The 922746-nt window shown below is 60.9% G+C and carries 769 protein-coding genes, 2 tRNA genes, 73 pseudogenes, 1 riboswitch and 1 other annotated feature (1 of these 846 cut by a window edge); of the genes and pseudogenes, 463 read left to right on the top strand and 381 right to left on the bottom strand.

What is annotated here, in order from left to right:
- The 7 genes in view from B0G77_RS29285 to B0G77_RS29255 are tightly spaced (at most 56 nt apart) and all read right to left on the bottom strand, a layout consistent with a single transcriptional unit that may run on beyond the window.
- A protein-coding gene (locus B0G77_RS29285) for an ABC transporter substrate-binding protein (RefSeq protein ID WP_133665395.1) crosses the window boundary here: on the bottom strand, nt 1-881 show its 5' portion. The gene continues 172 nt to the left of window position 1, outside the view; 881 of the gene's 1053 nt are visible here — the first part of the coding sequence; it begins with the start codon at nt 879-881; its stop codon lies off the left edge, out of view.
- Between the two features lie 21 nt (nt 882-902).
- On the bottom strand, nt 903-2030 hold the full coding sequence (locus B0G77_RS29280) for an FAD-binding oxidoreductase (RefSeq protein ID WP_133665394.1): 1128 nt from the start codon (nt 2028-2030) through the stop codon (nt 903-905).
- Complete coding sequence (locus tag B0G77_RS29275; RefSeq protein ID WP_133665393.1) at nt 2023-3450, bottom strand: FAD/NAD(P)-binding oxidoreductase; 1428 nt, start codon at nt 3448-3450, stop codon at nt 2023-2025. The genes B0G77_RS29280 and B0G77_RS29275 overlap by 8 nt, the downstream gene beginning before the upstream one ends.
- Complete coding sequence (locus tag B0G77_RS29270; protein WP_133665392.1) at nt 3447-3791, bottom strand: (2Fe-2S)-binding protein; 345 nt, start codon at nt 3789-3791, stop codon at nt 3447-3449. Before B0G77_RS29270 ends, B0G77_RS29275 begins: the two co-directional genes overlap by 4 nt.
- A gap of 56 nt (nt 3792-3847) precedes the next feature.
- Nucleotides 3848-4642: an ABC transporter permease gene (locus tag B0G77_RS29265; protein WP_133665391.1), complete on the bottom strand. Its 795-nt coding sequence runs from the start codon at nt 4640-4642 to the stop codon at nt 3848-3850.
- 10 nt (nt 4643-4652) lie between these two features.
- Nucleotides 4653-5558 (bottom strand): ABC transporter permease, encoded by a 906-nt coding sequence (locus B0G77_RS29260; protein WP_133665390.1) that lies wholly within the window; start codon nt 5556-5558, stop codon nt 4653-4655.
- Entirely contained in the window at nt 5551-6642 is a 1092-nt protein-coding gene (locus tag B0G77_RS29255) for an ABC transporter ATP-binding protein (RefSeq protein WP_133665389.1), read from the bottom strand. The genes B0G77_RS29260 and B0G77_RS29255 overlap by 8 nt, the downstream gene beginning before the upstream one ends.
- 302 nt (nt 6643-6944) lie before the next feature.
- On the opposite strand from B0G77_RS29255, the gene B0G77_RS29250 reads away from it, so the two are divergent.
- The 8 genes and pseudogenes from B0G77_RS29250 (at nt 6945) to B0G77_RS29210 (ending at nt 16657) form a co-directional block, all read left to right on the top strand.
- Nucleotides 6945-7814, top strand: coding sequence for an IclR family transcriptional regulator (locus B0G77_RS29250; protein WP_133665388.1), 870 nt, complete (start codon nt 6945-6947; stop codon nt 7812-7814).
- 117 nt (nt 7815-7931) lie between these two features.
- Nucleotides 7932-9392: a PLP-dependent aminotransferase family protein gene (locus B0G77_RS29245; RefSeq protein ID WP_133665387.1), complete on the top strand. Its 1461-nt coding sequence runs from the start codon at nt 7932-7934 to the stop codon at nt 9390-9392.
- Nucleotides 9393-9807: 415 nt separating this feature from the next.
- On the top strand, nt 9808-10257 hold the full coding sequence (locus B0G77_RS29240; RefSeq protein WP_133665386.1) for an HU family DNA-binding protein: 450 nt from the start codon (nt 9808-9810) through the stop codon (nt 10255-10257).
- Nucleotides 10258-10760: 503 nt separating this feature from the next.
- Nucleotides 10761-11914, top strand: a pseudogene (locus tag B0G77_RS29230) (reverse transcriptase domain-containing protein).
- 356 nt (nt 11915-12270) lie between these two features.
- Nucleotides 12271-13680 (top strand): circularly permuted type 2 ATP-grasp protein, encoded by a 1410-nt coding sequence (locus B0G77_RS29225; protein WP_133665385.1) that lies wholly within the window; start codon nt 12271-12273, stop codon nt 13678-13680.
- A gap of 113 nt (nt 13681-13793) precedes the next feature.
- Nucleotides 13794-14744, top strand: a complete 951-nt coding sequence (locus B0G77_RS29220; protein ID WP_133665384.1) for an alpha-E domain-containing protein — start codon at nt 13794-13796, stop codon at nt 14742-14744.
- 10 nt (nt 14745-14754) lie between these two features.
- Entirely contained in the window at nt 14755-15555 is an 801-nt protein-coding gene (locus B0G77_RS29215; RefSeq protein WP_133665383.1) for a transglutaminase family protein, read from the top strand.
- A gap of 223 nt (nt 15556-15778) precedes the next feature.
- Nucleotides 15779-16657 (top strand): proteasome-type protease, encoded by an 879-nt coding sequence (locus B0G77_RS29210; protein WP_133665382.1) that lies wholly within the window; start codon nt 15779-15781, stop codon nt 16655-16657.
- Nucleotides 16658-16841: 184 nt separating this feature from the next.
- On the opposite strand, the gene B0G77_RS29205 is transcribed toward B0G77_RS29210, so the two are convergent.
- Nucleotides 16842-18017: a porin gene (locus B0G77_RS29205; protein ID WP_133665381.1), complete on the bottom strand. Its 1176-nt coding sequence runs from the start codon at nt 18015-18017 to the stop codon at nt 16842-16844.
- Between the two features lie 355 nt (nt 18018-18372).
- Nucleotides 18373-19671, bottom strand: coding sequence for a YihY/virulence factor BrkB family protein (locus B0G77_RS29200; protein ID WP_133665380.1), 1299 nt, complete (start codon nt 19669-19671; stop codon nt 18373-18375).
- A gap of 270 nt (nt 19672-19941) precedes the next feature.
- Here B0G77_RS29200 and fdnG point away from each other — a divergent pair, with 270 nt between their 5' ends.
- From fdnG to B0G77_RS43510, 7 genes are all read left to right on the top strand, one after another.
- Nucleotides 19942-23013, top strand: coding sequence for a formate dehydrogenase-N subunit alpha (fdnG, locus tag B0G77_RS29190; RefSeq protein ID WP_166656302.1), 3072 nt, complete (start codon nt 19942-19944; stop codon nt 23011-23013).
- Nucleotides 23014-23033: 20 nt separating this feature from the next.
- Nucleotides 23034-23954 (top strand): formate dehydrogenase subunit beta, encoded by a 921-nt coding sequence (gene fdxH / locus B0G77_RS29185; protein WP_133665377.1) that lies wholly within the window; start codon nt 23034-23036, stop codon nt 23952-23954.
- Nucleotides 23944-24570 (top strand): formate dehydrogenase subunit gamma, encoded by a 627-nt coding sequence (locus B0G77_RS29180; RefSeq protein WP_133665376.1) that lies wholly within the window; start codon nt 23944-23946, stop codon nt 24568-24570. Before fdxH ends, B0G77_RS29180 begins: the two co-directional genes overlap by 11 nt.
- A gap of 201 nt (nt 24571-24771) precedes the next feature.
- The gene (gene fdhE / locus B0G77_RS29175; protein ID WP_133665375.1) at nt 24772-25704 is read left to right on the top strand and encodes a formate dehydrogenase accessory protein FdhE; all 933 of its coding nucleotides are present in this window, start codon (nt 24772-24774) and stop codon (nt 25702-25704) included.
- 14 nt (nt 25705-25718) lie between these two features.
- Nucleotides 25719-27161, top strand: a complete 1443-nt coding sequence (gene selA / locus B0G77_RS29170; protein ID WP_133665374.1) for an L-seryl-tRNA(Sec) selenium transferase — start codon at nt 25719-25721, stop codon at nt 27159-27161.
- Nucleotides 27158-29080, top strand: coding sequence for a selenocysteine-specific translation elongation factor (gene selB, locus B0G77_RS29165; RefSeq protein ID WP_133665373.1), 1923 nt, complete (start codon nt 27158-27160; stop codon nt 29078-29080). The genes selA and selB overlap by 4 nt, the downstream gene beginning before the upstream one ends.
- Nucleotides 29081-29115: 35 nt before the next feature.
- A tRNA-Sec gene (locus B0G77_RS43510) sits at nt 29116-29208 on the top strand.
- A gap of 48 nt (nt 29209-29256) precedes the next feature.
- Here the strand turns inward: B0G77_RS43510 and B0G77_RS44700 are convergent.
- The 5 genes from B0G77_RS44700 to B0G77_RS29140 all read right to left on the bottom strand — a co-directional run bounded on the left by B0G77_RS44700 (nt 29257) and on the right by B0G77_RS29140 (nt 37767).
- A complete protein-coding gene (locus B0G77_RS44700; protein ID WP_243751264.1) occupies nt 29257-30117 on the bottom strand; it encodes a hypothetical protein in 861 nt (286 codons plus the stop codon).
- Nucleotides 30118-30668: 551 nt separating this feature from the next.
- On the bottom strand, nt 30669-31724 hold the full coding sequence (locus B0G77_RS29155) for a TniB family NTP-binding protein (protein ID WP_133665371.1): 1056 nt from the start codon (nt 31722-31724) through the stop codon (nt 30669-30671).
- Nucleotides 31725-31897: 173 nt separating this feature from the next.
- A complete protein-coding gene (locus tag B0G77_RS29150; RefSeq protein WP_133665370.1) occupies nt 31898-34786 on the bottom strand; it encodes a DDE-type integrase/transposase/recombinase in 2889 nt (962 codons plus the stop codon).
- Nucleotides 34787-35881: 1095 nt separating this feature from the next.
- Nucleotides 35882-36568: a hypothetical protein gene (locus B0G77_RS44695; protein WP_243751263.1), complete on the bottom strand. Its 687-nt coding sequence runs from the start codon at nt 36566-36568 to the stop codon at nt 35882-35884.
- A gap of 677 nt (nt 36569-37245) precedes the next feature.
- Nucleotides 37246-37767 carry an HAD domain-containing protein gene (locus B0G77_RS29140; RefSeq protein WP_133665368.1) on the bottom strand — a complete coding sequence of 174 codons (522 nt, stop codon included), beginning with the start codon at nt 37765-37767 and terminating at the stop codon, nt 37246-37248.
- A 405-nt stretch (nt 37768-38172) separates the two neighbouring features.
- Between B0G77_RS29140 and B0G77_RS44690 the strand changes: the two genes are divergently transcribed.
- From B0G77_RS44690 to B0G77_RS29100, 8 genes are all read left to right on the top strand, one after another.
- Complete coding sequence (locus B0G77_RS44690; RefSeq protein WP_133665367.1) at nt 38173-38400, top strand: DUF6471 domain-containing protein; 228 nt, start codon at nt 38173-38175, stop codon at nt 38398-38400.
- A gap of 883 nt (nt 38401-39283) precedes the next feature.
- On the top strand, nt 39284-39583 hold the full coding sequence (locus B0G77_RS29130) for a hypothetical protein (RefSeq protein WP_133665366.1): 300 nt from the start codon (nt 39284-39286) through the stop codon (nt 39581-39583).
- A 308-nt stretch (nt 39584-39891) separates the two neighbouring features.
- Nucleotides 39892-40293: a hypothetical protein gene (locus B0G77_RS29125; RefSeq protein WP_166656300.1), complete on the top strand. Its 402-nt coding sequence runs from the start codon at nt 39892-39894 to the stop codon at nt 40291-40293.
- Between the two features lie 149 nt (nt 40294-40442).
- Nucleotides 40443-41042, top strand: coding sequence for a 3'-5' exoribonuclease (locus B0G77_RS29120; protein WP_133665364.1), 600 nt, complete (start codon nt 40443-40445; stop codon nt 41040-41042).
- Between the two features lie 10 nt (nt 41043-41052).
- Complete coding sequence (locus tag B0G77_RS44685; protein ID WP_243751262.1) at nt 41053-41640, top strand: antitoxin Xre/MbcA/ParS toxin-binding domain-containing protein; 588 nt, start codon at nt 41053-41055, stop codon at nt 41638-41640.
- A 39-nt stretch (nt 41641-41679) separates the two neighbouring features.
- Complete coding sequence (locus tag B0G77_RS29110; RefSeq protein ID WP_133665363.1) at nt 41680-42369, top strand: hypothetical protein; 690 nt, start codon at nt 41680-41682, stop codon at nt 42367-42369.
- A gap of 13 nt (nt 42370-42382) precedes the next feature.
- A complete protein-coding gene (locus B0G77_RS29105) occupies nt 42383-43075 on the top strand; it encodes a hypothetical protein (RefSeq protein ID WP_133665362.1) in 693 nt (230 codons plus the stop codon).
- A 148-nt stretch (nt 43076-43223) separates the two neighbouring features.
- A complete protein-coding gene (locus B0G77_RS29100; RefSeq protein ID WP_133665361.1) occupies nt 43224-43685 on the top strand; it encodes a 3'-5' exoribonuclease in 462 nt (153 codons plus the stop codon).
- Between the two features lie 1166 nt (nt 43686-44851).
- Here the strand turns inward: B0G77_RS29100 and B0G77_RS29090 are convergent.
- The gene (locus tag B0G77_RS29090) at nt 44852-45793 is read right to left on the bottom strand and encodes a LysR family transcriptional regulator (RefSeq protein WP_133665360.1); all 942 of its coding nucleotides are present in this window, start codon (nt 45791-45793) and stop codon (nt 44852-44854) included.
- A 385-nt stretch (nt 45794-46178) separates the two neighbouring features.
- On the opposite strand from B0G77_RS29090, the gene B0G77_RS29085 reads away from it, so the two are divergent.
- The 7 genes from B0G77_RS29085 to B0G77_RS29045 all read left to right on the top strand — a co-directional run bounded on the left by B0G77_RS29085 (nt 46179) and on the right by B0G77_RS29045 (nt 56489).
- Nucleotides 46179-47195, top strand: coding sequence for an NAD(P)-dependent alcohol dehydrogenase (locus tag B0G77_RS29085; RefSeq protein WP_208116520.1), 1017 nt, complete (start codon nt 46179-46181; stop codon nt 47193-47195).
- A 190-nt stretch (nt 47196-47385) separates the two neighbouring features.
- Nucleotides 47386-47772 (top strand): aspartate 1-decarboxylase, encoded by a 387-nt coding sequence (gene panD, locus B0G77_RS29080; RefSeq protein ID WP_133665359.1) that lies wholly within the window; start codon nt 47386-47388, stop codon nt 47770-47772.
- Between the two features lie 1556 nt (nt 47773-49328).
- A complete protein-coding gene (locus tag B0G77_RS29075; RefSeq protein WP_131315383.1) occupies nt 49329-50027 on the top strand; it encodes an NAD(P)H-dependent oxidoreductase in 699 nt (232 codons plus the stop codon).
- Nucleotides 50028-50375: 348 nt separating this feature from the next.
- Nucleotides 50376-52781: a xanthine dehydrogenase family protein molybdopterin-binding subunit gene (locus tag B0G77_RS29070; protein WP_133665358.1), complete on the top strand. Its 2406-nt coding sequence runs from the start codon at nt 50376-50378 to the stop codon at nt 52779-52781.
- Nucleotides 52778-53671, top strand: coding sequence for an FAD binding domain-containing protein (locus B0G77_RS29065; RefSeq protein ID WP_133665357.1), 894 nt, complete (start codon nt 52778-52780; stop codon nt 53669-53671). The genes B0G77_RS29070 and B0G77_RS29065 overlap by 4 nt, the downstream gene beginning before the upstream one ends.
- On the top strand, nt 53668-54237 hold the full coding sequence (locus tag B0G77_RS29060) for a (2Fe-2S)-binding protein (RefSeq protein ID WP_243751261.1): 570 nt from the start codon (nt 53668-53670) through the stop codon (nt 54235-54237). Before B0G77_RS29065 ends, B0G77_RS29060 begins: the two co-directional genes overlap by 4 nt.
- 1079 nt (nt 54238-55316) lie before the next feature.
- Entirely contained in the window at nt 55317-56489 is a 1173-nt protein-coding gene (locus B0G77_RS29045; protein WP_133665356.1) for an IS110 family transposase, read from the top strand.
- 838 nt (nt 56490-57327) lie between these two features.
- Here the strand turns inward: B0G77_RS29045 and B0G77_RS29040 are convergent.
- The 3 genes from B0G77_RS29040 to B0G77_RS29030 all read right to left on the bottom strand — a co-directional run bounded on the left by B0G77_RS29040 (nt 57328) and on the right by B0G77_RS29030 (nt 61290).
- A complete protein-coding gene (locus B0G77_RS29040) occupies nt 57328-58416 on the bottom strand; it encodes an IS110 family transposase (protein ID WP_133665355.1) in 1089 nt (362 codons plus the stop codon).
- 451 nt (nt 58417-58867) lie between these two features.
- Complete coding sequence (locus tag B0G77_RS29035; RefSeq protein WP_133666922.1) at nt 58868-59884, bottom strand: IS110 family transposase; 1017 nt, start codon at nt 59882-59884, stop codon at nt 58868-58870.
- Nucleotides 59885-60159: 275 nt separating this feature from the next.
- Nucleotides 60160-61290, bottom strand: coding sequence for an IS110 family transposase (locus B0G77_RS29030; RefSeq protein ID WP_133665354.1), 1131 nt, complete (start codon nt 61288-61290; stop codon nt 60160-60162).
- A gap of 303 nt (nt 61291-61593) precedes the next feature.
- Between B0G77_RS29030 and B0G77_RS29025 the strand changes: the two are divergent.
- The 5 genes and pseudogenes from B0G77_RS29025 to B0G77_RS29005 form a co-directional block, all read left to right on the top strand.
- Nucleotides 61594-61890 (top strand): annotated as a pseudogene (locus B0G77_RS29025) (helix-turn-helix domain-containing protein); the annotation flags it as partial.
- Between the two features lie 528 nt (nt 61891-62418).
- Nucleotides 62419-62532, top strand: a sequence feature (AL1L pseudoknot).
- Nucleotides 62533-63799: 1267 nt separating this feature from the next.
- Nucleotides 63800-64549, top strand: a complete 750-nt coding sequence (locus tag B0G77_RS29020; RefSeq protein ID WP_133665353.1) for an electron transfer flavoprotein subunit beta/FixA family protein — start codon at nt 63800-63802, stop codon at nt 64547-64549.
- A gap of 20 nt (nt 64550-64569) precedes the next feature.
- Entirely contained in the window at nt 64570-65505 is a 936-nt protein-coding gene (locus B0G77_RS29015; protein ID WP_133665352.1) for an FAD-binding protein, read from the top strand.
- Between the two features lie 6 nt (nt 65506-65511).
- Entirely contained in the window at nt 65512-66405 is an 894-nt protein-coding gene (locus B0G77_RS29010) for a CoA ester lyase (RefSeq protein ID WP_243751260.1), read from the top strand.
- A 128-nt stretch (nt 66406-66533) separates the two neighbouring features.
- Nucleotides 66534-68207, top strand: a complete 1674-nt coding sequence (locus B0G77_RS29005) for an electron transfer flavoprotein-ubiquinone oxidoreductase (RefSeq protein WP_133665351.1) — start codon at nt 66534-66536, stop codon at nt 68205-68207.
- Between the two features lie 239 nt (nt 68208-68446).
- Here B0G77_RS29005 and B0G77_RS29000 read toward each other — a convergent pair.
- From B0G77_RS29000 to B0G77_RS28990, 3 genes and pseudogenes are all read right to left on the bottom strand, one after another.
- Nucleotides 68447-69625: pseudogene (locus B0G77_RS29000) on the bottom strand (CaiB/BaiF CoA-transferase family protein).
- A gap of 15 nt (nt 69626-69640) precedes the next feature.
- Nucleotides 69641-70801 carry an acyl-CoA dehydrogenase family protein gene (locus tag B0G77_RS28995; protein ID WP_133665350.1) on the bottom strand — a complete coding sequence of 387 codons (1161 nt, stop codon included), beginning with the start codon at nt 70799-70801 and terminating at the stop codon, nt 69641-69643.
- A 36-nt stretch (nt 70802-70837) separates the two neighbouring features.
- On the bottom strand, nt 70838-71683 hold the full coding sequence (locus tag B0G77_RS28990; RefSeq protein WP_133665349.1) for a MaoC family dehydratase N-terminal domain-containing protein: 846 nt from the start codon (nt 71681-71683) through the stop codon (nt 70838-70840).
- A 145-nt stretch (nt 71684-71828) separates the two neighbouring features.
- On the opposite strand from B0G77_RS28990, the gene B0G77_RS28985 reads away from it, so the two are divergent.
- A complete protein-coding gene (locus tag B0G77_RS28985; RefSeq protein ID WP_133666920.1) occupies nt 71829-72779 on the top strand; it encodes a LysR substrate-binding domain-containing protein in 951 nt (316 codons plus the stop codon).
- A gap of 340 nt (nt 72780-73119) precedes the next feature.
- Here the strand turns inward: B0G77_RS28985 and B0G77_RS28980 are convergent, their stop codons facing one another.
- Nucleotides 73120-73875 carry an alpha/beta hydrolase gene (locus tag B0G77_RS28980; protein WP_243751259.1) on the bottom strand — a complete coding sequence of 252 codons (756 nt, stop codon included), beginning with the start codon at nt 73873-73875 and terminating at the stop codon, nt 73120-73122.
- Nucleotides 73876-74905: 1030 nt separating this feature from the next.
- On the opposite strand from B0G77_RS28980, the gene B0G77_RS28975 reads away from it, so the two are divergent.
- The 15 genes and pseudogenes from B0G77_RS28975 (at nt 74906) to B0G77_RS28905 (ending at nt 88911) form a co-directional block, all read left to right on the top strand.
- Complete coding sequence (locus B0G77_RS28975) at nt 74906-75865, top strand: PDR/VanB family oxidoreductase (protein WP_243751258.1); 960 nt, start codon at nt 74906-74908, stop codon at nt 75863-75865.
- Between the two features lie 337 nt (nt 75866-76202).
- A complete protein-coding gene (locus B0G77_RS28970) occupies nt 76203-76808 on the top strand; it encodes a carbon monoxide dehydrogenase subunit G (protein WP_133665347.1) in 606 nt (201 codons plus the stop codon).
- A 306-nt stretch (nt 76809-77114) separates the two neighbouring features.
- On the top strand, nt 77115-77477 hold the full coding sequence (locus B0G77_RS28965) for a hypothetical protein (RefSeq protein WP_131315390.1): 363 nt from the start codon (nt 77115-77117) through the stop codon (nt 77475-77477).
- A gap of 57 nt (nt 77478-77534) precedes the next feature.
- Nucleotides 77535-78788, top strand: a complete 1254-nt coding sequence (locus B0G77_RS28960) for an aromatic ring-hydroxylating dioxygenase subunit alpha (protein WP_133665346.1) — start codon at nt 77535-77537, stop codon at nt 78786-78788.
- Nucleotides 78789-78863: 75 nt separating this feature from the next.
- The gene (locus B0G77_RS28955; protein WP_133665345.1) at nt 78864-79604 is read left to right on the top strand and encodes a glucose 1-dehydrogenase; all 741 of its coding nucleotides are present in this window, start codon (nt 78864-78866) and stop codon (nt 79602-79604) included.
- A gap of 53 nt (nt 79605-79657) precedes the next feature.
- Entirely contained in the window at nt 79658-80233 is a 576-nt protein-coding gene (locus B0G77_RS28950) for an isochorismatase family protein (RefSeq protein ID WP_133665344.1), read from the top strand.
- 50 nt (nt 80234-80283) lie between these two features.
- A complete protein-coding gene (locus B0G77_RS28945; RefSeq protein ID WP_133665343.1) occupies nt 80284-81156 on the top strand; it encodes a xanthine dehydrogenase family protein subunit M in 873 nt (290 codons plus the stop codon).
- Nucleotides 81056-81595, top strand: a pseudogene (locus B0G77_RS43910) ((2Fe-2S)-binding protein); the annotation flags it as partial. The gene B0G77_RS28945 and the pseudogene B0G77_RS43910, both read left to right, overlap by 101 nt.
- Nucleotides 81596-81630: 35 nt before the next feature.
- A complete protein-coding gene (locus B0G77_RS28935) occupies nt 81631-82281 on the top strand; it encodes a molybdopterin cofactor-binding domain-containing protein (protein ID WP_243751257.1) in 651 nt (216 codons plus the stop codon).
- 589 nt (nt 82282-82870) lie between these two features.
- Complete coding sequence (locus B0G77_RS28930) at nt 82871-83368, top strand: MaoC/PaaZ C-terminal domain-containing protein (protein ID WP_131315396.1); 498 nt, start codon at nt 82871-82873, stop codon at nt 83366-83368.
- Nucleotides 83369-83379: 11 nt separating this feature from the next.
- A complete protein-coding gene (locus B0G77_RS28925; RefSeq protein WP_165572561.1) occupies nt 83380-84591 on the top strand; it encodes a thiolase family protein in 1212 nt (403 codons plus the stop codon).
- A gap of 25 nt (nt 84592-84616) precedes the next feature.
- The gene (locus tag B0G77_RS28920) at nt 84617-85036 is read left to right on the top strand and encodes an OB-fold domain-containing protein (protein WP_243751256.1); all 420 of its coding nucleotides are present in this window, start codon (nt 84617-84619) and stop codon (nt 85034-85036) included.
- Between the two features lie 52 nt (nt 85037-85088).
- Entirely contained in the window at nt 85089-86315 is a 1227-nt protein-coding gene (locus tag B0G77_RS28915) for a CoA transferase (protein WP_133665340.1), read from the top strand.
- The gene (locus B0G77_RS28910; protein WP_133665339.1) at nt 86308-87462 is read left to right on the top strand and encodes a CoA transferase; all 1155 of its coding nucleotides are present in this window, start codon (nt 86308-86310) and stop codon (nt 87460-87462) included. The genes B0G77_RS28915 and B0G77_RS28910 overlap by 8 nt, the downstream gene beginning before the upstream one ends.
- A gap of 39 nt (nt 87463-87501) precedes the next feature.
- A complete protein-coding gene (locus B0G77_RS28905) occupies nt 87502-88911 on the top strand; it encodes an MmgE/PrpD family protein (protein WP_133665338.1) in 1410 nt (469 codons plus the stop codon).
- A 238-nt stretch (nt 88912-89149) separates the two neighbouring features.
- On the opposite strand, the gene B0G77_RS28900 is transcribed toward B0G77_RS28905, so the two are convergent.
- Nucleotides 89150-89551, bottom strand: coding sequence for a hypothetical protein (locus tag B0G77_RS28900; RefSeq protein WP_133665337.1), 402 nt, complete (start codon nt 89549-89551; stop codon nt 89150-89152).
- Between the two features lie 72 nt (nt 89552-89623).
- Nucleotides 89624-90820: an acetyl-CoA C-acetyltransferase gene (locus B0G77_RS28895; RefSeq protein ID WP_133665336.1), complete on the bottom strand. Its 1197-nt coding sequence runs from the start codon at nt 90818-90820 to the stop codon at nt 89624-89626.
- Nucleotides 90821-91253: 433 nt separating this feature from the next.
- Between B0G77_RS28895 and B0G77_RS28890 the strand changes: the two genes are divergently transcribed.
- Nucleotides 91254-93182: an AMP-binding protein gene (locus tag B0G77_RS28890; protein WP_133665335.1), complete on the top strand. Its 1929-nt coding sequence runs from the start codon at nt 91254-91256 to the stop codon at nt 93180-93182.
- A 135-nt stretch (nt 93183-93317) separates the two neighbouring features.
- Here the strand turns inward: B0G77_RS28890 and B0G77_RS28885 are convergent, their stop codons facing one another.
- A complete protein-coding gene (locus tag B0G77_RS28885; protein WP_243751255.1) occupies nt 93318-93872 on the bottom strand; it encodes a phage integrase family protein in 555 nt (184 codons plus the stop codon).
- Nucleotides 93873-94147: 275 nt separating this feature from the next.
- Nucleotides 94148-95092, bottom strand: a complete 945-nt coding sequence (locus tag B0G77_RS28880; protein ID WP_347814195.1) for a LysR family transcriptional regulator — start codon at nt 95090-95092, stop codon at nt 94148-94150.
- 141 nt (nt 95093-95233) lie between these two features.
- Here B0G77_RS28880 and B0G77_RS28875 point away from each other — a divergent pair, with 141 nt between their 5' ends.
- The 8 genes from B0G77_RS28875 to B0G77_RS28840 all read left to right on the top strand — a co-directional run bounded on the left by B0G77_RS28875 (nt 95234) and on the right by B0G77_RS28840 (nt 103110).
- Nucleotides 95234-96217: an alpha/beta hydrolase gene (locus B0G77_RS28875; protein ID WP_243751254.1), complete on the top strand. Its 984-nt coding sequence runs from the start codon at nt 95234-95236 to the stop codon at nt 96215-96217.
- A 16-nt stretch (nt 96218-96233) separates the two neighbouring features.
- The gene (locus tag B0G77_RS28870) at nt 96234-97037 is read left to right on the top strand and encodes an SDR family oxidoreductase (protein ID WP_166656299.1); all 804 of its coding nucleotides are present in this window, start codon (nt 96234-96236) and stop codon (nt 97035-97037) included.
- Between the two features lie 17 nt (nt 97038-97054).
- On the top strand, nt 97055-97882 hold the full coding sequence (locus B0G77_RS28865; RefSeq protein WP_133665332.1) for an oxidoreductase: 828 nt from the start codon (nt 97055-97057) through the stop codon (nt 97880-97882).
- A 163-nt stretch (nt 97883-98045) separates the two neighbouring features.
- Entirely contained in the window at nt 98046-98960 is a 915-nt protein-coding gene (locus tag B0G77_RS28860; protein ID WP_133665331.1) for an alpha/beta hydrolase, read from the top strand.
- Between the two features lie 144 nt (nt 98961-99104).
- On the top strand, nt 99105-99662 hold the full coding sequence (locus B0G77_RS28855; protein WP_166656298.1) for an isochorismatase family protein: 558 nt from the start codon (nt 99105-99107) through the stop codon (nt 99660-99662).
- Between the two features lie 114 nt (nt 99663-99776).
- The gene (locus tag B0G77_RS28850) at nt 99777-100874 is read left to right on the top strand and encodes an NADH:flavin oxidoreductase (protein WP_347814194.1); all 1098 of its coding nucleotides are present in this window, start codon (nt 99777-99779) and stop codon (nt 100872-100874) included.
- 98 nt (nt 100875-100972) lie between these two features.
- On the top strand, nt 100973-102277 hold the full coding sequence (locus tag B0G77_RS28845) for an NADH-dependent flavin oxidoreductase (protein ID WP_243751253.1): 1305 nt from the start codon (nt 100973-100975) through the stop codon (nt 102275-102277).
- Between the two features lie 164 nt (nt 102278-102441).
- Nucleotides 102442-103110 carry a glutathione S-transferase family protein gene (locus B0G77_RS28840; RefSeq protein ID WP_133665328.1) on the top strand — a complete coding sequence of 223 codons (669 nt, stop codon included), beginning with the start codon at nt 102442-102444 and terminating at the stop codon, nt 103108-103110.
- Nucleotides 103111-103418: 308 nt separating this feature from the next.
- Here B0G77_RS28840 and B0G77_RS28835 read toward each other — a convergent pair whose 3' ends face one another.
- Both B0G77_RS28835 and B0G77_RS28830 read right to left on the bottom strand, forming a co-directional pair.
- Entirely contained in the window at nt 103419-104297 is an 879-nt protein-coding gene (locus B0G77_RS28835) for a MaoC/PaaZ C-terminal domain-containing protein (RefSeq protein ID WP_133665327.1), read from the bottom strand.
- Between the two features lie 54 nt (nt 104298-104351).
- Nucleotides 104352-105272 (bottom strand): SDR family NAD(P)-dependent oxidoreductase, encoded by a 921-nt coding sequence (locus B0G77_RS28830; protein WP_133665326.1) that lies wholly within the window; start codon nt 105270-105272, stop codon nt 104352-104354.
- A 302-nt stretch (nt 105273-105574) separates the two neighbouring features.
- Here B0G77_RS28830 and B0G77_RS28825 point away from each other — a divergent pair, with 302 nt between their 5' ends.
- The 9 genes from B0G77_RS28825 (at nt 105575) to B0G77_RS28780 (ending at nt 114770) form a co-directional block, all read left to right on the top strand.
- Complete coding sequence (locus tag B0G77_RS28825; RefSeq protein WP_133665325.1) at nt 105575-106729, top strand: acyl-CoA dehydrogenase family protein; 1155 nt, start codon at nt 105575-105577, stop codon at nt 106727-106729.
- A 628-nt stretch (nt 106730-107357) separates the two neighbouring features.
- The gene (locus tag B0G77_RS28815; RefSeq protein ID WP_133665324.1) at nt 107358-108224 is read left to right on the top strand and encodes a helix-turn-helix domain-containing protein; all 867 of its coding nucleotides are present in this window, start codon (nt 107358-107360) and stop codon (nt 108222-108224) included.
- Between the two features lie 7 nt (nt 108225-108231).
- Nucleotides 108232-109020: an IclR family transcriptional regulator gene (locus B0G77_RS28810; protein WP_133666916.1), complete on the top strand. Its 789-nt coding sequence runs from the start codon at nt 108232-108234 to the stop codon at nt 109018-109020.
- A 164-nt stretch (nt 109021-109184) separates the two neighbouring features.
- Entirely contained in the window at nt 109185-110123 is a 939-nt protein-coding gene (locus B0G77_RS28805) for a LysR family transcriptional regulator (protein WP_133665323.1), read from the top strand.
- 147 nt (nt 110124-110270) lie between these two features.
- Entirely contained in the window at nt 110271-111416 is a 1146-nt protein-coding gene (locus B0G77_RS28800) for an ABC transporter substrate-binding protein (RefSeq protein ID WP_166656297.1), read from the top strand.
- A gap of 10 nt (nt 111417-111426) precedes the next feature.
- On the top strand, nt 111427-112320 hold the full coding sequence (locus B0G77_RS28795) for a branched-chain amino acid ABC transporter permease (protein ID WP_133665321.1): 894 nt from the start codon (nt 111427-111429) through the stop codon (nt 112318-112320).
- A 1-nt stretch (nt 112321) separates the two neighbouring features.
- A complete protein-coding gene (locus B0G77_RS28790) occupies nt 112322-113215 on the top strand; it encodes a branched-chain amino acid ABC transporter permease (protein ID WP_133665320.1) in 894 nt (297 codons plus the stop codon).
- Nucleotides 113212-114054, top strand: coding sequence for an ABC transporter ATP-binding protein (locus tag B0G77_RS28785; protein ID WP_133666915.1), 843 nt, complete (start codon nt 113212-113214; stop codon nt 114052-114054). The genes B0G77_RS28790 and B0G77_RS28785 overlap by 4 nt, the downstream gene beginning before the upstream one ends.
- Nucleotides 114051-114770, top strand: coding sequence for an ABC transporter ATP-binding protein (locus B0G77_RS28780; protein ID WP_133665319.1), 720 nt, complete (start codon nt 114051-114053; stop codon nt 114768-114770). The genes B0G77_RS28785 and B0G77_RS28780 overlap by 4 nt, the downstream gene beginning before the upstream one ends.
- Nucleotides 114771-114842: 72 nt before the next feature.
- Here B0G77_RS28780 and B0G77_RS28775 read toward each other — a convergent pair whose 3' ends face one another.
- A complete protein-coding gene (locus tag B0G77_RS28775; RefSeq protein WP_133665318.1) occupies nt 114843-116042 on the bottom strand; it encodes a multidrug effflux MFS transporter in 1200 nt (399 codons plus the stop codon).
- 365 nt (nt 116043-116407) lie between these two features.
- Between B0G77_RS28775 and B0G77_RS44675 the strand changes: the two genes are divergently transcribed.
- From B0G77_RS44675 to B0G77_RS28765, 3 genes are all read left to right on the top strand, one after another.
- Nucleotides 116408-117217 carry an MmgE/PrpD family protein gene (locus tag B0G77_RS44675; protein WP_243751252.1) on the top strand — a complete coding sequence of 270 codons (810 nt, stop codon included), beginning with the start codon at nt 116408-116410 and terminating at the stop codon, nt 117215-117217.
- Nucleotides 117123-117833, top strand: coding sequence for an MmgE/PrpD family protein (locus B0G77_RS44670; protein WP_243751251.1), 711 nt, complete (start codon nt 117123-117125; stop codon nt 117831-117833). The genes B0G77_RS44675 and B0G77_RS44670 overlap by 95 nt, the downstream gene beginning before the upstream one ends.
- A gap of 92 nt (nt 117834-117925) precedes the next feature.
- Entirely contained in the window at nt 117926-118675 is a 750-nt protein-coding gene (locus B0G77_RS28765) for a nitroreductase (protein WP_133666914.1), read from the top strand.
- 124 nt (nt 118676-118799) lie between these two features.
- Here B0G77_RS28765 and B0G77_RS28760 read toward each other — a convergent pair whose 3' ends face one another.
- Entirely contained in the window at nt 118800-120080 is a 1281-nt protein-coding gene (locus tag B0G77_RS28760) for an acetyl-CoA hydrolase/transferase C-terminal domain-containing protein (protein ID WP_133665317.1), read from the bottom strand.
- A 335-nt stretch (nt 120081-120415) separates the two neighbouring features.
- Here B0G77_RS28760 and B0G77_RS28755 point away from each other — a divergent pair, with 335 nt between their 5' ends.
- The 5 genes from B0G77_RS28755 (at nt 120416) to B0G77_RS28735 (ending at nt 125698) form a co-directional block, all read left to right on the top strand.
- Nucleotides 120416-121261, top strand: a complete 846-nt coding sequence (locus B0G77_RS28755; RefSeq protein ID WP_133665316.1) for an enoyl-CoA hydratase/isomerase family protein — start codon at nt 120416-120418, stop codon at nt 121259-121261.
- A gap of 16 nt (nt 121262-121277) precedes the next feature.
- Nucleotides 121278-122462 carry a CoA transferase gene (locus tag B0G77_RS28750; protein WP_133665315.1) on the top strand — a complete coding sequence of 395 codons (1185 nt, stop codon included), beginning with the start codon at nt 121278-121280 and terminating at the stop codon, nt 122460-122462.
- A 569-nt stretch (nt 122463-123031) separates the two neighbouring features.
- Entirely contained in the window at nt 123032-123613 is a 582-nt protein-coding gene (locus B0G77_RS28745; RefSeq protein ID WP_133665314.1) for a carboxymuconolactone decarboxylase family protein, read from the top strand.
- A gap of 201 nt (nt 123614-123814) precedes the next feature.
- Entirely contained in the window at nt 123815-124702 is an 888-nt protein-coding gene (locus B0G77_RS28740) for a tripartite tricarboxylate transporter substrate binding protein (RefSeq protein ID WP_166656296.1), read from the top strand.
- 21 nt (nt 124703-124723) lie between these two features.
- Nucleotides 124724-125698: an Ldh family oxidoreductase gene (locus tag B0G77_RS28735; RefSeq protein WP_166656295.1), complete on the top strand. Its 975-nt coding sequence runs from the start codon at nt 124724-124726 to the stop codon at nt 125696-125698.
- Between the two features lie 103 nt (nt 125699-125801).
- On the opposite strand, the gene B0G77_RS28730 is transcribed toward B0G77_RS28735, so the two are convergent.
- The 3 genes from B0G77_RS28730 to B0G77_RS28720 form a co-directional block, all read right to left on the bottom strand.
- Nucleotides 125802-126704, bottom strand: coding sequence for a zinc-binding dehydrogenase (locus tag B0G77_RS28730; protein ID WP_208116518.1), 903 nt, complete (start codon nt 126702-126704; stop codon nt 125802-125804).
- A 100-nt stretch (nt 126705-126804) separates the two neighbouring features.
- Nucleotides 126805-127890, bottom strand: a complete 1086-nt coding sequence (locus B0G77_RS28725) for an IS630 family transposase (protein ID WP_133665310.1) — start codon at nt 127888-127890, stop codon at nt 126805-126807.
- A gap of 52 nt (nt 127891-127942) precedes the next feature.
- Entirely contained in the window at nt 127943-128752 is an 810-nt protein-coding gene (locus B0G77_RS28720; RefSeq protein WP_133665309.1) for an SDR family oxidoreductase, read from the bottom strand.
- Nucleotides 128753-129090: 338 nt separating this feature from the next.
- Here B0G77_RS28720 and B0G77_RS28715 point away from each other — a divergent pair, with 338 nt between their 5' ends.
- The 3 genes from B0G77_RS28715 to B0G77_RS28705 are packed head-to-tail and all read left to right on the top strand — an operon-like array spanning nt 129091 to nt 131996.
- On the top strand, nt 129091-129570 hold the full coding sequence (locus tag B0G77_RS28715) for a tripartite tricarboxylate transporter TctB family protein (protein WP_133665308.1): 480 nt from the start codon (nt 129091-129093) through the stop codon (nt 129568-129570).
- Nucleotides 129571-129573: 3 nt separating this feature from the next.
- On the top strand, nt 129574-131202 hold the full coding sequence (locus B0G77_RS28710) for a tripartite tricarboxylate transporter permease (RefSeq protein ID WP_133665307.1): 1629 nt from the start codon (nt 129574-129576) through the stop codon (nt 131200-131202).
- 44 nt (nt 131203-131246) lie between these two features.
- Nucleotides 131247-131996 (top strand): nitroreductase, encoded by a 750-nt coding sequence (locus tag B0G77_RS28705; protein ID WP_347814193.1) that lies wholly within the window; start codon nt 131247-131249, stop codon nt 131994-131996.
- A 154-nt stretch (nt 131997-132150) separates the two neighbouring features.
- On the opposite strand, the gene B0G77_RS28700 is transcribed toward B0G77_RS28705, so the two are convergent.
- Nucleotides 132151-132918 (bottom strand): carboxymuconolactone decarboxylase family protein, encoded by a 768-nt coding sequence (locus B0G77_RS28700; protein WP_133665306.1) that lies wholly within the window; start codon nt 132916-132918, stop codon nt 132151-132153.
- Between the two features lie 371 nt (nt 132919-133289).
- Here B0G77_RS28700 and B0G77_RS28695 point away from each other — a divergent pair, with 371 nt between their 5' ends.
- The 5 genes from B0G77_RS28695 to B0G77_RS28675 all read left to right on the top strand — a co-directional run bounded on the left by B0G77_RS28695 (nt 133290) and on the right by B0G77_RS28675 (nt 140143).
- Entirely contained in the window at nt 133290-135059 is a 1770-nt protein-coding gene (locus B0G77_RS28695; protein WP_133665305.1) for an NAD(P)/FAD-dependent oxidoreductase, read from the top strand.
- Nucleotides 135060-135158: 99 nt separating this feature from the next.
- Nucleotides 135159-135974, top strand: a complete 816-nt coding sequence (locus B0G77_RS28690) for an SDR family oxidoreductase (protein WP_133665304.1) — start codon at nt 135159-135161, stop codon at nt 135972-135974.
- A gap of 22 nt (nt 135975-135996) precedes the next feature.
- Nucleotides 135997-137064: an amidohydrolase family protein gene (locus tag B0G77_RS28685; protein WP_133665303.1), complete on the top strand. Its 1068-nt coding sequence runs from the start codon at nt 135997-135999 to the stop codon at nt 137062-137064.
- Nucleotides 137065-137143: 79 nt separating this feature from the next.
- A complete protein-coding gene (locus B0G77_RS28680; protein WP_133665302.1) occupies nt 137144-138652 on the top strand; it encodes an AMP-binding protein in 1509 nt (502 codons plus the stop codon).
- A gap of 117 nt (nt 138653-138769) precedes the next feature.
- Entirely contained in the window at nt 138770-140143 is a 1374-nt protein-coding gene (locus tag B0G77_RS28675) for an MFS transporter (protein WP_133665301.1), read from the top strand.
- A gap of 1095 nt (nt 140144-141238) precedes the next feature.
- Here B0G77_RS28675 and B0G77_RS28665 read toward each other — a convergent pair.
- The 3 genes from B0G77_RS28665 to B0G77_RS28655 all read right to left on the bottom strand — a co-directional run bounded on the left by B0G77_RS28665 (nt 141239) and on the right by B0G77_RS28655 (nt 145881).
- The gene (locus B0G77_RS28665; RefSeq protein ID WP_133665299.1) at nt 141239-142495 is read right to left on the bottom strand and encodes a thiolase family protein; all 1257 of its coding nucleotides are present in this window, start codon (nt 142493-142495) and stop codon (nt 141239-141241) included.
- A 264-nt stretch (nt 142496-142759) separates the two neighbouring features.
- Nucleotides 142760-143941 (bottom strand): porin, encoded by a 1182-nt coding sequence (locus tag B0G77_RS28660; RefSeq protein ID WP_133665298.1) that lies wholly within the window; start codon nt 143939-143941, stop codon nt 142760-142762.
- A gap of 902 nt (nt 143942-144843) precedes the next feature.
- On the bottom strand, nt 144844-145881 hold the full coding sequence (locus B0G77_RS28655; protein WP_133665297.1) for a LysR family transcriptional regulator: 1038 nt from the start codon (nt 145879-145881) through the stop codon (nt 144844-144846).
- A 706-nt stretch (nt 145882-146587) separates the two neighbouring features.
- Between B0G77_RS28655 and B0G77_RS28650 the strand changes: the two genes are divergently transcribed.
- The 3 genes from B0G77_RS28650 to B0G77_RS28640 all read left to right on the top strand — a co-directional run bounded on the left by B0G77_RS28650 (nt 146588) and on the right by B0G77_RS28640 (nt 149296).
- Nucleotides 146588-147085, top strand: coding sequence for a MaoC family dehydratase (locus B0G77_RS28650; RefSeq protein WP_347814211.1), 498 nt, complete (start codon nt 146588-146590; stop codon nt 147083-147085).
- Complete coding sequence (locus B0G77_RS28645; RefSeq protein ID WP_243751250.1) at nt 147082-148041, top strand: CoA ester lyase; 960 nt, start codon at nt 147082-147084, stop codon at nt 148039-148041. The genes B0G77_RS28650 and B0G77_RS28645 overlap by 4 nt, the downstream gene beginning before the upstream one ends.
- 88 nt (nt 148042-148129) lie before the next feature.
- A complete protein-coding gene (locus B0G77_RS28640) occupies nt 148130-149296 on the top strand; it encodes an acyl-CoA dehydrogenase family protein (protein WP_133665295.1) in 1167 nt (388 codons plus the stop codon).
- Nucleotides 149297-149588: 292 nt separating this feature from the next.
- On the opposite strand, the gene B0G77_RS28635 is transcribed toward B0G77_RS28640, so the two are convergent.
- From B0G77_RS28635 to B0G77_RS28620, 4 genes are read right to left on the bottom strand one after another with little or no spacing between them, the layout of a single operon-like run.
- On the bottom strand, nt 149589-151997 hold the full coding sequence (locus tag B0G77_RS28635) for an efflux RND transporter permease subunit (protein ID WP_133665294.1): 2409 nt from the start codon (nt 151995-151997) through the stop codon (nt 149589-149591).
- A complete protein-coding gene (locus tag B0G77_RS28630) occupies nt 151994-153079 on the bottom strand; it encodes a YCF48-related protein (RefSeq protein WP_243751249.1) in 1086 nt (361 codons plus the stop codon). Before B0G77_RS28630 ends, B0G77_RS28635 begins: the two co-directional genes overlap by 4 nt.
- 42 nt (nt 153080-153121) lie before the next feature.
- Nucleotides 153122-154384, bottom strand: coding sequence for a DUF1329 domain-containing protein (locus B0G77_RS28625; protein ID WP_133665293.1), 1263 nt, complete (start codon nt 154382-154384; stop codon nt 153122-153124).
- Between the two features lie 31 nt (nt 154385-154415).
- Nucleotides 154416-155963, bottom strand: a complete 1548-nt coding sequence (locus tag B0G77_RS28620) for a DUF1302 family protein (protein WP_243751248.1) — start codon at nt 155961-155963, stop codon at nt 154416-154418.
- Nucleotides 155964-156814: 851 nt separating this feature from the next.
- Between B0G77_RS28620 and B0G77_RS28615 the strand changes: the two are divergent.
- Nucleotides 156815-157312 (top strand): annotated as a pseudogene (locus B0G77_RS28615) (NAD(P)H-binding protein); the annotation flags it as partial.
- A gap of 579 nt (nt 157313-157891) precedes the next feature.
- Nucleotides 157892-159052, top strand: a complete 1161-nt coding sequence (locus B0G77_RS28610) for an IS30 family transposase (RefSeq protein ID WP_133665291.1) — start codon at nt 157892-157894, stop codon at nt 159050-159052.
- A 355-nt stretch (nt 159053-159407) separates the two neighbouring features.
- Here B0G77_RS28610 and B0G77_RS28605 read toward each other — a convergent pair whose 3' ends face one another.
- From B0G77_RS28605 to B0G77_RS28595, 3 genes and pseudogenes are all read right to left on the bottom strand, one after another.
- Nucleotides 159408-163121: a hypothetical protein gene (locus B0G77_RS28605; protein WP_133665290.1), complete on the bottom strand. Its 3714-nt coding sequence runs from the start codon at nt 163119-163121 to the stop codon at nt 159408-159410.
- 495 nt (nt 163122-163616) lie between these two features.
- Nucleotides 163617-163947 (bottom strand): annotated as a pseudogene (locus B0G77_RS28600) (alanine--glyoxylate aminotransferase family protein); the annotation flags it as partial.
- A 546-nt stretch (nt 163948-164493) separates the two neighbouring features.
- A complete protein-coding gene (locus B0G77_RS28595) occupies nt 164494-164874 on the bottom strand; it encodes a hypothetical protein (protein ID WP_133665289.1) in 381 nt (126 codons plus the stop codon).
- Nucleotides 164875-165296: 422 nt separating this feature from the next.
- Between B0G77_RS28595 and B0G77_RS28590 the strand changes: the two genes are divergently transcribed.
- A complete protein-coding gene (locus B0G77_RS28590) occupies nt 165297-166520 on the top strand; it encodes an ISL3 family transposase (protein ID WP_133665288.1) in 1224 nt (407 codons plus the stop codon).
- Here the strand turns inward: B0G77_RS28590 and B0G77_RS28585 are convergent.
- Nucleotides 166406-168961: a DEAD/DEAH box helicase family protein gene (locus B0G77_RS28585; RefSeq protein ID WP_133665287.1), complete on the bottom strand. Its 2556-nt coding sequence runs from the start codon at nt 168959-168961 to the stop codon at nt 166406-166408. The genes B0G77_RS28590 and B0G77_RS28585 overlap by 115 nt on opposite strands.
- Before the next feature lie 279 nt (nt 168962-169240).
- Nucleotides 169241-169425: pseudogene (locus tag B0G77_RS44665) on the bottom strand (alanine--glyoxylate aminotransferase family protein); the annotation flags it as partial.
- Between the two features lie 89 nt (nt 169426-169514).
- Here B0G77_RS44665 and B0G77_RS28575 point away from each other — a divergent pair.
- The gene (locus B0G77_RS28575; protein WP_133665286.1) at nt 169515-170321 is read left to right on the top strand and encodes a DUF2971 domain-containing protein; all 807 of its coding nucleotides are present in this window, start codon (nt 169515-169517) and stop codon (nt 170319-170321) included.
- A gap of 766 nt (nt 170322-171087) precedes the next feature.
- Here the strand turns inward: B0G77_RS28575 and B0G77_RS28570 are convergent.
- The 5 genes and pseudogenes from B0G77_RS28570 to B0G77_RS44660 form a co-directional block, all read right to left on the bottom strand.
- Nucleotides 171088-172299 carry a DUF3596 domain-containing protein gene (locus tag B0G77_RS28570; protein ID WP_133665285.1) on the bottom strand — a complete coding sequence of 404 codons (1212 nt, stop codon included), beginning with the start codon at nt 172297-172299 and terminating at the stop codon, nt 171088-171090.
- Nucleotides 172300-172520: 221 nt separating this feature from the next.
- Nucleotides 172521-172946, bottom strand: coding sequence for a UPF0158 family protein (locus tag B0G77_RS28565; protein ID WP_133665284.1), 426 nt, complete (start codon nt 172944-172946; stop codon nt 172521-172523).
- A gap of 10 nt (nt 172947-172956) precedes the next feature.
- Nucleotides 172957-174087 carry a hypothetical protein gene (locus B0G77_RS28560; protein WP_133665283.1) on the bottom strand — a complete coding sequence of 377 codons (1131 nt, stop codon included), beginning with the start codon at nt 174085-174087 and terminating at the stop codon, nt 172957-172959.
- Between the two features lie 18 nt (nt 174088-174105).
- Nucleotides 174106-176784 carry a DEAD/DEAH box helicase gene (locus B0G77_RS28555; RefSeq protein WP_133665282.1) on the bottom strand — a complete coding sequence of 893 codons (2679 nt, stop codon included), beginning with the start codon at nt 176782-176784 and terminating at the stop codon, nt 174106-174108.
- A 20-nt stretch (nt 176785-176804) separates the two neighbouring features.
- Nucleotides 176805-176996 (bottom strand): annotated as a pseudogene (locus tag B0G77_RS44660) (hypothetical protein); the annotation flags it as partial.
- 436 nt (nt 176997-177432) lie between these two features.
- Here B0G77_RS44660 and B0G77_RS28545 point away from each other — a divergent pair.
- From B0G77_RS28545 to B0G77_RS28535, 3 genes are read left to right on the top strand one after another with little or no spacing between them, the layout of a single operon-like run.
- Nucleotides 177433-178392 carry a site-specific integrase gene (locus B0G77_RS28545; protein WP_208116516.1) on the top strand — a complete coding sequence of 320 codons (960 nt, stop codon included), beginning with the start codon at nt 177433-177435 and terminating at the stop codon, nt 178390-178392.
- Nucleotides 178389-179333 (top strand): tyrosine-type recombinase/integrase, encoded by a 945-nt coding sequence (locus B0G77_RS28540; protein ID WP_133665280.1) that lies wholly within the window; start codon nt 178389-178391, stop codon nt 179331-179333. Before B0G77_RS28545 ends, B0G77_RS28540 begins: the two co-directional genes overlap by 4 nt.
- Entirely contained in the window at nt 179330-180328 is a 999-nt protein-coding gene (locus B0G77_RS28535; protein ID WP_133665279.1) for a site-specific integrase, read from the top strand. The genes B0G77_RS28540 and B0G77_RS28535 overlap by 4 nt, the downstream gene beginning before the upstream one ends.
- Nucleotides 180329-180442: 114 nt before the next feature.
- On the opposite strand, the pseudogene B0G77_RS28530 reads toward B0G77_RS28535, so the two are convergent.
- The 9 genes and pseudogenes from B0G77_RS28530 to B0G77_RS28495 all read right to left on the bottom strand — a co-directional run.
- A pseudogene (locus B0G77_RS28530) lies at nt 180443-181978 on the bottom strand (phage integrase family protein); the annotation flags it as partial.
- Nucleotides 181979-182028: 50 nt separating this feature from the next.
- Nucleotides 182029-182913, bottom strand: a complete 885-nt coding sequence (locus tag B0G77_RS28525; RefSeq protein ID WP_133665277.1) for a hypothetical protein — start codon at nt 182911-182913, stop codon at nt 182029-182031.
- A 570-nt stretch (nt 182914-183483) separates the two neighbouring features.
- On the bottom strand, nt 183484-183654 hold the full coding sequence (locus tag B0G77_RS43505) for a hypothetical protein (protein ID WP_166656292.1): 171 nt from the start codon (nt 183652-183654) through the stop codon (nt 183484-183486).
- On the bottom strand, nt 183651-184469 hold the full coding sequence (locus B0G77_RS28520; RefSeq protein ID WP_133665276.1) for an ATP-binding protein: 819 nt from the start codon (nt 184467-184469) through the stop codon (nt 183651-183653). The genes B0G77_RS43505 and B0G77_RS28520 overlap by 4 nt, the downstream gene beginning before the upstream one ends.
- Before the next feature lie 14 nt (nt 184470-184483).
- Nucleotides 184484-186376 carry a DDE-type integrase/transposase/recombinase gene (locus B0G77_RS28515; protein ID WP_133665275.1) on the bottom strand — a complete coding sequence of 631 codons (1893 nt, stop codon included), beginning with the start codon at nt 186374-186376 and terminating at the stop codon, nt 184484-184486.
- Entirely contained in the window at nt 186363-187034 is a 672-nt protein-coding gene (locus tag B0G77_RS28510) for a hypothetical protein (RefSeq protein WP_133665274.1), read from the bottom strand. The genes B0G77_RS28515 and B0G77_RS28510 overlap by 14 nt, the downstream gene beginning before the upstream one ends.
- A 69-nt stretch (nt 187035-187103) precedes the next feature.
- Complete coding sequence (locus B0G77_RS28505; protein WP_243751247.1) at nt 187104-187964, bottom strand: porin; 861 nt, start codon at nt 187962-187964, stop codon at nt 187104-187106.
- A 188-nt stretch (nt 187965-188152) separates the two neighbouring features.
- Nucleotides 188153-189595 (bottom strand): MFS transporter, encoded by a 1443-nt coding sequence (locus B0G77_RS28500; protein WP_133665273.1) that lies wholly within the window; start codon nt 189593-189595, stop codon nt 188153-188155.
- A gap of 238 nt (nt 189596-189833) precedes the next feature.
- A complete protein-coding gene (locus B0G77_RS28495) occupies nt 189834-190757 on the bottom strand; it encodes a dihydrodipicolinate synthase family protein (protein WP_133665272.1) in 924 nt (307 codons plus the stop codon).
- Between the two features lie 184 nt (nt 190758-190941).
- On the opposite strand from B0G77_RS28495, the gene B0G77_RS28490 reads away from it, so the two are divergent.
- From B0G77_RS28490 to rarD, 3 genes are all read left to right on the top strand, one after another.
- A complete protein-coding gene (locus tag B0G77_RS28490) occupies nt 190942-191886 on the top strand; it encodes a LysR family transcriptional regulator (RefSeq protein ID WP_133665271.1) in 945 nt (314 codons plus the stop codon).
- A gap of 639 nt (nt 191887-192525) precedes the next feature.
- On the top strand, nt 192526-193464 hold the full coding sequence (locus tag B0G77_RS28485; RefSeq protein ID WP_133665270.1) for a LysR family transcriptional regulator: 939 nt from the start codon (nt 192526-192528) through the stop codon (nt 193462-193464).
- A gap of 23 nt (nt 193465-193487) precedes the next feature.
- A complete protein-coding gene (gene rarD, locus B0G77_RS28480) occupies nt 193488-194399 on the top strand; it encodes an EamA family transporter RarD (protein WP_133665269.1) in 912 nt (303 codons plus the stop codon).
- Between the two features lie 62 nt (nt 194400-194461).
- Here the strand turns inward: rarD and B0G77_RS28475 are convergent.
- Nucleotides 194462-194770, bottom strand: a pseudogene (locus B0G77_RS28475) (IS30 family transposase); the annotation flags it as partial.
- Between B0G77_RS28475 and B0G77_RS28470 the strand changes: the two are divergent.
- Nucleotides 194749-195474: pseudogene (locus B0G77_RS28470) on the top strand (IS6 family transposase). The pseudogenes B0G77_RS28475 and B0G77_RS28470 sit on opposite strands and share 22 nt — an antisense overlap.
- A 278-nt stretch (nt 195475-195752) precedes the next feature.
- On the opposite strand, the gene B0G77_RS28465 reads toward B0G77_RS28470, so the two are convergent.
- The 3 genes and pseudogenes from B0G77_RS28465 to B0G77_RS28450 form a co-directional block, all read right to left on the bottom strand.
- Complete coding sequence (locus B0G77_RS28465; protein ID WP_133665268.1) at nt 195753-197033, bottom strand: DUF445 domain-containing protein; 1281 nt, start codon at nt 197031-197033, stop codon at nt 195753-195755.
- 134 nt (nt 197034-197167) lie between these two features.
- A pseudogene (locus tag B0G77_RS28460) lies at nt 197168-197605 on the bottom strand (IS6 family transposase); the annotation flags it as partial.
- Nucleotides 197606-198435: 830 nt separating this feature from the next.
- Nucleotides 198436-198720 (bottom strand): annotated as a pseudogene (locus B0G77_RS28450) (IS6 family transposase); the annotation flags it as partial.
- A 52-nt stretch (nt 198721-198772) separates the two neighbouring features.
- Between B0G77_RS28450 and B0G77_RS44655 the strand changes: the two are divergent.
- Nucleotides 198773-199348: pseudogene (locus tag B0G77_RS44655) on the top strand (ISKra4 family transposase); the annotation flags it as partial.
- Between the two features lie 148 nt (nt 199349-199496).
- Here B0G77_RS44655 and atzF read toward each other — a convergent pair.
- The 10 genes and pseudogenes from atzF to B0G77_RS28395 all read right to left on the bottom strand — a co-directional run bounded on the left by atzF (nt 199497) and on the right by B0G77_RS28395 (nt 208192).
- Entirely contained in the window at nt 199497-201305 is a 1809-nt protein-coding gene (atzF, locus tag B0G77_RS28435) for an allophanate hydrolase (RefSeq protein WP_133666910.1), read from the bottom strand.
- Nucleotides 201306-201337: 32 nt separating this feature from the next.
- Nucleotides 201338-201670 carry an acetyl-CoA carboxylase biotin carboxyl carrier protein subunit gene (locus B0G77_RS44650; RefSeq protein ID WP_166656355.1) on the bottom strand — a complete coding sequence of 111 codons (333 nt, stop codon included), beginning with the start codon at nt 201668-201670 and terminating at the stop codon, nt 201338-201340.
- Complete coding sequence (locus B0G77_RS28430; RefSeq protein ID WP_166656239.1) at nt 201642-202055, bottom strand: biotin carboxylase N-terminal domain-containing protein; 414 nt, start codon at nt 202053-202055, stop codon at nt 201642-201644. The genes B0G77_RS44650 and B0G77_RS28430 overlap by 29 nt, the downstream gene beginning before the upstream one ends.
- 181 nt (nt 202056-202236) lie before the next feature.
- The gene (locus B0G77_RS28425; RefSeq protein ID WP_133665264.1) at nt 202237-202878 is read right to left on the bottom strand and encodes an urea amidolyase associated protein UAAP2; all 642 of its coding nucleotides are present in this window, start codon (nt 202876-202878) and stop codon (nt 202237-202239) included.
- A 23-nt stretch (nt 202879-202901) separates the two neighbouring features.
- Nucleotides 202902-203606, bottom strand: coding sequence for an urea amidolyase associated protein UAAP1 (locus B0G77_RS28420; protein ID WP_133665263.1), 705 nt, complete (start codon nt 203604-203606; stop codon nt 202902-202904).
- Between the two features lie 16 nt (nt 203607-203622).
- Nucleotides 203623-204085: pseudogene (locus tag B0G77_RS28415) on the bottom strand (ATP-binding cassette domain-containing protein); the annotation flags it as partial.
- Nucleotides 204086-204129: 44 nt separating this feature from the next.
- Nucleotides 204130-204329: pseudogene (locus B0G77_RS45620) on the bottom strand (lipid kinase); the annotation flags it as partial.
- Complete coding sequence (locus B0G77_RS45615; RefSeq protein WP_347814210.1) at nt 204326-205180, bottom strand: peptidase dimerization domain-containing protein; 855 nt, start codon at nt 205178-205180, stop codon at nt 204326-204328. The gene B0G77_RS45615 and the pseudogene B0G77_RS45620, both read right to left, overlap by 4 nt.
- Before the next feature lie 577 nt (nt 205181-205757).
- The gene (locus B0G77_RS28400) at nt 205758-207326 is read right to left on the bottom strand and encodes an amino acid ABC transporter permease/ATP-binding protein (protein WP_133665261.1); all 1569 of its coding nucleotides are present in this window, start codon (nt 207324-207326) and stop codon (nt 205758-205760) included.
- Between the two features lie 53 nt (nt 207327-207379).
- A complete protein-coding gene (locus B0G77_RS28395) occupies nt 207380-208192 on the bottom strand; it encodes an ABC transporter substrate-binding protein (protein WP_133665260.1) in 813 nt (270 codons plus the stop codon).
- A 330-nt stretch (nt 208193-208522) separates the two neighbouring features.
- Nucleotides 208523-208622, top strand: a riboswitch (guanidine-I (ykkC/yxkD leader).
- 60 nt (nt 208623-208682) lie between these two features.
- Between B0G77_RS28395 and B0G77_RS28390 the strand changes: the two are divergent.
- A pseudogene (locus B0G77_RS28390) lies at nt 208683-209557 on the top strand (putative urea ABC transporter substrate-binding protein); the annotation flags it as partial.
- 6 nt (nt 209558-209563) lie between these two features.
- Here the strand turns inward: B0G77_RS28390 and B0G77_RS28385 are convergent.
- Complete coding sequence (locus tag B0G77_RS28385; RefSeq protein ID WP_133665259.1) at nt 209564-210460, bottom strand: LysR family transcriptional regulator; 897 nt, start codon at nt 210458-210460, stop codon at nt 209564-209566.
- Nucleotides 210461-211410: 950 nt separating this feature from the next.
- Here B0G77_RS28385 and B0G77_RS28380 point away from each other — a divergent pair.
- Complete coding sequence (locus B0G77_RS28380) at nt 211411-212322, top strand: LysR substrate-binding domain-containing protein (RefSeq protein WP_133665258.1); 912 nt, start codon at nt 211411-211413, stop codon at nt 212320-212322.
- Between the two features lie 13 nt (nt 212323-212335).
- Here the strand turns inward: B0G77_RS28380 and B0G77_RS28375 are convergent, their stop codons facing one another.
- Together B0G77_RS28375 and B0G77_RS28370 are read right to left on the bottom strand one after the other, a co-directional pair.
- Complete coding sequence (locus B0G77_RS28375; RefSeq protein WP_133665257.1) at nt 212336-213367, bottom strand: iron-sulfur cluster-binding domain-containing protein; 1032 nt, start codon at nt 213365-213367, stop codon at nt 212336-212338.
- Nucleotides 213364-214569, bottom strand: coding sequence for an aromatic ring-hydroxylating dioxygenase subunit alpha (locus tag B0G77_RS28370; protein ID WP_208116515.1), 1206 nt, complete (start codon nt 214567-214569; stop codon nt 213364-213366). The genes B0G77_RS28375 and B0G77_RS28370 overlap by 4 nt, the downstream gene beginning before the upstream one ends.
- 425 nt (nt 214570-214994) lie before the next feature.
- Between B0G77_RS28370 and fdhA the strand changes: the two genes are divergently transcribed.
- The 14 genes from fdhA (at nt 214995) to B0G77_RS28295 (ending at nt 231765) form a co-directional block, all read left to right on the top strand.
- Nucleotides 214995-216197, top strand: coding sequence for a formaldehyde dehydrogenase, glutathione-independent (gene fdhA / locus B0G77_RS28365; RefSeq protein ID WP_133665255.1), 1203 nt, complete (start codon nt 214995-214997; stop codon nt 216195-216197).
- Between the two features lie 52 nt (nt 216198-216249).
- Nucleotides 216250-217119, top strand: coding sequence for a tryptophan 2,3-dioxygenase (gene kynA / locus B0G77_RS28360; RefSeq protein WP_133665254.1), 870 nt, complete (start codon nt 216250-216252; stop codon nt 217117-217119).
- 52 nt (nt 217120-217171) lie between these two features.
- On the top strand, nt 217172-218380 hold the full coding sequence (locus B0G77_RS28355; protein ID WP_133666909.1) for an amino acid aminotransferase: 1209 nt from the start codon (nt 217172-217174) through the stop codon (nt 218378-218380).
- A gap of 55 nt (nt 218381-218435) precedes the next feature.
- Nucleotides 218436-218819 (top strand): RidA family protein, encoded by a 384-nt coding sequence (locus B0G77_RS28350; RefSeq protein WP_133666908.1) that lies wholly within the window; start codon nt 218436-218438, stop codon nt 218817-218819.
- Between the two features lie 504 nt (nt 218820-219323).
- Nucleotides 219324-220658, top strand: a complete 1335-nt coding sequence (locus tag B0G77_RS28340) for an FAD-binding oxidoreductase (RefSeq protein WP_133665252.1) — start codon at nt 219324-219326, stop codon at nt 220656-220658.
- 95 nt (nt 220659-220753) lie between these two features.
- Nucleotides 220754-222025, top strand: coding sequence for an MFS transporter (locus B0G77_RS28335; RefSeq protein WP_166656291.1), 1272 nt, complete (start codon nt 220754-220756; stop codon nt 222023-222025).
- A gap of 824 nt (nt 222026-222849) precedes the next feature.
- Nucleotides 222850-223914, top strand: a complete 1065-nt coding sequence (locus tag B0G77_RS28330) for an ABC transporter substrate-binding protein (RefSeq protein WP_133665250.1) — start codon at nt 222850-222852, stop codon at nt 223912-223914.
- A gap of 105 nt (nt 223915-224019) precedes the next feature.
- Nucleotides 224020-224883, top strand: coding sequence for an ABC transporter permease subunit (locus B0G77_RS28325; protein WP_133665249.1), 864 nt, complete (start codon nt 224020-224022; stop codon nt 224881-224883).
- A gap of 4 nt (nt 224884-224887) precedes the next feature.
- Nucleotides 224888-225832, top strand: a complete 945-nt coding sequence (locus B0G77_RS28320; protein WP_243751246.1) for a betaine/proline/choline family ABC transporter ATP-binding protein — start codon at nt 224888-224890, stop codon at nt 225830-225832.
- Nucleotides 225833-225988: 156 nt separating this feature from the next.
- Nucleotides 225989-227038, top strand: a complete 1050-nt coding sequence (locus B0G77_RS28315) for a porin (RefSeq protein WP_133665248.1) — start codon at nt 225989-225991, stop codon at nt 227036-227038.
- 208 nt (nt 227039-227246) lie between these two features.
- On the top strand, nt 227247-228590 hold the full coding sequence (locus B0G77_RS28310; RefSeq protein ID WP_243751245.1) for an MFS transporter: 1344 nt from the start codon (nt 227247-227249) through the stop codon (nt 228588-228590).
- Nucleotides 228591-228672: 82 nt separating this feature from the next.
- Complete coding sequence (locus B0G77_RS28305; RefSeq protein WP_133665246.1) at nt 228673-229503, top strand: phosphogluconate dehydrogenase C-terminal domain-containing protein; 831 nt, start codon at nt 228673-228675, stop codon at nt 229501-229503.
- A gap of 129 nt (nt 229504-229632) precedes the next feature.
- Entirely contained in the window at nt 229633-231015 is a 1383-nt protein-coding gene (oiaK, locus tag B0G77_RS28300) for a 3-oxo-isoapionate kinase OiaK (RefSeq protein WP_133665245.1), read from the top strand.
- Between the two features lie 42 nt (nt 231016-231057).
- Nucleotides 231058-231765: a transcriptional regulator NanR gene (locus B0G77_RS28295; protein WP_133665244.1), complete on the top strand. Its 708-nt coding sequence runs from the start codon at nt 231058-231060 to the stop codon at nt 231763-231765.
- Between the two features lie 21 nt (nt 231766-231786).
- Here the strand turns inward: B0G77_RS28295 and B0G77_RS28290 are convergent, their stop codons facing one another.
- Nucleotides 231787-232740, bottom strand: a complete 954-nt coding sequence (locus B0G77_RS28290; protein WP_133665243.1) for a LysR substrate-binding domain-containing protein — start codon at nt 232738-232740, stop codon at nt 231787-231789.
- A 215-nt stretch (nt 232741-232955) separates the two neighbouring features.
- Here B0G77_RS28290 and B0G77_RS28285 point away from each other — a divergent pair, with 215 nt between their 5' ends.
- From B0G77_RS28285 to B0G77_RS28230, 13 genes and pseudogenes are all read left to right on the top strand, one after another.
- Complete coding sequence (locus B0G77_RS28285) at nt 232956-233984, top strand: ABC transporter substrate-binding protein (RefSeq protein ID WP_133665242.1); 1029 nt, start codon at nt 232956-232958, stop codon at nt 233982-233984.
- Nucleotides 233985-233999: 15 nt separating this feature from the next.
- On the top strand, nt 234000-236471 hold the full coding sequence (locus B0G77_RS28280) for an ATP-binding cassette domain-containing protein (RefSeq protein ID WP_133665241.1): 2472 nt from the start codon (nt 234000-234002) through the stop codon (nt 236469-236471).
- Nucleotides 236468-237496 carry an ABC transporter permease gene (locus B0G77_RS28275; protein WP_133665240.1) on the top strand — a complete coding sequence of 343 codons (1029 nt, stop codon included), beginning with the start codon at nt 236468-236470 and terminating at the stop codon, nt 237494-237496. The genes B0G77_RS28280 and B0G77_RS28275 overlap by 4 nt, the downstream gene beginning before the upstream one ends.
- Before the next feature lie 24 nt (nt 237497-237520).
- A complete protein-coding gene (locus tag B0G77_RS28270; protein ID WP_133665239.1) occupies nt 237521-238471 on the top strand; it encodes an SMP-30/gluconolactonase/LRE family protein in 951 nt (316 codons plus the stop codon).
- The gene (locus tag B0G77_RS28265; protein ID WP_133665238.1) at nt 238468-239712 is read left to right on the top strand and encodes a ribulose-bisphosphate carboxylase large subunit family protein; all 1245 of its coding nucleotides are present in this window, start codon (nt 238468-238470) and stop codon (nt 239710-239712) included. The genes B0G77_RS28270 and B0G77_RS28265 overlap by 4 nt, the downstream gene beginning before the upstream one ends.
- Nucleotides 239713-239786: 74 nt before the next feature.
- A complete protein-coding gene (locus B0G77_RS28260) occupies nt 239787-240473 on the top strand; it encodes a D-ribose ABC transporter substrate-binding protein (RefSeq protein WP_243751244.1) in 687 nt (228 codons plus the stop codon).
- Nucleotides 240446-240724, top strand: a complete 279-nt coding sequence (locus B0G77_RS44645; protein WP_243751243.1) for a substrate-binding domain-containing protein — start codon at nt 240446-240448, stop codon at nt 240722-240724. Before B0G77_RS28260 ends, B0G77_RS44645 begins: the two co-directional genes overlap by 28 nt.
- Nucleotides 240725-240807: 83 nt before the next feature.
- Nucleotides 240808-241467: a DUF2291 domain-containing protein gene (locus tag B0G77_RS28255; RefSeq protein WP_133665237.1), complete on the top strand. Its 660-nt coding sequence runs from the start codon at nt 240808-240810 to the stop codon at nt 241465-241467.
- Nucleotides 241464-243029 (top strand): sugar ABC transporter ATP-binding protein, encoded by a 1566-nt coding sequence (locus B0G77_RS28250; RefSeq protein WP_133665236.1) that lies wholly within the window; start codon nt 241464-241466, stop codon nt 243027-243029. Before B0G77_RS28255 ends, B0G77_RS28250 begins: the two co-directional genes overlap by 4 nt.
- Before the next feature lie 11 nt (nt 243030-243040).
- A complete protein-coding gene (locus B0G77_RS28245) occupies nt 243041-244108 on the top strand; it encodes an ABC transporter permease (RefSeq protein WP_133665235.1) in 1068 nt (355 codons plus the stop codon).
- A gap of 3 nt (nt 244109-244111) precedes the next feature.
- Complete coding sequence (locus B0G77_RS28240; RefSeq protein WP_133665234.1) at nt 244112-245206, top strand: Gfo/Idh/MocA family oxidoreductase; 1095 nt, start codon at nt 244112-244114, stop codon at nt 245204-245206.
- Nucleotides 245203-247161, top strand: a complete 1959-nt coding sequence (locus B0G77_RS28235) for a hypothetical protein (RefSeq protein WP_133665233.1) — start codon at nt 245203-245205, stop codon at nt 247159-247161. Before B0G77_RS28240 ends, B0G77_RS28235 begins: the two co-directional genes overlap by 4 nt.
- Nucleotides 247162-247527: 366 nt before the next feature.
- A pseudogene (locus B0G77_RS28230) lies at nt 247528-247732 on the top strand (IS6 family transposase); the annotation flags it as partial.
- A 184-nt stretch (nt 247733-247916) separates the two neighbouring features.
- Here the strand turns inward: B0G77_RS28230 and B0G77_RS44640 are convergent.
- Complete coding sequence (locus tag B0G77_RS44640; RefSeq protein ID WP_133665232.1) at nt 247917-248783, bottom strand: transposase; 867 nt, start codon at nt 248781-248783, stop codon at nt 247917-247919.
- 140 nt (nt 248784-248923) lie between these two features.
- Entirely contained in the window at nt 248924-249175 is a 252-nt protein-coding gene (locus B0G77_RS43900) for a hypothetical protein (protein ID WP_208116514.1), read from the bottom strand.
- A 167-nt stretch (nt 249176-249342) separates the two neighbouring features.
- Here B0G77_RS43900 and B0G77_RS43895 point away from each other — a divergent pair, with 167 nt between their 5' ends.
- The 4 genes from B0G77_RS43895 (at nt 249343) to B0G77_RS28210 (ending at nt 252800) form a co-directional block, all read left to right on the top strand.
- Nucleotides 249343-249597, top strand: a complete 255-nt coding sequence (locus B0G77_RS43895) for a transposase (protein ID WP_208116513.1) — start codon at nt 249343-249345, stop codon at nt 249595-249597.
- A gap of 51 nt (nt 249598-249648) precedes the next feature.
- Complete coding sequence (locus tag B0G77_RS43890) at nt 249649-249885, top strand: hypothetical protein (protein WP_208116512.1); 237 nt, start codon at nt 249649-249651, stop codon at nt 249883-249885.
- Between the two features lie 894 nt (nt 249886-250779).
- On the top strand, nt 250780-251727 hold the full coding sequence (locus B0G77_RS28215) for a hypothetical protein (RefSeq protein ID WP_133665231.1): 948 nt from the start codon (nt 250780-250782) through the stop codon (nt 251725-251727).
- A 68-nt stretch (nt 251728-251795) separates the two neighbouring features.
- Nucleotides 251796-252800 (top strand): hypothetical protein, encoded by a 1005-nt coding sequence (locus B0G77_RS28210; protein WP_133665230.1) that lies wholly within the window; start codon nt 251796-251798, stop codon nt 252798-252800.
- Between the two features lie 463 nt (nt 252801-253263).
- Here B0G77_RS28210 and B0G77_RS28205 read toward each other — a convergent pair.
- Nucleotides 253264-254103, bottom strand: a pseudogene (locus tag B0G77_RS28205) (IS5 family transposase); the annotation flags it as partial.
- Nucleotides 254104-254494: 391 nt separating this feature from the next.
- Between B0G77_RS28205 and B0G77_RS28200 the strand changes: the two are divergent.
- Nucleotides 254495-255517 carry an IS30 family transposase gene (locus B0G77_RS28200; protein WP_133664546.1) on the top strand — a complete coding sequence of 341 codons (1023 nt, stop codon included), beginning with the start codon at nt 254495-254497 and terminating at the stop codon, nt 255515-255517.
- Between the two features lie 206 nt (nt 255518-255723).
- Here the strand turns inward: B0G77_RS28200 and B0G77_RS44635 are convergent.
- A pseudogene (locus tag B0G77_RS44635) lies at nt 255724-255873 on the bottom strand (integrase); the annotation flags it as partial.
- 168 nt (nt 255874-256041) lie between these two features.
- On the opposite strand from B0G77_RS44635, the gene B0G77_RS28190 reads away from it, so the two are divergent.
- Nucleotides 256042-257271, top strand: coding sequence for an ISL3 family transposase (locus B0G77_RS28190; protein ID WP_133662124.1), 1230 nt, complete (start codon nt 256042-256044; stop codon nt 257269-257271).
- Between the two features lie 21 nt (nt 257272-257292).
- On the opposite strand, the gene B0G77_RS43885 is transcribed toward B0G77_RS28190, so the two are convergent.
- The 8 genes and pseudogenes from B0G77_RS43885 to B0G77_RS28150 form a co-directional block, all read right to left on the bottom strand.
- Nucleotides 257293-258216: a tyrosine-type recombinase/integrase gene (locus B0G77_RS43885; protein WP_208116511.1), complete on the bottom strand. Its 924-nt coding sequence runs from the start codon at nt 258214-258216 to the stop codon at nt 257293-257295.
- A 4-nt stretch (nt 258217-258220) separates the two neighbouring features.
- Nucleotides 258221-258457 carry a DUF4224 domain-containing protein gene (locus B0G77_RS28180; RefSeq protein ID WP_133665229.1) on the bottom strand — a complete coding sequence of 79 codons (237 nt, stop codon included), beginning with the start codon at nt 258455-258457 and terminating at the stop codon, nt 258221-258223.
- Nucleotides 258450-258872, bottom strand: coding sequence for a DUF1643 domain-containing protein (locus tag B0G77_RS28175; protein WP_243751242.1), 423 nt, complete (start codon nt 258870-258872; stop codon nt 258450-258452). Before B0G77_RS28175 ends, B0G77_RS28180 begins: the two co-directional genes overlap by 8 nt.
- A gap of 71 nt (nt 258873-258943) precedes the next feature.
- Nucleotides 258944-259345, bottom strand: a complete 402-nt coding sequence (locus B0G77_RS28170; protein ID WP_133665228.1) for a RidA family protein — start codon at nt 259343-259345, stop codon at nt 258944-258946.
- Complete coding sequence (locus B0G77_RS28165) at nt 259335-260495, bottom strand: DSD1 family PLP-dependent enzyme (RefSeq protein ID WP_166656290.1); 1161 nt, start codon at nt 260493-260495, stop codon at nt 259335-259337. The genes B0G77_RS28170 and B0G77_RS28165 overlap by 11 nt, the downstream gene beginning before the upstream one ends.
- Nucleotides 260492-260727, bottom strand: a pseudogene (locus tag B0G77_RS44630) (haloacid dehalogenase); the annotation flags it as partial. The pseudogene B0G77_RS44630 and the gene B0G77_RS28165, both read right to left, overlap by 4 nt.
- Before the next feature lie 119 nt (nt 260728-260846).
- Nucleotides 260847-261413, bottom strand: a complete 567-nt coding sequence (locus tag B0G77_RS28155) for a TetR/AcrR family transcriptional regulator (protein ID WP_133665227.1) — start codon at nt 261411-261413, stop codon at nt 260847-260849.
- Between the two features lie 161 nt (nt 261414-261574).
- Nucleotides 261575-262795: a cyclopropane-fatty-acyl-phospholipid synthase family protein gene (locus tag B0G77_RS28150; RefSeq protein ID WP_133665226.1), complete on the bottom strand. Its 1221-nt coding sequence runs from the start codon at nt 262793-262795 to the stop codon at nt 261575-261577.
- A 568-nt stretch (nt 262796-263363) separates the two neighbouring features.
- Between B0G77_RS28150 and B0G77_RS28145 the strand changes: the two are divergent.
- A pseudogene (locus tag B0G77_RS28145) lies at nt 263364-264458 on the top strand (D-alanyl-D-alanine carboxypeptidase family protein); the annotation flags it as partial.
- Nucleotides 264459-264505: 47 nt separating this feature from the next.
- Here B0G77_RS28145 and B0G77_RS44625 read toward each other — a convergent pair.
- The 7 genes from B0G77_RS44625 to B0G77_RS28115 form a co-directional block, all read right to left on the bottom strand.
- Nucleotides 264506-264913: a molybdopterin-binding protein gene (locus B0G77_RS44625; RefSeq protein ID WP_243751241.1), complete on the bottom strand. Its 408-nt coding sequence runs from the start codon at nt 264911-264913 to the stop codon at nt 264506-264508.
- Complete coding sequence (locus B0G77_RS44620) at nt 264816-265088, bottom strand: hypothetical protein (RefSeq protein ID WP_243751402.1); 273 nt, start codon at nt 265086-265088, stop codon at nt 264816-264818. Before B0G77_RS44620 ends, B0G77_RS44625 begins: the two co-directional genes overlap by 98 nt.
- 285 nt (nt 265089-265373) lie before the next feature.
- Nucleotides 265374-266360 (bottom strand): cytochrome d ubiquinol oxidase subunit II, encoded by a 987-nt coding sequence (cydB, locus tag B0G77_RS28135; protein WP_133665224.1) that lies wholly within the window; start codon nt 266358-266360, stop codon nt 265374-265376.
- A 46-nt stretch (nt 266361-266406) separates the two neighbouring features.
- Nucleotides 266407-267801 carry a cytochrome ubiquinol oxidase subunit I gene (locus tag B0G77_RS28130; RefSeq protein ID WP_133665223.1) on the bottom strand — a complete coding sequence of 465 codons (1395 nt, stop codon included), beginning with the start codon at nt 267799-267801 and terminating at the stop codon, nt 266407-266409.
- A 59-nt stretch (nt 267802-267860) separates the two neighbouring features.
- Nucleotides 267861-270188, bottom strand: a complete 2328-nt coding sequence (locus B0G77_RS28125) for an FdhF/YdeP family oxidoreductase (protein ID WP_133665222.1) — start codon at nt 270186-270188, stop codon at nt 267861-267863.
- A gap of 727 nt (nt 270189-270915) precedes the next feature.
- On the bottom strand, nt 270916-271842 hold the full coding sequence (locus B0G77_RS28120) for a LysR family transcriptional regulator (RefSeq protein ID WP_133665221.1): 927 nt from the start codon (nt 271840-271842) through the stop codon (nt 270916-270918).
- 137 nt (nt 271843-271979) lie between these two features.
- Nucleotides 271980-274091: an FUSC family protein gene (locus B0G77_RS28115; RefSeq protein ID WP_133665220.1), complete on the bottom strand. Its 2112-nt coding sequence runs from the start codon at nt 274089-274091 to the stop codon at nt 271980-271982.
- A gap of 321 nt (nt 274092-274412) precedes the next feature.
- Between B0G77_RS28115 and B0G77_RS28110 the strand changes: the two genes are divergently transcribed.
- Nucleotides 274413-275357 carry a cupin gene (locus B0G77_RS28110; protein ID WP_133665219.1) on the top strand — a complete coding sequence of 315 codons (945 nt, stop codon included), beginning with the start codon at nt 274413-274415 and terminating at the stop codon, nt 275355-275357.
- Between the two features lie 400 nt (nt 275358-275757).
- Here the strand turns inward: B0G77_RS28110 and B0G77_RS44615 are convergent, their stop codons facing one another.
- Together B0G77_RS44615 and B0G77_RS44610 are read right to left on the bottom strand one after the other, a co-directional pair.
- The gene (locus B0G77_RS44615; protein WP_243751240.1) at nt 275758-276711 is read right to left on the bottom strand and encodes a penicillin-binding transpeptidase domain-containing protein; all 954 of its coding nucleotides are present in this window, start codon (nt 276709-276711) and stop codon (nt 275758-275760) included.
- Nucleotides 276620-277489, bottom strand: a complete 870-nt coding sequence (locus B0G77_RS44610) for a hypothetical protein (RefSeq protein ID WP_243751239.1) — start codon at nt 277487-277489, stop codon at nt 276620-276622. The genes B0G77_RS44615 and B0G77_RS44610 overlap by 92 nt, the downstream gene beginning before the upstream one ends.
- 82 nt (nt 277490-277571) lie before the next feature.
- On the opposite strand from B0G77_RS44610, the pseudogene B0G77_RS28100 reads away from it, so the two are divergent.
- Nucleotides 277572-278567: pseudogene (locus tag B0G77_RS28100) on the top strand (IS630 family transposase).
- Between the two features lie 242 nt (nt 278568-278809).
- Here the strand turns inward: B0G77_RS28100 and B0G77_RS28095 are convergent.
- Together B0G77_RS28095 and B0G77_RS28090 are read right to left on the bottom strand one after the other, a co-directional pair.
- On the bottom strand, nt 278810-279625 hold the full coding sequence (locus tag B0G77_RS28095; RefSeq protein ID WP_166656289.1) for a YoaK family protein: 816 nt from the start codon (nt 279623-279625) through the stop codon (nt 278810-278812).
- A gap of 408 nt (nt 279626-280033) precedes the next feature.
- Nucleotides 280034-281518 (bottom strand): hypothetical protein, encoded by a 1485-nt coding sequence (locus B0G77_RS28090; RefSeq protein WP_133665217.1) that lies wholly within the window; start codon nt 281516-281518, stop codon nt 280034-280036.
- A gap of 97 nt (nt 281519-281615) precedes the next feature.
- Between B0G77_RS28090 and B0G77_RS28085 the strand changes: the two are divergent.
- Nucleotides 281616-282451, top strand: a pseudogene (locus B0G77_RS28085) (Tn3 family transposase); the annotation flags it as partial.
- A 26-nt stretch (nt 282452-282477) separates the two neighbouring features.
- Here the strand turns inward: B0G77_RS28085 and B0G77_RS28080 are convergent.
- Nucleotides 282478-282756, bottom strand: a complete 279-nt coding sequence (locus B0G77_RS28080) for an HU family DNA-binding protein (RefSeq protein ID WP_133665216.1) — start codon at nt 282754-282756, stop codon at nt 282478-282480.
- Nucleotides 282757-282974: 218 nt separating this feature from the next.
- On the opposite strand from B0G77_RS28080, the gene B0G77_RS28075 reads away from it, so the two are divergent.
- A complete protein-coding gene (locus B0G77_RS28075; RefSeq protein WP_133665215.1) occupies nt 282975-283184 on the top strand; it encodes a twin transmembrane helix small protein in 210 nt (69 codons plus the stop codon).
- A gap of 105 nt (nt 283185-283289) precedes the next feature.
- Here the strand turns inward: B0G77_RS28075 and B0G77_RS28070 are convergent, their stop codons facing one another.
- Nucleotides 283290-283622 carry a hypothetical protein gene (locus B0G77_RS28070; protein ID WP_133665214.1) on the bottom strand — a complete coding sequence of 111 codons (333 nt, stop codon included), beginning with the start codon at nt 283620-283622 and terminating at the stop codon, nt 283290-283292.
- A gap of 362 nt (nt 283623-283984) precedes the next feature.
- Here B0G77_RS28070 and B0G77_RS28065 point away from each other — a divergent pair, with 362 nt between their 5' ends.
- Complete coding sequence (locus tag B0G77_RS28065; protein ID WP_133665213.1) at nt 283985-284515, top strand: universal stress protein; 531 nt, start codon at nt 283985-283987, stop codon at nt 284513-284515.
- Between the two features lie 143 nt (nt 284516-284658).
- On the opposite strand, the gene B0G77_RS28060 is transcribed toward B0G77_RS28065, so the two are convergent.
- The 9 genes from B0G77_RS28060 to B0G77_RS28020 all read right to left on the bottom strand — a co-directional run bounded on the left by B0G77_RS28060 (nt 284659) and on the right by B0G77_RS28020 (nt 293700).
- Nucleotides 284659-285105, bottom strand: a complete 447-nt coding sequence (locus tag B0G77_RS28060; RefSeq protein ID WP_243751238.1) for a hypothetical protein — start codon at nt 285103-285105, stop codon at nt 284659-284661.
- Nucleotides 285106-285216: 111 nt separating this feature from the next.
- Complete coding sequence (locus B0G77_RS28055) at nt 285217-285744, bottom strand: NADH-quinone oxidoreductase subunit B family protein (protein WP_133665212.1); 528 nt, start codon at nt 285742-285744, stop codon at nt 285217-285219.
- A complete protein-coding gene (locus tag B0G77_RS28050) occupies nt 285744-287306 on the bottom strand; it encodes an NADH-quinone oxidoreductase subunit C (protein WP_133665211.1) in 1563 nt (520 codons plus the stop codon). The genes B0G77_RS28055 and B0G77_RS28050 overlap by 1 nt, the downstream gene beginning before the upstream one ends.
- 3 nt (nt 287307-287309) lie before the next feature.
- Nucleotides 287310-288770 carry a hydrogenase 4 subunit F gene (locus B0G77_RS28045; RefSeq protein ID WP_133665210.1) on the bottom strand — a complete coding sequence of 487 codons (1461 nt, stop codon included), beginning with the start codon at nt 288768-288770 and terminating at the stop codon, nt 287310-287312.
- Nucleotides 288763-289422: a formate hydrogenlyase gene (locus B0G77_RS28040; protein ID WP_133665209.1), complete on the bottom strand. Its 660-nt coding sequence runs from the start codon at nt 289420-289422 to the stop codon at nt 288763-288765. Before B0G77_RS28040 ends, B0G77_RS28045 begins: the two co-directional genes overlap by 8 nt.
- Nucleotides 289423-290373 carry an NADH-quinone oxidoreductase subunit H gene (locus tag B0G77_RS28035; protein WP_133665208.1) on the bottom strand — a complete coding sequence of 317 codons (951 nt, stop codon included), beginning with the start codon at nt 290371-290373 and terminating at the stop codon, nt 289423-289425.
- Nucleotides 290370-292379: a hydrogenase 4 subunit B gene (gene hyfB, locus B0G77_RS28030; RefSeq protein WP_133665207.1), complete on the bottom strand. Its 2010-nt coding sequence runs from the start codon at nt 292377-292379 to the stop codon at nt 290370-290372. The genes B0G77_RS28035 and hyfB overlap by 4 nt, the downstream gene beginning before the upstream one ends.
- A gap of 20 nt (nt 292380-292399) precedes the next feature.
- Nucleotides 292400-293227, bottom strand: coding sequence for a spermidine synthase (locus B0G77_RS28025; RefSeq protein ID WP_133665206.1), 828 nt, complete (start codon nt 293225-293227; stop codon nt 292400-292402).
- Nucleotides 293228-293304: 77 nt separating this feature from the next.
- A complete protein-coding gene (locus B0G77_RS28020; protein WP_133665205.1) occupies nt 293305-293700 on the bottom strand; it encodes a hypothetical protein in 396 nt (131 codons plus the stop codon).
- 393 nt (nt 293701-294093) lie between these two features.
- On the opposite strand from B0G77_RS28020, the gene B0G77_RS28015 reads away from it, so the two are divergent.
- The 7 genes from B0G77_RS28015 to B0G77_RS27985 all read left to right on the top strand — a co-directional run bounded on the left by B0G77_RS28015 (nt 294094) and on the right by B0G77_RS27985 (nt 297978).
- The gene (locus B0G77_RS28015) at nt 294094-294855 is read left to right on the top strand and encodes a YoaK family protein (protein ID WP_133665204.1); all 762 of its coding nucleotides are present in this window, start codon (nt 294094-294096) and stop codon (nt 294853-294855) included.
- 305 nt (nt 294856-295160) lie between these two features.
- Complete coding sequence (locus tag B0G77_RS28010; protein WP_208116564.1) at nt 295161-295607, top strand: hypothetical protein; 447 nt, start codon at nt 295161-295163, stop codon at nt 295605-295607.
- 60 nt (nt 295608-295667) lie between these two features.
- Nucleotides 295668-295931, top strand: coding sequence for an HPr family phosphocarrier protein (locus B0G77_RS28005; RefSeq protein WP_133665202.1), 264 nt, complete (start codon nt 295668-295670; stop codon nt 295929-295931).
- A 68-nt stretch (nt 295932-295999) separates the two neighbouring features.
- Complete coding sequence (locus tag B0G77_RS28000; protein ID WP_133665201.1) at nt 296000-296767, top strand: fused MFS/spermidine synthase; 768 nt, start codon at nt 296000-296002, stop codon at nt 296765-296767.
- 81 nt (nt 296768-296848) lie between these two features.
- Nucleotides 296849-297076 carry a hypothetical protein gene (locus tag B0G77_RS27995; protein ID WP_133665200.1) on the top strand — a complete coding sequence of 76 codons (228 nt, stop codon included), beginning with the start codon at nt 296849-296851 and terminating at the stop codon, nt 297074-297076.
- Nucleotides 297077-297247: 171 nt separating this feature from the next.
- Nucleotides 297248-297445: a ribbon-helix-helix protein, CopG family gene (locus B0G77_RS27990; protein ID WP_133665199.1), complete on the top strand. Its 198-nt coding sequence runs from the start codon at nt 297248-297250 to the stop codon at nt 297443-297445.
- 176 nt (nt 297446-297621) lie between these two features.
- Complete coding sequence (locus tag B0G77_RS27985; RefSeq protein ID WP_133665198.1) at nt 297622-297978, top strand: hypothetical protein; 357 nt, start codon at nt 297622-297624, stop codon at nt 297976-297978.
- 188 nt (nt 297979-298166) lie between these two features.
- Here the strand turns inward: B0G77_RS27985 and B0G77_RS27980 are convergent, their stop codons facing one another.
- The gene (locus tag B0G77_RS27980) at nt 298167-298982 is read right to left on the bottom strand and encodes a fused MFS/spermidine synthase (RefSeq protein WP_133665197.1); all 816 of its coding nucleotides are present in this window, start codon (nt 298980-298982) and stop codon (nt 298167-298169) included.
- Between the two features lie 513 nt (nt 298983-299495).
- On the opposite strand from B0G77_RS27980, the gene B0G77_RS27975 reads away from it, so the two are divergent.
- Nucleotides 299496-300473, top strand: a complete 978-nt coding sequence (locus tag B0G77_RS27975) for a beta-ketoacyl-ACP synthase III (protein WP_133665196.1) — start codon at nt 299496-299498, stop codon at nt 300471-300473.
- Nucleotides 300474-301100: 627 nt separating this feature from the next.
- On the opposite strand, the gene B0G77_RS27970 is transcribed toward B0G77_RS27975, so the two are convergent.
- A complete protein-coding gene (locus B0G77_RS27970; protein ID WP_133665195.1) occupies nt 301101-303410 on the bottom strand; it encodes an NADP-dependent malic enzyme in 2310 nt (769 codons plus the stop codon).
- A gap of 164 nt (nt 303411-303574) precedes the next feature.
- Here B0G77_RS27970 and B0G77_RS27965 point away from each other — a divergent pair, with 164 nt between their 5' ends.
- The 4 genes from B0G77_RS27965 (at nt 303575) to B0G77_RS27950 (ending at nt 307491) form a co-directional block, all read left to right on the top strand.
- Nucleotides 303575-303832, top strand: a complete 258-nt coding sequence (locus B0G77_RS27965) for a hypothetical protein (protein WP_208116509.1) — start codon at nt 303575-303577, stop codon at nt 303830-303832.
- A gap of 304 nt (nt 303833-304136) precedes the next feature.
- Entirely contained in the window at nt 304137-306041 is a 1905-nt protein-coding gene (gene rpoD, locus B0G77_RS27960; protein WP_133665194.1) for an RNA polymerase sigma factor RpoD, read from the top strand.
- A gap of 296 nt (nt 306042-306337) precedes the next feature.
- On the top strand, nt 306338-306805 hold the full coding sequence (gene fabZ / locus B0G77_RS27955; RefSeq protein ID WP_133665193.1) for a 3-hydroxyacyl-ACP dehydratase FabZ: 468 nt from the start codon (nt 306338-306340) through the stop codon (nt 306803-306805).
- Between the two features lie 308 nt (nt 306806-307113).
- A complete protein-coding gene (locus B0G77_RS27950; RefSeq protein ID WP_133665192.1) occupies nt 307114-307491 on the top strand; it encodes a hypothetical protein in 378 nt (125 codons plus the stop codon).
- A gap of 139 nt (nt 307492-307630) precedes the next feature.
- Here the strand turns inward: B0G77_RS27950 and acs are convergent, their stop codons facing one another.
- On the bottom strand, nt 307631-309691 hold the full coding sequence (acs, locus tag B0G77_RS27945) for an acetate--CoA ligase (RefSeq protein WP_133665191.1): 2061 nt from the start codon (nt 309689-309691) through the stop codon (nt 307631-307633).
- Nucleotides 309692-310083: 392 nt separating this feature from the next.
- On the opposite strand from acs, the gene B0G77_RS27940 reads away from it, so the two are divergent.
- A complete protein-coding gene (locus tag B0G77_RS27940) occupies nt 310084-310506 on the top strand; it encodes an amino acid-binding protein (RefSeq protein ID WP_133665190.1) in 423 nt (140 codons plus the stop codon).
- A 171-nt stretch (nt 310507-310677) separates the two neighbouring features.
- Here B0G77_RS27940 and B0G77_RS27935 read toward each other — a convergent pair whose 3' ends face one another.
- From B0G77_RS27935 to B0G77_RS27910, 4 genes and pseudogenes are all read right to left on the bottom strand, one after another.
- Nucleotides 310678-310929: a YbdD/YjiX family protein gene (locus B0G77_RS27935; RefSeq protein ID WP_133665189.1), complete on the bottom strand. Its 252-nt coding sequence runs from the start codon at nt 310927-310929 to the stop codon at nt 310678-310680.
- A gap of 12 nt (nt 310930-310941) precedes the next feature.
- Nucleotides 310942-312789, bottom strand: a pseudogene (locus tag B0G77_RS27930) (carbon starvation CstA family protein); the annotation flags it as partial.
- Between the two features lie 224 nt (nt 312790-313013).
- Nucleotides 313014-313355: a zinc ribbon domain-containing protein YjdM gene (locus B0G77_RS27920; protein WP_133665187.1), complete on the bottom strand. Its 342-nt coding sequence runs from the start codon at nt 313353-313355 to the stop codon at nt 313014-313016.
- A 684-nt stretch (nt 313356-314039) separates the two neighbouring features.
- On the bottom strand, nt 314040-314387 hold the full coding sequence (locus B0G77_RS27910; RefSeq protein WP_133665186.1) for a hypothetical protein: 348 nt from the start codon (nt 314385-314387) through the stop codon (nt 314040-314042).
- Between the two features lie 599 nt (nt 314388-314986).
- On the opposite strand from B0G77_RS27910, the gene B0G77_RS27905 reads away from it, so the two are divergent.
- Nucleotides 314987-315778 (top strand): hypothetical protein, encoded by a 792-nt coding sequence (locus B0G77_RS27905; RefSeq protein ID WP_133665185.1) that lies wholly within the window; start codon nt 314987-314989, stop codon nt 315776-315778.
- On the top strand, nt 315747-317432 hold the full coding sequence (locus tag B0G77_RS27900; RefSeq protein WP_133665184.1) for a hypothetical protein: 1686 nt from the start codon (nt 315747-315749) through the stop codon (nt 317430-317432). Before B0G77_RS27905 ends, B0G77_RS27900 begins: the two co-directional genes overlap by 32 nt.
- A gap of 196 nt (nt 317433-317628) precedes the next feature.
- On the opposite strand, the gene B0G77_RS27895 is transcribed toward B0G77_RS27900, so the two are convergent.
- On the bottom strand, nt 317629-318684 hold the full coding sequence (locus B0G77_RS27895) for an IS30 family transposase (protein WP_133666901.1): 1056 nt from the start codon (nt 318682-318684) through the stop codon (nt 317629-317631).
- A gap of 49 nt (nt 318685-318733) precedes the next feature.
- Between B0G77_RS27895 and B0G77_RS27890 the strand changes: the two genes are divergently transcribed.
- The 10 genes and pseudogenes from B0G77_RS27890 to B0G77_RS27845 all read left to right on the top strand — a co-directional run bounded on the left by B0G77_RS27890 (nt 318734) and on the right by B0G77_RS27845 (nt 327947).
- A complete protein-coding gene (locus B0G77_RS27890) occupies nt 318734-319120 on the top strand; it encodes a transposase (protein ID WP_243750967.1) in 387 nt (128 codons plus the stop codon).
- Nucleotides 319117-319452, top strand: coding sequence for an IS66 family insertion sequence element accessory protein TnpB (gene tnpB / locus B0G77_RS27885; protein ID WP_133662130.1), 336 nt, complete (start codon nt 319117-319119; stop codon nt 319450-319452). Before B0G77_RS27890 ends, tnpB begins: the two co-directional genes overlap by 4 nt.
- A 63-nt stretch (nt 319453-319515) precedes the next feature.
- The gene (locus B0G77_RS27880; RefSeq protein ID WP_133662131.1) at nt 319516-321048 is read left to right on the top strand and encodes an IS66 family transposase; all 1533 of its coding nucleotides are present in this window, start codon (nt 319516-319518) and stop codon (nt 321046-321048) included.
- Between the two features lie 696 nt (nt 321049-321744).
- Nucleotides 321745-323061: a group II intron reverse transcriptase/maturase gene (gene ltrA / locus B0G77_RS27875; RefSeq protein ID WP_208116495.1), complete on the top strand. Its 1317-nt coding sequence runs from the start codon at nt 321745-321747 to the stop codon at nt 323059-323061.
- Nucleotides 323062-323750: 689 nt separating this feature from the next.
- A complete protein-coding gene (locus B0G77_RS27870; RefSeq protein ID WP_208116508.1) occupies nt 323751-324332 on the top strand; it encodes a reverse transcriptase domain-containing protein in 582 nt (193 codons plus the stop codon).
- Nucleotides 324316-324705 (top strand): transposase, encoded by a 390-nt coding sequence (locus B0G77_RS27865; protein WP_133663094.1) that lies wholly within the window; start codon nt 324316-324318, stop codon nt 324703-324705. The genes B0G77_RS27870 and B0G77_RS27865 overlap by 17 nt, the downstream gene beginning before the upstream one ends.
- Entirely contained in the window at nt 324702-325601 is a 900-nt protein-coding gene (locus tag B0G77_RS27860) for an IS3 family transposase (RefSeq protein ID WP_133663093.1), read from the top strand. Before B0G77_RS27865 ends, B0G77_RS27860 begins: the two co-directional genes overlap by 4 nt.
- 51 nt (nt 325602-325652) lie before the next feature.
- Nucleotides 325653-326471, top strand: a pseudogene (locus tag B0G77_RS27855) (reverse transcriptase domain-containing protein); the annotation flags it as partial.
- A gap of 170 nt (nt 326472-326641) precedes the next feature.
- Nucleotides 326642-327082 carry a hypothetical protein gene (locus B0G77_RS27850; RefSeq protein WP_133665182.1) on the top strand — a complete coding sequence of 147 codons (441 nt, stop codon included), beginning with the start codon at nt 326642-326644 and terminating at the stop codon, nt 327080-327082.
- Between the two features lie 631 nt (nt 327083-327713).
- Nucleotides 327714-327947, top strand: a complete 234-nt coding sequence (locus tag B0G77_RS27845; protein ID WP_347814192.1) for a hypothetical protein — start codon at nt 327714-327716, stop codon at nt 327945-327947.
- A 268-nt stretch (nt 327948-328215) separates the two neighbouring features.
- Here B0G77_RS27845 and B0G77_RS27840 read toward each other — a convergent pair whose 3' ends face one another.
- From B0G77_RS27840 to B0G77_RS27815, 6 genes and pseudogenes are all read right to left on the bottom strand, one after another.
- On the bottom strand, nt 328216-329118 hold the full coding sequence (locus B0G77_RS27840; protein WP_133665180.1) for a PTS sugar transporter subunit IIA: 903 nt from the start codon (nt 329116-329118) through the stop codon (nt 328216-328218).
- A 553-nt stretch (nt 329119-329671) separates the two neighbouring features.
- Nucleotides 329672-330516 (bottom strand): annotated as a pseudogene (locus tag B0G77_RS27835) (ISNCY family transposase); the annotation flags it as partial.
- Between the two features lie 293 nt (nt 330517-330809).
- Nucleotides 330810-331655, bottom strand: coding sequence for an SDR family oxidoreductase (locus tag B0G77_RS27830; protein ID WP_347814209.1), 846 nt, complete (start codon nt 331653-331655; stop codon nt 330810-330812).
- Nucleotides 331618-332124, bottom strand: a complete 507-nt coding sequence (locus B0G77_RS27825) for an SRPBCC domain-containing protein (protein WP_133665179.1) — start codon at nt 332122-332124, stop codon at nt 331618-331620. The genes B0G77_RS27830 and B0G77_RS27825 overlap by 38 nt, the downstream gene beginning before the upstream one ends.
- A 130-nt stretch (nt 332125-332254) precedes the next feature.
- Complete coding sequence (locus B0G77_RS27820) at nt 332255-332749, bottom strand: SRPBCC domain-containing protein (protein WP_133665178.1); 495 nt, start codon at nt 332747-332749, stop codon at nt 332255-332257.
- 117 nt (nt 332750-332866) lie between these two features.
- Nucleotides 332867-333472: pseudogene (locus B0G77_RS27815) on the bottom strand (NADPH-dependent F420 reductase); the annotation flags it as partial.
- Between the two features lie 170 nt (nt 333473-333642).
- On the opposite strand from B0G77_RS27815, the gene B0G77_RS27810 reads away from it, so the two are divergent.
- Nucleotides 333643-334533, top strand: coding sequence for a LysR family transcriptional regulator (locus B0G77_RS27810; protein WP_133665176.1), 891 nt, complete (start codon nt 333643-333645; stop codon nt 334531-334533).
- Between the two features lie 124 nt (nt 334534-334657).
- On the opposite strand, the gene B0G77_RS27805 is transcribed toward B0G77_RS27810, so the two are convergent.
- A complete protein-coding gene (locus B0G77_RS27805) occupies nt 334658-335491 on the bottom strand; it encodes an oxidoreductase (RefSeq protein ID WP_133665175.1) in 834 nt (277 codons plus the stop codon).
- A 164-nt stretch (nt 335492-335655) separates the two neighbouring features.
- Between B0G77_RS27805 and B0G77_RS27800 the strand changes: the two genes are divergently transcribed.
- Entirely contained in the window at nt 335656-336567 is a 912-nt protein-coding gene (locus tag B0G77_RS27800) for an AraC family transcriptional regulator (protein ID WP_133666898.1), read from the top strand.
- Nucleotides 336568-337069: 502 nt separating this feature from the next.
- On the opposite strand, the pseudogene B0G77_RS27790 reads toward B0G77_RS27800, so the two are convergent.
- Nucleotides 337070-337393: pseudogene (locus tag B0G77_RS27790) on the bottom strand (transposase); the annotation flags it as partial.
- Nucleotides 337394-337566: 173 nt separating this feature from the next.
- On the opposite strand from B0G77_RS27790, the gene B0G77_RS27785 reads away from it, so the two are divergent.
- Entirely contained in the window at nt 337567-339360 is a 1794-nt protein-coding gene (locus tag B0G77_RS27785) for a radical SAM protein (RefSeq protein WP_133665173.1), read from the top strand.
- 361 nt (nt 339361-339721) lie between these two features.
- Here B0G77_RS27785 and B0G77_RS27780 read toward each other — a convergent pair whose 3' ends face one another.
- The 5 genes from B0G77_RS27780 to B0G77_RS27760 all read right to left on the bottom strand — a co-directional run bounded on the left by B0G77_RS27780 (nt 339722) and on the right by B0G77_RS27760 (nt 344087).
- Nucleotides 339722-340768, bottom strand: coding sequence for a C45 family peptidase (locus tag B0G77_RS27780; RefSeq protein WP_133665172.1), 1047 nt, complete (start codon nt 340766-340768; stop codon nt 339722-339724).
- Between the two features lie 17 nt (nt 340769-340785).
- On the bottom strand, nt 340786-341514 hold the full coding sequence (gene glnQ, locus B0G77_RS27775) for a glutamine ABC transporter ATP-binding protein GlnQ (protein ID WP_165576793.1): 729 nt from the start codon (nt 341512-341514) through the stop codon (nt 340786-340788).
- Nucleotides 341511-342167: a glutamine ABC transporter permease GlnP gene (gene glnP / locus B0G77_RS27770; RefSeq protein ID WP_133665171.1), complete on the bottom strand. Its 657-nt coding sequence runs from the start codon at nt 342165-342167 to the stop codon at nt 341511-341513. Before glnP ends, glnQ begins: the two co-directional genes overlap by 4 nt.
- A gap of 76 nt (nt 342168-342243) precedes the next feature.
- A complete protein-coding gene (glnH, locus tag B0G77_RS27765) occupies nt 342244-342996 on the bottom strand; it encodes a glutamine ABC transporter substrate-binding protein GlnH (protein WP_133665170.1) in 753 nt (250 codons plus the stop codon).
- A gap of 230 nt (nt 342997-343226) precedes the next feature.
- A complete protein-coding gene (locus tag B0G77_RS27760; RefSeq protein WP_133665169.1) occupies nt 343227-344087 on the bottom strand; it encodes a MurR/RpiR family transcriptional regulator in 861 nt (286 codons plus the stop codon).
- Between the two features lie 449 nt (nt 344088-344536).
- Here B0G77_RS27760 and B0G77_RS27755 point away from each other — a divergent pair, with 449 nt between their 5' ends.
- From B0G77_RS27755 to B0G77_RS27735, 5 genes are all read left to right on the top strand, one after another.
- Nucleotides 344537-345319, top strand: a complete 783-nt coding sequence (locus tag B0G77_RS27755; protein WP_243751237.1) for an enoyl-CoA hydratase/isomerase family protein — start codon at nt 344537-344539, stop codon at nt 345317-345319.
- A gap of 2 nt (nt 345320-345321) precedes the next feature.
- Nucleotides 345322-347496: an acetate--CoA ligase gene (locus B0G77_RS27750; RefSeq protein WP_133665167.1), complete on the top strand. Its 2175-nt coding sequence runs from the start codon at nt 345322-345324 to the stop codon at nt 347494-347496.
- 20 nt (nt 347497-347516) lie between these two features.
- Nucleotides 347517-348332 (top strand): enoyl-CoA hydratase-related protein, encoded by an 816-nt coding sequence (locus tag B0G77_RS27745; protein WP_133665166.1) that lies wholly within the window; start codon nt 347517-347519, stop codon nt 348330-348332.
- A 126-nt stretch (nt 348333-348458) separates the two neighbouring features.
- Entirely contained in the window at nt 348459-348893 is a 435-nt protein-coding gene (locus tag B0G77_RS27740; protein ID WP_133665165.1) for a MaoC family dehydratase, read from the top strand.
- A gap of 906 nt (nt 348894-349799) precedes the next feature.
- A complete protein-coding gene (locus B0G77_RS27735; RefSeq protein ID WP_133665164.1) occupies nt 349800-350063 on the top strand; it encodes a hypothetical protein in 264 nt (87 codons plus the stop codon).
- 241 nt (nt 350064-350304) lie between these two features.
- Here B0G77_RS27735 and B0G77_RS27730 read toward each other — a convergent pair whose 3' ends face one another.
- On the bottom strand, nt 350305-350883 hold the full coding sequence (locus B0G77_RS27730) for a recombinase family protein (protein ID WP_243751401.1): 579 nt from the start codon (nt 350881-350883) through the stop codon (nt 350305-350307).
- A gap of 119 nt (nt 350884-351002) precedes the next feature.
- Between B0G77_RS27730 and B0G77_RS27725 the strand changes: the two genes are divergently transcribed.
- The 3 genes from B0G77_RS27725 to B0G77_RS27715 all read left to right on the top strand — a co-directional run bounded on the left by B0G77_RS27725 (nt 351003) and on the right by B0G77_RS27715 (nt 353661).
- Nucleotides 351003-351644 carry a plasmid pRiA4b ORF-3 family protein gene (locus B0G77_RS27725; protein WP_133665162.1) on the top strand — a complete coding sequence of 214 codons (642 nt, stop codon included), beginning with the start codon at nt 351003-351005 and terminating at the stop codon, nt 351642-351644.
- 13 nt (nt 351645-351657) lie between these two features.
- Complete coding sequence (locus B0G77_RS27720; RefSeq protein WP_133665161.1) at nt 351658-353088, top strand: ISKra4 family transposase; 1431 nt, start codon at nt 351658-351660, stop codon at nt 353086-353088.
- Between the two features lie 261 nt (nt 353089-353349).
- On the top strand, nt 353350-353661 hold the full coding sequence (locus B0G77_RS27715; protein WP_133665160.1) for a hypothetical protein: 312 nt from the start codon (nt 353350-353352) through the stop codon (nt 353659-353661).
- Between the two features lie 75 nt (nt 353662-353736).
- Here B0G77_RS27715 and B0G77_RS27710 read toward each other — a convergent pair whose 3' ends face one another.
- A complete protein-coding gene (locus tag B0G77_RS27710; protein ID WP_133665159.1) occupies nt 353737-354045 on the bottom strand; it encodes an acylphosphatase in 309 nt (102 codons plus the stop codon).
- Nucleotides 354046-354317: 272 nt separating this feature from the next.
- A complete protein-coding gene (locus B0G77_RS27705; protein ID WP_243751236.1) occupies nt 354318-354698 on the bottom strand; it encodes a response regulator in 381 nt (126 codons plus the stop codon).
- 339 nt (nt 354699-355037) lie between these two features.
- On the opposite strand from B0G77_RS27705, the gene B0G77_RS27700 reads away from it, so the two are divergent.
- From B0G77_RS27700 to B0G77_RS27690, 3 genes are all read left to right on the top strand, one after another.
- The gene (locus tag B0G77_RS27700) at nt 355038-357341 is read left to right on the top strand and encodes a peptidoglycan-binding protein (protein WP_133665158.1); all 2304 of its coding nucleotides are present in this window, start codon (nt 355038-355040) and stop codon (nt 357339-357341) included.
- 175 nt (nt 357342-357516) lie between these two features.
- Nucleotides 357517-357906 (top strand): transposase, encoded by a 390-nt coding sequence (locus B0G77_RS27695; RefSeq protein WP_133661086.1) that lies wholly within the window; start codon nt 357517-357519, stop codon nt 357904-357906.
- The gene (locus B0G77_RS27690; RefSeq protein WP_133661607.1) at nt 357903-358802 is read left to right on the top strand and encodes an integrase core domain-containing protein; all 900 of its coding nucleotides are present in this window, start codon (nt 357903-357905) and stop codon (nt 358800-358802) included. The genes B0G77_RS27695 and B0G77_RS27690 overlap by 4 nt, the downstream gene beginning before the upstream one ends.
- Before the next feature lie 134 nt (nt 358803-358936).
- On the opposite strand, the gene B0G77_RS27685 is transcribed toward B0G77_RS27690, so the two are convergent.
- Nucleotides 358937-359731 (bottom strand): hypothetical protein, encoded by a 795-nt coding sequence (locus B0G77_RS27685; RefSeq protein WP_133665157.1) that lies wholly within the window; start codon nt 359729-359731, stop codon nt 358937-358939.
- A 251-nt stretch (nt 359732-359982) separates the two neighbouring features.
- Between B0G77_RS27685 and B0G77_RS27680 the strand changes: the two genes are divergently transcribed.
- From B0G77_RS27680 to B0G77_RS44600, 4 genes and pseudogenes are all read left to right on the top strand, one after another.
- Complete coding sequence (locus tag B0G77_RS27680; protein WP_133664546.1) at nt 359983-361005, top strand: IS30 family transposase; 1023 nt, start codon at nt 359983-359985, stop codon at nt 361003-361005.
- 362 nt (nt 361006-361367) lie between these two features.
- Nucleotides 361368-361709 (top strand): LysR substrate-binding domain-containing protein, encoded by a 342-nt coding sequence (locus B0G77_RS44605; protein ID WP_243751235.1) that lies wholly within the window; start codon nt 361368-361370, stop codon nt 361707-361709.
- Nucleotides 361710-361781: 72 nt separating this feature from the next.
- A complete protein-coding gene (locus B0G77_RS27670; RefSeq protein ID WP_133665156.1) occupies nt 361782-362477 on the top strand; it encodes a VIT family protein in 696 nt (231 codons plus the stop codon).
- A gap of 164 nt (nt 362478-362641) precedes the next feature.
- A pseudogene (locus tag B0G77_RS44600) lies at nt 362642-362857 on the top strand (NAD-dependent epimerase/dehydratase family protein); the annotation flags it as partial.
- 70 nt (nt 362858-362927) lie between these two features.
- Here B0G77_RS44600 and B0G77_RS27660 read toward each other — a convergent pair.
- Nucleotides 362928-364616, bottom strand: coding sequence for a transposase (locus B0G77_RS27660; RefSeq protein ID WP_133663462.1), 1689 nt, complete (start codon nt 364614-364616; stop codon nt 362928-362930).
- Here B0G77_RS27660 and B0G77_RS27655 point away from each other — a divergent pair.
- Together B0G77_RS27655 and B0G77_RS27650 are read left to right on the top strand one after the other, a co-directional pair.
- Complete coding sequence (locus B0G77_RS27655; protein ID WP_133665154.1) at nt 364584-365123, top strand: SDR family oxidoreductase; 540 nt, start codon at nt 364584-364586, stop codon at nt 365121-365123. The two genes, B0G77_RS27660 and B0G77_RS27655, sit on opposite strands and share 33 nt — an antisense overlap.
- Nucleotides 365124-365485: 362 nt before the next feature.
- Nucleotides 365486-366196, top strand: coding sequence for a lysophospholipid acyltransferase family protein (locus tag B0G77_RS27650; RefSeq protein ID WP_133665153.1), 711 nt, complete (start codon nt 365486-365488; stop codon nt 366194-366196).
- Between the two features lie 181 nt (nt 366197-366377).
- On the opposite strand, the gene B0G77_RS27645 is transcribed toward B0G77_RS27650, so the two are convergent.
- The 6 genes from B0G77_RS27645 to B0G77_RS27615 form a co-directional block, all read right to left on the bottom strand.
- Nucleotides 366378-367394 (bottom strand): DnaJ C-terminal domain-containing protein, encoded by a 1017-nt coding sequence (locus B0G77_RS27645; protein WP_133665152.1) that lies wholly within the window; start codon nt 367392-367394, stop codon nt 366378-366380.
- A gap of 274 nt (nt 367395-367668) precedes the next feature.
- Nucleotides 367669-367956, bottom strand: coding sequence for a hypothetical protein (locus tag B0G77_RS27640; protein WP_133666897.1), 288 nt, complete (start codon nt 367954-367956; stop codon nt 367669-367671).
- Between the two features lie 66 nt (nt 367957-368022).
- Nucleotides 368023-368343, bottom strand: coding sequence for a TolC family protein (locus tag B0G77_RS27635; RefSeq protein ID WP_166656288.1), 321 nt, complete (start codon nt 368341-368343; stop codon nt 368023-368025).
- A 1127-nt stretch (nt 368344-369470) separates the two neighbouring features.
- The gene (locus B0G77_RS27625; RefSeq protein ID WP_133665149.1) at nt 369471-369743 is read right to left on the bottom strand and encodes a hypothetical protein; all 273 of its coding nucleotides are present in this window, start codon (nt 369741-369743) and stop codon (nt 369471-369473) included.
- Between the two features lie 928 nt (nt 369744-370671).
- The gene (locus B0G77_RS27620; RefSeq protein WP_133665148.1) at nt 370672-371148 is read right to left on the bottom strand and encodes an RDD family protein; all 477 of its coding nucleotides are present in this window, start codon (nt 371146-371148) and stop codon (nt 370672-370674) included.
- A 50-nt stretch (nt 371149-371198) separates the two neighbouring features.
- Entirely contained in the window at nt 371199-371975 is a 777-nt protein-coding gene (locus tag B0G77_RS27615) for an SOS response-associated peptidase family protein (RefSeq protein WP_347814191.1), read from the bottom strand.
- 117 nt (nt 371976-372092) lie between these two features.
- Between B0G77_RS27615 and B0G77_RS27610 the strand changes: the two genes are divergently transcribed.
- A complete protein-coding gene (locus B0G77_RS27610) occupies nt 372093-372431 on the top strand; it encodes a hypothetical protein (protein WP_133665147.1) in 339 nt (112 codons plus the stop codon).
- Between the two features lie 345 nt (nt 372432-372776).
- Here the strand turns inward: B0G77_RS27610 and B0G77_RS27605 are convergent, their stop codons facing one another.
- On the bottom strand, nt 372777-373106 hold the full coding sequence (locus B0G77_RS27605; RefSeq protein ID WP_133665146.1) for an H-NS family nucleoid-associated regulatory protein: 330 nt from the start codon (nt 373104-373106) through the stop codon (nt 372777-372779).
- Between the two features lie 648 nt (nt 373107-373754).
- Here B0G77_RS27605 and B0G77_RS44595 point away from each other — a divergent pair.
- Nucleotides 373755-373946, top strand: a pseudogene (locus tag B0G77_RS44595) (hypothetical protein); the annotation flags it as partial.
- Between the two features lie 211 nt (nt 373947-374157).
- Here the strand turns inward: B0G77_RS44595 and B0G77_RS27595 are convergent.
- The 4 genes and pseudogenes from B0G77_RS27595 to B0G77_RS27580 all read right to left on the bottom strand — a co-directional run bounded on the left by B0G77_RS27595 (nt 374158) and on the right by B0G77_RS27580 (nt 378364).
- Nucleotides 374158-374442: a hypothetical protein gene (locus tag B0G77_RS27595; protein WP_133665145.1), complete on the bottom strand. Its 285-nt coding sequence runs from the start codon at nt 374440-374442 to the stop codon at nt 374158-374160.
- A 149-nt stretch (nt 374443-374591) separates the two neighbouring features.
- Nucleotides 374592-375287 carry a glycine zipper 2TM domain-containing protein gene (locus B0G77_RS27590; protein WP_133665144.1) on the bottom strand — a complete coding sequence of 232 codons (696 nt, stop codon included), beginning with the start codon at nt 375285-375287 and terminating at the stop codon, nt 374592-374594.
- Nucleotides 375288-376024: 737 nt separating this feature from the next.
- Nucleotides 376025-376721 (bottom strand): annotated as a pseudogene (phoU, locus tag B0G77_RS27585) (phosphate signaling complex protein PhoU); the annotation flags it as partial.
- A gap of 395 nt (nt 376722-377116) precedes the next feature.
- Nucleotides 377117-378364, bottom strand: a complete 1248-nt coding sequence (locus B0G77_RS27580) for a divalent metal cation transporter (RefSeq protein ID WP_133665143.1) — start codon at nt 378362-378364, stop codon at nt 377117-377119.
- Nucleotides 378365-378544: 180 nt separating this feature from the next.
- On the opposite strand from B0G77_RS27580, the gene B0G77_RS43490 reads away from it, so the two are divergent.
- On the top strand, nt 378545-378694 hold the full coding sequence (locus B0G77_RS43490) for a hypothetical protein (protein WP_166656287.1): 150 nt from the start codon (nt 378545-378547) through the stop codon (nt 378692-378694).
- Nucleotides 378695-378888: 194 nt separating this feature from the next.
- The gene (locus tag B0G77_RS27575) at nt 378889-380019 is read left to right on the top strand and encodes a VIT1/CCC1 transporter family protein (protein ID WP_133665142.1); all 1131 of its coding nucleotides are present in this window, start codon (nt 378889-378891) and stop codon (nt 380017-380019) included.
- A gap of 46 nt (nt 380020-380065) precedes the next feature.
- Here B0G77_RS27575 and B0G77_RS45335 read toward each other — a convergent pair whose 3' ends face one another.
- The 16 genes and pseudogenes from B0G77_RS45335 to B0G77_RS27490 all read right to left on the bottom strand — a co-directional run bounded on the left by B0G77_RS45335 (nt 380066) and on the right by B0G77_RS27490 (nt 398970).
- The gene (locus tag B0G77_RS45335; RefSeq protein ID WP_133666895.1) at nt 380066-380854 is read right to left on the bottom strand and encodes a carbohydrate porin; all 789 of its coding nucleotides are present in this window, start codon (nt 380852-380854) and stop codon (nt 380066-380068) included.
- Nucleotides 380855-380865: 11 nt separating this feature from the next.
- On the bottom strand, nt 380866-381663 hold the full coding sequence (istB, locus tag B0G77_RS27565) for an IS21-like element helper ATPase IstB (protein ID WP_133665141.1): 798 nt from the start codon (nt 381661-381663) through the stop codon (nt 380866-380868).
- A complete protein-coding gene (locus B0G77_RS27560; RefSeq protein ID WP_133665140.1) occupies nt 381644-382438 on the bottom strand; it encodes a hypothetical protein in 795 nt (264 codons plus the stop codon). Before B0G77_RS27560 ends, istB begins: the two co-directional genes overlap by 20 nt.
- 131 nt (nt 382439-382569) lie before the next feature.
- Nucleotides 382570-383205, bottom strand: a complete 636-nt coding sequence (locus B0G77_RS27555) for a tyrosine-type recombinase/integrase (RefSeq protein ID WP_208116506.1) — start codon at nt 383203-383205, stop codon at nt 382570-382572.
- A 27-nt stretch (nt 383206-383232) separates the two neighbouring features.
- Nucleotides 383233-384210 carry an IS5 family transposase gene (locus B0G77_RS27550; RefSeq protein WP_133665138.1) on the bottom strand — a complete coding sequence of 326 codons (978 nt, stop codon included), beginning with the start codon at nt 384208-384210 and terminating at the stop codon, nt 383233-383235.
- 250 nt (nt 384211-384460) lie between these two features.
- Nucleotides 384461-384732: pseudogene (locus B0G77_RS27545) on the bottom strand (citrate-proton symporter); the annotation flags it as partial.
- Nucleotides 384733-384907: 175 nt separating this feature from the next.
- Nucleotides 384908-387607: a CoA-binding protein gene (locus tag B0G77_RS27540; protein WP_133665137.1), complete on the bottom strand. Its 2700-nt coding sequence runs from the start codon at nt 387605-387607 to the stop codon at nt 384908-384910.
- 10 nt (nt 387608-387617) lie between these two features.
- Nucleotides 387618-388916, bottom strand: coding sequence for an ATP citrate lyase citrate-binding domain-containing protein (locus tag B0G77_RS27535; protein WP_133665136.1), 1299 nt, complete (start codon nt 388914-388916; stop codon nt 387618-387620).
- A gap of 1053 nt (nt 388917-389969) precedes the next feature.
- Nucleotides 389970-390221: a hypothetical protein gene (locus B0G77_RS27525; RefSeq protein WP_133665135.1), complete on the bottom strand. Its 252-nt coding sequence runs from the start codon at nt 390219-390221 to the stop codon at nt 389970-389972.
- A gap of 831 nt (nt 390222-391052) precedes the next feature.
- Nucleotides 391053-391792, bottom strand: a pseudogene (locus B0G77_RS27520) (IS6 family transposase).
- A 153-nt stretch (nt 391793-391945) separates the two neighbouring features.
- The gene (locus B0G77_RS27515) at nt 391946-394438 is read right to left on the bottom strand and encodes a DUF3772 domain-containing protein (protein ID WP_133666894.1); all 2493 of its coding nucleotides are present in this window, start codon (nt 394436-394438) and stop codon (nt 391946-391948) included.
- A 46-nt stretch (nt 394439-394484) separates the two neighbouring features.
- Nucleotides 394485-395111, bottom strand: coding sequence for a PqiC family protein (locus B0G77_RS27510; protein WP_133665134.1), 627 nt, complete (start codon nt 395109-395111; stop codon nt 394485-394487).
- Nucleotides 395108-396769 (bottom strand): MlaD family protein, encoded by a 1662-nt coding sequence (locus tag B0G77_RS27505; RefSeq protein ID WP_133665133.1) that lies wholly within the window; start codon nt 396767-396769, stop codon nt 395108-395110. Before B0G77_RS27505 ends, B0G77_RS27510 begins: the two co-directional genes overlap by 4 nt.
- Nucleotides 396766-397389, bottom strand: coding sequence for a paraquat-inducible protein A (locus B0G77_RS27500; RefSeq protein ID WP_133665132.1), 624 nt, complete (start codon nt 397387-397389; stop codon nt 396766-396768). Before B0G77_RS27500 ends, B0G77_RS27505 begins: the two co-directional genes overlap by 4 nt.
- Entirely contained in the window at nt 397386-398003 is a 618-nt protein-coding gene (locus tag B0G77_RS27495; protein WP_208116505.1) for a paraquat-inducible protein A, read from the bottom strand. The genes B0G77_RS27500 and B0G77_RS27495 overlap by 4 nt, the downstream gene beginning before the upstream one ends.
- A gap of 7 nt (nt 398004-398010) precedes the next feature.
- Nucleotides 398011-398970, bottom strand: coding sequence for a LysR family transcriptional regulator (locus B0G77_RS27490; RefSeq protein ID WP_133665131.1), 960 nt, complete (start codon nt 398968-398970; stop codon nt 398011-398013).
- 194 nt (nt 398971-399164) lie between these two features.
- Here B0G77_RS27490 and B0G77_RS27485 point away from each other — a divergent pair, with 194 nt between their 5' ends.
- Nucleotides 399165-399788: a TetR/AcrR family transcriptional regulator gene (locus tag B0G77_RS27485; RefSeq protein ID WP_133666892.1), complete on the top strand. Its 624-nt coding sequence runs from the start codon at nt 399165-399167 to the stop codon at nt 399786-399788.
- A gap of 60 nt (nt 399789-399848) precedes the next feature.
- Here the strand turns inward: B0G77_RS27485 and B0G77_RS27480 are convergent, their stop codons facing one another.
- The 4 genes from B0G77_RS27480 to B0G77_RS27465 form a co-directional block, all read right to left on the bottom strand.
- Nucleotides 399849-400925: an AI-2E family transporter gene (locus B0G77_RS27480; protein ID WP_133665130.1), complete on the bottom strand. Its 1077-nt coding sequence runs from the start codon at nt 400923-400925 to the stop codon at nt 399849-399851.
- Between the two features lie 111 nt (nt 400926-401036).
- On the bottom strand, nt 401037-402578 hold the full coding sequence (locus tag B0G77_RS27475) for a DHA2 family efflux MFS transporter permease subunit (RefSeq protein ID WP_133665129.1): 1542 nt from the start codon (nt 402576-402578) through the stop codon (nt 401037-401039).
- A gap of 12 nt (nt 402579-402590) precedes the next feature.
- Nucleotides 402591-403814 carry an HlyD family secretion protein gene (locus B0G77_RS27470; protein ID WP_133665128.1) on the bottom strand — a complete coding sequence of 408 codons (1224 nt, stop codon included), beginning with the start codon at nt 403812-403814 and terminating at the stop codon, nt 402591-402593.
- Nucleotides 403815-403831: 17 nt separating this feature from the next.
- Nucleotides 403832-405340 (bottom strand): efflux transporter outer membrane subunit, encoded by a 1509-nt coding sequence (locus tag B0G77_RS27465; RefSeq protein ID WP_133665127.1) that lies wholly within the window; start codon nt 405338-405340, stop codon nt 403832-403834.
- Nucleotides 405341-405530: 190 nt separating this feature from the next.
- Between B0G77_RS27465 and B0G77_RS27460 the strand changes: the two genes are divergently transcribed.
- On the top strand, nt 405531-406148 hold the full coding sequence (locus tag B0G77_RS27460; RefSeq protein WP_133666891.1) for a TetR/AcrR family transcriptional regulator: 618 nt from the start codon (nt 405531-405533) through the stop codon (nt 406146-406148).
- Nucleotides 406149-406916: 768 nt separating this feature from the next.
- Here B0G77_RS27460 and B0G77_RS27455 read toward each other — a convergent pair.
- Nucleotides 406917-407288 (bottom strand): hypothetical protein, encoded by a 372-nt coding sequence (locus tag B0G77_RS27455; RefSeq protein WP_133665126.1) that lies wholly within the window; start codon nt 407286-407288, stop codon nt 406917-406919.
- Between the two features lie 371 nt (nt 407289-407659).
- Between B0G77_RS27455 and B0G77_RS27450 the strand changes: the two are divergent.
- Nucleotides 407660-408430, top strand: a pseudogene (locus B0G77_RS27450) (IS110 family transposase); the annotation flags it as partial.
- Nucleotides 408431-409030: 600 nt separating this feature from the next.
- A complete protein-coding gene (locus B0G77_RS27440) occupies nt 409031-409405 on the top strand; it encodes a TetR/AcrR family transcriptional regulator C-terminal domain-containing protein (protein WP_133665124.1) in 375 nt (124 codons plus the stop codon).
- Between the two features lie 196 nt (nt 409406-409601).
- On the opposite strand, the gene B0G77_RS27435 is transcribed toward B0G77_RS27440, so the two are convergent.
- From B0G77_RS27435 to B0G77_RS27420, 4 genes are all read right to left on the bottom strand, one after another.
- Nucleotides 409602-409988 (bottom strand): nuclear transport factor 2 family protein, encoded by a 387-nt coding sequence (locus tag B0G77_RS27435; protein ID WP_133665123.1) that lies wholly within the window; start codon nt 409986-409988, stop codon nt 409602-409604.
- A 75-nt stretch (nt 409989-410063) separates the two neighbouring features.
- Nucleotides 410064-411410 carry an MFS transporter gene (locus B0G77_RS27430; RefSeq protein WP_133665122.1) on the bottom strand — a complete coding sequence of 449 codons (1347 nt, stop codon included), beginning with the start codon at nt 411408-411410 and terminating at the stop codon, nt 410064-410066.
- 89 nt (nt 411411-411499) lie between these two features.
- Complete coding sequence (locus B0G77_RS27425) at nt 411500-413032, bottom strand: bifunctional 3-(3-hydroxy-phenyl)propionate/3-hydroxycinnamic acid hydroxylase (protein ID WP_133665121.1); 1533 nt, start codon at nt 413030-413032, stop codon at nt 411500-411502.
- Nucleotides 413033-413088: 56 nt separating this feature from the next.
- Nucleotides 413089-413940, bottom strand: coding sequence for a fumarylacetoacetate hydrolase family protein (locus B0G77_RS27420; protein WP_133665120.1), 852 nt, complete (start codon nt 413938-413940; stop codon nt 413089-413091).
- 148 nt (nt 413941-414088) lie between these two features.
- Here B0G77_RS27420 and B0G77_RS27415 point away from each other — a divergent pair, with 148 nt between their 5' ends.
- The 4 genes from B0G77_RS27415 (at nt 414089) to B0G77_RS43485 (ending at nt 418092) form a co-directional block, all read left to right on the top strand.
- The gene (locus B0G77_RS27415; protein WP_133665119.1) at nt 414089-414655 is read left to right on the top strand and encodes a VOC family protein; all 567 of its coding nucleotides are present in this window, start codon (nt 414089-414091) and stop codon (nt 414653-414655) included.
- Between the two features lie 117 nt (nt 414656-414772).
- Nucleotides 414773-415585, top strand: coding sequence for an IclR family transcriptional regulator (locus tag B0G77_RS27410; RefSeq protein ID WP_133665118.1), 813 nt, complete (start codon nt 414773-414775; stop codon nt 415583-415585).
- 337 nt (nt 415586-415922) lie between these two features.
- Nucleotides 415923-417350, top strand: coding sequence for a catalase (locus tag B0G77_RS27405; protein WP_133665117.1), 1428 nt, complete (start codon nt 415923-415925; stop codon nt 417348-417350).
- 532 nt (nt 417351-417882) lie between these two features.
- Nucleotides 417883-418092 (top strand): hypothetical protein, encoded by a 210-nt coding sequence (locus B0G77_RS43485; protein ID WP_166656286.1) that lies wholly within the window; start codon nt 417883-417885, stop codon nt 418090-418092.
- Between the two features lie 21 nt (nt 418093-418113).
- Here the strand turns inward: B0G77_RS43485 and B0G77_RS43480 are convergent, their stop codons facing one another.
- The gene (locus B0G77_RS43480) at nt 418114-418284 is read right to left on the bottom strand and encodes a hypothetical protein (RefSeq protein ID WP_166656238.1); all 171 of its coding nucleotides are present in this window, start codon (nt 418282-418284) and stop codon (nt 418114-418116) included.
- Between the two features lie 207 nt (nt 418285-418491).
- Complete coding sequence (locus B0G77_RS27395; RefSeq protein WP_133666890.1) at nt 418492-419427, bottom strand: helix-turn-helix domain-containing protein; 936 nt, start codon at nt 419425-419427, stop codon at nt 418492-418494.
- A 95-nt stretch (nt 419428-419522) separates the two neighbouring features.
- Between B0G77_RS27395 and B0G77_RS27390 the strand changes: the two genes are divergently transcribed.
- Nucleotides 419523-420770, top strand: a complete 1248-nt coding sequence (locus B0G77_RS27390) for a DUF1479 domain-containing protein (protein ID WP_133665115.1) — start codon at nt 419523-419525, stop codon at nt 420768-420770.
- A 135-nt stretch (nt 420771-420905) separates the two neighbouring features.
- Here the strand turns inward: B0G77_RS27390 and B0G77_RS27385 are convergent, their stop codons facing one another.
- On the bottom strand, nt 420906-421991 hold the full coding sequence (locus B0G77_RS27385) for a LacI family DNA-binding transcriptional regulator (RefSeq protein ID WP_133665114.1): 1086 nt from the start codon (nt 421989-421991) through the stop codon (nt 420906-420908).
- Nucleotides 421992-422108: 117 nt separating this feature from the next.
- On the opposite strand from B0G77_RS27385, the gene B0G77_RS27380 reads away from it, so the two are divergent.
- The 14 genes from B0G77_RS27380 (at nt 422109) to B0G77_RS27315 (ending at nt 438687) form a co-directional block, all read left to right on the top strand.
- The gene (locus B0G77_RS27380; RefSeq protein WP_133665113.1) at nt 422109-423128 is read left to right on the top strand and encodes a Gfo/Idh/MocA family oxidoreductase; all 1020 of its coding nucleotides are present in this window, start codon (nt 422109-422111) and stop codon (nt 423126-423128) included.
- A gap of 45 nt (nt 423129-423173) precedes the next feature.
- Nucleotides 423174-424745: an acyl CoA:acetate/3-ketoacid CoA transferase gene (locus B0G77_RS27375; RefSeq protein ID WP_208116561.1), complete on the top strand. Its 1572-nt coding sequence runs from the start codon at nt 423174-423176 to the stop codon at nt 424743-424745.
- Nucleotides 424738-425520, top strand: a complete 783-nt coding sequence (locus B0G77_RS27370) for an enoyl-CoA hydratase/isomerase family protein (protein ID WP_133665111.1) — start codon at nt 424738-424740, stop codon at nt 425518-425520. Before B0G77_RS27375 ends, B0G77_RS27370 begins: the two co-directional genes overlap by 8 nt.
- 1 nt (nt 425521) lies before the next feature.
- Complete coding sequence (locus B0G77_RS27365) at nt 425522-427063, top strand: aldehyde dehydrogenase family protein (RefSeq protein WP_208116504.1); 1542 nt, start codon at nt 425522-425524, stop codon at nt 427061-427063.
- Nucleotides 427064-427155: 92 nt separating this feature from the next.
- Nucleotides 427156-428412, top strand: a complete 1257-nt coding sequence (locus tag B0G77_RS27360) for an ABC transporter substrate-binding protein (protein WP_133665110.1) — start codon at nt 427156-427158, stop codon at nt 428410-428412.
- Between the two features lie 165 nt (nt 428413-428577).
- A complete protein-coding gene (locus B0G77_RS27355) occupies nt 428578-429462 on the top strand; it encodes a sugar ABC transporter permease (RefSeq protein ID WP_347814208.1) in 885 nt (294 codons plus the stop codon).
- Nucleotides 429463-429558: 96 nt separating this feature from the next.
- Nucleotides 429559-430422, top strand: coding sequence for a carbohydrate ABC transporter permease (locus tag B0G77_RS27350; RefSeq protein WP_166656351.1), 864 nt, complete (start codon nt 429559-429561; stop codon nt 430420-430422).
- Nucleotides 430423-430426: 4 nt separating this feature from the next.
- Nucleotides 430427-431533: a sn-glycerol-3-phosphate ABC transporter ATP-binding protein UgpC gene (gene ugpC, locus B0G77_RS27345; protein ID WP_133665107.1), complete on the top strand. Its 1107-nt coding sequence runs from the start codon at nt 430427-430429 to the stop codon at nt 431531-431533.
- Nucleotides 431533-433086 carry a GMC family oxidoreductase gene (locus B0G77_RS27340; RefSeq protein ID WP_133665106.1) on the top strand — a complete coding sequence of 518 codons (1554 nt, stop codon included), beginning with the start codon at nt 431533-431535 and terminating at the stop codon, nt 433084-433086. Before ugpC ends, B0G77_RS27340 begins: the two co-directional genes overlap by 1 nt.
- Nucleotides 433079-433858, top strand: coding sequence for a 3-ketoacyl-ACP reductase (locus B0G77_RS27335; RefSeq protein ID WP_133665105.1), 780 nt, complete (start codon nt 433079-433081; stop codon nt 433856-433858). Before B0G77_RS27340 ends, B0G77_RS27335 begins: the two co-directional genes overlap by 8 nt.
- Nucleotides 433859-433869: 11 nt before the next feature.
- Nucleotides 433870-435552, top strand: coding sequence for a GMC family oxidoreductase N-terminal domain-containing protein (locus B0G77_RS27330; protein ID WP_133665104.1), 1683 nt, complete (start codon nt 433870-433872; stop codon nt 435550-435552).
- Nucleotides 435553-435555: 3 nt separating this feature from the next.
- Nucleotides 435556-436734 (top strand): dihydrodipicolinate synthase family protein, encoded by a 1179-nt coding sequence (locus tag B0G77_RS27325; protein ID WP_243751399.1) that lies wholly within the window; start codon nt 435556-435558, stop codon nt 436732-436734.
- Between the two features lie 58 nt (nt 436735-436792).
- Nucleotides 436793-437305: a heme-degrading domain-containing protein gene (locus B0G77_RS27320; RefSeq protein WP_279571356.1), complete on the top strand. Its 513-nt coding sequence runs from the start codon at nt 436793-436795 to the stop codon at nt 437303-437305.
- Nucleotides 437306-437355: 50 nt separating this feature from the next.
- Complete coding sequence (locus tag B0G77_RS27315; protein ID WP_133665102.1) at nt 437356-438687, top strand: MFS transporter; 1332 nt, start codon at nt 437356-437358, stop codon at nt 438685-438687.
- Between the two features lie 928 nt (nt 438688-439615).
- Here B0G77_RS27315 and B0G77_RS27310 read toward each other — a convergent pair.
- A pseudogene (locus B0G77_RS27310) lies at nt 439616-439756 on the bottom strand (HTH domain-containing protein); the annotation flags it as partial.
- A gap of 63 nt (nt 439757-439819) precedes the next feature.
- Here B0G77_RS27310 and B0G77_RS27305 point away from each other — a divergent pair.
- A complete protein-coding gene (locus tag B0G77_RS27305) occupies nt 439820-440167 on the top strand; it encodes a universal stress protein (RefSeq protein ID WP_166656285.1) in 348 nt (115 codons plus the stop codon).
- Nucleotide 440168: 1 nt separating this feature from the next.
- On the opposite strand, the gene B0G77_RS27300 is transcribed toward B0G77_RS27305, so the two are convergent.
- Complete coding sequence (locus B0G77_RS27300) at nt 440169-442166, bottom strand: APC family permease (RefSeq protein WP_133665100.1); 1998 nt, start codon at nt 442164-442166, stop codon at nt 440169-440171.
- A gap of 511 nt (nt 442167-442677) precedes the next feature.
- Here B0G77_RS27300 and B0G77_RS45610 point away from each other — a divergent pair.
- Both B0G77_RS45610 and B0G77_RS27290 read left to right on the top strand, forming a co-directional pair.
- A complete protein-coding gene (locus B0G77_RS45610) occupies nt 442678-443049 on the top strand; it encodes a GNAT family N-acetyltransferase (protein ID WP_347814190.1) in 372 nt (123 codons plus the stop codon).
- Between the two features lie 289 nt (nt 443050-443338).
- Nucleotides 443339-443887: a transglycosylase SLT domain-containing protein gene (locus B0G77_RS27290; protein WP_243751232.1), complete on the top strand. Its 549-nt coding sequence runs from the start codon at nt 443339-443341 to the stop codon at nt 443885-443887.
- Nucleotides 443888-444397: 510 nt separating this feature from the next.
- Here the strand turns inward: B0G77_RS27290 and arsN2 are convergent.
- The 7 genes from arsN2 to B0G77_RS27255 all read right to left on the bottom strand — a co-directional run bounded on the left by arsN2 (nt 444398) and on the right by B0G77_RS27255 (nt 448469).
- Nucleotides 444398-444835: an arsenic resistance N-acetyltransferase ArsN2 gene (gene arsN2 / locus B0G77_RS27285; RefSeq protein ID WP_133665097.1), complete on the bottom strand. Its 438-nt coding sequence runs from the start codon at nt 444833-444835 to the stop codon at nt 444398-444400.
- On the bottom strand, nt 444832-445095 hold the full coding sequence (locus B0G77_RS27280; RefSeq protein WP_208116503.1) for a hypothetical protein: 264 nt from the start codon (nt 445093-445095) through the stop codon (nt 444832-444834). Before B0G77_RS27280 ends, arsN2 begins: the two co-directional genes overlap by 4 nt.
- 157 nt (nt 445096-445252) lie before the next feature.
- The gene (gene arsH / locus B0G77_RS27275; RefSeq protein ID WP_243751231.1) at nt 445253-445975 is read right to left on the bottom strand and encodes an arsenical resistance protein ArsH; all 723 of its coding nucleotides are present in this window, start codon (nt 445973-445975) and stop codon (nt 445253-445255) included.
- 62 nt (nt 445976-446037) lie between these two features.
- Nucleotides 446038-447108 (bottom strand): ACR3 family arsenite efflux transporter, encoded by a 1071-nt coding sequence (gene arsB, locus B0G77_RS27270; protein ID WP_133665095.1) that lies wholly within the window; start codon nt 447106-447108, stop codon nt 446038-446040.
- Between the two features lie 23 nt (nt 447109-447131).
- Complete coding sequence (locus tag B0G77_RS27265; RefSeq protein ID WP_133665094.1) at nt 447132-447626, bottom strand: arsenate reductase ArsC; 495 nt, start codon at nt 447624-447626, stop codon at nt 447132-447134.
- A gap of 28 nt (nt 447627-447654) precedes the next feature.
- Entirely contained in the window at nt 447655-448137 is a 483-nt protein-coding gene (locus tag B0G77_RS27260; protein ID WP_133665093.1) for an ArsI/CadI family heavy metal resistance metalloenzyme, read from the bottom strand.
- Nucleotides 448134-448469, bottom strand: a complete 336-nt coding sequence (locus B0G77_RS27255; protein WP_133665092.1) for a metalloregulator ArsR/SmtB family transcription factor — start codon at nt 448467-448469, stop codon at nt 448134-448136. Before B0G77_RS27255 ends, B0G77_RS27260 begins: the two co-directional genes overlap by 4 nt.
- A gap of 130 nt (nt 448470-448599) precedes the next feature.
- Here B0G77_RS27255 and B0G77_RS43475 point away from each other — a divergent pair, with 130 nt between their 5' ends.
- The 4 genes and pseudogenes from B0G77_RS43475 (at nt 448600) to B0G77_RS27235 (ending at nt 452628) form a co-directional block, all read left to right on the top strand.
- Nucleotides 448600-448776 (top strand): hypothetical protein, encoded by a 177-nt coding sequence (locus B0G77_RS43475; protein ID WP_166656284.1) that lies wholly within the window; start codon nt 448600-448602, stop codon nt 448774-448776.
- Nucleotides 448777-449483: 707 nt separating this feature from the next.
- Nucleotides 449484-450557 (top strand): hypothetical protein, encoded by a 1074-nt coding sequence (locus tag B0G77_RS27250; RefSeq protein ID WP_166656283.1) that lies wholly within the window; start codon nt 449484-449486, stop codon nt 450555-450557.
- 444 nt (nt 450558-451001) lie between these two features.
- Nucleotides 451002-451571 (top strand): annotated as a pseudogene (locus tag B0G77_RS27240) (Nramp family divalent metal transporter); the annotation flags it as partial.
- A 733-nt stretch (nt 451572-452304) separates the two neighbouring features.
- Nucleotides 452305-452628, top strand: a complete 324-nt coding sequence (locus B0G77_RS27235) for a hypothetical protein (RefSeq protein ID WP_133665090.1) — start codon at nt 452305-452307, stop codon at nt 452626-452628.
- Between the two features lie 168 nt (nt 452629-452796).
- On the opposite strand, the gene B0G77_RS27230 is transcribed toward B0G77_RS27235, so the two are convergent.
- Nucleotides 452797-453552 (bottom strand): TetR/AcrR family transcriptional regulator, encoded by a 756-nt coding sequence (locus tag B0G77_RS27230; RefSeq protein ID WP_133665089.1) that lies wholly within the window; start codon nt 453550-453552, stop codon nt 452797-452799.
- 478 nt (nt 453553-454030) lie between these two features.
- On the opposite strand from B0G77_RS27230, the gene B0G77_RS27225 reads away from it, so the two are divergent.
- The 4 genes from B0G77_RS27225 to B0G77_RS27205 all read left to right on the top strand — a co-directional run bounded on the left by B0G77_RS27225 (nt 454031) and on the right by B0G77_RS27205 (nt 459467).
- On the top strand, nt 454031-455101 hold the full coding sequence (locus B0G77_RS27225) for a VOC family protein (RefSeq protein WP_133665088.1): 1071 nt from the start codon (nt 454031-454033) through the stop codon (nt 455099-455101).
- A 35-nt stretch (nt 455102-455136) separates the two neighbouring features.
- A complete protein-coding gene (locus B0G77_RS27220) occupies nt 455137-456093 on the top strand; it encodes a fumarylacetoacetate hydrolase family protein (RefSeq protein WP_133665087.1) in 957 nt (318 codons plus the stop codon).
- A complete protein-coding gene (locus tag B0G77_RS27215) occupies nt 456090-458099 on the top strand; it encodes an acyl-CoA synthetase (protein ID WP_133665086.1) in 2010 nt (669 codons plus the stop codon). Before B0G77_RS27220 ends, B0G77_RS27215 begins: the two co-directional genes overlap by 4 nt.
- 645 nt (nt 458100-458744) lie before the next feature.
- Nucleotides 458745-459467: an OmpW family outer membrane protein gene (locus tag B0G77_RS27205; RefSeq protein WP_133665084.1), complete on the top strand. Its 723-nt coding sequence runs from the start codon at nt 458745-458747 to the stop codon at nt 459465-459467.
- Here the strand turns inward: B0G77_RS27205 and B0G77_RS27200 are convergent.
- Nucleotides 459353-460582 carry an ISL3 family transposase gene (locus tag B0G77_RS27200; protein WP_133662124.1) on the bottom strand — a complete coding sequence of 410 codons (1230 nt, stop codon included), beginning with the start codon at nt 460580-460582 and terminating at the stop codon, nt 459353-459355. The two genes, B0G77_RS27205 and B0G77_RS27200, sit on opposite strands and share 115 nt — an antisense overlap.
- A 154-nt stretch (nt 460583-460736) precedes the next feature.
- Between B0G77_RS27200 and B0G77_RS44580 the strand changes: the two are divergent.
- From B0G77_RS44580 to B0G77_RS27170, 6 genes and pseudogenes are all read left to right on the top strand, one after another.
- Nucleotides 460737-460907 (top strand): annotated as a pseudogene (locus B0G77_RS44580) (OmpW family protein); the annotation flags it as partial.
- A gap of 228 nt (nt 460908-461135) precedes the next feature.
- Nucleotides 461136-464114, top strand: a complete 2979-nt coding sequence (locus tag B0G77_RS27190; protein WP_133665083.1) for a molybdopterin-dependent oxidoreductase — start codon at nt 461136-461138, stop codon at nt 464112-464114.
- A gap of 10 nt (nt 464115-464124) precedes the next feature.
- The gene (locus B0G77_RS27185; RefSeq protein ID WP_133665082.1) at nt 464125-464988 is read left to right on the top strand and encodes a 4Fe-4S dicluster domain-containing protein; all 864 of its coding nucleotides are present in this window, start codon (nt 464125-464127) and stop codon (nt 464986-464988) included.
- A 537-nt stretch (nt 464989-465525) separates the two neighbouring features.
- Nucleotides 465526-467149 (top strand): annotated as a pseudogene (locus tag B0G77_RS27180) (methyl-accepting chemotaxis protein).
- A 277-nt stretch (nt 467150-467426) separates the two neighbouring features.
- On the top strand, nt 467427-468092 hold the full coding sequence (locus B0G77_RS27175) for a TetR/AcrR family transcriptional regulator (RefSeq protein WP_133665081.1): 666 nt from the start codon (nt 467427-467429) through the stop codon (nt 468090-468092).
- 19 nt (nt 468093-468111) lie between these two features.
- Nucleotides 468112-468315, top strand: coding sequence for a hypothetical protein (locus tag B0G77_RS27170; protein WP_133665080.1), 204 nt, complete (start codon nt 468112-468114; stop codon nt 468313-468315).
- A 683-nt stretch (nt 468316-468998) separates the two neighbouring features.
- On the opposite strand, the pseudogene B0G77_RS27165 reads toward B0G77_RS27170, so the two are convergent.
- The 4 genes and pseudogenes from B0G77_RS27165 to B0G77_RS27150 form a co-directional block, all read right to left on the bottom strand.
- Nucleotides 468999-469190 (bottom strand): annotated as a pseudogene (locus tag B0G77_RS27165) (MAPEG family protein); the annotation flags it as partial.
- A gap of 339 nt (nt 469191-469529) precedes the next feature.
- Nucleotides 469530-471254 (bottom strand): cytochrome c biogenesis protein DipZ, encoded by a 1725-nt coding sequence (locus B0G77_RS27160; RefSeq protein ID WP_133664519.1) that lies wholly within the window; start codon nt 471252-471254, stop codon nt 469530-469532.
- Between the two features lie 170 nt (nt 471255-471424).
- The gene (locus B0G77_RS27155; RefSeq protein WP_243751230.1) at nt 471425-472207 is read right to left on the bottom strand and encodes an alpha/beta hydrolase; all 783 of its coding nucleotides are present in this window, start codon (nt 472205-472207) and stop codon (nt 471425-471427) included.
- A 64-nt stretch (nt 472208-472271) separates the two neighbouring features.
- Entirely contained in the window at nt 472272-472577 is a 306-nt protein-coding gene (locus B0G77_RS27150) for an antibiotic biosynthesis monooxygenase (protein WP_133665079.1), read from the bottom strand.
- A gap of 109 nt (nt 472578-472686) precedes the next feature.
- On the opposite strand from B0G77_RS27150, the gene B0G77_RS27145 reads away from it, so the two are divergent.
- The 5 genes and pseudogenes from B0G77_RS27145 (at nt 472687) to B0G77_RS27130 (ending at nt 477010) form a co-directional block, all read left to right on the top strand.
- The gene (locus B0G77_RS27145) at nt 472687-473646 is read left to right on the top strand and encodes a helix-turn-helix domain-containing protein (protein WP_133664517.1); all 960 of its coding nucleotides are present in this window, start codon (nt 472687-472689) and stop codon (nt 473644-473646) included.
- A gap of 276 nt (nt 473647-473922) precedes the next feature.
- Entirely contained in the window at nt 473923-474204 is a 282-nt protein-coding gene (locus tag B0G77_RS44575) for a hypothetical protein (protein WP_243751224.1), read from the top strand.
- A gap of 8 nt (nt 474205-474212) precedes the next feature.
- A complete protein-coding gene (locus B0G77_RS27140) occupies nt 474213-475175 on the top strand; it encodes a site-specific integrase (RefSeq protein WP_243751229.1) in 963 nt (320 codons plus the stop codon).
- Nucleotides 475172-476149, top strand: coding sequence for a tyrosine-type recombinase/integrase (locus B0G77_RS27135; protein WP_133665034.1), 978 nt, complete (start codon nt 475172-475174; stop codon nt 476147-476149). Before B0G77_RS27140 ends, B0G77_RS27135 begins: the two co-directional genes overlap by 4 nt.
- Nucleotides 476142-477010 (top strand): annotated as a pseudogene (locus B0G77_RS27130) (tyrosine-type recombinase/integrase). The gene B0G77_RS27135 and the pseudogene B0G77_RS27130 overlap by 8 nt, the downstream one beginning before the upstream one ends.
- A 645-nt stretch (nt 477011-477655) precedes the next feature.
- Here the strand turns inward: B0G77_RS27130 and B0G77_RS27125 are convergent.
- From B0G77_RS27125 to B0G77_RS27115, 3 genes and pseudogenes are all read right to left on the bottom strand, one after another.
- Entirely contained in the window at nt 477656-478660 is a 1005-nt protein-coding gene (locus B0G77_RS27125; protein ID WP_133665078.1) for an aldo/keto reductase, read from the bottom strand.
- A 17-nt stretch (nt 478661-478677) separates the two neighbouring features.
- Nucleotides 478678-479437: pseudogene (locus B0G77_RS27120) on the bottom strand (glucose 1-dehydrogenase).
- A 117-nt stretch (nt 479438-479554) separates the two neighbouring features.
- On the bottom strand, nt 479555-480448 hold the full coding sequence (locus B0G77_RS27115; RefSeq protein ID WP_133665077.1) for a LysR family transcriptional regulator: 894 nt from the start codon (nt 480446-480448) through the stop codon (nt 479555-479557).
- A 330-nt stretch (nt 480449-480778) separates the two neighbouring features.
- On the opposite strand from B0G77_RS27115, the gene B0G77_RS27110 reads away from it, so the two are divergent.
- On the top strand, nt 480779-481498 hold the full coding sequence (locus B0G77_RS27110; protein WP_243751228.1) for a carboxymuconolactone decarboxylase family protein: 720 nt from the start codon (nt 480779-480781) through the stop codon (nt 481496-481498).
- A gap of 249 nt (nt 481499-481747) precedes the next feature.
- On the opposite strand, the gene B0G77_RS27105 is transcribed toward B0G77_RS27110, so the two are convergent.
- A complete protein-coding gene (locus B0G77_RS27105) occupies nt 481748-482752 on the bottom strand; it encodes a LysR family transcriptional regulator (RefSeq protein ID WP_166656282.1) in 1005 nt (334 codons plus the stop codon).
- A gap of 146 nt (nt 482753-482898) precedes the next feature.
- Between B0G77_RS27105 and B0G77_RS27100 the strand changes: the two genes are divergently transcribed.
- Entirely contained in the window at nt 482899-483561 is a 663-nt protein-coding gene (locus tag B0G77_RS27100) for an NAD(P)-binding domain-containing protein (RefSeq protein ID WP_166656281.1), read from the top strand.
- Nucleotides 483562-483603: 42 nt separating this feature from the next.
- Nucleotides 483604-484251, top strand: a complete 648-nt coding sequence (locus B0G77_RS27095; RefSeq protein ID WP_133665073.1) for an NAD(P)-binding domain-containing protein — start codon at nt 483604-483606, stop codon at nt 484249-484251.
- A gap of 74 nt (nt 484252-484325) precedes the next feature.
- Here B0G77_RS27095 and B0G77_RS27090 read toward each other — a convergent pair whose 3' ends face one another.
- A complete protein-coding gene (locus B0G77_RS27090; protein WP_133665072.1) occupies nt 484326-484592 on the bottom strand; it encodes a pentapeptide MXKDX repeat protein in 267 nt (88 codons plus the stop codon).
- Between the two features lie 488 nt (nt 484593-485080).
- Here B0G77_RS27090 and B0G77_RS27085 point away from each other — a divergent pair, with 488 nt between their 5' ends.
- From B0G77_RS27085 to B0G77_RS27035, 11 genes are all read left to right on the top strand, one after another.
- The gene (locus tag B0G77_RS27085; RefSeq protein ID WP_133665071.1) at nt 485081-486646 is read left to right on the top strand and encodes a multicopper oxidase family protein; all 1566 of its coding nucleotides are present in this window, start codon (nt 485081-485083) and stop codon (nt 486644-486646) included.
- Nucleotides 486647-486656: 10 nt separating this feature from the next.
- Nucleotides 486657-488309 carry a multicopper oxidase family protein gene (locus B0G77_RS27080; RefSeq protein WP_133665070.1) on the top strand — a complete coding sequence of 551 codons (1653 nt, stop codon included), beginning with the start codon at nt 486657-486659 and terminating at the stop codon, nt 488307-488309.
- Between the two features lie 17 nt (nt 488310-488326).
- Nucleotides 488327-496567, top strand: coding sequence for a choice-of-anchor Q domain-containing protein (locus B0G77_RS27075; RefSeq protein ID WP_166656280.1), 8241 nt, complete (start codon nt 488327-488329; stop codon nt 496565-496567).
- Between the two features lie 13 nt (nt 496568-496580).
- Nucleotides 496581-497078 (top strand): hypothetical protein, encoded by a 498-nt coding sequence (locus B0G77_RS27070; protein ID WP_133665069.1) that lies wholly within the window; start codon nt 496581-496583, stop codon nt 497076-497078.
- A gap of 42 nt (nt 497079-497120) precedes the next feature.
- The gene (locus tag B0G77_RS27065) at nt 497121-497939 is read left to right on the top strand and encodes an outer membrane lipoprotein-sorting protein (protein WP_208116501.1); all 819 of its coding nucleotides are present in this window, start codon (nt 497121-497123) and stop codon (nt 497937-497939) included.
- A gap of 27 nt (nt 497940-497966) precedes the next feature.
- Complete coding sequence (locus B0G77_RS27060) at nt 497967-498803, top strand: hypothetical protein (protein WP_133665068.1); 837 nt, start codon at nt 497967-497969, stop codon at nt 498801-498803.
- 2 nt (nt 498804-498805) lie between these two features.
- Entirely contained in the window at nt 498806-500500 is a 1695-nt protein-coding gene (locus B0G77_RS27055; RefSeq protein ID WP_208116500.1) for a c-type cytochrome, read from the top strand.
- Nucleotides 500501-501005: 505 nt separating this feature from the next.
- Entirely contained in the window at nt 501006-502391 is a 1386-nt protein-coding gene (locus B0G77_RS27050) for a cytochrome C (protein ID WP_133665067.1), read from the top strand.
- Between the two features lie 174 nt (nt 502392-502565).
- Nucleotides 502566-503237, top strand: coding sequence for a c-type cytochrome (locus tag B0G77_RS27045; protein ID WP_133665066.1), 672 nt, complete (start codon nt 502566-502568; stop codon nt 503235-503237).
- A 283-nt stretch (nt 503238-503520) separates the two neighbouring features.
- Complete coding sequence (gene ccsB / locus B0G77_RS27040) at nt 503521-504672, top strand: c-type cytochrome biogenesis protein CcsB (protein ID WP_133665065.1); 1152 nt, start codon at nt 503521-503523, stop codon at nt 504670-504672.
- A 121-nt stretch (nt 504673-504793) separates the two neighbouring features.
- Nucleotides 504794-505303, top strand: coding sequence for a DUF1269 domain-containing protein (locus B0G77_RS27035; protein WP_133665064.1), 510 nt, complete (start codon nt 504794-504796; stop codon nt 505301-505303).
- A gap of 110 nt (nt 505304-505413) precedes the next feature.
- Here the strand turns inward: B0G77_RS27035 and B0G77_RS27030 are convergent, their stop codons facing one another.
- Nucleotides 505414-505983 (bottom strand): lytic transglycosylase domain-containing protein, encoded by a 570-nt coding sequence (locus B0G77_RS27030; protein WP_243751227.1) that lies wholly within the window; start codon nt 505981-505983, stop codon nt 505414-505416.
- A gap of 613 nt (nt 505984-506596) precedes the next feature.
- Here B0G77_RS27030 and B0G77_RS27025 point away from each other — a divergent pair.
- The gene (locus B0G77_RS27025; RefSeq protein WP_133665062.1) at nt 506597-507382 is read left to right on the top strand and encodes a response regulator transcription factor; all 786 of its coding nucleotides are present in this window, start codon (nt 506597-506599) and stop codon (nt 507380-507382) included.
- An 18-nt stretch (nt 507383-507400) separates the two neighbouring features.
- On the opposite strand, the gene B0G77_RS27020 is transcribed toward B0G77_RS27025, so the two are convergent.
- The gene (locus B0G77_RS27020) at nt 507401-508534 is read right to left on the bottom strand and encodes a histidine kinase (RefSeq protein WP_133665061.1); all 1134 of its coding nucleotides are present in this window, start codon (nt 508532-508534) and stop codon (nt 507401-507403) included.
- Between the two features lie 352 nt (nt 508535-508886).
- On the opposite strand from B0G77_RS27020, the gene B0G77_RS27015 reads away from it, so the two are divergent.
- The 14 genes from B0G77_RS27015 (at nt 508887) to B0G77_RS26950 (ending at nt 521335) form a co-directional block, all read left to right on the top strand.
- On the top strand, nt 508887-509522 hold the full coding sequence (locus tag B0G77_RS27015) for an SCO family protein (RefSeq protein ID WP_133665060.1): 636 nt from the start codon (nt 508887-508889) through the stop codon (nt 509520-509522).
- Nucleotides 509523-509552: 30 nt separating this feature from the next.
- A complete protein-coding gene (locus B0G77_RS27010) occupies nt 509553-510242 on the top strand; it encodes a response regulator transcription factor (protein ID WP_133665059.1) in 690 nt (229 codons plus the stop codon).
- Between the two features lie 144 nt (nt 510243-510386).
- On the top strand, nt 510387-510857 hold the full coding sequence (gene gspG, locus B0G77_RS27005) for a type II secretion system major pseudopilin GspG (protein ID WP_133666883.1): 471 nt from the start codon (nt 510387-510389) through the stop codon (nt 510855-510857).
- Nucleotides 510858-510920: 63 nt separating this feature from the next.
- Nucleotides 510921-512123, top strand: coding sequence for a type II secretion system F family protein (locus B0G77_RS27000; protein ID WP_133665058.1), 1203 nt, complete (start codon nt 510921-510923; stop codon nt 512121-512123).
- An 18-nt stretch (nt 512124-512141) separates the two neighbouring features.
- Nucleotides 512142-513854 (top strand): GspE/PulE family protein, encoded by a 1713-nt coding sequence (locus B0G77_RS26995; protein ID WP_133665057.1) that lies wholly within the window; start codon nt 512142-512144, stop codon nt 513852-513854.
- On the top strand, nt 513835-514716 hold the full coding sequence (locus B0G77_RS26990; RefSeq protein WP_166656279.1) for a hypothetical protein: 882 nt from the start codon (nt 513835-513837) through the stop codon (nt 514714-514716). The genes B0G77_RS26995 and B0G77_RS26990 overlap by 20 nt, the downstream gene beginning before the upstream one ends.
- Nucleotides 514713-515246 carry a hypothetical protein gene (locus tag B0G77_RS26985; RefSeq protein ID WP_133665056.1) on the top strand — a complete coding sequence of 178 codons (534 nt, stop codon included), beginning with the start codon at nt 514713-514715 and terminating at the stop codon, nt 515244-515246. Before B0G77_RS26990 ends, B0G77_RS26985 begins: the two co-directional genes overlap by 4 nt.
- A complete protein-coding gene (locus B0G77_RS26980; protein WP_133665055.1) occupies nt 515243-515809 on the top strand; it encodes a hypothetical protein in 567 nt (188 codons plus the stop codon). The genes B0G77_RS26985 and B0G77_RS26980 overlap by 4 nt, the downstream gene beginning before the upstream one ends.
- Nucleotides 515806-516378 carry a hypothetical protein gene (locus tag B0G77_RS26975; protein ID WP_133665054.1) on the top strand — a complete coding sequence of 191 codons (573 nt, stop codon included), beginning with the start codon at nt 515806-515808 and terminating at the stop codon, nt 516376-516378. Before B0G77_RS26980 ends, B0G77_RS26975 begins: the two co-directional genes overlap by 4 nt.
- Nucleotides 516379-518658, top strand: coding sequence for a type IV pilus secretin PilQ (locus B0G77_RS26970; protein ID WP_133665053.1), 2280 nt, complete (start codon nt 516379-516381; stop codon nt 518656-518658).
- Nucleotides 518659-518661: 3 nt separating this feature from the next.
- Nucleotides 518662-519207 carry a type II secretion system protein gene (locus tag B0G77_RS26965; protein ID WP_243751226.1) on the top strand — a complete coding sequence of 182 codons (546 nt, stop codon included), beginning with the start codon at nt 518662-518664 and terminating at the stop codon, nt 519205-519207.
- Nucleotides 519208-519216: 9 nt separating this feature from the next.
- Nucleotides 519217-519606, top strand: coding sequence for a type II secretion system protein (locus B0G77_RS26960; protein WP_133665052.1), 390 nt, complete (start codon nt 519217-519219; stop codon nt 519604-519606).
- Nucleotides 519607-519698: 92 nt separating this feature from the next.
- A complete protein-coding gene (locus tag B0G77_RS26955) occupies nt 519699-520238 on the top strand; it encodes a type II secretion system protein (protein WP_133665051.1) in 540 nt (179 codons plus the stop codon).
- 800 nt (nt 520239-521038) lie between these two features.
- Nucleotides 521039-521335 (top strand): hypothetical protein, encoded by a 297-nt coding sequence (locus B0G77_RS26950; RefSeq protein WP_133665050.1) that lies wholly within the window; start codon nt 521039-521041, stop codon nt 521333-521335.
- 21 nt (nt 521336-521356) lie between these two features.
- On the opposite strand, the gene B0G77_RS26945 is transcribed toward B0G77_RS26950, so the two are convergent.
- The 4 genes from B0G77_RS26945 to B0G77_RS26930 all read right to left on the bottom strand — a co-directional run bounded on the left by B0G77_RS26945 (nt 521357) and on the right by B0G77_RS26930 (nt 523537).
- On the bottom strand, nt 521357-521578 hold the full coding sequence (locus B0G77_RS26945; protein ID WP_133665049.1) for a hypothetical protein: 222 nt from the start codon (nt 521576-521578) through the stop codon (nt 521357-521359).
- Between the two features lie 2 nt (nt 521579-521580).
- Nucleotides 521581-521958 carry a copper resistance protein CopC gene (locus tag B0G77_RS26940; RefSeq protein ID WP_133665048.1) on the bottom strand — a complete coding sequence of 126 codons (378 nt, stop codon included), beginning with the start codon at nt 521956-521958 and terminating at the stop codon, nt 521581-521583.
- Nucleotides 521959-522154: 196 nt separating this feature from the next.
- The gene (locus B0G77_RS26935) at nt 522155-523054 is read right to left on the bottom strand and encodes a hypothetical protein (protein ID WP_208116499.1); all 900 of its coding nucleotides are present in this window, start codon (nt 523052-523054) and stop codon (nt 522155-522157) included.
- A gap of 102 nt (nt 523055-523156) precedes the next feature.
- On the bottom strand, nt 523157-523537 hold the full coding sequence (locus tag B0G77_RS26930) for a DUF2946 domain-containing protein (protein WP_133665047.1): 381 nt from the start codon (nt 523535-523537) through the stop codon (nt 523157-523159).
- Nucleotides 523538-524299: 762 nt separating this feature from the next.
- Here B0G77_RS26930 and B0G77_RS26925 point away from each other — a divergent pair.
- Nucleotides 524300-525859 (top strand): methyl-accepting chemotaxis protein, encoded by a 1560-nt coding sequence (locus tag B0G77_RS26925; protein ID WP_133665046.1) that lies wholly within the window; start codon nt 524300-524302, stop codon nt 525857-525859.
- Between the two features lie 333 nt (nt 525860-526192).
- On the opposite strand, the gene B0G77_RS26920 is transcribed toward B0G77_RS26925, so the two are convergent.
- The gene (locus B0G77_RS26920) at nt 526193-527125 is read right to left on the bottom strand and encodes an aldo/keto reductase (RefSeq protein ID WP_133665045.1); all 933 of its coding nucleotides are present in this window, start codon (nt 527123-527125) and stop codon (nt 526193-526195) included.
- 262 nt (nt 527126-527387) lie between these two features.
- On the opposite strand from B0G77_RS26920, the gene B0G77_RS43470 reads away from it, so the two are divergent.
- The 3 genes from B0G77_RS43470 (at nt 527388) to B0G77_RS26915 (ending at nt 528407) form a co-directional block, all read left to right on the top strand.
- The gene (locus tag B0G77_RS43470; protein WP_166656237.1) at nt 527388-527558 is read left to right on the top strand and encodes a hypothetical protein; all 171 of its coding nucleotides are present in this window, start codon (nt 527388-527390) and stop codon (nt 527556-527558) included.
- Nucleotides 527559-527575: 17 nt separating this feature from the next.
- Nucleotides 527576-527734: a hypothetical protein gene (locus B0G77_RS43465; RefSeq protein ID WP_166656278.1), complete on the top strand. Its 159-nt coding sequence runs from the start codon at nt 527576-527578 to the stop codon at nt 527732-527734.
- A gap of 250 nt (nt 527735-527984) precedes the next feature.
- Nucleotides 527985-528407 (top strand): VOC family protein, encoded by a 423-nt coding sequence (locus B0G77_RS26915; RefSeq protein WP_133665044.1) that lies wholly within the window; start codon nt 527985-527987, stop codon nt 528405-528407.
- A gap of 134 nt (nt 528408-528541) precedes the next feature.
- Here B0G77_RS26915 and B0G77_RS26910 read toward each other — a convergent pair whose 3' ends face one another.
- The 6 genes from B0G77_RS26910 to B0G77_RS26885 form a co-directional block, all read right to left on the bottom strand.
- Nucleotides 528542-529462 (bottom strand): LysR family transcriptional regulator, encoded by a 921-nt coding sequence (locus B0G77_RS26910; protein WP_133665043.1) that lies wholly within the window; start codon nt 529460-529462, stop codon nt 528542-528544.
- Nucleotides 529463-529665: 203 nt separating this feature from the next.
- Nucleotides 529666-530964 (bottom strand): HlyD family efflux transporter periplasmic adaptor subunit, encoded by a 1299-nt coding sequence (locus B0G77_RS26905; RefSeq protein ID WP_133665042.1) that lies wholly within the window; start codon nt 530962-530964, stop codon nt 529666-529668.
- 34 nt (nt 530965-530998) lie between these two features.
- Nucleotides 530999-532507 (bottom strand): efflux transporter outer membrane subunit, encoded by a 1509-nt coding sequence (locus B0G77_RS26900; protein ID WP_133665041.1) that lies wholly within the window; start codon nt 532505-532507, stop codon nt 530999-531001.
- Nucleotides 532508-532555: 48 nt separating this feature from the next.
- Nucleotides 532556-532993, bottom strand: coding sequence for a MarR family transcriptional regulator (locus B0G77_RS26895; protein WP_133665040.1), 438 nt, complete (start codon nt 532991-532993; stop codon nt 532556-532558).
- Between the two features lie 97 nt (nt 532994-533090).
- Nucleotides 533091-534653, bottom strand: a complete 1563-nt coding sequence (locus B0G77_RS26890; protein WP_133665039.1) for a DHA2 family efflux MFS transporter permease subunit — start codon at nt 534651-534653, stop codon at nt 533091-533093.
- Between the two features lie 88 nt (nt 534654-534741).
- A complete protein-coding gene (locus tag B0G77_RS26885; protein ID WP_133665038.1) occupies nt 534742-535179 on the bottom strand; it encodes a MarR family winged helix-turn-helix transcriptional regulator in 438 nt (145 codons plus the stop codon).
- 259 nt (nt 535180-535438) lie between these two features.
- Between B0G77_RS26885 and B0G77_RS44570 the strand changes: the two are divergent.
- From B0G77_RS44570 to B0G77_RS26860, 5 genes and pseudogenes are all read left to right on the top strand, one after another.
- Nucleotides 535439-535611, top strand: a pseudogene (locus B0G77_RS44570) (methyl-accepting chemotaxis protein); the annotation flags it as partial.
- Nucleotides 535612-535774: 163 nt separating this feature from the next.
- A complete protein-coding gene (locus tag B0G77_RS26875) occupies nt 535775-535975 on the top strand; it encodes a copper chaperone (RefSeq protein WP_133665037.1) in 201 nt (66 codons plus the stop codon).
- 114 nt (nt 535976-536089) lie between these two features.
- Nucleotides 536090-537613, top strand: coding sequence for a CoA-acylating methylmalonate-semialdehyde dehydrogenase (locus tag B0G77_RS26870; RefSeq protein WP_133665036.1), 1524 nt, complete (start codon nt 536090-536092; stop codon nt 537611-537613).
- 173 nt (nt 537614-537786) lie between these two features.
- A pseudogene (locus tag B0G77_RS26865) lies at nt 537787-538564 on the top strand (acetoacetate decarboxylase).
- Between the two features lie 99 nt (nt 538565-538663).
- Complete coding sequence (locus B0G77_RS26860; RefSeq protein WP_133665035.1) at nt 538664-540013, top strand: patatin-like phospholipase family protein; 1350 nt, start codon at nt 538664-538666, stop codon at nt 540011-540013.
- Nucleotides 540014-540094: 81 nt separating this feature from the next.
- Here the strand turns inward: B0G77_RS26860 and B0G77_RS26855 are convergent, their stop codons facing one another.
- The 3 genes from B0G77_RS26855 to B0G77_RS26845 all read right to left on the bottom strand — a co-directional run bounded on the left by B0G77_RS26855 (nt 540095) and on the right by B0G77_RS26845 (nt 542982).
- Entirely contained in the window at nt 540095-541138 is a 1044-nt protein-coding gene (locus B0G77_RS26855; protein WP_243751184.1) for an ISL3 family transposase, read from the bottom strand.
- Nucleotides 541045-541320, bottom strand: coding sequence for a hypothetical protein (locus B0G77_RS26850; RefSeq protein ID WP_133662905.1), 276 nt, complete (start codon nt 541318-541320; stop codon nt 541045-541047). Before B0G77_RS26850 ends, B0G77_RS26855 begins: the two co-directional genes overlap by 94 nt.
- A 147-nt stretch (nt 541321-541467) precedes the next feature.
- Nucleotides 541468-542982: a winged helix-turn-helix domain-containing protein gene (locus B0G77_RS26845; RefSeq protein ID WP_133664341.1), complete on the bottom strand. Its 1515-nt coding sequence runs from the start codon at nt 542980-542982 to the stop codon at nt 541468-541470.
- An 83-nt stretch (nt 542983-543065) separates the two neighbouring features.
- Between B0G77_RS26845 and B0G77_RS44565 the strand changes: the two genes are divergently transcribed.
- The 7 genes and pseudogenes from B0G77_RS44565 to B0G77_RS26810 form a co-directional block, all read left to right on the top strand.
- Nucleotides 543066-543347: a hypothetical protein gene (locus B0G77_RS44565; protein WP_243751224.1), complete on the top strand. Its 282-nt coding sequence runs from the start codon at nt 543066-543068 to the stop codon at nt 543345-543347.
- An 8-nt stretch (nt 543348-543355) separates the two neighbouring features.
- On the top strand, nt 543356-544318 hold the full coding sequence (locus B0G77_RS26840; protein ID WP_243751223.1) for a site-specific integrase: 963 nt from the start codon (nt 543356-543358) through the stop codon (nt 544316-544318).
- Nucleotides 544315-545292, top strand: coding sequence for a tyrosine-type recombinase/integrase (locus B0G77_RS26835; protein WP_133665034.1), 978 nt, complete (start codon nt 544315-544317; stop codon nt 545290-545292). The genes B0G77_RS26840 and B0G77_RS26835 overlap by 4 nt, the downstream gene beginning before the upstream one ends.
- Nucleotides 545285-546153, top strand: a pseudogene (locus tag B0G77_RS26830) (tyrosine-type recombinase/integrase). Before B0G77_RS26835 ends, B0G77_RS26830 begins: the two are co-directional and overlap by 8 nt.
- 456 nt (nt 546154-546609) lie before the next feature.
- Entirely contained in the window at nt 546610-547188 is a 579-nt protein-coding gene (locus B0G77_RS26820) for a malonic semialdehyde reductase (RefSeq protein WP_133665033.1), read from the top strand.
- A gap of 443 nt (nt 547189-547631) precedes the next feature.
- Nucleotides 547632-548798 (top strand): porin, encoded by a 1167-nt coding sequence (locus B0G77_RS26815; RefSeq protein WP_133665032.1) that lies wholly within the window; start codon nt 547632-547634, stop codon nt 548796-548798.
- A 191-nt stretch (nt 548799-548989) separates the two neighbouring features.
- Nucleotides 548990-549373 (top strand): annotated as a pseudogene (locus B0G77_RS26810) (ABC transporter substrate-binding protein); the annotation flags it as partial.
- Between the two features lie 195 nt (nt 549374-549568).
- Here B0G77_RS26810 and B0G77_RS26805 read toward each other — a convergent pair.
- From B0G77_RS26805 to B0G77_RS26795, 3 genes and pseudogenes are all read right to left on the bottom strand, one after another.
- Entirely contained in the window at nt 549569-549739 is a 171-nt protein-coding gene (locus B0G77_RS26805; protein WP_243751222.1) for a hypothetical protein, read from the bottom strand.
- 344 nt (nt 549740-550083) lie between these two features.
- Nucleotides 550084-550176: pseudogene (locus B0G77_RS26800) on the bottom strand (LysR family transcriptional regulator); the annotation flags it as partial.
- 16 nt (nt 550177-550192) lie between these two features.
- Entirely contained in the window at nt 550193-551077 is an 885-nt protein-coding gene (locus tag B0G77_RS26795) for a LysR family transcriptional regulator (RefSeq protein WP_133665031.1), read from the bottom strand.
- A 218-nt stretch (nt 551078-551295) separates the two neighbouring features.
- On the opposite strand from B0G77_RS26795, the gene B0G77_RS26790 reads away from it, so the two are divergent.
- From B0G77_RS26790 to B0G77_RS26750, 10 genes and pseudogenes are all read left to right on the top strand, one after another.
- The gene (locus tag B0G77_RS26790; RefSeq protein ID WP_133665030.1) at nt 551296-552042 is read left to right on the top strand and encodes an SDR family oxidoreductase; all 747 of its coding nucleotides are present in this window, start codon (nt 551296-551298) and stop codon (nt 552040-552042) included.
- 57 nt (nt 552043-552099) lie between these two features.
- Nucleotides 552100-553245: an alkene reductase gene (locus B0G77_RS26785; protein WP_133665029.1), complete on the top strand. Its 1146-nt coding sequence runs from the start codon at nt 552100-552102 to the stop codon at nt 553243-553245.
- 16 nt (nt 553246-553261) lie between these two features.
- Nucleotides 553262-553660: a DUF427 domain-containing protein gene (locus B0G77_RS26780; RefSeq protein ID WP_133665028.1), complete on the top strand. Its 399-nt coding sequence runs from the start codon at nt 553262-553264 to the stop codon at nt 553658-553660.
- A gap of 9 nt (nt 553661-553669) precedes the next feature.
- Nucleotides 553670-553939 (top strand): SDR family oxidoreductase, encoded by a 270-nt coding sequence (locus B0G77_RS26775; RefSeq protein ID WP_133665027.1) that lies wholly within the window; start codon nt 553670-553672, stop codon nt 553937-553939.
- A gap of 209 nt (nt 553940-554148) precedes the next feature.
- On the top strand, nt 554149-555015 hold the full coding sequence (locus B0G77_RS26770; protein ID WP_133665026.1) for an alpha/beta hydrolase: 867 nt from the start codon (nt 554149-554151) through the stop codon (nt 555013-555015).
- A gap of 34 nt (nt 555016-555049) precedes the next feature.
- The gene (locus B0G77_RS26765; RefSeq protein WP_133665025.1) at nt 555050-555796 is read left to right on the top strand and encodes an SDR family oxidoreductase; all 747 of its coding nucleotides are present in this window, start codon (nt 555050-555052) and stop codon (nt 555794-555796) included.
- Nucleotides 555796-556995 (top strand): MFS transporter, encoded by a 1200-nt coding sequence (locus B0G77_RS26760; protein WP_133665024.1) that lies wholly within the window; start codon nt 555796-555798, stop codon nt 556993-556995. Before B0G77_RS26765 ends, B0G77_RS26760 begins: the two co-directional genes overlap by 1 nt.
- A 228-nt stretch (nt 556996-557223) precedes the next feature.
- Nucleotides 557224-557970, top strand: a complete 747-nt coding sequence (locus B0G77_RS26755; protein ID WP_133665023.1) for a glucose 1-dehydrogenase — start codon at nt 557224-557226, stop codon at nt 557968-557970.
- A 60-nt stretch (nt 557971-558030) separates the two neighbouring features.
- A pseudogene (locus B0G77_RS44560) lies at nt 558031-558234 on the top strand (glutathione S-transferase N-terminal domain-containing protein); the annotation flags it as partial.
- Nucleotides 558182-558469, top strand: coding sequence for a glutathione binding-like protein (locus tag B0G77_RS26750; protein ID WP_347814207.1), 288 nt, complete (start codon nt 558182-558184; stop codon nt 558467-558469). The pseudogene B0G77_RS44560 and the gene B0G77_RS26750, both read left to right, overlap by 53 nt.
- 295 nt (nt 558470-558764) lie before the next feature.
- On the opposite strand, the gene B0G77_RS26745 is transcribed toward B0G77_RS26750, so the two are convergent.
- From B0G77_RS26745 to B0G77_RS26730, 4 genes and pseudogenes are all read right to left on the bottom strand, one after another.
- Nucleotides 558765-562214, bottom strand: coding sequence for a hypothetical protein (locus tag B0G77_RS26745; protein ID WP_208116498.1), 3450 nt, complete (start codon nt 562212-562214; stop codon nt 558765-558767).
- 227 nt (nt 562215-562441) lie between these two features.
- Nucleotides 562442-562813, bottom strand: a pseudogene (locus B0G77_RS26740) (aldehyde dehydrogenase family protein); the annotation flags it as partial.
- Nucleotides 562813-562980 (bottom strand): annotated as a pseudogene (locus tag B0G77_RS26735) (LysR family transcriptional regulator); the annotation flags it as partial. The pseudogenes B0G77_RS26740 and B0G77_RS26735, both read right to left, overlap by 1 nt.
- Before the next feature lie 110 nt (nt 562981-563090).
- Complete coding sequence (locus tag B0G77_RS26730; RefSeq protein WP_133665021.1) at nt 563091-563423, bottom strand: transposase; 333 nt, start codon at nt 563421-563423, stop codon at nt 563091-563093.
- Between the two features lie 204 nt (nt 563424-563627).
- Here B0G77_RS26730 and B0G77_RS26725 point away from each other — a divergent pair, with 204 nt between their 5' ends.
- Nucleotides 563628-564215 carry a YSC84-related protein gene (locus B0G77_RS26725; RefSeq protein ID WP_133666879.1) on the top strand — a complete coding sequence of 196 codons (588 nt, stop codon included), beginning with the start codon at nt 563628-563630 and terminating at the stop codon, nt 564213-564215.
- Between the two features lie 346 nt (nt 564216-564561).
- Here B0G77_RS26725 and B0G77_RS26720 read toward each other — a convergent pair whose 3' ends face one another.
- From B0G77_RS26720 to B0G77_RS26690, 7 genes and pseudogenes are all read right to left on the bottom strand, one after another.
- Nucleotides 564562-565605, bottom strand: a complete 1044-nt coding sequence (locus B0G77_RS26720; RefSeq protein WP_133665020.1) for a YncE family protein — start codon at nt 565603-565605, stop codon at nt 564562-564564.
- Nucleotides 565602-566867, bottom strand: coding sequence for an MFS transporter (locus B0G77_RS26715; protein WP_133665019.1), 1266 nt, complete (start codon nt 566865-566867; stop codon nt 565602-565604). The genes B0G77_RS26720 and B0G77_RS26715 overlap by 4 nt, the downstream gene beginning before the upstream one ends.
- Nucleotides 566868-567572: 705 nt before the next feature.
- On the bottom strand, nt 567573-568568 hold the full coding sequence (locus tag B0G77_RS26710) for a hypothetical protein (protein ID WP_133665018.1): 996 nt from the start codon (nt 568566-568568) through the stop codon (nt 567573-567575).
- Between the two features lie 99 nt (nt 568569-568667).
- A complete protein-coding gene (locus B0G77_RS26705) occupies nt 568668-569813 on the bottom strand; it encodes a porin (protein WP_133665017.1) in 1146 nt (381 codons plus the stop codon).
- Between the two features lie 756 nt (nt 569814-570569).
- Nucleotides 570570-570821 carry a DUF4148 domain-containing protein gene (locus B0G77_RS26700; RefSeq protein WP_133665016.1) on the bottom strand — a complete coding sequence of 84 codons (252 nt, stop codon included), beginning with the start codon at nt 570819-570821 and terminating at the stop codon, nt 570570-570572.
- Between the two features lie 557 nt (nt 570822-571378).
- A pseudogene (locus B0G77_RS26695) lies at nt 571379-571552 on the bottom strand (triose-phosphate isomerase); the annotation flags it as partial.
- Nucleotides 571553-571661: 109 nt separating this feature from the next.
- Nucleotides 571662-571949: pseudogene (locus B0G77_RS26690) on the bottom strand (DAK2 domain-containing protein); the annotation flags it as partial.
- A gap of 116 nt (nt 571950-572065) precedes the next feature.
- On the opposite strand from B0G77_RS26690, the pseudogene B0G77_RS26685 reads away from it, so the two are divergent.
- Nucleotides 572066-573388 (top strand): annotated as a pseudogene (locus B0G77_RS26685) (IS5 family transposase).
- Between the two features lie 110 nt (nt 573389-573498).
- On the opposite strand, the gene B0G77_RS26680 reads toward B0G77_RS26685, so the two are convergent.
- Nucleotides 573499-575469 carry an SMP-30/gluconolactonase/LRE family protein gene (locus tag B0G77_RS26680; protein WP_133665013.1) on the bottom strand — a complete coding sequence of 657 codons (1971 nt, stop codon included), beginning with the start codon at nt 575467-575469 and terminating at the stop codon, nt 573499-573501.
- A 615-nt stretch (nt 575470-576084) separates the two neighbouring features.
- Here B0G77_RS26680 and B0G77_RS26675 point away from each other — a divergent pair.
- Nucleotides 576085-576810 (top strand): transporter substrate-binding domain-containing protein, encoded by a 726-nt coding sequence (locus tag B0G77_RS26675; protein WP_133665012.1) that lies wholly within the window; start codon nt 576085-576087, stop codon nt 576808-576810.
- A gap of 244 nt (nt 576811-577054) precedes the next feature.
- On the opposite strand, the gene B0G77_RS26670 is transcribed toward B0G77_RS26675, so the two are convergent.
- The 3 genes and pseudogenes from B0G77_RS26670 to B0G77_RS26660 all read right to left on the bottom strand — a co-directional run.
- On the bottom strand, nt 577055-577408 hold the full coding sequence (locus B0G77_RS26670) for a BON domain-containing protein (protein WP_133665011.1): 354 nt from the start codon (nt 577406-577408) through the stop codon (nt 577055-577057).
- 126 nt (nt 577409-577534) lie between these two features.
- Nucleotides 577535-578182 carry a response regulator transcription factor gene (locus B0G77_RS26665; RefSeq protein WP_133665010.1) on the bottom strand — a complete coding sequence of 216 codons (648 nt, stop codon included), beginning with the start codon at nt 578180-578182 and terminating at the stop codon, nt 577535-577537.
- A pseudogene (locus B0G77_RS26660) lies at nt 578179-579651 on the bottom strand (PAS domain-containing sensor histidine kinase); the annotation flags it as partial. The pseudogene B0G77_RS26660 and the gene B0G77_RS26665, both read right to left, overlap by 4 nt.
- 492 nt (nt 579652-580143) lie before the next feature.
- Here B0G77_RS26660 and B0G77_RS26655 point away from each other — a divergent pair.
- Nucleotides 580144-580620, top strand: a complete 477-nt coding sequence (locus B0G77_RS26655; RefSeq protein WP_133665008.1) for a universal stress protein — start codon at nt 580144-580146, stop codon at nt 580618-580620.
- A 122-nt stretch (nt 580621-580742) separates the two neighbouring features.
- Here the strand turns inward: B0G77_RS26655 and B0G77_RS26650 are convergent, their stop codons facing one another.
- Entirely contained in the window at nt 580743-582389 is a 1647-nt protein-coding gene (locus B0G77_RS26650; RefSeq protein ID WP_133665007.1) for a bifunctional aminoglycoside phosphotransferase/ATP-binding protein, read from the bottom strand.
- A gap of 362 nt (nt 582390-582751) precedes the next feature.
- Here B0G77_RS26650 and B0G77_RS26645 point away from each other — a divergent pair, with 362 nt between their 5' ends.
- Both B0G77_RS26645 and B0G77_RS44555 read left to right on the top strand, forming a co-directional pair.
- The gene (locus B0G77_RS26645; protein WP_133665006.1) at nt 582752-583444 is read left to right on the top strand and encodes a CBS domain-containing protein; all 693 of its coding nucleotides are present in this window, start codon (nt 582752-582754) and stop codon (nt 583442-583444) included.
- Between the two features lie 15 nt (nt 583445-583459).
- Nucleotides 583460-583570 (top strand): annotated as a pseudogene (locus tag B0G77_RS44555) (OsmY domain-containing protein); the annotation flags it as partial.
- Between the two features lie 391 nt (nt 583571-583961).
- On the opposite strand, the gene B0G77_RS26635 reads toward B0G77_RS44555, so the two are convergent.
- Nucleotides 583962-584579 (bottom strand): hypothetical protein, encoded by a 618-nt coding sequence (locus B0G77_RS26635; protein ID WP_133665005.1) that lies wholly within the window; start codon nt 584577-584579, stop codon nt 583962-583964.
- Nucleotides 584580-585171: 592 nt separating this feature from the next.
- On the opposite strand from B0G77_RS26635, the gene B0G77_RS26630 reads away from it, so the two are divergent.
- Entirely contained in the window at nt 585172-585456 is a 285-nt protein-coding gene (locus B0G77_RS26630) for a DUF4148 domain-containing protein (protein WP_133665004.1), read from the top strand.
- A gap of 569 nt (nt 585457-586025) precedes the next feature.
- Here the strand turns inward: B0G77_RS26630 and B0G77_RS26625 are convergent.
- Nucleotides 586026-586355: pseudogene (locus B0G77_RS26625) on the bottom strand (DDE-type integrase/transposase/recombinase); the annotation flags it as partial.
- Nucleotides 586356-586617: 262 nt separating this feature from the next.
- Here B0G77_RS26625 and B0G77_RS26620 point away from each other — a divergent pair.
- The 6 genes from B0G77_RS26620 to B0G77_RS26595 all read left to right on the top strand — a co-directional run bounded on the left by B0G77_RS26620 (nt 586618) and on the right by B0G77_RS26595 (nt 594637).
- Nucleotides 586618-587790, top strand: a complete 1173-nt coding sequence (locus tag B0G77_RS26620; RefSeq protein WP_166656277.1) for an ABC transporter substrate-binding protein — start codon at nt 586618-586620, stop codon at nt 587788-587790.
- Between the two features lie 274 nt (nt 587791-588064).
- Nucleotides 588065-588940: an SDR family NAD(P)-dependent oxidoreductase gene (locus tag B0G77_RS26615; protein WP_133665001.1), complete on the top strand. Its 876-nt coding sequence runs from the start codon at nt 588065-588067 to the stop codon at nt 588938-588940.
- A 66-nt stretch (nt 588941-589006) separates the two neighbouring features.
- Nucleotides 589007-589882 carry a branched-chain amino acid ABC transporter permease gene (locus tag B0G77_RS26610; RefSeq protein WP_133665000.1) on the top strand — a complete coding sequence of 292 codons (876 nt, stop codon included), beginning with the start codon at nt 589007-589009 and terminating at the stop codon, nt 589880-589882.
- Nucleotides 589879-592419: an ATP-binding cassette domain-containing protein gene (locus B0G77_RS26605; protein ID WP_133664999.1), complete on the top strand. Its 2541-nt coding sequence runs from the start codon at nt 589879-589881 to the stop codon at nt 592417-592419. Before B0G77_RS26610 ends, B0G77_RS26605 begins: the two co-directional genes overlap by 4 nt.
- 132 nt (nt 592420-592551) lie before the next feature.
- Complete coding sequence (locus B0G77_RS26600; RefSeq protein WP_166656276.1) at nt 592552-593895, top strand: FAD-dependent oxidoreductase; 1344 nt, start codon at nt 592552-592554, stop codon at nt 593893-593895.
- Nucleotides 593896-594349: 454 nt separating this feature from the next.
- Nucleotides 594350-594637 (top strand): GYD domain-containing protein, encoded by a 288-nt coding sequence (locus tag B0G77_RS26595; protein WP_133664997.1) that lies wholly within the window; start codon nt 594350-594352, stop codon nt 594635-594637.
- A 136-nt stretch (nt 594638-594773) separates the two neighbouring features.
- On the opposite strand, the gene B0G77_RS26590 is transcribed toward B0G77_RS26595, so the two are convergent.
- From B0G77_RS26590 to B0G77_RS26570, 5 genes are all read right to left on the bottom strand, one after another.
- Nucleotides 594774-595121, bottom strand: coding sequence for an MTH938/NDUFAF3 family protein (locus B0G77_RS26590; RefSeq protein ID WP_133664996.1), 348 nt, complete (start codon nt 595119-595121; stop codon nt 594774-594776).
- A gap of 200 nt (nt 595122-595321) precedes the next feature.
- Complete coding sequence (locus B0G77_RS26585; protein WP_133664995.1) at nt 595322-596524, bottom strand: acetyl-CoA C-acyltransferase; 1203 nt, start codon at nt 596522-596524, stop codon at nt 595322-595324.
- A gap of 31 nt (nt 596525-596555) precedes the next feature.
- Complete coding sequence (locus B0G77_RS26580; protein WP_133664994.1) at nt 596556-598661, bottom strand: 3-hydroxyacyl-CoA dehydrogenase NAD-binding domain-containing protein; 2106 nt, start codon at nt 598659-598661, stop codon at nt 596556-596558.
- A gap of 69 nt (nt 598662-598730) precedes the next feature.
- A complete protein-coding gene (locus B0G77_RS26575) occupies nt 598731-599771 on the bottom strand; it encodes an NADP-dependent oxidoreductase (protein ID WP_133664993.1) in 1041 nt (346 codons plus the stop codon).
- A gap of 17 nt (nt 599772-599788) precedes the next feature.
- Complete coding sequence (locus tag B0G77_RS26570; RefSeq protein ID WP_133664992.1) at nt 599789-600472, bottom strand: carboxymuconolactone decarboxylase family protein; 684 nt, start codon at nt 600470-600472, stop codon at nt 599789-599791.
- Nucleotides 600473-600887: 415 nt separating this feature from the next.
- On the opposite strand from B0G77_RS26570, the gene B0G77_RS26565 reads away from it, so the two are divergent.
- The 12 genes from B0G77_RS26565 (at nt 600888) to B0G77_RS26510 (ending at nt 614511) form a co-directional block, all read left to right on the top strand.
- Nucleotides 600888-602147 carry an acyl-CoA dehydrogenase family protein gene (locus tag B0G77_RS26565; protein WP_243751220.1) on the top strand — a complete coding sequence of 420 codons (1260 nt, stop codon included), beginning with the start codon at nt 600888-600890 and terminating at the stop codon, nt 602145-602147.
- Between the two features lie 59 nt (nt 602148-602206).
- Complete coding sequence (locus B0G77_RS26560) at nt 602207-603352, top strand: phosphotransferase family protein (RefSeq protein ID WP_133664991.1); 1146 nt, start codon at nt 602207-602209, stop codon at nt 603350-603352.
- A gap of 75 nt (nt 603353-603427) precedes the next feature.
- The gene (locus tag B0G77_RS26555) at nt 603428-604639 is read left to right on the top strand and encodes an acyl-CoA dehydrogenase family protein (protein ID WP_133664990.1); all 1212 of its coding nucleotides are present in this window, start codon (nt 603428-603430) and stop codon (nt 604637-604639) included.
- A gap of 14 nt (nt 604640-604653) precedes the next feature.
- Nucleotides 604654-605799 (top strand): acyl-CoA dehydrogenase family protein, encoded by a 1146-nt coding sequence (locus B0G77_RS26550; protein WP_243751219.1) that lies wholly within the window; start codon nt 604654-604656, stop codon nt 605797-605799.
- A gap of 14 nt (nt 605800-605813) precedes the next feature.
- Nucleotides 605814-606608 carry an enoyl-CoA hydratase-related protein gene (locus B0G77_RS26545; protein ID WP_133664988.1) on the top strand — a complete coding sequence of 265 codons (795 nt, stop codon included), beginning with the start codon at nt 605814-605816 and terminating at the stop codon, nt 606606-606608.
- A gap of 27 nt (nt 606609-606635) precedes the next feature.
- Nucleotides 606636-607526: an alpha/beta hydrolase gene (locus B0G77_RS26540; RefSeq protein ID WP_243751218.1), complete on the top strand. Its 891-nt coding sequence runs from the start codon at nt 606636-606638 to the stop codon at nt 607524-607526.
- A gap of 330 nt (nt 607527-607856) precedes the next feature.
- Nucleotides 607857-609188 carry an MFS transporter gene (locus B0G77_RS26535; RefSeq protein ID WP_133664987.1) on the top strand — a complete coding sequence of 444 codons (1332 nt, stop codon included), beginning with the start codon at nt 607857-607859 and terminating at the stop codon, nt 609186-609188.
- A gap of 26 nt (nt 609189-609214) precedes the next feature.
- The gene (locus B0G77_RS26530) at nt 609215-609973 is read left to right on the top strand and encodes a glucose 1-dehydrogenase (protein WP_133664986.1); all 759 of its coding nucleotides are present in this window, start codon (nt 609215-609217) and stop codon (nt 609971-609973) included.
- A 19-nt stretch (nt 609974-609992) separates the two neighbouring features.
- Nucleotides 609993-611954, top strand: coding sequence for an FAD-dependent oxidoreductase (locus B0G77_RS26525; RefSeq protein ID WP_133664985.1), 1962 nt, complete (start codon nt 609993-609995; stop codon nt 611952-611954).
- A 102-nt stretch (nt 611955-612056) separates the two neighbouring features.
- Nucleotides 612057-613028 (top strand): SDR family NAD(P)-dependent oxidoreductase, encoded by a 972-nt coding sequence (locus tag B0G77_RS26520; RefSeq protein ID WP_243751217.1) that lies wholly within the window; start codon nt 612057-612059, stop codon nt 613026-613028.
- Nucleotides 613025-613783: an SDR family oxidoreductase gene (locus B0G77_RS26515; protein WP_133664984.1), complete on the top strand. Its 759-nt coding sequence runs from the start codon at nt 613025-613027 to the stop codon at nt 613781-613783. Before B0G77_RS26520 ends, B0G77_RS26515 begins: the two co-directional genes overlap by 4 nt.
- Nucleotides 613784-613806: 23 nt before the next feature.
- Complete coding sequence (locus B0G77_RS26510; RefSeq protein WP_133664983.1) at nt 613807-614511, top strand: carboxymuconolactone decarboxylase family protein; 705 nt, start codon at nt 613807-613809, stop codon at nt 614509-614511.
- Between the two features lie 204 nt (nt 614512-614715).
- On the opposite strand, the gene B0G77_RS26505 is transcribed toward B0G77_RS26510, so the two are convergent.
- From B0G77_RS26505 to B0G77_RS26480, 6 genes are all read right to left on the bottom strand, one after another.
- A complete protein-coding gene (locus tag B0G77_RS26505) occupies nt 614716-615375 on the bottom strand; it encodes a TetR/AcrR family transcriptional regulator (protein WP_133664982.1) in 660 nt (219 codons plus the stop codon).
- A gap of 152 nt (nt 615376-615527) precedes the next feature.
- Nucleotides 615528-617051: a class I adenylate-forming enzyme family protein gene (locus B0G77_RS26500; protein ID WP_243751216.1), complete on the bottom strand. Its 1524-nt coding sequence runs from the start codon at nt 617049-617051 to the stop codon at nt 615528-615530.
- Nucleotides 617052-617058: 7 nt separating this feature from the next.
- A complete protein-coding gene (locus tag B0G77_RS26495; RefSeq protein ID WP_133664980.1) occupies nt 617059-617856 on the bottom strand; it encodes an SDR family oxidoreductase in 798 nt (265 codons plus the stop codon).
- 1 nt (nt 617857) lies between these two features.
- Nucleotides 617858-618217, bottom strand: coding sequence for an EthD domain-containing protein (locus B0G77_RS26490; RefSeq protein WP_133664979.1), 360 nt, complete (start codon nt 618215-618217; stop codon nt 617858-617860).
- Nucleotides 618218-618235: 18 nt separating this feature from the next.
- A complete protein-coding gene (locus tag B0G77_RS26485; RefSeq protein ID WP_208116496.1) occupies nt 618236-619030 on the bottom strand; it encodes an enoyl-CoA hydratase/isomerase family protein in 795 nt (264 codons plus the stop codon).
- Nucleotides 619031-619367: 337 nt separating this feature from the next.
- Complete coding sequence (locus B0G77_RS26480; RefSeq protein ID WP_133664977.1) at nt 619368-620540, bottom strand: porin; 1173 nt, start codon at nt 620538-620540, stop codon at nt 619368-619370.
- 492 nt (nt 620541-621032) lie between these two features.
- Between B0G77_RS26480 and B0G77_RS26475 the strand changes: the two genes are divergently transcribed.
- From B0G77_RS26475 to B0G77_RS26430, 11 genes are all read left to right on the top strand, one after another.
- A complete protein-coding gene (locus B0G77_RS26475; protein ID WP_133664976.1) occupies nt 621033-622259 on the top strand; it encodes an ISL3 family transposase in 1227 nt (408 codons plus the stop codon).
- A 485-nt stretch (nt 622260-622744) separates the two neighbouring features.
- Complete coding sequence (locus B0G77_RS44550) at nt 622745-622981, top strand: hypothetical protein (protein WP_133664975.1); 237 nt, start codon at nt 622745-622747, stop codon at nt 622979-622981.
- A 357-nt stretch (nt 622982-623338) separates the two neighbouring features.
- Nucleotides 623339-623809, top strand: coding sequence for an OB-fold domain-containing protein (locus B0G77_RS26465; protein WP_243751215.1), 471 nt, complete (start codon nt 623339-623341; stop codon nt 623807-623809).
- Complete coding sequence (locus B0G77_RS44545) at nt 623739-624350, top strand: hypothetical protein (RefSeq protein WP_347814189.1); 612 nt, start codon at nt 623739-623741, stop codon at nt 624348-624350. The genes B0G77_RS26465 and B0G77_RS44545 overlap by 71 nt, the downstream gene beginning before the upstream one ends.
- Nucleotides 624241-624957, top strand: coding sequence for a thiolase family protein (locus B0G77_RS44540; protein ID WP_243751213.1), 717 nt, complete (start codon nt 624241-624243; stop codon nt 624955-624957). Before B0G77_RS44545 ends, B0G77_RS44540 begins: the two co-directional genes overlap by 110 nt.
- Before the next feature lie 91 nt (nt 624958-625048).
- Nucleotides 625049-626236, top strand: a complete 1188-nt coding sequence (locus tag B0G77_RS26455; protein ID WP_133664974.1) for an acetyl-CoA C-acyltransferase family protein — start codon at nt 625049-625051, stop codon at nt 626234-626236.
- Between the two features lie 31 nt (nt 626237-626267).
- Nucleotides 626268-627119 (top strand): 3-hydroxybutyryl-CoA dehydrogenase, encoded by an 852-nt coding sequence (locus B0G77_RS26450; protein ID WP_133664973.1) that lies wholly within the window; start codon nt 626268-626270, stop codon nt 627117-627119.
- Nucleotides 627120-627156: 37 nt separating this feature from the next.
- Nucleotides 627157-628329: an acyl-CoA dehydrogenase family protein gene (locus B0G77_RS26445; protein WP_133664972.1), complete on the top strand. Its 1173-nt coding sequence runs from the start codon at nt 627157-627159 to the stop codon at nt 628327-628329.
- Nucleotides 628330-628333: 4 nt separating this feature from the next.
- Complete coding sequence (locus tag B0G77_RS26440; RefSeq protein ID WP_133664971.1) at nt 628334-629113, top strand: SDR family oxidoreductase; 780 nt, start codon at nt 628334-628336, stop codon at nt 629111-629113.
- Between the two features lie 11 nt (nt 629114-629124).
- A complete protein-coding gene (locus B0G77_RS26435) occupies nt 629125-630141 on the top strand; it encodes a phosphotransferase family protein (RefSeq protein ID WP_133664970.1) in 1017 nt (338 codons plus the stop codon).
- Nucleotides 630141-630533: a DUF6285 domain-containing protein gene (locus B0G77_RS26430; RefSeq protein ID WP_133664969.1), complete on the top strand. Its 393-nt coding sequence runs from the start codon at nt 630141-630143 to the stop codon at nt 630531-630533. The genes B0G77_RS26435 and B0G77_RS26430 overlap by 1 nt, the downstream gene beginning before the upstream one ends.
- 75 nt (nt 630534-630608) lie before the next feature.
- Here the strand turns inward: B0G77_RS26430 and B0G77_RS26425 are convergent, their stop codons facing one another.
- Nucleotides 630609-631262: a TetR/AcrR family transcriptional regulator gene (locus B0G77_RS26425; protein ID WP_133664968.1), complete on the bottom strand. Its 654-nt coding sequence runs from the start codon at nt 631260-631262 to the stop codon at nt 630609-630611.
- A 1135-nt stretch (nt 631263-632397) separates the two neighbouring features.
- On the opposite strand from B0G77_RS26425, the gene B0G77_RS26420 reads away from it, so the two are divergent.
- The gene (locus tag B0G77_RS26420; RefSeq protein ID WP_133664967.1) at nt 632398-633171 is read left to right on the top strand and encodes a YkgJ family cysteine cluster protein; all 774 of its coding nucleotides are present in this window, start codon (nt 632398-632400) and stop codon (nt 633169-633171) included.
- 293 nt (nt 633172-633464) lie between these two features.
- Here the strand turns inward: B0G77_RS26420 and B0G77_RS26415 are convergent, their stop codons facing one another.
- Complete coding sequence (locus B0G77_RS26415; protein ID WP_133664966.1) at nt 633465-634931, bottom strand: hypothetical protein; 1467 nt, start codon at nt 634929-634931, stop codon at nt 633465-633467.
- A 758-nt stretch (nt 634932-635689) separates the two neighbouring features.
- On the opposite strand from B0G77_RS26415, the gene B0G77_RS26410 reads away from it, so the two are divergent.
- Complete coding sequence (locus tag B0G77_RS26410; protein ID WP_243751212.1) at nt 635690-636487, top strand: substrate-binding domain-containing protein; 798 nt, start codon at nt 635690-635692, stop codon at nt 636485-636487.
- 147 nt (nt 636488-636634) lie between these two features.
- Here the strand turns inward: B0G77_RS26410 and B0G77_RS26405 are convergent, their stop codons facing one another.
- Nucleotides 636635-637708: an amidohydrolase gene (locus B0G77_RS26405; protein ID WP_133664964.1), complete on the bottom strand. Its 1074-nt coding sequence runs from the start codon at nt 637706-637708 to the stop codon at nt 636635-636637.
- Nucleotides 637709-637733: 25 nt separating this feature from the next.
- Nucleotides 637734-638621, bottom strand: coding sequence for a hypothetical protein (locus B0G77_RS26400; protein ID WP_279571364.1), 888 nt, complete (start codon nt 638619-638621; stop codon nt 637734-637736).
- 349 nt (nt 638622-638970) lie between these two features.
- Here B0G77_RS26400 and B0G77_RS44535 point away from each other — a divergent pair.
- From B0G77_RS44535 to B0G77_RS26345, 10 genes and pseudogenes are all read left to right on the top strand, one after another.
- Nucleotides 638971-639288, top strand: a pseudogene (locus B0G77_RS44535) (nitroreductase family protein); the annotation flags it as partial.
- Between the two features lie 119 nt (nt 639289-639407).
- Nucleotides 639408-640370, top strand: coding sequence for a transporter (locus tag B0G77_RS26390; RefSeq protein ID WP_133664963.1), 963 nt, complete (start codon nt 639408-639410; stop codon nt 640368-640370).
- A gap of 365 nt (nt 640371-640735) precedes the next feature.
- Nucleotides 640736-641476 carry an SDR family oxidoreductase gene (locus tag B0G77_RS26385; protein ID WP_133664962.1) on the top strand — a complete coding sequence of 247 codons (741 nt, stop codon included), beginning with the start codon at nt 640736-640738 and terminating at the stop codon, nt 641474-641476.
- Nucleotides 641477-641566: 90 nt separating this feature from the next.
- Nucleotides 641567-642433, top strand: coding sequence for an ABC transporter substrate-binding protein (locus B0G77_RS26380; RefSeq protein WP_133664961.1), 867 nt, complete (start codon nt 641567-641569; stop codon nt 642431-642433).
- A gap of 669 nt (nt 642434-643102) precedes the next feature.
- Entirely contained in the window at nt 643103-643684 is a 582-nt protein-coding gene (locus B0G77_RS26370; RefSeq protein WP_133664959.1) for a flavin reductase, read from the top strand.
- A 36-nt stretch (nt 643685-643720) separates the two neighbouring features.
- Nucleotides 643721-645274 (top strand): 4-hydroxyphenylacetate 3-hydroxylase N-terminal domain-containing protein, encoded by a 1554-nt coding sequence (locus B0G77_RS26365; protein WP_133664958.1) that lies wholly within the window; start codon nt 643721-643723, stop codon nt 645272-645274.
- Between the two features lie 98 nt (nt 645275-645372).
- A complete protein-coding gene (locus tag B0G77_RS26360) occupies nt 645373-645963 on the top strand; it encodes a malonic semialdehyde reductase (RefSeq protein ID WP_133664957.1) in 591 nt (196 codons plus the stop codon).
- Nucleotides 645964-645995: 32 nt separating this feature from the next.
- Complete coding sequence (locus B0G77_RS26355; RefSeq protein ID WP_133664956.1) at nt 645996-646886, top strand: FAD synthetase family protein; 891 nt, start codon at nt 645996-645998, stop codon at nt 646884-646886.
- 22 nt (nt 646887-646908) lie between these two features.
- Nucleotides 646909-647979, top strand: coding sequence for a maleylacetate reductase (locus B0G77_RS26350; protein ID WP_133664955.1), 1071 nt, complete (start codon nt 646909-646911; stop codon nt 647977-647979).
- Nucleotides 647980-648091: 112 nt separating this feature from the next.
- Nucleotides 648092-648922 (top strand): intradiol ring-cleavage dioxygenase, encoded by an 831-nt coding sequence (locus tag B0G77_RS26345; protein WP_133664954.1) that lies wholly within the window; start codon nt 648092-648094, stop codon nt 648920-648922.
- A gap of 96 nt (nt 648923-649018) precedes the next feature.
- On the opposite strand, the gene B0G77_RS26340 is transcribed toward B0G77_RS26345, so the two are convergent.
- The 3 genes from B0G77_RS26340 to B0G77_RS26330 all read right to left on the bottom strand — a co-directional run bounded on the left by B0G77_RS26340 (nt 649019) and on the right by B0G77_RS26330 (nt 651472).
- Nucleotides 649019-649957 carry a LysR family transcriptional regulator gene (locus B0G77_RS26340; protein ID WP_133664953.1) on the bottom strand — a complete coding sequence of 313 codons (939 nt, stop codon included), beginning with the start codon at nt 649955-649957 and terminating at the stop codon, nt 649019-649021.
- Nucleotides 649932-650417, bottom strand: coding sequence for a hypothetical protein (locus B0G77_RS26335; protein ID WP_133664952.1), 486 nt, complete (start codon nt 650415-650417; stop codon nt 649932-649934). The genes B0G77_RS26340 and B0G77_RS26335 overlap by 26 nt, the downstream gene beginning before the upstream one ends.
- A 176-nt stretch (nt 650418-650593) precedes the next feature.
- On the bottom strand, nt 650594-651472 hold the full coding sequence (locus B0G77_RS26330; RefSeq protein WP_133664951.1) for an AraC family transcriptional regulator: 879 nt from the start codon (nt 651470-651472) through the stop codon (nt 650594-650596).
- Nucleotides 651473-651493: 21 nt separating this feature from the next.
- Here B0G77_RS26330 and B0G77_RS26325 point away from each other — a divergent pair, with 21 nt between their 5' ends.
- The 4 genes and pseudogenes from B0G77_RS26325 (at nt 651494) to B0G77_RS26310 (ending at nt 653356) form a co-directional block, all read left to right on the top strand.
- On the top strand, nt 651494-651967 hold the full coding sequence (locus B0G77_RS26325) for a DUF4863 family protein (protein WP_347814206.1): 474 nt from the start codon (nt 651494-651496) through the stop codon (nt 651965-651967).
- A gap of 229 nt (nt 651968-652196) precedes the next feature.
- Nucleotides 652197-652633, top strand: a pseudogene (locus tag B0G77_RS26320) (carboxymuconolactone decarboxylase family protein).
- Nucleotides 652629-652800: pseudogene (locus tag B0G77_RS26315) on the top strand (IS5/IS1182 family transposase); the annotation flags it as partial. The pseudogenes B0G77_RS26320 and B0G77_RS26315, both read left to right, overlap by 5 nt.
- Before the next feature lie 100 nt (nt 652801-652900).
- The gene (locus B0G77_RS26310; RefSeq protein ID WP_133664949.1) at nt 652901-653356 is read left to right on the top strand and encodes a universal stress protein; all 456 of its coding nucleotides are present in this window, start codon (nt 652901-652903) and stop codon (nt 653354-653356) included.
- A gap of 306 nt (nt 653357-653662) precedes the next feature.
- Here the strand turns inward: B0G77_RS26310 and B0G77_RS26305 are convergent, their stop codons facing one another.
- Both B0G77_RS26305 and B0G77_RS26300 read right to left on the bottom strand, forming a co-directional pair.
- Nucleotides 653663-655855, bottom strand: a complete 2193-nt coding sequence (locus B0G77_RS26305) for a xanthine dehydrogenase family protein molybdopterin-binding subunit (RefSeq protein WP_133664948.1) — start codon at nt 655853-655855, stop codon at nt 653663-653665.
- A 3-nt stretch (nt 655856-655858) separates the two neighbouring features.
- Nucleotides 655859-656320 (bottom strand): (2Fe-2S)-binding protein, encoded by a 462-nt coding sequence (locus B0G77_RS26300; protein ID WP_133664947.1) that lies wholly within the window; start codon nt 656318-656320, stop codon nt 655859-655861.
- A 743-nt stretch (nt 656321-657063) separates the two neighbouring features.
- Here B0G77_RS26300 and B0G77_RS26295 point away from each other — a divergent pair.
- Genes B0G77_RS26295 through B0G77_RS26285 form a run of 3 tightly spaced genes read left to right on the top strand, consistent with a single transcriptional unit; the run spans nt 657064 to nt 659922 of the window.
- Entirely contained in the window at nt 657064-657843 is a 780-nt protein-coding gene (locus B0G77_RS26295) for an acetoacetate decarboxylase (RefSeq protein ID WP_133664946.1), read from the top strand.
- A gap of 32 nt (nt 657844-657875) precedes the next feature.
- A complete protein-coding gene (locus B0G77_RS26290; RefSeq protein WP_133664945.1) occupies nt 657876-658658 on the top strand; it encodes a 3-hydroxybutyrate dehydrogenase in 783 nt (260 codons plus the stop codon).
- Nucleotides 658659-658668: 10 nt separating this feature from the next.
- The gene (locus B0G77_RS26285; protein WP_133664944.1) at nt 658669-659922 is read left to right on the top strand and encodes a patatin-like phospholipase family protein; all 1254 of its coding nucleotides are present in this window, start codon (nt 658669-658671) and stop codon (nt 659920-659922) included.
- Between the two features lie 165 nt (nt 659923-660087).
- On the opposite strand, the pseudogene B0G77_RS26280 reads toward B0G77_RS26285, so the two are convergent.
- The 4 genes and pseudogenes from B0G77_RS26280 to B0G77_RS26265 all read right to left on the bottom strand — a co-directional run.
- Nucleotides 660088-660468, bottom strand: a pseudogene (locus B0G77_RS26280) (LysR substrate-binding domain-containing protein); the annotation flags it as partial.
- A 118-nt stretch (nt 660469-660586) separates the two neighbouring features.
- On the bottom strand, nt 660587-661519 hold the full coding sequence (locus B0G77_RS26275) for a hypothetical protein (RefSeq protein WP_133664943.1): 933 nt from the start codon (nt 661517-661519) through the stop codon (nt 660587-660589).
- Between the two features lie 211 nt (nt 661520-661730).
- Nucleotides 661731-662828, bottom strand: coding sequence for an S-adenosylmethionine:tRNA ribosyltransferase-isomerase (locus B0G77_RS26270; RefSeq protein ID WP_133664942.1), 1098 nt, complete (start codon nt 662826-662828; stop codon nt 661731-661733).
- Between the two features lie 2 nt (nt 662829-662830).
- Nucleotides 662831-663559, bottom strand: a complete 729-nt coding sequence (locus B0G77_RS26265) for an SDR family oxidoreductase (RefSeq protein WP_133664941.1) — start codon at nt 663557-663559, stop codon at nt 662831-662833.
- Nucleotides 663560-663680: 121 nt separating this feature from the next.
- Between B0G77_RS26265 and B0G77_RS26260 the strand changes: the two genes are divergently transcribed.
- Nucleotides 663681-664274 (top strand): helix-turn-helix transcriptional regulator, encoded by a 594-nt coding sequence (locus tag B0G77_RS26260; RefSeq protein WP_133664940.1) that lies wholly within the window; start codon nt 663681-663683, stop codon nt 664272-664274.
- Between the two features lie 595 nt (nt 664275-664869).
- Here B0G77_RS26260 and B0G77_RS26255 read toward each other — a convergent pair.
- The 3 genes from B0G77_RS26255 to B0G77_RS26245 form a co-directional block, all read right to left on the bottom strand.
- Nucleotides 664870-665115, bottom strand: coding sequence for a hypothetical protein (locus B0G77_RS26255; RefSeq protein ID WP_133664939.1), 246 nt, complete (start codon nt 665113-665115; stop codon nt 664870-664872).
- A 184-nt stretch (nt 665116-665299) separates the two neighbouring features.
- A complete protein-coding gene (locus B0G77_RS26250; protein ID WP_133664938.1) occupies nt 665300-666049 on the bottom strand; it encodes a hypothetical protein in 750 nt (249 codons plus the stop codon).
- A 41-nt stretch (nt 666050-666090) separates the two neighbouring features.
- Nucleotides 666091-666354, bottom strand: coding sequence for a hypothetical protein (locus tag B0G77_RS26245; protein ID WP_133664937.1), 264 nt, complete (start codon nt 666352-666354; stop codon nt 666091-666093).
- 594 nt (nt 666355-666948) lie between these two features.
- On the opposite strand from B0G77_RS26245, the gene B0G77_RS26240 reads away from it, so the two are divergent.
- From B0G77_RS26240 to B0G77_RS26225, 4 genes are all read left to right on the top strand, one after another.
- Nucleotides 666949-667893 (top strand): metallophosphoesterase, encoded by a 945-nt coding sequence (locus B0G77_RS26240; RefSeq protein WP_133664936.1) that lies wholly within the window; start codon nt 666949-666951, stop codon nt 667891-667893.
- 36 nt (nt 667894-667929) lie between these two features.
- Nucleotides 667930-668274, top strand: coding sequence for a cupredoxin family copper-binding protein (locus B0G77_RS26235; protein WP_133664935.1), 345 nt, complete (start codon nt 667930-667932; stop codon nt 668272-668274).
- A gap of 408 nt (nt 668275-668682) precedes the next feature.
- The gene (locus B0G77_RS26230) at nt 668683-669222 is read left to right on the top strand and encodes a sigma-70 family RNA polymerase sigma factor (protein WP_133664934.1); all 540 of its coding nucleotides are present in this window, start codon (nt 668683-668685) and stop codon (nt 669220-669222) included.
- A complete protein-coding gene (locus B0G77_RS26225; protein WP_133664933.1) occupies nt 669222-670010 on the top strand; it encodes an anti-sigma factor in 789 nt (262 codons plus the stop codon). The genes B0G77_RS26230 and B0G77_RS26225 overlap by 1 nt, the downstream gene beginning before the upstream one ends.
- Before the next feature lie 160 nt (nt 670011-670170).
- Here the strand turns inward: B0G77_RS26225 and B0G77_RS26220 are convergent, their stop codons facing one another.
- A complete protein-coding gene (locus B0G77_RS26220) occupies nt 670171-670524 on the bottom strand; it encodes a hypothetical protein (protein ID WP_133664932.1) in 354 nt (117 codons plus the stop codon).
- A gap of 176 nt (nt 670525-670700) precedes the next feature.
- Between B0G77_RS26220 and B0G77_RS26215 the strand changes: the two genes are divergently transcribed.
- The 3 genes from B0G77_RS26215 (at nt 670701) to B0G77_RS26205 (ending at nt 674729) form a co-directional block, all read left to right on the top strand.
- Nucleotides 670701-672368: an FAD-dependent oxidoreductase gene (locus B0G77_RS26215; RefSeq protein WP_133664931.1), complete on the top strand. Its 1668-nt coding sequence runs from the start codon at nt 670701-670703 to the stop codon at nt 672366-672368.
- Between the two features lie 7 nt (nt 672369-672375).
- Nucleotides 672376-673785: an ATP-binding protein gene (locus B0G77_RS26210; RefSeq protein WP_133664930.1), complete on the top strand. Its 1410-nt coding sequence runs from the start codon at nt 672376-672378 to the stop codon at nt 673783-673785.
- A 188-nt stretch (nt 673786-673973) separates the two neighbouring features.
- Entirely contained in the window at nt 673974-674729 is a 756-nt protein-coding gene (locus B0G77_RS26205; protein ID WP_133666873.1) for an SDR family NAD(P)-dependent oxidoreductase, read from the top strand.
- 83 nt (nt 674730-674812) lie between these two features.
- Here B0G77_RS26205 and B0G77_RS26200 read toward each other — a convergent pair whose 3' ends face one another.
- Complete coding sequence (locus B0G77_RS26200) at nt 674813-675286, bottom strand: Lrp/AsnC family transcriptional regulator (RefSeq protein ID WP_133664929.1); 474 nt, start codon at nt 675284-675286, stop codon at nt 674813-674815.
- A gap of 127 nt (nt 675287-675413) precedes the next feature.
- On the opposite strand from B0G77_RS26200, the gene B0G77_RS43460 reads away from it, so the two are divergent.
- The 4 genes from B0G77_RS43460 to B0G77_RS26185 all read left to right on the top strand — a co-directional run bounded on the left by B0G77_RS43460 (nt 675414) and on the right by B0G77_RS26185 (nt 679635).
- Nucleotides 675414-675569: a hypothetical protein gene (locus B0G77_RS43460; protein WP_166656275.1), complete on the top strand. Its 156-nt coding sequence runs from the start codon at nt 675414-675416 to the stop codon at nt 675567-675569.
- A gap of 114 nt (nt 675570-675683) precedes the next feature.
- Nucleotides 675684-676757 carry a 4-hydroxyphenylpyruvate dioxygenase gene (hppD, locus tag B0G77_RS26195; RefSeq protein ID WP_133664928.1) on the top strand — a complete coding sequence of 358 codons (1074 nt, stop codon included), beginning with the start codon at nt 675684-675686 and terminating at the stop codon, nt 676755-676757.
- A 125-nt stretch (nt 676758-676882) separates the two neighbouring features.
- Nucleotides 676883-678265 (top strand): amino acid permease, encoded by a 1383-nt coding sequence (locus B0G77_RS26190; RefSeq protein ID WP_133664927.1) that lies wholly within the window; start codon nt 676883-676885, stop codon nt 678263-678265.
- Between the two features lie 167 nt (nt 678266-678432).
- Nucleotides 678433-679635, top strand: a complete 1203-nt coding sequence (locus B0G77_RS26185; RefSeq protein ID WP_133664926.1) for an amino acid aminotransferase — start codon at nt 678433-678435, stop codon at nt 679633-679635.
- A 139-nt stretch (nt 679636-679774) separates the two neighbouring features.
- Here the strand turns inward: B0G77_RS26185 and aspA are convergent, their stop codons facing one another.
- The 5 genes and pseudogenes from aspA to B0G77_RS26160 all read right to left on the bottom strand — a co-directional run bounded on the left by aspA (nt 679775) and on the right by B0G77_RS26160 (nt 685588).
- On the bottom strand, nt 679775-681193 hold the full coding sequence (aspA, locus tag B0G77_RS26180) for an aspartate ammonia-lyase (protein WP_133664925.1): 1419 nt from the start codon (nt 681191-681193) through the stop codon (nt 679775-679777).
- 86 nt (nt 681194-681279) lie between these two features.
- Nucleotides 681280-682761: an amino acid racemase gene (locus B0G77_RS26175; protein ID WP_133664924.1), complete on the bottom strand. Its 1482-nt coding sequence runs from the start codon at nt 682759-682761 to the stop codon at nt 681280-681282.
- On the bottom strand, nt 682758-684047 hold the full coding sequence (locus tag B0G77_RS26170; RefSeq protein ID WP_133664923.1) for a dicarboxylate/amino acid:cation symporter: 1290 nt from the start codon (nt 684045-684047) through the stop codon (nt 682758-682760). Before B0G77_RS26170 ends, B0G77_RS26175 begins: the two co-directional genes overlap by 4 nt.
- Before the next feature lie 180 nt (nt 684048-684227).
- Nucleotides 684228-684533, bottom strand: a pseudogene (locus B0G77_RS26165) (LysR substrate-binding domain-containing protein); the annotation flags it as partial.
- Between the two features lie 32 nt (nt 684534-684565).
- Nucleotides 684566-685588 carry an IS30 family transposase gene (locus B0G77_RS26160; RefSeq protein ID WP_133664922.1) on the bottom strand — a complete coding sequence of 341 codons (1023 nt, stop codon included), beginning with the start codon at nt 685586-685588 and terminating at the stop codon, nt 684566-684568.
- A gap of 641 nt (nt 685589-686229) precedes the next feature.
- Between B0G77_RS26160 and ltrA (B0G77_RS26155) the strand changes: the two genes are divergently transcribed.
- On the top strand, nt 686230-687546 hold the full coding sequence (gene ltrA, locus B0G77_RS26155; protein ID WP_208116495.1) for a group II intron reverse transcriptase/maturase: 1317 nt from the start codon (nt 686230-686232) through the stop codon (nt 687544-687546).
- Here the strand turns inward: ltrA (B0G77_RS26155) and B0G77_RS26150 are convergent.
- On the bottom strand, nt 687491-688255 hold the full coding sequence (locus B0G77_RS26150; protein WP_243751210.1) for a LysR family transcriptional regulator: 765 nt from the start codon (nt 688253-688255) through the stop codon (nt 687491-687493). The two genes, ltrA (B0G77_RS26155) and B0G77_RS26150, sit on opposite strands and share 56 nt — an antisense overlap.
- 438 nt (nt 688256-688693) lie before the next feature.
- Between B0G77_RS26150 and B0G77_RS26145 the strand changes: the two genes are divergently transcribed.
- On the top strand, nt 688694-691606 hold the full coding sequence (locus B0G77_RS26145) for an EAL domain-containing protein (protein WP_166656274.1): 2913 nt from the start codon (nt 688694-688696) through the stop codon (nt 691604-691606).
- Between the two features lie 135 nt (nt 691607-691741).
- Here B0G77_RS26145 and B0G77_RS26140 read toward each other — a convergent pair.
- The 3 genes and pseudogenes from B0G77_RS26140 to B0G77_RS43455 all read right to left on the bottom strand — a co-directional run.
- Nucleotides 691742-692495: pseudogene (locus tag B0G77_RS26140) on the bottom strand (porin); the annotation flags it as partial.
- A 365-nt stretch (nt 692496-692860) separates the two neighbouring features.
- Entirely contained in the window at nt 692861-694309 is a 1449-nt protein-coding gene (locus B0G77_RS26135) for a sigma-54 dependent transcriptional regulator (RefSeq protein WP_243751393.1), read from the bottom strand.
- 392 nt (nt 694310-694701) lie between these two features.
- A complete protein-coding gene (locus tag B0G77_RS43455) occupies nt 694702-695121 on the bottom strand; it encodes a hypothetical protein (RefSeq protein WP_166656273.1) in 420 nt (139 codons plus the stop codon).
- 292 nt (nt 695122-695413) lie between these two features.
- Here B0G77_RS43455 and B0G77_RS43450 point away from each other — a divergent pair, with 292 nt between their 5' ends.
- From B0G77_RS43450 to B0G77_RS26120, 3 genes are all read left to right on the top strand, one after another.
- Nucleotides 695414-695578, top strand: coding sequence for a hypothetical protein (locus B0G77_RS43450; RefSeq protein WP_166656272.1), 165 nt, complete (start codon nt 695414-695416; stop codon nt 695576-695578).
- A gap of 35 nt (nt 695579-695613) precedes the next feature.
- Entirely contained in the window at nt 695614-695820 is a 207-nt protein-coding gene (locus B0G77_RS26125; protein WP_133664918.1) for a hypothetical protein, read from the top strand.
- A gap of 398 nt (nt 695821-696218) precedes the next feature.
- Complete coding sequence (locus tag B0G77_RS26120; RefSeq protein ID WP_166656271.1) at nt 696219-697130, top strand: CHAD domain-containing protein; 912 nt, start codon at nt 696219-696221, stop codon at nt 697128-697130.
- Nucleotides 697131-697168: 38 nt separating this feature from the next.
- Here B0G77_RS26120 and B0G77_RS26115 read toward each other — a convergent pair whose 3' ends face one another.
- The 5 genes from B0G77_RS26115 to B0G77_RS26095 form a co-directional block, all read right to left on the bottom strand.
- Nucleotides 697169-697393, bottom strand: a complete 225-nt coding sequence (locus tag B0G77_RS26115; RefSeq protein ID WP_133664916.1) for a hypothetical protein — start codon at nt 697391-697393, stop codon at nt 697169-697171.
- A 176-nt stretch (nt 697394-697569) separates the two neighbouring features.
- Nucleotides 697570-697767, bottom strand: coding sequence for a DUF3562 domain-containing protein (locus B0G77_RS26110; protein ID WP_133664915.1), 198 nt, complete (start codon nt 697765-697767; stop codon nt 697570-697572).
- A gap of 332 nt (nt 697768-698099) precedes the next feature.
- Entirely contained in the window at nt 698100-698612 is a 513-nt protein-coding gene (locus B0G77_RS26105; protein ID WP_133664914.1) for a metal-dependent hydrolase, read from the bottom strand.
- A 118-nt stretch (nt 698613-698730) separates the two neighbouring features.
- Nucleotides 698731-699075 carry a sugar ABC transporter ATPase gene (locus B0G77_RS26100; RefSeq protein WP_133664913.1) on the bottom strand — a complete coding sequence of 115 codons (345 nt, stop codon included), beginning with the start codon at nt 699073-699075 and terminating at the stop codon, nt 698731-698733.
- Nucleotides 699076-699376: 301 nt separating this feature from the next.
- Nucleotides 699377-700552 (bottom strand): porin, encoded by a 1176-nt coding sequence (locus tag B0G77_RS26095; protein WP_133664912.1) that lies wholly within the window; start codon nt 700550-700552, stop codon nt 699377-699379.
- A 626-nt stretch (nt 700553-701178) separates the two neighbouring features.
- Between B0G77_RS26095 and B0G77_RS26090 the strand changes: the two genes are divergently transcribed.
- Complete coding sequence (locus B0G77_RS26090; RefSeq protein ID WP_133666871.1) at nt 701179-701703, top strand: hypothetical protein; 525 nt, start codon at nt 701179-701181, stop codon at nt 701701-701703.
- 175 nt (nt 701704-701878) lie between these two features.
- Here the strand turns inward: B0G77_RS26090 and B0G77_RS26085 are convergent, their stop codons facing one another.
- Nucleotides 701879-702310, bottom strand: coding sequence for a hypothetical protein (locus B0G77_RS26085; protein WP_133664911.1), 432 nt, complete (start codon nt 702308-702310; stop codon nt 701879-701881).
- Nucleotides 702311-702642: 332 nt separating this feature from the next.
- Here B0G77_RS26085 and B0G77_RS26080 point away from each other — a divergent pair, with 332 nt between their 5' ends.
- On the top strand, nt 702643-704049 hold the full coding sequence (locus tag B0G77_RS26080; protein ID WP_133664910.1) for an MFS transporter: 1407 nt from the start codon (nt 702643-702645) through the stop codon (nt 704047-704049).
- Between the two features lie 70 nt (nt 704050-704119).
- Here B0G77_RS26080 and B0G77_RS26075 read toward each other — a convergent pair whose 3' ends face one another.
- Both B0G77_RS26075 and B0G77_RS26070 read right to left on the bottom strand, forming a co-directional pair.
- The gene (locus B0G77_RS26075) at nt 704120-704383 is read right to left on the bottom strand and encodes a hypothetical protein (protein ID WP_133664909.1); all 264 of its coding nucleotides are present in this window, start codon (nt 704381-704383) and stop codon (nt 704120-704122) included.
- A 50-nt stretch (nt 704384-704433) separates the two neighbouring features.
- The gene (locus B0G77_RS26070) at nt 704434-705462 is read right to left on the bottom strand and encodes a trypsin-like peptidase domain-containing protein (RefSeq protein WP_133664908.1); all 1029 of its coding nucleotides are present in this window, start codon (nt 705460-705462) and stop codon (nt 704434-704436) included.
- A 172-nt stretch (nt 705463-705634) separates the two neighbouring features.
- Here B0G77_RS26070 and B0G77_RS26065 point away from each other — a divergent pair, with 172 nt between their 5' ends.
- Together B0G77_RS26065 and ppk2 (B0G77_RS26060) are read left to right on the top strand one after the other, a co-directional pair.
- Complete coding sequence (locus B0G77_RS26065) at nt 705635-706018, top strand: VOC family protein (protein ID WP_133664907.1); 384 nt, start codon at nt 705635-705637, stop codon at nt 706016-706018.
- 155 nt (nt 706019-706173) lie between these two features.
- Complete coding sequence (gene ppk2 / locus B0G77_RS26060) at nt 706174-707100, top strand: polyphosphate kinase 2 (RefSeq protein ID WP_133664906.1); 927 nt, start codon at nt 706174-706176, stop codon at nt 707098-707100.
- Between the two features lie 111 nt (nt 707101-707211).
- Here ppk2 (B0G77_RS26060) and B0G77_RS26055 read toward each other — a convergent pair whose 3' ends face one another.
- On the bottom strand, nt 707212-708798 hold the full coding sequence (locus B0G77_RS26055) for an inorganic phosphate transporter (RefSeq protein ID WP_133664905.1): 1587 nt from the start codon (nt 708796-708798) through the stop codon (nt 707212-707214).
- A gap of 91 nt (nt 708799-708889) precedes the next feature.
- On the bottom strand, nt 708890-710311 hold the full coding sequence (locus tag B0G77_RS26050; RefSeq protein ID WP_133664904.1) for a PLP-dependent aminotransferase family protein: 1422 nt from the start codon (nt 710309-710311) through the stop codon (nt 708890-708892).
- A gap of 477 nt (nt 710312-710788) precedes the next feature.
- Between B0G77_RS26050 and B0G77_RS26045 the strand changes: the two genes are divergently transcribed.
- From B0G77_RS26045 to B0G77_RS26015, 7 genes are all read left to right on the top strand, one after another.
- Nucleotides 710789-712042, top strand: coding sequence for an FAD-dependent oxidoreductase (locus B0G77_RS26045; protein WP_133664903.1), 1254 nt, complete (start codon nt 710789-710791; stop codon nt 712040-712042).
- Nucleotides 712043-712161: 119 nt separating this feature from the next.
- Nucleotides 712162-713307 (top strand): branched-chain amino acid ABC transporter substrate-binding protein, encoded by a 1146-nt coding sequence (locus B0G77_RS26040; RefSeq protein WP_133664902.1) that lies wholly within the window; start codon nt 712162-712164, stop codon nt 713305-713307.
- 120 nt (nt 713308-713427) lie between these two features.
- Nucleotides 713428-714369, top strand: a complete 942-nt coding sequence (locus B0G77_RS26035; protein WP_133666870.1) for a LysR substrate-binding domain-containing protein — start codon at nt 713428-713430, stop codon at nt 714367-714369.
- A 295-nt stretch (nt 714370-714664) separates the two neighbouring features.
- Nucleotides 714665-716089: an aldehyde dehydrogenase gene (aldA, locus tag B0G77_RS26030; protein WP_133664901.1), complete on the top strand. Its 1425-nt coding sequence runs from the start codon at nt 714665-714667 to the stop codon at nt 716087-716089.
- Nucleotides 716090-716246: 157 nt separating this feature from the next.
- Nucleotides 716247-717563, top strand: coding sequence for an MFS transporter (locus tag B0G77_RS26025; RefSeq protein WP_133664900.1), 1317 nt, complete (start codon nt 716247-716249; stop codon nt 717561-717563).
- Nucleotides 717564-718781 (top strand): mandelate racemase/muconate lactonizing enzyme family protein, encoded by a 1218-nt coding sequence (locus B0G77_RS26020; protein WP_133664899.1) that lies wholly within the window; start codon nt 717564-717566, stop codon nt 718779-718781.
- A 40-nt stretch (nt 718782-718821) separates the two neighbouring features.
- Entirely contained in the window at nt 718822-720483 is a 1662-nt protein-coding gene (locus tag B0G77_RS26015) for a GMC family oxidoreductase N-terminal domain-containing protein (protein ID WP_133664898.1), read from the top strand.
- Nucleotides 720484-720619: 136 nt separating this feature from the next.
- Here the strand turns inward: B0G77_RS26015 and B0G77_RS26010 are convergent, their stop codons facing one another.
- Nucleotides 720620-721480, bottom strand: coding sequence for a MipA/OmpV family protein (locus tag B0G77_RS26010; RefSeq protein ID WP_133664897.1), 861 nt, complete (start codon nt 721478-721480; stop codon nt 720620-720622).
- 638 nt (nt 721481-722118) lie between these two features.
- Between B0G77_RS26010 and B0G77_RS26005 the strand changes: the two genes are divergently transcribed.
- The 10 genes from B0G77_RS26005 to B0G77_RS25965 all read left to right on the top strand — a co-directional run bounded on the left by B0G77_RS26005 (nt 722119) and on the right by B0G77_RS25965 (nt 734658).
- Nucleotides 722119-722346 (top strand): lipopolysaccharide assembly protein LapA domain-containing protein, encoded by a 228-nt coding sequence (locus B0G77_RS26005; RefSeq protein ID WP_133664896.1) that lies wholly within the window; start codon nt 722119-722121, stop codon nt 722344-722346.
- 938 nt (nt 722347-723284) lie between these two features.
- Nucleotides 723285-726020, top strand: coding sequence for an HAD-IC family P-type ATPase (locus tag B0G77_RS26000; protein WP_133664895.1), 2736 nt, complete (start codon nt 723285-723287; stop codon nt 726018-726020).
- The gene (locus B0G77_RS45330) at nt 725984-726115 is read left to right on the top strand and encodes a hypothetical protein (RefSeq protein ID WP_279571354.1); all 132 of its coding nucleotides are present in this window, start codon (nt 725984-725986) and stop codon (nt 726113-726115) included. Before B0G77_RS26000 ends, B0G77_RS45330 begins: the two co-directional genes overlap by 37 nt.
- A 16-nt stretch (nt 726116-726131) precedes the next feature.
- Nucleotides 726132-727817, top strand: coding sequence for a Na/Pi cotransporter family protein (locus B0G77_RS25995; RefSeq protein WP_133664894.1), 1686 nt, complete (start codon nt 726132-726134; stop codon nt 727815-727817).
- Nucleotides 727818-727840: 23 nt separating this feature from the next.
- Nucleotides 727841-728674 carry a polyphosphate kinase 2 gene (gene ppk2, locus B0G77_RS25990; RefSeq protein WP_133664893.1) on the top strand — a complete coding sequence of 278 codons (834 nt, stop codon included), beginning with the start codon at nt 727841-727843 and terminating at the stop codon, nt 728672-728674.
- Between the two features lie 209 nt (nt 728675-728883).
- Nucleotides 728884-730017: an ABC transporter permease gene (locus B0G77_RS25985; protein ID WP_133664892.1), complete on the top strand. Its 1134-nt coding sequence runs from the start codon at nt 728884-728886 to the stop codon at nt 730015-730017.
- On the top strand, nt 730017-730895 hold the full coding sequence (locus B0G77_RS25980; protein ID WP_133661653.1) for an ATP-binding cassette domain-containing protein: 879 nt from the start codon (nt 730017-730019) through the stop codon (nt 730893-730895). Before B0G77_RS25985 ends, B0G77_RS25980 begins: the two co-directional genes overlap by 1 nt.
- A gap of 19 nt (nt 730896-730914) precedes the next feature.
- Entirely contained in the window at nt 730915-731877 is a 963-nt protein-coding gene (locus B0G77_RS25975; RefSeq protein ID WP_133664891.1) for an MlaD family protein, read from the top strand.
- An 18-nt stretch (nt 731878-731895) separates the two neighbouring features.
- Nucleotides 731896-732513, top strand: a complete 618-nt coding sequence (locus tag B0G77_RS25970) for an ABC-type transport auxiliary lipoprotein family protein (RefSeq protein ID WP_133664890.1) — start codon at nt 731896-731898, stop codon at nt 732511-732513.
- A gap of 321 nt (nt 732514-732834) precedes the next feature.
- Nucleotides 732835-734658, top strand: a complete 1824-nt coding sequence (locus B0G77_RS25965; RefSeq protein WP_133664889.1) for an SLC13 family permease — start codon at nt 732835-732837, stop codon at nt 734656-734658.
- A 70-nt stretch (nt 734659-734728) separates the two neighbouring features.
- Here the strand turns inward: B0G77_RS25965 and B0G77_RS25960 are convergent, their stop codons facing one another.
- On the bottom strand, nt 734729-735322 hold the full coding sequence (locus B0G77_RS25960; protein ID WP_133664888.1) for a YigZ family protein: 594 nt from the start codon (nt 735320-735322) through the stop codon (nt 734729-734731).
- A 64-nt stretch (nt 735323-735386) separates the two neighbouring features.
- Nucleotides 735387-736370, bottom strand: a complete 984-nt coding sequence (locus B0G77_RS25955) for a dienelactone hydrolase (protein ID WP_133664887.1) — start codon at nt 736368-736370, stop codon at nt 735387-735389.
- 359 nt (nt 736371-736729) lie between these two features.
- Here B0G77_RS25955 and B0G77_RS25950 point away from each other — a divergent pair.
- A pseudogene (locus B0G77_RS25950) lies at nt 736730-737394 on the top strand (transporter substrate-binding domain-containing protein); the annotation flags it as partial.
- A 507-nt stretch (nt 737395-737901) separates the two neighbouring features.
- On the opposite strand, the gene B0G77_RS25945 reads toward B0G77_RS25950, so the two are convergent.
- The 4 genes from B0G77_RS25945 to B0G77_RS25930 form a co-directional block, all read right to left on the bottom strand.
- Nucleotides 737902-740640, bottom strand: a complete 2739-nt coding sequence (locus B0G77_RS25945) for a glucosidase (RefSeq protein WP_133664885.1) — start codon at nt 740638-740640, stop codon at nt 737902-737904.
- 386 nt (nt 740641-741026) lie between these two features.
- A complete protein-coding gene (locus tag B0G77_RS25940) occupies nt 741027-741734 on the bottom strand; it encodes an ATP-binding protein (RefSeq protein WP_166656270.1) in 708 nt (235 codons plus the stop codon).
- Nucleotides 741709-743022 carry a 7TM diverse intracellular signaling domain-containing protein gene (locus B0G77_RS25935; RefSeq protein WP_133664883.1) on the bottom strand — a complete coding sequence of 438 codons (1314 nt, stop codon included), beginning with the start codon at nt 743020-743022 and terminating at the stop codon, nt 741709-741711. Before B0G77_RS25935 ends, B0G77_RS25940 begins: the two co-directional genes overlap by 26 nt.
- Nucleotides 742932-743630 carry a response regulator transcription factor gene (locus tag B0G77_RS25930; protein ID WP_133664882.1) on the bottom strand — a complete coding sequence of 233 codons (699 nt, stop codon included), beginning with the start codon at nt 743628-743630 and terminating at the stop codon, nt 742932-742934. The genes B0G77_RS25935 and B0G77_RS25930 overlap by 91 nt, the downstream gene beginning before the upstream one ends.
- Before the next feature lie 240 nt (nt 743631-743870).
- On the opposite strand from B0G77_RS25930, the gene B0G77_RS25925 reads away from it, so the two are divergent.
- On the top strand, nt 743871-744119 hold the full coding sequence (locus B0G77_RS25925) for a hypothetical protein (protein ID WP_133664881.1): 249 nt from the start codon (nt 743871-743873) through the stop codon (nt 744117-744119).
- 182 nt (nt 744120-744301) lie between these two features.
- Here B0G77_RS25925 and B0G77_RS25920 read toward each other — a convergent pair whose 3' ends face one another.
- From B0G77_RS25920 to B0G77_RS25910, 3 genes are all read right to left on the bottom strand, one after another.
- A complete protein-coding gene (locus B0G77_RS25920; protein ID WP_243751392.1) occupies nt 744302-745891 on the bottom strand; it encodes an alkaline phosphatase family protein in 1590 nt (529 codons plus the stop codon).
- Nucleotides 745892-746436: 545 nt separating this feature from the next.
- Complete coding sequence (locus B0G77_RS25915) at nt 746437-746847, bottom strand: general secretion pathway protein GspC (RefSeq protein ID WP_133664879.1); 411 nt, start codon at nt 746845-746847, stop codon at nt 746437-746439.
- 38 nt (nt 746848-746885) lie between these two features.
- On the bottom strand, nt 746886-747215 hold the full coding sequence (locus tag B0G77_RS25910) for a GntR family transcriptional regulator (protein ID WP_133664878.1): 330 nt from the start codon (nt 747213-747215) through the stop codon (nt 746886-746888).
- 898 nt (nt 747216-748113) lie between these two features.
- Here B0G77_RS25910 and B0G77_RS44530 point away from each other — a divergent pair.
- Nucleotides 748114-748634: pseudogene (locus tag B0G77_RS44530) on the top strand (trypsin-like peptidase domain-containing protein); the annotation flags it as partial.
- Nucleotides 748635-748744: 110 nt separating this feature from the next.
- Nucleotides 748745-748945 (top strand): hypothetical protein, encoded by a 201-nt coding sequence (locus B0G77_RS25895; protein ID WP_133664875.1) that lies wholly within the window; start codon nt 748745-748747, stop codon nt 748943-748945.
- A gap of 585 nt (nt 748946-749530) precedes the next feature.
- Here B0G77_RS25895 and B0G77_RS25890 read toward each other — a convergent pair.
- Nucleotides 749531-750748, bottom strand: a complete 1218-nt coding sequence (locus B0G77_RS25890) for an FAD-binding oxidoreductase (RefSeq protein ID WP_133664874.1) — start codon at nt 750746-750748, stop codon at nt 749531-749533.
- 307 nt (nt 750749-751055) lie between these two features.
- Between B0G77_RS25890 and B0G77_RS25885 the strand changes: the two genes are divergently transcribed.
- On the top strand, nt 751056-751661 hold the full coding sequence (locus B0G77_RS25885) for a ParB-like protein (protein ID WP_133664873.1): 606 nt from the start codon (nt 751056-751058) through the stop codon (nt 751659-751661).
- A 157-nt stretch (nt 751662-751818) separates the two neighbouring features.
- Here the strand turns inward: B0G77_RS25885 and B0G77_RS25880 are convergent, their stop codons facing one another.
- The 7 genes from B0G77_RS25880 to B0G77_RS25845 form a co-directional block, all read right to left on the bottom strand.
- Entirely contained in the window at nt 751819-753165 is a 1347-nt protein-coding gene (locus B0G77_RS25880) for a nitrate/sulfonate/bicarbonate ABC transporter ATP-binding protein (protein ID WP_133664872.1), read from the bottom strand.
- Nucleotides 753166-753504: 339 nt separating this feature from the next.
- The gene (locus B0G77_RS25875) at nt 753505-754944 is read right to left on the bottom strand and encodes an alkaline phosphatase family protein (protein WP_133664871.1); all 1440 of its coding nucleotides are present in this window, start codon (nt 754942-754944) and stop codon (nt 753505-753507) included.
- Between the two features lie 379 nt (nt 754945-755323).
- Nucleotides 755324-757531 (bottom strand): glycoside hydrolase family 28 protein, encoded by a 2208-nt coding sequence (locus B0G77_RS25865; protein WP_133664870.1) that lies wholly within the window; start codon nt 757529-757531, stop codon nt 755324-755326.
- 479 nt (nt 757532-758010) lie between these two features.
- Entirely contained in the window at nt 758011-758385 is a 375-nt protein-coding gene (locus B0G77_RS25860; RefSeq protein WP_133664869.1) for a hypothetical protein, read from the bottom strand.
- Nucleotides 758382-759509: a polymer-forming cytoskeletal protein gene (locus tag B0G77_RS25855; protein WP_243751209.1), complete on the bottom strand. Its 1128-nt coding sequence runs from the start codon at nt 759507-759509 to the stop codon at nt 758382-758384. Before B0G77_RS25855 ends, B0G77_RS25860 begins: the two co-directional genes overlap by 4 nt.
- 369 nt (nt 759510-759878) lie before the next feature.
- The gene (locus B0G77_RS25850) at nt 759879-761210 is read right to left on the bottom strand and encodes an MFS transporter (RefSeq protein WP_133664868.1); all 1332 of its coding nucleotides are present in this window, start codon (nt 761208-761210) and stop codon (nt 759879-759881) included.
- A 435-nt stretch (nt 761211-761645) separates the two neighbouring features.
- Entirely contained in the window at nt 761646-763103 is a 1458-nt protein-coding gene (locus B0G77_RS25845; protein WP_133664867.1) for a cytosine permease, read from the bottom strand.
- Between the two features lie 198 nt (nt 763104-763301).
- On the opposite strand from B0G77_RS25845, the gene B0G77_RS25840 reads away from it, so the two are divergent.
- A complete protein-coding gene (locus B0G77_RS25840) occupies nt 763302-764363 on the top strand; it encodes a methyltransferase (RefSeq protein ID WP_133664866.1) in 1062 nt (353 codons plus the stop codon).
- 163 nt (nt 764364-764526) lie between these two features.
- Here B0G77_RS25840 and B0G77_RS25835 read toward each other — a convergent pair whose 3' ends face one another.
- Together B0G77_RS25835 and B0G77_RS25830 are read right to left on the bottom strand one after the other, a co-directional pair.
- Nucleotides 764527-764799 (bottom strand): hypothetical protein, encoded by a 273-nt coding sequence (locus B0G77_RS25835; protein WP_133664865.1) that lies wholly within the window; start codon nt 764797-764799, stop codon nt 764527-764529.
- Between the two features lie 68 nt (nt 764800-764867).
- Nucleotides 764868-765314: an Ohr family peroxiredoxin gene (locus B0G77_RS25830; RefSeq protein WP_133664864.1), complete on the bottom strand. Its 447-nt coding sequence runs from the start codon at nt 765312-765314 to the stop codon at nt 764868-764870.
- A 272-nt stretch (nt 765315-765586) separates the two neighbouring features.
- Here B0G77_RS25830 and B0G77_RS25825 point away from each other — a divergent pair, with 272 nt between their 5' ends.
- Nucleotides 765587-766177 (top strand): YSC84-related protein, encoded by a 591-nt coding sequence (locus B0G77_RS25825; protein WP_133664863.1) that lies wholly within the window; start codon nt 765587-765589, stop codon nt 766175-766177.
- Between the two features lie 171 nt (nt 766178-766348).
- On the opposite strand, the pseudogene B0G77_RS25820 reads toward B0G77_RS25825, so the two are convergent.
- Nucleotides 766349-766513: pseudogene (locus tag B0G77_RS25820) on the bottom strand (aldehyde dehydrogenase family protein); the annotation flags it as partial.
- 321 nt (nt 766514-766834) lie between these two features.
- Between B0G77_RS25820 and B0G77_RS25815 the strand changes: the two are divergent.
- Nucleotides 766835-768046, top strand: a complete 1212-nt coding sequence (locus tag B0G77_RS25815; protein WP_133664862.1) for an amino acid aminotransferase — start codon at nt 766835-766837, stop codon at nt 768044-768046.
- Between the two features lie 32 nt (nt 768047-768078).
- On the opposite strand, the pseudogene B0G77_RS25810 reads toward B0G77_RS25815, so the two are convergent.
- Together B0G77_RS25810 and B0G77_RS25805 are read right to left on the bottom strand one after the other, a co-directional pair.
- A pseudogene (locus tag B0G77_RS25810) lies at nt 768079-769307 on the bottom strand (YeeE/YedE family protein).
- A 238-nt stretch (nt 769308-769545) separates the two neighbouring features.
- Nucleotides 769546-769875, bottom strand: coding sequence for a DUF2322 family protein (locus B0G77_RS25805; protein ID WP_133664861.1), 330 nt, complete (start codon nt 769873-769875; stop codon nt 769546-769548).
- A gap of 30 nt (nt 769876-769905) precedes the next feature.
- On the opposite strand from B0G77_RS25805, the gene B0G77_RS25800 reads away from it, so the two are divergent.
- Nucleotides 769906-770733 (top strand): TlpA disulfide reductase family protein, encoded by an 828-nt coding sequence (locus B0G77_RS25800; protein WP_133664860.1) that lies wholly within the window; start codon nt 769906-769908, stop codon nt 770731-770733.
- 22 nt (nt 770734-770755) lie between these two features.
- Here B0G77_RS25800 and B0G77_RS25795 read toward each other — a convergent pair whose 3' ends face one another.
- The gene (locus B0G77_RS25795) at nt 770756-771076 is read right to left on the bottom strand and encodes a hypothetical protein (protein WP_133664859.1); all 321 of its coding nucleotides are present in this window, start codon (nt 771074-771076) and stop codon (nt 770756-770758) included.
- Between the two features lie 302 nt (nt 771077-771378).
- Here B0G77_RS25795 and B0G77_RS25790 point away from each other — a divergent pair, with 302 nt between their 5' ends.
- Nucleotides 771379-772107, top strand: coding sequence for a PIG-L deacetylase family protein (locus tag B0G77_RS25790; protein ID WP_133664858.1), 729 nt, complete (start codon nt 771379-771381; stop codon nt 772105-772107).
- Between the two features lie 219 nt (nt 772108-772326).
- On the top strand, nt 772327-772689 hold the full coding sequence (locus tag B0G77_RS25785; RefSeq protein WP_243751391.1) for a DUF1932 domain-containing protein: 363 nt from the start codon (nt 772327-772329) through the stop codon (nt 772687-772689).
- 27 nt (nt 772690-772716) lie between these two features.
- Here B0G77_RS25785 and B0G77_RS25780 read toward each other — a convergent pair whose 3' ends face one another.
- The gene (locus tag B0G77_RS25780; RefSeq protein ID WP_133664856.1) at nt 772717-773967 is read right to left on the bottom strand and encodes a LysR substrate-binding domain-containing protein; all 1251 of its coding nucleotides are present in this window, start codon (nt 773965-773967) and stop codon (nt 772717-772719) included.
- 55 nt (nt 773968-774022) lie between these two features.
- Nucleotides 774023-774724 (bottom strand): GntR family transcriptional regulator, encoded by a 702-nt coding sequence (locus B0G77_RS25775; protein ID WP_133664855.1) that lies wholly within the window; start codon nt 774722-774724, stop codon nt 774023-774025.
- A 395-nt stretch (nt 774725-775119) separates the two neighbouring features.
- Here B0G77_RS25775 and B0G77_RS25770 point away from each other — a divergent pair, with 395 nt between their 5' ends.
- The 3 genes from B0G77_RS25770 (at nt 775120) to B0G77_RS25760 (ending at nt 777642) form a co-directional block, all read left to right on the top strand.
- A complete protein-coding gene (locus tag B0G77_RS25770; RefSeq protein WP_133664854.1) occupies nt 775120-775965 on the top strand; it encodes a gallate dioxygenase in 846 nt (281 codons plus the stop codon).
- The gene (locus B0G77_RS25765) at nt 775962-776321 is read left to right on the top strand and encodes a protocatechuate 3,4-dioxygenase (RefSeq protein WP_133664853.1); all 360 of its coding nucleotides are present in this window, start codon (nt 775962-775964) and stop codon (nt 776319-776321) included. Before B0G77_RS25770 ends, B0G77_RS25765 begins: the two co-directional genes overlap by 4 nt.
- A gap of 193 nt (nt 776322-776514) precedes the next feature.
- Nucleotides 776515-777642, top strand: coding sequence for a porin (locus B0G77_RS25760; protein WP_133664852.1), 1128 nt, complete (start codon nt 776515-776517; stop codon nt 777640-777642).
- 149 nt (nt 777643-777791) lie between these two features.
- Here B0G77_RS25760 and B0G77_RS25755 read toward each other — a convergent pair whose 3' ends face one another.
- Nucleotides 777792-778319: an Lrp/AsnC family transcriptional regulator gene (locus tag B0G77_RS25755; RefSeq protein ID WP_133666868.1), complete on the bottom strand. Its 528-nt coding sequence runs from the start codon at nt 778317-778319 to the stop codon at nt 777792-777794.
- Nucleotides 778320-778467: 148 nt separating this feature from the next.
- Between B0G77_RS25755 and mdeB the strand changes: the two genes are divergently transcribed.
- A complete protein-coding gene (gene mdeB, locus B0G77_RS25750; protein WP_133664851.1) occupies nt 778468-781188 on the top strand; it encodes an alpha-ketoglutarate dehydrogenase in 2721 nt (906 codons plus the stop codon).
- Between the two features lie 233 nt (nt 781189-781421).
- On the opposite strand, the gene B0G77_RS25745 is transcribed toward mdeB, so the two are convergent.
- The 3 genes and pseudogenes from B0G77_RS25745 to B0G77_RS25735 form a co-directional block, all read right to left on the bottom strand.
- Nucleotides 781422-782474: an alpha/beta hydrolase gene (locus B0G77_RS25745; RefSeq protein ID WP_133664850.1), complete on the bottom strand. Its 1053-nt coding sequence runs from the start codon at nt 782472-782474 to the stop codon at nt 781422-781424.
- Nucleotides 782475-782648: 174 nt separating this feature from the next.
- The gene (locus tag B0G77_RS25740) at nt 782649-783206 is read right to left on the bottom strand and encodes a thioredoxin family protein (RefSeq protein WP_133664849.1); all 558 of its coding nucleotides are present in this window, start codon (nt 783204-783206) and stop codon (nt 782649-782651) included.
- Between the two features lie 40 nt (nt 783207-783246).
- Nucleotides 783247-783375: pseudogene (locus B0G77_RS25735) on the bottom strand (cytochrome c biogenesis protein CcdA); the annotation flags it as partial.
- A gap of 176 nt (nt 783376-783551) precedes the next feature.
- On the opposite strand from B0G77_RS25735, the gene B0G77_RS25730 reads away from it, so the two are divergent.
- The 6 genes from B0G77_RS25730 to B0G77_RS25705 all read left to right on the top strand — a co-directional run bounded on the left by B0G77_RS25730 (nt 783552) and on the right by B0G77_RS25705 (nt 791284).
- The gene (locus B0G77_RS25730) at nt 783552-783923 is read left to right on the top strand and encodes a GFA family protein (protein ID WP_133666867.1); all 372 of its coding nucleotides are present in this window, start codon (nt 783552-783554) and stop codon (nt 783921-783923) included.
- A gap of 126 nt (nt 783924-784049) precedes the next feature.
- Nucleotides 784050-784790: a response regulator gene (locus B0G77_RS25725; protein ID WP_133664848.1), complete on the top strand. Its 741-nt coding sequence runs from the start codon at nt 784050-784052 to the stop codon at nt 784788-784790.
- Complete coding sequence (locus B0G77_RS25720; RefSeq protein WP_133664847.1) at nt 784787-786106, top strand: HAMP domain-containing sensor histidine kinase; 1320 nt, start codon at nt 784787-784789, stop codon at nt 786104-786106. Before B0G77_RS25725 ends, B0G77_RS25720 begins: the two co-directional genes overlap by 4 nt.
- Before the next feature lie 433 nt (nt 786107-786539).
- A complete protein-coding gene (locus B0G77_RS25715) occupies nt 786540-787961 on the top strand; it encodes a basic amino acid/polyamine antiporter (RefSeq protein ID WP_133664846.1) in 1422 nt (473 codons plus the stop codon).
- A 49-nt stretch (nt 787962-788010) separates the two neighbouring features.
- Nucleotides 788011-789270: an arginine deiminase gene (gene arcA, locus B0G77_RS25710; protein ID WP_133664845.1), complete on the top strand. Its 1260-nt coding sequence runs from the start codon at nt 788011-788013 to the stop codon at nt 789268-789270.
- Nucleotides 789271-789826: 556 nt separating this feature from the next.
- Nucleotides 789827-791284, top strand: a complete 1458-nt coding sequence (locus B0G77_RS25705) for a trypsin-like peptidase domain-containing protein (protein ID WP_133664844.1) — start codon at nt 789827-789829, stop codon at nt 791282-791284.
- 134 nt (nt 791285-791418) lie between these two features.
- Here B0G77_RS25705 and B0G77_RS25700 read toward each other — a convergent pair whose 3' ends face one another.
- On the bottom strand, nt 791419-791928 hold the full coding sequence (locus B0G77_RS25700) for an META domain-containing protein (RefSeq protein WP_166656269.1): 510 nt from the start codon (nt 791926-791928) through the stop codon (nt 791419-791421).
- 357 nt (nt 791929-792285) lie between these two features.
- Between B0G77_RS25700 and B0G77_RS25695 the strand changes: the two genes are divergently transcribed.
- Both B0G77_RS25695 and B0G77_RS25690 read left to right on the top strand, forming a co-directional pair.
- On the top strand, nt 792286-793044 hold the full coding sequence (locus B0G77_RS25695; RefSeq protein WP_133666866.1) for a hypothetical protein: 759 nt from the start codon (nt 792286-792288) through the stop codon (nt 793042-793044).
- 76 nt (nt 793045-793120) lie between these two features.
- Nucleotides 793121-793531, top strand: a complete 411-nt coding sequence (locus tag B0G77_RS25690; RefSeq protein WP_133664842.1) for a histidine kinase — start codon at nt 793121-793123, stop codon at nt 793529-793531.
- A 47-nt stretch (nt 793532-793578) separates the two neighbouring features.
- Here B0G77_RS25690 and B0G77_RS25685 read toward each other — a convergent pair whose 3' ends face one another.
- Genes B0G77_RS25685 through hpnJ form a run of 3 tightly spaced genes read right to left on the bottom strand, consistent with a single transcriptional unit; the run spans nt 793579 to nt 797341 of the window.
- Nucleotides 793579-794619, bottom strand: coding sequence for a lysylphosphatidylglycerol synthase domain-containing protein (locus tag B0G77_RS25685; protein WP_133664841.1), 1041 nt, complete (start codon nt 794617-794619; stop codon nt 793579-793581).
- A gap of 21 nt (nt 794620-794640) precedes the next feature.
- A complete protein-coding gene (gene hpnI, locus B0G77_RS25680; RefSeq protein ID WP_133664840.1) occupies nt 794641-795876 on the bottom strand; it encodes a bacteriohopanetetrol glucosamine biosynthesis glycosyltransferase HpnI in 1236 nt (411 codons plus the stop codon).
- Nucleotides 795877-795919: 43 nt separating this feature from the next.
- The gene (gene hpnJ, locus B0G77_RS25675) at nt 795920-797341 is read right to left on the bottom strand and encodes a hopanoid biosynthesis associated radical SAM protein HpnJ (RefSeq protein WP_133664839.1); all 1422 of its coding nucleotides are present in this window, start codon (nt 797339-797341) and stop codon (nt 795920-795922) included.
- A gap of 1218 nt (nt 797342-798559) precedes the next feature.
- Between hpnJ and B0G77_RS25670 the strand changes: the two genes are divergently transcribed.
- Both B0G77_RS25670 and B0G77_RS25665 read left to right on the top strand, forming a co-directional pair.
- Entirely contained in the window at nt 798560-799117 is a 558-nt protein-coding gene (locus tag B0G77_RS25670) for a DUF4142 domain-containing protein (protein ID WP_133664838.1), read from the top strand.
- A 376-nt stretch (nt 799118-799493) separates the two neighbouring features.
- Entirely contained in the window at nt 799494-799844 is a 351-nt protein-coding gene (locus tag B0G77_RS25665; protein ID WP_133664837.1) for a DUF4148 domain-containing protein, read from the top strand.
- A 60-nt stretch (nt 799845-799904) separates the two neighbouring features.
- Here the strand turns inward: B0G77_RS25665 and B0G77_RS25660 are convergent, their stop codons facing one another.
- Nucleotides 799905-801437: a methyl-accepting chemotaxis protein gene (locus B0G77_RS25660; RefSeq protein WP_133664836.1), complete on the bottom strand. Its 1533-nt coding sequence runs from the start codon at nt 801435-801437 to the stop codon at nt 799905-799907.
- 112 nt (nt 801438-801549) lie between these two features.
- On the bottom strand, nt 801550-802545 hold the full coding sequence (locus tag B0G77_RS25655; protein WP_133664835.1) for a zinc-dependent alcohol dehydrogenase family protein: 996 nt from the start codon (nt 802543-802545) through the stop codon (nt 801550-801552).
- A 103-nt stretch (nt 802546-802648) separates the two neighbouring features.
- On the opposite strand from B0G77_RS25655, the gene B0G77_RS25650 reads away from it, so the two are divergent.
- The 3 genes from B0G77_RS25650 to B0G77_RS25640 all read left to right on the top strand — a co-directional run bounded on the left by B0G77_RS25650 (nt 802649) and on the right by B0G77_RS25640 (nt 804647).
- A complete protein-coding gene (locus tag B0G77_RS25650) occupies nt 802649-803518 on the top strand; it encodes a LysR family transcriptional regulator (RefSeq protein WP_133664834.1) in 870 nt (289 codons plus the stop codon).
- A gap of 184 nt (nt 803519-803702) precedes the next feature.
- Nucleotides 803703-803951: a hypothetical protein gene (locus tag B0G77_RS25645; RefSeq protein WP_133664833.1), complete on the top strand. Its 249-nt coding sequence runs from the start codon at nt 803703-803705 to the stop codon at nt 803949-803951.
- Between the two features lie 270 nt (nt 803952-804221).
- Nucleotides 804222-804647, top strand: coding sequence for a RidA family protein (locus B0G77_RS25640; RefSeq protein ID WP_133664832.1), 426 nt, complete (start codon nt 804222-804224; stop codon nt 804645-804647).
- 144 nt (nt 804648-804791) lie between these two features.
- On the opposite strand, the pseudogene B0G77_RS25635 reads toward B0G77_RS25640, so the two are convergent.
- Nucleotides 804792-805679: pseudogene (locus B0G77_RS25635) on the bottom strand (LysR family transcriptional regulator); the annotation flags it as partial.
- A 528-nt stretch (nt 805680-806207) separates the two neighbouring features.
- On the opposite strand from B0G77_RS25635, the gene B0G77_RS25630 reads away from it, so the two are divergent.
- The 5 genes from B0G77_RS25630 to B0G77_RS25610 all read left to right on the top strand — a co-directional run bounded on the left by B0G77_RS25630 (nt 806208) and on the right by B0G77_RS25610 (nt 814462).
- Nucleotides 806208-809447 carry an efflux RND transporter permease subunit gene (locus B0G77_RS25630; RefSeq protein ID WP_243751208.1) on the top strand — a complete coding sequence of 1080 codons (3240 nt, stop codon included), beginning with the start codon at nt 806208-806210 and terminating at the stop codon, nt 809445-809447.
- Nucleotides 809448-809467: 20 nt separating this feature from the next.
- Complete coding sequence (locus B0G77_RS25625; RefSeq protein WP_133664830.1) at nt 809468-810691, top strand: efflux RND transporter periplasmic adaptor subunit; 1224 nt, start codon at nt 809468-809470, stop codon at nt 810689-810691.
- Nucleotides 810692-810696: 5 nt separating this feature from the next.
- Nucleotides 810697-812223: an efflux transporter outer membrane subunit gene (locus tag B0G77_RS25620; protein WP_166656345.1), complete on the top strand. Its 1527-nt coding sequence runs from the start codon at nt 810697-810699 to the stop codon at nt 812221-812223.
- Nucleotides 812224-812309: 86 nt separating this feature from the next.
- Nucleotides 812310-812996, top strand: coding sequence for a heavy metal response regulator transcription factor (locus tag B0G77_RS25615; RefSeq protein WP_133664829.1), 687 nt, complete (start codon nt 812310-812312; stop codon nt 812994-812996).
- Nucleotides 812993-814462: a heavy metal sensor histidine kinase gene (locus B0G77_RS25610; protein ID WP_133664828.1), complete on the top strand. Its 1470-nt coding sequence runs from the start codon at nt 812993-812995 to the stop codon at nt 814460-814462. The genes B0G77_RS25615 and B0G77_RS25610 overlap by 4 nt, the downstream gene beginning before the upstream one ends.
- Nucleotides 814463-814480: 18 nt before the next feature.
- Here the strand turns inward: B0G77_RS25610 and B0G77_RS25605 are convergent, their stop codons facing one another.
- The 4 genes from B0G77_RS25605 to B0G77_RS25590 form a co-directional block, all read right to left on the bottom strand.
- Nucleotides 814481-815386, bottom strand: a complete 906-nt coding sequence (locus tag B0G77_RS25605) for a cation transporter (RefSeq protein WP_133664827.1) — start codon at nt 815384-815386, stop codon at nt 814481-814483.
- A 96-nt stretch (nt 815387-815482) separates the two neighbouring features.
- A complete protein-coding gene (locus B0G77_RS25600; protein ID WP_133664826.1) occupies nt 815483-816061 on the bottom strand; it encodes a hypothetical protein in 579 nt (192 codons plus the stop codon).
- 266 nt (nt 816062-816327) lie between these two features.
- Entirely contained in the window at nt 816328-818442 is a 2115-nt protein-coding gene (locus B0G77_RS25595; RefSeq protein WP_133664825.1) for a phospholipase C, phosphocholine-specific, read from the bottom strand.
- Between the two features lie 80 nt (nt 818443-818522).
- Nucleotides 818523-818894, bottom strand: a complete 372-nt coding sequence (locus B0G77_RS25590; RefSeq protein WP_243751207.1) for a hypothetical protein — start codon at nt 818892-818894, stop codon at nt 818523-818525.
- 167 nt (nt 818895-819061) lie between these two features.
- On the opposite strand from B0G77_RS25590, the pseudogene B0G77_RS25585 reads away from it, so the two are divergent.
- Nucleotides 819062-820111: pseudogene (locus B0G77_RS25585) on the top strand (HAMP domain-containing protein); the annotation flags it as partial.
- Nucleotides 820112-820273: 162 nt separating this feature from the next.
- Here B0G77_RS25585 and B0G77_RS45605 read toward each other — a convergent pair.
- The 3 genes from B0G77_RS45605 to tssD form a co-directional block, all read right to left on the bottom strand.
- Complete coding sequence (locus B0G77_RS45605) at nt 820274-820414, bottom strand: hypothetical protein (protein WP_347814188.1); 141 nt, start codon at nt 820412-820414, stop codon at nt 820274-820276.
- Nucleotides 820415-820514: 100 nt separating this feature from the next.
- Entirely contained in the window at nt 820515-821033 is a 519-nt protein-coding gene (locus tag B0G77_RS25575; protein WP_133664822.1) for a DUF2778 domain-containing protein, read from the bottom strand.
- 13 nt (nt 821034-821046) lie between these two features.
- Entirely contained in the window at nt 821047-821532 is a 486-nt protein-coding gene (tssD, locus tag B0G77_RS25570; protein WP_133664821.1) for a type VI secretion system tube protein TssD, read from the bottom strand.
- A 341-nt stretch (nt 821533-821873) separates the two neighbouring features.
- On the opposite strand from tssD, the pseudogene B0G77_RS25565 reads away from it, so the two are divergent.
- Nucleotides 821874-822377, top strand: a pseudogene (locus tag B0G77_RS25565) (methyl-accepting chemotaxis protein); the annotation flags it as partial.
- Here B0G77_RS25565 and B0G77_RS25560 read toward each other — a convergent pair.
- The 5 genes from B0G77_RS25560 to B0G77_RS44525 form a co-directional block, all read right to left on the bottom strand.
- Nucleotides 822358-822723: a response regulator gene (locus B0G77_RS25560; RefSeq protein WP_133664819.1), complete on the bottom strand. Its 366-nt coding sequence runs from the start codon at nt 822721-822723 to the stop codon at nt 822358-822360. The pseudogene B0G77_RS25565 and the gene B0G77_RS25560 overlap by 20 nt on opposite strands.
- Nucleotides 822724-822781: 58 nt before the next feature.
- A complete protein-coding gene (locus B0G77_RS25555) occupies nt 822782-823321 on the bottom strand; it encodes a hypothetical protein (protein WP_133664818.1) in 540 nt (179 codons plus the stop codon).
- Nucleotides 823318-824052, bottom strand: a complete 735-nt coding sequence (locus tag B0G77_RS25550; RefSeq protein ID WP_133664817.1) for a methyl-accepting chemotaxis protein — start codon at nt 824050-824052, stop codon at nt 823318-823320. Before B0G77_RS25550 ends, B0G77_RS25555 begins: the two co-directional genes overlap by 4 nt.
- 71 nt (nt 824053-824123) lie before the next feature.
- Nucleotides 824124-826502, bottom strand: coding sequence for an ATP-binding protein (locus B0G77_RS25545; protein WP_133664816.1), 2379 nt, complete (start codon nt 826500-826502; stop codon nt 824124-824126).
- Between the two features lie 41 nt (nt 826503-826543).
- Entirely contained in the window at nt 826544-826987 is a 444-nt protein-coding gene (locus B0G77_RS44525) for a hypothetical protein (RefSeq protein WP_166656236.1), read from the bottom strand.
- Nucleotides 826988-826999: 12 nt separating this feature from the next.
- Between B0G77_RS44525 and B0G77_RS44520 the strand changes: the two genes are divergently transcribed.
- Complete coding sequence (locus tag B0G77_RS44520) at nt 827000-827299, top strand: hypothetical protein (RefSeq protein ID WP_243751206.1); 300 nt, start codon at nt 827000-827002, stop codon at nt 827297-827299.
- Between the two features lie 326 nt (nt 827300-827625).
- Here the strand turns inward: B0G77_RS44520 and B0G77_RS25535 are convergent, their stop codons facing one another.
- Together B0G77_RS25535 and B0G77_RS25530 are read right to left on the bottom strand one after the other, a co-directional pair.
- Entirely contained in the window at nt 827626-828855 is a 1230-nt protein-coding gene (locus B0G77_RS25535; protein ID WP_133664815.1) for a hypothetical protein, read from the bottom strand.
- A 307-nt stretch (nt 828856-829162) separates the two neighbouring features.
- On the bottom strand, nt 829163-829585 hold the full coding sequence (locus B0G77_RS25530; RefSeq protein WP_133664814.1) for a hypothetical protein: 423 nt from the start codon (nt 829583-829585) through the stop codon (nt 829163-829165).
- 817 nt (nt 829586-830402) lie between these two features.
- Here B0G77_RS25530 and B0G77_RS25525 point away from each other — a divergent pair.
- Nucleotides 830403-830789 (top strand): MAPEG family protein, encoded by a 387-nt coding sequence (locus B0G77_RS25525; protein WP_133664813.1) that lies wholly within the window; start codon nt 830403-830405, stop codon nt 830787-830789.
- Between the two features lie 30 nt (nt 830790-830819).
- On the opposite strand, the gene B0G77_RS25520 is transcribed toward B0G77_RS25525, so the two are convergent.
- The gene (locus B0G77_RS25520; RefSeq protein ID WP_133664812.1) at nt 830820-831023 is read right to left on the bottom strand and encodes a hypothetical protein; all 204 of its coding nucleotides are present in this window, start codon (nt 831021-831023) and stop codon (nt 830820-830822) included.
- A gap of 205 nt (nt 831024-831228) precedes the next feature.
- A complete protein-coding gene (locus tag B0G77_RS25515; RefSeq protein ID WP_133664811.1) occupies nt 831229-832344 on the bottom strand; it encodes a succinylglutamate desuccinylase/aspartoacylase family protein in 1116 nt (371 codons plus the stop codon).
- 175 nt (nt 832345-832519) lie between these two features.
- Here B0G77_RS25515 and B0G77_RS25510 point away from each other — a divergent pair, with 175 nt between their 5' ends.
- Nucleotides 832520-833446 (top strand): LysR substrate-binding domain-containing protein, encoded by a 927-nt coding sequence (locus B0G77_RS25510; RefSeq protein WP_133664810.1) that lies wholly within the window; start codon nt 832520-832522, stop codon nt 833444-833446.
- A 63-nt stretch (nt 833447-833509) separates the two neighbouring features.
- On the opposite strand, the gene B0G77_RS25505 is transcribed toward B0G77_RS25510, so the two are convergent.
- The gene (locus B0G77_RS25505) at nt 833510-833890 is read right to left on the bottom strand and encodes a DUF427 domain-containing protein (protein ID WP_133664809.1); all 381 of its coding nucleotides are present in this window, start codon (nt 833888-833890) and stop codon (nt 833510-833512) included.
- A gap of 265 nt (nt 833891-834155) precedes the next feature.
- Here B0G77_RS25505 and B0G77_RS25500 point away from each other — a divergent pair, with 265 nt between their 5' ends.
- Nucleotides 834156-835340 carry a diguanylate cyclase gene (locus B0G77_RS25500; RefSeq protein WP_133664808.1) on the top strand — a complete coding sequence of 395 codons (1185 nt, stop codon included), beginning with the start codon at nt 834156-834158 and terminating at the stop codon, nt 835338-835340.
- Between the two features lie 77 nt (nt 835341-835417).
- Here the strand turns inward: B0G77_RS25500 and B0G77_RS25495 are convergent, their stop codons facing one another.
- Nucleotides 835418-835861: a MarR family transcriptional regulator gene (locus tag B0G77_RS25495; protein WP_133664807.1), complete on the bottom strand. Its 444-nt coding sequence runs from the start codon at nt 835859-835861 to the stop codon at nt 835418-835420.
- Between the two features lie 154 nt (nt 835862-836015).
- Here B0G77_RS25495 and B0G77_RS25490 point away from each other — a divergent pair, with 154 nt between their 5' ends.
- Both B0G77_RS25490 and B0G77_RS25485 read left to right on the top strand, forming a co-directional pair.
- Nucleotides 836016-837551 (top strand): DHA2 family efflux MFS transporter permease subunit, encoded by a 1536-nt coding sequence (locus B0G77_RS25490; protein ID WP_133664806.1) that lies wholly within the window; start codon nt 836016-836018, stop codon nt 837549-837551.
- A gap of 215 nt (nt 837552-837766) precedes the next feature.
- Complete coding sequence (locus tag B0G77_RS25485; RefSeq protein ID WP_133664805.1) at nt 837767-838423, top strand: LysE family translocator; 657 nt, start codon at nt 837767-837769, stop codon at nt 838421-838423.
- 169 nt (nt 838424-838592) lie between these two features.
- On the opposite strand, the gene B0G77_RS25475 is transcribed toward B0G77_RS25485, so the two are convergent.
- Both B0G77_RS25475 and B0G77_RS25470 read right to left on the bottom strand, forming a co-directional pair.
- Nucleotides 838593-839669: an aldose epimerase family protein gene (locus tag B0G77_RS25475; RefSeq protein WP_133664804.1), complete on the bottom strand. Its 1077-nt coding sequence runs from the start codon at nt 839667-839669 to the stop codon at nt 838593-838595.
- A gap of 30 nt (nt 839670-839699) precedes the next feature.
- Nucleotides 839700-840902, bottom strand: a complete 1203-nt coding sequence (locus B0G77_RS25470) for a DNA-binding transcriptional regulator (protein WP_133666862.1) — start codon at nt 840900-840902, stop codon at nt 839700-839702.
- Between the two features lie 280 nt (nt 840903-841182).
- On the opposite strand from B0G77_RS25470, the gene xylA reads away from it, so the two are divergent.
- The 5 genes from xylA to B0G77_RS25445 all read left to right on the top strand — a co-directional run bounded on the left by xylA (nt 841183) and on the right by B0G77_RS25445 (nt 848117).
- Nucleotides 841183-842514: a xylose isomerase gene (gene xylA / locus B0G77_RS25465; protein ID WP_133664803.1), complete on the top strand. Its 1332-nt coding sequence runs from the start codon at nt 841183-841185 to the stop codon at nt 842512-842514.
- 93 nt (nt 842515-842607) lie between these two features.
- Nucleotides 842608-844086: a xylulokinase gene (xylB, locus tag B0G77_RS25460; protein WP_133664802.1), complete on the top strand. Its 1479-nt coding sequence runs from the start codon at nt 842608-842610 to the stop codon at nt 844084-844086.
- Between the two features lie 141 nt (nt 844087-844227).
- Nucleotides 844228-845256, top strand: a complete 1029-nt coding sequence (xylF, locus tag B0G77_RS25455; protein WP_133664801.1) for a D-xylose ABC transporter substrate-binding protein — start codon at nt 844228-844230, stop codon at nt 845254-845256.
- Nucleotides 845257-845355: 99 nt separating this feature from the next.
- On the top strand, nt 845356-846921 hold the full coding sequence (gene xylG / locus B0G77_RS25450; protein ID WP_133664800.1) for a D-xylose ABC transporter ATP-binding protein: 1566 nt from the start codon (nt 845356-845358) through the stop codon (nt 846919-846921).
- The gene (locus B0G77_RS25445; RefSeq protein ID WP_133664799.1) at nt 846918-848117 is read left to right on the top strand and encodes a sugar ABC transporter permease; all 1200 of its coding nucleotides are present in this window, start codon (nt 846918-846920) and stop codon (nt 848115-848117) included. Before xylG ends, B0G77_RS25445 begins: the two co-directional genes overlap by 4 nt.
- A gap of 69 nt (nt 848118-848186) precedes the next feature.
- Here B0G77_RS25445 and B0G77_RS25440 read toward each other — a convergent pair whose 3' ends face one another.
- Nucleotides 848187-848510 (bottom strand): DUF1330 domain-containing protein, encoded by a 324-nt coding sequence (locus B0G77_RS25440; protein WP_133664798.1) that lies wholly within the window; start codon nt 848508-848510, stop codon nt 848187-848189.
- Nucleotides 848511-848772: 262 nt separating this feature from the next.
- On the opposite strand from B0G77_RS25440, the gene B0G77_RS25435 reads away from it, so the two are divergent.
- Nucleotides 848773-849870: a DUF484 family protein gene (locus B0G77_RS25435; protein ID WP_133664797.1), complete on the top strand. Its 1098-nt coding sequence runs from the start codon at nt 848773-848775 to the stop codon at nt 849868-849870.
- 129 nt (nt 849871-849999) lie between these two features.
- Here the strand turns inward: B0G77_RS25435 and B0G77_RS25430 are convergent, their stop codons facing one another.
- From B0G77_RS25430 to B0G77_RS25390, 10 genes are all read right to left on the bottom strand, one after another.
- On the bottom strand, nt 850000-851463 hold the full coding sequence (locus tag B0G77_RS25430) for a catalase (protein WP_133664796.1): 1464 nt from the start codon (nt 851461-851463) through the stop codon (nt 850000-850002).
- 214 nt (nt 851464-851677) lie between these two features.
- Nucleotides 851678-853405, bottom strand: a complete 1728-nt coding sequence (locus tag B0G77_RS25425; protein ID WP_133664795.1) for a penicillin-binding protein 2 — start codon at nt 853403-853405, stop codon at nt 851678-851680.
- A 700-nt stretch (nt 853406-854105) separates the two neighbouring features.
- Nucleotides 854106-855653, bottom strand: coding sequence for a methyl-accepting chemotaxis protein (locus B0G77_RS25420; protein ID WP_133666861.1), 1548 nt, complete (start codon nt 855651-855653; stop codon nt 854106-854108).
- A 292-nt stretch (nt 855654-855945) separates the two neighbouring features.
- Nucleotides 855946-856098 carry a hypothetical protein gene (locus B0G77_RS43440; RefSeq protein ID WP_166656235.1) on the bottom strand — a complete coding sequence of 51 codons (153 nt, stop codon included), beginning with the start codon at nt 856096-856098 and terminating at the stop codon, nt 855946-855948.
- Between the two features lie 139 nt (nt 856099-856237).
- A complete protein-coding gene (locus B0G77_RS25415) occupies nt 856238-856954 on the bottom strand; it encodes a PIG-L family deacetylase (protein ID WP_133664794.1) in 717 nt (238 codons plus the stop codon).
- A 51-nt stretch (nt 856955-857005) separates the two neighbouring features.
- Nucleotides 857006-857596, bottom strand: coding sequence for a nucleotidyltransferase family protein (locus B0G77_RS25410; protein ID WP_133664793.1), 591 nt, complete (start codon nt 857594-857596; stop codon nt 857006-857008).
- A 179-nt stretch (nt 857597-857775) separates the two neighbouring features.
- A complete protein-coding gene (locus B0G77_RS25405; protein ID WP_133664792.1) occupies nt 857776-860001 on the bottom strand; it encodes a xanthine dehydrogenase family protein molybdopterin-binding subunit in 2226 nt (741 codons plus the stop codon).
- Nucleotides 859998-860999 (bottom strand): xanthine dehydrogenase family protein subunit M, encoded by a 1002-nt coding sequence (locus B0G77_RS25400; RefSeq protein WP_133664791.1) that lies wholly within the window; start codon nt 860997-860999, stop codon nt 859998-860000. The genes B0G77_RS25405 and B0G77_RS25400 overlap by 4 nt, the downstream gene beginning before the upstream one ends.
- A gap of 13 nt (nt 861000-861012) precedes the next feature.
- On the bottom strand, nt 861013-861702 hold the full coding sequence (locus B0G77_RS25395; RefSeq protein WP_133664790.1) for a 2Fe-2S iron-sulfur cluster-binding protein: 690 nt from the start codon (nt 861700-861702) through the stop codon (nt 861013-861015).
- 510 nt (nt 861703-862212) lie between these two features.
- A complete protein-coding gene (locus tag B0G77_RS25390; RefSeq protein WP_133664789.1) occupies nt 862213-863124 on the bottom strand; it encodes a LysR family transcriptional regulator in 912 nt (303 codons plus the stop codon).
- A 101-nt stretch (nt 863125-863225) separates the two neighbouring features.
- On the opposite strand from B0G77_RS25390, the gene B0G77_RS25385 reads away from it, so the two are divergent.
- A complete protein-coding gene (locus B0G77_RS25385) occupies nt 863226-864314 on the top strand; it encodes a medium chain dehydrogenase/reductase family protein (RefSeq protein ID WP_133664788.1) in 1089 nt (362 codons plus the stop codon).
- Between the two features lie 149 nt (nt 864315-864463).
- Here B0G77_RS25385 and B0G77_RS25380 read toward each other — a convergent pair whose 3' ends face one another.
- A complete protein-coding gene (locus B0G77_RS25380) occupies nt 864464-865756 on the bottom strand; it encodes an aspartate carbamoyltransferase (protein ID WP_133664787.1) in 1293 nt (430 codons plus the stop codon).
- A gap of 384 nt (nt 865757-866140) precedes the next feature.
- Here B0G77_RS25380 and dapA point away from each other — a divergent pair, with 384 nt between their 5' ends.
- Nucleotides 866141-866998 (top strand): 4-hydroxy-tetrahydrodipicolinate synthase, encoded by an 858-nt coding sequence (dapA, locus tag B0G77_RS25375; protein ID WP_133664786.1) that lies wholly within the window; start codon nt 866141-866143, stop codon nt 866996-866998.
- A gap of 30 nt (nt 866999-867028) precedes the next feature.
- Here the strand turns inward: dapA and B0G77_RS25370 are convergent, their stop codons facing one another.
- The 3 genes from B0G77_RS25370 to B0G77_RS25360 form a co-directional block, all read right to left on the bottom strand.
- Entirely contained in the window at nt 867029-867796 is a 768-nt protein-coding gene (locus B0G77_RS25370; RefSeq protein ID WP_133664785.1) for a hypothetical protein, read from the bottom strand.
- Between the two features lie 132 nt (nt 867797-867928).
- Nucleotides 867929-868363 carry a rhodanese-like domain-containing protein gene (locus B0G77_RS25365; RefSeq protein ID WP_133664784.1) on the bottom strand — a complete coding sequence of 145 codons (435 nt, stop codon included), beginning with the start codon at nt 868361-868363 and terminating at the stop codon, nt 867929-867931.
- A 301-nt stretch (nt 868364-868664) separates the two neighbouring features.
- Nucleotides 868665-869978, bottom strand: a complete 1314-nt coding sequence (locus B0G77_RS25360; RefSeq protein WP_133664783.1) for an Nramp family divalent metal transporter — start codon at nt 869976-869978, stop codon at nt 868665-868667.
- Nucleotides 869979-870601: 623 nt separating this feature from the next.
- On the opposite strand from B0G77_RS25360, the gene B0G77_RS25355 reads away from it, so the two are divergent.
- Together B0G77_RS25355 and B0G77_RS25350 are read left to right on the top strand one after the other, a co-directional pair.
- Complete coding sequence (locus B0G77_RS25355) at nt 870602-871081, top strand: VOC family protein (protein ID WP_133664782.1); 480 nt, start codon at nt 870602-870604, stop codon at nt 871079-871081.
- A gap of 55 nt (nt 871082-871136) precedes the next feature.
- Complete coding sequence (locus B0G77_RS25350) at nt 871137-871442, top strand: hypothetical protein (protein ID WP_133664781.1); 306 nt, start codon at nt 871137-871139, stop codon at nt 871440-871442.
- A gap of 103 nt (nt 871443-871545) precedes the next feature.
- Here B0G77_RS25350 and B0G77_RS25345 read toward each other — a convergent pair whose 3' ends face one another.
- Nucleotides 871546-871929 carry a hypothetical protein gene (locus B0G77_RS25345; RefSeq protein ID WP_132459559.1) on the bottom strand — a complete coding sequence of 128 codons (384 nt, stop codon included), beginning with the start codon at nt 871927-871929 and terminating at the stop codon, nt 871546-871548.
- 246 nt (nt 871930-872175) lie between these two features.
- On the opposite strand from B0G77_RS25345, the gene B0G77_RS25340 reads away from it, so the two are divergent.
- From B0G77_RS25340 to B0G77_RS25315, 6 genes are all read left to right on the top strand, one after another.
- Nucleotides 872176-872619, top strand: a complete 444-nt coding sequence (locus B0G77_RS25340; RefSeq protein ID WP_133664780.1) for an Hsp20/alpha crystallin family protein — start codon at nt 872176-872178, stop codon at nt 872617-872619.
- 28 nt (nt 872620-872647) lie between these two features.
- Complete coding sequence (locus B0G77_RS25335; protein WP_133664779.1) at nt 872648-873055, top strand: Hsp20/alpha crystallin family protein; 408 nt, start codon at nt 872648-872650, stop codon at nt 873053-873055.
- Between the two features lie 282 nt (nt 873056-873337).
- Nucleotides 873338-873901, top strand: a complete 564-nt coding sequence (locus tag B0G77_RS25330; protein ID WP_133664778.1) for an Hsp20/alpha crystallin family protein — start codon at nt 873338-873340, stop codon at nt 873899-873901.
- A gap of 48 nt (nt 873902-873949) precedes the next feature.
- Nucleotides 873950-874022: transfer RNA gene (locus B0G77_RS25325), tRNA-Lys, on the top strand.
- Between the two features lie 228 nt (nt 874023-874250).
- Nucleotides 874251-875372, top strand: a complete 1122-nt coding sequence (locus B0G77_RS25320) for a sensor histidine kinase (RefSeq protein WP_133664777.1) — start codon at nt 874251-874253, stop codon at nt 875370-875372.
- Between the two features lie 577 nt (nt 875373-875949).
- Nucleotides 875950-876828 (top strand): hypothetical protein, encoded by an 879-nt coding sequence (locus B0G77_RS25315; RefSeq protein WP_243751205.1) that lies wholly within the window; start codon nt 875950-875952, stop codon nt 876826-876828.
- Between the two features lie 312 nt (nt 876829-877140).
- Here the strand turns inward: B0G77_RS25315 and B0G77_RS25305 are convergent, their stop codons facing one another.
- From B0G77_RS25305 to B0G77_RS25285, 5 genes and pseudogenes are all read right to left on the bottom strand, one after another.
- Entirely contained in the window at nt 877141-877344 is a 204-nt protein-coding gene (locus B0G77_RS25305) for a heavy-metal-associated domain-containing protein (protein WP_133664774.1), read from the bottom strand.
- A gap of 146 nt (nt 877345-877490) precedes the next feature.
- Nucleotides 877491-878727: pseudogene (locus B0G77_RS25300) on the bottom strand (DUF2252 domain-containing protein).
- Nucleotides 878728-878984: 257 nt separating this feature from the next.
- Nucleotides 878985-879596, bottom strand: coding sequence for a hypothetical protein (locus tag B0G77_RS25295; protein ID WP_133664773.1), 612 nt, complete (start codon nt 879594-879596; stop codon nt 878985-878987).
- Nucleotides 879484-880002 carry a hypothetical protein gene (locus B0G77_RS43880; RefSeq protein ID WP_208116493.1) on the bottom strand — a complete coding sequence of 173 codons (519 nt, stop codon included), beginning with the start codon at nt 880000-880002 and terminating at the stop codon, nt 879484-879486. The genes B0G77_RS25295 and B0G77_RS43880 overlap by 113 nt, the downstream gene beginning before the upstream one ends.
- A gap of 155 nt (nt 880003-880157) precedes the next feature.
- Nucleotides 880158-881573: a DUF1254 domain-containing protein gene (locus B0G77_RS25285; RefSeq protein WP_133664772.1), complete on the bottom strand. Its 1416-nt coding sequence runs from the start codon at nt 881571-881573 to the stop codon at nt 880158-880160.
- Nucleotides 881574-881968: 395 nt separating this feature from the next.
- Between B0G77_RS25285 and B0G77_RS43435 the strand changes: the two genes are divergently transcribed.
- From B0G77_RS43435 to B0G77_RS25270, 3 genes are all read left to right on the top strand, one after another.
- Nucleotides 881969-882214, top strand: a complete 246-nt coding sequence (locus B0G77_RS43435; protein ID WP_166656268.1) for a hypothetical protein — start codon at nt 881969-881971, stop codon at nt 882212-882214.
- Nucleotides 882215-882738: 524 nt separating this feature from the next.
- On the top strand, nt 882739-883143 hold the full coding sequence (locus B0G77_RS25275) for a helix-turn-helix domain-containing protein (protein WP_133664771.1): 405 nt from the start codon (nt 882739-882741) through the stop codon (nt 883141-883143).
- Between the two features lie 188 nt (nt 883144-883331).
- Entirely contained in the window at nt 883332-883769 is a 438-nt protein-coding gene (locus B0G77_RS25270) for a YciI family protein (protein ID WP_133664770.1), read from the top strand.
- 381 nt (nt 883770-884150) lie between these two features.
- Here the strand turns inward: B0G77_RS25270 and catC are convergent, their stop codons facing one another.
- The 3 genes from catC to B0G77_RS25255 form a co-directional block, all read right to left on the bottom strand.
- Nucleotides 884151-884429 (bottom strand): muconolactone Delta-isomerase, encoded by a 279-nt coding sequence (catC, locus tag B0G77_RS25265; protein WP_133664769.1) that lies wholly within the window; start codon nt 884427-884429, stop codon nt 884151-884153.
- A 79-nt stretch (nt 884430-884508) separates the two neighbouring features.
- On the bottom strand, nt 884509-885663 hold the full coding sequence (locus B0G77_RS25260; protein ID WP_133664768.1) for a muconate/chloromuconate family cycloisomerase: 1155 nt from the start codon (nt 885661-885663) through the stop codon (nt 884509-884511).
- A 115-nt stretch (nt 885664-885778) separates the two neighbouring features.
- A complete protein-coding gene (locus tag B0G77_RS25255; RefSeq protein ID WP_133664767.1) occupies nt 885779-886696 on the bottom strand; it encodes a LysR family transcriptional regulator in 918 nt (305 codons plus the stop codon).
- Nucleotides 886697-886906: 210 nt separating this feature from the next.
- Here B0G77_RS25255 and catA point away from each other — a divergent pair, with 210 nt between their 5' ends.
- From catA to B0G77_RS25230, 5 genes are all read left to right on the top strand, one after another.
- The gene (gene catA / locus B0G77_RS25250; RefSeq protein WP_133664766.1) at nt 886907-887827 is read left to right on the top strand and encodes a catechol 1,2-dioxygenase; all 921 of its coding nucleotides are present in this window, start codon (nt 886907-886909) and stop codon (nt 887825-887827) included.
- A 103-nt stretch (nt 887828-887930) separates the two neighbouring features.
- Nucleotides 887931-889298, top strand: coding sequence for a benzoate 1,2-dioxygenase large subunit (benA, locus tag B0G77_RS25245; protein WP_133664765.1), 1368 nt, complete (start codon nt 887931-887933; stop codon nt 889296-889298).
- Nucleotides 889299-889306: 8 nt separating this feature from the next.
- The gene (gene benB / locus B0G77_RS25240) at nt 889307-889798 is read left to right on the top strand and encodes a benzoate 1,2-dioxygenase small subunit (protein ID WP_133666860.1); all 492 of its coding nucleotides are present in this window, start codon (nt 889307-889309) and stop codon (nt 889796-889798) included.
- A gap of 37 nt (nt 889799-889835) precedes the next feature.
- Nucleotides 889836-890855, top strand: coding sequence for a benzoate 1,2-dioxygenase electron transfer component BenC (gene benC, locus B0G77_RS25235; RefSeq protein ID WP_133664764.1), 1020 nt, complete (start codon nt 889836-889838; stop codon nt 890853-890855).
- A gap of 4 nt (nt 890856-890859) precedes the next feature.
- Nucleotides 890860-891645 (top strand): 1,6-dihydroxycyclohexa-2,4-diene-1-carboxylate dehydrogenase, encoded by a 786-nt coding sequence (locus B0G77_RS25230; protein ID WP_133664763.1) that lies wholly within the window; start codon nt 890860-890862, stop codon nt 891643-891645.
- A 45-nt stretch (nt 891646-891690) separates the two neighbouring features.
- Here the strand turns inward: B0G77_RS25230 and B0G77_RS25225 are convergent, their stop codons facing one another.
- Nucleotides 891691-892233: an ankyrin repeat domain-containing protein gene (locus tag B0G77_RS25225; protein WP_243751203.1), complete on the bottom strand. Its 543-nt coding sequence runs from the start codon at nt 892231-892233 to the stop codon at nt 891691-891693.
- A 419-nt stretch (nt 892234-892652) separates the two neighbouring features.
- Here B0G77_RS25225 and B0G77_RS25220 point away from each other — a divergent pair.
- Nucleotides 892653-893166, top strand: a pseudogene (locus B0G77_RS25220) (VOC family protein).
- A gap of 93 nt (nt 893167-893259) precedes the next feature.
- Here the strand turns inward: B0G77_RS25220 and B0G77_RS25215 are convergent.
- The 6 genes from B0G77_RS25215 to B0G77_RS25190 all read right to left on the bottom strand — a co-directional run bounded on the left by B0G77_RS25215 (nt 893260) and on the right by B0G77_RS25190 (nt 898829).
- Entirely contained in the window at nt 893260-893919 is a 660-nt protein-coding gene (locus tag B0G77_RS25215) for a VTT domain-containing protein (protein ID WP_133664762.1), read from the bottom strand.
- A 158-nt stretch (nt 893920-894077) separates the two neighbouring features.
- Complete coding sequence (locus B0G77_RS25210) at nt 894078-895142, bottom strand: alkene reductase (protein ID WP_133664761.1); 1065 nt, start codon at nt 895140-895142, stop codon at nt 894078-894080.
- Between the two features lie 110 nt (nt 895143-895252).
- Complete coding sequence (locus B0G77_RS25205; protein ID WP_133666858.1) at nt 895253-895555, bottom strand: helix-turn-helix transcriptional regulator; 303 nt, start codon at nt 895553-895555, stop codon at nt 895253-895255.
- A gap of 447 nt (nt 895556-896002) precedes the next feature.
- On the bottom strand, nt 896003-896626 hold the full coding sequence (locus B0G77_RS25200) for an ABC transporter ATP-binding protein (protein ID WP_133664760.1): 624 nt from the start codon (nt 896624-896626) through the stop codon (nt 896003-896005).
- Nucleotides 896627-896745: 119 nt separating this feature from the next.
- Nucleotides 896746-897702 carry an arginine deiminase-related protein gene (locus B0G77_RS25195; RefSeq protein WP_133664759.1) on the bottom strand — a complete coding sequence of 319 codons (957 nt, stop codon included), beginning with the start codon at nt 897700-897702 and terminating at the stop codon, nt 896746-896748.
- A 50-nt stretch (nt 897703-897752) separates the two neighbouring features.
- Nucleotides 897753-898829 carry an ornithine cyclodeaminase gene (locus tag B0G77_RS25190; protein WP_133664758.1) on the bottom strand — a complete coding sequence of 359 codons (1077 nt, stop codon included), beginning with the start codon at nt 898827-898829 and terminating at the stop codon, nt 897753-897755.
- 223 nt (nt 898830-899052) lie between these two features.
- Here B0G77_RS25190 and B0G77_RS25185 point away from each other — a divergent pair, with 223 nt between their 5' ends.
- The 3 genes from B0G77_RS25185 to B0G77_RS25175 all read left to right on the top strand — a co-directional run bounded on the left by B0G77_RS25185 (nt 899053) and on the right by B0G77_RS25175 (nt 901638).
- Nucleotides 899053-899484 (top strand): Lrp/AsnC family transcriptional regulator, encoded by a 432-nt coding sequence (locus tag B0G77_RS25185; RefSeq protein ID WP_133664757.1) that lies wholly within the window; start codon nt 899053-899055, stop codon nt 899482-899484.
- 36 nt (nt 899485-899520) lie between these two features.
- A complete protein-coding gene (locus B0G77_RS25180; protein ID WP_133664756.1) occupies nt 899521-900738 on the top strand; it encodes a polysaccharide pyruvyl transferase family protein in 1218 nt (405 codons plus the stop codon).
- Nucleotides 900739-900930: 192 nt separating this feature from the next.
- The gene (locus tag B0G77_RS25175) at nt 900931-901638 is read left to right on the top strand and encodes an SDR family NAD(P)-dependent oxidoreductase (protein WP_133664755.1); all 708 of its coding nucleotides are present in this window, start codon (nt 900931-900933) and stop codon (nt 901636-901638) included.
- An 86-nt stretch (nt 901639-901724) separates the two neighbouring features.
- On the opposite strand, the gene B0G77_RS25170 is transcribed toward B0G77_RS25175, so the two are convergent.
- Entirely contained in the window at nt 901725-902681 is a 957-nt protein-coding gene (locus B0G77_RS25170) for a LysR family transcriptional regulator (RefSeq protein WP_133664754.1), read from the bottom strand.
- Nucleotides 902682-902716: 35 nt separating this feature from the next.
- Nucleotides 902717-902839 (bottom strand): hypothetical protein, encoded by a 123-nt coding sequence (locus tag B0G77_RS45325; RefSeq protein WP_279571374.1) that lies wholly within the window; start codon nt 902837-902839, stop codon nt 902717-902719.
- On the opposite strand from B0G77_RS45325, the gene B0G77_RS25165 reads away from it, so the two are divergent.
- On the top strand, nt 902810-903835 hold the full coding sequence (locus tag B0G77_RS25165; RefSeq protein WP_243751390.1) for a Gfo/Idh/MocA family oxidoreductase: 1026 nt from the start codon (nt 902810-902812) through the stop codon (nt 903833-903835). The two genes, B0G77_RS45325 and B0G77_RS25165, sit on opposite strands and share 30 nt — an antisense overlap.
- Nucleotides 903836-903964: 129 nt before the next feature.
- On the opposite strand, the pseudogene B0G77_RS25160 reads toward B0G77_RS25165, so the two are convergent.
- Nucleotides 903965-905379, bottom strand: a pseudogene (locus B0G77_RS25160) (cation:dicarboxylase symporter family transporter).
- 34 nt (nt 905380-905413) lie between these two features.
- Nucleotides 905414-906784, bottom strand: coding sequence for an adenylosuccinate lyase family protein (locus B0G77_RS25155; protein WP_133664753.1), 1371 nt, complete (start codon nt 906782-906784; stop codon nt 905414-905416).
- A 57-nt stretch (nt 906785-906841) separates the two neighbouring features.
- Here B0G77_RS25155 and B0G77_RS25150 point away from each other — a divergent pair, with 57 nt between their 5' ends.
- Nucleotides 906842-907303, top strand: coding sequence for a UTRA domain-containing protein (locus tag B0G77_RS25150; RefSeq protein WP_243751202.1), 462 nt, complete (start codon nt 906842-906844; stop codon nt 907301-907303).
- 45 nt (nt 907304-907348) lie between these two features.
- Here B0G77_RS25150 and B0G77_RS25145 read toward each other — a convergent pair whose 3' ends face one another.
- Nucleotides 907349-908176 carry a substrate-binding domain-containing protein gene (locus B0G77_RS25145; protein WP_243751201.1) on the bottom strand — a complete coding sequence of 276 codons (828 nt, stop codon included), beginning with the start codon at nt 908174-908176 and terminating at the stop codon, nt 907349-907351.
- Nucleotides 908177-908644: 468 nt separating this feature from the next.
- Between B0G77_RS25145 and B0G77_RS25140 the strand changes: the two genes are divergently transcribed.
- The 4 genes from B0G77_RS25140 (at nt 908645) to B0G77_RS25125 (ending at nt 912386) form a co-directional block, all read left to right on the top strand.
- Nucleotides 908645-909703: a fatty acid desaturase gene (locus tag B0G77_RS25140; RefSeq protein WP_133664750.1), complete on the top strand. Its 1059-nt coding sequence runs from the start codon at nt 908645-908647 to the stop codon at nt 909701-909703.
- A 16-nt stretch (nt 909704-909719) separates the two neighbouring features.
- Entirely contained in the window at nt 909720-910043 is a 324-nt protein-coding gene (locus tag B0G77_RS25135) for a non-heme iron oxygenase ferredoxin subunit (RefSeq protein ID WP_133664749.1), read from the top strand.
- Nucleotides 910044-910124: 81 nt separating this feature from the next.
- Entirely contained in the window at nt 910125-911159 is a 1035-nt protein-coding gene (locus tag B0G77_RS25130) for a sugar ABC transporter substrate-binding protein (RefSeq protein WP_133664748.1), read from the top strand.
- 120 nt (nt 911160-911279) lie between these two features.
- Nucleotides 911280-912386, top strand: coding sequence for an S-(hydroxymethyl)glutathione dehydrogenase/class III alcohol dehydrogenase (locus B0G77_RS25125; RefSeq protein WP_133664747.1), 1107 nt, complete (start codon nt 911280-911282; stop codon nt 912384-912386).
- 55 nt (nt 912387-912441) lie between these two features.
- Here the strand turns inward: B0G77_RS25125 and B0G77_RS25120 are convergent, their stop codons facing one another.
- The 4 genes from B0G77_RS25120 to B0G77_RS25105 form a co-directional block, all read right to left on the bottom strand.
- On the bottom strand, nt 912442-913179 hold the full coding sequence (locus B0G77_RS25120) for an SAM-dependent chlorinase/fluorinase (protein ID WP_133664746.1): 738 nt from the start codon (nt 913177-913179) through the stop codon (nt 912442-912444).
- A gap of 99 nt (nt 913180-913278) precedes the next feature.
- Nucleotides 913279-915000, bottom strand: a complete 1722-nt coding sequence (gene poxB, locus B0G77_RS25115) for a ubiquinone-dependent pyruvate dehydrogenase (protein WP_133664745.1) — start codon at nt 914998-915000, stop codon at nt 913279-913281.
- Between the two features lie 505 nt (nt 915001-915505).
- Nucleotides 915506-915739: a hypothetical protein gene (locus tag B0G77_RS25110; protein WP_133664744.1), complete on the bottom strand. Its 234-nt coding sequence runs from the start codon at nt 915737-915739 to the stop codon at nt 915506-915508.
- Between the two features lie 87 nt (nt 915740-915826).
- On the bottom strand, nt 915827-916294 hold the full coding sequence (locus B0G77_RS25105; RefSeq protein ID WP_133664743.1) for an Lrp/AsnC family transcriptional regulator: 468 nt from the start codon (nt 916292-916294) through the stop codon (nt 915827-915829).
- A gap of 134 nt (nt 916295-916428) precedes the next feature.
- Here B0G77_RS25105 and B0G77_RS25100 point away from each other — a divergent pair, with 134 nt between their 5' ends.
- A complete protein-coding gene (locus tag B0G77_RS25100; protein ID WP_133664742.1) occupies nt 916429-917058 on the top strand; it encodes a LysE family translocator in 630 nt (209 codons plus the stop codon).
- A gap of 28 nt (nt 917059-917086) precedes the next feature.
- Here the strand turns inward: B0G77_RS25100 and B0G77_RS25095 are convergent, their stop codons facing one another.
- Nucleotides 917087-917272, bottom strand: a complete 186-nt coding sequence (locus tag B0G77_RS25095) for a DUF1289 domain-containing protein (protein ID WP_243751389.1) — start codon at nt 917270-917272, stop codon at nt 917087-917089.
- A gap of 138 nt (nt 917273-917410) precedes the next feature.
- On the opposite strand from B0G77_RS25095, the gene B0G77_RS25090 reads away from it, so the two are divergent.
- Nucleotides 917411-917731, top strand: a complete 321-nt coding sequence (locus B0G77_RS25090) for a YnfA family protein (protein ID WP_133664740.1) — start codon at nt 917411-917413, stop codon at nt 917729-917731.
- Nucleotides 917732-917828: 97 nt separating this feature from the next.
- Here the strand turns inward: B0G77_RS25090 and B0G77_RS25085 are convergent, their stop codons facing one another.
- Nucleotides 917829-918344 carry a DUF1993 domain-containing protein gene (locus tag B0G77_RS25085; RefSeq protein WP_133664739.1) on the bottom strand — a complete coding sequence of 172 codons (516 nt, stop codon included), beginning with the start codon at nt 918342-918344 and terminating at the stop codon, nt 917829-917831.
- A gap of 306 nt (nt 918345-918650) precedes the next feature.
- Here B0G77_RS25085 and B0G77_RS25080 point away from each other — a divergent pair, with 306 nt between their 5' ends.
- The 3 genes from B0G77_RS25080 to B0G77_RS25070 all read left to right on the top strand — a co-directional run bounded on the left by B0G77_RS25080 (nt 918651) and on the right by B0G77_RS25070 (nt 922731).
- Nucleotides 918651-920210: a S53 family peptidase gene (locus tag B0G77_RS25080; RefSeq protein WP_133664738.1), complete on the top strand. Its 1560-nt coding sequence runs from the start codon at nt 918651-918653 to the stop codon at nt 920208-920210.
- Between the two features lie 104 nt (nt 920211-920314).
- Nucleotides 920315-921973 carry a peptidase S1 gene (locus B0G77_RS25075; RefSeq protein WP_133664737.1) on the top strand — a complete coding sequence of 553 codons (1659 nt, stop codon included), beginning with the start codon at nt 920315-920317 and terminating at the stop codon, nt 921971-921973.
- 152 nt (nt 921974-922125) lie between these two features.
- Complete coding sequence (locus B0G77_RS25070) at nt 922126-922731, top strand: hypothetical protein (protein WP_243751200.1); 606 nt, start codon at nt 922126-922128, stop codon at nt 922729-922731.
- Nucleotides 922732-922746: the final 15 nt, after the last annotated feature.

Genomic DNA, 922746 nt, shown 5'->3' with positions numbered 1-922746 from the left:
TCCGCCGCCGCTGTCTGAGCGGGCGCGGACAGCAGGAATTGCGCGAGCTTCTGCGCCATTTGCGGATCCGGGCTGTTGTTGACGACGCACAGGTCGACCAGCAGCAGGACCGGCCCTTCCTTCGGGTTCACGTAGGCAACGGGGATGCCCTTATCCTGCAGATCGCCGACCGCAGTCGGCGTCAACGGGAACAGCCCGGCTTCGCCCGTTTGCACCATTTCCGAAATCTTCGCCGAGTTCGGAATGTATTCGACCACGTTCGGCCCGACGGTGGTCGGCCACTTCGTGAAGCCGGGCTCGACGTTCTGCTCGCTGCCGCCCAGCAGCTTGTTGATGGCGAGGAAGCCGTGCAGCCCGAACGTGCTGCTGGAAGCCGACTGGAACACCACCTTGCCCTTGTATTTGGGGTCGGCGAAATCCATCCATGAGGTCGGCGGCGCCCAGCCCTTTTCGGCGAACAGCTTCTTGTTGTAGGCGATACCGGTCATGCCCAGTTGCACGCCCGCGCCAGCGTCGCTCTTCATGCGCGCGAACGGATACAGTTCCTTGAGCACCGGCGAGTCGTCCAGCTTCTGGCACACGCCCATGCTGACCGCGCGTGCCATGACGCCGTCGTCGAGAAACACGACGTGAATCTGTGGGCTGTTCTTGTTGGCGAGGAGCTTCGCGAGAATGTCCGACGACGTGCCCGGCACGACGACGACCTTGACATTGTTCGCCTTCTCGAACATGGGCAGCACCTGGCTCGTGTACGTCTTTTCCATCGGACCGCCATTCATGCCGATGTAAATCGTCTTCGTTTGCGACCACGCGGGTGCGGCTGCACCGAGCGCGCACAATGCGGCTGCGGCTGCGGCCGCGATCGTTCTGAACAGTTTCATGGGTAGGTCTCCAGGGATGGACTAGATGACAGAGGGAGTCGTCACGAATGCAAAGCGGTCGATACTGAACGCGTCGAGTGGTGTAACGGTCGCGCCGTCGACGACAAGCTCCGCGAGCACGTCGCCAACGCCGGGCGCGAGCAGAAAGCCGCCGCCTGAAAAGCCGAATGCGTGCAGCAGGCGCGGCACGGTGCGGCTTGCGCCGATGACGGGATTGCTGTCGGGTGTACTGCCTTCTACGCCGCTCCACGTGCGGATCAACAAGGCGTCGCGCAAGGCGGGCAACAACTGGCAGGCGTCGCGCATCACGGCACGGGTGGTGTCGGTCGACGGCTGGCCGTATTCGCCGTCGCCGCGCCCGCGGCCGCCGCCGATGACGCAGTTGCCGCGCTCGACCTGCCGCGCGTAGATGCTGCCGCCGTAGACGCCGAGGTTGTGGGTAATGAAGCGCGGCAGCGGCTCCGTGACCCACATGTTTGGATAGATCGGCTTCATCGGCACGCTTTCGCCGAAGTAGCCCGCGATCGTATTGCCCCAGGCGCCGGCCGAATTGATGAGCCAGTCCGCGCTGATGCGCTGTTCGCCCGCGCGTAGCCGAAAGCGCGTGCCGTCGTGATGGATGTCGGTGAGTGCGGTCTGCTCGCGGACGTCCGCGCCGGCGGCGCGCGCTGCGCGCGCGAACGCAGGCGAAACGAGGCGCGGGTTCGCGTGGCCGTCGCTGGCGCATAGCGAACCGCCAAGCGCCGCAGCGCCGAGCCATGGATAACGCCGCCTGAACGCATCGCCCGAGATCAACTGCAAGCTGAGACCGTGTTCGTGCGCCATCCTTGCGTACGCTTCGAGCGCGCTCAGGTCTTCCTCGCTTCGCGCGAGGCGCAGATGGCCGGAGACGACGAATTCGCCATGGATGCCGGTCAATTCGGGCAGGCGGTCCCAGATGCGCCGCGCGCGCATGGCCAAAGGCAACTGCTCAGCGGGACGTCCCTGGCAACGCACGCCGCCATAGTTCACGCCGCTTGCCTGGGCGCCGCAAAAGCGGCGTTCGAAGAGACCCACGCGCAATCCGCGCCGCGCCAGTGCGAGCGCTGCCGATGCGCCAACCAGGCCGCCGCCCGCGATTGCGACGTCATAGTGCAGGGCTTCACTCATCGCGTGCTTCCTGTGGGATGGCGGCGACGCCGTCGTCGTACAGCGCGGGCGACATTGGAATCGGCTTGACCGGCGGCTGGCTGCGGATGCGGCCAACCGCCTCCGGCGGCCGGCCGGTTTCTTCGCTGAGCAACGCGATCGCGGCTTCTCCGCACATGCGTCCCTGACAACGGCCCATGCCGACGCGCGTCAGTGCTTTCAGCCGATTGATTTCGCTCGCCTCGCCTGCGCGGATGCAGCGTCGCAGCGTACCTGCGTCGACTTCTTCGCAGCGGCACACGGTCATGTCGTCGGGCCATTGCGACGCGCAATGTTCAGGAGGGGCGAAGGCGGCTTCGATGCCAGCCCGGAAGACCGCAATGTGCTGGAGTTTCCGTTCGAGCGTCGCGACATCTGGCATCGCGCTGCCGTGCGGATGTTCGATACCCAGATCGTCGAGCAGCGCGAGCGCCGCACGTCGCCCGGCGAGTTCGGCCGCATCGGCACCGGCGATGCCTGCGCCGTCGCCCGCCAGGTAGATGCGTGCGACGGAACTGCGGCCGGCCGCATCGAGTTCCGGTAACCAGCAGCGGTTATGCGCGTCGAAGCGGAACCGGCAGCCCGCGAGATCGGCAAGCTGCGTTTCCGGCCGCAAGCCGAAGCCGAGGCCGACGGCATCGCATTCGATTGTCTGAGCGGCGCCATGGCCGCGTTTCCAGCTGATGCCGGTCACGAAGCGCTCGCCGGTGATGCCCGCGAGTGTCACGCTGCGTTCGACTCGCACGCCGCGCGCCTGGAGCCAGCCGACGTAGTAGAGACCCTTCGCAAATGTGCGCGGCTGGCGGGCGAGCTTCGGCGCCGCTGCCAGTTGCTGCGAAAACGCGCTCGTGTCGAGTACAGCTTCGATCCGTGCGCCGGCCTTCACATACTGATACGCAACGAGATACAGCAACGGACCCGTGCCTGCCAGCACCACCCGTTGACCAATGGCGCAGCCTTGCGCCTTCAGCGCGACCTGGGCGCCGCCCATGGTGTAGACACCGGGAAGCGTCCAGCCTGGAATCGGGAGCACGCGGTCGGTGGCACCGCTCGCGATGATCAGATGGGAAAACGGCACACTGCCTTCGCGTCCCGCGTGAAGGGTGTCGAGCCGACCGCCTTCGCAGGCCCACGCGAGCGTATCCGGACGATAGTTGACCCACCGCACCAGCCCGGCCATGGTCGAATGCAGCGCATCTGCCTTGCGCGCCTCGAAGCCATACAACGACTTTTTCGAACGGATAAAGCCGGCATCGAGTGGCGGCTGCCGATAGATCTGCCCGCCCCAGCGGGCGTTCTCATCGATCACCACAGGCGTGAGGCCCGCTGCCACGAGCGTTTCGGCTGCGCGCACGCCAGCCGGACCCGCGCCCACAATCACGATCCGCTGCTGGGCGCTCATCGTCCGGCTCCCGATACGCCGTCGCTTGCCGCGATGCGCGTGACGATTCGCATGCCTGCCACGAGCGGTGTCGAGCACGCACGCACGCGTGCTCCGCTTTCCGTGCGCACCCAGCAATCCTGGCAGGCGCCGATCAGGCAGAAGCCGGCGCGGGGTTCGCCGCTGAATTCGCTGTCGCGCACACGTCGCTGCTGCGTCAGGATCGCGGTCAGGACGGTATCGCCCGCGAGAGCGCTCACGTCCTCGCCGTTGAGCACGAAGGACAGCGGCGCGCGCGCAGTTTCGGCGACGCGGACGAATTGAGGCCCTTCGTCGGATCTCGCGGATTCTGCAACGGACATAGACGCGGATCGCTCTGGAGAAGAATGCGGCATACGTGATGGTGCGAAGGAAGACATCAGTGATTGCCGATCAGGATGCGATTGAGGCCGTACACGCGATCGAGCAGCAGCATCGCGGCCGCCGTGATGAAGATCACCAGCGCGGAAACGGACGCCATCATCGGATCGATCGATTCGGTCGCGTACATATACATCTTGACGGGCAACGTGACGGTTTGCGGCGACGTGACGAAGATAGACATCGTCAATTCGTCGAAGCTGTTGATGAACGCGAGCAGCCAGCCCCCCGTGATGCCGGGCAGGATCATCGGCAGCGTGATGCGGCGAAACGTGGTCCAGCCATCGGCGCCGAGCGAATACGCGGCGTGCTCGACACTGCGGTCGAGGCCGCTCGTCGACGCCAGCACGAGCCGCATCACAAAAGGCGTGATGATGATCATGTGCGCGAGCACGAGCCACGTGAACGAGCCCGTCGCGCCGATCAGCGCGAAGAAGCGCAGAAACGCGATGCCGAGCACGAGGCCGGGGATCACGAGCGGCGACAGGAACAGACCATTGAGAAAGCTGCGACCCGGAAAGCGCGCGCGTCCGATCGCGAGCCCGGCGGGCAATGCGATCGCAAGCGAAAGAGTCGCCGACGCGAACGCGAGTTTCAGGCTGTTGAGGAACGCCGCAATAAAGTCCGGGTAGTCGAGAATCGCGCGGAACCAGCGCAGCGAGAGGCCGTGCGTAGGCAGGGTCAACGTTTCATCGGGCGTGAATGCGACCAGCACGACGATAACGAGCGGCGCGAGCACGAAGAGGATCACGAGCGTGTGGAACGCGAGCGCGAGCGGGCCGTTTTTTCTCATCTCGATCCCCTCAACCCATGCTGCGTGCGTACCGGCGCTCCAGCATCCGGTAGTACGTCAACATGACGACCAGGTTCGCCACCAGCAGCAGTAGCGCGATCGTCGCGCCGAGCGGCCAGTTCAGCGAACTGAGGAATTCGTCGTAGACCGCGGTAGCGGCGACCTTCAGGCGCCGGCCGCCGAGCAGGCCGGGAATGGCGAACGCGCTGGCCGAAAGGCCGAACACCATCAGGCTGCCCGACAGGATGCCGGGCACCAGTTGCGGAAGGACGATGCGGCGCAGGACTGTGGCGGGCGACGCCATCAACGAAAGCGCCGCGTTTTCCGTCTGCGGGTCGAGCTTTTGGAGTGCGGTCCAGACAGGAATCACCATGAACGGCAACATCACGTGCACCAGCGCAATGACGATGGCGAACGTCGTGTATTCGAGCTTGTAGGGCCCCAGTCCGAACAGGCCGAGTGCCTGGTTGATGAGACCGTTGGTGTTGAGCAGCATGCTCCAGCCGAACGCACGCACCACCACGGACACCAGCAGCGGAGCGAGAATCGCGAGCAGGAACAGCGAGCGCCACGGATCACGCATCTTCGACAGCACGTACGCTTCAGGCGTACCGATCACGATGCAAAGCGCCGTCGTGAAGAGCGCAATGCCGAACGTGCGCGCGAAAATCGTATGAAAATACGACGACCCCAGCACTTCCACGTAGTTGCCGAGCTGGAACGCGGCGATCGGACCGCTCGCGGGATCGAAGCGGTAGAACGTCAGCACGAGCGTCATCGCGAGCGGGACCAGCACGAGCGTCGCGAACAGCAGGAACGCGGGCGCGCACAGGAGCCACAGCGGCAGGAGTGCGTGCCACGACGCGCGCTTCGCGCCAGCGTCGCTACGACTGGAGATAGGCATCGTGCTAGCCATGGCGCGCACCCTGTTGAATGAAGCGGATCGCGTCGCTATTCCAGTCGACGCCGACCGTCGCGCCTTCGTCCAGAGGCTCAGTGCCTTCGTTCTGGCAGCAGACCAGCACCTCCCCCAGCGTGCAGTCCACGCGATACAGCCACTGGCTGCCAAGGAAGAAGCGGCTCGTGACGGTGGCCGACAGGCGGCCCGCGCCCGGCGCGCACAGTCGCAGCTTTTCAGGCCGGATGCACAGCGTGACTGCGTCGCCGACGTTGACCGCACGCTCCCGCATCGGCAGTTGTGCCGTCTTGCCGGTTTCGGCGAGCTGATGGCCGAGGTCGATGCGGATCTCATCGCCGACCGTCTCGACGACCGTGCCCGGCAGCATGTTTGCCTTGCCGATGAACTGGGAAACGAACTGGTTTTCGGGGCGTTCATAGGCGCGATACGGGGTATCGACCTGCGTGATGCGCCCGGCTTCCATCACGACGACACGGTCGCTGATCGAGAGCGCTTCCGACTGGTCGTGCGTGACCATGATGGTTGTCGTGCCGATCTTGCGCTGGATCGCGCGCAGTTCGAACTGCATTTCTTCGCGCAGCTTGGCGTCGAGGTTCGACATCGGCTCGTCGAGCAGCAGCACGGGCGGCTCGATCACGATCGCTCGCGCAATGGCGACGCGTTGCCTTTGTCCGCCCGACAGTTCGCGCGGAAAGCGGTGTGCGAGCGTGCCGAGGCGCACCAGCGCCAGCGCTTCGCGGATGCGTTCGCTGCGTTCCGTCTTGCTGAGCCCGCGCATCTCAAGTCCGAAGCCGACGTTTTCGGCGACACTCATATGCGGAAACAGCGCGTAGCTCTGGAACACGATGCCGAGCCCGCGACGGTTCGGCTTCGTGTGCGTGATGTCGAGGCCGTCGAGCGTGATGCGTCCGCGCGTCGTGTCGACGAAGCCGGCGATCATCTGCAACGTGGTTGTCTTGCCGCAACCGGATGGCCCGAGCAGCGAGACGAACTCGCCTTTCTCCACCGACAGGTTCACGTCGACGACCGCATGCAGGTCGCCGAAGGACTTCGTAAGGTCCGTGAGTGTGAGGAACGACATGATCTGGCCTTTCGGTGCACGCGCACCGGCTGAAACAAGGAATCATCTGCTGAAGCCGACTCTAGTCAGCCAATTTTCAGGTCGTCAATTTTGAATTCCGTTTAACGGTATAAAAATGATAAAAATTCTGCTCAATGGAATATTCAACAGACGGACCATTGTCGTATTCCATTTCGGGGTGCAGGGGAAAACCCTATTTAACGAGCGATTAGACAGGTCATCAGACTGCATACTCGCTATTCCATCGAAGAATGAAAGCGTCTATAGTCTTCCATTGAATGGAATAATGCATAGAGGTTTGAATGAAAATTGCTGCGAACCGCGAAATGCAGGCAGGGATAGCGGGCGATACACCCGGCACCGGCACATTGCAGCGCGCATTCGCCGTGATCCGCGCGCTGGCCGCGACGCAGCCCGAGGGCGGGCGCGTCACGCGGCTTGCGAAAGCGGTAGGGCTCACGCAAGGCACCGTGCACCGGATCCTCCAGTCGCTGATGGCGGAAGGCATCGTCGAACAGGACGAAAACTCGAAGCTGTACCGGTTGAGCGTCGACTTCTTCGCACTCGCGGCCCAGGCGGGCAACCCCAACGGCATGCGCACGTTGTGCCGCCCTGCGTTGCTGCGGCTGTGCGCGAGCCTCGGCGATACGATTTTCCTGCTCGTGAAAAGCGGTTTCGACGCAGTGTGTCTCGACATGTGTGAAGGGCCGTTCCCGATCCGCTCGTTTACCGGCGATATCGGCGGGCGTGTCGCGCTGGGTGTCGGGCAGGGCAGTCTCGCAATCCTTGCGTTTCTGCCTGAAGCGGAGCGCGAAGAAATCATCCGCTTCAACGTGCCGCGGATTCGCGGCTATGGCGTGCTCGACGAGGTATATCTGCGTACCGAGATCGAACGTGTGCGTCAGCTTGGTTATGCGGGGCGTAACAGCGGCGTGCTGGATGGCATGGCAGGCGTGGCGGTGCCGATTCTCGACCGGACCGGCGTTGCAGTGGGTGCGCTAAGCGTCGGGACGCTTGCGGCGCGTCTCGGTGAAGACCGTCTGCCAATGGTCGTCGAGCTACTGAAGCGCCAGGCCGATGCGATCGGCCCGCAGACGAATCCGTTCGACGTCGCCCGGCGTCGTCCGCTGCACGGGCTGGCAGGCGCGGTGCCGGGCGAACGGATGGGCTGACGCCTTAACCGTTCACGCATTCCCGGCGTGCTGGAAGCGGGGCGACGGAGGTAAGCTTGGAGCGTGCAGTGGTCAGCAAAAATGGCCATTTCCAGCATATTTGAGGTAACCGGCCGGATGGACATTCACATCACGATCGAGGGTCGGCACGATCTTGCCGGGCAGATCTACCGGCAGCTCAGGGTGGGCATTGTCGAAGGGCGTCTGGCCGGTGGAGTGCAAATTCCTTCCACGCGCGATCTGGCAACACAACTCGGCGTCTCGCGCAAGACGACGCTCGATGTGTTCGAGCGGCTGCTTTCCGAAGGGTATCTGGTGGCGCGGGCCGGTGCGGGCACCTATGTCGCGGAAGGACTGCAACGCTTGCCTGGCGAAAAATCCGCGCATGCGAAGGCGGCCGAAGCGGCGAAAGCCACCGCGCGGGCGAAGGCACGTCCGGTCTGGGACGAAGTCGCGAAATCGATTACGTTGCCGCGGCCAGACGCGCGCGCGACCTTCGATTTTGTTGGCGGCATGACGGACAAGTCGTTGTTTCCGTTCGATGTCTGGCGTACCTGTGTGAATCAGGCGCTGCGCGTGCAGGCGCGTGGCCGTGGCGTCTATCATGATGCCGCCGGCGAGCAGGAACTGCGTCTCGCGATCTCGCGTTATCTCGCGTTCAGCCGGGCGGTCACGAGCAACTGGGACGACGTGCTCGTGACACAGGGTGCACAGCAGGCGCTCGATCTGATCGCGCGCGTGATGCTCCAGCCAGGCGACGTCGCCGCGATCGAGGATCCCGGTTATCCGCCTGCGCGAGCGTGCTTTGCGGCGCTCGGCGCGAAGGTCGTGCCGGTGCCGGTCGACGGGCAAGGTCTCATCGTGAGCAAACTGCCGAAGAACGCGCGGATCGTCTACGTCACGCCATCGCACCAGTTTCCGCTCGGCATGCCGATGAGTCTGGAGCGCCGCGTCGAGTTGCTCGAATGGGCGCAGCAACGCGGCGCGGTCATCATCGAAGACGACTACGACTGCGAATACCGCTTCGAAGGGCGACCGATGGAGCCGCTGAAAAGCCTCGATCGTGCGGGGCTCGTTGCGTACGTCGGCACCTTCTCCAAGACGATTTTTCCCGAGTTGCGGGTGGGATACGTGGTGCCGCCGGCATCGCTGATGGGGCCGCTCTATCGCGCTCGCCAGGTCGGCGACTGGCATGGCTGCACGCTCACGCAGACCGCACTCGCGAACTTCATGCTCGATGGCGACTTCAGGAAGCACCTGCGGCGCATGCACAAGCACTACGCGGAACGCCGCGCGATGCTCATTTGGCATCTGCAAAACGGGCTCGGAGGATGGTTCGAGCCCATCGTGCCCACTGCCGGGATTCACCTTGCCGCGCGGCTCAAGGCGCCGTTGACGGAAGCCGCGGTCATCGAGGTTGCTGCCGGTGCATCGATCGGCCTATATGGCCTCGCGCCTTTTCATGTGCGTGTGCGGCCGCAGCCCGGCTTGATCTTCGGCTATGGCGGCATCGGTGTCGAACAGATCGACAAGGCGTTGACGACGCTCGCCAGACTGATGCCGCAGCTGGCGCATTAGCGCAGCCAGCGTCGTTGCAGACGGGTGCGCCGCTATCTGGCGCAACGCGAAATCTCCCGTAATACACGGGTTTTCCAGTACTTGCGGAGAGCACGCCGTCCGGTTTTGGCATCGACGTATCGGCGGATTTGCGTCGCGCGTGTCAGGGCGATGCTGCGAATCAGGCGTTTCGACAGCAGCGCAAACAGCAGCGCAGCAGACGCCGAAACGAAGCGGCAGACAGCAGTCAAGATGCGTTTGACCCGCTAAAACAGGCATCAAAACGTGTTAAACAGTCAGCGCCGCGCAACAAACCTGCGCTCTTATACACAAAAGATTCGCGCGAATTGCCTGAGCGCTTGTAGAATCCGGCCTTGAAGTGCTCGCATACCGCGTGTGCTTCGTGCATTCACTGACCACAACAGGTAGGAGAAACATGCCGACTTCCGCAAAAAAGGTGGCCAAGAAGGCTGCCACTGTACCGGCCAAGAAAGTTGCAGCGAAGAAAGTGCCTGCTAAGAAAGCAGCAGTAGCTAAGAAGGTCGCCGTGAAGGCGTCCGGCGCACCGTCGCCGATCAAGGACACCTTCACGAAGGCCTCGCTGGCTGCGCACATCGCTGATCGCGCTTCAGTCGAACTGAAGTCCGCCAAGGCCGTCCTGGCCGCGCTCGAAGACACGATCCTCGGCGCAGTGCACAAGAAGGGCGCTGGCGAATTCACGCTGTCCGGTATTCTGAAGATCGTTGCACAAGCTGTTCCGGCGAAGAAGAAGCGCTTCGGCAAAGACCCGTTCACGGGTGAAGAGCGCTGGTTCCCGGCCAAGCCGGCCAGCGTGCGCATCAAGGCACGTGCGCTGAAGAAGCTGAAGGACGCAGCAGCAGGCTGATCGTTACGATCATAGCGTTCGTGACCGCCGCTTTCGGGCGACGGTCGCACCAGCCTGGCAGTATAGGAATCCCCGCGGACTCGCGTCCACGGGGATTTTTTTTGGTGCGCCCAGCATGGGCGCACTCTTGTGGGTGCAAGTCCCACCACGAGGTGATCACAGCGAGTGAAGCGAAGCGCAACTGCGAGAGGGTGACTGATCGTGGGGAGGAAGCGTGGAGCGAAACTGCGAGCCGATGGACAAGAACTGGATAGAAGGCGTGGTTGACCAGGGCAAGCGGGCCAAAAACCGCAAAGCTCTCGTGATCAAGGGGCAACGACGTAGATCCGGCGGTTGTGCAGTGAAGGAGTGCGTTCTTACCTGGGGAGATCTCGCCTCGTGTCTGAAAGGACGACGGCGTCGAGCCGGAGCGAGAAGTCAGCAGAGGCCGTAGTAGTCACAGGACGGGCCGATGAGGCCGAAGCTGGTGACGAAGGGCCAAACGGGAAGGAGTGTCCAAGGTCATGTCGATGCGGCAGGCAATGCGTCAGATGCCCGTGCAAACGGGGCGAGCGGGAGTAGCACGCGGTGAAGCCGCGGGCGTACCCGTGAGCGACGAAGCCTGCTGCCCGCGGCATGCATCTGGGGACACAGGGTCAGCGCTGCTGGAAGCGGCGCTGACGAGAGAGAACCTGAAGCAGGCGTTCAAACGGGTCCGGTCCAACAAGGGAGCCGCTGGCGTGGACGGTCTGGACATTGACCAGACGTCGCGTCATCTGGTGACGGCGTGGCCTGCGATCCGTGAACAGTTGCTGAAGGGGACGTACCGGCCCAGCCCGGTACGGCGGGTGACGATTCCGAAACCGGACGGAGGCGAGCGCGAGCTTGGCATCCCGACGGTGACGGACCGTCTGATCCAGCAGGCGTCGGAGTGATCCGTCCGATCCGGGCGTATCTGAACAGCGGCATCATGGATGGCGGCGTGGTCCAGCAACGGGATCAGGGCACGCCGCAGGGCGGGCCGCTATCCCCGTTGCTGGTCAACGTGCTGCTCGATGAAGTGGACAAGGAACTGGAACGGCGGGGTCATTGCTTCGCGCGCTACGCCGACGATGCGAATGTGTACGTTCGTAGCCGCCGTGCTGGCGAGCGGGTGATGGCACTCCTGCGACGCCTGTACGGGCGATTGCGGCTGAAGGTCAACGAGGTCAAAAGCGCTGTGGCGAGCGTGTGGGGTCGCAAGTTTCTGGGCTACAGCCTGTGGGTGGGTGCGGGTGGTGTGGTCAAACGCAAGGTGGCGGCCAAACCGCTGCTGGCGTTCAAGCACCGTATCCGCCAACTGACTGGTCGTCTGGGTGGGCGCAGCATGAAGGCGGTGGTGGAACAGTTACGCTCTTATGTGCAGGGCTGGAAGGCGTACTTCCGGTTGGCACAAACCCCGAAAATCTGGCGTGAGCTGGATGAGTGGATGCGTCACCGGTTACGCGCCATCCAACTCAAGCACTGGCGTCGTGGTCCCACCATCTTCCGGGCACTGCGTATGTTGGGCGCGTCTGTGGAGATAGCGCGACAGGTAGCGGCGAATACCCGCCGCTGGTGGCGCAACAGCGATCGCGCTCTCAAACGTGTACTCACGATCGCCTACTTCGACCGGCTGGGTGTGCCCCGTCTCTCATAACCTCAACTTCCCGAACCGCCCGGTGCGGACCCGCATGCCGGGTGGTGTGGCAGGGGCACGGCCTTATGGCCGTCCCCTATGCCGATCCCGCAGTTCTACTATGCTGCGTCGACTTTGCCTCGCTGTAGATCTCGGGAGCGCTCTGCCAGGCGCAGGTGCACCGGAGTAGCGCATTGGTCGCGCCAGCGGTAGGATGATGTCGTCGTCGTGCCCGCCGGATGCGCCGTTCAGGTGCATTCGACGTCAGTTTGCGCAGGGAAGAGAATGGCATAACGCTTGCTTGAGGCTAGACCGTTGTCGAACACCGAATGCGCAGCGCATTCGCCTTCTATCCGACAAAAAGAGCGGGGCGTGACATGCGATGCTATGACGAGATGCGTCATCACGACGAAGCCGTGCGGCCACACTATGCACGGTTCGAGCGTTGGCTGGTGCAACAGGGCGGCGATGCGATCGCCCGCAAGCGTGCCGAAGCAGATCTGCTGTTCCGGCGGGTGGGGATTACGTTCGCAGTTAACGGCGACCTGTCCGGAACCGAGCGGCTGATCCCGTTTGACCTCATTCCGCGCATCATTCCGCGTAACGAGTGGCAGACGCTTGAAGCGGGTCTGCGCCAGCGCGTGCAGGCGCTCAACCTGTTCATTCACGACGTCTATCACGACCGCAATATCGTCAAGGCCGGCATCGTTCCCGCGGCGCAGGTCTACACGAACGCGCAGTACCGGCCGGAGATGCAGGGCGTCGACGTGCCGCTCGGCGTCTATGCACACATTGCGGGCGTCGATGTGGTGCGCGCGGGTGAAGACGGCCAGTTCTACGTGCTGGAAGACAATCTGCGCGTGCCCTCGGGCGTCTCCTACATGCTCGAAAACCGCAAGATGATGATGCGGCTGTTTCCTGAGCTCTTCGTGCAGAACCGTATCGCGCCAGTTGCGCACTATCCCGACCTGCTGCTCGACACCTTGCGCTCGGTGGCCCCGGAAGGCGTCGACGACCCGGTTGTCGTTGTCCTCACGCCAGGCATGTACAACTCGGCGTATTTCGAACACACCTTCCTCGCGCAGCAGATGGGCGTCGAACTGGTCGAAGGCAAGGATCTGTTCGTCGACGACAACTACGTCTTCATGCGCACGACGCAGGGACCGAAGCGCGTCGACGTGATCTACCGCCGCGTCGATGACGATTTTCTCGACCCGCTCGCGTTTCGCAGCGACTCGGCGCTGGGGGTGCCGGGTCTGCTCACCGCTTACCGGGCAGGCCGTGTCGCGCTGGCGAACGCCATGGGCACCGGCATCGCCGACGACAAATCGATCTATCCGTATGTACCCGAGATGATCGAGTTCTACCTCGGCGAAAAGCCGATCCTGAACAACGTGCCGACCTTCCAGTGCCGCAAGCCCGACGACCTTGCGTACACGCTCGCGCATCTGCCCGAACTCGTCGTGAAGGAAGTGCATGGCGCGGGCGGATACGGGATGCTGGTTGGGCCGGCAGCGACGACAGCGGAAATCGAGGCGTTCCGCGAGCGGCTCATCGCGCGGCCGGCCGGTTACATCGCGCAGCCTACGCTCGCGCTGTCGGCTTGCCCGACCTTCGTCGAGTCGGGCATCGCGCCTCGCCATATCGATCTGCGGCCCTTCGTGCTGTCGGGCAAGACCGTGACGATGGTGGCGGGCGGTCTCACGCGTGTGGCGCTGCAGGAAGGCTCGCTCGTGGTCAATTCGTCGCAGGGAGGCGGGACCAAAGACACCTGGATGACCGACTGACAGGGTTGCATTCGCAACGAACGAGGCAAGCCGGCGAAACGCATCGCCGGCGAGAAACCGGTAACCAGCGCAGGCCGTCCGTGCCCTGCGCTCATCAACAACGGAAAGCCGTCATGCTAAGCCGCACCGCCGACCACCTCTTCTGGATGGCCCGTTACATGGAGCGCGCCGAGAACACCGCGCGCATGCTCGACATCAACCTGAAAGCGCTGCTGTTGCCGCAAACGGCCGAACAGGAGGCGCGGGCGCAGCGTTCGGTGCTGCGCATCTCAGAACTCGAAGGCGCTTTCGCGCAGCGCTACGACGAACCGACCCGCGAGCACGTGCTCCACTTCATGGTTGCGGATGCCGGCAACCCGTCGAGCATCTATTCGTGTTTGCAGGCGGCGCGTGAAAACGCCCGCGCCGTGCGCGGCACGTTGACCACCGAATGGTGGGAAACGATCAACGATACGTGGCTCGAATTCACGGAGCGCACGGCCTCGGGGCAACTCACTGCACATCCGGTGGCGCTCTTCGAGTGGGTCAAGTTCCGCTCGCATCTGTCGCGCGGCGTGACGCTCGGCACCGCCTTGCAGGACGATGCGTTCTTCTTCACGCAACTCGGCACGTTCCTCGAGCGGGCGGACAACACCGCGCGGATTCTCGATGTGCGCTTTGCCGACGTCGAGCCGAATTCACGCGATGCCGCGCGTCAGCTCGAGGATTTTTATTACTGGACGTCGATCCTGAGTTCGGTGTCGGCGCTCGAAATCTATCGCAAGGTCTATCGCGACGTCGTCACGCCAGCGCGCGTGGTCGAGCTGATGATCCTGAATCCGCAGATGCCGCGTTCGCTGCTGGCCTCGCTCGAAGGCGTGTGCGCGAATCTCGCGATGCTGCGCACGTCGGGATCGAATCAGTGCGAGCGTTTTGCCGGCAAGCTGCGCGCGGAGCTGGTGTATTCCGATATCCGGCAGATCTTCGAGGCGGGTCTGCATGCGTATCTGACGCAGTTTCTCGCCCGCGTGTTCGAACTCGGCGGACTGGTTGCGCGTACCTATCTGATGCTGCCAGTCGCCTGATGGAGGTTTTATGTATTTGACGATTCGCCACGACACCTCCTACCGCTACGAAACGACGGTTCATTACTCGATCCAGCAACTGCGCCTGACACCCGCGAGCGGGGCATCGCAGGTGGTGCGCCGCTGGAGTATCGAGGCGCCCGGCAAGCTCGATGCTACTTTCGATGCCTACGGCAACGTGCTGCACACGCTCGTGCTGAACAAGCCGCACAGCGAGATCCGTTTGCGCGTATCGGGGGAAATCGATACGTTTCCGCTCATCGACGGCCTGTTGCCCGATGGTCCCGGTCCGGTTCCGCTCGAGCACTTCACGTGTTCGACGCCGTTGACCGATGCCGATACCGCTGTGTGCGAGCTGGCGCGGTCGGTGCCTGCGCTCACGTCACCGGCCTCGTTGATCGCACTGTCGGAGAGAATCATTGAGCGTGTGGAATTCCAGTCCGGGGTGACCGAAGTGACCAGTACCGCCGCAGAAGCGCTCGCGCTCGGCAAGGGCGTCTGCCAGGACCACGCGCACCTGATGCTTGCCTGTTGCCGCGCGCGCGGCGTGCCGGCGCGCTATGTAAGTGGCTACATTGAGCCCGGCGATGTGCCGCACGGCGCAAGCCATGCATGGGTCGACGTGTGGCTCGAGGGGCTGGGCTGGACGTCGGTTGACGTGACGCACGCCACGTTCGCCAGCGAGATCTACTGCCGGCTCGCGGTGGCTCGCGATTACGAGGCGGCGGCGCCGGTACGCGGCCGCAGGATCGGTGGCAGGGAGGAGAAGCTGAACGTGTCGGTGACGGTCAGCGCACAGATACCGCAATGAGCGGGTTCAGGCTCGATCCCAGGTTCCGGTCAGGTTTCAGCGACAGACCCGATCGAGCCCGAGCCGGCCCCAACTGGCTCGGCGAGGCCCATCAAGGCTCCACCAGGGGCATTCGCCCTTTCACAAAGCTCGCCACGCAGCCGATATAACGCAGGAAGCGTCAAGGACACCGTCCTGGCGCATTACAATAGCGGCGTTCGGTCGTTTTCTGGATTTTGCAAACATGACTTACTGCGTGGCGATGTGCGTGGATGAAGGCCTTGTGTTCCTGTCGGATACGCGCACCAACGCGGGCGTCGATCACATCAGCACGGCGCGCAAGATGTCCGTGTTCGAACAGCCCGGCGAGCGCGTGCTCGTGCTGCTTGGCGCGGGTAATCTATCCCTGACCCAGGCGGTGCTGCATGCGCTCAGTGAACCCGCTGACTCCGCAAAGCCGACGCTGTGGACGGTCGCGACGGTCGCCGAGGCGGCCCGTGTGGTCGGCGAGGCTGTGCGCCAGGTCTATCAGCGCGAAGCCCAGGCGCTGCAGGAATTCGGCGTCGACTTCAACTGCAGCTTCATCCTGGGCGGTCAGATCGCCGCGGAAGGGGGGGCAGCAACGATGCCGCGTCTCTTCATGATCTACTCGGCGGGCAATTTCATCGAAGCGTCGAGCGTGAGCCCCTATTTCCAGATTGGTGAATCGAAGTACGGCAAGCCGATCATCGACCGCGTACTGACGCCCGCGACACCGCTCGACGAAGCCGCCAAGTGCGCGCTGATCTCGATGGACTCGACGCTGCGTTCGAACCTGTCGGTGGGCTTGCCGCTCGACCTGCTGGTCTATGAAAAGCATGCATTGCATGTGACCCGTTTCGTCTCGGTCGATCAGGACAACGCGTACTACCAGATGATTCATCGCACCTGGGGCGATCAATTGCGCCGCGTCTTCAGTTCGATTCCCGACCCGGCGTGGGAGAACTCGGGCGACGTGCCGCTGCGCCAGCGTGGCCACGCCCCCGTGGTGCAGCACAACGGCGCCGATGGCGTGCATGGACAGCCGGACCACCAGGCTGCACAGACGCTTGCTCAGGCGGACAGGCACAAGGCGCAGCATTAAGCACCAGCACCTGCACGCTCATCGAGCCACTGCTGCATAGCAAAAAGCCGGACGTAGGTCCGGCTTTTTGCTATGCAGCGATACCGTATGTGGCGTCGTCGACGGAAACAAAAAAGCCAGCCATCGGCGGATGCCTCTGGCTGGCTTCTTATTACGTCTGCTTCAACTACACATCAGGTCCTGATCAGAACTTGTGACGGATACCGAGGCTGACCATGACCTGGTTGTCGGTGCTCGACTGGTTGCCATACGAAGCGATCGAAGCCGTCGAGGAAACGAGGAGGCCCGTGGTCGGGTCGCGTTGTTCGCCGCTTGCATGCTGCCAGGCGCCAACCAGGTAGAAGTCTGTGCGCTTCGAGATCGAGTAATCGCCACCCAGCGACACCTGGTGATACGTCGCGGACGCGTCGCCGTGGCCCTTCGTGTAGGCGTAGCCAAGACCCAGCAGCGCTGCCGGCGTGAGCTGATAGCCCAAATAGACGCGGCCGACTTCGTACTTCTGAGTCTGATTGAAGAGCGAACTTCCGTCATGGTAGTACTGCGCGTTGCTGTAGCTCAGGCTACCCGTCCACGGACCGGTAACGTACTGAGCAGCCACCGAAGCGATGCCGATCCTCGACGCAGTAGCGTAGGCGGCGTTGATGCCTGCGTTTGCCGGGAAGTTGGAGTCAAACGTGCCATCCGACGTGCTGCTCCAGCCCGAGCGGAAGGTCGTCGCGTTGAAGTTGTGCATCGAGAGGTAGCCAGCAGCAATGCTGAACGGACCCGTTGCATACGTTCCCGCAGCGCCCCACGTCTGGCCCGAACCCGTTGCACCCGCAACGCCGCCCAGTGCGTACATGCCTTCGAACTGGAAGCCTGCGAACAGCGGCGAAACGTACTTGATAGCGCTGTTCGTACGCGAGCTGTTGTCGTTGTTGTCGACGTCGCCCGGCGTAGCAAACGTGCTGCCGAAGTAGTTGTCGCCCGTCAGCGGCTGGACCATGTCAACGACCGGGTCGTACTGACGACCAGCCGTCAGGGTACCGTAGGCGTCGTGCGTCATGCCAACGTACGCCTGGCGACCGAACAGGCGGCCGCCTTGATTCGACCTGCCGGTGTTGATGTCAAAGCCGCTTTCCAACTGGAAAATCGCCTTCAGGCCACCGCCCAGGTCTTCCGTACCTTTCATGCCCCAGCGGTTACCTTGAAGGTTGCCGCCGTACATTTGCCACAATGCGCCGCCATGGGGCGTGGCATTGTTCACGTACTGGATCGATTCATCGAGCAGGCCGTACAGCGTGACGCTGCTTTGAGCGTGGGCAACACCTGCAGTGCCCAGCAGTGCCAGCGAGAGGGTAGACAATGCGATTCGTTTCATCATTTCTCCACGCAAATGATTGGTTTTCGTAGTTGCGATTCGAGAATAGCTCAGGGTGACTAAATGTAAGAACTGAAAAAAACTCACTGTCTCTAAAATGTGACACCTGGCCAGAAACCGCATAAATACGCCATCGGCGTCGCTATTGCTAATTTGGCAATAGTGAATGTTTCACTCGGCAATATTATTGTTGCGATGAGAGTGATCGTATGAAAACGGCAAAAGCAGATTGATACGATGAAAGTAAGCTGTATTGAACTTGTATATTCCGCGCGATGATTGCAGCGGTCGTTTAAACAGCGAAAAGACGCAGATAAAGCACTGCGGACTGGACTTTTTCCGCAGATCGTGGCTGCTACGACGATTGGCGGCCGTCGTCGGCCGCGCGGTTCGCCGGAGTAGAGTTTTCGGTATTCCGGCGCCCCGCCACCGTCGTGACGACGAAAGCCGCGCCAGCCGCGATCAGCATCGAGCCCCACGGATACCGCCTGACGTAACGGTCGGCGTCGGCGGCCGTACGTGCGGCCCGAACGAAGGTAGCGGCAGCGGCGCGAGTGGCCTGTTTTTCGGCACGCGCCAGAGAGCCGCCGAGGCTGGTCAGGACGGGTGGAGACGGCTGCGGCGACCCGCCAGACGCCGGGTCTGGATTGACGGGCGCAGCGTCAGCGCGATCAGTCGAAACGCCGCTTTGTGAGCGGTTGACCGAAACCGTGGACGCCGCGATCGCCGAAGCAAGCATGACCCGGCTACCCGGCAACACCTCTTCCTGTCTGCCCCACGGGCCGCGCGGATCGTGCAGTCGCCCGCGCGCCGCCGAAAATTCCGCACCCAGCAGTAGCACCAGCGCCGAAAAATAGAGCCACATCAGCAGCACGGCGAGCGAGCCGGCTGCGCCGAACGAGTTAGCCATGCCAGCGTGCGCGAGATAAAGCGCGAACAGCTTCTTGCCTGCGGAGAACAGCAACGCCGAGACGAAGCCGCCCACCAGCGCATCGCGCCACTGCACCGGCGCGTCAGGGAGGAACTTGAGCAATGCGGCGAACGCCACGGCCAGAACGAAGAGGCCGACGGCCAGCTGAAGAAGATTGCCGATCATGAGATAGGGGGAGTCGCCGAGCAGCCATCTGCCGACGAAGGTGATCGCGGCATCGAGCACCAGCGATACGATCAGCAGAAACGCGACCCCCAGCACAAGACCGAACGAAATGAGCCGCACCCGCACAAGCGCGAGCACGCTCGACGTGCGAGGTCCGGAGAAGGGCCAGACTATATTGAGTGCGCTGTTCAGCGACGAGAACGTCGCCGATGCGCCAATGGCGAGCAGTACAAACGAGATGATCGCGGCGATGCCTCCCGCGCTGCCGCTGTGGTGCGCGTTCTGAACGATGGTTTGCACGCCGGCGGCCGCGTCGTCGCCAAGTACGCCGTGAACCTCGCGAAACAGTTCGCCGCGCGCCGCATCGGCGCCGAAGAACCAGCCTGCGACTGCAATCACCATGACAAGCGTCGGTGCGAGCGAAAACGCGGCATAGAAAGCGATGCCCGCCGCCATCGCGGCGCAACGGTTCTCCGCGAACTGCCTGAAAGCGCCGACCGCCCATGAGGCCTGCTTGCGTGCGGCGCTCTGAAGCTTGTCGGTGGAAAGCGTGTCCATGCGTGCTGTTCCTGACTGGATCAATGCAGTGGACGCGGCGGCCGTGGGCGCTACGCCGGCGAGCCTTAGCATTGGTTGACTTCGCGCAAACCCTATGCTTCGTACTATAACAAGGCACGAGGCGTTGCCCCCCGCCTCATGGCGCGCCGCAAAAAATCAGAGAGTAGAGGCTTCGCGGTCGGAGAAACTGAGCGCTTTGCACTGCGATTGCGCATTAATCGACTTATACTTTTCAATACCCCCCACCACCAAACGAAGCCGAGGGCGACCATGGTCCAGATGTCCCGGCGTCAGTTCCTCAAGGTCACGGCGACCACGCTGGCCGGATCGAGTCTAGCCTTGATGGGCTACTCGCCGGACGTCGCACTCGCCGAAGTCCGGCAATACAAACTGGCGCGAACTACTGAAACACGCAATACCTGTCCGTACTGTTCTGTCGGCTGCGGTATTTTGATGTACGGTCTCGGCGACGGCGCGAAGAACGCCATTACCAGCATCATCCATATCGAAGGCGACCCGGATCACCCGGTCAATCGCGGCACGCTATGTCCGAAGGGCGCGAGCCTCATCGATTTCATTCACAGTGAGAGCCGTCTCACGCATCCGGAATACCGGGCGGCCGGTTCGGACAAGTGGGAGCGCATCTCGTGGGAAGACGCGCTTGACCGCATCGCCAAACTGATGAAGGAAGACCGCGACGCAAACTTCGTCGAATCCACGGAAGACGGCAAGAAGGTCAACCGCTGGCTGACGACAGGTATGCTGGCCGCATCGGCAAGCAGCAATGAATCAGGATACCTGACGCACAAGGTGGCCCGCAGTCTTGGGTTGCTTGCATTCGACAACCAGGCGCGTGTCTGACACGGCCCGACGGTGGCAGGTCTTGCCCCGACGTTTGGCCGTGGAGCGATGACGAATCATTGGGTCGACATCAAGAATGCGGACGTTATTCTGGTCATGGGCGGCAATTCGGCCGAGGCGCACCCATGCGGTTTCAAATGGGTCACCGAAGCGAAGGCGCACCGCAAGGCACGCCTGATCGTGGTCGATCCGCGCTTTACGCGCACCGCATCGGTCGCTGACTTTTACGCGCCGATTCGCACCGGCACGGACATTGTCTTCCTTGGCGGGATCATTAATTACCTGCTGACGAACGACAAGATCCAGCACGAGTACGTGAAGAACTACACGGACTTCCCGTTCATCGTCCGTGAGGATTTCGCATTCAAAGACGGCATCTTTTCCGGCTACGACGCGGACAAGCACGCGTATCCGGACAAATCGACATGGGACTATGAACGCGGCGACGACGGCTTCGTGAAGGTCGATCCGACGCTGCAGGATCCGCGCTGCGTCTACAACCTGATGAAGCAGCACTACTCGCGCTACACGCCCGAGATGGTCGAGAAGACCTGCGGCACGCCTAAGGACAAGTTCCTGAAGGTGTGCGAAATGCTCGCCTCGACCGCGTCGCCGACACGCACCGCCACCATCATGTATGCGCTCGGCTGGACCCAGCACTCGGTCGGTTCGCAGATGATCCGCACGGGCGCGATGGTGCAACTGCTGCTGGGTAACATCGGCGTTGCGGGTGGCGGCATGAACGCGTTGCGCGGCCACTCGAACATTCAGGGGCTGACTGATCTCGGTCTGCTGTCGAACCTGCTGCCGGGCTACATGACGCTGCCGTCGCAACCCGAGCAGGAATTCGATGCCTACATCGAAAAGCGCGCGGCGCAGCCGTTGCGGCCGAACCAGTTGAGCTACTGGAGAAACTATCGGGGCTTCTTCGTTAGTCTGATGAAGGCGTGGTGGGGCGACGCGGCGACCGCCGAGAACAACTGGGGCTACGACTATCTGCCCAAGCTCGACAAGCAGTACGACATGTTGCAGGTGTTCGAGCTGATGTCCCAGGGCAAGATGAACGGCTATGTTGCGCAGGGCTTCAACCCGCTTGCCGCTGCACCGAACAAGGCAAAGATGACCGCCGCGTTTTCGAAGCTGAAGTGGCTGGTCATCATGGACCCGCTCGCGACCGAGACGTCGGAGTTCTGGAAGAACCATGGGCAGTTCAACGACGTCGACGCGTCGAAGATCCAGACCGAAGTGTTCCGGCTGCCGACCAGCTGCTTTGCCGAGGAGAACGGCTCGCTCGTCAACTCCGGGCGCGTGCTGCAATGGCACTGGCGGGGCGCCGCGCCGCCGGGCGAGGCGAAGACCGATCTGGAGATCATGGGGAGCTTGTTCGTGCTGATCCGCAAGCTGTACAAGGATCAGGGCGGCAAATTCCCGGACCCGGTGGTCAATCTCAGTTGGCCCTATGCGGCTCCGTCGGCGCCGAGCCCGGAAGAAGTAGCGATGGAATTCAACGGCAGGGCTTTGGCAGACCTGACGGACCCGAAGGACGCGACCAAGGTGCTCGTGAAGCGGGGTGAACAGCTCTCAGGCTTCGCGCAACTGAAAGACGACGGCAGCACGTCGAGCGGCTGCTGGATCTTCTGCGGAGCATGGACGCAAGCCGGTAATCAAATGGCGCGACGCGACAATGCAGACCCGACGGGCGTTGGCCAGACGCTTGGCTGGGCGTGGGCGTGGCCGGCGAATCGGCGGATCCTCTACAACCGCGCGTCGTGCGACGTAAACGGCAAGCCGTTCGACCCGTCGCGCAAGCTGATCGCGTGGAACGGCAAGGCATGGACGGGCTCGGACATTCCCGATTTCAAGGCCGACGAGCCGCCCGAAAACGGCATGGGACCGTTCATCATGAACCCGGAAGGCGTCGCGCGGTTTTTTGCGCGCGATGCCATGGCCGAAGGTCCATTCCCTGAGCACTACGAGCCGTTCGAGACGCCGCTCGGCTACAACCCGCTGCATCCGCAAAACGCCCAGGCGACGAGCAACCCGGCTGCCCGTGTGTTCCCGAACGATCGCGCGGCGTTCGGCAAGGCGGCGGACTTCCCGCACACAGCGACGAGCTACCGGCTCACCGAGCATTTTCACTACTGGACCAAGCACGTGCGGCTGAACGCGATCATCCAGCCGGAGCAGTTCGTCGAGATCGGCGAGGATCTCGCGAAGGAGGTCGGCGTGGTGGCGGGCGACCGCGTGAAGGTGTCGTCTAATCGCGGACACATCGTCGCGGTTGCTGTGGTCACCAAACGCATCAAACCTCTGATGATTGACGGGAAGAAGGTGCAGACCGTCGGCATTCCGTTGCATTGGGGCTTCAAGGGCATCGCGAGGCCGGGCTATCTGATCAATACGCTCACGCCAGTGGTTGGCGACGGCAATACGCAGACGCCGGAATTCAAGTCTTTCCTCGTGAAAGTCGAGAAAGCCTGAACACGCGAAAGGAGAACACGATGGCACTGCAATCGCTCGATATCAGACGCGTGTCGGCCACCACGGTGCAGCCGCCGTCAGCGCGCGAGCCGGTTACGGGCAGCGTTGCGAAGCTGATCGACGTCACCAAGTGCATCGGCTGCAAGGCATGTCAGACGGCATGCATGGAGTGGAACGACCTGCGCGACGAAATCGGCAGGAACGTCGGCGTCTACGATAACCCGCCCGACCTGACCGAGCATTCGTGGACGGTGATGCGATTCGCCGAATACGAGAACCCGGACGGCAACCTCGAATGGCTGATCCGCAAGGACGGCTGCATGCATTGCGATGACCCGGGCTGCCTGAAGGCGTGCCCTGCGCCAGGCGCGATCGTCCAGTACACGAACGGCATCGTCGATTTTCATGAGGAAAACTGTATCGGCTGTGGCTATTGCATCGCCGGTTGTCCATTCAACATTCCGCGCATTTCGAAGAAAGATCATCGTATGTATAAATGCACGCTGTGCTCGGATCGCGTTGCGGTTGGCCAGGAGCCGGCGTGCGTGAAAACGTGCCCGACAGGTGCGATCGTGTTCGGCACCAAGGAAGACATGAAGCAGCACGCCGCCGAGCGTATCGTCGACCTGAAGGAGCGTGGGTTCGAGAATGCCGGGCTGTACGATCCGCAGGGTGTCGGCGGTACGCACGTGATGTATGTGCTGCATCATGCAGACAGGCCGTCGCTCTATCACGGCCTGCCGGACAATCCGAGGATCAGCCCGCTGGTGGGGCTGTGGAAGGGGATTGCCAAGCCGCTGGCGGTCGCGGGTATTGCGTTGACCGCGCTGGCTGGATTCTTCCATTACACGCGTGTCGGTCCGAACGAAGTGACGGAAGAGGAAGAACTGGCTGCGCGTGACGAGGCACGTCGGATCAAGGAGCCCTCAGATGAAACATGACGAACCGAACCTGATCGTTCGTTATACGCCTAACGAGCGCACCAACCACTGGATAACCGCGATTACGTTTGTTTTGCTCGCCCTGTCCGGGCTGGCGCTGTTTCATCCGTCGCTGTTCTGGCTTACTGCCCTGTTTGGCGGCGGGCAGTGGACGCGGATTCTCCATCCGTTTGTTGGCCTTGTGATGTTTGTTTCGTTTCTGATTCTTGTGTTGCGGTTCTGGCATCACAATTATCTGGATCAGAGCGATATTCAGTGGCTTAAGCAGTTCGAAGATGTGATCGCCAATCGCGAAGACAAGTTGCCCGAGATCGGGCGCTATAACGCCGGGCAGAAGCTGCTGTTCTTTGTCATGGTGGCGTGTCTGGTTCTGCTGCTTTGCAGCGGGATTGTGATCTGGCGACGGTATTTTTCTTTCTACTTTCCCATCGGCGTGACTCGGTTGGCTGCTGTCGTGCATGCTTTTGCCGCGTTCGTTTTGATTTGCGGGATTATTGTGCACATCTATGCGGCTATCTGGATCAAGGGGTCTGTTGGCGCGATGGTGCGTGGGACGGTTACTTATGGGTGGGCGCGGAAGCATCATCCGCGATGGTTTCGGGAAAGTGTTAAATAGCGGTTTGACTTGCTGACCGTGCGCACGACGTTCATGGACCTGCACGGCGTGGACGCCGCGATGCTCTCCCACATGATCGACGACATGGTGCTGTGATCGGAAGGACCCGCACAGGGGCAACGCCAGTAAATCGACAAGATAATCTGCACCCAAAGAAACGAAAAGCCCGCAAGCAAGGAAACAAAGGAAAGAGGCGAAAACATGGTGCAACGCATCCTGGAACCAGGCCAGATCGAATCTCTGGACGCGTCAGCGATCCCCCGAATCCGCCAGCCCGAACGGGCAACCGTATTCGCGACCCGGGCCGCGCGCATGCGCAAACTCGCCGACAGCAATCCGATCGGCGGATACGTTCACCTGATGGCTTCACTGGCCGACGCGCAGCAAAAAGTGCTATCGAGCTTCGAGGCCACGATGCCACCAGCAGAAGCGATTGCCAAAGCGCAGAAACATTCGATGCCGCTAGTCCCTGCACTGGCGTCAGACCGTGATCCGGCCTGGCGCGACGTGCTGCATCGCCTGCTGGACAAGGTAGAAGCCGCAGGCGCGGTCACCCCGGCATTGGCAAAAGTCCTCGACACGCTTCGCGCAAGAGGCGACGCAGATCTCGACGCACAAGCCGACGCCATCCTCGCGCAGCGCTACAGCGAAATCGACCCTGCCGGCGCGCCGTTCATCATGGCTGCGCTGCAGGTCGTATGGACCGATCTGGCGAGCCGTCTCGATCAACGCGACATCCCGTACCTCGACACACCTGGTCTCTGCCCGGTTTGCGGTTGGCTGCCGGTGGCGAGCATCGTGCGCATCGGCGGTCAGTATGAGGGCTATCGCTACCTGCAATGCGGCCTGTGCGCGAATGAATGGCACATGGTCCGCACGAAGTGCTCCAACTGTGATTCGACCAAAGGCATCGCCTTTCACGGCATCGCCGGCGGTAACGAAGCACTGAAGGCTGAATCCTGCGACGAGTGCCACACGTATCGCAAGATCGGCTATCAGGAAAAGGACTACGACATCGAGCCGCTCGCGGACGATCTCGCCAGCCTCACGCTCGACCTTCTGATGAACGAAGCCGGTTATCAACGTAGTGCGCCGAATCCGCTACTATGGCCCGAAGTGCCATCGGAGGCATAAGCGGAGGATCGCGTGTGAGCGAAGTATCGGGTCACGAATTGAACGCGCTGCTCGCGCGGGTACCGTCGGTCGAACGGGTGATGTCGTCGGCGGCGCTAGAGCCGTGTATCGACGCATACGGCCGCACGCAGGTGCTCGCCGCCGTCCGCGCGACGCTGGATGCCTGGCGCAACAGCGCGTTGGCCGGCGTTGCGCACGCCGCGGCACCGCCCGCGACGCTCGACGAGGCCCGGATTGCGGCCGAAGTCGCCTGCATGCTGGCCGAACGCGCGCAAAGCCGCCTGCGCACCGTGTTCAATCTCACGGGCACGATCCTGCACACGAATCTCGGTCGCGCATTGCTACCCGACGAAGCCGTGCGCGCGGTCGTCGACGTGCTCACGCGTCCCGCCAATCTCGAGTTCGATCTTGCAACCGGTCGCCGCGGTGACCGCGACGATCCGATCGACGGTCTCATCTGCGAACTGACCGGCGCTGAAGCCGCTACCGTTGTGAACAATAACGCGGCGGCCGTGTTTTTGACCTTGTCGGCGCTGGCGTCGAAGAAAGAGGTGATCGTGTCGCGCGGCGAACTGGTCGAGATCGGCGGCGCGTTCCGGATTCCCGACATCATGAGCCGCGCGGGTGCACGCCTGCGTGAAGTCGGCACGACCAACCGCACGCATCTGAAGGACTATCAGGAAGCCATTGGCCCGCGCACGGCGATGCTGATGAAAGTCCATTGCAGCAACTACGCGATCAGTGGCTTTACGAAGACGGTCGAGCTTCAGCAACTGGTGCCGCTCGCCCGCGAACATGGCTTGCCCATCGCCGTCGATCTTGGCAGCGGGACGCTCGTCGATCTGGCGCAGTGGGGGCTTCCGGACGAGCCGACCGTGGGCGAGACGGTGGCGGCCGGCGCCGACCTCGTCACGTTTAGCGGCGACAAACTGCTTGGTGGCCCGCAGGCGGGGCTGATCGTCGGTCGCAAGGAGTTGATCGGCAAGCTCAAGAAGCACCCGCTAAAACGGGCGCTGCGCGTCGGCAAGCTCACGCTCGCCGCACTCGAACCGGTTCTGCGTCTGTATCGGGCGCCGGAATTTCTGCGCGAGCGCCTTACCACCTTGCGTCTGCTCACGCGGCCTGCCGAAGACACGCGTGCTGCTGCCGAGCGCGTGCTGCCGGTGCTGCAGCAGGCGCTCGGTGATCGATACGCCGTGACGGCCGAACCGATGTTCAGCCAGATCGGCAGCGGGGCCTTACCAGTCGATCAATTGCCAAGCTATGGGCTCGTCGTGCGCAATGCGTCGGGCAAACGGAGCGGCAGTGCGCTGCAAAAACTCGAAAAAGCGCTCCGCGGATTGCCGCGTCCGGTGATCGGCCGTGTCGCGGACGATGCCGTGCGCCTCGACCTGCGTTGTCTCGAAGCCGCCGACGAAGCCGTCTTCGTCGCGCAATGCCAGGAGTTGCGCGCATGATCGTCGGCACAGCCGGCCATATCGATCACGGCAAAACAACCCTGGTGCGCGCGCTGACTGGCGTCGATACGGATCGGCTCAAGGAAGAGAAGGCGCGGGGAATTTCGATCGAACTCGGTTACGCCTACACGCCGCTCGACAATGGCGATGTGCTGGGTTTGATCGACGTGCCCGGTCACGAGAAGCTCGTGCATACGATGGTGGCGGGCGCGTGCGGCATCGATTTCGCCTTGCTGGTGATCGCCGCAGACGACGGCATCATGCCGCAGACGCGTGAACACTTCGCCATCCTGCAACTGCTCGGCGTCGCGCGAGGCGCAGTGGCCTTGACCAAGACGGATCGCGTCGATGCGGCGCGCCTCGCCGAGGTTCGCGGCGAGATTGACGCGTGGCTCGCATCGACGTCGTTCGCCGGTGCGCCGGTCTTCGTAACGAATGCGACTGAGCCTGACGATCCAGGCGTAGCTGCACTGAACGCGCATCTGCGAGCGGCCGCGATCGCGTGGCGTGCGCGTCGCGACGACGGCCTGTTCCGGCTCGCCATCGACCGCGTGTTCACGCTGGCGGGACAAGGGACGATCGTCACCGGCACGGTATTCGCGGGGCGCGTCAACACGGGTGACACGATGATGCTGGCGCCCGCCGGTACGCCGGTCCGCGTGCGCAGCATTCACGCCCAGAACCAGCGCGCGGATACCGGCCGGGCCGGCCAGCGCTGCGCGTTGAATCTCGCCGGCATCGACAGGGACTCGATATCGCGCGGCGACTGGGTCGTCGATGCACGGCTCGCTGAGCCGTCGGAGCGACTCGATGTCGATCTGACGCTGCTCGCGGACGCCGGCATCACATTGCAGCACTGGGCGCCGTTGCATGTTCATCTGGGCACGACGCATCGCGTGGCGCACGTCGCGCTGCTGGAGGGCGACACGCTGACGGCGGGCAATACGGCACGTGTGCAACTGGTGTTCGACACGCCGGTAAGCGCGTTGCCGGGCGACCGCTTCATCGTGCGCAATGCACAGGCGACGCGTACCGCGGGTGGTGGGCGCGTGCTCGATCCGTTCGGCCCCGCGCGTAAGCGACGCACGCCCCAGCGACGCGCCTGGCTCGATGCGCTCACGACGTGGCTCGACGAAGGGCGCCTCGACGAGTTGCTCGAACAGTCGCCGCGCGGCATGCTGCGCCCGACGCTGATGCACGTGACCGGCCTGCCCGCGCAGGCGCTTGTTCTGCCAGCCGGTGCGATCGAAATTCCCTTGCACGGCAAGACTGCTGACAATGCGTTTATCGTGATGAGCCGTCACTGGGAGCGGATGCGTGAGCAGGTTCTCGATGCCTTGCAGAACTTTCACGCGCGCTCACCTGACGAGCAGGGACCCGACGCGGCCCGCCTGCGACGCATCGTAGCGCCGCTACTGTCCGACGCGTTGTGGCGCGCCTTGATTGACGCGATCGTCGCGGATGGTGCGGTGCTGCGCAGCGGGCCGTGGTTGCATCTGCCGAACCATACCGTCACGTTCGATGCGTCGGAGGAGGTGTTGGCACGCGCTCTGTTGCCGCTCATCGCGGAAGGGCGCTTCGACCCGCCATGGGTGCGCGATCTGGCCGCCGCCGTCAATGAGCCCGAGGATCGCGTGCGACAGGTGCTGCGCAAGCTCGCACGGCAAGGGGACGTCTATCAGGTGGTGCGCGATCTTTTCTATCATCGCGACGTGGTGCGGGAACTTGCTGGCCTCGTTGCCGAACTGGCGGCGCGAGGTGGCGGCGGAACAGGCGCATCCGCATTTCGCGATGCCGCGGGTCTTGGTCGCAAGCGATCGATCCAGATTTTGGAGTTCTTCGACCGCGTTGGGTATACTCGCTTCCAGCGTGACGTCCACCTGTTGCGTACCGATAGCCGCCTGCGCGATGTCCTGTAAGCTTTGTGACTACGCGGCTGAGGGTTCTTCGTTAAGGAAGGCATCCGTATCCGGTGGTGCGGCTGGGCTTCAAACCCAGTAGGGGGTGTCAGACATTCCTTGGTCGGTTCGACTCCGGCTGCCTTCCGCCCCGCATTGACAAGGGTTAGGGGGAAAGTCGGTGTAGAGTTCATCAATTAATGTCGTTTACGACACGAATTGGTTGTTTTTGATCTGCCCCGATTTTTGACGGGAGGCATTCCGCGAGCATTTTTGTCAACTCTTACGGTCGATGATTTCGCGAGTCCCAATGCTCTCGTGTGGAATTTGCTGTATACAAAATCTCTCTTTACTCCGGTACGCTGAAAAATCCGCTCCGCAACTTTGCTCCGCGTTGGCTTTATGTCTTCCCCGAGCAGTTCTTGAAAGTATTTCCAGTATTCGTTGAAGCCCTCTTCTTTGCGCGCCAACTTTTCCGCCCGTCTCGATTCCTGTCCCCGATGCACTAGCATCGTTGCAAAGTCTGGGGCAAGTATGTGCAAACAATTTTGATTCACATCGAGAAGTCTGCAGGCCTGACTTAGATTCTTAAGCAATCCTAATTTATAACGTTTTTCTAGCTCTGCAATCAAGGCGTCTGAAGTTTTGAATGTTCGGACCCCGCGGTGGCGAAATAGCACGACGCTAGCGTTAGCGTTTTCATACATCTTGCGTAATTTTAAGTTGTTTCCAAGCACGACGTCGGATATCTTGCAACCACAACGGTCTGCGATAGTGGTCAGCATAGGAAGCGACATCTGGCGGCGGCGATAGCGGCAGCATTGGTCGATAACGTGTTTGTTGCCGAGATACTTAGCTAACCGAGCTAGTTTGCCGTCGAACAGCGTGTTTGCAGCATGTTGTATAAATTCGCTAGTTCGATTGGCATTGGCGAATTTTTCGGGACATTGGTGTATCTCATCCAACAATTCCGTGACCAAATGCGCGGATCGGATTTGCTCCTCGCTGGCCTTTCTAGTTTCCTGATTGGCAAGACTAGTGCCATCGATACGAGACACTCCAGGGAGCCAGAACGTATATGGGTCGCGTTTGCGTGCGTTGGGTACCGTCTCGAGAAGAACATTGTGGAGGGGACAGGCTTCGACACAGTGAATCGTCCAAAGCAAGCGATTGTACTTTGAGCGACCTACGGATTCGTCGTCCCTGTAACAGGAGGGGCAGAAGCGCTCTTGCCTGGAAAGAAGTTTGGCGGAGGGGACACAGGTGCGTAGCGGAAGCAATGTTCTCGAAGTGAGGTCAGTGCGCATTGTGAGTCTCTCGAGCGCGGTGACGCAAGCTGCCGCACGTCCGCTAATGCCATTCATGGTGAGGAATTCGCGACCTTGCACCAGTGCGCTCGTCTCATGTTCATGCAATAGGGGTCCAACGACATAGCAGGCAAATGTCCCCGGAAATATTCCGTGAAAGGCACTCAATCTACGTAGATAACTTGTAAGGCTCTCATAGCTCTCCCCGCTCTCTCCCTCAGGGACCAAGCCAAAGCAAGCTGACCGAGGAGGAGAATCATCAGGCCACCCGCCAGGGACGCTCACTAAAGTAATCGGAGTAGTCATTGACCGCGACGCCGATTCAGCTGGCTATCCTCATGCCGCTCTTGGTCCAACTCCCTGCGGAGCTCCGCTTCTGTTGGGTAAGTCTTGACTAGTTCACCCTGGAGATATGATTGGATGCGCTCTTCGCCGCGTAATGTCTCCATCGCTATTTGGCGATGCTCCTCAAGCGATGGCATCGATTTCACAAGATTAGTTTTGCTCCATCTTGGTCTTTTCTCTTTCGAACAACGCGCGGCAGCCTCCAGGATCACTTGCACGGACGCGCCGGGTAATCCAAACGTACCCTCGAACATGTATTCGACGTCGTGCTGTAAGTCGATCTCGAAGTGATATGGCATGTGTGCCGCCACGGATTTAATGAACGTCGCATATTCTTCGAAATCTTCTTTACACTGTTTATACCGAGGGCAGTGTATGACGGTGATCCGGCGAGCTAATTGAGCGGTTGCGTGTATTAATGCCTCGCTTCCATAGGCACCGATTAACACCAGATGGAAGTTGGACCGATTTGAAAGCGATTTTAGAAGATTTCCATAGTGAACCGGAGGAGTTGCCGAGTTCAGAAAATGAATTACCTCATCAAGTATCAGATGCTGGAGTTTCCGACCTACGATAGCGTTTTCAAGCGTCATTCGGCTATTTTCAGTCGGATCGAGTGGTCTCCCAAGATTTTGAGGCATGCCGAATCCATCCAGGACACTGGGCGCCAGCAGCGCCATGCAGATTCGCGCATAAAGAAAACCGAAATCTATCCCGTATCTCCTATCTGCAGAATCTACATCGACCATCACCGCAGGGATGATTGAGGGATCTTCTTGAATTTGATATGCATAGATTTGGATGAGATCCCTTAGCAGTTTCCGGCCGAAAGCTGATTTTCCCCATCCCGTCGGGCCGACGATCAAGATAATGGAAAGCCCCCCAAATTGTTCCATAAGTACTTCCACTTCCTCCAAGATCGTATTCAAGGTACTATGAGGAATTAGAAGATTTCTTACGTAGTCGTTTTTATCCCCGCGTGAACCCGCTATGGCTTGCTCTTTGCTGATCATGTTCAACTCCAGTGTTTTCAATAATGCGGTTTCATCCATTGCATCTAGATTAATTCGAGAAGTCTTGATCGCTTGGGTACGATGAAAAATGCGATATAAATCTAGCCTGTCGGAGTGTTCGCCGGTAAGGCTGGATGTTGTCGGAACGCGTCGGAAGCACTCGACGTGCCCTCTCAGGTTGGTTTTCTAACTGGAAGAGTTGCGTAATCAAGTTTGAACTCTTTTGGGGATTGATATATATTTGAATCGATGTCCTGACTATGGGATTCGATAATGTTATTTTTGGTTTCATCGAATCCATCGTAGCGGTCCCTGCGGGACCCTGTCGTACCCTGTTCAGGAGGTAGGACGGCGGTCAGGCCCGCCCGCCCGTAGAGCATTCGGGTAGCGGCGGTGGCTTCCGCGGCGGGTGGCAGAACATGATCGGCAAAGACGTCATCGAGCACCGACTCAAAATTTTCGTTCGGAGAAGCTTTCAGTCGTAGGCGGACCTCATAAAGGGCATAGCGCAACTCGATCGAGGTCATGCTGCGGTAGCGAAGCAACAAGCTCGATACGCATCTCACCCACTTCTTGTTGACGATGGCGTACACCACACTGACATCCCACATGTCGATGTACACCTCAACTTTCATTTTTTTATAACGCGCCGCCGCAAATTCATCTGCCCAATACCATATGCGCCAAAGCAGTACACCCGATGTTGGATTGATCTTGTGTGTACCGCGAGTGCTTGGAATCAACGTTTGCAGTATGAATTGGGTATCGTATGGCCGAAGCCGAGTGAGACGCCTGCCCGTTTCCATGAATCGCTTGTGCATATATTGTTCTGGCGTATGGTCATGTGCAGGGTGGCACGTCTCCCGGTTGTATTCCACAAAGAAGAAGTAATCCAGAAGGCCATGAAACTCAACGAAGGAGAGGTGGTCAGCGTTCATTGGGTCTACGGAACGCGTCATTGTTCGTACGTGTGCGGTAGCCTTCGTGTTGCCTATCAGGTCGTGAATGAATCTGGTGTTCGTGATACCAAAAAGGCGCTCGAGTACGTTGCCGAATCGTGATTGATGCGCTGGCCTGTAATCGACGGTGATGTCGTTGAGATCGCAGAATCGATCAAAAGCCTTCGAATGGAATTCTGGGCCGTTGTCACACACGATAAAATCCGGCACGCGCTTGTGTCGCGCGACCATAGCGCGCAGGGCCATCATGCAGCTCACCGCACTTGGTTGATGGGCCGCAAGATAAAAGGACAGGACCGCTCGTGACTCTGCGTCCATCACAAGGCTAAGCCATGCGCGTAGTTTATATATGCGGCCGCCTTTCCCTTGCGTTTTTACTACCACGTCGACCTTGGTGTGGTCGATGTGGACCCGGTGGAATGGCCGTCCTCCATGAATCTTGTCGAGCCGGTGCAGATACCATACAGCGGGCTCCATATTGTAGGCACGGCGCGCACCCTCGCGCGCTCGATCATTGCGGAACTGTGAAGAACGTTGATAGAACGTATTTCGGGAGCAGGGTCTTAATCCCCGTTCCTTGCAAAGAGCCGTGAACTCCTGAAAGCTTTTGCGCACGGACGGGTTCGTTGGATTGTTACCGCCGGTCACTGTCTCTTTGATTAGGTCAATAACACTTTGTGAGATTTGTGGGCCACGTCCTCCAGGTCGCCCAGGAATTAAATTAAGCTTCTGAAGCGGCAATGAGTCTCCTGCTTCGCGCTTTTTCTTTTGCCAGCGTTGAATTGTTCGTTTGCAACACGTGTAAGGAACCTCGACTTCTTCGAGCCTTTTCAATAATTCGAATCTACGGTTGGCCTTGTTAATCCTCTCGTCGCTGATGGGCGGATTCTCCGCAAGTAATTCATCGATGTTTTTTTGCGGCGAAAGCAGCTGAACGTCATCAGAAAACATGAGAGACTGAAACTGTTTTTCTGATAAGACCTCGAATACGTTAGCTGCCGAGTCACGGTAAAGGACTTTTCCTTCTGGTAGTGCCGTGACTGTGTACACCTCAGAGCGACCTCGAAACATGAACTCAGTTCCAATATCGACGGTCAGCAAGAAATGAGTCGAAACGGCGTGAGGCGGAGGACGGCGCCATTTGACAAGTTCTAATTGTTCTGATGTCGAGCAGATAACGGTCGTGTAAGGTTCGGAGAGGTCGTTGTACTCCAGATCGACAAACACTTGCTGGTCAGCGATAGCCTTCCAGACGTCATCGATGCGGAATCTTCCACGAGGCGTCTCAAGCTCAATGTTCTCGTTCCATGGTGTGTCGTCTTCATATGCCGCATGATTTAACGCAGCAAAACTCATGGCCCCGCCACGTTTATCGAGAAGCGTTCTTATAGCAAGCAAGGTATCGTCAGAAACGGGACGGACTTCGTCAATCAAGTATGCAGAGAGATGCTCGAGATTGGCTGCGAACAGGTCGTCGTGTTCAGCGGAAGAGCGAAGGCAAAAGGTGATTCCGAGCGATTTGAAATATGTCTCTCGTTCTGGGCAGTACCATGTCCCATCACGTTTAAAGAAGCGATCAGGCTGCTTTTTCGCTAGCCGAATCAGTTCATGCTCAGTTTTCCATTCTTCTACAAATGGACCGTAGTTTGTCAAGCGGAGGATGTCCGGTGTGTAGGGGACGTCATGGCGATACTCAGTTACTTTGCCATTCCGTCCGGTGCTACGAATGGTCCTCGGGATAGCCACTTGAACTGGCTGGCAGTAAAATTCACGTGTGAATCCGTCAAAATCGGCCTTGATCACAGCAGGGAATTCGACCCGTCTACTTTCCGTTGCAAGCCGCTTCCCCATCTTCTTTGATGTGTAACGCGATATGACGTTTCCGCCGGTGCCGGGCAATTTCCGTGTAGGCGCCTCCCGCGCCGATCGGAGTATGTAATCCACCCCAGTGGGGGGTGTGCCCCATTCGGCTAGAGCTTTTCGCCGCTCGTTATCGTCTGTGTATGGCTTCGCAGATCCAAGGGGACGGTTCTCCATCCATTGCTTCTCGTTTGCCTGCCAGACGGAGATCGGCTTGCGTTTGATCGGCAGTTCGATCCTCATTTTCACCTCCCTCACGCAGACGTGGCTTTTGATCGGCTTAGGGGAAAGGAGACATTTCGCGAAGGAAAAGTTTTGGAGTCCGCGTGCCAATTTTGGGAGCACGTTCCTCGTCGCATGACCATAGGCGACGATAGTGCGGTAGTCAACGTCTCTATCTGCCGAACTACGCAAATCATGTGATTAGGAGTACGTAGTAAAGTGCAAAAAAATATTTGTATTTTCGTTTCTGCGTGAACCAATATCCAAATTTACGGTGTGAACGTCAACGATTTGATGACTTTTTTCTGCGTCTGCGAGACGCAACGTTCAAGTTGATGCATCAAGATTTTCTCTTCGCACGCTACCGGTGATTTTTTTGAATCGCTCCGCGCTGCCTGATAGCAAAGACTCCTGTTGTCAGAGGCGGGGCTTGCGACGAGGCTCCAGCCCTCCCTCCCTCCCTCCCTCCCGTGTGTGTCAGGACGAAAGGATCCTACGCTATGTGGGCGCATTCAATTTCAGAGTTAACCGCCGGCCTGAAGCGACCACACGAGACGAAAAGGCAGATTTCCATATCCGCTGTGGTAAAAAGCGCTCGTTGTGCGCCGCTCGGCAGACAAATTTGGGCGTTGTTCCAAACATCTCGACGACGCCTAGTCAATCGGCAACATTTTGCTCCGAAACAACATCGGAACATCGGAACATCGGAGCTCGCTATGACGGACGGCGTCTGCACAGCGAGCCTGAGTCGGAACGCGGGCAGGAGCGCTGGGGGCAATCTTCCGGCACCCGAGGTGCAGCGGCCCTGATGACCGGTAAGATAGGCTTTGGGTGAGGTAGAAGCTGAGGATCGACGATGTGTGGAGGGGAAGCGCTTCGGGACGAAATGAACTTCCTTGGATGCTAGACGGCACCTGTGAGACGCCGGCGCCCGCGAATGGACCTTCGTCGTGTTTGATTTTCTGCTGTTGACCTTTTCCAATGCAAGCGCGAAAGCGCCGAGACCAACACTCTCGACCCTCGTAAAACAGGTAACCTTGCCCACCGCCCAGCCGAGCGAATATCGGCGCCCTTTTAGACTTCGGATGCAGAGCGTTGGACGTTGTATTCGAACGGCTACTGCTTGTAGTTATTGCTGGCTCGTGCGCTCTTTGTTGCGTACCGCTCCTCTGCAAACGTCAGACAAACCCCCTGCTCTTTGAGTAGTGTCACCACCGTTCTTCTGGATGGGTACGTTCCATTTTCTTTCAAGGCGAGATGTAGTTTCTCGTATGCTTGATACTTGGCGTCTAGCCTCGATTGTGCGATTCGCAGCCGATGGTGACGGCCTGCGGCAACCAGTGCTTTGTTTTGCTCCGGAAAATTACCGCGTAGGAATTTCGGCGATACATCGAGGTGATTCGCTGCTTCCTTTGCGTTCGAGTCGGGATTACATCTAATGTACTCATTGAGGGAGGCGATTAGCCTTTTTAGGGGCGTCTTATATCCGGATCGTCGCGCGAGGCCAAACAGGCCACGGGGAAATTCGCTCTGATGATGTACTCGCAGACTATCCGTATATCCGGAGATAACGTCCGATATGGTGCAATCGAAGGCGATAGCTATTCGAGCCACGCACGACAGACTTGGCAAGATTTTGTTGTGCATCCAACCATGAACTTGCGACTTGGAGGCTGCAAGGTGGTGCGCAAGAGCGGCGGAATTTCCATCAAATTGGTTGCTCACCACGTCTTGTAAATACTTTGCTGTGAGTGATGTCTTATGCCTTTTAACTTCTAGGTCGTCGATCAATTCAGCTACCATTCGAGCAGTTTCTACTTCGGACTTGGAAGCCGGTTTGCTAGTGCAGTTTGCAAGACTGCTGCCATCGATCCGTGATATGCCGGGAACTGTGAATGAAAGGGGGCGTCGCCCCTTCGCTTTCGGTTCAAGAAGTAGTTGACGTTCGTGTATGGGGCATGCGGTTACGCAACGTATTGTCCAAAGGAGTCGATCGTATTTGTTGCGTCCGGCCGTTTCGTCCTCTACGTAGCATAGGGGACAAAATCGGTTCGCGGACTCGATCAATTGATACGATGATAGGAGGTTTCTGAACGAGGACAATGTCAATAAGTGCAGGTTGGAGCGAGAGGTGAACCGATTCAATAAGTCAACCCAGCGAGCGGCGCTTTCACTCAGCCCACACATATTAAGACGGTAGCACCCGTCTGCTGTGAAATCCGCCGAGATTAATGTCGGAATTCCCATTGATGGGACTATCGCATGAAAGGCGAGGGAGCGGGGGAGTAACGCCTGGGCATTCGACGTCCGTCTGAAAAAACTGACAATGTGCTCGCGCGTCGCTCCGTTGAAGCCATATGGTGTTACACCAAATAATTGCGAGCGCGGCGGGAAACCTACTGGCCAGCCTTCCGGCGATTGTGGGTCTGGTGACAATTGTTTTTTCACAGGGCATCCCCGGGGCGCCATTGCCGATAGCACTATTGTTCAGTTTGTTTTCTCGGGGGCTTGCGTTCTCTGCGAACCTGGCTCCGCTCTGTCGCACGGGAAACCAGGCGATGAAGTGCTTGAACAGCCCGAGAGTCAGCTAAACCTATTTGAGGTTCGAGGAGGAGGGTGACGTGAAGGATATGCGCAGGATATCTGGCGTCCGCGTGATCGAGAATAAGGACTGGTTCGGCTACATTGCGGACTGCTTCCGTTGCAATCGCGATGCGATGAGGAAGGTTTTGGTAGAAGCTGGCGTGCTGAAGGGTTGACCCGCTAACACGTGATGCCAGAGTTTTTGGCAAACGACGTAGACTTTCATCGAATCCGAGAAAGTATGTCCACCACGTATTAAGTACCAGACGTAAGTCGGTGAAGTTTGCGACGACTTCCGCGAGTGCATCGTTGCTCTCAAAGAGGCGGTGTCGTGGGGCGTCTAGGGCCGGGTTGATTTTCTTTTCGAATCGTACGGCATTGGGATGTAACACACCGTCAAAGTTGAGAAAGATCAACATAATTGTGGACTCCTGCTCTAATAACGGAAGAATCTCAGTCGATTAGTTGGCGATATCCAAAAAGTAAGTCGTGTGTAGACGTTTTGTCGACGCACTGATCCGTTCAGAGCCGGGACCACCTGTGTCTAGCTCATCCAAGCGATGTGCCCGAAGCGGTTTGGGTCACACCGAGGCACCTCCCGGCCGTTTATTCGACGGTCTGCATATGGGCTACAGGGACCATCCATATCCATCGGCAGTTGCAACGGCGGCCCGCTAGCAACTTGTGTTGCGGCATTCACATGCTTTGTCTCGTAGCCTGCAAGAGCAAATCTCATATTCAACGCGTAAGTCGCATATATGAGATTATAAAAGCATATTCAAGATAGGCAAGGAATAATCCGCCTTTTTGCTGGGGTGGGGCGGATGGACTGGTATCAGGTGGCGAGAAACGTGCTTCGTGCCGAGCTTGTACGGCACGGGGTGAGCTATCGGCAACTGGCAACATTACTTGCGAATATTGGAGTTCGCGAGACCGAACGATCCATCGCCAACAAGCTGTCTCGCGGTAGCTTTAGCTTCGCGTTTTATCTGCAGTGCATGAGGGCCTTAGGACGGACGGATTTCCGCGTGGATCTCACTGACGTAACTTGACCTCAACTTTGTTCTTCTCCGCGCTCCTTCGGCGTCTTGCTGACGCATCCCCACTTCGGCGCTCCCTCGCGCATCTTTTGCCTGCGGTCCCACCTGTGTTGCTGTAGTCAACAAAAGGTGGATCGTACGACTTGAAAATCTCATATATGCGATTATAGTATCGTTAACGGCATGTTAACCCGTGTCGACCAGAACCGCGTGTCGTTCGCCTACGGGCATTGGACAGTGTGTGACGCCGTTTTCTGAACCGCCGGTCAGCCTTAGCAGAGTCGACTGCAATTGGGGGGCGCGTTTGCGTGCGACGCAACCGAATTATTTTCCATCCTACGGGCTCGATCCACGGCACCAGTACTGGCGTGCAGCGTCGCCGGCTGGGAACTGTCATCTTGGGTCGGGCAAGGCTCGTTCTATCTCTCGATCTCCCTTTCAAGGGCTTATCAAGGTGATAAATCGGATCTGCTTGTTAGCGTCAGAGACAAGGTGATGGCTCGAGCGGAACGACGCCGCGCTCGAGCGAGAGTTTTCGTGGTGCTTGAACTCTTTGAAGTTCGAAAGCGGCCAGCTGTTGAAAGAATGATTCGTTTACGGAAACGGCGGTTTCAACAAAAAGGTGAGTAGTAAACTCACTCCTGTTAATGGACGCGCGAATCAGCGGCGACGACGGCAAGAACTCTTGCACAACGCTTTGGCAGTTCCGGTATGCGAGAAACCCGGTTAACTGATCGCCGCAAGAGGTACGTTTTGTTTCGAACACATGTAGGGAAGCATGGCGGACTTGCGACACACTGTTCCGGTAGTGATGGGAGTACTTTTATTTTGGTAGCTTTGGTCGCAATCGACGCTGTCGATGGTTGTATCGTCAGATACTTTGAAGGAGTGATGTATGCGTAGGGAGCGAAAGGTCAAAAAGGCCGACTATCTGACTCGACTGGCCGTTGGCCCAAAAGTGGAAGCAGCATTAGATCGCCAGATAGATATGCTAAGTCTTACCTGCGATAGCTCCGGTTTCTCTGCGCGAATGCACATCGGTGGTCAAGTTGAGGCCGAATACTACAAGCACAGTGGCACCCTCATCATGGGTGCATGGATGGCGGTAGAAGTGAAGTGTTCCGCGGAACAAGCCGCCGAACTCGCGAAAGCAATCGGATCCGCAGCCCTTCCTTCATTTGAAATTATTGGCTGATCGAGTATCAAGGTGCGGGTTGGGGCGCCGATCGTAGCACGGTAAGGCACGAGGCGATGGGCCGTAGGGGCCCGCTTATCCCGCACACCTGCATCTGGAGAAGCATCGGCACAGCCTCGCACTGCACCGGCTCATTGCCGAGAAGATCCGGCGCGATCCGACGCTGTTCGACCGTGCGCGCGAAAACCTGGACCGCTGGATGGCAACGGACCGGTACCAGCACGCGGCACCGTACCTCATTGAGTGGCGGGCCGCGATCGACTAGGGCATCGATGCAACGATCGCCCTGATGACCGATCCGGGCGAGCATGCAACTGATCTACGGCAATCGGCGCCGTTTGCTGGATTCCTTTCGGACGATGAACGGCTCGCGTTTCTCGCCGAGTGGCGCGCCCGCCATCTGCGCGTGCGTCGGGAGTAGGGCGATGGCGTTTCAGGACAAGCTGCGCGCGCTCATGTTCGGTATTCCCGCCGGGGTTCCGTCGCAAAACCTTGACGGCGAAACGGTCCTGCTCCTGAAAGATGTGCCGCTAGAGCTTGAGTCCGCGTTGCGCGGCTGGCTCTGGTCGCAGCCCGCGCTCGTGTGTGAGGACTCGTCCTCGTACGCGCTGCGCGTCGACGCGGCCGATCGCATGGCGATTCCGTGGGACGTGTGGGAACACTACCTGTCGTGGGTGCAGGACATGCTGGCCGAAGTGCTGAAGTTCTAAATGTGCCCGTCCCGATCATGCGCGTTTTCGTCGACCGCAAATCTACCGATTTACGGCAACCCACCTCCGAACCGGACATTTCAGAATGGCATCGACAGCCGGTGATGGCCCGTCGCACGGACGATGCGCATACCCCTTTGGAGGTCCGGATGGCTCACGAAAAGAAGCTCGCCGATCGGCTCGCCCGTTGGGATCCGGCTGCGCCCTATGCTGGCGAGGCGTGGCCCGGTGTTGCAAGGGACCTTGCGGCAGCGGGGGATGGTCCCCTTTTGCCTGACCGCCGTCCACGTGACCCGTGGAAGCCGCGCTATTTCCTCGACACGGAGTTCACGGATTTCGACGCCTGCCAGCTCATCAGCATGGCGATCGTCGGCGAGAACGGGCGCGAGTTCTATGGCGAGTGCTCCGACTTCGAGCACCCGCTGTGCAGCGACTTCGTGCGCGCGACCGTGCTGCCGCAGCTCGGCCAGTTTCCGGACCGCGCGATGCCGTTCAACCAGCTGCGCCGCGAACTGCTGGACTGGCTGAACCGGGTGCCAGCGAAACCGACGCCGGTACTGTGTTTCGACTTTCACGGCGATCTGCAGCTCGTGGAGCATCTGCTCGGTGGCCCGCTGCCCCGTGGCTGGAAAACGGAAAACATCTGTAACAGACTCGATGCCCGGCGCGTTGCCGGCTACTTCGCGGAACATGGTGGCGAACATCACGCGCTGTACGATGCCCGCGCTCACGGGAGCGCGTTCATCTGAGGAGCCAAACATGATGACTGTCGCTGAACTGCTCGAAATCCTGCAGCGTCTGCCGGCGTCGGCCCGCGTCATTGTGCAGGGCTACGAAAGCGGCTTTAATGACGTAACGGGAGCGGCCCCCCAGCCGATCGTCGTCAATGGTGGTCATCGTGAGCGGGATCGCCTGGGGCCATATGTGCCGGCGGTTCAGGGCGGCGGCGATCATGAGTCACCCTCCGAGATCGACGCTGCGGCTGACGAACTGGCCATGTTGATCACGTCGACGCGGCATAACGCGGCAGCGGATCCGGTGTTGTCACAGCTGCGCGGCACGGTGCAGCGTTTTGAAGGGGCAATCGGTCCAGTCTGGTCTGGCAATGACGAATCCGGTTTCAACGATGAGACCGGACAAGACCTTGCTGACCACGCGGCACGCGTGTTGAGCGTTCATGCGCAGGCCAGCGAAGTGCTCGAAGACCCGGCGATCGCGATGCAGTGGATGCTGCGCCCCGCGGTCCTGCTGGATAGCAATCGGCCGCTGGATGCACTGGCGACGCAAAGCGGTTATGACCGGGTGCGCGATCTGCTCATGCGCCTTGAGCACGGCATTGGCATCTGAAACTGGATCGATTCCCCGGCAGCGGGGCGGAGCAGACACATGGTCAAGGAACTGACGGGCATCATCCACAAGCCGGAACAGCCAGTGTCGACCGACGATATGCATGAAGCGGTCGGGCAGCACATCAAGGGCGAATGGATCGGCGGCTCGCCCGGCTTCATGGACGAAGGCCGCGGCGACCAGCAACAGGCGCTGCGGGCAAGGCGCTTCGGCGCACTTGCGGGTCGCGTAGGCGCGTCGCCCGACTTCGCCCCGCCGCTCGAGCTGGTTACGGAGGCGAGCTGGCCGCGTGCGCGTGTGACCTGTGATCACGTGCGCCGCGTGCTGGTCGCCACGCTCGACAGTGGCCAGACGCTCGAAGCGCACGATCCGCGTGAGCTGGCCGAGCTGATGCATGAGGCCGGTGTGCGGGCGGGCGAGGTGGCCATGCTGCGCCTGCATGACGATGAACAGAACGGCGTGCCGACAGGCGATCAGATCGCGATTCACCATCGCCTGCGCCAGCTGGCCGCCCGTGAGGAGCGCACCGCGCAGCTGCAGGGGGTGCCGGTGCAGGTGCGCGAGGGTCTCAGCTCATACGTGCGGCTTGCCGACATTCCGCAGCCGTGGCGGGATGAATTTCGCGCCGCGCTGCGCGGCTCGGCCTGTCCGGTGATCCACGGCGAGGGCGAATGCGCCAGGGCGTGGGACTGGTCCAACTGGCTGCAGGGGCGCTTTCCGCACTATTGAGGGCATACGTGACATGGCAATCAAGGACAAACATCACGCGTTCATCTTCGGCATCATTGCGGGCGTGCCGTCGCACGAGCTCGACAGCGAAAAGGTGCTTTACGCAACCGATGCGCCCTGCGAGTTTCGCGACCAGCTGCTGCCGCGCTGGCTACTCGCGCACGACGGCTGGACCGATTGGGACTCACCGGCGCGCGTGGTGCGGCGCGATGCAAGGAGCAAGCTCGCCTACACGTGGCTGAGCTGGGAGGCGTTCATTGACTGGATGACGGCCACGCTCGATGCGGCGCTCGTGGACGAGCGACAGGCGGGCGCATCGGAAGGCGACACCACCGCGACACACCTCACCGCGCTGCGCGCCGGGATGGCGGCAGCCGAAGCGCCGCTTACCTACGCCACCCGGCCGCACGCGCTCAAGGCCGGGCTGGAGGCGGGGGTGCCGTTTGCTGAGCCGGAATGGGGCTATGTGGTGTATCTGCACGATGTGCCGCTCGAACTATGCCGCGCGCTGCTAGGTTGGCTATCGGCCCGATTTCCATCGGACCCGGATGGATCGACCAATCCCGCCTTCTGGGTGGATGAGGATGGCCAGGTGGCGCTCGTTTCGGCCCGCTGGGAGGAGTTCATTTACTGGCTGTGCAAGTTGCTCACTGACGCGCTCGACGGGCTGGAAAACGCCCGTGAACAGACCGAAGAGGGCAACTAGAAGCGCCAGCCTTGTGTCGGGGTTCAGGGTTTCTATCTCATTCGTCGTAGGGCGGACCTATGGGAAGCGCAACGTGCTTTCCACAGGGAAAGCGGCGTCAACATGGCTGGGATATGCCCTGCGGGGTTTTGATTTCGAGGGGTAGCGCATGCGACTTTTTGTCGATACCGAATTTACGGATTTCATCGACTGCGATCTGATCAGCGTCGCGCTCGTGGCCAACGACGGCCGCGAGTTCTACGGCGAGCGGTCCGACTTCGATATGCCCAGCTGCAGCGAATTCGTGCGCGCGGCCGTGTTGCCGCAGCTCGGCCAGCATGCGGGCCGCGTGTTCACGCGCAAGGCGCTGCGCGTCGCGCTGCTCGCATGGCTCGATCAGTTCGCCAACGCACCGGAGCGGATGCTGTGCTTCGACTACGGGGGCGACTGGGAGCTGCTGTGCGATCTGCTCGATGGGCCGCCCGCCGGCTGGCAGGCTTGCCACGTTGGCGAGGTGATCGACTTCGTCCGGTTGGAAAGCTATTACCGTGCGCATGGCGGCCGGCATCACGCACTATCCGACGCCCGCGCCAACTGCTACGCAATGGGAGAGATCAATGCTGGATTCTGAACTGGCAGCAGGAACCGGCACGATGAACACTCGCCCGCAAGCTTCCACGCCACGACAAGGGGAACAGGCCCGGCGTCGGGTCAAGGGTGTGATTGACGGACCAATACCGACATCCATCTACTCACCCGCTCGGCGCCAACGAACGGCCATCTCACCGCTGCGCTGAAAGCCGATTTTCCGGTGCTTACGCGTCACCAGATCCGCTTGGCGGATTCTGCGCGCCAGTCGTCCTAAGCGAGACTCACATTGGTTCGGATGTCTACGCCCATTCGGTCGTTCCTGCTTGTGCGCCCACGAAGTAGCAAGCCAGCGACCGCAACGGCAGAGCTAGGTAGGGTCATTCGTGATCTTTCGGCTGAAGCAGCGTTGTGTGTCGGGAAGGCCTGCCCATAATGTACGGCAGTCAGTCGAGGCCGCGGCAAAATGCAAAATGTGAAGGTTTTCCTTGCGTTCAGCGATCGCGCGGATGCGGCTGTATCCGTCGCGGAAGGTCCTGAGGATCCGGAGCTCGTCGATGCCTTCGTTGCGTGCGGGGTGAAGAGCAGACCAACATCGTCCGTTAAGCGTCGATCGATATGGAGTACCTATTAATGACGCTGCGTGACTGCGGCACGGTGCAAGTATGACTGGTCCGTATCGGCCCGGCGCGTCACCATCTCTCTGACGCAGATCGCATCGCCCAGGTTATGCGCCAAAATGCTGCTATTGGGATAGGCAAACTAATCCAAATAGCCGGGTTTCGCGATACTTTTTTTCGAAAACACGTCGTCCGGATTGGTGTGTGCGGGCACCCGTTGTGAGGGACGGGGCGTGTCTGCATAGACATGGCGTCGGAACCCGTCTTGCTCCGCCCGACGGCGCGATCAGGCCGGGCTATGTTGTTCGACGGATGGTTGTATTCGTTGCGCTTGCTTCGATCCGCGTGTCTGGAATTGCTCAAGCGCGTTCGAATAAAATAGCGCTTGAGGCGGACGGGGGCAACTATGCCCTGGGAGTAACTCCGATAACGAATCGAACATTTACGGCGCACGCTATCGAACGACTGCAAGACTATATCGTCGGCGTAAGCAATCTACTGACTGCTCCTTTGCTTACGTGCGCCCGTTATTGCTCTTAAAGTAAGGCGACAGCCGCGCCCCGGAATGAGTGGCCTGCGATGCGCTGGATCACGGCTGGCCGGACATGCACAATGCCGCATGGTCGGCCGCCAGCGCCTGCGGAACGACTTCCCGAAGGAAATCCACGAACGTCTTGATCTTCGCATCGAGGTACTGGCGTGACGCGTATAACACATAAGCGGTCAGCTTCTGCAACTGATAGTCGGGCAGCACGTGGATTAGCGCGCCGCTGCGCAGCGCCGGCAACGCCGTCGCCATGGGGAGCGAGCCGATGCCAACGCCCTCCCGCAGCGCAACGCTCAGCGCTTCGATAGCGTTCACCTGAAGGTCCGCTGGCGGAAATTCAAACGTTTCCCTGCCATGTGGTCCTTCCAGATGCCAGCGATCGCGCGGAAACACGGACGCGACGATCTGTAGACAAGCGTGCCCCCGAAGCTCTTGCACGGAGCGCGGCGTGCCATGTTGTCTCAGATAGGCTGGCGCCGCGCAGAGCACACTGGGCACTTCGCCGAGCCGATGCGATACGAGGCCCGAATCGGGCAGATCCGTCATAGTCAGTTGAAGCGAGACGTCATAGCCTTCGTCGAGGAGGTCCGGAACGTGCTGCGATAACGTCAGCTCGACAGATACTGCAGGATTCTGTTCCCGATAGCGCAAGACTTCCGGTAAGACGTATGTCTGGCCGAAGCTCGATGTCGCATGCACCCGCAACTTTCCGGACGGCCGGGCGTGCGCATCAGCGGCTTCGGCCTCGGCCTCCTCGACATAGGCGAGAATCCGCTCGCATCGTTCAAGATAGCGCTGCCCGGCCTCGGTAAGCGCGACGCGGCGCGTGCTGCGGTTGAGCAAGCGTGTGCGCAGATGCGCCTCCAGTTGCGCGATCGACCGCGACGCATTGGCGTTCGTGATATTCAGGCGTTGAGCTGCCTCCGTGAAACTGCCCTCTTCTGCAATACGAACAAATATCCGCATCATGTGTAGCGTGTCCATTGACCATTTTCCCTGCGATGAGTTCGCCCCGCGCGCGGTCACGTGCAAGATGTCTAACGGTCCCGACCGAGACTGGTGTGGTGTTGCAGCACCGCGGTCTCGGTGGCGACCGCTGTTTCGATCTCCTGGGTGCCGCCTCCAACAGGACGATATGAAGTGCGCAGGACACTACCCGAGCGCTCCGGGCGTGTCCAGCGAACGGGCTCGTGCCGCGCGGCCCGCGACTGCCATCTGCCGGACCCCCGCGCAATACCCGATCAACGACCGCCCTCGATCCGTCAAAGTACGGAACAGTGCGATCGCCTACGTTGACACACTTGCCGCCACCGGAGAAGTTTGACGAGGGCGCGGAGAACGCCGCCCGACAATGAAACAGGAGGCAAGCGTGAGCATAGAGAGTGAAACCATGCGCGTGATCGAGGTGCGCTCCAATAGTATTCACGATTTGAAGATCACTGAACAACCGATTCCTCGCCCCGGCCGAGGGGAAGTCTTGATCCGCGTTCGGGCCGCGAGTCTCAATTATCGAGACTTGGTGATCGTCAAAGGGACCTATAGCTCGGGAATCAAGTACCCTTTGGTACCACTATCTGATTGCTGCGGCGAGATAGTGGAGGTTGGGGCAGGCGTTACGCGATTTGAGCTTGGAGAGCGGGTCATACCGACGCTGATTCAAGGTTGGCTCAGCGGAACTTTCGTCGGCAAACGTCGAATGCTCGGATGGCCGCTTCCGGGTGTGCTGCAAGACTACGTTGTGGTCCCGGCCGAGGATGCAGTGGCCGCCCCGCTCAGCCTGTCGGACGCGGAGGCGGCAACGCTTCCCATCGCTGCAGTAACGGCTTGGATGGCATTGGTCGAAACTGGCGCCAAGGCAGGCGAGTGGGTGCTCGTAGAGGGTACGGGCGGCGTAGCGCTCTTTGGCTTACAGTTGGCAAAGGCAATGGGAGCGCGGGTCGCAATCATTACTTCAAGCGACGAGAAAGCGCAGCGTGCGCTCGCGCTGGGTGCCGATCATGCAATCAATTACCGCACGAGAGCGGACTGGGACAACGCCGTGCTGGAGGCGACAGCCGGCCGGGGCGTGAACGTAGTGGTAGAGACCGTCGGGTCGACCATACCGAGGGCACTGTCGGCCATGGCCTCGGGTGGACGCGCCGCCATCGTTGGATTCCTTGGTAGCACAGAGACAAGCCTTAACATCGTGCCATTCCTTGAAAAAATGGTCAGCGTCCGAGGTATCGCATGTGGGCCGCGCGATCAGTTCGAGGCTATGAATGCAGCCATCGACGCATGCGGTATTAAGCCGGTTGTAGGAGCCGTGTTCCCAATGGAGCGGGCCGCCGAAGCATTCGCACTGATGGAGCGCGGCGGGCACTTCGGCAAGATTGTGATCGAGATGTAGGAGCACCCGTGTGTGCCTGGCGACGCGAAAGAATTGTCGCCTTCGGAGCTTTTCGCTAACGCGCACAGACGCGGCACCCGACTAGGTGTTCGTATGGAACGGGAGCTCTTCGCAGTTGACCACGTGCGGTCGCAACGCGCGTATTGTATCCACCATCCCGCCATCAACCGCTTGCTGGTAAGGACACACAATGCATCGCCACATGCTGAAATCGAAAATTCACCGCGCGGTTGTCACACACTGCGAACTGCATTACGAGGGCTCGTGCGCCATCGATGAGGATCTGCTCGAAGCCGCGAATATCGTCGAAAACGAGCGGATCGACATCTGGAACATTAACAACGGCGAGCGCTTCTCGACGTATGCGATCAAGGGGGAACGCGGTAGCGGCATGGTTTCGCTGAACGGTTCAGCTGCGCGTCGTGCGCATCTCGGCGATCTCGTGATCATTGCAACATTCGCAACGGTCGACGAAGCCGAACTGAAGGCCCGCTGGAAGCCAGATTTGGTTTTCGTCGACGGGGACAACAAGATCAAGGGCAGCCGCGATTACGTGCCGACGCAGAACTGGTCTTAGTTGGTAGGTGAAGCGCGAATTCGAGTTCCTCGACGGCACCGTGTAAGCAGCCTCTTCGAGGAGACGATACGGCAAAGCGACCGGTAGGGCGCCGGCCACTTATGCGAGCCTCCAAGGCGCCGCTGTTTCCTGCCGCGCTGCTACGCGCAACGTCGCTGATCTCGCCGGACTACACACCTTAGCCCACGCCACTGATTGCAGTGAGGCTATCAACTGCGGTGAGCACATTGTAAATGACTAGTTCCGTGTCGGATGGTTCACGGAAACTCAACTTCTCGACCGTGGGAAGCACCTGCGTCTCGCAATAGACGCCAGTGTGATAACCGCGGTCCCGCACGAGGATGTGCCCAAGTTTGAAGTTATCGCGGGTCGCGTCGAATCTGATGGGATAACGGCGCGACGATTCGCGTGCGTACTCCAGCGCCCAAGCCGGACACCCCGTGCCGTTTCGCTGCGGCACTCGACCAGTGTGGTTGGGTTCGCCCTGCGATCATTGACGTGGTCACAGATGGTCCTCGATGCGATCGCTAGTAACGTCAGTGGCGCCCTGCGTCGCACCGAGGCTTATCGATTGGCTTAACATCGGCATGAAACTTCACTTTGTGCGGTCGAAGCTCTGAGCCGACACATTCCCTGTGCTTCAGCGACCCATGATGATGGCACTATGCGAGCGACTATCAATTGTGTACGCGATAAGCCATGGCGTGGCAAGGAGTGGCGCGGCGATCGAAATATACGCCCCGCCTATCACTTCTCTCAAATTCGAGATCGGCTCTTTGCCAAAGTTCTATATCTTTGCGAAGGTACTGCGTTTCGTACAGCCGCTCCAACAGCAGGCAAACTGTTGACGCTGGTCGTGTCCCCTCACAACAATTTGCGATAAAAGCATCATAGCTGGCGTTGCGACCGGAATGGTATGCCGACCGTTCAGGCAATGCCTGGACCTGCGCGATCATTGCGTCACGCAGCCACAGGCATGACATTGCGTGCTATCGCACCCAGCAACAGTCGTCCGAAGGCTGGATGAACCTCTCGCAGGCTGCGGGTCATCTCGAGACCATGTGAAAGTTTGCGGGTTTGCCTGACCCATCGCACCGTGTGCCGGGACGCATCAGTCAAATATACGGAAGTAAGCACCGCTCTCTGATTATCGGGGCCCCGCGCACTTGTGCTGCATATGATACCTGCCGCGCATCCGAAGTACGGAACGGCCTGTGGCGAAGCGTTGACCCTCGTAGCTCCCCTCTGTCTAATCGCTAGCAGGCTGTTGAAGCACCTCGCGCCGCCGTCATCCAGCTGGGAGGGATGGTACGCCGCACCCTGAATTGAACTCGGTATCGCGCGCTATCTGAAGTGAGACAGCCGAAGTTGCCGAGCGCCGGAGAGGAGAAAGTCAATCTTTACGAGCACGGGATGCGGCGGATTGGGCGACGGATGTCGTCGCGTGTTCGAGGTGCGCAACGCGAGGACCCCGGCGGGATGAAAGCCTCGGTCGTCGTTCAGAATGGATCGCCGAAGTCGAAGGCGACATTGTCATCAATGGATGGGAGAGTCTGATGAAAGTATTGATTGTTCACGCGCATCCGGAGCCGAAAAGCTTTAATGGAGCTCTCACTGAGAGGGCAATACAATGCCTGGAATCGACTGGGCACGAGGTCGTCGTTTCCGACCTCTATCGGATGACATGGCAACCGCGCTCTTCGCGAGAGAACTTCCTGACAACAGCCAACGCCGACTTCTTCAAGCAGCAAATTGAAGAGGACTATGCTTCGAACAACGGTGGCTTTGCGCTCGATGTTCAGCAAGAGATCGACAAGCTATTTGCGTGCGACGCTTTGATTTTCCAGTTTCCTCTCTGGTGGTTCTCGGTCCCGGCGATACTGAAGGGATGGGCTGACCGGGTATTTGCTTTCGGAAAGGTCTACGGCTACCAAAACATGCTGGAGACAGGCTGCTTGCGCGGACGTAGAGCGATGGTTTCGGTAACCACCGGTGCTGTTGAATCACTGTACACCAGCGACAAGAGCGGCCTCGGACACATCGAGGATATTCTGTATCACGTCAATTTCGGAATGTTCCGATTTACTGGTTTTGACGTCCTTCGGCCGTTCGTGAGTTGGGGGCCGAGCCAGAAATCATTTGAAGAACGACAAGAGATGTTGGATCAATATGAAGCCCGGCTGAGTAGGATGTGGACAGAGGAGCCCATGACGTTTCGGGAGCGGCGGGAGAACAAGTTGCTCGTAAAGGTTTGAAGAGCGGCTGCCGAGGACGACCGCACGTGCTGAACATCGAACGCCGCTTAAACTGCCCTTCGGGTCTGGCATAGGCGTGACGTCGAACGACTCCCACGGGTCGTCGTCGGCACCGTCAGCCACCGCTTGAAGTCCGCTGCCGTTCCGTGTTTCGCCGCTGTTCGCCGTGCTTCGCCAGAATCGAAGCTGCATTTCGCAAACTATCAGTTGCGTGCTCCTGCAGGTAGGACGTAACCTGAGTTTTGATCCGTCGTCGGCCTTTTCGGTTTCTTTGCCCCTGTTAGGTGGCGATCAGGAGACGGGTTACTCGCTCAGTTCACAAACAATTCAGGCTATTGGGAGGGGTCGATGACAAGGGAAGTCACCGGGGTTACTTACGTCGGCAGTCCGGCGCCCAACCAACGAGGCGCAGCGCAAGTTTCGGGACAGGTCCAATATACGGATGACTACGTCTTTCCCCGCCAGTTGTACGCGCATTTCGTACGCAGTCCGTATGCCTCGGCAACGATCAAGTCGATCGATCTGTCGGGGGCGCGGCGCGTACATGGTGTTGTCATTGCAATGGATGGAGAGGAGGTCTCCGGTTTGATCGGGCCGGTGGGGAATCCCTTTTTGCCTTCAGGCATCGGCGGCAAGGATGTCTCCATTTATAGCCTTGCGCGCGACTACGTGACGTTCGAGGGGCAGGCTGTCGCTGTAATCGTCGCAGAGGACAAGGATACCGCCGCGCAAGCGGCAGCCCGGGTCAAGGTCGAATATGAAGTCCGCAGGCCCGCCATCACTCTTGAAGAAGCACTCGCACCCGATGCGCCGCACGTGATTCCGGAATGGGATTCTAACGTCATGGTCTCCCTGGCGCTGGCGGACGGGGACTCTGACGGAGCCTTCGGATCGGCCGCCCATGTTGTGAAGGCGAACATCGCTGTCCACCGCCATTCTGCTCAGCCCATGGAAACACGCGCTTACAACGCCGTGTGGGATGGGGAGGACAAAATGGTGACACTCTACGCCGCGACACAAGCGCCACACCCTCTGCGCTATCTTCTTGCCGAGTCGTTGCGCCTTCCGGAAAACCGCGTCCGGGTTATTGCACCGCTCAATGGCGGAGCGTTCGGATACAAGATGTACTCCCACACCGAGGAGCCGTTGCTGTGCTTGCTGGCGATGAAGACACGGCGACCGGTTAAGTGGGTAGAAACGCGCGAAGAATGCCTGATGACCGGCAGCCGCGAACAGCAGCACAGCATTGAAATCGCGTTTTCCGAGGATGGTCGCATGCTTGCCGTGCGCGATCGCATTCGCGCCAACGTTGGCGCGCCGGCTCCCAATCTCGGCTGGCCAATGGCGGTCGTCACGATGATGACTCTTCCCGGTCCATACGATGTCTCGAACGTCGATCTCGGACTCGAGGTAGTCGTGACCAACAAAGGTCCGTGGAACCCCCTACGGGGATACGGCAAGGAGGGCGCTGCCATCGCATTGGAATTTGCCATGGATAGAGCGGCTCGGCAGCTCGGCATAGATCCGGTCGAACTGCGCATGCGCAACTTCATCGATAGCGACCAGTTTCCCAACAAGCGCCCTACTGGTCAGGTCTTCGACTCCGGCGACTACTCGGGTGCGCTCAGTAAGGCTGTCGAAGCAATCGACTATGCGGGCATGCGCGCCAAACAAAATCAACTGCGACGTGAGGGGCGCTATCTCGGAATCGGAATCGCTTACGAGGTTTGTCCCGAGGGCGGCGGCTTTCCAGCTACTCTGACTATCGGCTACGACGCCTCGACGGTCAAAGTCGATGCGAGCGGACAGGTGACAGTCAGCACCGGGGTGACCGATCCGGGTACGGGCAACGCGACGGGGATTGCGCAGATGGTTGCCGACGAACTCGGCGTAGCGATAGAAGACGTGCGTGTCGTGCAGGGCGATACCGAGCGGTGTCCATTCGGCGGAGGCAACTTCTCCAGCAGAAGCCTTTGCCTCGGCGGGGCTGCAGCCGTGACTGCTGCCCGTCAAATACGAGACACGCTGGGCAAAGTCGCAGCGAAGCTACTAGAGGTTTCCGATGAGGAAGTGAGGTTCGCGGATGGCCGGTTCGTAGCCGAGTCCACGGACAACAGCGTAACGCTGCGGGAGGCCAGTTGGGCCGCCTATACGCATAACAATGACGCGATCGGCTCGATGGTCACTCCACCGCTGGAGGTGACGGCCACCTGCCGCGCCGACGCGCTTAACCACAACCCGGATGAGAAAGGGAGAATCAGCAATTTCAACACGTTCGCTAACGGCGCCTATATCGTCATTGTTGAGGTTGATCCGGAAACTGGCAGCGTCACTCCATTAAGTTCTACCGCCGCACACGATTGCGGAAAGACTATCAATCCATTGCTCGTCGAAGGCCAACTAAATGGTTCGCTCGCCATGGCCTTGGGCGCCATGTTGAGCGAAGAGCAATGTTACTCCGAGACAGGGGGCATGACGACACGCGGTTTCGCGGACTACGTGATGCTGCGGGCCTTGGACGTGCCACCCTTAACCCTGATCAGTCATGACTCGCCCAGTCCGCATACGCCGCATGGTGCGAAAGGTGCCGGTGAATCGGGGGCAGGCGGTTTCTCGATCGCGCTGGTCAATGCGGTCAACGACGCTCTCGCGCCCTTGGGTGCAGAATTGACCGAGTTTCCAGTTTCCGCGCCGAATGTTTGGAAGGCGATCCAAAAAGGGAAGCAGGCGCATAAAGGTGGAGGTGAATCATGATCGGCGTTCAATACGCCAGGCCCAGGAAGTTGGAGGACGCAACGAAGCTGCTGGCAAGCTTGGGCGCTGGCGCCTCCGTGATCGCCGGCGGCCAGGAACTCATGCCGACACTCAATTATCGGGTCTTCGCACCGTCAGTCCTTGTAGACATAAATGGTCTCAGGGAACTCAAGGGTGTCGAATTCGAGGGAGAATCGCTGTCCTTAGGCGCCCTTTGCGTCCATCGCGAACTGGCGCACGATCCGCTCGTTTCGGAGCATGCACCCCTATTAGCGTATGCACTTTCTCAAATCGGTGGCGGTTGGCAGGTGCGCAATCGCGGGACGTTGGGTGGCAATATCGTCTCTATGCATCCGCTCTATGACACCCTCCCGCCGCTGCTCGCCCTTGGAGCATCGGTTGTAGTCGCACGCGATGGCGATGTTCGGACAATGCCATTGTCAGCCGTGATTAGCGACAGCAATCACGGCCTTGGCAGCGATGCCATTTTGACGCGCGTGCTCGTGCCGAGGCTGTCTCCCGTGGCAGGTTGGGGCTATTACAAGTTGAAGAACACGCATGGAGCTTATGCCTCGGCAACAGCCGCAGCGCTGGTCGAGCTGGATGGCGACAGATTGATGGAAATCAGCCTCGTTGTAGGATCGGTCGAGCCCCTTCCCCGTGACCTGCGCAAGGACATGGCCGACCTCAGAGGCCTGCCTGCCGACGGTGACCTGTTGAATGCGATCGAGCGAATCGCCACAGAGATCGTGAGCAATCCGATTTCTGACCAGAGGGGCGATGCTGACTATCGTCGTGCAATGAGCGGCGTGAGTGCACGGCGAGCTGTCTCGCAAGCCATTGAAAGGGCCCGCCTAGGAGGCGGATTGATACGGAGCGCCACGCGATGACAGATAACGTTGAGGAAATGTTCGAGGATTCGGTTTCTTTGAGTTGCCGGCTCAATGGGAAGCTGTGCGAGGAGCTGATACCCCCTGAAACGTCCCTTTTAACCTTCGTGCGCGAGATGCAGGGGTTGAAGGGCACACATATGGGATGCATGACAGGTCACTGTGGCGCGTGTACGGTATTGATCGACGGCAAGGTCGCCAAGTCCTGCATCACATTGGCCGCGACCGCGCTTCGTACCTCGATCACAACTATCGAAGGACTTGCTCACCAGGACGGTACTCTTAGTGAGATACAGACCGCATTTCGCGATGCCAGTGCTTTTCAATGCGGTTTCTGTGCTCCAGGTATGGTCCTAACAGCAGTTGAACTGTTGTCTTCAAACCTCGATCCGAGCGAAGAGGAAATTCGCGAGTCTCTCTCGGGAAATCTGTGCCGCTGTACCGGCTATCGAAGCATAGTTGCTGGCATCCAGCTCGCCGCGGAGCGGATTAGGAGTCGAAGAGGCGACCGAGCAGAACTTAGCACGGCCCAAAATGGAAAGGCTGCTCCGAAGGGCGAGGATTGAGCCCGGTACGACAGGAACAGAGATAGGCAGACGACGCCGCCGCAACCAATCAGCGGCATCAAGGCCGAGGTGGCGCTTTGAGTCAGTCAAGGGTGACAAGACGATCGCGGAGATCGCGGAGAAGCGCGGCGTGCACCCGAGCTAGACATCATGTATGGACCTGCCGCACCTCAAGGTATGCGTCATGTTGTCCATCGACACATTGTCGAGACAATCCTCTGCGGATCGCGCGAAGTGATCGAATTTACGGTGGCACATGCTGCGCAATGGCGGTTGCAGCAAGCCGCGACTGCGTCACCGGGATCGAGTTTGAAGGGGGAGACCATGGAAAAGGCGGAGAAGTCTTTGCGTACGCTGGTCGGAAAATGGTTTGCGCCAACGCCGGCGATGCCGGTTCGCATAACCCGATTCAGTCGGACAAGCTCGAGTCCCAGAGGGTATATCTGCGTCGAGGCATCGAGACCTGCAGGTCCGCTTGCAATTTTCTTCTTCCGCCACCATGACGGCGCTTGGTGCGTGTTCCCGCCTGAGCCCAAGCGTCCGGCGATGAGTGTTTCCTCCGAGTGCAGCGAGATTGAGGCATCTACGGGTCGATCTAACGCCTGGCAAGTCTAGGAATGAGTGGAGTTAAAAAATGCTTGATGAGGCGGAACCGCTAATGCTCGAATACGCTCGGGAGCTGGAGGTATGGACGTGTGCCTGGTACGATGCAGCCGTCGCAGCGAATCTTGTGCGCCCGCCGTTTCACCCTGATGCGACGATCATAAAGCGTCTCCAAGGCTACTTCCACGGTGGCCTGTCGCCGGCTGAGGCCGCAGATGCATGCTTCGGAAGGAACCACTGAAACGCCTCCCTTATCGCGTCCTCGTTGGACAAGGATAGTTATGCAAAAGGCAAACAGCGATCTAGAAAATTCAACGAATTTCTAACTCATGACACTGATATGTATGGACCGTGTCAAGTGCCGAAAGCGCGGTTTCTTGAAGTTTGACGGGTCAAGATGCTATGAGCATCGGGGGCCCACCGAGAGACTGAGGCCTACAATCAGCATCGCGAAGCCTACGGTACAGGAGGTGATCATGGGCAACGACCTGAGATATCCGTCGCGTACGGAAGAAGTGGTGCTGGCTGTCTCGCTCGAGCTTGGGGTCAGCAAGTGGAAGGTCGCGCTGCATGACGGCCGGCGCGAACGGCCCGCCGTGCATACGGTCGCGCAGCCGCAGGCCGCCCCGCGTCTGCAGGCCGTGCTCACACTGATTGACGCGCACAGGGATAGGTGGTCGCTGCCGGCCGACGTGCGGGTCGTCGTGTGCTACGAGGCTGGTCCGGACGCGTTCTGGATCTGGCGTGCGCTGCAGGCCCGCGGCATTGAATGTTACGTCCTCGATCCGGCCAGCATCCCGGTCGAGCGCCACAAGCGGCGCGCGAAGACCGACCGGCTCGATGCGATCAGGCTCGTCATCAGCCTCCGCGCGTGGCTGCGCGGCGAGCGTGACCGCATGCACGTGGTCCACGTGCCATCCGCCCAGGATGAAGCGTCGCGCCACCTGGTGCGCGATCGCGGGCAGTTGCAGAAAGAAGTGCTGCAGCACCTCGACCGCATGCGCAAGCTGCTCGCCACACTGGGCTGCTGGGATGAGGTCGATCACCGGGACTTCGCCGGCCGGCTCGCGCGCGACGAGGTGCGCTGTCACGACGGCACGCCCCTGCCGCTCGAACTGCGTGAGCGGCTGCTGCGCGAGTGTGAACGTCTTGCGCTCGCCACCCAGCAGCTCGCCACACTCGAGAAGACCCGCCAGGCCAGTGTGCCGGCACCTGCGCGTGCGCGCAGCGATGCACTGGCGCGCCTGAAAGGCATCGGTGAAGTCAGCGCCTCACGCCTCGCGCTCGAACTCTACTGGCGCGACTTTCACAACCGGCGCCAGGTCGGGGCCTGTGTCGGGCTGGTGCCGCAGCCGTACGACAGCGGCGAGAGCCAGACCGACCAGGGCATCAGTAAACAGGGCAACGGACGGGTACGCGGGTTACTGGTCGAGATGGCCTGGACCTGGCTGCGCTATCAGCCCGGCAGTGCGCTGACGCAGTGGTTCGACCAGCGCACCCAGGGTACGGGACCGAACCGTCGCGCCCGACGCATTGCGATCGTCGCGGTGGCCCGACGTCTCGCGATTGCGCTATGGCGCTACCTGAAGGACGGCGTGATTCCCGAAGGTGCGCAACTGAAGCCCCAGCCCGTCGGGTGCGCCAAGTGACGCCCCCTCGCACTAGCCGCTTGGTACCTACATGACCTGAAGTGAACATGCCCGTGCCCGCCCTTGGTTGCCACAGCAACCGATGATTCAAGATTGGGCATGTTCCCGGACACGATTCCGGCGCAATGCGCATGCAGGATAAGGCTGGCTACACGCCAGCGGATAGAAGGTGAGTAAGACGTTGGAGTCTTATGCGCGCGATGATCGGCTTCAGACACGAAACATGATCGCAGTAAAAACTTGCCAGGAGGGACCTGCCTCACGATGATCACGAGTTATCCACCGACGGCCGGCGTCGTGGTCTTAAGACGCGACCCGCCGGCCCGGCCGTGGATAACTCCTGCACAGCAGTTCACGACGCCGTGACTTGCTTCCCACAGGGCTGTGCCTGCACCGCGACTCTACCGTACGCAGGCCCGGAGCAGTCTTGCCAACGCCAGCCACACACGTCTTCAAAACAATCCCTTGACAATTTGATGCTCATAGAAGGGCGGGCATCAGCCCGGCGTAGCGGACCCTTGATGCGACGTCGGTTTTCCATGCTATGCATTGGTCGTAAGGGCGGCGCTTGCGCGCTCACGACCATGCGAGACCGTCTCTCTGACGGTCGTTACCAACAGGATGTTTGGGCCAGGACGAGGCGGTTATCCGACGGTTGATCATTCTGATATGCGCGGGTTGGTACCGCATGACAAACGAAGCGTCGGGGAACTGCCTCAATCTAGTTTCGAGGGTTGTGCTGTTTCCAGTTGCCTCCTAGTGTTACCACGAGGGTTCTCCCACCGTTGCCTGGTCCTGGCCCAAACATCCTGTTGCATGCTCGATCCTCTCATGCCGGCTAAGCTCGACTGAGGGGGATGACGTGTTGCCCGATAGCCCAGATAAAGCCGACGAGCTCGCGCGCAATGGCGGTACAGACCTGGTTCTTGAGCTTGCCGCGTGCCATCAGGTTTCGAAAGCGTTGACACAACCGTTTTTGCGCCGACCAGGCGATTTCCTGGACCTCCGGCGGTGTACGCTCGGCGCGCCGCTGCAGGATCGCGGTCTTTCGTGCGGCATGACGATAGGTCCACGCTGCTTCGATGAGTATCCGCCGGACATGGCCGTTGCCGGTCTTCGTGATGCCACCGCGGCGCTCGCGCTTGCCGCTGGAGTGTTCGCTGGGCACCAGGCCCAGATACGCCATCAGTTGCGGGGCGTCGGCAAACCGCGCGAGATCACCGAGTTCCGCAACCACCGTCACAGCCGCGAGCAGACTGATGTCGCGCAGCGCCATCAACGCCTCGATCACCGGCCAAACCGGGCTGGCATGCGCGGCTGTCTCGACTTCGCGGTCGAGGCTGGCCACGCGCCGGCCACAGGCCTGCACCGTGTCGATATATTCCTGCAGCACGATCTGTTGCTCAGGCCGGGCGAACTTCATGCCTTCCAGCCAACGCCAGTGCGCTTGCGTCCACCTGGAGCGGCCGTTGTAGCGATGGCCATGGCGCGACAGGAACGACAACAGCCGTTGCTTGGCCTGCCGCTGCAGATGCTTCATGTCCTCACGCGCACGGGTCAGATCGCGCAGTGCCTCCTGGGCCTCATCTGGAATCCACACGGGGCTCAACTCGCCGGCGCGATGCAGGCGCGCCAGGCTCAGGGCATCGCGCCGGTCGGTCTTCACGCGCTCGCCCGGTTTCTTCGGAATCAGTGACGGCGCGATGACCTGACAGTCCTGCTTCAGCTCACGCAGTTGCCGGCAGATTGCGTAGCCGCACGGGCCGGCTTCGTAGCAGAATGCCAGCCGTCCCGTGCTCCGCTTGAGGCGTGTCACCACTTTCGCGATGGCCTCGGGCGTGTTCACGATCTCGCCCATATAGCGCACCTCGCCGCCGATGTCCGCGACCGCCACGGCAATCGTTTCCTGATGTACATCCAGGCCCACGTACTTGCTAAACTGATATGACTTTCCGTGTCAAACGGGATCGGCTTTTCAGTTTTCCATAGGTATCTTCTTTTCGATAGGTTATCTGAATTTCCTGAGGGCGGCGTAGCAGTAAATTCGACGGTGAATCACACTGATATCCGCGGGTTGGGTACCGCATTACAGAGGTCTACATGAACGCCCCCGTTTGCGAGGGTTTTCGCATGTGTTGAGTGACAGGTTAGGTTGCAGCTCTACATTCGGCCTTCTTGCAGCCTGCTTCGCTGCAGGCCCCGATGAAATCCGCTAACTCGCGCCTCATTCCGTCCACGAGCTCAAGGCTCTCTCTGTAATCCAGGCTGTGCGAGTTCCGGTCCGACCTGTCATGTCATCACACTCGATTGCCACCGCAACCTTTGGACGTGCACTCCGTCCTGTAAGCGGTTTTACTGCTTCGTATTGCGCCTCACAATCACGCCGCCATGCTGACGTGGTCCTTTTCGTATGGCTTCCCGTGAGCAAGGATGGCCCAGATGGTGCGGGCCATCTTGTTCGCTATTGCGACGATTACCACGTTGCGATGTCGCCGTCTGGTGAGTTGATCGATCCATGCACCTGGCTCCCGGGAGTGCGAGAGCACACTGCGCGCACCGTGAATGAGCAAGGTCCGCAAATATGTATCACCGCGCTTACTTATACCTAGCAGTACGGTCTTGCCTCCGGTGCCCACCTGCTTTGGTACGAGGCCGAGCCACGCCGCGAATTCGCGACCGCTTCTGAACGCTTTCGGGTCACCCATTGTTGCAACGGCGGCGGTGGAAGTCAGGAGCCCGACGCCCGGGATCGCCGCGATCTTCCTGGATGCCTCGTCGTCTTTCAGCCATCCTCGCAGACGCCGCTCAATTTCTGCGATCTGGCGATCGAGATTCTGAAGATCATTCCACTGTTCGCGCAATGATTCGATGAGCATGGCAGGTAGACGATCCGTGAGCCTTTCAAGCACTCCCGGAATGGCTTTATCGAGGGCCGCGCGGCTCTTGCCCATCACTTCGCCATATTCGGTCAGCAGGCCGCGCAGGCAATTCATCTGCATGGTGCGGAACTTAATCTTCTGTTGGCGTATCCGGTGCAGGGCAAGTATCGCTTGCTGAGCCTCTGTCTTGACTGCCACAGATTTGCCGGGCATCTGCGTGGCCATCCAGATGGCACGAGCGTCTGCAGCGTCGTTCTTGTTACGAATATTGAACGCCTTGGCGAACTTCGCGGGTATCAGCTTCACTTGATGCCCCATTTCCAGCAGCCGTCTGGCCCAATGCTGGGCGCCTCCGCATGCTTCCATGCCTACCAGGCAGGGAGCACGATTTGCGAAGTGTTCAAGAAATGCGGATCGCTTGATTGCCTTGTTCATGATTTCGCCGGTATTTGGATCCACCCAGTACAACTGCATGACGTTCTTGGCGATATCGGCCCCAACAGTCGTATAGTTCATCGTGGATCCTCCGGTTTGCCTTGGGAAATCGTCATGATCTCCCATCTTGGGCACTCTGATGCCGTCGGCCCGCGAGGATCCACCTTCCTGCATTTCCTCACCGGCCGCAGTGGGGGCGTTCATTCCATTCCGTCTCGTGAGCCTGCCGCTCCCTTGTTCCGCAAATCGGTTGATGCGCGTTGCGATGTTTAGCCGCGGGTTGCTCGGGTACCGGGCTACGCCGCCTTCAGGAAACTCTTCTCCAAGTGTTCGTCAAATGTTGAGTGATCGGGCGGTTACGCTGCGTGTGCGGTGCGTGGTACGGCGAGCGACATGGCCAGACGGCTGACGTCCCAGATGAAACCGGCCAGCTCCCGGGCAACCGCGACCGTCGCGATGTTCGGGTTTTTGCCGCGTGCCGCCAGCCTGCGATATCGGCGGCACAATCGAAGCTGCGCGTCCCAGGCGCGATCAATGATGGCCTTCGGGATGCCTTCGTGGCGGCGCTGAATGTCGGGACTCACGCGTGCCGGATGCCGGTAGCTCCAGGCCGCCTCGACGAGCAGCTTTCTGGCGTAGCTGTTGCCGGTCTTGGTGATACTGCCTTGCCGCCGCTTGCCGCCCGAGGAGTGTTCCGACGGCGTCACGCCGAGCCAGGCCATCAGCTGACGCGGATGCTCGAAGCGCGACAGGTCCCCCAGTTCGGCGAGCATCCCTACGGCCGTGGTGAACTGCACACCGCGCATCGCCTGCAAGCCCAGGACGGCTGGATAGAATCGCCAGTTGGGCACCGCCTCGCGCAACGCGGTCTCGAGACGCTCGCATTGCGCGAGCCGATCCTCGATCGTGCGCCGATGTTCTTCAAACGCCAGTTGCTGCCATTCGTTGCCGAACGAATACTGGCTCAGCCAGTGCCGGTGCGCGGGGCCCCAGTTGGCGCTGCCGGTATAGCGCACGCCGTGCGAGAGCAGGAACGACTTCAGCCGCTGCCGCGCCTGCTTCAGATCGTCTTTGGCAGTGACCCACGCACGGGCCAGATCCCGGAATGCCTCGTCCTCAACGCCCGGCACGTAGACTGCCGACAGGTCACTCGCGCGCAGCGCGCGCACCAGCTTGATGGCGTCACGCCGGTCTGTCTTGACGCGCTCACCGGGCTTCTTCGGAATCAGCGACGGCGCGCAGACCATGCAGTCGAAACCTTTCTCCACCAGTTGCCGGTAAAGCCCATAACCGGACGGACCCGCCTCGTAGACGATGCGCACGCGTCGGCCTTTGGACTGCAGGCGCTTGCACAGGCGATCGATATCGGCCTTGGTCGTACCGATCTTGCCCAGCAGTTCCACTTCGCCCATGCCGATCGCGTAGGCAACCGTGATCGACTCCTTGTGGACATCCAGTCCGACGTACACCGTGCTATCGTGTTCCATGCTGGCCTCCGTGCCGGAAATCGCCGGGTGTGGCCCTGTCCACACCGTGCGGCTCTGGCAGCAATGCTAACCCGCGTCTGATTCCTCACGGCGGGCCAGCCTCTGCCTCACGGAAAGTCATACTGCCTTGTTCATGACCTGCCCCCTCAATGCGGCTCTGAGCCGCGGTGTAACCAACCTCAAGCTTAATCCGCGTACCTTGAGGTGCGGCAGGTCCATACATGATGTCTAGTGTTCCGTCCCATCGTTAACTCGGTTACGTGCGCGTAGCATGATGGCATCACCGGAACCGGCGATGCCGTCATGTCGATGGGACGATCGAAGGCGCAACCGGTATTGAGAAAAAATGAGCGTTCGCAACTGACTTCAATAGCGAGTTCGCGCTCGATTTCGGCGGCGCTGTTGACACTTGCGCGCATCGTGCTGGTATCTGTTGCCGGGGAGCACAACAGCGCAATTGCCCAGCGCCTGGAACTCACGCGTGCCACGGTGGGCAAGTGGCGTGTCCGGCTCCTGGAGCATCGCATCAACGGGCTGTATGACGAAGTACGTCCCGGCAAGCCGCGCAGCATTGACGACGAGCGGCTGGCCCAACTGATTCACAAGATTTACGCACCACCTCGGCGACAAGGTAAGTATCTCGACACCACAACTTGGCGCACTGCCAAATACGTGCAATTGAGCACGGAAGTCGCGCCGTGAACCTTCGGCGTACGCGCGCTCTATCGCAATCTGGCCTCACAAGGCTTGCTCTGAGCCACTGAGAGCTTTGCTGGCTCGGTCGCGAAGAGACGTGTGATTGGAGCAAAGTGTTTTGTGGCGGCTAGAAGTTTCGCCTTAAGATGGGCTGCATCAATCCAATGTTGTGCGGGACGACGCTGACGCCGATGCCGCGGTCAGGCAAGCATCAACGGCGCATTCTTCCCTATTGAGCAACGATTTACTGCGTCCGGTCGACTTATCGTCGGCGGAGGCATCCACTCGCCAAACATTGCTGCGGTAGGTCAAACGAGATCTGGTCGATAGCGGCGAGCGCCAGGGGAGCATGTCGGAACGCGAACGCCTTACGGCACACAGGCACGAGTTCAAGGAGTTGTGCCCCCAATGAGATCCTGAAGCTGGCGAACGTGCTTTTTTCTTCCAGGCGGAACTCGACTGCCGCACGCAGTCCTGAAAGCCATCATTGATCAGCATCGCGATACCTTGAGAATCGAGCCGATATGCAAAGTTCTGGCTGTGCCCCATTGGGCTACCCGCGTCATGCCGCACGCGCCTTCTCAATCCGTCGCAGCGCTGTGCCCGTGCGACGCTCTATGGCCGCAAACCGAGTGCATCTGGCGGGCCAACGTGCGGGTCTACGGGTGGGCAATCTGCTCGGCCACAGCGCCACAGTAGAGAGTGGCCTTTCGTTTCCGGCGATCTCTTTCATGGTAGTCGCCATCGCGGGACAGCGCCGAGCGGTCGGACATAACCATAATACCTTTCGCCTTGATGTGCTCCAGATTAACTGCCCCGGTCCAAAGGTTCAATAAGCTGATTGCGCACTTAGCAACGCGAGCCTGTCACGTTGTCTTCGCTTAGATGCGGTTCACCTCCTACGCGAGTTTCGCATCAGCGCTACTTTTGCCTTGCGGCATCCACTGTCTTCACTGAGGGGCGCAGAGCATGTCTAACACCCGGCACTTCCGGTGTACGGAACGCATCAGCATCTGTCCTTGATCTCGTCAGTCACGGCTTATTTAATGAAGCCATATTTCAAATTAGCGGAGACAAGGGCGCTCGCCCACCAACTGAGTCGGCAGACTCATACCCTAAGAAGACGGTCTCTGAGCTGTCTTGCGGCGTGCGATAAGCCCATAAGGCGCACGTCCTTTTGCAATCAGCGATTTCATCTTCCAGGTGATCCAGAATTGCTAAATTAAAGGCGCTTCTTGTTTTTTGCCAGACCGTACGGATAGCGGCGGGGATCAAGAAGACCGATATCGGAGGGGACTATGAAGAGACGGCGTGTGCGAATGCTTGGTATGGTGGGCGGGATAGGCGTTGCGATGGTCGTGGCTGTCGCCTGCCGCGCTTGGGGCGAGGCCGATGAACAGATATCCAGAGCGCCCTGCGTTTATTACACGGGTGGCTGTACGATCCTCGTCTCGTACCCCGCTGGCAACGTTCGTTTGATCCCGTGAGTTGACTGCAAGTGATTTTGTCATTGCTGGCGATGCGCCGCTCGGGATCACAGCCTTCTTTACCGGATAGGATGCATTGTCCGGTGTTTTATGCGTTTGTTGCGCCCGAAAGCGGTGTCCCTGAGGTGCCTTGTACCAAGCGCCGATCTTTCGCTCGCGCTTCGCGCCGCAGCGTGTTCCTGGTAACGATGGCCTTGATCGTTTGGAGCCGCAATAGGCACACCCTATGCCGGCCAGAACTAATCGATAGTTGTACCGCACAGCATTTGCACTTGTAATGGGTTGTCATGTCGCAGGGTGCGCATGGACTCGTGGAGGAGAAAATAGTGAAGGTTCTAGTCCCAGTAAAGAGAGTGATCGACTACAACGTGAAAGTCCGGGTGAAGTCGGACAATACAGGCGTCGACATCGCGAATGTAAAGATGTCGATGAACCCGTTCGACGAAATTGCCGTGGAAGAGGCGGTGCGCCTGAAAGAAGCCGGTGCAGCGACCGAGGTGATTGCCGTGTCGGCGGGCGTCGCGCAATGTCAGGAAACGCTGCGCACGGCGCTGGCGATTGGCGCGGACCGCGCGATCCTGATCGAATCGGATGAGGACCTGCAGCCGCTGGCGGTCGCGAAGCTGTTGAAGGCCGTGATTGACAAGGAACAGCCGCAACTGGTGATCCTCGGCAAACAGGCAATCGACGACGACTCGAACCAGACGGGCCAGATGCTCGCCGCCCTAGCGGGCCTGCCGCAAGCGACCTTCGCCTCGAAGGTGGTAATCGCCGATGGCCACGTCACCGTTACGCGAGAGGTGGACGGCGGTGCGGAAACGCTGTCGCTGACGTTGCCGGCGGTGGTGACCACTGATCTGCGCTTGAACGAGCCGCGCTATGTGACGCTGCCCAATATCATGAAGGCGAAGAAGAAGCCGCTCGAAGCGTTGAAGCCTGAAGACCTTGGCGTGGACGTCGCGCCGCGTCTGAAGACTCTAAAGGTCGTTGAGCCTCCGAAGCGCAGCGCCGGCGTGATGGTGCCTGACGTGAAGACGCTGGTCCAAAAGCTGAAGACCGAAGCCAAGGTGCTGTAAGAGACGCGGAGACGAGAGAGATGACGATTCTGGTAATTGCGGAACACGACAACGCGAGCATCAAGCCCGCGACCTTGAGCGCGGTGGCGGCTGCCCAGAAGATCGGTGGCCAGATTCACGTGCTGGTGGCCGGCCACAACGCGCAGGGGGTGGCCGATACAGCGGCGAAGATTGTCGGCGTGGCGATGGTACTGCTTGCCGACGCGCCGCAGCTCGAAGTTGGCCTGGCGGAAAATCTTGAGGCGACGGTACTGAATATCGCGAAAGACTACTCGCACATCCTTGCGCCGGCCACGGCCTTCGGCAAAAACGTGATGCCGCGCATCGCTGCGAAGCTCGACGTGGCGCAGATCAGCGATGTCATCGCAGTGGACAGTGCTGATACGTTCGAGCGTCCGATCTACGCGGGCAATGCGATAGCGACCGTGCAATCGAGCGAGCCGATCAAGGTGATCACGGTGCGCACGACCGGCTTCGATGCAGTGGCAGCAGAAGGCGGCAACGCTGCCATCGAGAAGATCGTGGCGGCGCCTGACACAGGCATCTCTCAGTTCGTAAGCCGCGAAGTGACGAAGCTGGACCGTCCCGAACTGACGAGCGCAAGCATCATCGTGTCAGGCGGCCGCGGTCTCGGCAGCGGCGAGAACTTCGCATTGGTCCTCGAGCCGCTGGCCGACAAGCTGCAAGCCGCGCTGGGCGCATCGCGCGCTGCGGTCGATGCGGGATTTGTGCCGAATGACTATCAGGTCGGCCAGACCGGTAAGATTGTTGCGCCGCAACTGTACATCGCGGTCGGCATCTCGGGCGCGATTCAGCATTTGGCCGGCATGAAGGATTCCAAGGTAATTGTTGCGATCAACAAGGATCCGGAAGCGCCGATCTTCAGCGTGGCCGACTATGGTCTCGTCGGTGACCTGTTCACGCTCGTGCCCGAACTGGCCGCCGCTCTCGAGTAAGCGATCATGAGCGAAACGGATATGAAGCGCGACCGCGGCACTGCGGGCCATGCATCGGCCGAGCCACAGTCGTATCTGTTCGTGCCGGGCAGCCGCGACGAGCGGTTTGAACGCGCGTGGACGAGCGGCACCGACGCAATGATTATCGACCTCGAGGACGCCGTCGAGCCGGGCGCGAAGGACGCCGCGCGAGACGCCGTCACGGCGTGGGTGTCGCGCAGCCGTCCGGTGCTCGTGCGGATCAATGGTCGCGGCACGCCGTGGTTCGAACGGGACGTGATGCTGGCACGCCTCGACGGCGTCGCCGGCATTGTGTTGCCGAAGACCGAGCGGCCGGACGACGTCATCGCGGTGCTGTCGCTCGCAAAGCGCAAGATCCCGGTATTTCCGCTGATCGAGACCGCGCTCGGCATGTGGTCCGCGGCCGATATAGCGAAGGCGCCGGGCGTGAGACGGTTGATGTTCGGCACGCTCGACTTCGTCGCGGACATGGGGACCGACGACGACCGCGACGCACTCAATCCGTATCGCGCTCAACTAGCACTTTTGTCGCGGATCGCCGGGATCGAGTCGCCCATCGACGGCGTCACGCCTGACGTGCATGACGTCGAACGGCTTGCGGCGGATGCGCGCAACGGTAAGCAGCACGGATTCGGAGGGAAGCTTTGCATTCATCCGAAGCAAATTGCGGTCGTGCATGAATGCTACGGTCCGAGCGCGGGAGAAATTGCGTGGGCCGAGCGGGTCGTTGCTGCCGTGTCGCGCGCCGACGCTGGCGCGATTGTTGTCGACGGCAAGATGGTCGATCGTCCGGTCCAGCTGCGCGCGCAGCGATTGCTCGCGTCTGCCACTCGTCGCGGGGGGCCGTGCGCGATTGAATCCCTGTTTGATCGACAGTGAACTGGACGATTACGCTGCGCTGCTGAAAGTCCGCGCGGCGGATGACCGATCTGTAGAGCGACGGCATACATCGGCACGTGTCCTTGCTGTGAATATCATTTTTCTACGACGTAAACAGGAATTTGTAAATGTCTCAGACGGACCTCGTTGCTCGCCATGGTCGGCGCGAGTCAATGGAATACGACGTCGTGATCGTTGGCGGCGGACCGGCTGGCCTGTCCGCGGCGATCCGCCTGAAGCAGCTGGCGGCGGACAAGGGCGTCGAGCTTGGCGTGTGCGTACTGGAAAAAGGCTCGGAGGTCGGGGCGCATATTCTCTCGGGCGCGGTGATGGACCCCCGCGCGTTGAATGAACTGATTCCGGACTGGAAGGCAAAAGGCGCGCCTTTGGACGTTGAAGTGACCGAAGACCGCTTCCTGTTTCTGTCCGAAACCGGCTCGAAGAGCGTGCCGAACTGGGCGCTGCCGGATAACTTCAGGAACCACGGCAACTACGTGATCAGTCTCGCGAATGTCACGCGCTGGCTCGGTCAACAGGCCGAAGCGGCAGGCGTCGAGATTTTCCCCGGCTTTCCGGCTGCCGAAGTCCTGTACAACGACGATGGCTCCGTGAAAGGCGTCGCGACCGGCAATCTCGGCATCGGCAAGGACGGTGCGCCGACCGGGAACTTCCAGCTCGGCATGGAACTGCACGCGAAGTACACGCTGTTCTGCGAGGGCGCGCGCGGCCACCTCGGCCGTCAGCTGAACAAGAAGTTCAGGCTGCGCGGCGGCGCCGATCCGCAGGTCTACGGCATCGGCATCAAGGAACTGTGGGAGATCGATCCGGGCAAGCACAAGCCGGGGCTCGTGATGCACACGGCCGGCTGGCCGTTGCAGAGCGACACCTACGGCGGCTCGTTCCTCTACCACATGGAAAACAACCAGGTGGTGGTCGGCTTCGTGGTGGGCCTTGGCTATACGAATCCGTACCTGTCGCCGTTCGAGGAATTCCAGCGCTACAAGACGCATCCGGCAATCCGCAACTTTCTCGAAGGCGGCAAGCGCGTGTCGTATGGCGCGCGGGCGATTACCGCGGGTGGCCTGCTGTCGCTGCCGAAACTCGTATTCCCGGGTGGCGCGCTGGTCGGCGATGACGCGGGTTTCCTGAACGCATCGCGGATCAAGGGCTCGCATGCGGCGATCAAGACCGGCATGCTGGCCGCCGACGCCGCTTTTGAAGCCGTGCAGGCGGGCCGCACCAGCGACGAGCTCACGGCGTATCCCGACGCATTCAAAAGCTCCTGGTTGCACACGGAACTCTACAAGGCCCGCAATTTCAAGCAGTGGATGAGCAAGGGTTTGTACCTCGGCACGCTGATGGTCGGCATCGAACAGAAAGTACTTGGTGGCAACGTGCCTTGGACGCTGCATCATCAGCATTCCGACCATGAAATGCTCAAGCCCGCTTCGCAGTGCAAGCCGATCGAGTATCCGAAGCCGGACGGCAAGCTGACATTCGACCGGTTGTCTTCAGTGTTCATCTCGAACACAAATCACGAAGAGAATCAGCCGGCGCATCTGACGTTGAAAGATCCCACCGTGCCGGTCAACGTCAACTGGCAGACGTATGCCGGCCTCGAGTCGCGTTATTGCCCGGCCGCGGTCTATGAATTCGTGAAGAACGACGACGGCAGGGAGCGGCTCGTGATCAACGCGCAGAACTGCGTGCACTGCAAGACATGCGACATCAAGGACCCGACGCAGAACATCGTGTGGGTCACGCCTGAAGGCGGTGGCGGTCCGAACTATCCGAACATGTGAGACGACTTAAGAGCCGGCCGCTTTCACACAGTGCGGAATCGGCCGTTTTGTCGTAGCTGCGGCGCAAGGCGGACGTTTAAGTCAATCCGCGCGGACCACGTTCACTTTCCACCGCGCAATTTGCAAGGCGTGCCCGTAAAGCGAAAGTTCACACATGTCGCGAAATTGCGCGCCTGCGATTCCTGCCGCTTCAGCCACGTAGAGACTGAAATGGCGCCGACGGGCGCACTGACGTCTCGTCAGACGGCGTCAATTTCGTGGAAAGTGTCGATCTGGTCATCGCTATAGCCGAGCTCCCGCAGGACCGTGTCGGTATGTTGACCAAGGGCGGGGTACCGGGTCCATGCGCGCGTCGTCCGCGGGATTGATGCCCGGCGGCCAAACGGCAGGGATGTCACCCGCGGGGGTTCCGACCTTGGTCCACCGGTTGCGGGCGGCGAGCTGTTTGTGCGTCCAGACTGAGTGCATGTCGTTCATGCGTGCGTTCGCGATGCCGGCTTGCTCGAGCCGCTCGATGACCTGGGACGCCGACAGCGTCGAAAACGCTTCCACGATAATTTGCGCCAGTTCCCCGCGATTCGCGACCCGGCGGCTGTTCGAGCTGAATCGGTCTTCCGTTGCCACTTCCGGCTTGCGGGTCACGATCGCGCAAAAGTTTTTCCATTCGCGTTCGTTTGCACGCCCAACATGACGGTCTTGCCATCGCGGGACTGGAATTGCCCGTAAGGAAAGATTGTCGAGTGAGACGCCCCGGTCTGGCGGGGCGGTGTCTGACCGTCGATCGCGTAATAGAGCGGGTAGCTCATCCATTCCACCATGCTTTCGAGCATGGACACCTCGACGTGCCGCCCTTGCCCGGTACGCCCGCGCTCGATCAGCGCCGCCAGGATATTCGTGTAGCCGTACATCCCCGCAGCAATATCCGCGATCGAGCAGCCTGCCTTGGCCGGCTCGCCTTCCGATCCGGTAATGCTCAGAAAGCCGGACTCGCTCTGGATCAGCAGGTCATACGCCTTTTTATCGCGGAACGGACCGTCCAGACCGTAGCCCGAGATGTCGCAGACGATCAGCCGCGGGTAGCGTCGGCGAAGGGTTTCGTAGTCGAGTCCCAGGCGCTGCGTCGCGCCGGGCGCAAGATTCTGTACGAACACGTCGGCGTCTGCGAGCAGCTTGTGTACCACCGCAATCGCGGACGGCTGTTTCACGTCTAGCGTGATGCTTTCCTTCGACCGGTTAGTCCATACGAGATGCGACGCGAGTCCCAAGACCCGTTCGTCTTAACTGCGCGCGAAGTCGCCGGTGCCGGGCCGTTCCACCTTGATGACGCGGGCGCCGAGATCCGCAAGCTGCCGTGTGCAGAACGACGCAGCGATCGCGTACTCGAATGTGATGACCTTGATGTCTTGGAGCGGGCGCATGTTCGACGCTCCTCGTCAGAACGAGCGGGGCAGACCAAGAATGTGCTCGGCGACATACGAGAGGATCAGGTTCGTGGAGATTGGCGCAACCTGATAGAGGCGCGTCTCGCGGAACTTGCGCTCGACATCGTATTCACATGCGAAACCGAAGCCGCCGTGGAACTGCAGGCACGCGTTCGCGGCTTCCCACGACGCGTCCGCCGCGAGCAGCTTCGCCATGTTCGCCTGCGGGCCGCACGGCTCGTGCGCGTCGAACCGGCGTGCGGCCTCGAAGCGCATCAAGTTCGCTGCTTCGACGTTGATTAACGCGCGCGCGATTGGGAACTGCACGCCCTGGTTCTGGCCGATCGGGCGGCCGAACACGACGCGATCCTTCACGTATTGCGACACTTTGTCGACGAACCAGTAGCCGTCGCCGATGCACTCGGCTGCGATTAGCGTGCGCTCCGCATTCAGGCCGTCGAGGATGTATTTGAAGCCCTTGCCTTCCTCGCCGATCAGGTTCTCGGCAGGGATTTCGAGGTTGTCGAAGAACAGCTCATTTGTCTCGTGATTGACCATGTTCGGAATCGGCCGAACCGTCATGCCATTGCCGATCGCCTGACGGAGATCAACGATGAAAATCGACATCCCTTCGCTTTTCTTCGTCACATCCGCAAGCGGCGTCGTGCGTGCGAGCAAGATCATCAGATCGGAGTGCTGAATGCGCGAGATCCACACCTTCTGCCCGTTGATGACGTAGCGGTCGCCTTTGCGCACGGCGGTGGTCTTGATCTTGGTCGTATCGGTGCCGGTCGTCGGCTCGGTTACGCCCATCGACTGCAGACGCAGATCACCGCTCGCGATTTTCGGCAGGTACGTCTGCTTTTGCTCGGCCGAGCCGTGACGCAACAGCGTGCCCATGTTGTACATCTGGCCGTGACACGCCCCCGAGTTGCCGCCGGCCCGATTGATTTCCTCCATGACCACTGACGCTTCCGTCAAGCCGAGTCCCGAGCCGCCGTATTCCTGCGGAATAAGTGCAGCCAGCCAGCCGGCCTTCGTCAGCGCATCGACAAAGGTCTCGGGATAGCCGCGTTCCTCGTCGACCTTACGGAAATATTCCGCAGGAAACTCGTTGCAGAGGTCGCGGACGGCTTCGCGAATATCCCGGTACTGGTCGGATGCGTGGTTCATGGAATATGTCCCTTGGATCGTGGCGGATTTAGTTAATCAGGCGAGGGTCGCACAGCCGGACATCGTCAGCCAGCCTTCGTGGTCTTTTGCCCAGAGATCGATTGAACGGCCGTCGTTGGCGAGGCGGCCGCATACGAAGAACGCGTTGCCAAGAAAGGTTGGCCGTATGGCCTTATACGTGTATTCGCGGACGGACGCGCCGGGCAGTGCATGCGTCACGAGGTCGAGCAGCAGAGTAGCGATCAGCGGACCGTGGACGACCAGATCCGGATAGCCTTCTGCCTGCTGCGCGTAGGCCCGGTCGTAGTGAATCCGGTGACCGTTGAACGTCAGCGCAGAGTACCGGAACAGCAGCACTTCGCTTGGCGTGATTTCGCGCTGCCATCTGGCGTCGCCGGGCGCCGCATTCGGAGCGGGGGCGGCCACGCCGGGCTCCGCAAGGCCGCGATAGACGATGTCTTGTTCCTCGCGGATCGCCCGGACCCCATTAGATTCGACCACGTGCTCGAGCGTGACGAATCCGAGTTGGCCGCTTCGTCCTTCTTTGTGTTTGGCCGACAGCACCCGGGAACTGCGTGTGGCGATTTCGCCGATCGTCAGGGGGGCATTGAAGAAGAGGCGGCCGCCGGCCCACATTCTGCGCGGCAGGCCGAGATCCGGAAGAAAGCCACCTGTGCGGGGGTGACCGTCGTTCCCGAGTGCCGATTGCCGACTGACCGACCAGAAGTACAACCAGTGCCAGAGCGGAGACAGCGCATCGCCGACTGTGGGAGTATCGCCGTGATCGATCGTGGCGGCGAATGCAGCGGCTCGGTCGACCGAGATCACGTCGGTGGCCACCTGCTCTGTGCGGTGTCCGTCGCTGGGCTGCGGATGGTTCATTGTCGTTTCCATGGCAGAGCCGGCGAGTTAGCTGTTTGGACCAAGAATGAGGCGACTTTATGTGAAACGGCCGCGCAGCGGAAATACTGTTTGAATGTGCCCGCCATAGGGGTATCTTATGGCTTCCACACCCATTCAAATTGCCATGGACGTTCGCCAGCTTCGCTACTTCGTCAGCATCGTCGAATACGGGAGCCTGGGTAAGGCAGCGGAAAAACTCTATGTTGCACAGCCATCGTTGAGTCAGCAGATCGCGAAGCTTGAAGGGGACCTCGGCGTGTCGCTTCTGCTCCGTAGCCCGCAAGGGGTGAAACCGACTGCTGCTGGTCAGGCGCTCTACCGTCATGCGAGGCTCGTGCTTCGACAAATGGAGCAACTGCGGCAGGACGTGCGTGAGGGCGCCGGAGTCGAGTCCGGGACCGTAGCTATCGGATTTCCGACGACGATGACCTCGATTCTCGCCGTTCCCGTGTTCGAACGGGTGCGCGCGAGCTATCCTGGCATCCGGCTGCAATACTTCGAGAGCATGAGTGGCTTTATCAACGAGTTGCTCGCGAACGGACGTCTCGATCTAGCTATCCTTTTTCGGGAGTCGAACACGACTGGAATAACGGCATGGCCCCTTTTCGACGAAGGGCTGCATCTGCTCGGCGAGCCGGGAGGCGCAGTATCGTTGCGCGCACGCACATGCAGCCTCGCAGCACTCGCCGGTGTACCGCTGGTGGCGCCAAGTGCGTCAAACGGGCTGCGCTTACTGCTCGAGCGCGCATTCGCGCGAGAGCAGGTACCGCTTAACATCATCGCGGATATCGATTCGTTGCCGACCTTGCTTTCGCTCGCGCAGTCGGGTGCGGCATGCACGATCCTGCCTGCGTCGTCGGTGGCACTGCGCGAGTTATCGAACCGCCCTAAGATGCGCCGTATTGTTGATCCAGAACTCTGGCGTCCGGCGAGCCTGTGCTGGTCGAATACGTTGCCCGTAAATTCGGCGGCGCTGGCCGTTCGGCGCACGATTGTCGAGCTAATTGGTGAACTCTCCGCGAGCGGTGCATGGGCCGGAATTACATTGCGGACGTCCGAAGCGTCGCCATCGTGACGCGCACCGCGTGGCGGACCGGTCGACAGTCCCGCGTGTGCTCGGTCAGTTGCCGCGCTCGAATGTGAGCATCATCTCGAGTACAAGGTCCACGAGACGGCGCTGGTGGCCCAGGATCCGACGCGTGTTCGACAATGCGAGCACGAGTGCGCGGTGCGGTTTCAGGGCCGCTCGACGGCGCCGCGCGAAGCTGCTCCAGTCTGGCCAGCGAGCGGATCGTTACGCTTGCATTTAATGCTGCGTACGGGGCCGAAAGTACGGACGAGCCGCGCGAAATCTTGGTGTAATCCCCCAGCATGCTGAGGGCGGCATATCGGACATTCCTCACGACCTCGGCGGCTCAGGGTATGTCCGCGATGTCCTCACCCGAGGACATGCCCGACGACTTGGAAGTATGCGGCGGATGGACGGGTGCCGTTCCCACAGGGACGCTGCGCCTGAGAAAATCCAGGGTCGCTTGTCCGAAGACGTCGTTTCTGTCGCCTGCCACCATATGCCCGGCCTCAACAACGTTGACGTATTCGGCATGCGGACAAAGCTCGAGGAACGCTTGAGCACCCGCTTCACTGACGACGTCGGAGCTGCCTCCACGAACGAGCAAGGTGGGCAGCGTCAAACGGCGTGCGCAGGCCGAGAGCCGCTCGTGACGTCGTTGAAGGTCGCGCGGGCTAGCCAGATAACGGGGATCCCAATGCCATCGGTATCGCCCATCGTCGCCGAGCCGCACATTTTTGGCGAGGCCATCGAGATTCCGCGGGCGAGGGCGTTGGGGACGATACTGACTGATGGCTTCCGCGACCTCTTCGAGCGAATCGAAACCGTCCGGCTTTTGCGACATGAACGCCTGAATCCGGGCGACGCCGGCGGGCTCGGTGTAGGGGACGATATCCACCAGGACAAGTGCGGTGGCATCCACGCGATCCTCCCCGACCGCGACAAGACTGGTGCCACCACCCATCGAAGCACCCACCAACACCGGTCGACGTCCGCCTAGTGCGAGCAGGACGTGCCCAAGATCGCGCACCATCGTGTCCTGGCTGTAATTGCCCTCTGCGGACCAATCGGAATCGCCGTGACCGCGTGCATCAAAGGCCACAGCGAAATATCCGGCGGCGCCTAGTCGTTCCCCGGTACCCCCCATGCGTGGCGAGTCTGACCGCCGCCGTGCAGCAAAATGACGAGAGGGCCTTGGGGAGAGCCCCACGAATCGCCCGCTAGCCGGATACCGTCTGCGCCTGTCCATGTGTGCATGGGATCGGGGCTGCCAGGAAGACGTCTGCCTGCTTTCATCAGTGCCTCGTTGAAAATTGCTTGGCCATTCTGCATCTGCCTCGCTAGGTTCGTCGCGAAGGATTGTTTCGTCAAGGACGTATATTCAAGTGTTCCGTACTGCGAGCTGTAGCCCGAGCTCGCTCGACCAACAAACTCCGAGCCGGCGACGTGGAACCCCAAGCGTCGGCCCGAAGTACGGAACATTTCGTCGCACTGCATTGACCGTCGAAATAGCGCTCGCTTAAAAGAGTGGAAAGGGCACAAACATAAGCGCTACGGATGCCCTCAGAGCGAAATCCAACATGGAGACACTGCGACGCGTTCGCGCCAGGAGCGTTCCAGCTCCTTCTCTCATCATCCGGTTCTCTACCGATATCGCGATATCGATAATGCCGAAATTCCGTGCCTTTCAAGGTCATGTTCTCATGAGCAGAAAAACATCGAGAAACGCGGGACTAGGGAAGACGAACGTCTGGCCAAGTCCGCGGTGGGCGCTTTGTCCAGCGAACGCATGTATTTGACCCCGTGTTATGCGTCAGTCCGTTCGATGCGGAAAACGAAGTCATTGTCATCGCTAACGACAGGGTGTAGGGCTTGTCAAGTGGAATTCATACGACCGATGTGAGCTGTTAATTTGGCGTTGCGCGAGCCATTAACACTGGGACGATCGTTATCAACGGACATTCGGCGATGCGAAATTCGCTGGCAGTTGGTGTCAATCAATCGGGAATTGATCGGGAGGGTGGTTGGATGAGCAGATCGTCAAGGGGACGAGCGCTGCAACCGTGCCAGAAGCGCTTGCTTGACCGACCGGCCTTGGCACAAAGAATGTAATGGATGACATGAGGAATGTAATGGATGGATTGAAAGTTCGTGTTGCTGCCAAAGCCGTGGAGGCCGTCGACATCTGCAGTTTCGAGTTGGTCGCGCTGGACGGCAAACCGTTACCGGCATTCTCCGCAGGTTCGCACATCGATGTCTGCACGCCAGCAGGAATGACCCGGCAGTATTCGCTATGCAACGACTCGTCGGAGAGTCACCGCTATTTGATCTCCGTGCTGCGAGACCCCAGGACGCGCGGTGGCTCGGCTGGCATGCATGATCGTGTGCAGTTGGGAGATATCCTGACAATCAGTGCGCCGAGGAACCACTTCCAGCTCGCGCACGCGGCAAAGCGCAGCCTATTGTTGGCCGGTGGTATTGGCGTCACACCTATCCTATGCATGGCGGAGCGTCTTTCGTTAACGGGGGCACCGTTCGAGATGCACTACTGCACGCGCTCACGCGAGCGCACGGCATTTTTTGATCGCATTCGCGGTTCACGATACGCGAGCAACGTGCAGTTTCATTTCGACGATGAAGCGGCAGATCAAGGATACGACATTGCGGCAGCGCTCGCACACCCCGAAGCAGACACGCATCTCTACGTATGCGGCCCAAGGGGTTTCATGGACGCCGTATTGAGCGCTGCCCGCGGCGCGGGCTGGCCAGAGGCACATCTGCACTATGAGTTCTTCTCAGCCGACCTTATACCGTTGGAAAGCGATGGACGTTTCGAAGTGCAACTCGCGAGTTCGGGCCGCGTCGTCCCTGTTGAAAAGGACCAGAGCGTGGTGCAGGCGCTCGCAGAGGTCGGCGTTGAAATACAGACTTCATGCGAACACGGCGTCTGTGGCACGTGCGTGACACGTGTACTCGAGGGCGTGCCTGACCATAGAGATGTTTTCTTCACGCCCGACGAGCAAGCGGTAAATGATCAATTTACGCCTTGTTGCTCGCGTTCGAAGACAGCGCGACTGGTCCTCGATCTCTGACACGTGAAGTGAATTCCGGCGCTGCCCGCGAATGCTTCCTACGCACCAGGCGCGAAGCTGAGGTCTGCTACTTGCTCGGGATCGCCGCTCATCAAGAGGCCTTGAGCGCGGGCAATACCCGCCGCCCCCGGGACGCGCACTGAAGGCGGCCTCGCGGGCGGTCAACGCTCCCCCGAGGTCGGACGGCCTCCGAGGCCCATATAGAGTTCAAGCGATTACCCGGGTGTGTGCGGGACGCAGTGACCGGTGGACGACAGTCGCTCACTGGGCCAACCGGACCCGCTTCCTGACCCAGCGTGCCGCTGCGCAGGCACTGGACTGAAAATCCTCGAAAATCATGGAAATAAAAGGAAACCGCGCGTTTACCGTGACACGGGAGCATGCCTGGAGAGCACTTAACGACCCACTCGTGCTCGAGGCCTGCATTCCCGGCTGCGACAAGGTCGAGCCGATCGACGAGAACCGATATCAGATCGGGTTGACGGTAAGGATCGGCGCCGTCGCGACGAGGTTCAAGGGAAATATCACGCTGACCGATATGGGCCCTCCGCATAGTTACACGATCAGGTTCGAGGGGCAGGGCGGACACGCTGGCTTCGCCAAGGGCGATGCACGGGTGAGCCTGGCGCCGCAAGGCGCGGGTTGCGAGCTGACCTATGCCGCGCAAGCGCAGGTGGGCGGCAAGATCACACAGGCGGGCCACCGGCTCATTGACGGTGTGGCCCGATCCATGGTCAATGATTTCTTCCGACGCTTTGAAGCGCAAATGCAGCGACAGGACGCCGAAATCAGAACCGCCAGCACCGAAGTGCCGTTGGAAGCGCAGGGGCGGGCGCGAGAGCGTGTCGCTGACGGCTCGTCCCGGGGCACAACCGCTCTCTGGACATGGATCGGTGTGCCCGTGTTTGGAGGGGCCGCGGCCGGGCTGATCCATTTGCATTAAAAACAGTACCAGGGAGCAGCCGAGAGGCTCCGTTGCTGACGCGAGCATAGACTCGTCGCGGCCACAAGGTCGCCGGCAGGCATGGCGCCGCCGGAATCGCCGTAGAAAGCTAGGAATCCCGAAGTACGGAACGCGCGACAGACTCGCGTTGACATCGACTGGTGCTACTCATGTAATCTGCAAACGGCAAAAACGTATCGCAGTTCGACAATATCTAGTAGATCAGTAACTGCATAAAAAAATTCAGCGGCGCGTCTGATTATCCGAAAACAGACCGTCGACATTGCCCTAATCTGGAGGAGCACCATGACTCACGACACGACGCCCGATTCCCGCCGTCTGCCGGAAGGTTTCGAGGATCTCGATCAGTTTCTCGATCGCTGGAGTACGCCGACGTCGCACGAGCGGTGGATTTGCCGCTCGACAACGCCTTATCCCGAGGTCCTGCGATTCTACGAGGCTATGTTTGCGCGCGCCGAAGAGGCGACTGTGTACCTCGAGCGTTTCCCGTTGGACGACATGCCCGAGCCAGCGGTCAATCTGTTTCGCCTGCTGCTCGCGATGTGCCATGCAGGTGTTTCGGTGGAGATCCATCAGTCGCCGGCTGTCCGGCACGCACCGCCGAAACACGCTCTTCAGATACTCACGGGTTTTCAGCCGCATGGCTGAACACACAGCTGGCTCGACCACGATTGCTTCCGATTTTCACGCATTGAAGGAGTTGGCATGAATAACCCCATCGATTTCCAATCCAGCCTGACCGAGTCAGTCGGTCTATCTACCGGCCCAATGCCGACCTCGCTGTATACCGATCCTACGCAGTTTGAACTCGAGCGTGAGCGGATTTTCCGCCGAGCGTGGCTAATGATAGGACGCATCGAGCGAATTCCGAAACCCGGCGATTTCTTCGTCAAGGAGCTCGCCCTCTTCAAGGCATCGGTGATCGTCGCTCGATCGGAGGACGGGAACATTCGGGCGTTTCACAATGTCTGCGCTCACCGTGCCAATGTGGTCGAGCATCGTTCGTGCGGCAACGCGAAACGCTTCGTCTGCCGTTACCACAGCTGGGCATACAACAATGCGGGCGAATTGGCGAACGTGCCGGATGAATCGGGATTCTTCAATCTCGACAAGAAGAAATGCGGGTTGACGCCCGTCACTCTGGACGTCTGGGATGGATGGATTTTCATCAATATGGCGCCAGCGCCGGAAGTCAGCCTCGTGGAGTTCCTGGGGCCAATGGCAGACGCGATGGCCAACATCGATTACCCGAATCCGGACCACCCAATCGTCATGCGCGGCGAGTTCAAGGCGAACTGGAAAGCCGTAGCGGATAACTTCAGCGAGGCCTACCATGTTGCCTCGATTCACCCTAGGACGTTGGCGCCGATTTACACGGGGAAAGGCAATCCATTCTGCCGGCCGATCAGCGCCAATCTGTACGGCGCGCATCGCTCCCTCTCGCTGTGGCTCAACCCGACCTATCAACCGTCGGATAAGTCGAAAGTCAGCCGATGGCTCTTCGCGGCAGATCAGACCATCACGGGCACTCGCGAGGACGGGCAGATCAATGCGATTGTCGAGCACAAGGGCGTGAATCCGACGAAAAACGAGAACTGGTCGAGTGACATCAATTGGTTCTTCCCCAACTGGCATCTGCAAATTTCCGCGAACTTGTTCTGGACGCACGAGTTCTGGCCGACATCGTCGAATACGACCGTCTGGGAAGCGCGTTTCTACAAGCGGAAGCCGACGACCGTGCGCGAGCGTCTCCAGCTCGAGTATTTCACCTCCCACATGGCCGATACCATGCTCGAGGACCTTGGGAACATTGAGAGCACACAAGTGGGCATGGAGTCTGGTGCCAAACCGTTCATCGTTTTTAACGAGAGCGAGATCTTGTGCCGCCACGGGCTCGAACAAGTCATCAAGTGGACGGCCGCTACGCGCGTCAACGATGCGCTGGCGCAATCGGTCTAGATGCAGTTTCTGAGCAGGGTTCGCGCGTGAGCCGCGCGGCTGGGATGCAAAAAATACTTAATCGGAGACGATGAAATGGGATTACTGGATGGCAAGGTCGCGATTATCACGGGAGCGGCGTCGGGGCAGGGTGCGGCCGAGGCGCGAATGTTCGCCGCTGAAGGTGCGCGGGTGGTTCTTGCGGATGTGAATCCTGCGGGCGCTGAAGTGGCCGCGTCGATTGGTGGCAAGGGTGTCATCTTCAAAAAACTGGATATATCCCAGGCTCATCAGTGGCAAGAAGTAGTCGCTGGTGCGTTGAACGCCTTCGAAAAAATCGACGTGCTCGTTAACAATGCCGCCCTTAACGACAATCATTTGCCAATAGAAGAAACGGAGTACGAGCACTTCGAGAAGCTGATCCGGATCAACATGCTTGGCACGTTCCTTGGAATGAAGACGGTACTGCCCGCAATGCGAGGCGCCCGTTCCGGATCGATCATCAACATCAGCTCGACGGCTGCCTTGCGAGGCATGCCCAGCATTTTCGACTACGGCGCTACGAAATGGGCCATTCGCGGCATGAGCCGTCATGCCGCTTTGGATCTGGCCAAATATGGCATCCGGGTCAATGCGGTCTTTCCTGGCATTATCGACACACCGATGATGGAAGCGGTCACAACGCCGGAAACCCGCGCTGAGTTTGAGGCCATGACGCCTCTCGGACGAATCGGGAAACCTCAGGACGTCGCCAGCACGGTTGCATTCCTCGCATCGGATTCGGCGAGCTTCATTACTGGCGGTGAATTTGCAGTAGATGGCGGTATGGCCTGCTGACGTGCTGCGCGGCCTTACTGGTGGCTTCAAACATTCATTGGAACGGAGCGGTTATGGAATCAAAAATTCGACCTGACGAGGCTGTTTTGATATTCGGTGATCTTCAGGTCGGGATCGCGGAATTACCTTTGACGGTTTCAACCGAGAGTCTCAAACGATCTGCCTGGGGATTAGCCCGACTCGGCGAAATTTTCAATATACCAACGCTGGCCATGACGATCCCGAAGAGCGATGGCGGGCTACCTGAGATCATTCCAGAAATTGATGGCACGCGCACTCAGTATGACAAGTTCTTGCGCACCACGCCAGATTCATTCGCAAACGAAGCATTCCGTAGAGCGATCGAAGACACTGGTCGCAAGACGTTGATCGTTTGTGGCGTGGCGACGGAAATCTGCCTGTACTGGCTTGCCCTGTCCGGAATCGCCCAGGGCTACAAGGTCTATGTCGTGGTCGATGTTTGCGGCGGGCTTTCCGTTCGTTCCGAAGATGCAGCGTTCCGTCGCTTTGAAGCCGCCGGCGCAGTGATGACATCTGTCGTCTCTTTGGCTGGCGAATTGGCAGGGGACTTCACGGAGCCGCCCGGACGCGATGCCGTCGAAGTCATCTATAAAATGATCGGCGCTTGAACGCTCGGATGGATCTTTGACTACGACTGCTACACGGAATGGCGACGTAAATGAGACCGGCATCCTTCGACTACGTGCGGCCGGCATCTGTCGCAGAGGCATGCGAAGCGCTCACGGCCGGAGGGACCGTGCTCGCGGGAGGGCAGAGCTTGGTCCCGCTACTCAAGCTGCGCATCGTGCGGCCCACGCGGATTATCGACCTCAATCGAATTGACGAACTCGCGGGCATCACGACAAATGAGGCGGAGGAGTTGTTCATCGGAGCAATGACCCGCCACCAGGACATCGCAGACCATCCACTCGTTCAGTCCAAAGTCCCGCTGCTCGCCAGCGCAGCGAGACATCTCGGCGACATTCAGGTGCGCGCCCGGGGCACCATCGGCGGGAACATCTGCTTCGCGGATCCACGAGCCAACTTGGCCACGGCGCTCATTGCACTGGACGCCGTGGCCGTGTTGATTCACACCGGCGGCCTTCGCGATTGTCCGGTAGCGGACATGTTCACGGGCTTTCGCCAGTCGAGCCGGCGAGCGGATGAACTTCTGATTCGATTGCGTATCCGGCATACGCCGGAGCACGCGCAAGGGGTCTATCTCGAGCTCGCGCCCCAACTCAACGGAACCCCGATCGTGAATGTCGCCGTTGTGCCTGGCGCGCCGGGTCGTGAACCTCGAATCGCGGTCGGAGGTTTGTTCGACATACCATGGCGTGCAGTGACGATTGAGGAGCTTGCGCGCACGGGGCGGGCGACCGAACACCGCATCCGTGAAGCGATCGACGAATTCCAGACGGATCGTCTACGGTTCGAGGATCCTCGAGGTGATGCGGCGTACCGGGCGCGCATTGCCTCGGTTCTTATCGCCCAGGCGCTCGAACGGTGCACTACGGGGCGCGGTCGCGAAGCGCCAGCTCAGGAGGAATGACATGCCATCGCAGGTCGAGATCGAAGCCTGTGTCAACGGCAAGCGGGGGCGTTGGCAGATTGAGCCGCGGTTGTTGCTGGTGGACTTTCTCCGTCGCGACCTCGGGCTGACGGGTTGTCACGTCGGATGTGACGACGGTGTGTGCGGGGCATGTACGGTGCTCTTCGACGGGGCGCCGATCAAGAGCTGCCTGATGCTCGCGGTGCAGATCGACGGTGCCGATGTGACCTCCGTCGAGGGGCTCGGCCAGCCTAGTCGCCTTCATCCGGTTCAACAAGCCTTCATTGACGCGCAGGCGGTCCAGTGCGGATACTGCACACCGGGCTTTGTTGTCGCGGCGGCGGCCATGCTTGAGCGCGAAACGCCGTTGACGGACGAAGCCGTGTGCCGTGGCCTGATCGGGAATCTCTGCCGCTGCGGCTCGTACGCCAACATCGTGAAGGCTGTCCGCAGCGTTGCGTCTCCGACAAGGCGATGCGGATTGCGGAAGTGGCGAGGCGAACGTACTTCGAGCCCGGCCCTTACGCCATGTTGCCGGGCGTATCTGATCCGTTATTGGAGGCGAGCGCCACCTATGCGAGTCCGAATGTCAACTGGGTCCCTGACGAGTTTGGGCGGCTACGGCTCTATCCGACGCACGCTTGCGGGGCCATTGGCTGTCTCGTCGAAGTGGACGCAGGGACGGGCCAGGTGGAGGTGAGGAAGATCTGGCTTGCGCATGACGCCGGGCGTCTCATCAATCCCGGCATCGTGGACAACCAGCTACGAGGCAGCGCGGTTCAGGCGCTGGGCGGCACGCTGCTGGAACAGATTGTCCACGACGAAGCTTCGAGACTTCTGACTCGCACCCTTGGCGACTACAAGATCCCTCACATCGCGACGGTGCCCGAGATCGATGTTCTGCATATCGAAACCCCATCGCCACTTACGCCGCTGGGCACGAAGGGTGTGGGCGAAGGTTGCCACATCGGCCTTGGCGCAGCGTTGCTTTCGGCTGTGGAAGATGCGCTTCGCCCCTTCCGGGCGGAAGTGCTCGAGACCCCGCTTACCCCGCCTCGCGTGTTGGCGCTGATCGGCCACGCGCTGGAGAACGGCTCCCCAACAGCCAATGTTGCAGGAAGCTGATCGGTTCTGCTGTTGGCACGCGCTACAGGTTTTGACGCCGGATTACCGGTCGGCAGGGATGTCCCCTTTGGCATCAGGTCGGTACTTGCAAGACGGAACGGACGAGATGGCCCGCGTCAACGCGCGGTTACGCGTGCGCGGCGTCGAGCGGCTCGGGTGATCGGCGCCACCATCATGCCTCGGATTACGGCAGTGAACACGAGCGCGCCCGCATGATGACCGGCGAGGACGGTGCGGACATGATGCGGCAGCACGCGAGGCCGCGACGGTTGGTTTCATCCTGAACCGACGTGCGGTACGTTGCTGTGGCGCAGCCGCGCTGGTCGTCCATGACAACCCGGTAGACGCATTGCACGCATCCGCCCATATAGGATTCGCAGGCCGAGAATCGCATCTTCCAAATTCGCAACTTGGATCTGGAGCTTGAATTTTCTACCCTGTTCATCAACGACAGATCAAACCTGATCGACGTAAAAACCCAGGGAGACGACATGCGGCTGAACTTGTCCCATGCTCCTATCGCCATCATCGCCGATCCATGATGCTTCCCCCGAGCTCCATCTTCAATACTACGAAAGGAACCTAAGACATGAGCAAGACCAACAACCGCATCGACCAGACTTACGACGAGCTCGAGGTTGGGCAAGTCTTTCGTTCGGGAGGCCGAACCGTGACGGAAACGGATGTGGTCAACTTCTGCGCGTTTACCGGCAACTGGATCGAGATCCATTCCAACGTCCAATACGCATCGAAGACTCGGTTCGGCAAGCGACTGGTGCAGGGATCGCTCACGTACTCCATTGTCACCGGCCTCATTCAGTTTGGCCTGGGGATCCAGGCGAATTACGGCATCGACAACATGCGTTTCCTCGCGCCGGTCTTCATCGGGGACACCATCTACGCAGTATGTGAAGTCATCGGCAAGAAGGAGAAGGATGACAAGTACGGCGTGATCAAGTTTCTGATGAAGGCGGTCAATCAGGAGGGAGTCGTCGTCCAGAAAGGTGAGTGGAGTCTGCTGATGCTTCGGCGCCGCGAGGACCTCGATGCGCTGGTCAGCCTTTCGCTGCCTGAAGTTAAGGACTGAGGGGCCGACGCATGACACCCAAGCCACAAGCCGCGATCGTCGGGATGGGAGATGCTTACGCATCCGTGCGCGAGCGCAAGGATCCCCTGCAACTTGCCGTCGAAGCCACGCACAAGGCGCTCGCAGATGCGGGCATCGGGAAAGGCCAGGTTGATGCGGTGTTCACCGGCCGTTCGCCTTGGGCCGACAAGCGCTCCCAGTGGAGCAACATCTTCTGTTCGCACATGCACATGCCAGTGACGATCACCAGCGAGATAACGATGCATGGTGCAGGACTGAATGCAACGGTTGCAATGGCGTCGCAGATGATCGCGGCAGGTCGTGCCCAGTACGTGCTGTGCCTGCAAAGCGACGCCACCGAGCTTTTCGTCGATGCCGTAGCAATGGGCGCTGAGGCGGATGCCGATCCGCAGTTCGAGATTCCCTACGGTCCGACGATCCCGTCGCTCTATGCGCAGGCCGCTTGCCGCTACTTCCATGAGTTCGGCGTGACGGAGGAGGATCTTGCCGACGTCGCGATTGCAAACCAGAGGTGGGCGGTGCATCACCCGCATGCGGTCAAGGCCCGGTTTGGCGAGATCGATCGCGCCAAAGTCCTGGGTTCACCGTATGTTTCCACACCTTTGCGACGCTGGATGTGTTCGACCTGGGGCGGCGGCACGGGGGGCGCGCTGGTGGTCACCTCCGTGGAAAACGCGAAGAAGGCCCGCGATGCGGTGTACGTGATGGGCTACGGGTCAGCGACCACACATGAGTATCTTGGCGATCGCGTGAACATGCCGCGCTGTCGATATGAAGCGCTCGGCCCATTTCCGAATCTCACCTACACAGCCACGGCCGAAGCTGCACGCCAGGCATACGCAATGTCGAAGCTTGCTCCCACTGATATCGAGATGGCGCAGATATCGGTCAACTTTGCGCACATGGGGCCAATCATCATGGAAGACCTCGGTTTCGCGAAGAAGGGGCAGGGCATCAGCCTCTACCGGGAAGGACGCACGGGCGTCGACGGCGACTTGCCGACCGACACGAATGGAGGCTGGCTGTCTTTCGGTCAGCCAGGCATCTCCTGCAATATGGACAGCTACGTCGAGGCCATCCGTCAACTGCGCGGGCAAGCGCTGGGCCTTGTACCTGGCAAGCGCCCGCGCACCGTGCTGGTTCAGGGCTCGGGCGGCATGCTGGCCGCCGGGAGCGTGACCATTCTTTCTTCCAACACGTGATCGGCCCGCGAACAAGGAGCACAGCGTGAGCACTGAAATGCATTCCACCAACGGCTGGCCCCAGCCCTACCGCCTGCTCGATGCACAGCCCTATTGGGAAGCGCTGCAGGAAGAGCAACTCAAGTACCAGCGCTGCGCGAGCTGCGATCAGCCTGTTTGGCCAGCGCATTCGTATTGCCCGCATTGCGGATCAGGCTCGCTCGAATGGAAGGATTCGAGCGGCCGCGGAACGGTTTACTCGTTCAGCACCGTCATGCGCGGTCCAACGCCGGTCTGGGCCTCGATCGTGCCGTACACCGTCGGCTTCGTGCAGATGGTGGAAGGCTATTTTATGTTCACCCAGATCGACGGAGCTTCGGAGTCAATCGCAGTAGGCAAGAGCGTGCAGGCGCACTTCATCAGGCGCGGCGAGCAGACGCTTCCTGTTTTCTCACTGGTGCCGTGAGCTGACCGATGCCGCTGGTGCCATCCGTCAAGTTGAAACTGGAGTAATGAGAATGTCCGGACCACTCTCGGGCGTACGCGTTCTTGACCTGACGTCCAACATCATGGGTCCCTATGCGTCGCTGTTGCTGGCCGACATGGGGGCGGACGTGTGCAAGATCGAATCTCCGGAAGGTGATTCCACGCGCTCGGTCGGACCTGGGCGCAACAAAGGCATGAGCGTCACGTTCCTGCACGCGAACCGCAACAAGCGCAGCGTCGTGCTGGACCTGAAGAAAAACAGCGGTCTTGCTGCCTTGAAGCGCATGGTGTCGACGTCGGATGTCCTCATGTACAGCCTGCGGCCGAAGACGATGGCCAAGCTCGACCTCGCCTATGAGCAAGTGCGTGATGCGAACCCGCGCCTGATCTACTGTGGTGCGTTCGGCTTTGGCCAGCGCGGGCCATATGCGGATCGTCCCGCGTATGACGACCTGATGCAGGCAGCGGTCGGCATGCCCCTGCTGCAGGCACGCAAATCGGGTCCGCCGCAGTATGTGGCAGCTGCCTTCGCCGATCGCGTTGTGGGCATGGCGATGACCCAGGCGATTGCCATGGCGCTCTACTACCGGGAGCGGACAGGCAGCGGGCAGGCCGTTGAGGTACCCATGTTCGAAACGTTCGCGCATTTCGTGCTGGGCGATCATCTGTACGGCCACACATTCGTACCGCCCATTGGCGACTGGGGCTACGAACGCATGATGAGCCCTGAGCGCAAGCCGTACCGCACGCTCGATGGCCATGTCGGCGTGAGCGTGTACACCGACCGCCATTGGCAACGCTTCTTCGAGATGGCCGGCCGGCCTGAAATGGCAGCCGATCCCCGTTATGCATCGCTGGCCGCGCGGATGCAGCACGTCGTCGAGCTGTTCGAGTTCCTTGCGCAGACCTTCGAGACCAGGTCGACCGACGAGTGGGTAAAGCTGCTCGTAGAAGCCGACATTCCCATTGTGAAGATGAACACGCCGGAAACGCTTCTGGACGATGAGCACATGAAGGCAGTGGGGTTCTTCCAGATGCAGGAGCACCCCACCGAAGGGCCGATCCGTACGCTGGGGATCGCGCAGCAATGGAGCGAGAGCAAGCCTGAGGTGCGGTATCCCGCGCCGCGCCTCGGCGAACACACTGTTGAGGTACTGCTGGAATACGGGCTCACGCAGCAAGAGGTCGACGCTGCCCTCCGAGACGGCGGCGCTCGCGCAGAAATCCAAAATTCGAACCAGGAGTTGAATCATGCATGATGAGTTGCCCCTGTCCGGCGTTGTCGTCGTCGAGTTGAGCGACAACGCATCGCTGCCGTTTGGTGGCCAGACGCTCGCCGGCCTCGGCGCGCAGGTGTGGAAGGTGGAGCGGCCCGGTGGCGATGCATCCCGCGGTTGGGGGCCGAGCAAATGGAACGGCAGCGGCGCTGCATTCCATGCACTCAATCGCGGCAAAAGCTCGATCTGCATCGACATCAAGGATCCCGCGCAACTGGCAATGCTCAAGGACCTGATATTCCAGCATGCGGATGTATTTACGCACAATCTGCGGCCGGGCTCAGCGGGTCAATACGGCCTGGACCCCGAAAGTCTGCGGGCTCGCAAGCCGGAACTCATCTGCTGTGAGGTCGGTGCGTTCGGGCATGTCGGCCCGATGAACAAAGAACCCGGCTATGATCCGCTAATGCAGGCTTTCTCCGGGATCATGAGTCTCACCGGCGAGAACGGGCAAGCTCCGTCACGTGCCGGTGTTTCCATCGTGGACTTCGGAACGGGTATGTGGGCGGTGATCGGTATCCTCTCTGCGCTTTACCGCCGCAAAGTCACCGGCAAGGGCGCTACCGTCAATTCCTCGCTGCTTGAAACGGCCATTGCCTGGATGTCGGTCGGCATCGCGAACTACGCCACCGACGGCGAGCCAGGCAGTCGCCACGGCTCGGGTATCGCATTCATCGTGCCGCATCGCGCATTCACCACGCAGGATGGCTATCTCATCGTTAGCTGCGCGAATGATCGCCTGTTCGGTAAGCTGAGCGAGGCACTCGGTCACCCTGAATGGGCAACGGATCCGAAATTCGCGACGAATGCGGCGCGCCTGCAAAACCGGGCAGAGATCGATGGACTCATCGGCGATCGGCTTGCCACCGACACGCGCGCATACTGGAAGAAGCAACTTGAAGCCTATGGCGTCGCGTCGGCACCGATCCAGACCACGGCCGAACTGTTCGCGCACGAGCAAACGAAGGCGCTGGGGATCCTGGGCAAGCCGTCGCCCGACGAGATCGAGTGCGTGGGCGTGCCGTTGTCGTTCGACGGCCAACGCCCGCCGCCGCTCGCGTCCGCCCCGAATATCGGTCAGGACAACGGCCGGATGCATGCACTGCTGGAAGCGGCGCGGGTGAAGTAACGGCCTGCATACCTCTTCAATTTCAAGCGAGGATTCCACATGAGCAACAACGAAGCTCCCGACGCGAGCCGCCTTTTCGCCGAGTTCGTTACTACGACGCGCTTCGAGGATCTGCCGGCCAAGGCGATTGCCAGCACGAAGCGCTCCATTTTCGACACGGTGGGCGTCATGCTCGCCGGCGGCGGCCCGGACGCCAACGCGCAGCGCATCGTGCGGATGCTCTCACGCTGGGGCGGCACGCCATCCGGCACTGTAATCGGGCACGACGTACGCCTGCCGGCGCCTCACGCCGCGTTCGCAAATGCGGCGATGGCCCACCAGTACGACTTCGACGATGTGCATGACGAAGCGGTGGCGCACCCGACGAGCAATTCGTTCGGCGGGGCGCTGGCCGCGGCAGAGGAAGTACCCGGGTGTACGGGACGCGAGCTGCTCTCAGCGGTCTTGCTGGGCAACGAAATTGTGTGCCGGGTTGGGCTCGCCATCAAGGGATCGCTCTATGACTATGTCTGGATCTGGCCGGCAGTGGTGGCGATCTGGGGTTCGACGACGGCATCCGCACGGGTGATGGGCCTTGATGCAGAGCAATTGCAGTCGGCCTACGGCCTGACGCTGCACCAGACCGGCACGACCTTGCAGTGCCATCACGGCCCGGGCTCCGACGTGCGGGGGTTTCGTGACGGCTTCGGTGCGCGCAACGGCGTGACCGCTTCCTATATGGCCAGGGCTGGCCTGCGCGGCGACTCCGCCGCTTTCGAGGGCAAGTACGGCTTCTACGGCGCCTTTTTCCGGGGCGAATATGACCGCCAGCGCCTCGTAGGCGAACTGGGCCAACGCTACACGTCGGAGCGGATTTCGATCAAGGCGTGGCCATCGGCGCGCGAGACGCATGCGACGCTGCAGGCACTGATCGAAGTGCGCGAGCGGCAGAACATCGATCTCGATTCGATCGAAAAGGTAGTGCTTCACGTGGGCGATACGAATCTCCGATTCTGCGAACCGGGCGAGGCACGGCGACGCCCGACCGTACGGATGGACGCGCTATGTGCGCTACCCTTCTGCGCCGGTGTTGCATTGGCCCACGGCAGTGTGCCTTTGGCCGCGTTCTCCGATGAAGGCATGCGCGACGCACGCGTCCTCGCGCTAGCCGACCGTGTGACCTGGCAGGCCGACGAATCTCTGTCTGAAGGCACGGTCGAGGGTGGCGACGTCGAAGTGCATCTGAAGAACGGCCAGAAATTCCGTCACCAGGTGCGTCACGGCATCGGGCATCCAGACTTCCCGATTTCAGACGAGCTCCTTCTGCGCAAGTTCATCGACTGCGCGGCTCTTGCGCAGCGCCGTCCTAGCGAAGTCGAGGTGCGCAAGTTCTGGGACGTCGTGCAGAATCTCGAGAACATTGAAGTTGGGGAATTCTCCGCGGCTATCCGCTCGCTTGCAAGCGCCTGACCGCCGTGGCTTGCAGTTGCCCTGAAGGAACCGTGTGCGCCGCCCGCGCTTGCGAGTGGCGCACAAGCTTTCGTAATATCGTCCGCAGTGGGCTCCCAACAGTAAACCCGCATTGAACCAAACTGTGGCGGTCGACGACTGACGTCGCCTCAGCGTACGCACGCGCCATCGTTTGACCCGGCGCGTACGACGAGAAACCTACCGGCGTCCGCCGACTGACTCCTACAAGTGATTGGCGTTAGAGATCGCGCTCGCGAAGAAGGGAAACAGGCAGGCAGTCGTTGATCAGTTCGAGTGTTCGAACGTCGAGGTACGCGACAGAACAGGCCGCCGACAGAAGCCCGAGTAGATACCAGCAAACATCCTCGCTGATCAGAGGACGCTCGGGCCGCCGGTGCCTCGATTGTGGCTGGTCGCGATTGCTCCTGACGTTTGTGGTGCTATGTGCCGAGTCGTTCATATCTACTCCGAACCAGCTTTCATTGTGAAACCGCCAACTGAAAATAGCAGCGACAAAGTAGATCCGATATGCGATCGGAATTCGTTCTCGATCGTCGAGGATCGCTGATGCGGATCGTTCGTTTCCAAAGGCCGAGGCCGCCGAGGCAGCGCACATTGCGGTCATCTCGGCGACGCTCATATGCGACTCGGGATTTGCGGGGTGCTCTGCAGCGACGGCTGTCTTTCGTTTGAATGTCGAGGGTGTCGTCAGTCAAGCGGCTTCGAAGATCGCCGCCAGCCCCTGACCACCACCGACACACATCGTCTCGAGCCCGTAGCGCCCGCCGCGCCGACGCAACTCGTAGAGCAGCGTGGCCAGCATTCGCACGCCAGTGGCGCCAATCGGATGGCCTAGGGAAATGCCGGAGCCGTTGACATTCAAACGCTCCGGCTCGTTCCAGTTCCAGCCCTTTAGCACGGCCAGGACCTGCACAGCAAATGCCTCATTCAGTTCGACCAGATCGATCCGGTCGAATGAAAAGCCGGTACGTTTGAGAAGACGCTCGACGGCGGGAACGGGGCCGATTCCCATCTTTGCCGGCTCACAGCCGGCGGCGGCCCAACCGACGAGATAGCCGAGAGGTGACAGTTCGAGTTCGTCGAGCTTGTCCTCGGCGACGACGAGACAGGCTGCTGCGGCGTCGTTCTGCTGACTGGCATTCCCGGCCGTGACCGTGCCGTCTTTAAGAATTGGCCTGAGCCTGGCCAGCGTGTCGGCGGTAGTATCAGCGCGGATGCCTTCGTCTCTCGCGAATGCGATGGGTTCGCCTTTCCTTTGCGGCACGGCAACGGGCACAATTTCCTCATCGAATTTCCCTTCCTGCCATGCGGCAGCCGCGCGCTGGTGACTAGACGCGGCGAAGGCATCGGCTTGCGCACGCGTGATGCCGTATTCACGAGCGAGATTTTCAGCCGTCTCCACCATCCCGGAGATATAGCCGAAACGTTCCTCAGGCTGAGATCGCTCGCGGCCGCGCTCGAGACGGTCATGTAACCGCACCGATCCCGAACGTTTGCCCCAGCGCATATCCGTCGTGTAATACTCGATGTTGCTCATACTCTCGACCCCGCCGGCGAGCACTACATCGGCCGCGCCACTTTGTACCATCATCGCTGCGGTCACGACGGCCTGCAGTCCACCGCCGCAGCGTCTATCGATCTGGAAGCCCGGCACATTGATCGGCAACCCGGCATGCAGCGCTGCCCAGCGCCCAATGCAGGGCGTCTCGCTGTTGGCATAGGACTGGGCAAAAACCAGGTCGTCGACGCGAGACGGGTCGATCCGGGTGCGCGCAAGTACGGCCTTGATGACGGAATCCGTTAGCGCTTCGACTGGAACGTCGCGCAGGCTGCCTCCAAAACTTCCGACTGGCGTGCGCACGGGTGCCACGATCGCTGCTCGTCTCATCAAACCTCCTCGTTTCTTCATTTATCGACGTATGCCTCAATCCGTTGACCGTGAGCGAAAATCTGCTGCTCAGCGCGACCGGCTGTGTGGACGGCATTGAAAGATTGCGAAATGACCAACTCCCGGTCAACGCGAAGGGCAAAACATTTCCGTACTCTGACAGCGTCATTTTCGTTCCTCGGGTGATCCCTTATGCGATATCGCCGAGTGTTGTGCCCCCGCGTCCCAGATAGGCCGATTCCAATGGTTTCTTTGTACGGAACCTGCTCAGGCGATGCGTTGACTTGCCTATGCCTGGAATTCACGATGAGTTAGAAGTTGACTAAATGCGGGACGGAGGCAAAGCTTGTGTTGCAACAGCCAACCAGCGTTCTCTCTCGTCCGTGCACCGAGAACATCTATCAATCTGCGCGGAACATCGATGAGTGATCTCATGAGACATGAATGGCAACCAACGGCCGATGATATCGGCTCCTCGAACGTGAAGATTTTGCTCGAACGATTGGGTCTTGATCACTATGACGAGCTGCTAGCGTTTTCGAACGACCAGCCCGATGCGTACTGGAAAGCCGTTGTCGAGTTTTGTGGAATCGTATGGGACGTTGGCTACGACACCTTTTTGGACGCATCCGCGGGGCCGGAGTTTCCAAAATGGTTTCGCGGCGGACAATTGAATTGGGTGAACTCAGTCCTCAAATGGGCAAGGGATCCAGACACCGCAGGGCAGCTTGCGGTTGTCGCCGAGCGCGAGGACGGTTCGATAGAGCAGTTGACCTACCGCGACCTCGCAAAGCGGGTCGCGTCATTCGCAGCGGGCCTGAAGGCAAAGGGCGTGCGACGAGGCGACCGTGTCGGGCTGCTGATCGAGAACGGCGTCGAGGCAACCATCACGTTGCTTTCGGTCGCCTGGCTCGGTGCGATCGTGGTGCCACTGTTCAGCGGCTTCGGTGTCGATGCGATCGTGTCACGCCTGTCATCATGTTCCGCTCGTGTGCTCATTGCGACAACCGGGTTTTCGCGCCGCGGCAAATGGGTGGATACATGCACGCTCGTCAACGAGGCCACCTCGCGGCTAAGTGCGTTGGAAATGGTCGTCTGGAAGGGCGCGAATGAATCGCTGATTTTCAACGACAGCGTACTCGACTGGCATGCCGTCGCGGACGCACAACCAGCGGTCGCACCTGAGCGCATGTCGCCCGAAGACCCTTTCATGGTCATCTATACATCGGGTACGACGGGCAAGCCTAAAGGTGCGGTTCATACGCATGGTGGCTTTCCGCTCAAGATTGCGCACGACTCAGCGATACATTTCAACGTCAAACAAGGCGATGTTTTTTGCTGGCCAGCCGATATCGGCTGGATTGCCGGGAGCCTCGTGATGTCGAGCGCGCTGCTGCGCGGGGCTACACTGGTCTGCTACGACGGCGCGCCGGATTTTCCCGATTGGTCGCGTATGTCACGGCTGATCGAGCGCCATCGCGTCACGCACTTCGGTTCGGCGCCGACGCTGATCCGCGGCCTTTCTGCCAATGCCGAACTCGCCACGCAAGGCGATCTGTCCACCGTGCGTCTTTTGATTACGGCTGGAGAGGGCATTGATCCGGAACACTTTGTGTGGTTCCAGCAGGCGTTCGGCTCGGGGCGGCGTCCCGTCATCAACTATACAGGCGGCACCGAGGTATCTGGCGCGCTGTTATCGAGCGTCATCGTCAAGCCGATCGTCCCGAGTGGCTTCAATACGGCGTCCCCATCCGTTGCGGTTGATGTCGTGGGTCCAGTCGGAGAACCGCTGATCGGTCAGATCGGCGAACTAGCTGTTCGGAAGCCGTTCGTCGGCATGACACAGTCGTTCTGGAAGGACGACGAGCGCTATCTTGACGCCTATTGGCGGACCGTACCCGGCATCTGGCTGCACGGCGACCTCGCCATGCATCGCGAAGACGGTCACTGGTTCATGCTGGGACGCTCCGACGATACCATCAAGCTGGCCGGGAAGCGGGTGGGGCCGGCGGAAATCGAGGAGGTCTTGCTCGAATTGCCGCAGGTTGCTGAGGCAGCAGCAATCGGTGTCGACGACCCGGTCAAGGGGCAGAAGCTCGTCGTGTTCCTGGTCTGTGGGCCCCAGGCGGCCGGCTCTCTCCCGCAACTCGAAGAAACGGTGGCGCGGCACGTGGACCAGCGGCTCGGGCGTCCATTCCGGCCGTCGGCGATCCATGTGGTCGGGCAATTGCCGAAGACGCGCAGTTCGAAGATCATGCGACGCGTCATACGCAGTGTGTATTGCGGCCTGCCGCCTGGAGATCTGTCGTCGCTCGATAATCCGGCCGCAATCGATGAGATCCGGATGGCAGCGCAGGATTAAGCTGCCCGCTCGCTTCGCGAGCGGAAACGCGCTTCCCCTGCGAGCCGGGGGAAGCGCGCGTACTTGTCGTAGCTGCTTCGGCGCGCGGAAGATTCCGCATGAACCGTCCACCTCGTTCGGGACGAGGATGTTTTCTCATGGCGTAACGGGGGCGGCCGCTTCCGTGACGATCAAGGCGCGGGCGCGCTCGGGGAGCGCAGGATATGTGGCAAAGAACGCTTCGATCCGCCGGGCACTACGTTCACCGAGACCGGGGATCACGACCCACCATCGCCGGCGGCGGGGAACTCGGACAGTCAGGTCGGCCAGCGTCCGGATGCCGTGCCGATGCAGTACCGGAATGACCCGGGGCGGGAGCCAAGATTCGACCGCATCGCTCACAAGTGGTCGCGGGACCGGAAGTAACGGCAGGACGTCGAGCGCCCGGATCGCATCACTGCGGTGACGAGTACGCTCGCCGGCCACGCATTGAAACGGCTCCGCGAGATCGGCGCGATGGCGGCTGAGGGCGAATCCGACCACCTGCCGGCGAATGCGACCGATCGCACCGCGCGTCGAAGGGCCGCCATCGAGCGCCTGCGGGCAATATCGCAGGATCGCGTCGCGCGCGCGAGCGCCCTCGTACCACGCGCGCAGCGCGGAGAGCGAAGCGGTGCCGGGATACGATGGTGGTATGGAAGAGTTGGGCATCTCCTCAGTATAGGTAACGGCTTATGGGATGACGTGAGGCCTGGTGTGACGCGTTTTCCAGGCTGCGCGCTTGGACGAAAAACGCAGCTATATCGCTAATACCACATAGCGAGTGGACCGCAGCGCGTGGGCATCAGCCAGTCGCGCTAGGTAGCAGGCGGCAGCGCACGCGTGTCAACGTCAGTCTGCTGTCGAACTGTGTCCAGATAGTTCGTCTATTGTTGTCGCAATGTCCAGCGGGTCCACGCAGCGACCGTCGTACGGCTTGTTGCCCTTTATCCCCGATATCTCAAGGCGTCCACGAGAAGCCTGAAAGCAGGCGATGCATGGCGCCGGTGGGGATAGTAGAGATGGTATCCCGGCAGGTCGGGCGTGAACCTTCCCAGGACCCTCACGAGCCGCTCGGCGTCGAGACAGGGCTGGACCTGGTCGAGCGGCAGATAGGCAAGGCCGTGGCCGTCGAGCGCCGCATCAAGGATGAGATCGATGGTATTCAGCACAAGCTGACCATCAACCCGGACACGTGCTTCGCGACCTCCGCGTTTCAGTCGCCATGCGTTTACCGTGCCCGACGTTGGCAGGCGTAGATTGATGGCCCGGTGGTCGATCAGTTGAGCCGGTGACGTCGGCATTGGGCTGTCGCGAAAGTATTCCGGCGAACCGACGATCGCCATCGGAATGTCGGGGCCAATCCGCATTGCGATCATGTCCCTGGCGATCTCCCCGCCGAGGCGTACTCCAGCATCGAAGCGGTCGGCCACGACGTCTGCCAGCCCGTAATCGACTGTGACCTCGACGTTGATGTCCGGGTTTCCAACAAGCAGCCGCCGCATTGCCGGAATGAGGATTGTTTTGGCTGCGTGTTCCACGGTTGTGAGCCGAATGGTGCCAGACGGACGATCACGCAGGTCACCCAATGAGGCGATTGCCGCGTCCAGGTCGTGCAGCATGGGGCCGAGGGTCGCGAGAAGCCGCTCACCGGCTTCCGTGGGCGCCACGCTTCGGGTCGTGCGCGAGAGCAGGCGCAGGCCGAGGCGTTCTTCAGTGCGACGCACGATCTGGCTAAGCGCAGACTGTGCCATACCGAGGCGGGCGGCCGCCTTCGTGAAACTGCGCTCTTCTGCCACAACTACGAACACCGTTAGATCCGCGATCTCGTCCCGCCGCATAAGGTTTTCTCCCGCATCGAATTGATTTATCACAGGCATGATAGGCCCCATCGATATTGGGCGTCTAATCAAACCAATCCTTCTGGTCTACATTGGATGCGTCGGTCCTGAACCGAAGCGCTGGTCTAGATCAAGAGGAGCCTGATTGTGGGCAAAGTCACGTTCGCCAATTCGTGTAACAAGGCGATCGCCATGTCGGCGGTGGTCAACTTTCCGGAAGGATTCGACGAGAACCGTGTGTATCCGGCGATCGTGGTGTCACATCCGGGCGGCGGCGTGAAGGAGCAAACCGCGGGCACCTATGCGAAGAAGCTTGCGACGCACGGTTTCGTGACCATTGCCTACGACGCGTCCTATCAGGGCGAGAGTACCGGCGAGCCACGCCAGCTTGAAAACCCCTACATCCGTACCGAGGACATCAGCGCGGTGATCGATTACCTGGCGACGCTGCCGTACGTCGACATGAATCGCCTCGGGGCGATGGGCATCTGCGCGGGAGCCGGATATGCCGCCTGCGCCGCGATTCAGGACCGTCGGATCAAGGCCGTCGGCACCGTGAGTGCCGTCAACATCGGTACGCTGTTCCGCAATGGCTGGGACAACAGTGGAAAGTCCATCGACGCATTGCCAAACATTGAAGCGGGCTCCAACGCCCGAACCATGGATGCCCGCGGTGCGGCTTTGGCCACGATGCCGCTTGCGCCCCTGCGGGAGCAGGACGCCCCGAACGAGGAGATGCGTCAGGCTTGGGAGTACTACCACTCGGTCCGCGCGGAGTGCGCCACGGCGCCGGGTTTCGCCACACTACGCAGCCTGAACCAGATCGTCACCTACGACGCCTATCACCTGGCCGACATCTATCTGACGCAACCGCTGTTGATCGTTGCGGGCAGTGAAGCGGGCAGCAGGTGGATGAGTGAAGAACTGTTCGATCGTGCTGCAAGCAAAGACAAATCTTTTCATGTTGTCGAGGGCGCCAATCATATGGACCTGTACGACGTGTGCAGGTTTGTTGAAGAAGCTGTGTCGGTGCTCGCACCGTTCTTTTTGAGCAGGCTGCCTGTGATGGAAGTGGCGAGCCGGGCATCGCGGGGAGAGGGCCATGTCAGCCAGATCCCCAGAAGGCGCTTTCCGTCGACCGCACGAGGCGGCAGACGGTCTGCAACCAATATCTGAGTCACAGGAGAGTTTAATGACCAGGACTGTTCTCATTACCGGCGCGGCCTCGGGGTTTGGCGAAAACCTCGTCCACAAGTTTGCTGAAAAGGGCTGGAACGTCACTGCCACGATGCGGGATATCAACAAGGCGCCCGTCAGCTTCGCGAAGCTGTCCAATGTCCATGTGACGCGACTGGATGTGCGCGATGAAGCGAGCATTCTTGAGGCACTTGCCAGCAGCGAGCAGCGCTTCGGTGCGCTCGATGTACTCGTGAACGCGGCGGCCAAGGTGCTTGGAGGCACCCTCGAGGAACACACGATCGACCAGGTCAGGGACCAGTTCGAGACGAACGTGTTCGGAACGCTGGCCGTGACCCGGGCGGTCCTGCCCGGCATGCGCGCGCGGGGATCGGGCCACATCCTCAACTTCTCGTCTGCCGCTGGGGTGATCGCCATGCCCCTCATACCCGCATACGCGGCCTCGAAGTTCGCGATCGAGGGCTATAGCGAGTCTCTCGCCTTCGACCTTGCGCACCTTGGTGTCATGGTCACGATCGTCGAGCCTGGCTACTTCGAAACGGAGCTTGGCAGCAAGGCCGAGGCCCCGGCACAGAGGATCGAGGCTTATGCGCCTGCCGCTGAGCTGCGTGGCGCGATATTCGACTACACGCCGGGGAACCTCGACGGCGCCAGTGAAGCCATCGTGTCCATCGCGGGCTCGAAGGACGCACCTGTGCGCCTGTATGTAGGGCACGGTCTCGACTCCGTCCGCAAGCGCTATCAGGAACATCTTGATGCGTGGAAGCAGAACGAGTCCATTACCCGCTCAACCCTTTGACCTTGGGAAGCTCACCAATGAAGACCTGGTTTATTACCGGAGCCAGCCGTGGATTCGGCCTTGAAATCGCCCGTGCTGCCCTGGCGGCGGGAGATCGGGTCGTTGCCACCGCGCGCAAACCAGAACAGCTCGAATCCGTCCTCGCCGGAGACCGACTGCTGGTGCTACCGCTCGACGTCACCGATGAGCTTTCGATCCGCTCTGCGGTTGACAGGGCTGTCCAGAAGTTCACGCGCATTGATGTACTCGTCAACAATGCCGGCTACGGTCAGCTGGGAGCATTCGAGCAGCTGTCGGCCGCAGCAATCGACAGGCAGTTCGCCACGAACGTCTTCGGCGTGTTCGCCGTAACCCGGGCGATCCTGCCGGTCATGCGCGAGCAGCGCTCGGGCCATGTGCTCACAGTGTCGTCTATCGGCGGTCTTCTCAGTACGCCGGGGGCATCGATCTATTGTGCGTCCAAGTTCGCCCTGGAGGGCTGGTCGGAAGGGTTGAGCGGGGAACTCAAGCAGTTCGACATCAAGGCGACGCTGATCGAGCCCGGTGCCTTCCGTACGGATTTCCTTGATGCCACCTCGGTTTTGCACGGGGACGTCCTGATTCCGGACTACGAGGCTTATCGCAAAATCCTTCAGGCCACGTTCGACGGGGCGAACTACAAGCAGCCGGGAGACCCCGCCAGGCTCGGCGAGGTCGTGGTGGCGCTGGTGCAGTCGAAAGAGCCGCCGGTGCGCCTGGCTATCGGGACCGATGCTTACGAAGGCGTGATCACGCGCGCGAGTCGGGACCGCGAACTGGCCAACGAGTGGCGCAGTGTGTCGGTTTCGACTGACTTCTCAGAATAATTAGCAACACGAAATCGTGCAAATCGGCCAGTTGCCCGATGGGAAGCAAGAAGTGCACTGGCCGAGGAGGCGTAGCGGAACCTCTGGAGGGACTGTCGTCAGTCGTTTCCAGAGGCCACCCGCGATACCCGCTTAATCCGATCAACCACGAAGGAAATCTGTCATGCGACACGACGTCAAATTCCCCAGCAGCGGCCTGAGCATTGCCGGCCATCTCTATGTTCCCGAAAACACGTCCGGTCCACTGCCGGGCGTCGTCATCAGCCACCCCATGGGCTCGGTGAAGGAACAGAGCCCGTCCAACTATGCGGAGCGCCTGGTCAAGCAGGGCTTCGTCGTTCTGACTTTCGATGCGGCCTATCAGGGTGAGAGCGAAGGCTCTCCTCGCGGGCTCGAAGATCCGATCCAACGCGCCGAAGATGTCAAGAGTGCGGTTTCTTACCTCTCGATCCGGCCGGAAGTTAATCCGCAACGCATCGGCGCGCTCGGCATCTGCGCTTCGGGTGGCTATGTGCCGTTCGCGGCGCAGACCGACCACCGGATCAAGGCCGTTGCCACCGTGGTCGGCGCGTGCGTTGGCATCCTCTGGCGTGAAGGCATGGACGGAAAGCAAAGCCCGGACGTGCTGCAGAAGCAGCTCGACGAGGCGGCTGTCGACCGCACTAACGAAGCGAAAGGCGAGCCGGTCCGCATGGCGCAGATCGTGCCGGCGACCGACGAGCAGGCAAAGTTCTTCCCCGAGAAGAGTATGTTCCGCGAGGCCTACGACTACTATCGCACACCGCGTGGCCAGCATCCCCGCTCGACCAATCAGTGGGTCGCGCGCAGCGTCGACAAAATCGCGCAATACGATTCCTATGCCCTGGTCGATCTCATTGCTCCGCGACCACTTCTGATGATCGCGGGAACCGAAGCTGATACGCAGCGCTTCAGCGTGGAAACGATAGAGAAGGCAAAGGGGCCGAAGGAGCTGTTCTGGATCGAGGGCGCGTCACATGTCGACCTGTACGACAAGCCCGAGTATGTCGATCCCGCCTCCGTGAAGCTCGTTAGCTTCTTCAAGCAGCATCTCGGTTAAGCGGACCGCGCCATCGCACAGGTGTTCCAGGGTGGCGCAGGCTCCTCTAATAATCGTCATTATGTCCGGCGCGGTTGTTCAACCCGCGCCGGCATGGTGAGTTCCAGTCCGCTTCGTCCCGGTTGCGATTCACGGAGTAGTTTCATGCTTAAAGCACAAGACATCGCCTTTCTATTTCTCGATTTCCAGATCGATGTCATCCCTGCAGCGAAAACCCTGCCGCTGGAGCGCCTTCAGGCATCGGTGCGCGCATTGGCGACGCTAGCCAGGGATGTTGGAGCACCGGCATTTGTCTCGACCATACCGACCGGCGCGGAGACGAAGCTCATCCCCGAACTTCAGGTCGACGGGCTTTCGGCGACTATGGTCACCCGCAATGGGCCGCATCTATTTGGCCACGCGGAGTCCGTTCAACATATCAGCGCGCTGAAGAGACCGGTGCTCGTGGTCGGCGGTGTCCTGACCGAAATCGCTGTCCTCAATGCTGTTTTAGGTGCACGAAACGCCGGCTACGAAGTGCACGTAATGATCGACGCTTGCGGTGGATGGAGCGAGCGCACCGTAACTGCGGCCATCGAACAGATGCGCGCGGCCGGCGCGGTTATCTCCTCGACGCTCACGCTCTCGACGAGTCTGCTCGAGACCTTCTCCTCGCCGGATAGCGCTGCTGTTTTCCACGCTATCGGTGCACTGCTCGGCTGAGCGCTTGCGCCAGGCCCGGGCGCGCTGCGACCGTTGACCGCATAGATGGCATCACATAGATACCCAATATTATTTTCAGGAGTTTCCCTCATGAACAAGCTCTCAGTCGCGCCGTTGTTCCAGCCGTTCAAGCTCAAGTCCCTGACGTTGAAAAATCGCATCGTCATGGCACCCATGACGCGCTCATTCGCTCCCGAAGGTGTCCCTGGCGAGAACGTCGCGGCCTATTACCGGCGCCGCGCCGAAAACAACGTGGGGCTGATCCTTTCCGAAGGCACCGTGATCGATCGCCCCGCGTCGAGCAACGACCCGAACATCCCTCTTTTCCACGGGACGGCGGCACTGAACGGCTGGAAGCATGTGATCGACGAGGTCCACGCCGCGGGCGGAAAGATGGGCCCGCAGATCTGGCACGTCGGCTCGTTGAAAAGCCCGATGACTGCATGGGAGCCGGGCGTGCCCGTGGAAAGCCCGTCGGGTCTGGTCGGCCCGGGCGACAGCCGTGGCAAGGCGATGAGCGATGAGGACATCGCCGACACCATCGCCGCTTACGGGCGCGCGGCGGCGGATGCCAAACGTCTGGGTTTCGATGTCGCTGAGATTCATGGCGCGCATGGCTATCTCATTGATCAGTTCTTCTGGGCCGGCAGCAATCAGCGCACCGACAGATATGGCGGCAGCACCATCGAGGAGCGCTCGCGCTTCGCATCGGAGGTGGTGAAAGCCGTGCGTGCAGCCGTGGGCGAAGACTTTCCGATCATCCTGCGCCTTAGCCAATGGAAGCAGCAGGACTACTCGGTGCGCCTGGCTGACACGCCCGAGCGCATGGGTGCGTGGCTTACTCCGCTGGTCGAGGCCGGCGTAGACATCCTGCACTGCTCGCAACGCCGTTTCTGGGAGCCGGAGTTTCCGGAATTCGACGGCGAGGCAGGCCTCAACTTTGCAGGCTGGGCCAAAAAGCTCACCGGCGCGGCCACGATCAGCGTTGGCTCAGTCGGGTTGGGCAGCGATCTCACGGCCTCCTTCAGCGGCGAAACAGCGGCGCCGGCGAGCCTGGATGCCCTGGTGCAGCGTATGGAACGTGAGGAATTCGACCTGATCGCGGTGGGTCGTGCGCTGCTCGGCGATCCGCGGTGGGTAGCGAAAGTGCTGGGCGGCGCACACGACGAGTTGAACAGTTTCAGTGCGGCCGCGCTGGCCGAGCTGGTCTGAACCCGTACCACCACTGGACGACGCACCACCGTGTTCTGACTCCGGCGCCTGGCTTGCCCTGAAGCTGCGGGTCCGAGTACATCCGAAAGCACTATCGGGTGTACTCGATCCGCAAGCTCCGGGAAAGCCCCCTCTCTGCAAACAATCCAACTGGATCTCGCACGGTCCGCCGACGCCGGTATAGGTTCATTCGAACCTTACGCGGTAGCGACGGCTGGTTGTCGCTGATCATAATCAAATCGACTCTTATGACGCAACGAACATCGCCACTCTTCCAGCCGTTTGCATTCGGGAACGGCGTTGCCCTTCGCAATCGCTCCGTCATGGCGCCAATGACGACCTGGTCCGCCAATGCCGACGGCACGGTGTCCGATCAGGAGGTGGCCTACTATCGCGCCCGAGCCGAAGGCGTTGGCATGATTGTGACCGGCTGCACCCACGTGACGGCAAACGGCATCGGGTTTACCGGCGAATTCGCTGCTCATGAGGACCGGTTTATTCCGAGCCTGCGCCGTCTCGCGCAGGCGGCAAAAAGCGGTGGTGCGCCGGCGATCCTGCAGATCTTCCACGCTGGCAACAAGGCCGTGCCGCATCTGGTTCCGGACGCTCGGGTGGTCAGTGCCAGCGCGCTAAAGGCGCCTCCTGGTCCGTTCAACGACGGCGAAGTGACCAGTCAGGCCCTCACTCACGACGAAATTGCGGAAATCATTCGTGCGTTTGGCGAGACAACACGCCGGGCCATCGAGGCAGGTTTCGATGGTATTGAATTGCATGGCGCGCATGGATTCCTCATCCAGAACTTCTTTTCGCCAACTTTCAACCAGCGTCACGACGAATGGGGTGGCTCTCTGGAAAACCGCATGCGCTTTCCACTCGCGGTCGTGCGTGAAGTGCAGCGCGTCATCGCGGAACATGCCGGGCGGCCCTTCCTGCTCGGTTATCGCCTGTCACCTGAAGAACCCGGCGAAGGCGCACTGCGGATGGACGACACTTATGTCCTGATTGACGCGCTGATCGAGAGCGGTGTCGATTACATCCACGCCTCGCTCTTTGATATCCCGAATGCCAGGCCGCTGGACTATACGGGCGAGCATACGACCGCCGAGTTGATTGTTGAACATGTCGGTGGCCGCATACCTCTAGTTGCAGCGGGCTTGATCCGCACGCCTGATGAAGCCGTCAAATCGTTGGCATCGGGGCTTTCGCTGGTCGCGATCGGACAGGCGCTGGTGATGAATCCGGATTGGGTCGAGCTTGCGAGCGATGGCCGGGCGGCGGAGATTGCCACCACACTGGATTCGTCGCGAGTGCCAGAGCTGACGATTCCGGACAATCTGTGGGAAGTGATTCAGGCGACGAAGGGTTGGTTTTCGCTCGATACGCAAGCGGTGGTTGCGGAATGAGCTGACCAGGTGTCCGGGAAGGTTCGATGACGTTCGCCAGGAGAGTCGTGACGAGCCCTCCCGGCGCCAGGAGCGAGAAGGCCGGAGCTCAAACTCCGGCCAGCACGCCTTCCCTTTACATCCTCACGATGGGGAAACCGAGCTCCTGGAGGAGCAATACTGAAATGAAACCGCTGTCATTGGTTAGCCATCACCTGTGCCCTTTCGTCCAACGTGCCGCAATCGTGCTTGGGGAGAAAGGCGTAGCATTTGATCGGGTCAACGTTGATCTGTCAGAGAAACCCGAATGGTTTCTGAAGAAATCTCCAACGGGCAAGGTACCTCTTTTGATCGCGTCGCGCCCCGACGGTGGTGAAGCTGTTCTCTTCGAAAGCACGGCGATATGCGAGTTCCTTGAAGAGTCGCAGGAAGGTCCGCCGATGCACCCATCAAGTGCCTTTGACCGCTCGCGCGATCGAGCATGGGCGGAGTACATCTCATCGATGTACGCGGACGTCTGGCTGATGCTCAACGCGAACGATATGGAAGTTTTTGAAAGCAAAAAAACCACATTCCGTGCAAAGATCCGTCAGATAGAGGGCGAAGTTTCCTCTGGACCGTACTTCAATGGCAAGTTTTTCAGCATGGTTGATGCTGCCATGGCCCCACTGAGTCGTTTTTTCGATTGTCTCCCTGCGGATCGTACGTCAGTATTTTTTGAATACGCTCCGAAGATTGAGAAGTGGCGACAAACGTTGAGGTCCCGACCCAGCGTTGCAGCAGCGGTGGGCGCCGACTACGCGGTCCGTTTTCGGGAACAGCTTTCCAGGCAACATGCGCTGATCCTGCAATAGGTGCGTGGCTCTCGCCAAAACGCCGCAGCGTTGATTCAGTCGTAGATTGCGGGGACGAACCGAAAAATCGGATGCGCCGTCGTGAGCATGAAAGTTTGGCGCGACTGGAGCGGACGCCAGAGTGTCGGTTTGGACGCGATGCGGTCCGCCGTAGATGGCCGACTACGGCTCATGCGCTTTGCACTGTGGCGGGGAGCATCGTAGCGCGGCGCCCAGCAGAGTGTGGCCGAGACCGACGATTCGCAAGCGGCCGAGCGTTGCGACACATTTACTGTCGCAACAGTGACAGATTTAACGCGGTCTACGTGTCAGTCGATCTCGGCCTCGCCATTCATCAGCACGACGACGTTTCGCTCGACGGCGCGCGAGCGGAAATAGACGCGGCCTTCGGGTTCGTCGAGTGTCCATATCTCGGTGCGTATGGTTTCGCCGGGAAACACAGGTGCGGAGAACCGTGCATAGAGCATCTTGAGACGTCCGGGGGCATAGCCGCAGACGTCGCGCAGAATTGCATGCCCCGCAATACCGTACGTCGCGAGGCCGTGAAGGATTGGCCGCTCGAAGCCGGCGGCCCGCGCCACTTCGGGATCGACGTGCAACGGATTAGGATCTCCATTGAGCCGGTAAAGCAGTGCAGCCTCGGGTCTAGTCGGTAAGTCGCAAACGATATCAGGCTCTCGTTCGGGAACGTTCGGCACGGGCGGCAGAGGGGGGTCGCCTGGCGGACCGTTCTCCGCAAAGCCGCCATCGCCACGACAGAAATTCAACTGCTCGACCTTCGCGAGGAGTCTGCCGTTGGTGGCATCGATGACATCCCTCTCCATCAGTACCTGTGCACCCTTGCTGCGCCCCTTGTCGACGATCGCTTTGACGCGTGTGCGGCCGATAATCGTGCCGGCTGGCGGTAATGGGGCGTAGAGGCGCACGCGCTGCTCGCCGTGCACGACCTTGACCCAGTCAATGCCGCTCTCGGGATTTCTCATCCACTGTCCCGGAAAGCCGAGAACCGCAGCCAGAGTCGGTGCGACCGACAGTGATGGGCCGTACGTATAGCTAAGCGCTCGGCGATCGAGCGGATCGACTCCGAAGCCGACACTGAGGGCATAAAGTACCGCGTCGCGTTCGCTGTACTCCTGTCGGACATCGTCGAATCGCCAGGCTTTCAGCCCGTGATAGTCGATGGCCATGTCAAACTCCGTTGCCGATCGCCGTTGGCCTGCGCGGTATGGCCATAGCGAGTGTCATACCGGGTCCCAGCTGAATACATCGCCTGAACGCTCCATCGGAACGAATGAGGATTTGAGCGCCGGCATGCCGTGCTCGGCGATTGTCTCCGGGCTCCATCCTTCGCTGCGATGCACGGAACGCAGTGGGCGAGGCTGGCTCATCAAAAAGATTTCGTTGTTGCGCACGGTGAAAATCTGTCCGTTCACTTCACGAGCGGTGTCGCTTGCGAGGTAGACGGCAAGCGGAGCTATCTTCGCTGGTGTCATTTGCTTAATCTTTTCCACCCGCGCCGCTTGCTCCGGCGTGTCGGTCGGTATTGAGCTGATCATGCGGCTGAAAGCGAATGGCGCAATGCAATTCGAGCGAACATTGAATTTTTCGAGGTCGAGCGCGATCGATTTCGAGAGCCCCGCAATGCCCATCTTCGCGGCGTTGTAGTTGGCCTGTGCGTAGTTGCCGATGAGCCCCGAGGTGGAAGTCATGTGCACGAATGCTCCGCCTGCCTGATCCTTGAAGTACGGAGCGGCGGCCCGGCTGAGACTGAACGTGCCGTAAAGATGCACCTTCAACACGGCATCCCATTCCTCGTCCGACATCTTGTGGAAAAATCGATCGCGAAGAATGCCGGCATTGTTGACGACACAGTCGATTCGGCCGAATGCGTCGAGCGCCTGCGATATGATCCGTGCACCCGCGCCCTGGTCGGCCACGCTATCCGTGTTGGCGACTGCTTCACCGCCGTCGGCGCGAATCTCTTCAACGACGCTTTCGCCTGGCGTCGTATCGCGCCCGGTACCCTGAAGCGAGGCGCCGATATCGTTCACCACGACGCGCGCGCCATACCGTGCCATCAGCAACGCGATGTCGCGGCCGATGCCGCCGCCGGCGCCGGTGACGATCACCACTTTGCCAGCCATCAGATCTTTGTTTGTCATGCATGTCTCCATAGAACTGTCAGTGCCACAGGTGTGATGTGCGGGTACTGCTACCTGCAGCGGGATCATCCATCACAGTGGAGCTGACGGACGTTCGCTGTCAACGCGTGAGGCAAAGCCTTTCCGTACTTCAAAAGTGCATTGAGCGGGGCCGGAACAACAGGCGGTCCGGCGCCGAGGGATATTGGCGCTGCCGTCGTTGATGTCAAAGTACGGAACAAGCCTGCAGATGTGATTGACGCTAACTCCTTTGAATCGGAGCATGAAGTCGTCAATGGACCCACACGAGCAACGACACCACCATGATTCGAGACATCGAAACGATGAATGCTCTGCGCGACAATATCGCGCGATTCGTACGAGAGCGCCTGATCCCCAATGAGGAACGGGTGGCCGAGACCGACGAGATTCCACAGGACATCATCGAAGACATGAAGGCGATGGGTCTCTTCGGCATCACGATTCCCGAGGAGTACGGCGGCCTGCAGTTGACGATGGAGGAGGAAGTTCTTGCGATGTTCGAGCTGGGTCGCGCTTCGCCCGCGTTCCGCTCGCTGATCGGCACGACGGTGGGCATCGGCTCGCAGGGGATTCTTCTTGATGGTACGCCAGAGCAAAAGGCGCGGTATTTGCCCCGGCTGGCTACAGGCGAGTTGATTGCATCGTTCGCGTTGACCGAGCCAGAGGCCGGTTCCGATGCTGCTTCATTGCGGGCTACCGCGATTCGTGATGGCGACGATTACGTCGTCAATGGTACGAAACGATTTATTACCAACGCGCCGCAGGCTGGCATTTTTACGCTTATGGCCCGGACCAACCCCGAAGACAAGCGCGCAAGCGGCATTTCGGCATTCATAGTCGAGGCAGGCGCGTCGGGCATCAGCTTCGGCAAGCGCGACAAAAAGATGGGGCAGCGAGGCGCACACACCTGCGACGTGATCTTTGAAAACTGCCGCGTACCGGCTGCCAACCTGATCGGCGGCATTGAAGGTAACGGATTCAAGACGGCGATGAAGGTGCTGGATAAGGGCCGGATTCATATTGCTGCCATATGCGTGGCCGTCGCGCAGCGGATGCTTGACGATGCGTTGCGCTATGCGATGGAGCGTAAGCAGTTCGGTCAGCCGATCGCTGACTTCCAGCTCGTACAGGCCATGCTGGCCGATAGTCAGGCCGAGCTCTACGCGGCGCGCTGTATGGTACTCGACGCGGCGCGGCGTCGCGACGAGGGGAAAAAGGTCAGCACCGAGGCCTCCTGCGCGAAGCTCTTCGCTTCGGAAATGTGCGGGCGTGTGGCTGACCGGGCAGTCCAGATTCATGGCGGGGCAGGTTATATGAGCGAGTACGGCATTGAACGCTTTTATCGCGATGTGCGGCTCTTTCGCATTTTCGAGGGAACGAGCCAGATCCAGCAACTTGTGATTGCTCGAAACATGATCCGGGAAGCGGAACATTAATCAGTTGGAGCCGGCATGGCCGGCGATGCGTGCCAGGCGGAAACGGAGCGGGCGGGGCGGCAGCCCCGAGCAACCGAATGGTTCCGCGGCGGTGGAGATGCAAATGGAAAGCGCGAGAAGGTCGTTACGTGAGGTAGTTGAAAGTTGGCTCTCACCGAACAGAGCGATACCGGTCCGAGTACGTTTATTCAGACTTTCGAGCTTGGCGTGCGGGCGTTACGTGCGCGTCGAAGCGAAAGCGGCAACGGGCCTCGTAGCCATCTGTTTCTTTCGGCACGAGGACGGCTCCTGGTGCGTGTTCCCGCCAGGACCGCGGCGCCCGGCCATGCGGGTTTCCTAGCCGGAACGCTCCGTCAGGAAACGCCGGAACATCTGTTCCGCACTCGGGCGAGAGAACGGCAAGCGCTATCAATCGTTTGCGACGGAGCGGGGACGGGTATCCCCGAATGGCCAAGGCCTCGAATAGCGCGATACTTCCGATGTACGGAACGTTGACGCAAGATCATTGACGAGCTGCGCCATCGATTCGTTAGATGCATTGTGTTGAACACCGAGTACCGAACAGGTTGTCTGCCCTCCGACCCGTATGCTTGTTACGGCATTCGCTTGACTATAAACGGGGTGATCAATGTCATTGCGCACACATCATGGCGACGCATCTGTCGCCGCGCGCGAAGAGGCGGGGCTGGATGCTGCAGCGATGGAACGGGGGGCCGGTGCCCAAGGTGCCTGTGGAGGAGCGATGGTCGTGCCCCTGGCACGAAGCATCGCGGTTCTGGCGGCCTTCAGGCCGCAGGAGCCATGGCTCGGCAATCAGGACATCGTGCTCGAGACAGGCATCCCGGCGCCGACCGTCTCCAGGATGCTGCGCTCGCTCCTGACGCTGGGGTACCTGCGCTATTCGCCGGAGCGGCGCAAATATCGCTTGTCGGCTTCCGTCTTGTCCCTCGGATACGCGGCAATCGCACATTCGAACGTCCAGCGTCTGGCCCGTCTCGGAATGCAGTCATTTGCGGATGCAAACGAAACCTATGTGGTGCTTGGGACGCGCGACCGTCTCGACGTGATCGTACTCGAAACATGCGCGGGCAAAGCAGCGTCAGTTGACCTTGGACTCTACGTCGGCACGCGTCTGAGTATCGCGTCGTCACCGATGGGATGGGCGTTGCTTTCGGCATTGCCAGAGCTGGAACGCTTCTATCTGCTTGGCAATATCGAGCGCAAGGCAGGGCGCGACTGGCCGCACCTGCGGCACCGCATCAGCGAGGGAATTTCGCAGGCGCTCAACACCGGTTATTGCGCGTCGCTGGGTGAATGGGAGCCTGAGCTCTCGATCGTCGCCGCACCGTTGACCATTCCCGACCATGCTCCACTCGTGCTCGCATGCATTGGTCATAGCGCACGCATGGGGCGCGCACGATTGGAGCGCGAATTGGCGCCTAGGCTTGTCGCCGCCGCACGTTCCTTGCAGGAAAAGGCGCTATTTGTTGACTGAGGAAAATATGACAAGCGCGAGCGATTCGCAAAACGTCACGCTCACCGTCGAGCGCGGCCTGGAAGTCCTGTGCGCATTCCGTGCGGAGCGAGCCCCGCTGTCAAACGCCGAGCTCGTCCGTCGAACGGGCCTCTCAAAGGCCACTGTGTCACGGTTGACATCGACGTTGATCCGCATCGGCTATCTACGGCGAGTCGGAGGCGGTCGTCAGTTCGAACTGGGACCGGGATCGCTCAGCATCGGCTACGCCTATCTCGAGGCGAACCCTGTTACGCACCGCGTCAATCCATTCATGCAGGAACTAGCGGACAAACTTGATGTATGCGTTGCGTTGGCGGTGCCCCACCAGCTGAATATGCTTTACATCGCTTGTCGAACCAGTGCAAGAATCGCCACGCTTCGGCTCGGCGTAGGCACGGTGCTTCCGATGGAATCGACCTCCGTTGGCCGTGCTTATCTTTATGCGCTCCCACCGGACGAGCGCCGCGCTCGCATGACCGCTATCCTGAATGCAGCCGGCGGCGCCGCGGCAACTGTGCGCAATGGTATAGAGGTGGCTTTTGATGATCTGCGGGAGTCTGGTGTATGCATGTCGGTCGGAGAGTATCAGCGCAACGCCTATGGGATAGCACTGCCAATCCACGTCGGGCGGTCGCGCACGTTGATGGCGTTGAGTTGCGGCGCTGTAGAGCTTGAACCACATATGGCGGCAATTCGTAAAAAGGTGATACCGGCGCTAAAGTTGGCCGCGCATAAAGTCCCAGAATTGCTTGCTGACATCGACTGTGAACCTTGACACTTATCGTGTGTCGCGCGCTGTTAGCGCACGAGTTATCAGGCCGCCGACTGCATTGGGATTAACGCCCATGGCGATCGAGCCGGCCCCGGCACAAACTAGCGGAGGCAGGGCAAACCAGGCGACAACATCATGATTCCCTCTGCGTTAATGATTCCACGGCAATGAGCTCTTTTAACAGACTTTATTTCATCCGGCAGGTTGATCTCTTCACGCTGCGGCTTTTCTTGTCGGCCGTCGAAGAGCAGCAGATCGGGCGTGCGGCAATCCGGGAGAACATTGCTGCCTCGGCCGCGACGAAACGAATCCAGGACCTCGAAGAGATCGCGGGCGTAAAGCTCCTCGAGCGCAGCCCGAAGGGGGTGGTACCGAGCCCGGCGGGCGAAGTACTCCTGCGATACATCCGGACAGTTTTTTCCAAGCTCGATGATACGAGAGCGGAAATTGCCGGATTCTGTGAAGGGGTGCGTGGCGCCGTAACCATTGCCTCCGCGCGTTCGATTATTGCTCCGTTCCTCGCCCGGGAACTGGGTGAGTACGTGCGCGAATTTCCGCTCGTCGATCTGGTCGTGCATGAGGTCGAGAATGCCCGGATCGTGCAGGATGTAGCGCAGGGTGAAGCCGACATTGGTGTGTTCGCGGCGGCGCCTGGACTCGAACTGGACGGCCTCGATATCGTCCCGTACCGCAAAGACCGCATGGTCGTCGTCGTACCTGCAGGGCATCCGCTAGCCCACCGGCAAAGCGTCACATTCGAAGACCTCCTTCCGGAAAATGTCATCGTCGCCGGCGCGATGCTGAGCGGTTTTCGGGAAGCGGCGAAACGGCTTGGGCGCGAATTCAAACCAAAATACAGTGTGCAGAGCGCGGGCGTCGCGATCAGCCTGGCGCAGGCAGGCCTCGGCGTGACTGTGCAGCCTGAATGCCTGCTCGACTTCAAGCTATTTAATGAAGTTGCGGCGGTGAACTTTGCGGAGCCGTGGGCCAACCGCTCGATCCACATCGCGACGGCGAGGGGCCGCGCGATCGGGCCCGCAACCGGTATGTTGCTCAAGCAGTTGCTGGATCGGCCCCCAGAGGTGCCGGCCGCCGCTCAAAGATAACTCGCTGACGAAGCGTAGCGGCATCGAGCACACGCATTCGCCGGCAGCGAATCGAAACTTCGTAAATCTCAAGTTGGCGCCCCTGACCGAAGCGCTTAGGCTTCGAGTCAATGTATGGCGTTAAAAGAGAGAACGAGGAGACATCAGATGAAGCTTCGAGCCAAGCTGGCTGCCGCGTTGCTTGCCAGCACAATCGCAGGGCCAAGCCTGGCCCAGTCGCCGCAGCCCTGGAAGTTCGCAGCGTTGTTGCCCCTCACCGGTGTCAACGCGGGGTACAGTCTCGACCTCAAACTGGGTTATGAGATCGCCGTAGAAGACATCAATCATAGCGGGGGGATCGAGGGACGGCCCGTTCAGTTGACGATGATGGACACACAAAGCAACCCCGGACAGGTTGCCACGTTGATCAGGCAAGCCTGCAATGATGCACTGATCGTGGTTGGCCCTGCCTTGTCGCATGAGGCACAGGTAGGTTTCCCGGTCGCCAACAGCATGCAATGTCCCGCGTTCGCGCCCGCAGCTCCCGCTATCGGTCTTACGGCATCTAACCGCCCATGGGCATTCTCGTTTGCCACGCCTGTCAACGTGACCACCCCGGTCGCGATCGACTTCATCACGAAAAAGCTCAAGCCAAAAAAGGTGGCGTTGATTGTCGAGAAGGAGGACAACGCGGCGACCTCTTACGCTCAACTCATCGTCAAGGCATTGGCACACGACAGCATCCCGGTCGACACGCTGTCCGTTTCGAGTAAGGACGTCGATTTCGGGCCGCAGATCAACCGCGCGGCGAGCGCCAACGCCGACCTCTTGATTCTGGCCACACTTGATCGATCGGCCGTGGGCCTGCTGAAAGAGTTGCGCAAATCCCGCTCAGGCGCACATGTGATGTTGACGCAGTCTGCATACAACGCGCTTGTAGGCTCATTGCCCCCCGATATCCTCGAAGGTGTCTACCGGTATGCCCAGGCGGATCTGGCTAGTTCGTCCGACCCGCGCGTGAAGGCGTTCATCAAAAAATACGAGAGCCGATCGGGCGGTCGCGCGCCATCATGGGTCGCGGCACTGCCCTACGACCTGATGATGATGACGAAGACGGTGATGGAGCGTGCCGAATTGAAGGGCGATGCCGCAAATCGCGCCTCGGATCGAAAGAAGTTCATTGAGACGCTGGCCGCGGTTCGTGACTGGACGGGTCTGACGGGGACCGTTTCGATGACGCCTGAGGGCTACGTCTTCAAGTTGCCTCAAGTGCTGGTATCGCACGGTGGCAAATGGGAACTGGTCAAGGACTGAGGGGAGTGTCATGATGGGCGCGTTAGGCCAGAGTTTCATCAACGGCATCACAATCGGCAGCAGCTATGCGCTAGTTGCAGTGGGCTTCACCCTTATATTCGGAGTACTGCGGGTAGTTTACCTGTCACATGCAGCTGTGCTCGCAGCATGCGCTTATATCGGATATGGCGTCATCGAAGTCACGAATAGCGCAGTCGCTGCAATTGTAGTTGCGACGCTTGCCGGAGCTGTCCTGGGTGTGGTGATCGAACGGATCGCCATCCGCCCGGTTCGAGGTCAGAATCACTTGATCCCGATGGTGACTTCCATATCCGTCGCAATCATCATCGAAGAAACGCTGCGTCTGACGGTGCTCTCCGGCCAGCCGATTTCCTACCCAGACACCTTTGCATCGACCGTCATTCGCCTGCACGTGGGCGGCGCAGAACCATACTTCACCGTCGGCCAGGTATTGATTTTTGCCCTGACATTCGCGCTCGTCTTGACGCTCAGGGTTGTCGTGCAGCGTACTTGGGTCGGCCGTGCGATGCGTGCCGTCGCCGATTCTGAAGATGTCTCCTCGCTGGTTGGTGTGCGCGTGAACGCCACCTCTGCCAGGACGATGGCGCTGGCTTCGATGCTTGCCGGAGCGGCAGGCGTCCTGCTGGCGCTGTCGATTGGAGCGATCGATGCGCATTTCGCCGAGCCGCTGCAATTCAAGGCATTGGCGATCGTACTCTTTGCTGGGCTGGGCAGTATTCCGGGCGCGGTGGTGGGTGGCTACCTGCTAGGTTTCGTCGAGGCGTTCGCGGCGGGCTACCTGGATACGTCTTATCGCGACCTCTTCGCGTACGTTTTGATGATCGCCATCCTCATGATGCGGCCACAAGGGTTGTTCGGCCGACGCCTGACACAACGGGTTTAATATGGCCGCTTCCGCCTTCGAGGCTTTCGTCACGCTCCAGTGCATCCTGTGCATTGCCGCGCTTGGCCACTACTTGCCGCTCTCGATGAAGCAGCTCGATCTTGGCATCGCCGGGTATATGTCGATCGGTGCGTATACGAGCGCTCTCCTGACTCGCGATTACCACGTCACGTTCGAGCTTGCGCTGGCGGGCGGGGCGGGGATGGCCGCCGTCGGCGCGCTCGTCGTCGACTCGCTGGCGACGCGCGTCCGGCTGAGCGGATTTGCCTACGCCGTCTTCAGTCTTAGTTTCGCGGAGTCACTGCGCATCATTTTGAACAACACAGAAGCGGTCGGTGCGACGCTCGGCTTCGCGCAGATCCCACCGAACACGACGCTGGCACAGTCCGCCGGCATTCTCGTCCTGATCGTAGCAGGGTTCTGCGTGCTCGATCGGACTCGGCTCGGAAGACTGAAGACGGCGATTGCGGATGACGAATTCATCGTGCCTCAGCTTGGTATTCCGGTCGTTGCGACCAAGCTCACGGTCTTCGCACTGGGTGGCGGCTTGGGCGGGCTCGCGGGCGGCCTTTACGCGCACTACGTGCTGTTCATGCGTCCGGACGATTTCGGGTTTGCGTTGCTGATAGCGATTCAGTTGCCGATCGTCTTTGGCGGTCTTGATCGTTTCTGGGGTGCACTGGCCGGTACGCTGTTGCTCGCCGCGATACCGGAACTCCTTCGCGAACTCGGTCAATTCCGACTGCTTTTCACAGCCGGCGCGACGCTGTTGTTGCTGATCATACGTCCAGGAGGGTTGCTGACGCACGGCGCGATCGCGTCACTCTCGTCTGTTGTCGAACGAGTTGCATCAGGGATATACAGGCGGCTTCACACGAGAGGGGAACCCCGATGACGACTTCTGCATTGACGCCATCCATTCCGCTCGATACGTCGGTGACTTGCATGGCTAGCCGCTCCTTGCTGTCGATCGATAAGGTTAGCGTCGCATTCGGCGGCGTGAAAGCATTGTCTAACGTCTCGATCGACATTCCTGCCGATCGCGGCATCGACGCCATCATCGGGCCGAACGGGGCCGGCAAGACGACACTGTTCAACGCGTTGACAGGCGTGGTGCGCCCGAACCATGGACGCGTCCTCCTGCAAGGAAACGACATCACTGGCCTGCGCCAGGACGATATATACCGGCGTGGGCTCTCGCGCACTTTTCAGGGCGTCCGGCTCTTCGAGCATCTCAATATCGAGCAGAACGTCTTGCTCGCTGCGCGGTCCGTGCGCGGTCAGCAAGAACGCACGCGAGGCAAGCTGTTGCCGGGATGGTGGGAGTCAGCCGAAAGCCGCGAGCGAGCACACGCAGCGCTTGATCGTGTAGGCCTCGCGGTCGCCATGCGCAGGCGTCGTCCCTCGCAGCTCACGCTCTGGGAAAGCCGAATGGTCGAAATTGCACGCGCCCTTAGTTCTGAGCCGGCGGTATTGCTGCTCGATGAGCCGGCTGCGGGTCTGAATGCTGTGGAGAAGGCGCGTCTCGGTGACCTTCTGCTGCGTATCGTTGCGGAAACCGGGTGCCACCTCGTCATAGTGGAACACGATATGACCTTGCTGATGTCCATTGCCGAGCATGTCTGGGTCCTGAATTTCGGATCGCTCCTTGCGAGCGGCACCCCGGCGCAGGTGCAGGCTGATCCGCTCGTTCACGAAGCCTATCTCGGCAGCCCGAAGGAGGGTGCGCGATGACGACGCTTCTCGAGGTGGATGACCTCCATTGCGGCTACGGTCGCGCAGACGTCATTCACGGAATCAGCTTAGAAGTTCATGCCGGCGAGACCGTCTGCCTGATCGGACCGAATGGCGCAGGAAAGTCGACCTTGATGAAGGCGATTGCCGGCGCGGTTCGACCGAGATCCGGGCGCATTGTCTTCGCGCATCGCGATATCACGAAGGCACCCACGCATGAGCGCGTGGAAGCGGGGATTGCGCTCGTGCCCGAGGGGCGTGGGCTCCTGCCGTCGTTGACGGTCGAGGAGAACCTGCTGCTCGGGGCGTATGTCAGACGCCGCGATTCCGATGTGCGCGACCATATGCGGCAACTGATGGACCAGTTTCCCGTGCTTGGTGCTCGCCGCTCACAGACGGCGACCACGCTGAGCGGTGGCGAGCAGAAGCAACTCGTGATTGCACGTGCGTTGATGAGCCGCCCTAGCATGCTGATTCTGGATGAGCCGTCGTTCGGCGTAGCCCCGCTCATCGTGGCTGCGATCTTCCGTACTATCGAGGAGCTGCGATCTGCCGGCATGACAATTCTGCTGGTCGAGCAGAATGCAAGCATAGCGTTGCAAGTGGCCCAGCGTGGATATGTGATCGAATCCGGCCGCTGTGCACTGTGCGGCACCGCCACGGAACTGCGGGACAGCAGCGTCATACAGGAGGCGTATCTTGGCGCAGCGACATGATGTGCGCGCGGGGTGAATCGCTAACCGGCATTGCCGTCGCTCTGGGCTTTCAGGTACGAACCGTCGTTCCTGCTATCGAGCAGGCCGTTTTGCGAGTGCGAGGAAAAAGGCAAATTGCGCAGTCGCCGTCGCGATGACGAGGACCAACAGCGCTGAAAACGCGGGGCTCGGGCCAAGTGCTGCGACAGTAGTACACACCGCACCCACCGCATATTGGATGCAGCCGCACAATCCTGCTGCTGAGCCAATCAACCGGTCATTGACGCTCAGCGCATTCGCGAGCGCGACGGGATTCACCATGCCAGAGCCGCAGGTGAAGAGGACGATGCCGCAAACCACAGTCCGCACATCGAGCCGGCCAAGCAGCAGGATACAAAGGAGCGTGAAGGCACAGACAAAACTGATTGTGCAACCCACGCGCATCAAGGACACGGGGCATACGCGTTTTGCCAGCTTGACTGTGATGACGTTGCCGATCGCCATCCCGGCGATCATGAGCCCCATGTAAATCCCGACCAGATGCAACGGAAGATGTAATTCGTTGACAAGAATGAACGGTGCTGCCGACAGAAACGCATAGATCGAAAACGTTGCGAGGCCGTTACCAACGGCGAACCCCATAAATCTGGCGGACCCGAGCAGTGCGCTGTAATCGGCCACAAGATTTGCCGCATCGGTTCGGTGCGCGGCACGGCGCGTTTCGGGTAATAGTTTCCACGCAACCGCAAGCGTGAACGCCCCAGTAAGCGACAGCAGGGCGAACATGATGCGCCATCCCCACGCCCCGGCGACGAAACCCCCGATCATGGGAGCGAAGCCGGGACTCATGACGACCATTAGATTGAGCAGTGCAAGTTGCGATACTGACGAGCTGCCGTCTGACGTATCGCGGACAATCGCGCGGCCCAGCGCCACGCCGGCGCAGCTGCCAAGGGCTTGCACCAGGCGTCCAAAAAGGAGGCACGAGAGATTCGGGGCGAGCGCGATGATCAGTCCGCCCACGACGTACACGATGAGCCCGATCATCAGCAGCGGACGGCGGCCGAACGAATCCGATAATGGCCCGTATATGAGCTGGCCTACGGCCAGCCCGATGATATAGATGCTGATAGCCATCTGCATCTGGCCCGCTTGCGCGTGAAGCGACTGAGCGGCATCTGGCAGCGCGGGCACGAACATGTGCATGGCCATGGTTCCACCCAACGCGATCAGTACCAGCACCCAGAAGGGCGGCGCTATCCTTGGAATTGAATCGACGCACTCCGAACTCATTGCAGTCCTTTTTCGTTGCACCCGGCTTGTACTTCGATAAGAAGCCACCGTTGAGAATTACGGTGTGGGGTCCCGGAGTCAACCGGGCGGTGCGACCTGTTCCGTACTCTGGAGCAATAGGCTCTATTACGGATTACTTTATGTTTTGGCGCCCGCCGTTCGCAGCCAGCGAATTGCGGATTCGTCATTCTCAAATTGGCCCCGGATGTCCGAGCGCCTACGATTGCTCTAATGGGTGTGCCATTTGTTGCACCGAAGCGTAGCCCAGCGTTAAAAAGTGAGTGCCAATTTTCCTCTTGTTGCGACATCCATGCGGCAATGATCGTAGGTAATCCCCATCCATTCATTCGTAACCGAGGATTTAAATGACAAGCACCCCGACGCCTGATGCCAGCCGGATTCTCGCGGACTATGTGGCCAGCACGCGGTTCGAGGATTTGCCGCCTGCCGCACTGAAGAGCACCAAGCGATCCATCTTCGACACGGTAGGTGTGATGCTCGCGGGCGGCGGTCCGCATGCCAACGCGCAACATATCGTGCACATGCTCGCGCAATGGGGCGGCACGCCGAGCGGGACTGTTATCGGGCATCCGATGCGCCTGCCGGCTCCCCACGCAGCGTTCGCCAACGCATCGATGGCACATCAATATGATTTCGATGACGCACACGATGAAGCCGTGGCGCATCTCACTGGGACTACCCTCGCCGCCGCGCTGGCCGTGGCGGAGGAACGACCCGGAACCAGTGGGCGAGAACTGATTTCCTCGGTACTTCTTGGCAACGAGGTCATATGCCGCGTCGGCCTGGCAGTAAAGGGATCGCTCTATGACTACGTTTGGCTATGGCCGGCAATCGTCGCGATCTGGGGCGCGACGTCGGCCGCGGCGAGGGCGCTGGGATTCAACGCCGATCAGTTGCAATCCGCCTACGGCTTGACACTTCACCAGACAGGCAGCACGTTGCAATGCCTTTACGGCCCGGGGTCGGATGTACGTGGTCTTCGGGATGGTTTCTCCGCGCGTAACGGCGTCACCGCGGCATTCATGGCTGAGGCTGGTCTACGCGGAGACCCGGACGCGCTTGACGGTCGATTCGGCTTCTTTGGCGCTTTTTTTCCGCGGCGAATACGACCGCGCACGCTTGCTCGACAGGCTAGGTCAAGACTACAAGACTGAAGGGATCACAATCAAGGCTTGGCCCTCAGCTCGCGAGACGCATGCAACATTGCAGGCACTCGTCGAAGTTCGCGACCAGCACGGCGTCGATCCACAAGCGATCGAAAAGGTCGTCTTGCGTGTTGGAGCGACCAACCTGCGATTCTGCGAACCTGCCGCGCAGCGGCGCCAGCCCACGCTCAGGATCGATGCGCTTTGCAGCCTCCCGTTCTGTTCTGCTGTGGCGCTCCATCATGGAAGCGTGCGGCTCGGGGCGTTCTCGGAGGAGGGTATGCGCGATCCGCGCGTACTGGAACTTGCCGAGCGAATTACGTGGGAGGCAGATGACGAGCGCTCCCATGACGGCACGATCGAAGGCGGCGATGTGGCTGTGTACCTGCGCAGCGGCGAATGCTACCGGCATACTGTCCGCCATGCCATTGGCCACCCCGATTTCCCAATCTCAGAAGAACTGCTCGTGCGCAAGTTCATCGACTGTGCCGCGCTATCGGCGCACCCGCCGGCAGAAGCGGAGGTACGCCGGTTCTGGGAACTGGTGCAGAACCTCGAAAACATCGAGGTTAGCGAATTTTCTGCAGCGGTTCGTTCGCTGAGCACCGCCTCCCAGCCGGTTTGATAATCCGGTCATGCTTTCGCGGCTGCGAATATGTCGCGGCCACGCAGGCTGCCATTCCAGATTGGATAAGCATGAATGTGAACAGGAATCACATGATGGGCCGCGATCTGCAAGGCCGAGGCAAGGTCCCCGATGTGAGGGCCGTCGTGGAGGACCCACAAAGCGTCTATACGGCGATCGAAACGCGCTTTTGCTGCCGTGCGTTCTTGCCGGAGCCAGTGGAGCGGGAGACTATTGAGCGCATCTTGCGCACTTGCAGTTGGTCGCCATCGGGTTCCAATACTCAGCCGTGGAAAGCCTACGTCGTGCGAGGTGCGAGCCGCGATGCACTCGTAAGCAAAGTGTGCGCCGCCCACGACGCGCTACGCGACGATCCGTCGCTCGCTTCGGTTTACCAGGAAGACTACCCCTACTATCCGTCTGAATGGACGTCACCGTACATCGAGCGGCGGCGCGCGACAGGTTGGGGGCTCTACGGCGCGCTGGGTATCGGGAAGGGCGACCGGGACAGAATGCACGCTCAACACCAGCGGAACTACAAGTTCTTCGACGCACCCGTCGGCCTCTTCTTCACCAATGAAAAGGTGATGGCCCAAGGCGCACTTATGGATACCGCGATGTTCGTGCAGAGCGTGATGATCGCCGCGCGTGGGGAGGGGCTGCACACTTGCGTGCAGGCGGCATGGAATCCATTCTCGTCAATTGTCCTGCCGCACCTCGGTGCGGTCGACGAGCGGCTGGTCTGCGCGCTTTCGCTCGGCTATGCAGACGTCGGTGCGGCCGTGAACGAGTACCGTCCTCAGCGGGAGGATCCGAGCGTCTTTTCGCGCTGGCTGGATTAGGAGCGAACCAGGGGCGGGGCGTTGTGCTCTGCGCCATCTTTGCCATGTTCGCGACGGTCGTTGCGGTTTGCCGGGCATCTCCGAACCGTCTATCGCCCGGCTACGGGTCCGCGCTGCCCGTTTTTCACGCGCAGTTCATGAGCATGCGAGACTCACGCTCTAACGCGTCACGGTGTAGAGGATCGGCGATGGCGATCATGCGTGGAATGCGCTGGGCGATCGACAAACCGCGCAGGTCGGCAGTTCCATGCTCGGTCACGATCACGCAGGCGTCGCTGCGAGCCACGGTTACCGGGCCTGACAGCGACGCAACGACACGGCTTCGCGTCCCGGCGGTCGAAGGCAGTGCGACGATAGGCACGCCGCCGCGGCTGCGTTGCGCGGCGCGCAGGAAATCCCCAATGCCGCCGACCCCACCCACGTAGGTCGTCCCCGCGACTTCCGCATTGATTTGACCGGTGAGATCTACCTCGATGGCCGAGTTGATGGCGACGAAGCGTTCTATGCTGGCCAACACTGCCTGATCGTGCGTATATTCCGTTCCCCGCAGTTCGAGAGAGGGATTACGGTGGGCGAAGCGGTGCAAGGCGGCTCCGCCGATCAGCACGCCGCCGATGGTTAGACCCGCGTCGATGCTTTTGCAAGCATTGGTCACGACGCCGGCTTCGCATAGCTGAGCAAACCCTTCGCCGATGCTGCCTGAATGCACGCCGAGTTCACGATGATTTTTCAGATTTGCGAGCACGGCGTCCGGAATCGTCCCAATACCGGTCTGCAGCGTGGCGCCGTCTTCAACGAGGCTGGCGACATGCCTTCCAATCTCCGCTTCGACGCGGCCCGGCAGCGGTCGCGCAGACGAAGGCAGTGGCGAAGTCGACTCTACGAGTTGGGCGAAGTCTTGCTCGCGCAGATAGGGTCCACCGTACGTCCACGGGACATCCAGATGTATCTCGCCGATGATGCTCCTCGCATGCCGGACAGCCTCGACGAGATACTCCCGAGCGAGTCCCAAGCTGTAACGCCCCAAGCCATCCGGTGGGGAAACCTGAACAAATACGACATCTGCGCGCAATTCGCCACTGCGAATCAGCCGCGGCAGTTGCGAGTAGTGGACGGGAAGGATATCGAGCACGCCAGCCTGTGCAAGCTTGCGGTTTGCACCCGTCCCGCAATACGCAAGGAAGTCGAAGCTGTCGGCATGCGCTGGCTGCAGAATGTCTGCTGCCCCGATGCCGAGAAACAAACGCAGCCGCCCCAACGCTCGTCGCTGCTCGACGAGCGCGCGAATGAGTGTTACCGGTTCGGCGTGCGCTTGCCCCCACAGCAGGGCGTCGCCGGGACGGATCGTTGCGCTCAGGTCTGGGAGGGAGCGGTGCAGGTTCACGGCGGTTTTGGCGGGTTCCATTGCCAGCCAATGTAGTTCGCGTGCGACGCCGCGCCAAATGATCAATTTCGAACCAACGCTTCTGCGGCGGCGAAGTTCGGATTCGGCCACCAATCGGGAAGCAACATTTTCGACGTACGGAACGTGGCTGCGATCGCGTTGACGCGATGGAGGGGAGGCTCTCAGAATGGCTGTCGGAGCCGTCATGCTGCATGACGCTTACATCCGGCGTACGGGGCGCATTGATGTCCTCAGGACTACTCGGTCGATCGGCCTCGTTAAATGTCGGCACGATCGCCACGGTAGACGCCTGCATCAGGCTACCCCGTCAGTTAAATCGAAGTAGGGAGAGCACCATGTCGGATCAACAGACAAGCCTGGGGGCCTATACATCGTACTCGAGCCTGGCGTTCGATCGCCCGGCACGTGGTGTGCTGCGTATCACCTTGAATCGCCCAGATAAATTGAATGCGCTGGATGCGCGCGGACACGATGAACTTGCTCGCGTATGGCGCGACGCTGACGCAGACCCCGACGTCAGCGCCATCCTGCTTTGTGGGGCTGGGCGAGCATTCTCTGCTGGCGGCGATTTCGACGTGGTCGAGGAGATGATCGAGTCGTTCGACGCCCGCGTGCGAGTGTGGCGTGAGGCGAAAGAGCTCGTCTACAACATGATCAACTGCTCGAAACCAATCGTGTCCGCCATCCACGGTTCGGCAGTGGGCGCCGGCCTGGTTGCCGCGTTGCTTGCCGATATTTCCGTCGCCGCTCGTTCGGCGCGTCTTGTTGACGGACACACGAGGCTGGGCGTGGCCGCCGGTGATCATGCTGCCATCGTCTGGCCGTTGCTCTGCGGTCTCGCGAAAGCGAAGTATCACTTAATGCTTTGTGAGCCGGTGAGCGGGGAAAAGGCAGAGCAGATGGGGCTCGTCTCGATTGCCGTCGAGGACGACGAACTGCAGGACGAGGCGCTATCGATCGCCACGCGCCTCGCAAACGGCGCGCCCACGGCGATTCGCTGGACGAAATATGCCTTTAACAACTGGCTTCGCCAGGCGGGGCCGATCTTCGACGCATCGCTTGCACTCGAGATGTTCGGTTTTGGCGGTCCGGAGGTGCGGGAGGGCGTCCTGTCCTTTCGCGAGAAGCGGCCACCCGAGTTCCCCACGGCGACGCCTGTATCGCCGACCGCCAATTCATAGACAGGAATATTGAAATATGCCGAAGGTTCTCGAAGGAATCCGTGTCCTTGATTTTGGTCGGTACATCGCGGGTCCATTCTGCGCTGCATTGCTCGCCGACTTCGGCGCCGATGTGATTCGCATTGATCGGGTAGGCGGGAGCGAAGACCGGTTCGTCATGCCGGTGACGGAGACAGGCGAGGGCGCGCTATTCTTGCAATGCAACCGAAATAAGCGATCCCTGACGCTTGATATCGATCGCCCCGAGGGGCGTGAGGTGGTTCGACGGCTCGTCGCCACTGCGGACGTCGTTATCGCGAATATGCCGCCGGCGACCATGACGAATCTGGGCCTCGACTATGAGTCACTGAGCGCACTCAAGCCCGACATCATACTGACGGCGTCCTCTGCATTCGGGACTCATGCCGACGCTGTTCACCGGCTCGGCTTTGATGGTGTCGGCCAAGCAATGAGCGGGGCAGTCTACATGTCAGGCACGCCGGACAATCCGGTAAAGTCGATGGTGCCTGTCGTTGATTTTGCTACTGCATTGTCATGTGCGCTGGGCACGGTCATGGCCTTATATGAGCGTCGCAATAGCGGGCGTGGGCAGGTCGTCGAGGCCTCTCTACTGCATACCGCTCTGACGTTTGCAAGCGGTGTGCTGATCGAGGAATCGGTCCTTGGTGTCAACCGGCAAGCGACCGGTAATCGGAGCCCAATATACGGTCCATCGGATATCTTTCGAGTCACGGATGGATGGATCATCGTTCAGGTTATTGGGCAGTCTTTGTTCAAGCGATGGTCGAAGATGATCGGCGCCCAGGAACTGCTCGAGGATCCGCGCTTCAGCGATGACCTGCTGCGCGGGCAGAACGGGGAACTGCTGAGCCAGATGATGGTGCAATGGTGTGCGTCCCGCTCGCGCGAGCAAGCGTTGGCTGAACTCGAAAAGGCCAAGATTCCGTCGGGCCCCGTCTATTCCCCGCGTGAAGCACTGGAAGACCCGGTGATTCGTGCGTCGCGTGCGTTCGACTGGATCGACTATCCCGGTCTTTCCCGTTCGGCTCCGGTCGTACTCTCACCGGCAAGATTGTCGCGTACGTCCCCCACGGTCGAATCGCGGCCTCCTATGATTGGCGAGCACACCGAAGAAATCTTGCTCGAAGCCGGCTACACGATGCCGGAAATTGCCGCGCTTCGCGAACTTGGTGTTGCCTGAGGCGGCAACTGCACCACGAACATCGACATGGGGAGCGGCACGCGCGTTTGGCGCCGATGACCGTCTTCCCGTGGCCACATACTAAAGGCATTCCCGCCGATCTCTGAGCGCTTGGCTCAGTCCACTACCAAGCACCATCTACTCCCACCTCTTGTCGTCGGATTACGCGCCCGTTTAAAGAGCGGGCTAAGCGTATGACGACCGCCTTGGATCGACCGTCCTTGTGGGGCACCGCAGATCGATCGCCGATAAGGATCGGCCCTTGGCGCGTGCCATCGCGGAACGTTCAACGGTTCAACGCGAGGAGGTCTTTGCTTCACGGGCAAGGATCCTTGTCGCCCAACTCCGTATGCAAGCACTCAGCCACTTCCTAGAATTCTCCATATCGGTGCAGGTAATCAGATGCGAACACGGTAGTGGTCGGCATGATGCATACGCCGCTGGTGGAGCACCACTTGGTGAAGCAGCGTGGCGCTGCTGGTGGTGAAGAACCGGTGACAAAGCGCAACGGGCCGATTCCGATGGACCGCATGGGCGCCGTTTGGTAGTCAATCGAAAGGAGCAATTTTATGCCACGACTGGAAATGCCAGCGGAAGAGGCCATGACCCCTGAACAGGCAGCTGTTTGTGCAGAAGTGATAAGTGGGCCGCGCGGCAAAGTGCCCGCTCCGATGATTGCCTGGTTGCGAAACCCGGAGCTCGCAAGACGCGTGCAGAAGCTGGGTGAGCTGCTTCGCTATCAAACAACGCTCGAGCCGCGGCTCAGTGAGCTCGCCATTCTCGTGTGCGCCCGGCATTGGACTGCGCACGTGCAATGGAACGCGCATAAGGCAATAGCGCTGAAATCGGGACTCGACCCGCAGGTTGTCGAGGCCATCGCGGCGCGTCGCGCGCCAGCCATCAGCGAAGACCGCATGCGAGCGGTCTACGAGGTCTCTTCGACGCTCCTCTCGACGAGCCGGGTGCCTGAGCAGCTTTACGCACGCGGCATCGAGCAGCTCGGCGAGCGCGGGATGGCGGAGCTTGTCGCAATTCTGGGCTACTACTGCCTGGCATCGTTCACGCTCAACACATTCGAACTCGGCCTGCCGAGCAACGTGGCGCCGGAATTGGAGGATCCGGACTATCTGGAGACGAAGACGGGCAGTTGAGACAGCTGGCGGTAGCGCGGACCCATCCGGGCCACGTGCAGATCCCGGTCCAAGCCGGGACGAACATTCCAAATACGTACGGAGACATTCATGAGTTTTTCGCGCATGAACCGCCGTGACGCGTGCCTCGCGCTCGCTGGCTTGCTGGCCGGCGGACTCACACCGGGTCTCGCGGCGGCGAGCGAGTTTCCAGGCAGGCAGGTGACGTTGATCGTTCCCTATGAGCCTGGTAATACGGCAGATCTTTGGGCACGGATGATCGCGCCGAAGCTTTCGGCCCTGTGGAAGCAGCCGGTGATCGTGCAGAACATGCCAGGGGCGAGCACCATGATCGGCGTTGCCTATGTCATGCGTTCGAAGCCTGACGGTCACACGTTACTGCTCGGAAGCCTTAGCACCAGCATGGCCAAGCTGACCAATGCGAACGTGCACTTCGATCCCCAGGTCGAACTCGCGCCCGTGCTCAAGTACCTCAAGTTCAAGATGGTGCTTGCCACGAATGCCGTTACATATGCCAAGGCGAAAAACCTCCACGAACTTGCCACGCTCAGCGAATCTGCACCAGGCGGAATTTTCTACGGTGGCACAGGGCCAGGGACCGCTTTCAATATGAGCGCCGGGTTTGTTTTCAGGGGGCTCGGCGTGAAGTATTCCGAGGTGAATTACAACGGCACGATGCCCATCATGCTCGCACTGATTCGCAACGAGGTGCAGGTACTCGAGAACACGCCTGCTGCGCTGAAGGGACATATCGCCGACGGCAGCATCTACCCCATCGCGGCGTTCGGCGAGGAACGCTTCCCCGAGTTGCCGAGTGTCCAGACGGTGCGTGAAGCCGGGTACAGGGGGTTTTACCCGGTCCTCTGGAATGGTGTGTTCGCGCCAAAGGGCACGCCGTCAAGCGTGCTCGACCGCATCGCCGCGGACATCTACGCGGCGTCAACGGCACCGGATATAAAAAATCGCATCGAATCGACTTTCTCCGGCTTCATACCCAAGTCCAACCCACAGCTTTTTGCGCAGGAGATCGAAACAGAAACAAAGCAATGGCGCGATTTTCTTGCGAGTATCCATTTCAAGCCTCAGTAACTGTCTCTGAAGGAGAACCCAGTGAAGATCAATACCACCGAAGCCCACGGGGTGGCGGTCGCCTTCCTCGTGCGGCGCGGCATGTCCGAGGAACACGCACGAATGGTCGCGGACCACCTCATCTACGCAATGCTTGCCGGACATGCGTATGCCGGCCTGCCGAGGCTGATTCCCATGGCCGAACGGCTGCGCAAGACCGGAACCGGCGGCACAATCCGGACCGTGAAGGAGACAGATAAATCCGCGCTGATCGACGGGGCGAATGTCAACGGCTATGTCACATCTGTCATGGCGATGAAGAAGGCCATGGCACTTGCCAAGGCGAGCGGCGTCGGCATTGTGGGCGTGAACAACAGCTGGTTCTCCGGCCTGCTTCGCTATTACGTCGAGCCTCCCGCAAACGAGGGCTTCATCTCGATCCATGCCGCGAACTCGACGGCTCGAGTCGCGCCACATGGCGGCGCCGACAGTTTGCTGGGAACGAACCCGATCGCGTTTGCATTTCCCGGTGACCCCTCGCCACTTGTGATCGACTTCGCCACCTCCCAGCTCATGTGGGGCGACGTCATTTATCACGGGCAACTCGGCAAGCCGCTTCCGCCTGACTGCGCTGTTGATCCGCAAGGGCGGCGGACCACGGACCCTGCTGCGGCGCTCGCAGGTGCTATTCTCGGTTGGGGCGGTGCGCGCGGTTTTAGCGTCTCACTGATTGTGCAGGCACTCGGCATTCTTGCAGGTAGCGATCCCATCGTAGGTGAGGCGGGTAAGTGGGGGTATCTTTTCATGACGATCAACCCGGAACTCTTGATGCCGCTCGACGAATTCAAGCAGCGCATCGGCGTCTTGCGTTCGTCCATCGAAGGCTCCCGTCCCATCGAGGGCGGCGGTCCCGTGAGGGTGCCTGGAAGCGCAACCGATGCGCGCCTGGCCGAAGGGCGCGCGCGTGGATGGATCGAGATCGAAGACGAGATCTACCGCCGCCTTACGGAGGAGTAAACTCGCGAATCGCGAGGGCCATCGGAGCCTGTCATGCCGTCCAGCAAAAACGCTGGGCGGCATTTTTTGTTCAGGATTCATGCCTGCGCAATGGAGGCAGGAGTCAGGCGGGGACGGACAGGACGATCTTGCCGAAATGGGCGTTCGAGCTCATACGGTCAAGGGCCGCGGCGGCCTGCTCGAGGGGGAACACGCGATCGATCGGCAGCCGCAATCTGCGATCGGCAATGGCGGCCGACAAGTCACGTGCCATCAGTGCCGTGAGGTCGCGAATCTCATCTACTGACCGCGTACGGAAAGTGACTCCCATGTATGAGATGCGACGCAGCGCATGCCAATTGAAATCAACAACACCCTCACTGCCTCCGAGCCGGCCGACATTGACGATGCGACCAAGCTTGGCGCAGGTCTTCATGGTCTGGTTGAAGGCTGGTCCGCTCACCTGGTCCACGATGACATCCACGCCCTTTCCGGCAGTTGCGTCAAGGATTTTCTCTACCCAGTCGGGCGCGGACGCATCCAGCGCATAATCCGCGCCGAATTCCTGGAGCCGGCTACGCCTTACGCTGTTCGTCGAAGTGCCGATCACAGCGCCTGCTCCGAGAAGTTTCCCGATCTGCATGCCCATGAGGCCGACACCGGAGCTGGCACCGTGGATCATGAGTATCTCGCCGCGTTGCATGCGGCCTGCAGTAACGATTGCGTTGTGCATGGTCTGGCACGCGAGCATGAGGACCGTTGCCTCCTCGAAAGCGATGCCGTCCGGGATACGCATGGCGCGGCCCCGATCCGTGACGGCGTATTCCGCGTATGCGCCGGTCCCTGTGCACATCACGCGGTCGCCAGGTCTCCATTCGGTCACGGCAGATCCTACCCCGGCGATTTCGCCGGCCCACTCCATGCCAATCACCTTGCCATCTTTCGCTGCTACGCCTGAAAGATCGGCGCGGTTCAGACTTGCCGCGCCGACACGCACGAGGATCTGGTCGGGCTCAGGGCGCGGCACCGGGGTGTCGCCGGGCTGTGCACCGGCGGGCGTTGCAAGTATCGCTTTCATGACGGGTCCTGTCATTGTGGAGTCTCATCGAGGGATCTAGTGGTCTGCGTCAAACGGATTGCATCTTATTCAGCTTGGACCTGGCACGCGTGACTTTGGCCAGGATGTCGGAAGCCTTTGCTGTCCAGATGAACGGTTTCGGATGACGATTGTGCTTCTCCACGTACTGGTCGATGGTGGAGATCAATTCAGGTACCGAGCGGAAGACCGCACGTCGCAACTGGTTCTCTGACAAGTCACGAAAGAAGCGTTCGACCATGTTGAGCCAGGAGGCACTGGTGGGCGTGAAATGCATGTGGAATCGCGGATGCTTGGCAAGCCACGCCTTTACCTCAGGATGCTTATGAGTTGCATAGTTGTCAGCGATCAAATGCAGTTCCTTGCCCGTGGGCGTGTTGCGATCGATCTTGCGCAAGAAGCTCAGCCACTCCTGGTGACGATGTTTTGTCTGGCACTGGCCAATGACACTCCCGTCGAGCGTGTTCATCGCGGCAAACAGCGTCGTCACACCATGGCGCTTGTAATCGTGTGTCATCGTTTGACAGCGACCACGCTTGAGCGGCAATCCCGGCTGGGTCCGGTCAAGCGCCTGGATCTGGCTCTTCTCATCGCAGCACAAGACCAATGCGTGCTCCGGGGGATCGAGATACAGCCCAACGATGTCCTCGAGTTTCTCGACGAAGTGCTTGTCGTTCGATACCTTGAAGCTCTCTACCCGATGCGGCTTGAGGCCGTGCGCCTGCCAGATGCGCCGCACGCTCGCGGCACTGACGCCGGCCACCGCTGCCATGCTGCGCGTGCTCCAATGCGTCGCGTTATCCGGACGCTGCTGCGTCGTCAGCGTCACGATGCTCTTGACCTTGCGGGCAGAGATCTTCGGCTTGCGCCCGGGTCGCGTCTCATCCCCCTCGATGCCGGTCACACCGTCAGCTATAAAGCGAGCGCGCCAGCGTGCCACCGTGCCTCGCCAGATAGCAAGGTCCGCACCGATCTCTTTGTCCGTCTTGCCCTGCGCCGCGAGCAAAATCATCTTGGCACGCTCGGCCAGTCGAACCGGGACCCTCCGACCTTTAGCCCATGTCTCTAACTGTTCGCGCTGTGCTTCGCTCAGCTCAACTTTAGCCGCGATTCTCATGAGTTCTCCCACCAAATAAAGGAGACTCGCAAATCGCGATTAAGTTGCATTATTAATGACGCACCATACTAGCTGCCACCCGCCGCTTGGTGGCATTGCCGGTATAGAAGGCGGCGCGCGTCCCGCCGTCGACAGGGAGCACTGTCCCGTTAACGTACCGAGCCGCATCGCTAAGGAAGAACAGGATGACATCGGCGATGTCGTCCGGTTCGGCGATGCGGCCTAGCGGCGATTCACCGGTCGGCTTGTACAACGAAGTGACATCGGTTTTGGCTGCGCCCTCCAGCATCGGCGTTGCCACGGTTCCGGGCGCGACGGCGTTGACGACAACGCCGGAGGGTCCCAACTCGACGGCAAGCACGCGGGTGAGCAAATGGAGTGCTGCCTTCGTCGCCGCGTAGAAGCCCGAACCAGGCTTGGGCCGGATGCCGGCACAGGAGCCGACCATCACCACGCGCGCTGGATGGACAACACTTGACCGCTCGCGCAAAAGCGGAAGCGCTTCGCGCACTGTCAACCATGGACCCTTGACGTTCACGCCGAGCAGCAGATCCACATCTTCTGGCGTGTGCTCTTCGAGCGCTCCGACGCGGATCACGCCAGCGGAACAGATCAGGGCGTCGAGTTTCGCCGTCTGGCGGCGGATGGCCTCGAATGCGGACCGGACGCTCTCGACGTCGGCCACGTCGCATTGGAGGTGACGCAGTCGGTTTCCCGAAGTCTGCAATGGCGCATACTGGTCCAGTGCATGTCCACAAACGTCCAGGGACCATACGGTCCAGTCTTCGGCAATCAGGCGTTCGACAGTGCGCCGCCCGATCCCGGACGCGCCGCCTGTGACAACAGCAGTTTTGTTGGTCATGATTTCTCCGGTGGCTCGGACGAGCTTAGGAGTGTGCCATCAGCAAAGTCAACGCACGAGTGTGCGAAGCTGCTTGCTCGCGCTCGCAAAGATGAGCGGGTACGGCAGGCTCTCCGAATGTCTTGCCGCCGCGCGCAAAACTGCTTGCCGGCGGGGCGCATAGATCGGGCGCCGAGTGAGTCATACACTACTCTTGCACGATCATCCGGCTACCAGAGTTCACATAGTAAATATCGGAGACAAGGCACGACTGAGTCCTGTTCGCGAGCTGCCTTTATGTTCGAGGGTGATCGGCGATCACGGGTTCGGAAGCTGTCTGGCAATTGGAGGAAGGACGAATGCCGAATCCATTGGTTTCGCTACCGAAGGACTATCTTGGTGGCGGCTTGATGATACTGATTGGTGCGAGCGCAGCTGTCATGGGCGCGACATACAGTGTCGGAACGCTGCGGCAAATGGGGCCGGGCTTTTTCCCGATCGCGTTGGGGGCCTTATTGATGCTTGCCGGCACGGCCATAGCCGTTGCGGCTTGGCTCGAGCATGCGCCTGCAGATGTGGTCAATTCGAAGACGTTGCCGCCAGAGTGGCGAGGCTGGGCGTGCATCGTTGGTGCGTTGATCGCATTCGTCATTCTGGGCCGTTATGGGGGCTTGTTGCCCGCCTGCGCCGCGGTCGTTTTTATCGCGGCGATGGGTGACCGCGACAATAAGCCGAAGGACGGCGTGCTGCTCATGGCGATCATGCTGGTATTTGCGGTTGTCGTGATATGGGGCGTGCTGCGAATGTCCTTTCCGCTGTTTACGTGGGGAGGTGCCTGAGCCATGCTGACCGATTCGCTCACAAACCTCTGGTACGGCTTCGAGATTGCGCTGCAACCTCACAACCTTTGGTGGTCGTTCGTCGGTGTTCTGATAGGCAACTTGATAGGTGTTTTACCGGGGCTCGGCGCACTGACGGCCATCTCGATGCTCCTGCCGATCACCTATTCCATGCATCCGGTACCCGCCGTCCTGATGCTGGCCGGGATCTTCTACGGATCGATGTATGGCGGCGCGATAGGTGCGATCCTGCTGAACCTGCCATCGCACCCGCCGCATGCGGTAACCTGCCTCGACGGGTACCCGATGGCCAGGGCTGGAAGAGGCGGAACCGCGCTGGGCGTCGCGATGTTTGCATCGTTCTTCGCCGCATCGTTCGGCATCGTCGTGATGATCATCGCTTCGCCGCTGCTAGTACGAATCGCCTTCAATTTCGGACCTGCGGAAATCTTCTCGATCATGCTGCTCGGCCTGCTGGCAGGCTCGACGATGGCTCGCGGCTCACCGCTCAAGGGCGTTGCCATGACCACCGTGGGATTGCTCCTCGGCATCGTCGGCACGGATGTTACCAGCGGCGTGCAACGGTTCACGTTTGGATTTCTGGAGCTCTCCGACAAGATCGAACTCGTTGCGCTAGCACTTGGCCTTTTCGGTGTGGCTGATTTCCTCGTCAGTATCAACCGCATGCACGCGGTCACGTCCAGCAACGAGAAGATGGACGTCGGCTTCAGGGATATGCTGCCGAGCAGGACTGACATCAAGCAGGCATTCTGGCCAACGATCCGCGGAACGTTGGTAGGTACGGTCTTCGGCGCAATGCCGGGGACCGGTCCGACGGTAGCGTCGTTCGTAGCATATGCATTCGAGCGCAAGGTATCTCGCAAGCCCGGTCGCTTCGGTCATGGCGCACTTGAGGGCGTTGCAGCTCCGGAAGCCGCATCCCATTCCAAGACGCAGGTCGATTTCATCCCGACGATGAGTCTCGGCATTCCGGGCGACGCGGTGATGGCGCTCATTCTTGGCGCGCTACTGATTCAAGGCGTTCAGCCGGGCCCCCAAATGATCAGGGAACACCCGGACATCTTCTGGGGCTTGATCGCAAGCTTCTGGATTGGCAATGTGTTGCTGATGATCATGAACCTACCGATGATCGGCATCTGGGTCAGAATGCTGAAGGTGCCTTACCGCTACCTTTTGCCGTTGGCGATGGGCTTTATTGCCATAGGGGTGTACTCCACGAATAACTCGCTTTTCGAGGTTGGCGAGGCACTCTTCTTCGGCGTAGTCGGCGCGGTCCTTCTCGCACTTGACTTTCCCGTCGCGCCGATCCTGCTCGGCTTCGTGCTCGGGCGACCATTCGAAGAGAACTTTCGCCGGGCACTGCTGCTGTCACGCGGTGACATGATGATCTTTGTCGAACATCCGATCAGCGCCGTGCTGATCACGCTTTGCGCCTTGTTGCTGCTGGCTCAGATCTGCTTCGGACTTCGGCGTGCGGTGATTCAAAGACGAGTGAGCGCTGCCGCGCAGACGGGCCAGGCCCATCAGTCGGAACCGTTAGCTCAGGGCGGCGCTGAGCCGATCAGCGTTCCCGCCGCGCAAACGGCGAGCCGCCGCCTGTCCGACACGTGAGTCCACGCATTGCCTGCTGCCGACCCTACATTCATCGTTCATATTTGCTCATCAACGCCGCCGCAGCGGCAATGGAAAGCGAGGGAGAAAAGATGGCTTCTCTTTGTACCGATACAGTCACTGCAGATTTCACTTGCCTGGACGAATTGCTGCGGCGGCGCCACAGCTGCCGAGCCTTTCTGCCGCAGCCAGTGTCGCGAGACGTCATCCGGCGAATTCTGGAGACGGCACAGCGCACTGCATCCTGGTGTAATGCCCAACCTTGGCAGGTGCACGTGATGAGCGGCGAACCGCTCGAAAGCCTTCGAAGCGATCTGATGGCCCGCGCCTCAGCGAACCTCGCCCCATCACCCGAACTCGATTGGCCGCGCGAATATCGCGGCGTTCATCAGACGCGCAGGCGCGAAAGCGGCTGGGCCCTTTATCGTGCCACCGGCGTGCAGAAAGGCGATCGCGAAGCCGCGGCGCGACAGGGGAGAGAGAATTTCAGGTTATTTGGTGCTCCGCATCTGGCGATCGTGTGCAGTGACGACTCCCTCGGCACTCACGGCGTCATGGATTGCGGCGCCTGGGTGTCCAACTTCCTGTTGGCAGCCACCGCGGTAGGCGTCAGTGCAATCGCACAAGCTGCACTGGCCTCATGGCCTGATATCCTCCGCAAGCACCTCGACATTTGCGCCGAGAATCGCATCATCTGCGGCATCTCCTTCGGATTCGAAGACACGGAGCACGCGGCCAACAGTTTCCGCACGTCGAGGGCGCCGATTGACGACGTCGTAGCATGGGTGGAATGACCATCGCGGTGCGCCAAAAATGCGCGGGTTCCGGCGCGATGCGCTCGGCGTTGCGCCAGTGTCTTTGATAGGCAGATTCTGGCGTAGACGCCACGGCGGCGGCAGCTGGACACCGTACGACGCAGCGACTGGTCGTAGGTGGCCGCGCGGTTCGTCAACTTTTGTAGAACAAGGCTTCCGTACCGAGGATGAAGGTTTCGAGGCCCGTTAGCGCGACCAATTGAAAGATCGCGAGGATCTCTTCCCGCGTGGCGCCGTGCTGCAGCGCATGGCGTATATGAAGGGCAAGGCCCGCGCCATACATATGAGTCACGGAAGAGTCGATGGCAACGTAGATCAATTCTCGCTCTTTGGGCGTCAGCGAACCATGCTTCCACGGCTCGGTCGATAGTCCCGACAGCGCCTTGAAGTAATCCGGAAGCAGCCGCGCGATAGCATCGCGCTGTTCGTTCCAGAATCCGCGCGTCTTCACGAAGTCCTGTCGTATTTCTTCGATATCAGAGCGCGCAGCTGGCAGATCGGCGGCATCCTGCCCGCGCGTCGCTCGCAGTTCCTCGATGAGGATCGGCACGGCGAAGTACAGCGCATGATTACTCAAACCGACGATAGACAGCAGGACGTCCAACACGTCCCGCTCGGATGCGCCTGCCGCCCTAGCCCGCCCGACGTGCCGCCTAATAGCCTTCTCGTTCAGCGCCGTCGCTGATGCATGCAGCGCAAGCAGCACGAGTTCCTTCATTCTCGGTGAAAGATGCTCGTCACCAATAACGGCGCGCCAAAGTTGGGAGGCGGCTTCGAATGACGTTGTGGCCGTCAGCCGCAGATGTTCCGGCACGCGCGGGTCATCGAAGGTGCCGTCGAGTTGATCAAGTTCGTAATGCACATCGTCTCCTTGCGTCGGTTGCACCGGCGAGCTGACCATTGATAGAACGAATATGTCCGTAGCAACACAGGTCGCCTCCCGCTTTGAAGGTATCGCGATCAATCCATGCCGCAGGACGTGAAAATGCCGGGGACCCCGGACTACGCATGCTTATAAAAAAGAATAGGCGTGGGACTGAAGGGGCATCCAGCGTTTCTTAAGCGAAGCTCATTTGCGCCAGACAGAAAATCGGAGTTGGCATTGTCGCGTCGTGCCGCGATAGATGTGCGCGGGCCAACGATTTTTGCGGCCTGAGCAAGAGTCCTAACCGCGTCCGCAGATGGCGGGCGGCTAGCACCGCTACTACAATTTGTTCACAGGGGCAAACCTGGAAAGGTTGCTTTGCCAAGCACAAACAAGGAACGGACGTTATGGAAGAAGCTATCTCTAGCATTGCCGAAAGTGTGGATAGTGAGGCAGACGTGGTTCAAAGGTGGCTGTCCCGTTTCGAGCAGGCGCTGAAGTCGCTGAACCGGGATGCATTGGGTCAGCTTTTTGCCGACGAATCCCACTGGCGCGATTTGCTGTCGTTCACCTGGAACATCACACCGCATCAGGGGCGCGAGAGCATCGTTAATGAGCTGATAAGCAGACAGCACCAAATCCAGGCGCATCGGTTCGAGATCGCCGAAAAACGTACGCCGCCCCGCCGCGTCAAGCGTATCGGGATTCCGGTGACTGAGGCTATTTTTACTTTCGAGACAGCCGACGGCCGTGGTAGCGGCGTCGTGCGGTTGTTGGAATGCGACCCTGAGAGGGCGTGGATTTTCATGACGTCGCTGCAGGAGCTCAAGGGCCATGAGCCGGCGGTGGGCGAGCGGCGTCCATCGGGTGCGGAATACTCGCGCCAGTTCGGCAGCCAGAATTGGGCGGAGCGTCGTGCAAAAGAGCAAGCTTTCGAAGATCGCGAGCCAGCCGTACTGATCATTGGCGCCGGCCAGACCGGCCTGTCCACAGCGGCGCGCCTCCGGATGATTGGTGTGGACGTGCTATGCGTGGAGAAGCTGCCTCGAGTAGGAGACGTGTGGCGCCAACGGTATCACTCGTTAGCGCTGCACAATCAGGTAGCGCTAAACCACATGGCATACATGCCGTTTCCTCCAACCTGGCCGAAGTACCTTGCGAAGGACATGCTGGCCAATTGGATCGAGAACTACGCATGGGCGATGGAATGCAATGTTTGGACAAGCACGACGTTTGTGGGCGGGGAATACGATGAGGCAGCTGGCCATTGGCGTGCGAAGGTGCGTCGTGCCGACGGGTCCGAGCGTGTGCTTCGGCCCAGGCATATCGTGTTTGCCAACGGCATCGTTGGTGCGCCCAAGCGGCCCAAGTTGGCAGGGCTCGAGGACTTCAAGGGTGAGGTTCTGCACACACATGACTACAAGGACGGGGCCGCTTGGCGCGGAAGGAATGCGCTGGTGCTGGGCGCAGGCACGAGCGGCCACGACATCGCGCAGGACCTGCACGGCCACGGCGCGAACGTCAAGCTGATCCAGCGTGGTGCGATCGCAGTGACGAGCCTTGATGCGGCATGCGTGACCTATACCACGTACTACGATGACGGCTTGCCTATCGAGGATTGCGACCTGCTTGCGTTGTCCGCTACGTACCCGATCGCAGTGCGAAACGCGCAAGCCGTGACGAAGCGGCAGCAGGAATTGGACAAGCCGTTGCTGGACGGGCTGCGCGCTCGGGGCTTCAAGCTGGATTTTTGCGAGGACGGAACCGGGTACATGATGAAGGTTCGGCGTACGCACGGTGGCTACTATCTGAACTGCGGCTGCTCGGAATTGATTGTCAATGGTCAGGTCGGCCTGCTTCACTTCGAGGACATCGAACGCTTTGTCGAGGATGGTGCGCTGATGAAGGACGGGCGCGTGGAGAAGGCGGACCTGTTGGTAACCGCCACGGGCTATCAGAGCCAGCAGAGCGTGGTAAGGGAACTGCTGGGTGCCGCGGTGGCCGAGAGAATCGGCCCCATTTGGGGAATCGCGGAGGACGGCGAACTCAACAACATGTACAGGCCCACAACGCAAAAGGGGCTATGGTTTCTCGGCAGCGGGTTATCGCAGGCACGCATTTACTCACATTACGTCGCCTTGCAAATCAAGGCCCGCGAAATCGGGCTCATTGCCTGAGCCGCGGTCGCACTGGCGCAGGAGTTCGTGCACAGCGGCGAGGCGCTCTTAGGAATCGCCGCCCTGATCGCTTATAGACTCAAAAAGAGGATACGAGACATGCTGGATCTGACTGGAAAGGTGGCTTTCGTCGCAGGCGCGGGTTCATTGGGGGAAGGCTGGGGCAACGGCAGGGCCACGGCGGTGCTGATGGCTCGGCAGGGCGCCAAAGTGTTCGGCGTGGACATCAATGAGCAAGCGTTGGCTGACACGGCGGCGATCATGGAGCGGGAAGGTCACAAGAACTGGGCGTGGCAAAGATGCGACTTGACGTCGAATGATGACGTCAAGGCGGCGATCGTCGCGTGCGTGGAACAGTTTGGGCGGATTGATATCCTGGTCAACGTCGTCGGAGGGAGTGTCCCGGGGGATCCCGTGTCGCTCGGCGTCGACGCATGGGATGCGCAGATGGACCTGAACCTCAAGACGGCATTTCTGGGCTGCAAGCACGTGCTTCCCGTCATGGTGCGGCAGTTTGAGGCTGAAGGTAAAGGTGGCGCAATCGTCAACGTCTCGAGCATCGCGCACATGAGCCATCAGGTCGGCGGACGCGTGCACGTTGCCTATGCGGCTTCAAAGGCTGGACTTATGGCGTTCAGCCGATCGACAGCCATTGCCTACGTGAAGAAGGGCATACGAGTCAACACAGTCGTGGTCGGCATGATGGACACACCAACCGTCAAAACACGGATCACCAAACAATTGGGCGTATCCGCCGACGAATTGAATGCCAACCGCAACGCTATGATTCCTATCGGTCATATGGGCGACGCGTGGGACATTGCGAATGCCGTAGTGTTTCTCGCAAGCGACGAGGCGAAGTACATCACCGCGACGCAACTCGTCGTGGATGGCGGCGTGACCGCAGCCAGGTAAGCGCGACGACAAGGGGGACCCAATGACTCATGGTGCCTTTCAGCACAGCCCGATCAGGCCACAGTGGCTCGCCGCGCGCACCGAAGAGCCACTCGATCCTTCGCTCCCGGTCGTCGACTCGCACCACCACCTTTATCAACGTCCGGGTCTCAAATATCTATTCGATGACATGCTTGCCGACCTGCGATGCGGTCATGACGTGCGCGCTACCGTATACGTGCAGGCGCGGACGATGTATCGGGTCGACATGCCCCCGGCGATGCGCCCGGTCGGCGAGACGGAATTTGCCAACGGAGTGGCAGCGAAGAGCGCTAGCGGTCTTTATGGCGATGTGCGAATGTGCGCGGCCATAGTGGGTTTCGCGGATCTGCTTCTCGGCGACGACGTCCGTCCCGTGCTGGAACGCCACATCGCAGCCGCTGGCGGGCCAGTGTCGGAAGGCGGCAGATTCCGTGGCATTCGCCAGTCTCTCGCCTGGGACGGCGACTCCGCGCTGTTCAATGCTGCAGCCTACGCGACCACCGAAGACATGATGGATTGCGCGTCGTTTCGCGCAGGTTTTGCGCATCTGGGTGCACTTGGCCTGAGCTTCGATGCCTGGTTGCTTTTTCCCCAGATACCGCGACTGACGGCGCTCGCACGCGCCTTTCCTGAGACGCCCATCGTACTGAACCATTGCGGGGGAGTGCTGGGCATCGAGCGTTTCGCTGGTAAGCAGCAGGAAGTTCTTGCTCAATGGAAGGCTTCGCTACTTGAACTTGCCAAATGCCCGAACGTGATGGTCAAGCTCAGTGGTCTCGGTATGCGATTATCCGGCTTTCGCTTCGAGGACCGGGACCGGGCTCCGTCGTCAGCAGACCTCGCCGATGCATGGCGTCCCTGGTTCGAAACGTGTATTGAAGCTTTCGGTGCGGACCGTTGCATGTACGGTAGCAACTTCCCTGTCGATAAGGGAAGCTATAGCTTCGGCGTCGGACTAAACGGCCTCAAGCGGATCGCCGCCAGTGCGAGCGCCGAGGAGCGGGCTGATTTGTTCTGGCGAAGTGCGACGCGGTTCTATCGTCTTCGATCGGACATAGCTTCTTCGTAGCGCGTAGTATTGGAAACGGGGACGACTGCCGAGACCAGCAAGTGCTGTTGGATCACGACACATTCAATTTGGATAACTGATGTTTCCCATAAACTTCCTGCGCCACTCGGCGCTCACCTGCCCGGATTCCGTGGCGGCGGTCGACGATGATAGTCGTCTGACCTATAAGGAATTGATTGATCGAAGTGATGCTTTCGCGGCAGGGCTACAGGACCTGGCGGGCAAAACACGGCCGACTGTCGCGCTGCTGGGCCCCAACAGTGTCGAGATGCTGGTAGCGTTGATGGCGGTCCACGCCAGCGGAGCGATTCTCGTGCCGCTTAACGGACGTAACGCCAAGCCCGAACTCGATGCACAGATCGGCCGTGCCAAACCGGACGTGCTCGTCGTTCATCGAGACTATCTGGACAAGTTCACCGCTGGTGATCGCCGTGTGTCGGTCGTCGATGCAGACTTGGGCGACGCGCGCGCCATGACCCGGCTCGAACGCAAGTATCGGGGGCAACGCGCCGAATGGAGTGCCAGCCTCACGGATATCAACGCCATCAAATTTACAGGAGGCTCCTCCGGCGTGCCCAAGGGGGTATTGCAGTCTTTCAGGTGCATCAACGCGCTAGTCAGTGCGGTCGTGATGACGTTCGAGCTGACGCCGAACGATCGCTATCTTTGCGCGGCGCCGATGACTCATGGCGCCGGGGCGTTCATCCTGCCGACGCTATCCAGGGGCGGCTGTGTGGTGCTGACATCCAACGCGGCGCCGAGGCACCTCCTCGACCTTATGCAGCGCGAGCGCGTGACGAGCACCTGGATTCCGCCGACGCTCCTTTACAAGCTGATCGACGAGCAGAAGGCGCGGCCGCGCGAGCTGCCCCGCCTGGCCCACCTTATCTGGGGCGGAGCAGCTGCATCGCCGGCCCGTCTGCGCGAAGCGCTACAGGTGTTTGGTCCCGTGATCGAAACGGCTTATGGCCAGACGGAAGCGCCCCTTATTCTGTCCGCGGCGCGCGCGGGCGACATCACGAACGAAAGGCGGCTCACGTCGGTTGGTCGAGTCGCACCTCTGGTGGATGTCGCGATCCTGGACAAGGAGGGAAAGCGGCTCGGCCCCAATGAACCGGGAGAGATCTGTGCGCGCGGAGATCTCCTGATGAGCGGGTACCTTGACATGCCGGAAGAATCGGCGAAGGCGATCCGTGACGGCTGGCTCTGTACGGGCGACCTGGGCCTGATTGACGAAGACGGGTTTCTGTACATCAAGGACCGGATACGCGACGTGGTCATCAGCGGCGGGTTTAACGTCTATCCGTCTGATGTGGAAGCTGTGATCGCGCAGCATCCGGCTGTGTCTGAGGTAGTGGTATTCGGGGTACCGGACGACCACTGGGGCGAGCGCGTCGAAGCCGCCCTGGAGTTCCGTGCCGGCCAGACCGCCACCGAGGATGAGCTCATCGCATTCTGCAAGGAGCGCGTGGGGTCCGTGAAGACGCCGAAGCACATCAGAATCGTCAAATCGCTGCCACGCAGCCCGGTGGGGAAAGTCGTTCGTCGGGAAGCGCGGGCGATGGCAATATCGGGAGGCAACGCATGATGGCTCTGAGACCCGGTAACGCGACCTTTCTTCCCCGTACCTAAACATCGCTTAGGACCGGGTTCATGCGGAAATGCCATGAATCCCGGCACCGAAAAGTGAAACAGGAGACACTAGATGAATCAGCCCGTTCGAACGCTTGATGTTCAGTCGTTTATCGATGGTGAGCGATTTTCGCCCTGCCAATGGTTGATACTGGCCCTATGTTTTCTCGCCTTCGCGGCCGACGGATTTGACAACGCGGCGATTGGCTACATCGCGCCGGCGCTGATACGCGATTGGGGTGTGGCACGCGACGCTCTGGGATCGGTCATGAGTGCGGCGCTGGTCGGCGTCGGGATCGGAGCGCTCGCCGCCGGTCCGTTGGCCGACCGCGTTGGCCGCAAGACGGTGCTCGTCTTGTCCATTGCATTTATTGGTGTCTGGAGCCTTGCGGCGGCACAGGCACATACCATTACCGTGCTGCTTGTGTTCCGCTTCCTGACGGGGTTGGGCCTCGGTGCCGCGATGCCGACTGGAATAACGCTCACGTCGGAATACGCTCCGGAGCGCATACGCGGTGTCGTTGTCAACAGCATGATCTGCGGTTTCTCATGCGGAATGGTCGTTGGTGGCGCAGCGTCGGCGTGGCTCATACCGCATGCAGGCTGGAAGAGCGTGTTGATCGCGGGTGGCGTCGGCCCCTGCCTGATCGCGTTGCTGGTCGCTGTCGCGTTGCCGGAATCAGCCCAATTCCTTGCGGTGCGCCAGGACACGCATGCGCGGATCGCTCGCATCCTCAAGCGCATTGCGCCGCAACAGCAATTCGACAACTACAGGTTTGTTGCCAGCCAGCGTAGCGAGCCCGCGCGCGGCGCGGCGCTTGCGCTCGTATTGTCCTCACGCTATTTACCCCGCACGCTGCTGCTCTGGGCTGCATATTTTTTGACGCTTATCGTCTATTACCTGCTCGTCAACTGGATGCCGACGCTTTTTCATGATGCGGGGTTCGACGCGCAGCGCAGTGCGTTGGTGACGTCCCTGTTCCCGCTTGGCGGGGTCATCGGTACCATCGTTACCGGCTGGTTAATGGATCGTTTCGACGCGAACCGCACGATAACGTTCGCATACGTGCTGGCGGCCTTGCTGGTATTCATCGTGGGGCGGAGCGTCGGTAGCGCGCCGGTGCTATTTGGTATCCTGATTTTCCTTTGCGGGATGATCCTCACGAGCGCGGCCACTTCCACATCTGCTTATCCGGCAAGAGTCTATCCGACCGAGGCGCGCGCGACGGGCGTTGCATGGGTCCTTGGCGTCGGTAGAACTGGCGCTGTCGCGGGCGCGTTCCTGGGCGGTGAGCTCCTCACACTAGGCTGGCGGGCTGCAGATGTGTTTGGCCTGCTTGCCGTGCCGACGCTATTGGCTGGTGGGGCCGTGTACGCGGTTTCGATCTGCTTGTCGCATGCAAGGGGCGGGGAAGAGTCAACGACTGCAGCGGTGAAGCACTCCTAGCAGGCCGTGCCGGCGTCTTCGCGATATGCCGTCGCGTGACAACGCATGACGGCTGTCCAATAGTCGTGTCAGGAGAACAGTTTCGCAATGGACGAGTTCACGCGAATCCAGACGTTTATAAAGGTGCTCTCGAAGATGAACTCGGTATCAGGCTTCTGAATCGTTCTACTCCCAGTCTGGCGTTGACTGAGCCGGGACGAACATTTCATGACCGCGTCAGCACGATCGCCGGGCAGCTAGCAATGCCAAATCGGAGGCGGCTTCATTCCGGGAAAGTGCAAAGGGGGTGGCGAGGGTATCATTGCGCGTCGCGACCGGCACAACGATCATCATACCGGCACTCCCTCGCCTGCTCCAGCGATACCCGGACCTGGGCTTTGACATTTCGGTGACTGACGAGCGGGTAGACCTCGTTTCGAACAATAACGACGTGGCCATCTGGGCGGGCGACATACCCGATACGGAGCTGGTCGAAAGGCCTATTAGTCCGAACCGCCGCATTGTTTGCGGCTCCCCAGAATACTTTAGGCGACGAGGCGCTCAGAAGACACCTGACGACCTACGGGATCATGTCTGCCTGCTCTATGCGGCGCGATCGTACGGCCATGTATGGAGATTTTCGAAGGATGGTGCACGACAGAAAGTTGCTGTCCACGGGAACCTGCGGTCCGACAATGGCCTGGTCTTAACTCTCCGCCGCGTTGGCGGGCGCCGACATTGCCATGGTCCACGAGTGGATGGTCCGGCCGCCAAATATTAGGAGGTCAGCTGACGCGGGTGTTGGATGATTATGTCGTCAGTCCGCGCGCTGCAGACTCGGAGTTGTATGATGTTTGTCCAACTGATCGGGGTCTTCCACGGAAGGTAAGGATTTTTATCGACTTCTTGATCGAATTGTTCCAGCCAGAAGAGGTGGCTGCCAGAGCAGCCGCTGTACTGGAGCCGGACTCCACGCATGGCAGGTACGGCGGGCCTTGAGGGTCGGCCGCCAAATCGTGCTTACACCAACATATCATGTGGGTTGACCGCGCCAATTTTCGTGGCACGGGTCACTAGGTCTTAGACGAATGGAGCGATATCAGGTCGCGGAGCTGGCTACTTGATCAGAGGCCCGAGCACGTGAACAGCCGTGGCGGCATCTTCGACGCCAAGCAATCCCCCCCCATTTTCGATGATGCCGAAGCGAGCGCCTGCCACCTGCCCGGATCCCGCTTCACCCCGAAGTTGTGTCACTACGTCGTGGATCATCACCAGCCCGGTACCACCAATGGGATGTCCCTTCGAGATGAGGCCACCTGATACATTGATCGGGATTCGGCCACCCAGTGAGGTTTGACCGGAAAGGCCCATCGGTCCACCTTCGCCACGGGCGCAAAACCCCAGGTTTTCGGATTGCAACACCTCGGCAAACGCCGTTGCATCATGTAGTTCGGCAAGGCTCATGTCTTCCGGGCCTACACTGGCTTGCTCATAAGCTTTGCGTGCGGCGATCAGTCCCGAGTGGCGTTCATAATCGTCCGGATTACGATCCGAGCTGCTTACGATCACAGAAGCCGCCACCTTGACCGCGCGGCGTGAACCGAGTTGCTTCAGCGCCTTTTCACTAACCAGCACAGTGGCGGCGGCGCCGTCGCTAATTGGTGAGCACATTGAGCGCGTGAGGGGCCACACGACAGGAGCATCGTTCAGAACCTCCTCGGTCGTCATAGGCTTGCGATACTGAGCGCGCGGATTATGAACCGAGTGGCGGTGATTTTTGGCGGCGATTGCGGCGATCTGCTCAGCAGTGGTACCGAATTTTGCCATGTGCTGACGCGTCAGGCCGGCGTAAATATCCATAAAAAAGCTGCGTCCGGGTGCGCCGATTCGCATGTCGTCTTCCACCCCGGGCGGCACAGCCGACTTGCCGAGATTTGCCAGGCGCTCAAACGTCTCGTTGACGAGATGAACATCCGTTCCGCCATTGAACGCCTTGAACATTGCTTCCTTTTTGTCGGGATAAAAGAGCTTATCCGCACCCACAGCGAGCACGACGTCATGCTGGCCGGCCAAGATGCTCATCATGGCTTGGTTGAAAGCCGTGCTCCCGCTGGCACATGCGTTCTCCACATTGATAATGGGAATGGTTTGGACTCCAATAGCCTTCAAGGCGCATTGGCCACGGATAGAATTTTGTCCCTCCATTTGACCTTGACGAGCGTTGGTAAACCACGCGCCCTGCACGTCTGCGAGTTCTATCTGGGCGTCCCGCAGTGCTAAATTGACCGCTTCGCGAACGAGATCTTTGACCGACTTGTCCACGAACTTCCCAAGGTTCGTCATTCCGACGCCCACCACATACACACTAGTCATTGGTATTCCGTCCTTTCATATGGAAAGAAGTCGATTTCTCTGAGATATTTCGGGAGAAGACGTTAGCTGTTAAGAGACCGCTGCGCTTCTGCGGCTTAAGACAACAACCACGCTTCGATTCTAGGCGCCTGCTGTCGGGGTGGGCCGTCCATGAGCCGACAAGGTTCTTTGTCCACGATGCAAAGCCGCCTATGGGGTAAAGAAGCTAATCGACCGCGTCGCCCAGGCGCGCGAACCTTCTGTCCGAATATTAGCCCCTCGTTGTTAGAACTTGTGCCGAATCGCGACTCGAATTACCGCCTGGTGATTGGACGTAGAAGGTGTGACGGTATTAATCGACGCAACAGCGCTCTTTCCTGTGGAATCGGTGCCGCTAGCCTTTTGATATATCGCCAGAGCGTATACGTCCGTCCGCTTAGAGAGGAAGTAGTCAATGCCGAGCCCACCCTGGTTGTATGTCGCATGATCTGCACCGTTGGCGCCACTATTCCGCGAGTAAACGTAAGATGCGCCAGCCAGAAATGCAGGCGTGATTTGGTATTTGAAGCTCAGTTCGGCATTATTGAAGGTGGCGGTGCCACTGATACCGCTTGCCGGAACGGGACCTGATGATTTATCCCCGAGTGACATGTACTTTGCGTTTGAATATGTGGCTCCAATGGTCGCTGCTCCCAGCGTGTATGCCGCCCCTGCGGCAATGACTTGCTGTGTGTGCGCCGACGCATACGCGGAAATAACAGGCGATGACCCGAAATTCGAACCGGGTACACCTCCAACGGTCGCTGCGACTGTACCGCCGGCGCCATAGAACGATGTGTTCGGATTGCGCACGTTGAGATATCCAACGCCAAGTTGCAATGGCCCGTTTGAATACCCGGCTCCGAGAGACCAGATCTGATTGCGACTAACGTTGCCAGCTACACCTCCGACTGCATACATTCCACCGAACCTGAGGCCACCAAAGCTGTCGCTCGTGTATTTGATGGCGTTGTTTGTTCGATTGGTGTTGTTGAAGTTATCGGTATCGCCAGGGTGCGCGAGGAACGAACCACCCCATTGCTCAGCTGCGCCCAGGGGGCCGACGTAATCCACGACTGAATCATATTGGCGGCCAGCCGTCACTGTGCCGTATGGGCTCGACAAGCCTACATAGGCTTGTCGACCGAACATAAGGCCCCCTTGTCCAAGTTTGCCAGTGTTGACGTCATACCCGTTTTCAACGACGAAGATCGCCGAGATGCCGCCGCCAAGGTCTTCTTTTCCACGCAGTCCGAAGCGGGATCCCTGCAACTCGCCGCTCGACAGATAGTATTGACGCTTCCCGTCCGAATTGCTGTTGAAGTTAAAACCCTCGTCGATAAGTCCGTAGAGGGTTACGCTGCTTTGCGCCAACGCAATACTGCTTGTCATACCCAGCAATACTCCCGCAGCAAGACGTTTTTTCATGCTTGATCTCCATTGACTTATAAGTTTGACGCGATCTCCCTATCGTTACGGAGTAGACAGAGGAGAGAAAAAAGTGCTGCGCGGACGCAGACAGTCGAATCGAGGAAGAATGAGAGACGCGAAAAGGCAGGCAAAAGTATCGATTCCAACCGCGCATGGGGAGATGCAAGCGGTCCATTGAGAGGGACGTCGATGTGTCGCCAGCGGGTGCAGCTGGACGTTGTCTCCAAATCATTTTGATATCCTTAATTGGACGGCAACGAGACAATACGCAACGGAACGCTCTCTTTGGCAGCAGGCTCGCGCCTCCGCAAGTCGATTAAATGCATCCGTTCCGACGATGCAATCACCTGAACTTTCAGCGGTGAGTTATTGTCCAAGCCGGTACTGACTAGCTTACTAGATGATCGACGATTGGCCTTTGCGCTATGCGGCAAGGTTCTTATCAGGAATCGAAGTGTCGGCCGGAATATCGTTCTCGCCAGCGCGATCCAGTGATGGGAGGCCTCGCTAAAAGACGGTGTTCTCGCTCGTCGGGTAGAACCCTTTTCGTCGCCATGGAAGGCCAACTACGCGATTTTGCGATGGAAACAAGGTTTTCTGACCGCGCGCCGTGTTGGCCAACGGCGAGCCAACTGCTGGAACCTTTCGCGGTTAGCAATTCTTGGAAGATACCACCTGATCACGGTGAAAGGCGCTACAGTAAGGGCAAGGCTGGGGGAGGGCGCCGGGGACGTGAAGAATGAACCCAAATCTGGAGATGGGCGTTTCTGGGCTGCAAGCATTCCTCAAGGGCGATGGAGTCGGCCGGCTGATAGGAGGTTCGCTTTGTTACCCGTTGCAGAGGCGCTTCTCAGATCAATACGCTTGCGGATGAGTAACTATTTGGATTCGCTATCGACTCAATTTGGCGGACCGTCGGCCAACAAGCGAGGAGCTTCGGCTAAAGAATCCGCCCCTTTGAACAGATGGACAAGAAAGTCGACAAAGATCCGAACCTTGCGTGAAAGACCGCGGCTGTTCGGATATACGACGTACAATTCGGAATCCTCTGCTCGTGGTCGCACGGTATAATCGCCCATCATCCTGGCAAGTTCACCTCGAGATACTGGAAGCCGAACCGTCCATTCCTGCGCTACGAGGATACCGATGCCTGCTATAGCCGCGGAAATCAGCACCAGACCATTGTCCGATCGAAGATTGCCGTTGACCTCGATATCTTCCCGCGTGTCGTCCTTTGTGAACTCCCATATGTTGCCGTAAGAGCGCGCTGCGTAGAGCAAGCAATTATGGTGGCGCAGGTCTTCTGGTGTCGTGGGAACGCCGTGGCGCTCAAAGTAGCTGGGCGAGGCACAGACGATCCGTTCACTACGAGTCAGGCGCCTCGCGACAATTTCCGTGTCCGGTATATGGCCCATCCAGACAGCGACGTCTATATTGTTTGCTATAAGATCGGGTCGCTCATCCGTCAACGAGATATCGAAACCCAACTCCGGGTACTGATCGACAAGACGGGGGAGGGCGGGAACGATAATCGTGGTGCCCGTTGAGACTCTCAAGGATACTCTCAGGACTCCCTTGACGCTTTCCTGGAAAGACGTAGCTTCTGATTTCGCGTTGCTCAGGTCTTTCGAGATGGTTCGAACGCGCTCAAAGAATATTCTGCCGGGCTCGGTCAGCGACAAACTGCGTGTGCTGCGGTTAAGAAGCCGTATGCAAAGCTCTTCTTCAAGCGACTGGACTTGTCTTGCGACAGCACTGATGGAGGAGTCGGTGCAACGGGCGGCCGCCGAAAAACTGCCGGCTTCGACCACTTTGATAAACGTTTGGATCCGCGTGAAGTCGTCCATCATCCAGCCTGGATGTCCATATTGAAGAGATTCCTTGTCGATGAAGCGCAGTCGCGAATGGAAACGTTCCCGCTCCGACTTGCATTTCATTTCGACAGCAGACCTTCATCACCGCTCCTTGTCAACGGGGACTCTCCCTATAAGCCGAGCCGTCGTAGGCGGCGCGGGCAGTCCAGACGACGCATCGGGCAGGGACATCGCTTGAAGCATGACAAATGGTGGGGGTCGTCTTTAGACGTGCGCGCGTCCTGACACGAATGCTTGCGCGTCAGACGCTCCTTGTCGCATTCGTACGGCCCTGTCCGAGCTCGCGCCGTATCGCTGCCGCGATATCGCTGACGGACGTCGATAGCGGCGGAGACTGCCGCTTCGGCCGGGCAAAATTGCGATGCGCGCGCAACTTCCGGTTGCGGCAGATTATTGCGGCGCAATAATGACGTCGGACGAGCTCGCTTATGATGCGGGCGATGCGCGGCCGCCATCTTCTTTTTCGCGGGTGGTTGGAGCGAAAGCTGCGCATCGGCGACGCGCGGGTTGGCCGGATTTTTGCGATAGATGACAAGCACCTTGGCCTGAAAATCGCTGCGAGATTCTGGACTCAGCCGTAGTGCATTGGTACGCTGTTTTGAACAGCAAGAGGCTATCCTTTGTAAGAACCGTGATGCAAATGCACCATTTGTAGGCGATCGGTGAGAAGCGAAGCAGGGACGAGTGCCTCGCGCGCGTGTTCCCGACCATTAATGGGTTTCGGGGCCTTCCGGGGCGCGAGACGCGTCGGATCAAGAGTTTTCTCGTGCTGCCTCGCTTTTTCGAAGAGGCCGAGCAACCTGGGGATCGGATGATGGCAGGTTTGTTTTATGAAGAGTTCGAAGTCGGCCGGGTGTTCGAGCATGCGTGGTCTCGCACCGTGACCGAAATGGACAACGTTCTTTTCAGTTGTCTGACGCTAAACGTCCAACCGCTACACATCGATTCAGACTTCGCGGCGAAGACAGAGTTCGGTAAGCCCTTGGTCAACAGCCTTTTTACACTGGGGCTGCTCATTGGCATGACGGTCAACGACACGACGATCGGAACGACCGTTGGCAATCTGGGAATGCGCGAGGTGACGTTTCCAAATCCGGTATTTCACGGCGACACAATCCGGGCACGGACCACTGTGCTCGATACGCGCGAAAGTAAATCCCGGCCCAACGCCGGACTGGTCGAGTTCGAGCATGTGGCGGTCAAACAGACAGGGGACGCAGTGTGTCGATGCGTTCGCACTGCGATGATGCGAAGGAAAGCGGAATGATTCGCTCATTTATGTTTGTGCCGGCCGACAGCGAACGAAAACTCGAAAAATCTCTCGCAAGCGCGTCCGACGCGTTGATTTTCGACCTGGAAGATTCTGTTGCCACTAGCAGGAAGGCCGGGGCAAGGTCTTGCCTGCACAGATTTCTTTTGCAGCACCGGGGGCGAATCGACAAGCACGTGTATGTTCGGGTTAACGATCTGACTTCGGGGATGACAGTGAATGACCTCGCAGCGGTCATGCAGCATCGGCCCGATGGTATCGTCCTGCCGAAGTCCATAAGCGGTGAGGACGTTCGATGTCTTAGCTACTACCTGGACGTCTTTGATGCGGTCAATAGCCGGACGGGATCACCGACAAGGATTCTCCCCATCGTCACGGAGACCGCTTCATCACTCTTTGAATTTGGGTCCTACAAGAACGCGTCGCCTCGACTCATGGGCCTGATGTGGGGGGCCGAGGATCTCTCGGCCGACATAGGCGCGAGGCGCCGAAAATCGAGCGGGCGCTGGACAGGGGCGATTGCGCATGCGCGATCGCTCTGCCTGATCGCGGCGGCGAACGCGGGCGTACCAGCAATCGATGCAATCTCAGCGGAGATTGCGGATTTGCGGGTCGTCGAAAGCGAGGCGCTGGAAGCCAAGCAAGACGGATTTGCAGCGAAGGCTGCCATTCATCCTTCTCAGGTCCTCCCGATCAATGACGTGTTCACGCCGTCCGACGAAGAGCTCCGGTGGGCACACCGAGTCATCAGTGCATTCAATGATGGAAGCGGCGTTGCAACGCTAGACGGGCAGATGCTGGACCGACCGCACATGAGGCTCGCAGAAAGGCTCCTCGCCGCATGCTCAGGGCAGCAAATCGATGTCGCACACCAGCGACCACGAACTTTCGCAGACGAGAATATCAACGCGACTGACGCTCCGCACAATCGACCTGTCAGTGGTGTGCGCTGACGCAGACTGGTTGCCGTCCAGATAACGAATGACATTTCAAGCGGGCCGCACGTGAACGGCCACGACACGATCCAAGGAGTTTTAGTTTATGAACTTCGATCTTAACGAAGATCAGTTGTCAATTCAGTCATCGATCGAAAAGATCTGTGAGGAATTCGACGACGAATACTGGCTGGAGCGCGATCGCAACGGCGGCTTCCCTCATGAGTTTTACCGAACGCTGGCGGAAAACGGTTGGCTCGGCATTGCCATGTCCCCCGACTACGGCGGTGCGGGACTGGGCATGACGGAAGCGGCCGTAATGATGCGAACTATTAGCGCGTCGGGGGCGGGCCTATCGGGAGCTTCGGCCGTACACATCAATATTTTTGGTCTTAACCCGGTCCAGGTGTTCGGAACCGACGAGCAGAAACAAAGATTCCTGTCTCCGCTCATTAAAGGAGAGGACAAAGCCTGTTTCGCAGTCACAGAACCGGACGCCGGACTTGATACAACCCACCTGAAGACTCAAGCAGTGCGAGACGGCGATCACTACGTCATCACGGGAAGAAAGATCTGGATTTCGACCGCCCAGGTGGCTAACAAGATGTTGATCATTGCGCGTACGACCCCGCTCGATCAGCTCGCGAAACCGACTGACGGGTTGAGTCTCTTTTACACCGACCTCGACCGCAGTCGTGTGGAGGTTCGGGAAATCGAAAAGATGGGCCGCAAGGCCGTCGATTCCAATATGTTGTTCATCGACGGATTGCGGGTTCCGAAGGCGGACTTGATCGGCATCGAGGGACAAGGCTTCAAATACTTGCTGCACGGGCTCAACCCCGAACGCATCCTGATTGCAGCAGAAGCCATTGGTCTAGGGCAAGCAGCGTTGCGGCGCGCTACTCAGTACGCAAAGGAGCGTGTTGTATTCGGTCGTCCAATCGGGCAAAACCAGGCAATTCAGCATCCCCTTGCACAAGCGTGGATGCAACTGGAGGCGGCCAACCTGATGGTGTTGAAGGCCGCGACCCTGTACGACGCAGGGAAGCCCTGCGGTGCGGAGGCGAACAGCGCCAAATATCTCGCTGCTGAGGCGGCGTTCCAGTCCTGCCAGACAGCGATCGCTACGTTGGGCGGAATGGGGTATGCGAAGGAATACCATGTCGAGCGATACCTTCGGGAGTGCATAATCCCTCGGCTGGCGCCCGTGAGTCCCCAAATGATCATGTGCTTTATAGCCGAAAAAGTGCTGGGTTTGCCCAAGTCCTACTGAAGTTAACGAGCCCGCCATACCTCGACGACATTCCGCTGGCGGCAGCGGAGGTCTCGTTGCGCTTGCAATGTTGCAGAAGCGTCCGGCACGCGCAAGCCATAAGAGCAGGTGGGCGGGGACAGTGGTCAGTAGCGAAACTGAAACTTACCGTTTCGGCTTACCGATGACGCTTGGCAAGCTACCGTCGGGCACGGCCTTGAAGCACGGGCAGCGGTGCGAATCACGCGCGCGAGGATTGGGTGCGGACGCGTCCCGGGCCGTAACCGCATGGACTACGCCGCGACCAACGCGCTTACACGCGTTTCAGTTTTGCTCGGCCTAGCATCCGGTCGTCCACGTCGGTGCCGCGCCCTTCCGTCTCTGTCCCGGTCTCCGGTTTGCCGACGACGAATTCAGGCCTGAACACGTAGACGAGCGCCGGCATGATGAACAGCGCACTGAACGCCGACACGAACAGCCAGATTCCCATCAGCAGGCTCATCTCGGCCTGGAAGCGCAGGGACGACATCGACCAGAGTCCGACCGCGGCCGTCAGCGTCAGCGCGGTAATCAGCACGCCTTTGCCCGCCGTGCGGATCGCGTGCTCGATCGCACGCTTCAGGTCGTTGTGATGATGCAATTCCTCGCGGATTCCGTCGACCACATAGAACGCGTAGTCGACGCCGAGGCCGATCCCGAGCGCGGCGACCGGCAGCGTGCTGAGCGTCATGCCGATGCCTTTCCATGCCATGAAGCTGAACGTTACCGTGTTCGACAGCATCACGGGGATCATGAAGAAGATCCCGGCACGCGGCGTGCGATATGCGACCGTGCAGCAGATCACTAGCCAGAGCAGCGCGAGCGCGACGCTTTCGATCTGGCCGGACAGAATCACTTCGTTCACCGCGGCAGTGACGCCGATTATCCCGCCGGCCAGCAGATACTTGCCGTGCTGCACCGGATTATCCGCGATGAATTCCTTCAGGCGTTGCATGGCGGTCCGGATCGTATTGCCGCGATGATCCTTGAAGTAGAACGTGACCGACCCGTTGCGCGCCTGCGGATCCATGTAGCGTCCTGCTTCTCCGGAATCGGGGCCCCACATATAGATCAGCTCTCCGTCCTCGTCGCGGGTCTTGCCGAGTTCGTGATAGCGCGGGCTGTCCTCGTGCAGGATCTGTTTCACGGCCGGCAGCACGTCAGCGATCGACAGGCTGCCGCCGATCTCCGGCTGCGCGCCCATGTAGCGCTGCATCGCCTCCATGCTCCGCAGAACCGAGGGCTCCTTGATTGCGTCCGGGCGGTCGCCGTCGAACACAGCGTACATGCGATCGGTGCCTTGGAACTTTCCGTTGATCGCGGCCGAGTCGACGTTATAGCGTGAGTTCTGCCACAGGATCGGCGAGCCGGCGTCCGCATCGCCTACATGCAGATTGAACGCATAGACGCCCGACACCACGAAGACGATCGCGGCCAGGCCGATAATCCCGTAGCGAAGTTTCGACGTAGCGACCGACACGCACAGATCGAGCACGCGATCGAACAGCGGCAGCACGTCGAACGGATGAACGTGACCTTGCGGCTTACGAACCCACGATAGTAGGATCGGCGTCATCAGGCACGCGGTGACTGCAATCGTGAGGACCCAGATCGTGCCGACGACCGCTACCTTCTGCATCAGCGGAATCGGCGTGAGCACGACGACGATCATGCAGCCCGCATCCGCTATCACGCCGAGCATGCCGGGCTTGAAGAGCTGCAACATCGCAGAGTGTGCGGCCGCCTGGCTCGAGTCGATGCCGGACGCGACTTCGTCGCCGAATCTCGAAACGAGTTGAACGGAATGCGAGATCGAGCGCGCGGTGATCAGGAACGCGATCACGATCACGAGCGGATCGAAGTTGAAGCCGAACAGCGTTGCCGAGCCGAGCGCCCAGATTGCGCTCGTCGTGCCGGCCAGCAACGGCAGTATCGTGCCGCGCCACGTCCGCATGATGACGAACAGCAGCGTGGCGAGGAATGCGATCGTCATCAGGAAGATCTTCAGCGTCTCCGGCACGTAGTGCGTGACCCAGCCGAACAGGATCGGCTCGCCGACGAGGCTCACCTTGACGCCGCCGCCGTGCAACGAGTTCGTCAGCTTGTATAGCTGATCGTAGATCTGCTTGTAGTCGAGTTCGCTCTCGTAGAAGTCGACGGTGATCAGCGCGGCCTTCAGATCCTGGGAAACGTATGTGCCGTAGACGAGCGGATTGTTGAGGACGGATGCCTTCAACTCGTCGAGGGCCGCCTGCGTCTGCGGCACGTCCGGGAACATCACGGGCTTCGATTCGATCGAGTCGGTCGAGCCGCGGATCGCCTTGAGCTTCGGCGACGCGATCGAGATGATCTGCATCGGATTGACGCCATGCACGAGCGCCAGATCCGTCGTGATCTTCTTGATCTTGTCGAGCACGTTCTTCTGGAAGATAGTGCCGTGGTCGGTCTCGACCATGATGCTAACGACGTTCGATCCGCCGAACTGCTCCTTGAAACGCTCGTGCACCTTCACGTATTCGTGCGCGCGCGGCAGCAGATCGTCGAAGACGGTCCTGATCTCGATCCGAGACGCAAAGAGCGCCATCAGCGTCGTCAGGACCACATAGAGAACGGTCACCGCGAGGCGGCGGCGCAGACAGAACGCCACAAACCTCTCTAGCTTGGAAAAGGCTTCGTCTTTCATGCATGCTCTCCAGCTTTATCGGACACGGCCACAGATTTCAGACCGTTCATCGGGAACGAAACGAAGCGACTGCCGGATAGCAGATACCGGCCGCGATAGGGCACGATTGCCGTATACCAGTGTCGGTCGTCGGGCGTCAGGCGCGTCCCGCGCCAGTGGTCGCCATCGGCATCGCCGACCGCAATGACGCCTTTCGTGCCGGCCGCGATCCACCGCTTGCCGTCCCAGACCACGCACAGCAGATGCTCCGTCCTGCCGCGCTCGTAAAGCGTCGTCGATCCGTCCGGCGTCCGCGTCGATCCGCCGGCTTCGGCTTGATCGGGCGACTGGAACGGCTTTTGCCGCCACGTCTGGCCGCCGTCGTGAGACGCGAGAATCACGCCGTTCAGACCGACGGCCACTCCGTCGGTCTGATCCTTGAACGACACGGACATCAGGCTGCTCTTGAGCGGACTCGTGACCTCGCGCCACGACCGGCCGTTGTCGCTCGACAGCAGGATGCGACCGCGTTCCCCGACAATCCAGCCGTGCCCGTCCCGCAAGTCAACGTCGTTCCAGGCCTCGTCCTCTTCCGGCCGCACCGCGACCCAGTGCTGGCCGTAATCGCTCGACATCACGATGACTCCGCCCTCGCCGACGGCGATCGCGTGCCCGTCGGGCTCGGTCTTGACCCGCATCAGCTTGTTGGCGATCTTGGATTTCGGCGTATCGACGGGCTTCCACGACTTGCCGCCGTCGTCGGTGATCAGTGCGACGCCGTCGTCGCCGACGGCGATCGCGCGCCGGTCATCCCATACCGCTACGTCCTGCAGCGCGACGCGTACCGGGTCGGTCGCGTATTGCCAGGTGTGGGCGGCATCCGTGCTGTCGAGAATCTTCCCGTTGTTACCCACGAGCCAGATCTTGCCGTCGGGTTGAACCGCGGTCCCGTATAGGCGGTCGCTTCGTTCGAAGGCGGGCCGTGTGACGGCGTCGCCCTTCGGCTCGGGCTTGATGAAGAACCCCGCGTAGAACAGCCCTCCGATGATGACGAACGGTGAGGCCGAACCGGCGAGACGATACAAACGTCGCATAACCATCATTCACTTGCTCCGGATAACAACGGTGATTCCAGATTCCCGGCGTTACTGGTAGGACTCCAGCACGTTGGGCGTGTAATCGCTTTCGCCGCGGCCGCGATCAAACACCGGATCTACGATGAAGTAGTCGGTCGCGTGATGCGCCTTGTAGTCGACGAAAGTGCCGATTGGCGGCGAGAAGTACTTGATGCCCGACTTGCCGACCACCACCCCTTCGCGCTGCGTGAAGGTGCGCCACGGTTCGCCCTTCTTGTCGTACACTTCACCGCGATACGCGAGAAACAGCTGCGCGTCGACGTACACCACCTTCTTGCCGTACGGGTGCTCGACCGGCGGAGTCGCTTCGACCACGTAGACTTCGCGCGGTGTCATGGGTGTGATGACGTTCCAGTACGGCGCTTCCTTCGAGTCGATGCTCGGAAACTCGCCTGCCGTCCCCGACTTCGACGAATCGCGTTGCAGCTTCGTATCGAGGCTAGCGAGAATCCAGCGCTTGCCGATTAGCTTGTTGCTCACGTATTGCGACGGGCGTGCGTTGTACACGTAGATGTCGTCGTCGAGGAAGTCGAAGCCGCCGACGGGATCCATCCATGCGTTGCCGGACAGGCGGCGCACGCGGCGTGCCGACTTGATGTACACGAACTGGTCTTCGAGCTTGCCGTTAACGTCGTAGCGCGTCGTGAACGTGCCGGTGCCCTTGATGTCTTGCGGCGACGTCGCGACGAAGATCGTCTTCGTGATCCAGTCGTCGTTGTCGACCGTCGGTGCGCCGCCCAGGCGGCCGCGATTACGCAGGCGGTCGAACACCCAGTCCTGCGACGCCTCGTAGCCGCCGGAGTTGAACGTTACGAACACGGTGTGCGCGTAGAAGTCGCGCGGATAGACTGGCGAGCCATAGTAGTAATCCCACATGACCTTTTCGCCGGCATCCGGGTCGCTTTCGCTGATCGTCGGGAACGGCGCGCCCGCCTTGTAGCCGGTGACCGTGCGAGTCTTCGGATCGTATTTGACGCTGGCGGAATATTTTTGCGTCGCTTCCGTCCAAGTCGGATCGACTGACGTGTCCTGTTTCGCCAGCGGAATTTTGACGTTCGAGTTGCGAATTTCCCAGGCCATCCGGTCAGTGAGCAGGCTCTCGATTGTGTGGCCTTCGAACGTGTCGTTCTTGATCTGATCGAGGTTTGCCTTGCTGATGACCGTGCCCGCCGGCAACTCGGCCGCGAGCGCCGACGAGCCCGTCGCGACGAACGTCGTGGCGATCAGTGCGGCGATACAGGAAGTCATCGGCCGTTTAATGGATTTCTTCATGATGATTCGTCTCCGATTTTGTTCGGGTAGGTTAGAACTGGTACGTTGCTCGGAACATCAACTGGTCGTTGTTCGCGAATCCGGCCAGCGCGTAGGTGCTCTGGCCGGGCTGAGCGGGCGAGCTGCGCGGATGCTTCGCGAGAAATATGTCGGCCTCGACGAGGAAGCGCCAGTGATTGCCGTACTGGAACGCAACGCTCGGGATCACGAACGCATCGCCGGTACTGACGTCGACGCCACCCGCGAGTTGCGGATTCAGGCGGCTGCTCATGTAGTTCAGCGTGATGAACGATGTCAGGATCGTGTCGTGCCGCTTCGCCGGCGCGCTCCAGCCGACCTGCGCGACGATGTTGTCGCTCGACCTGAAGTGCTGGATCCACGTGTCGAACATCTGGAACGAAAGCAGTGACGGTGCGTTCGTTCCGAGCAGCGATTGGAGGCTCAGTTTCTGATCGAGACGAATCGTCGTCAGAACGACGTCCTTTCTGACAACTGGCCCGGTGCCTTGGGTACCGACCGGTAGATTGGTGCCGGTGTTGAAGTAGCGGTTCGGCTGATACGCGATTTCGAAGTTCGCGATCGTGCCGATGCCTGGGATCTCGCCGTTGACGCTCGCGTCGAACACGTTGATCGTCGGGAAGAACCAGTCGCCAAGGGCGCCCGAGGGCGCCTTGCCGATCGGATTGGCGGCCGGATTCAGCACGGGATCCGGCGTGAACGTGCGCAAATACGAGAACGCGTAATTCAGCGGGCCCGCCATGCCGGTCCAGCGGGCGCCGCCCGTCACCGAGCTGGCTTTGCCGTACGGATGGTCGTAATCGTAGAACGTGATGCCGGACAGGAAATCGACGCCCTTGAATGGCTGCGGCATCCAGCGGCCGCCATAGAGATCGTAGGAATTGCCGATGTCGCGTTTGCGATCGAGGCCCGGCCGAATCACGAGTTGCAGGTCGCCGTTGGCCTCGGGCACGCTGATGTTCGCGTTCGCCATGATTAGCGGCTTTCTCAGCTCGTCGCTTTCTGGCTCGAGGAACGAGCGCCACCGATAATCGTAGCCTTGAATCAGATCGGTCGGGTGAAAGAAGTCCGTTTCACCCCAGACGATCTGCTGCTTGCCCAAACGCAGATGCACACGGTCGCCGATGTCCGTGTCGACGTAGAATTCACGGAGCTCGTTCTGATCGTACTGCGAAAGCAGGCTGCTGCCCGGGCCGCCAGGTGTGTGCTGACGCGCAAGCTCCTGCAACTCCTTCTGGTACGACGTCAGGACTTCGCGGTCGAAGCGGCCGATCGCCGTCCACTTGAACGGGCCGGTCTTCAGGCCGGCATCGAGCTCGAGCGAGCTACGCAGCATCTGCAGATCGCCGGCGGAGTTGGTCGGCGTTTCCGGGTGGTTCTGCAGATTGAGCGACGCCCACGTGCGCACGAAACCGCCGAGTGTCAGGTTGTTCCGCAGGCCGGCGAGGCCGGCGAACATCGAGCCCGTCGTGGCCTGCGTCTGGCTCGTCGCCGCACCCGCAGCCGCAGCCGAGGTCGAAGTCGAAGTCGAAGTCGTCGCGTCCGAAGCGGAGGCTGACACCGGAGCCGTATCCGATGCGGAGACCGCGGTCACAGCCGTGTCCGCGGCGTGTGCGTCACACGGGTGGTCGAGAAAGATCAATAAGGCCGGTATGGTTGCGAGAAACGCCGTGCTCCCCCGAGCGCGACGAAGTAGCACTCGCCTCTTTGCCTTTTTCAGAAGCGCTTTCATAATGTTTGTCTCCTCCAGAATTTACTAGTTATGCGAAGCGTTTACCCTAAGTCCCATCCCATCTGTCTTTCTGGGTCGTCAATTCCAGATCGTCCGCGTCGAGGAACGAATCGCAATCCGATGCATGTGCGCGCGGCATGTCGTTATGTCGATGCTGATCGACGCACCAGCTTGTTCGAGCCGCTGCGCGAGGCGCCGAGGTGATCTCGAACCCGGTGCGGAACGGATTTCGCAAATGACCGCCGTCTCCCTCTCAATTCATATCGTCTTGGGTAGGCATTAAAGCCGTTTGAAAATCGCAGCGTCAATTCACCGCTTCAGATCGTTCCGTACGTTGACACTCGGAGTCTGTTCTCAAAAGGTCGCGGTCGCTGATTGGCACCGTTACATGGGGACGTCGCATATGCGCAGCGTGGCGGGGACGCCCCGATGCTTAAGGTCGTTCGAATGCGGCGGCAATCTCATGAAGGAGCCGAACCGCTGTGCGACGCAACGCACCTGCCACCAGTGCCATCGTCCATGACGATTACCCGATGCCGTCGGACGTGATCACCTATGCGGTGCGCGCGTACTTGCATTTCCTCTCAGCCTGCGCGTGATCCAGGAATTGTTGCCGCGCGCGGCGTGGCTCTGATCTACGAGACCGTGCGAGGCTCGTCGGTGAAGGTCGCCGAGGAACCCCCCGCATCATTGAAGGCGATGTGCTCGATACCGCGAAACTGAAAGCGGCCATGGCCGGCAAGGACATCGTCTATGCCAATCTGGCTGGCGATATCGACACCCAGGCAGCGGCGATCATCGCGGGGATGAAGGAGTCTGGTATCGGGAGGCTGGTCTTTGTGCTGTCGCTTGGCATTTATGCCGAGGTTCTAGGCAAATTTGGCGAATGGAATAACGCCACCATCGGCGAGGACTTGAAGCCTTATCCCCGCGCCGCCGATGCCATCGAGGCCTCGGGACTGGATTACACCATCGTTCGTCCCGCCTGGTTGACCGACCTGGACGAGGCGGACTACGAGCTGACGCAGCGGCATGAGCCGTTCAAGGGAACCGTCGTATCGCGCAGGAGTGTCGCCGATCTGATCGTGAAGATCATCCGCTCGCCAGACCTTCATCGCTGCGGAAACGTCGGTATCAGCAAGCCGAACACGGATGGCGACAAGCCCTACTTCGTGTGAGGTCACCGGTTCATGGTTGTGCCATTGTCAACTTTGCTCCACTGGATTGGTGGTGCTCAGGCGCTCGCCGTCATCGTAGCAGCCGTCGCTCCAGTGAATGTCACCTGGATAGAAAGCCACCAGGCGTACAAGGCGCGGAATGTGAACCTCACCCGCAACTGCGCAGCCAGGACCGCATGGGACGGCGGTTGTGTTCTTTCCGTGGTCGGGCAATACAGCGTTGGCCGACCACCACATGGTGCGGTGGCTGAATGCGCGGCTGTTCGCTCTCGGAGTGCGCGGCTACGGCCCGGCCCCGGGAGGTGTGAAGGCCATCAAGATACCCGCGGTGAAGACAATGCCATCTCGGACCGCCTCATCGATCTGAGCAAACTCGATACGCTCTCTATCGGTTCGCACATTTAGCTCTCCAACCCCGCAGCCGCCGATCTGGAATTTCGTCGCGCACAACCGTTTCGACGGTAAGCGTGTGGTGCTGTCAATGCCTTCAACAACCAGCTCAAGCCGGAATTCATTGCTGCGGATTCAACCGGTCGATGCAACACAATGAGCGCTGCATAAGCAGCGGGAGTGTTGCAAATGAAACAGCGACGCCGGATTTACTATAGCGAGAAGCAGAAAGCGCTGATGTGGGAGCGCTGGCGGAAGGGTGAGTCTCTCCAGCATATTGCCCAGCCTTTTGATCGCCCTCACTCGTCCGTGCAGCGGATTATCGGCGAAACCGGTGGAATCCGGCCGGCACAGCGACATCGTTCGCGGCTAGCGCTAACATTAGCCGAGCGGGAGGAGATATCGAGAGCGCTTGGTGCTGGCGATTCGATCCAGTCCATCGCCAGTCGGCTTTCGCGAGCTCCCTCTACCATCTGTCGTGAGATCAAGCGCAACAGTGGACAGGATGGTTATCGGGCAAGCCACGCCGATCAGCTTGCCTGGGATCGGGCGCAGCGGCCCAAACTCTGCAAGCTGGTCGAACACCGGATGTTGGCACGCATCGTGGCAGACAAACTTCAACTGGAGTGGTCGCCCGAGCAGATCGCCGGATGGCTCAGGCGCGCGTACCCGGACAACGAGGATTACCACGTGTCACACGAGACCATCTACCGCAGTCTCTTCATCCAGGCCCGTGGTGCCTTGAAGAAGGAATTGCTGGACCATTTGCGGCGTACCCGGGTCATGCGGCGTTCCCGCCATTACACGCAGAAGACGGGCGACCACGGCAGGATCCGCGACGCAGTGTCGATCAGCGAACGTCCAGCCACGATCGAGGACCGCGCAGTGCCGGGACATTGGGAAGGTGACCTGCTTTGCGGCAGCGGGAGCAGCCAGATTGCGACGCTCGTCGAACGCCAGACACGCTATGTCATGCTGGTGAAGATTGCGAGCAAGGACAGCGAGGCGGTTGCCAATGCGCTAATCAAACATGCCTGCAAATTGCCGCAGGAACTCTACAAATCGCTAACCTGGGATCGCGGCACGGAAATGGCCAGCCACAAACGCTTTACTGTTGCCACTGACATTGCCGTCTACTTCTGCGATCCACAACATCCCTGGCAGCGTGGTTCGAACGAGAACACGAATGGACTGTTGAGGCAGTACTTCCCGAAAGGTACCGACCTGTCGGTGTATTCACAGGTCAAACTCAATGCTGTGGCGAGACGCCTCAATGAACGTCCGAGGAAGACACTGAACTACGAAACGCCAGCCGAGCGGTTTAACCAAACTATTGCATCCACCGGTTGAATCCGCTATCGCTTTCCTGCCATTCTCATGTCGGCGGAAGCGAATGACCGCTCTCACCACAAGCAGATGCGTACTTGCGACCCCACAACCGTCATTGAGACGAACAATACTTGTCGGCCACCTGCAGCGCCTTCTGAAAATAAAAAGTGCTGCGTGCCAGGTCAGCTAACTTGAGCGGCCCCGCAAGAGGATACCCGGCGGCACGTTCATACGTGCCTGTTGACAGCGCTTGCATTGCAAGTCCCGGCTTGCGCGGCACCTTCTCGATCTCGAAGAAAAGTCAGCAGAAATGGCCCCACATCAGAAGCGCAGGTCCAAAGTTCGTCACACGCCTGAACGAATCGAACCGGCCAACTCACGTACCGCCCAGATTAAGGAGTAGATGGTAAAAGTAGATGTCTCGCCCCCCGCGCTGTCGCGTTTCGATGCCCATCCATGTATGGTCCGTCTTTCTAAGTTCATCTAACTGAATGCTTGCGGCGCCGCTGCTCGAGAACCCAACATAGTCGATTCCGGTGATGAACTGAACATACTTTTGAACCAAACTCATGAAATCACCGACATCGCAATATGCAACGATGAAGACTGGACTGAGAGATTCGTTGTCGTAGCCTGCGATTTTATTCACATGCTCGGAGATAACGGTGGAATCCACGGAAAATAGTCGGAACGCTTCGAAGAGGGCAAGGCGCCTGTTTTTTGAATCGGTAATGTATCCGTCAACTTCCCCGGGGCCAATACCGGATCCTGATCGTCCTGCTCGCTTCTGGTCCCGGAAGCCGATTCGGGCTTCGGCCATTCTCTTGTCAAAAAGAGAGGTGAACCAGTCGTTGATAAGATCCTCCTGGGTTATGCGGAGCTGTTGTTTGCCGTCTTTTTCCAGATGGATCTGAATATTTTTCTTCCGCAGAACGAGTTCTTGGCCAACCTCAAAGACAATTTCTCCCAGAAATTCTTCTGGAGATTTTCTTCCCCTGCCAACGATTTCCACGTAGTCGGAAAATTCACTGGTCACGATTTCGCGGTAGTGTGTGGCAAGCTGGATTTTGTTACGCTGCGACTGCTCGATAATGTGCTGAACAAGATCGTTTGTGGAGTGTTCTGGCGGTAATGCATTGATCAAATCGTGGACCAGCTCTTCGATACTTGGATCACCGGACGTGTCCTTATTGAACTCCCGATAGCGTGAGAGGACTTGCTTCGCCACGAGGGTGTCCCCGCGCTCAATCAGCGCCTTACAGTAGGGATAGAGAAGCTCGGCTCGATGCTTTTGATCTACGCTCAGTTTTCCCCAGAAAGCATCGAGCTCATTCATTTCCTGAAGAATTCTGCGCGTTTCGAGGATAGCGACGGCCCACTGACTGGGCATCTGGTCCGGTTCGGTCGTGACGACAACTGTCATGAACTGAGAAAATGCGGATCGGAGATTCGCCAGATTACCGTCTTTTTCAAAGAGAGCAATACGTCCTCTGAGCAGCATGAAGCTGTGATTCTTGTCCTTGCTCTCAGGGACCAACGCCTCCATGATACGAACGCATTTCTCAGGGTTCGCTTTCAGATAGACGGACGCCGTGATGTAGCGTCTGAAGTAATCGCATTCCCGCCAATGCGTTTGATCATCGGACGTCTGCCGGGCGCCATTTCGATGAGGTGATTTCACTTCAACAGATGACTTGACGAACCCATCCGGGTCATCACTGAATTTCGTTGCGAGGCTTATCAGATTCCACTTGTATTCGTAGCTTAACCAGATGTTGCGTCTATGCACGACAAGTCGATCGGTGGATGCGCTGAAGCGTTCTGCAATGGTTGCCTTTGCTGCAAGTAACAATTTCTCAGAGAGAACCGTGTGACCGGATTCGCAAGCCGACACGAACGCCTGTTCGAGCGCGGAGAGTCCCATGTCCTCCGTATCGAGGGACTGCCGCAAATTAATTTGATCCTGCAGCGCTCGGGAACGTGCCACGATGGTCGTCCGTGCTTCCAGAATAAATAACTGGTTTAGCGGAATCAAGGAGACACAACGGTCTATGAAATCGTCATATAAATCATCGGGGAGCTGGTTCGTGTAGGAACAAAATGACGACCACAAATCGTACTCGCCGACGATAGGCCCTCCCTGAAAGAGATAAATGATGTCTTCTTGAGTTCCGAAACCCCACAGACGCGCTATTTCTGTTGCTCTAAGCCTGACTTTCGCACTTGCCGCGTCGGTCCTCCGATGCGTACTGACGCGCATGAGAATCTGAAGGTATTGAGCAACGGCGGACCCAACTGAGTTGACCGCGCTTTTCGTATCGTGAATTCTCAGGTCCCATAGATGACTATCTCTGGAAAGCGCGAGGAGCCGGGAGATCTCTTCGTCTGTAAAGATCTTGTGCCAAGGCAAAACGGAGAAGAAAACCGTTGGTTCGAGTGTCTTGCATTGCCGCGCGAGATTGCTTGTAAGCTCAGCTTCGTAGCGAACGATAAGCGCATTCTTCAGTGTGTGACCTATTGCGCCGTCGTGGTCAATTCCCGTTTCGTCGAGTCGATCGACCAACCAGAATCCGAGGAGATACCAAAGGTGATCCGATGCTCGATGGAACAACGCGTGGGGAAACTCAAAATGACGAAGGCTGAACGACTGCGCGAGTTGAATCACCCGTTTGTGATCGAGGCAGTCCAGCATATCCATTAGTACCTGATATTCCCGGGATTGAGAGAAATTGGCAGCGTGGAGATTGACGCTCTCGTACAGAAATTCAAGTACTTCGATCAAACGATCGCCTGCATCCGCTTCGGCTTCGAGAGCACGCAAATACTCTTGAAAGACCAGATTCAGAAATCCTTTTTCGAGCAGGCGCGTTGGCGAGGTGCCATTCTGATCTGCCCGGAAAATATGTTGTCGGGTCAAATAGAATAGGCCAAGCGTACACGTGGATGGCTGCGACAAGAGGAAAATCTTGTATTTCGTACTCTCATATCCTGGTACTGCGTTGAACATCAGATACTTCAGAATGGGCCGACATTTTGCCAACTCGAGCAATGCCTCCACCAGACCAGAAGATACAAGCATCATGCCGTCGATACGGATGCTATTTTCTACACAGTTTGCGATAAGCCATACGTAAAACGTATTTGGCTCGCGGCCGTGGGATCGTTGCGATATTTTGACGCTTTCCAGATCGCTCAGGCCTTCGACATTGCTAACGGGGTACGACTCGACGAGCTCAACTAGACTTGGCTTTCGAAGTTCAGTCACTTCGTCCCGCCGAGGTTTACTGCGGCCGCTGAGGCTCACATCGAGATAAATTTGGGTAATAACTGGACTTGCAATAGAGGAAAACTGATTCTCGTTCAGAGATTGCTTCTGTCGCAACACCGTCGAATGTTTAAGGGTTCTGTCGGCCTCAAGCCACGCCAGTAAGTGTTCGGTAAATGCTTCACGCTCTTCGTGTTCGTCCTGATCAAACAAAACAGGCATTGCCCAATCGCAATTAACGCTCATGTACAACAGCCAGCGCTCGAACGCCTGATTGGAGTCTTGAACGCGCAGAGTGCGCCACAAATACGTACTCACAAGAGGGCTGAAGCTGCCATTGCCGGGGGGCAAATGATAATTACCGTTAACGAGACGGAGTTCGGGAAGAACAGTGTCGACCGTATAGGAGGCAGATAGGCCGGCGATTGACGCTTCCAGATCGTGTTCCGAGCACACGTAGTGCGGCTGAATCAGGTCATTCCGACCAAAGCATATGTCCTTGAGATGCTCAAGAGCCTCGATTAGGGGAAGTACGCTGGGATGAACGCCCTCCAGGTCTCTTGGCGTTTGGAAATGCACAGCCAGCCAACCGGCGTAGAAGGTCACGAACCCGTTATCTTCGAGAAACGAAAGAGGGATGCTCACTCCCTTGAATTTATACTCGCCGGCGAGTGTCGGCCAGGTCTGGCGCCCCGATAACACTTCGGCGACGGTTTCCCGGTCCAAACGAGGCGTCGCCAAAGTCGCACGAGCGAGAAACGCTGACAAAGCTTGAGCGTGCAGGTGATCCGACAGCGACGGGAGATCCGGCGTTCGCTCAAACATAGGGTGTGCGGCGACGATTGATCTAAGGTGCTGCCAATTACGTGAGAAATTCGGCATTTTGAGAGGAAAAATCAGTCCGATTCGGTGCTATCTACGCGGAATGTCGATTATCCCACGGAGCGCAAGAAAACCCCTTACCTTCAGAGCGGAGACGAATTGCGCCTCTGGCATCGAAATTTGCCGGTTTAGCCTGCCCCATGCCTTCCGGTGCCTATACGTTGATATCTCACTCCATCAACTTACCGGATGAAAGCCCATGAATGGGCGGGAAGGCGCAGGCTGACTTGTAACGAACTTGAGCAGTTGTGCAGTTGTTTTAGCGAGATGCGAATGGTTGCTTGGGGTAGCGGATTTAACCTGTCAATGCAATGCAGTTGAGTGGCAGGGATCTGGGCGCGCTCGAATGGCGGTCGGCCATTTGAGAATTGCAGTTGGTGTCGCGGAGGTTCGAATGTCAGCGACCGGTCGAAAGTACGAATTCGTTGATAGGGGCAGCCTTCCTTCTTCGACCGGACGCGCCTTTAACATCATCGATTCTGACGGAATGCCGCCCATGTCGAAAATCTGCGACCAGCGGAAACTGAATCAGGCATTGCGAATCACCAGACACCGTGCCCGTCGCGAACTGCCGGGCGACGGCTTTCATGCCGAAAGTCCCGCTGCCCGGGACGACAACGGCCGATTGCGCGTTGTAGACTTTTTTCAGAGCGCCGGAAATATCCCGTACGACTCCCTGAAAGAGTTGCGACATATGGTTGATGGATCGGTCGGTGTAAACGACTGAATATTCGAGGAGTCCCTCGCGGTCAATCAAGTACCTTGGCATCGAAGTCGATGACGCGCTTGAGATTTCAGAACAGACTGAACTCTAGTGCGGTTGATGCAAGCCGCACGAATCGATGTTGCGGGCGGGTTCGTGCGACCGCTTTCCGTTGCGGCTATCTTCGGGCCGAGCGGGCAAGTTATTGCCGCTCGCCCATCTTGCGAAGTCGTGACCCGAATGACTGGAGCGTCAGGGACCCGCCCAATAACCGTCGATCACAATTTGGCCATTGTGGACGTTCAGCGATGAACTTAATTCGGCAACTGCACGACTCTATCCGGTCATTCGCTCTTCCTCATGGCGCCCCCCATTGGGCTCTCAAAGTCGGGTTTTACGCTGTGACTCAACTCGTAGGCGGATCAGCCTTTCTGCATCAATATCCCGCCTAGGCGTGTACCGCGGGAGATCACTTCTCGATCGATCCGTCCATTCTCTTTTAGTGACGTCGCTTCCGCGAGGTTCTCATTCTTTCCTCCGAACATCAGTTAGGTAACCAGCTTTGCCTATGTCCTCGTTCTGGAAGTGCCGATCAAAGCTCCGACTTTCGACCTATGGCGAGACGAAAATTTTGAGAACGACATCGTTGCTGGCCGCGGCCGATTGCCAACTGTCAATGAGCTGAAACGCTTGCAACGATTCGCTTGCAGCCTCACGCCCTTTGCGAAGCTGTTTTTCAAAGTGCTGTCGAGAGAATGCATTCCCAACAATCATCCAGATCTCCTTGCCAACATTAGGTGCTGCTCGGCGTTCGGCGATTGTGTCCCAGATATCCACTAACTTTTCCTCGCGTGCCGCCTTAGTTCGCCCAACGTTCACAAAACGCTTTCCATCGACAAGCCGGATGCGCTCGTAAAGTGCAGGACCGGAAGCAGGTCTTGGCCAATGGCTTGGCATAATCGACCAATTTCCTGGCTTCAGGTCACGTTGCATTGTGGTCAGTATCTCCAAGTTTTTGACTGCTTGGCCGCCCACTTCCGCTAGTGCTCCCGCTGACGATTCCGGCCGATTCTCGGCACCCCCACATTTGACATGAACGAAGACGAGCTGGTCGGGTGATGACAGGATAAAATCCGCCGGCTCCGTACCCATATCCGAGCAAAGCATAATATCGAGATTAGCAATATGCGTAAAAAACGGACCGAACTCGGGAATTGTGGAGCCTTGAACGCCCACAGCTTTTAGTTTATCAATCAGGAAAAAGAGCTTCTTTCGAATCTCGAGTGGGTGGTTGCCGGGTCAAGTGCGGGCGTCAGCCCGGCGAAGCGAACACTTGACGCGCGTGGCGCAAGTAAGCTGGCATAGGGCTGGTTGCGGCAGAATGCTGCAACCAGCCCTGCAAGACAATGCGAACAATGACGAACCAAACCCAACTCTTTGAGGCGGCCCTGGGAATCAACGCGCCTTGGTATGTGCAAGGCGTCGATTTCAGCACGGAACTGACGATTGCCGTGGACTTTGTCGCGGGCAGCCGGTTTGCCTACCCCGGGGTGCCGGGCGAACACCCGGTGCACGACACGGTCATCAAACGGCTGCGCCACCTCAATTTCTTCCAGTTTGACTGTTATCTGGAGGTACGGGTGCCGCGTGTGCGCTTGCCGGACGGCTCGGTGCGGCTCGTGGAGCCTGACTGGATGGGTAAGCTGGATGGCTTTACGCTGCTGTTTGAAGCGCTCGTGCTGACGTTGTGCCGGGAGATGACATTTGCGGCTGTGGCTCGTCTGGTGAACCTGTCGTGGCATCGCGTGAAGGCCATATGTGATCGGTACGTGGATATGGCCGTGGCCGCCACTGACTTGTCCGAAGTCACTGCGGTGGCCATTGACGAAACCTCGTGCCGACGTGGCCACGACTATGTCTCGCTCGTCGCTGACATGGATGGCAGGCGCGTGGTCTTCGTCACGCCAGGCAAGGATGCAGGCGTCGTCGAACGCTTTGCCCATCACCTGGAGCAACACAACGCATCGCCTGCGCAGATCAAATCGGTCAGCATCGACATGTCCCCCGCCTTCATCAAGGGCGTGGACGAGCATCTGCCCGATGCACGTGTGACGTTCGACAAGTTTCATGTGGTGGCGCACGCGTCCAAAGCACTCGATGGTGTGCGCCGCGAGCAGCAGAAGGCTGATCCTGCACTGAAGGGCATGCGCTGGTCGCTGCTCAAAGATGCTGACAAGCTGAATCTCGCGCAACTGACCGATCTCGAGGCGCTGATCAGCCAGTACACCACCAACCGCACCGCCCGCGCCTGGATGTACCGCGAGCAGCTGCGCGAGATACTCGATCGCAAGCAAATCCATGTAGTCTCCAAGATGTTGCGCCGGTGGTGTAGCAACGTCATGCGTTCCAAGGTCGAGCTCATGAAGGACGTCGCACGCATGATTCTTCGTCATTTCGACGGCATCGTCGCGTGGGCCCAGACGCGCCAGACCAATGGTTTCATTGAAGCGATCAACGGCTTGTTTCAAGCTGCCAAGCGCAAGGCGCGCGGATACGCCAGCTTCAAAACCATGCGGACCGTGCTGTTCCTGATCGCAGGCAAGCTCGACTTCTCGGCCTTCAATCCACATGCCTCGTGAGCCGCATTACCCACTCCACTTTTGAAATAGCCGAAAAAGATAGAATTTCGCCCAAATTCGTCGTCTGACACAGCATGCTCGTCCTTTTCTGACAGGTTCGCTGCGAGTAGTTCAGTAACCGGAATCAGCAAACCGCCGAGCTTAGACTTGTTAAGTTCAAAACCCTCTTCCGTTGGCAGCATCACTTGGTAGAAGTGGCCGTTGACATAAGATGTCCCGTCTTTGTAGAGAAGCTTCAAGCGTACATTTTTGTTGAGTAGATCGACAAACCGGCCCTGTTGTTTCACTCCCGCGATAGCGTCGCGCCCCAGATCATAGGAGACGTCAACTTCACAGCACAGAAAAGGCCGCTCTTCCTCATCGAATTTCAGGTCGAACCTTAGCTCCGGAGCACCACCGACGAACTCGAATCCGTTTTGATACTGTGCGTAAATGAAGTTATTTTCGACGCGCAACTGTTTGCCGTCATACGACAGAATTATAGGATGCAAGAAGTCGGAAAGGTCTAGCACAGCGCTTACTGGTGCCGTTGCTGGTCGACTTTTTATCGCTTTCGCGTAGGAGCGAAGCAAGCTGCTGCGACTTGCTGGCGGCTTTTGAATGACTTCTGCAACGTCCTGCATCCAAAGATTGAGTTCAGCAAGCGAAAAATTCCTGCGCATCTGATCCGAAACGCGTCCCGAGCCGACGCCCAAATAGTAGCTGCTCTTCCGCTCGCCCACGACGTCGATGTTGTCAACCTTGACAGTCGTGATTGCATAGCTGGAATTGCTCTGGCCGTAGCCTACATTTTCGAGGTTGTGGCCGCTCATCGACGTTCGTTCTGGACGCCTGGCACTGGTAGAGATCGCCGACGCGTGCGTCTCCTTCGTCCGGGTAAACTGTTCACGGGCCGTCAGCGTAAGAAGGGCGTTGACATCTATCGCGGTTGTTAGATCGTATTCGGATTTTTCCGAAAAATCCCTACTTCTACTGTCAAAAACTGCGATGATCTCGTCAAACTCTTTGACAATAGTCACTTCTAGCGACGGCTCGAAGAATAGGTGCTCGTCGAGGAACCGTGAGTTCTTGAAGCAGATGGAAAGAATCACATTCATTCCATGAACGTCATATCTCGGATCCACCAGCTCTCCGTCCCGCGTTGAATCCCACAAAAGTCGATCGGTCATGCCTGCGAGACTAAATCCTGCCGCCTTACGGATAAAGCACACAGAGGCGAGGGGAACCTTGAGCGATGTATCGACATCGATATTCTTAAGCTCGAACTTCTTACGAAACGACGATTCGAAATAGCTAACGTCGGGGAATGCTTCAAGGTACTTTCGGAGCAAGCCTGCAGTATCGAGTGAGCGCAGAAATGCAGTCCGTTTAGCCGGTGACGCAAGATAGGTGTCGAATTCGAGGTAGTTCAACCACATCGTGCGATTGGCCGCCCCTTGGCACTCAATGACGAACGAAGGCAGTCCTTTGAACTTTCGAACAACGCGTCCTACAGCCTGCACAAGCTCACGTCCACTCCCCACCGTATAGGTGAGAACTAGCACTCTTGCCTGCGGGATATCGACGCCCTCATCAAGCTTATGTTGATGAATGATGACATTCCAGTCAGATTTTCCTAGATTGGCGGGGACGGAGACACGCTTTGACTCAGATCTTTCGCCCTTGAATGCCTCGTGAATAGCAAGCGTCTTGAAGTGTCCGGCGAACACGTCATAGTATGCCTCGATGTCCGTGAACTTCCGGCACTTCACTATGCATTTCGCTTCCGGATACGTGTCAAACAGCTCTTGAAGGCGGGTCACAAGGTGATCTCGATCATCCTGCTCGAAGCGAGGACTAACCAGATCACCTTGTTTGACAGCCTCGTCGAAGGTGTAGACATGGCTTGATGCGGGATCTATGTCGAAAGCGAAGAGGTCGTTGCGATACGGTGTCGCGGTAACAACAATTTTCTTGGCATCAAGACCACGAGCCACCTGACTCCAGACAGGCGACGGCTCAGAATGGCCCTCGTCGACAATCAGAAGATCTACGCTCTCCTTCACTGCTTCGAGGATATCCGGTGTCAAGCTGGATAGCTTTTGAAAGGTCGTGACGTAGATCCCTTTATCTAGAGGTAATCCGGAGAACGGCTTCACGTCCTTCCTACCGAGCTCTTTCCCAGGCGCGACCTTTTGAAAAAAGTTCTTGTTGATTTCGTCAAAAAGCTGCTCACGAACCGCGCGTCGGTGACTAACTACAAGAACTCGTTGCTGACTGGAAAAATGTGAAATGACAGTGATTACGCCTGTTTTTCCCGCGCCGGTTGGCATGCTGAGCAAGCAGGACTTCGTCTCTTCCGCCTTTCTCAAGAAGCTCAATGCGGTTGTGATGCTACTTTTTTGGCCCTCTCGCAAAGCATCCCACAGATGCTGGTCTATTTCAAATCCTTTGATTTTCATTGTTGTGGCCTTTTTCTAAAGACGGCTTTATCGATGCATCAAATGCAAGCCGCTGCAGTGCACTGCAGAAGCTGGCTGAACGGCGGCCCCTGTAAGCTTAACCGAAAGTGCCGTACCAAAATGACTGGTCCGCCAACTATGGCGGTCATCCAAGCGTCGCTGGCCCAACATCGGCTAAGGCCGAATCGTGCGCGTGGCTTGTTCGGCAGGGTCCGGAGTCTTCCTGCCGATGCGGTTGCAATGGTGAGCCATGCGCACATGCTTCCGAAAAGCGTTCTGAAGAATACCGTCTAGCGCCTTGGCAAGCCTAGCGACCGCGCCTTCGACGTCATGCAATTTGTCGAGACCCAATAATCCCACGCAGAAGGTTTTGAAGTCTTCGGGCTCGTCGCATTGAAGGGGAACGCCGGACGCGAGCTGCAAGCCGACATCGGCGAATTTCTTGCCGATCGTATTCCGTCATCCATGTTGTGCGGACTAGACATCGAGCATGACTGTCAATACGCGTAAAATTGACTGAATTGGCGCTCATGACCAGCGCCCGGAGGTTACGATGCCGCCCGACTACCTTTACAAGTACACACCGTTGCGAGATCGAACGGACGAAATGCTCGACAAGCGATACGCCGCATTGCTCACCGACTCGCAGCTATGGTTCTCGGCTCCCTCCAGCTTCAACGACCCGATGGACTGTAAGCCGGTATTCCGCTTTGGAGGAGCTACCCCGAAAGAGCAGCAGGGATTTCGTGAAACCGTGCTAAAGGGGCTTGCGATGCGCGATTTCCCCGACGTCCATGGGCAGGAGTTCATAACCTGCTATGGGGAGTATCAGCAGCAGTATCCAGCGTTCAACGACGAACTTTGCGAGATCGGACATCAACTACTCTCATCAGACCTTCGGAGCCGCCTCGTTGGCGTGCTTTGTCTTTCTGAATGCGAGCGTGATCCAGTGATGTTCTATCACTATGGCGACAAGCATAAGGGCATGTGCCTGAAGTTCCGGACGCTCGATTTTTTCGAGCATGCAAACCCGGTTGACTATCGCGCGATGTACCCGGTCGTCAACTATTTCGATAGCACGGACAATGAGGCTCAATACGGGACAATCTTCCTGACCAAGTATGAAGGCTGGGAGTATGAGCACGAATACCGTATTGTCAACTTCGACCAGCACCGGAGCCCGCGGCTAACAAGCTACCCGCCAGAGCTGCTGGAGGGTGTCATCTTCGGTTATCTGATGCCGCAGGAGGACCGGGACTATGCGAGAGGATTGCTCGAAAAACGGGGCACTCCGGTAACCCTCTACGAAGCGAAGATCGGCCGCGAGCAATACCTGATGGATATCGTTCAGATTGACTAAGCGGCAACTCTTATCATTCCGGCACCCAGGCACGTGCGAAAACGTTTTGCGCTGCGCCCGCCAATGCGGGCCGGCATACCGAGCGATCTGTTAGGCGGTCGACTTCCTCGGATTCCATGCCGAGCCGCCGCTCGATTTCAATTAAGCAAGCACACACGACCGCTTCGGGTGGGCTTACGCCTGTTGCATGAAATGTCGCAGGGGCGCCCAGCTGAACTCGTTCAGTCGGGACGGTTTCTGACATTCGAGACTACGACGGCGAATGGCGGCAAAGCGCCCTTGAACTGTCTCACAGTGGCTGGCACTCCCACGTCCGCTCTGGCCGACGACTTGCCCGTCAGTTCACGCCTGATGCACAACACCTTTGACCGATAATGGTCCGCGAGCGAAAGCAGGGAATGAGCGCTCTGGTAGATGCAGTTGAGACTGCGTGCGCTCGATCGGAGCGAAGATATTGGCGCGACGGTGGTACAGAGTTAGGCCAACTGCCACCGAAGTCCTTGCCGTAGTGAATTGACGTTGCTTTGCCGCATAAAGGGACAGACCGTCGAGAATTTAAGCGTCTGCCTATCAAGGCGACACGAATTGGTTGGACATGGAGCGGACGGGTGCGAAATCGGGCGGTTCGACCCGTGAAAAACGACACGAATTGGTTGTCAAACCGCGACATTAATTGCTGAACTCCACAGTCGGAATCCTTTCATTCAATTTTGTGCCCCTTCGCAACCCCCCAATTCCCCGTAGGAATGACACAGGGATGCCACAACTATTCCTTTGTGGCGAACATTGCTACCACCCGTAAACCTGCCCCCCGGTCGGCTTCCGGCATCCAACGCCCATAGACGCGGTAGATCATCGTCTGATCTGCGTGCCCCATCTGCTTTGACACCCACATCGGCGGCTCGCCAGCTGAGAGCATCATTGATGCATAGGTATGCCTGGTCTGATAGGGGTTGCGGTAGTGGATGCCGTGCAGCGTCTTGGCCTTGCGCATGATGACCTGCCATACGTCATATACCTTGCCGTGACCCGCCCATCGCTTGCCGGTGCGTGGATCGCGGAAGATTGCTTCCAGCGCCTGCTCAGCGTATTCCCTTTGTGCCATCAGCGCCGCGACCGCAGGAGGCAATAGCTTGACCTGACGCCTGCCGGCCGCGGTCTTCGTTGTTTCGACTTTGCCCCTGGCCTCTCGCGTCATGGCCTTCCAAACCTTCACGACACCCGCTTCCCAATCGATGTCTGACCAATTGAGTGCGATGAGCTCGCTTGTGCGCAACCCCGTCCAGAACGCAAACTGCAGAAAGTTGCGCACCTGTGGGTCTGCGAGCGCAAGAATCTGCGCTTGCTCGTCCGATGAAAAGGGATCGACGGGAGCCTTTGTTTGAAGCTGGCAGAGGTTCGCAGGCTCCACTCGCACGCTGATCTTGCGCGAGTACGTGAAGCCTCCCAATGGATTGACGTCGATAAGCTTCTGCTCGAGCGCTGCAGCAAGCGCTTGCCGTACTACTGTTTGAATGTTGGCCAAACGCTTGTTGGAAATGGCCTTTGGCCGTTGGTGATCAAGTGACTTGAGCCACGTTGTGATGACGTCGCGTGTAAGGTCGACCAGGGCGAGATGTCCGAACTGCGGCACCAGCAGATTGTGTACAGTTCGGTTCCATTCAGCCTCGGTGCTCGCTTTCAACTCATGTCTTTTTATCTCAAACCAGCGTTTGAGGAATGGTCCTACCAGATGGCTGTCGGCACTACCACGCGCGAGCTTCTTCGCAATTTTTGAGGTTGGAAAGACCTGAGCATAGTCGAATGTCCCTCGGGATATTTCATAGAGGATGGCGGCTCGATGCTGCTCCGCCCGTTTCAGGTTAGCGGCTGTAGGGGGCAGCGGGATCGTTTCGCGGCACCGTCGGCCTTCATATTGGAACGTGATCTGGATCCCCTTGTCCGATCTTGCAACAACGCCTCTCCCGTTTCGACCCATGACGCATATCCTTCAGTGCTTATCATTACGTGGCCGTCCGGCGCTTTCTGTCAAACGAACTAAAGTTGATACGAATTTCTACAAAAGTTGGTGCTTTTTCAGTTCTGTGACGAATTCCGGGCTGAAGAGCCTTGTGTAGCAAGGGTTTCCGGCTGATTGACGTAAAGATGGTACGCTGTGTCGCGAGAGACTTTGGCCTGTCTCACCCGACGCGTCGCGTCTCAATCAAGAATCTCGAGCCCGTTTTCAGCACACCATTGCCTCAGTGCCTTTTCGGCAGAGTCGGCTTCAAATGCATACCAGCGTTCCAGGGCACCTTCGCGCTCGAGTAAATCCTTGAAGCGCGCGTATGCCCCTCGCCGCTGGAAAAACCCTTCAACCTGGTCATCACGTGCAGGCAGCTGCTGTGCGGCGAAGCGCAGGGCGAGACTGCTTCCGAGATCAAGTTCGTTCTTGTGCGGTATCGCGAGGTAGCGATCCGGGTCTTCCAGATCCGCGGGAATCTCCTCCTCGATCGTGTCGATGGCATCGGAAATCCGGTAGATTTTTCCCGTATTGAGCGAGATATACGCCTGGTGTTCCATCGGCGCTGCGTAGCTGACGAAGTCGAAGGCCGAGGAAAGATCATCGAATTTGACGGCGACCATGACGTTGACCTCATCGGGATGTTTTTGCTTTCTGTGGGGATCGTGGTGTCGCCAGCGAACGTGTGGGTGGTTTTTGCGTGGCGGTTGAACGGGGCGCCTTTGGAGCGCCCGCGCGCAGCTTGCCAGCAGGTTTTGCGGCAACGACGGGTTTGACCACCGCTTTAGGCGCCGCCGTTTTGCCTTTCGAGGTCGATTTCGCGCTCGCTGAACGGGTCGCCCCTGGTGCGTCCGCACGCGCCTTGCCAGCAGGTTTTGCGGCAACGACGGATTTGACCACCGTTTTGGGTGCCGCCGTTTTGCCTTTCGAGGTCGATTTCGCACTCGCGGCCGGTTTCGCTGGGATCGATGGCGTGGGAACCCGGCTCGTTTGCGGAGCGGATTGCCTGCCTGCCCGTTTGCGGGCGGCACCAGGTGCGGCGAGCAGCCCGGTGTCGATCTCGATACCGAATACGTCGCCCAGGGCCGCGTCGTCGAGGACCTTGCCCGACGCTGGCGCGGGTCCCGCTGCGGACAATCCGGCACCCGTGCTGCTGACGAGATCGGCGGCGTCCACACCCCGCAGCGTGAAGAGCAGTTCGGGCTGCTGGTCGAACCGGGCGCCGATACCGTACAGCACCGCGGCCACATGCTTGCACATCGACGCCCAGTCCAGGCAGTTGCAACCGAACCGGATATCCTTCGGCGAGGGAAAGAGCCCCGTGCCCGGCTTGCAGATCCGTTCCATCACGGCGCCCGATAGCTTGCCCTGCAGCAGCTCGACCATGGAATCGATCGATGACGCGCAGTCGGCGACCAACGTGCGCCAGTGTTGATTGGCAGACGCACTGACGTCGATCTTGACCGTGTAGAGGCTCGATCCCATGACCTGTGCGTGTATTTTGCCCGCCGTGATCTGCAGATCGATCACCGAACCGTTACGGACGTAGGTGCGCCCGCGCGGCAGGCGGTTGCCGTAGTCGCTGTAGCGTTCCAGGTTATCGCACCACGCCTTGCCCCAGAAGGTTTTCGCGATGGCGCCGCGATACGGCGCGATCGGCGACAGCGTCCTGCCGGTCTTGATTGCTTTCGCGACCTGCTGTTCGGCTTTTCTCCGGCGTTCAGCCACCGGGACATAAGGTTTCCATCCACCGTAGTAACCCATCACATTCCCTTTGCGTAGTCAGGTTTCCTGCGCACGATGTATATCGAGCCTGACGAGATCGAGCAACTCCCGATCGGTCATTTCAGTCAGCAGCAGCTCCGCTCCGGCTTCGAGCACATCCTTCACCAGTTGCTGCTTCGTTTCGATCAGCTGGTCGATCCGATCCTCGACTGTGCCCCGGCAGACGAACTTGTGCACCAGCACGTTTTTGCGCTGGCCGATACGAAAGGCCCGGTCCGTCGCCTGATTTTCCACGGCCGGATTCCACCAGCGATCGAAATGAATCACGTGGGAAGCGGCCGTGAGATTCAACCCCGATCCCCCTGCCTTGAGCGACAGCACGAAGAAGGGTGTCAATTCGTCTTCCTGAAAAAGCCTGACCAGCTCGCGCCGCTTTCCGACCGGGGTGCCGCCATGCAGGATCAAACCCTCGCGGCCAAACAGTGATCCCAGAAACGCCGCCAGGGGCTCGGTGGTTTCGCGAAACTGCGTGAATACGAGTACCTTTTCCTGCTTCGCGGCAATCACGTCGACCAGTTCCCGCAGACGCGCAAATTTGCCGCTGGCCTCAGGCTTCCATGCCGCGTCGCCGAGCCACTGGGACGGATGGTTGCATATCTGCTTCAAACGCATCAGGTAGCTCAGCACGATGCCCTTGCGCTCGATGCCTTCTGCACCGTCGAGCGCGGCGGCCAGGTCCTGGACCGCGCGCTCGTACAGTGCGGCCTGGACGGGACTCAGGTGACACCATGCCTTGAGCTCGGTCTTTTCCGGGAGATCGGCAATGACATTCCTGTCCGTCTTCAGGCGGCGCAGAATGTACGGTCGCACGAGCGAGCGAAGCGGACCGAAGTGCCCGGCTTTCGCGAGACGCCTGCTGAATCCGGCGAAATCCTTCGCCGAGCCCAGCAGGCCCGGATGCGTGAAATCGAAGATGGACCACAGGTCCGCCAGGCCGTTTTCCACGGGGGTACCTGTCAGGGCGATGCGCGACTGCGCCTGAAGTTTCTTGACCTGCCGGGTCTGCCTGGCTCCGGGGTTCTTGATTGCCTGCGCTTCGTCGACGATCGCCAGGCGCCAGCGGATCGTCTCCAGCGCGGGTTGGCGAAGCAGCGCGCCAAAACTGGTGATGACGAGGTCGGTCTGGGCGAGCCGCACCTCATCGAGGCCGCGCAGGGTCTCGGCGGGCGTGACGGAGGGGTGGGCGACCAGGACGCGCAAACCGGGCGCAAAGCGTTCGGCTTCCGAGGCCCAGTTGGCCAGCAAGGAGGCCGGCGCAACGAGGAGGCTGGGACGTGGATCACGCTGTTCGCGCTTCAGGATGAGGAGCAGCGCGAGGATCTGGATCGTTTTGCCGAGCCCCATATCGTCGGCCAGACACGCGCCCAGTTCGAGCCGGCTGAGCAGGTAGAGCCACTGCACGCCCGCGTGCTGGTACGGTCGAAGCTGCGCATGCAACCCGGGGCCCGGCTCGACGCGCGCCAGGCCTTGCGGTTGACGCAGGTTCTGAAGGGTATCGGCCAGCCAGGGACCGGCCACGACCTGCGCCCAGTCGTGTTCTTCAGGCACTTCGGCATCATTGCCCGGCACGCCTGCCAGCAGGCGTAGCGCGTCGTTGAGTGGGAGCCCCGATTGCGCGGCCTGCCCGAGATCTTCGAAGCGTTGCAGAAGACGGCCGAGCTTCCGGGTATCCACCTCGATCCAGCGCCCGCGGATCCACTGCAGGCCGTCGGCGCCCTTGAGCAGCTTTCGGACTTCGGCGGGGCTTAATGGTTCGCCCTCGAGCGAGACTGCCAGATTGAAATCGAGCAAGGCATCCTTGCCGACGAGCGACGGCGGTTTCGTGCCCACACTGGCCGTGACGCTCGGCCGCGCGGGACGACCCGTCGTCCACGTACCGGGCAGCCGGACGATGATGCCGGCGGCCTCGAGTGCCGGCAAATCCTGGAGCAGGTGCCAGGCCTCGGTGGGCGTCCAGCGCAGCGGATGATAGATCTCGCGCGACTCAAGCATGGAGCGCACCCAGTCGCAACACTCGGCCGCCCGCTGAACGGGGAGCAGCAGCGAAAGAAGCTGCGCCTTGTTGCGCGTGCCGGAAAATTCCTCGAGCGAGCGCGACAGGGGCTGATGCTGGGTCTTGCCATGCGCGGAGACGCGCGCCGTATAAGTGGCCAGAAAAGCGAACGGGGCGTCCGGGTCTTTCCGGTTCTCGGCAAGGTTGAAGTGGACCCGGCCCACCAGATTCCAGGTGGAATGACGTGACCTGAGAAATGCCTGAAGCGAGCCGCCCGTGCTGGCCAGCTCCTGGCGCAGGGCGTTGCCGATCTCGCCCCACAGTCTCGCGAGCACTTGCGGCGTGAGATATTCGACGCCCGTCATGGGTGGGGCATCGTCGATCAGCCTCCCGATGTCCCGGGCGTCCGGTTCGGCGACTGCGATGTCCCCGTCTGTGGCCGTCGTGCATAACGCTGTGACGTAACGCATGGCGAAGTCGCGCCACCAGCCCCAGGCGGGGGGCAGTGCCCGTCCGATTACCGTGCTGCCGAGATAGAGCAGGCCGTGGCCTGCGCCGGCCTGGAAAGCGCGGTCGAGCGCGATGTCTTCCGGCACAGGGGGAGCATCGGTTTTCGGCACCGCAAGAAGATGACCCGTCGGCGTGATGTTGGGCGCAAGATGATCCGTATTGATCGAAGGCATGATGGTCGAAGGCGCTGATTTCACTGCAAGTCAGACGGTGTACGCTGTTTCCTGATGCGACGTCCAAAGGCCTCAGCGAACTGCCGGGCGCGCTTGAGGTCGTCTCCGCGCAGGTACATCGAGGTCGTTGAGATGGACGAGTGGCGCAGGTTGTCGCGTACGCTCGTCAGTTCCGCGCCGCGCGCGAGTGCATGACTGGCGTGGGAGTGCCGCCTATCTCTTTGAAGAGATAGGCGGCACTATGTTCCCTGCCGGACTATGTCTTGTAAGCCCGGGATGCTGCTCTTTTCGAGGGCAATGGGCGAAGCCAGATAGAGATAGTCTGGGGCTCCTTTCCACTGCACCCCAACATCGGGGAAGGAGCTCAACGTGAAGTACGTCATCCATGATCAGGCGGTCCTTTCACGACCACCTGAGGGGCCACTTGCGACGCTTCTCGCCTCGTTTGCAAGAGCGCTGAGTGAACAGGGATACAGTGCGTATTCCCTGCATCGGCAAGTGCGCATTGCAGCAGACTTTAGCAGATGGCTTGAACACACAGATATCGGAATACGCCGCATCTGCGCTGACCATGCCAGACGGTATTTGCGACATCGCGCACGAATCGTTCGACTGTGCCGCGGAGATCGCGCCGCGCTTGGACACCTCATGGAGTTCCTACGCAGTAGGCAAGCAATTCCCGCTGAGAAGGCACCGGTTTCCCAGCCGTCGCCTATTGAGCGCTGTATCAATACCTACGTAGCGTACTTACGCGAAGCACGCGCCCTGACCGAGGCGACGATTCGCAACTACGTGCCCTTTGTCCGCGGTTTCCTCGAGGACTGCTTCGGCAATCATCGGGTCAAGCTTTCCCGCTTGCGCGCGAGCGATATCGTGAGATTCGTGCGACGTCAGGCGCCACGTTTACACCCGAAGCGTGCGAAGGTCTTGACCGCTGCGCTGCGATCCTTTCTACGCTATGCGAGCTATCGGGGCGACGTGGCGCTCGATCTCGCCGCAGCCGTGCCCGTTGTCGCAAACTGGTCGATGCCTGCGATTCCTCGCGCGATTGCGCCGGATCAAACCCGACGATTGCTTGCAAGCATCGATCGACGAAGCGCCGTTGGCCGTCGCGACTATGCCATTGTGCTCCTGCTTGCCAGACTTGGATTGCGATCGGGAGAAGTAGCTTTCCTTGAACTCAGTGACATCGACTGGGCCGAGGGACGCCTGACCGTTCGCAACAACAATGGGTTGCGCAACGAGTTGCCCTTACCCGCCGACGTCGGCAGGGCAATCGCTGCATATCTGAGCCACGACCGACCGCCTGGCCCATGTCGGCGGGTATTCTTGCGCTCAAGAGCTCCATTCACCGGATTTCGCAGCGCGTGCGCGGTCGGCTCCGTTGTGAGTCATTCGCTCCAGCGTGCCGGCATCGTTGCACCGACTATGGGAGCACACCAGTTTCGCCATGGATTGGCCACTGAGATGCTGTGCCATGGTGCGTCGCTTGGCGAGATCGGCGAACTCCTTGGACACCGGCATGCGCAGACCACGAGGATCTACACGAAGGTCGATATTAAGGCGCTGCGTGCGCTGGCCGTTCCATGGCCGGGAGGTCAGCGATGAACACGCTTCGGCAAGCCATTCAGGAGTACGTTGTCGTGAGACGTGCCCTGGGATTCAAGCTGTATGAGGCAGACAAGGGATTGCGCGACTTTGTCTCGTTCATGGAGAAACGCCACGCCTCTTATATCACGCAATCGCTCGCTCTCGAGTGGGCCCAGCAACCATCACATTACCAACCTGCAAGCTGGGCACAGAGGCTAAGCTTCGTTCGTATGTTCGCGCGTTATCGCAGAGCGACCGATCCACGCACTCAGATCCCAGCACAGGGCCTGCTTCCATTTCGTCCGAGGCACGCACGACCATATCTCTATTCGGACGGCGAGATTCGGGCGCTGTTGGGCGCAGCACTGCAAATGCCATGTAGGTTTCAACGCGATAAACTGCAGCCATGGACTTATCACTGCCTGTTTGGACTCCTCAGCGTGACGGGAATGCGTCTGGGCGAAGTCAGAAACCTTGAGCTTGAAGACGTCGATCTGACGACAGGAGTGTTGACGATCCGCGGCACCAAGTTCGGCAAGTCGAGACTTGTGCCTTTACATGCCTCGACCTGCAAGGTACTGGCCGCCTACATTGCACGACGGGGATGTCATTGGACAGGGCGAACCGTGTCACCCTATGTGTTCGCTTCCAACAGGGGGAACCGGCTGGCCAGCAGCGAGATTCATCGCACCTTTTATCGACTCTCCCGTCAGATTGGACTGCGCGGCGAATCCGAAAGCCACGGGCCACGCCTGCACGACATGAGGCACGTCTTTGCGACGAGAACACTTTTACATTGGTACCGCTCTGGACAGGACCCCGAGCGCCGTCTGCCCATCCTCTCAGCCTACCTCGGTCATGTCCATGTGGCCGATACGCAGTGGTACCTCAGCGCATCGCCGGAACTCATGCGCGAGTCGATGCGCCGACTCGAGGGGCAGTGGGAGAACCGCTCATGAACACATCAGCCAGCTTTGCTCCGCTTCTGGAGCGTTTCTTTATGCAGCGCCTGATGCAGCAGCGGCAGGCCAGTCCTCACACGATCATCTCGTATCGCGACACCTTTCGTCAGTTTCTGAGGTTCGCCCAGCAACACCTGCATAAGCCGCCGTCAAGTATGGACCTCAAGGAGATTGACGCTCCTTTGGTCGTCGCATTTCTGGACGACCTGGAGAAGCATCATGGCGTAAGCGTTCGCAGCCGCAATCTTCGTCTCACTGCAATTCATTCGTTCTTCCGGTTCGCGGCACTCGAAGCCCCGGAGCATTCCGCGCAGATCCAGCGCGTGCTTGCCATTCCCAGCAAGCGCTTCACCCGCACGCTTGTCAACTTCCTGACCCGTCCGGAGGTTGACGCACTGCTTGCCGCACCTGATCAACGTACCTGGTCCGGTCGACGTGATCACGCCTTCCTGCTAGTGGCTGCGCAGACCGGCCTGCGTTTATCCGAGATGACTGGTCTCAAACGGGAGGACCTCGTTCTCGGTGCCGGCGCTCACGTGCGCGTGATCGGCAAGGGACGCAAGGAGCGCTGCACGCCGGTCACAAGGTCTACGCGTGCCGTACTGGAATCCTGGTTGCGTGAGCCGCAGCGCGGTGATGGTGATGTGCTGTTTCCGAGCGCTAGCGGAGGGCGTCTCAGTGTCCACGGCGTTCAGTATTTGCTAAACAAACATCGCGAAGCGGCGTCAAGAATGTGTCCCTCCTTGAACAAGAAGCGGATCACTGTCCACTGCTTGAGGCATACGGTAGCTATGGACCTTCTTCAATCGGGCGTCCCCCGTTCAGTGATTGCGTTGTGGCTCGGACACGAATCGGTAGAAACGACGCAGATCTATCTCGAGGCGACGCTTGCAATGAAGGAGCAGGCCCTTGCGAAGATGTCGCCTTTACGCGGCAAGGCGGGACGCTTCCGCCCTCCAGACCAGCTGCTCGCCTTCCTGAACAGCCTGTAGGGTCACGAAACTATGTCGGGTGACCGGAGCGGTGCTTCTGTTCTGAGGCGCGCAACCGTTGGGCCAATATGAACTCTCATCCATATCGCCCGACATAGTCCGGCAGGGAAGATAGTGCCGCATCCAGTGCGGGCTCGCGCGGCACAGTTTTTCCGCCAGCAGCGGATGATCACCCTCCAGCACGCCAGCGGCCTCCACGAAGAACCGGCGCATGACGCGCCACAGGTGCGCGCCCGTAATACCCGCGCCCTCATTCTCGCCGAGGCTGGCGAGGATTGGCGTCGCCGGGCTCCAGCGCTCCCGTGAGACCGGCAGCCGTCGTTCAAGCAGATATTGATCAAGCGCATCGGTTGCCAGCGGCGGTAACGCCACCCTGCCGGGTTTGCTGCCTTTGCCAATGAGGTGAAGCCACGACTCGCCGTGCCCATCAGCACGGATGTCGCGCAGCACGGCGCCCACGAGTTCGCTCGCGCGCAGGCCCGTCGCGTAGCCGAAGTCGAGCAGGAAGCGCAGCCGCTGTGCGGCCGGTCCGGACCAGCCGTACGACCACTCGAGACCGTCCGCAAAGGCCCGCAGCAGCAGCCACTCGCCCTCGGTGAAGCCTCGCGTCGTGTCGAGTTCGGGGCGCAGCGCCGCGCCGCGAACCTTGACGCCGGCAAAGGGGTTGGCCAGCACGTAGCGCTGCTCGATGAGCCATCGATACAGCGCCGAGAGGACCGTCAATGCGTAGGCAGTCGAGCGCGCCGACAGGCCGCCCGTGAAGGGGCGCCATTCGACAGAATCACGCGGTCGCGGGGGACCGACCCAGCGTTCACGGCGCGAGGGACGGCGTACAAACGTCCGGTATGCAATCGCGTCGTCGGTCGTCAGCGACGAGAACGCGCGGCCTCGCTCGACGATGGCCCAGAGGATCAGCCGCTCGGCTTCCTTGCGGTAGGCGCGCTGCGTCGTGACTGTTTCGTGCAGCGCGAGCCACGCCTGCACGGCCTCGTAGTCGTTCGTGGCATTGAGCGTGCAGGTCTCGCGCGGGGCGCGCAACGTACCCTGCGAACCGTCGACTTCATGCGGCAGCCGTAGCTGCTCCCACGGCACGATACCGGCCGGCTGCGTGAGCGTGATCAAGGCACGGGCACGCTCGGTCAAGGCAGGGTGCGCGGCGAAGAACGCTTCGATGGCGTGCGCGCCGGTCGCCCCGAGCCCCTTGATCCGGGTCCACCACTGGCGCCGGCGCGGAATGCGTACCGTCAGATCCGTGAGCGTACGAATGCCGTGCGCATGCAGCGCCCGCACTGTGCGCGGCGCGAACCACAGCGCGACGTCGTCGGTCACCTGCGGTTGTGGTACGGGCAACGATCCAAGCGTCCTGATCGTGCGCTCGACCGTGCCCGCCCGTGCGTGCCGTTGCGTGGGTGTATGTTCGAAGACTGCCGCCAGATCGGGCCGATGCCGGCTATGCGCAAAGGCGATCAGTTGCCTGCGGATGTCTCCGATGAGACCCCGCGAGGAAACGCCTGCCGCCCTGCGCCCGCCCAGGTAGCGGGCCACGGCTGCGCGCGAGGACAGGCCCGCATACCAGCCGCGCAGGGCGGCAAGCGAGTCGGCATCGGGGAAACCCTGCCCGGCGGGCTCCTGGGTCTGACGCGTTTCCATGGTGCCAATTTTTCATGTACGAAATGAATGACGCGATAATATCAATTATCTCACTGCTTCGAATTTTTAAAATTTTTCTCGAGCGCAAAAGACTGTGTGCCGCCTTGAAAAGGCGGGTGCAGGCGTGCCAGTTCAGCGGGCCGCACGAGTAGCGCGTGAAACAGATATTTTTCTCTGGCACGCATGAACCGCATAATGCGCGCCCATGCGCAGGCTGACCTCGCCAGATCTTGCGCCAGCCACGCGAACATCTGCTCCCGCCAGCGATCCGGAGGAAACTCAGCGGGACGGTGTGGTGCGTGGGCAAGCCATCCGGTCAGGCCCACGGCTGGCATGCAAGGCTCGTGTTCTGCCGCGCATGTGCGCGAGAAACCGTACCAGCTGATTGACCAGCCGAGAGCAGTGGCCTGATCGGCACTCAAGTCCTGGGTGTGGGCGACAATCGCATCGCAGCGATTTGGCACGAACAGATACATCGGAGCAATTCGACGGATATCACCAAAGAGGTCGCACCCGACATGCTTCAGAACCTGTTCGTATTCCAGAAAATCGTCGTCGAAATGCGGCCAGTCGTCACGAGCCCAGGCAATGACGCCAGTTTCCCAATCTTCGTCTGGTGACGGAACAATTCGGCCTTGATGCACCATGGCGAGCTTAACGCTGCACCGGTCAGTGAGCTCCGCAAGTGAAGGTGGCGGTACTTCGTAAAGCCGGTTCAACAACTGGATGCAGCGGGCCCGGCATAGCATCCGGATTTCGATGTCTGCGGCAGATTGAGGCGCGAATCTTCCCGTGACCGGGGCGCGCGGCGGAAACGGCATGGCGGCGACCGCCATCATCGCATCGGCGACATGGATCTGCCAGCGTTTGAAGATTCGGGCCAGCCGGCCATTGGCGGGTACGCAGCGGCCGGCGGGACGATTGAGTCCTGGCACCCATGGCGTGCCGCAGTAGGCGCACGCCAACGGATGCTTTGCCAGATTGCTGTTGAGCGTATACGGTATAGCCGCAGCGCATTTGTGGCAACCACCGCGCAAGCGGGATCCATGTACTGGGCATCGTTCGATAAATCGCCACTGAAACCACGCCGCGTGAAACCCCCGTTCAAGGCACCTGGGACAGTAACGCAATTCGGTGGCCGCCCATGCCAGAGCGGGATGGCCAGAGGGCAGACAGAATCCGTCGAGCGCTGCTGCCTCCGCAATCTCAAGCAGGCTGCAGAGTCGGGAGGACACGAAACGGTCAGCGCGCCGAAGGTCCACGCCTGCACAACAGGTTTCATCGGCGCGTACGGCAACGAGGCTTGCCAGCGCGTGCAGCGACAGCCGGTTGAGCAGCGAGAATTTCGACAGTCGCATCCACATGGATTCGCCGTCGCTGCTCCATTCGGGACGGGTTGTGTAGCGTGCCGGGACGATGCGCGTTGGCAACACCAGCGGCTGCCAGGAGTGATCGCTCCAGTCAGGCGGTATGGCAGCGGTAATATTCATGACGGGGCGCGATCCCTAGCGCGGCGTGATGGCGGACAACATGGGTCGACCTGCTTTCTGCCCCAGCACATAACGACTTCGTTCGACCATCTCGTTCCAGAAGAGGGCGTCGAACTTCAGGGTTTCACTGTCTCGGGCTGAACCGGACAGCAGTGCGGCTTCGACCGCGGCAGTGAAGTATTTCATGCCGATCTCCACCGGCCCATCCAGATTCGCCTTGATGTGTGCGTCTTCGAATGCATCCCACAACCGGGCCGCGGATTCTGCGAGACGCAGCCCCGCCGCATACGCCTTTGGCACGAAGAATCGCACGTAGCTCCAGCCCGAGTCGCGGGACATTCGCCGTTGTCATAGGTCGCGAGAACGGCCGCGCATTCGGCCGCGCTGACAATGCCCCGAAACGCGAGCTCCTCGACCATGAATCGCGCGACAATCTGTTCCTTGTCCTGCGCCTGGAAGACCGATTTCTGTGCGAGCAATTGCGGTTGTCCGACCAGAAAGGTGAACAGGCGCAGCGCGTTGCTCTCCATCTCGTCGTGCAGGTCACGCAGCCATTCGTACTCGATTTCACGCAGGTTTTGCGCTTCGTCGGCGAACAGGATGACACGATCGTCGCCCTTGTTTTCGGCCACCTGCCGCAGCTTGTGCAGCAGGCGACCGCGCAGCGCCGCCTTGGACGCGCCGCTTTGCGCGGGATGCTTGACGGTATGCAGCAGCGCCGAAAAGAAGTTGTTTTCCGAGGCCGTTTGTGAGCGCGGGCAACGCAACACATACACGGAAATCTTTGGATATCGCCGTTCAAGATCCTGGCGCAGGAATTCGATGGCGTAAGTCTTCCCGATACGGGGGCGACCATGAATCAGAGCCCCGGTGATATAGAGAAACAGACATTCATCGATGAGCTTGCGAAAGGCTGCGATGGAGGGCGTGGGAACCCGGTACTTGCGTCGGCAAAGAGGATGTTCGTCGTAGGCAACCGGTCGGTGAATGTCGTCGGACATGCAGGTTCTCCCTGTCAGCGGTTTTGTACCTTCAGATCCCCCAGATCAACGGGCACCACCACGGCATTCGCCTGGCGACGACGCGTGGGTGGGGTGGGCGTCTGGGACGCAACCGCCGACACAGTGTCCGGCCCGTCACCAGAGGTCTGCTGCGAAAGCTGCATGATGGCCGTGGCCTGTTTGCGGCTGCGCTTCCTGAGGCGCCGCTGGGCTTCGGACAACACCTGCACGGGATTCTGCTCACCGGCAAACTTGAGCTTGCCCAGTCGCCGCTGTCGCAGGATGTGCTTGCGCAGCCGCAACGTGTGCCGGCTGTAGCGCCAGCCCTCATGGACAGCGAGGCGGCCGAGCTCGGCTCCGTTGGGCAGATAGGCCCATGCCTCGCGCATGTCGGCAGGATTCGGATAGACGCGAATTCTTTCACCGTTGAGCCCAGGCGTGCGCTGCAGCACCTCGTTGCTGTACCTTGCACCGTAAAAGCTGATGTAGGGCGCGACGCCTCGCGCCACACTACCTCGTACCGTGCACAAATGAACCGATTGCAACTGGTGCAGCCGGGCGCGCAGCAACTGGGGCAACGTGCGCACGGCAGTCTGCTGATGGGCGATGGCCAGTTGTAGCGCCTCCAGCGGCGTGCGCCCGTTCAGGCCGTCGTGTGGCGATGCGTGATAGTTCGCGATGGTCACGTCCAGCAACTCTTCGAGCTCAGGCAAGGTGATCAGTTGTTCCACGGGTACGCGTCTGCCTCGCTGACCTGCCGGATCTTCCGGGTTGCGGCCGGTGGTGCCAACAACCTGCCTGGACATGCGGTCCGTCAGCGTCAGGAAGAATCGTTCGATGAAAGGCCGTGTCGTCGGCTGCGCAACGGGGCCCGCTTCCAGCCGGCAACCGATGAACTGGCAGGCCGGCACGAAGGTTTCCTCGCTCAGATGTGCCGCGGCGTTATCGACCTTCAGGACATCCCAGCATGCGTAAGCGACTTCCGGGCAGACATCCGACGCGAAACCGGCCCCCGGTCGATATGTCAGCCCGGCAATGAGTAGCTGGTCACGTTTGCGGCGTGGCCGAAGTGCGTCCTGCATCGCGGCCAGTACATCGTGGTGGTTGTATTCGGGCGCGGGCACAACCTGCCAGCCCAGCACGACGCGGGTGCAGACATCGATCAGCGTGACCACGAACAGGCGCTCCGTTTCAAGATCGACGCTGACGCCGGAGGGCTCAGTAAAACGAATCCTCAGCCGCAGGTCCAGCTTGTGGCCATCCAGTTCGACCACGGAAAACGGACGGATGGTGGTTTCCCAGGCGCGCTCGCGACTGTCCGTGCGGCGTACTGGAACCCGCGCCTCGAGCCGGCGCCTCACCCAGCGCGCCAATGACCGGTATCCCATCTCGTCCTGGCTGAGCGGCCAGGCCTGCGTGCCAAGACCCGCTTCCCGGCAGGCCGCGATCAGCTTTGACTGCACATTTCGGAGTCCATAGAGCCGGCCGTTTTTTGCGATTCCCAGCGTACCAGCCCCAACTTCCCGTTCCAGCATCTGGGCCAGTTGCGGCAACTGTTCGAACAACTGCCCCAGCGCGCCTGTCAACCCTCCGCGCTGTGAGCGTCGAACCGCCGGGACAATACGGCGGTAGCTTTTCGTTCGGACGTGCGGAATAAGTCCGCGAAAGCCCTGGATCCTGCCATCGGGATGGGGAGCAAGACAGCGCTCCAGAAGGCGCGTCAGGGTACTCCGGTTGATGTCGAACTGTCGCTTCAGATCGACAGGCGGCGTGCCGCGCAGGTAAGCCTGGATGGCGCCTTCGCGCTTCTGGTAGACCAGCAGGCGAGCAGGATCGATTGCCGACGGATCGACCCCGGGCCATGCGCTGCAATCTGCCAGTTGTTCGGGAATGTCACTGAGCTTCATGTGTTTCCCCGCGATGATATCGGTTCACCCGTGTGTGCCGGCTGAACGCAAGCGTGACCAGACCTGGACTGATGAGCTGACCGCTATGCAGTCCGGCGATCACCGCCGTTCGGACGAGCACGGGGTCGATGCGGGGAAAATGCTGCTCAGCTTCATCGATGGTCGCGGAGTGATCGAAGAATTCGACGACATTCGCGAGCAAGGTTGGCTCGATCAGATGTGCGCCTGTTGCCAGATAGGGAAGTAATAGCATCCAGTTCTGGATCCAGATGCGATGACATTCGATTTCCTTTCTTGAAATGATCTCGACATCTGGCGCCGACCGGCTGGTCTGCGCCTCGGGTTGCGGTTCATGCACGTCGGCACTATCGTCAATGCTCAGCCACTGCTCCCTTCCATCACGCATGACCCAAAAGTCAGCCAATGGCTCCGTCACCCCTTCGACGGACAGCGCAGGCCGTTCACAGTAGCTCGTCACCCCGGGATTTGCCTCGAGCATGATCCATAGGCGAAGCTGCATCGCCGAGGAAAAGAGAATCGGACGTTGCAGTTTGGGTGCCCAGGCGTGATGAAGGGTTTGTCTGGGAAGACGCCGAACGGGTAAAGGAACCGGAGAATTCATGAATGACGTAAAGTTGGAACATTCATAATCGATCAACTTTAGTTCAATTTCTTCGAAAGTTGCAAGTTTAAGTCACTCGGGGTTGACGTAAAGATGGAACCCTCATCAACGTTGTCGCGGCCTGACGCGGGTTTCAGCCGATGCCGCGGTTCTATGTTTACTTGTCATCGCCCACGCCCCGTAGAGCGTCACGACCTTGAAATCGTACGCTGCGCCCGCGAGATAGGCATACTGCGCTCCCACCGGCCCTGCTGCGGTGTACCGCACGCGCTGGCCGGACAGCACTGCCGTGAGACCGTGACCTTGATAATTCAGGTGAACGCCGAGGTTACCGATGCCAGGCGAACCCGCAACGCCACCAAGGCCGTAGATTACCGTTGCGCCGAAACCCTTGAAGTCCGGGGTCGTGTACCTGGCGGTGTAATTCCACACCGTATCTCCGATGATCGTACCTCCATAACTGGTCACGAATGTCTGGACAACGAGCGGAGAAAACACGACAGATGATCCGAATGGATTGACGAGGGATTCTGCCGTATAGGTCGGATTTCTTTGCCGCCCCAAGGTCAACTGGCCGAAGTCGCCTTTAAATCCGACGTACGCATTGCGTGACCAGAATGGTTCCGTCGCACTGCGACCCTGCGCGCCATTTTGAGGCTGGAAGAAGCTCTCAAGGGCGAAGATGGCGCTGACGCCGCCGCCGAGGTCTTCCTTGCCGCCGATTCCCCAGAAGGAAGTGGTGAGTCCGCCGCTCCCCATCAGTACCGTAGATTGCGGCGTGTCGCTACGTTTGAGACTCCCGACATAGGTGCCGATGAGCCCATAAAGTTGGACCTGCGAACCGCTATCTGCGTGTGCGCCGGCAGAAGTCAATGCCAGACCTGAGCAGAAAAGCGCCGTCACTCCAAGCGTACCAACGACTCTCCGTGCGGGAGAGCGGGCCATTACCCGTTGTGCCTTTTTCATTTCGGTTGTCTCCATTCATATTTTTTGTGAGGAATCTTTTCGTGTGTCATCACTAAGTACTACTGATGGATCATCCTTGAGTGCTGGCGCGTGTCGCAAGCATGTCGCCGAAGCTAACGGTGTTACGAGCCAGGTAACTCCTTCCCTTGAGCCATATCAGGAGAAGGAGCCGTAAGGGACGCGAGTGGCTACGGGGAAATCTCTTCGAGAGCGCGATTGGTCGTCTCCACCATTCGCGCGGCGACGAAGAACCCCACTGCGCTGACCACGGCAAACATGATGAATACCGCAGCGATGCCTTTCCCTGTCAATACGACGCCGACGATCGCTGGTGCAGCAGCAGACGCTGCTCGCAACCAGGAAGTCGCGAGACCAGTACCGATGGCGCGCATCCGGGTCGGATAGATTTCAGGGGTGTAAAGGTACAGAAGTACGGTTGTGGTTGCGATCACAGCGTAGGCCGACGATCCCAGGAACATCACTGACCAGGCGCTGCCAGCTCCGTGAATGCCCAGAGCGGCGAGCAGTATTGCGCTGATGATGAAGCATGCCATGGCCCAGCGGCGGCGGCCTACCCGGTCAATCAGCAACGCGCAGGCAAGCACCCCGCACGTGCTAAGGACATTGGAGATGGACGCCATGTGAAGCGACTCTTGCAGAGGCAGATGGTAGACCGTCCGGTAGAGGCTGGGCAGCCAGTTGTTAATGCCATTGGCCACAAAATAAGAGCTCGCCCAGAGCAACCACACGACAACGGTGCGTCCTCTGTAGAACGGGGAGAAGAGTTCTTTCCAGGTTCCATTTTTCTTCGACTGGAGGCCGTTCAGAAGGCTCACAACGCGCTCGTCAACTTCGGCCCTCTGCGTTTGCGTATCGAGGTTGCGTTTCGTCGAGCTTGCCTCCAGACGCTCGATGATTCGTTCCGCTTTATCGAAACGACCCCTTGCAATGAGCCAGCGCGGCGATTCCGGAAGGCGGGCGATCAGGATCGCTACCGCGATGCCCGGAATCCCGCCGATGAGGGACATATACTCCCAGCCGAAGCGGGGGACGATGAAGGCACCGAGTTGCGCGGCCGCAAGAAGACCCAGCGGGAAAATGAGTTCGTACAGGATGAAGAAACGTCCCCGGCCATGGGCTTGAGACAGTTCGTTAATGTACGTGGCCGCCACGGGCACTTCTCCGCCCACTCCGATACCTTGCAGGAAGCGCATCAAAAACAGCATATGCAAGTTGCCGGTGAAGGCGCATACGATGCTCATTGCCGACATGGCACTGACCGTTATGGTGGCGCTCGGCACCCGGCCAATGCGCTCAGCAAGCCAACCGAACACCAACGCTCCTACGACCTGGCCGAGATAGCCGGCGGCAATCAGCGCGCCAATCTGGGCGGCAGAAAGATGCCACAGGCCGACGAGCACAGGAAGCACGAAAGCAAGCGAGAGGGCCTCAAATGCGTCAAAGAGGGTCGCGCTGCCCATGACGATGCGTGCCTTGGTGTGCCACCTGCAGAACGGTACGTTCTCTATGCGGAACAGCAGGTTTGCCGCACGCAACTGCTCGCTGACGGTGCGTGTTTCGCTCTCGGGTTGACCAATGCCCACGCCGTAGGCGGTCGAAGGGGTGATCATGCTGTCTCCTGTAAAGCTGCATTTTATGGACCCTCGGTCTTTTTCTTGTTTTGAAGCACCGATCGCATTTTTTTATCTTTTGTGTCGCGGCTTCGGAGCTTTTTCGGTCGTTTCCCGATCCTGTTAGGGGCGAGGCGCGGAACGAGGTGTCGCGCGTCACCGTTATCTGTTAACGCTGATAGCGAAGCGGTGCATCGCTTCGCTATCGTCATCCGGCTATTGGTGCACAGCTCCCTCGTCAGTCGACGAGGCCCGCCGAACGAAGCGCGTCTGCAATTTCAACGTCTGCGCCTTCCGCAAGCGGCAGCAATGGCGAACGCACCGTGGCGTGCTCGAGGATGCCTCGGGCAACGAGACCGTGCTTGAGTGCAACGGTGCCTTCCATGTGCGAGCCGCGGTGGTAGACGTTGCGGGTCACGGGCAGAAGGCGATCATGGATCGCGCGAGCTGCCTGGTAATCTTTCGCCTTGCCTGCTTTGATCAGCTCGACGAGCGGCTCGGGGGCCAGTCCGCCGTAGCCGACGAGCGCACCGTCAACGTCGAACATCGTATGGAGGAGATATTCGTCGTGGCAGGTCAGGATCTGCAATTCCGGACGCTCGCGACGGATGACGGGGATTTCCGTGTCCCACCGACGCATGTTGCGCACACCGTTCTTCATCGCGAAGACGCCCGGCTGCGCAGCAATGTCCAGTTGCGTTTCGAGGTTGTAGGTCGCCTTGGTCGCATCCGGGTACTGGAAAAGAATCAGGGGCAGTCCGCTGCCTTCGTAGATGGCGCGGTAACGGTCTTGCGGTGCGCCCTTCTGGTAACCGAAGCGCAGCCAGCCGTGCGACGGGTATACCAGACCGGCCGACGCGCCGGCTTCCACGGCACGCTTCGCTTCTTCGACCGCCACTTCAGTGCCTTCCAGCGTGATACCGGCGATGACGGGGATCTTGCCGTCAACGGACTTCACGAAGCTCTGGATGACCTCAGCCTGTTCTTTCTGCGTGAGGAACGTACCTTCGCCAGCGTGTCCAAGAACCGTCAGACCTTTAACACCCTCGATGCTGCCGAGCCAGGAACCCAGCCGTTGAATTGCTGCGTGGTCTACCGCTCTGTCGCGGGTGAAAGGGGTAACGGGTGCCGGGACCAAACCGCGCAGATCGATCGCTTTCATGACGTCTCCATCCAAATTGAGCTTTTCGGCTCCTCTTTCCGCAGAGGAGAGCCCGCTGCTCGTTACGCTAAAGCCGGAACAACGGTGCATGGGTTGCAGTGTAGGGAGGGTCGGCCCATGCGAGAACTCACAAACGGGACATTTCAGATATACTGATCTGACATATCTTTCTGGGGGCCTTGCAGTGGACTACGCTGCCTGGAAGCTGTTCATTGATGCCGCGGAGCTCGGCAGTTTGAGCAAGGCCGCCGTTGCCTATGGGACAAGTCAGCCGCATATCAGCCGCCAGATTGTTGAGCTTGAGCAATACTGCGGTGGCCGTTTGTTTCAGCGGACCGGAAGAGGCGTGGTATTGACCGAGTTGGGGGCGCGTATCGCCCCGCGCATAAGGGTGTGGCTCGCCAGTACGGAACAATTGTCAAACGACATCCGCAGCACTGCAGGAGAGCCGATCGGCGTGGTCAGAATCGGGATCTTGCCCTCAACCGCGCATCCGCTTGTCAGCACGCTTTACCACCGCCTTCGGGAGCGTTATCCCCTGGTGCAGCTACAGGTGCGCGAAGGTCAAGGTGCGTTGCTGGAAACGTGGCTGGAAAACGGCAGTGTCGACCTCGCCATCCTGTTTCGAAATAGCCCGACGCCAAAAAACGGTGACGAGTATCTGGTTGAGGCGGCGACCTACCTGGTCGGTGCAGATGGCGATCCTCTGTTAAAGCAGTCCACGATTGCTTTTTCAAAGCTCGACGGTATTCCACTGGTCTCTTTCTGCCGGCCCAACAGCTGGCGCGAGCGACTCGAACAACTTGCGGGTGAACACCAGGTCTCCCTCAATTTCGCGGCAGAAGCCGACTCTTTGAGTCTGCAGGGGCACATCGTGGCAGACGGCGGAATCTACGCGTTGCTCGGACCTTACGCGATTACCAATCTTGAAAAGGAATGCCGGTTGCAGGCGTCGATGGTGGTTAATCCGTCCGTGCCGCGCTTCATTGCACTTGCCATGTCTCCCCACGGCGAAATGACGCTTGCTTGCCGCACGGTCATGCAGTTCACCAGGGAGATAGCTCGTTCGCGGAACCTTTCATCCGACCTCCAGCTGGGCGTGTCCGCAGCCTTCCTGCGATCCATTTGAATGGTTGAAATGCAACGGCGAAACGCGTCGACGTTGAAAGGACCGCGCCATGATTAACGATGGCAACGGACGCAGGGGCCCGGCGCTGTCCGGTAGCCTTTCCACCAGTGAAAAGGCGCCATGCCCCGCCACCAGAAACCGCACCGTTGACAACTGCATGATCAGGTGCGTGATCTACGTGAATTCCGGACGACTCCTTCGTGGATGTACCGGCCATTCGAACGTCTCGTTATGGCCACTGGCGAATGTCAACTTGTGGCCGACTGTACGTGCTCGCCGACTTCAACGTAAGCCACCATTCAAAAGCATTCGCTGTGCGCTAGCGGCTGCTTTGTGACGTCATTGCTCAGCGGGGGCGACCGGCTAATCAGGGACGCCAGGCGCCAGTTATCCTGCGGCCGCTTTCGAAGTGTTAGCTGCCATCCCCTGCGATGTGACCCCGCAAGTCTCTCGGCTTCCCTGCCATCCGTTGCGGAATTGCTGCATCATGTGCAGCAATTAACCTGCACTTATCTAGCTTGATGCACGAGTCCGACTTTCCCATAATTTGACGCAACGAAAGGTCATCGGGAGACGGTCGGACGCGTCGATCACGAAATCAGCGCAATCGCGATCTTGTTCAACCTCTCGGACGGACCAATGGAATACGACAATATTTTCGATAACCGTCACTCGGACGAAATCGCTGCCTTCCTTGCGGTGGCAAAGCAAGGCAGCTTCGTTGCAGCCGGGAAGCTTTTGAACCGCCACCCGACCGTGCTTTCGAAGCGGATAGCCGCGATGGAGGCACGACTTGGCGTCCGATTGATGGAGCGATCGACGCGACATGTTCGATTGACCCAGGTTGGGCTAGATATGGCGTCGCGTCTGCAAATGGCAATGGCGATGATCAGTGATGCAGAGCGGCAGGCAGCAAGCGAATCTGCCGACGTCCGAGGAATTTTGAGACTGGCGCTCCCTGCTTCGATGGGGCGTCGATGGATTGCACCGATACTGCCAGAGTTTATGGAGACGTATCCGGCGGTAAAAGTGGTCGCTGAGTTTGATGAGCGATTTGTCGATCTGATACGCGAAGGGTTCGACGCAGCTATACGTATCGGTGAGCTTGCAGACAGCCGACTGGTAGCAAAAAAACTAAGCACGCATCGCCGGATTCTGGGCGCTGCACCGTCCTATGTCAAAAGGCGAGGCCACCCCGCAGGACCGGCCGATTTGATAAATCACAATTGCCTTCGCTTTAGCGGATTCACATCATTCCCGGAATGGAAGCTGGTTCGTGGAGAGGAGCGACACACCTGTCCTGTCGACGGAAGTTTAACGACTAACGATAGCGACACGTTGCTAGCAGCCGCTGTTTCGGGAGCAGGAATTGTCGGCGCGGGGGAGTGGCTTATGAATCAGGACATATCGCAAGGACGACTGGTCCGCGTACTGCCGGATTGGGAACTGGATTCAGCGGGAGACATATCTTTTGTCCGGCCTTCCGCCAAATATGAAGCAGCACCGGTGTCTGCCTTCAAAAGCTGGATCGAAAGCCGATTCAGGCACGGAGCACCGTGGGATTTTCCCCTGCGATGACGAGCCTTAAATAGGAGAACGATGTGTTGAAAGGTGTAGCTTTGTCCATCACAGCCACAAGCCTCTTTGCGGGTTTGTATTATTACTCTACGTTGCTGCACCCGCTTACGGGCGAGTTGATATTTGGCTGGCGGATGGTTCTCATGATGCCTTGCATCACCGTTTTCTTGATTGCAACTGGCGAATGGAGCAAGGTTAAGGCATTGTGTTTCCGGATCAGAAAGCGTCCTCAGCTATTCCTTTACCTTGTGCTGAGCAGCGCGCTTTTGGGAAGCCAGCAATGGCTGTTCATGTGGGCCCCCCTCAATGGCCAGGCGCTTAACGTCTCCATGGGCTACTTCCTGCTTCCATTGGTGATGCTGCTTGTTGGCCGCTACTTCTACAAAGAGAGACTGAGCGGTATGCAGAAGCTCGCGGCCGCATCCGCAGCCATCGGCGTCGCTAACGAACTCTATCAAGTTGGCGGCGTATCCTGGACATCGCTCTTTGTCTGTCTCGGGTTCCCCGCGTATTTCGCTCTGCGGCGCAGGCTGAATACGGCTCACCTTGGCGGCCTCTGGTTTGACGTCACGCTAACCTTGCCCGCTGCGTTCTGCTTTGTCTCCCGCACTCCACACGATGCTTTTTCTACCGCCCCGCACCTGAGCGTTTTGCTTTGTTTGCTCGCTATCATCAGTGCTGCCGCTTTTATGGCCTATACGGCTGCGAACCGGCTGCTTCCATTCGGGCTGTTCGGATTGCTGGGGTATGTTGAGCCAGTTCTGATGGTGATGGTCTCCCTGATGCTTGGAGAGCGAATCCATGCGGAACAGTGGCTAACGTATATTCCGATCTGGATCGCGGTCTTGCTTCTCGCTGCCGAAGGTGGAACGAACCTGGCTGGATTCAAACTGAAACGCCGTGTCCTTGCAGGATCTCCGTGCGACTGTAACTAAAGTGAAGCGCTCAACGAGCGGTCCAAATCTGGCCCGCGAACGGCCGCTTCCGAATGGCGGATTCAACCGGCCGATGCAATAGTTCGATGGAATCGTTCGGCCGGTGTTTCGTAATCCAGGGTCTTTCGTGGTCGCTCGTTCAGCCTTCGTGCCACGGCGTTGATTTTGGCCTGTGAGTAGACCGACAGGTCGATGCCTTTCGGAAAGTACTGTCTTAACAGGCCGTTGGTATTTTCATTCGAGCCGAGTTGCCAGGGGTGCTTGGGATCGCAGAAATACACGGCAATGTCGGTGGCGATGGTGAACCGTTTGTGGTCCGCCATCTCTGTTCCCCGAACCCACGTAAGCGATTTATAGAGTTCCTGAGGCAGATCGCTTTCCGGCAGTGGTCATCAGTTGCGCAGTTCGCTGGTACTTCCGGTTTCAGTCGAGCCTGCGTGACATCGAAGAACTGCTGTTTGAGCGGGGTGTTGTCTTCAGCTACGAAACGATCCGCCGCTGGTGAGACAAGTTTGGCGCGGGCTTCGCACTTTGCGCCAAGGCTGCCCGCTGCAAGCCGGGATCCACCTGGCATTTATGCGAAGTATTTGTGAAACTGCGCGGCGAGCCCTACCTGCTGTGGCGTGCTGTCGATCAGCACGGAGCCGAACTCGATATCCTGTTGCAGAAGCGCCGCGACAAGGCGGCAGCCAGGCGCTTCTTCAAGCGTGCGCTGGCCTCTTGTGGCGAAGTGCCGGGCAAGATCGTCACTGAACAACTGCGCAGCTATCCGGCAGCGAAGGCTGATTTCCCCGAACTGGCGAACGTCCGGCACGTCTTCGTCAAGGCAGGTGCTCGTGTGAACAACCGGGCTGAAAACTGCCACCAACCGACACGTGAACGCGAGCGCCGTATGCGTGGCTTCAGGGTCGCAGAGCGAACGCAGGCTTTCCTGTCGAGCTTCGGCCCGATCCGGCGGCACTTCGCGCTCAAGCGGCACTTACTGCGCGCCTCGCTCTATCGCAAACAACTGGGCGAACGGTTTGCCGCGTGGCATCGCTTCACCGAACTGGCCCAAAATCCGTCAGCCTTCTGAACAAACGCGCTTCCGCTGCATTTTCGCGCCGTCAAAAATCAACGTGACGAAGCCCCGGCATTCGCCAGCAACGACCCTGCGCACCGTATCGCAGCGTAGAGCCCCAACTTTGGCGCGGTCTCCGGAATGCAGGCGCTTGCCGGTGGCCTTTTCGTGAGCGACTCCCCATATGTCGGCGTAAAATGCGCCAGCGATCACCGCTAGTCGCATCAGAGCCTTCCGGCTTCTCGTAGGAGGGATGGCAGGCGGTACAGAAGCCACGATTGACCGCTGCTGCGTCATGCTACATATGCTCGCAAAACATCGATCACGTACGAACTCCCGTAAAGCACGAACCCGATCAAACCGCCCACCATGGTCCCGTTGATGCGGATGTACTGCAAATCCTTGCCGATATTCAGCTCGATCTGCCGGGACATTTCGCGGGAATCCCAGTTTTTTACCGTGTCGCTGATGTGCCGCGTGAGGAACTGCGCAAAGTCAGGCGCCATCGCTCGCGCCGCGTCCTCCATGTGCTCGTTTAGCGACTGGCGCAGTTGCGCATTCCGGGCCAGTTCGTCGCCAACCCATTTGCCCATCGCCACGGCTCTCGCGTGCATCGTAGAATCGCAGCGTGCCAGATCCTGCTTGAGCCAGGCGCGCAATTGCCCCCACAGATCCTTGACGTACAGATTGAGCGCTTCGCCGTCCCTCAGATAACGCTTGAGCTCCGCGCCTTTCTCCAGAAAAGCCCGGTCGGTCTTGAGCCTGATGATCAACCGCTCCACGACATCGTCAAAGTTCCTGCGAAGCTGATGATTGGGGTCCTCGCTTATCTGGATGAGTACCGTGTCGACGGCATTGGCAATCATCTCCGCACCGCTTTCTCCAACCCAGTTGGTGGGCAGAAACTTTTCCATCGCCGGGTATTCGCTTTTGAGCCAATCGACGATACGCGCGGCGATGAAGCTACGGGTTGTCGGCTCGCGCAGCAGCGCAACGAACTTCGCGATCCCTTCGTCCAGCAATTCCTGGTGTCGACCGTCCTTCGTCAACGTGTCCAGAATGGCACCCATCGACTTCGACAAATCGACCTTGTCGATGACGGCGTGGAGCGCGTCCTTGATGAATGTCTGGACGCGTACGTCGTCCGTCAAATCCAGAATGCCGCCGGTTAGTTTCACCACGTAGCCGCCCAGCAGGTCGGTATTGGCCGGCGCGCTCAACCATTCGGTGATCCTCTGCGCCGGATCGTGCTTCCTGATCAGTCCGACAATAGACGAGACATCGAGAAACTTCTCCCGAATGAAGATTGCCAGGTTGTCGGCGATCTTGTCCTTGTTCCTGGGGATGATTTCCGTATGCGGGGAGACGAAGGGAATGGGAACCCGCCTGAACAGCGCTACGACTGCAAACCAGTCGGCGAGTGCGCCAACCATCGCCGCTTCTGATACTGCCTTGATGCCGTCCACCCAGAAACCGCGGGGAAGAAGTGCGGTTGTCAGGAAAACGCAGGCCGCAATCAACAGCAGCAGTAGTGCCCTGGTCTTGATTTTCCTCAGATCTAGTTCTTTGTCCATTTCTGTCGATTTGTCGTGTGACCTCTAACTCACGTGGCAAGCTTCGGTGAACCGATGGCTTTTGCGACCGCTCCCGACAGGTTGTGTCGCGATAAGGGCGGCAGGAGAAGCAAGTCCGATATGGTCAGGACTGCTTACGTGACGAGCGGATAGAATTGTTCGGCAGCAGTCCGCTCTGCGCCAGCATCTTTCATCTGGCCCTTCCTGATCATATGCATCAGTTCGATGCCCGACAGGATGATGCGGGCGCAACGAAAATCCTTGAAACCCATCATGGGTTTGATGATACGTTTGATCACGCGATGGTCCTGTTCGACAACGTTGTTCAGATATTTGACCTGGCGCACCTTGATGGGCGTTTTCCGTTCGGCGTTGATGGCTTGCAGGGCGGCCAGATTGGCACCACTTTTGTCTACGGTGATGGTTCCCGGTTCGCCGTTCTGATCGATGGATTTCTCGAAGTAGCGACGCGCGGCAGCCTTGTCCCGATGGGCTCTCAGCAGGAAATCGACGGTCTTTCCGGCCTTATCCACCGCACGATACAAGTACTTCCACTGGCCGCGCACCTTGAGTGGAGTAAGAGACAGGGCGTAGTCGAACTATTTCCCTGCCTCTCCTCCCCGAACCGGACGTGCGCCTCTCAGCGCATCCGGCTCTCCGCTGAAGTATCGGTCTAATCGAAGGCGACACCATGCCACCGTGCCACCAGTTTGCTTTGTATTTCACTGATTATCGAAGGTCTTCACCTCACTGCAGTCAGTTAATCAATCAGGCAAACTACTTCAACTGCCTCCCTTCGCCATGTAGCCGGCTTTCCCGGCCTCGGACTACTACGGAGGCTCCGCCAGCTTGCACATCATCGGGGGCACACTCCCTTGACATCTATGCAAGCCTTCCCCAGTTCACATGCTGGACTCAAGCGCACGGGCGAGGCTGCCTGTCGCAGTCTTTATCCTTGCTTGCCGCAAGTCGTCGCGAATACCACCGCCTAGCTGCGCGCTCTCCATGGCTCCCTGCTGACGGGCCTACATATCCAGTCAGCATTCGCGTTGCCGACCCGTACACATGATCGGCAACAATCCGCGACCTGCCTGTTAAGCGGTGTAGGCAGGGGTGACGATTCAACCCTCAGATGCGTTCAAACAGGTTCGTGTTCCTCAACCGTCCCATGCTCAGCCTGGAGGCTCATCTTGGCGTAACCGCTTCGCCGCAAGCCCCGTTTCCCACGGACTTCGTCACCTTGCCAGTGTCAGCAAGTCACCGCCGCTTCGGCTCACTTTCTCTCGCAGCAGAGAAAGGGCATACCCCGGGACCGCAACGACAACTTCTCCGGGTTTTGCATTCAAAACATGCTCAAGCAACTTCACCCCCGTGCAGGCAGGCTACGTTGGCTGGGCGTACTGTACGTTTCGTCCATCCTCCAGCTCTTGCCGACCGGGCGTTTGTGCTGGCGAAACGCTTTTTCGAACAAGGGCACGAGTTTGATCACCCAGCGGTGTACCGTCGAATGGTCCACCTCGAAACCGCGTTCCGCCATCATCTCTTCCAGATTGCGCAGGCTCAGCGAGTACGCCACGTACCACCGCACGCACAGCAAAATTACCTCCAGTGGGTAGTGCAGTCGCTTCAGCACCTTGGCGATCCCAGGCGGCAATGTCTCACGCGGTGTCTTTGTCGTCCTAGTCATCTTGAGCGTCTGCAATTTCCGTTCGCTGAATTTTACCCCAGCGCATTAGCGCGACAGAACCCTCTCGGTGATCACCGACGGGGCCAACGGGATCCAAAGCATCTATCGGCAACTTCCATTCACCGCGACGCCGATACTTGACCGGTTTCACATCTCGATGCGGGCGCGGCATCTCGAGCAGATCGTAAGGGGTCTACTGGCACGATCCGAGACCGAGCAGTACACGAAGAAAGCGTTGCGCACCTATGTCAACCGATTACGCTGGTGCTTTTGGCACGCCAACGCAGTAAAGCGGAGCAACGAATGCGACAGATCTTGCTGCTCTGTCGCATCGTGGTGGCACAGACGGCTCGATTCACGCGAAGCCTGGAGCAACTCGACTATCGCGTAGGCGAGTTGTTCGCGTACCTCGAGAGCAATAGCGGCTCAACAATCGCCTACGGGAAGCACTATCGCGAGCACAGGCCGATTTCGACGGCGATGGCAGAGTCGGCGGTGAATCAGGTGATCAACGCTCGCATGTGCAAGCACCAGCACATGCGCTGGACGCCACGCGGCGCTCATTTACTTGCTCAGGTGCGATGTGCGGTGATCAACGGTGATTTGGCAGCCAAACTTGCGGCCCATAGGGCGCGCATGGACGAAGTACCGGGGGACGTCGCCCGCTTTCTCGAGTTCATGCAGCAGGCGGAAGGAGCGGAACCCCACGCTTTTTAACAGTCCCGTGAGGGGGTTCCATGTTTAGTTCGATTGACATATACCGTGGCGTGGATGAATCAGACACCTATGGGCTGGGCCAGCCACGCACGCCATCCGCCGAATTTCGAAATATCCTCGCCCAATGCCACTCCATACGGCTCGCAGAGGAACCCTGTTTGCCACGAACCGTCCGCCAGTTCGACTTTACCCAACGCGAGCGGTGACGGCACCGTTGCGATAAGCGAGCCGAATTCTGCAGAAGGCATTTCCCAGACCTCCACGGCGACGCCGACGCCGTTTTCCTCGGCGCGCCACATGCCGGGGCGACGCTTTCCGTCTGCGGAGGCGGGCAGTGCGCACAATCGATACATCGACGCGGTGCGGGTCGCACGCACGAGTTCCGCGCCTCGGGAAACGAGATCGTGATTCAACGGCAAGCCTTGCATATGCGCGCCGCAGACCACGACGGACATGCGATCGTGGCTGGCGACGCCCGGCGGGCCTGCATCGACGGCATTGGCTCCCACGCATTTGATGCCGCTCGTGCGCTGAAACAGGTCCGCGACGCCGAGCAGATACTGATCGGTGAACGCGCGGCCGAACACCGTGACGCCCCACGGCAGCCCGTTGTTCATGAAGCGCGTCGGCACGGCGACCGCTGCATAGTCGAGCAGGTTGATGAAGTTCGTGTAGTAGCCGAGCAGTGAGTTCGGACCGATCGGATCGCGTTCGAGTTCTGCGAGCGTGACCGGGCGCGGATACGTCGGCGTGAGCACGAAGTCGAGCGTGTCGAGCGCGGCATCGCACACGGCCTTCAAATCCTGTAGCCGGTACTGCGCGCGGAAGAGTTCGACGGCAGTGGCGCCCGGCGCTTTCGCAAGTACATCACGAATGACGGGTAGCACGGCGTCCGGTTGCGTCGTCATCAGTTCGCCGGTCACGCTGTAGTGTTCCGCGACCCAGGGGCCTTGATAGAGCAGTTGGGCCGCTTCGACGAACGGCCCGAAATCGATCTCGACCGCTTCGCCTCCCGCCGCTTCGAGCATCGCGCGCGCCTGCGCGAACAACGCGGGGCTTTCCGGGCATCCTGCGAATTCGAGTTGCGCAGGCACGCCGAAGCGGAACGCGCTGGGCGTGCCAAACGCGCATGCGTCGTTCCATTGCGGATTCATGCGGCTGTACGCGTCGCGCGGATCGACATGGGCGGTCAGCGCAAGCAGTTCGCTGGCTTCCGCTGCTGTCGCCGTGAAGAATGTGACGCAGTCGAGCGTGCGGCACGCAGGCACGACGCCCGCCGTCGACAGCAAGCCTTTGCTCGGCTTCAGTCCGACGAGATTGTTCAGCGAGGCGGGCACGCGTCCCGAACCGGCCGTATCGGTGCCGAGCGCGAACGTGGCGACGCCGAGCGCGACGGCCAGCGACGAACCCGCGCTCGATCCGCCCGACGGATAGTCGGGATGCACGCTGTTGCGGCACTTGCCGTAGGGCGAACGTGTGCCGTTGAGGCCGGTCGCAAACTGGTCGAGGTTGGTCTTGCCGAGCGGGATCGCGCCGAGCGCGATCAGCTGCGCGACGAGCGTCGCCGATTCGGTTGGCGTGTACGCAAAGGCGGGGCAAGCGGCCGTCGTTTCGATGCCCGCGAGATCGATATTGTCCTTGATCGCGAACGGAATTCCGTAGAGCGGCAGGCTCGCGGCGTCGTGCTCTTCAAGCCGCGTCAGGAAAGGCGCGAGTTCCTCTTCCGTCAGAAGACGGATGAAGAGGTTGAACTCGGGATTAAGCGCAGCCGCTTTCGCGCGCAGTTCGGTGATGAGCTTGCGCGGCGTGAGCGCGCCTTCGCGATACGCGCGGCGAAGCGTCGCGAGACGCAGATCGAATGACGACATGATGGTCCGTTGAGTAATGTTATCGATGTTCTTCATTGACGCCGGATGACCGCGACGCGCTGCCCCGCGCGTACCAGCGACCCAGGCGCGACGTGGACCGCAGTCACAGTTCCGGCATAGGGCGCGCACACGGAGATTTCCATCTTCATCGACTCGATCACGAGTAGCACACCACCTGCCGCAACCGTATCGCCCGTGGCGACTTTCACCTGCCAGAGGCTGCCGGCGATTTCGCTGTCGACCGCAAGTTCGCCGTCGTTCAGCGGCGCTTTTGCGTGTCGTCGGCGAGGGGTGCATTGAGCGCGACCTCCGATGTGCCCGCTTCGCGCCAGTCGTTCACCGAGCAGGCCGGTGCCTTCGAGCATCGGCACGCCCTGTTGTGCGGCGATGTCGCGTGCCGTGCTTCAGGCCGAAGGCGCGCAATTGCGTAGGCGTCGGTCCGATGAACGCGATGCCCGCCGCTTCGCATGCTTCACCGAACGCCGCGTTCTCCGACAGGAAGCCGTAGCCCGGATGGATCGCCTGCACGCCTTCATGACGCGCAATTTCGAGAGTCTTCGCGGTGTCGAGATAGGTCGCCGACGCGGGACCGTCGCCCAGCGCGTGCGCGACCGTCGCCTCGCTGACGTGACGGCTTGCGCGATCCGCTTCTGCATAGATCGCGACGCCGGTCACATCGAGCGTGCGCAAGGTTCGAAGAATGCGGCACGCGATCGCGCCGCGATTGGCAATCACGATCTTCTCGAACATGGAAGGAAGGGTGATTCGAAGGCGGGCCGTCCCGCCGTGAGCATGGCGAGCCGCGGTCGTCCGCGGCTGCGATCGCGTCAGCGACAAGCCTTGAGCAACTGATCGCGCGTATACGTGCAGAGACGGCGCGAGCGAACCAGCATGACGCGATGGATCCAGTGGCGAACGTGCTTCAGTTCTTTCAGTTCCATACGATCAGCTCCGCAGGCGTCGGGTTGTAGGCGTTGCACGGATTGTTCAGTTGCGGGCAGTTCGAAATCAGCACGATCACTTCCATCTCCGCGCGCAGTTCGACATACTTGCCCGGCGCGGAAATGCCGTCTTCGAACGTGAGGCCGCCTTCGGCCGTCACCGGCACGTTCATGAAGAAGTTGACGTTGGCGCCGATGTCTCGCTTGTTGAGGCGGCCATCGTGCGCGCATGCGCGCAAGAAGTTGTCGCGGCAGCTATGCATGTAGCGCTTTTCGAGTGCGTAGCGCACCGTGTTGCTCTCCTGCGCGCACGCGCCGCCGAGGGTGTCGTGACGGCCGCACGTATCGGCGACGATGGTCAGCATCGGATTGCCGAGGTTCGAATACAGCACCGAACCCGTCGTCAGATAGAGGCTCTTCTGGCGGCGCATGGTGCGTTGCGGATCGAAGCGCTCCCGTGGATTGCCGAGGCTGTAGAAGAGCGTATCGACGGCCTGGTTACCTTCCAGATCGACGATGCGAAGTGTCTGTCCGGCCTTGACCTCGTGCAGCCACGGTTCGCCTGCCGCGAGCGTTTCGCGGTAGGCGCAGTGGTCGGGATGCTTGTCGCTGACGGTGAGCGTGCTGGTCATGTCGTGGGTGCCTCCGGTTGCGCTCAAAGGAAGAATCGTTCGGTGTTGATGAAGCCGCGCACGTTTTCTTCGCAGGCGGTACGGCAGATTTCGGCCACTTCGGGATGCGACTGGCTCAGTTCGAGCTTCACCGGCTTGGTCGCGTATTGTGTGTTCGGGTCGAGTGGATGCTGGATCGCGGTCAGAAAGACGAGCGTGTTCATCGGCGCATACAGTTCGACGGAGTCGCCCGCTTTCGAATTGCCGGGTACGAAGGCGAGCGCGCCTTCATCGGTCACGTCTATGCGGCTGAACAGGTTGAGGGTCATCATCAGGTCGGAGACATCGAGTCCCCACTTGCTCATCTCGACGAGCAGGTTGTCCCTGCCGTTGCGATGGAACGCGTTGCGCAATTCCTGATAGGGGCCCGCGCCATATCGCTCGAAGACTTCCTGCGCATTCGTTACTCCTCCGATGCTGTCGTGCCAGCCGCACGTATCCGCGACGATCGCGGCAAGCACGCGGCCCATGTCGGAATAGAGGCAATGCCCGGCAGTCAACTTCGCGGTGTGCTGACACTTGAGCGAATCGGGCAAGTTGAGTCGCTCGCTCTTTTCCGCGGCGTTGACCATCATCACGCTGACGTTCGCGTCGCCTCGCAAATCGGTCAGACGCAGCGACTGTCCTCGCTTGACGATCAGCGACGCATGGCCGCCGCCGGGGATGGTTTCTTCGAGTAGTACTGTCATAAGCCTGAGCTTTCGTTTAGTCGGAGACCAGTTCGATATGAGACGCGCCTTGCACGGCGGCCCGGGCGATATAGGCCGCCGACGCCAAGGCGCGCGCGGTCGAGCGGAATGTCATAAGTGATATGTGCGCCGTATGCGCCCGGTGCCTGCGGGTCGATGCGGACTTTGTCGAAGACGAGCACGCGGCTGCCGAGGGTGAAGCCTTCTTTCAGGTCGTGCGTGACCATGAAGAGCGTCACCATGGATTCGCGCCACAGCTCGGAAAGCAACACGTGCATGTCGCGGCGGATGCCGGGGTCGAGCGCGCCAAACGGTTCGTCGAGCAGGAGCACGCGCGGCTTCATCATCGGCGCCTGCGCGATCGCGAGCCGTTGCTGCATGCCGCCCGAGAGCTGCTGCGGATACTTGTTCAGCGATGCGCCGAGGCCCACGCGTTCGAGCATCGCTACGACTTCGTCGCGTGCCGCACGCCATCGGCTGTCGATTGATGAGTCGCATGGTGTCCGCCCCGTATCTGAAACGCTCAGAGCTTGCCCGCCGCCGCCATTTCGACGTAGGTCGGATCGAAACGCAGCTTCACGTTGCCCTTTGTTGCCGACCACGACGCCCTTGCCGAACGCCATGCCGTCCGTATCGGCACTTCGCATCCTGTCCGAGCAGACCGAGATCAAAAGAAAACTTCGAGACGCGCGTCATGATCTTCGGCATGTCCGGGATGGTCACGCCAGTCCTTCCGAGCACTCGCCTTCCGTCCAGGTGCCGTTCCAGAACGACTGCGGATTCTGCGTCAACGTCGTCCACGCGCCCAACCGCGGCGCGCCAATACACTTGCCCTCGATCCTCGACATGAGTTCCGACTTCGCATCATTGATGAGGCGCGGCTCGCTCAGCAATCTGACCGCTGCGAGCGCGATCGCCTTCGACGCCATATGCGGACCCGCGCGGCTCGCCGCATGACCCGACAATGCTGTCCAACCCCAGTGATGGATCGGAACCTGCTTCGGATAGGCCCAGTTCACGCGGCCGAGCGGAATGCGCCAGCTCACTTCGCCGTCGTCCTGGCTGTAGTAGTCCTGTCCCTTGTTATAGAGCCGGACCGTCTCATCCAGTTCGAACGGCTGCGCGGGCGCGCATTGCTCCGCCAGTTGGTGCATCCAGTCCTTGTCGGCATCTGACCACTTTGGCGGTCCCACGTCGTTCAGGCTGTCGTAGAGCACATTCGCAAGCATGTCGTTCGCAAGATAGCCCCGGCATGTCGAAATCGGCAGATGCCGCCAGTCCAGGCCACACTGCTGCGCCACCTTCTTGCATGTATCGATGACCGCGTCATACACGTCCATCGCGCGTTCCACGTGCAGATGCCGAATCGAGAAGTACAGCCTCACGTCATCGGGCACGACACCGGCTATTTTCATGTCGCCGCGAATGATGTGCTTGACCGGCACATCGGGATATCGTTCCTTGAAGTCGCGCAGCGCGAACAGCGCTTCCTCCGCACCTGCGAGCGCATTCACCTTGCCCGTGTAACCGCCGTGGCTGCTTCGTCCAACAAACACGAACTCGCCCGTCGCCATCGCCTGACAGGGACGCGAGATCGCGCCGTTCTGGTAATCGCCGTGCGACGTCAGCAACGCATCGCAGTCCTCGAATGCGCCTTTGACGAACAAGGCAACCTTGCCCCACAGCAGTTCTTCGGCAGGGCATCCGACCACCTTGATCTCGCCGCCGATGCCCAGCGCTTGCGCACTGCGGACTGCCGCAATGGCCGCGCCGATGTTCGCCGGTCCGATGTGATTGTGTCCGCACGCGTGGCCCGCTTCCGATGGCGGTTCGCTGCGCGTGTGGCATGCGCAGTTGCCGAGTCCCGGTAGCGCGTCATATTCCGCGAGGATGCCGACGCACGGTCCTGCACCGATTCGCTTCCTGGCGACGAACGCCGTGGGAATGCCGACCGCGCGACGTTCCACGTCGAAGCCTTCCGCTTCGAGCCAGCCGGTCAGAGCCTGCGCTGCGCCGAACTCCATACACGGCAGTTCCGGCGTGTTCCAGAGCATATCGAAGCCGTCTTCGATGCGCGACCTGATCGCGTCCCAGTGCGACTCGACGTCGCTGAGTTGAATGCGTTTCATCGTCTTATGGGGGTTATCGCGCCTAGGCGCTGAGAGTGGTGTTTAACGAACTTCGGTCGCCGACGGTATCGTGATTCAAGGCTCCCGGCGCGCCGATGCCGATGAACCGTCGCACGCGCTCCGCATCGGGATCCGAGCGGATAGCATCGGGCGATGCATGCAGGCGCAGCTCGCCGTTCTCCATGAACGCGATGCGATCCGAAATCGACATAGCGAAGTTCATCTCGTGTGTGACGATGATCATCGTCATGTGCTCGCGCGCTAGTTCGGAGATGACCTGAAGCACGTCGTCGACGAGTTCCGGGTCGAGCGCCGAGGTCGGTTCGTCGAAGAGCATGATGTCAGGTTCCATGGCAAGCGCCCGCGCAATCGCGACCCGCTGCTGCTGACCGCCCGATAACTGATGCGGATACTTCTGCGCATGGGCCAGCAGGCCGACCTTGTCGAGTAGACCGAGGCCGATGTTGCGCAGTTCGGCCTTCGAGCCGCGCCGATGGTACTGCGGCGCCATCAGCACGTTATCGAGGATGGTTCTATGCGGAAACAGGTTGAAGCCCTGAAACACCATTCCGATGCGACGTCGCGCCTGCCACACGCGCTCCGGGTCGGCGCTGGCTGATGCGTCGATGCACGGCTGGCCGAATAGATGGATCGCGCCATGGTCGATGCTTTCGAGTCCGTTGATCGTGCGGATGAGCGAAGTCTTGCCGGAGCCGGACGGCCCGATGATCGACAGCACTTCTCCCGCCGCCACATCAAGGTCGATGCCTTTCAGCACTTCGTGGCCGCCGTAGGCTTTGCGCACATCCTTCAGGTTCAGCGCACGTTGGCCGCTGACACGCATTGCGCCCGCTTCTTTTCGCACGAGACCGTCGCGCATGGACATCAGTTCGTCTCCGGCCATCGTCTCGGGACGGCGGCGTGTGAGGTCGAGCCAGTGTTCGAGTTGCTTGAGCAACCAGCCGAAAACGGTCACGATCATCACGTAATAGACGCCGATTGCGAGCAGCGTTTCGAGCACGAGGAAGTTCTGTGAATACATGCGCTGACCGACCATCAGCAATTCGGCAAGCGAAATCACGGATGCAAGTGAGGTAAGCTTGATGCACGTGATGAACTCATTGACGAGCGTGGGCAAAGAGATCCAGAACGCCTGCGGAATCACCACGAGCCGCTGCAGGCCCAAGCGGCGCAGCCCGAGCGCCGTCGCGGCTTCCAGTTGCCCCTTGCCGACCGAAAGCAGTCCGCCGCGATGAATCTCCGCCATATAGGCAGCCTCGGTCACGACGAGCGACACAAACGCCGAGAAGAACGGATGCGATAGCGCCGGCCCCATCGACGGGAAAAGCTGCGGCAGGTTGAACACGAACACCATCACGACGAGCAAGGGCACGCTGCGGAAGAACCAAACGTAAGCGGTCGCGGGCCTGCTGAGCCACGGCTTCTTCGACAGCTTCGCAAGCGCAATCGGATAGCCCGCGACCATGCCGACGACCCAGGAGAGCACGCCCAACTCGATGACGATCAGGCACGCTTCCCAGAACATCTGGTCAGCGAACAACGAAAGGAAATACGAAAGATCAAACTGCATGGTCGACTCGACTCGCTACGATTGCGCCGCGTGATGCGAAAACTACTGAAGCTTCAGGGAAGCTGGGACGGAGGAAGCAGGCTGTACTTGGCCAGGATCTGATCGAACTCGCCGCTCTTCTTGAGCTTCGCAAGCGCAGTGTTGAGACTCGCATTGAGCGCCGCATTGCTTTTTTTCGTATAGATGCCGAGCAATACCGGATTGATGAGATTTGGCGACGACACCACCACGCGTCCCGACGATTTCGCCGCGAGCGCATGCGCGGCAGGCGCCACTTCTAATTGCGCCTGCACGTTGTTCGACATCAAAGCCTGAAATGCCTCGGGTGCGGACGGGAACGAACTCACGGCGATCGCGCCCTTGCCATTTGACTTGCAATAGCCATCCGACACGCCTGCGAGCGTCGATGCCCATACATTGCCCTGCTCGACACCGACCCTCATGCCGCAAAGGTCCTGAAGCGTCGCGGGCTTCGTCGCCGCGCCCGAAGGCACCAGGATTGCGCCGCCAGTCGTCGCGTAGGCGATCGCATTCGCCTGCGCCGTGCGCTCCGGCTTGATGAACATCGCGGAGATGACGGCATCGAAGTGACCCGCGTTGAGGCCGAGGATCAGGTTTGGAAAGCGCGTGTCGGCGAACTCAACTCTAAGGCCCATTTCCTTGGCCAATGCACGGGCGATGTCCGCATCCGCGCCGACCACGTCGTTGCCCGAATATGACTCAAACGGAGGATAGGTGATCTCCATGCCGATTCTTAGAACGTTCGGTGCGACCGTGACGCCTGAGTTCGCCGCCGGTCCATCGGCATTTGCGGCGGTCGTGCACAGCAATGCAAGGGCTAAGCCCGCAACGCGCAGGAGTTTCATTGGCTTTCCTTCGAGAGGGTCTGTGAAATGGAAGATTCAATGAAGGCATGGTGTCGCGCCATTGCACGCAAAAGAATACTGGTCAAAAAAAGCTTTAGTTCAGAAAATCATGAAGTAAACGGCCCTCAACGTGATTAGACAAAACCAGCAGCGGCATGCTCGAATGCGCGATTGCGGTGCACATCCAGCGCCTTCGAGTGCATGTGTTTCTCCACCACAAGGCAAAGCCGCGCTGCATTCGACGGTAAGGCATGGATTCGCGCGCTGGCACGTTTCCCGCTTGAAGAGGCGTGCAAGGAGCCGGCGCATCGCCCGGTTCATCACAATTTGGAAATGGACGGCTAGTGTTCCGATCTGCTGACGGCAGGTGCTGGTCCGAGAGCTGTCGACCTCAGGCGAGGTTACACGGCGGGATAAAAGCCTGGGGGGAGAACGCGATGTTTGCGCTGCTCCCTTGCTATCGCCAACCGTCTCCTCCGGGGTCAACCTCATGTGCAAGTTCGCCCGCTGTCTTGGCATCGCCGTCGTTTCCCTCGCTGCATTCGCATCGAGCGCCGCTTTCGCCGCGCCTCGCAACGACTTCAAGGTTTGCTGGACCATCTATGCGGGCTGGATGCCTTGGGGGCAGGCGAAAACGCAAGGCATCGTCTCCAAGTGGGCGAAGAAGTAGGGCATCAACGTGGACGTCGTGCAACTGAACGACGACGTCGAGTCCATCAATCAATACACGGCCGGCAAGTTCGATGGCTGCGCGATGACCAACATGGACGCGCTCACCATTCCGGCATCGGGCGGCGTGGACTCGACTGCACTCGTCGTGAGCGATTACTCGAACGGCAACGACGGCGTGCTCACGAAGGGCAAAGGCAAACAGATCGCCGATCTGAAGGGCCAACAGGTCAACCTCGTCCAGTTCTCCGTCTCGTACTGTCTGCTCGCACGCGCCCTCGAAAGCGCGCACATGAGCGAGCGCGACGTCAAGGTCGTCAATACATCCGACGCCGATATGTCCGGCGCATTTGCGACGCCGACCGTGCACAACGCGGTCACGTGGAATCCAATGCTCGCCGGTCTCAGGGCGCAGCCGAACGTCACTGAGTCTTCGACTCCAGCAAGATTCCCGGCGAGATCATGGACATGATAGTCGTCAACACGAACACGCTGAAGGACAATCACGCGCTCGGCAAGGCACTGACCGGCGCCTGGTTTGAAATGGGCGCGCTCACGCAGGGCAACTCCGCTGAAACGACCGCCGCGCTGACCTCGATGGTCAAGGCCTCGGGCACCGACCTTGCCAACTTCAAGGGCCAGCTCTCGACGACCGGCCTCTTTTACACGCCCAGGCCTGCCGTCGAATCGATAAGCGCGCGTTCAAGCCTCTGAGCCGATCCGCTGTCGAAGCAGTTCGAGAAACTCCTTCGTCAGCGGTTCGTTCGAGCGGCTCTGACGTTCGATGAATGCGAACGACAGATCGAAGCGCATCGTGCCGGGCGCGAGCGCGCGCAAACGGCCGTCGTCCACCCATCGCTGCGCGAAATGCACGGGCAGGAAGCCGATATACGCGCCCGACAGAATCAGGATCAACTGGCCTTCGACGCTGTTCGCCGTCGCTTGCGTGTCGCGCATGCCGTGCCGCATGTGGATCGCCCGATTCCACGAAGCGCGGCCCACAAAGCGATGATTCTCCAGATCGCTCTCGCTCACGCGGCGGACATGAAAGAGCGGATGCTTGTCCGCGCAGTACAGGTTGTGACGCTCGCGATAGATCGGGTTGTACTTCAGGCCGTTCATCTTGAGCTGCACGGTGCTGATAGCTGCATCGAGCCGGTTGTTGAGCACGTGCACCTGAAGCTCGTTCGATCCACCCAGCAGCAGATGAAGATGAACGGCGGGGCGCGCAGCTGAGAAGGCCGCGATGGTCGCATCGAGCGGAAGGTTCGTGTCGGTCACGATGCCGTCGAGCATGCCAATCTTGAGATTACCGCGCAGGTCGCCTTTCAGGTCGGCGGCGAAGCGCTCGAAGCCATCGACTTCGCCGAGCAGCCGTTGCGCTTCGACGTGAAACTCGGCGCCCTTGGGCGTGAGACTGAAGCCGCCGCGTCCACGATGACAGAGCACCACGCCGAGCTGGGCTTCAAGTTGACTCATGTACGTGCTGATCGCTGAGGTCGACATGTTCAGCTCGTGCTGCGCGCGGGCGAACCCTTGCTGCTGTACGACGCTCATGAACACGCGGAGCAGGCGCAAGTCGGGAATAACCGTTGTCATTGCAGTTTTAACGCAGGAATGGGATGAACGTCAGACCCGATGCATATTGAGGCCCGAAGACCTAATCGTCGTTAAGTCTAGCTTAAGCAGTTTGCGAGACGAAGCTCAAGTGGCGGCCAGGGACCCGCGCGCGTGGATTCTGGCGGGCTATGTTGGGTATTAGCGCTTGGCTTTTGTGCTCCCGAGTCTGGCATCGCATAGACTCGTGAAATACAGCAGAACCGGTAACATCGCCGATCGGGCGATATTCCGCAACACGACACCATACAACGCTGTAGCCTTGAACAGTAAGAGGCCGCACCATTAACTCTCGACGCTTCTCGCATACCGCGACCAGACGCTGACATACTGCAGCAACGGTAAAGACGTGAGCTCGCTCGTTTCGTGCAGTCAGTTACGAACTGAAGCGATATCAGTAGCCATTTGATTGCTGCCCGTGGCGCAGGCGTCGCAGGTCACCAAGTTTCCTTGGCAACGCGGATGAGGATCTGCCTGGCTCGAGGACAATCTATTAAGCAACGTTCCGAATAGGGGGCTCGCGGCTCGAAGTCGGGGTAATCGTCCTTTTCGTGCAAAATCTGGCGGTCGCCGCTCGCAGAGCCTTGTCCAGCAAGGTTTTCCGGCTGAGTGTCTGTCACATCAAGCTCGATCTGGCAAATCGTTGAATAATCACGGGTTTTCGGACCAAAGCGCCAGATTTTGCACGAAAAGGACGATTACCCAAAAGGCTCCTGCATGCGATTACTGATGCAAGAAGTGACCAGTCATTCACTTTTTGATTCTCTGTTGAACTGCCGGACGGTAGATATCCGGCGGTTCAGCCGTTCCTAGGGTATGTCCTGACCGGGCGCTGTCTTAATTCCCTAGTCCACCGATTTTGAATGCAGTACAGTGCCCCGCTGAGGCCGTTGGGCCTGGAGTTTTGACGCAAGCATCCGGAGACTGCCAAGTTGCCCACCCCACGTAAGCGGCTGCCGCCGCTGAACACGATTTCTGCTTTCGAGGCATCGGCGAGACTGATGAGCTTCACCAAGGCGGCTGAAGAGCTTCACCTTTCACAGGGGGCCGTAAGCAGGCAGATTCAGGTGCTCGAAGAGCGCATGGGTGTGCCGCTGTTCACTCGACGGCACAAGGAGATCCAGTTGCCGCGCGCTGGGCTTATCTTTCAGCAGGCTATTGCGCAGAGCTTGAATACGATTCGCCGAGCCGTGACGATGATCGAAGCGCTCGACACCAGTACCGTCACCATTGCGGCAAGCAATGCGATGGCCAACTTCTGGTTGATGCCCGCAATCTTCGAATTCCGAAGCCAATACCCGAACATTGATATTCGGGTGCTGGCGAGTAATACGCCGGTTGACCCGTGGCACGAACCCATCGACCTTGCCATCAGGTATGGCGATGGGCATTGGCCAAATCTGACGAAGGTGAAGCTTTTCGAAGAGGAGATTTTTCCGGTTTGCTCTCCGTCTTATCAGAGCAACCACAAAATAGAAAAGGTGCAGGACTTGATGGAGTGCGAACTCATCGAGTACGACTCCGACAGTGCGGAATCCAATTCCTGGGACGCGTGGCTTGAAAGCGCGGGCTTTCAGCCTGGTGCCGTGAGAAAGATCCTGACGCTTTCCAATTATGATCTCGTTTATCGCGCGGCCTGCAGCGGGAAAGGAGTCGCGCTCGCTTGGGCCTATGGTGTTCCGCAGGAAGACAGGGAGGCACTCCTCGTCCGGCCGCTCGCTGTATCGATCAAAACCGGGCTGTGCGAATACATTGTCTACGCGGACAATGAAGAGCTCAGTTCGCCCGCCAAGGTCTTTCTCGATTGGCTGATTGATTTCGCAAATCAGAGTGTCTGGGCATAGCCGCCTTTATCGCCTAGTACTCGATGGTGACGTCCGATAGCGGTACAGAGCAGCAAGGAAGGACGTAGCCTTCGTCGATCTCTTCGTCCGTGATTCCGCCGTTGTGGTTCATCTCGACTTGCCCATCCAGTTTGCGAAGCTTGCAAGTTCCGCACAAGCCGGAGCGACACGCATTGGGAATTTTGGGGCCATTCGGCAGCGCGTGGAGCGCATCCAGAATCGTTGTACCGGGCGTGCAGTCGAATTCGACGAGCGACCGCGATAGTCGGATTCGCGATATACCAACGGAATCCGGCACGTGCACGGGGGCTTGCTCAGGCAGTTGGAACCTCTCCTGATGGAAGCGGGACGCACTGCCGCCGTTCTCAAGAAACAGGCTGCGCATGATCGACATGAACGCGTCTGGTCCGCAACACAGCACTTGTCTGGAGGTCCAGTCCGGAACTGCCTGGTCAAGGACTTCGTTGGAAAGAAGTCCGGAGGAAAATTCCCTGTTCGCTTCCTCCGAAGTGTAGAAGTGCGCGCTGATGCCACAGGACGAGCGAGCTATCCGCTGCATTTCCTCGTGGAAGAGGATATCGGCAGACGTCCTGGCGAACTGCAGAAACTGGATGTCGGCGTTTTTTCCTTCGGCATAGATGGCTCGCGCCATCGAAATGAGCGGCGTTATGCCTACGCCTCCGGCTACAAAAAGCAGCGGCTCCCTATGGTTGCCGGGCAAGATGAAGTCGCCGGCGGGTCGGGAAACATGCAAGCTTTTACCGACTGTCAATCTGTCATGAAGCCATGTCGAGATGGCGCCGGTCGGCGAGCGTTTGACCGTGATGTCGAACGTGGTGTTGCCTTGACTGTCCGGTGCCGAAGAAATGGTGTAACACCGGAAAAGTGTTTCGTTCCCGGTGTCCACGCTTAGCGTCACATACTGCCCAGCCTTGAATCTGAAAGACTCCTGAGGTTGAGCAAGCGAAAACCGGAACGTCTTTACGTTCCAGTTCTCTCGTGTGACGCCGAGGCAAATGGCCTCAGTGAAAGCGGTCGCCGTCATTCTGAAATGCACTCCAACGGAATTGTCTTCGGCGCACCCTTCAACTCGGTCTTCAGTGTGTTCAGATACCAGTCGATGAACTCCGTCACGCCACGCTCGACGAGCGGGGAGTAGGGACCAGGCTGATAGCCCTTCGAGTTGATGCCTTGCTGATTCGCTTCGACGAGTCGCTGGTCCTGAGCGTTCGTGGCGTTCCAGACCGAGGTCAGGTTGTCGATGTCATAGTCTTCGCCTTCCACGGCATCCCCATTGACCAGCCACCATGTCGTCACCTGCGTTTCCGTCGCGCTGAGCGGAAGCAGCCTGAACGCAATGGCATGATCGGAAAGAACGTGGTTCCACGTATTGGGGAAGCGAAGCAAACGCAACGAGCCGACGTCCTCGTCCTCGTTGGTACCCAGCAGCTTCTTGCAGGCGAGTTCACCGGACATCGTAAAGGAAAGTCCGCGTTCCATTGCAACGCGTACCATCCGATACCCCTCGTCTGTTTCGATTGGCTTGAAAGGCAGTCCGGACGCAGTCCAGCGCGCCTCGTCTTTCTCGCATTTTGCTGCGTATTCGCCGCCGAATCTTGGATCGGTCGGCCCATCGAACTCGGAGATCGTGCGCAGAAGCTCGGGGTGGCTTGCTGTGCAGTGATAGCACTCGCGATTGTTCTCGAGAACGAGCTTCCAGTTGCCCTTTTCGATAATAGTCGACTCGAACGCGATTTTTGCGTCGCCTAGGCCATGAGGCTTGATGTATGGCGAGACCTGCTTGCGAAATTCATCGAACGGTGCCGGTGTCGCTGCAAGCGAGATAAAGATGTAGCCTTCGACCGATTCGCAATGCACAGGCTTGAGCGAGTATTGCGACGCATCGAATTCTTCACCCATCTCCTTGGTGAACAGCAGTTTGCCGTCCAGGCCATAGGTCCATTGATGATACGGGCATACGAGCGTACCCGACGATCCCTTGTCGCCCGCGCAGATTCTGGAGCCGCGATGGCGGCAAGTGTTGTAGAACGCCCGGATCGCTTTACTGCGATCCCGGATTACGACGATAGAACTCGATCCCACCTCGAGCGTGAACCAGTTGCCTGGTTTTGGAATCTGGGCTGCAACGCCGGCGAGTATCCATTGACGTTCCCAGATCAGTTCGAGGTCGCACTCGAACACGCCTTCGTCGGTGTAGAACGGCTGCGGCAACGACCGCCCGTTCACGCGGGATTCAATAAGAGAGATAAGTTGACTGTTCGGCAGCATGATGGTGTTCGGTTAGATTGAAATGCATCACAAGTCATGTTCGCCTGCCGATTTGACCCGCCGGATGAAACGCTTGCAAGCCATGAAAACTGATGGTTTGCATGAATTTTTGATGGCCACGCATCGATGCCACTCGCGTTTTGATCGATTGCAGGGTACAGCAACGGGCCTGCTGCCGCGCAGACCAACCCGCACCGGGCTGCGGGCCTATGCATGCAAATCTGCATGCGATAAACCAGAAATACTGCTTTGACGGTGAAGTCTCCAGCTCAGATGATTGCCGGACATCGCTCAGAACGGGCGGCTTTGGCAACAGCTGTGAGTCCGGGCAGTCGTAACAGCAACTGCACCCGATTCCCCGCGAAAACAAACTCGGAGACGTCATGTCAGGAAATCGTGGAGTGGTCTATGTGGAACCCGGAAAGGTCGAGGTGCGCAATATTGCGTTCCCCGAGCTTTCCGACCCGGCCGGTCGTAAAGCCAGCCATGGGGTCATCCTTCGGGTCGTTGCCACGAACATTTGTGGCTCCGACCAGCACATGGTGCGAGGTAGAACTACCGCGCCGGCGGGGCTCGTGTTGGGACACGAGATCACGGGTGAAGTGATCGAAGTTGGTTCCGACGTCGTGACGTTGAAGAAGGGCGATCTTGTTTCTGTGCCGTTCAACGTGGCGTGTGGACGCTGTCCGATGTGCAAGGCACAGAATACCGGGGTGTGTCTGACCGTGAATCCCGCGCGCGCCGGAGGTGCGTACGGCTATGTCGATATGGGCGGCTGGATCGGCGGACAGGCCGAATTTGTGATGGTGCCCTACGCCGACTTCAACCTCCTCAAGTTCCCCGACCGTGATCGGGCAATGGCGAAGATTCGCGATCTCACCTGCCTGTCCGACATCCTGCCGACTGGATATCACGGGGCTGTAACGGCCGGTGTTGCACCGGGTGCCACGGTATACGTCGCGGGCGCGGGTCCCGTCGGGCTGGCCGCGGCGGCCTCGGCAAGGCTCCTTGGCGCAGCGGTGACCATCGTCGGGGACGTGAATCCCAAACGGCTGGAGCATGCCAGGCGCGTCGGATTCGAGACGGTCGATCTTTCCGAGGATGCTCCGCTCGCAGACCAGATCGCCAATCTGCTTGGCGAGCCGGAAGTCGATAGCGCCATCGATTGCGTTGGCTTCGAAGCGCGCGGACATGGCCACTCCGGGTCACAGGTCGAGGCTCCCGCGACCGTGCTGAACTCGTTGATGGAAGTCACTCGAGTTGCTGGAAAGATCGGCATTCCGGGCCTCTACGTGACAGATGATCCGGGCGCGAGCGATGCAGCGGCGCAGAAGGGCAGCCTCTCGGTGCGATTCGGGCTAGGGTGGGCGAAGTCGCATGCGTTCTTCACTGGGCAGACCCCTGTCATGAAGTACAACCGAAGCTTGATGCAAGCAATCCTCTGGGACCGTCTGAACATTGCGGACGTGGTCAATGTCACGGTCATCGATCTCGACCGCGCACCGGATGGGTACGCCGAATTCGACTCGGGCGTGCCGAAGAAATTTGTTATTGATCCGCACGGCAGTTTCAAGGCTGCGGCGTAACGTCCAAAGAAATGCTGGCCTTTTTAATTTAGACATTTGACGAAGCACACAAATGAGTTGCCCTTTCTCAGGAAATGAAGCCAAAAAGGAATCTGCTGTCGATGGAGGCTGGCACAACGCACAACTAGACTTCGCCAGTTCGATGAGCTACGGCGATTACCTTCACCTCGATGAAGTCCTTGACGCACCGCATCCGCTTTCTCCCGATCACAACGAGATGCTATTTATCGTTCAGCATCAGACATCCGAGCTTTGGATGAAGCTCATGTTGCACGAATTGCGCGCCTCCAGAGCGGGTATTCGGGGTGGCGAGCTTCAGCCGGTCTTCAAGATGCTCGCGCGTGTCTCCCGGATCATGGACCAGCTCGTGCAGGCCTGGAGCGTTCTCGCGACGATGACCCCTCCCGAATATAGGGCGATGAGGCCTTACCTTGGCTTGTCGTCGGGTTTCCAGTCCCATCAGTACAGGGAGATCGAGTTCCTGCTGGGCAACAAGAACCCAACGATGCTGCGTCCTCGTGAGCACCTGCCTGAAAACATCCAGCGGCTCCAGGAGGCGCTGGAACTCCCGTCCCTGTACGACGAGAGCATCAGGTTGCTCGCGCACGCCGGCCTGTTCGTTGAACACGACCGGCTCAATGCGGACTGGACTCAACCAACACGTTACAACGCGTCGGTGGCCGAAGCATGGCTGCGGGTGTATCGCAATCCGAAAGAGTACTGGGATCTCTATCAGTTAGCCGAAAAACTCGTGGACATTGAAGACTCGTTCCGGCAATGGCGGTTCCGCCATCTGACGACGGTCGAACGTGTCATCGGATTCAAACGTGGCACGGGTGGCACCGAAGGCGTCGGATACCTGAGGAAGATGCTGGATGTGGTGCTGTTCCCGGAGCTATGGCAGGCCCGGACCAATCTCTGATTTTCCCTTACCGGTTCCAAGATCCGCCAAAAAAATTCACTGGATTACTGCAATGTTCAAGCACGTAGAAGCGTACCCTGGCGACCCGATTCTCTCGCTGATGGAAGCGTATTTAGCCGACAAACGGCCTGAAAAGACCAACCTCGGTATCGGTCTCTACTATGACGAGGCGGGGAAGATTCCTGTCCTCGAATCCGTCAGGCAAGCAACCGCGATGATTCAGCGGGCGTCCAAGCCCCACACCTATCTGCCAATGGAAGGTGATGCGACATACCGGGCGACCGTCCAGCGACTCGTCTTCGGGGAAGATTCCGAGGCTGTGAAATCCGGACGCATTGCTACCGTTCATTCGATTGGCGGCTCCGGATCGATTCACATTGCGGCACGATTCATCAAAGCCTATTTGCCGGACAGCAGCATATGGATTAGCGACCCCACGTGGGATAACCACCGCGTACTGCTCGAGTCGGCACATTTGAAGGTGAATGCCTATCCGTACTTCGATAGCGGGAAAAACCGCATCGATTTCGACGCGATGATTTCGGTGCTGAATACGTTGCCCGAACGCAGCATCGTGCTGCTGCAACCGTCATGTCAGAACCCGACCGGCGCGGACCTGTCAGCGGAACAGTTCGCAAACGTCATCGACCTTTTGAAACGCCGTCAGCTCTTGCCATTCGTGGATATGGCATACCAGGGCTTTGGAGATGGGCTCGACGAGGATGCTGTTCCGATCCGCAAAATGGTCGAGGCTGGTCTGCAGTTCATCGTGACCAATTCGTTCTCGAAGAACTTCTCGCTCTATGGCGAGCGCGCGGGTGCTCTCTCGATCGTATGTTCGGATGCGGAGACCGCATCGCGGGTGCTTGGCCAACTCAAAGCGACGGTCAGGCAGGTCTATTCCAGTCCTCCGGCCTTTGGCGCTCAACTGGTCAGCACCGTTCTGAGCGATCCGGAGACGACGCGGCACTGGCATCAGGAACTCGGAAAGATGCGCCAACGCATGAAGGAGATGCGACACAAACTGCGTTCGACGCTCGAAACGCTCGTGCCGGATGTCGATGCGAGCTATCTGACAGATCAGCGCGGCATGTTCAGCTACACCGGGTTGAGCGCGGCGGAGGTCGACGCTTTACGCGAGCGCAAGTCGATCTACCTTGTTCAATCTGGGCGGATTTGTGTCGCGGGGTTGAACGATAACAACGTTGGCTACGTCGGGGAAGCAATTGCCGACGCTATCAAGCGACGGGCTGGCCATTGACCTGACTTTAGGGAGCCAAACGAGTCTGGCTCCTTCATCGACTCTTCTTCTTATGATCCGCGAAACTATTGACACAGGCCTTCCTCCGTTGAATCAACCATTTTCTTGGGCCACTAAAGCGGGCAGACTGCTTTTTACTGCCCACGGACCAGTCACAACGGAAGGGAAGATTTGCGGCGGCGATATCGAAGCGCAGGCCAGATTGACTTTCGCAAATCTACAGCAGGCCGTGACCGCTGCGCGAGGCGTCATGTCCGATGTCGCGCAAGTGTTGATTTATATGAAGGATACCAGCCACATGCCCGCTATCGACCGTGTTTACCGGGATTTCTTTCAAATGCCTTATCCGAATCGGTCGAGTGTCGTAGTGAAGGATTTTGTTCACGCCGACATGCTGATCGAGATCGTTGCATACGTGGCGCTCGGTTCGCACGTTTGAGCGTGGGACAGCCCTTGTCAACTTAAATCGATCCACACGTTTTCGCATGCATTGCATGTGATATTTCCGCTTTCGGGACGCGGTAGGGTCTTTCTAGAATGTGTTTCCAATGGCTATATCCGTGACTTGCTTATGAATGACTCGGGAACTACTGTGCTGACTCGCGCCGGTGACGCTGCGTGGGAGCTAAGGGGCGGCGCTGAAGATAACGGCGGGGGCATCGCCTGGGCTGTGCGTTCAGCCGGAAACTCGCTCGCGTCTGGCTTTGGTCGGTTAAAGGGCGGCCAGACACCGCCGAAGACGCTGGACTTCGACGAGGTGATTCATGTCCTCAAAGGGACATTCAGTGTCAGGTGCGACGGCAGACAGCTTGATGCTCGAGCGGGCGATGTGATCTCGCTTAGCAGAGGCTCAGCCGTCACCTATTCTGGCGGCGACGCGGAGTTCTTTTTTGTTGTAACGGCGGCCTGACGCAGGCACGGGACCCACCAAACGGATTGCAGCATGAACGCTTCAGTATCATCGAACAAATTGCTACCCGCGGACGACAATACGAACGGCTGGTCAGCGATCCTGCCCACGCGTGTGCCTCGTCAACCCGCGCGAAAGTCAGCCAGCTTTGACTGGTTGGTCATCGGCGCAGGATATGCCGGGTTGTCGGCGGCCAGACGGCTTGCGGCTCTGAACCCGTCTCACTCCATCGCTCTCGTCGATGCCCAGCAGGTCGGGGAAGGCGCGCATGGCCGGAACGCCGGTTTCGCCATTGACCTTCCGCACAACAATGATCACGACCCCGACAACACCGACAAAGGTCATCGATACATGCGACTGAGTCGCTATGGGATCGAGTCCCTCGATGAGTTGGTCCGTGCGAACGAGATAGATTGCCAGTGGAGCAAGAGAGGGCGCTATGACTGTGCCGTCTCGCCTGAAATCTCTCGCACGCTTCTCGGCGCAACGGCTGCGGAGCTCGACGCACTGGGGGAGCCATACGAATTCATGCGCGGCGAGGCTCTCCACGAGCGCTTAGGCACGCGATACTACGATTCTGCGATTTACACGCCAGGCACCAGGCTCCTGAATCCTGCTGCCTTGTCGCGGGGCCTGGCGGACTCGCTTCCACCGAACGTGCAGCTATTCGAGAACTCTCCGGTACTTGATCTCGAACCGGGGCCGATCGTCGTGGCGACATTGCCCGGCGGTGTGCGGTTCTCCGCACGAAATGCGGTGCTGACCAACAATGCGTTCATCAATCGCTTCAAATATTTCGAAAGGCAACTGCTTCCCTTTGTGCTGTTTGCGAGTCTTTCACGGCCCTTGACGCATGAAGAGCGAGCGCAGCTTGGCGGTACGACCGACTGGGGCATTACGCCGGCCCATGGCATCGCGGGGGCGACCCTACGTTACACGAAGGACTTTCGCATCCTGTTCCGGTACGGGTTCCAGTTTGCGCCGACGCTACGTTGCCCGGCGTCGCTGCGTGAGCGCATGAAGCGGACTCACCAGGTGCTATTCAAAGCGCGCTTTCCGATGCTCGAGCAGGTCGCACTCGAGCATTTTTGGGCAGGATATTTGTCTTTGAGCCAAAATGGCGCGCCTGGCTGGGGGCAACTGTCGAAAAATATCTATGCTGCGGTCAATTGCAATGGAGTCGGTATCGCAAAGCAAACAACCGCTGGAGCGCTTATTGCCGAGCTGGCCTGCGATACAGGACATCCACTGATCAGTGACATGATGGTACTGGGTTCGCCAGACCTTCTGCCGCGACGTCCATTCCTGGACGTCGGTGTGAGAACCTATCTCGCCGCCCAGAAGTGGAAGGGCCGCTCAGAGAAGTAGCAGACACGAGAGTGAGACACAAAATAGACATGAAGAGTGAGACGCAGTATCAAACAGCAGGGACCAGGTGCGAAAGTGGTGCCACGAAGTGGTGGGTGCTCTTTCTTCTCACGCTGGTCTACACGGTCAACATCGCGGACCGCTATGTCGTCTCGACGTTGATCGAGCCCATCAAACACGAGTTCAGCCTCAGCGATAGCGAGGTCGGTTTCATGACCGGCACCGCGATTGCGTTGTTCTACGTGACGCTCAGCCTGCCGTTAGGTTTGCTCGCGGACCGTGTCAATCGCAAGCGCATGATTAGCGTCGCATTAGCGGTCTGGTCTGGCTTCACGGTCTTGTCCGGAGCGAGCGGCAGTGCGCTCACGTTCTTTTTGTCCCGGCTTGGCGTTGGGATTGGCGAAGCGGGTTGTATGCCGTCCGCCGTTTCATTATTGGCGGACAAATTTGCTCCGTCGATGCGTGGCACAGCGATGAGCCTGTTTTCCGTCGGCGCTGCCGTCGGTGCGCTAATGGGGTCGGCGGGCGGGGGATGGATTGCTGACCAGCACGGCTGGCGCACAGTCCTGCTTGTATTCGGGTGTCTCGGCGTTCCGCTGGCGGTCATATTGATGCTTGGTTTTAAAGAGCCGCGTCGGGGAGTGTTCGATAAGCCTGAAAGCGAAGCTAGCCGTGCGGGTCTCAAGGAAACATTGCGCCACATCCGCGACTGTAAAGCGCTGTTTCACGTAATCACAGGGGCAACGGTTCTTACGTTCTGGGGATGGGGTCTGGTCTGGTGGACTCCGTCGTTTCTGGCTCGAAGTTTTCATCTGAGCGTCGGCGATGCTGGGGGAATACTTGGTGCGATCCACGGTATCGGAGGGGGGCTCGCCATGCTTTGTACCGCGTTGGTGCTGAGCCGGCCTCGGGCGGCGTCGGGCTTTTCCCAGGCGAAGCTCGTGGCATTGGTCACTGCACTGGCCACGATACCTTCATTCGTTGCTTACGCGTCGCCCTCACTTCGTTTGACCCACATCATGCTTTGGGTGTTTATACCCACCATCTACGTGTATATCGGCCCGTCTGCTTCCATGGCTCAGAATCTCACGCCTGCGGCCATGCGAGGACAGGTGGTCGGTATCATCGTGTTCGTTACGAACGTTGCGAATCTCGTGATTGCGCCGCAGGCGGTCGGGTTTTTGTCGGATACCATCGCGGCACATATGAGAAATCCCGCCGAGTCGCTCCGCTACGTGCTCGTGCTGGTGTCCCTGACCGGACTATGGGCTGCGTGGCATTTTTATCTTGCCGCACGCTACATGCGTGCCGAGGTGTCCGATAGGTTTTCGACGCCGTTGGTCGAAGCGTCTGCTCATGGTTCTTGAAATGCGCCTGACCAACGCACTTCGATCGTGATCGGTGCGCGGATCGTATTCTCCCGTACGTAACCGATCGGGCGACATTATCCGCGTATCCTTGTACACCTTCAGGCAAGTCTTTTCGCATTTCCCTCTCGCATTTTGACATTTGTGAGTTCCGTTTGGCCCCGGCACCGCGGGACCCTGTGCAAGACGATCCGATCCGATCGGAAGGCTACTCTTCGTCGATCTCTTCAGCTCGCACTCGTGCGTTAATGCATAAGAGCGATGCTGAGGGTATTCAACGCACCCTGTGCTGGGGCATCATTTTCGCGAGCAGAGCCGTTCCAGGCACTGCTGACCGACAGTCCTCCGGCGACACTGGCTCACTCCCCCTGAAACAGACGGAGTTCTTCCTCGACTCCAGAGCCCCCATCTACAGCGCCGACACTTCGAACGACGCGAGCGCGCAATTGAAAAATTGCGGCCAAAAGCAACGTCGCCATTTAGGTGCTTACCCTTGATTGGCCAACCTTAACAGTAACGCCATCGATTGCCCACTCAGGCGTTTGCCTTGACACAAAAGGGCTGTGCGCCCGCGACGTTGTTTGCATTCCAAATGTCATGCAACAAACCAGAAATAGTGGTTTGTCTCGGTCTTTATGTCGTCATGAAATCAGATCTGCGGAAGACAACTAACGCTGAGGATCAGCGATCGCCGTAGCAGTAGAGGCGTCAGCCCGCTTTTTCTATAGAGACTGATATTCATCAAATGATCTTTTCTCCCGGCCGCGTCACTGATAGTAACGGCGAAGCCGGGAATTCAAGTCAATCATTGGGCGGAGTGGAACATGTTCAAACGGATTCTCCCATCGAAAGTGGCGGGTACGCTTGCCGCCTGCGCTATCGCGGCGACCGGGATGATGGGCTCACACGCGCACGCAGCGGACCTAACCCAGTCCTCCTGGTGTACGGGCGCCAAACCGGTCAAGTTCGCGGAAATGGGCTGGGACAGCGCGAAGTTCATGACCGAGGTCGTTCGTTATGTTCTCGAGAAGGGATACGGCTGCAAGACGGACCTGATGACAGCGACGAATGCGATTGCGTTGCAGGCGATTTCTACCGGCGACCTGAACGTGATGGTCGAATACTGGGCAGGGCGCACGCCGGCGTATGAGAAGGCAGCACAGGACGGACGAGTGAAGATCGTAGGCTCGCTCGTCAACGGCGGCAGCGTGGAGGGTTATTACGTCCCGGATTATGTGATTAAGGGCGATGCCGCCCGCGGGATCAAGGCGGTCGCTCCGGATCTGAAGAGCATCGCCGATTTGCCGCGCTACAAGTCGGTGTTTGCCGATCCGGAAGACCCCTCTCATGGCCGGCTGTATAACTGCCCAATTGGGTGGCAATGCGAGTCCGACACCGAGCAGAAGATGAAGGCTTACGGGATCGGCGCGGACTTCACGGACTTCCATCCAGGATCCGGGCCGGCGCTCGACGCGGCAATCGAATCGGCCTATACGCGGGGCAAGCCGATCCTGTTCTACTACTGGGAGCCGTCGACCATCCTCGGTCGTTTCCACGCAGTCAAGCTCGAGGAGCCCGCCTACAACGCGGCCTGCTGGAAGACCATCAACGGGAGCAAGGATCCGAACCCGTGTGGCTCTGCTTCGCCGCCGACGTCCTTGCGTGTGGTCGTTTCCAATTCGCTGGCAGACACTGATCCTGCGCTGCTGTCTCTGTTCCAGAAGATGCAGTTTTCCATCAGCACGCTCAACGCCACCATTGCGCGGATGGCGACGTCGAAGGTTGAGCCCCGTCAGGCCGCAGTGGACTTCCTGAAGGCCAATCCGTCGGTCGTTGCCAATTGGGTGCCAGCCGCGACTGCGCAAAAGGTCGAGGCAAGTCTGAAGTGACGTGCAGTCCCGCAGCCGGGTTGTGCTGCGGGCTTATCCAATCCGGCTCGCGGACGGTCGTTGTGAGGCCCGCGCGCAACGGCCCTACAAGTGAAGGGAAACGCAGTGAACGGTATCTTTTATACGCTCGATCTGAGCGACGCGATCAATCAATTCTTTACCGGCGTTGTCGCCCGGTATGGCGACGTGTTTCACCGTGTCAGCGCGGTACTGCTGACTTATGCATTGAATCCGGTGGAGGCAACGCTGAAGGCAGCGCCCCCAATCGTGATCATCGCAATCATTGGCGCAATCGCGTGGCTGGGGGCTCGCCGTGTCGGCCTCGCGGTTCTGCTGATGGCACTGACATATGTGATCGGCTGCCTTGGTCTATGGGACAAGCTCATGGCGACGTGCGCGATCATGGTGACGGCGTTGATCCTGACCACGATTATCGGTGTTCCGTCTGGCATCGCGATTTCCCGCAGCCAGGTGCTCGCTCGCGTGTTCAATCCGGTGCTCGACATGATGCAAACCCTGCCGTCATTTGTGTACCTGATTCCGGTCGTGATGCTATTCGGTCTCGGCCGGGTACCCGCGATTTTTGCCACGATGATCTACGCGCTCCCTCCGCTCGTGCGACTTACCGATCTTGGTCTGCGTCAGGTACCGGAGGATGTCGTCGAAGCTTCTCGTTCCTTCGGGGCAACTTCGTGGCAACAACTTATCGCGGTCGAGTTGCCGCTCGCGATGCCATCGATCATGACGGGTGTGAACCAGGCGGTGATGATGTCGCTCGCGATGGTCGTCATTGCATCGATGATCGGCGCCCGTGGGCTCGGTGAGGACGTACTGTCCGGCATCAACAACCTCGACATGGGACAGGGCATTCTCGCCGGCGCTGCAATCGTCATTCTCGCCATTGTGTTCGATCGCATCACCCAGTCATTCGGCGTAGGCAAGCGCGCCCGCCGTCAAGTTCGGAAATAAACAGATGACATCCTCTACTCTTTGCAAGATGAATCCGCCGCTTGAAGCGGAGGCGGGCATTGCGTCCCGTACGGATGCCGCCGTTCTCGTCGAAACCGGCGGCTCCCGCGAAGCGGCTGGAAATGTGGCGGGTGTGCCGATCCTCGAGTTGCGCCACTTATATAAAGTATTTAGTCCCCATCGCGGGCACACCGCGGAGGCGATCGCGTTGGCTTGCGCTGGTATGTCGAAAGACGAAATCCTTCAGCAGACTGCTTGCAATGTAGCCGTGCGCGACGTGTCGCTGTCCATTCGTGAAGGCGAAATCTTCGTGATCATGGGATTGTCAGGGTCAGGAAAATCCACGCTTGTGCGCCACTTCAACCGTCTCATCGAGCCAGATTCGGGCGAACTGCTGTTTCGTGGCACCGATGTATTGCGTCTCGGGGCACGTGCATTGCGCGAGATGCGGCGCAATCACATCGGCATGGTATTTCAGAGCTTCGCACTGCTGCCACACAAGACCGTGCTCGAGAACGTGGTGTTTGGCCGCTGGATACGTGGCGACCCGAAAGTCGAGTCCGAAAACGTGGCGCGGGAATGGATCAATGGCCGGCTCGGACTCAAAGGATATGAGCGCAAATATCCGGACGAACTATCGGGAGGCATGCGGCAACGCGTGGGGCTTGCGAGGGCGCTCGTCTCCGAGCCGGACGTGCTGCTGATGGACGAGGCATTCAGTGCACTCGACCCACTGATTCGCGGAGAAATGCAGGACATCTTGCTGGACATGCAGGCCCAGCTGCGGCGCACGATTGTGTTCATTACGCATGATCTCGACGAAGCGATGAAGATCGGCTCGAGAATCGCGATCATGAAGGATGGCGTGGTTATCCAGGTGGGAACGCCCGAGGGAATCTGCAACGCACCGGCAAACGACTACGTACGGCGCTTCGTGGAAGCGCGTTGACGATGACTTGGAGAAGCGTTGCGTCTCTCGGTGACAAACTCAATCGAAAGATCTTTCTACCTTTTGCGGATCTGCCCGTTGATCGAGATATGGGCGAATCGGAGTGCCCAGCAGAAAGCCGCGATTTTTCTTATTTTTATAAAGCAGGAGTACATAATGAAAAAGATAGTAATTGCGATGCTCTCCACCTTGAGCTGCGGGGCTGTGTGGGCACAATCATCCGTCACGCTCTACGGGTTGATTGACGCGGGTGTTACCTATACCAATCGCGTGGATTCTTCATCGGGTAAGGGAGCGGCCATTCAATTTCAGTCCGGGGTGGCGCAATCGAGCCGATGGGGAATGCGCGGAGTCGAAGATCTCGGCGGGGGCCTGAAGGCGATTTTCACTCTGGAAAACGAGTTTGACGTAGGTACGGGTGCGTTGCTGGCAGGTGGTGCGGAATTTGGTCTGCAATCGTTCGTTGGCTTGACGGGAAACTGGGGTGCCGTCACTTTGGGGCGTCAGTATGACTTCATTGGTTACTATTTCCCCGCGTACGCCATTGCTGCCAATACCCCGGCGGGTTTGCTGGGCTGGAGCCTGCCGACCTACGCATCGGGAGGGTATGCCCTCGATAACCGGGTGTGGGGCGATCTTGTCAACAACGCGGTCAAATATGAGTCTCCGGTTATCGGTGGCTTTACGTTTGGCGCAATGTACGGATTTGGCAATGTGGCTGGTTCGATGGGCCAGAATAGCTCGAGCAACTTCTATGTGGGCTATGCCAACGGGGCGTTCAGCGCGGCACTGGCTTATATGTCGATTCATGACGTGACGCCTTCCGATAACTCTGTCGAATATGCAGCGGGTGCCGCCTATAACATCGGCAAGGCGCGCCTGTTTGGCTATGTGACCGATGTGCAGCTATCGAGTGGGAACAGGCCTCGCGCGACGACGTTCGAAGGTGGAGCCAGCTATCAGGTAACGCCGGCATTGTCGCTCGGCGGGGGGCTGCAATATCAAACGCGTAACAATGACGTCGGCAGCGCAAATCAACTAATACTCAGCGCGGACTACTTCCTCTCCAAGCGCACGGACGTCTACCTCGTTGGCACTCTGGCCCACGACCACGGCTTTAGTGCGCAGGCACAAGCGGCGTTGGGCTCGCCGTCGGGCACCGATGTGCAGACAGCCGTACGCGTCGGGATTCGTCACAAGTTCTGAGGGAGATACGCGGACGGCGCCGCAATCGTACGCATGCAGCCTCGACTCAAACCTTTGCATGCTACGCATTCGGCTCCTCCAGGAGCTTTTGTCACCTCGCTGTGAGAAAAAATCGCAGCGACAGGGTGTTTACGCCAATGTCGTCGGTCCCGCTCGCGATGGTCTACTCATCACACCAGTTAGGCCATCCAGCACAGCGGGAGGACACGTGAACGTTGCAGATCCGGCGGCCGTCGAACGGTCGGCCATTCGAAAGGTGTCGTGGCGACTCGTGCCGTTCGTCGCTCTGATGTTCTTCATCAACTTTCTCGACCGGACCGCGATCTCGTTCGCCGGACCCAACGGGATGAGCAAGGATCTCGGCCTGACCGCCGCCCAGTTCGGCCTCGCGGCGGGGGTGTTCTTCATCGGCTACATCGTGCTGGAGATTCCCAGCAATCTCGCGCTGCACAAGTTCGGCGCGCGGCGCTGGCTCGCCCGCATCATGGTGACCTGGGGCATCGTGTCGTTGCTGTTCACGTGGGTTAGCAGCGTGAGCGGTCTGTATGCGCTCCGCTTTCTGCTCGGCGTGGCCGAAGCGGGCTTCTTCCCGGGCGCGATCCTGTTCCTGAGCATGTGGGTGCCGGCGAGGCACCGCAGTCATATCCTCGCACTGTTCTATCTCGCGCAGCCGCTGACGATCGTGATCGGCGCGCCGGTCGCCGCCTTGCTGATCGATGCACACGGTCTGTTCGGGCTGGCCGGCTGGCGCATCATGTTCTTCGGCGTTGCGATTCCCGCGATTCTGATTGGCGTGGTCGCGTGGTTCTATCTGACCGACAAGCCGTCGCAGGCTAGCTGGCTGAGCGCCGCCGAGCGCGACTGGCTCATCGCGGAGCTCGAAGCCGAGGAACAGCAGAAGGGCGCAAGAGCCGCGCTCGCGCAGCACGGCAATCCGCTCACCGCGCTGACCAGCGGCCGCGTGTGGATGTTCTCGCTGATGTACTTCGGCCTGATCTACGGCCTGTACGCGCTGGCGTTCTTCCTGCCGACGATCATCGGCGGCTTCGAGACGCGCTTCGGCACCCACTTCAACGTGTTCCAGAAGGGCTTGATCACCGCGATTCCGTATCTGCCGGCGGCGCTCGTGCTGTTCCTGTGGAGCCGCAACGCGACACGGCGTGGCGTGCGCTCGTGGCACATCTCGGTGCCGGCGCTGATCGGCGCACTGACCGTGCCGCTCGCGCTGCAAATGGGCTCGCCCACCGCGAGCATCGCGGTCATCACCGTCACGGCCTGCGCGATTTTCGCCGCGCTGCCGAATTTCTGGGCGCTGCCCGCACGCTTCCTGTCGGGTGCGGCGGCCGCGGCGGGCATCGCATTGATCAATACGGTCGGCAATGTCGCGGGCTTTGTCGCGCCGTACGTCACGGGCGTCACGAAGGACATGAGCGGCTCGTATCAACTGCCGATGCTGATCGTCGGCGCGATGATGCTGATGTCTGCCGTGCTCGCGCTGGCGATCGGCCGCACGAGCACCCGCGCGTCGCTCGAGCCGGCGCAAGCACACTGACGGTCATCCATTGATGATTCACCGATTCACGTTCCCGGGGCCACGCGTTCCGGCTCACATCGACTGTTGAAGGAGAGTTGGAATGAAGGAGAAAATCGCCTTGTTCGGCGCGGGTGGAAAGATGGGCGTGCGCCTGTCGAGTAACCTGCTGATATCGGACTACCGTGTCGCGCACGTCGAGCCAGGACAGGCGGGACAGAAGCGTCTGAAGGACGAACTCGGCATCGACGTGGTCGCGGCGGATGCCGCGCTCGACGGCGCCGATGTCGTGATTCTCGCGGTACCCGATACGCTGATTGGCAGGTTGAGCCATGAAATCGCGCCGAAGCTGCGCCCCGGCACGATGGTGATGACGCTCGATGCGGCCGCACCGTTCGCCGGCCATCTGCCTGATCGCAAAGACCTGACGTACTTCGTCGCGCATCCGTGCCATCCGATCATCTTCAACTACGACACCGACGAAAAGTCGCTGCACGATCACTTCGGTGGTGCGCACGCGAAGCAGTCGGTCGTCAGCGCGCTGATGCAGGGCCCGGAGGAAGCATTCGATCTCGGCGAAGCAGTCGCGAAGGTGATCTATGCACCGATTTTGCGTGCGTATCGCTTGAGCGTCGATCAGATGGCGATTCTCGAACCTGGTCTGTCGGAAACGATTTGCGCGACGCTGCTATACGTGATGCGCGAAGCGATGGACGAAACTGTGAAACGCGGCGTGCCGGAGCAGGCCGCGCGCGACTTCCTGCTCGGCCATATGAACATTCTGGCCGCGGTGATCTTCAACGAAATTCCCGGCGCGTTCTCCGATGCATGCAACAAGGCGATCGAGTTCGGCAAACCGCGTCTGATGCGCGATGACTGGAAGAACGTGTTCGACCACGCCGAGATCGCCGAGAGCATTCGCCGCATTACGTGATCGCGATGGCGTGGCCGCACGCCTGGAAGCATTAAGCGACGCCGCGCGAGCGGCAAGCAAAGGCGTGCCGCCCGCAGCGCACGCCGAACTCAATCGGGCGCTGAACACTGCGCTGGAGTGCTAAAAGATATGAGCGAAGCCACCGACGCCCGCTGGCCGGACGGCCTGCTGCTCGCCTACTACGGCGACGATTTCACCGGATCGACCGACGCGATGGAAGCCATGACCGCCGCCGGCGTGCCGACGCTGCTATGCCTCGACGCACCGACGCCCGAGCTGCTCGCGCGCTTTCCGGGCGTGCGTTGCGTGGGGCTCGCTGGATCGTCGCGCGGGCGCGGTCCGCAATGGATGGACGATGAGTTGCCGCGCGCGTTTGCGAGTCTCGCCGCGCTCGGCGCGCCGATCCTCCAGTACAAGGTCTGCTCGACTTTCGATTCGTCGCCGGAGACCGGCTCGATCGGCCGTGCGATCGATATCGGCGTTCAGCACATGCGGGGCAGGTGGTCGCCGATGGTCGTCGGCGCGCCACGCCTGAAGCGTTATCAGGCGTTCGGCAACCTGTTCGCAGCAGTCGATGGCATCGGTTATCGGCTCGATCGTCATCCGACCATGTCGCGCCATCCGGTCACGCCGATGAACGAAGCCGACCTGCGCATGCATCTGGCGCGGCAGACGCGACGCAATATCGAGCTCATCGACTTCGTGCAGCTCGCCGCGCCCAATGCCGCCGCGAAGCTGCACACGCTGATGCGGGACGATCCCGCCGTCGTGCTGATCGACGTGCTCGACGAGGCGTCGCTTGCCGCGGCTGGGCGACTCGTCTGGGAAGAGCGCGGCGCGGGCGTCTTCACCGCGTCGTCGTCGGGCTTGCAGTATGCGCTCGCAGCGCACTGGCGCGCGAGCGGGCTCGTGCCGGCAACGCCCTCTCTGCCGGTGGCCGGCCCCGTCGATGCGATCGCCGCCGTCAGCGGCAGCTGCTCGCCGGTCACGGCCGGGCAGATCCGTTGGGCGCGCGAGCATGGCTTTCGCGTCGAGCGGCTCGATCTGCGGCGCGCGCTGGATGCCAACACGCGCGACGCCGAAGTCGAGCGCGCGGTGCAGGTAGCCGTCGACGCACTATCGCGCGGCCAAAGTTCGCTGGTGTTCAGCGCGGAGGGGCCGGACGATCCCGACGTGCTCGGCTTCGACGACCTCGCCGCACGCGTGTCGCTCGCGCGCTCGCAAGCGGCGCGGCGCGTCGGTGAGGCGCTCGCCGACGTGATGCTGCGCACACTCGAACGCACAGCGGTGTCGCGCGTGGTGGTGGCGGGTGGCGACAGCTCGGGCGAAGTGGCGAGCCGGCTCGGCATCTCGGCGTTGAGCGTCGCCGCGGGCATGGCGCCCGGCTCACCGCTGTGCCGCGCATGGTCGGACGATCCTGCGCGCGATGGCCTCGAAATCGCGCTGAAGGGCGGTCAGGTCGGGGCGGCGTCGTTTTTCGGCTCGGTGCGGGAGGGGCGTCTTCTGGAATAATGCTGGTTTCTTCGACGCGAGTCATCGACGCGAGCAACAGGAATGGCCGAAACGATTCAGCGGCGCAAGCTATATCAGGAGGTGCTGGACCGGCTGATGCAGCGCATCCAGTCGGGCCAGGTCGCGCCCGGCGAGCAACTGCCATCGGAGCGCGAACTGATGGAAACCTACGGCGTGGGCCGGCCGGCTATCCGCGAGGCGCTGCAAACGCTCGAGCGCGCGGGCATCGTCGAAATCGCGCATGGCGAGCGCGCGCGGGTCGTCGTGCCCACCGCGCAGAGCCTGATTGCGCAGATCGCGGTCGGTACGATGCATCTGCTGCGCACGCAGCCGGACATGCTCGATCACTTGAAATCAGCGCGGCTCTTTCTCGAAACCGGCACCGCCAGGATGGCCGCCGAGTGCGCAAGCGACGCCGATATCGAACGCCTGCGCGCGAAGGTGCAGGAACAACGCGCGGCGCTCGCGGACCGCGATGCGTTTGTCGAGTGCGATATGGCGTTTCATCGTGAGATCGCGTCGATTGCCGGCAATCCGATCTATCCGTCCATCGTCGAATCGATTTTTCGCTGGGCCGCCGAATACTATCGGCCGATGGTGCGTGCGCCCGGCGCCGAGCAACTGACACTCGCGGAGCACGAACGCATCGTCGAGGCCATCGCAAGCCATGACGGCGATGCCGCCGCGCAGGCGATGCACGTCCATCTGAGCCGCGCGAACGCGTTGTACGGCAAGCGGATCCTGTCGTAACGCGGCGCGCTCATCCGACGCTCAACCTGGCGCGTGCAAGTGCGCGGCGCCTGGCGCGTCAGCGATGTCCGTCGTCGCCAGAAACGCGATCATCTCTTTCAGACTTTCGTTCATCTCCGCAGTGAGCCATTGCTCCAACTGCTTGACCTCCGCATGCGCGCGCAAATGTGGCGCGACCCATAGCACCAGCTGACGCGGCCCGCGCACGAAGCCGAACGGCGCGCACAACTTGCCAGAGATCAGGTCGTTCATCACCAGCATCTGCGGCACGAGCGCGATGCCCAGGCCGCACACGGCCGCCTGAATCAGCAGATAAAAGTGCTCGTAGGCGCCGGCCGATTCCTGCGGCACCGCGTCGAGTCCGGTCGCGCTAAACCAGTCGGACCACGCTTCGGGGCGCGTTCTGGTCGACAGCAGCGCGGCGCGTTCCAGATCGCGTGGCGTCGCGAGGCCGTGCTCCTTCGCATACGCGGGCGAGCAGACCGGGCCAATCCATTCGTCCATCAGTTGACGCGTGAGCGCGTCTTTGGGTGGTTCGATCGTGTTCGCGCGGATCGCCACGCTGATCTTGTCACGCACGAAATCGATCTGGTCGTAGTTCATGTTGAACTGCAATTCCGTCTGCGGATAACGCTGATGAAAGCCCGCAATGCGCGGAATCAACCAGTACATCATCACCGACGCCGAGCACGACAGCGTCAGCGGTTCGGGCTTCAACTGCTCGATGCTCGCATCGATCAGATTGAACGCGGCGCTCAGCCCCTCGGCGAGGCGCGCGCCTTCGGGCGTCGGATCGGATGCCTGGGCGGAGCGCACGATCAGCGTGAGGCCGAGCGTTTCCTCCAGCGTTTTGATCTGCCGGCTGATCGCGCCGTGCGTCACGCACAACTCGTGCGCGGCGAGCGTCATGCTGCGCAACCGGGCAACGGCTTCGAACGCGCGCAACGCGTTCAGGGAGGGGCGCGGGGTGTGCATGAATGTCTCCTTGTCCGTGGAGGGAAGCTCTGTCGGCACGGAACCTTGTACGGGTTCTCTCTGTCTCGTATGAGATTTTCTCACAGCTGGCCGAGAACAAATCGATTGTCCCGCCGTTCTCGCGTGACTAAAGTGCATTCACAAACAAGACGAATGCACACATTCGAACAGTCCTCGCCGGGCATCGGCGACGGGTCGAAAATCAGGAGACAGACATGCAACTCAGAACGCTCGCCGCCTCGCTCGGCGCTCTCGCGCTTGTGTCAACGCTCGCGCCGAACGCCGTCGCGTCACCGGACAAACCGGTGATCGCGCTGGCCAATGCCTACTACGGCAACACCTGGCGGCATCAGATGGTCGACTCGTTCGACGCGGCCGCGAAGCAGGCGAAACAGGAAGGCAAGATCGCCGACTACATCGTCGTCAACGGTGACGGCTCGGTCGCGCAGCAGAACAGTCAGATCGCCGAACTGATCCTCAAGAAGGTCGATGCGATCGCCGTCGATGCGGCCTCCGAGACCGCGATGAACGGCATGATCCAGAAGGCCTGTCAGGCCGGTATCAAGGTCGTGTCGTTCGACTCGGTCGCGAGCGCGCCCTGCAACTATCAGTTGAACTTCGACTTCACCGGCTACAAGAAGCAGGAAGCCGAGTGGGTGATGAAGAAGATCGGCGGCAAGGGCAACGTGATCCAGGTGCGCGGCGTGAAGGGCTCAGCACCGGACAACGACATGTACAACGCGCAGATCGAAGTGCTGAAGCGCTACCCGGACGTCAAGGTCGTCGCGACCGTGTACGGGCAGGCGACCGCGTCGGTCGCGCAGTCGGCGATCGCCAACGTGCTGCCGAGTCTGCCGCACGTCGATGCGGTGCTCGGCCAGGGCGGCAGTGACGACTTCGGCATCGCCCAGGCGTTCGAGCAGTACGGCGGCCAGTATCGCGACAAAATGCCGGTCATCGAAGGCGGCGGCAGCACCGACTTCATCAAATGGTGGGACGCGCAGAACAAGAAGAACGGCTACACGACGATCTCGATGAACACGACGCCCGGCATCGGCGCGGCGGCGTTCTACCTGGGCCTGTCGCTCGTGAAGGGCGCGCAGCCGCCGAAGAAGATGATCATGCCGGTGGCCACCGTCACCCAGGACAACCTGAAAGACTTCGTGAACAGTCCGTCGGGGATGATCATCAGCCCCACCTACACCCAGGTCTGGGTCGACAAGAATCTGCTGGCCAGCAAGTAACGCGGAGGACGTGTGATGAACCGCGAGGATACGGTGCAGTTGCAGAACCGCGCGCGGCTCATCGTCCGCGCCAGCAATCTGACCAAGGTTTATGGGCCGACGCGCGCCAATGACGACATTTCGCTCGCGGTGACCTGCGGCGACGTGATCGGCCTGGTCGGCGGCAACGGCGCCGGCAAGAGCACGCTGATGCGGATGCTGTGCGGCACCACGCCGCCCGACTCGGGCACGATCGACTTCGGCGACGAAGCGCCGGCGGGCAGCGCATACGATGCGGGAATTGCGCAGCAGCGCGGGATTCGCATCGTGCATCAGGAGCTGTCGCTGTGTTCGAACCTGTCGGTCGCGGAAAACTTCTATCTGGAAGCGCCGGAAGCTGCGTGGTCGCGGCCTGGCTGGCGCCGCGTGTATCGTGAGCGCGCGCGCGTCGCACTCGACGCGGTGTTCCCCGGCCACGGCATCGACGTGAACGCCGAAGCGGGACAATTGCCGATCGGCGAGCGGCAGATGGTCGAGATCGCCCGCACCGTCGCCGCGCCCGGCGTGAAGCTCGTAATCCTCGACGAGCCGACCTCGTCGCTCGGACTGGAGCGCAGCCGGCAACTGCGTGCCTACATTCATGCGAAGGCAGTCGAAGGGCTCGCGTTTATTTTCATCAGCCACAAGCTGCACGAGATCGTCGACGTGGCGACGCGCGTGGTGCTGTTGCGCAATGGCCGGCTCGAATGGCAAGGCCCGGTCGCCGATGCATCGGTGCCGGTGCTGGTGCGCCTGATGGGCGGCGAAGCCGCCGCCGCGCTGAGCGAGGCGAGCGACGCGCCGACTGCTGAGGGCAACACGGGTCTCACCGCCGATGTCTGCCTGCGCCTCGCCGGCGGCGCGGCCGGCAGCAACCCGATCGAGCTTCGGCGCGGCCAGATCGTCGGGCTCGCGGGTCTCGAAGGCAGCGGTCAGAAAGAGGTGCTGCACCAGATTTTTGCGGCCGCGCGACGCGATGCGCTGAAGGTCGAACGCATCGGCGCGGTCAGCTTCGTGTCGGGCGACCGCCAGCGCGAGGGCGTGTTTCCGCTGTGGACGGTGCTCTCCAATATTTCGATCGGCAGTCTTGCAGCGGGCTCGCCGTTTCGCCTCATCACGCCGGCGGGCGAGCGCGACATCGCGGCGAACGCCGCAGCGCAGTTGCGGCTGGATGCGAGCCGTCTCGCATCGGGCATCCTCGATCTGAGCGGCGGCAATCAGCAGAAGGCGCTGATGGCCCGCGCGCTGGTTTCCGACGCACCGATCGTGCTGCTCGACGATCCGACACGTGGCGTCGACATCGCGGCCAAGCGCGACTTCTACCGGCTGGTCGCCGAGGTCGCGCGCTCGGGCCGGCTGGTGCTGTGGCATTCGACCGAAGACCTCGAATTTCTCGAATGCGACCGGGTGCTCGTGTTCGCCGGCGGCCGCGTGGTGCGCAAACTGGAGGGCACCGGCATCAGCGAGCAGGCCGTCGTCGATGCGTCGTTCGTGCAGCCGTCCAGCACGGCCTCGGCGTCCGTCACCTCGCGCGTGGGCACCGGCGCGCTCGCCCGGCGCGTCGTGCAGATGGCGCCGTTCATCAGTCTCGCGATCGTGTTCGCCGCGATGATATTCGCGAACCCTGCCACCGCCGGTGTGTTCGGCCTCGATCTGCTACTCGGCCCGGCTTTGCCGCTCGTGCTGGTCGCGCTCGGGCAGATGTTCGTGGTCGGCGGTAGTGAGATCGACCTCGGCGCGGGCGCGTTCGCGGGGCTCGTGAATGTCTTGAGCGCGACGCTCCTGTTCGACCAGCCGGCGCTCGGCGTGGTCAGCCTCGTCGCCGCGATGGCGACCTACAGCGCGCTCGGCTGGCTGATCCAGGCGCGACGGATTCCTGCCATCGTGATCACGCTCGGTGCGTCGTTCATCTGGATGGGCATCGGCCATACGCTGCAACCGACGCCGGGTGGCGCGAGCCCCGCATGGCTGTCGGCGCTGTTCACGTGGCAGGTGCCGGGCGTGCCGACTTCGCTGGTGCTGATCGTCGTCGCCGGTCTCGCCGCCTGGACTGTCGACCGTTCGCCGCTCGGCGTCACGCTGCGCGCGTTCGGCAACAACCCGGTCGCGATGGCGCGCGCCGGCTGGTCCGCGCCGCGCTATGCAGCGGTGCGTTACGTGCTCGCCGCCGCATTCATCGTCACCGCGGGCCTCGCGCTCACCGCGATCAACACCGCGAGCGACGTGAATGCCGGCTCGAGCTACACGCTGCTCGGCGTCGCGGGTGTCGTGATCGGCGGCTGCAGCCTGATGGGCGGACGCATCTCGCCGGCCGGGGTGGTGGCCGGCTCGGTCGCGCTCGCACTGATTGGCGCGCTGCTCGGCACGCTGAACGTCAGCTCCGATTTCAATGCGGCCGTGCAGGGTGCGCTGTTGGTCGTGATCCTCGCGCTGCGTGCGCTGGTCAGCCGGAACGGGAGTGAAGAATGAAGCGCTCAACTTCGAGACAACTGGCGGACTGGACCGCGCGCAACCGTTGGGCGTGGGCCGCGCTTGCCGTCGTGCTGCTGTGGCTGACGCTGTCGGTCGTGACCAGAAATTTCAGCGTCAGCTCGCTGTCGGGCGTCGCGGTGTCGAGTTCCTTTCTCGCGCTGTGCGCGCTCGGCCAGATGGCGGTGGTGACCACTGGGCGAGGCAACATCGATCTGTCGATCGCGAGCGTGATGACGCTGTCCGCCTATCTCGCGCTGATCGTGATGGGCGGCAGCGACGCGCGGCTCGTGGCCGGTGTCGCGGCGACGCTCGGACTCGGTCTCGCGGTCGGCGCGGTGAACGCGGCGCTGGTCGTGCTATGCCGGATTCCGGCGATCATCGCGACGCTGGCCACCGGCTACATCCTCGCGACCGCGACGCTGCTCGCCAATCGCGCGATCCCCGGCTTCAAGGTCGCGCCCGCGATTCACTTCATCGCGACCGGCCGGATCGGCGGGATGCCGCTGATCGTGCTGGTCGCGATCGGCGTGACCGCGCTATTCTGCGCGATCCTCAGATACACCGCGTATGGCCGCATGTTGTCCGCGGTCGGACAGAACGTGCGCGCGGCGCGGCTCGCCGGTGTACGCACGGCGCGGGTGACCGCGAGCGCGTTCTTCACCAGCTCGGTGCTGGCCGCGGTGGCGGGTCTGTTGCTGGGCGGCTATGTGGGCGGCGCGTTCCTCGAAATGGGCCAGCCTTATCTGCTGCAATCGCTCGGCGCGGTGGTGCTCGGCGGCACGCTGATCTTCGGCGGCTCGGCGACGCCGCTCGGCACGCTGCTCGGCAGCATGCTGCTGGTGCTGGTCGTCACGACCATGCAGATCGCGGGCCTGCCGCCGGGTATTCAGGATGTGGTGCAGGGCGTCGTGATCATCACCGTGCTCGCGCTGGCGGGTGGCGGCGCGCTGCGCCGCTCGATCCGCAAAGCTCGTTCGGCCACGCCGCCGGCGAGTGGCGGCATGACGCGTCCGGCGGCTTGAGCGGCACTTTGGAGCGACCCGGCTATGTCAGAGCGTGACTTTGTCGAACTCGACGAACGCTTCGGCCGCTGCGTACGGCACAGCGAGAACGTGCACCGGCTATACAGCGGCTGCCGTTGGGCCGAAGGACCGGTGTACGTGCCGGCGGGCCGTTATCTGCTGTGGAGCGATATCCCGAACGATCGCGTGTTGCGCTGGGACGAAACCGACGGCCGCGTCAGCGTATTCCTCACGCCAGCGCGCTATGCGAACGGCCACACGCTTGATCGCGAAGGGCGTGTCCTGCGCTGCGAACACGGCTCGCGCTCACTCACTCGCACCGAGCACGACGGCAGCGTGACGACGCTCGCGTCTCACTATCAGGGTAAGCGCCTGAACAGTCCGAACGACGTGGTCGTGAAGTCGGATGGTTCGATCTGGTTCTCCGATCCGGCCTACGGCATCGACGACGACTTCGAAGGCCATGCCGCGCCGTCGGAAATCGGCGCGTGCCATGTGTACCGGATCGACGCGCACAGCGGCGAATGCGCGATCGTCGCCGATGACTTCATCCGCCCGAACGGTCTCGCATTCAGCCCGGACGAAGGGCGGCTATATATCGTCGACAGCGGCGTCACCCATGTGAAGGAAGGGCCGCGTCATATCCGCGCTTTCGACGTCAGCGGGCACGAACTGCGCGGCGGCGAGGTATTCGCCAGCTGCACGAACGGCATGTTCGACGGATTGCGTCTCGATAGCGCGGGACGGCTGTGGGCAGGCGCGGCGGACGGCGTGCATTGCTACCACCCGGACGGCACGCTCCTCGGCAAGATCCTTACGCCCGAACCCGTCGCGAACGTCGCGTTCGGCGGCCCGCAACACAATCAGCTTTTCATTTGCGCGACCACCTCGCTCTATGCGGTGAGGCTGCCTGTCACCGGGGCACGCAGACCGGCCGCTTCATCCGAACACGAATCATCAAGGAGCACATCGTGACCGAACGCATCCACGCGACTTACTGGCTGGAAACCGGCGTCGACCCGCAGCAGGCCGCCGACGTGATTGCCGGCGAGCAGTCGAGCGGCACCTTTATCGCGCTGCCCAACGAGACGCCGGAACTGAAAGCGCGCTCCGGCGCGCGGGTCGAGCGTCTGGAGGTGCTCGGTTACAGCGACACGCCTAGTCTGACAGGGGGCGTGCAGGCGAAACGCTATACGCAATGCTTGCTCGAGTTGTCGTGGCCGATCGAAAACTTCGGCGCCTCGCTGCCGAATCTGATGTCGACGATCGCCGGCAACCTGTTCGAGCTGCGCCAGGTGTCGGGTTTGCGACTCAAGGATCTGCAACTGCCGGCGTCGTTCGCGGCCGCCTATCCGGGGCCCGCGTTCGGCATCGAAGGGACTCGCCGGCTGTCCGGGGTCACGCGCGGCCCGCTGATCGGCACGATCATCAAGCCGAGCGTGGGCTTGTCGCCGCAGGAAACCGCCGGGCAGGTGAAGGAGCTGGTCGCGGGCGGCATCGATTTCATCAAGGATGACGAACTACAGGGCGACGGTCCGCATTGCCCGTTCGACGAGCGCGTGCGCGCGGTGATGCGGGTCGTCAACGAGCATGCGGATCGCACCGGCAAGAAGGTGATGGTCGCGTTCAACGTGACCGGTGAGCTCGACCAGATGAAGCGTCGTCACGATCTCGTGCTGGCCGAAGGCGGCACCTGCGTGATGGCGGTACTCAATTCGATCGGCCTCGTCGGGCTTCATGAATTGCGACGCCATAGCCAGTTGCCGATTCACGCGCATCGCGCGGGCTGGGGCTATCTGACGCGCAGCGAGGCGCTCGGTTGGGACTACGCGCCGTGGCAAAAGCTATGGCGTCTGGCGGGCGCGGATCATTTGCATGTGAACGGCCTGCGCAACAAGTTCAGCGAATCGGACGAAAGCGTAATCGCGGCCGCTCGCTCGGTGCTCGCGCCGGCGATGGACGCAGCGCCGATGCGTGCGATGCCGGTGTTCAGTTCGGGACAGACCGGATTGCAGGCGGCGGACACGTATGCGGCAATCGGCTGCGCGGATCTGATCCATACGGCGGGGGGCGGCATCTTCGGTCATCCACAGGGCGTGGCCGCGGGCGTCGAGGCATTGCGCGAAGCGTGGATCGCGGCGATGGAAGGTGTGCCGCTCGAGCGTCATGCCGAGCGCAGCCGCGCGCTGGCGGGTGCGCTGGAATTCTGGAAGTGAACAGATGAGCAGATGAGCAAGATGCAGTGCTTGATGTAGCTGTACTCGATAACGAATCACACAGGAGACAGACCATGAAAGCATCGAAGCAGTTGTTCGCCCTCGCGTTGGCCACCCTGGCGCTCGTCGGTACGACGAGCGCGCAGGCGGCCGGCCTGATCGCCATCATCACCCCGTCGCACGACAATCCGTTCTTCAAGGCCGAAGCCGATACCGCGGATGCACGCGCGAAGGCGCTCGGCTACAACACTATCGTGCTGGTTCACGACGACGACGCTAACAAGCAGTCGCAATTGGTCGACACCGCGATCGCGCGGGGCGCGAAGGCGATCGTGCTGGATAACGCAGGTTCCGAGGCGTCGATCTCGGCGGTCAAGAAAGCGAAGGACGCGGGCATTCCGGCGTTCCTGATCGACCGCGAAATCAACGCGACCGGCATCGCGGTCGCGCAGATCGTGTCGAACAACTATCAGGGCGCGCAACTCGGCGGCCGCGCGTTCGTCAAGGCGCTGGGCGAGAAGGGCAACTATGTCGAACTGGTCGGGCGCGAGTCCGATATCAATGCGGGCATCCGCTCGAAGGGCTATCACGACGTGATCGATCAGTTCCCGAACCTGAAGATGGTCGAGCGGCAATCGGCGAACTGGAGTCAGACCGAAGCGTATCAGGTGATGGAAACGATCCTGCAGAGCCATCCGGACATCAAGGGTGTGATCGCCGGCAACGACACACGATGGCGATGGGCGCATCGGCGGCACTGAAGGCGGCAAAGCGGCCCGACGTGATCGTGGTCGGCTTCGACGGCAGCAACGACGTGCGCGACGCGATCAAGCGCGACGAAATCCGCGCGACCGTGCTGCAACCGACCGCGCTGGCCGCCAACGAAGCGGTCGAACAGGCGGACAAGTATCTGAAGACGGGCTCGACCGGCAAGCCCGAAAAGCAGCTGATCAACTGCACGCTGATCACCAAGGCGAACGCCGCCAAGCTCGACATGTTCGCGCTGCGCTGATTGCCGAGCGCCGCGAGGATGCCGGGGGCATCGTCGCGGCGCGGCGCGACATGCTGTTCCATCGGTGTGGCATGAGGTGAACCATGAGAGGTTGCATCTGCGGCGCGCTCATCGTCATCGCAATGAGCGGTGCCCTGACCGGCTGCAAACTGGTCAAGCATGACGCGCAGTCGTCGAAACATTCGCGCGATGCGTACGCATCCGCGGGCTACGATCCGAACGCGATGGTCGCGTCGATGTGGAGCACGAAGATCGTGCCCGACGTCGAGAAGCGCGCGACCGACTACCCGGCGTTGCGCGACGCGATCAAGGCGGACCTGGACGCGGCGGGGCGCAAGTACGGCTATCGCGGCAAGGACGATAGCGCGCCGTGGAATTTTCCGATCAAACTGCACGGCAGGATCGTCGAAGTCGACACCCAGTCGAGCCAGGGTACGGTCGGCGTCGACGTCGATGGCGACGGCAAGGTCGACGTGGTGGTTGACATCGGCCCGACGGTGCTGGGCACCACGCTACGCGACACGCTCGATTTCGTCTCGTTCGAGAGCTTTCGCAATCAGATCGAATATGCGCAGTTCGGCACCGCGCTGAACAGTTATGCCGCCGCGCATATGATGAAACCGCTGCCGCGCGACGGTCTGAAGGGCAAGGAAATTACCGTGACCGGTGCGTTCTCGTACGATTCGTCGGCCGAACAGCCCGAAGTGGTGCCGCTTGCGATCGCACCGGGAGACCAACCATGAGCGCGACCCCTGCACAGGACGAGGTGATTTTGCAGGTCGAGGCGGTGACGAAGGTCTATCCCGGCACGATCGCGCTGAAGGAAGTGAACTTCGCGGTGCGGCGCGCGGCCGTGAACGTGCTGGTCGGCGAAAACGGCGCGGGCAAATCCACGCTGATGAAGATCATCGCGGGCGCCGAGAAGCCCACCTCGGGACTGCTGATGCTCGACGGCGCGCCGATCGAGCTGGAAAGCAGTGCGCAAGCGTTGCAGCGGGGCATCGGCATCGTCTATCAGGAACTGAATCTGTTTCCGAATCTGTCGATTGCCGAGAACGTCTTCATCGCGCACGAACTCACGCGTGCTGGTGTGCACATCGACATCGACGCGCAACGGCGGCGTATGCGTGAGCTGCTCGCGCGTCTCGAACTCGATCTGAGTCCGGATACGCTTGTCGAGGATCTGCGCATCGGCCAGCAGCAACTCGTCGAAATCGCGAAGGCGCTTGCGCACGACGCGCGCGTGCTGATTCTCGACGAACCGACTTCGGCGCTGAGCGCGGCCGAAGTCGACGTGCTGTTCCGGGTGATCGCCGAGCTGAAAGCGCAAGGCGTGGCGATCGTCTACATCTCACACCGGCTGGAGGAACTGATCCGCATCGGCGACTACATCACCGTCCTGCGCGATGGCCGTATCACCGGCCATCAACCGATGGCGCAGGTCGACGTGCCGTGGATCGTGCGTCAGATGGTGGGCCGCGACACCGAGGATTTCTCGCGGCCGATCGGTCATGCGCGCGGCGACGAGGTGCTGTGCGTGCGGGACGTGTCGCTGCCGGGCAAGACCCACGGCTTCACGGTCGATCATGTGTCGCTGACGCTGCATGCCGGCGAAATCGTCGGCATTTACGGGCTGATGGGCGCGGGCCGCTCGGAGCTGTTCGAATGCATCCTCGGCTGTCACCGCCAGGCGAGCGGCGCGGTCGTGCTCAACGGCAAACCGCTGCAGGGCAAGCCGGTGGCGGCCCGAGTCGCGGCGGGCATCGCACTGATTCCCGAGGATCGCAAGACCGATGCGCTGCTACCGGTCCTGTCGATCGGGGAGAACATGACGATCGCGAGCCTCGCGGAATTTGCGCGCGGCTTTCACCTCAACTCCGTGCGCGAGCAGCGCTCGATCGGCCAGTACATCCGCGAACTCGCGATCAAGGTCGCGGACTGGCGGCTGCCGGTCAGCTCGCTATCAGGCGGCAACCAGCAGAAGGTAGTGATCGCGCGGGCGCTGATGACCACGCCCACCGTGCTGCTGATGGACGAGGCGAGCCGCGGCATCGATGTCGGCGCGAAGGCGGACATCTTCAAGGTGATGCGCGATCTGGCCGTGAAAGGTCTCGGCATTCTATTCGTCACGTCGGATCTGGAAGAGGTGATGGCGCTGTCCGACCGAATTCTCGTGATGTCGAACGGGCGGTTGACCGCCGAATTCGACGTGGCGGAGGCAACCCAGGACGCGCTCGTCGCCGCCTCGGCGATCGGACATCGTACCGCCCGCGCGACGGCATCCAGTCACACAATCACTGCATGAGGGAGAACCGGATGGCAATCATCTTGAAGGGTGAGGCACCGGGCGCGAGCCTGAGCGAGGCGCCGCTCCTGTTGCTGCTAAAACTGCGCACGTTCATCGCGTTGTTCGCGGTGGTGATTTTCTTCTCGTTCGCGGCGCACAACTTCCTGAGCTGGGAAAACCTGTTGATCATGTCTCGCCACGTCGCGCTCAATGCCTTTCTCGCGATCGGCATGACGTTCGTGATCGTGGCGGGCGGTATCGACCTGTCGGTGGGGTCGATCGTCGGCCTGTCGGGCATGGTGGCGGGCGGGCTGATCCTGCATGGCATTCCGCTCGGCGACGAGTACACGCTGTACCTGAGCGTGCCCGAAGTGATCGTCGTCGCGCTACTGACCGGCGTCGCGGTCGGCGCGATCAACGGGCTGCTGATCACACGCCTGAACGTCGCGCCGTTCATCGCGACGCTCGGCACGCTGTATATCGCGCGCGGCGCCGCGCTGCTGTCGTCGAACGGCGAGACGTTTCCGAATCTGACCGGCGATCCGGACTATGGCACCACCGGCTTTCCGATCATCGGCTCGGCAACGATCGTGGGGATTCCGTTGACGATCTGGCTGCTGGTGGCGGTAGGCGCGATCGCCGCGTATATCGCCGGACGCACGCCGCTCGGCCGCCAGATCTATGCGGTCGGCAGCAACGAGCGCGCGGCGCAGTTGTCCGGCGTGCGGGTCAATCGCGTGAAGATGTTCGTCTATATGTTCTCGGGGCTGTGCGCGGCGATCGTCGGCCTGATCATCGCGTCGGAACTGGTCGCCTCGCATCCGATGAGCGGGGAAACCTTCGAACTCAACGCGATCGCGGCGGCCGTGCTTGGCGGCACCTCGATGTCGGGCGGGCGCGGCAAGATCGGCGGCACGATCATCGGCGCGTTCGTGATCGGGATTCTGTCGGACGGGCTCGTTATGATGGGCGTCAGCGCGTTCTGGCAGACCGTGATCAAGGGCGTCGTGATCGTCGCGGCCGTGGTCGTCGACCAGATCCAGTGGCGCGTGCAGCAGCGCTTCGCGCTGCAGAAGCAGGCCGCGACGGGAGCCTGAGCAATGAGCGAAGCGGGCACGCAGACCATTTCCAACGGGGAGCAGACAGTGTTCAAAGGTGCGCTGATCGGCTGCGGGTTCTTCTCGCGTAATCATTTGCATGCGTGGCGCGAGATTGGGCAGGCGCGTATCGTCGCGCTGTGCGATGCCGACGAAACGAGACTGCATGCGGCCGGGCGCGAGTTCGGCATCGAGCGTCTTTATACGGATGCGGCCGCGCTGCTGGAAAGCGAGCAGCTCGATTTCGTCGATATCGCGACCACGGTGGCGAGCCACAAAGCGCTCGTCGAGCTTGCCGCGCGGGCCAAAGTCGCGGTGATCTGTCAGAAGCCATTCGCGCGCTCGCTCGACGATGCCCGCGCGATGGTCGACGCGTGCAACAAGGCGCGCGTGCCGCTGATGGTTCACGAGAACTTCCGCTGGCAAAGCGCGATTCAGATAGTCGGCGCGGCCTTGCATCGCGGCGAGATCGGCCAGCCGTTCTGGGGACGGGTGTCGTTCCGCTCGGGGTTCGACGTGTTCAGCGGCCAACCGTATCTGGCCGAAGGCGAGCGCTTCATCGTCGAGGATCTTGGCATTCATCTGCTCGATATCGCGCGGTTTCTGTTCGGCGACGTGAAGCGGCTGTACGCAAGCACATCGCGCGTGAATCCGGCGATCAACGGCGAGGACGTCGCGACGATCATGCTGAGTCATGAGCGGGGCGTGAACAGTATCGTCGATTGCAGTTACGCGACGCGGCTGCCGCGCGAGCTGTTTCCGCAAACGCTGGTCGAAGTGGATGGTTCGGGCGGCACGTTGCGTCTGTTTGCGGACTATCAGTTGCAGCTTCATACCGGTGCTGGAACAGAAGTGCGCGATGTAACGCCGCCCGCGCTGTCATGGACGAGCGCGCCGTGGCAGGCGATCCAGGGCAGCGTGGCGAGCATTCAGTCCCACTGGATCGACTGCCTGCGCCGCGGCGTCGAGCCGGCGACCAGCGGGCGCGACAACCTCGCGACGCTCGCGCTCGTCGAGGCGACTTATCTGTCAGCGCGCGAAGCACGCAGCATCGACATATCGGACCTGCTCGGCGGGGCCGCGAAGGAGGCCCAATGAGCGTGGACGTCGCAATGGCTCGCTACGGCACGACGCAGAGCAGGGAACACGAACGATGCGTGCGGGCCGGGCCGTGGTCCGCGCTGCTGGTCGGCGGCGCATTGCGCGAGATCCGCTATCGCGATGTCGAGGTGATCCGCTCAGTCGCGTTCCTGGTTCGCGACAAGGACTGGGGGACCTGTCGCCCGCTGCTGGAGGGTGTCGAACTCGACGAGGGCAAGCGCGGCTTTCGGATCGCCTATCGGGCACAGTGTGCGAATCCTGACGGACAGGTGCTGAACTACGATTTGGGCATTGTCTGCGCGGCGAACGGCGTGCTGCGCTTCGACGCATCCGTGACCGCGCAGGATGCTTTTTTGACGGCCCGCTGCGGATTCTGCGTGCTGCATCCGATCGACGGCGTAGCGGGCGCGCCCGCGCGCGTCGACCATGCAGACGGAACCCGAGAGGAATCCGCGTTTCCGGAACTGATCGATCCATGGCAGCCGTTCAAGGACATCTGCGCGATCGAACACGATCTCGCATTCGGGCTCACGGTGCGCTGCGCATTCACCGGTGACGTGTTCGAGATGGAAGACCAGCGTAACTGGTCCGATGCATCGTTCAAGACGTACTCGCGACCGCTTGCGTTGCCCTGGCCCTATGCGCTCGAAGCGGGAGCCACGGAGCGCCAGAGCGTGACGCTGAGCGTCACGGAGCGGAGCGGGGCGTTGCTGCGCAGCGCATGCGCGCCGTCGATCCCGCCGCACGACGACCTCGCGACGATCACGCTCGACCTCGCTGAGGAAACGGTCGAAACGATGCCGGCACTCGGTATCGCGATTTCCGCAAGCGAGATCGACGCGGCGCTCGCGCATCCCGAACTGCTGGCCGGGCTTGCCCCTCAGCAGCTCACGTTGAGCTTCGATCCGGTGGCGGGTCACGGCGTGGCCGAACTGGAGCGGTTCGCGGCCTTGCAGCGGCGCGCGGGTATCGCGGCCGTGCTCGAATGCGCGCTGCCCGGCATCGATGAACCGCGCCGCGAACTCAACGCGCTGGCCGCGCTGATCGAGGCGGCAAAACTGCAGATCGTCGGCATCGTGGTCAGTCCGTCCGTGCACCGGCAGTCGAACCCGCCAGGCAGCATCAACCCGCCATGTCCCGCGCTCGACGACGTCTATCGCGCCGCGCGCGCGGCCTTTCCCGGACTCAGGATCGGCGGCGGGATGCTGAGCTATTTCACCGAACTCAATCGCAAGCGTCCACCGCTGGAACTCGCGGACTGGGTGACCCACGCGACCTGCCCGATCGTCCACGCGGCCGACGATCGTAGCGTGATGCAGACGCTAGAAGCCATTCCACACATCACCCGATCATGTCGCTCGTTAGTCGGGGAGCAGCCTTACTCGATCGGGCCGGTGTCGATCGGCATGCGCCAGAATCCGTACGGCTCACGCGTGATGCCCAACCCGCACCGCGAACGGATTACGATGGCCGGCTTCGATCCGCGCCAGACCGCGCTGTTCGGGGGCGCTTGGCTCGCCGGTTACGCGGCGGCGCTGGAAGGTGCGCAGATCGACACATTGACGCTAGGTGCGTTGACGGGAGAGCGAGGTCTCGCAGAAGTTAGCGATGGGGTGACGAGGTATCCGATGTATGCAGTGGCCCGCGCGCTCGCCGCTATGTCGGGATCGAACAGGCTTCCTGTCGCCGTCGCGGCTGCGGAGCGGTCCGCAATCGCATGCATCGCCGCGCGAGACGCGCAGGGGCGCATTCGAGTCGTGGTAGCCAATCTGACTGACCGCGCGCGTACGGTGCGACTGACGCTTCATGGGGCGGACGTGTCTCTCGACGCGTTTGCCAGTGATGAGGAGACGGTGCGACAGACGGACGCCATGCGGGGCGCCGCGTCGGTGGAGCTTACTCGCCCGGTGTTGCTGCGTCCGTATGCTTTTGTTATTGGGGGGCCTTTCTGACGCTCGTGCATTGTATGCAAGGGCTTGTGGTCTTTTTGCGTAAGGTAATCAAATAAGTGCCTGTGGATTTCGGTGCGCGACTCGTGCTCTTCAGGCTGCCCCGACGTGCCGGGCACTGGGGAAATCCCCTCGGAAACGACACGCGCTTTCCTATACGTCGCGCAAGAGCCAAGCCTGAACAGAAGGCCATAACGGGCACCACCAGGTATCGCAAACGTTCAAACCGCACGCCGTACTGAATCTTTCACAGAACAGTCGGCGGCATCACCGGGTGACGCAGTACCTGAAGGCAAGGGAGTCGTGGAGGTTCTGTCGCAATAAGGCGTTGAGGTAAAATTCGGCGAACGGAAATTTTAGACGATCACGATGGCCAAGACCATAAAGACACCGCGTAAGACATTGCCGTCTGGCGTCGCCAAGGTGCTCAAACGGCTGCACTATCCACTGGACGTGATCCTGCTGTGTGTGCGGTGGTACGTGGGCCTACTCGCTGAGCCTGCGAAACCTCGAGGAAATGATGGCTGAACGCGGTTTCGAGGTTGATCATTCGACCGTACATCGCTGGCAACTGGTTGCGCGTTTCGAGCAGGCTCGGCGCAGCGCGGTTGGACAAGCCCATGGGATGGGAAGGAATCGCAGCGGCCAGGCGTGCGATGCGACCATGTGTGTCGTTGTGCGAAGGTATCGGCATCTTGCGGGCGAGCGTGACCACGGCGCGATGGCCGGCGATGAAACAAAGGTCTCGAAGCAAGTGATCAGCTTCGGCAGTAGTGCCGAAGATTGATCATCGTGTACGCGAGGGTTTTCAATGCGTAGTGCAGGTGGCTGAGTCGCTCGAAGCGCAGCAGCAGGCGCCGGAACTTATCTTCCCACGCGAACACCCGCTCGATTGTCCTGAACCGTTCTTTAAAGATGGCCGGATCGAACAGCGGCTTGCGCCCGCGCTTCGGTCCTTTTCTGCCGCGCGAATTAGGGTCGATGTTAGGCACCATGCCGCGATTGAAAATGGCTTTGCGGTTGGGCCGGCAATCGTACACGCCATCCAGGCTCATGACCGTGCCCCGCAGATCCAGCCCCACCGCACGGGCGATGCTCGTGAGGCGCGGCAGCGCTTCTCGTAACAGCGGTGATTCATTGCGATTGCCCGGTGCTCTGACGAACGGCGCGATGACGTTGCAATTCCGGTCACACAGGGCAACCACCTTGCAGCCCTTGAGCTTCTTGTGGCCGCTGAAGCCGAGATTGTCGCCGCCTTTCTTCGCGGCGGTTGTGGTGCCATCGCCATGGATGATGCGCGTGTCCAGGCGGTGATCGCCATGAAGCCTGAACACCGAAGCCTCGAAAATGGCATCAAGGCATCCGTCCGATTCCCAGCGCCGGAAGGCGCGATAAATGCGTGTGTAATCGATCTCGGGACGGCCGTGCCAATCCTTCTCGATGGGCAACTCCTTCCACTGGCAGCCGAGATAGAGCGCCTTCAGGATGTAGTTGAAAATCGCGTGCGCGCTGAGCTTTCGCGCTGGTCCGCGACGGCCCTTGCTCAGATGCGGCCAGACAAATTGCTCGAACTCTCCGACGCTCAATTTCGTTGGAATCTCTTGCCACGACTGACTTTCGGCCATTTCGACCTTCAAAGCATCGGGATTCTAGCCGATTCGTGCCAGGCGGGTAGAACCCAAGCCCGGGGGCCTTTCAACCGATTCCGCCAGCTGGAAAAAACCCGCAACCAGTTGGTAAACAGTACTCGGTATTTCGCTTTCGCTTATCTCGATTCCCTTATCGCGACAAAACCCGCAAGACCAACCGGCCAACGTTCATGCTCGCGCAGTGCTGGGTCACCGTCGGGGTGAGCGTGCTCGGTCATGGCGGCGCCAAACTCGTGCTGCCGATTCTCTCCCGCCTGGTGCCGGCGACCGGCAACCGCAACAAGCTTTTGATTGCGCTGGCGCTGCTGCGCGGCTTGGCAGGCGTGGCCGACAAGCCGGTCCGGTGTGCTGTTCGATTCCTGGTTCATGCGCGCGCGTCTGGTATTGCCCTTGCTGCGACGTCAGATTCGCGTGGTCGGTCAGGCGCGCGTCGACACCGCATTGTTTCTCCCACCGGTGGCACAGACGACGCCCAGGCGCGGCCGCAAGCGCATCTATGGCGAACGGCTGACCGCCGGGGCTGGCGGCCTTGCCGGTGACCGAGCTGTGCCTGTCGCTCTATGGTCAGGAGCAGTTGCTCCGGCTGCGCTCGGTGGTGGCGCGGGCGCGCTTCCTCAACGGCACACCCGTGCGCGCCGTCTGGTGCCAGTTCTTCGATACCAAAAAGCAGACGTGGACGAAGCCCCGTCTGCTGCTGGCCACCGAGACCGAGCTGACGGCCGAAGCGATCGTGCGGCTGTATGCGCGCCGATGGGGCATCGAACCGCTGTTTCACAATCTCAAAAGGTAGTGGGGTATCAGCAATCTCTGGCAGCAGTCGCGCACCGCGCTCGAGCTGTGGATGCAGATTCGCTCGACGGCTTGGACCTTGGCGCAGTTGTTGAGTCTGGCGGCCCCCGATGCCTTCCCGATGGAGGCGGTAGCACCCTGGCGCATGAAGCACCCGCTCACCGCTGGTCTGGTGGCGCAGTGGCTGCGCATGGAATTTACCGGACTTACCTTTCGCGACGGCTTCGACCGCAAGTCCCAGAAATTCGTCTTCCCGGAACCGCGCAACGACCCCCGCTTGAGGCTGTAGCGCTTCATCTGTTCGCCGCGGTTCCGCGTTCATCGCAGTTTCGTTGTCGGTATAGCCTGGTCGCCGCCCAGCGTTGGGGATGGTGAGGCAGCGATGCCGGTGTCTAAAGTTGAGTCAAAACTCGAAACTCCCCGATTTTCGGGTGTCACTTTACCCCTCCCAAGGCGCCACGAAGCCGATTCAGAGCGTTCTGGTGGGGCGGCGTCTTTGCGGAATGGCAGCGGCGCACGTTTTGACACACCCTCGGCCGCACTGAGACGTTGCCGCTGCGCGACGCGGCAGCGGCAAGCCACGCACGGCCGCGCGATTGGGCGTGCCAACAGGAAGTCATTGGAAGCAGCTCGGACCGGCTCCCGCGCGGTTAGTCTGAGCGTGTACGCCATTTCGTCATGCTGGGTCAGCAAGGTGGCGGTCAAGACAGGCTCTTTTACTCCTTCAATCTTGACGATCACGTGCCGTCCTTCAACGTATCAACCAACGCTCAATTCGAGGTGGCCACCGTTCGTGGATGAGATCACAGGTCAATTCAGGGGTACAAACCAACGCCTTGTATTATTCGCGTCGAGTGCTAGATTTACTTCCATATGGTCAAAAAACTATGGGCTACGGAAACGATTCATAAGTTCCGCTCACACCTTGAGCAGGTCTCCCTTTGGCAGACTTATCTTACGTCTGCACGGTACTGTGACGTCAACCTCTGTTTGTACATGTTCAGTGGGCGACGTATGGGTCTGTATGCGGTGCGATTGTTTATTGATCGCAGCGTTCATCCGAATGCAGGAAATGGATGCCGCGTCATCGCGAGCACAGCACGTGAGTTCGACACCCCACGCTGCATCATGTGTGCAACGCGGAACCGGCAACTGGGGGGCAATTATGAACAGGCACCGCGGCATGACTTTAAGGCTGATTGGCACCGTTGGCTGCGCGTTCGTTGGCTTGTCGTTTAGCTCGCAAATTGTCCTTGCGCAGCCAAGGGGTGAAGGATCCGTTGTTCCGAAGCCCGAGAACGGTCCGCCAATCAACTTTAACCCGATTCAGATATTCCTCAATCGCCCCGATGGCGGGTCCGAAGTCAAAGTCAATCCGTCCAGTCCCCAGCCGAAACCCAGCACGGACAGTTTGCTGGAGAGAGGCCCTCAATTTCCCGTAACGCTGAGCATTGGGTCGTTTACTGTCGAGGGGTTCACGCGCGGCGGTTGGCCTTTCGTGATTGACTTCCTGCCGCAGCCCGACAGTTGCACGTGGCTTGCCGTCAGCACGGGCGAAAAATCATACGCAGGCATCTTGTTGGATATGGACGGTCATGCCGGCCGGCATGTCGCCAAGGTAAATCTTCCTGACGAAATTGGGCCTAACCCTCGGCCTGGCGAATACATCGTCTATTCGGAACGGCAGGCGTGTACCTCGACCACCGGCGGCGGCCAGCAAGCGGCGCGCCCCTTTTCTCCAATCGCCGTCTACGGTATCGGCGCAGGACCGCGCGCAGTTGGATCGGTCGCGATCAACAATGTGCAATTCGGACCGCCCACACCTCGGTTCCCGCAGGAATCGGCCACGTTCGGCTACAACACCGTAAATTTCTTTGTCCGCGCTTCGGAAGAAATACTTCGCTTCGAAGAGACGGGGGAAGGGCAGTGGAGCGTGGGGGTCGTACACGCGACCCAACTCGATGCCCTGCCGCATGGGCCACATCGTGGGAGCTGGGATGGAAAGGATGGGGGCGGCGAACGCAAGCCAGGCATATATCACCTGCAAGTGCGAGTCTGGAATACGTTGAATGACGAAAAGAGCTGGGGCGGCGCACTTTCGCCCGACTCCGTACACATTGTGAAGCCATGACTAGGCGACCCAAACCTGGTCCCGTATCGCACGCGCGCAGGATCACGCCCAAAGCGCGGGCGATCATCATGCACGCAGCCGTCGCCCTTGTCGTGTTGCTGGTGCTTGCGGGGGGGTACTGGTACGTGACAAGTCGACCAATTGCCCACCAGGTTTCATCGGACCCGTGGAAAGTGGGGATCGGGGACCGGCTTCTCCTCGAGCTACTCGGAGCGGGGCCGCTGCTAGCTATCGAGGGCGCGGACAACGAGGGTGTCGACGTGCGTTTCGATAGAGCGCATCTGGATGAAAGCACGGCCAAGTCGCTCCGCGACGATTTCGCGCTGACGATTCCGACGTCCGATGGAGCGATATCCTGGACGACCACGCAAACAGGAATCGGCCACACGATGATAGACATAACGTTGGAAGCGGACCGCGGCGTTCCGGAAGTGCAGATTGCACACATTGGAGAAGGGCCGCATCCAGGCCTGAATATCGTTCCACACAACGCCAGACTGAAAGTTCAGCTCGGCGTATTGCTCGACACAAGCGGGACGGCGCCAGTCTCGGCAGAACAGAAAGCCTTGCAAATTGCCGAACGCACTGTCGTACACCTTCCTGGCGCCGTTCCGATTACCGTCGAGGTTCCGGAGGACCACGCGTTCATACTGACTTTTCCGTCCCGAAAACCTGCCTCGATTATTCACCTCGGCGCAGCGGAAGATACCCTCGCGGCCAGTTCCGGCCTGTCTTTGCGCAGCGCCGCTGTGCGACCGTCCGACGTTAGCGTTGACACACTCTACGCTTGTGCGGCAAACGAAGGGTTGGACTATTGGCAATTGGGAGATCCAGCTAGCCAGGATTGTGCGACCACCCCGATATTATTGCGTGCGACGAAACTCGAGCTCAGACCGGATAGCGCGATCGTTACGATCCACGGGAGTGCTTGGTTTACAAAGAATGGTGTCTGGGTCACGGACGATCGGTTTAACAAATATATCGGGACGAATTTGGTACTCGGACTTTTGATAGGCGCAATTATTACCTCGCTTTGCACGATGGCGCTAACCGCTGTTTTTGGACGGCAATAGCGATATTCCGACATGACAGCCTTTGCTGGTAGCGGCATTCCGGCAGCCCAGCTTCGGCGGCCGCTCGCGCCCGGACGGCCATGTGCAGGAAATCCTCGCAACTTAAGGATGACTACATGACGGCCTTGGAGGCGAATGCCTTGTGTGGCTTGGGTTGAGAGGGACGAGGTCGTGCCCGGTCTGGAACGAAGCGAATGACATTGTCGGCGATATGACGAAGCAGACGAATCAGATCATCGAGGGGTGGCGCGCAGCGATCGCACAGCCAGCGAGGCAAGCACTGCCGGATGTGGGCAAATGCGCGAGTGCGGTTGAGCTTGAGCAGTGCGCCGCTGGAAGAGCCGAGCACGGTAGGCGTATCTTCGCCGATCACGCCGTCGCGTTCGCGGAGTGCTTCCAGGCACAGCAGCGCGCTGAGATTGTCGCTGAGCATCTTCGCCGCGAGATCCTGCTGATGCGTATGCGCCTTGCCTTTGGCCAGACACTCAACTTCGGGCGCGTGCAGTGCGTAGAGCTTGTTTTTGTCCTTCGGCTTTTGCGACAGGATGCGCTTTGTGCGCCCAACCAGTTCCTGCAGAATCACGCGACTTCCTTCGGATACCGAATCTATCTGCCTCTCCACGTCACGCATCACCCGACCCACACGCGAGCGCAGCGTACGCAACACTTTCTTCATGCGCTTGTACTGCTTCGCATGTGCGTAACGGCCAATCTGACGCGCCAGGTGCGGCGCCTCGCGGTTGTAGTTCTGCCGCAGCTTCAGGCCGTGGCGCGCTGCAGCCTTCACCAGATGTTCGCGACACCGCTCGAGCAGGCGTGAATCCGTCGGGTGCGCGACCGCCTTTTGCATGACAGTAGTGTCTACGATCACGCGCTTGACGCTCGCAGCCCTGATCACGCCCGCCCTTTTGGCTGCGTCGATCGTTTCGGCCAGCAACTCCTCAACGCCGGCTTCGCCCAGCCGCTTGCGCCAGCGCGTCAGGCTCGATGGATCGATTGGCGGTTCGGTCTGCAGGTGCGTTTCGCCGGTGAACACTTGCCAATACGGGTTTTCCACCCATTGCCAGACGACCTCTTCGTCAGACAGGTCAAATGCGTGCTGCAGATACAGCAGACCGGCGATCAGCCTGGGCGATGTCGCCGGTCGCCCCTTGCGCGACACGAAGCTTTCGCTCATCGCGACGCCCAGCCGATTCCAGTTGATCAGGTCAGCCAGCCGTACCAGCGGATGTTTCAGATTGATCTGTTCACGCAGCGGCTGCCGGAAGAAATCTCCTTCTTTCACAGGCGTCTTGGGACCCATCCGCACCTCATCAGAATTTGCAGGATTCTCACGTTAATGTGCCAGGTTCCTGCAAATCTCACAACACCATTTCGGCCTCAAAGCCCCGCTGCACGAGGCTCGCCGAATTGTTCAGGCTCGACCACGTACACTCGAGCGACTAGCGCGGCCGTACGCCGGACCGTCCTTTGGTTCATTCAGAAAGGCCAGATTGATGTCTCAAGTGCGAGGCGCGGCGCGCGATCATCATTGCAAGCGGCGCGGATCCCCGGGAAGGCGGGCGTCACGAGCAGTGTGGATTTTTCTGCCTTAAAGCTGCAAACACTGTCCGCATTTGCATCATCGTGACCAGCCGGAAACCCTGGCGCGATCAATTTTGAAGTGCAACACCTTGATCTGCTAAGGTGCGCACATGACTACAAGAAAGTATCAGCAGTTGCAGCCTGAAGAACGTATCACTATTGCCAGCATGAAACAGCAGGGTTTGAGCGTGCGGGCCATGGCCCGCACGCTTGACCGCTCAGCTTCGAGCGTCAGCCGTGAACTGGCGCGTAATGCGTGTCCGGTGCGCGGCTACGCTTCGGTAGTCGCGCAGACCATCAGTTCGAACCGGCGGGCTGCAGCGCGCACGCCGGGTAAGCTGAATCCCCAAGGCGCACTGTGGCGCATTGTGCTCAGTCTGCTTAGCTGGAAGTGGTCGCCGCAGCAGATCTCCGGTACGCTGACGCGCATGTGGCCCGATGACCCTTCCATGCACGTCTCGCACGAGACCATCTACAACGCAATCTATGCACACCCGCGCGGCGAACTGCGCCGCCAGCTCATCTCGTGTCTGCGCCAGGCTCGCAGCACGCGAATGCCACGCAGTCGTGGCAACGACAGACGGGGCAAGATCGCCGACATGCTGAGCATCCACGTACGCCCGCCTGAGGTGAACGATCGGGTCATGCCCGGGCACTGGGAGGGAGACTTTATCAAGGGTGCGGGCAACCAGTCCTCCGTGGGAGTTCTGGTCGAGCGCACCAGCCGGCTTGTCCTGCTCGCGAAGATGGAGGATGCCACCGCCGCCTCAGCGCTGGCCGGCTTCACCGCCAAACTGAACTCCATCGCCACGCCACTGCGTCAGAGCCTGACCTATGATCAGGGCAAGGAGATGGCGCGGCATCCGGAACTCACCGCCGCCACCGGCGTGCGCGTGTATTTCTGTGACCCGCACAGTCCGTGGCAGCGTGGCACCTGTGAGAACACCAACGGACTGCTACGCCAGTATCTGCCCAAGGGCACCGATCTCTCGGTCTACAGCCAGGATGAACTTGACGACATCGCCGACAGCCTGAACAGCAGGCCCCGTGCTACCCACGCCTTTCACTCGCCTCTGGAAGTCTTTGCGCGCATGCTCGAGACCAACACGCAAACACCTTCAACCCTTCATTAACCTGTTGCATTTCGGTTTTGAAACCGCCCCTTGATTTACTGTGCCTGCCCCGCCAGAAGCCTGTCTTTGCATACAGTGAAACGGGACTCATAATCCGCCTCCGAAAGGACATCGTGGGTTCGACTCCCACCCGGCCCACCAAGGCTTTCAGCGATTTTTGAAGCCCGATTTCTGCTCCGCAAAATCGGTTCTGCTCCGCAATTCTCCTATCTGGTCGGTCCGACCTTCTCTCCCCGGCGCTTCCTGACATAGTGTTCTGTCATGGCCAGCGACTCGTGACCGAGCTGTTTCTGCGCCTGACGGATGTCTCCACTCGAATCCGTCTTGTCAGTCCCCGCCTTGGCGCGTAGATCCCGGAACTGAAAGTCTTTCGCCTATTTCAAATTCCGAGTGGCTGGTTTGGCGGGTCAAGTACGGGCGTCAGCCCGGCGAAGCGAATACTTGACGCGCGTTGAAGAAGTAAGCTGGGACAGGGCTGGTTGCGGCAGAATGCGGCAACCAGCCCTGCAAGACAACGTGAACCGATGAACCAGACCCAACTGTTTGAAGCCGCCTTGGGAATCAAGGCCCCGTGGTACGTGCAAGGCGTCGATTTCGATGCCGCGCGGCGTGAACTGACCATTGCCGTGGACTTTGTCGCGGGTACGCGCTTTCCCTATCCCGGCGTCGCGGGCGAGCATCCGGCTCACGACACCCAGATCAAGCGGCTGCGCCACCTCAACTTCTTTCAGCACGAGTGCTATCTGGAGGTTCGGGTGCCGCGGGTGCGTCTGCCGGACGGCTCGGTGCGCCTGGTCGAACCCGACTGGATAGGCAAGCTGGACGGCTTCACGCTGCTGTTTGAAGCGCTCGTGCTGACGCTGTGCCGGGAGATGACATTTGCCGCGGTGGCCCGCGTGGTGAACCTGTCGTGGCATCGGGTGAAGGCCATCTGTGACCGTTACGTGGACCTGGCCGTGGCCGCGACCGACCTGTCCGAAGTTACCGCGGTGGCCATTGACGAAACGTCGGCCCGACGTGGGCAGGACTATATCTCGCTGGTCGCCGACATGGACGCAAGGCGCGTGGTCTTCGTCACGCCAGGCAAGGATGCCGGCGTTGTCGAACGCTTTGCCCGGCACCTGGAGGAACATAATGCCACGCCTGCACAGATCGAATCGGTCAGCATCGACATGTCGGCTGCCTTCATCAAGGGCGTGGACGAACACCTGCCCGACGCGCGTGTGACCTTCGACAAGTTTCATGTCGTGGCGCATGCGTCCAAAGCGCTTGATGGTGTGCGCCGCGCGCAGCAGAAAACCGATCCCTCGCTGAAGGGCATGCGCTGGTCGCTGCTCAAGGATGCCGAGAAACTCGATCTCGCGCAACTGACCGATCTCGAGGCGCTGATCAGCCAGTACGCCACCAACCGCACGGCCCGAGCGTGGATGTACCGCGAGCAACTGCGCGAGATTCTCGATCGCAAACAGATCCACGTCGTCTCCAAAATGCTGCGCCGGTGGTGCGGCAACGTCATGCGTTCCAAGGTCGAGCCCATGAAGGACGTCGCGCGCATGATCCGTCGTCATTTCGACGGCATCATCGCGTGGGCGCAGACACGCCAGACCAATGGATTCATTGAGGCGATCAACGGCCTGTTTCAGGCCGCCAAGCGCAAGGCACGGGGATACGCCAGCTTCAAGACCATGCGCACCGTGCTGTTTCTCATCGCGGGCAAACTCGACTTCTCAGCACTCAATCCGCATGCCTCGTGAGCCGCATTACCCACTGCGCTTTTAAAAGAGCCAGTCTTTCGCCGGGATGCCGGCCGCTTCTCGCGCCGTCCTGAACCGGTATTGCAAGGTTCTCAACGTCATGCGCTGGCCGGTCTCCGTGACGATCAGCGCGGTGCTGACGACCTTGTAAGTCGCTTTGCGCGCCCTAATCCGCTCGATTACCAACTTCAGTTCGCCGGTCACTTCCATGCGGATCTTCTTTCCCGTCTTCCCCTGTCCTATGGCGAGGAAGTTGTCCCGGATATCGCGCTCGTCATAGCGCAATGTGTCCTGCGGACGCTGGCCGGCGAGGTAGCCCAGATCCATCGCGTCGCGCGTCGGCTGGTCAGCTTTCTCATACAGGCGTACATACAGATCATCTTCCACGTAGACATCGCGACCGTCCTCCGTGTTCTTCTTCACACCCACGCAAGGGTTCGCCGCTTTCGTCAGGCCGATCTCGCGTGCATTGTTAAAGATGTGGCTAAACAGGGCGATCTCACGATTGGCACGCACGTGTCCCGCGTTCGGGGGCGAGACCCGATTCTTCGCTGCATACCACGCGACGGCCTTCTTGTGACGCCAGCGCAGATACTGTTTGACGTGGGTTGGCTCGATATCGTCCAGCAGCACATCGTCGTCGAACAACTCGCGTAGAAATACGAGTTCCTTAAGGTTGTCGGTCTGCGTGCGGCGAGCTTTGGTGGGCAGGACCTCGCGTACATACATCGCCGCTGCGTCCTTGAAGGTAGGCTGTGTCGCTCTCGGCGCTTGCGTTTCCTCGATCGCGGACCACCGTTTTACGGCAAGCACGAAGTCTGGGCCGAGCGGTTCTTCGCGACGTGGATTGCCTCCCCAGTCGTAGTAGTAATGGATTTTGTTCCAACGTTTCCGGGCACGCATCCTTGGTGGCAGGTTCAGATTCACAGTCGGCTTTCGACCCATGATGTCACCCCGATGCAAGCACCTTCGGCCGCCACTTCTTCCTGACCGGTTCATCGGTCTGCCGCCGCCCTTCGATCGCCGCACGTGGAATAATCGGTCGGCGGCGCGCGTTTGTCCAGAACGGGATCCCAGAGGTTCGCAGCCAGTCTATCTGCCGCTCCTCGCGCGTCTTGCCGCGACGCCCCGTACGGACGCCAGTCAATTCTGCTACTTCTTCTTCCGTCAGGAAAGTATCAGACATCCTCGACCCCGCTAAATGGCTTCGGCCGTGTGCTGCTGGCGATGTACAGCGGGTGCTTCGGGCTGCCATCCCTGTTCAGGCCGAGGTGAAAGAGTTTGCCGCTCATGCTGGTGATGCGAAGGAGGTGCAGTACGTCGGCTGCGCGCCTTGCCGCGGCTTCGTGCGAGCCCCATGCGCAGATGACTATCGAAGCACGGTCGACGGCTTCGAGTATTGAGGCGTTGGCGAGGCTGCCGTTCAGATCTCGATGAATGAGACATTGAGCTTCTTCACCAGAATGCCGGACAAAGCGCATGAACTGACGAGCGCTTTCATCCGATAACGGTGTGATATCGAACAACTTACCTTCGACGTCTTGTGCGACGGAATGAGCGTTCAAGCCTACTCCTTGATGACCGAAACTCGCGTAGGTCACCCATCCTCTGACTGCTCGGTGATCTGGCTATTCGACACAAAGCGCAAGTCGCGGCCTTTCACTCTACTGCTCTACAGAACTGCCAAAGCCTCCACCTCGATCTTCAAACCGAAATGCAGCGGCCCCGTCGGAACGACGGCTCTGGAAGAACGTGCATTTCCAGCCCAGCTCGCATAAATGCTATTGAATTCCGGCCAGTTTTCGATGTCGTCGACGTAGACGCGAACCTGCACCAGCTGGTCGATCGCGCTGCCTGCGGCGAGCAGCGCCTGTTCCACGTTGTCGAGTACCTGCCGGGCCTGTTCGGCGAATGAACGGTCGTCCAGTCTCGTGCCGGCGGCCGTAACTGGCAACTGACCCGAAACAAAAACGAACCCGTTCGCGACCGTCACATGGCTATAGTGCCCGCCGGGCGTCGAGAGACCCGGCGTAGCGGGGTGAACGGGCTGCGGCGAACGATTTTCACCAGCCATGAAAGCGTCTCCATACGGTAAGTGCGCCGGTCGGTTCGAGCGCATGGTATTCGGGGAACTGTGCGCCTGTCGCGCAAGCGTGGTTCGGCAGGATGCGTAGCCGGGTACCGATCGGAAAGCGGGTTTCGAGGTCGCCGTCATCAGTTGCGGGCTCAGCATCGGCCCGAGCCAATATGCCATGCTCCTGGTTAGCGCCGATCAGCACGAAGCCGTTGAGCGGGGCGCCGTCCAGGGTGCACGGCAGTCCATAGCCGAAATCGCGGGATTGTTTCGACGTGCCGCGGTCGCGGCTCATCGCCATCCAGCCCGCATCGACGATGACCCATCCCTTGTCCCGCCGATGGCCGATCACAGTGGTGAGTACGCTGAGCGCAATGTCGTCGATCGCGCACACGCCGACGTTATGCATCACGAGATCAAAAAAGGCGTAAACACCGGCTCGAACTTCAGTGACGCCATCGAGATGCTTTGCGGCCAGCGCAGTCGGCGTCGAACCAACGCTGACGGTTTCGCATGGAATGCCGGCGGCGTGTAGGCGCTGTGCGGCACGCACACAGCCGGCGCGCTCCTGTTCGGCGAGCGCCGCTAACGCTTCCTGCGTGTTCAGTTCGTAACTCGAGCCGGCATGAGTGATGACTCCTCCGACTTTGATGCCGCCCGTCTGCAGGATGCGACCGATTTCCAGCAGCTCATTCTCCTCGGGCGTGATCCCGGAGCGATGCCCGTCGGTATCCACTTCGATCCACACCTCGAGTGGATCGTCCGCCGTCTGGCAAAACGCGACGATTGCGGCGGCGGCGCCGGCATTGTCGACGATGATTTTCAGGTCGCATCCCTGTTTCCGGAGTGCCATAGCCCGGGAGAGCTTGGACGGAACGATGCTGACAGCGTAAAGGATATCCGTGATGCCGGCCGCGAAAAATGTCTCCGCCTCCTTCAGCGTGGACACCGTAATACCTTGTGCACCTGCGGATAGCTGCGCCCTTACGACGTCGAGGCATTTCGATGTCTTCACGTGCGGCCGGAATTTCACGCCCAATGCGTTCATTCGCTGCTGCATCGATGCGATGTTCTTTTCCATCCGGCGTACCTCGATGACGGCCGCCGGTGTGTACAGTAAATCAAGTGCCACGGTGTGATCGAGTGTCATGGCTGAGTGGCCGGTTCGAAGTGGCTGGCCCACGAGACGAGTGAGGTGAGTGTTCGGGACTCGATTTCCGGTGTCTGTGCGCCGCAGACGAGCGGCAAGCCGATCCGGTTGTGCCAGTAGGTTCGTAATCCGACGGCCGCGTACCGAACATGTCGTAACTGGAGCCAGCAACGAACGCCGCTTCCTGAGGGGACACGTCTAGTTTATGGAGCGCAAGCCGATAGGGGCGGGGAAGAGAGATATGATGTCCGCGCTTTCCGTCTAACGTCATCTATCTATGGGAAGATAGATCGATGGCCAATTAAAGAGGTGAATCGCCACCTCACCTTACAGCTTTACTGCACTACCGCTTTACCGCACTACTTTCAAGGTGCCCTCGATATCTTCGAGCCGGCCCTTCGTCTTGAACAACCGGCTTGCCAGCACACTGCCCTGATAAGCCGCGAAGAGCGCACGCGCGGCATTTTCGGGTTTGCCGTTGACCGTCAGCGTACGCTCCTGTGCACCTTGCGCGAGCACTTTCGCCAGCCAGCTTTCGTTGGCCTTGAAAAAAGCCTGTATCGCATGCCGGATGTTGTCCGGCAGCGATTCGATGTCGGCTGCGAGCATGCCGCACAGACAAATCTGATTGCCGTCCCCCAGGGTTCTGCCAAACAACTTCGTGTACTTGCTGAGCTTCGCATCGGCCGGCAACGCAGCGTCGATCGCCTTGACGGTATTGAGTACTTCGCTGCTGTACTCATTGACCGCTTCAAGTACCAGATCGTCCTTCGACGGGTAGTAGTAGTGGATACTTGACGTCTTCACGCCGACCAGTTCCGACAGATCGCGGTAGCTAAAGCCGTTGTAACCGCGGAGCATGATCAGCGTGATCGCGTGGTCGAGAATCTGCTCGCGTATTGTTGATGTCGTGTCCATAGAGTTAACTCTATCTACTGATAGGTAGTCAGTCAAGGGGATTTTTCTAACTGTGTTGTTTCAGAGTTCGATGGGTCGGATCGGAAAGGCCGCGTGCCCGCGCCGTGCGTTCTCTTGCACGCTGACACGCGCGGCCGCGTGTATCGATCCGGGCCAATGCGCTAGCGCGGCAGTGTGTGCTCGTACATGTGTCGGCGCGACCACGGCAGCGTCGCCGCGTTTCGCCCGGCCTTGCGGCAGACGATCTGGTAAATCGAGACGTCGTCGTGCTCAAACGCGTAGGCGCAACCCGCCAGATAGACGCGCCAGATGCGGAACTTCACTTCATCGACGAGCTTCCTGGCCTGCTCGGCTTGCGCCTCGAAGTTCCCGCTCCAGGTGTTGAGCGTGCGGGCATAGTGTCGCCTCAGGTTCTCGATGTCGACCGCCTCCAGTCCGCCGCTCTGCAGCGCCTCGAGCGCCAGACTGATGTTCGGTAGCTCGCCGTCCGGGAACACGTAGCGGTCGATGAACTGGCTGCCGCCGAGGCCGGTCTCGCGGCCGTCTGCGCCGGTGGACGTGATCCCATGGTTCATGGCGATGCCGTCGTCGGTGAGCAACGCGCGGATGCGAGAGAAATAGTCAGGCAGATTCCTGCAGCCGACGTGCTCGAACATGCCGACACTCGTGATGCGGTCGAACTGGCCTTCGACGTCGCGATAGTCCTGCAGGCGGATCTCGATGCGGTCCTCGAGTCCGGCTGCTTTCACGCGCGCAGCGGCGAGATCGAACTGGTTCTGGGAAAGCGTGATACCCACACAGCGCGCGCCGAACTTGTGGGCCGCGCGCAGCACGAGCGCGCCCCAGCCGCAGCCGATGTCGAGCAGGCGCTGTCCGGGCTGCAACTGGATCTTGGTGAGGATGTGGTCGATCTTCTTGAGTTGCGCGGCGGCGAGGTCTTCGTCGCCGTTCTCGAAGTACGCGCACGAGTAGACCATGTTCTCGTCGAGCCACAGTTGGTAGAACTCGTTCGAGACATCGTAGTGGTATTGGATTGCCCGCTTGTCGGTCCGCCTCGTGTGACTCATGGCGCGCACGGCGCGCACAGCAGAGAGGGCGTTAGTCACGGTACTGCGGGCGAGCGCGTAGCCGATGTCGATGATGTCCGTGAGTTTGCCTTCGATATCGATCTTGCCGTTCACGTAGGCCTCGCCGAGATTGTCGAGACTCGGATCGAGGAGCAACGGCAACGCGGATGCGCTCCTGACGTTCAGCGTGACATGAGGCTCGGCGAACGTCCCAAAATCGAAGTGCTCACCATTCCACAACACAAGGTGCGCTGGAAGGTTTGACGTCGACCGTATTTCCTCCGCCCAGTGGGCCAGTTTTTTTCCCAAAAGCATCGAGATTCTCCTTTTTCCGTTGTAGCGATTTCAGCCTGGCTGTCGATCGGGCAGCGGGCGCGAAGAGGCGAGACGCGCGTGCCGCATGCGAGCCGGGCGCCGCCTGCCCATGCGGCGCGAGCAGTCTGGACACTCGGCGCCCCGATCCACTGGCCATCCGATCGGCGGCGAGCGCGGGAGCAGAAGCCGGCCCGTGTAGTCTAGAACGCGTGGTTTGGGGGCCGCTATACCGGTTGCGCAAAGCAGATTTTCGAAGATGGCGAGTTGCCGCGAGGCGGCGTCTGTGCGTCAGGGCGGTGCCCAGCGCGCAAAACAGTATTCTGGAAAAGGGACTTCCTGGGCGCAGGGGCCGCCCTCTACCGTACTTGTCTCGCAATCGGCCAGATGGGGGCGGATGCGCACCGCGCGGTTGCGTGCGCGCGTTGCTACTGCCTTACCACATTTCAGCAACCCTGAACGTCACAAGGAGCGTATGAGTCTGTGCAAGTCCCTTCGTAAGAGATATGTCCTCCTCGCGTCGCTTTGCTCGATCGCGCTGCTTTCGAATCGCGCACCGGCCCAGACCGCACCGCCCGCGGTCAACGCGCGCGCCTGGGTCTTAATGGACTCGTCGAGCAATCAGATCCTCGCCTCGCAGGACGCCGAGGCGCGCATGGAGCCTGCGTCGCTCACGAAGATCATGACGGCGTATCTGGTCTTTCAGGCGCTGCAGGACAATAAAATCCGCATGGACGAAACGGTGTTGCCCAGCGATGCCGTTCGCTCCGTCGGCAAGGACGAATCGAGGATGTTCATCGAGGCGAACAAGCCGGTGTCCGTGCACGACCTGCTCTACGGGTTGATTGTAGAGTCCGGCAACGATGCCGCGATTGCACTGGCGGAAATCGTGGGCGGCACGCAATCGCATTTCGTCGACGTGATGAATGCCCAGGCCCAGGCGATAGGGATGAGCCACACGCACTTTGCGGACGTCAACGGCATGCCTGAACCGAATCACTACACGACGGCAGGCGATCTGGCGATTCTCGCGATGCGCGTGATTCACGATTTCCCGCAGGACTATCCAATCTTTTCGGTCAGGACGTTCAGCTACGACAACATCCGGCAGCTAAACCGTAATCGCCTGCTCTGGCTCGATCCGACTGTTGACGGTCTCAAGACCGGACATACCGATGCCGCCGGGTATTGCCTGATCGCCAGCGCCCTGCGGCCCGTACCTGGCGCCCCCGGCATGACGCGGCGTGTCATCAGTGTCGTGATGGGCGACCCGACAGGATCCGACCGTGTGCGCGACAGCCTGAAAATGCTCGACTTCGCCTACGATGCGTTCGAGGAAGTCGCGTTCTACAAGGCCGGTCAGGCGGTCGAGACGTCCCGCCTCTACGAGGGCACGGCATTGAGCGTCAGGGTGGGCGTGGCGAAGGACCTGATGCTGACCGTGCCCGCCGGTCAGGATCGCGGCGTCAAGCCGAAGGTCTCAATCGTGTCACCGCTCGTCGCGCCGCTCGCCGCAGACCAGAAGGTGGGGAACGTGGAGCTCGTCTCAACGGACGGCCGGGTTCTCGCACAGGGGCCGCTTGTCGCGCTCGACGCAGTTCCGCAGGCCGGACTCCTTGCGCGAGCGTGGGACTTCATGCTGCTGCACCTCAATCGGCCCGGCTGACGGGATCGGGGCCCCGCTCGCGGGTCCTGCGCCAGCATGATCGGGCTTCACTGTTCACTGCACTGGCCTCCAAAGCCGGACGATGCCCGCACGAATAAGCGCGCGAGCGCGGCCGGCTTGCCGGGCTTCATGCGCATGCCGCGCAGAACGAAGGAAGCTCCGAGCGACGTCAACGCGCTGCGGGTCATGTCGCGCTCGCCGACTGACGCGCCGCCCGTCGTCACGATCAGGTCGAACTGCGCACGCAATGCGCGCAGGGTCGCGTGGATCGCACGTTCGTCGTCGCCCATATGAACGGTGCGCACGACGTGCGCGCCCATGCCCGCTGCCAGCGTGCCCAGCATCAAGCCGTTGCTGTCATAGATCTGCTGTGCCTCGCGCGGGCCGCCCGGCGCGACGAGCTCGTCGCCGGTAGTCAGGATGCCCACGCGCAGCGTCGCGAAGACATCGAGCATGTCGATGCCCCGGTGCGGCCGCGACGCCGATATGCGCCGGCTCGATGCGCACGCCGGCCGGTAGCAGCAGTTGTCCCGCGCGCACTTCTTCGCCGCGCCGGCGAATGTGTGCGCCAGCTGGCACCGGCGCGTCGAATGTTACGGTTTCATAGGCCTCGCGGGCATGCTCCTGCATCGCGACGGTGTCGGCACCAGGCTGCCCGTGAAGACGCGTGTGGCAGCGCTGCGCGTGGTCGAAGCTGAGAGTGTCAGGCATGGCTTGAGTGGTTGATGGAGGGAGCGCGAATCTCCTCGCGGCCGTGGTCCGAGATGCGCTGATGGCTTCGTCGAGCGCTTCTGCGGGCACTGGCGTGCCGAAGGGTCGCTTGCCGGTGACGCTTCGCCCGCGGCGACACTAAGAAAAATGCCTTGCGCACGGTGTCCCGCGCGCAAGGCGTTGTTGACGGAGCGCGGTGGCCGCCTAGTGCTTTACCGGCACCAACTTGCCGCGGAACAGATGGTATTGGTAAAGATTGTAGCCGACCATGATCGGGAAGACGGTGCCGATGCCGAAGAGCATGAAAGTGAGCGTCGCGCTATCCGAGGCGGCGGCGGCAACGGTCAGCTCGCCCGGCACGATGTATGGGAACAGGCTGATGGCGAGCCCCGCGAACGAGATCACGAAGAGCAGCGTGGCCCCCACGAACGGGCCGTGTTCTCCGCGCATGTGGATCGCGTAAAGCACATACAGGAACGCCAGCGCAGCGAGCACCGCGAGCGCGATCAGCAGATGGAAGACGCCCTGTTCCTGCCAGCGCGTCACGCCGACCGGGCTCAGCTTCAGCGTCGCGAACGAAACCACGAGGGCCGCGGCCACGGTCGTGAAGACAGAAACGATTGCGTAGCGGCGCGCCGAGCTCTCGAGGCCGCCCGTGGTCTTCTTCACGAGCCAGGTCGCGCCGAGCAGGCAATAGCCGGATACGACGCCGATCGCCGTGACCGCCACGAAGCCGAGGCTCGAGGCGCCCGGCACGAAGCCGGTAAGAATCTTGCCGAGCACGATGCCCTGCGAGACCGCGGCGAGCAGGCTGCCGATGCCGAAAACGCGGTCCCACACGGTCTTGCTCGAGTGGGCCGCGTGACGGAACTCGAGGGCCGCGCCACGCATGATGAAGCTCGCGATGAGGACCATCACGGGGACGTAGAGATCAGAGAGGATCATCGCATAGGCCGCCGGAAAGGCGCCAAAGAGGGCGCCGCCGAGCACGACGAGCCAGGTTTCGTTGGCGTCCCAGACGTGGCCGATGGACTGGACCATGAGGTCGCGGTCGCTCTCGCGGCGCTGCAGCAGCGTGAGCACGCCCACGCCGAGGTCAAAGCCGTCCGTGACGACGTAGAGCACGAGCATCAGGCCGATGAGCCCGAACCATGCGTGATTCAACAGGTCCTGGGTTGATGCGGGGGTCATGATGACTTCCTGTAAGGTCAAAGCGAATTGGGGGAGACGGCGCAGATCAATAGTCGACGGCGTGCGCGACGGCCTGACGTGCGGGCTCGGCCGGCGGCATCACGTCGAGATCGGGACCTTGACGCAGCCAGCGCCGGGCGGCCACGAAGAACGACACGATCAGGATGACGAATAAGGCGCAGAACATGATCATGCTGCCCAAAACGGTGCCGGCCGGAATGGCGGAGGCGGCATGCTCGGTGCGCAGTAGACCGTAGACGAGCCACGGCTGGCGGCCCACCTCGCGCACGATCCAGCCGCATTCGACGGCAATGTACGGCAGCGGGATCGCCAGCACCCAGGCGAGCAGCAGCTTGCGCTGCGCAAGCAGCTTGTCGAGGTGGCGGCCCGACTGGCGCAATGCGTAGAGGGTCCAGAACGCGAGCACCATCAACAGGAAGCCGATCCCGGCCATGACGCGAAACGCGTAGTAAAGCAGCGGGATCATCGGCGGCTGATTCTGGACGGGAATGTCTTTCAGACCCGTGACCTGACCGTGCAGGCTGTGCGTGCCGAGAACGCTCAGCAGGCCGGGCACTTCAAGCGACCAGTCGTTGCGTTGTTTGGCGGCATCCGGCCACGCAAGGAGCGACCAGCTCGCACCGGTGCCGGGTGCGTTCGTTTCCCAGTGGCCCTCGATCGCGGCGCCCTTGGCCGGCTGCGTTTTGAAGACGTCGACGCCGCTCGAATCGCCGAGCCAGATCTCCACGGGCGCGACGAATACCAGCAGCAGGAGCGCGAGCTTGAACGAGCGGACAAAGAACGCCGGATTGCGACGCTTGAACAGGTAGTACGCCGAGATGCCGGCGATCACGACGAGGCCCGTTTCGAGTGCGGCGAACCACATGTGCGACGCGCCCCAAGGCATGTCCGGGCTGAAGATCGCCTTGAGGTAGTCGGTGACGACGAGCTTGCCGTCCACCACGGTCACGCCGCTCGGCGTTTGCAGCCACGAGTTCGCGACCATGATCCAGAAAGCGGAGAGGGACGAGCCGAACGCGACCATCGCGGTGGCGAACAGGTGCACGCCCTTGGGCACGCGACCCCATCCGAGCATCATGATGCCGACGAAGCCCGCCTCCAGCATGAACGCCAGGGCCCCCTCGAACCCGAGGATATTGCCGAAGAACTGGCCGGTGTATCGGGAGAACGGTCCCCAGTTCGTGCCGAACTCGAATTCCAGGGGAATGCCGCTCACGACGCCGACGGCGAAGTTCAGCAGCAGCAGCTTGCTCCAGAACCGCGCGTGGCGGTACCAGACGACGTCGCTCGTCTTGACCCAAAGGATTTCGACGACGAGAAGAAAGGCGGACAGGCTGATCGTGAGGATCGGCCAGAGTATGTGGAAGATCGCGGTCAAGGCGAACTGACCGCGGGCCAGATTCAGGGCTTCGACAGACATGGTGATTACCAGGTGATTGGAGAACAGGGAAGCGCGCGACTCGACCCGACAGTGGGGAATCAGAACGCAGGCAGCACGGGCGGCTCGGACGAACGGTGCAGCAACACGGGAATCGACTTCGAGGTCGGGGTGTTGCAGACGTCGCCCACGCTCGACAGCGGAACGAGCGGATTCGTCTCCGGGTAGTACGCCCCGATGCAGCCGCGCGGAATGTCGTATTCGACGAGCCGGAAGTAGTCCGCACGGCGTTCGATGCCGTCGTCCCAGACCGTGGTCATGTCGACCCAGTCGCCGTTCTTGAACCCGAGCATGGCTATGTCGGTCGGGTTGATGAAAACGACGCGTCGCTGGCCGAAGACGCCGCGATAGCGATCGTCGAGCGCGTAGACCGTCGTGTTGTACTGGTCGTGAGAGCGCGTGGTCATCAGCGTCATCAGGCGTTCGCCGTGAATCGCCTTCGCACGGGCGATCGGCGTGTCCTGCTGCACGGCGTGCACGACGAAGTTCGCCTTGCCGGTCGAGGTCTTCCAGTCGCGCTCGCGCGAGGCCACGCGCAGATGGAAGCCGCCCGGGTGCTGGATGCGCTCGTTGTACCGGTCAAAGCCCTCGATGGCCTGCTCGATGGCGTCGCGGATTTTCGCGTAGTCGCGGGCATACGCGAGCCAGTCCACCTTCTCGTCGCCGAGCGTGGCGTGCGCGATGTTCGCGACGATTGCCGTCTCGGACATCAGGTTCGGCGAGGCGGGCTTGTTCATGCCATACGATATGTGCACCATGCTCATCGAGTCTTCGACCGTGACGCCCTGAGCGATGCCGTTTTGCACGTCGATCTCGGTGCGGCCGAGCGTCGGCAGGATCAGCGCATTGGCACCGTGCACAAGATGGCTGCGGTTGAGCTTGGTCGTGATGTGGACCGTGAGGTCGCAGGAACGCAGGCCGTCGAAGGTGCGACGCGTGTCCGGGGTCGCCATGGCGAAGTTGCCGCCCAGCCCCATGAACACCTTCACTTTGCCTTCGATCATGTGCTCGACCGTCTCGACGACGTCGAGACCATGCTCGCGCGGTGGATCGAAGTCGAACACCTTGCCCAGCCGGTCGAGGAAGGCCTGCGTGGGCTTGTCCTCGATGCCCACGGTCCGGTTGCCCTGCACGTTCGAGTGGCCGCGCACGGGACACAGGCCGGCGCCCTCACGGCCGATATTGCCGCGCATCATCAGCAGATTCGAGAGCATGTGCACGGTCTGCACCGAATGCTTGTGCTGCGTAATGCCCATGCCCCAGGTGGCGATCACGCGCTTGCCGTTGGCATAGATGCGCGCGAGACCTTCGACGTCTTCGCGGGCGACGCCGGACTGCGCTTCGAGAAGCGGCCAGCTCTCGTTGCGCAGGTCGTCGGCGAACGCGCTGAAGCCAAGGGTGTGCTGGTTGATGAAGTCGAGATCGAGCACGCGTTCCGTGCGGTTTTCAAGCGCCTTGTCGTCGAGCTCGATGAGATGCTTGGCCACGCCCTTGATGAGCGCGAAGTCTCCGCCCAGTTTCGGCTGGATGAACGTCGAGGCGATCTTCGTGCTGCTGAAGGTCAGCATTTCGACCGGGTGCTGCGGGCTCGCGAAGCGTTCGAGACCGCGTTCGCGCAGCGGATTCACCGATACGATCGTGGCGCCGCGGCGCGACGCTTCACGCAGTTCGCCCAGCATGCGCGGATGGTTCGTGGCCGGGTTTTGCCCGAAGATGATGATGGTGTCCGCCAGTTCGAAGTCGTCGAGCGTGACCGTGCCCTTGCCTACGCCCACCGTCGTCGGCAGGCCGCGGCTGGTTGCTTCGTGGCACATATTCGAGCAGTCGGGGAAGTTGTTCGTGCCGTACATGCGCACGAACAGCTGGTAGAGGAACGCGGCCTCGTTGCTCGCGCGTCCCGACGTGTAGAACGCGGCTTCGTCTGGCGAATCCAGCTGGTTGAGAAGCCTTGCAATCAGCGCGAAGGCGTCATCCCAGGCTATGGGCCGATAGCGGTCCGTGCGGGCGTCGTACACCATCGGGTCGGTGAGCCGGCCGTGCTGCTCGAGTTCGTAATCGGACTGCTTCATGAGCGATTCGACCGTGTTCGCCTCGAAAGACGCCGGTGTGACGCGCTTGGTCGTGGCTTCGGCCGCGACGGCCTTCACGCCGTTCTCGCAGAACTCGAATGTCGACGCGTGGTTGCGATCGGGCCACGCGCAGCCCGGGCAATCGAAGCCGTCCGGCTGGTTCTGCTTGAACAGGGTACGGTAGTTGCTGCCGGCAACGCGCTCCTTGATCAGATTGATGGCGACGTACTTCAGTGCGCCCCAGCCGGCGGCGGGGTGGTGATACGCCTCGATTTTGCCTTTTCGCTTTGCCTTGTCCATGCCCTTAGCTCCGTTGACTTCGCGCGGGCCCCGGTCTTTTTTCGACCAGCGCCGCACACTGCGATTGGTTGGCGTAAGCGTAAAAGCAAAGGCCGCGTTCACGAGTGCACCCGCCGCTTCGTCGTATATCCAACCGCAGACGATGCATGTCCACCTCCTCAAATCGTGGCCAGAGGTGTGGAAGTCGTCATCTTTTTCAATGAAGGTGTATCACCGGACACCATTGCGCGCACGTAACTTGCCCGGTCTCGGGGAGCGTGCGAAACAGCGGTGCTGCGTAGTCACGTGCACAATAGCTGTCGCAAGCAGGGTGCGGAAGGACCTAATCGGGAACTCTCCTTTGCGCAGTGGGGCATGCCGCAATGGCGCCTGCGCTAACGATGCGTGCGCCGGGCATCGGGTGTCGCGTTCGTCCGGGCCTCAGTGTGCTTGCAGTGGATCGTTGGGGCGTCGCAGCGAAGAACTGCATATCCGTTTGCGAGGGAGTAACGGCTGTTTTGCCGGTGTTTTCGCGTTACCGTCCTTGCCATGGATGTCTCGCGCGCCGGTGCGGCCCGCCGTGTCGGCATTTACAGCAGACGCGACTGGGACCGTTTGAAATGGGTTGTACGGCGCGCGCCATTCGCTTTTGAGGACAGGGCCGCCAGAGTTCGCGGCGGCCATGCTGCTCGCGAAGTTTGACCCGGGGCGGAGCTTGTCAACCCGCATGGGTCCGCACCGAGGCCGCTCAGCTTTCCCAGTAGCCTTCCTGACTGAAGATCGCTGCGTAGAAGTCGAGAAACGCCCGTACCTTTGATGACACAGTCTTTTTGGGGGGATAGACGGCCCATACCGCAGGCGCCGCGCGCGTAGGCTGTGCTTCCCACTCAGGAAGGAGCTGCACCAGCTTGCCTTTCCGGAAAGCGGGGCCGATTGCCCAGGTGGGTAGCAGGGCTATGCCGCGGCCGGCAATGGCGAGATCCAGTACCGCTTCGGTATCGTTGACACGCAAGCGGCTCTGGAGTCGCACAGATACGTCTTGGGGAACCGTGCGATGCGTGCGGTTGACGAAAAACCATGTGTCGTCTGTCGCCAGGGGCATGCGTAGCGTCGTGTGGCCTGCTAGTTCCTCCGGGGACGCGGGGGTGCCGTGCTGTGCCAGATAGGCCGGGCTCGAACATACAATCCGTCGATGTACTGCCAGTTGCCGCGCCATCAATTGCGAATCCGGGAGTACACCAATTCTGATCGCGAGGTCGATGCCCGAATCAATGATGTTCAGGACGTCGTCGGTGACGACCGCATCGATATCGATTTTGGGGTAGCGATCCATGAAATCCGGCAGATGGCGTATCACGTGTCTGCGCCCAAATGATGTCGGCATCGTAACGCGCAGGAGCCCGCGCGGAGACGTGTTGAGTGATGCTGTGATTTCGCGTGCTTCGTCCAGGCTTTTGATGACGATAAGCGCGTGTTCCCTGAAGACCCGTCCCCCTTCGGTGGGCACCAGGCCTCGCGTCGATCGATTGAAAAGCGCGATTCCTAGATCCTGTTCCAGTTCGTTGATATAGCGCGAAACGGTAGAGGTCTTAATCCCAACTTTATCTGCCGCCTTGCTGAAACTTCCGAGCTCCGCCGCATGAAGAAAAGCGCGTATTGCAGAGAAGTAGTCCATGGTCCGCTTCCGGGATAGCAAGTCGAGGTTGTTGCCCAATGCCTGCCGCACTCTCGAGCCATGCATGCAGCTCGGGTAATCGCCTGGGAGGCTGAATATTCTACTGTACCGGGCGTGAGCTGATGGTGGCGTAGCCGCTAGGTTACCGGCTCGCCTTCGGCACGTTCTTTCACGATGATGGTGCGGCGCAGTGTCCACAGTTCCATTAACTGGCGCAGCAATTCATACTCGATGGGACGCAGCCGAATGTCACGTGGAATACTTGGTGGCGTGTCGGTGCTCGTGTGTGCCTGTGCGTGGATCTTGTCGATAGCGGTGCAGAGAACATCGCGGAACGGTGCACTTCCTTCCGCCGGAATTGGCGAGTTCCGGACAACGGCTGCCGTTCCCAGAATCCGCCGTAGCAGCGAGAGCGTCGCAACGGTCTTGCGTCGCTGAGGCGTGCGGCTTGGCCAACCGCGTCGATAAATCTCCTCGGCGTGCGTGCTTGCGAGGCCCGCGGCGCGCCGTAGTGCCTCGATCTCACCGTCGCATCGATGTGAAATTCCTGCCGCAGCGGCCAGATACGCGAGGTTGGTTTCGACCGCGTGCTCAACGGCGTCGCCGAGACTTTCGCCGCCTTTCGCTGACCAGACGATCCAGGTAGCGAGCACTGCGGCCAGACAGCCGAGCAGGTTGTTTCCGAGTCGGTCGAGTGCGTACATGAACTCGTTCGCCGGCTTGGCGAAATCGGCGACCAGCACGAACGACGGGGTAAGGAACACGACATACAAGCTATAGCTGACGCGCCGTAGTCCCATCGTAAGGCACACCAGCGGGAAGACGACGAACGAGATCGCAAGCGGGCTGTGAATAATAAGCCCGATCACCGCGGCGAGCGCGGCGCCGGCCGCACTTCCGGCCGCGCGCTCCAGACTTCTGGACAGTGTCGTGCCGCTAGCAGGTTGCAGCACGAACAGTGTTGCCATGGTTGCCCAATAACCAAACGGAATGTGAAAGCTTCGCACGACGACGAACGCGGACGTCGTCGCCAGGCAAAGCCGCGCTGCGTGGCGCAGGCCGGGCGAACCAGGCCGCAGGTTCGCCCGCAGCGTTTTGAGTGCGTTGCGTGTGGTGCCGAGCGTGGCGCGCCACCAGCCCTGTTCCGTTGCTGCGGGCGCATAGCGCTGCGCGTTGACTGACAAAAGGCGGATGGAGAGCGAATGATCCAGGGCCTCTTCGAGTCGCCGGGCGACTGTCGGCAGGCGCGCGCGCAGTTCATACGGGAACGGCGAAAGCGGTTTTTCAAGGACCAACGCGATGCGGGCAAGCACCTCTGCGAGCATGCCGAGGCAGCGTGCGAGCCGTACTGCGCGGTCTCGCCCAGGGCGGCACGGAGCGTTTCCGGGAATCAACGCATGGTCGGCCGCCGTTGAGACGACGATCAGGGTGACGAGGATCTGGTCGGCGTCGTCGAGGGCGAGTTGCAGATCGCCGAACAGCTGGCGTCCTTCTACGCGCGACTGGGGCAAACTGATCAGCGCTTTGCGTGCGGCTTCCAGCGACTGCCGGACCATTGCACGAAATTCGGTCGCGTGCCGCGTCCAATCGGCGCGCGTGGCGGCGGGATCAGTGGCCAGCGAGGCAATATCGCGTGCCGAATCAGACAGATGCTGATACACGAGCCGGACGGCATAACGGCTTGGTCCGAACGGGTGAATGCGCCAGATGCTAAAGCTGAGGACGGTCGCCACGAGGCAACCGCTCAGGTAGATACCGAGTAGCGGTGCACCGCCGCTGATACTGTGCATCGGACTATCCACCATGACGATGCAGGTGGTCGCCGTCACGAGCGCGAGCTGGTAGGCGGCGGGCGACCAGATGGACGCAAGCCCGGCGCAGAACGAGACGGCCAGCACCGCGGCGCAGGCCGCGAATGCGCCCGCGCCTGAGGCAAGGGCTGTCAGGCCGCCACACACGGTGGAGAGCACGGCGAATCCCATCATCGACGCGAAGCGGCGGCGCGACGAACCAGCCGCATCGGCGAGGCACGTCCAGAACGCGCCGATCGCGGCCCAGGAGAAAAGGGGGTCATGCAAAATCTGTCCGACGAGCAGCATCGCGGTCGACGCGCTAGCTGCCCGGAGGCCCTCGGACAGGCTTGCTTCCTCGATGGCGAAAGAAACCATCCACGCGGGGCGCTGCCGCGCGAGGTTGCGAAAGAAGGCCTGCTTTCGATGCGGCAGGCGACGAAAGATAGAAAGGATCACGCGACGCTCCTCTTCACTGATGGCGACGCGCACACGTCGTGGCGAGGACAAGGCGAGCGTACCAGATGCCGCGGGTGTCAGGCCTAACGGAACGACGACGGCTATGTGTTCTCGGCCAACTGATGAGCGTTTATCGCGAGGTTTCAATTTTGCGGGAAGAGCAGGGCCGAAGTTATCCCCTTTTTGCAAAGGTGATTTTTGGTGCGCGCGATTCTAGCCACGAAAATTTGCTCCTATAGTGACGGCAACCTTTTGCGCAACGCCCTATCTCACGCGCATAAGTGTGCCGTTCTTCACTAGTCCACTTTCTGGAGGTATTCCATGCTGGACAAAACCGTAGCTTCAACGCTTGAGCTCAATGGCGAAGTGACGCGTGACGCTCAATACTTCGAATACACTTCGTCGGCCAATCCGATCGGCGCGAAGCTGATTTCGCGAGTTCCGTATCGTTCTTTCCTGACCTCGCTTTACGACAGCGGTCCAACGCGGGTAGTGCCGCTTGACCTGTCTGCTGAACTGCGTTGCGAGGGCCCCGCTACCGGTCCTGGGCTGATCGCCAACTTCGTGCGTATTCTCGCTGGCGAGAAGGTTTCATTGAACCCAAACGCGACTTCGCAGGTTTTTTACGTCCTGGAAGGCTCGGGCGCCGCAGTACAGCCAAAGACTTCATTCCAGTTCGCCAAGGGTGATTTTTTTGCGCTTCCCGGTGGCGCAGAAGCAGTGCTGACGGCTGACTCGACCGCGCGGCTCTACTACGTCAACGATGCGCCGTTGCTCGCCTATCTGGGTGTGGACGTCGGGCAGGCGCGCTTTTCGCCGACGCTTTACCCCGCAGTCCGCGCGGAAGAGGAACTGCTGAAGGTCGCTGGAGCACCGGGCGCTGGTCAGCGCAGTCGCGTCAGCATTCTGCTTGGCAACGCGGAATTTCCGCAGACTCGCACGGTGACCCACACCCTGTGGGCAATGTTTGGCGTTATTGCGCCGAACACGATGCAAAAGCCGCACCGCCATCAGTCGATCGCGCTCGACTTCATTTCGGAGTGCAAGCCCGGTTGCTATACGCTGGTCGGAACCGAACTGGATGAGCAGGGCAACATCGTCAACCCGGAGCGCGTCGACTGGGAACCAGGCATGGCTTTCGTCACGCCGCCGGGCTACTGGCACTCACACTTCAATGAGTCGGGGGAAAACGGCTACGTGATCCCAATCCAGGACGCGGGTCTTCAGACGTATCTGCGTTCGCTGGATATCCAGTTCGCACATTGATTGGGCACCGGGTGCCTTGCTCCGGGTTGCGTGTCTGCGTCTTGACGGAACAAGGCGGTCAGCGTTGCATCGCAAAGACGCAGCGCACGCGCTCTCTGGATTCGAGGTGTCGCGGCACGCAATGTGCCGTTGGCAGAACTTGCTCACCGCAAAGCATCCGGAACAACCGACGACAAGAGGGGGCTAACCAGCCCAAAGTCTGGCGGAGACCAAAAGTCTCCGCCTTTTTGCGGCACCCGGGTTTCGTCGACCAATCTCAAGGGCGTCCTTATGCCGTGAAGCCGGCCCCTCGTAATTCAAGATTCCAGAGATGAACTGCTCCATATCGTATGACCGTGGGATCCTCCGGCAACCGGCAGGTAAGCACCATCGTCGCACCCGAGCTATTTCTCACGCCACGCTAATTCAACAACGGCTCTGGATGGGCCGCTTCGGTCACGGGCTCGTCCGGCTGGACGTTGAGCACGCCCATCGCTGCCTGCGCAATCTCGGCGAATACAGGTCCTGAAACGTCACCGCCATAGTGCTTCGCGCCTTTGGGCTTGTCGACCGAAACAGCTATCACGAGCCTCGGGTTTCTGATCGGAATAACCCCCACGAACGATGCGCGGTAGGCGTTCCTCTCATATCCGTGGCGGGTGGCGGTATAGGCCGTTCCTGTCTTTCCCCCGACGCTGTATCCAGGGACTTCGGCCTGAGGAGCAGTACCGTCTTTCGCCACCACACTCTCCAGCATTACCCTGACTTCATCCGTTGTGTGCTCGGTGAAAATCTGCGTATCTTTGACGGACGCTTCGTCCGTCTTGTACAGCGAAAGCGGCACGAGCCTGCCGTTGTTCGCGAAGACCGTGTAGGCGTGCGCGAGCTGGATTAGCGATACGGACACGCCGTATCCGTAGGACATCGTCGCCTGCTCGATGCGATGCCACTTTCGCCACGGTCTCACGATGCCGACACCAGCGCCGGGGAACCCGAGGTCTGGAGCGTGCCCGAATCCGAGGGCAGTGTACATCTTCCACATTTCCTCGGGCTTCATCGTTAGCGCTATCTTCGTTGCGCCGATATTGCTTGACTTCTGGATAACCCCAGCAACAGTCAAAGTGCCGAAATTTGCGTCGTCCGTGATGGTGGCTCCCTCCAGGGAGAGCGTTCGGTTCGTCTCCACGAGCGAATCAGGCGAAACCCGGCGCAGGTCGAGAGTGAGTGAGACCGTAAACGGTTTCATTATCGAACCCGGTTCGAATACATCCGTCACCACTCGGTTACGCAAAGCAGGCCCTCGTAGTAAGGAACGATCGTTCGGGTCGTAGCTCGGATAATTTGGCGAGAGCCAGAATTTCGCCGGTGTGGCCATCGACGACAACTGCGGAGCCGGCCTCCGCGTTGCTATTGATGACGGCTGAGCGCAGCGCGTTGAAGGCGCTGTACTGGATACTGCCGTTCAGGGCAAGCTGGACGTCGACGCCGGGACGTGCAGTAGTCACGTTCCCAAGATCTTCGACGACGTGTCCCACTCTATCGCGAATGACCAACTTGGTGCCGTCCACGGCTCCAAGCTTCGCGTCCTGGGCAAGCTCTACGCCGTCTTCGCCTGCACCCGTGATGCCGGTAAAGCCGACCAGTTGTGTGGTGACTTCGTCTTCAGGGTATAGACGCTTGTACTCCGTAGTCTGGTAGATTCCCGGGATGCCCAGAGACTTGATTTCGTCAGCCTCGCCAAGCGGCACCTGACGCTTCAGATAGACGAATGTTTTGTCACTGTCGAATTGTGCGGCGATCTGCTGCGCCGGCATGTCGAGTAGCCGCGACAGCGTCGCAAGCTTGCCGGGTTCAAGGTCTTCGGGAATTTCCTTAGGGTCGAACCAAATGGACTTCACGAGAACATTTGTAGCCAGCGCCATCCCGTTCCTGTCTATTATCTTTCCGCGCTCAGCACGAACATCGATGATGTGTTCAACTCGCGAGGCGCCTTCCTTTTCATAGAACTTGCGGTCGATAACCTGAATCCAGAAGGCACGGGCCGCGCAGGACGCAAACGCAATCGACATGAAAATCATCACTAGCGTCGACCGTCCGCGGGAAACTTTTGCCTTCACGAGTGGTGTTTGATTGAAAGTGACGTTTTGCGGCATCTATTGATCTTTCCGTAAATCATGACAACCGTTGAGCGTCTCAAGCGTTATATTTCCAGGACGGTCCTGGAGACGAGTTGGCATGGCGCAATGGCGAATGAGCGAAGCAGCAAAGAAGCGATTGAAGGCGGGTCGACTGCTGCTGGCGGGCAAGGGCTGCGCCGAGGTGGCGTTAGCGGTGGGTGTGGCTCGGCAGACGGTGTACACATGGAAGCGGCTGCTCGATGAAGGCGGCATCGATGCCCTGCGAGAGGTGCGCGAGCGGGGGCGCCCGGCCCAACTCGATGAGCAACAGTTGGCGGCTGTTCGCGCCGCCCTGCTGCAAAGCCCCGTCGAGCATGGATTTGGCACTGAACTGTGGACTCTCAAGCGTGTGGGCGCGGTCATCGAACGCATGCACGGCGTGCGCTTTGGCCAGACGCAGGTTTGGCGCATCCTGGGCTCACTGGGCTTTAGCCCGCAAAAGCCCGAGAAGCGGGCCATCGAGCGCAACGAGGATGCCGTGCGCAACTGGAAGCGCCGCACCTGGCCGGCCCTTAAAAAAAAGCCCGACGAGAAGGCCGACTGATTGTCTTCGTGGACGAGTCCGGCATCAGCGAGCGCCCGACCAGAGTCCGCACCTGGGCGCCCCAGGGGACAGACGCCCATCATCCAGTTTCACTTCAACTGGAATCACGTCTCGGTCATCGCCGGGCTCACGCGCACCAACTGTTTGTTCCGGCTGCACGAGGGCAGCATCAAGAAGGAAGAGATCGTCGGATTCCTCAAAGCGCTCACGGCCCACCTGAAGCAGCCGCTGCTGGTGATCTGGGATGGCCTGAAGGCGCATCGCAGTCGTTTGGTGCGCGAGTACCTGGACAGCCTGGACAGACACATCCAGATTGCGTTTCTGCCGCCGTACGCGCCGGACATGAACCCGGTCGAATACCTGTGGGCCTGGCTGAAGCGCCACGCACTGGCCAACTACTGCCCCAACGATCTCGGCGAACTGCACGCAAGCGCCCGCAACAAGCTCAAGAGCGCTCAAAAGCGGCCTTCGATCATTGCCGCTTGCTGGATGCAGGCTACGCTGTGGTGACCGTCATGAATTATGGAAGTCTCAATAATAACTAGTGAGTGTGATTTCCGAAACGATCGACGATCCGCCGGCACACTGGGAATTTCTTTGCGTGTGCTGTCGAAAGACAGATTCCGCAAAAGAAGCGAGCGGGTATGCGGAGTCAGAAGAATCGAAAAATCCGGAACCTACGGGGTTGGACGCGACAATACGTCGCTCGAGTTGGGCGTGTGGTTGGGGCGCCGCCACAGGCATTGCAAAAACTACGCTGATACCTGCTGGCTCCTCGAAACGACGAGCGGCGGGATCGAGAGAAAAACGATCCCGAGTGCGGATATCAGCAGGTTCATTTTCCCGGCCACGCTATAGGAGGTCACACCTACGACGCCACCCGCGCAAAATGCTGCCATCGTCAGCGCTTTGGCTTTCAGTTCGTGGAAGTGCTCAACCCGATCAGGCAGCTTATTCCTCTGAAGTGCATGAGCGAAGATAAGACCGAGTTTCACTCCGATATCGGTCGATGTGCCCGAAAAATGAGTGGTGCGCACCCGGAAATTCGAAACGACGGCGGCTGCTGCGTTCTGGCAGCCCATGAGAAAACTCAATCCGAAAACGAGCACCAGGCTGCTTGCAGTGTGAACCTTCACGTCTATAACTGCGAGAACCACAAGCGACACGGCTTCTGTCATGAAGATGATCGCGCACGTGTGCGCCCGGTTACCTGCACCGCGAAACTCGAGAAGAAGCGCAGAAAGCGTCGCTCCCATGATGAAGAGCATGATGATCACGAGGAGTGAGAGCCCCGAACGCGGGTCGCCTGTGGCGATCCTGTCTGCCAATGACGTCACATTGCCAGTCATGTTGCCCGAGAAAATACCTGCGACACAAAAGCCCGTCGCATTGAGAACGCCGGCGACTGCCGCGAGCGACCAGGCCAAACGCAGTTCGTGACGTGACGAAAGAACGGTTTGGTCTAGAGACATTTGCTGGAGATCCTTGTTTCTGGGCGTGGTTTCTTGACGCATCGATCCGCGATGCTCGGAAGAGACCAGGTGTTCTCCGCCTTGGCTTGTGTTCATGTACATCAAGCATGGCAGCCGAGACGCGCAAAGGATACGATGTGACTCACGTCACAAGAAGCTCTCTGCCGGGAAATCAGATTTGCGGGAAAGGGGCCACCTCGGCGGGCTGCCTGTAGAAGTGCATGCCGGTCATTAGGTCATCAAACATGGAAGCGTGGGTTTTGTGACATGGCGCTTGGCGAGGCAGAACGCGTTGCGGCTCCCATGCCGTCGCCAGAGTCGTGTGTGATAGGCGAATTGCTGCAGTCGCATGTGGTTGGGAGGATCTCGACTGGACAGCGTTGGGTGGCGTGGTTCAAAAATCGTCGTTTTTGGGTAACACGGACGAGCGGAATCAGCTCGCCTGTGAAGGCGGGATTGGGGGCTTGCGGGGGTGATGCCGGGTGGCGGTTACCGGCCCGGCGGTCAGGCTCGCTGGGATTGAAGCGTGCCCAGGCCGAGAAGCGTGAGCCAATGCGGATGAGGCTGGCCCGTCATCACTTCACGCGGGCTTCTGCCGACGCGCCCGACATGCCGACTGCGCATGAAGCGACGATGATTCAGAAAGAACTGCAGCAGGCCCAGATACGCATTGCCGAGGTGACGGCGTAGCGTGAAGTAGTTACGCAGCCGCGAGTTGAGGTTCTCCACCAGTGAGCTGCTACGTGGCGTGTTTGCGAGGGCCTGTGAGACGGCGCTGAACACCGCGTGGAACCGGCTGCCCATTTTCGATCGCAGCCGGCTCCAGCCTTGCCAGTACGCCGGCGAGCTCGTCGGCTTGCGATGCAGCACGCATGCGGCGCGCACGAGATAGTCGGGCACCTGTTCGGCCTGCGCGATGGCGGCCAGTTTCCCGTCGAGCACGCCCGCGAAGGCCAGCAGGTCGTCGCGCTGGTTCTGCAGCGCGCGGCGCACCGGCCGGATGCGTCGCACGTCTTCGTGCTCGCGGCGACGCAACTCGTCGACGACGAAATCGAACAGCTCCTGGCGCGTCGCCAGATCGGGGCCCGCCAATGCCAGGATGTCGCGGCCCAGCCACTGGACGAGCGTGCGCAACTCAAGCGCCAGCACATGTGTGCGTGCTTCGGCCTGACAGAGCGGCTTCAGCTGGGCGACGAGCAGACCATCCTGATTCTGTCGAAAGCCCCTGTCGATGAGGGTCTGCAGCTTTTTGCGCCGGTTCCGGGCCTCCATCGCAATGCGGGTCCGGAGGTTGACCAGCGTTTCGCACTGGTGCTGGATGTGAAACACATCGCCATGGCACGGCGTGTCGCCCCAGGCGAGTTTCTGTCCGGCGCGCAGGCCAGAACCGGCGTCGGCGATCGTGTAGTCGGGATCGAGCCCCTGCGCCTTCGCGTCGTGCAGGTGCACATACCATGTATCGCCGTCGCGCTGCGCTTCTGCGGCAAGCAGGTAGCAGTATGTCGAGCGGGCGTCGACGCCGGCGAGCACAGGCTGCGCCCCCTGAAAGAGCTCGTCGTGCAGACCCACGCGGATAGCGGACAGGTCCTGCCCACAATTGATGGCGTCCGCCTGCTGCGCGGCCTGTTGATGAATGTCGTGCACGCGCCCCAGGCTGATGGACGCGCCCAGCACGTCGCGCATGAATTCCACGACACCGCGATACGAGCTGTGGCAGATCAACGTCAGCGCGAGCGTCACCTGCTGCAGAAACCTGTCGGTGACCGGTAGCATGAACAGCACCTCGTCGGCGACGTTCGTCACCACCGGCGCAAAGGCGTCATCCAGCGCGGCGCCAGCCTTGCTCACCTGCTCGTAGACGAACTTGCGGCTGACGTTGTGGCGGTCGGCCAGCGCGCGGACCGTCTCCGATCCCGTCAACGCGAGAATTGCCAGGTCCTTACGTTCACATTCAGGCAGCTTCGCTGCCACACTCGCGGATCGGTTCATGCGTTCACCACGACTGGAAAAATAGGGGCCTCATTATCGCCCCCCGATCACGTCATCCCTAGCTCCGCGTGTAATATAACCCGTTTTTGAACCACGCCTCTTCTACGATCAACCGATTGTCCTCAACGAACGGCAAGCCGGGGCAGCGATAGAAGGGGTGATCCGGCAAAGTAGCACCGACGATGTTGCCCAGCTTGCGGTAGATACCCATGGTTATACCGACTATGCAATGGGTCTCGCACGGGCCCTGGGCTTGACCTGTGTCCACGCCTTGCGCATCTCCGTGACCGGCGCCTGCACGTCCCGCAGCACCATGCTGTCCCGGGGGAACTAAGCGCCGTCACCGATCGGGACGTCCGGCTGGACCTGATCGAGAGCATCTGGGACGAGTTCGTACGGGTCGCCGCCTCGGTGCAGTCCGGTCAATGCACGGCGGTGCAAGCGCTCACGCGCTTCGGTTCAGCCGCACGCGGACAGCCGGTGTACGACGGCGGCGTCCATGTCGGACGACTATTCCGGACGATTTTCCTGATCGACTACTTCACCAATGCAGCGTTTCGCGCCGAACTGCAGCACGTCCTCAATCGCGGCGAGGCCGTGCATACTGTGCAACGGGCGATCCACATCGGCAAGATTCCGCTGGAGCTGACCCGACACCATGACTCGCTCGCAGCCGTGTCGTCGGCGTTGGCGCTGCTTTCCAATGCCGTGATGGCGTGGAACACGATACACATGCAACGCGCAGTCGATCAGATCGAGGCAACGAGCGGAGAGACCGTTCATGCGGGTGACTTGCGACGCATCGCGCCAACCCATCTCGAAGGCATCAACCTGCGCGGCACGTTCGATTTTCCGATTGCACGCTATGCGCACCGGGTCTTGCCCAGTGCAGCTGGCGATCCGGGCACACCGTACCGACAGCATTCGGCCTGACCCAGATCGCCAGAGGACGAGTCTTTTTACGGCGCGTTGACGGCGTCTTTGAATGCCTTGCCCGCGGTGAACTTGACGGTCTTTGCCGCCGCGATCTCGATCGGCGCGCCGGTGCTCGGATTGCGGCCGGTACGCGCGGCACGTTGGCCCGAACCGAAGCTGCCGAAGCCGACCAGTTGAACCGTGTCACCGTTCGTCACGGCGTCCTTGATCGTATCGAACAGTGCGTCGAGCACCTCGCCTGCCTGCGTTTTACTGATATCGGTTTGGGTGGCGATCGCGTCAATCAGGTCCTGCTTGTTCATACGTTGTCTTTCCTGTGAAAAAGGGTTAATCGAAATGACGGGATTCTTTCGCGGACCGTCAATTGAACCGACGTAACGAGTACCTCTGCTACCCGTTGCAGCCAACAGATTGAGAGTGGTGCGGCATCACGTCACGGGTGCGGTCACGTGCGAATCCTATAATGGGATCCTGATTCGCGCGCTGCAGATGTGCCTCGCTTCACTATTGATAGCAAACCATGCATATTCTCGTCCCTATCGCATTTGTTCTGATCATCGGCAGCATGGTTTCGGCGCTGTATTTCATGATGCATGATCGGGGCACGACGCAGAGAATGGTCTGGTCGCTGGCGACACGTGTCGGTCTGTCGATTACGCTTTTCCTGTCCATCCTTTTTGCGCACTGGATGGGCTGGATCCAGTCCACCGGCATTCCCTTTGGCCGCTAGCGTGTGGCGTCCGGACACGCGGCAAAATCCCGTCGAAACCGTCTGATCCGGATTCACCGATGATCACCAGCAGGCGTGTGCCGGAATCTCGGCGGGCAGCACGACTCAAAGTCTGTCTGCCTTGACGAGCGCGACCAGTTTTGCCCGTTCGCCGGCAACGTCCGCCTTTTCCCCAGCCGGCCAGTCGAGAGCGATTCCGTCGTCGAGCGACTGCCGGACCACCGACGAATAATCCCATTTGCTCAGTTTCCCCGATTTCATCGCGTCTGCAATATCACGCCGGAGATCGACAGGAAAGCGCGTATAGGCGTTTGATAGCGCAGCGTACTGCCGCGCATCGATCTCGACGGATGAGTGAAGTGAGGCCCAGAATACGACGGCAACAATCGCCATCAACGGCACCGCGGTGTAACGGAGAATGAACTTGACGGGCGCCATGACAGGTTTTCGCGAAGACGCGCAATGCACGAACTTCCGACCAGAAAGTATGACTTGAAGACGATCAGTGTCCAGTCACCGAACGGGAGACGACCTGCGAGAAGCCGCAGGCCGCGCATCATGTGCCGCCCGGGGCAAACCGGAGACTACGCATAATGCACGTCGAATATACCAAAATCCCGCAGGGGCAGTCCGCGACAAACTGCCACGAAAACGCCATTCTCCATCTCCTCGGGAATGACTATACTGAAAGCGATATGTAATTACATCATGGTTCCATTCATGGTTCCATAACCGGCCGATGCGGTGGGCGGTCAAACGCGCGCCGGATTGACTGGGCACGCCCAGCGAGGAGGGGCGTCATGTTCAAGCATCTGCTGGTGCCGACCGACGGCTCGACGCTCTCTGAAGCCGCCATCCAGATGGCGGTGACACTCGCCAGTGAAAATGGCGCCAAGGTCACGGGACTGCATGTCATGCCGGAATTTCACGTCTTCGCGTATGGAACCGAAATGCTTGCGGATACCGAGGAGCAATTCATTCGGGTCAACCAGCAGCATGCAGATGACTTTCTCGCCGCAGTTACAAGGGCAGCTGCGCAGGTTGGCGTCGAATGCGAAACGGTTGCCACGACCCGTGCTCGCCCGTATGAAGCGATTATCAGCACCGCAGCCCAGCGCAATTGCGACCTGATTGTCATGGCATCTCACGGCCGTAGCGGTGTGCATGCCCTGCTGATCGGCAGCGAAACGCAGAAGGTCCTGACACACAGTGCAATTCCCGTTCTCGTCGTGCGCCAGTCGACCCAAACGGGCGTGGACCGCGAAGTGGAATCCGGCACGCCATCAACCATATCGGAGTCGTCTGCACCTCAGGGGTACATCATCGGGTGAGCTACGCTCGCAGTTACTCCGGTGCGCGTCTCATCACCGTCGCCAGTATTGCCACGAGGGCGGCAACGGTAAGCCGTGGTTTTGCTTTGCCGTGCGTGCGGAACATGCGGGCCGACGGCACCGATGCCGGGCGCTTCCGGTCTTCAGTCTGCGCGCCTGCTGCCCCGTACCCACACCGCCACAATCACGAGAAAGATCGAGCAGGAGCCCCACTGGGTCAGGACACTCGACCATGCCTGCGTCGAATTCGATGTTGAATGGCCAGCGAGATGCAGGAGCACACCCGGTGCGAGTTGCAACTGCTTTTCGACGGTCCACCACTTCAGCGTCAGGGCAACCGATGCCAGTCCGCTGCCGACCAGAACTGCGCCCAGTAACGGGTCATGAACGCGACGGGACGGCTGGGACGCGAAGCATCGCGCGAGGTATGTCAAGGCCGCACCGTTGACGGCGGCCGAGAGCATCACAAACCACAACGGGAAGCGCAGGCTGATCGCGACCATGAAGACGATCATCGTCAACACCTGCGGCCATGCCCTGCGCATCAAGGCACTGACAAGATCTCTCAGATTGGCCAGGTGCTCAATCATCGTTATTGTCCTCGAACGCATCGGAATGGTACATGGGGTCGTCATCATGCATCGGTCCGGCGCGAAGCTCATGCCAGGATTTCCGTCAGCGGCGCATGTCGCTGGCGGAACTCAGGGCGGGAGGGTTGTGCGTTTGACGCGAAGCGCGGTGAGTATGCCCCTCAGGATATCGGTGGGGGGCGGCGGACAGCCCGGAATCGTGACGTCGACAGGCAGGAGGTTCGACAGCGGTCCACACACGGCGTAACTGCCCTTGAAGATGCCGCCCGTGCAGGCGCACTCGCCGGCCGCGACGACCAGCTTCGGATGCGGCACTGCATCGTATGCTCGCCATACCGCCTCCTTCATGTTCAATGTGAGCGGGCCTGTGATGAGCAGCATGTCGGCATGCCGGGGACTCGCGACAAACCTGATGCCCAGACCTTCGATGTTGTAGTACGGATTGTTGAGCGCATGGATTTCCAGTTCGCATCCGTTGCAGGAACCCGCGTCGATCTCGCGAATGCACAGCGCCCGCCCGAGCACGTCGAGGATGTCCTGCTGGATTCGCTGCCCTTCGGTGCGCCATGCGTCATCGCTCTCCGGCAGGCGCTGGGTCGGCGCGTCGGTCCTGGCGATCTGTCTGAGAAGTTGCCACATTACAGGTCGTGTCCGGCGTAGTTCAGATTGAATGACTTGTTGATCAGCGGGAAATCAGGAACGATATTGCCGATGATCGCGTGCTCCAGGGCTGGCCAGTTATGCCATGACGGGTCATGGCAGTGGCAGCGTGCAATGGTGCCGTTGGCGCCGGTCTCGAGAGCGATCAATACGTCGCCGCGCCAGCCTTCGATCCAGCCCACCCCGAAGAAGGGCGAACCGTCGTGTTCGATCCGCGTGACGATGTCGCCGCCTGGCAGGTCGTTCAGGAGGGCACGGATCAGCCGGATGGACTCGTAGATTTCATTGAAGCGGACGGCGACCCGGGCCGCCACGTCACCCCGGTCATCGCTGACCATCTGCACCTGAACCTCGTGGTAGGGCGCGTAGGGGTGGTCGACCCGCACATCGGTTTTCCGGCCGCTGGCACGCCCGACCAGCCCGCAGACACCAAAGTGCTCCGCGACCTTCGCGGAGAGTACGCCTGCGCCTGCAAAGCGATCCTGCAGCCCCGACTGATCGTCGTAAATGCCCTGCATCACACGAACCTGTGCGTCGACCTGGTCGCACTGCATCAGCATCGCGGTGACGCAGCGCGCATCGACGTCCGTTGCAACACCGCCGGGCACAATGCGGTCCATCAGATAGCGGTGTCCGAAAAACCGGTCGTTCAGCCGGAGCCAGTCTTCCTTGAGGCGGGAGAATTGCGCGAGGCCGTACCCGAATCCGGCATCGTTACCCAGCGCCCCAAGATCGCCGAGATGATTGGCAATGCGCTCGCGCTCGAGCAGCAGCGCGCGCAGCCACTGCGCGCGTGGCGGAATGCGCACATCCAGTGCGCGTTCGACGGCCATGCAGTATGCCCAGGAAAAGGCGATGGTCGTATCCCCGGCGATCCGCCCCGCCAGTCGATGCCCGAGCAGCAGTGGCGTCTGTTCGAACAGACGTTCGACGCCCCGGTGCGCATAACCCAGCCGCTCTTCGAGCCTCAGCACCTTTTCACCAACGACCGAGAAGCGGAAGTGTCCCGGCTCGATTACGCCGGCGTGGATCGGCCCAACGGCGATCTCGTGGACACCGTCTCCGGCGACCTGCACAAACGGATAGTCCTGCTCCCGGGATTCGAACCGTTCCGTCCCGGAGGACTGCTTTTGCAGCGGATGGTAGTCGGCGGGCCAGTTGCCGTGATTCAGCCACGGCCGCGTATCGTCGGCACCAATCGCACGCAGCCCAAGCAGGTCGTAGATAGCCCGCTGCATACGCGCTGCACACGGAAAGACGGTTGACAGATCCGGGTATCCGCCCCCGTCATCATGCCCTTTGTCGACCGGCAACTGAAGCCACAGGATGCCGTCCTCCAGCGCGTAGGCTGCGGAGATCGTGAATGCGCCCGCGGCGGTTTCGGCGCCCCACAGGGAGATCAGCCGGCCGCCGGCTTCGCGCACCGTCGTGGCGGTGCGGGTCCAGGTGACGGAATCGGTTCTCGCCAGAAAAGCTGACGACCTGCCGGTAAATGCGGACAGGCGGATCAGATCAGGAAACCCGAATGCCTCGATATGCATGCTTCACCCCGCGATCATGGCCGCCGCCTGCCGATACCACGTTGCAAGATACGGCGGAATGTAGAGTCCCAGCATCAGCCCGAAGCCGAGATGAACGAACACCGGCAGCAACGCTGGGGGGTGTTCAAGCGCCCTGGCCGTCGTCTCGCCGAACACCATGCCCTGCACGCGGACAAAGATGGCCGCAAACGCCGCGGCAAGCGCGAACAACAGGAAGGGCGTCGCCCACGGGAGTTTGCTCATCGCGGTCGTCAGGATCAGGAACTCGCTCGCGAACACGCCGAATGGCGGCATACCCAGGATTGCCAGCGCGCCGAGCATCATGCCCCAGCCAACGGTTGGGCTCACGCGCAGCAAGCCGCGGATGTCGTCGATCGCCTGGGTGCCCGCCTTCTGAACCGCGTGTCCGACGGTAAAGAAGATGGCCGACTTGACGAGCGAATGAACGGTCATGTGCAGCAGACCCGCAAAGGTCGCAGTGGGGCCGCCCAGACCGAAAGCGAACGTCATCAGGCCCATGTGCTCGATCGACGAATACGAAAAGAGCCGCTTGACGTCTTTCTGCCGGAATAGCGAGAAGGTCGCAACCAGCACAGAGATCAGTCCGAAACCGACCAGCAGGTGCCCCGGCAGGCCATTCTGGAGCGCGCCATCGGCCAGCACCTTGCATCGCAGGACGGCATAAAGGGCGACGTTGAGCAGCAGGCCGGAGAGTACGGCCGAAATGGGCGTCGGGCCTTCGGCATGCGCGTCGGGCAACCAGTTGTGCATCGGCACGAGACCGACCTTGGTGCCATAGCCGATCAGCAGGAACACGAACGCGAGCGAAATGATGGTCGGGTCGAGACTGCCCTTGACCGCGTTCAGGCTGGTCCAGAGCAGCGCATCGCCGCCGCCGAGCTGCCGGCTCGCGGCGAGATAGAGCAGGATCGTGCCGAACAGTGCCTGCGCGATGCCGACGCCGCACAAGATGAAATACTTCCACGCGGCTTCGAGACTTGCCGCGGTGCGATAGACGCTGACCAGCAGCACCGTCGCGAGCGTGGCGGCTTCCATGGCAACCCACAGGATGCCCATGTTATTGGTGAGCAGCGCGAGCAGCATCGCGAAGATGAACAGCTGGTACATGCTGTGATACAGGCGCATGCGAGGGCCGGTCATCCTGCCGCGGTCCCGCTCGATGCGCATGTACGGCCTTGAAAAGATCGACGTGGTCCAGCCGACGAAGGCCGTCAGCGCGACCAGGAACACGTTGAGCGGATCGACGAAAAAAAGCTTGCCCAGTGCGAACGCAGGCCCATGCGCCACTGTCTGTGCAGCGAGCAGCATGGCGGCGACAAAGGTCAGGAAACTGAACCCGACGTTGAGCTCCGCAGCGACATGGTGCTGTCCTGCGAGCGCCAGACATGCGCCTGCAAAGAGCGGTATCCCGAAAACCAGCAGCAGTACCCAGGCTTCAGTCATCTTTGAGTTTTTCAAGGTGATGAATGTCCAGACTGTCGAACTGCTCGCGGATCTGGAACATGAACACGCCAAGGATCAGAATGCCGACCAGCACATCGAGTCCGATACCGAGTTCGACGATCATCGGCATGCCGTTCGTCGCCGCTGCCGCGGCAAAAAACAGGCCGTTTTCCATCGACAGGAAGCCGATCACCTGCGGTATCGCTTTCGCGCGCGTGATCATCATCATGAACGACAGCAGCACGCAGGCGAGTGCAATGCCGAGCGTGCCGCGCGCGACCGACGAGGCGAGCTGGCTGATCGGCGAGGCCACGTTGAACGCGATGATCACGAGCACGATGCCAACGAGCAGGGTCGCCGGGATATTGAGCAGCGGTTCGACGTCGGTCTTCACGTTGAGCCGCTGCACGAGCCTGTAAAGAATCCAGGGAATCAGGCCGACCTTGAGCACCAGGGTCAGTGCGGCGGAGATATAGAGGTGGACGTCGTCCGTGACAAATCCCAGGATCAGATTGGCTGCCACGAGTGTCAGCCCCTGCAGGGTGTAGAGGTGGATCAGGGACAGGATCCGGCGCTGGCTGAGCATGGCAAACGACAGCAGCAGCAGGATGGCGGCCAGGAAGTTGATGATCTGCGTCGCGTAGCCGTGCATTCACGCCCCCAGCAGGAAGTGGACGAGCATTCCAATGACAGCCAGCAGGAAGGCTGTCGCGAGAAACTCCGGCACACGGAAAATGCGCATCTTCGCGTTGGTCGTCTCGACGACCGCGAGCGCTGCGCCACCCACCAGCAACTTGACGAACAGCGCCGGTATCGCGAACAGCAGCGCCAGCGGATTGCCCGCTTCGGCAATGCCCCACGGGATGAACAGCGCAAGGCCGATGCAGGAGTACGCGAACAGCTTGAGGCTGGCGGCCCACTCCATCAGCGCGAGATGCCGCCCGGAATACTCGAGGATCAGCGCCTCGTGGATCATCGTCAGTTCAAGGTGCGTGGTGGGGTTGTCGACCGGCAGGCGCGCGTTCTCGGCGAGCGACACCATCGTGAACGCGATCCCCGCGAATGCGAGGCTCGGGTAGATCGCCAGCTCGCGATGGCTGAGCGTCGCGACGATGCTGGTCAGCAAGGTGGATCGCGTAATCAGCGACGCTGAAAAGAGCACCATCAGCAAGGCCGGCTCCGCGAGGAAACCGACCAGCATTTCGCGGCGTGCGCCCAGTGTGCCGAATGCGGTACCGATGTCCATCGCGGCCAGCGAGATCACCACGCGGGCCAGCGCGAAGAGGCCCACGAGGGCGATCGCATCGGCGGCCGGCGACAGCGGCAGGTCGGTCGACAGTGTCGGCACGATCGCGCTGGCAAGCGTCATGCACGCCCAGACAACATAGGGTGCCCCGCGGAACAGGGGGCTGGCATGACCGGCGACGACCGACTCCTTGTTGAACAGCTTGTGAAGCATCCGGTAAGGCTGCCAGATGCTCGGCGAGCGGCGGTTCTGCAAACGGGCGCGGCACATGTTGACCCAGCCCGTCAGCAAAGGCGCGGCCGCCAGTGCCAGCAGGATTTCAAGCCCCTGGGAGAGCAATCCGGAGAGTGTGATCATCGTCTCACCAGCATCAGCAGCACGATCAGCACGAGAAAGCTATGCATCAGATAGACGGCGATGCGGCCAGTTTGCAGTAACCCGGCCAGTGCCGCGACGCGCCTGACCAGCCGCTCCAGCGGCTGATAGATCAGGGTCCACGCGCGATCCGTCACGGTGACGCCATACACGGGTTGTTTGTCGAACGGAGAGGGAAGCCGCCGTTCGATCCTGAACAGAGGCGCGAAGATTTCGCGGATCGGCTGACCGAACCCTTCGGCTGTGTCCTGCATCCGCGCGTTGACGAACGGATAGCCACAGGCCCATGGCGCGGCTCGCCGCAGGCGCCCGTGATAGAGGCGGCGGACCAGCAGCCACCCAAGCCCGCAACAGGCGAAGAAGAACAGCAGGAAAACCGCTGGCATGTAGCTGGCCCGCTCGACGCTGATGGGTGCGAGCAGCAGCCAGCCATGCCTTGCCACTGCGGGTCCGATGCCCGCGCCCACCAGCAGCTGTGTGACGCGATCCAGAACGATCACAAACTGTACCGGCAACAGGCCGAGCAGCACGCATATCGCTGCCAGCCACACGAACCCGGCCCGTTCCCACGGGCTTGCATCGCGTGCGTCGCGAAGCTTCGTCTCGCGAGGCTGGCCAAGAAAGACGATGCCGAAAAACTTGACCATCGTGTAGCCGGCGAGAGCGGCTACCAGGGCGATTAACGCGGCAACAAGCGGAACCACCATGTTCAGGAACGGGTCTGGCAAGCCCGGTGTGAACAGGAAGCTTTGCAGCAGCAGCCATTCGGAGACAAAACCGCTCAAGGGCGGCAGGCCTGCACTGGTCAGCGCGCCCACAAGAGCCGCCCATGCGGTCCACGGCATGAAGCGGATCAGGCCGCCCAGGCGCCCGAGATTGCGCTCGCCCGTCGCGTGTAGCACCGAACCCGTGCCGAGGAACAGCAGGCTCTTGAACGTCGCGTGGCTGGCGATCTGGTAGAGCAGTGCCGTCAAGGACAACGCTGCCAGCGCGCTCATGCCATACGCGCGAAACAGGATCGCCAGCCCCATGCTGACGAACATCAGGCCGATGTTGTCGATCGACGAGTACGCAAGCAGCCGCTTCATGTCCGTCTGGATGGCGCTGAACACGACGCCGAACAGGGCGGTGAAGAGCCCGAGCACCAGCATGAGCACGCCCCACCATGCAATCTGCACGTGCAGCAGGTCGAACACCGTGCGCAGCACGCCGTACAGGCCGGCTTTCAGGACGAAGCCGCTCATGAGGGCCGATACCGGCGACGGCGCGGCCGGATGCGCCTCGGGCAGCCAGACATGCAGCGGAACGATGCCGGCCTTGGTGCCGAAGCCGAACAGTGCCAGCAGGAATGCGATGGATGCCCAGAACACGTCCAGATGTTGCTGGCGCATGTTGGCGAACGTATAGTCGCCGGTATTGGCCTGCAGCAGGCCAAAACACAGCAGCAACGCCAACGCGCCGACGTGGGAGATCAGGAAGTAGAGCCAGGCGGCCCGCCGAATCTCGGCAAGGCGGTGATTGGTCATCACCAGGAAGGTGGCCGAGAGTGTCATTGTCTCCCACGCGACCATGAAGCAATATGCATCGTCCGCGAGCAGCAGCACCGCCATGCTTGCGAGGCACACGTGGTACTCAAAGCAGATGAGTCCGGGAGGCGTGCCTTCGCCCTTGCGGAAATAGCCGGCGGAGAACGCACTTACCCCCGTGCTCACCACACCGAGGACAGCGAGGAAATACGCTGACAGGCCGTCGAGCCGCAGATGGAACGGCAGGCCCGGCAACCCGAGCGGCAGGATGACTTCCTGAGGACCCGCGAAAACGCCGGTCAGGCCCAGTCCGCACAGGAACAGGCCGAACACTGCACCGACAGGGAACAGGCCATGCGCCACCATGCGGGTGCGACGCAGAGTGCCCAGCCCAAGCATTCCAACGATCAGCCAGCCCGCGACTACCAGCAGCACGTAATGGACGACCAGCAAATGTTCCATCGGCGTTGTCTCCGTTGCCGTCAGATGTTTTGTTCAACGGCCAGTGTGGAGGACGAAGGGTATCCCGAAACCGGTTCTACCCGGTGGTGACGTTCCATTTTTTTGACATACTGGCACAGGTCAAGCCCCATCGATTTCGTGATGGCTTCGGCGCGGGCATAGAGGTCCTGCCATCCCGGCACGATCGCCTGTCTGATGCCGATGGCAATGGTGTTGCCTTCGCGTCGCGCCATGGTGCGGAACAGTTTTCCGTCGCACGCACGGCGTATCCGGTCGAGGTGGGTGGGTAGCTGCGAGTCGTTGTTGAGCAGATTGGCTACCAGCACGCCTTCATCACGCAGCGCGGCATGGCAGCAGTCGTAAAAGTACTGACTCGACAGGCTGGCGGGCAGGCCAAACGCGTTAAAACCGTCGAGCAGGATTACATCCGCGATGCCAATCCTGTCCGGGAGATATTTGGCGGCGTCGGCGTGCACGATCCGGAATCGTTCCGAATCAGGCGGAATGAAAAAACACTCGCGTAACGCGATCACTCCCTCGTCGATTTCCACGGTGGTCACCCGTGCCAACGGAAATTTGTGGAAGCAGTGTTTCGACAGGGATCCTCCGCCCAGACCCACGATCAGGATGTCCCTGGGGGCGGGGTGAAAGAGCTGGAACGACATCATGGCCCGCGTGTACGACAGATCCGGTTCGAGCGGATCACTCGTGCGCATTGAGCTTTGTATGCCGAAGGCGTCGAAACACAGCGACCGCGTGCGCAGCCCCTCGCGCACCACGGGTTTTCCATACGTCTTTCCCCACCGCTCCGCCAGGGCCTGCCTGAACTGATTGTGATCGGCCGACAAGTCAATATTCTCCTGAAACTGCGCAGATCAGTTGCCACGAAACGGAGTCACACGACGACTGGGTTGTCACGTCAACCTTAATGTATAAGGCCGTGCGATGCTGGCGTGAATGCGAGCGTGGCGCCCACGTCCTGGCACTTTTCGAAACACGACAGCGCGTGCGCGAGCATGCGCGTCGCGTTATCGAGCAGACCGTCAGACTCAAGCATGGCGACCGCGTCAGCGAGTCTCCCCTGCGTGACGGAAATCTCGATTATCAGCGCAATGGCACGGAAGCTTGCATGTGCCAGCATCAACTGGTGAAGCTCAGGAGCGTCGTCCCGCCGCGCCTGAACTTCATGAACCCAGCGCCCGAGTCCGTCGAGCCGCTCGTTGTCGAACGCGGACCTGGCGAGCCGCACGCGCTCAAGCATGCCATCACCCAACGAGACGCCAGCTAACCGGTGCCCTTCAAGAAAGTCGTCAAACGTCATGACACTTCTCCCCAATACGGCGCGCCCGTCGGGCCGGCATCCCGCCAGTTGCCGAACCCTGTCCTTTTGCCGCTACGAACCACGTTGCCCCTGGATCGTTGCCGCTGCGAACACATAGAAGGCTTCCCTGCCTGTTACTGGCCTCGTGGAGGCTTCGTCAGGAGCATCAAGTTACCAGTTAATGATAATTGCGTTATCATCCTAGCAGCTTTGTTGATCTGATTCCATACGCGACGATCCAGCGGCGTGCGCGACGAACGTGCCGTGTTCGCTCGGGGCACCGCGAATGCAGGACTTCACCCTGCGCGTGGAAATTCAAAATCCCACCTGCTGCGCCGGTGCCGGCTTTTGTCGAAGCGCACCTGGACTGACGAACACACGGGTTGATACCTGATGCCAGCACACTATTTCCGGGCGCTGACCGGAAAGGACCGCAGTTCCGGGGCCGACAGGCAGCTTGGCTTCTCGCTCGCGTTCGTGGCTGGCGCAACCAACGCCGGCGGCTTCCTGGCGGTGAAGCAATACACGTCCCATATGAGCGGCGTGGTATCGGCAATTGCCGATCAGACTGCACTGGGCGACCTCTCGCTGGTTCTGGCGGGCGCCGGATCGCTGATTTCGTTCATGTTCGGCGCTGCCAGTTCCGCGATGCTCGTCAATTGGGGGCGGCGCCGGCGGCTGAACAGTCAGTACGCGTCGCCGTTGCTGATCGAGGCGCTTCTGCTCCTGTGCTTCGGATTGCTCGGCGGCCATCTGGCGATGTGGGAGACCCTGTTCGTGCCCGCGACGGTCGTGCTGCTGTGCTTCATCATGGGGCTGCAGAACGCGATGATCACCAAGCTGTCGGGCGCGGAAATCCGTACCACCCACATGACCGGCATCGTGACGGATATCGGCATCGAGCTCGGCAAACTTTTCTACTGGAATTCCTCCAGCGTCGACCCCGCAGAGCCGTTTGTGCTGGCGAATCGAACGAGGCTGAAAGTTCACGGGACGATGCTGGCCATGTTCTTCGTCGGTGGCGTCACGGGGGCAATGGGATTCAAGCACATTGGATACGCGTCGACGGTGCCGCTTGCGGGCGTGCTGATTGTGCTGGCCATTGTTCCTCTCATCGACGACCTGCGCGCGCAGATCTATCGACTTGATCGTTAGGCTGCGGCCACAAACCACACGGCAGACGACCGTTCGGACCCGGCATGCGCCGTCAATCCGGAGTCACGCAACCTACTGCTTCGCGACCACCCTCCACGGTCACGCACCTGCGCATTGGAGAACCGGCAAACAGGCCAGCCGGATCCGTCAGGGTGAGTAGTGCAAAAACATGATAATATAATTATCATTAATGTATGCTGTTATGGTAATGATATGGCGGCTACGGGCCACAATCCTGCTGGTCATGTTGCAGGCCAGGCATGCGCGAAACGGGGCAACTGTCCGGGCGCGGCGGGGAGGTCGATGTGATTGATGCAAGTGTTCCGCTGCTGTCCCACGACTACACGCACCGGTATCTGAGGGACGTAATGGGTCGTCGCGGACTGATCGTCATCGGCGTGGACAAGGCGGGTGAACGCGGATTCCAGATGCTCTACCGGTTTTCCGATATCTGTGACCGCCTGGAAGCGTGCGGAGTGAACGTCATCTTCGTCTATCAGAAGGAATCGGCTCGCCACGTCCACGACGCGACCTCGCGGTCCGGAGCGCGATACAGGCAGAGGCCGTGCCTGTTTCTGGACGATGACGGTCAGTTCTTTGTCGGTCCACCGCATCCGAAATCGTTGCGCGTGGTGTATCTGGATCGGGACATGCGGCGGCTCGACACGGCCGAAATTGCAGTACGGAATGAAACGTGGGATCCACTGCTGCGTGCTTTCTTTGCCCAGGTCATTGCAAGCGTGATGCACTGAGCGCGACTGCGTGGGGACATGGGGCGCTGGGTCACTGCTTACGTACAAAGGGGAGCGGGGTTGGTCGAGGCATTGATTCAGATTGGTGGTCGATGGGGTTTAAACGGGCACGAGTCAGCGAGGCTCGCCGTTAGCGCCGCCCGGTTTGCGAGCGACATCGTCTGTATGGCGAACGGCCGGTCCGTCAATGCCAAGGATGTCATGTCGGTCATGTCCCTTCGGGCGAAGCCGGGCACGCAGGTGCGCATTCTCGCGACCGGTCCCGACGAGACTGCAGCGCTTGAAGCGCTTGCGGCCATTCTTCATGTGCAGGACTCTTTCTGACGGACCGATGCGGGGATCCGGCTCACGCCTGTCGATCGGCCCCGCATGCGAACTATTCAATCACACACATGAAAAGAAAGAGGAAGACGAGCAAGCCGGTGGTCATAGAGAATGACCAGGTCGTTTCACTGTACTTCGATGCGCGCGGCGTGCAGAGCACCATGTTGCGGCACGATCCCTACGCCCTTGCGCTGGGTTACACGCGCACCATGATGGGCTTCCTGCTCTTCCAGCCATTCCCGCGCCGCATTTCGATGATCGGTCTGGGTGGCGGGTCGCTCGCGAAATACTGTTATCGTCATTTGCCCGACACCATGATTTCCGTCGTCGAAATCAATTCCCAGGTGATCGCGCTGCGCGACCGGTTTCATGTTCCGCGTGACAGTGAACGCTTCAGGGTGGTTTGTGCCGATGGCGCGCAGTACGTCACCGTTCCGGATCACCGGCCCGACGTGCTGCTGGTCGACGGTTTCAATGCCGATGGTCTGCCCGCAGAACTGGGCAGCAGGACGTTTTATGAAGCCTGTCGTCGCAGGTTGAGCGATGACGGCGTCCTGGTGGCCAATCTGGTGACCGACGAACCGGACTTCCATCGCTACCTGCGCTCGCTCAGGGAGGCCTTCGCGAACGCGGTAACCCTGGCGCCGTCGGAAGGGAGTGAACACAACGTCACTGTGTTTGCGTGGAAGGGCGCGGATGAGCTTCCGTCCTTCGCAACGATGCTCGACCGGGCGCGCGCACTCGGACCCACACATGCGGTGAACCTCCATGCGACGGCCACCCGCATCGAGTACGGCAAGAAATTTAACTGGCAACGATATGAACAGACGTGCTGAGCGGATGCATCTGTCGCTGGTGGATGGCAACCCCTGCACGTTCGTGGCCTGTTTGAGCAGGTGCATTCTCGAGGATGGAAAATGACAGCGGAACGTGACAACGACAGCAGCCCCCTGACCCATGCAGCCATCTGGGCGCTTGAGCGTCTGGCCCAGCAGCGATACGGCCGCGACGCGCCCACGCTAAACTGGTCGGTCGCGCAGGAACTGCGTAACGCCGGGTTGGTATCCGTCCCCGCGAATGGGCGGGGCGGTGTGTCGATTACCCGGGCTGGACAGGATTTTCTGCGTGCCAGGGCGGAGATTTAGCGTACCGTCTCCGCGCGCTGCACGTCTTTGGTTTCCTGGCCGCTGAGCTGCTGGGCATCGGCGATGCAAGCGGGAATCGCCGGCCGCCGCGTGATTCTGGTGCCACGAAGATGACTCGGGCCACACGATGAATTATAATTTAATTATCATACTTGGACTTCGCCCACCGTCATGGAAACGAAAAGCGCTCGACTCACGATTCTGATCGATCCTGTGAAGAAGGAAGCGTTCGAAAAACTTTGCGCGGCGCAGGACCTGACGCCCTCACAGGTAGTGCGGCAACTGATCCGCGACTACCTCGATCAGCATGGCGTCAGCTACCGGACCAAAAGCGCAATGGGCGCGCGTCCACGCCGAAAAACCGCCTGAGGTACGCCGGCGCCAGGTCAGCGACGTGACCCCGCGCAGGCATCGCGCTGTCCTGGTTCCACGGCACCGCAGGCCTCTTCGGCAGCCTGCTTCAGCGTGCATAGGAAAGATTGCACGATGAGGGTAACGTGACGATGTCCGGCCGTCGCGGCCGCAACGATATGACAGGTCGCAGGATGCACCGACTTGAGACGAACGCAGAGGTGCTGTGCTTTCTCACGTTATCCGAGATATTTGCCTTTCGCACCACCGGAGCGTGGCTGCAGCCCGATCATCTTGTTGAGAGCACGAGGGTCTGGCTGCGTCGCCACGATCATCATGCCGACTGGCTCCTGCGGGTTGAATTGAGTCGAATGGCCGCGGATCTCGCGCGGCAACTCGTGAAAGCCGGCGACATCGTGCGTGGCCAACCGGACGCATCCTGGTTGTTCACGCGGGACATGCAGATCAACTTCGCATCACCGCGGGTGATCGTCGTCTACGCCCAATGCGTGGCTACCCTGAGCAGGGACATGAGCGGCGGTCCGGCATAGCCTTGGTATTCAACGCACCGCCGATGCTGCCGGACCCATGCCGGGTCCCGGCACCTTGACTGTCATGTCTTCCCGGGGCCCTTGCATGAGGTGCCGGTATCGACCGTCGCGCGTGCCTGTATGTTGTGGACGCATCACGCCGCACTTCCGTTCCGGCCGCGCAGATCGGGCGTCCGTCAGCCGTTTCGTCAGCCGGTCAGCTTCCGCCCGAATGTCCAGTCTGAAGCGAGCCCCACGCCTTGCTTCAAACGGCGTGCGGCCCCGCGCAGGTTCAGGGGATGTGTCGTGACCAGGACGCGCGCACGCGCGAGGAGCTTATCCCGGGAGGGAAGTCCCGGCGCGCCCTTCCAGGCAAACAGCGTGTAGTTGCAACTGTCCTCGGCCATGAAAATGGAAAGCGACTCACCGAACACTGAACGCACCTCTTCCACGTAGTATGGAATATGGGGATCGTCGTCGGCGAAATTGGCGACCAGCACCCCATCGCCCGCAAGCCGCGCATGACAAGCCGAGTAAAAGCCGGCGTTACCCAGTTGCGCAGGCATGCCGTGTGCCAGAAAGCCATCCACCAGAATCACGTCCGGGCGCGCATCGTGGCCCTTGACGTATTCCGCCCCGTCCGCGCAGATCACCTCGAATCGCTCGCTATCGGGTGGAATATGAAATGTATTACGTAGCGCGATCACGGCCGGGTCAATTTCGACAGCCACGACTTTGGTATCCGGGAGATACCGGTGGCAGTACTTTGCCAGCGATCCACCGCCCAGGCCGATCATGGAGATTCTGGTGGGCGCCGGCTGCAGCAGCAGGAATCCCATCATGGTCCGGGTGTAGCCGAGCACCAGCCTGTCGGGGTCACGCCGGGACATGAAACTCTGCGTGGCCAGCAGATCGAAGTGCAGCGAAAGCGCGTGCTCGGTTTCCAGCACCACGGGCGCACCGTCGACGGATGGCCCGGCAAGAAACTTCATGTAGGCGTCGAACGACGCGTGAGAGTGATCCATGCTGCGGTCCAAGCGAGGTTACTGTTCGGGTCTTCGGTCCGCCCACCGCATGCGATGACCGCTGCGTCTTCGGGCTGACTGGCGGCCCGCATCTGTCCTCCGGTTCCAGTCCGGGCAGACATGAATGTCCTGCCGCCGGGACCAATAACCCGAGACGGGACGACTAGCCCCTGGGGGCATAAACCTGTCCCACAGGCAGGCGGTGGACAATGATAATGATATTATCATGGCATGCGCTCCTCGTTTGTCTGACATCCGGGTTCGGCCCGGTCACGGTGTTGATCGATCCGGCGAACAAGGCGACCTTTGAGAAGCATCCGCATCAATGCCGGCATGCGGTTGCCTGGCTCGTTCGCAGTCGGCGGGAAAGGCATTTGCGATATGCCGGCGGCGCATGTGGCGGCTGCAGTTGCCGTTCATCGCCGGTCGCAAAGCTGATATGAAACTCGCTCACTCCGGGACGTCCATCCTGACGGCGGCGAGATTCCTTCCACATTCTGACCGGTGTTATTCATGTCATTTGCACGGATTGTCGGAACAGGTAGTTTCCTGCCTTCGAACGTCATTTCCAACGCGGACCTGGTGTCGCAGCTTGCCAGCAGGGGCATCGAGACGAGCGACGACTGGATCTATTCACGCAGCGGCATCCAGTCCCGACGGTTCGCTGACCGTCAGTCGCAAACGAGCGATCTTGCCGTAGCGGCCGCGTCCCGGGCCCTGTCTGCGGCGGCAATCGAAGCGGATGCCATCGATCTGATCGTAGTAGCCACCACCACACCCGATGCAATCTTTCCGAGCACAGCGTGCCTTGTCCAGCGGAAACTCGGAATACGAAACGGCTGTGCGGCATTCGACATTCAGGCGGTGTGCGGTGGGTTCATCTATGCACTCACGGTCGCAGACGCGCTGATACGGGCCACGTCGGTGAAGACGGCACTCGTCATCGGAGCGGAGACATTCTCGAGACTCCTTGATTTCGAGGATCGCAGTACCTGCGTTCTGTTCGGCGACGGCGCAGGCGCTGTGGTTCTGAGATCATCCGGTGAGCCGGGGATACTTGGCGCGGCCTTACATGCCGATGGACACCACTCGGAAATCCTCAAAGTGGCGGGCAGCATTGCCGGTGGATCTGTGTTGGGAGATCCGTTTTTGCGCATGGATGGGCCGGCAGTGTTCAAGCTGGCGGTCGGTGCGCTCCAGGCGGTCAGCGAGGAAGTCGCGGCACAGTGTGGCCTGGCGATGTCAGACTTCACCTGGGTCGTGCCTCATCAGGCGAACATCCGCATTATGGAAGCCACGGCGCGCAAACTGGGCGTGCCGATCGATCGCCTGGTTGCCACTGTCCGTGAGCATGGCAACACATCTGCTGCTTCCATCCCCCTCGCCCTGGATCATGCCTATCGGGACGGCCGTATCCGTCGCGGCGACAAGGTCTTGATGCATGCGGTGGGGGCCGGCGTAACCTGGGGCGCATTGGCAATGCAGGCGTAGGGGCGCAGTCCGTGAGAATCAGGTCACGCCGGTTTTCCTGTTCCGATGCCGGCGCCTTCCATGCCGGTCCGGGGTGTGCTCCGGATATGAACCCGGTGGGCCGGAACGCGTATCATTCATTTGTCGAAACCAGCTTCGGGAGAAAGCACGGAAATGTTCCGGCTTATAACCCCTGCTGAGCCTGCGAGACGATATTGCTCACGCTGAGCACGTGTTTGAACTCAACAGCGGCGCGGCGCTTAAGCGATTGCCCGACCACTATTGGGCGAGACAGCTCAATGCTCTGCTGGTGTGCAGTTTGCAACAAGGCGACTTGCTGTCGGAGAGTCGTGTTCGGGCGCTGCTCCAACGGCTCGGCGAGCCGGCTGATGTTCTTTCAGTCACCCCCCCTCGCTGATATCGGGAGTGAGAACGGTGCCCAGACCCATCCAGCATTACTTGTGCAATCGCCCGACAATCTCCACAAAATATCTCATGCAGTAACCGGCGGCGAAACGCAAAGGAATCCCACCGATAGCGACATGCGGCGCTCGTCCACGGAATGTCGTAGAAAACACCGGACTCGCAAGGCGAAGTCGACGCGGAAATGGCGCGGGCCGGCCGCGCTCGCCCCCGACAGTTGAAACGTCACACCCGGGGCGATGGGGATGCGGCACCTGCATCGGCGACGACCAGTGCAGTCATGTTGACGATGGCACGCACCGTGGCGGACGCGGTCAGCACATGTACCGGCTTCGCGGCACCCAGCAGCATCGGACCGATTGTGATGTTGTTGCCTGCGGCCGTCTTGAGCAGGCTGTACGCGATGTTCGCCGCATCAATATTCGGCAGGATCAGCAGGTTCGCGTCGCCTTCGAGCGTCGAGTCGGGCAGCACTTCGCGGCGCAGATTGGCGTCGAGCGCAACGTCGCCGTGCATTTCGCCGTCCACCTGCAGGTCCGGCGCGCGCTCGCGCAGGATCGCCAGCGTGTCGCGCATCTTCTGCGCGGTCGGCGCGTTGCTGGTGCCGAAGTTCGAGTGCGACAGCAGCGCGACTTTCGGCTCGATGCCGAAGCGGCGCACTTCTTCGGCCGCCATGATCGTGATCTCGGCGAGCTGCCCGGGTGTCGGATCGACGTTCACGTGGGTGTCGACCAGGAAGATCTGCCGGCCCGGCAGCACCAGCCCATTCATCGCCGCATAGACGTTGCGGCCGCCCTTCTTGCCGATCACCTGATCGATGAAGTGCAGGTGCCGGTGTGTCGTGCTGACCGTGCCGCAGATCATGCCATCGGCCTCGCCCTTCTTCACCAGCATCGCGCCGATCAGCGTGGTGCGGCGGCGCATTTCGAGCTTGGCCATCTGCTCGCTGATGCCCTTGCGAGCCATCAGCCGGTGATACTCCTGCCAGAAGTCGCGATAACGTTCGTCGTGGTCGGTGTTGACGATCGTGAAGTCGACGCCAGGCGTAAGACGCAGGCAATAGCGCTCGATCCGGTGCTTGATCACCGCTGGGCGGCCGATCAGAATCGGCGTCGCGAGCTTTTCGTCGACCACGATCTGCATCGCACGCAGCACGCGCTCTTCCTCGCCTTCCGCGAACACGATGCGCTTCTTCTCCGCCTCGACGCTGCGCGCCAGCTGGAAAATCGGCTTCATGGTCGTGCCGCTGTGATAGACGAATTGCTGCAGGTGCTGCTCGTAGGCGTCCATGTCCTCGATCGGGCGCTCGGCAACGCCCGAATCCATCGCGGCCTTCGCCACCGCCGGTGCGATCTTGACGATCAGGCGCGGATCGAACGGCTTCGGAATCAGGTAGGCAGGACCAAACGACAGGTCCTGGATGCCGTACGCCGTCGCGACGATGTCGCTCTGCTCCTGGCGTGCCAGTTCGGCGATCGCATTGACCGCCGCGATTTCCATTTCACGCGTCACTGTCGTCGCGCCCGCGTCCAGCGCGCCGCGGAACAGGAACGGGAACACCAGCACGTTGTTCACCTGGTTCGGATAGTCGGTACGGCCCGTGCACAGCACAGCGTCCGGACGCACTTCGAGCGCGAGTTCTGGCAGGATTTCGGGCGTCGGGTTGGCCAGCGCCAGAATCAGCGGCTTGTCGGCCATCTGCTTGACCATGTCCTGCTTGAGGACGCCGCCGGCCGACAGGCCGAGGAAAATGTCTGCGTTGCCGATCGCCTCAGCGAGCGTGCGAGCGTCGGTTTCACGCGCGAAGCGCTCCTTGTCCGGGTCCATCAACTCGACGCGGCCCGTGTAGACCACGCCGGCCAGATCGGTGACGGTGATGTTTTCGAGCGGCAGGCCGATATCGACCAGCAGATCCAGACAGGCCAGCGCCGCCGCGCCCGCGCCGGAGGCGACCAGCTTCACTTCCTTGATGCTCTTGCCGACCACCTTCAGGCCGTTGGTGATCGCCGCCGCGACCACGATCGCCGTGCCATGCTGGTCGTCGTGGAAGACCGGAATCTTCATGCGCTTGCGGCATTCGCGCTCGACGATGAAGCAGTCCGGCGCCTTGATGTCTTCCAGGTTGATGCCGCCGAAGGTCGGTTCGAGCGCGGCGATTACGTCGACCAGCTTGTGCGGATCGGACTCGTTCAGCTCGATATCGAACACGTCGATGCCGGCGAACTTCTTGAACAGAACGGCCTTGCCTTCCATGACCGGCTTCGAGGCGAGCGGCCCGATGTTGCCGAGACCCAGCACCGCGGTGCCGTTCGTGACGACGCCGACGAGGTTGCTGCGCGCGGTGAAGCGCGCGGCGTTCAGCGGGTTCTCGACGATTTCCTCGCACGCGAACGCAACGCCCGGCGAGTACGCCAGCGCGAGGTCGCGCTGGTTGATCATCTGCTTGGTCGGGGCGATCGCGATCTTCCCCGGGGTCGGGAACTCGTGGTAATCGAGGGCGGCTTCGCGGAGTTTACCCTGGACTGTGGCAGGCATGATGTCCTCTGGTTAACAAAATTTGCAGACAATGATAATGATATTATCACGTCAACGGCATGCACAGAGGAGCTGTGACACCAGACTTCGCGGCGCAATGCGCGCGCCTGTCGCGGCCCGGCAAGGCAAGACTGCAGACAGAAATGGATTAGGGGAAAGCCCAGATGAATTCAGCTCCACGCAACAACGACCCTGGACGTCTGCGACTGCATCACGATCCGGTCAGCCCCGTTGGCCATCAGGTGCAGGCGCATCGCGACGTCACGCTGCAGGCATCACCCGACGGCAGAACCGCCGTGCTCATCGAGATCGAGGAGCGATACAGCGATCATCACGCGACGGGTCCCGAACAGGAGGTCCGGTATGAGATTTCGGTATCTGAACTGGTCCAGCTGATCCGGGCGCATGGTGCGCGCCTCTGAAATGGCTATCCACCTCGAGAAGGCTGCCGCACGTGCAGCGCGCTAACCCTGACGTCATATTCAAAGGAGCGACCGCGTGACGAAGAAGGCTGTGAAGAGGCCGACACTGGACGTGATGCCGGGCGACCTCAACGTGAAGAATGGACACGCAGGCAGAGGCGGTACGGATCGCGCACGCGCGGCGGTCGCGGGGACACCGCGACCAGCGGACCCGGCGACGCGGGACGGAGCGCGAGACACCGGGTCCGCGGTTGGAGCAGTTCCACCGGGGACCGCTCCACGCCGGACGAAAGCAGACTCACGTGTGAACGACGCCACTGCAGCGCTACCGGATGAGTCCGCTGGAGAAAACGAAAGTAGCCGCGCGGACCTGAGGGCGCTGATCAAGCTGGGAAATGAGCGCGGTTTCGTCATTCGTGGGGAAATTAGCGACTGCCTGCCTGAGCGCCTGGCGCAACCTGATGCGATCGAAAACGTGATCAGAGCTTTCAGCGACATGGGCATCGCCGTGTTCGAGCAGGCACCGGACGTCGAGTCCATGGTGATGCACGATCATGCGGTCGCGGGTTCGTCCGATGAGCAGGTTGAGGAAGAGGCCGTGGCAGCCATCTCGAGCGTGGACGCCGAGTTCGGCCGCACCACCGATCCCGTGCGCATGTACATGCGAGAGATGGGTGCCACTGAACTCCTCACCCGCCAGGGTGAGGTTGCACTTGCGCGACGCATCGAAGAGGGCCGCAACGACATGATCCGGGCCATATCTTCGTGCCCGACAACGATCGCGGATCTACTGGCGATCGCTAACGCTGTTGCCAGCGGCGCAACCCCGATCGAAGAGTTTGTCGATGGGATGATCGATCCGGCTGCGGTGCAGACGGATGACATTGTTGCCGTCGCGGAGGAAAGCGTCGACGGCGATCAGGTCCCCGGCGAGGTTCAGGGCGACGAAGATGATGACGGTGCTGAAGCCGCGTCGGCCAATCTGCACAGCGAGACTCTGAAGCGTGAGGCGCTGGAGAAGTTTGCGACGGTAGCCGGGTGGTTCGAGAAATTGCTCGACGCATACGAGACGGAGGGTTACGGATCCGACTGCTATCGCACGGCACAGGCGGCGATCGAGACCGAACTGATGACGATCCGCTTCACGGCCCGCACGATCGACCGTTTGTGCGGCGCGTTGCGGGTATCCGCCAATGAGGTACGAACCATCGAGCGCGAAATCGCCCGGATCGCGGTTGACCGGTGTGATGTGCCTCGCGACACGTTTATCGCGCATTTCCGGGGCAACGAGACCAGCCCGGCGTGGCTACAGCAACTCGTCGCGGCAGGGTGCCCGTTCAGTGGCGTGCTGGAGCGAAACCTCCCCGCGATCTGGCTGGAGCAGGAAAAGTTGCTCGTCCTGCAAAAGCGGGTCGCGCTGCCGCTCGACGATTTCAGGGACGTCTGCCGCGCGATGGCCGCAAGTGAAGCGAAAACGCTGCGCGCGAAAGGCGAAATGATCGAAGCGAATCTGCGGCTGGTGATCTCGATCGCGAAGCGGTACGTGAACCGCGGCCTGCTGTTTCTCGATCTGATACAGGAAGGCAATATCGGCCTGATGCGCGCCGTTGACAAGTTTGAATACCGTCGTGGGTACAAGTTCTCTACCTACGCGACCTGGTGGATCCGGCAGGCCATCACCCGGTCGGTCGCCGATCAGGCGCGCACCATCCGGGTCCCTGTCCATATGATCGAGTCGATCAACAAACTGAAACGGATGTCGCGCCAGATCCTGCAGGAAACCGGACGGGAACCCGACGCCGCCGTGCTGGCGGAGCGGATGGAGATGCAGGAAAACAAGGTTCGGGCAATGCTGCGGATCGTCAGGGAGCCGGTTTCCCTGGATGCGTCCGTCGGGGAAAACGACGATACGTCGGTAGGCGACCTGATCGAGGACCCCGCGGCGATTTTGCCCGACGACGCCGCGCTCCAGGCCAGCATGCGGGATGCCGTCAGCGAGGCGCTCACGACGTTGACGCCGCGCGAAGCGAAGATTCTGCGCCTGCGTTTCGGTATCGATAGCGGCAACGATCACACTCTGGAGGAACTCGGAGTGCAGTTTGAGCTGACGCGCGAACGGATCCGACAGATTGAAGCCAAGGCACTGCGCAAGCTGCGGCACCCGGCCCGGTCCGGGCGATTGAAGTCGTTCCTGGGCGACGACGAGTAGAAACCGGAGGCGATACACGGTCCGGCGGGGCCGGGTACACCGGATGAGAAACGAAGCGCCGCGTTGATGTGCAATCTCGACAGACAGTGCGGCCGTTTCAAGGCATTCGGCGCGGCGGCTGCCGATGCCTCGGGCGACAAGGCGTGAGCACCGGGTAAGGTGCGAGCGAGCATCAGACCAGAAGGGTCGCATGCTGCCGCCGGGTGACGGAACCAGTGGCAGCATGCGTTATACCTACCCACCTGCACCAGCATCCGGAGTGATCAGCGCGCGGTCAACGCGTGAACAGAAACACCATGAGCACTGAAAAAATCAATCTCGACATTCACAGGATTCTCACGCTGCTGCCGCATCGCTATCCGATCCTGCTGGTCGATCGGGTACTCGAACTCGAGCCGCACAAGCGCATCAGGGCGCTGAAGAACGTATCGGTCAATGAACCGTACTTCACGGGTCACTTCCCGAGTCGTCCGGTGATGCCGGGCGTGCTGATTCTGGAAGCGCTCGCGCAGACGGCTGCACTGTTGACCTTCTCGGAAGAACCACATGATCCGGCCAGCACCCTGTACCTGTTCGTCGGCATCGACAACGCGCGCTTCAGGCACGTGGTGGAACCTGGAGATCAACTGATCCTGAACGCGACGTTCGAGCGGCATATGCGCGGTATCTGGAAGTTCAAGGCTCGCGCCGAAGTGGATGGCGTGGTCGTGGCAGAGGCCGGTCTGATCTGCACGGTCAGACACACGGATGGGGACGGCCGGTAAGGTACCCTCGGATGCTGACCCGGCATCCAGATAACAAATAACGCAATGGACCGGAAGCGCACGAGCAGGATCCATCGTGACCTGGCACGTCCCGTTCGGCAGTGGGAGCGCGTTCCGAATAGCCCTCCGGTAGGAAATCCCCTCCACGCCGTCATCCTTATCCTGTCGACGATTTATCCGGTACTGATTTCTTTACGTAATGTGTCCTGCGATACTGGTCATATGGCTTGACGGCTTTGAACCAATCGTGTTCGGGTGAAATCCAGCAACACGAATCGTTGTTACCCTCGGTGTGCCGCAGACATCACATGAAAATGATCGACTTTCTGCGCACTTTGTTCTTGCGACGAAAAATTCGCGGTCTGCCCAGGATCAGTGTCAGGACCACGACGATTGATCCCGGATCGCCAACGTTGCCCAATCCGGTTTGGGAAACCATCATCTGCGACGTCGCAGGTGAAAAGGTGGGGAAAGCGACTTACGGTCTGTCGCCACTCCGAGATCATCTGTACATCTATCGGCTTGTGGTACCAGAGCCCCTCCGGCGACGAGGTTACGGTCTCGCGTTCCTGCTGCTCCTGCACAATACCTACCGGGTGCCGATCACGCCAAGTGTTGAGACCCATTGCGCAGAACAGTTCTGGGACGCTGCGCGAGAGAATGGCGGCAGGTCGGGCTGGAGGTGACATCCGGGCGGTCGCGTGCCAGCGTGCTAGAAGAGCTGGCACGCTGGCGGCATATTCGCGCTGGTATTAACGTCTCCTTGCCAGGGCCGCCGACGACAGATTGATATATTGGGGCGATTGTCCGATGCGCGCCTTTGGGCTACCGGGCGAGTTCCTTGATCTGTTCAACAATCTCCGGATTGGCAAGGGTGGATACGTCGCCAGGATCCTGATGACTGGAAATTGCCGCGAGCACACGGCGCATGATTTTTCCCGAGCGCGTCTTGGGCATATCGGGCACGATGACGACACGGCGCGGCCGCGCGATTGCGCCGATCTGGGAAACCACCGATGCCGTGACTTTATCCGCAAGCTTCACGGAGGGCGCGAGTCCCGGTTTCAATGAAACATAGAGGTCAGGCACCTTGCCCTTTATCGGGTCGGCGACCGGTACCACTGCTGCCTCGACAACCTCGGACACGAGAAGAGCTGCCGACTCGATTTCCTTGGTGCCGAGGCGATGGCCGGCAACATTGATCACGTCGTCAATGCGGCCGAGGATCCGATAGTAACCGTCCAGTGCCTGCACCGCGCCATCACCAGCCATATACGGCCAGTCGCGCCAGTCTTTACTCCCGGGATCCTTGCAATAGCGCGCGTAGTACTGGCTGACGTAGCGATCCGGATCCTTCCAGATGGTCTGGAAGGATCCGGGCCAGGGGTTGCGGATGCAGATGTTGCCGGCCTTGCCCGAACCGCCCGGCAGCTCTTTTCCCTCGTCGTCGTAGATCACCGGATGAATGCCTGGAATAGCGGGGCCCGTGCTGCCGGGCTTCATCTTGTGGATCGCCGGCACCGTGCTGCAAAGGAATCCGCCGTTTTCGGTCTGCCACCAGGTGTCCACGATGACCGCCTCGCCCTTGCCGACCACAGCGTGGTACCACTTCCACACTTCGGGCTCGATAGGCTCACCAACGGTCGTCATGTGTTTGAAACGGTAGTTGTATTTCGCGGGTTCGTCAGGTCCGTTGCGTCGTAGCGCGCGGATTGCCGTGGGCGACGTGTGAAAGGTGTTGACCCCGAGGTTTTCAGCGATACGCCACGGCCGCCCCGCGTCCGGATACGCCGGCACACCTTCGTACATAACCGAGGAAGCGGCGAGCGCGAGCGGGCCGTAGACGATGTAGGAGTGGCCGGTGATCCAGCCGATGTCGGCCATGCACCAGTAAACGTCTTCGGGATGGATGTCCTGGATGTACTTTGACGTCCACGTGACGTAGGCAAGGTAGCCACCGGTGGAGTGCTGGCAGCCTTTGGGCCGCCCTGTGGTGCCGCTTGTGTACATGAGGAAAAGCGGCGCCTCGGCCGGCATCTGCACGGGCTCGACCCGTTTGCCACGAAATCTCCCAAGGACGTCGTTGATGATGACGTCGCGTCCATCCACGAGCTTCGTGGGACTCGAGTGCCTGCCCGGGTAGCGCTGCCAGATCAGAACCTTGTCGACCTGATGACCGGTGCTGGCGGCCTCCATGACTGCAGCGTCAGCCTTCTCCTTGTGATCAAGGAGCTCACCGGCGCGGTAATAGGCGTCCATCGTGATCAACAGGCGGCTCCCGGAATCCGAGACCCGATCGCCGCACGCCTTTCCACTGAATCCGCTGAAGACCTGCGAGTGAATCACGCCGAGCCGGGCGCATGCGAGCATGGTGATAGGGAGCTCCGCTACCATCGGCATATGCAGGGTCACACGGTCGCCCGCCTTCAGACCGCCGAAATCGCGCAGCAGGGCCGCAAACTCGTTGACGCGTACGAAAAGCTCCTGGTAGGTGAGGTGCTGTACCGCCTCACTCTCCGGCTCGGGCACGAAATGGATCGCCGTCTTGTTCCTGTAGCCGGGGAGGTGGCGATCCACACAGTTGTAACACGCGTTGATCCTGCCGCCGACGAACCAGCGCCAGAACGGGGGATGGCTGGCGTCGAACGTCGTCTCCCAGTATTTGTACCAGTCCAGAAGGTCCGCGAACTCCTTGAAGTACTCGGGAAACCGTTCGAGGGAAAAGCGTTCGAACACACCTGGATCTGCCAGATTGGCCTGCGCAACGAATGGAGTCGGCGGCGGGAAATAGTCTTCCTCCGGCCAGTGCACGGCGATCTGCGCCTCGGAGACGTCGACCGTCTGTTGCTCGGTGGTAGCGTGGCGCGGTGACTTGTTGCGCGACATGACGGCTCCTCCTCGATTCCGGGGCCCTTCCGGGCACGACACTGCCAAACGGCGCGACAGGATGTTATCTGTTGCCATTCAGGGCAACAGCTCAGATGACGCACTGCGTAAACCCATTTAAGTCCAGGCCGGGTGTGTTACCAAGTCAGGCGGGTGAGCGATCGACTTCCTCGGCGGACCGTCATCAAGATACCCTCCGTCAACCATCCGCGTATTCCGCCGTCCGCGGAGTCAACATACCCGATTACGCGCGGCCCGCTTTTTACGTGCAGGTTCGGTTAAGGTTAATCGACGGGACGCAATATCCGCGTGTCGATCACGCTGACCTTGCCCGCCGGTCGCTCGTGAAGTAGATTTTCTTCATTGAGACGTAACAGGCGGGAGGGGCTGCCATGGAACTGATCGTGGAACGGGTCGATGTCTGGGCAGCCACCGTCGAGGACAAACCGGGCGGGCTCGCGACAGTATTAAGCGCCCTGCGGGATGCTGGGGCAGACTTGCAGTTCGTCGTTGCGCGACGCACGCCGGAAGCACCAGGCAAGGGGGTCGTGTTTGTCGCACCGCTGCAGGGGGACGCGGAGATCCGTGCCGCCACACAGGTGGGGTTCAACGTCACCCCGAGCCTTCACTCCGTCCGTGTGATGGGGCTGGACCAGTTGGGGATCGTCGCGGAATTGACCCAGAAGCTGGCAGACGGGGAAATCAACCTCCGCGGTGTGTCGGCCGCTGTACTCGGCTCCCAGTTCATTGCCTATCTCGCGGTCGACTCGCTGGAGGATGCCAATCAGGCGATGGACATCCTGCAGAGGGCTTGACGCACCGCGTCAGGCGGTGACTGTCGCGAACAGGTGAACACGCCCCTGGCGCGCTGAGGAATGTCGTCACGACAGTGGCCGCGCTCCCCGTCGAAACACTCCGGCGGTCGTTTCCTCCGCTGAACGACCGCACGACGGACGAACGAGTCCGCTGGCGGGTACGGCGGACCGCTAGCAGCACCGCGGCCCGTTGTGCGCGTATTTCCGGTCGATTGCTTTCGCGCAGAACTCGCGTCGCGACAGTAACGGTTCGTCCGGGTGATGCGATGCCATGTGCTCGACATAGCGTTCGTAGTCCGGAATCCCGAACAGCTGCAGGTAGGCCTTGCGCATTGCCCGCGTCATGCCCGGGAGGCGTGTGCCTGGCGCATTTGCGGCAGGCTCGCCACCCGTCGGCGGATTTGCCCCGAAGATCATTCTCATGGTGAGTCCTCCTCAAGCCGCGCGCGCAACAGCGGGCGTCTCGTGCGCAGTAGGCTGGACCTGATGCAGCGCCTGCCGGCACATCCTGATCGCGAAGATGCACATCGCCACAACCAGCAGGACAAAGATGCCGCAGACCGCCGCGTCCAGATAGTTGTTGAACGCGACCCGCTGCATTTCCACAATCGATTTTGCTGGGGCCAGCACCGTGCCCTGCGCGGCCGCGGCGCTGAACCTGTTCGCGAGCGCAAGGAAGCCGATGCGCGGATCGCTGCTGAAGATCTTCTGCAGCCCGGCAGCCAGTGTGGTCACCAGCCACGCCGTTGGTAGCAGCTTCACCAACACGTAGCGCTCCCGCTTCATCTTCATCAGCACACTGGTGCATAGCAGCAGCGCAATGCCGGCGAGCATCTGGTTGCCGACGCCGAACAACTGCCACAGGGTGTTGATGCCGCCCAGCGGGTCGACGACACCCTGATAGAGGAAGTAGCCCCACGCCGCGACGCACAGCCCGGTGCCGAGCAGATTCGCAGGCAACAGCTGAGTATTGCCGAGTGGCTGGTATACGTGGCCCAGCATGTCCTGGATCATGAAGCGGCCGACACGCGTGCCCGCATCCACTGCGGTGAGAATGAAGAGCGCCTCGAACAGGATCGCGAAGTGATACCAGAACGCCTGCATCGCAGTACCGCCGACCACCTGCGCGAGGATCTGCGCCATGCCCACTGCGAGCGTGGGCGCACCGCCGGCGCGCGACAGGATCGTGGTTTCACCGATATTGGCGGCGGTCTGGTTGATCATATCGGGCGTGATCATGAATCCCCAGCCGGATATGACCTGTGCCGCGTGGGCCGCCGTCGTGCCGATGGCCGCGGCCGGCGCATTCATCGCGAAGTAGATGCCCGGCTGCAGCACGCAGGCGGCCGTCATTGCCATCACCGCGACGAAGGACTCGGCCAGCATGCCGCCGAATCCGATCAGTCGCATATGCGATTCGCGCTCGATCATCTTCGGCGTGGTACCCGAGGAAATCAGCGCATGGAAGCCCGATACGGCGCCGCAGGCAATAGTGATGAACAGGAACGGGAAGAGCTTGCCCGAGAAGACGGGCCCGGTGCCGTCGATGAAGCGCGTGGTCTGTGGCATCGAGAGCGTCGGCGCGACCACATAGATGCCGATTGCCAGCGCGACGACCGTGCCGATCTTGAGGAAGGTACTCAGATAGTCGCGCGGCGCGAGCATCAGCCACACCGGCAGACTGGACGCCACGGCGCCGTACAGGATGAGGGCCCATGCCAGTTGCGGGCCGCTCAACGTGAACGCCGGCCCCCACGTCGGATCGCTTGCCACCGTCTTGCCGATGATGAGTGCGGCGAGCAGCAGCACGACGCCAAGCGCCGACGCCTCTCCGACGCGCCCTGGGCGAACGATCCGCATGTAGACGCCCATGAGCAGCGCGATCGGGATGGTTGCCGCAATGGTGAAGAGACCCCACGGGCTCGCGGTCAGCGCCTTGACGACCACCAGACTCAGGACGGCCAGAATGATGATCATGATCGCGAGCACGCCGACCAGCGCCAGCGAGCCGGGCACCGGACCCAGTTCGATCTTGATCATCTCGCCGAGGGACTTGCCGTCGCGCCGCACCGACGCGAACAGCACGACGAAGTCCTGCACCGCGCCGGCGATGACGACGCCCGCGAGTATCCACAGCGTGCCGGGCAAATAGCCCATCTGTGCCGCCAGCACGGGGCCGACCAACGGACCGGCGCCGGCGATCGCGGCGAAGTGATGGCCGAACAGCACCCAACGGTTAGTCGGCACATAGTCCATGCCGTCGTTGTGACGCTCGGCGGGAGTCTGGCGGGTATCGCTTGCGCGGGTTCTCTGCCGTCGTGATCGGCTCACAGTTTGTCGTCTACGTTGCGGTGGACTCTCTGGACGATGTCAGGAAGACTGTAGATATCCTGAAGAAGGCCTGAAATGCGTTCTCGGGTGCTGTCCTGTGGCGCTGTTGTGGCCAGCAACCGAAGGACTTCAACGTGGCAACCGGACGGTGCTCGCATGGGCGCCACGCCGGCTTTTCAGATTTTCTTCAGATAACAGGCCTTGAGCATAAAGCTCCCGGCGTCCATCTTGCAGTCAACTTCGTGATCACCGCCGACGAGGCGGATGCTCTTGATCTTCGTGCCCATTTTCAGCGTGATCGACGAGCCCTTCACTTTCAGATCCTTGATGAGCACGACCGAATCACCATCGGCGAGGACATTGCCGTTGGCATCCTTGACGACGGTGTTCGTGTCATTGTCGTCAGACTCGTTTGCCGCAATGGGCCATTCGTGGCCGCAGTCGGCGCAGATATAGTTGTCGCCGTCCGGGTACGTGTTTTCCATCGCGCATTGCGGGCAGGCTGGCACGTTCGACATGGGTTCCTTCCAGAGTACCGGTGTTTGAAGATCGGCAGTATACCTGCCCGGAAACCGGTTGCTGGCGTGAACATCACATGACCCGCGTCTCTCCGGGACGTGCGTTTCCTGCACAACGACAGCGGCCGACATGTGCCGCAAGCCGCACACTCTCCCGGGACAGGGAGGGGACAAGCCGGTGCGTGGCTGTTAAATAGTAGGGGAATACGGCACCAGGGCCATCGCCGCACGTGCGAAGCCGTGTCCGTTTTCAGAGCGCATGTCTACGGTGTCGGCAAAGAGCGCTCGCCTTGTGCCTGTTCCGGAAACGTCGCGTCGACGAACGTGCGCAGCCGCGATAGGTCGGTCTTCGCGTAGCCTGCAGTGGTCTCAAGCCTATTGACTGCTGGGCGATGTCGCTCTGCTGATGATTGTGTTTGGTGTGGGTGCCGGTCTTCCACTGGCAATATTGGGTGCGCCTTCGTGAGCGTCGATGGCAAGGCGGCTCGGTGGACATGTTTCTGCGGCGAGGGTCGGGAAGGCCGTCTTCGGAGCATTTTTCGCCGCGTTCGGCATACTTGCCCTCACCGGGTTGGACAAGATGCTCGAGACGGCAACTCTCTCAGCAACTCCACCGTGGCTGACTGCCTTCACGACAGCTTTGTGACCGGCAAAAAAATGATTCGTTAGCCGCCACGACATCCTTCATAAACTCGGGTCGCGTCGAGGCATCTGTGCCAGATTTTCGCGACGAGCGCGTCGTCTAAGTTGACCGTCATCGAGTCGGCAAACAATCGCATTGGGATGATGGCTGTCGACATTATCGAGTGCGACGACGTCCGCCGCAATGTCGTGCGCACGTTGCGCTACCGCGATGCGGTCGTCCCCGCCGATTGTCAACTGATTGCGCGCAAGCCATAGTCGTGCCGATTCCACGAGCCTTGTCTCGGTAAGCCACGTGCCTTGCAGAGCAAATACCGCTAGCTCAGCGGTGGCGAGATAACACAGCAATGCTGCCATCTGCTCCCGAGTCAGTGTGCGAGGCTCTGTCATCAATCTCCTTCCAGGTTGACCGCGCCAGCTGACCCAAGCGCACCCCGCGAACATCAAGGCGTACGCGAAGAACATTGCCGTCCAGGTTGACTATTCGCGAGATACCGAGACAGTCAGGTGACGTTTTCCGTCCAGCTTGACCCTCGTTCACCGGACTCTCCACGGCGGTAACACGCGACTACTTTCGACGCGCCGACCATAGGCACTGGAGTATGCTCCTCGTCGCTACGCTGGTGATGAGAGTTTCCAGTTCTTCGGCAGTAAACCACCTACAGTCCGATATCTCATTTTGCGGAGCCGGCACGTCCGAGTCGAGGAACGGCATGTGGCACTTTGCGACATCGGTGCTTGATTTTATGCACAAATGCTCCGTCGAGCTCGCAGCAGCCTCGCTCGCGGTCGAGTGTCTGTGTGTCGCGAGTACATATGCCTGGACGTACTTCAGGCCGGGAAGCGAAACCGTGTAATTGGCCCCGCAAGGGCTATCTGAATGAACGCGACCGGCAGCGGTCGCGTTATAGCGCCGGCTAGGCCGGCGTCGACCCTTACGGGGCTTGCTCCCGTAAGGGGCAAGCTCCATCCCTAAAGATGGAGTCCATATGAACCAGCTCGACCTTTTTGGTTTCGCTGAGCCGGGTGCTCTGCATCCGGCGCAATCCGCAAGTCCTGAAGCCCAGCGACCTGCGATCCACACCGTCGCTGTCACAAGTGATGTTGCACCGCCCGTGGCTACCCAGCCGGCGCCGCCCATTGAAATCTCCGTGGGACCCATCCAGGCACAAGAGCAGGCAGACACGACCCAGGTTGTCACGACCTGTGTCGCTGCACATTCCGCCCAGACTGCCTCCGCGTCCGTGTCGCCGCCCATCCTGCCGCCAGCACACGACAGTTTGCCAGATCAGCCTCGCACAACTGAAATCCTGCTGCCGGCCGGCGAGATGACACTCGAGGAGCACGACAGCCTGTTTGCACGTATCCGGGACGGCGAAACGCCTGTTTCGCCCGATGAGGTGCGTAGCTCGTTCGAACGGTTGTTGCGGGACGTCGTATCCATCAAGGCGGCGCTCAGCAAGTTCAAGGTTGCCGATCTGCTGAAGAAAGTGGCAAGCGGTTTCGTCCACGACAAGCGCAAGCAGGCAGTGATCGACAACGTGGTGAATGCGATGATCACCGCATATGGGTTCCTGACCGTGACGAACGGGATGCTGTCAATTCAGGGCTACCGATATGCCGACCGATGCAATGAGATCCGCCGCAAGCTCGCGTGTCTGACTGCAGAACAGCTTGTCGCTTACCGGGAGGCCCGCAAGGCCGAACGGGCAAAGTACCTCGAGGAGGTCAAGGCTTACGTGAAGGCCGGTGAAGAGCCCGGAAACACTGGAGGAGTTTGAAACCTTCATCCGTGTGAAGGGCGAGGCCGCCTTGACCGAGGAGATGCGCGCTCGACGCGACGAACTCGTCGCTGGGAAGCTGCGTAGCGACGACCAGGGGCGCAAGGCGGAGCGTGCGTCCGTCAGCGGCGTGGAATTGTCGACCGACATGCTTATCGTCGAGACAAAGCACACGCGTGATGGCCACGATCTGTTTGTTGTCAAGCTTGGCGAGCGGGTAGAGCGGTCGGAGTTCGACAAGCTGACGGCGGCAACAAAGCGCTTGGGCGGCTACTACTCGCGGTACAACCGTGACGGCGCGGTTCCCGGCTTCCAGTTCAAGACGCGTGAGGCCGCCGAGAAGTTGCCGGCGGTCGGTCGTGGCGAGACGGTCGGTACCGCGGAAGCGCAGGCTGAGCGTGTCGCAGTAACGGAATCTTCGGCGGCAGAAAAGCTGAGGAATCTGGCGATTCGCACGCAAGAGGCTGGCGAATCGCAGCTCAATCGTGACCGTCTGACCAACACCCCCAAGCGTGCCCTGCAGGCTTCGTCCGCACAGGAAGAAGCCCGTAAGGACATTGCGTTGGCGAAGACGATGCTCAGTCTTGCCGATGCGATCGGCAGCGGTTCGGCCACGCACCTCGACCAGTTGACTGACAAGGCCCAGGTGATGATGTTCGAGAAGGTCATCACCGACGCCAAATATCGGGAAGTCGCAAAGACGTCCAACGGCTACGCCCAGCAGCAAAGCCGAAAGGGTGAGGCGGCGACGCTGGCCACCATCGAGTACGTCGAGTACCCGAAGTTCAGTGCGCACGCGTCCGAGCTGTCACGCCTGATTGACGGAACGAAGCAGAAGCCGGGTCTGATGCGGATCGCCGCGAAGCTCAAGCCGTATCTGGAAAAGGCGGAACGGTCAGGTGACAACGTGACAATTCCCGACGAGCTTGCCCGGGCTATCGTTGTGAAGCTCGGTCGGGACGACGGGCTGCTGCCAGGCTGGTGGCCAGAAGCACAGGATCGCCGCAAGAGTCTTGAGAGGATGGGGCTTACCACTCCCGAGCAGTTCCGCGCAGCGTGGCGCGAGTTTCTGCAGTTTCGGCAGGAACGCGATCGCGCAGACAAGGCCACTGAACTCGAACGCGCGCTGGTCGGAAAGAAGGTCGGCGTAGACTACTTCCCGACCCCCAAGTCGCTCTGCGCGCGTCTCGTCGAGATGGCAAACCTGCGGCCTGGCATGCGTGTGCTTGAACCGTCCGCCGGAAACGGAAACATCGCGGACGCACTTCGGGCAGCCGGGTACGAACCTGACGTCATCGAGATCTCCCATCAGTTGAGGGCTGTTCTCGAGGCAAAGCAGTACAGGGTCATCGGCTGGGATTTCCTCGAATTCACCGACACGGTCGACGCAATCGTGATGAATCCGCCGTTCTCTGGCGGCTGCGATATCAAGCACGTGCGGCACGCCTATTCACTTCTGGCGGAGGGTGGCCGGCTGGTGGCAATCGTTGGTGAAGGCGCGTTCTATCGCAGCGATGCGCAGGCAAACGCGTTTCGCGACTGGCTGGACGAAGTGGGAGCGGAGGTGGAGAAGTTACTCGAAGGCACGTTCACCGATCGCACGCTGCTTCAGACCACCGGTGCCAACGCACGGGTGGTAGCGATCTCGCGCTAACGGTTGGTGGAAAGCGAATACCGCAGCAGTCTTGCGGCACAGGCAGGCGTCGACGGGTAACTCCCGCCGGCGCCGCCCCTGTGGTGAATTGGACCGAGGTGTGGAGAGTGTTTGTCCGAGCCAACGGCTTTAACAAACGCTCATTGCGCTGCCGATTTAACCCGGACGGTTTCAAGGGTGAAGCGCAACAGCGGGATTAATGTTTAGAGCCTTGAGGTTGACTTGCTGATGCAAGGGCCGCGGCGAAGACCTCGAATGGTGAATGGAAGTTGTGAGTTGCACGAGGCCGGCTATTCAGACTGTCGGCGATGGCGTCGAGTTCGTCCTGACTGTAGACCGAAAGGTCGGTGCCTTTGGGCAGATACTGGCGCAGCAGCCCGTTGGTGTTTTCGCAAGTGCCGCGTTGCCAGGGACTGTGCGGGTCGCAGAAGTACACCTTCACGCCGGTTGCGGCAGCGAGCTCTTTATGGCGCGACATTTCTTTGCCCTGGTCGTAGGTGAAGCTCTGCCGCAGTGGCGCGACAATCGAATTGAGTTTGGCGGAGAAGCCCGCCAGCGCGGAAGCGGCGGTGGCGTCTTCCATTTTTGCAAGGAGCACCAGACGGCTGGTCCGTTCGACCAGCACGCCTACCGAGGACTGGTTGCCGGCCCCCTTGATGAAGTCCCCTTCCCAGTGTCCAGGCAGCAGCCGGTCCTCGATTTCGGGCGGCCGCACATGAATACTGACCATGTCGGGAATCTGTCCGCGCCGGTCTGTGCCCCGTGTACGCGGCATGCGCGTGCTGTGGCCATGGCGCAGGCACGCAATGAGCTGACGGCGCAGTTCGCCGCGCGGCTGGGCGTAGATGGCTGTGTAGATGGATTCGTGCGAAACCTGCTGGGTCGGGTCGCTCGGATACATACGCTTGAGTGTGCCCGATATCTGCTGGGGTGACCATTTCCACTGGAGCAGGGTGAGAACGATACGCCAGCAGACGCTTTGCAGGCAAAGCTTTGTAGGGCGCCGGCCCGCGCTGCGTCGTGCGGCGCAGAGTGCTTCAGCCGGCACCGATGCGTAACCTGAGGGAGAGCTGTTTCGCGTCAGTTCACGGCTAACGGTGGCCGGCGAGCGCCCGAGTATCCGGGCCATGGCCCGGATACTCGAACCCTGCAGATGCAGGCTTGCAATGGTCAAACGCTCTTCAGGTTGAAGTTGCTGGTACTGAGTTCTTTCGTAAGCGCCCGGCCATGTCACCTTGAACCGGCGGGTCATGAAAGCGACGATCGTGTCCACCTATTTTTTTAATGGACACGTGTACGCTATGAACGAAAATGAAGTGGGTTCTGAAGTGGTGCAGCCGAGGCGGCGCCGTCGGCACAGCAAGGAGTTCAAGGAGAAGGTGATTCGTGCGGCGATGCAGCCGAATGTGTCAATCGCTGCGGTCGCGCTGCATTACCAGTTGAATGCGAATTTGTTGCGCCGATGGGTGGCTGCACAGGAGGAACAGGACCTCGCACGTGAGGCGCGCCAGTCGATGAGCGTGCCGCCGGCGGAGTTCGTTCCGCTGCAACTGCAGGCGCCGGGCGCGGTGCCCGCTTCGACGGAGATTCAGATCGAGGTGCGCCGGGGAGCGGCGACCGTCATGGTGCGCTGGCCGCTTTGTGCCGCAGCCGATTGCGCCGCCTGGTTGCAAGGGTGGCTGCGATGATCCGCATCGAGGCGATCTGGCTGGCGACGGAGCCCATCGATATGCGCGCCGGCATCGACACGGTCCTGGCGCGTGTGGTCAAGGTGTTCGGCGCGGCACGTCCGCACCACGCCTACCTGTTCGCCAATAAGCATTCGACGCGCATGAAGGTACTGGTGTACGACGGGTTCGGTATCTGGTTGGCTGCGCGTCGCCTGAACAAGGGGCGGTTCATCTGGACGAATGGGGACCAGGCGATCGCCACCGCGCTCAATCCCGAGCAGTTGCGAGCGCTCGTGACCGGACTACCGTGGCAGACGCTCACACACGATCACGCGATTACGGTCGTGTAATACCCCCAAAGACGTAAACTGGCTTGCTTGCCGCAGCGGGTTGGGTTCTGGCAGACTGGCCCCATGAACCTGCCCGCCAACCTCGACGCTCTGAGCCCCGACGAACTGCGCACACTGGCTGCGCAGTTGATGGCTCAGGTCGGCGAGAACGAGCGGGAACTGCGCTACCGTAAGACGCGCATCGACCAGCTCACACACGAGATTGCCGTGCTCAGGCGTCTGCATTTCGGCAAGCGCAGCGAGCAGCTCAACGCCGAGCAACTGAGTCTGCTCAATGAGGCGATCGATGCCGATCTGGCAGCACTCGAAATCGAACTTGAGCAGTTGCAGCCGGATACACCACCGGATAAGCAACGACAGAAGCCCAGGCGCACACCGCTGCCTCCGCACTTGCCGCGCACCGACATCCACCATGAACCCGACGACAAGACGTGCTCCTGCGGTTGCCAGCGAGTGCGTATCGGCGAGGACGTCAGCGAGAAGCTGGACTATACGCCGGGCGTGTTCACGGTCGAGCGGCACATTCGCGGCAAGTGGGCCTGCAAGGCGTGCGAAACGCTGATTCAGGCGCCTGTTCCGCCTCATGTGATCGACAAGGGCATCCCTACCGCCGGCTTGCTCGCGCAAGTGCTGGTCGCCAAATACGGCGATCACTTGCCGCTGTACCGTCAGGAACGCATCTTCGAACGCGCGGGTCTTGCAATTCCCCAATCAACGCTTGGCGAGTGGGTTGGCGTTTGCGGCGTGCGGTTGCAGCCGCTAGTCGACGCGCTGCGCGACGAGCTTCTGCAACAGGGTGTGCTGCACGCCGATGAGACGCCGGTGCAAATGCTGGTTCCCGGTAAAGGAAAAACGCAACGCGCCTATGTATGGGCGTATGCCACCACGCAGTTCGCCGACGTGCGCGCAGTGGTCTATGAATTCGCGGATAGCCGTGCTGGCGAACATGCTCGCACGTTCCTCGGCAAATGGCGTGGCAAGCTGGTGTGTGATGATTACAGCGCCTATAAAGCCGGATTCGAGCTGGGCATCACTGAAATCGGCTGCGCGGCACATGCCAGGAGGAAGTTCTTCGAACTGTACGCCAACCACAAGAGCCAGATCGCGGAACAGGCCCTGAAATACTTCGTCGCGCTATACGACGTCGAGCGCGACGTTGCAGACCTGAAGCCCGATCGAAGATGTATCGAGCGCCAAGAGCGAGCGCGACCCATTGCCGATGCATTGCATGCCTGGATGACCGGTCAGCGCAAACTGGTCTCCGAGGGATCGGCGATCGCCAGGGCACTCGACTACAGCCTCAAGCGATGGGACGCGCTTACACGCTACCTGGTCGATGGGCATGTGCCCATCGACAACAACTGGCTGGAAAATCAGATTCGTCCATGGGCCCTGGGAAGGGCGAACTGGCTCTTCGCGGGCTCTTTGCGTGCGGGCCAACGTGCAGCCGCGATTATGAGCCTGATTCGATCAGCGCAGCTCAACGGCCATGATCCATACGTCTACCTGAAAGACGTACTGAATCGCTTGCCAACGCATCGCGCCGACCACATCGCTCAGCTACTGCCTCATCGCTGGGCGCCAATCACCGCCTGATCGCTGTAGGCACTCCCCAGGGTGCCATTGCCGGGCGCTTACGTTCTTTCGTGCATCGCAACACCTTATAGGAAACGGTGTTGCACTTCAGATTTGATAGCGCCAGGCGAAGCCTGGGATTGGAGGAAGTCATGTGACGGAAACCAGTCATTGGAATCCAGAGGGTTCGACTCCCTCCCGGCAAAGGCTAACCACCAGCCGGAAGCAAGCCTTGCATGCGAGTGCGGTAACGCACTACTTGAAGCGTAGGCAGCGGGTACTTAAGCCGTGTGATTGAGCCTCGATATGAAGTAACCGTTGGTGTCTTCACTTTTCAAATACTGGGGACTGCACTGTGTGAGCCGTAATGGTGAGGCTCGCCAGGCCGACTGGGGTCTGAGAGCAGGGCAAAGGTACGAGGATGGATTCCCCAGGAACCTGGGAGGTCCTGTGTTCGACCAATCTTGTGCGGCCCTGAGGCACGGGGCGATATAAACCGGGCCATACCTTGCGGACCTCTCCGCCGCAGGGAGCAAAACGTGGAGAAGAAGGATTGGAGCGAAGAAGCGAATCCATAAGCGACTTCGTATTCGACACAGGAAGTCTTAGCGCCCTCGTAGTACTGATGACGCCGGGGAACGCCGCTCAGGCGGACCCGGTCGATGGAAAGGGGGGCGTCGTCGTTGCAGAATCGTTCGTGGGAAACACGGAGGTGCCTTGAAACCTGAAAGCGTGTCAACGAAACAGGAACGAATAGCCATGCTGGCGAGAAGTAATCCCGAGATGGCGTTCACCTCGTTAAATCACAACATCGACTTTGAGTGGGTGAGGTATGCCTACGACTGTACGCGTAAGGATGGTGCAGTCGGCGTCGATGGGCAGTCTGGAGAGGACTATGCGGTGAATCTTACGCAGAATCTTCTCGGGCTAGTCGACCGGCTCAAGTCAGGCCGCTACCGCGCGCAGCCGGTCCGTCGGCATTTCATCGCCAAGGCGGACGGCGGTCGTCGCGGGCTCGGTATTCCTTCCTTCGAAGACAAGGTGGCTCAGCGTGCCATCGTCATGCTTCTGGAGCCGATCTATGAACATGACTTTCACGACTGCTCCTTTGGCTTCAGACCCGGTCGCAGTGCTCACGAGGCGTTGCGTTCTGTGTGGAAGGGAGTTATGTATCGTGGTGGACAGTGGGTGCTCGACGTTGATGTTCGGAAATACTTCGACAGCATCGATCGGGCCAAATTGAGAGAGCTTCTCGCCAGACGAGTCACCGATGGCGTGGTAAGAAGATTGATCGACAAGTGGCTGAAAGCGGGCGTACTGGACGATGGCCAGCTAACGTATCCTGATTCCGGTACCCCCCAGGGCGGGGTGATTTCACCCTGCCTCGCCAACGTGTTTCTGCATTATGTTCTGGACGAATGGTTTGCTGCTGAGGTGCAACCGCGCCTTCGCGGTCCGAGCACCCTGGTTCGTTTCGCGGACGACTTTGTCGTGATACTCGCGCACAAAGACGATGCGGAACGAGTCATGCGGGTGCTGGAAAAGCGACTGGGCAAGTACGGCCTGGAATTGCATCCGGACAAAACCCGGATGATTGATTTCCGCTTCCAACCGCAATTCGGCCACGATGATGACCAGAAGCCGTTGGCCACGACCTTCAACTTCCTCGGATTCACCCACGTGTGGGTGACTTCGGAGAAGGGCCGGGCCATGGTGCGGCAATTAACCGCCAAAGATCGCATCGCGCGTACGCTTAAAACGATAAACCAGGTTTGCCGTAGTATGCGGACCAGGCCGCTTCGCGATCAGCACCGGCGTCTGTGTCGGATGCTCAAGGGGCACTATGCCTACTTCGGCATCAGCGGGAACTATGAGCGCCTGGCGACCCTGCCGTACCAGGTCGCACGCATCTGGCGAAAGTGGTTATCGCGAAGGTCGAACAAACGCTCTCTGCCATGGGTTGCCTTTGCAGGAATACTCAAACTATTTCCGCTGCCGCAGCCTCGGATTGTCCATAGCTACGCAAAATCGTGAGCGAATCTGCACGATGAAGAACCGGATGCCTTAATTGGGCTCGTCCGGGACTGTGAGGGGTGAGGGGGGCGACCTCCTCACCTACTCGGATAGCGCCAGGCGAAGCCTGGGATTGGAGGAAGTCATGTGACGGAAACCAGTCATTGGAATCCAGAGGGTTCGACTCCCTCCCGGCAAAGGCTAACCACCAGCCGGAAGCAAGCCTTGCATGCGAGTGCGGTAACGCACTACTTGAAGCGTAGGCAGCGGGTACTTAAGCCGTGTGATTGAGCCTCGATATGAAGTAACCGTTGGTGTCTTCACTTTTCAAATACTGGGGACTGCACTGTGTGAGCCGTAATGGTGAGGCTCGCCAGGCCGACCGGGGTCTGAGAGCAGGGCAAAGGTACGAGGATGGATTCCCCAGGAACCTGGGAGGTCCTGTGTTCGACCAATCTTGTGCGGCCCTGAGGCACGGGGCGATATAAACCGGGCCATACCTTGCGGACCTCTCCGCCGCAGGGAGCAAAACGTGGAGAAGAAGGATTGGAGCGAAGAAGCGAATCCATAAGCGACTTCGTATTCGACACAGGAAGTCTTAGCGCCCTCGTAGTACTGATGACGCCGGGGAACGCCGCTCAGGCGGACCCGGTCGATGGAAAGGGGGGCGTCGTCGTTGCAGAATCGTTCGTGGGAAACACGGAGGTGCCTTGAAACCTGAAAGCGTGTCAACGAAACAGGAACGAATAGCCATGCTGGCGAGAAGTAATCCCGAGATGGCGTTCACCTCGTTAAATCACAACATCGACTTTGAGTGGGTGAGGTATGCCTACGACTGTACGCGTAAGGATGGTGCAGTCGGCGTCGATGGGCAGTCTGGAGAGGACTATGCGGTGAATCTTACGCAGAATCTTCTCGGGCTAGTCGACCGGCTCAAGTCAGGCCGCTACCGCGCGCAGCCGGTCCGTCGGCATTTCATCGCCAAGGCGGACGGCGGTCGTCGCGGGCTCGGTATTCCTTCCTTCGAAGACAAGGTGGCTCAGCGTGCCATCGTCATGCTTCTGGAGCCGATCTATGAACATGACTTTCACGACTGCTCCTTTGGCTTCAGACCCGGTCGCAGTGCTCACGAGGCGTTGCGTTCTGTGTGGAAGGGAGTTATGTATCGTGGTGGACAGTGGGTGCTCGACGTTGATGTTCGGAAATACTGCGGCGCCTCCGTTTTTTTTGGACACAGATTTGGGGTAAAACGTGTGATCCAAACTGGAGTGGTTGATGTTGAAGAAAGCTGATTCGAAGGCGATTGCGCCAGATGCGCAGGAAGGAGCGCGTAGCGCGACTGAAAGCGCCTCTGGCGCGGCCGAAGTCAAACGCTGGTCGACCGGCCGCAAGCGTAGCGTGGTGCTTCGGCTGCTGCGCGGCGAACCCGTTGACGCCGTGTCCCGCGAAGTCGGTGTGACGATCGCCGAGCTCGAGCAATGGCGTGAACTGGCGCTGGCCGGCATGGAGGCCGGCCTCAAGGCACGCACCACCGATCCACTGCAAGCGCGGCTGAACGACGCCGTGCGACGGGTCGGCGAGTTGTCCATGGAAGTCGAGATCCTGCGCAAGGAGCGTGAGTTGCAGGCCCGTCGCCCTTTGAGCGTCCGGAGATCGTCGACATGAGCCACACGATCTCCGTCAGTGCAGGCAAGTCCTTTGGATTGCAGCGGGTCTGCCAGGTGCTCCAGTTCCCGCGCTCGACGATCTACGCGGTGCGTGCGAGAGCGGCAGCTAACGTGGTGCCGATCATCCCGGGGCGTCGCGGCCCCAAGCCGAAGATGCCCGATACCGAACTGCTGAAGGCTATTCGCGACGATCTGGCAGCGTCGCCATTCACCGGCGAAGGTCATCGCAAGGTCTGGGCACGGCTGCGCATCTTGCGAGGCATCCGGGTCTCCAGAACCCGTGTGTTGCGATTGATGCGTGAGCACAGTCTGCTCTCGCCGCACCGGCGGCCAAAAGGCGAACCCAACCTTCACGACGGCCGGATCACGACCGACTGCCCCAATGAGATGTGGGGTACCGATGGCGTGCGCGTCGCGACCGTGGACGACGGCATGGTGTGGATCTTCTCGGCCGTTGATCACTGCGATGGCCTGTGCACCGGCATCCATGCGGCGAAAATCGGTGACCGCTTCGCTGCCCTCGAGCCGATCTCCCAGGGGCTGCTGGCCGAGTTTGGCTCGGTAGTCGCCGACTCGGGGCGCGGGTTGTCGCTGCGCATGGATCACGGTTCGCAATACACCTCGGACGACTTCCGCGACCAGATCCGGTTCTGGGGCATCGCGCCCAGCTACGCCTTTGTCGCCGAACCGCAGACCAACGGCGTCGCCGAGCGGTTCAACCGGACAATGAAGGAACAGGCGATTCATGGGCGCATCTTCAAAAACCTGGAGGAAGTTCGTGCTGCCGCCATCGCATTCAAGGATCGATACAATCGCGACTGGCGTCTTGAAAAGCTGGGCTTCAAATCACCCCTCGAAGCCCGTCAGGAAAGGCTGATGAAACTGGCCGCCTGAACTGCAAAAGCGTGTCCAAACAACCGGAGCCGGTACAATGTTCGGAAATACTTCGACAGCATCGATCGGGCCAAATTGAGAGAGCTTCTCGCCAGACGAGTCACCGATGGCGTGGTAAGAAGATTGATCGACAAGTGGCTGAAAGCGGGCGTACTGGACGATGGCCAGCTAACGTATCCTGATTCCGGTACCCCCCAGGGCGGGGTGATTTCACCCTGCCTCGCCAACGTGTTTCTGCATTATGTTCTGGACGAATGGTTTGCTGCTGAGGTGCAACCGCGCCTTCGCGGTCCGAGCACCCTGGTTCGTTTCGCGGACGACTTTGTCGTGATACTCGCGCACAAAGACGATGCGGAACGAGTCATGCGGGTGCTGGAAAAGCGACTGGGCAAGTACGGCCTGGAATTGCATCCGGACAAAACCCGGATGATTGATTTCCGCTTCCAACCGCAATTCGGCCACGATGATGACCAGAAGCCGTTGGCCACGACCTTCAACTTCCTCGGATTCACCCACGTGTGGGTGACTTCGGAGAAGGGCCGGGCCATGGTGCGGCAATTAACCGCCAAAGATCGCATCGCGCGTACGCTTAAAACGATAAACCAGGTTTGCCGTAGTATGCGGACCAGGCCGCTTCGCGATCAGCACCGGCGTCTGTGTCGGATGCTCAAGGGGCACTATGCCTACTTCGGCATCAGCGGGAACTATGAGCGCCTGGCGACCCTGCCGTACCAGGTCGCACGCATCTGGCGAAAGTGGTTATCGCGAAGGTCGAACAAACGCTCTCTGCCATGGGTTGCCTTTGCAGGAATACTCAAACTATTTCCGCTGCCGCAGCCTCGGATTGTCCATAGCTACGCAAAATCGTGAGCGAATCTGCACGATGAAGAACCGGATGCCTTAATTGGGCTCGTCCGGGACTGTGACGGGTGAGGGGGGCGACCTCCTCACCTACTCGGAGGCCGCCCCCGCCATTTCTGGCATCAACCCTCGTGGGCACGCCCACTGGGGTCGCGCTCCACACTAAATCGGAGCACGCCATGTCCAAGATGACCAAGCTGTCTTCTGCTGAACTCGAAAACAAGGCTCTGGCTGGCTACAACGCTCATGTCGGTCATACCGCGGTGGTGCGGCGGATCCTGGTCAATGTCGGTGGCTCTTTCGACTACCGCTGGTTGTCCAGCCAAGCAATGGTACGCGTCGTGCCGACCCCGCGGTATCAAGTTCTTCAGTTCGCCTGTCAGGACCTGATTACGCCGGTGTGGACGGTACATCTCGGGCAGCCGCATCCGGAAATCCCCAGCGATGCTCTGCTGACTGTGCATGCGAAGTCGTACTCCGCTGATGGCCGAGTCCATCCGGGTGACGTGTTCGCTCGCCGGGCAGACCTCGTCAAGCGCGGGGCCATCGCGGGCACTACCGTCGCGACGCGTGCACTGGTCAGGAGCGCTCTCTCGTTCCTGCGCCTCAGCACGCAGTAAACAAGCAAGTAGCGACGGACGGGTCCACCGTCTGTCGCACCCTCTACTATCGGGCAACTGCCGTCGCAAGAATAGCGACGATGCCAAGCGCACCCATGTAGCAGCACGTTTTGCCGACGCAACTTGACGTCGGCGGGCAGTGCGATGCGCGATTGGCAAGGTCGGATCACCCGACGATTTCGGTTTGTGACTGACCCAAGTGTTTTCTGTTTTCCCTCGTTTTCCGAGGAGGTTTGCCAATGTCACGCGACTTCATTGTCGTGCCAAGATAGTGTTGGTTTTGAAATCGTTTTCCGCCAGGCAGGGCGTGATCTTGCCCGCGTCTTCGCGTCGCCGGTCGCACTGAGGCTGAGCGCCTATGATGTCGAATCCGGCTGCATTCAACTCCTGGGCGGAGTCGACCCGTTGTCAGGCAGAACGCCATGTTTTTATCACCTGAGGACCGCATTTTTGCACAGCATTTATGTCGAGGCGTCTACTCTCGAAACTGTCCTGACCAACCGTAGCGGCTTCGCTCCATCCCATGGCTCTCAGTCAACCGCTTGATCTCTTAGACCCCGGGCCCCATAGTCCGCGGCCGATCTCGTGCAATAACGTCATCCCATTCCCTTCGCCGCGCGTGCTGTTGCCGGTGACCCTCCTTCGCGAGTCGGAGGACCAGTCACGTGCGCAACTCAGGGCGCTGTTGCATTCTCCCCTCGGCGTCTACGTGGCCAGCACGGAGATCGTTCGCGACGAAGTGCGCGTGCAGTTTGACGTCGCGCTCGACGACCTCGGCTTCACGATGCACGCGTTGATCGCGACGCTGCCGCAGGCAACGATTGGGCCGGTGAAGCGACGCAACGCCATCAAGGAGGCGCGCTAGTCATGTATTTAGGCATCTGGGCGAAGGCGAAAAAAAGCGGCGCACGCCGCAATGCCCGGACCACGATGATGGGGGGAAGACAATCGTTGTCGCTGCATGCAGGGTGCCCCAACGGGCAACCAGACCGGTGCGCAGCGACCGGGGGCAACGCACTTTCTTCAGGTTGATCACGGCCCACCACCTTCCACTCTACTGCGCACAGGACGAAATCGACTGCGAAAGCAGCGCTCCGTCTGTACGAAATAGATCGACTACGACAGGCTGCCGATCATCTCACGCGGACCACGGTGTGCCGCGCAGTCTCATCCCAGGTGTCATAGTCGGCGAACAGCTTGCTCACGGTCTGAGCGTCCACACAGGCGTGGAGTTGCTCACGGAAGTGATGGTCACAGAAGCGCTGCGCCACCTCAGCCAGCAGTTGCAGATGCGTGCTGTTGGCCCATACCGGAACCAGTAGCACGACTGCGTCACTTATCGGCATGCCGTCCGGCGCATCAAATGGAATGGGCGTCGCCGGACGAACATACAACGCCAATGCCCGACGCAGCCCCTTGATCTGGCCGTGCGGAACGGCGACGCCCTGGCCAAGCCCGGTCGAGCCCAACGCTTCGCGCGCCGCGAGGCCCGCAGTTACGGTAGCCGCTTCCAGCCCGTGCCGTTGTTCGAAGAAGTGGCCGAGCCGCACAAACAGTGCATCCCGGGTACTGACTTCCAGACCGAGCAGGACATGTTCCTCAGAGAGCAACCGGGCAATCGTTTCCGCTTCGCCGGCCGTTTCGTCTGGCTGACCGGATGAACCCGTACGCTGCGGTGACCCGACATGTATCAAGTCCCGCCAGGCATCGGTGGGTTCGTAGGGAACTTCAAGCAGTCGGCCGACTTCGGCAGTCGGCGCCAGCTGTGCGACACGCTGCATCGCCCCGCGAACCGCAGCCTTGGGCAGATGGAGTGAGAGCCGCACGCGGCCGGTTCCGTGCAGGGGCGCGAGCCGAATGGTCCAGGGCTGGTCACCGCAGTCACGGATCAGCGCCTGACGCAGTGGCGTGGCGTGTTGCGCGTCGAGCGTGATGTGCATCATCACATTGCGACCCGACTCGAGAAGCGAGCGGCCGTTGGCCGGCCCCTTGCCCAATCCGAGACGAGCCCGCAGGCTTGCGAAAGCGTGCGTCATGTCGCTCCCCCAGCGTTTGTAACCTGCTCTCAGGTTACCTAAACCGGCGTTAAGTTCGTGTAAAAAATGCAGGTTCACGTAGACAAAATGTGAATCGCATCGCCGAACAGGCTGCGGGAACCTGACGGTATGCCCGACGGGACAGGCATCGGGCACACATGCGACAGCGTCTTTCAGGTTCACGCCGTTTTTCGTCGAAGCGCCGCGCTGTGGCGGCCCAGTGCGGATTGGGTCGCGCATCGCTATGGCGGCGCCTGAGCAGGTGACGTGTCGACAATCGAGCGAACGTGCGACAGCAGCTGGACGCCCCGCTGGCGAGCGACCGGGCGCTTCTGAGGCTTGCCCGCCGGATCGAGGCAGTCTTAGGCACCCAGCCGCCGACGCTCTGACGTTCTAGCCCCTTTCCGTGGGAAACGGGCCAACCCCGAACAGCAACTGAAATGAGGATCAACAGATGGCCAATGCACTGTACTCCACGCGCACCATTTCGATTGAGCACGTCACAATCAAATCGATAAAGGCATTCGAGGAAGTTCGAGCCAAGCTCGTGGCCTTAGCGCCTCGCATCGATGACGGGATCTTCACGCTCCTGCGATACGGCGAAAGCACGCGCGCGCTTCGAGAGTTGGAGGCATGTCCGCCAGTCACCATTTTCGGCCTGCGTGAACTCGCGCGGCTGCTTCGTGCCGGGCTGACGCTCCTGGGTCCGAACCGCGGCGCCAAGATGGGTCCGTGAGGGTGCTTTCCCGATGCGGCGGTTGTCGCGTTGCGCCTGCATTGCCTGCGCGACCCGCAGCACGTGGCCCAGCCGCTTGTGCTCAACGACGGCACCCTGGTCCACTTCAGCCAGCCGGTCGTACTCACGAGCCGGTACTGCCCGGCCATCTGCCCGGAGTTCGATACGCCCGTCCGGATACTCCCAGACCTCGATATACCGGCCGATCAGCTTGCGGTGCTCCGGCGTGTCCTTCAGCAGATACATGACCCGGTCGTACCGCACGGTCAGCGACTTGCTCACCTTGCGCGGCTCGCGCCACGTGAGCACCAGATCAAGCTTCTCGTCAGCCCGCAGCGGCCGGTGCGCATCGAATCCGCTCTTCGGTGGCTTCGCGAAGCGCGCATTGTAAAAGCCGCCATGAAGACAGGCGCGCACGCGTTCGCTTCGGCGACCGTGCTGACGCCACGCAGCCGCAATTCCTTGACCAGCCGGTCCTGCAGCGTCAGGTGCGCCCGCTCCACGCGCCCCTTGGCCGGGCTGCTGTTCGCGCAGAATGGATCGATGTTCAGCTCGTACATCGCCCGACCGAAGTGCGTCACGCTGTTGCCATCCCTGTTCGCTCCCGTCTTGCGAAACACGCTGTATTTGTCGCTGTAGAACGCGACGGGCTTGCCGTGGCGTAGAGCGCATTAAAGATGTCAACGTTGAGACAATAAAAACGTCAATTCGCTGAGCCGCAGCGCCCGGATCGCCGTCAAGCCTTACTGGATATTGGTTTGCCGGACGCGAATTAGAGATGTCACTTCGGACGAAGAGCGCGGGGACACGTCACTCCCCTCGTTTCGAGTTGCGAACTGATCTATGCTGCGATCAGCAACCGGCCAGAAGCGGACCGTGCAGAGCGTGAGCCCAACGTCCGTAACCTGAACGATTCCGGTCGCTGAATCGCGCTCGTTCGTCCGCAATATTCGCCTCAGCCGATCGAACGAATGACACCGCCGTCCACGCGCAACGATGCACCCGTCGTGGCTGACGATTGTTCCGAGCAGACATAGACGACCATATTTGCCACTTCGTCGGTCGTTGCAAATCGCTTGAGCAGCGTGGTCGGTCGAGCCGTCGTCAGGAACTGTTGCTCAGCCTGCTCTTGCGAGATGCCTTGCTCTTGCGCCATCGCTTTCATCCAGTTCGACAGGATCTCGGAATCTGTCGGACCGGGCAGCACCGCATTGACGGTGACACCGGTGCCCGCGACGAGCTCCGCCAATCCTCTCGAAACGCCAAGCACAGCAGTCTTGGTGACGCCGTAATCGATCATCTCCTTGGGAATATTCAGCCCCGATTCACTGCTGATAAACACCACACGCCCCCAACCTCGCTGCGTCATCCCGGGTATGTAGTGGCGGGCCGTGCGCACACCGCTCATCACGTTAAGCTGAAACAACTCGAGCCATTCGCGATCTTGCTGCTCGAAAAAATTGTTCAACCGTGCCGTGCCCGCGTTGTTGACGAGGATATCGGCTTGCGGCACGTGCTCAAACAACGCGGCGCAGCCTTCCGGCGTCGCCACATCGGCGGCAACACCAATCAGGTCGGCGTCAGGGAACAGATCATGCATCTCCTGCATTGTTGCCGACACGCGCTCCTGGGTGCGGCCATTGACCACAACCGACGCACCTGCCCGCGCCAGTCCTTCTGCAATCGAGCGTCCAATTCCAGCAGTGGACCCCGTTACGACCGCCGTTCGGCCTTTGAGTTGGATATTCATGAGTGTGTCTCCGCTATCGGGTGGTTTGCCGCGCCACTTGTGCCTCCGCAGCGCGGGCGAGGCATTCGACCCACTCCTGATGATAGCGGTAGAGCGCGCCGGGATGTTTACGTCCGATCTCTTCAAGGAAGAAATCGCCTTGCTGCGTCTCTTCGGTCAGCACATGGTAGCCATCGGGTGTGGGGGTGATGACCCAACCGTGGTATGCGCTCGAGCCTGTCTCATCGCCATCGACCACGGTCGACCAGGCGAGCCTGCGGCCAGGCTCGCACTCTGTGATCACCAGCGACATTGGAAAGCCGACCGTGACGCGGGTGTAGCGGGTCCCGAGTACCAACTCGGTTTCGCCGTTCAGGATCTTGACCTGATCTTCCGCAGGGAAATAACTCGACCAGTTCCGCGCGTCGACGAGCAGCTTCCAAACCACCCCGGGCGGCGCTTTGACGTCGATGTCGTTGAGCGCATAAATCGCCGAATGTTTCGGGTCGTATTTAGCCAGCCAAATCACTTTGCTAAGCATGTCTGTATTCCTTGTCCGAATGAATCGGCCAATGCCTGAGTCGTCGGGTTGCATGGCCTCGTGCAAGTCCGCGCCGAAGCGCCTGTGGCGACGGGCAAATGCCGATTTCTGCGGGAATAAAAATCCGCTTTCAACTGCGCTTGCCTTCGAGGGTCAGTGCCGCGTGCGCAAGATCGCTGAGAAGCTTCTCGTGGGTAAGCCAAAAAGCGTCGGCGGCTTGCTTGGCCAACTCGATCCAGTGCGGCCCCTGCATCGTCTCTTCAGTCCAGAGGTGACACCCGTTTGCGGTAGGCGTGATGATCCACGCGTGATAGGCCTTTGACTCCTCGGCGCCCTTCGGATGGCCACCCCAGGCGATGCGCGTTTGCGGTTCGAACTCCTGAACCGAGGCAGACACATCCTGCCCCGCCAGATTCGTTTCGAACCGCGTGCCCGGCCCGAACGTCTGATGTCCGTCGAGCAGCCGGACGTGTTCGACGCCCGGGTAGAAACGAGGCCATGCGTTCGGATTGGTCAGCAGCGCCCAAATCGTTTCGGGCAAAACCGCAACTTCGATCTCGTTCGTGAAGTGGATCGGCGAACGGCTTGGGGCCATTTCGCTTGGCCATCGAATAATCTCGAACATGTTTGCTCTCCGACTGACGGCTCACTGCCCGCTCGCATGAACACGAGCGGCAATAACCGTCATCATTACCGTGAAAAGGTTTGGAAATCCTCTGCGTGACTTAGTCGAGGCGCGACGCTATTTGAACTTGACGAGATCGTGGAAGATCAGTTGAGCCCAGGTGTTACCTCTCGCCTGGACGAGCGAACCGCCGTCCTTGAGCGGTCCTAACGCAATCGGCGCGAAACCGAGTTGTTCGGCCAGAGCCGCGACCGGCGCCACCGCGCTTTCGTCATCGCTCGCCAGAAACACGACGCGGCTCCCCCCGTTGACATTCGGATCAGCGGCCAGAACGGCAGCGGGCAGATGATTGAAGGCCTTTACAAACCGTGCGCCGGGAAATGCCTTGGCGACAAACGTGGAGGACGGCAGATCTTCCAGGTCGTGAACTGGAACGCCGAAAGCGTTTGTCGCGTCGATGATCGTCTTGCCCTGCCAGCTCGTGATCTGTTTCGCGACTTCGCGATGTTCCCAAAACGGAACGGCCAGAATGATGGTGTCGGACTCGATGGCGTCGCGAAGCGTCTTCGCGAGCACAGTGGGCCCTATCGCTCGTGCCTGCTGCGTCAGCGCCTCGGGTGGGCGCCGGCTGGCGACAGATACATCGATGTTCTTTCTGGCAAACGCGCGCGCAAGCGCTTGTCCCACCGCGCCAAAACCAATGATCGAATAGCTCATGGAAACGCTCCTTTCAGGGGAAGTTGATCAAGCATGAACTCATGGTATTTCCTGCGCCGGCGAATTATAATGGGCCTATTTCGAATAAGATTGATTCTCTGGTGGAATAGGTTGGGCGCGCGAATTCGTCGACAATGCGCTCGTCTCGACGTTGATTTACTTTCGGGCAGAATAGGATGGATCGGTTTTACGAACTCGACGCGTTTATCTCTGTTGTCGAAGCAGGCGGATTTTCCGCGGCGGCACGCAGAATGGGCGCTTCTCAATCCGCGGTGAGCAAAGCAGTGGGTGCGCTGGAGCGGCGCCTGGGCGTCGTTCTATTCAATCGAAGCACCCGTAGCGTGACCCTGACCGATCAAGGGCAAAGCTATTACGATCGAATCAAGCCGCTCGTCGGCGAGATGGACGAGGCGGACAGCGAGCTAACCAGCCATTCACAGACGGTTTCGGGGCCAATCCGGATCGCGACTGCTTCGACATTCGGCCGTCTTCATGTGCTTCCGCTGATTCCCGTGCTGTTGTCGCTGAACCCCGGTCTTCAGGTCGATCTCGTGTTGTCGGATTTCGTGCGAGATATGGTGGAAGATCGAATCGATCTCGCGATTCGAGTGGGGCCCGTCAACGATCCTGATTCGGTCGTGAAGCGAATTGCCAGCACTCCGCTGGTCTGCGTCGGTTCCCGTCGCTATTTTGAGCAGCACGGCATACCGAGGGACCCCAGCGAACTCGTTGATCACAATTGCCTGCTATACGGAGGTCTCACTGAATCGACCAACTGGCCATTCCATGGACCGCAAGGTCGGTTCAGCGTCCCCGTACGAGGCAACTTGTCTTCAAACAGCGTCGAGACGATACGATCGGCCGTGTTCGCAGGTGTGGGGATAGGATTATTCGCGAAGCTCTCGCTTGCCGAAGAACTCAAGCACCCCGATATCGTAACGGTGCTGGAGGAGTTCATTCGGGACGCGCGAGATATCAGCATCATCTGGCCGAGGCGCCGTTTCGTGCCCGCACGCGTGCGCCGAGTCACCGACTTCTTTGCGGCTGCGTTGCCGCAGCGTCTATAGCATCGGGCGCCCGAGAACGACAAGCTGGCTGGTAGACATCATGCGCGTCTGAACTAGATGGTAGGAGATGCATCCGTTCGGGAAAGGAACGACTAGGCGTCCGGTTCGCGAGCAACAGTGTTCGCTAGCCGTCCGTCGATCGGGTGACAGCCTCCCACGCGTCAATTTCGCTGCCGATCGTCGAGAGCTTCTCGCGCACAAGGCCAAGCGCATCACTTCCCAGAAGCAGATGCGCCGGCGGACTATCGCTATCGATCACGGATAACATGGCGCGCGCGGCCTTGGCGGGATCGCCCAACTGCTTGCCGCTTTTCTCTTCGCGTGCTTTTCTGATCGGGTCGAAGAGTGGATCGTAGTCAGGGATCGAACGCGGCGTTCTGATCATCGACCGGCCGGCCCAGTCAGTCCGGAACGATCCGGGCGCGACGGCTGTGACGAAGATGCCGAACGGCCTGACTTCCTTTCCGAGCGCCTCCGAAATGCCTTCCAGCGCGAACTTGCTGCCGCAGTAGTAGCTGATGCCTGGCATCGTGATGAAGCCACCCATCGAGGTGATGTTGAGAATATGGCCGCACCGTCGTTTGCGCATATTTGGCAGCACGGCCTTCATCATCGCGACGGCGCCGAATACGTTGACGTCGAACTGCCGACGCATCTCGGCGAGCGGCGATTCCTCCATCACGCCCTCATGACCGTACCCCGCGTTATTGACAAGCACGTCCACCGGCCCGACGGTCGCCTCAATCTCTGCGACGACGTCATCGATGGCTTCATAGTCCGTCACATCGAGCGCACGACCCACGGCTCTGCCTGGGGCCAGTGCTTCGAATGCTTTGCCTGCTTGTTTGCTGCGCACGGTACCGACCACGCGATGGCCTGCTGCGAGCGCTTCCTCAGCCAACGCGCGTCCGAACCCGCTGCTGACGCCGGTGATGAGCAGAGTTTTAACCGATGACATGCAGACCTCTACAGAAAAGAAAGGGACATCTGCATAATATTCTTCCGTGCTTGTACGATTCAGGCCATATATTCTGGTTTTATTGCCTATTCATATGTCATCGGTGAAATCTCGTGAGAAAGAGTGATCCTGGCCAGAAACCTTCGGGCGACGAGAAACAACGGATGGTGTCGTTGTTGACGGCGCTGGCGCCTGAGGAGGGATACAACCTGACGGTGTTGCCGAACGTGCGCATCCTGCGTTCGAACCGCGCGCTGTCCCGGACTCCTGTTCTCTATGATCCCGGCATCGTGATCGTCTGCCAGGGAAGCAAGCGGGGTTATTTCGGCGACCAGATCTACGTGTACGACGAGCAGCACTATCTCGCCGTGGCAGTACCGGTGCCTTTTACGATGGAAACCGACGCCACGCCGCAGCGCCCGCTGCTGGCTATCTACATGCATCTGGATTTTGGGCTGGCCGCCGAACTCATGCTCCAGATCGACCGTCATCGCGTTTCGGTGCACGAGCATTCGCCGCAAAGCATGATGTCCAGTTCGATGGACCCCGCGCTTCGAACGTCTGTGTTGCGTTTTCTGGAAGCGATGAACCGGCCGCTGGACGCGTCGATTCTCGGCCCGGCTCTGGTGCGCGAATTGTATTTCCGCGTGCTGACGGGCGCGCAAGGCGACGCGATGCGCGTGGCTTTGGCGATGCAAGGGCAGTTCGGCAAGATCGGCAAGGCGCTGCGCCGCATTCACGCTACCTATACGAAGCCGCTCGATGTCTCACAGCTCGCGAGCGACGCGGGCATGAGCGTGCCGACGTTTCACAGCCACTTCAAGGCGATTACGCATACATCGCCTATGCAGTACGTCAAATCGACGCGTCTGCACCAGGCTCGGCTATTGATGCTACGTCAAGGCGTCACCGCCGAAGCAGCATGTCACGCTGTGGGCTACACCAGCGCTTCACAGTTCAATCGCGAATTCAAGCGTCTCTTTGGTCTGACGCCTGCAGCGGAGACCAGACGCATGCGGGAGACTTTCTCGGTGCCGCTGGGCTTTGCCGAGTCCGATTACGTGTCTTCGCACTGAGGTCCCGCGGGTACCACCGATTTGCCAAGTTTGGTTCCGATTGCGAGCTTTGCTTATGTATCATCGACTGCATTCGGCCAGGAGCGGGCGTTCACCAGTGCGCTCAGGCGGACACTCCAACGTCAGGTCCAATCAGATAGCGGACCTTTGTCCCTCAACAATCCACGTCGCGTTCATGCTACCAGGGATAGAAGCCCGAACCTACTGGCCGAGGAACGCCATCGAACATGTCGCCGAAAGGTGGGCCGATCGCCAAGCGCACGCCCGGTTTGTTGACCGCCTGGTCGCAGGTTTGACTACAGCACATATTCAGGAATGCGGCATAACCGCCGTGCCGCTTCGGCATAGAATCCTCTGAGGAGGTTCCAGTTATGGCAGCTATCAAGCGCATCGATCCGGGCCATCCCGCCTATCAGGCCGCGCCGCACAGGACAACCCGCTACCCTGCGGAGCACGTTACGTTGACGGCCGGCTCCAGGAAGAGGCTGCGCCCCTGTGTGCCTCATTTCAAGGTCGGGCGCGGCAAGGTCGGCGTCGGTGGCGTCAGGTTGTAGGCCGCCTGCGTCAGGAGGAACCACTGCTCGACCTGCTCGCGGCCACGATACATCGCCTGACGAATCCGGCCTATCGTCTTGCTCCAGCCGAAGACCTGCTCGATGCATTTGCGCTTGCGCTGGCTGATGGCGTAGCCGGCCCAGCGTGTCGTGCGACCGTCAATCGCTGAGCCACCTCCGCGGCCGTCGTTTTGCGCCACATGCGGCGTCACACGATTGGCGCGGCAACTCGCCACGAAGGCCGCCGTGTCATAGTTCTTGTCGGCCCCAACAGGATCCCAATCCTCGAAACTTGGCGCCTGCGGCATTGTAAACACAGCAGGGGGCCAGGCGGGTAGGATGCGGGTTGTTGTACTGCTTGCCAGTTCACGATCCATCTCCGATTTTCTGAAGACGGACGACCTTCACGGTTTTGTGACTTCCAGACAGGGCTACAGAGCAGACCATGGACACGACCTACTCGATTTCTGACAGTTTCCGATTCTCTCTCGTCCTCATCAAGCCGACCCATTACGACGACGACGGCTACCCGATCCAGTGGCTCCGCTCGGTCATGCCTTCCAATACACTCGCCTGTATGTATGCGCTCGCTGATGACGCGCGAAAGCGAAAGCTGCTGGGCCCTGGCGTCCATTTTGAGATCGAAACATGCGACGAAACCAACCAGCGGGTGTGGCCAGAGCGCATCATTCGTGACCTGAAGGCAAAGGGCGGGAGATCGATGATTGGTCTGGTCGGTGTGCAGTCGAACCAGTACCCGCGCGCACTCGACCTCGCCCGCCAGTTCCGTGCCGCAGGCTTGCCGGTTGCGATCGGTGGCTTCCACGTTTCTGGCTGCATCTCCATGCTGCCCGAGATGCCCGCTGAACTTAAGGAAGCACAAGCAATGGGTGTGGCGCTCTTCGCTGGGGAGGCCGAGGAACGGCGTCTTGATGAAGTCCTTCTCGACGCGTGGAATGGTGCAATGAAGCCCTTGTATAATTTCATGGACACGTTACCCTCGCTCGAAGGTGCTCCCCAGCCCTTCTTGCCGCGCAAGCATATCGAACGCACGGCAGGTACCTATACCTCGGTTGACCTCGGTCGTGGTTGCCCGTATCAGTGCTCGTTTTGTACCATCATCAACGTGCAGGGGCACAAGAGTCGCTTTCGCACCCCCGACGATCTCGAGAAGATCATCCGCGAGAACGCAACGCAGGGCATCGACCGGTTCTTCGTCACGGATGATAATTTCGCACGCAACCACGACTGGGAGATCCTTCTCGACCGCGTCATCGAACTTCGGGAAAAGGAAGGCATTCACTGCGGCTTCACGATCCAGGTCGACACGCTCTGTCACAAGATTCCAGACTTCATCGAGAAGGCAACGCGCGCGGGTGTGCGTCGCGTGTTCATCGGGCTTGAGAATATCAATCCCGAGAATCTGATCGCGGCCAAGAAGCGGCAGAACAAGATCACCGAATACCGCGCCATGCTGCAGAAGTGGCGCGCCCACGGCGCGATTACCTACGCTGGCTATATCATCGGATTCCCGGCGGACACGAAAGAATCGATCCTGCGCGACATCGAGATCATCAAGCGTGAATTGCCAATCGACATTCTCGAATTCTTCATGCTCACCCCACTTCCGGGCTCCGAGGATCATCAGACGATGATAAGGAACGGTGAATGGATGGACCCGGACATCAACAAATACGACACCAACCACCGGGTCACGCACCACCCGAAAATGTCGGACGCTGAATGGGAAGAAGCGTATCGGTGCGCCTGGAGCGCGTTCTACTCGTACGAGCACATCCGCACGATCGTCAAGCGGGCAGCGCAGATCCCGAACGGCCGACCGAAGACGATCATGCGCACAATCGCCTGGTTCAGACTGATGATCGAACACGAGGGTGTGCATCCGCTCGAAGGGGGAGCCCTGCGGATGAAACACCGCCGTGACCGCCGTCGGCGGCTACCGGTCGAATCGCCGCTTCGCTTCTATCCGCGCTACTGGAGTGAGACCGCTGTCAAGGCGACAAAATATCTGCGCTTCTACCTCAGGACAGAGGCTATCCTCAGGGAAGTCGTGAAGGCACCGGAACGTTACGCCTACACGGATATCGCCATCACGCCGCTGCAGGAAGAGGAGTTCGAGCAGCTTGGACTCTTTCACTCCACGAGCGGCGGCGAGGCAGCGCTGGCTGTCCACCACCGGCGTATTGCCATCCGGTCATCGGGCCCGTCTGCAGCGTGATATCGTTGACAATGTCATCCAGTTTTCCTAGTACACATGCGACACGAAACAGTAGATCAGTCTTGTCGCGGTAACAGCACGAACGACTGGTGTACATTCGTAAGCTGCCGTAGATTAGCTCCGGAATTGGAGGGCAGTTCAGGGTCGCGTGCCGCCAATCGCGGTCGGGCGGCAGCCGGCCAAGTGCAGACATTCGCTGATCGCTGAAATCACCAAAATGAACGGCAGCAGTAGGGCGTACAGCCGCCGTTCGCAAAAAACACTCTGACGCCGGGTCATCGGCCATGGTCACGGCGACAGCGATTGGGAGCTTTGCGCGCGGGGCGCGATGAAATACGGTTGTCATGCTTTGTCTCAGCGGTCAGGACCCGGTGCGTGCGCGCGATTCCTGGGGCACGAATCTCCTGAATCGAAGTTCACCTTGCTGGCGCACTTCAAATTCCACACCGGTTTCCTGAATGACGAACAGCGCAGTCGCGAGTGTGTTCTCGTCGTCCGGGTCAGCAGGGTCATCACGATAAATTGGCAGACCTTTCGGCGCTTTGTCCGAGAGTACCTGCAGGAGACTCAACCCGCCGATGTTCGAGAGACTCGGAAGAAGCTCACCGAGTCGGGTCTGCCGGTCGCGGGACGACTCCGTGATAATCTGCTCCTCGTTGTCACAGCCGACATGGACAAGGTGGTTGGCGTGCCCGCACAGGCGGGTCACCTCCGTAACGGAGCAGCGCTGTACAGTTGCTTCGATGCTGAGCAGCCGTGGGTCCCCGACGCAACCCAGCGTGTGGTGAAAGCCGCTGGCACGTGGCACACCATCGAGCACCCTGATGGCGGCGTCAAGTGAAGCGACGTCGAGCACCGCGCGGGTGAGCACCATGCGGGGTACCCCAAGAGCGGGCTTCCTGATTCGCAGGTTGTTGATGGCCTGTACCAGACCGGCACGGCTTACTGCGAAGGTATGTCCGGGCAGGGAGCCCGGGTAGTAGAAGCTCACGAACCCGGGCTTGCCGGTTGGACGGATGTCCACGAGCTCGCACTTGTCGCGCAGATACGGGTCGCCATCCTCGTTATGCGCGATGAGCCGCTCATTTGGCGACCAGGCAGCCAGTGTCGTGCAACCGTCCGGCGCGTTGTGAATCAACTCTCCCCGGCAGTTCCACAGGAACACGTCCTCGGCGGACCATCCCATGCCTGCCGCCATCCCTTCGATTTCTGCGACATGGTCAGGGAACGCGCTTTCGGCAGCCTGGCGCAAGTCTCGCACAAACGCGTGCCCGCGCCATCGGCTGACCGCCTGCCAGGCGACGCTTTGGCCCATGTAGGCACCCATCACCGGCCGGGCCAGTGAGCCGAGGGCGTATCCGATTTCGTACGGAGAGCCGGAAATGACGGCGGGAGTGAGAACCTTCATATAGGACATAACCTCGCTTAGGACACGTGCTGCAAAAAGTCTTTCAGTCGCTGTGTCGGTGGAGTGTGGATGAGCGCGGCCGGTTGCCCGTCCTCGGCGATGCCGCCCTGGTCCATGAACAGCAGGCGCGTGCCGACGCGCTTCGCGAACCCGATTTCATGCGTCACGACAATCATGGTCATGCCCTCGTTGGCGAGGTCCTGCATGACCTTGAGGACTTCGTGACGAAGCTCCGGGTCCAGCGCTGAGGTTGGCTCGTCGAACAGCATCAACTTGGGCCTGATGGCCAGGGCGCGGGCAATCGCGACGCGCTGCTGTTGTCCCCCAGACAACTCGGACGGGTAATGATTGGCGCGCGCTTCGAGGCCCACCTTGTCCAGCAATGCCATTGCCTGGTCGCGCGCCTCGGCTCGCGATGCTCCGCGCACCTGGATAGGGCCGAACATGACATTCTCCAGCGCCGTCATCTGGGGAAACAGGTTGAACTGCTGGAAGACCATGCCGGCCTCGAGCCGGATGTTACGAATCACGGAGGCGTTGCCCTTGACGCTCTGCCCGTCGACCAGCAAGTCTCCGCCCGAGATTTTTTCCAGTACGTTGATACAGCGAAGCATCGTGGACTTGCCCGAGCCGGACGGACCGACGACAACCACAACTTCGCCACTTTCGATGCGCAGGCTGATGTCCTTGAGCACGGCCACGTGGCCGAAGCTCTTCGAGACCCCCTTGAATTCGACCATGTTCATAGGATACTCATCCTCTTTTCAACGAGACGCAGTGTGAGCGTCATCACGCCAGTCAGAACCAGATAGATGACGGCAACCGCGGTCCAGATCTCCACGGCGCGGAAATTTCCCGCGATGATTTCTTGCCCCTTGCGTGTCAGTTCGCCCACTCCTATGACGATAAAAAGGGACGTGTCCTTCAGGCTAACGATGCACTGGTTGCCGAGCGGCGGAATCAACCGGCGAAAGGCCAGCGGCCCGACAATCTTTAGGAGGACACGTGGCATGGACAGACCCATCGCAAGACCGGCTTCCGTGAGGCCTTTGGAGATGGACAACAGCGCGCCGCGCACCACTTCGGCAAGATAGGCGCCCGAATTTACCGTTATCGCGATGATGGCGGCAGTCAGGCCATCGATTCGGATATGCGCAAGCAGCGGCAGGGCGAAGTACAGAAACATGACCTGCACGACAATCGGCGTACCCCGGATCAGCTCAATGTAGGCCTGAGCCAGGATGTTCAGTGCGACAGGCCCATACGCCCGGAACATCCCGGCGATCATGCCGACGATGAAACCACCGACGAGCCCGACAACTGCAATAAAGACTGTGAGCTTCACGCCGTCCAGCAAGTCTGGAAGTGCCGCTCCGATAACTGACCAGTCGAATTCCACAAGGCGCTCCTGATTGTTCCGTTGACAGCGCGACGGTCATGACCGCCGCGCCCCCATTTCCGACATTTCCGAGCGATTACGACTTCGGCGGTTCGGAACCGAACCACTTCTTGTAGAGCTTCGCGTAACGGCCATCTGCCTTGATTTTCGTCAGATCTTCGTTGACCTTCGACACCAGAGGACTTCCCTTCGGAAAGCCGATGCCGTATTTGTCGCCACTGACGGGGGTGCCGGCAACCTTGACCTTGCCTTTGCCTTCCGTGTTGACGAAGTACAGCACATTTGGCGTGTCGTGCATGGCTGCGTCGACGCGGCCGGCTTCCAGGGCCAGATAGGCCTCGTCGATGTTGGGGAACTGACGGATTTCCTTGGGCTTCAGGTGCGCCTTGATCCAGTCGATAGTTGCGGTGCCCGTTTTTGCGCCGATGACCTTGCCATTCAGGTCGTCAATGGACTTGATGCTCGTGTTGCTGACTTGCACCATCGCAGCGAGTCCGCTGTCGTAATACGGGTCCGAAAAATCGATAGCCTTCTTGCGTTCTTCCTTGATGGTCATGCCCGAAAGCGCGACATCAATGTTTTGCGTTTGAAGCGCCGGAATCAGACCAGCGAAGTCCATCGGCTGAATCTTGTACTTCCAGCCCTGGTCTTTCGCGATTTCGGCCCACAGGTCAAGGTCGAAGCCGACGTACTTGTCACCCTGCTTGAATTCGAACGGCATGAAGGAGGTGTCCGTACCGACAACCAGCTCTTTGGTTTCCGCGTGCGCGATGCTGGCGCCGAACATTGCAACAGCAATGACGGACATAAGGAAGGAACGACGTCCCATGATTCTCTCCGCAGTGATTGGCGATGTCACCTCCGCGACGTGGGAGGGACCAATGACAGCAACACTACATGCAGAGCAACACGCGATGTCTGAGTTAAACTGCGCGCAACGTTTGTTGTCAATACGAATAGTACTCCGCCAGAAAGGGACGTCAACAAAAATTGGGGGAGGGAAAACACGTAGTCCCGGCATCGGGACTGCGCGACAGATGGCGGCACTACTGACCGGATTCAGCTGACGTATGCACCCTTCGCATGTAGCGCGTCTTCCGCCTCGGACAATTGCTGGATGGCCCTGTTTCCCTCAAGTGCCAGCAGATGGGCGACCAGCGACTCGGCGATCGCGGACGCTGCGACGAGGGAAGGAAAAAACGACGGACTGTCGTGTGTGAAGAGCAGCACCTCATCGGCGCTCAGCGCAATGGGAGAAACCGCGCTGTCGGTGATGGCGACGAGTTTGCTGCCCTGTTCCTTGGCGGCTTCCGCGACTCGTGCGGCCTCGCGTGAATACGGTGCGAAGCTGATGACGACGGTCGCATGCCCCTTCGCGATGCTGCGCAACTGCATTTCAAGCGTGCCCGCTTCCCCGGAGACGAGGCTCACCGAAGAGCGGAAGAGTCGGTACCCATACAGGAGGCCGAACGCAATCGGGAAGCAGGAACGGAAGCCGCCTATATGGACGTGCGGCGCCTTTCTGAGCAGCTTCGCCGCATCCACGATGCGAGCGCCATTCTGTGCGAACGTAGTCTCGAGATTGTGTTGCTGCGCAACCTCCATGTCGTGGGCAAGGGCTTCATGATGACCGCCTCTCACGAGCGTTCGCGCCTTGCTGCTCAGCGGTTCCGGGCGTGTTCGAAGGCGGGCGACAAAGATTTCCCGAAACTCGTTCCAGCCTGGGAAGCCGAGTTGTTGAGAGAGGCGCACGAGGGCCGCGGGTTGTACTTTGGCGTTTTCTGCGACCTTTCGCATTGACGATACTGCAACCTCGTCCGGGAAATTTAACAGGTAGGCTGCGCCTGACTGAAATTGTGGGCTCAGTTCCGGAAATTTGGCGCGAATGAGGGCTGCTAGGTCTTCGAAACTGGGAGTCACGGTGCGGACCTCGGTGGGATGACAACAAATGTTACGGAGCCGCATCCAAATAGGCAAGGCGCCATCAGCACGCTGTCAGCGACTGGGGTCGCGAAACCTGCGCGAGTTCGGGTGCGGGTCGAAGAGGTGGTGGCCTGCAGGTGCTGTTGACGCTGAAACAGAGGTTGCATCCACAGAGGAAATGAGGCTTCCGAACCCATTGCCGCGCGTCCTCTGCATCGCCTGTGAGCATACGTATGGGAACAGCTAACTACACCGCCAGAGCCAATTGCAACGTCAGTAAAGGCTCAATTACGGGTAAACGCCGGATTGCAACAAACGTTGCCCATGCGTAGATTGTACGCAACAGACGTTTCTTCGCGCGTTTGTGTTTGTCCGAGACGCCACGACCCGTGAGGTCTGCCCCACACCGTGAGCGAGCCCATCAAGGTGCAATGACGGAGACGTTCATGGTTTTCGAAACGATAATTTACGGTGTGCAGGACGGGATTACAGAGGTCAGGTTAAACAGACCGCATCGTCTGAATGCGGTGGTCCAGCAACTTTACGATGAGTTAAGCGAAGCATTAAGCCTTGCTGAGGCGGACCGAGCCGCGCGGGTAGTTCTCATTACGGGAGAGGGACGCGCATTCTGCGTCGGAGCGGACCTTAAGGAACACAAGGCGGGCCGCACGGCCTTCGAGCGTCGCGAATACCTGCGGGGTGAGCAGGTGGTGTGCAAGCGACTGCTGACGCTCGGCAAGCCCGTGATCGCGGCTGTAAATGGCTTCGCGCTGGGAGCCGGTGCAGAAATCGCGATTGCCTCCGACTTCGTTGTGATGGCCGAGAGCGCGAAGATTGGATTGCCCGAAATAAGCATCGGCAACTTTCTCGGCGGCGGAATCACGTATCTCCTCCCCCGGCTGGTCGGCCTGGCAAAAGCCCGCGAGCTCGTTTTCCTTGGCGAGCAGATTGACGGGCAAGAAGCTGCTCGCATTGGGCTCGCAAACCGCGTGTATCCCGATGACGGTTTTCTTCAGAGCGCGCGGGCGTTTGCACAGAAGGTCGCCAGCAAGGCTCCGTTCTCGATGCGGCTGGCGAAGGAACAACTGAACTTCGCTGGCGAGCGCACCCTTGACGCAGCGCTGACTGCAGAACTGGAAGGCATGATGTTCTGTTCAACAACGAAAGACTGGCAGGAAGGCATCGATTCCTTCGCCGAGAAGCGTGAACCGGTGTTCAAGGGAGAATAACGATGAGCAGCCACTCTATTCGCGAACTTTTCTATCCAGACTCGATTGCCGTCGTTGGCGCATCAAAAGACCAGACGAAGCGGGGTTTTCGTTCAATTCAAAAGTTGCTGGAGGACGGATACGCCGGGGCGATATACCCCATAAACCCGAAAGAACCGGAAATCCTGGGCCTGAAATGCTATGCGAGTCTGGGCGACATACCCGGCAACATTGACCTCGCTCTGGTCTGCACGCCGGCAAAGACCCTGCCACAGGTCATCGAGCAATGTGGCAAAAAAGGCGCAAAAGGCGCGGTTGTGCTGGCGGGCGGATTTGCCGAAGCAGGCGATGACGGGCGGCGCCTCCAGGACGACATGGTGCGAGTCGCTCATGCCTATAACGTACGTATCGTCGGGCCGAACACGTCCGGGGTATTTAATACCCACAAGGCCTGCAACATTGTCGGCTTTAGCAATCTGAAAAAAGGCGGTATCGGATTGCTGTCCCAGTCTGGAAACATGGCGCTTTCTCTCGTGACGGAGGCCGAGGCCAACGGACACATCGGGCTGTCAACGTACGTGGGCATCGGCAACGAGTCGGATATCCAGTTCAACGAGTACCTCGACTACTTTGCAGAAGACGAGAACACGAAGGTCGTCGTCGCGTATGTCGAGGGTATGAAAAATGGGCGGGTGTTCCTGGACGCACTGCGTCGCATTACACGCAGGAAGCCGGTCGTACTCTACAAGTCAGGCCGCACCAGCGCCGGACGTAGTTCCGCGAAGTCGCACACTGGTGCGTTGGCCGGAGACTACGCGGTGAGTGAGGGCGTTCTGCGTCAGGCGGGTGCGGTGCTCGCGCGCAAGTCCGACGAGATTCTCTCGCTCGCTGAAGCGCTTTCGCTGCTTCAGCCGCTCGCGTCGCGCCGCGTGGCGGTGCTCGCTGATGGTGGTGGGCACGCGACGATCGCTGCAGACGCCTTGAGCGAACATGGTCTGACGCTTGCGCCCCTGAGCCACGAAACGCGCCAGCGCCTGTCAGCAATCCTGCCGCCGTCGGCCGCCGTTGCGAACCCCGTAGACGTTGCAGGGGGAACGGATTCCAACCCGGCGGTATTTGCCGACTGTGCCCGAATTCTGCTCGAGGACCCTCAGGTGGACGGACTACTCATCACGGGGCTCTACGGCGGATATGGCGTGAGGTTTTCCCAGTCGCTGACGCCCATTGAGATGCAGACCTCCACGCGAATTGCCGCGATGCTGGAAGCGCGCGGTAAACCAATCATTGTGCACAGCCTCTACGGGAGCTTGTATTCGGACCTGCGACCGGCCCCTCTGACGTGTATCCGTGAAGCGGGCGTACCGGTTTACGACTCGCTGGAGTTGGCCGTCCGCTGCATGCAGGGCCTCGCAGAATTCGGCGAGGCACAGAGGCGACCACTTGCTGAAGCAGAGGACCATCCGGTGCGGTCGCCGGCATTCGAGGCGGTCCTGTCGTCCTGTCGCAGCGAACACCGGACGGTTGTGCTCGAGCACGAGGCCCGACAGGCGCTCGCGGATGCCGGCGTCCCAATGCCGGCTCCCGCGATTCTGGCCAGGTCACTGCATGAGGCAGTTGCGGCGTTCGAGCGCCTCGGTTCGGTGCCGGTCGCGATGAAAATCGTGTCGCGCGACATCATCCACAAGTCGGACGCCGGTGGGGTCAAGCTCAACGTTGGAAGCTCCGATGGGGTTAGGCACGCGTTCGAAAACATCGTGGCCAATGGCCGGAAACATGTGCAAGACCCGGACATTACCGGCGTCCTCGTGACACCCATGGCGCCAAAAGGTGGCGTCGAAATCATCATCGGTGTCGTGCGTGACCCGACTTACGGGCCGGTCATGATGTTTGGCCTCGGCGGTATCCTGGTCGAGGTGCTCAGAGACGTCGTCTTCCGCTCGCTCCCTCTCACGGAGGACGACGCGCACCGGATGCTCGCCGAGATTCGGGCCAGTGAGATTCTGAACGGGGTACGGGGAGCGGCCCCGACCGACAAGGATGCGCTGGTCAAGTTGATGATGGGCATCTCGTCGCTTTGCTCGGCATTTCCGGAAATCGCCGAACTGGACCTGAATCCCGTGCTTGCCTATTCCAGTGGGGTAGCCATTCTCGATGCTCGCATCCTGCTTGAGGATGTCAGTGCGGCCATCCCTCAGTGACATTAAACCGAGCAGCCAAGATGAACCATGCACCTGAATTGACTGATGCATTGCTACGCGTCGACGGACGTGTCGCAACACTGACCTTGAACCGCGATGATGTCCGTAATGAGCTTACCGGCACGAAACTCGTGGACGACATTGAACGCACCGTTCAGTGGATTAACGCCGAGGAGTCTATCGGTGTCCTGATTGTGACCGGTGCCGGAAAGGCCTTCTCTTCCGGCGGAAACATCAAGCACATGTTCCATCGCGAGGGGAGTTTCGGTGGGGACGTCTATGAGGTCCAGAAACAGTATCGGCAAGGCATCCAGCGAATACCCCTGGCGATGCATCGTCTCGACGTCCCGTCCATAGCAGCCATCAATGGCGCCGCATTGGGCGCGGGCTTCGACCTCGCCTGCATGTGCGACCTGAGACTGGCTGCAGCTGACGCAATCATGGGCGAGACCTTTGTCAATGTGGGAATCATCCCCGGAGATGGCGGAGCCTGGTTTCTACAACGACTCGTGGGCTACCAGCGGGCAGCCGAGCTCACGTTTTCAGGCCGAACCTTTACCGGGGTTGAAGGCAAGGAGCTTGGCGTCGTTCTCGACGCCGTTAGCGCAGACCAGTTGCTGGAAACCGCTCAGCAACTGGCCAGGAGCCTCGCCGCAAAACCGCCGCAAGCCCTCCGGCTGACGAAGCGCCTGATGAAATCAGCCCAGCGCATGGAACTGCACGACTTCCTCGACCACTGTGCCGTCTTTCAGGGTATGTGTCACAACACTGACGACCATCTCGAGGCGCTGGCTGCGACCATCGAAAAGCGGGCACCTCAATTCAAAGGTCAGTAGCGACGCTCCCTCCTCGCTGAAATAGTTCGTGCAGTTTCCGCAGGACCGGGCCTTCTAGCGAATCGGCCCGGGGGACGCTTGCCGCACGTTTCGTGCGTTCCGCGCATCGTTTTGAGGAGTGAAATTGTGAATGAACTGCAAGGGTATGACATTGAAGACTTGCGGGTCGGCATGTCAGCCATGTTCGCCAAGACCATAACCGAGGCGGACATCGTACTGTTCGCAGGCGTCTCAGGCGATAACAATGCCGTGCACATCAATGAGGAATTCGCTGCCAGGACCCTCTTCAAGGGCCGCATCGCCCACGGAATGCTATCCGCCAGCGTGATTTCGGCTGCTATCGCGAACAAGCTACCTGGCCCCGGTACCATCTACCTGTCGCAGTCGCTCCGGTTTAGAGCGCCTGTTCGCCCTGGCGATACCGTGCACGCAAGCGTAACCGTAAAGGAGATCACTGTCGCCAGGTGCCGTGTTTTGCTGAATACCGAATGCATCGTAGCTGGGCGCGTCGTGATTGAAGGCGAAGCGCTCGTCATGACCACTTCCCGCGCCTCGGTTTAGCTCGAAGTCCACCGAACGATGGCTGTCCATCAAGGATAGCAGAGGAGATAGCAATAACGGTCCGTCGCAGAGGGAAGCAAGCGGGTGGCATCGCTCGATACGCCTGGATGATTGAGAGAGCTGGCGATCAGTGTCAGACCTAGCTGGGACGGCGCTGTGGCGCCTTATGTTCACGATGGTGACCTGGTGGGCGCACCGACGGGCAACGCCGAACAGGATGGCCGCGATACCAGACGCGCTTGCAGACGACACGCGGGCGCGCCAAGCGCCAGCGCCGAAGTGGCAAGCAGGATCAACGGCATGAATTTCCGCACGACCTTTCCTCTTTGATGAGGGACCCGTTACAACCCCAGGGCGATCGGGGCGGACGAGCGTCGCTCCAATAAAGGGCTGGGCGTCGGTGCGGCGCCACGTCCGCACCGGCCGACGAGCCGGCAGTGGCGATCTTCGCGTCAATGGCAGTTCAACCTCCGGAAGCTGTCATTCGAATGATGAGCAGCCGGGGGTCCGCATTGGGTCGTGAGCCGCCGATCGGCGTCAGGCAGAGGTCGGCCAGGAACGGCCCGTCACGATCTGTTCGCGAACGTCAACTCATGAGGGGCGAGCGGCCCTTCGACGCGGCGATGCCTCGATCGATAGCTGCACCTGAAAGCGGTCGATGAGCTTTCGATGCCTCGACGACGCTCGCCAGTGACGCCGATCATTTACCGTAGCGGTATTGAGGGCATAATGTCATCCGTGCGGCCCACCAGCCCCAACTTTGAAAGAAAGGTCAATATGGCGGCCCCTGAAAAAATTGCTCAACACTTTCCGCGAACCCTCCGTTATGGAACGGGAGAAGGGACCTACGTCGAAGAATTGATCTCGTAGAGTGCGAGACGGCGGGGTCGCAATTCAAATAGACAGATGAAAAGAATCTATACGTACAGGGGCTTCGAGATCGCGGTGGAGCTTGAACCAGTGTGGGAAGCGTCTGGCAACGTTACTTTGCTGCCACCGCGTGGTTTTATCACCGTCGTGCAGATCAAAATGATTGGCGCTACTCGACCGACGGTTGCGCCGATACGCCTGATGGCAGACAATCATCGGCCCTTCGCGGCGGAAGCCGAGGCGCTCATGGCAGGGTTCAGCGCCGGACAGCGGGTCGTAGACGACACGCTTGCCCCGTGAACGTACTTCATCGCGATGATTGAACGATGGACGAAGGCAACGTCGGCGGTGGGTTGGGGTACCGCTTACTTTCGGTCATGCATGGTGGTATCACGCGGCGCAGGGTGAAGCCGATCCAGTCTTGCCAGTAGTGCCGAACCCCGTTCCACAACGCGACGAGGCACATCAGGAAGCGCCAGTACCGTATGAAGGAGAGCGCGCCATTCCGGGGGCTGGCGTCACCGACCGATTTTTTCGACTGTCAGGCGGCCTTGCCTTTCCTGCGGGCGCGCAGTAGCGTGGAAATGCTCACCCCCGATTGCTCGGCTGCCTGCGGGTAGGTCATTCCCTGCCTGATCAGGGTCAAGCCCTTGTTCACCAGGCGCGGTGTCGCGTTGGGCGGGCCGAGGTGCTTGCCCCTGGCGCGTGCATTGGCCAGGCCCGAGCGGACACGTTCCCGAATAAGCTCCCTTTCGAATTCCGCGATCGCCGAGAGCAAATGCGCGTGCATCCGGCCCACTGGTGTGCTCATGTCGATCTGGCCGGGTACCACGAAGGCCACTCCAAGCGCTTCCAATTCCGCCATTGTCAGGATCAGGTCCTGCACGCTGCGCCCCCAACGGTCCAAGGCCTGGACCAGGATCACATCGACGGCGCGGGTGCGCGCCAGTTGCATGACCTCTTCGCGCAGCGGCCGCTTTTGTGACGCACCGCTGACGGTTTCCTGCATCTCTCGCACGATCTTCCAGCCGCGGGCTTTCGCGTAGTTGCGCAATTCCCGCCGTTGCCGGTCGGTGGATTGGTCCGGGGTGGACACGCGGGTATAGACTGCTACACGCATGGTCAAAAACCCATCCGGTTTTGGTGCCCAGCCCCCAGTCCTGGCGGGCCTTGCAGAGCATCGTTTTCGACCGTCAAAATCAGGTGATTCTGACGGTCGTCTACTAAGCTTAGGTGACTATGCCAAACGCAACCAGCGCCGTGGTTTACCGGCTCCACGTATGGATTCGCCAGATCAGTCCGATGATCTGGCGCAGGTTACTGGTGCGCAGCGACAGCACGATCGCCGACCTGCATTACGCGCTGCAGATCGCCTTCGGCTGCAGCGACGCGCATTTGAATCTGTTTCACATCCATGGCCAGGACTATGGCGTTTGCCACGACGGCGGCACGAGCTTCTCGACCCATCCCGACCAGGTTCGACTGTGCGATTTCAAATTCCGCATCAACGAACGCTTCCGCTACGAGTACAACTTCGGGGACGGCTGGCAACACGAAGTGCGCGTTGAAGCGCGCCTGGCGTTGTACCACAGGCGCACCTATCCGTGCTGCATTGGCGGCAAGCGGCGGGCGCCACCGGAAGATTGTGGTGGCCCCCTGGCCTTCATGGCACGACGGGATGCGGTCCCGTCGCACGTTGCGGATTTACTCGAGGACATCCAGGACGACCTGGATGCCAACGACATCGAGGCCATTCGGGATCGGCGCGAGGATATCGAAGAGTTGTGCGAATGGCTGACGTTGGATGAGTTTGACCGGCGCGGGGTCAACCACCGGCTCAAGCAGTACGCGACCCACGATGAGGCCGGGATCTGGCAATAGACAGGAGCCGGCGATGAAAGTGCGAATACAGGTAGTCGTTGAAGCCGAAAACGGCGAACCGGAGAAGGTCGAGGAAATCGCGCGGCTGGAGCGCGGTGCGCTGCGGCCGGAGGACCTTGGCCTGACACTCGCGGAGGCGAAAGTGTTGCTACACGGCATGCAGCAGGCCGTAGTCACTGAGCAGATCGTGGAATACCTCGAGAAGTTCAAGACCTGTCCGGACTGCGGCGCGCACCGGACCCGGAAGGGGCAACATCCCCTCGTTTATCGGACCCTGTTCGGGAAATTCAACCTCGTCAGCCCCCGTCTTTACGACTGCCCCTGCCAAAACCACGGCCGCCACAGTTCAAGCCCCCTGGCAGAGCTGCTGAGCACGCATTGCGCGCCGGAACTACTGTATCTGGAGACCAGGTTCGCTTCACTGATGTCCTATGGGCTGAGCGTTGAGTTGCTGACGGAAGTCCTGCCGATCGCCGAAGAGATCAGCCCCACGTCCGTGCGGCGCCACCTGCAACGCGTTGCCGAACGGATCGAGGGTGAGCTGGGCGAGGAACAGTTCCAGTTCATTGAAGGTTGTCCCAGCGATTGGGCGAAACAACCACCACCGGGGCCACCCCTGACGGTCGGCCTGGATGGCGGCTATGTGCATGCTTCGGACCAGAAGTCGAAAACCGAAGGTTGGTTCGAGGTCATTGCCGGCAAGAGTGTCCAGACCGAGGGCGGCGCCAAGGTGTTTGCATTCGTCAACAAGTACGACACCAAGCCCAAGCGCCGGCTTTACGAGGTGCTGAAATCGCAGGGTCTGCAAATGAACCAGCAAGTCGTGTTTCTGTCGGATGGCGGCGACACCGTACGTGATCTGCAGCACTATCTCAGCCCGGAATCCGAACATCTGCTCGACTGGTTCCACATCACCATGCGCTTGAACGTCATGAGGCAGATGATCAAGGGGATGACGGCGGAACTGAAGCCCGGCGATAAATATCCGGAAACTGCAACCGGGCTGGCCGATCTGGAGAAACACCTGGAAAGCGTCAAATGGAATCTCTGGCACGGCAATGTTCCGCACGCCCTGCAACGGATTGATGACCTGGGCGACGATCTGGAGATGCTGGAAGAGAACCCGGCAAACAAGAAGAAACTGGAGAAGGTAGTACGGGAATTCCGCACCTATATCGGGGCCAACCAGGCATTCATTCCGAACTACGGCGACCGCTACCGGCACGATGAGACGATTTCCACGGCGTTTGTCGAGTCGACCGTGAACTACGTGGTCAGCAAGCGCTTTGTGAAAAAACAGCAGATGCGTTGGACCCAGCGCGGCGCGCATCTACTGCTGCAAATCCGCGTGCAGGTCCTGAACGACGATCTGCGGAAAACCTTCGCTCGCTGGTTTCCGGGAATGAGAGCGGAAGAACCAGCGGCGCCAAGGGAGGCGGCATAGAGACTGCAGCCCCCGGAATGGTTCACTCTCCAAATCGATCCGGTTGCAATGCTGTGTATGACCCGGCCGTTTGCGGTGCTGGAGCGGCAGCCGGCGAGGCGACCGTTAAGTCGCTAACGCGGGTTGAATGGACGCCTCGTTATTTTTTTGACGCGTTGCGGTCTTTTCAGGGTATGTGGTAAAAAAATGTGACAAGCGCGGCCTCTCCGAGTCGCCCGCGTCGCACAGCTGTTCGTTCAGGTCGACGAAGAAGGCCGCCCCATGTCCTGCGTTTATACGATTAAAAATGCACCGTCAAGCGAGGCAGGCGCCGCCTGGAGGGATGTCGTCGCGTCGATTTTCTTCGATATGGAGCTCGATCTTTCGCGTTCCGAGGCGTTCGATGGCCAGGCGGAGTGCTGGGACTTTGGCAATCTGCGCCTCACCCGTTTCGAGTCGAGCGCGGTAAGGTACAAGCGGTTGCAGCGGCATTGCGACGGCAACGAGCCGCAGATCCTCGTCAGCGTGCCGCTCGCCAGTCCGATGCGTCAGGCAGCTTGCGCTCGACAAAGGTCCCGAGGTCCAACCCGTTGACATCAGCGATGGCGCTGCCCGACAGGCCTGCAGATGGAAAACCCGACATCTTCCGCTGTGTCGAAATACTCGCCTTTACAGCGTGGGCAATCGCTCAAAGTAGTCAAAGCGGGCAAACGGCGGCGGCACCTCGGTCACTTCAAGCTCGTCGACCAGCGCTGCGGACATGCCCTCGCTTAGCCACGTGCACATGTTGGCAAGCTGCTCCGGCGAACCCTGCGGCATCACCTCCACCGAACCGTCCATGCGGTTGCGTACCCAGCCGGTGACGCCCAGCGCCTGGGCATGGCGTATGCAAGCTTCCCGATAACCGATACCCTGCACCTGGCCACGCACCTGCACCAGCCGGGTCTCAAGCATCCCATCGTGGTTGTCAGTCTCCATGCGTGTAGTCCTTGCAAAATGTTGACGCAGCTTCGCCTCTCAATGAAGTGGCCCGGCTGCAATCGCATGCCTGCCTATCGTCTCCCGCAGGCTTTTCCTGGAAATACCTGGAGGACGCGCTGTCCCGGCAATGCGGCTCCCGTATTGCAGCCGCGCTGCGCGAATGGATGCCTGTTCGCATACAGCCACGTAACCGTCCAGCGCGATAGCGGCGTCCAGTGGCGCGGCGCCATGAGACTCGCCTTCCACGTTTGCCATCGGGCTATCAGGTTCTACGAACGCCGCATGACATCCGCCAGGTCATCGAGCGATAGTGGCTTGGTGAGATGGCAGTCAAATACCCGTTCGTCGGTCTGGAATCTGCTGGCGGCATCGGTGTAGCCCGTTAATGCAACCAGCTTAGTCTGGGAGCACTGGGCCCGAAGGCGAAGCAGTTGCGCAAGCTCAATGCCATCCATGCCGGGCATCGTGATATCAATCAGGGCAACGTCCGGAGTAAATGATTCCACTATCGAGAGCGCGTCGGGTCCGCTCTGTGCCCGCTTCACCTCATGCCCCTCGAGCTCCAGCAACGTGCCGAGCGCCGCCGTGGCGTCTGCGTTGTCGTCCACCAGAAGGACGCGAATCGCCGGCATCGTGTGCGTCATGGTCATGGTCGGCACGGCTGTGTTTTCGCAGACAATGGGGAGTCGTATGGTTACCTCCGTCCCCAGGCACGAGCTTGGGTCGATAACCACGGCTAGCACCTGGTTGACGTCAGTCCGCGGCAGCCTATGCCGGGGCGAATATCACTGCTCCATCTTCCGTTGATGACGCGTCACAGAATTGCGAGCACTTAAGCCTGATTCTGGTCCCGTCACCCAAAATATGCTCGTTGACTAAACAGTCCCCATCACCGTTTCCATACTGCTCGAGGATTAAAGATGGTGACCAGCATGCCGTTATTCCATGGGAGAGCCGCTGAATATCGCGCGTAGGAACTGGAAAATACGATGTCAATCACGCAACTTGGCCCGCATGGCAAAAAACTTCTGCAAAACCTCCGGCATCTGTTCGGCGGCAATCACGTACATGAGAATGAGATACTTCCGACGAACGTGTTGACCGAACAGTACATGGCGACAGCATATGTCGTCTGGCGATTTGAGCACGACATCACCACATCCACTTCAAAGGGCAACGCGTCGGTTGCGGGTGGTCATTTTGGCTACCGAACCGCCGACTATCAAAGTCATCTTCAACGGTTGTGTCAGAAAGCGGTCCGCAACCGGGACATCCGGGGGCCGTTCATGCAGCGTGTCGACGCCGCCCGTTCTGGCGCGCTTGCGTGTCCATCGACGGCCCAGCCGGTTCACGATTTCGGCTCGTATTCAGTTTTCAGGCAATGTGGAAGTTGCACTGGGAGTGGTCGCATCTCATGCGGTGGCTGTTCCGGGCGTGGCAAGAGAACTTGCGGCGGCTGCGGCGGCGTTGGTTCGCATAATGAAACAGTAACGCACACCCGATGGAACGGTCGACATAATGAAACCTACTCGCAAACCGTACGCCGCACGTGTCCGTCGTGCGGAGGAGGCGGACGGGTGGTTTGTACGAGCTGCGGCGGGTCAGGCAAGCAGACGTGCGGCGCATGCTCCGGACACGGGTTTTTCACCGACGTATCGCGCGTGAAGGCAATCGCAAGACCATGGTGGCACGTGCCGAAACACACCGGCCTGGCCGCGGAAGCACTGGTGCGCGCGCTCGAACATCGAGGGCCGACCAGTGCGCAGGAACTGGTTCCGCTGGACCTGGCGGGCACTGAATACAATGAAAACGACAATTGGGTTGTGCGTTACACCGGCACGGCGGAAATCGTCGAACTCGGCATCGATGTTGTCAAAACCAATTACATCGTTGCCGCTGCGGGCGCAAACGTCATTCCCATCAAGACTCCGCCGGTATTTGACCAGCTTCTACGCTACGAGCTCGACCACATTGCGTCCTTATTGAACGGCGGAAAGCGCGGTCGCTCGAATATTCGACGGCAGGCGAAAAAGCTGTTTGCCGTATTCCGCAGTGTCCCCGTCCTTGACGAGGCGTTGCAGAACGTCGCGAAACTCGGCAAAGATGCCCGGGAAAACCCAGCGCCGGCAATTGTTCGCGTTGCCGAAGGGTTCATCTCGGGTGATGCAGCGACTTCAATAGGCACTGCATTCCTGCATACTTTGGATAAGGTGTCGCCTGCCAACTCGCGTGCGGCCTGGGCAATCGTCGCAATGTTCCCGGCCGTCGCCAGTTTCTTCTCCACTGCGAATAGATTCACGGAGTTTTCGCCATCAAATCCATGGCAGGCAGTCGTACCTCTATGTTTCGCTGTAGTGGCTGCTGCACTAGCAATGCTTGCGGTTTCGCCTGTTGGTTGGCTGTTGAGTGCGACTATCAGTTCCCTTCTGAGGCTTAAAGTACCAGCTGAGTACCGGCAGCGTGGCCGTGACTGGGCGCCTCTTAAGAACGCGTGCTTTTTCACTATGTCCGCGTCCTTCGCCGGAGCGCTCTACGGCGCGGCGGGCGCCATGCACTGGGTTCCGAATATCCGGGACGCGACTACGCCGGTCGTCAACTACGCGGTTATGCACACGGCGCAGGGAAGCGAGGCTAACCGTTTCTTCGCTGGATTAGCAACGCCTGCGCCAGTGAAGGCTCCTATCATCGCTGAATCGACTGTTGATACTCGGCGAGACGTTCAGCGATTTCTAATTGCTCATGGTTATCTGCACGGCGAGCCTGACGGAAATCTGGGGTCACGCACCAGTGCAGCGATTGCACGCTATGAGCGACACGAAAATCTCAATGCATGGACTCCGCTGCCGGACCTGCTCGCGCACATGAGGACAGTCACGTTTCCAGCGTCCGCCGCTAGTACCGCGTTCGAGCCACCTGTCGCAACCATTGCACCGAATTCGAACCAAAACTTCGTACAGACCGGAAGTGCTCGGAGGTCAACAATACCTGTTAGTACGAATGGGGCTGCGCCGACTGACAAGACTGATAGTGGGACGGTCATTCCTTGCAGCGAAGACGGAACATATTTCAGCAGAAATGTATGCAAGAGCGCGGTTCTATCAGCGAGCTATGAGCGGGAGATTCAGGAATATGAAGTGGCGCAGAGACGAATTGGGGCCGCGGACAGCGGCGTACGCATTGAACAGGAGCGTTGGCTCGAGATGGTTACCCGTGATTGTGCGGACGCGCAATGTTTGACGTCCGCGTTCGAAAAGCGAACGGCGGATTTGAATGCCCGCTATCGCGGAGGCTAGTGCGGCTATGGAGTGATGTCGCCGATGCCAGCTTGACCCGCATGCGGAAATTCGGATGACCACCTTGGTTGGGCCGAGAGCCGTTGCTGCTTGAGCCTTGTTTTAATTTGCCGCGCCTCCTGTTTTTCTGGACACAGATTTGGGGTAAAACGTGGGTCCCAAACTGGAGTTGTTGATGTTGAAGAAAACAGATGTAAACGGGGTTGCGCCAGAGGCGCTGGAAGGAGCGCGTAGCGCGACTGGAAGCGCCTCTGGCGCCGCCGAAGTCAAGCGTTGGTCGACCGGTCGCAAACGCGGCGTGGTGCTTCGGTTGCTGCGTGGCGAACCCGTCGACGCCGTGTCCCGTGAAGTCGGTGTGACGATCGCCGTGCTCGAGCAATGGCGTGAGCTGGCACTGGCCGGCATGGAGGCCGGCCTGAAGGCACGCACCAGCGATCCCCTGGAAGCCCGGCTCAATGACGCCGTGCGGCGCGTCGGCGAGTTGTCTATGGAAAACGAGATCCTGCGCAAGGAACGTGAACTGCAGGCCCGTCGCCCTTTGACCGCTCGGAGATCGTCGACATGAGCCGCGCGATCTCCGTTAGTGCGAACAAGCCCTTTGGATTGCAACGGGTTTGCCAGGTGCTCGGATTCCCCCGCTCGACGATCTATGCTGTCCGCGCGAGGACAGCGGACAACGTGGTGCCGATCATCCCGGGCCGCCGCGGCCCGAAACCGAAGATGCCCGATGCTGACCTGCTGAAGGCCATCCGCGACGATCTGGTGGCTTCCCCCTTCATCGGCGAGGGGCATCGCAAGGTCTGGGCGCGCTTGCGTATCCTGCACGACATCCGGGTCTCCCGGACCCGCGTGCTGCGACTGATGCGCGAGCACAGCCTGCTGTCGCCGCACCGGCAAGCGCGAGGCGAACCCAACCTTCACGATGGCCGGATCACAACCGATTGCCCGAATGAGATGTGGGGCACCGACGGCGTGCGCATCGCGACCGTGGACGACGGCATGGTGTGGATCTTCTCGGCCGTTGATCATTGCGACGGCATGTGTACCGGCATTCATGCCGCGAAGATTGGCGACCGCTTTGCTGCCCTCGAGCCGATCTCCCAGGGGCTGCTGGACGAATTCGGTTCCGTGCTCGCCGATGCGGGCCGCGGGCTGTCGCTGCGTATGGATCACGGTTCGCAGTACACGTCGGACGACTTCCGTAACCAGATCCGGTTCTGGGGCATCGCGCCGAGCTATGCCTTCGTCGCCGAACCCCAGACCAACGGCGTCGCCGAGCGATTCAACCGGACAATGAAGGAACAGGCTATTCATGGACGCATCTTCAAAAACCTGGAGGAAGTTCGTGCCGCCGCCATCGCGTTCAAGGATCGATACAATCGCGACTGGCGTCTTGAAAAGTTGGGCTTCAAATCACCCCTCGAAGCCCGTCAGGAACGGCTGATGAAGCTGGCCGCCTGAGCTGCAAAAGCGTGTCCAGACAACCGGAGCCGGTACAATTGGTAGATGGGTCAGTTCGTTGGCGGCATGCGGGTCCAAATTATATTGGCGTCGACATCCTTGAACCTCCCTGTTCCCCGAACCCTGCCCGCTCGCTAGCCCGAGGAATAGTCAGCAGCTATCCATAGCGGATAGCCGAAAATTTCGTAGCCCTTTCGAGGCGCTTCATGCGGGAAGATGCGCGTCTCGCGGATGCGGTACACGACTTCAATGTTGCGAGGCTGCGAAACAATACAGCCCCACTCTTCCACTATCATCTCCGGTTGCTCGGAAAACCAGGATGCAGTTAGGTAGCTCGGCAGGGGAAACGAGGAGGAACTATCACGAGGCCAGGGGTTGGAGTCGACCGCGATTGCGCTTTTCTCCTCCCTTGGGCCCGCGTAGTGGAGTAGTGCCTGGAGAAGGGTGTATGCGGACGGCGTGCCGCCGCTCCACACTGGTTTATCCTCTGCAGCGACATCCTCGAGTAGGCAAATCATGTCGCATGCCTTGTCGTGCTCGAAGCCCTGTGACACCCAGAATGCAAATGCCACTGCGCCTTCAACTGCTTTTTGGGGAACGCTTACTCTGAAGGCACGGCAGCGTTCGTAAACGAAGGCTTTTTGGGCAAACGAGTTGTCCAGGCACGGCAAACCGTTTTTCAGAGGCGGAACTGGACGTCCCTCATGTATGGCGGAATTCGAACGTAGAAACTCGAGTGTTAATATCGCCTTTTCATGGTCGGTCATAGGCCGGACCTTCTCGGTCTGTTTGCCCTCCGCTTTCGGTCCAGCCAGGCTAAGCCCGACCGTCCACTCTTTCGTCTTTTCGGTGACGGTCAGTGCAGGGTTAATCTGGGAGGCGTACTCATTCAGTCGCCTGACGTCTCGGAAAAGATATTCGGTGAGCATTCTCGCCTCCTTGTCACTGCCTTAAAGATAGGCGAACCGAGTGCAGCTTGAGCTCACTGGTTTGCCCTGAGCCGGGCGAGCGGGACAAGTTATCGAGCCGATTGGGTTTGTCCGACGCGCGACCATCGTATGTATTCGGCTGGCCGGCGGTGCAAAATCCTAGATTTGGATTAAACACACCCTTATGAACGCGTCTTTGCAGGGCGCGATCAATTTTGAAGTGCAACACCTTGATCTGCTAAGGTGCGCACATGACTACAAGAAAGTATCAGCAGTTGCAGCCTGAAGAACGTATCACTATTGCCAGCATGAAACAGCAGGGTTTGAGCGTGCGGGCCATGGCCCGCACGCTTGACCGCTCAGCTTCGAGCGTCAGCCGTGAACTGGCGCGTAATGCGTGTCCGGTGCGCGGCTACGCTTCGGTAGTCGCGCAGACCATCAGTTCGAACCGGCGGGCTGCAGCGCGCACGCCGGGTAAGCTGAATCCCCAAGGCGCACTGTGGCGCATTGTGCTCAGTCTGCTTAGCTGGAAGTGGTCGCCGCAGCAGATCTCCGGTACGCTGACGCGCATGTGGCCCGATGACCCTTCCATGCACGTCTCGCACGAGACCATCTACAACGCAATCTATGCACACCCGCGCGGCGAACTGCGCCGCCAGCTCATCTCGTGTCTGCGCCAGGCTCGCAGCACGCGAATGCCACGCAGTCGTGGCAACGACAGACGGGGCAAGATCGCCGACATGCTGAGCATCCACGTACGCCCGCCTGAGGTGAACGATCGGGTCATGCCCGGGCACTGGGAGGGAGACTTTATCAAGGGTGCGGGCAACCAGTCCTCCGTGGGAGTTCTGGTCGAGCGCACCAGCCGGCTTGTCCTGCTCGCGAAGATGGAGGATGCCACCGCCGCCTCAGCGCTGGCCGGCTTCACCGCCAAACTGAACTCCATCGCCACGCCACTGCGTCAGAGCCTGACCTATGATCAGGGCAAGGAGATGGCGCGGCATCCGGAACTCACCGCCGCCACCGGCGTGCGCGTGTATTTCTGTGACCCGCACAGTCCGTGGCAGCGTGGCACCTGTGAGAACACCAACGGACTGCTACGCCAGTACCTGCCCAAGGGCACCGATCTCTCAGTCTACAGCCAGGATGAACTTGACGACATCGCCGACAGCCTGAACAGCAGGCCCCGTGCTACCCACGCCTTTCACTCGCCTCTGGAAGTCTTTGCGCGCATGCTCGAGACCAACACGCAAACACCTTCAACCCTTCATTAACCTGTTGCATTTCGGTTTTGAAACCGCCCAGTCAAAAGCAAGGCGGTCTGTAAGTCAGCGTGATAGGTCGATTCAATTTGCAAGCGGGTCGACAACCCCCGACAACATCGCGGATATGGTTGCCGTCTGGACGAGCGCATCTTTCGGCCCGTCCCGACAGTACGACTTGGGCGACCTCGTGGCCGATGGATTTGACCTCGCGGTGCGCTTTGCCCCACCTCCGGGAGGGGCGCCTCGTTGCGCGCAGGCACCAGAAGACGCGCATCCTTACGGCCGCATCGCCGGCATATGTGGCCGAGCATGGACGCCCGAAGAAGCCGGAGTAAGTCAGCCGACATCAGCGCATCACGGTCTACAACCTTGTGACGGCCCGACCCTTCGAGTGGGAATTTCATCGCGGCAGGAAGGTCACCCACATACCTTCCGAGGGACGATTGCCCGTGTCTGATGTCGGTACGTTGCTGGGTGCATGTGTCACGGGCGCTGGTATCGCGCAGGTGATAGAGATTCGCATCGAGGACTTGATAAAAGATGGCTCGCTGATTGACCTGTTTCCGGACTGGCCTGACGAGAGGTTTCCGCTTTACGCGCTCCTCCCGTCACGGCGCCATCCGCCGGCCAAGGTCCAGGCGTTTATCGAGTTCTGCCTGGATTCATTATCACCTGCGACGTCTGTCGCACGCAGTAAGACGAATCGGCAATAGCGACTGCAGGAGCGCAAGACATAATCGCGAGGGCGGCAACTCGCCGGCGAGAGCTTCCAATGACGAGGCAATATGGTCAAGGGACATAAGGAACAGCACCGTCTTGAATCCATTGGCTGGTTGCGTGCCGCTGTGCTCGGCGCCAATGATGGCGTTGTCTCGACGGCGAGCCTTGTTGCTGCCGTAGCGTCAGCGCATACCGCTCATGGAAGCGTTGTGCTCACGGCGGTGGCTGGGCTCGTGGCGGGGGCGATGTCGATGGCGACTGGAGAATACGTCTCTGTTTCATCGCAGGCGGATACAGAGAAGGCGGCTCTGCTCGAAGAGCAGGCCGAACTCCACGCCGACTTTCCGCGCGAGCATCGGGAATTGACAGCAATCTATGTGCGTCGTGGATTGGATTTGCCGCTTGCTAAACAGGTTGCCGAAAAGCTGATGGCGCACGACGCACTGGGTGCTCACGCGCGCGATGAACTGGGCATCTCGAAAGTGACCGCTGCCCGACCGTTGCAAGCCGCGTTGGCTTCTGCCTGCAGCTTTTCGGTGGGCGCAGCGTTGCCGGCAATCGTCGCCGCATTTGCGCCCGAATCGGTGCTGCTTCCAGCGATAGTCGTCTCTGCTTTGGTCTCACTGGCCGTGCTAGGCGGTTTGGCCGCAAAGGCAGGTGGAGCGAGAGTGGGCCCAGGTGTTATGCGCGTGGTCTTCTGGAGCGCTTTGGCAATGGGCGTGTCATCAGGTGTCGGCGCTTTGTTTGGCGCGGTAGCCTGAGGCGATGCGCTCGTATGGCGTCGGCTCGGGCTCCAAACCAACAAGCCCCTGCGCGCCTCGCCCGCTAGCAGTACGATATCAGCGTCGTTTCCCAGCCATCGTGGCTCACGGAGTCCGTCGCTCCCGACGCGGAGGCCCGTTTGCCACGGACTTCAGGAGGGCATATGCGAGTACTGGTCGTTGGCGCAACGGGTTTAATCGGAAGAGAGATTGTTCAGCTACTTTCGCCGGAGCACGAGGTGATTACGGCAAGCCGAAAAGGCTCCGCCATAAGCGTAGATATATCGGACAAGGCGTCCATCGAATCGATGTACTCCAAAGTCGGCACGATTGATGCTGTCATTTGCGTAGCCGGCGCAGCGAAATTCGCTCCCCTAGCCCGACCTTCGCAAAACAAGCTGTCAAATCGACGGATAATGCCGTTGTTTGATGACCAAATTGTCTCTGAATTCATACATGAAATAATGTTGGTGCCCAGCGCTGCAGCTCGAAGACCTTCACGGCGCGCCGCTGCTCGGCCGTGAGCTCCGGCGCCAGCATCGCAGTGGGTCGTCGTCCGGTTGCTCCGGTCTTCGTCCTCACCAGGGTCACGCTGATTTCGGCCAGGGCGTCCATCATGCGGCGGGCCGAAACCTCGGTGCGCAGTGCGATCTTTGCCAGGCTCACGAGCATCAGGCCGAGCACGGTCGCGAACGTGTGCAGCCGCAGGGATCCGTCGGCCCACTGGTGCGACGGGCCCCACGGAACCAAACCCCCTTTCTTCGCCCGGCGGAACAACTCCTCGACATTCCACTGCCCCCGGAAGGCGTGGACGATGCGCCCGGTACTCCAGTTGTGCCGATCTGTACACAGCACCCGTCTGCCCAGCCGTGTGCGCTCCAGCGTGCGGCGCAATGCGTCATCGACGTGCCAGTGCAAGGTCGGTGCCGGCTCGCTCCCGGCGATGGTAGCCACAACGAAGCTCGCCAGATGTTCCCGGGCGAGCGCCTTCTTGACCCGCAGCTCCAGCCGGCTGCGCGTAATGCGGCCCTTTTCGACCAACCCCTGCAGCGTGCTCAATTCCACCTTCGCCTTGCGCAGCGCCACCGCGATCCCGCGCTTCTGGCCCGCTAGCAGCTCCTGGCTCTCCACCACCACGAGCGTGCGGTCCAACTCGCCAACGGTCGTTCGCATCCGCGCCGCCCGCACGTCACTGAGCTTGCCCGACAGCGGCTTCATCGCACCGCGTTGCGCCGCCATCTGCAGCGCCTCTTCCGCGGCCTTGTGCCCCAGCGGCAACGAGATGAGGCTGTAGTAGCCGGCGGCATCCAGATCGAGTTCGAGCTGCGGGCTCCAGAATCCGCCGTCTCGCACCACCGTGCGCTGCGCCGGCCGCTCGCGACCCTCGGCACTATCCAGCGCCTCATGCAACTGCGCCAGGCCCGCCAGGCACGCCGTAAGCACCGCCTGGTCCGATCCGTTGCCGGGATACGTCCGGTACAACAACGGCACATGGCCCGTCTCGCTGACCAGCAGGCCCAGCCCGACGACGCGCAGGTCCCCTCGCTTGCTCTTGGCGTGTCCACGTCGAGCCAGCTCGCCGGGCGTCTGCGTGTCGATGTGGGTATCGAAGTTCGTCGTATCGAACGCAAGCACGTCGGCCGAGAGCCCGAAGCGGGAGACCGCTGCATTCGCGATGGCCACCTGCGCCTGCTCCAGCTGCTCATCGGTCACTTGCTGCGCGACGCGATGAAAGGCCTGGCCCGTAAAGGCGGAGCCGGGCAAGCACGACAGGCGCGGCAGACTTGCATCGAGAAACTCCCCCAGTTCGCGCTTGGGTCCCGGTGCACAGGCGCGCTGGATCGCCACGGCCACCGCCAACTCGCCCACCGATGGGCCGCCTTTGGCGCCAACCCCGCCGCAGGCCCGATCGATCTGCCCGACCAGGTCCAGTTGTTCGGCGACCCAGATCAACGCCCCGACGTCGCCCACGCCGCGCGTGCCCACCGTCTGGGTCGCACTCAGATCCGCGACTCGCGGTGGATCGGCCGGTCCCAGCACGACCTGGCGTGCAACGGAGCGGCCGCGCTGCGCATCCCACACGGATTGCGCCGCGATGCGGTAGCGATGACCGTTGACTTTTCTTTCGAAGATGTGCATGTTCTTTCATGTAGCATCTTCAAACCAAAGAATCAAGCGAAATTCAATATCTACGCCTTATCTAAGCCACATTCCGCCTCGGCGCCACCGCCGAACAACGCCGAGCTTGCGAAGGTAGGGCTAGGCGCACTGTCGGACGAGGACTTCGCGTTTAGCCTTAAAAACAAGCTGATGGGCCAGGTCAATCTCGTTCGGTGCTCAGTCGGCCACGTGTCCCAAGGTGGCTCGCTTACCCTAACCAGCGGTGTCCTCTCCCAGCAGCCAATGGAGGGCAGCGCCGCGGTGAGCGTTGTGAACGCCGGTGTAGAGGCGTTTACCCGGTCCGCAGCGCTCGAATTGCGAGGCAAGGCGCGCGTGAACACGGTCAGCCCCGGTTGGATTGCCGAGACGCTCGCGTCCATGGGACGGGACCCCGCGAACGGAGTGCCGGCGGCAGTAGTGGCACAGGCATACAAGCGCAGCCTGGGCGGTGACATGACCGGGGACGTCATCCCAGCTGTGCAATAGTTCAGCGCTGGCCGGGAACCGTCTTTCGGTATCTGTCAGCAGGGCATTCCCATCGCGCTATTACACATTTCCTCGGCGAATTCGGGCGGTCCGTTTGAGCGATATGAGTTCAATGCGCGATGGGTTCGTGTCCAGGGATTACATAGGCGTCGTTGACCGACGTAGCTCGGCCAGACTGACGGCGCGCTGCACGAACTCGGACGGATGGGGTACGCCATGGCTCGCATGGCGACTGCCGTACAAACGAAATCGGTGGCGGGGCGCCGCTGCAGCGATGCCACCGTGTGACGGCATCTGGCGAACAGGCGCAGTTGGTTGCGACCATAACCTCACGCTGCCAGGCTGATTTCATTCGGGTCATCATGCGCTCCACGTTCGCCAAATGGCTGTTCATTGTCTACCTGCTCGGCAGCGGAACGCTGTACTCAGCGGGGATACTGTTGCTATTTCCATTCGTCGGGAGGAGCGGCCGCTACTGGCTTGCGTCACAGTGGTGTCGCGCATTGGTCGCCGTGATGCGCTGGCTGCCAGGTATCACGTGTTCGGTGGAGGGACTCGACCATCTTCCGGACGGACCATCAATAGTCTTGTGCCGTCATGAATCGACCTGGGAGACGCTGGCGTTCATGGCTGTGTTTCCACGACGCATCAGTTTCGTGTTCAAGGAAGACCTGCTGCGCATCCCGTTTTTCGGATGGGTACTACGTGGCCTCGACATGGTCAGCCTGAATCGTGGCTCGGCGCGACAGGCCCATCAGGCAGTGACACAGGAGTGTGCCGAGCGGCTGCGTAAGGGTGACGTCGTGGTGATATTTCCGGAAGGAACCCGGGTGCCGCATGGCGCACCATTGAGATTGACGTCCGGCGGTGTTCGTCTGGCATGCGCGACCGGTGCGCCGGTCGTCCCTGTTGTCCACAACGCGGGAAAGGTTTGGCCGGCGAAGGGATGGCCTGACGGGCGGGGGCACATCCGAGTAGTTGTCGGCCCCGCATTTTCATCCCGAGACATGTCGCAACAGGAATTGAGCCGGGCCGTCCACGGCTGGATGAAAGCAGAGCTGCTGCGGCTTTGATGGCCTCCGCCGGGTGGCTTCTCCAACTGCCGTTGTCAGGTGTGGGTCAGGGTCTGCGTCACCTGTCACGCGCTGTATTGCTTTGGCGGACGCTCAGCACCATGCGTCCGAATAGCTGCAATCAATTCGGCGGCCGTAACCTCGTAGCGCCAACCGGACGAGCGTGCCACCGCTGGAACCCTCACTTGGCGGCAGCGGCGTTGAACATCGCCCGCAGTATTTCTTTGTGCTCGGGCCTCAACTTGCGAGCACTGATGGGCAAATCGATGACGACCTTGAATTTGAGGTCACCGTTTTCTCCGGTCTTCGAATTCTTCAACCCCGCCTTTTCCATCGTGATGATTTTCCCCGCTCGGGTCATTGGCGGCACCGCGACCTTGACCTGCGCGCCGAATAACTCGACCGCAACCGTGCCGCCCAGCATGGCTGTTACACAGTCCACCGTAAGGTCCCGGCTCAGGGTAAGGCCGCGCAGCTTATAGGTGCGATGCGCCTGAATCTTGATGCGGCAGAAAGCCGAACCTGGTGCGCCCCCGTTCAGACCAGGGCCTCCGGCGCCCTTAACACGCAGAACCGTGCCTTCGACGACACCGGGCGGGACGGTCACCCTTATCGTCTTCTCAGTCTTGACCACGCCCTTTCCGCTGCAGTTCCGACAGCGCGTCTCGAAGACCGCGCCGTAGCCACTGCACTTTCTGCAGTTGCGCCCATGGTCGTCGTTGCCGTCGCCGCCGCATGACGGACACGCGAAATGACCGGCGAGCTTGCCGTTTCCGTGACAGGTCCCGCACGGCCGCGGTGCAAGCATCGTTACGTCCACAGCGCCGCCGAAAATTACCGTTTCGAGCGGGACCGTCATCTTGCATTCGATATCCGCGCCCTGGACCGGCGGCGGTCCAGGGCGCTTGTTCCATCGCGCCCGGACGGCCTCGTCAAAGGACGAGCCTGACGACGCACTGCCGGATGAGCCAGACCGGCGTGGCGAAATCTGGAGGTCGTAGAGCTCTCTTTTGCGCGGGTCGCTCAGCACGTCGTACGCGCTCTTGATTTGCTGGAACCGCGTTTTGGCGTCGTGCGGGTTGGCCGGGTTGCGGTCCGGGTGCCACCGCATCGCCAATCGGCGGTACGCCTTCACGATATCGTCGGCAGACGCGGTGCTCGCAACGCCAAGGGTCTGATAATGCGTGTCTGAGTTCAACGTTTAACTGCCAATAACGGTCCCGCAGAGTATTCCGGCGCAATCGATTGCCCATTGTACTGAATGTCGCCCGCGGTTCTGGAAATCGCTCCCAGGGAACCCGACGCGTAAGCCGTTCGCTCGCTGGCGCGCCGTTTCTCAGTGCTGGAATCCGTAGTTGGGGGGCAATGCGGGCCGTTGCGCCGACGACTCTGCGACGCAGGCTATCGGAGTTGGATATTCGCCACGTGTCGTGCGAAGCCAATGCAAGTCCGTATCCGCAAGCGACTATCTCTCACAGGTTGTGTCGCTCGCCCGACAATTGTGCTCCGTAAGTACGAATCGCCGCTATCAAGTCTCGGACCGTAATCTCGTAGCGGATTTCGCGGTGGATACCCGCCTTCCGTTCGTCGAAATCAACCAGCACAACTGCTTTACCGTCTTCCGCTGCTCCCAAGCGCAAGACGCGAACGTCCTCGCCCGTCGCGACGTCGACCTCCGTCATTAACGTCATGGTGCCGGTGACGCCGTTAATGCGGCTGAACTGTCGACGCCGACATAATTTTGACCCGCATGCCCACATCGGACTGACCCGCTTGCCAATCAAATCAAGACTCCAGCAGCAATGACTGGCGGCACAGTTGGCTGGTCAGCCGAATTTCGGCATGCGCGTCGAACTGGCGTCGGCGACAACACTGTACAGCCCGGCTGTCTCAGGAGACTTGCCGAAGCCGTTTTTGTACTGCTTCGCGCCCCCGACCTGCTCAGCAGCGCTAGCCTCGTAAGACCGCGCGGTCGCGAGCGACTCCTGCGCATTGACGAGCGACGCGCGTTGCGTAAGAACGTCGAGCGCGGCCTGGCGCCGCGTCAACGCGAGGTCGGCCTCACTCGCATCTTTCGACGCAACCGCAGCCGCCGCGCTGTACCGACCCGCGAAGCCACTGAATTGCGGTATCTTGAGCGACAGCAACGCCCGAGCTCGCACATAGGCGCGGCGTGCCCGGGACTAGGCTCGTGCCGGTCTGGGCCGTCGCGGAAGGTGACAGCAGGTAGGCGGCGCGGGTCTCCGTGATTCGCGCTACGTTCGCTGCGACATTCGCCTTCGCGGCCTGAATGTCCGGGCGCTGTCGGCGGCGCGCTGCAGGAGCGCGTCGAGGGGCGCCGCGTAGGCAGAAGCCCCGTTGACGTCCGCCGGACTGAGCTTCAGGTGGCGTGGCGCTGCAACACTGTTTCAATAGGGCTTTTTCATCCCACTGGGGCTCGCGGACGCGCCGGAAGGGTGGTTGCCACCGGTCGAATCCAAGGTGCTCGGACTCGACGCTGCGGACGTCGCACGGGCCGGCCCGGCCGAGACGGGTGGCCGTAAGCCCATTCCGCTTGGGGTCGAGAAGTTCAGACCCGTGCCGCCTCCTGCGCCAGTACCGTTGGCGCCGACACCAGCACCGGCACCGCCTCCGGTACCGGCACCACCTCCAGCTCCCTGCGCGAATACAGTCCCCACAACAGTGAGAATCAAGGCGGAAATCGCAAGTCTGTTAATGACGAAGTTCATGCTCGTCTCCCTTTTCAAGAGCCTGCGCACGCCTTCAGTTTGCACCCGGATTTGTAGCGTGTGCTTGCCTCGCGAACAAGCGCGCCACCGCCATCAGCTCCTGCACGCAGCACGGGTCTGTGGGTTGGGAGCGAGGCAAGGCGAGCTCAACATCTGCCGCGCCGGGCATGTGCCTGGGGCGTCGGCATTGTTACGAAGTTTCGCCGTCATGTAGCGATAGTCTTCGATGGTGAGCCCTTGTCATAGCCGCGTTCGAGCATGCCGTTTACGATTCGGTCGTAGTATTTCTGCAGGCCACCTTTACGTTTCCACGCCGCCTTCGTTCTTCGCAATTGGTCCGCTTCACCCCCAACGTGGCCCAGTGTTTATCGCGGAGAACCAGGCACCGCTCGCACTTATTCCTCGGGTCTGTTGTTTGCCTTGAGGTTCCGTGCAGGACGCCATGGTCGGAGAGCATGCGCTTCAGCACCTCGGCGGCGCCCATGCAGCCCTGAATCGCAAATCCGTGGGGCTCTTCGGTGTGGCTATCGGACGCTTATCTCTGGTTAAAGGCGGACGGCGGCAACTTGTGCGGCAGCGCGCTCTGCGGTCAACTTCCGCCTGTCGGTGGCAGGTGGAAACACGCACCACGTGCCGTCATCGTGCCGAAAGAAGAACAGCACGCGCAAACCGGCCGGTGACGACGTCTCGACACGCACATAACGTGTTCCGCCCCAACGCGTCCGGCCGAATTCGGTCACATGAACGGGTGCCGCCGGAGCCGGTGCGAGCCATTTGTCCACCTGACGGCGAAGCGACTTATCACACGCATTCTTCATGGTCCGCTCCAGCAAGTCTGAGGGCGACCGAAGTTGGATGAGGCACAGGTCCTGGACACCAGCGCCGGCCTTATTCCGGGTTGCCGCTGACGATTCTCGCCACTCACCTCCTCAACGCAGCGGACGACCACGATGTTGACCTTCGGTTTGTGAGTTCTGAAACGGAATATTTCGAGGCGTCAAGCGGCCGTATGGTTGTCGCGACAGCGCCGCAGTTTCGCACCGAACACGGCGCAACGGGACAGCGCGCGAAGGGCGCTCTGCGTCCAGCAGTTCGGCTGCGGGGAATCCTACTACTTGGAGAGTTTCATTTCCCAGGCCGGGGCGCATGACGTTGAAGCAAACATATACGTGCCATCTTCGGTCTTGACGACAGAGCGGCACGTCCGATGGAGCCGCGCACTGCCAACTGCCCCCTCCAGCCTGACCGTGTCACGGGATGCGGCCGGCCGGTAGAGCCGCCTGCGCTTGTCAGTCGTCACGTCGTGCCAATCGCGAGGCGACGATTGCGATGGCTGCTGGCCGCAATTTGCCGTGTCGACGGTTCGCGACAGCAATCACTGACGCGTCAACAAATTGGGGCACGCGTACTCAGGATATCCACAGCTTTGCCAACAGATTGTGTGGACAACTTGACGGTTCTACAGGGGGCATTTCCAATACAGCTTGGAAATCATCGCACCGCACGCCCACGTGCAGCGGTGACGAACCCGACCAGTCTCCCGTCCGACGAAACGGTAGCTTCTGTAGTGACAGTGCTTTCCATGGCTGCATTGGCTCTTCGTTAGCCCGGCTGTCGGGCAGTCCATGAGGGCCCGGTACCAGTCCCATCATAATGCATACGCCCCTTCGGTTAGAGATTATCGCTCACATCGGTTAAGCCGAAGCGGCCACCGTAACGTCCATTTGGCAAGGTGCGCGAGGAACGTCAGGGCAATTCATCGTGCCCGTCACGTTGCCCTTGTGGTCGGCCGCGGGTCTTGGGCAATTTTTCATCAATGACCACGGTGTTCGCCATGCGGTCATGCAACCCCTGCCTGCGTGGGTTGAACAGCACCCAGAGAAATCCGGCGCCGCCGGTCGCGAAGCAGACCAGGTAACCCAACGTTCGCATGGCGGCTTGTCTCGCCGTCATTGGCTGTCCTGTATCAGCATCGACAATGCGCAGACCCAACGCTCGTTTGCCTGGGGAAGTGCCCCACGTGGCCCACATGATGCCGGTCACGACTACCGGAATACATTGCGCGACTGTCAGCCAGAACAGGATGGATGGTCCGGCCAGTGCTGGCGCACTAAGCAATTCCTCCGCCGACGGTCCGACAGGGACGAATAGCACGAGCACCGTCCACCAAATGCTATCAATCAGCAGCGCACGGCCCCGACGCGAATAGGTGGCGTATTGCATCACATGTTCCGCGTGGAAGGTCGAGCGTTGAGGCGTAACATCCGGCCCGACTAATCGAGCAGCGTTGGCTGGTCATCGCCAGCAGGCTTTGCGCGAGGCGCTCTTGGGGGCAACGGGAACGCCTCTGCGTGCATTTCCTCCGCCCGGTAGAGTTGCAGAAACGACCGCGCTTCGTCCATGCTGCGGCATGAAAGCCAGTCCTCGTAGTCTTCAGGTCGAATGACGACGACAGAGCGTTTTTCGTCACCAGGTTTGTGGAATCGCCTCATCAACGGATGTGTGTCGGCATTCACAGTGAGCATGGTGAATGATAAAGACGCCTTACCATCCGGCTCTTCCCACGCTCGCCACAGCCCGGCAATGGCCGTCGGTTGTTCGCTCGCCAGATTGATACGCCAACGGACAGGCTTTCCCGATTCGTAGTTGGGCTCAAAGAATGCTCGGCAAGGTATCAGACAGAGTTGGAGGCGGGTCCATGCGCTGGAGAAGCTGCGCCTTTCGCCAATCGTCTCGGCGCGGGCGTTCATCGTGTCATATGGACGAACGCCGGCGGGAATGCGCTTGCGAGGCACCATTCCAAACGTCGCCGGGTTCGTACACCAACCGCCCTCGCCGCGCCGAAAAATCGGCGCCGTGTAGTCTTTGTAAATCTCGCGCTTGTAGTCAAAATCAGGCGCCTGGAACAGCCTGTGCGCCGCAAACCGCTCGTGTGGATTTGGCTCGTAACTTGTACACATGGGCGCGACCTCCGCTTTCCGGACATCATATTCCATCGCAGCGGCGTCCGTTTTCTTCTGGAGAGAACGGGAACGGAGGTCGAAAATCATACAGAAGCTCGTTGCTTCGAGACATTTCGCTTTCGCTACGAAGTCGCTTATAGTGGAACCGGTAGTGTCGAGCATGCGCTCTTTTAACAAGTCGCCGATGCGACGGGGAGATACACAATGGTGAACACACCCGAACGGCCGCCTGGCGAACGCGGGTATGCACCTGAATCGATGCAGACACTAGCCGAATATCTCGAACTCTCCCTTGACGGAGCAACGAGCGTCGTAATGATGCGTCACGGAAGCGATGTTTGCACTGTATATGTTGGCGACCCGGCAGGTCTGCCCGAAGACCTCAAGAAGCAAGGGGCGATTTCGGCCAGACTCGCCAATGAGATGCTCGAATTGACTCATTCCGGTGCGAACCAGATGGAAATCGACGGGCAGGCGTACCGGTTTGTTCGCAGCTTCACGCAGGTCGGCGACAGCGCGGCCGTCGTGTTCTCGGCGACCTAGAGCGGAGCTTGGTCCTTGCAAGAACTCTGGATTACCTCCTTCACGATTTGCTCTGCGTTGTGCGAACCCGTCGCAGATGTCCGAAGGGCTCCGTCTGTTGCCGCGACGGCCTTCCACTCGCTTACCGATTTTTTCCCTTTATATCGGCACCGGACCATCGTGCCTATGCTTTCCGTACTGCCGATTCCGGGGTGCGAGTCGGTCAGATGGCCGACGCTGAGGGCAGCTACGTACAGGTCGGCGGTGGGAGCGTGACATGCGTGGGTGTCGCGGACAGTCGGGCCGTTACCGATGCCTAAGGCCTCGACGTGTTGAAAGAAGGTAGCGAGCAGCGAAAGCCGCAGTTCACTGTTGTTGCCGTACCCGTGCCAGCGGACTGCCTGCAAACGGGTCATCGCGCCAGTCGACCCTTTCTCGATTCTTCCGCTGCGGCTCCTCCGTTGAAGATACTTCGAAGTGTTCGATGGATTGTCCGGCGCTAATGGCTTTCTTCAACCATTGCGGCATCTCTTCCTCGCCGTTCCACGTGTCTCCCCTCGCACTACGGTAGCGCGCTTCTGTTTGCTTTGATTGCTCAGCCGCCAGGGCTGACGCCAGGTCGTCCGGCTTGATGCCAAACTCCTGCATGCGGCGGCGGAGATAAGCAACTATGCTGTCTCGCTTTCTTTCGTCCATGAACTATTCCTTCTTTAAGCTATCCATTTGTGGAAACCGTTCGCCGATTGCAGCGATGCGCAGTTTCCGTAGATTGAACACTGTAATCAGCTGCGAGCGACCGATGCAGTCCACCACACGCTGTTACGTCGGCGGGCGGTGACCATTTCGGTCCCTGGAAAATGACGGAGGATTATTCGAAACTGTGTTCAGCCCTGGGATTGAAACTTAGCTTCAGCCATGTCGTAAACTCGTAGCAATATTATGTGCGCTCGTGGCATAGGCGTACGCTGGCTTGTAGGTCGTTCCATCGCATGCCGAGCACCGAACTGCTAGGACGACCAGCGGCAGAGATAAATGGCTGAACGGATGGTGACCGCACGGCGTTGCAACATGATTGGGAGCTATACCGAGAGTCTTGGGAGAGGCTGACGACTCGCCCGGCCTCCAATTTTGAGACGAGTAATGGAGTCTGTGTCCTTGCGCGGTGCTCTCAGTCTGCGAGGGCGTCCGTTGATTTTCGGTATTCCTCGATATTTCTATCTTTTATACCGAACCGCGAGACAAATCAAACGTTTAATGTATTTCACTATAGTGCTTTCGCCAACCTGACGCGGGGAAGCGTAGTCGCTGGGCAAATATTCGCCATCGCCGCGACGGATTTCGCTGATGGGTCCGGGCATGATGGGCGGAACGGGGCCGGGGTGGAGGCATATGGGCGGCTACTACTCTTGCCTGACGCCCGAGCAATTACGTCAACGACAGTACATGACAGACCAGTACCTGAGGATGCAGCAGGAAATGATGGACAACATGATGTGGCAGCAGTACTGGATGGGTCCTCCTGCCCCGACGAAATAAGCAGAGGCAGTCGGCCCAAGAGCTAGGCCGTTTGGCGGCGGGATTTAATGCGCACAATTGCGCAAATATATCGAATTTCGCGCTTTGCTATACCAGACGGGCAACCAGTGCAGACGTGCCTCAAGCACGCAAAATCGCCGTTTCGGTTTAGGTAAGGGTTCGTATCCCGTCCGCTAGCGCTTAGACACAGTCGAGGACTGCGACTAACGATTCAGTCGTCGTCCTCGTGATGATGGTGTTCCCATCCGCGATGCCGACCGTGGTCATGCCATCGGCGCTCGTCGCCGTAATCGCCTTCATAGCGGTATCCGTAGCCATAGACTCGGGCCGGCGCGTAGACCACCTGCGGCGGCGCCTCGTACACGACCGGAGGCGGTGCGACATAGACAGGACCGGGCACACCCAGAAAAACTCCGACGTCTACGTGAGCGAAAGCCACGCTGGATGCACACACAGCGGAGATGCCCACGGCAAGAGAAAGGATAGCGCGCTTCATGGAGTTCTCCTGTCCTGCTCAGTTCTGACGGGTGCCAGACACGACGAACGGCGCCGATTATAAGGGTGCAACGCCGGAGCAGGTACGGCCGGATTGTCAATTCTGTAACCGGCAGTAACCGTAATGGTCCCGCCGGTTTTTGAGGCTGATTACGACGCGCTCAGGGAGTCGCCCGAGACATGAACGCGCTGACCGACCTGGACCGGCGGCTGCGTCGTGTAGTTGAAATTCCGGTAGCTGCCGTCCTGCATTCTGACCTGCACCTGGTAGCTCGTCGCCTTGCGCACAGCATGCTCAATGCCATTGCCCGCAAGGCCACCGCCGACGGCGCCGGCAATCGTTGCCAAAACGCGACCGCGTCCTCCGCCGACCTGATTTCCCAACAGCCCGCCAGCGACTGCCCCGCCTACGGCCCCGAGACCCGTTGTTGGCTCGGGTTCCTGGACCGTATTGACGGAGACTACTTCGCCGGCGTTCGGGTCAACGGCGACTGGCCTCGGGGCGGGTTTTGCCGAGGATTGATATGCGTCGTTGTTCGCAAACCTCTGGGCCTGCTCAACTGGCACACTATGGTGATGATGGACGCGCGGCTGGGCGGGTGATTCCTCCCGGGTCACGCGTTGCTCCACGTTCGGTTGCGGCGAAGCGACCGGTGCGCTGGCGATTTGTGCCGCGACCGGTATAGCTTGCGTCGGAGGCGCCGTCACAGCTCGGGACGTCGGAAGAATGCCCGTCATCGCCGCGATACCCGTAGCGCTGGCCAGGATGACGGCCACGGCTGCACCTGCAACCAAAGGGTGAATGCGACCACGCTGCGGTGAACTGGAAGTCAGGTTGGTGCTCATGTCGCGCTCCGTTGATGTGTGTCAGCAAGAACGCCGCAGCCGACAGAGCGGTGCACCGGGCCACTGCGAGATTTGTAAGCAGTTGTAGTGCTCTACGGAGGGTTCAAGGGGAAGCCTCCTCAAGAGCAGACCGTAGAAGAGTCAAGAACAGCCTCGCGTCAGACTGCATTCTTTTTTAAGGTCAGGATACGGCGCCGGAACGTTGGTTTCCACTCCGCGCGGGCGCGAAAGCATGGGCAACATCCATGGCATACAGAAAAAAAGGACCCGTACGTGCTGTCGGGTCCCATAAGGGATGGCTATCGCCTGAGGTCAATGGCGGCACCGTAATGCCTTGTTGACCATGCGGCGGTGACCATCCGCTGGACGTGAGAAACGAACGCTACTTACAGACAATTACGAACCAGGCGCGGTTTGGACACAAGGACGGCAGCGGAGACAAGCCAACCTGCGACTGGCGCGAGCGGAAATGGCATCGGTACGTTCGATGAGCTCAGGATACGCGTGAATTCTTAGCGCAGGCTTAGCCCGCAACCGGCGGCTCTGATGGAGGGCTGTGGTGACCGCGAGTCTGCTGAGTGCCAATTTAGACGTCCCAGGCTAAATGATGAGACAGCGGCGCGCGACGGCCATGCGCCGGCCTATCCCTGACTCTGGTACTCGTTATCCGTGGCTGTGGAAACGAAGAGCGCCGTCTGCGTTAAGCGTGACGCCGGTGACGAAGCTGAAATACCCAAGGCGTCGCGCTCAAGCTGTTCTCGGGATACGTGGCGAACATCGGCACCCTTGTCAACGTAGACCACAAATTCCGCGATGTTCTTCGCGTGGTCGCCGATACGCTCGATAGCCTTCGCTATGAACAGATAGTCCAGGCCAATCGAAATTGTTCGAGGGTCTTCCGTCATGTACATTGCGAGCTTGCGCACGAATGCTCGAAACTCATTATCGATGGCTTCGTCATCCCGGACAATCTGTGCAGCCGCAACGGTATCCATCCGCCCAAATGCATCCAGCGCTCTGTGCAGAATGTGTAAGGCCATTTCGCCGGAGACCGTGATTTCAGCGGTGTTGATGGTTAGTGCCGCGCCGTTCTCGTGGATGCGCCGCATTCGTTTCACTATTTTCCGCGCCTCGTCGCCCGCGCGTTCGAGGTTGGTAATGCATTTTGAAGTGGCCATCAGGAGTCGCAAGTCACGCGCGGCGGGCTGTCGGCGAGCAATGATGTTGCTCACCTCTTCGTCGATTTCGGTTTCCATCGCATTGAGCCGATGCTCACCTTCGAGGACCTGGTCAACGAGTGCCAAATCTAATTCGTTCAGGACCTCCAACGCGTGCGCAATCTGTGACTCCACGAGTCCGCCCATTTCGAGCAGCCTCGATGACAGGAGGTTGAGGTCCGCATCAAACTTATTGGAAAAGATGCTTGTCTGACATGTTCGCTCCTCAGCCGACGCGACCTGTGAACTAATCGTTGGTGGCCGGCGGTGTCGGGTCCCAAAAATTTGTTTGGTTGCCACTCCGACCTCGAGCTTCAACTGGTTTCGCCTGGCACCTGGCTCCGGGTGTTCCGACCGTCGAGCCCGACGCTTTCGGCATCCTTCAAAACAATATATACCGTATTATCGTACGCTTCGCATTCAAGGCATACAACAACCTGGGCTGTGCAGCCATACCCTGCCGTTGAGGGCGGTGACCGCCACCCAATCAGGAAAGTCAACCATCGTCGGATATCGCCTGGGAGTTACAGTCGTTGTTGAATAGTCCGCGTGTACGTAAGCGCGCGCTTTGTCGCCGAAGCGGATGCGTCTAGTGACACGGTCGGGAACTTTTCACGAGAAAAAACCAAGGCCGGCGCCAAGAAGGCCGGCGACACATACCGCCGTTGCTATGCCGGAGACAAGCCAAAAGTAAACTCCGCGAGGACGATGCTGACGAGGCAGCGCAGTGACGCTGAGCGCGATAAGCAACCCAACTACAAGTGGCAGCATCAGCGCGTTGACCACCTGCGCACCGACATTCAACGATACGAGGTTCGGCGCCAGCCAGACGAGATATGCACTGACGGCGACCGAAATCACATAAACCCCATAGAACCACGGTGCGCTCGCCGGCCGGTCTTCAAGTGACCGCCTGTATCCCGCCACTTCACCTAGCCCCCACGCCAGCGACAGCGAGCAGACAATAGCGGCCACCATCGAGGCGCCAAGAACGCCGGCACTGAAGAGAACGCCTCCCGCACGTGGACCGACTACTGTTGCAAGGGCAGTACTGATTTCGCCCACGCCTTGTAAAGCGCGGTGTTGACCATTACCCGATAGCGTTGCTGCGGCAGCGACAAGAACCGCTGCCGTCAGCAGCTGCGTAAGGACCGCCCCAACGGCCGTTTCGACCCGAGCCGATGTGTAGTGTCGCGGAGTCAGCCTTTTATCTGCCACTGCCGCCTGCTGGTAAAAGACCATCCATGGATTGAACGTTGCCCCAATGAGCGCCGCTGCAAGGTATCCAAACTGGCGATTGCCAAGCGGGAGATTGGTTAACTGCCCGAACAGGTCGTGGATGTGCGGACGCGCCTTCCACGCAACAATGAAAAACGTCAATTCGAAGGCACCAATGACGATTGCAGCCTTGTCTACGCGCTTATGCGAGCCGGTGAGCACGACGGCTATCAGGGCAACGACGGCAAGCGGCAATGTAACGGAGCGCGAAACCCCATACATCTCACCTATACCAGCGACACCTGTGAATTCGGTCACGAGTGAGCCGAGTACGGCAACGACCAGTCCGATTGCCGATACCCATGCCCACAGCGGACCGAAGTTCGAGCGGATGAGTTCGCCGTGGCCTCGCCCGGTGAAAATGCCGAGCCGGACCGTGAGCTCCTGGACCATGTACAGCAGGGGGATGAGTGCAAGCAGCACCAGCAGCAGTTGAAGGCCCCATTGCGCGCCGGCCTGCGCCGCCGTGACGACATTCCCAGCATCGCAGTCGGCGAGCATGACGAGCAGTCCAGGTCCCCATAAAGCAACCCAGCGCAGACTGGGCGAGACCTTCGGTTTGAGAAGCGAGGAACCAGTCATGCGTTCTGAAAGGAAGCGAAGGTAGTATTTGGCTGTCTGATTGTAGCGTGCCGCGCACGGTCAGCTGACGTGCCCAACCCAGCAAAGACATTCCACGGCCGGGCAACGAGGCACGCTGTCGCTACCGCTAGTGCACTGATGCGTTAACCAGCGCAGCAACGAGATTTACAGGAATTTGAAATGGACACGTACATCCTGTTGGGCTGTGGCTTTGGTCTGGGCCTGCTGATTGCAATCTGGGGAATCTGGAATCTCAGGCAACCCCCAGAGCGAGGCGTCGACGAACGCGTCGCGGAGGACGCGGACGGTTATCAGTTGGAGCACTCATAACGTTCCGACGCAGTATGTGCCAGATGGCACACGCGGAACAAGGCACACTGGCCGTTATACGGCGCTGAGGGACGCCGCGTAATCGAGAATGAGAGCCCTTGTCGTTCGCAATAAAAGCGGGGCGTGGGGCCTTTATATTTTTGTCATGGGAAACCACCTACACTCGCGCGTTCACTCTTCGGACCACGGCGCTCATGACTCAATCCCACAAATCAGACGTCAAACGATTCCGTGCCAACCTGCGGGATGAACTCGACGGTGCGGCACTCTACGACGAACTTGCGGCAGCAGAGCAGAATGAAGCCCGAGGCGACGTGTTCCGTCAGCTGGCTCAGGCGGAACGTGAACATGCGGAGTTATGGCGCTCCAAGCTTCAGGCGCGTGGCATCCACGCCTCAACGGCGAAACCCTCGTTCAAGACGAAGACGCTGCGTATGCTCATACGCCGGTTTGGCCCTCGCTTCGTCCTTCCCGCTCTGGCTGCCGCTGAGTTTGCGGACCGCAACAAATACGCGAACCAGCCTGATTCAGAGGGCCTGTCCGCCGATGAACACAGCCATGCGGCAGTCGTCGCGGCGGCCGCACAGGGAGGTCACCCAGGAGGCGTGACCGGTGCTGAAATCGCCCGGGCAGAGTCGTGGCATCGCGGCGCTTCAGGGAATGATTTGCGGGCCGCCGTGCTCGGCGCCAATGATGGCCTGGTGTCAAACTTCTGTCTCATCATGGGCGTCGCGGGGGCCGGGTCGTCCAACAAGGTCATTCTGCTTACCAGCGTCGCCGGACTCATCGCCGGAGCCTGTTCCATGGCACTTGGCGAATGGCTTTCGGTGACGAATGCGCGAGAGCTCGCGCAGACTCAAATCGCCCGTGAAGCCGAGGAGCTCGAGCACACACCCGAGGCTGAGCAGCGCGAACTGGCACTTATCTATCAGGCGAAAGGCCTCGACAAGGACGAGGCCCACCGCGTCGCCGAACAGTTAATGCGCAACCATGACAAGGCACTCGATACGCTGACGCGCGAAGAGTTGGGCATTGACCCGGACGAACTCGGGGGAAATCCATGGAGTGCGGCCGGCACGTCCTTCGGCCTCTTCGCACTGGGCGCGATATTTCCAGCCATGCCGTTTTTCTGGTCTCATGGCCTGGTTGCCATTGCGACCAGCATCGGACTCAGTGGGCTTGGGCTGGCCATCATTGGTGTGGTCACTTCGCTTTTTAACGGCCGGACACCTTTGTTTTCCGCCACCCGGCAGGTCGTCATTGGCTGTGTCGCTGCCGCCTTCACCTATGGTGTCGGTGCACTGCTTGGGGTATCCATGTCCTAGTGCATCAGTCAACTCGCCCGAGCCGGGGCGAGTTGGTCAAGGAAGCTCAGAATGCGATTGTCGTCCGCATACCCACGACAGCTTCGTCGCCGACCCGCTGGGACGGGTTGCCCGGATTCGGAATGCCGCCGGCCGGCCGGAACGCGTACTGGAAGTCCGCCTGCAACTGCCACCATGGTGCGACCTGATACTGGTAGGTCGCCTCTATGATGGTCTCCGCGCTGCGCGACGGGTAACCCGGCGTATAGGAAGCGGTGTCGCTCGCCAGGTCCTGTGCATGTGAGCCGATATGTGCGTAGCCCACGGCCAGCCCGACGACATCGTTGTCGCGCCCCTTGAACGGCGCCTTCAGCGTCACCCCGGCGTTCACCCCAAGGTCGACCAGATTGCGGTCGCCAGGCGCGCCCATAATTCTGGCAAACACGCCGACCGATTGCGGGCTGTCAGCGCTCGGGCGCCAGACCATCTGGTCGGCAACCGCGTAGAAGCTGTAGTTGCCGCGATGGCTCTGCGCGATACCATTCTTGAAGGCAGGGTGCTGAGCCTGTACCAGATTTCGCCGGTTCAGCGCTTTCACCCGGAGGGACGATTCGCGGAAGTTGGCGCTGAGGGAATTGTCACTGAGAAACAACAGGCTTTGCTGCGACAGGACCCGCGACCTTTCCAAGCCATAGAACGAGGGCAAACTAGAATGCTCGAAGCAACGTTGGACAATGTGCAAGCGGCGTTGATGGGCTTTGCAGTCCAGCACGACGCGCTCTTTTCGCTGTTGCTGGTCACTCCTGTTAGCAGCGGCGTGAATTTCGTCTAAAACGGACGGTTTGAAACTCACCATGGCGAAGGCGCTCACAGGGTAGCGGGATCGGTGCCGTCCTGGTCTTTCATGCGGTAGCTTTTGCCTTCGATGACGACGGTCTCGGCATGATGCAGAAGCCGGTCGAGCAGCGCGGAGGTCAGTGTGCTGTCGTGATTGAATATCTCTGCCCAGTGCTTGAACGCGCGATTTGAACTGATGATGGTCGGGCCGTGCTCGTAGCGCTGGCTAATGATCTGGAACAGCGCGTCGGCGCCCTGTTTGTCGACGGGCAAATATCCGAGTTCGTCCACGATCAATACACGCGGCTTGACGTAGCGGCGCAGTTCGCGTTTAAGCCCGCCATGCGCGTATGCGGCATTCAACGAGTTGATGATATCTATCGCCGTGGCGAACAGCACCGAATGGCCGCGCAGACAGGCGGTATGGCCGAGTGCAATGCTCAGATGGGTTTTGCCCAACCCGACGCCACCGAGGAAGATCACGTTGGCCCGCTCCTCGATGAAGTTCAGGCGAAACAGGTTCTGGATCTGCAGGCGGTTGATCTTGCTGGGCCAGTTCCATTCGAACTGATCGAGCGTCTTGAGCACCGGGAACCGGGCGAGTGCGACCCGCCGGGCGATGCTGCGATCCTCGCGCCGCTGCGCTTCACCTTCGATCAGGTGGGCAAGATAGTCGACATGCGACCAGTGCTGGGCCGCCGCTTCAGTGGCCACGTCCTCGTAATGTTGCAGCACGTAGCTCATGTGCATTCCCGCGAGCTGGGTGCGTAACGGATCGGTGGCGGCTTCGCTCTCGTGCACGGAGGTGTTAGGTTCCGTTTTCGTCATGGGGGTCCTCCGGTCCGTAGCGCGAGAGATCCGGTTGCGCCAGTTCGATGTCCAGCAGATCCTGATGGCGGAGCAGGTGCAGTGCGCCGGGCTCCGCCAGGGGCCGCGCTTTCATTTCGAGGATGTTGGCGATGTACTCGCAACTGAAGGCGCGGAACGTCAGGCCATCCTGCAGGGCGCGCGCGACGGCCTCGACGCCGTAAATCTCGCTCAACGCGATGATCTTGCGCATGTGCTGCCGCGCATTGGTACGCCGTTGCTCGAGCCCTTCGCAATAGGCCTGGGCGTGAGGACCAAGACTCAGGAAGCGCAGCATGAGCCGCTGTTCGCGGGCGCTGCGGCGTTGCGCGAGCAGGGCCTTCGGATGTTCGGGGTCCTCGATATCCTGATGGCGATCGTAGCTGCGCACATGGCGGGCGATCAGCAGGCTGTCGTGGTAGATGCACACCCGATCGGGCCACGCCTTGAGCGTCACGCGGGTATTCGCATAGCGCGCCGGCACGGAGTAGTGGTTGGTGTCCAGCGCCACGCGAAACTGACTGCTCGCGCGCACCGTCACAATGCGGGCAACGTCATACGCTGACGGATTGAGCGGCTTCAGATGGGCCTGTTCGGCGGCGAACAGATCGACGGGGCGCTGGTGCGTCTCCCCGTGGATGCGCACGTTCGCGATGGTATCGAGCCAGATTCGGGCCGCGGGGTTGATCGCACTGAACTCGGGGAGCTCAAGCCCGTTGAGGAGATTTTTTTTGACGTATCCCACGCCGTTTTCCACCCGGCCTTTCTCGTTGTTATGGCCTCGAGGCCATAAAAACGAGTATGGTGTGGTAAAAAATATGTGCTGCTCGATAACGAACTAGGCCAAGGCAGCGCCTTTGTGGAAAGCGAGCAGCACATATTATTCGGTTACAAGGTGCGGAGGAAGGCCGTCAGGTCGGGCTGATCCCGCCATTGCTTTTGTCCTTCGGCACCCCCTTCGACTTCGCATATCGCCAGCGCCCGCGCCTTTGTTTCCAGATTGATCTCGGCGTAGATATTGGTCGTCTCCAACGAAACGTGCCCAAGCCAGCCGCGTATCGTATTGATGTCGACACCGGCCTGGAGTAGTAGCGAGGCGGTTGTATGCCGAATCACATGTGGGTGCACATTCTTGCCGGCAAGTGACGGCGCGTTGGCTGCAGCGCGGGTAGCGCAGCGCTTGACGAGTGCATGAATGCCGGAGCGCGTCATCGTCTGGTGGAACCGGTTGAGGAACACCGGCGCGGCGGCGTCCCTTCCCCCGGACTGTAAGCGCAACGCATCGAGCGTGGATTTCCAGAGCGGGCACCGGCGATGTTTATTCCCCTTGCCGACGATGCTGACCGAACGCGTGTGCCAGTCAATGTCGCCAATCTTGAGCTGCGCAACTTCGCTTGCACGCGCTCCTGAGTTAAGGCTACGCTGAAGAAGCCATCGTTTTCGCCGACAGCTTGATGCTGAATTTCGGAACGCGAGATCAGCGACGCTACTGGTTCGATTTCCTGGCCCTGAAGGGCCTTGCAAGCGGGTCTCTCGACCCACTTTGGCTGCTTATGGACGCACCTGTGCCATCAGCCGCGTGCGGCTCATGTAGAGGTTGGCCAGCGCGAGTGCAGTAAAGGCGCGCGTGGCGTTCTTCGCGAGGCCGCGATAGCGCACCTTGCCGAAGCCCCACAGCCGCTTGACCACCGCAAAGACGTGTTCGACCCGGGCACGAATCTTCGACTTGTTGCGGTTTTTCGAGCGCTTGGCTTCATCGACTTCACCACCGCGATTGCGCACACGCTGGTTGGTGAAGTCCTTCGCTTTCGGCGCCTTGCTGGCGATGAGTTCCTTCTGGCTCGCATAGGCGCTGTCACCGTACACACGCCGCTCGTCGCCGTGCAGCAGCGCCGGCAGCGGATGCTTGTCATGCACGTTCGCCGCCGTCACTACCGCGCTGTGTGCCAGAGCCGTCTGGCTATCCACACCGATGTGCAACTTCATGCCGAAGTACCACTGCTGGCCCTTCCTCGTCTGATGCATTTCGGGGTCTCGCGCCTTGTCCGCATTCTTTGTGGAACTGGGCGCACCGATGATGGTGGCATCCACAATCGTGCCGGTGCCTACCTTCAGTCCGCGCCCTTGCAGTACCTCGCCGACCCTGGCGAACAATTGCTCGCCGAGCTTGTTGCGCTCCAGCAGCCGCCGGAACTTCAAGAGCGTCGTACCATCAGGAACGCGCTCGCGCCCCAGGTCAATCCCGACGAATCGCCGCAACGCGGTGCTATCCAGCAGCGCTTCCTCGCAGGCTTCGTCGGCCAGGCTGAACCAGTGCTGCACAAAGTGCATGCGCAGCATGCGCTCCAGACCCACTGGCGGGCGACCGCCTTGACCCTTCGGATAGTACGGCTCGACAACCTCGCACAGTTGCGCCCACGGCACGATCTGCTCCATCGTCTCAAGGAACACATCGCGTTTGGTTGGCCGACGGTACTGTTCAAATCCGGCGCCTTGATCGGCCGCCATCGCAAGGGTCTGTTGTTTCATGCACATCTAACGATTGAACGCCCAATGCCGTTGACCTTTTTCAGCGTAGCCTGAAGCACACAGGAGAGCGTAGTGTCGGAAACCGGCCCGCTGCGTTCGACGTGGCGGGAGTTGGAAACGTGACCATGGTTGCCGGATTGCGGGCCATCGCGAAAGCGGTGGAATCACCACCGGCGCCTACCGGTGCGCGCGCCAGTTCTCGACCCTACCTTCGGGGGCCCTGCTGTCGAGAGGCAGTGGGGCTACCCTCTCCCTTGCGGCGGCCGACGTCGTCGATGTAGGCGCCGAGAATCACCGCGCCGAGGGGCCGCATCTGAAAGCCGGCACCGAAGACCGCGAAGGTCATCATCAGCGATGCGGACTCGCTGTCCGCCGGGAAGAAGACAGCGGCGATCTGCGTCGCATAGAAGCCGAACAGGAAGAAGTCGAACTGCTCCAGGAATTTCCGGCCGTCACACGAAGAACGGCGGAGCTCCTGGATTGCCCGAGGGGCAGGGTGGAGGCTGAGGGTTGCTTCGAGATGTCTCCTGAAATTTTGAAGTCGCGCCGCTTCGGCGGATTGTTGTTGGCTGGAATATTCGCCCGAACGCCGCGAAACGATAAGTGCAACCTTCGGAACGATTGATGTTCTCTGGTTATCAATCGACGCGGGGAAGCCGGCCCGAGCGGCTTGCCCCGCAGCCGGCGCGGAATCCGATCACGCCACGAAGCGGCACTGAGAGGCTGGCGTGCGCGTATCCATGTTGCGACCGCGGTTGAGGTGATCGTCGATTTCCGCCGCGCAGCCGAGCATGCGCGGATAAAGGAAGATCGTGAACGCGGCCGTTTCCAGCTCGGACTCGGCGAATTCTCCGCGCCGCAGTGGCTGCCACAGCATCTTCAGCAGCAGGGCGGCGATCACGGCATCGACATTGACGCAATAGACGTTGCGTGAGACGCCCCCATCGAACAGCGCCTGCACGAGCTCGCGATAGAACGCATGGAACACGTTGTATTCCCCACGCTTTTCGCACAGGTCCGCGATGAACACCTCGCGCGGGTCGTGGTTGACCGGCCTGTCCTTGAAGACTGGATGATTCACGCCCGGAAGCTTCGCGATGTCGAGGCTGCCGGCATTTTTCTGCCGAGCCTTGTATTGCGCGTACCGGTCTACGGAGCGCTCGGCCAGCGATCGCAGATCCACGCCATGCCCGGCATTGGAGGGATCGGCGAGTTCGCTGTCCCTGAAGGCTTCGATCAGAAACGCGATGCCCTCGTAACCGTTGCCGCCGTGCGTATAGCCGGTATGCGAAAGAAAGCCGACGAGCGCCTTGTTGAGTTGCACGCGCTCGGGACTTTCCGGACCGTCGGCCGATACCGCGCCCTTTGCCCCCTGCGCCGATATGGCTCCCGGGCCGTTGGTGAGCAGCAGGCCGGCGAGCGTCCTGAAGGCGAACAGGTCATCCGGGCCAGGCTTGAGGTTGAGCAGCGCGGCAAAGCAGATTTCAGTGAGACTGCGTTCGTTCAGCAGCTCTTGCGTGGCAAAGCCGCAGAAGCCGTCTGGACTGTGTCGCGATGCATCCGCGGAAGCGCCGATCAGCGTCCCGAACAGCATGGTCCACCAGGGCAGGCTCTCGGCAGTCACGCGCGAGATGCGCTTGCGCATGAGCGGGCCCCACGCCAGTGTCGTGGTGATCGCGGCCAGCACGGCGTCTGCCGTAGGGTGAGCGGGCTGAGACGTGAGCCAGCTGACGAAGGCCGACTTCACGCCACGCTCGGCGAGTCCTGCGAGCATTGCCTCGGCACGCGGGTCGCGCGAGTCGGCGAAGAGCGGTTCGCAGCCGCTCGTGTCGATCCGGGCGATGTCTAAGGTCTCGTCGAGCGCGTTGGCAAGGCTGGCAGCGGAGAAGCGATCGATCATCCATTTCACGGCCTCCCGCGCCGCGCGCTGGCAATTCGGCCCGACGATCGACGCCGCGGTCGCGAGGATCGCATTCGGTGCGTTACCGGCCTCGCGAGCGGCCTGCGCGGCCGCGAGTTCAGGCTTGCCGTGCAGATTCACGAATGCGGCGACCGCTACATCGATGAGATTTTCGTCGTTCGCGCCACCGAATTCGTGCAGCAGGGCAAGGCTCACGTTCGCTTCGAGCGAGCGCGTCGCGGCTTCCAGCATCGAGGTTCCGTGCAGGCTGCTCACCTGCGTCTTCGCATCCATCTGTGAAGCGCCTGATGCGTCCTTGAGCGCCTGACGCGGTGCAATCGCGCCGACCTGGCGATTCACCTGGAGGACCTGCTCGTTGTATGGCACGACCGCTTCCACCACGGGAATCGCAAGGCCGGAAGGAAGCTCGATGCCCTGGTTGGAGCCGAACCACGGCTTGAGCGCGAGACTGCCTTCGGGCTCGAAGTCGGCTATCGTCGCGTTGGCGCGCATCACGGCAGTCAGGGCCGCCGGGATATGCGCAATGTTCGTGACCACGGCGCCCTTGGCGGAGCAGCAGGGATCGTCGGGCGTGAAGAGGCCCTCCACGCCGAACTTCTCCATGAACCAGCGTTCCTTGGCTTTCGCGTCGTCGGCGCCGCCGGCCATCGCGCCGGCATGGCCGACTGCCCGCGTCAACCGGCTCTTCCATCGACCCACGACGCAGGCGACGACCGGTTTCGTAAAAGCCGCATCGGCCTCGTAGTAGCCACCCGGTTCGCAGTAAAGCACGGCCGCCTTGCTACGTGCGTCGTTCGCGAGCGCGAAGGCGAATTCGGGCGCGGCGTAGTGGATGTAGACGTCCTTGCCGCTGGAAATGACCGTCGATGTGCCCCAGCCGCTCATGCGCAGGTACTGTGCGATCGTCGTGCTGAAGCCGCCGGAGTTGGAGAAGATCGCGACCGATCCCTTGCGCAACGAATCGTCTGGATTGTCGCCGCCAAGCGCTCCGCCGATTCTCACGCGATTCCACGAGTCGGCGACGCCGAGCCCGTTCGCCCCGAAGATGTCGATGCCCGCTTGCTGCCCCATCGCGCGGATTTCGCGAGCGTCGTGAACCGCAATCTTCTCGGTGATGATGAAAATCTTCCGCAGGTCGGGATTGACGCGAATCAGTTCGGCCACACCGTCGCGGGCCGCCGATGGAGGCAGATACACGACGCCGCAGTTGAACCTGTGTCCCGCTTCCAGACCCTCGCGAACGTTGTTGTAGACAGGGATGTCGCCGATCGATGTGGCGAGTACTTGTCCGCCTTTGCCCGGTGCCGTGCCGAACACGATATTGCCGCCGGAGAATGCATGACTGACGGGCGTCACGTCCGAGGATTCGCCGCCCAGGATGTTGAGTACGCACACGCGATCGTCGCGCGTGGCGATCTGCGCGAGCGAGTTGACGCCGACGAAATACTTGAACTGGTTGCTGCCTTGCTTGTACATGTCGATCTCCTCAGGCCTGAGCCGCTTCGGTTTCCATCGCGGGCGCGCCGATCTGCGCGGCTAACTCGGCCCGGCCACCGGCCCGCATCCATGCGTCCGCCTGCAGTGCGTATTGAATGACTTCACTGATGTCGGAATCAAATCCGAAGAGCCGGTAAGGCAGACCGAGCGAGTCACATGTGTCTCTTAGCGCGGACATGCCCCGCACGAGGTTCGGGCCTCCGCGGCCCAATACGACATAAAGCGGCGTAGGGCCGTGCTCGCTGAAGTGTTCGCGAAGGGCGTCGGCCATCGCCCGCAGCGTCTCGAAGATGTCGGTGTTGTTCGACTTGCCGCCGATGATGAAAAGCACATTCGCCTGCTCGAGCCAGTGCCGGAAGCAGATACGGGCCACTTCCTTCATCTTTGCGTAAGGCGGATTGCCGCCGAAATCCGACGAGATGATCGCGGCGTCGCCCAGCATCTCGGTAACGAGCGAGTTGGCGCCTCCGCCGAAGGTGGGGGCGAGGATCGTTCCCTTCTCGTTGATCACATACACGTCGCTCTGCCCCTGATGGGTGCGCAGCTGATTGATCTCCTGCTCGAAATCGGAGTAGTCCGCCGCGAACAGATGAGGCGGCAGTCCGAGACGCGCCCAGCGCGGATCGTCGCGATCGAAGCCGCACTTGAAGTCGCAGGCAACCGGTGTGAGGCGTCCCTTCGTGTCTTCGCGCATGCGAATCGGATTCAACTCCAGCGCGGTCATGCCGAAGTCGTGAAACAACTCCCAGAGTTTCGGCAACTGTTGAACGAGTGGCGAGATGATCTCCTTCGGCGCGCCGATCTCGCTCAATGCATTCGCAACCACGAACGCCTTCAAACCGGTCAACGCGTCGAATGGCACCATCGCCACATGCTTCGGGTCGACCTCTTCGATGTCCATGCCGCCCATGTGCGAGAGCGTCATGGTCGGTGCGCGAAAGCGGGTGGAATCGGTGATCGAGAAGTAGACCTCGTGTTTGGCCGGAACGCCGGCTTCGAACGTCACGCCATTCGCCTTCGCCTTCACGTGGCCGACGGCATGCTCGGCGAAGTACAAACGCTCCTTTTCGGCCAACGCTGTCTTGAGGTCGGTCGCGCGACCCAGTAAGCCCGCCTTCCCCTTCTTGCCGACTCCGCCCTTGAAGACTGGCTTGATAAAAATCTGACCATGACGATCGATCAAGGCCTTGATTTCGTCCTCGCTGGCGCTCGGGGCCAGTATCTCGCTCGCCGGGAATCCGACGAATTGCAACAGGCGCGCGCCGTGCAACATACCGGTAATTTGCATCGAAATGTCTCCTGAAATTCATTGCGATATAAAAAAGGAAAACGGCTCGTGTGGCGCCGGTATTGGCAAGCCGCCGGCCGAGCCATTGATCGGGCGCCGTATGCGCAGAACAGATGCGCGGTCGTTGGCGCACGCTCTATGCGGCGCTCGGGTACGCTCTATGAAATCCGATGCGTGAAGACCGACTGGATCGCGAAACTGCACTGCCCGCTATACAAGGAGGGAGGTGGGCTGCTTTGTAGGCTGCTACCTGTGGAAAGGGCGGCGTCCGGGAGTGCATGTGCTTGTCTCCGATGCGTTCTACTGTCGTTCCGATCTCTCTGGAATACTGAGTCCCGATACTCACGCAAACGGGCCTACGCGATAAGTGCAATTTTTTGAAGCTTTGATGTTCAAGCGTTATCAATGCACTTTCCAGGACGATTCACATCGGCGTCCGTGCACCGATGCCGCAGCGAGCGGCCTCGCAAACAGATGCGATCAGTTCATGCCGCCATGCGTCTGCGTGCTATTTCATGAGGCATTTCGTTGTAGACACTGGCCGGCAGGCACGCCGGCCCGATTGGCTCGAAGGATTTGCAGCTCGTTTTGAACTCCCGCTGCTCGGGCGCGCATGGTGCGCGTTCGCCACGTCGAAATCTGCGTCGCCGAAGCGCGGCTTGAACAGCGCGACGATTTTGCGCGCGACGTAATGTGCACATTCGACGAGATACGCGACCGCGACGACATTGTCAGCCTCGGTTGATCCGCAACAGGTCGATTCATGATCGATCCCTCAATGCACGACATAGTTGTGACCTCTGTTGCCCGTATTGGTGGGATCGTTCACGTGTCCAATTGGTGCGTGGTAGCGGATCACCCTGTCATGCGCGGCGCGACGTTGTGCCCGAACGGAACGGTCTTTGCCAGCACGACAGTCTCGCCCTCGATGTAGTGCGAAGTGTCAGCTTCGATCGGTGCGGCAGCGATCAGGCGGTTGCACTCTAGTAGTGAGTTAAAAATTCAATACATAACCAAGGGTTGTTGCTTGCCTTTCGCCAACAGGTACCGCTATCAGGCTGCAAGCCGTAAAACGCTCATCGCCGGACGTTCCACCGCAGGCGGAAATACACACCATGTACCGTCATCGTGGAGGAAGAAATAAATTGCCAACGCGCCTGCCGGCAGCAATGCCTCGACGTATACATAGCGTCGCCGACTCGAGGGTATGCGACCGAACCGGCTTACCCGAACCGGCGTCGCCGGAGTCGGTCCAAGCCATTTTTCGATCAGCAAACGCAAAGAAGACCTGTCCACCGAATCCATCGCCGTCTCCTTCAACCTCTGTCTCGTTGATGTAGACATTTACGTAGAACTACAAACAGTAGGCCGTGAGGACCTCACTTTTTTGCACGGCTCATAGGGTGTCGTTGCGACACTGTATCGATCACCATGGAGAGAGGTCTGTATGCGAATTTCTACCTCATGACACTTGCGATAGCAGAATTAGGCGCGCATCGGTTGTGGCAGCGCTCTGCCGCCACTTCCGTATCGACGCTACGATCTTAGTGTGCTGAATCCTTCTGTTGGCTTTCACAAAGGCAGGTTTTCTTTAAGGTCTATCCCTACGTAGCTCGGGCGCTATCAATCTGTACTCGCCGCTTTGGGGCAACATGATCGTTGATCGCGATTACCATACGGGCGCAAGGAAGATTGAGGCGGAGGCTTCGAATCCCGCCAGTTGACTCTCATGTGATCGCCTTCGGACATTCGCCGATACGCGGCGACTGACTCTTGTGGGTCGACTTCTGCCGACCGCGTCGGGCAGCACCCGGCCATGAAGCGTCATTCGCCCGCGGCGCCGCTCTGACATTCAGACGTCGTTTCCACCCAGGAAGCGGCCATTCAATTCGCGATGGCGAACGTTCCTTGATCGGCCATAGCTGCGGCTGGCACGACTATCGGCCAACGGCGGCTATGTCAGCTTTGCTGACTTCGAGCCCACGACCAGTTGGAACGATAGTTTGCTCCAGTTGGGAGGACGGCAGGCGACACCGACCTGCCATTCCGACCCTTTGCCGACGAACGCTGATGTCTTTCGAAGGCGCTGTCAACTTACCGGTAGTGAGGCAAACTGTTGGCGGAGGTGGGCCTGGCTCAGAAGGCAGTTGACGGATTTTGGGCCACTTCGGTGAAGTCGCGCCAGGCTATGAAGCGAGCGGCAAGGTGTTTGCGATAAAGCGAAGCACGCAGGAGGTGCCGTTTCAGGGCGAAATGTTGTCGGATCGGACCAAAGTTCGAGAGGAAAGCCTGCGTGCTGTCAGGAACACGGAAGCCCCGCATGCGCCGCTCGCGTTCTCGGGTAGGCTGGTGGCTATTCTCGGCTCGGTTGTTGACCCGAGCGCTGGCTTTGACGAACACGTGCCTGACGTTTGCCAATTCGGGGAGCTCCGCTTTGGCGGCCGGATAACTGCGCAACTGATCGGTGACGATCTTGCGTGGCACTTCGCCACATGAGGTGAGTACGCGTTTGAAGAAGCGCTTCGCTGCAGTCTTGTCGCGCCGCTTTTGTAGCAGTATGTCCAGTTCAATGCCGTGCTGATCGACAGCGCGCCATAAAAGAGGTACGGCTCGCCACCCAGCGTCACGTACATTTCGTCGAGGTGCCATATGGTAACGGGCTTGCGACGGGCAGCTTTGACCAGATGTGCGAAGCCGTTGCCAAATTTGTCGCACCGGCGGCGGATCGTTTCATAACTGACGACAATCCCGCGCTCAAATAGCAGCTCCTCGATGTCGCGGAGGCTGAGTTGAAACCTGAAATACCAGCGCACGGCGCAGCTGATGACTACCGCGGGAAAGCGATGACCGTGATAAAGCGATTTGACTTTCTTCATCGCCAGTTCTTACGCCACGGCTCCAGCAATGTGACAAAGCCCGGACGACACCGCGCCGTTCTGCATAGCCGGCATGCTTGGCGCTGAGCTCCCGGCATTGGCCCCGGCGCCGACTGGCTCCTTGTCCACATGTAGTCGCGAGGATCTTTCTACCTATACGTTCGCATATCCGCCTCCCGTGCGGACAACGCCTTTCCGCTCAGGAGAGAGGTCATGGACGAAGGTGTCAGCTTCCCGCAGATCTCGAATAATCACAGTCTGCGGTGTCGCCAACGTAATGGCCGCCGCACGCAACCGCTTGAGAATGTCGAACAGCAGGTCGCTCCTCGTATCGCCTGCTATTCTTGGGCTGCGAACATAGCCGGTGACACTCAATGTGATGCCGTCGGCGGAGAGCTCACTGAATATGACCGATGGGGCCGGATGGTCCAGTATCGACGGGTGCGCCTGGTAGGCAGCGAGCAGAAGTTCGCGCACCTGTTCAGGATCGATGTTGAGCGGGAAGCTGAGCGTGAGAGTCGCGACACCCTGCGTCCGGTTTCCCATCGTCACGTTGCGCACGTTTTGCGAGATCAGGTGGGAATTCGGGACGATGACCGTGGACCGGTCGGCGAGCTGAATTTCGGTAGCGCGAACGTTGATGCGGCGGATGTCGCCCTCGACGCCCGCAATACTGACGATATCCCCGACCTTGACCGGGCGCTCGGTCAGCAGGATCAGCCCGGAGATGAAATTCTTGACGATTTCCTGAAGCCCGAAGCCGATGCCAACCGACAGCGCGCTAACGATCCATGCGAGGCTGGTCCACCGCACACCCAGTATCGACAGCGTCAGCAGTGTGATCAGCACGCGGCCCGTGTTGACGAATAGCGCGAGGAGCGTGGCTCGCATGCCGGCGCTCATACCGGTTTTGGGCAGGAACTCGTGATCCAGCCATTTGCGCACGGACCGAAGCAGGTACAGGCCAACACCCAGCGCGAGGAGCGCGTTGAGGATGTGATCCGGAACGATGTTCAGCCCGCGCAGCCGGTTGCCGCCGAAAATTTCGAGGATGCTGCTGGCCAGGTCTGCTGGAGTGGTGCCGAAGCCGCCGGTCAGCAGCGCGACGACCGCGACCGCCAGCAGCAGGCTGCGACCGAGCGCTGACATGACGGTCGACGCCTGTTCCAGGTGAATGTCGTCGAGACCGAATAGCTGCTTGATGGTTTGCCCGCTGGCGTGGCGCGGCGAAAACAGGTTTTCGCAGATGTCCTGCGTAAGCCTGCTCAGCAGGTAGAAGCTGCACAGGACCAGCTGGAACCAGACGAGTTCGTAGGTCAGGAATCGTGCAACCGTAACGTAGCCAGTCAGCAGCGAAAACAGCGAGCCCACGACGGCGATCGTGACACCGGCGTGGACCAATCCGGCGACGGTCGAACGGGCCTCTGGCGGTTCTGCTGCGGCGGCCAGCGCATTACGCATGCGGTTTGCCCGCAGCAGGGCCGCGCCGAAGGTCAGTGCGACCACCAGCGAGACCACTCCGCGTCCGAGCAGGGTCATCTGCACACTGGTATCGACTATTCTGTTGAACTGCTCCACGGTGCCGGAGAGCATGAGCAGGGCGGCAAGTATCCGGGGGAATGGCTGGATGGCGCGCGCCACCGGATCGGCTATGGCCATCAGGCGCCACGAGGGTCGGTCACTGCGCAGCAGCGCCCGACCCAGCCCCGCGATCATTGAGCAGGTCAGGGCAAGCGTCATCAGTTCGCTGGCGAAATCCTGCAGGTTGGCGTTGGGTGGCTGCTGATGAGTCAGGGCAAGATAGATGAGCCGGACTGCGCATGCAGCGGCCGCCACGCTGGTGAGCGTGGTCGACAGCGCGATTGCGCTGCGTCGCAAACGGCCCTCGGGAAGGCGGTGCAGGCAGAACCATAGCAGTGCCTGTTCGAGCAGATGGGCGCCTGCTGTCCATGTGCCGAGCGCGAGCAGCAGCATCAGTACGATCGTGAGTCGCTCGCCCGGTTGCCACGCCGACTGCACTTGGCCGGTAAGCAGCGAATTGAATGCCTTCAGCCGTTCAAGGTCCGTCGGTTCAGCTTGTAAGAGGGGGGCCCAGAACGCAGGGCTCAGAATGCTGCCGGAGCGAAAAGCGAGCTGGTTCTTCAGATGGTCATGCTGGAGCCGCCCAATCTGGGTAGTCAGTTTGGGCAGGTTCGCCTTGATGTTTTCCGCCTGCCCGATCTCGGCGTTGAGCCGCGCCCGCTGTGCCGCCATAGCAAGGCGCTGCTCCGCGACTGCGGGCGTCTCAACACTGGTGCCCGAAGCCGGCGCAGGGCCGAGCACGTCAAGCTGGGCCTGCAATTTCGCGCGCCCGGGCACCAGTGACGTGGCCAGAAAGTTGTCCACCCGGGCTGAAAGCTGCTGGATTGCTGTCTGAAGCTCGACGAATTGCGCGTCGCTCGTCGCCGTCGATGCCCGCTGCTTCATCTGGTCCTGCTGGGTCTGCAGCTCTGCCAGAACTGTCAAAGTCTCGGTGTCATCCTGAGGCGATCCCAGAGACCCAATTGGAATGACCTCCGACGCAGCGGCTGCCCACGCTGTCGGGATAAACAGGCTGAATAATGCCAGCAGGGCGAGACGAAAGACGAAGTCCGGTACTTTGCGCATGAGGGTGGACCCGGCAAGGGCAGGTGATGTGTATGGGTCTGATGACTCAGGCCTGTGGCGTGCAGCCATGCTGGCGCGACTGCGCCCAGCCTCGCGCATCGTCCGCGATGCGGCCGGCCAGGCTCGCAATGGCGAGTTGCTGCGCGCGCACCAGGTCCGCGTAACCACCCGGCGCCGCCTCCTGCAGCTGCGTATGGCAGGTCAGGCGGACACCGTTGGGGTCTTGCGCGAAACCGAGGCTCCAGTCAGCCTCGAGCTGCACCGCGTGCCCCGGCCAGGCGTCGAGGCGCCGGATCTGCAGCCTGATGCCCAGCACCGGTTGATTGATCGGCCGGGTGAGACCGGCCACGTCCTGGGTGCCCAGGCGCCGCACCAGCTGGGTGGATAGCGCGGCGCGCAGTTGATCGCCCAGCGGTGCGGCCCAGCGTTCGCCGTCGAGCACGGCAACGCCGCTGTCGCCCTGCCGTATGACCATCGCCTGCTGGTCGAGCTCGGCGGGAACGCCCACTGGCAGCACGTCGATCGCGAACGGCGCGGCTGGCTGGGCCGAAGCGGGCTGTGCTGCCGGGGAAACCAGCGTGTAGTAGTGCACCGGCGCCGACGCGCAGGCGCTCAGGGCCAGCGCGACGGTGAGCGTGACTGCGCGCAGGCTGGCGTGGGCTGAAAAACTCATTGTTTGGACTCCTGTGAAGCAGAGGGACTGGCCGCGGTGACCGGGGCCACGGCTGACTGATCCGCTGTACGGCCGCGCAGCAGCGCTTCCGGATGTCGGCCGACCAGATCAGTGAGCGTGCGCAGCGAGCGGGCAGTGCGCTGCACTTCCTGCAGCGTCTGGCCCAGATTTTCCTGGAGCGGCCCGTCTTCGGCCAGCATGCCCTGCGCGGCGCCGAAGGTCTGGCGAGCCTGCTGCAGGGTTTGCGTGGTCGCCGGCAGCACCTGGCCGTTGATCTGCTTCAGGGTGCTGTCCAGGTCCGCCAGACCCGTGTCGAGATGGCGTGCGATCGAGTCGAGCGGCATTTTGTCAATCTTGCCGACGATGCTCGCCACCTGCTCCTGCAACTGGTCGAAGCCGCCGCTCGCGGTCGGCAGCGTAAGCGGTCGCGCATCGGCGTCGTATGAGACCTTCGGGGCGTTGGGTACGAAGTCGAGCGAAATATAGAGCTGTCCGGTCAGCAGATTGCCGGAGCGCGCCTGTCCGCGCAGACCATGCGCGACCATGGTGGACAGGAATTGCGCTACCTTTTCGATATCGCCATTTATCCTGGGCAGCTTGTCGAGCACCGGTCCAAGCCGCTGCGGATAGACCTCGATGCCGACGATCATCGGGAAACGCTGCGTGGCCGGGTCGTAATCGAGTTTCATGGAAACCACCCGCCCGAAGTTGATTCCCGAAAACACCACGGGAGCACCCATAGACAGGCCGCGCAGCGACTGTGCGAAGCGCAACTCGATGTACTGGGCCGGACCGTCTGGCGGTGCCATCGCCGTCTGTTCATCTTTCGCCAGATTGAACCGGCTGCCGTCTGGGCTGGCGGTCGTGCTGCCGACGGGCGTGGCGAACGCAATTCCGCCGCCAACGATCGCGGCCACGGATTGCGTCTTGAGCTTGAAACCGTCGGCACCCAGCGAGAGGTCGACCCCGCTCGCATTCCAGAAGCGGGTATCCGCCGTGACAAATCGGTCATAGGGTGAATCGATGAAGATCTGTTCGCTGATGCCGTGGCCATCGGCGTCGAGCCCGTACGACGCGACGCGGCCGACCTGAATGCGCCGGTAGTAAACGGGCGAGCCGATGTCGAGCGAACCGAGGTCGTCCGCATGAATCGTGAAACTCGTTCCCGGCGTCCCACTGATGACGGCGGGAGGCGCCTCCAGCCCCGTGAACGCTGTGCGCGCGGCCTCCGAAGTGCCGGTGTCCACGCCGATATAGGCGCCGGACAGCAGCGTGTCCATACCCGAGACACCGGTCATGCCCAAACGAGGCCGGACGACCCAGAAGCGGCTGTCCGCGCGCGCCAGGCTCCGCGCGCTTTTGGCAAGCGAAACAGAGGCGACCACGTGTGAGCCATCGTCGCTGAGCGCGACCGTAGATACGGTTCCGACCGTCACGTCCTTGTATTTGACAGGGGTCTTGCCGGCCTCCAGCCCCGCAGCGGTCTTGAACGAGATGGCGATTTCCGGGCCGGCCGAGAGCCACGCGTGGATCACCATCGACAGCCCGATCAGCGCGGCCATGAGAGGTACGAGCCAGACGAGCGATACCCGCCAGCGGCCGTAGGTGACGACAGGATCTTGCGGTTCGGGTAGCGGCTTGTTTGATACAGGATTCATGTTTCCTCAGCGTCCCAGATGAGTCGGGGATCGAAGTTCATGGCGCAGAGCATGGTGAGAATCACCACAAGGCCGAAAAAGAGAATGCCGATGCGCGGCTCGCTGTCGGACAGCGCATGGAAGCTGACCAACGCACAGACTATTGCCACCACCATCACGTCGAGCATCGACCAGTAGCCGACCGCTTCGACGAGCCGGTACAAACGGGCACGCTCGCTCATTGCCCAGCGACTGCGACGTTGCGTGGTCGCGAGCAGCATGCTGAGGATCAGGAACTTGGCGCACGGCACGACTACGCTTGCGATAAAGATCACCGACGCAATTCCCCAGGACCCTGCTTTCCAGAACTCCACGACGCCGTAGAGAATCGTGCTGTCGCTGCCGTGTCCAAGAAGGCTCGTGTGCATTACTGGCAGCACATTGGCGGGGATGTAGAAAATCAGGGAAGCGATCAGGAACGCCCACGACCGTGCGATGCTGTCCGGGCGCCGCCGATGCAGGGCTCGTTTGCAGCGCGGGCATTGGGCGTGTCCGTCCACGCGCGGCATATGCGCGCAAACCAGTCCGCATCCATGGCAGGCAATCAGGCCTAGCTGTCCCGCGCGAGGAGGTGGCTTCATGCTGCCTCCGCGTCGGTCCATTCCCACAGCAAGTGGACATCGCGACTGGCGATCGTTGGGATCAGCACCATCAGCGTTGCCGTGGCCCAGATGCCGGGACCAGCTGCCACCTGCACGAAGCTGGAAAGTTTGATGACGGCTACGAGCATGCCAAGTACGCCGACCTCGACGATGCTCCATGGGCGCAGCATCGCAAGCAGCCTCATGCTCCATGCGAAACCCGGCGCCCGGCGTGCGACGCGGGCAAATGCCAGCACCCAGCCGAGCAGCGCGATCTGGAGAAGCGGCACCACGACGATCATCATCGCAGTGGCGAGCGCAATCGGTGCAACTGCGCCGTGCGCCAGCGCTGCCGCGGACTGCCAGAGCGTCGTCTCGCTGTGCAGGCCCTGCAGGGAGACCCGGATCACCGGGCAGACGTTGGCGATCACGAAGACGATGGCTGCGGCAACGGTTAGCGCGAGCCACCGATCGACATCGAGCTGGCTCGCGCGATACAGGACGGCCGAACATTGCCCGCAGCGCGCCACCTCGCGCGTGGCCAGCGCGCGGCGGCGGTACACGCTGTCACAGTGCTCGCAGACGACGAGAGTAGGGAAGGTTTGCATGAGCATCTAACAATCAGGACGACCTGTCACTGCCGGTGGCCACCGTCTTCGGCCGCTGCGCGTGGCCCACCTGAGCAGCGCGCGCATCGAAGTACGACGTCGCATAGTCGATGAACGCCCGGACCTTCGCCGTCATCAGGCTCCTGTCGCGATATGCGAGCCTGAGTTCGGCGTCCCCGCTCATGAGTTCGAAGTCGGGCAGCAGCTGTACCAGCCGGCCATCGTCCAGCTCCTTGCCGACCATCGTCAGCGGCAACACGCCGAGACCAGCACCGCTCATCACCAGTTCCTTGTTCAACGCGGCGTTGTTGGTCGACACGTCGTGTTCGAGTGGCACGGCAATCTGTTCGCCACCGCGCCGGAACCGCAGTTGTGGTTCGCTGATCGAGGCAAGGATTGTGACGAAGCGGAATGCGGCGAGATCGTTGGGCCTTTGCGGCAGCTTGCGCCCCTGCAGATAGCTGGGGGAGCCCACCACGGCGAGGGGCAGGCGGCACAACGAACGGGTGATCGTGAGCTCGCTGGTCAGCATGAACGGCAGCACGATGCCGAGATCAAAGGCTTCCTTGATCAGATCGACTGGCCGTTCCGCCAGCGTCAATTCGAGCTGCACGGCTGGATACCGGGCACGGAACCCAGCGATCAGCGGTGGCAGCTCTATCAGCGCCGCAGTGGTGTGGGCGACGAGCCGCAGTACCCCCGCAGGCTCCCGTGCGCGCTCCCCGGCACCGGCCTCGAGCACGTCCAGTTCAGCAACCACGCGCGAGCAGCCGCCGTAAAACTCCTCCCCGGATTCAGTGAGTGCGAGGTGTCGGGTCGTGCGCTGAAAAAGACGCACGCCGAGCCTGGTTTCGAGCCCCGATATCGCGCGCGAGACGACTGTCTTTGAGATGCCCAATGCATGCGCGGCGTGCGTGAAGCTCTGCATTTCGACGACGGTACAAAAGGTTCGCAGCGTTTCGAGATGGTCCATAAGTGTTCGCAATCCAAAGTGAATCTAAATTCAAAACCATACCGTACAGTATATGGAAACGCATTGTTGCTGTCAACGTAAATAAACCAAACAGTTTAGTTATGATAGAGTCCAAACTGGAAATGGAAGATCAGTCAGGTGCGTTGCCGCCGGCGGCGTCGTCGATCGATCGCGAAACAAAAGGAGAACCCGAGATGAGGGGGAAGACGGAAGCAAAGCGGCAGGCGATTGTTGACGCCGCGTTTGAGGTGTTCAGTGAGGTGGGGTTCGAGCACGCGTCGATGTCCGAGATCGCGGCACGGGCAGGAGGGTCGAAAGCCACGCTCTACAGCTATTTCGAGTCGAAGGAAGAGATGTTCACTGAGTTCATGACCGCCGCTGCGCAGGAGGAAGTCCGGGCGGGGTTCGAACTGCTCAAGACCTCCGCGCCGGTTCGCGATGCACTGGTGAGCTTCGGCACGCACTATCTGGTTGCGGTGCTGAAACCGCAACTGCTCGCGATACGCCGTCTCGCGCATCGCGAAGGCGGCCGGTCGAATGTGGGCGCTCTGTTCTATGAGCGCGGGCCGAAGCTCGGCTGGCAAACGGTGGCTGTCTTCCTGCAGCAATTGATTGACACGGCGCAGCTGCGCAGCTGTAACGCAGCCATCGCGACAGCGCATCTGCGCACGCTGTATGAAGCGGAGTTGATGGAGCTTTGCCTGTTTGGCGTGCCGGCCGATACCAGCCCCCGCAACATCGCGAAGGTCGTCCAGAGAGCGGTCGACGTGTTCATGGCCGCATACGGGCCGACGGACGCCGCACACACCACGCACTGATTGTCCGGCTGCCGCCCGCATTGTCCGGGCGGCAGATCGACATCCAGGGCAAACCGGCTGTCAATCCTTGTACAGCGCACTGGCCACGTAGCGGCGCCGCAGGTCGCCCAGCAGCGCTGCAAGGATCGCACTCACTGGCAGCGCGAGCAGCACGCCAAAAAGGCCAAAAAGCTGGCCAAACGCAAGCAGAGCGAAGATCACCGCGAGCGGGTGCAGCCCGATGCGCTCACCCACGAGTTTGGGAACAAGAAAAGAACTTTCGAGAACCTGCCCAACTCCGTACACGGCTGCGACTGCGCCGATGCCGTACCAGCCGCCAAACTGCAGAAGCGCGGCAAGAAGGGCAAGGGTGAGTCCCAGGGCGAAACCCACGTAGGGGATGAATACCGCCAAGCCGGTGAAGAGCCCGATGGGCAGCGCGATGTCGAGGCCGGCCAGCGTCAACGCTATCGGGTAGAACACGGCGAGCACGCCCATCACGAGCAACTGGCCGCGTAAGTATTGCGACAGCATGTGGTCCATCTCGGTCACGAGTCCCCGGACCTTGCCGACCCAGCGCCGCGGCACAAAGCTTTCCATCCGCGCGAATATCTGGTGCCGGTCGTAAAGCTGATAGAAAAGGACAAGCGGCACCAGTATGACGTTGCTTGCAACAGGAAGCACGACGTTGCTGCCTGTACGCACGTACCGCCAGGCGGCGAGTATGACGGTCTGGCCGTTGCCGATCGTGGCGCCCGTCAGCAGGTGGCGCACTCCGGGCAGGTCGAGTGAGTAGCTGATGCCCAGCAGTGCCAGCTTCGGTTGCAGCCACGCGTTCAGGCCGGCGATGAAGACGGGAAGGTTCTTCGCGAGCTCGGGCCCTTCCTTGTGGATCGCGGCGAACGCAAGCAGCGGCAGCAGCGTCAGAAGCAGCGCGAACAAGAGCATCATCAGCAGGACGGCCACTGCACGCGGCACACGCTGGCGCGCGAGCCACTCGACGCCCGGTTGCAGCATGTACGCGATGAGCGCGCCGAGCAGGAACGGCGTCAGCACCGGTCGCAAGATCCACAGAAGGATACCGAGGCCACCGGCGAAGGTGCCCCACACGAGGATCTGGCGCTGATAGGAAGACAGGATCATGGTCGGGAGTCGTATTCAGGTGACCCCCGCACGTAGCAGGCAAAAAAGCGGCGGGGTATCGAGGGGACATCGGGAGTCGTCATTCAACGTCAGTGAAAGCGGGGCGCGCGCGCCCCGCGTTGGCCTTCAATGTGCCTGTGACGTATCCGCGACGCGCGTCGGTTTGGGCGCAATCCAGATCGCAAGCGCCCCGATGACGAAGCAGCATGCGATGCTGAAGAAGAGCTGGTTGGTGGCGAGCATCACAGCTTGCGACTCAACCATGTTGCTGATCTGCGCTTGCGCCTGATGTGCGCTCCAGCCCGAACCCGTCAGCGAGGCCGCGTAGTGGCCGGCCTGATCGACCAGGCCCGACAACTCCGAGCGGTTGTATTTGGTCTTGTCCTCCCACACCGTGTTGACGAGTGAGGTGGCGATCGCCCCGCCAAATGTCCGGCAGAAGTTCATGAGTCCCGCCGCCGAAGCTGTTTCGGGCTCGTCGACGCTGCTCAATCCGAGGCTCGTCACCGGCACGAAGAACAATGGCAGGCCGATGCCTAACAAGAGCAGCGGCAACGCCACCTGCCAGAAGCTCATCGCCGAATCGGCGTGGGTGCGGAAAAGCGTCACCGAGCCGAGCCACATCACGCCGAAAAAGACGAGCCACCGCGGATCGACCTTCGTCGACAGCCTGGCCGCGATTGGCGCCACTATCACCGCGAAGATGCCTGTCGTGGCCGTGGCATAGCCGGCCCACGTGGCCGTGTACCCCATATTGTTCTGCAACCACAATGGCGTGAGCACGGTGGCGCCGAAGTACGCGCCGAAAGCCAGCGACACGGTGAGCACGCTCGCGGCGAAGCCACGATGGCGAAACACCCGGAGATCGACGATCGGATTACGCTCGGTCAGCTCCCAGATCAGGAAGGCAACGAAACCAATCACGGCGATCACCGCCAAGACGCGGATTTCTACGGAGCTGAACCAGTCCTTGTCTTTGCCCTCGTCGAGCAGGATCTGCAGCGCCGAGACCCAGATGACCAGCAGCGCGAGACCAACGGCGTCGATCCGCGTCCGTATCGGCGTGGATTCGTAACGCTTGACCAGAAGCCATCCGAAGTATCCGCAGATCAACGCGACCGGAACGTTGATGAAGAAGATGTAGGACCAGTGGTAGTCGTCGCAGATAATGCCGCCCAAGACAGGACCCATCACGGGCGCAATCAGTGTCGTCATGCTCCACAGCCCCAAGGCGGCGGCTGCCTTCTCTTTCGGGAAGATGCGCAGTAGCAACGTCTGCGAGAGCGGCATGAGCGGGCCGCCCGCGAGCCCCTGCAACACACGGAACAGCACCAGCGTGCCGAGCGAAGTCGCCATTCCGCAGAGTGCCGAACCTATTCCGAACATGATCAGCGCCGTGATGAATACGCGCACCGTTCCGAAGCGACTCGCAAGCCAGCCGGTCAGCGGCACGGTGATCGCTTCGGCCACCGCGTAGGACGTGATCACGTACGTGCCCTGGCTCGTCGAGGAGCCGAGCGCACCGGAAATAGTCGCCACGGACACGTTCGCGATCGTGCTGTCCAGCACCGCGACAAAGTTGGCGGCGGCGATCATCAACGCCGCGAGAATCAGCATTGGGCCGGATAGCGGCGGCAATGAGATGTCATTCACTTGACTGGAAGACATGGTGGCGCATCCTTAGTGGGCGGGCGCGTCGTTGCCGCTGCGCGTGTCGACCGTCGCGGCCATCGAAAGGCTGATGCCAAGCGGGTGCGCGCGAAGCTCGGCCGGATCGATCCTGACGCGCACCGGCAGGCGCTGCACGACCTTGATCCAGTTGCCGGTCGCGTTCTGCGCGGGAATCATCGCGAACGCCGAACCTGAACCGCCCGCCAGGCCCGCGACCTTGCCGTGATAGACGACCTTGCTGCCGTACAGGTCCGACTCGAGTTCCACCGGCTGACCGATGCGCACCTTGCCGAGCTGCGTCTCCTTGAAATTGGCGTCGACGTACACGGATTCGATCGGTACCACCGACATCAACGCCCCGCCGGTCTGAACGCGCTGCCCCACCTGGACCTGGCGGCTCGCGACGACACCGTCGACCGGCGCGCGCAGCACGGTGCGCTCGAGATCGACGCGTGCCTGATCGCGCTTCGCACGTGCGAGCAGGACTTCTGGATTGGTATCGACCGTCGTGTCCGCAATCAGCACCCTGTTCGCTTCGAGAGAGCCGAGTGCGGCGTCGCGGCTTGCCTTCGCCTGCAAGGCCGCAGCGCGGGCTGCGTCGAGCGCCGCCCTGGCCGTGGCAAACGCAGCACGCGCGTTGCTCAGCTCTTCGCCGGATACGCTGCCGGTGCGGGTCAGCACTTCGCGACGCTGCAGGTCGATCGCCGCGCGGTCAAAGTCGGCCTGGGCCGATGCGATCTGCGCGGCCATGCGGGTTTGGTCGGCTGCGCGCGCACTGACTTGTGCGCTCAGCTCCGAATCCGTCGCGACATAGCCGCGGACTTTGCGTTCGGCGCGGCCCACATCGGCCTCAGCCTGCGCGAGCGCAATCTTTGCGTCGGTGTCATCGATGACGACCAATACGTCGCCTTTATGGACCCGCTGCGTATTCACGACCGGAACGCTCCTGACGATCCCGCTCACCGCCGGCGTGATCGATGCGACTTCGGCCGCGGTGTAGGCGTTATCGGTCGATACGCGGTGTGACGCGATGAAGTGCCAGTAGCTTGCGTAAGCGAGACCTGCGACGAGAATGGCGCCGCCGAGCAGCGCGAACAGCTTCTTGCGGTTCGAAGGGGGAGCGCCGGCCGCAGCGCCGGTATCGGCGGGAACAGCGGGGGCAGCGGGGGCAGCGGAAGCGGGCGAGTCCGGCATCAGCGACTCGCTGGTTTTGACGAATTGCGTTTCAGACATGATCGGAGTCCTTGAAATCAGCTTTGCTTGTTGAGACGGGTTGCGTCGGTCGCGGCGGGCGTGCTGGCCTGATAGCCGCCGCCGAGTGCGCGCACGAGCGCGACATCGAGCGAGAAGGTGCGCGACTGGATATCGGCGAGCTGGCGCTGCGCGGAAGTCATCGTGTCGGCGGCGTTCAGAACTTCGAGGTAGCCGGCAAGGCCGGTGCGATAGCGATCGAGCGCGACCTGGTGCGCCTGGGCGGCGTCGTCGTAGGCGGCTTGCGTCGCTTGCAGCCGGTCCGCCAGCGCGCGTTTGCTTGCGGCCACGTCGGCCACGTCGTGCAGCGCCTTCGTCAGCGTTTCGTCGTAGTTCGCGACCGCCTCGTCGTAAGTCGCCCGCGCGCCGCGCAGTTCGCCGCGCAAACGTCCGCCATTGAAAATGGGCAGCGTGACCGCCGGACCGAAGTTGCCGGCCAGCGAAGCCGCGTTCGTCAGCATGTTCAGGCCAAGCGACTGGTAGCCGATCGACGCGCCGAGCGTGATGTCCGGATAAAACCCGGCTCGCGCGACGTCGATCCGCTTGGCCGCCGCCTCTACGCGCAGGCGTGCAATGACCACGTCCGGGCGGCGGCCCAGCAGGCCGAGGCCAAGGTTGGCGGGCATGCCGGCAGGCTGCGTCAGATCGACGGCCGGAGGTGCGATGCGCAAGCCGCGGTCGGGCCCGGCGCCCATCAGCGCGGCGATCTGGTTGCGCTCGAGTGCAATCGATTCATCCAGCGCGAGCAGGTCGGCCTGCGCGCTTTGCTGCTTCGACTCCGCCTGCTTCACACCTGCCTGCGTTTCCAGGCCGTTCGCGAAACGCTCCCGGAACAGCTGTGCGGATTGCGTGCGCACCTTCAGTGCCGCCTGCGCGCTGTCGCGCTCGGCGAACAGACGCGCGAGGTCGGCATACGCTGCCGCGATCGACGCGGAGAGAACCATGCGAGCCTGTGCCGCATCGGCGCGCGCGGCGTCGAGCTCCGACGTAGCGGCGGCCAGCGCCGCGCGATTCTTGCCCCAGAAGTCGATTTCGTAGCTGAAATTCAGCTCGGCGCTGCCGTAGGGGCGCCATCCGTGGGGAACGAAATCCGAGGGAATACCGTTGTTGTAGCTCTGCTTTTTTTTCTGGATCGAGCCGTCCGCGTTGATTTCGGGTAGCAGTGCCGCGCCCGCCACCTGCGCCGACGCCTCGGCGTTATGCAGCCGCGCCTGGGCGGCCGCCAGTGTCGGCTCATCCTTCAGCGCTTCCCCGATCAGCGCGTTCAGTTGCGGATCGTTGTAGCCGAGCCACCACTGATCGGTGGGCCACGCGGACGCGGTGCCGGCCTGCTTGCCGCCGTCCGCACCAAGACTCTGCGCCGTCTCATACCTGCTGATGTCTTTCGTGACCGGCTTCTGCGGCATGTCGGGCAGTTGGGCGCAGGCGCTCACCACCATCGCGAACGCGAATGCGGCGGCCAGTCTCACCGGTTTCACCTGACTCCGAATGTCCGTGCTCTCTTGCATGATCTCCTGCTCCCTTGCGCTCTTTTACAATACCGGGCAGTCTAGTTATACGGATCATGCCTGTCAACAGAAATAAACTGTACAGTTCAGGTATGGTAAGATCACACCATTGGAAGTCGAAGGCCGGACACGGGCGTCGCCGCCGGCCATGTCGTCGATCGGTCTTGCAGAGAGAAGGAGGGCATTGAAAATGAGGGTGAAGACAGAAGAAAAGCGGCAGGCGATCGTCGACGCCGCGTTCCAGGTGTTTTGCGAAGTGGGGTTCGAACGGGCATCCATGTCAGAGATCGCGGCGCGGGCAGGCGGATCAAAAGCCACGCTCTACAGCTATTTCGAGTCCAAGGATCTGATGTTCGCGGACGTCATGATGGCCGCCGCGGAGGAAGCCAAAGTAGCGACGGAGCTACTGAAGACCTCGCTGCCGATTCGCGAGACACTGCTGAGGTTCGGCAAACACTATCTCGCCGCCACGCTCAAGCCGCAGATACTGGCGGTGCGCCGTCTGGCAAATCACGAAGGCGGCCGCTCGCACGTCGGCGCCCTGTTTTATGAGCGCGGGCCGAAGGTCGGCTGGCAAATGGTGACTGACTTCCTGCAGCAGGCGATTGACGGCGGGCAGCTGCGCAGCTGTAACGCAGACGTCGCGACCGCGCATCTGCGCGGGCTGTATGAAGCGGAGTTGCTGGAGCTTTGCCTGCTGGGTGTGCCGGCGGACACCACTTCCCGCAACATCGCCAAAGTCGTTCAAAGAGCGGTTGATGTCTTCCTGGCCGCATACGGGCCCACGGACAAAGGTGACGCCGCATAGGCAGGGCGCCTGGACGGGTCGCGGAACTCGGGAGACGGCGGGCGAACCGCCACCGTGTCGCCAGGTGGGCGGTTCAGCCTGCACAGCGTCGGCGAAATCCGCCGCTTGCAACGCCTGACATGGGTAACAGCCTGCTAGCCCGTACCGGAGCCAATCGTCCCTTGAAACGGCCAGTGGATGGCTACTCTGAAACATGCCAGGACGGCGGGCCACGCCGATGGCGGTCCATGCGACCGCCGAAACCCGCAGGCAGCCGGCGAAGATGCAGCGCCTCCGAATTGCTGGGCAAGCGTTGAGAGCAGTCTATTGCTCGACCAGTCACGGTCTCACGGCCAGCGATTTGCGGACGTCATAGATGAATCGCCGGCAAACGCCGTCATGCATCGCATCATGCCTACCGCGACGAACAGAATTGGGGTAGCCGCGATAATCGCCGGTCTCTCGGGCATGGCTGCATGGATTGCGCAGCCACAGGGTTATTTCGGAAGCTGGGTCGGGACTTGCGTCGACGCTTGTGTCGGAAGCTGGTTCGGAAGCTGCGGAAGCTGTGGAGGGTGCGGAAGCTGCGGCCCACCCTGTGAAAGCTGCTTCGTGGCGGGTTGCCGGGCGGAGGCTGGCTGCTGTTTTGGCAATTGCTGCGGCAGACTGCTTTGCGCAAGCACGGATGCGCTGGTAAGGAATGCGAACAGTACGGGGAAGGCCTTTTTCATTTCAATTTTGTTCAGCTGGTTGTCTTGATCTTGATGCGATTGGCAGCCGCAGGCCGTATCAGCGCGCGGCCAGGGTTGCCTTGTAACGCCAGGGCGCTGTTGCGGTACTGAAGTCGACGGGTCGATCCGACGCTACGTTGTCTGACGGGCGGGAAGCGGACGAACTATTCAGCCCGCCGTAGGTGTTGAACGCCTGTCGTTGGGCTTCCACGCGGGCTAACACCGCCTGAAAGTCCATTGCATGTTGTGTAGCGGCGCTCGTGCGGTCATGGTAGCCGACCGTTTGACGATGAACCGTTTGACGCTGAACCGTTTGCGCAGCCGCTTGCTCATACGTTTGGGGACCATCGCTGTTAGCGAATGCGGCGGTCGAAAAGGACAGGACCGACGCGACAACAGGGACGGGGAGGAAGGTCTTCGACTTTTGCATGATGAGACTCCATATCGAGCGTCGGATGCAGGAGACGCGGTGTTTGGGGGGCAACGGTCTGGCGAGGCCTTGAGTGCTGTTTGCCAGTTCGTTGGTGCCAGTTTAGTCAGTTACCGTCTGCTTACAAGCATCTCCGGGGCAACGGATAGTTGCCGTCGCTGGAAGGTTGTGGCCGATTGCCCTGGAGCGGTACGCAGTTCTTTAGTGTGTGCGGAGGCAGGGGCCGTGCGTACCATCTGAATGACACGCAGCACATTTGCTTCGACGCTATCCAGCCGGGCGTTACGCAAGCGGGATCAGCCGTCAAGTGTGCAAGCTTCAATCGAAGTCCGTTGCCAAGACGCTACGTGAATATCGGAATACCTTTGACCAACCTGCGGGCATGGTTGCGCGGCGAACGGGACCGGATGCACGTCGTGCGTGTGCCTTCAATGCGAGACGAAGCATCACGCCAGATGATGCGCGACCGCGGACAACTGCAGAAGGAAGTGCTGCAACACCGCGACCGCATGCGCAAACTGCTGACCACGCTCGGATGCTGGGACGATGTGGATCATCGGGGCTTCGCCGGTCGCCTCGCACGTGGCGAGGTGAAGTGTTACGACGACACACCGATGCCGCCAGAACTGCGTGAGCGGCTGCTACGCGAATGCGAACGGCTGGCACTCGTCGAACAGCAATTTGCAGCGCTTGAGAAAACGCGCCACGAGAATTTGCCGGCGGCCGCACACAAACGGATCGAAGACCTGTCGAGGCTGAAGGGTGTGGGACCGGTCGGCGCGTCGCGCCTCGCGCTCGAACTGTTCTGGCGGACATTCCACAGCCGCCGTGAGGTCGGTGCGTGCGCTGGCCTCGTACCGCAACCGTACGATAGCGGCGAGAGCCGGGTGGATCAGGGGATCAGCAAGCAAGGCAACCGACGCGTGCGCGCGCTGTTGACCGAGCTGGCATGGTCATGGCTGCGCTACCAACCCGGCAGTGCGCTAACACAGTGGTTCCACCAGCGCACTCAGGGAACGCAACTGAATCGCCGCTCCCGACGCATTGCGATCGTCGCCGTTGCGCGACGTCTCGCCATTTCACTGTGGCGCTACCTGAAGGATGGCGTGATACCCGAGGGGGCACGACTGAAGTCGGCATGAGTCAGGGGGGTAACAACGTCACCTTCGGAAGATGCGAAACACGATGTATGGACGGTTTGAAGTGAACATGCCCGTGGGGTGCCCGGGTTACTGACGTGACCGATTCTTGAGATGGGGCATGCTCCCGGAAAAATTCCGGCGCAACGCGCATACAGGATGAGGCTGGCTACCCGCCAGCGGATAGAAGGTGGTGAGACGTTGGATCTCACGAGCGCGACGATCGGCTTCAGACCTCTGACTTAGCGCTGATTTGCAGCAGTGATTTGCCTTGTTATGGCGAGGCGGGAGAGTAATTCATCGACGGTTCGCAACTCGGCTCGAAAATGCACCTTGACAACTTCCTGCTCATAGAAGGGCACCCCAAACAGGCAGTGCCGTCGACAATTGAATCGGCATCCCGGCCGCTGACCGTTGACCCACGCGGCCGAAATTCGGGCAGGTCGTCGATGCCGCCCGCGACGAGCTATTGCTCAACGGCTTCGCACGGGCTTCGATGGACGCCGCTGCGACACGAGCCGGTGTTTCGAAGGCGACGATCTACGCCTATTTCGAGAGCAAGGACGACATGTTCAGGGCGGTCGTCTAGAGGAACTGAACGCGTTGCGCCGGGGCATTGAGGCTATTGGAAGCAGCGGCAAACGAAGCCTGACCGCGAAGCTGCGAGAGGCGGGCGTCCATATGCTTAGGGTCTGGCTGTCCGCGCGGACGCTGGTGCTGCTGCGGACGTTGATTGCGGAGGTCGATCGCTTCGAGGATCTCGCGCGTGCTGCACATCCTGCTGAAAATGAGCAGCTCGTTCAAGCGATCACCCAGATGCTCGATGCAGGCGTTGAAGAAGGCGAAATTGCATGCCGGCACACCGACCGAGCCGCGGTTCTCTTCATGAGTCTCGTCGGCTCGGATCTCACAATGAAGGCGCTGCTTGATCCCCACAAGACGATGCCAAGTGAGGACTTCGAAACGCACGCCAAGTGAGCTGTTGATGTCCTGTTGAAAATTCATGCTCCCCGAACGTAGGGGAATGCACGTTTGCGCTATGTCGAGGTTTTTTCTCCCGCCGGTGGCCGCCCTTCGGCGGAGTGGTTCGCCCGCTGACCAACCGCCGGTGTTATGCGCGCATCCGGCTACCAACCGGCTTACCCCGAGATGGACGGCACGATAGGGATCTGCGTCAATCCGGCAAGCGCCCGGAATGGAGATGCAGCAGTTTCCAGCCGGCCTCGCGTTTGACCCAGATTTCAGTTATGAGCGAGCGAATGTTGAGCTCAGATCCATCGGTCCTGCGCACCAGGGATTGCTCGAGATGGCCCGTCGTGATCACGGTGTCTAGCAGGAACCTATACGCGAGCGGTTGCGGACGCACGATTTGACGCACCTTGATCTTCTCGGTAAGGAAGGACAGATACTCCGACTTGCCATGAAAGTAGCCAGCTGAATGGACGAACGTCAGATCGTCGTCGAGTAGCGACGCGAGTTTGAGCAGGTCTCCAGCCACCGTGGCGTCGCAGCGCTGTTGTTCCAACGCCTCGACGGCGGCCTGAATGGACGCATCTTTCATCGTAAATCTCCCGAAAATACGGCATGGATACCTCTTGTCAGAGACGGTGCCGGCCGCCTCGTGGCTCGATTCGGCTCAACGCAACAGTTCGCCGCTCAGTCCATCTGTCTTCGAAGGCGACCCGGCCCCAGACTTTCCCGTCGGCAATCCATAGCTCGCAAGCAGCGCGACCGTGCATGCGGCGATGACATACCAGGCTGGCGCTGCCAAGGAGCCGGTCATGCGAATCAGCATGGCCGCCAGCAAGGGCGCAAAGCCGCTGAATATGACAACGGCCAGGTTGTAAGCCAGCGCGATTCCGCTAAATCTGACCTGGACAGGGAATTGGTCGGCGAGCACCGACGCCCATGTTCCGCTTGCCAGTGAAAAGACCACGCCGGCAAGCACGAACAGCACCACCGGATTGACGGTATGACTCGCCAGCGCTTCATAGAATGGGTAGCTCAATGCGATCAGCAGCGCCGCTGACGCTCGGAGCAGGTACCGGCGTGGAATCTTGTCCCCGAGCCAGCCTGCGGCGAGGAGGCCGAAGGAACTGACGATCAGATAAGCGTTCTGGGCGATTGCCGCGGTCCGTGGTGCATAGTGCAGCTGCTGGACGAGGTAGGCGGGCATGTGGCCATAAAGTATGCCGTTGACGCCGGCCATCACGGCGATCGCCAGTGCTCCCGTCGCGACCGCTTTGCCATGACGTCGCAAGGTCTCGCGAAACGGCTGTTTGACGACAGCTCCTTGCATCTTCTTGAACTCGGGCGACTCGTCGAGATTACGGCGCATCAGGTAGGAAGCGATCCCGCAAACGCCGCCGAAAAGAAACGCGATCCTCCAGCCATACGCCGCCGCGTCCGTGGCGGACAGGTAGGTCTGGATGCCGAGGTTGACGAATGTGGCCAGCAAAACACCCAGGTTCACCGCGCAGATAATAATGCCCGCGGCGAGCCCCGCCCGATGCGGCGCGGCTTCCACTGCATAGGTAATCGCGCCGGGCATTTCTCCGCCGACGCAAAAACCCTGAAGCATGCGCAGCAGGATCAACAGGATCGATGCGGTCATGCCCCAGCTCTGAAAGTTGGGCAGCAGACCAAGGCAGATCGTCGCGGTGGTGACCACAATGATTGAGCCGAGAAACACCGGACGCCGGCCATACCGGTCGCCCCAGCTACTGAGCACAATTCCGCCGAGCGGTCGGATCACGTACCCGATTGCGAGCACGGAGAAAGTAGCCAACATGCTGACCAGCGACGACGAGTTCGGGAAAAACTGGGCCGCGATGTTATGGGCAAAAAAGCCGTAGACGATGAAATCGTAAAACTCCAGCGAGCCGCCAAGGCTTGCGATGAGAATCATCTTCCACTGCGACCGGGACAAGCCGGATGACTGTGGACGGTCGGCGCCGCCGACCGGGTTGCGGGATATTCCCATGACTCCTCCAATTGATTTTCGGATTCTTTGTCCGATGGTCTACGTGCGTCGACCGCGAGACATCTCGCGTGACGACCGGTTTTGCGGGCTCACATGGCCACAGCACCTTCGGTTTGCAAGCCGGGTACGGCGTGGTGCAGAAGATGTTGCAAGGATTCACTGTCCTGCGCGACACCGTACACATACCGGTCGGGGCGTACGAGCACCGCTGGAGCGTTGATCGACTCCAACCACTCGCGAACGGCCGCTCCATCGCTGGCCACAATCCCGACGCCCGCTTGCGCAGCGCTATTGGCGACGTCGGGGCATTCACGGAGCAATTCCGGTCGCGCAAGCAGCGCAAACCGATAGCCGACCACGTCGTCCACGAGTTGTCCGTCCAGCAGGCGGGGTTGTGGTGCAATATGCCCGGCCACGCCCGATGGTTCATCGATCCATGCGCCCGGGCCAAGCCTGGGTTGTGGGGTCACAAAATTGCGAATCGCTGCGCTCATCCCTTCATCACGGACTTCGGCCAGGTCTGGCCTCGTCGTTTGAATGACTGAGCCGAGCTGTACTGCCGTTTCGATAAATAAGCGCACGTGCGGCGAGCGTTCGGATTCGTAGCTGTCGAGGAGGGTATCGGGCGCTTCGCCATGAATGACGGCACCAAGCTTCCACGCGAGATTCGACGCGTCGCGAATGCCGGCTCCCATCCCCTGGCCCAGAAAGGGTGGCGTCTGATGTGCGGCATCGCCTGCAAGCAGCAGTCGGCCACGGCGCCAACCGTTCGCCACGACCGAGTGAAATGTATATATGGCAGAACGTTCGAGGCGCGCATCGGCCGGAGAAATCCAGCGAGCGAGTTTGTCCCACAGCCATTCGGGGGACGTGAGTTGCGTCACATCATCACCGGGCATCACCATGATTTCCCAGCGGCGCCGATTTCCGGGACCACGCGTGTAAGTGGTCGGGCGCGCCGGGTCGCAGTATTGGACCGAGTAGTCGCCAAGATCGGGCCGCGGTGCATCGAGCAATACGTCGACCACAACCCAGCGTTCATGCGATTTCAGATCGGTCAATTCGGTGCCCATGAAGCGTCGCGCAATCGAGCGCGCACCGTCGCAGCCGACTACATATCGCGCGGTGGTACGTCCAAGTTTGCCGCAGCTCGTATCCTCGAAGCGCAACTGGACGCCATCGCTCGCCTCGTCAAGCGCGAACACTTCGTGGCGCAACCGGACGTCAACGCTCGATTGCTGCGCAAGACGCTCGCGTAACGCATTCTCGAGATCGGGCTGATGGAACTTGTAACTCGCACTCCACCCCTGTGGTCCGATACAGGTTGGGCGTTGCCAGTCGATCAGCAACTTGCCTTCCCCGTTCACGAATTTCATGCCGGGACCCACGAACAGCTTGGGTAGCAGCTTGTCGGTTAAACCGAGGGTTTGGAACACGCGCATGCATTCACCGTCGAAATGCACCGCGCGAGGAAGCGCGAAAATGTCCTTGTCTCGCTCCAGCACCAGCACCCGCAAGCCTTCGATTGCCAGCAGGTTCGCGAGCGTCGCCCCGGTAGGCCCGAGGCCGATAACGGCCACGTCGTAGTCGCACGCGTGCGTCGAAATAGTTTTCTCTAACATGTCTTGTTCCGCCAGATAAGACGCCGAGCGCACACGAACGCGCCCGGCTACGACTTTTACGCTTCGTCGGCGATTGGATTGGACAGAACGCCGATCCGGTCAACCTCCACTTCCGCCACGTCGCCGGCCTTCATGAACAGCGGCGGATTGCGCTTCGCGCCGACGCCGCCGGGCGTGCCTGTCACGATCACATCTCCCGGAGAGAGTGGGGTGAACGTCGACAGGTAGGCGATCTGTTTGGCGATGCCGTGGATCAGCATCTGCGTCGTCGCGCGTTGCACTTCCTGTCCGTTCAGCCGGGTGACGAGCGTCATCAACGCGTTGGGTTCGATCTCGTCGCTCGTCACCATCCACGGTCCGAACGCGCCGGTGCGATAGAAATTTTTGCCCGGGCCCCACTGGCCCGTATGAAGCTGCCAGTCGCGCACGGAACCGTCGTTGTAGCAGGCGTAGCCAGCGATGTGGTTCCACGCGTCGGCCTCGGCGATGCGTCGTCCACCGCGCCCGATGATGACGGCAATCTCACCCTCATAGTCGAACTTCTGCGACTCAGGCGGACGCAGCATCGACTGGCCATGGCCAACTTGAGAAGCCGGCACCCGCATGAAGATGACCGGATGCTCGGTGGTTTCGCGGTTGGTTTCCTTGACGTGGTCTGCGTAGTTGAGTCCCACGCAAAAGATTTGTTCGGGGTTCGGAATCACAGGCAGCAGCGTGACTTCCGACAGCGGGTAGTCGCCCTGCGTGCCATCGGCGGCCTGCGCGGCCTCGCCGAATGCGTCGGCGGCAATCAGTGCCTTCAGATCGGCATAGCGGCCGCCGAGACGCTTGCCAAGGTCGAACACGGTTTCATCGCGAACGATGCCGAACGATGAGCCAAGGTGGGTGGAGAAGCTGGCGAGTTTCATTGATGCTCCGGTTAGATAAAAAGTCGATAGAATCAACGCATCGATTCGGTAAAAAAACCGTGCATTTATCGTATGGCGAGAATAAACTAAATTTAGTAAATGTCACAACGTGTTTTTTGTTAGGGTTTATCATTACTTGGAGACAGGCATGAACGGTATGAAGAAAGCGAGGGCAGGGCTGTCCCTCAGTCACATGGGCTTCTATGTGAGCGACATGGCGCGCGTGGAGGACTTTTATACGCGGGTGATGGAATTCACCGTGACAGATCGGGGTTCGCTGCAGACGCCGCACGGCGCTGTGCAGTTGGTATTCTTGAGCCGCGATCCCGCGGTGCATCACCAGATCGTGCTCGCGAGCGGCCGCCCCGAGCACCTGGCGTTCAACCCGATCAACCAGATTTCGTTCACAGCTGACAGCCTTGCCACGTTGAGGCGGTTTCATCGGCAGTTCATTGCGGAAGCCCTGCAGGAAATCAACCCCGTCACCCACGGCAATTCGGTTTCGATCTATGCGCGCGATCCCGAGGGCAATCGCCTCGAGCTCTACATCGACACGCCGTGGTACGTCGACCAGCCGATGCGGGTGCCGGTGGACTTCGGCTTGCCCGATGCTGAACTGATGGCGGCTGTCGAACGCCACGCAAGAACGCTATCGGGGTTCAGGCCGCGAAGTGTCTGGCAAACCGAAATGGCCGAGCGCATGGGGCTTGCATAAGTGTGGCGCTGCGTGGCTCGCGTGGGACTGTTTCCGCGCGGTGGTCGTCGAAGGCGTCAATGGCGATCTTGCCAGTGGATATAATTCCGTTCACACACGAGGAGGCGCAGCGCATAGATGTCGAGCATTACGAGACTTTTATCCATACTCGAGCTGTTTTCGGAGGCGAAGCCGTTCCTGTCCGTCGAAGACGTTGCCGCCGAACTCGATTGCTCGACCCCAACGGCTTATCGCTATGTACGCGAGCTCCTGGACGCTGGCTTGCTCATCCGGTTTGCAGGAGGAGACTATGGTCTCGGCCCCCGCATCATCAAGCTTGACTACCATCTGCGCATATCGGATCCGCTGCTTGCGGTCGGGCAGCCGATCATGCGTGAGTTGAGTGAACACTCCGGCTTCGATGTGGTGATGTCGCGCTGGTACGGTAACGAACTCGTGGACACGCATCGGGAGACTCACGGCTCGGCGCTTGACCTCCGGTACGGCCGGGGCCGTCCTCGGCCCCTGTTTCTCGGCGCCGCTCCAAAAGCGATCCTGTCCACCTTTCCGAAGGCCAAGCTCGCGGTCCTGTTCGATCAGTATGCTGACGAGATCGCGCAAAGCGGCCTTGGGGCGACACTCGACGAGTTTCGCGCGTCGCTGCTCAAAATTCGGCGTGCCGGTTTTTATCTGTCGAGGGGCGAACTGGAAAGCAACGTTTCTGCACTGGCGTCGCCGCTATTTACGGACGACTCCGGTGAAGCAGTCGGTTCGCTTGCGGTGATCGTGCCGACCCAGCGACTCGAATTTGCCAATCTGGACCGTCTTGTCGAATCGATCCGGGAGGCAGCGGCGCGAATCTCGCAGCGTACGCGTGCGTTGGTTGAAAGTCGGGGGACCGGAGCCATCACGTCGTCGCACACCGTTGCGCGAGGCAAGCGGTCCGCATGATGGCCGTCACGTGAACGTCATTCGATCGCGCTCGCGGACTTGAACCGCGGTGTGTTTGGGGGAAATTTGTCACGGTTAGCTGCGCTGATTGTGTTGTCCTCGAGGGTGTCGAAACCGAAGCGGACGCCGGACGGGGCGTTGATAGCGGTGGGTACTGCGCGCGTTGGTACTGTTAGGATTCTTGCGAGATTTTTTCTGCTGCTTAACGACTGAACTGCCCTATATATGGACAGACCTTTTATCGAGACTGGCAATTGTCATCATTTGGTCTCCTATCTAATGATGGTCGCGAGCCATTCTCCAAACCCGCCCGAAACTAGCCTTTGAGGACCTAAGCATGTCAGATCGTACTCTTACGAGCGCTGCTGGCGCCCCCGTCGCCGACAACCAGAATTCGATGACCGCCGGCCCTCGCGGCCCGGTCGTCCTGCAAGACGTCTGGCTGCTCGAAAAGCTCGCCCATTTCGATCGCGAAGTGATTCCTGAACGCCGCGTTCACGCGAAGGGCTCGGGCGCCTTCGGCACGCTGACGGTGACGCACGACATTTCCCGCTACTCGAAGGCGAAGGTATTCGCGCAGGTCGGCCAGGAAACGCCGCTTTTCATGCGCTTTTCGACGGTGGCCGGCGAGCGTGGCGCGGCCGACGCGGAACGCGACGTGCGCGGCTTCTCGATCAAGTTCTACACCGAGGAAGGCAACTGGGACGTGGTCGGCAACAACACGCCGGTGTTCTTCATTCGCGATCCGCTCAAGTTTCCGGACTTCATTCATACGCAGAAGCGTGATCCGTACACGAATCTGCGCAGCAACGTCGCCGCGTGGGATTTCTGGTCGCGTCATCCGGAGTCGCTGCATCAGGTGACGATTCTGATGAGCGATCGCGGCATTCCGAAGAACTACCGGCAGATGCACGGCTTCGGTTCGCACACGTACTCGTTCATCAACGCGAACAACGAGCGTTTCTGGGTCAAGTTTCACTTCAAGTCGATGAAAGGCATCGAAAACTTCACCGATGCCGAGGCCGCGCAGGTGGTCGCGCAGGACCGTGAAAGCGCGCAACGCGATCTGATCGGCAACATCGACGCGGGCAACTTTCCGAAATGGCGCTTCGCGATTCAGGTGATGCCGGAAGCGGCGACGTATCGCTTCAATCCGTTCGACATCACGAAGGTGTGGTCGCAGAAGGACTATCCGTTGATCGACGTCGGCACGATCGAGCTGAACCGCAACGCGGCGAACTATTTCGCGGACGTCGAGCAGGCGGCGTTCACGCCGGCGAATGTGGTGCCGGGTATCGGCTTTTCGCCGGACCGTCTGTTGCAGGGGCGTCTGTTCTCGTACGGCGATACGCAGCGTTACCGGCTCGGCATCAATCATCACCAGATTCCGGTGAACGCGTCGCGCTGCCCGTTCCAGCATTCGTTCCATCGCGACGGTGCGATGCGCACGGACGGCAATCTCGGCGGCAACGTGAACTACGAGCCGAACCGGTTCGGCGACTTCGCACAATACCGCAATGCGGCCGAGCCGCCGCTCGCCGCGGGTGCGGTGGATCGCTACGATCATCGCGACGACGATGACTACTACAGCCAGCCGGGTGCGCTGTTCCGTCTGTTCGATGTGGCGCAACGCGCGCGGCTGTTCGGCAACATCGCGCGCCACATCAACGGCGTGCCGCTGACGATTGTTGCGCGTCAGATCGAGCATTTCCGTCAGGCCGACCCGGCTTATGCGGAAGGGGTAATCGCAGCGCTTGGGCGGTGAAACGAAGCGGCTGAAGCGAGATAAGTCGACGGTCGGGTTGGCGGCGCGGCAGTGAGGGCGTCTGACGCGCGTCGCCCCTCGCTTTCGCGGCCCAAGCAATAGCGCTCACGACTGAGTCGATGTTGAGGTTCAACGGCGTATTTTTTGACCCAACTCGCTAATCATGCCGCGGAGTGGCGACTAAAGAGGCAGCGCATTACGCATGCTTTTCATGGTTCGGTGTTGCCCGTTGTCAGGCGTCGGCATCTTCGCAACGGGCACGGCTCGACGTCGATCGCCGTGCGCGACGTCACAATCGTATCGCGCAATGAGCTTCCGTCCGTCGTTGCACATATTCAGCAACTGGCCTCGGATTACGAGGACTCGGAGAAACCGCTGGCGGCGATTTATGCTCAACACAACGACATCACAGCGACTGAACGCGCGATCTATGCGCGTATTGTCGATGCGCGCAGCAAGGCCTCGCCGCTCATCGACGAGGTGATCGCGCGGCAAACGGCGGGTGATAGGGACGGGGCACGCAAGGTATTGCATGGAAAATGCGCGGCCTGCATTCATCGAGTGGCTCGCGGCAATCAATCAACTGATCGATTTTCGGGAAACGCTAAACCGGCAGGGCGGCGCAGAGGCTCGCCAGGTCAGTACCGATTTCCGGTTGATGATGGTCGGGTCGACCTTGGTGGCTTGTGCGATCGGTGTCGGCGTCGCGTTCGTCGTCGTTGTGCGCAATATCGTCCAGTAGCTCGGCGCCGATCCTTGCGAGCTAATCGAATTCGCCGACGCGATCCGGCATGGCGATTTGTTGCGGCGCGCTGACCTGCGTGCTGGCGACACGGGCAGCGTGATGGCGACTGTTGCGCGGATGAGGGACACACTCGCCGGGAGTGTCGGTCAGGTCCACGACGCAGCTAAAGGCGTGGTCAGCATGAGCCATGAAATCGCCACGGGCAACGCGCCGGCGCGAGCGGGTACTCAAGGACGCAAGGACGCGGCTTTGCAGCGGTGGCCGGGGAGGTCAGGGTGCTCGCACACCGCTCCGCCGAGGCAGCGAAGAGATCAAGCTGAGGGAGGACTTCGAAGCCCATTCAAAGTCGGTTGTGTACGTCCTCTTGGCAGTCTATGAGCCAATGAAAGCAGCGTGTCATGAGCCGTCCAAGGACGGCGATCTTGCCTCCAGTGTCAACGGGGCATTCAGTTGATGTCTGGGCTTACCAGCAAACTCTTTCCGATAGGCGGCGGGAGTCGTCTCTTTCAGCGAGCGAAATTGACGGTTGAAATTGGCAACGTTGGGAAATCCTGAATGCGCAGCGATAACCGACACGGGCCATGAGGTGTCTACGAGCATTCGACATGCGTGACCTATTCGCACACGGCTCACATACTTCCCAACACTTTCGCCGATATGCTGAACAAAATATCGATTGAGTGTGCGCTCTGAAAGGGTCGCGGCGGCGGCTAGTTCCGTGAGTGTCAGCCGCTCGGCAAATCGCGTCTCGATAACCGCTAGCGCGCGATTTATCCGCTCGGGCTCGTGGCCGGAAGGCCGCCCCACGTTGCTCTGATCGAACGCGCTGGCGGACGCGAGTGGCTGTGCTTCTTCATCCGCCAATAGGCACAGGATGTCCAGAGCAACGCTGAGTCTCTCCCTTGGAGACGCTGACAAAAGACCGTCGAGCCGGCTTCTTACCGTTGCGCCGGCTTCTGCTCTGAATGCAAGGCCGCAGGCAGCGCGCCTTAGAAGCCGATGAAGTGGTTCGTACTCGGGGCAGCAATCTGCGAGTCGTCGCGCCCAGTCGCCTTCGAACCAGATGACGATAGCGACCTGCGGGGCACTGTCGTCAATCGAACGGTTTGATGACCAGGTATGGGGCAAGTCTGGCGGAACGAGCACCAGGTCATCGCCCTCGTACCCCTCGATCGAGTCACCGATATAGCGCTTTCCGCGGCTATTCATCGTCAAGGTGAGCTCATATTCCGGGTGATGGTGCCATTCGAACGGAATACGCGGAAGCTTCCGGTGATAAACCCGCACGGAGCATCCGGCGCTCATCTCAACATGTTCGTATAGAGGTTTCATGGCCGGAATCACGAAGAAATTGACCATATTGTATCACTCTTCAGTCCTGGCTCAGGCTAAGCTTCAGTCATCAGAGAACACCAGGAGACGCCACCATGGAATCCCTTCACATCGACGATTTGCCGACTGCTATTGGGGCGGTTAAAAAGCAGTTGCGCGCCGGCCTTCCCAACTATAAGGAAGTATTCCAGGAGGTCGAAGCTGAAATTCAGCGCAAGGTCGCTACCATCGTGGAGCAGCGCGCCCGTGGTGAGTCTGTCATTCCTGAAATCCAGTATGCGGATATCGCGGCTGACCGGGTGAGCGACGGCCAGATCGCATCGATCAAGGATCGAGGGGCCTGCGTCGTCCGGGGTGTGTTCAGCCGCGAGCGCGCTGAACGGTGGGACGTGGAGGTCGCCGAATATGTCAAGTCCAATGGGCTCGACGAAAAACTCGCGCATCGTGCAGAGGACAAGTACTTCGGCAACCTCGCTTCGAGCAAGCCTCAGATCTACGGCATTTACTGGTCGAGGCCTCAGGTCGAGGCGCGCCAGGCGCCCGAACTCACTCAGACGCGCGTCTTTCTGAACCGCCTCTGGAAACACGACAGCGAAGGGCGCGTTCATTTCGATCCGGACCGCGTTCCGATGTACGCGGACCGGCTGCGCCGTCGCCCCCCCGGCTCAGAGTCGCTCGGACTGTCTGCCCATTGTGACGGTGGATCGGTCGAACGTTGGCTTGACGACAATTTCCGGTGTGTCTATCGACACGTGTTTAGTGGCGACTGGCGCCAATACGACGCGTTCGATGCCGCGTATCGCCCCGAGGCGAGAGAGATTCCGTCTCCCACTGTCTGTTCGATGTTCCGCACTTTCCAGGGCTGGACGGCGCTCACTCCGCAAGGTCCGGGAGACGGCACGCTCCAACTCGTGCCGATCGCGAACGCGATGATGTACATATTATTGCGCGCTCTTCAGGACGACGTGCCGGACGACGATCTGTGCGGCGCCTTGCCCGGGCGCGCGCTTTCGATCAAGCCGGAGTGGCACGGTCTGCTGCACGAGGCCTTATCTTCGATCCCGCAGATGCAGGCAGGGGACACCGTCTTCTGGCATAGCGACGTGATTCACGCGGTCGAAGATGCCCATCGTGGAAAGGGCTACAGCAACGTCATGTACATATCGGCTGCGCCTGCGTGTGCAAAGAACGACGCATACCTTAAACGCCAGTTGCCCACCTTCCTCAAGGGGGAGAGCCCGCCGGATTTCCCCGCGGACCAGTTCGAAGTTGACTTTGCCGGCAGGGCTGTGGAAGAAGACCTGACTCAACTCGGCAAGGAGCAGATGGGCTTCGCCCTCTGAAACGCCGTTGCCGGGCGGGGCGGTCTGCACGGCTACCCACTGATTCGTGATGGGTAGCCGGATCAGTTCGCGTTGGCGAGACGCCGCGCGATGATCAAGCCAGTCACGCGGGCTGACGCGCGAGTAAATAGAAGTTTATTGCCGCTGGCCCGCTACGCGACGTTCCGTGCGGGTGGCATCAATGGAAAGATGCGGGTGCCGCCGCGTGGAGCCCACGCTTGACTCCCTGACGACTAGCTGCGGAATGGCGAAGTACTGCACGGGTGGTTCTTTTCCGTCCGCCGATGGATCAAGCCTGGCCAGCAGCGTCTCACTCGCGATCGTGCCAAGTTTGTCCGCTCCGGCGGAAAGGGTAGTGAGCGGTGGATTGGTATGTTCCGCTGCTATCACATTGTCACAGCCGACGACCGCGAGCGCCTTGCCCGCACGTTTGCCCATCCGGTCCAGTTCATGCAATACGCCAAACGCCACCTGGTCGTTGTAGCAGAGCACTGCCGTCGGTCGAGGCCGCATCTCGAAGATGGAGCGAACTGCCTGACGACCGCCCTCGGGTGTCAGTTCGACGTCGATGATCCACTCGTCGGAGACAGGCAGGGCATGACTGGCCATCGTCGCGAGATAGCCCTGCCTGCGCTGGTTCGCAACTGCATAGCCGCTTCGATTGCCAGCGAAGGCGATACGTGTGTGGCCCTGAGCAATCAGATGTTCCGTCGCGAGAGCGAATCCAAAACTGTTGTCGACTCCGACCGTGTCGACATCCGTGCCCATTGGTCGCATGACAAGGACAAGCGGAATTCCCCAGGATCTGATCTCATCCGGCAGTTGCTCAGATGTTCCCAACGCAGGAGACATGATCAGGCCGGCCACATTCTGCTCACGCATCGATTGCAGAACACGAGTCTGGGTCGCGACGTTTTCGGCAGTGTGCGCCATCAGCGTCGTGTATCCGGCCTGCGCGAGCCCCCGCTCAATGGCGACGAGCAACTCGACGAAGAAGGGGTTGGTAAGGTCATTAATGACCATGCCGACGATGGTACTTCGGGTTCCGCGCAGATTTGCTGCGCCGCGGTTGTAGACGTACCCGAGGAGTTGTGCCGCCGCCCGAACCTTGTCGGCCGTCTCCGCCTTGATTTTTGGGCTCTGCTGAAGGACCAGCGAGACTGTCGACTTGGATACGCCCGCAGCCGCTGCAATGTCCTGAATCGTCGGAACGGTTTTCATGTTGCTTTGCACAATTGGAACGTTCCAAAAAGTGTTTGACACGGTGAAACCAGTCTACTACAGTTTGTTGGAACGATCCAATAAACGCGAGTTGGAACGTTCCAATGGAGAGAGGCAATGGCTACTAATATTCGCTGGGCGCTGGTCGGCGCCAGCACCATAGCAGACGAATGGATGGTCAACGCGATCCGGTCGCAGCCGGACGGCACGATCGAAGCGGTCGTCAGTGGCAGCGCCGGGCGCGCCCGCGAGTTTGCCGACAAGCATCAGATTTCGAAGCCGACCACAGGCCTTGATGAGATCCTCGCCGATCGCGACATCGACGCCGTCTACATCAGCAGCACGAACGAAAAACACCTGCCTCAAGTTCTGGCGGCCGCTGCCGCCGGCAAACACGTGCTCTGCGAAAAGCCCCTCGCGCTCTCAGAGGCTGAGGCGCACCAGATGATTGAAGTGTGCGCCGCCCATCAGGTCGTCCTTGGCACGAACCATCACCTGCGGTGCGCGGCGACACACCGCCGTCTGCGAGAACTCATCCGTTCCGGTGCGGTCGGCACGCCGCTTTACGTGCGAGTCTTCCACGCGGTCTCGCTACCGCCGCACCTCCGCGGCTGGCGAATCGAGCGCCCTGATGCGGGCGGCGGAGTCGTGCTCGACATCTCCGTGCATGACGCCGACACGCTTCGCTTCATTCTGGATGCAGAACCCGTCGAAGTGAGCGCGATGACCTCGGCGGGAAGCATGGGTACCCGGGGCCTCGCCGACGGCGTGATGGGAATCATCCGGTTCAGTAATGGAGTGCTTGCCCAGATTCACGACGCGTTCACCGTGCCGTACGCGCCGACCGGCCTCGAGGTCCACGGGACCGAAGGCTCGCTCATCGCACGTGACGTGATGACCCAGCGCGCGGTCGGGGAAATCGAGCTGCGTTCAGCAGCTGGTTTCGAAATCATCGAGGTCGTCCACCAGGACCTTTATGTCACCGCAGTCGCCCAGTTCCATCGCGCTGTTCTCCTCGGTGAGGATCCCGCAGCGACCGGTCGGGACGGATACCGGTCCCTGGTCACCGCGCTTGCGCTTGAAGAGTCGGCTTCAACCGGTGCACACGTAGCCGTCCCGCAGCAGTTCGCGCGCTGAGTCAGTTTGAGGAGATCTATTGTGGGTTCCAGCAAAGTTATTTCGATGGCGACTGCCGCAGGCCTGATCAACGATGGTGACGTTGTGACCGTCAGTTCGTCTAGTGGCCTTGGCTGCCCCGACGCCATGCTGGCGGCGATCGGGACGCGCTTTGAAACCGAAGGCCATCCTCGACAACTGTCGCTGCTGCATCCGATAGCAGCTGGCGACATGTATGGCGTCAAAGGCATCGATCATCTGGCGAAGCACGGGCTTATCAAGTCGATCATCGCCGGTTCGTTTCCCAGTGGCCCATCGAGCCTTCCGATGCCCGACATCTGGCGGATGGTGGTCGACAACGAAATCCGGGCATACAACCTGCCGAGCGGTGTGATGTTTGACATGCATCGGGACGCGGCTGCGAAGCGCCCTGGTGTCCTCACCAAGGTAGGGCTCGACACCTTTGTCGATCCGGACCGGCAGGGCGGCGCAATGAACAGTCTTTCGGAATCCGAGCCGATTGTGAACAAGGTCACGTTCGCGGGCGAGGAGTGGCTCTTCTTTCCGAATATCGTGCCGCGCGTCGCTATCGTGCGTGCAACCACAGCGGATGAGCGGGGCAACCTGTCTTACGAGCACGAAGGCGCGCTGCTTGGCGGCCGCGACCAGGCGCTTGCGGTGCGCAATAACGGCGGCATTGTCATCGCCCAGGTCAAGCGAGTCGTGAAGGCAGGGTCGCTCGGTACGCAGCAGGTGCACATTCCGTGCAACCTCGTTGACTACGTGGTCGTGGACCCCGAGCAGAAACAGACGACGCAGATCGAATACGACCCGGAGATCAGCGGCGAAATCAAGGTTCCGGACAGCGAATTTGCATTTGCCGACTGGAACGCAGAAAAGGTGATTGCCCGTCGCGCGGCGATGGAAATCGCGGACGGAGACGCCGTGAATCTCGGCTTTGGCATTTCGGCCAACGTTCCGCGCATTCTCCTTGAAGAAGGACTCAACGGCCGGGTGACGTGGGCTATCGAGCAGGGCGCGGTGGGCGGTATGCCGTTGCTCGGCTTCGCCTTCGGTTGTTCGGCAAACGCCGACGCGATCATGCCGTCGCCTTCGCAGTTCATCTACTTCCAGGGAGGCGGCTTCGATGTTTCGCTGCTGTCGTTCCTGCAGATCGACCGCAACGGCCACGTGAACGTGTCGAAGCTGCCCAGCAAGCCGTACCTGACTGCCGGATGTGGCGGCTTCATCGACATTACGACGCACGCGAAGAAGCTCGTCTTCTCGGGCTTTTTCACAGCCGGCGCGAAGCTGGAGGTAGGTCACGGACGACTGACGATCCTTCAGGAGGGCAAATCGAAGAAGTTCATCGGCGACGTCGACCACGTCACGTTCAGCGGCCGCATGGCGCAGCAGCGTGGTCAGCAGGTGCTGTATGTGACTGAACGGTGTGTGCTGCAGCTCACGAAGGAAGGTCTTGAAGTGATCGAGGTGGCGCCCGGCATCGACCTGAACAGGGACGTGCTTGAGCAGGCGGACTTTCCTTTGATTGTTTCGCCGGATCTGAAGACCATGAATGCTGCGATTTTCAGCGAATCGCCGTACGGTCTGCAACTCAGGGAGGCACGTCGTGGCTGATATCGATGGAATCCAGTTCGAGCGCAGTGGCGCAGTCGCAGTTGTCACGTTGAATCGCCCAGAGAAGCTCAATGCCTTGACCCCACCGATGCTGATGCGTCTGGAGGCGGTCGCCGCGAAGCTTGATACGTGGACCGATGTGCGTGCCGTGGTCCTGACTGGTTCGGGAACCAAGGCTTTCTGCGTGGGTGCGGATATCAATGAATGGTCCGCGCTGGCGCCACTTGATATGTGGCGTCAGTGGGTACCGCGCGGACACAGGATCTTTGATCGTTGGGCTGCGCTTCGTGTGCCGGTCATCGCCGCTATCAATGGGCACGCACTCGGAGGCGGCCTGGAGCTTGCCGCGGTGGCGGACATCCGGATTGCAGACCCTGCCGCGACCTTCGCGCTCCCAGAGGCGGGTATAGCGACATGTCCGGGCTGGTCCGGTACACAACGGCTTGTCTCGGTCATTGGGGCGAGCAAGGTCAAGATGCTCGCGCTCACCGGCAGACGTATCGACGCCGCGCGCGCTCACGAGATCGGTCTGATCGACGAGGTTGCGTCGGCGGCCGGTGCATTGAACGCCGCGCTGGAGATGGCCGAACAGATCGCACGTCTTGCACCTGTGTCGGTGCAACTGACCAAGCAACTGGTGAACGCGGCAAATGGCGAGGGTGCTGCGGCCACCCTCGAGGCGATGGCGGGTGCATTGGCGGCAACCACCGCGGATGCGCGTGAGGGAATGCTGAGCTTTCGCGAAAAGCGGCCGGCGAACTTTGAGGGTAACTGACATGACGACTGCAAACATGAATCCGGAACTGGCGCCCTTGCTTGTGGCGTCTCATAAGACTGACTTTGACGTGTATCACGGTCGTCTCTACATCGACGGGCAGTGGTGCGAGGCTGGTGGCGGCGAACGTGTCGAGCGGCTCAGTCCGGCTCACGGCGAGCTCGTCAGCACCTATGCCGTGGCGACACCCGAGGACGTCGACGCGGCAATCGACGCGGCCCATCGTGCATTTCATCACGGCCCCTGGCCAAAGATGAAGGGAGCGGAGCGTGCCCGCGTGCTGCTGGCGATCGCGGATGGCATCCAGGCCCAGATTGAGCGTCTTGCGCTGATCGAATCGCTGGAGAACGGAAAGCCACTCATCCAGGCGCGCGCGGAGGTCGCCGGTTGCGTCGATCTGTGGCAGTACGCCGCGAGCCTCGCCCGCACCACTAGCGGTGACGCCTACAACACCTTGGGTGAAGACATGCTTGGATTGGTGTTGCGTCAGCCGATCGGGGTGGTCGGCATCATCACGCCGTGGAATTTTCCACTGTGGATTTTGTGCCAGAAACTGCCATTCGCGATGGCAGCGGGCTGCACATGCGTGATCAAGCCCAGCGAGCTGACGTCCGGCACGACCGTCATGTTGATGGAGATTCTTGAAAAGGCAGGCGTGCTTGCCGGGGTCGCGAATGTCGTGACGGGCAAGGGCTCGCGCGTCGGCCAGCCTCTCGCTGAAAGTCCGCGGGTCGACATGCTCTCGTTCACGGGTTCGACCCATGTCGGGTCCATGCTAGCTGGGGTGGCCTCAAAGAAACTCAAGAAAGTCGCACTGGAACTGGGTGGCAAGAATCCTCAGATCGTTTTCCCGGACTGCGACTGGGACGCAATGGTCGACGCGGTCGTATTCGGCGTGTACTTCAACGCCGGCGAATGCTGCAACAGCGGTAGCCGGGTTCTCGTGCATGAGTCCATCGTGGAGCGGTTTGCCGCTTCTGTCATCGAGCGTGCCCGCGAAGTGCCTGTCGGCGATCCGCTTCATCCCGATGCGAAGGTCGGCGCGATCGTCAGCGAACAGCAAATGAACGACATCCTTGGTCATATCGAGACCGGTGTCTCGGCAGGCGCGAAGGTGCGTCTTGGCGGCGGGCGTTACGCAAGTGCTAAGGGCCTTTATCTGCAGCCGACCGTCCTGACCGATGTCACGGCAGACATGGGTGTCGCAAGAGAGGAAATTTTCGGCCCTGTCTTGAGTGTCATCGCTTTCCGCGATCTTGATCATGCCATCGAAATCGCAAACGACACTGCGTACGGCTTGTCGGCCGCTGTGTGGAGCAGCGATATCGATACCTGCCTGAAGGTCGCACGCGGTGTCGACGCAGGGACGATCTGGGTGAACACCTTCCTCGACGGATATCCGGAACTCCCGTTTGGTGGATTCAAGTCGAGCGGCGTCGGCCGCGAACTCGGCAAGCAGGCGGTCGAAGACTATACGGAGACGAAGACGATTCAACTGCATATCGGAGAACGCAAGAACCTTTGGCTGCCGGCGAAGAAATAGCAGGTAAGAAATAAGCCTCGGGCGGAAGCGTCCGCCCGGAAAAAACTGAAAAACCCTCTCCATCAGAGAGAGCAACCCATCTGGAGTGAGACATGTTGAAGAAGTCACTTTTTGCACTCGTGGCAGCCCTCGCCGTCGGTGGCAGCGGCATGGCATCGGCGGCTGACACCAAAACCGTCGAAGTGATGCACTGGTGGACCTCGGGCGGCGAAGCCCGTGCGCTGGAGGTATTAAAGGACGGTCTGAAGCAGCGCGGATACGCCTGGAAGGACGCGCCGATTGCAGGGGGCGGTGGCGAAGCAGCGCGCACGGTACTGAAAGCTCGCGTAGCATCCGGCAATCCGCCTGACGCCATCCAGATGCTCGGCTTTACCATTCCTGAATACGCGTCGCAGGATTATCTCGCCAATCTCGATCCGATCGCGGCAAAAGAAGGATGGGACAAGCTCGTGCCGGGTCCGATTCAACGTTTCTCGAAGGTCGATGGTCATTGGGTAGCGGTGCCGGTTGATATTCACCGGACCAACTGGATCTGGGCGAACAAGAAGATCTTCGACCAGCTGCATCTGACTCCGCCGCAGACGTTCGACCAACTGGTTGCCGATGCCGCCTTGATCCGCAAGGCTGGCTATACTCCGCTCGCCCACGGCGGGCAGCCATGGCAGGAAGCAACGATTTTCGATAGCGCCGTCATGTCTGCCGGCGGCCCGAAATTCTATACCCAGGCGCTCGTCAAGCTTGATCCTGCCGCGCTCGGTTCCAAGACGATGGAAAAGGCATTTGACCAGATGCGCGCGCTGCGCGGTATGGTCGATCCGAATTTCCCGGGGCGTGACTGGAACCTCGCAACATCGATGGTCATCAACGACAAGGCCGCGATGCAGATCATGGGCGACTGGGCGAAGGGCGAGTTCGTGAACGCTGGCAAGAAGGCCAATGTCGACTACCTGTGCTTCCAATACCCCGGCACCCAGGGCGACTTCATCTTCAATACTGATCAGTTTGCGACGTTCAAAAAGAGCGACGCCAGCCTGCCTGGTGAATACGCGTTCGCGTCGACCGTGATGGACAAGGGCGTGCAGGCGAAATTCAACCAGATCAAGGGCGCGATTCCGGCGCGTCTCGATGTGCCTTCCGATGGCTTCGACGAGTGCGGCCAGAAATCGATGGCTGATCTTCGCTCTGCGCTGAAGAGCGGCACGATGGTGGGCAGCTTCGCGCACGGACACGCGATGCCCGATGGGCCTAAGAACGCCGTCTATGACGTCGTCACGCATTTCTTCAACTCCAATGAGTCATCTGCCGACGCGGTGAAACAGCTGGTCGACGCTGTCAACAACGCCAAGTAGGCCGTACACCGTCCTAGAGCTCACGGGGGCGCGAGAGTGTCCCTGCGAAGACCCGATGCTCCCGAAGTAGAGGTGGTTGCTATGCACACTACACACCGGACCGCCCATGCCTCATCGCGAGGCACTGTGGACGAATCCCATCTTCACGACAAACGCCGGTCAAGCCTGCGAAACCGGTTCGAGCAGATATTGCCAAAGCTTGTGTTGTCGCCCACGCTGATTACGACGCTGATCTTCGTCTACGGTTTTATCGTCTGGACCACTGTCCTGTCGTTTACGCGCTCACGCGCCTTTGCCAATCTGCACTGGGGCGGCCTGATGCAGTATGGGCGCGTCTGGGCACATCCGCGCTGGCACGTTGCGGTCGCCAACCTGGGAATCTATGCATCGCTGTATGTCGTCCTGTGCATGGGGATCGGGCTGGGCCTCGCCATCCTTCTGGATCAGCGCATCAGGGCGGAAGGCGGGCTGCGTGCGATCTTCCTTTATCCCATGGCGATCTCCTTCATCGTAACGGGCACAGCCTGGAAATGGATACTGAATCCTGGTCTCGGGCTGACAAAGCTTTTCCACGACTGGGGTTGGACCAGTTTCAGGTTCGACTGGATCATCGATGATCGAATGGCAATTTACACCGTCGTCATCGCTGCGGTGTGGCAGGCGTCCGGCTTCGTCATGACGATGTTCCTCGCAGGCCTGCGGGGTATCGATCAGGATATGGTCAAGGCTGCTTCGATCGATGGAGCAAGAATGCCGGCAATTTATCGACGCATCATCATTCCGCAACTGCGTCCGGCCTTCGTTTCCGCATTTGTCATCCTCGTTCACCTCGCGGTCAAGAGCTATGAACTGGTGGTGGCCTTGACTGGCGCCGGTCCTGGCTATTCGACGGAATTGCCCTCGACGTTCATGTATTCGTTCACCTTCACGCGAAACGAACTGGGTATGGGGGCGGCGAGTGCGGTGATGATGCTGTGCACGGTCGCGGCGATCATGGTCCCGTATCTCTATTCGGAGCTTCGTCCGCGCAGCGGCAGCGGCTCGCATTAATCCAGCTGGTGCATGGGATCGGAGTAAGCGCTGAAGCGCTAACTCCGATCGACACAGGAGATCGTCATGTTGAAAAAAGGCTGGGACTCGCCGCAAATGGTGATGGGTAAGCATAACTACGTATCTAGGATCGTGATCTATGGACTGCTGGCGGTTTTCGCCGTCGTCTATCTGATCCCGCTCGCGGTAATGATGCTCACGTCGTTCAAACCTCTTCCGGAGGTGTACAGCGGAAACATTCTCGCGTTGCCGCATGCGTGGACACTGGAGCCATGGATCAAAGCCTGGGGGGAAGCGTGCGTTGGTCTCGATTGTTCCGGCGTGAAGGGGTTTTTCTGGAACTCGACGCGGATGGTCATATCCGCCGTTGCGATTTCCACCTTCCTTGGTGCGCTCAACGGGTACGTGCTGACCAAATGGAGATTCAAGGGCGACAACATCCTGTTTGGACTCGTACTGTTCGGATGCTTCATCCCGTTCCAGATCGTGCTCATTCCAATGGCCGCCTTCCTCGGGAAAATCGGGCTCGCACAGTCCATTACGGGTCTTGTCTTCGTGCACATTGTCTACGGTCTGTGCTTTACGACGCTGTACTTCCGTAACTTCTATGTCGCGTTTCCCGATGAACTGGTGAAGGCCGCGATGATCGATGGAGCGCGCTTTTTCAGGATATTCCTGCGCATCCTGTTGCCGTGTTCCGGCGCCATCATCACCGTTACAGTCATCTGGCAGTTCACCAATATCTGGAACGACTTTCTCTTTGGTGCTTCGTTCACGACGGGCAGCACGGCGCCTATTACGGTCGCACTGAACAACATCGTGAATACGTCGACGGGCGTGCGTGAATACAACGTTCAGATGGCAGCCGCGGTAATTACCGCGCTGCCCACTCTTGTGGTCTATGTGATCGGCGGCCGCTATTTCGTGCGCGGCATGATGGCCGGTTCGGTAAAGGGGTAAGGAAATGGCTTCTCTGCATATTTCAAATGTCCGCAAGGCCTACGGCCCGACGGAAATCCTGAAGAACATCAACATCGATGTGACGGATGGCGATTTCCTTGTTCTTGTCGGGCCGTCCGGTTGCGGAAAATCGACCCTGCTGTCGCTGATCGCGGGACTTGACACTATCTCCGGTGGAGAGATCCGGATCGACAGCGACCGGGTCAACGACCTGCATCCCAGCGAGCGGGATATCGCGATGGTCTTTCAGAGCTATGCGCTGTATCCGAACATGACGGTCGGCCAGAACATCAGCTTTGGTCTCGAGATGCGCAAAGTCTCGAAAGTCGAGCGGGATAAGGCCGTCGCGGACGCTGCAAGGCTGCTTCAGATCGAGCATCTGATCAAGCGCCGCCCGGGCCAGCTCTCGGGCGGTCAACGGCAGCGTGTCGCCATGGGGCGGGCACTGGTGCGGGATCCAAAAATCTTCCTGTTCGACGAGCCGCTGTCCAATCTTGATGCAAAACTGCGCGTTGACATGCGCACCGAAATCAAGAAACTGCATCAACGGCTCGGCGCAACGATCGTGTACGTGACTCACGACCAGATCGAAGCGATGACACTTGCGACCCGGATTGCGGTGATGAAGGGGGGCGTGATCCAGCAGTTCGGCACGCCAGCGGAGATCTACAGTACGCCGGCCAATACCTTTGTCGCAACATTTATGGGCTCGCCGTCGATGAACCTCATTCCGGCCGTGCTCACAACCCGGAACGACACACTCGTTCTGACGATGGGCGAGGGCAGTGCAGCGGTTAGCCTTGATCTGCCGGCCCAGCCCGCCGCGGTCGCGCGATACGCGGGCAAGAAGGTGATTGCCGGCCTTCGCCCAGAAGCGATCGGTGTGGAATCCTCGCGGGTCCCGGATGCGGTACGCGAGGTAGCGGTAAAGGTGCTGGTCATGGAGCCCACGGGACCAGACACGCTGGCGGCGCTTGAAATGGGCGGGGTCGAAATCGCGGCCCGGCTTGGCGCCGACATTCCGCATAGCCCGGGCGAGCACTGCAACCTGCGGGTCGATCTGTCGAAGCTGGTCCTCTTCGATGCGCAAACGGAAGAAAGGATAGCGTGATGCATGCCGATGTCGTCATCGTTGGTTCGGGCGTCGGCGGCAGCGCGATTGCCCTGCAGCTGGCGGGTACGGGTGCCAGTGTCGTTGTGATCGAGCGGGGCGACAATCTTCCCCGCGAATTGCAGAACTGGGACGCGGAAGCCGTATTCGGCCAGCTCCGGTATCGCACGCGCGACACGTGGCTCAACGGCGCTGGCGAGCGCTATCGTCCTGGCCAGTACTACTTTGTCGGCGGACATACGAAGTTCTTCGGTACCGCCATGTTCCGGCTGCGTGAAGCCGACTTCGAAGAACTCGCCCATGAGGAAGGCGTGTCGCCCGCGTGGCCCATCGCGTACCGGGACCTCGAAAAATACTACGACCTGGCCGAGGAGCTCTTCGGCGTGAGAGGGTCCGCTGGTCAGGATCCTGCCGAGCCTCCGAGATCCGTCAATTATCGTCATGGACCGATACCTGACGAACCTGTGATCGGCAGGCTCCGGGAGAAGCTTCGAGAGCAGGGCCTGCATCCGTTCTTTATGCCGGCTTCGGTCAATTTTGGCGACGGCGGCACGTGCGTGCGCTGTGGCACATGTGACGCTTTTCCTTGCCGCATTGACGCGAAAGGAGACGCCGAGATTTGCCTGTTGCGCCCCGCGCTGAAAAAGGGAGGCGTGTCCCTGCTGACGGGCGCACGCGCGACACGACTTGTGACCGACCCGACAGGGCGAAAGATTTCGGGTGTCGAGGTTGAGACGCGGGATGGTCCGCTTACCATCACTGGGGACACGTTTGTGCTGTCGGCAGGGGCGATCAATAGCGCCGTTCTGTTACTCGCCTCGGCTAACGACAAATTTCCGAAAGGGCTTGCGAACACGTCCGGAGCAGTCGGGCGGTACTACATGAACCATAACTGCACCGCGATTCTGGCAATCGACCCGAGGACGGTCAACGACACCCGTTTTCCGAAGACGCTTTCGGTCAACGACTTTTACTTTGGCGGTGTGCACGACCGGTGGCCGCTGGGCAATCTGCAAATGCTGGGGAAGATCCGTGAACCCATGCTTCGTGGCGCGCTTCCGTATGTGCCGAGGAAGGTTCTGGAATACATCAGCCGTCACAGTGTCGATCTTTACGCGATGTCGGAAGACTTGCCGAGCGCAGATAGTCGCGTAGAGCTAACGCCGTCCGGTGAGATCCAGCTGACGTGGAATCGCACCAATCTCAAACCTCATGAACGCTTCGTTCAGAAAGCGAAGCGTCTGCTCAAGGACGCGGGCTATCCGCTGGTGGTCAGCAGACGCTTTGGGGAGGACACGCCGTCCCATCAGTGTGGGACGGTCCGGTTTGGCAGTGAGGCTGGGTCCGCGCCACTCGATCCGTTCTGCAAGGCTTATGACCACCAGAACCTGTACGTCGTTGATGCGAGCTTTTTTCCCTCGTCTGCTGCCGTCAATCCGGCACTGACAGTAGCAGCCCAGGCTCTACGGGTCGGAGAACACCTTCGTTCGGAGCTGACGCGCAGCCGCACGGCTAGCGGAGACCACGCTATTGACGGAGGCCGACATGCCTGATGATGCAAAGCAACCTCTCGCAGCGCTCGTCACGGGTGGGCGCCGCGGAATCGGGCGCGCGATCGCTGTCGAGTTGGCCTCGCGCGGCTACGACGTGGCCATTACGGACGTGGTCGATGACGAAGAGACAGTTCTGACGCTACGGGCGATCGAGGACCAGGGACGGCGGTCTCTCTTTGTCCAGGCGAATATACAGGACGTGGCGTCCCACACGCGAGTGCTCGAAGGTGTGCTGGCGTGGTGCGGCAATCTGGATTGCCTGGTGAACAACGCGGGAATCGGCTCGCCCGCTCGCGGTGATCTGCTGGATGTGGGCCCCGAGGCGTTCGACACCGTGCTTGGAGTGAATCTGCGCGGGACCTTCTTCATGACTCAGGCGGTTGCTCGCCAGATGTTGAGCGCCGAGTCAGATCGCCCCCGCGCGATTATCACGGTCTCGTCGGTATCAGCCACGATGGCGTCCCCTGAGAGGGCAGAGTATTGCCTTTCGAAGTCAGCATTGCCGATGATGACCAAGCTGTTCGCACTTCGCCTTGCTCGTGCAGGCATCCCGGTGTTCGAGGTGCGGCCTGGAGTTATCCGGACGCCAATGACCGAAGTGGTTGCGCAGAAGTATGAGGCGCGTTTCAAGGAGGGGCTCGTTCCCATGAACCGTTGGGGCGAGGCTGGCGATGTCGCGAAGGCGGTCGGCCAGCTTGCGGGCGGCGCGTTGCAGTTCGCCACAGGCAGCGTGCTCCAGGTTGACGGTGGCCTCTCGATTTCTGCCTTTTGAAGGTGAGCAGCATGAAGACCGATAGCTACGACTACATCATTACGGGCGGAGGATCGGCCGGTTGCGTGCTGGCGAATCGCCTGAGCGCCGATCCTTCCGTGACGGTTTTGCTGCTTGAGGCTGGCGGCGGCGACCGGAACCCGCTTTTCCACATGCCCGCTGGTTTTGCGAAGATGACCAAAGGCATCGGTTCATGGGGCTGGCATACCGTGCCTCAAAGGCATCTGAAGGACCGTGTCTTGCGGTTCACTCAAGCGAAAGTCATCGGTGGCGGCTCGTCGATCAACGCCCAGATCTATACGCGCGGCGCACCAGCGGACTACGACGAGTGGGAGAGCATGGGTGGTGCAACGGGCTGGAATTACCGCGATGTACTGCCTTATTTCAAACGATCGGAGAACAATCAGCGCTTCGCAAATGAATACCATGCCTACGGTGGTCCGCTAGGCGTGTCGAACCCGATCAGTCCTCTGCCGATCTGCGAAGCATTCTTCCAGGCGGGTCAGGAGATGGGCATGCCTTTTAACGCCGACTTCAACGGCGATGAACAGGAGGGTCTCGGCTACTATCAGCTGACGCAGTTCAACGCGCGGCGCTCATCGGCATCCGTCGGGTTCCTCGACCCGATCCGCGGGCGGCCTAACCTCACTGTCGGATTACAGTCACAGGCGCTGCGCGTGATCGTCGAAGGAGGGCGCGCAGTCGGGGTAGAACTGGTCAGTGGAACCGACCGCACGCCAGTTGTTGTGCGCGCGAGGCGCGAGGTAATTGTGTCTTCCGGGGCCATTGGATCCCCCAAGCTGCTGATGCAATCAGGCATCGGCCCGGCTGATCATTTGAGGTCAACGGGTGTACGTGTCGTGCATGACATGCCGGGCGTCGGCTCCAACCTGCAGGACCATCTCGACCTGTTTGTCATCGCTGAATGTACGGGCGATCACACTTACGACAAGTACAACAAACTCCAGCATGCTGCGTGGGCAGGCATCCAATACCTGCTTCTGAAGAAGGGCCCGGTTGCTTCGAGCCTGTTCGAGACGGGTGGATTCTGGTACGCGGACGGGATTGATGCGACACACGCCCGATCGCCCGACATCCAGTTTCATCTCGGCCTGGGTTCAGGAATCGAAGCGGGCATGGCGAAGCTTCGCCATGGCGGCGTCACCTTGAATACTGCATACCTTCGGCCTAAATCGCGCGGCAGCGTACGTCTGGCAAGTGCCGATCCTGCGACAGCGCCGCTGATCGACCCGAACTACTGGTCGGAGCCGCAAGACCGCGATGCAGCGCTCAAAGGCTTACGCCTTGCCCGCGAATTAATGAATCAGCCGGCCTTGAAGCGTTTTGTACAGACGGAAGTCTTGCCCGGCTCGACCGTCAACACGGACGACGAGTTGTTTGACTACGCGTGTGCCAATGCGAAGACCGATCACCATCCGGTCGGTACGTGCCGGATCGGGCGCCCCGAAGACGAGCATAGCGTCGTGACGTCGGACCTGCGCGTGATTGGCCTTGACGGACTTCGCATCGTCGATGCCTCCGTGATGCCACTCATTCCGTCATGCAATACCAATGCACCGACGATCATGATTGCGGAGAAGGCAGCCGATCATATTCTTGGCCGCATCCAGACGCCAAACGCAGTGCGTGCCGAACGAGGCGCGAACACGATTCCGACATCGACCGCTTTCTGAGAGATAGCCATGAAAATCCAACTGCCAACCCGTAGTGGCGAATTGACTCCCTATACGTTGGACACCCTGGAGGAGAATGTCACGCCGAAGTCAAAATACGAGTTCAATCGCGTGGCGTACGCCGCTGCTCATATCGTTGTTGATCCCGCGCTCGGCTATGAGCCGTGGTCGGGGGCGCCGGCGATCGATTGGGACAGGACGCTCGCGTTTCGGACCTATCTGTACGGCCTCGGTTTCAAGGTCGCCGAAGCCATGGACACCGCACAAAGAGGTATGGGTCTGGGCTGGAAGGCGGCCTCCGAACTCATTCGCCGAAGCATCTCGCACGCACGAACTATCCCAGGAGCGGACCTCGCCTGCGGTGCGGGTACCGACCATCTGGACGACCGACAACGGCACAGCCTGTCAGGGGTGATTCAGGCATACAAGGAGCAATTTGAAGTCGTGGAGGCCGCAGGTGGGCGTGCCATCATGATGGCGAGTCGCGCACTGTGCGCCGCAGCCCGATCGCCTGATGACTACAAAGACGTGTACGACGCTGTACTGGCCGAGAGTCGCAACAAGGTCGTGCTTCACTGGCTTGGCGAAGCATTCGACGCTTCACTCGCCGGATACTGGGGAAGCAGCGACGTCCGCGCCGCGATGGCAACTGTGCTCGACATCATCCGCCTTCACGCGGGCAAGATCGAAGGCATCAAGATTTCATTGCTAAATGCCGAATACGAGCGCGAGCTTCGGGCGCAATTGCCGGATGGCGTACGGATGTATACCGGAGACGACTACAACTACGGCGATCTGATTGCCGGCGACAGCACCGGCATCTCGCACGCCTTGCTGGGCATTTTCGACCCGATCGCCCCGGTCGCGGCGAAAGCGCTGGACCAGTTGGCCAGAAATGACATTGCGGGCTACCACAACACGATGCGGTCCACGGTGGCGCTCTCGCGTGAAATCTTTTGCTCGCCGACGCAGTACTACAAGGCGGGGGTTGTCTTCCTCGCATGGCTGAACGGACACCAGGACCATTTCTCGATGGCTGGTGGTATGGAGTCGGCGCGGTCGGTGCTGCATTTCGCCGAAGTGTTCCGGAAGGCGGACGCATGTGGCGTGTTGATCAGACCGGAACTCGCCGTGCAACGAATGAAAGCCTTCCTGGAGGTGCGGGCAGGCGTCGCCCAATGAACTGGAAATGGCTGCGGACTAGATGAAGCGGTGGGAGGGTGAGATGCCGAATAGAGTCTTGAGTTTGAAGGACGAGACGTTCGATCAACAAGCGATGCGAACAATGTTGCCCGCTTTCAACGCTGAAATCGCGCGCAAGCTTGGAGAGATCGTTGTGAATATCGCTTCCCGTCGCGGTCTTCCTGTCGCGGTGAGTGTGGTTCATCCGCGCAATGCGCTCTTCTATTGCGCGCTGGAAGGAAGCTGTGCAGACAACGGTCAATGGATTCGCCGCAAGGAGAATACTGTCTTCCACTTCGGGAGGAGTTCTCTGGAGGTAGGCCTGATGTTCGGGCACGAGGGGTGGTCGCTTTCATCGCGCGGGTTGTCCGGGCAGGACTACACGCTATTCGGCGGGGGTGTACCTCTTCGCGTGGCCAACGCGGGTGTCGTGGGGGCCATGTCGGTATCCGGACTGGATCACGTTAGAGACCATGAACTGGTGATCGAAGCTTTGTGCGGGCACCTCGGAATTCCGCACATCGATTGCGTGCTGTCGTACTCACGGCCCACGCCGCATGCAATTGGGTGAGCCAACGCGGGCTTGAATGTTGAGAGAAAAATCGTAGAGGAGACGGCTTGATGAAAACTGACACTATTGGCCTGGTGGCTGCCAGCCCGCATGCAACGCAGACAACCGGTATGGCGGATCTTCGCCGTGTGATTGCGGCGAGCACGGCCGGCAGTGCAATGGAGTGGTACGACTTCAGCATTTACGGAACGGCATCTGCCTTGATTTTTGCTGACCTGTTTTTCCCTGGGCTAAGCAAGGCGGCCGGGCTCCTGGCCATCTTTGGCGCGTATGCGGCGGGCTTCTTCGCACGTCCCTTTGGAGGGTTATTCTTCGGATGGCTGGGCGACAAACTGGGACGGAAAGTCGTACTTGTTGCTACGGTTCTGCTGATGGGCGGATCAACGTTTTTTATCGGATTGTTGCCGACGTATGCAACAGCGGGCGTATGGTCAACCGTGCTGCTTGTGGCACTACGGCTGCTTCAGGGGTTCGGCGCGGGAGCGGAGCAGGCGGGCGCTTCACTGATTGTGTCGGAGTTTGCGCCGCCAGCCCGGCGAGGTTTCTATGCAGCCCTGCCATTCGCCGGTTGTATTCTTGGAATATTGCTTGCCGGTGCGATGTTCACGCTTGTACAACGCTTGCCGAAGGATGAGTTCATGTCGTACGGCTGGCGGATTCCCTTCCTGTTTAGTGCTCTGGTGGTGTTCGCCGGCATCATTATCCGGATGCGGGTGAAAGAGAGTCCCGTGTTCCAGGAAATCCGCCGATCTGGCCAGGTAAGCGAACGTCCGGTGAGGGACTTGCTTTCCGAGTCGCCTCGAACACTGCTCGTCGCATTCGGGCTACGCGTTGGGGAGAATGGTTCATCCTATCTGTACCAGGTGTTCGCCCTCAGTTATCTCACGAAGATACTGCTCGTTGACAAGTCGATTGGAACGCTCGGGATTACGGTTGCAGCAGGCTTGGCGATTGTGACGATTCCGCTGATGGGCTGGTTGTCGGATCGGTTTGGACGTCGCTTGATGTACCGGCTTGCGGCGCTGTTCACCTGTGCCTGGGCCTTTCCCGCCTTCTGGCTGTTCGAGACAAGGGATCCGTTGTTGATCATCGTAAGTATGGCTCTGGCGATAGGCGTTGGCGTTTTCGGGATGTACGGTATCCAGGGAGCGTACTTTCCGGAGTTGTTCAGCGCGCGATTCCGGTATACAGGTGTTGCTGTGAGCAAGGAATTCGCCGCCGTCGCGTCGGGAGGCGTAGCCCCGTTCATTGCCGCTGCTCTGATTGGCTGGTCACACGGTGCCTATTGGCCGATCGCGCTGTATGTCATGGTTCTGGCGGGCATCACGTTCGTTGCGACATTTTTCGCACCGGAAACGCGCGGGGTCGATCTGAACAGCTAGTGTTCTGCTGTTGTGCTGCAGGTCGACACACGTCGGGAGTTGCACTGAGAACGTTAAGGACGTCCGCTCAGGACTCGGCGCCTCCGCTCACAGTTCTGTCTCGCATATGAAGCGCCAGAGCGCGACCGTCTTTCTCGCTGGCGACGAACCAATCGTTAAGTCAGGATGTAGGGCCCGGCTCGGCCGCGACAGCGGTCAATGAAAATGAAAAAGGAATCGCGAGTGGCACCACGGGTCGACGAACGTTCTACATCCTGGAACTGGTGGTAAGTGTCGCCGCCAGAGTTCGAACAGTTGTCCCGCTTGGTAGCGTCACTGACGCCCCAGCGGGAGTGAGTACGGCGTCTGCGCGGGATCAGGACAAAGCGTCTGCAACATCCGGTACGCGAATCTACCTAAGCCGGACGAGCCGGAACCAAACAGGTAATACGATGTGTTGCGTAGCCATCCGATGACGAAGTGAGCCATGAAGGCCGATCTGATTGAGCGTTACGCGGCGAATCTGTACGGCGTGCTGTCGTGCTTTGACCGAATCCTGATCACGGGCACGCTGCCCGGCGCGTGCTACGCAGCGGGCATGACGAGTTTTCTGAACGCCAACGGCATTCGCCTATTCGACTACGCCAGGTTCGCCGAACCGCTGCGCGAACGCATCCGTGTGCGCGCGCAAGAGGTCTGCGCTGCCGCCGGCATCGAGATTGAGCACGTCAACAAGAGCCACATCCGCAAGGAAGATCTGGTGGCACGCGTGCTGCAGGGGCGTGGCGATGCACCCGGGCTGGTGCACGTCATCTCGGCGATGGAGGCCTGCCCGAGCTACAAGCCGTGGCACGACAAAGGCAGCGGCAAGACCTACCTGCGCCCCGAGACGGGCAAGTGTCTGCACTACTACTTCTACTTCATCGATGACGAACTCGGGCTGTGCTACCTCCGGGTAGCTGGGCACTACGGTGCCGGCACGTATATAGCGCCTGACCGTGTTGCTGGAAACGCCAAGCCGTTTGGCGATCCCGCGTAGCGAGACATTATCGCGATAGTGCCAGCGTCGAATGATGCTCAATATTGCCATGTCGATCACTCCGTTCTCCCGCAAGCTGCTCAGCGGGTCGAGGCGGCACGTTTCGCGACATTTATGTTTCTGGAGCGTTGCGTCGCCGAGGTCGCATTGCTGGAAGTCCTCGAACCCGTCGACCAGGGGCGCGCGGCAGCCTTCCACACCCGAAGCTCACTGGTGCGTCGGGAAGAGCAGGCAATGCTGAAGGCGATGGTCGACGCGCGCAGGATTCTCGAGGAAGCCGGCGTGCCGTACCACTGGAAACGGGTCTTCGGCCACCGCACGAAAGCGATCGCCGACTACGCAACCACGACCCGGCCCGACGTCATGGTGATCGACGCCAGCCACATGGGCTTCTTCCGGCGCCTGGCCATGCTCGCGGCGCTGTCGTGGCGGACGGTCACGCCGGTGACGATGGTTCACTGAATCATCCGACGTTCATCGGCAGCAGCACCATCTGTTTGCCCTGCTGGTGCAGGCGCGTCTGGATCTCGACCGGCGTGTGATTGTGCAGCCACGCAGTCAGGACATTCACCCGCTTGAAAATCAGCTTGCTCGCGAAGCAGACGCTGTTCGGAAATTGCTCCATCGAGGCTTCCGCCAGCTTGAGGAACTCTTCGACAGGGTCGGTGCCGAACGCGATCCGGTATTCGGCGGCGATGCCATGCCGGCGGCAGTGCGCGACGTAATACTCGAGAGACGCCGTAATCGTTTGCCGCAAACGCTCCAGGTGCTCGGAGCCTTCATAGCTTTGCGCGTCCACTTCGCCGACCGCGAGAAAGATCACGTTCCTGAAGTGGTCTGGAAACAGCCTGTTCACCCACAACAGCGCATGCATGCTGGCGCCGCGATGCCTGCCGACGAGCAGGACAGCGGTCGGCTGCGACGCGTCCGTTTTGAGCAACGCGGCCGCCTCGCCGGGATCGGGCGCAGCGCCGGTGAAGAGGGCGTCCTCCCTGGCAATCAGGGCGCGGGTTTCGCCGTAGTGCCGCTTGATGACGATGCATAGCGTGACCACTGCGCCGGTCACCAGTACCGTCAGCCAGCCGCCCGCCGTAAACTTCTCGATCAGCGTAATGACCAGCACGGTGCTGGTGACCGATAGCCCTAGCGCGGATAGCGCGAAGTGCGTCAGCCAGTTTTCCCCGTCACGCCGATGGCGCCACCAGTAAATGCACAAGCCCAGCAGGGAAAGGCTGAAGGTCAGGAAAACGTTGATGCTGTACAGCACCACCAGGATGGAAACGTCACCGCGCGTCCAGAGCAGGATCGCGAGGCTGGCGATACCCATCACGACGATGCCGTTCTGTCTGACAAGCCGGGTGGACAGGTCGCGGAAATGGCGCGGCACCCATGAGTCGGACGCCATGTTCGACAGCACGGCAGGCCCGTCGAGGAAGCCCGTTTGCGCGCCGACCAGCAGCAGCCCTGCCTCGAAGGCCAGCACGGCGGCGAGTAGCGCATGCCGTGCAAACGCGGAGCCGAGCCCGAGATGATCGATGACGCTGCCGAACACCACCGCATTGAGCGTCTGGCCTTCCACCGCCTGGGCATGCCACAGCATGTACAGCAGGATGATGCCGCCTGCCGTGAAGGCCAGCGAGGTGGACATATAGAACATCGTCGTCCTGCCGTTCGGCACGCGTGGCTCGGCCAGCATGTTGACGTTGTTCGACACGGCTTCGAGGCCCGTGTACGTGCCGCCGCCGAGTGAGAACGCGCGCATCAGCAGGGCCGCGACCACCACCGGGCCGACTACATTCGACATGCTGCGCGCTTCACCGACGGCGCCCGGAACGACGCCGGCCAGATGATCGCTATGCACCGCCACGCCGTACACGATGAGGCCAAGATGCAGCGCGACAAAGCCGAGGAAGATCGGCAGCAGCACTATGATCGATTCGCGCATCCCACGGAAGTTGAGGCCCGTCATCAGGACGATCAGCGTGAGTTCGGTCGTGAGCTTGAAAGCCTGCGCGCCCACCGGCAGCAAGCTGAAAAACGCGTCGGCGCCGCTCGCCAGCGACGTCGCAATGGTCAGTACATAGTCGACCAGCAGCGCGGCGCCGGAAACCAGGCCAGGGTGTGGGCCGAGCAAGGCGGTCGCCACCCGGTAGCCGCCGCCCCCCGTAGGAAACAGCTGGATGACCTGGTTGTACCCGAGTGCAATGATGAAGACCGTCGCGGCGGTGGCCAGCGCGAGGAACAATGCAAGTGAGGTGTGCTGGCCGAGCGCCAGAAAAGCTTCTTCCGGCCCGTAGCATGACGATGAAAGGCCGTCGGCACCGAGCCCCACCCAGGCCAGAAGTGGCGTGACCGCGATGGCGTGACGGGTCCGGGAATCGAGCGGGTCCAGCGGCTTGCCAACAATCCGACGCCAGATGTTGTCGAAGGTGTTCACGTCTCCTCCCAACCTGACATGCATCCAGGTGTGATTACCCAGATCGACGCTGCCGAACGCAGACCGACGACGCTGGCAAACGTCCTCCCAACCGGCCTGCACGCAATCACACCCAAATGTAGGGCAGTTCTGGGCGGATGGCCAGCGGATCATCGGCGAAGGAAAGACGGATTTGACCGGTGTAAGCGGCGCTTTTTACGGCATTTTTTCTTGCGAGGCATACGCAGCAAAACCTACACTTGGGGCCAGCTTGATGCGAGTCGGAGGTGGTCATGGTGAAGCACGGCGCAGCAGCGAAGAAATCGGTGGATGTCGCTTATGTTGGTCGCGGCATGGGACGTTCGTCCTGCGGCGCTTCGATCCAGCGCGTGATTCATTCGATGAGTTGACCGCAATGTTGCATCGTGCTTTCGCCCGACTCGGTGCAATGGGGCTCAATTGCACCTGTACAGATCAACCAGTCTCCGTCACCAGGGCACGCGCGACACGCTGCGATTGCTATGTCGCGGTGTGTGACGGACGTCTGATCGGCACTATGACGCTCCATGCGCCGGATCGCTATTCGCCGTGCGAACTGTATCGGAACGCAGACATCGCCAGCATGCGACAGTTCGGCGTGGATCCGGCATGGCAGACGCGGGGTATCGGGACGCTGCTGCTGGCCTTTGCAGATCATTGGGCGGCGACGCGGAGTTATGCGGAACTGGCGCTAGACACGCCACAGCCCGCTATGCATCTGCTTGCGTTTTACCGCAGCCAAGGCTTCCGTATCGCGGACTTCATGAGGTTCGACGGCAAATGCTACGACAGCGCAATCCTGAGCAAGCCCGCGATTGCCGCACGCACGCTTGCGACCTGGTCGCACCGGCTTCAACTGCCGCGCCACGCCGTGGCCCGTGTGGCATGACCCTGCGGAAGAACCTGACCCGATCGTTGAGCAGTCGATCACAACGGCGATGCATGAGTGGTGGCGCCTATTAGCGGCGTTGGCCAGAAGTGCGCCCCTCCGGACGGCTGCAGCACGAAACATCAAAGTTGTGTAAAGGCGAGGTCATGGTGCGTCGGATTGATACAGCGTTTACGTTGCGTGCTCGCCTTTTGTTTCGGTCGATACGGCGACCGAAATAGACTTTGAACCAGTTGAACGACGATGAAGCAAGATGCGCCGGAGCGAAACGACAACGTTAAGGTTGACAGTGACTACAGTGATAGCGTGCATTGCGGTCGCGCTTTCGCCGGGCAATTCCGCACACGCGGCCGACGCATCGCCGGCTTCCGGTCCATTGGCTGCCGTCAGTGGCACGGCCGGCCCAGATCCGACTCCTTCATGTGCCGACATTGCATCGGTGCTGCGCAGCCGGTTCCACGTTACGCGTAACGACTCGGATCAGATTGCGCAAGCCGTTCTGAGCGCAGCTAGCCGTTATGCGATTGCGCCCGTTCTCCTGCTCGCCATCATTGCGACAGAATCGGGATTCGACCGTCAGGCGATCAGCGCGGCTGGTGCGAAAGGCCTCATGCAGGTTCTGCCGACCGGCCATCCGCAGGTGGTCGCGCTGAACAAGGATTTGTCCGACCCCGCCGAGAACGTGCGCATCGGCTCTTCGATCCTTCGTGGTTATCTCGACGCGACGCAAGGCGATCTGAATCTGGCATTAATGCGCTACAGCGGCGGCAGCAAGGGCTACGCGCGTCGCGTCGCGCTCAGTATGCGGCAGTTCGCGATCGGTCTGCGCAGGGGGTGAGTACCTTTCCCCGCGCTGCTCGACCTGCATTTACACGATTTCCAGGCGCGGGCGTCGTTCTTTTTCAGCGATTTGACACCGCATTTTATTAAATCGAGGCATCCCCGGGAAATGTCACCGAAGGTCTGCGATCGATACAGGCGGAAGGTTTGCGCGCGCACGCGGCGCTGCTTGTCGGAAGGCTGCCCCGTGCGCTGCCGAACGCCGGCGAACTGATCGACGAATATCGCCGCGAACATTCCGGCGCCATCGGAAGGAATGTCGGAAGCGCTCCGGGTCTGACATGATCGGCATACTGTCACCGTCCGCCGCTCTTCAGGAAGCGGACTTCCGCACTTCAGCGATGAGCGTCAGTAGCGGGTCGGCTACGGCCTACCGCCCATCGGGCGGCAGTCGGCCACTTGCAGTCATTGATCGTATTGTGTTCGATGGCTCTTTTGAATCCATCAAGAGACGTTGAAAGCGGTTGAAGAGCCGATCGTCGAGCGCACTGGCGCGCAGTGTATTAGCTCACGCGATGCGCTTTCTCATGCACACTGCGGTAGACGGGCAGAGTCGCATGAACTGTGTGGTTTCACGTACCTCACGCGGCACATTGGTCCGATCGACTGCGCTGTAGCCGCGATGTTCGAAAATGCGCTGCGCGCTCGTTGTGAGCAACCACAAGCTGGCATAGGTGCACGCCCTGGCTTCCCGTTCGATCGCCTGAAGCAGAAACGTGCCGAGACCCGTTGCACGTAGATGCAAATCGACAGCCAGCGATCTGAGCAACGCGTCGGCGCCCAAACTTTCCAGACAGACGCTTCCAACTATCGCACCCCGTTCGTCGACGGCAACGAGAAACCCCGGTAGCAGTGCAGTCGTGACGTCCTCGGTTGGCAACTCACAAGTTGCCAGCAGGCTTCTGATCGCTACAAGATCGCCGTCTTTAGCGGCTCTTATTTTCATGAGGTGCTCCGTTCCCGTGCAGTTACCTTCGTTGATGTGTCGGCCGCCGAGCGCACGACGAATACAAAGGCGCACGCCGGTACGAGCGAGACGCTCAGTACTACCCACTCGACGGGAAGATAGTTGCCGTGCATTGTCCAGATCGCTGCAGCGAAAATCGGCGCGATGCCCTTCGCGATGTTTGACGGCATCGAAAGCAGGCCGCTCACCGCGCCGTAACCTTCCGTCCAGAGGATGTGCTGGACGATAATCCCGCGCAAGATCGCGTCCGACTCCATGCCAGCTCACGCTCCATCGGCACGGCGAAGAGCGAAAAGGCGTAATAGCCCGCCCCCCAAGCGACGAGTTGGGCGATGTCCAGCGCCCATGTTGTGGTGTTCGCGCCTCGCATTCGATCGGAAGCGGATGGCGCATGGGTCAGATACTGGCCTGGTTCACGCGCTTCATCAGTTCCTCGGCGCTTTCCTTGCGTTCGCTGTAGCGGTCGACCAGATACGGACCGATATCGCGGGTCAGCAGCGTGAATTTCACCAGCTCTTCTATCACGTCCACGACGCGATCAAAGTAGGCCGAGGGCTTCATACGGCCAGCTTCATCGAACTCCATGAATGCTTTAGCCACTGACGACTGGTTCGGGATGGTCAGCATGCGCATCCAGCGCCCGAGCACGCGCATCTGGTTGACCGCGTTGAACGACTGCGAGCCGCCGCTGACCTGCATCACCGCGAGGGTCTTGCCCTGCGTCGGCCGGACCGCGCCGACGGATAGGGGAATCCAGTCGATCTGCGATTTCATGATGCCGGTCATCGCGCCGTGGCGCTCCGGAGAGCACCAGACCATGCCTTCCGACCACAACACCAGGTCCCGCAGTTCGGCCACTTTGGGATGAGTGTCCGGTGCATCGTCGGGCAGTGGCAGGCCGCTCGGGTTGAACGTCCGCACTTCGGCGCCCATCGCCGCGAGGAGGCGCGCGGCCTCTTCGCTCAGCAGTCGGCTGAACGAGCGTTCACGCAGCGAGCCATAGAGCAGCAGGATGCGCGGCGGGTGCGGTGAGGTTTTCGCGGGCTGAAGGCGTTCGATGTCGGGAACGTGGAACAGCGCCGGGTCAAGCTGCGGCAGTTCGGTCTTAAGATCAGACACGTTTGCCCTCCGCATCGATGATTACTTCGCTGACATCGTTCATGTGATCGTTTCCGTAACCTTCAGGCGCACTCGTACCAGCTCTTCGAACGGTTCACGATGCGCACGACGAGCAGCATGACCGGCACCTCGATCAGCACGCCCACGACGGTCGCGAGCGCAGCGCCGGAGTTGAACCCGAACAGACCGATTGCAGTGGCGACCGCCAACTCGAAGAAGTTCGACGCGCCGATCAGCGCAGACGGGCATGCAATGTTGTGCTTTTCGCCGACCGCCCGGTTAAGCCAGTACGCCAGCGCCGAATTGAAGAACACCTGGATCAGGATCGGCACGGCGAGTAGCACAATGACGAGCGGCTGCTTCAGGATAGCTTCGCCCTGGAACGCGAACAGCAGCACCAGCGTCGCGAGCAGTGCCGTGATCGACCAGGGACCGATCTTCGCCATTGCTGCCTCAAACGCGACTTCTCCCCTGGCGAGTAGCACCTTGCGCAGGATCTGCGCGAGGATCACCGGAATGACGATATAGAGCGCGACCGAGGTGAGCAGCGTCGCCCACGGCACCGTAATCGCGGAAATGCCGAGCAGCAGGCCAACGAGCGGCGCAAACGCGACCACCATGATGCTGTCGTTGAGCGCGACCTGCGAGAGCGTGAAGAGCGAGTCGCCGCCGGTGAGACGACTCCAGACAAACACCATTGCCGTGCAGGGCGCTGCGGCCAGCAGAATCAGGCCAGCCACGTAGCTGTCGAGCTGCGCCGCGGGCAGCATTGGTGCGAACAGGTGCTTGATGAATAGCCAGGCGAGGAACGCCATCGTAAAAGGTTTGACCAGCCAGTTCACGACGAGCGTGACGCCGATACCCCGGATGTGCTGACGCACTTCATGCAGCGAACCGAAATCGACTTTGACCAGCATCGGGATGATCATCACCCAGATCAGCAGCCCGACCGGGAGGTTGACCTGCGCGTACTCCATCTGGCCAATTGCCTGAAAGACGCCGGGCAGAACCTGGCCAAGCAGGATGCCGACGACAATGCACAGTGCGACCCAGATGGTCAGGTATCGCTCGAAGAAGCTGATGGCCGGTTTCGAAGCAGTCGTCCGCGAAGCGGCAACGTCGGGGGTGTTCATGGGACAACTCGATGGAGAAGGGTTTAGCTTCGCAGGATGTCGTTGAGCGCCTGCTGAAGCTCGGCATTGCTCAAACTGTCCAGGGGAAGTTCAAGCAACTGCAGCATGCGATAGCCGATGGCCTGGCGGGTCAGCTCGAATGCCTGACGCTTGCCTTCGTCGCCGCCCGGTGCGTTCGACGGATCGGAATAGCCCCAGTGCACCTTGACCGGACTACCCGGCCAGAACGGACATGCTTCGGCGGCCGCGCTGTCGCATACCGTAATGACGATGCGCATTTGCGGCGCACCGTCCTGCGCGAATTCGTCCCAGCTCTTGCTGCGATAGCCGCTGACGTCGATACCTGCCTTCGTCAGCGCCTCGATAGCGAACGGATTCACGCGGCCACTCGGCGTGCTGCCCGCGCTGAATGCGCGCACATTCTTGCCCAGCTTCGAAGCGAGGTGATTCAGCATGGCCTCGCCGAGCACGCTGCGCGCCGAGTTGTGCGTGCACAGGATCAATACGTTGGTCGTCATAGGTTTCTCATTGAATTGCGCGCCGGACTCAGCAGCACGACGAAGACTTGACCGGAACACCGACCGGTTTGCCCGACGACGGAGCGCAGTACGTTGCGACTTCAGAAGCAGGTGCGCTGTTCTGCACATTACGCGACTCGCCGAATACCGGGATGTCATTCAGCGTGTGATACGACTCCCATGCGATGCCCTGCGGATCGACGGTCCAGTACTTGTTCGACTTCGCATAGCAGCAGGCAGTACCCATATGGGTGTCGACCGGCAATGTCGCGCCTTTGAGTCGATCGTGCATCTCGGCCAGTTCGGCTTCGTTTTCGACCTGTACGCCCAGATGGTCCAGGCCCGGCGTGGCGCCGCGTTGCGAGATTGCGAAATTGACGCGCGGGTCGTCGAGCATCCACTTTGCGTAATCGCTCTTGACGACGGTCGGTTTAGCCGCAAACAACGCTGAGTAGAAACGGATGCTCGCCGTGAGATCCGTGACGGCGACGTGAATGTGAAAGCGCTTCATGACTGCTTCTCCCGGGAGGGAGAACACGCTGATGCCGGCGAACAGGGGTTGCCGCCACAGCAGTTCTCGGTGAGATAGGCCAGCAGGCCATTCATCGTTTCGAAGTTTGCGCAGTAGTAGACGAACCGGCCTTCCTGCCGACTGGTGACGAGCCGCGCATGAGACAGTTCCTTCAGGTGGAAGGAAAGGGACGACGGCGCGACATCCAGCAGCGTGGCGATCTGACCTGCGGGCATGCCTTCGGGGCCTGCCTGCACCAGGGCGCGAAAGATCGCGAGCCGTGACTCGTGCGCGAGTGCCGCAAGAGCGGCGATGGTCTGGTTTGTTTCCATATTTCGATATTAGTCGAAATAACGAATGAATGACAAGAATTACTTTCTTGACCTTCCCGTGACGGGAAGGTCAATACTGCAATCAACGGCGAGGCCGGGAAAGGGACTGTCGAACAACTCGAGACATTGATTGGCATTCGCGAGAGCTTGCAAGGAAGAAGAGTTTGAACTTGCCGAGCATCTGCTTCGCGCCATCGAGGTGGTCGCGCGGAAGCAGAACGACTGCGAGCAACTCGACGCCGCCTATATGATATTGGCACAGGCCGTAGACGGACTGCGAAGCGACGCCCGCGAAGGCAGGAAGTAGTTTTTCGAGTGCGATTCACTTGGGACAACCAGCGATACACCGAAGATCCGCATCGAATATTCGATGATGAATGGCCGCTCATCGGGCGAAATCGGTCGAAGGCCCCGCGTGCTCAACTGGCTGTTCAGGGTTGTCATATGCCATTTGCATCAGACAGCACCCGGCCAACTCCTGCCGTTCGCCTGTGCGCTCAAACGGACATTCGAATGTCGGCTCGATTCACATAGCAGACCATTGGCCGCCAGTCACACTCGTCGCGTCATCGGCGCAGGGTGCTTCGGCCTGCGAGCGAAATAACAACTCAAGCATGTTCGTGGTTGAGAACGGCCCCTCTTGCCAGGTTCGCATGGTTGACGTTTTTTTCGCTTCGTAAGAAGCCGCACGCATGGCATTGCGGTACAAATGAACCTTGTTCCCACCGTCACCAAGGTGTTGCTAAAGTGCCGCTTCCACCCCTGACCAATAGACCGGACTCGCCGGTTCCTTCGGATACGCCGGCTGGTGCGGGCACGTCGGCCCGTTCGGGCCAATTGGCTAGCACCCGCCAAGGGAGTCGCGACTCCAGACTGCCCAATTCAGGGGTGTTGTCGCCTCTGTTACCTGTCGGGTCGCCCCCCACGACAGGCAACGCGCGCCCCGCCGTAACGCCACTCCCGCCCACACGCAGCGCCATGCCGGCTGCCTTGCCAGGTCGGCCAGAACGGCCTTTGGGCCTGAATGACTTACCCGAGGAACTGCTGCGCGAAATCGCCAAAGTAGGCGGTCCCAAGGTACGCAATAAGTTCCGGAAAACAACAAGCCATCGGTTTCACGCCGTGGCGAACGGTTTGATTACGTCACTCCGAGGCAAAGACATCGGGGTCTTGCGAACGATTAAAGAAGGGAAGTATCCCCTGCTGAAAACACTTGACCTGTCGGATCTGCAGTCCGGCTACATTGGTGCGCAGGAGCTGGCCGCCTGGCTGCGCGATCCGAACTGCCAGCTCACCTCGCTTGACCTGAGTGAGAACAGGCTTGGCGACGCGGGCGCGCAGGAGCTGGCCGCCGCACTGCCAGATCCGAACTGCAAGCTCACCTCGCTTGACCTGAGTGGGAACAGGCTTGGCGACGCGGGCGCGCAGGAGCTGGTCGCCGCACTGCGCGATCCGAACTGCAAGCTCACCTCGCTTGACCTGAGTGAGAACAGGCTTGGCGACGCGGGCGCGCAGAAGCTGGTCGCCGCGCTGCGCGATCCGAACTGCAAGCTCACCTCGCTTGGCCTGAGTGGGAACAGGCTTGGCGACGCGGGCGCGCAGGAGCTGGTCGCCGCGCTGCGCGATCCGAACTGCAAGCTCACCTCCCTTGACCTGAGTGGGAACACGCTTGGCGAAGAGGACGCGGGGGAGCTGGCCGCCGCGCTGCGCGATCCGAACTGCAAGCTCACCTCGCTTGACCTGATGGGGAACGAGATTGACGACGCGGGCGCGCGGGCGCTGGCCGCCGCGCTGTGCGATCCGAACTGCCAGCTCACCTCGCTTGACCTGATGGGGAACGAGATTGGCGACGCGGGCGCGCGGGCGCTGGCCGCCGCGCTGCGCGATCCGAACTGCCAGCTCACCTCGCTTGACCTGGGATGGAACGAGATTGGCGACGCGGGCGCGCGGGCGCTGGCCGCCGCACTGCCCGATCCGAACTACAAGCTCACCTCGCTTGACCTGGGATGGAACGAGATTGGCGACGCAGCAAAAGCGGAGTTGCGTGCGTTGGCGGATTCGTCGGGCCGAGCGGTCGTTGTCGATTGATGAGGAGCGACGCTATGCGGCTTGCGATCCGGATAACCGCCTGATTGCGGCGCAACTCGAGAAGAGTTGGGGAGAAGCAGCATTGCGCCGCCTGCGGGCCTGTCAGGCGCGTCTGGATAAGCTACAGGCAACCCATCGTCAGGCCACTGCCGCCCCTGACGTTGCCCAGCCCTGGTTGTCAGCTGAGCAAACCATACCGGCCGTTGACTTGTTGATCGACCAACGACCGCAAAGGCCCTGCAATTGCCGACCGACAACGATGGCACGAATGACCGTTGCACCTCGGGAACGGTCGTTCGACTTAAGCGGCGGTGAACGTCGGCAAAGGGTCGATAGCGCCGTTGGATCCGCTCCGAACCGGTCATTGCGGGACGGCGATAGGTTCCCGCGCCTCTGCGATCATTGGTGCGCGTCACCGAAGTCGGACGCAATGTGCGCGAGTGGCGCCTGCTGCTGCACTTTTCGAATCGTGAAGTCATCGTCGCCCTTTCCCTCGCCGGTCTTGTGAACATGGCGATGGTGATCATGGCGAGCGCTGCATTCCATGCAGGTCACAGTGACGTCGCGGAAATCGAAACCGCGTATCACACCCTTACGCCCTTGCTCGGCGCGGGCGCGGCGGCCATTTTCCTGATCTCCCTGATCAGTTCCGGCGTCTCCAGCTCGGTTGTCGGTGCCATGGCAGGCCAGATGATCATGCAGGGGTTCGTTGGCTTCCGCATTCCTGTCTGGCTGCGGCGGCTCATCACGATGGTCCCCGCGTTCGTCGTAGTGGCGCTCGGGGTGAACGCCACACAAGCGCTGGTGATCAGCCAGGTCGTCCTTTCGTTCGCGCTGCCTGTTCCGATGGTGGCGCTGGTCATCTTCACGCGCCGCCGGGATATCATGGGCGAATTCGTCAACAGTCGAGTTACCGATATTGCCGCGATTGCCGCGACGGCCATCATCCTCGCGTTGAATGTCGTCCTGCTGCTTCAGACGTTCGGTGTCGCTATCCCTGGCATGGCAGGGTGATCTGCGCTACACCGCGCCGGCGCCGCCATTCGCATCGCAAGTTTTGTCGTCGTGTCATCAGGACGTGGATCGGCCATGAGGCCTTTGCATGTTGACTGAGGGGGGCACTGAGAACGACGAACGGGCCGGTGAAATCCCGTGGTGCCGATGCGTCCAATTCAAAGGACGACGCCCACCAAAATAGCTACACCGGAAGAAACGGAGCACATCGCGCCTTGTCAGCGTCTGCAACCAGATGGCGGACGTTGAAGGGTCAATTTTGATTGACTGAACGTGGCCGGTCACCGCCTCAAAACGGCATGCGCAGCCAGAACCTCGCGAGGCCACGATCGGCAGAACACGACCCTGAGCAGCCTCGCAGACTCAGATTCCGACGGGCTGCTCTGGGACCGATGTAACTCAATCCTGTCACAGCGTCGTGAGCGAACCCGTGTCCGATGGATATCAGGCGATCGTCGATGGTCATCGGCACGCGCTAACAACAATCGCTGCACAAATAGCCAAAGTCGTGCGCGCCTTCGCTGCGAACCCAACGGATAGCCCGTCGAGGGCAGCGGGGGCGTCCAGCAGGGCGGGCAAGGTGACGCTGTCTTGCCCGCATCTGTCAGACGGCGCCCAAACAGCGGCTGGCGGACCGGTTCCTCGCTTCACGCAATGAGCACCGTGGCCGGTCGCGACTCGGGCACGCGTGCGCCCATCACGAGCTGCGCCAACCCGTTTTGGACCGACAGAAATGGAAATCGCTTCGAATAGAAACATGTCGGTCAGGTTTTCTGTGGTCCGGCCCGGAGATGATGACGACAGCGGCACGGACCAGTCCCGCTTGCGCAAACAGCTTGACGATCTTTGTATTGAGCTCTTCGACCGGTGGTGCGAGCGGCGGGAGCTCACGCCTTTGCTCTACCTTCTGCATGCGTGGCCACTTTTACCGTCGACGCCGCACCCGGTCAGGCTCGTATCTGCAGCCCTTCGCGATCTATCGAGCTTTCACAGCGAAGCGCTCGACAACACGGACCAGGAATTGATCGTAAGCGTTCTTGCTCTGGCCGGCGACTGAGCAGAGCGCCCAACCGCCGAATGGTTGGGCCGGCGAGCCTGTGCAGCGGCCATTCGACCCCAAATCAATCTGGACGGCCGACAGGCGACCGCCACAGAAGAGACCGGTAGGGGCATCGCCTGTCCGATGATGAAGCGGCCCCGTCGAATGCTTCTGGTCCTACCGACCTCAATTTTCCTCGACGCCTTCCTCAACGATGGGCAGTTCACGCGCTGCCACCTTTTCCGCCTCCGCGCGTTTTAGCCCAAGTGTTTGCAGCAGCATCGCTGCCGTGCGCTCGGGAAGGTGCTCGCCGCTGAAGCCGAGTTCCTCGAGCACGCCCGCCGCGGTTGCGCCCGGCGCAACATAGTTCAGTTCGGCCGCAATGGCAGAGAGAACCGTGCCGCCAACCGCAAGAAATCCGATGAACGGGTCAGCAACGACGAACCGCTTCACAGCAACGCCGTTGCCGATGTCGCGCAGGAGCCGTTGGCCCAGCCCGCGTCTGGTCGCGCGCGCAGAAAACCCTTCGCGGATCAGGAAACGTCCCCACACGGGATCATGCCGCGCACGCAGGACAGTATGGCGCACAGAGACGGCGACCACTTCTGCGGGGTCGGAAATGCCGCCAGTAAGGCGATCGAGCATTTTCGCGAAATCCTCGAACACATTGTCGACAAGCGTCGCGTAGATCGCCTCCTTCGACTCGAAGTGGTTGTAGAACGAGCCAAAGCCCACGTCGGCGGCCTCGGTGATTTCATTGATTGCCACGCCCTCCATGCCCTTTTCGGCCATCAGCCGGAGGGCGGCGTCGAGCAGACGCGCACGCGTTTCACGTTTGCGGCGCGCACCGCGCGGCTCCCGTTCTTCGACAACGGGAGTCGGGGAGACGGGCGCCGCGCGCGTGGAACGCCTGGCTGTCTGGCGGTTTGTCGTGTTCGTCATGATGGATCCAGGTCTGGTCATATTAACAGTATAGATTCGAACGTCTATATTGACAAAACGATCATAGATGAGTTTAATGTCATCAACGGCACCGAGGGCCGGTCTAACGAAAAGAGACGGAGTGACTGTGGAGACAGTAATCAGAAACGGTGCTGCGCCGACCGGCCGGCATCACCTTATTCGTACGCGGATCCAGGCATTGCGATCCGCCTTGGATGTCGCGCCGGCGAATTACCCACCAGTGGCCGGACGGCGCGCTTCCTCGTCCAGCGGGCCCCTGGCACTGCGAGGTGTGGGCAATTGCCATGCGGGATACGCGCCCGAGGCCGCCGCTGTGGAGGCAGTTCAGCCCCATCAATTTGCTCGGGCCTGCACGAGCACCCAAAGCCCGCCAGCATCTTCCGCTGCTGGGTACCCCATCAGCGCGCCGGCGCTCGAAGCCGCCTTCGCCATCCCACCCGTCTGATTACCTTCCGCCATGAAACTGACTACTGCACAGCCGGCCCGTCATCCCAATCCAACGGCGAAAGCAACGGCATTGGCCTATCTGGTATTCGAGCGGCCAGACCTTGAGAAAGCCGAACAGTTTCTCAATGACTTTGGGCTGCGAACCGTATCGCGGGACGAAGCGCTGCTGCTTCTGCGCGGTACGGGCGCTTCGCATTTTTGTTATGTCGTGCGCAAGGCGCCGAAATCCCGGTTCGTTGGCTTCGGATTACAGATCGGCAGCAGGGCCGCGCTCGATGCACTCGCAAAACTGCCTGGCGCGTCAGAGGTCGAACGGTCTGCGCTCGCGGGCGGGGGCTACGTGGTGCGACTGATGGATCCTTCTGGTTTTCGTGTCGATGCAATCTGGGGCCAGGCGCCCGCATCGGCCTTGCCCCATCGGCTGCCGTTGCCATTCAATTCCGTCGATGCCACCGTCCGGATCAACGGGACACAGCGACCGCCCGAGCGGGCGCCGGAAATTATCGGGCTCGGACACGTCGTGCTTGAACTTGCCGACTATCAGGAAACCTGCGCATGGTACACGCAGCATTTCGGTTTCATCCCGAGCGACGTGCAGGTGCTTCCCGACGGCTCGCCCGCCGTCGCGTTCATGCGACTCGATCTCGGGGATAGACCGGCCGATCACCATACGCTCGCCCTTGCACAAGGCTTTGTGCCCACTTACAGCCATAGCGCGTACGAAGTCGTCGACGCGGACGCGGTCGGTATGGGCCAGCGAGTCCTGCGCGATAGCGGATGGACTCACGCATGGGGGATTGGTCGGCACATCCTGGGCAGCCAGATCTTCGACTACTGGCAGGACCCGTGGGGCGACAAGCACGAACACTACTGCGACGGCGACCTCTTTACGGCCGACGCGCCGACCGGGATCCATGCTGTGAGTCGTGAAGCCATGGCGCAATGGGGGCCGACGATGCCGCGCAGTTTCACGAAACCCAGGTTCACGCCCGCGAGCATTGTGGCGCTTTTCAGAAACCTGCGCCGTAGCCCCGACCTGACGCTGAGCAAGTTGCGAACGCTGGCAAAGATTTTCGCCTGAAGCAAGACCTCTTTATCGAATCCGGAGATTGACAAATGGCAGTTCACGTTCTGCATTACCTTCACCAAGGCCGCGCCCATTGGGGCGTGGTTGCTAACGGTGCGATCACGCCGGTTCCCGGCGAGTTCACGTCGACCGCCGGGTTTATCGAGGCCAATCCCGTCGAGCAGCTGCTGGCGCTTGATGGTCCGACGATTTTCGAATCGGAAGTGCAATGGTTGTCGCCCGTGACCGCCAACCAGCAGTTCATCTGTCAGGGCGCGAACTATCGCCAGCATATGATCGAGTCCGGCATGGACCCGGATGTGAAGAAATTCAACATGATCTTCACGAAGGCGACGAGCTGCATCGTTCCGGCCAACTCGCACGTGGTGAAGCCAAACGAGGTGCGATTTCTCGACTACGAAATCGAACTCGGTCTCGTGCTCAAACGCGACATCACGTCCCGTGAAACGGTCACCGACGAGAACCTGCATGATTACATTGCTGGCGCCGTGATCGTCAACGACTACTCCGCGCGCGATATCCAGATTCCGCAGATGCAGTTCTACAAGGGCAAGAGCTATCGCACGTTTGGCCCTGTCGGTCCTTACCTTTGCCTCCTCGAGAAAGACGACATTTCGAAGTTGAAGGAGCTTGTGCTGACGCTGACGGTCAACGGGACCGTCCGGCAGAACGACACCACGACGGGTCTCGTCTACGGTCCGGCGGAGACCTTGACGGAGCTATCCGGCATACACGACCTGCGCGCGGGCGACCTGCTCGCGACGGGCACGCCTTCTGGCTGTGCACTGAGCATACCGTCACCTGAAAAGCAGCGTGCCGCGGCGCAGCTGCCCGAAGCGGAGAAATGGCGGCTTTTCCTGAACTTGCAGGCCGAACGGCCGCAGTATCTGCAGGTAGGGGACGTGGTGGAGGCGAACATCGTCAGCTACGACCGCTCGATCAACCTGGGGGTGCAGCATAACGTCGTTGTCCAAGAGGCAGCATGAAAGGCGTCGCACAATTAGACGATGTCCTTGCTATTGAAACGCAGGGACAACTGGCGGAGTTCCCGTCGTCGACTTACGAGATGATCTGCCGCGGCGCGGCCATCGACCCTTCGGCACCCGCGCTTTCGTTCTTCGCCACAGCCGACGAGTACGCGAACCCGGAGCACTGGACTTACAGCGAGCTGATGCGTGATATCACGCGCGCGGCAAACATGCTTACGCGGCTGGGTGTACAGCAAGATTCAGTCGTCGCCTATGTGCTGCCGAATCTGCCCGAGACGCACTTTGTGATCTGGGGAGGCGAAGCGGCCGGGATTGTCTGCGCGATCAACCCGCTGCTTGAAGGAAAAGCCATCGGCGAGCTGCTCAACGCATCAGGCGCCAGCGTGCTCGTCACACTGGCGCCGTTTCCCGGGACTGACCTCTGGCAAAAAGTGCAGTCGGTATTGCACGAGGTTCCCGCCCTAAGAGATCTGGTGCTCGTCAACCTGGCCGACCGGATGCCGGGCGAAAAGCGGTTTGCGGCCCGGATGCTTCAACGAGGCGAGTATTCAACACTGCATGGCGAGGGCGGTGTGCGAAGCGTGGTTCCTTCGCAGATCCAGGTCCACGACTTCAGCACCTCAATCGCACGTGAGTCCGGCGTGGTGCTCAGCAGCTCGCGTCGAATGAGCAGCGATGATGTCTCGTCCTACTTCTGCACCGGCGGCACCACGGGGCTGCCGAAAATTGCGATGCGCCGGCACGGCAACGAGGTGGCCAATGCGTGGACCGCAGGTCAATTCTTCGGCGAAAGCATTGGTCCGGGGAAAACGATTTTTTGTGGATTGCCGCTTTTTCACGTCAACGCCGTGATGGTGACGGGTCTGCTGGCGTTCTCGCGTGGCGCCCACGTCGTCCTCGGCACGCCGGCAGGGTATCGGGGCGAGGGCGTTGTCAAGCGCTTCTGGGAAATTGTCGAGCATTACCGCATCAACTTCTTTAGCGGTGTCCCGACACTCTACGGGTCGCTGCTGGAGGTTCCGGTTGGCGAGCATGACATCAGCTCGCTCGAGTATGGCCTGTGCGGCGCCGCCCCCATGCCGGTCGAATTGCTTCGCACTTTCCAGCATCGTACGGGAATAAGAATTCTCGAAGGCTACGGTCTCACGGAAGGTACCTGCGTAAGCAGCGTTAACCCCCCGCTTGGGGAGCACAGGGTCGGTTCGATTGGTCTTCGTGTCCCGGGTCAGGCAATGAAAGCTGTGGTGGTCGATGAAACCGGCCGGTATGTACGGGAATGTGTCGCGGATGAGGTCGGCCAGCTGATTATCTCCGGCCCTAACGTGTTCATCGGTTATGCGAGGCCGGAGCAGAACAGCGGCATCTGGATCGAGCTGGGTGACGGCGGCCGATGGCTCAATACGGGCGATCTGGGACGCTGCGACGCAGACGGTTACTTCTGGCTCACCGGCAGGAAGAAGGAGCTGATTATCCGGGGTGGACACAACATCGACCCTGCGGCAATCGAAGAAGCACTGCATCGCCATCCCGCAGTCCAGATCGCCGCAGCAGTGGGGCGTCCGGATATGCACGCGGGCGAACTGCCGGTCGCCTTTGTCCAGCTAAAGCCAGGCATAGCGGCAACCGAAACGGAACTGGCCGAGTTCCTGTGTGGCGAGATCAGCGAGCGCGCTGCGTTTCCAAAGGGGATACGGATCGTCGATGCGATGCCTCTGACAGGCGTCGGCAAGATCTTCAAGCCGACGCTGAAACGGCGCGAAACAGCAGACGCCTTACGGTCGGCGCTCGTGGAAACTGGCGTCGAGGGTGCAACCGTTAGTATCGTTGAAGACACCTCGCGCGGGATTTCGATTCACGTCGAACTCCCCGACGCCGGGTTCGAACTATTGGCGACTTCTGTGCTTGGGCGCTTTCCATTCGCGTTTTCGGTCTCTGTCGCGGCGAGTCCGCAGAGCAATGTTGACGGTATCGCAGCGTCAGAGACGCACGGCGTGCCAAGGTAACACCAGCCCTGACATTGACGGCGGCGTTCAGTCACGCGCACGCGCCCCGATGTCGCGCCCGAATCGCCAGTTTCATCGGTTTAAAGCTCGGATTTTCGGTTGGGGAAGAAGATGGTTATTGCATCAGAAAGGTCCTTGCGTTCGCTTGTTGAAAAATGGCTTGCGCCAACTGCTGAGACGCCAGTCCGGGTTACCCGATCTGGTCGCGCGCAGTCGAATCAGGGGACCTGTGTGCACATTGAGCTACTTTTGCCGAAAGGGCCGGTTGGGCTGTTTTTCTTCCGACACCGCGACGGTTCGTGGTGCGTGTTCCCGCCTGAGGCTGAACGCCTGGTAATGCGCGTTTGCTAACGTGCTGAGCAATTGAGGTACACCTGGTAGCGGTACGAAAGGCAAGGGACGTGTAACCGGACGTTTTCGTCTCACGACACGTTGCAGTACGGAAGATAGAAAGCACTGAAGGATGGTGAGAGAAATCGTATCCATGCTTTACATTTAGTATGCCTATGTATGAAGATCGCCTAACGAAGGTGGGATGCGGTCGGAACCTATGAGGGCCGATCCAGCGATCCGGACCAGTGCGCGGATCGATGCAGCTGGGTACACGATAAAAGAATATTCAGCCAACGAGACAGGAGAAGACACATGAGGAATTACAGGAGAAAGGTTCGCTCTGCCGGTATGGCGGTTTGTATCTGCTCGGCTGCGCTTGCTGGTAATGCAAATTCTCAGACGGCTGGAAGCTTTACCCTGGCGACAGGGTGGCTTCACGTCGCGCCACAGGGTAATGCAACGCCGCTTACCGTGGAAAGCGTTGGTGGTATTGCGGTGAATAAGGAATTACCCGGTACCGGGGCGCACGCAACGTCCACGGATACGATGGGAATTACCACCGAGTACTACGTCACCGACAACATCGGCATCGCCACACTCATTGGACTCCCACTGACAGTGAATCTGGTTGGTGAGGGCGCGCTCGCGAAATATGGCACCCTCGGGTCGACGCGGCCGATACCGCCCGCTATCGTCCTTCGATATCACCTGTTTGCGGCCCAGTCGAAATTCCGTCCTTTCGTCGGGTTAGGCGTGAACTATACGTGGTTCACCCAGGTTCGCACGACTAATAGTCAGTTCGTCACTGATAGCCTTGGCCCAGGCGGGTCGGCGCACGCGTCACTCAGTTCATCCTGGAATCCGGTGTTCGAGATCGGGGCAAATTACGGCTCTTTTAAAAGCGCAGTGGGTAATGCGGCTCACGAGGCATGCGGATTGAGTGCTGAGAAGTCGAGTTTGCCCGCGATGAGAAACAGCACGGTGCGCATGGTCTTGAAGCTGGCGTATCCCCGTGCCTTGCGCTTGGCGGCCTGAAACAGGCCGTTGATCGCCTCAATGAATCCATTGGTCTGGCGTGTCTGCGCCCACGCGATGATGCCGTCGAAATGACGACGGATCATGCGCGCGACGTCCTTCATGGGCTCGACCTTGGAACGCATGACGTTGCCGCACCACCGGCGCAGCATTTTGGAGACGACGTGGATCTGTTTGCGATCGAGAATCTCGCGCAGTTGCTCGCGGTACATCCACGCTCGGGCCGTGCGGTTGGTGGCGTACTGGCTGATCAGCGCCTCGAGATCGGTCAGTTGCGCGAGATCGAGTTTCTCGGCATCCTTGAGCAGCGACCAGCGCATGCCCTTCAGCGAGGGATCGGTTTTCTGCTGCGCGCGGCGCACACCATCAAGCGCTTTGGACGCATGCGCCACGACATGAAACTTGTCGAAGGTCACACGCGCGTCGGGCAGGTGTTCGTCCACGCCCTTGATGAAGGCAGCCGACATGTCGATGCTGACCGATTCGATCTGTGCAGGCGTGGCATTATGTTCCTCCAGGTGCCGGGCAAAGCGTTCGACAACGCCGGCATCCTTGCCTGGCGTGACGAAGACCACGCGCCTTGCGTCCATGTCGGCGACCAGCGAGATATAGTCCTGCCCACGTCGGGCCGACGTTTCGTCAATGGCCACCGCGGTAACTTCGGACAGGTCGGTCGCGGCCACGGCCAGGTCCACGTAACGGTCACAGATGGCCTTCACCCGATGCCACGACAGGTTCACCACGCGGGCCACCGCGGCAAATGTCATCTCCCGGCACAGCGTCAGCACGAGCGCTTCAAACAGCAGCGTGAAGCCGTCCAGCTTGCCTATCCAGTCGGGTTCGACCAGGCGCACCGAGCCGTCCGGCAGACGCACCCGCGGCACCCGAACCTCCAGATAGCACTCGTGCTGAAAGAAGTTGAGGTGGCGCAGCCGCTTGATCTGGGTGTCGTGAGCCGGATGCTCGCCCGCGACGCCGGGATAGGGAAAGCGCGTACCCGCGACAAAGTCCACGGCAATGGTCAGTTCACGCCGCGCGGCATCGAAATCGACGCCTTGCACGTACCACGGGGCCTTGATTCCCAAGGCGGCTTCAAACAGTTGGGTCTGGTTCATCGGTTCACGTTGTCTTGCAGGGCTGGTTGCCGCATTCTGCCGCAACCAGCCCTGTCCCAGCTTACTTCTTCAACGCGCGTCAAGTATTCGCTTCGCCGGGCTGACGCCCGTACTTGACCCGCCAAACCAGCCACTCGGAATTTGAAATAGGCCAAATTACGCGCTTACAAAACACTGGTCTGTCGGAACCGCTGTCGGCTACGTTCCGTTGAAGACTCACCTTACCCTGGACGGCACGACGGCAAATGGAACGCGCATCGTTTCCCGATCGACGCTCCGGATCAATCCGATTAACGTCTTCGTGAACGTCGCCTACACCTTCTAGGTAGTACGGCCAGCGTTCTCCGGTACCTGACCATGGCGGCAGACGTTCAACCAAACGAGAGGTTTCAATGCACAACAAAGAGGTCGAAGGCGTTCTTTCGAGCCACGCTGATCACCCACGCTCCGACATAACCGCGAGTTGCACCGGTCCGTTCAACCGTGCGGGACCAACGGTCAACCATACTTTGATGCCATCTCTTTGCAGCAATGTTTCATTTCAGGTGGAACGATGAAACGACAAGTCCTCAAATCCATTCTGTTTGCGTTGCCCAAGGTGCTCGACCTGACGGCACGCCGCTTCCCCGACTATCGTGAGCGCCTCAAGGAGCGCGACCTGGTGGCCTGGATCGGGTTGATGGATCGAAGCCTCGGTCGCGTCATTGAGTTCAGGAACGGGCGCATTCGCTCGCGTGCCGGCACGCATCCGCAGCCCGACGTGTGCATGCTCTTCAAGGATGTCGCCACTGCCCTGAAATTCCTTTCTCCGAGTCCGGATCAGGCCGAGATCATTCATGCGGCGAAGAATTTCAAGGTGGTCACGGAAGGCGAGGATGACCTGTTGGTCTGGCTCATGCAAACGCTGAGCATGATGCAAACCGTCGGCCTGCCGATGGGCACGCCGATGCGCGACGGCACGCGTCGCTTTACCACCTGCACGAATGGCGGCCCTCTGTTCGTGTACGTGAAGGATGGACGCATCGTTCGGGTGACGCCTATCGATCTGGACAGCACAGATGCTCCGAGCTGGGAGATCGAGGCGCGCGGACGCCGGTTCAGCCCGCCACGGCGCGGGCTGGTCGCGCCCCACGCGCTTGCGATCAAGTCGCTCGTCTACTCCGACAAGCGCATTCTCCATCCGATGAAGCGGGTCGATTTCGATCCTGAGGGTGAACGCAATCCGCAGAACCGCGGCAAGTCCGGCTATGTGCCGATCAGTTGGGACGAGGCGCTGGAAATTGTCGCAAGAGAAATCAACCGGCAAAAGCGCGTTCACGGTCCCGGTTCCATCACATTCCCCATGTCCTCCCACCACCAGTGGGGCAATGTCGGCTACTACCTCAGCGCGCTGACGCGCTTTGCCAACCTGATCGGGTTCACGCGGGTGGCTGCCAATCCAGACAGCTGGGAAGGATGGTACTGGGGCGCCATGCATCACTTCGGCAACTCGATGCGCGTTGGCGTGCCGTCGGGCTATGGCGGTATCGAGGATTGCCTCAAGGAAGCCGAAATGATCGTTTTCTGGTCCTGCGACCCGGAAAGCACCAACGGCGCCTACGCGGGATTCGAGGGGACGCCTCGGCGACTGTGGGCAAAGGAACTCGGCATTGAGTTCGTTCATATCGACCCGCACTGCAACCCCACCGCCCAGTTGCTGGGCGGCCGCTGGGTTCCGATACGACCGCAGACTGATGCAGCTCTGGCCACCGCCATCATGCATGTGTGGGTCATGGAGGGTCTGTACGACAGGGATTACGTCGCCAGCCGGACGACCGGGTTCGACGAGTGGCGGGCCTATCTTGTGGGCGAAACCGACGGTGTTCCCAAGACTCCAGAGTGGCAGGAGAGCGAAACTGGCGTGCCCGCCAAAGACGTTCGTGCCCTCGCGCGCCTGTGGGGAAAGAAGAAGGTCTATCTTGCCGTCGGGATGACCGGCGCGGGATTCGGCGGGGCGGGACGCGGTGCGACCGGAGCGCAATGGGCGCGCTGCATGATCATGATGATGGCGATGCAGGGCTGGGGCAAGCCGGGCGTGAATTTCGGCTGTCTCGAGATCGGTGTTCCGCACGACCTGCATTTCTACTTTCCGGGCTACGCGGACGGCGGCATGTCGGGCGACCTTGCGTGGACCGCGAATGCGGTGAACAACTATCAGCGCATGCCGCACATCCTGACCATGAATCCGGTCAAGCAGATGGTCCCGCGGCAGCAGCTACCCGATGCCATCATCAACGGCCATGCGACGGGCTATCTCTGGGACGGCATGTCTCAGGAAGCCCAGTTCGCGCCGTTCAGCTATCCGATGCCGGGCTATTCGCCGATCCACATGATCTATCGCTATGGCGGGTCTGCTTTCAGCACCGTCACGAAATCCGGGCGCTGGGCCGACGCCTACCGGCACGCGAGCATCGAGTTCGTGGTCAACCAGTCGATCTGGATGGAGGGTGAGGCGCAGTTCGCCGACATCATTCTGCCCGCGTGCACGTCGCTGGAGCGATGGGACATCGGCGAATGGTCAAATTCTGGCGGCTACGCGCATCATGGCTATAGCACGGTCAATCATCGCATGATGACGCTGCAGCACAAATGCATCGAGCCTCTGGGCGAGTCCCGCTCCGACTACGACATCTTCACCGCCATTCTGAGCCGGCTCGGTCTGGGCGGCGTGTTCACCGAGGGGTGCGGTGAACTCGACTGGGTCAAGCGGGTATTCGACTCGTCCGATCTGCCGGATCGCATTTCGTGGCGCGAGTTCTGCCGCAAAGGCTATTTCGTCGTGCCACCCGAGAAGCCGGAATTGCGCCATCCAGTGGACATGCGTTGGTTCGCGGAAGGCCGGCGCAAGGATCTGCAGGAACCGCATCCGCTGCCGTCGCAGTACGCCGAAAAGTTCGGCATGGGCCTGCAGACGCCCAGCGGCAAGCTCGAGTTCGTGCCCGAATTGCTCAAGCGGCATACCGCGGACAACCCGGAGCGACCGCCGCTGAACCGATACATCCCGTCCTGGGAGGGATTGCGCTCCGAACTGGCCAAGCGCTATCCGCTGCAACTGATCGCTACTCACAGCCGTTACAGTTTCCATACCCATTGTGACGGCAAGAACTCGTCGGTCAACAGTGTTGAAGATCATCGCGCGCTGATTGGCGGGCACCGCTTCTGGCTGCTGCGTCTTGGTCCGGCCGACGCGACGGGCCGGGGCATTGCGCATCGCGATCTCGTCAAGGTCTACAACGATCGGGGCGCCGTCATCTGTGCGGCAGACGTATCGCCTCTGGTGACTGCCGGTGTGGTCAAGTCATACGAGGCGAGCGCGGAATTCCAGCTGATCGAAGTAGACGGCGAGCGCGTCGAAATCGGCGGTTGCATGAACATGCTGACGCCCGACCGGCCCCAAACGGCGGGCACGAGCAGCATGAGCCCTAATTCATGCCTCGTGCAGGTTGAAAAGTGGAAAGGCGCCGACGCGTTCATGCTCGGTCGCGCAGCGTGAGGAGCACACCATGAGCAAGTGGAATCTGGTTATCAAGGTCGGGCAATGCGAGAACTGCCAGAACTGCGTCATCGCCGCGCGGGATGAGCACGTTGGCAATGATTTCCCCGGTTACTCCGCGCCTGCCGCGGCCAGTGCCGAAAGCCCCATTCGCATCTTGCGCCGCGTGCAGGGCCATTCCCACATGGTCGAAACGACATACTTGCCGGTGATGTGCAATCACTGCGACGAAGCGCCATGTATGCGCGTGGGCGGCGACGCCATCCGCAAACGCGCGGACGGAATCGTCATCATCGATCCGGACAAGGCCCGAGGCCGGAAGGACATCGTGAAGTCCTGCCCGTACAAGGCGATAGTGTGGAACGAGGAACTGCAAGTGCCGCAGACCTGGATCTTCGATGCCCATCTGCTCGACCAGGGTTGGCAGCATCTCCGATGCGAACAGGCTTGCCCCACTGGCGTCTTCGAGACCGTCAAGCTGGATGACGCAGCGATGGTGGAAAAGGCCCGGCGCGAAGGGCTCAAGGTCTTGCGGCCCAATCTGGGCACGAAGCCTCGCGTGTGGTACGGCGGGCTCGAGCGCTGGGAAGACTGCTTCGTAGGTGGAAGCGTCAGTGCCCCGGTGGGCGGCATCGTCGAATGCGTTGCTGGTGCCGCGGCTGTCCTGTATTCGGGTGATCAGAAGGTCGCAGAAACGGCTTCAGACGCGTTCGGCGATTTCCGGTTCGGGGGCCTCGCGAAGGGTAGCGGTATCTACCGCGTCGAGATTCGCCATCCATTCGGCAACGCATCGCGCGAATGCGAGCTGGGCGAAAGCGTGAACCTGGGCGAAATCAGCCTGGTGCGGTCGACCAGCGCAGTCGAGGCCGCCTGACGCCGCAATCGGACGTCTTTGCCTGAGATGGCAGACCACTCGTGCTGTCGCCCGGCTGCGCAGCGCTTTGGCCGCGCCCCGGCCATCGCGGCGCCGTCGCCCACACGGCGCCGCCCATCACGATCGCACCAGCGTCCTCGCAACCTTCACACACAGCAGCGGGACCTCGTCCACGACGCCGCCAGCACCGTCGTCTGCAACATCGCGGTCAGCACCCTGATTCAATACCCATAGCTGCTGACGCCAGCGAAGTGGTTCCACTCAAAGGATTCTTGGCGAAGCGGATCCGGATTTCGTGCCGTACCTGCGATCGTCCCGGTCCCCGCATCCGCTTCGCTAAAAATCCTCTGCCTGATCACATATAGATTTCCGTCATTTTGGCGTCTCTCAAGTTTTACAGCCCAATGCCGTAAGTAATGTCAGTCATGACGTTTTTATCATGTATTCTGCTGGGGCTTGCGCTGTCCTCTTCCTGCGCCTCGCGCGACTGATAAGGCGATTGCCCGCAATGTAGCCGTTTCCGTGAGAGATACCGCCATGCGTAACAACGTGCCCGTTACCCAGCGCGAATACGAATTCGCAGACAATGCCACCCTGATGTCTGTCACTGACGTGCAGAGTCACATCACCTACGCAAACGCAGCGTTCATCCAGGTGAGCGGATTCGATAGCGACGAAATCATCGGGGAACCACACAATCTCGTTCGCCATCCTGATATGCCGACGCAGGCATTTGCTGACATGTGGGCGACCCTGCGGGCCGGTCTGTCGTGGACGGCGCTGGTTAAGAATCGACGTAAGAACGGCGACCACTATTGGGTACGCGCTAATGCCACACCGGTCATGCGAAACGGTGCGCTCACCGGCTATATGTCGGTTCGTACCAAGCCGAGCGGGAAGCCGAAAGTTCCATCACGGCCTGATCGTGCGCACGGGACTATTGGGCTGGATGTCGCTGTTGCAGACCATGCCGGTACGCTGGCGTATCCGTAGCGGCGTCCTGACCTTCGCGCCGCTTGGCACATTGGGCGCTTGCGTGTTGGGTCTACGTGGCGAAATGCTGGGTGCTTTTGCATTAATAGCCGCGGTGATTTCACTGATGGCCACGCGCTGGATTGAAGCTCAGGTCTCGCGTCCGCTTGAACGTGTCCTCAAACAGGCTCTCAGTGTCGCTGCTGGCCAGCCAGGCGACAACGTATTCCTGAATCGCGTAGACGAGATCGGTATGATGTTGCGCGCCGTGAATCAGTCGGGCCTGAATCTGCGTTCATTGGTGGACGATGTCAGCGAGCAGATATCGGGGCTGCAGATCACTAGCGATGAAATTGCGCAAGCGAATAACGATCTCAGCTCCCGCAGCGAGGAAGCAGCAGCGAGTCTGGAGCAGACAGCGGCGTCAATGGAGGAAATGACTGCAACCGTCAGAAATAATGCTGACACTGCCCAGCACGTGAGTCAACTCGCCGGCTCGGCCAGTGATGCTGCAGTTAAAGGCGGTGAGATAGTGGGGCGGGTGGTCGAGACGATGGCAACGATCACGACGTCGAGTAAAAAAATCAGTGAAATCATCGGCGTGATCGACGGGATTGCCTTCCAGACCAACATCCTTGCGCTCAACGCAGCGGTCGAAGCCGCCCGTGCCGGGGAGCTGGGTCGCGGCTTTGCGGTGGTCGCCAGCGAAGTGCGGGCTCTTGCACAGCGCAGCGCCACTGCGGCCAAGGAAATCAAAAACCTGATTGGCGAGAGCGTTGAAAACATCGAGACAGGTAGCGAGCTCGTTAACAAGGCGGGCGAAGCGATGAGCAACATCGTCGCCCAGGTATCCAGCACTACTTCCCTGATCGCTGAAATCAGTTCGGCCACACAGGAACAATCAGAGGGAATCAGTCAGGTCAATGTCGCCGTGGCTCAACTCGATGAGACAACGCAACAGAATGCGACTCTGGTCGAGCAGTCGGCTGCCACCGCCGAAAGCTTGCGTAACCGCACTCTTAAGTTAGGTCACGCGGTAGCGGTCTTCACGTCCAGGCAGACGGAGACGCATCCGTCCCGCGCAAATGCGCGGGAGCGTCGTCCGGCGAAGTCGTCCGGAGGAAAGCCTGGCGTACTTGCCCTCACGAGTACGGTTGATCCGGATATCAATGAGTGGTCGACCTTTTGAGCGCTCAACGCAGTGAGCGGACCGATGCCGACGATTGCCATTGCGCGTTGCGCGTTGGCGTCGTGTTTGACGGAGGCGCGCGACGTGCTGCATCGATTCGTCTCGCATTCCCGCCCTCATTTTTAATGTTGACTATATGATCAGATATGAGTCTAATATCGTAAAACCGTTGGGCAGCCTGATCGGGTGTCGACGGACTTGTTGAGAAACCCGCCATCTGACAGGCTCACCTTCGCTTCGGCGAACGCAGACGGCGACGTCACCAGTAAGCTACGCGATGAAGCCCGAACGCCTGACCCACGCGCGCAGAAAAGAGCAGACGCGGAAGCGCCTGTTTGACGCCGCACGAACCATTTTTCTTGAGAAGGGTTTCGCCGCTACAAGCGTGGAAGCCATCGTTGAGGCGGCGGGTTATACGCGCGGCGCGTTCTATTCCAATTTCCGCGACAAACAGGAACTGCTGATGGAACTGTTGCGGCGCGATGCCGATGAGGCACGAGCGAATCTGCAGGCCATCATCGAAGAGGGCGGCACGCCGGAAGAAACGAAGGCGCGCGCGATCGCGTTCTACAGCCGCGACTACCGTGAAAGCGATTGCTTCCCGCTTTGGGTCGAGACCCAACTCCTTGCGCGCCGTGACAGCGCGTTTCGGGAGCGTGTTCATGCGCTCCGGCGCGACAGGCTCTTACAGGTCAGTGCCTACATACGAACGCTCCTGGAGGATAGCGACAGCGCGTTGCCCCTGCAAGCGGACGCGCTCGCGCTCGGCCTGGTGAGTCTGTGCAATGGCATGCAGTTCTTCAGAATGTGCAATTGCCGGACTGTGACCGACCAGGCGAGTCAATCTGTGCTAGCCGAATTCGTTTCTTGTGTACTGTGGCGACAGCGGGAAGAAAAACGCCACGACGAGCATCGTACAAGCGCGACAGAGTCGTGCACCTGAACCGTTAAACGAGGTGGCAATGAATCACGATAGCAACACGTTCCAGAATACCGATATTGAGTGGGGCATCAACGACTGCATAAACATCGATTCCACGTCGAAGGATGTCGTCGATGCGATCAGGCCCGCCTCTTCAGCGAACTGGGCGTGGGCCCAACCCGGCGACTCGTACGACTGGATGGACTGGCACAGTCCGTCTGCTGCGGTAACCCACTTCGACTGATCGGGGCATGCCGTCCCTCGGGCTATCGCGAGGATATGCCACGCCCACTTGATCCCTCGCGTTGACACGCGTCAAAGCAGTAGCCATGCCGCTCGACTACAACTCACCGCACTCACGCGCCGACCGCGCGTGAGCATTCGCGCCTGCTGTTTGCAGCAACCGTAACGGCGCACTCATCGGAAGCCTTGCGCTAAGCAGCGAGGCCTACCGCTCTCATCAATTCACAATCGCAATTCCCGGTGAAGACATCGACGGTGATCTGAGGGCCGTGAATCGGTCACCCTGTCATTCCCGAAAACTCGAAGTTGGTGATTCTGTTGCACGTTTGGACGATCTACCTCACTCTGGCATTCTTGGCCGTGTTGTCGCCCAGAGGATTTCGAATCATGCCACCCGTCGCCCGCGCGTTGATTGCATTCCTGGCCACGTGGTTCCGCTCACGGCTGTCGCTGCAGCTCCAGATCGTCGCATTGCGACACCATGATGGTCTACCAGCGGTCCTGCTCCCGGCCACGTCTGCGTCCAGCCGACCGCATCTTCTGGTCCTGGCTGTCGCGTCGCTGGTCAAGGTGGTGCGAGGTCCTCGTCCTGGTTCAGCCCGCAACAGTGATCGCATGGCAGCGTAAGCGATTCCGTGACCATTGGACGCGCATCAGTGGCAAAGGCACGCCGGGCAGACCACCGATCACCGCAAAGAACGGCGCGTACTCGGCGGTATTGCCGTGAGCGCGAACCAGTTTGGTTAGCAGCCGGTCAGGTTCAGGTGCGTAGCCGCTCAGCAGCCCGACGCGAGAGCGCACGATCGTGATGGTGAGTCCAAGTACGAACAGAAGCAAACCGAGGACACCGGTGCAGGCTAGTGCGATGCTGTTCATTCCATACTCCTTGGTTGACCGTCGAAATCAGTGATTCGGGGACGCCTTGCGGGCGACGGTGAGTGACAGTGCGGACACTCTTCCCTGCTCTTGGTGCTCTTGGGGAGGATGGCGGCACCCGAAAATATATCTAAAAACCGACACGGCGCGATACCCGCACTGAACGCCGGTCGCACGGCGTCGTCCGCACGTTTGATATCAGCGCAGCGAACGGAAGCTCGCGCGAACCTCGTCCAAGAACGCTTGTCGCTGCTTTCAGGCGGCGATGTGTCCGCCTTTGGGGAGGCGATTATAGTGTTAAGGCGGGACATGAGGCTCTTCTCGCGCCAAAGGTGGGACTCAGCCGAACGTAAACGCGTAAGCCAGCACGCCAGGGTCGAGAAACGTGATTTCGAAGGTGCGTTCGCCGCTACCATTGGCCTGCCGCACGAGCTGATAGAGGCGCTGCCCGGTGACCGTGCCGTTGCCATCCGCATCAATGTCCGTGCCGCGGTCGGCGCCCGGCGCCTTGCCGTCGATCAGCACGCGAAAGCGCACGGGCTTGCCGTCGCGACCGGGCCCCAGCACCAGGTGCAGGTCGCGGCCACGGAAGCGATAGACGATACGTCCGTTGGGGCTGTCGAGCCGCGCATTTTCGTCGCCCACCGACCAGCGCCCGTCGAGCGCCCACTGGTTGGCGATCAGTGTCGGGGGCGCATGATACGTCGAGGTCGCGTCCTGCGCCATCTGGCCGCCGGCGAAGTTCTGCGCGTGTGCGTAGCCGACGTAGGTTTCCGGCGAACGATTGGAATCGCCTGAGCCGGCGGCGGCCTGCGCGCCCTGTACGTTCGGTTGCACGTAGCCGCCAGGCAGGTCCTTCCGGCCGGCCTCGGCGAGCAGTCGGCGGATCACGTCCTCGTTTTGCTTGTAGTCGCCTTCGCCAAAGTGGTGGTGACGAATATGCCCCTGCGGATCAATGAAGTAATGCGCAGGCCAGTACTCGTTGCTGAAGGCCTTCCAGATGGTGTAACCGTTGTCGAGTGCGACCGGGTAGTCTAGGCCCAGGTCCTTCACGGCGTGGGCGACGTTGCCCGGATCCTTCTCGAACGCGAACTCGGGCGCGTGCACGCCGATCACCACCAGTCCGTAATCCTTGTACTTGTCAGCCCAGCCCCGCACGTAGGGCAGCGAGCGGATGCAGTTGATGCAGGAGTAGGTCCAGAAATCGACCAGCACCACCTTGCCGCGCAGCGACTGCGCCGTGAGCGGCGGGCTGTTGAGCCACTGGGTGGCGCCATCGAGCGCGGGCAGATCGCCTTCCACCGGCAGCGTGTCGCCGGCCTTCACAGCGAGCCGCACGAGAGGCGAAGGACGCACCGCGTCGATCAGCTTCTGTTCGATGCCGCCCGTGCTGGCCAGCGACACACGTGTCAGCAGTCCGGTATCCAGGCCCTGCGCGATGGCGGCCACACCTGCCAGCACCAGCACGCCCAGGGCGCGGCGCACCCATTCGCCCGCGCCCAGCGAGCGTTTCATCAAGGCGAAGACGCGTCCGCCAATCAGCAGCGCCAGCGCGAGCGATGTCGCCGCGCCCGCCGCGTAGGTGAGCAGCAACAACGTTGTCTGTACGCTGGCGCCGTTTAGGGCCGCACCCGTGAGCAGCAGGCCCAGGATCGGGCCTGCGCAGGGCGCCCACAGCAGCCCCGTGGCCACGCCCAGCCCAGCCGCCGAGAGCACCGAATCATCCTGGCTCCCGGTGTGCTCGGTGAGCTTGTTGCCAAGCGCGACGAACGGACGGGTGATCCATTCGGCGACGCGCTCCGAGAGCAAGGTCAGGCCAAGCACGGCGAGCACGGCCAAGGCGACGAAGCGGCCGTACTGGTTTGCGCGCACGGCCCAGCCGCCGCCGACGGCGGCCAGCGTGGCGACCACGGCGAAGGTCAGCGCCATGCCCGCCAGCATCGGCAGTCCATTGCGTGCGAACGGGCGGTCGGCCCGCGAAAATACGAACGGCAGCACCGGCAGGATGCACGGACTGAGGATGGTCAGTGCACCGCCGAGGTAGGCAAGGATCAGTAGTAGCATGGTGGCAACATCCGTGAAGGTTATGGTTATGTCCCGAGCTGAGTGGCATACACCCGCGATTGCCGTGATTTGACAACCAACGTGGATATCTGCGATGGGGGCGGCCCGACTGGCGACGGTGTCGCCCGTCGGCGCCAAGCCGACAGGTGACCCATCGAGACGATTACCGGTCAGTTCGTCGACTTCGCGGCAACCTCGATCACTCGCGCGACCGCGGCCGGCTGAGAGATAAAGACAGCGTGGCTTGCGCTCACCTCTGTCACCTTGGCACCCGAGCGTTGATACATCCAGCGCTGAAGCTGCGGGCTCACCATATGATCCTGGGTGGTCAGGATGGCGTAGCTGGGCTTGGTTCGCCATGCCGCCACAGAGACGGGTGCGCCCAACGCTTTCTCAGCGAGTTGATCCTGCGAATCCGCCAGGAATTGCGCCTCCGGGGGCGAGACGTCCGCTGCAAAGTTCTCACGGAATTTCGCCGGCGGGAGGAAGAAATACTTGTCCGGCGTCGCTCGCATCGCATCGTTGGGCGCGGCGAATTTCTGCAACAGCTGACCGCTGGCTTCGCCAGCGTCGGGTTGCAGTGCGGCCACATAGACGAGCGAGCCGACCTTCGGGTCCGCACCTGCCTCCGTGATCACGGAGCCGCCGTAGCTGTGACCGACCAGCACCACCGGGCCCTGTTGCTGATCAATGACGCGCCTGGCGGCATCGACATCCTCGGCAAGGCCCGTGAGCGGCTCTTGCACGATCGTCACATGATAGCCATCCTTGACCAGGATGTCGTGGACGGCCCGCCAGCCGGAGCCATCCACCAGTGCGCCGTGGACAATGACCACATCTTTCGTAGCCGCCTTTGCCTCGGCGTGCGCCATCGTGGCGCCCAGGGCAATCAGGGCGGTAATGGCCAGTTTCTTTCGCAGTGCAAACATTTTACTCTCCAGAATTGTTTCCATGTGCCCGTCGTTTCGCGCCATCGCGCGTGACGGGCGAGTATCGATCGGTGATCGCGAACAGGGCTCAGGCCAGCGTGTTCTTCATCGCCAGCACTTCGATCGGCTCGACCGACGGCGGGCTGGCAAGCATCTCGTCGACCCGCGCCATCAGGGCACCAGCCATACTTCCGTGCAGGTGTGCCTGGCGGTCCTCTTCACGCGCAAAGGCGTCGAAGACGCCGAACGTCGTCGGCGACAGCCTGAGGGCGAACCAGATCGGTGTGGTCGTCTCGCGATTCGTCATTTCCAGGCCGGCGTCGAGGAAGTCTGCTACCGCCTGCTCCTTTCCCGGCTTGGCTTCAAGTCGGACGAATAGTGCTTTCTTGATCATCTTTGCTCTCCAGTTTGCGCGCGACGGGTTCACGCGTTGGTCCAGACTTTACAAACAGAGTGCCCTTGGAGATACTGTCGCAATCGACAATTTTGGTATCGATCCTGCCATGCGGATTTTTGTCCTGGCGCTCGAGGGGGTGTTCGACACCGGCCTCACCACCGTGCTCGATGCGTTGACGACGGCCAACGAACTTGCGCGCGCGACGGGGATGGCCACACCGGGCTTCGAAATCACCGTTGTGGGGATGCGGCCAGAGGTGCGCACCGCGCTTGGGTTGCAGGTTCCCGTCCGCGACACATCAGACGCCCTGGTCCCGGACTGGGTCGTCGTACCGGCGCTCAACAGGACGACGACGGAGCTGCTCGTGCCTTCGCTCGGCCGGGCGGACGTGGTCGATGCGCTCGGTGCATTGCGCTCGTGGCACAGTGCCGGCGCCCGTATCGGAGCCGCTTGTACGGGCACCTTTGTGCTGGCCGAAAGCGGCTTGCTCGATGGGCGCGAAGCCACGACCACCTGGTGGCTTTCCCCGATGTTCCGGCAGCGTTACCCTCGAGTGCACCTGGACGCCCATCGCATTGTCGTGCCCAGCGGCAGCACGGTAACTGCAGGAGCGGCCCTGAGCCATCTCGACCTTGCGCTCTGGTTGATCCGCAACAACAGCCCGGAGCTTGCGGCGCTCGTGGGCAAGTACCTCGTATTCGATTCGCGGCCGTCGCAGTCTGCCTTTGCGATCTCCGATCACCTGGCCCATTCGGACCCGCTCGTCGAGCGTTTCGACCGCTGGGTGCGCGAACACCTCGACACGGCCATCGCGCTCGACGACGCCGCCGAAGAATTGGCGACCAGCAAGCGAACGTTGACACGACGTCTAAACGAGGTGCTCGGTAAAACGCCCGTCGAGTACATTCAGGATCTGCGGGTCGAGCGCGCCGTCCATCTGCTGAAAACGAGCAAGCTTAGCGTGGATCGCATCGCCGAGCAGGTCGGTTACGCGGACGGCGTGACGCTGCGCACGCTGCTGCGGCGGCGGATAGGTAAGGGGGTCCGTGAGGTGCGGGCGTCGTGAGCCTTATCGACTATTGGAGTATGCCGGCGGCCGTGCTCGATGATCGTGCGGGAGGACTTGCCAGCTGAAGCGAGCGGTCGAATGACGGCTTCACCCCGGAAACCGCCGCATCCCGACGTAAGCAGGGAAGACTGCTTCGGGTCGCTATGCAGAGGTTTACATAGAGCAGAGATTTTTTTGGTTGGCGATCGCGGCTTCTGTCGAGGTTGATCGGCGTAGGTCTGGACATAGTTTCCGCTGCGGATTGAAGTGGTGGTCTCGCTTTAGGAGACTGCCATGGCGAACACCCGATCGCTTCAACTCACCGGTTTCGACTGGCTCGCCAACGGACCGCTTGCTCCGCACATTGATGCATTCAAGCGGTACCTGACCGAGCGCGGCCACGCTACGACCACGTTCACCAACTGCTTGGGCAGCGTGCCCACTTTGGTCAATGGCTGCACGGTCACCGTCTGCGCGTTGCGCAGATTGATGAGGCTGTTGTTGCGGAGTTCCTCGACGATCATCTTCCTCGATGCAGGTGCACAGGTCCGGTTCAGCGCGATCGACGCAATCTGAGCGCTGCCTTGGGCCATCTGCTGATTGTGTTGCGCGCCCAAGGTGTTGTGAACCCGCCGAGGTTGCACAGAACTCCGGTTGATGAGGAACTGCTCCGTTACGACGAGTACATGGGCCATGTGCGTGGTCTGGCGCCCAAGACCCGGAGCACGGGTTTGCGAATCGTGGGGCGACTGCTGGCTTCGCGCTTCGGCGACGGCGCCATCGACATCACGGCAGTCAAACCCGATCATGTCCGGCGCTTCTTCGCGAAACAGTCCAGGCTATACAGCAAGCCGGCGAACGCCGGTACGGTGGTCGCAGCATTGCGCGGGTACTTTCGATATCGCGCGTCGCTTGGTGACGTGGTGCACGGACTGATCGGCGCGCTTTCGTATCCAGCCAACTGGCAGTTAGCATCACTTCCGCAGGCACTGACCGCCGAGGAAGTCGAGCAACTGGTCGCCTCGCTTGGCAAACCGGGACGCTCGCTGCGGCGCGCCGACGCTATCGTGCGCTGCGCCCTGGATCTCGGGCTTCGCAGTGGTGAGATTGCCCGGCTCAGCCTCGAAGACATTGACTGGCGCGCCGGAACGCTCACGCTGCGTCATACCAAGGGCCGCCGCGATGATGTACTGCCCTTGCCGGCAACGACCGGCAAGGCCATCGCGGCGTACCTGAAGTACGAACGTCCGAAGACATGTAACCGCGCGGTCTTCGTCCGCCACGTGGCACCACGCGATCAGCCCGTCGGCCCCGACTGCGTCCGCAAGGCCATCCGTCAGACCTTTGCGCGCGCGGGCTTGCCCTACACGCGATCGCACCTGCTGCGACACACGATGGCCAATCGTCTATTGGCAAGCGGCTCCTCCCTCAAGGAGGTGGCCGATGTTCTGCGCCACCGCTCCCTGAATACCACGTTGATTTACGCCAAACTCGACAGCCGGAAGCTTGTCGAGGTGGCCTTGCCGTGGCCGGGGAGCGCAGCATGAGCACCAGCACCTCCCTGCAACGATTCGTTGAGCACTATCTGACTGAGCGTCGCCGATTGGGCTTCGCCTTGCGCAGTGAAGGCTATGCCCTACGCAGCTTCGCGCGTCATGTACAGGCCGTCGATCACCGCGGAGCATTGAACGAGGAAGTCATGACCGACTGGGCTCGACGCGATAGCCACGCCAGCGAAGATCCGCGCACGTGGGCGCGCCGGCTGAAGCGGTTGCGCTCCTTCACGCGTTGGCTGCAGCAGTTCGAGCCACGCACCGAAGTGCCCGACGAGGCGATCTTCGGTCGGCTGCCGGAACGGCAGGCTCCACACATCTACAACGAACGCGAGATCGTTGATTTGCTGGCCGCCGCGCGGCGACTGGGACCGGCTCCAGGCTTGCGGGGCGTCGTCTACGAAACGCTGTTCGGTCTGCTTGCCAGTACTGGCCTACGGATCTCGGAAGCGCTGGCTCTGCGCAACTACGATGTTGATCTGAGACGCGGCATGCTCACCGTCGAGCGGACCAAGTTCGCCAAGTCTCGTCAGGTACCCATGCACCCGAGCACAGTTGAAGCGTTGCGTCGCTATCGCTGGATGCGCGATCTCGCCGGTGCGTCAGCGCAGGACGATGCTCCGTTCTTCGTCGGCACGCGTGGGCAACGACGTGGATTGCCACTGAACACGCACCACGTGGAACGCGTCTTCGCGGCCCTGCGCAAGCAATTGGGCTGGCGCAATCGCGGTACTCACCATGCCCCGCGCATCCACGACCTGAGGCACACCTTCATCGTGCGCCGCATCGTGCTGTGGCAAGCACAGGGCATCGACATCGATCAGTCGATGTTGTCGCTATCGACCTACGTCGGACACGCCATGGTTACCAACACCTACTGGTACCTCTCGGCAGTGCCCGAGCTGATGTCGTTGGCTGCACAGCGCTTTGCGTCATTCAGTTTACAGACGGAGGCTCCAGATGCGTAATGCCGCCGCACCGAAATCACCGTCGTTTGCAGCGCTGGTCCAGACGTTCTTCACCGAATATCTTGTTGTCCAGCGTGCGGTCAGTCCGCGTACGGTGGCCTGCTACCGCGATGCGCTGATGCTGTTCCTGGACTTTGCCAGTCGCAAGCTGGGTAAGGCGCCGACCACCTTACGGCTGACCGACATCCAGCCAGAGATAATTCTGGCGTTCCTGGACCATCTGGAGCACGAGCGCAGTTCCTGACGCGAGAGGAGATGGTTGCGGTGCTGAGGCAAACAGGTGCGACCTGGACCTCGCAACGCGACCACTTGCTGCTGGCGTTGCTTTACAACACAGGCGCACGGGTGTCGGAAATCATCGGCGTGCGTGTGAGCGATGTCGTCCTCGACAGTGCTGCCTGCGTCCATTTACGCGGCAAGGGTCGCAAGCAGCGATCGGTGCCGTTGTGGAAGACCACGGGGCAAGAAATTCGCGCATGGCTACGTCTGAATCCCGGACTCCGTGACGGGGCCGCCTTACTGCCCAATCGTGACGGGCAGGCGATGTCCAGGTCTAACGTCGCACAGCGTCTGGCACTCGCTGTCGCCCGGGCATCCGCTCAGGAGCCCAGCCTGCTGAAGAAGCACGTTTCGCCTCACACGGTTCGCCACACCGTGGCAATGCATCTGCTGCAGTCGGGCGTGCCGTTTAACGTCATCGCGCTTTGGCTTGGTCACGAGAGCACTACCACCACTCACCGTTACGTCGAGGCTGACCTCGCAATGAAAGAGAAAGCACTTGCACGACTGGAACCGCCCGAGACCACCATGCGTCGGTTCCGCGCGCCAGACTCACTCATGCGGTTCCTGAGCACGCTGTAACTATGTGCAGACGGTGCCGACCTGAATCCCCACCGAATCTAGGCCGCCGCCGTCAACCTGATGGCACGTGCGCATAGTTTCGACCTGAACATGGGGGTCGGTAGTACGCATTCGCTGGCAGTAAGCGCCACGCTTGAGATTGCCCCGCTCTAACGGCTCTAACGGCAGGAAGTCGACCCGAAGCTGCCCGATGCAGGGCGAGAACTGAAAGTCGGCAATGGCCGACGACTTGCCCGTCAGTTCACGCCTGATGCACAACACCTTTGACCGATAATAGTCCGCGAGCGAAAGCAGGGAATGAGCGCTCTGGTAGATGCAGTTGAGACTGCGTGCGCTCGATCGGAGCGAAGATATTGGCGCGACGGTGGTATAGAGTTGGGCCAACTGCCACCGAAGTCCTTGCCGTAGTGAATTGACATTGCCTTGCCGCGTAAAGGGACAGACCGTCGAGAATTTAAGTGTCTGCCTATCAAGGCGACACGAATTGGTTGGACATGGAGCGGACGGGTGCGAAATCGGGCGGTTCGACCCGTGAAAAACGACACGAATTGGTTGTCAAACCGCGACATTAATTGCTGAACTCCACATCATCTTCCTTCTTCTGTGGTGGCAAGCAACCGAAGTCGTTTTTGATCGCCGTGACGCTCACGCAGCCCGGCGTCCTTCGATCGGGTATCCGGGGTCCGTGTAACCCGGTGTCGACGCATGACCGGGAGGCACCAGACTATCGACGAACTTTTCGTCGTCGGGTCCCATTTGCACTTTCAGCGCTTCGACGTAGCTGTCCCAGTGCGCTTCGGTGCGCGGACCGGCAATGGCCGCACTGACGAGGCGATTCTTCAGCACCCATGCGAGAGCAAAAGCGATCGACGTCGTGCCACGCTCGGCGGCGTGCGCCGCTACCTTTTGCGCGATTGCCAAAGACTCCGGGCGCCATTCCGTCTGCTGGATACGCTTGTCGCCGCGGCCCGCGCGCGTGTCGGAGGGCGGGGCAGCATCAACCGCATATTTGCCCGTCAGCACGCCGCGTGCAAGCGGGCTGTACGACACAACTCCCACGCCATGGTGCGCTGCTACCGGTAACTGCTCGACCTCGGCGGTGCGGTCGACCATGTTATAGAGCGGTTCGCTTGCAACAGGGCGGTCGATTCCCATCGCATCCGCGAGCCGCACGATCTCGGCGATGCGCCAGCCGCGGAAGTTCGACACACCGAAGTAGCGCACCTTACCCTGACGGATCAGGTCGCCAATCGCCCGCACGCCTTCTTCGAGCGGCGCATCGGGCAGCGCGCGGTGAAAATACAGGATGTCGATGTAGTCGGTGCCGAGGCGCTTGAGGCTCGCCTCCACCGACTGCATGATCCACTTGCGCGACTGCCCCTGCTGGTTCGGGCCTTGTGCAGTCGGATAGCCGAACTTCGTCGCGACTACCCAGCTATCGCGACGATCCGCGATCGAACGCCCGACGATTTCTTCCGAGCGGCCGGCGTGATAGACGTCAGCGGTATCGATGAAATTGACGCCCTGGTCGAACGCCTTGTCGATGATCCGCTTCGAAGTCGCTTCGTCGGTTTCGCCGCCGAACATCATCGCGCCGAGGCACAGGGGCGAAACTTTGAGGGCGCTGCGGCCCAGATATCCATAGTCCAAGTCTTGCTCCTTTTGATCTAACGAGCCGTATAACCGCCATCGACAGCGAGCGCGTGACCGATCACGAAACTCGCGCCAGGGCTGCACAGCCAGAGTACTGCAGCGGCGATCTCATCCGGTCGTCCGAGCCGCCCGATGGGTTGCTCTTTCATCAACTCCTTCATCGCTTCGGGCTCGCGTTCCAGCATGCCCGCGACCATCGGCGTTTCGATGATGCCGGGGCACACGGCGTTGATGCGGATGCCTCTCGCTGCATATTCGAGTGCGGCGCTTTTCGTGAGCCCGATGACACCATGCTTGGATGCGTGATACACGCCCCGGCCCGCAATGCCCACGAGTCCGCCGAGCGACGAGCAGTTGACGATAGCGCCGCTTCCCTGCTGGCGCATCTGCAGCAGTTCGTATTTCATGCAGTTCCATACGCCGCGCAGGTTCACGCCGTTCACGCGTTCGAACTCCTCGCCGCTGGCATCGGCCGTCTCGGCAACAGCGCTCTGAACGCCCGCGTTGTTGTACGCCGCGTCGAGGCGACCATAGGTGGCGACGGTCAGATCGATCATCGCTTTAACCTGCGCCTCGTCGGCCACATTGCATTGCACCGCCATGGCCTTGTGACCGGCCGCTCGAAGACGCTGCAGCCGCTTCGGCTGCATGCCCGTCGACATCCGCGAGCACGACCGACGCGCCTTCGGCGGCGAATGCCTGTGCGGCCGCAAGTCCCAATCCTGAGCCCGCGCCGGTGGCAAGCGCGACCTTGCCTTCGAATGTTCCGTCCATGTCGGTCTCTCACATGAGTGTTAGTCAAGTGAAATGATAGGGACGCGCCGTCTAGCGATAAAGTACTGAAAACCGCAAGCCTATATGAGCTGCGCTCATTAATGCGAAGTTGCGTGCTTACGAGCGGTAACGAAGTGCATCGACAACCACACCCATCGCACGCGACGACTGGCGGCGGCTCGCGTAATACGCATGGAGACCGGAGAATATTGGCGACCAGTCTTCGAGTACACAAACGAGGCGGCCCGCTGTGACATGAGGTTGGGCGACGTCCGCCGGAATGTACGCGAGCCCATAGCCGGACAGTGCCGCATCGAGCATCTGATAGGTGCCATTGAAGGCGAGTTGGCCTTCCACGCGCACCTGCACCTCGCGATTCCCCTTCTTGAGTTCCCATGAATAGAAGCCGCCATGCGTGGGTAGCCGCAAATTGATGCAATTGTGCTTCATCAGGTCCTGCGGTGTCCTGGGCAGCGCCTGCTTCTGAAGGTAGGCAGGGGAGCCGACGATCGCCATTCGCATATCGGGTCCAATACGCACCGCGATCATGTCCTTTGCGACCTGGTCGCCGTTGCGAACCCCGATGTCATAACGATCTGCGACGATATCGGATAGACCGTAGTCCGTAACGATTTCGACCTTGATCTCCGGATAGCGGAGAAGCACTTTGGACAGTTTCGGCCAGAGGATGGTCTTGGTCGCGTAGTCAGTTGCGGTGATCCGGATCTTGCCCGTCGGTGTGTCGCGAAGCTCCGCGACCGCGGTCAGTTCGGCTTCGATTTCCTCGAAGCGCGGGGCAACCGTCGCGAGCAGGCGTTCACCCGCCTCGGTTGGTGAGACGCTACGCGTTGTGCGGGTCAGGAGCCTTAAACCAAGTCTGGTTTCGAGCGCCCGGATCGTGTGACTCAATGCCGATTGCGACACACCCAGTTGCGCCGCAGCGCGCGTGAAGCTGCGCTCGCGCGCGACGGCGATGAACGCAAGCAGATCGTTGAAGTTTTCGCGCGGCATTGATGATCTCATTTCATAGGCCTATGCGGATTTTAGCGTCTAGTCAGCTCGGGTGAGGCGGGATATCGTTGTAAGGCTAGTGTTGGCTTTGCGCGACCGGTGGGGTTGCGTGAAGTTTTCGATGGAAAGAACGTGCAATGGACGGAGAAGGTAAGCGATGAACAGTACGGCCGATGACCGAACGCCGATTGCTCGCTCGATCCTGACCCAGCACGCAGAAGCATGGCATCCGCTCGCGCGGGGAAATGACACATGAAGAGATACGCTTTATCGCTTGCGTCGCTTTGCCTGACGCTTTCTGTCTGCTCCCAAATGCAAAGGAATTTCGGCATGGAAAAACCCAATCCGCTTCCGTCAGTCCCGACACTCGAAGACGTCAGGGCAGTCTCACCGGCGCTTGAGCGCTACACGACAGGTCCGCTTCTCGGCGACTTGTGGAAGCGTCCGCAATTGTCGCCGCGCGATCGCAGCATTGTCACGTTGTCGGTGCTGATCGCACGCAATCAGACGGTCGAGTTGCCGTATCACCTCAATCTCGCACTCGACAACGGCGTGAAACCCAGTGAGATCTCGGAGATCATCACGCATCTCGCGTTCTATTCGGGCTGGGCCAACGCGACTTCAGCAGTAGGCGTCACGAAGGCCGTGTTCGATCAGCGCGGCGTGATGGCAACTCAGCTACCGCCAGCCTCGGGCAATCTTCTGCCGCTCGACGAAGCCGCCGAGGCGAAACGTGCAAGCACCGTGCAGCAAAATTTCGGCAACGTGGCGCCGGGTGTCGCGCAATTCACGACAGACGTGCTGTTCCGCGATCTCTGGTTGCGCCCCGGTCTCGCGCCGCGCGACCGCAGTCTCGTGACGGTTAGCGCGCTCGTCGCCACGGGGCAGGTAGCGCAAATCACGTATCACCTCAATCGAGCGATGGATAACGGCCTGACCAAGGATCAAGTATCGGAAGTCATGACGCAACTCGCCTTCTATGCTGGTTGGCCCAATGTGTTTTCCGCGCTGCCGACGGTCAAGGAGGTCTTCGAGAAGCGTGATCATTGAAAATCGAGTTGACTAGCGATTGAAGTGACCCGATTCACCTGCCGACGGTCGGTGCATCTGCACGCATTCATGACGGGGCTGACTTAGGTGCGGCCCGCTTACTTCACTAAGGTACTCGCCATGAAAACCTGGTCTTCTACACAGGTGTCTGCGCTTAAGGCGGACACCCGCATTGAGCGCGTGCCAACCACGAGTCCTTCCATGCGGGTCGTCGCGATCGACATTTCGCGCCGCACCGCTACCAAGGGATCAAGCACGGATGTCCGGACCCGGCGACGTCGTCCCCATGACTACCTGCCCCCGCTGCCGAACGAGCGCGCCGGAATGCCTGACGGCCTCATTATCTCGAACCTCCTCAACGACGAACTCGACGAATGCCGCGACGCGCGGGGGCAGGTGCTTCCTTGCAGCGTAATAGATACAGATGTCGCTACGCTTTGCACTGAATTTCGTCAGCACCCACTTTAACTTGCCCGCGGCAATCAGCGCAGCCGCATGATGTACGCCTAGCAGTGCAATCCCGCACCCGGCGACCGCGAGTTCAGTCAATGCCTCGGTATCGGTCACGACGAGCCGGGAGTGAGGCTGGAAAACCGCCTCCTTGTTTCTCGACCGCAATTTCCATGTCTCAATTCTTCCCGAAGTCGGGGAACGGAACAAAATGAGTTCGTGGCGCTCCAGTTCTTCGACGGAAAGCGGTTCGCCGCGCTCCTCCAGGTAAGCGGGCGCCGCGCAAAGAATGAGCGTCAACGGCGCGAGGGTGCGCGCGACCACGCTGGTATCCGTATCGTGCAGTTGTCCGATCGCGCAGTCATATCCCTCCGAGATCAGGTCCACCTGGCGATTTTCGAAACGCAGATCGAGCGTGATCTGCGGGAAGCGCTCCCGAAACCTGTTCAACACCGGTAGCAGCGCGACGCGGCTGAATGCAATCGGCAGCGATACCTTGACGAGCCCGCTGACCCGGGTTTCATCAGCTGACAAGGCCGCGATTGCGTCCTCGATCTGTTGCGCCGGCTGGAGCACCATCGCGTACAGGCGGCGCCCTTCTTCCGTGATCGCGAGGTGGCGGGTGGTGCGTTGGAACAGCCGGCAGCCCAACAACGCCTCGAGCATGCCAATCTGTTTGCTTACCGCGCCAGGCGTCACGCCTAGCTGACGGCCTGCCGCGGAAAAGTTCGTCGACTCGACCGTGGCGGCGAACGTTTTCAAGGCCCTGAACAGGTCGATCGAGGTGGCTCCGCCAGTTTTCATTTTGCACCTTCGCTCACAACTGTTTGAACGCTTCATAGCATAGACCAGCATCGCCATCGCGCCGAAAATGAGCTTCATGATGTAACCGTCAGGCGGTCATGGGCAAACATCGCCTGAGATCTGACGTATCTGAAGGAGGCGCGATCGTGAAAATCGGAATCATCGGTGCAGGGAACGTGGGAACCGGTCTGACGAAGCATCTCGTCCCCGCCGGTCATTCAGTGATGCTGAGCTTCAGCCTTGAGATGGAAAGGCTCCGAACGACCGCGGCCGCACTCGGCGCAAGCGTTGGCACGGTCGCTGAAGCGGTACGGTTCGCGGACGTGGTGGTGCTGGCCACGCCCTGGACTGCCGCCTCTGTGGCACTCGAGCAGGTCGGCGACGCACCGCGGAAAAAGATCTTGTGGGATTGCACCAATGCGCTGAACCCCGACATGAGCGGCCTGCTCGTCGGCACAAACACTTCCGGCGCGGAAGAGATCGCCAAACTTGTGCCATGGGCAAGGGTCGTCAAGGCGATCCCGCCGTTCGCAGAGATGCTGCATTCGCCCAGCATGCTGATCGACGGCAAACGCGTCGGCGTGTTCGTCTGTGGTGACGACAGCGAAGCGCGAGCCGTGGTCGCGAAACTGGTCAGCGACATAGAGGCCGAGCCGGTTGATGCAGGACCGCTCGTCCTTGCCCGCTTCGTGGAACCCGCAGCCATGCTGCTGGTGCAACTTGCCTATGCGCGCGGGTTTGGCACCCGGGTCGGACTGTCGTTGATGCGGGAGACAACCGGGGGCACGACCCACGAGAGGGATTCTTGAACACTGGAGTAGCGGTGCTTATAACCTGCCGGAGAGGACGAGATGAAAGTAGGCGTATTGGGATCGGGAGAGGTTGGCCGGGCGCTGGGCGCGGGTTTCCTCAAGCATGGCCATGACACGATGCTGGGAACGCGGGATCCGCGAAAGAAAGAGGTACAGGACTGGGTTCGTCGAAACGCCGGTGCCCAGGCCGGGACGTTCGACGAAACCGCGCGGTTCGGCGAAATGGTAGTGCTCGCCGTGCTCGGGCGGATTGCCGCGAGCGTGATCGAGCTTGCGCGACCGGAGAATCTCGCTGGCAAGACGGTCATCGATGCGACCAACCCGCTTGCCGACGACCCGCCGGCCAGCGGGGTTCTGCAATATACGACGGGGCCGAATGAGTCGCTCGGCGAGTGGATTCAGGCGAAGCTTCCGCTGGCCCATGTGGTCAAGGCTTTCAACAGCGTTGGGAATGCGCTGATGGTGAATCCGCGCTTCGAGGAAGGCACGCCGACCATGTTTTTGTGCGGCAACGACGACGACGCGAAAGACCAGGTAGCCGGGATCATCCGGCAGTTCGGCTGGGAGCCCTACGATTGTGGAAGCATCGTATCGTCACGGGCGATTGAACCGCTGTGCATGCTGTGGTGCCTACCGGGATTCCTCCGGGGCGACTGGCACCACGCGTTCAAGATGTTGACTCACTGAGGACGGACCCTGCAACCACGTCGAGTCCGGCAGGTTGTAGGGGGCGTCACCGAGGCGTACGCTCGCCAGGTGAACTACTGCGTCACCTCGTTGTTCTTTGTTGCATCTTTGTCCATGCTGTCATGGCTCATTGTGTCTTCCTTCATCGCGTCTTCTTTCATCCCGTCTTTGGCCATACTGTCGGCGCTCATCGCGTCGTGTTCCGTTGCATCGTTTGCCGTGGTCTCCTGACTCACCGCGTCTTTGGATACGGGGTCGTTCGACGTACTATCGGCAGCGAAGGCGCCCGCGGTCGGGAAGATCACGCAGCAGGCGAGAAGGGTGGCGGCTAACTTGTTCATGATGTGATCCTTCAGCAATTCAATGGTGAGGCAGGAAATATCAAGGGCAGTAGCGCGACGATGCGGACCTCATCCTGGCCCGAACCCGCTGTCACCCTGAGTCGTCCAAATGCCCGCGAGGGTGCATTCTGCTGTTTCATTCTTGCGTCGGTAATCAACGAAAAGCAGTAGGGATTCCCTCCGAACGGCATGGGTAAAGACCCGCTATGTACCTAGAGCGCAACGCGCCGTTGCACCCGGAGTACAGGTGTCTGAACAACACCACGGCCCGAGCCCACCGCGCCGTCAAATGCGTGCTCCGACCGGTCTGAACAACGCCGCTAGGTTGCCCCCTACCGCAAGTGTAGGGGGGTGACCCATCCCAGGCTCCGTCGCTCTTGTCCAAAATCCAGATACGGGCCGATGTAAGAAATTATGCAGCCCGCATTTGCAGTAGAGCATGACGCCCGGCGCGTGTCGCGCTGGCTGACCCCTGGGACGGAGGTCATATGTTCAGTACCCGCGCTTATCTCGGCAGTGTTGCTGCGCTGCTGTTGATGCTGTTCGCTATTCCTTCATTCGCCCAGTCGTTCCGGGTGCAATGCCCTCCGACCACGCCGGCGCATCCGACGGCGCTCCCTGCCGGAGCGCCTGAACCCGCCTACACCGGGCCGTCCTACACCGGACAGAGTTCCACCTCGACAGGCGTCGTCAATGGCGCGGTCAAGTGCCAGCAGATCTCGGGCGGCGACGGTTACGCAACGATGGGTAACGGTACGCAGACGTACCTGTTCGCCTTTGGCCCTTTGTCCGGACTCGCCGACATCCAGGCGGGCCTTCCCGGCACCGAGTTCGCCTCGGTGTTCAACACCGTCGGCGACCCGAGGACGGACCCGACCTATAACGGCGCGGTCGGCCTCGTCCCCGATCCGGAATCCGTGCCACCGGGCCAGCTGACAGGCCACGTCGATCCGCGACCGATCATGGATATCGGTGTGATGAACGGCAACATGCCGGCGCCGACGATGGCGATCGACGAGGACGACGAGTTCTTCCTCACGCTGACCAACGTCGGAATGATCATGCGGCCCGACCTGTTCGAGCAACACACGGTTCACTTCCACGGCTACCCGAACGCATCGTCGTTCTATGACGGCGTGCCGGACGCGTCGGTGGCAATCAACATTGGCGCGAGCTTCACGTACTACTACCTCGCGCCGGATGCTGGCACCTACTTCTGGCACTGCCACATCACGCCGCCGGAACACTTGCAGATGGGCATGGTCGGCCAGATCTTCGTGCGGCCGCGCCAGAACCGCGTTCCCGGCGGCGCGTCGCTGTACAGCTCGCTACAGAAGCAACAACTGGATCTGCGCACGGCGTGCGGCAACGACATTCTGTGCACGACGCCGCTGCCGCCTCAGAACGGCGTTCTCCACGTGAACAACAAGAGCGGTACGCCGACGCTGTACGCGTACAACGACGGCGACGGTTCGACCGCCTACGACGTCGAATACCCGGTGCAGATACACGGCTTCGATCCTAACTTTCACTTCGTGGGCATGACGTTCAATCCGGAGCCGTTCACCGACATGAAGGACAAGTTCTTCATGTTGAACGGGCGCAGCTATCCGGACACGGTGACTCAGGGGCCGATGCAGACGGCGGTGGCAGACGGCACGCAGCATTTTTCGCAACCGCTGCCGTCGCTGATCAATATTCCGGCTGGCGGCAGGGCGCTCTTGCGGATCTCGGACCTGGACGTCACCGAGTTTCAGACGCTGGCGTCGCTTGGCATTCCGATGCACGTGGTCGGTATCAACGCCCGCTTGCTGCGCGACATGTCTGGCAACGACCTGACCTACAACACGAACTCGATCACGTTGGGGGGCGGCGAATCGATCGATGTGATCCTCGACGCCAGCGACACGACGAAATACAAGCCGGGTGCGATCTATTACCTGTACACGCCGAATCTCGATCACCTGGCCAACGACCAGGAGAACTTTGGCGGCTTGATGACCGAGGTCCACATCTGCAATGCGGTGGACCCGATCAAGAAGTCCTGCACCTAGGAGAAGAGCCGTGGGATACATCACTCACAAAACATGGGTCGCCATGCTGACGCGCCTTGGGCGGCTGGCACGGTTCGGTGCGGCGACGCTTGCCACGCTCGTCTGCATGCACGCGCAAGCCGCCGCGCCCGGCATCACGGGGACGCACTTCGATCTGAGCGCCGAGGCGAACCGCATCTCCCAGCCCGACGGCGCGAGCGTCTATTCGTGGGGCTATGGATGCCGCACGGCGCCGGCCGGCTTTTCGCCGTCCACGATCGCGGGCGCGAACTGTCCGAGTATGCAGATTCCCGGTCCGACACTGATCGTCAAGCAGGGCGACGTCGTCACGGTGACGCTCACCAATAACCTGCCGGCGGCGGCGGGCAACACGTCGATCCTCTTTCCGGGATTCCAGGTCTGCGCCGCGGTGCTGAACCCCGACGGGACCTGTCCTGCCGCGCTCACCGGCTCGCCGGGATTGCTGACCCGCGAGGCCGCCCACGGTGCCACGGTCACGTATAGCTTCGTCGCGGCGACGCCCGGCACGCATGCATACTACAGCGGCACCCAGGGTGATCTGCAGATCGAGATGGGCCTGTTTGGCGCGATCATCGTTTTGCCGACCTCCGCACCCGGCACGGTTGCGGTGCCTACGGGTTGCCGCGCGGTCGCGGCGACGCTGCCGGATGGGCAACCGGACTTCCGCAATGCCAGCGCGGCCTATAACCACAGCGCGGCCTGTTACGACCGCGAGTATCTGTTCCAGTTCTCCGAAATAGATCCGCGCATCCATACGCAGGCGGAACAGCAGGCGGCGAACGCATGCACGTCGCCGAACGGTTGCATGACCGTCGAGACGGAGCCCTATCACCCGGCCTATTTCATGGTCAACGGCCGCTCGATGCCGGACGACATGGACCCGAACTATGCGGCGCAGTATCCGCATCAGCCCTACAACGGCAATCCGCACATGCACCCGGGGGAACTGGTGCTGTTGCGGATCATCGGCACCGGCCGCTGGCAGCATCCGTTCCACGAGCACGGCAATCACGTGCGGGTGCTGGCGCGCGATGGAAACATGATTCTCAGCAAGACGGACCCGACCAAGGTAGCCGGACCGCTGCTGTTCACGACGACGACGACGCCGGGCCTCGCGATGGACGGAATTTTCTACTGGACGGGCAAGGGCCTGAACTGGGATGTCTATGGGCATAAGCCTGGGGACCTGTATACCGAAACCGATCCGAAATACGCGGCTTACGTCGGCAAGCCGGTCGTCTGCATCCCGGACGCGAACGGCTATTACACGGCCGATCCGCATGCGCCGAACTACTACGAGTGGTGCGCCGATCACGGCAAGGCGCTCGAAGCGCATCCGTTCGGCAATGTCGGCAGCGGCGGGCCGGTCACGCTGCCGGACTCGCACCTCTTCACGAACGGCACCTGGTATGGCGGTAGTCCTTATCTCGGGCCGGACGCGACCATACGCGCCACCTCGCCCACAGGGACGACGCCGCCGAGCGGGACGATCGCGAATCCACCGGCAACCGAAGCAGGCTTCGCATTCATGTGGCACTCGCATAACGAGCGCGAGATCACCACGAACAACATCTTTCCAGGCGGAATGATGATGATGATGCTCGTCGATCCACAGGTTTTCCTGATTGACGAATCCAATTAGAGGCGGGGAGAAGCGCGATGAGATCCACCCAGTTTAAGGCGACCCTCTTCGACGTGTTTAAGGCAGGAGTCGCGGCGTCCATTCTTCTTACGGCCAGTGGCGTGTCTTTCGCTCAAGTCGTCAATCTGACAGCAAAAGCGGCCACCGCCACGTTGCCCGACGGGCAGGCTGTGCCGATGTGGGGCTACACCTGCACGCCGGCAGCAGTGGCGCCGGCTACGTGTACAACGGCGAATCCGGGCGCCGGAGCGAACTGGTCGCCGGTGGTGATTACCGTGCCGCCAGGACCGCTGACGATCAATCTCACCAATAGCTTGCCCGGCGCCGTGCCGACCTCGCTCGTCGTGGTGGGGCAGTTGGGCGGCGGTCTTGGGACGACAGCGGTGAACGTGCCGAGTCCGCCGCATCCGCCGCAAACCTCGACGACCTGGCCGATTGCCAGCAGTGCGACCGGCGCGACATTTACGCCGCCTACGCAGGGGAATCGGGTCCAGTCGTTTGCAACCGAGGTGGCGACCGGCAAGACTACGGCGCTCACCTGGAACAACCTGAGCCCGGGCACCTATCTGATCGAGTCGGGAACGCATCCGTCGATCCAGGGACCGATGGGGCTATACGGCGTGCTGGTGGTGAAGGCGCCGGTCGGTGGCAGCGTGACCTGCCCGGTGGCGTCGCAGCTGTATCAGGCTTATACCAATCCGGCTATCTGCTATGACGCCGACGTACCGCTCGTGCTGAGCGAAATCGATCCCGTCCAAAACACGGCTGTCGCAGCGGCAGTGACGACGACGGGCTTCAGCGAAACCATGGCATGGTCGGGTCAGCCCGGCGGCTGCGGCGATTCGAAGTCGACGGCGTTCGGCACCTGCTATCCGCCGGCAGTGAACTACGATCCGCGCTACTACCTGATCAACGGCGTCGCCTTCGACCGGACCAATGCCGGCGGGTCTTCGTTTACCGCCACCGCGCCTGCCGGGACGGGCCAGGTGCTCGTGCGCTTCGTGAACGCCGGTCTGCGGATGCACGTTCCGTCGGTGGTCGGTGCTCAAACCGGCACGCCTGCTGTTTCCGGTTTCTCGTTGATTGCCGAAGACGGCAACGTGTTGCCCGGCAATGCGCGCGTCCAGTCGGAAGTATTTCTGGCGGCTGGCAAAACACAGGACGTGTTGCTGAACGCACCCGCTACCGGCGCATTAGCGCTTCCGGTGTTCGACCGCCAACTGAGTCTATCGACCAACAATCAGCGCGATGGCGGGATGCAGGGCTACATCAGCGTCAATAGCGGCGCGCTGCCGACGGCGGCGGCCGCCAATCAGAATGCGATCGCCAATCCCGACAAGTACTTCCTGGTCGCGGGTAGCACGGTGAGCGTGTCTGACCCGGCGAGAGGCGTGATCGCCAACGATGTCGGTGTTTACGGCGTGCAGGTCAAGACACAGCCTACCGGCGGTGTGCTCACGCTGAACCAGAACGGCACGTTCACCTATGTGCCCAACGCCGGCACGACGTCCGACAGCTTTGTGTATCAGGCGAACGGCAATCCCGCGCTGACGGCGACGGTGACGCTGGCCGCCTGTACCGCTGGTTCGGGCTGCCTGTCTGGTTCGCCTGTGGCCGCCAATGGCACTTACACCAGCAACATCGCGTCGCGGCTGCAGATCGGCGCGCCCGGCGTGCTGGCCTACGCCCACGATCCGGCCGGGCTTCCGCTCACCGCGTCGGTTTCCGGCGCTGTGACCGGTGGGACCGTCACGTTGAACGCGGACGGGTCGTTTACCGCCATTCCCTCGGTGCCGCCCGTCGGCAATGCGACGGCTAATGTGAAGTTCCAGTACAAGGCAGTGAATTCGCAGAACACGTCGAGCGCTGCCGCGACCGTGACGGTGACGTTCAAGGGCGGCAGCGGACTTGTCGTCAAGGTATTGGATGCGCCAAGCACGGCGCCGGGCAAGACCCCGATTCAGCTTACCGACTACCGCTGGATCATCGAGGAAGACCGTACTTTCCAGATCGATCCCGCATGCCAGGTGAACACGACACCGCGTCCGGCCACGTGTCCGCCGCTGCCGGTTCCCAGTCTCGGCACGAGCTTCCATACCAGCTACATGCCGGTGATTGCAGCGGGCTGCGTCGGCACTGTCGCGTGCGAGTCGGGGCAGACGGTGTACGATCCGGCGAGCAACTCGCATCTGCCCACGGTGTGCGACGTCGGCAATGGCGCGTGCCGCACGAACGCGTCGCAACAGTTGCCGGTCGACCCCCGTCAGGTGGCGCTCGATCCGACTAAACACTACTACATCTCGATTCTGCCGGGCGACGCCGGCAACACGTTCACGAACGGGGCGGGCGCGCCTAAGGCGGATTCCACTAGTCCCAGCGGGATGAGACCGTTCGACATTGGGAAGGATTGCCCGACAACGGCGGATTTTGCGCCGGGTACGGGCACCTGTGGACACAGCATGGGCGGGGCGCCAATCGCACCCGCACAGACCAGTGTCAACGTGCTGCTGCAAGAAACGCCGTTCGCGACGGCGAAGGTCTCGGTGTTCGTGTTCGAGGACGACGCGCCGCTCAATGGTGAAGTGGACGTCGGCGGCGGAACCGATACGTTCGGCACGGCCCACGAGCCGGGCCTCGGCGGCTTCGAAATCAAGCTCTTTGACGACGCGGGCGGCACCGGCGATCCAACCGGCCAGATGACTTACGACATGTTCAACATGCCGCTGTCCAACTCGTTGCAGGGGACGATCGATCCGGCCACCGGACTCAACGCCTGCCCGATTTCGACAACGTCGAACGACGGACTGCTGGGCATGATTCCGACGTGTCCGAAGTACGAGTCGGACGGCAAGACATTATCGCCGCTCATCGGCCAGGCCGTTATCGCCAACCTGATGCCCGGCCGGTACGGCGTGGTTGCAACGCCAGGCGCCGACAGAATCGGCAGGGGAGAAGAGTGGCTACAAACGAACACGCTGGATGGACAGAAGGCCCATGACGCGTTCATCAAGGTAGGTGGGCCGGCATACTTCCAGGAATTCGGACCGGCGGGCTTCCACGTGTCGGTCGGCTTTGCCAATCCGAAAATCATCAATGCCCGCTTGCCTCTTCTCTGCACGGGCACAACCACGTGCAACAACTCAGTCAACGGCCGGATCACAAATCTGCACTACAGCCGTCCGCCTAACCAGAATCTGTATGGCTCGGGGTCGCGCGACTCGTTGAGTTTCACGCAGTGTTACGTGAGCATTGGCGACACGGACGGGGAAGACGTTTCGTTCACGAAGTGCAAGCCCGACGGTACGTTCAATTTCTCCGGTCTGCCCGACGGCACGTACAGAATCACCATCTTCGATCAGTGGAACGATCAGATCGTCGACGGGCTGGCGACGGCAGTCAAGTTGGCGGGCGGCCAAAGCGCGAGTCTCGGCGATATCCCGGTGCTCCAATGGCACACGAATCTCTATACCCGGACCTTTCTGGATCTCAACGGAGACGGCGTGTCGCAGCCCAGCGAGCCCGGACTGACGCTGGTGCCGACCAATATCCGCTTCCGCGACGGCAGCTATTCGAACTTCAACAACACCGACCTGAACGGCTACGCCGGGTTTAACGAAGTGTTCCCGCTATTCAACTGGTACATCGCAGAAGCGGATACAACCCGCTTCAAGCAGACGGGCGTCCATGTGGTCTATGACGCGGGTGGCCCGCCCGATGGGACGCCAGGTGGGGGCAGCTCGAACATTGCCGCCAACTTCGCCAACACGCAGGAATCCGCGACGGCGCACCTGCCCGCGAAACTGCGCGTGCCAGGCGCGGTGTATTGCAACGATGCGGACTGTACCGACCGTTCGGGCACGAACCCATCGACGGGCAGAGTCGACCCGCCGTGGGTGACCACGGAGGGCTGGCAGGGGTTCTCCGGCCAGAGTTCCTTCATCGAATTCGGCAAGGCGCCGTTCGGCCCGACCGAAAACGGCGGCATCAAGGGTGAGGTCATTTACGCGTCGACGCGTCCGTTCGACGATCCCGCGCTGCTGATCCACACGAGCTGGACGCCGGATGTGCCGAACGTCACGGTAAACCTGTATCAGGAAGGTACCGCCGCGGACGGGACGCAGAGCTTGACGCTCGTGGACACGACGAAGACCTCCAGCTGGGATGACTGGTCACAGGGTTTCCGTTCCGACGGCGCACCGAACATGAACTGTCCGGGACAGGAGACCACCGACCCGTTCTTCTTCACGCTGAAGGACAGCCGCCAATGGCTCGACGCGCAGCATCGTGCATTGCCGGCGCATTCGCAGTTCAAGTGCTATGACGGCATGCATGTATTCAACCAGCTGCAGCCTGCGCCGTACGACGGGATGTACCAATTCCCCAGTGTGACGGCTACGAGCCCGACTACCGGCAAGCCGACTGCGACGAACTGCGCGATCTGCGTGGCGAATCCTTCGGGCGACGGCACCAGGATGCTGCCTGCCGGCAAGTACGTGGTCGAAGTAATCGTGCCGCCGGGATACGAACTGGTGAAGGAGGAAGACAAGAACATCCTGATCGGCGACAACTACATTGCTCCGGTGACGCAGCAGTTTGGCGGTCTGGGCAACATCTTCATTCTGCCCGACCAGGCTGCGATGAATTCCACTTATAACCGGAACAGTGCGCAGAATTCGACCTCGGATCTCGGCTCCTCGCCCCGGCACGAAGGCGACACGGGTAGCGTCGAAACGTTCTGGCCTTGTGTCGGTGCGCTGCGCATCGTGCCCGACTACATCAGCCTGTTCCCAGGTTCGAAGGAAGTCGCGCCGTTCGCGGGCGCATCAAGGCATCTGTGCGACCGCAAGGAAGTGACGCTCACGAACCAGATGTCGGTGCTGGCGAAGTTCTGGCTGTTCAGCTCGACGCACGTCGCCGCGCACTACACCGGCTTCATGCTGGATGACTTCTCGGCTGAGTTCGATCCGTATTCGCCGCAGTTCGGTGAAAAGTTCGCGATCCCGAACGTGCCGATCTCGATGAAGGATTTCGCCGGCAACGAAGTCGCCCGTGTCTATTCGGATTCGTGGGGCATCTTCAACGGACTGAACTATTCGACCTGGGAAGTCAATCCGCCGAATCCGACCGGTTATGCGCCGACGATGATGGTTGCCTGCATGAACGATCCGGACAAGCCCGATCCTGCAAATCCCGGGAAAACGATCAGGGATCCCCTGTTCAATCCGGCGTACAGCCAGTTCTGCTACGAGATTCCGTTCATGCCCGGACAAACCCAGTATATGGATACGCCGGTGGTGCCGGTCCAGGCCTTCGCCGATGGCTACAATCCACCAGACTGCGCATACCCGGATGCGACCCCGGCGATCTCCACTGTGACAGGCGACTCGAGCGGCGGCGGCGCGGGACCGTGGGTCAGCGCGTCCGGCCACACGCTGACGATCAAGGGGCTGGGCAACCAGCAGGTGCCGAACCACGCGTACAACGGGCCGGCTGCGACCGCTACGCCGTTCAACCAGAAGTTCGTCACGCGCCACTATGGCTTTGGCAGCCGCCCTTCGACATGCCCGGCCGTTGGTCCGTGCCAGAACGTAACGATCGGCGGTGTTCCGATGAACAATGTCTCATGGAGCGACCTCACGATCACAGGCCAGGTGCCCCTTCTCGTTCCGATCTGCCCGCTGCAGCAACGTGGCATACCGGTACTGAGCGTGGCGAGATGCGGCGAACTCGTCATCACGGCCGCCAACGGCAAGAAGTCGATCGATACGGTTACCGTCACGGTCGCCGGCAAGGCGCCGACCTACGTGAATGGCGAGAACGCGACGAGTAACGCGATCCAGACGGCGATCGACAAGGCGACCCCGGGGGACATGATCGTCGTCGGTCCGGGTACCTATAACGAAATGCTGCTGATGTGGAAGCCGGTCCGGCTGCAAGGTGTCGGCGCCACGGCCGTGACGGTCAACGCAAACACCCATCCGTCGGGCAAGCTCGACCCGTGGCGCAGGCAGATCAATTGTCTCTTCGGCGACGCATTGAACGGCGGCCTGATCTCGGCGAGCAATCCGTACGATCCGAACGGCAGGTATTCCTGCTCGTCGACGATGCAGCGCAAGGTCGATGCGATACCGTTCGAGCCGACCACGGGCTGGGACTTCAACCTCAACGGCAACCTGTCCGAACTGCTGATCGAGCCGACGCTGATGGGCGCCTATGAAGGGGCGGCCATTACGGTCCTCGGCAAAGGCGTGAAGGACGTGGTGGTGGGCGGCGTGACGCAAGCCGATCCGAACTGCATCGCGAACGGCATCTGCACGCCGCTCGCGGGGCCGGTCCTCCCGATCCTGCCGACCTCGAACCCCCCGGATTGCGTCAACAATCCGGGCAACTTCAAGTGCAATCCGTCGCGCATCGACGGCATGACCTTCACCAACAGCTCGCAAGGCGGCGGGGGGATTTTCGTGCACGGCTGGAACCACAACCTGGAAATCTCGAACAACCGCGTGTTCAGCAATTCAGGCACGCTCACCGGCGGCATCACAGTCGGCCAGGTCGAAACGCCGGACGGCACCATCGGCGGTACTGACGGTGTGACCGAGCTGCCCTTTGCCTTCAATACCGCGGTGAACGTGCATCACAATGCGGTCACGTCGAACGCCTCGTATGGCGATGAAATCAACTCGACCACGCCTTCGTCAGCGGGCGGTGTGACCTTCTGCACAGGTGCCGACTACTATCACTTCAACTACAACTGGATCTGCGGCAACATGAGCAGCGGCGACGGCGGCGGTGTCGCGCACTTCGGCTTCAGCTACAACGGTGACATCTCGCACAACTGGGTGTTGTTCAACCAGAGCAACAATCCGACGCTGCCTACGTACGGCGGCGGCGTGATTGCCCAGGGCGTGCCGCCGGACGGTACGTTCTGCGAGAACGCGACCGTCGACGTGGACTGCGCACCGGAGCTTTCGGACGGCGTGGGCCCTGGCCTCGTGATCGACGGCAATCTGATCGTCGGCAACACGGCGGAAAGCGGCAAGGGTGGCGGCCTGCGGCTGCAGAACGTCAACGGCACCGATGTGCAACGCAGCCCCAGCAACCAGAACGCGTGGTATCAGGTTCGCGTGATCAACAACATCATCGCGAACAACGTGGCCGGGTGGGCGGGAGGCGGCGTCTCGCTGCAGGATGCGGTGCGGGTGAGCTTCGTCAACAACACGGTCGTCTCCAACGACGCGACAGCGTCGGCAGGCGTGCTCTTTAACACCTCTGCCGCCACGCAGGCGAACGTTGGGCCGCCGAACTGCACGACGGTGGGAGCGCAAACGACGTGCAACCCGATCACGACGTCGGCCTTTGAGCCGGCCGGACTGGAGACCGCTCGCCATACGGGGAACCTCGTGGCCGCGTTCACCGTTCCGGGCGTGACGTGCCCCACGGGCCAGCCAAATTGCACGACGTTCTCGAACCCGATATTGACCAACAACGTGTTCTGGCAAAACCGTTCGTTCTATATCACGGTGACGGGGCTGAATCCGAACATACCGGGCGTGCAGAATACGGTGGCGCTGAACCCGACGTTGAATCAGGCCGGGCACCCGACGGGCTATTGCGATTCACAGCACGCTGTCTATTGGGACATCGGCGCATTCGGCGACACCTCGGCCAGCATCCGTCAGGCGGGTATGTCGATGAGCCCGCGGTTCTCGATCCTGACCGACGCCGCCGACTACCCGGGTGCGAGCAATATCGCGTCCCCTCCGGGGGTGGTGCGCCAGTACTGCAACGGTGCGCGGGTGCCTCCGGAAGGCGGCGGAAACGGCTTTGCGGTGCCGCCGGGCATCGCGGACGCGGTGCTGCCGAATCCGTTGTTCAGCTTGCTGCCGTCGGCGGTGCCCGATGAAGGCAACCAGTGGATCAACATGTCGTACGGCCCGCTGTCGCTGTTCAACATGTCCATCTCATCCGGCAGTACCGGCTATGGCGTGCTACTGGGCAACTACTCGATCACGTCCGCTTCGCCGGCAATCAATCACGGCACCTCAGGCGGTGCACCGAATCATGACATCTTCGGTACGACGAGGCCGCAAGGCGCCGGATACGACATCGGTGCGGTCGAGTTCGTGCAGCCGGGGCTGTTGGGCGGCGTCACGATCGATCCGCTCGCGTTGGGGAGCCCATCGGGCGGTCTGCTCGGCCTGGTGCAGACCCTGGCGCCGGCCGCCGCCACTGCTGTGGCGCAGCCGCGCATACCGTGATGGGGACACTGCAATGAAACTTCGGTCCTCAACGACGCCGTTGGTGCTGTTCGCGAGCAGCGTGTGCCTGGCCGCGACCCTGGTTCAACCGGTCGCGGCCGGGCAGAGCGCACCGGCGGGGCGCACACTCAGGCACTCGCCGTATATGCCCGTGAGCCTGCCGCAGCGCGCGAAGAACTACTACGGGCTGATGAAGGGCATCGATAACCTGAGCGTGCGACGCACCGCATCGGGCAATCTGATTCGCTTCAGCTATCGCGTAACCGATCCGGTGGCGGCGCGGCTGCTCGGCGAGAAGACCGCGGCTGCGTATATGTATGGGGAAACGAGCCACGTGTTGCTCGAAATTCCGGTCATGGACAAGATCGGCCCGTTGCGCCAGACAGGCCCACTGGAGGTTGGTAAGGAATACTGGATGGTGTTTTCCAACAAGGGCGGTCCGATCAAGACAGGTGAGCGCGTCGACGTATTCGTCGGTTCACTTCACGTCGATGGACTGACTGTCGAATGATCGCGGCACAGCGATCGGCTACATAAATAGGGGAGGTGACTCATGATCCGGTTTCTTTCGATAGCGCTCTCGGCAGCCTCGGTGGCGGGTGCTCTGGCATCCGGCCCGGTTGCGTTCGCGGCCTCGACCGCAGGAACGGCTCAGGCCGCGGCGGCGAGTCACCTGAGTGCGGCGCAGATCGTCGAGCGCAACGTTGCGGCACGCGGCGGGCTTCAGGCATGGCACGCGGTCAACGCGATGACGATGTCGGGGCAGATGGAAGCCGGCGGCAAGAAGAACACCAGGCTGCCGTTCACGATGACGATGAAGCGGCCGCACAAGAGCCGCCTGGAGATTCGCTTCAACGAACAGACAGCGTTTCAGGTCTATGACGGCGCGCAGGGCTGGAAGGTCAGGCCCTTCCTTGGACGCGATGAAGTCGAGCCGTATACGCCTGCGGAGGTCAAATCGGCCGCGGCATCGGCTGAACTGGACGGGCCGCTGATCGACTATGCGAGCAAGGGGTCGCGGGTTGACGTTCTGGGCATGGAATCGGTGGAAGGGCATCGCGCGTACGTCCTGAAGCTGACGACGAAAGACAATACGTCACGTCGTGTCTGGATCGACGCCGCCAGTTTTCTCGAACTGAAGATCGACGGCGAACCACGCAGGCTCGATGGCAAGATGCACGACGTCACCGTCTTCTATCGCGACTACCGCAAGGAAAATGGGCTCGTCGTGCCGCACACGCTGGAGACCGTTGTCAGCGGTGTCAAACCGACGCACAAGTTGACGATCGAGCATTTCACGGTGAATCCGCCAACGGACGACACCCTGTTTGCGAAACCGCAACTGGCCATGGCCAAAGTGCCGAGCCACTAGCCGAGCATCGGTGCGAGGTCCATGGTCATGACACGAATCGCATTGTGGATGCTTGTCGGCTGCCTGACGGTAGCGGTGTACGCGAGCGAGCAAATACCGCAGGGGCACGATCTGAGCGCGGACCAGATCGTCGAGAAGAACGTCGCCGCGAGGGGCGGCCTCGATGCATGGCGGAAGATCCAGACGATGGTCTGGGTCGGGCACGTGGATAGCGCGAATGCACCTGCCCGGAATCTGCCGTTTGTCCTCGCGCTGAAACGCCCGAACAAGACACGTTTCGAGATCACCGTGCTTAACCAGCGGGCTGTCCGGGCGTTCGACGGTAAACAAGGCTGGAAGGTGAGCCCGAGCGCCACGGGCAGCGGGGAATTGCGGCCGTATACCGTGGACGAGCTGAAGTCTGCGCATGAGGAGCAGGTCATCGACGGGTTGCTGATCGACCATCAGGCGAAGGGTGTCGATGTGACGCTCGATGGTATCGATAAGGTCGACGGACACGACGCATACCGCCTTAGCGCGAAGTTGCCTTCCGGCGTGACCCGTCATGTATGGGTGGACGCACAAAGCTTTCTGGACGTGAAATACGACCGCCAGGCGCGGGGCCTTCAAGGGCCAGTCACGGTGGAAGTGAGGTACAGCGACTACAAAAACGTCGATGGTTTGCAGATACCGTTCACGATCGAAAGCGGCGCAGCGGCTTCCGGAAAGAGCGACAAGCTGACGCTCGACAAGGTGTCGCTCAATCCGCCGCTGGGCGATGCGATCTTCGCGAGACCAGGCTCGCAGGGACGGCGCAATTCGGTGTCGGTCGACGCGGAAGCGTCGCCGCCGGCGGTTCGCTCCATGAGCCGGCCGACCCCCTAGCCATGGACTGCACCCGCGTCAGAGGAGGAGCCATTGCGCGGGTAAGGCCGCTTGCGGCGCGCACGCTCGTTCGATGTGTGTTGCTCGCCGCACTGATGGTGCCGGTGGGTCAGGCGAATAGCGCTCCGTCAGCGCCGCCGGTCACGACCGTGAGCACGGGGCAAGCAATCTTCCAGAACGGCGTGCTGGGTTCGGGCGAACCGCTCGAAGCGATGCACGAGGGTGGCGTGAACCTGCGAGGTGCCGCCGCCGCCTGCATGAATTGCCATCGACGCAGCGGCCTCGGCGCCCGGGAGGGGAATAGCAACATCCCGCCGATCACCAAACGCTATCTGGTCCATCCTCGCGCAGACAGCCTCGAAGATCTCGACATACCGTACGTTCCCAGCATGCGCACCAATCGCGAGCCTTACACCGATGTGACGATCGCACGGGCGATACGCGAAGGGCTCGATTCGGAAGGCAAGCCGCTCAGCAATCTGATGCCACAGTACGCGCTGAACGACACCGACATGGTAGCGCTGATCGGCTACCTGAAGCGCCTCGATCAACGCAGGCCAGCCGGTGTGACGGACACGGTGCTGCACTTCGCGACCATCATCACACCCGATGCGGACCCGGTGAAACGGCGTGGCATGCTCGATGTGCTCAAACAGTACTTCGATGACAAGAACATTTTTCCGCTGGGCGCGACGCCGCCGCTGCGCTCGTCGCGCAAGATGATGTTCATGGTCAATCGCCGCTGGGAGCTGCATGTGTGGGAACTGAGCGGCCCGCCGGCGTCGTGGCATGAACAGTTGCGGCGCTATCTGGCGGAGCAGCCGGTGTTTGCCGTGGTGTCGGGACTGGGCGGCAAGAACTGGGCGCCGGTCCATGAGTTCTGCGAGCAGGAGGCCGTGCCGTGTCTCTTTCCGAACGTGGAAGTGCCGGTCGAAACCGATCACGACTTCTACTCCGTGTATTTCTCGAAGGGCGTGCTGCTCGAGGCGGATCTGATTGCAAAGCGGATTCTCGATGAGGCCAGCGGCAAGCCAGGCAAAGCGGTGAAAACGGTCTGGCAAGTCTATCGTGCGGGGGACAATGGTGAGCGGGGTGCAGAGGCGCTGGCCACTGCGTTGAAGGGCCACGGCATCGCGGTATCGAACCGTGCGCTCGCGCCGGGCGACAGTGTCGCGCACGCCATGCGTGGAATATCGCGTTCGGACGTGCTCCTGCTGTGGCTGCGTCCGCCCGACGTCGCGGCGCTCGACCATACACCGCCGCCGTCGGACACCGTGTTCATGTCGGGGTTGCTCGGCGGGCTCGACAGCACGCCGTTGTCAGCGAGCTGGCGCGGCGTCACGCGCGTCGCGTATCCGTTCGACTTGCCGGAGGGACGGCGTGTCCGTGTCGACTATGCGTTCGGCTGGTTCTCGATCCGCAAGATTCCGATGGTCGCCCCGCAGGTACAGGCGGACACCTATCTCGCGTGCGGCCTGCTGGCGGAGACGCTCAAGCATATGGTCGACGTGTTCGAGAGGGACTACCTGATCGAGCGTATTCAGGACATGCTCGAACGCCGCATCCTGACTGGCTACTATCCGCGCCTGACGCTGGCGCCGGGGCAGCACTTCGCGTCCAAGGGCGGGTATATCGTCCGGTTCGCCGGGCCGGATCGAGTCAGGATCGTGGCCGATGGGGACTGGCTGGTGCCTTGAGGCACGGTGTAGCTCGGCGCGTAAGGACTCAAGAAACGCCATCGTCATCGCACCCCGGCACCAGCGGCGCTGCACGCCCTCGCTTATCCCCCTGGTTTCGATTCACGTGCGCTACCGCTCGTACCAGGCAGCCTGAATTGCCTCGTACGCGGCGCACTTGCGGCATTCATTCGCAGACTGTCTTCGCATCGCGCGCGTGGTTTTTCGCGCAACGTGTCATGCCATTCGATGTTCCCGACGAGCTGCGGGAAAGCCCATCGGGACACCGCGTCTTCGAGTGCTCCCCCTCTCCCAAATGTAGGACATTGACCCATGCCGGTTTTCATCGCCCGTTTGCACAATACAGATGTGGCAACAGATGCAAATGCCACATCGGCGATGATCGCAACAGCGGGAGAACGTGTTTCATCCCACTCATCGCCATCAGGCGCGACACAGGAATGCAGTCTTCGGCTTCTACTGCCGCCGATACAGGCGGCAACCCACGGAGTGTGGAGAAACAGCCATGACAAAGGCTCTTATCAGCAATCCCGCACTTCATCATCTGTTGTGCCGTGGCTGGGCATTCGCGCTCGTGGCGCTCGGTTTGTTCCAGGCTTCCATTGCGAACGCGCTGCCGATATTCGCGCGCCAGACAGGACAAAGCTGCGTGGCGTGTCATGCCGGCGGGCAGTTTCCTGAGCTAACGTCCTATGGCCGGATGTTCAAGCTGACCGGCTATACGCTCGGCGAACGCACCGTTCCGATCGCAGCCATGGCTTTGGCCGATTTCACCAAGACAAGGAACAACCACGACACTAGCGGGAACATCGTCTCTCCAAAAGACGGCAATGTGATATTCGATGCGGCCAGCATTTTCCTTGCCGGGAAGATCACCGACAAGATTGGCGCGTTCGCCCAGTTCACGTACTCGAACTACGATCACCAGAATGACGAGGGCGAGTGGCAAGGTCATTGGGCATCGGACAACACTGACTTCCGTTATGTGGAGCGGATCATAGGAGAGGCGAACGATTTCATTCTTGGCGTAACGCTTCACAATAATCCCACCGTGCAAGACGTCTGGAACACCGCTCCGGCATGGAGCTATCCGTACGTCTCCTCTTCGACCAGTGCCGTGGGGTCCCCTCAGTTCCTGCCGATCATCGAAGGGGGGCTGGCGCAACAGGCCGTAGGCACCGGTGCATACGTGTACTGGAACAAGACGATTTACGCGGAACTGACGGCGTACAGTACGGCCGACGGCATCTGGTCGTTCCTGAGCAAGGGCAGCAAACCCGGAGACCCGAACCATCCGCAGACTTATCTGCGCGGCTACAACCCGTACTTTCGCCTCGCCCTGACCCACGACTGGGGTCCACATAGCGTCATGCTGGGAACGTATGTGTTAGATGCCGAGGTCTACCCCAACGACGCAGCCTTTTTTCCGATATTCGGGGGTGGCGTGACCCGTTATCGCGATATTGGCGTGGATGCCCAGTATCAGTACATTCTGGAGCCACACACGGTCACTGCACAGGCACGCTATGTTCAAGAGAATATCTCCGATCAGAACAATTTTGTTTACGGTGACAGTCAATCTGCCAATCTGAAATCGTTGAGATTGAAAGCGTCGTACATCTACCAAAACAAGTATGGCGTGAGCCTTTCCTTCTTCAATGTGACGGGCAGCCCGGACAGCGTCGCTTACGCCAGCAGCGCAAACTTTTATCCCAACACGCAAGGATTTACCCCCGAGATCTTCTGGATCCCGGTGCAATACGTGCGAATCGGCTTGCAATACACGCATTTCACTAAATATCTGGGTGCCGGGTCAAACTACGATGGCAACGGACGAAATGCAAAGGACAACGATACGCTTTTTATCTACTTATGGGCTGCGTCGTTTTGACATTCATTTCGAACGGTTTTATTTGCCGGGCCGCGGCGATTTCTCCAGGCAGCGTGAAAACGCGGCCGCATGAATATCAGGCAAGCGCAAGGCCCGTCGCGCGTGCGCTGCGTCATGGCGTGGAGCGCGGTCGATTCGAAGGGCGGTAACGGTAGCGGTCAGGAGGTTCGTAACATGCAAAAGGTCGCGCGCTTCATCTACCTCGGATTCTTGCTTGCGGGGTCCGCTTGTCATGACATCGAGCGGGTCCGATCGGTCGATAATCCGGCTGTCGCTGGAAAGACAATCGCCTTGCAGGTTTGTTCAAACTGCCATGGCGTGACCGGCGTCTCGGTGTCGCCTACCTTTCCGAAACTGGCGGGGCAACGACGGGAATACCTTGTCGATCAACTGACGGATTTCAAGACGCATGCCCGAGCCGACCCGAACGCCAGGCGATTCATGTGGGGCTTTACGCACTTGACCGAGGAACAGATCGACGATCTCGCTGCGTATTTTTCAAGCCAGCCGGCGGACCTGGGCGAAGTCGCCGACCGCGCGCTTGTGAACGAAGGGAAAGCGATCTTCACCTCCGGCCTGCCGGACAAGGGGGTTGCTTCATGCGTGTCATGTCACGGCCAGCACGGCGAGGGGGTGAATCGGTTTCCCCGGCTCGCTGGTCAGCACGCGGACTACATCGAGAAGCAACTGGAGATCTTCCAGCACACCCAGGACAGGCCTCGCGGTGAAATCATGAAGGAGGTATGCGCCAACATGTCGGAGCGGGATATGCGCGCCGTAGCCGCCTTCGTGGAGGCGTTTCCGCCGGAGACCGAGGCGGCGGCCAGCCCGCCTGCCGATCAGTGAGCATGCCTTGAACAGGACTGCGTTTGCGGCCGGCGTTGGGTCAGCACCATCGTTCAGGTCGGCCCCTTTTTGGGCATCTGTAACGGTGTGACGTACAGTTTTGTGCGCCGTCCCCCGGCGGGGCACTTTTTTATAGCCAGCAGTACATTCAGCGACCGCACGCAAAGGCAAATAGCGTCCCGGCGGCGCGATCATCGCAACGGTGAATATCGTGAAACTGACACAATCGTCTCTTGATGGCGTCGTGCCGAGCGCGCGCCCAATGCCCCCGCGGAACGCTGCAATGACTTCGGCTGATGCATTGGCGATTCTCGACGATCGTCCGTTTTTGAAGCGTCTTGGCGTTTTCGACTGGCTGTTCGCGCTTGCGATGGTTGCCGGTGCGGGTTTTGCGCTTTCGCGGTATTACCCGTACATGAATGATTACGACAAGCTGGTGCTGGTGTGCGCCGTGCCGGTTTTCGTGGTGCTCGGCTGGCGCTGGAAGCCCGCGCGTCTGCTGATCGCGGGTATCGCCGTGCTGTCGCTGTTTGCCATCCAGCTGTATCACGGCGATCTCGCCCGTGCGGATAACGCGTTCTTCCTGAAATATTTCCTGTCGAGCCAGTCGGCGATCCTGTGGATGAGTTCGCTGTTCGTCCTCGCGACGCTCTTCTACTGGATCGGCATGCTGTCGCGCTCGGCGACGGGCGCCGCGATCGGCTCGAAGATGACCTGGGCCGCCGTGCTGATGGGCTTCGTCGGGCTGATGGTGCGCTGGTACGAGTCATACCTGATCGGTGCGGACGTCGGCCATATTCCCATCTCGAACCTCTACGAAGTGTTCGTGCTGTTCAGCCTGATCACGGCGCTCTTCTACCTGTACTACGAGCAGCACTACAGCACGCGTGCGCTCGGCGCATTCGTGCTGCTCGTGATCAGCGCGGCCGTCGGCTTCCTGATGTGGTATTCGATCGCGCGCGACGCACAGCAGATCCAGCCGCTCGTGCCCGCGCTGCAAAGCTGGTGGATGAAGATCCACGTCCCGGCCAACTTCATCGGTTATGGCAGCTTCGCGTTGTCGGCAATGGTGGGTGTGGCGTACCTGATGAAGGAGCGTGGCGTGCTGGCGGACCGCCTGCCGGCGCTGGATGTGCTCGATGACGTCATGTACAAGTCGATCGCGGTCGGTTTCGCATTCTTCACGATTGCGACGATTCTCGGCGCACTGTGGGCGGCCGAAGCGTGGGGCGGCTACTGGAGCTGGGACCCGAAGGAAACGTGGGCGCTGATCGTCTGGCTGAACTACGCAGCCTGGCTGCACATGCGGCTCATGAAGGGCCTGCGCGGCCACGTCGCCGCCTGGTGGGCGCTGACGGGGCTGCTGGTCACCACGTTCGCGTTCCTCGGCGTGAATATGTTCCTGTCGGGGCTGCATAGCTACGGGAAGCTGTGAAGCATTGGGGACCCCTACCCAGCACTTTCGGCGAGCCTTCCTACTTCTTCCTGTTATCGATTCGCGCAAGAATGTATTCACGGGTCCAGGTGCTTACTGGCCCACGGTCGGAGAGGCCGCCATGAGACGCATCTATTTTTTGCTGCCGAGCGCGCAATGCGCGAAGATCATCATTGGCGAGCTGTTGTTGAAGCGGATCGAGTGGCGGCATATCCACGTTATTGCCAACCATAATGTCGCGCTCGAGGATTTACCGGAGGCTACGCTTGCGCAACGTACCGACTTGTTGCCGGCGCTTGCGCGAGGTACGGCGGCGGGTTGCGCGACCGGGATGCTGGCCGGCCTGGTTGCATTCGTCTTTCCGCCTGCCGGCCTGACCATCGCAGGCGGCGCTGTCGTTGCGATCACACTCGCGGGCGCCGGTTTTGGCGCCTGGGCGGCCACGATGATCGGCGTCGATGTGCCGAATACACGGTTGAAGCGTTTCGAAGAGGCGATCGGGCGAGGTCAATGGCTGATGATGATCGATGTCCCAAAGGATCGCGTCGAGGAAATCGAAGAGATGGTCAAGCTTCACCACGCGGAGGCTGACATCCAGGGAACGGACCCGACCATCCCCGCATTTCCGTAGCCTGCTCGCGCCTCGCAATGCGCTGCGGGTCTTCGCGCACGATGCTCCCCGGTGCAAGCCGTCGACCTCAGGGGGGCGGCCAACGAGACCGCGCGAGGCCGGGCAACCAGCTAGCCGGCCGCGAGGAGCCGCCGATAGCGCTCCAGCACGCGTGGGACGTATAGGCGTGTTTCCGGAAGGGACGGCACGCGGTAGCCGGCGCGAATCACCGCGTTCTCCCCCGCGTTGTAAGCGGCCAGCGTGAGCTCGACATCGTCCTTGAAAAGGTCGAGAAGGAACCTCAGGTACCGGGCGCCAGTCAGCACGTTGTCTCGCGGATTCAGCATGTCGCCACCGGAAAAGCGTCTTGCTGTTTCCGGCATCACCTGCATCAATCCTTGCGCGCCTTTCTCTGAAATCGCCTTCGGATTGTATCGGGACTCGACGTCGATCACCGCGCGCAGGAGTTCGGGCTGAATGCGAAAAGCGCGGCTGGCTTCATTGATCACGTCCGAGAACCGTGACGGGTCGATGCTGGCGGATGAGGTGGCGTTCGAACGGTTCGTGCTGCGTTCGGCAGGCGGGTCGTCGGCGACGATCAGGCGCAATCCTGCTTTGCCTGGCACGTTGGTCAGGACGATCGCGCCGCTACTGTCGACCGCTCCGAAAATCTCCGCGCGCACAGCGCTGGCCGACACCATGCCAAGCGCTGCGCAAGCGACAAGTATGGCGTTTCCCGGGCGAGATGAAGGGCGACAGCGCATGTTCGTGTTCTCCCTGCTCCTGAATTGTGGGGCAGGGAAAAACGCATTCGCAATGGGGCACCTCCCTACACTTTGAGGCGTGAGGCGACTGCCACGAGGCGCTGTACAAAAATGTTACGTTTGTAAAATACGGTAACCGCCGATAAGGCGCCGGTTCATGGTTCGGCATGCTCGTCGCGGAAAGATATTTCTGTTTGGTGCAGTTCAGCAGTGAATAATATCTTGCTTCGCAAATTATGCGTGCAATATCTCCGCTATCCGGATTGTCACCGATCTCCGGTCAATGTTAAAGAAGTTCAAATTTGAAACATTTTGATGGGGGAGCGGGCCATTTCGAAAGGGTGTATCCGTCCCAGATCCAGGTCATTGCTGCCTTGCGAAGGCATGGCGCGAACCTTGCGAATGGCAGTCTGACAGCGCTTGATCCCGTGGCTGTGAATGGGAAGTTTAGGAATTCGGAGACGACAGAAAAAACAAGAACGGCGGCAGCGCTTTCTAACTGATGAACCGCCTCGTCGCGACGGGATCGTGGCAACCGGGAGTCAAGAACGTGAATACCAAATACCGCGTCGTGATCGCCGAGGATCACGATCTGCTGCGAAACGGTTTGCGCTCGATGCTCTGCGCGCAAGGCGACTATGACGTCATCGGTGAAGCGAAAGACGGCAAGGAAGCCTGTCAACTGGCCATGACGCTCAACCCCAATCTCATGCTGATGGATCTGTCGATGCGAGGCATGAATGGAATCGACGCCAGCGCGGCCATCAAGCGACGATTGCCAAACGTGCGAATCGTGGCGCTCACGGTTCATCAAAGCGAAGAGTATGTGCGTGAGGCGCTGCGCGCCGGCGTCGACGGTTACGTGCTCAAAGATGTGTCGTTCGATGAGCTGCTGATCGCCATGCGCACTGTCGCGAAAGGGAAAAAGCATCTGAGCGCCGACGTGTACGGTTGCATGGTCGACTCGTTCGTCACGGGCCGCGAGGCGCCCGCGCCAAAGAAGGCGTGGGACGTCCTGACCGCACGGGAACGCAGCGTGCTCAAACTGATTGCCGAAGGGCGCACGAACAGACAGGTCGGGCAGTACCTGAATCTCAGTCCGAAGACGATTGAGAAGTATCGTGCAAGCATGATGCACAAGCTCAATATCTCGAATCTCCCGGAACTGGTCCTTGTCGCCATCAGCATGGGCCTGCTGACTTCTCTGGCGGCGAAGTGCTCAGAGCCGGATGCCGACGACACGCTGGTCCACTTGCCCGTCAATCCGGATCGACAAGTGCAATCCGATGCGGACAGCCCGTTGCCGGAGTACCGGCTGGGTGAGGCGGCGGGATGAGCCCGCGTGGAGGTCGAGCTAGAGGGTCCATGCCGCCGAGACCAGTGTCCCGCCCGTACCGGACGAACTGATCAAAAACGTACCGCCGTGCGACTCGACCCGGTGCTGCATCCCGATGAGGCCAAGACCCGTTGCGCAAGCGTCTTCTGTCGGCAGAGGCCGGTTTTCGTAACCGACGCCGTTGTCCTGGATCGTCAGCAGCAGGCCGCCTGCAATACGACGGAAACCCAGTGTGATCTCGGTGGCTGCCGCATGCTTGACGGTGTTGTTCAACGCTTCCTGAGCGACTCTGAACATGTCCGCCTTGAGATGCTCCGGTACGTCGTCGTCGTCGACGTCGCAGTTGAACACGACCGACATGTTCTCGGTGCCGCGCTCGACGCGCCGGCACAGCGAACTCAGTGCCGCGGGCAGGCCTAGCCGATCGAGCATCAGCGGGCGAAGTTCGCCGCATATCTGCCGCACCTCGCCGATCGTTTCGCGGATTCTGAGCACGGTCGCGTCCAGCAACTGGGCGGCGTCGTCGACCTGGCCGCGACGGATGCGCATCCGCGCGTCCTCGGCCATCAGCTTGACGAGCGTCAATGCCTGTCCGAGGCCATCGTGCAGTTCCGCGGCGAGGCGTTGACGTTCTTTCTGTTGACCCATCGTCAGATACGTCACGCAGTCCCGCGCGCTCGCTTCGGACAGAGGCGCCGCATCCACAAGTCCGGGTTCGCGAATCAGAGGTTCCTCGAAAAGCGTCAGCAACGCGCTGCGCCCATCCTGATTCGTCGGAACGGATTGCTGGTGCAGCACGAGCCGGGTCGGGTGACCGGTTCGACTGCCAAGCAGCACGCTAAAGGAATGAAAGTCGCTGTGTGCGCTCATGGACAATTCGCTCGCGAGCGCAGCGTGAAGGTCGTCCGGCGCCATGTCGACGAGTTGCTTTCCGGCCAGGTCGGCGCACGAATAGCCAAACAGGGCCGCCGCGCTGCGGTTCGCCGACAGGAAAGTGCCGTCCGGCGTGAGAATGGCCAGTGCCGCGCCGCGCGCATCGGTGAGACTACCCGCACCCGGTTCGTTGGGCTGTGCCGCAATGCCGAGTCTGCGCATTGCCTCGATCAGGTCGAGCAACTTCACCTGCGGTCCCTCGGGCTGGCTTGCATCCATGGAACCTCCCAATGCGTTGGCACAAGGAAATCGTAAGCTTACGGCGCATTGTAGGCCGCGACCTTCATTTACCGCAACGGGACATGTGCTAAGTCGCGACGTGGGGATCCCCCTGTTGCAAGGGGCGGGCTCACCCGCAGGCGGGCATACCCTACCGTGCTTTGGGGGCCCTCATCTAATGACGCTCGAGAGCAAATTCATGAGACTGAACATGCAAGGTGGCGGACCTTCCATGAGGCCACGCTCGTGGCGACGCCGTACTCAGCATCTCGTTGCCCGGAGGGCGTGTGTTGAACGCTGGCCTGTCGTGGGCTGCGCGACCGGACCTTGCTTCCCGTATCTGGAGACCGCGATGAGAACGACCCTCCAATGCTTGATCGGCGCTGTCCTGCTGACAGGCGCCGGATTGGCGGGGACCGGCGCATTGTGCGCGTCTGCCGCGGACACTGCCGATGGCGCCGACCCGCAAATGCATCATCACCACATGATGTCGGGCACGATGCGCTCGACCGTGGACTACGTGCTGCCGCCGGTGGAGCTCGTCAGGGATGACGGCAAGACGGTTTCGCTGATCGATGAACTGAACGATGGCCGACCGGTCATCCTCACTTTCATCTACACCACCTGCTCGACCATCTGCCCGATGGTCAGCCAAACGTTCGAGACGTTGCAAACCGAGTTGGGCAGCGGCCGGGACAAGGTGCACCTTGTATCGATCTCGATCGATCCGGAGCAGGATACGCCTGCACGCCTCAGAACGTATGCAGCCAGGTTCAACGCCGGCCCGGAGTGGCAGCACTACACCGGCACGGTCGCGGCTAGCATTGCGACGCAACGCGCATTCAACGTTTATCGGGGCGAGAAGATGAATCACACGCCGGTTGCCTTCCTGCGCGCGGCGCCCGGAAAGCCGTGGCTGCGTATCGACGGCTTCGCGACACCGGCGGAACTGCTGAGCGCCTATCACGATGTCGTGGCCTCCAGTTAGTCGTGCAGGGTCCAGCAAGGAGCGACGGAATTGGAAAAAAAACATCGTGTGCTGATTGTGGAGGACCAGCATCTTTTGCGCAGCGGCCTTTGCCGCATGATTTCCGAGCTGCGCGACTACAGCATTGCAGGCGACGCGAGCGACGGGCTCGAAGCCTGTCGTCTCGCCGCGGCGACAATGCCCGATCTGGTCTTGATGGATCTGTCGATGCCGGGCAGGAGCGGTTTCGAGGCGATCGCCTCAATCAAGCGCCACGCACCGCAGATACGCATCATTGTCCTTACCGTTCACCGCAGTGAAGAGCACGTGCGGGAGTCGCTTGCCGCAGGCGCTGACGGATACGTGCTCAAGGACGCGTCATTCGAAGACCTGGTCGGTGAGATGCGCCTTGTCCTGGAGGGCAAGCACAATGCGAATCTCGACGCGTACCGGTGCCGCGCAAGTTCGCAGGGCGCGCCTGCTGGCCTTCCTCAGCAAAACCCGATGTGGAACGCGCTGACAGGCCGCGAACGCACCGTGCTGCGTCTCGTTGCCGAAGGGCGCACCAACCGGCAGGTCGGCGAGTACCTGAAACTCAGCCCGAAGACAATCGAAAAGCATCGCGCAAGCCTGATGCGCAAGCTGGGTATAACGAACGTGATGGGCCTCGTGCGCATCGCGATCGATATGGGCATCCTCGCGCTGAAGGATGAAGAGCGCGTGCGAAACCGCTCCTTGTAGAGCGGCGCAAACTGGAGGGTGTTTACCCACCTTTTTGGACGGCTCTCCCTACTTCTTGCCCGTATCGGCCTGAACAAGAATGCACTAACGGCTTCGGCGTTGCCGAAGCGGTGGGTCGATACAGGGGGAGCCGTGCACGACCAATTGTCCTCTTTCAAGCCCGGCAGGCCCGGGCGTCCGTGGCATTGCCTCCGCCTTGAAAAGAGCGCGCGACGCAACCGCGGCTTCACCTTGCTCGAGCTGCTCGTGGTCATGGTGATCATCGGATTGCTGGCGGGCCTCGTCGCTCCGCGATACTTCGAACAGGTCGGCAAGTCCAACACGAAGATCGCGCGCGCACAGATCGTCTCGTTGGGCCAGGCGCTCGACCAATACCGGCTCGACGTCGGCGTCTATCCGACGAGCGAGGAAGGTCTGCAGGCACTGGTGACCAAACCGCAGAACGCGACGCGGTGGAGCGGGCCGTACCTCCAGAAGGCTGTGCCGGTGGATCCGTGGGATCGCCCGTACCAGTATCGTTCGCCGGGCGAGCACGGCGACTACGACCTGTTTTCGCTCGGCAAGGACGGACGAGGCGGCGGCGTCGGCGAGAACGCAACCGTCTCTTCGTGGTAGCGGCGCGCGGCGTGTTTGCTACGACGCCGGACTGGTAGTTCGCTGTCTGCAAGGAGAGTCGACGTGAAGTACGTGTTGCGTGTCTTCGATACCCAAGGCTCAGTCCAGACGGTTCGTATCGACAGCGATTCCTCGTCGGCTGCCGCGGCGCTCGCGCGCTCGCGCGGGCTGCGTGTCGTGTCGGTTAGCGCAGCCGCGGGACGGCGGCGCCGTAGGGCGAACCTGCCGGCGATGCCAGGCAGCAGGTTCAACGTCGAACTGTTCGCGCGCGAACTCGCAGCGCTGCTCGATGCCGGCGTTGGCGTCGTCGACGCATTGCGCACGCTCGGCGGCAATGAGCGCCGCGAGGCCTCGGCTCAGGTGTATCGCGACCTGCTGCGGCAACTGGAAGAGGGGCAGTCGCTGTCCGCTGCGCTCGAGCACGCGAGCCACGTCTTTCCGCCGGTTCTGGTCGCCTGCGTGAAGGCCAGCGAGCAAACCGGCGGCCTCGCCGATAGCCTGACCCGCTATTCGCGCAACAGCGCGACGCTTCATGAACTGCGCGCGCGAGTGGTGTCGGCGGCGATCTATCCGTCGGTCCTGCTGCTGGTCGGCGCAGCCGTCGTGCTGTTTCTGCTGGGTTTCGTCGTGCCTCGCTTTGCGACCCTCCTCGAACATAGCGGGCGCGAACTGCCGCTGCTCTCGAAACTGCTGATGGCCTGGGGCGGCATGGTGCACGCCCACGGGGCGGAGTTGACCGTTGGCCTCGCCGTGGTGGCGATGGCGACCGTTTTCGCCCTGCGCAGGTCGGTGGTGCGGAACTGGATGGCCGATCGTCTGCTTGCGTTACCTGGCGTCGGGCAACACTTCCGCGTTTTCCGCCAGTCGCAGTTTTATCGCACGACCGCCATGCTGGTCGATGGCGGAATTCCCGCGGTCCGGGCGTTCGAGCTTGCACGAGGGCTGGTCGGCCGCGCAGACCAGGCCGCGCTCGCCGGCGCCCTGCTGCAGGTGCGCAACGGCGCAAAGATCTCCGATGCGTTTCAGCAGGCCGGGCTCGCCAACGCGATTTCCTATCGGTTGCTGACCGTGGCAGAGAAGACCGGCGGTCTCGGGCCTGTTCTTGACAGGATCGCCGCGTTTCAGGAGGCGCATGTGTCTCGTGCGATCGACCTGATCTCACGGTTGATCGAACCGGCGATGATGATCTTTATCGGCGTGGTCATCGGCGGCATCGTCGTGCTGATGTATATGCCGATTTTCGAAATCGCATCGAGCATTCAATAGACCGTCCTGGGGAATCGCGTGGATACCGTCAGCACGACATCGGAAAGTCTCAACGTCGAACTGCGCGACGCACTGCGAACGCTCGGCGAGCGGCATGGTTCGGGCATTCGCGCGCTGGAGGAACTGATGACGCAGACGGCGCTCGGTGCGGACGAGATGCGTGCCCAGCTGGCCGCGCAATTCCGGATGAAGCCGATCGGCATGCGCGAGTTGAACCAGCTCGAACCTGATTTCGAGGTGTTTTCGTTCGTCGAAGCGACGACCCGGCTGTGCGTGTGCTTTCGCGATCGTCGCGGCGGCAATGGCCTGCTGTTCGTCATCGCGGATCCGCTCGATGCACGCACCCGTGGCTGCGTCGAACATCGCATGCGTTCGCGGCCGACCGTGCCGTACAGCTGGGCGCTCGCGAGCGTGGGAGACATCACTGCGTATCTGACCGTGCGCGAAAAGGACGTGCGGGCGATGGACTCACTCGCGTTCGACGATCCGATCCAGAAAGCAGTCGATCCTTCTTCAATCGCGTTGACCCTGCAGGGAATCAGCAGCGACGACAGCCCCGTAGTGAGGCTGCTCAACTCGACGATCTACGACGCGTTGAAGATGCTGGCAAGCGACATCCACCTCGAATGCCGGGCGAACGGGTTGATGATCAAGTGCCGGGTGGACGGCGTGCTGACCGTGGTCGGTCGCGTTGAAGGTCGCGACGTTGCGGATCAGGTGCTGTCGCGCGTGAAGGTGATTTCCGAACTCGATATCGCGGAGCGCCGCGTGCCGCAGGACGGGCGCTTCAAGGCACAGTTCGCAGGCCGCGAGATCGATTTTCGTGTGTCGATCATGCCAAATCAGTTCGGCGAGGATGCCGTGCTGCGGATCCTGGACCGCTATCAGCTTTCGCAGGCCGCGGGCGGTCTGACGCTCGAGGCGCTGGGCTTTCAGGAAGCCGATACGCGCTTCATGCGCTCGGTCGCATCGATGCCGTACGGGATGCTGCTCGTGACCGGGCCGACCGGCAGCGGTAAGACGACGACGCTTTACGCGATTCTCACCGAAATCAACAATGGCCTCGAGAAGATCGTGACGATCGAAGACCCGGTCGAATACCAGCTGGGCGAGATCCTGCAGATTCCAGTCAACGAAGCGAAGGGACTGACGTTCGCGCGCGGACTGCGGTCCATTTTGCGGCACGACCCGGACAAGATCATGGTCGGCGAGATCCGCGATCCGGAAACCGCGCAGATCGCCGTGCAGGCTGCGCTAACCGGTCACCAGGTCTTCACGACCGTCCACGCCAACAACGTGTTCGACGTGATCGGCCGCTTCACGAACATGGAAGTCGATCCCTACAGCTTCGTGTCCGCGCTCAACGGCGTGGTCGCACAGCGCCTTTTGCGGCAGTGCTGTCCCGACTGCATCACAGACGAAACGATCGACTCCGACACGCTGGTCCGTTCGGGCATCGATCCGGATACCGCGGGCAGCTACCTCTTTCGTCGCGGCACGGGGTGCGCCTCGTGCCGTGGCAGCGGGTATCGGGGACGATGCGCCATTGCAGAGGCACTGCGCATGAACGACGAACTGCGGCAACTGCTGTCGGAGCGCGCCCCACTCGGGCATATCAAGGCGGCGGCGCTGCGCTATGGCATGCAGACGTTGCGCACCGCCGCGGTTGAACGCGTCAGGCGCGGCGAAACGACACTCGAGGAGATTAACCGTGTCACGATGGTTGAATAGTCCGGTGGCAGTCGGGGTCGGCACGCGCGAGATCGTCGTTGGTGCGGGGTTGCCTCTGCTCTTGCGTCTGCGCAAACCCGTGCCGGCTGCCGAGCCCGCCAGCGTCGCGATTGACGACGAGCAGTGCTGCACCGAACCGGGCTTGCTCGATGCGCTGCGCACCGCGCTTGCGGCAACACCCGCCTCCGACGCCGCGCTAGCGGAGAAGGTGAAGGCGCCGCAGCGGAGCGCGTCCGTGGTACTGGACGATTTCTGGGGCAATCACGCGATATTGCGCGGCGACTTCCGCACGCTGCGCGCGCGCGAACTCGAAGAGATCGTGCTGGCGCACTTCACCGATACCTACGGGATTGACGGCGAGTCTCTGCTTGTGCGCTTCTGCGTGCAGCGTGGCGGCCGGGCACTTTTTGCCAGCGCGATGTCGCGTGCGCTTCATGACGGGATCCGCGAGGTAAGCGCATCCGCGCATGTCGGGATTAGTCGATTGAGGTTAGGGCTTCCAGAGATGCTCAATCGTGCAGGCCCCGTCGCTGACGACGGCGGCGAGGCGCTGCTGATATTCGTCGCCCACGAACTGTTGCAGGCGGTCATGATCAAACAGGACCGCTGGGTTGCATACGACGCACAGCGCCTCTTTCCCGGTGATGCCGACGACGCATCGCGGCTTGCTGAACTCACCGAGCAACTGTTCGAACGCTCGGCGACCAGCACGAACCTGAGGCGCGAAGAGTGCAGGATCTGCCTGGCCGGCATCGAGACGGATCTCGCGCCGTTCGAAGCGCGTTTCGCCGCGGCGATCCGGCTGGCGCAGCCGGCGATGGACAGGTCGCCCGCCCACCGTCTGATGGAGTACGCGCAATGATCCCGCGCCTCGACATCGACTTCAGCCGGCGCCGCGCCCGCACCGCCACGAGCGGCATGATCCTGCTGTGCGCGGCCGCGGTGCTGCTGCTCGGGAGTGGCGCGCGGCTCTGGCATGCATACGGGGAAAACGATCGCGCACAGGCGGCACTGGAGGCGGTCCATCAGCAGACCCTCGCAGCAACCAGGCACGTGACAAAACCGCCGCCGACGCCGGCCGTCAAGCTCGCGGAAAAGCAAAGCCAGTCGATCCTGCGTGAACTGACCGTGCCGTGGCAAGACCTCTTCTCGATCGTCGAAGACTATCCGGACCACGATGTTGCCCTGATCGGCATCGATCAGAATCCCGCCCAAAGCCAGATCCGGATCACGGCGGAAGCGAAGGACTTCGACGCGATGATCGCCTACCTGAAGTATCTGCAGGCGAGCATGCTGCTGCGCGAAGCGGTACTCAACGATCATCTGATCGAGACGAATGTGCCGGGCAAACCTGTGCGCTTTCAGATCACGGCCGTCTGGAGGAAGTCATGAAAGCCGACCAACTGCGGGACATGCTGCTGACCCTGCGCTTCGAGATGCGGCGCTCGTTCGGCTTGCCGGGGCTGCTCGGCGCGGTGATGATCGGCGCTGCTGCGGTAGCAGGGGCAGCGATCCCAGGTGTGGAGTCCGAAACACGCGAGATTCAGGATCCTGCGTGGCTTGCGCGGGCGGCGAAGGCGCACCACGTTGTCGATGAGCGCAGCGCGTCGGTGGACGTGGTGGCGCTTGACACCTTGCCGGAACTGTTCCCGGGTTTCACGCAAAGCGCGGACGACATCGCGACGATATTCGCGCAGGCCCGCGACAGCAATCTGACGCTCGGGTCCGCCGAATATCAGATGACGACCGAGACCGGCGCGCGTCTCGTGCGATACCAGGTGCTGCTGCCGGTCAAGGACCAGTACAGCGCGATCCGGCGTTTTCTGGCGTCGGTCCTCAACAATGTGCCGAATGCGGCGCTACAGGAAATCCACGTCGAGCGTCCCGCGGTGGACGGCAATATTCTCGATGCACGGGTTCGCTTCGAACTCATCTACCGGACAGCGCAGCCATGAAACCCGCTCTGGTCAAAAGCGTGCTGCTGACCCTGTGCGGGATCGCCGCCGTGGGGGGCGGCTATCGCTCGCTGGTCGCGGTAACCCGGACGCCCGCGGCGACTGTCGCGATCAACGTCCCGCACCATGACGACGCACGGGCGCGAGCCGCCGCCGTTCATCGCCAGTCGTCGCGGCACGCAGATCCGCACCCAGCGGCGCCGGCGACGCCACACGCGAGGCTCGTCTCCCTGCGCGCGCCACTGTCAATCGAATCGACCAGGAATCCGTTCGTTGCCTCTTCGTGGCTTCCGCCGCCGCCACCCGTCGTCGTGCCGGTCGTACCCGAAGTGCGGGCGGCTCCGCCTGTGGCGCCGCCGGTGCCTTTCACTTACATGGGGGAGCTGGACGCGAAAAAAGCGAAACCCCAGGTGTTTCTCAGTAGCGGAGACCGACTGCTGATTGTTTCGCCAGGTGACGTCGTCGATGAGCAGTACCGCGTCGAGTCGGTTTCGGAATCCGACGTGGTGCTGACCTATCTGCCGCTGAACCAGATGCAGGTCGTAGCCATTCCAAGAGAGGGAAAGTAGATGAAAACCTCATGGAGCCGGGGTGCGGGTCGCGACAGGGATAGCGGCCCATCGACACACTTCTCGCCTTTTGTAACGTTCCCCGATCATCGTTCGCCAACTGGGTGGATCGCGCAAAAGCGTCTGCTTGCGATCGTCGTGTCCATGGTCGTCTTTGGCGGGTGCACGCACGTTCCGAACATACACGACGATCCGACCAACGCCGAGGTGAAGCTGAACTATCTGCGTGATCGCAATGCCCAGGTCAATGCGTTGCTCGATCAGGCCGAACAGTACCGTGCCAGCAATCAGTTCGATCTGGCGATCCAGAAGCTCTATGCGGCAAGCCAGCTTGATCCGACCAGCGAACGCGGGCGCAAGATCGGCGCCTTGATCGACCAGGACCGCCGGGACCTCGCGATCCTGCAGGAAGCGGACCGTATGATGCAGCGCGGTTCATACGGACCGGCGGCCGATCGCGTACACCGCGTGCTATTGGAGAATCCGACCAACGCGTACGCGTTGCAGTTGCTCAGGGAAATCGATGACAAGCGCCGGCAGCAACGTGCGGACAAGGAAGAGGCGCTTGCCACGTCGTCGATCATGCGCCGGCCGGTCACGTTGCAGTTTCGCGATGCCAACGTGCGCATGGTTTTCGAAGCGCTATCGCGGACCTCGGGTCTGAACGTCATCTTTGACCGCGACGTCCGTGCCGACCTGAAGACGACGATCTTCGTGACGAACGCGTCGCTGCAGGACACGGTTGACATGATCCTGATGCAGAACCAGCTCGACAAGAAACAGCTGAACGCGAACACGCTGTTCATCTACCCGGCGACCCCTGCCAAGCAGCTTGAATATCAGGAACTGAAGGTGCGCACGTTCCAGTTGTCGAACGTCGAAGCCAAACAGATCCAGTCGCTGCTGAAGAGCCTGCTGAAGATCAAGGAGGTCGTGATCGACGAGCGCGCGAACACCGTGACGATCCGTGGCACGCCGGACACCATCAAGGTTGCAGAGCAGATGATCGCGGCGCAGGACTTGCCGGAACCGGAAGTGATGCTCGAAGTTGAAGTGCTGGAGGTATCACACGAACGGCTGTCGGATCTCGGGATCGCATGGCCCAATTCGTTCACGATGTCGACGCCGAGCACGGTGGACACGTGGGGCGAGTTGCACCATCTGCCCATCAATGCGCTGAATGTCAGTGGCCTGTCCGCGACGGCGAACTTCAAGCTTACCGATACTGACGCGAACCTGCTGGCGAGCCCGCGCATCCGCACGCGCAACAAGGAGAAGGCAAAAATACTGATCGGCGACAAGGTGCCGGTGATTTCGAGTTCCAGCACGCCCAGCACCAGCGGTCCGTCATACACGCAAATGATTCAGTACATCGATGTCGGCATCAAGCTCGAAGTGGAGCCGCAGGTCTATCGGGATGGCGACGTCGGTATCAAAATGAGTCTCGAAGTCAGCAACATCACGAAAACGATACAGAGTGGCAACTCGACGACGGGTCTGAGCTCGCTCGCTTACCAGATCGGGACACGCAGCGCGTCGACGAGCCTGCGCCTGAGAGATGGCGAGAGTCAGATTCTTGGCGGCCTGATCTCGGATGAAGATCGCAGGAGCGCCGACAAGGTGCCCGGCCTCGGCCAGTTGCCCGTGCTCGGGCGCCTGTTCTCGGACCACAACGGTGACCATGTGAAGACCGAGATCGTGCTGCAGATCACGCCGCACATCGTCCGGCCGCAACTCGCGGCGGACGCGGACACGCAGGAAGTCTGGTCCGGCACCGACGTCAACGTACACGCTGACCAGCTTCGACTCGATCCTGTCATTGCTGGCGCGGACGTACCCGCGGCGCCGGCTGCGAAGCCGTTGCCCGGAAACGTGGGCGGCGGAAGGGTAGGGGGTGCCTCGTCCGATGAAGCCGCAGTGAACCGTTCGACGGGGGTACCGCCGACTGGCGCATTTGGGCAAATGCCTCCGGCGCCGCGCACAACGCCACCGCCCGCACCCTATGGCGGACGCTTCTCGCCGCTGCCGGCCGCGCCCGCGGCACAGTCGGGGCAGAGCGGGGCGTCTAATGCCGGCACGCCGCCAGCAGCGGAACCGACCGGAGGCAACACTGAGCCGGGCCCCGGTGCGGCCGTGTCGCCGGTGCCGGCGCTCCCGCCCCCGCAGGCGGCGCCCGCACCGGCACCCGCGCCGCCTCCGTCGCCCCCGTCGCCCCTGCAGATGCCGCCGGGCGACATGCCGAGCGAAAACCCGCTCCGCCCGATTCAGAACGGGTACTGAGCCGTGGCTATCCTGACGAACGCGGTTCGCCAGCGCGGCGCAAGCCGACTCGATCAGCGCGGCTTCACGCTGATCGAGATGGTGATCACGCTCGCGCTCGTGGGCATCCTGGCGCTGGCGATCATGCCATTCTCCGAACTCGTGGTACAGCGTCAGAAGGAACAGCAGTTGAGCGCCGCGTTGCGCGAGATCCGCACGGCACTCGATGCGTACAAGGAAGCGAGCGATGAAGGCCTGATCGATAAGGAGGCGGATATGTCCGGCTTTCCGCCGTCGCTGACCGTACTCGTGACGGGCGTGCAGAATGCGAAAGATCCGAAAGCGGGGCTGCTGATGTTCCTTCGCAACGTGCCGCGCGATCCGTTCTTCGCAGGCGAGCCAGACACTGCCGCCGAGGATACCTGGAACGTCCGGGCCTATGGTGAACCGCCGGACCAGGCTGCCGCCAGCGGGTCGTCCGGGAGTGCCGAGGCCGGCAAGGATGTGTTCGACGTGTCGTCGAAATCCGATCGCGTCGGCATCAACGGCGTTCCTTACAAACAATGGTGACCGTGCATCATGAAACCCGCTCATGCGCGCAGGACTCGCGGTTTCACGCTGATCGAACTGGTCGTCGTGATGGCGATCATCGGCCTGCTTCTGACGCTAGCGCTGCCGCGCTATATGCACAGCATCGAACGCGGCAAGGAACAGGTGCGGCAGCAGAACGTTGCGGTGATGCGCGATGCGATCGACAAATACTACGGCGACAACGGCCAGTACCCGGACACGCTCGATGAACTGGTGGCGAAACACTACCTGCGCGCGGTTCCGGTCGATCCGGTGAATGGCGACGACAAATGGGCGGTGATCGCGTCGCCCGACGAAACGAAGACGGGCGTGTACGACGTCGCGCCCGCGAGTAGTCCGCAGGGCACGTCCGCTGATACAGAAGGAGCAAACAGGTGAGTCATGCCGCTTGCTCATCGCGTTGGAGCGCGCGCCTTAAATCGGGTACACGGCATCGAAACCGACCTTGCACCGCGCCGCAGCGTGGGCTCGTGCTGCTGGCGCTATTGATCGCGCTGATGCTGATGTCGATCGCGTTGGCGGGCGCGCTCGACGTGTGGTCGTTGCAAGTGCGGCGCGAGCAGGAGAAGCAACTGTTGTTCGCCGGTGACCAGTACCGGCAGGCGATTCTGCGGTATTACCGCGTCGGCCGTGCTTACCCGGCATCGGTCGACGATCTGCTGAATGACAGTCGCTTCCCGATGCCCATGCATCATCTACGTCAGGCATATCCGGATCCGGTCACCGGTAAGAACGATTGGCTTTTCGCGCGGCAGGGAGATCGCTTTTATGGCGTTTCTAGCAGTTCGGAAGCGCTGACGATCAAGCGCGCTGAGTTTCCAAGACGATATGCGGAGTTCGAGAACGAGCAGACCTACGGCGGGTGGAAATTCATCTACCTGGCTCCGGGGCTGCGCAGCACGACCTCCAGTGCCGCTAGCGCGGCACCCGATCGTCCGGTAATGTCCATCAACCCGCAGAATGGCGCCGGACGCCGTCCATCGGGGCTTGGCCCGTCGGTATTGCGATAGCGCGGTGCTGCATGAGTGCGGTATGGCTCCGGCCCCGGTGCAGGAGCCGGGCAGCGATCTGGAGCGCTTGCACACCAGCCCTAATGAAATTGCGATCTTTGTGTGCGCTTCCCAATATCAACCAAACGTTCGGGGGAGTACGATTCCGCCCATCAGCGTACTGCATTGCAATACGCAACCGCCGACGCTTTGATCACGCGCTAAGGCGGACGACACCCACGTCCTTGTCCTTTATCGCTCAGGGGCTTGACGCAATCACGAGTGGGGCGCGCCATGCTGTTTTTGGAAAAAAACGCCGCGACGGAATTAATTGAGCGGAAGGATCACGCCCTCGAACATGTTGGGTTCGATGGCGAGAAGCGGACTTATTTCCCGGCCAGGTCAATGTGGTTGAGGTTGGAGCAGCTTCATGTGGCGCAACAGCTCGCGGAGCCTCTGGACGCAGACAAACAGCCAACACTTTCCACGTCGCTGCACGGAGTGGCACATCTCGATGGCCAGGAGCTGTCGATCATTGGCGACGCCGGACACGCGATGCACACAGTTGAGGTGTCCTTCGAGGCACGGGACGTCAGCACGGCTGACCGGTTAGGTCTGCGCGAGTTGGAGGACGAACTCGGTATTTCTTTTTCCGACGTGCCGCTCGGTACTGCTACACCGGAGAACCCGATCAGTGGTGGCTCGCCTGCCATATTCCCGAAGCCTGTATACAGGCGCTTTCGAAGGCGCTGTCTGATGGCCAGCTTGGCGCGGTCGAGTTGGGGCTGGCGCTGCGGCACCTCTACGCGGACGAAAGTGCCATGGCTAACCCTCAGCGCGAGCCGAACCTTTTTCTCAAGCCCAACAAAAGCGACGGCACAACTGAATGGCCGGAAATCGCAATTGGCTATGTCACCCACCTTCGTATTGACTTCGCAACTGCTCAGTTGCGTGCCGCCGCGGCGAGCGGCGGCCGCGATGATGAATTAACGACGAGCCCTGTCGCGGACGCCGTGAACTCATTGGCTCTCAGGCTCGGTAGCCTCATGACCACGGTAAGATGGATCGGCTTCTTCATCGCCGTATTGCTCTTTCTTGAGGTGCTCGAGCGGCTCTGATCAGGCACGCTCGGTCGCCGATCAGGGCCGGTTCTTTCGTTCGTCGGCCTTCGAGGGGCACAAGGCGAGCGCGAGCCCGCAAAACAGGCCAAATCGCCAGCGGCCCAGTCCGGCAAGCGCGTCAAGTGGAACATGGTCCTGCCGCCCGAGCATCGCACCGCACGCAAGCGCCCCCACCGCAAGCGCGAACATCGCGTCCTGCGTGGCGGCGACCACGATCTGTGCGATATCGAACGGCTCCATCGTTACTTGACCGTGAAGGTGTAGTGGCCTTGCGTACGGTGCCCGTCGGCAGCCACTGCCACCCACGCCACCGTATACACGCCTGGCGCCAGCGCGTTCAGTGCGACTGACATGTGCTTCGGGTTCGACGAGTCGACTATCACCTTGTTGCTGGTTACCGACTTGCCCTGCGAATCGGTCACAGCGATCGAACTGAATGCCGGTTCGAGACCGTCATCGAAGTCGATGGCCACATCTTTCTGTGAAGTGGATACAGTGGAGCCGGCGGACGGCATCTGATGGGTCGGAAAGGCGTGCGCGTGTGCCAGGTGCGCGACAGTCAGCGTAAGCGTCGCGACGAGGCCGCGAGCTACGGAAGGGTTCAGCCAGGAGGTTTTCATGGATTGATCAAGGTCTTGTCAGGTGATTGGAGAAGTCGCCCCCGTCAGTGACGCGGGTGACGGCTTGGTCAGCCAGGCCAATGCGGCTTTCAACAGCGCGGAGAACCGCGCACAAACGAGGTGCGGGAGGAGGCGAGCTTAGCGACGAACACTGACCAGAACACCGTTGCTTGCCGGCGTTCGCCTCTGCGCTTTATCACCACGGGAACAGTGGCTTGCCGATCGTCGTCGGCGCGATATCGTCGAAGAAGATATGGGCCTGCACCAGGATGCCCACGTGCGAACCGCTCGCATTGTTGATCGGTATCTGCGCTTCGACGCCGATCTGACCGTAGCGGTTAATCCAGATGAAGCCCGGATTGACCGTTCCCGTCGTCTGCCCCTGGCTTCTCGACAGCGGAATCTCGACGATAGGAATGAGGTTCGACAGCGGTTGCGGCAGCCCCACGTCATGGACGTGCTGCTGCAGGTAGGGCAGGCTGTACTGGACCGTAAAGCCATAGTTGAACGCATTGGGCTGTCCGGCCCCGGTGGTCAGCGCCGGGGCAGCTACGCCCGTAATGGCAATCGGCCGCAGCCAGGCGAGCGAATCGGGCAGGTCGCCCATGCCCTTGCCGGCGTAGATCGTCGGTGAGATGGTCGAAAAGTTGTTGGCGATTGCCTGGCTCCCCGTCCCGCCGAGTTGGGCGTTGGCGCCGACCGACGTCATGAACTCGTGCGCCTCGTTCACGTACAGGAGATACTTCAAACCGACCCCAAAGTTATCAAAGCCACGAGTGGTCGGGTTGTTTTGCATCACATAGGCGCCGGTCACGGATAGTGCCAGTCGTGATGTGATCAGCTTGTCGTACTCGAAACTGAAGGTGTTGATGCTTTGGTCACCGTTGTCACTGGGAACACGGATGTGACCATATAGAAGGTTGACCTCGTCGCCGACGCCAGGGTCATCGACGGCCAGCGTCGACGGGAAAACGCGGTCGCCCGCAATTGCATGGGCGGTTGCCAGCGAGGGGAGGAGCAGAAGCGCGCTTGTGGCAGCCGAAATGATGGCTGCCGTGAGCGGCGGCTTACCGCTGCGCGTTGACGGGGTGTGCATGTTTCATCCTTGTCTGGGGTCGTCGTAATGCCGCCGCACGTCTGGGTACAAACGCGCGACACACCGCGATGCAGCGAGTGCATCGCGTCGATGAGAGTCAGATCAGGACGAAACGGGAGGAGCGCGGGGCTGGGCGGGTGTGAGCGGTTCAACCAGGCGAACGCTCTCGAAGCGGGTTGCTACAGGATGCTGGATGGCCCGGATCGTGACGGCGAAAGCCGCTTGGACGCCCGGGATGACAGGCATATGCGCCAGCAGACTGCAATAGCCGCAGGCCTGTCCGTCCGACATTGTCGAGCCCGGGTGTGTGTCGCTGTCCGGCGACTGGTGCTGCATCGAAGGCATCGAGCAGTGGCCGCCCGTCATCGAATGGTCGGTACGGGTGGCGGCGAGTGTCTGAGAGACCGTCGGGGCGAGCGTTGCCATCAGGATTGCGAGCAATCCCAGCAGGCTGCCAATTCTCCGATAGACACGGCTCAACATGCGCCAAATGACCCGTAATAGAAACTGAGCGGATTATGCCACGCGCCTACATCGTTTCCCGGTCTCCGCCGTCACCTTCGACAGCGGGACCGATGCCCTTGGTCGCCACATGGTTCAAGCCGACCAACTGAACGAGATCAGGCATGCCGCGACGACTACCCTTGACTCGAACAATTCTCCTTTCGCCCAGTGTCCTGACACGAAACGGGCGAAGAAGGCATACCGGAAATGCCGTTCGGATCCGCTTTGCCGCCCTTCAACAGCGTGCCGCTGTTGCTAACGGCTTGCCTGTCGAAACTGCCTCTTCACAGCCGCGCCTGTCGCGTATCGGTAGGGTATGCGACGAGAGGATGAATGAAGGGAATATGCCACGCGACTGTTCAGTCGAACATGGGATTTGCATATCTCTTGTGGGGAAAAATCCGATCTTTTTAAGCCTTCCAGCTTAACGGCGGTGAATCGGAAGTTCGAGTGGGTAAACCGCCAGGCGAAATTTGGGCAAAGACTTCCCGGTCCAGCCACGGCCATTCGACCCCACCTCGCCGGCTGTTGACGATCGCCGGCTTCGCGCGCCGTTCTTATTGAAAGCCGATCGATAGCCAGGCTGGCAGCGCATCACCCAGTTCGGGTGTCTCCTGGCTCAGGTAATGCGCAGCCGCGCCGTTAACCAGTGCAACCCTCTGACGGCTCGCGCATTCGTTGCGATGCCAGTGTGGTTGAACACTGAACCTGGCAATCGAGCCGGCGATGGAGAAAAACGGCGTGAACCGACTCAGCTTGAATACCAAACTGTGGCTTGCATTATTGATTACGTGGCTTGGCCTGCTGGGTCTCGGCGGCTGGGCAGCGTGGCAGTCGCGCACAACGATGCTGTCGGAGCGCAAGGCGGCGGTGCAAAACGTAGTCGAATGCGCGTACGGCATCGTGGCCGACTACGCGAAGCTCGTCGATCAGCACGAACTGACGCTCGATCAGGCCAGGCAGCAGGCGATGGCGCGCCTGTCGGTCATGCGCTATCCCGGCAACGGCTACATGATCATCACGACGGCGACGCCGGTCGTCATCATGCATCCGACGCTTGCGGATCTTCGCAACAAGGACGTCACGCATTATGCGGATACCGACGGCAAGCTGCTGTTTGTCGATATGGTCAAGCTTGCCCAGACGCAAGGGCAAGGTTTCATCGACTATATGGCGCGGCTACCCGGCAAGAGCGAACACGTGCCGAAAATCAGCTTCGTCAAACGCTTCGAGGCGTGGGACTGGTATCTGATCTCGGGCGTCTACGTGGACGACATCAACCAGGCGTTCCGCGCCGACCTGCTGCGTTATCTGCTCACTATCCTCGTGACAGGCAGCTTCAGCACGATCGCGCTGGTGCTGATCATCCGCAACGTGAAGCGCAGTCTCGGCGGAGAGCCGGCGTATGCGGCTCATGTGGCGGAAACCATCGCGGGCGGCGATCTGTCGGGCACGGTTGCGCTTGGCAAGGAAGATCAGCAAAGCATGCTGTTTGCGATGCAGCGCATGCAGCATCGGTTGGCGGATTCGATCCGGCGCATTCGCGGTGGCACTGAAACGATCACTGTTGCGGCCGAGCAGATTGCAGCGGGCAATCTCGATCTGTCGGCACGTACCGAAGAGCAGGCGTCGTCGCTGGGCGAAACTGCGGCGAGCATGGAGCAACTCACTGCGACGGTGAAGCAGAACGCCGACAACGCATTGCAGGCGAACCAGATGGCGCTCAGCGCATCGAAGCTTGCGGGTGAAGGCGGCGAGGTCGTCCAGCAGGTGGTCGCGAACATGCAGAACATCGCGGCGAGTTCCGCGCGCGTCGTCGACATCATCGCCGTGATTGAAGGCATTGCGTTTCAGACCAATATCCTCGCGTTGAACGCAGCCGTCGAAGCGGCGCGTGCTGGCGAAGAAGGGCGCGGCTTTGCAGTGGTCGCGGGAGAAGTGCGCAATCTCGCGCGCCGCAGCTCGGATGCGGCGAAGGAGATCAAGAGCCTGATCGAGGACTCGGTGGAACGAGTCGACGATGGCAAGGCGCTTGTCGAGAAAGCGGGCGGCACGATGCATTTGCTCGTTGATGCAGTGAAGCGCGTCACCGACATCATCAGCGAGATCTCGGCGGCCTCCGAAGAACAAAGCCGAGGCATCGAGCAGGTCAACGTCGCCATTGCGCGGATGGACGAGACCACGCAGCAAAACGCAGCGATGGTCGAAGAAGCCGCAGCCGCCGCGCAATCGATGCAGGAACAGGCGCAGATGCTACGCGACGTCGTCAACGTGTTCCGGCTGCAAGGCGCGACTGTCTGACGATGTGCCGGATTGCGACGCGCCTCATGCATTGAGCGCGTCGGCCCTTTGTTGATCGTTTCAATCAACCTCGTGCCGTCGTCCAATGTCGCTTTTACATCGGCACTAACAGCCGAAACCGCTTAGGCGAACGGAATCCGGATTGCAAGAGCCAACATCACCGTCGCGAAGGACCAGCGTTGAAGCCGCTCCGCTCGTGGGCTGTGCAGCAGGAAGGATGACAGGCGCGACGCCCCTGATACACAGGCCAGATCGAAGGCAATTCCCGTCAGAACGCTTCCCGGATATTTTCTTCCTGCATCGGCTACCTCCAGACGCCATCCGCTTTCACAATCATTTATTGAGGAAGCCCCCGCTGCCGGTCTCGACGACCGCGTTGAACCTCTGCCTGGTCTGAATCCGATTGATCTCGTCAAACGCGTCTGCCGGGAGGGCAGTGATGTCGAAATTCTCCCTCGCGCGCGCCGCAGTCTTGGGGGTGGTAAGCAACGCCCCGCCACGCTGCACCGCCCAGGCAAGAAGCACCTGTGCAGGCGTTTTTCCAGTTCGCGCGGCGATCTCGGAGATGACTGGCTCCTCAATCGGTCCCGGCCTGATTCCGTGACCCAGCGGCGCATAGGCCAGAAACACGACCCCTTTCTCCTTGCAGAATTCCAGAAGTTCCGTTTCTGGAAGATACGGATGTGCTTCCACCTGCACCACCGCCGGCTTGATTCGTGCCAATTCGTAGAGGGGCCGCAATTCGTTCAGGAGGATGTCGGACAGTCCGATGGCGCGGCATCTACCATGGTCGACGAGATCTTCCATCGCCCTCCACGTGTCGAGCAAAGTCACGCCTCGATCATAGATGACATCACCGTTTTCATCGCGAGGGTCCTGCTCATCCCCTGGCTGAAACGCAAACGGAGTGTGGATGAGATAGAGATCCAGATAGTCAAGCCCAAGCCTGCCAAGGCTCGCCTCGAAAGCCGGTTCGACACGCTCGGGCCGATGATTGTTATTCCACAATTTTGAGGTCACAAAGATGTCTTCACGCGCGATCCCTCCAGCAGCAAGCCCCACCCGCAGGCCCTCGCCCACCTCACGCTCGTTCCGATATCGCTCGGCGCAATCGATGTGACGATATCCTGCTTCCAGCGCGTCTCTGGTCGCACGGGTAGTCGTAGCACCATCGGGAATCAGCGTGCCAAATCCGAGCGCGGGCATACGACCGCCTCCGCGATCAAGCACTATCTCTTTGCTCCGGAAATCGGAAGACTCAATCATGGCGACACCTCCGCACTACTTCATGCCCTGCGACGAAGGACCAACGCTTGGGACTGCAATTGTGGCGCCAGGTCCATGAACAGAAGAAACGTCAACCGATTTGAGTCGGTTAACCGCTTCATAGCGAATTCCTGGCTAACGAATTCGTAAACTGCCTACACTGAGTTTCGCCCGTTCAGGCCCGGCTCTTCGCACGTGCGATAGAGTCAGACGGTGCGCGGATTGCCGGCGCAGTAGAGATAGCCGACCGGCACGTGAATCAATGATAGTCGCCGTTGCGGCCTGCTGCAGCGAAGAGCACGCATACGTTGCGCTCTTCGCTGCAGCGATTGGCGAGCACGCAGCCGACCGTGCTCGCATCGACTATCAGCTGATCAACTCGCCGTCCGGAATCGTTCGCTCATTCATGCCGTGTGCGTCGTCGGACGAATGAAAGGCGTGGCAATGCGCGTGTCGATTTACCTGGCCACAGGCATCGCGAATTCCGCACCTTTGGCGATGCTGTGGGGCCAGCGCTGCATGACGCTCTTGTGGCGCAACTGGAATCACAAGAGCGCTGGCAATAACGGCTGCACGGATAGTTATCTGCATGGCAAACGCCTCGATTAATGTTGAATGGCTTGCAACAAACTCAGTTGTTTGAAGCGGTGAATGAGCTGTATGCTTGAACGCTGCGGGGGAATCACAGATCAAGCAAGGCAATGTTTACCGAGAGCGCGGGAATGCGTGCAACGACTGGCCCGCAATGCGCGAATGTGCGTCCCAACTACATCAATCGCGATCTGATCGCGCCGCCTGCGCGCAATCGATCGACATTGTCCTTCTGCGGTAGCAACATCACCACAACCCGGAGGCTCAAATGACTGCGAAACCACTAACGCTTGGCATCGATCACATCGGCTTGACCGTTCGCGATCTGAACCTCACTCGCGACTTTTTCATCAGTTGTTTGGGATGGACGCAAATTGGAGAGAAGCCCGATTATCCGGCTGCATTCGTGTCTGACGGGCAGGTGATGCTGACGCTGTGGGAAGTGCAGAATCAATCGGGCCGCGTGGAGTTCGACCGCAAAACGAACGTGGGCCTGCATCACCTGGCCTTGCGCGTCGGCAGTGAAGCAGCGCTTGAGGACGTATTCTCTAAGGTGTCCAAATGGACCGGTGTCGAAGTTCAATTTGCACCAGAAAATTTGGGGGCTGGACCAAAGAGGCACACGATGATTTTTGAACCGGGCGGGATTCGGCTCGAGTTCGACTTCGATCCGCGAGTCTCGGCCGCCTAAGCGCGCGGACGTTGCGCGTTCGAAAATAACGCGCATCGTCTGCATGCGGTAAATGCGCGACCTGGCCGTCCTCGTGCGCCTGGATCAACCTGGAGATCGTCGACCGCGTGGGTGTGCCGTTGGACAGCTCCGAATCAGCTCAACGCCGGCTGGGCGTCTGCTGTTTCCTCAAAATACGCTGCGGCATGCTCGACAAACGCTCTAACCTTGGCCGGCAAGAGTGTTCGAGAGTTGTAGGCCAGCCGAATTTCAATCGCACCATCGACGATTTCGAAGTCGCTAAGGATCGGTACCAGCCTGCCGGAGGACAGTTCAGCCTGCACGAGCGCGGCTGACACCGCACCGATGCCGAATCCCTCCAGTACCATTTCCCGATTGAACATTGGATTATTCGATGCGACGTGATACGTCAGTGGGACGGTCAGATTCCCTTCGTCCAGGCGGAAGGTCAACTCGGGCTTGCGAACGGACGGCGATACGGCGACGAACGTGTGTTTGGTCAACTCGGATGGATGCTGCGGTAATGTGTGTCTTCTCAGATACTCGGGCGTGGCTACGATAGTGAGCGGTACGCGCTCGAGAAGTCGAGTGACGACGGTCTTGGCGCTCAACATGAAGGGTACGACGAGGCCCAGGTCATAACCGTCCGCGACCAGATCTACCGGTCGCTCGGTGAGAGTTACATCCAGATCGACTTCGGAATACTTGCGCTTGAAGGTCGAGATCAGCGGTACGAGTCGAAGCACCGTCGCCGTAGTATGGGCGACGAGTCGGAGCACACCACCGGGCTGCACTGTCTGCATCGACGCTTCAACCTCCAGCACCTCCAGATCGTCCAGAATGCGGGAGCACCCGGCATAGAAGCGTTCCGCCGCCTCCGTCATCGAAATCTGCCGCGACGTGCGATGGAACAGACGGCTGCCCAGCCGAGTCTCGAGTCTTGAAATGGCGCGTGACACGGCCGGTACGCTAGTACCCAGTATGTCTGCTGCCCGCGTAAAACTCTTAGCCTCGACGACAGAGCGGAATGCTCGCAAACTATCAAGGTAGTCCATATAGTCCCCTTAGTGGCAGCGCTTGCAACGCGCTTCGTGATGATCCATCCCACAAGGGTTGCCATCCAGCCTCGTCGGAGACAGCTGTCGTTTGGATCATGGATGGGTGGCGCACGCCGGGCAGCGTTGCGTCATGTTGGCATGCGGCTGTAAGAAGCGCGAGGGCCCCCCTCTCACCGGGGCTACGCTCGCGCTGGACGTGCCTAGCCGCGCGTCTGATCACGCATCGCCACCTTCTTCGCAGCCGGCTGTGCAGTCTTCGCCTGCGCCGTCATCTCGTTCTGCCCGATGATCTTCGCGATCTCCGCATCGGCTTCTTCGCCGTACTGCGCGAACACATCGGTGTGATAGGTCGTGTTCACCGCAGCGGCGAGCTGCGTGCCGGAGTCGTCGCGCGTGTCGGCGTCGACGTTCATCGACAGCCCGATGCGAAGCGGATGCGCCGCCAACTCCTTCGGGTCGAGGGCGATACGCACCGGCAAGCGCTGCACGATCTTGATCCAGTTGCCGGTCGCGTTCTGCGCCGGCAATGTCGCAAACGCGCTGCCCGTTCCCGCCGAGAAGCCGATCACCCGTCCGTGGTACTTGACGCTTGAACCGTAGACATCCGCCGTCATCGTGACGGGCTCACCGATGCGCATCCGGCGCAGTTGCACTTCCTTGAAGTTCGCATCGACCCAGACGCCGTCGAGCGGCACGATCGACATCAGCGGCGTGCCCGGTGAGACGCGCTCGCCAACTTGCACCGAGCGCTGTGCGACGTAGCCCGTCACCGGCGCCGGCAGTGTGTTGCGTGCGTAGTCGAGATAGGCGTCGCGGACCTTTGCGGCGGCGGCTTGCACGTTCGGATGCTGTTCGATCGACGTGCGGTCGGTCAGCGCATGGTTCGATTGCGCCTGCTGGCGGGCGGCGTCGAGCGCAGCCTGCGCGGCGGCCACGGCATCGCGGGCGTGCGAGACGTCTTCGGCCGACACCGCGCCGGTGCTGGCCACCGCGACACGGCGCTGCAGATCGTCCTGCGCGCGGGCCAGGTCCGACTCGCGCTGCGCGATGTTGGCCGCGTAGTAGTCGTTGTTCACGTAGAGCGTGCTCACCTGGCGCACGGCCTGGCCGAGCGCCGCCTCGGCGTTCAGGAGCGCGATCCTCGAATCGGCCGGGTCCAGCGTGACGACCGGGTCGCCCGCTTTCACGATCTGCGTGTCGTCCGAGTTGACCGCGTTGACCGTGCCGGTCACTTGCGGCGTGAGCTGCACGAGGTTGCCGTTGACGTACGCGTCGTCGGTCGACTCGTGATATTGCCCATACGAGAAGTAGTACGCGCCATACGCTGCGCCTGCAACCGCGACGCCGATGCCCAGCAGCGCGAGCCACAGCTTGCGTTTGCCTGAGGCGCCGGGCGGCGTCGCATTCGGCGAGGTGCCCGCGGGGGCATCGTGTGCATCGTTGCTGTTCGATTGGACCGGGTCCACGCTGGCGCGGTCGGACGTGATGGTATCGCTCATGTCAATTCTCCTGAGAGTTTGCGAACGTGCCGGTTCAGCGCGCGGCGACGACGGGGTTGGAAGGCGCGGCGGAATCCGCGCTGCGTGTTGCTTGGGATGACGTATCGACGTAGCCGCCGCCGAGCGCCGATGCGAGCGCGATCTGCTGGTCGCGCCGGTTCATCACCAGGTTAGCGACGGCCTGATCGGCCTGCAGTGCGTTCATGTCGGCGTTGAGCACCGTCAGCTGATTCGTCAAGCCGCCCTTGTACTGCGTGATCGCCAGAGCGTCGGCTTGGCGCGCGGCTTGCTGCGCCGTTTGCGCATCGCCAAGCTGCGCGTCGCTCGAGCGGATCTGCGCGAGTTGCGTCGCCACGCCGCTCAAGGCGCTGATCAGCGTCTGGTTGTAAGTCGCGACGGCGTCGTCGAAATCCGCGTAACGGCCCTTCAATTGCGCACGCAGCGCACCCCCGTCGAAAATCGGCAGATGGATCGCCGCACCCGCGTTGGCCGTGCGGCTCGCCGCCGTCAGGAAGCGGCCGAAGCCGAACGCGTCCAGGCCAATCGCGGCGCTCAGATTGATGTCCGGGTAGAACTCTGCCTTCGCTTCCTTCACTTCGTGCGTAATCGCATCGACGCGCCAGCGGGCCGCGACGATGTCCGGGCGGCGGCTCACGAGGTCGGCGGGCAGGTTGTCGGGCAGACGCACCTCGTCGCTGACGCCAAGCGCAGGCCGCGCGATCGCGAGCCCGCGGTCCGGGCCTTCGCCCATGAGCGCGGCCAACTGGTAGCGGGTCGTCAGGATGCTGCCGTCGAGTGCGGCGAGCGCCGAGCGGGCGGTTGCGAGATTCGCCTGCGCCGTCTTGCGCTCGACTTCGGTATCGAGCCCGGTCGCGATGCGGCCGGCCGTGATGCGGTCGATCTGTTCGCGGCGCTCGACTTCCTGCTGTGCGATATCGTGCAGCACGTAAAGCCGCGCAAGCTGGTTATAGGCGCTGGCGACCGCAGTCGTGAGCGTGAGCTTGACGACCTCCGCGTCGGCCTCGCTTGCCTGCGCCTGGGAGACCGCCGCCTTCAGCGCTTCGCGATTCTTGCCCCACAGATCCAGATCGTATGAAGCGGTCAACAGTCCGGTGTTCTGCGTTTGCCAGCTGCCCGCGTAGGGCGGCGGCACCTGCGCCGTGCCGCTGAACTGCTTGCGCGCCAGCGAGTAATCCGCGTCGACGTGCGGCATCGTGCTGGCCTTCGCGGTTTCCGCAAAGGCTTGCGCCCCGGCGATGCGGGCGCGCGCCCGTGCAATCGTCGGGCTGCCCTTGAGCGCTTCCTCGAGCAAGGCCTTCAGTTGCGCGTCGCCGAACTGGTCCGCCCAGTCGGGCGCCGGCCAGTGACCGCTTTCGGCCGGCAGGCTTTGCGTCGTGTTGAACTGTTGCGGCTGGGCCATCTGCTGGTCGCTGTGAATGCCCGCATAGTTGGCGCATGCCGAGAGCACCGCCACCAGGATCGCCGACAGCCCCGCTTTCATCGCACGGGTACCGCTGGAGGATTTAGTAATCTGCGCTTTCATTGTCTGACCTGTCAGATTAATGATTAAAAAAAGGGGGCGCCGGGGCGCTCACTCTCCAATGAACTTGTTAAGCAGACGGCACAACTCTTCGAACTCCGCCTTCGTGAACTTCTTCAACCGCGCGTTGAGCACTTCCGGCGCGATTTGCGGAATCTCGGCCGCGATTTCTTCGCCTTTCTTCGTCAGCACCAGGTTGACCACCCGGCGATCGTCCACGCTGCGCGAGCGTTCCAGCAGCCCCTTCGTTTCCAGCTTGTCCAGCATCCGCGTCATCAGTCCGGTGTCGACGGACAACAACTTCGAGAGCTCGAACGGCGTGGAGGCCAGGCCGCGCTCCATCGCAAGGAAAATGCCCATCTGCGAGCCGGTGACGTCCAGATCCTTGAGGGCCGTGTCCACTTCCGCAGTGATCAGGTTGCGAGCCTTGGTCAGCAAATACCCGACGCTTTGCGTCAGGGAGAAACTTTCAGGTGTGTAGTGCTTCACGGCGTGTCCTCCGTATGAATGACTATGACAATAACTGCAAAGTCAGTAGTATGCAAGAAGAATTTTGCAATGTCTTCGCGTCCGTGCGGCGTGCTGTTCAGTGACCGCCCGCGCCCGCTGCGTTCTTTGCGCCGTCCTTGCTGGGCTTGGTGATCCAGATGAGCGGAATGATCACGACAAAGATCACCGCCGACAGCCAGAACACATCGTTCAGGCCGAGCATCGACGCCTGCGCGCTCAATTGGGTTTCGAAAAAGGCCTGGGCTTTGAAGAGACTTGCGTGCAGCGTCGTCTGAATATCGGCGAGCGCGTGCACATAGGACGGGTTGTTCAAGCTGGTTTGCTCGGCGAGTTGCGCATGGTGCTGGATCGTCCGGTCGTTCCAGACGGTGCTCATGAGCGACGTGCCCGCCGCGCCGGCGAAGATCCGTGCGAAGTTCGACAGACCCGCGGCCGCCGGGATTTTCTCCGGCGGCAAGCCGGACAGGATGATCGCCGTGAGCGGTGTGAAGAACAGCGCCATCGGGATGCCCTGCAGCAGCGTCGGCAGAACGAGCGTGTAGGCGTCGACGCCCGTCGTGTACCACGAGCGCATCAGGAACACGCCCGCAAAGCCGAGGAAAGCGAGCGTCGCCAGCACACGCGCGTCCGATTTCGGCATGACCTTGCCCATTATCGGCGCAAGCAACACGGCGAAGATGCCGAGCGGCGCTGTCACGAGCCCCGCATCGACGGCCCGGTAGCCCAGGAACTCCTGAATCCACGTCGGCAGGATCACGAGGTTGGCGAAGAAGACCGCGTATGCGATCGATATCGCGATGGTGCCGCCCAGGAAGTTGCGTCCGGTAAAGAGGCGCAGGTCGACGATCGGCTTGGCCTCGGTCAACTCCCAGATCACGAAGAACAGGAACGCGACCAGCGCGACGATCGTGAGCGCCCAGATCACCGGCGAATTGAACCAGTCGAGATCCTTGCCCTTGTCGAGCATGATCTGCAGCGCGCCCACCCATACGATCAGCGAGAGGAGCCCCACCTTGTCGACCGGCAGCTTGCGCGACGGCGTTTCGCGCTTGCGGTAGAGCACCCAGATCACCGCGGCGGCGAAGAGGCCGACGGGCACATTGATGTAGAAGATCCACGACCAGTTGTAGTTGTCGGTGATCCAGCCGCCCAAGGCTGGCCCGGCGATCGGCCCCACCGTTGCGGTCATCGCCCACAGCGACAGCGCGCTCGAACTCTTTTCCCGCGGAAACGAAGCAAGCAAGAGTGCTTGCGACAAGGGCACCAGCGGCCCCGCCACTGCGCCCTGCACGATGCGGGCCACGAGCAGCACAGGCAGGTTGGGCGCGAGGCCGCACGCGGCGGACGCCACTACGAAAAGCAGGATCGCCGCCACGAAGAGCTTGACCTGCCCGACCCGCTGCGTCAGCCAGCCGGTCAGCGGAATCGACACCGCATTGGCCGCGGCGAACAGCGTGATGACCCATGTGCCTTCGTCGACCGACACGCCCAGGTCACCGGACAGCGTCGGGATCGCGACGTTGGCGATCGACGAGTCCAGCACATTCATGAAGGTGGCGAGGGCCACCGCGAAGGTGCCGAGTGCGAACTGCCAGCCAGTCAATGGCGCCGGAGCGCTCGGGTTTTTTGGCGGGTTCATGTTGCGTCCTTTTAGAGGCTTGATGGACGGCTGTTCTCAAGCCGTCGCCGGGTATCTGATATGTCAGATATTTGGTTAAAAAAATGGCTCATTCATCCACCAGCCTGCCGAGCAGACTGCTTAAGGCTGCGAATTCCAGCGGGGTAAAGCCCGACTGGCGTCGGTTCAACACCGCCGGCACAATCTCTGCGATCCGCGCGGCAACATTCCGACCGGCTTCGGTCAACGTCAGGTTGACCACCCGCCGGTCCGGATTGTCGCGGTCCCGGCGCACGAGGCCTTGGCTTTCCAGACGGTCGATTATTCGTGTGACGAATCCCGGATCGACGCCCAGCAGTCTGGACAACCCGACCGACGTGCACGCAATGCCCAGGGAAAGGAGCAACAGTGCGCCGACGTGCGAACTACCGACGCCCGTGCCCGCAAATGCGGCGTGCATGTCCGCGGTGAGCAGGTGGCGGGCTTTGCTCAACGCAGAGACGATGCGTTGGACCGGCAAAAAACTGTCTTCGTGATAGAGGCTCATAGCTGATATCTCCGTGTCTGATGCGGACTATATCTGACCTATCAGATACATGCAAAGATTTTTTTAAGACGCCACGGATAGTGGCCGCAATGGCGCAGGACGGGCAACTCCTCGACTGGTCGGCGCTCGGCAAACTAGCTGCATTCAAGGCGGGTGCTTGCCGGCGTGTCAGGGCTCAGCGTTGGTTGCCGCACGATTCGCATGGGCTTCGCCAGTGGGCCGCCAACGCTACATCCCGCCGCTATCTCACAACCGCGGCTCCGCTGTTGAATCGGAACGTGCGGGAGAGCAGGGGCGCGGCTTTCTGTAGTCGCAAGCGAAGTCCAAATTCTCGCGCTTCGAAGTGCGCATGAGACCGGAGAGATCAAGACCTTGATCGACGTGTCGGCTCAGAAAGTCGAGCGCGGCAATAGCCTTGTTGCCCAGGCGGGACAAGCAGCAACCCTGCAAGCCGATTTCGATTTGTTCTCGCGGCGCAACACTGTTAGTCCAGGGTGGGTATGCGAGACCTGAGTCAATGCGCCTACATTTGCTTCCACTGGGCCATTGACCGATAGGTCCTGGCGCATTTAGCTATCTACTGGAGAAACGACAAATGAAATTCTCACTGAAAGATGAAATTCGCTCTGACGATATTGCAACCATTGAACATGCGATGAAGACCGTCGACGCCGACGCCAAGGTCAACGTTGACATCGGCACGAAGACGGTCAGCGTTGATTCGTGGCTGATGCCTGAAGAGTTTCTTGTCGCGTTCGTCGATGAAGACTATGACGTGACCATTGCCGAAGCGTAACCAGGCATTTGAAAGGGCCCGGTGAGGGCATAAACGTAAACTGTTTCGGAGGCATGGCGCGGGCAGCGGCGGACAGCGCTGCGGCAGCACCCGCATCCCCTCCAGGAGAGAAGTATGAGCGAAGCAAATCAAGTCGGCGAGCGCGTGCGCGAGCTGAGTCATTTCATCGACGGTCAACGCGCCCCTGGCGCAAGCGGGCAGTTCGCCAACGTCTTCGATCCGGCGCAAGGCCGGGTGACGGCCCGCGTGCCGGTCGCCAACGCCGCTGAAGTCGACGCCGCCGTCGCCGCTGCGAAAGCCGCGTTCCTGACCTGGAGCGAAACCGCGCCGCTGAAGCGCGCTCGTTTGATGTTCAGGTTCAAGGAGCTGCTTGAAGCGCATTCAGATGAACTCGCCGAGCTCATTACGCGCGACCACGGCAAGCTGTTCGAGGATGCAAAGGGCGAGGTGGTGCGCGGTATCGAAATCGTCGAATTCGCTTGCGGCATTCCGAACCTGCTCAAGACCGATTTCACCGATCAGATCGTCGGCGGCATGGACGCCTGGAATCTACGTCAGCCAGTGGGTGTGGCCGTGGGCGTCACGCCGTTCAATTTCCCGATGGTGGTGCCGTGCTGGATGTTCGTGATGGCGGCCGCGACCGGCAACACCTTCATACTCAAGCCCTCGGAGCGCACGCCGTCAGCATCGATCCGGCTTGCCGAACTGTTCATCGAGGCGGGCTTTCCCAAAGGTGTGTTCAATGTCGTGCATGGCAGCAAGGCCGTGGTCGATGCGCTGATGCAGCACCCCGATGTGGCGGCGGTATCTGCTGTGGCCTCGACGCCGGTTGCCGAATACATCTACAGTGAAAGCGCAAAGCGCGGCAAGCGCGTGCAGGCGCTGGGCAGTGCGAAGAACCATCTCGTCGTCATGCCCGACGCCAATCTCGACCAGACGGTCGATGCGGTGATCAACTCGGCGTATGGCTCGGCCGGCGAGCGCTGCATGGCGACCTCCGTCGTGGTGGCGGTAGGGAATGTTGCCGATGAGCTGATCGGGCGTCTCGCGCCGCGCGTGCACTCGCTCAGGATCGGCGGCGGCATGGAGCCCGATCTGGACATGGGGCCGCTCATCAGCGCCGCGCATCGCACCAGGGTGCTGGGCTATATCGATGCGGGCGTCGCGGCAGGTGCCAGGCTGGTCGTCGATGGTCGCGCTCATACCGTGCCCGGCCACGAAGAGGGCTTCTTTCTCGGCGGCTCGCTCTTTGACGACGTGACGCCGGATATGAGCATCTATCGGGAAGAGATTTTCGGGCCGGTCCTGTCGGTTGTGCGCATGCCTGATCTCGCGAGTGCGATCGCACTCGTCAACGCGCACGAACTGGGGAACTGCGTATCGCTTTTCACATCCGACGGCGGCGCGGCGCGCGCATTCTCCCGGCAGATTCAGGTGGGTATGGTGGGCATCAACGTGCCGAGCCCGGTGCCGTCGGCGTGGCATTCGTTCGGGGGCTGGAAGCGATCGCTGTTCGGCGACCATCACGCATACGGCGAGGAAGCTGTGCGCTTTTACACGCGCTACAAGAGCGTCATGGAGCGCTGGCCCGACAGCATCGCCAAAGGCGCGGAATTCGCGATGCCCGTGGCCAGGTAAGCCGACACGCGCATTGCCACGCCTTTCATTCATCCACTAAAAAGCCCGGGCGAATTCAACGGCTGAGCGTTCGATTCCGACACGCTGTGGCCACTGTGCAGCAGAGTACCGCTGGCACGCATGCCCGGACTTTAAAGACGAGACGTCACCTGACGTCACTACTGGAGAGATAGTTGAAGATCGATCAAATCCGTAAAGATGCTTTTGCGATGCCCGTCCACAATCCTTCGTACCCCCGGCCGCCGTTTCGCTTCCTCAATCGCGAATATTTCATCATTTCGTATGAGACTGCCGTGGACGCGTTGCGCGCGGTGGTCCCGGAACCACTGACAGTCGCAAGCCCCATCGTGCACTACGAATTCATCCGCATGCCGGATTCGTCGGGCTTCGGCGACTACACCGAGAGCGGCCGGGTTATCTCGGTGAAAGATGAAACCGGAGCGACAGGCAGCTACACGCATGCGATGTACCTCGATGACGAAGGCCCGATTGCTGGTGGTCGCGAGATCTGGGGCTTTCCCAAGAAACTGGCGAGCCCGAGACTGCACGTTGACGGCAACGACACGCTGCTGGGCACGGTCGACTACGGTACCCAGCGCATTGCCACCGGCACGATGGGCTACAAGTACGAGCCGCTTGACCTCGAAGTCGAACGAAAAAAGCTGGCAGATACACCGAACTACCTGCTGAAGGTCATTCCACACGTTGACGGTTCGGCCCGTGTTTGCGAGCTCGTGCGTTTCTTCCTGCGGGACGTCACTGTGCTCGGCGCGCGGGGCGGTCCGGCTGCGCTTGAGTTGCGCCCACACGCCCTGGCCCCCGTCGCGGACTTGCCGGTGCGAAAAATCATCGGCCCGGCAAGTCATCGCGAATCTCACACTCGACATCGGGGAAGTGGTCTTCGACTACCTCGCCGAGGCGCCGGCGCTCAGGCTTGCCGCAAATCGGTAAGCACCCTCTGACAGATTAAGGTGAAAGCATGTCCGTAAAAGATAAGGTCGCGTCCATTGTCGTCAGCCGCGGCTGGTCGATGCACTAAGGAGTCGCCCAATGCGCCAAAATCAAGACACATCAGACTCGCTTCGCAAGCCTTTCAAGCTTCCGGCCTATGCCGAAGTCGCCCTCGTGCTACAGGGTGGCGGTGCGCTGGGCTCCTATCAGGCCGGCGTCTACGAAGGCCTCGAGGAAGCTGGCATTCATCCAGGGTGGATTTCCGGCATCTCCATCGGTGCGCTTAACACCGCCATCATCGCGGGCAACGCCCCGGGCAAACGTACCGAGGCATTGCGCGGTTTCTGGAACACCATCTGCCAGCCGGCGGACATGCTCACGCACATGGGTGCATGGCTGCCCCGCGCAATGGGCATGTACGAACTGTCGCGCAAGTGGTCGAGCTTCCTGGCGGCAGGGCGCGCACTCGCCGAAGGGCAGCGGGGCTTTTTCTCGCCGCGCCTTTCGGTGCCCATCCCTGGCTTGGGCAAGCGCTCGCCCAAAGAGGTGAGCTTCTACGATACCGCTGCGCTTCGCGCTACCCTTCTGGAATTTGCCGATTTCGAGCGCATCAACGACGGGGATATTCGCGTCTCCGTCGGCGCAGTCAACGTGCGCACGGGTAACCTCGTCTACTTCGACAACACGCAGATGCGCCTTGCGCCCGAGCACTTCATGGCCTCGGGTGCGCTCCCGCCTGGCTTTCCTGCCGTCGAGATTGACGGCGAATACTACTGGGACGGTGGCCTGGTGTCGAACACCCCATTGACCGAGGTTATAGGCGACCCGCACCACAGGGACACTCTGGTCTTCCAGGTTGACCTCTGGAGCGCAGGCGGCGGGCTGCCCGGCGACCTGATGGACGTGTCCGCGCGCACCAAGGACATCCAGTATTCCAGCCGGACCCGCGCTATCACCGCGATGCTCGGGTCGAAGCAGCGTCATGCACAACTCATCAAAGAGTTGCTCAGACACGTACCGCAGGGGGTGGACGAGCAGCATCCGCTTATCCAGGAGGCACGGGAAGTTGCAGATGGTAGTGCGGTCAATGTTGTGCACCTTATCTACAAGAACAAGGCTTACGAGGGGCATTACAAGGATTTCGAATTCAGCGTCGACACGATGGGAGAGCACTGGCAGACGGGGCTTGACGACATTCGCGCGTCGTTTGAGCATCCGGACTGGTTTGCGATACCCAGCCACGATTCCGGTTTCGTGACGCACGATGTGCATCGCCTCGGGGGCGCGCCTGAAAAGACACGCCTGAAGGCCGCGACCGAGCTGGCGTATCACTTGCGCGGGCGCAATAGAGCAGGAGTTGCGCAACCACAGTTCGAAGTGGTACCGCCGAAGTCCGTTCCACCTGGGGAGATCGAGAAGGAGACAGAGCAGGAAACGATGGGTCGATAGCTGGTGTGGGACCAGCGCGTCCGGTCCTTAGTAACTAAAAAGGGATCTTCGCGGAAAGGTGTGATGAAAAATCGCCATTTTTCAGATTCGAGGCAGCATGCAAGTGAGGATCTTCAGGCGCAGATATTCCTCATCTCGCAATCCGTACGCGCGTCGCTGGATAACCCGAACCTTGTTGTTGAGTCCCTCAACGAATCCGAGCGGCACCTTGTTTTCTGGCTTGCAATAGGAAGCAATCCCGTCCCAATGACGCTCGACCATCGCGGCAAACTTCTCGTAGGGCTTCAAACGCTGCCACTTCAAGCTGGATTTCCAGTTCTCGAAGAAGCGACGTGCCCAGCCTTCGCGCTCGTAGTCCCACAACTGCCCGAACGACTCCTTGAGCAGGTACGCGGTATTCAGACGTCGGTTCGCTGCGAGCAGCGTCTTCAACGAGTTCCTGCCTTCCATCGACAGGTTCTCGCGATGACTGAGCAGAACGTACTTCTGGCCTTTGATGTAGCGCCGCTGCTCGCCTTGCAGGCGAGCGTATTCGCTCTTGCGCACTTCATCCAGGGCTTCGTTGAGCTGCTTTATGACGTGGAATTTGTCGTACAGGATGGCCGCATGCGGCACGCGTTCCTGCGCGACGTTGTAAAACGGTCGCCACATGTCCATCACGACAAGCCGGATGCCGCGGGCTTTTTTCTCGCCCAGCCAGTCATAGAACTGATGCATGCTGGCCTCCTTTCGATCTTCGCCACCAAACCAGATTGCACGGCCCCGTATCAGGTCGCTCACAACAATGCGGTACGTCTGTCCCTTGCCAATCGAAATCTCGTCGATGCCGATGACCTTCGGCCCGGGCGTGCCGAACCGCTCCAGTTGCGCCCGCATGTACTGCATCTCGAGGTCCTTGACCGTGTGCCAGTGCAATTGCAGTTCGTCAGCCACGTCCTTGATCGTGCTGTCGCGACAGCGGCGACCGACGTACCACGCGAAGCGCTTCGTGTAGTGAGGGTTGTCCGCCAGAAAGCTCAGTCGTTCGCCTTTCACGCTGCCATCGCATCGACAGCGGACCCGACGAGCTTCGAGTTCCAGGTAAATCCGTACATCGCCGTTCGGCAGATCTCGAACGCGACGCACCCTGCGATCGTGGATCGAGCACCGCCGACCACATCCCTTGCAGGCCGTTTTTTTGAGCGCCGAAACAGCGTGACGACGCGTGCCATGCGATCACCGAAGACACCGCGCAGCGCTTCGCAAGGACGGAACCCGTCGAACCGGTATGCGTCGGAAAGACGCTTGAGTTTGCGTGAAGTAGCCATCGCGAAATCATGCCCGATTTCGAGAGGCCATCAAGACGCGCAAACCCTTGCCCAGATTGGCTCTCCGACATTTTCATCATGAAAAACCATCACACTTTTCCGCGAAGACCCCTAAAAAGTTAAGTCTTCGCGATTTGTGAGAAGACTTCAGTGTGCTGCGGCCAGAATTGGAACGATGTTGAAACGGGTGAGAGAACAGGCAGCAGCGATGGCGGCGCGGCCCAGACGCGTGAGGTAGTAGCGGTAGGTATGGGCCACCTTCTTGATCAAGCCGAGTGTGCGCAGTCGCGAGAGCTGTCGGGACAGCACCGGGGCGCTCATGTCCACATGCCTGGCCAGATCGGCACGGCGCAGGCCATGCACGTTGAACTCGCCGCGCTGCAAGGCACGCAGCAGTGCTTGCTCGCCGCCGTTGAAGAAGTTGAGTCCTTTGACCCTGCGCTCATTACTGCCCACGCGGGACTGGCTCAAACGTTGAAGGTCGCGCTCACCTGCGCTGGGGTCATCCAGACTCGACAAAAACGCGAGGTAGCGCTGGTTGCAGCCCAGCATGATCTCGCGCAGGTCGAACAGGCTGTAGATGGTTTTCCTCAACGCTGCGAGTTCGTAGGTGCTTTGGCCATTCCTGTGTTCCACCTTGCGGTGGTGTTTGAAGAAGCTCACGTCGTTGATGGTGGTTTCTATCCGCAACACATGGGAGAACTTGTCGTAAACCTTGACGCTGGCAACGCCCATATGGTGCTTGATGCAGCGTCCCTCGATGCGGGTGGACAGCCGCGAGCCGATCTCCTGCGCCAATTGCGGCGTGACCTTCTTGCCCAGGAAGCCGGCTACTTTCCCGGCGTGCGCGGCCAGCACCGCCTGACGCGACAGCACGTCGTACAGCGGCACCAGCGTCTGTTGGCTGCGGAACATCAGGTCAGTGGAATACTCGGCCTGCCGCAGGCTCCAGTGGTAGGTCTGGCCGAACACGTCGAGCACCGGGCACAGCCACTGCGCGTAGCGGTCCAGTCGCTCATGCAGCATATCGGGGCTCAGCGCGTCGGCGATGGCCTGTGCACGGTCCATATCGGCAATGCGCAAAAAGGCGTTGTCGGCCTGCACGAACCCGATGCCCTCGCGCTTGAGCGCACGGGCCACGGCGCCGTGGCCATTGCAGTAGAACTGCAAGCCGAACGGTGCCCAGGTCGGGACCCTGAGGTAGCACAGCCCGAGTTCGTCATCGATGAAGTAGAAGTAGTAGTGCAGACACTTGCCCGTCTCGGGGCGCAGGTAGGTCTTGCCGCTGCTCTTGTCGTGCCACGGCTTGTAGCTCGGGCAGGCCTCCATCGCCGAGATGACGTGCACCAGCCCGGGTGCATCGCCACGCCCCTGCAGCACGCGTGCCACCAGATCTTCCTTGCGGATGTGGCTCTTGTTGACGTGCTCAATCTCGATGCCGGCGGCAGCGCAGACCTCTTGCGCGCGCACACGGATGCGTTCGCGCAGCGGTTCGGCGAACCTGGCGTAGTCGAATAGGCGAATGCCGTTGGCGTTCAGAAAACTCGTCATGCCCGCTGCGTAGCACGCGCCGGGCAGCGTGCCCGTGATCAGGATTCGGTCAAAGCACGACAGCACGCCGTACAGATTCGCCGCGTAACGCTCAATCAGATCGGCCTTCATGGTTCACTTCGGCATCGGCTGGCTATATGGCTACGCATCGTACTACCTGTTTGGTTCCGGCTCGTCCGGCTTAGGAGACTGCCATGGCGAACACCCGATCGCTTCAACTCACCGGTTTCGACTGGCTCGCCAACGGACCGCTTGCTCCGCACATTGATGCATTCAAGCGGTACCTGACCGAGCGCGGCCACGCTACGACCACGTTCACCAACTGCTTGGGCAGCGTGCCCACTTTGGTCAATGGCTGCACGGTCACCGTCTGCGCGTTGCGCAGATTGATGAGGCTGTTGTTGCGGAGTTCCTCGACGATCATCTTCCTCGATGCAGGTGCACAGGTCCGGTTCAGCGCGATCGACGCAATCTGAGCGCTGCCTTGGGCCATCTGCTGATTGTGTTGCGCGCCCAAGGTGCTGTGAACCCGCCGAGGTTGCACAGAACTCCGGTTGATGAGGAACTGCTCCGTTACGACGAGTACATGGGCCATGTGCGTGGTCTGGCGCCCAAGACCCGGAGCACGGGTTTGCGAATCGTGGGGCGACTGCTGGCTTCGCGCTTCGGCGACGGCGCCATCGACATCACGGCAGTCAAACCCGATCATGTCCGGCGCTTCTTCGCGAAACAGTCCAGGCTATACAGCAAGCCGGCGAACGCCGGTACGGTGGTCGCAGCCTTGCGCGGGTACTTTCGATATCGCGCGTCGCTTGGTGACGTGGTGCACGGACTGATCGGCGCGCTTTCGTATCCAGCCAACTGGCAGTTAGCATCACTTCCGCAGGCACTGACCGCCGAGGAAGTCGAGCAACTGGTCGCCTCGCTCGGCAAACCGGGACGCTCGCTGCGGCGCGCCGACGCTATCGTGCGCTGCGCCCTGGATCTCGGGCTTCGCAGTGGTGAGATTGCCCGGCTCAGCCTCGAAGACATTGACTGGCGCGCCGGAACGCTCACGCTGCGTCATACCAAGGGCCGCCGCGATGATGTACTGCCCTTGCCGGCAACGACCGGCAAGGCCATCGCGGCGTACCTGAAGTACGAACGTCCGAAGACATGTAACCGCGCGGTCTTCGTCCGCCACGTGGCACCACGCGATCAGCCCGTCGGCCCCGACTGCGTCCGCAAGGCCATCCGTCAGACCTTTGCGCGCGCGGGCTTGCCCTACACGCGATCGCACCTGCTGCGACACACGATGGCCAATCGTCTATTGGCAAGCGGCTCCTCCCTCAAGGAGGTGGCCGATGTTCTGCGCCACCGCTCCCTGAATACCACGTTGATTTACGCCAAACTCGACAGCCGGAAGCTTGTCGAGGTGGCCTTGCCGTGGCCGGGGAGCGCAGCATGAGCACCAGCACCTCCCTGCAACGATTCGTTGAGCACTATCTGACTGAGCGTCGCCGATTGGGCTTCGCCTTGCGCAGTGAAGGCTATGCCCTACGCAGCTTCGCGCGTCATGTACAGGCCGTCGATCACCGCGGAGCATTGAACGAGGAAGTCATGACCGACTGGGCTCGACGCGATAGCCACGCCAGCGAAGATCCGCGCACGTGGGCGCGCCGGCTGAAGCGGTTGCGCTCCTTCACGCGTTGGCTGCAGCAGTTCGAGCCACGCACCGAAGTGCCCGACGAGGCGATCTTCGGTCGGCTGCCGGAACGGCAGGCTCCACACATCTACAACGAACGCGAGATCGTTGATTTGCTGGCCGCCGCGCGGCGACTGGGACCGGCTCCAGGCTTGCGGGGCGTCGTCTACGAAACGCTGTTCGGTCTGCTTGCCAGTACTGGCCTACGGATCTCGGAAGCGCTGGCTCTGCGCAACTACGATGTTGATCTGAGACGCGGCATGCTCACCGTCGAGCGGACCAAGTTCGCCAAGTCTCGTCAGGTACCCATGCACCCGAGCACAGTTGAAGCGTTGCGTCGCTATCGCTGGATGCGCGATCTCGCCGGTGCGTCAGCGCAGGACGATGCTCCGTTCTTCGTCGGCACGCGTGGGCAACGACGTGGATTGCCACTGAACACGCACCACGTGGAACGCGTCTTCGCGGCCCTGCGCAAGCAATTGGGCTGGCGCAATCGCGGTACTCACCATGCCCCGCGCATCCACGACCTGAGGCACACCTTCATCGTGCGCCGCATCGTGCTGTGGCAAGCACAGGGCATCGACATCGATCAGTCGATGTTGTCGCTATCGACCTACGTCGGACACGCCATGGTTACCAACACCTACTGGTACCTCTCGGCAGTGCCCGAGCTGATGTCGTTGGCTGCACAGCGCTTTGCGTCATTCAGTTTACAGACGGAGGCTCCAGATGCGTAATGCCGCCGCACCGAAATCACCGTCGTTTGCAGCGCTGGTCCAGACGTTCTTCACCGAATATCTTGTTGCCCAGCGTGCGGTCAGTCCGCGTACGGTGGCCTGCTACCGCGATGCGCTGATGCTGTTCCTGGACTTTGCCAGTCGCAAGCTGGGTAAGGCGCCGACCACCTTACGGCTGACCGACATCCAGCCAGAGATAATTCTGGCGTTCCTGGACCATCTGGAGCACGAGCGCAGTTCCTGACGCGAGAGGAGATGGTTGCGGTGCTGAGGCAAACAGGTGCGACCTGGACCTCGCAACGCGACCACTTGCTGCTGGCGTTGCTTTACAACACAGGCGCACGGGTGTCGGAAATCATCGGCGTGCGTGTGAGCGATGTCGTCCTCGACAGTGCTGCCTGCGTCCATTTACGCGGCAAGGGTCGCAAGCAGCGATCGGTGCCGTTGTGGAAGACCACGGGGCAAGAAATTCGCGCATGGCTACGTCTGAATCCCGGACTCCGTGACGGGGCCGCCTTACTGCCCAATCGTGACGGGCAGGCGATGTCCAGGTCTAACGTCGCGCAGCGTCTGGCACTCGCTGTCGCCCGGGCATCCGCTCAGGAGCCCAGCCTGCTGAAGAAGCACGTTTCGCCTCACACGGTTCGCCACACCGTGGCAATGCATCTGCTGCAGTCGGGCGTGCCGTTTAACGTCATCGCGCTTTGGCTTGGTCACGAGAGCACTACCACCACTCACCGTTACGTCGAGGCTGACCTCGCAATGAAAGAGAAAGCACTTGCACGACTGGAACCGCCCGAGACCACCATGCGTCGGTTCCGCGCGCCAGACTCACTCATGCGGTTCCTGAGCACGCTGTAACTATGTGCAGACGGTGCCGACCTGAATCCCCACCGAATCTAGGCCGCCGCCGTCAACCTGATGGCACGTGCGCATAGTTTCGACCTGAACATGGGGCTCGCAAGTACTCGTTCACTGGCAACGGTACCTGACATTCGCGGCTACGACGGCGCGAATGGCGACAAAGCGCCTATGATCTGTCTCTCAGTGGCCGGCACGTCAACGTCAGCCAGGGCCGAACTGTGCTCATAGGCTATCAGGCAGGTTTCCGATGCGGACTGGCCTTGGCATCCATGGACCGAACGCGCTGTACACCGTCCGGGAACATGTACTGGCGGCAGCGTCAAACGCCAATGTGGCTGCGGTGGCGAGTGGCGGCCATCCTCAGTTCATCTTCACCTACGACTTCTTCTCGGCGTTCGCCCGGATGGGCGGACAGAATCACCAACTTCGAGTTTTCGGGAATGACAGGGCTTTATGAAGAATCCACTGAGCGATGCCGGCCTCGATCTTCTGTTTCGCGAGGCGCGCACCTACAACGGATGGCTGGAAGGACCTGTCTCGCACGAAAACTCTGCGCCAGCTTTACGACCTGCCGAGGCGGGCCCCGACGAGCGCCAACTGCAACCCGATGCGCGTAGTGTTCCTGCGTACGAAGGAAAGGCCCGGCTGAGACCGGCGCTCGCCCCCGGCAATGTCGACAAGGTCATGAGCGCCCCGGTCACCGCCATCATTGCATATGACCTCAATTTCTACGAGAAGCTGCCTGTGCTGTTTCCGCATAACCCCGGCATGCTTGACCACTTCGCGCATTCACCCGAACTCGTCGAGACGACGGCAAAGCGCAACTCGAGCTTGCAGGGCACTTATCTGATCCTGGCCGCGCGGGCACTGGGACTCGGTTGCGGTCCGATGTCGGGATTCGACAACGCCAAGGTCGACGAGGCGTTCTTTGGAGCAGGCAAGAGCGACGAGGGCAGCGACCAGGAGTTTTTCCCGGAAGGACATATCAAGTCGAATTTCCTTTGCAATCTTCGATACGGAGACGACTCGTGACTCTTTCCGCGCGGACCGTGGCTTGAGTTCGAGCAGGCCTGCACGCTCAAGTGAGTGAAGTTGTTTCCGAAACGTGCTGGCATCGTCGGCGGTCTCCAGGTACGTCTGACGCCGGCGACGTGGGCAGAGCGTCCATTCTGGAGCGCGGTGGCACTGATCCCGCCACGAGCGAGATGCATAGGCGGGGCGTTTGACGCATCGACGGTGGCCAGTTCAACGCGATGCGACGTCGTTGCTTGAATGCAACGCGTAAGCCCCCGCTCAAAAATTGGGGGTCAACACCGCAGCGCTTTGTCACTCGCATCGAGCCGGAACTATTGCAAATTTGTGAACGGGAAGAAATAGACATTGTGTCGTCGCGGACACGAGATCGTCAGATTTCTGCTTCTATACTCGCGACACTATTTTTCCCCCATTTGCATTACAACGCACTGGAGTTGTTAATGAAAAAGATCTCTATCGCCGTCGCCGTCTCCGGTGCACTCGCCGCATCGGCCGTCCATGCGCAGAGCTCGGTCACGCTTTATGGCTTGATTGATGCCGGTCTGATGTACACGAACAACGTCGTCAAGGGCACCTCGCACGGTGCGCTGTTCCAGGCAACGAGCGGCAACATCAACGGCAGCCGGTTCGGTCTGCGCGGCGCCGAGGACCTCGGTGGCGGTCTGAAGGCCATCTTCGTGCTGGAAAACGGTTTCAACGTGCAGAACGGCAACCTCGGCCAGCACAGCCGCCTGTTTGGTCGCCAGGCCTATGTGGGCCTGAGCAGCAACGAGTTCGGTACGGTGACGCTGGGCCGCCAGTATGATTCGCTGGTCGACTTCGTCGCGCCGCTGTCCGCCACGGCTGGGACGTTCGGCGACACCGGCTTTGCGCACCCGTTCGACAACGACAACCTGAACCACTCGCTGCGGATGAGCAACGCGGTCAAGTACACGAGCAACAACTACTCAGGCCTGAAGTTCGGCGGCCTCTACGCGTTCTCGAACAGCACCCAGTTTGCAGTCAACCGTGCCTACAGCGCCGGCGCGAGCTTCAACTATGGCCCGTTCAACGTGGCCGCCGGCTACCTGCAGATCAACGGCTCGAACAGCGCCACGAACACCGGCGGCGCAGTTGACGTGCTGGAATCTACTGCGAACGGTACGGGCGGCTTCCTGGTCGGGGCGGACGTTCAGCGCGTGATCGGTGCGGGCCTGAACTATGCCTTCGGCCCGGCGCTGATCGGCTTCGTGTATACGAACAGCCATTTCCAGGGCACGAACTCGTTCAACCTGAACAACGGTTCGCAGCGCTTCGACAACTATGAACTGAACTTCAAATACACGCTGACACCGGCGGTCACGCTCGGCATCGCGGACACGTACACCGATGGCCATCTGTCAGGTGCGACTGTTGCGGGCAAGACTCCGTTCGCCACGGATCCGAAGTTCAATCAGGTCAATGTGCAGGCCGTCTACGCGTTTTCGAAGCGCACGGACGTGTACGCCGAAGGCATGTATCAGCGCGCCATCGGCCAGAACTATGTCGCCTTCATTAATACCGCGGGTGGCGCGTCGTCGACGGGCAACCAGGTGGTCGGTACCGTGGGACTGCGCACCCGCTTCTAAGGAAACGTCTGAAGCGTAACGGGTTGCGCCCTGCCTCCAAGGCGCAACAGAAATGCGTCGGGTGTGGTCTTCGAATAGATATGATGCAACCAGGGTCAGCAGCCCCGATATCACACCCGTCACGGCCGCCTCGGCAACAGGGATGCCATAGTGATTCGAATGGTGGCAGGCATCGCCCAACCTCGTCAGCAAGCGGTGGCATCGCCGATAGCATCTTCATCAGTGTCGCAGGGGATGCCGCCGAAGGCGCAATGGCGTGGGAATACGGACGGCCTGTCGAGTCGCTCCCTCAGGGAAAAGCATTTGCGGAAAAATTCAAGAAGAGATTTGGCGCAGACACCTTGACTTATGCACCATTCGCGTACGACTGTGCCTGGTTGGCTATCAACGCGATGAAACAGGCGAATTCGGCAAAGCCCGAGGTGTTTATGCCTGCGCTGCGAACAACCCAGTACGACGGCATCACGGGGAAGATCGTGTTCGATTCGTACGGAGACTTGAAACACCCGACCTCAACGCTCTATCAGGTTAAAGGCGCGAGGTGGATGCCTGTGACGACCATAGGCGCCGAGTGACCTGGTGAGCGGATGAGCACGTTCCCGGCGCCGGCACTATCCGCTTCTACAGCGACGCGAACAGTTGTCTCATCGCTGCAGGCCACTGGAAGAACTCGACACCCACGGATACAGATACAAGCCAACTGTGTATGCCGTGTCGCCGGACACGCGCCATTCGGGTCGTGGTGAGCAGCGACCGCCTGTCAGAACCAATCAGTCAGGCAGAAGCGTGACCGTTGCCATCGGATGATGAATATTGCTTGCCATGCCGATGTGATAATCGAGGTGAAAGTGCTGCTCGAAGCTGAACTTCGAAAAGCGGGCTGCGCTGAGCACGAGACCCGGCACATCGGGGGCTTGTTGATACTCGACAGCATCAGCCATTGAAAGAAGGAACGGTTTGCCTCGCTAGAAAGCTCCGAGTATACAAGCCCCACCTTTGGCATGTCGCGCCAGGTTCGTATTGGCAGTCTTGGACCGAGGCGATGAGGCGGCGGCCAGCTTTCTCGCAAGTAGTCTGGACGGCAGCTTGCACCCATAGGGAGGAACCTCCGCTTAAGTCGAACGACCGGTTCCCGAGGCGGAGCAGCCAATTGGGCGCGTCGGCGCTGGTATGGCGAACGGCGGAAAATGGCCAACACGTTCTTCGCACCTATCCCGTTCTGGAATGAGCCCTATCCCGTTCCGCCCGTTCCCGCGCTTGTTGCGAATGGATACATTGCACAGTGAGGCTGGCCGATATCCAGATGTCGAGCCGCAGCCGAAAACGAACCGGTATCGACGACACGGATGAAGATTTCGATCGCTGCGAGGCGGTCCATCGCGATTCTCCCTCACTCAGTTGGTGGCGATCAGCTCATCCGCTCTCGACAGAAACATCTTCAGCACGGGCGATGCATTTGAGCGACTGTAGCCGATCGCGAGATCGATGGTCGGCGCCTCGCCTTCCAGCGGCCGGCTCACCACCGACCACGGCAGCAGATTGTTCGCGTACTCCGGCATCAGCGACAGCCCGCGCGTCGAAGCGACGAGCGACATGGCCATCGCAAGATTGTCGACTCCATGCTCGGGCTTCGGGTCGAGCCCGTTCTCGTGCAGATAGCGCGCGACTACATCGTGCAGTACGCGCGCCTTGTTCGACGCCATCACAAACGTCTCGCCTTGCAGGTCTGACGGGTGAATGGCTTGCTTCGCCGTCAGCCGATGATCGCTCGGCATCAGCACGACAAGTTTCTCGCGATAGACGACGCGGTAGTCGAGATCCAGCCCCGGCTCGGTGCGCACGAACGCAAGGTCGAGCTTGCCGCGCGCCACGGCGTCGGCGAGATCGGGCGAATAGCCGCTCGACACCGTCACGTCGATCTTCGGCAACTCGTCGCGCAACACCTGCATCGCCCGGGGCAGCCAGGTCATTTCCTGGCCCGTCAGAAAGCCGAGTGCGAAGATCTGCTTCGCGGGACGCGCCGCACGGCGCGCCGCTTCGATCGCGGCGTCGACCTGCGCGAGCGCAAGCCGCGCATGGTCGAGAAACGCCTTGCCGGACGCAGTCAACTCGACGCCGCGCGCACTGCGGCTGAACAGTTCCGCGCGAACTTCGTCCTCGAGATCGCGGATCTGCCGGCTCAGCGATGGCTGCGACGTATGCAGCCGCTGCTCGGCGGCGACGGTGAGGCTGCCCGTTTCCGCGACGGCAATGAAATAGCGCAGATGACGTAGCTCCATGCTTTCTCCTGTTTTGCCCCGTAGGTTCGCCCGCTTTCCGCGCCATGCTTCCAAGGCATGCCAGCAAGCCTACAAAGTCTTTTTCCGTTACGCAAGCAAAGGCTAGATTCGGTGCCAGCAGTCACATCGAGCACCACGAAAGCCGGCAGCACAGCTTCGCAGTCGTAGCTGCCTGCTATCGCTGAACGGCTCGTCGATCAACCCTACGGAGCTTCGCCATGAATGACCTCGCAGGAAAAACCGCGCTCGTCACGGGCGCATCTCGCGGCATCGGCCGCGCCATCGCGCTCGCCCTCGGCCACGCCGGCGCGCAGGTGCTCGTGCACTACAGCAGCAACGAAGCGGCCGCCGATTCGGCCGTCGCCGACATCATCGCAAGCGGTGGCCACGCACAGAAAATCGTCGCGGATCTAAGCACCGCCGACGGCCCGCTTACGCTCGCCCGACGCGTGCGTGCCGTCGTCGGCGGACGGCTGGATGTGCTCGTCGCGAATGCGGGCATCGCCACCGCTGCGAGCATCGAAGATACGACCGTTGAAGACTTCGACGACCTCTTTGCCGTCAACGTGCGCGCGCCATACTTCCTCGTCCAGCAGCTTCTGCCGATGCTGTGCAAAGGCAGCAGCGTCGTGCTGCTTTCGTCGCTGGCGGCGCGCGCGTCGGTTGGCGAACTGGCCGCGTACGCAGCGACCAAAGGCGCAGTCGATACGCTCGTGAGCCATTTCGCCTCCGCGCTCGGCGAGCGCGGCGTGCGCGTGAATGGCGTCGCGCCCGGCGTCGTCGCGACCGACATGTCGAGCTTCGTCACAACCGACGAAGGCCGCGATTACGCGCTGAACCTGCAGGCCTTGAAGCGCGTCGCGCAGCCTGAGGACATCGCCGGCGCGGTGACCTTTCTTGCTTCCGACAGGGCGAACTGGATCACGGGCGACACGCTGCGCGTCGACGGCGGATCGAAGCTCTGAGCCATCACGCGACAACCGTAACGGATTCGCTCCATGCCAATCGATAAGGTATCGAGAATGACTGACACAAATCTCAAATTGCTCTCGCCGACGACGGCAGGACGCCTGCAGCTGTCACATCGCGTCGTACACGCACCGATGACGCGCCTGCGCTCCAATCCCGACGACAGCCCGAGCGCGATGATGGTCGAGTACTACCGGCAGCGCGCATCGCAACGCGGCATGCTGATCACCGAACGCGCGCATCCTTCGTACGACAGCCGTGGCTATCTCGGCGCGCCGGGCATCTACACAGACGAGCACGTCGAGGCGTGGAAGGAGATCACCGACGCCGTTCACGCGAAAGGCGCGCACATCTTCATGCAGATCGCGCACGACGGCCGTCAGTCGCACGTCGATCTGAGCTGGGGCAACGCGCCCATTGCGCCCTCTGTCGTGCCGTACGAAACCACCGTGTTCACGCAGAACGGCTGGGTGCCGAACTCGCCGCATCGCGAACTGGAGATCGGCGAAATCCCGGCCATCGTCGAGTCGTTCCGTCGCGCGGCGGAGCGCGCGAAAGCAGCGGGTTTCGACGGCGTCGAACTGCACAACGCGAACGGCTATCTCGCCGATACGTTCCTGCAGGACGGCACGAACAAACGCACGGACGCTTATGGCGGCACGCTCAAAAAGCGCGCGCGCTTCTCGCTGGAACTGGTGGATGCGTTCGCGTCCGTGTGGGGCGCGGATCGCGTGGGTGTGCGCGTATCGCCGAGCGGCCGCTGGGGCGCAATCTCCGACAGCAATCCCGAAGCGACCTTCGGCCATTTCGCCGCGCGGCTGAACGGATATGGCCTCGCGTATCTGCATGTCATCGAACCGCGCGTGATGGGGACGGAAACGCTTGACGAAGGCCAGGCACCCGTTGCGTCGTCGTTCCTGCGCAAGGTGTTCGACGGGCCGATCATCGCTGCCGGCGGTTTCGATCGCGCAGGCGCAGAGCAGATTTTGCAAAGCGGCGATGCCGATCTCGTCGCATTCGGCCGCTGGTTTTCGTCGAACCCGGATTTGCCAGAGCGCCTGCGCCGCAACCTGCCACTCACGCCGTATCGGCGCGACGCTTTTTGGGGCGGCGACGAACGCGCCTATACCGACTTTTCCGTCTACGACGACGCGCGCAGCGATGCTTCCGTCGAACCGTCGACACATGAAGCTGCCTGATTCAAGGAGTCAAATCATGTCCACCAGCAACGCGCCGAACACGGCGAAAACCGTGAAGATTCCCGGCTCCGATCATCCGATCACGATCGAGCGCAGTCCTTCGCGCGTCGTGGTCAAGGTCGCAGGCCGCGCGATCGCCGACACGCGCGACGCGCTGACATTGCTTGAAGCGCACTATCCGCGCGTGTTCTACATCCCGAGAAAAGATGTCGACATGGCGCTGCTCGAACGCACCGGCCATTCGACGTACTGCCCCTACAAAGGCGATGCCGCGTACTTCTCGATCCCGTCGGGTGGCGAGCGCGCTGTCAATGCGATCTGGACTTACGAGTCGCCCTATGCCGCCGTCGAGCCGATCCGCGATCACCTCGCGTTCTATGCCGACCGTGTCGATTCGATCGAAGAACACGCATAAGGAACCGACATGAACGAACAGCCAGTGGTGCTCGTCACGGGCGCATTGAGCAGCATCGGTCGCGCGACCGCTCTCGTCTTCGCGCGCTCGAAGGCCAGCGTCGTGATGCTCGACAGGCTTACGCAGACGTCCGAGCGCAAGGCCGCGTTTCTCGACACCGTGCCGCTCAAACGCGCCGGCACGCCCGAGGAAATCGCCCAAGCGATCGTGTACGTGGCGTCGGCCAGCTTCATGACGGGCGAAGTGCTGCGCGTGAACGGCGGCCGGACGGCGTCGTGAGGCATGCCTCGGGGCCATGCCTCTCAGGCATGCCGCACAGCCTATAAAGTCTTTTTCCTCGCGGTTCGACGCGCCTACATTACCTCTCAGGACGGCGTTGCGTGAAGCGAAGACGGGTCGTGCCGACTCAGCAAGACCTGGCCGCCTCATGCGTTTCAGCTATACCGCGCCGCATGACCTTCAATCGTTTCTGAAAGGACAAAACTGCCATGACCCACCATACCCACCAGACTGCGCCGACCCAGTTCGTCGAAGCCAATGGCATCCGCTTCGCGTATCGCCGCTTCGGCAATCCCGGCGGCGTGCCGCTCGTGATGAACATCCACTTCACGGGCACGATGGATCACTGGGACCCTGCCGTCACCGACGGTCTCGCGCAAAACCGCGAAGTGATCCTGTTCAACAACGCCGGCATTTCGAGTAGCTCGGGCACCGTACCGGAGTCGATCGAAGAGATGGCCGCCAATGCCGCCGCGTTCATCGAAGCGCTCGGGCTCAAGCAGGTCGACGTCCTCGGCTTTTCGATGGGCGGACTGATCGCACAGGAACTCGCGATCGCGAAGCCTCAGCTGGTGCGCCGCGTCATTCTCGTCGGCACGGGCCCGCGCAGCGGCGAAGGCATGGCGACGCTCACACCGGAAGCACAAGAGATATTCGGCGCTTCGTATGCGCATCCCGACGACCTGTGGTTGCGTGTGCACTTCGCGCCCTCGGAAGCGAGCCAGGCGGCGGGCCGTGGTTTTGTCGAACGGTTCCGTCTGCGCGCCGAAAACCGCGATCCCGAAGCCGACGATACGGTCGCGCCCGCGCAACTTGCCGCGCTCACGAAGTGGGGCGCGCCGCGCGAGAACCCGTATGACTACCTCGACGCGCTGAAGCAGCCGACGCTCGTCGTCAACGGCGACAACGACGTGATCATCTACGCGATCAATTCGTGGCACTTGCAGCAGCACATTCCCAACGCGCAACTGATCCTCTATCCGGATGCCAATCACGGCTCGCTGTACCAGTACCCGGAGCGCTTCGTCGCGCACGTCGATCAGTTCCTCCTGGAAGCGGACGCGCCTCAGGCGTAACACCCTCTCATACGACATCAAACGGAATTTCATCATGACCAACCTGACAGGCAAAACCGCGCTCGTGACGGGCGCATCCCGTGGCATCGGCCGCGCCACGGCTATCGCGCTCGCCAAAGCGGGCGCGCGCGTGCTGGTCCACTACAGCAACGCCGAGCAGGCCGCCGACTCGGTCGTCGCGACAATCCGCGCAGCAGGCGGGCAGGCCGACAAGGTCGCCGCCGATCTGCGCGACGCGCACGGGCAGCATGAACTGGCGAAGCGCGTGCGCTCGCTGACAGGCGAGCGGCTCGATATTCTCGTCGCGAACGCGGGCATCTCGAAGGCCGCGCCGATCGAAGAAACGACGGTCGAGGACTTCGACAACCAGTTCGCCGTCAATGTACGCGCGCCGTTCTTCCTCGTGCAGCAATTGCTGCCCGTGCTAGGCGACGGCAGCAGCGTCGTGTTGCTGTCGTCGCTCGCGGCACGCGCGTCCGTGAACAATCTGTCTGCGTACCGAGCGACCAAAGGCGCCGTCGACACACTCGTGCGCCACTTTGCGTCCGCGCTCGGCGAGCGTGGCATCCGCGTCAACGCGATCGCGCCGGGCGTCGTCGAAACGGACATGTCGAACTTCGCGAAGACGGACGCGGGCCGCGATTTCACGCTGGGCATGCAGGCGCTCAAACGCGTCGCGCAGCCTGACGATATCGCGGGCGCCGCCGTGTTCCTCGCCTCCGACGACGCGCGCTGGGTAACCGGCGATACGTTGCGCGTCGACGGCGGATCACAGCTCTGATGCGCTCACGCTCGCGTGCCGCCTTCTGGATCGAGGCGTGCGTGATGGTTCAGACGTTGTGGACGAGCGCGGCGCCCGCAATGAGCTACGCCTGGTATGCGCGCGCCTGGCACGCGAGCAACGCGACGATCTCCGCGATCTTCGCCGAGTACCCTGTCGTCGTCGCGCTCACGCTGTTGGCGCTCGGCGGCATGTCCGACGCGATCGGGCGACGCTCGACCGTGCTGCTCGGTCGAGCGGCATCGATTGTCGGCGTAACTGCGTTCGCAGTGGCCGGGAGCGTCGGCGCGCTGTTCGTCGGGCGGCTTTTCACGGGACTGGGCGTCGGGCTGGCGGCAGGTCCGGCCTCGGCGGCGGTGCTCGATGACACGCCCGCAGGCGACCGCGCGTTTGCGAGCGCAATCAACTCCACTGCGCAAGCTTCAGGGCTTGCCGCTGCCGCGATCGTCGGCGGCGCACTGATCGAGTACGCGTCCGATCCGGCGCACCGCACTTTCGAGGTGCTGCTGCTGTTGCTTGTCGTTCTGTTCGTCGTGTGCTGGCTGTATCTGCCGCGCGGCGCGCAGTTTGCGTCGACGGATCCTGGTCCGCGCGCTGCGCGTCTGCCAAGCGAGATGCGCGCGATCTTGCTGCGCGCCGCGCCCTCCGTGATGACCGCGTTCGTCGTCGGCACCGTGATGCTCTCGCTGGGCGCGCAGATCGCACGTGATCTCATACGCTCGCAAAACATGCTGATCAATGGCGCGGTGATTGCGTCGTTTGCGATCGTCTGGGGCGTGACCAGTCTTCTCTTCAAGCGTCTGCCTGCTCTCGCCGCAATTCGTGCAGGCGGTAGCACCGCAGCCGTATCGATGCTGTTGCTCGCACTCGCCGCGCGCGTTCATTCGTTGCCGCTCCTGATCGTCTCCGTCATCGCGGCGGGCATTGGGTACGCGCTGCTCTTCATGGGCGGCCTCGCGCTGGTCAGCGATCGCATCGATCATCGGCACAGGGCCTTGTCGCTATCGACTCTCTATTTCGCAGGCTACGCGATGCAGGCGATCACCGCTCTTGCGCTCGGCATTGCGGCGTCCCGCGTCGGACTGCGCGATGCCGTCACCTATGGCGCAATCGCGATAGTCGTAGCGTGCGTGATGACCGCAGCAGGCTCGGGAGCGTTCGGAACATCTCGCAGCGACCGCGGCGGGCAAGCTGTCTGAACGAGCAGTTGCCCACACCATCGCTACGCATGCGTGCTTCTCGCGGCGTGCCCGATGTGCTGAAAAACGCGCCGGGCCTTCGTCCGCAAGACATGCCTGGCAGGCATGCCATCCAGCCTGGAAAGTCTTTTTCATGGCGGCAAGAGACGCCTAAAGTTAGCTCAGTCATGCTCACCGAGCAGCGTGACACAACCAACGTGTCGTGAACCCAACTCACAGGAGCCTCAAATGAACCAACCCGTCGTTCTCATCACTGGCGCCCTTACGGGCATTGGCCGCGCAACCGCCTTTGCGTTCGCCCGTTCAGGCGCGCGGCTCGTCGTATCGGGCCGCCGTGTAGCCGAAGGCGCCGCGCTTGAAGCCGAACTTCGCGAAGCCGGCGCCGAAGCGCTCTTCGTACAGGCTGACGTGCGCCGCGACGAAGAAGTCCGCAACCTGGTGGATCAAACCGTCGCGCGCTATGGCCGGCTGGATGTGGCCGTCAACAACGCCGGCACCGAAGGTCGGCCTGGGCCCGTCGTCGAGCAGACCGCCGATAGTTATGCCGACACGTTCGACACTAACGTCCTCGGAACGCTGCTGAGTCTCAAGCATGAACTGCGGGTGATGACTGCGCAGAAGGCCGGCAGCATCGTCAACATCTCGTCGACTTACGGTCACGAAGGCGCTGCGTTCGCATCGGTCTATGCAGGCAGCAAGCACGCCGTCGAAGGCATCACGAAATCGGCCGCGCTTGAAGTTGCGTCGACGGGTGTTCGGGTCAACGCCGTCGCACCGGGACCGACCGATACGGGAATGCTGGACCGCTTCACCAGCACGCCCGAAAACAAGGCAGCGCTCGCCGCCTCGGTACCGCTCGCGCGCATCGGCAAGCCCGACGACATCGCCGCGGCGGTGCTCTATCTCTCTGCCGATGGCGCCGCGTTCATCACAGGTCAGATCCTGACTGTCGACGGCGGCAAGACGGCAGGTTAAAGCGAACTGACATGCTCGCCTGCATGCTCACTGCTTCGCGGGCGACTCAAATCTTCTTATATGGAAATGGACCCGTACATGAATACCGATCTCACGCTTTACGAATCCAAGGCTTCCCCCAACGCTCGCCGGGTTCGAATTTTTCTTGCCGAGAAGGGCATCGAGATTCCGACGAAAGCAGTGGACCTCGGCGCGAAAGAGCAATTTTCCGATGTGTATGCTGCAATCAATCCGCGCCGGCAGGTTCCGACACTTGTATTGGAAAACGGCACGGCGATCGGTGAAGTCCTTGCAATCTGGCGCTACATCGACGAAACGCGACGAACGTCTGAAGACGGTGCCTTTCGTGGCAGGCGACGAGTTCTCGGCGGCCGATATCACAACGCTGGTGACCATCGACTTTGCGGCAGGCGGCATGAAGATGAGCGTTCCCGCGGAATTCGATGCACTGCAAGCGTGGTACGACAAGGTGTCGAATCGCCCTGCTTCGAAGGCATAACGGACCAAGGCACTGAAGGCGATGCCCGATGTTTGGACATCGCTACGTTGGCTGCAAAGTCCGCTTCAAACCCTCGAAAGTGAAAGTCCCGCAATCGCGGTTCGGAACACCGTGACCGGCGGGATCCTATGTTCGTCGTCCACCGCCGCTTATCCCGGCGTCCGGTTCCCGAGTGGAACAGCCAATTGAGTGTCCTGGCGGCGCCCCCGTCGAACGGCCGAAAGTGGCAGAACCCGGTCCAACGATGGGGCTATCGACTCAAGAGACGGCCCCAAAGAGGACCTCCACCTCGGGCTCAATGGATGAACGGCGGTGGCGGGCTGTGCAGCACGATCTCCTCGGGACGGTGCGGCGCGTGCTTCTCGACGAATACGCTCGTCAGAATGCGCTCTGCCCAGGCGCGGTTCACGACCCTTTCGATTTCCGGCTCACGCGCGGCGAAACGTCGGGGGCCATCCTCCGTGTCCAATGCGAAACCGCAGAAGTCGCCGAAGCGGTCGTAGACAACGCTCGCCACTTTGCCCGTGAACGCCTCGCGCCGCTCCCCCGGCTCGCAGACAGGTCGCCCCGGCCTGTAGCCGCCGAGGGAGGGCGGGATGGCGCCGGGATCGCCGCCGATGCCCTGCAGGCGCCCCGCAATGAGGTCGACATAGCGCAGCAGCACGGGATACCACGGGCTCGCCTTCGGCCAGCCCTCGAGCCGCGCCTTCAGGATCGCCAGCGTCGTTTCCTCGGCCGGCCGCATGGCCGCGCCGGTGGAGACGGGAATCTTTACCTGGAAAGACCCGACAATGTAGCGCTCCCAGACTTGAGGCGCCGCAACCGCCTGAGCGGGCGCCGGCGCGTGCGCGTGACGCTCACCGCCCCTGGCTTTGCCGGAAGCCGCGATCTGCGGCCCGGGCGGCGGAGGCGGTGGCGCGGCGGGGCGCAGCCTTTTGTTCACGCGCCGCACCACGACGTTGAATTCCTGTCCCGTCCTGACCGTCAGCGGCAGATCGATGCTGAACAGTCCCGCATAGACCGCCGCCGCGCCCACGGGGATCGGCACGAAGGTGACGCCCTTCGCCGTTTTGAGCTCGATCGTATGCGGGTCGGCGGCGCGCAGCGGATGCACGCCGTACATCCAGTCGGCGAGCGCGATTACCTCGTCCGCCGAGACGCCCGGCCAGTAGATCTGCGCCGTCGAGCCCACCGGCGTGTCGCCCCAGAAGATCAACAGCTCGTCGGGCCGTCCCGCGAGCGCTCCCGTAGACGGCGGCGGCGCGCTTGGCTTGACCGCGAAGGTTTGGGGAACCCGGTGCGCGGAAGCGGGGCCGGGATTGTCCGAGGTGGTCACCTGCAGGTTGCGCTGCGCGAGCAACCCGCTGCCTTCCGGCGTCGGCGTCACGCCGTTGACGATTTCGATCGGCGTGCCCGCAAAGGCGATCTCCGCGACGAGACAATGATGCGTTCCCGGAAACGCCTGCCAGATCGGCGTGCTGTTGACGACGTTGCCGGGATCGTTGACGTCGAGATAGCTGCCGAAATAGGCCCATTGCGTATCGCCGGTCGCAATGGCGATGGTCTGATTGTTCGCGCCAGTGCCTGTGCTGCCGCCTGTCCTGTATTCGGGATCGTTGGGGTCGCTGAAATTGGGCTGCTGGCTAGTTGCGAAGAAGGGAATGGTGTGGTCGTCGGCAGGGGCCTTCGGCCAGATTGGATTGCCGCCGCCGTCCTTCTGGCTCGGATAGGTGGCGACCGGATCCCACCCGGTGTCGGCGGTCTGGGTTCCCCACAAGCGGAAGAACACTTTCACGTTCGCCGCGCTCGTTGTCCCAGCGATCCCCTTCAGGCGCACTCGGGCGACGGCGAAGCTGTAGTTGTTGTACGTGACGCCGTTGACGTTCGTAAACGGCGTCACCGAGGAATCGGCGTCGAGCTGGCCGTCCTGCTGCGGGATCACCCCGCTGGCGGGCGCGAACGGATCATTCGATCCCTCCTTGCCGAAATTCTGGTTGAGATAGATCAGCAGTGCCTTGATATATTTATAGGCACCTGCTGTGTCGAAGCCGCCGGCGGACGTGTTCTCGACGAACTGCGGCCCGCCCGGCACGGGGGTCTGCGCGGCGAGCGATGCGCCCGGCGTCGCCGTGAACACCCGGAGATCCTCGCTGAGCCAGGGCACGTTGAGCTGGGTCGGATTGGCGGGATCGGAGGGCACGACATTGGTGAAATAGGGCGCCGCGCCGGCCGTGAAGAAGAACTCCGTCGTCGCCGGAATTCCTTTGCCGAGCACGGTGATCCCGGAATTGACCGCCGCCGGCGTCTCGCCCGTCGCGGGAAAGGCGCCAAGCGGATTGGCGAACAACACATCGTAGGCGAACAGGATCTGCTGGGGAACGTTGCCGTTGTCGCTCTGATGGAAGATGTTCGGCAGCGTCGTCGACAGACCCGTCGTCACGCCCTGGAACGCGACAGTGGGAACCGACGGCGTCGTCGCGCCCAGCACGTTGAGGCTGAAGCCGTCGAGGGCGAGCAGGAAGCCGTCCGGATAGGTCCCGCCCTTGCCGATGACGTCGGTGATCTCGTCCTTGCCCCAGACGTTCTTGGCGCCGACGAAGCTAAGGCCGCCGAGCGGCCAGGGATCGTCAACGTTCGGCCCCGAAATGTTTGCGACCTGATCGGGCGGATAGGCGACGGCGAGCAGACTCGCGAAATAGGGAAACGGGTCGGAACTGTCACCCGTCAGACTGTTGTAAACGCCCTTCAGGCAAGAGCCGCCGATCACGTTGTTGCTGGAATCGACGCCCGGCGCAGCGGCAATGATCTGCGGGATCGAGGTGAACTGGAGCTGGTGAAACAGATAATAGAGGAACGCCATGCAGCAGCCGGTCGCCGGACCGTTGCCGGCCCACGGCTTGACGCTGCCGACATAGTCCTGTCGCGAACCGTAGTGCGTGCCCGTCGACGGTCCTCCGAACTGGCCGGTCGAATCAAATTCCGTCGAGGCTGGGTTGCTTGCCGCCAGCGAGGTGTTGAGCCAGGTCGATGGCGTGCCGTTCATAAACCAGGTCGTGCCCAGCCCTTGTGAAAGTTGGAACTGCACGGCCAGAAACAGCGAGAGCGCTTCGCCGCAGCTCTCCTCGTCGCCGACGCCGTTGGAGTAGCCCCAACCTTTGTGCTGCGCCTGCATGAAAACTTCAGACACTTCGGTGATGAACATCGAGCGCAAAAGCGTCGCGGGGTTGGTTCCCGCGTTCATGACCAATGGCCAGCCCCAGCTCGCGCTGTAACCGTTTTCGACGACGGCGGTCACCTGGACCGGGATTGGAAAGCTTCGGGCCTTGGTCATGTCGACGCCAGCGAACTGCGCCTGCAGCCAATCGAAATCGTTTTCGATGACCGGCTTGCCGCCCGCGCCGGCCGCGAGCAGCTGATTGATGCGCGCAGGCTCGACGCCTCCCGCCCCGCCGAGGCTCGGATCGTAGAAGAAGTTGAAGTGCGTCGTGACGCCGCCGGTGGTGAGGCCCGTCGTCACGCCCCAGGTGGCGAAAAGCGTCAGATTGGTGTTCTGGTTCGGGAACGTGTTGGGGCCGGGGGGGAAGATATTCCCGGCCCCGTCTTTCCAGTAGAAGAAAGGGCTGCTTCCCAGGCTCAGGCTGCCGGGCGACGCAACGGTAAAGGGGGCGCCAGGCGCGTAGTTGGTGTTGTCGACGGGGACCGATCCGCCCGTGTTGCCGTTTCCCTGGTAGATGACATTGGGCATGAGCTTACCTCCGGACGCCAATAAACGCATTGTCGATCGCATCGGACACGGCGTCCTCCTGTTTCAAGGTGCAACAGTTTGGGCGCGGGGAAAGTGGTTCCCGGTCTGGACCGAGTATAGGAATGACGAGCGACACAGCTTCCTTTTGAAACCACGCGATTCGCAGAGAAGCGTTGGCTGAACAGCAGAGCGTTAAAGCACCGGCTCTACGGAAGGGCCAAACGTCGTCAGTCACTCTCAGCGCCATCCCAGCACAGATACTTGACCTCGAGAAACTCATGGATGCCAGGATGCGAGCCTTCGCGCCCGAGTCCGCTTTGCTTCACCCCGCCGAACGGCGCGAGTTCGTTCGAAGTCAACCCGCAGTTGATGCCAAGCATCCCCGACTCGATACGGGCGGCCGCGCGCCAGATGCGTTGCGCGTCGCGGCTGTACAGGTAGGCGGCGAGTCCGAACTCGGTATCGTTGGCAATCGCGAACGCTTCTTCGTCCGCGTCGAAGCGCAATAGCGGCGCGGCAGGTCCGAACGTTTCTTCCCGCGCGATCTGCATCACAGGCGTGACGTTTCTGAGCACCGTCGGCTGGAAAAAGGAGCCTCCCCCTTGTGATGACGCGTCAGGAGGGTGGTGCTAAGTGTGTCTTCAGGCGCGCTGATGCGCTTACTCACAGCGGGGGCGGCAATGTGTTCACGCTCAGCAGCTGCTGCGATGCTTCCTTCCTCAACCACAGCGATAAACAGACTAAGGGAGACCGGATCGAGCTTCATAACAGCGCTAGTAGTTTAAGAGATGCCCCATATTACGGCATCTGAATCTCCAATCGTCAGTCTGGTGCGACCGTCGAGCGCCGTAGTCGCTGGTCCCGCGAAGGACCATGTCAATCGGTGAGGCACCGTGGCTGCACGGCAACAAGACGATATGGAATGCGAAGTATGGTTTTGATTTTCCATGATGAGTGGAGAGATACGCCGCCGTTCACCGTGGCCGGCAGCAAGGCACAGCCGTGCGCGTCGACATCGAGGCGTCCTTCCAGATACTGCTTGCGCCAGTCGAATACCTGATTGGCGTTCACCGCGTGACTGCGGGCAATCTCCACTACGGAACGTCCACTGGATAACGTCTCTTCGACGATCTCGCGGTTCTCGTCTGGCGTGCGCCGCCGACACTTGCGGGCGCCTTTTAATTCAGTGGATTCGGTCACTGTGTCCATGATTCCTTTATGGGCACAGTGATATTTGTGTCCATGATTCCTTTATGGGCACAGTGATATTTGTGCCACAGGGAAAGCATGGCGCAGCATCCATCAGGCGTCTACACGGTCACGGTCGGACAGTTACAAACAGAGCTATGGTATATAACCTTATTCAGCCGTTCCCGCAGCAGGAATTTAACCACGAACCACTTAGAGGTCGCTATTCAAAGGCGAAACTTCATACGGACGGGGGCCGCCGCGCTCGCGGTCACTGGTCTTTCATTCACGGTTTGGACAGCTTCGATGAGCCATGCTGTGGCCAGCGAGACTAACGCAGCGAAGCGGCGGTCAATCGACGCCAAGGTCCGGGGCACCATGTCGCGACTCTTCTCGACCGTCAAGGGTTCGCGGGAGCTTGTCGCAAAGGCGAATGGTGTGCTCGTGTTTCCCTCCGTACTTCAGGCCGGCTTCGTCGTGGGCGGTCAGTATGGCGAAGGCGCGTTGCTCGTAGGCGGGAAGCCGGTGGGCTACTACAGTACGGTATCTGGATCGTTCGGCTTCCAGGCGGGTGCCCAGTCGAAGGCCATCATCTTCCTGTTTATGACACGGGAAGCGCTCGACGGCTTTCGGAACTCCGACGGCTGGGCAGTCGGGGGCGAAGGATCGGTCGCGCTTGTGAAGGTAGGTGTGAACGGGGTGATCGATACGAATACGGCAACCGCGCCGGTCCAGGCGTTCGTGCTGACGAATGCCGGTCTGATGGGCGATGTTTCCCTCTCGGGTACCAAGGTCTCGCGTCTGAAAATCTGACGACGGAATTGGCACTGTGGTTTCGCGCGGTCGTCACTCGACTTTCCAGGGAACCAGTCAATTCTGACCGGAGGAGTCTGACGAGAGAGCTAAGACGCCACCCGGAGGTTCGCCGTAGCCAGAAACGCGCCGTACGCGTTTGTGAAGTTTGAAAGCGGACATTGCCGACCAACCGGAAATCTGTCGCGACCGCCGACCGGACTACTAGCCTGAGTAAGGGCGCTGCAGGGGATTTCCTTGAAGTCCCATTGCGATTCACTATGCGGCGCTGGCACCAGGCTCAGAGCACCAGACGGCTTGTCATCGGGCGTCGCGAGCGACGGTGGTACGCTTCTCTCGCCAAAACTCACCGGGGCGCCATGACGCGCAGTACAGGACGTCCGTCGACGTTCTTCAGCGGGAAATAGGCACGATGCGTTGATGGATCGATACCAACCACATGCGCGTTGGGCCCGATGCGACCTTCGCCGATTTTCGACACGGTTGAGGGGCCCACGGTGAACATCGACACGATGCCTGCTTCGCCAGCGACATAAAGCGTGCCCGGACCTGGATCGAATGCGAGCACATCGGGATGACCGCCAACGTCGAATGACTGGACGATCTGTCTGGTAAGCAGGTTCAGCGTCAGCAGTCTGTCGTTGTCTTCGCATGCGATAAACGCGAGGTGTTGTTGCGGAACGATATAGAGGCCGTGGTTGCCTTGTGCGCCCTGCAGATCGATCCGCGCAACGATCGCGTCGTTTGACGGATCGATTTCGACGAGTTGTCGTCGTGACTGGACATTGACGAAGATATGGCGCGACGCGGCGTCGTACTGGGTGTTGCCGGCTTCGCCGCCCAACGGGATCACGTTGGTGCGGCGATTGGATTGGGTATCGATCACGGTTTCAGTCCCACCCGTTTCGTCCGATACATAGAGTTTCCGGGTGACCGGTACATAGGCCATTCCATCCGGATAGACGCCGCCAGCCATGCGTGCGGTTATTTTCAAGGTGGCCTCGTCGATGGCAACGATTTCGTTTGTGCCCGTCGCGGACGCGTACACTCGCGACTGTTCAAGTACCACCAGGACGCCATGAACAGCGGCGATGTTGCCAATGCGGGCGACAACACGTGAGTTTTGCGTGTCGAAGACGATTACTTCGCTGTCGCCCAGGTGTGCGATGAACAGCAGATGCCGGTCAGGGTCGTAGCTTGCGTAATCGAGCCGGGAGGCGCGACCTGGCAACGGGATGTCGGCGACATGCGTCAACGGCAGTTCCATCGCGGGTGGCTGGCCCGCAGCAGTCGCGCTGCGATGGACGACCAGTGCGGCGATTTCGACCATCAAAAGAATGACGAGCAACGCCGCAGGGTAGCGACGGTTCGTGTCGATACGATCTTTCATGACGAATCTCCGCCGGGCCTGACGTGACTAAACGCGGCGAGCAGCGAAAGATCGTATGCAATCTTCAGCACGCCGCACGCAACTAGCGGAGCACCAAGCCACCCGAGGCCCAGCAGTACCCCTGAAAGGGTGGGCGCGAGCGCTGCAGCCAGGCTTCGCGGAACCGCGGTAAAGCTCGCCGCTGCGGGACGCTCTCCGGGCGTGACGACCGACATCACGTAGGCGCTGCGCGTAGGCACGTCCATCTGTGAAAGAGCACTGCGTGCGAGGAGGAGCGCGAGAGTCAGCGTGAGGGAGGGCGAAAACGCTGCGGCAATCAGGCATACGCTCGAGGGGATATGCGTAAACACCATCGTGTTGAGCAGGCCGATCCGGCGCGACAACGGTGCCGCGGCCAATTGAGAGCCAGCGCTAAGCAGCCCTGCCCAGAAAAAGAACTGGCCGGCTGCGCCGAGCGAAAGACCGAACCGCTGGATCAACCACAAGGTCAGCAGCGAGTTGACGAGAAGTCCGCCTGCAAAGGCGTCAACGCTGAAGAGCAGCGCAAGGCGCATGACGATTCCGCGCGAAGGCCCAAGCGGCACGCGCTGCGTGTCGGTCCTGGACTCGCGTGCCGGCAGACGCCGGTAGAGGAGCAGGATGACGAATCCTGCAGTCGCGTAGACGGTGAACATCGCGCGTATCGCCGTGAGTGGCGAAACGCCTGAGCGGACACTGATCGAATCGGGCAGGCCGGCCGCGAGGGCGCCGACTGCGGCGGACAGCCCGCCGACGAGGCTATATCGTGCAAACAGGGCGGTCCGTGCGTCACCCGTTGCGGATTCGGCGAGCCTTGCATGCTCGAGCGGAAGAAACAGGCTGACATCGCCGGAACTCGGGTTCAGCGTGCCGATGAACGCGACGACGAGTAGCGGCCACAGCGAAGACAGGCCTGCGAAAGAAAGACCTGTTGCCGTCATCAGCGTCGCCGCGAAGAGCAACAGGCCCCGCTGTGCAAAGCGATTTCCTACGAGGCCCACCAGGGCGGTCGCGATGGCCGACCCGAACAACGTGGTCGTGCTGATGAGCCCGACAGCCAGTTGCCCAAAGCCGAGCGCCAGCAGATATCCGGGTAGCAGCACCGCGATAAAACCATCGCAGATGCCGCGCAGTCCGCGGGCAACAAGCAGGATCGAGGCGCCCGGGTCGACGCCTTCGGGACGGAGCAATGTAGACAACCGTGCCCTGACTGCTCGCCTGGCCGTGCATCCAGGTATGTGCATCGCCGTTGCACCATGCAAAGATATGCTTCATAGAGGAGCATGCCATAACGCAGCGATTCGTGACCGTTCGTTAAGGAGCGTGCAACCCAATGGGTATCGCGCGCAGGCCAGGTGTTTCCGGGACAGGGCTTATGGATATCGAACGCATTTCCTTCAAATTCGTCGTGGTTGATGCGAGGAGCGATGTTCACCCGGGACGACGATGTCTCGCGTACTCGAGTGGTGGCAGAGGGTTGCGGATTCAACCGGTGGATGCCTTGGCTCCCTTCGCAAGCGGTCACTCGTCGAGGGTCGGACGCAACCGAGTGCGACTGACCGCAGTGGCCGATGACTTGCCGGCTTCCACGAGCGGTTGAATCCGCACTTGGAAACGGCCATTGTGATAACGCCAGCACGTAAGGCCGCTTCGGGTCACTCCAGTCCCAGGCGTTTTTCGGAAGCGACCGTTCGGAGCGCGCCATGTTCTGCTCAGTGCCAAAGGCCGCACGGCATGCGGTGAACTGAAATTCGCTACCGAAATCAACGGCTCTGTAATCTCGAACCAACTGTGGATATGTCAGCGAATGCCATGACCCTATCTCCCTTAGGAGATCGCTGATGCGCCCCCTTCATGCCAGCGATCGTCTTTCGATGATTAAATAAGCATTTCTTATTGCATAGTGGGGACATGCGGCGCAATCGCCGCATGCCGGCTTGCGTCAGACGTTACAGCTTGCGTTCGAAGACCCCCACTTTGTTGCTCGCGTTCAGGTACACGAAAATGCGATGCGTTTTCGTGTCCACCGTAAGCGTATGCGCGTTTTTCTCGGCGGCGAGGTGATCGACAACCTGGTTGGTATCGAGATCGACGACCTCGATGCTGCCCGTCTTGTCGCCGAGGAAAGCCCGGCGCTGCGCAGTATCGATGGCGGTCTGGTCGACGGCGCCGGCCACGGGGATAGTCGTCACCAGCGTACCGCTCCTGGCATCGACGACGAGCATCTTCTGGTCGCCTGTTCCGAAGATCAGATGGTGGGTCTTCTCGTCGTATACACCTCCTTTCGTGCTGCTCTTCACGCCGAAGTCCCAGACCGCGACAATCTTGTTCGTGTTCGGATCGATGACGTCGACGTTGCCTCCCACGGGTTGGTACAGACGATCCATGGGCCGGACATACAGTGCGACGTCTGGCCCGTCCTTGGAATCTTCCGGTTTGAGCTTGAAGACGGCCGTACGCGTGAACGGCGTGTTGCCGTCGAAAACGGCCACATTGTTGCTGTCGTCGTTGGCCACGAAAACCTTGCCGGTGCGGGTATCGACGTTGACTCCGTCGGGCGTCTTGCCGCCGCTATCGACGGTAGCCACTGTTTTGAACGTTCGCTTGTCCACGACGAGAAGCTTGCCCGTCGTGGCGTCGGTGACGAACGCGTAGCGCTGGTCGATGTCAATGCCGTTTCCGGAATCCACGCCGGAGATCGTGCTCCTGACGGAGAGCGTTTTCGCATCGATAACCACGACGTTATGGTTCGGGGACTGCGCGAGCCAGACGGTTTGGGTATCGGGATCGTATGTCACCCAGTCGCCGTGGCCGCCCGTCGCGCCCGGCAAGTCGATCGTCTTGATCAATTCGTATTGCGACGATTGCGCACCTGCCACCGACGAAAAGAGACCGGCAATTGCCGCGCTAATGACCAGACGCCTGAATTTAAAGAAAGATGGCATGTATCCTCCAATCGAATGTTTAGTTTTGTGCGGGTAATATTATTTACGGCGGTTTAAAGAATCGATTTCCAAATCGCAAGGCAGGCGTTTCAAGACCAGCTAGAACTTATGGACGATGCCGATGATCAATGCCACCTGATTCGGCGTGCCCGAACTGGATGTCAAGTCGCCCACCGTGCCGCCGGCCGGGACAAGCGTCGCTCCATCGGCGCTGAATGTTGTACCGCTCGCATGCGAATAAGCGGCTGTGGCGTAAAAGGTGGTGCGCTTGCTCAGGCCGTATGACGAAGTTGCGGCAACGGTGTGGTATGTCGCGGATGAGTCGCCGCTCGATTTCGTATAGTTGTAGCCAATGGCCAGCAACGCGGCAGGCGTGAGCTGATAGCCCAAAGACGTGCCGGCGATATTGAAGGTCTGGGTGCGGTTGAAAGCGCCGTAGTTCAGGTAGGGCTTGTACTGGGCGTTGCTGTAGCGCGCGTTGGCCGTAAGATTACCGACGACGTATTGCACGGCGACTTGCGCAATCTGACGCGAGCCGACCATGCCCACAGAGCCGAAAAGCGGGGTGACTGAGTTGTTCTGCGTCAGATCGGCAGAGCCCGCTCCATTGGGGCCGTCGTTCTTTGCGAACAGATAGCCGGCCGCCAGGCTCAGCCCGCCGTTGTTGTACAGTGCCGCCGCCGAGTATGTGTGCCCGGAGGATATGCTACCCGCCACGCCGCCGAGGGCGTACATCAATTCATATTGAAACCCTGCGTAGGTCGGGCTCGCGTACTTGATCGCGTTGTCGATCCAGACCGTTCCGTCATTGTTGTCGGCATCGCCAGGCGTCGCGAAAGCGGGACCGTAACTGTCGGCCGTGATGCCTTGAACCAGATCGACCGTCGGATCGTATTGCCTCCCCAGCGTCACGGTGCCCAGTCCGCTGCTCGCCAGACCGACATACGCCTTGCGCCCGAATAGACGGCCGCCGTTCTGAAGCTGCCCGGAAGTGACGTCGAAGCCGCTTTCCAGAGCAAAAATCGCTTTCAGTTCACCGCCGAGATCCTCGTTGCCCTGCAGTCCCCAGTAGCTTGACTGGAAAGCGGCATTTTGCAGCTGGAGTACCGAAGCGTGTCCGGTATTGTTGTAATACGCGAGGGCTTCATCGATCGATCCGTAAAGCGTAACGCTGCTCTGTGCACTAGCTCCTGAAGCCGCCGCGAAGAAAGTAAGTGCACAAGCATGATACTTTATGCTTCCCACAACGTCTCCTTGTATATACTGTTATTCGCCAGTCTTGCCTGGTTTTAAACAGCGCGATTCGTCATTCGGTTGCACAGGGCGCGATTAAATACGGCCCGCGCATTCGCGTGGAATCACGTCAATTTCCAGAAAGATTGCCTTCCAGTCGATTCAGATCCGTGCCACGTAACTTAATCACGCTGCAATCTTGACAATGACCATATATTACGGATAGTTAAATAATATTATGATTACGATAAGTGTTTGTTTATCGTTGTATTATTAACGTAATGTAAATTTCATTGCCGAAACTTCCAGGCTGTCAGGTTTCGTGTGAGCGGCGAGCTATTTCGACGGCCGGTTCTTCCTGTGCGAGCGAGGAGCAGAACAGCGCCAGTCGGTTCGCATTCTTTAGCAATCTTTTGAAGAAACGAGGAATCTCGGGCCAGAGCTGAAATGCAATGTTATTGGAATGCAAGGTGACGGGGAGGCTGGATCCCTGTGGAAGCGCGGAGCGTGGTTGAAGATTACGGGAAACTACTTATGTATTGCTAATGCAGCGTCTATGGTGCCCTCTGCACGATCGATACGACGTGCGGGTTCGTCGGCATGCCCGCTTGCGATCGTGCTGATGCTTGTGTTTGCCGAGTACTTCAGGGCGGTGCGACGGTTCGCGGTCGCGCCGGTCCGCGTCGCGCTACGCCTTGCTCTCTTTGGCATCGAGGAGCAGGCCCCCGCTCGGCTGGGATGGCTGGGGTTCGCGCGAATGACCCACGCCTACCTCGATTCGTTGCCGGGCATGATCGTCCCCACCATCCCGTGCTGCGTCGCGATGCGAGCTTCGGCCGCCTGGATATCGGCGGGATATTTGCCAATGTCCCGTCTTCCCGGGTTGTATCCGGCCTTGACGACCTGGGCCAGTTCGGCGCGCACCTGAGCACGGGTAAGTGGCTCGTTCGGTTGCTGAGCGAACGAAGCGACCGGTACCGCCAGCATGACGGTGACGGCAATCTGCAGTATGGACTTCACGGTGTTTCTCCTTGTTTTCTGGTCACTGCCGCGAACAGCCCTGTTCGCAACAAGTGACTACCAGCATACGTAAGCAGACTTAACGCACGCTAACGCGGAGATTACTTTGACGTTATCTTCGGCACTGAAAGGCGGCAAAGCGAAACGCCCGCTTTGGGGGCAGCAGCCTGCGCGGAATGGGTCCGGTGCACGGGCCGTGACGATCTCGTCCGACCGCCGAAATGGCTCGCCTCCTGCACGAAACTCAAAGGCCGAAGGCTTCGGTAATCAGATCAATATTGAAGCTATATCAACGAACATTTATTAAAATAATAATATCATTCAATTATTCGAAATCCATTGTCATTGCCAACATTGCGGCCGTGACTAAATTGGGTGATTGCGTGGCACTCAGACTGCATCGATGGCGTGGGGAAGTGCATCGAGAATTGTGTATCCTGATTGATAGTCATTTGAAATGGAGTCGCGTCAATGGCCGAGGCAGCCTCATTGGCTACCGACAGCAGTCTGCCGGTAGCCGATAGAGGAATGAGCTTTACCCTGACCGGGTGATAGGGTTACTTCTGCAGCGACGCTACAGCCTGACTGGCTGCCGAACGGATGATGTCGAGAAACTGTCCCGCGTCGAGCGAAGCGTCGCCTACCAGTGCGCCATCAACGTCACCTTGTGCAAACAGTTCCGATGCTGTCGCTGGTTTCACGCTGCCTCCGTACAAGGATGGAGATGTTCGCGAGCGCCTCTGCCCGTCTTTGGAGTACCTGGCGAATGAAACGACCGGAAAAGAGCGAAGCGATGAGGTTGAGAGTCAATCCGACGCATCGCTTCTCGCCCGCAACTGACTAACGGGACGTGATGTGCGGCTTTAACGCACGCAGCCAGCAGGCAACGGCGACCGCCCCTCCATCGGGTGAGCCGAGCGCACGCGCTCCAAGGTAACTGGCCCGACCTGCGCGGGGCGACATTTGCGCCGTGTTCTGAGCGCCAGACTCCGCTGCGGTGACCGCAGCCACCCACGCTCCGGGAGCATCCGGGCCGGACTTTAAGCCGCCTTCAAAAGCCTCGATTGCGGGCACAAGGGCATCAAGCATCGTGCGATCTCCTGGCTTTGCCCCACCTAGCTCGTCGAGCCTGAACAATTCGGCGAGCCTCGTGCAGCGGGGCTTTGAGGCCGAAATGGTGTTGTGAGATTTGCAGGAACCTGGCACATTAACGTGAGAATCCTGCAAATTCTGATGAGGTGCGGATGGGTCCCAAGACGCCTGTGAAAGAAGGAGATTTCTTCCGGCAGCCGCTGCGTGAACAGATCAATCTGAAACATCCGCTGGTACGGCTGGCTGACCTGATCAACTGGAATCGGCTGGGCGTCGCGATGAGCGAAAGCTTCGTGTCGCGCAAGGGGCGACCGGCGACATCGCCCAGGCTGATCGCCGGTCTGCTGTATCTGCAGCACGCATTTGACCTGTCTGACGAAGAGGTCGTCTGGCAATGGGTGGAAAACCCGTATTGGCAAGTGTTCACCGGCGAAACGCACCTGCAGACCGAACCGCCAATCGATCCATCGAGCCTGACGCGCTGGCGCAAGCGGCTGGGCGAAGCCGGCGTTGAGGAGTTGCTGGCCGAAACGATCGACGCAGCCAAAAGGGCGGGCGTGATCAGGGCTGCGAGCGTCAAGCGCGTGATCGTAGACACTACTGTCATGCAAAAGGAGGTCGCGCACCCGACGGATTCACGCCTGCTCGAGCGGTGTCGCGAACATCTGGTGAAGGCTGCAGCGCGCCACGGCCTGAAGCTGCGGCAGAACTACAACCGCGAGGCGCCGCACCTGGCGCGTCAGATTGGCCGTTACGCACATGCGAAGCAGTAGAAGCGCATGAAGAAAGTGTTGCGTACGCTGCGCTCGCGTGTGGGTCGGGTGATGCGTGACGTGGAGAGGCAGATAGATTCGGTATCCGAAGGAAGTCGCGTGATTCTGCAGGAACTGGTTGGGCGCACAAAGCGCATCCTGTCGCAAAAGCCGAAGGACAAAAACAAGCTCTACGCACTGCACGCGCCCGAAGTTGAGTGTCTGGCCAAAGGCAAGGCGCATACGCCCTACGAGTTCGGCGTGAAGGTGTCGATCACGACAACGCACAAGGAAGGCCTGGTCGTTGGGATGCGCTCGATGCCGGGCAATCCGTACGATGGCCACACCCTGGCAGAAGCACTGGAGCAGGCAGCGATCCTGAGCGACGTCACGCCAGAAATCGCCGTCGTCGACCGTGGCTACAAGGGCGTGGACATCGAAGGGGTGAAGATCTACCACCCAGGGCTGCGGCGCGGCATTACGCGGGGATTGCGGGCAATGATCCGACGGCGCAGTGCGATCGAGCCAGCGATCGGCCACATGAAAACGGACGGAAAGCTCGACCGGAACTGGCTAAAAGGTACGCTCGGCGACGCGATGCACGCGGTGCTGTGCGGCGCTGGCCACAACCTGCGGATGATCCTCAGGAAGCTGCGGCTTTTTTGCGCCCTCGTTCTTGTCGCGTGGTTCATTTCTATCGATCAGACAACGCCCGCCGTTTGACGCCGACGACGGACAAAACGCTTTATTCAGGGCGGACGAAGTAAACAACGTCAAAAAATCGACATGACGTGAGGTGCTCGCCGGGGCGTAGCCGCGGCGAGCACTGTTGATCAGGGTGTCCAGCGATAAATGATGACGCTGGTCCCGTTGTAGTTGTCCTTCGTGATCACATACTCCCCGGTCGATCGACGGTACGATCTCAGGCCGTACATCGAATCCACGTCATTGCCGACGTACACGGTGTTGGGGTTGCTGTTGATCAACGTGGTGTCCAGGCTGCCTGTGGTCAGATTGAAGGCATCGATGTTGGGCACGGTGTGTACGTATCCGACGAAGAGATAGTTGCCGGCTGCCGTAATCGACTTGGGATTGGCGCTGGTGAGGTTGATCACCGGATTGGGAACAGTTGTGTTGCCTGCGAGCCAGCCGTGATACACCTCGATCCGCGTTCCGATCGACGTCCAGTCCGTGCTCCCGACAGTTCCCTGTGCCAGGATCATCGTGTCGCTTTCAGGCAGGTAGATGATCCGCGTCAATGGCGTGATCGTGCCCGGAATGGGCGTTGCAATCCCTGCTCCCCAACTCGGCTGACCGTTGGCATCGAAGCCGGTCAGCGGATAGTGCCAGATGGCATTCGTCTTGTCCAAACCGGCCCAGACGTCCCCTTTGCTGTCGAGGCAGAATCCGTCCCTGACCGGTGCGGTCGTATTGAACGCCGTACCCGGAAGCGTGGCGTCCGGGATTGCGATGTAGCCATTCGGAGCATTGAAGTGGAAGAAGTAAAAGGTATCGGGATTCTGGCCGGACGCCACGAGGATCCGGTTGGCGCCGGCGGTGGCAAGTTGACCGAAGTGCTCATCCCGTGAGCGATCGTTGATGTTGACACGTGGATCGGATGGATAGTCGATCGGATCGACAGTGTTCGCTACGAAACGTCCCCCAGCGGTGCCGGTGTATACGTTGGTACCTCCATAAAAGTACGTGCCGTCAGTGCTCGGGTCCGGAGCGGCGCTCCCCTCGAAGTTGAGAGACTGAAGCGTCCATTGCAGGTGGCCGGAAATGCTGTAGGAGTGAATGTCGGTGCCGCCGTCGCGGCCGAGGTCCCAGCTTCCGCCCCACGGGTTGTTGAGCACGTACAGGTTGCCGGCGGCATCTTTGCCGATGCCGGTGACGCGGGTAAAACGCTTATCGCCAACCTGGCCTTTGATTCCCGTTGTCGTATCGAGATATCCCCCCTGAATGCCAAATGTACTGACCGAAAATGGAATGCCCAAGACGTTATAGATCTTGATGTTCATGTCGGGGCCCTCGTCGCCGATCATGAGACACCCGGTCGACGAATCGAAATACAGTGAGGACGGTCGAGCGGCGACAGACATCTGAATGGTGCTTACGAGCACGCCGGCCGGATTGAATTCGAGGATCGCGCCCGCACTTTTCTGTGCAACCCAGATGTTTCCTGCGCTGTCCACCGCGAGCGCGCCAGGGTATGAGACAGCGATATCCTGCCGCCAGACGCCGTCGGTCGTGTAGACGCGGACGCGATTTCCAGGAAAGTCGCTCACATAAAGGAGCGAGCCTGACGTCGCGAGTCCCGTGATGACATCAGCCCGCTGCTCAGTCGTTGTCGCGCTGACCGAGATGAGAAAGTCGCGAGTTTGGGTGGTTCGGTTGTACCGCGCTACCGTGCCGCTGCCATAAGTAGAATTAAAATGCAGAGCGGCGAAAATCGAAGTTGCATTACCCGTGATGGCGCTGCCCTGGAACTCGCCGTGACCTCCTATGGACCCCAGGCTTTGGCCGTTCTGATATATCGCGACACCACCTTCGTTTTCGTCCCACATCGAAGCCGTGTAGATGACGCCCTCGGGCGCTATCCACATGGAGCGCGCGACGCTACCCACGCGGGTAGCGTTGGTCCCAAACGTGTTGGCCACCCAGTCGGTGGCGTACTGTCCCTGGCACTCCGGTGCAAGCGTAGCGGCCAGCAGTGCGGTGAGGAACGTGGCATAGATTCGTTTCATGATCGTGAAGCGTGCCCTCCTGAGGCACCGGAATTGGGGGATTGCACGTTGACCCATGCCCGTAACCTTGACGACCTGATAGGTTTTGCCTGGGGACCGACTGCCGGTTCCTGTGGCTGCTTTCCGTGTCGTGCTGGCATGCGCGCAATGGGGTGGAAGGGTCTTTGATCGGGAAGGGTCGTCTTCGAAGCGTGCCCGGCGTCGCTCGCCCGTTCGGCGAGCGGCGTTTCGCAGGCAACTGTCCTTGTCTACTCGCCGCTCCGGCAAGTGTCGCGTCTGTCCAACTCAACCCTGCGTTCGAGTGTTATATCGGCAAGGTGCGGAAAAGGTTGAGCTGTTCGCGTTTCCAGTACAGGCAAACGCGCTAGACCCCAGCCCGAGCAGCGCTTTCAGCCGGCCCGCGAGGTGGATGAGCGTTCACGTGCCAACCGGCGGTTCGGGGTGGCAAGCGTGGACCGCGAGCGGGTGATTTCTTGCGAGGCGAAGGTGCGGCTAGGGCCGACTACCGAAGTTCGCGGCGGAGGGGCGTCCGACCGGACTCGGTCGGCTGCCGGTCTTCGGCCGACCGCATCGGGCAGTAGTCGGCCATAAAGGCGACGTCCGCCGATGTAAGTAGAATCGTCGACAATCGGGCGCTCGATTATGTACCGTTTACGAATTGCGAGGCGAAGGATGAAAGTAACGATCGCGTATATCGAAGAACCCCCATTCGGCTGGACAGACTCGGATGGGGCGGCTATCGGAGCGGACCTTGATTTGGCCGATGCTGTCCTTCGGGCTATCGGCGTTACCCAGATCGAGCATCACCTGACAACTTTCAGCGAACTGCTGCCAGGGGTTGGAGCCGGCCGCTGGGATATGAATGTTCCGCTTTTCGTCACGCCTGAACGGGCCAATCTGGTTGCATTCAGCTTGCCGGTATGGGCGATCGGGGACGGTTTCTTGATTCGGACAGGAAATCCAAAGGCGCTCAATAGCTATGCGTCACTCGCCGCACGTCGCGATGCGCGCCTCGGCATCATCGCCGGGCAGGTGCAACACGAGTCGGCGAGAGCGGCAGGGGTAAGCGAAGACCAGATCGTCAGTTTCGAGCAGCAGGCCGACGCAATTGAAGCGGTTCGCTCAGGGGCGATCGACGCGTATGCGAGCACCGCCGTGGGAAATCGCATACTGGCCGACCGTATCGGCGGCTCTGTAGAGGCGGTCGATCACGAACCCGGAGAGGATGGGAGTCAATGCCCCCCGATCGGAGCATTCTCGTTTAACAAGAGCAACGGCGATCTGATCAACGCGGTAAACCAGCAGCTTCGTTTATATCTAGGGTCCCCCGACCATCGCGCTCGCATGGCGAAATTCGGCCTCACACACAAGGAGATCGATCCCGCACTTGTCTGTTGAGCCGTGTCAAGCTGTCACGGCGCTCATGGCAAGACCGTTCCGGAACCGGCCCATGAAGCAACACTCGCTACCGCTCGGTTTGAACATTCGTACGCCCGGTTCGACCTCAAACCCGCCATTCTGATTTCGCGGTTTGGCACGCTCGAACGAGTCCTGGCGCCACTCCTGCTGACCGCAGCCGTGCCTGGAACATGAACTCGTGCTCCGGCGCGACTTGACTGTAGATCGACGCCGCCTTGAAGGATTAATACCCTTTTGTATAGAGCGTCAGATGGTTACTCACCGACGTGACACCCGGCACGCCCTTCGCCACTTCCGCGGCCTGCTGGATCTGCGGACCGTCCGGCACGCTGCCGGATAATGTCACGACACCGTCGCGCGCCTTGACGAATACGTTCGACACGTTGAAGTTGGGCGCTTTCGATAGCGCCTTGCGTACATCGCGAGCCAGGTTCTTGTCCGCTGGCGTCGCCTTGCCTGAACTTGCAGCCGGACTCGACGCCATCGACATGGCGTTGCTGGCTTGCGCGTAGACATTCGACGTCAGCGTCACGCATCCCACGACGACGAGCAGATTCACAAAGTTGCATGCTTTCATGATTGCCTCTCTTGTTCGGCCTCGCAGATCGTGAGTCTTATTCCGCTTCTAACAAAGCCGCCTGCACGATTAAGGGAAAACCCGCATCCGGACGCACGCCTGTTGGCAAGCCCGGAGGCAAGGGCATCAGATCTCGTCGTCTTCGCCGAAAAGCTTGTGGCGCACCGCATAGCGTACGAGCGCGGCTTCGTGCGGCATCTGCATTTTTTCGAGGATGCGCGTCTTGTAGGTGCTGACCGTCTTTGCGCTGACACACAGCTCCTGGGCGATTTCGGAGATCGTCTGGCCGGCCGCAATGCGTCGGAACACGTCGAATTCGCGGTCCGACAGCCGCTGGTGAGGCAGCGTATCGACCGGTTCGTTCAGGCTCTGCGCAAACTGCTCCGCCATCGCAAGGCTCACGTAAACGCCGCCACTTGCGACCTTGGCGACCGCCGCGACCAGTTCGGCGCTGGCGCTTTCCTTCGTCAGGTAGCCGGACGCGCCAGCCTTGAAGGCACGCACCGCATATTGCTGTTCCGCGTGCATGGTCAGCACGAGGATGCGCAAGGCAGGCTTTTCGTCCTTGATCTGCCGGATGAGTTCGACGCCGTTGCGGCCGGGCATCGACAGATCGAGCACCAGCACATGGGCCTCGGTGCCGCGGATCAGCGCGATCGTGCTCGCGCCGTCGTTCGCCTCGCCGACCACGTCGAAGCCGCTGGCATTCTGCAGGATATGCCGCAGGCCATCGCGCACCAGCGTGTGATCGTCGGCTATCAGCACCTTCGTCATGGTTGAGCCTCTTCGAGTTTTATCGTCTGGAGCGGGAAGGTGACCGTGATCGCGAAGCCTTTCCCGTTCGCCGTGTCGATTTCGACCGACCCGCCCAGCATGTGCACCCGCTCGCGGATGCCCAGCAGGCCGAACGACTTTTCCGCCCGCGGGTCGTGCTCGCCCGCGCCGTGTCCGTTGTCGGCGATCCGCAGCACACAGGAGTCGTCCTCGATGCGCAGGGTCAGCATCACGAGGGTCGCGTCGGCATGCTTCGCGACGTTGGTCAGCGCTTCCTGCACGATGCGGAACAGTGCCGTCGCGCCGTCGCGCGTGAAGCGGGTTTCGCCGGTTTCGATGCGGCGTTCGACGTCGATGCCGTAACGGCTCGTGAAATCGCTGGCGAGCCACTCGATTGCCGGAATCAGGCCGAGGTCATCCAGCATCACCGGCCGCAGGTCGGCGGCGATCCGGCGGACGGATGCGACCGTCGCGTCGATCAGGCGGCGCATGCCGCGCAGCTGGTCAGCCAGTTCCGGCTTCAGCGCCGGATCGGCGCTGAGCGCCCTCTCGACCGACGAGAGATCCATCTTGAGCGCCGTCAACTGCTGGCCGAGATCGTCGTGCAACTCGCGGGCGATACGGTTTTTTTCCTCTTCACGCACATTCTGCAGATTCGCGGACAGCTCGCGCAACTCTTCGCGGGCGCGCTTCTGGGCATTATCGGCTTTGACGCGTTCCGTCACGTCGCGCAGCATCACCGTGTACAGCTTGCCGCTCGCCTCGCGAATCTGCGAAATCGACGCTTCGATCGGGAATTCCTCGCCGTTCGCCCGAAGTCCGAACAGCACCCGCTGCCGGCCCATCTGGCGATCCGATACGCCCGTCACGCCGAACTGGTCGACGTGCCGCGCGTGGGCGGCACGAAACCGCTCGGGGATGAACCGGGACAGCGGGGTGCCGATCGCATCCATCGCCGGGCAGCCGAACAGCTGCTCGGCCATCGGATTGAAGATGACGATGCGCTGGCTTTCATCGATGGTAATGATCGCTTCCATCGACGAGCGGATGATGCCCATCATGCGCGCTTCGTTGAGTGTCGAGCGGGTCGGGTCCTCGTGGTTCGCGCGAGCCGCACCGGCACGTTCGCGGGCGACGAGGAACGCGACGGCAGCGAGCAGCACGGCGGCCGCCAGCCCTAGGATCAGCACGAGCGAACCCGCGTCGCCGGCGGCCGCGCGCAACTCGCGTTCGCTCGTGGTGTAGACGAGCGTGAGGGGCTCACCGCCAAGGTTCAGCGTCGCGGTATGGCGAACCACCGGCGATGAGTCGGCGACATCGTCGCCAGCCGGTTCGAAGCTGTAAATCTGGGTCGCGGACGTCCCGGCGAGCACCTGCAGGTCGATACCTTTCTGCCCGGCCATGGTCTGGTCGAAGAGCCGTCCGATATCCAGAATCGCTACGAGCACGCCCTCCGCGTTTGCGCGCCGGGCGGCCGGGGTAGGCGGGGCCGCGGGCGCGGCAAGTAACGTCTGGCGTTCCACAAACTGCGAGGCGCTGATCGTGGCGGCGACGCCGGCCACAAGCACGGCGATAGCGATCGCCATGGGCCATCGGATGGGAAGGACGCCCCCAGGCAGGTGGGGTTGCATTCGAGCATTTTGCGTTTTGTCTTTTAACGCCATGCGGGTTCGCCTGAGCAAGATCATTCCGTGGGCGGCGAAGCCGCTGCGGATCGGAAATTCGTTTTCGCGCCGTCGCCTGACCCTGCGGGATACGGTCGTTCTAATTTTGCCTCCTTTAGACGCATGCTGCCAGTATGGAAATACATCTGGCGTGCGCCCGTGACGTCCAATGGGCAAGCAAAGCAGCGGTTGATCCTTGTCAAACATGACATCCATGGTGTCGGCAAACTGAGTACTCAGGCAGGGCTGAGACGGCCTCGCCATCAAAGGATAAGGGCGCAAGTCCAGGAGGCGGCCATGTACAAGCGAATCTTCGCCGCGATCGACGGCAGTGCGTCGGCGCAGCTCGCGCTCGAGGAAGCGGTGAGGCTGGCGCAGGCAGCAGACGCCACGGTGACGGCTGTGTGTGTCGTGCAGCACACAACGCGACTGAGCGATCTCGGTCCCGTTTTTGTCGACGAGCAGCAGATCCACGCCGTCGCCACCGATGCGGTGACGGAGACGCTAAAAGACGCAGACGAATGCTTTCAGCAAGCTCAGGTACGCGGCGTCGCCCGTGCCATCGATGCGCGGGGCGAAGAGATCGCCAGCGTTCTCAGTCGCGCGGCTGATGAGTGCGAGGCCGATCTCGTCGTCATGGGCACCCACGGACGCCGCGGCTGGCGGCGGATGCTAATGGGCAGTGTTGCCGAGTCTCTCGTCCGGCTGACCCATCTGCCCGTATTGCTCGTCCGGCACGATCCCGACATCAAGCCGATCCCATCAGGTCTGTGAGACTGCGAGCGGGAGCTGGATGTGGCGTTTCGCGTCGCGTCGTGCGCGCGGGCTGCCATTCTGGCGGACTCCAGGCGGGGGCGTACGCCGCTCCACGTGTGACCGGCGTACGATGCCAGTTTTCAGACGACGGCCGCTTCCTTCGAGGCAACCCGATCCGCGCTCAATGGTCCCAGCAACGACTTCCAGTACCGAAGGTGATGGAATGAGTCGGGCGGCACATCCGTATCGAAGCTGACTGTCATCAGGCATTCTTCGGGGGACAGGGGCTCCTCGTTGGCCAGTTGCCGGACCAGCACCAGCGTACCCGCGTCCGATGGCTGGAATGGGCCAGCTGCTCGTCCCCTCACACGTTCGACCAGTGTTCGCGGGCTCGCGTAAAAGTCCAGAATGAAGACGGGCATCGACAACGTATTCGCAAGCTCGATAAAACGCCTGCGGTCGTGCTCCTTGAGGAACGTGGCATCGACCAGCATCGGATAGCCCGCGAGTAATGCGTCACGTGTGATGGCGAGCAGCGCGGTGTAGTGAGTGTGGATCGCGTGCGAAGTGTACGCGGCGGCGGGCAGCGCGCGAAGCACCGGTGGCGAAAGCGGGCGTTCGCGTTTGCGCTCTACGTCGCTGGACAGGCGGACCGCGCCGATCAGCGGTGCGAGCGCTGCGCTGGCTGCGGATTTTCCCGACCCTGAATAACCGTGGCAGAGCAGCAGCCAGGGAGAATCGGCCCGCACGGTGCGCCGGGCAAATGCCACATAGGCACGTGCCGCTGCAACACTATCGGTAGACCGCGCGACGGGCGCCTTCAACATCGCGACAAGCGCGCGCACCAGCGCGCGGTAGACCATATAGAAGCGCATCACCGACAGCGCCCCGAAGTCCCCCGTGAACTGAAGCCAGTCGTTCAGCAGGTGAGCCGCAAGATCATCGCGACCGTGAACCTTAAGGTCCATCAGCGGAAACGCGAGGTCACTGGCCACGTCGATCCAGCGCAACGTGTCGCTGAATTCAATGCAGTCGAACATCACGACATCGCTGCCCTTGCGCATGATGTTGTCGAGATGCAGGTCGCCGTGACACTCGCGTACGAAACCCATGCGGCGTCGCGCGTCGAAGTGCGGGGCGAGTCGCGCTGCCTCCTGCTGGCACCACAGGCGCACCTCGGCGGGCACCAGAGCGGGCGCTTCACGTTCAAGTGCGTCTAGCACGCCTGTCATCTGTTCGCGCACGCGTGCGGATGATGCGAACGCTGTACGCGCCGGTGCGCAGGAAGCGCGGACGTGAAATGCGGCCAGCTCGCACGCGAGACGGGCAACGTGCGGGACATCCAGTTCGCCGCGTTCCAGCAGGTGCGAAAACACGTCCGCTTCGGCGAAACGTCTCATCCGCACCGCATGCCCGGCAACTTTTCCGGGACCACCCACCTTGAAGGTTCTGCCGCTCGAGACGATCGGCTGCACATCGAGATACAGCCCGCGCGCAAGACGCCGGTTGAGCCGGACCTCTTCGTTGCAGTACCGCTGCCGCGCGGCCGGCGAGGTGAGATCAACGAAGCCCGGATTGACCGGCTTTCTGACCTTATAGGCGTAACGTCCAGCGAGATAGATCACGGAAATATGGGTTTCGATCCTGTGTATCTGACCTGCCGGATGACGATACGAGGCTGCGCGCTGCATTGCGTCGTCGATGCTGCGCCAGCCGCGTCGCGCTGCATGTTCGCGCTGCGCAATGTGCAGAGGCCGGCGGCGTGACAGTGGTTGATTGGTGCGCATGGACGGCTCCACGATTTTTCAGGGTGCAGGTCCAGCATGGGCGTTGCAGGTGCCGCACGATTTGATCAGAGTCAGTTTCAACGCATCGCGCGCACAGCGCGTAACAGTTGATGCACGTCAAGGGTCGCGCCGCGCTCCGATCTAAAGTGGTTTCGTAGAGATGGACGCGTCGTCGAAACGACCTGCCCCGCTGCGGGATCATCGTCGACGAATGGAGCCTGGCCGCGTCCGCGTGATGTGGCACCAGACAGGTTTGATGTAGTGCAGATCCATGGTGATCGTGGATCATTCAAGGAGCCGATGTCATGAGCAACGTAACACGTGCCAACTAGATTCGCTAACCCGAGTGAGGAGGAATAGTCATGTATGCATCAGACGTTATGAGCACGCCCGCCATATCCGTCGAGCCTGAAATGACGGTACGTGAAGTTGCGAAGGTGTTTGTGGAGCAGAAGATCAGCGGTGCTCCAGTTGTCGACGCGGCGGGACATATCGTCGGCATGATCAGCGAAGGCGATCTGATTCATCGCACCGAGCTTGATACCGACAAACCTCAGCGCCGTGGGTGGCTCGATCTGTTCTCGTTGGGCCGCGATGCGAACGAGTACGTGAAGTCGCACGGGAGGAAGGTAGCCGACCTGATGACCACGGATGTCATTTCGGTTGACGAAGCGACACCGCTAGCCAAGGTTGCCGATCTTATGGAAACGAGGCGCATCAAGCGCGTTCCAGTGACACGAGAAGGGAACCTCGTGGGTATCGTGACGCGTGCCAATCTCGTCCAGGCACTGGCCTCTATGGCGGAAGAGCCCGCGCTGGATGCCGCACCGACTGACCGCGAGATACGGGCGATGCTGATGGGCGAACTGGCTGGTCGCAGCTGGGCCTTCGCGGGGCGCAACATCGTCGTCAGGGACGGGGTCGTTCACCTGTGGGGCATGTTTCAGTCGGCAGACGCAGTGAATGCTGTACGTGTCGCAGCGGAGGCCACGCCTGGAGTGAAGCGCGTCGAAGATCATACCGAGACTTACCCGGTAGTTGTATCGGGTCTTTAGACGCACTGTTGCAGGACGGGAAAAGTCAGTTCCTCAATTGAGCGCTCCATCGTATGCGGTGCTGCCCGATCGACGCCGGGCGTGAAGGCGGTGGTCGACCGCCTGACTGTCGAGCGGGCCGCGTAATTGCTGCATCCGGGGCACCCAGACCAACTCACGCAGCCAGCGTGACTTCGCCGAAAGGCTCGTTCGTGGAATGTCGGCAGTCGTAGATGTCGTGAATTGGCTCCATGTTCACGCGGCGGCTTATTGGACAGCATTGAAAGAAACAGCGCTGCGACGCTCTGGCGATGTTCGTCGCGCGAATTCCGCGAGGTAGCCGTCGGCACCGGCGATGGAATCGTGAGATTGACCGGCACAGTCGGTTAGTTGATGGAAAAGGCACCGGGCAATAACGACATGATGTGCGTCGCCGTGGCTGTCGACGAATTCCCTTCGTCGCGGGGAATAGCCATGTCTTTCGCGGCGGCGATCGCGCAGGATGTCCGGCGCGGTCCCGTTCGGGAGCGGACCTCGCTCAATGCGAACGGCCGTGGCCGCCGCCTGTCGCCCAGTAGTGGCCGCCACCACCGCTCCAGCCAGCGTGGGTGCCGCCCCAGTAACCGTGACCGCCGCCCCAGTAGCCGTGACCGCCACCCCAGTTACCGTGGCCACCCCAATAGCCATAATGACCCCAGTGGCCGTAGTAGCCGTAATGGCCATAGTGGTCGTAGTGGCTGTGACCGCAGCACCCGCCAAAGAATGCGAAGCCGACCGACACCGACGGCCACCAGAAACCTGGCCAGCCATAAGCGTAGTACGGGTACGGATAGGCATACGGGTAGGGATAGGCGATCGGATAGTATGCCGGCGCGCCGCCGTAGGCCGACGCCATGTCATAGGTTGGGGGCGACCCGTCGGGCGACGTGCCGTCAGGCATCGCGAATTGCGTTTGCCCCGGAACTTGCGAAGAGTCGCCGGGCGCGATGGGGACATCTTGCTGCGTGGCCGCCGTCGGTACGGCAGGATAGGCGGGGTAGTACCCGTAGCCCGGGTAGTAGCCGTACGGTACGTAGTAGCAACCGGACAGTGCCCCGGACAACACCAGCACTGCAACGGCGCTGCCGGCGCGCAACGTTGCATCGAGCGGTTTCATGACGTGCTCCTCGTTATCGCACCGCAACAAACGCGGCGCGCTTTATGTATTGAGCTTACGTCAGGTTTACGTGATGCACGTCACAAAGTGGTAACGGCGCGTTTCACGGACGGTCTGATGCAGGCCGCGGGGGGCGAGGGATACTCGAGACACCGCGAGTGACGCAGTTCGTGACAGTCAAGCGCGCGTTTTGGCAAGGCGATGAAGTCGTCATGCAAGGCTGCCGAACGTGCCGCGGAAGATCGAGCGCCAAGGAGCGCAATAATCACCTGATCATTCGGCATGCTGGCTTCGGCCGCGATGCAACGTCCTGCCTCATGGGTATAGCCGGACCTCGCTGTGCCCGACGTCGTACACGATCGCGCTGCGTGAATAGAGGTGGGGCGTTCCGGTGGATGCTAAAAGCGGTGTCGCGGCGAGAAGCAGCACGCCGGCGAGTTTCTTCATGTCGATCACACCCGCGATGGCAATCGGGCGACCAGGCGATTACGGGTCCAACGTGCAGAATCGCCCCTGACAACTAAACTGTAGTTGTTCACCGCCGGAATGAGTGGTGAAAGAGGACGGATTCTGTCCGTGGAGGTCAGCTATCATGAAACGTTTGCTCTATGCAGTCTTTACCGTCTCGGTTCTGGCGGCTCCGGCCGTATCGTCCGCTCAGCAATCCGGTTCGACCGTCACGCGGGAACAGGTGAAAGCAGAACTGATACAACTCGAAAAGGCCGGCTACAATCCTGCCCGCCGTGACCCCAACTATCCGGACGACATCCGCGCCGCGCAGGCGCGCGTTGCTGCGCAGAGTGGCGCGGCGCCGGGTCAAACCAGTTACGGTCCCGCGAACGGTGGTACGTCGCAGTCGGGCGTCCCCGGTAAGTAACGGCGCGGATAATCGGATCGCGTCAACCGCTCACACCATCAACCAATACATCGGTGGAGTCCCTATCGAACCAGTCACTTAGCATCACCCTGGTGGCTGGGGGCCCGGGAGCGTTAAAAGCTGTCATCTAGCGCCAACAGTCAGCCGCCCCGGTGGGAACGAGGCGTCCTTGCCCCCACCTTTCCCGGTGAGACCGGGCCGCCAGGCAAGGACCGATTCGCACTGCGCGAAGTGGCTACAGACGCGGGCCCGGTAACGGGTGGCCTGCTGACTGGTCCGTTGTACTGCCCGGACGCTACCAACCCGGAAGAAACCTCCTTCAGGAGACCGATGACGATGCGCAGCGCGGGAGTCATCGAGCCCTGATGCGCGCTTGCCAGGGTGACGAAACGGGTGATGTTCGGCCGGACAATTCGTGCGGGCTGCAACGGCCGGCACGCACATCCGTCAAGGCTCTTGAGCCTGGCCAGGCCAGCAAGGGTGGACAGGCGTATGCAGCGAGCCAGACAGAGTTGTCACGTTGTTGATGTGCGGCCAAACGAAAATGCAGCGCGCGAGGGACGACGAACTCACGCGGCGAGACGTCCGGGCATCGAGACGCGCGTCACCCTTTCCCAAGCCTCGAAGGCCGGGGTGTGCATCTCTCTCTTCTGTTGCGCGTTCGTGTTGTAGCGGCAGCGCAAGAACAGGTTGCCCACCTGATCACGCACCGAAGCGAATCGTTGCAGTCGACGCACTGACTTGAAGCGGCGCATCACATCCTCGCGTACCCGTTTTGGCTGGTGCGAGTTCTCTGTCCTGTTGTTCAATCCTTTGTGCTGGTGGTGTTCGACGTTCAGCCCCAGATCTTTGTTCGCCACGGCGTAGCTCTTGAGCTTGTCGGTGATCAGTACATGCGGAGCGCGCCGTTTGAGGAAGTTGACATTTTTCTCGGGCGGCGTATATGATGTCTTCACGCGGTCGACCGACCAGTCGGTCCGCGCACTAAATAAAGTCGAGCGCAGTGGAAAAAAATGAACCACTCGCCCTCCATGAGAATTCGAACAGTAGGATGGCGACTATTGAATCGGAGGAGAAGAGACAATGCTATTTAGGAATGCTTGGCAGAAGAGATTTGCGGGATTTCCTGAGTCGTCTGGACGAAAAGCGAGAGTGCCTTTCTTGCGTGCGCTCCTCATTCTTGCGCCGCTTCTGCTGGGTGCCGGATCAGGTCTCGCGCAGCAACAAGGCCCGGGCGTCACTGACAAAGAGATCAAGATCGGCGCATGGATGCCGCTGACTGGGCCGGTGGCGGCCTACGGTGTTCCGCAACGCGCCGGTTTTGAAGCTTACCTCTCGATGATCAACGACCGGGGTGGCATAAAGGGCCGAAAGTTCAACCTCATTGTGGAAGACAACGGCTTTAATGCGCAGCGCACCGTGGCTGCGGCGCGTAAATTGACCTCGCGTGATGGGGTTCTGGCAATTGTATGCCCGAACGGAACCGCCAATACCGCTGCCACCTTCTCCTATCTGCTCGATGAGGCCAAGGTGCCGATCATCAATCCATACGGTGGCGCCGAAGACTGGTACAACCCGGCTCGGGCCAATCTGTTTGGCGCGCAGGTGCTGTACGAAGCCCAGGCGCAGGCAATCGGTCGATGGGCCGCCAAGGATGGCCATCGGAAAATGATCGTGGTGTATTCGTCGGTGGCCGCATTTGAAAACGTTGCGAACAAGATCGGCCCAAGCGTAAAAGCCATAAGGCCTGACGCTACCGTCGATCTCTATCCGACCAAGCTCAACACCCAGGACTACGGGCCGATCGCCCTGGAAATCGCGCAGAAGAAGCCCGACGCGCTGTTGCTCATCCTCACGCAGCCAGAGATCGTCGCCCTGGCTAAAGAACTTCAGCAGCAGGGTTTTCATCCAGCGCTCTATAGCTACGCGCCGACTGTTTCGAATGCACTCATCGAACTCGCCGGACCGGCTGTCGAGGGCATGAAGTCGGTGTCCTGGACGGTCCCCCCCACACTGGATACGCCTGCGGTGCGCGAATACCGAGAGGCCCTCGCGAAGTATGCGCCCACCGAGAAGCCGGACTACCTTTCATTGTTCGGATTCGGGATGGCCAAGATCTTCGTTGAAGCGGTACGCCGAATCGAAGGTCCGATAACCCGCGAGTCGCTGGTCAAAGCGATGTACTCGATTCGCAACTACGACAGCGGGATCTTTCCGCCGGTTTCTTACGGTCCGAACCAGCATCTGGGCGTCACCGCATTACAGCGCGTCCAGATCTCCGCCAGCAAGTGGCAAGCTGTCGGCGAGCCAATAGACAGCGCAAAAGCCTGGTGACAGGCCCCATGTCGCCCCGGCAGCACGTGACGCATCCGCGGGCCTGAACATCGCGTGGTAACCACGGGCGGTCGAGGAATTCGAGCGTTGCGTGTTTCTTGAATACACCGACCTGAAGACCTGCCGCTGATTGGTTGCCAACTCGTACGATTTCACCGGGAGCATGCTGACGATCGTCGCAGGCCGACTGGCGATCGATAGCTCCGCTTCAATGCGGCTCTGAATTGCGCTTGGGCACGTGCAAGGCCTGGCATTACTAAAAAGGAGACGATGGATGGAACAATTTTCTGGCCGCGTCGCGGTCGTTACAGGTGCGGCGAGTGGGATCGGCCGCGCACTGGCCGAGCGCTTTGCCGTTGAAGGCATGAAGATCGTGCTGGCTGATGTCGAAGCCAACCCCCTCAAACAGGCCGAGTCCGAAATGAGGGCGGCAGGTCACGAGGTGTTTGCGGTACGCACAGATGTCTCAAAAGCACGCAGCGTCGCGACGCTCGCTCGAAAGACGCTTGAGCGCTACGGCGCCGTTCATATCCTTTGCAATAACGCGGGAGTCGTTCCTCCGCAGCGCTACGCGCCTGTTTGGGAGTTTACGCTCGAAGATTGGAAGTGGGCGCTCGACGTCAATCTCTGGGGCGTCGTGCATGGCATTCAAAGCTTTCTTCCCCTCATGCTTGAGCGTGGCGAGGAAGGCCACATCGTTAACACCGCGTCGGTCTCGGGGCTGATCAGCGGCTCCGAAGCTGGAGTTTATGGTGTCACCAAGCATGGCGTGGTGCGCCTGACCGAGGCGATCTATGCCAGCTTGCGCGAGCGCGGCGAAAAAATCGGCGTGTCCGTGCTTTGTCCGGGCGTGGTCTCGACGGGAATCTACAACTCCGAACGCAATCGCCCCGGATCCAGGCGCAGCGAAGGCGACAAGGCACCGACCGCCTACCATGAAATAGCCAAAAACCTCTATCGCACCGCTATGACGCCGCAGCAGGTTGCCGAGCAAGTGGTGGGAGCAATCCGTGACCGCCAGCTCTATGTCATCACCACGCGGGCCTTCGACGGCGCCATACGTGAGCGCATGGAATCGATTCTCGAGCGACGCAATCCTGAATTCCCGGATTTGCTGGCGCTATCGAAGCTCGACAGCTGCGTGACCTGAATGGTGTGCAGGTAAGCGTCAGGCGTATCGCGGGCCTTCGTTGCAATCCACGCAAAGGATATCGTCATGGGTGATCTTCCCGCTGTTGTTGTCTCAGGAATAGCGAGCGGCTCGGCTTACGCCTTGCTCGCCCTCGGACTTGTCATTATTTTCCGGTCAACCGACACCGTGAATTTCGGCATCGGCGATATTGGTACCTTGTCGGTCTTTATCTCAGCCTCGACGATCGCAGCCGGCGTGCCCGTCGCGGTAGGGCTGATCATATCTATCGTCGTGGCCGGCCTCATTGGCGTGGCGACCGAGCGGGTGTTGATCCGGCCACTTGGCCTTGGACGCAACAGGCTATTCATCTCGCTGGTGGTCACGATTGGATTGGGTTTGCTGATCAATGCATTGATTTACTGGGGGTGGGGAACGCGTTCTCTGCCCTTCAAAGGACTTGCCGCCGGAACAGTCGATCTCGGCGGCATGGCACTCTCCTGGAACAGGGTGCTCGCTACGGTGCTCGCGGCAACAGCCATGTTTGCCGTGGCCTGGTTCTTCCGGACGACGCGATTCGGGATGGCGATGCGTGCCACGGCAGAGGATCAGTTCGCCGCGCGCATGGTTGGTATCGATGCAGGCCGGGTTTCGGCACTCGCATGGTTTCTCGGTTGCGGCCTGGCTGCTGTCGCCTCGTTCTTCCTCGCAGCTGATAACTCGCTCAATCCCAACCTCACGCTCGGACCGTTGTTTCGGGCATTCGCCGGCGTGTTTCTCGGTGGCTTGACCAGCATGCCGGGCGCCGTCATCGGTGGCTTCGCGGTCGGCGTGCTCGACAACCTGGCTGGCCGCTACGTATCGGCCAACTATCGCGACACCATCGTCTTCGCCATCATCGTCCTGGTACTCTTCCTGCGCCCGGCAGGGGTGCTCGGCGCTGGCCGAAAGGAGCGCGTATGAGCACCAATCTGTTGAGGTGTGGCTCAATCGCGCTCGCGGGCATCGCGCTCGCACTTGCCGCTGGTCCCCTGGGTCTGATCGGCGACTACGCGCAGTTCATCATCGCTTCGATCGCGATTTACACAATCGTTGTGCTGTCGATGACGATGCTGGCCGGGTCGTGCGGAATCTGGTCATTGGGGCATCCAGTATTCATGGCTTTAGGGGCTTATGTTGCCGCGAATCTGAGCACGAAAGGAGTGCCGGTCGAGATCATCATGGTGACAGCGGTGGTCCTTTCGTCCTGCGTCGGATTCATACTCGGGCTGAGCGCGGGACGTTTCTCGGTGCTCTATTTCGGTTTGCTTACGTTGGCACTCTCGTTGACGGGCACCGAGATTGTCGGTCATTGGAGGGAAGTCACCGGCGGCGACGAGGGCATGCACGTAGGGCAGGCGGTATCCCTATTCTTGCCGCAACCGCTAGACACGAATGGCACCGTGGCATTTGGCGTGTTGCTTGCGACAGCCGTCTTCCTGTTTAGCGAGCTAATCAGTAGCGGTCGTTACGGGCGGCGCTGGCTCGCAGTGAAAGGACAGCGCATCGCCTCAACGGCGGTCGGGTTGCGACCGCATATCGAGAATGCCCGGGCTTTCGGCACGAGTGCCGGCATCGCCTCGCTGGCAGGCGTGGCAATGGCGTTCGTGATCGGTTACCTCGACCCGGAAGCGTTCAACCTCAGTGCCGGCGTGATGCTGATTGTCGCAACGGTCGTGGGCGGAATCGGCAGCTTTGTCGGAGCTCTGTTCGGTGCCTCCTTCATCACTTTGGTGCCTGAACTCGCACGCGCCTTGCCGGGCGTGTCTAGTTTCGTCTACGGCGCCGCCATGGTCCTGGTTCTGCTGCTTTTGGGTGACGGGATCGTACCGGCCACGCGCCGCCTGATTCGGTCGCGAGTGGCACGCCCAACGACTCATTCCGGTGGGGTGGCGCGTCAGGCAGTCAACGCCGAGGCCATGCGCAAGCTCGTTTCGGAATTGCTTCCTCCGGCCCGGGATACGCTCTCCCTGAAGAATGTTTCAGTGTCCTTCCAGGGCCTCAAGGCGCTTCAGGATGTATCGTTCGACGTCCCGCCAGGAACCGCAGTAGGCTTGATCGGTCCGAACGGCGCTGGCAAGACGACCTTGCTCAATGTGCTCAGCGGTTTCGTGCGGCCACTCAGTTCGGCGAGTGTCTCCCTGGGTGAGGCTGACCTGCTTGCGCTGCCTCCCTACGGTCGCGCTGCGCTCGGGTTTGGGCGAACCTTCCAGCATGCAGAACTCTTCGACGAGCTTCCGATCCGCGATATGCTCGTCACCGTCGCCGAACTTGCGGTGTCATTGCGGCGGACGCACCACATGCAGTTGCGCGATCCGGAGGCGGTGGCTGACCGGATCCTCGATGGGCTGGGACTACGTTCATTTGCAAACGCGTATCCGTCGGAACTACCGTTCGGGATTCAGAAGGTAGTCGATATCGGGCGCGTGCTGGCGATCGGGGCCTTCGTGATCACGCTGGACGAACCCTTCTCCGGTTTGGACAAGCATGAGTACGACGAACTGCGCGCCATTTTGCAAGGAATGCGCCTTGCCGGAGTGTCCTTTCTCATCATCGACCATGCCGTGCAAGAAGTCTTGAGCCTGGTCGATAAGGTTGTGGTGCTCAATTTCGGTTGCCAATTGGCGATGGGCGCGCCAGATGCAATCCGGCGTGACCCGGCAGTGATGGAAGCGTATTTCGGTTCCACGGTACCGATCGAGGGCACCATCCGTGGGGAGAGCGCGACATTTGGCGGCAGCGCCATTAGCGTGATCGATGTCGAACACCGTTACGACGGCGTGCTTGCCCTATCGGGTGTGTCGCTCGACGTTCGGCGGGGTAGCTTTACGGCGGTGCTCGGGCCAAACGGCGCGGGCAAATCCACCCTCGCGCAGATCATGGGCGGCATGCTGGCGGCAACCCGCGGGCGCGTGATCGTTGCCGACGCCGCGGGCACGCGACGCCGAACTGGACGCAGCTACGTCGATGTCGGCGCAGTACTCGTCCCGGAGCGTCGGCGCCTGTTCGGTCAACTGTCCGTGTCTGAAAATCTGCTGCTCGGCGCTTATGGCGCCGGTGTTGACCGTGCCGAGATAAATCTGCGCTTCAAGGCAACGATGGACCTCATGCCGCGCTCAGTGCAGGAAGGGCGACATCGAGCGGCCGCCACGCTGTCGGGCGGTGAGCAGCAGATGCTGGCAGTCGGCCGTGCGCTAATGGCGGCCCCCCGCGTGATCATCCTCGACGAACCCTCGCTTGGATTGGCGCCCATTCTCATCGACGCGGTCTACGAACTGCTCTCGACTCTGAACAAAACCGGCGTGACCGTCGTCGTAGTCGAGCAGATTGCCACGCACGCAATGCGCTACGCGGATCACGTCGCCGTGCTCGATCACGGCGCGATCGTGCAATCGGGCTCAATGACCGATCACACCACGACTGAGGCGCTGCGCGTTGGCTATCTTGGTTATGCGGCGTGATTGGCTCCCTGACCTCCCACGAGGGTGGAGTCCACATTGACTAACAAGTGTTCTGGCAGGTATCGCACACGACAGTGGCAGGTCTTGCCAGCACCTGCGTTTCAGTGATGCGTAATGGAGACATCAGACAAAATGGATACATCAGACATACTCGAGTGCGACCTCCTGGTTATCGGTGCCGGTATGGCAGGGCTGTCCGCCGCCGCCCGCGCAGCGGAAGGCGGCGCGAAGGTGGTGGTAATCGACAAGGCAAAGGACATCGGCGGATCAGCGATCATTTCCGGCGGCTTTGTATGGACGGTCCCGTCGACGCGTAAGATGCGGTACGTCGGCAACGGGGACCCGGCGCTTGGCGCGGTAGTCGTCGACGGCTACTCCGACGCGATTGTGTGGCTGCGGTCGCGCGATGTGCAGATGTCGGGGCCGCACAATGTGATGTATGGGCGCGGATATCAGATCGACATCATCGGTCATCTTCGATCATGTGTCGCAAGCGTCGAGCATGCAGGTGGTGTAGTAGTCCCCGAAACGGTTACCGAGCGCCTCGTCACCGACGAGCACGGTCGCGTCATCGGCGCCGACACGACACACCGCGACGGGGCGGTTCGCGTCCTGGCCAATAATACGATCATCGCGACGGGCGGGTTTCAGGGATCGGCCGATCTTCGGGCCGAATACATCCATCCGCACGCGCGCAGTATTCCGCTACGCTCGAACCCTTGCAGCACGGGCGATGGGTTGCAGCTTGGGACGGCGGTCGGCGGGCACCTCTCCGACGGTCACAACCCCGGCTTTTACGGTCACCTGCTCTGCTATCCGGCAAGCCTCGATCATCCATCGAAATTCGCTGTACTCACGCAATATCACAGCGAGTTTTCGGTGTTGCTCAACAAGCAGGGCCAGCGCTTTTGCGACGAAAGCCTGGGCGATCATCTGAACGCCCAGGAGACGCTGACCCGGACCGACGCGCTTGCCCTGCTTGTTTGGGACCAGCGCATCGAGGAAGAGTACGTCATGAAGGCGTTCGTCGAGGGCATCCCTCCCGTCGACAAGCTCGCAGTTGCCCTGGCTCAGGGTGCGAAGGGTGCGCTATGCCCGACACTCGACGACGTGGCGAGGCATGCCGATGAATGGGGATTCGACGGCGCAGCCGGACGCGCCACCTTGGAGCGGTATAGCGCGGTGGTGCGCTCCGCCCCTGAAACGCTCCACCCGTGCATAGAGGGCGCCCTGCTGCCGAACGACAAGCCACCCTATCGCGCGTTGGTGGTGCAACCCGCTATCACCTTCACGCACGCCGGCTTGGCGGCCGATGATCGTGCGCGCGCACTCGACAGTCGCGGCCAGCCCATTCCAGGTCTACTTGTTGCTGGCGCCGATGTCGGCAACACCTTTCGACGCGGCTACGCCGGCGGTCTTGCGGCTGCACTTACATTCGGGCTGCGCGCCGCACAGACCGCCACAGGTGATCGATGACCCGGTGACATTGATATCCCGCAACGGCTTTGGCGGATCACTCGAGAACGGCGATTGGTCAGGCTATCACGGTAGGGAGGGCGCAAAAAAACGGCCCGCACATGGCGGACCCTGGTGGTGGCGGGGCAAAGGCAGGCGGCGAACCTACTGGCCAGTCCCGCAGTTGCCCCGTTTTGTGGTCGCGTGCCGAAAACACCAACCACCTATACAGGATAGTCCCTACACTGGCGCGCGGCAGACTTTTTTGACCGGCGAAAGCTTTACGTAAGGCCGATGCCCTGTTGTATATCGCTGGGTGGGAAACGTCCAGTGAGGCTCGTGACCTCGGGCTTTAGGGACAAGGAACCTTACTATAATCAAGAGGCACAGGAATGCATCCGCTTGGCGGATGGCCGTTCGCCACAGTGTGACTGCCGTAGCCATCCGCGGAGCAATTTTCCCACGGAGGTATACCATGGCTACCTACGTCATCCTCAGCCGTCTCGCTCCCGACGCGTTCCAGGATCCAAAGGAACTCAAACAGATCGCCGTCACTGTGGCGGAGAAGATCAAAGCTGAATGCCCAGCCGTCACCTGGAAAAGCAGCTATCTGACACTCGGGCGATTCGACGTCGTGGACATTGTCGAATCGAACGATCTGAAACAGCTTGAGCTTGCGTCGCTGATCATCCGAGGCTATGGACACGCCGCCACCGAGACCATGCAAGCGACGGTGTGGAACGATTTTATCGCGGCGCTGTAGGAGGGCGGTTCGTCCCTTTTTGAAAGAGCGCCAGAACAAGGGCGACCACTGGGCTTTGGGTGACAAGGCGCTCTGGCGACGTACGGTGTTTCGGTCGGGCTGGCTCGCCTGTGAAACGCCGCGCCAGCCGCGTCCCCTAGCACGTGACGTGCAGAATCGCGTTGGTTCCTCTTATCTGCTCCTTGAGTCTGGCAATGGCCTCCTCCGTCGGCACGATAACGAGTTTGACTTTCCGGCGCTCGGCCTCCTGCTTTACCTCGTCCATCACCGGCAGTGCCCCGGTGCCGGTGCCGATCACGAGGCACTGGCAATTCCAGGGAATGGCCTCGGCCGTCGATACCGGCGTATGGCCGAATGCTTCGCGGAACGCCTTGGATGGCTTCTTCTTGCGTTTGCGAACCTGCCCGCGATCGATCACCACATCATGCTCGTAAGTCACGTCATCTATGCGGATGGAACCGAAGGAAAATGCATCGAAGTGCATACCGGCCTCCACTGATCCTGCAAGAGTCATGACTCATCGTATCAGGGCCAACGAGCGCCCGTCCGGCAAAACGCTAAAAGGGATCGTCGGTATGCCGGTATTGCCAGGCGGGGCGATGTTGCCTGGCGGCAACACCGCGCGCGGCACCGTAGGCCAGAGCGCGGTGCGCGGGACGACATGGCCAGTCGCCCCCTCATACATCAGAAAATTTCAAACAAGCCCGCTGCGCCCATCCCACCGCCGACGCACATCGTGACAACTCCGTATTTCGCTTTGCGGCGTCGGCCTTCAAGAAGGAGATGTCCGGTCATTCGGGCGCCAGACATTCCGTACGGATGGCCGATTGCAATCGCACCCCCTGAAACGTTCAGACGATCATCAGGAATGCCGAGCTTGTCCTGGCAGTAAAGAACCTGGCATGCGAACGCCTCGTTGAGTTCCCACAAGTCGATATCGGCAGCCGACAGTCCGGCCTGCTTCAGTAATTTGGGCACGGCAAAGACCGGACCAATGCCCATTTCATCGGGATCGCATCCGGCAACTGCCATCCCGCGGTAAGCGCCGAGCGGGGTGAGGCCTCGGCGTGCCGCTTCGCCAGCCTCCATCAGAACCAATGCCGCCGCCCCGTCGGAGAGTTGCGAAGCGTTGCCGGCCGTGATGAACTCGCCCTGCTTGAGCCGCTGGCCGCTCCTGAAAACCGGCTGGAGCTTCTTGAGATCTTCCAGCGTGGTCTGCGGCCGGTTTCCCTCGTCGATTTTCAAGGTAATGCTTTTGAGCGTGGCTTCCCCCGTGGTTTTGTCCACCACTTTCATCATGGTTGTCATAGGGACAATTTCAGCTTCGAACCGACCTTCGGCTTGCGCCTGAGCCGTCAGCCTCTGCGACCGAAGCGCATATTGGTCCTGGCGGTCACGCGAGATGCGATACCGGTCCGATACGATCTCGGCGGTTTCGAGCATGGACATGTACAGCTGCGGAATGCGTTCTTCCAGCACCGGGTCGGCGATGCGGAACTGGTTCGCAAATGCGTTCTGAACCAGCGAAACGGATTCCACGCCGCCGGCGACGGCGATCTGCATTCCGTCAAGCACGATCTGTTTGGCCGCGGTGGCCACCGCCATCAAACCTGAGCTGCACTGCCGGTCGACTGTCATGCCTGGGACCGACGCCGGGAAGCCTGCCCGCAGGGCGGCCTGACGTGCGACGTCGAAGCCGGTGCAGCCTTGCTGAAGGGCACAGCCAAGCACCACGTCGTCGACCTCGGCAGGGTCGACCTCCGCTCGTTTGACAGCGGTGCCGACGACGTGACCGGCCAATGCCTGGCCTTGCGTGTCGTTGAAGGCCCCTCGATAGGCCTTGCCGATCGGCGTGCGGGCAACGGAAACAATGACAGCTTCGCGCATGATGTGGCTTCTCCTGGTTAAATCCTGAGGATCATTGATTGACGGAACGCCTGTGGTCGAGTTGAGACCAGCGTTTCTCCCCCATGGCTGACCTGGCGAGCGATGCTGCGGGCTGCCATGAATCGCCATGAATCCGGTGGTAGGTGCGGACCGCCTCGCAGATCCGGTCCAGACCAGTTTGTTGCGCCCAGAACATCGGGCCGCCCCGATAGGTGGGAAAGCCGTATCCGTATGCGTAGACGACGTCGATGTCGCTGGCGCGCTGTGCAACGCCCGCGTCGAGGATATGCGCGCCCTCATTGACCATCGCGCACAGAAGCCTGCGCAAGACTTCGTCATCGGGAATCTCCGCGCGTATGATGCCGAGTTGGCCCGACGCGGCTTCGATCAAGGCCTCGATCTCGGGATCGGGAATTGCTTCACGGCCCTGGTAGCGGTAGTAGCCGCGCCCCGTCTTCTGGCCGAACCAGCCCCGCTCGCAGATCTGGTCCGCGATCGGTGAATAACGCTCACCCGGCGTTCGCCGGGTTGCCTGCTGCTGACGGATGCGCCAGATGACGTCCAGACCAGCCATGTCGCGCATGGCAAAGAGTCCCATCGGAAACCCGAAGTCCTGCAATACGCGATCGATCTGCCATGGCGTCGCGCCTTCTTCCAGCAGGAAATCCGCCTCGCGGCCATATGCCGCCAGAATGCGGTTGCCGATAAAGCCTTCTGCGTTCCCGGCCAGGACCGGGATCTTGCCGAGCTTCTTCGCCATCGCCATGGCCGTGGCGATGACGGCATCCGATGTATGGGCGCCGCGAACGATTTCCACCAGTTTCATCACGTTCGCGGGGCTGAAGAAATGCATACCGATCACGCGCTCAGGGCGGGCGGTCGCGGCCGCAATCTGGTCGATGTCGAGGGTGGACGTGTTGGTCGCGAGAATGGCTCCGGCCCTCGCGACAGCATCGAGCTGACGGAAAACCTCCTTTTTGATGCCGATATCCTCGAATACCGCCTCGATGATCAGATCGGCCTGGCCGATGTCTGCATAGTTCGACGTCGTTCCGATCCGCGCCAGTGCGCGATCGGCCGATGCCTGCGTGATGCTGCCGCGACTGACCGAGGTGGTGTAGTTTTTCCGGATCGTTTCGAAGCCTCGCGACAGCGCTTCCTCCGACCGGTCGACCAGGATGACGTCGAGGCCCGCGCCGGCGAATGACATGGCGATGCCGCCTCCCATGGTCCCCGCGCCGATGACGGCTACCGACGCAATCGTCATGGGTTGCACATCGGTCGCGAGAGCGAGAATTCTGGCCGCCTCGCGTTCGGCGAAGAACAGGTGTATCAATGCCTTGCTCTGAGGGCTGTGCTCGCATTCCTGGAAAGCCGCCTTTTCGAGTTCAGCGCCTTCCTCGAAGGTGAGCTTGCACGAAGCCTCGAGGCAATCGACGATTTTCCATGGCGCCAACAGGCCGCGCCATTTTCGTTGATTCTTTTTGCGGAATCCGTCGAACAAGGCGGAATCAACGTGGCGAAGGCGCTCTGAGAGCGCGGTAATGTCCCGCTTGCCCCGTCCGCTGGCAATCAACTCCTTCGCAAAAGCAACGGCGCCGCTGACGAGATCACCATCGACGATCCTGTCGATGATCCCGAGGTCTTCCGCTGCCGGTGCGCCGACAGGATGACCCGAAGTCGTAATCTCCAGGGCCGCTTCCGGACCGGCGAGCCGCAGCCACCACTGTGTACCGTGCCCGCCCGGCATCAGGCCGAGCTTCACTTCCGGCTGACCAACTTTGGCACTGGCGACGGCCACCCGCCAGTGGCAGCTCAACGCCAACTCCAGTCCGCCGCCCAGTGCCGTGCCGTGGATCGCCGCGATCACGGGCTTCCGGCAAGCCGTCAAGGCGTCGATGATTCGATACAGCGACGGTTCGACATAGGGCTTGCCGAAGTCGTTGATATCGGCGCCCGCGACAAACGTCTTGCCGCCGCCGACGATGATAAGCGCCTTGACGTTCGGATCGGCCGCTGCGCGGGCAATGGCGTCCATCAAGCCGCGTCGCACGCCCAGGCCAAGGGCGTTGACGGGAGGGTTGCTGACGGTCGCGATCGCGATGTCGTCCTGGTTCGAGTAGGTGACGAAATCCATGGTGCCTGACTAAAAGAGTGTGCGGAGTAGGTATCGGGTGGGGAACCGGTGGCCTGCACCTTCAAGCGCTCAACCGCCGCCGGGTGATTCGGGATCGGCGATCTTCACGATCAGGCGGCCGGTGTGTGTACCTTTGAAGAGGCAGTTGTAGACATCGGGAATCGTGTCGAAGCCTTCCCGGACGTCCACGTCATAGTTCAGTTTTCCCTGCTTGATCCAGCAGGCGATAACCTCCAGCATCGCGACGGTACGATCACTGCGGCCGAGAATATCGCTCACCAGGAATCCGCGGATCTGCGCGGTCTTGACGACCAGGTTCCAGAGGTTGGACGGACCACCCTCCGCATGCGCTGCGTTGTAGCGCGAGATCAGGCCGCAGATCGCGACGCGGGCATTCTTCGACAGATGATCGATCGCGGCTTCGAGAATCGCCCCACCGACACTTTCGAAATGGACGTCGATACCGTTCGGCAACGCATGACCAATGGCGCCGCTCAGATCCTCAACTGCCTTGTAGTCGATGCACGAGTCATAGCCGTAGCGCTCGACAGCAAGAGCACACTTGGCTGCACCTCCGGCAATTCCGACGACGCGCGACGCACCCTTGATCTTCGCGATCTGCCCGACCAGAGAGCCCACTGCACCCGCTGCCGCACTCACGAGTACGGTATCGCCCGGAGCCAGGGCGGCGATATCGATCAACCCGTAGTAGGCGGTCAGGCCAATCGTTCCCAGCACGTGCGCGTAGGCCGGCAGGTCAAAATCGGCATCGAGCGAAACAGGATGGAACTGCGTCGCCGGCCCGGACACGTAATCGCTCCAGCTGCCAAAACCCCAGACAACCTGTCCTTCAGAAAGGGTCGTGCTGCGGCTCCGGACAACCTGACCAAGAACCATTCCCCGTACCGGATCGCCAATCGCCACCGGCGCGGCATAGTTGCCCGTCGCGTTCATGAATCCGCGGATCGCCGGATCCATCGCCAGATACAGGACGCGCACCAGAACCTCGTCATCACCGGGAAGCAGGAGGGGCCGGCTGGTTCTCTCCAGATCAGTCCGCTTGAGCGCTCCTCGCGGGCGATTGACCAACACCCAATGGCGGCTCGTCATGCCAGAGTTCATGATGCTCAAAGATGTGCCGCGGCGCCGACCCAGGCCGCAATGCCGGCGGACGGGACCGCGCACAGAATGGCTTCGGCTAGTTCGTGATCGGTTGCGCCGGCCGTTCGGGCCGCCTTGACGTGCGTTGCGATCATCGGGCTGTAATCGGAAGCCAGAACCGTCACCAGGAGCAGTTCCGCATATTTGCTTTCAAGCGAGTTGCATTCGATCGTGCCCTTACGCATCAGGTAGTAGCCGTCCGCGCCCTTGGGCGACAGTTCGAGCAATTTGACCAGCGGCCCAGGGACGGTGCCGAAGTATTGCTTGAAGTTATTCTCGGCTTCGCCGGGCTCGACCGGCAGGGCACGGCGCGAGGGTTGCCCGGGCGCCTGCCGGGAAGGGTAGACCGTGTCCAGAACTGCCTGAAACGACATAGCGGCGCCTTCGCCTCGCAGGCTGCTCAGGAGAATCAGGCCTGCCGCGGCCTCCTTCAGAGTCAGCCCGAGGCTGCTGGCGCGCGTAATCTCACGGCGCGCCAGCTCGCTATAACCCTTGTTGGTCGCGGCAACGGCGACAAAGAGACTCTTGAGCTTTGCGGGTATCGCTCCGTCGATCTCGATGATTTCGCGAATCAGCCCGTACCCGGACACGGTGTACGGAGCAATCTCGCGCAGCATGGCCGACTCGAGCAAGGGGTTTACGTATTCCATTCCATATCCTCGTCAATTCGAAATTGAATTTGCACGACGCATCCCTGAAGGTGCGAAAGCTCAGTAACAGACGGAAACCAACATCAGCGTAAAAGGCAAAACCACCCACATATTTGATGTCCCATGCTATCGACCGACCGGTCGGGTGTCAACGGGTTTGTGCGCTTCGATTCCACTCATTCCGGACTCCATCGTGCCGTCTTCGCCAGTGGCTTGCTGCGACGGCTCTTGCAAGAAATCCCATGGTTGACGAAACGAAGCACCTCTGAAAATATGCATCAGACTCACTTGACGCCCGACCGGTCGGTCGAGTATCGTGAGTTTACTGCTCGAACGCCTCCCCCGGAATGTCCCCTGCGATTGGCGTGTGGACTGGTGGCGCTGGCCTGTTGATCATGGAATGAGGAGCCTTGAAGTGCATTTCGAACAATCGAAAAAATCAATCGAGTGGATGGGGCGTGTTCGGAGCTTCATGGATGAGTACATCTATCCGGCAGTTCCCACTTACCATGAGCAGGCCTCGAAGCTGGATCGCTGGAACGAGACGCCGGCGATCTTCGAGGAGCTGAAGGCGAAGGCGCGAAAAGCCGGGCTATGGAACATGTTCATGCCGCCGTCCGAACATGACGACGAATTCTTCACCAGTGTCGGTCTCACCAACGTTGAATATGCGCCGATCGCCGAGCTTATGGGGCGGGTTTCGTTCGCGTCCGAAGTTTTCAACTGCATGGCACCGGATACGGGAAACTTCGAGGTGCTGCATCGTTACGGAACGCCAGAGCAGAAGCGAAAATTCATGCTCCCCCTGGCCAACGGCGAGATTCGCTCTGCATTCCTGATGACGGAACCCGCTGTCGCCTCCTCGGACGCAAGGAACATCCGCACCGAGATTCGCCGCGAGGGAGACGAATACGTCATCAACGGCCACAAATGGTGGTCCTCCGGTGCCGGTCACCCGAAGTGCGGCTTCTTCATCGTGATGGGGAAGACGGATCCGACGGCGGAAACCTATCGTCAACAGTCGATGATCGTCGTCCCAGCCGGAACTCCGGGCGTGAGAATCGTGCGGCACCTGAACGTGTTTGGCTATGATCATGCGCCCCACGGCCACTTCGAGGTCATCCTCGACAACGTCAAGGTTCCCGCCGGGAACCTGATTCTTGGTGAGGGGCGCGGCTTCGAAATCGCCCAGGGACGTCTTGGGCCGGGGCGGATTCACCATGCCATGCGCACCATTGCATCGGCGGAGGTCGCACTCGAAAGAATGTGCGTGCGCCTGATGTCCCGGGAGGCCTTTGGCAAGCGCATACATGAGCACTCCGTCTGGGAAGAGCGGATTGCCCATGCGCGAATCGATATCGAGATGGTGCGGCTGCTGTGCCTCAAAGCCGCGCACATGATGGACACAGTAGGGAACAAGGATGCCCGGGGCGAGATTGCGATGATCAAGGTCATCGCACCCCGCGTCGCCGCGCGCATCATCGACGATGCGATCCAGGCCCACGGCGGTGGCGGCGTGAGTCAGGACTTCGGGCTTGCGGAGCTCTATGCGAATACCCGCATCGTGCGCCTGACAGATGGACCCGATGAAGTTCACTGCCGCACCATTGCAAAGCTCGAATTCGAGAAGCATCGCGGGCGGCAGTACAGCGATATCCGCGCCTATTCGAAGTAAGGCGTCGATCGCCGTTGTCGCGCACCTCGATACCACTAATCATGATCGGCCAATCTCTTATGTCAGACATTACGACATCCACTGCTCGCGATAGCGAACGTGCTCGTCATACGCCCTCGGATCAAAGCAACGAGGCCAGGAGGTACATCGGGGAAACCGGTCTGGTTCGCGACGGCGACCGCTTTGATGAAAAGCGTCTGGCCGGATACCTGCACGATACGGTCCCGGGCTTCAAGGGTCCTCTTGTCGTGAGGCAGTTTGAAGGAGGGCAATCAAACCCCACCTTTCTTCTCGATACGCCGGATGCGAAGTATGTGTTGCGCCGTAAGCCTGCGGGTACGCTGCTCAAGTCAGCGCATGCGGTCGACAGGGAGTTCCGGATCATCCGGGCGCTGTCGAGCGTAGACGGGATTGCGGTCCCCGAAGCGCTCGTGCTTTGCAGCGACGATAGCGTCATCGGCAGCATGTTCTATGTCATGCGATATGTGCCGGGACGAATTTTCTGGAACTGCCAGATGCCCGATCTCAATCGGGAAGAGCGGGCGGCGTTGTACGACTCCGCCAATGAAACGCTGGCGCGACTGCATACGGTCGATTACGCGGCACTCGGTCTCGCGGACTACGGACGGCCCGGCAACTATTTCTCGCGGCAGATTTCGCGCTGGTCTCGGCAATACGAGTCGTCGAGGACCGAAGACATTCCGGAAATGGACAGGCTGATGGCATGGCTGCCGGGCGCGGTGAGCGCGGACGACGATTTGTCGTGCATCACCCACGGCGACTATTCATTCCATAACCTTCTCGTCCACCCGACAGAGCCGAGGGTCGTGGCGGTCGTCGATTGGGAACTGTCGACGATCGGTCACCCTCTGGGCGATTTGATGTATCACACGATGGAGTGGTACCGGCCGGCCGGGGTCGATGCGCGCGGCACGCTGAACGGAGCAGACCTCACCGCCTTGGGAATCCCCAGCCTGGAGCGATATGTCGCGCGCTACTGCGAGCGAACCGGCTTCACGCTCAGCGGGAATCTCGACTTCTATCGGGCGTACAACCTGTTTCGGGTCGCCGCGATTCTTCAAGGCGTTGCGCAACGCTCGATGAACGGAAACGCGGCATCCGCCAACGCCGACGAAATCACCCAGTTGATCAAGCCACTGGCAAGGGCGGCATGGAGGTTCGCCATCGCGGGAGGCGCGGCTTAGGGCAAGCTGCTTCGCACGATGCTGGCGTGGCGCAGGTAGATTTTTTCAAATCAACTCGACTTCGCAACAGGCACTATGGACCATTCGATAACAGCTGCTCGCCAGCGGGCCCAGCAGTTGAAGGTGGAGATCCTTCAGTTCTGCGAGCACGAAATGCCCGCCGATCTTCTCGGCAAATCGCGGCGCCATCAGGTGCTGAGCAAGGACGACTACGTTCGCTGGATGCGCCTGCTGCATGAGAAAGGCTGGAGCATCGCGCACTGGCCGGGCGAGCTGGGCGGGCGCGACTGGTCACCCCTGGAGCGATTTACCTTCGAGGATCAGCTCGCGCGGCTGGGATGCCCCTGGGTGATCCCGTTTGGCGTCAAGTACGTGGGACCGGTGATTTACACCTATGGCTCCGAGGCCCAGAAACAGCGCTTCCTGCCGCGGATCGCGAATAGCGAGGACTTCTGGGCGCAAGGGTACTCGGAACCGGGAGCCGGCTCGGATCTGGCGGGTTTGCGCACGCAGGCGGTCCGCGATGGAAACGAGTACGTCGTCAACGGCCAGAAAGTATGGACCACCTACGCGCAGTGGGCGGACTGGATGTTCTGCCTCGTGCGGACCGACCGGACCAGTCTGGACAAGCGTCCGCAGAGTGGCATCTCCTTCCTGCTGGTCGATATGCGCAGTCCGGGGATTTCGGTCAAGCCGATCGCGACCATGGACGGTTATCACCACGTCAATGAAGTGTGGCTTGAAGATGTCCGGGTGCCTGTAGGGAATCTCGTGGGCGAGGAGGGGCAGGGATGGACCTACGCGAAGTTTCTGCTCAAGAACGAGCGGACAGCGGGCGCTATCGTTGGAATGGCCTGGCATGCGCTGCACCGGCTCGAGCAGCTCGCTGCGGACACGGTTGCCGGCGGCTCCCGTCTTGTCGAGCAACCATTGCTGCGCAATCGCATCGGAGAATTCGAGCTCCGCTTTCTGGCCCTGGAAGAGGCCGCCTATCAAGCCGTTGAAGCCATGATGACCGGATCGGAGACCGGCGGCGAAGCATCATTGATAAAAATTCGCGGCACCGAGTTGTATCAGGAGATAGCCGAAGCGACGGTCGATGCGCTCGGCCTGGCAGGAATCGCCTATGACACTGGCGCGCTTCACGAAGGCGGACTGCCGCCGCTCGGGCCCGACGACGCCGGGGGCATCCTCAAGGACCATTTCTACAATCGGGCCGCGACGATCTTTGGCGGGGCCTCGGAAATTCAACGCAACATCATTGCTAAGGTGGTTCTCGGGCTATGAGTACGGATCATGAAATGATCGCGCTCCTGAGCGAAAGCGCCGGACGTTATGTCACCGATCACTATGGCTTTCTGCAGCGCCGGGCGGTGCTAGACGATCCTTCTGGATATAGTGCGAAGGCCTGGCGCGACTACGCGGAATTCGGCTGGCTCGCCATGCGGCTGCCGGAGACGCACGGCGGCCTGGATGCCGATGCGGTGGCGATCGGTGCGGTCATGGAAGTGGTCGGCAGCCATTTGCTGATGGAGCCTGTCCTCGCGAGTATGGTGGTCGGCACGGGATTGGTGATCAAAGAGGCCAGCGACGAGCAAAAGGCTGCCTTGCTGCCGGTTTTGGCCGACGGGTCGCTCAAGCTCGCCTTCGCCTCCGGGGCCGGTCCGCTAGCGGCCGGGGCATGTGTCGTGTGCGGCAACACACTGAGCGGCGTGGCAACCGCTGTTCTTCACGGCGATATCGCGGACAGGTTCATCGTCTCCGCCCGTACTGCAGATGCCGGAGGCGAGTTGGCGCTGTTTCTGGTGGATGCCAGTTCGTCCCGGGTGAACCGCAGGCACTACCGGCTGGTCGACGGACGTGGCGCCGCAACTATCCGTTTCGACAATGCCGATGCGGAGCGCCTTGGAGCGCCGGGAAATACCCCGGCCGAGGCGACGATTACCGAGGTCGGCGACGAGGCAGTCGTCGCGCTTTGTGCCGAGACCCTCGGGATCGTGCGAGCCCTGATGGCAAGGACTTGCGAATACCTGAAGGTGCGCACGCAGTTCGGCAAGCCGATTGGCGTGAATCAGGCCTTGCAGCATCGTGCGGCAGACATGTTCCTGATGCAGCAGGAAATCAGCGCGCTGACCAGAGCCGCGCAGCGTGCCATGTGCCTTCCTCACGCCCAGAGAGCGCGGATCGTCAGTGGCGCGAGAGCGTACATTGGCCGCGCAGCCCGACACGTGGCCAACGAGGCAGTGCAGATGCACGGTGGTCTTGGCGTCACCGACGAAATGGACGTGAGTCACTATTTCCGGCGGCTGATGGTCAATGCCGCGCTGTTCGGAAGCCTTGACGAGCATTTCACGCGGTTTGTCGACGCGACGTTGCCGCCCGCTGCCCGGGCGCCTCAGGCGCGCGAAGTCGGCGCGACACACGATTACGCTGTGGCTGCGGCGTAGGAAGGAGACGAACAGTGAACGAACAGAATGCCGCTGTACAGATACAGCGCGACGGCGCGGTCGCGGAGATCGTGCTCAATCGCCCTGAGGTCCTGAATGCCGCCGATTTGCAGTTGGCCGAGGCTTTCCTGGCGGTATGTCGAAGCATCGCCGCGGACCCCAGCGTCAGAATTGTGGTGCTGCGCGGAGCGGGCAAGGCGTTCATGGGCGGCGGCGATCTTGCGGGATTCCGCGCCGCCCCGGAACGAGCGGCCCAGACTGCCGACGCGCTGATCACGCCGCTGAACGAAGCAGTCACGATTCTGGCCGGGTTGCCGGTGCCAGTCGTGGCGAGCGTGCATGGTGCCGTCGCCGGCGCAGGCGTGAGCCTGGCACTGGCTTGCGATCTCGTGATTGCGGCCGACAACGCGAAGTTCAATCTGGCCTATTCGCGCATCGGGGCAAGCCCCGACCTCTCGGCATCGTGGTTTCTCCCGCGCGTGGTCGGCTTGCAAAAGGCGATGGAAATCGCGCTTCTCGCCGAAAGCTTCGACGCGGCGGAGGCCTTGCGTCTGGGGGTCGTGAATCGTGTCGTTCCGGCTTCCAGTCTGGCGACGGAGACAGCAGCCCTGGCATGCCGCCTCGCAGCCGGGCCCGCTGCGTCCTATCGGGCAATCAAGAGCCTGATTCGTGCCTCATACGAACGCGACCTGCGCGGACAACTGGAAGCTGAGCGGATGGCCTTTTGCGAGTGTGCGCGCACCCATGACTTCAGGGAAGGGGTCGCCGCATTCTATGAAAGGCGCGCAGCCACGTTCACCGGTTCGTAAAGCCGGATGCCAGCCCCGGTCTTCCCTATGCCCGCTATGCACACTACTCAATTCTTCGGCCGCGATGGTCTGCGCCTTGCCGCCGATGTCGTCGGAAATCCGCAGAACCCTCCGGCCATTTTGCTGCACGGCGGCGGTCAGACGCGATTCTCCTGGGGCGACACGGCCAACGCGTTGGCCAGCAACGGCTTCTATGTCGTCTCGCTCGATTTGCGCGGACATGGCGGCAGCGGCTGGTCACCCGATGGTGTATATGACATCGACCACTATGTCGACGACCTGCGCCTCGTGTGCGCGACCCTTGGGCGGCCCGCCGCGCTCATTGGCGCGTCGCTGGGCGGGCTGACGTCGTTGCTGGCTGTCGGGGAGGGCGATGCACCGATCGCTACGGCTTTGGTCCTGGTCGACGTCGCACCGCGCATCAATCCCTCCGGTTCGGAGAACATCGTCAGGTTCATGCGCAGCGCGCCTGACGGATTCAGCTCGCTGGACGAAGCGGCAGAGGCAATCTCGGCTTATCTACCACACCGACCCCGCCCAACCGATCTTTCCGGTCTGCGCAGGAACCTCCGCCTGGGCGACGACGGACGTCTGCGTTGGCATTGGGACCCGATGACGCTGGCAGGCAATGTGACTTCCCTTGCCGACGCCTATGTCCGCTTGTCCAGTGCAGCCCGGAAGATCCGGATCCCGGTGCTCCTTGTCCGCGGTGAAAAGAGTGACGTGGTGACCGATGAGAGCGTAAGGGATTTTCAGGAGCTGGTTCCCAAGGCGGAGTACACCGTAATAAGCGGCGCATACCACATGGTAGCTGGGGACCGCAATACCGGCTTCGGCGCAGCAGTGATCGATTTCATGCGCCGACGATGTGGCGGCGGCACGATGCCGCTATCCGAACGGCCCGGAAAGCCAGGCTGACTGGAAGCGAGGAGGTCGCCAGGCAGATCGATTCAGCCATGATCAATCTAAGTATTTTCGTCATGCTAACTAAAATCAAATAGCCACCGGATCAACGTGTGAAGGTGCAAGGAGGAGCAATGAATGCCAGAGGAGTCGGGAAAGTGTCATTGGCGGATATACGTTGCCGTCGAACCGGTGGAGCCGATGGAGGATGGCCGGTCCGGCACCGTGGATCGCGGGAAAAATACGAGGTAAGTACGAGGTAACGCGCGTCAGGCTGATGTCGGCTATTTCATGCGGCCGACGATACATACGTCTGGGCAACATGTCTCTGACTGGAGCGAAATGATGATCAGCACGACGCAGCGTCGCTATGTTCTTTTCCTGTTGTTCATGGTATCGGTGTTCAATTACATTGATCGTACGATCCTGTCTGTCCTTCAGATCCCGATCAAAGCTGATCTGCGGCTGTCCGATGCACAACTCGGAGCGTTGACGGGATTGGCGTTCGCATTGTTTTACGCAACACTCGGGGTGCCTCTTGGGCGACTCGCCGATCGCTGGAACCGCAAGGGACTCATCGCCGGCGCGCTGGCAGTGTGGAGTGGCATGACCGCGATGACCGGGCTTACGAACAACTTCACGAGCCTGGTGTTCTATCGGGTCGGCGTGGCGGTGGGCGAAGCGGGCAGCATACCTGCGACGCATTCCCTGATCTCGGACCTCTATCCTCCGACTGCACGCGCCACCGCGTTGTCCATTTGGGGCTTATCGCTACCTGTAGGCATGTTGTTCGGCTATTCCGTCGCAGGCTCGCTCGCGGGGGCGGTCGGGTGGCGCATGGCATTTGCTGTCGTCGGTATCGCCGGGCTTGTGCTTGCCCCGATCCTTCTGCTGACGATGCCCGAGCCGACCCGAGGCCGATTCGATCCCGTTCCGGTAGCGGGCTCGACAACACCGTCCTTGAAGCAGGCGTTGCGTCAACTCTGGGAAAAGAAGGCGTTCCGATATCTGGTTGCAGCAGGCGCATTTCATGCGTTCGCGTGGTATTCGGTCAATAGCTGGAACGCACCGTTTTATGTGCGGGTGCATGGGATGTCCCTGGCGAAGACGTCGCTCTATCTGGCCCTGGTGAACGGCATTGGAAGCGCGGTGGGCATGTACCTGGGCGGACGCCTTGCGGATCACTTTGGAAGAAACGATCCGCGAGGACGTGCACGCGTGGTTGCCATTGCGTTGTTCGCGATGGTTCCCGTTGCGCTTGTTCAGTATATGGTCAGCTCCACCGAGGTGTCGTTGGCTCTAGGTGCAATATCGCTGACACTGATGCTCGTTTATTACGGCCCGATCGTTGCCATCGCTCACCAGTTGGTTCCCGCCAACATGCGTGCTCTCACATCCGCGGTGCTGATGCTTATTCTGAATCTGTTCGGCCTGGGTCTGGGGCCTTTGGCTACCGGGTATCTCAGCGACATCCTGAGCACGCACTTCGGCATGGCAACGGATTCGCTGCGCTATGCAATAAGCTTTGCGGTCCTCTTTTCACTTGCTGGCGGCTGGATGTTCTGGCGTGCGTCGAACCTGCTGCCGATCGAAATTCTTCGCGAAGCGGAAGATCTATCTTCCGATATTCCGGTGAGCGGTGGGGTTGCGGAGGTTGGTGAAGCAAACATCGTCTAACGTAAGACAATTCAGGATATCAAATCATGGGAAAGCTGGACGGAAAGGTTGCGCTGATCAGCGGTGCGGCCGGAGGTTTTGGCGCCGAACTGGTACGGGTCTTCGCCCGGGAAGGCGCTGCGGTTGTAGCGGGCGACATCGTCGGTGAATCGGGAGAACAGCTCGAGCGGGAAGTTCATACGGCGGGAGGAAGGGCGAAATATTGCCACCTGGATGTCACGCTGGAAAAGGACTGGGGCAATGCTGTTCAGGAAGCCATCAGTCGCTTCGGCAAGCTGGACATTCTCGTGAACAACGCGGGGATCGTGCCTCGGAACGCGCCGATCGAGGAACGCACCGTTGAAGAATGGGATCGGGTCATGGCGGTCAATGCGAGAGGGGTCTTTCTCGGCACCCGATTCGCAATTCCTGCCATGCGCGAGGCCGGTGGCGGTTCGATCGTCAATGTATCGTCGGTCGCGGCCATCGGCCAGTCCCAGATCATGGAAGCGGCATACGCCGCAAGCAAGGGAGCCGTTCGGATTTTCAGCAAGGTGACCGCCGCCCAGCATGCCAAGGACGCTATCCGATGTAATTCGGTTCATCCGGGACCCATCGATACCGGGTTGTTGAGAGGCGTCTTGTCGAACCCGGAAATCCTGAATCGTCGGCTCGGGCGAATTCCACTCGGTCGCCTTGGAAAGATAAAGGAGGTTGTGGCTGGCGTGCTGTACCTTGCATCCGATGAAGCCTCCTACACAACCGGTACCGAACTTGTCATCGATGGCGGAGCCCTGGCACAGTGAAGAGAGGGAGGCGGAACAGATGGAAAGCGCAACTGCGTCGCGGGGCACCTGGCCCCGGCTCTTCGAGCCCTTCACGTTGGGCGGGGTTGTACTTCCAAACCGTCTCGTGGTGCTGCCTCACGGTACCAGCATGGTGCGGGACGGCGGCATCACCGACGAGGATATCGCGTATTACGAGGCACGCGCCAGGTCCGGCCCGGCTCTGATGATCACCGGGGCGGCTGTGGTGCACCCCAGCTCTGCGATACGCTCGCGAAAGCTGGTCGAACCGTATAACGAAGCCATTCTCGAAGGACTGAAAAAGCGGGTCGACGTTATCCATTCCCACGGTGTGAAGGTGATCGGGCAGGTATTGCATCTCGGGCGTGAAATGATCGGAGGCGAATTCGAATCCGCACCGCTGGCGCCTTCGGTCATCCGTTCTCCGCGCGACCCGTTTCCGCCGCGCGCGCTCGACGAAGACGACATTGCCGTCATCGTCGAGGCCTTTGGTGTATCGGCCGCCAATCTGAAGCGTACCGGTCATGATGGTGTCGAAATACACGGTGCCCACGGCTATCTGGTCGGCCAGTTTCTTTCCCCGGCCACCAATCATCGTGACGACCGTTACGGCGGCACGCCGGAAAGGCGCCTGAGATTTCTGCGGGAAGTCATCGAGTCGATACGCAGGCATTGCGGCGAGGATTTCCTGCTTGGCTTGCGCTTGAGTGCCGACGAGGAAATCGCGGACGGGTTGGAGATTCCCGATACGGTACAGATCAGCAAAGCCGTCGCGACCGATGGTCTCGTCGATTATCTGAGTATTACGGTTGGTACGCGTGGCTTGTACGTCAAGGATGTAACGGCCCCCGAGGCGACGGCGGCGAGGGCGGCGGGCATCATTCGCCATGCTTGCGGGATGCCGGTCATTGTCGGTCAGAGAATCACCTCCCCGGAGGTCGCCGAACGGATTCTTGCCGAAGGGCAGGCGGATCTGATCGGCATGGCAAGGGCGTATATCGCCGACCCCGATTGGGTGACCAAGGCCGCCAACGGGGAAGCGGAACGCATCAGGCCTTGCATCGGCCTGAACCAGGATTGCCGGGCTTTTTCCCCGCATCTTCACTGCGCGGCAAACCCGAGGGCCGGCAGGGAGACGGTGCCGGAATTCGTAATGCGAGGTCCGGCCTTGAAGCGGCGCCGGGTCGCCGTCATCGGCGGCGGTCCGGGCGGCCTCGAAACGGCACGCGTTGCGGCCGAGCGCGGTCATGCCGTCACGCTCTTCGAAGCCACGGACGGCCTTGGCGGGCAATTTCTCTACGCGGCGTCGCTGCCGCACCGAAGTGACCTGCGGCGCTTGGTCGACCATCTGCAAGGCGAACTGCGCCGGTTGCCCGTGAAGGTGGAATTGAACACGAGAATCAACAGCGCGGAGGATCTAGGAACAGCCTTCAATGTTGCGGTCGTCGCTACGGGAGCATTCGCCAATCCGTTGGGAGAAGAACTGGTCGCGGATCATGTCAAGACCTGGTTCGAGATACTGGAAAACGGCGTGCCGCCGCCGAGCGGGAGAGGGCGTGCCGTCGTGGTCGACGACGGCAGTGGCTTCTGGTGGACATACGGCGTTGTCGAGTTGCTGATGGAGGCCGGTTGGCAAGTGCTGGTCGCGACGCCGTCGGCGACCGTGGCGAGCGCCTTGCCGACCGAAAGTGTGGGCCCGCTGCTGGCGCGCCTGGGCGGCGGGGGGACGGAGTACCGCGTGCTGAGCGTACTGGAGAGCGTCAATCCAGGTGGCGTATCGCTAATGAACGCTGGCAGCGGCGAAGTGAATGAGTTGCCCTGCGATCTGGTGGTGGTGCAGACCGGTCGCTCATCGAGATCGGGACTGGCGCAGGCGCTGCGCAAATCGGCAATGGAAGTGCATGCCATCGGCGACTGCCTGGCGCCACGTCGGCTGTCTCATGCGCTGCTGGAAGGGCAACGGAAGGGCCTCCAGTTGTGACGGGGCACCCACAATGGTGCAGTGAAAAGATCGCGGCCGGGAGTCCGGGGACGGTCGGCCGCCGGGTGCTGTGCGAGCGAGGGCGTGTCACATGAGGCGAATGTGGCAGGCCCGATGCATCAGAATCGTCACAGGTATGCGGTGTACCTGGGCGCGACGAGTTGCCAGGAGAATCAAATGCAAAGTTTCAATGGTCGTGTTGCAGTGGTAACCGGCGGGGGAAGCGGTATCGGAGAGGCGATGGCGTGGCGCTTTGCGCGCGAGGGTATGAAGGTGGTCGTGGCCGATGTCGATGGCGGCGCCGCCAGCCGCGTCTGCGATGCGATTGAGCGCGCGGGTTGCCACGCGCTCCCGGTGCGCACTGACGTTACCAGACATGAAGAGGTGGAAGCCCTGGCCAACACCGCTTTCGGCACTTACGGCACGGTCGACGTGCTCTGCAACAATGCGGGAGTGGTGCCGTCGGGCCGCTATCGGCCGGTTTGGGAATACCCTCTCGAAGACTGGAAGTGGTCGTTTGACGTGAATTTGATGGGAGTCGTGCATGGCCTGCGCAATTTTGTTCCGCGGATGTTGGCGCAAGGCAGCGAAGGCCACATCGTGACGACGGCGTCCGTGGCCGGTCTGGTCAGCGGGTCTGGCTCCGTTGTTTACAGCGCGGCCAAGCATGCCGCCGTACGAATCACGGAAGCGCTCTATGCGTCCCTGCGTGAAAGGGCGGCGCCCATTGGCGTGACGCTTTTGTGCCCGGGCCTCGTCAACACCCGCATCTACGAGTCCGAGCGTAACCGCCCGCGCGAGTTGCGGCCTGAGGGCGGAGCGGCCGAGGAAACGGCGGAACTGCAAGCGATTGCTGACGACCTTTACGCGGGAGCCATATCGCCTGAAGAGGTGGCGGACCAGGTCGTCGACGCGATCCGCGAGAACCGGCTTTACGTTCTGACGACCAGCAGTTTCGACGAGGCGATCGAGGGCAGGATGCGGTCCATACTCGACAGAGCCAACCCCAGCTTTGCGGGTCTGCTGGAATTGACGAAACGTGATATCAAGGATGGAGGTAGCAGAACGCCATGAATCGCTTATTGAACAAGATTGCCTTGATCACTGGCGCCGCTTCTGGAATTGGCCTGGCGACAGCAAGGCGCTTCGCTGAGCAAGGTGCTACCGTGATCCTTGGGGATCGCAACGAAGCGTTGCTCGGACAGGCACTGGCCAGTCTCGGTGAAATTGGCACTGGCCATCGTGCAATTCGCTTTGACGTAACGTTGGAAAGCGAGTGGGTCGACGCCATCGCGGAGATCGATTCAACCTTTGGCCGGCTCGATATTCTGGTTAATAACGCGGGCTTCGGGAAGTTTCAATCCATCGAGAAAACTACCCTCGAAGACTGGAGATCGACCATTGCGGTCAACCTGGACAGTGTGTTCCTCGGGACCAGGTATGCGATGCCGTTGCTAGCCAGGTCGGGGCATGGCGCGATCGTGAACATGTCCTCGATTCGTGGGCTGGTGGCCGGTCCGAATGCGTCGGCGTATTGTGCAGCCAAGGCTGGGGTCCGGCTTTTCACGAAAGCCACAGCACTCGAGTGCGCGCAGGCTGGTAACGGCATTCGCGTGAACTCGGTGCACCCAGGACATGTCGAGACGCCCTTGACGGCGCCGGCGTATGCGAATCCCGAAATCGCAAGAGAGTTTCTCGAGCACACTCCGCTTGGTCGCTTCGCCAAACCAACGGAGGTTGCTGATGCGATCGTCTTTCTGGCGAGCGATGAAGCGAGCTACATGACCGGATCAGAAGTCGTCATCGATGGCGGGATTACCGCCCAATAGAGAAAACCATATAGGAGGCAGTTTTGGAACAGGATGCGGTGGACACCACGAGTTTATTGCTGCAATCGAATCTGTTGCGAAAGATTGCGCCCTACACCTTGGGCGGGTATTCGCGATTTCGCGCCATCGTCGATCGCGACGGTGCGATTCCGGCCAGAATCAAGGCCCTTTACGTCGCGGTTGCTGCGACGACCAAGGGCTATCGTGAAATGGCGAAGCGCGAACTCGAGCGCGCTCGTCGACTGGGGCTCACTTACGACGAGGCCTCCGCAGCGGCGATGATATTGAGCAGCGTGCGAGGCGAAGGAGCGGCCCTGTCGTTCATTTCCGCGCTGGAGTCCGAGTACCCCGGTCAATCCGAAGTCGATGTGCCGATGCCGGAAATCGAGGTGAAGAAGGACGAAGCCGCGCAAAACTTCCTCCGCTATTTCGGGACGATGCCGCCATCATTAGGCAAGTTGCTCGAGTTGCTGCCGCTCGGCGGAGATGCCTATTACTTGATGCGGGAGGGAACGATCAATGGCACGGCGCTGGGCCCCAGGTATTCGGAGTTGATGCTCGTCGTCGTTCTTGCCGCGGATTACAGTCCGCTGGCGTCGGTCCATATCAAGGGAGCGAAAACTGCCGGCGCGACAGACACGGAAGTTGCGGAAGCCATTGTATGTGCCGTCCTGACGAGCGGGTTGTCGGCATGGGTGTCCGGCGCCACTGCAATGGATGCGGCCTGATTCGTCGGATCATGCCTGGGAGGGCGCCGCATATGCATGTCCCGGAGGCGTGGGCATTTGCGGCGCCGTTCAACATCTCGCGAACATGAACGAAGCGCAGGGCAGGACAGCTTGCCCCGCTCTTCGAGGCGGCCGGTGTCGTGCGACTCGCAACGGCGCACGGTCGCGACAGGCAGCTCGCCCGCAACCTGCAACCTGTCGACGTCAGCGGGACTGGCTGTCAGGTCGACGTGCTTTTTTGGTGCTTGTCGGCGAGTTGAGTCCTTCCAGAAAGACCTGGCATAGCAACTTCGCCATTCGCTCGGGCGGTATTTCGTCAGCCTTGGGTGCGTACCACTTGTACGACCAGTTGCACATCCCAAGGAACGCCAATGTCGCGATCGTCGGATCCGATACACGGAATTTCCCGCTCGAGATGCCGCTCTTTACCACCCCACAGATTCGATCAAAATAGTGCTGCCGGCGGTTTCGCATTTGTTCCCGATGATCGCCTTCGAGATCTCCGTAATGTTCCATGAAAGCGCGCACATAGCCGGGATGCTCGGCAATTTCACGCAGCGTGGCGGCGCAAGCGCGAGTCAATACTTCGCCGGGATCCGAACACTTTTCGGGTACCGCGTCCAGGGCGGCGATCATCGCATCGATATGCAACTGATGCATTTCGAAAAGGATGTCCTCTTTGCTGGAAAAATAATGATAAAGGGTCGGCTTGCCAAGTGCGGCTTCATCGGCCAGCATCTGCATCGTCATCCCATAGTAGCCAACTTTTTCGAACAGGTTGGCGCAATGCATGATGATTTCCAGACGCTTTTCATCGTGGGCGGCCGTGGGCACGCGCACCTTTGCTTTTTTTCCGTTTGCCATCGATTGGCCTCTCCTATGCGTACCAACTTCGCCGGAAGCCATGCCGCGTTGAGCATGCTGGAACCCGGGCTGTCGATAGAATGATTCGCCAGACTCCGACAGGTGTCGGGTTTGGCGAGGGAATCGGACAAGCGGCCAGTTGTCCCGGAAACTCATCCCAGGCCGAGACTGGAGATCGCGGCCTTTTGCATCAGTTTCTTGTTCAATTTGCCTGTTGCCGTGTAGATCATCTCTTCGACGATGACAAGGTGCTCCGGCCATTTCTTTTTCGAAAGCCCGATCACGGCAAGATGATCGGTAAGGCCGGACAGTTGCAGAGGCGGATAGCCCTTGCGGATCCGGCAGATGGCGCATGCCTGTTCACCCAGCCGTGCATGAGGGACCGAAACCACGATGGCGGTCTCGATCGCCGGATGGCGCTGTAGAGCAGCCTCGACTTCAGCCGGATCGATGTTGTAACCGCCGCGAATGATCTGATCCTTCAGCCTGCCGACAACCTTGAGATAGTTATCGGAGCCACAGATGATTTCATCGCCGGTCAGAAAGTAACCCTCTTCCGTCAGACGATATTCCTGGCCTCCCAGACCCTCGCAATATTTCAGAAACAGCGAGGGACCCTTGACGCCCGCCTGACCGCGAGCGCCACGTGGCAACATTTTCAGGTCGGGGTCGAAAGCCTCGTCCCGGGTGCCGGGAAACGGTGTGCCGTCCGAATGCTGGCGTCGTTCGAGAGAGTCGCTCGGGAGGGTGCTTGCGTGCCCCATGCACTCTGACATGCCGAACATGCGCAACGCGCGGATGCCGAGCAGCTGCTCCGCGTCCGCGAGCAGATCCGGCGTCATCGAGCTGCCGCCAACAGCGAGCGCCCTGAGGGGGCTGCGTGATGTCCACTGGCCGCTCTTGGCGCATTCGACCATGGCAACGAGGTGAGTCGGAACGCAGATCCCCCATCGGCACGAATACTGTTCCATCATTTGCAGGGCGCGCAGGGCGTCCCACGGATCGACGATGACGAGCGGGTGCCCCAGGGCCTGGCTGAAATGCACGGTAAACGTAAAACCCGGGGCGCTGCCCAGCGGCACCACGCCGATGATCGAATCGTTCGCTTCGAGGCTGGCGACGCGCTCGCAGGCCCGGACGGTGTAGTTCATCGCCGCGCTGGAGTGCATCACGCCCTTCGGCACGCCGGTGGTTCCTGAAGTAAAGCCGATCAGTGCGGCGGCGGTATCGGCCTCGTCCAACGGCCGTGGCTCGTGCCGTCGGCGCAACGACAGGCGCAGGCCATGTGCACCGGGAATCGGCTGCGCTTCGGCTTCCGATACGCTGATGAGCGCGATGTGACCAAGACGCTCCTCCAGGACCTGTCGTTCCGCTTTGCCAAGGTCGGGCGTATAAGGGCAGACGACTGCGCCGACGCATGATATGGCGAGGGCGGCGGCTATCGTCGGCGCGGTCTTGTTGCCCTCCAGCATGATGCGGTCATGGGCGCGAATTCCGCTCTTTTGCAGCGCTTGCGTGATTGCTGTCGCCGTATGGTGGAGTTCCGCACGGCTCCAGCAACGCCCGTCGGCTTCAACCAGGGCGAGCGTGTCGGGCGAGGCCTCGTAACCGGCATCGAACTGTTGCCACAGTGAGGCGTCGGTCCAGGTCAGGCCGTCCGCCGCGTAGGTGGTCACCTCTTTGTTAGGCAATTGATTGCCCCCCGTCAACAATGAAGGTTTGTCCCGTGATGAAGCTGCCTGCGGCCGAAGCCAGCAGGGCCAGCGTACCGGCCACCTCGGCCGGCTTGCCAAACCGATGCATGAGAATGCCATCGAGAAGCTTCGTCTGAATCGCCTCGGTCAGCGTTTCCGTCATGCCAGTCTCGACCGACCCCGGCGCAATTGCGTTAACCCGAATTCCGTGCGCGGCCCATTGAGCTGCAAGATCACGGGTCAGGTGAACAACGGCCGCTTTGCTGGTGGTGTAGGGTACGACCTGGCCGGCGTCGGGTGTGTACGAGAGAAATGCACCCACGGAGGCGATATTGATCATCGCGCCACCGCCTCTGGAAATCATATGCCGGGCAACATGCCGGCAGGCGAGGAACGTCCCGGTCACGTTGACATCCATCACCTTGCGCCAGCCCGAAAGCGGAATGTCCTCGGGCAGACCCCACCACGAGGCTCCGGCGTTATTGATCAGGATATCGATCGCGCCCAGTCGCTCGATGGTCTGGCCAACTACCGCTTCGACTTCCTCTTCGCGGGAGATATCGCAACGCAGCCCTATGGCTCGCCTGCCAAAACGGGTCGAGATGTCCGCTGCGATTTCAGCACATTCCTGCTCGTTGCGCGAAGCGAAGGCGACATCGCATCCGAGATCGGCCAATGTTGCTCCCATTGCTTCGGCGAGTGCACCACGGCCGCCCGTCATCAGGGCAACCTTGCCGTCGAGCCGGAACATGTCCGTGGCAAACCCCGGGGTCAATGCGGAGGACATGTCAGGTTTCCTCCCCACGTGCTTCACTTGCCGGAGTGCCCGGCAGCAGATCGATTTCGTCGGTGATCATGGCGATACGCTTCCCTTTCATCTTGCCGACGTGGCTCACGGCTGCGTCCCATTCGGGGGAACGCAGCGCAGCATCCAGCGCTGCGCGCGTAGGGAAGGTAAGGACCGCATGGCCGTCCCACGCCGGTTGCGCCGGGTGGTCGTAGTCAAAAGCGACCACCCCGTGGCGATACGCCTGCAAACACGGTAGTTTTCTGGCATACGCGGCATGTTCACCACGCCACCAGGCTGTAAATTGCTCCTGGGTCCACTCCGGCGGCCGGGAGGCCAGAATCACCAAGCTTGCAGGCATTTGTGTTTCCTCCGATTCTTATCGACCCGTCCAGACAGGCTTGCGCTTGTCGAGGAAGGCGCGGACGCCTTCCTTGGCATCCTCGGAATGATGCACGACATTACAGGTCATCGTTTCGAGGGTGATCAGGCTGTTGGTGTCGGCATCCAGGCCGCGGTTGACCGCCATCTTGGTCATCCACATGCAGAACGGGCTCTTGTCGATCAGCGGCGCGCAGAAATCCTGGATCAGTTGATCGAACTTGGCGGCCGTTGCCGAAGCGTTCACGAGGCCCCATTCGGCACACTGATCGCCGCTCAGCAGCTTGCCGGTCAGCATCAGCTCCTTGGAGCGGCGCATGCCGATCATGCGCGGCAAACGATAGATCGGCCCCGCGCCGCCGAACAGGGCCCGGCGGATGTGGAAATCGCCGATCTGCGCTTCGGATGTCGCAAGGGCGAAATCGCAGGAAATCATCAGTTCAAAGCCGCCCGCGACCGCATAGCCTTCGACTGCGGCGATGGTCGGCTTCTTCATATTGAAGATCTTGTCGTAGGTGCGGGCCGAATCGATCGCCAGTTGCAGCGAACTCGAGGTCGCATGCAATACAGGGCTGACCAGCTGGTCCAGGTCGGCGCCCGAACAGAAGGTATTGGCGCGACCACGGAAGACCACGGCAAGTGCCTTTTCATCTTCCGAAGCTCGATCAACCGCCGCCTCCAGTTCCTTGAGCAATTGCGGGCTGACGCAATTTCGCTTATGCGGGCGGTTCAGCCAGATCGTCGCAATACCGTTGTCGGCGCGTTCATACTGAATGACTTCGTTTTCCACCATGATGATTCCATCTCCTAGTAGTGATTCACAACGACAGGCCTGGACTCTGTTCTGGTCATGACCAGTACCTGAAAAATGCGATGCCCGGCACCCTTTGCGACTACCGTAACAGCATCATTGCCACTCATCTCCAGCACACGACCGACCGTACGGTCGATTGACAAAATGTACCACTCTGATCGGCAATGTCAAGGCTCCCTGCTTCGTCTGTCAGCGGCTCCTGTATCCGGGACTGCAGTTAAAGGACGGCATCAAGATGCAGCCGGATTGCGGGCGGCCGGAGCGTCAACTCCTGGTCGCAGATGAAGACCAGCCAGGGTGGAGTTGGCTTCACGGATCAGAACCGGTGGCGAATGCCGATGGCGGTGCCGAACTGATTGTTTTTGCCTTGCGCCAGGAAGTAGTTGTCGCCAAAGCTGTTGGCCGGGGTGTCAAAGTCCAGGGCGGAATTCTTTACGAAGGCCATAGTCAGGTAAACATCGGTACGTTTTGAAAGGTAGTAGTCCATAGCAAAGCTGACCTGCCATGGATTGGGCGGGTTGGTTGATGGTGCCGTGGAACTGATGCGCAGCGTCTTCATGTTGTCGTAGTAGAACCCCAGGCTCAGTTTCAGAGCCGGCGTGACCAGGTAGTTGCCGCCGGCCCAGTAGTAGTCGTCACGCACGAGGGTGTTGCCGAAGGCGTCCCTGGTCTGTCCCCAGCGGTAACCGGCCATGATCTTGGCCGAGCCGAACGCATAGCTGGCGGCCACGCCAGCCTTTTTGGCCTCGCCGGGGTTGCCGACGGTAACGGCTGGGTTCCATTGATCATACGCAATGGCTACGCCGAACGGGCCGACAGCATACGTCACGCCGGCGCCATAGGCGGTGTTGTCCCGGAAATGGCCCGGCGTTTGGCCGGCGCCGCCGCCAGCCAGTGGCACCTCGCCAACGGCGGTGACGCCCGTGCCGAAGCTCCAGTGCGCCTCGGCGGTGAGTCCTCCGAATACGCCCGTGTACTTGACGGTATTGTCCTGGCGATAGTTAAAGCCTACTTGTGCCGCCACTGGCTCATACATGGTCGAGAAATTGAGCGGGCCAAAGTTCGCGAACACATCGAGCATGGAAGTGTACTGGCGGCCGAAGGTCAGCTTGCCGTAGGTGCTGTGCTTCAGGCCGACGAACGCCTGACGACCAAACATCCGGCCACCTTGCTGCAGGCTGCCGGTTGGGAGGCCGAAACCGTTTTCAAGGGTGAACATCACCTGCAGACCACCGCCCAGATCTTCGGCTCCAGTCAGGCCCCAGCGCGAATTGGACAGGCCGCCGCTCGGCGCGAGCGAAAAGCGGTTGCCGCCAGGTTGGCGGGTGAGGGTGCCGGTCGTGAGATTGACCGTCGGAGGACCGTTGGCCACGTTTGTGACAAATTCGATCGGTGCATCAACCACGCCATACAAGGTTATGCTCGACTGAGCCTGCGCCGCATCGGCGAACGCTCCCAGCGTTACCAGCGCAAATATCGACTTCTTCATGCTCGGTTGTCTCCCCTCTAAGAATCCTTTGTGACGGACCGGGAAACCTCCTGAGCGCATTCCCGGCGGCCGGACGACTGTGGAGGTTGCGAATGCGGTGTCGGGCAGGTCGTGACATGCCACCCGAACGGACTGCATTACCGTCGATCTCCACGGCCTTCCCGACTGCAGCGACCCGAGTGTCCAACTCAGAGTCAGGCTGCAGTTGACAGGAAGGAAAATCTCACCCCGATAACACGAAAAAGCATTGCATGATGTCGCCGCGCGTGGACTTCCTTATGTTTGCTCCATGCGGCCATCGATGGCTGTGCCGCTACGCTGGCGGCGCCTGCCGTTCTCCTCCCATGCTCTTCATCTCTTATGCTCTCACTACATAAAATCGGGTCTTCGCGGAAAAGTGTGATGGTTTTTCATGATGAAAATGTCGGAGAGCCAATCTGGGCAAGGGTTTGCGCGTCTTGATGGCCTCTCGAAATCGGGCATGATTTCGCGATGGCTACTTCACGCAAACTCAAGCGTCTTTCCGACGCATACCGGTTCGACGGGTTCCGTCCTTGCGAAGCGCTGCGCGGTGTCTTCGGTGATCGCATGGCACGCGTCGTCACGCTGTTTCGGCGCTCAAAAAAAACGGCCTGCAAGGGATGTGGTCGGCGGTGCTCGATCCACGATCGCAGGGTGCGTCGCGTTCGAGATCTGCCGAACGGCGATGTACGGATTTACCTGGAACTCGAAGCTCGTCGGGTCCGCTGTCGATGCGATGGCAGCGTGAAAGGCGAACGACTGAGCTTTCTGGCGGACAACCCTCACTACACGAAGCGCTTCGCGTGGTACGTCGGTCGCCGCTGTCGCGACAGCACGATCAAGGACGTGGCTGACGAACTGCAATTGCACTGGCACACGGTCAAGGACCTCGAGATGCAGTACATGCGGGCGCAACTGGAGCGGTTCGGCACGCCCGGGCCGAAGGTCATCGGCATCGACGAGATTTCGATTGGCAAGGGACAGACGTACCGCATTGTTGTGAGCGACCTGATACGGGGCCGTGCAATCTGGTTTGGTGGCGAAGATCGAAAGGAGGCCAGCATGCATCAGTTCTATGACTGGCTGGGCGAGAAAAAAGCCCGCGGCATCCGGCTTGTCGTGATGGACATGTGGCGACCGTTTTACAACGTCGCGCAGGAACGCGTGCCGCATGCGGCCATCCTGTACGACAAATTCCACGTCATAAAGCAGCTCAACGAAGCCCTGGATGAAGTGCGCAAGAGCGAATACGCTCGCCTGCAAGGCGAGCAGCGGCGCTACATCAAAGGCCAGAAGTACGTTCTGCTCAGTCATCGCGAGAACCTGTCGATGGAAGGCAGGAACTCGTTGAAGACGCTGCTCGCAGCGAACCGACGTCTGAATACCGCGTACCTGCTCAAGGAGTCGTTCGGGCAGTTGTGGGACTACGAGCGCGAAGGCTGGGCACGTCGCTTCTTCGAGAACTGGAAATCCAGCTTGAAGTGGCAGCGTTTGAAGCCCTACGAGAAGTTTGCCGCGATGGTCGAGCGTCATTGGGACGGGATTGCTTCCTATTGCAAGCCAGAAAACAAGGTGCCGCTCGGATTCGTTGAGGGACTCAACAACAAGGTTCGGGTTATCCAGCGACGCGCGTACGGATTGCGAGATGAGGAATATCTGCGCCTGAAGATCCTCACTTGCATGCTGCCTCGAATCTGAAAAATGGCGATTTTTCATCACACCTTTCCGCGAAGATCCATAAAATCCATCACTCTTCCCGTCCGCCTGGTCGGTTGATAGAATCTACTCGACCGACCGGTCGGGTGTCAACATTGCGACACAACAATTTCTGTCTCAATCCATCGCATCGCTGACGAGTTTTCGAGTCGCGGTGTGCACTCGAAAAAAGTTGACACCCGACCGGTCGGTCGATACTCTTGATCGTACGGTGGACGAGGAGAGGATTGCTGGGGAGTCGTCGACGAAGTAAGGCTCGCGGCGTAGCCAGCAAGTCACCCCGCCAATCGCCTCCGTACTGGTGCGCTGAGTAGTAAGCAAAGTCATACGACGTTCTCAGTCGACATGATGTCGGATTGAACTCCTAACGAATCAGGCGCAATGATTGACGGCCCTGATGTCGAGGCTGCTTAGTCCGAATGCGAAAGTAGCCGGCTGAACAGAAGGGCATGAAGAGGAAAAGGCAGATGAACACCTTGCGTTTTCTGGTTGAAAAATGGCTGGCGCCGGCTCCGACGACGCCCGTTCGAGTAACCCGCTTCAGCTGCACAAGTTCCGATCATAGACGTCATGTGCGAGTCGAAGCACTGCGGCCGGAAGGCTCGGTTGTGATCCTCTTCTTCAGGCACGGCGACGGTACGTGGCGCGTATTCCCGCCTGATACTGAACGTCTGGCGATGCGTGCTTACGCAAGTGCAGGGTAGTTGAGTTATCTCCTGGGGCAGGTGACGGCGAACGACGCTGCCACGTGATCAGAGATGGCTGTGCGTGTCGAGTCAGCATACGTGCTACCCGAATAAGCCGGCAAGAATTGGTGGTGCGGGTGACGCATGGTACGGCGAAGCGGTGACGGCGGGATTTTTCAACCAGGTCCATCATCCGGACGCTGTGCCCTTTGAGTGCCTGCCTGGCCGCTTCAACGCTTGACGGTCGCCTGAGAGCAGCGTCGGCGCGCTTCGGACACCCCCGGGTAACTCTGCGAAAAACGTTGTCTGGTGGTAGCTGCACAAGATGCCAATAAGCGCAAAGACGATTAACGAACTCTGATTCACGATACCAGGATGGAAGAGCGTATGCCTGCACATCAATCCAGATTGGCCTGTTCGCACCTGCTCACATCAAGCGACGGACCGCCGCGCCTGATTGGCAGTCGCTGCAGGAATTGCGGAGAGGTCTATTTCGCGGCTGGGGAAGGTTGTACCAGTTGCCGCTCGACGAGCATGGACAGTTTCGATATCGGTCGCGAGGGGATCTTGTGGTCGTGGACTATCCAGAGTTTTCTGCCTAAGGCCCCCTATAACAGCGGTGAAACCGAAGCCGATTTCAAACCGTATGGGGTGGGTTACGTCGAGATGCCTTCCGGAGTCAAGATCGAAAGCCGCTTGTCCGTCGCAGACTCGGCGAAGTTGAAAATCGGCATGTCAATGACGCTTGCCGTGGAACCGTACGGGAAAACGCCAGATGGCGAGGGCATCTTCACATTCGTTTTTGTCCCCACTCAGCAGACGATGGAAGGTACTGATAATGGGTAACGATGTCGCAATCATTGGCGTTGGTTTGCATCCATTCGGCCGCTTTGATGGCGTCTCCGGCCGTGCCCAAGGGGCTTACGCGGTACGCGAGGCGCTCAAGGATGCCAACATCTCCTGGGACGCGGTTCAGGTTGCCTATGGCGGCAGTCAGGATGCAGGCAACGCCGATGCCTTGTGCAACGAACTCGGCCTGACTGGCCTTCCCTTCGTTAATGTGGCAAATGGTTGTGCCACCGGCGGCAGCGCGCTGGCTAGCGTGATCGCCGCGATTCGCTCCGGAATGGCTGAGATTGGCGTGGCAGTCGGCTTCGATAAGCATCCGCGCGGCGCGTTCAATCCGCAGCCACGGGATTGGGGACTCGAAGACTGGTACGGCGAAACAGGCTTGATGCTGACCACCCAGTTTTTTCGCGCTCAAGACGCAGCGCTATATGTACGAACACGGAATCTCGGAAGATGCCCTCGTCAGCGTGGCGCAGCGAGCCTTTCGCAACGGCGCGCTCAATCCGAATGCCTGGCGGCATCGCGAACTGGACCGTGACGAAATTGCCGCCTCCAGCCCGGTCAATTTGCCCCTGCGGAAGTATATGTTCTGCAGTCCGGCCGAGGGCGGTGCGGCGGTGGTGTTGTGCAGCGCCAGCGTGGCAAAGCGCTATCAGGCCAACCCTATTCTGGTCAAGGCGGCCGTGGTTCGCACGCGGCATCATGGCTCGTTCGAGGTTTTCAGTCCGGCGCTGGCGGCCAGGCAGGCGCCATCTCCAACGGTGATCGCGTCGAAAGCTGCTTTCGAAGAAGCCGGCGTCGGGCCTCGAGACATCGATGTGATCCAGTTGCAGGATACCGATTCCGGCAGCGAGATTATCCACATGGCTGAAAACGGCTTCTGTGGGCACGGGGAGCAGGAGATGCTGCTACGTGAGGGAGCGACCGGAATAGATGGTCGCATCCCCATTAATACCGATGGCGGTTGTATGGCAAATGGTGAGCCAGTTGGCGCTTCCGGTTTGCGACAGGTGATCGAAGTCTGCGTGCAGTTGCGTCAGCAGGCTGGTCGGCGGCAGGTCCAAGGCAATCCACGGCTCGGTTATACCCATGTGTATGGCGCCCCTGGAGTGAGCGGCGTCACCATACTCGAGCGCTTGGGATAATCAGTCGAATCAGGAAATTCGGAGAGTCTTCTGCGATGGATCGGTTTATATCGATTCGGATAGCGTATTAAATATTGAGGGTCGAACAGTCATGTCTCAGCGTGAAATAGTTGTGGTGGGCGCAGCCCGTACTCCCATTGGAACCTTTGGCGGCTCACTGAAAGACGTTCCGTTGACCAGACTGGGTACGATCGCGGTCAGCGCAGCCTTGCGCCGCTCGGGGGTGGCTGCGCCCGAAGTCGGTCATGTGGTGATGGGCAACGTGGTACCGACCGAGCCGCGAGATGCTTACTTGAGCCGGGTGGCATCGATCGACTCGAATATCCCCGAAGAGACGCCGGCCTTCAACGTCAATCGTTTGTGTGGATCGGCATTGCAGGCAATCATTTCGGCTGCCCAGGCGATCGGGCTTGGTGATTGCGACGTCGCCATCGGGGGCGGAGCGGAGTCGATGAGCCGGGGGCCGTACCTGGTTCCGGGGATGCGTTGGGGCGCGCGAATGGGGGATACCCAGGTTGTCGACTATATGGATGGGATCCTCCATGATCCCTGGCAGCAGGTCCATATGGGTATCACGGCAGAGAACGTCGCGCAGCGCTATGGCATCACTCGCGCAATGCAGGATGAACTGGCGCTGGCGAGCCAGCGCCGCGCCGCCGACGCGATCGCCGGGGGCTATTTCGCGGAGCAGATCGTTTCGGTAGAAATCGAGACCAGGAAGGGGCCGGTGCTCTTCGATACCGACGAACATGTGCGCGCCGGAGTGACGGCTGAAGCACTGGCTCAGATGAGACCGGTGTTCAGGAAGGAAGGAGGCACGGTCACCGCCGGCAATGCTTCCGGCCTCAACGACGGTGCGGCGGCCGTGGTGCTTGCCGAGGCCGGGCGGGCCGCGGCCCTTGGCTTGAAGCCGATGGCGCGCCTGGTAGGTTATGCCCACGCCGGTGTCGATCCGCTTTACATGGGCATCGGTCCTGTGCCGGCAACGCGGAAAGTTCTCGAGCGAACGGGGTTGAGCGTCCATGATCTCGACGTGATCGAAGCCAACGAAGCCTTTGCCGCCCAGGCGTGCGCCGTCACCAAAGAACTCGGCCTGGATCCGGCCAAGGTCAATCCTAACGGTTCGGGTATATCGCTGGGGCACCCTGTTGGGGCAACGGGCGCCATTATCACCGTGAAGGCACTTCATGAACTCCATCGAACAGGCGGGCGCTATGCCCTGGTGACCATGTGCATCGGCGGCGGACAGGGTATCGCGGCAATCTTCGAGCGGGTCTGATGCGGTAGACCCATGATCCAGAGGAAACAGCATGAATATGGAAACGATCGGTGTCGTCGGGGCGGGAACGATGGGCAACGGCATCGCGCAGGTCTGCGCTGCTGCAGGGTTCGGCGTCGTCATGGTGGATATTTCCACTGAGGCCGTGCAGCAGGGCATCGCGGCCGTTTCGATCAGCCTGGACCGGTTGATGAAGAAGGGGAAGCTGACCGGCAACGAGAAAGGGGCGATTGTCGGTCGGATCAAAGGCACCACGTCATATGCCGACCTGTCGTCGGCGGATATCGTGATTGAGGCTGCGACCGAGAATGAGGCTATCAAGTTGCGCATCCTCAAGGAGATTGATGCCAACGTGGACCCGTCGACCGTCATCGCGACCAATACGTCATCGATTTCGATTACGAGGCTGGCAGCAGCGACCCGGCGTCCTGAAAAATTCATCGGAACGCATTTCTTTAATCCAGTCCCTCTCATGGAACTGGTGGAACTGGTTCGTGGGCTGCAGACCAGCGACGAGACGCAGACCCGGGTCGAAACCTTCGTCAAGGCGATTGGCAAGACCGCCATCGTTGCAAGGAACAGTCCGGGTTTTGCCGTCAACCGGATTCTCTGCCCGATGATCAATGAGGCCATTTTTGCGCTCCAGGAAGGACTGGCTTCTGCAGAAGAAATCGATACTGGCATGAAGCTGGGCTGCAATCAGCCGATCGGTCCCCTGGCGCTCGCTGATCTTATCGGCCTGGATACGATGCTTTCCGTGATGGAGGTGTTCTACACGAACTTCAACGATTCGAAATATCGCCCAGCGCCGATGCTTCGGGAGATGGTCGATGCGGGGTACCTCGGACGGAAATCCGGCCGCGGGTTCTATAGCTACAGTTGAAGCGCTGGCGATAAATCAGACTGGACAAACGAGAATCATGGACTTCGCAATATCAGAACGATTGGGCGAGCTTCAGCAACGGACGCGGCGCTTTATCGCCGAGGAGATCATCCCACTGGAGATGGACCCGCGGCAAACGTCGCACGGCCCCACCGAGGAGTTTCGCCGCGAGCTCGTGGCCAAGGCCAGGGATGCCGGTCTGCTGTCACCTCATGCCTCCGCGGAGTTCGGCGGTCTCGGCCTTGACCACCGTGAAAAGGCCGTTATTTTCGAGGAGGCCGGCTACTCGATGCTAGGCTCGGTAGCGCTGAACATTTTCGCGCCCGACGAGGGCAATATGCATATGCTCGAGGCCATCGCCACGCCTGGGCAGAAGGAGCGATGGCTGCGACCGCTGGCCGCTGGCGAGACCCGCTCCTGCTTTTGCATGACGGAGCCCGAGCCAGGGGCAGGCTCTGATCCCTCCATGCTGCAAACGACCGCGCTGAAGGATGGTGACCATTACGTCATTAACGGGCGCAAGTGGTTCACTACGGGGGCCTCCGGTGCGGCCTTCGCCATTATCATGGCCAGGCTGGAGGACGGCCGCGCAACCATGTTCCTCGCCGATACAGACCGCCCTGGCTTTGTCGTCGAGCGCAGCATGGAAACCCTCGATACCTGTTTCCCGGGCGGCCACGGTGTGGTGAGGTTCGACGATCTGCGGATTCCTGCCGCTGACATCCTCGGAGAACTGGGCGAAGGATTCAAATATGCGCAAGTGCGCCTCTCCCCGGCGCGTCTGACACACTGCATGCGCTGGCTTGGCGCTGCCCGTCGCGCCCATGAAATCGCCACGGAGTACGCCCGGCGTCGCCAGGCCTTTGGCCAGACGCTGGGGAGTCACGAAGGCGTGGGTTTCATGCTGGCGGACAATGAGATGGACATGCATTCGGCTCGCCTCGCCATCTGGCACACAGCATGGGTGCTCGACAAAGGCAGCCTGGCTCTGCATGAGTCCAGCGTCGCCAAAGTGATTGCTGCGGAGGCCTGCTGGCGCATTGTTGATCGCTGTGTCCAGATCCTTGGAGGCCAAGGCGTTAGCCGGGAAACTCCCGTCGCCCGGATCTTTGCCGATATGCGCGCCTTCCGCATTTACGATGGTCCCTCGGAAGTTCACCGGTGGAGTATTGCGAGGCGTGTTCTCAAAGGCATCCGACGGGACTACTAAAAGCATGCTCGACAATATTACCAACATGTTTCGCCTGGACGGCCGCACGGTGCTGGTCACCGGGGCGTCCAGCGGTCTTGGCCGGCATTTCACCTTCTCCCTGGCTCGGGCCGGTGCCACGGTGATCGTCGCCGCGCGGCGCACCGGCCAACTGGACGATCTGGTGAATGAAATCGGGCGGCTGGGTTGCAACGCATTCGCAGTCCCTCTCGACGTGCGCGATACGGCAAGCGTGACGACCTGCTTCGACATGATTGCCCAGAATCACGGGGTACCCGACGTTATCGTCAATAGTGCCGGGCTTACCCTGACCAAACCTTTGCTTCAGCATACCGAAGACGACTGGGGCATGGTTGTCGATACCAATCTGGGGGGTACCTGGCGGGTAGCCCAGGAGGGCGCGCGGCGCATGGTGGCGGCCGGGAAAGGCGGCAGCATCGTCAACATCGCCTCGATTCTTGGCGAACGGGTTGCGGGGGGAGTGGCTCCTTATGCAATTTCCAAGGCCGGTCTCATCCAGGCGACGAAGAGCATGGCGTTGGAACTGGCCCGCTACCGCATACGCGCCAACGCCATACTGCCCGGCTACATCGCCACCGACCTCAACCGGGAATTCCTCGCCAGCGAGGCCGGCGACCGCCTGCGCGGACGCATCCCGAGTCGCGCCTTTGGGCAGCCAGAACACCTGGATGGCGCTCTACTGCTTCTCGCTTCGGACGCGAGCATTCACATGACGGGTGCCGTCCTTGCGGTAGATGGCGGACATCTTGTCGGTTCCCTCTGAGATATCAGCCCATGCACGACACTTTGCGAAACGGTCTGGAAGCATTCATTGCCCGGGAAACCGGCGCCGAACGTGTTGTACTCAGCGACTCGCAACTCCTCGCCGGCGGCGCCGTCCAGGAAAACTGGCTGATCCGGGCAGACATCATTGGCGGCTCACACAGTGGGTCCCTGGATGCCGTGGTGCGAACCGACTCCCCGTCATGTGGCGTGGCGGTAAGCCATAACCGGGCTGAAGAATATGCATTGCTCCAGGCTGCCTTCCTGGCCGGCGTGACTGTGCCGGAGCCGCTTTGGCTATGCGAGGACAGGGGCGTTATCGGTCGCCCCTTTTTCGTCATGCGGCGGATTGGTGGAACTGCCGCGGGCCACATGTTGGTCAAGGACCATCGCTTTGGGGGAGATCGGGCGCAACTGGCCGAACGATTGGGTATGGAGCTTGCGCGCATCCATTCCATCCGCCCGCCACACTCCGAATTGACTTTCCTGGAATGGTATGAGGAGGCTCCCGCCCTCCATTGCGTGTCCCGCTGCCGGAACTATCTGGATAGCCAGAAATTGTCATACCCGGCCCTCGAATGGGGCCTTCGATGGCTCGAACGTCACGCGCCGCCACGCGATGATATCGTCCTCTGTCACCGCGACTTTCGCACGGGAAACTACATGGTCGATGAGCACGGGTTGACCGGCATTCTCGACTGGGAATTCGCCGGTTGGAGCGATTCTTTGGAAGACATCGGCTGGTTTTGCGCCAAATGCTGGCGCTTTGGCGCCAATGGTCGCGAAGCCGGGGGTATCGGGGAGCGGGAGGACTTTTACCGCGGCTACGAGAATATTTCGGGCCGCCATATTGATCGAGACCAGGTGCGGTATTGGGAAGTCATGGCCCACGCAGCGTGGGCCACTATCGCCATTCAGCAGGCGCAACGCCATGTTTCCGGTGACGAGAAGTCTCTGATACTGGCGCTTACCGGTCATATGGTCCCGGAACTCGAGTACGAGATCTTGACTATGAGCGAGGATGCATAATGCGCGATCAACCAACCGGCGACCAATTGTTGGAGACCGCCCGTGAACTCCTGCGGGAGCAAGTGTTACCCATCCTGCCCGCAAACCAGTGCCATGCTGCCCTCATGATCGCGAACGCGATGGCCATCGCGATGCGGGAGCTGAAAAGCGGCTACGCGCATGAGCGGGAAGAATTCAGCAGTCTGGTTGAACTTCTACAGATGCCCGAGGAGGTGCAAAGCCTTTCAGGTCTTTCCTTGACAGGAGCACTGGGTGACGGCAACCGTTCCCTTTGCCAGATGATCCGCAGCGGAGGAGCGGACTCAGGAATAGCGCGCGACGCGGTAGGGAAACATCTGTTGCTGGTGACAAGGAATAGGGTTTCCATAAGCAACCCAAAATATCTGCTGTAGTTTCCGGCGGCGGGATGGGGGGTTAGCCCAACAGCCTCCCTTTCTGCGCCCCCGGAAGATACGCGACACCCATCCTCATCGCGGACGAGTGATGCCGTCCAGAAAAATCTGGCACAACTGCTTGGCCATGCGGTTCGGGGGTGTTTCGGCGGCCATAGCCGGATACCACTTGTAGGCCCAGTTACAGATACCCAGGAAGACGAGTGCGGTAAGCTTTGGATCAACTTTGCGGAGCTTGCCGGCGGAAATCCCGTCCGTGATGATCGAGCAAATCCGGTCAAAATATTCCTGCCGGCGCTTCTTTATCGTCGTCCGATGCTCTCCTTCGAGGTCGCCATAGTGATCCATGAAGGCGCGCACATATCCGGGGTGCTCTGCAATTTGGTGAAGGGCCGAGGCGCAGGTTCTGGTCAGCAGCACGCCAGGATCGGAACACTTGGCGACTTCGGCTTCCAGGTCGCCAAGCAATGCATCCATGTGGATCTGATGCATCTCGAAAAGGATGTCGGCCTTGCCGGGAAAATAATGATAGAGGGTTGGCTTCCCCAGCCCGGCTTCGTCAGCCAGCATCTGCATCGTCATCTTGTGGTAACCGACTTTGTCGAACAAGTCGGCACAATGCATGATGATTTCCAGCCGCTTTTCATCGTGCGCGGCGGTGGTAACCCGCGCTTTTGCTTTTTTTTTCGATTGCCATTGATTGACCTTTCCCGTTGCTACTCGGTTCAACCATGGAGCAGCGCTATGTGATTGAACGGCGCGCGTTCGACATTCTCTGTTTATTGCGCGCTTTCGGTCGGGCGATTTTAGCACGCAGGCCTACCCATCGTAGTGTCGCCACGGTACAGGCGCAGGACCTGCAGGGTGTGGTGTGGACGGACGCGTGGAACGGCGCAAGAAGCTCGATCGCCGCGGCTGCCACGGCCAGGTTCCGCGTGCATCCACAGGGAAGGGTGCGTTCGGTGGCAAAGATCAGTCTGGCCCTGCCCACTAGACCGGTACGGCGCGGCTGGGAGACAGCGGCGCAAGTGAGACAGCACAGGCACCGGCTTGACTGCAGAGCGGTGCCAAATGGCCGTTGCTCCGGACGAATCCGTCATTCATCGACGCAGGCGTATTCGAGGAACAACCAACGCTCGAAACTTCCGAACCCTGCATCGCGAAGCCAACAGAAGGGGAAGAAGCAGGCGAAGGACTCTCGATGCTGTAAGCAAAGCGTGACTCGCCGGCGTCGCGCATACAGTCAGATTCGCTCCGCAATTTTCTTGCGGAGATTGATCTAAAACGACTTTTTCGCGAGAAATCCGCCACGGTTGCGGAGCGGGGAATCGCCTAACATCATGATTTATAAGGATTTTAACAAGGCCTCAAATCCGCATCAGAAAGGACAGCCATCGCGACGCCCGGTGCGGTCATCGCCGCGACCGCCGCGCCGGCTGCACCCGCGCCTGCAACGAGCAGTTGCCTGCGATGCGCCGATGGAATTTCGGTCGGATTTGCGAAGTGTTTCTCCGGTCTCGTGATGTTGAGGGAAGTGCCGTGCTGACGATGCATGACGCGCCGTCGCAGATTCAATCGTCCGGCGTCAATGCCTCTGTGAACTGCAGAATGCTTAGATCTTCTTAAGCCGAATTGAAGCAGGACTGAAAAGGGGCGGCGCCGAACGGCTGAACGGGCGTACTCGAGCCCAGCCGATATCCGCGAAAGAATGCCAGATTGCCTGTCAGATCGGCCGCTTCCAAACGACTAATCCCTATTGATCGAGCTTGCCGGTAGCCACATGGGAGGGCGGACGCCCTCGTATGTGCCCGCCGTGCATGAAGTTGGACAACCAGACCGTCGCACGACGAAAAGGCTAATAGGCATGGATATCGATTTTGAGTGCACGATGTGCGGCAAGTGCTGCCACGATCTGCGATTGCCGTTGACAGTGACAGAGGCGGTTGCCTGGCTGGAGCGCGGCAACGATGTGCAGATTCTCTGCGACGCGTTGCCATGGCCCGAGGAGCCACCTGAGGACAATCTCCAGGCGGCGCATACACGCCGTCGTTCGTTTGCCGCGATGAGTGGGTCGTTACCCACGAGGGTCGTGGTCATTCTGGCGGGCGCGTATGCGGGCCCATGCCCGAATCTCCTGCCCGACATGCGATGCGGTATCTATGAACAAAGGCCGCTGGTGTGCCGAATCTATCCGGCTGAGACCAATCCATTCATCGCACCGACCCCAATGTACAAGGCGTGCCCGCCTGAAGCCTGGACGCCTGGATTGCCACCTCTGCTACGTGCCGGCAGGCTGATCGATGCGGGTATCCTGCCGCTGGTCCAGCAGTTGCGAGATGCCAATGCGAACGACGTCCCCATCAAGCAGCAGGTGTGTGCGTTGCTGGGTATCAATCAGGCTGCGGTATCGAACGAAGGCTTTGTCGCGCATTCGCCCGATCGTGTCAATTTGCTGGCAGCGCTACGTCAGGCTAGCAATGAACCCGCCGTGCCCACGCTGTCACCGACGTGGCGTTTCGTATCAAAGCGCCGAACGACCGTCGATGTGCTTGTGTCGGTGGGAGCGCTCAGTTCTCTCGTCCATGCGAGCAGCATCCCCGCGTTCGAATACCTGGGGCTTTCGGTGACCCCGGATTAACGGTCGCCGCGAGGCAATTTGTGCGCGTTCAGCAATTGCGCATGCGATCCGGAGCGTCAGCTTCGCCCCAGGCAACGGACGTTAGCGTGGCAATTGCGTTGGTTGTGTCGTCGGCCGAAGCCGACATTGGGGGCCTGTCTTCGCTATTTTCCGTTGAATGATGAGCATCAACGGAAGGCGGCAGCAATAGGGCCGCCTTTTGGGCGGCCCCATTGCCTACCTGGAGAGCGCACGGTACGGTTTGAACGCCTCTCGCAACTCAGGAGACAGCCCGTCAGGTCGACGAGTTTCCTTCAGCGGTCGTCGCCATCGCGACCCGCAGACGCCGGCCGCGACGGGCTTACGGTTATGGCGGCGCCAGTCAGTACCCAAGCCCGCTGACTGGGCGCGAACCGCGGTGCCAGGGAGCCGTCATTGATTTCGCGCGTCACGGCAAAGCGACGGAACGAAGTCGCCGGCAAGAACAGGCGGGAATTGTCCGGGAACCCATCGCTGGCGGTATCCACGTCTCCCTCGCGTGCCGAAATGACGCCGTCGCCATTGGTATCGACCCGTTTGACTTCTGCCGCATAGGCGTCGTACAAGCGCTGCGGGAATGGCGTGCCCTGCTCGAACGATGCCACTCGCACGTAGGTGTCCAGGTAGATTTCGTGGGCGAGTCCGCTCGGGATGAAGCGCTGGCGGTATTCCCGCTGGTTAGCGACTGTGGCGTCGAATCGGTCGGGGTCGCGCGGACCTGCACCACCCAGCGGGGCCGCATTGTTCGGATCGTCACCATAGTCAATGGGACTGTTCTTCACGCCTGCCGGTCCAGAGCCGGGAATCAGTGACGAGAGCGCGCCAACTTTGCCGGCTTCAAAGGTACCGGGAATACCGCCGGTAAAAGGCAACTCGTAGAGTGGATGGATCCAGTTGGTCGTGTAGTTGAATTCCCAGTAGCCGTGACAATCAGACTGCTGCATGCAGTTGAGCGCCCCCATGCTTAACTGGATCGGCACGATATTGGTCTGGCGGTCGGGGAAGCGGTCTGAAGCGTCGGGCAAATGCGGTGCCTTGCCATCCATTGTGAATAGCTGGCCCGGCACGTTGTGGTGCGTGCCCATCGCCCGCAAGGCGTCCGCGTCCGCGACTGTCATTGTGCCGAACTGGGCGTGCCCGTCGGGACGGGGTGGTGCGACATTCGGCACTTGCAAATCGTGGATCATCCAGCCCTCGTACCACCCGCTCTCGTTGTTAATCACAAACAGATTTGACAGGTCGGTAAATACATCGATGAAGGCGCGAACGTTATTGGGATCAGTGGGCAGCCCAGGCTTTGGCTCGACCACCAGGCGCACCGCACCGATGGTTGGCAAGCCGCAGTTGCCGCCAGTTGCCGTCAGCATCGCCTGGTCGTTGATGCCCGGGAATCGTGTCGTAAACGGATTGGGTTCGAATCCTACCGTGGACAGCAGGAAATACTGGAACAGCTGGCTCGGTTTGTCGGCCTCGGCATAGGCCTGAATTGGCAAATAGCTATGGGGCCGCTCGGCCATCCTTTGGAGGAGATCCTGCAGCGAATCCGGCAGGTGCGCGATGTCGCCGCGCTGACGCACCAGCGCGCCGTCAGCGGCGGCGTTGGGATTCGGATGGCAAGGCGGCGGCGGCTGTTCCGCGCATGCTTGGCCTGCGGCCAACACGCCGATGAAGACGGCAGCGGACAGGCTGGCAGCACCAGAACCCAGTGGTCTGAAGCTGCGGGGCTTGAATAGCGATTTCATGAGTGCTCCTGAGGTTGACCCGCGTCAACGGACAGATCTGCAGTTAGGTATAGATGTGTGGCTTAACCTCCATTGAAAGTTGAGTCGCGGGCTGTCCATGGCCGGTCAGCGGGTCACCTGTCACGACCATGACGATGCCTTGCGGTGGACAACCCGCGATGCGATGTAGCGGGGTGAAATCGGCAAATCGGATGCCGTGAGAGAAATGTCGAGTAAACGGGTCGGAGGGAAGAGATATTCCGGGCGCGGCTAGAGAATGCAGCGGCAGTCATGCCTGACGGAGTCCATTGCGCGCCCGTGGAATTTTTTTCGAGGCCGGCAACCGGCGGTAACCGTGCTCACGGTCGCTCCAGGTTCGTCGCCGCGACCTGTACAGGATCCATGCCTCGCACGGATTGCGTCGCGACAGGCGACCGGAGATTCACAAATCGGCGATACGACTACGTCGTTGTCGCATCCGGTTTGTTCAGCCAGGTATGGCGTGGGTTCCAAGGCAGAGCAAACTTACGAAGCAAGCGCGTATGAAACTCATCGCGTACTAGCCGCAACATCCGGCTGTATTCGCGCACTACCTTAAGGCAGGCTGAAGAAGTCGTTTTTCAACGCAATAGGTCAAACAGCGCCCGCCGACGGCGGTATTGTGAAGCAGAGGCAGCGGCAGCCTCGCTGCCGCACGCGATGCCAGCTAACATGGTGCCTGGCATCCGGACTCGATGCATATCCGGACTGGATCATCCGATCGACATTGGGGCGGGGCCGTGACCATCCGAAAGCTGGGCATTCGCGCACTCGCGTTCTGCGTAGCGGGCGCGTTACTGGGCAGCGGGGCCGCATTGGCAGACGAAGTCAAGGTGATGATTTCGGGCGGGTTTGCGTCGGCCTATCGCGAACTGGGCCCGCAATTCGAGGAGGCGACAGGCCGCAAGCTGATCACCGTCTGGGGGCCTGCGGTGGGTACGGCCGCAAATGCGATCCCTGTGAGGCTTGCGCGTGGTGAGTGGGCCGACGTGCTGATCGTGGTTGGGTATGCGCTCGATGAACAGATCAATGCCGGTAAGGTCCTGCCTGACAGTAAAGTGGACTTCGCACGCTCGGCAATCGGCATGGTGGTTCGCGAGGGGGAGCCGAAGCCGGATATCAGCTCGGCCGACGCATTGCGGCGAGCGCTGCTTGCAGCGAAGTCGATCGTCTATCCGGACAGCCCGATTGGCGTCTATGTCGGCAGCGAACTGTTTTTGCGTCTCGGCATCGCGGGGTCGATGGAGAGCAAGAGCCGCATGATTCCGGTCGAGCAGGTCGCCAATGCCGTCGCGAATGGAGAGGCTGAGATCGGGATTCAGCAGGTCGTCGAACTGTTGCCGGTGAAGGGGGTGACGGTGGTCGGCAGTTTACCCGCTGAAGTGCAGAGGTACACGGTGTTCTCCGGAGGCGTCGCCATCAATGCGAAAAATCCGGCCGGCGCAGAGGCGCTAATCCAATTTCTGTCGTCGCCGGACGCAGCGCCCGCGATTTCGCGGAGCGGGCTCGAACCGCTTTCGGCGACGCCTGCGAAATGAGCGAAAACGCGTGTCCTGTGCGCCGTTCGACCGGAGTGGCCGGCGACTTTCCGGGAACGGCCCAGATTGAGTCAAAACCGCAAATGGAGTGCGGGCGGGAACGGTTGGCAAGACGGCGAAACGGGAAACATCACATTGCGCGCCGGGTCATCGATTTCCATACCGCCACGCGCATGGTTTTCGACCGCTTACTGGATTGGCAGATAGCGTTCCACCTGTCTGGCCCATCTGTTCCGTAACCCGGTCCTCGCCAACCCGTTCCTTCGCAACCTGTATCGCAAGCTCTGTTTCCGCATCGGCGTTCGTCACCATCGGATAGCCCGCCACATAATCGACGACCGCAGTGAGGCCGTAACTCTCAGCCTGGGCGCGCACGAGCCTGATGATTCTCTCTTTCATCATCCGACGGACTTCCGTGTCGAACGATCGAACGCTGATGCTCAATTCGACCTCCCCCGGAATCACATTGGGGGCCGTTCCGCCGGATATTCTTCCAACGGTCAGGACTGCGGACCTGGTCGGATCGACACTGCGGGACACAATGGTCTGCAAGCCCATCACGATGCTGCTTGCCGCGACGATTGGATCGTTGGCCAAATGTGGAGGGGCAGCGTGTCCTCCCTTGCCCACGATTCTCACCAGGACGCGGTCGCCTGCGGCCATGAAGTTTCCTTTGCGGAACATGAACGTGCCCGCCGGAGCGCCCGGATGGTTGTGCATGGCAAACACCGCGTCACAGGGAAACCGCGTAAAGAGCCCTTGCTCGACCATTCGCTTGGCGCCACTGTCATAGCCTCGCCCCTCCGCTGGCTGGAAGATCAGATGCACGGTGCCATCAAATCGTTGGCATCGCGCCAGGTGTCGAGCCGCTCCGAGCAGCATTGCGGTATGCCCGTCGTGGCCGCACGCATGCATCCGACCCGGATGGAGACTCTTGTGGTTGAACTCGTTGAGCTCGCTGATCGGCAGTCCGTCCATGTCGGCACGGATTCCGATACTACGTTCGCTTGTGCCCAGACGCAGCGTTCCGACCACACCGGTGCCGGCAATGCCTGTCTCCACCGAGTAACCGTATTCTTTCAGACAACTTGCCACGATCTCCGCGGTCCGCACCTCCTCGAACGCAAGTTCTGGGCAGCAATGCAGGGTATAGCGGAGCTTGCGCATATCTCCGGAAAACGGCTGCAGGCCGGAGACGGAACTGAGGTCAGGTAATAGCATGTTCGATCCATGAGGAAGCGGCTAGCTAGAAGGGTCCCCAATGAATGGCGACGCCTGCTGCGATGGCAACGATGCAGATGGCGAACCAGGCAATCAGGAGAGGCATGATGAAACGCACCCACTTGACGTAGGGAATGCCGGACGTTGCAAGTACAGCCATCAAGACACCGGAAGTTGGGTTGAAGCAGTTGATGAAGCCCTCGCCGAGGAGCTCCGCCTGGACTGTTACCTGGCGGGTCAGGTGCAGCGTGTCGCCGAGCGGAGCGAAGATCGGGATCAGCGCTGCCGATTCGCCTGATCCGGACGAGATTCCGACGTGAATCAATGCGGCGCTCAGAAACATGCAGATCGCAGCCACGGTGGAATCAAGCGGTGCAAGCATTCCGGCGAGTATGTTGACGATCGGATCCAGGATCTTCCCGTCACTGAGGACGATCGAGATGGCCCGTGCCAATCCCACCACAAGCGCTCCTTTGATGAGCCCGCTACAGCCGTGAAGGAATGTATCCGCAATCTTGCCCGGCCGGATTCCACACACGATCCCAGAGGCAATCGCCATGACGAGAAACATTGCAATCATCTCCGTCTCGGCCCAGTGGCGCGTCGACGAACCGTAGACAAAGGTCGTCAGGCAAATGAGCACGATTCCGACGACCGCCATTTGCCGGTTGTCGAGTCGTCGTGGAGGCACTGTCCCGCCATGCCCAGGCTTCGAGACAGATTTCGCCGCGCCGCTCATTCGATATGGGCGGATTTGAACGACGAGAAAAATGATAGTGACCACCAGGAAGGCGATGCAGATGCACACCCGGAACGTCATGCCGGAAAACATCGGCAGGCCGGCCAGGCGTTGTGACATTCCAGTCGTGACCGGGTTGAAGATGGCGATGTTGAAGCCAGCATATGTGCCCAGATAGACCGAGGTTCAGCACGCGTGCCGCTTTCGTGATGCTTCACTCGGTCAGGAGGACATCGAACACGTGAAGCTGGCGCAGATCCGCCTCATTACGCTGGGGAATAGTGTCTATGACGCCGCGCCCATAGAGGGATTTATTTGGTTGGCCTACTGTAGCTGAACAAAACCAGTTCGAAATATGCAGTGTCCCTACCAGACCGCGAGTCTGCTCCATTGCGGGGAAGTCCATGGGCCGGATCGACATCAGGAGAAGTGAAATGGCATACGCGCAACTACTGCAGCAAGGCCCGCCGTCTTCCACCGTGCGCGCAGCCAGAATGGCTGGCAGGAGCGCACCGTCAACGACGAGCAACTGCCGACGCTCTTTCCGCACGACACCGACGTCAACTCATGGTTCGAAGGCGAAGAGAAGCAGGACTTCGCACACACCACTGCATTTCGAAACGGCACGCTTCAAGGCGGATATCTGATTCCCGCTGCGCGCGCAATCGGTCTGGATGGCGGAGCGATGTCGGGCTTCAGTAATGCGGCGATCGACGAGGCGTTCTTTAGCGGAACGTTGGTGAAGTCGAACTTCTTGTGCGCACCTGGCTATGGAATTGCCGAAATGATTTTTTCACGTAGTCCGCGCCTCTCGTTTGAGGAAGCCTGCACGCACGCTTAGGCGTTCCGGGTTGATGGGCAAACTCATGCGCTTCCTCTAACGCGCTTCGTTTCTCCATCCAGCATAACGAAATACATCAACAGCGCCGTGCAATGCCGGACGAGCGCGCAGGGGAAGGTATGTCTTTTTTCGAGTTGCGCGGCTATTGTCGCGCTGTCAGTATCCCGCTTCTGGCGGGCGCTGCGATTGCATCATGCAGCGGGATAGCGACCGTGCATGCCACGGAAAACGGCGGGAACAACTACCCCGTCGGCGTGAACACGCTGCTTGCGGGCGTTCAGCCGCCGCCGGGCAATCACATTTACGTGTACCTGCAGGAATACGAGGCGACGACGCTCGAAGGCAATAACGGGAACCCGTCAGGCAGCGTATCGGAGTTCTCGCTGCACGCGCAAGCGGCGGCATTCAGGTTGTCTCATGTCTGGCGGGATGTGACGTTCCTCGGCGCAACCCTCGAGACGCGGACGAACATTCCGTTTGTGAATCTCGATCTGCACTTCGACGCGCACACGCCAAAAGGCACGGTCTACAAGAGCGGCACCGCGACCGGGCTGTCGGACCTGACTGTTGGGCCGCTCTTCCTCGGCTGGCATCTGGGCAACCTGCATCAAGTGGTAGGCCTCGAATTCTTTCTGCCGACCGGCAGTTTCGACGCAAGCCGGCTCGTGAACCCGGGGCGAAACTACTACTCGATGCAGCCAAACTACGCCGTCACGTGGATGCCGGTGCCGAATGTGGAGTTTAGTGCGCGTGCGCTTTACAGCGTGAATTCGGTGAATCACGTAACCGACTATCACTCGGGGAACGAGTTTATCGTCGACTACAACGTTGGGGTCCGCTTTACTCCGATGTGGCAGGTCGGGACGAGCGGATATTTCTATAGACAGATGACAGACGATACACAGCACGGACAGTCGGTAAATGGCAACGGCAACCGCGGACAGGTGATTGCTGTGGGCCCGTCCATCGCGTACAGCAGCCGTAAATTTTCCGTGGCGCTCAAGTATCAGCGCGAAATGTTGGTCCGCAATCGGCCAGAGGGGAATCGCATCTGGCTGCAGATGTATATGCCGTTCCAATAGGCGTCGCCTGGTCGTCGGCCATCAGCGCCCAGGGTTCGTGATCGCACCATCATGCAATTCGTTGACTGCTCGTGGAGCGAGATCCGCTTCATTCCTCTACGGAATAGTGTCTATGAGGCTGCATCCGTAGAGTTAAGAATTTGAGCGGTGTACTGTAGATCAAACAAAACGCGCAAGGCACCTTGTCGTGGATTGAATATGCCGAGTGCCCACATCGTCCGAAATTTGGAGTTATTTGCCGATGCACACGATTGACCTGATAGAGGAGTTATTTCACTAATGCGTACAACTGATTTGACCTGTGTGGGGCCGCGTCTGTGCCCCGGGAAAGAGTACCTGGCCAGTCTTGAAATGGAGGTGACTTCATGGCAGTCGCGCTAATCACTGGAGCCAGCCGGGGCATTGGTGCGGCTATTGCGATGGCTCTGGCCGAACAAGGATACAAGGTGGTCGTCAACCATCGCGCCAGTGCGCCCCAGGCCGAAGACGTGGTCGCGACGATCGTCGCGGCCGGTGGAGAGGCTGTGGCGATTAAAGGCGACGTCACCGAGCCTGACGATGTCGCCGCCATGGTCGATGAAATTAATCAGCGATGGGGCGGGGTCGACGTTCTCGTGCACAACGCGTTGACGCCGTATGACGTTACCTCATTTGCCAACCTAAGCTGGGAGCAACTCGGCGGCAAGGTGGACACTGAACTGCGCGCCGCCTTCCTGGCAACGAAGGCTGTTGTGCCAGGGATGATTTCTCGTGGCCACGGGCGGCTGATCTATCTGAGTGCCCTGCTGTCGCGTCGTCCGCGTGACGGGATGATTACGTTGGGCACCGCTAAGGCGGCCCTGGACCAGTTCGTGCGATACGTCGCTCTGGAGCTGGCGCGCCACGGAATCACCGCCAACCTCGTTGCGCCGACCACCGTGGAGGGCGCTACTTCGGCCGGGCTGATCTCCGCTGAACGGCTGAAGACAATCGCTGCGTCCATACCGATGGGACGTCTTGCCCGTCCTGGCGAAGTGGCAAATACGGTGGCGTATCTGGCAAGTGACGCGTCGGGTTTCACCACCGGCCACTACATTCCGGTGAGCGGCGGCTTTGGTATGGAGTGAACACAACGGGCGCCCGGATCGTATCCGGGACTCGGAGAGGGATTATTTTGCCAATGCGCTTGATTGACCTGACAGAGGTGTTAATTGCCAATGCTCTCGATTGACCTGACTTATGTCGGGGCCGGTATTCACGAGGAACTGATCGCGCATGTAGCCGATCAAGAGGGATATTTCGAAGATGAAGGTGTTCACGTCGCCCTCCGCGACGGAGCGGTTTGGAAGATTGAACGTGTGCGCACCGGCGCAACCATCGGTCTTGGTCGGGCTCTGTTGTCGCGGATGATTGACGGCATCCAATGGACAGCCCTCAGCGTCAACACGCACCGACCGCTCTTTTGGTTCGTCGGCGCTAACGGCGTGAAGTCCATGGAAGACCTTCGAGGCCGTCGACTGGCGGTCCACGGGGCCCGCACTGCCCCCGGAGTCTTCGCGCGGATCGTGCTGCGCAAGCACGGACTGGATCCCGATCGCGACGTGGAATGCGTGGGGCGAATCCCGGGTGACTACCAGATGGACCTGCGACGCCTTCGCGACGGCTCGATTGATGCGGCTTACGTGGGCAGCACGTTATCGGCTGAACAGGTCGCCCGCGAGGAAGGTTTTTCGGTGCTGTCCTGGGTGGGCGACCACTTCGAGATCCCCACCGTGGGACTCGCCGTGGACCCTTCGCGCATCTCGCTTGACGATCCGGCCCTGCAGGCGCTGGTGCGGGCGTACAAGCGGTCGCTCAAGACGATCGCCGAACAGCCCAGCCTGGCTGTCGAACACATCGCTTCAATGTTGGGCCGACTGACCAGTGCGGAAGCGGAGCAACACTATGAGCAGTACGTCCGCCCGCATTTCACTTCCGACGGTCGAGTGGACCTCAAAGTTGCCAAAGAAGGGGTCGCTGCAGTCGCCGCGGAACTCGGTGTCCCTGCGGGAACTGCCGACCAGATGTACATGACGACCTTGTAAGCGGGTCGCCACCTCAACCGGAACGAGGAAGGATTGATCTGCATTGCGGCGTCGTATTTCTTCTTCTATCGGTTTTCGGACGCCGGCGTTGATGAACGAACGGTGTAGTGACGCGACCGGCGTCCGAAAAGCGCCAATGAACGAAACAGCGGAAATGTGTGCAGTGCGGTTTGCTGTGACTATTTGCGGCCTGCACGCCTCCGCGACTTCAAGGCAACGGCGCAAATACTGTCGTGTGGAATTGAAGGTCTCTCGCTGATTGGCCGAAACGATTAACGGCTTGTACAAGGCTGAACTGATTCAACGGCGCGCCCCGCCGAAAACGTGTAAAGCCGTCGAACTGGGCACGCCCGAATGGGTGGCCCTAGTTCAAACGCCTACGGCGGCTACGAGTATTCGAACGGGAATTCTTCTATCGGCGAGCTTGGGTTGCGCCAGATGGAAAATTTGGGACGTTCACGGCAGGTTTGTAGGTCTCATCCTGTGTCCCTTAGACCACCTCCACCTTCACACAGCGGAGGAGTCGTTTTGCGTATCCATCTCGATGCCCTGAGGGAATAGTGTTTATGCCGCCAATCCGTAGATTCACGCAAAAGATTGGACAACAATCAATTGCGTAAACGGAAAGGAAATCAACAGTCCGAGTAACCTTCCATCTGGAGACGTGTTATGTCTAACACGCAGAAGAGACAAGAATTAGCGGCCGCTTCGGCAATTGCCACGCTGCTGGCAAATTTGCCGGAGACAGGATCCGCCGACGTGAGCGCGACTGAATTCAGGGAGGCGCTCTCCAAGGCAATCACTCCCGTGACTATCCTGGCGACTGACGGATCGAGTGGCAGAGCTGGCGTTACCTGCTCTGCAGTCTGTTCAGTATGCGACACGCCTCCGACTATCCTGGTTTGCGTAAACCGCAACAGCTTCGCTAACGGCGTAATCAAAGCGAACGGGATACTAACTGTGAACTGGCTAAGTGCAGATCAAAGTGAACTGTCCCAGCTTTTCGCCGGAGTCGGTGGGCTGTCAATGCCAGAACGGTTTGCCAAGAGTCAGTGGGGTACCCTGGCAAGCGGCGCGCCGTACTGCAAAGAAGCAATGATGACGCTCGACTGTCATGTTGCAGATGCTATTGAGGTTGGAACGCACAGCCTCATTTTCGCACGCGTTATCGCAACCACTAAAGCAGACGAGCGCCACCCCCTTGCTTACTACCAGCGCGCCTATGCAACAACCCACCCCGCACCGCTTTAACCAGTCGTTTTCAATTAATACTTGAAGGAAAAAGTCATGATCCGAACCGGTCGTCAATACCTCGAATCCCTGAATGACGGGCGTCAAGTCTGGGTGGGAAACGAAAAAATCGATAACATCGCTACGCACCCGAAAACGCGTGACTATGCGCAGCGCCATGCAGATTTCTACGACTTGCATCATCGCCCCGATTTGCAGGATGTCATGACCTATGTCGACGAAAATGGGAAGCGACGTTCAATGCAATGGTTCGGCCATCACAACAAGGACCAACTCCGGCGTAAGCGGAAGTACCACGAGACAGTGATGCGCGAAATGGCTGGCGCATCCTTTCCCCGTAGTCCCGATGTGAATAACTACGTATTGCAGACTTACCTGGATGATCCGACGCCGTGGGAAACTCAATCCATTGGTGCGGAAGGTCACATCAAGGCGAAAAATATCGTTAACTTCGTCAACTTTGCGAAAGACAACGATTTTAATTGCGCACCGCAATTTGTCGATCCGCAAATGGACCGGTCCAATCCGGAAGCACAGGCGCGCTCGCCGGGTCTGCGCATAGTCGAGAAGAATGAGAAGGGAATCGTTGTCAACGGGATCAAAGCGATCGGCACCGGCGTCGCTTTTGCCGACTGGATCCATATCGGCGTATTTTTTAGGCCCGGCATTCCTGGCGAGCAGGTCATTTTTGCGGCAACTCCGGTCAATGCCAAAGGGGTGACGATCGTTTGTCGTGAAGGCGTGGTGAAGGATGATCCGATCGAACACCCGCTGGCCTCTCAGGGCGATGAACTCGACGGTATGACTCTTTTCGAGAATGTGTTCATTCCGTGGTCGCATGTCTTCCATATTGGCAATCCTGAGCATGCCAAGCTATACCCGCAACGCGTGTTCGACTGGCTGCATTACCATGCGCTGGTTCGCCAGATGGTGCGCGCCGAGCTGATGGCCGGACTGGCCGTCCTGATCACTGAGCATATCGGAACCAACAAGATTCCGGCCGTCATGACTCGCGTAGCGAAGCTAATTGGTTTTCACCAGGCCATGCTAGCCCACGTTATCGCGGCAGAGGAATTGGGTTTTCACACGCCAGGCGGGCACTACAAGCCCAATATTCTGGTCTACGACTTCGGCCGCGCGCTGTATCTCGAGAACTTCTCCCAAATGATCTACGAGCTGGTCGACCTTTCCGGCCGTAGTGCTCTGATCTTCGCCAGCGAAGATCAGTGGAACGATGCGACGCTCAATCCGTGGTTTGAACGCTTGAATAGCGGCCCCGTCGGCAAGCCACATGACCGCGTTCAGATCGGCCGGGTAATCCGTGACCTGTTCCTGACGGACTGGGGTAGCCGCCTGTTCGTTTTCGAGAATTTCAACGGCACGCCGCTGCAAGCCATTCGCACGCTGACCATGCAACGGGCGGAATTCTCTGGCTCGGGCCCGTACGCAAGGCTCGCTCGCAAGGTTTGTGGAATCGAGTCGGAAATCGACGACAACAGCGATTACAAAGCGACTGCCGACTACGCCAAAGCGCTCGATTCGGCACGGCATCAAGAATCGCTGGCGCTCAGCGGAACAATGTCCATCTGACGCACTAGCAACCTGAGCACTTCAGTAGCCTGAGCAGCGTGCGGTGTAAGTACCGTGCTTTCGCACGGTACAGTTTCTCTCCAGGAAGGTGACAGATTATGGTTGATGAAAATTTTTTGGACCGTGTGTTTCATAAGGGTCGTAGCCAAAACGGGTGGCTTGCTGAGCCGGTATCGGACGAGCAACTGAAGCAAGTGTACGAACTGATGAAGTGGGGTCCCACTTCAGTAAATTGTTCGCCGGCTCGGATCGTTTTCGTGCGCAGTGAAGCCGGTAAGGCAATACTGAAGAACGCTCTCAGTCCGGGAAATGTAGATAAGGGCATGACGGCGCCGGTGCTCGCGGTTATCGGTTATGACACTCGCTTCTACGATGATCTGCCCAGACTCTTTCCGCATAATCCCGCTGTAAAGACCTGGTTCGAAGGCGAAGCGAAGGCCGGGTTCGCTGAAACAACGGCTTTTCGCAACGGGACTCTGCAGGGCGGATATCTGATCGCGGCGGCACGCGCGGTCGGTCTGGACTGCGGCCCGATGTCGGGTTTCGACAATGCGAAGGTTGACGCCGCATTTTTCGCTGGCACGTCGATTAAGTCGAACTTCATTTGCGGCCTGGGTCGCGGGGACCCCTCCAAGTTGTTCGCTCGCAGCCCACGGCTCTCCTTTGAAGAAGCCTGCAAGCTAATTTGATCCACTATTGACGGGGTTTACGGGAGTCTTCCATGATAGTCATCTCCGATCCACGTGAATTCAATTTGTCCGGGTCGGCCGTGTCGATCGGGATGTTCGATGGCGTTCACCGTGGGCACAGGCGCGTTCTGCGGAAGTTGCGAGAACGAGGATTGGCCCTGCAGCTTCCTACCGTCTTAGTGACATTTGATCATCATCCGCTTGCCACGTTGCGTCCCGCATCCTGCCCTGCGCTCTTATCGACCCTTGAAGGTCGTGCGGATTTGTTAGCGTCCACTGGTCATGTTGACTATTGTCTTGTTCTGAAATTTGATCAGGAGCGAAGTACGGAATCGGCAGACGATTTTGTGCGGCGGACTCTGGTGAGCATGCTGGGCATGCGCTCACTTATCGTTGGCGAGAATTTCGCCTGCGGCAGTGGGCGCCAAGGGAATATTGAGTATTTGGACAATCTTGGTGGTTACCTGGGATTCGACGTACGTCCCGTGCCGCTGCGGCCGCCGAATGCGTGCATTGAGAACGGTGCTCATTGTTCGTCAAGCGAAACAAGGCGGCTCATCCAGCTAGGCGATATTACCAGCGCAAATGCAATGCTGAATCGCCCCCACGAGCTGCCCGGGACGGTGTTCGGGCCGAGTGATTCCGCTTGCCGTGTGATCGACGTTGCGGTGCCCCGCGATATGTGCTCACCGCCGGTCGGAGATTACGCAGGAACCGTAAAAAGGCAGGACGTTGCGGCGCCCTGGATCGGCGCTATCTTGCAAGTTCGAGAGCAACATTCACGGATTGGCGCGCGCACGGTGCGTTTGCTTGTTGAGAGGGACACTGAAATAGCCCTCGGTGAGGCGATGACCGTCCGATTCCTTGATAGGGCGAGGTCGGCCGCAAGCCGCGTCGCATTCGGTGCGATGGTCCTGATCTGATGTGACCCAGGCAAAAACTGTCATGAATGAATTTATTTTTGAAAGCCATCCGCAGCGGGTCGTATTCGGCGCCGGTGCTCTGAGCCGGCTCGAAGCGGAAGTCGATCTACTTGGCGCACGTCGCACACTGATACTCGCAACACCTGATCAGTTTCGGGATGCAGAACGGATAGCGGCAATTCTCGGAGTTCGTGTCGCCGGCGTGTTCGATAGGGCGGCTATGCATGTGCCGGTTGAAGTTGCCCGCGAAGCACGCGAACTGGCACGCCGTCTTGACGCCGACTGTGCCATAGCGATCGGTGGTGGTTCGACGACAGGACTCGGAAAGGCCATAGCACTCGAGTCCGACTTTCCGGTCCTTGCTATTCCGACTACCTACGCCGGTTCTGAAATGACGCCGATCTACGGCATAACCGAAGCAGGGTTGAAGAAGACCGGTCGCGATATTCGTGTCATGCCGAAGACAGTGATCTACGATCCCGAACTGACGTACTCGCTGCCGGTATCTTTAAGCGTGAGCAGCGCGATCAACGCAATCGCCCATGCGGCAGAAGGTCTATACGCCATGGACGCCAATCCGATCACAGATCTGATGGCCGCCGAAGGCATCGCTGCCATCGGACGAGCGCTGCCCCTACTGACGCTCGACGCTGAAGATGCGCACGTTCGGCATGCGCGAGCGGACGCGCTCTATGGCGCGTGGCTGTGTGGATCGGTGCTAGGGGCCGTGGCGATGTCGCTGCATCATAAGCTGTGTCATACATTAGGCGGTAGCTTCAACCTACCGCATGCGGAAACCCACACTATCATCTTGCCGCATGCACTGGCCTACAACGCGACGGCCGCCTCACGGGCGATGGAGCGTATCGCGCGTGCGCTCAACGGCACCAGCGCACCGCAAGCCGTTTTCGATTTGGCGAAAATGAACGGTGCACGGTTGGCGCTGAAAGATATTGGAATGAACGCATCTGACCTCGATAAGGCATGCGCGATCGCGCTGCAGAATCAATATCCGAATCCACGTCCGCTGGAGAAAGCGGCTATAAGACAGTTGCTACAAGACGCGTACGAGGGTGTGCGACCGCAGATCTGATCGCACGAGCCGCGGCAGGCGGCGTTATGTATTTCTTCGCGTCGCTTGATGGCCATTGTTAATTCACGGGTTGTCGGTGGTTCGTCAACATACCAAACAATTGGAGACAAATATGCGCAATCTCAATGAACAAACTGTCACGCAAGCTGTGCTCGGTCTCTTATCCGGCACCCCGGACCCTCGCTTGAAATTCGTACTCACCAGCCTCATCACTCATCTGCATGACTTCGCCCGTGATGTCGAACTAACGGAACAGGAGTTGCAAGCAGGGATTTTATTCCTTACCGCGACGGGGCAAAAATGTGACGACAAGCGGCAGGAATTCATTTTGTTGAGTGACGTCCTCGGGTTGTCGATGTTGACCGTCGCGATGAACAACAAAAAGCCGGACGGGTGCACGGAATCGACTGTTTTTGGACCATTCCACGTAGAAGGCGCGCCTGCGTATGAGAACGGTGCCGACATCGCCAATGGCGCGGTTGGCGAACCTTGCCTCGTGCGAGGCACCGTGAAGGATCGCAACGGCGAACCGATTGCCGGGGCAGAGTTGGAGGTTTGGCAGGCCGACGCTACGGGGAACTATGACGTTCAGTATCCGGATCTCGAGACCCATCAAGGTAGAGGCGTACTCAGGTCCCAACAAGACGGTAGTTTTGAATTTCGTACCGTTGTTGCTGTCGCATACCCCATTCCGGTCGATGGCCCAGTGGGCGATTTGCTGCGTGCCACCGCACGCCACCCCTGGCGCCCCGCCCACCTTCATTTCATGATCAAGGCGAAAAATTACCAGACGTTGGTCACGCACGTATTTCGCAACGGCGACCAATATCTGGATTCCGATGCTGTTTTTGGCGTTCGACAAACGTTGGTAGCCGATTGGATCAAGCAGCCTGACGGTGGCTACATGTTGACTTACGATTTCGTCCTAAACCCCGCAAGTTGAGGCAACTCGGATTCGGATCATTTTGGTCGACAGGTAGCGCTGGCGTTAAGTCTGCATTGAATTTCCATTCAATGCAGACTTAAATGTGCTCCTGCTTTACCCGGGCGTCGAAAAAAGCTTGCGAAACGTATTTCGAAGCCATTGGTTGCCGGGTTCGAGGTGGCATCGATCGTGCCAGTACTGAGCGATCTGCAGTTTGGGCAATGCGATCGGCGGCTCAACCAGTTGCAAGTCCAGGTCGCGACTCATTGCAACGGCAAGATTCTTTGGCACCGTGGCGATCACGTCGGAGTGTTTAGCGATCAGCGCGGCCGAAGTAAAAACAGGGACGCGACACACTATGTTCCTACGCGGCACTTCGGACTCGATGAGCCGCTCAATTGCCAGGTGTTCGTGCCCGGTACCTAATGCGGACACGAGCGCGTGCTTCTCCGCGACAAACTGTTCTTTGCTTGGATGCGGGCCGATGCGCGGGTGGTCTTTGCGTGTCACGCTTACATAGGTCTCGGTCCACAGCGGTAGACGCCGAATACCCATTGTCAACGAAGGGAAGGAGCCGATTGCCAGGTCGACGAGGCCCGATTCAAGCCACAGATCGAGATGTTGGGCATCGCACGGAATCGACTGCACGCATATGCCCGGCGCTTCAGCGGCCAGGTAGTTCAACAGCGCAGGGAAGATCTTTACCACACCTGCGTCAACAAGAAAGAAGCTGAACTTACGCGTTGACGTCTTTGGATCGAACGACGCGTGGTCCGAACGCAGCGCACGAATTTTTTTTAATATCGCCCTCACGGGTTCTGCGAGTTCGAGGGCCTTCGGTGTGGGCTCCATGCGCAGCGCTACGCGCACAAAAAGCGGGTCGCCAAAATACAATCGGAGTCGCGCCAGCGTCTTGCTCAACGCGGGCTGAGATAGATTTAGCACGCGCGCGGCTTTGGTCAGGCTGTGTTCGGTCAGCAGTACGTCGAATACTTGCAGATGGTGGAGGTCGAGTTCGACATCGCCTTCATTCCTTTGTGGAATAGTGTCCATGCGGCAGCAGCCCTATAAATGCCAGTTTGGTCGGCCAACTGTAGCCGATCCAAAAATCGGTGCCACTCGGAGTATTCACCAACTTACAGCACTTTCCGTAACATACGCCTTGTTCGCAAGCGCGAGGATCTCGCGGCTGCAGGCGCGATTGTGGACTTCTAACGGAAATGGGTCTGCCGAATGAATTCCACAGATTGATTGTTGGCGATGACAACACCGTCGCGCTGCTGTGACGCTTGGGGTGCAACGTGAAGGCATGCGGCTGGTGCAATGCGATGCCGACGAGCATCGCAACAACGCTTTTCGTCACTGAATTGACGGATTGCGGGTCGTCGGGACGAATGGCGGCGCGATGGTGGTTGAAGATGTCTTGTCCTTTCCAGAAAACCACGAATGCACGGACACCGTTGCCATCGGCTTCAGGGACATCGCGTAAAGGGTGAGGGTTTTGGTGCGCCATCAGGTTCGCTCTCCAGGAACTGATCGCCTGACCGCTGTTTCGCGCTGCCTCCAGCAATCGCCGTAAACGGCCACCTGCTTGCGGCGGTTGACTATTCGTTGATTGAAAAGACCGATGCCTGCCAGGTCCATCCAGCAGTGTGGTGGCTATCAGCGCGGAAACCCTGCCCGTGGCATTCAAACCTTGCTTCGTGCTTCCGAGCGATACCGGCTGGGGCTCTGACCAAACATCCTTTTGAAAGTCGAACTAAAAGTGGTTTCGGACGCGTAGCCGACGGCGGCGGCGATGCTCGAGAGATTGTCGTCGCCCGTTTTCAGGGCATCCCTGGCCATCGTCATGCGCCAGCGGATCAGATATTCCACTGGAGGCAACCCCACGAGATCCTTGAAGCGCTCAATGAACGCCGTGCGGGACATGCCAACCTTCAACGCCAGTTCCTCCACCTTCCAGCGACGTGCTATTTCTTCATGCACCATCCTTAGGGCGGAGCCGATCCTTGGATCCGACAACGCGCCCAGCCAGCCCGCCGACCTCGGGCTGGCGGCAAGATGAGCCCGCAGGATGTTCACCAGCACAATATTCGCGATGCTGCCCGCCATCGCTGCGGCTCCAGGCCGAACTGACTCTGTCTCTGCCCTGATCAATTCGAGGGCCGCACTCAACGATCTGACATCCGGAGAATCCGCGGAAACGAGAACCAGTGGGGGCAGCAAATTGAGCAGCAAGCCGCTCATGTCACCGTCGAACTGGAAGGCTCCTCCGACGCTGATCGTGCGCATTTGTCCCCGTCCATAGCGAACAATCCCATCCGCCCCCTGGTGACTGGCAAACACCTTCTCCCCGTCTTGCAGTTCCACGCCGGGAGCGCTGGCAAAACAGTAGGGCGATCCGTCAGTGAGGAGACAGAAGTCTCCCTCTTCCATTTTCGCGGGCGCGGTGACGCCTTCAATCCATACCCATCGATCGCCCTTGACCACTCCGCCGAATTTGACATGACGATAGGCGGGAAATCGCAGGGCCCAAGGACCGGCGGCCTCAAAGCGGGCCGAAAGCACGCTTTTGACCAGGTCAAAGATCTGACCCCGAGCATCGAGGTCGAGCGACGGCTGAATATGGAATATGGCGTTGAAAGCGAGTTGTACCAGGACCTGTCGCGACTGATTACCCTCGGCGTGAAGGAGGGCTGGGCGGCTGACGGCGAACTCGCTGGCCCGCGTTATCGCCGTTCACTTCTCGTTACGCCCTGCGCGGAGTCGTTCTTTTTCAGCGTCACAGCGGTGCTGTTGGACAGCACGGATAACTCCCAGAACAACCCCGAAGGCAGCTTCCGTGGCGGCTATCACTTGCATCCATACGGCGAGTTCAATCTGATAGTACCGCTCAATAAAGGCGCTGCGCTCGCAGGTCCGAACGGCTGGTGTTATGGCGGCTGGACGGTACCCGCGCCGGGCAGCCACCACTTTCCGGAAGTCAAGGGTGGCGCTGTCATCTCACTCACTTTTCTGCCCGCCGGACGGATTGCACTCGACGTCAAACCTCCGCAGCTTTGAAGCGCTCAGGCAGGTCCGTATGAAGCCTCGATGATCCGACTCGCCTTCCAGATAAACCTGCAGCGGTCCTCGCGTAATTCGACACAGATTTCACGAAGTCGCGTGAGGAACTGCTGCGCCCATAGATCGCACGACAAAACACCGCAACCGTTGTGCGCGATGTCGGACATGTAAGTCGGTCGAGTGCAGCGACCTCACTTTTCTCTAAACCGTCCCCAGGAACAGAATCATGGAACAACGTCTCGATTTTTATAAGGCCAACCCGAATGCGATCAAGACCCCGCTCGCGCTCGAGGACCAGATCGGCAAGTCATCGCTTGAAATGTCCCTCACCGAACTGGTCCGCCTGCGCGCGTCGCAGATCAACGGATGCGCCTTCTGCGTCGACACGCACGCGACCGATGCGCGCAAGGGAGGCGAGACCGATCGCCGACTGGCGGCCGTGGTCGTCTGGCGCGAAACGCCGTTCTTCTCGGACCGCGAACGCGCCGCGCTGGAATGGACGGAAGCCGTCACACTCGTGTCGCAGGACCACGTGCCCGACGTGGTTGGGAAGCCGTCAAGCCGCATTTCAGCGGCGAGGAGATCGTCGACCTGACATTGCTCGTTTCGGCGATCAATAGCTGGAATCGTTTTGCGATTTCCTTCCGCAAGATACCGGCTTGAGCAGGCGCAGCCGCGACTCGATCATGCCCCTGAGATGATGCGTATCCGGCGACAGAATGTCGAGCATCGATTCAACACGATCAAGGCAAGTGTGCGCGCCACTCATTTCCTGACACGGACCATCGAGAGGGTGAGCACGGAGAATGAGCTTGCACGTGCTCGCGTACGCGGGGTACCCTGAGAAAGCAACATTCCCAGTCAACCGCCACCGCCTTCCTCATCACCGCTGGCATCCGCCGTCCACCACTTCTGACCTTATTTCCAGCCATGTTCAATATCCTTCTCGTTCCGCTGGACGGCTCATCCCAGAGTGTCCACGTCATTGACCTGGCCAGCCGCGTGGCGGCGCCAGGTACGGCAACCGTACACCTTCTATACGTTGTCGACCCATCCTATGCGTTACCTCCCGGTTGCGAAAGCGGTGTCGCGCCCGATGGCCTGACCTATCCGCCCGCACACGCGCAGACATCTTTCGCACAATCCATCCTGGCTGCCGGAGCCTCACAGCTTGCCGAACGGAATCTCACGGTGGAACGGCACCTCTGCGCGGGAAATCCGCCCGACGTCGTCATCGAACAAGCCCGGCTGCTGACTGCGGAGGTCATTGTGATGGGACATCACCATTTGTCACGGCTACGCCGCTGGGCCAACCCGTCGACCTGCGGAAAAGTCATCGAAAAGTCGCCCTGTGCGGTACTGATCGAAACCCGGGAGAAGGGCTAACCTCATGACCCTGGTCAGGTGGTAGCCAATTCCTGTAGCCTATCCAGCAGATGAAAATCACGCTTCAATCCGGCGACCTGTGCTTGCCGCTATCCGGACGAACAGGTGAGCCACAAACGAGCGGCGCCAGCACGCATTCTCAGTAGCCCAAAGCAGGAGTAAGCATCTGACGGGTTGCAAACATCCGAAGAGGAGGGCAAAACGATGCTCACGCTTTGCGACGATTGCAACGCCGACCGCCGAACCAGGGCCGTGCCGACGACCCCGATCCAACCTTCACACGACCGACTCTCTTGACCGCCTGCTTCAGGCCTGGCTTTGCGTTGCAAACGGCAGCGCGTAGACCCGCTTGCCGGTGGCCGCGAAAATCGCATTGGCGACAGCGGGCCCAATGGGCGCCACACCAGGCTCGCCGATGCCGGTAGGCGCTTCCGTCGAAGGCACGATATGCACCTCGACCTTCGGCATCGCGTCGATCCGCAGCACCTGGTAGCCGTCGAAATTGTTCTGCACGATCCGACCGTCCTTCAACGTGATCGCGCCATACAGCATGGCTCCGAGCCCGAAGCCGATGCCGCCTTCTATCTGCGCGGCAATCACGTCGGGGTTGATCGCGGTGCCGCAGTCTACCGCGCAGACGACCCGGTCGACCTTGACCTTCCCGTCCTTGTCGACGGAGACTTCGGCAACCTGCGCGACGAACGTGTGGAACGCTTCGGCTACCGCAATTCCGCGACCTTTGCCGGGCGGCAGAGGCGCACTGCTCCAGCCAGCTCGCTCGGCTGCCAGATCGAGCACGGCTTGCATGCGGGGCTGATGCGCGAGCAGGTTGCGTCGGAACCTGAATGGATCCTGGCCCGCCGCGTGCGCCGCTTCGTCGATGAATGCTTCGACAGCGAATGCCGTGTGCGAACTGCCTACGACCCGCCACCACAGGACGGGCACGCCAGTGCGCGTCGTCGAAAGCTCGACCGAGACGTTGGGAATCGCATATGCGATGTTCGCGGCGCCTTCCACTGAAGTCGAGTCGATCCCGTTCTTGACCATCGCCGCAAACGGCGTGTCCGCGACGATCGACTGCCCGACGATCACATGCCGCCAGCCCACCAGCTTGCCATCGCGAGTCAGCCCCGCCTCGAGCTTGTGGAAATACATCGGGCGGTAGAGACCGCCGTGGATGTCGTCCTCGCGTGTCCACTGGAGCTTGACTGGCGTGCCGTTCGCGCCTAGCGCTTTCGCGATCGACACCGCTTCAACAATGTAGTCCGATCCCGGATTGGCGCGCCGGCCAAAGCTGCCGCCCGCGTACAGCGTGTGAATGCTGACCTGCTGCGGCTGCAGGCCCGCCGCGTGCGCCGCGTTCGCCTGATCAACAGTCTGGAACTGGTCGCCCGCCCAGATCTCACAACTATTGGCGGTCAGCTTCACGACCGCGTCGAGCGGCTCCATCGGCGCGTGGGCCAGGTACGGGAATTCGTAGCTCGCGGAGAGCTTGCGCGCTGCCCCCTCAATCGCCTTCGACGCGTCTCCTTCCACGCGTGCGGGAAGGCCCGGCTTTTCAGCGATCCGGCGGTAGTCGGCCATGATGTCCGCCGAGCTGCGCTTTTCCGTGTGCGAGTCGTCCCATTCCACCTTAAGCGCGTCGCGGCCCTGCTTCGCCGCCCAGAAGCTCTTCGCCACGACCGCGACGCCCCGCGGAACCTGCACCACGTCCACTACGCCAGGCACCGATTTTGCCGCCGACGCATCGAAGGACCGCACGGTCGCACCGAACAGTGGCGGGCGCTGCATCAGCGCGACCAGCATGCCGGGGAAGGTGACGTCGATCGTGAACTGCGCAGTGCCGTCGGTTTTCGGCGGCACGTCGATCCGGGGGGCCTGGGTGCCGATCAGCCGGAAGTTTCGAGGGTCCTTGAGTGCGGCTTTTTCCGGCACCGGCAGCGTGGCCGCCGCCGACGCGAGCGATCCGTACGTTGCTCGCTTTCCGCTCGCGTCGTGATAAACGGAGCCGCGCTCTGTGCGCAGCTCGGAAGCCGGCACTTGCCACTGCTTCGCGGCGGCCGCGACCAACATCACGCGAGCCTTGGCTCCGGCCTCGCGGAGCTGCGTCCACGAATTGGCCATTGCCGAACTGCCGCCCGTCCCCTGCATCGTGCCGAACGCAAGATTCGCATAGCGTTTCGCATCGGCGGGCGCGCTTTCGACGCGAACGTGCGCCCAGTCCGCATCGAGTTCCTCGGCGACGATTGTCGCGATGCCCGTGTAGGCGCCTTGGCCCATCTCCACGTGCTTGGCGATCACGGTCACGCTGTCGTCGGCGCCGACCCGCAGAAACGCATTGGGGGCGAACGTGCCGCCGGTTGTCTCCGCAGCGACGGCGCGCCGGGACGAGCCGCCCCATTCGAAGCCAATGGTCAACGCCAGCGCGGCCGCCGTGCCGGCGCCCTTGAGGAACGTGCGCCGCGACGGGCTCTGCATTTCAACAATATCGGTCGTCATCGCTCACCCCTTGATCGTGTCGGCGGCGGCGTGGATCGCCGCGCGAATGCGCGTGTAGGTCGCACAGCGACAGATGTTGCCGCTCATCGCAGCGTCGATGTCGGCATCGGTGGGCGCCGGGTTTTGCACTAGCAGCGCGGCGGCGGACATGATCTGACCGGACTGGCAGTAGCCGCACTGCGGGACCTGCAGCTTGACCCACGCGGCCTGCACCGCTTTGGCCGGCTTGCCCTGCAGACCTTCGATCGTGGTGATATGGCGTCCCTCGACAGCGGACAGCGGCGTGATGCACGAGCGTATCGGCTGTCCTTCGAGATGGACCGTGCACGCGCCGCATTGCGCCATGCCGCAACCGAACTTCGTGCCGTGCAGACCCGCGACTTCGCGGATCGCCCATAGCAGCGGCATATTGGGATCGGCGTCCAGCGTGGTGGACTTGCCGTTGAGAATCAGGGTGGTGGACATCGATGACTCCGCGTGTGATTCGGGTTCTGGTATCGCGTATGCCTTGGGCATTGTCTCGCGACCGGTGTTGAGCGCGGCCGGAGAACCGCGGCGAAGCGGCCGCTGCGGTTGCCACTGCTGTCGTGGCCATGGCGTGCGGGGCTCTGGCGAAGCAGTGGAAACCTGTCCGAGTTTGACTCAAGCCAAGGTTTTTCGGTTGTTCGGAAACTCTGGAAGTCTTGCCTGATTCTGTGGGCGGCACTGAGTTTGATCCAGAAAACCGGTCCGGTCAGAGTTGGAAACTCCGGCATGGTGCGGAAATTTCGACCCGGAGGTCATGCTCGTATAGAAGAGCAAGTACAAGGAAGAGCAGATCGCATACGCTTTGAGGCCCATTGGTCGTCGCGCATGAAGCGGATGTCCGCGATGTTCATTTGTCGCGGATGAGCGGACATCATCAACCAGGACCGAGGTGGTTGGGTGTGAGACTCGTGTCGATTCCCTCTTTCGTGCACCAGCGTTCCCCCTCGCTGTCAGGCCATAGCGCAACGAGACATATCTTCGAAGGAACTGTCTTTCCGGGGCTGCGTCTCCCGCTCATGGCGTATTTCAACGTGCACTGAGTTGCATGATGCAGCCAAAGTTCCAGTGGCAGTGTTGCATTTTGGGAAACGGTGTTTTGGGGAAACTGCCGTTCACATCGCGTGAGCATTGCCTCTACTATTTCTCAGGCGCGCTATGCGCTGCCCGTCATCAGGAGTTTCATGAACATTTCTTCGATCCGCAAAGACGCCTTTGCGATGCCTGTTCACAATCCCGCCTATCCCCGCCCGCCGTACCGCTTCATCAATCGCGAATACTTCATCATTTCGTACGAGACCGATTTCGATGCGCTGCGCGCCATCGTGCCGGAGCCCTTGCATCCGGAAAACCATCTCGTACATTACGAATTCATTCGTATGCCGGACTCGTCGGGTTTCGGTGACTACACCGAAAGCGGTCAGGTCATCTCGGTGCGAGACCAGCAAGGGCGCCTCGGCAACTACACCCATTCGATGTACCTCGATGACGAAGGCCCGATCGCCGGTGGCCGGGAAATCTGGGGTTTTCCGAAGAAACTGGCGAAACCGACCTTGAGCGTCGATGGCAACGACACGCTGCTCGGCACGCTCGATTACGGCACACAACGGATCGCAACCGGCACGATGGGCTTCAAGCATGCGCCGCTTGATCTGGAACTCGAACGCAAGAAGCTTGCGGACACACCGAATTACCTCTTGAAGGTGATACCGCATGTTGACGGTTCACTGCGCGTGTGCGAACTGGTGCGCTTCTATTTGCGCGACGTGAACGTCCTCGGTGCATGGACAGGTCCGGCCGCGCTTGAACTGCATCCGCACGCCCTGGCGCCCGTCGCCGATCTGCCGGTGAAGCGGGTGGTCGGCGCGCGGCATGTGATCGCCAATCTCACGCTGGATATCGGCGAGGTTGCGCTCGATTATCTGGCCTCAAGCGAGAACGTGAAACTCGCGGTGAATCAATAACGATCCGGGAACTGATAAGGAAGGAAAGCAACATGTCTTTGAACAAAAAAGTCGCGCTTGTGACCGGTGCAGCAAGTGGTATCGGCGAGCAGTGCGCTCGCAAACTCGCGAGTCTCGGCGCCGCGGTGGTGATCGCCGACCTGAATCTCGAGAACGCCCAGAAGGTAGCCAGCAGCATCGTTGCGGCGGGCGGCAAGGCGTTGGCAGTCGCAATGGATGTCACCAGCGAAGAAGCGGTCAATAGCGGCATTGAACGCGCGGTGAAGGAACTCGGCAGCCTCGATGTGCTCGTGTCGAACGCGGGCATCCAGATCGTCGCTCCCATTGAGGACTATGCGTTCTCAGACTGGAAGAAGATGTTGGCGATCCATCTGGATGGCGCCTTCTTCACCACGAAGGCGGCGATCAAACACATGTACGCAGGCGGCAAGGGCAGCTCGATCGTCTACATGGGGTCGGTGCATTCGCATGAGGCGTCGAAGCTGAAGTCTGCCTATGTGACGGCCAAACATGGTTTGCTGGGACTGGCCCGGGTGGTCGCGAAGGAAGGCGGCCCGCGCGGCGTGCGGGCGAACGTGGTGTGCCCGGGCTTTGTGCGCACACCGCTCGTCGACAAGCAGGTTCCCGAGCAGGCCAAGGCGCTGCGTATCTCCGAAGACGAAGTCGTGAAGAACGTGATGCTCAAGGAAACCGTCGATGGCGAATTCACCACGGTCGAGGACGTCGCCAATACGGTTGCATTCCTTGCGGGCTTCGAATCATCTGCGCTTACTGGACAATCCGTGATCGTCAGCCACGGCTGGTCAATGCAATAAGGGGTCGCCTATGCGCAGCAGTACAAAAAGAGCTAATCGGCAGCCGGATGCGTTCGTGCTGCCGCGCTACGACGAAATTGCCCTGGTGCTTCAAGGCGGCGGCGCGCTCGGGTCTTACCAGGCAGGCGTCTACGAAGGCCTGGCCGAGGCCGGAGTGCACCCGAACTGGATCGCCGGCGTGTCGATTGGCGCGCTGAACACCGCGATCGTTGCCGGGAATGCACCGGAGAAACGCGTGGAAGCCTTACGCGGCTTCTGGAATTCGATCTGCCATCCGCTCGACTGGTTAGGCGGCCTGGGCGCCTGGACGCTGCCCGGATTCGGCTTGCACGACCTGTCGCGCAAGTGGGGCAGTATGTGGGCAGCCGGGCGTGCGTTGACTGAGGGCCAGCCGGGCTTTTTCTCGCCTCGTGTTCCGTTGCCGATGGCGGGTTTCGGCAAGCAAAGCCCCAACGTGGTCAGTTACTACAACACGGCCGCGCTGAGGGAAACGCTGTTGAAGTTTGCCGATTTCGATCGGATCAATGATGGCGACATCCGTGTTTCGGTAGGCGCGGTGAACGTGCGGACCGGCAATCTGGTGTACTTCGACAACAAGAAAATGCGTCTGGAACCGGAGCATTTCATGGCGTCGGGGGCGTTGCCGCCAGGTTTTCCGGCGGTCGAGATCGACGGCGAGTACTACTGGGACGGCGGCCTGGTTTCCAACACACCGCTGACTGAAGTGCTTCGCGACGCGGACCACAAGGATGCGCTGGTATTTCAGGTAGATCTGTGGAGCGCGAGAGGCAATGCGCCTGGGGATTTCCTCGATGTGTCGGAGCGTGCCAAAGACATCCAGTACTCGAGCCGCACGCGGGCGATTACCAGCATGCTGGCGGATCGTCAGAAGCATGCACGTTTCATCAAGGAGTTGCTTGCGCATGTTCCACCCAATCTGCGCAGGACCGATCCACTATTCCGGCTCGCCGAAGAAGCGGCCGACGGCAGCGCGATCAATGTGGTGCATCTCATCTACAAGAACAAGCCTTATGAGGGGCACTACAAGGACTACGAATTCAGCGTCGACACGATGCAGGAGCACTGGGAGAGCGGTCTCGAAGACATCCGCGATTCGTTTGCTCACCGGGAGTGGTTCGATGTGCCGACCCGTGAACAGGGTTTCGTGACGCATGACGTTCATCGCAGGCTTGGCTCTCTGCCGCACTCTGACCGTGACATGCCTGAATTGCCTCTCGGCGCGGAACGAAAAGTCGCGGCGTGAACTAACGCGGGGGCTCGCCGGATTCGGCTGCGCCACGCGAAACATCAGGATTGCGATCGTCGTCTCATACCCATAGTGGATGGATGCAGCAGTCAAGTGTCGATGCGGTTATCCCTGCCCGACCAATGGGACGGCAGGGCAAACTGAGGACCGATCGAGTGCGACCTACAGGGAGAACTCATCGAACACGAGTTGACGCAGCCATTGATTACTCGGATCGCGATGATTTCTCGCGTGCCACAAGGCGTTGACCGTGATGTCGGGAATCTTGACCGGACAAGGAGCGCTCAACAGATCGAACGGCGCGAGGGTTCGGCTGGCGTATGCCTCCGGGACCACAGCGATCAAGTCTGTTGTCTGCAGAATGTGCCCAACAGCTACGAAGTGGGGGACGCGTAGCCGCACGTTTCTTTCCACGCCTGCGCGCTGAATCGCAGTATCGACCATCCCATGGCCAGTGCCTTCAGCAACGATGGAGACATGCTCTGCATTCAGGAAGGCCTTCGTCGTCAGGCCCGATACCGCGAGCGGGTGGCTTTTGCGGAAGACGCGTGATGCCGGAATTTCCGCCGCAGGCCAACGGGTAATGGGCGCTAGCGTGACAATCGGCGTCGACATGACAAGACTGCCCGGATACGTCCCGGGCAGTCCTGGGGGATCCGACTCAGAAGTCGGCGTAGTCGATACCGGTCAGCACGCCCAGATGAGCCACGGTGGTGAAATGCGACTCATGCTTCGTATCGATGTTCAGCTCGCGCACGTTGCCGCCCAGATCGGTCACAAATGCGCGGCGCCCCCGTAAGTCGAGAGAAACGCCAATCCCCTCGTCCAACTCGCGGGCGAGCACCTCGCGATCGACCAGTCCGGACGCCGTGATTCTTGCGCGATTCAGTGTATTTCCGTCGTGCGTATCGTCGCCACGATCCGTCCAGTAAAGCATGGTCCCGTGGTGATCGATATCGAGATCGATCGGCTCGGGCAGATCGGCCAGCAAACATTCGACATCCGGGCGCCGATCGGGTGTCGCACCAGGCGGCAGTTCAATGCCCGCCCTGAAAATGCGGCCCTCTCCGGCATCCGGCGCTCCCTTTTGCGTCCAGTAGACGTGCCCGTTTGCCTTGTCCAATACGATGCCTACGCAATGGCGGGTCGCGTCGCCCGTATCCTCGGGAAAATTCCCGGTGCGGACGAGTTCCGTCACCTCCGTGCCGTCCAGCCGCGCGCGCATGACGCGCATGCCTTCGCGATCGCACCAATAAAGGTGGCCGCCTTCCTTGTCCAGCACGAGTTCCTTGGGCGTTCCGGCCATACCGGAAGGCACGAGCACAAGATGCTCGCTTCCGTCGAGCTTCGCGCGCTCGATCGTGCCGTCGTTCGGGGGAACCGCGCCGGAAGCCGGATCGCCGTCGACCAGATGGATGCCGCTTCCCATGTTGGTCCAGTAGACCACCTGGCTTTCAGCATCGACCTTGATGCCGTCGGGCGTGCGCGTAAGGTTCGCGATAACGACCTCGTGTGAACCGTCCGGTGACAGAGCGATGATCGCCGCTGGACGTGCCTGCAGGACATACAACGTACCGTCATTCTTCGTAGCCATAGAAAGTACCCTCCATCTGGTCAATAGAGCTGTCGTCGTAACGCCGGAGTGGATCCGTAGGATCCTTGCTGCTGAACCAGCTCCCGACAGACTACTCCAGGTGCGCGAGAATTTCGTGAACGTTTGTCAGTTCGTGATCGACGTGGAGGGCGGCGTGGGGATAGGCGCGCGGCGGCTGGTAAGGTAGCCGCCACGACATGCGGTGGCCAGATCAGCACATTGCGTACTGCACGCAGTAACACGGCGCGCCCACTTTCGTATGCGGCATGTCGTCCTTGCGCCGTTCGATCCACACCGAATCACCGAATTCATGCGTCCGATACTGGTGGGCTTCGAACGCGATCGTCACGCGGGCAAGCGTCGCGCAGTCTGCGAACGCGCGTAGCAACTCGTAGTGACTCGAACCGGGTTCATGCGTGCCGGACACAATAACGTCGACTATACGCAAGCGCGTGTCCGGTCCGATTCGTTGCGTGGCTATCCCGTCGCCGGCATGGACGATGCCATCCACGCTGGCCGCATGCTCGAGCGCGCGCACGACCGTCGTGCCGATCGCTACGACGCGTCCTTGCCGGGCGCGTGTCGCTTCGATCAACGCGGCAGTTGCGGCCGGAATCCGATAGGGTTCGTCGAACGGCAAACGGCGATCGAGCCCAGCATCGCCTGTCGATGAGAGGCCGGCTGCATGCGTCAATGTCGCGAACGGAATGCGGCGCGCGCGCAGGCTTTCGACGGTGCGCCAGTCAAGCACGAAGCCGGCCGACGGCGGCTCGAACGCCACGGGCTGCGCGGCGATCGGTGTCCATACGTCCCACAGCGAGAGCGCGCTGTCCAGATGTGCGTACTGGACCGGCCTGCCGTGCAGCGCGAACGCGTGCCAGATGTGCACGGCGCTGCCGTCGAAGCGCAGTTCGACGAAGCGCGGATGATCGAGAATCCGGACGACGGTTGCCGTCAGCGGGCCGAGCGTCAGCCGGTCGCCAGGCAAAAGCGTGGGTGGGGCGGCCCGCGCTTCGGTCGGCGTACGGAAGTCACCGGCGCCGAACATGATCGCGCTGAAGCGCGCGACCTCGTCCGGGGCGAGCGAAGGCCGTCCCGCCAGCCGCACTTCGATCGTTTCGCCCGTCCGGTCGTGAATGCCATGGAGACTTGCAGGCAGCGTCGCGGCATCGTTTGCGATCACGCAATCGTCCGCACGAAGAAATGTGGCGAGTGCGCATCGCGCACGATGTTCGATGTGCCCGGCACGATCGACGACAAGCAGTCGCGCACCGTCAGGGCGTTGAATCGGCAGCGTGGCCGCGCGCATCGTCACGATCTCCCATGCGTGGCGGAATTGCGCAACTCATGCAATGCCGACGCAATCGCGTCGGCAAACTCTCGTGCCGCGTCGGCGGGGCGCTTCAATGTCGCGGGATCGGCACCGGGCGCGGCGAGCGCATGCAATGGCGTATCCATGTCACCCGGGTCGAGGGACAGCATCCGAATCCGCTGGGGGGCAAGCTCGATACTCCAGATGCGGGACATCTGGCGCAGCGCCGCCTTGCTTGCGCCGTAGGCGCCCCATGTCGGGTACGGCTCAACGGCAGCATCGCTCGATACGTTCAGCACGACGGCGCCACCGCGCTCTCGCGCGGCCGCCGCGAGCGAACCCAGCAATGCCTTGGTCAGCCGGAACGGGCCGAGCACATTTGTCGCCAGTGCGGATTCGAAGTGTTCGCAGTTGGTGTCTGCAAAAAGCGCGAGCGGCACCGGCCCGAGCGACGAGGCATTGTTCACCAGCACATCGACGCCGCCCAGCACGCCAGTGATCTGCAACGCTAGCGGATAGATGTCATCTTTCATTGCTATGTCGCCGACGATGCCGGCGACTTTCGTGCGTGTGGCCGCAACCGAGGCGACCCGTTGCGCATGACGGGCGACGAAGGCCACTGTTGCGCCGCGGGCGAGCAACTCGTCCATTAACGCGAGGCCGAGTCCCGACGTGCCGCCCGTGAGGGCAACGCGAACGCCGTCAAGGTTTCTGTCCGAATCGGTCATGCAGGTTCTCCAGTCGCGGGCGGGACGCGCGTCAGCGGCGCCTTCCAGATGGCCTGATAATAAAGATGACCCGTCGCCTGTCCCAGTGCGATGTCCAATTTCTTGTCAGAAAGTCGATACGATGGACGAGACCTCTCATGAAGCGGCCGATGAAATCGCTCACGCGGCCCAGCACCTGGCCCGCAACCTGGTGGCGCTGCGGCACGCCCGCGCGTTGACACAGGAAGGGCTGGCGAAGGCGTCGGGCGTGCCGCGTTCGACGCTCGCCAATCTGGAATCGGGTGAAGGCAATCCGTCGCTGACGGTGCTGATGAAGGTGGCCGGTGCGCTCGGTGCGCCGCTTGACGAACTGCTTGCGTCGCCGCGCGCGAAGGTGCGCAAGTGGTCGGCGGAGGACATCTCCGCGCAGAATCGCGGCAGCGGCTTGACGATCCGGCCGCTGGTTCCCGAGCCGGTGCCCGACAGCATTCTCGATACGATGGCATTCGCGCCCGGCGCCTATATGCGCGGCACCCCCCATCTGCCGGGCACGCGCGAGTACTTCACGTGTCTCGAAGGGAGGGTCGCCGTGTTCGTCGCCGGCGAGCGGCACGGACTCGTTGCCGGTGACGTGCTGGCGTTTCCCGGGCACGTGCCGCATTCATATCGTAACGAGGATGCGCAGCGCAAGGCGTTGGGCGTATCGATCGTGATACTGGCGAAAGCGGGCATCTAACCAACCTCATGCGGCCTTCGAATGGGCGCTTGCGGTGAAAGCGGACCCATCCGTCCTTCCTGATGGAGTCGTCAGGAAGGACGAAAAGCCGCCGGTACTTCCGTTACCTTAAGCCGTAGTCGACACCAGGCTCCCAACCGTTTGCATATGCGAGTTTCCCTTGAGGTTGTTCGCGAGCGTCTGCACAAACGACTGCAACGACGTGGCCGAGTTGCTATCGCCGAGTGAACTCAACAGAGACTGAAAATCCGTCTCCAGCGTCGACATCTGCGAAGAAGACGAAGAAGAACTGCTACTTGCATCCGAGGTACTGGACGCAGCACTCGAACTTGTCGTGCTGCCGGACCCGAGTTCCTGTGCGAGCGCATTCAGCGCCCCGCCAATATCCCCATAGGAAGAAGTAGCGATCGAGTTCGTCGAACCGCTCGTGCTATTAGAGTTGGAGCCGTCACTATTGCCCGGTTGCTGTAGCGACCCTAGTGCCTGAAACAGCGCCCCGAGAAAGGCCTGCAGCGCCCCGGAAACCGAACTGGTTGACGACGAATCGCTGGTGGACGAGGTGGAAGAGGTGGATGAGGCTGCGGTGCTGGACGAGCTAGAAGCAGCCGTCGTGCTCGACGTACCCGACGCAGCCGTGGTCGACCGTGCTGCTAATCCCAAGCGCCGACAACGCCGCCTCGAGCGCCGACAACAGCAGGTTCGAGTCCGTCGAACTGGTCGACGAGGACGACGAAGAAGACGACGCCGCCGCTTCGCAGCCGCCGCCGGTTGCGCGGCGAGTGGCGCCGACAGAAAGCAGATTCGTGCTGGTTTGCGAACCGCTTACACTTGGCGGTTTCAAAACCGAAATGCAACAGGTTAATGAAGGGTTGAAGGTGTTTGCGTGGAGATCTCGAGCATGCGCGCAAAGACTTCCATAGGCGAGTGAAAGGCGTGGGTAGCACGGGGCCAGCTTTCGTGTCTGCTTATGCTCACGTCCACCGCCATCAGTGCGGGCTTACCCACATTGTCTTTAACGCTGCGAGTTAGGCATTGAGCGACGCTTTGCGCATTCGTCGACGGTCAAACCAGTTGCGCAACTGGCCAGCCACGAAAGCGCTGACGATCAGCGACAGGTAGAGGACGACAAGATTGTGACGCCATGCGTCCAGTGCGAGCTGATGTGCGACCAGTTTCGGATCAGGCGCAGGAAGGATGGCATGCATTGCCGCGACGGCGCGCATCATCCGCAAGAAGCCGACCGCGGACAGCAGTGGTAGAAGGACGAGTAGTGCAAACAGCGCGGGCTTCGCGCGTCGCACCATTGCATACTTGCGCAACCGGAACCACAGTCCGAGGCAACCGTGTATCCACCCAGGGGCGAGCAGCGCAAGTTGCAAGCCTTGCGTGCCGCTCGTGATCAGCGAAATCACGATCCGCTCATAGTTAGGTTCGAAGCCATAAAGCGAAGCCGCGAGTCGGGTCGTCACGGCATGGCGGATGAGCAGTAGAGGGAGGCTGAGTCCCGCCCAAATGCGTATCCATTCGGCGGGCGGCAGGGCCCAGTAGCGGCGCATATAGATCGTGTGCAGAGCCAGTGCGAAATGCAGGGAGGCCGAGCCATACAGCAGGATCGTTCCTGGCACGCTATGCCAGAGGTGCAGCGCCAATGTGAGGCCGCGTCCGGCAAGATCCAGAGACCAGATTCCGAGTGTATGGTTGAGCAGGTGGAGAAAGAGATAGATCAACAGCACGACACCTGATCCAAGCTGCAAACGGCGCAGAGTCAGTTGCACGCTAGTTTCTCCTTGATATCAGACGTGAGGCGAGCTGCTACTCAGGAACCGAAAAACAGTTGGCAATAGCTGACTGGGCCTACGCATTCATTGCTGCCGGTCTGGGGTAGCGACGTGCATCCCGCGACCATCAGTCCCGCGAACACGGCAGCGATCCCGACCGCCCGGCGAATGCGCGAGGAAGCGTTCTTTTCTGCGAGGCGGCAGCGCGAACCTGGAAGTCTGGTCGCCTTCCGGTGGAAACGGGCTGTGGTGGCGCTTTGCGCGTCGGGGATCGGGTTGTCGCGAAGATCGATCTGATTCATTTGCATTTCTCCTTCGGGAACGAGGGACCGGCCTGCGGACCTTTCCAGGCTCAGGCGAGGGATCGCATCGACTGAGCATGTCTAAATCACGGACATACTTAATTAGCCATACTGAGCGAAGTGCTACCGCTTGTGTCTTTGCTGGCTGCGTCTTGTTGGGCGACATGCTGCTGCATCATGGGGGCAACTTGTGCGGCGATATCGGTTGACGTCTGGAGGCGAGGTTTTGGTGCCGTAGTTCAGACCAGTCTGCTGCGCATCGATCAGGTCATGGGAGACTTCCGTCCGGACCTTGCCTTGAGCACATCCGCCTGACGACGCGATCACGGTGACAGAAATGGCGACCATGGAAGATCTACTCATTGCAAGCCTCTGAGTGTGTTGTGCGGTATGCAATGGGTAGACGTAGTTTCGTCGCCGGATATTCCCGGGTCTTCAAAAGAAGCACGAGGGCGACCGAACCCACGGGCACATTCGAAATGTCGCGCAGGCGGGAATAAAACGGATGACCCGACAGTCTTGCTCTCGAACCCAATCGGGAGGCCCGTTGAATGATCCGGCGGTCTACCTCCTCAACCTAATCGTGAGGGCTATATGTCGTCAGATCTTCCATCCGATCCGTCGCGCCGCGGCGCGTTGAAATGCCTCGCCTTCGGTGGCGTGGGCACTGTGTTTGTCCTGGCCGGCGGTGTTCTTACGCCGGTGGAATTGGCCCTCGCAGCAACGGCGAAGGATTCGTCAGCTGCCTCGGGCGTCCCCCTGTTCCTGCAGATCAGCGACAGTCATATTGGCTTCAACAAGGAAGCCAATCCGGATGTCGCGGGCACGTTCAAGCAGACGATCGACTTCGTCAACGCGATGCCGTTCAAGCCGGCGCTGACGATTCACACCGGCGACATTACGCATCTTTCCAAACCGGAGGAGTTCGACCTCGCGGCCCAATTGATGTCGGGCCTGAATATCACCGAGTTGCATACCGTGCCCGGCGAGCACGACGTGACCGACGGGGCTGGAACTGAATACTTCAACCGTTTCGGTCAAGCCTCCGGCAACAAAGGCTATTACAGCTTCGATCACAACGGCGTGCACTTTGTCGGTCTCGTCAACGTCATGCATTTCAAGCCAAACGGTTTGGGGGGGCTTGGCGATGACCAACTCGCCTGGCTTGAAAGCGATCTGAAAGGTCGCTCTTCCAGCACGCCGATTGTCGTCTTCGCGCACATGCCGATGTGGACGATTTACGAACCATGGGGTTGGGGCACAGGCGATGCTGGCCAGGCGATGAGCTATCTGAAGCGTTTCGGCTCGGTCACGGTACTGAATGGGCATATCCATCAGATCGTGTCGAAGGTGGAGGGCAATATCACCTTCCATACAGCGCGCTCAACGGCCTATCCGCAACCGACGGCCGGCAACGGCCCCGGACCTGGACCGCTGAAAGTGGCGAGCGATGAACTGCCGAGGATGCTCGGCGTGACCAGCATCAAGATCATGCGCCATCCCCTCAGAACGACGCTCGCCGACACGACGCTCGTCTGAATCGACACACGGTACTCACCAGCCAGGAACCATGTCATGCTAACCATCATCCTTCGCCGCGCCATCATTGTCTCCCTCGGGTTTGGGATGCTCATGGCGGCATCCGCAGATTTCTCCGTCGTGCAGGCGCAGGAGTCCAGTGCCGTCGTGATCAAGAACTTCATGTTCTCGCCCATGTCGCTCACCATCAAAGCCGGCTCGACCGTGACGTGGAAGAATCTCGATGGCGAACCCCACACGGTTGTCAACGACGCCGGAATCTTTCACTCGGCCGCGCTTGATCAGAACGATACCTTCCAGTTCAAGTTCGATAAACCGGGTGTCTACAAGGTATTCTGCGGCATACACCCGACCATGAAGGAGACGATTACCGTCCAGTAGATGTGCCCGGCTGGAGGCAGTGCCGCCAGAAGTTGCGCAACGGTTCGGAGGAGGGCTCGGGGCGCGGTGCTCGCGAAATCGACTGCGCGATCCTGGCGGCGATCACTCCATTCCCTTGGATGTGGATCGCGACTGCTGACTTTGGATGATCCGCGAAAGGCGGAGGACGTCGGATGAGAGCGGTTATCGAAGCTGGTCGGCTCGGCCTTGACTGAAGCGCCGCCGAGCGCGTCGGCTTGCGGCAAATCGGACGGTGACGGCGGATTGGATCGCGGGGTATTCGGCGGGTGGGTATGGGTAAAATCACGGAGTAGTACGGAGCCATTTTGTCGGTCCGGTAATAAAAGTGACGTGCCGGCGGTCTGATCACTGTCGGTCGCGGAATGCGGTTACTGCAGGGATTTGACAATGGCCGATCCAGATCTTGCGCGGCGCTTCGAGACGCTCGTTTTGCCTCATATGAATTCGGCGTTCAATGTCGCGCGATGGCTGACGCATAACGATCAGGATGCCCAGGACGTGGTGCAAGAAGCTTACCTTCGCGCATTCAGGTTTTTTGGTGGATTCCGCGGCGAGGATGCCCGCGCGTGGCTATTGAGCATCGTGCGCAATACCTTCTACACCTGGCATCAGCGGAACCGGGGGCATGCTGCGGATACCACGGAGTTCGAGGAAAACATGCATAGCCTTGAGTCGAGTACCGCAGACCATGACGACAGTCCTGAAGCGATGCTCATCCGCAGCCAGAGCCAGAAGCGGGTGCACAAGGCGTTGCAGGGGCTCCGTCTGGAATACCGGGAGGTGATCGTGTTGCGGGAGCTGGAAGAATTGTCGTACAAGGAAATCGCCGATATCGTGGGCATCCCGATGGGTACGGTGATGTCTCGCCTCGGGCGCGGACGCCAGCAACTCGCGGCGCTGCTCGCACCGACGGGTCAGGAGGCGTGATGGATCACGAACAGGCGTTTGAACTGCTGCCAGGCTATATCGACCGGGAGTTGAGCCTGTCGGAGTCGCTCGAATTCGAGCGCCATCTTGCCGGCTGCAAGCAGTGTCAGCAGGCCTATGAGCAGCAACGCAGCGTCAGTGCCCAACTCAGGCAGGCGGATTTGCGCGTGGACGCGCCGGCTGAACTGGTGAAGCGTATCAAGGCCGCGTTGCCGGTCCGGCGCTCGCTGTGGGAGCGGCTGGTCGACCGGTTCGCCGGGACGGCAAGCGGGCGGTCATTGGGCTGGGCACCGGTTGGCGCGATGGCTTTCAGTGTCATTGCGCTCACGTGGAGCGCTGGCCTGTACCTCTCGGCGCCGTCGGGTGAGACGCGCCTGACGCAGGAACTCGTGGACGACCATATTCGCTCGCTGCAGTTCAATCACCTCTCGGATGTGGTTTCAACCGACCGGCATACGGTCAAGCCGTGGTTCGACGGCAAGCTGGACTTCGCGCCGCCTGTGGTCGATCTTGCGCAGCAGGGGTATCCGCTGGTCGGCGGCCGGCTCGACTACCTCAATGGGCGGTCGGTAGCTGTGATGGTCTATCGCTACAAGCTGCATCCGATCAATCTTTATGTGTGGCCGGGCAACGACGCGGGCGCCCCGCCTCCTCACATCCATCAGCAGCAGGGCTATCACCTCGCTCACTGGAGTGCGGCAGGGATGAACTACTGGGCGATCACCGATGCTGGTGAAACCGAACTGAACGGCTTCGTCACGAATCTGCTTGCCCATCCCGCTTCGTAGCTGGCGCAATGCGAGCAGGCTTGCGGCGTGTCTCCATGCGACGCGCGAACCAGAACGATCTTGTCGTCATCCGTTGCAGCAGGATCCCGCGCAGAAGCCGATGGCCCGGCCCGATCAGCCGCGCGATCCAGTGCTGAATCGCGGGCGTGCGGTCATTCCATCACGGCGGTTCCATCGGTCCAGCAAACAGTGCGAGGTCGAAGAACGGATCGTCCAGTTCCAATATTTCGTCGTCGCCGAGAAGGATCACAACCAACTGCCGTGAACCGTTTCCGGGCACGTCTGCGACTTCCCCGATGGTTTGCTTCGGCGACCGGTCGTCCGTAAACCGCACCCAGTAGTAGCCGGGCACTACGGGTCGTGCGTCTGTCCATTCCATGGTTGCTAACTCCTGAAACCCCACGTAGTTGATCGCTACCGCCTCGTCGATTTTATCGCCGCGGGGCCGACGGCAGTTGCACGGCAAAATCAGCCGGGAACCGCCAGATTGACGTTTACCAGTGGCCTGTCGCACCGAGCTATCTGTATGGTTTACGTGCCGAATACGGCGACCCGTCACAGGAAGGCCCGCTTCATCAATGCGACCGGTTGCACGATCAATTGGTGCCGGGACGGTCTAGAATGTTGATTCAGTGAGGTAGGGCGGCGCAACGTGCGCAATGGCCCGTATCCAGTTGCACGCTTAACGCGATGGAAAAGCCCGTCATCATCGCCGTCGACGACGACCCAGCCGTGGTCGGGGCGGTCGCGCGCGACCTGCGGCTCGCGTATGGGGAGCATTACCAGATCGTGCGCGCCGACTCCGGACAGGCAGCGCTCGCGGCGGCCCAGGAACTGCGCGTGCAGGACCGCCCGGTGGCGCTGTTTCTCGCGGACCAGCGCATGCCACAGATGAGCGGCATCGAATTCCTCGAGCGGGCGATCGCGTTGTTCCCGGAGGCCAAGCGCGTGCTTCTGACCGCCTACGCCGACACCGATGCGGCGATCCGGGCGATCAACACCGTGCATCTCGATCACTACCTGCTCAAACCGTGGCACCCGCCGGAACAGAACTTTTACCCGGTGCTCGACGATCTGCTGAACGACTGGCAGGCTTCGTTCCACCCGGCATTTCAGGGCGTGCGGCTGATCGATCACCGGTGGTCGCCGCAGGGGCACCAGTTGCGCGATTTCATGGCGCGCAACCATATCCCCTATCGCTGGGTCGATGTCGAACGCAACGTCGAGGCCGACGCGCTGCTCGACTCCGTGAGCCCGTCGCTGCGGCAGCTCCCGGTGCTGATCTTCGAGGACGGGACCGTGCTGAGCCGGCCCAGCAGCGCACTTCTCGCCGAGCAGGTCGGCATCAGCACGCACTCGACGACGCCGTTCTACGACCTCGCGATCGTCGGCGGCGGCCCGGCCGGGCTCGCGGCGGCGGTCTACGGCGCATCGGAAGGATTGCGCGTCGCGATCGTCGAACGCGAAGCGCCCGGCGGTCAGGCCGGCACCAGTTCGCACATTGACAACTATCTCGGCTTTCCCGCCGGGGTCAGCGGCGCGGAGTTGTCGCGGCGCGCATTGACGCAGGCGAAGCGCTTCGGTGCCGAAATGATTCTGACGAGGGAGGTGGTCGGGCTGCGCATCGAGGCGCCCTACAAATTCGTCAAACTGTCCGACGGTGCCGAAGTGAGCTGCCTCGCGCTGGTGGTCGCGAGTGGCGTGTCATACCGCAGGCTCGAGGCCGCGGGCATCGAGGCATTGACCGGGGCCGGCGTGTACTACGGCGCAGTCATGTCCGAGGCGCTCGCCTGTGCGAACCAGGACCTGTATGTGGTCGGCGCAGGCAACTCGGCCGGGCAGGGCGCGATCGTTCTCAGCAAGTACGCGCGCACGGTGACGCTGCTGTATCGGGGATCGGAACTGAGCGCGAGCATGTCGCGCTACCTGCTCGAACAGATCGACGAGACGCCGAACATCCGGGTACGACCGTGCACGGTCGTCGAGGCCGTGGCGGGGCAAGGCCACCTCGCGGAAATCACGCTGCGCGACCTCAATACCGGCAGCACCGAGGTCGTCCCGGCGAGCGGCCTGTTCGTCTTCACGGGCGCGGTGCCTTGCACGGACTGGCTGGAAGGCGTCGTCGAACGCGATGAACACGGCTTTCTCGTGACCGGCCGCACGCTGCTGAAGGAAGGCCGGCGCTCGGCCGCGTCCGCCTGGCAGCTCGAGCGCGAACCGTTCCTGCTGGAGACGAGCGTCCCCGGGGTCTTCGCAGCCGGCGACGTGCGCGCGGATTCCATCAAGCGCGTCGCGGCGGCCGTCGGGGAAGGCTCGATCAGCGTGCACTTCATCCACCAGTACCTGGCCAACCTGTGAGCAAACTATGAGCGATCTGCGGGCGCTGTTCGAGATGCCGCTGTTCGCCACGCTCTCGCCCGAACAGCGGCAATGGCTGGCCGGCAACGTGAGCGAGTTCGAGCTCGCGAAGGGAGACGTGCTGCTGCATGAAGGGCAACATCCGGCGGGGCACTACGTGCTTGTCGAAGGCGAGTTGCTGACCTGGAAACGGGTGGGCTCACAACAGGTCTTCGATGACCGCCGGCCGGCGCCGGTGTCGATTGCCGAAGCGTCGCTGCTTGCGGGAATCCCGGTGCCGCTGACCTTCACGGCAGGGTCGCACTGCCGTGTCGTGTTGCTTCCGGAGGCGACGTTCCGCACATTGCTGATGGACTGCGAGCCGTTCAGCAAGATGATCTTCCGTTCGATGTTCGCGCGTATCAACGCGTATGACACTTTTATCCTCGCACGCGAGAAGCTGGCGGCATTGGGCACGCTTGCCGCCGGCCTTGCGCACGAGCTGAACAATCCCGCTGCAGCCGTCGCGCGAGCGGCGCACCACGCCCGCGAGACGGTCGGCACATTGGGTGAGACGGTCCGCATCTTCATGGACAGCGCGGTGCCGGCCGACGTAATGGGCGAGCTCGACGCGTGGGTAGCCCGCCGTGTGTCGACGGCGGGGACGGCGACGCAGGAACCGTTGCGTCAAAACGAAGCGGAAGACCGGCTCGGCGACTGGCTGTCGGAGCGCGGCATCGCGAGACCGTGGCTGGTGGCGCCGTGTCTCGCGGCGGCCGGGATCGCGCCGGATGATCTCGCCGCGCTTGCCGGACGCCTGAGCCCCGTGCAGTTCTCCGCGGCGATCCGCTGGCTGGCCGTGACGCTCGAACTGGGTTTCCTCGCCGACGAAGCGTGGCGCGGCGCAGGCCGGATCTCGGAGATCGTCAAGGCGATGAAGGCGTACTCGTACATGGACCAGGCACCGCTGCAGGAAGTTGACATCCACGAGGGCATCGAGGACACGCTGATGATCATGCGCTATAAGCTCAAGCATGGCATCACGGTCACACGTGACTACGATCGCACCCTGCCGCGGCTGGCGGTCTACGGTAGCGAACTCAATCAGGTGTGGACCAACATCGTCGACAATGCCGCAGACGCAATGGAGGGTCGCGGCGACCTGACGATCCGTACGTGCCGGGACGGCGACAGCGTCGTCGTCGAGATCACCGACAGCGGGCCGGGCATTCCGCTCGAGATCCGGCCGCGGCTGTTCGAGCCGTTCTTCACGACGAAGCCGCTCGGCAAGGGCAGCGGCCTCGGCCTCGACATTGCATACCGGATCATCGTCAACCGGCATAACGGGGCGATCAATGTGGAGTCGCAGCCGGGAGAGACGACGTTTCGGGTGCGGCTGCCGCTTGTCTTGCAGGGCGCAGCTGGCGTGCCCCTGTGAGTTTCCTGACGTCTTTCCGGCCTGCGATTCGGGTTTCCCGACGTTGCGATGGCCGCGGCGATTGCGCGGGTGGCTGTGCGGCCCGATCATGAGAGATTTCACGCAATGGTTGGGTGCACCGGGTGGTGCTGGGTCGAAGTCGGACGAACTGGAGTCGAGGAGAGGTTGAGTTGAACAGCAATCTGCAGATGTTTGATCTGTCGGAGCGTCGAGCTTTGGTCACGGGGTCGAGTACCGGCATCGGCTACGCGCTCGCAAAAGGCCTGGCCGGCGCCGGCGCTGAAGTCATTCTGAATGGCCGCAGCGAGGCCAGGCTGGCGCAGGCTGTCAGCCGTTTGCGCGATGAGGGGGCGACCGTCCATGCCGCAAGTTTCGACGTGACGTCGGCCGACGAGGTCGCAACGGCGATCGCCGATATCGAGCGCGAAATCGGTGCAATCGACATTCTCGTCAACAACGCTGGCATGCAGCGTCGTGCACCGCTCGAAGAGTTTTCCCATGAGCAATGGCAGGAGTTGATGAAGACCAACGTCGACAGTGTGTTCCTGGTCGGACAGGCGGTGGCGCGACATATGATCGATCGCCAGCGTGGCAAGATCATCAATATCTGTTCGGTGCAGAGCGAACTGGGCCGTCCCAACATTGCGGCCTACACCGCGACCAAGGGCGCGGTGAAGATGTTGACGAAGGGGATGGCGATCGACTGGGGGCGGCACGGGATCCAGGTCAACGGCCTCGGGCCGGGATACTTCAAGACCGAGTTGACTGAGGCGCTCGTCAACGACGAGACTTTCAGCAACTGGCTGGTTGGACGGACACCGTCGCGGCGTTGGGGTGATGTCGAAGATCTCGTCGGCGCCGCCGTGTTCCTGGCAAGCAGCGCTTCGAACTTTGTGAACGGCCATATTCTTTATGTGGATGGCGGAGTGACAGCCACGCTGTAGTTTGCAGGCCATATTGGGCATTCATGCGTTCTTGAATGCCCCCGGGGCAATCTCCGGTTCTGCGCAGTACGAATCTGGGCCGCTCAGGCCTCGAGCGGCATCGCGCTCGTCCCTTTGATCTCGTCGAGGCAAACGATCGACTGCACGCGGCTCACACCTGGAGTGCGCATCAAGGTGTCGAGGAGAAACTCGGAGAGCGCCTTCAAATCGCGGGCGACGACTTTCAACACGTAGTCGATATCGCCTGTTACGGAAAAGCACTCCTGGATCTGTGCCAGCTTCATGACGAGTTCCTTGAATTTCAGCAAGTCGCGAATATGCCCGCGCTCCATCGTGACCTGAATGAATGCGACTACGCCGAACCCCAGGCTTTCGGCGTCGAGCCGCGTTTCATAGCGTTTGATCACGCCCATTTCCTCGAGCCGCCGATGTCGTCGCAGCGTTTGTGCAGGTGAAAGCTTGATCGCCTCCGCCAGTTCGAGGTTGGATGCGCGTCCGTGTTCCTGCAAAGCGCCAAGGAGCCGGAGGTCGATGCGATCGAGAGTGAAATTTTGCATTTTTGTTTCCTTACCCATGGGCTAAGAGAAATTTGATTGCATTAGTAAGGGTATGCCAGTGTGTCATATGAAATCATATTTTGTTGCTCAAAATATACACTGAGGGCCTGCGAAAGGCGAAGTTCGCATGATCAGGATAGCCACTTCGGCGGTGCGGGAAGTCAAGCGGGCGCGCGCCAACCACGTGTTCGCGCAATTCTATTTCTCCGTCGATGCCTGGAAACTCCTGTTCGAGCCTCGGCGGCATTGCCGACGCACCCAACGGGTCGAGCCTCTTCAGTGAGGGGCGACCGTTCTGATCGGCCGGCGCTGATTGAGCCAGCCATTGTTGGGGAAACGTCGGCGCGCCGTTCGCCGTCTAACGCGAGCAACGCTTCTCACCCTAAGGAGCATGACCATGGCTGATCTGTTTGAGAACCCGATGAGACTGATGGGCTTCGAATTCGTGGAATTCGCATCGCCCACCCCCAACCTCCTGGAACCGCTGTTCGAGCAACTGGGCTTTACGCTCGTGGCGCGCCATCGCTCGAAGGACGTCCTGCTGTATCGTCAGGGCGAAATCAACTTCATCGTCAACCGCGAGCCGAACAGCCCGGCAGCGTATTTCGCCGCCGAGCATGGACCGAGCGCCTGCGGCATGGCGTTTCGCGTGCAGGACTCGCACAAGGCCTACGCGCGGGCATTGGCTTTGGGTGCGCAGCCCATTGAAATCGCAACTGGCCCGATGGAATTGCGTCTGCCCGCGATCAAGGGTATCGGCGGCGCCCCGCTCTATCTGATCGACCGTTTTGAAGAGGGCAAGTCGATCTACGATATCGACTTCGAATTCATTGAAGGCGTCGACCGCCATCCGGTTGGCCACGGCCTGCGCCTCGTCGACCACTTGACCCACAACGTCTACCGTGGCCGGATGGCACATTGGGCCAGTTTCTACGAGAAGCTGTTCAATTTCCGCGAGATTCGCTATTTCGACATCCAGGGCGAATACACAGGGTTGACCTCGAAGGCCATGACGGCGCCGGACGGCAAAATCCGCATTCCGCTCAATGAGGAGTCGTCGAAGGGGAGTGGGCAGATCGAGGAATTCCTGATGGCGTTCAACGGCGAAGGCATCCAGCACATCGCCTTCCTGACCGATAACCTGATCGAAGTCATCGATAACCTGCAAATGGCCGGCGTGCCGTTGATGAGCGCGCCGAACGACTACTACTACGAAGGCCTCGAAAAACGCCTGCCGGGCCACGGCGAGCCGGTGGCGGAACTGCAGTCGCGCGGCATTCTGCTCGACGGCAGCACCGAAGGCGGTTCGCGGCGCTTGCTGCTGCAGATCTTTTCGAAGACGCTGCTCGGCCCAGTGTTCTTCGAGTTCATCCAGCGCAAGGGCGACGAGGGCTTCGGCGAAGGCAACTTCAAGGCGCTGTTCGAATCCCTCGAGCGCGATCAGATCGAGCGGGGCACGCTCAAGGTGTAGACATCCAGCGGCATCGACGGCAACCGCTGCCTGACGTCACGAGCATCAAGCAGCTACGGCCCGGCGCGCCCGCACCGGTCAGGGACGCAAGCCGGTCTAACCCAAGGCAGGAGACAGGAAGAGACATGGTTTCAAACCATAGAAGTGACGAGCTCAAGCGCGGGCTCCAGAATCGCCATATTCAGTTGATCGCGCTTGGCGGCGCGATCGGGACGGGTTTGTTTCTCGGCATCGCGCAGACGATCAGGATGGCTGGGCCATCCGTATTGCTCGGCTATGCGCTCGCTGGTGTCGTCGCGTTCTTCATCATGCGCCAGCTCGGCGAAATGGTCGTTGACGAGCCTGTCGCCGGCTCATTCAGCCATTTCGCGAACAAATACTGCGGACCCTTCGCGGGTTTCCTCTCGGGCTGGAACTACTGGGTGCTGTACATTCTTGTCAGCATGGCCGAGTTGTCAGCCGTCGGCATCTATATTCACTATTGGTGGCCTGCGATTCCCACCTGGGTCTCCGCGTTGGCGTTCTTCGTGATCATCAACGCAATCAATCTGACGAGCGTCAAATCCTACGGCGAGATGGAGTTCTGGTTCTCCATCGTCAAGGTATTGGCAATCATCGGCATGATTCTGTTCGGCGGCTATTTGCTGATCTCCGGTGCGGCCGGCCCGGAGGCGAGCGTCGCCAACCTCTGGCAACACGGAGGCTTCTTTCCGCACGGCGTGAGCGGGCTCGTCATGGCGATGGCCGTGATCATGTTCTCGTTCGGCGGTCTGGAACTGGTTGGCATTACCGCGGCTGAAGCCGACAACCCGTCGAAGAGCATTCCGCGCGCGACGAACCAGGTGATCTACCGGATCCTGATTTTCTACGTCGGTGCGTTGGGCGTGCTGCTGTCGCTTTATCCGTGGGAAAAGGTTGTCACAGGCGGCAGCCCGTTCGTGCTGATCTTCCATGCGATGAACAGCAATCTTGTTGCCCATGTGCTGAATATCGTCGTGCTGACCGCGGCGCTGTCGGTCTACAACAGCGGCGTGTATTGCAACAGCCGCATGCTCTACGGTCTGGCGAAGCAGGGCAATGCACCGCAAGCGCTGCTCAAGGTCAACCGGCGCGGCATTCCACTCGCTGCGCTCGGCGTATCGGCACTGGCCACGGCAGCGTGCGTGGTGATCAACTATTTCATGCCGGGCAAGGCGTTCGAGCTGCTGATGGGGCTCGTCGTCTCGGCCCTGATCATCAACTGGGCGATGATCAGCATCATTCACCTGAAATTCCGTCACGCCAAACGCAAGGCCGGCGAGCCGACGATGTTCCGGAGTCTCGGCTACCCGCTCACCAACTACCTGTGCCTGGCGTTCCTGACGGGGGTGCTGGTTATCATGTACCTCAGCCCGGATCTGCGGATCTCGGTGTACCTGATTCCAGTCTGGCTGACCGTGCTTGGCGTGGCCTACCGTTTCAGGCAAAAGAATGCGGCGCCGGTATTGCGCCGCGGTATCTCGACGTAATGAGCGCGGCTGGCAGTGCTGCCGATCGTCAATAGTACAAGTGGGCGCCATCCATCGGTCCGAACTGGCGACGTGTGGCGCCCTGTCCGGCGGTGGCGCTATCGTAGAGGCGCCGGCTGGCCGCTTGTCGCGACCGTCCGCCCTTCCTCATCCTGTCAGGAAACACCATGTTCGAACATATAGAGGCCTATCCCGGCGACCCGATCCTTACCCTGAACGAGAATTTTCAGAAAGATCCCCGACAGAACAAGGTCAATCTGAGCATCGGCATCTACTTCGACGAAGACGGGCGCCTGCCGGTGATGCAGGCCGTGCGCGAAGCCGAAGCAGCGATTCTGAACGATCCGGGCCCCAAACCGTATCTGCCGATGGCTGGGTTCGCCCCCTACCGCGACGCAGTCCAGGGGCTCGTGTTCGGCCAGCAATGTCCGGCGCGCGCGCAAGGACGCATCGCCACCGTGCAAACGCTTGGCGGCTCGGGCGCCCTGAAAGTCGGTGCTGATTTCATCAAGCGTTATTTTCCGCAAGCTCGGGTCTGGGTCAGCGACCCGAGCTGGGAAAACCATCGCTTCATCTTCGAGCGAGCCGGTTTGACGGTAAACACCTATCCCTACTACGACGAAGCCACCGGCGGCCTGAGATTCGACGCCATGCTAGCGGGCATCGACGCATTGCCGAGACGCAGCGTCGTCCTGCTGCACGCGTGCTGCCACAATCCGACCGGAGTCGATCTGGACCACGCGCAATGGGAGCAACTGATCGCGGTACTGCAAAAGCGCGAGTTGTTGCCGTTTGTCGACATGGCCTATCAGGGTTTTGGTGCCGGCCTCGATGACGATGCTTTCGCCGTGCGCGAACTAGCGAACCGAGGTGTGCCATCGCTCGTGGCAAATTCGTTTTCGAAGAACTTTTCGCTGTACGGCGAGCGCTGCGGCGGCTTGCACGTGATCTGCGAGAGCGCGATCGAGGCCGAACGCGTGCTGGGGCAACTGACTGGTTCAGTGCGTTCAAACTACAGTAACCCGCCGACGCATGGCGCGAAAATCGTGACCAGGGTGCTGACCACGCCTGAACTGACTCTCGCATGGCAAAGCGAGCTGTCCGCGATGTGCCAGCGCATCGCCAGAATGCGCCTTGCCATTCACGACGGTCTGCTTGAACACGTGCGCGGCGAGGCGCTGTCACGCTATATCAAGCAACGTGGCATGTTCACGTATACCGGGCTGACGGCCGACCAGGTCGAGCGCCTGCGCGAAGCACATGGCGTGTACATCTTGCGTTCGGGCAGGATGTGTGTAGCGGGCCTGAACGAGAAGAACGTCGGGCCGGTGACAGAAGCGATCGCGAAGGTGCTCGCGAGCGCAGCCTGACTTCAGATCGTTCAAGAACTATCCCCCAGACGGCGGACAACGCGTGGTTACCCAGCCGTCGCGACAGGAATCTGCAGGATCGGGCGAGACCTGACTCGCATCAGCCGGGGTGCCGACGCGACACCCCAGTCGCCGTCCCTTACGCGACCGGCTCGACTTTCCTCGGCTTGGTCAGCATCACAGGCTGCAGGATTTCATCGAGTTGCATCTGGCTCAATAAACCCTTCTCGAGCACGATCTCCGCCACACTTCGGCCAGACGCGAGCGCCTCGCGTGCGACTTCCGTAGCATGCGTGTAACCGATGTATGGATTGAGTGCAGTCACGATGCCGATCGAATTCTCGACGATTGACCGTAGCCGGTCCCGATTGGCCGTGATGCCATCGATGCATTTTGAAGCGAGCGTGAGGCATCCGGCGCGCAGGTGGGCGACGCTTTTGAAAAGACTGTGCGCGATGATGGGTTCGAATGCATTGAGTTGCAGCTGACCCGCTTCCGCAGCAAAGCTTACGGTCACATCGTTGCCGATCACTTCGAACGCAATCTGGTTGACGACTTCGGGGATGACCGGGTTCACCTTCCCGGGCATGATGCTGGAGCCCGCTTGTACGGGCGGCAGATTGATTTCCCCCAGACCCGCGCGTGGCCCACTCGAAAGAAGACGCAGGTCATTGCAGGTTTTCGAGAGCTTGACCGCAACCCGTTTCAGCACGCCCGACAACTGCACAAACGAACCAACGTCCTGCGTTGCTTCGATCAGGTTCGGAGAAGTCGTCAGAGGAATGCCGGTCACGCCGCTCAGGTGACCGCAAGCGAGCTGCGCGTATTCAGGGTGCGTGTTGATGCCCGTACCAATGGCAGTGGCCCCCAGGTTAATCTCACAGATTAACTTTGCGGCCTCCTTGAGTCGCTCCTCGTCTTCGCCAAGCATGACCGCGAACGTGCTGAACTCTTGCCCCAGCGTCATGGGAACGGCATCCTGAAGTTGCGTGCGCCCCATCTTCAGGTCGCTCCTGAATTCCTCGGCCTTACGTTCGAACGAGGTGCGCAACGTGGCCATTGCATCGACCAGTTGCATGATTCCCGCGTATGTCGCAATTTTCAGCGCCGTCGGATAGACGTCGTTCGTACTTTGCCCAAGATTGACGTCCTCATTCGGATGCAGGACGGCGTATTCGCCTCGCTGATGTCCAAGATGTTCAAGAGCAAGATTGGCGATAACTTCATTCGCGTTCATGTTCGTCGAGGTTCCCGCGCCGCCCTGAATGACATCGACCACGAACTGGTCGTGTGCGGCGCCGGAACGGACTTGCCTGCATGCTTCAACGATGGCTTGCGTCTTGAGTTCGCTGAGTAACCCAAGTTCACGGTTCGCCAGCGCGGCAGCCTCTTTTACGCTCGCCAGCGCATTGATGAGGTTGGGGTAAGTCGAGATGGGAATTCCGGTGATGGGAAAGTTCTCGAGCGCACGCAACGTGTGGATGCCGTAACAGGCTGCGGCGGGCACGGCGAGGTCGCCGAGAAGGTCGTGTTCGATACGTTCAGTGGGCGCGAGCATAGGTTCCTCGTTGGTACTGGATTCGATGGACGAACTGCGTCACCCGGCGCTCTTGATGCGTCGGGACCGTCATGGGGGTTTTCGTGTTAACCAGCTGCATTGCGATGCGGCAATTCCGCCGCTGAAGTTGCGTACGTCACGCACTGTCTCGCCAGTACATCGGTGGGGTCGACCAGACTGACGAGGGTGCCGTTCGCGCCCACGAATTCCTTATGCGGAAGAAGTAGCGGTAGCTCCGTACATCCAAGGATGATGACTTCAACGCCCTGAGCGATAAGTCCATCCACTGCGGCAGCAATATCGTCCTGACATCGCCCGGTCGTGAACCCGGCTTTTACACCTTCCTTGCCATAAATGGCATCCATGACGCGTGTCTGCAAGGCGGGTCCGGGTACGACCTGATGTAGGCCCTGCAACTCGAGCGCCTTTTCGTAGACCCGGCTTGCGACCGTTCCGGAGGTTGCCAGCACGCCAACTGCGCGAAGCGCGGGAAACGTCTCGCGAAGATAGCGAACGGTGACCGTCAGCATGTTCACAATCGGTATGTTGAGATAGGGCTGAATCCGTTCGACGAAGGCATGAGCTGTGTTGCACGGGATGGCGATGATGTCCGCATCACCCGCTTCAAGCCTTTTGCATGTCGCGTAAAGAGAGACGGTAGGGTCGGGGCCATCGCCAATCAGGCTTTCTGTCCGGTCGGGAATCTGCGGATTTTGCTCGACCAGGAGCTTGATATGGTCCTGATCCCTTTTTGCGGGCGTGCTGCGCACTATCTTCTGAATGAAATCTACGGTAGCCAAGGGGCCAACGCCGCCGACTACCCCGACCTTGAAGACTGTTTCGGCCGAACCGTACTGCCCCGAAACGACGTATTGCGCATACGCGAGATTCGAATCAACCATCGGGACGCGCAGTGGGCCGATTTCATCCGCGACGAGTGCAATCTCTGTCATGCCTAGCACGATGATATTTACGCCCTGTGCGATAAGGTCCTCGCACGCTTCGCGCAGAAGCTCGACTGGACGACCACGAAGGTTTCCGCTCTTTACGCCGTCTGGTCCATAAACGGCTTCCGTGACGAGGTCGACGTTGTCGCGCAGTCGTGGATGAACAACCTCGAATTCGGATGCCGAGAAATATTTTTCGAATAGCCTCCTGCCTCGGGTGTAGTCCGAGGCCAGCACGCCCACGCGACGAACTGCTGGGAACTTCCTTCGAACGTGGCTGCGAACGGCCTCGACCATGTCAACAATCTGCAACGGCGAGTTGGCTTTCAACTCGTCAATGAAGGTATGGCTGAGGAAACAAGGCAGCACAACAGTCGTCACGCCTCGCTTCTCAAAGCCGTTAATCATGTCGAAAATATGGAGTTTTCTTTGCGTCGTCGCTTCGCTGCCCGTGCCTGAACTCCGGAAGGGATGCTGCTCGAAGACCACATCGAAGTGTTCTGCATCGCTGGTTGCAGGAGTCGACATCACGAGCTTGAAAAAGACGTCCGCGCTAGCCAACGGCCCGAGACCACCGACCACACCGAACTTGCGCTCGCTCTTGAAGTTTCCGGCCGTCATTTCGTCTCGCCTTGAAGTTGGCCGAACACTGTTTCAACGTTCGCTTCCTGTCGCGTGGGGACCCGCTTTGCCTCCCACTTTGCGATAACCGCCGTGGCGATGCTGTTGCCAATCACGTTTGTCGCTGTTCTGCCCATGTCGAGAATCTGGTCGATGGCAAGGATGAGAACGACTCCCGACGGCGGCAGATGGAACATCGGGGCGACAGCGGCGACCACGACCACCGAGCCTCTTGCGACGCCCGCCATGCCCTTGCTACTCAGCATCAGCACCAGCAGCATGGTGATTTGCGCGCTCAGAGGCATGTCGATGCCGAATGCCTGTGCGATAAAAATCGCAGCGAACGCCTGGTACATCATTGAGCCGTCGAGATTGAACGCATATCCGAGCGGCAGGGTGAAGCCGACAACTTTCTTGTCAACACCAAACTCTTCCAGCTTCTCGGTGAGACGCGGATAAGCCGCCTCACTGCTGGCAGTCGAAAACGCGAGCATTGCCGGTTCCCGGATGGCCTTCAATAGCGCCCAGATGGGTCTACCGAGAAATGCATAGCCAACAAGAATGAGTGCAGTCCACAGCAGTACGAGACCGACATAAAAGCTGCCGATGAGCTTGCCGTATGTCATCAATACATCGAGGCCGTGTACGGTAATCGCAGCGGCAAGCGCGCCAAACACACCCACGGGTGCGAGTCGCATCACGTAGTCGGTCAGCTTCAGCATTGCAGGAACGAGAGCGTCCACGCCAGCGATCAGCGGCGCCACACGCGGGTCCGTCTTGATGACGCTCAGAACAACGCCGAACAGCACGGAGAAGACAAGGATCTGGAGGATGTCATTCCGAGCCATCGCATCCATGATGCTGGTCGGAAACGCATGCGTCACGAAGTCCTTGAAGTTCAGACCAGCGGTGTTGAGGCCGGTGGCCACATCGGCGTTCGTCTGAACCATATGCAACCCCGCGCCGGGCTGCAGAAGATTCGCCAGAACGAGGCCAAGCGCGAGTGAAAAAAGGGATGCGCACACAAACCATCCAACTGACCTGAGCCCGATTCTGCGCACATCGCTTGAGCCCTCCATTCCGGAAAGGCCGGATACCAGTGTGGCGAAGACGAGCGGCGCGATGATCATCTTCACGAGCCGCAGGAAGATATCGGTGATGATTGAGAAGTAGCCTGCGATGGTCTTCGCTTCGGCGGCGTCACCGACCGTCCGATGACATATGTAGCCGACAATCACGCCGAGCACCATGCCGACGAGAATATAGAGCGTGAGGCGGTTTTTCATTTCCATCCGTCCGAGGGAAGCGCACAAAGGTCAGACGCGACCACCGTACGCGGGGAGAGGGCAAAAACGCCGTTGGCCAGGCGACGTTGCTGCGTATGGACGGATAGTAGGGATGGTCAAAAAAACTTCGATGCTAGTCCGGCATATGGTCATGCGAATTTCGCATAACGTGGGATAACCCTATTCGGAGGGCTGCGAAGCGGCCCGAAGGTGCCGCCAGAGCGTGTCCAGAAACTCACTTCGATTCGAGGCATCCCGATACACGCGAAGCTCGACTTCGAGATTCCAGTTTGGCCTGCCAGCGGCAACCAGCTCTCCCGCATCAAGCTCGGCGGCGATGGAGCTTTTGGGAAGCCATGCGACCCCTTCGCCTTCCATGACCAGCTTTTTGAGGACCTCGGCCATGTCGGACTCGTAGTGAAGGCGCAAAACCGGCGTAGCCTCGGCGCGACCCAACAGTAGCGCAAGACAGCGGCCGAAATAGCTGGCGGTTTCAAGAGTGAAGCGCAACAGCGGGTTTAATGTTTAGAGCCTTGAGGTTGACTTGCTGAAGCAAGGGTCGCGGCGAAGACCTCGAATGGCGAATGGAAGGCGTGAGTCGCGCGAGGCCGGCTGTTCAGACTGTCTGCAATGGCGTCGAGTTCGTCCTGACTGTAGACCGAAAGGTCTGTGCCTTTGGGCAGATACTGGCGCAGCAGGCCGTTGGTGTTTTCACAAGTGCCGCGTTGCCATGGACTGTGCGGGTCGCAGAAGTACACCTTCACGCCGGTCGCGGCGGTGAGTTCTTTATGCCGCGACATTTCTTTGCCCTGGTCGTAGGTGAAGCTCTGCCGTAATGGCTCGGCAATCGAATTGAGTTTGGCGGAGAAGGCCGCCAGTGCTGAAGCGGCGGTGGCGTCTTCCATCTTTGCGAGCAGCACCAGGCGGCTGGTCCTTTCGACCAGAACGCCTACTGAAGACTGGTTGCCGGCACCCTTGATGAAGTCGCCTTCCCAGTGTCCAGGCATCAACCGGTCTTCGATTTCGGGCGGCCGCACATGAATGCTGACCATGTCGGGAATCTGTCCACGCCGGTCTGTGCCCCGTGTACGCGGCATACGCGTGCTGTGGCCATGGCGCAGGCAGGCAATGAGCTGACGGCGCAGTTCGCCGCGCGGCTGGGCATAGATGGCCGTGTAGATGGTTTCGTGCGAAACCTGCTGGGTCGGGTCGGTCGGATACATGCGCTTCAGTGTGCCCGATATCTGCTGGGGTGACCATTTCCACTCGAGCAGGGTGAGAACGATGCGCCAGCAGACGCTTTGCAGGCAAAGCTTTGTGGGGCCGCGACCCGCGCTGCGGCGTGCGGCACTGAGCGCTTCGGCCGACACGGACGCGTAGCCAGCAGGCAAGCTGTTTCGCGCCAGTTCACGGCTAACGGTGGCTGGCGAGCGCCCGAGTATCCGGGCCATGGCCCGGATACTCGAACCCTGCAAATGCAGACTTGCAATGGTCAAGCGCTCTTCAGGCTGAAGTTGTTGATACTGAGTTCTTTCGTGCATCGCAACACCTTATACGAAACAGGTGTTGCACTTCAGATTTGATAGCGCCAGGCGAAGCCTGGGATTGGAGGAAGTCATGTGACGGAAACCAGTCATTGGAATCCAGAGGGTTCGACTCCCTCCCGGCAAAGGCTAACCACCAGCCGGAAGCAAGCCTTGCATGCGAGTGCGGTAACGCACTACTTGAAGCGTAGGCAGCGGGTACTTAAGCCGTGTGATTGAGCCTCGATATGAAGTAACCGTTGGTGTCTTCACTTTTCAAATACTGGGGACTGCACTGTGTGAGCCGTAATGGTGAGGCTCGCCAGGCCGACTGGGGTCTGAGAGCAGGGCAAAGGTACGAGGATGGATTCCCCAGGAACCTGGGAGGTCCTGTGTTCGACCAATCTTGTGCGGCCCTGAGGCACGGGGCGATATAAACCGGGCCATACCTTGCGGACCTCTCCGCCGCAGGGAGCAAAACGTGGAGAAGAAGGATTGGAGCGAAGAAGCGAATCCATAAGCGACTTCGTATTCGACACAGGAAGTCTTAGCGCCCTCGTAGTACTGATGACGCCGGGGAACGCCGCTCAGGCGGACCCGGTCGATGGAAAGGGGGGCGTCGTCGTTGCAGAATCGTTCGTGGGAAACACGGAGGTGCCTTGAAACCTGAAAGCGTGTCAACGAAACAGGAACGAATAGCCATGCTGGCGAGAAGTAATCCCGAGATGGCGTTCACCTCGTTAAATCACAACATCGACTTTGAGTGGGTGAGGTATGCCTACGACTGTACGCGTAAGGATGGTGCAGTCGGCGTCGATGGGCAGTCTGGAGAGGACTATGCGGTGAATCTTACGCAGAATCTTCTCGGGCTAGTCGACCGGCTCAAGTCAGGCCGCTACCGCGCGCAGCCGGTCCGTCGGCATTTCATCGCCAAGGCGGACGGCGGTCGTCGCGGGCTCGGTATTCCTTCCTTCGAAGACAAGGTGGCTCAGCGTGCCATCGTCATGCTTCTGGAGCCGATCTATGAACATGACTTTCACGACTGCTCCTTTGGCTTCAGACCCGGTCGCAGTGCTCACGAGGCGTTGCGTTCTGTGTGGAAGGGAGTTATGTATCGTGGTGGACAGTGGGTGCTCGACGTTGATGTTCGGAAATACTTCGACAGCATCGATCGGGCCAAATTGAGAGAGCTTCTCGCCAGACGAGTCACCGATGGCGTGGTAAGAAGATTGATCGACAAGTGGCTGAAAGCGGGCGTACTGGACGATGGCCAGCTAACGTATCCTGATTCCGGTACCCCCCAGGGCGGGGTGATTTCACCCTGCCTCGCCAACGTGTTTCTGCATTATGTTCTGGACGAATGGTTTGCTGCTGAGGTGCAACCGCGCCTTCGCGGTCCGAGCACCCTGGTTCGTTTCGCGGACGACTTTGTCGTGATACTCGCGCACAAAGACGATGCGGAACGAGTCATGCGGGTGCTGGAAAAGCGACTGGGCAAGTACGGCCTGGAATTGCATCCGGACAAAACCCGGATGATTGATTTCCGCTTCCAACCGCAATTCGGCCACGATGATGACCAGAAGCCGTTGGCCACGACCTTCAACTTCCTCGGATTCACCCACGTGTGGGTGACTTCGGAGAAGGGCCGGGCCATGGTGCGGCAATTAACCGCCAAAGATCGCATCGCGCGTACGCTTAAAACGATAAACCAGGTTTGCCGTAGTATGCGGACCAGGCCGCTTCGCGATCAGCACCGGCGTCTGTGTCGGATGCTCAAGGGGCACTATGCCTACTTCGGCATCAGCGGGAACTATGAGCGCCTGGCGACCCTGCCGTACCAGGTCGCACGCATCTGGCGAAAGTGGTTATCGCGAAGGTCGAACAAACGCTCTCTGCCATGGGTTGCCTTTGCAGGAATACTCAAACTATTTCCGCTGCCGCAGCCTCGGATTGTCCATAGCTACGCAAAATCGTGAGCGAATCTGCACGATGAAGAACCGGATGCCTTAATTGGGCTCGTCCGGGACTGTGAGGGGTGAGGGGGGCGACCTCCTCACCTACTCGGAGGCCGCCGCTGGTTTCTGTATACGAAATAAGTGGCAATGGCCGGTCCACCGTTCCCGGCAAGCGAAACATGGCCGCGGAACGTTGGTTTGGCCTGCAGACCGGCATGAATGTGTCGACACCCACGGTAAGGTGTTCGTACCTCGTAGGGTCCAGGTGGAGCGGTAGCTCGGGGTGGTGATAGGCGAACATCAGCTCGCAGTTGCCGTTGACGAGCATCAGGATCGAATCGTGGACATTGGTCGGAATCACTCGCGCGCGCACCTCGCCGAAACGCGCGGTGAGGGCCTTCAACCAGGCGGGGAGGAAACTCAGCGCGATCGTGTGGCCCGCTGCAATCTGCAGGCCTTTGCCCGCCATGCGTTGCTCGGTGCGTATGATGGCTCGCGTATCAAACAGCTTTCCAAGTATGTCTTCCGCGGCTTCCCGAAACAGTTGACCGGCAGGCGTCAGCGTCGGGGGGAAGCTGCTCCGGTCGATGAGGTCCGCGCCCACCCACTGCTCAAGTGACTGGATTCGCCTGCTGAACCCTGACTGAGTGACATTCCGGAATTCAGCGGCGCGCGAGAAACTCTGATACTGGGAGAGCGCGATGAAGTCCTCAATCCACTTGATTTCCATATCTGTTCCGTATCACTTCCAGCGGTTTGCCGTCGCTTCCGAAAGAGTCAGATTCTACGCTGGGCGGCATGGTGGACTGCGATGACGAGGTGAGGCGCGGCGCACGGAACGTATCACCGCAGACGCAGGGGGAAGACTGTCTGCTTCGGAGCGGTTTGGAGGACCGGTCAGCGTCTCGAAAGGACTCGGCCCGAGCGCTGGCAGCGTTTGCAGGTATTGCCGGACGGGATGTTGTGTCGTCATCATCGACTGGCAGCTGGCGGCCGGCACGCGGCATATTTTCGCCAAATCCGGAAAACCCCAATCGGCGCTCTTCAGAATCTCCGTTTCCCGCCGTTACCGTACTGATGGCATGCCTTGATGCGCATTGGTGACGTTGCCGATTCCGGGAACTGCAGCGTAGACGGCGTTTTGCGGACAAACAGTCTCTTTGACAGCATGGAAAACCCTGGAATCGACAGCGAAAGCGAATACTGCGTACCGGTCAGCGATTTGCATATGCCTGTCATCCGTTACGACGCGCACGGTCAACGGCGCTACATGAATCGCGCCGCGGCAACGACGATGAGCGCCGCATCCGAAAGCTCCCGGGTGTTGCTTACAGAAGCCGAGTTGCTGTCGCCGCGGACGCTGCGGTGTTACCTCGATGCCATTCGCGAAGTCGCTACCACCGGCGTCGCGCGCGAGTTGGAACTGGCGTTCGACGGTATCCGTGCGGCACAGCGCGAACACTACTTCATACAGTTCGTGACGGATCCGGTTCGAGACGGGGAACCCGGTGTGCTCGCGATCTATTTCGACATCACCGCGCGCAAGCGTGCGGAGGCAAAACTCCGCGAGCGGGAGTCCTTTCTCGAATCGCTGCTCGATACCATTCCCATTCCCGTTTTCTCGAAGGACAGGGAAGGGCGGTATCTACACCTCAACAAGGCCTTTGAAGCGTTTTTGGGCATATCAAAGCAGCAATTCGTCGGTAAGACCGTCTTCGAGACGAGCCCCTACGAATTGGCGAAAACCTATTTCGACATGGACGAGGATCTCTTCGCGAATGGGGGCATCCAGCGATACGAATTCAAGGCCCGAAACGCGCTGAAAGAGGTGCGCGACGTGGAATTCAGCAAGGCGGTTTTTCACGACGGTGAGGGCCGCAAGGCCGGGTTGATCGGTGCGATTCTGGACATCACGGAACGCAAGCAGGCAGAAGCCGAGCAGCGGACACAATACGAAAGAATTCTCCAGCTCAACAAGAGCCTCGAAGACAAGGCGCTGGAATTATCCGAGGCACGCGCACAGTTGATGAACGTGCTGCATACCATTCCCGATATGGTGTGGCTAAAGAGCACGGCTGGCGTCTTCATGCTGTGCAATCACGGTGTTGAGCGATTTGTCGGCAAGTCGAAAGCTGACATTCTCGGGAAAACCGATTACGACATCTTTGATGCCGGATTGGCCGACTTCTTTCGCGAACGCGAAGAGGCGGCAATCGATGCAATGCGTATTTGCGTCAATGACGAGTGGGTGGTCTCTCCGGCGACCGGCGAGCGTACGTTGCTGGAGACGCGCCGGCTGCCGGTATTCGATGCGCAGGGTGCGGTGACGGGCGTGCTCGGCGTGGCGCGGGACATGACTGAGCGGCGCCGTTTCGACGAAACACTGGCCCGGCGGGAGCGGGAATTTAGAACCCTCGTCGAACACTCGCCCGATACGGTTGCCCGCTACGGAAGGGATTTTCGACGCATCTACGTCAATCCGACTTTCGCATCGCTCGCCAAGGGGGGAGCAGAGGCACTGATCGGCAAGACGCCGAGCGAATATCCAGGCGGCCCCAATACAGTCCTCTACGAGCAACAGCTCGAGGAAGTATTCGCCAAGGCACGCGACAGGGAATTCGAGTTGAAATGGGGGCCGGCCGAGGGCAGGCAGCTATGCCACCTGATCAGGCTGACCCCGGAGCTCGGGGCGAACGGCACGGTGGAAACGGTCCTTGCCGTGGGACGGGACATCACGGAGCTCCATGCGTCGAGGGAAAAGATCCATCGCATGGCGTATTTCGATGCGCTGACAGCGCTGCCGAACCGCGCCCTGTTCAACGAATACTTGCAACAGACAATCTCCACCAGCGCGCACGGTCGCTTGACGGCCGTCATGATGATCGACCTGGACCGTTTCAAGGGCGTCAATGACACGATGGGCCATGCGGTCGGTGATGAGCTGTTGCGTGAAGCAGCGGGGCGCCTGCTCGCCTGCGTGCGTCCAGGCGACACGGTCGCGCGCTTTGGTGGCGACGAGTTCGCCGTTCTGCTGCCCGAGATTCGCGATCGTTGCACCCTCGAGCAGATCTCCGCGATGATCATCAACAGGCTCGACGAGCGTTTCCTGCTGGACGGAAGAGAAGTGTTCATTTCGTGCAGCCTCGGCATCGCGCTGTATCCGATCGACAGTATCGATGCCGAAGATCTGCTGAAATATGCGGATTCGGCGATGTACCTCGCGAAGCGCTCAGGTCGTCGCGGTTTTCGCTTTTACACGAAAGATCTGACAGTCGAAGCCACCGCGCATCTGTTGCTCGAGTCGGAGCTTCGTCGCGCGATCGATCAAGGCGAGCTTGAACTGCATTACCAGCCCCAGGTGTCGTTTCGCGATGCAGAAGTGATCGGCTCCGAAGCGTTGTTGAGGTGGAATCGGCCTGGCGCGGGTTTCATTTCGCCGGCTCAGTTCGTGCCGGTTGCAGAAGAAACAGGCCTTATCGTCGATCTCGGCAGATGGGTGCTTCGCGAAGCCTGTCGCGCGGCCTCCGAATGGAACGCAGGCGGCGGAGCGCGTCACAAGGTGGCAATCAATCTGTCGGCCAGGCAGTTTCAGTGTCGCGACCTGGCGCTGATGGTAAAGGAGATCCTCGATGAAACCGGTTGCCGCCCCGAATGGCTGGAGTTCGAGATCACCGAAAGCCTGCTGCTGGAGGAAGACGACTCGGTCATGAGCGCGCTTTTGGCGTTCAGGAACATGGGGCTATCGATCGCGATCGATGATTTCGGCACCGGCTACTCCGCGCTCAGCTATCTGGCTCGCTTTCCAATTGACACGCTTAAGATCGATCGTACGTTCGTGCAACGGGTCACCACCGACCGGCGTCATGCCGAGCTCGTCAAGGCGATTCTTTCCATCGCACGCTGCCTTGGGCAGCGGGTCGTCGCTGAAGGCGTCGAGACGATGGAGCAGGCGGCGTTTCTTGATGATCATGGTTGTCAGGTTGCCCAAGGCTTCCTCTACAGCAAACCGCTGCGCAAGCCAGACATCTCGTCACTTCCCCGTTATCTCAGTCCGGGTATTGCCGCCCATGACACACCCTAAGGGAGCGCGCAGGAAGCGCCACGTGTTGCCGCCAGATGAGTCATCCGTGGTGCCACAGGCTGCCTGCGGGCGTGTTGTCGATGAACCGTCGCCGCTGGTGTCGGGGCGGCGACGGTTTTTCTAAAGCGCTCGCAGTCAGAAAGCGTGCTTCAATCCTACGGTCAGCGATACCTGCCGGTCCGAATTCGAATTCGGCAGATTCGGAATCTGCGCGTAATTCACTGTCGCACCCGTGGTGGAATCGGTGGCGATGCCGCTACCTGCTGCCTTCTGGAAAATCCCCACTGCGTACAGCGTCCTACGTTTCGACAGGTTGTACGACGTGCCGAGATTGACCTGATGGAATTTCGGCGAACCACTGACATCCGTTCTCATCGAGTTGTAGATGTAGGCCGCACCGACGCTCCATGCGGGCGTGATTGCCCACGTGCCATTCACCTGTACGATATCGAAGCGCGCGTCCGCGCCTTCGGGGCGCACGGCGCTGGCGAAGTACTGGCTGTCGTCGAGGGTCTTGTGCGTGTAGGCGATTGAGACGGTGGCCGGGCCATACGTATACGAGCGCATTCTGCAACTGGCAGTACATCGCATCCGGATTCGAACAGGCGAGCGCGCCGAAATATCCTTGTGATCCCCCCAACGCGGCATCGAGCGGATTGTTGAGCGCCAGATAGCCGACCCCGAACGATACCGGTGAACCGGCGTAATTCGCGGATACCGCCCAGCCGCGCTTCTGCGAGAAATCGCCCGCGACGCCGCCGAGGCTATACGTGCCGCTGAATGTCAGCCCGGCGATGGCGGGACTCACATATTGAATCGCGTTGTTGAGATTGAGCGTTGCATTCAGGTTGTCGATATCGCCGAAGCTCGAACCGTATAGCGTCGACCAGGACGATCTGCCGGTTGGCGGCTTCGTGAAAAACCTGGACGCCTTCGACCTGCAACTGGCGCAGCGCGCTCTGAAAGCGCCCTGCGCTCAGCTGGTCGTAGCGCTGGTCCCAACCTTGCAGCGCACTGGCGTGATGATCCGCGTCCGCGAACAATTGATGTTTGACGTGCACGCGCGCATTCTCCTGACGCCGTCGCGCGCGATGAGCGCCGCTGCTGCGGACGCGGGCGCGACGGGCTTCTGTCTCCGGGGGCTCCGGGTGTCTCCGATAGGTGGCCGCGGTGTGCCGGGGCACGGCAGGCGTGCGGGCAGGCACCTGCGGCATCGTGTCGCGATTATACGGGCATCAAAAAATCGCGCGAGGGTCAGGCGGAGGTCTCACGGTTTAACTCCACGGCTATCTCACTCTCATTCTCATTGTCAGCAGCCGTATCCGGGGCGTTCATCCCGTACGCGATCATCATTCTGTACAGTGTGACGCGTGAGATGCCGAGCGCCGCTGCCGCCTTGCTCAATCGGTGATTGTGCCGCAACAAGGCCGATTCAATTGCGCTGCGCTCGGCCGCCTCGCGTATCTGATCAAGCGTGGTCATCTCCGTCTCAACCTGGGATTCAAGGTCGAGATCTCGAGCGGTAAGGAGTCTGCCTTCAGCCATCACGAGCGCGCGGCGCACGCGGTTGATCAACTCGCGCACATTGCCCGGCCAGTGGTAGCCGTACATCGCCTCGATCGCTGAGGGCGTAAAGCCCTGAATCTTTTGGGCGCTGTCGACCTTGTACTTCTGCAGGACGTGATGTGCCAGTATTTCGATGTCCCGGCCGCGCGCGCGCAGCGGCGGCTCGTCGACGCGCAGCACGCACAGGCGGTGGAACAGATCGGCCCGAAAGCGCCCGTCGCGTACCGCTGCTTCGAGGTTGACGTGTGTCGCGGATATCACGCGTATGTCGACGGGATGCGACTCGTGGCCCCCGAGTCGCTCGATTTTGCCTTCCTGCAGGAAGCGCAGCAGGCTCGCCTGCGCCTCGATCGGCATGTCGCCGATCTCATCGAGAAACAGGGTGCCTCCATTCGCCGATTCGATGCGGCCGATCTTGCGCTGGTCTGCACCCGTGAAGGCGCCGCGCTCGTAGCCAAACAGTTCCGATTGCAGAAGATGATGCGGAATCGCGCCGCAATTGATCGCAACGAACGGCGCCTTGCGGCGCGGGGAATGCTCGTGAATCGCAAGGGCGGTGAGTTCCTTGCCTGTACCCGATTCGCCGGAAATGAACACGCTTGCGTTCGATTTGGCGACCTTGCTGATCGTGCGCAGAAGCTGCTGCATTGCTGCACTGGCGCCGACCATGCTGTTGTTGCCCTTAAGCGTGACCTCGGCGACGGTGTCGACATAGTTCAACGCTACCATGCCACGCGCGTGTCCGAGCACGTGCGAGATCCATTCAGGCGGCATTGGCAGTGTGACGTAGTCGAAACAGAAATTGCGAATCAGTTCGAGCACGCTGCGGCTTGCTGACTCTCCGTCGCCCGTCATCGCTACCCAACCGATGGTCGGTTGACTCAAGCTTGCCTTGAGGGCGGTAAGGTCGCGCGGCGTGAAGTCATGGAAATCGATGAGGCCCGCTGCAGGGCCTGCCGCTTTCGCGGCGAGCTCTGCTCGGGCAGCGGTTTTCGCGATTGTGATGTCCCAGCCGGCTGAGCGCATCTCGGCAAGGAGTGCTTCATTCGGTGCGCGGGCAACGCAGATTAATCGGCGTTGGGTGTCCGGTCGGGGCAGAGGGGCGGACTGTGCCAGATCGGCACTCACGCAGGAGATCGGTCCAGGACGTTCAGACAATTCAGGCACGAGCACGATATTCCCCCGGTTCTTCCTACTAGTTGCACGCACGAACAACAGATGCGTAACGACGTCTTCTACGTTGATACTGCTCGCTGTGCACGGCCCGACATAATTTCTGGTGCGGATATCTTCGCCGTGGCCCGCAGCGCGCCTACACAGATGTAACGTCCCGAGCGGCCTTAGGTGCATTGGGACTTTCCCGATTCGGACAAAACCCGGAAGCGCCTGCGTTGGTGGTCGTGCCGCAAGGCGGACAGCAGGGTGGACCGGGCAACGGCTTCTGTCCGCCAGGTCAGGCGAAGAAGGGAAATTGCTGACGGGAAACGCGATGGACCGATGACGGCGCCGACGGCGCCCTCATCGGTTTATCAGCTCGTATGGATGGCAGTGTGTTTGCTGTGGTGCAGATTCGCGCTCACCCGCGTGTGCGAGCGTGAACGGGAGTGATCTGCAAAACCCGAGTGAAACCCGGTACGGCTCGTTTTAGCCTCCGCGCGATCTGCCTCCGTGTCCGACCGATCCGCCGCGCGGGCAAGACAGGCGTCGCAATCGGCCGAACTGAAGCCGTTCGTGTTGCTCAAACCCTTGCTGCTCATGTGGCCGGCGGACATTCCGCCCGCATCGCCGCTCAGACCGCCGTGTCCGGCACCCCCGCTGCTTGCTCCGCCACTACCGCCTCCACCGCCATGCCCACCGCCATGCCCACCGCCATTGCCGTCTGCGCCCGCATAGGCAGTCATGGACGCCAGGGTCACGAGGCCGGCGGCAATCCATTGCACAGTTTTCATCTCTGTGTCCCCAAAAAGTCTGCTCAAGTGCTCCGATTGTACGAACGGCACGCACTTGCGACGCCTGACGGTTGTAATCAACTGTAAGTGAAGCTGCTGGGATAAGGGGCCTCCTTGATTCCAGCGCAAGTTGGGGCGCCGCTCGTCCTCATTGTTGTCGAATCCATAACTGTGAATTCGCCCTGCGCCGTTGATGTCCGCCGCACAGTGCCTAGAATCAGGGCAGTGGACCACAGTTCACGGTGATCAACGGACTCGCTCAAGCGCATCGTTCAGCGGTATGGAGTATCAGATGGACATCCTCGACCTCGCGAAACAATCTGGAATGACGGTGGTTCTTGACGCAAAGATTGGACGTCAGGAGTACCGCACAGTGCACGGCTCAGTTGCGGCGCTGGAGCGCTTTGCCGGGCTGGTCGCTGCGTCATTGCAACGTGAGGTGGCGGAGCAGGATTGATGTGCGGTGGCAGTCAACGCGCTAAGGAAATAGCAATGAAGTACGATTCTACGAACTCCCGAAATATTGGCGGCGCGGGTAGCCCGAGCCGTCAGTCTGACGAAACTTCATCCTCGAAAACGCATTCTGAAACGATCGACAAAACGCGCGAGCAGACGCGAAACTGGGCTTGGGCGAACGGCACCAATATCTACGACTGGATGGACTCGCACAGCCTGCCACCCACGTCAGACAATTCTTGATGAGCGCGGCACTCATGTTGCAACGGCCCGGCTCGATCAGGCGGTCGAGCTAACTCGACGATCAGCCCCGGGTCCTCGGGGCCGCAGGCCATTCTCCGATCAAAACGCCGCCCTTCGAGCACTCCCTCCTCAAATGGATAGGTGTCCGTTTCGGTGGGTCAACTCTGATGACCCGCCGCCCAGCTGCGAGGGGTTGATGCAGCAAAAGCCGACACGAACATTTTCGCATCGTACAATTCATTGGGCTAAACCACGGTGTTGCCTGAGACGGTAGCATTTCATTGGCCCTCTGCGTTGCCGGGGTTGCAATATCGGGCCAGCGCGCGCTCGACGTGGCCTGTTCTGCACGCGGTTTAATGCGTTCCCGTCCGCCTTATCGTCGCAAGGAGCTGCCGGAAATGAGTTCCCTACCCAGCGTATCAGCAGAGGCGGAATCACCGGACGCAGGCTTCTCCCCCAGTCGCGACCGCGCAGACTTGATAACCCCTGAAATGTCGGTTGCTGACGCTTTTTCGCTTCTCGCCGCCGCGCCCGCCGAGGAGGCGGGGCGACGGGTTCGTAAGCTTGATTCGAAAGCGGACCCGGAGGTGCTCCACAAGCTTCGCGTTGCGCTACGCCGGTTGCGTTCGCTCTGGTGGGCGTACGAGCCGTTACTCGACAGGAAAGACGCGAAGTTTCAGCGCGGCGAATTCAAATCTCTGGCCACCGCCGCCGGCAAAACACGAGACTGGGACGTCTTGCGCGACCTCCTTTTGGCTGGTGAGTCGATGCCGTATTCGTTTACCTCTCTACTCGGGTCTGTAGACGAGCATCGCGCCGACGCGCTGGCCTTCAGCCGGACTGCAATCGGAAATGCCGGCGTCGAGCGAATACTGGAGTGCGCACTGGTGGGGGCGCGCGATCAACTCGATTCGCGAGCCTCCAGTCCTACGCTTGCGGAGTTTGCTGAAGACCGTGTCGGGTCAGCAGAGAAGGCACTCAAGAAGCGGTTGAAGCGGGCGGTGTCGCATGAAGACCCTGGCTACGCCGTGCTTCACGAGGTCCGAATCTCAGGAAAGAGGCTGCGGTATTTGCTTGAGTTCTTTTCGCCAGTCCTCGAAGGCAACCATCAGGCCACGATTGAGCGGTTGACGTCGGTGCAGGACGAACTCGGGAAGCTCAACGACATCGTCACGAGCGAAACGCTACTCCGGGAGTACTCTCCCCAGCTTGGTGATCACACCGTAGTCAAAGAAGCCGTCAGGTATCTGGAAGACCTGAAAAAACGTCGCATGCACGCCGTACAGGACATGCTGAACGCGGCATCGTAGCCGGTCAGCGGCCGAACCCCGGCAATCCCTGGTAGCGGTTAGCCAGTCCTGGACTTTCGCCTTTTTGCTTCGACGCGGCACGAAATGTCCCGCAACAGCCACTTTGCGACGACTTCCGGCATATTCATGCCGAACTCGGCAAACTTGATTTCCGTTTCGTAATAGACAATGACCGTACCGGCCATGACGCGATACCGGCCGCGATAGTGCAAACCATTCAGTTCGATTTCAATTTCGCGGGTTGTTTCATAGCTTGCGGTCATCCAGTACAGTCCTGCGGTTACTCTGGGTCAACGAACTTACCGGGCCATACTGGCGGCATCGACGACACGCATGACACGGCACGCACGCAATCGCAAGGATGCCAATGAGCTTTCAGGATGCCTGCCGAAGTCCGACGCCCGGAAGCGACTTACCGAAACTTGTTGCTGATACAACCTCAGTGTCTGTTATGACGGAGGCTTCGCAGATTCTCGCGGACGCGTTTGGCGACGAGAACCGCCATGTAGTCCATGATTCGGGCTCCATCGCTGTATTCGTCCCACGTTTCTGCATACATCTTTGACACGATTTCAGCGGGGGTGTCGGTGTCGGCGGCGATTGCCTTGACGACATCTTCGACGTTGGGCTGGGCCATGGTGCTCTCCTGGTGTTGAGCGAGATGGGGACCGCGACAGCGCGGAATCGATTAGACGATGTTGTCGACTTGCATGCCAATTGAATCGGCCTATCGCGCAGACATGTTGGTCGCCTTCTTTTTTGTCTGTAGAGAGATGCGCTGTGTTTTTCAGGTCAGGGTGTGCTTACTCCACGGCCCTGCGATTCGTGTTGTCGGCATTGCAAATGCACACGCCGGACGCGCACGGCACAAATTGAATCGTTTCAGCGGCTTGTCCCGCTTTCCCGCAAATTGTCCACAGGCTTGCCAACATTAACTGTTGATAACTACCGCACTATCCGGCGCCCCCATCACAGCCGCAGATGCGGCAGCATCGACAGCCCATGGCCGCCATGCAGCCATACATGCCCGGCGACGAACCACGCGGCGACCCACGAAGCGCCGACGATCAACAGATCGCAGTGGCCGCTATTCCACCAGTTCAGCGAGTGACGTCCGGCGATCCAGGGGACGCCAAGAGGATTGGGCCAGTCCGCAAGCAGATGCATCAGGCCGCCGCATGCAAACCCGAACAGCGGCGCCGCAAACGAACGATGCCCCAGCAGGTGATACGACCACGCGAGCAACGCGAGCCAGCCGATGCCCCAATGCGTGAGCGTTCGATGGGTGATCCACAGGCGCCGCGTACGCGACCACCACGCGACTTCGAGCCAGTCGGGCGCGGTGCCGCCAGCGACACCGCCGGCGAACGCCAGCATCGTCCACAGATGCCAGGGGCCAGTCGCGTGAGCATGGGCGACCAGTGCCGCGGCAATGAGACCGGCTGCCCAGCCGGTGGCATGATGTGCCTTGCTTGATGCCATCGTTATCGCACCGCGTGAAGAAGGGCGGCTATGTTCGCAGATGTGCGCGTCGAACGAAAGCCCTTGCAGGCCGCTCTTCAGGCGCGCGCTTTGACTGCGATGCGAAAACGCGTGCCGCCTACACCGCGCAGCGCGCGACGTCGAAGCGCATTTCCGGTTCCGGCGGATCTTCCGGCGAACCCTCCGGGTGCAATACCTTGATGACCGAGCCCCGGCCCGACGGCGTCAGCGTAACGAAATACGAACCGTTCGAACTCGAGCCGACCGTCAGTTCGGTTGCGCCGTTGATCCGCGCGGTCTGCACGCGCGGCAGACGGCCGGAAAGGCAGCTGGCGATATCGGCAGCGGAGCGTGGTGAAGACACATAGATAATCGGTTCCGCGGAACGGCTCGTGGAGACACTGCCGGGAGAACCGCAAGCGGCGAGGAGGACAGCGGGAGCAAGCAGAAGAAGTCTTTTCATGATCCGGTCGTCGGCGTCCCCGGTGGTGCGCGGGAACTTGGGGCGCGGGCGGAGCGCGGCGTTGCCAGTCGACGCCAGATACTCCGCGGCGAAGCCGCCGTTCTGCTGGCGGGTGTCGCAAGGGCTGCGACGTTGGCAACGAGGAAGGCGGCTGTCGCGCAGTATACCTGCGGCTATCCTGAAAATCGATCGATCCCGATGTGTCGCGTGCACAAAGACGCGCGCATACGGGGAGCACGCGAGCGTTTCTGTTTGTGCCAGGCCGGACCCGCGGATCCGGCCTGCTTTGCAACAATGGCGATCAGAAGCGGTGGCGCAGGCCCACTGCAGCCGCCACCTGATTGCCCGTCGACGACGGCGACAGCGTGTTGATCGCTGCGACGTTAGCGCGACCGTTTCCGAGTTCACCCGATGCGTGCTGATAGACGCCTTCGACGTACACATCGGTACGCTTGCTGAGCGAGTAGTCTGCTTGCAGCGATACGGTGTGCCACTTCGGATCGCCCGAGCTGTTCGAGCCGGAGATCTTGCCGTCCGTGAACGTGTAGGCTGCTGCGAGTCCCAAAGCCGGCGTCAGCGCGTAGCGACCGTTGATTTCATAGTTGTCGAGGTGCAGGTTCGTACCCGACAGGCCGGCATCGAAGTTGGAGCCCGTGAAATTGCTGTTGACGGAGCCAATGCCGTCGAACTGCGTGTGCGTCCAGACGAAGCCGACCACGGCCGGACCGTAGGTGTAGTTCGCGCCCACACCATAGGTGCGCTGCAGGGCCGCGGCGACGTTCCCGTTGCCGTTTTCCACTGTCAGGGCGCCACCGCTGTTGCTGATGCCGCCGTCGGTGCCGAGCGTATTGTTCAGTTGCAGGTAGGCAGCCGCAGCGCTGATCGGGCCATTCTCATAGGATGCGCCGACGCTCCACGCGCGGTTGTTCGAGAACTGGCCGGCGGCGTTGCTGAAGCCATACAGGCCGCCGAACTTCAGACCCGCATAGTCAGCGCTCGTGTACTTGACCGCGTTCCTGATCGAGAACGAGTTGTCGAGGTTGTCGTTGTCAAGCGGGTGACCGGCCAGATTGTTGCCGTACCCTGCGCCTGCTGCCGACAGCGGCGAGAGGTAGTCGACGACGGAGTCGTACTGGCGGCCCAAGGTCAACGCGCCGAACCTGTCGCTCTGCAGACCGACGAAGGCCTGACGGTTGAACAACGTGTTGCTTTCCGAGAACTGGCCGTTGTTCAGGTTAAAGCCGCTTTCCAACGTGAAGATCGCATGCAGACCGCCGCCCAGGTCTTCGCTGCCGCGCAGACCGAAGTAGGTGTCCGACACCGAGCCGCTGCCCTGTTGCCAGCTGCTATGGCCGCCCTGGTTGTTCGCGTAGACAAGGCCGGCGTCCAGCGTGCCGTACAGGGTGACGCTGCTTTGAGCCTGGGCCGATGCCGCGAACCCGCCGAGGATGCCCGCGATAACAATGGTTCTTTTCATGCTTTTAACTCCGAGACAGTGCATAGGGAATCGTCTTCCAGTTCAAGCCATAAATGCATCCGGCCGACTGACGATTCGTTGCGAAGTGTATTCGCCCCACTCGAATATTTAATTGCATGCTGCACAATAAAGTCTTCCAGAATTCGGAATGCCGGAAATGAAAAGCATAAGTGTGGATTTATAAAGTGATTTTCAGACTTGCAGGGCACGCGTAGGTCGCGTGTCAAGTTTCGGGCTGTTGCTCAAGCGCGACGGGTGTTGCGGAGTATTACGCAATGCAGTCAGGTCGTTGTGAAACGGCAAATGGCATTGACGCGGTTTTCCGCAAAAGAATATTCCGGGTTGAGAACTAATTCCGGCAGGCGTAACCGACTAAGACAGCTATCGACCCTTGATCAGGGTTGTCTTTTTCATCTCTTTAACGCGCTTTTGAGTTGCGTTTTTTTTGAATGATGGTTGTAATAATATTTAATTAATTCCATGGGCGCAATTCATTATTTCATCGATTGAATCCGGATGTGCGGCATCGTCCTTTCGATATAGGGATGGGTTCCGGCGCGCTGGAGCGGGTAAAATCCGCCCCTTGTTACGCCGAACGGGTTCCGAACGTGAGTCAAAAAACAGCCATGACCGATACGCCGCTTCCATCACCAGACTTATCCGCTGAACCGCACGAGGGTGTCCCGGAAACACTGCGGGATGCGCGTTTGTGGCGCGAAGACGGCTGGACTGCGCGCGTCATCAAGAACGAAGACGACGATGGCTGGGCCGTAGAGATGACAAAAGACGGCGAAGCGGAACCCGCGCTTGTCGGCCCCTGGACGATGGGCCGCGACAAGAAGAATCCGAAGCCGCTCGACACTTCCGCCTTCAACACGCTGGTGAAGACCGCGTCGGAAGTGCTGCGCCGGCACGAACAGCAGCTACACGCAATGCTGCACAAGAGCGTGACGGTAGCCTCCGCAACGAGCGAAGACGAACTTGAGATCACGCTCGATATTGTGCCGGCCGAAGACGATCCCTATGCCATGCTGACCGCGCGTGACGCGTTCGGCGAGCAGCTCGCGCAGGTGCGCGTCGCGCCGGGCTTCAAGCTGACGAAGGCGAGTGCCGCCGCCTGGGTCGAAAATGAGTTTCGTCGTCCTGGCTGAAATGCGCCAGTTCTCCCGATTCTCGCAAAGCAGCTTGCGATCGGCTTGCCGGGGCCGCCAGGTACATCGCAGATGCTTCAGGAAAGCCCCACGTCATACGGGGCTCGACGCTTCGCGGTGAATGGGAAACCGGGGCGCTCCGCCGGGCTTTTTGCAGCCGCTCAAAGGCCGTGTTCTAGCTTCGCTTGCAGAATATCGCGGTCACGTGAGGAGCGACGTGGTGAACGATGGCAGTGCTTCCCGCACTTTGAAGGGCTTCCTGCACCTTTTCTTCGCTGCCGAACACCACGGCGCCGTAGGCGGATTTCGCGACCGGTTCCCCGTCGCCAGTACGGAACATGGGGTCGTCCTTCTCGTAGGCGACAACGGCAAACACCGAAAACCCGAATGCCGTGAGCTTCGCGCCCCGTGATGGCCAGAAGGCGTTGATCGAATTGCTTTCGACCCGCATCGGCGTCGGATTGATCAATTGCTGGTCGGCGAGGTCGGCGACAAATTGATGAGCGGATTCGTTGCAGGCGAGCGGCGCGTCGAGGTCGGACGCGCGCGACACAAGCGGCAACGCCGCAAGAAGCGAGGCGACAAGGATAAGGGACAGACGTTTCATGAAAACCCGGGTGGTACGTTTCGCAATTCGCCGGACAGGCGTCCCGGCGAAGGTTGCGCGACGGCCATGAGTGTCATGGTGGCGCAACAGGTACCGCACTTTATCTGGATTTGAAGAATCCTGCTTCCTGCCGCAATCGTGGACTGACAGCTTTACGCGATGAAAGCGTCATGGAACTGAAAGATTTCAGGCGCACATAAATATTTCCTGGCTATGAATCGACGAAATCGACGAAACGCTGCCGGGGCGCAACTTATCTGACATGCACAAGACCGCGATGCGATAATCGCGGCTTTACGTCCGCGGCTTTGCCGCCTGCCGTCCTTCTGCCAATGCCGCTCGCTTTAGGCACTTTCATTGTTCCGCTCATCGTCGCGTGCGCGATGTTCATGGAAAACGTCGACGCCACGGTCATCGTGACCTCGTTGCCGGTTCTGGCGCGCGATCTCGGTCACGACCCCATTACGCTCAAGCTCGCGGTCACTGCCTATGTGATCGGTCTCGGCGTGTTCATTCCGATCTGCGGCTGGGTGGCCGACCGCTTCGGTTCACGCACCGTATTTCGCACCGCGATCGGCATCTTTCTTGTCGGATCACTGATGAGCGCGGCGTCGACATCGCTTCCGATGTTCGTGTTTGCACGCTTCGTGCAGGGGATCGGCGGCGCGATGATGGTGCCGGTTGGGCGGATCATCATCTTCCGGTCGGTGCCGAAGTCGGAGTTCATCCGCGCGGTCAACTATCTGACTGTGCCCGCGCTGCTTGGGCCGGTAATCGGGCCGCCGCTCGGCGGCTTCATCACGACCTACCTGCACTGGCGTCTGATCTTCCTCATCAACATACCGATCGGCATTCTTGGCATCTGGCTCGCGAACCGGCACATCCAGAACGTGCGCGAAGCGGATCCGGGGCGGCTCGACTGGACCGGCTTCGTGCTGTCCGCAGGTGGAGCATCGCTGTTCATGCTGGGGTTGTCGCTGGTGGGCGGCCCGCTGGTGTCAACCTCGACATCGGTTGGAATGTGCCTGATCGGCACGCTGCTGCTGGGCACCTACTGGCTTTACGCGCGACGTGTCGAACTGCCGGTGCTCGATCTGCGCCTGCTGCGTATTCCGAGTTTTCATGCGAGCGTGTTGGGCGGATCGCTGTTTCGTATCGGGCTCGGCGCGGTGCCCTTTCTGCTGCCGCTCGCCTTGCAGGAAGGGCTCGGCATGACCGCGTTCGCGGCGGGCGCGATTACCTGTGCGTCCGCGTTCGGCGCCATTTTCATGAAGAGTTTTGCGTCCCGCGTGCTCGCGCACTACGGGTTTCGCAAGGTCCTGATGGTCAATGCGGCGTTCGCCGGGCTAGTGATTGCCGTATATGGATCGTTCATACCGGGCACGCCGCACTGGCTGATCTGGTGCGTGGTGCTCGTCGGCGGCATCTTCCCGTCGCTGCAGTTTACGAGTCTGAATTCGCTTGCGTACGCGGATATTCCAGGCCGTGACGTCGGACGCGCGACGAGCGTCGCAAGCGTGATCCAGCAGATTTCGCTTGGCCTTGGGGTGACGATCGCCGGGCTTGTCCTGCAACTATCGCACGACCTGCAAGGCCATCCGACGATCGTCTGGACGGACTTCTGGCCAGCGTTTCTGGTGGTGGGGCTGTTCTCGGTCTGCTCGATTCCGGTGACGGCGCGCCTCCCTCACGATGCGGGCGATGAACTGGCACGCGGCCACAGAGGGCAGACGAGCTGAAGCATGAATGCGTTCCGCCCCCGTGATATCGACGGGATCTTTGTGAGCAAGCGGGCAGCACAGTGACGCCCTACAACTTCAGGATCCGCTCGTAAAACCTGCACCAGGCGGCCGCGTGATCAACGTCTTGCGGCGACGGAGAATCGAAAGCCTCGTCCGCGGCACGCCGGCAGGCATCGACGAACCTGTCGATTGCCTCACGACTGCCAAACACCATCTCGCGCCGCGCTGCAACAATCACAATTCTGGCGGGTACGCGCGTTACACCCGGCAGGCCGTAGTCATCGTATCCAGCGATATCCCGTGCAACTTTCACCTGATAGTCACCGGCCACGTCGCTCTCCTGTGGGCTTATCCATTTCCCCAGTATAGGTAACGCACGCGCTAACTGGCCTGCTCAATCGGTGTCAACGTCAGGTCAAGTTTCTGTGCGCCACGCAGAACCGTCACGCTGACAGCGCGGTCGATCCGCGAAGCATCCAGCGTCCGTTGCAAACCATCGACACTATCGACGGCAATCGCATCGATAGCCACAACAATATCGTCGGTCCGCAACCCGCCGAGCGCCGCTGGACTCCCTTTGCCCACTTCGACCACACGCACGCCGCTGACAGCCGTCAGGCCGAAATACCGCTGCATGCGTCGCGAAACCGGCGCCGTGGTGCCGGCGACGCCGATATAGGCTCGCCGAACGCGCCCATAGGCGAAGATCTGCATGATGACCCACTTGGCGGTGTCGATCGCGGTCGCGAAGCAGATCGCCTGGGCGCCTGGAATAATTGCAGTATTCACACCGATCACCTGGCCTGTCGAGTTGATCAGCGGGCCTCCGGAGTTGCCTGGATTCAACGCGGCGTCGGTCTGGATGACGTCGTAGATCATGCGTCCCGAGTTCGAACGCAGCGAACGTCCGAGCGCCGACACCACGCCTGTCGTCACGGTCTGCGCCAGACCGAGCGGATTACCCACGGCAATCGCGATCTGCCCGACGTGCAGCTTGCCGGATTCGCCCAGTTCGACGTGCGGCAACGGCTCGGCCGAACCGATCCGCAGCACGGCGAGGTCGCTTCCGGGATCGTCGCCGACCAGATCGGCGTCGAAGGTCGCTCCGTCGGCAAGCGTGACGCGAATGTGCGTAGCGCCATGCACGACATGGCTATTGGTCAGCAGATAGCCGTCGGGCGTGAACAGAAAGCCCGAGCCGGTGCCGCCGCGCGTGCCGCGGCCGCTGGTGTCGCCCGGCATCCGCCGTTCGACAGAGATGAACGCGACGGCCTGCTGCACGCGCTCGAGCGCGCTTATCACCGTGCGCGAGTAGGCGTCGAGCAATGCGTCGTCTTCGTGAGGATTAGGTGCGGCCGCGTGCGGCGCACCCCGCGACAGATCGTCGATGAAACGGGGACGGCTTCCCATGATCGGGCTCCGGGTAAATGGAAAACCACATGCAGGGCCGCTCACCGGTTTTCAAGATGCGCCGGATGGCGGTCAGCGACCGCCGCCGATGCGGGCGCGGCCTGCATCGTTTGCCATGGCGTATGTGAGACACTTGCTGACATATGCCTTGCACAGGAAGGAGCGCGACGCAATGAACCCGACATCCGGCCAGGCCGAGCCGCTCATCGAATCGCTGAGCGCGATCACACTCGCCACACACGATATGGCGCGCGCCGTGCCGTTTTACGAGGCCTTGGGTTTTCCGCGCAAGTTTGGCGGCCCAGATGAGGCCTTTACATCGTTTGCCTTTGGCATGTCGTTTCTGAACCTGATTGCCGACACGCGCGGCCCGATCAACTGGTGGGGCCGGGTGATCGTGTACGTGTCCGACGTCGATGGCGTCTACCAGAAAGCGCTGGCTGCCGGCTTGCGGCCGGAGTTTCCGCCTTCGGACGCGCCATGGGGCGAACGCTACTTCCATATCGTCGATCCGGATGGCCACGAGCTGAGCTTCGCGCGGCCGTTGCGCGTTTAAAATCTCGCGATGATGTGCTGTTCCCCCTCCCTGACCGGCGGTTGTCACTGGCACCGCCAGGTAACATCGTTGACACTTCGCGCTTCGATAATCGTCCCTTCGATGCCGCCGTGCACGGCGCGAGCAGTGCCTTCCAGCCGCACAGGAGATCCGCGATGAAAGAAAATGACATGGCTCACGACGCGGCTTCGTTCGCCGAACGCCAGCGCCGCTTCGAAGAAGATCTCATCGATGCGTACGATGAGGAACTCGAGATGGAAGTAGACGACCGCATCCTTGACGGTGCGGACGGCCTTACCGTCGAGGCGCGCGAAGCGCGCAAGCACTACTTCCGCGAACTGTTCCGCCTGCAGGGTGAACTGGTCAAGCTGCAGGACTGGATCGTGCACACGGGCCACCGGCTGGTCGTGATCTTCGAAGGCCGCGACGCGGCCGGCAAGGGTGGCGCGATCAAGCGCATCACGCAGCGTCTGAATCCCCGTGTGTGCCGTGTTGCGGCGCTGCCTGCGCCGAACAACCGCGAGCGCACGCAGTGGTATTTCCAGCGCTACACGCAGCATTTGCCGGCGGGGGGCGAAATGGTGCTGTTCGACCGCAGCTGGTACAACCGCGCGGGCGTCGAGCGCGTGATGAATTTCTGTACCGACGCCGAATATGAAGAGTTCTTCCGCTCGGTGCCGGAGTTCGAAAAGATGCTGGTGCGCAGCGGCATCCAGATCGTCAAGTACTGGTTTTCGATCACGGACGAGGAGCAGGAAATCCGCTTCCAGAATCGTATTCTCGACCCGCTGAAGCAGTGGAAACTGAGCCCGATGGATCTGGAAAGCCGGCGTCGCTGGGAGGAGTACACACGCGCGAAGGAAGTGATGCTGCAGCGCTCGCATATTCCCGAAGCGCCGTGGTGGGTCGTGCAGGCCGTCGACAAGAAGCGCGCACGCCTGAACTGCATTCACCATCTGCTGAGCCAGGTGCCGTATCACGAGATCGAGCATCCGCTCGTCATGTTGCCGGATCGCGTGTACAACTCGGAGTACTTCCGTCAGCCCGTGTCGCAGTCGATGATCGTGCCGGAAGTGTACTGATTCATTCGAAAGATGCACCCGAAAGGGCAGGGCAAGTGAAAACGGCGCGCCCTTTATTTGGCGCGCCGTTTTTTCGATCTGACTCGTCTGACAGACTGGCAGCAGCCCTTTCTAGAAAAGCTGGCGGAACAGCCAGTAAAGTCCAGCCGACAGCGCGATCGACACCGGCAACGTCAGCACCCATGCCATGACGAGGCTGCGCACGGTGTTCCATTGCAGACCGGAGCCGTTGGCGGCCATCGTGCCCGCCACGCCCGAGGACAGCACGTGCGTCGTCGACACCGGCAATCCGTACATGTCGGCCGCGCCAATCGTCACCATCGCGACCAGTTCCGCCGATGCCCCCTGGCCGTAGGTCAGATGCTGCTTGCCGATCTTCTCCCCGACCGTCACGACGATCCGCTTCCAGCCGACCATCGTGCCGAGCCCGAGTGCAATCGCGACCGCCACTTTCACCCACGTCGGAATGAACTTGGTCGCGTGATCGGTCTGGTGCCGGAAGTTGTCGATGGCCTTGAAGTCGTCCGGGGCGAACGCGGGTTGCTTCGCTTTCGTCATCAGGCGGATCGCTTCGGATGCGACATACATGTTGTTGCGCACGTTGTCGACGATGTCTCTCGGGACGTTGGCCATCGAACCGGACGCACCGACCTGCTGGCCGATCTGGAGCGTCAGCTGTTTCAACGCCGGCACGGTCGCGGGCGTGAGTTCGCGGGTGCGCACGAAGGCTTCGACATCGGCACGCGGATCGGTCGACATCGGCGCGCCGTTTGTGTAGCGGTCGAGCACCGCAGCGGCCTGCTGCGCGACGGCGAGGAAGGTTTGCGTTTCGGCGGGCGTGACGGCCTTGTTCAGCGCGTAGGCGGTGGGCACCGTACCGATCAGGATCAGCATGATGAGGCCCATGCCTTTCTGGCCGTCGTTCGAGCCGTGGGCAAACGAAACACCCGTGCAGGTCAGGATCAGCAGGCAGCGGATCCAGAACGGCGGCGGCTCCTTGCCGACCGGTTCGGCATAGAGCGCCGGCACGCGCACGACCGCCTTGAGGATCAGCAGCAGCAGGCCGGCCAGCAGAAAGCCGACAATTGGCGAGAACAGCAGCGACTTGCCGACGCCGAGCGCCTGGCTCCAGTCGACTCCGCTCGTGCCCGACGCGCCGTGCAGCAACTGGTTCATGAGGCCGACGCCGATGATCGAACCGATCAGCGTGTGCGAACTGGACGACGGGAGGCCGAAATACCAGGTACCGAGATTCCAGATGATCGCGGCGATCAGGAGCGCGAACACCATCGCGAAGCCTGCACTGCTGCCGACCTGCAGAATCAGTTCGACCGGCAGCAACTGCAGGATGCCGAAGGCGACCGCGCCGCTCGACGTCAGCACGCCGAGAAAATTCCATGCGCCGGACCAGACAACCGCCAGGTTAGGCGTCAGCGAATGGGTGTAGATCACGGTGGCGACGGCGTTGGCGGTGTCGTGGAAGCCGTTGACGAACTCGAAGCCCAAGGCGATCAGGAGCGCGATGCCGAGCAGGAAGTACGGGAAGTACGAACCCTGGCGGAATGGCTGCAGATCGTCGATCAGATGCGTGGCGACATAGAAGGCGCCGACAGCGATCACACCCAGAAAGACGATGAGGCTGATGCTGCGGCCTCGCCCGGTTGCTGCTTCCGTTCGCGGGTATGAGAGTTCTGGCATGGCCTGGGCCCTGGGGGAGCGGGTGGGGGGAACTTTCGATCCTGCAGGGTATGCGTGTCACATTGATGACGGGACTGTGTCGTTATGCCCCTCAAATAGTGCCAAATAGCGCGCGCGGCCGGTCCTTCAGCGTGCCGGCCAGCAGGCGCAACGCGCTGACGAGCTGGTCGCGGCTCGATGCGCATGCCAGATTGATCCGCACGCCATGTTCGATTTCCGAGCGGTCGACTGCGAAAGCCGACGATGGCATGACGATCACACCGCGTGCCTTGGCGTTGGCGGCGAAATCGTCGGCGCGCCAGGGTGGCGGCAATTTGAGCCAGACGAACATGCAGGCCGCGTCGGACTCGAGGTATTCCTGTGGCAGCAGTTCGCGAGCCAGATCCCGGCGCGCGCGGATTTCCGCGAGCTGCGCGTCCATGATGTGGCGCGCAGTGCCGTCCTCGATCCAGATCGTTGCGATCAGCATCGACATCGGCGCCGGCATCCAGGCGGTCGTCCGCACGGCTTCCGCGCACAACGCCGAGCTTTCCGGCGGGCTCAGCAGATAACCGAGCCGAAGACCCGGGGCCAGGATCTTCGAAGTCGCGGCGATGTGGAACGTCAGTTCGGGGCACAGGCTCGCGAGAGTGGGCAGCCGCTGGGAGACGAGCGGGCCGTACACGTCGTCTTCGATGATCACCACGTTGTGGCGGCGCGCGACGTCGACGAGCGCCATCCGGCGTCCGAGGCTCATCGTCGTGACGGTCGGATTCTGCAGGTTCGGCACCGTGAAGATCGCCTTCACCTGGGTGCGGCGGCAGATGCGGTCCACTTCGTCGGGCAGAAGGCCGTCGCTGTCGCTCGGCACGCCGACGATCTCGAACTGGAAGACCGGCGCGAGCGCCTTCAGGCCGTAATAGGTCAGCTGGTCGGCGAGGATGATGCCGTCCGTGCCGATCAGGCTGTTCAGCACTGCGTAGAGGCCATGCTGCGCGCCGCTTGTCACCACCACATGATCCGGCGATGGCGCGAAGCCAGGCGCGGTCATCCATTTCGCACCCGCGGCGCGCGCCCACAGCGGCCCTTGCGGGGGCTGATATTCCTGCAATGATGGATAGCGGGGGTCGCGCGGCAAGTCGGCCAGCGTGCGCGCGAGGCAGGTCAGGAATTCGCCGGTGGCGGGCCGGTTGACGGTCAAATCGATCGCTCCGCCGTTCGAGACGCGCGCAGGTTCGACGCTCGGCATCGCGCCGCCCGTCACGAGCGAGCCGCGCCGCTTGCTGCCGATCACGAGCCCGCGAAGCTGCAACTCCTTGTAGGCGCGCGACACGGTCGACACATTGATGCCCAGCTCTGTCGCGAGCTGGCGCTGAGGCGGCAGCCGGCTGCCCGGCGGATAGACGCCGCTGCGGATTTCGTCTTCGATCGAGCTCGACACCTCGACATAGGTCGCACGCTTTGTCTGAGCTGGCGCGCCGTTTGTCCTGTCTCCGCCGTTCGCGGCGCGCGATTCCTCTTTGCCGGAAGCCATTCTCTTGCGTGTCTCCATACAAAACCGGGTTTGTCCGCATGTTTGCGACAAGTCCAAGGATTCTATACCAGATAAAGCTCAGAGCAATCTTCTTACACACGCGCAAGGACCGCGCCAATGCGAATCCAGGGAAACTCCCATGCCACACAATGAGTCTTTTAATTGCACACAAAAAAATCTTGTGTGATTCTAGATGTCATGGTTTGTCTGGTGTGTTCGCAGTTCGCTGGCCGTGAGGCCCCTCGCCAACCCCTTCTTGTCGAGACTTCGCATGACAGTCCGGGCACCGGCCCGCGCTCCCGTCGCGCAGGCTTTTAGCGCGCTCAGCGCTGCAACATTCGCTAACGAGCCTGTGCCCAGCGCCTGCGATGAGCTTTGGGTTTGCGTGAACGCGGGTCTTCGCAACATCAGGGCGGCGGCGCGCCTTTCGTATTGGCTGTCAGGCAGCGGCGAAGCCGCGACGCGGGGAGGCAGGTAATGGCGGAAGTTGCCATCGTAGGCGCCGGGTTTATCGGGCTCGCGAGCGCTGCCTGGCTCATGCGTGACGGACACCGCGTGACGATGTTCGATCCATCGGGCGTCGCACAGGGCGCGTCATTCGGCAACGCCGGGACGTTCGCGCCTTATGCGTGCATCCCGGTGAACAACCCGTCCGTATTTCGTGATCTGCCGCGCTTTCTGCTGTCGGCCTCGAGTCCGTTCCGGCTGCGCTGGAGCTATCTGCCGCAGATTGCGCCGTGGCTCGTGCGTTTTCTGATGAGTTCGATGCCGCGCCGCTACGAGGCGAGCGCCGGCGCGCTTGCCGCCTTGCTCGCGCATGCGCAGGAGGGTTACGCACCGCTCCTCGCCGGAGCGTCACTCGCGGAGTTCGTGCGGCCGCGCGAGTGCCTGTACCTGTACTCCAGTGCGGCATCGTTTGACGCATCACGGCCGACCCTCGACCTGCGCCAACAACTGGGTGTCGCATTCGACGTGCTGGCCGCCGCGGACATCCGGCAACTCGAACCATCGCTTGCGCCGATCTTCGAGCGCGGCGTGCTTTTCAAGGACAGCTGGCATTTCTCGGATCCGCCGGGTTTTTTGCAGACGCTATTCGAACAGCTGAGGGGGTGCGGACTCACGTTCGAGCGTTCGGCGGTGAATGCCGTGCAACCTGCCGCAGACGGTGCGACGCTGAGCGTCGAAGGCGACGCGCCACGTCGCTTCGATTACGCGGTGATCGCCACGGGCGCGCGTTCCGCGAAATTTGCGCGGCAATGCGGCGACGTCGTGCCGCTCGATACCGAACGCGGCTATCACGTGCGCTATCCGGGCACGGCTCAGCTGATCTCGCGACCTGTCGGCTGGGCGGAACGAGGCTTCTATATGACGCCGATGAGCGACGGCATCCGCGTCGCGGGGACGGTCGAGCTGGGTGGTTTCAGCGATACCCGCAACCGCTCGCTGCTCGATCTGCTGACGTTTTCGTCGAAGCGCGCCTTGCCCGCGCTGGCGCAGCCCGACAGCAGCTGGCTCGGCTTTCGCCCGACGCTGCCTGACGGTGTGCCGGTGCTCGGGCGCGCCCGGGCGAGCGAGCGTGTGATCTACGCCTTCGGTCACCAGCATCTGGGTTTGACGCTCGCGGGTATCAGCGGGCGCATCGTCGCCGACCTGGTGGCGCGGCGCAATCCACCGCTCGACCTCGCCCCGTATGCGGCGACGCGTTTCCACCGTGCGAGGCAGGCGCATTAGCAGACGACTGACGATTTTCGATTTTTGCAGTACGCACCGCAGGACGACTTCGACGTGTCGCGCGTCGGGTCAGTCGACATACACAAACGCGCGACGCCAAATACCGCAAGGAGCGCATCATGAATCGCCGCTATTGGCTTTTGAGTCTCGCAGTCTGCGCACTGGGCGCGCAGATACCTTCGTCCTGGGCCGCCGATCCCGAGGTCGTCAAGATTGGTTTCGCCGGGCCATTGACGGGTCCTGTCGCGCGGGTCGGCAAGGATCTGCAATTCGGCGCGCAACTGGCGCTCGATGAGGAGAACGCGAAGCATCCGACAATCGGCGGCAAGCCGGTCAAGTTCGTGCTCGACGTGCAGGACGATCAGGCGGACCCGCGTGTGGCAATCCAGGTCGCCCAGAAGCTGGTTGACGATGGGGTGGTGGGCGTGATCGGCCACTACAACTCGGGATGCAGTATTCCGGCATCGGCGGTCTACCACCAGGCGAGTGTCGCGATGATCACGCCGGGCTCGACCAACCCCGCGCTCACGAAGCAGGGCTTCAAGAACGTGTTCCGGACCATGGGCCATGACGGCGTCGGCGGCGTGGTCGCGGGCCACTTTGTGGTCGAACAGATGAAGGCGAAGCGCATCGGCATCATCGACGACCGGACGGCGTTCGGGCAGGGTCTCGCCGACGCGTTCGAGAAGGGCGTGAAGGAAGCGAACGGCAACGTCGTCGATCGCGAATTCACGAACGACAAGGCGGTCGACTTCCGCGCGATTCTGACGACGCTCAAGAGCAAGAACGTCGACGTGATCTTCTTCGGCGGTCTGGACGAGCAGGGGGCCATGCTCGTCAAACAGATGCGCTCGCTCGGGATCAACGCGCAACTGTTCGGCGCGGGCGCGCTCAAGAGCGCCGCGTTCCTGCAGATCGCGGGCGCGTCGGGAGAGAAGACCCAGGATCTGGAGCCGGGTCCGGCGCTGGACAAGCTGCCCGCGGCGCAGGAGTTCGGCAAGCGTTACAAGGCGCGCTTCAATCAGGACGTCGAGCTGTACGCCCCGTTCGCCTACGACGCGGCACTCGCGATGACCAGGGCCATCGAGGACGCGAATTCGCTTGACCGTCAGAAAATCGTCGACAGTCTCGCGAAGGTTTCGGTGACGGGTGTGACCGGCAAGATCTCGTTCGACCCGTACGGCGACCTGATCAAGCCGCCTTATACGCTGTTCGAAGTCGAGCAGGGGCAATGGAAGAGTCTGCGGACGATCGGCGGAACCTGATCGGCAACTGAGGCCGGAGCCTGACGGCGGCATCTGGGCAGTATCTGGGCGGACGCGTACCCTCGCGTAAAATGGCGACCGGTTCGCCGCATCCGCCCAGAGACGCCCTTGAAACGAAAAATGCCCGCGCTGAACGCGCTCAAAGCCTTCGAAGTGGCCGGTCGCACGGGCAGTTTCACCCGCGCGGCCGAACTGCTGAACGTCACGCAGAGCGCGGTCAGCCGGCAGGTGCGCCAGCTGGAGGAGCAACTCGGTGAGCCGTTGCTGCAGCGCCGCCACCATCACCTCGAACTGTCCGCGGCCGGGCGCGTGCTGCTGCAGGCGTTGCAGCATTCATTCGACCGGATCGAACTGACGGTGCGCAGCATTCAGGAGAAGACGCACCTCAACCGCCTGCGGATCAACGCGCCACCTACCTTCGCCAGCCGCTGGCTGATGCCTCGCCTTGGCCGTCTGCGCGACGAGCATCCCGAACTCGAACTGAGCCTGTCGACGCGCGTCGAGGACAGCCTCGCGGAGTCGAGTGTGCTCGATTGCACGATCCGCTTTGGCAATGGCGAATGGGAAGGGCTCGACAGCCGCCTCCTGATGAACGAACGGCACGTGGCCGTGTGCTCCCCGGCGCTGCTCGCGCGGCAGGCGGGCCAGCAGGCAATCGACGTCAACCAGTTCACGCTGCTGCATGTGCTCGCCAGCGACGATCAGCGCTTTCAGACGTGGCAGCACTGGCTGAAAGCGGCGGGAATCGAGGGCGTCGATACCGCCGGAGGCTACGAATTCGACTTGCTGGATCTCGCGATCCGCGCGGCCATCGACGGCCTCGGTATTACGATCGCCGATCGTCATATGATTGCGCGTGAACTCGCTACCGGGCAGCTCACGCAGGTGCTGAACGTGCACGTGGATGGGCATCAGTCTTACTGGCTCGTAACGCGGCCGGAGCAGGGCGACCTGCCGCATCTTGCGTCGTTTCGCGACTGGCTCCTGCAGGAAGTGTGGCTCGCGGAGCGCAGCTTCGAGCCCTCGGCGTCGTCACCGGCGCCGCTGATCCGCGGGCGTTGAACACGGGCGATGCCGCGTGCGGCGCAATCGCTCATCTCCGATATCTCCGATTCTGGATCAGGTTGCCGGGTTGTCAGGCGAGATCGTGCCGGGCAACGTCCAGCCGGGCCGACGATCCGGCAGCATTCCCGCTTGTCAATCTACCGACTAACATGCGTTTTTCGAATGTTTGTCGCCCAAATTAGTCGCTTGTCGTCTCCTGGTCGCGCACGGAAGATTCGCTCCATGCGCCGGTGGAATGGATCCCATAGCCGCTGGCCATGCACTTTTCGCACTCCGCCACCTGGTAAGAAACATGCGACTCGATCGGAATTTCGTCAGCGGCCAGTTCATCGAACCCGCAACCGATGAACTCATCCCCGTCTACAACCCCGCCACCGAAGCGTTGATCGCGCAGGTTTCCGGCGCCTCGAAGGCCGAAGCCGTCGCCGCAGTCGAAGCCGCGGCGACCGCGCAGAAGGGCTGGCGCAAACTGCCGTCCACCGAACGCGGCGCTTATCTGCAGAAGCTGGCCGACGCGCTGACGGAATGCGCGCCCGCCATCGGCGCGGCGCTGGCGCAGGAATCGGGCAAGAGCGTCGCCGATGCGACCAGCGAGGCGGTCTACGCTGGCCAGATCACCCGCTACCACGCTGAATGGGCGCGCCGGATCGAAGGCGAAGTCATCCCCAGCGACACCCCTGACGAAAACCTTGTGCTGCATCGTGAGCCGATCGGCGTCGTCGCGTGCCTGATTCCATTCAATTTCCCGGTGTACACGCTGATGCGCAAGATTGCGCCTGCGTTGATCACCGGCAATACAGTGATCGTGCGCCCGAGCAACAACACGCCGACATCCGCGTTCGAAATTGCGAAGGCTGTGGCGCAGGCGGGATTGCCGGCTGGCGTCGTGAACATTCTCGCGATGAGCCATGCGACGGCCGAAGCAGTCTGCACGCATCCGGCAGTCGGCATGATCACGCTCACGGGCAGCGTCGGTGCGGGCCGCAAGGTGCTCGAATACTGCAAGGCGAATATTGCAAAGCCGTCGCTCGAACTGGGCGGCAAGACGCCCGCGATCATCGAGCCGGATGCCGATCTGGAGAAGGCCGCGCGCGATCTCGTGGCCTCGAAGACCACGCATTGCGGCCAGCTGTGCACGGCCATCGAACGCGTCTATGTGCACGAGAGCGTGCATGAGCGCTTCGTCGCGCTGCTCAAGGAACACATGAGCGCCGTGAAATCCGGCGACCGCAGCGAAAACGCAGGCTGGATGGGGCCGCTCGTCAACGAGTCGTCGCGTCATTCGATTCACGCGATGGTGGAGCGTGCAGTCGCGGCGGGCGCGAGGATCGAAACGGGCGGCAAGCTGCCCGAAGGCAAGGGCTTCTTCTATCCGGCGACGCTGCTGTCGAACTGCCGCCAGGACATGGAGATCATCCAGGAAGAAACCTTCGGCCCGATCATGCCCGTCGTCAAATACCGCACGCTCGACGAAGCGCTGGAGATGGCCAATGATCACCAGTTCGGCCTGTCGTCGGTGCTGTACAGCGAAAACTATCGCAACACGATGAAGGTGGCGAACAACATCGAAGCGGGCGAACTGTATGTGAACCGCACGCCGGCCGATCCGTATCAGGGCTTCCATGCAGGCTGGAAACGCTCCGGCCTCGGCGGCGACGACGGCAAGCACGGCATGCTCGAATTCACGCAGACCCGTCTCGTCGTCATGAAGTACTGATCCCATCCGGGGCGCTTTCCGTGTGAACGGAAGGCGCTTGTCCGAACTGGCAGGTGCGCGTTCGCCGTGCATTGCAGACATAACAAAAGATATCGGAGACGTGCCAGAGCCCGCGCATCGAGGCGCCGGGCGCAGGGTGTCTCTCAGGAGCGTTCCAGTGTCTACCCAACCCGTTCAATCCCTCACGCCGGGCATTTCCAGCGAAGCCGCTGCGTTGCGCGACACGCGCGCGCAGCGTTATACCCAGCTGCTTCTGCTCGTCATCGCAGCTGGTGCGATCTATCCGATTCTGTATCTGCGGCAGGTCTATCAGCCGACGATGCTGGAAGTCTTCCGCATCAACGAAAGCCAGCTCGGCTATCTGTATTCCTCGCTCGGCACGATCTTCCTCCTGAGCTATCTGCCGAGCGGCTGGCTCGCGGACCGGATCGCGCCGCGTCTTCTGATCTGCTTCTCGCTGATCGCAACGGGCGCCCTCGGGCTCTGGTATTCGACAGCGCCGTCGTTCCACGCGCTGATGGTGATCTTCGGCTGCTGGGGTCTCACGACCGGCCTCACGTTCTGGGCCGCCGTCATCAAGCGCGTGATGCTGATTGCCGGCAGCGACGAGCAGGGCCGCTTCTTCGGCTTCCTCGACGGCGGCCGCGGCCTCGTCGAAGCGATGCTCGCCACTGTCGCGATCACGCTGTTTGCGTGGGTGACGCAGACGAAGGGCGAACCCGTCGCCACCGGTTTCAGGCTCGTCATCTACATGTACGCGTTCCTGTGCATTGCACTCGGTGTCGCGCTCGGCCTCGTGAGAGATCCTGCGGGGAGCGTTGCCGCGAAGCGCGGCGTCGCCAGCAGACGCAATAACGTACTGGTCGACCTGAAGACGCTCGCGAAGATTCCGGAGCTGTGGCTCGTGGCGGCCATCGTGTTCTGCGGCTATCAGGTGTTCTGGGCGACGTACAGTTTCTCGGCGTATCTGCATGAAGGGCAGATCGGACTGTCGGTGGTGATGGCCGGCACGATTACGACGCTCAAGCTGTGGATGCGCCCGATCGGCGGCATCGGCGGCGGCTATCTCGGCGATCGCTTCTCGAAGATCTCCGTGCTCATCATCGCGCTTTTTCTCGCTGCGTTGTCGCTGGTCGGTCTCGTTGCCGCGCCTGGCATCAGCAGCCATCTGATGCTCGCCTTCCTCGTCCTCTTCATCCGCGTGCTGACGTACGCAATTCGCGGGCTCTACTGGGCGTTGCTCGATCGCTGCAACATTCCCGTATCGACGATGGGCCTCGCGATCGGTCTGATATCGGTGCTCGGTTATTCGCCGGACGTATTCCTGCCGCTGATCAACGGCTATCTGACGCAGACGTACCCGGGCGTGCTCGGCTACCAGTTCTATTTCGGTTATGTGGCCGCTGTCGCCGCGCTCGGCGGTATCGCGGGCCTCGCGCTGCGGAACACGCTCAACAACAAGAAAGGTGTGTAAATGAAAGTCGTCTCGCTCGAAACACATATCGTGGCCGTGCCGCCGCCGCATCTGGGTGGCATGTACTGGATCTTCGTCAAGCTGAAGACGGATTGCGGGATCGAGGGCGTCGGCGAAATTTATTCGGCAACGTTCCATCCGAAAGCGATGATGCCTATCATCGACGACGTGTTCTTGCGCTATCTGCTCGACGAGGATCCGCATCATGTCGAACGGCTGTGGCGGCAGGCGTATTCGAGCGGCTTCACGCAGCGCCCGGACCTGACGATGATGGGCGTCGTCAGCGGCCTCGAGATGGCGTGCTGGGACATCATCGGCAAGGCGGCGAACAAGCCGGTGTATGAGTTGCTGGGCGGCCGCGTGCATGAGCGTCTGCGTTCGTACACGTACCTGTATCCGAAGAACCGTCGCGGCGAGTACGACTACGACGATCCCGATCTCGCAGCCGAATGCGCCGCCGCGAATGTGAAGCGCGGCTTTACGGCCGTGAAGTTCGATCCGGCCGGTCCGTACACCGCGTACTCGGGGCATCAACTCTCGCTCGAGGTGCTGGACCGTTGCGAAACGTTTTGCCGCAAGGTGCGCGAGGCGGTCGGTAACAAGGCTGACCTGCTGTTCGGCACGCACGGACAGATGGCGCCGTCATCGGCCATCCGTCTTGCGAAGCGTCTGGAGAGATACGATCCGCTGTGGTTCGAGGAGCCGGTTCCACCAGGGCAGGAAGGGGCGATGGCGCAGGTGGCGCAGCACACCAGCATTCCCATCGCAGCAGGCGAGCGCCTGACCACCAAGTACGAATTCTTCAAGCTGCTCGAAGCGGGCGCGGCGTCGATCCTGCAACTGAATGTGTCGCGTGTCGGCGGTCTGCTGGAAGCGAAGAAGGTCGCGACGCTGGCCGAGGTGTACTACGCCCAGATCGCCCCGCATCTCTACAACGGCCCCATCGGGGCGGCCGCGAGCATCCAGCTGGCGACGTGCACGCCTAACTTCCTGATTCAGGAAAGCATCGGCACATGGGGCGGTTTCCACGCGGAAATCCTCAAGACGCCGCTGCGCTGGGAAGACGGCTACATCATTCCGTCGACGGAACCGGGTCTCGGCGTCGAACTGAACATGGAAGTCGTGCAGCAGCATTCGCCCTACACGGGCGACAGGCTGCATCTGCAGATGGCGCCGGTCCCGGCCGACGTGAAAGACACGTCGCCGGCCAGGGGTTGATCCTTGCATTTCGACAGGGGCGTCTTCGGGCGCTAACAGCATGAACTACGACTACATCATCGTCGGCGCGGGCTCCGCGGGCTGCATCCTCGCCAATCGTCTCTCCGCGTCCGGAAGCCATTCCGTGCTGCTGCTGGAAGCAGGCGGCAAGGACGATTCCTTCTGGTTCCGGATTCCGGTCGGTTTCACCAGGACGTACTACAACGAAACGTATAACTGGATGTACTACAGCGAGCCGGAGAAGGAACTCGACAACCGCCCGATCTACTGCCCGCGCGGCAAGGTGCAGGGTGGTTCCGGTTCGATCAACGCAATGATCTACGTGCGCGGACAGCCTCATGATTTCGACGACTGGGCCGCCGCCGGCAATCGCGGCTGGGGCTTTCGCGACGTGCTGCCGTACTTCCGCAAGCTTGAGTCGCATCCGCTTGGCAACACCGAATATCACGGCGCCGACGGCCCGATCCGCATTTCACCGATGAAGGACGACGTGCATCCGATCTGCCACGTGTTCCTGAAAGGCTGCGAGCAGGCGGGCTACAGGCGCACGCACGATTTCAACGGCGCGCAGTTCGAAGGCGCGGGCATCTACGACGTGAATACGCGTAACGGACAGCGTTCGTCGAGCAGCTTCGAGTACCTGCATCCGGTGCTGGGTCGCAAGAATCTGACGGTCGAGTGCAACGTGCTCGCAAGCCAGGTGCTGTTCGACAACCAGAAACGCGCGACCGGCGTGGTCGTCCGGCAGAACGGCGAGGTCAGGCGCTTCATCGCGAATCGCGAGGTGATTCTGGCGGCCGGCGCTGTCGATACGCCCAAGCTTTTGCAGCTTTCAGGCGTGGGCGAGCGCGACCTGCTCGCGAAGCATCGCATTCCGCTCGTGCACGAGTTGCCGGCGGTCGGACAGAACCTGCAGGACCACTTGTGCGTGAGCTTCTACTATCGCTCGAACCGTAAGACGCTGAACGACGAGATGCGGCCGCTCATCGGCAAGCTGAAACTCGGCTTGCAGTATCTGCTGACGCGCAAGGGGCCGCTCGCGATGAGCGTAAACCAGTCGGGCGGATTTTTCAGGGGCAACGACGAAGAGGCGCAGCCGAACCTGCAGCTGTACTTCAATCCGCTGTCGTACCGTATTCCGAAGAGCAGCAAGGCGAATCTGGAGCCGGAGCCGTACTCGGGCTTCCTGCTCGCATTCAACCCTTGCCGGCCGACCAGCCGCGGCTCGATCGAAATCGCGTCGACCCGTGTCGAAGATCCGGCAAAGATCCGCATCAACGCGTTGACGACGGAGAAGGACCTCGATGAAGTCGTGCAGGGTTGCGAGCTGATCCGCAAGGTGATGGCTTCTCCTGCACTGAGGGACATCACGGTCGAGGAAATTTCTCCGGGGCCGCAGGTGCAGGGCCGCGAAGCGATGCTGCAATACTTTCGCGAGCAGTCAGGATCGATCTATCACCTGTGTGGATCGTGTGCGATGGGACCGGACCCGCAGACCTCCGTGGTCGATGAGCGTCTGCGTGTGCATGGCATCGCCGGATTGCGGATTGTCGATGCGTCGATCTTCCCGAACATCACGTCGGGCAACATTAACGCGCCTACCATGATGGTCGCGGAGAAGGGGGCTGCGATGATTCTCGAAGATGCTGATGCCGACGGGCTTCCGGTGCACGCGATCGGGGAGATGGCTGTCGCGCACTGATCTGCTTGAGCGGACGACTGGCCGTTTCGACGTCGGCGCGAGACGGCCGTCTTGCTTTTGCCTGTCGCCGGCCGTTTCATGCGCTACGTCAAATTGCGCGCTTCGGTTCAGGACCTGCGACCTGCACCTCCTGCCTTTAGAACAGGTAGCTGGCGAAGAGGGCATACGTCATCTGATTCTTCTTTTCGACGATCGGACTGTCGCCTGCATCGCCGCGCAGCCAGGCGGCCGTGATAGACGCCCCGATATTCCAGTGGTCTGCAAGACGATAGCGTGCGCCGACCGAGAAGCGCAGGTTGTTCACCCCCGAGCCGGGAGAGAAGCTGGCGAGGCCGGAGCGGGCACTTTGCTCTTCGTCGATGCCAAAATAGGTCTGGTTGTACTCACTGCTGGCCCATGTTAGTCCTGGCCCCGCGGTGAGCGTCAGTTCGGGGATCGGCTGATACTTTGCCATCACGTCGAACGTTGCCACCGTTCCCCGGTCTTTTCCAGCGATATCAGTCAAAACGCTGCCGCGCGCTGAGACCCACGCGTACGTGTAGATAACGAACAGTTCTGCGTGTGCCGTACGCTGGACATCGCCAAGGCCGTGCAGCCGTGCATCGTCGGATTCCTGCCGCGGCTCGATGAAATCGTAGGTCACCGCGAGTCCCACGCGCCAGTTGCTGTCCCGATACAGATACGCGCCGAGACTGAGCAGCGCCCCCGCGTCCGGGTTTGAACCGATGAAATAGCGGCCGTAGCTCGCGCCGAGGAGCGGTACGCCTTCAACCTTGGTGCCGCTGGCGCCAGGGAATTTCGGCATGACGACCATGCCGCCGCCCACCGTGAAATGCCATGCGTTGGGCTGGGCCACATTGGGGTCTTCCGCATTGGAGAGGGCGTACAGGCTGTCCGAAATGGAGACGGTGTCGTCGGCCATCGCGGGGGCGGCGAGCAGCGAGAGAGCACAGCCCAGCAGCAGACTGGTCTTGCGACGTATCGAGGTATAACGCATGGCAGGTCTCCGGTCGGGTAATGCGAGGTGGGATCGGACGAGGCAGGTGTAGCGCCGTGTTGCGCCTGTCGGGGCTCTATCGACGGTCGCTTTGCCTTCTGATTCCGATCAAAAAGCTTTCAGATAGCGCACTGCTGGAGGTGAGGGCATGGATGGGCTGCCCGTCGGCTGTTTGAAGAAACACTTATGCAGGCGCACTGGTCAGATTTGACATTCATGTTTCTTCTCCGAAGAGTTCAGTTGGCGCGATGTGCAGTCTAACTCCCTTTCTATAAGAATCCAAAGGATTGCTGATGGTTGTCATGCGGAATGAGCGCGCCGACTTTGCGGATCGGTGGTGAAAACGTTTTGCGCGGCCGATTGCCGGTGAAGAGGATTCGTTTCAGGTTATCCAACAACCATCGTGGTTATTTCGGCGCGGTAAACAGTGGCCGGTGTATCGGGGCACCCCGTACCCGCCCTGAAGTCGGTCTTGTGCCGCTCAATCTATCGCTTCATGCTTTCTCTTCCGCTTCTTTGGTACTTTTGCACCGGATGTCGTGGTAAATATATCGTGTCCAGACCGGAGCGCTTTTACGCCTGAAGTGGACTCGATCGCGCTCATCGGAAGTATCTCAACGCAAGAGGGGAGCTTCGATATGAAATTTGTCTATATTGCGCTTATCGTGCTGGTGACAGCGGTCGTGCTGCTGTTCAAGATCCAGAATTTCCAGATGGTGACTTTGTCACTGTTCTCGGCTAGCGTTACTTTGCCCGCGTCGTTGCTCGTCATAGGCATTTATGTGCTGGGCATGCTGACGGGCGGGTGCGTTCTAAGCCTGTTGCGCAGTTGGACGCGCGGCGCCTTGCGACCGGTTCAAAAATAGTACCGGGAGCGTCGGGATGCGGTGCGGTGTATGGGCTTGAAGAGTTTATTGATTCGGATAGCGAATTGATATCGCGGTAAAAAATCGCTGTCATCAAACGGGCGATCGAAGCTGGATTCATGAGAGTGACTCGAAAAGGAAATGTCGATGCTGCGTCGACTACGGGGCGTTCAGTATGAACGAGCCGTGATCTACGGATAGTCTTGAGCGATGGACCCAAGTCTGACGCCAATACCCGCGCAGATTCCAGCAAGCGCCAGCGCGTGTACCGTCCCGCAAACGCTGCGTAGTCGCATTTGCAAGGGTTGACCGCCAGATGCTTGATCGCCAGATGACTGCCCCGGTCGCAGGTATGCGGCCGGCCTGATCCGAACCTCTTTAACAGTTTCACACATCGGATTTCGGCTCCAGCGATATGCCGCACTGCAGTCGCGGGCGGGTCTCCCGGATCGAGGAGAGACCGGAAGCGACCGTGTTGCGCGGCACGTAGATGCTTCGCCATAAGCGCGTTTCGGAGCATCGATGAAGCCGGGAGGCCATGCATTTCGATGGCGATAAAACGTATTGCGCGCTGTGGCGAAATCCGACGGCAGGACCTCGTTTTGCCGGTACGACATCGATTAGAGACCGTCAGCGATGCCGATCCCGTCTGGTATTTGAGGGCTGGGCGGCCTATTCTAGAAGTTCGAGGAACTGGCGGTGGCCGGAATGAGACACGTCCATGTGTGACGTGCAGAGCAAACAGATACATTCCCGGGTGCCAATCAAACTGCAAAAATAGCCCTGTTGATCGTGAAGTAGACTGTACGCAGTCGTTTCTCGCTACGTTCTTGATGGCGGTCTCCCTCCAATCCGTTAAACCCGTTTAATTAGTTCCAAACAATCGCATCCGCAGGCTCGAATAAATTTGCGCCCGCAACAAAATTGTGGAGTGAGCGATGAACGAGGCGACAAACGCAAGACCTCGGAGCGAGGTCGAGGCCTGGTATGCTGTGCCCGCGGACGAGGCGGCGAGACAGCTAGGCGTGAACACCCAGTCGGGCCTGGACGCCTCGGAAGCGACTGCGCGGCTCCAAAAGTACGGTCCGAACCGATTGCCCGAATCGGGCAAACAAAGCCTGCTGATGAAGTTTCTCGGCCAGTTCAACAATGTCCTGGTTTACGTTTTGCTTGGTGCCGGCTTCGTCAAGCTGATGCTGGGGCTGTGGATCGATGCCTCGATCATTCTCGGTGTCGTTGTCGTTAACGCATTGCTCGGTTTCATCCAGGAGGGCAAGGCCGAAAAGGCGCTGGACTCGATCCGCAACATGCTTTCCGCTGAGGCTCGAACATTGCGCTCGGGCGAAACCCGCATGATCGCATCGGACCAGCTTGTGCCGGGCGACGTCGTCCTTCTGGAGTCAGGCGACAAGGTTCCTGCCGACCTTCGGTTGACTGACGTCAAGAACCTGCGCATGGAGGAAGCGGCGCTAACCGGAGAATCGGTGCCGAGCGACAAATCCGTCACCCCCGTCGCGGCCCATGCGACGGTCGGGGATCGCCATAGCATGGCCTACTCCGGAACCCTAGTGGTGTCCGGACGTGGCACAGGGCTGGTCGTTGCGACAGGAAGCGAAACCGAGCTCGGGCGCATCAATCAGATGCTGGCCGCGGTCAACTCGCTCGAGACACCGCTCTTGCGCCAGATCAAGAAATTCGGCTACGCGATTACGGCGGTCATTTTCGTGATCGGTGCACTGGTGTTCGCCTACGGCCGATGGGTCGAGGGATTGCCGTTCGTCGAGATCTTTCAGGCTGTCGTCGGCATTGCGGTCTCGCTCATTCCGGAGGGCTTGCCTGCCATCATCACGATTACGCTCGCCATCGGCGTTCAGCGCATGGCGCAACGCAACGCCATCATCCGCCGGCTGCCGGCGGTGGAAACGCTCGGTTCCGTATCGCGGATCTGTTCGGACAAGACCGGCACGCTGACACTGATGGAAATGATGGTCGTGTCGGCCGTCACCGCCGAGGCCGCTTTTCAGATCGAAGGCGATGGCTATGCACCCGATGGACGGGTTCTGCGTGATGGTGCACCGGCGAATCAGGACTCGGTCCTCGATCTGATGGGGCGCGTTTCGATACTCTGCAACGACGCGGAACTGCGCAAGGAGGACGGCGTCTGGAAGGTCGAAGGCGATCCGACCGAGGGCGCGCTATATCCGTTCGCAACAAAGATCGGCCTCGAACGGCAGGCGCAGCAGGCGGCCTGGCGTCGCGTCGACGCGATCCCCTTCGAGTCCGAGCACCGCTTCATGGCGACGCTGAACGAAGCGGCGGACGGCGGTCAGTTTCTTCTCGTCAAGGGGGCGCCCGAAGTCATCCTCGAGCATTGCGACCGGCAACAGACGAGGGGCGGCCCGCAGCCGATCGATCTTGCACATTTTCTGAAGGCCTCAGACCAGCTTGCGGCGCAAGGCGAGCGCGTGCTGGCGCTCGCATGGCTCGAGCATCCGGGTCTGGCCGGTAGAAACCTTTCGCCTGCGGATCTGCCGAAGACGCTTGTACTGCTGGGGCTGGTCGGTCTGCTCGATCCGCCGCGCAAGGAAGCCATCGAAGCCGTGAAGGAATGCCACGCCGGCGGCATCCGCGTCACCATGATCACGGGCGACCACAGGATCACGGCTGCTGCGATCGCGAGAATGCTCGGCATCGGTGATGGCAAGACAGCGCTGACTGGCGTCGAGATCGAGGCGATGAACAACGCTGCGCTGCAGGAGGCGGTCCTGAAGGTTGACGTATTCGCGCGTGCAAGCCCGGAGCACAAGCTTCGGCTCGTCAAGGCGATCCAGGCAAACAACCAGGTCGTGGCAATGACGGGCGACGGCGTGAACGATGCGCCGGCCCTAAAGAAGGCCGACATCGGTGTGGCGATGGGCATCAAGGGCACGGAGGTAACCAAGGAAGCCGCCGAGATGGTGCTGGCCGACGACAATTTCGCGTCGATCACGGCCGCTGTCCGCGAGGGGCGAACGGTCTACAACAACATCGAGAAGGCGATTCTCTTCATGCTGCCGACCAACGTCGCGCAGGCGGCCGTCATCATGGTGGCGATCCTGGCCGGCTTCACCATGCCGATCACGGCGCCTCAGGTGCTATGGGTCAACATGGTGACGTCAGTCGCACTGGGTCTTGTCATTTCCTTCGAGCCCCACGAGCTGGACGTCATGCGCCGCCCGCCAGGCGTGGCAGGCCGTCCCATCCTGACCGGGTTTGGGATCTGGCGGGTGATCTTCGTCGGTTTGAGTCTGCTGGCACTGACGCTGTGGGCGTTCTTCTGGATGAAGGCAAACGATGCGCCGGACGAACTCGCGCGCACGGTTGCGGTTAACACGCTGACGATCGGTCAGATTTTCTATCTGCTCAATACCCGCTACCGGGTCGATTCCTCGCTGTCGATCACGGCGCATCTCGGCAATCGTTATCTGCCGATGGGGATCAGTGCTGTCGTCGTCCTCCAGCTCTTTTTTACCTATGCGTTGCCGCTTCAGGATCTGTTCGGCACGATGGCCATTCCCGCTGGAATCTGGCCATGGCTGTTCCTCGGCGGCTTTGTGTTCTTCCTGATTGTCGAAGCCGAGAAATGGGTGATTCGCAGATGGCGCGCATCGAAGCCGGGCCTGGCGACGACGTGACCGATGCCGCGCGCAGCGGCCTGACGTTCCTCGCGGGAAGCCGGAAGGGCGGGCAGCCGTCCGGCGATGTTTCATTTCAGGAATGGGCGACGTGACAAAAGGCAAAGCAAGATGACTCCTTCTCCCGCAGAAATCGCCAATCTGAATCTGGTCCAGATGTTCGGGCTCCTGATCGGTGGCCTTGCCCTTTTTCTTCTCGGTCTGGAATTCATGACCGGCGGCCTGAAGGCCATCGCCGGATCGCGACTGCAGGCGCTGCTGGGCATGCTGACCTCGAACCGGTTCCGAGGGGTGCTGGCCGGCGCCGTCGTTACCGCGCTCCTGAATTCGTCGACCATCACCACGGTCCTGATGGTCGGGTTCGTTTCCGCCGGGTTGATGACGTTGACACAGTCGGTGCCGATGATCATGGGCGCGAATATCGGCTCGACGGTCACTGCGCAGATCATCGCTTTCGACGTTTCGAAACTGACGCCGTTCATGCTGGCCCTCGGCTTTCTCCTGCATGCGTTCGGGCGGCGCGACCTGCTGCGGCAGATTGGCGGTGTGATTCTCGGGCTGGGCCTGCTGTTTCTGGGAATCCAGTTCATGGGCGACGCGACGCGTCCGCTGCGGACATTCCAGCCATTCATCGACGCGATGCAGAATATGGAGAACCCGCTGCTGGGCATCGTGGTGGGCGCCATCTTCACCGCCGTGGTTCAAAGCTCCGCGGCGACGCTGGCCATCGTGATCGCGCTGGGGGGGCAGGGTCTGATGCCGCTCGAGGCAGGCATCGCGCTGATTCTGGGCGCCAACGTCGGCACGTGCGGAACGGCGCTACTCGCCGCGATCGGAAAATCGGCCGAGGCGGTCCAGGTCGGCGTGGTGCATTTCATCTTCAATGTCGTCGGCGTCCTGTTCTGGGTGTTCTTCATCCCGCAGATGGCGGATCTGGTGCGGCATGTTTCGCCGTCCTTCCCGGACCTGCAAGGGGTGGCGAGACTGGCGGCCGAAACGCCGCGCCAGGTTGCCAACACCCACACGATATTCAGCGTGGCAAGTACGCTGATCCTGATCTGGTTCACCGGGCCGATCGCGAGGCTTGCCCAGATCATCGTTCCGAAGCGGGCGCAGGAACTCAAACTGGCGGGTGATCCGGTCTATCTGGACGAATCGTCCCTGACGGCGCCTTCGCTCGGGCTTCAGCGAGTACGCCTCGAACTGACGCGTCTGGGTCAACTGGTTCTGGAAATCGTTCGCAGCGGCTCGCAGATGATTTCCACCGGAACGATCGAGGAGATCAATCTTCTGCTGGATCAGGACAGGGAAACCGACCGGCTGGAGTCGGAGATTCTTCACTATATCGGCCTGTTGTCCCAGGTGGAGCACTCCGAGGAGGAAGGCCAGCGGATGGTCGGGTTCTCTCAGGTTGCCACCTATCTGGAAAGCATCAGCGGCATCGTCGGGACCAATCTGGTATCCGTTAGCCAGCAAAGATTGACGCAGCAGGTCGACCTCACGCGATTGCGCGATGAGGCGACGACGCGATTCGCGGACACCGTAATCCGGAATCTCGAACAGGCCGTCGGAACGATTGGCGACCCCGAGGCGAGCGAAGCGGCTCAGGTCATCGCGGCGAAGGCGGAGATCGAAAACCTGGCGGCAGCGGCGCGCCAGGTCGTGCTTGGCAAACTGCAACTGGCTGATAAATCCGACGTGCTGAGTTTCCGGCTGGCCATGGACCTGATCGAACAGGGCCGGCAGATTTCGCAGTTTGCGAGAGCGATAGCGAAGACCACGAGAGATTTCCGCTAGTACATTCATTTGATGGTGAAATCATGGGCCAGAGGAAAGGCAGGAAGTCCAGCCGGCGCGAGAGTCAGCAATCAGCGGCGAAGCCGAAGCTCTCGCGGCAGGAGTATGAAGCGAAAATGACCGAGCTCCATGTCGAGCTGGTCAAGCTGCAGTTCTGGGCGAAGCATTCCGGAGCGAGGATCATCGTGATCTTCGAAGGGCGGGACGCGGCTGGCAAGGGCGGTGTGATCAAGCGGATCACGGAGCGCGTCAGCCCGCGCGTGTTCCGAGTCGTTGCGTTGCCGGCGCCATCGGAGCGGGAGCGCACGCAGATCTATTTTCAGCGCTACTTCGAGCATTTTCCCGCGGCCGGAGAGGTCGTGATTTTCGACCGGAGCTGGTACAACCGCGCGGGAGTCGAGAAGGTCATGGGCTTCTGTACGGACGACCAGTATCAGCGCTTTCTCCGGCTCTGTCCCGCCTGGGAAAAGGACGTCATCGATTCCGGTGTGACTCTGGTCAAATACTGGTTCGAGGTCAGCAAGGAGGAGCAAACTCGCCGTTTCTCCGAGCGCATCATCGACGGCCGCAAAACCTGGAAGCTGAGCCCGATGGATATGGAGTCGCACAGGCGCTGGTACGACTACTCGCGCGCGCGTGACGCCATGCTCGCCGCGACCGACACAAAGGCGTCGCCCTGGCACGTGGTCGAAGGCAACGACAAACGGCGCGCCCGGCTGAACTGCATCGCGCATTTTTTGAGCCTGATTCCCTATGAAGAGATCGCGCTGCCCCAGGTCGAGCTTCCCCCGAGGCAAAAGGCGGGTGGATACAAGGAGCCGGACTATCCCTACAAGTGGATTCCGGCAAGGTATTGAGCGTCTGCGCTGCGTCTGTGCGGTCCCGTAGTGGCAGCTTTGATGCGTATTTCATGCGCCGTGAAGGCGTCAACGTGGTGACCGCCGCCTGCTGTCGCGATTCCGCCGCACACAGGTCAGTGAGGCGGCGTCGAGGCGTGCGAAGACGCCCGTTGGGCTGTGGGTTTCGTTACAATGGTCTCGCTCCGACAACCAGCGTGTAACGATCCTTGAACCACGATACTCCGCCCGGCCTCGAAGTCGCGGCTGGCAGCCAGGGAAAGGTCGTCCGTCTATCCGGTCAGTGGACGGCGCTCGCGCTCGCGCGTGACAAGGCGCGTCGCGGCGGTGCGGTGCTCAAGCTGGGCGCGCTCGCCAGCGAGAAGGTCAGCCAGTGGGACCTGTCGCACGTGGCCCGGATGGATCACGTCGGCGGCCAGGCGCTATGGCGCGTCTGGGGCCGCCGGATGCCGGCCGAGCTGGTCGCGCTCAACGACACGCAGCGCGAGATCTTCGAGCGCATCGCGCTGCTCGACGCGGCGCGCGACAACCCGGAGCCGGTGCTGCGCATCGATCCGTTCACGCGTCTCGGCCTGACGATCTTCTCCTTCTTCGAGCACCTGTACGGCGGCATCGCGATGTTCGGCCGCGTCGTGATCGATCTGCTCCTGGTGGCGCGCAACCCGAAAGTCACCCCGTGGACCGAGATCTCGGCGAACGTCTACAACGCGGGAGCCCGGGCCATGCCGATCACCGCGCTGGTCGGTTTCCTGATCGGCATCGTGCTGAGCTACCTGTCGGCGCAGCAGCTGCGGCAGTTCGGCGCGAACCAGTTCATCGTCAACCTGCTGGGGCTCGCGATCATCCGCGAGCTCGGGCCGGTGCTCGCGGCGATCCTGGTGGCGGGGCGCTCGGGCTCGGCGATCACCGCGCAGATCGGCGTGATGCGCGTCACCGAGGAGCTCGACGCGATGCGCGTGATGGGCATCCCGCACGGTCTGCGGCTGATCCTGCCGCGCGTGCTGGCGCTGGCGATTGCGATGCCGCTGCTCGTGATGTGGACCAACATCATCGCGCTGACGGGCGGCGCGGTGGCCGCGAAGATCGTGCTGGGCATCGACATGTCGTTTTTCGCGCGGGCGCTGCCGGGCGTGGTGCCGATCGCGAACCTGTGGTTCGGGCTCGGCAAGGGCGTGGCGTTCGGCATGCTGATCGCGATCGTCGGCTGTCACTTCGGGTTTCGCATCAAGGCCAATTCGCAGAGCCTGGGTGAAGGCACGACGGCGTCGGTGGTGACGTCGATCACGGTCGTGATTCTCGCGGACGCGGTGTTCGCGATTCTCTTCCAGCGCGTGGGGATCTGATGACAGCGCCGCTCGCCCCGGCCGTGCGCGGCCATCCGATGCCCGAGATCGCCGAGCCGGTGATCGAGGTGCGCGAGCTCACCAAGCGCTATGGACGCACGATCATCCATCAGCACCTGAACTTCGAGGTGCGGCGCGGGGAGATCGTGTCGGTTGTGGGCGGCTCGGGTTCGGGCAAGACGACGCTGGTGCGGCAGATTCTCGGGCTCGAGCGTCAGAGCGCGGGCACCATCAAGCTGTTCGGCGAGGATACGTCGACGATGTCGCCGGAGAACGCGCGCCTGCTGCGCAGCCGTTCGGGGATGCTGTTTCAGCGTGGCGCGCTGTTCTCGTCGCTGTCGGTGTTCGACAACGTCGCGCAGCCGCTCCGCGAACTGGGCAAGGTGCCGGAGGACCTGCTGCGCGACATCGTGATGCTGAAGCTGGAAATGGTGGGGCTGCCGTGCAGGCATGCGTCGAAGATGCCGGCGGCGCTGTCGGGTGGGATGGTCAAGCGGGTGGGCATTGCGCGGGCGATTGCGCTGGAGCCGGAGCTGCTGTTTCTCGACGAACCGACGGCGGGGCTCGATCCGCAGGCGTCGGACGAGTTCGTCGAGCTGATCAGCACGCTGCACCGGGCGCTGGGGCTCACGGTCGTGATGGTGACGCACGACCTGGATACGATGATCGCGCTGTCCACGCGGGTGGCGGTGCTGGCCGAGCGCAAGGTGCTGGTGGCCGCCCCGGTCGAGGAAGTGGCGGGTGTGGATGATCCGTTCATCCGCGAGTATTTCCTCGGCCTGCGTGGCCGCCGCGCCTTGCAGGCGCTGCCGCCGGAGCGCCGCGCGAAGCTGCCGCCGGCGGCGCTCGAACCGGCATCGGCCGACGTGCCGCTGTGAGAATCCTGGGGACCTGACGATGGAAAACAAATCACATGCGTTCTGGGCCGGGCTCTTCACCGTGGCGCTGACGCTTACGATTGCTGTGGTGGCCTTCCTGTTCAACGTCGACCGGTCGGTGCGCGAACCGTACGACCTGATTGCGCGGACCAGTGTGACCGGGCTTTACGCCGATGCCGCCGTGCGCTTTCGCGGGCTGGATGTCGGCAGGGTGCAGTCGATCAAGTTCGATCGCGATCATCCGGGCCAGATCGTGATCCGGATCATGGTCGACCAGCACGCGCCGATTACGCATTCGACCTTCGGGACTCTTGCGTTGCAAGGCGTGACCGGTCTCGCGTTCGTCCAGCTCGACGACACGGGCAAAGATCTGTCGCCATTGTCGACGTCGGCGAAACAGGTCGCGCAGTTGCCGATGCGTCCGGGCCTGTTCGACCAGTTGCAGCTGCGCGGCGACATCCTGCTGCGCAAGCTCGAAAGGGTCGCCGACGACGTTCACGACATGTTGTCCCCCGAGATGCACGCCCAGTTGCAGGCGACGATCACGAGCCTTCAGCATGCCGCCGATGGCGTCGCCACGCTTTCGCAGCAGATGGGGCCGGCCGCCGGCAAGCTGCCGGCCACGCTGAACCAGCTGGACCACATGCTTGCGTCGACGAACCAGATGATCACCAACCTGAACCGGCCGAACGGTCCGTTCGAGATGAACCTGAACAAGGTGGGCACGGCCGCGCAACAGGCCGGCGAGGCTTTGACGTCAATCGACGCAACAGTGCAGGAGCTGTCGGCGCGCGTGGGTTACGACACGCTGCCGCGCGTCAATTCGCTTTCCGACGACGTGCGCAGCGCCGCGCGCTCGATCGATCGTGCCGCCGATACGTTCAGCACCAACCCGCGTAGCGTGCTGTTCGGCGCTACGCCCGCCGCCCCGGGACCGGGCGAGCCAGGTTTTTCATGGCCCGCTGCCAACGCGGCAAAATGACTGAAAAGGGACATTGCCATGTCATGCTCAATTCGTCGTTTGGTTTCCGGTGGCGCCGCGCTGACCGTCGCGCTTGCTCTCGGCGTTCTTGCCGGGTGCATCGGTACGAGGGGTGTGGTGGAGGACATTCGCTATGACTTCGGTCCGCCAGCGCCGCTTGCTGTGGCAAGCACGATGCCGGCGGTCAAGGTGCTGGACGTGACCGCACCCGAGTCGCTCAGTACGGACAACCTGAACTACCGGCTGGGTTTTGCCGATGCCCAGCGGCTGGCATCGTATTCGGGCAGTCACTGGACGATGCCGCCGTCGCAATTGCTGACGCAGCGTCTGCGCACCGCGCTCAGCTCACGCGGCACCGTATTGACCGGCGCCGATGGCGTGCACGCGCCGGTCCTGCGGGTCGATCTGCAGGAGTTCGAACAGGTGTTCGACGGCCAGGCCGATAGCCACGGCGCCGTCGCCGCGCGCGCCACGTTGTTTCAGGACGGCAAGGTGGTCGGGCAGCGCACGTTCGTCGCGCGTGCGCCCGCCAGTTCGCCCGATGCCGCAGGCGGTGCCCGCGCACTGGCCGCCGCCAGCGACGATCTCGTCGCGCAGGTCATCAACTGGGTTGGCACGCAGCCGTTGCATGCGTGATCGGTCGTTGTCTGGCCGTGAAGGGTTGTGGCCTGGTTCGTCGCCCGGCGCCGGACAGGGCCACGCCGGAGCGGCACGCACGACCACACGGCAATCCTGGCGATCGCCAACCTGGTGCAGCATTCCCCATTTGAGGCAGCCGGGACCATCACCGCTGCGTCCAGCATGGCAGCAAACTGACTCGCGGCCGGATAAGCCAGGCCACGCGAACGCGCCGTTATTGCCGCGCCGATGCCAGAGGTCGAGCCGCCACAACGGCAACGCGCCTGAATCATGTTCAAAACGTGTACATTCAGAGTCCTGGTCATTACCCGCACAATCATGCACTCCGACCTCGTCGCAGTTCTTGTGCTGCTCGGCGCCGCCATTGCGATGTTTGTCATCGGCAGACCTCGGATCGACGCGGTCGCGCTGATCATGATCGTGTCGCTACCGGCGACCGGCGTCATCACGATCAACGAGGCGCTCGCGGGTTTTAGCGATCCGGCCGTCGTCCTGATCGCCGCGCTCTTTGTGCTGGGCGAAGGGCTGGTACGCACCGGCGTGGCGCAAAGCGTCGGGGACTGGCTCGTGGCAACCAGCGGCAGCAGCGAAACCCGCCTGCTCGTTCTGCTGATGGTCTGCGTCGGCGTGATGGGCTCGATCATGAGTACGACCGCTGTGGTGGCCATCTTCGTTCCGGTGGCGCTGCATGTCGTGCAGAAGACGGGTACTCCCGCCAGCCGCCTGATGATGCCGATGAGCGTCGCCGGGCTGATCAGCGGCATGATGACGCTGGTGGCCACCGCACCGAATCTGGTGGTCAACAGCGAATTGATGCGTATCGGCGAGCAGGGCTTCGGCTTCTTCACGTTCACACCGATCGGCGCGCCCGTGCTTGCGCTCGGCATTGCCTATATGGTCGTGGTACGGCGCAGACTGGGCAGCAGCACAGCGGCGCGCCGTGCAGACGGTCCAACGCTGCAGGACTGGGTGGCGCAATATGGCCTGCAGGACCGCGCGTTCCGGCTGAGTGTCGAACGCTCGTCGCCGCTGGTGGGCGAAACGCTCGGCAGTCTTGGCCTGCACGCCGCGCCGGACGCCCATGTGATCGCGGTCGAACGGTTCCAGCGTTTCAAAAGAGAAGTGCTGCACGCCTTGTCGAGCACCGAAGTGCGCGCGGGCGACATCCTGCTTGTCGACGTCGACGCAAAGGGATTCGACATCGACGCGTTGTGCGAGCGGTTTGTCTTGCAGCGGCTACCGATGGCCGGAACCTACTTTACCGATCAATCACGCGACGTCGGCATGGCTGAGGCCATCATCCCAGTGGACTCTCACCTGGTTGGCATGAAGCCCGACAAGTCGCCATTGCTTATGCAGCATGGACTGAGCGTGGTCGGCCTGCGCCGTGGACGGGTCACGCACGATCATGGGCTCGAGAACGCCACACTGAAGGTTGGCGATACGCTACTTCTGGTCGGGCCATGGGCGGCCTTTCGGGCACTGCGCAAGGAGGGGCACGATCTGATTGCGCTCAGCCTGCCGGTGGAAGGTCGCACGCTCGTCCCCGTGCCCGACCGGGCGCCGCACGCGATCGCCTGTTTGCTGCTGGTGCTCATACTGATGGTGACCGGGGTTCTGCCCTATGTTCAGTCGGTGCTGATCGGTTGTCTGCTGATGGGGCTCTTCCGTTGTATCGATCTCGATTCGGCTTATCGGGCGATTCACTGGCGCACCCTGATACTGATCGTCGGCATGCTGCCGTTTGCGCTGGCGCTGAAACGGACAGGCGGGATGGACCTGGGCGCCGACGCGATGCTTGCGCTGGTTGGCACCGCAAGCATCAGAGCCGTGCTGGCGACCGTCTTCGCGATGACCGCGCTCATCGGTCTTGCCATTTCAAACACCGCCACGGCGGTATTGATGGCGCCCGTTGCTGTTGCGCTCGCCAGCCATCTGCATGCGTCGCCTTACCCTTTCGGCATGATGGTCGCGCTGGGCGCGTCATCGGCCTTCGCGACGCCCATTTCGCCGGTCAATACGCTTGTCAGCACGTTTGGCAATTACAGCCTTGCCGATTTCGTCAAGGTTGGCGCACCGTTCACGCTGGTCGTGATGGCGGTTAGCGTGCTGCTTGTTCCCTGGATGCTACCGGCATACTGAAGGCCAGTCGTTCTGGAGCCAGCGTGTTTGCAGGTGTTGGGGGCCGCTGCGCAATCGCGCCGGATACAGCCTAAGCGGTAACGGGGAACAGGGCGCGCCCTTGCGTCATGTCGCGCAACGCATCGCGCGCGGCATCGAGTGCCGTGACCGGCATGCGGATGGTGAGCCGCACAGCCATGCCGTAGGCGCTTTCTGCGAGCGCGTGGTTCTCCTGCTCGATCCAGCGTCGCACGCGTGCTTCGTCCGGGTAGGCGATCTCCACGGTCAGCGTTGCCTGCGCAATCCGTTCGACGCGTGGTGCGTCCTGCAGCGCCGTGGCAATCGCGTCGGTGTAGGCACGCACGAGGCCTCCCGCGCCGAGCTTCACGCCGCCGTAGTAGCGGACGACGGCCGCCAGCACGCCGTCGAGATCGTGATGTCTCAGCACTTCCAGGATCGGCCGGCCCGCGGTGCCGGACGGCTCGCCATCGTCGGACATGCCGGACTGCCCGCCGGCGAGGAGCGCCCAGCAGACGTGCGTGGCGGCAGGATGTTCGTCGCGCAGGCGGCGCAGTTCGGCCATCGCCGCGTCGCGATTTTCAACCGGGATCGCATGGGCGATAAAGCGGCTTTTGCGGATTTCGAGTTCCGCGGTGAGTGCGAAGGGAAGGGTGTAGGTAGGCAAGACGAATTGCTTTCAGATTGGAACGTGCAGACGTCATGGTAACGGATACGTGCCGTGCCGATTCCTATCGCAGCGTTGCCTGGAAAAAATGCACCACGGCGGCGTTGAATTGTTCGTGGAATTCCGCGCGGTCGAAGTCGGGCAGGCTGTTGCAGACGTCCGGCGCGTTGCGGGAAAGACGCGCATCGCAGGGTGGCAGGAAGTCATAGTGGCCGGCGTTGGCGACCACGTGATATTCGGGTGTTCGGGGTAGGTTGGCGCGTACCGCCTCCTCATAGTAGGGATGCGGCTGATGACGATCGTTGGCGGCTCGCCAGAGCTGGATCGGGATGCGCACACTGCTTAGCCCCGCGCGTCCAAAGGCGAAGCCGAACGCCGGCGCGGCGCTGACCGCGGCGTTGATGCGCCGGTCGCTGACCCACGCACCGGCAGGAATATCCGCTCCGAAATGAGGATCGACGCCGGCGTGCTGCAGGGCCACGCACAGGTCGTGATCGGCGTGTGCCTCGCAATACGGGGCGATCTCCGAAAGGTCTGGGACCCCGCCTGCGGCCACGAGCACGGTGAAGCCGCCGTTGGAAAAGCCGAACGCGCCGACGCGGGCCGCATCCAGCCGCTCGCGCCAGGGCCACTCAGCGAGCATGTAGTCCACCAGCCGGTGAAGCTGCGCGGGACGGCGCCACAGCTGCAAGACCTGACTCTGGTCATCGAAAGTGTCGCCGGCGTGACTGACCGCCGCCGCCACGAAGCCCGCGTGAGCCAGGGCGAGAGCCGTGTCGTAGTGGCCGTCGTACGACCCGCCGCCGCCGTGCGACATCACGACCAGCGGCAGGCCATGGCCAGCAATCGGAGCGTCCGGCGCCACGGTCTGGGTGAAATTTCCCAACGAGTGCGAGGTCGCCGGCGCGTTAGTCGGATACCACACCCCGGCCGTTAGCGGCGGCTCCGCTCCGTTCGCTATCTTGACCTCCTCGAAGCCGACATCGGCGGCGCCGGCAGGCGCAGCAAGGAGGGCAAACAGGGTGCTTATCACGGCCACGATTTTCACTCGGTCTCCTTTGTTGTCGTTGCAATAGCACGGTATTGAGCAGCCGTGGCAAAAACGGCCCTATGAAGCTTCTGCACATCGTTTCCGCGTGTTTTCTAACATGCGCAGTGGGGTCCGTTCAGGCAACGGGCTCTTCGTCGGCCATCACTGGCCGTCAACTTCCATGACTTGTCGCCGAGTTCGATGCATCGATGTCTATGACATGACATCTGTCAGCCCGGTGAAGCAGGACAGCGCAACGTGAACCCCAAGCGATGAACTATGCTTGAAACGAGCGCTATGTAGTCGATGTGCTGCGTGCGGAGGTCTGCGTCATGAATCCGGTCCGTCTGCTCCTGGCCGCCGCGGGGCTTCTGTGCATGCTTGCGCTCGCGGAACAGGACGCAGGCGCGGCGGGCGTCGCCGCAGTTCCGGCCTCGTCCGTGCCGGTCGCCATCTCAGCCTGAGCGACCAGCCGTGGACGGGGGATTTCGACGCGATGCTCGGGCGACACGCGATCCGGGTGCTCGTGCCGTACAGCCGCACGCTGTACTTCGTCGACGAGGGCGTTGAACGCGGTCTGACCGCGGAACTGGTGCGTGACTTCGAGCGGTATCTCAACAAGACCTACGCCGACCGGCTGGACAAGCGTCCCTTGACAGTATTCCTGATTCCGACCACCCGCGACCGGTTGTTCGCGGAACTGAACTCCGGTCTGGGTGATATCGCCGCAGGCGATCTGACGGTGACGGACGAGCGCCTGAAGCTTGTGGACTTTGTCGCACCGCAAGACCAGAAGGGGGTGCGTGAGGTCGTAGTGACTGGTCCGCGTTCGCCCAGGCTCACAACGCTGGACGACATGGCAGGAAAAACCGTTCAGGTGCGTCGATCCTCCAGCTACTACGACAGTCTCGTCGAACTGGACAAGCAACTCATCCTGAGCGGCCGGCCACCAGTCAAGGTCACGCTGCTACCTGATGCGCTCGAAGACGAGGACGAGTTGGAGATGCTCAATGCCGGGCTTTTGCAGATCGTCGTCGTCGACGGCATGCAGACCCCGACCTACGTGCGCAACATCTACAAATACTATGTCTCTTACCGGCTTATGACACAGGTCGAGGCAACAGGTGCCCGGCTAAATGGTGCTGCGGGCCCGTAGCGGCGCGGATTGCGGGTTGGACACTCTGAAGACTCCGTACCGGTGTGTTAGTTGTGGTCGCAAGCGGCGCATTTCTTCCATATTCCTCGCAGTTCGAAGGCATTTGCCCTCCGTCGACTGCCCGCAGGCTCAATGGGCTCAAGGAGCCTTTGCAAACTCTATGACGGTTGTCTCTCTGAACGGATGTGCCGGGTCCCCATGACGACCGCGCCGGCCGGGTACGTTGAGGCTTGTTCGAGGCCTGCCGGCACGCGCCGCAGCGTGTTCACGGTCATGCTGACCTCGGCAGGCATCTAACAACCCTTCGAGATAGTCGGCGATTGTGCGGAAGGGGGCAGGACGTCGCCGCGCACGGCAAACAGGGTTGGGCGCGCTTCGGATGGATTTTCTCCCTCACTTCCCGTCCATCTGTTCTCCGCCCGCTTGTTGCCCGACGACGCCGGCCATGACGCGCCAGCGGTCGCTTTCCAGAACGGTTTGAGCGTCGATACGCCCGAACAGATCCAGCAGAGGTGCGACGAGACCCGTCCAGCCGGTCTGGTGACTGGCACCAAGCCCCGCACCGTTGTCGCCGTGGAAATATTCGTAGAACAGGATCAGGTCACGCCAATGCGGATCGTCCTGGAACCTGCCCGTCCCGCCGTACACGGGGCGCCTCCCATCCGCATCGCGCAGAAACGTACCCGTCAGCCGGTGGACGATCTCTTGTGCCACCTCAAACAGCGTCATGTGCGGCCCGGACCCCGTCGGACATTGAACCTTGAACTCATCACCGAAAAAGCCGTAGAGATTCATCAGCGCCCTGACAATCAGCAGATTCACCGGCATCCACACCGGACCGCGCCAGTTGGAGTTTCCGCCGAACATCCCGGTATTCGATTCAGCGGGCAGGTACTGCACCTTGTAATCCAGCCCACCAACATTGATCACGTACGGATGATCGAGATGATAGCGAGAGAGCGAACGAATGCCGTGCGGCCCAAGGAATTCGTTCTCGTCAAGCAGGTATCCGAGCACGCGTTCGAGTTTCCGCCTGTTCAGGATCGACAGGAGCCTGCGTTCCCTATGGCCGATGAAGCCGGAATCGATCGGGGCCACATGGGCAACCAGTTCCGGGTAACGCGCTCGAAATTGCGCGACTAGCTCCAGCAGTTTCGGACAGCGCGAGACAGAATCGGCTTCGAAAACCGTCGATGCGCACAGCGGCAGCAACCCCACCATTGACCTCACCTTCAGACGCATGGTCTGGCCGTCCGGGAGCCGCAGGAGATCATAGAAGAATCCGTCCTGCTCGTCCCACATCTCGTCTGGATGTTCGCCACGCCGGTCCATCGCGTAGGCAATCCACATGAAGTGCTGAACGAACTTGAAGGCGATCTCCTCGTACATCGGGTCGTACTCAGTCAGAATGATCGCCATCTCCAGCATGCTCTGGCAATAAAACGCCATCCACGCTGTTCCGTCTGCCTGCTCGAGGGATCCGCCCGTCGGAAGCTGCGCGCTGCGATCGAATACACCGATGTTGTCCAACCCCAGAAAGCCGCCGGCGAAAACGTTGCGACCTGAAGGGTCCTTACGGTTCACCCACCAGTTGAAATTGAGCATCAACCCCTGAAACGAGCGTTCAAGAAAGCGCGGGTCAGCACGTCCCAGCGCTTTCTCATACCTGTAGAGCCAGAGCGTGGCGGCGGCATGCACGGGCGGATTTACGTCACTGAAGTTCCACTCGTAGGCTGGGATCTGGCCGCTCGGGTGGACATACAGGATGCGCAGCATCAGCAGTAACTGCTCCTTGGCGAAATCGAAATCGACGAGCGCCAGGGCGACCGTATGAAAGGCCAGGTCCCAGGCCGCGTACCACGGATACTCCCACTTGTCCGGCATCGAGATCACGTCGGCATTCAACATGTGGAACCAGTCGGCATTGCGCACATCGTGCCGGGCGGCTTCGAGCAATGGATGACTGCGGTGCTCGCGCAGCCACCGCTCGAGATCGAAGTAGTAGTACTGCTTGCCCCACAGCATGCCCGCCAAAGCCTGACGGTGCACCCGGCGCTTGTCCTCGGTCAGTGACTTTGGGGCAACGCGCGCGTAGAACTCGTCCGCATCGGCAATGCGGTCATTGAAGGTGTTCTCGAAGTCGTCGAAGGCATTGTCCAACTTGCCTGCCGTCAGGCGCAACCGGATGGTCGCGCTGCCGCCGCCGGGTACGTCGCACACATAATGGGCCGCGCCCTTGGTTCCCGTCCTGGCGGGATTCACAGCCTCGCGCTGCCCCGCAATGACGTACGCGTGGAACGCGTCCTTCACATACGGTGACGCGTTGGATTGATTCCATAGACGCTGTGCGTTGCTTTCGTTTTCCGTGAAGAGCAGTTCCGTCGCGCCCTCGCAATAGAGCCAGTACTCACCCAGTTCATGATGCGTTGCACGAATGACGCCTGGACCTGCTTCGCACAGCGATGGCTTGCGGTCGTCGTGGCCCCACGACCAGGTATTGCGAAACCAGAGCGTCGGTAGGACCCGCAGCCGTGTCCCTTCCCGTGCGCGGTTATGCACGGAAATGCGCACGAAGATGTCTTCCGGGCCCGCCTTCGCGTATTCGACGAACACGTCGAAATACCGGTCGTCATCGAAGACACCGGTATCGAGCAGTTCGTATTCGAGTTCGTCCCGCGATCGTTTCCGGTTGGTCTCGACCAGGTCCCGGTACGGATATTCCCGCTGCGGATACTTGTACAGATACTTCATGTACGAGTGCGTAGGTGTGCTGTCGACGTAGAAGTAATACTCCTTCACGTCCTCGCCATGATTGCCCTCGCTATTGGTCAGGCCGAAGAGGCGCTCCTTCAGAATCGCGTCGCGCTCGTTCCATAGTGCAAGCGCAAAACACAGCTGCTGCTGGTCGTCGCACAGTCCACCGAGCCCGTCTTCACCCCACCTGTAGGCCCGCGAGCGGGAATGTTCATGGGTGAAATAGTTCCAGGCGTCACCGCCTTCGCTGTAGTCCTCGCGGACCGTCCCCCATTGCCGCTCGCTGAGGTACGGCCCCCACTTCTTCCACGGTACGTGCGCGACACGTGCGTCGTTCAACCGCTTTTCTTCCGCTACATCGACGATTACAGGACACATGCTTTGCCTCCGTTACGGCCGCATGAACTCGATCTCGAAACGCACGAAGACGTATCATCGTGCGCGATTCAGGCAACCACGGCATGTCGGCATGGATGGTGTTCTGCACGTTGCTCCCTTCAAGACAGCGGAAACTATTGGAGGTATTTCTGAATTATCCTCGAAGGACGCGACGGTGCCGGCCGGTCTATTTTCGCCCACTTCATGCCCATGTGTTCACGGTGTACGCCGAGTTGAGGACGTCCCGTGGATACATTTCACAATGTAGGCGCCAGCGCGAAGCGAGGCAACAGGGTGTTGGGGACCTGGAGAGACAACAAACGACCGCTATACCTCAAAGAGCTGCCGAACAGGCGCCGCCCGGTGCAATGTCGGGAACGGGTCGATCAGCGACGTTTGGCACCGCCCTCTTTGACGCCTTGCAACGCATCGTGGTGCGGCTCGGCCACCATAGCCGATGGCCGGATCTCGACCGCGAGCGTCAACACTGTCCCGCCTTCGGTCGAGCGGACCGTCAGGTTGCCGCCGAGCCGCGCTGCACGCGTCTGCATACTGCGCATGCCGAGGCCGCGGCGCACCTCGATAGCGGCAGGATTGAAACCCGTGCCGTTGTCTTCCACGACGAGCCGCAGCGAGCCGTTGAGATGGCGCAGATCGATCCGCACGCGCGTCGCGCCGCTGTGCTTGAGCACGTTGGTCAGGCTCTCCTGCAACACGCGCAGCACGTCGAGATTCTGCGAAGCGGTGAGCCCGATGGTATCGAGCCCCGACACGTGCCACGCACATTCGATGCCACGTCCTTCGAAAAGACGCATCATCCGGTGCCGCAGCGGTGCAATCAGGTCGTCCAGTGCATGCTCGCCGAGCTGATGGCTCGACGCGGTATCGATGATGATGCGCAAATCGTCGCGCAGCTCCTTGAGGATCGACAAAACGCGCCCCGGCGCAATGCTCTCGGGCGTATGCTCGAGCATCGCGATGCCGCTGACAAGCGTGCCGCCGAGCCCGTCGTGCAGATCGTGCGCGAGATCGAGCCGTTCGCCGAGCCGCGCATTCACGACTTCGAGCTCATGCTGGCGCTGCAGCGTCGTCATGAGGTCGGCACGCGCTTCGTCGACCCGTTCCGTAAGCTCGTCGTTGAAACGCTCGATGCGGCGCACGTTCGCAACGAAATGCCACGCGAGCACGAACGCCATGCCGACCATCAGAAACTGCGACGTGAATGCCGTGTAATAGTGGTTGTCGCGCAGTACGCTGAACACCGATCAGCAGATCGTGGATACCCGCCGCGATGAAGATCACGATGCACACCGACAGGATCCGGTGGTCGGTGCGCCGGCTTTTCACGGCCAGCCACAGGAACACGAAGCAGCTCGCGAAGAATATCAGCGCCGACGCGGGAATCAGCACGATGCGCAGCGTCCCCAATTGCGCTTGCGGCAACGCGACGACCGCTGCGACGCCCACGGCGACGCTGAGCCACAGCACGCGCTCGATGCGCGGCGCGCGGCGATCGCAGAAGCGCAGCACGAAAATCGAAAAGGACACGCAGAACACATGGAAGAGCAGCGCGTCGGCCGCCTCCCACATGTCGTTCGATGCGAACGGCCAAGTGGTCGTCACGATCTCGTTGACGGCCCAGCACCACCACGTGAGCGAAAGGAACGCGAACCACCCGTAGGCGGTCTCCCTGGGTCGCATCGACCATAGCGCAAGGAAGAAGCGGCCGAGCGTCGCGGTCACGGCAAGGCTGAAAAGCTGCAGATCGTGGCGCACGAGCCGTGCGTGCCGGTAGATGTCCCACGCGACGCCCGGAGCGCCGATCGTCAGCGGGCCGAGGCCGGGCTGGTAAGCAGAGAGGCCGGATACGCGGATCAGCAGCGTGTTCTCGCCCGGCTGCAGCTCCCGCGTAGACAGCACGCGATACCACGGCGTATTCCACATCCGGCTGATCGGCTCGACGAGGTGCTCGTCGCGGCGCAACAGCGCGCCGTTCAGCCAGATCTCGCCGGCCATGTTGAGATAGTCGAGAGCAACGGCGGCCGGGTGCGATCCCGGCGTCTGATTCCAGCTCACGCGGTACCAGACAGAGCCGTCGAAATGCGGCCATCGCTGGGTCCAGATATCCGGCAGGGTTACCACGGTCCAGCCGTCGTGCGGCGGCATTTGCGCCTGCCGGTCCGAGCGCGCTGCTTCGACATGCAGGCTTGCGATGGCGTCAGTTTCGGCCGCGGGCGGCGGCACCGGCGCGGCGCGTGCCGCGCCGTGCTGCAGCAGGCCGATGACGACGATCAGGGCAACAAGCCACGCGAACGCGCTTCGAACACAGCCTGGGTGCGCGAGTTGACCGCCAGTTTCTTGTAGATATTCTTGATGTGACATTCCACCGTCAGCCTGGACAATGACAACAAACTGGAAATCTCCTGATTGGTCAGCCCCTTGCTGACGAAGGTCAGGATTTCAGCCTCGCGCGGACTCAGCGGCGCCCCCGACGCCTGCGGAGCCTCGTGGCCGAGCCGCTTCGTGCCGGCGGCGCCGAGCAGCTCGAGAATACGTTTCGCAATGAACGGGTCGATCGGCGCGCCACCCCGCAGCGCGCTGCGCACCGACAGCGAGATCTCCACGTCGTCGCGCTCTTTCAGCAGATAGCCGGTCGCGCCGGCCTGCAACGCCGAGACGATCACCTGCTCGGTGCTCCACGCGGAGATTACCAAAACGGGCAGTGCGGCGTCACGTTGATGCAGCGCGCGGATCAGGTCGATGCCGTTGCCGTCCGGAAGCCCCACGTCGACGAGCGCGAGCGCGAATGGCTGCTCGTCGAACATAGCCTGGGCCTCCACGATGCTTGCGGCGAACGACAACGCGTCGTCAGTGTAGCCGAGCGTCGTGAGGATTGCGCGCAGGCGCAACTGCATCATCGGCTCGTCTTCGACGATGGCGACCGGACCGGGCAGCACCGGCTCCTGAAATAGCGAAAGAGGCTGGGACATTGCCTGAAAGCGGAAAACGGAGAGTTGATGGAACCCGCAACGGGACCCGAGGCAGCGCCGCCGAGCTGCACAACACCGATGCCTGACAACATGACACGCACGCGGCGCCCGGGCCATACCTGGAACCTGGTAGGCGCCACCCCGTTACCAGGTTCCGGGGATTGAAGGCACGCACCCGCCGGGCCCACACTGCGACCGTTCGCCGATAGATTACAACACGCAGCGCAACGGGGGCCGTGCATGGACCATCATTACATTGAGAAGGAAATCGCGCACCTTGAACGGGTGATTACGCTCATTTCCGCGGCCGACCGTATACCGCTCTCATACTGGCGCGCACGTATCAAGGAGATCGGCACGGCGAGGCTTGTCGCTGCGCAGCACCGCCGCTGGTGTCGCCTGCAGGAGAAGTTGCGGCAGCTCGAGGCGCTGCATGCGCACGGGGCCGCCGATACCGGTCCGCCGCTTCGTCGCGAAGCGACCGGTTAGCGCTTCGCTGTCGGTTCACCTGCGCCGATGCGGCGCGAACGATCATCGCGCCGCGACGCCCTCAGGCATGAGATGAACCCGTAGGCCCGTCGTTGCCGGAACCATCACGTACAACATCCTCGACTCTGTCCATCGAGCAGGCAACCATCGGTAACCCGATGGCTGCCGCGTTCGCCAAACGCTTACCGGTCGATGCCAAGCTCCGGCAGGGACCGCGTGCCTTCAACTGCTACCGAATGCAGCAGATCCGGATCAAGGTCAAGTACGCGAAGGATCGTCGGTGCGACCTGCGTGGTCAGAACCGGCCTGTCGACGGTCCGACCGTGGCGGATTCCCGCGTACGACACGACGAGACCCAGATGGCTGTCGTCAGGTGCGTTGCCGCCGTGCTCCTCGTCCTTCGCCGTGCTGGATGTGTAGATGACGCCAGGGTTCGGCTGCACGATGATGTTCGGGGTACGGCCACGGGCCGGATCGCCAAAGCGGTCTGCGAGGGCATCACCGTGCAGGATATACGCCTGCGGACCGTCCGCGCAGATACCAGGCGCATTGCAGCCGAGGTTTGCCTTGAGCGTCGCAACCGCTGCGTCTGTCTGGCTCGGGTCACGCAACCAGATGAGCCCGACGTCGTCGGTTTGCACCATGCCCGTGTCAACCAGACCCGTGCCGTCGTTCAGATTGCCCGACTTCGTGTTGGCCTGGCCAAAGTTGCCCTTCGGATCCAGATAGTTGTTGGCTTCGAGCAGCGTCGTCAGCGTATCGCCGTTCTTGACGAGCTTTGTGTGATCGGTCGGCGACTGGCCGTGCTTGGCCGTTACGATGATGACCGTCGTGGAGTACAGGTTGCGCTGCTTCAGTTCCGCGACGATGCGACCCAGTGCGTTGTCGGCGTAGGCAATCGCGCCTGCAACCTGTGGGCCAGGCGTGAAACTCGCGTCGAGATAGCCCCCTCCCTTTGCCACCGTTGCCTTCTGGGCCACGCTCAAGGTCTGGAAGTTGAAGCCGAACACCGTCGGCACGTGCGCGCCCGTCGTGCCAGTCGAGTCCTTGCCATCGATTTCGTTGATGATCGCTTGCACGTGATAGTTATCGAACTTCTCGGTGTGCGTATAGGTGTCGAGGTAGTACGTGTTCGTAGCCGGGTCGATCGAGTTGATCTCGGTCCGCGCCAGATCGTCAACGCCGTGGCCAGACGGCCCGTTTACCCAGTCATAACCCCAGGCGTGCTTGTCGGCCCAGGCGGTACGCGCACCGTGGATATGGTCCTTGATGACCTCGAAGACCGTGTTGGTCTTTATATAGTTGTGCGGATAAACCGGTGTGCAGACGCCATTGATCAACGCATGCGGAATGGCCTGCGGATTGAATGCGCCGCCGCCGTCGAGGTGAATGAGCGGGCGACCGTTCTCTCCATCGATCCCGGTCGTCTCATCGAACACGACGTTCCAGCCCTGCTTGCCGGAGCAGGTCGTATCCGTCGGGGCATAGAGGGTGCGGTCGTACGACACATCATAAAAGAGGCCCGCGCTCTTCGGCGAGCCTCCGGTCACCAATGCAGCAAGGCCCGGGAACGAATCCGACAGGCCGGGCGTGTGCGCATTCGTGTAGGTCACGCCTGATTTAGCCAGTACCGCCAGATTGGGGCAGGTATTCGCGCCGATGCAACGCGCGACATCCTGTTCATGCAAACCGTCGATGCTGATCAGGAGCACGCGCTTTGCGTCCTGCATCTCATGAGCTTGCGCGGTTGAGTGCAAACCAGCCAGCGCCATCACAGCGGCGCTGACTGCTACGTTTAACCGGGACCACTTGCCTGTCTTCTCCATATCTCACCTCGTTGTACTGCGTTGGGATGGGCCTGCGCTGAGTCAAGGAATATGGATCCAGATTGCGAAGCCGTGATGACGCCCGGCTTTCATTTAGACATCGGTCGCGCGCTTGCGAAGTCGGCGCGCGAGGGTTTTGTCGCGACAGGGACGGTTAGACAAGGCCTGAGGTGCAGCGCTGAGTGATGAACCAGGCGCAAATCGCATCGCGCTGCGGGGAGCGATGCCCATAAAGGCGTCGATTAGACTTACCCCAGCCAGCGACAACATCGAAAATCGGTCTTGCAAAAACTGGGGGGCATAGATTTCTTGAGATGCCCCTTGACACCGCTCTCGAATGGTTTTGGCTCAAATGAGAGGATGCGCGTTCAGGGTTGGTGGCTCCCATCACCACCGGTGAACAACAGAAACATCAGCGCTGATCCGGGCTCATGGTTGAGGAACCTCGTGCAGCAATGCGACGAGGCCGGACACGGGGCGGCAATCGGGGTTCAGCGCACGTAAATCGTGGGGGTGCCCACATCGGCGGGCAGGAACACTTCGGAACGCGCGCCGTTGCGATCGATCACGATGGCGCGTGGGCGCACGTCGGCGAGCGTCGCGCCCTGCATGAGCGGGGCGCCGAGCGACACAGTTCTGGGGGAATCGCCGCTGATGCTAACAATTGCCGCAGCGCCCCGTTGCAGTGCGAGGATGCCGAACACGTGCACGTCCTGATTCGCGTTGTGCGTGAGTTGGCCACCGAATAGCGTCGCGGCCTCGTCGGCCAAATCGGGCGCGCGCACGGTGGCGATGGGCAAGGGCGCGGAGTGCGCGGTCAGCGCGACGATCAAAGAGGTCAGCGTCGCGCACAACATGGCGAAGAGCGCGAGTGACAGGAGGCGGATTTGCAGGGTGTTCATGCGGTCCATCGTACAAACGATTGCAAAATTGCGGATGTTCAATGTCCGGGTTGGTTCACCTGCGTGGGTGAGCGTAACAAGACGACGGTACCACGGCGGGTGCATCCCCGGACGAGGCCACGGCGTGCGGCTTCCTTGAACGCCGCGTTGATTGTGTTCACGTGGAAGCCCAGATCGTTGGCCAGCGCGCGCTGCGAGGGGAGCCTGTCGCCCGGCGAGAAGACACCCGAGCGGATCGCTTCCTCTATCTGTGCTGCGATCGAGAGATAGACCCGGCCGCGAATTCTGGCGAAGTCTACACGCCATTCGGCGGTCGTTGCGCGCGATACCGACGACTGACGCGTCGCCGCCGTTTGCAGAGTATTCATTGTTACCTCATTAGAAGCCCGCAGTCGAACAGGCCGAAGGATTTACCCAGAAGAGAGCGTCGAATATGTTAGGTACAGCGCGAGAAGAGCTGAATTCGCATCCGCCACGGGTGTGTCGAAGGAGAGGCTCTTTACGGGCGCGACAGGACCCGTTTCTGCCTCATCGGCGTCAACGATTGAGCCTTTGAGGAGAAGTCCATGACCTGTTTGAGGTTGCGGTCGACATCGTCGCGAAAGAACGCGCCTCGTGTCATAGCGTTGCGTAGGATTACCGCGTTAAAACGGAGTGAATTGGATCACCGGCATGTTACCGCCTGACGGCATATGGCTTACCAATGTCATACATTCCGCCGCCCGATCCGACAAACGTTGGTGCTCCGTAGAGGAGATAGTTGCACGTGCATCCGTTTCGTGGTGTGACAAGAAACGTTAGGATCCCTGTTTTGTGGTTCGTTTGAACGCGATCTCTGGAAGCGGTTCGCCAAGACGAATAACGGGGATCGGATGTCGCCTGAGTTCAGGATGATATGCCGGCTCAGTCACAAAACCCGCCACATCCACGGCTCCGAGCGACGACGTTTTAAGATTCCTTTAAGTAGCGGCTAGTACCTTACGGCTCCTCAAAGCACGCGGTACGAGCAGCACCAGATCATGAGCACCAGAATTATTTTGCGCGGGGTGGAAATAACCCGCGTCGCGCCTGCTCTCGTCGGTGGTTACGCGGCGGGTTGCCGCGGCGCCGACGCATCGCAAACGGCGTCTCACGACCCCACGTCGACGGCTCCTGTACCTGCAGAAGCCAGTGAGTGGCATGTGTGCCGGCACGCGAGACTTCCCGGCCACCTATGGACCTCCGGTCGTGCATATCATCGCGAAGCACACCGGCAACCCGGATGGCGACAATCGCGCGGGCGAGAGTCTTGGCTCCGGCTTCATCATCAGCGAAGACGGTGACGAGCTGACTAACAATCAGGTCGTCGACGGAACCGATATCGTCACCGTGAAACTGACCGACCAGCGACTTCTGCCGCGGATCATCGGCACAGACAAAACGTCCGGCGTGCCCGTGCTTTAGATCGACGCCAGCAATCTGCGGATCGTGCAGATCGGCGATCCGGAATAAAGCAGGGTCGGTGAACGGGTTGACGCGATCGGCTCGCAGTACGGCCTCGACGACACAGTGACGTTCTGCATCGTCAGCGTCAAATCGCGCACGCCGTCCACGACGACCACACACCATTCATTGAGACGGGCGTTTGCGTCAATCCCGACAACCCAGGCGAACAGCTCTTGAACCTGAAAGGCGAGGTGATCGGCATCAATTCGATGACCTATTCGCGTACAGGCGAGTTTCAGGGGCTGCCGTTCGCGATTCCAATTGACGAAGCGATTCGGGTCAAAGACCAGATCGTCAAAACGCATCCGCGTATGTCGGGCAATGAAGGCGGGAATGGTTCTATTACCCGCTTTTTTCGATCCTGTCTGAAAGACGAAACTCTGCACAAATTTTACCGAGAAGGGAAGAGACGATGGACCAAAAAACGCGTCAAGCCATCTTCAAAATGAAGGATCGCGGCATGCGGCTACGCGCTCAGGTTGACGAGGATGGATCGCACTTCGTGACGGTCGAGCGCGCCGAGTTGCGAGCCTTGCTGATTGATCATGCGTTTGTTTGCGGCTTTGCGCTTGGCATGCCGCCGATCGGAGAAGAATCGAGGGAACAGACGTGAACGCTTCGAAGCCCTGGGAAGACGAACCAGACGAATTCACGCTGACCGCGTGCAAAAGATTCGAGTGACTCTGCAACGAGACGGATGTGCCCGCAGCACAGCTTGTGCATACTCCACATCTAACGCCCTATCTTTTCCTTTTAAGGCGTTTTCACGCAGCATTCGAGAGCTGTTACCGCGAAGGTTTTGTGGCAATGCACGGAAAAGCGGGGCGTCGGCGGTGACGGTTTCGGCGTGACCAGGTTTTTTCTGCCGTGGGAATCTGCTGACAGTGCGCGCAACGCCGCGTACCGGTTGCGCGTTGCAGCTGGCGCGATCATCCTCGACTCGTCGGGCTTTCAGCAGATGTTGAAAGCGCTGGGGCGCGTATTGTGGTTAAGCCTGCGATCCCGTCGCCTGCGCCGCAGTGAGGAACGCGATGCGCGTCGGATGCCTGGCGAGGTCACTGATAATCATATAGCTTGCCTAAGCTTCGCAGCGAGAGGCGTCGGGGTAGAGTCAAGCTGGCACAAGCCCTTTGACCTGACACCTTGACGAAGTATTTGTGACGTTCCACGGCGAGCTGGCGCACCGTCGATGACAAGATTATCTCGCGCCGTAGAAATGACGGTACTGCCACGCTGCCTGCTTCTTCAACTCATCGTCTGGCCATGGCCCGGTGCCAAACCCGCTTATCGAAAGAGGGCTCAGGTCAATTGGAGGCGCGCCATCGATGATCCACGCGGCAAGCGCTTCGCCCAGTGCCGGGGCAATCGACAGGCCCGCGACATTGCAGCCGCTCGCAAGGTAGAATCCACGAATCGCCGACGCTGGTCCGATGATGTGCTGCCCATCGGCAGTTATCGTTGGCAGCCCACCGCGATGCTCACGCACCGCTGCCTTGAGAAGGACGGGAAGCTGAGCCTCAACGTCTCGACCGTAGTGCCAGAGCAACCCGGCATCAAGCGACAGATCCTTGATGTCGAAGTTGGTGCCGAAGTCATTCATGTCGAAGAACGACGGGTTGTCCTCGTAGACCCCCCAGAGAAATCCACCATCACAGGGCCGCATATAGACGGCAGCGTCCATGATCCGGACCATCGGCAAGTCTGCCCGGGCGTTGGGTACCGGCTCGGTAACGAACGATTGCTGCGCTGTGGTGACAAGAGGAACACGAATTCCGCTGGCTTCGGCCACCTGTCGGGTCCAGGCGCCGGCGGCATCGACGACAACCGGGGCGTGCATGCGACCGCGCGTGGTGTCGACACCCGTGACCTCGCCATCCTCGATCAGGACGCCCGTGACCGGAGTCTTCGGCAGCACTTCCGCACCGTGCGCCTGCGCCGCACGAGCAAAGCCGATGGCGAGCTGGGCGGGATTGAAATACATGTCGTCGCCGATGCGCATGACCGCTGCTATTCCCGTCGTTTCAAGAAACGGGTTGAGCCGGTGGGCCGCGTCCAGGGAAAGCTCCGCCACGTCCAGGCCGTGGCGCCGGCCGCGCAGGATGTCTTCCTGAACGACCTCGGCATCTTCCGGGCGGCGCGCAACCTTGAGGCTACCCGACTGCACCCAATCCAAAGGCTGGCCGGTGTCCGCAGAGAATCGCCTGATCTTGCCTGCCGCCAACGTGATCAAGTCGATCATCAAGTCATTCTTGCGCAAGCAATTGACCATGCCGGCCGCTCGCGGAGAAGTCTGTGAGCCGATTTCGTGGCGCTCGAGAAGCGCGATGCGGTGGGTGCCCCGTTTAGCCAGGTAGTAGGTGGTAGCCGCTCCAAGTCCGCCGGAGCCGATCACGATCACATCCGCAGATTCGCCCATCGTTGCTTCTCCTGTTGGGCACGTCAGTCGACCTGCCGGTCGGGGGGGCGTTACAACCATGATATCCCTCAGGAGCAGACTGGGGCGTCTTCTACGCTACTTCCTCGCGAATACTGTAACGTGACAGCGCCGCGCCTATTGATACGATAGAGAGCAGAGGGACAAGCGGCCGAAGCGGTCAAGCCCGGCGAGCGCGCATGGGACTTGCAGGCTCTGTCGGGCGGCCTTGGAGCCTCTGCACGATTTCGGTGATGGGCGTAAATGGAAGCCTTCGCTCATCCGGATTCAACAATTGACGGAGTTCAAGATGCCGAAGATCCGCGAGTCCTTGATCCATGAATTGCACCCAACGCAGCTCACGGTGGGGATGATTGAAGTCCTGGACAAAAAGAAACTCCTGGTTTCGCTAACGCAAAAGGAGCAACAGGCGTTTATGCAAGCCCATCCTATCCCGGCGGTGGTTGGGTCGGCCGGAAAACTGTACATAACCGATCATCACCACCTCGGGCGAGCCGCGCTGGAGGCCGGCGTCGCTAGTGGGTTCTTCGTGGTGGAGGCCGACCTCTCTAATTACGGTCTGGAAGATTTCTGGAAGGAGATGGACAGGAACCTGTGGGTTCACCCCCTCGACGAGTACGGAGTGCGTCACTACTACGCGGCCATCCCGCATCACCTGGAGAAGTTGGTCGACGACCCCTATCGTTCCCTGGCCGGGTACGTACGTGATGCCGGCGGTTACCTCAAAACGCCTACCGCTTTCGCCGAATTTGTATGGGCTGATTTTTTCCGTCGCTCGATTGCCGTTGAGGACCTGAAAGCCGACTTCCACGCGGCAGTCCAGAGGGCCGTCACCCTCGCAACAGGCGAACTGGCCAAGGGTCTGCCAGGTTTCAAGGCGGCGCCGTCAAGTTGAAGTGTTAGCGACGTAAGTGCGGAGACCACGCACATTTGTTCGGCAAGCAGACGGATTCTGGGTGGGCGCCGTGAAGCGACGCCACGAGGAAAAGCGTACGACTACCTTTCATCGCCCGACTCACCGAAGCGCTGCGGCATGAGCCGAAACCTCGGGATCAGGACTCCACATCCTCGAGACTGAAGATTTCCGTTTTGTCGTTATAAGAGAAGATCTCGCCGTAACGCCCCCAGTTGATGACGGCGTCGAGCGTCTGTTGCGCCGCGTTGTCCGACAGAAAATCTTCCAGTTCCTGCTCGAAACGCACGCGCGGCGCGCGATGACCGGGGCGCTCGTTCAACACCTTCCTGATCCGCGCGGCGAGCGGCACGTGCCGCAGCAAATGCTCGGCGAACATCATCTTGCGCTCCTGCGTGTCGAATTCCGCGAAGGCGCGTGCCGGTGGCATCAGGATGATGTCCCCTTCACGTACGTCCGCAAAGCCGAGATACTGCAGCACTTCGGCGATGGGGAACAGATCGTCCACCTCGAGCTGCAGCGTGCGGGCGATTTCCGGCATGTCCGCGCGGCCGTGATAGGGCGCGGCGGCCAGCGTTTCGATCAGACCGGCCAACAGGTTGGTCGACACGGGCGGTAACCGGCTGCCCAGTTCAAGCCCCAGCCTCGTCGCTTCGTCGGTCTGGCGGGCGGTCATCTTCGCGTAGATGTCGTCGACGAGACGGCGGAACGCTGGGTCCAGCCGATTACGGGGATGTTTGAACGGCACCTTGATTTCGGCGATCACACGGCCAGGATTGGACGACAGCACGAGAATCCGGTCGCACATGAACACCGCTTCCTCGATGTTGTGCGTGACGATCAGCACCGACTTGATCGGCATACGGCCCTGGGTCCACAGGTCGAGCAGGTCAGTGCGCAGGTTTTCGGCGGTCAGCACATCGAGCGCGGAGAACGGTTCGTCCATCAGAAGCAGCGTCGGATCGACCACCAGCGCACGCGCGAAGCCCACGCGCTGACGCATGCCGCCCGACAGTTCACGCGGATACGCGTTTTCGAAACCGTCGAGACCGATCAGGTCGATCGCGGCCAGCGCACGTTTGCGGCGCTCGCTCGCACCCACACCCAGCGCCTCGAGGCCCGCTTCCACGTTCTGCAGCACGGTCAGCCATGGAAACAGCGCGAAGGTCTGAAACACCATCGCGACGCCTTCGGCGGGGCCGTCGAGGGGTTTGTCCATATAGGCGACTTCACCCCCGGTCGGCTCGATCAGCCCGGCGATGATGCGCAGCAGTGTCGATTTGCCCGACCCTGAACGGCCCAGCATACCGACGATCTCACCCTCGCACAGCGTGAGGTTCACATCGTCGAGAACGAGCAGTTCGCCCTGTGTCTTGCTGAAGCCACGGCTCACGTCCTTGACGCGCAGAATTTCGTCACCGGGGCGCGGCGGCATCGACAGCGTCTGGATCGGCACGGCAGTCAGGGCAGCGTCAGGATTTTGCATCGCGTGTCACTCTCAGTCGAGCCGGAGCTTCGCTTCGGCGCAGGCATACATCGGGCGCCACAACAGCATGTTCGTCATGGATGACGAACAGATGACGCGCGTCGTTTGTGCGTCTTCCGGACGCCACCGTGTCGGTACGCATGCTCGAAGCTGTCTTCTCAGGCCGGTTGGGCGGGTGATCGCAAGCTTCATGGACCGCTACGATCCACCGCCTTGCGCGACGGAACAGCACACATAGTCAGGGTGAATGTGCGCGAGCCGGATATCCTGCTTCCGCCTCGACCTTCGGAAGCAAGTCAGGTAGTCCGGCGCCGAAAGTACGCCGGACTGGTTCTACGCTTACTTCCGCCGATCGCGTTGCCGGCGCAAATGTTCTTTCCACGCGGCAGTGCGATCGCGGATGAAATTGGTCAATTCGGCGGTCGATGACAGATCCGGCGAAGCCTCCTCATAATGCCCCTTCTCATTTCTGATGGGCAGCGCTGCAACGCGAGCTGCGTGAATCTTGTCGAGCCTGGACGGCGTCGAGGAGTTCGGGTGATGCACTGACGACACCGGAACCTCTACGCCCGCCAGTGGGTCATCTTTGCGAGCTAACCTGAGCGTCAACACGTCGGCAAGCGAAGCCGCGTTTTTGTCGCGATCGGTCAGCGGATCAGTCTTCCACCGTTGGTGCACCGTCTGGAGCACCGAGGTGTGATCGACCCGACCCGGGGGGTGAAAGACCGTTCCTTCCTTGATCCATGGCGAAACGAGTACCGCCGGCACTCGCACTCCGAAGCGGGTAAAGTCAAACCCGTACTCGCCGATCGTCCCATCGTTGGGCGGCGCAGCGTCGGTCGGCGGGGGCACGTGATCGTAGTTTCCGCCGTGCTCGTCGTAGGTAATGATGAGTAGGGTCGACGACCATTTCGCACCGTTGCGCAACGCGTAGTAGGCCTCGTGGATCAGTTGCTCGCCCGCCGCGACGTCGTAGTTCGGGTGCTGACTGTTCCCGGCTGCGTCCCAACTCGGTTCCAGGAACGTGAAGGGCGGTAGCTTCCCAACGGCAGCTCGCTCCTTGAAGTCCCGAAAATGGCCGAGATGGTTTTCGTCGGCGTGTTGCGTGTCTGGAAAATCGTGGCGAGTAAGAGGATCACGGTTATATCCATAGATCGCCCAATCAAGCCCCTTATCCGAGAGCCGCCCAAAAATGCTGGGACAGGTGAAGATCTTGACGTGATCGTCCAGATGACCTTGCGATGTAGCAGCGAGCGCAAACGCGCGATTTGGCATCGTCATCGTCGGAACCGACGCGAACCATGCGTCGGAAACCGCATAGCCCCGGGCAAGCGCTGACAGAACTGGAAGCAACTCGGGGGTGTACATGCCCATGATCTGCGGCGCTGCCGTGCCGGGCAAAGTGTCCCGGTAGTGCTTCGCGAGATCTGTAGCGATCGCCGATTTGAAGTTGAGAACGAAGCCCTTATTGTCCGGAACTGCGTTCGGAGCCGGGTCGTCAGTCGAGTAGAGCTGGTAATTCGTGTTCTGGAATCCCTCGCCGGGATCGGCGCCCGGCATCAGATAGACATGCTGGTCGCTCTTCTGAATCTTGTACACAGAAACTTCCCGGCCGAACTCGTCGGGATTCGATTCCTTCCCCGTCAGTCCGTCAAATGGGTCATTGGACAGTGAGCGGTTATTGCTGTCGCTGTAGAGAAAACCGAGCATCTGGTCGAATGACCTGTTCTCCAGCATGAGCACGACGATGTGATCGATCTTTCCGAGTTGATTCGCCATAACCTGTCTCCCGGGGGAACTTCGATTTCCGCGCAGACTGCGCCTGGATGAAGGAGTATGCACGCGAAGGTCCGGCCAGCAAAAGGCCACTCGATGTGTTCGTTCCCGTGCTCACCGTTTCCCTGCCCGTCGTCATCAGCTGCGCGGTGCGCTGGTACTCCGGTTCATCCTGAGCCAGCGTGACATCGAAGAGTTACTGTTCGAACGGGGCGTTGTCGTGACGTATTAAACGCCTGATTCGACGACACTTCGCGCTCCGCTTTATCGCAAGCATTTAGGTGCTCGATTCGAGCCGAGGCAAAATGGGACAGGCCGCGGTCTGGATAGATTCGTCGCTTGATGTCACAGCGGTGACCGCGGTTACCGCGGTCACCGCGCATCAGGTCGCCGGTGCGGTCAGCGACGTGTTGTATGTGGTGCCCGCGATCACCACGTTGCTCAGCGTAATACCGCTCACATTGCTCACGAAGACCGGACCCGGCGCGGCCGACGCAGACGTCGAAGGCGTCGTCGGAACTGCGCCCGTGCACACCGGGTTGCCGAGGTTGCAGTTCGAGATCGTGACGCCGCTGATCGGACTCACGGTCGGCACCGGCAGCGGACCGTTGTAGTCGACCGCCTCGGGACCCTGCATGACGAGCGCCTGGAAGCACGAGTTCGACCCGGCGACGAAGCCCGAAGGCATCGAGTACGACACCGAGCCCGACACGTTGCTCGCGTGCACGTTCGTGATGTTGATGTTGCTGATCGCCGACGGACTCCAGCGTACCGCATCGCCGGACGGGTTGTAATCGCAGTCGAACGTGATCAGGCCGCCTTGACCCGTAGGCGGGTTCGTTGCGAGACCGGTCGTCCCCTGGCCCGTGATCGGACTGATCGCGGCACCCAGCGCGCCGCCGCCGTACTTCCCGGCAAGGTTCAGGCCGTTGGGCAGTGTCACGCCGTTGATCCAGACGTTGTTGATGAACCCGCCGCGGTTCATGTTGGTCTTGAACCGCAGTGCGATGTTCAGCGGATTGGTCGCCCAGTTCTCGTTCTGCATCGTCAGGTTGCGAGCGTAAACGTTTTGCACGCCCGCGCTCATTTCGCTGCCGATCGTCAGACCGCCGTGGCCGCTTTGCATCGTGCAGTTCTGCACCACGATGTTATGCATTGGACCGTACTCGGTGTCGAGGTACTTGCCGGACTTTAACGCGATGCAGTCGTCACCGGTGTTGAACTGAACGTTCTGCACCAGCACGTGGTTGCACGCGTCTGGATCGAAGCCGTCGTTGTTCGGTCCGACGCTGTCGGCAAACACGCCGTCGATCACCACGTTCGTGCAATCGGTCGGGTGGTGCTGCCAGAACGGCGTGTTCTGCGTGTGGTAGTTCTGCAGGAGCACGTTCTTGCACCCGATGAACTCGATCATGCACGGACGCAGAAAGTGTCCGTTACCGAAGATGCGGTCCTCGAACGGCACGCGCAGCTCGGACAGCGCGGGCAGATAGTTCTGGTCCTGGTTCCAGCCCGTGCCCGTGAGCAGGTCCATCAGCGAACTTGTCACGCCGTACTGATTCGTAAAGGAAACGTTTGCCTGCGGGTTCCTGATTTGGGAAGCGGGGAGGCTCGTCAGTGGGACGTTGTTCGGATTCGCATAAGCCTGCGACGGCGTCGACGAACCCGCACAGCCGTACGTGTTGCTGCTTCCCTTGTAGGTCCACCAGCACGAGGTCGGCGGCTGATTGCTCAGTTGCATCGGCGTCATCGCCTGACCGTTCAGCACGCAGGTGTTGTCGTCGGCGGTCACTGCAATGTTGGTCTGGCGAAACGCATAGATCGGCGAGCCGAAATTCAGGCAATCGTTTGCCTGCCAGCGCGCGTGGTACAGATTGCCGTTCGCCGTCTTGTACGGGCCGTTCTTTGCGTAGTCCGCCGGGTTCGGGCTGAAATAGATCGTGCAGCCCGATTCCAGATGCAAGTTCACACGGCTCAGGAGCACGATCGGACCCCCGCAATACCAGTTGCCGGCCGGCACCACCACGCGGCCGCCGCCGACGCGACTCGCGTCGACGATCGCGGCATTGAACGCGGCGCACGAGTCGTACTGCGTGCCCGTGTAGTCGCACGGCACCATCACGCCCGAGCCTGGGCTTTGCCGGTCGTTGGTCGGATGCGCGGTCTCTTCCGTACCGCCAGTCACCCATGGAATCTTGCCGCCCGGCCACGCGGTCGACGTAATCAACGCGGAAGCGGGGAGTGCGCGCGCACCGTAGCTCGCCACGTGAAAGTCGGCGTGGGAGAACATCGAGGGATTGACGTAGGCAAGCCTCCTGATGATGGCCGTGGCCTGGCCGTCCGGGCCCCAGATCGGGTCCCAGATCGGGTCCCCAGCGGCGGGGTGGCCGGGTTGTGCCGGCGGTTGACCGCCGAGGGCGGAAGGAATCGGAAACATTGAGTCTGCTGCTGCCGCCCCGCGGCTGGTCGCCAGGAGGGTTGCGCCTGCGGACACGCCGGCAAAGGCCATGAATGCGCGCCGGCCGGGGGAGGGGGGTGCATTGGTGCGGGCTTCGGAGAGCAGGGGATCGTCTTTGTCATGTGTTGCCATTTGATTCGTTCTCCTTTTTGTCTCGCTGAGAGGGAGGTTGAACTCCGACGGCCATGGGCCGCGTGGCGACGCTAGTGCGAACGGGAGATGCACAATTACAGCGAAGAGACCGATCAGGAGCGGCTGGCTCGATCACCATGAATATTGTTGTCGGACGACATGGAAATCGTCAATCAAATTTAACTAGGTGATGTTCCTGGTGTCTCAGTTGCCGCGCATTATTTACCAATAGCTTACGGTATGGGCAATTTGTCAGACGAGCGGGGTGAGGCTCGCTGCTGTGGTGGATCGACGCCCTTGCTATCAGTCGGCGAAACTGACGCGTCGTCAGCGAGTCGTTCGACAGCGCGCTACGGCTTGAGTTTGCCGTCTGCCGGGTCTCCGATGACCTTGAGTCTGGCCGGCTCGCACATCAGCCAGCCGGGCCGCCGGCTCGAGGCGAACTCGATGTTCTGGCTCGTCGTGTTCGTCGGGCGCTGTCAACCGCGCGTTTCCGAGCCTGCAGACACGCGCAGGCGTTGAACAAACCTCAAGATGACCTGCCCTCGAATAAGGGCATGGAACGACCGTTCCGCTCTGATTCCTGTCGTTGGAACTGCAACGGCTCGACCGTCAGCAACAGGTCGCTTTATGCCTGTTGCATATTCGGCTGCAAGCGGCGGCCGATCGCAGTCTGCATCGGGCAGAGTTCGGGCCATCTTCTGCCATTCGCTAACAATTGGATTCGACAGGAAACGGTCGGCGTCGATCTGTAACCGGACATCCGGCGATCCATGCAAGTCGTAACAATGCGCATTCGACCAGTTGGTCGCGCCGCCGCGTTCCTCGTTTCGTCGAAGGAGCTGCAGTGTCATGCCGTTTCCCGCGGCTTGCGGGCGGAAACCGCGGCCCATCCCTGAAGAACGAGTGCTCCTACACCGGAGAGTAACGCGACGACGGCGATGAAGCCGCCAATCCACGGAATCCATCCGACGAGCGAAAGCGCCAGCGTTGCCAGCGCCGCGAATACAGTGCGCCGCCGTTTAAGCGTCGCATCGGTCGGCCGGACGCGACGCAGGATCGCATCGCCGAGCGCGATACCCGCACTGACGTAGCCGATGAGCATTAGCGCCGGGTAGGCGAGGATGGCGAGTATCCCTAGCGGCGCCCCGATTCCCGTGACAAGCAGCACAATGGCGGCAACAGGAACGCAAACGATCACGACGAATGCCAGCAACAGGCTCAGCGGGAACCGCTGGCGGAGCTTTTCGGACACACTCAAGCAAAAGCCGGGCATCGCGGCAACCAGTAATGCGGCAAGGACCATCAGGCCGATCGTCCATATCCAGCGCCCGATTCGATGCAACGGCCGAGCAGGCGCAGGAGGCCGGTGCGCCGTCAGCCGTTCGATACCTCCACTGACGACGGCGCGCGGATCCTGTTCAATCAGGTTTGGGCTGCGGTAGCGCAGCGCGCCGGTCACGCGCGCGTTCGGCCCGAGCGCCACTTCGCGTCCACTCGCTTCCACGTCGCCACCGACCGCGCCGTCGATGTAAATGCGGCCGCCTGCTGCCTCGACGTAACCCTTGACATCACCGATCACGTTGACGCTCCCTCCGGCGACGCTGGCGTTGCCGGCAATGTGCGCACGCCGCCCGATATCGACCCTGCGGCCGGCAACCCGTGCGTTCCGGCCGACGGCGCCATTCATGACCACCTCGCTGCCCGCCGCGTAGAGGTTCTCGCCAGCATCGCCGTCGACAAGAAGGTCACGGCCGGCGAGAACCACATCGCCGGCTACTTTCGACGAAAGCATGACCGCCTCTCCTGCGGCAATTGCATCGCCGGCTACCGGCTGGTCGATTTCGACGCTGGTGCCCGCAGCGAAGTGATCACCGCCGATGTCGCGGGAGAACCCGGGCTCTGCGCGCCCGGCCGCGGAGGCCACATCCGTGAGTGCGAGAAGCAATGCGATGGATACGACGGCAAGCCGGTGCATAATCGTGCTCCTTGAGTGCGGGCGACAGCCTTGCCTTCCATGATCTCGAAGCAGCGCCGATGTCTGCCGAAGCCGATCAAAAAAACGATCAACCAGTAACGGCAGCCCCGCTTCGGCTATGGGCCGACGCTACCGTTCTCGCCCCGCCGTCCCGTGGAAGCGGTGCTGGCTTGATGCGGCTGGTATCGCCGAGCTGTTGACGTCAGGCGAGCCCGCGCCGCTTTCACCGCTCAGCAAAATGACATAACTGGCATCGTTTGCTCCTCGCAATTGCGGCTTTTGTTGAAGCCAGTTGAGTGCCGTTCCATTGACAACCCGTCATGACGCGTGGATGAGAGCGCAATGGGCGAGGCGTGCGCCGCATCATGCTCACCCGACGAGTCCAGTGGATACGTGTCGCAATGCAGCGATCCTGACGCGCGAGACGAGCCACGCCGCCAGCACAAACCATAGCGCAGCGATGGCGAACGCGGCAACGTAGGCGGGGCCGGCACCCGCGAACCCCTTGACCCATGACAGCATCCACCCGGTCGCGGCAGGACCGAGGATCTGCGGCAGCACCATCGACACGTGCCAGATGCCCATGTCCTTGCCGGCGGACGCGTCGTCTGGCAAAACCTGCAGCGCAAGTGCCCAGTCGACGGCCTGATAGGTGCCGTAAGCGGCGCAGAAAACCAACGCGACCGGGATCACCAGCAGGACGTTCGGCCACAGCGCCAGCAGGACAAAGCCGATCGCAGCCCCGGCCATGATCCAGCTGGTCAGGCGGACGACAGGAACGACGCCGTGGTGGTCGGCAAGCCGGGCGCCCAGCAGGCTTGCCGGGATCGCCAGCACCACGCCGACGCCAAGCAGCGCATTCAGGAGACTGGTCGGATGACGAATGCCTGTCACGTCCTGCAGGTAGTACAACATGAAGGTGAAGATCGACCAGATTCCCATGTTCCCGAACAGGCGGGTTACCAGCACCCAGTAGAAGTTCCGGTGCACGCGTGGATCAAGATAGAACGAGCGGATGAACGCGAAGAGTTCGAACCGCTCGCGGGATCCGGCAGGCGTCGGCTCGCTTGAGCCGCGAATCGTCAGCCAAAGGCAGAGCAACATGATCGCGATGAACGTGGCGACCGCGGGGTACACGCGACGCGGAGAATACAGCGCGACGAGCACCACGTTGCCAGTGACGGTGCCGAGCACGGTCATCACGTTGAGCCACGCGCTCGCGCGGCTAGCTTCCTGTTTCGGCACGACATCGGGTACCAGCCCGGCGTAGGGGCCCGCCGCCCAGTTCCACCAGAATTGAAGATGCAGGAACGCGAGCGTGTACAACCACATGCTCCCTGCACCGTTGAACGAGGCAAGCCATAACAGTGCGACCGAGGTGCCGAACACGCCGGCGACGAGAAACGGCCGCCGACGCCCATGTTTTGCAGAGCAGCGATCCGACAGCGCCCCGGCCAGCGGCGACACGACCATCGCAATAAATGCGCCAGCCGCAATCACGGAGCCGGCTACGCCTTCCTTTACTGCGGCATCGCGTCCGAGCATTTCGGCAACCTGTGCCGGAACGAGCACCGGAACGACCGTCATCCATTGGGCAAAGAGCGCAAACCACAGCGACGCGATCTGTATGTGACTGAGCGTCGACAGGCGAGGGTCGGGTGGTTTGACCGACACCTCCTGGGCTGGACTGGGTAGGGTCATGTCGGAAGTCCATGAGCATCGCGCAGCGGCCCCGACGCTGCGCGACGGCGGGTGATTCTGGCTGCTGCTCTGAGCCAGCTGGTCGAACACGATGCGCCTCGTGCGTTTTGCTTGCCACTCCTCGTGCTCAATGCTTCCTGTCTGGCGAGATCATTAAAAAAATTAGGACACTGATCCGGCATATGCAAGAGAACGCCGTGCGGCGAAACAAAAGGGTGCAAACGAAGGCCGCCCGTCTGGCTTCGTGTACGTGATTGCCAGGCCCTCGACCGCCCGGCGCGCCGGGCCGTCGGCCGAATCTGCCATTCGCGAGCCGCACGCGGTGACCGACCGCCCGCTTCCGGGATGCACCCGCCGGCGGTGCCGCGCCAGTGCTCGACCCTACCTGATGGGGCTGGGCGCGGGGAAACCACGCCTAGCTGCCCAGCCAGACCGTCAAGCGCGGGTCGGGGCGATCGAGGTACGTGGCCGCAGCGTCGCCATGATCAGGTACATGCCGCCGCCGATCACCACGCCGAAGAACCAGCCATATGTATTCCACCAGGCCGGTAGCAGGTTGGTGAAGTTGGGCAGGAAGGTCGAAAACACGCTGCCGACCGCCACCGCGGCCAGCGCGTTGACGTTCCAGCCGCCTTCGTAGCGGTACTCGCCGTGCTCCTGGTAGAGCGCCGCGACGTTGATGTTGCCCTTGGCCACCAGATAGTAGTCCACCAGGATGATCCCAAGCAGCGGGCCCATCGTGGCGCCGATGGCGTTGACGAAGTGCGCGGCGTTGCCTTCCCACGGCGCAAACGGGTAGAGCACCAGCGCGATGGCTGCGGCGATGAAACCGCCCTTCTTGAAGCTGATACGCCTGGGGAACGTGTTGGAGATGTCGAACGCCGCCGAGACGAAATTGGCCACCACGTTGATGCCCAGGGTGGCGACTGCGAAGGTCAGCGCCGCGATGAGTGCCAGTAGCCAGCTGTCGAACTTGGCTGAGATCTGCTCGGGGTGCAGCAGCACTTCGCCGTACACCCTGAAGGCCGCAATGGTGGTGACGCCGGCGACCAGCGAGAACGCGATCAGGTTAACCGGCAGGCCCCACAGATTTCCTTTCTTGACCGCGTCGCGGTTCTTCGCGTAGCGCGAGAAGTCGCAAAAGTTCAGGTACAGCGCCGCGAAGTAGGTGATCCAGGTCGCGCCCACTGCCATCAGCGCCCAGAACGAGCCGGGCTCGCCGCTGACGCCGGCGTCCCTGGTCTTCTCGAGCAGCACGTTCATCGGCATGCCATGGTCGAAGGAGAAGCCGCCGGCTTTGACGCATAGGCCGATCGCCAGGATCAGCATCGCGACCCACACCGCCGGACCGGCCAGGTCCTGGAATTTGCGCACCGTTTCCATGCCCTTCTGGATGATGAGCAGCTGCAGCGCCCAGACGACGAAGTAGCAGATCACCTCCAGTACCGAGTGGCCGAGGAAGTGCGTGCCCTTGTGGAACGCCATCAAGCTGGGGCTGCGGATCAACAGCGCGACCATCGCGCTCGAAGCCGCTGCCGTCTGTGCGCCGTACCAGAAGCAGGCCACCACGGCGCGCACCAGCGCCGCCAGGTTGGCGCCCCATACGCCGAACGAGGCGCGCGCCAGCACCGGGTAAGGCACGCCGGTCTTCTCGCCGGCGTAGCCGATCAGATTCATCAGCGCGAAGATCACCAGCGAGCCGAGCCCGATCGCCAGCACAAAGTTGGTAAAGCTGCCGCACAGCAGGAACAGGCTGGCGGCGAGGTAGTAGCCCCAGAGGCTGTGCACGTCGGAGGTCCAGACGTTGAAAATGCTGAAGGCACCCCAGTTGCGCACCCTGGAGGGCGCGAGATCTGCGTTGTAGAGACCGGGCGAAGGATTGCGGATTTCCATCTGTCATCTCCTTTGAGTTCATGGAACTGAGGAAACACCTCCAGACGCCCCTGGGCGGCGATGTCCCTGTGTCTGAAGCAAGCTCGTATGCAAGAACTGTATGCAATTCTGGCAGGTTCTTTTCGTCCTTGAGCTACAAGTGCTTGCCAGACACCCGGTTCCGCAGGATGCTGACAGCCAGACTTGGGAGGACCGCAAATGCATGCCACTGCTCCATTACAAGTGACCAGACCAGAGGCGGCCGCCCGTCTGCTTGAGCTTCTCCAGATGCGGCTCATTTCAGAGGCGATTCACGTGGTGGCGGCACTGGGAATTGCCGATTTGCTCGCCGATGAGCCGAGGAGCATCGAACAACTGGCTGAGGCGGCCGGCGCCAGCGCGCGGTCTCTCGGGCGCACGATGCGAGCGCTGTCGAACTTTGGCGTCTTTTCGGAAGAGACACCGGGTCGCTTCACGGTGGGACCTCTGGGCGAACTGCTCAGGCGGGACGCAGAGGGGTCGTTGTACTCCGCGGCTCTATTCATCGGTGGCGAAGCCGGAGCGAGCGTCATCGAGCTTTTCGAGCACTGCGTCAAGACAGGGGAAAGCGTCAGCCAAAAACTCTCTGGCGCCTCCAACTGTTTCGATTGGCTGCTGAGCAAGCCCGAGCGGACGAAACTCTTCAATGCCACGATGACCGCCTTCTCGACCCTTCATATGATCGGCGTGCTGGAAGCGTATGACTTTTCTCCAGCCAGACAAATCGTCGACGTGGGTGGAGGACATGGGAGGATCATTGCCGACATTCTGACGCGAAATCCGGGCATGCACGGCATACTGTTCGATCTGCCTCACGCCCTGGCGGGTGGCCAAAGCACAATTGCCCAAGCTGGATTGGAAGACCGCTGCGAGATCATTTCGGGCGACTTCTTTGCCTCCGTTCCTGCCGGAGGGGATACCTACATTCTTTCCCGTGTAATCCACGATTGGGATGACGAAAAGGCAACCGCGATCCTGAAGAACGTCCGCCGGGCCATCGCTGCCGACGGCAAACTGGTCTTGCTGGAAGCGATGTTGCGCCCGGCCGCGAGAACCATCTATCCCGAACTCTCCGACCTGAACATGCTCCTTGTGACGGGAGGTTGCGAGCGCACCGAGGCGGAATATTGTGCACTCTACCGCACTGCCGGGTTCGAGCTGACCCAGACGGTCGAAACGGATTCGCCTACCGGCACGACCGTGATCGAGGGCAAGCCGATCCAGCGCTTTCGCGCGTTTTGAACGAGGTAACGCTTCGAACCCTTGGGTCAGGCACATAGGCCGCTGGCGACCATGACGAACCGTATCGGGCCTGCTGCGCGATCGGGGGATGGGCCGACCAGCGAGCAACTGCGATATGCGGCTCAGCCATGATGCACAACGGCCTGCTGCGGGGATGCGCGATCTAGTGACGTGCGTAGATGTTGTCTAGCGGCGTCACAGCGGCACGGCCCGCCGATTGGGCGTGGCCGGAAACAACTCCGCCATACGCTTCTTGCGAGCCGGTAGCCTCGTCGCGCTCCGCGGCGAGGGTTTGCACGCTCTGACCATGTTGCGACGCCGGTGCGCCAACCGAGGGCCTGTAGAACGGAGCCGGACCATAGCCGCTGGCGAATGCGGGAGCGGCGGCGGATGCCGAAAGTGCGACGAGCAGTGCGGCGATAAATTTGGTCTTCATGACAGAAATTCCTAAAAGATGTTCAGTGAAAGGCACGTGCCTTAGCGAGAGGCGCGTGCCTTGGTGGCTCACGCCGTGATGATATTCAGGCCGACTTCAATGTTTCCGTGCACAGCCTTCGAGTACGGGCAGATCTGATGGGCAGAGTGCGCGATCGCCTCGACGACTTCCTTTGCCAGGCCCGGCACGCGGATGGTGAACTGGGCACCGAGGAACCACTCGGCACCGGTCTGCCCAATGTCTACCTGGATATCCACGGAATAATCCGGCGGCAGCGTGACCCTCTTCAGTTGGGCTGCGATCCCGAACGCGGTGATGTAACAGGCCGACCAGGCGCCAGCAAACAATTGCTCCGCTCTCGGGTGCGGCTCGGTCGCGATGAACTCGACGTTTTCACCGCTGGGCGTCGATAGTTTGATGTCGACGACGCCGTGCTCGCCACGCTGGGCGGCGGGGTCGCGGTTGACCGTGGTATGGGTGTTGCCGGAGAAGAGGACTTTATCGATTCTGGTCATGATGGATTCCTTGAGGGATAAGGGTGTCAGGTGCTTGTTACTCGTATGCGTTTAAATCGCATGCGACGCATAATGATCGAGAAATCTGGCGATGTCAAGCGTATCCGATTAAATCGCATGCGTATTTCAATAGGCTGGATACGGCAACCCTTCGATGGAACTAGCGGGCAGCTCCTGATGTCAGCGCATTAAGGCGCGAGCCGCATGCCTCAAGGGCGCGCGCTGACTGAGTCCACTTTTCGCGCAGAAAGTTAGCCTTGACAGGAGGTTGCATGCAACGCCGTCGATTCATTGCCATGACCAGCGCCATATTCGCTTCAGGAGGACTGTCACTGAGCGGTTGCACGACGACGCCACCGTCGTCGGACGCGACACCCGAGGCCAACGCCGGGCGGCGCCAGTCACTCGACGCGGACGCGAACGCGACCCTCCAACGTCTTTTCGCCGCAGTCCACGACTCGCGCGAACTTGTCGACAACGCGCGCGGCGTGCTGGTGTTTCCTTCAGTGTTCGCGGCCGGATTCTGGTTCGGCGGGCAGTACGGCCAGGGCGTCTTGCGCATAGGCGGGCAAACGAGCGGCTATTACAGCATTGCCGCGGCGTCGTTTGGCTTGCAGATCGGCGCGCAGTCGAAAGCGATCATCATGCTGTTCATGACGCAGGAAGCACTCGATGAATTTACGCACAGCCTCGGCTGGGCAGCCGGTGTCGACGCAACCGTCGCTGTGCTGAAGGTCGGTGCGAACGGCAACGTCGACACTTCGACGGCAACAGGCCCGGTCCAGGCCTTTGTGCTGACGAACGCGGGTCTGATGGCCGGCGTCTCGCTGGAAGGAACGAAGATCTCACGCCTGATCATCTGACGCGCTGCCATCGCAGTCTGCGATGGCGCCAACTCTCCCGTACACTTTCCCGACCCTGGACTGCACGGTGTATGTTCAGGGATCACCTGTCGCCGAAGTCCCTGGCCGTAGCACAGGCCGTCCTCTCAGGTCAGAAGAGGAGGCGCACGAACAGATGTCTGGGCTCGAGCCTCACAGCACGCCAAGAACGGCCTTCGGCTCAAGAAATGCCTCCAGCCCAAACGCGCCGTACTCCCGGCCGATCCCCGATTGCTTGAAGCCGCCGAATGGCGCGGCCGGTTCATGGGCGAGCGTGTTGACGAGCACGCGTCCGGCGTCGATGCTTGACGCGACCTCGTGAACGGACATCCAGGAAAACCAGGCCGCGCGCCTCGAGGCGCTAACGAAACGTCACGCCGCGCAGGACGCATTCCCTGCCATGAACGGCCGTCCACAACCGCGCCTGGGTGCTCACGTGGGCGAATGAGCCGGCCGGGCATGTTTTTGAGTCTATCCGGCGGTCCCGTCACGTTCGTACGGCCCGGGGCCAGCGAGTGATAGGATCAGGCATGTGTCTGATTCTTGCGGGCATGTCCGTTTCGAAACGGGCCGTATAGGCTCGTATCTTTGGGCACATCGCAATCCGCGCGCCCGTTGCCATCCATGAAGGAAGACGCGATGTTCGAAAATGTGCCCGCCTATGCCGGCGATCCGATTCTTTCCCTGAACGAAGACTTCCAGCGCGATCCGCGCACCGATAAAGTCAACCTGAGCATCGGCATGTACTTCGACGAAGCGGGCCGGCTACCTGTGATGAGTGCCGTTCAGGCTGTCGAAGCCTCGCTGCTCGAAGCGGCCGCCCCGCGCGGCTATCTGCCAATGGCGGGTCATGCCGGCTATCGCGACGCCGCCCAGGCGCTGGTCTTCGGCGCGAATCACGAGGCACGTCTTGCGGGCCGTATCGCGACGCTGCAGACGCTCGGCGGTTCCGGGGCACTGAAGGTTGCAGCCGATTTCCTGCATCGCCACTTGCCAGCTTCGCAGATCTGGATCAGCGATCCGAGCTGGGAGAATCATCGCGTCGTGTTCGAAGGCGCCGGACTCACGGTCAACACCTACCCGTACTACGACCCGCAGACCGGCGGCCTGCGCTTCGATGCGATGCGCGCCGCGATCGATTCGCTGCCCGAGCGTAGCGTCGTTCTGCTGCACGCCTGCTGCCACAACCCAACCGGCGTCGACCTCGACCGGGCGCAATGGGCCGAACTGATACCCGTCCTCCAGCGCCGAAAACTCATTGCGTTCGTCGACATGGCGTACCAGGGATTCGGCGATGGGCTCGATGAAGATGCCGCCTGCGTGCGTTCGCTGGCAGACGCCGGTGTGCCTTTGATCGTCGCCAGTTCGTTCTCGAAGAACTTCTCGCTGTACGGCGAGCGTTGCGGCGCATTGAGCGTTGTGTGCCGCGACGCTGACGAAGCGCAGCGCGTGCTCGGGCAGCTAACCTTTGCGATCCGGTCGAACTACAGCAACCCGCCCACGCACGGCGCGAAGCTGGTGGCGGGCGTTCTTTCGAACGCAGCGCTGCGCGCCGCGTGGGAGAGCGAGCTGGCCTCGATGCGACAGCGTATCAAGTCGATGCGCGGCAGGATGCACGAAGGACTTGCGGGGCTCGTCGACGACGTGATGCGCGAGCGTTATACATCGCAGGTCGGCATGTTCACTTACACGGGGCTAAGCGAGGGGCAGGTCGAGCGGCTGCGCGCTGAGCACGGGATCTATCTGCTCCGTTCGGGACGGATGTGCGTGGCGGGCCTCAATCAGCAGAATGTCGGTTATGTGGTGTCCGCGATCGCGTTGGTGGCCGCCAACCGCGACGCACAGAAATGATGAGGGTAGTCGCGCGTCTTCCGCGTAAAACGCTAGCACGAGGTTGGCTTGAGCCGCTCCACTTCCAGCCCGAACAGCGGACGCAGCTTCGTGCCGAGCACGTTGCCGAAGAACGCCGCGACAAGCCACAGCCAGCCGTGCAGACTGCCCGACGCAATGCCGCTGAAATACGCGCCGATATTGCAGCCATAAGCGAGCCGCGCGCCATAGCCAAGCAGCAGACCGCCGACGCAAGCCGCAACGAATGAACGCATCGGCACGCGCCATACCGGCGCGTAGCGGCCGGCCAGCGCCGCGGCAAGCATTGCGCCCAGCACAATGCCGATATCCATACCGAGGTCACATCACGTGAAACGGGCGCGGCGAGCGCCGCGGCGTTGGCCTTGCCGGCCCAATACGGCCAGCTCGCGACGTCGAAGCCGATCGCAGATGCCGCTTTCGCACCCCACAGCGCAAAAGCCGACGTAATGCCCCATGGCCGCCCCGACAGCGCGAGCGTGGCAAAGTTGAGCAGGGCGAGCGCAACCGCGCCGGCCATCATCGGCCACGGCCCGTGCAGCCACGGCGACGCGTGCGCAGGGCGGGTATCGGAGCCGACGAGGCGGCCGTGACGCCGCTTTTCGATGACGACGGTCAGCGCCGCGATGGCCGCGAACACGATCCAGTTGACGGCAAGCGCGGGCCCCGCACCAAGCGTCTTGACGAGCGAAACGGGCTTCAACGACGGAAGCGCGCGCCAGAACGGCATGTGGGCCGTTGCCACGACCGAGCCGACGATGAACGCGACGAGCGTCACGATCATCCGCGTGCTGTCACCACCGACGGTGTACAGCGTGCCCGACGCGCACCCGCCACCGAGTTGCATGCCAATACCGAAGATGAACGCGCCAACCACGACCGACGTGCCCGCCGGCGACACGAATCCTGCGACCGGCATGCCGAACAGTGAACCGGCGGACAACGCGGGAAAGAAGAGCGCCACGCCAATCGCGAGCATGACCATCTGCGCGCGCAGACCGGCGCCGCGCCCGTCCGCGATGAGCACACGCCGCGCCGACGTAAAGCCGAACGCAGCGTGATACAGCGCGACGCCGAGCAGTGCGCCAACCACATACAACGCGGCCTGGCGGGCGCTGACGGTTTGCGCGAGATACAACGCGCCAAGGACGATCAGAGCCGCGGAGATGCCGAGTGGCTTGGGGTCGATACTAAAACGCCGTGGGACTGGGGACCGTGGGACGGGTGACGCGTAATCGGACATGCGGCGCTCCGCAACAGTGAAGACAAAGTGTTATTGTCCCGCGTTCGGAGAAAGCGCCCTGCGCGTGCACGGCGCAGTGACGCCGCTTTCCGCAACCTGCGCGAGTTCAAGAAAAGTTGAAGTGCCGAGAAATTCCGGCATCAAACCCCGGATTTCGATTAGATCAGCTATTCACTACCCGGTCGCGGTGAGAGGTGGCCCGATGCGATCCGCGTCGCGTCGTCGTTTGGGCGCGCACTCAGACTGCGACGACCTCAATGCGCAACGCTTCCGCACCGGCCTCGATCTCCAGCAGGCGGTCGACGTTCGGATGCGCACCCGGGCGGTTGCGCGCGTCCGCCGTGTGCTCGGCAAACACCGCGAGGCCGTGCCCGGCCGCCCTGGCGTCCAGCGTGCCGAATGCTTTCAGGAGATAGTGGTACACCGCCAGCGAGCCCTGCTTGCCCGGCTTGTTCTCGATGCTTGCCACCACGGCACCCTTGCCGTCGACCAGATCGATACGCTCGATACCTTCGATGGCAGGCAGTTGGGCGAGGTTGTCCGTGAATACGTTGCTCGGTTGAATCACTGCAAACACTCCGTTTGTTCCGAAAATCGCGTGGAGCCGTATCTTATACGAGGCAAGACGCGGATTCCCATTCCTGAGGAACGAAAGGCGCTCGCTGCGGTGCGCCTTGCCGCGCGGGGTGCTGCGCGCACGGACGCCGACGCGGCGATCCTGAATAGCGTGCTGGCCGGTCTGGTGGTCTCCCGGCTGTCTTTTGTGCTCCACTATCTGCCTGCGTATCGGGCCGCGCCGGTGACGGCGCTGGACATTCGGGATCTGGGCTTCGATTTGCTGCCAGGCGTGGTCGCAGGTGCGCTCGCGCTCGGCTGGATGCTGTTGCGGCGCCGTCATGTGAGGCGCGCGGTGCTTGTTGCGTCGGCGGTCGGCGTGCTGGGCTGGAGTGTTGCGACGCTTGCGGCCGGCGCGTCGCCGCAGGACAAAACTGTACCGCGCCTGAACCTGCCGGATCTCGGTGGCCATGTCCATCCGCTTGCCCGCGACGACGGCAAGCCGCTTGTCATCAATCTTTGGGCGAGCTGGTGCGGGCCGTGCCGCGCGGAAATGCCCGTGCTGGCCGAGGCGCAGCGCGACTTCGGCGGCGTCGACGTCGTGTTCGTCAATCAGGGCGAAACGCGCGAAACGGCAACCGGATATCTCTCATCGCAGCGGATCGATGTGCGCAACCTGCTGCTCGATCCGGCGCTTACGCTGGCGCGAGCCGTGGGCGCGCGCGCGTTTCCCACAACGCTGTTCTACGATGCGCGCGGCACGCTGCTCGCCGTGCATCTCGGAGCGTTTTCGCGTGCCACGTTCGAGCGTGCGCTGACCACTCTCTATCCTGCCGTTCACGCCGCAACAGGTGCGACGCCATCGCCGTAAGGGGGCGCGTCCGCCTGCTCGTTCAGGGCTTCACGAGTGAAATCGAGAACCCGTCCCAGCCCTTTGCACCGACGGTCTGCATGGCGGTCGACGAGAGCTCCGGATGGGCGGCAAGAAGATCGAAATACTTTCTCAGACCAATGATGTCCGGGTCTGTACTGGCAGGATCAGCCATTCTGCCCCCTCGCACCACGTTGTCCGCGACGACAATGGCGCCTGGGCGACACAGTTGCAGGGACAACTGGAGATAATCCGGGTAGCCTTTCTTGTCGGCGTCGTTTCGTCGAGCGCCCCATCCCGGCTCACCAGTTGGCCGCAAAAATAGTCGTCGATAAAATCCCATTGTTGCTGGTCCATTGCCTGATCCGGGGTTGTCTGTGTAGTGGCAATTCTATGCCCCAGCGGAGAGAAACGGGTGCCGCGTGACGGTGGCGTAGCAGGCAACGGGACGGCGAGAAAGCTTTCACACCGGCTTTGGCCCTATGCGCCGCGACCTGCTAGCGGCCATCCGGCAGCCTATAGCAGCACTTCCGTTACCTGATCCGATAAAGAGATTAGATGGAAATGGACGGCTGATTCGTTGGTTGCCCTGCCAGCACGAGACCTACAATCGCCACTGAAACGATGGAACAACGGTGAGCAAAAATGGCGGACAATTCAATGCTGGTCGTGAGCGCGCACAGCGCCGACTTCGTATGGCGGGCGGGTGGTGCGATCGCGCTTCACAAGAAGAATGGATACCGGGCGAAGGTGGTGTGCCTGTCCTTCGGCGAGCGCGGCGAGTCCGCAAAGCTCTGGCGCAAGGGCGAAATGACTGTGGAGAAAGTCAAGGCGGCGCGTCGCGAAGAAGCAGAGCGGGCCGCCGACATTCTGGGTGCCGAAGTGGAATTCTTCGATCTCGGCGACTATCCACTGCGCGTGCCGGATGAAGCACTGATGCGGCTTGTCGACGTTTACCGGGAAATGCAGCCTGCGTTCGTGCTGAGCCACTCGCCGAAGGACCCCTACAATTTTGATCACCCGCTCGCGATGCACGTTGCGCAGGAAGCGCGCATCATCGCGCAGGCTGAAGGTCACAACCCCGGGCAGAAGGTGGTCGGCGCACCGCCGCTGTACGCTTTCGAACCCCACCAGACCGAACAATGCGAGTGGATGCCCAACACGTTCCTCGACATTACCGAGGTGTGGGACATCAAACGGCGCGCAATCGAGTGCATGGCAGGGCAGGAACACCTGTGGGAGTACTACACGCGTGTGGCTTTGCAGCGCGGCGTACAGGCCAAGCGCAATATCGGCATTACCGCGGCTCGCGATATCAAATACGCTGAAGGCTATATGCGCATCACGCCGGCCGTGACAGGAGACCTGTCTTGAAGCGCGCAGTGGCGGTGACAGGTGAGCGCCGCGCCGATGCGCTTGACGTGGCGGCGCTCCAGCAGGCAGGCGTTGCCGCATCCACATGACGGGGACCGGTATGAAGACCCGGATCGCGTTTGTCGGCTTCGGTGAAGCCGGTGGCATCCTCGGCGCGGGGCTTGCGGCCCATGACGCCAGATCGGCGTTGCCTCAGCGGCAAAGATGTGCCGTAGCGTGATGATCAAGGGTATCGAGGCGCTGACTGTGGAATGCCTGCGTGCGGCGCGCTGCTACGATGCCGATTCGATCGTGCTCGCGTCGCTTGCGGAGACCTTCGCCAAAATGCAGCGCGACCCGGACCTTGCCGGCTACCTCGTTAGCCGGGTGGCGGAGCATGGCCGCCGCCGTGCCGCCGAAATGCGCGAGGTGTCGGGGACGCTGCGCGAAGCGGGTATCGAGCCATGGATGAGCGAAGCTTGTGCCCGCTTGCAGGACGGTGTATTCGATGCCATGCAGGAACAGGGCATCGAATACACCGCATTGCCCGTTCCCTTCGACTGGAAAAGGTTCTTCGATGGCCTCGCCGGAGAGGCACTCTGATAGCCAGACTGCCTCGCGGAGTGGCGGTCACCTGCGACCGGTTTTTTTCACGGCGCGCGCCACGTCGGTTATCGCCAGCCGGATCGCATCGATCAGCGCGCGTGCGGCGGGAGACGGTGTCCCTTCCGCGCGGACCGTAAGCCCGATGTTGCGCTGTGTGTTATGCAGTGCGACGTCGAGGACAGCGAGCTGGCCGGACTCGCACTCGTAGAACAACTGCCGCGCGGACAGCGCCGCTACCATGTCCGTCCCCAGCAGCACGCCGCGAATGACCGCCAGGTCCGCCGTTTCGACGGTAGGCATCGGCGGCTTCAGCTTCAGGCGACGGAACTGTGATTCGAAGAGGCCGCGTGCGGGTGCGTGGCTGCGCGGCAGAATCCATTGCGCGTTGCGCAGGTCTGCGATGGTCAACCCCCGTGCGTTTGCCAGAGGGTGATCGCGGCGCGCCAGCACGACCATCTCTTCCGCCATCAGCCGCTCGTTTTGGAGACTGCTTGCCGCATCGTTGCCGCGCAGCGCGCCCAGAATAAAGTCGATGTCGCCCGCACGCAGCCCGGCGACGAGCGTTTCGTAGGCGCTTTCGTCGGTGACGACCCGCACGCCGGGGTGCCGTGCTGTCATCCGGGCGATTGCGTTGGGAAGAATCAGCGTCCGGCCAAGCGGAAGCGCGCCGACCGTTACCGAACCCTGGATTTTGCCGTGCAGCGCGGCGATGTCGTCAGGCACATGTCGCAATTCGTTCAAGGCGCGGCGCACATGCAGCAGGAATGTTTCGCCTTCGGTGGTCAGCAGGATGCCGCGCGCACTGCGATGGAACAGGCGCAGGCCCGCGCCGCTTTCGAGTACGCGAATCGCGCTGCTCACCGCAGGCTGGGTGATGCCGAACGTGGCGGCAGCCGTTGGCATGTGCCGGTGGCGCGCGAGCGCGACGAACAACTGAAGCCGGCGTGCGTTCAGCAGATAGGCCGGCAGCGTGCCTTCCGCAGGGGCGCGTCGCCGCACCTGCCGCACCGCGCACCACTGCGCAAGCTCCTCGAGCTCGGCGAAGATCCGCTCGCAGCGCTCCAGCACCGCGCGGCCGACCGGTGTCGGCAACATCCCCGACGGCTTGCGCTCGAAAAGCTGCTCGCCGAGCGCCGACTCCAGTTCCTGCACCGAGCGCGTGACGGCGGACTGGGCCCGAAAGAGCGCCAGGGCGGCACGGGTCGCGCTGCCGGTATCGGCAACAAGTTTGAACGCACGCAGATGGGCGAGGTTGAGAAGTTCGCTGTTGCTCACGGATGACGTGCCGGTGAGTGGAGTTCGATGATCGGGAAAGGTGATGAGGCCCGCGCTATGCTGCGCCGGAAATCAGATGGAGCCTGGGAGAGGACAGGTTGAGACTTTCCTTCGAAATATGGGTGTGCTCTTTCATCAATGCTTCCACGCGCGCTCCTTCGCCGTTCAGCAGCGCGCCCACGATTGCGTGATGTTGACGGTGCGCGTACATCAGCATCATGAACTGGCGCTCTCTGGCCGTTTCATCGAACACGACCGTGAGTGGAGAGACGAACGGAATCTTGTCATTCAGATGGAGTGCGGCGCTAACGGCCACATTCTGTGCGGCGTCCACGATCAGTGCATGAAAGCGTCCATTCATCGACGCGTATCGCATTTCATCGCCTTCCTTCAGAAAGCCGGCGCTGAGGATCTCGTCTCCCTCCTTGAGGCAGTCTTCGAGCGATCGGGCGAGCGCAGCGTCGACCCGACGCTCGGCAACGGAACGGGCGGCCAGCCCTTCGAGCACGCCGCGCACGTCGATTGCGTTGAGCACGTCGTTGACGCTGAAGCGCCGCACGACGTAGCCTCGCGCGCCCGAGCGTTCCAGCAGTCCTTCGGACGAGAGCACGCTCAGCGCATAACGCAGCGGCGTGCGTGACACGCCAAGCCACTGCGCGATTTGCGCTTCGACGAGGCGCTGTCCCGGTTCCAGTTCGCCGGAAAGGATTCGTTCGCGCAGCGTCTGAACAATCGCCTGCTGGGTTGTGCCGTTCATGTCTATCTGTTCCGTTTGGCGAAAGTATAGCGAGATGCTACCTGCCGCACCATGCGCGCCTGCCGTATTGCGAGTTCGTTCTTTCGGTATCTGATTCAGTTATGGCTGATTCTTCCACCAGGTCGGCCGATCCGGTCCCGCCAGGCATTCAGGATACCAATTCGCCCCTGATTCGGCGCGGCTTTCAACGCCATCCGCGCCGGCGGTGAGACGTAAAACCCCGGTAAATAAGCGGTTTTTACCCAGTGTATGTGGTTAACCCGCACTTTCGAAAGACTGTGCGTTTTTTATATCTTTGTATCCCAAGAGGTCGCAGTTCGCATCCCGGGGATGGACACGGCCTATTCGATTTACCCGCCTGCGCGATGAGGGCGGAAGCAACGGAAGATATCGATATGGCAAGGATTGTAGGCGGCATCGGCACGTCGCACGTACCGACGATTGGCCTCGCATATGACAAGGGCAAGCAGAACGATCCCGCATGGGCACCCCTCTTCAAGGGATACGAACCGGTCGCGCAATGGCTTGCACAACGCAAGCCCGACGTGATGGTGATGTTCTACAACGATCACGCGAACAGCTTCTTCTTCGACTGCTATCCGACGTTCGCGCTCGGCGTTTCCGCGAATCATGAGTTTGCGGACGAGGGCGGTGGAAAGCGTCCGCTTCCGGACATCGCCGGACATCCCGATCTGGCGATCCACATTGCAGAGCAACTCGTTGCGGATGAGTTCGATCTGACGATCTTCCAGGACCGGGCGCTCGACCACGGTTGCAACTCGCCGCTATCGCTGATGTTGCCGCATGACGGCGGCTGGCCTGTGTCGCTCGTGCCGCTGGAAGTCAACGTCCTGCAATATCCGCTGCCGACCGCGAACCGCTGCTATCGCCTGGGCCAGGCGCTGCGCCGTGCGATCGAGTCTTTCGAGCAGGATCTCGACGTCGTGGTGGTGGGGACGGGCGGTCTCTCACATCAGGTCCACGGGGAGCGCAGCGGTTTCAACAACGAGGACTGGGACATGGAGTTCCTCGACCTGATCGTCAATGACCCGGCGCGGCTCGCGGCGATGAAACACGTCGACTATGTGCGCCTCGGTGGCGCGGAGAGCGTCGAGACCATCATGTGGCTGGCGATGCGCGGCGCGCTGGGGCCGAAGGTTCGCGAACTTCATCGCAACTACTACCTCGCGACGAGTACCGCGATGGCCGTGACGATTTACGAAGAAGAGGTGACGCAATGAACCCTCAACTGGTTGGCATCGAAGAGTTGACCGGTACCTACCCGTTCGATATTCGCCAGAGCATCAAGGCAATGCGCCTGAACCGCTTCTTCTGGATGATGCGTGACCCGCAGGCGCGCTCGCGCTGGCTCGAGGACCGGGCATCTGCGTACGACACCGCGGGCTTGACTGCAGAGGAACGGACACTCGTCGACAACACGGACTGGCTTGGCCTGATTCGCTACGGCGTGTGCTTCTTCGTACTCGAGAAGTTCGCGCGGGTGGTGAAGACGACGAATCTGGGCATGTACGCCAGCATGCGGGGCGAGACCCTCGAAGCGTTCCTCAAGACGCGCAGGGTGCCCGACGCCGTCTGATGTGATGCGGTACCCGGATCCGCTATATGAGATTTTTTCGGGGGAGCAGACATGGGTAGCAATTTCAGTGTCAGCGGTAACGGGATAGACAAAGGCTTGCGCTCTGATTGTGAAGAAGCAACTGGCTGCGCAAGCAGTGAGCTGATACAGGCGATTTTGTTTTGAACTGGTTGGTCCAACGACAGGAGATAAGATGAAAAAACTGAACCATAAATATAAAGTGGTCGTCATGGCAGCGATCGGGGCAGTCTGCGCGGGGCAGGCGCACGCGCAGTCGTCGCTGACGCTATACGGGATACTCGACGTTTTTGCAGGCTATCAGACGGCGAAGGTGGGAGGGAGGAATACGTCGCTGGCCGTGCTCGGGAATAACGGGGAACTCACGAGCCGTTGGGGCCTGCGGGGAACGGAAGATCTGGGCGGAGGGTACCGGACCATGTTCGCCCTGGAGAGCGGGTTCGATCCGGGCACAGGCAAGCAGCAGAATTCCTACCGCTTTTTCGACCGGCAGGCGTGGGTCGGCGTGGGAGCGCCTTGGGGCGAACTCAGGTTTGGGCGTCAGAACTCGCCGATGTTTGTATATAGCGGCAACATGGACGCCTTCGGTGCCGCGACGTACGGATCGGGCTATAACAATTTCGCCAACTGGCAGGCCCGCGTCGATAACGACATCAGCTACATCTCTCCGAAACTGGCGAACACCCAGCTCGAGCTGCACTATTCGGTCGGCGGGCAACCCGGCACGCTTGCGGGTAATGCTGTCTACCAGGCCGGGCTGCAGACCACTCAGGGTCCGGTTTATCTCGCGCTGGCCTACCTGAACGCAGCGAATGCGACAGCCTCTGTCCGTGTTCAGGAGATCATGGCAGGCGGAAACGTTGACTATGGCCTGGGAAAGATCTATCTCGGCTTTTTCAGGGCGAACGACGTGATCTCCGCGACGACGGGCAACGCGTTGTCTAATCCAGCGGGAAAATATGATCCGACGGTCGGTCCGGTCGGCAACGTAGCCGGCAACTGGCACAGCACCTGGTCGCTGTCAGCCGACTACCGGTTCACTCCTTTCCTGAGCGCTGGTGCCGGATATGCGTTCATCAAGGACAGCTCGTCGCTGGGCAATGATGCAAGCCAGATGAGCGCGATTGTGAACTACGACCTTTCGAAGGCCACGCGATTGTATGGCGTTGTGTCGCGGCTGAATAATCGCAACACTGCCCAGTTCAAGATGGCGGGCGCCAGCATTACGACAGGTTCGTTCCTTACACCGGACAAAGGTCAGAGCGAAACCGGTGTGCAGGTTGGCATTCGTCACCTGTTCTGAGGTACGCGGGCTGGCCGTCCTGCTGGCTGATGACAGGACGTGCCCGCGCAATCGAATGGTGGATGTCGTAGGCGCCGCCTGGCGCGTCGACCTGGAAGGCAGGCCGATCCGTTTTAGAAAAGCAGGCGTCGGCTACATTCTCTGAGCCTTCAACTCCAGTCCGTCGAGATGTCGTCGGGATCGACCAGCGTCAGTCCTGACGACGGCAACGGCAGCGCCGTCTTGTAACGCACCTGCTTGAGGGCGAAGCTGGAACGGATGTTCGAGACACCCGGGATCGTCGTCAGACGCTCGAGGATGAATCGCTCCAGCGTCTTCATGTCCGGCATGACCACGCGCAGCAGGTAGTCGGCATCGCCCGACATCAGGTAACACTCCATCACCTCCGGACGTTCCGAGATCGCCCGCTCGAAGCGCTGAAGCGCATCCTCGACCTGCTTCTCAAGACTCACCTGGATAAACACGTTGATTTTCAGGCCCAGCAGTTCGGGATTGAGCAGGGTGACCTGCTGCTTGAACAAGCCGAGCTTTTCGAGGGCGCGGACACGGTTGAAGCACGGAGTCGGCGACAGGTTGACCGATCGAGCCAGCTCGGAATTAGTGATGCGGGCATTCTGTTGCAACTGGCTGAGGATGCCGATGTCGATGCGATCGAGCCGTCTGGGTGGCGAGGTCATAGATGAAATATTCTGGAAACGGGAGCCTGTGCAGAATAAATACACTATCGAGGTGGTGCATCGCAAGTAAAAGAGAGGCATATTTTGCGACTGGATGGCTAACATGTATCGAGCCATCCATGAACCGAACGCCTCCCGGAGTTGTGCCATGACGGATTTATCCAGCGGTAGCAAACAGCTGCAATGCCTTGGACGAGGCCGGGAAGACAGCGACCCCGACGAAACGGCGGAATGGCTGGAGGCGCTCGATGCGGTGGTCGCTCATGTCGGCACAGAACGCGCACAGTATCTGTTCGATCGTCTGGCCGGGCACGCACTGACGCTCGGTGTCGAGTCTTCGCGCGCCCGCGTCACGCCCTACACGAATACGATTCCGCTCGAACAGCAGCCGCGCTATCCAGGCAATCTCGAACTCGAGGAGCGGCTCGCCGCCGCGCTGCGCTGGAATGCGCTCGCGATGGTCGTGCGCGCGAACAAGGCATATGGCGAACTCGGCGGGCACATCGCGAGCTATGCATCGGCGGCGGATCTGTTCGAAGTGGGCTTCAACCATTTCTTTCGCGCTGCGGCGCCAGCGGCCGGTGAGGGCACCGGTGGCGATCTCGTGTATTTCCAGCCGCATTCGTCACCGGGCGTCTACGCGCGGGCCTTCCTCGAAGGATTCCTGAGCGAGGAACACCTGCAGCACTACCGGCGTGAAATTGCCGGACCCGGGTTGTGTTCATATCCGCATCCGTGGTTGATGCCGGACTTCTGGCAATTCCCGACCGGCTCGATGGGCATCGGCCCGATCAACTCGATTTACCAGGCGCGCTTCATGCGCTATCTGCAGAACCGCGGCCTTGCCCAGACCGGGGGCCGCAAGGTGTGGGGCTTCTTCGGCGACGGCGAGATGGACGAGCCGGAATCGACCGGTGCGCTGTCGCTTGCGGCGCGCGAGGGGCTGGACAACCTCGTGTTTGTGATCAACTGCAACCTGCAGCGGCTCGACGGGCCCGTGCGCAGCAACGGTCGCATCATCGACGAACTCGAAGCGCAATTCACCGGCGCGGGCTGGAACGTGATCAAGGTGGTGTGGGGTTCAGACTGGGACGCATTGTTTGCCCGCGACAGCACCGGCGCATTGCTGCGCGCGTTCGCCCATACGGTCGACGGCCAGTTCCAAACCTTCTCGGCCAACGACGGCGCTTATAACCGCGAACGCTTCTTCGGCCAGAATCCCGACCTCGCGGCGCTCGCCGGGCAACTGGGTGACGAGGATATCAACCGCCTGCGCCGCGGCGGCCATGACGTGCGCAAGCTGCACGCGGCTTACGCGAAGGCGCTCGACCATCGCGGCCAGCCGACGGTGATTCTCGCCAAGACGATGAAGGGCTTCGGCATGGGCACGACGGGGCAGGGCAGGATGACGACGCACCAGCAGAAGAAGCTCGGGTTCGACGACCTGAAGGCGTTTCGCGATCGTTTCCGCTTGCCGCTGTCGGATGAGGACGTCGAGCAGGTGAAGTTTTACAAGCCAGCGGAGAACAGTCCGGAGATGCAGTATCTGCATGCGCGCCGGGCTGCCTTGGGAGGCTATCTGCCCAGAAGGCGGAGAGTCGCATCGAAGGGGCTGACCGTTCCTTCGCTGCAAACCTGGGGACAATTCGCGCTGGAAGCGGCTGGCCGCGAGATGTCGACGACGATGGCGCTGGTACGCATGCTGACCGCGCTGCTCAAGGACGCGGAACTCGGCCAGCGCGTCGTGCCGATCGTTGCCGACGAGGCGCGCACGTTCGGCATGGCCAACATGTTCCGCCAGGTCGGGATTTATTCGCCGCTCGGCCAGTTGTACGAACCCGAAGACCTCGGGTCGATGCTCTACTACCGCGAAGATACCAAGGGGCAGATTCTCGAAGAGGGAATTTCAGAGGCCGGCGCGGTGTCGTCGTGGATCGCGGCGGCCACGTCATACAGCGTGCACGATCTGCCGATGTTGCCGTTCTACATCTACTACTCGATGTTTGGCTTTCAGCGCATCGGCGACCTCATCTGGGCGGCCGCCGATCAGCGTGCGCGCGGCTTCCTGATCGGGGCGACGTCCGGCAAGACGACGCTCGGTGGCGAGGGCCTGCAGCACCAGGATGGCAGCAGTCATCTGGCGGCTTCGACGATTCCGAATTGCCGCGCTTACGATCCAGCGTTTGCGTATGAGGTGGCGGCGATCATCGACGAGGGTGCGCGCGAGATGGTCGAACGTCAGCGTGACGTCTTTTATTACGTCACGGTGATGAACGAGAACTACGCGCAGCCGTCGGTGCCGCAGGGCGATCCGCAGGCACTGCGCGAGGGCATTCTCAAGGGCATCTATCCGCTGCAGCCGGAGACAAAGGACGCGGCTCGCGTGCAACTGCTCGGCTCGGGCGCGATCCTCGGCGAGGTGATCGCCGCGCAGCAGATGCTCAAGGACGATTGGGGTATCGAGGCCGCGGTCTGGAGTGTGACGAGTTTCACCGAGTTGCAGCGCGCCGGCATGGCCGCCGAGCGGCTCGCACGTTTCGGCGAATCAGCGCCGGTGCCGTATGTGACCGCGGCGCTCGAAGCGTCGAGCGGTCCGGTGATTGCGGCGACGGACTACGTGCGCGCCATCCCTGAACTGATTCGTGCCTATGTGCCGCGTCGCTATGTGACGCTTGGCACCGATGGCTTCGGCCGCAGCGATACGCGTCAGGCTTTGCGCGAGTTCTTCGAAGTGGACCGCGCGTCGATCGTGATTGCCGCGTTGAAGGCACTCTCGGATGACGGCGCGATCGACGCCGGTGTGGTTGGCGTGGCACGCCGGCGCTATGGCAAAGCCGGATCGCCGGGTGCTGCTTCATGGGAGAGATAAATACGTTTTGACTCGTGCGTCGATTGGCTAAGGCAGGACAATGAGTGCGGTTGTCCGGCCCGCCGGCCACTCCATGACGCGACGGACACCCTCAACGAGCGAAGTTCTGTTTCCCGGGCGAAGCCGGGAACAGCGACGGTAACAAGGCGCTTTGAAAAGAAACCTGCAGTCGGGGACTGGAAGGCAGGCCACCCGATGAAGGGCTTGCGGCGTGCTATCCAGTCCCGCCCGGGTCAGCGGCTGGCTACGTCAATGATCGCCTGGGCGAAGGCCTGGGGGGCTTCCTGGGGCAGGTTGTGGCCGATGCCGCCGGTAATGAGCCGGTGCTCGTATTTGCCGGAGAATTTCCTGGCGTAGGATGCGGGTTCCGGATGCGGTGCGCCATTCGCATCCCCTTCAAGGGTGATGGTGGGCACGGTGATGACCGGACCAGCCGCTAGCCGCCTTTCCAGATCGTCGTACTGCGGCTCGCCTGCAGCCAGACTCTGTCGCCAGCGGTAGTTATGGATCACGATGCTGACGTGGTCCGGATTGTCGAAGGCCGTTGCGCTGCGATCGAACGTGGCGTCGTCGAAATGCCACGTCGGCGAAGCGAGCTGCCAGATGAGTTTCGCAAAATCGCGCCGGTACTTTTCGTAGCCCGCGCGGCCGCGCTCGGTAGTGAAGTAGAACTGGTACCACCAGTCGTGTTCCGCCTTCGGTGGCAGCGGTATCTTGCCCGCTTCCTGGTTGCCGATCAGATAGCCGCTCACGGCGACGAGAGCCTTGCAGCGCTCCGGCCAGAGCGCCGCCATGATGCAGGCGGTGCGGCCTCCCCAGTCATAGCCGCCAAGAATTGCCTTGTCGATCCTGAGCGCATCCATGAGCGCGATGATGTCGACCGCGACGACCGCCTGCTGGCCATTCCGGACTGTCGTATCCGAACGAAAACGCGTCGTGCCATAGCCGCGCAGATGCGGGACGATCACCCGGTAGCCGGCTGACGCCAGCAGAGGCGCAACATCGACGTAGCTGTGGATGTCGTAGGGCCAGCCGTGTAGAAGGATGACCACGGGGCCATTGGCTGGGCCAGCCTCGGCGTATCCCACGTTCAGAAGACCGGCATCGATCTGCTTCAGCGGACCGAACGACGTGTTGGTTCCCGGCTTGATCGGCGGCACGGCTGCCAGTTTCGTCGTGCTGGATTGTGCTTGTGCAAGGCCGATCATGCCGAACTGGGCGGCCGCCAGGGCCATGGCGGCAGTGCCGAGGAAACCGCGACGACGATCGTTGATCTTGTCCGACATTTCTACTCCTCCTGTTGATGTGTTAACCCGGCCGCCGGAGTACGGCGAGCAGGTCGGTCCGATGTGTTCATGCCCGCGGGAAATAACGTGAACCATCGTTATCCCGCGCGACCTATTCGATGGCAAACATCCGGACAGTGGTGTTGCTCTCACGTGCAACACCGTCAGCCCGCCTTATTCCTTCTGCGCCAGCAAGCTCTGGATCTTCGCCTCGGTCTCTGCATAGTCGCCCTCGCCGAAGTGACTGTAGACCACCTGTCCCTGCCTGTTGATCAGGTAGACAGCCGGCCAGTACTGGTTGTCATAGGCGCGCCACGTCGCGTACCGGTTGTCCTGCGCCACTGGATAACCGATGCCGAAGCGCTTGATGGCCGTTTTGACGTTGTCGGTGTTGCGCTCGAACGGGTACTCGGGCGTGTGTACGCCTATTACGGCGAGCCCCTGGTCCTTGTATTTCTGATTCCAGCCCTTGACGTAAGGCAGCGTATTGATGCAGTTAATACACGTGTAGGTCCAGAAGTCGACCAGCACGACCTTGCCCCGCAACTGCTGCATGGTCAACGGATCGCTGTTGAGCCACGTGTCGATGCCGGTGAATTCCGGTGCGGGTCCGCCGTTCTTCAGCGGGGCTGCGAACGCGGTGGTGCCGGCGGCTCCGATGGCGATGGCGCCGGCAGCGGCAGTCGCGGAAACGACAACCACGGCGGCCAGGGTTTTGAGTCGGGAGAGCATGTCAGAGTCCTTTCAGGGAGGGGAACAAAGCGGCGATCCGGGGCCGCACGCGGCTGGGCCGGTCCACCGACGTGCCGAGCAGGATCGGCATCACCGGGAGGATGCAGGGCGAAGCAATGGTGAGCAGGCCGGCCAGCAGGACGAGGGGCGTTTCAAGCAGGTTGTGCACGATGGGCGTTCCGTCGATTGGCATGGGTGCATTGGAACGCCCGCTCGTATCTGGTGTATGTCGGCCATTCGACCCGGGTGCAATGTTTTGTATCTTGGGAAGCCTCAGATACATTGCGACACAAATCGCTGTGCGAGCTGGGCTATAAAGCAGACATCGTTCAACTGGAGAGCCACATGACCACCAACCTGCTGCAAGGATCCTGTCACTGCGGGGCCGTCAAATTCGAAGTCCGTACCCCGGTCGTTCCTGCCGTGCGTTGCAACTGCAGCCTGTGCAGGCGCAAGGGCGCGCTGATGACTCCGTCGTTCCCCGCGGGTGATCTGAAGATTCTGAGTGGCGAGGACGCGCTGACGCTTTATCAATTCAATACACGCGTGGCGAAACACTATTTCTGCAAGCATTGCGGCATCTATCCGTTCCACCAGACTCGCAAGGACCCGCAGCTCTGGCGCGCCAACATCGGTTGCCTCGAAGGCATCGATCCGTATACGCTCGAAGCCAGCGTGGCCGATGGTGCCAGCCTTTCCGTGGTGGAGGATGCATGAGGCGACTATTCGCGATCGTCGCCTTCCTCGCGGGCGGGTTTGCGGCCGAAATGGCACACCCGGTGCACTGTTCGCTGATGGTTGCGAGCCGGGTGTGTGTGAAACGCCGGAAAGGATGATCCATTGATGGAAAACGTTGATCACGTGCTGATCGTCGACGACGACCGCGGCATTCGCGAACTGCTCGCAACCTATCTGGAGAAGAACGGCATGCGGGTTTCGCTCGCCGCCAACGGCCGCGAGATGCGGGCCGCGCTGGAGAACGGCGCGCCCGACCTGATCGTGCTGGACCTGATGTTGCCGGGCGAAGACGGGCTGGTGCTCTGCCGGGAACTGCGTGCCGGCAAGTTCCGCTCGGTGCCGGTAGTGATGCTGACTGCCCGCAACGAGGAGGCGGATCGCATCGTCGGCCTGGAAATGGGCGCAGACGATTACCTGCCCAAGCCGTTCGCCGTCCGGGAACTGCTGGCGCGTATTCGCTCCGTGCTACGCCGCGCCCGCATGTTGCCGCCAGGGATGCAGGTGACGGAAACGGCTCAGATGCTGGCCTTTGGCGACTGGCGGCTCGACACGACCGCGCGCCACCTGCTCGACGCCGAGGGCACCATGGTCGCGCTAAGTGGCGCGGAGTACCGCCTGCTGCGCGTGTTCCTCGACAATCCGCAACGTGTGTTGACGCGTGAGCAGTTGCTCAACCTGACCCAAGGCCGGCAGGCCGATGCGTTCGACCGGTCGATCGACCTGCTGGTCAGCCGGCTGCGCCAGCGTCTGCAGGATGTTGCGCGCGAACCGCGTTACATCAAGACGCTGCGCAGCGAAGGCTATGTGTTCTCCGCGGCGGTGACGCTGATCGAAGGCCCTCAATGAACCCACGGTCGTTGCTGCATTGGCCGCGCACCCTGTTCGCGCGGCTGGCCCTGATTCTCTTTGTCAGCCTGGCGCTGGCGCAAGGGCTGTCGTTCTGGCTCACCATGACCGAACGCGACCAGTCCATGACCAACGTGATGATGGGTTACATCGAGCGCGAGGTTGCCAGTTCGGTTGCACTGCTCGATCATCTGCCGCCTGTCGAGCGCGCCGAATGGCTGCCACGGCTGGCGCGGCGCAGCTACGACTTCATTCTCGGGCCCGGGATCCCCGGCAACCCGCCGGATGCGCGATTGTCGGCCCGGGTGGCCGAATCGATCGGCGAAGGCATCGGCACCCAGTACCCGTTGACTGTGAACGCCATTCCTGGCGATCGGGAGCGCCTGCAGGTTCATCTGAAACTGAGCGACGGCACACCGTTGACCATCGATCTGCGCCCCATGCCGGGCACGCCGCTCTCGCGCTGGCTGCCACTGGTGCTGATGGTGCAACTGGCTGTGCTGGCGATATGCTGCTGGCTGGCGGTTCGGGTGGCGACCCGGCCGCTGCACCACCTGGCGCTGGCGGCCGATACGCTGGGGCCTGACCTGAAGGCGGCCCGCCTGCCGGAAGACGGGCCGTCCGAGGTGGCGCTGGCGGCGCGAGCGTTCAACGCAATGCAGGACCGCATCTCGATGTACATGACCGAACGCATGCAGATCCTGGCGGCGATCTCGCACGACCTGCAAACACCGATCACCCGCATGCGTCTGCGGGTCGACGTCATGGACGACAGCGCGCAGAGCGCAAAGCTGCAGCAGGACCTGCGGGAAATGGAATCCCTCGTAAAGGAAGGCGTGACGTATGCCAGGACCCTGCACGGTGCTGCCGAAGTGCCGTGTCGCATCGATCCCGACGCGCTGTTCGACAGCCTCGTCTTCGATTACGTCGATGCCGGCCAGCCGGTTTCCCTGCAGGGCAGGATCGGCAGTTCGCTGGTGACGCGTCCCCAGGCGTTGCGCCGCATACTCGGCAACCTGGTCGACAACGCACTGAAGTACGGAGGGGCGGCCGAGATTGTGGTGGGCGCATTGCAGGACGGGCAGGTGACGATCTCGGTGCTCGATCGAGGGCCGGGCATACCGGCTGAATCGCTGGAAGCGGTATTCGAGCCGTTCTACCGGCTCGAAGCGTCGCGTAACCGTCATACTGGCGGCACCGGGCTGGGCCTTGCCATTGCGCGGCAACTCGCCCTTGCCATGGATGCGACGCTGTCACTGAACAACCGGACCGGCGGCGGGCTGGAAGCCAGGTTGACGTTGAAAGTCCCACGCTAAACGCCATCCCGTGTCAGGGCAGCCGATGCCCGAGGCGGCCCCGCCTCAACTCCCTCTCGTAGTTCGATCCTCCACGCTACTCAATCAGGACGTTTAGCCGCGTTAGTGGCAAACCGTTCGCGCCATGGCTCGAACGAGTATTTCACATGTTGACGTGCTCGCGCGCGCAGACACTTGCTGCGGCGCAATGTCGACCACGCGACTATTTAATCACCCCGCTACAAATACCTCGCGTGAACATAGATATGAACTATAAAGTTGAGACGAGGGGCAGGCATCATTTCATCGAATCCCAGACTACGCGAACCCTGACCGCACTGCCGAACGACCCTGCTGTCCAATCGCCGTGAGCCGTTTCTGAAAAACCCGACATACCGGATAAACCGGCGAGCGGTGTTGCATTCCCGATCCAGCTAACAAAAAAGGAGTCCGCATGGCTTCCACAGAGCAAAAAATGTCGCGCATGCAACTCACGGCGATGGTGGTGGGCGGGATGGTCGGCGCGGGGATTTTCTCTCTGCCTCGGACTTTTGCGAATGCGACCGGGCCGTTGGGCGCGCTCGTCGCGTGGCTCATTGCGGGTACCGGCATGTACATGCTGGCGCGGGTGTTCCAAGCGCTTGCCGAGCGCAAGCCCGATCTGGACGCCGGTGTGTTTGCGTATGCCAAGGCGGGCTTTGGCGACTACCCGGGCTTCCTCTCAGCCTTCGGCTACTGGATCGGCAGCTGCATCGGCAATGTCTCCTACTGGGTGCTGATCAAGTCGACGCTCGGTGCGTTCTTCCCGGTCTTCGGCGACGGTAATACGCTCGTGGCGATCGTGGTCGCCTCGATCGGGATCTGGCTGTTTCACTTCATGATCCTGAAAGGCGTGCAGCAGGCCGCCTTTATTAACAGTATCGTAACGGTGGCCAAGATCGTTCCGATTCTGGTGTTCATCGTGATCATGATCTTTGCGTTCAGGATGAACGTGTTCAGCGCGAATTTCTACGGTGGCGGGCTGGAGGGGAATCTCTTCCAGCAGGTGCGCGCGACCATGCTGGTCACGGTGTTCGTGTTCATCGGCATCGAGGGGGCGAGCGTGTATTCGCGTTACGCGAAGGAGCGCGCGGACGTCGGCCGCGCCACGATTTTTGGCTTCATCGGCGTGTCGGCGCTGATGGTGCTTGTGACGATGCTTCCCTATGCCGCGCTGCAGCGCGCGGACATCGCGGGCATGCGCCAACCTTCGATGGCGGCGGTGCTGGAATCGGTGGTGGGTCACTGGGGGGCGGTCTTCGTCAGCGTGGGTCTGATCGTTTCCGTGCTTGGCGCCTATCTGGCCTGGTCGCTGATCTGTGCCGAAGTGTTGTTCACCGCAGCGAAGACCGATGACATGCCAGCGATCTTCGCCAAAGAGAACGCCAACAAGGTGCCGGCCAACGCGCTGTGGCTGACCAACATCGTCGTGCAGTTGCTCGTCATGAGCACGTACTTCTCGCGCGACGCGTTCGCGCTGATGCTCAACCTCACCAGCGCCACGTCGTTGATCCCGTACCTGTTCGTGGCGGCGTACGGCTTCATGATTTCCAGACGCGGCGAGACATATGAAATACGCCCCGAGGAGCGCAGGCGCGACCTGATCATGGCCACTATCGCCGTGATTTACACGATCTTCATGATTTATGCTGGAGGGCTGAAGTTCATCCTGCTTTCTGCCGTGCTGTATGCGCCCGGCACGATTCTGTATATCTGGGCAAGGCGCGAACAGAACAAGACCGTCTTTATCGCTTCGGACTGGATCATTTTCTTCGTCACCGTCATCGGTGCCGTCGTCGGTATTTATGGCATGGCGACAGGGTTGATCACCCTCTAGTTACTCCGACTGGATACAGCCGGTGGATACTGAAATTTCGGAGGCCATCATGGCGAACACCGATGTGAATCAGGCTGGGTTGGGCGTGTACTCGGAAGTTGGGCAATTGCGCAAGGTGATGGTCTGCGCGCCGGGTCTGGCGCATTCGCGGCTGACGCCGAGCAATTGCGATGAACTGCTGTTCGACGATGTGCTGTGGGTCGAGAACGCGAAGCGCGACCACTTCGATTTCATCACCAAGATGCGCGACCGGGGCGTCGAGGTGCTGGAAATGCACAACCTGCTGGCCGAGACCGTGGCGGTGGCCGAGGGCAAGAAATGGATTCTCGACAACCAGGTGGTGCCGAATCAGGTCGGGCTGGGCTTCATCGACGAACTCAGGAGCTATCTGGAGGGGCTGGACAACCGCAAGCTGGCCGAGACGCTGATTGGCGGGCTGTCGACCCACGACTTTCCGGAAGCACACGGCGGCAAGGCGCTGGCGATGGTGCGCGAGGCCGCCGGGACGACGGAGTACCTGCTGCCGCCGTTGCCGAACACCCTGTACACGCGCGACACCACCTGCTGGATCTACGGCGGCGTGACGCTCAATGCGTTGTACTGGCCGGCGCGCCATGAGGAAACCATCCTCACGGCGGCGATCTACCGGTTTCATCCGGACTTTGCCGGCAAGGTCAACGTGTGGTGGGGCGACCCGACCGAGGATCACGGGCTGGCGACGCTGGAAGGCGGCGACGTGATGCCGATCGGCAAGGGCGTCGTGCTGATCGGCATGAGCGAGCGCACGTCGCGCCAGGCCATCAGCCAGCTTGCCGCGACGCTGTTCAGGAAGGGGGCGGCCGAGCGGGTGATCGTGGCGGCGATGCCGAAGATCCGCGCGGCGATGCACCTGGACACGGTGTTCACCTTCGCGGACCGCGACTGCGTGCTGCTGGCACCGGACTTCATGAACCAGACGCGCACGTTCTCGTATCGCCCGAGTAGCCACCCGAGCGGGGTGGAACTGCACAAGGAAGAAAAGCCTTTCGTCGATGTGGTGGCCGACGCGCTGGGGTTAAAGAAGCTGCGCGTGGTCGAGGCGGGCGGCAGCGACTACCAGCGTGAACGCACGCAGTGGGACAGCGGCGCGAACCTGGTGTGCGCATCGCCGGGCGTGGTCTTCGCGTACGACCGCAACACGTACACGAACACGCTGCTGCGCAAGGAAGGCATCGAGGTCGTGACGATCGTCGGTGCGGAGCTGGGTCGCGGACGTGGCGGCGGTCACTGCATGACCTGTCCGATCGTGCGTGACGCGGTGGATTACTAGCGCGACCGTGCCGCCATCGCCGATGTTGTGGCGGGCGGCTACAAGGCCGTTTTCTGCTTGGTGAGCCCGCTTCTGACCGTGGCCAACGCGTACGCTGGGATCCGGATGCCGCGCGTTCCGGCAATTCCGCCGCCGGCTTCAACGCACACCACCGCACCAGGCGCGGATGACTGAGTCTCGATCCGCAGACGGGACACGCGCCCGCGCAACGGCTATGGGGTCGGCAGACCGATCAACGACCGGGCGCGGCGCAGTGCCCGACATCGATATGTATATCGCCACCAACCGCACGGGTCCAGGGGGCAATCCCATCCGTTGGCATCCGTGAATCTTGCATGCGGATGACAAGGCAAGCCGCATGCCCTCCGCGCAATTTTTGTTTTCGATCTTGTTCGTGCGCTTTGTCACACTGGACGGTTACGGTGCGCCCATAATTTACCCATCAGTGCCTGTTAGCCCCCGGCGCCTCATGCGCCCGGTCCCGGCATAACGACAGACCTGGAGGTGCACTGTGTCTCATCAGACTCTTGCCCGGACCCTGCGTTGCGCTACCGTGATGGCGATCGTCGTCACAGGCTATGCGTGCCTGCCGCCCGCGGCGATCGCCGCGAGCACGACGCCGCCGCAGCCTGTGAAGGAGAAGCGCGTTGCGCAGGCCGCCTCTGCGGCGCATGCTGCCCCAGCGGCGCAGGTCGACTTCCCCACTATCGTGGAGCGATACGGGCCTGCCGTCGTCAATATCAGCACGACTGGCCCGCAGCAACAGACGTCGGCGCCAGCCACCCAACCCATCGATATCGACGATCCCATTTTCGTGTTCTTCAAGCGCATGGCGACGCAGCCGCAGTCTCAGGACAGTTCGCCGCGCGCTATGTCCGGTACCGGTTCCGGCTTCATCGTGAGTTCCGATGGCCTCATTCTGACCACCGCTCATGTGGTGGATCAGGCGGAGGCACTGACCGTGCGACTGACCGATCGACGCGAGTTCAAGGCAAAAGTCCTGGCGGTCGATGCGCAGAGCGACGTCGCGGTGCTCCAGATCGAGGGCACGAAGCTTCCCACCGTCAAACTTGGCGATTCGTCGCGGGTGCGTGTCGGTGAACAGGTGATGACGATCGGCTCGCCCGACAGCTTCGAGAATACGGTCACCGCCGGCCTTGTCAGCGCCACATCTCGCATGCTGCCGGACGGCAGCACCTTCCCCTTTATTCAAACCGATGTCTCCGTCAATCCGGACAACTCGGGCGGCCCTGTGTTTAACCGTGCTGGCGAGGTAGTCGGCATCCACGTGCAGATTTACGCGGACGGGGACAGGTATCCCAGCCTGACCTTCGCGATCCCGATCAACCTGGCGATCAAGGTAGAAGCGCAGGTGCAATCACAGTTGCAGGCGCAGTTGCAAAGCGAGCTCAAAGTGTCGCCGGGAGGCCTTGGCGTGGAGGTGCAGGACGTCGGCCCGGGGCTGGCGGCGGCCTTTGGTTTGACGCGGCCGGCGGGCGCGCTGGTCAATACCGTCGGGCCCGGCACACCGGCGGCCGCGAGCGGCCTCAAGGCAGGCGACGTCATCGTACAGATCGGCGACAAGCCGATCGATCGCTCTGCCGAACTCGCGGAGGACGCTGCTGCGCTGCCGCCGGGGACGAAAGCCGCGCTCAAGGTCGTCCGCAATCGAAGACCGATGCTGCTAACGGTCGTCATCGGCACGTCCGGGAAAGTCGCCAACGCTGGAACAAGCCAGGCCAGCGGGGCAGATCGCCTGGGCCTGATCATGCATCCGCTGAGCGAGGACGAGCGGCGCACGATCGATCTCGCGGTAGGTCTGATGGTGGATGAGGTTCATGAACCTGCGGCAAGCGCCGGCATCCAGCCGGGAGATATCGTCCTGTCGCTCAACGATACGCTGGTCGAATCGCAGGAGCAGGTGACCGAGCTCGAAGCAAGGGCTGGGAAAGTGGTGGCGGTGCTGATCCAGCGCAACCACGCGCGCAGCTTTGTTTCGGTCAAGCTTCGATGAACACTGCGGCGCGGGCGGCCTGGGTCGCGCGAGCAGAGACGGGCAGCGTGGCACCATCGGCTTGCTGAACTGCGGGGGGCATATCGAGGGCAGGAGACCGTGCATGTCATGGGTTGTAGAACCCATGGTTGACGCTACCCTTTGGCGACGCACAGAGGCGGATTGCCGGAATCGGCCGGCGGCCGCGTCTGGGTGTGTAACGGCGCGTGCGCAGTACCGCCGGTCATTGGCGCAAACTCATAGATTCCAGCGTCGGCTTTGAGCGCGAGAAACAGGTGGTCGTCCCGAAACGTGTAGGTGCGCACGTAGGCGAGGTCCCGAAGAAAGCGGGCGCTGAGCGAACGTTTTGAGCAACGCACCCGAGTCATCACCATGTGGCTGATGCGCAACGAACTCGCGTCGTCAGTCTTCCATCCCGCCTGAGCCTTATTGCAGTCAGCCCGAATCCTGAGGCGCCCGTGGCCCGCAAATCCCAAGGTGTAGCGGGTCGGATCAGCGGGTGTCAGCACGCTGTCGTCCATCGACTGAAAGCGCACCATCGTCCAGCTCGTACCTTCAAGCTGCGCGTCCGCAAAAGCAGGCACACACAGGCCCAACAACAGGGCGGTGGCGGCACAACGAAAGATCCGACTTGGGCAGTTCATACCGAGTCCCTCAGAGTCCGCCATGTTGGTTTCCCAGGTCGCAGCATCGAAGATGCATGCCTGACACGTCGCATGATAGATACCCGCGACGGATTGCGCAAAGTCGCGAGCATCATTTTGCGTGGCTGCCGGTGTTCACGCATGGCTCCGGTATTGCCGTATGGCGAGCCGCTGGGTCTCGCCGGATAAGTCTCTCTTAAGCCGGCGCGACATACAGTGTCGACGAATCGAAGTTCCCGGCATGAGCCTGCTACACCGCGGCGATCGCAGCCGCTCTACTCATGCCGGATGTTGCCGGAAGCCGACGCTCAAAAGGAGATGCCCTTGACCATACCCGTGAAAAGACCCGTCGTACGCATGCTCAACAAGGTACCGGAAGTGACGCTCGTCTTCTGGATCATCAAGATCATGTCGACGACTGTTGGCGAGACCGGTGCAGATTATCTGGCGGTCCACGTGGGGCTCGGCACGGCCATCACGGGCGCACTGATGTCGTCCCTGTTGATAGCCGCGCTGCTTCTCCAGCTTCGTTCACGCGGGTACGTCCCGTGGATTTACTGGTTGACCGTCGTGCTGGTCAGTGTAGTCGGAACACAGATCACCGACGCGCTCACAGACGGCCTGGGCGTCAGTCTGTACGTCAGCACGGCCTGCTTCGGTGTGGCTTTGGCCACCACCTTCGCCTTCTGGTACCGGATCGAACGAACCCTGTCCATCCACACGATCGTGACGAGGCGCAGAGAACTGTTCTACTGGGCCGCCATCCTGTTCACTTTCGCGCTCGGCACAGCTGCCGGTGATCTGGCGACTGAAGCGCTTGGCCTTGGTTTTACGCTTGGCGTTGTGTCGTTCGGCGCAATCATCGCTGTCATCGCGGGCGCCCGGTATCTCGGCGCCAACCCGGTACTGACCTTCTGGCTGGCCTACATCCTGACGCGTCCCCTGGGTGCGTCGCTGGGTGATCTGCTGTCCCAGGCGCGGACGTACGGTGGCCTTGGACTCGGCAACGTTCAGACAAGCGTCGTCTTCCTGAGCGTGATCGTCGCTCTGGTGCTCTTCGTGAGTCTCGGCGACGACCGCTCGACGCAGCGGGTAGGGGCAGGAGACGAGACGTGACCCTGCAGCAAGGCACAGGATGCCGCATTGATAGCTCGATCCGCTTCCGGCGGGTCCATCGTTAAGGAGAGAACAGATGATCAAGGTAAAGCGCGGCACGAGCATAGTCGCACCACTTCTGGTACTGGCCCTTCTGGGTGCAGCGCCGATTTCGCCTCACGGCATGGTCATTGCGTCTGCCGAAGCGGCAACCGCATCGAAGCTGGGCGACATCTCGCCATTTCGAGCGATCGTGGTCGACACCGCTGCGCGGGTCGACAAGGGCGATCTTGCCGGCGCTAAGGCGCGCATCAAGGACCTGGAAACGTCCTGGGACGAGGCGGAGCCATCCCTCAAGCCGCATTCGGCTGCCGACTGGCACACGGTCGACAAGGCAATCGACCGGGCCCTTGAGGCATTGCGCGCCAGCGCGCCGGACGCGAGAGCGTGCAGGCAGTCACTCACCGATCTGCTTGCCGTCATGGACCGTGTGAGCGGGAAAGCCTGAGCGCAACCTTTGGGCACGTGAAGGGGCGGCTGAAGCCAGCCGCCCCTTCACGTGCGGGAGTTTTCGGTCACACCCCCGCTCGCCCGCGACAGTCGCGCTCGCGCGTCTGCGAGGCGGGTCCGCGCAAGCCCGGACGATTCGGCGAGTTGCCAGGCGACGAGGCCAGGCACAAAGACGAGCAGGTCTCGAATGCGGCGTGCGCCCGCCAACGCGAGACTGGTCGTCGGATCGAGGCCGAGCGCGCCGCCGATCACGATGAAGGCGCCTTCCTGAACCCCCAGACCGCCCGGCACAAAAAAGGCCGCGCTGCTGATCGCCTGGATCAGCGATTCGATCACCACGGCTTCGGTAAAGCTGATGTGCGCCCCGAGAAAATGCAGCGCGAGCCAGATCTCGAACGAGATTCCGAAGCACTGGAGCGGCTGCCAGATGAACAGATAGCGGAGGACCGCCCCGCGCCGGCGCCAGATGAGCTTGATCGACTTGTCGATGTGCGCCGATTGGCCGACCAGCGCGGCAAGCTTCCCGCTCGTCACGCGGTTCAGCAGCCGTGTCAGCCGTTCGAAGGGGCTGGCATGCTGAACCAGCGAGAACAGCACCAGAAGCGGCGTAAGCGCGACGATCCCCCAGGCCAGATTGCCGGCGAGACGCAGCGTGCCGGACGCCGCGTGCGCGAACAGGAAGCCGATGCCGACCATCGTGAACATCAACTGGCTGATCAGCGTGAGTTGCGTATCGACAATCAGGCTGGCCACTGCCGTGGACGGGCGCAATCCGTGCCGGCGCATCAGCCGGAACGCCACGATCTCACCACCGACCCGTGCGACGGGCAGCATGCAGTTTATCGATTCGCGGATCCATACCAGCCGCAGCATGGTCAACAGGCGCGGCCGGTCGCCGCTGCGTATCAGGGATTGCCAGTCCCGCGCGTTCGCGAGCATCGGTAGCACGTGCGCGAGGCCTGCCAGCACGAGGCCGCCGCCCGCAGCGCGCATCAGCTCCAGCACGGCACCGGGGTTGTCGCGCCAGACTAGCCAGAGCGATGCGATCAGTCCAGCAAGTGCAGTGATTCGCCCCAGATGTTTCATTACGTCGTCATCCTGCGTCCGTTATTCGTCCTGGACGGGACACAGCAGGCCGTCGCCGTCCACCTTGAAAGTGAAGCCACGCCAGCTTATCCGCGTCGAAAGGAAGCTCATGAGAAAAATGCCAAAAGACGTAATGTCGCTTATCGGCAGCAACCACAGCCCGTGATGGGGTTGCCGCAAGACATGATCCGAGCGCAACTTCAACCAGAACCGCGACAGCAGCGCGACCACGGCGAGCAGCCATGACCAGGCTGCCGCGTCCGATAACGCCACGGCCAGCATGGCAAACGCGAAAGGATGCATCAGCGCAGAGCCAAAGTGGCCGGCCGCGTCGATGGTGCGAATAGTCCGGCTCCAGCGCAATTCATGCTGAACAAGCTCGGCGGCACTTGCTTCGTCGCAGGCGTGGGAAATCGTGAACGGCGGAATCGCAACTTTCTCGCCGGTCATCCGTACGGCTTGACCGATCGCATGGTCCTCGGCGAGGTGATGGGCAAACTGCTCGAAACCGCCGATCTTCTCCAGCGTGGTGCGGTGCATCGCAATCGTCGGACCTAAACACGGATGCGCGAGACCCAATGTAAAGCCTGTTATCACGCCGGGAACAAAGTGATAGTCGATTGCATTCACAGACAGACGCGCCCAGATGCCCGGGGCCGCATTTCCGCGATAGATGCAGGTCACGAGCCCTACCTCAGGCTTTTCCAGCTCGCCGACGACGTTACCCAGAAAGTCCGGGTTCACGCTGACATCGCTGTCCGCGAAGACCAGCACATCGTGGTGAGCCTGTGGCAGCATGTTCACAATGTTGCTGATTTTCCTGTTGGGCCCATGGAGGCGTGTATCCGTGACCACTGTAACGTGCGCGTCGGGGAACCGGCGGCGCAGTTCGTCGACCGTCTTCAGCGCCGGGTCTGCCGGGTCATGCACGCCGAACAGATACTGCACTTCGCCCGGGTAGTCCTGCCGGCAGAAGCTGGACAGATGGCTGAGCAAGTCCCACTCGTCACCGTGCAGCGGCTTGACGATCGTGACGGGCGGATAGCTTGCTGCCTCCGCAGTCGGGCGCGCAAAGAAACGCAGGATCAACGCGCTTGCCAGCAACGTGTAGCCGATGCCGGCCAGGGTCGCCGCGACACTCACGCATAGCAGCGCGAAGACGAGATGATGGGCCGTTCGCAGCGAACCCTCGAGCACGACCAGCCCGCCCAGAAGCAGCAGGGCGGCCGGTCCGGTAAGCCACGCAAAACGCTTCATGACAGCGCCTTGCGCGGAATGCCGAAGGTGCAGCGCGGGGTGTTCACGCCTCGTGTGCGCGCAGGAAGCGGAAGAACTCCACGCCTTCGCGCAGCCGTCGTTTCATCATGTCCCAGCTCGTCAGCATCTCGCGCAGGATTTCCCAGATCTTCGACGGACGGAAATAGAAGCGCTTGTAGAAGTTTTCGAGCTGGTGGTACATCTCGTCGCGCGACAGATGCGGATAGCCGATCGCCGCCAGTTGCACCCCTTCCTTGCTGACGAGATTGATCACCTTGTTCTCTGCGAGCCAGCCGTTCTCGACCGCCTGGTTATAGAGCGTGGTACCGGGATACGGCGCGGCGAGCGACACCTGGATCGTAAGCGGATTGATCTCTTTCGCGTACTCGATGGTCTTTTGAATCGTTTCCGGCGTCTCGCCGGGCAAGCCCAGAATGAAGGTGCCGTGAACCTTGATGCCAAGCGTGCGGCAGTCTTTGGCGAAGCGCCGCGCGATGTCCGTGCGCAAGCCCTTCTTGACGTTCAGCAGGATCTGGTCGTCGCCGGACTCATAGCCGACCAGCAGCAGGCGCAGGCCGTTTTCCTTCATGATCTTCAGCGTCGCGTAAGGCACGTTCGCCTTGGCGTTGCACGACCAGGTCACACCCAGCTTGCCCATGCCGCGTGCAATTTCTTCGGCGCGCGGCTTGAAGTCGGTGAACGTGTCATCGTCGAACATGATCTCCTTTACTTCAGGCATGTTGTCGCGAATCCACTTGACTTCCTCGAGCACGTTCTCAACCGAACGCACCCGATAGCGGTGGCCGCCGACAGTTTGCGGCCACAGACAGAACGTGCACTTCGAGCGGCAGCCGCGGCCCGTGTAGAGCGAAACGTACGGATGCTTCAGGTAACCGTTGAAGTAGTTTTCGATCGTCAGATCGCGCTTGTAGACCGGCGCGACGAACGGGAACACGTCCATGTCTTCGAGGATCGGGCGCGCTTCGTTGTGCTCGATCGAACCATCCGGCGCGCGATAGCTCAAGCCCTTGATCTGCGCAAACGGCATGCCTTCGGCGATTTCCTTGCAGGTGAAATCGAATTCTTCGCGGCAGACAAAATCGATCGCCTCGGTCGCGGTGAGCGAGTTATGCGGATCGACTGCCACCTTGGCGCCGACCATCCCGATCAATACCGACGGCTTGCGTTGCTTCAGGTCCTGCGCGAACAGCGCATCGGTGGGAAAGGAAGGCGTGCTGGTGTGAATGATGACGAGATCATATTGCTGCGCGAGGTCGAGCGTGTCGCTCACCGACGCCCCGTTAGCGGATGCATCGAACACGCGGCTGTCGGGCACCAGCGCGGCTGGCTGGGCAAGCCACGTCGGGTACCAGAACGACCGGACCTCCCGCTTCGCCTGATAGCGCGAACCCGCGCCGCCGTCGAAACCGTCGTATGACGGGGCCTGTAAAAACAATGTCTTCATAGTTGCTCCGGCGTGCTCTGCTGTGCCAAATGGCTTGATGGATGTTCTGACAGTCAGCCTCTATGCCGGACGGCGGGCCTGTGCGATGGTTTGCAGTGGCCAGTCGTCCGACATCCTTATTGTGCAATATTTTATGCAGTATTCGGTTATCGGCGGTTTAACCGAACCCTGCGGTGCGTTACGCGTTCACAAGCTACCCTGATGTCGGGCGTCTGTCGATCACCAGATCCAGGTTTCTGAATGGGATGCTTTTTCGACCGGCCGTGCGCCGTGGGGGGCGACAGCCGGAAAGTCGGACAAATGGACGATCGGGAGACACTTTCAATTGTCTTGCAAATTTGATCAGCAAATCGTTCTGGGCATCTTGTGAAAAGATGTGTTGCCTGTCCTGAATGAGCGGTGTCGATGGTATATCGCCGCGCAGAAGGAAACCTTTAGAAAAATTTGCCTCCAAAGGATCGTACGGCAGCATTCTTACACACTTCTATGAATGCCGTCGGGAAGCCAGCAGGGCACACAGAAGGTTGCCCGATCGGCCTGCGCCTCTCCGGCGAGCGGTGCTTGCGGAGCCAGGCGGGAAGGCAGTCCTGGCCGCGATCCGGCAGCGAGGTTTCTGCTGCCCATGACCACCGTATGGTGGCTCGCTGGCTAGCGAGCGAACAGCATTGTTCGCACCCCGTGGGCGGCGCTTCCGCCTGTCACCGGAAGCGATAGCCGTTGTTGCTTGCGCCGACGCTGCGCGCGTTCACGGCCGGGCGTCGCAACCGGGCGTCATTCCTGTCGCAATGTCTGCGTGCTCATGTGCCTGGAAAGATTTGCAGGCGAAAGGCGTGGGCCATGTCATTTGTACTCACCGCCGCGACGGTCGGAATAAAAAAGTACGCAGTATTAAGAAAATGTTGCGTGGGCTTTCGGCGTTCTTTCCGCAAGCTTTCTCTTGCGTTTGTCGAAGTGTCGAATGTCCCGTCTGCGCGCGGTGAGAGAAAGGCCGATCGCGAAGAACGCATCCCGTAGTGTTACCAGCGGTTACAGAATCGGCGGCATCGTTTCACCTCGTCGTGTTGGCCGATACTACAATCCCCCGCGCTGACTGATGGCGGGTGCGCCGCGCAGTGCCGGATACACGGCACCGCGCGCGAACCAGCGTCATGTGTTGCGTGCGACGCTTCACCCGTCTTCCCTCCGCGCCATTCTTTGTTGTTACTCCAGGGAGAACTTATGATCCGCTTTTCTATTGCCCCGACGCTCGGCGCACTTGCGACTGGCCTGCTCGTTGTCACGACAGCGGCGAGCGCGCAGACTGCACAGCCCTCGTCTGGAGAGGTCAGGCTGCACGGTAACGATCAGGCGTTCATCAACGAAGCCACGAAGGCCGTTTCGACACAACGTGACGCTGCGCGGATTGCAACGTCCCGCTCGAAAGACCGTGAAGTCAAGGCGTTTGCAGAGAAGGTCGCCAACGACAACGCAATGCTCGCTACCGAACTTCGCGCAGCAATTCCTCATGGCGTGGCAGTGCCGAAGGACGATCCAGACAACGCCGTGCTCGAGAGCGTCCGGAACCTGGCTGGCGGTGAATTCGACAAGACGTATATCGAGAATGTCGCGCTCGCCGACGAGCAGAAGTCGCTGTCCGCATTTCAGGCGGAGATCGCCAGCGGGCGCAATGACCAGTTGAAGGACGCAGCACGCAAGGCATTACCGACAATGCAGGAGCATTACGCAATGGCGCAGGAACTCGCGAAACGCAAGCATCTGTCGGAGGGCGCGCAGTAAGCGCGAGCACCATACCTCTGCGCGGCGGGCGATCCGTGGTGGATCGCGTGCCGCGCGTGATGTGCCTTGCGTCATTTCGAGGATCGATCTCGCCAGTGGTCCAACCCCGGCGCTTGCCTCATTCACATCCGGTTACACACTCACCGCATCTGGCGAAAGACAGAGACGCTCATCTAAGCATCCGTTAAGCCACTGCTCCGTATTCTGTACGCAAGTATCGACAGTCCTTAAGCCTTAGGGCAAAGCTGGAAAAGCCTGTTGCGTTCGACGATCTGCGTCGCACGACTTGCCGCTCCGCGCGCATTGCGACTGCCGGTGCAAACGCCATGCCGCCAGGACAAGCCGGCGGTCATGTCCACGTTCACGGAGAGTACACATGAAAAACTTCATCTCATCGCTTGCTGTTGCCGCCGCATTGATCGCTCCGGCGATTTCGTTTGCTCAGGCCGGAAGTAACGATCCCATTACACGCGCGCAGGTCAAGTCGGAGATCGTTCAGGCCGAGCAGCAGGGTGTCCTGCATCAATCGCGGGTGCACTATCCCGATTACAACTCGCAGGATAGTATGCATGCCGACGCGAGCGCGCATATGAACACGAATGCGAACGCCAACGCGACGGCCGGCGGCGCGGAGTACGGTTCGGCGATGGTTGGCTCATCACAATCGGGTCAGCCGGCATCGTTGCCACACAATGTCATGCCGAATTCGTTCTACTCGCATCGTTGATCCGGATGCGCAGGGCGGCGTTATCAGCGCGGCCCTGCACGATCGTGACGAATATCACACTCAAAGACGAAACACCGATACGGTCCCGCGCAGGCGCGCAGCCTGCTCATCGAGCGATGCAGCGGCGGCTGCCGCCTGCTCGACCAGCGCCGCGTTCTGCTGGGTCACTTCATCCATCTGCGAAACCGCCCGATTGACCTGCTCGATGCCGGTGCTCTGCTCGATCGACGCCGCCGCGATCTCGCCCATGATGTCGCTCACGCGTTTGATCGAGTGAACGATTTCACGCATACGTTCACCGGCCACGGCGACCTGTCCGGTGCCTTCATCGACGCGCGACACGGACGTCTCGATCAACGTCTTGATGTCTTTCGCCGCCGCGGCACTGCGCTGCGCGAGCGAACGCACTTCGCCGGCGACGACCGCAAAGCCGCGCCCCTCGTCGCCCGCGCGAGCGGCTTCGACGGCGGCATTGAGCGCGAGAATGTTGGTCTGGAATGCGATCCCTTCGATCACGTTGATGATCTGGCCGATCTTGCGCGATTCTCCGGCGATACCCTGCATCGTGCCGATGACCTGCTCGACCGCTGCGCCACCGCGCTCAGTCGCCGCCGACGCCTGGACTGCAAGCTGACTCGCCTGACGGGCGTTGTCGGTGTTCTGCTGAACGGTCGCCGTGAGCTGCTCCATGCTGGACGCCGTTTCCTCGAGCGAGGCTGCCTGCTCTTCAGTCCGCTGCGACAGGTCGGTGTTGCCCTGGGCGATTTCGCTCGAACCCGTTGCAATCGATTCGCTTGACTGCTGAATGCCTTGCACGAGCTCGCGCAACTTCAGCTTCATCTCGTGAAGGGCGTAGATCAGGCTGGAGCGGTCCGACGCCGCCACAGCAATATCGGCGGCGAGGTTTCCTGCGGCGATCTGCGCAGCGAAGGCGCCTGCATCGGCCGGCTCGCCGCCGAGCGCATGGCGCACGCTACGCGTCATGAACCACGCCATCCCGCAGACCGCCGCGAAGATCGCCACGGAGATGGTGAGGAGCGTCGTGGCCAGCTTCCAGTAGGCCGCGTTGATGTCGTCGTAGAAGAAGCCGGTGCCGATCCACCATTTCCATTCCGGGATTGCCACCAAGCCCTGCAGCTTGGCGACGAGCGGTGCATCCTGCGCGGGCCTGATGAGAACGTCGACCAGCGCGATGTGGTCGCTCGCCAGTCCGCGCTGATAGGCTTGCGTGTCGGTGAGGCCGCTGGTGGTTCGATTGCCAGCGGTTTTCGTGCCCACGAGGTCGGGGTTCGGGTGGACGAGGTTCAAGCCGTCCTGTGTCGTTGCCCAGAAGTAGCTTTTCCTGTCGGCGTTCAGGGCGCTCAGCGCCCGCTTTGCTTCTGCCTGGGCCTCTTCGCGGCTCAGTTTGCCGCTGGCTTCGAGGCCCCGGTAGTATTGGACGAGGTGCTCCGCCTTGGTCAGCAGATTGACGATCTGCCCGCGACGGCTCGCGGTCAGGGAACTGTCCAGTGAATACAGCGCGGTGGCGACCACGCATGCCATGCCTAGCAACGCTGTCGCAACCAGCAAAATGAGTCGGGTGGAAATTTTCATCGTTGGGGCGGCTGGTGCGGTTTAACTATCTGGTTCAAATAACGGCCAGCCGCCGCCAATCTTTAGCGCCCGCGAGAACGTTGCTTCAGATGACAGGTGGGACGTACCGGCATCAAGCCACGTCCACCACGATCCTTCCTTGCAGGTTGCCCTGGCTACCCTCGATTAGCGCATCGTAGGCGAGTTCTGCCGAGCGCAGATCGAAACGGCGCGGGTCCAGTCTCGGCGAAAGTTTGCCTTCCTCCGCAAGACGTGTTGCCTCGCGCAGCATTTCGCCGTGATGAGCGCGGTGTTTGCCGCTCAACAGCGGATACAGGGTGAATACCCCTGAGTAGGTGGCTTCACGAAACGACAGGGGCGCGAGGGCATGTGTTCCCCAGCCGAGCGCGCTGACGACATGGCCGAAGTGCCTGACCGCAGCGAACGATGCATCCAGCGTCGCACCGCCGACCGTGTCGACCACGAGGTCGAAACCTTCGCCTTGCGTGGCTGAATCGACGTACTGTTCCACCGTCTGCGCGCGGTAGTCGATCGGCGTGGCACCGAGGCGCTCGATGAATGCCTGATCGCGCGTGCTGGCAGTCGCGAAGACGGTTGCGCCGAGCGCGTGCGCCAGCTGCACCGATACGTGTCCGACGCCGCCTGCGCCGCCCTGCACGAGCACGGTTTGCCCGGACTGCAGGTGCGCACGATCGACGATGCCGGAATACGAAGTAATGAAGGCGAGCGGCAGCGCGGCGGCTTCGCGCATCGAGAGGTTAGAGGGCTTCAGCGCGAGCAGGTCTGCGTCGACCGCCGCGTATTGCGCCAGCGATCCCTGAATGCCGCCGACGCCGCCGGTCATTCCATACACTTCGTCGCCAACCTTGAACGTGCTGACGTCCTGGCCCACCGCTTCGACGAAGCCCGCCATGTCGATGCCCAACACCAGCGGCAACGGATGCTTCGCATGCGCCGCGCTGCCGGCGCGCATCTTGGTGTCGAGCGGATTCAGCCCGCTCGCGACGATACGCACGAGGACCTCGCCGCGCGACGGCTCCGGCCGCGACAGGCTGGTGAGTTCGAGGGGGCCGTTGTACCGGTTCAGCACGAGGGCTTGCATATCCATGACGGGTTCCTTTGTATTGGCTTTGAACGGGTGCGATGGAGGGCATAATAGACCATGCAAATTGGCATGAAGATCAACGTTATTGCACGACTGTCAAACGTAAATGAATGATTCCATGATGGACTGGAGCGACGTCCGCGTGTTTCTGGCGATTGCCCGGAGCGGCACGCTGGGCGCGGCGGCAAGGCTGACCGGCCAGACTCAGCCGACGATGGGGCGGCGCCTGCGCGCGCTCGAAGCGGCGGTCGGACATGAGTTGTTTCAGCGCACGAGCGATGGTTTTGTGCTGACCGGGGAGGGCGCAGCCGTCCTGAACTACGCCGAGCGGATGGAGGAAGAAGCGCTCGGTTTTTCCCGTGCGCTTGCCGGCAAGGAGCAGCAACTGAGCGGGCTGTTGCGCGTATCGTCGTCGGACTGGTTCGGCATCCACGTTCTGACGCCGGTGTTCGCGCGATTTCTCGACAGGCACCGGCAGGTATCGGTGGAACTCGTCACCGATGCACGCCGGTACAACCTTGCGCGCCGCGAGGCCGACCTGGTGTTCCGCATTACGCCGTTCGACGAACCCGATGTCATTCAGCGCAAGCTGATGCACATCGACTATGCGCTGTATGGGCCGGTCGATTGCGTGGCTCCGGATGCGGGCGATGGTGCAGGCCAGACGCTCGTCAGCATGGACAGCGCGTTTGATGCGCTGCCCGACGTCACGTGGCTCAAGCGGATGTTGCCAAAGGCGCGCGTTGCTTTTGGCAGCAACAATCGTGGTGCGCAGGCGCGCATGTGTGCGGAGGGCGGCGGATTCGCGGTGCTGCCGTGTCCGCTGGGCGATACGACGCCGGGCCTGCGACGCATCGATCTGGGCGAAGCGCCGCCGGGCCGCGATGTCTGGCTCGGTTATCACCGCGATCTGCGGCGGCTCGGGCGGCTGCGTGCCCTTCTTGATGTGACGATCGAAGCGCTGGCCGACACGTGATCGGTATTCGACGCGCGTCCTTCGATTGCAGGCCAGCGGCAAGAGTCATCACGCGCCGATGCGCGAAACGCTAACAGATCGTGCCTGATCGCACTGTGTACGTGAACGCGAAATGCTCGGGAAAGCCCTGGCATCGTGCATCAAGCGGTTCGCGATAGTCTTGCTCGCAAGAGGAGACGAAATCATGAGACGCTTATTTAATATTGCCGTATTTGCGCTCCTTGCGTATCTGATTGCGGATCGGGCGATGGTGCACGCGCAAGCCGGCGAAAGCGGAACGATTACGTGCCAGAAGGGCGCGGAACTGGTCAAACTGGACGCGTTGGGGAAAGGATTCGGAGAGACTGCATCCAGTGTGCAGGGCGAAAATTTCCTGTCGAGCTGCCTCGTGACTGGGCACGGACGCGTAGGCAATCTGATCGCGCGCGACTAGGCATCCAGGAAGATTCCCGATAATCGGCTACGCAACGCGTAGCAATTCGAACGTCCAGTCTTTGGGTGACCGCGTCCGCTTTCATTGCTGACTTCCAGAGCAGACACGAAGCAGGCCTCCCTACAGGATCAGCGGCGGGCGTTGCCTGTCGCGGGCCATAGCGTCCGGCGGCTGACAATGATCGTGAACGACACAACCTCCCAGCCTCGCTAATCCGTGAATCATGACGGTGCATAATCTGCACAACAAATCCGTCTACGGGGTTCACACATGGCGATTGCAACCAATCCACCAGGCCTCTGGCCGCCATTCGGGGCGTTCTCGATGGCCATGATTCAGGGTGATGGCCAGATCGTTCACCTGAAAGGCCAGGTGTCGCTCGACCGGCACGGTCATGTGGTTGGCAGCAACGATATGCGTGCGCAGGTGCATCAGGTTTTGGAGAACATTCGTGACGTTTTGGCGGCCATGGGCGGCCAGATGGCAGACGTGATCTCCGCCGTGCACTATGCGACCGATATCGAGCAGTTCATGGCCGCTGCGGATATCCGAAAGGCGTTCTTCGTCGCGCCCTATCCGGTTACCACGACGGTTCAGGTCGAACGCTTGTACCACCCTGACCTGATGATCGAAATTGCCGCGATTGCCGAAATCCCCCGGACAAGGTTTCGGCATCCTGAATCAGCGACGGGTTGAGTATTGCACAGGCAGGGACCTCCCTTCGAACCTCCGCCACCGTATAACTTGTTCCTCGCATGGCCGCCGTTAGCTACGGCATCAGGCCGCGGAACCGGCAAGTTCGTCGAGCCTTTCATGCGACCCGGCTGGCGTGACGCGCTGTGGCGTCGCGAAGTGTTGAACCATGTGATCGACGAACGTGCGTACCTTGACCGGCAAATGACGGCGGCTCGGATAGGCGACGTTGATCTCGACCTGCGGCAAACGATAGTGGCCGAGCAGAGGCACGAGGCGCCCGCTCGTCAGATCGTCGTCAATCAGATAGCCGGGCAGGATCGCGATACCCATATCGAGCAACGCGAACTGACGCAGCATCTCGGTGTTGTTCGTGATGATCAGGTTTGTCGGACGCACCCGAACCTCGCCCTCCAGTCCTCTGAACACGCCTTCGTCGCCCCAGTACCCTGACGCGAGGCTCAGGCACGGGTGCTCCAGCAGATGCTCGGGGTGCGTCGGCGTGCCGTGTTCCGCAAGATACGCGGACGTTGCGCAAACAAACATGGAAGACGTGGTGAGACGCCGGGTGACGACGGTGGCGCTGCGCATCTGCCGCGCAATTACGATGCCGACATCGAAGCCTTCATCGACGAGATCGGCCTGATGATCGACGAGCGTGACATCGGGGATGACTTTCGGGTAGCGCTGCGCGTAGGTGTGCAGCACGGGGGCGAGCTTGTGCAGCCCGAACACAACCGGCGCGACGATACGTAGTCTGCCAACGGGTTCGTGATTGCGGGCGACCACCATCCGCTCGATATCCTCGAGTTCACCGAGCACCTGGCGAACCCGTTCGAGATAGGCCTGACCCGACTCGGTCACCGACACGCTGCGGGTTGTGCGGTTGAGCAGCCGCGTGCCGAGGCGGCTTTCGAGGTCCGCAACGTAGCGAGTTGCGACGGTGCTCGAAATCCCCACCGCATTCGCGGCGCGCGCGAATCCGCGCAACTCCGCGACCTTGATGAATACGCGCATCGAAAGGAGATGATCCATGGACGGCTCCGGAGGGCATTGCCTTGAAACGGGCAGGGGCGACCGGTGGCCGACCCCTGGTTCGTCGCTGGCCTGGCTGGCGAGCCACGGCGCAGGGCTCTGGTGCTTGCACGGAGAACTGCCTCTTGTTACCCAGACAGATTTGCCCTAACCACCAGCCTGACCTTCGCGACGGACGCCTGCAGTCTAGGCCTGCGCCCATGACCTCATGCTGACCGGAAGATGGCCGATTTGTCAGGTGGGTTGACAGCGCCGGTCCGGCGGCGCGCGGCTCGAAGCGGGACGGCGTTGTCGTCGAGGTTGTCGTCGGGCGTCGTCATTTATGGCAGTTTCGCCATTTTCGCGTCATCTACCCGTTGGTGCTGACCCGCTAGCATTGACGCTGGCGGTTTTTCTATCTCGTGGCGCGTTGCGCCCAGGGCAGGTTCGTCCGTGCAATCTCTGCGCCGGGTTCGCAGGAAGCACGGCGCGCAACTTTCGTCACGACGATCCAGCATCGTCGTCTGCATCCTTTTCGGGCACGTTTCAATGTGGATTGTCAACGTTGCGCTAAAGCGGCCATACACGTTCATCGTGATGGCCATCCTGATCCTCCTGGCCACGCCGTTTGTCCTGCTGACGACGCCAGTCGACGTGTTGCCGGAAATCAACATTCCCGTCGTCAGCATCATCTGGAATTACACAGGGCTGTCCGCCGAGGACATGGCCAACCGTATCACGTCGGTCAACGAGCGTAGCCTGACCACGACCGTCAACGACATCGAGCACATCGAATCGCAGTCGCTTGCCGGCATCTCGATCATCAAGCTGTTTCTGCAGCCGAACGCGAACATCCAGACGGCCATCGCGCAGACGGTCGCGGTCGAGCAGGCGCAACTGAAGCAGATGCCGCCCGGCGCGACGCCGCCGCTCGTGATCAGCTATTCGGCCTCCAGCATTCCGGTGATCCAGCTCGGCCTGTCGAGCCCGAAGCTCTCCGAGCAGGCGCTCAACGATACCGCGCTCAACTTCCTTCGCCCGCAACTGGTGACGATTCCCGGCGCGCAGGTCCCTTATCCGTACGGTGGCAAATCGCGCCTGATCTCGGTCGACCTCGACACCCGCGCGCTGCTTGCGAAGGGCCTGACGCCGTCCGACGTAGTCAGCGCGTTCAACGCGCAGAACCTGATTCTGCCCACTGGCACGGCGAAGATAGGGCCGAAGGAATACGCGATCAACATGAACGGTTCGCCGCCCACCGTGGTGGGGCTGAACGACATTCCGGTGCGCACCGTGAATGGAGCGACGACTTACCTGCGGGAAGTCGCGCATGTGCGGGACGGCTTCTCTCCGCAAACGAATATCGTGCATCAGGACGGCCATCGCGGCGTGCTGATTTCAGTGCTCAAGAACGGCAGCGCGTCCACGCTGTCGGTCGTCAATACGTTGCACGCGTTGTTGCCCGAAGCAAGCGCGGCGCTCCCGCCCGACCTGAAGATTACGGCGCTCTTCGACCAGTCGATCTTCGTGAAGGCGGCGGTGCAGGGCGTGGTGCGCGAAGCGTTGATCGCCGCTGCGCTGACGGCGGCGATGATTCTGCTGTTCCTCGGCAACTGGCGCAGCACCTGCATCATCGCGATATCGATTCCGCTGTCGATCCTGACATCGCTGATCGCGCTGCATGCGCTGGGACAGACCATCAACATCATGACCCTGGGCGGCCTCGCGCTGGCGGTGGGGATTCTGGTCGACGACGCGACGGTGACGATCGAAAACATCGAGCGCCACCTGCATATGGGCACGGACCTGCATCAGGCGATTCTCGAAGGCGCCGGCGAGATCGCGGTGCCGGCCCTCGTGTCCACGCTGTGCATCTGTATCGTGTTCGTCCCGATGTTCTTTCTGACCGGCGTGGCGCGCTATCTGTTCGTGCCGCTCGCCGAGGCGGTGGTGTTCGCGATGCTCGCGTCATACGTGTTGTCGCGCACGCTGGTACCGACGCTCGCGATGCTGCTGATGGGCCATGCGCACAAGCCGCAGGCGAACGCGAAGCCCAATCCGTTCATGCGGCTCTATCACCGCTTCGATGCCGGCTTCGAGCGGATGCGGGCCACGTACATCGTGATTCTGAGCAGTCTTCTGGTGCGCCGGCGGCTCTTTGCGGGTGTCTTTCTCGGCTTTTGCGTGTTGTCGATGGGACTCACGTTCGTGCTCGGCGAAGACTTCTTTCCGAGCGTCGATGCCGGCGATATCCGCCTGCATATGCGTGCGCCGACCGGTACACGGATCGAGGAAACGGCGCGTCTCGCCGATGAGGTGGAGAAAGTGATCCGCACGGTCGTGCCCGCGAAGGAACTGGGCACGATACTCGACAACCTCGGCTTGCCGTATAGCGGGATCAACCTGTCCTATAGCAACGCGGGCACGATCGGCACCCTTGACGGCGAAATCCAGATTGCACTGAACGAAGACCACAAGCCTTCTCAACGCTATATCGACAAGCTGCGCGCACTGTTGCCGCAGCGCTTCCCAGGCGTGGAATTTTTCTTCCAGCCTGCGGACATCGTGACCCAGATCCTGAATTTCGGCTTGCCTGCCGCCGTGGATGTGCAGATCACCGGGCAGGACCAGCAGGGCAATTTCGACTTGGCGCGCAAGCTCATGAAAGAGGTGCGGATGATTCCGGGCGCGGTCGACACGCACATCCAGCAGAAGCTCGATGAGCCCGTCATCAGTCTGGATATGGACCGCACCCGCCTCCAGCAGCTGAACCTGAGCGCGAGCAATGTGGCGCAGAACGTGCTGATTTCACTGTCGGGCAGCTCGCAGACGTCGCCTGGTTTCTGGTTCAACAACCGCAATGGCGTCGAGTACAGCGTCGCCGTGCAGACGCCGCAATACCAGGTGTCGTCGATCGACGAACTGTTGCGCACACCGGTGTCAGGTTCGATCAACGGGCCGACGCAACTGCTGGGCAATCTGGTGCGGGTCGCACCACAAAGCCAGTTCGCGGTCGTCACGCACTACAACATCCGGCCGGTGATCGATCTGTATGTGGGCGTCGAGCGGACCGATCTGGGCAGTGTCGCGGCACAGGTCAACAAGCTGGTGGAGCAGACCCGCCTGTCGCTGCCGCGTGGCAGCCAGATCGTCGTGCGCGGCCAGGTGCAGACGATGCGGTCTTCGTTCTTCGGGCTCGGCGTCGGCGTGGCGATGGCGATCGTGCTGGTGTATCTGCTCATCGTCGTGAACTTCCAGTCGTGGGTCGATCCGCTCATCATCGTCAGCGCGCTGCCCGCGGCGTTGGCGGGCATCGTCTGGATGCTGTTCCTCACCGGCACGCACCTGAGCGTGCCGGCGCTCACCGGCGCGATCATGACGATGGGCGTCGCAACCGCGAACAGCATTCTGATGGTGGCGTTCGCGCGTCAGCGTCTCGCGGCCGGCACGCCGCCGTTGACCGCGGCGCTCGAAGCAGGCGCGAGCCGCATCCGCCCGGTGCTGATGACCGCCTTCGCCATGATCATCGGCATGATTCCGATGGCGCTGGGTCTCGGTGAAGGCGCCGAGCAGAACGCGCCGCTTGGCCGCGCGGTGATCGGCGGCCTGCTGTTCGCGACGGTTTCGACGCTGTTCTTCGTACCGCTCGTATTCGCTGGTATCCACAACCGGCTGGCTCGTCGCCGCGGCGGTGACGAGGGTCATGGCGGGACAGGCGGAACGAACCGGCACGATGATCCCCATGGCCCGTCGGGCGGCAGTTCCGCCGGCGACGGCAAACCCGCATAAGCTATTGATGGTTGACTGAGATGACCGAAAAAACTCATGCATCGCTGGCGATACCCGCGAGAGATACCGAGGTTGGCCATGCATTGCCGCCACGCCATCGCGAATGGAAGCGCGCGAAGATCGCCATCTGGATCGTGCTGGCGCTGCTCGCGCTGGGCGCGTTGCGCACCGTGATCGCGGACGTCATGCAAAGCCGCTCGGTAGCGGAGACGACCTTGCAGAACGCGAAGCAGTATGTCGAAGTGGTGTCGCCCACGCAGACCGAGGGGGGCGGCAACACGCTGCTGCCCGGCACGTTGCGCGGCAATGTCGAGTCGCCGATCTATGCGCGCGCGACGGGTTATCTGCTGCACTGGTATGTCGATATTGGCGCACGCGTGAAGCAGGGCCAGTTGCTTGCCGATCTGGACACACCTGAAATCGATCAGGAACTCGCCCAGGCCGTCGCGCAACGCGAGCAGATCAACTCGAGCCTGGGCCTCGCAAAGAGTTCGCTGGAACGCTGGCAGCAGTTGCGTCAGCGCGATGCGGTTTCGCAGCAGGAACTCGATGAACGGCAGAGCACGTACTCGCAGGATCTCGCGAATCTCGCAGCGGCCGATGCGAACGTGCAGCGCCTGCGGCAACTCGAATCGTTCAAGCGTATCCTCGCGCCGTTTGCGGGCGTGGTGACGCAGCGCAACGTCGATGTCGGCGATCTGATCGATGCGGGCAGCGGGACGAGCCGCGCGCTTTTTGCGCTTGCGCAGTCGGACCCGTTGCGGGTGTATGTGCAATTGCCGCAGGCGTATGCGCAAAACGTGACGGATGGCATGGAAGTCGTCGTGACCCAGGCCGAATTGCCCGGTCAGCAATTCCACGGCACGATCACGCATATCTCCGGTGCGATCGACGTACCGACCCGTTCGCTGCAGATCGAAGTGACGCTGCCGAACCCCGACGGCAAGCTGCGGCCCGGCGCGTATGTGCAGGTCGCGGTGCCGGCCGTCGCTCACGCACAGATGATGGTGCCTGGCAATACGTTGCTGTTTCGCGCGGAGGGGCCGCGGCTCGCGGTTGTCGATGCACAGGGCACAGTGCATCTGCGCAAGATCGTGATCGCTCAGGACCTTGGGCAATCGCTTGAAATCGAAAACGGCATCGAGCCTGGCGACAAGGTCATCATCAACCCGAGCGATTCGATCGCGGATGGCGATCACGTACAACTTGCGCAGCCCGGGAAGGCCGGCAAGGGGGCGTCGTGAAGCGGCTGCGTCGATGCACGGTGGAGGCAGCGCCAGCGTCCATCGCCGCGGTGCTGGGCGTCGTGCTGCTGGCGGCCTGTACGGTAGGTCCGGATTATCATCAGCCGCAGGCCGACGCGCCGCCGACGTGGCATACCGATTCGTACTGGCGGCTGGCCGAACCGTCGCACGCGCCGCTTGCGCCCGACTGGTGGCAAGTCTTCAACGACCCGTTGCTGGCTTCGCTCGAAGGCCAGGCGCTTGCGCAGAACCAGACGCTCGTCGCGGCGAGCGCGCACTATGCCCAGGCACGGGCGACCCTTGCGAATACCCGCGGGCAACAGTTGCCGGAGGTCGATCTGGCAGGCTCGGCGGAGCGCTTCAGGATCTCCCAGAACCGGCCGCTCACCAACTACGGCGTGCCGACCCAGTCGACCGTACAGAACAATGTTCAGATCGGCCCGACCATCGACTACGACACCGATCTGTTTGGCCGGATCCGTCGCGAGGTGGAGGGAGCCAGGGCGTCCGAGGAACAGTCGGCCGACGATCTGGCCAACGCGCGTCTCGTGTTGACCACCGATCTCGCCACCGACTATTTCGCGATGCGCGAACTCGACGCCGAGATCGACGTGCTGAACAGGTCCGTGACGCTGCAGCAGAAAGCGCTCGATTACGTGACTTCCGAGCACGATCTGGGCGCGGTGTCGGGACTCGACGTGCTGCAGCAGAAATCGCAACTCGACGCGACGCGTGTGCAGGCGCAGTTGCTGCTCAACCAGCGCGCGCAGTTCGAGCATGCCATTGCCGCACTGGTGGGCGTACCGGCCCCGCAATTTGCGATCGAGCCGAAATTGACGGACACAGGCGTTCCATCCATCCCACTTGGTGTGCCGAGTGATGTCCTGCAGCGTCGCCCGGATATCGCCTCGGCAGAACGCGCGATGGCTGCGGCAAACGCGCAGATCGGCGTCGCGAAGGCCGCCTTTTTTCCAAGCCTGACGCTGACGCCGGGCATTGGCTGGGAAAGCACGCAACTGGCGAGTCTCTTCAGCGCGCCCAACCTGATGTGGACGCTAGGCGCGGCCGTCGGACAGGTCATCTTCGACGGCGGCAAGCGAGCGGCAAATGTGGACTTCGCGAATGAAGGGTACAAGGCCGCCGAAGCGAATTACCGTCAGACCGTGCTGAATGCCTTCCAGCAGGTGCAGGATGGCGTCACCGGGCTATCCGTGCTGGACGGCGCAGCGAAGCAGTCGAAAGATGCGGTGGCCGACGCCCAGCGCCTGCTGGAGCTTGCCAACGATCGCTATTCGGGGGGCCTCGTTGCTTACCTCAATGTGATCACCGCGCAGGAGTCGCTGCTGACGAGCGAGCGCCAGGACGTGCAGATTCGCGGCCAGCAGCTGACGCTGTCGGTGTCGCTGGTGAAGGCGCTCGGCGGCGGTTGGGATGTGAGCGCGCCCGCTGCGGACAAAGTCTCGGACAGGCTGATGGACAAACCTGCCGAGAAACTCGCTGAAAAGCAGCGGCCAATGAACCCGCCGCAGTGATTTGACGCGATCGGGCCGGGCGCAGGTGGCAAGAGGAGAAATGAGCGTTTCGTATAATGCCAATGTAAGGGGACGGGGAGACGCGAATGAAATTGCTGATCGTTGAAGACGAACACAAGGTGGTGGACTACCTGCGCTCCGGCCTGACCGAGCAGGGGTGGGTGGTCGACGTCGCGCTCGACGGCGAAGAAGGCATGTACCTCGCAACCGAGTTCGACTACGACGTCATCGTGCTGGATGTGATGCTGCCCAAACGGGACGGTTTCAGCGTGCTCAAGGCGTTGCGCATGCGCAAGTCGACGCCGGTCATCATGCTCACCGCGCGCGACCACGTGAACGACCGTGTCCGCGGTCTGCGCGAGGGCGCCGACGACTATCTGACCAAACCGTTTTCGTTCCTCGAACTGGTTGAGCGCCTGCATGCACTGGCGCGGCGCACACGTTCGCAGGAATCGACGCTGATCTCGGTTGGCGACCTGTTCGTCGATCTGATCGGCCGCCGCGCGACGCGCGATGGCGTACGTCTCGATCTCACCGCCAAGGAATTCCAGTTGCTAAGCGTACTGGCGCGACGCCAGGGCGACATCCTGTCGAAGGCGGCGATTACCGAACTCGTGTGGGACGTGAATTTCGACAGCCATACGAACGTGGTCGAAACCGCCATCAAGCGTTTGCGCGCGAAGCTCGACGGACCGTTTCAGGTCAAACTGCTGCACACCGTACGTGGCATGGGCTACGTGCTCGAAGTCCGCGAAGAAGCAGAACTGCCATGAATCCGTCCATTGCACGCCGCCTCGCGTTGATGTTCGCGCTGGTCGCGCTGTCGGTCTTTACGCTGGTGGGCAGCGGGTTGTTTTTCGTGTTGCGCTCGCAGCTCGAACATCATCTGCGTGAGTCGCTCGACGGCCGCACGGAGATCGCGAAGATCATCGTGTCTCACTCGACCACCCCAGAAAAATGGAAGATGGCGCGCGAGAAGCTCACCGACATGACGCCGCGCGACGGCACAACGACCTACTCGGTGTCGAGCGAAGACCCGTCGTTTCGCTATGGCCATCCCGTCGACGGGCAGGTCATCAACAACTGGCCGGACAACTATGCGCGGGTACGCGCCGCGGGCGACGGGCACGACATGCTGACCAGCACGCTGAAGATACCCGCGAATGGCGTACGCCCGGCCGTGGAACTGCAGGTTGCCACGAGCTACAGTCCCAATGTGCGCACGATGCGCGCCTTCGGCCTTGCACTTGCCGCGCTGTCGGCGGTGGGCAGCCTCGTCGTGCTGCTGCTCAGCTACTCGGTGACGAGAATCGGTCTCGCACCGCTCAGGCGGCTGACGAAGGACGCGTCGGAGGTCAGCCCGAACAACCGCTCGCAACGCCTGAACACCACATCGTTGCCGCATGAGCTGAACGATCTCGCCAATTCGTTCAATGGCGCGCTGGAGCGTCTGGATGCCGCCTATGGCCGCCTCGAATCGTTCAACGCCGATGTCGCCCATGAACTGCGTACCCCCGTGACGATCCTGATCGGGCAGACCGAGGTGGCGTTGACGCGTAACCGTTCTGTCGAAGATCTGCGCCACACGCTGCAATCGAATCTCGAAGAGTTCGAACGCATGCGTACGATCATCAACGACATGCTGTTCCTCGCGCGCGCCGATCAGGGCGAACGGGCCACGGAACTCGTCGAGGTATCGCTCGCGGCCGAGGTGGCGCGCACGTTGGAGTTTCTCGACATTCCGCTCGAGGAGGCACGGGTGCGCGCCGTCTCGCATGGCGACGCAACCAGCCTGGTGAACCGCTCGCTGTTCGGACGCGCGTGCACGAATCTGGTGATGAACGCGATCCAGCATTGCGCACGCGGCGCGACGATTACAGTGACCATTGCCCGAGAAGCGGACCACGTGCGCATCGCGGTTGCCAATCCGGGCGACCCGATCGATCAACCGGTGCGGGACCATCTGTTCGATCGCTTCTTCAGGGCGGAAGTATCGCGGACCAACAGTCGCGAGAATCATGGGCTGGGTCTTGCAATCGTCAAGGCGGTCGCGGAGATGCACGGTGGCAGGGTATTCGCGAGCAGCGCGGCCGGTGTGAACACGTTCGGCTTTTCGATCGCGCTTTCGCGGCCTGACACACCGGGTATGCATGCGAGCGCGAAGCCTGGCGTCGATGGGCGTGGGTCGGTGGACCTCGCATCGGCGAATCGCAGCGCGCGAAGCGAAGGCGCGGGCTGAAGCTGGCGCGGCGAACGGTTACAGCCAGCGCGGGTCCCGTGTGAACGCGACAGTCAGCCAGCGGTCGGGGCCCGACTCACCGATCGCGTGTGAGATCTTTTCCCGGATCAGATCGAGTTGACGGATACCGACGTGTTCCATCGCTTCGGGCAGGACGATATGAACCTCGACGAAGAGGCCTCTGCCCACGCGTGTCGCGTAGTGTGAGTACGACAGAAAGCCATAGTCTGCCGTCAGTCCCCGCATCAGCTCGCTCACGGTTCGGTCCAGACTCTCCGGTGTAATGAGCAGCACTTCCTTGACCGCGCCGATCACCGCACCGATTGGCATCGGGATCAGAACGAGCGTCAGGAGAGCGAGCACGCCCGGGTCGATATACGGCGTTAAATGACCGTACCGCGTGCCTTCGAGGATCCACGCAATCGAAAAGGCGAGCAGCAGCGCCGAACTGACGCAGGCCGACATCAGCCAGCTTTTGGTATCGAGACCGATCAGTTCCGACTCGATGGCGCGATTCACCCTGCGCTGTCTGAAGAACATGAAGAAGCAGAAGATACTGACCAGCACCGCATAGCACATGGCCCAGCCGAACTCCAGTTCATGACCGCCATCGAGCATGCCTTTGACCGCATTGACGAACGCGTAAAAGCACAGCACCGACAGCAGGCTGCCATTGAAGGCGAGCACCAGGGGTTCGATATGCCAGAAGCCGTGCTGGAAACGTTTGCTGGCCTGCTGACCGAGCAGGCGGGTCACAAGCAGGGACAAGCTGCACATGGCCGCATCGAGTGCGGAGAACATCCCGTCGAAGATAATCGACAGTGAACCGCTGAGAATACCCACAGCAATCCCGAGGCCCGCAATCATCAGGGTGCAAAGCAGCGATCGTTTGAGTATGCGCTGTTCAAGTTCTGTTGCCTGCATGGTCCGGGCCGCCCTTGGCAGAAAGATGCGGTAAGGGGACAACGGCTGCAGTATATCGAGGTCAGGGCTCCTGGTGTTCAGGGCTGCGGTCCGGATTCATTGCGAAGCATCAGGCGCGGCGTGCGAGGGTTCCAACATTGCCATGCTGCAAAACCAGCCGTCATCGGGGGCCTGGCGTCGCCAGCCGGTGTTCTGCTTCAGAACCGTCGCGCACTGGTCGTGCCAGGTCATGCCGAGATCGGTTGCCGTGCATTGACGCACGAGGTTCTTTTCTCTCAAAGGCGCACCCGCGGCGAGAGCGCGCGTGGCGCCGGCGTTGGGACCTTGCGGCTGCGGCGGGGGCGTTTCGCCCGGCTGGGTATCGGCGAGCAGTCGCTGCAATTCCTCGATGCGGCCGGAATACCAGACCGTCAAACATACCTCGTCGGTGCAGTTTGCTTCACGCCATGCCCATTTGCTGTCGCTGTCGTTAATGAATGACCGGCGGTTGGACGTGGCACGTCTTACCTTCCAGTAGAGTTTGCCAAGCTGGTCGTCGAGTTTCGACAGGTCGGCGTTATGGCAGATCAGCCTTTCAGCAACGGAGTGGCCCTTGTTGCAGTCGAAGCTGGTTGCGTGCGCCGACGTGTCCGCCAGCAGCAAGCCGGCGAGCAGGATATAGCGGGAGATCTTCATTGCGGTCTCGGTAGAACATGGGTTCTGTCGTGCAATGAATGATCGGCCGACCAGGTTTCGGGGAGGCGCCGAAAAAAGCATGACTTCGGCATCTGCTTACGAGATATTTCTTGCCGGTGATATCCGGCGAACAGGCAGCCGGCAACGGTGCGACCGCCCGCCAGACCAGCGAAGGTCTGGCGGCGGTCGATGAACCCGCTGCCGCGCTTATCGCCGCCATGCGCGCGGCGCCGCGCAATGAAGCCGGGTCGCCGCGCCTGCGCGTTCTACCGGCCGAGTGCGGGATCGCTCATGCTGCCGCGGCCTGTTTCGACGTGCCCGGCGAGTCTGCGTTCGAAACTCGCGTCGGAGTCGACCGTCACGGTGAGGTCGTACCAGCCATAGGCATTGCGCAGATCGAGGTAGAGCGGGTCGGTGTCACCGCCGCGCACGACGTGCGTGATGGTCGCGCCCGGATCGTAGGCGTTGACGATGGTGAACTGGCAGCGCGCGGAGCCGGGATTTTCCAGGCGAAGCTGGAGATTGCCGTTCGCCACGTCATACCCTTCGGCCACTTCCGGACGCGCCTTGTCGGCTCCGCCCCACCAGCCGGTCGCGGCCGGCTTGCCCGCGAAGCGCCGCAGGAAACCGTTCGGGCCGTGCACCGTAAAGTCATAGCTGCCGTCGATGGCGAGCGGCAACTGGTCTTCAAGACGCTTGCCCGCTTCGACCGTGTAACTGCGCGGTGCGTCCACGCTGTTGCCCTTATAGACGAGAAACACCGCACCGGCGCGTCCTGTGTTGACGAAGCGTATCGACACCTTGCCTTGCGAGCCTTCGGCGCGTAAGCGCACGAACAGCTCGTAGGGCAGCGCGCGCGCTGGCCGCATGCCGGCTTCCTGTTTCGGCACCGCCTGCACGGACGGCGGCAGCGGCACGTAGTCGGAATGGCGTTGCTGGTCCGGCGGCACGTAGGCATTCGTGCTGGGCAGCGAAGGAATCGAATCGTTGGGGTTGGTGAAATTGAACGCGGACGTCAGGTCGCCGGATATGGCGCGGCGCCACGGCGTGATGTTCGATTCGCCCAGATCATGATGGTCGCCGAAACGCTTCTCGATGAAGCGGATAACCGACGTGTGATCGAAGAGCTCAGAGCACACCCAGCCGCCCTTCGACCATGGCGACACCACCAGCATCGGCACGCGCGGTCCGAAGCCGTACGGTCCAGCCGGATTCTTCGCATCGCCCGGGTAGATCTCGTTGCTGATGCTGACCGTCGAAAGGCCGTTGGCGCTCGTTGCCGGCGCGAACGGCGGCGCCATGTGATCGAAGAAGCCGTCGTTCTCGTCGAAGTTGATGAGGAGCACCGTCTTGCTCCATACGGCGGGATTCGACGTCAGGACCTGCAGGACCTGATCGACATACCACGCGCCGTAGTTCGACGGCCAGTTCGGATGTTCCGAATAGGCTTCGGGAGCCACGATCCACGAAACCTGCGGCAACGCGTTGTTCTGCACGTCGCGCTTCAGGATGTCGAAGAACGTGCCACCGTTTGCGACGTTCGTACCCGTGCGCGCATTGTCGTAGAGCGGATTACCCGGCTGCGCGTTGCGGTACTGGTTGAAATAGAGCAGCGAGTTGTCGCCGTAGTTGCCGATGTAGGCGTTTTGCGTCCAGCCCCACGAGCCGTTGGCGTCGAGGCCGGTGCCGGCATCCTGATAGATCTTCCACGAGATGCCCGCATTCTGCAGGACTTCCGGATACGTCGACCAACCGTAACCGAGCTCGGCGTTGTCGATCACCGGGCCGCCGCCGTTTCCGTCGTTGCCCACCCAGCCCGTCCACATGTAGTAGCGGTTCGGATCGGTCGGACCCATGATCGAGCAGTGGTACGCGTCGCAGATGGTGAACGCGTCGGCAAGCTGGTAGTGGAACGGGATGTCGTCGCGCGTCAGATAGGCCATCGTGGTCGCGCCTTTCGCGGGCACCCACTGGTCGTAGCGGCCTCCGTTCCAGGCGAAGTGCGTGCTGCTCCAGTCGTGGGCGAGATCCTGCAGGAACTGCAAGCCGAGGTTGGGTGCACTGGGGCGAAACGGCAGCACATAGCCTGGTTCAACACCCTGCGGTTGATACCAGACGGGCTTGCCATTGGGCAGCGAGATCGTGCGCGTGTCGCCGAACCCGCGCACACCTTTGAGCGTGCCGAAATAGTGGTCGAAGGAGCGGTTTTCCTGCATCAGGATCACGATGTGTTCAACGTCGCGGATGCTGCCGGTCGAGTTGTTCGCAGGGATCGCCAGCGCGCTGCGGATCCCGGCCGGCAGCATGCTCAAGGCGGTGGCGGATCCTGCCACGTGGGCGGCGGTACGCAGAAAGTCACGGCGGTTTTTGTTCGAGGTCATGTGGAGGGTCGGTCGTCAGGAAAAGAAACAGGCGCGACGGGTGCCCGCAGGCACGGTACCGGGGCGCGGCTCGGTCGAACTCAATCTACGGTGTGAATCACGGGTGGAGCGAGACTGCCGGATGCGGCCTTACCAGGTTGCGCAGTGGCCTGCGCGGTCGCCGCGTAAGAGGACGGGTCGGTGGCGTGCGCCGGTGTCTGGATCGCGAGGGCGGCAGCGGGCAGCGCGTTCGGCGCGTCGACCGATGCACCTGACGCATCCGACGCGGAGCTGTCCTGCGCCTGAACGGCGCTTGCCGGGGCGGTGGCCTTGTCGTCGTCGCTACAGGCACCGACGAACATGCAACACGATGCGGCGAGCAATGCCGTCGAGAGCACGCCGGTCCGACATTCGGGCGCAGAGGTTAAACGTTTGCGTCCCGGCGCCCGGTGCCGCGTGAACCTGACGAACATGAAAGCCTCCCGCCTGACGTGGGGAATGCCGGCGTGTGCAGACGTCCGGCTCATTGACGCGGAAGGATATCTGGCGAGCTGTGTAATATTTGTGAAGAGAAGGTAAGGAGCATGCGTGTCGATCGGATCAACGGCCGCAACTCAATATTTGGGTAGCGATTCATTTGATGTTCGCCGGCGCAATGTATGGGCTCTATTCGCTGAACCGCTCGATTACCGAATACAACACCGTGGTTCGCGACAACGTCGCAAACGAGCGGGCAGTCTCCAGCGTGCTGGTGACCTTCAAGCTGCAGGTTCAGGAGTGGAAGGACATCCTGTTGCGCGGCAAGGACCCGGCGAAACTCGAACACGGATGGGCCGCTTTCGAGCAGCAGGAGCGCTCCGTCGACGACCAGACCCGCGCGCTGCTGACGAAGCTCGACGATGGCAAAAGCCGTGCGCTGGTGGAGCAGTTCGCGGCTGCGTATTCGACAATGGGCGTCGGCTATCGAAAGGGTTTTGAAGCCTTCAAGGCCGCGGCTTTCGATCCCACGGCCGGCGACACCGCTGTCGCGGGCGTCGATCGCGAACCGGCGCGCTTGCTGGCGCAGGCCGCGCAGGCAATCGCGGCAACGAGCGCGGCCGTGTCGACGAAAGCGGCTGCTGACGCGAGGCAGGCTTCGGCGATCAGTATCGTGCTGATGCTGGTGGCGTTCAGTGCGGGGCTGGGTGGGGCGGTCATGTTCAGCCGCTCGATCACGCGGCCGCTCAATCGGGCGCTGGCTGTCGCGCGCACCGTCGCGCTCGGCAACCTGACGACCGAGTTTCACGCGACAGGTTCGGACGAGATCGCGGACCTGCTCGCCGCGCTGAAGGATATGCAGACGAGTCTGTCGAGTGTGGTCAGCAATGTGCGGCGCAATGCCGAAGGGGTGGCGACCGCGAGTTCGGAGATCGCGGCTGGCAATCTGAGCCTGTCGGCACGGACCGAAGAGCAGGCGGCATCGCTCGAAGAAACCGCAGCCAGCATGGAGGAACTGACCAGCACGGTGCGGCAGAACGCGGGCAACGCCCGGCACGCGTCGGCGCTCGCGGGCACCGCCTCCGAAACGGCCGCGCGCGGTGGCGATGTGATGGGGCGCGTGGTCGAAACGATGGCGGGTATTTCGGAAAGCTCGTCGAGAGTCGGCGAGATTATCGGCGTCATCGAAAGTATCGCGTTTCGGACCACCATCCGAAGTCAAGTCCTCAAAGCTATACGGGGCAACGCACAGCGGGACACGGCACTACGCCAGCCCCCCAATAAAACACCCTTTGCGCTATAACGGTTCGTCGTGGCGTAGCACGGCAGCACGGGCAAAAGAAAACGCCCCAGCGGGGCGTCTGTTCGCGTGCGCCTATGGCTTCGTCCGGTAGTGCCGCCATAGCTTGACGATCGCAACATAGGCACCTACTGCCACGATCAGTTCAATAGTCATCCATAGGCCGATATACAGGTTTTCCGGATCGCGGATACCTAGCACCTCCGAAGCGTGCATCCATGCGCGCATCTCGGACTGTGTCCACCCATCGTCGTACGGGCGGACAAAGCGGAATGACAGGAGGTACAGACCTATAAACAGCAGGACCTTAAGCACCCTACGGACAGGTGTTGCCATGCGTGACGACCTCAATCGATCCATATGCGTTAAGCGCCGAATTGCGAACAGGGATAGTCTTTGTGTGCAGCAGCGCCGTCCGGATTCTCAGGAAATCGGTGCGGCTCGGCAGCGTGATGCAGCCAAGTGAGAGACCGCGACCGCCAGCCGGATGCAACCTGAAGTTTCCACGCCGCACGCCGTCGATCCATGTGTAATCGTCTATTTTTCCATCATCACGATACAGTGCAAACCATTCACTGTGATCGGTCGGGCGCGACGAGTAGTGATTGAACTCATCTTTTAACCACGTTTCTACCGCAGAGCGCACGCCGCCAGTAGGGCGCGGGACGATCCAGTACTTGCCAGCGGGAAGCGGGCCGTTTTCCGGCACCGCCGTGCAGCCGCCCCGATTGCGATATTGTGCGTTTCCCGAATATGCGTTGAATGTGCCGACGCCAAAGATTGTCAGTGGTGCCAGCCATTGGTTATCGATAATGAACTTGCCGGTAACAGCCATTGTCACCCCCCGCTTATCCGCGCTCAGTCCATGAGTCTGTGTATTTGATATTGCCGTCGAGATAGTGCCACGTGATGCGGTCGTACATCATGGAGACCGATTCAACGTGATTGGGAGCGGACGCCTGCGCCAGCCTGCTATTAGCCATGCCGGGATTGATGCCGCAGACCTTTACGCCTTCGAGCAGCATCACGAAATACACTTCCTCTTTCCCCGCATCGTTGATGCGATACCACTTGATCTCAGCCGATTGCAGCGTTTGCCCCTTCGCCACGGCCTTGTAAAGATAAGGTGTCGCCGCATCGAACTCCTTTTCGAACGCAACCGGCGAGTGCGCACGCGCCCCGGTGATCTTGCCGTTAGCAGCATCAACCGGCAGATTCACACCGTGTCCAAAGCTGATAATTTCAACGCTTCCTTCGCGATCCTGAACGGTTGACGAGCCTTTGATGTCTGCGCCACCATCATCTTTAAGCCACATATGTGCGGGAATCGGCATATCGAAAACGCCCCTTCAGAAAGGTTAATGTGAATTACCGCTTGTACCCGATGTCATTTGGATTTGCAATGCATCGGCAATGCAATTTGAATAAGAAATCTGATATTTAACAGTAGTTTGCAAAATATTAGATTCAAAGCAAAAAACGCCCCGCATGTCGGGGCGTTCGTTCGTCGGCGTCGTCGCCGGTTAGTCGTCGGGAAGGTCAAGCGACAGACCACGCGCCCGTTCTTGACGCCGATCACGCACGGCGACGCCTCGCATACGAAGCAATGTGCGCCGTAGTCCGGTTCATTGCCGTCAAGCGTGTCTTCGTCCGGTCCGGGCCGCGCGGGCTTCGTGAGGTGCGCACGCTCGCGCAGCGCAGCGCCGGCCCCGCGAAGGAAATCAAGGCGTTGATCGAGCAGTCGGCGAGCCGCGTCGATACTGGCAACGAGCTGGTGCACGGCGCAGGCGGGATCATCGCGGAGATCGTTCAGTCGGTGCAGCAGGTGACGGTGATCGTGGCTGAAATTTCATCGGCTTCCGACGAGCAGACCACCGGCATCGAAGAGGTGAACATGGCGGTCGGCCAGATGGACGAAGTGACGCAGCAGAATGCGGCGCTCGTCGAGCATGCGTCGGCGGCTGCGCAGTCGATGGCCGAGCAGGCGACTGCGTTGCGGGAAGCGGTCGCGGTGTTTCGCATCAACGACACCGCTGACGGTGCGGCCTATACGTACAGCACGCACAGCACGCGCGGCCCAATCAGGCGCGCGGTGACGCCGTCCACCCGTGCGTTGCCATCGATGCTCGTGATACCCGTTCGTGCCCGCAAAAGCCCGCCTAGCTGGCCATTTTCTTGAACGCTTCCAGCACGGCGTCGCCCTTGAACGGCTTGACGATCCAGCCTTTGACGCCCGCCGCCTTGCCTCTTTCCTTCATTGCCGGACTGCTTTCGGTCGTGAGCATCACCACGTTGACTGCGTTGTTCGCCAGCTCCCCGCGAATCTTTTCCACCATCGTCAAACCGTCCATGTTGGGCATGTTGACGTCGCTGATCACGAGCTTGATACCGGGGCTCATCTTCAGCTTGCTCAGCCCGTCCTTGCCGTCGACAGCGGTATCGACGTCAAGGCCATTCTTTCGCAGGAAGCCGGCGACCTCGTCGCGCACGGTGCTGGAATCATCTACAACCAGAATTTTCGCCATTTTCTTTTCCTGTAACGACAATTGGAACGGGTGTCGGCATCGCCAGTCTCGACAGCGCTCAAAAGAACTCGAGTTCGCCGCTGGTTTCCTCAACGGTGCTGACGTCGGCGATGAAGTCGATGGGCGCGTAGGCACATACGCAGACTGTCGCCGCGAGGCGAATGGACCCATTGATCGTGACCGCATGCGACGACAGATACCCAGGCTTCAGCTCTTCCAGATGGGACACGCAGCGAGCGTGCAGCACGTAGGGCGTGGACATACCCAGATCCGGAAAATACCGGAGCAGTTCCTGGTTCATGGCGCCGCAGCAGAGGTTGCAGATCTCCAGAAAGACCTCCTGAAACGGTCTTGCCGCCGCATCCCTTGCGAAATAGTCGCGCGTGCTGGCGTCCTCGTCGAAGTGGATCACGAGGATCAGCCTGAACACGATTGACGAGATCGTCAGTACGACGACGTCGCCTGCGAGGCTTGCTCCTGTTTCGCCTTGCCCGAGCGGGGTAATATCGCAGGCGTCGCCCGAATCCAGCGACAGCCGTGACTGCGCCGCCTTGCGGAAAATGCGTTCGAAACTGTCCTTCGCGTGGCTGCTGATCACGTTGATGCCTGATGAAGCTTTGACTGAAACTGGTTGGCAAGCGCCTCGACGCTGGCAAGCGATGCGGTGATCATCTTGCCGCCGGCCTGGATGTCCTGGAAGGTCGCGGTAGTGGTCAGGTCGCTGATGTCGAGGCTGTCCCTATAGCTCTTCGACAGTTCTTCCGAGCGGGCCGCGAGCGCCCTGACTTCACTTGCGACCACCGCAAAGCCGCGTCCGGCCTGGCCCGCACGGGCAGCCTCGATCGACGCGTTGAGCGAAACGATCACGACATGCCTGACGATCGAAGAAAGCTCCTGATTCTTCGCATGCATGTCCTTGTTCTGTGTCATCAGCGAGATCATCTGCTCATGCCATCGCTCGAAGGTCGCGCCAAGACTTTTCAGGCGCAAGGCTTCGGCTGCGATCCGGTCAGCGTGCTGTGCCAGCTGCTCGCGGTCGTCGACGGCCGCGTTCAGCGACGCGCGGATTGCCTCATTGGATGCGACCTGATTCGCAAGATCGTCGCGAAGCTGCGCAAGCGTTGCTTCGAGTTCCTGCGTCTGCTGGTTTTGTTGGTCGATCAGCGCGCTTTGCTGCGCATTGGTCTCAGACAGCATGTCGATCCGTGCGCCTGCTTCAACGCGTGGCTGGCGCGTTGCTTTCGCGTGGGACACCCTGTGCACCGAGAGCGCGAGCACGGCAGTGACCGCGCTACTCCCGAGTGCCGCTACTAGATACTGTTCGATCACAGCCAGTCCTTCCGGATTTCATTTGATGCGAGAGGGTAGGGGAGATTCAACGGCTTAAGCGGCTAAGCGGCTTAACCGGCGACCGCATCGAGCAACGCATCGGCTTCGCGGTGTGCCTGAATTGCGCCGCTGTTCACCGCGACGTTATCCGGCAGCACCACGACCGTCTGAAACTGGCGGAATTCCGCGCCCTTGCGATCGTCGGTGAAGCGCAGTTCGATCCGGCCGTTCTCGCGTTTGAGGAAGTCCTGTACCGCGTCCATACCCACACCGCGTCCCGACACCTCCGTGATTCTGTCGGCTGTCGAGAAGCCCGGCCGGAAGATCAGATGCGCGATTTGCGCATCGTCGAGCGGTTCGTCCGCGCCGATCCAGCCGCGCCCGATTGCGATGCTGCGAATCCGGCCCAGCGCGAGACCGCGTCCGTCGTCGCTGAGGGTGATCTGAACGGTATCCCTGTGTGCGCCGACTTCGATGTCGATCGTGCCGGCGGCGGGCTTGCCCTGCGCGGTCCGCGCGTCGGCGGTTTCGATGCCGTGATCGACGGCGTTGCGCAGCAGATGCATGAACACGTTGTTCAGGGTGCCGCTCACCTCGCGGCTCACGCGGTAGCCGTTATCGTGAATGCGCACGGCGGGCGCCACCTTGCCCAGTTCCTTTGCCAGCGAAGGCAGCGATTCAAGCACGCCGGACAACACTTCGCCGATGCTTTCCGTCCCAAGCATGCGCAAGGTGCGCTGCATCGCGTCGCGCATGGCGATCAGATCGCGCAGTTCGCCCGAGTTCGCCTTTTCGGTGAGACGCAGACCTTCCTGGATCTGCACCTTGTCGACCATCAGGTACTGTTCGACGTTGCCGCGGCGGCCCGGGCCTTTGCGGCCAAGACTGACTTCGTTGATCGTGGCGTAACTTTCGACCGCTTCCCGCACGCGGGCCAGTTCCTGCATCAGACCTTCCTGGTCCCAGGTGCGCTCCGTGTCCGACTGGCGCAGTTGCTGGTAGCGCTGCTCCGTTTCGTGCACCACGTTAGTCAGGTACTGAAGATTGTAGGTGCGGGCGTTACCCTTGATCGTGTGCATGTTGCGGAACAACTCGGCGATGGCCTCGCCGTCCGCCTCGGAATGCTTGCGGATGATCCGCTCGTTCTCGCTGATGAAGCCTGCCGAACTCTCGATGAAGTGGTGGAACTTCTCCTGACTGACCGCGAGGATTTCGCCGATCATCTCCAGCCTGCGCCTCTGTTCGCTGGCCTCGGCCGCGAGCTTGCGCAGTTCGGTGACATCGCGCACGCACAGCATCAGTCGAACGATGGTGTCGCTTTCATCGGTGATGGCCGACCAGCTCAGGTCGAGAATCTTGACGCGCCCATCCGGCATGCGCCGGGCGACTTCGCTCACCAGCAGATGCTGGTTGAACTCGAAGTTGATGCAATCCTCGCCGAGACATGCGTGAGTCGCCGCGTCGACCTGCGACAGGATATCCGCGCCCAGATCGGTATCGGCAAAAACAAGCTCCATCAGGCCGCGTCCGGCGATGTCCTTGGTTTCGAAGATGGCTTCGAGATACGCGGAATACTCCGCATGGATGACTGCCCCTTCGACGACGGTCAGAATGCCCTGCTGCATGTTCTGCAGCATCGCCTGGATGTCCGCGGTCTTTTGCTTGAGCAGCGCCGAATTTTCCTGAATCTTTTCGATCATCCCGTTGAACGCGACAATCGAATGACCGATTTCGTCCATGCGGCCCACCGGCACACGGCGCGTGAAGTCCTGGCTCGACGCGATCTCGCTCATCATCGCCTGCATGCGGCTGAGCGGCCGGGTAATCTGGCGATACAGCAGCAGACCGATGGAGATCAGCAGAATGACTGCGATACCCGTGACGGCGCCGATTGCGGTGGTTGTCGTCGCGAGGGTGCTGTTCAGCGTGGCGATGGCCTCATCCTTCTCGCGGTTCTTCTCGACGCGAAGTGTCTCGACGATACCTTCGAGTTCGTCGCGATACTGGGCCACGTTGGCGAAAAGATAAGCCTGCGCCAGCTCGTTCTTGCCGGCGGCTTTCATCTTTGCGGTTTCGTTGATCGCGGAGAAATAGTTCTCCAGGCTGTCGCTGGCCTGCGATACAAGGCCTTTCTGGGCATGACTCGCGGCATCTCTCGCCTGCAGCGCGAGTGCCTGTTGCAAAGACGCTTTCTTCGCCTTGAGTTCTTCCTGCGCCTGCGACATGACGTTGCCGTCGGGCGCGTAGACCAGCGTCATCGTGGCCAGCTGGACGTCCTTGACCTGCGACACCAGATCCGCCGACGCCAGCGCGCTTGGCACCACGCCTTCCGTCACCCGCCTGACCTCACGGGCGCTGCCCCGCGTCTGGTAGACCGCATAGCCGCCGATGGCCGACAGTGCGACGAACATCAAGATTACCAATAGCGTGATGCGATGACGGATGGTCATTTGAGTGCTTCCCCGGAGGTCAAACCAGCGTGTCGAACTCCTCACCGGAGCTGGCCGCCTTTTTGTGAAATTGACGAATCGTCGAGCGCCCAGATTATCGTGGATGGATTGTTACTGATCGATGACGAAAGCCAGATGAATGCCTCCGTTTCCGTGCGTTTGTCCTGGAGGGGCATGCGCGGGTTGAGAACCGATCGAGCGTTGAAATCGATCACAAGCTCCACAAAGTGAACTCGCCAACGTTTGCGCGTCGATACGCGGTCTATTGAACGCGACAGCGAAGCAGGTACGGCATCGAGACAGGTTTGCATCACCAGCGGAATCGCCCGCGACTTCACGGGCGACCGCCTTGGGACGACAAGGTCGTCGCCACCATTGTTGACGTGCTGGATGGCTGGAGCGGTCGGCTGAGCTGGGAAGCACTTATCGAGGCGGTCGAGCGGCGCGCTGGCCTTAGGTACACGCGGCAGACGCTTCACCGTCACGAGCGAATCCGTTTGGCTTTTGCGGTCCGGAAGAAGGCCCTGTCGGGGCGTGATGAACAACTCCCTGAGTCTGTGTCTCCGGAGCTGCAGATCGCCCTGGACCGGATCGCACGGCTGGAAGCGGAAAACCAGCGACTCGGGGCCGAGAACAACAATCTGCTTGAGCAGTTTGCACGCTGGACCTATAACGCCCAGACCCGTAACCTCACCAAGGAATTCCTGAACAATCCCCTTACCGTCGTGGACCGTGAGCAGAGTGAGCGTCCGCGCTTGCCCGGGAAGCCACCGGCGACCAGCAAGAGAACACGATGAGACGGGAAGTCCGACCGGGCTGGATATGCGGACAGACCAGCATCCGTATGTTGGATATCCGCATTTGATGGTCGATGCGTCCACGGAATGCTGCGTCGCATAAGTCGAACAACCTCGCGAACCGGAGGATCGGGCGTCTCAATTCGGACCTGTACCAGTCATCCGATTTGCTGATAAGCGGATGGTCATCGTGATTACCATCCGCCATTTAGCTAACGCGACCATTCGCAGATACCCCGTAGCGTGTGCTGCGCCTGCAGCGGCGCTTGTTGTCGTTCACAGCGTTCGTTCACAGCGGCAGCGAACCGATCGCGCCACTAGCTCCATCACTGTCCTGCCTGTTCGAACGGCAGGTTCCAGTCGGTTACTGCGTTCGTATTGTCGTTGACCGCTGCAAAGTGCACGTGTCCGTGGATGATCTGACGGAACGCGATGCCAAACGCTCCATCTGGCGCCGGATCGATCGGCAATTGCGCAACGAATTGCCCTTGCGGCGTGAACTCGACGAGCTCGCTCGGCAGAGCCGGATCGGCGTTGATCGCGTCGCCGTTCGAGGTGAAGAGATCGCCGTTCGGTCCTAACGCAAGCGCCAGCGGTCCATGCAGGTGCTTGTTATCCGCGTAGATCAGCACGCCCTTGCCGCCGTCGTGCTGCGAGTTGCCCGCGCCGAACACCGCGAAGATCGCATTGTCGACTATCGATGCAACGTAGAGCACGTCGCGCACCGGGTCGTATACGAGCCCGGCCGGCCCGACGACGACCGCTGCTGGGTCGCCACGGTGCGGATAGCCCGATGCGACCTGCGTCGCCTTCACGAGGTGCACGCCGTTGGCGTCGACGGTCACGTCGAGCCGCACGACGTTTCCGCCCAGCACGTTCGAGACGAACACTTTCGCGTGATTGACCTGATCGAAAATCGTCATGCCCCACGGTCCATTGATTGTCGGGGTGCCCTTGAATTCCCCGACCGCCACGCCGTTGCGGTTCACGACGATCAGCGAGCCGGGCTTGATCGTGTTGAACGTGCCGTCGGTGGTTGGCGTGTTGCCGACCAGCACGAAACCACCGCGCAGCACGCCGAGGGCCATGGTCAGGCCGATGGGGGACTGGGGCGTAGCGTGGAGCTGGGAGAATGTGTCGGCCTGCTTCGCGCCCGGCACGATCTTGACGATCGTGGTGCCGGTGCCCTGGACGTTCTTCGCGTTGTTGAAGTTCGAAACCAGCAGATCGCCCGGCGCGATATTGCCGAAGGAGGGAAAGCCGTCCGGAACGAAGACGACACCATACGGATTCAGGTCGCCGTTCGCCGGTATGGTGGTCGACGTGACGGCGGGCGGCGGCAGCAGCGGCTCCTGGGCGTACGCAGCGTGTACCGCGCCGAGCGCGACGCCCGTGCCGCACAGCGCGAGCAGCAACCGGCGCCACAGGCCGCCATGTGCGGCGGGTGCGGGATGCGACGTTGGGGCGGCACCCCGCGTGGGCAGCCTCTTGCTGACTCTTGCGGCATTGGCCGGCGCCGTGGGAAGCGAAGCGAGGTGTCTGATGACAGATTTCATGACTCGACTCTCCTAGAAAGCTGCGGCAACTGTCGTACGCGCGGTGCGTCGACTGCCGCGAGCGAACTCCACTTACTGTGTCACCTTGCGGCACGGCGAGCGCGCGATCGCACCTCACCGGCACGGGCGATACTTTCTGGCAGTACGGAGGATGAGCGGAGTTGTGGCGAGGTTTGCGGCAACGCCGTTCTTGCTGGCAAGACCGGTACAGCGGTCACGTCGGCCACGCCGCAAGGCGAGCAACGAGCCAACCAGCAGGCGACCGCACGTGCGCAGTAAACGGGTGAGTGCGCAAAATATTCCGGTGTCAATCCCAGTCCCAGCGCTCGGGGTGTCCACCGAGCTTGCCGCACACATCGATCGCGATCGCCCGCAATTGGCTCTCCGCGATCTGCCCGGACACGGCATAGCCCATATGGTTGGTAGCCCAATAGAACGTGCGGAGATTGCCGTCGCGAAGGACGCCGTACGCCAACTCACCTTTCGAAACGGCCGTCATGTAGAGCGCGAGCCGTGTGCCGGCGCGGTTCTTGTACATCAACTGACCCGCCGATCCCGCGTCGCCTGGCAACAGCCGCCCACCTACGAGCGTGAAACCGTAGATTTGCAACGAGGGCGCAGACAACGGCCGGTTCATCCTTCGCGCAAGCCAGCCCATCAACTGCAGCTCGTCTGCGGCGCTCACTTCGACGGGATGGCGTACGTCCGGCGCGTTGACAGGCGACGTCATATCAGTCCACGTAGGCTAGAACGATTAGCCCGATCATTTCATTCCGGGAATGAGCTGCCATCGGAATGGTAAGTTTTGCACCGGCTTAGACTTGTTCCGGGAATCCAGACGCCGGTTTCCAGGGTAAAGCGGTCATTCCAGCGACTCGCACGGTGCTGTCACGAGCGGCGTCTCCTGAATGGTCAGGCACGTTTAGCCGCCGTGGATGACGCCACGAATACGCTGACCGTATGGACGTTGGGGGAAAGCGGCAACAACTGACGGAGAGGCGGTTTCTAGCAAGAAGTCTGCCGGGCCATGCCGCGTGCAAAGACAGTGTGAGCTACCGGACGATGCGGTTCGTCTGGTAGCCCTTAAGTGCAGGGAAAAGCGATACCACTTGCCCTCGATCTTCTGTCCGGGTACAACTTCCCGCAAATCGCTTGAATAAAAAACTGGCTCGGCTATCTTGTCGAGATGAGTTGAGGCCGACAAGCAACGCAGTGAAGCGGGGCGAATAAATAAAGTAGTGCTCAGTATTGACGAGAAGACCGAGATTCAGGCCATCGAGCGCAAGCAGCCGGGGCGAGCGCGTGCGCCGGGACGGCCGAGTCGTAGGGAGTTGAACATATCCGCCTGCCAGCCATACCGGCACCGCGCACCTGCGCGAACGCACCGAGCGGTTTGTCAGCGAACATAATCAGGCCGCACGCCCCTTCAAAACGGAGTCTCCGGGGCTATCCGTTGCAAACCGGCGCATCGTAATCAAGGGACCGACATCCAGTTTTACCCACCAAACCGGCGTTCGCTGACTCCCCTGCCAAGGAGACCCGTTCAAATGGACAACGTTGCTCTCGCATGCGTGGTCGTTCTAGGGCTACTCTTATTCGGCCTCGGATTGTCCATCTCGGTGATGCGTTTTCGCGAAGGCACCACCTCAGGCTGCGAGCCGGACCCTGCGAACCGGCTACACAAGCTCGTCCGGGCTCATGCCAACACGGCCGAATACGTGCCGTTCCTCGCGTTGCTGTTTCTCTACCTTGGCGCGAGATCGCCTTCGGCGGCGACGGTGTCGCTGATCGTCGCGGCAACCGTGTGCCGCTGTTTGCTCGTCGTCGGACTGATCGCATGGCCAACGATGGCAAAACCCAACCCCTTCCGGTTCGTCGGCGCACTTGGGACCTACCTGACCGGAATGGCGCTATGTGCGATGCTGCTGCGTTGAAATGAGACGGACAATTTAGGTGATGCTGTACTAGTCCCAGCAATTCCGAAATGCCACGGCGGCGATAACCGGCACCGTAACGACAAGCGGGATGGCGAACACCGGCGTGTCGTTCAGAATCAGATAGGCCAGCCCCGCAGCCAGGACCCCGAGACCGACCAGAACGGTGAGCAGGTTCAGAACGAGGTTGGACGGACGCTTGCGGGCCGGCTTTTCTGTGGGTTCAGGTTTCATCGCTTGCTCCCGCTTGCTCTTTGTGATGCGTGCGCCCGCAGCGCAGACCGGCTTCTTGATTTTGGTGTGGGTGCCCGATATTCGCACCCTCACCGCAAATTCTACCCTTCAGACCGGCACGCGTGGCACGCGCAGCGAGCGGCTGTCGACAAATCAGTCTGCGTAAGCTTCTGGAAAGAAACTGGCGATTCCACCCTCCGGACGCTCACGCGCCGAGCAATACGCCGGTGCGCACGGGCCGCGTCCCGGTGACGCGGCCCAGCGGCGCGCCGGCCGTCACAAAACGGATCGCGCGCCGCATATAGAGCACGCCGTCGGTGTGGCTCTCGACGGTCGTCGTTTCGTCGGTGAGCGGGTCGATGATGTCGAAGAGCGGATCGCCCGCGCGGATGGTGTCGCCGATCTTCGCGCGATGCACGAGGATCCCGCTTGCCGGCGCGTAGAACTGTTCGCTGCCCGCGAGCGGCGTCGCCGGCATGGGCAATGCAGGCTGCGGCTTCGCGTCGCCTTTGATCGCCTGGCGCCAGATCAGGTAATCGATGATCGCGTCCGCATCCTGTTGGGCAATCTCATACGACACGTCGCGCTGGCCACGGCATTCGACCGTTACCGCGAGCGTGCCGATGGGGACGGGCTTGGCCGCGGGCAGATCCTCCTGAAGATGCCACCAGAGCAGGCTATGCGTCTCGTCGAACGACTGGCCGCCGGAGTTCGTCGCGAGCAGCGACGCCTCGGAGCCGAGATAGCGCGCGAGCGGTTCGATCTGTGGCCACGCGGCCTCGCTGGTGTACACGTGCATCACGGCTTCCAGCGAACAGTGCAGATCGATGACGAGGTCGGCATCGAACGACAGCTTCAGCAACGCCAGTTGCAACGACTCGAATTCGGTCAGCGGCTTCTGCTGTTCGAGTTCGTCGCGAACCAGTTGCCGGACGATCCGCTGATTTTCGAGCAGATCGGCGCCCAGCGCTTCCTTCGCGGGTTCGACGAGTGAAGTGAAAGGCAGGAAATGACGGTTGAAGTTGCGTCCGCTGGCGAGGTCGAAGCGTCCCACGAACTGGCCCATGACGTACTGTCCGAGGCCTACCGGATTGGCGACCGGCACGAGCACGATGCCCGCCGTCAGTGCCCCTTCGGCTTCGAGCGCGAGGAGGCGCCGTTTCAGCAGGACGCTCGTCAGCATCGCGGGCGTTTCGTCGGCATGCAACGACGACTGGATATAGATTTTTTGCCCGCTGTCCGACGGACCGAAATGGAAGCTCGTCAATTCGCGGCGGGTGCCGATGGCAGGCGACAGGAGCGGGGTGTTTTGCGTGTACATGGGCGTGTGAGGTAGAGGGGGGAGGGTTGAAGGTCGAGGCAGCCGGGGGAGTTTCATGGCGCCTTTCCCGGTTTTGGGCTGTTTGATTCGGTCCCATGCTACGGCGTGGTGGCGATCCGGAGAAGTGCGCATCGGGCTATCATGATCATTTTTAGTGATCGCAAAAAAAACAGACATGGCTCTGACGATTTCCCAGTTGCGCGTATTTACCGCAGTCGCCGAGCACGGCAGCATCCGCGCTGCGTCGCGAGCCCTTGGGACGGCGCAAAGCGGTATCACGCAGCAGCTTCAGAACCTGGAGTCGATGCTGGGCGCCACGCTTTTTACGCGCACCAATCGCGGTGTTGCGCTGACGGCGCTCGGCCAGCGCCTGCTGCAGCGCGCTGGCGCGATTCTTGGGGAATGCGGGCGGGCGGAGCAGGAGGTTCAGCAGTTGCGGGGAGAGTATGCGGGCGAGGTCTCGTTCGGCATGACGACCGAACCGCTAATCGATGCGCTCGCGCCCGTGTTGACCGAATTCCGCTCGCGTTTCGAGCGGGTTTCGGTGCATCTGAGAACGGGCACGTCGCGGATGATGATCGCGTGGATACGCGACGGCACGCTCGACTTCGCTGTTGCGCTTGTATCGAAGGACACGGACACGACCGATCTTTCGGTGACGACGCTCTATCCATCCGACCCGGTGGTGGTCTGCCGTCGCGGGCATCCGCACGCAGGCGCGAAGTCGCTCGAAGAACTGGCGGGCTGCACGTGGATTGCGACGCGCTCGCCGAACCTGACCGGCGACACGTCATCGAACCGGCTGCTCAGCTTCTTTGAAGGCCATGGGTTGCCGCTGCCCAGAATCATCGCGACGGTCGAAGGCCTGTTCGAAGCGCTGCACCTCGTCGGGGAAACGGATTGCCTTTCGCTGGAGTCATCGATCGTGACGCAACGGGGGCCGTTTGCCGGCGCGCTGAAGTCGATTCCGCTTCGCGAGCGGCCCACGCAGCAGAACGTCTGCCTGCTGCAGCGCGCCGCGATTCCCGTGACGCCTGCGGCACAGGAACTGGCTACGATGATCGCGTCCTACACGCGCACGGTGCGTGCGCGTGCCAGGTAGTGCGCGATGGAGTTGCCGCGGCGGGGTTGAAACGGGCGCGGGGCGCCCGCTGCCGTCTCAGGCTCAGGTCTGTTCCTCGACCAGGTCGACGCGATCCCGATAGAAGGCCAGATGACCTGCTATCGACGCTACCGCGTCGTACGGCGCTTCATACGTCCATACCGCATTCACCGAGCGTTCTCCGCCGATGGGAATGCTGTAGTAAGAGCAATCGCCCTTATAGGGGCAATACGTCGCGTGATCGGTCCGCTCGAGCAGCGACATGTCGGCGTCCTTGCGCGGGATGTAAAGCACGGCGGGATAAGTTGCCTCGCTCAGCGTCAGCGCTTCGCGGGTATCGGCAATCACGCGCCCCGCGATCGAAACGATGATGCGCTTCCCGCTGGGCTCGATCGTGATCGGATGATCGGGGCCGGGAATCCTGATCTGCTTTTCCTTGATCATGCTGGCGTCCCTCCGGACTTCATACCACTGATAGACGGAATGCAAGTCTACCGGCGTCTGTCGGATCGTGCCGGGCGTGTGCGGGGGTGAAAGCGGATTGTCGGGAGGCCTCGGGCGATGTCGATAGCAGCAGGGCGCGCGAGCAACCCGGTTGGCGTGCGTCCCCGAAATCGATCCATGGCGAGCGTGGCATCTGCTATTCTCGTTGCCCGGAGACGGCGCATACCGCCATTGAATTTGAAACCGGCCAACCAAAGCGCGCTCGATGCTGATCCGCCATATTTCCAGACGCCTGCTGCCCTGGCTCGTCTCGCCATGGGCAGTGATCGCGGGCGGCGTGGTCACGGCGCTGACCATGCTGGCGGTGTGCGCGGTCCTGTTGTACGACAGTCGTGAAGACGCGCTCACGCGTGCCAATGAGTCGTCACTCAACACGCTGCTGGTGGTCGAGCGCGATATCGCGCGTAACGTCGAACTTTATGATCTTTCGCTGCAGGCCGTCGTCGATGGTGTCGGCGACCCTGAAGTCATGGCGCTGCCGCGCGCGCTGCGCGATTCGCTGCTGTTCGACCGTGCCGCCACCGCCAAAGATCTGGGTTCCATGCTCGTGCTGGACAGCGCCGGCAACGTGATCATCGATTCCGGCTCGGCTACCCCGCGTCAGGCCAATTTTGCGGACAGAAGCTATTTCACCGTACATCGGGACAATCCCCATGCCGGCCTTTATCTGAGCCCACCTTTCCGGTCGCGGCTGCGCGACGGCGATCCGGGTATCGCGCTCAGCCGGCGCATCAACAAGCCTGATGGATCGTTTGGCGGCATTGTGGTCGGCACGGTTCGGCTCGAGTACTTTCGCAGGCTGCTGGCGGGGCTGCAACTCGGGCCGAATGGCGCGATGGCGCTCATTCATATGAATGGACAGCTGATCATGCGTTGGCCCGACGATCCGCGCGTGGTCGGACGAGACCTTACCGGCACGGGGCCTTTTCTACGGATGGTCCTGCAGCCCGAGGGCCGGTTCAGCGATGAGGCCCCGATCGACGGTATCCGCCGCGTCTACACGTTCAGGCACCTGCCGGGCCTGCCGCTGATCATGGAAGTCGCGCCGCCCGAGGTGGACATCTATGCGGCGTGGCGGGTGCGGGGGAATCTCCGCCGTCCTGGCGACAGTGCCGCCCGCTACGGCGGCGAGGAATTTGTGATCGTGCTGCCTGCCACCACGGGGCCCGGCGCGCTCAGCGTCGCGGAGACGATTCGCGACGAAGTGTTCAGTCTTGAAATCGAACACGCCGGGAGCGTGCAGGGACGCATCACGGTGAGCATCGGTGTCGCGACGTGGCAAGGGAAGAAGTCGAATACGGTGGAGTCGGTCGTGAAGGCCGCCGACGAAGCGCTTTACTCCGCCAAGGCGGCGGGGCGCAACAGCGTCTTTGCGACCATTCTCGCCTGAGCGCCGCGTCTTACCTCTCGGGCCCGCAGGCCTCAGGCCGCAGGCTGGCATAGGTCGTCATTCCCGCCCGCGTCCCCTCAGCTCTCGACGATCGAACTGAGATTACTGCGCACCCTTTGCAGCAACGCGATCAACTGCTGCGTTTCCTCGTCGCTGAAACCCTCGAGCGCTTCGGCGGCGACCTCGTCGCCTACGCGCCGGGCCCGGCCGAGTGTCTGCTCCGCTTTTTCGGTCATCCGGATGTGCCTTTCGCGGCGATCCTGCGGGTTCATCGAGCGCTCGATCCATCCACCTTCTTCCATGCGGTCGAGCAGGCGGCCGGCCGAAATCGGCGCGACTTCGAGCAGATCGGCGAGACGCGCCTGATTGACGTCGCCGAAGTGCGACAGATACGCGAGTGCACGGCACTGGGCGCGCGTGAGATCAAGTGACGACTTCGCCAGATCGTCGAAGCGCTTGCCGCACAAGCGGCCCACGTCCGACACCAGAAAGCCGAAGCGCTGTTCAAGATGGGTTTTCATCCGGCGATTATACGAAAGCCCGGCGCGGAAGGTGGGCGGCAACGGCAGCCCCGCGAAGGGTCGGCATGGGATCTCGACTCTACCAATTGCGCGTTGAACTGTGAGCGATATAATAAGCATGCTTATTATTGGAATTGCTCGGTGGTCCTCCCCAATGTCATCTAAAACAGGTTCGGAAAGCGCTGCCGTTCCGCTCAACCGGTCCATGATCACCATCTCGATCATGCTGGCGACGCTGATGCAGACGCTTGACAGCACGATCGCCAACGTTGCGCTCCCGCACATGCAGGGCGCGTTGTCCGCGTCGCAGGACGAGATCACCTGGGTGCTGACGTCGTACATCGTAGCCGCGGCTATTGCGACGCCGCTTACGGGCTGGCTGTCCGACCGGCTGAGCGTCAAGCGTCTGCTGGCACTGGCGATTGCCGGATTCACGCTTGCTTCGGCGCTATGCGGGCTGTCGGAAACACTGACCCAGATCGTCGCCTCGCGGCTGTTGCAAGGCATTTTTGGGGCGTCGCTGGTGCCTTTGTCGCAATCGATCCTGCTTGACATCAATCCGCGCGAGAAGCAGGGGCAGGCGATGGCCGTGTGGGGCATGGGCGTGATGGTCGGGCCGATTCTCGGGCCGACGCTTGGCGGCTGGCTGACCGACAGCTACAACTGGCGCTGGGTTTTCTTCATCAATGTGCCGATCGGCGCCTTTGCGCTATTTGGCGTGCTGACCTTCCTGCCCGCGAGACCGGCGAAACATGACGCGAAGTTCGACCTGTTCGGTTTTCTGACACTGAGTCTCGCCATCGGCGCGTTTCAGGCGATGCTCGATCGCGGCGAACAGCTCGACTGGTTCAGCTCACTCGAAATCCGCATCGAGGCGCTGGTGGCGGCGCTGAGTTTTGCGTTCTTTCTGGCCCATACGGCGACGGCTGGCGCCCGATCCTTCTTCCGCTATGAGTTGCTGAAGGACCGCAATTTCGCGACCGGAACCTGCTTCATCTTCGTGATCGGGGCGGTGATGTATGCCACGCGCGCGCTGTTGCCGCCGATGCTGCAGACCCTGATGAACTATCCCGTCGCGACAACCGGGCTTGTGACTGCGCCGAGCGGCGCCGGCACGATGATCGCGATGCTGTTCGCCGGCCGCCTGCTGAAATATGTGGACGCGCGCGCGCTGCTGCTGTCCGGTTTTCTGATTTCCGCCTTCGCGCTCTGGCAGATGATGCAGTACACGATCGTGCTGTCGGCGTCCGATATCATCTGGCCAGGCGTGATTCAAGGCTTCGGGCTGGGTCTCGTGTTCGTGCCGTTGAGTACGCTGACGTTTTCAACACTGGTTCCGCAACTGCGCGCGGATGGCACGGCAACGTACAGCCTTGCGCGGAATATCGGCAGCAGTATCGGCATTTCGATCGTGCAGACGCTGATCACGCGCAATACGCAGATCGCTCACGCGGATCTCGCAGCGAACGTCACGCCGTTCAATCCCGCCATTCAACCGATGCTTGCCAGCGGCTCGAACTACGATCTCGCGGTGTTGAACCAGTCGATCACACAGCAGGCATCGATGATCGCCTATCTGAACGACTTCAAGCTGATGTTCGTGGCGACGCTGCTGGTCGTTCCGCTGATTCTGCTGATCCGGCCAGCGAAAGCCCACCCGACGTCGATCGCTCACGCGGCGATGGATTGAGCCAGAGCCTCGTCATGGCGTGCGAGGCCAATCCGGCGTGCCCGCAACGCAGTTCGCGCGGGCGTTTTTCAGTCCCTGTACAATCGTTCGGCCAATTCAGGCGTGAGGCATCGTCGGATGAGACACCGCGACGATGCTGTTCGCACGCTATCGACGCAACAGCGTCGCGACGGACCAGCGCGCCGCCGTCGAATCATTCGAAGCCAGGAGACGACATGTTTGACCTCACTACATTGGGCACTTTCATCGCGGTGGTGCTCGGTCTGTTCCTGATTCCCGGGCCTGCCGTGCTGCTCGTTCTGACCCGCACCGTGCAGGGCGGACGCAAGACCGGCATACTTACTGGCCTTGGCATTGCGTGCGGCGATTTCGTTCATACGCTATGCGCCGCCGTGGGTCTGTCCGCCCTGCTGATGACCTCCGCGCTCGCATTCAACATCGTGAAGGTGGTGGGGGCGGCTTATCTCGTGTACCTCGGTATTCGCGCGCTGATGGAGAAACCCTCCGGCCCGGCGCAGCCCGAAGGCGCCTCATCGAAGGCAGCCCAGCCGAAGGTGGCCGCCGTGACGCCTGCCAAAGCGTTCTTTCAGGCCATTCCCGCCGAAGTGCTGAACCCCAAGACCGCGTTGTTCTTCCTCGCCTTTCTGCCTCAATTCGTGCATCCCGAGCACGGTTCGTCTTTCCTGCAATTCGCGGTGCTGGGGCTGATTTTCGTCGGACTGAGCGCGGCGTATACGACGCTCATTGCGTTGACCATCCGCCCGCTCGGCAGGCTGGTCAAGCGGCTCTCGTGGCTCAGCCGCTGGCAGGGCAAGATCGTTGGCACGATCTTCATTTCGCTCGGGCTGAAAGTCGCCACCCAGCATCGATAAGAGCGCCGTTGTTCGCCGCGCCGTTAGCCCTTCAGTTCACCCGCTTTCACGCCGGTCCGGCCATCATCAATTGCCACGACACGCCGAAGTGGTCGTTGAACCATGCGTAGCGCCTGCTGAACGGATACGAGCGGCATCAGCCGTTGTCCGCCACTACGCCACTACGCCACTACGCCACTACGCCCACGCGATAGCACGTCACCTGCCGGTACGTTTCACCGGGGCGCAGTACGACCCGCTCGCGATCGTCCATGTTGATCTGGTTGGGAAACGCACTGGCTTCGAGACACAGCCCCGCATGCCGGCGATAGACGGCGCCATTGCGGCCGGCGATTCCTTCGAGGTAGTTGCCCGTATAGAACTGCAGGCCGCGCTCGTTGGTCGATACGGTCAGTTCGCGCCCGCTGCCCGGATCATAGGCACGCGCGACCTGACGCACAGGGCGCAACACCGTGTCGGCCGCGGCGGCGGGATCGCGCAGCACATAGCAGTGGTCGAATCCGCCCGCACGTACAAGCTGCTCATGCGGCCAGTCGAGCCTCGCACCGAGGGGCGCGCTTTGCCGAAAATCGAATGCATTGCCTGCCACTTCTGCGCGACGGCACGGAATCAGGCCTGCATCGACTTCGAAGAACGCGTCGGCGTCGATGGTCATGACGTGGCCGCGAATGTCCGTATCCGTCTGGCCCGTCAGGTTGAAGTAGGGATGACTGGTCAGGTTGAGCGGTGTCGGGGCATCGGACACGGCTTCGTAATCGAGCGTGAGCGTGCCGTCGTCGTCGAGCGTGTAGCGTACCTGTACGGTCACGTTGCCAGGAAAACCCGCATCGCCTTCCGGCGATTCGAGCCGCATGACGAGCGTGCCGTTGTCTTCGCTGGCTTCCCAGATCGCGCGGTGAAAACCCGCCGCGCCGCCGTGCAGCAGATTGTCGCCTTCGTTGCGGTCGAGCGTGTATTCGATGCCGTCCAGCAGAAAGCGCGCGTTCGCAATGCGGTTTGCCCAACGGCCGATCAGCCCGCCCATGTAGGTCGTGCCCGTGAAGTAGTCGGCGGGTTTGTCGTGGCCGAGCAGGATGTCGTCGAGGCGGCCGGCGCGGTCGGGCGTATGCCACGAGACGAGCGTCGCGCCGAGGTCGCTGATGGCCACTTTCATGCCGTGCGTATTACGCAGCGTGAACAGGCGGGCGGGGTCGCCGCTCGGCAATGCGCCCCACGAATCGGAGGAAAGACGTGCGGTACTGATCATGTCGTCGGAAAGTAAGAAGGTGATGAGGATTCAACCCGGCGCAGCCGACGACTTCGCGCGCTCCTGATACTCGCGCGGCGTGCAGCCGAGTTCGCGACGAAATACCGCGTACATGTATTGCAGCGACGTGAACCCGCAGCGGATGGCCACTTCCGCGCTCGACGCGTCGCGCTTCTCGAGCATCGCCTTCGCCGCATCGAGCTTGTGACGCAGAATCTCCTGATGCACCGTGCACTGCAACTCGCGGCGGAAGTACTCTTCGAGCGACGAACGCGACACGCCCACATAATCCGCGACCTGTTCCGTGCGGATGCCCTGACACGCGTACTGGCGGATAAAGTGCCGCGCCCGCATCACATAAGGGCTTGCCAGCGGTTGGTGCTTCGTCGATGCCAGCACGTTGATGCCGACGGGCGGCACGAGAATGCGTCGTCCGGGAAAACGCGCGCCGTGCAGCATCTGATGCAAAAGGTGCGCCGCAGTGCGGCCCATTTCCTCCGTGCCCTGTATCACTGACGAAAGGGGAATGCGCGTCAGCGTGCGCGTCAACGGATCGTTGTCGATGCCGATGATCGCGACTTCCTCCGGCACCGGAATGCCGGCCATCAGGCATGCCTGCAGCAGATGCCGCGCGCGGGCGTCGGTCACGGCGATGATTCCCACGGGCTTCGGCAGATCCTTCAGCCAGGCGGCCAGCTGCTCGATCGCCTGATTCCACTCCGGCGCGCTGGTCGGCAGGCCGCGATGGATGTCGACGTCGAGTCCTTCCGCATCGAGCAGATGCCGGAACGCCAGCTCGCGCTGTTGTGCCCAGCGGTTTTCGGGTGCTTCGGGCAGGCTGTAGATTGCAAAGCGCTGCAGGCCGGCGCCGATCAGATGGGTGAACGCAAGCGACACGAGCTTCGCGTTGTCGGTCGCTATGTAGGGCAGGCCCGGCGGATACTGCGCCGGGTCTTCGTACGATGAACCCACTGCCACCACCGGCAACGCGAAGTTGCTCAACGCTTCGCAAACGGCGGGATCGTCGAAGTCAGCGATGATGCCGTCCCCGTCGAAACGCTCGATGCCCGCGAGGCGGCAGCGGAAGTCCTCTTCGAGAAAGAGATCCCACGCGACGCGGGTCGACAGCAGGTAATTGCCGATGCCCGTGATGATCTCGCGGTCATACACCTTGTTCGCGTTGAACAGCAGGGCAATACGATGGGTCTTCTGGGGCGCCTGGGCTCGAGTCATCGCAAGGGAGGGTGCGGCGGCACTCAGATGCCGGCGGACCATCGTCTCCTGTTGTGCGCAGCTGCCAGCGCCGCGCCGGTTTTAAGTGTCCGGTTATTTTAGGCCCGGAAACCCGCGGCTGGGCAACCGTTTCGCGCCACTGGCGAGAAACATCACACAGCCTGCGCAATTTCGCAATTGCCGGGATATGCCGCGTGCTGGCAGCATGGCTTCACCTTGCCGCACAGGCTTTCCGCAATGGTCGATCAGGTTGCGGCGCAACATAAAAACTGGAGACGCTATGTCCTTTTTCGAACACATCCCCGCGATCCGCTACGAAGGTCCGCAGTCGGACAATCCGCTCGCTTACCGCCACTATGACAGACAGAAGCGCGTGCTCGGCAAGACGATGGAAGAGCATCTGCGGATTGCCGCGTGCTACTGGCACACGTTTGTCTGGCCGGGCACCGATATTTTCGGGCAAGGGACGTTTCACCGTCCGTGGCATCAGGCGGGCGACGCCATGGAGCGTGCGCAGCAAAAGGCCGATGCCGCCTTCGAGTTTTTCGCGAAGCTCGGCGTGCCGTACTACACCTTTCACGATACCGATGTCGCGCCCGAAGGCAAAAGCATCAAGCAGTACGTCGAGAATTTCTCGCGCATGAGCGACTACCTCGCGCGCAAGCAGCAGGACACCGGCATGAAGCTGCTATGGGGCACGGCGAACCTGTTTTCGAATCCGCGTTACGCGGCAGGCGCGGCGACCAGCCCGAACCCGGAAGTCTTTGCCTTTGCGGCGACCCAGGTGTGTCACGCGCTCGACGCGACGCTCAAGCTCGGCGGCGACAACTACGTGCTGTGGGGCGGCCGCGAAGGCTACGACACGCTGCTCAACACGGATCTCGTGCGTGAGCGCGACCAGTTTGCCCGCTTCCTGAACATGGTGATCGAGCACAAGCACCGCATCGGCTTCAAGGGCACGCTCCTCATCGAGCCGAAGCCGCAGGAGCCGACCAAGCATCAATACGATTACGACGTGGCCACCGTACACGGCTTTCTGACGCAATACGGCCTGCAGAACGAGATTCGCGTGAACATCGAAGCCAACCACGCGACGCTTGCGGGTCATTCGTTTCATCACGAGATCGCGACGGCCTTTGCGCTTGGCGTCTTCGGCAGCGTCGACGCGAATCGCGGCGACCCGCAGAACGGCTGGGATACCGACCAGTTTCCGAACAGCGTCGAAGAAATGACGCTGGCGTTCTACGAGATCCTGCGCCACGGCGGTTTCACGACGGGCGGCATGAACTTCGATGCGAAGGTGCGGCGCCAGAGCGTGGACGCGGAAGACCTGTTCTACGGACACGTCGGCGCGATCGACGTCCTCGCGCTCGCACTGGAGCGCGCGGCGGCGCTCGTCGAGAACGATCGCCTGCAGCAGTTCCGTCAGCAGCGCTATGCGGGCTGGGATACGGAGTTCGGCCGCAAGATCCTGTCGGGCGGCTATTCGCTGGCGACATTGGCGACGGACGCGGTTGCGCGCGGCGTGAATCCGCAACATGTGAGCGGCCAGCAGGAGCGGCTCGAAAACATCGTGAATCAGGCGATCTACGGACCACGAAAGGACACATGAGGCGCCGCTAAAAACGTTAGTTCGACTCGTCAATTTCGCAATCGAAGGCGGGTCGACAAAGCGCACACTTGCGCGAAAAAAGGATGGAGACACATGTTCATCGGGATCGACCTCGGCACGTCCGGCGTCAAGGCCGTGCTGCTCGACAGGGACGGGCGCGTGCGCTGCACGGCGCAGTGCGCGCTGTCTGTCAGCCGGCCGCATCCGCGCTGGTCTGAGCAGGCGCCGGCTGACTGGTGGAACGCCACTTCGGCGGCGATCGAGGACCTGCTTGTCCAGGCCCGCCTTGAGGGAATCGGCGCGGACCGTATCGAAGCGATGGGACTCACCGGCCAGATGCACGGCGCGACACTGCTCGACGCGCGTGGCGCCGTCTTGAGGCCCGCGATCCTCTGGAACGACGGACGGTCAGATACGGAATGTGCGGAACTCGAAGCTGCAGTGCCGCAACTGCATCAGATTGCCGGGAATCTGGCCATGCCCGGGTTTACCGCACCCAAGCTGCTCTGGGTGCGACGTCACGAGCCCGACGTTTTCGCGCGCATCGCCAGGGTGCTGCTGCCAAAGGACTACCTGCGCTTCAGGCTGACAGGCGGTTTTGCGACCGATCCGTCAGATGCCGCGGGTACCTTGTGGTTCGATGTTGCGAAGCGCGATTACAGCGATGGGCTGCTGGCTGCGTGCGGCCTGTCGCGTGAGCAGATGCCCGATGTGTACGAAGGCAACCGCATGACTGGAACCTTAAGTCCTGCACTCGCGAGGGAGTGGGGTTTGCGTGAGATTCCGGTCGTGGCAGGTGGAGGGGACAACGCGGCGGGCGCGGTCGGCGTCGGCATCGTCAAGCCGAAACAGGCGATGCTGTCGCTCGGGACCTCGGGCGTCTATTTTGCGGTGTCGGACGGCTTCCTCGCGAATCCGGCGTCGGCGGTGCATAGCTTCTGTCATGCGCTGCCGCAAACGTGGCACCTGATGTCGGTGATGCTCAACGCCGCGGGTTGTATCGACTATTGCGCGCGTCTGACCGGTTATGCCGACGTGAACGCTTTGCTGGCCGATGCCGAAGCGAACGGCGGAAATCGCCGCCCATGGTTCCTGCCGTACCTGACCGGCGAGCGCACGCCGCACAACAACGTCAACGCGAAGGGTGTGTTTTATGGCATGACGCCGGAGACGGCGCGTGCGGATCTCGCGAACGCAACGCTCGAAGGTGTAGGTTTCGCGTTGCTCGATGGCATGGATGCACTGCACGCCGCAGGACTCGTGCCGGACGACATTACGGTGATCGGCGGTGGCTCGCGCAGCGCCTGGTGGACGCAGATGCTGGCCGATATCGCCGGTCGACCTTTGACGTTGCGTTCAGGTGGCGAAGTGGGCCCGGCCCTGGGGGCGGCGCGTCTCGCTCATCTTGCCATCGAGCCGGATGCGTCTCTGGATGACGTGTGTCCCACGCCGGAAGTCGTCGCGGTCCGCGAGCCGGATGCGACGCGACACGCGTGGTATCGCGACGAACGCCGGCCCACGTTTCATGCGCTCTATCGCGCGCTCGAACCGGTATTCGCCAGCAGTCCGTAGTGCAATATCAGGCAGCACGACGCTCGCGGCCAGCGTAGCCGCGGTGCGACGGGTAGTTCTTTGGTTGTCATTTGTCCGGCTGCGCGTCTCGCCGCGTGCGCCATTAATGCAGCATGACCAGATCATAACGAGGAGTGAGACATGAAATTCGCGACACGTCGTTCCGTACTCAGTTCGCTTTTGTGCGGGGCAGTACTCGCCAGCCTGTCGCTTGCCGCGCCACTTGCGCATGCGAGCAAGGACAATCCTGAAATCGGCTTCTGTATCGACGATCTGCGCGTCGAGCGCTGGTCGCGCGACCGCGACTATTTTGTCGCCGCTGCGCAGAAGCTCGGTGCGAAAGTGTCGGTGCAATCGGCCGATGCCAGTGAAGAGCGTCAGATTGCGCAGATCGAAAACCTGATCTCGCGCGGTGTCGACGTGATCGTCATCGTGCCGTTCAACTCGAAGACGCTCGGTAATGTGGTCGCCGAAGCGAAGAAAGCAGGCATCAAGGTCGTGTCATATGACCGGCTGATTCTCGATGCAGATATCGACGCCTACATCTCGTTCGATAACGAAAAGGTCGGCGAAATGCAGGCGCAGGGCGTCTACGACGTGAAGCCGAAGGGCAACTACTTCCTGCTTGGCGGCGCCCCAACCGATAACAACGCCAAGATGCTGCGCGAAGGCCAGCTGAAAATCCTGAAGCCGGCGATCGACCGCGGCGACATCAAGGTGGTCGGCCAGCAGTGGGTGCCGGAGTGGAGCGCTTCGACGGCGCTGCGCATCATGGAAGACGCCCTGACTGCGAACAACAACAAGATCGACGCCGTGGTTGCGTCGAACGACGGCACCGCAGGCGGCGCGATCCAGGCGCTCGCCGCGCAGAACATGGCGGGCAAGGTGCCTATTTCCGGTCAGGATGCCGACCTTGCAGCCGTCAAGCGCGTGATTGCAGGTACGCAGACTATGACGGTCTACAAGCCTCTGAAGCTGATCGCAGGCGAAGCCGCCAAGCTGGCGGTGGATCTTGCGAAGGGCACGAAGCCGGCGTTCAACGCGCAATATGACAACGGCAAGAAGCAGGTCGACACCGTGCTGCTGCAACCGACCAAGCTGACGAAGAGCAATATCGACCTTGTCGTCAAGGACGGCTTCTATACCCAGTCGCAACTCGCGAGCCAATAAACGGAAGGCGTGCGCGGTTTCGTTCGCATGTTCGCATGACCACGTGGTCAGCATGCTCATGTAGGGGAAACCGCGCATTTTGCAGCGAGGCAGACGCGAATGGCGCAACCATTGCTGACGATGCGCGGCATCGTCAAATCGTTTTCCGGCGTGAAAGCGCTCGACGGCATCGACCTTGCCGTATCGCCCGGCGAATGCGTCGGGCTATGCGGCGAGAATGGCGCGGGCAAATCGACGCTGATGAAAGTGCTGTCGGGCGTGTACCCGCACGGCACATGGGACGGCGAAATCCTGTGGGAGGGCAAGCCGCTCAAGGCGGCCAACGTGCGCGACACCGAGCATGCCGGCATCGTCATCATCCACCAGGAACTGATGCTCGTGCCGGAGCTGTCGGTGGCGGAGAACATCTTTCTCGGCAACGAGATCACGCTGCCCGGCGGCCGCATGAATTACGCGGCGATGTATCGCCGCGCCGACGAACTGCTGCGCGAACTGGGCATCGAAGGCATCAACGTCGCGCAGCCGGTGATGAACTACGGCGGCGGCCATCAGCAGCTGATCGAGATCGCCAAGGCGTTGAACAAGCGCGCGAAGCTGTTGCTGCTGGACGAGCCTTCGTCGTCGCTGACGGCTTCCGAAACGCGTATCCTGCTCGACATCGTGCGCGACCTGAAGAAGCGCGGCGTGGCCTGCGTGTACATCTCGCACAAGCTCGACGAGGTAGAAGCCGTGTGCGACACGATCACCGTGATTCGCGACGGCCGGCATGTCGCCACCGAGCCGATGCGCGGGCTGACCACTGACCGGATCATCGCGATGATGGTCGGCCGCGAAATCCGCAACCTGTTTCCGCGCGAGCCGCATCCGATCGGCGAGGTGATCTTCGAGGCGCATCACGTCACCTGTTTCGACGTCACCAATCCGCGCCGCAAGCGCGTGAACAATGTGTCCTTCGCCTTGCGGCGCGGGGAAATACTGGGTGTCGCCGGACTTGTCGGCGCGGGGCGCACGGAACTGATGCAGGCGATCTTCGGCGCGTATCCGGGCACGAGCGTCGCGTCGGTGACACTCGAAGGCAAGCCGCTGAAAATCCGCGCGCCGCTCGACGCCATCCGGGCCGGCATCGCGATGGTGCCCGAAGACCGCAAGCGGCACGGCATCGTTCCGCAACTGGGTGTCGGACACAACATCACGCTCGCGGTGCTGCAACGCTTTGCAAAAGGCGGGCGTATCGATGCCGCGGCGGAACTCGACACCATCCACACCGAGATTCGCCGGCTGTCGATCCGCGCCGCGCATCCGATGTTGTCGATTTCGAGCCTCTCGGGCGGCAACCAGCAGAAGGCCGTGCTGACGAAGATGCTGCTGACCAACCCGAAGGTGCTGATCCTCGACGAGCCGACACGCGGTGTCGATGTCGGCGCCAAATACGAGATCTACAAGCTGATTTTCCAGCTCGCGCAACGCGGTATCGCGATTGTGATGGTGTCGTCGGAACTGCCTGAAGTTCTCGGCATCAGCGACCGCGTGCTGGTGATCGGCGAAGGCGAAGTGCGCGGCGATTTCGTCAACGACGGCGCAACGCTGACTCAGGAACACATTCTCAGTGCCGCGCTGAATGCGGTGAATCCCTCTACGTCACAACCCGGAGCGAGTGCCGCATGACTCCCGACCTCACTTCCCCTAGCCCCGGCGATGCCGGCTCGTCCTCTGCCTTTGGCGGAGTGCAGCGCTTTCAGCAACTGTTCGCACGCTACAAGATTCTCGCGCTGCTGCTCGCCGTCGCGGCCATCTGGGTCTTCTTTTCATTCCTGACGCATGGCGCGTTCGTCACGCCGCGCAACCTGTCGAACCTGCTGCGGCAGATGTCGATCACCGGCATGCTGGCGTGCGGGATGGTGTTCGTCATCATCTCGGGCGAAATCGATCTGTCCGTGGGGTCGCTACTCGGGCTGCTGGGCGGCGTGGCGGCGATTCTCGACGCGAACCGCCACTGGCCGCTGGTTGCAACCGTGCCGGCGGTGATGCTCTGCGGCGCGCTGGTCGGCATGTTCAACGGCTGGTGGTCGACGTATCGGCGGATACCGTCGTTTATCGTCGGGTTGGGCGGTATGCTCGCTTACCGCGGGATCCTGCTCGGGCTGACCGGCGGCTCGACGATCGCGCCGGTGTCCGACGGGCTCGTGTTCATCGGCCAGGGCTATTTGCCGCGTATTGCCGGCGATACGCTCGCCGTCGTGCTGTTCGCCTTGCTCGCGCTCCTGACGGTGCGCCAGCGGCGCAACCGGCAGCGCTATCAGCTGCCGGTCGTGCCGGTCTGGCAGGACGCCGCGAAGATCGTCGGTGCGGGCGCGATCCTGTTTGCGTTCGTGGCGACGCTGGACCGTTACGGCGGCATCCCGGTGCCGGTTCTGCTGTTGCTCGCGCTGCTCGCCATCTTCACGTGGATCGCGACGCAGACTGTGTTCGGCCGGCGCATCTATGCCGTCGGCTCTAACCTGGAAGCGACGCGCCTGTCCGGCGTGAACACCGACCGGGTGAAGCTCGCAATATTCGCGTTGATGGGGCTGATGTGCGCCTTCGGCGGCATCGTCAACACGGCTCGGCTCGCGGCAGGTTCGCCGTCGGCCGGCTCGATGGGCGAACTCGATGCGATCGCCGCATGCTTTATCGGCGGCACGTCGATGCGTGGCGGTTCGGGCACGGTCTATGGCGCATTGATCGGCGCACTGGTCATGGCGAGCCTCGATAACGGCATGTCGATGCTCGACGTCGACGCATACTGGCAGATGATTGTCAAAGGGACCATTCTGGTGCTCGCCGTGTGGATCGACGTGGTGTCGGGATCGAACCGGCGATAGCGTCGTAGCGCCATGGCGTGGCAACCGACGTTCGCCGCCGATGCAGGTCAACGCCGGTCTACCGGGGCGCTAGCCGGCGAGCACATCGGTTGCGACGTGGTTCGCCGGGACGGCGTCGATCAGGATCACGTCGCCGATTGAGTTTTTCGTTCGCAGCGGCAGGATCGCCTGATAGGCAGGCGATCGATACCAGTCCTGCGCCGCGTTGCGGTCGGGAAACTCGATGACGATCAGGTCGCCGTGCCATTGCCCTTCGAGCCGTTCGTATTTGCCACCATGGATGATGAACCGGCCGCCGAAAGGGGCAAGCGTGGCGTCGATCCGCTCCAGATATTCGACGATGGGCCGGCCCATCGTGACTTCATGCAGATGCGCGATGGCGTAAGTTGACATGGTGGCTCCTCGCTTCGTGGTCGATGCCCGAGGGCAACAGATATGAGGCGAGGATATCGTCGCGCGTAGCGCGACTCCATTACCTGGGAGGTAATTAACGGAAAGCGGCGGGCGGTGCGGGGCACCGGCGGTGCGTCGAGGCGCTCGGCGCTTGCGGGTCGCTTGCCTCGCCCCGCATCCGGCCCTCAAGACCTGGCAAAAGCGGCCGATATAAAGCCGTTGGGGCAATGACCTGGCCCCGCTCTGCCAATTCCTGGATAACGTGACGAACCTCGCCCAAACGCCGCTTTCCGACCGCCTGCGCGCGCTGATCGATACCGTGCAGCACAACGAGCGTACGTTGCGCCGTTTTCAGGACTTGGAGCTCCACCTGATTGGCGCACAGGATTTCACTTCCTTTCTCGATACGCTGTTCGAGCGCCTGCCGCGCGAATTCACGCTCACGACGGTCATCCTGTGGCTCGACGAGCGTGCGCCGATGCTCCATGATCTCGTCGCTCCAGACCTGCCGCGCCGGCCGGGCCGCCATCAACTTAAGACCGGCCATCGGACCAGCGAGGCCGGGGTACACCTATGCGAGGAAGGCAGGCCATGGCTCGGCACCGCGCAGGAAATGGGGGAGGCGGCCTGCGGCGCATTCTTTGGCAGCGACGCGCCGCCCGCCAGCGCAATCGTGCTGCCGCTCAAAACCGCTGGGCGCATCACCGGATATCTGTGCCTCGGCAGCGACAACGCCGGCCGTTTCGCGGAAGGCATGGCGACCGACATCCTCGAACGCTTCGCAACGGTCGTCAACGCGAGCCTCGATAACGTCGCACACCGCGAGCGGCTGAAGCAGCTCGGCATGACCGATCCGCTGACGGGACTTGCCAACCGCCGGTATTTCGACGAACGCCTGCGCGAGGAAACGATGCGCGCGGCGCGTTACGCGTTGCCGGTTGCGTGTCTCTTCATCGATATCGACGGCTTCAAGCAGATCAACGATACCTATGGTCATCCGACTGGCGACCGCGCGCTGGTGATGGTGGCCGCGTGCGTGCGGCAGCAGTTGCGGCTCGGCGATACGCTTGCACGTTATGGCGGCGAGGAATTTGCCGTGTTGCTTCAGGGCGATGCCCGGGACGCACGGATCGTCGCCGAGCGGGTGCGGCAGGCCGTGTCGGTGCTGGAATGCTTCGACGATGGCGGCTCGCGGATTGTGTTGACGGTATCGATCGGCGTGTCGGCGCGTAACAACATGAAGCGTGACGACGCTACGACGCTCGGCACGGCGCTGATGGAGGAAGCCGACCGCGCGATGTATCAGGCGAAGCGCAATGGCCGCAATCGCGTGGAAACGCTTGAGAGCGAAGCGCAGTAGGAGCAGGTGGAAACGCGCGGCGTGAGTTGCCGCGCGCCGCGTGGACCGGTGCGCCAGGAGCGCGTACGTTGGGACGCTACCGCCGGCGATGGCACGAAGCCCCGTCGGCGGCATGGCATGAGCCGATCCTTACGGCAAGGCGCTTTCCGAAACAGGCGGCGTCTTGCCCAGAGCCTTCTTCACCCCTTCGGCATAGCTCGGATCGATCTTCTCGAAGAGCGCGAGTTGCAGGTCGATCACGTCCTTCGGCACACCCGCCATCGCTTCAGCGATGTTCTGATACAGCCGCTCCCGTTGCCCCGCATCGAACAGGTTGTACAGCGCGCGCGGATGACTGAAGTAATCGTCGTCGTCGCGATGGTTGTAGCGTTCGATCGGGCCATCCACGGCGAGCGGCGGCTCGTTGACCGCAGGATCCTGCGGGAACGCGCCGTCCCGGTTCGGCTCGTAGTTCACCGTGCCGCCGAGGTTGCCATCGGTGCGCATGCCGCCGTCGCGATGGAAGCTGTTCTGGTTCGGGTTGCGCGAAGCGTTGACCGGGATCTGATGGTGATTGATGCCAAGCCGGTAGCGATGCGTGTCGCCGTATGAAAAGAGCCGCCCCTGTAACAGACGGTCCGGCGAGAAGCCAATGCCCGGCACCACGTTAGCCGGCGAGAAAGCCGCCTGCTCGACATCCGCGAAGTAGTTCTCCGGGTTCCGGTTCAGCTCGAGCACGCCGACATCGATCAGCGGGAATTCTTTCTGCGACCACGTCTTCGTGATGTCGAACGGATTTTCTCTGTAGTTGCGTGTGTCGGCTTCCGACATCACCTGGATGCAGAAACGCCACTGCGGGAAGTTCTTTTTTTCGATCTGCTCGAACAGATCGCGTTGTGCGCTTTCGCGATCGGTGCCGATCAGCTGGTTCGCTTCGGCGTTCGTGTAGTTCTCGATGCCCTGTTTCGACTTGAAATGGAACTTCACGTAGAAGCGCTCGTTCTGCGCATTGATCAGCGAGAACGTGTGCGACCCGAAGCCATGCATCTGCCGGTAGTTCTTCGGAATGCCGCGATCGCTCATGAGGATCGTGACCTGATGCAGCGATTCCGGGTTGCGTGACCAGAAATCCCACACGGCGACGGCATCACGCAGGTTCGTCTTCGGGTTGCGCTTTTGCGTGTGAATGAAATCGGGAAACTTCAGCGGATCGCGGATGAAGAACACGGGCGTGTTGTTGCCGACGATGTCCCAGTTGCCCTCTTCGGTATAAAACTTCAGGGCGAAGCCGCGCACGTCGCGTTCGGCATCGGCGGCGCCGCGCTCGCCCGCCACGGTCGAAAAGCGTAGGAAGGCCGGCGTGACCTTGCCCACTTCGAAGACCTTCGCCTTGCTGTAACGGGTGATGTCGTGCGTGATGGTCAACGTGCCAAATGCGCCCGAGCCTTTCGCGTGGACGCGCCGCTCGGGGATGACTTCGCGATCGAAGTGGGCGAGCTTCTCGATCAGCCAGAAGTCCTGCAGCGTAATGGGGCCGCGCGGGCCCGCGGTTTCCGAATTCTGGTTGTCTCCGACCGGAGCGCCGGCCGCAGTCGTCAACGTGCGATTCGTCATGGCTCTTCTTCCTTTGCATGTGTTGCGGGGGAATGCGCCAGTCTTCGGCTGCGCCTGGCGCGCGAAGCGTTGCCGGAGTCTGGATCGTCCGGCGTCCCGATAGTCTAGCAAGCTCTCGCGACAATACCAGCGAGGGTGCACGACGTCCTTGCGTGTCAGTCGCGTGACGCCGGTATTCGACGTATGCAGCGTGAATCGAGCCATGCGGTCCGGATCAGACGTCTGGCGGCACGCCGAGCAATTGCAAGGCACCGCCCGCGATCGACGAGAACACCGGGCCAGCCACGGTGCCGCCATAAAACGCGCGGCCGGCCGGGTCATCGATCATGACCGCGACGATCAGGCGTGGGTCGCTCATCGGCGCCATACCGACGAAAAGCGCGCGATAGCGGTTCTTCGCGTAGGTCGCGCCGACCAGCTTGCGCGCGGTGCCGGTCTTGCCGCCCACCCGGTAGCCATCGATGACGGCCGCGCGGCCGGTGCCCCCCGGGCCGGTGGCCATTTCCAGCATCGAGCGGATCGAAGCGGCGGTAGCGGGCGTCGTGACGCGATGCCCGGCGCGTGCCGTTTCCGGGTTGCCGCCTGAACTGCCGTCGAGCAGGAGCGTGGCCGGATGCATCGTGCCATCGCCGGCATAGGCCGTATAGATCTGCGCAATCTGCAGCAGCGATGCCGACAGGCCATAGCCGTAAGCCATCGTCGCCTGTTCGATCGGGCGCCAGCGTTTGTAGGGCCGCACCTTGCCCGACGCCACGCCCGGGAAGGTCAGTTCCGGCGAGCGGCCGAGCCCGTATTCCTGATATTTCGTCCAGATTGTTTCGGCCGGCAGGTTCAGCGCGAGCTTGGCGAGCGCGATATTGCTCGACTTCTGCAATGCTTCGGCGACGGTGATGCGGCCATGATCCGACGTGTCGTGAACCACGTTCGGACCGATCCTGTACGCGCCCGGACCTGTGTCGATGAGGGTTTGCGGGCGCACCTTGCCTTCGTCGATCGATAGTGCGACCACGAGCGGCTTGATCGTCGAGCCCGGTTCGAAGGTGTCGACCACCGCGCGGTTGCGCAGTTGCCTGCCGGTCAGCCGTTTGCGGTCGTTTGGATCGAAGGCGGGCCAGTTTGCAAGCGCCAGGATTTCACCGTTGCGGGCGTCAAGCACGACGACGCTGCCCGCCTGCGCGCCGTGCTTGCCGATCGCTGCCTTGAGTTGCGCGTAGGCAAGCTGCTGGATGCGGCGGTCGATCGTCAGGTGGACGGTCGCGCCGTTCTGCGCGGGCACGAGCGGCCGGGTTTCGGATACCACGCGACCCAGCCGGTCGCGGATCACCTCGCGGTGCCCCGGCTCGCCGCTCAACTGCGCATTGGCCGCGAGTTCGACGCCTTCCTGGCCCTTGTCCTCGATATCCGTAAAGCCGACCACGTGCGCGGCCGCTTCGCCTTCCGGATAAAAGCGTTTCGTATCGGCGATCTGGGTGATGCCGGCGAGTCCCAGCCTGTCGATGTGCGCAGCGGTGTCGGCGTCCACCTGGCGCTTGAGCAGCACGAACTGCCGGTCGGCGCTCAGACGCCTGCGCAGGTCGGTCGCCGGCAACGCGAGAAGCTTCGCGAGCGGTCCGAACGACGCTTCGTCGAGCAGCTTCGGCGTTGCCCAGATCTCGTACGTCGCGAGGCTGACGGCGAGCATCGCGCCATGCCGGTCGACGATCCGGCCGCGTGTTGCGTCGAGTTCAATGGTGCGCTGATAGCGCTTTTGCCCCTGCTCGATGTAGAAATCCTGGTTGACGATCTGCACCCAGAACGCGCGCCCGATCAGCGCAGCGAACGCCATGAAGACGATCAGGACGACCAGTTTCGAACGCCACATCGGCAATGCCGAGGCCAGAACGGGATTCTTTGCGACGGGGGCGTACGGGTCACGGTGCGACGATTTCTTACTGTTGTTCATGGGTGCGAAGGCGGGCAGCGCAGGCGAAACGCATACGTCCGGCCGCATCCTGCGAGGCCGGGCAACGCGTGTTTCGAGGCCGTCAGGCGTGCTCCTGTTGTGAGGGCGCCCGCCAGATGACGTGTCGCCGGGTTAATGTGCGCCGCCGGCATCGATGCCAGCGGCGGTCAAGGTTCTGAGCCGCCAGTGAAACCCCACGGCAAGCATGCGCACGGCAAAGCCGCCGGTCAGCACGCGTCACCGATGCGGGTCCGTCACCGATCGATGCCACAACTGCCGCGGCACTGATTGTAATAAGAACGTAAGCAATATGCGAGATCCATGCAAGGGGATAGCGGCCGTGCAGCACGTCGTGCGCTTGCGGTCCGCGCTTCCAGTCCATTGCCACGCAGAATCCGCGTGGAAGAAGAGGGGAAGGCGTGAGCGCGTTGAACGCGGCCATTATGGGTGGCGCTCGTGCGTCGTGAAATCCGCTTAAGGAGAATTCGGCTTTGCCAGATTCCGTTCAGGTTTGTCGCACGGGTGCGAAGCGGGGGAGTCTGGCGAAACGCGGACTAAAAAAAGCGGCCCGGGTGGCGATTCTTTTCAAAGTCGCCCCGGGCCGTTCGTCTTCTTGTTGCGTCGTCCCCGACGCGGCGTGTTTCGAGGCGCTACGATCTCCGGGCGCCTTCTTTTTTGTTCCTGAGCCGGAGTGCCGCCGTCAGGCAGGCAGCGAGAAGCTGGCGATCGCTTCGCGCAGCACGCCGACTTGATCCTTCAGCGAATGCGCGGCCGCCGCAGCCTGTTCGACCAGTGCCGCATTCTGCTGGGTCACCTGGTCCATTTCCCCGACCGCGCGATTGACCTGCTCGATGCCCGCGCTCTGTTCGCGGGAAGCGTTGCTGATTTCCTCGAGAATCTCGTTCACGCGGCGCACCGACTGCACGATCTCCGTCATGGTCGAACCGGCGTTCGTCACCAGCGACGCGCCCGCTTCAACGGTATCGGTCGACGTTTCGATCAGCGCCTTGATTTCCTTCGCCGCGGTGGCCGAGCGTTGCGCGAGGCTGCGCACTTCCGCTGCGACGACGGCAAAGCCGCGTCCCTGTTCGCCTGCCCGTGCCGCTTCGACCGCTGCGTTGAGCGCGAGAATGTTGGTCTGGAACGCGATGCCGTCGATGACGCCGATGATGTCGCCGATCTGGCGCGAGCTGTTGGTGATCTCGCCCATGGTACGGACCACATCGTCGACGACCTGGCTGCCGCGGGTCGCGACGTCCGCCGCCTGGCCCGCGAGCGCGGCGGCCTGCAGGGCGCTTTCGGCGTTCTGCTTCACGTTGGACGTCATTTCGTCCATGCTCGACGCGGTCTCTACGAGTGCAGCGGCCTGTTCTTCGGTGCGCTGCGACAGATCGGTGTTGCCGGCGGCGATTTCGGTCGCGCCGACATTGATGTTTTCAGTGCCGGTCCGCACGCGCGAAACCGTTTCGACCAGCCCGCGCTGCATCGTGTGCAGGGCATACAGCAGACTGCCCCGATCGCTCTGGCTGAGGGGCACCGGCATCGAAAGATCGCCGTGCGCCATGCGCTGCGCGGCATCGACGGCCACTTCGAGATCGCCGCCGAGCGCCTGGCGCACGCTGCGCAGCACCAGCACCATGACGGCCGTGGCAATCGCGCCGAGCACAACGGTAATCACGAGCCAGCGCAGCAGGTTCACATAGAAGGCCGACTGCACATCGTCCATGTACATGCCGGTCACGAGGTACCAGTCCCACGGCGTGAAATGCGCCGCATAGCTCGTCTTCGCGACGGGCTCGTCGCTGCCGCTGCCAGGCTTCGCCCACAGATAGTTGACGAATCCGCCGCCGGGCTGGTTGCCTGCGTTGACGATGTCGACGAACAGGCGATTGCCGGAAGGATCGGTGAACTGGGACATGTTCTTGCCGACCATTTCCGGCTTGAACGGGTGCATCAGCATGACGGGCTGCGAGTCGTTCACCGAAACGTAGCCGTCCTTGCCGTAGCGCATGGCGGCGATCGTCGCGAGCGCCTGCTTCTTCGCTTCGTCTTCAGGAATGACATGTTGCTGCGACAACGTGTAGTAGCGGTTGACGATGCCTATGCCCTGCTGAACCAGCGAAGTCAACTGGTCGCGCCGGTCGGAGATCATCGACAAGCGGTTTTGCCATGCACCAAAAGCGCCGATCAGGATCAGGCCGATCCAGAGCACGGCAATCATCGAAGCAAGTTTCTTGTTGAGGGTCATCTTCTGCATGGTGTGCGCGTTTTCCATCGGTCAAAGCGGGGGACTGGGTAGGGCGGCAGGCGATGCCATGCTCGCGTTAACGGCAGGATGTGCGGCGCAGCACAGCGGGGGGAAACCCGTAATATTCTGATGAATTGAACGTTCCGATTCGCGGAACACGGGTTGACGCAGGCTTTTGAAAATAGCCCGGTTTCAATGCTTTTTTAGTCTGCCGGAGCGTGGCGGCTGGTCCGCCCGTCACGCGCGCCATGCCGCGCTCGCCGGTCGGTGTCCACGCGCCGCGAACCCCTATTCAGTCGACATCGACGATCGGGTCCTTGTCCGGTGGACCTTCAGGCCGTTGCGGTTCGTCGTTGTGATGGCCGGGCGAAGGCGGTACGAGCGGATCGGCTTCGGGGTCGCGCGTGGGATCGGCAAGCGGATCGGGGATTGGGTTGGTGTGCATGCAGTACGTCATGACGTCACCTCGCGGGTATCTCAATGCCCGTTGATTGCGGTGGCCGGGTCGGCGGCATATTTCTGGGCTGACGTCTTTAGCGTAGACGAAACGCCGCACGCGTGCAGGCGCTTTGTCAGTGTGACGCTCATTTTTTTGTATGCCTGGCCGGCTGGCGCGTCGCGCTGAGCTGCCAGTAACGTTCGGGTGCAAACACGTCCTGGCAGTCTCGCGGTCCGAACGCGCGCAACTGACTCACGTACGCATTGACAGCTTCGCGCTTGATGAGCGCCTGGCGTTGCGGATCGATCGCGTATGGGCCAGCGGGATGCGCCGGCGTCGCAACGATGCCGCGATGCTCGAGATCGGCGAGCCGCGCCTGCATCACGCCGGACACACGCCGGTGAATCGCTTCCTCATAGCCGAACCACGACAGATGCGCGAGGCGCGGCAGGATTTCGCTGCACGCTTCGAAGACTCGCTCGTGATCGGGATGGTTCAGACCGAGCGGCATCAGCAGCGTATTCGCCGTCGAGCCATAGATGATCTCTTCGAGCGCGGCAGCGAGCTTGCTGATCGACGGCGAGTCGAAATACTGGCTATCGCGAAACGGCAGACGGACAGGAATCGCTTCGAGTATGGCGAGCGCGTGGTTGTCTTCGATCGTGCGGGCGTGGACGGCTTCGTGCGCGTTCGCAAATCCGGACTTCGCGTCCCATTCGGTGTGCATTTCATGTTCCGGCGGCGCCGCAAAGACGGTGCACACGGTGGCATCGGGATGGGCCGCCAGCAACGCGCCGCAACTGAACACCGCATCGTTGAAATGAGGGGACACAATAAAGAGGCGCGGACTGGTTTCACTCATGGGTTCGTCATGCGATGGTCACAATCGGACTGCACTGCAGCGGGTGCGTCCTCAGCTCAATCCGTGCAGATCATCCGGGGTGTCCACGTCGCGGAGAATCCCCGGATCGGCGACATCCAACCGCGTGGCTGTATTCCGCCTGAGCAGATCGCGCGCGCCGGTGTCGCCGTCGAGTGCAGCCAGCACGGCGAAATGCACCGCGCCGAAGCCCACCGGGTGCCCGCGCACTCCACGATAGTAAGGCGCGACGAGCGATGCGCCTTCGTCGAGCGCACGCGCCACGGCTTCGATCGTCGACACGGCGATGCGTGGCATGTCCGCCAGCGCGACGATCCAGCTTTCCGCATCCCGGCTTGCTTCGACACCCGCAGCGAGGCTTGCTCCCATACCGCGCTCCGCAGCGACGGAAAACACGACTTCGCAGCCTGCGTCGTTGAGTACGCGGGCAAGTGCTTCCGAACCCGGCCGCACAACGGCCACCACGCGGGGCGTGACCCGCAGCAGGCGATGAGCCGCTTCGTGCGCGACGGCCATGCCATCGGGGAGCAGGGCAAGCAGCTTATTATGGATGCCGTCGGGGTCGAAACGCGACCCGTAGCCGGCGGCAAGCAGGACGCCAGTGGCGGACGACGCATAAGACATGGGGCGGCACCGAAAGAGGGGATGCATTCGATTGTGCGGTGCAACGCCCGGGCAGGCAAGCGTCAATCGCCACGGTGACGTCATGCCGGCCACAAAAAAACGCGGTTGGTGCCCTGCGGACACGACCGCGCGTCAATGCGTTTCAGCGTCGCGGCATCGATCGCGATGCGCACATCGCTTCACGCGGACGTGGAACCCGCCATGATCTTGTCGAGCGTGATCGGCAGATCGCGCACACGTACGCCGGTCGCGTGATACACCGCGTTGGCGATGGCCGCCGCCACGCCCGTAATGCCGATTTCGCCGATTCCCTTCGAGCCGATCGAGTTAATGTGCGGGTCGGCCTCGTCGAGTAAGGTGATGTCGAGCGTGCCGATATCGGCGTTCACCGGCACGTGGTACTCCGCCAGATTCGCGTTGACGAAGCGGCCGTAGCGCGTGTCGAGTTGCGTTTCTTCTTCGAGCGCTGCGCCGATGCCCCAGACGATCCCGCCCATCATCTGGCTGCGCGCGGTTTTTTCGTTCAGGATCCGCCCGACGCCGTACACCGCAACGACCCGGGCGACTCGAATGGTGCCGAGGTCGGCGTCGACATGCACCTGGGCGAACACCGAGCCGAACGAGTGGAGCGAATAGTGTTGCCGCTCGTCGCCAGGTTTGACGCTGGACTGGGCCTCGATCGGCTGGCCGCCGGCCCGCGCGAGGATCGCACCGGCCGGGTCGCGCCGCGACGCATCCTTCACGCTAACCACCCAGCCGTTCGCGACGGTCACTTCTTCGAAGGTCGCGCCGTGCACCGGAGAATCCGGATCGGCGAGCGCCATCGCGACCAGCCTGTTGCGCACCTGCGTAGCGGCATCGCGCACTGCCGGCGCAACACTCGCGACCGATTGCGAGCCGCCCGACCCCGGTGCTGGGGGCAGGGTCGAATCGCCAAGCGCGAAGCGGATGTTGTCGGGCGAAAAGCCGAGCGCATCGGCGGCGACCTGTGTCATGACGGTGTACGTGCCGGTGCCGATATCCTGTGTGCCGGAGGCGACCATCGCCGTGCCATCCGGCAGGATGCGAGCGATTGCCGCCGCCGGGCTGCGGTTCGCCGGATAGGTTGCGGTGGCCATGCCAAGGCCGATCAGCGTGTTGCCTGAGCGCATCGAGCGCGGCGTCGCCGTGCGTCGCGACCAGCCGAACTTCTCCGCGCCGACGCGGTAGCACTCGCGCAACGACTTGCTCGACCATGGCTTGCCGTCCTGGGGATCGACCTGGGCGTAGTTCTTCAGACGCAACGCGATCGGGTCCATCTTCAGCGCCCACGCGAGTTCATCCATGGCGGATTCCTGCGCGAACGACCCGGTTGCTTCGCCTGGTGCCCGGGTAAAGGTTGGCGTGCCGACGTTCAGCGGCACGAGCCGGTGCGTCGTCGCCTGATTCGGCACGGCGTACAGCATGCGCGTGACCATTGCGCAGGTCTCCGTCCAGTCTTCGATCATTGACGTGCTGGCGAATGTGTCGTGGCGCATGCCGGTCAGCGTGCCGTCCGCGCGCGCGGCGATCGCGAAGTGTTGCTCGGTGCGTGGCCTTGCGCCGACCGGCCCGAACATCTGCGGCCGTTCGAGCGCGAGGCGCACCGGCCTGCCGGTCTGCTTCGCCGCCATCGCGCACAGCGCCACATGCGACCACGACGAGCCCTTGCAGCCGAACCCGCCGCCGATGAACGGCGAGATCACGTGAACATCGTCGGCGGGTATGCCGAACGTCTTCGACACGGCATTTTTCGCGCCGCTGACCCCTTGCGTCGAGTCGTACAGCGTGAGCCTGGGGCCGTCCCAGATTGCCAGCGTCGCATGGGGCTCCATCGGGTTGTGATGCTCGATCGGCGTCGTATAGACTGCGTCGATGGGCGTCGTGCCGCTCGCAAGCCCCGCTTCGATGTCGCCGCGCTGCGTGTCGGTCTGCCGGCCTTGCGGTCGGTCTGGTGCATGCGCGCTGCCCCTGGCGAGCGTGAAATCGAGCGTCGCCGGCGCGCCTTGCCAGGTGATGCGCAACTGGCGGGCGGCATCGGTGGCCTGTTCAAGTGTCTCCGCGACCACGACCGCGACCGGCTCGTTACTGTAGTGGACCTGGTTGTCCTGCAACAGCGTCAGATGACGCCCGGCCGGCGGCGCAAGTGCGGGGCGTCCGCCGTTCGGCAGTCTCATTGCGTTCTGATACGTCATCACGAGCAGCACGCCGGGCAGCGACTGGGCGCGCGCCGTATCGATTGACGCGATGCTCCCGCTCGCGAACGTGCTGGTGACCAGCACGGCATGCGCCAGTCTCGCGGCTGGAAATTCGGCGGCGTAGCGCGCTTCGCCGGTGACCTTGAGCAGACCATCGGTACGGTCGAGCGGCTGACCAATCATGTTCATGCGAAGCCTCCTGGTTCGCCTGCAGCCTGCTTGAGGGCACGCACGATGGCGCGCTGCGCGAGTTGCACCTTGAACGCGTTGTCGCGCTGTGGATGCGCGTCGCGCAAAGCGGCGGCTGCGGCGGAGTGCAGCGTTGCATCGGTGAGCGGCGCGCCGGTGAGCATCTGTTCGGCGACACTCGCGCGCCACGGCTTGTGCGCCACGCCTCCCAGCGCGATACGCACGTTCTTCACCGTGTTGCCGTCGAGCTGCAACGCCGCCGCGACCGAGACGAGCGCAAACGCATAGCTCGCGCGGTCGCGCACCTTCAGGTAGTGCGCGTGTTCGCTAAAGAGCGGCGGCGGCAGATCGACCGATGTAATAAGTTCGCCGGGCTGCAATGTCGTGTCGAGATCGGGACGCTCGCCTGGCAGACGATGGAACGCCGCAAACGGAATCACCCGTTCGCCGCGCGGACCGCTCACGCGCACCGTGGCATCGAGTGCCGCGAGCGCCACGCTCATATCCGATGGATTCACGGCGATGCATTGGCTGCTCGCGCCGAGGATGGCGTGCATGCGCGTATGGCCATCTATTGCAGCGCATCCGCTGCCGGGCTGACGCTTGTTGCACTGAACGAAAGCGACGTCGTAGAAGTAGTGGCAACGCGTGCGCTGCATCAGGTTGCCGCCGACGGTGGCCATGTTGCGCAGTTGCGCCGATGCGCCCGCAAGCAAAGCCTGTGTCAGCAGCGGATAGCGTTCGCGCACATACGGATGATTCGCGGCATCGCTGTTGCGCACCAGTGCGCCGATGCGAAGGCTGCCGTCGGGCAATGACCCGATCGTATCGAGACCGCGGATATGGGTGACGTCGACGAGTCTGAGGGGGCGCGCGATACCGCCTTTCATCAGGTCGAGCAGGTTCGTGCCGCCGCCGATGAATACGGTGCCTGGCTGCTGTGCGGCACGCACCGCGCCTGCGACATCGCTGGCTCGTTCGTAGGAGATCGCTTCCATGGGCTGATCCTCCTCAGGCCGTGCCTTCGTTCACCGCACGCACCGCGGCGACGATGTTCGAATACGCGCCGCAGCGGCACAGGTTGCCGCTCATGCGTTCGCGGATCTCTTCGTCCGAGAGTTGCGCAGGACGCGTTCGCACATCAGCGGTGACGGTGCTTGCCGTGCCCGCCTTGAACTCGCCAAGCATGGCGGTCGCAGAACAGAGCTGGCCGGGTGTGCAGTAGCCGCACTGAAACGCATCGTGTTTGACGAATGCCTGCTGCAGCGGGTTCAACGTGCCGTTGCGAGCAAGTCCTTCGACGGTGGTGATGGCCTCGCCCTCATGCATGACGGCGAGCGTCAGACACGAGTTGATGCGCCGTCCGTCGACCAGTACCGTGCACGCGCCGCATTGCCCGCGGTCGCAGCCTTTTTTCGTGCCCATCAGTCCGGCATATTCGCGCAGGGCATCGAGCAGCGTGACGCGTGGCTCGAGATGCAGCGCGTACTCGCGTCCGTTGATGTTCAGAGCGACAGGGCGCGGCGGCACTGGCGCTCGCGGGGCCGCAGGCGCCGCTGCGACGGCGGGCTGCTGCGCATGCAGGTGAGGTGTTGCGCCGGCTGTCGCTGCCGCTGCGGCGGATTGCAGAAAGCGTCGACGCGAGACGTTAGGAGAGGCGGATCCCTGGTGCGGATCCCTGGAGTCGGAATTCCTGGGCATGACGATCTGCTTGCTCCATGAAAGGTCGACGCAGACTCGCGATACAAGGACGGGCTGCTTCGAAGGGACGTCAGTTCATTCAGCAATTCAGGTGCCACCGGGTCTTGCGCATGGCAAAGCTTGTTGCGAACGCGGCACATGTGAAAAGCGCCGGGACCACGCATGGCAAACGACAGAAAAAACGGGCAACACGCGTTTCAACAATGCACATTGCGCTTAACAACGAAAAAAGTAAAGACGCGTTCTAAAGGATTTTTATTGGAAAGGGACCCGTATTGGACTGCTAAAGACTCGCATATATGACAGGTATTTCAAATACCTGTCAGACACAACTTCTATGCGTTTTGCACTGTAAAACAAGGCTCGTTCACGCATCTTCGTTGCAACGGCATCGATATTTATGGCGTTCGTCTTGAGCGCGGCATATCGAGTTGATGGCATTTGGCAGGGTGGCCATTTGTAACCAGCCGTTATTATTTCGCCCGACAATGGTAACCAGCGCGAAGGTCTTTAGAATGCCGCTATTTCTGTCAGCATTTCGCGTAACCAGATGATCGCTGGATCGGTCTGGTTGCGCGGATGCCAGCCCGCGAAAAGCGAAAAGCCGCGCGCTTCGAATGGCAGATCGAACAGGTCGAGGCGGTCGGCGTAGCGGGCGGCCAGCCGCGCGGGCAGTGTCGCAACATAGTCGGTCTGCGTGATCAGCTCGGGTACCAGCGTGGAGTGCTGCACCGACAGCACGACGCGCCGCTCGCGTCCCAAGACTTCGAGATGCTCGTCCATGAAGCCGTAGAAACTGCCGCCGCTCGTGGAAACGAGTACATGGTCGAGCGCGCAATAGGCATCGAGATCGAGTGGTCCGGTGCCGCGCGGATGCCCTTTGCGCTGCACGAAGACGAAGTGTTCGTCGTACAGCTTCCGGGCTTTGATGGTCGGCGGCATCATCCGTTCTGAGCCGAGCAGCAGATCGACCTCGCCGCGTTCGAGTCGGCTTGCCACCGTCGGTTGATCGACGAGTGCGAACGCGATTTGCACGCCGCGCCCCGCGATCTTCGACAGCCGTTCCATCAGTCGCAGGCCCAGCACCGCCATCGAGTTGTCGTGCGCCGCGACAATGAAGCGTCGCGAGTCGCTGCGTGGATCGAAGCTCGGCTGATGGCGAACCACCGCTTCGAGATTTTTCAATGCCGCGTGAAGCGGTTCCATGAGTTCAAGCGCTCGCGCGCTGCGCGTCATGCCGCGCCCGGTTTCGGCGGGAATCAGCAACGGGTCGCCGAAGATCGCGCGCAGCCTCGCGAGCTGCGTCGATACGGCCGGCTGCGTGAGATGCAGCCGCGCGGCAGCGCGCGTCACGTTGGATTCGCTCAGCAGCGCGTCGAGCGAGACGAGCAGGTTCAGGTCGATACCACGCAGATCAATCATGTTGATACGTCGTGTATGAGCAATTGATTTGAAGGATAGGTTGGTGGAGCCTACAGTACAACCCGTCGGTCCCATCAATCGAACGACTGGAGAAATCAGTGATGAAAGCCTGGCTACTCGATCAACCCGGCACGCCGCTCGCACTGCGCGAGATTCCTGAACCGGCGCCACGCCGCGGCGCCGTTCTGGTCAGGATGGAGGCGGTGCCGCTCCTGAGCTACACGCGCAACTGGCTGGAGGGCAAGCTGCCGTACGCTTTGCCGCCGGGACCGTTCTCACCGGGGACCAACGGCGTGGGGCGCGTGGAGGCGGTGGGCGAAGGCGTGCTGGCATTTCGCGCCGGGCAGCGCGTCGCCGTGAACCCGCACTGGATCGCCAACGAAACGACGCGCGAGCCGGAACAGGCGCTGATCGGCCTGACCGGCATCAGCGCCGGCAGCGCGCCGATGCTCGCCGATTTCCCGCACGGCACGTGGCGCGAGCTGGCCGAGTTTCCGGCGTCGACACTGATCTCGCTCGATGGGCTCGATGGAATTTCGTCTGAACGCCTCGCGGTGCTCGGCAAATTCGCCGTGCCGTTCGGCGGCTTGCGGCGCGGTCGGCTGACGGCGGGCGAAACCGTGGTGATCAATGGAGCGAGTGGCTATTTCGGCTCGGCGGCGGTGCTCGTTGCGCTGGCAACCGGCGCGAGCAGGGTGATCGCGCTGGGCCGCAGGCTCGAACCGCTGCAAACGCTGGTCGAGTTGGGGCGGGGCCGTGTCGTGCCGGTTCTGCTGACCGGCGACGGCGCCGCCGATGTCGCGGCGATCCGCTCGGCATCTGGCGGTGGCGCGGATCTCGCGTTCGATATGGTCGGCGAGGCCGGCGATCCGAACGCGACGCTCGCGGCGCTTCGCAGCCTGCGCCGCAACGGGCGGCTGGTGCTGATGGGCAGCATGCAGGTCGATCTGCCGGTGCCGTACGGCGAGATGTTGCGGAACAACTGGGAGTTGATCGGCCACTTCATGTACACGGGCGCCGACTATCTCGCGCTGGTCGCACTGGTGAACTCGAAACAGTTGTCGCTCGAACCGGTTGAACTGAAGTCGTACCCGTTTGCCGACCTCGAAGCGGCCATTGACGAAGCGGGCCGCATGCAGGGTCTGCAATGCACGGTGGCAGCAGCGAACGCGGCGAACGCCTGGGGCTGATACGCGCGAGTGCCGGCAGGGAATGACGCGATCACTGCTTTTGACCGCCAGTTCGAGATCGTTGCCCAGTGCGTCGCCGCGAGTCGAAGGGATGCCTCGCCTCAGTTACCGATGGCTCCGTCGACGCTTGAGCGACGTTCGGCCGACGCTCAATCGATTCCGTGAAACACCGCGTCGTCCGGACCGAGATACGTCGGCGGACGCCATGCGGCGTCGCGCATCGAATGCTGGACCAGCTTCTCGACACCCAGCAGCACCGCGAAAATCGCCATGCGCACGGGGATGCCGTTATCGGTCTGACGGAAAATCGCGAGCCGCGGATCGTGGTTCAGGTCGACGCTCAGATCGTTCGCGCCGGGCCGGCTGTCGCGCGGCAGCGGGTGCATGATCAGCGTGTCCGCGCCGCATACCGTATCGACCAGGGCCTGATTGATCTGGAAATCGGGCGTGTATCCTTCAAACGACTCGTCGGTGAAGCGCTCCTTCTGGATGCGCGTCGCGTAGACGACGTCCGCCCCACGCAGGCCGGCCGTGAGGTCGTGGGTCTGTTCGATGACGTGCCCGTTGCGCGAAATCTGCTCGAGGATATAGGACGGCATTTCGAGCATCGGCGGCGAGACCAGCGTGAACTTGATGCCGCGATAGAGCGCCAGCAGCTTGACGAGCGAATGCACGGTGCGGCCGTATTTCAGGTCGCCGACGAGCACAATATGCGCGCCGTCGACGATCTTGCCGAGGCGCGAGAATTCGCGCTGGATCGTGTACAGGTCAAGCAGCGCCTGGCTCGGGTGCTCGCCGGGGCCGTCGCCGCCGTTGATCACCGGAATATTGGTCGCGCGCGCGAATTCGGCGACCGAGCCCTGCTCGGGATGGCGGATCACCAGCGCATCGACGTAACCGCTCATGACGCGGCTCGTGTCGTAGATCGACTCGCCCTTGGCCATCGACGAAAACGTGAAGCCGGTCGTGTCGCACACCGAGCCGCCCAGCCGGCAGAACGCCGCACCGAAACTCACGCGCGTGCGGGTGCTGGCCTCGAAGAACAGGTTGCCGAGCACCGCGCCTTCCAGCACGCGGGAGATTTTCCGGCGCCGCGCGATGGGCTGCATGATGTCCGCGACGCGAAAGAGCGCTTCGACGGAGTCGCGCGAGAATTGATCAACGGAAAGCAGTTGCGGCCGGCCTTCGAACAGGATCTGGCTTGCCAGCGACTGGGAATCTACGCTTTGCGTATAGTTTTCGCTGGGCGCGCCGTTGACGACGATCTCGGACACGAAACGCTCGACGATTTCGGGCATGGCGCGCGATTCCTGCGAATCGTCGGGCAGGAGCCAGGTGTCGAGCGCCCGCCGGGAGACGCCAATGCGGCTCGCGAAGGTTTCGCGGGTCATGTTCAGGCGACGCATGGCGTCGCGTAGGAAGGCTTGTTGCGGAACGCTCATGCGGGTCACCCGTCGGTGGTGGTTAAGGCTGGTTGATATACGCTGTGCGTATATTAGTTTGATGGTGGGAGAAGTCAAGCATTTTTGCGACAGGCAGACTCCGCCGCGCATGAGTCCCTTTGCAGGATGGGGCTAAGGCCGGTTACACTGCGATCCATGCAAACCAGCCAGATCTTCCGTCTTCGTGCGACACGCATCGCTTTTGCGAGCGTCGTGTCCACCTGCGCGGTCGCTGGCGCGAAAGCCAAAAAACAGTTGCTCATCTGACCGGAGCCTGCTGTTCCGTCAGATGTGCGACGGAACAGTCAGTCAAGGCCCGCCTTCGACGTACCTTCCCCCCGCACTGCTGAACGGAATCGATACGGTCACGTTCGAGGTATTCTCATGTCGATTTTTTCAGGGATCTGGATTCCACTCGTCACGCCGTTCGCAAACGGCGCGGTCGATCACGATGCGTTGCGCGCGCTGATCGAAGGGTATGCGAAGGCGGGCGTGTCGGGTTTCGTCGCGCTCGGGACGACCGGCGAACCGGCCGCGCTCGAGGCGTCCGAACAGGACGCCGTGCTCGCAACGACGCTGGCGGCGGCCGGCGATCTGCCCGTACTCGCGGGCGTGTCGGGCAACCACGCGGCGAGCCTGCGCGAGCGCGTCGCGCAGCTCAACGAACAGCCGGTGGCCGGTGTGCTGATTTCCGCGCCGTACTACATCCGGCCCTCGCAGGCGGGGCTGATCGATCATTTCTCGTCGCTTGCCGATCTGAGCCAGAAGCCCGTCGTGATTTACGACATCCCTGCGCGCACCGGCGTTCGTATCGAACTCGACAGCCTGCTGACGCTCGCTGCGCATCCGCGCGTTCAGGCCGTCAAGGACTGTTCCGGTTCGCCCGATACGACACTCGCGCTGATCCTCGACGGCCGGCTGCGCGTGCTGGCCGGCAACGATAGCGAGATCTTCACGACGCTTTGCATGGGCGGCGCCGGTGCGATCGCTGCATCGGCCCATGTGTGCACGGAGCGCTTTGTCGCACTGTATCGTGCGCTGGCGGCAGGCAGGCTCGACGAAGGGCGCTCGCTTTGGCATGCACTCGCGCCGCTCGTCAGCGCGATGTTCGCGGAGCCGAATCCGGGGCCCGTGAAGGCGGCGCTGGCGGCGCAAGGCAGAATCGAAAACGAACTGCGCGCGCCCATGACGCGCGCGTCCGAAGCGTTGCGTCTGCGCCTGAAGCCGCTTGCAGCGGCGTGAGCGGCGAGGCTGGATGCCTGCTGTGCGCGGCTACATCATGCCGACGCCCATACCGCCGCTGCCGGGGTTGCCTGTGCCGCCTGTGCCGCCTGTCGAAGTGGGTGGCACCGGCAGTGCCTGCGCGGTACCTGCTGTGATCATCAGCGAGACCGCGGCGGGATCGGGCTGGCCGTTGCTGTCGATCGCGCCGGCTTTTTTGAGCGCAACGAGATCGCTATCGACGCCTGGCTGCCCGGCTGTGAAAGCCGTCGTCAGAAAGCTCGGCGCCGACAGCGTCAGCGCATAGCGCTGCTGCAGGTTCGAGACGACGGCAAACTGGGCGTTCAGGACATCGGTCGTGTTCGCCAGCACCTGCTGAAACCGCGCGTTGGCGGGGAGGGCAGCGATGAGTCCGGTTTCAGTCGTGCCAAGCTGTGCGGCGAGAAAGGTGAGCAGCAGGTCGGTCTCTGGTGTCGTGTTGAACGTACCACCCGCGAATGCAAGCGAATGCAGCGTAATGCCGTTGGCCGTCGCCGAAATGAGGCAGGGTGGAGTGCCCGTCACCGTGAGGCTGTAGTTGCCGTTCGCGTCGGCGGTGGCGCTTGCCGTGCCAGGCGAGCAGCTGACGCTCATCGCCGCACCGTTGAGCGCCACGCCGGTTGCGGCGGTGCCCGACATCGTGAGCGTCGGCATCGGGTTGCTTCCTCCGCCACCGCCACCGCCACCGCCACCGCCACCGCACGCTATCAGCGCCGACAGCGAGGCGATGCAAAGCAGAGCGGATACCGGACGAATGAGATGCGCGCCGTGAGCGTTCATGACAGCCTGCCGTTGGTCGATGAGCCGAGCGGGACCGCACCCTGCGGTTTTGGCCGCCTGCAGCCCGCATCACTACCCGATATAAACGACCGGCATCGCCTGTCTATTCCGCAGCGCGTGAGACACCTGCGTTTATGTCCCGACGACCGGCGCCGCCTCAGGCATCTCCGGCCTGGCCAGTTCAAACCCTTCGTCGAGCCAGCCTGTCACCCCGCCGATCATGATCTTGACGGACCGCCCGAGTTGCGCAAGACGGATCGCGCCGCGCGTCGCGCCATTGCAGTGCGGACCCGCGCAATAGGTGACGAACAGCGTGTCAAGCGGCCATGCGGCCAGCTTCGATTCGATGATCTTGCCGTGCGGCAGGTTGATCGCGCCCGGTACATGTCCCTGTGCATACTGAGCTGGGCTTCTGACGTCGAGCAGAATGAATCCCGTGCGTCCCTCGCCTGCCGACGACAGCGCATCATGGACATCCCAGCAATCCGTCTCGAACTGCAGCGTCGACTGGAAGTGAGCCAGCGCGACGGCGCTGTCGGCGGCGGGAACGGCGGTGACGTGAGACATGGCAGGAATCCTGTATTTAGTGTGGAGTTAATCTGGTGTCTTTAGACAAAAGAAGCGGAAAGTGACCGACGCCGCTCGCGCACCAAACCCTGGTGGACTTTAGCCCCCTTTATCCTGGATGCCGGTGGCTATGTTTGACATTTGAATGCACAAGACGCGGCAGATGTCGTTGTTCTTAGGATTTTGTAGAGATGTTTCGCGGACGTGAACCGGTCACTCTATAAGCCATTTCGCGCAGGTCGGCAAGCCATTTGGGATTGTGCCGATGCAGAGAAGTTTGCCCGACGGGGAGGGACCGCCCTCATCCAGCTGCCGGCAATCCCGGTATCGCAACGCCAAACGTCTGCAGCAAGAGGATCGCGTTGAGGACCAGAATCGTAGCGGTCCCGAGAATTGCCGTGACGGATACAAGCCCGCTATTGGCGAACGTGCCCATGATGTCGCGCCTGCTGGTAAAGATGACGAGGGCAATCATCGGCACCGGCAGCGCGAAGCTCAATACTACCTGGCTGTAGACAAGCGCATCGGTTGCATTGACCCCGAGCGCCACGACGATGAACGCAGGCACCATCGTCACAAGACGGCGTAGCCAGACAGGAAAACGAAAGCCCACGAAACCCTGCATGATCATTTGCCCCGCCATTGTTCCGACCACCGAACTGGAAACGCCTGAGGCCAGCAGCGAAACCAGGAAGACTCCGGCCGCGCCGGCGCCGAGCAACGGCGTCAACGTGTGATACGCCGTTTCGATCTCGGCTACTTCGGGATGGCCCGCGTGAAATGCGCCGGAAGCCATGATGACCATCGCCATGTTGACCAGACCCGCCAGCGTCAGCGCGATGACGACCTCGCGATTCGAGAACTGCACCAGCCTGCGGCGTGCAGCATCGGTGCGCGCGGGCGCGCGATTTTGCGTCAGGCCCGAGTGCAGATAGATGGCGTGAGGCATCACCGTGGCACCGAATATACCGACAGCCACATCTAGCGCGCCGGAACCCGGCAGTTGGGGAACAAACGTTCCGCGCACGGCGGCTCCCCACGATACGTGGACAATCAGCAGTTCGACCACATAGGACAGGGCAATGGCGCCGACAAGACCGCCGATGATCAGTTCGATCGGGCGGAACCCCTGCTTCTCGGCCATCAGGATCGCGTACGTAATGAGACCCGTCACCGCCATGCCGACGAGCAGGGGCAGATGAAACAGCAGCGCAAGGCCGATGGCAGCGCCCAGAAACTCGGCGAGATCCGTCGCCATTGCCGCGATCTCGCTGATTCCCCACATCGCATAGACCACCGGCGTCGAAAAATGCGCTCGGGACATTTCGGCGAGATTGCGGTTCGTGACAATGCCAAGGCGTGCCGAAAGAGCCTGAAATAGCATGGCGATGACATTGGCGGCCAGCACTACCCAGAGCAGCGAATACCCGTACCGGGCGCCGGCCTGAAGGTTCGTCGCGAAATTGCCCGGGTCCATGTACGCAATGGAAGCAACGACAGCCGGGCCGGCAAACAGCAGCGTGGAGCGGACGCCCGCGCTGCGTCCTGCCAGCACCTCGCCGATGGCCAGCGTAGTTCGTTCGGTCATCCCCAGGTTCGCGGCTGGCGTACTCATTGCGGGAATCCTCTCGCTTGAAACAGACTGTCAGGTGCCATGAGGCAGCAAGGGCCAGGCGTTGGTTGGTGCAGGTCAGACGGCAATCGATGCCGACTGTTTCGCTATCTGTTTGCATGATGCGGGGACAAAGCGGAAAAGAACAATTGATCCTTATCATCGCGTCGATAAAGAAACCACACTGGTAAACAACGCAATTCGATAGCACTCGCGGCTGCGTCGGCATTGTCCATTTCTCCTTCGGCAGAGCCGTCCGCCAGAGCCAATACGTCCGTTACGATCGCCGCCTTGCGTTTCGCGGATACGCTATCGGGTCGCGGAAGCTGACATTCGAATAACATCGTCGACGGCGTTGTGCGATCGTCTGCACGGACGCCCCCGAAAAAGAACGGCCATTGCACCGTGGAAGCAGCCGTAGCAGCGGCGTCGGTCCGTTGGGCAGAAGCGGGTCGTCGGCTAGTCGCGATCCACCACCTGTTTCGCCGATGTTTCGCGATTCGCGCTTTTCGAACGCAACAGCCAGGCTATTATCGACGGTCAATGCCAACCGTCTCGGTGGCGTGGGCGTCAGGTTGCTGCCCTCAAAGCCAGTTGACTGCGTGTGCTTCTGAAAGGAGATTGCGATGACTGAGTTCGTAACATGCCTGTGGTTCGACGAAGGTAGAGCGCGCGAGGCGGCCGAGTTTTACGCCGTCACCTTTCCCGACAGCCGTGTCGATGCAGGTCATGTATCCCCTATACCGGGCATTGGGCAGGGTCCGGAGTTGACGGTCGAGTTCACCGTGCTCGGCCGGCGCTTTGTAGGGCTGAACGGTGGGCCCAATTTCAAGGCGAATGAGGCGGTAAGTTTCATGGTCCAGACGGATAGCCAGGAAGAGACCGACCGATATTGGAACGCGATTGTTGGCAATGGCGGAGAGGAAGCGCCTTGCGGCTGGTGCAAGGATCGCTGGGGTTTTTCGTGGCAGATCACGCCCAGGCGGCTGCTCGAGCTCGTCAACGGGTCCGATCGTGATGCCGCAAGGCGTGCGATGGACGCGATGATGAAAATGAAGAAGATCGATACAAGCGCGATAGAGCGCGCAGCGACGGCAGCTGATTAACACACAGACGCGGCGGTTCGGCCAGTCAATCGATGTTGCTGTCCGCGAGGCCTTGATGATGCTGCTACTGCGTCAACGATCGAATGATCGCAGCGCCCGGAAGCGCGACGCCGCGCAGCATACGCGCCTTTGCAGATTCCGCTGCGGCGTAGTCGGTAAGCCTTGGCCTGCGTTGAAAAGGACACCGATCGGCCACGAAGGGACACTCGCCGACGCGGGCTACATCGTCGACAATCGCCATTATTTTGATGCATGCGTACGACTCATCGGTAGTGTCGCGGTTTTCCTGAAGCCGATTGATCGAATTCCGGCGGCGAACAATCTGCCTTCGAATACACTACAACTCCTCATTACATCGTAGCAAAGGCGGCGCCGCCGCCGTCCGCCCTGGTAGGCAGGCGACTGCGCGGCAGGCGCGGAGTTCTGCCCTTGCCGATCATCCGCACCTTGCCTGCCGCGACGCGTCACTGGATTGGCGGCACCACGCCGAGCTTTTCAGCCAGCATCCGTTCGTAGACACCAAAGTGCAGATCGACCTCTTCCTGGGTGACGACGGTCACTAAAATATTGATCTGCGCGGGCTGCAGGCCCAAGACCGTCGCGATCGCCGCTTCGAGCTGCGGCGCGCATAGCCGGTCGTCGGCGAACGTGGTGCCGACAGCAATCTCGTAAGCGGACTCCTGCCGGAACACCACTTCAACCAGCCGCGCCCGGGCGCTCATGTTGCTGTCGATCGCCAGCCGGATGACTTCGACCGCCGTGCGCATCGTCTCGGTCGGGAAACCCTTCGCTGAACGCAACCGGATACGGTGGCGCCCAAGAGTAAGCCAATCGTATTCGAATTCCATGGTGTCCTCGCAGGGTGTTGCAGGGTGTCACAAACATAGGGGTGGGCAATCCGAATTCAAGAACAAAAAGTTGCCATCGCCCCTTGAAATTTCCGTTTCCAGTCCTATCTTAAATATCGCTCGGGCAGTCGCGCTGGGAGATTTTGGCGCGCTGCGTGTTTCGATTTGTTTGCCGGCAGCATGGCGGACGGACTGGAGCGCGTAGGCCGGTTCGTCTTCCTGCTGGTTTGAAGGAGGAAAACGACCATGAGTGATCTCTATTCCGGGACCGACCTTTTCAGCGAGTTCGACCGTCTGCAACGGCAGATGGCGAGCCTGTTCGGCGGCTTCCCCTCCAGCATCCGTTCCGGGCGCTTCGGCGCATTCCCCCAGGTCAACATTGGTTCGACTGACGACTCGATTGAGATCGTCGCGTTCGCGCCGGGTATCGATCCGGCGAACCTCGACGTATCCATCGACAAAGGGCTGTTGACCATTAGCGGCGAACGCAGGACCGCACAGCCGGACGCGGCTGGCGACGACACGCGTACCTATGCGCAGGAGCGGTTCGTCGGCTCTTTCCGGCGCGTCATTGAACTGCCGCAGAATGCGGACCCCGATAAGGTCACGGCGCAGTACACCAATGGTTGCCTGACCGTGAGCATCGGCAAGCGGGAGACGTCCAAGCCGCGTGCCATTACGGTTCAATGAAACCCGTCGCAGAACTGAGGAGGACATCATGAACGACACGACAGAACTTGCCAGGAAAGATGAAACGGCGGTGGCCCGCGGCGAAGGCGACCAGTCACAACGCCGGATCACGCTAACGCCTCCCGTGGACATCTTCGAGGATAGCCAGGGCGTCACCCTGTGGGCGGATCTGCCCGGCGTTACAAAGGACCGGCTCGATGTGAAGGTACACGATGGCAACCTGTACATCGAGGCCGAGGCGGTGGTGCCCACGCCGGCGGGGCTGCGCCTGCAGCACGCGGAGATCCGCCAGCCTCATTTCGCGCGGGCGTTCGCTCTTGGGGCTGACTTCGACGCAACGAAAATTGACGCAAACCTGAAGGACGGCGTGCTGAAGCTGACGATACCGCGCCGCGACGAAGCCCGTCCGCGCCGGATCGAGGTGCGGACGGACTGAAGTCGGCAGGTGGGCAGCAACGACAGGGAGAAAACCGGTGGCGGTCGTCTGGCCGCCACCTTCGACTGCGGAGGCCCGGATGCGGAACGTCACACATGAATGCTGGCGCGGATGCACGCTCAACATACGGGCGGTGCCGGTACGTGAGCTCAGGACGCGCCGCGGATCGCGAGGCGGCCGTGGCGGCGTTCCGCAGACGCAGTCCGGAATGTCGAGGGCTGTCGCGGCTTCAGCGCAATGGCCGGAATCCGGTTCTCCGGCCGGACCGTAGAGGAGGATACGATGAACACGGACCCGAAAAAGTGGAATCCCTTCAAGTTCCTACGCGGGGCGGCCCGCAAGTCCGATGCGGACAGCCCGGAAAGCCCCCCGGCGAACGAACAGTGGCGTGCCCCGTGGCCTGACATTCCGCGGCTGTTCTCACGCGAACCGTGGCGTGCTGTGGAAGAGTTCTTCCATGACCCGTTTGCAGGCCGCGGCGCGCTCGAACGATGGTTTGGCGACTTCAGTTCATCGCGCTTCCAGCCGCGCATCGACGTCGTCGACGAAGGGAAGGTGTTGCGCGTGACCGCCGAACTGCCCGGGATGGAGCGCGAAGACCTGAATGTGAGCGTCGAGGATGGGGCGATCGTGTTGCGCGGCGAGAAGAAACAGGACGTGCGCAGCGAGGAAGACGGCTGCTACCGGCTCGAGCGCGCCTATGGAAACTTCGTGCGCACGATCCCGATGCCGGAAAACGCCGACCCCGATCACGCCCTGGCAAAGTTCGACAACGGTGTGCTCACGTTGACCGTGCCAAAATCGGAGCCGGCGCGATCCACGAGTCGCACGATCGATATCGGCTAGGGCAAACCGGCGAGAAGTGCCCTGGTCGCGGCGGACATCGGGCGAGCCGGGCCGTTAGCTCAGCTGGTAGAGCAGCGGACTTTTAATCCGTTGGTCACTGGTTCGAATCCAGTATGGCCTACCCAGTCGGCATGCTTGAGTCGGACTTTGCACGCGCGACAGGACTGCATGCCCGGTGTCCGGTCAGGGGTGCCGGATGAGCGCATCGGCTCGAGCCCGGCTGGTCGGCGATGGGGCCGGAAAGTAGCCACTCGAAGCAGCGTAAACCCGACGGGGTTGTATCACGAATTCCCGCGTAGGATAAATTCGGCAGAAATGTCCCGTTGACCCTTTTTCTGCAGGAGCAGGCATGCGACTCGCTGATTTCATCTTACGAAACATGGAATCCATTGTGGCGCAGTGGGAGGAATTTGCAGCCACCCTGTTTCCAGCTGCAGCCGGCATGGAATCGCCAGCCTTACGTGACCACGCGCAGCAGATTCTGGAAGCGGTGGCCAAGGATTTGCGGACTTCACAGACCCGGGACGCGCAACACCAAAAATCATGGGGGCGAGCCCCTATACCGGTTGACGCCCCGGAGACAGCCGCGCAAACGCATGCCATTCTGCGCGCGCGAGGCGGCTTCAACATCAGGCAGCTGGCCCCCGAGTACCGCGCGCTGCGTGCAAGTGTGCTTCGTTTATGGATGGATGACTGCCAGCCCGACGGGCCTCATCTGGATGACGTCATCCGCTTCAATGAGGCCATCGATCAGGCGCTCGCCGAATCGGTCGACTTTTTCAGCGAGCAGGTCGAACAGGCCCGCAATCTGTTCCTTGGGATGCTCGGACACGACATGCGCAGCCCGCTTCAGACGATTCAGGTAACGGCCTCCTATCTCGCCGCCCTGAATGCGGGGGAGCGCGTATCGGGAGCTGCGGCGCGTCTGATACGAAGCGGTGCCCGCATGCAGTCGCTTCTTGATGACCTGTGCGATTACAATCGGACCAGGCTGGGCCTCGGCATCAACGTCACTCCCGCCCGCGTTAATCTGGCGGACGTGTTCGCCGATGAGTTAGACCAGCTGCGCGCAGTTCAGCCAGACAGGCAGATCGATCTGGAGTTGCACGGCAACGCTCAGGGCATGTGGGACGGCCAGCGTCTGCAGCAATTGCTTGCCAATCTGGTTCTGAATGCGATCAAGTACGGAGCGCCGGACTCGCCGGTGCACGTGGTGGTGACTGGCGACGAGGCCGAGGTTCGGGTCGAGGTCAGGAACAGCGGACCCGCCATCGAGAGGTCGTTACTGGAGCGCATCTTTGATCCCCTCCAGCGCGGTCCGGATCGTGAGAATGGACGAGACGGCAAGGGCAGTCTCGGACTCGGTTTGTATATCGCCAGCGAAATCGCCAAGGCCCATCACGGTACGATCGAAGCGCGCTCTGACGAGACAGAAACTGCGTTCACGGTACGTCTGCCGCGCAGTACGTAGGTAGTAAGTGATGTCCGTGCCGCGACGCGCACGCAACGAGGTCTGTGGATGTCCGCTTTCCCTGAAGATCGACGGCCGCTTCGGGTCGAGTCCGGAACTTCGGGCCCGATCGACCTATAGGTCCGTCAGCGGGTGATGTACTTCCGGGTTAGGCCACGAGCCGTCGTTCGCCATAGCCGTCACCTTGCCATTCCAGCGGCGGCTCCACTCAAACAACGGGCCTTCACCTTCGAATAGCATTCGGGCGGTCAGGCCACAGCGGTCTTCGGTCCCTCAAGGCGTCAATGGCTGGTATGGGTTCCTCGGCTGACGATGGCCGACCAGTCCGGGCGGACGGCCGCTTTGAACGTCGCCGAGCGGCAGTGCACGGGTTTATCGGTCTATCCCGGCGTACTGCGAGACAGCGGCGATTACGGATGTACAAACCACGCCGCCTCCTGCAAGAATGCCAAGGCAATCAGCGCGCCACGATCCGATCGACGCCCGGCGCCCCGCATCCTGAGCCAAAAGTAGGAGGACGTCCATGGGCAGGCTTGCCAGATCACCAACAGGCAACCGGAGAGCGCGACAATGGTTGATGGCCACGATGCTGGCGGTGTTCTGCTGCCTGTGCCAGAGCGCCTTCGCGCAAGCGGCCGACAACGCGGCGAGCCTGCGCGACAAATACCAGAGTCTGACGCAGCAGCTCGCGCTCAACCAGTTCCAGCGACCGCTGTACCTCGAATCGCAGGAGTTGCCCTCGGCACTCAAAGGCGATATTTACGGCGTGGTCAACTATCCGTTCGCGACAGTCAGCGGCACGCTCAACGACCCGACTCAGGGCCCGGCCAACTGGTGCGACGTGCTGATCCTGCACCTGAACATCAAGTACTGCCATGCATCGACGAGCGCCAGCGGTACGGCCCTCACGGTGAACATCGGCAAGAAGACAGAGGAATCGCTTTCCTCGTCCTACCGCGTGCAATTCAACTATCGCACGGCAGCGAGCAGCCCGGATTATCTTCGTGTGGAGCTCTCCGCGGCCACGGGTCCGCTGAGCACAAAAGATTACCGTATCGTGCTGGAGGCGATACCCGTGGACGATAGTCGCACCTTTATCCATCTGACCTACGCCTACGGTTACGGCACGGCGGGACGGCTTGCGATGAAAGCCTATCTGGCAACGATCGGCAGGGACAAGGTTGGCTTTTCCTCCACGCCCGATCTGCCGGCGGACGAGACGCAGTACATCGGCGGCGTGCGCGGTCTGGTGGAACGCAATACCATGCGCTATTACCTCGCCATCGATGCCTATCTGGGTGCGCTTTCCAGCCCTCCCAACGCCCGCCTCGACGAACGCCTCGCTGCCTGGTTCGATGCGACCGAGCAGTATCCGCGCCAATTGCACGAGGTCAGCCGCGCCGACTATATGCAAATGAAGCACAACGAGTATCAACGTCAGCAGACCGCCCAGTAGGTCGCGCAGCAGACGGGCGTCACTGGTCCGATCGTCTGGCCTGCAGCGTCGTTGAAATCGCAAACAGTTTCACCCCCCTTGCCACCGCGTCCGGGGAGCATTTGATCCCGCGCCTTTCCCGGCCGAGATGATCTCCTGTCTCCTTGAGGCTCAATCCTTCGGCAAAAAGACGCGTCGCACAGGCGTGGCGTAATGCGTGCGGTCCGCGACGGGCGACCTCGACTAACAAAATGCGTTTTGCACCGTCGCCAGCAGATGATGCAGCAGGCGAGCTTGAGGAAGGCCGCCTGCCGCTCATCGTGCCGCAGGCGGTCATGCCCCGGTTTTCTCGACCGGGTGAAAACCCGCCGCTTGGATCGCAGCCAGCAGACTCCCGGGCGCTGCGCCTGAGTTGATTTTCACGTTCCGGGTGGCGACATCGCTGTCCACTTTCGCGCCGCTATCCAGATTCGTTACCGCGCGCGTTACCGCAGCTGCACATCCGCCGCATGTCATGTCGTTGATCTGCAGTTCCATATGCTTCTCCTTGGGTGGTCAGTCGGGAGCCTTTAGCTTCGACGTTCCCACGGTGGCAAGGTCAAGCGTCAAATGACTCAGGACGCGATAGCGTGACGACGGCAAGCTGAACCCGGCTGCGCTGGCAGCAGGCTCGCACCAGCGCGTCAAACGCTGAAATCGGCCGCCATATCCTCATCGGTGCGTGCTTCCAGTTTGCCCGACCGGCATGCGCGAAGAAAGGCGTCGTAGTCTTTCTCGTTCTGCTTCGAACAGGCAAGCGAGTAATGCACGAGTGCCTCTGCGAACTGGTCGCCTTTTCCCATGTAGCTCGCCAGTTCTACCGCTTTGCCGCTGGCTTTCGCATGGGCACGTGCCAGGACCCACGCGCACACTCGCGCATACCCCTCCAGCATGGTCGTATCGAAGAGTTCGATAGAGGCGGATACTTTCATGTCGCGAAGTTGCCGAAGGTAGAAGTGACGGCTTTGGGGGCCAGTCGTCCAACCGAGAAATATGTCGCTGGCCGCCTGCATCAAACGCTGCCCGACTACCACACGCTGCCCTTCGTGCCCCGGCCCGGGAGCGTTGAAATACTGGGCGACCACCGATGCGCGCGCTTCCTTGATCTGCAGGAAGAGGGGCTTTCCCCAGCTGTCGATCAGAAGCATCACGAGGCAGAACGTCCCGACACTGCCCACACCGACAACCTTGAACGCAATGTCCTCTACGGCAAATTTGGAGAGCAGTTCGCGACGGTCAGGCGCGAGCGTGTCGAGGTATTCTTGCCACGACTTGTGGAGCTTCTTCTTCCAGGCGTCCGTTTCGGCCCAGTCGCTTTGAGCGCCGAGGAGTGAGTTCGGGCCGGCCGGGTGAAAGAGCGCGGGCGGCGCGTCGCGCATGATCCATCGGCCATCCTGCTCGACTGCCATCTTGCTGAGTACGCTCTCGTGCGTCCGGCCGGCCGCCTTCCATGCCCTTGCGGACCAGACGCCGACCTTCGGGGGTGACTGCCGATTCGATCATCCCTTCGAACGTAATGCGCTCGTACCAGAGTTCGAGTACGCTGCACTCCGCATACTGGGCGATGCGGTCGCGATAACTGTTGACGACGGCCATCACCAGATCGCTTGCGACGCCACGACCGACGCCCATGTGCTGCGCGGCGATGGCGAAACTTGCCGCAAGCCGCTTGATGTCCCATTCCCATGGGCCGATTGTGACCTCGTCGAAGTCGTTCAGGTCGAAGACAAGTTGACGCTCCGGCGTGGCGAACCCGCCGAAGTTCATCAGGTGGGCGTCCCCGCAGATAGACGAGACGATGCCGGTGTTCGGTGTCCCGCTCAGGTCATGCGCCTGAAGAATGGCGCTGCCGCGAAAAAAGGCGAACGGCGAAACCGCCATCCGGCCGTAACGCAACGGGACGAGCGCCTCGACCCGTCCCTGGCTGCTACGTTGCAACAGTTCGACGGGGTCGCGATCGACGTTGCCTACTTCGCGATGCTCCGAGCGCTTCGTACGCTCGCGTGCTTTCTGGCCTGCCGCCCGTTTATCTTCGATACTTTCCAGGTCAGCCATCGCAGTGCTCCTGAAGGGTGTGGCGTTGGATCGAAAGGACGATCATCGGCAGGGTGGCAGCTATCGGAACCACAGGTGCGCTGTTACTTGACATCCGCGCCATCCCGCGAAACCTGCGCGGCGGCGGCAGCGACAAAGACGGCTCGTACCGAGTCGCCCACCTTCAGGTGATCGAGCGACACGTCCGGCGCAACATCGAGCACCTCAGTGCGGGTTGGTCCTCGTAGCGTGACCTGACGATGTTTGCGATCGATCTTCTGCACGGTCGCCAGTACTTCGACCCGGCGAGCGGTAGCGACCACACCGCCTGAGGCAGGCACAGCGGTTTCGGTGTCGATGCGTTCGCGAATGCCGCTTGTCGCGACCCTATCGACGCCGATGAGAATTGCGTTCTTGTAGGCGATGTCCACCACATCGCCAATTTGCAACTTCTTCACGTCCGCGACTTCCGGGTTCACCTCGATGACCGCGATGTTCCCGCGCGGCCCGCGTAGCGTCACGCTGTTCGAATCCGGCTCGATACCAATGACACGCGCCTGAACGTGGGCTAGCGCAGCCGCGCCGATGACCAGTCGACCCTGATCAGGGTTGGCATTCTGAGCCATCGCCGGACACGCGGAAGCGACCAGAAGCGCGAGCGCCGCCTTGATTGCGGTCGCACGATGCAGGCTCGATTTCGATGGGTTGCACGTCATGGAAGACTCCTTTTTGTGGCTGCGTTGCCGGCACCGGAAAATGCGTTGCCACGTGCGCATAGACGCGAGCCCGCTCGGTATCGACAATCAACCGTTGCTGCTTCATCGTCGCGTTGTGGTAACGCGGGTCTCCTACGACAGCGGTGTACTCGTCCAGTCGATGTTTCCTGAATCGCTGGAAGAATTCAGGTCCGGGCAGACCGTTGTCGCGCGCGAGCAGCACGCCGTAGTCGGCCTGCTGACAGTCGGAGAGATGTTCAAGCACAGACGCGAGCGCGGCGTGCCTGGCGGCGAGGGGTATCGTGTGCGGGAAGATCGAGTGAAAGCGGGTATAAGGCAGTACGCGCCTGTTTCTGGCCGCGTGCAATAGCAACCGGGTCAGATGCGTAGTCAGACTGGTATCCATCGGCTTTCTCCAGCGTGTTCCTTGCGCGCGGACCCTGGCGCCACGCGCCGCCTACCTGCAGGTAGAGGGCGTGTCGCCCGGACCAGGCCGCGGACAAGGCAGTTCGGGGTGTTCACAGGATTGCCCCTCAGGTTTGGTTCACGGCAGCCATGCGTTCATTGCTTTTGCGGCGCCGGAAATTTCCACGATCCATCGAACACCGTCGCATCGGGCCCATAAATCCGGGCGATCACAATGTATGGGCCGTCGGGAGCGGGAAGCCAGTTCGATTCCTCGTCCTTGCCAGGCGACGCATGCTGGACGTAGATGTCCAGCGAACCGTCGTCGTTGTATTGGAGGCCTTTGGTCCGGTCACCGATCGAATAGCGATGAATCGGGTTGGTCACGAGGTGCCGGCCGGGCAGGTCGTACATCGTCATTGACCAGAAGAACTTCGCAGGAGGGAGGTCCTTTTTGTCGAAATGAATCACGTAGGGCTGAGAGCCCAGCAACTGCTGATGATCGGCATCGACACGTGTGCCGACATACACGGTCTCGTTCTTCGTGTTGCCGTAGATGCCCATCGCCGCGGCGACCGCGCGCTTCATGTAGTCGCCGTTCAGGTCCTCGCGCGAGCCGAAGAGGTCGAATGAGCTTGTTGTGTGCTTTTCCGCTTCGGCAAGCGCGGCCTTGGCATCGTCTATGCCCGCTTCGATGGCGTCTCGCGTATCCGGCGGCAAGCTTGACGCATCGAAGTGCCTGCCTGGGCCAATGCCGATCTTCGCGAAGTGCTGCATCAAGTCGACTTCCGACGGGGCAGTCGGTTGGGTGAATTGCAGCAGGAAATTGAGGTATGCAATGAAGTCGATCGATGTTGCCTTTGCTTCATTCCATTTGGGGAACGTCAGCCTTGGCGCTGCCGGCGGCGGCGCGCCATGCTCAAAGGCAGACAGTGGCGTCAGCCTGTAGCCCTTCTGAATCGCCTGTACGTTCTTGACGTCCGACGGACCGTTCAACGCAGTGCGCCCGAGCGTCAGGACGAAATCCGTCTCCGAGCGGAAGACCTGGTCGATGCCCCTGGGTGTCTTGCCTTTCCAGTTTGGGCCGGCGAACAGGTAGTGGCCTGCACGTTCACCCGTCGTACGCGAGCCGACATACGCAAAGTTGTAGGTGAAGAGGTCGATCCACTGGAACACGTAATAGCGTCTGTCCTTGATAGCCGGAACCGAGAGTACCCATGGCTCGCTTCGCAAGTCGAGCCAGGCCCACGAGTAAGGTGTGTCATTGTTGGGCGTAACGATTTCCCTGTTCTCCGGACCATATGGCCGGGAGTAATTCCGCAACTTGCCGAAGCCACCCACCCAGGTTCGCGCTTTTGTGTCAACGGCTTGCTGGTACATCGTCTTGTAGTTGAAGAGCATGGGATACGCGTAGACGAAGGCGTCCTTCGCAATGCTGCGTGCCTCGTCCGGAGAAACCGTGACGCCTTCCGCTTCGGAAGATCCCGTGGTCTGCGCCTGCACGGGCGGTAGCGTCAGCAACGAAAGTCCCAGGACAAGTGCTCCTGCTCGAACGACTGTCCGAAGGTTCATGGTTCCCGCCTCTGTGGGTCTGTCCGTTACTATCCGAGGGTTATGTTCAGGCGGGCAAAAATCTGCCATCTGGATACGCCATCCCCAGATTGTGCGACCGAATACGGCGGTTCGACGAACGTGTTGAAGATGATCGGACCAGCGTTCCATGCCTTACCGTCACCGGGACCGACCGGCAGGTCATCGTTGCCGCGCTGAAGTTCGAAGGTTCAGATTCCGGTCGAGCGGAGATACGAGCCATCGGGAAGATTGAAGATGCCGAACGGGGTGTCATCCGGAAGATCTGTGGCGCGGGTACGAGACCGTTTAGCCCGGGCGGCACGGTGGGGCGCAGCAGGAAATCCTTCGTGCGAGCACTTGCGCCGAACAGACTCGGCGCGAAATAGTTCTGCAAATTGAGTGAAGTTGCCGGATTCAGCGGGTTGTCACTCCTGTTCGCGTCCTCAGCCGCACTTTGCGCCCATGAAGCGGTATTTGAATTGCAGAAAAAAGCAGGGGCTAATACATTTAATAATTTTAAAAGGTCTCTTAACATCGTATTCCCCGCGCATTATAAAAAGACCAATGCCGCTCCTCGAGCAAAATGGCTGTTCGGAAAAATCAACGCGAAAAGCCGCCTTGTTTGGAACGTGACGATTTAAGCCAGCCGTGGCCGATCAGTGACCGGTCGCATGCGGCAAAGCACTGCAAGCAAGGATGCTGCGTTAAACGGGGCGAGAATGTGGAGCCATACAACGTTCCTCAGAAAACGTGGCAGGCGCACTGTGAAGCCTGTGCGGCGGGACTTTGAACAAAAAGCTTTGCTAGCCGTTTCAGAACGATAGCTAACGTACCAAAATAAATCAAGGCGGGTTGTAGGCTTTATGAAATGTGTAGCGAGCACCCAGATTGTTTCAGGCGACAAAACAGGGGTGGTTGCCATAGTTCACGTCGTATAGTGCGTCAACGCAATTATTTTTCCTGAGGCTTTACACGAAGCAGACGAAAACATTTATTAGTAAGCGTGCCCGGCTTCGGCATCCGTCATTGAACGCAATTCGTTGCGGCTTTGTCCGGAGGAACCGTGCAGCGACGATTCAACGGGCAACTGTACGCGCGAGCGCGCACGGCTGAAAGACGTACCGCCGTGTCGCGGGCCTGAGACTTCCCACCGATGGGTGATCAAATGCCTACTCGAACTGACGAACTGCCAAGCGTCATGCGAAGGATGGCCGCCGGGCAAATGTTGGCGCAAGGCGCGTCCATTCCCGAGGTCGTCGAAGCGTTGCGCATGTCCGCGGATACGGTCAGGCGCTATAAGGCCATTCTGGAAAAGGGGGGGCTTGAAGCCCTGAAACAGGTGAGCGTGGGCGGACGTACCGCGGCGCTGGACGAGCATGCACTTCGGTGGCTCGCTGCAGCCTTGCAAGGCTCTGCACGCGAACATGGATTTCCGACCGACGCCTGGACCAATGCACGTGTTCGCGAGGTCATAGCGACGCGTTTCGGCATGAAGTATTCACGGGTCCATACCTGGCAAATCGTGACGAACCTTGGGTTGTCGCACCGCTTGTCAAAGTCGACTCGCTAGGCGCCCGCTTCGATGCACTGCGCAGATTGCAGCCGGCAGGTTTGGCGGGAACCGTAGTGCGCCAGATTTTTTGACGGCGATGTCGATTTCAGGTATCACGATTCGTCGTATTGGCAGAGAGCCGCCGTCGATCCTGAATCGACTTTAGGGTTGTGCGGCTCCAACAACCCATTCAAGGAGAATCGACGATGCGCGTCATGGTGATGGTTAAGGCTACGAGCGAGTCAGAGGCCGGCAAAATGCCGGGCACGGAACTGCTTGCGGCGATGGGAAACTTCAATGAAGAACTCGTCAAGGCAGGCCTGATGCTCGCGGGCGAGGGTTTGCACCCGAGTTCCAGGGGCAAACGGGTGCGCTTCTCGGGTAGTCAGCGGACCGTGATCGATGGGCCGTTCGCCGAGACCAAGGAACTTGTCGCGGGATTCTGGCTGTGGCAGGTCAAGTCGATGGAGGAAGCCGTCGAATGGGTCAGGCGCTGCCCCAACCCGATGGAAGGCGAGTCCGAGATCGAAATTCGCCCGCTGTTCGAGGCCGACGATTTCGGCGCCGAACTCACACCCCAGCTGCGCGCCCAGGAAGAGCGCCTGCGCGCCGAGGCCGAAGGCGCCGCGCACAAGCCGCGCTGACGCGAGCACGTAGAGCACGTAGAGCACGTAGAGCACGTAGAGCACGTAGAGCACGTAGAGCACGTAGAGCACGTAGAGCACGTAGAGCACGTCGAGGCGCCAGCACGGCGCCTCGTCGACTTCGACTCTTGCTCATGCGAACGGCTTCACAGTGGGCGCGCAGCGGCAGCAAGCCGGTGATGATCTGGCCTTGACGGTGTGCCTCGTACACCCACCCGCGTTGCGAATTCGCTCTCATCTCCTGAATTGGCTCACCTCCTGGAAACGCTCACCTGGATGGCTGCGTCTCCTGGAATTCCTCACCATCCTGGAACTTCTCACCTTTCCATGTCCCTGGCCGCCGGGCAATACGACAGGAGACAGCCGCAAGCCGCCGCTCGATCAGCGAATGGCTGACGGGTGCCGTGCGAGCGGCGTGACCTGCATCGTCATGTAGGGAAAGAGCGGCAGGCCGGACAGCAGCGTATGCAGTTCGTCGTGCGTTTCGACATCGAAGATGCTGTAGTTGGCATATTCGCCCACCACGCGATGCAGCTGTTGCCACTTGCCATTTCGCTGCAGGTCTTGCGAATAGGCCTTTTCGCGCGCCTTGATTTCGTCCGCCTGTGCTGAGGGCATGTCCAGAGGCAAATGAACGTCCATTCTGACGAGGTAAAGCATGATGTTTCCTTGAAGATATTGGCAGTGTCGTGCGAGGCGCGACCGCTCCGCTCGCAGCGCACGCGATCGAAAGCGGATTTCAGGCCGCCGCGGCGGGACGTGATGTCACGCGAACAGAATCACGGCGATAGAACGCCAGCTTGTCCTCGTCGATGACAAGACCCAGGCCCGGTCCCGCCGGAAGATGCAGGTCGAAATCACGGTACACGGGACGCTCGGTCACGATGTCGTCTTTCACGAGCAACGGACCGAACAGCTCAGTCCCCCATGCGAGTTGCGGCAACGTGCAAAAGCCATGAGCGGCGGCGAGCGTGCCGATGGTGCCCTCGAGCATCGTGCCGCCGTACAGTGCGATACCCGCTGCGTCGCCAACCGCTGCCGTGCGCAGCATCCCGTGAATGCCGCCCGATTTGGCGATCTTCAGCGCAAACACGTCGGCGCAGGCGCCACGCACCAGTTCGACCGCGTCTTCCGGGCCCGTCAACGCTTCGTCGGCCATGATCGGCACCACAAAACGGGCGGCGAGTCGTGCGAGCGCGCCGCGCTGTTCGCGCGGCGTCGGCTGCTCGATCAGATCGATGCCGGCGGCTTCGAGCATCGCAATGCCCGTCGCGGCATCGGCCTCATTCCAGGCCTGGTTCACGTCGACGGTCACGCGTGCACGCTCCCCCAGTGCCCGCTTGATCGCCGACACGTGCGCCACGTCATCGCGCACGCTGCGACGGCCGATCTTCAGCTTGAACGTGTTGTGCCGGCACCCGGCGAGAAGCGTCTCGGCTTCGTCGATGTCACGTTGCGTGTCCCCGCTGGCAAGCGTCCACAGCACCGGCAAGGTTGGCCGTACTGCGCCGCCGAGCAGGGTCGAAAGGGGCACGCCAAGGCGTTTCGCCTGTGCGTCGAGGAGCGCCGTTTCAAGCGCGCATTTGGCGAAGCGGTTTCCGCGAGCGATCTTGTTCAGACGTGCCATCGCCGCGTGGACGTTGGTCGCGTCGAGCCCTGCAAGTGCCGGTGCGAGATAGGTGTCGATGGTCAGCTTGATCCCTTCCGGACTTTCATCGCCGTAGGAGAGGCCGCCGATGGTCGTCGCTTCGCCGATCCCTTCGACGCCGTCGCTGCAGCGCAGCCTCACGATCACCAGCGTTTGCTGCTGCATGGTCGCCATCGCCAACTGATGGGCGCGGATGGTGGGCAGATCCACCAGGATGGCTTCAACGGAGTGGACAGTTGGGTTCATACCTTGCCGATAGAGTTTGTGAGGTCGACTTGAGTATGCACCCCATGATTTCGGCCTGTCCAAGACCGATCACGTCTAGCTTGATACCTGACAGGTATTGTCGAGCGGGGCGGCCTTAGCCCTCGCGCGGCGGGAGATAAGTCATTTGTTCTTCGTCGTAGAGCGCATAGATCAGTTCGAGCATGGCCTTGACGTCCTCCGACTCGTCGAGCATGCGCATGCTCATGATGATGGGCGAAACGAGGTTGGGATCGTCGAGTTCCCTGTAGCTCACGTCGTCGCGCTTCAGGCCGTGCACGCTGCTGGGCACGATCGAAATACCTTCGCCGGCGGCGACGAGCCCAAGTGCGATCTGGAGTTCGCGTGTTTCATAGATCCGGTAGGGCTTCAGCGCGCGGTCATGGAAGGCCGCCAGCACCTGGTCGGCATAGCTCGGGCGGGGGGCCTTGGGAAAGATGATCAGCGTCTCGCCGATCAGGTCATGCAGCGACAGCACGGGCTTTGCCAGCGAAAGTGCATGACCGACCGGCAGCGCCACGATCATCCGTTCCTCGCGCAACACCACGCGCCGGATGCTCGGATCCTCATGACGGATCCGGCCAAACCCGACATCGATGCGGCCCTCCTTCAGCGCCTTGATCTGGTCCATCGTGGACATCTCGTGCAGGCTCAGTTCAACCGCACTGTTCTCGCTGCGAAAGCGCCGAATGATCTTCGGCAGCATCCCGTAGAGCGTCGAGCCGACAAAGCCCAACGACAGGCTTCGCTCGATTTTCCCGACCCGCTTCGTCATCGATTCGAGCTCGGCCGTCTGGGCGAGCAGTTGAACCGCGTGCAGGTAGAAGAAGCGCCCGGTATCGGTCAGCTTCAGCGGCCGCGCATTGCGCTCGAACAGCTGGACCCCGAGGGCTTCCTCGAGTTGCTGAATCTGCCGGCTGAGGGGCGGCTGCGCGATATGCAGGCGCTTCGCGGCGCGGGTGAAATTGCATTCCTCGGCGACGGCGACGAAGTAACGCAGATGGCGCAGTTCCATGACCATACCTTTGAGATATCAACCCAATACTAAAACAGTGTTGGACGACCAGAACAGCCGACAACTATTCTGCCACTACGGTTGACGCCACAGCGAATTATACCTTTTGAGCATTGTCTCTTCGGGCATTCGATGGCGCCGCCTGTCCTCACGGAAGCGGCATGGGTCGTGATTCCCGTGCATACCAGAATCAGAGATCAGGAGCAGACAATGACTCACCCAGAAATCGAGGCCCTCGTGAAAGGGTTCATCGTCGACACCGCCCAGGGGCAGGTCGACCAGCGTATTCAACAGGTCGCGGTCCGTCTGACCGCCGACCTCTTCAAGGCCATCGAGGATCTCGATCTGAGCCCGACCGAAGTGTGGAAGGGCATCGAGTATTTCTCCGAGGCGGGTGCTTCGCAGGAACTGGGACTGCTGGCCGCGGGGCTCGGGCTCGAACGCTTCCTCGACATCCGGATGGACGAGGCCGAAGCGACTATCGGCCTGACGGGTGGCACGCCGCGCACCATCGAAGGGCCGCTGTATGTGGCCGGTGCGCCGAAGAGCGAGGGCTTTGCGCGACTTGACGACGGCACCGAAACCGACGAGGGCGATGTGCTGTTCATGCAAGGCACCGTGCACGACTCGAACGGCAAGCCGCTGCCTGGCGCTCAAGTTGAAGTCTGGCATGCCAACCTGCTCGGCAATTACTCGTTCTTCGACAAGACCCAGTCCGATTTCAATCTGCGTCGAACGATCGTCGCGGATCGCAACGGCCGCTACCAGTTTCGCAGTATCGTGCCGGTCGGCTATGGTTGCCCGCCCGAAGGCACGACGCAGCGCCTGCTCGACAAGCTTGGCCGTCACGGCCGCCGGCCCGCGCACATTCATTTCTTCGTTTCCGCGCCCGGCCATCGCAAGCTCACGACGCAGATCAATATCGATGGCGACGAATACCTGTGGGACGACTTTGCTTTCGCCAGCCGGGAAGGGCTCGTGCCGGAAGTCTCCCGCACTTCATCGCCCGAACGGATCAAGGCACAGGGCGTCGACAAGCCATTCGTTTCGATCGATTTCGACTTCCGCCTGAATGCCGAACATCCAACGGCGCCAGCCGTTGAGGTCGAGCGCAAGCGCGCCGTGGCCTGAGGGCAGTACGCAGGCGAACTACCCAGGCGAGTTGCGCTGGCAAGTTGCCCGGGCGGGCCGGGCGCAACGATGCCCGGCCATCCCAAGATTCCGGAGACACGTGATGATTCCGATTTACCCTGACCATAGTCCGAAGCTCAAGCACATCGACGACTACCTGGTGGAAGACGAGGCGCGCGGCGACTATCGTCTTCATCGCAGCGCATTCACTGACGAGGCGTTGTTCGAACTCGAAATGCAGCACATTTTCGAGGGCAACTGGATCTATCTCGCTCACGAAAGCCAGATCCCGAACAACAACGACTACTACACCACCTACATGGGCCGTCAGCCGGTGGTGATCGCGCGCAACCGGCAGGGCGAGCTCAATGCGCTCATCAACTCATGCACGCACCGCGGCGCGATGCTGTGCCGCCACAAGCGCGGCAACAAGGCAACCTACACGTGCCCGTTTCACGGCTGGACCTTCAACAACAGCGGCAAGCTGTTGAAGGTGAAGGATCCGGAAGGCGCCGGTTACCCGGAGTGCTTCAACAAGGAAGCGTCGCACGATCTCAGGAAGGTTGCGCGCTTCGAAAGCTATCGCGGCTTCCTGTTCGGCAGCCTGAATGCGGACGTGCAGCCGCTCAGCGAATACCTCGGTGAGGCCGCCCGCATCATCGACATGATCGTCGACCAGTCTGCCGATGGTCTCGAGGTGCTGCGCGGTTCGTCGACCTATACGTACGAAGGCAACTGGAAACTCACTGCGGAAAACGGCGCGGATGGTTATCACGTGTCGGCGGTTCACTGGAACTACGCGGCCACCACCAACCATCGCAAGCAGGAAAGTGTGCGTGAAGACAACATCCGCGCGATGGACGCGGGCAACTGGGGGCGCCAGGGTGGCGGCTTCTACGCGTTCGAGCACGGCCACATGCTGCTGTGGTCGCGCTGGGCGAACCCGGAAGACCGTCCCAACTTCAGCCGACGCGACGAATTTGCCGCGCGCTGCGGCGGCGAGACAGCGGACTGGATGATCCAGAACTCGCGCAACCTGTGCCTTTACCCGAACGTTTACCTGATGGACCAGTTCGGCTCGCAGATTCGCGTGCTGCGCCCGCTGTCCGTCAACAAGACCGAAGTGACGATCTACTGCATCGCGCCGAAGGGTGAGTCGGACGAAGCCCGTGCGCAACGCATCCGCCAGTACGAAGACTTCTTCAATGTGAGCGGCATGGCAACGCCTGACGATCTCGAGGAATTCCGTGCATGCCAGCAAGGCTACGCAGCCCGTGCGCTCGAATGGAACGACATGTGCCGCGGGTCGACGCACTGGATCGCTGGTCCGGACGAAGCGGCACGCAAGATCGGTCTTTCCCCTGTGATGAGCGGCGTGAAGACCGAAGACGAAGGCCTCTATACGATTCAGCACCGCTACTGGGTGGAAACGATGAAGAAGGCGTTGGCTGTCGAAGGGAGCCCGGCATGAATACCCGCATGAACAACATAACGCTCGCCGAAATCCAGGGGTTCCTTTACCGCGAGAGCCGGCTGCTCGACGATGAGCAATGGGACGAATGGCTCACCTGCTATCACCCTGACGCTGTCTTCTGGATGCCGTCGTGGGACGACGAAGACAAGCTGGTCACGGATCCGCAGCGCGAAATCTCGCTGATCTACTACCCGAGCCGCCAGGGGCTGGAGGACCGCGTCTTTCGTATCAAGACCGAGCGTTCGAGCGCAACGATGCCGGATACACGTACCAGCCACAACATTGCCAACGTCGAACTCGAAAGTGAAGAGAACGGCGTCTGCACGGTTCGTTTCAACTGGCACACGCTCAGCCACCGGTACAGGACGAACTACAGCTACTTCGGCATGTCGCGCTACGTGATCGATTTTTCGCGTGAAGAGCCGCAGATCCTGAACAAGTATGTCGTGTTGAAAAACGACTACATCAATCAGGTCATCGATATCTACCACATCTGAGCACGCAGGGTTCGGAAGCAGGGTCGAGGAGCAGGTCATGGAACACAGCATTGCGCTTCAGTTCGAAGACGGGGTCACCCGTTTCATCACGTGCCGGGACACAGAGACGCTCGCCGACGCGGCGTACCGGCAAAAGATCAACGTCCCGCTGGACTGCCGGGATGGCGCATGCGGCGCATGCCGCAGCTTTTGCGAAGCGGGGCAGTATGACCTTCCCGCTTCGAGCTATATCGAGGATGCGCTCACTGCCGACGAGGCAGAACAGGGCTTTGTTCTCTGTTGCCAGACGCGGCCCCGCTCGGATTGCGTGATCCGTGTGCCGGCTTCGTCCGCCGTATGCAAGACAGGCGTGTCGCGGCATGAAGGCACGCTCGCAGCGGTGGAACGGCTGTCCGACTCGACGATTCACTTTTCGATCGATGTCGACGATGCCGGCAAACCGGGCTTCCTGCCGGGACAGTACGTGAACGTCGAAATACCCGGCAGCGACGCGTACCGCTCCTATTCGTTCAGTTCGCCGCCCGGTGCTTCCCGCGTTTCGTTTGTCGTGCGCAATGTGGCGGACGGCCGCATGAGCCAATACCTGTCGGCAGAAGCGAGGCCGGGCCAGCGCATGGCGTTCTCGGGACCGTACGGAAGCTTCTACCTCCGTGAGCCCGTGCGGCCCGTGCTGTTTCTTGCCGGTGGCACCGGCATTGCGCCTTTCCTGTCGATGTTCGACGTGCTGGCTGCCGGCGGCAACACGCAGCCGGTCAGGATGGTCTACGGCGTGACGAACGATACCGATCTCGTCTGCCTCGAGCAACTCGACGAAGCGCAGCGCAAGCTCGCGCATTTCGAGTACCGCACCTGCGTGGCGGACGACTCCAGTGCGCATCCGCGTAAGGGCTACGTCACCGGGCATGTCGAGCCGGAATGGCTCAACGGCGGAGAGGTCGACGTTTATCTGTGCGGTCCGGTCGCCATGGTGGAGGCGGTGCGTGCCTGGTTGCGCGACGAGGGCGTGACGCCGGTCAACTTCCACTACGAAAAGTTCTCAGCCAGCACGGCGGTCTGACAGCATGAAAACGTTCTCTCGCTTCAAGGATAAGGTTGTTGTCGTCACGGGCGCGGCGCAGGGCATCGGGCGCGGTGTGGCGCTCGGTGCGGCCGAGGAAGGGGCGACGGTCGTGCTCTGCGACCGGTCGGAACTGGTGCGCGAGGTCGCGAGTGAAATTTCGGTGCGCGGCGGGCGCTGCCTTCCGGTCATCGCGGACCTCGAGACGTATGCAGGCGCAAGCCTGCTGATGCGGGCGGCGCTCGAGACCTATGAGCGCATCGATGTTCTCGTGAACAATGTCGGTGGCACCATCTGGGCGAAGCCCTATGAGCACTACGAGGAAGCGCAGATCGAAGCAGAGGTTCGGCGCTCGCTGTTTCCAACGCTCTGGTGCTGCCGCGCGGTGTTGCCCGCAATGATCGAGCGAAAACGCGGCGCGATCGTCAACGTGTCGTCGATCGCGACACGCAGCCTCTATCGCGTGCCGTATGCCGCTTCCAAGGGCGGCGTCAATGCGATGACTGCGAGTCTCGCGTTCGAACATGCTCAGGATGGCATTCGGGTGAATGCCGTCGCGACCGGTGGCACTGAAGCGCCGCCGAGAAAAGTGCCACGCAATGCCGAACAGCAGAGCGAACAGGAAGCCAGGTGGTATCAGGGCATCGTCGACCAGACGATCGCGTCGAGTCTGATGCATCGCTATGGGACGATCGACGAGCAGGTCAGTGCGATCCTGTTCCTGGCTTCGGACGAGGCATCCTATATCACCGGCACGGTGCTTCCGGTCGGGGGCGGTGATCAAGGCTAGCGAGAGGACGCTAGCCGGTCGGGAACGGCTGCCGGTTCCGGCGCTTCAGGAGCGCGGTTTCGCCAGTTGTGCCGGGGTATCGGGCGCGCCCATCTGGTTGGCGGCGTCGAGCGGCGTCAATCCCGCAGTGTCGCGCGCCTGTGGGTTTGCCCCGCGGGCGATCAGCAGGTCGACGATTTCCGTGCGGTTGAACATCGCGGCGATCATCAGGGCTGTGCGGCCATCCGGCGATGCGCCTTCGACGTCCGCGCCGTGCTCAAGCAGGGTCTCGATCACGGCTTTGAAGCCCTTGAAGGCCGCGCCGGCGATGGGCGTCTGGCCATTGTCGTTGCGCAGGTCCGGGTCCGCTCCGCGTTCGAGCAGCGTGCGCACGGCATCGGTGTGGCCGTGGTAGCTCGCCAGCATCAGCAGGCTGTCACCCTTTTCGTTACGCAGGTTCGGCGGCACGCCTTTGTCGATGAACGCGGCGAGCGTGGCCGCGTCGCCACGCCGTGCAAGTTCGAATACTTCACGCGCAACCTCGACAAGTTCGGGGTCGATGTCAGCGGACGACTGCGGCGGCAGGGGAGACTGGGGACGATCGGTCACTGGAGGGCTCCGTCAGGGGAACGGGCCGGGCGAGCGGCACCGTGAACAGGGCTCAGGATACACAGTTTGAGTCGCCGGCGTCCGCCTGGCGTCCCACAGCAGCACACATGCCCCGTCGACGGTGCGCCGGCCGCCGTGCGCCACCGGCCCGAATCCAAAGCGGTCAGTTTGCGAGCATTTCGATGACGCTTACCACCACCGTGAAAACACCGATGCAGCCTCCCAGGGTCACTGCGCCTTGCATGAAGTGCGACATACATAACTCCGTAACGATAAGTTGAAGTCGCCTATTTGAACTGAACAGAAAGGAAAAAGAAAGGTTTGGATTTCTCCTGATGGTCGCCGGGCTGTGTTCGCTCTTGCGAGCGAGCCCATGTTTAGCGAGGATGAGCGATCAGGCTCAACAGAGGGAGACAGTCATGGAAGACCCGGTTCGCCGTCGATCACTCGCCGCCGCGCTGTACTACAAGGACCCGCTGGCCGCGCTCGACTGGCTGGAGAAGGCATTCGGTTTCGAGCGCACGATGGTCATAACGGATAGCGAAGGCCGCGTCGCCCATTCCGAATTGCGCTTCGGCGATAGCTATCTGATGCTCGGCAGTGAATGGGCCGAGCACACCGCGAGTCCGGATTCGGTGGGTGGTGCTCGGCAGTGAATGGGCCGAGCACACCGCGAGTCCGGCTTCGGTGGGTGGCAAGAACACGCAGGGCGTGCACGTTCAACTCGATGCCGACATCGACGGGCATTGCGAACGCACCCGTGCGACAGGCGCCGTGATCGTGCGCGAACTTGCCGACCAGTTTTATGGCGATCGCGTCTATGCTGCGCGCGACCCCGAAGGGCATGTGTGGAGCTTCGGTCAGACGGTGCGCAAGGTGTCGCGCGAAGAGGCTGAGCAGGCAAGCGGTCTGAAGATCGACGGCTGGGTTTGAACGCGCCGGGCAACACGCCGTCAAACGTATGCGCGAGCACCGCGAGCCCGGCGACAGCGCACGTCAGCGAATACAGCCGCACCCCGCAAGGGCTCAGGTATCGGAAGAGACCCGTGGGCGCCGCCCATGGACGAGACGCCACAAGCCGCTCACGAGCAGCGAGCCAACGCCGAGTCCCACGCCGAGCAGCACGATCGAACTCATATGATTGCGCACGAAGGGCACATTGCCGAACAGATATCCAGCCATGACGAGCGAGACGATCCAGATCGCCGCGCCCAGCACCACGAACGACACGAATCGCGCGAACGTCATGCGTGCGACCCCGCCGACGAACGGCGCGAACGTGCGCACCACCGCGATGAACGGCGACAGCAGGAAGGTCAGGCCGCCGCGCGCTTCGTAGAACGCATGCGCGCGGCGCAGCGCGTTTTTATCGAGCCATCGGTAGTTTGCTGTGTAGACCTTCTCGCCGATCGCCCGGCCGATCCAGTAGTTGATGATGCTGCCGCCCACTGTCGCCGCGAACAGCACCGGTATCACGAGCCATACGTTGAGCGAGCCGGTTGCGGCGAACGCGCCGCAGATGAAAATCAGCGGGTCGCCAGGCAGAAAGAAGAGCGGCAGGAAGGCGATTTCGACGAACACGATCGCGAACAGCATCGCATACACGGCCGTGCCGTATTGCTCGATCAGGCCGCCGAGGTGGCTGTCGAAGTGCAGGGCAACCTGCAGAAGGTGCATCAGGTCCATCGGGAGCCGCGCGGGATTCAGGTTTCAGGAGTGTAGTCCCGAGCGGTCGCCGCGAACATGGCTTTTTGATCTGACGCGCGGCGCACGAAAAAGCGCGGGGTGCGCGACCGTCAGATTCCGGTCGCGCACCCCGCGCCTGTTACCGCAGACCCTGCGTGTTATCCGTTCACGGCTTCCAGCGACGGATAGTCCGTGTAGCCCGTCTCGCCTTCGGCGTAGAACGTGTCGGCAATCGGCTCGTTCAGCGAGGCATCGAGTTCGAAGCGGCGCGGCAGATCCGGATTCGCGATGAAGAGCTTGCCCCATGCGACGGCGTCGGCTTCACCCGCGTCGAGCACGTGCTGCGCGCTTTCCTTCGTGAATTTTTCGTTGGCGATGTATGGGCCGCCGAACGCTTCCTTCAGTTGCGGTCCGAGACGGTTGTCGCCGAGCGATTCGCGCGCTGCGATGAACGCGATCCTGCGCTTGCCGAGTTCGCGCGCCACATAGCCGAAGGTCGCTGCCGGATCGGAGTCGCCCATCGTGTGCGCATCGCCACGCGGCGCGAGGTGCACGCCGACGCGGTTTGCGCCCCACACATCGATACACGCATCGGTGACTTCGAGCAGCAGACGTGCGCGGTTTTCGATCGAGCCGCCGTACTCGTCGGTGCGATGGTTCGTGCTGTCCTGCAGGAACTGGTCGAGCAGATAGCCGTTTGCGCCGTGCACTTCGACGCCGTCGAAGCCGGCCGCCTGCGCGTTTTCCGCACCTTTGCGGTACGCGTCGACGATGCCCGGGATTTCCGCCAGATCGAGTGCGCGCGGAGTCACGAATTCACGCTTCGGGCGCACGAGGCTGACGTGACCTTGCGGGGCGATCGCGCTCGGCGCAACGGGCAGGTCGCCGTTCAGGAAAACCGGGTCCGAGACGCGGCCGACGTGCCACAGTTGCAGGAAGATCTTGCCGCCGGCCTTGTGCACGGCTTCCGTGACAAGCTTCCAGCCCGCGACCTGTTCCTCCGACCAGATGCCCGGCGTGTCGGCATAACCGATGCCTTGCGGCGTGACGGACGTCGCTTCGCTCAGGATCAGGCCCGCCGATGCGCGTTCGACGTAGTACTTCGCCATCAGCGCGTTCGGCACGCGGATCTTGCCTGCACGTTGACGCGTCAGCGGCGCCATGAAAATGCGGTTGGGCAACGTGAGATCGCCAATCTGGATCGGGTCAAAAAGAGTCGGCATAAGTGTTCACCTTTGCTGGCGGGCCGTGAGGCCTCGGCTATGAGATAGCGTGATAAAGGAATGCGTGGCGATGCGGCTTGACCCGGCCGGTCAGGCACAGTCGGACCCGGTCAGAGGTCCTTGTTCATGTGTTCGACGAAGGCCTGAATGACTGCTTCATTGCGCTTGAAGAACACCCATTGACCGACGCGCTTCGACGTTACCAGGCCCGCGCGCTGCAACGCGGCCAGATGCGCGGAGACCGTCGACTGCGACAGTCCGCAGCGGCCTTCGAACTTGCCTGCGCACACACCGTGGTCGAACGGCAATTCCTGGTCTGCAAAGTGCACGTGCGGCTCCTTCAGCCAGCCGAGAATCTCGCGGCGTACAGGATTGGCAAGCGCCTTGTGGATCGCGTCGATATCAATCTTCATCGGGGTGGACCGGGTTTTCATGCGATACATCGCTACGGGACGAATCTTATATCGTAATTATCCGATATGTGGAAAGGCCCTGCTGGGCGAAGGGTCGATAGCTTTCAGAACACAGGAAGCAGCACTTGCGTGGACCGAGCTGCGCCGGACAAAAAAGTCTGCACCTTGTATTCACGATACGGTATGGGGACGGCGGATGCCCAGGCGAAACCGCTGGCTCCTGTTTGGCACTTCGGATGCGCGGCTACGCAACGTGAAGTCAGCAAGGTTCAAGACCTTACGTGTTCAACCCCGTGCCAGGTACAAAGTTCCTGGAACTCGATCTGACCACTCCATGCAAAAAAGACGATTAGCGACGCAGCCTGTCGCGACTCGAAGTCTCGTCCGTTATCGACAACCGGGCATCGGTCTCGCTTGCCTCCGTATGCGTCGTTCCCGGCTTGTGTCTTAGGCGCTCATACCCAGGTCGGCAAAACTGAGCGTTTTCGCATCGCAACCTCGCGTAAGCGCCATGTCATGGCTCGCGAAAAAAACCGTACGGTCTCCTGCCAACGTCCTGAACAATTCGATCAGGATAGCGCGCGCGGCGGCGTCGAGTCCGCCGCCCGGTTCATCCGCGATAACGACGGCGGTCTCGCCCAGCGCCGCCGCCGTCAGGAATATTTTCTTTCGCGTGCCGAGCGACATTTGCTCGAAGCGCTTCTCGAGATGCGGCTCGAGGCCGAAGCGGTGGGCGAAGTCGAGCGTGCGGGTGTCGAGCGCGGTGTTTCTGCTCGATGCCACCCGTTCGAGAAACTCACGACCGGTCTGGAGCGGATACGTCATACAGTCGTCGGGCACGTACGCAAGCACGGATTTCGCCTCGAGCGGCGCGGTACGCAGCGAATGCCCACCAAGCCACACCTCGCCTTCGTCGGCGCCGATCGTACCGGCAAGAATGCCGAGCAACGTGGATCGGCCGCTTCCGTTTTCATCGATCAGCGCGACGCATCCCGCACCGGTGCTGTAATGCAGTCCCTGAAAGATGACGCGCTCGTCGTAGCGCTTGCAAAGGTTCTCGAATCGAAGCATTTATCGTGGAATTTCTCAGAGGAAGATCTGCTAATACGTGACGGCGACCCGGATTGCGGCACGGATTCCCTGGGGGAACAAGGTTGTGCCAAGTGTAGCAGCGCAAGCAGCGGCAGCTGTCACGCAGTGCTGGCGGACGACCGTCGCGCGAGATGAATGCCGGCCAGCATGCAGCGCACGGAACCGCCGGCCATTTCGATCGTAGGCACCCGCAAAGGCAGTAGCCTTGCGGAACGCTCGATCAGCGCACGTTGCTGGTGCGTGAGGCTGGCGGCAGCACGCTCGGACAAGACGAGCACGCGGCCATCCGCGCCAGAAAGCTCCAGCGCATTGCCTGCGAAGTTAGCGATCTGCGCGTGATCGAGTGCGATCACGATGCGCCCGCTTTCCTGCAGGCGCCTGCGGACCTCGGCACGACGCGCGACGTCCAGGATGAGGTCGAGGCCAACCATCGCAAACTCAGTCGCGACGCTCATCATCACGTTGGTGTGATACACCGCACGCCCTGCAGCATCGGAGGTGTCGAAGCACATCGGCTCGAAGTTGAAGTGCGTGCAAAACCGTTCGAGCGCCACAGGGTCGGCGCGGCGCGAACGCGCGGTGTAGGCGACCCGATCCACATGGTCGAGCACCATGGCGCCGGTACCTTCAAGGAAGACGCCGTCATATTCCAGCCCCGAGTAGTCGATCACGTCCTGCACGCGGTATTGCGCCTTGAGCATCTCGACAACGTCCATCCGACGCTCGCGCCGCCGATTGGGGCAGTGCATCGGATAAAGCGCCACATGTCCGCCCGCATGGGTTGAAAACCAGTTGTTCGGGAACACCGAATCCGGCGTGTGATGCTCGCCGTGATCGTCGAAAACATGTACGCGCACGCCCGCCGCTTCCAGTGCCGCGGCCGCGCCAGTGACTTCGTCGCGCGCCGCGGCGGCCAAGGCGGCGCGCGCGCCGAGGTTTTCCGCCGCGTCTGCGCGCTGGAACGCGTTGTCTGCAGCGGTTTCCGGATTGGGATGAAAGCGCTGCGGCCGGATCATGACGACGGCGCCCGGCGCCTGAATCGAAACAAGGCTCATGACGATAGGTTAGATTGAGTGTGTGACGGGCTATCGATGGATTGCCGGAGTCATCGGCTGTACATCACGGAGCCGTAAGTGCCAGCCAGCGTGGCGGTTGCGTCGCCGCGTTGCGGCGCCAGTTCGCCGAACAGGTTCTTGGGATCCACAGCCGGAGGAATCAGTGCGACGTCAATGCCGGCGTTGCGGCTCTGTGCCAGTGCGTACAGGTGCCGCAGCGCGGAATAGTCCTCGAGCGCAAAGCCGACCGAATCGAACACGGTAACCTGATCCGCGCGCTCCCGGCCGGCGACTTCGCCGCGCAGTACGCGCCAGAGTTCGATGACCGGGAAGTCGTCCGGCAACTGCTGGATGTCGCCTTCGATCCGCGTCTGCGGCTCGTACTCGACGATCACGCGCGCGCGGCGAAGAACGTCGGCATGGAGTTCCGTCTTGCCTGGACAATCGCCGCCCACCGCGTTGATGTGCATGCCGGGCTCGATCATGTCGGCCGTGATGATTGTGGCGTAGGCCTTGTCCGCCGTGACAGTGGTCACGATGTCGGCGCCGCGCACGGCATCGGCGGTGGACGCTGCGCGCACGATACGCAACCCCGGGTAGCCTGAGAGATTGCCGATCAGCTTTGCGGTTGCGTGCGGATCGACATCGAAGACGCGGATTTCGTCGATGCCGAGCAGTGTGTGAAACGCGAGCGCCTGAAATTCGCTTTGTGCACCGTTGCCGATCAATGCCATTTTGCGGGCGTCCGGTCGAGCGAGGACCTGGGCGACCAGGGCGGACGTTGCAGCAGTTCGCAGTGCGGTGGTCAGCGTCAGTTCCGAGAGGAAGAGGGGATATCCGGTATCGACTTCCGCGAGGGCGCCGAAAGCCATCACGGTGTGTATGCCGCGCTCGGCGTTGATCGGATGACCGTTCACATACTTGAAGGCGAACAGCTTCGAATCCGCGACTGGCATCAACTCGATCACACCCACGCGGGAGTGGCACGCGAGGCGCGGAGATTTATCGAAGTCCGGCCATCGCAGGTAGTCAGCCCGGATCGCGTCGGCGAGTTCGCTCAGAAAGCGCGCGACGCCTATGTCTGCGACCAGTCGGCAGGCGGCGGGTACATCCAGAAAGCGGGTCATTGCCATATCTCCATTGTTGTAGCGGCTCCTGCAGTGGAGCGATGGAATGATTATTCCCCTTGATGTAGCCAACAAAAAGCCAGCAAAGGTTGCAAAATCGTCATTTTCCATAGCAGAATGCTAGTTATGGATGGCATTTTGCATGTTCCGGTGCGGCATGGACTCAGAGATAGCGACTGCCGCCAGGCCTTGTCCTTCAACGCTCAATCTGCACGAATCGAACATGATTACGCTCGACGACATCGACCGCCAACTGATCGCCCTGCTGCGCGACAACGCTCGCCTGCCTGTGGTGACACTGGCAAAACAGTTGCACATTGCACGCGCGACGGTTCAGAACCGCATCGCGCGTCTCGAAACAAACGGCGTGATCGCGGGTTATACGGTCCGTCTCAAACCCGCCGCGGAGACGCAGCGAATCCGGGCCGTGATGACGATCGCCGTGGACGGCAACCGGGCGGCTGAAGTGATCCGCTCATTAAGAGGACATCCGAACGTCACGACGATTCACAGCACGAACGGACGGTGGGATCTCATCGCGGAACTGCGGGCCGATACGCTGGAGAGTTTTGACCGGGTACTGGGGGCGATCCGTATGATCGACGGAATTGCGAACACGGAAACGAATATCCTCCTGTCCACGCACAAGACGTGATGGGCGCAATCATGAGGGCCGTCCGGGGTTCGTTTCATGCAACGTGATGCATCGACCGGCATTCCCACCGTACTGTTTGGCGCCTTCGATCGCCACAACTTTGGGGACCTCCTTTTCCCGCACGTTATGGCGCGCATGCTGCCACGTAGCGATCTGCTGTTTGCAGGCCTCGCAGGACGAGATCTGCGCGCACATGGCGGCCACAAGGTTCGCGCGTTGGCTCAGGTTGCCGCATCGTTGCGCGACCGTCCTGTGAACGTCATCCACGCAGGGGGCGAACTCCTTACCTGTGATGCATGGGAAGCAGCGGTCATGCTGTCGCGACCGGAAAAGATGCAGGAAGCGATTGCGAGCCTCGCTGACTGGCGGCAAGGCGGCCTTTCATGGGCGCGCGCGAGGCTTGGGGTCGCTGCATGGGCACCCTATACCCTGGCAAGGGAATCGTTTCCGCAGGCGGTCCACGTGTTCTATAACGCGGTTGGCGGTGTCGACCTCGATGAACGTGATCCGGCGATGCGTGCCGAGGTTCTGGCAAAACTCAAAGCGGCCGATGACATCAGCACGCGAGACAGACAGACAAAGGCGCTACTGGACGCATCGGGTCTCGCGACACGGCTTATTCCCGATCCCGCCGTCATGGTGGCGGAGTTGTTCGGCAAGCGGATTCGCCAGTGTGCCGCGCACAGTGCGATCTCGCGGATTCTCGATGCGTTTCCCGAGCGGTACATCGCCGTGCAGTTCAGTGCCGACTTCGGCGATGACGAAACGCTGTGTGAAATTGCTGCCCAGCTTGACCGGATTGCCACTTCGAGCGGCCTCGGCGTGGTGTTGTTCCGCGCCGGCGCAGCGCCCTGGCATGACGATCTGACGTGCTACCGACGCGTCCTTGCGCGCATGCGTGTCCCGTCGGCGAAGATATTCAGCTCGCTGAATATCTGGGACATCTGTGCTTTGATCGCATACAGCCGCGTCTATTGCGGAAGCAGTCTGCATGGCAGAATCGTCGCCATGGCGTTCGCGCTGCCACGCGTCAATCTGTGCCATCCGGCACGAACCAGACTCGCTACTAAGCAGACTGCTTTCGCCACTACCTGGGAGGAAGCAGGGGTGTCGACAGCCGTTGAAGTGCCGAAGATCGCGGAGGGCATTTGCGATGCATTGGCGGTCGATAGAGCGCGCCTTCAACACACCGCTGAAGACCTGGTTACCCGATACCGGCAGGGATTCGATCCGATCCGTGCGAAGCTGTGCTGACATTGCCCTTACCATTGGCAATGCGATGGCGCGGGGCGTCGCGGCTGGTGAGCGAGCGGCGAAATGCTCACGCCCCTCACAACATGTGCGCGGCAGACTGGTATTGGAGTATTTTCTGGACGTTGTGTAGATCACGCGCTTTCGCACTCGAAGGCGCCGACGCTCAGATGAGCCACCAGCAGAAAAAACGCGATGAACAATGTGAATGGGAAGAGACTAGCCGTCACGGGCGCGTTCGCCAGCCTCGGTCTGGTGGCAGCCCAGGTGCTGGCGGAGCGAGGTGCCCGGGTTGCGCTGATCGGTCGGGGACGGGCGCCCGATGCGGGTACGCTGCCGTCGCAACTTGCCGATGCTTTTCTGCTTGGAGGAGTTGATCTAGGCGAGCCGGCGGCAGCGCAGGAAGCAATCGATACGATCGCCGCGCGGCTCGGTGGACTTGACGCGCTTGTCAACGTCGCCGGTGGGTTCCGCTGGGAGACTGTGGCGGATGGTAGCGTCGACACGTGGGATCTGATGTTTCAGGTGAACGTGAAGACGGCGCTGAACGCATCGAAGGCGGCGATTCGCCATCTGGTCGCGAGCGACGCCGGGCGGATTGTCAATATCAGCGCGGGCGCGGCGCTGAAGGCGGGTGCCGGCATGGGCGCCTATTCGGCGTCGAAAGCGGGCGTGGCACGCCTGACCGAGGCGCTCGCCGAGGAGCTAAAAGACAAAGGGGTGACGGTCAACGCGATTTTGCCCAGCATCATCGATACAAAGCAGAACCGCGCCGATATGCCCGATGCCGATTTCAGCCGCTGGGTCACGCCAGTGCAGATCGGTACGGTCATCGCCTTTTTGCTGTCGAAAGATGCGCAGGCGATTACCGGCGCGTTGATCCCCGTTACGGGCCGCGTCTGACGTGCAACGGCAGGCGCTTCGGGTGGCCCGACCTCTCACTTCGCACTCCTCAAGCCCGGCGCGCAGCGGGAGTTGTCGGGAATGCATCAAGGACCGCCAACACCCCGCGTAATCAACGCGAACGGCCCGCTTGTCAACTGCTCCTTCAAGAACTCCACGCAGACACGAATTTTCGCCGACGACGATGCGCGCGCTGACGTAACAGCCCAGACATCAGCGGGTTGTTGATGGTTGGGCAGCACACGCACGAGCGCGCCCGACTCAAGACTCGAAGCGACATCCCATATCGATGCCATGATCACGCCGCAGCCCTCGAGCGCCCACTGTCGCACGATGTCGCTGTGATTCGATGCGATGGGGCCGGTGACCTTGACCGACTTTTCTCCGTCGGGCCCGGTCACCCGCCAGACACCGAAACGCTGGTCACGTTCACGAAAGAGCAGGCAATCGTGCTGGGCGAGATCAGACAGAGACCGAGGCGTGCCCGCCCGTTCGAGATAAGCCGGTGCCGCGCACAGGATGCGCATGCTATCGACGATCTTCGAGGCGATCAGGTGCGGCTCCTCAACATCGCCGACCCGAATGTCGATGTCAAAACTTTCGCCGACCAGATCGACCCGTCGGTCGAGCAGTTCAAGCCAGATTTCGAGGCCGGTGTAACGTTTCCTCAGCAACGACAGGATCGGAGAGACGTGTTCGCGGCCTAGCCGCAGGCTCGTACTGATCCGGATCAGGCCGCGTGGGTCGCTCTTCAGTCCGGCGAAAGCGTCGGCCATTCCCTGCACGTCTTCGAGAATTTTTTGCGCCCACTGGAATGCCGCTTCGCCGTCGCTCGTCACGCTCACGCGGCGAGTCGTGCGTAGAAAGAGCTTTACGCCAAGACTCTTCTCAAGCATCGCAATGCGCATGCTGACATGCGAAGGCGAAATGCCCATCTCGGTTGAGGCGGTGATGAAGCTTGAGCGGCGGGCCACCGTGCAGAACAACTGGAGGTCGCGCAGGAAGCCGTCTTTATTGGCTGATAGCGCATTATGAGTTTCCATCTTGATGCATTGTATTGGTCATTGGCAAGAGTAATCTAGCCTCGATTCGCGGTGCCGTCCAATCCCTGTGCGGCCGAAAACAGATCAATCTGAGACAGACCCAGCTTGCCGTTGCCGGCGCGGGCCTCATCGGCCGACGCCACATCGAGTTGATTCATGAGAGCGTCCGCTGCCAGTTGACGGCCATCGTCGACCCGGGTCCCGCCGCTGCCGAAGTCGCCGAAAACGCCAACGTTCCGCTCTTCAGATCGCTCGGCGAACTCTTCGAAAAGAACCGTCCCGACGGTGTGGTGCTTGCCACGCCGAACCAGTTGCATGTCGGGCAGGCGCTGGAGTGCATCGCCGCTGCCGTGCCGGCGCTGATCGAAAAGCCGGTCGCCCACTCGCTGGAAGAGGGCGAGCGCCTGCGGGCCGCGTCTGAGCGCGCCACTGTGCCGCTGCTCGTCGGACATCATCGCGCGCACAGCCCGATCCTCACGAAGGCGCGGGAAATCATTCAGCAGGGAAAGATCGGCAAGCTCGTCGGTGTGATGGGCAGCGCCGTTTTCTACAAACCGGACGACTACTTCGACCACGCGCCATGGCGGCGTGAGGCAGGCGGAGGCCCGATCCTCATCAACATGATTCACGAGATCGGCAATCTTCGTTCGCTGTGCGGCGAGATCGTCGCCGTGCAGGCGCTGTCGTCGAATGCGACCCGGGGGTTTCCGGTAGAGGACACGGTCCCCATCAACCTGCGTTTCGAGAACGGCACGCTCGGCACATTTTTTCTTTCCGATACTGCAGGTTCGGCGCGCAGCTGGGAACAGACGTCGCAGGAAAACAGGCGCTATCCGAGCTATGACGACGAAGACTGCTACGTCATCGCCGGCGACATGGGTTCGCTGTCCGTGCCGACAATGCGCCTCAAGACCTACGCGCGCGAGCAAGACCGCTCGTGGTGGAAACCGTTTGAAACAGGCGTGGCCGATATCGACCGCGCAGACCCGCTCGAACTGCAGCTGGCGCATTTCTGCGACGTAATAGCTGGAATCGCCCAGCCGCTCGTCTCGGTCTACGACGGTCTGCAAAACCTGCGCATCACCGAGGCGATCGCCGAAGCGTCCCGCACCGGCTCAACCGTCGATATGGGGCGCGCGAGGGCCATAGTCTGAACACACCGGTGTGCGATGTGTCTGGGTAACCGCTGGACGACTGCGACTTGGGTTCCCATCGCCAGGCAACTCATTTCGACGGCGCGCGAAACCTGCAACGCAGAGATGGATGATGCGGGCCGCCTGGAATCAATGCGTCGTGCCCGCACTTTTAATCGAAATGCCTGCGGGGTGTGGATTCGCATCGCTCACGTCTTCCGGCAGAAGGTTGCCGTCGTCGAGCCGTGCGTCAGTTCGCGCAGTGTCCGGATATCGCTCGGGATAGAGGTGGCGTTCTGCGATGGTCGCGTCGAACGTTCGTGACCATTTCGCGATGACGACCGTCGCGAGGCTGTTGCCGATCGTATTGCAAGTCGCGATCGCCATTGACATGAAGCGGTAGACGCGAAAGATCACTGCCAGCCCTTCGACCGGAAGAATGCCCGTCGAGGTGACCGTCGCGGCGAACACCACGAACGAACCGCCCGACACGGTCGCTGCGCCTTTGGATGTCAATAGCATGAGCAACTGCAAACCGATCTGCTGCTCGAGCGTGATTGGCACACCGTAGGCATGCGCGATGAACATCACGCCGATCGACATGAACAGCGACGTGCCGTCCAGGTTGAACGCATAGCCTGTCGGCAGCACGAGGCCGACGGTCTGCTTCGCACAGCCGAGCCGTTCGAGCTTGATCAAGAGGCGTGGCAGCGCACTTTCCGACGACGCCGTACCGAGCACGATGAATATCTCGTCCTTGATATAGCGGAGGAAGCGCCACAGGCTGAATCCCGCCAGCTTTGCGATGATGCCCATCACGACGACGATAAACAGCACCACGACCGCGTAAAAGCTGAAGACAAGCTGGGCCAGCGCGATCAGCACGGCAGTGCGGTTGCTGCCCACCGAGTAGGCGATGGCGCCGAGGGTGCCGAGAGGCGCCAGCTTCATGACGAGGTTGATAAACGAGAACAGCACCTCGGAGACGAGATCGAGGCCTTCGTTGATCATGACGCGCCGGCGCTCCGGAATGGCGAGAATGCCGATGCCAACCATCACCGCGAGTACCACGACCTGCAGCAATTCTCCTTTGGCGAATGCGCCGATGAAGTTATCGGGCACGAGGTGCATGATGAACTCGCTGAAACCCTGAGGCACGACTTTCGCCGCGGACGCCGGCATGGCGCCGACCGCGACTGGGGTCATGCCCTTGCCCGTTTGCAGCAGGTTGCCGGCGAGCAGGCCGACCATGAGAGCGATCGTCGAGACGACTTCGAAGTAGACGATCGAGCGCCAGCCGACGCGGCCTGCGCTCTTCACGTCGCCTGCCGACGCAATGCCGTGCACGATCGTGAGGAACACCAGCGGCGCGACGCCCGCCTTGATGAGCGAGAGGAAAACGTCGCCCAACACCTTCAGTTGCGAGCCGAACTTCGGAAAGACCAGACCCACCGCGATGCCGAGTACCAGCGCCAGCAATACCTGCATGCCTAGCTGCGGTACCACGGCAGCTTCCTCAGGGGGGTGACGACCGGTTCGTCGTGTGATGCGTTTGCGTTGCTCATCGTATGCTCCTCCACGCCGCGCGCTCGAATGTCGTCAGATCACGCTGGACAGTTCTACAGCCCGGTCCACCATTTGCGGCGCGAGCCCAAGGTAGTTGGCGGGATCGGTCATGCGGTCGATCGACGCGCGGTCGAAATGCACACTGACTTCGGGCATGGCGGCCAGCGCGTCAGCGAGCGTCCCGCCTTTTTCGTTCACCGTGCGACAGGCGTCGTACACGATGTCATGTGCCTGCTGGCGGCCCGTGAACGGCGCCATCCCCATCATCACGGCCTCGGTCACGATCAACCCTTTGCTGATGCCGAGGTTGTGCTCCATGCGGTCGGTATCGACGATCAGGCCGCCGAGCGCGAATTTCGCCTGGTGCAGCGCACCGGCTGACAGGATGAAGCTCTCGGGAATCGCGATCCATTCGGCATGCCATGGCCCAGTCGCGCGCTCGAAGTCCTGGATCATCGCGTCGACCATCAGTCCCGCGTGCTGGCGCACCGCTTTCGCAGCGGCCAGCATCAACTCGCTGGAAATCGGATTGCGCTTTTGCGGCATGGTGCTGCTCGCGCCGCGGCCTTTGACGAAGGGCTCGTAGACCTCGGCAAATTCCGTCGACGCCATGATCATGATGTCGAGCGCGATCTTGCCGAGCGAGCCGGTCACGAGCGCGAGCAGGTTCACCGCTTCGGCAAATCCATCGCGTGCGACGTGCCATGTCGTCGCGGGCACACTGAGTCCGAGTTCTTCGGCGAGCGCCTTCTGGACCTCGAAACCTTTCTCGCCGAGCGACGCCAGCGTTCCTGCCGCGCCTGCGAATTCGACGACCGCTACGCGTGGGCGCAATTGCGCAAGCCTTTCCTGATGCCTGTCGAACATCGCGAGCCAGATCGCCACCTTGTAGCCGAAGGTGACAGGCAGCGCCTGCTGCGAATGCGTGCGGCCGGCCATCGGCGTGTCGCGATGCTTCTTCGCCAGGCCGGCGAGGATGGCGCGCAGTTCGCGTATGTCGCTGTCGATTGCGTCGAGTGCATCGCGCACCTGGAGAGACACCGCCGTGTCCATGATGTCCTGCGTCGTCGCACCCCAATGGACGTAACGACCGGCTTCGCCGCACATGTCGACGAGTTGATGAACGAGCGGCAGGATGGGGTAGCCGACGATATCGGTTTCTTCGCGCATGTGATCGAAGTCGATCCGCTCGATGCTGGATTCGCGCGCAATCATCTCCGCCGCTTCAACGGGAATCACGCCGATGCGCGCCTCGGCTTTCGCCAGTGCCACTTCGACGTCGATGTAGCGCTGCACGAGCGCGTAATCGGAGAACAGTGCGCGCATTTTCGCGGTGCCGAGAGCATCGCGAAACAGGATGGAATCGACCACGGTGCTGGCCATCGAGAGAGTGCGATTCGTCATTGCGACCTCGTGAAAGTGCGGTAAAGGCAGATGGATCGGGGCCGGTTGATTTTCAATATGTCCGAGCACTTACGTCGAGTGCAGTCGACAGACCAGATCACGGCGCAGGGCAAGCTTGCGAAGACGCTGAAATGTGCCGCCGGCGTACGCTGGCTGCGGATATCGAGCCTGCGTATCGATAGAAACAAGGACAGTGCGCCGGTGGGATGGACCGACGTCTATATGGACCCGGCGTACACCGAAGTCGCGCAGGCCGCTCGCGAGCAACCCGATACCCTGATCAGCGCACTGATCGAAGCGCACTACGGACGGTGCATCGCGGAGATCCAGCAGGACGTGCACGCAGTGCTGGTGTCGGCGGAAATGGCAGAACGGCTGCACGTGGAGCAGGGGTCCGCGGCGCTCGAAATCGTCCGGAGGTATCTGGATGCTGCTGGAGAAACGTTCGAGGTATCCGTGAGCGTCCATCCGGCAGAGCGCTTCTCCGTTTCAATGCGGCTGAAGCGCTCGGAGAGCTAGAACGAAGGGGCCGTCCCTGCATTTCCGTCGTCGCGACGACAGGCCCTAATACAGCGAGTAGCGGGAATACGTCTCTATCGGGATGATTGCCTGGGCGGGAACAACCTGACCTTCACATGCGGATTTCAGGTGCTCGACCGCCGTACGCAGCAGGAGCCGAAGGTCCTGTGTAAGCAGGTAATCGATCGCGTCGGCACGCAAAAGCGGCTCAGTTACCCGGTTGACTTCGTGGGTGACATAGACCGTCCGACCCACAAGGTCGCGTTCGCGCAGCGCCGCAGCCAGGCCTTCGTTTCCTCCCGCCACGTTGTAAATGGCATCGAGCTTGCCGTGCTCGTCCAGAAAGCGCCGGGTCGCCTCATAGGTGGCGGCCCCGGAATCCGCGCCCTTGATGACCTCGATCAGATTGACGTTTGGGAACCGCTGCCTCAAGAGAGAGCGGAAACCGATCTCCCGATCCTCGTGGCAGGTGTAGGAAAACGTCGCGACGACCACCGCGACGTCGGGCGATGTGTGTGCCTGCAAATGCCGCCCGATGAGAAACGCGGCGGACTGCCCGGCTGCCCGGTTATTGACACCCACGTAGGTATGACGGGCGTCGGCATCGACATCGGTAATCAGCGTAACGACCGGCTTGCCGGCTGCCATGCATTTGCGCAGGGCCGCGGTCGTCGCCGCCGTGTTCGTGCAGATGATTGCAATGCCGTCTGCTGCATCGGCAGTGTCGCGCAGGCTTGCAGCCACATCGTCGTCCGAAGCGCCCACGCAGCTTATGATTTCCAGTCGCACCTCCGATGCGGCAAATTCCGCTTCAAGTTCGGCCGCGCTTCGAGTCAACTCATCGGTAAAGGCGTCCCCTGCCTGGGCCAGCAACCTGAACGCGTAACTGCGCTGCCGCACGGCAGGCGACACGCGTGCCTGCGAGCCGGAGCCCAGTTGCCTCAGCGCCGCGTCGACTGCGCTTCGCGTACGCGGATGGACCCCAGGCCGGTTGTTCAGCGCGCGATCGATTGTCGCCCGGCTGAGTTGTGTCATCTCCATGAGTTGCTTCAGCGTCGGCTTGCCCTTCATCGTGCATTCCCGGTTGTCGTGGCGCGAGGACCCCGCCCTTGCAGCCCTCATTTTGCCTCAAGAACTGAGTCTTTTGAGGCTCCTTGTGATGCGAGCCGGTAAACCCTGCAGTAAAACGGGGTCGCGCACTTGTGGAATACCCTAATGGTCTCAAAATGAGTCATTTTAGAGTTTGACGATACCTCATAAAGAGACTTAAATGCACTCAAGGATGATCAATGCATCACGTAACTCATCATCGCCGCGAACATCAAGCACAGGGTGCGATTCATGTCCAACCAGCAAGACAGCAGGAAAGTGATCACCATGGACGACTGGTACAAATGCCGGCTCGACAGGAAGGTGCTCAAGGAGGTCACGCGGCGCAACGATCGCGTCGCCCTGCTGCATTTCGTCGGCTTCATGGGCCTCGTGGCGGGAAGCGGCGTGCTCGCGTGGCTGACGCTCGGTACGCTCTGGTGTGTACCGGCGTTCCTTCTTTATGGAACGCTCTATGCGTTCGCGGAGGCGATGGAACACGAACTGCGCCATCGCACGCCGTTCAGAAGCGAGTGGCTGAACGAGTCGGTGCACTGGCTGATCTGCTTCATGACATGGCGCGAGCAGATCTACAGCCGGTGGTCGCATGCGCAACACCATACCTACACACATCTGACGGCAACGGTCCCCTCCGACGTTGAAATTGCCGTCAGGCGGCCACCGAACTATCTGAAGCTGGCCACCGATTTTCTGCGTGTCTCGCACGGCATTCATCACCTGGGCAACATCGTCCTGCATAGTTTCGGCATCGTCTCGAAGAGTGCGAAAGCGGTCGTGCCGCCCACCGAATATCGCTCAATGTGCCGGAACTCCCGCGTGATCCTGTTGCTATACGTCGGCGTGGCCGGGTGGGCGATCGCCGCCGACAGTTGGTTCCCGGTGGTCTTCCTTCTGCTGCCGCGCTCATATGGCGCATGGCTGCATGAACTGCTTGCGATAACACAGCACACGGGACTGCGTGAAAACGAGCTGGATCACCGCTACTCGACACGAACGATCAAGCTGAACCGGTTTTTGCAGTTCCTGTACTGGAACATGAACTACCACGTCGAGCACCACATGTTTCCGAACGTGCCGTTCCACGCCTTGCCGAAACTGCGCGAGGCCATCGAGGCAGACCTCGCGCCGGCCTACGAAGGCTTCTTTAGCGCGTGGGGCGAAATCCTCCACGTTTTCAGGATGCAACGGCGCGACCCTGACTATATGGTCACGCCGCGCGTACCGGGCAAGTCGCCGTCCGACGCAGCCGAACCCACCACCGAAACGCCGCTTGTGGCTCAAGCGCGCTGAGCGCGGAGAGAGTGCAATGAACATCCTGCAATGGCATCCGGTCTGCGCCTGTGATGACATCGACGAAGAAGACGTCATCGAGTTCAGTCACAACGACAGGCTGTATGCGATCTATCACACGCCAAGCGGCTTCTACGCATCGGCGGGGCTTTGTACCCATGAAACGGCGCGCCTGACCGAAGGGCTCGTGTTCGGCGAGATCATCGAATGTCCAATGCATATGGGGCGTTTTCACATTCCGACGGGCATCGCAAAAGGTGCGCCCGTCTGCATCAACCTCGTGACTCACCCGGTGAAGATCGAAGACAACAAGGTGTTCATCGGTTTGCCAACCGATTGACCGCGATGTCTCGAAGTCGAGGCAACGCGAGCGTCGCCGATTTCGTGACATCGGCACATACACATAAACAAGGAGACAGCTATGAAATCCCCACTTGGGAAGATGCTTCGTCTGACTGCCGCAGCGTTGAGTCTGGGGCTATGCGCCGGCGCCTATGCAGAACCGGTTGCGCACTTTGACTTCATCACGCATGCGCCGGATTCGGATGCATGGTGGAACACGGTCAAGAACGGTATCAAGCAGGCCGACGCTGACTTCAACGTCCAAACCGACTACCGCAATCCGCCAAACGGCGATGTCGCCGACATGGTGCAACTGATCAACCAGGCCGCAGCACGTAACTATGACGGCGTGGTGACCACCATCGCCGACTACGATCTTCTCAAGGGAGCCGTTTCGAAGCTGAAGGCAAAGAACATTCCATTCATCACCGCCAATACCGGAACGGAGCAGCAGAGCGCTGACCTGGGCGCATTGATGCACGTAGGCCAGCCGGAGTACCTGGCAGGCAAGGAAGCTGGGCTGCGAGCGAAGGCGGATGGCGTCAAGACATTTCTGTGCGTGAACCACTACGCAACCAATCCGCTATCGTTCGAGCGTTGCCGCGGGTTCGGCGATGCGATCGGCGCGGATTCCAAGGCATCGACGCTCGACGTCGGGACGGATCCGACGGGCATCGAGTCGAAGGTCAGCGCTTATTTGCGTTCTCACCCGAATACCCAGGCCGTGTTGACGTTGGGACCGACTTCCGCGGATCCGACCATTCGCGCGGTGAACAAACTGGGTCTGGCCGGCAAGATCTGGTTTGCGACGTTCGATATTGATTCCGACGTTGCGAAGGCGATCAAGGATGGCACCGTCAGGTTCTGCACGGACCAGCAGCCCTATCTGCAGGGGTACATTCCCATCGCCATGCTGGCGATCATGCACCGGAGTCACAACGCGGACATCGCCGCGGCTCGCAAGGAACTCGAGAAGGATCCGAAGTTCATCAAACATCTGCAGGAGTATGGGCTGAAGCCTGTCTACGAGGCACGCAACATCAGTTCCGGACCGGGATTCATCACGCCGCAGAACATCGAGCAGGTATCGGCGCTCGCCGGCCGCTATCGCTAAGCGCAACACGGAACTGCGGATGAGCGCAATCGGGGTGGTGGTGATCGCCGGAGCAAGGCCGGTACGGTGGCCGGACAGTGCCGAATCCGAACAACAAACGCTTCAGCAGAGGGAAGCAATATGAGAACAAAAGCAGCAATCGCATGGAAGGCCGGCGCGCCGTTGACGATCGAAGAGGTCGATCTCGAAGGACCGCGTGCGGGCGAGGTGCTGATTGAGGTGAAGGCAACGGGCATCTGCCACACCGACTACTTCACGCTGTCGGGCGCGGACCCGGAAGGCATCTTCCCGGCGATTCTGGGTCATGAGGGTGCGGGTGTCATCGTCGATGTCGGTCCCGGTGTCGGCACGCTGAAGAAGGACGATCATGTGATTCCGCTCTACACGCCGGAATGCCGCCAGTGCAAGTTCTGCCTGTCGCGCAAGACCAACCTGTGTCAGGCGATCCGCTCGACGCAGGGCAAGGGCCTCATGCCCGATGCGACGTCGCGCTTTTCGATCGACGGCAGGCCGCTGTTTCATTACATGGGCACGTCGACGTTCTCGAACTACATCGTGGTGCCGGAAATCGCGGTCGCGAAGGTGCGTGAAGACGCGCCGTTCGACAAGATCTGCTACATCGGCTGCGGGGTGACGACGGGCGTCGGCGCCGTGGTGTATTCGGCGAAGGTCGAGGCGGGCGCGAATGTCGTCGTGTTCGGTCTGGGCGGCATCGGCCTGAACGTGATTCAGGGCGCAAAGATGGTCGGTGCCGACAAAATCATCGGTGTCGACCTGAATCCAGGCCGCGTCGAACTGGCGAAGAAGTTCGGCATGACGCACTTCATCAACCCGAACGAAGTCGAGAACGTGGTCGACCACATCGTGCAATTGACGGATGGCGGCGCGGACTACTCGTTCGAATGCATCGGCAACACGAAGGTCATGCGTCAGGCGCTCGAATGCACGCACAAGGGCTGGGGCCAGTCGTTCATCATCGGGGTGGCGGCCGCGGGCGAAGAAATCAGCACGCGGCCGTTCCAGCTGGTGACGGGCCGCGAGTGGAAGGGCTCGGCTTTTGGTGGCGCGCGCGGCCGCACCGATGTGCCGAAGATCGTCGACTGGTACATGGAAGGCAAGATCAACATCGACGACCTGATCACGCACCGTCTGCCGCTCGAACGCATCAACGAGGGCTTCGAGCTGATGAAGAAGGGCGAGTCGATCCGTTCGGTTGTGCTGTATTGAGGAGCGTGCCGATGCTCTGACGGCTGTCAGTTTGCTGGCGTCCTGGGTCGCTGGCTCACTGATCTCCGGTTACGTGAACCCGATCTCCGACGCGCACGCCAAGTTGCGCCGCGGCGCTGCCGCAATTCACCGCGATCTCCACCAGCCCGATCGAGTTTTCATACCAGAAGGCCTGGCCGACCTGGGCGTCGGCAAAGACCCGCGCATAGGCGACCTCTCCGGCCGCGATGACGAGGCGGGCGCTTCTTGCGACGGTAGCTGCCCGCAGCCCGGTCAGCAAATTGCCATAGTGATCGATGTAGATGACCTCCGCCAGGTCGTCCCCGCCGAGTTGAACACGCAAGCCTGCGGTCTCATCCAGCTTGTCGGACGGCAGGTCGCCACGGCTGAGCCAGGCTGCCATCGGGGCGAACAGGTCCCGGCCATGGAACGAGGCGGAGAGCATCGCGGGACGCCATGTAATGCGCCAGCTTCGGGCTCGCGCCGCGCGTGCCGCCACGACCGAGAGCAAACCGTTGTCCGGTCCCACGAACCACTGCCCGTCGGCGTGCAGCACGGCCGCGTCGCGCTCGCTGCCCACGCCGGGGTCGACCACGGCCAGAAAGACCGTATCCGGCAAGTACCAGCTTCGAAGCGCGGCAAGCAGATGCGCTCCTGCGCGCGGCCCGAAATTCGGGGCAGTGTGCAACACATCGATGAGGGAGGTGCCGGCTGGCGTGTGCCGCAGCAAGGCAACCTTCAACTGTCCGACATAGATGTCGTCGGCCCCAAAGTCGGTAAACAGCGCGATCATTGCATCGCCTCGGAGCTACGGTGAGCCGGGACCGGCAGAATTTCCCGGCCCCGGCCCGTATAAGGCAGCCCGCATGTCAGGCTGACTACGCATCAATCGCTAGCGCAGGTTCGTCCTGGCAAGGTCGACGATTTCGTCGCCGCGCCCGTTCAGGATCGCGCGCAGCATATACAGGCTGAATCCCCGCGCATGCGACAACTCGATTTTGGGCGGCATCGCGAGTTCGTGCTTCGCTGTCACCACATCGACGAGTGCGGGACCCTGATGCGAAAAGGCCGCTTTCAACGCCTCCGGAAGGCTTTCCGATTCCTCGACCCTGATGCTGAAAATCCCTGCGCCCTTGGCAATCGCGGCGAAATCCGTCTTGCTCAGATCGACATTGGTGTCGAGATACCCACCAGCCTTGAGTTCCATCGAAACGAATCCAAGCAGGCTGTTGTTGAACACAACCACCTTGATCGGCAGTTCGAGTTGCCGCGCCGTCAGGAGGTCGCCGAGCAGCATCGACAGCCCGCCGTCGCCGGACAGGGAAATCACCTGCCTGCCAGGATTGGCGCCCTGCGCACCGAGCGCCTGTGGCATTGCGTTGGCCATCGACCCGTGATTGAACGAGCCGTGCAACTGGCGCCTGCCGTTCATCGTGAGGTAGCGGGCGGCCCAGACCGTCGGCGTGCCGACGTCGGCGGTGAAGATCGCATCGGCGCTCGCCGCTTCATCGATCATCCTGGCAAGATATTGCGGATGAATCGGCCTGCCCGGATCGGACGGCGTGGCGAGGTCGTCCAGTCCTTTTCTTGCGGACACATAGTGCTGAAGCGCGTTTTCGAGAAACCTGCGATCGTTCTTGCGATGCAGGCGAGGCAGCACCGCCCTGATCGTATCCTTGACCGTTCCCACAAGCCCTAGCGTAAGCGGCGCCCGATGGCCGAGTTGCGAACCCTTCCAATCGATCTGCGCAATCTTCGCGTTGCCTGGATAGAACGGGCGATACGGAAAGTCCGTGCCCAGCATGAGCAGCGTGTCGCACGATTCCATGGCGTGATAGCCGGAACTGAAACCGATCAGCCCGGTCATGCCGACGTCAAAGGGGTTGTCCCATTCGACGAACTGCTTGCCGCGCAGCGCATGGACCACGGGCGCACCGAGCGTATCGGCCAGCGCAACAACTTCGTCATGCGCGCCTTGCGTACCGCTTCCGCACAACAGCGTGACCGCTTCCGACGTATTGAGCAGTTCGGCCAGCCGGTCGAGATCCGCGTCGGCTGCGACAATCGACGGCGGGGCGGAGGTGGTCCAGGTCGCGGGCTCTTCCGGGCCATCGCTTAGCGCGACATCTCCGGGCAGCACGATGACGGCGACGCCGCGCTCGTCGATGGCCGTACGCATCGCGCGTGCGAGGACTCGCGGAAACTGCGAGGCGTTCGACACCAGTTCGGCAAAATAGCTGCACTCCCTGAAAAGCTCCTGCGGATGCGTTTCCTGAAAGTAGCCGAGCCCAATCTCCGTCGACGGAATGTGCGCGGCAATCGCCAGCACGGGCTGATGATTGCGATGGCAATCGAAGAGACCGTTGATCAGATGAAGGTTGCCCGGACCGCAACTGCCCGCGCATACGGCGAGCTTCCCGGTCGACGCCGCATCGGCGCCGGCCGCGAACGCGGCGACTTCCTCGTGACGGGTGTGCATCCAGCGTATCGAGCCGAGCTGGTTCAGGCTGAACGCCAGCCCGTTCAGGCTGTCGCCCGTCACGCCCCAGATTCGTTCGACGCCTGCGGCCGCGAGTGTTCTGGCCAGATAGTCTGCGATCGTCTGCTTGCCCATGTTGCGCTCCTGAACAGGAAAAGATACTGCGATGTATCAAATCCGGCGATGGCCGGAACCCAACCGCAACGAGCCAGCCAACGGCGTGTACCGACCCGGTACGTGCCGGGTCGTATGACTCCCGGCGCCGTCACCAGTCGCACGAGCTGGCGCATGGCGAGGCGCATCGGCATTTCGAAGGGAAGCGCCAGCCATGCCGGGAACCCGGAGCGTTACAAACCAGACAGCGCGCCGAAGCTTCGCATCGCTGCTGTGCGGCGGGCCTGCCGGCGCGCACGCCGCAGGATCCTGGTTGATCGTGGCTGCCACGACTGACCTTTTCCCTGAAGACTGAGTATCCAGCTGTTCTACAGGCGACGCACGAGTTATCCAGTCTTAAAAAACGCAACTAACGGTCAATCGTCGCGCGTGCCTCCGAGTTGAGAGACGCGAAGCGGCACGCGAAAGGTGTGCGGCGACATACGACGCAAAGACGGCTCGCCAGGAGGTGGGGCAGATAGTCCGTTCAGCGATTGCCGTCAAGCAGATCGCCGAGGATTTCGTCGAACGCGGCCTGGGCCTCTTCGAGTTCCTGCAATGCGGCATCGAATGTCTGTAACGCGATCTGCGAAGGCCGTCCGGTTCCCGCGGACGGGAATTGCGACTGCAGGGCAGCAAAGGCCGTCTGCACCTGCTTCGTGGCTGTGAGCACGCGCTCCATCACGCGGGATTCTTCGGCTCGCGCCTGTTCGTGGTTCATTCCAACTCCATCGTTCATCCGGCAAATGCGCCGTGTCGCCGCTCACTATGCCACGAGTCGCGCAGCGCCAGCCCGCGATCCGGCTTGTCACGGCAGCGGCAGACCGCCATTCGCCTTGACCTCGCGCAGCGACAACGACGACTCCACCGAAGTCACGCCAGGCAAACTGCGCAACTCATCGCGCATGAACGTACCGTAGTCGTCGAGATCGCGCGCGACGATCTGCAGCACATAATCCGCGCTGCCCGACACGTTGTGGCACGACAGGATACGGGGGATCGCCAGCACCTCGCGCTCGAAGCGCGTCGCGACGGCGCGGTCATGGACCGCGAAGCGGACATGGACGAAGGCAACAACGCCGAGTCCAAGTGCGGAGCGCGACAGCATCGCGCGGTAGCGTTCGATGTATCCGTCGCTTTCCAGACGTTTGAGGCGGCGCGCACAGGGCGTTTCGCTCAGACCGACGGCTTCGGCGAGCCGTGCGTTGGACATGCGGCCGTCGTTTTGCAGGGTGGCCAGGATGGCCCGGTCGACTTTGTCGAGGTCGTTCGTCATGGTAAGGGGATGGCACTATAGAATCCAGAAAGTATAGCGTATTGCACCAATAAAGAGCTAATTCAATAGGAAAAACGCCAGAAATCGCTCGCAAGAAGATTGCAAGATAGAGGCCTCGAGAACGCGGGGCCGACATGATTTCCACTCATCTTCTGATCGTTTTTATCGCCGCGCTGGTGGTGGTCTACGCAGTGCCCGGACCGGACATGGCGCTCGTCATGCAGACGAGCATCGGGCGCGGCGTACGTAGCGGCTTCGCGGCCGCAGGCGGCCTGGCCGTTGCCCGCGCGACACACGTGACACTCTCCGCGTGCGGCGTTGCCGCGCTGCTGCGCAGTGCGCCGTGGCTTTACGACGTGGTGCGTTACGGCGGCGCGGTCTATCTCGCGTGGATCGCCGTGCAGATTTTTCGCTCGCCGGTCTTTGCGCTGCCGTCCGCAGGCGCAGCGGCGGCGGAGCCGAGTCCGCTGCGGGCCGCGTTCATCAAGGGGCTGCTCACCAATCTGCTGAACCCAAAGGCGTTGCTGTTCTGCTCCGTGCTGCTGCCGCAATTCGTCCGGCCTCAGGAAGGCGCGGTCGTCATGCAGGTAGTGGAACTGGGCGTCGTTTTGCTGATTGCGGGCGCGTGTTTCGACGCGGTTTACGCGATCGGTGCCGCGCGCATCGCAAACTGGATGAGGACGCATCCGCTCGCGCAGACCGTGCAGCGCTGGACGTTTTCCGCCGCACTGATCGGTTTCGCGCTGCGTCTGTCGTTCGACTAGACGCCCAATGATGCGGGCTGCAGGGCGGCTATTTATTCAGCCTGCTTTCGGTATGCGACCGGTCCTCGATCACCTTCCGACGATGCCTGTCTTTCATTTTCTTCCATCCTTTGCATTCGTCGCGGGTGCGCAGGCAGCCAATACAGAAGCCTGTTTTCGAGTCGAACCGGCAGATGGCGATGCAAGGTGATTTGACGTTCGTGCCGTAACCGATACGGAGACAGGACGGGACCACTGTCGCGCGCGGGGGTCGCATCGGGCAAAATGATTGCGCTAATAAAGGCCATGGACGGCGACACGCTGCGTGCCGCCGTCACGCGACTGACTCAACTTTCCCGCACCTGTTCATTCGATGAAGACTTTCCTCCTCTATGCCATCACCGCGATCGCTGAGATCGTGGGTTGCTATTTGCCCTGGCGCTGGCTGAAAGAGGGCGGCTCACCGTGGCTGCTGGTTCCGGGCGCGCTCAGTCTGGCACTGTTCGCGTGGCTGCTGACATTACATGGCACGGCAGCGGGCCGTGTCTATGCGGCCTATGGTGGCGTATACGTGGCCGTGGCGATTCTGTGGCTGTGGGGCGTCGAGCAGGTGCGCCCCACCTTATGGGATCTGGCTGGCGCTGTCGTGACGCTTGCGGGCATGAGCATCATCGCGTTCCAGCCTCGCATTTGAATGGTGTGGCACCGGTAGCCCGCGACACGAGGCGACCGGCGACACGCGATGACCGTCGCGACACCGGCGCCGCCGAAGCGACGCCGCGCCGGGTAGATCAGTTGCTGGTGCCGCGTCCAAGAAAGTCGAGCTTGCCCAGTTCCACGCCGTTGTGACGCAGGATGTCGTAAGCCGTCGTGGTGTGGAAGAAGAAATTGGGCAGGGCGAAATGCAGCAGATAGGCGATGCCCGTGAACTCGACCGCACCGGTACGCATCTTCAGCGTCACCTGGCGTTCTTCAGATCCGTCGATCTGTTCCGGCTTGAACTCGTTCAGGTAAACAATCGTCTTCTGGATACGGGCGTCGAGTTCGTCGAACGTGACTTCGACATCGTCGTACTTCGGCGCTTCGACGCCAGCGAGGCGGGCAGCACAACCTTTGGCCGTGTCGGTTGCGATATACACCTGGCGGTTGAGCGGCAGCATGTCGGGAAAGAGCCGTGCACCAATGAACACGGATGGCTCGATCTGCTTTTCGGCGGCATGGGCCTGCGCCTTGCCAAGGAACGTCTTGAGATTGGTGAGACCGCGCACGAGCACGGGCACCGATGCCTGATACATGGAAATGGACATGGGAAGGTTCCTCGAATTCTTCAATCGGGCGCACTTACTGCACGCGAGTAATGGGCGAGCCGGTAGCACGCCGCGCAATCATAGCGCGACAGGACACATCGTAGCGGCTTCGCAAGCCGGCGGGAATCGGCCGTACGGCCAGGTATCGCTCAGGCTGGAACTGTGTTCGAATGGACTTGTCCGACGGTTCAGCGCAGTTTCGGAAACAAAGACCCTATGTGGGTTTCGAGGCAGGTCGTCGAACGGTCTGCTGGTCCGGGGGTCAACGCACGGCGCCCGCGCCGTGCACGGAGGGGAGTCGATACCATGACAAAACATCCACTGGCGGGAAGCGAGCGGGCAGTGCAGTCGGGCTCGAAGGTGGTCGGCAGCTGCAACCCGGCAGAGACCATCGAGGTGGTGGTGATGCTGCGTCGTCAGGGCGAGCAGCAGTTTCAGGCACTGATGAAAAAGATCGAGTCGGGCGACCCGAAGGCGCAACCAGTTTCGCGGGAACAGTTCGGCAAAGAGTTTGGCGCCGCGCCCAATGATGTCGCAAAGCTGAAGGCTTTCGCCGCGCAACATGGCCTGTCGGTCGTACGCGAGGACGCCGCGGCGGGTACTGTCGTGCTGAGCGGCACGATCGCGCAGTTCCAAACGGCCTTCGACGTCCAGCTTCACTATTATGTGCATCATTCGCTGGGGCAGTATCGTGGGCGCACGGGATCGATCTGCGTTCCGGACGAACTGTACGGCGTGGTCACCGCTGTGCTCGGGCTCGACAACCGGCCGCAGGCGCGCCCTCACTTTCGCATCCGGCCGCCGTTTGTGCCGGCGAAGGCTCAGCAGGCAACCTTTACCCCGCTGCAGCTCGCGTCCCTGTACAACTTCCCGCCGGGTGACGGCACAGGTCAGTGCATCGGCATCATCGAGCTTGGCGGCGGCTTTCAGAACTCCGATCTCAACACGTATTTCTCGGGGCTCGGTGTGCCGGTGCCCAAGGTTGTGTCAGTGGGCGTCGATCAGGGCAGCAATGCGCCGAGCGGCGATCCAAATGGGCCGGACGGCGAAGTCACGCTCGATATCGAAATCGCGGGAGCGATCGCGCCCGGGGCAACGATCGCGGTCTACTTCACTTCAAATAGCGACGCCGGCTTCATCGATGCCGTGAGCCGCGCCGTGCACGACGCAACAAACAAGCCGTCGGTGATCTCCATCAGTTGGGGCGGGCCGGAAACGATCTGGACCGCGCAGTCGCTGAATGCATTCAACAGCGTCTTGCAGGCAGCTGCGGCGTTGGGCGTGACGGTGTGCGCGGCAGCGGGCGATAGCGGTTCGAGCGACGGTGTCAGCGACGGTAGCGATCACGTCGACTTTCCTGCGTCGAGCCCCTACGTGCTCGCCTGCGGCGGCACGAATCTGCAGGCTTCGGGGCAGTCGATTGCGCGCGAGATCGTGTGGAACGACGGGCAGGACGGGGGGGCGGGCGGCGGGGGCGTAAGTACCGCGTTTCCTGTACCGGCGTGGCAAAACGGCCTGTCCGCGACGGGCACGCAAGGGGGCAGCAGGGCGCTGGCAGGGCGCGGTGTGCCCGATGTGGCCGGTGACGCTTCGCCCGCCACAGGCTACGACGTGCTCATCGACGGCAGCATGACCGTCGTGGGCGGAACGAGTGCGGTGGCGCCTTTGTGGGCCGCGCTCATCGCCCGCATCAATGCGGCAAAGGGCGAGTCGGTCGGTTTTGTGAATCCAAAGCTCTATCAGGCCAGGGGCGTATGTAACGACATCACGCAGGGCAACAACGGCAGCTTTGCCGCGACGCCGGGCTGGGATGCGTGCACGGGGCTCGGCAGTCCCAATGGCCAGAAAGTGGCGGCGGCACTATAGTTCGGCGAGTGTGCGGCCGGAATATGTGTCCGGGGCGCACGCATCGATGATGGGCAGGACCTTGCACGACTTTATATGACGTCAACGAATCCGATGGAGCGATCATGACGAATCCCGAGTCAGCTTCCGGCAGTCCGCAGTCTCCGCACAACTCCCACGCTACGCAAGCGCCGATGCCCTCTGCTGTGCCGCATCGGGCGGGGGACAAGCCTTGCTTCGATCCGGTCGCATACGGTAACGGACCAGACGATTCGGTGACCGACACCGCCGAAAACGCCGCCATTACGAAGAACTCCGTGACGATCGGCGGGCACAAAATCAACTATACGGCGACGGCCGGGCACCTCGTCACCGTCGACCCGAGCAGTTCGCAGCCCAGCGCGAAGATGTTCTACGTCGCGTTCACGCAGGACGGGCAGAAGGAAGAGACACGTCCCGTCACTTTCTTCTATAACGGCGGCCCGGGTTCTTCGTCCGTGTTCGTGCTGCTCGGCTCGTTCGCGCCGCGGCGGATCAAGACAGCGATGCCGAGCTTTACGCCGCCCGCTCCGTATGCGATGGAGGACAATCCGGACAGTCTGCTCGACAAAAGCGACCTGGTGTTCATCAACCCGGTCGGTACTGGGTACTCGGCAGCGATTGCGCCGAAAAAGAACCGCGATTTCTGGGGGGTCGACCAGGATGCGGACTCGATCAAGCAGTTCATCAAACGCTTTCTGACGAAAAACAATCGCTGGAATTCACCGAAGTTCCTGTTCGGTGAGTCATACGGCACCGCGCGCAGTTGCGTGCTTGCGTACAAGCTGCACGAGGACGGTGTCGATCTGAACGGCGTCACGCTGCAGTCGTCGATTCTCGATTACACCCAGTCAGGCAATCCGGTCGGTGCATTGCCGACGGCCGCGGCCGATGCCTGGTATCACCGCAAGCTCGGAATCGCGCCGACGCCGCCCGATCTCGGGACCTTCGCCGAAGAAGTCGCACAGTTTGCGCGCACAGACTATCTCGCGGCGCTGCGCAAATTCCCCGCCACTGACGACACAATTGTCGAAAAACTCAGCGAATACACCGGCATCGACAAGACAACCCTCCTTGCGTGGAGCCTGGATATTGCTGCGTATGATAGCCGGGGCAATTCGCTCTTTCTGACGACGCTGCTGAAATCGAAGGGCCTGGCGCTGGGCGAATACGACGGCCGTGTGACTGGCATCGAAACGGGCATTGCGGGCAAGATCGACCCCAACTCGGGCGGCAATGACCCGACCATGACCGCCGTCACGGGCGTCTATACGACGATGTGGAACACCTATCTGAACGAGCAGTTGAAGTTCACATCGAATTCGTCGTTCACCGACCTTAACGACCAGGCTTTCGCAAACTGGGACTTCAGCCACATTGACCCTACCGGTGCGCAGAAAGGCGTTGATTCGAAGGGCAATATCGTCCTTTATACGGCTGGCGACCTGGCGGCCGTGATGGCACTCAACGTCGATTTGAAGGTGCTGTCGGCAAACGGCTTCTACGACTTCGTCACGCCGTTCTACCAGACGATTCTCGACCTGCAGCAGATGCCGCTCGTCAGCCAGCAGGTGCGGCAGAATCTGTCGGCGCGGTTCTATCCGTCGGGTCACATGATCTATCTCGACGGGGCCTCACGTACTGCGCTGAAAGCCGATCTCGCGCAGATGTATCAGTCGGCCGTTGGGGATACGGGTGCGATGACCCGGATCCGCGCACTGCAGGCACGGAAGGCTGCGGGCTAGGATCTTTCTTCCGTGACGCGCGTCGCGGGTTCATGGCGGCGCGCGGGTCACCTGGGAGTCCGGTTCTGCGCGCCGACATTGAATGTGTTTTAATTGAACGCCGAATTCAACTACTCGCGCACCTAAGGGTGCGTCGTCGAATGAATGCAGGAATGGCAGTCGTTGGCCGCCCATCGGAGATCGCGGCGATCAGGATGATCCAGATCGAGGCGGCGGTTTTGGAGCCGCGCTGTACGGTAGCGCGTGTTGTTCGCATCGGCGCAATCGTCGCGTTCGGCGCAGGCGCCGCACTGCGCATCGGACAGGCGAGCGCTCAGGACGCCTCGATGCTCAACGAACGAGTCACTCAACAATCGGTGGCCGATACGATCTGTCGTCCCGGTTATGCCGACACGGTTTCGCCACCGCTCGACGAGATGATGGAGTACAAGGAGCGCCTGCTCGCGCAGTACGGCATCGATTCCAGCGAAGGTACACGCTACGCGCTTGACCGTCGCGTGCCTATCGTACTTGGAGGTTCTCCGGACGCGCCCGCCAACCTTGGCCTGTTACCTTGGGCGGGCCACCGCGGCGAACGCCGCAAGGAATTGCTGACTGCGAAGCTCAAGCGCTGCGTATGCGTTGGCCAGATCACGTTGAGCGAAGCACAGGCGGCCATAGCTGGCGACTGGCCCGCCGTGTACTCGCGGTTTGCGCGAACGTCATGCGACGCAGGCGGCGCAGAATCCGAAGCCAGCGGCAACGATAGCGGCTCATGATGTGGCTGCGTTCCT

It is taken from the genome of Paraburkholderia sp. BL10I2N1 (assembly GCF_004361815.1).
Taxonomy (GTDB): Bacteria; Pseudomonadota; Gammaproteobacteria; order Burkholderiales; family Burkholderiaceae; genus Paraburkholderia.
The sequence above is the reverse complement of the archived record's forward strand: the minus strand, read 5'-3'. Positions and strand labels throughout refer to the sequence as shown.

Coding starts and splice junctions, on each gene's coding strand:
- B0G77_RS29280 (WP_133665394.1), bottom strand. CDS start 2,030: ATGAGTGAAGCCCTGCACTATGACGTCGCAATCGCGGGCGGCGGCCTG.
- B0G77_RS29275 (WP_133665393.1), bottom strand. CDS start 3,450: ATGAGCGCCCAGCAGCGGATCGTGATTGTGGGCGCGGGTCCGGCTGGC.
- B0G77_RS29270 (WP_133665392.1), bottom strand. CDS start 3,791: ATGTCCGTTGCAGAATCCGCGAGATCCGACGAAGGGCCTCAATTCGTC.
- B0G77_RS29265 (WP_133665391.1), bottom strand. CDS start 4,642: ATGAGAAAAAACGGCCCGCTCGCGCTCGCGTTCCACACGCTCGTGATC.
- B0G77_RS29260 (WP_133665390.1), bottom strand. CDS start 5,558: ATGGCTAGCACGATGCCTATCTCCAGTCGTAGCGACGCTGGCGCGAAG.
- B0G77_RS29255 (WP_133665389.1), bottom strand. CDS start 6,642: ATGTCGTTCCTCACACTCACGGACCTTACGAAGTCCTTCGGCGACCTG.
- B0G77_RS29250 (WP_133665388.1), top strand. CDS start 6,945: ATGAAAATTGCTGCGAACCGCGAAATGCAGGCAGGGATAGCGGGCGAT.
- B0G77_RS29245 (WP_133665387.1), top strand. CDS start 7,932: ATGGACATTCACATCACGATCGAGGGTCGGCACGATCTTGCCGGGCAG.
- B0G77_RS29240 (WP_133665386.1), top strand. CDS start 9,808: ATGCCGACTTCCGCAAAAAAGGTGGCCAAGAAGGCTGCCACTGTACCG.
- B0G77_RS29225 (WP_133665385.1), top strand. CDS start 12,271: ATGCGATGCTATGACGAGATGCGTCATCACGACGAAGCCGTGCGGCCA.
- B0G77_RS29220 (WP_133665384.1), top strand. CDS start 13,794: ATGCTAAGCCGCACCGCCGACCACCTCTTCTGGATGGCCCGTTACATG.
- B0G77_RS29215 (WP_133665383.1), top strand. CDS start 14,755: ATGTATTTGACGATTCGCCACGACACCTCCTACCGCTACGAAACGACG.
- B0G77_RS29210 (WP_133665382.1), top strand. CDS start 15,779: ATGACTTACTGCGTGGCGATGTGCGTGGATGAAGGCCTTGTGTTCCTG.
- B0G77_RS29205 (WP_133665381.1), bottom strand. CDS start 18,017: ATGAAACGAATCGCATTGTCTACCCTCTCGCTGGCACTGCTGGGCACT.
- B0G77_RS29200 (WP_133665380.1), bottom strand. CDS start 19,671: ATGGACACGCTTTCCACCGACAAGCTTCAGAGCGCCGCACGCAAGCAG.
- fdxH (WP_133665377.1), top strand. CDS start 23,034: ATGGCACTGCAATCGCTCGATATCAGACGCGTGTCGGCCACCACGGTG.
- B0G77_RS29180 (WP_133665376.1), top strand. CDS start 23,944: ATGAAACATGACGAACCGAACCTGATCGTTCGTTATACGCCTAACGAG.
- fdhE (WP_133665375.1), top strand. CDS start 24,772: ATGGTGCAACGCATCCTGGAACCAGGCCAGATCGAATCTCTGGACGCG.
- selB (WP_133665373.1), top strand. CDS start 27,158: ATGATCGTCGGCACAGCCGGCCATATCGATCACGGCAAAACAACCCTG.
- B0G77_RS29155 (WP_133665371.1), bottom strand. CDS start 31,724: ATGATCAGCAAAGAGCAAGCCATAGCGGGTTCACGCGGGGATAAAAAC.
- B0G77_RS29150 (WP_133665370.1), bottom strand. CDS start 34,786: ATGAGGATCGAACTGCCGATCAAACGCAAGCCGATCTCCGTCTGGCAG.
- B0G77_RS44695 (WP_243751263.1), bottom strand. CDS start 36,568: ATGGTAGCTGAATTGATCGACGACCTAGAAGTTAAAAGGCATAAGACA.
- B0G77_RS29140 (WP_133665368.1), bottom strand. CDS start 37,767: ATGTTGATCTTTCTCAACTTTGACGGTGTGTTACATCCCAATGCCGTA.
- B0G77_RS44690 (WP_133665367.1), top strand. CDS start 38,173: ATGGACTGGTATCAGGTGGCGAGAAACGTGCTTCGTGCCGAGCTTGTA.
- B0G77_RS29130 (WP_133665366.1), top strand. CDS start 39,284: ATGCGTAGGGAGCGAAAGGTCAAAAAGGCCGACTATCTGACTCGACTG.
- B0G77_RS29125 (WP_166656300.1), top strand. CDS start 39,892: ATGCAACTGATCTACGGCAATCGGCGCCGTTTGCTGGATTCCTTTCGG.
- B0G77_RS29120 (WP_133665364.1), top strand. CDS start 40,443: ATGGCTCACGAAAAGAAGCTCGCCGATCGGCTCGCCCGTTGGGATCCG.
- B0G77_RS44685 (WP_243751262.1), top strand. CDS start 41,053: ATGATGACTGTCGCTGAACTGCTCGAAATCCTGCAGCGTCTGCCGGCG.
- B0G77_RS29110 (WP_133665363.1), top strand. CDS start 41,680: ATGGTCAAGGAACTGACGGGCATCATCCACAAGCCGGAACAGCCAGTG.
- B0G77_RS29105 (WP_133665362.1), top strand. CDS start 42,383: ATGGCAATCAAGGACAAACATCACGCGTTCATCTTCGGCATCATTGCG.
- B0G77_RS29100 (WP_133665361.1), top strand. CDS start 43,224: ATGCGACTTTTTGTCGATACCGAATTTACGGATTTCATCGACTGCGAT.
- B0G77_RS29090 (WP_133665360.1), bottom strand. CDS start 45,793: ATGGACACGCTACACATGATGCGGATATTTGTTCGTATTGCAGAAGAG.
- panD (WP_133665359.1), top strand. CDS start 47,386: ATGCATCGCCACATGCTGAAATCGAAAATTCACCGCGCGGTTGTCACA.
- B0G77_RS29075 (WP_131315383.1), top strand. CDS start 49,329: ATGAAAGTATTGATTGTTCACGCGCATCCGGAGCCGAAAAGCTTTAAT.
- B0G77_RS29070 (WP_133665358.1), top strand. CDS start 50,376: ATGACAAGGGAAGTCACCGGGGTTACTTACGTCGGCAGTCCGGCGCCC.
- B0G77_RS29065 (WP_133665357.1), top strand. CDS start 52,778: ATGATCGGCGTTCAATACGCCAGGCCCAGGAAGTTGGAGGACGCAACG.
- B0G77_RS29060 (WP_243751261.1), top strand. CDS start 53,668: ATGACAGATAACGTTGAGGAAATGTTCGAGGATTCGGTTTCTTTGAGT.
- B0G77_RS29045 (WP_133665356.1), top strand. CDS start 55,317: ATGGGCAACGACCTGAGATATCCGTCGCGTACGGAAGAAGTGGTGCTG.
- B0G77_RS29035 (WP_133666922.1), bottom strand. CDS start 59,884: ATGAACTATACGACTGTTGGGGCCGATATCGCCAAGAACGTCATGCAG.
- B0G77_RS29030 (WP_133665354.1), bottom strand. CDS start 61,290: ATGGAACACGATAGCACGGTGTACGTCGGACTGGATGTCCACAAGGAG.
- B0G77_RS29015 (WP_133665352.1), top strand. CDS start 64,570: ATGACGATTCTGGTAATTGCGGAACACGACAACGCGAGCATCAAGCCC.
- B0G77_RS29010 (WP_243751260.1), top strand. CDS start 65,512: ATGAGCGAAACGGATATGAAGCGCGACCGCGGCACTGCGGGCCATGCA.
- B0G77_RS29005 (WP_133665351.1), top strand. CDS start 66,534: ATGTCTCAGACGGACCTCGTTGCTCGCCATGGTCGGCGCGAGTCAATG.
- B0G77_RS28995 (WP_133665350.1), bottom strand. CDS start 70,801: ATGAACCACGCATCCGACCAGTACCGGGATATTCGCGAAGCCGTCCGC.
- B0G77_RS28990 (WP_133665349.1), bottom strand. CDS start 71,683: ATGAACCATCCGCAGCCCAGCGACGGACACCGCACAGAGCAGGTGGCC.
- B0G77_RS28985 (WP_133666920.1), top strand. CDS start 71,829: ATGGACGTTCGCCAGCTTCGCTACTTCGTCAGCATCGTCGAATACGGG.
- B0G77_RS28975 (WP_243751258.1), top strand. CDS start 74,906: ATGGATGGATTGAAAGTTCGTGTTGCTGCCAAAGCCGTGGAGGCCGTC.
- B0G77_RS28970 (WP_133665347.1), top strand. CDS start 76,203: ATGGAAATAAAAGGAAACCGCGCGTTTACCGTGACACGGGAGCATGCC.
- B0G77_RS28965 (WP_131315390.1), top strand. CDS start 77,115: ATGACTCACGACACGACGCCCGATTCCCGCCGTCTGCCGGAAGGTTTC.
- B0G77_RS28960 (WP_133665346.1), top strand. CDS start 77,535: ATGAATAACCCCATCGATTTCCAATCCAGCCTGACCGAGTCAGTCGGT.
- B0G77_RS28955 (WP_133665345.1), top strand. CDS start 78,864: ATGGGATTACTGGATGGCAAGGTCGCGATTATCACGGGAGCGGCGTCG.
- B0G77_RS28950 (WP_133665344.1), top strand. CDS start 79,658: ATGGAATCAAAAATTCGACCTGACGAGGCTGTTTTGATATTCGGTGAT.
- B0G77_RS28945 (WP_133665343.1), top strand. CDS start 80,284: ATGAGACCGGCATCCTTCGACTACGTGCGGCCGGCATCTGTCGCAGAG.
- B0G77_RS28935 (WP_243751257.1), top strand. CDS start 81,631: ATGCGGATTGCGGAAGTGGCGAGGCGAACGTACTTCGAGCCCGGCCCT.
- B0G77_RS28930 (WP_131315396.1), top strand. CDS start 82,871: ATGAGCAAGACCAACAACCGCATCGACCAGACTTACGACGAGCTCGAG.
- B0G77_RS28925 (WP_165572561.1), top strand. CDS start 83,380: ATGACACCCAAGCCACAAGCCGCGATCGTCGGGATGGGAGATGCTTAC.
- B0G77_RS28915 (WP_133665340.1), top strand. CDS start 85,089: ATGTCCGGACCACTCTCGGGCGTACGCGTTCTTGACCTGACGTCCAAC.
- B0G77_RS28910 (WP_133665339.1), top strand. CDS start 86,308: ATGCATGATGAGTTGCCCCTGTCCGGCGTTGTCGTCGTCGAGTTGAGC.
- B0G77_RS28905 (WP_133665338.1), top strand. CDS start 87,502: ATGAGCAACAACGAAGCTCCCGACGCGAGCCGCCTTTTCGCCGAGTTC.
- B0G77_RS28900 (WP_133665337.1), bottom strand. CDS start 89,551: ATGAGCGTCGCCGAGATGACCGCAATGTGCGCTGCCTCGGCGGCCTCG.
- B0G77_RS28895 (WP_133665336.1), bottom strand. CDS start 90,820: ATGAGACGAGCAGCGATCGTGGCACCCGTGCGCACGCCAGTCGGAAGT.
- B0G77_RS28890 (WP_133665335.1), top strand. CDS start 91,254: ATGAGACATGAATGGCAACCAACGGCCGATGATATCGGCTCCTCGAAC.
- B0G77_RS28885 (WP_243751255.1), bottom strand. CDS start 93,872: ATGCCCAACTCTTCCATACCACCATCGTATCCCGGCACCGCTTCGCTC.
- B0G77_RS28880 (WP_347814195.1), bottom strand. CDS start 95,092: ATGGGGCCTATCATGCCTGTGATAAATCAATTCGATGCGGGAGAAAAC.
- B0G77_RS28875 (WP_243751254.1), top strand. CDS start 95,234: ATGTCGGCGGTGGTCAACTTTCCGGAAGGATTCGACGAGAACCGTGTG.
- B0G77_RS28870 (WP_166656299.1), top strand. CDS start 96,234: ATGACCAGGACTGTTCTCATTACCGGCGCGGCCTCGGGGTTTGGCGAA.
- B0G77_RS28865 (WP_133665332.1), top strand. CDS start 97,055: ATGAAGACCTGGTTTATTACCGGAGCCAGCCGTGGATTCGGCCTTGAA.
- B0G77_RS28860 (WP_133665331.1), top strand. CDS start 98,046: ATGCGACACGACGTCAAATTCCCCAGCAGCGGCCTGAGCATTGCCGGC.
- B0G77_RS28855 (WP_166656298.1), top strand. CDS start 99,105: ATGCTTAAAGCACAAGACATCGCCTTTCTATTTCTCGATTTCCAGATC.
- B0G77_RS28840 (WP_133665328.1), top strand. CDS start 102,442: ATGAAACCGCTGTCATTGGTTAGCCATCACCTGTGCCCTTTCGTCCAA.
- B0G77_RS28835 (WP_133665327.1), bottom strand. CDS start 104,297: ATGGCCATCGACTATCACGGGCTGAAAGCCTGGCGATTCGACGATGTC.
- B0G77_RS28830 (WP_133665326.1), bottom strand. CDS start 105,272: ATGACAAACAAAGATCTGATGGCTGGCAAAGTGGTGATCGTCACCGGC.
- B0G77_RS28825 (WP_133665325.1), top strand. CDS start 105,575: ATGATTCGAGACATCGAAACGATGAATGCTCTGCGCGACAATATCGCG.
- B0G77_RS28815 (WP_133665324.1), top strand. CDS start 107,358: ATGTCATTGCGCACACATCATGGCGACGCATCTGTCGCCGCGCGCGAA.
- B0G77_RS28810 (WP_133666916.1), top strand. CDS start 108,232: ATGACAAGCGCGAGCGATTCGCAAAACGTCACGCTCACCGTCGAGCGC.
- B0G77_RS28805 (WP_133665323.1), top strand. CDS start 109,185: ATGAGCTCTTTTAACAGACTTTATTTCATCCGGCAGGTTGATCTCTTC.
- B0G77_RS28800 (WP_166656297.1), top strand. CDS start 110,271: ATGAAGCTTCGAGCCAAGCTGGCTGCCGCGTTGCTTGCCAGCACAATC.
- B0G77_RS28795 (WP_133665321.1), top strand. CDS start 111,427: ATGATGGGCGCGTTAGGCCAGAGTTTCATCAACGGCATCACAATCGGC.
- B0G77_RS28790 (WP_133665320.1), top strand. CDS start 112,322: ATGGCCGCTTCCGCCTTCGAGGCTTTCGTCACGCTCCAGTGCATCCTG.
- B0G77_RS28785 (WP_133666915.1), top strand. CDS start 113,212: ATGACGACTTCTGCATTGACGCCATCCATTCCGCTCGATACGTCGGTG.
- B0G77_RS28780 (WP_133665319.1), top strand. CDS start 114,051: ATGACGACGCTTCTCGAGGTGGATGACCTCCATTGCGGCTACGGTCGC.
- B0G77_RS28775 (WP_133665318.1), bottom strand. CDS start 116,042: ATGAGTTCGGAGTGCGTCGATTCAATTCCAAGGATAGCGCCGCCCTTC.
- B0G77_RS44675 (WP_243751252.1), top strand. CDS start 116,408: ATGACAAGCACCCCGACGCCTGATGCCAGCCGGATTCTCGCGGACTAT.
- B0G77_RS28765 (WP_133666914.1), top strand. CDS start 117,926: ATGATGGGCCGCGATCTGCAAGGCCGAGGCAAGGTCCCCGATGTGAGG.
- B0G77_RS28760 (WP_133665317.1), bottom strand. CDS start 120,080: ATGGAACCCGCCAAAACCGCCGTGAACCTGCACCGCTCCCTCCCAGAC.
- B0G77_RS28755 (WP_133665316.1), top strand. CDS start 120,416: ATGTCGGATCAACAGACAAGCCTGGGGGCCTATACATCGTACTCGAGC.
- B0G77_RS28750 (WP_133665315.1), top strand. CDS start 121,278: ATGCCGAAGGTTCTCGAAGGAATCCGTGTCCTTGATTTTGGTCGGTAC.
- B0G77_RS28745 (WP_133665314.1), top strand. CDS start 123,032: ATGCCACGACTGGAAATGCCAGCGGAAGAGGCCATGACCCCTGAACAG.
- B0G77_RS28725 (WP_133665310.1), bottom strand. CDS start 127,890: ATGAGAATCGCGGCTAAAGTTGAGCTGAGCGAAGCACAGCGCGAACAG.
- B0G77_RS28720 (WP_133665309.1), bottom strand. CDS start 128,752: ATGACCAACAAAACTGCTGTTGTCACAGGCGGCGCGTCCGGGATCGGG.
- B0G77_RS28715 (WP_133665308.1), top strand. CDS start 129,091: ATGCCGAATCCATTGGTTTCGCTACCGAAGGACTATCTTGGTGGCGGC.
- B0G77_RS28710 (WP_133665307.1), top strand. CDS start 129,574: ATGCTGACCGATTCGCTCACAAACCTCTGGTACGGCTTCGAGATTGCG.
- B0G77_RS28700 (WP_133665306.1), bottom strand. CDS start 132,918: ATGGTCAGCTCGCCGGTGCAACCGACGCAAGGAGACGATGTGCATTAC.
- B0G77_RS28695 (WP_133665305.1), top strand. CDS start 133,290: ATGGAAGAAGCTATCTCTAGCATTGCCGAAAGTGTGGATAGTGAGGCA.
- B0G77_RS28690 (WP_133665304.1), top strand. CDS start 135,159: ATGCTGGATCTGACTGGAAAGGTGGCTTTCGTCGCAGGCGCGGGTTCA.
- B0G77_RS28685 (WP_133665303.1), top strand. CDS start 135,997: ATGACTCATGGTGCCTTTCAGCACAGCCCGATCAGGCCACAGTGGCTC.
- B0G77_RS28680 (WP_133665302.1), top strand. CDS start 137,144: ATGTTTCCCATAAACTTCCTGCGCCACTCGGCGCTCACCTGCCCGGAT.
- B0G77_RS28675 (WP_133665301.1), top strand. CDS start 138,770: ATGAATCAGCCCGTTCGAACGCTTGATGTTCAGTCGTTTATCGATGGT.
- B0G77_RS28665 (WP_133665299.1), bottom strand. CDS start 142,495: ATGACTAGTGTGTATGTGGTGGGCGTCGGAATGACGAACCTTGGGAAG.
- B0G77_RS28660 (WP_133665298.1), bottom strand. CDS start 143,941: ATGAAAAAACGTCTTGCTGCGGGAGTATTGCTGGGTATGACAAGCAGT.
- B0G77_RS28655 (WP_133665297.1), bottom strand. CDS start 145,881: ATGAAATGCAAGTCGGAGCGGGAACGTTTCCATTCGCGACTGCGCTTC.
- B0G77_RS28645 (WP_243751250.1), top strand. CDS start 147,082: ATGATTCGCTCATTTATGTTTGTGCCGGCCGACAGCGAACGAAAACTC.
- B0G77_RS28640 (WP_133665295.1), top strand. CDS start 148,130: ATGAACTTCGATCTTAACGAAGATCAGTTGTCAATTCAGTCATCGATC.
- B0G77_RS28635 (WP_133665294.1), bottom strand. CDS start 151,997: ATGAAAGACGAAGCCTTTTCCAAGCTAGAGAGGTTTGTGGCGTTCTGT.
- B0G77_RS28630 (WP_243751249.1), bottom strand. CDS start 153,079: ATGATGGTTATGCGACGTTTGTATCGTCTCGCCGGTTCGGCCTCACCG.
- B0G77_RS28625 (WP_133665293.1), bottom strand. CDS start 154,384: ATGAAGAAATCCATTAAACGGCCGATGACTTCCTGTATCGCCGCACTG.
- B0G77_RS28610 (WP_133665291.1), top strand. CDS start 157,892: ATGAAACAGCGACGCCGGATTTACTATAGCGAGAAGCAGAAAGCGCTG.
- B0G77_RS28605 (WP_133665290.1), bottom strand. CDS start 163,121: ATGTTTGAGCGAACGCCGGATCTCCCGTCGCTGTCGGATCACCTGCAC.
- B0G77_RS28595 (WP_133665289.1), bottom strand. CDS start 164,874: ATGCAACGTGACCTGAAGCCAGGAAATTGGTCGATTATGCCAAGCCAT.
- B0G77_RS28590 (WP_133665288.1), top strand. CDS start 165,297: ATGACGAACCAAACCCAACTCTTTGAGGCGGCCCTGGGAATCAACGCG.
- B0G77_RS28585 (WP_133665287.1), bottom strand. CDS start 168,961: ATGAAAATCAAAGGATTTGAAATAGACCAGCATCTGTGGGATGCTTTG.
- B0G77_RS28575 (WP_133665286.1), top strand. CDS start 169,515: ATGCCGCCCGACTACCTTTACAAGTACACACCGTTGCGAGATCGAACG.
- B0G77_RS28570 (WP_133665285.1), bottom strand. CDS start 172,299: ATGGGTCGAAACGGGAGAGGCGTTGTTGCAAGATCGGACAAGGGGATC.
- B0G77_RS28565 (WP_133665284.1), bottom strand. CDS start 172,946: ATGGTCGCCGTCAAATTCGATGATCTTTCCTCGGCCTTCGACTTCGTC.
- B0G77_RS28560 (WP_133665283.1), bottom strand. CDS start 174,087: ATGGGTTACTACGGTGGATGGAAACCTTATGTCCCGGTGGCTGAACGC.
- B0G77_RS28555 (WP_133665282.1), bottom strand. CDS start 176,784: ATGCCTTCGATCAATACGGATCATCTTGCGCCCAACATCACGCCGACG.
- B0G77_RS28545 (WP_208116516.1), top strand. CDS start 177,433: ATGGAGTTCCTACGCAGTAGGCAAGCAATTCCCGCTGAGAAGGCACCG.
- B0G77_RS28540 (WP_133665280.1), top strand. CDS start 178,389: ATGAACACGCTTCGGCAAGCCATTCAGGAGTACGTTGTCGTGAGACGT.
- B0G77_RS28535 (WP_133665279.1), top strand. CDS start 179,330: ATGAACACATCAGCCAGCTTTGCTCCGCTTCTGGAGCGTTTCTTTATG.
- B0G77_RS43505 (WP_166656292.1), bottom strand. CDS start 183,654: ATGAAATACTTCACTGCCGCGGTCGAAGCCGCACTGCTGTCCGGTTCA.
- B0G77_RS28520 (WP_133665276.1), bottom strand. CDS start 184,469: ATGTCCGACGACATTCACCGACCGGTTGCCTACGACGAACATCCTCTT.
- B0G77_RS28515 (WP_133665275.1), bottom strand. CDS start 186,376: ATGAAGCTCAGTGACATTCCCGAACAACTGGCAGATTGCAGCGCATGG.
- B0G77_RS28505 (WP_243751247.1), bottom strand. CDS start 187,964: ATGAAAAAGGCACAACGGGTAATGGCCCGCTCTCCCGCACGGAGAGTC.
- B0G77_RS28500 (WP_133665273.1), bottom strand. CDS start 189,595: ATGATCACCCCTTCGACCGCCTACGGCGTGGGCATTGGTCAACCCGAG.
- B0G77_RS28495 (WP_133665272.1), bottom strand. CDS start 190,757: ATGAAAGCGATCGATCTGCGCGGTTTGGTCCCGGCACCCGTTACCCCT.
- B0G77_RS28485 (WP_133665270.1), top strand. CDS start 192,526: ATGGAATACGACAATATTTTCGATAACCGTCACTCGGACGAAATCGCT.
- B0G77_RS28465 (WP_133665268.1), bottom strand. CDS start 197,033: ATGGACAAAGAACTAGATCTGAGGAAAATCAAGACCAGGGCACTACTG.
- atzF (WP_133666910.1), bottom strand. CDS start 201,305: ATGTCGTCATTCGATCTGCGTCTCGCGACGCTTCGCCGCGCGTATCGC.
- B0G77_RS44650 (WP_166656355.1), bottom strand. CDS start 201,670: ATGCTCGAAGGCACCGGCCTGCTCGGTGAACGACTGGCGCGAAGCGGG.
- B0G77_RS28430 (WP_166656239.1), bottom strand. CDS start 202,055: ATGTTCGAGAAGATCGTGATTGCCAATCGCGGCGCGATCGCGTGCCGC.
- B0G77_RS28425 (WP_133665264.1), bottom strand. CDS start 202,878: ATGACCAGCACGCTCACCGTCAGCGACAAGCATCCCGACCACTGCGCC.
- B0G77_RS28420 (WP_133665263.1), bottom strand. CDS start 203,606: ATGACAGTACTACTCGAAGAAACCATCCCCGGCGGCGGCCATGCGTCG.
- B0G77_RS45615 (WP_347814210.1), bottom strand. CDS start 205,180: ATGGCGACGGGCGAGTTCGTGTTTGTTGGACGAAGCAGCCACGGCGGT.
- B0G77_RS28400 (WP_133665261.1), bottom strand. CDS start 207,326: ATGCAGTTTGATCTTTCGTATTTCCTTTCGTTGTTCGCTGACCAGATG.
- B0G77_RS28395 (WP_133665260.1), bottom strand. CDS start 208,192: ATGAAACTCCTGCGCGTTGCGGGCTTAGCCCTTGCATTGCTGTGCACG.
- B0G77_RS28385 (WP_133665259.1), bottom strand. CDS start 210,460: ATGACAACGGTTATTCCCGACTTGCGCCTGCTCCGCGTGTTCATGAGC.
- B0G77_RS28375 (WP_133665257.1), bottom strand. CDS start 213,367: ATGACGGCGACCGCTTTCACTGAGGCCATTTGCCTCGGCGTCACACGA.
- fdhA (WP_133665255.1), top strand. CDS start 214,995: ATGTCAGGAAATCGTGGAGTGGTCTATGTGGAACCCGGAAAGGTCGAG.
- kynA (WP_133665254.1), top strand. CDS start 216,250: ATGAGTTGCCCTTTCTCAGGAAATGAAGCCAAAAAGGAATCTGCTGTC.
- B0G77_RS28355 (WP_133666909.1), top strand. CDS start 217,172: ATGTTCAAGCACGTAGAAGCGTACCCTGGCGACCCGATTCTCTCGCTG.
- B0G77_RS28340 (WP_133665252.1), top strand. CDS start 219,324: ATGAACGCTTCAGTATCATCGAACAAATTGCTACCCGCGGACGACAAT.
- B0G77_RS28330 (WP_133665250.1), top strand. CDS start 222,850: ATGTTCAAACGGATTCTCCCATCGAAAGTGGCGGGTACGCTTGCCGCC.
- B0G77_RS28320 (WP_243751246.1), top strand. CDS start 224,888: ATGACATCCTCTACTCTTTGCAAGATGAATCCGCCGCTTGAAGCGGAG.
- B0G77_RS28315 (WP_133665248.1), top strand. CDS start 225,989: ATGAAAAAGATAGTAATTGCGATGCTCTCCACCTTGAGCTGCGGGGCT.
- B0G77_RS28305 (WP_133665246.1), top strand. CDS start 228,673: ATGAAGGAGAAAATCGCCTTGTTCGGCGCGGGTGGAAAGATGGGCGTG.
- oiaK (WP_133665245.1), top strand. CDS start 229,633: ATGAGCGAAGCCACCGACGCCCGCTGGCCGGACGGCCTGCTGCTCGCC.
- B0G77_RS28295 (WP_133665244.1), top strand. CDS start 231,058: ATGGCCGAAACGATTCAGCGGCGCAAGCTATATCAGGAGGTGCTGGAC.
- B0G77_RS28290 (WP_133665243.1), bottom strand. CDS start 232,740: ATGCACACCCCGCGCCCCTCCCTGAACGCGTTGCGCGCGTTCGAAGCC.
- B0G77_RS28285 (WP_133665242.1), top strand. CDS start 232,956: ATGCAACTCAGAACGCTCGCCGCCTCGCTCGGCGCTCTCGCGCTTGTG.
- B0G77_RS28280 (WP_133665241.1), top strand. CDS start 234,000: ATGAACCGCGAGGATACGGTGCAGTTGCAGAACCGCGCGCGGCTCATC.
- B0G77_RS28275 (WP_133665240.1), top strand. CDS start 236,468: ATGAAGCGCTCAACTTCGAGACAACTGGCGGACTGGACCGCGCGCAAC.
- B0G77_RS28270 (WP_133665239.1), top strand. CDS start 237,521: ATGTCAGAGCGTGACTTTGTCGAACTCGACGAACGCTTCGGCCGCTGC.
- B0G77_RS28260 (WP_243751244.1), top strand. CDS start 239,787: ATGAAAGCATCGAAGCAGTTGTTCGCCCTCGCGTTGGCCACCCTGGCG.
- B0G77_RS44645 (WP_243751243.1), top strand. CDS start 240,446: ATGGCGATGGGCGCATCGGCGGCACTGAAGGCGGCAAAGCGGCCCGAC.
- B0G77_RS28255 (WP_133665237.1), top strand. CDS start 240,808: ATGAGAGGTTGCATCTGCGGCGCGCTCATCGTCATCGCAATGAGCGGT.
- B0G77_RS28250 (WP_133665236.1), top strand. CDS start 241,464: ATGAGCGCGACCCCTGCACAGGACGAGGTGATTTTGCAGGTCGAGGCG.
- B0G77_RS28245 (WP_133665235.1), top strand. CDS start 243,041: ATGGCAATCATCTTGAAGGGTGAGGCACCGGGCGCGAGCCTGAGCGAG.
- B0G77_RS28240 (WP_133665234.1), top strand. CDS start 244,112: ATGAGCGAAGCGGGCACGCAGACCATTTCCAACGGGGAGCAGACAGTG.
- B0G77_RS28235 (WP_133665233.1), top strand. CDS start 245,203: ATGAGCGTGGACGTCGCAATGGCTCGCTACGGCACGACGCAGAGCAGG.
- B0G77_RS44640 (WP_133665232.1), bottom strand. CDS start 248,783: ATGGCCGAAAGTCAGTCGTGGCAAGAGATTCCAACGAAATTGAGCGTC.
- B0G77_RS43900 (WP_208116514.1), bottom strand. CDS start 249,175: ATGAACCAGGAATCGAACAGCACACCGGACCGGCTTGTCGGCCACGCC.
- B0G77_RS43890 (WP_208116512.1), top strand. CDS start 249,649: ATGCAGATTCGCTCGACGGCTTGGACCTTGGCGCAGTTGTTGAGTCTG.
- B0G77_RS28215 (WP_133665231.1), top strand. CDS start 250,780: ATGACTTTAAGGCTGATTGGCACCGTTGGCTGCGCGTTCGTTGGCTTG.
- B0G77_RS28210 (WP_133665230.1), top strand. CDS start 251,796: ATGCACGCAGCCGTCGCCCTTGTCGTGTTGCTGGTGCTTGCGGGGGGG.
- B0G77_RS28200 (WP_133664546.1), top strand. CDS start 254,495: ATGACTACAAGAAAGTATCAGCAGTTGCAGCCTGAAGAACGTATCACT.
- B0G77_RS28190 (WP_133662124.1), top strand. CDS start 256,042: ATGAACCAGACCCAACTGTTTGAAGCCGCCTTGGGAATCAAGGCCCCG.
- B0G77_RS43885 (WP_208116511.1), bottom strand. CDS start 258,216: ATGGGTCGAAAGCCGACTGTGAATCTGAACCTGCCACCAAGGATGCGT.
- B0G77_RS28180 (WP_133665229.1), bottom strand. CDS start 258,457: ATGTCTGATACTTTCCTGACGGAAGAAGAAGTAGCAGAATTGACTGGC.
- B0G77_RS28170 (WP_133665228.1), bottom strand. CDS start 259,345: ATGGCTGGTGAAAATCGTTCGCCGCAGCCCGTTCACCCCGCTACGCCG.
- B0G77_RS28165 (WP_166656290.1), bottom strand. CDS start 260,495: ATGACACTCGATCACACCGTGGCACTTGATTTACTGTACACACCGGCG.
- B0G77_RS28155 (WP_133665227.1), bottom strand. CDS start 261,413: ATGGACACGACATCAACAATACGCGAGCAGATTCTCGACCACGCGATC.
- B0G77_RS28150 (WP_133665226.1), bottom strand. CDS start 262,795: ATGCTTTTGGGAAAAAAACTGGCCCACTGGGCGGAGGAAATACGGTCG.
- B0G77_RS44625 (WP_243751241.1), bottom strand. CDS start 264,913: ATGCTCGATGTCTTCGCGACGCTGCGCGTGGGCATCCTGACTACCGGC.
- B0G77_RS44620 (WP_243751402.1), bottom strand. CDS start 265,088: ATGCAGGAGCATGCCCGCGAGGCCTATGAAACCGTAACATTCGACGCG.
- cydB (WP_133665224.1), bottom strand. CDS start 266,360: ATGACCCCCGCATCAACCCAGGACCTGTTGAATCACGCATGGTTCGGG.
- B0G77_RS28130 (WP_133665223.1), bottom strand. CDS start 267,801: ATGTCTGTCGAAGCCCTGAATCTGGCCCGCGGTCAGTTCGCCTTGACC.
- B0G77_RS28125 (WP_133665222.1), bottom strand. CDS start 270,188: ATGGACAAGGCAAAGCGAAAAGGCAAAATCGAGGCGTATCACCACCCC.
- B0G77_RS28120 (WP_133665221.1), bottom strand. CDS start 271,842: ATGGACTACTTCTCTGCAATACGCGCTTTTCTTCATGCGGCGGAGCTC.
- B0G77_RS28110 (WP_133665219.1), top strand. CDS start 274,413: ATGCTGGACAAAACCGTAGCTTCAACGCTTGAGCTCAATGGCGAAGTG.
- B0G77_RS44615 (WP_243751240.1), bottom strand. CDS start 276,711: ATGGCCACACCGGCGAAATTCTGGCTCTCGCCAAATTATCCGAGCTAC.
- B0G77_RS44610 (WP_243751239.1), bottom strand. CDS start 277,489: ATGCCGCAAAACGTCACTTTCAATCAAACACCACTCGTGAAGGCAAAA.
- B0G77_RS28095 (WP_166656289.1), bottom strand. CDS start 279,625: ATGAACACAAGCCAAGGCGGAGAACACCTGGTCTCTTCCGAGCATCGC.
- B0G77_RS28090 (WP_133665217.1), bottom strand. CDS start 281,518: ATGAACCGATCCGCGAGTGTGGCAGCGAAGCTGCCTGAATGTGAACGT.
- B0G77_RS28080 (WP_133665216.1), bottom strand. CDS start 282,756: ATGAACAAGCAGGACCTGATTGACGCGATCGCCACCCAAACCGATATC.
- B0G77_RS28075 (WP_133665215.1), top strand. CDS start 282,975: ATGCATATTCTCGTCCCTATCGCATTTGTTCTGATCATCGGCAGCATG.
- B0G77_RS28070 (WP_133665214.1), bottom strand. CDS start 283,622: ATGGCGCCCGTCAAGTTCATTCTCCGTTACACCGCGGTGCCGTTGATG.
- B0G77_RS28065 (WP_133665213.1), top strand. CDS start 283,985: ATGTTCAAGCATCTGCTGGTGCCGACCGACGGCTCGACGCTCTCTGAA.
- B0G77_RS28060 (WP_243751238.1), bottom strand. CDS start 285,105: ATGATTGAGCACCTGGCCAATCTGAGAGATCTTGTCAGTGCCTTGATG.
- B0G77_RS28055 (WP_133665212.1), bottom strand. CDS start 285,744: ATGTGGCAACTTCTCAGACAGATCGCCAGGACCGACGCGCCGACCCAG.
- B0G77_RS28050 (WP_133665211.1), bottom strand. CDS start 287,306: ATGCATATCGAGGCATTCGGGTTTCCTGATCTGATCCGCCTGTCCGCA.
- B0G77_RS28045 (WP_133665210.1), bottom strand. CDS start 288,770: ATGACTGAAGCCTGGGTACTGCTGCTGGTTTTCGGGATACCGCTCTTT.
- B0G77_RS28040 (WP_133665209.1), bottom strand. CDS start 289,422: ATGCACGGCTACGCGACGCAGATCATCAACTTCCTGGCCGCCATCCTG.
- B0G77_RS28035 (WP_133665208.1), bottom strand. CDS start 290,373: ATGATCACACTCTCCGGATTGCTCTCCCAGGGGCTTGAAATCCTGCTG.
- hyfB (WP_133665207.1), bottom strand. CDS start 292,379: ATGGAACATTTGCTGGTCGTCCATTACGTGCTGCTGGTAGTCGCGGGC.
- B0G77_RS28020 (WP_133665205.1), bottom strand. CDS start 293,700: ATGACGTTTGACGACTTTCTTGAAGGGCACCGGTTAGCTGGCGTCTCG.
- B0G77_RS28015 (WP_133665204.1), top strand. CDS start 294,094: ATGCCAGCACACTATTTCCGGGCGCTGACCGGAAAGGACCGCAGTTCC.
- B0G77_RS28000 (WP_133665201.1), top strand. CDS start 296,000: ATGAAAAGAAAGAGGAAGACGAGCAAGCCGGTGGTCATAGAGAATGAC.
- B0G77_RS27995 (WP_133665200.1), top strand. CDS start 296,849: ATGACAGCGGAACGTGACAACGACAGCAGCCCCCTGACCCATGCAGCC.
- B0G77_RS27990 (WP_133665199.1), top strand. CDS start 297,248: ATGGAAACGAAAAGCGCTCGACTCACGATTCTGATCGATCCTGTGAAG.
- B0G77_RS27985 (WP_133665198.1), top strand. CDS start 297,622: ATGCACCGACTTGAGACGAACGCAGAGGTGCTGTGCTTTCTCACGTTA.
- B0G77_RS27980 (WP_133665197.1), bottom strand. CDS start 298,982: ATGGATCACTCTCACGCGTCGTTCGACGCCTACATGAAGTTTCTTGCC.
- B0G77_RS27975 (WP_133665196.1), top strand. CDS start 299,496: ATGTCATTTGCACGGATTGTCGGAACAGGTAGTTTCCTGCCTTCGAAC.
- B0G77_RS27970 (WP_133665195.1), bottom strand. CDS start 303,410: ATGCCTGCCACAGTCCAGGGTAAACTCCGCGAAGCCGCCCTCGATTAC.
- B0G77_RS27965 (WP_208116509.1), top strand. CDS start 303,575: ATGAATTCAGCTCCACGCAACAACGACCCTGGACGTCTGCGACTGCAT.
- fabZ (WP_133665193.1), top strand. CDS start 306,338: ATGAGCACTGAAAAAATCAATCTCGACATTCACAGGATTCTCACGCTG.
- B0G77_RS27950 (WP_133665192.1), top strand. CDS start 307,114: ATGAAAATGATCGACTTTCTGCGCACTTTGTTCTTGCGACGAAAAATT.
- acs (WP_133665191.1), bottom strand. CDS start 309,691: ATGTCGCGCAACAAGTCACCGCGCCACGCTACCACCGAGCAACAGACG.
- B0G77_RS27940 (WP_133665190.1), top strand. CDS start 310,084: ATGGAACTGATCGTGGAACGGGTCGATGTCTGGGCAGCCACCGTCGAG.
- B0G77_RS27935 (WP_133665189.1), bottom strand. CDS start 310,929: ATGAGAATGATCTTCGGGGCAAATCCGCCGACGGGTGGCGAGCCTGCC.
- B0G77_RS27920 (WP_133665187.1), bottom strand. CDS start 313,355: ATGTCGAACGTGCCAGCCTGCCCGCAATGCGCGATGGAAAACACGTAC.
- B0G77_RS27910 (WP_133665186.1), bottom strand. CDS start 314,387: ATGACAGAGCCTCGCACACTGACTCGGGAGCAGATGGCAGCATTGCTG.
- B0G77_RS27905 (WP_133665185.1), top strand. CDS start 314,987: ATGAACCAGCTCGACCTTTTTGGTTTCGCTGAGCCGGGTGCTCTGCAT.
- B0G77_RS27895 (WP_133666901.1), bottom strand. CDS start 318,684: ATGACCCGCCGGTTCAAGGTGACATGGCCGGGCGCTTACGAAAGAACT.
- B0G77_RS27890 (WP_243750967.1), top strand. CDS start 318,734: ATGAACGAAAATGAAGTGGGTTCTGAAGTGGTGCAGCCGAGGCGGCGC.
- tnpB (WP_133662130.1), top strand. CDS start 319,117: ATGATCCGCATCGAGGCGATCTGGCTGGCGACGGAGCCCATCGATATG.
- B0G77_RS27880 (WP_133662131.1), top strand. CDS start 319,516: ATGAACCTGCCCGCCAACCTCGACGCTCTGAGCCCCGACGAACTGCGC.
- B0G77_RS27865 (WP_133663094.1), top strand. CDS start 324,316: ATGTTGAAGAAAGCTGATTCGAAGGCGATTGCGCCAGATGCGCAGGAA.
- B0G77_RS27860 (WP_133663093.1), top strand. CDS start 324,702: ATGAGCCACACGATCTCCGTCAGTGCAGGCAAGTCCTTTGGATTGCAG.
- B0G77_RS27850 (WP_133665182.1), top strand. CDS start 326,642: ATGTCCAAGATGACCAAGCTGTCTTCTGCTGAACTCGAAAACAAGGCT.
- B0G77_RS27840 (WP_133665180.1), bottom strand. CDS start 329,118: ATGACGCACGCTTTCGCAAGCCTGCGGGCTCGTCTCGGATTGGGCAAG.
- B0G77_RS27825 (WP_133665179.1), bottom strand. CDS start 332,124: ATGCTTAGCAAAGTGATTTGGCTGGCTAAATACGACCCGAAACATTCG.
- B0G77_RS27820 (WP_133665178.1), bottom strand. CDS start 332,749: ATGTTCGAGATTATTCGATGGCCAAGCGAAATGGCCCCAAGCCGTTCG.
- B0G77_RS27810 (WP_133665176.1), top strand. CDS start 333,643: ATGGATCGGTTTTACGAACTCGACGCGTTTATCTCTGTTGTCGAAGCA.
- B0G77_RS27805 (WP_133665175.1), bottom strand. CDS start 335,491: ATGTCATCGGTTAAAACTCTGCTCATCACCGGCGTCAGCAGCGGGTTC.
- B0G77_RS27800 (WP_133666898.1), top strand. CDS start 335,656: ATGGTGTCGTTGTTGACGGCGCTGGCGCCTGAGGAGGGATACAACCTG.
- B0G77_RS27785 (WP_133665173.1), top strand. CDS start 337,567: ATGGACACGACCTACTCGATTTCTGACAGTTTCCGATTCTCTCTCGTC.
- B0G77_RS27780 (WP_133665172.1), bottom strand. CDS start 340,768: ATGAAGGTTCTCACTCCCGCCGTCATTTCCGGCTCTCCGTACGAAATC.
- glnQ (WP_165576793.1), bottom strand. CDS start 341,514: ATGAACATGGTCGAATTCAAGGGGGTCTCGAAGAGCTTCGGCCACGTG.
- glnH (WP_133665170.1), bottom strand. CDS start 342,996: ATGGGACGTCGTTCCTTCCTTATGTCCGTCATTGCTGTTGCAATGTTC.
- B0G77_RS27755 (WP_243751237.1), top strand. CDS start 344,537: ATGGTTTTCGAAACGATAATTTACGGTGTGCAGGACGGGATTACAGAG.
- B0G77_RS27750 (WP_133665167.1), top strand. CDS start 345,322: ATGAGCAGCCACTCTATTCGCGAACTTTTCTATCCAGACTCGATTGCC.
- B0G77_RS27745 (WP_133665166.1), top strand. CDS start 347,517: ATGAACCATGCACCTGAATTGACTGATGCATTGCTACGCGTCGACGGA.
- B0G77_RS27735 (WP_133665164.1), top strand. CDS start 349,800: ATGAAAAGAATCTATACGTACAGGGGCTTCGAGATCGCGGTGGAGCTT.
- B0G77_RS27730 (WP_243751401.1), bottom strand. CDS start 350,883: ATGCGTGTAGCAGTCTATACCCGCGTGTCCACCCCGGACCAATCCACC.
- B0G77_RS27725 (WP_133665162.1), top strand. CDS start 351,003: ATGCCAAACGCAACCAGCGCCGTGGTTTACCGGCTCCACGTATGGATT.
- B0G77_RS27720 (WP_133665161.1), top strand. CDS start 351,658: ATGAAAGTGCGAATACAGGTAGTCGTTGAAGCCGAAAACGGCGAACCG.
- B0G77_RS27715 (WP_133665160.1), top strand. CDS start 353,350: ATGTCCTGCGTTTATACGATTAAAAATGCACCGTCAAGCGAGGCAGGC.
- B0G77_RS27710 (WP_133665159.1), bottom strand. CDS start 354,045: ATGGAGACTGACAACCACGATGGGATGCTTGAGACCCGGCTGGTGCAG.
- B0G77_RS27705 (WP_243751236.1), bottom strand. CDS start 354,698: ATGACCATGACGCACACGATGCCGGCGATTCGCGTCCTTCTGGTGGAC.
- B0G77_RS27700 (WP_133665158.1), top strand. CDS start 355,038: ATGTCAATCACGCAACTTGGCCCGCATGGCAAAAAACTTCTGCAAAAC.
- B0G77_RS27695 (WP_133661086.1), top strand. CDS start 357,517: ATGTTGAAGAAAACAGATGTAAACGGGGTTGCGCCAGAGGCGCTGGAA.
- B0G77_RS27690 (WP_133661607.1), top strand. CDS start 357,903: ATGAGCCGCGCGATCTCCGTTAGTGCGAACAAGCCCTTTGGATTGCAA.
- B0G77_RS27685 (WP_133665157.1), bottom strand. CDS start 359,731: ATGCTCACCGAATATCTTTTCCGAGACGTCAGGCGACTGAATGAGTAC.
- B0G77_RS27680 (WP_133664546.1), top strand. CDS start 359,983: ATGACTACAAGAAAGTATCAGCAGTTGCAGCCTGAAGAACGTATCACT.
- B0G77_RS27670 (WP_133665156.1), top strand. CDS start 361,782: ATGGTCAAGGGACATAAGGAACAGCACCGTCTTGAATCCATTGGCTGG.
- B0G77_RS27655 (WP_133665154.1), top strand. CDS start 364,584: ATGACCGTTGACTTTTCTTTCGAAGATGTGCATGTTCTTTCATGTAGC.
- B0G77_RS27660 (WP_133663462.1), bottom strand. CDS start 364,616: ATGCACATCTTCGAAAGAAAAGTCAACGGTCATCGCTACCGCATCGCG.
- B0G77_RS27650 (WP_133665153.1), top strand. CDS start 365,486: ATGCGCTCCACGTTCGCCAAATGGCTGTTCATTGTCTACCTGCTCGGC.
- B0G77_RS27640 (WP_133666897.1), bottom strand. CDS start 367,956: ATGTGGGCATGCGGGTCAAAATTATGTCGGCGTCGACAGTTCAGCCGC.
- B0G77_RS27625 (WP_133665149.1), bottom strand. CDS start 369,743: ATGAAGAATGCGTGTGATAAGTCGCTTCGCCGTCAGGTGGACAAATGG.
- B0G77_RS27620 (WP_133665148.1), bottom strand. CDS start 371,148: ATGCAATACGCCACCTATTCGCGTCGGGGCCGTGCGCTGCTGATTGAT.
- B0G77_RS27615 (WP_347814191.1), bottom strand. CDS start 371,975: ATGATTTTCGACCTCCGTTCCCGTTCTCTCCAGAAGAAAACGGACGCC.
- B0G77_RS27610 (WP_133665147.1), top strand. CDS start 372,093: ATGGTGAACACACCCGAACGGCCGCCTGGCGAACGCGGGTATGCACCT.
- B0G77_RS27605 (WP_133665146.1), bottom strand. CDS start 373,106: ATGGACGAAAGAAAGCGAGACAGCATAGTTGCTTATCTCCGCCGCCGC.
- B0G77_RS27595 (WP_133665145.1), bottom strand. CDS start 374,442: ATGAAGCGCGCTATCCTTTCTCTTGCCGTGGGCATCTCCGCTGTGTGT.
- B0G77_RS27590 (WP_133665144.1), bottom strand. CDS start 375,287: ATGAGCACCAACCTGACTTCCAGTTCACCGCAGCGTGGTCGCATTCAC.
- B0G77_RS27580 (WP_133665143.1), bottom strand. CDS start 378,364: ATGACTGGTTCCTCGCTTCTCAAACCGAAGGTCTCGCCCAGTCTGCGC.
- B0G77_RS43490 (WP_166656287.1), top strand. CDS start 378,545: ATGGACACGTACATCCTGTTGGGCTGTGGCTTTGGTCTGGGCCTGCTG.
- B0G77_RS27575 (WP_133665142.1), top strand. CDS start 378,889: ATGACTCAATCCCACAAATCAGACGTCAAACGATTCCGTGCCAACCTG.
- B0G77_RS45335 (WP_133666895.1), bottom strand. CDS start 380,854: ATGGTGAGTTTCAAACCGTCCGTTTTAGACGAAATTCACGCCGCTGCT.
- istB (WP_133665141.1), bottom strand. CDS start 381,663: ATGACGAAAACGGAACCTAACACCTCCGTGCACGAGAGCGAAGCCGCC.
- B0G77_RS27550 (WP_133665138.1), bottom strand. CDS start 384,210: ATGAAACAACAGACCCTTGCGATGGCGGCCGATCAAGGCGCCGGATTT.
- B0G77_RS27540 (WP_133665137.1), bottom strand. CDS start 387,607: ATGTACAAGCAAGGCAGCAACCAGTTCAAGTATTTCGTCGGCGTCAAC.
- B0G77_RS27535 (WP_133665136.1), bottom strand. CDS start 388,916: ATGCAAATTACCGGTATGTTGCACGGCGCGCGCCTGTTGCAATTCGTC.
- B0G77_RS27525 (WP_133665135.1), bottom strand. CDS start 390,221: ATGGATTCGGTGGACAGGTCTTCTTTGCGTTTGCTGATCGAAAAATGG.
- B0G77_RS27515 (WP_133666894.1), bottom strand. CDS start 394,438: ATGCGCAAAGTACCGGACTTCGTCTTTCGTCTCGCCCTGCTGGCATTA.
- B0G77_RS27510 (WP_133665134.1), bottom strand. CDS start 395,111: ATGAGTTTTTCAGCCCACGCCAGCCTGCGCGCAGTCACGCTCACCGTC.
- B0G77_RS27505 (WP_133665133.1), bottom strand. CDS start 396,769: ATGAATCCTGTATCAAACAAGCCGCTACCCGAACCGCAAGATCCTGTC.
- B0G77_RS27500 (WP_133665132.1), bottom strand. CDS start 397,389: ATGAAGCCACCTCCTCGCGCGGGACAGCTAGGCCTGATTGCCTGCCAT.
- B0G77_RS27495 (WP_208116505.1), bottom strand. CDS start 398,003: ATGCTCATGCAAACCTTCCCTACTCTCGTCGTCTGCGAGCACTGTGAC.
- B0G77_RS27490 (WP_133665131.1), bottom strand. CDS start 398,970: ATGGACCATCTCGAAACGCTGCGAACCTTTTGTACCGTCGTCGAAATG.
- B0G77_RS27485 (WP_133666892.1), top strand. CDS start 399,165: ATGAGGGGGAAGACGGAAGCAAAGCGGCAGGCGATTGTTGACGCCGCG.
- B0G77_RS27475 (WP_133665129.1), bottom strand. CDS start 402,578: ATGTCTTCCAGTCAAGTGAATGACATCTCATTGCCGCCGCTATCCGGC.
- B0G77_RS27470 (WP_133665128.1), bottom strand. CDS start 403,814: ATGTCTGAAACGCAATTCGTCAAAACCAGCGAGTCGCTGATGCCGGAC.
- B0G77_RS27465 (WP_133665127.1), bottom strand. CDS start 405,340: ATGCAAGAGAGCACGGACATTCGGAGTCAGGTGAAACCGGTGAGACTG.
- B0G77_RS27460 (WP_133666891.1), top strand. CDS start 405,531: ATGAGGGTGAAGACAGAAGAAAAGCGGCAGGCGATCGTCGACGCCGCG.
- B0G77_RS27455 (WP_133665126.1), bottom strand. CDS start 407,288: ATGCAAAAGTCGAAGACCTTCCTCCCCGTCCCTGTTGTCGCGTCGGTC.
- B0G77_RS27435 (WP_133665123.1), bottom strand. CDS start 409,988: ATGAAAGATGCGTCCATTCAGGCCGCCGTCGAGGCGTTGGAACAACAG.
- B0G77_RS27430 (WP_133665122.1), bottom strand. CDS start 411,410: ATGGGAATATCCCGCAACCCGGTCGGCGGCGCCGACCGTCCACAGTCA.
- B0G77_RS27425 (WP_133665121.1), bottom strand. CDS start 413,032: ATGTTAGAGAAAACTATTTCGACGCACGCGTGCGACTACGACGTGGCC.
- B0G77_RS27420 (WP_133665120.1), bottom strand. CDS start 413,940: ATGAAACTCGCCAGCTTCTCCACCCACCTTGGCTCATCGTTCGGCATC.
- B0G77_RS27415 (WP_133665119.1), top strand. CDS start 414,089: ATGAACGGTATGAAGAAAGCGAGGGCAGGGCTGTCCCTCAGTCACATG.
- B0G77_RS27410 (WP_133665118.1), top strand. CDS start 414,773: ATGTCGAGCATTACGAGACTTTTATCCATACTCGAGCTGTTTTCGGAG.
- B0G77_RS27405 (WP_133665117.1), top strand. CDS start 415,923: ATGTCAGATCGTACTCTTACGAGCGCTGCTGGCGCCCCCGTCGCCGAC.
- B0G77_RS43485 (WP_166656286.1), top strand. CDS start 417,883: ATGGAAAATGCGCGGCCTGCATTCATCGAGTGGCTCGCGGCAATCAAT.
- B0G77_RS43480 (WP_166656238.1), bottom strand. CDS start 418,284: ATGGCTCATGCTGACCACGCCTTTAGCTGCGTCGTGGACCTGACCGAC.
- B0G77_RS27395 (WP_133666890.1), bottom strand. CDS start 419,427: ATGAAACCTCTATACGAACATGTTGAGATGAGCGCCGGATGCTCCGTG.
- B0G77_RS27390 (WP_133665115.1), top strand. CDS start 419,523: ATGGAATCCCTTCACATCGACGATTTGCCGACTGCTATTGGGGCGGTT.
- B0G77_RS27385 (WP_133665114.1), bottom strand. CDS start 421,991: ATGAAAACCGTTCCGACGATTCAGGACATTGCAGCGGCTGCGGGCGTA.
- B0G77_RS27380 (WP_133665113.1), top strand. CDS start 422,109: ATGGCTACTAATATTCGCTGGGCGCTGGTCGGCGCCAGCACCATAGCA.
- B0G77_RS27375 (WP_208116561.1), top strand. CDS start 423,174: ATGGCGACTGCCGCAGGCCTGATCAACGATGGTGACGTTGTGACCGTC.
- B0G77_RS27365 (WP_208116504.1), top strand. CDS start 425,522: ATGACGACTGCAAACATGAATCCGGAACTGGCGCCCTTGCTTGTGGCG.
- B0G77_RS27360 (WP_133665110.1), top strand. CDS start 427,156: ATGTTGAAGAAGTCACTTTTTGCACTCGTGGCAGCCCTCGCCGTCGGT.
- B0G77_RS27350 (WP_166656351.1), top strand. CDS start 429,559: ATGGTGATGGGTAAGCATAACTACGTATCTAGGATCGTGATCTATGGA.
- ugpC (WP_133665107.1), top strand. CDS start 430,427: ATGGCTTCTCTGCATATTTCAAATGTCCGCAAGGCCTACGGCCCGACG.
- B0G77_RS27340 (WP_133665106.1), top strand. CDS start 431,533: ATGCATGCCGATGTCGTCATCGTTGGTTCGGGCGTCGGCGGCAGCGCG.
- B0G77_RS27335 (WP_133665105.1), top strand. CDS start 433,079: ATGCCTGATGATGCAAAGCAACCTCTCGCAGCGCTCGTCACGGGTGGG.
- B0G77_RS27330 (WP_133665104.1), top strand. CDS start 433,870: ATGAAGACCGATAGCTACGACTACATCATTACGGGCGGAGGATCGGCC.
- B0G77_RS27315 (WP_133665102.1), top strand. CDS start 437,356: ATGAAAACTGACACTATTGGCCTGGTGGCTGCCAGCCCGCATGCAACG.
- B0G77_RS27305 (WP_166656285.1), top strand. CDS start 439,820: ATGTTTCTGGAGCGTTGCGTCGCCGAGGTCGCATTGCTGGAAGTCCTC.
- B0G77_RS27300 (WP_133665100.1), bottom strand. CDS start 442,166: ATGCATGTCAGGTTGGGAGGAGACGTGAACACCTTCGACAACATCTGG.
- B0G77_RS45610 (WP_347814190.1), top strand. CDS start 442,678: ATGACGCTCCATGCGCCGGATCGCTATTCGCCGTGCGAACTGTATCGG.
- arsN2 (WP_133665097.1), bottom strand. CDS start 444,835: ATGAAAATAAGAGCCGCTAAAGACGGCGATCTTGTAGCGATCAGAAGC.
- arsB (WP_133665095.1), bottom strand. CDS start 447,108: ATGAACACCCCCGACGTTGCCGCTTCGCGGACGACTGCTTCGAAACCG.
- B0G77_RS27265 (WP_133665094.1), bottom strand. CDS start 447,626: ATGACGACCAACGTATTGATCCTGTGCACGCACAACTCGGCGCGCAGC.
- B0G77_RS27260 (WP_133665093.1), bottom strand. CDS start 448,137: ATGAAGCGCTTTCACATTCACGTCGCCGTCACGGATCTCACGGCGAGC.
- B0G77_RS27255 (WP_133665092.1), bottom strand. CDS start 448,469: ATGGAAACAAACCAGACCATCGCCGCTCTTGCGGCACTCGCGCACGAG.
- B0G77_RS27235 (WP_133665090.1), top strand. CDS start 452,305: ATGGAAATCGCTTCGAATAGAAACATGTCGGTCAGGTTTTCTGTGGTC.
- B0G77_RS27230 (WP_133665089.1), bottom strand. CDS start 453,552: ATGACGAACACGACAAACCGCCAGACAGCCAGGCGTTCCACGCGCGCG.
- B0G77_RS27225 (WP_133665088.1), top strand. CDS start 454,031: ATGAAACTGACTACTGCACAGCCGGCCCGTCATCCCAATCCAACGGCG.
- B0G77_RS27220 (WP_133665087.1), top strand. CDS start 455,137: ATGGCAGTTCACGTTCTGCATTACCTTCACCAAGGCCGCGCCCATTGG.
- B0G77_RS27215 (WP_133665086.1), top strand. CDS start 456,090: ATGAAAGGCGTCGCACAATTAGACGATGTCCTTGCTATTGAAACGCAG.
- B0G77_RS27205 (WP_133665084.1), top strand. CDS start 458,745: ATGAGGAATTACAGGAGAAAGGTTCGCTCTGCCGGTATGGCGGTTTGT.
- B0G77_RS27200 (WP_133662124.1), bottom strand. CDS start 460,582: ATGAACCAGACCCAACTGTTTGAAGCCGCCTTGGGAATCAAGGCCCCG.
- B0G77_RS27190 (WP_133665083.1), top strand. CDS start 461,136: ATGAAACGACAAGTCCTCAAATCCATTCTGTTTGCGTTGCCCAAGGTG.
- B0G77_RS27185 (WP_133665082.1), top strand. CDS start 464,125: ATGAGCAAGTGGAATCTGGTTATCAAGGTCGGGCAATGCGAGAACTGC.
- B0G77_RS27175 (WP_133665081.1), top strand. CDS start 467,427: ATGAAGCCCGAACGCCTGACCCACGCGCGCAGAAAAGAGCAGACGCGG.
- B0G77_RS27170 (WP_133665080.1), top strand. CDS start 468,112: ATGAATCACGATAGCAACACGTTCCAGAATACCGATATTGAGTGGGGC.
- B0G77_RS27160 (WP_133664519.1), bottom strand. CDS start 471,254: ATGCTACTACTGATCCTTGCCTACCTCGGCGGTGCACTGACCATCCTC.
- B0G77_RS27155 (WP_243751230.1), bottom strand. CDS start 472,207: ATGGAAACAATTCTGGAGAGTAAAATGTTTGCACTGCGAAAGAAACTG.
- B0G77_RS27150 (WP_133665079.1), bottom strand. CDS start 472,577: ATGATCAAGAAAGCACTATTCGTCCGACTTGAAGCCAAGCCGGGAAAG.
- B0G77_RS27145 (WP_133664517.1), top strand. CDS start 472,687: ATGCGGATTTTTGTCCTGGCGCTCGAGGGGGTGTTCGACACCGGCCTC.
- B0G77_RS44575 (WP_243751224.1), top strand. CDS start 473,923: ATGGCGAACACCCGATCGCTTCAACTCACCGGTTTCGACTGGCTCGCC.
- B0G77_RS27135 (WP_133665034.1), top strand. CDS start 475,172: ATGAGCACCAGCACCTCCCTGCAACGATTCGTTGAGCACTATCTGACT.
- B0G77_RS27115 (WP_133665077.1), bottom strand. CDS start 480,448: ATGCCGCGCGAAAACTTCAACGATCTGCTTGCGTTCATCGCCGTCGCG.
- B0G77_RS27110 (WP_243751228.1), top strand. CDS start 480,779: ATGGAAAAACCCAATCCGCTTCCGTCAGTCCCGACACTCGAAGACGTC.
- B0G77_RS27105 (WP_166656282.1), bottom strand. CDS start 482,752: ATGAAAACTGGCGGAGCCACCTCGATCGACCTGTTCAGGGCCTTGAAA.
- B0G77_RS27095 (WP_133665073.1), top strand. CDS start 483,604: ATGAAAGTAGGCGTATTGGGATCGGGAGAGGTTGGCCGGGCGCTGGGC.
- B0G77_RS27090 (WP_133665072.1), bottom strand. CDS start 484,592: ATGAACAAGTTAGCCGCCACCCTTCTCGCCTGCTGCGTGATCTTCCCG.
- B0G77_RS27085 (WP_133665071.1), top strand. CDS start 485,081: ATGTTCAGTACCCGCGCTTATCTCGGCAGTGTTGCTGCGCTGCTGTTG.
- B0G77_RS27075 (WP_166656280.1), top strand. CDS start 488,327: ATGAGATCCACCCAGTTTAAGGCGACCCTCTTCGACGTGTTTAAGGCA.
- B0G77_RS27070 (WP_133665069.1), top strand. CDS start 496,581: ATGAAACTTCGGTCCTCAACGACGCCGTTGGTGCTGTTCGCGAGCAGC.
- B0G77_RS27065 (WP_208116501.1), top strand. CDS start 497,121: ATGATCCGGTTTCTTTCGATAGCGCTCTCGGCAGCCTCGGTGGCGGGT.
- B0G77_RS27060 (WP_133665068.1), top strand. CDS start 497,967: ATGACACGAATCGCATTGTGGATGCTTGTCGGCTGCCTGACGGTAGCG.
- B0G77_RS27055 (WP_208116500.1), top strand. CDS start 498,806: ATGGACTGCACCCGCGTCAGAGGAGGAGCCATTGCGCGGGTAAGGCCG.
- B0G77_RS27050 (WP_133665067.1), top strand. CDS start 501,006: ATGACAAAGGCTCTTATCAGCAATCCCGCACTTCATCATCTGTTGTGC.
- B0G77_RS27045 (WP_133665066.1), top strand. CDS start 502,566: ATGCAAAAGGTCGCGCGCTTCATCTACCTCGGATTCTTGCTTGCGGGG.
- ccsB (WP_133665065.1), top strand. CDS start 503,521: ATGACTTCGGCTGATGCATTGGCGATTCTCGACGATCGTCCGTTTTTG.
- B0G77_RS27035 (WP_133665064.1), top strand. CDS start 504,794: ATGAGACGCATCTATTTTTTGCTGCCGAGCGCGCAATGCGCGAAGATC.
- B0G77_RS27030 (WP_243751227.1), bottom strand. CDS start 505,983: ATGGTGTCGGCCAGCGCTGTGCGCGCGGAGATTTTCGGAGCGGTCGAC.
- B0G77_RS27020 (WP_133665061.1), bottom strand. CDS start 508,534: ATGGATGCAAGCCAGCCCGAGGGACCGCAGGTGAAGTTGCTCGACCTG.
- B0G77_RS27015 (WP_133665060.1), top strand. CDS start 508,887: ATGAGAACGACCCTCCAATGCTTGATCGGCGCTGTCCTGCTGACAGGC.
- B0G77_RS26985 (WP_133665056.1), top strand. CDS start 514,713: ATGATCCCGCGCCTCGACATCGACTTCAGCCGGCGCCGCGCCCGCACC.
- B0G77_RS26980 (WP_133665055.1), top strand. CDS start 515,243: ATGAAAGCCGACCAACTGCGGGACATGCTGCTGACCCTGCGCTTCGAG.
- B0G77_RS26975 (WP_133665054.1), top strand. CDS start 515,806: ATGAAACCCGCTCTGGTCAAAAGCGTGCTGCTGACCCTGTGCGGGATC.
- B0G77_RS26970 (WP_133665053.1), top strand. CDS start 516,379: ATGAAAACCTCATGGAGCCGGGGTGCGGGTCGCGACAGGGATAGCGGC.
- B0G77_RS26960 (WP_133665052.1), top strand. CDS start 519,217: ATGAAACCCGCTCATGCGCGCAGGACTCGCGGTTTCACGCTGATCGAA.
- B0G77_RS26950 (WP_133665050.1), top strand. CDS start 521,039: ATGGCTAACCCTCAGCGCGAGCCGAACCTTTTTCTCAAGCCCAACAAA.
- B0G77_RS26945 (WP_133665049.1), bottom strand. CDS start 521,578: ATGGAGCCGTTCGATATCGCACAGATCGTGGTCGCCGCCACGCAGGAC.
- B0G77_RS26940 (WP_133665048.1), bottom strand. CDS start 521,958: ATGAAAACCTCCTGGCTGAACCCTTCCGTAGCTCGCGGCCTCGTCGCG.
- B0G77_RS26935 (WP_208116499.1), bottom strand. CDS start 523,054: ATGCACACCCCGTCAACGCGCAGCGGTAAGCCGCCGCTCACGGCAGCC.
- B0G77_RS26930 (WP_133665047.1), bottom strand. CDS start 523,537: ATGTTGAGCCGTGTCTATCGGAGAATTGGCAGCCTGCTGGGATTGCTC.
- B0G77_RS26920 (WP_133665045.1), bottom strand. CDS start 527,125: ATGATTGAGTCTTCCGATTTCCGGAGCAAAGAGATAGTGCTTGATCGC.
- B0G77_RS43470 (WP_166656237.1), top strand. CDS start 527,388: ATGATAGTCGCCGTTGCGGCCTGCTGCAGCGAAGAGCACGCATACGTT.
- B0G77_RS26915 (WP_133665044.1), top strand. CDS start 527,985: ATGACTGCGAAACCACTAACGCTTGGCATCGATCACATCGGCTTGACC.
- B0G77_RS26910 (WP_133665043.1), bottom strand. CDS start 529,462: ATGGACTACCTTGATAGTTTGCGAGCATTCCGCTCTGTCGTCGAGGCT.
- B0G77_RS26905 (WP_133665042.1), bottom strand. CDS start 530,964: ATGAGCGATACCATCACGTCCGACCGCGCCAGCGTGGACCCGGTCCAA.
- B0G77_RS26900 (WP_133665041.1), bottom strand. CDS start 532,507: ATGAAAGCGCAGATTACTAAATCCTCCAGCGGTACCCGTGCGATGAAA.
- B0G77_RS26890 (WP_133665039.1), bottom strand. CDS start 534,653: ATGAACCCGCCAAAAAACCCGAGCGCTCCGGCGCCATTGACTGGCTGG.
- B0G77_RS26885 (WP_133665038.1), bottom strand. CDS start 535,179: ATGAGCCTCTATCACGAAGACAGTTTTTTGCCGGTCCAACGCATCGTC.
- B0G77_RS26875 (WP_133665037.1), top strand. CDS start 535,775: ATGAAATTCTCACTGAAAGATGAAATTCGCTCTGACGATATTGCAACC.
- B0G77_RS26870 (WP_133665036.1), top strand. CDS start 536,090: ATGAGCGAAGCAAATCAAGTCGGCGAGCGCGTGCGCGAGCTGAGTCAT.
- B0G77_RS26860 (WP_133665035.1), top strand. CDS start 538,664: ATGCGCCAAAATCAAGACACATCAGACTCGCTTCGCAAGCCTTTCAAG.
- B0G77_RS26850 (WP_133662905.1), bottom strand. CDS start 541,320: ATGGCTACTTCACGCAAACTCAAGCGTCTTTCCGACGCATACCGGTTC.
- B0G77_RS26845 (WP_133664341.1), bottom strand. CDS start 542,982: ATGAAGGCCGATCTGATTGAGCGTTACGCGGCGAATCTGTACGGCGTG.
- B0G77_RS44565 (WP_243751224.1), top strand. CDS start 543,066: ATGGCGAACACCCGATCGCTTCAACTCACCGGTTTCGACTGGCTCGCC.
- B0G77_RS26835 (WP_133665034.1), top strand. CDS start 544,315: ATGAGCACCAGCACCTCCCTGCAACGATTCGTTGAGCACTATCTGACT.
- B0G77_RS26820 (WP_133665033.1), top strand. CDS start 546,610: ATGAAGAATCCACTGAGCGATGCCGGCCTCGATCTTCTGTTTCGCGAG.
- B0G77_RS26815 (WP_133665032.1), top strand. CDS start 547,632: ATGAAAAAGATCTCTATCGCCGTCGCCGTCTCCGGTGCACTCGCCGCA.
- B0G77_RS26805 (WP_243751222.1), bottom strand. CDS start 549,739: ATGGCTGATGCTGTCGAGTATCAACAAGCCCCCGATGTGCCGGGTCTC.
- B0G77_RS26795 (WP_133665031.1), bottom strand. CDS start 551,077: ATGGAGCTACGTCATCTGCGCTATTTCATTGCCGTCGCGGAAACGGGC.
- B0G77_RS26790 (WP_133665030.1), top strand. CDS start 551,296: ATGAATGACCTCGCAGGAAAAACCGCGCTCGTCACGGGCGCATCTCGC.
- B0G77_RS26785 (WP_133665029.1), top strand. CDS start 552,100: ATGACTGACACAAATCTCAAATTGCTCTCGCCGACGACGGCAGGACGC.
- B0G77_RS26780 (WP_133665028.1), top strand. CDS start 553,262: ATGTCCACCAGCAACGCGCCGAACACGGCGAAAACCGTGAAGATTCCC.
- B0G77_RS26775 (WP_133665027.1), top strand. CDS start 553,670: ATGAACGAACAGCCAGTGGTGCTCGTCACGGGCGCATTGAGCAGCATC.
- B0G77_RS26770 (WP_133665026.1), top strand. CDS start 554,149: ATGACCCACCATACCCACCAGACTGCGCCGACCCAGTTCGTCGAAGCC.
- B0G77_RS26765 (WP_133665025.1), top strand. CDS start 555,050: ATGACCAACCTGACAGGCAAAACCGCGCTCGTGACGGGCGCATCCCGT.
- B0G77_RS26760 (WP_133665024.1), top strand. CDS start 555,796: ATGCGCTCACGCTCGCGTGCCGCCTTCTGGATCGAGGCGTGCGTGATG.
- B0G77_RS26755 (WP_133665023.1), top strand. CDS start 557,224: ATGAACCAACCCGTCGTTCTCATCACTGGCGCCCTTACGGGCATTGGC.
- B0G77_RS26750 (WP_347814207.1), top strand. CDS start 558,182: ATGTGTATGCTGCAATCAATCCGCGCCGGCAGGTTCCGACACTTGTAT.
- B0G77_RS26745 (WP_208116498.1), bottom strand. CDS start 562,214: ATGCCCAATGTCATCTACCAGGGAAACGGCAACACGGGCGGATCGGTC.
- B0G77_RS26730 (WP_133665021.1), bottom strand. CDS start 563,423: ATGGACACAGTGACCGAATCCACTGAATTAAAAGGCGCCCGCAAGTGT.
- B0G77_RS26720 (WP_133665020.1), bottom strand. CDS start 565,605: ATGAAAGATCGTATCGACACGAACCGTCGCTACCCTGCGGCGTTGCTC.
- B0G77_RS26715 (WP_133665019.1), bottom strand. CDS start 566,867: ATGCACATACCTGGATGCACGGCCAGGCGAGCAGTCAGGGCACGGTTG.
- B0G77_RS26710 (WP_133665018.1), bottom strand. CDS start 568,568: ATGCCATCTTTCTTTAAATTCAGGCGTCTGGTCATTAGCGCGGCAATT.
- B0G77_RS26680 (WP_133665013.1), bottom strand. CDS start 575,469: ATGGGTCAACGTGCAATCCCCCAATTCCGGTGCCTCAGGAGGGCACGC.
- B0G77_RS26675 (WP_133665012.1), top strand. CDS start 576,085: ATGAAAGTAACGATCGCGTATATCGAAGAACCCCCATTCGGCTGGACA.
- B0G77_RS26670 (WP_133665011.1), bottom strand. CDS start 577,408: ATGAAAGCATGCAACTTTGTGAATCTGCTCGTCGTCGTGGGATGCGTG.
- B0G77_RS26665 (WP_133665010.1), bottom strand. CDS start 578,182: ATGACGAAGGTGCTGATAGCCGACGATCACACGCTGGTGCGCGATGGC.
- B0G77_RS26655 (WP_133665008.1), top strand. CDS start 580,144: ATGTACAAGCGAATCTTCGCCGCGATCGACGGCAGTGCGTCGGCGCAG.
- B0G77_RS26650 (WP_133665007.1), bottom strand. CDS start 582,389: ATGCGCACCAATCAACCACTGTCACGCCGCCGGCCTCTGCACATTGCG.
- B0G77_RS26645 (WP_133665006.1), top strand. CDS start 582,752: ATGTATGCATCAGACGTTATGAGCACGCCCGCCATATCCGTCGAGCCT.
- B0G77_RS26635 (WP_133665005.1), bottom strand. CDS start 584,579: ATGAAACCGCTCGATGCAACGTTGCGCGCCGGCAGCGCCGTTGCAGTG.
- B0G77_RS26630 (WP_133665004.1), top strand. CDS start 585,172: ATGAAACGTTTGCTCTATGCAGTCTTTACCGTCTCGGTTCTGGCGGCT.
- B0G77_RS26615 (WP_133665001.1), top strand. CDS start 588,065: ATGGAACAATTTTCTGGCCGCGTCGCGGTCGTTACAGGTGCGGCGAGT.
- B0G77_RS26610 (WP_133665000.1), top strand. CDS start 589,007: ATGGGTGATCTTCCCGCTGTTGTTGTCTCAGGAATAGCGAGCGGCTCG.
- B0G77_RS26605 (WP_133664999.1), top strand. CDS start 589,879: ATGAGCACCAATCTGTTGAGGTGTGGCTCAATCGCGCTCGCGGGCATC.
- B0G77_RS26600 (WP_166656276.1), top strand. CDS start 592,552: ATGGATACATCAGACATACTCGAGTGCGACCTCCTGGTTATCGGTGCC.
- B0G77_RS26595 (WP_133664997.1), top strand. CDS start 594,350: ATGGCTACCTACGTCATCCTCAGCCGTCTCGCTCCCGACGCGTTCCAG.
- B0G77_RS26590 (WP_133664996.1), bottom strand. CDS start 595,121: ATGCACTTCGATGCATTTTCCTTCGGTTCCATCCGCATAGATGACGTG.
- B0G77_RS26585 (WP_133664995.1), bottom strand. CDS start 596,524: ATGCGCGAAGCTGTCATTGTTTCCGTTGCCCGCACGCCGATCGGCAAG.
- B0G77_RS26580 (WP_133664994.1), bottom strand. CDS start 598,661: ATGGATTTCGTCACCTACTCGAACCAGGACGACATCGCGATCGCGACC.
- B0G77_RS26575 (WP_133664993.1), bottom strand. CDS start 599,771: ATGACGAGCCGCCATTGGGTGTTGGTCAATCGCCCGCGAGGAGCGCTC.
- B0G77_RS26570 (WP_133664992.1), bottom strand. CDS start 600,472: ATGGAATACGTAAACCCCTTGCTCGAGTCGGCCATGCTGCGCGAGATT.
- B0G77_RS26560 (WP_133664991.1), top strand. CDS start 602,207: ATGTCAGACATTACGACATCCACTGCTCGCGATAGCGAACGTGCTCGT.
- B0G77_RS26555 (WP_133664990.1), top strand. CDS start 603,428: ATGGACCATTCGATAACAGCTGCTCGCCAGCGGGCCCAGCAGTTGAAG.
- B0G77_RS26550 (WP_243751219.1), top strand. CDS start 604,654: ATGATCGCGCTCCTGAGCGAAAGCGCCGGACGTTATGTCACCGATCAC.
- B0G77_RS26540 (WP_243751218.1), top strand. CDS start 606,636: ATGCCCGCTATGCACACTACTCAATTCTTCGGCCGCGATGGTCTGCGC.
- B0G77_RS26535 (WP_133664987.1), top strand. CDS start 607,857: ATGATCAGCACGACGCAGCGTCGCTATGTTCTTTTCCTGTTGTTCATG.
- B0G77_RS26530 (WP_133664986.1), top strand. CDS start 609,215: ATGGGAAAGCTGGACGGAAAGGTTGCGCTGATCAGCGGTGCGGCCGGA.
- B0G77_RS26525 (WP_133664985.1), top strand. CDS start 609,993: ATGGAAAGCGCAACTGCGTCGCGGGGCACCTGGCCCCGGCTCTTCGAG.
- B0G77_RS26515 (WP_133664984.1), top strand. CDS start 613,025: ATGAATCGCTTATTGAACAAGATTGCCTTGATCACTGGCGCCGCTTCT.
- B0G77_RS26505 (WP_133664982.1), bottom strand. CDS start 615,375: ATGGCAAACGGAAAAAAAGCAAAGGTGCGCGTGCCCACGGCCGCCCAC.
- B0G77_RS26495 (WP_133664980.1), bottom strand. CDS start 617,856: ATGTCCTCCGCATTGACCCCGGGGTTTGCCACGGACATGTTCCGGCTC.
- B0G77_RS26490 (WP_133664979.1), bottom strand. CDS start 618,217: ATGCCTGCAAGCTTGGTGATTCTGGCCTCCCGGCCGCCGGAGTGGACC.
- B0G77_RS26485 (WP_208116496.1), bottom strand. CDS start 619,030: ATGGTGGAAAACGAAGTCATTCAGTATGAACGCGCCGACAACGGTATT.
- B0G77_RS26480 (WP_133664977.1), bottom strand. CDS start 620,540: ATGAAGAAGTCGATATTTGCGCTGGTAACGCTGGGAGCGTTCGCCGAT.
- B0G77_RS26475 (WP_133664976.1), top strand. CDS start 621,033: ATGGCTACTTCACGCAAACTCAAGCGTCTTTCCGACGCATACCGGTTC.
- B0G77_RS44550 (WP_133664975.1), top strand. CDS start 622,745: ATGAACACCTTGCGTTTTCTGGTTGAAAAATGGCTGGCGCCGGCTCCG.
- B0G77_RS26465 (WP_243751215.1), top strand. CDS start 623,339: ATGGAAGAGCGTATGCCTGCACATCAATCCAGATTGGCCTGTTCGCAC.
- B0G77_RS44545 (WP_347814189.1), top strand. CDS start 623,739: ATGGCGAGGGCATCTTCACATTCGTTTTTGTCCCCACTCAGCAGACGA.
- B0G77_RS44540 (WP_243751213.1), top strand. CDS start 624,241: ATGTACGAACACGGAATCTCGGAAGATGCCCTCGTCAGCGTGGCGCAG.
- B0G77_RS26455 (WP_133664974.1), top strand. CDS start 625,049: ATGTCTCAGCGTGAAATAGTTGTGGTGGGCGCAGCCCGTACTCCCATT.
- B0G77_RS26450 (WP_133664973.1), top strand. CDS start 626,268: ATGAATATGGAAACGATCGGTGTCGTCGGGGCGGGAACGATGGGCAAC.
- B0G77_RS26445 (WP_133664972.1), top strand. CDS start 627,157: ATGGACTTCGCAATATCAGAACGATTGGGCGAGCTTCAGCAACGGACG.
- B0G77_RS26440 (WP_133664971.1), top strand. CDS start 628,334: ATGCTCGACAATATTACCAACATGTTTCGCCTGGACGGCCGCACGGTG.
- B0G77_RS26435 (WP_133664970.1), top strand. CDS start 629,125: ATGCACGACACTTTGCGAAACGGTCTGGAAGCATTCATTGCCCGGGAA.
- B0G77_RS26430 (WP_133664969.1), top strand. CDS start 630,141: ATGCGCGATCAACCAACCGGCGACCAATTGTTGGAGACCGCCCGTGAA.
- B0G77_RS26420 (WP_133664967.1), top strand. CDS start 632,398: ATGGATATCGATTTTGAGTGCACGATGTGCGGCAAGTGCTGCCACGAT.
- B0G77_RS26415 (WP_133664966.1), bottom strand. CDS start 634,931: ATGAAATCGCTATTCAAGCCCCGCAGCTTCAGACCACTGGGTTCTGGT.
- B0G77_RS26405 (WP_133664964.1), bottom strand. CDS start 637,708: ATGCTATTACCTGACCTCAGTTCCGTCTCCGGCCTGCAGCCGTTTTCC.
- B0G77_RS26390 (WP_133664963.1), top strand. CDS start 639,408: ATGTCTTTTTTCGAGTTGCGCGGCTATTGTCGCGCTGTCAGTATCCCG.
- B0G77_RS26385 (WP_133664962.1), top strand. CDS start 640,736: ATGGCAGTCGCGCTAATCACTGGAGCCAGCCGGGGCATTGGTGCGGCT.
- B0G77_RS26380 (WP_133664961.1), top strand. CDS start 641,567: ATGCTCTCGATTGACCTGACTTATGTCGGGGCCGGTATTCACGAGGAA.
- B0G77_RS26370 (WP_133664959.1), top strand. CDS start 643,103: ATGTCTAACACGCAGAAGAGACAAGAATTAGCGGCCGCTTCGGCAATT.
- B0G77_RS26365 (WP_133664958.1), top strand. CDS start 643,721: ATGATCCGAACCGGTCGTCAATACCTCGAATCCCTGAATGACGGGCGT.
- B0G77_RS26360 (WP_133664957.1), top strand. CDS start 645,373: ATGGTTGATGAAAATTTTTTGGACCGTGTGTTTCATAAGGGTCGTAGC.
- B0G77_RS26355 (WP_133664956.1), top strand. CDS start 645,996: ATGATAGTCATCTCCGATCCACGTGAATTCAATTTGTCCGGGTCGGCC.
- B0G77_RS26350 (WP_133664955.1), top strand. CDS start 646,909: ATGAATGAATTTATTTTTGAAAGCCATCCGCAGCGGGTCGTATTCGGC.
- B0G77_RS26345 (WP_133664954.1), top strand. CDS start 648,092: ATGCGCAATCTCAATGAACAAACTGTCACGCAAGCTGTGCTCGGTCTC.
- B0G77_RS26340 (WP_133664953.1), bottom strand. CDS start 649,957: ATGGACACTATTCCACAAAGGAATGAAGGCGATGTCGAACTCGACCTC.
- B0G77_RS26335 (WP_133664952.1), bottom strand. CDS start 650,417: ATGGCGCACCAAAACCCTCACCCTTTACGCGATGTCCCTGAAGCCGAT.
- B0G77_RS26310 (WP_133664949.1), top strand. CDS start 652,901: ATGTTCAATATCCTTCTCGTTCCGCTGGACGGCTCATCCCAGAGTGTC.
- B0G77_RS26305 (WP_133664948.1), bottom strand. CDS start 655,855: ATGACGACCGATATTGTTGAAATGCAGAGCCCGTCGCGGCGCACGTTC.
- B0G77_RS26300 (WP_133664947.1), bottom strand. CDS start 656,320: ATGTCCACCACCCTGATTCTCAACGGCAAGTCCACCACGCTGGACGCC.
- B0G77_RS26295 (WP_133664946.1), top strand. CDS start 657,064: ATGAACATTTCTTCGATCCGCAAAGACGCCTTTGCGATGCCTGTTCAC.
- B0G77_RS26290 (WP_133664945.1), top strand. CDS start 657,876: ATGTCTTTGAACAAAAAAGTCGCGCTTGTGACCGGTGCAGCAAGTGGT.
- B0G77_RS26285 (WP_133664944.1), top strand. CDS start 658,669: ATGCGCAGCAGTACAAAAAGAGCTAATCGGCAGCCGGATGCGTTCGTG.
- B0G77_RS26275 (WP_133664943.1), bottom strand. CDS start 661,519: ATGGCTACGAAGAATGACGGTACGTTGTATGTCCTGCAGGCACGTCCA.
- B0G77_RS26270 (WP_133664942.1), bottom strand. CDS start 662,828: ATGCGCGCGGCCACGCTGCCGATTCAACGCCCTGACGGTGCGCGACTG.
- B0G77_RS26265 (WP_133664941.1), bottom strand. CDS start 663,559: ATGACCGATTCGGACAGAAACCTTGACGGCGTTCGCGTTGCCCTCACG.
- B0G77_RS26260 (WP_133664940.1), top strand. CDS start 663,681: ATGGACGAGACCTCTCATGAAGCGGCCGATGAAATCGCTCACGCGGCC.
- B0G77_RS26245 (WP_133664937.1), bottom strand. CDS start 666,354: ATGAATCAGATCGATCTTCGCGACAACCCGATCCCCGACGCGCAAAGC.
- B0G77_RS26240 (WP_133664936.1), top strand. CDS start 666,949: ATGTCGTCAGATCTTCCATCCGATCCGTCGCGCCGCGGCGCGTTGAAA.
- B0G77_RS26235 (WP_133664935.1), top strand. CDS start 667,930: ATGCTAACCATCATCCTTCGCCGCGCCATCATTGTCTCCCTCGGGTTT.
- B0G77_RS26230 (WP_133664934.1), top strand. CDS start 668,683: ATGGCCGATCCAGATCTTGCGCGGCGCTTCGAGACGCTCGTTTTGCCT.
- B0G77_RS26225 (WP_133664933.1), top strand. CDS start 669,222: ATGGATCACGAACAGGCGTTTGAACTGCTGCCAGGCTATATCGACCGG.
- B0G77_RS26215 (WP_133664931.1), top strand. CDS start 670,701: ATGGAAAAGCCCGTCATCATCGCCGTCGACGACGACCCAGCCGTGGTC.
- B0G77_RS26210 (WP_133664930.1), top strand. CDS start 672,376: ATGAGCGATCTGCGGGCGCTGTTCGAGATGCCGCTGTTCGCCACGCTC.
- B0G77_RS26205 (WP_133666873.1), top strand. CDS start 673,974: ATGTTTGATCTGTCGGAGCGTCGAGCTTTGGTCACGGGGTCGAGTACC.
- B0G77_RS26200 (WP_133664929.1), bottom strand. CDS start 675,286: ATGCAAAATTTCACTCTCGATCGCATCGACCTCCGGCTCCTTGGCGCT.
- B0G77_RS43460 (WP_166656275.1), top strand. CDS start 675,414: ATGATCAGGATAGCCACTTCGGCGGTGCGGGAAGTCAAGCGGGCGCGC.
- hppD (WP_133664928.1), top strand. CDS start 675,684: ATGGCTGATCTGTTTGAGAACCCGATGAGACTGATGGGCTTCGAATTC.
- B0G77_RS26190 (WP_133664927.1), top strand. CDS start 676,883: ATGGTTTCAAACCATAGAAGTGACGAGCTCAAGCGCGGGCTCCAGAAT.
- B0G77_RS26185 (WP_133664926.1), top strand. CDS start 678,433: ATGTTCGAACATATAGAGGCCTATCCCGGCGACCCGATCCTTACCCTG.
- aspA (WP_133664925.1), bottom strand. CDS start 681,193: ATGCTCGCGCCCACTGAACGTATCGAACACGACCTTCTCGGCGACCTC.
- B0G77_RS26175 (WP_133664924.1), bottom strand. CDS start 682,761: ATGACGGCCGGAAACTTCAAGAGCGAGCGCAAGTTCGGTGTGGTCGGT.
- B0G77_RS26170 (WP_133664923.1), bottom strand. CDS start 684,047: ATGAAAAACCGCCTCACGCTCTATATTCTCGTCGGCATGGTGCTCGGC.
- B0G77_RS26160 (WP_133664922.1), bottom strand. CDS start 685,588: ATGCACGAAAGAACTCAGTATCAACAACTTCAGCCTGAAGAGCGCTTG.
- B0G77_RS26150 (WP_243751210.1), bottom strand. CDS start 688,255: ATGGAAATCAAGTGGATTGAGGACTTCATCGCGCTCTCCCAGTATCAG.
- B0G77_RS26145 (WP_166656274.1), top strand. CDS start 688,694: ATGGAAAACCCTGGAATCGACAGCGAAAGCGAATACTGCGTACCGGTC.
- B0G77_RS43455 (WP_166656273.1), bottom strand. CDS start 695,121: ATGAAAACTGTGCAATGGATTGCCGCCGGCCTCGTGACCCTGGCGTCC.
- B0G77_RS43450 (WP_166656272.1), top strand. CDS start 695,414: ATGGACATCCTCGACCTCGCGAAACAATCTGGAATGACGGTGGTTCTT.
- B0G77_RS26125 (WP_133664918.1), top strand. CDS start 695,614: ATGAAGTACGATTCTACGAACTCCCGAAATATTGGCGGCGCGGGTAGC.
- B0G77_RS26120 (WP_166656271.1), top strand. CDS start 696,219: ATGAGTTCCCTACCCAGCGTATCAGCAGAGGCGGAATCACCGGACGCA.
- B0G77_RS26115 (WP_133664916.1), bottom strand. CDS start 697,393: ATGACCGCAAGCTATGAAACAACCCGCGAAATTGAAATCGAACTGAAT.
- B0G77_RS26110 (WP_133664915.1), bottom strand. CDS start 697,767: ATGGCCCAGCCCAACGTCGAAGATGTCGTCAAGGCAATCGCCGCCGAC.
- B0G77_RS26105 (WP_133664914.1), bottom strand. CDS start 698,612: ATGGCATCAAGCAAGGCACATCATGCCACCGGCTGGGCAGCCGGTCTC.
- B0G77_RS26100 (WP_133664913.1), bottom strand. CDS start 699,075: ATGAAAAGACTTCTTCTGCTTGCTCCCGCTGTCCTCCTCGCCGCTTGC.
- B0G77_RS26095 (WP_133664912.1), bottom strand. CDS start 700,552: ATGAAAAGAACCATTGTTATCGCGGGCATCCTCGGCGGGTTCGCGGCA.
- B0G77_RS26090 (WP_133666871.1), top strand. CDS start 701,179: ATGACCGATACGCCGCTTCCATCACCAGACTTATCCGCTGAACCGCAC.
- B0G77_RS26085 (WP_133664911.1), bottom strand. CDS start 702,310: ATGAAACGTCTGTCCCTTATCCTTGTCGCCTCGCTTCTTGCGGCGTTG.
- B0G77_RS26080 (WP_133664910.1), top strand. CDS start 702,643: ATGCCGCTCGCTTTAGGCACTTTCATTGTTCCGCTCATCGTCGCGTGC.
- B0G77_RS26070 (WP_133664908.1), bottom strand. CDS start 705,462: ATGGGAAGCCGTCCCCGTTTCATCGACGATCTGTCGCGGGGTGCGCCG.
- B0G77_RS26065 (WP_133664907.1), top strand. CDS start 705,635: ATGAACCCGACATCCGGCCAGGCCGAGCCGCTCATCGAATCGCTGAGC.
- ppk2 (WP_133664906.1), top strand. CDS start 706,174: ATGAAAGAAAATGACATGGCTCACGACGCGGCTTCGTTCGCCGAACGC.
- B0G77_RS26055 (WP_133664905.1), bottom strand. CDS start 708,798: ATGCCAGAACTCTCATACCCGCGAACGGAAGCAGCAACCGGGCGAGGC.
- B0G77_RS26050 (WP_133664904.1), bottom strand. CDS start 710,311: ATGGCTTCCGGCAAAGAGGAATCGCGCGCCGCGAACGGCGGAGACAGG.
- B0G77_RS26045 (WP_133664903.1), top strand. CDS start 710,789: ATGGCGGAAGTTGCCATCGTAGGCGCCGGGTTTATCGGGCTCGCGAGC.
- B0G77_RS26040 (WP_133664902.1), top strand. CDS start 712,162: ATGAATCGCCGCTATTGGCTTTTGAGTCTCGCAGTCTGCGCACTGGGC.
- B0G77_RS26035 (WP_133666870.1), top strand. CDS start 713,428: ATGCCCGCGCTGAACGCGCTCAAAGCCTTCGAAGTGGCCGGTCGCACG.
- aldA (WP_133664901.1), top strand. CDS start 714,665: ATGCGACTCGATCGGAATTTCGTCAGCGGCCAGTTCATCGAACCCGCA.
- B0G77_RS26020 (WP_133664899.1), top strand. CDS start 717,564: ATGAAAGTCGTCTCGCTCGAAACACATATCGTGGCCGTGCCGCCGCCG.
- B0G77_RS26015 (WP_133664898.1), top strand. CDS start 718,822: ATGAACTACGACTACATCATCGTCGGCGCGGGCTCCGCGGGCTGCATC.
- B0G77_RS26010 (WP_133664897.1), bottom strand. CDS start 721,480: ATGCGTTATACCTCGATACGTCGCAAGACCAGTCTGCTGCTGGGCTGT.
- B0G77_RS26005 (WP_133664896.1), top strand. CDS start 722,119: ATGAAATTTGTCTATATTGCGCTTATCGTGCTGGTGACAGCGGTCGTG.
- B0G77_RS26000 (WP_133664895.1), top strand. CDS start 723,285: ATGAACGAGGCGACAAACGCAAGACCTCGGAGCGAGGTCGAGGCCTGG.
- B0G77_RS45330 (WP_279571354.1), top strand. CDS start 725,984: ATGGCGCGCATCGAAGCCGGGCCTGGCGACGACGTGACCGATGCCGCG.
- B0G77_RS25995 (WP_133664894.1), top strand. CDS start 726,132: ATGACTCCTTCTCCCGCAGAAATCGCCAATCTGAATCTGGTCCAGATG.
- ppk2 (WP_133664893.1), top strand. CDS start 727,841: ATGGGCCAGAGGAAAGGCAGGAAGTCCAGCCGGCGCGAGAGTCAGCAA.
- B0G77_RS25980 (WP_133661653.1), top strand. CDS start 730,017: ATGACAGCGCCGCTCGCCCCGGCCGTGCGCGGCCATCCGATGCCCGAG.
- B0G77_RS25975 (WP_133664891.1), top strand. CDS start 730,915: ATGGAAAACAAATCACATGCGTTCTGGGCCGGGCTCTTCACCGTGGCG.
- B0G77_RS25970 (WP_133664890.1), top strand. CDS start 731,896: ATGTCATGCTCAATTCGTCGTTTGGTTTCCGGTGGCGCCGCGCTGACC.
- B0G77_RS25965 (WP_133664889.1), top strand. CDS start 732,835: ATGCACTCCGACCTCGTCGCAGTTCTTGTGCTGCTCGGCGCCGCCATT.
- B0G77_RS25945 (WP_133664885.1), bottom strand. CDS start 740,640: ATGTGTCCTGTAATCGTCGATGTAGCGGAAGAAAAGCGGTTGAACGAC.
- B0G77_RS25940 (WP_166656270.1), bottom strand. CDS start 741,734: ATGACGACGCTGCAGCGCCAGCATGAGCTCGAAGTCGTGAATGCGCGG.
- B0G77_RS25935 (WP_133664883.1), bottom strand. CDS start 743,022: ATGTCACATCAAGAATATCTACAAGAAACTGGCGGTCAACTCGCGCAC.
- B0G77_RS25930 (WP_133664882.1), bottom strand. CDS start 743,630: ATGTCCCAGCCTCTTTCGCTATTTCAGGAGCCGGTGCTGCCCGGTCCG.
- B0G77_RS25925 (WP_133664881.1), top strand. CDS start 743,871: ATGGACCATCATTACATTGAGAAGGAAATCGCGCACCTTGAACGGGTG.
- B0G77_RS25920 (WP_243751392.1), bottom strand. CDS start 745,891: ATGGCGCTGGCTGGTTTGCACTCAACCGCGCAAGCTCATGAGATGCAG.
- B0G77_RS25915 (WP_133664879.1), bottom strand. CDS start 746,847: ATGAACACCCTGCAAATCCGCCTCCTGTCACTCGCGCTCTTCGCCATG.
- B0G77_RS25910 (WP_133664878.1), bottom strand. CDS start 747,215: ATGAATACTCTGCAAACGGCGGCGACGCGTCAGTCGTCGGTATCGCGC.
- B0G77_RS25895 (WP_133664875.1), top strand. CDS start 748,745: ATGGACCAAAAAACGCGTCAAGCCATCTTCAAAATGAAGGATCGCGGC.
- B0G77_RS25890 (WP_133664874.1), bottom strand. CDS start 750,748: ATGGGCGAATCTGCGGATGTGATCGTGATCGGCTCCGGCGGACTTGGA.
- B0G77_RS25885 (WP_133664873.1), top strand. CDS start 751,056: ATGCCGAAGATCCGCGAGTCCTTGATCCATGAATTGCACCCAACGCAG.
- B0G77_RS25880 (WP_133664872.1), bottom strand. CDS start 753,165: ATGCAAAATCCTGACGCTGCCCTGACTGCCGTGCCGATCCAGACGCTG.
- B0G77_RS25875 (WP_133664871.1), bottom strand. CDS start 754,944: ATGGCGAATCAACTCGGAAAGATCGATCACATCGTCGTGCTCATGCTG.
- B0G77_RS25865 (WP_133664870.1), bottom strand. CDS start 757,531: ATGGCAACACATGACAAAGACGATCCCCTGCTCTCCGAAGCCCGCACC.
- B0G77_RS25860 (WP_133664869.1), bottom strand. CDS start 758,385: ATGACACTGCAGCTCCTTCGACGAAACGAGGAACGCGGCGGCGCGACC.
- B0G77_RS25855 (WP_243751209.1), bottom strand. CDS start 759,509: ATGCACCGGCTTGCCGTCGTATCCATCGCATTGCTTCTCGCACTCACG.
- B0G77_RS25850 (WP_133664868.1), bottom strand. CDS start 761,210: ATGACCCTACCCAGTCCAGCCCAGGAGGTGTCGGTCAAACCACCCGAC.
- B0G77_RS25845 (WP_133664867.1), bottom strand. CDS start 763,103: ATGGAAATCCGCAATCCTTCGCCCGGTCTCTACAACGCAGATCTCGCG.
- B0G77_RS25840 (WP_133664866.1), top strand. CDS start 763,302: ATGCATGCCACTGCTCCATTACAAGTGACCAGACCAGAGGCGGCCGCC.
- B0G77_RS25835 (WP_133664865.1), bottom strand. CDS start 764,799: ATGAAGACCAAATTTATCGCCGCACTGCTCGTCGCACTTTCGGCATCC.
- B0G77_RS25830 (WP_133664864.1), bottom strand. CDS start 765,314: ATGACCAGAATCGATAAAGTCCTCTTCTCCGGCAACACCCATACCACG.
- B0G77_RS25825 (WP_133664863.1), top strand. CDS start 765,587: ATGCAACGCCGTCGATTCATTGCCATGACCAGCGCCATATTCGCTTCA.
- B0G77_RS25815 (WP_133664862.1), top strand. CDS start 766,835: ATGTTCGAAAATGTGCCCGCCTATGCCGGCGATCCGATTCTTTCCCTG.
- B0G77_RS25795 (WP_133664859.1), bottom strand. CDS start 771,076: ATGGGATTTTATCGACGACTATTTTTGCGGCCAACTGGTGAGCCGGGA.
- B0G77_RS25790 (WP_133664858.1), top strand. CDS start 771,379: ATGGCGGACAATTCAATGCTGGTCGTGAGCGCGCACAGCGCCGACTTC.
- B0G77_RS25785 (WP_243751391.1), top strand. CDS start 772,327: ATGATCAAGGGTATCGAGGCGCTGACTGTGGAATGCCTGCGTGCGGCG.
- B0G77_RS25775 (WP_133664855.1), bottom strand. CDS start 774,724: ATGAACGGCACAACCCAGCAGGCGATTGTTCAGACGCTGCGCGAACGA.
- B0G77_RS25770 (WP_133664854.1), top strand. CDS start 775,120: ATGGCAAGGATTGTAGGCGGCATCGGCACGTCGCACGTACCGACGATT.
- B0G77_RS25765 (WP_133664853.1), top strand. CDS start 775,962: ATGAACCCTCAACTGGTTGGCATCGAAGAGTTGACCGGTACCTACCCG.
- B0G77_RS25760 (WP_133664852.1), top strand. CDS start 776,515: ATGAAAAAACTGAACCATAAATATAAAGTGGTCGTCATGGCAGCGATC.
- B0G77_RS25755 (WP_133666868.1), bottom strand. CDS start 778,319: ATGACCTCGCCACCCAGACGGCTCGATCGCATCGACATCGGCATCCTC.
- mdeB (WP_133664851.1), top strand. CDS start 778,468: ATGACGGATTTATCCAGCGGTAGCAAACAGCTGCAATGCCTTGGACGA.
- B0G77_RS25745 (WP_133664850.1), bottom strand. CDS start 782,474: ATGTCGGACAAGATCAACGATCGTCGTCGCGGTTTCCTCGGCACTGCC.
- B0G77_RS25740 (WP_133664849.1), bottom strand. CDS start 783,206: ATGCTCTCCCGACTCAAAACCCTGGCCGCCGTGGTTGTCGTTTCCGCG.
- B0G77_RS25730 (WP_133666867.1), top strand. CDS start 783,552: ATGACCACCAACCTGCTGCAAGGATCCTGTCACTGCGGGGCCGTCAAA.
- B0G77_RS25725 (WP_133664848.1), top strand. CDS start 784,050: ATGGAAAACGTTGATCACGTGCTGATCGTCGACGACGACCGCGGCATT.
- B0G77_RS25720 (WP_133664847.1), top strand. CDS start 784,787: ATGAACCCACGGTCGTTGCTGCATTGGCCGCGCACCCTGTTCGCGCGG.
- B0G77_RS25715 (WP_133664846.1), top strand. CDS start 786,540: ATGGCTTCCACAGAGCAAAAAATGTCGCGCATGCAACTCACGGCGATG.
- arcA (WP_133664845.1), top strand. CDS start 788,011: ATGGCGAACACCGATGTGAATCAGGCTGGGTTGGGCGTGTACTCGGAA.
- B0G77_RS25705 (WP_133664844.1), top strand. CDS start 789,827: ATGGCGATCGTCGTCACAGGCTATGCGTGCCTGCCGCCCGCGGCGATC.
- B0G77_RS25700 (WP_166656269.1), bottom strand. CDS start 791,928: ATGAACTGCCCAAGTCGGATCTTTCGTTGTGCCGCCACCGCCCTGTTG.
- B0G77_RS25695 (WP_133666866.1), top strand. CDS start 792,286: ATGCTCAACAAGGTACCGGAAGTGACGCTCGTCTTCTGGATCATCAAG.
- B0G77_RS25690 (WP_133664842.1), top strand. CDS start 793,121: ATGATCAAGGTAAAGCGCGGCACGAGCATAGTCGCACCACTTCTGGTA.
- B0G77_RS25685 (WP_133664841.1), bottom strand. CDS start 794,619: ATGAAACATCTGGGGCGAATCACTGCACTTGCTGGACTGATCGCATCG.
- hpnI (WP_133664840.1), bottom strand. CDS start 795,876: ATGAAGCGTTTTGCGTGGCTTACCGGACCGGCCGCCCTGCTGCTTCTG.
- hpnJ (WP_133664839.1), bottom strand. CDS start 797,341: ATGAAGACATTGTTTTTACAGGCCCCGTCATACGACGGTTTCGACGGC.
- B0G77_RS25670 (WP_133664838.1), top strand. CDS start 798,560: ATGATCCGCTTTTCTATTGCCCCGACGCTCGGCGCACTTGCGACTGGC.
- B0G77_RS25665 (WP_133664837.1), top strand. CDS start 799,494: ATGAAAAACTTCATCTCATCGCTTGCTGTTGCCGCCGCATTGATCGCT.
- B0G77_RS25660 (WP_133664836.1), bottom strand. CDS start 801,437: ATGAAAATTTCCACCCGACTCATTTTGCTGGTTGCGACAGCGTTGCTA.
- B0G77_RS25655 (WP_133664835.1), bottom strand. CDS start 802,545: ATGGATATGCAAGCCCTCGTGCTGAACCGGTACAACGGCCCCCTCGAA.
- B0G77_RS25650 (WP_133664834.1), top strand. CDS start 802,649: ATGAATGATTCCATGATGGACTGGAGCGACGTCCGCGTGTTTCTGGCG.
- B0G77_RS25645 (WP_133664833.1), top strand. CDS start 803,703: ATGAGACGCTTATTTAATATTGCCGTATTTGCGCTCCTTGCGTATCTG.
- B0G77_RS25640 (WP_133664832.1), top strand. CDS start 804,222: ATGGCGATTGCAACCAATCCACCAGGCCTCTGGCCGCCATTCGGGGCG.
- B0G77_RS25630 (WP_243751208.1), top strand. CDS start 806,208: ATGTGGATTGTCAACGTTGCGCTAAAGCGGCCATACACGTTCATCGTG.
- B0G77_RS25625 (WP_133664830.1), top strand. CDS start 809,468: ATGACCGAAAAAACTCATGCATCGCTGGCGATACCCGCGAGAGATACC.
- B0G77_RS25615 (WP_133664829.1), top strand. CDS start 812,310: ATGAAATTGCTGATCGTTGAAGACGAACACAAGGTGGTGGACTACCTG.
- B0G77_RS25610 (WP_133664828.1), top strand. CDS start 812,993: ATGAATCCGTCCATTGCACGCCGCCTCGCGTTGATGTTCGCGCTGGTC.
- B0G77_RS25605 (WP_133664827.1), bottom strand. CDS start 815,386: ATGCAGGCAACAGAACTTGAACAGCGCATACTCAAACGATCGCTGCTT.
- B0G77_RS25600 (WP_133664826.1), bottom strand. CDS start 816,061: ATGAAGATCTCCCGCTATATCCTGCTCGCCGGCTTGCTGCTGGCGGAC.
- B0G77_RS25595 (WP_133664825.1), bottom strand. CDS start 818,442: ATGACCTCGAACAAAAACCGCCGTGACTTTCTGCGTACCGCCGCCCAC.
- B0G77_RS25590 (WP_243751207.1), bottom strand. CDS start 818,894: ATGTTCGTCAGGTTCACGCGGCACCGGGCGCCGGGACGCAAACGTTTA.
- B0G77_RS45605 (WP_347814188.1), bottom strand. CDS start 820,414: ATGCACGCTTCGGAGGTGCTAGGTATCCGCGATCCGGAAAACCTGTAT.
- B0G77_RS25575 (WP_133664822.1), bottom strand. CDS start 821,033: ATGGCTGTTACCGGCAAGTTCATTATCGATAACCAATGGCTGGCACCA.
- tssD (WP_133664821.1), bottom strand. CDS start 821,532: ATGCCGATTCCCGCACATATGTGGCTTAAAGATGATGGTGGCGCAGAC.
- B0G77_RS25560 (WP_133664819.1), bottom strand. CDS start 822,723: ATGGCGAAAATTCTGGTTGTAGATGATTCCAGCACCGTGCGCGACGAG.
- B0G77_RS25545 (WP_133664816.1), bottom strand. CDS start 826,502: ATGACCATCCGTCATCGCATCACGCTATTGGTAATCTTGATGTTCGTC.
- B0G77_RS25535 (WP_133664815.1), bottom strand. CDS start 828,855: ATGAAATCTGTCATCAGACACCTCGCTTCGCTTCCCACGGCGCCGGCC.
- B0G77_RS25530 (WP_133664814.1), bottom strand. CDS start 829,585: ATGACGTCGCCTGTCAACGCGCCGGACGTACGCCATCCCGTCGAAGTG.
- B0G77_RS25525 (WP_133664813.1), top strand. CDS start 830,403: ATGGACAACGTTGCTCTCGCATGCGTGGTCGTTCTAGGGCTACTCTTA.
- B0G77_RS25520 (WP_133664812.1), bottom strand. CDS start 831,023: ATGAAACCTGAACCCACAGAAAAGCCGGCCCGCAAGCGTCCGTCCAAC.
- B0G77_RS25515 (WP_133664811.1), bottom strand. CDS start 832,344: ATGTACACGCAAAACACCCCGCTCCTGTCGCCTGCCATCGGCACCCGC.
- B0G77_RS25510 (WP_133664810.1), top strand. CDS start 832,520: ATGGCTCTGACGATTTCCCAGTTGCGCGTATTTACCGCAGTCGCCGAG.
- B0G77_RS25505 (WP_133664809.1), bottom strand. CDS start 833,890: ATGATCAAGGAAAAGCAGATCAGGATTCCCGGCCCCGATCATCCGATC.
- B0G77_RS25500 (WP_133664808.1), top strand. CDS start 834,156: ATGCTGATCCGCCATATTTCCAGACGCCTGCTGCCCTGGCTCGTCTCG.
- B0G77_RS25495 (WP_133664807.1), bottom strand. CDS start 835,861: ATGAAAACCCATCTTGAACAGCGCTTCGGCTTTCTGGTGTCGGACGTG.
- B0G77_RS25490 (WP_133664806.1), top strand. CDS start 836,016: ATGTCATCTAAAACAGGTTCGGAAAGCGCTGCCGTTCCGCTCAACCGG.
- B0G77_RS25485 (WP_133664805.1), top strand. CDS start 837,767: ATGTTTGACCTCACTACATTGGGCACTTTCATCGCGGTGGTGCTCGGT.
- B0G77_RS25475 (WP_133664804.1), bottom strand. CDS start 839,669: ATGATCAGTACCGCACGTCTTTCCTCCGATTCGTGGGGCGCATTGCCG.
- B0G77_RS25470 (WP_133666862.1), bottom strand. CDS start 840,902: ATGACTCGAGCCCAGGCGCCCCAGAAGACCCATCGTATTGCCCTGCTG.
- xylA (WP_133664803.1), top strand. CDS start 841,183: ATGTCCTTTTTCGAACACATCCCCGCGATCCGCTACGAAGGTCCGCAG.
- xylB (WP_133664802.1), top strand. CDS start 842,608: ATGTTCATCGGGATCGACCTCGGCACGTCCGGCGTCAAGGCCGTGCTG.
- xylF (WP_133664801.1), top strand. CDS start 844,228: ATGAAATTCGCGACACGTCGTTCCGTACTCAGTTCGCTTTTGTGCGGG.
- xylG (WP_133664800.1), top strand. CDS start 845,356: ATGGCGCAACCATTGCTGACGATGCGCGGCATCGTCAAATCGTTTTCC.
- B0G77_RS25445 (WP_133664799.1), top strand. CDS start 846,918: ATGACTCCCGACCTCACTTCCCCTAGCCCCGGCGATGCCGGCTCGTCC.
- B0G77_RS25440 (WP_133664798.1), bottom strand. CDS start 848,510: ATGTCAACTTACGCCATCGCGCATCTGCATGAAGTCACGATGGGCCGG.
- B0G77_RS25430 (WP_133664796.1), bottom strand. CDS start 851,463: ATGACGAATCGCACGTTGACGACTGCGGCCGGCGCTCCGGTCGGAGAC.
- B0G77_RS25425 (WP_133664795.1), bottom strand. CDS start 853,405: ATGAACAACAGTAAGAAATCGTCGCACCGTGACCCGTACGCCCCCGTC.
- B0G77_RS25420 (WP_133666861.1), bottom strand. CDS start 855,653: ATGACCCTCAACAAGAAACTTGCTTCGATGATTGCCGTGCTCTGGATC.
- B0G77_RS43440 (WP_166656235.1), bottom strand. CDS start 856,098: ATGCACACCAACCCAATCCCCGATCCGCTTGCCGATCCCACGCGCGAC.
- B0G77_RS25415 (WP_133664794.1), bottom strand. CDS start 856,954: ATGAGTGAAACCAGTCCGCGCCTCTTTATTGTGTCCCCTCATTTCAAC.
- B0G77_RS25410 (WP_133664793.1), bottom strand. CDS start 857,596: ATGTCTTATGCGTCGTCCGCCACTGGCGTCCTGCTTGCCGCCGGCTAC.
- B0G77_RS25405 (WP_133664792.1), bottom strand. CDS start 860,001: ATGAACATGATTGGTCAGCCGCTCGACCGTACCGATGGTCTGCTCAAG.
- B0G77_RS25400 (WP_133664791.1), bottom strand. CDS start 860,999: ATGGAAGCGATCTCCTACGAACGAGCCAGCGATGTCGCAGGCGCGGTG.
- B0G77_RS25395 (WP_133664790.1), bottom strand. CDS start 861,702: ATGCCCAGGAATTCCGACTCCAGGGATCCGCACCAGGGATCCGCCTCT.
- B0G77_RS25390 (WP_133664789.1), bottom strand. CDS start 863,124: ATGATTGATCTGCGTGGTATCGACCTGAACCTGCTCGTCTCGCTCGAC.
- B0G77_RS25385 (WP_133664788.1), top strand. CDS start 863,226: ATGAAAGCCTGGCTACTCGATCAACCCGGCACGCCGCTCGCACTGCGC.
- B0G77_RS25380 (WP_133664787.1), bottom strand. CDS start 865,756: ATGAGCGTTCCGCAACAAGCCTTCCTACGCGACGCCATGCGTCGCCTG.
- dapA (WP_133664786.1), top strand. CDS start 866,141: ATGTCGATTTTTTCAGGGATCTGGATTCCACTCGTCACGCCGTTCGCA.
- B0G77_RS25370 (WP_133664785.1), bottom strand. CDS start 867,796: ATGAACGCTCACGGCGCGCATCTCATTCGTCCGGTATCCGCTCTGCTT.
- B0G77_RS25365 (WP_133664784.1), bottom strand. CDS start 868,363: ATGTCTCACGTCACCGCCGTTCCCGCCGCCGACAGCGCCGTCGCGCTG.
- B0G77_RS25360 (WP_133664783.1), bottom strand. CDS start 869,978: ATGAGTACGCCAGCCGCGAACCTGGGGATGACCGAACGAACTACGCTG.
- B0G77_RS25355 (WP_133664782.1), top strand. CDS start 870,602: ATGACTGAGTTCGTAACATGCCTGTGGTTCGACGAAGGTAGAGCGCGC.
- B0G77_RS25350 (WP_133664781.1), top strand. CDS start 871,137: ATGATGCTGCTACTGCGTCAACGATCGAATGATCGCAGCGCCCGGAAG.
- B0G77_RS25345 (WP_132459559.1), bottom strand. CDS start 871,929: ATGGAATTCGAATACGATTGGCTTACTCTTGGGCGCCACCGTATCCGG.
- B0G77_RS25340 (WP_133664780.1), top strand. CDS start 872,176: ATGAGTGATCTCTATTCCGGGACCGACCTTTTCAGCGAGTTCGACCGT.
- B0G77_RS25335 (WP_133664779.1), top strand. CDS start 872,648: ATGAACGACACGACAGAACTTGCCAGGAAAGATGAAACGGCGGTGGCC.
- B0G77_RS25330 (WP_133664778.1), top strand. CDS start 873,338: ATGAACACGGACCCGAAAAAGTGGAATCCCTTCAAGTTCCTACGCGGG.
- B0G77_RS25320 (WP_133664777.1), top strand. CDS start 874,251: ATGCGACTCGCTGATTTCATCTTACGAAACATGGAATCCATTGTGGCG.
- B0G77_RS25315 (WP_243751205.1), top strand. CDS start 875,950: ATGGCCACGATGCTGGCGGTGTTCTGCTGCCTGTGCCAGAGCGCCTTC.
- B0G77_RS25305 (WP_133664774.1), bottom strand. CDS start 877,344: ATGGAACTGCAGATCAACGACATGACATGCGGCGGATGTGCAGCTGCG.
- B0G77_RS25295 (WP_133664773.1), bottom strand. CDS start 879,596: ATGACGTGCAACCCATCGAAATCGAGCCTGCATCGTGCGACCGCAATC.
- B0G77_RS43880 (WP_208116493.1), bottom strand. CDS start 880,002: ATGGATACCAGTCTGACTACGCATCTGACCCGGTTGCTATTGCACGCG.
- B0G77_RS25285 (WP_133664772.1), bottom strand. CDS start 881,573: ATGAACCTTCGGACAGTCGTTCGAGCAGGAGCACTTGTCCTGGGACTT.
- B0G77_RS25275 (WP_133664771.1), top strand. CDS start 882,739: ATGCCTACTCGAACTGACGAACTGCCAAGCGTCATGCGAAGGATGGCC.
- B0G77_RS25270 (WP_133664770.1), top strand. CDS start 883,332: ATGCGCGTCATGGTGATGGTTAAGGCTACGAGCGAGTCAGAGGCCGGC.
- catC (WP_133664769.1), bottom strand. CDS start 884,429: ATGCTTTACCTCGTCAGAATGGACGTTCATTTGCCTCTGGACATGCCC.
- B0G77_RS25260 (WP_133664768.1), bottom strand. CDS start 885,663: ATGAACCCAACTGTCCACTCCGTTGAAGCCATCCTGGTGGATCTGCCC.
- B0G77_RS25255 (WP_133664767.1), bottom strand. CDS start 886,696: ATGGAACTGCGCCATCTGCGTTACTTCGTCGCCGTCGCCGAGGAATGC.
- catA (WP_133664766.1), top strand. CDS start 886,907: ATGACTCACCCAGAAATCGAGGCCCTCGTGAAAGGGTTCATCGTCGAC.
- benA (WP_133664765.1), top strand. CDS start 887,931: ATGATTCCGATTTACCCTGACCATAGTCCGAAGCTCAAGCACATCGAC.
- benB (WP_133666860.1), top strand. CDS start 889,307: ATGAACAACATAACGCTCGCCGAAATCCAGGGGTTCCTTTACCGCGAG.
- benC (WP_133664764.1), top strand. CDS start 889,836: ATGGAACACAGCATTGCGCTTCAGTTCGAAGACGGGGTCACCCGTTTC.
- B0G77_RS25230 (WP_133664763.1), top strand. CDS start 890,860: ATGAAAACGTTCTCTCGCTTCAAGGATAAGGTTGTTGTCGTCACGGGC.
- B0G77_RS25215 (WP_133664762.1), bottom strand. CDS start 893,919: ATGGACCTGATGCACCTTCTGCAGGTTGCCCTGCACTTCGACAGCCAC.
- B0G77_RS25210 (WP_133664761.1), bottom strand. CDS start 895,142: ATGCCGACTCTTTTTGACCCGATCCAGATTGGCGATCTCACGTTGCCC.
- B0G77_RS25205 (WP_133666858.1), bottom strand. CDS start 895,555: ATGAAGATTGATATCGACGCGATCCACAAGGCGCTTGCCAATCCTGTA.
- B0G77_RS25200 (WP_133664760.1), bottom strand. CDS start 896,626: ATGCTTCGATTCGAGAACCTTTGCAAGCGCTACGACGAGCGCGTCATC.
- B0G77_RS25195 (WP_133664759.1), bottom strand. CDS start 897,702: ATGAGCCTTGTTTCGATTCAGGCGCCGGGCGCCGTCGTCATGATCCGG.
- B0G77_RS25190 (WP_133664758.1), bottom strand. CDS start 898,829: ATGACCCGCTTTCTGGATGTACCCGCCGCCTGCCGACTGGTCGCAGAC.
- B0G77_RS25185 (WP_133664757.1), top strand. CDS start 899,053: ATGATTACGCTCGACGACATCGACCGCCAACTGATCGCCCTGCTGCGC.
- B0G77_RS25180 (WP_133664756.1), top strand. CDS start 899,521: ATGCAACGTGATGCATCGACCGGCATTCCCACCGTACTGTTTGGCGCC.
- B0G77_RS25175 (WP_133664755.1), top strand. CDS start 900,931: ATGAACAATGTGAATGGGAAGAGACTAGCCGTCACGGGCGCGTTCGCC.
- B0G77_RS25170 (WP_133664754.1), bottom strand. CDS start 902,681: ATGGAAACTCATAATGCGCTATCAGCCAATAAAGACGGCTTCCTGCGC.
- B0G77_RS45325 (WP_279571374.1), bottom strand. CDS start 902,839: ATGAATCAACTCGATGTGGCGTCGGCCGATGAGGCCCGCGCCGGCAAC.
- B0G77_RS25155 (WP_133664753.1), bottom strand. CDS start 906,784: ATGACGAATCGCACTCTCTCGATGGCCAGCACCGTGGTCGATTCCATC.
- B0G77_RS25150 (WP_243751202.1), top strand. CDS start 906,842: ATGTCCGAGCACTTACGTCGAGTGCAGTCGACAGACCAGATCACGGCG.
- B0G77_RS25140 (WP_133664750.1), top strand. CDS start 908,645: ATGTCCAACCAGCAAGACAGCAGGAAAGTGATCACCATGGACGACTGG.
- B0G77_RS25135 (WP_133664749.1), top strand. CDS start 909,720: ATGAACATCCTGCAATGGCATCCGGTCTGCGCCTGTGATGACATCGAC.
- B0G77_RS25130 (WP_133664748.1), top strand. CDS start 910,125: ATGAAATCCCCACTTGGGAAGATGCTTCGTCTGACTGCCGCAGCGTTG.
- B0G77_RS25125 (WP_133664747.1), top strand. CDS start 911,280: ATGAGAACAAAAGCAGCAATCGCATGGAAGGCCGGCGCGCCGTTGACG.
- B0G77_RS25120 (WP_133664746.1), bottom strand. CDS start 913,179: ATGATCGCGCTGTTTACCGACTTTGGGGCCGACGACATCTATGTCGGA.
- poxB (WP_133664745.1), bottom strand. CDS start 915,000: ATGGGCAAGCAGACGATCGCAGACTATCTGGCCAGAACACTCGCGGCC.
- B0G77_RS25110 (WP_133664744.1), bottom strand. CDS start 915,739: ATGAACCACGAACAGGCGCGAGCCGAAGAATCCCGCGTGATGGAGCGC.
- B0G77_RS25105 (WP_133664743.1), bottom strand. CDS start 916,294: ATGACGAACGACCTCGACAAAGTCGACCGGGCCATCCTGGCCACCCTG.
- B0G77_RS25100 (WP_133664742.1), top strand. CDS start 916,429: ATGATTTCCACTCATCTTCTGATCGTTTTTATCGCCGCGCTGGTGGTG.
- B0G77_RS25090 (WP_133664740.1), top strand. CDS start 917,411: ATGAAGACTTTCCTCCTCTATGCCATCACCGCGATCGCTGAGATCGTG.
- B0G77_RS25085 (WP_133664739.1), bottom strand. CDS start 918,344: ATGTCCATTTCCATGTATCAGGCATCGGTGCCCGTGCTCGTGCGCGGT.
- B0G77_RS25080 (WP_133664738.1), top strand. CDS start 918,651: ATGACAAAACATCCACTGGCGGGAAGCGAGCGGGCAGTGCAGTCGGGC.
- B0G77_RS25075 (WP_133664737.1), top strand. CDS start 920,315: ATGACGAATCCCGAGTCAGCTTCCGGCAGTCCGCAGTCTCCGCACAAC.
- B0G77_RS25070 (WP_243751200.1), top strand. CDS start 922,126: ATGGCAGTCGTTGGCCGCCCATCGGAGATCGCGGCGATCAGGATGATC.